We start from the raw sequence: 922,746 nt of genomic DNA, 5'->3' as shown, positions 1-922,746 counted from the left end.
AAAACCATATTCTAAAATGTACGCGTTATTATTTTAGGGTTTTAAATTTCTCTAAACTCATTTTTCGTTATGGCTAATCTGCTGTAACCTCTTATTCATTAAGATAGCTCAGAAGGATTTTAAAATACTTTCTGAGCTATTACGTTATTTTAATTTTAAAATTTTATTAATTTAAAATAGAATTTAAAGATCCTATTAATAAATACTATTATTTTCTATTTAAGCTTTTAACTTCAAATTCTTGAAATCTATATTTCTGTCCTGTAGGATTTTCTTTTTCCTTTGGAACTTCTTCTAAAAACATATCATAAGGTCTTACAAATTGGCCACACTCTCCATATAAAGCTCTATATAATACCATCTTCTCTCCACTTTCTGAATGAGTAACTACTCCCTCTACTAAGTAAAGATCACCTTTAAAATGTCTAAATATTTTTCCTATACTTTTTTCAATATTTCTATCCATAATAACTCCTCCTAAAAAAACAAAAGGGTTTGTATCAAAATTTAGTAATAAAACTTATTTTGAAACATTCCCTTTTATTTTATATTTAGTTTCTTTAAAATACAATAAATAAGCTTATATAAAACTAATTATTCAAATATGAAAGTTTCCATTTCATCAATAGCCTTATTTACTAAAGCTTCTATATCAAGCTTTCTTTCTGCTATTATCATATCCTTAACTCTAGGCTTAGTCTTTGGATGTTTTGGTACAAATATTGTACAACAATCTTCATATGGAAGTATTGATGTCTCATAAGTATCTATATCTCTTGCTATATCCATTATATCCTCTTTATCCATAGCTATTAGAGGTCTAAATACTGGTCTATCTGAAACATCATTACTTACCATAAGTCCTTCCATAGTCTGAGATGCCACTTGCCCTATACTTTCTCCAGTAGTTATTGACTGTATTTTTTTTCTTTCAGAAAGTTCACAAGCCACTCTCATCATGAATCTTCTCATTATTATTGTTAATTCATCTTCTCTACACTTCTCTATTATATCCATTTGTATTTCTGTAAAAGGAACCACATAAAGAGTTATTTTTTCTGTGTATCTTCCTACTATTTTTGCTAATTCCTTAACCTTATCCTTAGCTCTTTCTGAAGTGTATGGATGAGAATGATAATATACACAATGAGTTTCAACTCCTCTTCTAGCCATTAAATAAGCTGCTACTGGTGAGTCAATTCCTCCTGATAACATAACCATAGTACTTCCGTTCATTCCATATGGTAAGCCTCCTACAGCTTTTATTTTATCTTTATCAGTAAACACATAAGCATTTCCTCTTATTTCTACATAAAGCTTACACTCTGGATTATGTATATTAACTTCTATTTCATCCCCAAGTTCTGAAAGGATATATCCCCCCACCTCTCTTGAAACTTCCATAGAATTCATCGGGAATTTTTTATTAGCTCTGTTTGTTTCTACTTTGAAACTCTTAGCTTTGCTTTCTTTAATTTTCTTTAATCCCTCTTCTTTTATTGAATCAAAGTCCCCTTCAACCTGAGTAACTAAGCAAAGTTCTTTAACTCCAAAAACCTTTTTTACCCTTTCAATAACTCCATCTAAGTCTTCTGATTTTATAAACCATCTATTTTGATCTGTTATAAATTCATGATCTATATCTTTTAACTTTTTTCTTATATTTTCTTTTAATTTTCTCTCAAACTTATTTTTATTAAGCCCCTTTAAAAATATTTCTGAGGCATATTTTACTAAAATTAAATTATTCATATTTTTATTCTCCTTAAAAATTTTAAAGCTTTTTCTAGTGAAGCTATGGTGTAATCAACTTCTTCTAAAGTGTTATATTTAGAAAAGCTAAATCTTATAGCCCCTTGAATGCACTTTGGTTCTAATCCCATAGCATTTAATACATAACTTCCCTTGGCTACAGCAGTTTTTGAAGAACAGGCTGACCCTGTTGAAACAAATATGTTATCCTCCTCTAAGATGTGAAGTAAAACCTCTGATCTAGTTCCTAAAAAAGAAACATTTAATATGTAAGGACTATATTCTTCACTACTAGGGCTATTTATTACTACATTTTCTATTTTAGAAAGTTTTTCTATAAAATACTCCTTAAGATTTTTTACATGATTATAAGAATCTTCTAAAGAATCATAGGCAATATCCATAGCCTTTACCATGCCCATATACGAAGGAGTATTTTCCGTTCCTGCCCTTAGTCCTCTTTGTTGTTCTCCACCAGTTATTAAGGATTTTAAATTTAATCCCTTTCTCATATACATGAATCCAACTCCCTTTGGGCCATGAAACTTATGAGCTGAAACAGAATAAAAATCTATATTACATGCCTTAACATCAATTTCAAATTTTCCAAAACCCTGTACTCCATCTACATGAAATTTTGCTCTTTTACTTTTTTCTTTAATTAATCTTCCTATTTCCTTAATCTTTTGTACGCTTCCCACTTCATTGTTAATCTGCATTATAGATACTAAAACCGTATTTTTATTTATTGCCTCTTCTAATTCTTTTAAATCTATAAAACCTTTATTATTAACCTTTAAATATGTTACACTTACACCTTGCTTTTCTAATTCCCTATAAGTATTTAAAACACTAGAATGTTCAAAGGTTGTAGTTATAATATGATTATTTTCTCCAACTAATCCTTTAATAATCATATTATTGCTTTCACTTCCTCCTGAAGTAAAAATTATTTCTTCCTTAGAAGCATTTATTTTTTTTGCAATCCTCTCTTGAAGCTCTTCAATCTTTCTTTGCATCTTTACCCCTAATTTATGTAAAGATGATGGATTACCCCAGAATTCATCCATAGCATAATAAACTTCATCTCTAACTTCCTTTAAAGGCTTAGTAGTAGCACTATTATCAAAATAAACTTCCATCTTCACCCTCCTTATACTTATATAATTTCTATATACATAATTATATATACACATTTCTTATATCATATTAATTATTAAACCATAATAATTATCCTTATCAAAAACATTTTCTACCAAATACATAAATTTCAAAAAAAATTCCCAACTTAGATTATTCTAAGTTAGGAATTTTTCTATTCCATGGCAACAAATTCTACCTTTTCAACACCATGAACTAATTCTATTTCATTTAACATTTCCTTTATATCACACTTCATTGTTGATATGTCTATTGTGAAACTTACATGAGCTAATCCATGTATAGGTAGCCCTTGATCTATTGTAAGTATATTTCCCCCAACATCTGATAATATATTTAAAACAGATGATAAAACTCCCTTTTCATGAGTAACAACCATATTAAATATAACTTTTCTACCTTGAAGGGTTTCTGCAAATTCAAATATATAGTCTTTATACTTATAATAAACACTTCTACTAATACCAGCTTGCTTTGCAGCTTCTGTTATCTCCTTAACTTTTCCTTCTTTTAAAAGTCTTTTAGCGTTTATTACCTTTTCAAAAACTTCTGGTAACACTCTTTTATCTATAACTAATAAGTTTCCTTCCATTGGAACTATTCACCTCTTTACATCTATAAAATATCCAAAATCCAAGTAAAATAATAGCCCTCTTTTATTCGCTACTTATTAAAATACCACCTATAATTAATATTTTCAATAAAAAACATCATTTATAAATTAAATTTAAAAATACTTTAACACTAAAATAAAAATATTAATTAAAATATTTTTATTCTATTTACTTTATATAATTAGATATAATTTTTAAATATTCTATATATGATAAAATCAAGGTTTTAATCTTTAATCATATACACACCTAAAGTATATCACCCTACATTTTAAAATACAACTGTTCTCTAATAAAAGACACATGAAATTAATAAAGAGGATATATCAAAAGATATATCCTCTTTATTAATTCCTTATTAAAGCACTATTTCAAAAGTTTTTATTTGTTTCTTTGAAATAATTCCATTAATAGCAGTTTCTTTTACTTCTAGTTTTTCTATAAGTTCTTCATTTAAGTTAACTTCATTTATTTCTTTAACATCTCTATTAACTTTTATTTGGAAGTTTTCTTCCTTATCAGAAATGTTAAATATTCTTACTATTATAGAATCACCCTCTTCAGCTTTCTTAAAGGCTGATAAAACTACATTTTCTCCTTTAATTGAAACTAAAGAATCCTCTGCTTTGAAATCTCCTTGAAGTGCTAACATTGGAGTATTTAAGTTATATGCTTCTTCGTAAGCTCTTTCTCCAGTATAATCTCCTTCATGAGCTATTATTGAGTATTCAGCAACATTCTTTCCTAAACATTGAGCCTCTGGCGTTTTAAATACTCCCCAATCTCCTAACTCTCCAACAGATCTTAATATTGTTAAAGCTATAGTATTTTCACCATCTCTTAACACCTCATATTCAGGTAATCCCATGTTAGCAACCATAAGTCCAACTTTTCCGTCATTTACATCAACAAAATTTGTTTGTTTTTGACAGTTAGATGGATTTTGCCATCCTTCCCATGGAGTTGTTTCTCTTTCTATAACATCAAAATGCCCCTCTGCAAAATGAGTGCTTGCTTCTATTCCAGTTGGGAATAAGGATCTTACTCTATGATCCTTTGCAGTATTTTCTATTTCAACTTTAATATCAACTCTCTTAGAAACTTCACTTAAGATTATAGTAGAAACTAACTTAATTTCAGTTGTTTCTTCTACTCTTCTACTTTCTTTCTTAATAGCTTTTACTGGTACTTCTAAAGTATTTTTAACCTCTATTACTTTTTCTACTTCATTATCTTTTAATACATTAATAGAAGCTTTATTTCCTAAAGTATTTACTACTAAATCTTTCTCTGGAGCTCTAAAGATGTATTCATCTCCTATATCTCCACAATCTTCAAAGACATTTAAATTCTTATACTCTTTATTTGTTCCTTTATGAATTAAATCAAATGTACCATTTTCATTGAACTTTAATGAGAAGAATTTATTTTCAAAAGTTAAATCTTGAGAAACTTCTTTTTCTTCTACCTTTTCACATGGAACTATTTTAAATGATTTTAATCCTAAAGCTTTTATATTATTAGCTAAGAATTTAACCTTAAATCTATTTACATACTCAGGTTGTCTAAATCTATTATTTGGAAGAGTATATTTAAATGTTTCGCCTAAGGCTTCAACTACTGATGGAACTTTCTCTCCATTTTCTGTAACAACCTTGAAGTTTTCTATGCCTGATTCTTTATTTACATCAACTGTAGCCTCTACTACTTCACTTCTATCCCATCCTAATGTATTAAATACAACAATGCTTTCTCTATCAGTAGTAGTTCCATTTACTAGATTTAACATATGCTCAGTACTTCTATCTATCATTTCTTCTGATATTTGCATACTAGATTTAAATCTTGTTACCATATCTTGATGAACTTCATCAATACTACATCCACAAATTGAATCATGAGGATGGTTTTGAATTAAATATTTCCATGATTGAAGTATGAAATCACTTTCATATTTCTTTCCTTCTAGTGAAGCCATAACTCCTAAAGGTTCAACATATCTTTCTAAAAGAACTTGAGACTTATTATTCATTTGCTTTAAGTAAAGTCTTGATGAAGCTGTGTTACATAGAGTCCACCAGCCATCTGTATATTGACCATTTAATTCTCCTGTAACTTCTTTTAAATCTTTAACTTCTTTCTTAACATCTTCTATATAATCAACTAAATTACTATGAACTAATTCAAAATCAACATCTTCTTTTACATTATCTATTATGTCACCAACATTTGTTTGAACTGGCTGATGATCACATCCATTCATTAATAATATCTGATTTGTTGTAGCATACATATCTGCTTTATTAACCCTATCATTTAAAAATTCAATAGCTTCTTTTTTACCTGCTGGAATTTCATTACCATTGCTATACCAGTTAGCCATAAGTATTCCTAAAACTTCTGATCCATCTGGTGATTTCCATAATACCTCTGAGTGATATTCATTTTCTCCTGCTTCTTCAACCTTTTGGTTATCAAAAGCTATTGGAGTTATTCCTCTACCGAATACTGCATTATCTATTCCAAATCCTCTTAGTATTTGAGGTGCTTGAGATATATTCCCAAAAGAATCTGGGAAATAACCTATTTTTACTGGGTTTCCAAATCTTCTTGCAAATCTCATTCCTAAAAGCATATTTCTTACATTTGCTTCTGCACTTATTAAATATTCATCTTGAAGAACATACCATGGTCCTACATGAAGTCTTCCCTCTTCTATAAGTTTCTTTAATCTATGAAACATATATGGCTTTATTTCTAAATAATCATCTAGAGCTATAGTTTGTCCATCTAAATGGAAATATTTAAAATGCTCATTATTCTCTAAGGTATCTATTAATGAATCCATAAAATCTACTAATTTAACTCTATGTTTTTGAAATGGTATATACCATTCTCTATCCCAATGACTGTGGGAAACTACATGTACTTTTTTCATACCTAACCTCTCCTTATCTAAAGTTCATTAACCTATACCTAGATTATATACGTTTACAAAGCATTCCTTCAATTTTCAATCTTATATGTTTAGTGGACTTTTTATAGATTATTTAATTTTTATATAACTTTAATATCACTTTTTATTAGTGAATATACCCATATATTAATGTATTTATCTTTGCTCTTATTATAATAATGCTCTCTTAAAATTCCATCCTTATGAAATCCTAGCTTCTCTGATAGTTTAATTTATGAAATATTATTACTATCAATCATGTCTATAATTCTATTCATATCTAAAATTTCAAATGCAAAGTTTTCTATAGCTTTAATACACTCTGAAGCAACTCCCTTTCCCCAAAAATTCTTTTCTATAGTGTAACCAATCTCAGTATTATTAGAATAAAAATCTATATTATAAAGACCTATATCTCCAATAAATTCTTTACTTTCTTTATTTATTATAGCCCACCTTATTCCCTTTTTCTCCTTGTACATTAACTTAACCTTTTTAAAATAAAATTCAACTTGTTTTTCAGGATCATAAACTTCTGTACCTGAATATTTCATTATATCCTCATCTGAAAATAAACTAATGAAATGATTCTTATGCTTTTCTTCTATTTCTTTAAGTATAAATCTTTCAGTCTCAATAATAGGAAACTCTAAAAAAACTTTTTCTCTCTTATTTTCACCCATAATTATATCCCCTTATTATATCTTCTATACTCTATTTCAAATTACAAATAGCTCTTATATATTCTGGAGTTGTTCCACAGCATCCTCCTATTATATTAACTCCCTTTTCAATGGCTCTTTTAGATAAATTTTTAAATTCTTCTAAAGTCTTATCATATATAAGCTCTTCCCCTACTTTTTTTGGTATTCCTAAATTAGCCTTTATCATTATAGGAAGATTTGTATTTTCCTTAAGTATATCTAAGGCCATTAGTATTTCTTCGTACTCTGTACAGTTTATTCCTAAAGCATCTACTCCTAAAGGCTCTAAAGTTGAAACAATATTTTTTATGAAATTAGGAATATCCTTTTTATAAGCTAAAGTAAAGGAACATATAACCTTTTTATCTGTTAAAGTTTTTGCTTTTTTAACTGCAAATTCACCTTCCTTTAAACTTCCTAAGGTTTCAAAAATAACTAAATCAAATTTATCTTTTGAAACATTAATTATTCTTTCAGTATTTTCATAAACAATTTCTTTAAAAGAAGAATCATTTTCTTCTATATAATATGAAAGTGGACCTATGTCTAAGGCAACTAAGCCATGATCTCCACATGCTTTTTTAGCAATATGAATTCCTGCCTCTATAACTTCCTCTAAATTATAATTATTCCTTTTTGCATTTATAATATTACACATAAATGTGTTTGAAAGTATTAAGTTAGCTCCAGATTCTATATACTCTCTATGAATTTTTTCTATTAATTCAGGCTTTTTAATATTTAAAAGTTCTGATGGAGTCTCTTTTAAATTTACTCCTAATTTCATTATTCTAGTTCCCATAGCTCCATCTGCTATTATTACTCCATTTTTCAAATCTAAATTTTTCATCTTAATGTATTCTCCAATCAAAGTAATTTATATTCTAAAATAAGTTATATTGCTTTACTTTCTATTTAATTTATCTCAAATAAAACAACTCTATTTTTGTAAATTATATTCTATAAGAAAGAAATAGTAAATATCCACACTTTTTTATTATTGCTCTCCACAAAATAAATTCCATATTTGATATTTTTTAAAAACTGTTATAATATTACTTAGTACTAGTAATATTAAAGGGGCGAAATATATGTTTAGATCTATATATTGGTATGGAAAAGGATATGCCTGGACATTAATAAAATCCTTATCTGATATAAAAAAAATAAATAAAATGGAAGAGGAAGGTAAGCTTGAGGAAAGAGATGAATACATATATCAATGCAGTAGAAGAATAGCTCATACTTTTCTTAAGGATGCTGGAATAGAAGTTAATGTTGAAGGTTTAGAGAATATTCCTAATGGACCTGTTCTTTTTGTTTGTAACCATCAAAGTAATATGGATATTCCTGTAATCATGTACTCTATTGATAGACCAAAGGGATTCATAGCAAAAAAAGAACTTGAAAAAATGCCTATATTAAAAGATTGGATAATACTTTCAAAGGCTATATTTATTGATAGGGAACACCCTAAAAAAGCTATGGCCGGTATTATACAAGGAATTAAACAATTAAAAGATGGATATTCAATGGTTGTTTTCCCTGAAGGAACAAGAAGTCAATGTAGTAAAATGGGAGAATTTAAAGCTGGTAGTTTTAAATTAGCTACTAAACCAAAGGTTCCTATAGTTCCTCTTACAATTGATGGAACATATAAAATAATGGAAGGAAATCATTATTTCATAAAACCTGGTAAAGTAAATCTTTATATTCATCCACCAGTTTATACTGATAAACTTACAAAGGAAGAAATTACAGAGCTTCCTGAAAAAGTTGAAAATATAGTTAGAAGTAAACTTCCTAATGAAGGAAGATAAAAAAATCCATGAGTAATATTTACTCATGGATTTTTTATTTATATTAATTTAAAACAGTTCCTTCTAATTCTGTACTCTCTTCACTTAAAGCTTTTTCTTTAAAGAATTCTTCTGTTTCTTCTATAACTACTTTTCTTAATCCAATAATACCTACAAGGTTTGGAATTGCCATTAATCCATTAACAATATCTGCAATTATGAATATTAATGTTAATGGTAAGAATGATCCTATAGCAACTAAAATTATATATAAAATTCTATATGGTTTTATAGCTTTTATTCCAAATAAATACTCAATGCATCTTTCTCCATAATAGTTCCATCCTAATATTGTAGTAAATGCAAAGAACATAAGTCCTATATTAACTATATATGTTCCTATATTACTTATAGGAAGTCCTATTTCAAAGGCCTGTGTTGTAAGTGCTGCTCCTTCTAAACTTCCACTATAAGCACCAGTAATAATTATTACTATACCTGTCATTGTACAAATAAGAATTGTATCAAAGAATGTACCTGTCATTGAAATAAGTCCTTGCTTAACTGGAGACTTAGTCTTAGCTGCCGCAGCTGCTATTGGAGCACTTCCAAGACCAGCTTCATTAGAGAAAACACCTCTAGCTATTCCACTTTTCATTACAGTTATTATGCTAACTCCTACAGCTCCTCCTAAAGCAGCCTTAGGATTAAAGGCACTTTCAATAATTATTGATACAGCATGTGGAACCCTATCTAAATTAAAAGCTATAACTATTAAAACTCCTAATATATAAAGTCCTGCCATTAAAGGAACTACCTTTTCTGACACACTAGATATTCTTTTTATTCCACCTAAAATTACTAAAGCAACTAATAGAGTTACTATTCCTGCTGTAACAATTGTAGGAACATTAAATGTAATACTTGCTGCATCAGTTATGGACTTAACTTGTCCAAAAGTTCCTATTCCTAATAAGGCTACACCAATTCCAAAGAAAGCAAAAATATTAGCTAGCCAATTTAAACCAAGTCCATTTTTTATATAGTACATTGGTCCACCTGCCATTTGGCCATTTTCATCTACAACCCTATACTTTATAGCAAGTACACCTTCTGCATATTTAGTTGCCATTCCAAAGAAAGCAGCTACCCACATCCAGAATAAGGCCCCTGGTCCACCTGCCTTTATAGCAGTGGCAACACCAACTATGTTTCCAGTACCTATAGTAGCTGAAAGGGCTGTACATAAGGCTCCAAAACTTGAAACATCCCCTTCTGCATCCTCACAAGAAGATTCCTCATCTTTTTTAAATACATACTTTAAAGCTAATGGTAATTTTAAGATTTGTAATAGTTTTAGTCTTATAGTCAGGTATATTCCTGTTCCTACAAGCAGCACAAGAAGTGGCACTCCCCATACTAAATTGTCGATTTGATTTAATAAGTTTTCCATAAAAAAAATCCTCCTTAAATTTAAATTTGCGGAGGAGAATAAGGATACTTAAAAAATTTAAGTAACTAACCTTATCCTCTGTCCTTTTACCTGAGAGTTTCAGTCAAAAAATTTGACCTTGCTCCTTCGGTGCTCTTTTTTAAAAGAGTCTCTCCAGAGGCTCGTCCAGTAACGGTCCTAATACCTGAAAGATTTCCCTCTTCGGTGGATATTTAAAATATCACTCTCCCATTACCTTCATCCGAACATATTGAATTTTAATTTATAATAGACATTATATAAGTAATTATTATAAAAATCAATTACTTATTTTCCCAAAACATATAATTTCTCATAATTCTTATTAGTTTTCTCATTAATTTTAACTATAAAATCATTTATTGAATCTAAGATTTTACTCTTATCTTCTAAAGTCTTTTTCCCTCTTCCAATTCTATCACAATAAGTCAATAAAGCTATATCATGAAGATCTGAACTTTTAACCATATCTTCTGGTTTTACAAAAGGTAAATTTTTATCTATATAAAGATAAGACATATGATATCTAATTAAATTACTTACTTCACTTATAAACTCCCCTTCATCTGTAACCTCTTCTAATATTTCTTTTGAAAGTTTTGCACCTTCCCTATCATGATCGTAAGCAGTCCATCTCCCCTTTCTCATTTTAGTAGTATCTCTCTTTCCAATGTCGTGAAGTAAAGCTGCCCACATGAATTCTCTTTTATTATTAGCAAAATTTCTTAAACTAGCTGCTTCATCTAAAACTTGCATTGTATGAATCCATACATTTCCTTCTGGGTGGTGTTTTTTCTCCTGCTTAACCTCTTCTAAATCCCTTAATATTTCCAAAAAGGAGCCTTCTAAAAGTTTCTTTTCCTTTAAAGAATTTAAAAATTCTGATGGATTCTTATCTTCTAAAATATGCTTTTCTAAAATTTCAAATAATTCTTTATCCTTCATATATAAACTCCTAACTTCCAATAATTAAAATTTATTTTTAATTTAACTTAATTATATTTTACCACCAATAATTTAAATTCATTCTTTTATTAATTGTCAGAAAATTACTACTTTATGCTTTTAATCCCTGTAAGTAAGCCATTCTACCTTTTATGGCATTTATAAATTTGCACAAAATTTCCTTTTTATATTGAATTACTTAAAAAGTTAATGTTAAAATATCACTGTCGGTATTCTATATTAGAAGCTGAACTATTTTATACGGTTAAAAATTTAACAACCGAATTATATCCCACTGGGAATAAGAACGGAGGAGAGTCAATGAATGCAGTCTATCAAACTAGACAAAAAACAAGAAAACTAGTAGTTATTGGTATGCTATCTGGTATATCAATATTTCTAGGATTAACAGGATTAGGATTTATAAATATTCCACCTGTTAAGGCTACTATTATGCATATTCCTGTTATAATAGGAGCTATTATTGAAGGTCCTATTGTAGGAGGATTAATAGGACTAGTTTTTGGATTATTTTCTATGTATCAAGCTTTTACGGCACCAATGCCAACTAGCTTTATGTTCTGGAATCCTATTATAGCTTTAGTTCCTAGAATTCTTATAGGTGTGGTAAGTTACTATGTATATGCATCTATGATTAAAGGATCTAAAAAGAATTTAAAAGCTACATCAATTATAAGTTCTCTTATTCTTGGAGTTCTTCTATTTGTAAGTTCTGAAGCTTTAACAGATTCTTTAACTATATCAGCTATAATCGGTGTTTTATTCTTTTTAGCAAGTATGATTATCATGTTTAAATTTAAACATAAAAATAAAGAAGAAGCCCTATCTATAGGTACAGCTTCCGTAATTGGAACCTTAACAAATACCATAGGTGTACTTGGCTTAACATATGTTTTTTATTTAGAGAGATATGCTTCTGCCCTAGGAATATCTGAACATGCTGCAAAATTAACTTTAGCAGGAATAGGAGTTACAAATGGAATTCCTGAGGCATTTATATCATCCTTAATATCAATTCCTGTTATATTAGGAGTTAGAAAAATTTTAAGATAATTTAAGATTATAAATATATTTTAGCGTATAGCTTACTTAAAGTTATACGCTAAAACTTTATTAAGTTATTAGTAAAGGTTTAAATTTTTTAAACTTTATATTAATTTTAAATTCTGTAAATTATTAATTATATAAAATAGAGTATTATTCTTAAAATATAAAATCTAAATCATATAAAACAATTTAATGGAGGTGTATATTATAATGTTTGAAATAAAGATTACAGATATAGATGGTTTTAAACTAGGCCACGCTCAAGACTTTGAAGGTGCTACAGGATGTACAGTATTACTATGTGAAGAAGGTGCTTCTGGAGGAGTTGATGTTCGCGGTGGAGCTCCTGGAACTAGAGAAACTGATTTATTAAATCCTATGGAAATGGTTGATAAAGTTCATGCTGTAGTATTATCTGGTGGATCTGCCTTTGGACTTGATTCCTGCTCAGGGGTTATGGAATATCTAGAAAATAAAAATGTTGGATTTGACGTAGGAGTGGCTAAAGTTCCTATAGTATGTGGTGCTGTTTTATTTGACTTAGCCTGTGGTAATCCTAAAATAAGACCTAATAAGGAAATGGGTTTAGAAGCCTGTAAAAATTCTGAAACCTATCTTGACTCAAAAAACGGTAATATAGGTTGTGGAACAGGTGCCACAGTAGGTAAAGCCTTAAATCAAAAACTTGCTATGAAAGGTGGTTTTGGAAGCTATGCAGTGCAAGTTGGAGATTTAAAGGTAGGAGCTATTGTAGGAGTTAATAGCCTAGGTGATATTGTTGATCCTAATAATAACAATAAAATAATAGCTGGTGGATTAAGCCAAGATAGGAATTCCTTTATAAACATAGAAGAAAGCTTATTAGCTAATTATTCTAATCCTAAAAATGTTTTTAAAGGAAATACTACTATTGGGTGCATAGTGACTAATGGTGATTTTAATAAAGCTCAAGCTAATAAAATTGCATCTATGGCTCAAAATGGTTTTGGAAGAACCATTCGCCCTGCTCACACTATGTTTGATGGTGATACAATATTTACTCTTTCATCAAATAAAGTTAAGGCAGATATAAATGTAGTTGGTCTTTTAGCTGCTCAAGTTATGGAGAAAGCTATTATAAAGGCTGTTAAAGAAGCTGATTCTTCATATGGATTCTTATCACATAAAGATTTAAAATTTAATGTATAAATTAAAAAGCTCAAACAGATAATAATTCTGTTTGAGCTTTTTTCAAAGATATGTTTAATTTTACTTTCATAAGATAAATCAATTCTACTTGTAATTTTATACCATAATGTGATTTTTAATCCTATATTGGATATAAGTTTATAGATTATTAAATCCAATTCTGCACATCATAATATTGAAAGGAAAAGAAAAACTTAACCTTTCAAAAAAATCTTATTAAACTTAAAGGAGGAATTCAAAATGTCACAACATTTAGTTCCAGAAGCAAAAAACGGTTTATCAAAATTCAAAAATGAGGTAGCAAATGAAATGGGAGTACCATTCTCAGATTATAACGGAGACCTTAGCTCAAGACAATGCGGAAGCGTTGGTGGAGAAATGGTTAAAAGAATGGTAGAAAAATACGAACAATCAATGAAATAATAACAAAAATAAGAGGTAAGAATTTTCTTACCTCTTATTTTTTACTTTAAGAAACTTTTTTAAGCATAAAGTTTCTCCAATTTCCATCCTGTATTAATATACTGTTATTTTCAAAGTCATCTTTATCATTCATTCCATAATAATAAACATAACATTTTTCAGAAGATTTCTTTCCTAAGATTTCAACATCCATCTCAATTCTATTATATTCATTATTTTTGTTATTAACTCCTAAGTATCCTTCCATAAGATCCATAGCATTTATAACATTTTCGTAATCAAGAATAGTCATAACTTCTCCATATACAAATCCATCCCCTTCAATTAAAGCAGGATATCCTTTTTTAGGCATATGATATAAAGTTCCCTTTACCCTTCCTAATTCACTTTTTATAACTTTCCCTTTTAAGTATTTTTCATAATTGAAAAATCCTGTTCTCAAACTTCCATAAACAAAGATTTTTCTTTTAACCTTAGGTTCTAACATTAACAAACAGCTCCTCCTACAGTTTTAATATCATTATCATTTAAAACTATAGCCTTTATACTAAGTTCTAATCCTTTTGCTATATCATTAATAGACATAGAAGGTGTATTAGGTTTATTTACAACTTGTGCTGGAATATAAGGTACATGTATAAATCCAGCTCTTATATTTTTATACTTTTTATTTACTAAGTATAAAACTCCATACATAACATGGTTACAAACAAAAGTTCCAGCTGTGTTAGAAACTGATGCAGGTATTCCATTATCAACCATTTCCTTAACCATTGCTTTTATAGGTAAATTACTAAAGTATGCACTTTCTCCATCTTCATATATAGAAATATCTATTGGTTGATTTCCTTCATTATCCTCTATTCTCGCATCATCCATATTTATAGCTACTCTTTCTGGAGTTATACCAAATCTTCCTCCAGCTTGTCCTATAGAAATAACTACATCTGGATTAATTTCCTCTATTTTTTCTTCTATTTTTTCAAGAGACTTTCTAAAAACTGTAGGTATTTCTAATTTAATAACCTGAGCTCCTTCTATATTTTCTGGTATCATTTTAACAGCTTCTAAAGCTGGGTTTATACTTTCTCCTCCAAAGGGATCAAATCCTGTAATTAATACTTTCATTCTCATACACTCCTTACTTTCTAATACCTAGTTAATTAAAATGCTAAGAAATACATTAAAGCTATATGTATAACTAATAAAATTATAGCAAATAAACTTTGACATTTCATAACCACATTCTTATCTTTTGTCTCTAATAAGGCCGCTGGCATAACGTTAAAGTTTGCTGCCATTGGGGTTAATAATGTTCCACAATACCCTGCAGTTAGAGCTAAAGCTCCTGCTATGGCTACATTAGCTCCTTGAGCAAATACAAATGGTAATCCTATTCCCACAGTTATAACTGAGAAGGCTGCAAAGGCATTTCCCATTATCATAGTGAATACTGCCATTCCTACACAGTAAGCTATTACACCTGCTAATATGTTTCCTTCAGGAATAAAATTAGATATACCTGATGATATAACATCTCCTACTCCCGCTGCAGTAAACACTGTTCCTAAGGCTGCTAAAAGTTGAGGTAATATACTTGTAGATCCAACTGATTGAACCATTCTGTTACTATCCTCTACTAAATGCTTTGGTTTAGCTTTTAATACTAAGAAAGTTGTTATTACAGCTGCCACAGAAGCTATACCTATGGCAACAGTTCCTGATAAACTTGTAAATTGTGCAATAACTAAAGATCCAACTGCTATTACAATTGAAGGTAAAAAAATCTTATTCTTTAACTTTTTAGCTTGCATTTCTGCAAAATCTACATTAGGCATTTTTAGGTTTCCTATATTTACTTGTTTGCTTGCAGTTAATACTCCTATAACTAAAAGCAATGCCCCTACTACTACAGGTGGAATAGCTCCTCCTGCTATAAATATGATTGACAATATAGTCCAAAAGATTGCCGTTCCTATTCTAGTTTTATGTTCCTGGTCTTTTAATGTATCAATTGCAGTATTTAACATTAAAAGTCCTACTATTATATAAAAGATTTCAAGCAATACATTAGAAATCATCTGCATATTCATTAATTATCACCCCTATTTTATCTCTTCTTTGTTCTTTGATAGGTTTCTACTTAACCTTTTATCTAATAATCTATTTTGTAATACTCCTAATATTAAAGCTATTATAGCTATTGGAACTGAAGCTTTTGCTATATCTAAAGCATTAACTCCATATCCTAGTTCTTCTAAGGTTCCTGCTATTAAAAGAACTCCTGAACTTGCTAAGAATACATTTTGTCCAAAGAAGTTTCCATAGTTGTCCATTGCAGCTGCTGTTCCCTTTATTAAATCTTCATTTTTATCATCTAATTCTCCATATTTACTGACAGCTGCTCCTTGAGCCATTGGGTTTATAAGTGGTCTTATAAATTGTGCTTGTCCACTTAATCTTAGTGAAACTGCAGCCCCAACTTCTCTAATAAATAAATAGCAACTTAAAAGCTTTCCAGTTGACATATTTTTCATATTCTTTATTAAGGTTATAGCTCTCTCTTTTAAACCAAATCTTTCACACATACCTATTACAGGTAAAGTTAATATAAATAATGTCATGTGTCTTTGGCTTACAAAGGTTGATCCTAATTTTTCTAATATTTCATACAAACTCATATGTGCTACTAATCCAGTTGATAGTCCTGCTACTAATACAACTGCTATAGTATCAAATTTAAGTGCAAATCCTATTATTACTATTACTATTCCTATCAGTTCCACTTTTATCTCTCCTTTTCAAGTTATAAATTTCATCTTTACTATTTTCGTATTTTAAAATTATTATAACCATAAAATTTTCAATTTTCTACAGTTTTTTATTAAAATTTTATAAATTTAAAATGTTTTCATTATTAATTTGTTTTTTGTTATCATTTTATTAAAAATATATTTAAAATTTCATAAAAATAAGGACCATAGATTTAATTAAACCTATGGTCCTTATAAATTTATTATATTTTATTTTCTAGAAACTATAATTTTTCCATCTACTCCATCTATTAAAGCAACAGATCCATCATAAATTTCTCCTGCAATTATCTTCTTAGCTATTTCAGTTTCTAAGACATTACTTATATATCTCTTTAATGGTCTAGCTCCATATACTGGATCATATCCTTCTTCAGCTAATATTTCCTTAGCTCTATCAGTAACTTCAAGAGTTATATTTCTTTCTCTTAATCTATTTTCAACATCTCTTAAGAAGATATCTATTATTTTCTTAATTCCTTCACTGCTTAAAGGTCTAAACATTATGATATCATCTACTCTGTTTAAGAATTCTGGTTTGAATCTTAACTTCATTTCATTCATAACATTTTCTCTAATATCATCTTCTATACCTTCACCAGATTTATTTTCTAATAAGTATCCACTACCTATATTAGAAGTCATAATTATTATAGTGTTTTTGAAATCAACAGTTTTACCTTTATTATCTGTTAATCTACCATCATCTAATATTTGAAGGAATAAGTTAAATACATCATCATGTGCTTTTTCTATTTCATCAAATAATATTACTGAATATGGGTTTCTTCTAACAGCCTCTGTTAATTGTCCCCCTTCTTCATATCCTACATATCCTGGAGGAGGTCCTATTAATCTAGATACTGCATGTTTTTCCATATATTCAGACATATCTATTCTTACTATATTGTCTTCACTATCAAATAAATTTCTAGCTAAAGTTTTTGCAAGCTCTGTTTTACCAACTCCAGTAGGTCCTAAGAATATAAATGATCCTATTGGTTTTCTTTCATCTTTAAGACCTGCTCTTGCTCTTATTACAGCATTAGCAACTGCAGTTGTAGCCTCATCTTGACCTATTACTCTTTCTCTTAATTCTTCTTCTAGTCTTAAAAGTTTTTCTCTTTCACTTTCAACTAGTTTTGTAACAGGAATTCCAGTCCATTTTGAGATTATTTCTGAAATTTCATTTTCAGTAACCTCTTCTTTTAATAAAGCATTTTCATTGTCTTTTTCCATACTTGCTTCTTGTTCTTTTATTTTACGTTCAAGTTCTGGAATTTTTCCATATTTAAGTTCTGCAACTTTATTTAAATCATATTCTCTTTCATATTTTTCAGCTAGTCCTCTTGCTTCATCTAATTCAGCCTTTAAGTCCCTAACTGCTGAAATATGAGATTTTTCTTTTTCATATTTAATTGTCATCTCATCATTTTTATCTTGAAGCTCTGCAAGCTCTTTTTCTAAGGCAACTAATCTTTCCTTAGATGCATCATCATTTTCTTTTGATAAAGCTTCCTTTTCAGTTTCAAGCATTAAAATCTTTCTTCTTATAATATCTAATTCAGTTGGAAGAGAATCTATTTCACTTCTTATCATAGCACCAGCTTCATCTATTAAATCTATAGCCTTATCTGGTAAATATCTATCTTGAATATATCTATGAGAAAGTTTTGCAGCAGCTACTATTGCTGAGTCATGGATTCTAATTCCATGGTGAATTTCAAATCTTTCTTTTAATCCTCTTAAAATAGATACAGTTTCTTCAACTGTTGGTTCTTCAACTATTACAGGTTGGAATCTTCTCTCTAGAGCTTTATCCTTTTCTATATATTGTCTATATTCGTCAAAAGTTGTAGCTCCTATGCAGTGAAGTTCTCCTCTTGCAAGCATTGGTTTAATTAAGTTTCCTGCATCCATTGCACCATCTGTTTTACCAGCGCCTACAATTGTATGAATTTCATCTATGAATAAAAGTATTTTTCCTTCTGAACTTTGAACTTCTTTTAAAACAGCTTTTAATCTTTCTTCAAATTCTCCTCTATATTTAGCACCAGCTATTAATGCACCCATATCTAATGAGATAATTACCTTATCCTTTAATCCTTCTGGTACATCTCCTCTTACAATTCTTTCTGCTAATCCTTCAACTATAGCAGTTTTACCAACTCCAGGTTCTCCTATTAGTATTGGATTGTTCTTAGTTTTTCTTGAAAGAATTCTAACAGCTCTTCTTATTTCTTCATCTCTTCCTATAACAGGATCTAATTTATGTTGTTTTACAAGTTCTATTAAATTAGTACCGTATTTATCTAAAGCTTCATAAGTTCCTTCTGGATCTTGTGAATCTACTCTTTGACTTCCTCTAACTTCATTTAAAACCTTTAGGAATCCATCTTTAGTTATGTTATTTTTTCTTAAGATTTCTCCTACAGCTCCATTTTTATCTATATCTATCATTGCAAGCATTACATGCTCAACACTTATATATGAATCTTCAAATTGTTTTGAAATTTCTTCTGCCTTTATTAATACTTCATTTATTCTTCTTGTAGCAGTAACCCCTGATGATTGTGCCGCTTCTCCTAAAACCTTAGGCATTCTATCTATTTGAACATGAATGTCTCTTTTTAATGAATCTATATTAACACCCATTTTTTCAAATATATTAGGAATTAAACCATCTTTTTGATTTACTAATGCTGAAAATAAGTGAATTATATCTAATTGTTGATTATTATATTTAACTGCTATTTCATAAGCATCATTTAAGCTTTGTTGTACTCTTAATGTCATTTTATCTGCATTCATTTTATCACCTCAATATTCTCTTTTTTGTATCTCATGTAATTATAATACTATAAAAGTCAAAGAAAGTCAAAGTCTATTTTTCACTTTCAGAATTTATTAATTACTACTGTTTTTTTCTTATAATTTATTATTAATAAATCATTTATATAATTAATATTTAATTCTAAGGAGATTTTATTAACAAATTATTCATTTTTATAAAAGCACTTATATATATTATTATTTAAAATTCCTCTATTGTTATACTTACTATATGTTGGTATTATTAAAATATACTGACTTTATTTATAAACTAACAAGGACGGTGTTTTAAATTTGGAATTAAAAGTTTTTGAATTTACAAAAGGTACTTTAGAATTACTTAAGGAGATGAAAAAAGATTTAGCCTATAGTGCAAATCTGCTTGATGATTTTTTCTACTCCCTACTAGAGAACTCTTGTGAAGGATTTTTTAATATATCAACTAGAGTAAAATCAGCTTCTAGTTTAAAAGAGAAAATAATAAGACATAATTATTACATAAAATATGATTCCCCTACGGATTTATTTAGAAACCTATCTGATTTAATAGGTGTCAGAATAGAATGTAGATTTATAGAAGATGAGGAACATATATTTAAATTTATAAGAACAATATTTAATTGCACTAATAAAGATGGATTTTCTTACTCATCACAAAATCCAAATATATTTTTAGACCTTAGAGAACATCAACCCTTAAAACAAAAAAATGGTTTTGAATTATATAGAATAGATGGATTTATTCTAAATGAAGAAGAAAAGTTTAATTTTGAACTTCAAATAAAATCTATGGTAAATAATTTTTGGGGTGAAATTGAACATAAGATAATATATAAAAACTATAATATGATTTTAGGGGATAAATTTTATAAGAATATACTTAATTCTATTAAAAACAATTTATGTTTAATCGATAATCAACTTCTAACTATATTTAACCATGTTAATTCTCACATGGATAATTCTAATGGGGTTGGATTAAAGAAGGAAGGTATTGAAATTTTACTTTCTAAAATGATATATGATATATACTCTTCTAAAGTAAAACATGATTTAGGTATATCTGTTGATTTTAGAAATGCCTGTGACATAATAATAGATTACATATTTACTAAAAATAATTGTAATACTTCTCAAGAATATTATAATACTTTTGTAAATACTTCTGTAAGATTAAACGAAGTTTTTAAGGATTCCATATCTTTTAAAAACAAATTATCTATAGGTGCTGAGCCCTTATGTTTTGACTCAGAATTTTCTAATTCAATTGGAAATAAACTAGCCCATGCTATGAATTATGATTTTCATTGGAACTTGTTCTTTAAAATATTATTTCAAATAGAACCTGGTAACAATAGAGAAGATTTTTATTCCTTTATAAGATACTTAGAGACTATTTTTTCTAATAGAGATTCCTATTTAAATCTTTATTTAACTTTCTCAGCTGAAGAGGTATCAATAATAAAAGAAGATATTTTATCCTCTTTAAATAAGGCATTCTTAGAAATTGACTCTATAAAATTTATTTATAGGGATAAACTTTCTGAAATATTTAATCATATAGACGATTATGTTAAATTCCTATGTGAAGGCATAGATTCTTATGAAAATTATGTAAGTCATAAACATCTTTACACAGAGTATCTTTATCTTACTATATTAAGTTCCTTTAATATGGATTTAGATAAGAGTTCCATATTAGAGTTTGCTAGTGAGCTTAAAAATAGCAAATGTAAACTTAGAATAAGCTATAAGGGAATAAAGCTATTAGCCTCTCCCCCTGAAAATTGTAAAGTCAACATAATTGAACTTTTAGAACAAATATATATAAGGTAACATTTTTAGTTTATCAGTCTAATATATATTAAAAAAATTTAGACTGATAAACCTTTCTAAATACAAAGGAGGAATTATTATGCATTTATTTATAAATATGATATTTTTAATAAATATTGTATTTATCATTTCCATAATCTTCATTGAAAGAAGAAATCCCCAAACTACTTGGGCTTGGATTTTAATATTAACCTTTCTACCCATATTAGGATTTATAATCTACATTTTATTTGGTCAAAATATTACCCGTGAAAAAAACTTTAAAAGAAAAATTCTAGATGACAAGACAAAACAAAAATATTTAAATTCATTTAAGTCTCACTACAAATTAGATAATATTTCTTTAAAATATAAAGACTTAATAATGATGAACTTTAATAATGACAACTCAACCTACACTCAACGTAATGATATAGATTTATATTTTGATGCTAATAGTCTTTTTGAAGAAATGATTGATGAAATAAATAAAGCCGAAAAATTTATTCATATGGAATTTTATATTTTTAAAAGCGACGAAATAGGCAAAAAAATCTTACAAGCCTTAACTAAGAAAGCTAAAGAAGGTGTTGAAGTAAAATTACTAGTAGATTCTATTGGTAACTCTATACACAAAAAAGATATAGATAAATTAAAGGCAGCTGGTGGAGATTTTAAAATATTTTTTCCTGGCTTTTGCAAATATATAAACTTAAGAATTAACTATAGAAATCATAGAAAAATACTTATTATAGATAGAAAAGTAGCTTTTTTAGGTGGCTTTAATATAGGTGATGAGTATCTTGGAAAGGATAAAAATATTGGTTATTGGCGTGATACTCATACTAAAATAAAAGGCCTTGCTATTAATGATCTAGAAGGAAGATTCCTTTTAGATTGGAGTTATGCTAATGAATCAGATTTAGACATAGATTTAAAAAAATATTTTATAAATCCTCATTCAACTGATTTGCCAAAGAAAATTATTGGAGCCCAAATAGTTTCTTCTGGTCCTGACCATACTGAACAACAAATAAAAAATGGATATTTTAAAATTATAAATTCAGCTAAGAAAAATCTTTTCATACAAACTCCTTATTTTGTCCTTGATGAACCTATGCTTGAAGCTTTAAGACTTGCTGCCTTATCTGGAGTTGATGTAAAAATAATGCTACCTGGTAATCCTGATCATAAATTTATGGGATGGATAGCAAACTCTTATTTTGAATCCTTATTAAATGCTGGTGCAAAGATCTACTTATATGAAAAGGGCTTTCTTCACGCTAAAACCATAGTGGCAGACTCTTCTATATGTAGTGTAGGAACAGCTAACATGGATATAAGAAGCTTTTCTTTAAACTTTGAAAGCAATATATTTATATATAATGAAGCTATTTCAAAATCTATGGAAGAACAATTCTTTAAAGACCTAAAGGTGTGTACTAAAGTAACCCTTGAAAGTTTTGAAAAGCGATCTATTATATCACGAATTGGAGAATCCATAATAAGATTAGTATCTCCTTTAATGTAGAAAAATACAGTGTATGATAATACACTGTATTTTTTATTAATAATAAATTAAAAAACTTTAAATTATATTAATTAACCACTATTTTAAAATAATATTGATTTCTAGATATAAAAGGCTATCTTAATAATCTATTAGAATTTTATTATTTATAGTAATTCTAATTTTCTTTAAAATAAGCTTTAATATCATCACCTAACTCCACCATTATCATCTTATCCATGTTTTTATTTGCCTTTGGATAATCATATCTATAATGAGAACCTCTACTTTCTTTTCTAAGGTCAATTGCTTTTAATATAGCCTTGCATAACAATATATTGTTTTCTAGTCTATATGAATTTCTTAAATTCTCCATATTTACTTCTTTCTTATATACAAACCCCTTAGATATTTCCTCTAATTTTAAAAGTGAATTTTTAACACCTACTTCACTTTTTTCTATCATTGCATTTTTAAACATAATTTCTTGAACTTCTAAAATAAGATCTCCTGCTCCTTCTATTTCATAAACTTCAAATTCTACTTCTTCTTTTTCACTTAAACCTTTACTAGAAGCATATCTACTAGCACTTTTTCCAGCTATTTTACCAAAAACAAGACCATTTGCTGTAGATAATCCCCCTATTCTGTCTGCACCATGCATACCACCTGTACATTCTCCAGCTGCAAATAATCCATCTACCTTTGTTTCTGCTTTTTTATTTATGCTAATTCCTCCATTGGCTGCATGAAAGAATATTCCAATATTTATTTCATCATCTGGGGTAAGATGTTTATTTTCCTTTAACCATTTAAAATAAACTTCAATAAACTCTGGCATATTATTCTTTAAACTATCTTTATATCTAACAGTAACTCCATTTTTATTTTTCATAAACTCTTTAAATATAGCATAGTCAATATCCTTAGAGTCTAATCTTGAAGTAAAAGGCCCATAAGTTGATCTTTTTTCAAGCTTTTCTCTTAGGTTTTCTATACCTTTAAATACATCTTCTCCCTCTTCATTCTTAGCTTCTATATATTTAAAGGTTTTCTCATTAAATATAGTTTTTGGACAGGGCTTTATATATCCCGGCATCATTTGCATAAACTCTATATTTATTAAATTACACCCAACCTTTAATGCTAAAGCTTGTCCCATACCTGTTATATCTGTAGTATTTAACCTATATTTAAATAAACCACCTATACCTCCTGAGGCAATTACAAGTGCTTTACATTTTATAAACTCAAGCTTATTTAAACTGTTAATAAGTATTACACCTATAATCTTATTGTCTTCCTTTACTATTTCAATTACCTCTGAAAAAGGATATTCCAAAACTTTATTACTCTTTAACTTATGGTCTAAAACTTTTTTTGCACTTTCAAATAAAATACCATTCCAATTTCTATTTTTATGATCAAAACATGGAATAAATTCTTTTTCTCCTGAATTATTAGCTTCTTTAAGCTTAACACCCATTTCTTTTAATAAATCTATACTTGGATTAATATTTTTAACAAAGGTTTCTACTAATTCCTCATCTACAACATTGCACCCAACTTCTTTAATTGTCTTAGCTAAATCCTCTTCATCATTTCTATCCTCTGGTCCTATTAAACCTAAGCCCCATGTACCAGGATAAAAGCTTGACCCTGAAAAGATATTTGAACTACTAGAGATTATTACCTTTTGACCATTATTAGAGGCTTCAATTGCTGCCATAATTCCTGCAATTCCAGCTCCCATTACAAAAACATCACATTCTTTGTCTTTTTTTAATCTAACTCTTTCTCTCATAAATACCCCACCTAATTAAAATTTCTAATTATAAAATTAAAGCTGATTTATAGGTATATAAATATCTTAATTAAGAAGAAAATTTCTAATACAAAAACATATAAGTATATTAAATTTGTAATAAAGCTTCCTATTAAATTAAGTCTTTTCTTAAATATATACCTAAAAATCAGCATTGATTTAAAACTTTTTAAATTTTATTATCCTTCAAAACTTTCAAAAGCTTCTAAGAATTTATCTATATGTTCTTCTGTATGTTTTACACTTAAGAACATTGCTTCAAATTGTGATGGTGGTATATTAAATCCTTTGTTTAACATATGTAAGAAGTATCTCTTAAATCTTTCTCCATCACAAGTTTTTACATCATCATAACACTTAACTTCTTTTAAATCAGTAAAGAATAAAGTCATCATTCCACCTTGTCTATTAACAACAAGACCTAAACCTTTTTTCTTTGCTATTTCAAGAACTCCCTTTTCAAGTTTTGATCCTATTTTTTCAATATGATCATAGTATGATGGATTTTCATAAAGTTTTTTAACTGTTGCAAGTCCTGCACTCATTACTATTGGATTTCCTGACATTGTTCCAGCTTGATAAACTCCACCTAGTGGTGATAAGTTTTCCATTATCTCTCTTCTTCCACCATATGCTCCACAAGGTAGTCCACCACCCATTATTTTAGCATAAGTAACTAAATCTGGCTTAACATCAAATAAAGTTTGTGCTCCTTTATATGCTACTCTAAATCCACACATAACTTCATCAAATATAAGAAGTGCTCCATATTTGTCACATAATTCTCTAAGTTTTCTCATAAACTTAGGATCACATTTAACAACACCCATATTTCCAGCAACTGGCTCTATTATTATTCCAGCAATATCATTTCCATACTTTTCAAATAATTCTTCAACTTGCTTTTCATCATTGTATATTCCTATTAAAGTATTCTTTATACTTTCCTCTGGAACACCTAAGCATCCTGGAATTCCTTCTGTTAATACTCCTGATCCAGCTTCTATTAAGAATCCATCAAAGTGTCCATGATAGCATCCTGCAAACTTAATTATTTTATCTTTCTTTGTGTATCCTCTTGCTAACTTTACAGCACTCATAGTAGCCTCTGTACCTGAGTTTACCATTCTTATCATGTCAACATTGTCTAATGTTTCACATAAAAGCTTAGCTAAGTCTAATTCTAATTTTGTTGAAGCACCAAAGGCTATACTTTCCTCTGAAGTTTTCTTTATTGCTTCTACTACATCTTCATCACAATGACCTAATATCATTGGTCCCCAAGCTAAAACAAAGTCAATATATTCATTTCCATTCTCGTCCTTTATCATAGCTCCTTTACCACTTTTTATTACTGGAGGATTTATTCCAACACTTCCAAAAGATCTTACAGGACTATTAACCCCACCTGGCATATATTTTTTTGATTCTTCAAATATTTCTTTATTTCTGTCCATATTCATTCTCCTAAATATAAGATTGTTTAGCAAATCTATTTTTTGATTATATTATAGACTTAAACTATTCTTGTAACCATTTAGCAGCTTCTATAGCATAATAAGTTATTATCATATCTGCCCCTGCTCTTTTCATTGATAAAAGCATTTCTAAAGCTACTTGTTTTTCATTTATAAGTCCAAGTTTAGCGGCTGCCTTAACCATAGCAAATTCACCACTTACATTATAAACACAAACTGGTACATCTACTTTATTTCTTACTTCCTTAACAATATCTAAATATGATAAAGCAGGCTTAACCATAACTATATCTGCACCCTCTTCTATGTCTTGCTCTACTTCTTTTATGGCTTCTCTTGAGTTTGCAGGATCCATTTGATAAGTTTTTCTATCTCCAAATTGTGGTGCTGAATTAGCAGCTTCTCTGAAAGGTCCATAGAAAGCTGAGCAATATTTTGCAGAATAACTCATTATTCCAACATTAACAAATCCAGCTTCATCTAAAGCATTTCTCATAGATAATATTCTTCCATCCATCATATCTGAAGGAGCTACCATATGAGCACCAGCCTTAGCGTGTGAAACTGCTATTTTATCTAAGAAACTTAAAGTTTTGTCATTATCTACATCTTTTCCTTCTATTATTCCACAATGACCATGACTAGTATATTCACACATACAAACATCAGTTATTACTAATAAGTTCTCATAATCTTCTCTTAATTTTCTAATAGCCTTTTGAACAATTCCATTATCAGAATAAGCCTCTGATCCACAAGCATCCTTATGTTCTGGAAGACCAAATATAATTACACCTTTTATATTTAAAGCTACCACTTCATCAACTATTTCATTTAATCTATCTAAAGATACATGATAGTTTCCTGGTAGAGAACTTATCTCCTTTTTTATGTTATTTCCTTCAGCTACAAATATAGGAAATATAAAGTCATTTGCTGTTAAAATATTTTCTCTAACAAGATCTCTAATTTCCTTATTTATTCTAAGTCTTCTTCCTCTCTTTATCATAATCTTTCCTCCTAATTTATTTGTAATTTACCTATAAAATTAATTTTACCACAAATTTATTTTTTAACCTCTTGCCATATACCTTCAATTTCACTTAAAAATCCATCCCCACAATGTGTTTTGCACATTTTTCCTTCAATTCCACTTTCATTTAAAGCTTTTAAGGTTATAGGTCCTATAGCTATGCTTACTTTCTCTTTAAGAGCTTCAAGTCCAATCATATCAATCATGTTTTTAACCGTTGAAGGACTTGTGTATAATACCATATCAACTTCCTTGAAAGCTCTTGGATTTTTAACATCTCCGCATACAGTATCATAAATATTAACTCTATGACATTTTGCTCCTAAAGAAGCTAAATTATCAAACAAATATTCTCTACTTAAAGAAGAACATGGAATTAATACTTCTTCTCCTTCTTTAATATTATCTTTTAAAACTTCAAATAAACCTTCCGCTGTAAATGAATGAGCCATTATGCTTGGCACAATACCTCTAGATATTAAAGCTTTTTTAGTTGCTTTTCCTAGTACAGCAAAATCTGCTTTTATTTTTCTTATATCAACTCTATTTTTTACTAAATAATCAAAGAATACATTAACAGCATTTACTGAAGTAAATACTATATGATCATATTTTTCTAAAGTATTAATATATTCATCTAAATTTTCTGCAGTTTTTTTTATTTTTATAGAGTTTATTTCTGTTACTTCTGCACCTAACTCTTTTAATTTCCACTTAATCTCTTTAGATTGTTCCTTAGATCTTGTTAAACAAATATTAGCTCCAAATAGAGGTAATTTTTCATACCATGAAAGTTTTTCATTTAATGAAACAACATCCCCAACAACTATTATACAAGGTGACTCTAACTTAGCTTCTCTAACTTTTTTACATATATTTTCTAATGTTCCAATAACCTTTCTTTGTTTTGAAGTTGTTCCTCTCATTACTACTCCACAAGGAGTTTCTATATCTTTACCATTTTCTAAAAGTTTCTCAACAATTGTCTCTAAATTTGAAAGTCCCATCATAAATACTAAGGTTCCATTTTCTTTTGATAAAGCTTCCCAATTTACATTTAAAGTTCTTGCTGACATTCCTGTTACAATATGAAAACTCTGTGCTAATCCTCTATGTGTTATTGGTATCCCTGCATAATTTAAAACAGAAATAGGTGAAGTAACCCCTGGAATAACTTCAAAAGGTATGTTTTCTTCTACTAAGGCTAATACTTCTTCTCCACCTCTTCCAAAAACATATGGATCTCCACCTTTTACTCTACCAACAACATGACCTTTTTTAGCAAGCTCAACTATACTTTCATTTATCTCTTCCTGTGTTTTATAATGGCATCCTGGCTCTTTTCCACAATAGTAAATCTCACAGTCATCATTTAAATAATTAAGTATATTGTTCCCAACTAATCTATCATATAAGACAGCTGTGCATTTTTGTAATGCATTTATTGCTTTAAGTGTTAATAACTCTTCATCTCCAGGACCTGCCCCTATTATATATGCTTTTTTACTCATAGTTCCTCCTATACCTCTTCTAATATTTTTTCTGCAAGTTTTTTTCCTAATAATATATTATCTTCTTTATTTCCTAATATATCTTTTTTAACTATTCTATTATTTACAGTAAATGTACCTATCATATATAAGTCATTATCTTTAACTTCTGAATAAGCACCTATAAGACTATGACATCCTCCGTTTAATACCTTCATAAAGCTTCTTTCAGCCTCAACAGTAGTTCTAACCTCTTTGCTATCTAAAGCTTTAAAATAGTCATTAAATTCTCCACCTTTTAAGCACTCTATTCCTAAAGCTCCTTGACCAATAGCAGGTAAAAATACCTTTGGATCAAAATAATCACTTATTACCTCTTCCATACCAAGTCTTTTTAATCCTGCTGCCGCTAAAATTATTCCATCTAAATTTTCTTCAGTTATTTTTTTTATTCTAGTTTGAACATTTCCTCTAATTGGAACAATCTCTAAATCATCTCTAAATAACTTTAACTGCTCTGCACGTCTTATACTGCTAGTTCCGATTCTAGCTCCTTTTCTTAAATTAGATAAAGTGGATCCATTTAAAGATACAAAGGCATCTCTTATATCTTCTCTTTCAGGCATTGCAACAAGCTCAAATTCGCTAGGAAGTTCAAAAGGAACATCTTTCATACTATGAACTGCTCCATGAGCTTCTTTATTTAAAAGAGCTAGTTCTATCTCCTTTACAAATAGACCCTTTCCACCTATTTTATTTAATGAAACATCTAGTCTTCTATCACCTTCTGTCATAACTAAAAGCTTCTTACTATCTACATTTTCTTTTTCCTTTAAAAGTTCCATAACTTTTTCAGTTTGCACTTGCGCTAACTTACTTTTTCTAGTCGCTATTATTAATTCCATTAATCCAAACCTCGCATTTTGATTATTTTTATAATAAATTTAGTTGCTTTTTTTAAAGCATTTAAAACAATTTCTTAACTTAATAAAGCTAAAGTCATGTATTGAAATAATTTTGATAAAACTTACAAACATTATGAAGAGAATATCTAGATAAGCTCTAGAATTTTAATTATTATGGAGAATATATTACGTTAAGAAGCTGAGACTGTTCGAAGCGAAGCAAGTTTCGAAGCTTTAGTAATATATTCGGAATAATAATTATAAATTCTTAGCGAAATCTAGTAATTCTCGGAATATGTTTATAAGTTTTATAACCATACTTTCATACAGTATCATTTTATATTTACTTTAATCCTAAAGTTAATGAATTAGCTAATTCTTCTCCTAAAAGATTTTTTAAGTATTCATATTCTCTTTTTTCTAAAAGTGCATTTTTAAACTCTTTACTTGAAATAACCTCTATTATATTATCCTTTAACTCTTCTTTTTTAGCTTTTTCTCTAATTTTAGCTACCTTAATTGAGTATATGTCATTTTCCTTAATAATATTTGATACTTCTTCTCCTATAGCCCTAGTTATTCTAGGCGATCCTAATTTACTACTTATACTAAAGCCTAGATTTTCATAACATCTACTGTAAGGAATAGCTACCATACCCTCTTTATAATTGGCTGCATTTAAATATAGTTTATATTCTTTCTCACAATCCTTGCTTATTTTATGTACTAGAGAACTTTCATCCACAGCTATTATTATAAGATGAGCATCTTTTATAAACTCTTTATAATAGTTTCCCTTTTCAAGTTTTAAATTTTTATTTTCAATATCTAAGATTTCCTTTGAAAACTCCTTAGATAAAATATGTACATAACAACCTTTTTCTAATAATCCTTTAACCTTTATGGTGGCTGCTTTTCCTCCACCTATGACCTTAACATGAAATTTACTACTTATAATGTTTATTGGTACTAAGTTAAAAATATCTTCTCTATTATTTCTGCACAAGAACTATCACTTCCCTTTAAGGCTTCACTTTTTAAAAGTTCTATTGCCCTATTAACATAAGCATCAGCTGTACTTTTTATCATTCTTTCTGCTAATTTAGTATTTTCTCCATTTCCCTTATTAGAAAAAGTCTTTATTCTTTCACTACAAATTTCATTTTCTCTTATTTTTATGTTTCTTATTTTACTTGAAACTTCTCTTATTTTAAGCCAGTTTAAAAATTCCTCTATGCTCTCTTCAACTATATGTTTATACTCTTCCATTCTTTCTTTTCTTATTTTTTTATTCTTATCATCAATCTTACTTATTTCATCTATATCCTTAAGGATTACTCTCTCTTTTTCTGATAATTCCTTATCGACATCTCTTGGAACAGCTAAATCATATATATGTATTATGTCACCTTCAGTTTTTATATCTTCATTTCTCACTACTGTATGAGGTGCTGCTGTACAAGAAACTATACAATCAACCTCATTTATAACATGATTTTTTTCATTAAAATCTAAAACTTCTACAATTTCACCTTCTAAATCACTTGCCTTACTCTTATCCCTTACTATTAAATAAATACACTCTACTTTATGACTTAAAAGGTGCTTAATTGCCAACTTCCCAATTTCTCCATATCCTAATACCATAAATTTTCTGCATCCTTTTAATAGGGCACTATTTATTGATATTGATACTGATGAAACTGGAACTTCAAACATTTTACACTCTGTTTTAAACTTTTTACCACAAGCAATAGCTATTTCAAACATCTTTTGTAATTCTGATGAAATACTATTATCTGAAATAGCTGTTTTATAAGCATCTTTAATTTGTCCTAGAATTTGATCTTCACCTAAAATTCTTGAATGAAAGCCACAAATAACCTCCATAAGATGGGTTACTGCTCTCTTTTCCTTTGATAAAAACATATATTTTTTCAAATCATCATTCCAATTGAACACATTAAAAATTTTATCAAAAATTTCATCCTCTGAAATCTCTTCAGTGCAATTAAAATAAATCTCTGTTCTATTACAAGTATTTAATATTACAACTTCTTTAAATGAATTTAATAATTCTCCTACGTATTTCTTATGTTTTTTAGGATATAAGGCTAATTTTTCTCTTATTGCTATATCTACATTCCTTTTAACCCCTATAACTCCTATCATGAACTGCCTCCTAAGTTTTTATATCATATGTTAAAATTTTATTAAAACACTCTATTTTATAATATCATAAAAATTATATATGCCCAATGAAATAATTGTATTAGTTATATGAAAAATACATATTTATTATAATTAATAACTTATATAAATAAAAGCACTCTATAAATAGAGTGCTTTTTATTAGACGCTGATTAAACTAATGCTTACTTTTACATAGAACCTTAAGACCATCTTAATAAGCATTTAGTATTGAATCATATGCAGAAGAATAATAACGTTAAGAAGCTTTTTTGTTTGAGTCTTAGCGAGTTTAAAAGCTTTAGCTATTATTCTGAAGCAGATCATAGCAATACTTTGCGAAATTAAGCTAGATCTTATGGTCTATCTAAAATCAATACTCATTTTAATAAAAGTCTAGACCTTTATTAAAATCCGTTTGTATAATGTATTCCGCTCCAATAAACATTGTTTTTCATTAATGCTTTTTCAGATAAAGTTACTCCTTCTAAAGCCCACTTCTTGAATTCCATAAATCCAGTTCTGTCTATTATGTATCCAATGTGCTCTTTTCCACCTGGAGCATCTTTAGCAATATATTCTGTAACATATTTATAAGTATTTAAGATTATTTTTATGATGCTATCCTCATCTACCCAAAGGATAAAATCTTCTGCTAATCTTGGATTTTTCTTTCCTGTTCTACCCATTATAGCTAATCTGTAGTATTTTTCTTTACTTCTTGTCCATGCATTTGTTGGGCAATTCATAACACATTCTCCACAACCAATACATTTGCTTCCATCTCTAACTACTTTGAAGTTTTCAAAACTTAAAGCTCCTGTAGCTTTCTTTTTACAAGCTCTAACACATGCTCCACAAGATACACATCTATTTCTTTCATATTGTGGCTCTGTCATACCTATAATACCAAAGTCATGCATTCTAGCCTTAATACAATCATTTGGACATCCAGTTAAAGCTATTTTGAAGTGTAAATCATTTGGGAATATTGCTTTTTCTATTTTCTTAGCAAAATTTGTTGTATTGTAATTAGCAAATGGACAAACATTATTTCCTATACATGCTGAAACGTTTCTTGTTCCTGCTGCATTGTATCCATCTCCTGGATTTTCTTGATTTATTTCTAAAGCTTCTATAATAGGTTGAAGCTTTTTATTTACTTCTGGTATATCTTTCATATCTATTCCTGGTATTTCAAAACCTTGTCTAGTAGTGATATGAACTGTACCATCTCCATAAGTATCAGCTATTTCTTGAATGTTAAGTAATAACTTAGCATCTAAGTGTCCACCCGGAACTCTTATTCTTGATGCTGTATATCCTCTTCTTTTAGTTACCCTAAAAGCGTTCTTCTTAAGTTTTTTAGTATTTATATCTAAAGACATAGTCCTTTTCCTCCTAATCTATTAAAAGTTTACCCTTAGTGTAGTTGAATACTGGTCCATCTAAGCATATGTATGTGTCATCTATCTTACAGTGTCCGCATTTACCTAATCCACAACACATTTTTCTTTCTTGAGATATCCAAATATTTTCTTCTTTAATTCCTCTTTTTAAGAATTCTAAAACTGTAAACTTCATCATCATTGGAGGACCAACAACTATAACTTGAACATTATCAATATCTTTTATTTCTAATTCAGGAATGTACTTAGTTACAAGTCCTGTATTTCCTTCATAACCTTCTTCAGCAGAGTCAACAGTTATGATCATATTCATATTCTTTTCCCATTCTTTCATGTCATCTTTGAAAAGAATATCCTTGGGTCCTTTAAATCCACTTATAAGAGTAAAGCTTTCTGCATCTTTTGGATTTTGTGAGAAATAATCTACTATTCCTTTAACTGGTGAAAGTCCAGTTCCTCCAGCAACAACTATAACTTCTTTTCCCTTGTAGTTGTTAACATCAAAGCCATTACCATAAGGTCCTCTTAAGAAAAGTTTATCTCCTTCGTATTTTTCAAATATTTCATTTGTTACTACTCCAACTCTTCTTATTGTAAGTTCCACATAGTCTTCTCCTATACCACTTACTGATATTGGCGCCTCTCCAAACTTTGGAAGAGAAACTTCAAAGAATTGTCCTGGCTTAACATCACCTTTAAATTCCATTCTAAAAGTATATTCTATGTCAGTATGTTTTTTTACGTTTAATATTTTTGATATAAAAGGAGTATATTCATTATGCATTATCCTTCACCTCTTCTACAGCATCTTTAAGTTTATTTACACATTCTGAAAAAGATATGTATTCTGGACAGATATCATCACATCTACCACATCCAACACACATATGGTATCCCCATCTCTTTTTGTAGTCATATACTTTGTGCATAACTTTAAATCTCATTCTTTGACCTTTATCTTTTCTAAAGCTATGTCCACCAGCCATATCTGTATATCCATCTACTTGACATGAAGCCCAAACTCTTCTTCTTTCACCTGCATTTTCATTATCTTTGTAGAATACATCTTGCATTGTGAAACAAGTACATGTTGGACATACAAAGTTACATCTTCCACAAGCTATACATCTTTCTGAGTATTCATTCCATACAGTTGATTTTATTATGTTTAAATCAATTCCCTCTGGAACTTCAACCTTAGTTTCATTTTCTTCTACAAATTTTGGTGAAACTTCTTCTTTATTACTTTCTACTGCTTCAAAGATTTTTGATAACTCTTCATCTTTTATATCTAATAAAACACAATCATTATCTAATCCTATATATGCTGAATATTCATCTGTTTTATTAGTTCCCATGCTTACACAGAAACAATTATCAAAGCTATTTTCACATCCCATTACTATAAACTTAGCTTTTTCTCTTAGTTTTTTGTAGTAAGGATCTTCAAAACCATTTCTTAAGTATATATCATCAATTCTTCTTAAGGAATGCATATCACAGCTTCTTAAGAAAATTAATATATTCTTTTCCTCTACACTTGCTTCACTAAATTTATCTTCAGTAAAGAAGAATAAAGTTTGAGTTATTGGAAGTAAAACTTCTTTATATGAGAAATCTGACTTCTTTGAAAACTCAATATCATTTATAGAATCTATTTCTCCATATCTTGTCATGTCAGTATCTGAAAATCTTCCTTTACCTTCCATAACTTTAGGAGCGTATATCTTATATTCTTTTTTTAAACAGTCTATTATCTTATCAAAATTGTCTTTTGTAAGCCTTAAACCCATAATAAAACACCTCTTAAATTTAACTTTATTTTGAAATTAAATAAATTCTAATAGATTATAATAATGAAAGTTTTTTCCCTTCATTTGTTTATAATATTTTAATAATTAAGAATTTAACAAAGTCTATTATAAGAATAAAGTTTTATTGAGTATGTGATTTTTGTTACACTGTAAAAATTCTTAAATTACAAAACAAAAAATAAATAACCCCTTATAGCTTTTAATTTCTAAAGCTTCTTTATATTAATGATTTAAAATATGCAGCAATTTTTTCTCTATCAGGTACTATTATCTTTTTGTTTTCTTTTATTATTAGATTTTCATCTCTTAAGGTTTTAATAGCTCTAGATACACTTTCCCTTGGAGAACCAAACATATCTGCTAAGTAAGTTATACTTATATCTAAATCAATAAGTGTACCCTCTGGAACTTCTTTTCCATAATCCTTGCTTAACTTCCAAAGCTTTGCTGCTACTCTTTTTTCTAATTTTATTGGAGTTACATTTTTCATTTGTCTATATAATCTTCTTACCTTCTTGCTCATTTCATTTAAAACAATCTTTGTAAGCTCAAAATCTTGGCTCATTATATTTAATAATTTATTTTTATCTATACTCAGTATTATTGAGTTTTCAAAAGCTTCTCCATTTATTGAAGCAGGCAAATCATCAACTATTACTTCATTTAAAAAGCTTTCCTCTCCAAGTATGTAAACTATTCTCTTTTGCCCATATTCATTCATTTTATATAGAGTTACTTTTCCTTTTAAAACAATAAAAATATCCTGAACCTTATCCTTATCTCTAAAAATATGCTCTCCCTTTTTCTTTTTTAAAACTTTAGAATTTTTCTCTATATATTTTAAGGTTTCATCATTAAGTCCCGAAAAGAAACTTATATCTTTTAATTTATCACTACTTAATGCTTTCATAATCTCTCCTACTCTATAAAAATCTTATTATTCAAACACAATATAATCTAATTTAACACAAAATTTCATTAAATAATAGAACTTATATAATTATATTTTTAACATTTAAAAGAAAAATATAAAATAGGATTTTATGAAAATATAATAAAAAAACTTACAAACTTATTCTGAGAATTAATAGAATCCTCTTCATAATCTTTGTAAGTTTTATAAAAAGCTATTTTTGAATATGAACTAGTTTTTTATTTTCTACTTTTTTATTAGATATATAATGGTAGGTTACCCCTAAAAGAACACCACCTAGTATATTTCCTAATGTAACAAAAAATAGATTATATAAACTTCCTGCTACTGTTATAGTAGCTCCCTTTGTTAATATAACTCCTATTACTAATAAGCTCATATTTGCAATGCTGTGTTCAAAACCAGATGTTACAAAGGCAAAAAGACACCAGAATATCATTATTAACTTTGATGTTTCTGTTTTTAATCTAAAGGTACACCATACAGCTAAGCATACTAATATATTACAGAATATTCCTCTTATGAATAATTGCTCTGGTGGCAAGCTTATTTTTATTTCCGCAGTTTTAATCATAAAATCACTTACACTACCTGTAGTTAATCCTGCCCCTATAAAACCTAAAGCGGCTATTATAGATCCTAAAAAATTACCAGCGTAAGCTAGTCCCCATACTTTTCCGCATTCTTTAAATGTTACCTCTTTGTTTAGAATTCCTATAGTCATTACAAAATTATTTCCTGTAAAAAGTTCTGATCCTGCAAAAACCACTAAACTCAAGGCTACACCAAAAGATGCTCCCATTATTATTTTAGTGCTTGGACAATTAGCACTATCTAATATTCCTCCTATGGTAAATGCTAGCATTATACCAAAACTTACGTAAAGTCCAGCAAGCATAGCATATACTAAATAACGTCCCTTACTATTATTTAGTAAGTCAATCTTACCTCTACCTGCACTAATAACATTACTAAATTCTTCCCTAAACATGTTAAAGCCTCCCCACTTAAAAGTCTTCCCTTAGATTCTAAAATAAAAAAGCCTTAATCACTATAATAAAAGAAGAAAAAATTTATTTTTAACTTTTTATCCATAATTAATTAATAATAAATCAATATTTTTTACTATAAAAAATATGATGTATCAAAACTAAAACTTATAAATTAGTTCTTTTGATACATCATACTCTCCTTAGCTCTATTTTCTTTTATTATTTTCTCTCATAAAGTCTGTTAAATCTTGAAATAATCTATTCTTTTTTCCCTTTAAAAACTTATTTAAAGATGGAGCTAAAATTATAGGGAATATACTTCCTGTTATTATATCTTTCATAGTGTCAAATAAACTTATTTGAGCAGTTAATCCAAAGGTTTGATCAGTAAAGAACTCCCACATTTCCCATACTGCTGTGCAAGCAATTCCAAATATCATAGAAAAAATAGCTATAACTAAAGAGTTTACATTATCAGTTTTATAATTATTAAGATATAAAAATAACATATATCCAAGTATAAAAGTTAATATTCCTGATACTGTATGTAAAAAAGTGTCCCAGTGTGGTATTGCATAGAAATTATTTACCTTAGCTAAAAACATTGAAATAAAGATAAAGCCTACAATTATAAAATTTAAAAATGGAGATAATTTTATTTTTGCAACCTTACATATAAGTCTAGGTAAAATTAAGGTTATAAAGGTTAACCCTGTTGAATATAATAAAATCAAATCTTTATTTATTATTCCATAGATTAAATATCCTGCAAGTAAAATATAAAAAATAATTTCAAAATAAATATCATAGGTTAATTTCTTTTTCATAATTTTCCTCCTTAATACTTTTGCTACTTATTAGTTTTAACTTCTGATTTCTTGTAAGCTTCTTTATATAATACTCTCTACTTTGAGCTTCTCTTTTATTCTCAAAAGATTCAAAATAAACAAGTTTTACCGGTCCTCTTCCTCTAGTATATTTAGCTCCGCATCCATTATTATGTGCTTTTATTCTTTTTTCTAAATTATTAGTCCATCCAGTATATAAAGATTCATCTTTACATTTTAAAATATAAACATAATTCAAAGTAATCACCACTTTTAATATTAAATCATCCTTTTATTTTTATCAACTGAACCTATAACATTATTTAACAAATTTTATTTTTAAAATTTATTAGGCTATAATATTAATAAAAGAGAATTTATTTAAAATTACAGTAATTAATAGCTTATTAGTGTAAAAATCTTTTTAGGAATTAATTTTATTAAATAAATTCAACTAAATTTTATATAAATAATACTATTTAGAATTTAGTTTAATCCTATTATATAAAGGAGTTTTTTAAGTGAGAAAAGAATATGTTAATTTCCCTTCAGACATACCTGTAACCATATCTTATGTAAACATAAAAAACTACCCCTTGCATTGGCATGATGCAATAGAAATACTTTATGTTCTTAAGGGCAGTATAAAAGTAGATATAGATACTGACAGTTATGAAATACAAGAAGATGAAATTGAAATAGTAAACACAGAACAAACTCATAGAATTTATTCTAATACGGATAACAGAGTTTTAATATTTAAAATAGATCCACACTTTTTTGAAAAATACTATAGCGACATAGAAAATATGTTTTTCTATACTAATACCTCTGATGAAGGTGCTCAAAGTGATGAATCTTACGATAAACTTAGAGTATTTTTATCCATTATATTATGTGAAGAAGCTCAAAAAGTAGATGATTATGATAAATATATAGAAAAATCTCTAGTAGAGCTTTTATTCCACCTTTTAAATAATTTCCACTATCTTTTATATGATAATGATGAAATTCATGAGAATAATATGCTACTAGAAAGGTACCATAGAATTTCTAAGTATATATATAATAACTACAATAAGAATATAACCTTAAAGGATATTGCTAATACTGAGTTTCTTAGTACGCACTATCTTTCCCATGAAATAAAATATGCAACAGGACTAAGTTTTACAGACCTTCTAAACTTAACTAGAGTTGAAGAATCAGTAAAACTTCTTTTAGATACTGATAAGTCCTTATCTGAAATATCTTATGAAATAGGCTTTTCTCATACTCGTTATTTTAATAAACATTTTAAGGCCTATTACAATTGCACTCCTCTTCAATTTAGAAAAAAACATAAAATAAGTGAAGAGGAATATAATAAACAAAAAGAAATAACTTACTATCCCTTAGCTGATAGTCTTGAAGAACTATCTTATTACTTAGATGATTATCCAAGATTTAATTATGAAGATAAGATTCATAAGCTTACTTTTAATATGAATACTGAAGGCACTGAATTTAATAAATACTTTAAAGAAGTTCTTAACGTAGGAGATGCCTTTGACTTATTATTAGAAGATAACCAAGATATTGTTGAAGATCTTCAAGATCATATAGGGTATAACTATATAAGACTTCTACATGTATTTTCATCAGATATGGGCATATTCCCTGGTTCAAAATTCTTTAACTGGACTAGAACCTTTGATATTTTTGAATATATATCTTCATTAGATTTAATCCCTTTAATAGTCCTAGATGATTCTGGATATTCTAAGGATAATTTCTTAGATGTTATAAAATCCTTTATAGACTTTTTTAGCGAGGTAGAAAGTTTTGAATTAACAGATTTAAAATTCCAATTTACCTCTACATTTAATGGGGATCTAAAGAATTCTTTAATTGAATTGTTTGAATCTAAGGATTTAAATTTAGTAAATGAACTTTATACTCCAAACAATAAAATAGATTTAATATATGACACTGCTTATATGCTTCCATTTATAATTCATAATACTGTAAGCTCAGGAAGCAAATTAAACTTTATAAAAGCCTTTGATGCCTTAGATAGACAAATTGACATTACAAATGAAGTTTTCTTTGGCTATCCAGCAATGGTAAATGATAAAGGAATTAAAAAACCCTCTTATTATGCTTACTATTTTTTAAGCAAACTAGGAGACACACTTCTTTATAAGGGAGATGGATATATACTAACTAAGTCAGAGGATGAATATCAACTTCTTGTATATACCTATAATGATGAAATTGATTCCCTTATAGATTTTAAAAACTTTACTAAGTTAAGAGGGGTTAAAGACTTGGTAGATAAAAAACTTTCCTTAAACTTACTTGATTTAGATAGCGATGTTAGAATAACTAAATACACCATAGGGGAGAACTTCGGCTCTTCATTTAATTACTGGCTTTCCATGGGAAAACCTAAAAGATTAAGAAAAGCAGAAAAGGATATATTATTCCAAGCTTCCTATCCTAAAATAGAATTTAAGTACGCCAAAAAAAATACTATTTTAAATATACAAACAACTCTTCAAGGATATTGTGCAGAACTATTTATACTAAAAAAAGTTTAATATTGTATAATAACCATGAAAAAAGAGTACTTTTTTGCCTTTTTCAAATATTTTCCTTAAAAACTTTCCTTACGTTTGTACATTTTTTTAAACATACATGCAAATTATTTTATTAAGGAAATAGGTATATAATATAAATATAGAAGAAACGAGAAGATATGAAAGAAGGTATTTTTTATGGCAAGGCTAAAAAAGTTTTTTAGACCGATTAATTTAAATTGTTTTAATTGCAAATTAAGTTTTTTACAACAAACAATGGACTTATTTTATAGAGATTAAATATATATGAAAAGAGCTAGAATGTTAAATTCTAGCTCTTCTTTCATTTTAAAATAAAATTAAGGAGTTACATCAAAATTAGTAATACACTTTACAAACATATTCCGAGAATTACTAGATATTCTCTTCATAGTGTTTGTAAAGCGTATAAAAAGTTAATTTAATATAATTCCTTAATTCTATATTAATATAAATTATCCACTTCTTTTATAGCAAAACTTAAATATTTTAAAGCTTCATTAGTATCATCTAAATAGTGATAAAGATCAGCCATTTCTAAATATCTTTCTCTTTTCTCTTCATATGTACCAAATTTAAGTAAAAGATCTGTTGCTAAATTCATATACATTTCCCATTGCATATCATTTCTCTCGTTTTTACTTAATTCTGCTTTAAAATAATAACTTCTCTCTATAAAGAACATATTATTTTTATTTATTGCTAATTCTAGTGATAATTCACAATATTCCTTAACACTTTCTATACATCCATTAGCATTGTAAACATTTATTATAAATAATAAAAGTTCTATATACCCTATTTTATCTTCCTTATTAACCTGTTCTATAGATTCTTCAGTAAGCTTTTGGGCTTCTTCATATTTTCCGCATTTTAAGAAAGCATCAATAATAAGACTATTTATTCTTTTCCAGTTGTAAGAATTACAATCTATCTTTTCTTTATAATAAGTATAATTTCTTTCAAACTCTTCACTATTTCCTTCTAGAAGTGCTAAAATAGCTAAAATTCCTTGGGCTTCCCCTAAGCACTTACTATTAAGATCAATTCCATGAATAGAGAAAATATCTTTTATTATTTCTCTACTTTTCTCTATATTACCAACTCTGTAATTACATATTGCTAAAGCTGTAGCATTTTTTATATAAAGCTCATTATTTTTTTCTATTCCATCTTTTAATAGGAAATCTAAAAGCATGTTATAATATGTTATTGCATCTGCAAAATTCTTTCTTACTGTAAAATATAAAGCTAAATCCTCATAATATAATCTTTTGCTCTCTTTATTGCTTTCGTATATGTTTGAATACTCATTTAATAAATCTTTTGCTTTTTTAAATTCCCTAATATTAGTATAATTTATAAATAAAATATGCATAAGTTTTGCAGAAATATCTTCATATTCTTTGCTTAAAGAATATTCTAAGTACTCTTTTATCTCATCAGCTTCACTTTCAGTTAAGACTTTCTTTTGAATATACTTATCAATAGAATTATTTAGTTGTGTTATATCATCACATAAAAGATACTCTAAATCTAAATCTAATCTTTTAGCAACTAACTCTAGTACCCATTTATCTGCTTTTACTTTTCCATTCTCTATACAGCTCATTCTAGATATAGATATATCATCTTCACAAAGTTGCTTTAATGTTAAACCTTTATATATTCTAGCTCTTTTTATTTTCTCCCCAGTAGATAAAAAATCCATCACTCTCACCTATACCTTAACTTTTAATTACACCTAAATTTTTCAGGTTATTTATACCCTTGTCTAAGTATTTAGCCGCTTCATAATCTCTCTTAAGCTCTAAATAGAATTTACCTAGTCTTATGGAGATATCTGCTTCTTTCTTCTTCATATCATTTCTCTTAGCAATTTCAAGTGTATCTAATAAAATATTTTCTGCTTCTTTTATATTGTTTTGTAAGACTTCTATTCTAAAAGTCAGAATCTTATATTCTATTAATCTATTAACATCACTTACATTTAATTTATTTTTTATTTCATTAAGAATTTCTATGCATTTATTCATATTTTTTGTCTTAATATGATTTTCACATAAATTAAATAAAGTATCTAAAAGTTTAGAATCAGTGTTTTCTTCTCTTATTTTTATAGCTCTATTATAATGTTCAAAGGACTCTTCTATATTGTCAAATTCAAAGAATAATTTTCCTAAAGAATCTTCTATTGAACTTATTTTATCTAATTGTTCTAATTCTTTATAAACGTTAAGACTTTGCTTTGAGTATGCTATTGCACTTTCTAAATCACCAACTTTAGCATGCTCTTCTGCTAGTAATTCCAAACTCTTAGCATAAGCTTTCTTGTTGTAAACTTTTTCAAATTCGCTTTTTGCTAAAAATGCAAAATTGATTGCCTTTTGTATATTTTCAATAAAGAAGTATGTTTTTGATATTAAATAATATATTTCTCCTAGAAGTAAATCTTCAGTTAATTTATTATTTATGTATATCTTTTCAGCTTCTTTTAAGTATGAATTAGCTGAATAATATGCTTTTGAATGTAAGCTTATTTTTGCTATATTCAAGTATGTTTTTACCATATCTATATTACTGTTTATTTGTAAAAACAACATATTTGCAGATAAGAAATATTGTTGAGCTAAAACGTATTCTTCGCTTTTTAAATACATCTCAGCCTTTAATGCTAAGTTTTTAGCTTTTCTATATATTAGGTCATACTTATCAGCATAATATATTGCATATTCTATAAATTTCTCACCCTTTTTTATATCATCATTTAAAATAGCACTTTCTGCTATTTGCTCGTAATATAAACATATCTTTTCAGCTTGTGTTTTTTCCGTTTCCATTAAATATTCAACGGAAGTATTTAGCGTGATTGCAATATACTCTAAAAGATCCATTGAAGGATTTGATCTCCCTGACTCTACTAAACTGATTTGTCCTGGTGTTATTCTCTCCCCCGCTAATTCCTTAAGAGTCATATTTAATTCTTTTCTTCTTCTTTTTATTTTTTCTCCCAATGATAATATTTCCATAGCTTAAATCATCCTCTTACTGTTATTATTTTAACATCCATAACCAATTAAATTATATCATAAATTTAGGTTTTAATGTCAATTATTCAGTATTTTTGTAAAAAAATCTATATGTTTGTGCATTTTTTAACATTTTTTAATCATATACTTTAATTTTAATAACTTATATCTTTAATTTTTTAATATATATACTTATTCTTTAAAAATATTATATATTATAATTGAAAATTTCTCTACATAATAAAAAAATTTCTATATATATACAAAAAAGCAGCCTTAAGCTGCTTTTTTATAAGTTATTCCATCCATCCCATACTTTCGCCCGCTGCATCAATCATTCTTCTTGAAGCCTTTTTAAGAGCTCTTTGAGTTTTTCTGTCTAAATTTGGAGTTACCATCATACCAACAGCTGCTCCAATAGCACCTATGGCTAAAGTAGTCATTAATTTTTTTGCCATAATAATCACCTCTTTTAATAATGATTTCATATTTAGTTTGTCTAATTAAAACATTTTTATTAGAGGTAATTCATAGCATTAAAGACTTTCTAATGCTTTTTTGGCAAGTATATCTGCCCTATCATTAAATTTATTTCCGCTGTGTCCTTTTATTTTTTTAAATCTAACCTTTATGAGTTTAAATTTTTCTTGCATAAACTCATTATAATTTTGAGTTATTCTATTATTTCTTTTCCAAGTTCCTAAAGCCCAGCTCTCAATTCCTTGATAATCATAACAAAGAACTATATCCTTATATCCATTTTCTATGGCATATTCAATTGCCTTCATAGCCCCTTCAACTTCTCCTGATACGTTTCTTAGAGCTATTGCTTCTTTATCATATCCAACACCATTATCTTCATATAATATTTCATCATTTTTTACTACTAAGAAGCCATAAGAATAATTTTCTTTAGAAACCATAAAGCTACCATCTACGTAAATATAAATTAAATCATCCTTAACCTCTTCATTTCCTTTAACTTCCTCAAAGCTTCCTCCATTTTCATGAATAGAAATAAACTTTTCTGCCTCTTCCTTTGAAGTGAAACTTTTGTACTTAGCACCTTTACATCCTATTACTTCTTTTTGGCATTCTGTCCAAGTCTCAACAATCTTAGGAATTCCTGATTTTCCTTTTGCTATAGCATAATATTTTTTAGCCATTATTTTACTCCTTTTTTAATTAGTTATTACATCTATGACTTCATATATATTATCTAAATTATTAGCACCTGTAAATCCACTAAAGAATTCTACAGTCTTTCTTAAAATAACTACAAATTCATTTTCTCCTTGCCAATTTTCTAATATAACATTTATGTCTACATCATTTATTATTCTATTTAAAGCAAAGAAAATTACACTTAAATCATCTAAGGCACCTACAAAAGGTATTTTATCTGGTAATATATCAAATGGACAAACTACATATCCTAAAGAGGCACCTACTACAGCCTTAGTCTTCATAGGAACTCTATTATCTTTTAAAAGTCTAAATATTAAAGCTACTATATCTGGTAAGAACATAATATAATCCTTATAATCTTTAGCTTTCTCTGGAATATGATTAACCAAATACTCTCTACTACTTGTATACATGTCCTCAACTTTTTGTACATCAATGCTCATTATGTAATCATCTGTCTTTTCCTCTTCTTCAATATCATCTCTTACTTCTATTTCTAAAATAGGTTCCTTAATCTTTGAAAGCTCTACATCTATTTTTTCTAAGCCAATATTTAAAACCTCTCCTTGAATTTTTAATTCCTTAAAATCTAAATTTAAGAAAGGTATATTACCTAGTATTTTCTTATAACCTACAAGTATTTTATCCTCTTTAACTAATATCCCCTGATTTTTAAAACCTTTTAAAGCTATCTTTAGACCTATTTTTCTAAAAGGCTTTAAAATTCCAACACTCATAAGTTTAGCTTTTGAAAATTCTATAACAAGATTATCCCCTTCTACTCCTAAAATATCCAAGGTTGCCTTAAAACCTAAAGCAAGAACCTTTTTAAATACTCCTTCCACTTCTATACTATTGTTTATTTTTAAGCTTTTTATTTCTAAACCTTTAATTTTTACAAAATCATTAATAAAGCTCATTAAGTCATCTGAATTTAATTTTATATCTACATTTGAAATTTGCAAAATACTTCTCCCCTTATTATTTAATAATTATCCATCTTTTAGTATATAGTATTTATTCTTAATTTTGAAGGTAAAAAAACTCCTCTGCCTTATTTAAAACAGAGGAATTTTTTTATTTTCTTATTATTTTATAATTATGGAAGAAAAGTCCTAAAATAGCTCCTGCTATGAATCCGCCAAAATGAGCAGATATATCTATATTAGACATTGATAGACCGATAAATACATTAAGCAATATAATAACTATTATATTAGTTACTAAGGCTTTACCAATCCTATCTTTTTCATTATAAGCAAAAACTAAAGCTGCCCCTAAAAGTCCAAATATAGCTCCTGAAGCGCCAACTCCCATAACTGGTGAAAAGTATAAGCTAAATATACTTGCTACTATTCCTGAAACAAAATAGATAGCTAAATATTTTTTCGCTCCATAAATCCTTTCTATGAAATCTCCTAATATATATAGAGCATACATATTAAATAAAAGATGTACTATTCCACCATGCAAAAACATAGAGGTTACTAATCTGTAATATTCTCCGTGGAATATTATTGCATTATTATGCTTAGCACCCATCCAATATAGAATTTGTGGATTCATCTCTACTATATTTCTGAAGAATCCAGCACCTAAAGCAGTAGCTACAATAAGACAAACTAGAAAAGCTAAAATATTTAAACCAATCAATATTCCTGTAACTTTTCCACATCTTAATCTTTTATACCAAGGAACTTTTGGTTCTTCTTTCTTTTTTAATAAAAATTCTAATATTTTTGCTAGAGGCTCAGAGCTCCTATCACTTTTTAAAACTTCTCTTTTCTGAACATCAACAATTACTCTATGACAATTCTCATCTATAGAAAAGTCTTCCTCCTTTTTTTCATCCCTATCATAGCTTTTATAAAGAATTATATTATGAAGAGAATATGACTTACCTAAGCTTTTTAAATAATCTTCTGCAATTTTTAAATTTTCTTCCTCTTCATAAGACTTAGATATTATAACTGCATATTTTCCATCATCTTTAACTGTCTTTAAAGCTATCCATAGTTCTTTATCCTGTTCTCCTTTTAAGTCTTCTACATAAAAACCATAATTATTTATAAGTAAGTTGAAATAATCTTGCTCAAATTTACTCATTGCCTCTCCTCAATCTTCTAAATAATTTCTTCCAACATATCTAAAAGCTCATTAAATCTATCTAAGGTATCTTTAAGAGGCTTAGATGTTGTCATATCTACTCCAGCCATTTTTAATGTATCTATAGGATACATTGATCCTCCAGCCTTTAAGAAACCTTTGTATTTTTCAACAGCCTCTTCTCCTTTTGAAAGAATTGAATTTGCAAAGGAAGATGCAGCTGCATAACCTGTAGCATATTGATATACATAGAAATCAGAATAAAAATGAGGTATTCTAGCCCATTCTATAGATATTTCTTCATCTACATTCATATCTTCACCAAAATATTTAATGTTTATATCTTTCCACATCTTACATAAAACTTCTGATGTAAGAGATTCTCCATTTTCAATAGCTTCATGAGTTTTTAACTCAAATTCTGCAAACATTAATTGTCTAAAGACAGTTGTTCTTATTTGCTCTAACTCTTGATTTATTAGATATAATTTTTTATTTTTATCAGTTTCTTTCTCTATTAAATGATGTATAAGTAAAATTTCATTTGTTGTTGAAGCAACCTCTGCACAGAAAAGACTATAATCTCCATAAATATAAGGTTGAGTCTTTCTAGTATAATAAGAATGTATTGAATGACCCATTTCATGAGCTAAAGTTGATGCATCATTTAACTCATAATTATAGTTTAATAATACATATGGCATAGTATCATAGGATCCCCATGAATAAGCTCCACTTCTCTTTCCTTTATTTTCATATACATCTATCCAACCTTCATTTATTCCTTCATTGAATATGTCTAAATATTCTTTTCCTAAAGGTTTTAATCCTTCTTCAACTAAACTTATGGCATCCTTATATTCTAAATGTTCTTTTTTGCATTCTATAACTGGAACATATAAATCATACATATGAATTTCTTCTAAGTTAAGAAGTTTTTTCTTAATTCTAACATATCTATGAAGAGCATCCATATTTTCATCTACAGTTTTTAAAGCATTATAATAAACTTCTACTGGAATATTATTAGGTTTTAAAGAAGCCTCTAAGGAACTATTATATTTTCTTGTTTTGCTTTCAAAAACAAAGTTTTTAATAGAACTTGTTAAACTTGTTGCTAAAGTATTTTCATACTTTTTGTATGTTCCAAATAAAAGTTTAAAGGCAGCTTCTCTTACCTTTCTATCCTTGCTCTTTATAAAAGAAATATAGTTTCCTTCAGTTAATTCTACCTTTCTACCACTTTCATCTACTATCTCTCCAAAAGTCATATCTGAATTAGTAAGCATTGAATATATGCTCTCTGGAGCTCCTAAACAATCTGATACAGAAGCTAAAACAGATTCAACTTCCTTTGATAATATATGAGGCTTTTCATTTAATATCATTTCAAAATATATTTTATATTGTTTTAAATCCTTATCCTCATTTATGAAATTTTCTATTGTTCCTTCTTTTAAGCTTAATATCTCTGGAACAAAGTATGCAGTATAACTTGAAAACTCTGCTGAATATGGATCTATTTTATTTACTAAAGATTGCATTTCAGGATTAGATGTGTCCTCATGACTTCTCATATGAGCATAAACATATAGTTTACCAAGTTTTCTGCTTAACTTTTCATTTAATAAAAGAAAAGCTTTTAAGTCTTCCTTGTTTCCTAACTTTCCCTCAAAATCTTTTAATTTTGGAGCTTCCTCTTTTAACTTATTTAATTCCTCATTCCATTTAGCTGGAGTTTCATAAATTTTATCAATTCTCCACTTATCACTTTCTGGAATTTCATCTCTTCTTCTAAGTTTTTTGACCTCACTCATTTTAATTCTCCTTTCAAATATTATTTATAATCTTCTTCTTTACCCTTTATGTCCTCAAAAACCTTCTTCATTTGTTTATCTATAATAGAGCAAACTTCATTTAAAACTGCTCTCATTTCCTCATGCTCATCATCAAATTTAAATTTGACTACCCAAGTTGGATTATATTCTTCATCAAACTCTTCTACTATATATCCTAATGAAGTAAGGGCCTCCACATTGAACAAATCATATATTGCTGAAAATTCCCATTCTGAAACATCCTTGTCTGTATCAAAAAAAAGACTTACATCTCCATCTACGCAATATAATTTTTTAACAAAATTAGTTCCTTCTAAAACTGAATAACTTCCTAATTCACCCTTTATAACTCCATTTTCTTTATCTTTTTCCATTATAACTAATGAAGAAAAATCCATCTTATATCATCCTTTCCTATTTTACTATATATACTAATTATAAAATTTCTATTTATATTTGCAAGTGCATATGCCGTATATAATAAAGTCTTCCTCTTTATATTTATTTAACTGTAAAATTATAGTAATATATTTTATGTAACATTAATATACTAGAGGTGATTTTTCATGAATAAATTTATGCTAAGAAGACTTATTTTAGGAGTATCCCTATTTTTTATTATTATATTTTCAAGTGTTTTTATTATTAATAAAATTTATATTAAGCAAAAGTGTAAAGATTTATACTTTGCAACTGAATATTTAACAACAAGAGGGAATTTAGAAAATAGCCTTCTAACCATAAAAAATTTTGAATTATCATTTTTAGATAAGGATATTGCAATTGTAGAAATTAATGGACTTAGTTACGATAAGCCTCATCAATCTATTTCTTGCAAAGCTTACTTTGAAAAAAAGGAAAATTCAGTTTGGGACTTAAAAGAAATAGAAAAGCTAACTTAAAATGCAAATTATTTGCACTTGATTTAAAATCCATGTATAATTTATTTAGAATTATACTAGGAGTGATACGATTTGATAAAGATAAATAATCTTTCCTTTTCCTACAGCGGTAAAAAACCCTATCAATTAAATGATATAAATTTAACCTTACCTGAAAATGAATTTATATCAATAGTAGGAGAAAATGGAAGTTCTAAAACTACTCTTTTAAAACTTCTTTTAGGATACTTAAAACCTATTAAGGGAAACATCGAAATAAATTTAAACAGCGTTGGGTATGTTCCTCAAAAAGTTGATAACTTTAACTCCCAATTTTCCATTACGGTTTATGAAGTATTAAAAGTACATTTAAAAACATTAAAAATAAAGGATAAAGGCGAAATAGACAGGGTTCTTTCAGCTGTTAATATGCTAGAATTTAAGGATAGATTAATAGGTTCTCTTTCTGGTGGTCAGCAACAAAGAGTTTTTATTGCAAGGGCTTTAATAGGACACCCTAATATATTAATATTAGATGAACCTTCTACAGGAATAGATGAAAAGACTCAAAAAGATATATATGAACTTATTTATAAGTTAAATAAAGAGAAGGAAATGACTATTATATGTGTTGAACACAATATAAGAAAATCTCTTAAGTATTCATCATATATTCTTGAATTAAAAGATTCTAAAGCTACTTTATTTAAAAATAATGAATACTTAAAAAAACTAGATGAAATAAATAATGAATTTATATAGAAAGGGCTCTTTTTAAAAATGTCTATTATACAAAATATGTTTCAATTTGAATTTATGCGTAATGCATTTATGGCCGGTTTTATAATATCTCTTTTATGTCCCTGTATAGGACTTTTTCTTGTGTTAAAGAGATATTCAATGATAGGGGATACACTTTCCCACTCTTCCTTTGCAGGCGTTGCAATTGGGCTAGTATTTGGATTTAATCCTCTTTTAACAGCATTTTTATTTACTACTATTTGTGCATTACTTATAGAATTATTAAGAAATTATTATAAAAAATATGCAGAATTATCTATGTCTATTATACTTACCTTTAGTTTAGGATTAGCATTAATACTAGTTAGTAGTGGTAAGTCTAGTACAACAGTTAATTCTTTTTTATTCGGAAGTATATTAACAGTTTCAAAAACTGATTTAACCATAATAGCTTTAGTTTCTCTACTTTGTTTTATAGGAATATTTTCATTATATGATAAATTAGTTTATACTACCTTTGATGAAGAAGGGGCTAAAGTTTCTGGAATAAATACAAAACTTATAAATTATATTTTTACAATCATAGTAGGAGCTACTATTTCTGTTTCAATTAGAGTTATGGGAATACTGGTTATTTCATCAATAATTGTTATACCAGCAGCTACTGCCATGCAATTTAAAAAAGGATTTACTAAGTCCCTTATTATTTCAATGATAATAGGAGTTATAGATGTCTTAAGCGGTTTACTTCTAGCTTCTCTATTTGATTTAGCTCCAGGAGGAACTATAGCTTTAACTTCAGTAATAGTGCTTATATTATCATTAATTTTAAACAGAAAAAAATTATAATATAAGTAAAAATGGGTTGTATAAAAAATTAATAAAACTTACAAACATATTCTGAGAATTACTAGATTTCTCTTCAAACCGTTTGTAAGTTTTATTATTAATCTTTTTTATATAATCCCTTATTTTTAAAACATAGTGGTAAATATATAACTTGAATTTATATACTTATACATTCCTCTCCATTTTCATCCTTATATACTTTAAAAAGTTTGTTTTTCTTATATAAGTATCTATATATTGCATATACTACTACCCCTTTTAAAGCACCTGTTATACTTATGGCCCACCAAATACCTTCTAATCCTAAGAACTCAGGTTTACACATAATATAAGCCATTGGTATTCTTGCTCCTGTTAATAATATACTTATTATTGATGGTATATAAGTTCTTCCTAATCCATTAAATGCTCCTGTTGTTGTTATTTCTACGCAAACAAGAATCTGACAATAGCCAAGTATCTTTAAATAAACTGTTCCTTGTTCTATAGCTTGTGCCTCTGGTATAAATATTCTAAATATCTCTTCTCCAAAGAAAATTAATACTAAGGAAGCAAATACTCCTACTATAAGAGAAATTATCATAGTTATATTAAATCCCTTTACTATTCTTTTTAGCTTTCCAGCTCCATAATTTTGTCCAACAAATGTGCTTAAGGCCGTAGATATTCCACCTGCTGTCATCCATGCAATGGCTTCAACCTGTGAACCCACCTTTTGAACAGCTATAGGAACAGGGCCAAACACTGCAACTATTTTCCCTATAAACATTGAAAAAACAGTAAATAATCCACTCTGAAGTGCTGCAGGTAATCCAATATGGAATAAAGTTTTCATACAATTTATTTTAATTCCACTTAAAATATTTATTTTTAAGTATTCAGCCTTACTTTTTATCATTATATATAAAAATGTAACTGTAACTATAACCTGAGCTAAAACTGTAGCCAAGGCAGCTCCTAGTACACCCATCTCTGGGAATATTCCTATACCAAAAATTAATATTGGATCAAAAACTATGTTAAAAATTAATCCTATAGTATTAGCTATAAAAGGAGTTCTACTATCTCCTGAACCAGTAAATACCGCTGTAAATACTGGATTTAAAAAGTTAAATATCATTCCTAAAGCAACTGCAATTAAATATGTCTTAGCCATTTTTATAACTTCAGCATCACCTAAGTCAAAAAATCCTATTAACTGACTATTAAATAAAAGTAATATTATTGAATAAATAATAGCTAGTATAATATTTATTTGAAAGGCACTTTTTATATAATCCTTTGTGCTATCTATATCATTTCTTCCTAAGCTCTGTGCTACTTTTATCTCAGCTCCCACCTTAGAAATCATTACAAAGGCCATACCAAGCCAAGGAAAGAATCCTGCTGTTCCAACAGCTGCCACTGCATTACTTCCTATTCTACCAACCCATATCATATCTGCCATGTTATAAGCCATTTGTATAAAAGAGGTAGCCATAATAGGTATGGAAAGTTTTATAAGGTTGCTTGTTATTTTTCCTTCGGTTAAATCAATTCTCTTGTCCATTTTTCCCCCTGTGTATCTAAAAAATTATTCCCACACATTATAATTCATATTTTATATAAGCTAAATATATAAAATTATTTTATATATAATAATTTAAATTTATATTTTTAGCCTTAATTTCTTGTAAATTAATTTAAGTTTTAGATATGATAACATATCTAAAACCTAAATATACATCTGTATTTTAAATAATATATTACCTATATATATTTATAAAGGAACAAAATTTTCCTTTTAAATAGCTTTAAAACCTTCAAATTTTATTGCTATTAATCTCTTTATATTACTGTAACTTGATCAACAAACATAAAGGTAGGACCCTCTCCAGGCATTATACTCCAAGCTGGACATACCTCTTCATTCTTTGCAAATATTTTAATATACCTAGTCTTAATTTCTCTTTGTGATGTAATGTCCTTTTTTCCTACTTCTTCTCTTTTTTCATTCTTATCCTTTTCTTCCATTGTTAATAAAGTAAACTCTTCTCCATCTAATGAAGAATAAAACTCTACAAACTTAGGATAGTAAATCCAAGCTCTTGTGTCTTGTAAAAATCCAACCATTATTTCTTTTATTTCTTTTACTTCTCCTAAGTCAACTATTACTTCCATATCTTCTGTATACCCAAGCCATTTTCCATCAGTATAATGTAAACTTCCCTTTTCACCATCTATTAAATCATAAACTCCTCTTTTATTGTACATATAGTGGTCTGTAGGCTTAGTTAATCCTTTAATATTAGCTATTGGCAAAGTTACATATATTCTACTTTCCACAGTGTTACTAGGCTTGTATCCTTCTTTAAAAACCTTAGCTTTTATAAAAGCTCTATCATTAACAACTATTGGCTCTTCATATAATAAGGATTTCTCATTTGGCTCACTTCCATCTAAAGTATATCTAATCTCTCCCTTTTTATCTCTTTTTCCTAAAAGAATTTCTTGAGAAAATGGTTTATTCATAAGTAAAGTATCTATATTTACAATTGGTCTAAAGGCTCTAAGTTTAACCTTACTACCTTTCTTATACCTTTTATATTCTGGTACATATCCATCTATCTCTTCTCTATTTTTTAAATATTCATCAGTAAAGAACTCTTTTTCCTTAGGTTTTTCACAAATAGTATTTAAATCTAAAAGTATTTCCCCCGCCTCTGGAATTATTAATATCTTATATTCTTCATCTACTGAGAATTCTCCCTTAATTAAGGAGATTTTATATTTAAAATCATTATGTTTACATAAAATAGTATTTAAATTTAATTCCTGAAGAACAGGTAAGGTATTTATACAAAGCATACATTCTTTAGAATCTTTCACATTAAATTTAATACTTATCTTATCTTCATAGCAAAGTATTTTTATGCTTTCCTCATGATTTAAATCCCATGTTATTTTGCATTTATCCTCATTAATCCCTTTAAAATCTATGGTATCTCCTTTAATTTTTTCATATACACCAATTCTTTTTAATTTAACAAAGCTTATTTCTGGTCTTTCATCTATTTCATTTTTCCAGTAATGAGGTCTCATTAAAGGCAATGCATCAAATACACTTTCATTATCATCTAAATAGTTATCATAATATCTTGATTCATAATTTTCATTAAATAAATGAATATCTCTTATACTTAAAACATTATTTTCAAATAAAAAACTACTTCTATAAAATCTACTGTTATACCACAAAGTTTTCATATTATAAGTGTTCCAATCCTTTTTAGCCCCAAAGGTAGTAGGTGGAGTTAATTTATATTTCTTCTTATACCAAAGAGCACTTTCAGCTAAGGTTTCAACTCTAAGCTTTTTCTCCTTTTGCAAATTGAATATATGTTCTATTTGAACTTCATATCCCTTATACATGGTATTCCATAAAAATGTATTTTCCTGTCCTACCTGAGCATAAGAAAATCCTAAGGTCTCCTCTTCATTTAAACACTCAAAAAACCAATGAACCCATTCTTTATTTTGTCCAATTATCCATGCTGGCTCTAAAGTATGGACTCCTTTTAACTCTTCTCGTAATCCCTCTTCAAAATTATAAATTGGATCTGGTCCTAAAAGCCTAAATAAAGGTAAATCTAATTGCATTTCTTCCCTTTGAGCTGGAATATATTCATTTAACTTACTTGGATAATAGGCTTGATTAAAATATCCTCCCCAAAGAGTAAATCCATCAGTTCCAATTTGATCTCTACAAATAGCCCCTCCTATTACTCCATACTTCTCCTTTAAATATGTTAAAGTTCTTATATCTATAACCCAAGAACCAACTGTCTTAGGATAGTATCCAAATATACACTTAAAATCATCCATGTAAACATCAGCCATTTTAAATCTATCCTCTGGGCTGTATCCTAGTGAATATCCCCTATGAACATGGTCATCAATAGGAGTTTCCCCCTTCCATTTAACACCGGCCTTCTTTGCTAATTCCTCAGTTATCTCAAACCAAGCTCCAACTTCGTCATATTCATCTATGGATTCTTTTATAAGGTTTACAAATCTTTCATCCATTAAAGCATCATGTTTTAATGCATAGGTTGCAGGAAACCCATATTGTTTTATTAACTCAATCTCTCTAACTACTGTCTGAAAATCATCTTCAACAAATTCACCACTTGGATAAACAGTTTTTCTTATAAAATTATATATATTTACTATAGTAATATTATTCTTCTTTTTTTTATCAAACTTTATCATATAATTCCCTCCTTTTTAAACCCATTTTAAGTAATCTAAATACTTTAAACAATGAAAAAATTTTAGTTTTTATTAAGATTTTCTTTATATTTTCTTTTTTGTAAGTTCATACAATTTAATAAAAAAAGCTATAAAATAATGAATATTTTTATTCACTACTTCATAGCCTATAATTTATTATTTAATCTAGTATTAATTATAAATAAAATATCAAAATTATAAATATTCATATACTTATAATTTTGAAGTAAATATTCTATTTTAAAATTATTTTTTCTTATTATTTATACACTCTTCACATATACCCTTTAAAGTAAGATTATGCTCTTTTACTTTAAATCCTGTTTGATTTCTTAAAAGCTCCTCAATCTGTTGCATAGGACATGGAACTTCTATTTCTTTATGACATAAATCACATTCTAAAATATGCTTATGAATATTTCTATTCTTTAATTTATAAGAACTTTTTCCATCTCCTAATTCAAACTTATCTACTAAATCCTTCTCTAAAAATACCTCTAGAGTTCTATAGACAGTAGATAAATTTATCTCTTTACATTTACTATATATATAATCGGCAGTAACACTTCTATCACTTTCCTTTAACAAATCATATATTAATAATCTAGCTTTGGTAACTTTAACACCATTAGCTTTAAATATTTCTTTTACTTCCATAACAATCTCCTAAACAAATATTTAAATCATTAATATAAATTATATCACATAAAAAAACTTGTATAAAATATATTTCTAAATTGGAGTATTAAACTGATCTAGTCTTACTTATGATTTAAAAATTAATTATAAATTTAAATACAAAAGGATATATTAAAATTGCATCTTTGCAACCATAATATATCCTTTTTATAATTTCATTTTTTAGTAGAAATTATCCACACATACTATCTAATCAAAAACTAAAACAAAATCCATTGTATTTAAACCACTGAATTCTTATAAGTATATTTTAGCATATTCCTAATAAACCTAATATTATACCTAAGAACATAACACCAAACATTACCATGTTTATGTTAACTTTTTTACGTAAAAGGTAGAATGCAAGTAAAGTTACACATAATGGAACTATACCAATGAATAACTGATTCAAATATTCTTGAATCATAATAGGCTTGTCGCTTCCTTCTACAGCAACTTGAAGTATAGTTTTGAACTTAACATTTGATGCAGTCATAGAACCCATCATAATAAGACCAAGTATGCTTGAAGCTTTAGTTAATATTTTCATACCGCCACTTTCATACAATTTTTGTATAAAGTTTGCACCTACTGAATATCCACTATAAAGTGCATAATAATGTATTAAAAATGCTGGAATATTATATAATAATAAAAATACTATTGCCCCTAAAGGTGAGCCTGTACTAGCTAATGATATACCTATACCTGCTGCAACAACTCTTAAAATTCCCCAGAAAAAAGAATCACCTATTCCTGAAAGCGGTCCCATTAATGAGGCCTTTACAGCAGTAATTGAACTTGAATCAAAGTTTTCATCTTCACTATTTTGACGTTCCATAGCAGATACAAGTCCCATAATAAAATTGTTTAAATGCATAGTAGCATTAAACCAAGTAGTATGACGAACTAAAGCTTCTGATCTTTCCTCTTTAGTTTTATAAAATCTATTTATTACAGGTAAAAGAGTATATATAACTCCCACTGCATGATATTGTGTAGCACCAGTACGGCTAGCATTCATAGTCCAAGAACGCCAAAATACTGAACGTAACATTTTTTTATCTTCAATTGATAAGTTTTCCTTCATCTTCATTACGCAAAAAATTCCTCCTCTTCATCTTCTTTGGTCATCTGTCCAGATCCTTTAGGACCTGCAAGGACAAGATTTGAAATCTGTAAATCCCTTTGTGAAGTTACAACGCATATTACAACTCCCACCACTGCTACTGCAACAGCTGGCAGTTTTAAGTAAGCTGTAAGAATAAATCCTAATAGATAAAATACTGCTAATTTATTATCCCAAAGTAATTTCATTAACATTGCAAAACCAACTGCAGGTAAAAGTCCACCAGCGGCGCTTAATCCATTCATTAGTTTAGCAGGTATATTTTCTACTAAGGCATTTACAGGACCACTTCCAAGTAATACACCTAAGAAAGATATAGCTGATATTATAAGATAATATAATGCCCATGTACCGTAATGAAGTGCTACTATTTTCTTTTGATTGTTTTCTCTAGCAGCATCGTCTAAAGCAGGTGCAAAAACATTCATTAAAACGTTTTTTAAGAACATAACAACAAAAGCTGCTAACATACCAATAGGTATAGCTAGTGTAATTGCTGCCTTTGTTTCAACATGAGAAATAATTGCAAAAGTTGTTGCTAAGGTAGTTGCAGTAACTGGTTCCGCTGCTATAACCCCACCTATATTAACATTTCCTAGGAATACGGCTTCTAAAGCTGCCCCCATTAATATACCTGTTTTCATATCTCCCATTAATATACCAGTTACAAGACCTACTACTAAAGGACGTTCCATCATACTTTGTCCTGTTAAGTAGTTACCAGCAAAACAGATAAATACACTTAGTGCTGCCATTAAAGCATGCATCAACATATTTTTTACCCCCTAAAAATATTTAGTTTTTTAATATTTACTTCTAAAAGCTCTATTAAGCTTTATTTTTTTTAAATTCAATGTAAATCGATTTATAAACTATTCTAAAATTTTAATTTAAACTAAGTCTAGTTTATTTAATCAAATATTATATTAAAATTGTGCTAAAGCTTTCTTTAAATCAAGCTGTGGATTTGATGGTAATACTTGATTATAAGATTTAACATTAGTTAGCTCTGATAATTCCTTAGCAGCTTTTAATTCATCTGGATTTAATTGAACACTTGAAAATACCATTACTTTGTCTTTTGGATTAGATTTGTCAAAACGTCCTGCATTAGCAACGTTTACAGATTCTATATCACTAACTTCTTTAGCAATCTTTGTAGCATCTGATACACTGTTTACTATAACAAACATTCTTTTATCCTTACCACGAGGATCATTAAAAACTTTTATAGCATCCTCAACTGAACGAATTAAAAGTTTCATTCCATTTGGTACAGCCATTTTTAAAGTCATTTGCATAACTTCATTTTTTGCAGCCTCATCATTTGCTACTACTAAAAGTGGTGCATTTAGCTCCTTTGTCCATACTACTGCTACTTGTCCATGTATTAAACGGTCATCTACACGTATTTGAGTTATCATAATTTTTTCCTCCTAAAATTCAAAATACTATTTTGTTAATTTTTTCTTTTTAAACGATTACTATTACTTTAAAAAAATTTATTATTTCATATAAATATAATTAATCGTTTTCTTAAAGGGTATTGTTAGATATTGGTTTTTAATTTCTTAATATCTAGAAAAAGTCATCCTCATCATCACTAGATAACTTTGTTGAAACAAGAGTTACTTGAGCTTCATCTATAGCATTTTTTATAGACTCCTCTGTTAACTCATCTTCAGCAGAAAATAATATTGATAATACTATTGCTAAATTAGCATTAGAAATTATAAAAATATTTTCCTTTTTAGCAGTTGCAACTTGTGTTACTGCTTTTTGATTAACACTACCGCCAAATAAGTCAGTAAATATTATACCTTGCTCATTCTCCCCAATGCTCTCGATAAAATTTACAATTTGTGGAGTGTAATCCTCATCAGTGATATATGCATTTATAACTTCTACATCATCACCCTTATCTGCAAGTATATTTAAGGAGCTCTGAATTCCCCCTGCCAACTTGCCATGGCTTGCTATTAAGATTTTTTTGTTCATAAAAAATTCACCTCTCGATTACTAATTATAGCACTATGTGAACAAAAATCAACCAAAAAATGAATAAAATAGAAATATTTCTTTAATCATTGTTAATTTTTCTTAATACTTTCTTGATAATTTCTTTAATAAGTTACCCAATATTTAAATAAAACTCCATTTATTTTTTTTAATTAAAATATCAATTAATTTTTTAAAAAATTTAATAAAACCCTATGTTTTTTAAAATCCTCAAAATAAATACGAATTATTTTCAAATTCAATTTAAATTAAAATTTTAATATTTCTATTTGACAAGAAATATTAAAGTAGTGTATATTATGAAATAGAGTACGTTATTAAGTTTAATAGTATAGCACATTTAACCTTTTTTATATAAATGTGCATAATAAAAGGAGAGATTTTTCAAATGAATTGTATTATAGCTCAGTCTGGCGGACCTACTTCAGTAATAAATGCTAGTGTTTATGGTCTAGTTAAAGCAAATAAAAAACTTAATTTATATGAGAATGTTTATGGTGGATTAAACGGAATAGAAGGTATTTTAAATAAGAAAATAATAAACCTTTCAGACCTTGATGAACTTCAATTAGAAAGATTTAAAAATTCACCAGCCTCTGGTTTAGGTTCTTGTAGATATAAATTAAAACCTCTTAGCGAAAGTGAAGATGAGTACTTAAAACTTTTAGATATTTTAAACTCACTTAATATAAAAGCTTTCTTTTATGTAGGTGGAAATGACTCAATGGATACTACTGCTAAATTAAATGCTTTTGCAAAAGCTAAAAATATAGATATAAAATTCTTTGGAATCCCTAAAACAATAGATAATGATTTAATGCACACAGATCACACTCCAGGATTTGGTAGCGCTGCAAAATTCATATCTACAGCAGTTTTAGAAACTTATTTAGACTCAAAAGTTTATACTAATAATGGAATTTTCATAATTGAAACTATGGGAAGAGATACAGGTTGGTTAGCAGCTTCTGGTGCCTTAGCAACTATAAACGGGAATAAATGTGCTGATTTAGTATATTTACCTGAAAGAGCATTTTCAGTACAAAGCTTTTTAACTGATGTAGCTAGAATATTTAAAGAAAAAAAACATGTATATATAGTAGCTTCTGAAGGATTAAAAGATGAAAATGGAAAGTTTCTTACTGAAACTGCACCAAATGACGATTCATTTGGACATGCTCAATTAGGTGGTGTAGGTACTTACTTAAAGAACCTAATAATCCAAGCTAGTATAACACATAGAGTTAAATCTCTAGAACTTAATACTCTACAAAGATGTTCTATGCATGCTTCATCTAAAATAGATGTAAATGAAGCTGTTATGGTAGGACAAGCTGCCTTAGAAGCTTCTATTAATTCAGAAGGTGGTTATATGGTTGCTATAAGAAGAGATTCTTCATTCCCATATAAAAGCTCTACTTTTTTAATTGAAGCTGATAAAATAGCTAATAATATAAAATATTTTCCAAGTGAATGGATAAATGAAGAAGGTAATAATATAACCGAAGAAGGTTTATTATATCTTAAGCCATTAATTAGCGATTTTGAGGATAGAGATTCTCTTCCTCTTTATCATAGTTTTGTTTTATAAATATTATTTTACTCAATTACCTACATTTAATAAAAGACATGCATTTTCTGCATGTCTTTTATTTTTCTTTAAGAACATCCTTTAAAGTATCATATGCAAAATCTATTATTTCTGCACAACTTACCTTACTTTTCTTTAAGTCTAAACAAATTTCTGAATTAAACTCTTCTCTTATTCTATTTAGAAGTTCCTTTGAATAAGCTCTGGCCTCATTTTTCTCATCATTACTCTCTCTTCCTTTTATGAAACCAATAGCTACAACTGCTCCATTTACGGCTCCGCATAAACTTCCAACAGCCATTCCTGTTCCCATGCCACTTCCTAAAGATACTGGTATATCCTTATTAAATTCTTCATTATAAGATTTTATAATAGCCTCTGCACAAGTATATCCTTCCTTATGATATTCTGATGGACTTTTCATATTTTTCTCCTTCTTTCTAAAATATCTCTTGTATATTCCACAAAAGATAAGTATTTATAATGTTCTGCAACCTATTAAATTAAACTAGTAAAATAACTTCTAAATAGAATATATAACTTTTATTTTTTAATTTAATATAAGATTAATTACATAATTTATAATATCAAAAATTTCTTTTTATTTCTGTGATTTTACATAAAAAAATTCTAAATAAATTCTTATATATGAAAACTTAAGAATTTATTTAGAATAAATTTTATAGTCTAAAATCTTTTTCTTTTACTATTTCTAAGGTATTTAAAAATTCCTCTATTTCTTCTTTAGTATTATATAATCCTAAACTTACTCTTAACATACCTGGTCTAGGCTTATTGCTATAAGCATATTTTGAAAATTCTTCATCCTTAAGGTTTAAAAGCCTTCTAACATAAGGATGAGCACAAAAAGTTCCATTTCTAATAGATATTCCCCTAAGGTTAGCTAACCTTTCTGATATTACATCATGGTGGATATCTTTAACATTAAAGACAACTACTCCTATTCTATTTTTATAATTAGAATCTCCATATGTTATTATATCTGGCATACCTTTTAAGCCATCTAACAAAGTTTTTTTCAAGTTTTCCTCTAATAATTCTATTTTGTCAAAACCTATAGATTTTATTACTTTAATTGATGATAAAAGTGAACATACTCCTATTATATTAGGGGTTCCTGCTTCAAAACGCTCTGGCTCACTATCTAAAAAGACCTTATTATCTGAAACTAAGTCCACTGCTCCTCCACCTTTTAATAATGGATCTTTATCTTTTATAAGCTCTTTTAATGCAATAATTACCCCTGTTCCAAAGGGAGCATACATTTTATGAGCTGAGAAAACTAGAAAATCTATGTGATCATTATTTCCAGTTCCCCCTATATTTATTGGCTTATGAGCAACTAACTGAGCTGCATCTACTATTATTTTAATTCCATTATCATGAGCCATTTTTGCTATTTCATTTATTGGATTTAAATATCCTGTTACATTAGAGGCACCTGTTATTGTTAAGTATTTTACTTTTCCTTTGTGTTTTTTAATTAATTCTTCTATCTTTTCTTTTTTTAAAAGTCCTAGTTCATCCACTTCAGCATATAAAATATTGCTATTTTCTCTCCAAGGCAAATCATTTGCATGATGTTCCATTCTAGTGCTTATTATATAATCCTTTTTGTTTCCTAAAGAATGTGCTAAAAGATTCAACCCTTCAGTAGCATTTTTTACATATATTACAGTATAATCCTCTGTATTCTTAACATTAAAAAACTCTAAAATCTTTTTTCTTGAGTTTTCATAAAATTCATTACAAAAATTTGCTTTATATCCTTTTCCTCTTCCAATGGAACTATATACATGCAACATGTCACTAACGCATTTTAATCCTTCCTTTAAAGCAGGTGTAGTAGCTGCATTGTCAAGATTAATTGGTACTATCTTTTTTCCATTATAAATAGTTATTTCTTCATCAACGCCTATAAACAATTCTCTAAAATTATTATTCATAACACATCACTCCAATGGTATATATTATTCTAAAGGTTTAAATTAGGTTCTTAAAACATAAGGATTTAATGAAATCCTTTCTAAGCAAACATTTAATTTGATGAAATTCTTCATTATTAGTATAATTGTATGTGATTAATACTATAAATTCGATGATAGGAGTTTTAAAATGATTATTTTAAGCTGTAGACACTTAACTAAAAGTTTTGGTATTGATGAGATTTTAAGAGATATAACATTTAATATAAATGAAGGTGACAAGGTTGGTTTAATAGGACCAAATGGAGAAGGTAAATCAACCTTATTTAAAATTCTTACCAAGCAACTAGATTATGATAGTGGTGAATTATTTTTAGATAAAAACAAAACCCTAGGATATCTCTCTCAGAATTTATCTTTAGATAGTGAAAATACTATTTATGATGAGATGCTTTCTGTATTCTCATCTTTAACGGAACTTGAAGATAAAATTAAAACCTTAGAAGAAAAACTTAATGAACCTTATGATGCTTCAAATGAAGAATATCATAATAAACTTATAAAGGATTATACCTTATCTCAAGAACTTTATGAAAATAGAGGCGGTTATACTTTTAGGGGAGAAATTTCTAGAGTTCTTAAAGGTTTAGGTTTTTTAGAGGAAGATTTCAACAATCAAATTATAAACCTTAGTGGTGGTCAAAAAACTAGATTAGCACTCTGTAAACTGCTTTTAAGAAAACCAGACTTACTTCTTTTAGATGAGCCTACAAACCACTTAGATTTAGAAGCTATAGAATGGCTTGAAGAATATCTTAATGGTTATAAGGGAACAGTCTTTGTTATTTCCCATGATAGATTTTTCTTAGACTCTGTAACAAATACAACCTTTGAACTTATTGGTGGAAAGATACATTGTTATAATGCAAGCTACACAAAATTTCTTGAACTTAGAAAAAAGGATATTGAAGCTAGATTAAAAGCTTATAATCTTCAACAGGCAGAAATAAAAAGACAAGAGGAAATTATAGAAAAGTTCCGTTCATTTAATAGAGAAAAAAGTGTTAGAGCTGCTGAAAGTAGACAAAAAGCTTTAGATAAAATGGATCGTCTAGAGGCACCAGAGGTTATAAAAGAAGCTTCTAAAATAAGCTTTGAAACCTTAGTTAAAAGCGGAAATGATGTTTTACATATTGAAAACCTAAAAAAGAGCTATGATAGTCTTTTATTTGAAAATGTAAATTTAGATTTAAAACGTGGAGAAAAGGTTGCCCTAATAGGGGAAAATGGTAGAGGTAAGACTACTCTATTTAAAATAATAATGGGAATGTTAAAACAGGATTCTGGTTCTGTATCCCTTGGTAAAAACGTATTTACAGGATATTATGACCAAGAGCAATCTAATTTAAATCTCCATAAAACCATAATAGATGAAGTTTGGGATGACTTCCCTAATCTTACTACTACTGAGGTTAGAAATTATCTTGCTTCTTTCCTATTTACTGGTGATGATGTATTTAAAGAAATTTCCCTATTAAGTGGTGGTGAAAAGTGTAAGATAAACCTTTTAAAACTTATGCTTTCAAAGGCCAATCTTCTTCTCTTAGATGAGCCTACAAATCACTTAGATATTATGTCTAGAGAAGCCCTAGAAGATGCAATTTTAAGTTATGATGGAACTTTAATAGTAATTTCCCATGATAGATACTTCCTAAATAAAGTAATTAACAAAATTGTTGAACTTCAAGAAAATGGTCTTAAAACATACTTAGGAAATTACAATTATTATATGGATAAGAAAGCTAATCCTAATAGATATGAAGATATTGATGAGGAAATAAACCAAGGTAAAACAAAAACACAAATAAAAGAAGAAAGAAAAAAGAAAAAATCTGCTGAAAAATCAGCTAGAGCTTTAAGAGCTCAACTTAGAGATGTTGAAAATTTAATTCCTCAAAAAGAAGAAGAACTTGAAAAACTTCAAGGAATGCTTTGTACTGAGGAAGTTTATTCAAATCCAGAGGAAAGTGTAAGAGTAAATAAAGAAATTAATTCAGTTCAAGAAGAAATAGATTCTCTTTACGCTACTTGGGAAGAGCTTTCTGAATCTCTTGAGGAATAAAATAATAAAAGAATTTATTCATATAACAATCTAAAAAGAGAATGCATGGAAAGTTCTTTTAAAAAAAATTTCCCATGTATTCTCTTTTAAATTGAACTTAAATAAAAGAGTGTATTAAAATAAATTTCTTAAAGTTATTTTAATACACCATTTCTTTATTTATCTATTTTGTTCCTGTAGTACCAAATCCACCACGATCTTTGTTTCCAAAGGATTCTACCTCTTCAAACTCTATTTCTGGCATAACTTCCATAATTCTAAATTGACCTATTTTATCCCCTTTTCTTATCCAAGTTCCTTTAACTTCTTCCCCATTCTCACTTTCAATGTCTTTTCCCTGTAAGCAATAAACAGGCATATGCCACTGATCATTATCTCCTATATATGTATCATCTACAACACCAACACTATTAGTTTGTATAATTCCCCAAGTTTTAAAAGTTGAACTTCTAGGTGCTAAATGTCCTTCCCATCCTTCTGGAAGTTCTAAAGCAAATCCTAAAGGTACCATTGCTCTCTCTCCACATTTAACAAATACATCCTTATTAGCATATACATCTATCCAATTACCCTTTGTTATTTTTTTTAATTTAGTTGCTTTATCAAAATACTTAATTCTAATTATCATATCAAATTCCTTTCTTTTGTTTAATCTATATAATTTTTTAGAAATAAAATTAAACTATAGCTATTATATAATTTTATTTATAAAAATTAAAGCCCACAGAATATTCTGTGAGCTTCTAAATAATTTTATTCTAATTATTGACAGCTTGCTTCACTATTGCATCTACAACGTATAGGTGGTCTATTACAGTCTTCCCTATCTCTTAATTTGTTGATTATTACTACTTTAGCATATTTATTTCTTGGAGAAATACATACTTCATAGCATGGATAGTATTCTGGTGCTTCAAAGTAGCAACGGTCTACAGGTTGTTTAACAGCATATAATCCATCTTCTAAACATTTAAAACAAACCTTACCACAACGATCTGTATATTTACAATCTACAAGTTCAAAACCAGTGTTACAATCTACTTTATATAATTCTATTGGCATTCCACTTATTGGTTCACCATCAGAACATCCTAATAAAGATTGTACTTCAATAGTTCCTTTCTTAGGAATTGGTTTTGGTTGAGGTCTCTTACAACAATCTCTTCCATCATCACAGCATCCATGATTATGATCATGATGATTGCAATGATCATGATGATCACAATGATTGTGATGGTCATGGTTATCACAGTGATTATGATGATAGTTATTATATCTTGCATCTTCAAATAATTCTTCTAATTCATTTAATTCTATTCCTTGAGAATCACATTGGTAATCTTTATAATCCATAATTTACCCTCCTAGGTTTTATCATATGATTAATATATATTATGACTACCAATTACAAATTGTTACATTTTATGTGTTTTAATGTCTATTCACTATCAAGTATTTTTTCAGCTAGTTTTTTATATATATTTGCTTTATCCACAAGCATTGCAGATAAAAGTAATTTCTTTTCACTACTTTCTAGTGAATTAAATTCTTCTCCTAAATTATTTAAATCTATATTAATTTCCTGCTTTATATCTTCTATATTCTTTTCTTGTCCCTTTAAATATATTTTATAGAGCTTTCTTATATCCTCTGAATTAAATTCTTCCTTATTATATCCCTCAACAATATCTCCTAGAGCTAGTTTTATATCACTAAGGGCTAATATACCCTTCATATTATATATAAAGCACATAAGTATAATATGTTCCTTACTATACTTTTTATTTTTTATATCCATTAACAATTTTCCCTTTGCATAATTGTTAATCATAGTTTTAGTTAAAATCTTATCTTCTTCAAATCTCTTATTTCCACCTAATTTATTTTCAAATAATTGTATTACTTGATCCATATATAAATCTAATTCTGGTATATCCTCTAAATTAATATTATTATCTAAATTTAAACTCTCTAATAAATCATTTAAATTCATAAAATCACTTCCATTCCATTTAATTTATCACATAGTTTCTAAAACTACATTTCATCCTATATATATTATATTATAAGGAAATCAAAATAAATTCAAGCTATTTGGCAATATTATCTACATATCATTAAAATTCTCCCTAATTTAAAGGTTGATATATTCCTATATTTAAAGGATAATTGTAATATGATAGTAAGTAGTTTCGAAAACTACTTGAAAACTTTTTCCTTGGAGGTATGTTATGAAAAATACGTTTTTTAGAGAGCCAATAAATGGTTTTACTCATTTATTTGGTGCTATTTTATCAATATTCGCCTTAGTGGCACTAACAGCTAAAGCTACTTATATATACGGGATTGGATTACCACTTTTATCAGTTATTCTATTTGGTTTTTCATTAGTGTTGCTTTATAGTGCCTCTGCTATATACCATTTAGTTAATGCAAAGGAAAAAACTATAGCATTTTTAAGACGTTTAGACCATTCTATGATCTTTATACTTATCTGCGGAAGTTATATGCCTTATTGTCTTATTGGTCTTGAAGGTAAAGCTCAAATTTTTATAACTTCTTTAATAGTAATTCTTACGATTTTAGGTATTTTATTTAAGATGGTTTGGTTTAATTGTCCTAGAATTCTTTCTACTCTTATGTATATAGGAATGGGATGGATTTCTTTAGGTGCTATTCCATTTTTCAAAAACATACCTGCTTTAGCATTAATTTGGTTAGCAATAGGTGGAGTTATATATACAATTGGTGGAATAATTTATGCACTTAAACCAAAATTTCTTGAATTTAATAACTTAGGATTCCATGAAATATTTCATATATTCATATTATTAGGAAGCCTATGTCACTTTATATCAATTTTCTTTTATCTACTATAAAAGAAAAGAAAGGATAGTAATACTAAAAAATAAGTATTACTATCCTTTTTTTTTATATATCTGAATTTTTAATTTTATCTATAAATATTTCTAAGTTTTTAGAAATAAATTTATCCTTATGATATATAAGATATAAATCTCTACTTACCTTAATATCATCTATTTTTATTTCTTTAATTAAGCCTTCATTGATTCTTTCATCTATAGCTTTACAAGAAACACAGGCTATACCAAGTCCTGTTTCTACAACTCTTACAATAGCCTCTGTATTTCCAAGTTCCATATATACATTGTAGTTGCACCCTTTGTTTATAAGATAATTTTCTATAATTTCTCTTGTACCACTTCCAGGCTCCCTCATAATAAATTTTTCATCTTCTAAGTCTTTTAAAGTTATTTTATCCTTTGAAAATATAGGATTATTAGGATTTGCTATAAATATTAACTCATCCTTTCCTATATCAAAAACTTCTAATTCATCTGATTTTACATATCCTTCTACTAAAGCAATATCAACCTTATTTTCCATAATAAGCTCTTCTATTAACTGTGTATTCTCTATTATTAAAGAGATTTCTATATTTTTATGTAACTCATTGAATTCCTTTATTAACTCTGGAAGTATATATATACCTATTGTTGTACTTGCACCTATAACTATTTTCCCTTTTTGACCTTCTTTACTACTTCTAATGGTACTATTTGCCTCTTCATAAAGGTTTAAAATTCTTCTACTATATTCAAAGTATACTTCACCCTCATGAGTGAGATAAAGCCTTTTACCTATTCTATCAAAAAGTTTAACATCAAGATCACTTTCTAATTCAGCTATGGCTTGACTTATAGATGGCTGACTTATATACATAGACTTAGCTACTTTAGTCATATTTAAACATTTAGCTGTTTCAAAAAATATTTTTAACTTTCTAAAATTCATTAAATCAATCCTTATTTATCATCTTTTACTTCTTCAAAATCAACATCAATAACAGGGCCATCATCTTGCATATCAGCCTCTGATTTCTTTTCTTCTTTTGTAAATGTGTAAGTATAAGTTTCTGTTTTTTCTTTTTTGTTTTTATTAACATACTTTCTTATAAATTTAAAGTACACCCATCCTATAAGGATCAGTATTGCAACTCCTATTAAAACATAAGGTAATACCCAAATTGCAAAAGCGAATATAAGTATTGTAACAATTATTCCTAATAATATTCTTAAATACTTCTCCATATATTATCACTCTCTTTATATTTTTTATTTTATTAATTATAACATAAAGTGAAAGAAATAAAAAACAATTATTCCTTTCTAATTTGTAACCTAATGTGCTTATATTTAATGCTTTTTTTGAAAATACTAATTAAGATGTTTTAAATATAGAAATAATACTTAAGGAAGTGATAAAATGAAAAAATTTGTTTTTTTACTAATTACATTAATATTTTCTTTTTCAGCCTTAGCTACCTCTTCAAAACCTATTAAAGCAGCTGAATTAGAAGAAAGCACAAAAAAAATATTTTTAACCTTTGATGATGGCCCTGGTGGTAAGGTTACAGAAGAAATTTTAAACACCCTTAAAGAAAATGATGTAAAAGCTACATTTTTTTTAATAGGAGAACTAGTAGAAAAACACCCTGATTTAGTTAAAAGAATGAATGATGAGGGTCATTCCATAGGAGTACACACCTTTACCCATGAGAGAAATAAAATTTACAGAAATGACTCCTCATTCCTAGAAGAAAACTTAAAAGCTCAAGAATCCATAGAAAAAGTTATTGGAAAGAAAGTATTTTCTCTTAGATTTCCATTTGGTTCTAATAATAGTACATATACCTTAAAAAAATCCTTAGTAGACTCCTTACATAAACAAGGCTTTAGAATATATGATTGGACGGTAGATAGCACTGATGCTCTTAATCCAAACCTAAGCCCAAGTTCTATAGTTCAAAAGTCAATTTCTAATTCTGATTATATTGTACTTTTAATGCATTGTGGATATTCTAATAATAATTCTGCTAAAGCATTGCCATCAATCATAAAACATTTTAAATCAGCTGGATATAGCTTTGAAGTAATAGATGAAAGTACTCCTGAAATTTATAGATTAAAAAATAAATGTTGAGATTATCTCTCAACATTTATTTTGTTCCTAAGGATAAAATAGATTCAACTAAGGTTTTAGCTATGCATTCCCCTTTTTCAGCCACTTCAGATTCATCCTTAATATTTAGATTTAAGTCTATTATTATACTTGGTTTATCCATATATAAAAGATTATAAACTTCGGCCTTCTTAACGCCCTTATTCTTATAATTGCTTAATTCAAAAAATGAGCATATATTCTCTGCAAACTTTCTCCCCTTTGAATCAAATTCTTCTACAAAGCAAAAAATTTCATTTGACTTTGAAAAATCAATATTTAAAGTGATATGCAAATCTGATTCACTTCTATTTACTCTTTTCACTATGCTTTTTAACTTTTCTCCATTTGAAATAAAAAATTCATTATAGGGAGTAAAATCAATAAACCTTAAATTATTTTGAGCTACTTCCTTCTTAAAAAAATAAAGAATAGTTCTTTGAATTTTTTCTTTTAAATCATCTGATGTATCTTTGTCTATAATATGCCCTTTACCTAAGTCCAAACTTATAATGGCACCTTGAGCTAAATACATATTATCCTCCTATGTTAAAGGGTTTTAATTTATAATATGTCCTTAATTGTCAAAGTGCCATTATCTTACCTATTTCACTATACTTTTATTTATAATATTTAAAAATTAATAGTCTAACCTATTTTCTTACTATAGACTTATGTCCATTTTCATAAATAACTAATTCTAATTGTGGATTAATTTCTTCAACAAAGGCTTTTATCCATGAATTTCTTAAATCATGAAACTCATTTACATCTCCTCCTACACTTTCCCAAAATCTTTCATGTAGGTCTCTACTCATATGCCATACTATTTTTTCAGGAGAATTTTCTAAAATCTCATTAATTCTATCACAAGGCATACCATCTAATATATAATCATTTAAAGAATTATACACTTCTAAAATATTTTCCCTATCTATTTTTCCTTTGCACTCATCTGCATTTATTTTTCCATGGTTTTCATAAAGCTCTATAAGCTCCTTCTTTACTCCCTTATCTTCCTTTAACATATTAGTTATATAATATGCACATCTACTCTCAGCTGAATTTATTCTTCCTTCTAACCAACCATGTATATTACTTTCATCTATTATTTCATCTAAAGGTTTATTTGGAGTTTTTTCTCCAAAATTTAAATTTGCATAAGAAACCCACTCCTCTACTGGCATATTTCTTTCCTTTGCTATTTTTAAAACTTCTTCCTCTAGATTTTCAAACCACTTTATTTTATCAAATAACCAAAAATGGATTTTTCCTAAAAATAAACTCATACTTTCACCTCTTAATATAATTTATAAATCAATTATATTTTATCTTTCCCTATTCTTCTGTAACATAGGTTACCTTCAAGATAATTTCTGTAAACTTTTTGTAAATAAAATAGCTATTTCCTAATTAATAACGTTTCAAATCGTTCTACGAAATTGTAAATGTACCATTTAAGTAATATAATAGAAATCGACTGTTTTATAAGGAGTTGATATATTTCAATGTACAAACCAAAGTTAATTTCTCTTTTAGATGATAAAGAGAACGGATTTTCAAAAGAACAATTTTTTAAAGATTTAATCGCTGGGATAATAGTTGCTATTATAGCACTTCCCCTATCTATTGCATTAGGTATTTCTTCAGGGGTGTCTCCTGAGAAAGGATTAATAACTGCAATCATAGCTGGATTTATAATTTCATTATTAGGAGGAAGTAGAGTTCAAATTGGTGGGCCTACTGGTGCCTTTGTTGTTATAGTATTTGGTATTATACAAAATCATGGAGTTGATGGACTAATAATTGCCACATTTATGGCTGGTATTATTCTTGTTTTATTTGGTTTATTACGATTTGGTAGCTTAATAAAATACATACCTTATCCAATAACGGTAGGATTTACTTCTGGTATAGCTGTAACTCTTTTCTCAACACAGGTTAAGGATTTTTTAGGACTTTCAATGACTAAAACCCCTTCTGAGTTTATACCTAAGTGGGAAGCTTACATATCTCATATGAACACTACAAACCTTTATACATTAGCTATAGGATTACTAGCACTTATTATTTTAATCTTTTGGCCAAAAATAAATAAAAAGATTCCAGGATCTTTAATAGCTTTAATAGTAACAACTTTAGTAGTATTTATATTTAATTTACCAGTTGCAACAATAGGAAGTCAATTTGGTAAAATAAGCTCAAATATTCCAATGCCTCATATTCCTAACCTAAATCTTAATACATTAAAAGCATTAATCGGACCTGCTTTTACAATAGCGCTTTTAGGTGGAATTGAATCTTTATTATCTGCTGTTGTTTCAGATGGTATGATTGGAGACAAGCATAATTCAAATGCAGAACTTATAGCACAAGGAATAGCTAATATGGGTTCTTCTCTATTTGGAGGAATTCCTGCTACTGGAGCAATTGCTAGAACTGCTGCCAATGTTAAAAATGGGGGAAGAACTCCTATTTCGGGTATAGTTCATTCAATAACTTTATTACTTATAATGCTTGTATTTATGCCTCTTGCTAAATTCATTCCATTAACTACTTTATCAGCAATATTAATAATTGTTTCATATAACATGAGTGAATGGAGAACTTTTAAAGCAATACTTAAGGCTCCTAAAAGTGATATAGCTATATTACTAACAACATTTTTCTTAACAGTATTATTTGATTTAGTAATTGCTATAGGAATAGGAATGGTAGTTTCTATGTGCTTATTTATGAGAAGAGTTGCTACTTCTATAGAAGTAAATGAATTAAATGAAAGTGACTGTTCTGATAAATCTAATATAGATACTGATATGGAAAATCTTAAGGTTGGAGAAAATGTCTTAGTCTATGATATAAGAGGTCACCTTTTCTTTGGTGCTGTAGATACATTTATGAATACAATGAAGGAAATAAATGATGATGCAAAGGTTCTTGTTTTAAGAATGAGACATACTAAGACTTTAGATGTTACAGGATATAAACAAATAAAAAATATAGCTCTAAGTTGTAAGTCTCGTAATATGACTTTAATAATATCTGAATTACAAGAACAGCCAAAAAAAGTTATGAGACTTATGGGATTTATAGATACTTTAGGTGAAGATCACTTTGCTACAAATTTTGATGAAGCTTTAGAAAAAGCAAATTCTTTAATTTAAAATAAAAGACACTAGTAATTACTAGTGTCTTTTTCATTTTCTATTCTTCAGATTCTATATTTTGTAACTCTAATTCTAAGTTTTCCATATCTTTTTTATTTTTTTGGTTTTTATCATATAACAGTGATGCTACAAAAGCACTTCCTGCTAGGGCTAATAGAGCAAGTTTTCCTTTTTTTATTTTTTTACTCATAATCTCACCTCACCACATTTATATATTTATGTAGGATTAAAGTTTAAGCCTACAAGAAAATACAAAATATTTTATTCTATTTATTTAAATCGTATTTTTCTTCTTCCCAAGTTGTTTTCTCTAATTTAGCTAAAACAGTATCTAAAGCCATGTCTGGATGAATTGTTTCCTCATGTGATATTGTTATATTAGACATAGTCATAGCAAATTTAACAATATCCTCTATAGGCATTTTATTCATATATCCGTATCCTAATCCAGCTACAAAAGAGTCCCCTGCTCCTGTAACATTTTTAACATCAACTTCTGTTGCCTTTATTTTACCGCAAGATACACCGTCATTATAGAATATACCGTCAGCATCTAAACTTATAAATACCTTTTTAATTCCTAAACCTAAGAAATAATTACTTGCCTTTATTAAGTCATCTGTATCTGTTATAGGGAAACCTGCTAATATTTCTGCTTCATGTCTATTAGGTTTTATTGTATGGAAATCCTTTATAAGATGTTTTACCCAGCTTGCTTTTTCTGCTGATACTGGATCTAAGATAAAGTTAGTTTTATCCTTAAAGTTCTTTAATAAATATTCCATTATTTCTGGATTATCAGAATCTAAAACTGTATATTCAGCATTCTCAAAGATTTCTCTTTTAGAATCTATGAAATCAGTATTCATAGCTCCTATACTTTTCATATCTGCAATAGCAGAAACCATTTCACCATTTTCATCTAAAATAGCTAAGTAAGTTGGAGTGCTTCCACCTTCTATTACCATAGAATCGTCCATATGATATCCTATTTTCTTTGAGTGCTCTACTATACTCTTTCCATGCTCATCATTACCTAATATGGACATAAAATTAGTATTTACGCCTACTCTTGCCATATTTTCAGCAATGTTTCTACAAACGCCCCCAAAAGATATCTTTACATGACCTGGTGTTGAGTTATAGGGTCTATAACTGGCCTTACTAAATCCAAACACATCCACTACAGAAGCTCCAAATACCAATAAATATGGTTCTTTTCTTAAGTTCATTTAATTAATCCTCCCTATTTTAAAAAACATAAATTATAATTATTCAGCAACAAACTGATTGTTTTCTCTATTATATATGTATCCACAGTCTTTAAGTCTTTGTCCAATAATATCTTTTTCAATTCCTAAATCATCACACAAACTTTCTATATCACTATAGTAATCTCTTAATTTTAAATTTATAATACTAAGTAACATATATGGATCCATCTCTCTATAATTACCAATGTCCATTAAAAAAATCTCTCCTTTAAAAAGTGCTTTAATATTATTATATACAACTTATTTAACTTCTACAATTTTTTATTTAATTTATTATCATATTTTTATTTAATTTATTATCACATTTTAATAAATCTGCATAGTATGTTATTAGGTTAATTATACTAACTTAACCTCCTGTTTAAAAAATCACTATAACTCTTACTATACTATATTTACTTCTTTGCATTTACAATAAAAACCGTTGATAATCAACGGTTTTTATTGTTTTATATATTTTTTCTTTTACTTTTTATTTCAAATATTAAAAATAATAAAAGTGTACTTAACTCAGTTATTGGAATTGTTAGCCATACTCCATAAACCCCTATAATTCTTGGTAAGACTATTATAAATATAATAACAAATACTAATCCTCTAAGTGTTGATAAAAGAGATGATTCCTTTGATTTTTCAACTGCTTGTAAATAAGCTATGTTAAGTATGTTGCTTCCATTAAATAAGAATGCTATAAAGTATAGATATATTCCCTGTCTAGTTATACTTAATAATCTTCCCCTATCACTTGTAAATAGTCCTATCATTTGATTTGGTAATAATAGTCCCATACCTAGAAAACCTACACCTAAAATTAGTACTATTATTCTTGTTAACCTTAAGAATTCTTTAACACGTTCTTCCTTTTTAGCTCCAAAATTTACGCTTATTAAAGGTTGAACCCCTTGGGATACTCCATTAAAGACTGCCATGAATATTAAAACTATGTTTGTAATTATTCCATAGGCTGAAACTCCTAAGTCTCCTTCAAATTTATATATTACAATATTAAAAATAAATATGACAAAGCCTGCTGATATTTCATTTAAGAAACTAGGCACTCCATTTTTAAGTACCTTTCCTATATTATCTAAATTTATTCCTCCAAGTTCTATATGCATGGTATTATTTTTCTTTATAAAATGTATTGATAAAACTCCTAAGGCTACCAATTGCCCTATAGATGTTGCTAAAGCTGCTCCAAACATTCCTAGATTAAATATATATATAAATACATAGTCTAGTACTATATTAGTTGTATTTGATCCTATTACTGCATACATAGCTAATTTAGGCTCTCTATCATTTCTAACAAAAACAATAAATGCAGATGCAAAAATAAAAGCAGGATTAAAGGCTAAAATAATCTTTAAATATTCTTTAGCTAAAGGAAAGGTTGCTTCTGAAGCTCCAAGCATATAAACTATTTTATCTAAAAAGAAAACTTCTAATAAACTTATTATTATACAAAATATGATAGTTGCAAATACTGCCGAAGTAAATATTCTATTTACCCTATGGAATTTTTTTTGCCCCATAGCTACGGATAGGGCTGTTGCTCCTCCAACTCCAATAGTAAGCCCTATGGCACTATATAAATTATATATTGGCAAGGCTATATTTAGTGCAGCTAAGCCTAATTCTCCGATTTTATGACCTATAAACATGGTGTCAAATAATATACACACTGATAAGCCTAACATTCCTGCAACTGAAGGTATCATATATTTTCTTAATAATGTACTTTCTTTATCCTGTAGTAAATCTAATTTTTTGCTCATTGTACCCCTCCTTTATAATCTTATTCTTTTAAAATAAGTAGAATTTTATCTTCTATATTATTTTTTTCTTTTGATTTTTGTACATCTTTAAATTTATCCATTAAACTAACTGGGTTACCACCTAATAAAAATATATTATCTCCTAAGCTTAAGGCCTCATTTATGTCATGGGTAACCATTATAACTGTATTATTTTTTTCTAAATGATTTTTTTTAAATATCTCAATAATATCTTCTTTGCTACTTTTATCTAAGGATTTAAAGGGTTCATCCATTAAAAGGAGTTCTCCATTATAAAGAAGTGCCCTAGCTATATTTGCTCTTTGCCTCATACCTCCACTTAACTCTTTAGGATATGAGTTCATACAATCCCCTAGTTCAACTTCTCTTAGGATATTTTTAATTTTTTCTTTTCTTTCATCCTTTGCGTAAGTTTTTAATAAGGGAAGTTCCATGTTAGTGTATATACTATTCCATTCAATAAGCCTATCCTCTTGAAACACATAGGCTATTTTTTTAGGAACTCCTATAATTTCGCCTGAGTTAATCTCTTCAAGATTAGCTATTATATTTAATAAAGTGCTTTTTCCACACCCAGATTTCCCTAAAATACAGTTTATTTTTCCCTCTTCAAAGGTTAAAGAAAATTTATCATATATTTTTTTACTTCCAAAATTCTTTTCTATATTTATTAATTTAATACTCATTTTATTTCATCCACCTAAAAACTCTACCATCAATAGTTTTTTGTATTAAAGAAAAAATTATTCCTATAATAATTACTACTATTATCCATGCAAATACCATATTAGTATTTAAATAATTCTTTTCCACAAAAAGTGCCGTTCCTATACCATATTTAGGTTGTCCAATAACTTCTCCTCCAACTACTAACTTCATAGTTAGGGAAAAGGTTGAAACCATTATTCTACATATGGCAAAACTTATGCTTGGCAAATATATATTCTTTATTAAATTACCCATACCAATCTCATAAACCTTAGCCATCTCTAGTATATTTTTGTCTATATTTAATATAGCTCCTATTATGGCATCATAAAATATAGGAAAACTCATTACAAACCCAACTAATATAGGAGCTATGCCTTGACTTAACCAAATTAAAGCAAGTATTATAAAGCCTATTGTTGGTAAAGATCTCATTACATTTAATATAGGTATCATAAAATTATAAACATATTTATTAAAAGCACTAAACACACCTAAAAATAAAGCAATAACTAAGGCTAAGGTAAAACTTATGAAAGTTCTTCCTAAAGTACTTATTATTATTTTGAAAAAATCATTTGATTTTATTACTTCAATTAACCCCTTAAACGTTAAATAGGGAGAAGGTAATATTACCTCACTCCCTATAATCATACTAGCTAATTGCCATAAAATAAAAAGTATCACTGAAGATAAAAATATTAATTTCTTATTTTTGTAAGAAAATTTCTTCATTTATCTTTTTACCTCCTATAGCTTTAGGCTCTAAGCTGTAAATCTTGTCATAATATTTAATATATTCACTTTCACTATCTAAAGCACTTACGTAATTTAAATTTGCTCTTTCTAGAGATTTAGCTATTATTTCTTTTTTGCCTGTTATGCCAACTTCTTCTGCAAAGGCACCTGCTTCTTCTTTATTTTCATTTGCCCACTTAGTACTATTATCTATTTCCTTTAAGATCTTTTGAACAGCCTCTGAATTATTTTTTGCTAGGTCCTCTTTAACTATAACACTAGACTGAGGATATCCCATTTTTGAATCACTCATTTTTTTCCACTGTTCATTTAATGATGCTACTATTTTTGTTTCTGGTTTCTTTGTCATTATTTTAGTTAACATAGGTTCTGGAACAACTGCATATTTAGCTTTTCCCTCTATAAATAAAGGAGCTAATTCTGAAGCTGCATTTACATAACTTAATGTTAAATCTTTTTCAGGATTTATTCCATCATTTTGAAGTAATATCTTAAATATTAAATCTGGAGTCAATCCTTGACCAACATTGTAAACATCTTTTCCTTTAAGATCTTCTAAGCTATTAACAGAATCATCACTGCTTATAACATATAATGAACCAAAACCTACTGTTCCTGCAAGTTTATATTTAGCTTCCTTGTTATATGCAATAGCAGCTACATTTGAAGGAACTATACATATATCTCCCTCTCCTTTTAACACCTTAGAAACTAAAGCATCTGATCCCTTTACTATTGAATAATTTATATCTAAGCCTTTTATTATTTCTGGTTTTTCTTTTATCATTTTAACTATACTAATAGCTGGAAGTCCATCTGGTACTACTATTTCTATGGATGTTTTTTCTTCTGGTGCCTTAGCTTCTTCTTTCTTAGAAGTATTACATCCTACTAATATACTTAATGAAAATAATACCATTAGACCTAATGATAAAAACTTATTTAATTTTTTCACCCCTGCACCTCCATATAATAAATTTTCTATGTTTTATTTTGCCACTTATTCATTATTTTTTCAATATATATCTATTTTTTTCCTTGAATTTCTGGCACTGGTTCTTCATTATTCTTTTTAGGTGCTTTAAATCTTTTTGAATTCCAAGAAGATTGTTGATCTTTCTTTGCCATAAATCTCACCTCCTCATCTTAAATCAGTTTTATTTTATGAGTAAAGGCTTATTTTATTCATGGCAAAATTAATCTACTTGTTTTCTCTCATTCTAGTTATTAATTCACTTTCTATAAGTTCTGATTTGGAAAAACCTTTTCTAAAATATCTTATTTGCTTATACTTTATCCCATTCATTTCAAAATCTAAAACATCTATTCTATCACCACTATAAGTAAAAGGATCCCTTCTTCCTTTAACATAAACTAAAAGTTCCATTCTTTAACTTCTCTCCTTTAAAAAATCTATAATGATTTTAATTATAGCACATTTTTCATTTTTATGAATATCTTCTTTATGATGTTCATATTTTAAATATATTATTTAAAATACTAAAATAAGCTTTGGTGGAAAATAACTTTCATCTCTAAAAATTATTCTCATCCAAAGCTTTTTATTAAAAGTAAATTTTTCTATTCTCTTTAGCCTTCTGCATTTTGAAGCTCGTAAATTTCCTCTATTGTTATACCTAGCTTTTCTGATATTAACTCAGGTGATAATATGCCTGCAAGGCTTTTTGCTATTCTTAATTGCTCTTCTTTTCTTGCATTTTTAACAGCTAAATCTCTTTCTTCATTATATAATCTCTCAATCTTAGTCATTTCTAACAACTCCTTAAGTTCTCTTGCTTCTTCTTCACTAATAAACTTATCTGTAGATTCAATTATTCCATTTAATATAATTGCCTCATCTCTTTCAGATTTTATTGATTTTGCTAACTGAACACAATCTCTTAAAATATTGCTATCATCATGCTCACTCTTCATAAGTGGCAACATTATGAATTTTATCTTATCAGCTTGAGTTAAATTATCTTCTAAAACCTTCTCCTTTAACTCTTTTAAAACTTTCTCCGCAGTTAGCTTATTCATAAATATGCTTTCTGAACAAATAAGTATATCTCCAAAACTTAATGTGTTTCTAGCTTCCTTAACACTTGAATTATAAATTATAGCCATTCTAACCTTTGGAAAGGCTCCTCTATGCTTATAATATCTCTTTATAACCTTAACAGCCACCTCTAAGTATATAAACATATTTTCATCTATATTTTTTTCATCCTCATATCCAAAAAGTAAAATAGAGCCATCTTCTAAAATAAATATTTCATTAGGCCCTACCTCTGAAACTTCATTTTCAAAAAAGTTTCTTGGTAGCCTGTCCATTATTTTAGGCATATCATTAACGCCTAAAATTTCTAGTGGTTTTCCTTTATAAAGTTGTCCCATAAGCTTATATAAAATATCCTTAGCTCCGTAACTTATGTTAGTTCTTCCCATGTTTTTATCACCCTCACTTTGTTGAGAATATATTCTTTTCAATTATTATATCACATTTTATTTACATATATATTTCATCTATGCCTAAATTAAAAAGTTTTTATTAAATAGCAGTTATAAAATTATATATATTTAGTCCTATAATTAAAATTGTTATAGTATTAAAAACTCTTAATATTATTTCATTACTAAAGATTCTATTAAATTTTGCCCCTATAAAACCTCCTAAAACACCTCCAAATATCATATATGGAAGCATGGATAGATCATACCCAGAAAAGCCAGTTCCAAAAGCAATAGTTAAAAGTTTAGATGCTTGAGAAAATAGTATTATAAGGACAGAATCTCTAGCAGCATTCTTAGCTTCCATGGAAAAGAATATTGTTAAAAAGGCAACATTTATTGGTCCTCCCCCAATACCTAGAAAGGCTGCTATTAATCCTAAAAATATCCCAATTATAGTGCTTAAAATAAAGTTATCAATTTTGTAACTCTTAAACTTTTCTTTATTATTCATGTATATATAAACAAATATTAATAACAATGCTAAAATTCCACTTTGCACTAAAGATACGATTCTTCCTTGAACAATTTTTAATATAAAAGTTAATAACTTTTGTCCTAATAATCCCCCAATTACAGAACCAATACCTAATAACCCAGTATTTTTTATATCAATCTTACTTTTATAAGATAATTGTTTGATTACCGAAACTAAGGCCATAGAAAAAATAGTACATGCTGATAAAACTCCAATAGTTTCTATATTGTAGTCTCCTAAGAAATCTAAAACTGGCTTTATTATTACTCCTCCACCAAGTCCAGCCATTGATCCACAAATTGTTGATAATAGAGCCACTAAGAAATATATTAAAACCATATTATCACTTCCTTAAATTAGCTATTTATATTATTTTAAAATTCTCATCTATTATATTCTTTTACATTCCCTCCTTTCCATATTTAATTTAAAAAACTCGCCTAAACTCCCCTAAAAACTCTATATTTATATATTACAACAAAGTATTTCAAAAAGCTTAAACTCTAAATTGTTTACATAAGAAATCTTATGTAGTATGTTATACTTATATATTACACTATAAGGAGATATATTATGGAAACATTAAATGACTTATTGAATTTAGAGTTAAATAAATGTAGTATTTTTGACATAACAGAAGAACATTTAATCTTACTTAAAACAAAGGATTTTCACACTCAAAATAATTTTTATTTTTATCTTTATAATAAACTTACTTCTATAGAAAAGACAAAAAGAAAGGAACTTGCTTACTGCAATTATCTTATATCCTACTATTTATTTATAGTAATGACACCCTTATATTATGAAGAATTAGCTTTTTATCATGGAAAAAAAGCCTTTCAGTTAGAAAATTCCACAAAATATATGGAATGGCTTTTATTATTTGGAACCTTAGAGAAACCTCTATTAACTTATGAGATTTGTTCTAATCTTGCTAAAGAAATTTTAAAAGAAAATCCTAATTCAACCTTAGCTAACTTCTTTCTTATGTAAGATATTAGAAAATAACTAATAATTTTCCTCTTATTTTAAAAAGGATTTTCCTTTTAGACTTATTATTTTTCATATAAAATTTAATTGGCTGTATTAAAATAATCAAAACTTAAATATATTATTTAATTTTCTAAGATTAATTAATAAATTTTAGTTTAACTTATTATTTTAATACAGCCATTTTTATTTACATACTAATTTTTATTTTAAAAATACATCTCCAAAGAAATATCCTGTAAATATAAAACCTAAATTCCACAAGAATATTCCTGGAGTAGAATAGATTAAAAACTTAAAGAAATTCATTCTTACTGAACCTGCTATAATAGAAACTATGGTTCTTAAAACAGGCAATAGTCTACAAAGAAAAACTCCAAAAAGTCCTTTTTCCTTTAAAATAGTACTGCTTTTTCTTATGGTTGGCTGAACCTTAGGAAACTTCAATCCTAATTTATCTAAGAGTATTGCCCCTCCATAATATCCTATTAAATATAGTACTATACTTCCTAAAACTCCAGCCACAACTGATATAAAAACCACAAGAACTATACTTTGATTATTTCTAGAAGCTAATATCCCCGCAGCAGGCATTATTATTCCAGCTGGTAGTCCTGGTAGATTTAAATATTCTAAAAATACTATTACAAATAACAAGGTTAAACCATAAGTTGCAAAATAATTTAGCACAGCATCTATGTCCATAAAACTTTCTCTTTCTCCTTTCATATAACCCCTTAATTTAATATTTTCCCCTAAAATCTAAATAAAATTCAATACACAAAATCAAAATCACAAACTAAAATCTTATCTTTCCTCCAAAGAAATATCCAACTACAATGCCTGTAAAGTTCCAGCAAAATATACCTGGTATAGAAAAAATAATAAACTTAAAAAAATTAACCTTTACAGTGCCACATATTAAGGATACATAGGTTCTAATAATAGGTATTAATCTACATATGAATATCCCTAAAAAACTATGCTTTTCTAGTATTTTTTCTGTTTTTTCAAGCTTATCTTCTATTTTAGGATGTTTAATTTTAAGCTTTTCTAAAAGTGTTGATCCTACAAAATAACCTAAAAAATATAATATTATACTTCCTACCAGACCTGCAATTAAGGATATTAGCATTACTTTTATTATTCCCTTATGAGCTTGTCCTGCAATTATGCCAGCCGCTGGCATTACTATACCTGTAGGCATTGCAGGTACGCAATATTCACCTACAACTATTAAAAATAATACAATTAACCCATATGTATGTATATAATACAAAATATCTTGCATGGTCATAAATACCACCATTCTTTCCTTACTTAATATTACCAAGTCAATATATAATATTATAACATATAACCACTTTTAATCCTTATTATTCCTATTTAGTAAATACAAAATAAAAAGGGTGTATAAAGACAAAATCTACTATAAAACTTATAAATATTATAAATATATTATCTAAAGTAGCTTTATAATATAACCTATTACAATTTTACAATTATAAATTTAATAATTGTAAAAACTCATTTATAAGTTTTATCTTTTTGTCTTAATACATCCCATTTTTTAATTATCTATTTGCATACTTTTTATTTCTTTTAAAGATAATCCTGTTTTCTCAGCTATTACTTCATCATCTAATAGTCCTATAAGATTTCTAGCTATGTTTTGTCTTTCATAGGCAACAGCTTCATTTACTAATCCTTTTTGCTTTAACTCAGCCGTTGAATTTAATAAGGATTCTTCATCATAAAAGTCTAAATAAGAATAATGTTCTCCATCAATATCCCATCCTAAAATAGAATCTACACTTACATTTTGTGCTGCTCTAAATATTGATTTATCTACTCCATCAAACTTTTCTTTAAACTCTTCAATCATATCTTTAATTTCAAAACGCTTATTACCTATTTTTTTAGCAGCTACCATACATGCACAGTTTAATGGCCATATTCCAGCTCTTTGAATCCATCTTTTTATATATTTTTCTTCTATATAATATAGAGGTCTTATAAGCTCTATTCCATCAAAATTAGCAGCTTTTAATTTTGGTAACATGGTTTTAAAGTTACCTGCATATAAAACATTAAGCATTGTTGTTTCTATAACATCATTAAAGTGATGTCCTAAAGCTAACTTATTACATCCAAGTTCCTTTGCCTTACCATATAATGATCCTCTTCTCATTCTTGCACACATATAACATGGATAATCCTTAGCTATTTTGTCTACAACTTGGAATATTCCTGAATCATAAATATGTACTGGTATATCTAAATATTTGCAATTATCCTCAAGTAACTCTCTGATTTGAGGATGATATCCTGGATCCATAGCTAAAAATACAAGTTCAAAGTTTATTTGACCATGTTTTTTTAACTCTTGAAAAAGCTTTGCCATTATTAAAGAATCTTTTCCTCCAGAAATAGCAATAGCTATCTTATCCCCTTCTTCTACTAATTTATAATCCTTTATAGCTTTTATAAATTTTGACCAAACTTGTTTTCTATATGTTTTAACTAAACTTCTCTCTATCTCAGCTAAAGGTCTTCTCTCATTAAATGGTACTAAAATCTCGCATCCTTCTCCTGCTACACCACTCATTCTAATCACCTCACTATATAAAACTCTTTTGTTATTATAACAATTTTATCTCTTTTTGTCTTTATAAAATGGTACTTAATTAAATCCTCCTCCTATTTAACTAAATTTATTTAAGAACTCATCCAAAATTAAACAAATTAAGTATTATTTGATGTATAATTGTTTATAAATAATTTATATATATATTGGGAGGTTTTTATATGAATGCTGTTATTACCGTTGTTGGAAAAGATAAGGTTGGAATAATCCATGGTGTATCTGGTATATTGAATGACAATAATGTAAATATATTAAACATAAGTCAAACAATTATGGATGGTTATTTTACTATGATAATGCTAACAGATATATCAAATTCAACTAAGGATATTTCTTCTCTAAAAGAAATTTTCAAAGAGTTTTCTTTAAAAAATTCACTAGATATATCCGTTCAACATGAAGATATATTTAATTCAATGCATAGAATTTAATTAGGAGTTTGATGGTATGTTAAAGAATAATGAGATTTTAGAAACTATAAGTATGATTAAAGAACAAAACTTAGATGTAAGAACTATAACTTTAGGATTATCTTTAATGGATTGTGCTTGTGAAGATGTTAAAGTTTTAAGTGAAAAAATATATGACAAAATAACAAAAACTGCTGAAAATCTAGTTAAAACTGGTGAAGACATAGAAAAACGTTTTGGAATCCCTATAATAAATAAAAGAATTTCAGTTACTCCTATATCCATAGTAGCTGCTTCTTGTAATTGTAATTCCTATTTAGATATTGCTAAGGCAATGGACAAGGCTGCAAAGGAAGTTGGTGTAGATTTTATTGGAGGATTTTCTGCCCTAGTACATAAAGGATTTACAAATAGCGATTTAAAACTTATAAAATCCTTACCTGAATCCCTAGCTAATACTGATATAGTATGTTCCTCTGTTAATATTGGCTCTACTAGATATGGTATAAATATGGATGCTGTAAAACTTATGGGAGAAACTATAAAAGAAACTTCTTTAATCACTCCAGATGGATTTGGATGTGCAAAGCTTGTTGTCTTTTGTAATGCCGTAGAAGATAATCCTTTTATGGCTGGAGCTTTCCATGGCGTTGGTGAGGCTGAAAAAGTTATAAACGTAGGTGTTAGTGGACCTGGCGTTGTAAAGAAAGCTTTAGAAGAAGTTCGTGGAAAAAGCTTTGAAGAAGTTGCTGAGACCATAAAGAAAACTTCTTTTAAGGTTACTAGAATGGGACAACTAGTAGCTAAGGAAGCTTCTAAACTTATGGATATTCCTTTTGGTATTGTTGACCTTTCTCTTGCTCCTACTCCTGCCGTTGGTGATTCAGTTGGAAGGGTCTTAGAGGAAATGGGCCTTTCAAATTGTGGAACTCATGGAACAACTGCCGCCCTAGCTCTATTAAATGACGCAGTAAAAAAAGGGGGACTTATGGCATCTTCCTATGTTGGTGGATTAAGCGGTGCATTTATTCCTGTTTCAGAGGATGAATGCATGATAGAACAAAGTAAAAATGGATTTTTGACCATTGAAAAATTAGAAGCTATGACTTGTGTTTGTTCTGTTGGTTTAGACATGATAGCTATTCCAGGTAAAACTTCAGCATCTACAATATCAGGAATAATTGCTGATGAAGCAGCTATAGGCATGATAAATAATAAAACTACAGCTGTTAGAATAATTCCTGTACCTAATAAAGATATTGGAGATATAGTAGAGTTTGGTGGACTTTTAGGCTCTGCTCCTATTATGAGAGTTTCACCTGGTAATTGTGATGACTTTATCTCTAGAGGTGGAAGAATTCCAGCCCCTGTTCACTCTTTAAAAAATTAATAAAGATATTCTACTTAATCATTTATAAATTAAAATTTATAAATAAGCTTATAAAAACAAACTAAATTTAAATAAACCTTACAAACTCCTTTAAGAATTACTAGGTTTTATTAAGAATTTAAATCCTAAAACTTATCTAGTTATTCCTTGAGATAATTTGTAAGGTTTATTATTAATTTTTATAAAATAGTTTATTTCTATATTAATAAAATTATCTTATTATAATATTTAATTTACCAAAATATTTTTTATTTATAAAATTAAATACAGGAACTCCTATTACTGTTATTATAACAAACTCACCTAAGGCAACCTGTCCCATTGATAAAACTAAAGGTAGTCCATAAACATAATTAAGCATCCAACCTATTATAATACCATTAAATATTGTTGGCCAAATTGAAGCAATCCATATAGCTTTCTTTCCTTTTATATATTTACCAGTTAAATAAATTCCCCAAACACTTATAAAGGTTGCAAAGGTTCCTAAAACAATATCAATAGTACCATTTGGCCCTAATATATTTGCTATGAAACATCCTAGGGTCAATCCTACTATATAATCTTTTTTATAAAAGGCTAAAAGAACCATAATTTCTGATATTCTAAATTGTACCCCTAAATAACTTATAGGTGCTAAAGCTATTGTTAAGGTTGCATATAAAGCTGCAATAAGTGCTGATATAACTATTCTTTTTATATTTTTATCTGTCATATTTCCTCCTTAAAACATACATATTCTCAAAGACTCCTAACTAAGATGTTTTAAGAAAGGTAAATAAAACCCTAAATATATTATTTTAAATTTAAAACAATATATTTAAAGCTAAAAATAATTGCAAATAAAAAACCGTAGAAAATTCTACGGTTAAAAGCACACAAAATAAATCTTATATAAAAAATTATATAATGATACTTAAAACACCGTAGTTTTATTTAAAGACAGGAGGCTTTCGAACTGTCTATATATTATTTTTCCTAGTCATTATATAATATATATTCTTAAAAATCAATGTAAGATTTTATAATTTAGCTTTTATTATTTATTTTCACTATGTAATTTTACATCTAACTTTTTACCATTAGAACTTATTGTTATGTCACCATCTCTGAAAGTTTCATAAACTGTTATGCCAGCTTTTTTAAGATTGCTCATAGTCTCTTTATGAGGATGACCATATTTATTGTCTTTAGCGCAAGAAACTATGGCTATGCTTGGATCAACAGCTTTTAAAAACTCCTCACTAGTTGATGAGTGCGATCCATGGTGTCCTAACTTAAGCACATCAGCCTTTAAGTCCTTATTTTCATTTAAAATTTCTTTTTCTACTAAGCTTTCTGCATCTCCAGTAAACATAAAGGAATTTTGTCCATAGGATATTTTCATTACTGGTGAATAGTTATTTAGTTCTTCATACTGAGATTTAACTGGTGAATAAACCTGAACCTCTGTATCCTTTCCTAAATCAATCTTTGTTCCTTCTTTTATCTGCTTTATTTTTAATCCCTCATTTTTTACTGCCTTTAACATATTTTCATAAGTTTTTGTTGTATGTGCTACCTTAGGCGCATAAAAAGATTTAACATCAAAGTTTTCTAAAACTTCATCCATTCCCCCTATATGATCTTCATGAGGATGAGTTGCTATGGCTATATCTATAGTTTTTATGCCTCTATTTTTTAGATCTTTAACTAAGTCGTTAGCTCCTGCATTAGTTCCGGCATCAATTAACATATTAATTCCATTTACCTGAATTAACTCACTATCACCTTGTCCAACATTTAAATATGTAACACTCATTCCACTATATTCACTCTCTGCAGAACTTTTACTAATATTATTTTTCTGAGCTCCACATCCTGCAAAGCTTAAAACTGTAACTGTACTTATTATTGCTAATATTTTTTTAAACATTTTCCCTCCAAGAATCCTTTTTTTATAATATTAACACATTTTTAATTTTTTTGTAATTTAAAATATTTTTATAGGAAATATACCCCTTCTAAAATTAATATAAATATAATATAATTATAAATATAGTCAACAAATATATAAATAACAAAAAGAAGCGTAGATTTTTTTATCTAGGCTTCTTTTTCTTGATTTATAGGAATGAGCATTTTTAATATAAATTTGTCATCTAAAGGTTCTATAATTATTTCTCCATTATATTTTTCTAAAGCTAGTCTTATATTTTTAAGGCCAATACCATGTAAAAACTTATCTTTTTTATCAGTTAAAAAATCTCCATTTAACTTTTTTATTTTATTTGTTTTAGAATTCTCGATTTTAATAACATAAAAATTATTTACACAATTACCTTTTAAACTTATGTATCTATTATTATCTTTAATCTTTTTACAAGCTTCAATTGCATTATCAATGCAATTAGAAAAAATTGTGCAGATATCAAAGTACTCAATAAAATTAACCTTTGAAAAATCTATAAAAACCTTTAAAGAAATATTATTTTCCATACATTTTTCTCTCTTATTATTTAATATTACATCTAACACTTCATTTCCAGTATTAAATCCTAAGTTTAGCTTGTCTATTTCTGAATTAAGACTATCTATATATTTTTTTCTTATACCTGTTTCTTTGTTATTTCCTTCAATACAGGCTATGTGATTTTTAATATCATGATAAAGTCTCTTTACTTTTTCTTGATTGTCTTTTAAATTAGAATAATATTTATATTCCATTTCTAACTTGTCCTTTATAAATTCATTTTCTAATTTTAATTTGTTATTTTTTATTATTTTACTAACAATAAACATTAAGGACATATTAGATAATAACAATAATATTGAAACAAAGAATATGGATACATTATCTCCAAAACCTTCTCGTCCCCCTTTAAAGGCATATCCAAATATAACTAAAATAATAATTATATTAGTAGCTATAGGAGTAAGAATATAAATAAAATCTCCCTTTCCAATATCTACACGAAACTTTAAACATCTAACAACCATTATTAAAGATATTAAAATAACCTTTGATAATATCATAGTTTCCATCCTATAGATATTTTTACCTAAAAGCTCCGATACATTAACTAAACTATTTATTTTTACTATAAAAGAAATAGATAGAGCTTCTACTGTAAGCATAAATAACCAAAATATTAATGAGATCATAATACATTTTATATTGTTTACTCTAAAATTAAATTTATAATATATTAAACCTATAAAAAAACATATTACTATTCTTTCATTTGGATATACATTTAGAACTTTTAATAAGATAGAAAAAATTATTATTACAATGAAGGAATAAACTTCTTGTTTATTTTTTCTTTTCTTAGGGCTAAATTGACTTATAATCAAATAAAAACTTACCCATTCTATAATCATGGAAGCATTCTCCATGAAGTCCCAAAACATTTGATTCATTAACATATTAAATCCCCTAAAAGGCTAGTTAACCTTAATTTTAAATTTTTCATTCTATGCTTACTTACAGGTAAAGTAAATTTATTTATTAAAAGATAATCCTTTTTAATCTCTTCTATCTTTATTAAATTTACAATATAACTAGTATGACATCTAAAAAAGCCCTTATTATTAAGCTCCTTTTCTAGTTTATTCATACTCATCTTTACTATATAATCTTGAGAATTAGTATGTATTATTACCTTTCTCTCAAAAGTCTCAAGAAAAAGTATATCTTCTGTTCTAATCTTTAAAACATTATTTTTATCTTTTATTGTTATGTATGTATATCTTTTATGTAAAATATTTTCTACACAAGCTGTAACCTGCTCTTGTAGCTCCTTAAATTTAACTGGCTTTATTAAATATCTAAAAGCACGAACTTCATAACCTTTTTGAATATAATCCCATAAAGCAGTTATAAATATAATCTCAACTTTATCATCATACTTTCTAACCTTTCTAGCAGTCTCCATTCCTGTTAACTCACCCATTTGAATATCTAAAAAAAGCATGTCCAAATTTTCTGGATATTCCCTTAATAGATCCTCTCCTGTCTCAAAGGTTAAAAGTTTATACTCTACTCCTATTTCATCTAAAACTTTACTTAAATTATTTTTTAATTCTTCTCTTTGCAAGGAATTATCTTCACATAAGGCAATACTAAACATGTCTAATAATCTCCTTTTCAACTTATATTTCTTATGTAATTTTATCATATTTTATTCTATATTGCTTAAGTTTATAAAACAAATTTGAAATCTTAAAAGGTAATTAAACAAGACCTAGAAAACCAGGTCTTATAAAAATCAATCTAAACTTATATATTTTGCTGTAAACCAAGCTGTCTTATAGCCATTACTTGCAAAATAAGTTCCTAGTGCATATCCACTTTCTATTTTATGAACATAAAGTCTTTCACCATTTTTCACCCAGCCCATTTTACTTGATCTTTGAGACTTTATATACCTAGCATCTAATTCTGTAACCACATTTATAACAGTGGCATTAGTATCTATTTTTAAATAATTCTGCTTTGCACTAACCCATACCTTTTGAGATTCTATATTAGTTGTATCTTTCCAATAAATTATAGGCAAATAATCCTTCTTGTCACATATCTCTGGTAAAACTCTTATTCTCTCACCTTTATATATCTCTCCTAAATCTTTATATATGCTACTTGGATTGTCTCTAGGGTCTAAATTAGCTATAGCTTTTGCATTAGTTGATTTCAAAAATTTCTCTTTTAAAGAATCCTCTTGACCTTCAGGTTTTATATTTTCTTCTATTTCCTTTTCATTTATAGCTTCAGCAATTAACTTTCCTATAAGATCTGGGCCTTTTTCCCTATATATCCTAACATCCTCAGTTGCTTCACAAAAACAAACTTCTACCAAAACTGCTGGCATTGATGTTTTTCTTAATTCATATAGTTTAGAATTCTCCTTAACACCTCTATTCTTAAGTCCAGTCCCCTTAGAAAGATTATCTACTATTCTCTTAGCGTATATCTCTGCTTTTCCTCCTCTGCCATAAATCCAAGTTCCAGTACCTAAAGGCCCTTCATATTTATCATAAGCTTTATCAAAGTGTATTGATAAAAATAATTCAGAATTATTCTCTTTGGCCTTTTGAACTCCTAAATATAAATCAGTATTAATATCACACTCTCCTGGAGTTACATCTATAACATTATGACCAGCTATATTTAAATATTTTATTAAAGCCTTATAAACCTTTCTATTCTCAATAGTTTCATCTATTATCCCCAAAGCTCCCTTTGCCTTAAAATTATGTCCACCCCTTACTGCTATCTTCATATAAAATACCTCCTAAAAATATTTATCTTTCACTATATAAATATTTTCAAGAGGTAAATTAAGTTGTTTAATTATAAAATTTATTTAATCTTCATATTATCTATATTTTCCAACCTTTTCATCCATGGTTACTCCGCCTTTTTTATAATCAATTTTAACTATTGATATAACTCTTCCAGCACCTTCTTCTATGCATATTTCTTGAGATTTTTTCACAATTTCTAGCAAATCATCAATTTTTCCTTCCATGGTAGTTTCCATAGGACCAACCTCAAACTTTACTCCTGTTGATTCTATATATTCAATAACCTTATCAACAACTTCATAAAGCCTTGAATCCTCTACTGAGGGAAGTATTTGTAAACTAACATTACAAGTATCCATATTCTTCACTCCTAATCTTAAAATATTTATAATTTATTCCTTAAACATAAAAATACTATTATTTTAAAGCTTATAATTTCATTTTATCATAAGTAATATATAGATAAATATTCAATTTAATATTTTAAATCCATCTTAATTCAAATTTTATATGCATATAAAACTTACTTCAATAAAAATTTAAAATAAAAAGACAGGCCTAAAGCCTGTCCTTTCATCGTAGTTAATTTAATATATAAACGTCTAAGTTTCTAACGCCCCAGTTAGATGCTTCTGCCTCTGTGTTAAAGAAAAGATCTACCCTGTTTCCTTTTATAGCACCACCTGTATCAGCTGCAATAGCATATCCATATCCTTCAACATATAATTTTGTTCCTAAAGGAATTACACTCGGGTCAACTGCTATTGTACTATATCCATTTGGATCTCTTAAAACATGCATTCCTGACGCAGTATATGCTTCTGCAGAACCTAATGGATGATTATAAGCTGTGGATTTAACACTAAGTTTTTTCTTAAAGTTTATGCTTTCTCCACCTCTACTTAAAGTTTGAGTTTCCTTTGTACCTTTAACAACTTCCTTATTAACAGGCTCTTTTACAACTAGTTCCTGTATAACGTTATTACTTACTTCTTTTCCATTTTCATAAACAAGTTCACGAGTTACTTTTTTCTCTCCATCTTGTCCATCATTTAATACTTCAGTATACGTTTGTGGTTTACTTTCATCCTTTTTAACCTCTGTTGTAAACTCTATAGGATGAACTTCTGTAACTTTTTTTACATCAACCTTTACCACTTCAACGTTCATTCCATCTTTTAAACTTTCTTTTTTGTCTGGTAGTATCTTATCATCATCATCAAAAGATATTCCTTCTGATTTTAACATATTCTCTACATTATCTTCCGCACTAACAATCTCTTTTTCGCCATCTTCTGTTTTTACTTTTACATTAACGGCCTTGTTTATAGTGATTGTTTCATTTTTTGATATTTTACTTTCTAATGAAGGTGTTACTTTGTCTTTAGGTGCTAATGTTATTCCATTATCGTGTAAAGCCCCTTGTACTGTACCTTTATAGGTAACAATCTCCGTTCTCTCTCCATTAACTACTACGTTAAGAGTTTTTCTCATTGAAAATACTACTATTCCTCCAACTAGAACTAACCCCGTCAGTCCTAAGGCTAAAGTTTTATTTCTATTTTCCTTTGAAAACAACTTTTTAATATTTACCATATTATCTCCTCCTTCTGGCAAGTAAAAGTTTTACGCTTCCATGCGAAAGTTATACGCTTTTCTGTATGTCAGAAGGGATTTTACACTTTTTAAGTAAAATACATTACTTATTGTAACCTATTTGTAATTATTAATCAAACAAGCTATTTTACTCATATTCTTACTATTTCTATAAATTCTTAGATATAGGCTGCAAAAACCTTATTTATGTCCATAAATGCTCTACTATACTTCTTCTTCCTTCAAATAATGCATAGTTTTATGCCATTAATTAAAAATTCAGACAATTTAACAGGATGATTTTAAAGGCTTTTTTAGAAAAAAATAAGCTAAATTCTATTAAAATCCAAAGAAACTTTCATAAAAATTTAATACTTTATCTTTCATTTAAATCTCTTAATAGAATCTAGCTTTTTAATTAATATTTATTTTTCATTCATTAAACCTAATTTATCAAATATCATAAATGATATACTTAAAATCATAGCAACTATAGTAGCAAGTCCCATTCCTTTAATTTCTATTGCACCAAATCTTACTGCTATATTACTTAAACCAACTATCATTGTAACTGATGTTAATATTAAGTTTTTTGATTTTGAATAATCAACTTTCTCTTCTATGAAAGTTCTTAATCCTGAGGTAGCTATAGTACCAAATAAAAGCAAACTAACTCCCCCTATTACCGGTGTTGGTATGCTTCTTATTAAAGCTGATAAGCTTCCTGAAAATCCTAAGATTACAGATAAAACCCCAGCTCCACAAATTACGTAGGAACTATAAACCTTTGTTAATGCCATTACTCCGATATTTTCACCATAAGTTGTAGTAGGAACTGATCCAAAAAATCCAGATATCATAGTTGATAAACCATCTCCTAAAAGTGATCTATTAAGTCCAGGATCTTTAGATAAATCTTTTCCAACTATGCTACTTGTTACTACTAAATGGCCAACATGCTCTGCAACTACTACAAAGGTTGCAGGTAAAATTGTTAAAATTGCATTTAAACTTGGTTTAGCTATATGTATTTGTGGCAATACAAAGAGGCTTGCCTCTTTTACTTGTGTAAAATCTACTAGTCCTAAAAAACAACTAACTAAATATCCAGTAACTATACCTATTAATATAGGTATTACCTTTAAAAATCCTCTTAATAATACTGAAGCTAAAATTACAGTTATTATTGTAATCATTGAAACTAATACCCATGTTGGATTTAAAACCTTAGAATTTGATAAGCCTACTGGGAAACCAGCCATATCTGCTGCTGTTGGTGCTAACTCTAATCCTATTATTGTTACTATAGCCCCCATAGAAGCTGGTGGAAATAATTTTCTAATCCATCCTGTTCCTACAAAACCCACAATGATTGCTATGGTAGCAAACAATAATCCTGATACTACAAAGCCACTTTGTACTTCAGTGAAGGAATATCCCTCTCCCATTAAAAGTAATACTGGTGATATAAATGCAAAACTCGATCCTAAATATGCTGGAATTTTTCTTTTTGTTATGAAAGCATATAATAAAGTTCCTATTCCATTAAAGAATAAGACCGTTGCTGGATCAATATTTAAAAGAATTGGTACTAAGACTGATGATCCAAACATTGCAAATAAATGTTGGACACTTAAAGGAATTGCTTTTTTTAGAGGTAACTTGTCCTCTACTCCTATGACTTCTAGTAGTTCTACCTCTTTATTTTGTACAGATTCTGTCATATTATTATCCTCCCTTTTCTAGACTCTCAGGTCTAAATTAAAAGTTTATATAAAATATAGCATACCGTTCATAATAATTCAATATTTTTTTGTCGCATTTTATGTTATAATAAGTATTCATGTGCATAAAAATAGTTTTTTTGCATTAACAAATTATTAAAATTTAAAGAAGAAAGGACAGAACTTAATGATTACAGTAAATAATGTAAGCTTAAGATTTGGTGGAAGAAAACTTTTTGAAGATGTTAACTTAAAGTTTACTCCTGGAAATTGCTATGGGGTTATTGGCGCAAATGGTGCTGGTAAATCTACATTTTTAAAAATATTAGCTGGTGAAATAGAACCTAATACAGGAGAAGTTTCAATTCCTGCTAAAACTAGAGTTTCTGTTTTAAAACAGGATCATTATCAATATGATGATTGTGAAGTTTTAAAAACAGTTATAATGGGAAATCCAAGATTATTTGAAATAATGGAAGAAAAAGATGCTTTATATGCAAAGCCTGATTTTTCTGATGAAGATGGAATAAAAGCTGCTGAACTTGAAGCAGAATTTGCAGATTTAGATGGATGGGAAGCAGAATCAGAAGCTTCTTCATTACTTCAAGGCTTAGGAATAGGTACTGAGCTTCACTATAGCCATGTTAGAGACCTTAAAGGTGATGAGAAGGTTAAAGTTCTTTTAGCTCAAGCCTTATTTGGTAAGCCAGATGTACTTATCCTTGACGAGCCTACAAACCACTTAGACATAAAAGCTATCACTTGGCTTGAAAACTTCTTAGGAAACTTTGAAGGTACAGTTATAGTTGTATCCCATGATAGACATTTCTTAAACATGGTTTGTACACAAATATGTGATGTTGACTTTGGAAAAATCAAATTATACGTTGGTAACTATGATTTCTGGTATGAATCAAGTCAACTTGCTCTTCAAATGGCTAAAGACCAAAACAAGAAAAAAGAAGAAAAAATTAAAGAACTTCAAAACTTCATTGCTAGATTCAGTGCTAATGCTTCTAAATCTAAGCAAGCTACTTCTCGTAAGAAGTTATTAGATAAGATTACTTTAGATGATATTCAACCTTCAAGCAGAAAATATCCTTTCGTTGGATTTAAGCCTGAAAGAGAAGTTGGAAACGACATTCTAGAGGTTAATGGAATATCAAAAACTGTTGATGGAGTTAAACTTCTAGACAATGTAAGTTTCAGAGTTAACAAAGATGATAAGATTGCCTTTGTCGGAAATGAAAGATCAATAACTACTTTATTTAAAATAATAAATGGAGAAATGGAACCAGATTCAGGAGATTATAAGTGGGGTGTAACTATAACTAATGCTTACTTCCCTAAAGATAACACTGAATTCTTTGAGAATTGCGAATTAAACTTAGTTGATTGGCTTAGACAATTCTCTGATGAAAAATCTGAATCTTACTTAAGAGGATTCTTAGGAAGAATGTTATTCTCAGGTGAAGAAGCTCTTAAACAAGCTTCTGTATTATCAGGAGGAGAAAAGGTTAGATGTATGCTTTCTAAATTAATGCTTAGCTCAGCTAACGTTTTAACTTTAGATCAACCAACTAACCACTTAGACTTAGAATCAATAACAGCAGTAAACAATGGTTTAGCAGATTATAAGAGCGTATTATTATTTGCTTGTCACGACCACCAATTTGTTGAAACTATAGCAAACAGAATCATAGAATTAACTCCAGAAGGAATTAAATTTGATAAAGTTTGCACATATGATGAATATTTAGAAACTAAGTAATAAAAAGAGCGTGTGTTGAAACTTTTATTTCAATACACGCTCTCTTAATTTTATACATTAGCATCACTTATGGTTTTAAACTCATACCCTTCTTCTTTATAATATTTTATTATTTCAGGTAATACTTTTACTGTCTTTTCTTTTCCAAAGGTATCATGCATAAGTAAAACTACTTGATTTTTTCCCCTTGATGTTCTTTTTACATAATCAATCATTTCATTTAAGGTATAAGGTTTTCCTTCTGCATCACCATTTAAAGCATTCCAATCTATACTTACTATTTTATTACTCTCTAAATTATTATTTAACTCTTCTAAATTTCTATCCTTATAATATACTCTACTATTATACCCTCCTGGCATTCTTAAAACATTTGTATCAAACTCAACACCAAGAACATCCCTCATTATATCATTTGTTCTTTTAAATTCATCCATAAAATAATTAACATCTGTTATATTTCCTGGATAAAGCTTTTTAAAATTGTGACTATAACTGTGATTGGCTATAGCATTCCCCTCTTCTATGGCTCTTTTTAAACTCTCCTTAGGTGCTTGTCCAGAGTCTAGTCTAGAACCTAACATAAAAAAAGTCCCCTTTACATTTTCATTTTTTAATATATCTAAAACTTGTTCTGTAAGTGGACTTGGTCCATCATCAAAGGTAAGAAAGACATATTTTTCATTTCCTTCATAAGAACCTTCTACCATTTTACTTACATCTTTTACATTAACAGCATAATTTTTACCATCAAAAGTAACATTTCTACCTGGAACAATATCTGTTGATTTATATTGTGGAAGCTCAACTGTAGCTTCTTCCATCACTAATTCTTTATTTTCACCTTCATCACCTGTATTGCCCTTAGCTACTTCAACTTTATGATTTAAAGCAATTCTTGTCCCTAAAAAGACTAAAGCAACTATAGCAATTAATACTACCCCAATTCTTCTTCGTATATATTTTTTCTCTAAATTCTTCTTTTTTCTTTTGCTCAAAGTCTCCTTACTCATAATACCTCCAAAACACAACTTAATTTATTTTATTATATAAAAATTTCACTTTTGAAATGGTAAGTTTTTTATTACAGAATAGTTTTATTTTATGTACTTTTTTAATATTAATATTAAGTTTTTAAATAACATATTTCTCTATACAAATAGTATACTCAAAAGAAAAATTTATATTATTTTATAAAAAAGTAACTCTATCCTTTTTTGCTTATTTAATGTAAATAAGTTATTAAATGAATAGAGTTAAATAAATTTAAAATTATTTATATTATTTTTTTCATAAACAATAATCTATACCATCTCTCTAACTATTTCATCAATTTCCTTTAAAGTTACTCTTAAGCTTTTTATATATGGCTTGTTATAATCTTTTTCCCAATAGCCATAGGAAGTTAATACAAAAGTTCCATCATCTAAAACTTCGTTTCCTGCATATCCACAATCTCCTGATTTTTCAGTAGGAGTAAAATCTTCCATAAGTCTTATTCTATATTGCCCTTCTCTATTATGAACTAAATCATCATAGGTTCCTACCCAAGCAACCCAGTGACCAGCTACCCAGTCATTTTTATCTCCTGTTTTCTTTGAATCTCTTATTATTTCTCTAAAAGTTATTAGTAGTCTTCCTGATATAGGATCATAAGTTGCTTTATGTCTTTCTCCCATTAAAGCTCCTTGAAGTTCTAAAGGCTCAGTCCAAGTTTCACCTTCATCATTGGAAAATGCAATCATAGAATTGTTTTTCTTACCTTGTGATCTAGCTATTAAAGCTAATTGATTTCCATCAGGAGAACGTAATACTTCAATTTCACATAACTGTGCAGTCTTTTCTATTAAGTTATGCTCTTCTAAAAGCCTAACTGGCTCTGTCCAAACCTCTTCTCCACTTTCATCAAAGCTTAAATAAGTTTTCCAGTTATTATAATTAAGATCATGAAAAATTCCAAGCCACTTATTATCCATATCTCCCTTTTTATTCTTAAGCCTAGTTAAACTAGCGTGAGCAACTATTCCTCCATATTTACCTGTAGGAAAATAATGTTTAAATTCACTCCATGTTTTTCCACAGTCATCTGAATATGAGGTTCTAAATCCCTTTTCTCCACCTCTTGGCATTCCAGATATCATTTCAATTCTACTTATACCATTTGGCTTCTTTATTTTATATATAATAGGAGTTTCCTCACTATTATTCCAGCTTACTGGTGTTTCTAATCTTTCACTCCAAGTTAATCCTGAATCCTCGCTTTTCTTAAGAACTATTGGTCCTACACCATGTCCCTTTGGATAAACAACATACATGGTTTTCTTATCATCCATTAGAACTGTTGATGGATGTCCTAAGTAAACTCCTTCTTCTTTATCAACTAAAACCTGTCTATCCTTATCCTTTGATAAATCTATAAAAGGAATATCATATCCAATTTTTACTTCTTGTTTACTTAATTCCTTTACTTCTTCTCTACTTAAGCATCTGTCATATAAATCTAAGTAATCTATATCCCCATGAAAATGCCTTATACCTTCTCCTTTATTATCTAAAGCTCTTCCTATATTCATAGAATTAAGTTCTGTAATCATACTAAGATTAATAGGACTCTTTAAATACCCTACTTCATTACCATCAACATATAGTTTTATTCCCCAATCTCCTAAGGACATAATTACTATGTGCCAAGAATTATCACCATATTTTTTTGCTGATTTTATATGACAAAGTAAATTATGATTTTCCCTTATATAAAGATTTAACTTTCCATCACTTAATCTTAAAACCAATTCACTAGAGTTTTTTGTTGAATTTAATATGCTAAATAAAGTTTTATCCCCACTATTTATATTGCTTCTAAATTTTATAACAATAGTAAATTCCTTTAGATTTTTAATCTTATTAATATCTTCACTTATATCTACAAATTCTTTTAAATCACTAAAAAATCTTTCTTTTACAGAATAACTTAAAACTCCATCTCCCTCTAAGGATTTACATATTTTTTTACCCCTCATTTGCCCCTCCTAAATCTCAAATTCAAATAACCATAATTTTTTCTACTTAGTATAATAAAGTACCCTTTAAATAATCTTCATAAAATATATACTTATAATAACATTAACTTGTTTATATTAATTTTTTATATACAAAATAACAATTTATTGTAACAAATTTTATTTTCTAATTATTTACAACCTAATTTTATATTATAAAAATAAAGAACCATATCAAACTCTAAAATAAAATTTATGACTCTTAAATAAATATATTTTTATCAGATTTTATAAATTTTATTAGGTAAATTTGATATGGTTTTTAAAATTTAATTAGTCAAATTTAAGACCACTTAAAAGATCAGCAAAAGGATTATTTACATCTTCATTTGCTTCCTTTTTCATCTTTTGCATTATTTTATTTACTTCTCTTTTATTTGTTTTGTTATTTTTCTCAAATCTCTTTTTAAATTGAGATTCTTTTTCTCTAAAGTTACAATTTACTCCCGGGCAAACATATATTTTACCTTCTCCATGTCCCCTAAGCTCTAGCTTTTTCTTACACTCAGGACATCTAGCATTAGTTATTCTAGATATATTTTCTCTATATCCACACTCTCTATCTTGGCAAACATTCATTGTTCCATTTTTGCCTTTTACCTCAAGCATATACTTACCACACTGAGGACATTTTTTCCCTGTTAAGTTATCATGATGAAATTTACTTTCTCCAAGCTTAACATCCTCAACTAAAGCAACAGTATAGTTTCTTATATCTTTTATAAATTTCTTAGAATCACCTTTTCCTTTACTTATTCTCTCTAACATCTCTTCCCAATTAGCTGTTAAAAGTGGTGACTTTAAATCCTTTGGTACTAAATCTATAAGTTGTTTTCCCTTAGAAGTTGGAATTATTTCCTTTCCTCTCTTTTCTATTACAAAGGAATTAAATAATTTTTCTATAATATCTGCTCTAGTTGCAACAGTACCAAGTCCTCCAGTTTCTCCTAAAGTCTTTGCTGAAGATTTATCTACTGATATAAATTTTTGAGGATTTTCCATAGCAGATAATAAAGTTCCCTCATTAAATCTTGCTGGTGGCTTTGTTTCTCCTTTTTTAACATTAACCTTAAGAACTTTAAATTCATCTCCCTCTTTTAATTTAGGAAGTTCTTGTTCTTTTATATCCTCTTCTCCCTCATCATCAACTTCTCTATCATAAAGCTTCTTCCATCCTTTAGCTTTAACTACTTTTCCCTTTGCAATTAATTTTTCTCCATTAACTTCACCAGTTAAAGTTGTTTGAATATATTCAAATGGAGGCATTAATACACTTAGAAATCTCTTAACTACAAGCTCATAAACTCTTCTCTCATCAGAACTTAAATTAGCTAGGTTTCCTTTTTCCTCTGTTGGAATTATAGCATGGTGATCAGAAACCTTATTATCATCTACAAAACTTTTGTTTGCTTTTATAGGATTTTTTAATAAATCATTTGCTATAGTTCTAAATTCTCCTGTAGCTACAGCTTTTAATCTATCTGGAATAGTAGAAACTATGTCCTTTGAAATATATCTTGAATCAGTTCTTGGATATGTAAGAAGTTTATGATTTTCATATAATCTTTGCATTATATTAAGGGTCTGTTTTGCTGAATATCCAAAAATTTTATTACAATCTCTTTGAAGCTCAGTTAAATCATATAATTGAGGAGAAAATTTCTTTTTATTACTTTCATTTATATTGATTATTTTTCCTATTTTCTTCTCATTTAAATTAGAAACAACTTTTTCTTTAAAATCATTTTTAAATATTCTTGAATTATTATCCTTATTTATCCATGTAAAATTACATTTATCTGTTTCTATTAAAATAGTACTATACTCTTTTGGTTTAAAGTTTTTAATATCCTCTTCTCTTTGAACTATCATTGCTAAGGTAGGTGATTGAACCCTTCCTGCTGAAAGCTGAGCATTATATTTACAAGTTAAGGCCCTAGTAACATTTAAACCAACTAACCAGTCAGCCTCAGCTCTACACTGAGCAGCCTTATATAAGTTATTGTAATTTTCTCCTGGTTTAAGATTTTTAAATCCATCTAAGATAGCTTTATCTGTTTGAGAGGATATCCAAAGTCTCTTTATAGGCTTTTTAACATGGGCTTTTTCTATTATCCAACGTGCTACGAGCTCCCCTTCTCTTCCAGCATCTGTGGCTATTATTATTTCATCTATATCTTTTCTTTCCATTTGCTTTTTAACTTCATAAAATTGCTTAGTGGCTTTTTTAATAACCTTAAGTTTCATATGCTTAGGAAGCATTGGAAGAGTTTCCATAGACCATGTTTTAAGCTTGTTATCATAATCTTCTGGAGATTGTAATTCTACTAAATGGCCTAAAGCCCAAGTTATTACATAATCCTTTCCTTCAATATAACTTCCTTTATTATTATTGCATTTTAAAACCTTGGCAATTTCTCTACCTACACTAGGTTTTTCTGCTAGTACTAATTTCTTCAATAAAATCATCCTTTCATGATACTACATATATGTAATATCTCTAATAATATACTACCTTAAATATATTTACTTAACAAATAAAATCCTATATTTTTATTAGGCCCATTTCTTTAGTTCATCATAAATCTCTAATTTTAAGTTCTTTAATTTAATCCAATCAAGTTTCTTTTGGGAATAAAATCTCAGCTTAAAATTACCAAGCTTTTTTCTTATTTGAAGTGGATTTGATGTTACTCTTATTTCTTCCATACTAGATCTTTTTATAAAAATTTGTCTTCTATTAAGAGATTTATAGCTAACATAATATAAATCCTTTCCAAAACCTATTTTAGTATTTTTATATAGCAAAGTTCTCTCAATAATAACTACAGGCACGCTTATTAAAAGAGGCCATATCTCATTAGTTAATAAAAAAAATCCTATACTAGAATATAGCGCAACTTGTATTGGAATTGTGAAAAATCTTCTTAAATCTTTCTTTTCTGGCCTGTACACTTCCCCTTCAAATATAAACTCTGGAATAAGATTTTTTAATATATCTCTATATCCCTTTTCATTACATAAAGGAAATATAAGTTCATCTTCCTTAATACTATTTCCATATCCAACTACACAGCATTTTATAGTATAGAACTTAAATATTTGATTTATAATATTTTGCTCTATTTTTACTGCATGTATGCTTTCCATTGGAATTGAATAGCTTCTTCTTGTTATTAATCCATACTCAACTTTTAAATAATTATTATTCCTATATATTGTGAACTTATAATACTTAGATAATATTGCTAAGACAGAAAATATCAATACTATTAATAATAAAATACTAAATAAAAAAAGTGCTGATAAAAATATTGCTAATATTGTATCTCTAGATATTACATTTTCCTCAATAACATTCTTGAAAAAACTGATTAATTCTTGATTTAATCCCTTGTATATCTTACTCATAAAATGTATGCTTGAATATAAAACCCCTATTCCTAATAATATGTTGTTTCTAAGCATTGAAAGTAAAATCAAATGAACAGCTGATATGTTATAGACTAAGGTTTGATTTATTTCTCTTTCATCATGTATTAAATTCCTCATCCTATAACTTAAGTTTCCATAAAGGGATTCTAAATCTTTCTTTTTTAATACCATTATTATTTCTGCATTTTTCTTTGAAGAAGGATATACACTATCAATCTTTATCTTTCTAAGCTTAAAAATTCTATAGATTATATTTCTTTCAAGCTCTATTAAGGATATGCTCCTTAAAGGAATCACCATTTCTTCCTTAAGTAGAGCCCCTTCTCTGTATATTAAAAAATTTTCTTCAATTAAAATACTTGTATTAAACCATTTCACCACAGAAAAAATTAAAATTAACCCTATAGAAATAGAGGTTATTTCCACAATATAATCATTGAATTTCAAAGCTAAAAATATTATTACTGGCCAAGTATTTTTCATAAGCTTAAAAAAGGTTATAAAAATTTTACACCAATGATTTTTTTTATAAAAATTCATTTTTCACCCCTAAACTCTCTCCTGAACTATATAATTGAAAAATTCTACCTGCTCCTTATTAATTGCTGGAATACTAACTTTCCCTCCGGCAGTATAAATATTTATGCTCTTTATTCTTAAAATCATATCTATTGGATTTTCGCATACATTTATGTATTTTATATTATTCCTTTTTATACATATATATCTTTTAAATAACACTCCATATCTAATCTCAATAAAATCACTAAATATAAAATAAGACCACGTAAAATACTTAATTATTGGACATATTAATACTGATATAATAAATATAACTGTAATTAATAATTGTAAAACCCATAAAGTATTATCCATAATTCCATTTAATTGGTTAAAGCTACTAAAACTTTTTAATCTATAAAATCCTAAGCTTAAACCTAAATATAAAAGTGAAAAAATTAAAAATCTAAGAATAATAGATTTAACAATAAATAATTTACTTAATTTATATTTCATTAACTCCTCCTTTAATAAAAAAAACCTATAAGAAAACCATTCTTATAGGCTACCCTCCTCATACTAAAACTTTCCCTAGTATTAAATATTTTACCACATTATAATACTTATTTAAATCATTATATATTCCCATATTTTCAAAGTTACTTTACCTTATATTTATTTAAATTAATTTCCTTTTTAAGTTCAGGTAAAATAAAATTTATCAATTCTTCTTTATTATTCTTTTCCACAATACTTTTTAATTCTTCATAATTATCAAGAATTATTTCTATTATTGACTTTATCCAAATTACCACTTTCTTTTCAGAGGTAACTGTGCAATCATAAGAAATTACTAAATTTAATTTTTCATAAAAGAATTCAACCTTATTTATTTCCTTCATTGTCATTATTGCTTCTTTAATAAGCTCTTCATATTCACAGTTATTTCTTAATCCTCTTAATATTAAATCATTCTTTAATGTAACTTTTCCCCTTTTACTATCAACTACCTTTATATTTGAAGCCATTTTTATTGCACACCTTTTTAAATCAAGCATATTTTTCTCCCTAAATAATATTCTTTATCTAAAGCTTATGATTAATTCCACTTTAAAATTCCACCCTAAAAATAATACAAAATTTAAAAGAGAGCTTCCCAAGATAGCTTTAAATAAAACTTACAAACTTATTAGGAAGATTAAATCTTTACCTTGTTTGTAAGTTTTATTAAAGTTCTCTTAATATACTCTCTTTTTTAAAATTAGTTATTTACTTTTCTCTTGTCTTATAGGTAATGTGATTATAAAAGTACTTCCTTTATTAAGTTCACTTTCTACTCTTATTGTACCATGGTGAAGTTCTATTATACTTTTTACCAATGTTAAGCCTATACCACTACTTCTATATTGTTTTTTAGATATGCTATCAGCTTGTACAAATCTATCAAATATAATCTTTTGTTGCTCCTTAGATATTCCAACTCCAGTATCTTTTATAGCAATTTCTACAGTTTCATTTTCACACTCTCTTATGAAAACTTCAATTGTACCATGTCCATGAGTATATTTTATAGCGTTAGATAAAAGGTTTATAACACATCTTTCAATCTCATTTTTATCACATTCTACATCTAATTCTTCTATTTCAGGATCTATTATAATATCTAAATTATTTTCTTCAATATAAGCTTTTAAACTTAAAGCCGTATCCTCAACTAAAGAAACTATATCCTGCTTTTCTATATTCAATTTATATGCACCTGACTCTATTTTAGATGAATCTATTATATCATTTATTATCTTAAGCAAATGATCAGCATTATTTCTAAGAGTATTAGTATAATCTTCCACTTGATATTTTCCTAAGCAATCTTCCTTATTCTTTAGTTTTATTAGCTGTACTGTAGCTAATATCACATTTAATGGAGTTCTAAGCTCATGTGAAAGATTTACGAAATAATCATTTTTGAATTTTTGCCTTTTTATCATCTCATCTTTAAGATCCGCTGCTTCTTTATAAAGCTTCTCTTTTTCTATATAAAGTTTTTCTTTTTCCTTAGCCTCTTTTTTAAGTTGCTCAGCTCTTTTCTTAACAGTTTTCTCTAAGGCAGTTACATAACTCCACATTAAGAAAATAACTATTACTGCACTTGAAAAATATATTAAATAAGCCGTTGGTGTACGCCATGGTGGTGGCGCAATCTTTAAGTCTAGAGCAGTCACTGGAGTTAAATCTCCATGGTTATCCCTGGCTCTAATTAAAACCTTATATGTTCCAGAATCTAAGGTAGTATAATTAGCATTATTTCTTTTATTAGCAAAAGTCCACTCTTCATCAACACCTTCTAACTTATACTCATAAGTAGTTTTTGTTGTATTTAAATAATCTGGCAAAAAGAAATCAATGGATATATTATTTTCATTATATTTTAAGCTAAGAGTTCCCCCATAGTATGGATAAGTTTTATTATTAACCTTAATTTCATCTATTACTACTTTGCTCTTATTTCTATTGTCTGATAATTTTAAAACGTCCTTAGGATAAAATGCAGTTACCCCATTTATTCCACCAAAAAACATTTCTCCATCTTTACTTTTAAAATAAGATCTGCCGTTAAACTCATTACTTTGTAGCCCATCCATGGCAGTATAATTTATAAACTTATTTGTTTTTTGATCAAATCTAGATAGACCATCATTTGTACTTATCCAAAGATTGTCTTCTTCATCTATAAGTATTCCATATATAAAATTATTAGCTAATCCATTTACAACAGTATAGTTAGTAAATTTATCAGTTTTAGGATCTAGTTTACTTAATCCCGCTTCAGTCCCAATCCAAACATTTCCCTTTGAATCTTTTTCTAAGCAACGCACTCCATTATTTATAAGACTATTGCTATCAAAACTATTATTTAAATAGCTTTTTAGTACGCCCTTATCCTTATCAAACTTTACTACACCACCATCAATACCTATAGTAATCCATAAAAATCCCTCTTCATCTTGTGAAATACTTGTTACAGCATTCTCAACTATACCTACAGCCTTAAAAACATTGGAATAATCAGTGAAAGTTCCTGTTTTATCATCATAGGATTGTAATCCACCTCTTGCTCCTATCCACAATAATCCATCCTTGTCCACAAAAACATTTCTAGCATCCATTTTATTTCGTTCTCTCATATTATCTGGATACTTTAATCTTTCAACATTTCCACTTTTTTTATTTATCTTGTTAACTCCACCTTGAGTTGCAACCCACAAATTATCTTTATCAGCTTCACATATTTGCCAAACTACATTGCTACTTAAGGTATTTTCATCACTATTATTACTATAAAAATTTGTAACTTCCCCAGTCATAGTATTTAATTTATTCAATCCTGCTGAGTTAGTTCCAAGCCATAGCATTCCATCAGAATCTTTATAAATTCCACTCATACTATTATCACTAATAGTATTTTCCTTATCAGGCTCTCTTCTATAATGCTTAAAAGGCTGCTTAGGATTTAATAAACTTATTCCATTATAAGTACCAAACCAAAGCAATCCACTTCTATCTTCATATGCAGTTAATACATTATCGTTAACTAAACTAGTATCATCATAATACCTGCTTTCAAAAAGATGCATTTTTTTATTTTCTTTATTATATTCTAATAATCCATTTTGAGTTGATATCCATAAATTATTATATTTATCTTCATAAATGGCATTTACACTATCTGGAGATATTTTAAAAGACTCTAATTCTTTATCAAAATAAGTAATATCTTTATAATTGCTTGATACTAACATAATATGATTATCTGTTACTATCCATATATTATCATCTCTATCTCTATAAATATTAGAAATTGCCGAATTATCATTATCTAATATATCATTTATAGGTTGAATCTCCTTAGTCTTTGTATTAATTACACTTAAACCTTCGCTTGTTCCAACCCATACATTTCCGTATTTATCCTCACATAAAGAAGTAACTACATTGCTTTTTAACCCCTTAGGTTCTGTATCTTTAAAAATTTGATACATATCACCTGTTTTAGGATTATAAATATTTAACCCTTTTCTAGTAGCTATCCAAATAGTTCCATCACTATGCTTTAATATATCCCATATATTATTATTTGATAGCTTGCTTTTTCCCTCTTCATCCTCAAACATTCTACTTACTTCATTTGTTATTACATTTATTTTGCTTATACCCTTGCTAGTTCCAACAAGAATATTATCATTGTCATATTCTATTAGAGCTGATATAAAACTTGAATTAATACTCTTTTTATCATTTACTAATTCTCTAAAAATAACAAACTCATGTCCATTGTATTTATTTAATCCATCTGATGTCCCAAACCACATATACCCTTTATTATCTTGAATTATCTTATTTACAGTAGATTGGGATAATCCGTCCTTTAATGTTAAATTGTTGAATCTTACTTCTGATTCTCCTAAAGCAAAAACATTTTTGCCTTGAATTAGTATTAGTATTAAGGAGAGAAAAGCATATCTTATAACTAATTTTTTTATATTCAATTTTATTACCTCTCTAAAACTAAAATAACAATTTAATTTTCTCAAAAAACAAGAATATTGTCAAACAATGTCACATCAAATTTAATATTTTATCCTAGTAATATTTATATCTCTCAGAAAATTTTCCATATTATATAATATTAATATCTCATCAAAATTCGTATTTTTCATATATTCACTTACTTTCCATGAAAAACTCCTAAGATCAACCACATGAATTTCCTGAAAGTTTTGACTTAAAAATGGAATTATAGAATTAGCAAAGGAATCTTTAAATATCAATAATTTTTTTCCTAACTTTATATTTTTATTTTCTATAATAGTAAGTCCATTATTTCCCCTAATAAATACTGAGTACTTATCCCTAGTCTTTAACTTATCATAATCATATAAACTTTCAAAAATTTTCCCCTGTATATTCATAGTAATATTATCTATATCATAATAAGTTAAAATATCACTTTCTGCACTAAAAAGCTTAGCCTTTGAAAAATATGTTCCATAAAATCCTGTAGCTTCATTCTTTTTTAAACTATTTAAATCAATAGGTTTTTCTCCTAAGCTTTCAATATAAGCTTTATATGCTAAATATGCCCCATAACTTGTCCAATGGTGATCAGTTTTATAATATATATATTCCTCTTTATTCTTCTTAAATAAACTCACTAAATCTATATTTCTATCTTTATCATTTGCCTTATAAACTTCATTTATAAGATTCTCTTGATTTAAAAGCTTTATTCCCCATGGAATATATTCTTCATAAATGGTATATGAATTTGGAACTATCATAGTAGTAACCTTGCCCTCATATATATCAATAAATTTATTTATGGAATCTATGTTATTTTTAAATCTCTCCTTATCATAAGAAATATTCTTTTCAAACATATAGTTTTCTTTTCCATAAATTATATTGTTATTTTCTAACTTTCCTAGGGTGTACTCACTTATGGATTTTAAGTTTATCCACTGATTTCTAAAAATAAAATTATCATTTATATACTCTTCATATTTATCTCTATATTTTCCCTCTAAAAAAGAACTTATTGAAAATATAGGTTTCCTTGCAAGATTCCTATTTTCCAATTCTGAAAAACTATTATCTTTCTTTACAATATCGAAAAAGGTTAAAATCATTATAAAAGAAAAAAACATATAAACAATTGGATGCTTTTTCATAAAATATTTCCTTTCTAAAATCTAAAATAAAGAAATGGATTATAAGTAGAATCCACTAAATATGCCACTGATAATATAAACACCATCATTAATACTAAGCATTCTAAAGATTTATTTTTCTTTATGAATCTCTCATAAATATTATTTATTAACTTTGTAGATCCTAAAATAGCTATTATAAGAACTAAAAAATAGTTTCTTAAATAATAAATAAAATCTAAAGAAAAATTCATTCTAAATAAATACTTTATACTAAGTAAATCCTCAAAGGAAAAAAGTGCCCACCCAAAAACTATAAAAACTATTGCATATATATGAGAAAGAATCTTATATTTATTTAAATAATTCATTAGAAAAACTTTTTCTATAACAATAAGAAAGAAAAAATATAATCCCCATATTATAAAATTATATTTTGCTCCATGCCAAAAACCAGTTAAAAACCATACAATAAAAAGATTCATTACTGTTCTCTTTTTTCCTAATCTATTCCCTCCCATAGGAATATAAACATATTCCTTAAACCAAGCGCCAAGGGTAATATGCCACCTTCTCCAAAACTCAGTAATACTTCTTGATATATATGGGAAATTAAAATTTTCTGGGAAATCAAACCCAAGCATCTTTCCAAGTCCTATGGCCATAGAGGAATATCCACTAAAATCAAAATAAATCTGAAAGGAAAATGCTATTACGCCAAGCCATAATAAAGGAGTTGATACGTAACTCATTCCAAATTCTTGAATCTCATTCCATAGAAGACCTATATTATTAGCTATTAAAACCTTCTTGCCCATTCCTATTATGAATTCAGTAATCCCCTCTTCAACTTGATTAACTTTAATTTTTCTATTTTTAAGTTCATTTTTTATGTCTGAATATTTTACTATAGGTCCTGCTATAAGCTGTGGAAAAAGACATACATAAGCTCCAAAGTTTATTATATTTCTTTCAGCCTTTATCTTTCCTCTATATACATCAATGGTATATGACATAGTCTGAAAAGTATAAAAACTTATACCTAGAGGTAAGGTTAAATATATTAATGATAAAGAAGTCCCAAGAACTAAATTTATATTTTCAATAAAGAAATTTAAATATTTAAATAATATGAGCATACCTAAATTAAATATAAGAGAGCAAAATAAAAGTACCTTAGTGATTATTTTTTTCTCCCTATATTTTTCAATAAAAATACTTATTGAATAATCTACTCCTATGGATAAAAGCATTATAATAAAATACTTTGGTTCTCCCCATGAGTAAAATACTAAACTTAATATTAATAGAGATAAATTTTTAAATTTATTTGGAGTTAGGTAGTATATTATAAACATTATTGGTAAAAATCTAAATATAAACATAATACTGCTAAATACCATTTTAAATATCCTCAAAATTCAATTTTATATTTCTAAGAGACTTTAATAGTCTCTTTTTTATTATCTTTCTCTCTAAATGCCTTCTAATCTAAAATATGTATTTTAAAATAATAAATAAATTAGTTAAACTTGCTAATACTTACAGAAAAATATAAAAAATTTCTCCTTTCCCTAAGCATAGCAAGTTTAAAAATCAAACTATTAATTTATTATTTCTTTAAATAGGAATTAACCTTTATTTGAATTCCCCTTCGTATATCTTATTTGCTTCTTCTAATTGATCTTGTGGTAATATAAATAGTGAAACATAATTTCCCTTAACCTTAACCTCTGAAGACTCTGCAATCTCTTTTTCCTCTGGATAAAAAGCTTTTCCAATCTTATCTTCTAGAACCTTATCTAAAGACGCTTTTACTGATTCTACTTTTCCCTCCTTAGCCTTTGCAATAATAATTAAGGCATTTCCTGGTGATCTTCCAGTCTCAGAAATTCCATATTCCTCTACATCATCTAAATTTAAATGATAAAGTTCCTTAGCCATTTGATCATCTACAGGCATAGGCATTATAACCATACCAGCGTCTACAAGTTTATTTGTCATATCTGAAGCACTCATAGACATTTTTATATCACTTTGTTCAACATTTTTTCCATTATTATCTTTAGCTCCACAAGAGGTTAATGTAGCCCCTATCATAACTGAGGCTAAAACACTTATTAAAAACTTTTTCATCCCTATATTCACTCCCTAACATACATATTTATTATGTTAAAGCTATTATATCCTATAACCTAATCCCCTCCAATAATTTTGGAATATTGTTAATCCTTTAGTAACTTTTAAAGATTATTTTTTATAATTAAATAATTTTCTTCTAAAATCATCTTAATTAATAATAGATAAAAACTACTATTTAAATAAAAAAAGCATCAAAAGAAATGGATTCTTTGATGCCTTAAAATATATATTTAATTATCTTTTTTTATATACCTTTTTAGGTAAATTACTTTTCTTTTTACTATTGTTTTTATTTGAAGGAACCTTTTTTACCTCTGTTTCATGTATCTTTCCTTCATATAAATAAACTCTAGGAATTTTTATTTTTAATTGTCTTTCACATTTTACTATTATTTTTTCTTCTTTATAATCTGCTAAAGAGTATGCAAAGCCTTTTTCTCCAGCTCTTCCTACACGTCCTACCCTATGTAAGTAGTTTTGAGAATTCATAGGAATATCTAAGTTAACTATATGTGTAGCTCCCTTAATATCTAGCCCTCTAGCTGATACATCTGAAGTTATTAAAACCTTAGCTTTTCCACTTCTAAAATCTTGAAGTGCCTTCTTTCTCTCCATTTTATTATCACTTCCATGAAGAGAAACTGCCTCTATTTTATTATACTTTAACTTTTGAATTACATTATGTACATTATAGCTATTATTTATAAAAACTATTATTTTTTTCTCATCCCCTATAGCATGTATAAGCTTTCTTAAAAAGTCTATTTTATCTCTTAATTCTACTTGAAAATATCCATGTTCTATATTTTCATTAACCTTGTTTGCAGATTTTGCTTGAATAAGCTCACTAGTTCCTATTAATTCATCTGCAGTTTCTAAAGCTTTTTCATTCATTGTAGCTGAGAATATAAGCTTTTGAGTATCCCTTGGACAAGATTTAACAACACTTTTCACATCTTTTATGTTTATAAAATCTAATAGTTTATCACCTTCATCAATAACTATTGTCTTTATGGTATTAGTTGTTATTTTTTTCTTATTTATAAGCTCTAAAATTCTCCCTGTAGTTCCAACAAGTATATGAGGCTTATTCTTAAGCTTCTCCATTTGTCTCTTTATATTTCCGCTTCCAACTAAAGTTGTTGAAGTTATCTTTTTTCCAAGTCCTCTTTTAAGATCATTTAAAACATTGTTTATCTGAACTCCTAATTCATGAGTTGGTGAAAGAATAATAGCTTGCATATCATTTTTTGAATCATCAATCTTTTCTATTATAGGAAGTAAATATGCTAAAGTTTTTCCTGTTCCTGTTTCAGCTTTTCCTATTACATTTTTACCTTTTAAAATTTCAGGTATAGCTTTTTCCTGAATATCTGTTGGCTCCTCTATTCCTAATCCTACTAAAGATTTTAAAACCTCTTCACTTAATCCTAACTTTAAAAATTTATCCATTAGCATCCCATCCTTCTTTAACTCTAAAGTTTAATCTTATTGTTTTTTAATATATTCTCACAAAGAGTTTCAAAATGAGAAGTATCTACGCCTTCCTTCTTTAACTTAGAAAGTCTTAAATTTATTCTTTCTAAAGTTTCCTTACCTTCTCTTTTATCTCTTTTTTTGATACATGTATTAAAATAATCAACTAAATAATCTATTTTTATAACTTCATTAGCTAAGTCTTCTCTATCTTCATTTATAAGTTCTATCAATAAAGAATATACCTTAGGAGAAGTTGAATTTCTATGCATTTTTAAGAAATCATTATTTCTACTAGTTATCTTTGCCATACTTATTTTCCTTTCTAAATAAATTATGATTTAACATAAATTATTGACATAACATCCTTTAATATATCATAAGTAAAAAGAAAAAAACAGAAGAAACTATATGAAAATAAACTTTAAATAAAACTTATTAATATATTTTACTAATTACTAGATAAATCTATAAGCTTTATTTTTAAAGATTCAATATAGTTTCTTCTTAAAACAATAATATTCTCTATTTTATTATTCTATAAAGTTTAGCTTTAATTTAAATATCAAACTTTATAAAATATATAATACTTAAAATAACAACTATTTTAAAAGTATTTCTTATATAATACCATGGTCTAACATAGCATCTGCAACCTTTTTAAATCCTGCAATATTAGCTCCAACTATTAGATTTCCATCATGACCATATTCAGAAGCTGCATTTCTAGAATTATAGTATATATTTTTCATTATGTCTTTAAGTTTTGCATCAACCTCTTCAAAAGTCCAAGACATTCTTAAACTATTTTGACTCATTTCTAAAGCTGATGTTGCTACTCCACCTGCATTGGCAGCTTTTGCTGGTGCAAATAAAATTTTATTATCCACAAAAAGTTTTTGAGCTTCTAAAGTTGAAGGCATATTTGCTCCTTCTCCTACAGCAATTACTCCATTATCAATTAAAGTTTTTGCACTGCTTTTATCTATTTCATTTTGAGTAGCACAAGGAAGTGCTATATCACATTTAACATTCCAAATTCCTCTAAATCCCTCAGTAAACTTAGCAGTTTTAACATAATTTACATATTCAGAAATTCTTCCTCTTTTTACTTCTTTGATTTCTTTTACAACCTCTAAATCTATTCCATTTTCATCATATACATAACCTGATGAATCTGAAAGTGCAACAACCTTTCCTCCAAGCTCTTGAACTTTTTCAGTGGCATATATTGCAACATTTCCTGAACCTGAGATTACAACAGTTTTTCCTTCTATTGTTTGACCGTTATCTCTTAACATTTCATCTACAAAATATACTAAACCATATCCAGTTGCTTCTTTTCTAGCTAAGCTACCACCATAAGTTAAGCCCTTACCAGTTAAAACTCCCGCATCTACTGAATTTTTAAGTTTTTTATATTGACCAAACATATAGCCTATTTCTCTTCCTCCAACCCCAATATCTCCTGCAGGAACATCTGTATTAGGTCCTATATGTCTATAAAGTTCACTCATAAAGCTTTGGCAAAATCTCATTATCTCTCTATCTGATTTTCCCTTAGGATCAAAGTTAGATCCTCCTTTTCCTCCTCCAATAGGAAGAGTAGTTAAAGAATTCTTAAATATTTGCTCAAATCCTAAAAATTTTATTATGCTTAAATTAACTGAAGGATGGAATCTTAATCCTCCCTTATATGGTCCTATAGCACTATTAAATTGTACTCTATATCCTCTGTTAACTCTTACATTTCCAGCATCGTCAACCCAAGGAACTCTAAACATTATAACTCTCTCTGGTTCAACAATTCTTTCTAATATTCCCTCTTCCATATACTTAGGATTCTTTTCTAAGACAGGTACTAAAGAGTATAACACTTCTTCTGCAGCAGCTAAGAACTCACTTTCTCCAGGGTTATTTTTCTTTAAATCTTCCATTAAATTATCTACATATTTTTTTACTTCCATTTTAATGCCCCCTTTTTTATGTTCACTATAGCTTTTACATTGACTATATTATTTAAAAGTTATAGCTTTAAGCTAATATTCTAGGAAAATATTTTCTTAATTAAATCTTATTTTATATTATAGCATAAAGTACCATTTATTAAATAATAATCTTTAATATTTAATAAATTGATAATTTTAATAAGATTTATATTGTAAATAAATATTTTTAACATTAAAAATATTTATAAGCCTTCTTTTTTTCAAAATTATTATACATAACTAACTATAGATACCAAGTCACTTTAATCATAATAACATTTTTTTATTACAATTTATTATTATTAATTTTTAATATATTATACTAAAATTTTAGTTATTTAAATTCTAATATAGTATTATTTTTATATATGCTTACTTAATTATATAAAACTTATTCATACTTTTAATTTAATCTTAAAAATCAAAAAGGTAACTTTATTTAATAAAGCTACCTTTTTTTATTATCTAATAACCTTTTGTGGATTTGAAAAAAAGAATAAATCAAGCATTTTCTGATCTATTAAAACTTCATATGCAACCATTTTAGTTTCCCATCTAACCACAATTACATAAACCATTTTTCCTTCTTGAATATTGTTATAACATTTTTTTACTTTTACATTAGAATATCTATTTAATTCACTATTTCCTAAAGGTGCAATAATTTCAACCTCTCTTAAATTTATGTTACCCTTTACTTTTCTTCTAACTCTCTCATAAATAGCACTTATTTCAAGTTCTCCATCAGTAAATTCATAGTCATATTCAACCATTGTTAACCTTTTAGCTATAAAAAGAGGCAAACATATTAATATTAAAAATATCAAAGCAGGTATTAGCCCTGTAAAAATAAATATTCCTGCTGCTAAAAACAAGGAAATAATCATAGCTGGCACTATCATCTTATGTAGCTTTGATTCTTCGCCACTTATACTTAATTCATAAAACTTCTCCATACCCGTCTCCCTTTTCCATTTGCTTTTTCTTTCATTATATCATAAATTTCTTTTCAATTTTATATACTAAACCTAGTAATAAATATTAATTTTTTGTATTATTTTAATATTTATATCATTTAAACTTAACATTAAAATAATTTTAATTTGCAATTTTTAAATTTTAATCTTTCATTTTTTAAAATAAAATGATAAAATTAAAAAGTATTAAATTTTGATAGGAGTGTTAAACTATGGATAAAAAGACAGCTATTGATTGGAATAATCTAGGCTTCTCTTATATGAAAACAGATTATCGTTACATATCTCACTATAAAGATGGTAAATGGGATGAAGGAAAATTAGTTACAGACAACAAATTAAGCATAAGTGAAGCTTCAACTGCCCTTCACTATGGCCAACAATGTTTTGAAGGTTTAAAAGCTTATAGAACAAAGGATGGAAAGATTCAACTTTTTAGAGTAGATGAAAATGCTAAGAGAATGAATAAATCATGTGATAAACTTTTAATGCCTGAAATACCAGTTGAAAAATTCATAGATGCTTGTATGCAAGTTGTCAAGGCTAATGAAAGATTTGTACCTCCATACGGTACTGGTGCAACTCTTTATATAAGACCTTTCATGATAGGTGTTGGTGATAATATAGGTGTTAAATCTGCTCCTGAATTTATATTTTCAGTATTCTGCCTTCCAGTTGGTGCTTATTTTAAAGGTGGAATGAAGCCTGTAAACTTTATGATTGCAGATTATGATAGAGCTGCTCCTAAAGGAACTGGTGCCGCTAAAGTTGGTGGAAATTACGCAGCAAGCTTAAAGGCTCATGAAATAGCTGCAAAAAAAGGATTTGCTGATTGTATATATTTAGACCCAGCAACTCACACTAAAATTGAGGAAGTTGGAGCTGCAAACTTCTTTGGAATAACAAAGAAAGGTGAGTTTGTTACTCCATATTCAGAATCAATTTTACCAAGTATAACAAAATACTCTTTAATGCAAATAGCTAAAGATTATTTAAAAATGCCTGTATCAGAAAGAGATGTTTTAATAGATAACTTAGATGAATTCGCTGAGGCTGGCGCTTGTGGTACAGCCGCTGTAATAACTCCAATAGGAGGAATAGAATATAAGAATAAACTTCATGTTTTCCATAGCGAAACTGAAGTTGGTCCTATTACTAAAAAACTTTATGATCTTTTATCTGGAATGCAATTTGGAGATGTAGAAGCTCCTGAAGGATGGATATTTGAAGTTAAATAATACATAAAAAAGAGAGTGAGTAGTAAACTCCTCTCTTTTTCTCTTAATTAAGAAAACTTTCTTTTATTTCTCTTAGTAATTCTTTATAATTATCACCAGAATCTATTATCCTAAAAGTTTCATCATTAACCTTAATAAATTCTTCACTTAATGATAAGCTTATATAATCATCTCCCATATATATATTATACTCATTTAAAATCACTGGATTTTTAAAAGGTTTAACTATTTTTATTCCCTTAATATCATCATATATATTTGCTATATCATTTTCATCTTCTATTTTATAACTATTAAATTCAGAATCATTTTTCTTTTCTGTAACAACTATAAATTCTGGATTTTCTATTAACATATTAAATGCAGCCTCTAGTTTAATAGGCATAAAGAAATATGAACAAATAATAACTGATATTGTTATAAAGAAAGTAATAACTAATTTATTAAGAAGCTTCATATATTCCCTCAAAATTAATTGCTTACTTTAATACTATTCCCCTTACATCTAAATTATGCTTTTTAGCTAAATCTCTATATATTTCTAGCATATTATTTTCCTCAAAAAACATAGGAAAACTCAAATTATAATTTCCCCATATAGTCATAGGCTTTTCCATAAAATATATGGTGCAAAAGAATAATTCTCTAGTATTTAATCTAGTTATAAAGGACATTAAGTCTTTATTATGAAGCTCAAAATAAACACTTTTTATTTCCTGTTTATTGATATTATCTATCAAAATATTTTTATCCCTTTCATCTAACCCCTCTAAAAGCCTTGCTAAACTCTCATCTTCTAAGTTTTTTATGTATAAGTCTATTATTACTTTTCCCTTATTAAGCTCTAATGCTTCATTAAAGAAATTAATAAAACATCCCTCTTTTATTTTAAAAGAATCATTATCCCCATTATATTCTAAAAGCCCGTTTGAATATCTATCAAATCCATCTAATATATTATTAAATCTTATTTTTATTTTATTTTTAAATTCATCTTCACTTATAGATTTTAAGATTTGACTCAAAAATAACACTCCTTCACTTAACTTATTATGATTATTATACACAAAGCTTATTTTATTTGGCTATATTATTGAAAATTTATCTCTTAAATCATATTTTAATACATATAACAAATTGTTTAATGAAATACTAAAGTTATTATTTATTACAAAATATGTTGAGGTGATTTTACTGTGTTTAAACATTTTAAGAAAAACGCACTTATTATTTTTTTATTATTAAGTATTTTTACTAGCTTTTTTATTAGTAATACTTTAGTTGTTTCAGCAGAAGATAATGATGTACATTTAGTTTTAGATACTAAAAATATTAATAATCTTCCAAATAATTTTAGAACAACATCTGATTTAGAAAGATTAAAAAACCTATCTAATATTAATATGAAAGGTTTAGATACTCTCAATATTTCAGGAAGTCAACAATTTTCTCCTAATAACCTTTCACTTTTAGTTACTTCAATTAAAACCACTTTACCTATAACAATTGTAGATTTAAGGCAAGAATCTCATGGATTTATTAATGAATATCCTGTTAGTTGGAAAGGCGAAAAAAATAATGCCAACTTAGGTTTAACCAGAACAGAAGTTATTGATACTGAAAGAAAGCTTTTAAACAGTATTACCTTAGGAACTCCAATACAATTTTTTAATGACCCTAAGCTAACTGTTATCCCCGAGAAAGTTCTTTCTGAAAATCAATTAGTAAAAGCTAATTCTATGAATTATGTTAGAATTCCAGTAACTGATGGGAAGCTTCCTACTTACGAAATGGTAGATTTTTTTGTTCAATATGTAAATTCAATGCCAAAAGATTCATGGCTACATTTCCATTGTAAGGAAGGAATAGGAAGAACAACAACTTTTATGATTATGTATGATATAATGAAAAACTATAATAATGCTACTCTTGATGAAATAATAAATAGACAATTAACTCTCTCTGGAATCAAGGAAAAATCTATACTTTCCTTCCCTTCAAAAGAGCGTTTAGACTTCTTTACTAAATTTTATGAATATGTAAAAGAACAAAATAATGATTTTAAGATTAGTTGGAGTCAATGGCTTAATAAAAATAATTTTCCTCTAATCACTATCCGCTAAATATATAAATATTATTTAAAGAAAAAGGATGTATTAAAATAATTAATAAATAAAACTTATAAGGTATTTCTTATTATCTATAAGTTTTATGTTTAACTTTTAATACATCCTTTTCTTATTCTATTCTTCTTTTAAGAAGCTATATTGAGCACAATACAGATTATAATAATATCCTTTTCTATTTAATAACTCTTCATGAGTTCCATCTTCAACAATTTTTCCATGGGAAAGAACAAATATTTTATCACAATCTCTTATGGTAGAAAGTCTATGTGCTATAACTATAGAAGTTCTTCCTTCCATTAGTTTCTTTATTCCTTCTTGAACTAGCCTTTCTGTTTCAGTATCAATATTAGCAGTTGCTTCATCTAATATAAGTATTCTTGGATCTGAAATTAAGGCCCTAGCAAATGCTATTAACTGCCTTTGTCCTAATGAAAGTCTTGATCCTCTTTCATTAACATTTGTATTATATCCCTCTTCAAGTTTTTCTATAAAGTTATGAGCATTTACAGCCTTTGCAGCTTGGATTATTTCCTCATCAGTAGCATCTAATTTCCCATAGCGTATGTTCTCCTTAATAGAAGAAGCAAAAAGAAATGAATCTTGAAGCATTATTCCCATCTGACTTCTAAGACTTTCTACATCTACAGTACTTATATCAATACCATCTATAAATATTTTTCCTTTAGTTGGCTCATAAAATCTACTTATAAGGTTTGTTATTGTAGTTTTTCCAGCTCCTGTTTCTCCAACTAAGGCTATTTTTTCTCCTGGATTTAAGGTGAATGTTACATCTTTTAATGCATGATTTCCATCATTATCATAGGAAAAAGTAACATCTTCAAAATGAATTTCTCCTTTTATCTTTGGAAGTTTTTCTTCTGCCTTATTATTTACCATGTGGTTCTTAGTATCCATAATATCAAAAATTCTTTCTGCTGCTGAAAGATTAGTAACAAAAGCATTATAAAAGGCTGATAAGTTCATTATAGGTCTCCAAAGCATTTCAATATACATTATGAAGGCCATTAAGGTTCCTAAAGATAAATTTCCACCTCTTGTTAATTTATACCCTGCAAATAATACTATTGCAATTCCAAAACCTCTGCATATATCCACTGTAGGCCAAAAATAATCTTGAAGCCTAACTGCATGTAAAAAACCACCTGCATGTCCTTCTAGATGATTTTCAAATTTTTCTCTTGAATACTCTTCTCTATTAAATCCTTGAACCACTTTCATTCCTGAAAATGCTTCATGGGTATAACCTAAAAGAGCTGATCTATTTTCCCTAAAAACTCTCCACCTTTTATTTGATTTTATTTCTATAAAAAACATTCCCGCAAAAAGAAATGGTAAAACTGTTAAACAAACCAAAGTAAGACTTGGATCCATTAAAAACATCATAAAAATTACTAGTAAAATTGTAAAAAGGTTTGGTATTAAATTAACAATACTATGATTTAACAAGTTATTTAATGCATTAACATCACCAACTACCCTTGATAAAATCTTACCTACTGGTCTACTATCAAAAAAGGAAAAACTTAAAGTTTGTATATGAGTATAAAGTTCATGTCTTATATTTACTAATATTTGATTTGTTATTTTACTCATAGATAGCATTCTTATTTTTGAAAGTATCATTGCTATTATATTTAATAAAAGTAAAACTGCTCCTATGCCAAGTAATCCATTTACATCCTTAGCAGAAACAAATTTATCTATAGAAACCTTCATTAAGTATGGATTTAATGTATTACAACTCATAATAAGTAAAAGCATTAATATTATTCCTATAGTTTTCCACTTGTATGGAGCCACATATTTTAGAAGTCTCTTTATAGTCTTCCACTTATGAGTTTTTTTCTCATTTATTTCTTCCATTATCTCTTCCCCCTTTTTAATTAAAATTTTAATATTATTGTATAAACTCTAAATCTTGAAATTGATGACAATATACACTATAGTAATATCCCTTTTTCTTTAATAAACTTTCATGATCTCCCATTTCAACTATTTCTCCATCTTTCATGAAAAGTATTATATCGGCGTCCTTAACCCCAGATATTCTATGAGCAATTATAAATGTAGTTGCTTTATCTTGCTTTTTAGATAAATTTTTAAGCACATTAAATTCTGTCTCCATATCAAGTGCTGATGTAGCATCATCTAAAATTAATATTGGTGTTTTTCTAACTAAAGCTCTAGCTATTGCTAATCTCTGCTTTTGACCACCTGAAAGTCCTAAACCTCTTTCTCCAACTTCTGTTTCAAATCCTTCTGGCATTTCTTTTATGAAATCATAAGCACAACTATCCTTTGCTGCCTCTATTATTTCATCTTCACTTTTATTTCCTCCAAAATCTATATTATCTTTTATAGAATCAGAAAACAGAAATGTATCTTGAAAAACCACAGCCATATTTTCTCTTAAACTATCTAAATTCCATTTTTTCACGTTAACTCCATCAATAAATAACTCTCCAGAAGATACATCATAATGCCTTCCTATTAAAGAAAGAATTGAACTTTTACCACATCCTGTTTCCCCCATAATAGCTACGGTACTTCCTGCTGGTATTTTTAGGTTTATTTTCTTTAGCACTTCTTCCTCATTATACCTAAAGGATACGTTCTTAAATTCTATTTCACCTTTAACCTTATCTGGATTATAAGAATTCTCCATAGAAGTTATTTGAGGCTTTCTTTTAAGAATGTTAAATATTTTATCCATAGATGCTCTATTTTGAGACATCATATTTACAAGACCACCTATATTTTTCACACAAAAAGATAAATTTAAAATATAACTACTGAAAGCTAAAAGTGTTCCCATAGTAATATTTCCTTTGATAACCAAGTATCCTCCATAAATTATCATTGCTACAGGAGTTAAATTTGTTAAAAGATCAATTACAGGCAAGAAATTGCTTAAAATTTTTGCTTGAGTTATATTAAGGTCATAATAATCCTTATTGACCTTTAAAAACTTTTCAGTTTCATATTTTTCTCTAGCAAAAGCCTTTACTAATCTTATTCCTGCTATATCTTGCTGTGCCATAAGATTTATATCAGCCACTTTATCACTTATTTTTGAGTAATTTCTATGAAACTTTTTATTAACTAGAATAGCCAAAACCCCTACAGGAAGTAAGATGACTAAACAGATTATTGTAAGAGAAGGACTCATACTCATCATTATGGTTACAGATATAATAAATAATATTATTCCTTCTATAAGTAATCTAAGTCCATAAGATATTGTTTCCCAAACTATATCTACATCTTCACCAATTCTTGACATAAGTTCTCCTGTATTGGTACTATCAAAGAATGAAAATTCAAAGCTTTGAATCTTTTTAAATAAGTCCATTCTAATTTCTTTGCTTACATTTAAAGAAAACTTATCAAATAAAAACTCCTTAATATATCCTAATATTCCACGTAAAAGTGATAATCCTAAAAAAACTCCAAAAAATAATCCTAATTTGCTTTTATCACTTCCTAGTAAAATATCATCAACAAATATTTTTTGAAGATATGGAAAAAAACTATCTATCCCCAAAACAATTATCATAGCTACTATAGGAACTATTAAAAATACCATTCTCTTAGATATATAATCCTTAAATATCCCCATAAATATTCCCCCTTTATTTATATAATTTAATAAACCTTTATATATAATCACCTATATTTTCATGATTCCCCTCCTTATAATTAAAATAAAAAAACACCTATGTTCCTTAAGCAAAAGCTATGCTTAAAGACATAGATGCCCTATAAAAATCAAGAATATAAGAAAAATTTCTAGGTTAAGATAAATGGAAGACTTTAAAGCTTCTAATTGGCAAACCACTAATGTTTTGTACTAAAAAGTAAGGATTCTATTAAAACATAGATAATTATGCAAAAACCTTCTTAACCTTATTAAATTTTTATTACAAACTTTATTTTATTGCAACAAAAAGCACAGCTTCTCAGCCATGCCTTAAAATCTAGAAAAGATTTTATAAAATTTTATGGAAAGCATTAGAAAAATCCCATAAAAGGAGCCATTGACTGAGTAAATACTAATTTTATTGTAAAAAATAACAAATACACATTATTAATATATTTATTATCAAATTTTCTCATCAAACTGTCTCCTTTCATAAATTTAATCTTAATAATTATTATACTTTATATTACTCAATTTTCAACCATTTTATTATATTTTTTACAAAATTTATCATTATAAAAATTTTATGCTATTAGTTTCACCTTTGATCTTCATCAAAAAGCTCTTCTTCATAGTCACAAACATCATAGGTCTCACTACCATAATCTTTATCAATAATATTATTTGCAATATTTTTACTCTCTTCCTTTATTTCATCAAAAGTAAAAGGCATGTTATTTTCATCTTTTTTAAAATCTTCAGCTTCAAAGGAACTAGCTAAATTTAATATTTCTTCAAGCATTGTTTTTGCTCCCTTAATTATCTCATTAAAACTATTCTCATTTACTTCCTTAAACATACCTGTTGCCCCCCATATACTTGGGTTTTGGAATAAATCTAAATTATGAAAATAATCCTTAAAAATTTCTTCTTTTTCATTAAAATTATCTATAGAATCTTCTTCTGAATTCAAATCTTCATCTATATCTTGATTTTTATTGACATCATATATTTTTTCTATATTATCTTTTAAAACATCCTTATTTATAAATTCTTTATCAGTATGTTCTATAATAGGAATTTTTTCTCCCCTCTTATAATTTAGTTTATTTCTTTGAAGAATTATCCTAGTAAAACTAAATCCATCCCTTAAAACCATTCTATAAATTTTCTTCTTAAAAGCAGGATGTTCTATGGTTAATACATAAATACTTAATGGAACTAAAAATTCCACTATTCCAGCTAAATCTGTCTCACCTTCATATTTTTCTTTTTGATTTTCAATTTTTACTATACATTTTGTTATAGGTCTTTGATCTTCATCTAAAATATTAAAAAAAACTCTTTGATTAATCATAACATCTATTAAGATTTTACCCTCTTAATATTTTCACACTCCGAAGAATATTATACCTTATATAATTATTCTTAAATTTTGTTTTTGTTAATAAAACTTACAAAATAAAAAACACGGAATAAAACCGTGCTTTCTTATTAATCATATTTTATAGAATTTCTTCACTATTTACTCTAATTTCTCATAAAAAATTTAAGTATTATAGATTCAAAATAGCTTTTAAGCTATACTATTTTCTTTTTCAGTATTATTAAACTTCTTAAACTTTTCAATAAAATTATCAAACATATAAAGATAAATCATCATTACACCCATAGATAATAATATTGCTACAGTTAACATTTCCCCTCTTCCAAACTTTAATATATCTTTATTGCTTATTAAAACACTATATAATAACAAAGATACAAAATTCTCTAATATAACCACTTTTCTCAATGTAACTATTGTCTTAACATCTTGTTTTTCCAACTTTTTAATGTCTTCATCCTTTTTACAATGAAGGTCATATACAAGATAAGAACTTATTCCTATTTCAACTATTATAAAAATTAAAGCTATAAAAAATCCAAATACCATGCGTGCCCCCCTAAATTCTTCAACATCTTGTAATCGTTTCACTAATTATTATATCATCATATTATTGTATTTCCAACTAAATATATTTAAAAGTAAATTAATTCATGTAAAAGATGTAATAAGTTATTTATTAATACTTTTTTAACCTTTTTGTAAATTTAAACCTTAATTTGTAAAATATTATTATAAATGTACACTTTTTTATGAATTTATTAAGTTTACAATTCTATTTAATTATAATTTAAATTAATACAAGGAGGCACTATATGAAAAAACTTTTTACAACTTCCCTATTAATTCTTTCAATGATTTTTCTAATAGGATGTGGATCTAAAGGGGAAAGCAAAAACTTTGGGCTATCTGTATTTGGATTAGAAAAATTTTCAGGACTAGATAAACCTGAAGATAATATTAAAATAAATCTAAATGGTAAAGTTCAAGACTTAAGCTTACCAATATACTTAGATAAAAATAGATATCTAATTCCTATAAGCGAAATAATCAAAAATAACAATGGGGAGTTTAAAATAGAGGATGATTTTTTAAATATTAAATTTGAAAATAAAGATATTAAAGTTAATTTAAAAGATAATACTTGGACTAATTTATCAAAGGAAGAATCAGAGGCTAATAAATTTAAAATTGACCCTATAATAAAAGATGATACTGTATATATGTCTTTAATTGACTTTGCTAATATGTTTGATTTAAAAAGCAGATGGAACTCAAAGGACAAGCTAATAAAATTATATAATAATAAAGATATGTTAGATGTTAAACACTATAAGGGAAAAGGCCCTCAAAAAGGTATTATAAGATTTGAAGATGTTGCATCTACTGGTGCTGGAACAGAATATGATTCACAATATCTTGAAACTATAAGAGTTATGGGGAGATATTTAGGTAAAAAAAATGTACCTTACCATATAGCTTGGATACCTAGATATATAGACCCAGAAAAGAAAATAGACAATGACCCTTCTAAAGAAAATAACTTTGCTAATGCTGAGCTTGTATACACTTTAGACTTTGTAGCTTCTCATAAAGGGGAAATAGGTTTACATGGTTATACCCATCAAATAGACAATACAATTAGTGGTCATGGCTTTGAATTTGGAAAATATAACCCCTCTGTGGAGGATTTAAATACAAGAGTTGATAAAGCTCTTCAAATAGCTAAAGATCTTGATATAAAAATAAACTTCTTTGAAGCTCCTCATTACACTATAAATAAAGCTCAAAATGAAGCTTTAGAAAAGAACTTTAAATATATATTTAATGATTATGATGAAAATAAAGCACAATCAAAGCCTATGAAATCACCAACTGGAAGTGGTTCTTATTATGTACCTACACCTCTATATTATATTGAGGGCGGTAAAGAAAATGATATGTTAAATAAGATAAAAAACATGTCTAATACTACTTTTGCTGGAATGTTTTATCATCCATTTTTAGAAGCTAAACTAATAGATTTTAAAGATGGACAAGATGGTTATCCTGAAGATAATTATAAAAAACCATCTATAATCCAAAAAGTAATTGATGAATTTGAAAAAAGAAATGTATCTATTATTTCAATAGAACAAGTTTCTGAAAAATAAATTTCACTTTTAAAGAAAGGTTAAGTTAAAATTATTTATTTTAACTTAACCTTTAATTAATTTTAATTATTTATTATTCTTTACCTCTTCCCATATCTTAAAAAATAATCCTACAAAAAATAAAGTTAAAAATAATATCTTAAATCCTTGAATACTGTTATTTAATCCATAAAAAGCTATTATATAAATTACTATAATAGTTCCTAAGGATACTATTTTATTAAAGACCTCTAAGGAATGTAAAATTATATTTATACTAATAATCATAGCAAAAATCAAAAAAATTATAGCTATAAAAGTTATAAAAATAACAAATACTTCCTTCAAAGCTTCATACCCCTTTAAATTAAGTATTTCATAGATATTATTAAATACAACTTCCCTTTCTGTTATATTTAAAAATATTAAATTTGATATAAATGCAAGACCTATAGCTAAAAGATTTCTATCATCATAAGATATATCTTTAAAAAACTCCTTCAAAGATTCCTCCTAAAAAATCACTTTACTAAACTATATTCCTGTTAAATTTTAATATAACCTCTTAATCTAAAGTTAAAAATAATATTTAATCTAATCATAAAATTTTATTTTTATTTTAAAGGATAAAACTCTAATCTAAAATATACTAAAATAAAAAAACATATGAGAACTAAAGGATTTTAATAGGTTCCTAAAAATTCTCATATGCTTTCAAATAAACTATATATATTTCATTAAATCTTCTTCATTTGGAATAGCATCAATAGCCCCATAATTTGTGCATGTCAATGCTCCAACCTTATTTCCATAACTTATAATTTCTCTCCATAAATTTAAATCTAAATTCTTCTTATTTTCTAATTCACTTACTTTCTTAAGAACAGCCCCAACGAAAGCATCCCCTGCCCCAGTTGAATCTACTTGATTAATTTTTATTGATGGAACTATCTCTGAATGAATTCCATTACTTAAAAGAGTTCCTTTTCCACCTAGTGTAACCGCTATTATTTTCGCTCCTAAAGAATGAAGTTTTTCAACTCCTCTTTCTAAATCTTCTTCCTCAGTTAATAGCTTTATCTCCTCATCACTAAGCTTTAAAAAATCACAAGAGCTTATAAATTTCTTACAGTCTTCCTTAAACTCTTCAATTCCTTCTTCTTTAATAAGCATATCTCTATAGTTTGGATCAAAAGATATAAAGTTTCCATTTTTACGTCCAATCTCTAAAAGTTTAAAATAAGTATTCTTAAGTTCACCTTTTAAGAATCCCGTAGCTGAACCAAAGTGAATTATATCATCCTTTTCTATTTTACTTAAATCAATATTATTAAATGAATATTCTCCATCACTGCCTCTATGAAACTCAAAATCTCTTTCTCCATTTTCATCAATAGCTACAAATGCTAAAGTGGTATATCCATCCATTTTAGTCATTTCAGTATTTATACCTATATTTTTTAGCATATCAACTAGAAATTCTCCAAAAGAGTCATTACCAACTTGTCCTAAAAAATAAGATTCTCCTCCAAGCTTACAAACTGCTGCTCCAACATTTGCTGGAGCTCCTCCAGCCTTTTTCTCAAAGTTTACTCCATTTTTAAGACCTTTTCCTATATCTTTTCCTATAAAATCTATTAATAATTCTCCTATACAAAATACTTTATTCATTATAATTCACCTCATTCATATCCCATATACTCAAGGAATTTATTTTAATTTTACCCTCTTCTGATTTTAAACTTAAGTTAAAGCTATCTTTTTTAGGATAAAGTTTTAATGATGCTACTTCAATTCCATCTTGAAAATATATTTCTACTGATGATTTATCCACAAACATATTAATTTTTAAATTCCCATTAGAATGTAACTTAAACTTCCTTATACCCTTTTCTCCATTAATCATTGAATTTCTATCTATTATACAAATTTCTTTTTTAAAATCATAAATTAAAGATGTATGTTCCTCATTACTCTCCATAAAATTAATTTCAATCTTTGATGCTTCCTGTCTTTCTATATCTAGTTTAAGCTCATAACTATTTTCTTTTACTTCATTAAAATTTAAATCTTCAATAATTATATTTTTTAAGCTTACAATTTTATCTCCCCTAAGCTTTCTCATCTCTTCTATAGGATTTTGATGTAAAATTCCATTCTTTAAAGTTAATTCTCTAGGCATGGTTAAAGAAAATATCCATCCATTCTCCCTACTACAATGAAACTCTTCTTTTTCAGGAAGCCCCATCCATCCAATTAATATATTTCTTCCTTTTTCGTCCTTAAATACTTGAGGCGCATAAAAATCAAAGCCCATATCTAATTCCTTGAACTCATTATTATTTTTAAATTCTAAAGTATCATAATTTAAATTTCCTATTAAGTATCCCGATTGATATATGTTTTGATATCTAAACTCTTCTTCTTTAATTCCTTGAGGAGAAAATATAAAAATATCCTTATTATCAATTTTAAAAAAGGATGGACATTCCCACATAAATCCAAAATCATCATAAGACGTTTTTAGTTCTCCATAAAAATCCCAATCATCTAAATCATTTGATTTATATATTACGCATCTACCCTTTAGCTTTTCAGTCTGTATTCCAAGAATCATATAATAATAACCATTATTTTCCCAAATATATGGATCTCTAAAATGAGCTGTATATCCTTTTGGTAATGTAGAGATAACTGGACCTATTTTTTTCAATTGTCCATTTTCTTCAAGAATCCCCTTGCATTGATAAGATATTCTCTCTCCTTTCTCCCCTCTAACATTCCCAGTATAAAACACTTGTAAGTTGCCATCCTTAACAATAGCTCCCCCTGAATAACATCCATTCTTATCAAAATATTCTTTTGGAGTTAAGACAATTTTAGGTATTGAAAAATCTTTAAAATTCTTTGTTTTTACAATTCCCCAATGTTTATTCTTGTGCTCACAGCCATATGGGTTCCACTGAAAAAATATGTAATATTCTCCTTTATAATAACTTAATCCATTTGGATCATTTATAAGTCCAAAGGGAGGCTCAAAATGAAAATTATCTCTCCATATATCTTTAGTTTTATTATAATATTCTTTTGATTTTTTGTTTATATATTCATCATTTAAAAACTCCATTTACTTCACCTTTCTTTAAATTATTCGGTGAAGCAAACCCTACTTTAAACTTTTAACACTTTCTCTTACCATAAGTTCTAAAGGAATTTCACAAGTATTTATACTTTTCTCTCCATTTATCAAACTTAAAATATTAAGTGCTATTTCTTCACCAAATAATTTATAATCAATTTTTACAGTTGTTAGTGATGGATATGTTATTGCACTTACCTCATATCCTCCAAAGGCTGCAATGGAAATATCTTCTGGTATTTTCTTCCCATTCTCAAGAAGATATCTCATAAGCCCAAGAGCTATATTATCTGTTGCACATACAATAGCTGTTGGATTATATTTTAAAACCTCTTCTCCTGCTTCATATGCTTTATCAAAAGAAAAGTCTGTTTCTACAAAACTTATATTGCACTCTTTTTCAAAAACATTACAAAATCCTTTTTTTCTAAGAATTCCAACTTCTCTATCACTTTCACTAACACCTAAGAACACAATATCTTTATGTCCTTGTTCTTTTATATATGTGCCTAAAATATTTCCTATCTTTTCATCATCTAAAACTAAATAATTTATATAATCATTTTTTTGTCCTGAAAACAAAATAGGTATAGGAAGTTTATTGGCTAATTTTACATGTTCTTTTGAAATTTCAAAAGACATTATAATAATTCCATCTACCCCTTGATTATATAACTTATTAATTTGTTCTAATTCCTTTTCTATGTTAAATTCACTTGTTAATATTATTCCTTGATAACCCTGTTCTTCTAGTTTTTTATTTATACCATTTAATGTTTTACCTGCAGTAAATGAATCTATTCTAGGAACTATTATTCCTATTAACTTACTTTGTTTAGACTTTAACCTTTTAGCAAAAAAGTTAGTTTCAAAACCAGTTTTTTCTATAGCCTCTTTTATCTTAACTGTATTTTCATTACTCACATAACCACCATTTAAGTATCTTGATACAGTACTTTTTGATACTCCTACCATATTAGCTATGTCCTGTATTGTAACTTTCATCATTTTCCTCCTAAATAAAGATATATATCTTCTTATATTATAAATTATATCATTACCTAGAAGTTTTTAACCATATAAGACTATTTTGAAATATTTAAAAGCAGGCTCTGTAAAATCACAGAGCCTAAAAATTATTCTTGTGGTTTAAAGAATATATATGTTAATGCAAATGAAATAGCAAATCCAATAGCAATTGTTATGAAGTACTGAATTAATCCTGTATTAATATAAAGCAGTGTTCCCGGTATAGCTGTTATTCCCATACCAGTTCCAGCCAATTTCATCATTGATGCAAACATTCCTGATGCAGCTCCACCTATACATGCAAATATAAATGGTTTAATAAATCTTAAGTTTACTCCAAATATGGCCGCTTCTGTAATTCCTAAAAAGGCTGGTATTGCTGAAGAAATATATAATGAACGTTTTTTCTTATCTTTTGTCTTAAATCCAACTGCAAGAGCTGCTGCTCCTTGAGCTACTATAGCCCCGGTTATTACTGCATTAAATGGATTTAATCCTGTACTTGAAATTAATTCAACTTCTAAAGCATTAAATATATGATGAACTCCAGTTACAACTATAACTTGATGAACTCCTCCAATTATTGCTCCACCTATTCCAAATGGTAAGCTTAAAAACATTTTAAATAAATCTAATATGTAGACTTCACTTGTATGCATTATAGGACCTACTACTAAAAGTCCAAGAATCATTGATACTAATAAAGTTAAAAATGGAGTAAATATTAAATCTAGTACATCTGGCATAAACTTTCTAATAAATTTTTCTAATTTAGCTGCTATAATACCTAATACTAAAGCTGGAAGTACTGATCCTTGATACCCTACTATAGGGATACTTATTCCTAATAAAGAAATATATATTGGATCTGCTCCTCCTGCTACCTGCCAAGCATTTGGAAGCTGAGGGGCTACAAGCATAAGCCCTAATACTATACCAACTACAGGTGTTCCACCAAATTTTTTCATTGTTGACCAAGCTACTAAGGCTGGTAAGAATATAAATGCTGTATCTGTTAAAACCTCTGATAAAGTATTAAAAGTTGGACTAAATTCAACTCCTAAATTAGTTAAAAGTCCTCTTAATCCCATAAATAAACCTGTTGCAACTAATACTGGAATTATAGGAACGAAAATATCTCCTAAAGTACGAGATATTTTTTGTGGTAAAGTCATATCACTATATGCATCTTCTTTTACATTCCCAGTTTCTACTCCTTCACCATTCATAGCTGCAAAGACTTTATTTACAAACCCAGTTCCTAGAATTATTTGATATTGAGCAGCAGCAAAAAATTGTCCTCTTACCCCATCAATATTCTCAATTGCCTTTTCATTTATTAGACTTTTATCTTTAACTATAAGTCTTAATCTAGTTGCACAGTGTTCCATTGATTTTATATTTTCTTTTCCACCAATATTTTTTAATATTTCTTGAGCAACTATTTGTTCTTTACTCATTTTAAAACCTCCTAAAATCTATCCTCTTTTGATATCCTTTACTTCTTGAATATATGGTATCAGTTCCATATAGTTTCTGTCAAGCTTTAAAATTTATATTTTAAAATGAATTAAAGATATATTTTAATAAATTTCAAATCTAAAACTCATTTATTTATTATATTATTAATTAATAATATAATTAAATTAAAATATCATATTTTATTAAACCCTTTACATTTTATATATGGAATTAGTTTCATAAAATATTAAAAATATTTAAAATGAAAAAGAATAAGGTTAACCATTCCTGATTAACCTTATTCTTTTTCATTTTAATTTAATTATTTTAATATAAAATCTTTTTCTATTTCTAAAGACTCTTTTAAAGCATCAACGGTGTTCATAACATTTCCCTCTATATCAAGAGCATGATTTGCACCTTCTATTATAAAACTTTCTATATCTTCTCTTTTTTCTATCTCTACTCTATGAGCTATACTTAATAATGGATCTTTATCTCCTGTTATAACTAAAGAATTAGATTCTATGTTAAACTCATCTAAAGTCTTATTTATTGGGCTTATATATATATTTCTTATATTTTTAAATCTTCCACTTAAATCTTTATTTAAGAAGGATTGTACACTTGTTCCAATACTTTTTCCTATTATTAAAATCTCTTCATATTCTTTTTCTATGGCATTGTCTATAACTTCTAATGACTCAGAAACCATTATGCTAAACTCTTTTTCAATATTAAATTCGCTTCTGTTTATTTGATATCCATATTCTATTTCTAAAACATCATATCCTATTTCTTTTGCTAATTGTTTAGAATAATCTAAGTAAGATCTATCTAAACAATATCCTATTCCAGGTAATATTATACAAAGCTTTTTGCTTCCAGCATCAATAAATCTTGGACTTAATTCAACACCCCAATATGATTTTATTATTTTATTACTCATTTTAAAAACCTCCTAATTTTTAAAGTTTTCAAAAATCTGTCCTAAAAAGTGATATGAAAGGGAGAAAAAATATTTCACTTCTTAGGACAAATTATTTTTAAATCTATAATAAATTTTGCTGATATTCTTTTCTCTTTTCATTTAACATTATAAATTTAAATAATAATACAATCAAAGTATTAAAAAAATAAAGATTTAAAATACCACTTCATTTTATTAATAATTTGTTAACTTATTTATATTTTATTAATATTAATTTGCTAATTCCTTGTATTTTTTGCTTATATAAAAAAATTACATAGATTATAAAAATTCCTAATCTATGTAATTTTTAAATAAATTCATTTCTTAATTCTTAATATGATAGTAAACTTATTATATTTAATTTAAAGGGTGTACCCCTTCCCTAAAAATTAAAACTTTACAAATCATATAATCTTTTAAAACATAAATTTTTATTACTATAAAATTAAGCTCAATACTAATATGATAAAATTTATCTTTCTCACATTAAATAATTATCTTAAAGGTCTATTAGATTCTATAGTTTTATGCATCTTTATTGGCTTAACATTAAAGTTTGATCTATACTCTGTTTCAGCCCAGAATATATTATCTGCAACTAAAGCTTCTGGATTTAAATCTACTCCATCTAAAATTATTTCTTTAAATTTATGATATCCCGCTCTATCAATTAAGTGACCACCATGTAGATATTCTGGTTTATAATCTAAAGCCCAAGCAGAGAATTTTTGCCAGTTAGCAAAGATACCAAGAACAACTTCTTCTGTTGCAAAGTTTATAAATGTTTTACCCATTCTAGGAGTTTGTTTTCCTGTTCTTCCTCCTATAACTATTCTATAGTATTTTTCTGGCTTTCTAGTCCAAGCACTTGCTGGACATGCTAATACACATTCTCCACATCCAACGCAACAACATGGATCCTTATCAACTAATCCTTTATCATTTAAACTTAAAACTCTTGTAGCATGATGTTCACAAGCTCTTACACAAGCTCCACAACCTATACATCTTTCTTCGTGATATTCCATTCTAGCTTGTCCTATAACACCAAAGTCTTGGAAATGCCCTTTAGCACAGTCATTTGGACATCCAGCTACAGATACTTTTATATGATAGTGTGATGGGAATACTAATTTTTCTATTTTATTAGCCATATCCTTAGTATCAACATTTGCTTTTATACAATGTGAATTTCCGATACATGCCATAACATTTCTAGCACCTATTGTTGGATATCCATTTTCATCAACTTTCATATCACAATTACATCTATCAACTTCAACTTCTTGTAAATAATTCTCTATAAATTTATTTACTGCTGGAATATTTTCATATTTAATTCCTGGAATATTAAAGGTTTGTCTCATCCCCATATGAAATGTTCCATTTCCCCAAGTTTCTGCTATTTCTTGTATTTGTGATAAATACTTAGCATCTACTATTCCTCCTGGAATACGCATTTGAAGCATAAACTCTCCTGGAACCTTTGATTGACGAAAACAATTTAATCTAACTTTTTTAATATCTATATCATGATTCATAAATAATTCCTCCTAATCTAATAATGTTTTTGCTTTTGTATAATTAAATACAGGTCCTTCAAGACATACATATGTTTCATTTATTCTACAATGTCCACATTTTCCTACTGCGCATGACATTTTTCTTTCAAATGAAACCCATATCTTCTCTTCTGGAACTCCAAGTTTTAAGAATTCTAAAGCTGTAAAATGCATCATTACAGGAGGTCCAACTATGATAACCTCATAGTTATCTCCAAAACTTTCTAGAGGTAATTTATTTAAATGAACTGTTACAAGTCCAGTTTCCCATCCTTCTTTTGTATCATTATCTAAAGTATAAATAGTATTGAATTTTTCATTCCATCTATCTAAGTCATTTTTAAAAAGTATTCCCTCTGAATTTTTAAATCCAAATACTAGACTTAAAGTTTCAACATAATTTGGTTCATCATAAAATTTATTTATTAAACTTCTAACTGGCGCTACTCCTGTACCTCCAGCTACTATTATTACATTTTTATTTTTAAATTGTTCTACAGGCCAACCTTTTCCATAAGCTCCTCTTAAAGAAATCTTATCTCCTGGCTTTAGTTTAAATATTTCATCAGTAACTTTACCTACTGCTCTTATTGTAAAATCTAAGTATCCAGGTCCAAATCCACTAACAGAAATAGGTGCTTCTCCAACCTTAGGAAGAGATAATTCTAAAAATTGACCATGTTCTGGAACGACATCAGAAGCTATTCTAAAAGTCCATTCTTTGTCAGTTTCCTTAACTATGTCTATTATTTCACATGATTTAGGTGTTAAAATATTTTCCATTTACATCTCCTCCATTATCTCTTTTACTGCTTTTGAAACCTTATTAATAGTAGCTGTAATTGATATATGTTCTGGACATCTATCTGTACATCTTCCACATCCTACACACATATGCTCTTCTCCAAATTGAGCTTTATAATCATGAATTTTATGCATAACTTTATATCTCATTTTATCGCCAGCAGTCTTTCTAAATACATGTCCACCAGCCATTTCATCAAATCCATCTACATGACAAGATGCTTGTATTCTCTTTCTTTCACCTATGTTATGCTTTGAATCATGAACTATATCCCTTGTTGTAAAGCATGTACATGTACTACAAGCTAGAGTACAGCTTCCACATTGAATACATCTTTTATTGTATTCTTCCCACATTTTATGATCCTTTAATTTATTTAAAACTTCAACACTCTCTATTTCTGGCAATTCAACCTTAGCTATATTTTCTTCAATAAACTTAAGTTCAAATTCCTCTTCTTCTTTTCCTTCAAAGTATTTATCAAATTCTTCTTCTTTAACATTAAAAAGTAAATTATCCTCATTAAATCTTACTGCTAAACTATAGTCATCAGTTTTATTGCTATTCATTGTTGTACAGAAACAAGTATCCCATCCCTCTGTACATTCCATGCAAATAAACTTAACTCTATCTCTCATTCTTTTATAGAATGTATCTTCAAAATTTCCATTTTTAAGATATATAGTATCTTGTCTTCTTTGTGCATTTATATCACATGGTCTTGCAAATATAAGCATCTTCTTTTGACTATCCATTTTACTTTCTCTAAACTCATTTTCTATGAAATAATATAAAGTTTGAGAAATTGGAGTTATTACTTCTTTTACTGGATAAGTTGACTTTTCATTATGTACTATTTCTTCCACATTATTTATAACATCGTATTTTATAATGTCTGTGTCTGAGTATCTTCCTTGCTTCTCAAATCTTTTTGGAGCATAAATTATATACTCTTTTTTAAGCTCATTAAATAAATCATTTACTTCTTTTAAATTTAATTTGTATCCCATTCAAACACCTCCAAAATTTAAACCATTCATCTTTTGATAGTTTATTTTTTAACAAACTCCTTACACATTTATAATACTCTATTTTTATAGATAAGTTAAATTCATATTTTTTATTCAAATTATAAGTATTTACTTATATATGTATGAAGTATTTTTCTTAAATTTTCCTTAATAATTAACATTTTCTTGATATTTCTTTTACATTTTATTTACTTTTATGGTATATTGTAATAAATAACTTTTAAAGGGGGACTATATCATGGAAAACCAAAAACAAAATAAATTAGGAGCTGGAATAATAACCATTTCTGTAATACAAATAATTTTTTCAGTTTTTGCTCTTATTGGATCAATCATTTTATTAATACCAAGCTTTCAAGAAAACTTAGCTACAATTACTGGAGCACCATTAGACAAATTAGGTATAGACAATACTAGTATAATCATTGGATTAGTTTCAATAATATTAATTCTTTTAGGAATAATACTAATATTAAGAAAAAAAGCTATTGGCCTATATATATATTTATTAATAACTGCTGCTAATATAATTTATTCAATCATAATGAATGGATTTATGATATCATCATTAATAGGCTCATTAATTTTACCAATATTAATGACATTCTTTGTTTATAGAAAAAAGGAACTTTTCGGATTAAGCAAATAAGAATATTAATAAAAAAAGATGGAAATTAATTTGTAATTTCCATCTTTTTTCTTTATATTTTATGATTAATTTATATATTAACTTTTATAAATTTTATTTATCTATAAATAGCTTTTATAGGATCTAACTTACAAGCATTGTAAGCTGGTATTATTCCAAATACTACTCCTTCTATTATTGAAACTAATGTAGCTCCTACAAAGGTACTCATTGTAAGTATTGGCTTAAATGGTAAAAAGGCTCCAGCTACTTTGGATATTAAGTATCCTAATAATATTCCAATTAATCCACCTATTAAAGTTACTAATACAGCTTCAAATAAGAATTGAAGTAATATGCTCTTAGGCTTTGCCCCAATAGCTCTTCTTATACCAATTTCTCTTTTTCTTTCAGAAACTGAAACATACATTATATTCATAACTCCAATTCCACCTACTAAAAGTGAAATTCCTGTAATAAATGCTATGAATTTTGTTAATCCACCAATTATCTTTTCAAAGGCTTTTGTAACTTCCTCTGGGTCTTGCATCTCATACTTTCCTCCAATATTAGGATGGTTAGCCATTAAATATTTTTCTATATCCTTATATACTTCTTTTTTATCAACACCTGCATTAAGTGATATATCTAAGGAAGTTATTACTTCATTGCTATTCATATTGTCTATAGCTTTCTTTGGAACATAACTTGTATTTCCTCCAAAACTCATAATATCAACATGTGGTAAAATACCTATAACCTCAAAATTCATTCCATTCATAGTTACAGCCTTACCAATACCACTTTCTATTGGATTAAATAGTTCTTTTGCAACATTATTATCTAATACAATTACAGACTTATCCTTATCTCCATCTTCAAACCATCTTCCATATTCAACTTTCTCATTTTTTCCATCATAGGATCCAAGCATAGCAAATTGATTTTTATCAAAATACTGAAGCTGACTACTTGAAAAACTCATTATGCCCATAAAACCTTGAGATGGCTTCACATCTTTAACTCCCTTTATTCCTTTTATTCCATTCATATCTGATTTTGTAAAAGGTTCTAAAAGACTCATATTAGCATCAAAGTTATCTGGTTTAAATGTTATGTTTATCTTATTAGCATTAGTTTCTTGAGAAGATTCTAAAACATAAGCTTTTAATCCATCTCCAACTGAAAGTATTGTAACTACAGAGCTTATGCCAATAATAATACCAATCATTGTTAGAAAAGTTCTTAACTTATGAAACTTTAAACTAGCAATGGCTGTTTTTATTAAATTAATTGCTGACATAATCTTCCCCCTTTGTTATAACCCCATCCTTAACTCTTATTATCTTATTTGCGTATTTAGTTAAGTCTTCGTCATGTGTTACCATGATTATTGTCTTATTATCCTCATTTAATCTTTTTAAAATCTCCATTATTTCTGTACTAGTATTACTATCTAAAGCTCCTGTTGGTTCATCAGCAAAAATAACATAAGGATTATTTATAAGAGCTCTTGCAATAGCTACCCTTTGTTGCTGACCTCCTGATAGCTCTAGAGGAAGTTGATTCTTCTTTTCTGATAAACCTACCATTTCTAAGTATTTATCTATAAGTTCTTCTCTTTTCTTACGAGGCATGCTTTTTTCATTATATAATAATGGAAGTTCAACATTGCTTCCTATGGTCATAGAGTTTATTAAATGGAATTGTTGAAATATAAATCCCATATACTTATTTCTTATGTCAGCTTTCTGATCTTCTTTTAATTTACTAACATCAATATTATTAAACTTATATATTCCATCTTCAAAGCTATCTAATAATCCTAGTAAGTTCATTAGAGTTGTTTTACCACTACCTGATTTCCCCATTATCATGACAAAATCCCCTTGTTCTATTTCCAAATTAACATCCTTTAAAGCATGAAATTTCTCTTTACCTAAGCTATAGTATTTATTTAACTTAATAACCTCTACTATATTACTCAACATTCATCCCCTCTTTCATGTTAGGAGTAGGATTAGAAACTATTTTATCTTCTTCATTTAATCCACTGCTTACTATAACTTCATCTTCACTTCCTTCTTTAGGTGAATATGTTATAACTTGCTTAACAAGCTTTCCATCTACATTTTTAAATACAAATTCTTCATTATCCACACTTAAAATCGCTTCCTTAGGAATTTCTATTGGCTTTTTATCTAAATTAACAGATGCTTGAACATGGAATCCATTAGTTAAATCTTCCTGAGAATCTGGTGTTATCTTAACTTCATAATAAGACATATTTCCACCTGCGCCTCCCTGTGCACCTGTTTGTGCCGCTAAAGAAGCTCCATTATCTATAGGAGTGTTTCCAACAGAGGATATTTTACCATTTATATTTTTATTTGTTGAAAGAATAGTTATCTGAACTTCTTGTCCTTCCTTTATCTTAGGTTGATCTTTTTCATTTACACTTCCACTAATATAATAATCACCTGATTCCACAGTAATATATGGTTGTGTAGGATTTGTACTTGATTCTGCCAAAATTACCTTTCCACCTATAGGCGCAGTTACTTTATAATATTCCTTATCTTTTAATGCTTTTATTTGCTTTTCTAGGAGTTTTATTTGCTCATCTACACTTCCAGTTGATATCTCTCCACCTGCATTTTGTCCTAAATTAGGCATTTGACCTCCTTGAGGCATTTGATTTTCTAATCCTGCTTTCTTTAAATCCTCTAATTGTTTTTTTGCTTCTGCATTTTGTTTATTAATTTCTTCTTTTTGACTTTTAGCAGAATTTAATTGTAATTCTAACTGTTCTACCTGACTTTGAACTTGGTCATTTTTATATATAAATAAAGTATCTCCTTTTTCAACAACATCTCCATTTTCAACTTCTACTTTATCTACAGTACCCTTTGTAGCATCTAAAAATATATTTTCAACTTTTTCTGGTTCTATTTTCCCATTTACAAAAACCTTATCTGTAGAGGGAACAGTGTATATCTCCATAGTTGCCACTGATTCCTTATTCATACTTTGTTTTAAAAAATAACTTCCAACTCCTACCCCTGCAAGTATTACAACTGTTACTATTGCTATTATGTATTTCTTTTTCATGAATATCCTCCCTTACGAATTATTTATCCTAATAATATCATATTTTTAAAAATTATGTATAATTTTTGAATATTCTTAACCTTAAATAAACCTTAAATCCAAATTTTCATATTTTATTAATAAAAAAATAAGATAGCAAAACTATCTTATTCTCCTAAAAGATTTTCTATACATTTTTAGTTAATTAAAGCATAAATTTAATATATTCCTCTAAATTAAATCCTATTTAAATTCCATAAAGCACCTCATTAAGTTCATTTAAATCATACTCTTCTATATCTTCTATCTTTGGCACAGTTGAAATATTATTTACTCCTGTTAATTCTTTGATTATCTTCTTATTATCTCTGTGTATAATATCACTTTTATTAAATTTATTAAGTATTATTCCTTTTACTTTTAGTCCTAATTTTCTTAAATAACTTACTGTTAAAACAGTGTGATTAATAGCACCTAATCCACTATTAGATACTAGTATTATTGGAATGTTAAACTCTTTAATTATATCTTCTAGCATAAGCTTTTTCTCTGAAAACTTATGGGACACACTATTCCTCCACTTCCTTCACAAAGAATAAAGTCATATTTATCTCTAACACTATTATAATCTTTTTTTATCTTTTCCATACTTATAGAAACTTCTTCTACTTCACTTGCTAAATGAGGAGAATATGGATTTTCTAGTATGTAAGAAACCATATTTTCATAGGATTCCTTAAGTCCAGAAATCTCCATAACTTCTTCACAATCTAAAGGTATTAACCCTTTTTTGTCTTTTATAGCTCCACTTAAGACTGCCTTGTAATACCCTGCATTTCTTCCCTCTTCTCTTAACTTTTTTAAAATTAGTCCACTAATAAAAGTTTTACCAATATCAGTGCTAGTTCCTATTATATATACTCCCTTTTTCATAACTAAAAAATCCTCATCCCAATATTCTCTATTAATCTTTTATCGTCTTTTATCTTATTTCCACATGTAGTTAATAAATTCCCTGTTATAGTAGCATTTGCTCCTGCTTTAAAAGCATTTTCACCAAAGTTTTTAAGCAAATACCTTCCTCCTGCTAATCTTATTTTAGCTTCTGGATTTATAAATCTAAAAACAGCTATTGTCCTAAGAATTTCTTCTTCATTTAAAGGAGTCATATGCTGAAGCTTAGTTCCCTTAATAGCACTTAAAATATTTATTGGAATTGATTTTATTTCTAATTCTCTAAGTGTAATAGCTAAATCTATTCTATCTATAATTGTTTCTCCAAGGCCAATTATTCCTCCTGAGCATACTTCTAAACCAGCTTCCTTAGCATTTTTTATAGTCTTTACCCTTTCCTCATAAGAATGAGTTCTGCATATTTTGTCATAATAGTTTCTAGATGTCTCTAAATTATGATGATATCTTTTTACTCCAGCTTTCTTTAATTTTATTAAAGACTCTTTATTTATTATTCCATGGGAAGCACAAAGATTTATTTTAAGCTCTTTATTTAAATTTGAATAATAAGTAATTACTCTCTCAAACTCCTCACCATAAAGTCCTCTTCCTGAAGTAACTATAGAAAATCTATGAACTCCTTCATCTTCATTTTCCTTAGCAACTTTTTTTATCTTTTCATAATCAAGAAGAGGGTATTCACTTATATTAGTCTTATGATACTTAGATTGGGCACAAAAAGTACAATCCTCTCCACACCTTCCACTTTTCCCATTAATTATTGAACATAAATCAATACAATCACCATGAATTTCTTTTCTTATGTTGTTAGCTTCTTTAATCAATTTCTCTAGATTACTATTAAAAAGCCTTAACCCTTCTTCTCTAGTTAATTTTATATTTTTTAAAGACTTATCCTTCATTTTTAAAACAAAATCCATAAAAATCAACTCCGCTCTTTAAATATAATCAAGTCTTTTTAACCTTGGACAAACCTTAGATCCTACTAATGAAATTATAAATGTCAATAATAAATCACTTGGTAAACACGCTATAGCTCCAATGCTCACTGCTGATAATAAGCTCATTGCATCCCCTAGATAAAAATTATAAATTACATACATATATGAAACTCCAAATAAATAGATTACTAAAAGTCCTAAAATTCCAGCTAAAAATAAATTTTTAATATTTATAGTTTTTAGATTTTCTGTTATTTTTCCAATTATATAAGCTCCAAAAATAAAACCAATTAAATATCCAAAGGTAGGTTGAAATACATATGATGGTCCTCCTCCTTGAGTAAATACAGGAATTCCAAGGAGTCCTACTAATACATAGATTATTTGAGCTAAGGCTCCTCTTTTAGCACCAAGTAAAATTGCTCCTAAGGCACAAAAGAAATATTGAAGTGTAAAAGGCACTATTGGTATTGGTATCTTAATGAAAGCTCCAATAGCTGTAAGTGCTGCAAAAATAGGTATCAGTGTTAAATCTCTTGTTTTCATTTTCATAGTTAACTCTCCTTTAATCTTATAAATACTACTTTCAAAATAAATTTATCTTGATTATCAAAGTATATTCCATATAATAACCTTATAATTCATAATTGTCAACTACTTTACAATTTTAGGTTTACAATAAACTTTCATTAGTTTACCCTAAACCCTATTTAAAAATAAAAAAAAGAGAGTTAAATACTCTCTTTTTCAATACTAATTATTTTGTTTGATTTTGTCCTTGTTCATTTTCTTTATTTTGATTATTATCATTTGACTGAGTTTGTGGCTTATCTTGGATACTTTCTTCATTCTTTGATTCATCAGAATTATTTCCTGTTTTTATAACTATATTGCCATTTTCATCGTAAGTTATTCCATCTTTAACTTTTTCACTAGCTGAGCTAAACATATTTACTAGAAAATCCTTAATATCAACTAAAACATTTTTTATACCATTTAATGCTTTTTCTAAAAGACCACTTTCTTCTAATTGTTTTCCTGTGTCTTTTAATATTTGTTGAAGCTTATCATTCATTTGATTTAAGGATTCTTTCATAGCACCATAGTTATAATCTAAATCATTTATTTTAGACATAAATTTTATTGTTTGTTCTTGTTGCCCTTGTGTTAAAAGTATATTATAGTTATTTGTAACATTGTTTACTATCTTACCTATTTCCTCATCATTTTTAGGTTTATCTTTAATTACATCAGTTTTAATATCATTTACTACTACAGCGGCTTCATCTTTTCCTAATGTTTGTCCATCTTTAGTTTTAGCATTACTTAAATTATTAGTTAAAGAAATTTCCTCTCTTGCAGCCTCTTTCTTTGGAAGAGATAACTCCTCTCCTGATGCATCTTCAAATCCTTTTAAAATACCAGCTAAGGCAGCTGTTCCTGTAACCTTAAATGGAGCATCAGCCTTTACATCAGCATTATTTACCCCTGAAGTAAGAAGAGCATTAGCAAGCATACTTCCTGTTACCTCTGTTAAATTGTTAGTAGTTACATTTATTCCACCTTTGTCCTTAACCACCACGTAAGAACTTGATATTGATTGACTGCTAGCAGGTATTGGTTTACTTGTATCTAAACCTAATTGTTCTCTTATATCTTGATTAGTTACATCTATTATTTTAACCTCATTAGCTTTTACTCCAAAAGCATCTAACATTTGTAATCTTTCTGACTTTGTTAAATTAGCTCCTAAAGTTACTACAGCCTCAGTTTTTTCACTTTGTGCAAATACTGGAGTAGCCATTCCAAACATGAATGTACTAACTATTGCTCCACAAAGAACTTTCATAATACTCTTTTTCTTTATCATACTCTATTTGTTGTAAGTAATAGCTAATATACTTTTAACTATTTTCCTATTACTAACAACCTCACCTCCTAAAATAATTATTATGAGAAACTTAAGCTTTAAAGTTAAAACTCTGCTTAATTAATCATCTGTTTTCAAATTATATCATGGCAAATATGACTAAAAATTAAAATTTAATTACGTTAGTATATCTTAAGAAAAAAGTAATTTATATAAATAAAGCCCTAGCACAATATTAATTGTACTAGGACCTTAGCAATTTAGGTAAATTTACTACTTTTTCAAATAGAATTTATACCTAACTTAAAAGTATTTAATTTATAAATTTAATTCTTTAAAAACTTCCATTTTGAGTTGTATTTTTCTTTAAAAAGATTTCAGTACTCTTTAATATATCCTCTGATATAATTCTATTTATTGTGTTTATATCAAAATCTTCATCACAAACTCTAATACTTTGTACTCTTACTAAGCTATCTAAAAATTGCTTAATCATAAGACCATTTTTAAGTGCTAGCTCTCCCATTCTCTTTTGTATATCTCCAATAGCATTTTCTAAAGCAGTTTCAGCTTCTTCATCTAAAGTAAAACCTTTCTTAACTAAAGTGCTTGAAGCTATGTCATATAATTCCCTTTCATTGTAGTTTCCAAAGTCAACCCAAATAGGGAATCTATAATTTAATCCCTCATTAGTTAAAATAAGATCTTTCATCTTGCCTCTTATTCCACCAAGAACAATAACTATTCTATTGCTATTATTATCTATGAATTTTATAAGATCAGATACTATTTCATTGTATCTTTCTTCTCCAAAGAAAGTATTCCATTTGTCTATATATAATATTTTTCCAACATGTTTATTTAATATATCTTCAACTTTCATACCTGAATTAATCATTGCCATAAATTCATATTTATCTATTTGAACTATGTTTTTTGCCTTGATTATCCCCATACTATATAGCATTTCTGAATATATATTTAAAACTGTCTTTTTCCCTGTTCCACTTTCTCCAGTAAAGACCATATTCATATACTTATTTAAATCAACTTGAAAACCAAGTTTCTTTCTCTTTTCTCTGATTTTCATAAGTTTATATTGTCCTCTAAGAAAATCCTTAAGCTCTTCATTTCCAATTAAATTATTTAACTTTTTCTCTAAATCAAAGTGATTATCATATTTTATTGCATTCATAGCCTTTATATCTTTTGTGTTTATAAGGTTCATTTCATAAACACTTATATCACTTTCTGCAATTCTAATACTTTGATTTCTTATAAGTTGCTCAACATAGTTTCTTACCATTCTTCCATTTCCTGATTGAGCATCTGCGTTTTCATATATCTCAACGAAATTCTTTTTAAGCTCTGAATATCCATTTTTAGAAAGTTTAAATCCCTTAGCTTCTACTAATTTTATTGCCATTTCTAAAAGTTCATTAGGATTGTAGTCTTCAAATTTAGTCCAAAGTGGGAATCTTGATCTTAATCCTATATTAACATCAAAGAAATTCTCCATCTCTTCTTCATATCCTGCTAAAATAACTATTACTTCTCTTGAATAGTCTTCTATTAATTTAAGAAGTGTCTCTATAGCTTCTCTACCTATGGAATCATTAGCTAAAGTATAAGCTTCATCAATAAATAAAACTCCACCTAAGGCTTCTTTAAATTTTTCTTCAGTTTTCTTTGAAGTTTCTCCAGGAATATCTGAAACAAAACTTGATCTGTCTGTTTCAACTAATTGTCCAACCTTTAAAAGCCCCATGCTATTTAACATTTCAGCTACTAATCTTGCTATACTAGTCTTTCCTGTTCCAGGGTTACCTGCAAATATCATATTTAAATTTTGCTCTATTTTCGTATTTACTCCAACAGATTTTCTCTTTTCTTGAGCTACTATAAGCTTATATTGGCTTCTTAAAAATTCCTTAACCTCTTCAAGGCCTATTATTTCTTTTAACTTTTCTTCTAAATCAAATTTTGCACTTACCTTAAAGTTAAAATTATCTTTTTCTAGAAGATCAATAGCTCTCTCCTTATTCACTAAATACTTCTTAGATGCATCCATTATTGCATTTTCTACAATATTTCTAACAAATCTTGCATTTCCTAAATCACTTTTCCCAACCATTTGGTTTTTAGTAAATAATTCAATAAGTCCAGCCTTTGCACTTTTAGCTATTCTATATCCCTTTGACTTAGCAATATTAACTGCTATTTCATACATCTCTGAAGGATTATAGTCCTCAAACTTAATTACATTTGGAAATCTAGATTTTAATCCTTGGTTAAAACTTAGGAAAGTTTCCATATCCTTCTCATACCCAGCTAAAATAACAGTTATATTGTCTCTGTTATCTTCTATTCCTTTTAATAAAGCATCTACTATTTCACGACCTGCCTTATCATTTTCATCTGTACATAAGGAATAGGCCTCATCTATAAATAATACTCCACCTAAAGCTGATTCTATTATTTCATTAGTTCTTCTTGCTGTATTACTAATTCCTTCTCCTATAAAATCTGCTTTACTAACCTCTTTAAATATATTTTCTTTTATCATACCTAAGGCATATAAATACTCAAAGGTTATTCTTGCTGCATTAGTTTTACCAGTACCAGCATTTCCAGCAAATATCATATTTAATGAGATTTGTGTAGTCTTTAATCCAAGTTTCTCTCTTATTTTTTGAACCTTAAAGTTATTTTCAATCTTATCTATAAACTCCTTAAGCTCTTTCATACCAATTATAGATTCTAATTTATATCTAACCTCTTCTAAGGTTGGATTGCTATACTTGCTTAAATCATAAACCTCATCATTTGATTTACAAAAGATTTCATCATCTTCTACATATATAAGTAATCTACTATTTGCTTCAATAGCTTCTTTTCTAATTATATTGATTATAGGCTTACAAATCTTATATGATATGTATTGATCTAGGCTTAAACTTCCTTTTTCCCTAAAGTTATCTTCTATATAAGTACAAACCCCTGATTTTTCTTCTACATCTGGATTTTCATCTACTCCTATTATTATGTCAATATCAAAAAGCTCCTTAACCTTATTTATTTCTTTTAATAGCTTTTTCTTTATTACTTTGTTTTTATCCTTTTCGCTTAAGGCTTTTCTATATAAGGTCTTGTCTTTATTTATTAGGAATTCATTATCTATTATTTCAAGTTCTTCACCTTTATCCTTGTTATAAAGGAATATGAAGAATTTATTATTACAAATAATTTTATTTACAATATCCTCATCAATTTCTTCAGCTTCAACTAAAAATTTATTTTTTATTACATAATTATCTTTTAGCATTATACAAGAATTAGGGCTTATTCCTGAAAGAACATTTAATATATCTTCACTTGCTTTATCTGTATTTTTAAATACTAAACATTGAGAGTCATTATTTAATTTTTCATATAAATCTGTTAAAAAGGCATTGTACCCTAAATTAAACTTATATGCAGCTAAATCAATCTCATCAATTTTACTATTCTTAACAAACTTATAATAATTAAGTTCTTCGAAAAAGTATTTTAGTACACTATTTTTAAATATGTCTCTTTCCTCTACTATAAGCAATATACCTTTGCTATCTTCCTCTATTTTATCTTTAAAGTAATCACATAACTCCTTATTGAAAGTTTTTTGTCCTATAAATTCTTCATTTAGCTTTTTTTCTATTTTAAAAAATCCATTTTCTATAATCTCTTTATTCACCATATCTTTTCGCTCCACAAAAATATTTTTTTGAAGCATCCTCCTTTTTCTTTAATGTTTATTCTCTTTAAATACAACCTTTCTCTTTTGATTTTTATTTATTATATATTTTCAATCTCTATAAAGGTTTCATTATATGTTATTTGTCCACCCATATCAGAGATTCCTGATTCAGTTAAAAAGTTTGGATTCCCATGTTTTTTCCACCAACCAACATACATTAAAGCCACATAATCTTGAACCCCATTATCCAAGGAACAAATTGCTGTAATCTCTCCAGTCCTTGATTTTAATTTAACCTTTTCTCCGCAAATTAAGGAAAACTTTCTTATCATATTCTCATTTAAATATACTTTTGCCTTTTCATCTACATCTATATAATGCTGACTTGATAATGAATCTTTAGAATGATTAGTAAGCAATCTAAAACAGTTTTCTTTTATTCTAGGACTTAAGTATGTTGGTGTTAAGCTTCCGCACTCTTTTAAAGCTCTTTTAGATGCAAGTTCAAATTTGCCAGAAGGTGTTTTAAACTTTTTATTTTCCCAAGCTACATCATCATAAACTGTAAAAGGATTATTTTTTAAATAATCTAAGGTTATATCTTTATTATATCTCATTAAAGGTTCAATAACCTTACTTAAATAATCTTTTTTAGATAGGCTTGGATATCCTTTTAAATTCATTCTTTTAGCTAACTCTCTAAAAAAGTAGTATTCATCCATAAGTTTTTCTCTAGGTTCTATTATCTTTTCATTATATATTAAATATGGATTAGTCATTGAACTAAAAACCATATCCTCGCTTTCTAAGGTATTGGTACAAGGAATGAATAAATCACACTTTGAAGCAGTATCTGTCATAAACATATCAAAACAAACTTTAAACTCAACTTTGTCTATACTATTATTTAATCTATTTAAGTTTGGAAGTTGATTCATAAGATTGCTATTAGCTATTACCATTATTTTTATTGGTGCATTAGAATCTTCTACACTTAAAGAATATTTTTTAGGTTCTTCTATAAACTCATTTATATTAGAGACATAAAATTCTCTATTTTCTCCAATTTCTCCACTTTTAAATGGATCTAAATCTAAAATTCTACTTAATACCTTATTGGCGTAATTTACTCCACCGCCTTTAACTCCAATTTGACCAGTTAAAGCACCTAAGGCATCAATAGCTCTTATGGTATTTCCACCATTCTTATATTTTTGCATTCCATATCCTAAATATATGCTAGAATTTTTTTCACAATAGTATTTAGTTAGCTTTTCTATATCCTCTATTTCTATTCCACATTCATAACTTAAATAATCCAAATCAAAATTCTCTAAATGATCTTTATATTCTTGAAATCCTAAAACATATTTATTTATAAAATCCTCATCTTGAAGACCTTTAGAAATTATTATTTTTGCCATGGCCATAGCTAAAGCTCCATCTGTCCCTGGTTTAATTTTTACATGAATGTCTCCAAGCTTTGCACTTTGAGTATTTATTGGATCTATAACTATTATTCTGCTCCCGTTTTTCTTTGCATTATTTAAAATTGCCATAGTATGTATGGTTGTATTTGCAGGATTTTTACCCCATAAAAATATGTTTTTACTATTTATCATATCCTCTAAGGAATTTGATACAGAATCTCCAAAATCATATTTTTGAGCTCTTATTCCAGCACTCCAGCAAGGGCCTCCTGTAGCTTTACTTACACCACCATAAAAATTAAAGAATATATCCTCTATTCCCTTTAGTACTCCTCCACTTCCATATTGGCTATAATATAATATTGACTTAGAAGAATACTTCTCTTTTGTAGATTCAAGTTTCTCTTTCATTATTTCTAAGGCATCTTCAAAGGAAATCTCTTTCCATACTCCATTATTCTTTAAAAGAGGAGTGTATATTCTATCTTTATGATTCAATCTTTTTAAGTGAGCTATTCCTTTTTTACATATGAGTCCCTTTGTAAATGGATGATCTTTGTCACCTTCTATTTTTAGAATTTCACTTCCTTCTTTATAAACATTAAATTTACAACAATCAAAACAATCTAATGTACACCCATGACTTAATACTTCCATAATAACTCCCCCTTCTCTTTAAATGACATACATAATAAAATTCATCTATTTCTAATTTAGTCTAATTTTATATGAATGTTCCTTCTTTAACAACCATAAAATCAAAAATTACTATTACAAAATAAAAATAATTAGAAGTATACTATGACCTTTTTTACTCTCTTTTAATTTAAATTTAACTATAAAAAAACAGATTTTTTATGAATTAAATTTAGAATAATATTCATATTTTCTAAAAAATCTAAATTATCTGACAACAAAATTTCAAGTTTTTTATTAAATTTAGTGAAAAATTATGATAAATTTCTATTTTTAAAAGTAAATTATTCGTATATAATATAAATGACGATATCTTTAGTATTTACGATTGTAAAATATTTTAAATAAGCATTAAAAAAGGAGATAGACGAATGAACGAACAAAATCATGGATTAGGTATTATAGCTTTAGAAAGTTGCACAGAACTTGGTAATGCTATAGACAAGCTTATACAAGAGAAAAGAAATTGTGAGGAATCTTTTTTAATAAAAACTGATGAGATAAGATTCTCTAACGGTGAAGGAAAAGTAAAAATACCTCAATCTGTAAGAGGAAGAGATATATACATTCTTTGTGATATAGGTAACTATAGTTGTACATATAAAATGTTTGGTTTTGAAAATCATAAGGGACCAGATGAACATTTCCAAGACATAAAAAGAACAGTTTCTGCTATAAGAGGAAAAGCTAGAAGAATAACTGTAATAATGCCTCTTTTATATGAATCAAGACAACATAGACGTAAAGGAAGAGAATCTCTAGATTGTGCTTTAGCACTTCAAGAACTAGAAAGATTAGGCGTTGATGAAGTTTTAACTTTTGACGTTCACGACCCTAACGTTCAAAATGCTATCCCACTAATGTCCTTTGAAAACTTCTACCCAACTTATGATATAGTTAAATCTTTAATTCACAATGAAAAAGATTTAGAGCTTGATAAGGAAAAATTACTTGTAATAAGTCCTGATACTGGTGCTATGGATAGAGCAATCTACTATTCAAGCGTACTAGGTGTTGATGTTGGTTTATTCTACAAAAGAAGAGACCATTCACGTATAGTTAATGGTAAAAACCCAATAGTTAAACATGAATACATGGGAAGAGACGTTGATGGAAAAGATGTCTTAATCGTTGATGATATGATAGCTTCTGGAGAATCTGTACTTGATATTGCTAAAGAACTTAAAGGAAGAAATGCTAGAAATGTATATGTTGCTACTACTTTCTCATTCTTTACTGAAGGTTTAGAAAAATTCAACAAATTCTTCAATGATGGAATAATTAAGAGCGTTTACTCAACAAATTTAACTTATATCCCTGAGGAATTAAAGGCTGCTCCTTGGTTTAAAGCTGTTGATTTATCTGATTTTATCGCAAGAATAATAAACAGATTAAACTATGATAAGTCTGTAGCATCATATATGGACGCTACTCACATAATTCAAAGATTATTAGACGAAAAATAATATGCTTAATTTAAAAGTGCTCTGCATTTTTTTGCAGAGCACTTTTTTAGTCTATTCAAATAAAAATTCTAAAACACCTTTTGCTTCCTTATGATTAAATGCATTATTATAAATATCATCTAGCTTATTTTTTACTTCTTCTCCTTTTAATAAAAAAGCCGTTCCCTTTGCCACTTGATTTTTGTAATTTAAAGCGATCTTTTTAATTTCTTCTTTGTGAATTTTATCAACATCTCCATCAATATATGTTGTATAAACATCTATTATTTCATCATCTTCCCTACTTGGGAAATATTCATGGGGAGCTGTGCTATCAAAAATTGCAAAGTTTAGCTCTCTACTTATAACCATATCCTTACTATCTGGATCAAAGCCACAATTATAAACTTCCACATCATACCCTAATTCCATTACTGCCTTAGCTATTTTCTTTAGCATAGTTGACTTTCCTGTTCCAGCTCTTCCTTTTAAAAAGTATCTTTTTACCCCTTCAGTTATGCTAGGAACAGAATCCTTAGGGCCACTTGGTGTTGCTCCACCTAAATATCTTTCAACACACTTACCCTTTGACTCTTTCTTAACTGCACCATCAGTTAGTAAAGAAATAACATGCTCAGTAAATTTATTTGCCTTTTCAATATTTAAGTAAGGGAAATAAATATCTTCCCAATAATCATGTATCTTTAAAGCCTTTTCGTATTCTTTATGGGCATTTTCCATACACTCTTTAAATTGTTCCTTTAAAAATTTTATAGTCTCTTCATTTTTTTCTATTTCATCTTTGTCTAAAAATACATCTAAATCTATGACTTCAATATTATCAATAGCTAAATTCATAAATCCATGAAGAGGTGTTCCATTTATTACTGCAATTTCTTTTTCTCTTAGTATTACCCCTTCCATTTCATTATTATCTATAGTGCTAACTATTCCTTCTAAACTTAAAGTATCACTATATTCATCTATAAGTTCCTTTATAATGGCAGTTTTAAATATATTGCTACCTCCATTTAGTGAATAAATTTTCTTGACTCCTTGAAATATAGAATTATAAAGTGGTCTAAATCCTTTTGCTGTATTTCCTGCTCCATAATAATAAACTACATTTTTCATTTTCTTCTCCTTAATATCAATATATAGCTCTTAACTTATTATATTTTTAAATTTGTAAATAAGTTACAGCAAAGAAGAGAGCTGATCTTATTTTTATAAAATCAACTCTCTTCTTTATATTAAACAATCTTTTCTTAAATCCTTCTTCTATATTTAATTAAGTATTAATATTTTTTAATTTAATGTATGTTTATTACTAATAATTTATCTTTACTTTGTTTTATTGTCAGTATTTTGTGAACTATTAGTTGTATCTGAAGAATTATTTTCACCTACAGGTGTATTTTTTATTACTTTAAATGCATACCCATGTTCTTTATAGAATTTAATTATTGCAGGTAATGCTTGTACAGTTTCTTTCTTAGCTGCTGCATCATGCATTAATAAAATTACATGATTTAAAGTATTAATATTTTTAGCTGAGTTTTCAACATATTGCTCTACTGTATAATGTCTTCCAGTTGCATCACCAGTTTCTGCATCCCAATCTATACTAACTATATTATCCTTTGCAAAAGCCTCATCTAAAGCTTTTAAGTTAGGATCTCTATAATATCTTCTAGACATATATCCACCTGGCATTCTAATTACTCTAGCATTAAAGTTTTTTCCTAATACGCTTTTCATTATTTCATTAGTTTCATTTAATTCGCTCATAAATTTATTTACATCAACTGAATTTCCTGGATACAATGTTTTATAATTATGTGAAAAACTATGACCAGCTACTGCATTTCCTTGATCAATTTCTTGTTTTAATAACTCTTGATTTTCTTTATTATCCTTTAAGGCAGATCCTATATCAAAAAATGTAGCATGTACATCTTCTTCCTTTAAAATCTTTAATATTTCCCTTGTATTTTCACTTGGACCATCATCAAAAGTTAAAAATATTTCTTTATCATTATTTGAAGCTTTTCCTTCAAGCATTTTTTCAACTTCATCTGCACTAACTGCATAGGAATCTGCAGCATAAATTATATTACCATTTGGCATTATGTCTGTTGGTTTTGGTTTTTCCTCTTCTTTTTTAGTTTCCTCTTCCTTAGCTGATGCTAAAGCCTCCTTATTAGCTTTATTGCTAACTAGTGATTTAATTCCAAAACCTACTCCTGCAATTACTACAATACCAGCTACAGCAACTGCTATTCTTCTTTTTAAATACTTATTATGTTTTCCATTTCTTACTTTGTTACTCACAAAATTCATCTCCATGTCTATATAAATTAAATTATTAACCTCTCATTAATTATAATAAAACTTTACAAAAATATTTTTGTTACAAATTGTTTAAATTTAATTCATATTAAATTAAATAAGAAAAATAGAGCTATATGAAAATTTCATAATCAGCTCTATTTTAAACAAGTATCTGTATTAAAAGTTATTTTATTGCAACCTATAAACTTTATAATTCTATTTAATCACTTAATTTTTTAAGAACACATGCTGACTTTCTTATTATATCATAAAAATCTCTAGCTTCATCCTTTATTTCTTTTCCTGAAAATTTATTATTAACCATAACTCCCCAAAGACCCTTAGGAAGGTTTATTTTAACTTCATTATTATTACTATTAAAAACTACTATGAATTCATTATTATGATCTTTTAATCTATAAGCAACTATACCCTTTTTCTTTATTCCTAACTCACTCTCTATAAATGAAATTTTTTCTCTTATTTCTTTGTTACTTTCTAACCTAAATAAAGGATATTCCTTTCTTAATTCAATTAATCCCTTATAGTATTTAAATAAATCCATATACTTTACTTTTCTAGTCCAATCAATCTTGTTTACAAAGTCATTAGAATTATAACTATTTTCAATAAATTCTCCTTTTTCATTAGTCTTAGTTCTTAAAAACTCCTCTCCTGAATGAATAAAGGGTATTCCTTGAGATGTTAAGAAAATAGCAGCACTTAACTTATTCATTTCTATTATCTCTTCTTCAGAAGCATTTTCACATACAATTTTAAGCTTATCGTGTAATGTATTGTTATCATGGGCTGAGCAATAATTTACTGTCTGATAAGGTTCATTTGCCCAAGGAGAATCTGAATAATTTACTTTATTATAATCTACTCCTTCATGATAAGTAGAAGCTACTATTCCAAACTTTATACTCTCTTCAAAGTCTTCTCCTCCATTTACGAAGCCTCCTTCTTTAAGATGTGCTACATGTCCTTTTATCCCATCTCTCATATCATCACTAAAAGCTGCTATTTGTAATTTATCAAATTTACCTATATTACATTTAAAACAAGCTTCTTCTTTAGGCAGTGGAGAGTCTCCTCCATTCCATCCTTCTCCATATATTAATATTGAAGGATCTATTTTATTTAATTCTTCTCTTATTTCCTTTAAGGTTTCAATATCATGTAATGCCATTAAATCAAATCTAAATCCATCTATGTGATATTCTTTTGCCCAATACTTTAATGAATCAACCATATATTTTCTTACCATAAGTCTTTCTGATGCTAATTCATTACCACATCCAGAACCATTAGAAAAATTCCCAAAGTCATCTTGTCTATGATAATATCCTGGGTAAGATAAATTTAAATTAGAGTTTTCTCCTGAATAAGTGTGATTATACACAACATCCATTATAACTCTTATTCCTGCTCTATGAAGTTTAAGTACCATTTCCTTAAACTCTTTAATTCTAACTTCACCTTTATATGGATTTTTAGAATATGATCCTTCTGGTACATTATAATTTACAGGGTCATATCCCCAATTATACTGCTCTTCATCTAATCTCTCCTCATCAACTGTTCCAAAATCAAAGGAAGGTAAAAGATGTACATGGGTTATTCCTAATTCCTTTAAATGATCTAAGGTTGTTTTTACTTCTGTACCAGGAACTTTTGTATTTTCTTCAATTATTCCTAAAAACTTTCCTCTATTTTCTAAAGAAACCCCTGAACTCTTATCAATCGAAAAATCTCTTATATGCATTTCATATAAAATTGAATCTAAGGGATTTTCAAGTGATGGTTTCTTTTCATTTTCCCATCCCTTAGGATTAGTTTTCTTCAAGTCAATAACCATAGCTCTATACCCATTAACTCCTAAGGCTTTGCAGTAAGGATCAACAAAATCATGCTCAAAATCTTCTCCTACAATATGGTACTTATAATAAACTCCATTTAAATCTCCCTTTTTTACTATTTCCCAAAGTCCATTACTTTTTTTATGAAGCAAATCTCTTTCTATTAAACTCTCTGTATTCCCATCTCTGTAAAGTAATAATTCTAAACTCTTAGCTTCTGGTGACCATACCCTAAAAATAGTCTCTTCTTTATTATAAATAGCTCCAAGTTCTCCATCATAATAATACTTATCATTAAACTCTTTAGAATTAAAATTTCTTCTCATAAAATCCTCTCCCCCATTTCGGTAACGTTTCCAACTAACTGTATATAAATTACAACTAACTTAATTATATTAAAGTAGTAATTAAATTTCAACTTAAAGTTAATTATTAGTTCTTATTTGAATCCATAAAAAATAATCTAATAATATATTCTTAATATACATGAGGTAATAATTCATGAAATGCTTTAATTATATTTTAGATCTACCTGATAGCTTTTTTAAGATTATAATAACCATATTAATATCCTTAATTCTAATTTTAGGTTTCTTCTTAAACAATATATTCATAGCTGTTGTTGATGGCTCTTCAATGGAAGATACTATTCATCACGGTGATGTATTAATTATAAATAAAAAATCCTATTCCACTTCTTCTCCTAAAAGGTATGATATAGTAAATATTTATGCCCCTTGTAAATATGATAATTTTCTAGTTAAAAGAATCATAGGTCTTCCTGGTGATACAATTGAAATAAATAATTCTGAAGTATATGTAAATGGTGATAAAATTTATGAATCATATATAAAAGAAGAAATGAATCTTCCTTATTATTTAAAATTAAAAATACCTAAAGATAAATTCTTTGTTATGGGTGATAATAGGAATATAAGTTTAGATTCTAGATATTTTGGACTAGTAAAAAGTACTGATATTCAAGGTAAGGCAATATTTAAATATTGCTATAAGAATCATAAATTTAAACTCTTTTAATTTAAATTAAACAAACTAGAGAGAATAAAATATCACTCTAGTTTGTCATAAATTTTTAATTTAATTCTTTTTTAATTCCCTCTTTAACCTCTTTAACTTTCCATGATTCTTTATCTACTAAATACTGACATATAAATGCAGGCTCTGGCTTTCCTTCTGGATAATAGTATTTATTTACTATAAAACCGTAACTTCCATCACCTAAATCATATACTTCATCAGATTTTAACTCCAAATATTGATCTTTTTTTACTACACCAAGATTTTTTACAGTTTCTAAAGCTTTATTTGCTAATTCTTTATTATTTTTTTCAGAGAAATCAGTTTTTTCTTCTTTATTATTATCTTCTTTAACTATTTCCTTTTTATCAAGCTTTTCATCTAAATTCTTTAATTTAGAATTTCCACTTGCAATTAGTTCCTTAACATTTTCTCCTAAATAAGAAATATTTTTAAGAGATTTATTTAACAAATCCCTTGCTTCTGATATCTTACCTTCACTCTCTAAATCATTAACCTTTTCCATACTTGAGTAAAAGTCATCTAGTACACTCTTATCTTTACTTATTTCTTCTTTTAAACTAGTAATATCTTCTTTCATTAATTCTTTATTTTTATTTTCTTCTACTTTCTTTAAACTATCTAAAGCCACATCTAACTTAAACTCATTATATGCTTTATTAGATATTACATAATTATATGTTAAATCATATAAGCTTTCAGCTTCTTCTTTATCCTTTGAATCCTCTTCACTGGCCGCTTTAAAAATTGCTGTAGCTTCTTCATAATTTCCTTGTTTTATGGCAGCTTTACCTTGTTCTACTAAACTTTTATTTCCACACCCAACCAAAAAACTTAAACTAAATGCTAAACCTACAGCTACAACTATTTTTTTTATCATATTTTCACTTCTCTCCCCTATTTACCATTAATAAAATATACTCTTTACAAATAAAGGGCATGTATCAAAATAAGTTTTATTTGTTATATTTGATACAGCCCCTTTTAATTATTTTCTATATTTTACATATGCTCTTAAAACATCACTAAACTTCTCATTTTTTAATGTATCAATTACAACCCCAATAACTTCATAACTTGAAGTTTTTCCATTATCTTTTCTTATTGATTTTAGTGTTTCCTCAACATCTTTTGCAATTATATTTATATCTGATTTATTAAGTGTAAAATTTAAATCACTTGCTGCATTAGATAAGCTTGTTGATAATTTTTCAATTTTAAATTCTTCAATTCTTCCATCTTTTTTTATTATGTTCATAAATATCCTCCTGTTAAATTAGTATAATTTAGTAATTCTTAAATTAAGTATAACATTTACATTTTATTCTTAAAAGATAAATTTATGCTAAGAGCTAATAAATAAAAGGCTATTCTTAAAATTTTAAAATTATATGTTATGAATTTAATTAAAATCATATAATTTTTGAATAGCCTTTTATGTAAACTAAACTACTATTTTATTTCTAATGAATTGCTACTACTTAGTATTTTATCATACTTTCCTATTTGACCAACTGAAATATTTTTAATATTTGAAGGAATTTCAGTAGTTGTTAATGTATTTTCATCTATAAAATTAGTTTCTTTAATCTTTCCATTTATAATAATTTTGCTCTTATAATTAAAATTATCACCAGTTACAGTTAATATATCATCTTTTATATCATAATTATTTAGAGTTATTTCCTTTAATCCCATCTTCATATTGGTTTTTTCATATTTATTTTTATTTTCATTTAGGATATATTTATTTCCAAATAGCATGTCATATTGAAGAAGTTCAAAATCTTCTTTGTAATTCTCATCATCCTTACATGCATTATGGAAAGTAGGCATAACTCCTGCCACCATATTAAGCTTTTCTAATATATATGTTGTAAACTCCTCTGCTTCCATATTTACATTTTCCTTTGGTAAGCCAATATTATCCCATATAAAGAAATCAGCTAAATATTTATTTCCATCTTTTAATACACTCTCATCATCATTTATTATCTTTAATGAAGGTAGATGATCTCCAAACATAGCGATTACTGTAGGCTCTCCTGAAGATTCTACATAATCTAAAAGTTCTTTTATGTATTCATCAACCCCTCTTAATTTATCTATGTAACATTGAAGTTCATTTTTTTCTTCTTGATCTAAATCTCCATCCACTGTATAATTTTCAAAATCTGAAGAAGAATATCCTCCATGACTTTCTACAGTTACATTATAAATAAACTGAGGCTTTTCATTATTAGATATTATATCTTCTATAGGTTCTATGTTTAAAACATCCTCTGGATATTGCCAATCAGCATTAGTAGGTTTGTCCATATACTCCATAGATATATATTTATCAAATCCTAAGTTAGGATACACTGTGTCTCTATTATAAAAATTTCCTTCGTAATTATGTATAACATTTGTTCCATACCCATAATCATGTAATATATAAGCTAAACTTTCAACTGGCTGTTTTTTAAGTATATTATTATTAGGTATTTCACCTACTGGTAAGTAATCAGTACTTAATCCAGTTAGCACTTCAAATTCACTTCTAACAGTTCCCCCTCCATAAGTAGGTACCTTTAAAAAGCCATTTGTTGATTCACTAGCTATTTTTCTAAAGGTTGGTATAGGGTCCTCTGTAAAAGTTAATCCATTTATTCTATCTAAATCCATAAATGATTCTAATTGAACAATTATTATATTAGGAAATTCTGATGGCATAGCAGATGCCATTTTAGTATCATTACTAGCTAGTTGTGCTTCTTCAATTATATCATTCTTTATTTTCTCAATAGATGCCTTATTGTAATCACTTGGCTCTTTAACCTTAAATCCTGCTGCAGTATCTAAAAATGAGTACATAAACCCATTTCTCTCATAGGAAACTGGCAAATCCCATCTATATACTTCTATACTCCCTTTTGCATTTCCATAAAAAGCTCCTACAGCCAAAATAGATAATGGTAAAATTATAAAGCCATATGGATTAATCACTTTATTTCTACTTTTATATCTTTCACTAAACCATAACAATACTAATATTGCAATTATAATTACTAAGGCTATAACAGCATATTTTAAAATATTTAAGTTTAAATAATTTCCTGCTATAGCTAATCCTTCTTTAAAAGAAAACATATCTGCCCATATAAGTGGTGTTCCTCTAAAGCCTAGTATTACTCCACTTGCCATATAAAAGCCCATAAGAATAGTGCTTATTATTCCATAAACCATTCTAGTCTTCTTAAAGAAAAAAGCTATTGAAGTAATCATCAAAAATATTAGATAGTTTAATAGAAATACTGTTGTTTGATTATCTAAAAAATCCTTTCCATTTTCAATAGATCCTCTATGAAATGACTCCCCTAAAAATACTAATAGAAAAGATAGAGTAATCCAAATAAATACGTTAATCCCCAAATTCTTCAAAGTTTTTTTATTTCCTAAAACCTCTTTAAAGTACTTTTTGTTCATTTTATGCCTCCCTTAGAACGAATGTAACAAAACAAGACTTAATTAAGAATTAAATTTATAAATCTATATTGATTATTCTAACTTATTTAAGAATTTTATGCTATTTTAATTTTGTTAATAATCGTTAAATGAATATTAATCATATTTACTAATATAATATAATTTTATTTATTGTATTTTATTTCATCATAATTATAGCCAAACTTTATATTTTTAACCTTATTAATAGTAAAACATGTAAGTTTATCTAAATATTTTTATCTTAATATTTATATTTAAATTATAATTTTTTATTTTATATAACATTGATTTTTTGTTTTTATAAAGATTTCTAAATCATTAATAAATTGAAATAACATAGCTCTATTTTCAAATTCTTCTCTGGTTACTGGAAGTTCTTGTTCACTTAACTCTTTTTTTAATCTATTTAATCTATTAATAAGAATATTTACATTAACTTCTTTACCTATTACAGAGGCTACCTCTTCTGTAAAATTAGCAACTAGTTCAGTCTGTTTTACAGTAATAGATATTCTTGAAAAGTGTTCTCTCATGTACTTTAACATTTGAAATTGAACTTCTCTCATATCTATGTAATGCACATAGTACTTAACATCTGAAAACAAATAGTTATTAAAATTATCATTGGCTCTTTTTTTAGCTAACTCTATTCTATTTTCAAGTTCATCAAAAAGTCTTTGTTCCTTTATTGAAACACTATGTGTTCTTAAAGAATATGCCATATCCATAAATATCTCTTTTATTTTTTCAGATATATAATCTATATCTTCTTTTATCTTTTCCTCATTCTTAGGCATATAACTATTTAATATTAATGCAACTAAAACCCCAACTAGCATAAGACCTAGTTCATTTATTATCCAATATGAATTCACCTGTTTCTCAACTAATAAATGAGTTACTAAAACAGAACTTACAACAATTCCATCTGTCACTTTTAGTTTTACTGTTAAAGGTATAAAAACTAAAAGATATAATCCAAAAACAACTGAGTTAAACCCTAATGCTAAGAATAAAACTGAAGACACTATTAAGGCTATAATAACAGATTCTATTCTCTTTATAGCTATCTTTAATGATTCTCTTTTTGTACTCTGTATGCTAAGTATGGTTATAATTCCTGCTGAAACCCAGTAACTTAGCCCTAATTCTTTTGCTATTATCATAGCTATTACAGCGCCTATTCCTGTTTTCCAAGTTCTAACACCTATAAATCTCATTTTTTCAACTCCGTATAATTAACATTAAATTTTTCCATAGAATAATAATATAATTAAAATTTAAAATAATCAAATTTATGCATTTTATTTATTAAAATGGGAATACTTTCATTTGAAGCTATTTTTAAGAAAGGGTTGAGACATATTATGAGAATTCCAAAACATATAGGGGTTATCCCAGATGGCAATAGACGTTGGGCTGTAGAAAATGGACTTGAAAAAGATCAAGGATATTTACATGGAATTGAACCTGGACTTGAACTTTTTAAACTTTGTCAAAAACTAGATATTAAAGAAATAACTTATTATGGTTTTACTACAGACAATACGAAAAGACCATCATATCAAAAAAAGGCATTCATAGATGCCTGCATAAAATCAGTAGAATTAATTGCAAATGAAGATTGTGAATTGCTTGTTATAGGGAATGCTGATTCTCCAGTTTTTCCTGAAGAGTTAAAAAAATATACTAAAAGGACTAAAATGGGTAAAGGTGGCATACGCGTTAACTTCCTTGTTAACTATGGTTGGGAATGGGATTTAAACCTTCTAAAAGCCTGTGACATTAAGAGTAAAAATATCTATGATAATATTCAATCAAAGGATATTTCAAGAATAGATTTATTAATAAGATGGGGCGGTAGACGTAGATTAAGCGGATTTTTGCCAGTTCAATCAGTTTATTCTGATATATACATAATTGATGATTTATGGCCTAATTTTAATAAAGATCATTTCTTTAATGCTCTTGAATGGTACAACGATCAAGATATTACCCTAGGCGGTTAATTAAATGAGTCCAAATAAAAAAGCTATAATAGTTGGAGCTGGAATAGGTGGATTAGCTACTGCTGTTCGCCTTCTTGTTAATAATTTTGAAGTAGATATTTTTGAAAAAAACTCTAAGATAGGTGGAAAAGTAAATTTAATTGAATACAAAGATTTTAAGATAGATTCTTCTGCTTCAATATTTATGCTCCCTAAGCCCTATTTAGAAGTATTTAAATATGCAAAAAAAGACCCTAAAGACTATATAGAACTTGTAGAATTAAATACTTTATATAAAGTGTTTAATGATGAAGGGGATAGTTTTAATATTTATTCAGACTTTCTAAAAACTACAGAGTCCTTAGAAAAGGTATTTAATGATGAAAGTTCAAATTATTATAAATATATATCTGACTCATATAGAAGATATCTTTTAGTAGAAAAATACTTTTTAAACAGGAGTTTTTTCACCTTAAATTATTGGAGATATTTTAAATCTTTACCTGAACTAATTAAAATACATCCTTTTAAAAATTGTTATAAAACCATTGAAGAATATATAAGTAATGAATATTTAAAAACCTTATTAGCTTTTCAATGCATGTATATTGGGGAGTCTCCCCTTAAAAGTTCTAATGTTTTTAATTTAATTCCATCAACCACTCAAATATATGGATTATATTATATTAAAGGTGGAATGTACTCTTATGTGAAGGCTTTAGAAAAATTAATCCTAGAACTTGGCGGTAAAATACATCTTAACTCAAATGTAACTAATATACTTATGGAAAAGAATGTAGCAATTGGAGCAAAAATAAACCATGAAAATATATTTTCTGATTTAATTGTTTGTAATTCAGATTTTACTTATACCATACAAAATTTACTTCCTAGAAGTACATTTAAAAATAAAATTTCTAAGCGAAAACAAAATAATTTATCCTTTTCTTGCTCTACATTTATACTACATTTATTTCTTAAGAAAAAATATAAAAATTTACATGTACATAATATAGTACTTAATTTAAATAAGAAAGAAGTTTTATTAGCTCCCTTTATAGATGGGCCCTTACCAAAGGAATATATATATTATATCTATTGCCCAAGCTCAATAGATACTTCATTAACTCCTCGGGATTGTGAATGCATTAATATAACAGTACGTGTTCCAAACTTAAAAAAATATAAATCAAAATGGAATGAATCTACAATTGTTTCTTTGAGAAACAAAATCTTATATGACCTAAGTAAAATTAAAGGTTTAGAAGATATAAAAGAAAATATAATTTACGAAAGCTATACAACACCTCTGACCTTAAAAAATGATTTTAATTGCTTTTTTGGTGCAGCTTTTGGTCTTAATCATAATTTATTACAAACAACTATTTTTAGACCTCAGGCAAAAATAAAAAAACTAAAGAATATATATTTTGTAGGTGATTCAGTACATCCTGGCTCTGGAATATCAATGTCTTTAATCTCAGCTAAGCTATGCTGTGAAAAAATAATATCAGATTTTAGCTAAAATAAAAAGAGGTGTATTATGATACATCTCTTTAAAAATCTTGTATTTCATTTATATTTTCCTTAACCACTTCACTAAAAATACCAACTATTTCTGGATCAAATTGAGTTCCACTACATCTTTCTAGTTCTATTAATCCTTCATCATAAGTTTTTCTTTTATTATAAGGCCTACTTGAAGTCATAGCATCAAAACTATCTATTACAGTTAAGACCCTTGCTAAGTATGGTATTTCTTTCTCCTTTAATCCTACTGGATATCCAAAGCCATCATATCTCTCATGATGATATAAAATAAGAGGCACAACATTCTTTAAGGAATTTACTGATTTTATTATTTCTACTCCATCTTTAGGATGTTGCTTTAAGATCTCCCATTCCTCTTTAGTAAGTCTCATCTTTTTAGTTAATATTTCATTTGGTATATTTATTTTACCTATATCATGCATATAAGCCCCATATATTAGCTGCTTTTTCTCATCTTCTGAAAGTCCTAATTTTTTAGCCATAAGTCTACTATAAATAACTACTCTTTCTACATGGCTATATGTATATTTATCCTTTGCATTTATAATACTTATTAAAGTTTTTATAGATGCTACAAGAGCATTTTCCTCTTCATTTAAATCTCGTTTTAATTCATCTAAAACAGATACATAAGTTTCAACTCTATTTTTATGGAAAAATTTAGCTCTATATAATGCATCATCAGCACATTTAACTAATTCTAGCTCACTTTTAGCTTTATCTGGGAATACAGCTATACCAACAGATACTGTAAAATTAGCATTAGGTTGATTTTCTTGTCCTTCAAAATATGTTTTTTCTACTTTATTTCTAATTCTTTCTGCAATTTTAGTAGCTTCCTCTTCTGAAGTATTAGGTAAAATTATTGCAAACTCTTCTCCTCCATATCTAGCTACTAAATCATTTTCTCTAGCTATATTTTTTAGAAGTTTTCCTATTTTTTTTAATGCTTCATCGCCTTTTTGATGTCCATACAAATCGTTATAATGCTTAAAATAATCTATATCCATAAATATTAATGACAGTTTCTCATTTTCAACCTCACTAATATGCATTTTCTCTCTTAATTTATCATAAAAATATCTATGATTATAAACCCCTGTTAATCCATCTTCGTTAACCAAGGTTTGTAATTCCTTTATGTGATCATTTTCAGTTTTTACATAAAAACCTAATGTCCAAGCTGTTAAAACAAATACTCCTGCTAATATTAAATCATTTTGAAAATAAATATTTACATCAGCATTCCCTGAATAAATCAAATCTATAACTAAAATAATAGCTGATGACACTACAGAAACCACACATCCTCTATGCATGCCTCCCTGTATTGTAGATGTTATTATAATAAATAAAAATAAAAATTTATTATTACTAGAATTCCCTCCTGAAACTAATATAGCCATTATAAATATAATCATAAATAAAATTATTTCTATTAATTGTATCTTATTTATATGATCTTTATATTTGTTTAAACTAGCTAAACTCCAAAGTATGTAAATCGTTGATAATAAGAATATACTTATTAAAATTGATAATATACTGTAATACGCTAAAAATTTATTGTTATACTTTGTAAGATTAAAGGTGTATTGTAAAAAAGCCATAGCTGAAAATAATAATGATGATACTTTTACTATTGATAATATTTCATCAACTTTTTTCTTTTTATTATCATTTACATCCCTAATCATATTCTCCCTCTCTAATCTAGTATAAAATAAGGCCGGTTTAAAACCGACCTTTAGGTAAATTATTCATCTCTTAAAGATTTTGGTTCCTCTGGTTGGTGTGTAAACCAAAGACATGCTGAAGTAGCAACTGTTGTTGCAACTACTGTTGTTAATGCAGCAAATAATGTTAATAAGTTTTTGTTTAATTTTTTCATTTAACTCATCCCCTCAAGATTTATAATAATTTATTTGTAAAAGAATCTATAGTTTTTAACAATATATTTCCTATGTAGGTTAGAGTCATACATTGCCATGCTACTCCAAAGATTATACTTAACATAACAGGCTTAGCTAAACTCCATCCTGAATTATAATATAAAATTATACTTAATACTTCAATAAATAAATATATAGTTAAAATCTTTAAAGATCCTTTTTTCATGCGTTTTTTCTTCTTTTCGGTTTTTATTGGTTTATTTTTAGTATCTACTGGAGCAAATTTAAAAACTATAAAATATCCAAAAACAAAAATAACTATTCCAATAAACACTACAAGCTCAAAGTTCATTTTTGCAAAAAAACTACTTTTTATTAAAAAACCAATACATATTGAAATTATTATGCCTAATAAAGTACATACATTAGAGGATTCTGAATGTGCTCCTCCAGAATATTTTCTAAGTATGCTTGCTGTAAATAAAAATATCAAAGCTTCTAAAGCTATATTAAACACTAATCCCAGTATAAGTACTGAAATTATTGATATTAATGTTTGTATTAGAGCATAAGTTCCATACTGAATAATTTCTTTTCTTTCATTATCATAATTTAATTCACTAGAAACTTTTTCAGCTATTAACTTCGATATATTCTCAATCATTTTATCTCAACTTTCCTTTTTTTGATGCTATTAAATAATAATAAGTAACAATAACCATAAACATTATAGTAGATGGAATACCTAATATTGTTTTTGTAAATACATTTTCAAATAAATAATCAATATTTTCATTGAAAAATTTCTCTATAAATAATAAGTTTAAACCTTCACATAAAAATAAAATCATTAATATTAATATTGATGCTTTTATACTTACTATTAAATCTATTTTATTAACATTGAATGCTAAAAATATTAAAACAAATATGTTCAATATTGTATGAATACCATAATTTATAGGTAATAATCTAATTAAATAAACTACTAATACCAATATCAAACTTGAAATTAAATATTCCTTCTTTTCTAACTTTTTATTAGCGAAAGCATACATGGCTAACATCATCGTAAGAGCTTCTGGTATTCCCCTTACTAAAGTTTCAAATAAAGTTACTTTTAACATTCTTCCTCCGCTGTCACTAAGCAAATATATTCCTTTGCTTATATTCATTTTTCTCATTAGTTTTTTTAACTGTAACATATATTATTATGACTACAAAAACTCTTATAAGTATATCACCAATACTTAAAACACTATATCCTACATCTATTATGTCACTTAAATACTTATATTTTACTGTACTTGTTCCTATCATATGTATATCATTTACCTTTGAAATAGTGTTAGGCTTAAGATATCCTGTTAAATATGATAAACTTGGGAAAACAGGCATTTCCCCACCGTTAGCAGCCATTACAATATGATTTAAAAAAGTTCCTGCTAAAATAAATAACGATCCAATTAAAGCACTTACATACTCTTTATACCAAAATATAGGTATTAAAAACAAGTACATATATATACTTTTAAACCAAGGTGCCCATTTTACAACATCATAGTTACCCATAAATATACTTATCTGAAAGACTATATAAATAGCTTCAAAAATCAAAATAGGATAGATTGTCCAACTTTTAAAGAAAGGCTTTAAACTATATCCTTTTATTTTTGAAATTATTAATGCTATAATCACTGCTTCGATCATTATTTTACTCCTTTAACTAATTGTAAAGCTTTAACAAATTATTAAAACTTTATCCATTTAAATTAAATCATATAATTCATATTAAATCAATAATAAACACCCATTTTTTACAAAAAAAATTGAGCTTTTTTTGTTTTTAATGATAAATTTCTCATTTTTTGCTTGTTTTATCTTTTAATTTTTTTAATGTTAATAAAAATAAAATTAAACTTAAAACTCCAATAACAAGTTTTAAATTTTTTTGAGAAGCCATTATCACCCCATAACTTGCTAAAACTTCTAATAAAATAGACGGTATTTTCCCTAAGAACGTAGATATTATAAATGTAAGACTATTAACCCTGCTCATAGCAGCAGCTAAGGTTACTAAACCTGATGGAATAAAAGGTATTAATCTTCCTTCAAAAATTAAAATCCCAACATTTCTCCCTTCACTCTTTACAATTTTATCTATTAATTCGTATTTCCCTTCAATATTTCCTGCAAATTTATTTATACCTTTTCTATATACTTTAAAACTTATCCATCCCCCTATAACTTCACCTAATAAAGAAATTAAAAATCCATTTATAGGACCAAAGAATACTATATTAGCTCCTGTAACAAATACAGAGGGAACTATCCCAAGTAATGCTATAATTACACTTATAAACAAACTTATAAATATAGCTAACTCACTATATTGATTAAAAATATTTATTAAACTATTTATATTTTTCTCCTCCTCTACTTACATATTAAGGCTATTAATTCTCATTTTAAGTATATCCTCCAAACTGCCAAAGTTTCAACATATTTTACCTAATAGTAATATTATTTATTTCTATCTAGCACAATCTTATATACAATTTCCTATTTAATTAATAAAACTTTTTTTAATTTTTAGCTATAATATTTGAAATAAAAGTCTACACTATATACTAAATTTCACATAAAAAATAACTGTCTTAATTTAAGACAGTTACAAAAGATTAATTTCTCATTATTATATATACTGTATATCCAATATAAAGAGCTAAAAGAAATACCCCTTCATATTTAGTAAGTACTTTTTCTTTTTTCTTATTTAAGAAAATTAAAGCACCTATTATTAAAGTGACAATTATAAGGAATATTAAATCTATTGATAAACTTTTAGCTATTGTTATAGGGCTTATTACGGATGATAAACCTAATATTAATAATATGTTAAAGGTATTAGATCCTAATATATTTCCAAGAGCTATGTCATTTTCACCCTTTTTAGCTGCCACTAAAGAAGTAACAAGTTCTGGAAGAGAAGTACCTATTGCCACAATTGTAAGACCAACTAATTTTTCACTCAGTCCTAATCCTAAGGCAATTGCAGAAGCTGAATCAACAACTATTTTTCCACCTAATATTATTCCTATAACTCCAACTATTGATAAAATTATATTTTTAACTGTGCTATTAGGTGACTTTATGTTTTGCTCCTCAAAATCTTCAAATTCTGCAGTTAACGCTACTTCATCTTCTTTTTTATTGCTTCTCTTAACTGTATATATTAAATATATTATATATGTTATGCACATTAAGACTAATACTGCTCCATCTATTCTAGATAAAGAATTTTTACTTCCTATTAGTCCAGTAAAAGTAAAAACATATAAAATAAAAGTTGCAATTAAATTTACTATAAAATCATTTTTTATTATGTGCTTCTTTATGACTAAAGGAGCCACAATGGCTGTACATCCTAAAGCTGCTAAAAGATTAAATAAATTTGATCCTAAAACATTTCCCATGGTAATATCATTGCTACCTTTTAGTGAAGCTGATATACTTACTGCAAGCTCTGGGGCACTAGTTCCTAAGGATACAATAGTAAGTCCAATTATAACAGCTGGAACTCCTAGCTTTTTAGCTATTCCTGAAGCCCCATCAACAAAAAGATCTGCTCCTTTAATAAGTAAAAGGAACCCTATTATTAGAAATATGTAGTTCATTAATTCCTCTCCATTTCAAGTAACTTTATTAAATATAGATATTTTTTTATAAATTATAAGTATTATTATACTATTTATTTAAATAATTTCTATATTATCGAAATTTGTTTTCATCTAGTTAATAATTTGTCTAAACATCAAAGCTTAACTGCTCTCTTTCTTCTGTTATTATATTTTCTTCTAAAGATGATATTGTTATTCCTAATAATCTTACCTTTTTATTTTTAAAATCAACTATGCTTATAAGATCTTTTACACATTCCATTATTTCCTTCTTTTCTTTTAAAAAGTGTTCTAAAGTAATACTTCTTGTTATATGTTTAAAATCGTTAAACTTCACCTTTAAGGTTACAGTCTTTCCTTTTTTATTTAATAAACATAAACTCTCACTAACTCTTTCTGCTATTCTCTCTAAAATCTCTATCATTTCATCTATATCTTCTATGTCTTCTCTTAAGGTAATTTCTTTACCTATAGACTTTCTAATCCTGTATGGATTTACTGGTCTATTATCTATACCCCTAGCAAATTCATATAATATCTTGCCCCTGTCACTAAAAATATCTATAAGTTCTTCTTCAGAAAATTTAAGTAAATCCTCCCCCTTAAATACCCCTATATTATTTAGCTTATTTTTAGTTACTCTTCCAACGCCAAAAAATTTTCCTATAGGTATATTTCTTATAAAATCCTTTGAATTCTCCTCTGTTATTACTGTTATACCATCTGGTTTTCTAAAATCTGATGCCATCTTTGCTAAAAATTTATTAAAAGAAACTCCTGCTGAAGCAGTAAGACCTACTTCTTTAAATATTCTTTCCTTTATTTCAAGGGCCATTAAGGTTGCAGAACCTTTGCACCTTTTGCTTTTACTTACATCAACAAAAGCCTCATCTAAGGACAAGGGTTCTACAAGATTAGAGTATTCATTTAATATATTCATAACCTGCCTAGAAACTTTTTTATAAACCTCCATCCTAGGTCTTATAAAAATAGCTTTAGGGCATAATTTATATGCAGTTAAAGAGGGCATAGCTGAATGTATTCCGTATTTCCTTGCTTCATAAGAGCAAGTTGCAACTACTCCTCTTCTATTTGGGTCTCCACCAACAATCAACGGCTTTCCTTTATACTTAGGATTATCTCTCTGTTCAATGGATGCATAAAAAGCGTCCATATCTATATGAATTATCTTTCTATTCTCTTTCATAAAGCCTCCATGCAAACATATGTTCATTTTTAATTTTACACTAAGACTTTTTAAATTCCAATATTATAAAAGATAAGTTTTAAACAATAAATCTATTTAAAACTTATCTTAAAATACAGGTAATTAATAAATTAAAATTCCTTTATTTAACCTTTTCAGGCTCCTTATACTCTATTCCCTTTGTATCCACCTTAATTGATTCTATAACAACATCCTCAACTGGTTTATCATTTGCTCCTACTGAAACCTTTTCTATTTCATGAACCACATCTAATCCCTTAGTAACTTTTCCAAAGGCTGCATATTGACCATCTAAATGTGGTGCTTCTTTTGTAACAATAAAGAATTGACTTCCTGCACTATCAGGATTTTGAGATCTTGCCATTGATAATATTCCCTCTTCATGCTTAATATCATTTTCTACTCCATTAGAAGAAAATTCACCCTTTATCATATATCCTGGTCCACCTGTACCTGTTCCCTTTGGATCTCCACCCTGAAGCACAAATCCCTTAACTATTCTATGGATAGTTAAGCCATCATAAAATCCACTATTAGCTAGGCTTATAAAGTTATCAACGGTATTTGGAGCTTTGTTTGGATATAACTCTGCTTCTATAGTTCCAAAATTCTTAACTTCAATAGTAGCTACAGGTAATTTATCCTCTGGTATATTTTCCTTTGCCTTTTTACCTGTCCCTCCACATCCTATTAAAAGTAAAGATGCCATTGTAACTCCTACTACTATTTTGCTAACTTTCTTTAATAAACTCATTTTTATTCCCCTTTCTTAGAATTTATTACTAATATGTTTTAAATTATATCATCTAAACCATTTAAATTTATGTCATATAAGCTATTAATTTGTTTCTATATAATTAAATTTTCCTAAAACAAAAAAAGGTATGTATTCTTTTTTGTATTATAAGAATACATACCCAAAACTTTTTTATTATACTTCAAGTTCCTCAACTTCAACAGCGAAGTTCCCACAATTTTTACAAACATTTATATTAACTAAATAGCTCTTGTCTACTTTTTTATCTCTTAATAATTTATTATAAGTAAGACCTTCATAAGCTTTTTCTATATTGCTTATTACAAACTTTCCATTCTTAGCATAAATAAACATATTAAACTCTAAAAATGGGAAGCTCTTCTTTTTTTCCTCTAATCCAAATTTACATTCTTCACAAGGGCCATCATAATAGGCTTTTCCAAAGCTAACTCCCTCACTACTATTTAATATTTCAAAAAGCTTATCTATATCAAAACCTTCAACATCTTCATTAAAGAAATAAAGCAATTTATCCTCTGATAAAGTATATTCTTTTTCATCAAAAGTGAAACTAAACATTTAATCATTCCTTTCTATGAACAATTCACATTTTATTATTATCTCTAAACATATTTAATAACTTTAAAGACAATATGTCAAACTAAATTTCTTTTTTATTAAACCCTTTATTTCTATTATTCCAATATAAACTTCTCTATAGCCTTAGCAACACCATCATTTTCATTTGTATCTGTTATATAATCCCCATATTCCTTAATAAAGTCTGGTGCATTTCCCATTACTACAGATAATCCTGCCTCTTCTAGCATAGATACATCATTTCCACTATCACCAATGCATATTACTTCTTCTAAGCTTATTCCTAATTTATCTGCAAGGGCTTTAACTGCACTTCCCTTTGAAGTTCCTTTTTTCATGATCTCTATACATCCACCCCAAGAAGCATAAACTAAATCTACTCCTTCTAAAGCTTCAAATTCCTCCTTAGCTTCTTCTATATTAGGTCCGCCTTCTTGTTTTATTATTATAAACTTTAATATATCTTCTCCATGTTCATCATAAGCATCTCTTAAATCATCATATTTATAGAATTTTATTTTTTCTTCTTCATCTACCCAGCTATTCATAAGCCTATGACTATCATCCTCTGGAATATCAGTATCTGCTATTAGTCCATCTGTAGAATCTACATAAGCTAAAAACTTATATTTGTTTATAATATCACATATTTTAAAGTAAGTTTCTCTGTCTAGTGTAGATTTAAATATTACCTCATCAGTATTTTTATCCTTTATATATGAACCATTTGAACAGATTAATGGTGCATTTACTCCTATTATATTCCCATATATCCTAGCTGAGGGAAAAACCCTTCCTGTTGATATGGCAATATGTACTCCTTTTTCAATGGCTTTCTTTAAAGCCTCTTTATTTCTTTCACTAACTTTGTGATGAGAATCTAAAAGCGTACCATCCATATCTATACAAACTAATTTATAATTCATTTAATTCTCCCCTTTCTAAATTAAATTTTATATAGACTTTCTTTTTTAATCAAGATTTAATATTTTAATATACAGCCCTTAAATAAAAGTAGCTATGTTGTAACTTAAAATTCTATTTGTTATAAATTCTATATAATATTTTTCTAAAGACTTATAAAGTTATCTTCTAAAATAAAAAACTTATAAATATCTTCTGAGAACCTCTGAATTCCACTAAAAATTTAAGTTCATTCAAATATTCTCTTCCTAATATTTATAAGTTTTATTTATGAGCTATTTTAGTATAACCCTTTAAAATTCATATTATTTATTTTTATATTTCTCTAATTCTAAATCTACCTCTGAATCTGAAGTTTTATCTTCTTGTGTGTTTTGTGTTCTATACTTATTTAATTCATCGTCTAAACTTAGTTCTTCTAATTTAGCAAATTCATCATCTAAGCTTTCACCTTTTAATTCTTCTAATCCAGCAGCATAACTCTCTTTTCTTGAAATACTTCTTTCTATATCATCAATATTAATTGAATTACTCTTACTTTGAACATTTGCAATAACTTCATTTATTTGTTTTGAAGCTTCAGCATTATTAAGTCTAGCTACTGCTTCATCTCTATAACTTCTTGTTTTATCTAATTCTTTTTCTAATTCCACTAATTTTGCTTTTAAAACATCAGCTTTAGCTCTTTGTCCTTCATAGCTTGCCTTTAAAGACTCAAATTTCTTGTCACTATCTAATTTAAGTTTTAAAGCTTTCTTAGCTAACTCTTCATTTCCTTTGCTCATTGCTAATCTTACTTTTTCATCATACTGAGCTGACTCTTCCTTAGCTTCATTCATTTTCTTTTCAGTATCTTTTAAGTTACCAAAAATTTGAGCTGATGATCTTTTAGCTTCATTAAAAGATTTCTCCATATCTCTTATTTTTTGATCTAATAATTCTACTGGATTCTCCATTTCATCTAAAGCTGAGTTAGTCTTAGCCTTAATCATATTTGATATTCTATTAAATATTCCCATTTTATTACCACCTTTACCGACTTTTTATTTAGATTTATTATACTCTCTCTTTTTTACAAATTCATGTCATAATTATTAATTTTAACTATCTTCTTTTTCTAATTGCAAATATTATTAAAGCTATTAATAAAATAGTTCCAATACCTATAAAAGGTCTTCTTATGAACATAAAACTAAACATATTTCCAAACATATTAAGTATATTATTTAACATAAGCATATCAAAAAAGCTAAATCCTCCTGAATTGCTACTTCTATAGCTTTTATTTGAACTACCACTGGATTTATCATTATTTTCATACTTATTATTTTCTTTAGAACTTCCTTCTTGATTATTAGGGGCTTTGCTATTAAACTTATCTGTAGTTGAATAATTATTATTTCCCTGTGTACTACCTTTATCTGAGTTACTAGAATCTTTTCCACTTTCTACCTTATCAGAGCTTGAATTACTTCCTGATGAAGGTTTATTAAACTTATCCGTAGTGGAATAATTACTATTTCCTTGGCTTTTTTTCTTTTCACTAGATGAACTACTAGGCTTAGAATACTTTTTACTAGAATTATAAGAACTACTCTTACTTGAACTTCTAGAAGAACTTCCTGAACTCCTTGAGCTACTTCTAGAGCCCCCACCTGAGGATCTTCCACCTTTAGCAATAGTATTTTCTATACCAAAGGTTTCTGCCTTAACTTTTTTAATTGGAGAAATATTAAAACATCCAACTAAAAAGAAAAAAGCTATAAAAAATAGGACTAACTGACCAAACCTCTTATGTTTTTTCACCTCTTCCCCTCCTTAAATGTATTATATATCATCATTATAAATTAATTATTAAATTTTGTATATTTTAATAGTCTAAATTCATAATTATTTGATAATATATGATATCATAAATATATATATTATTTATATGGTGAAGGAGTATAGCAAATGAATGCAAAGGAATTTTTAGATAAAGAAAAAAATACTTATGGTAGTCTTTACAGTGAGCTAATTTTTGTTTTAGATGATATTGAAGATTTAAGCGAAGATTCTACTTTAAAGGAAAGAGCATACTACAAAAATATTAAAATATTAAAAAAATATAATGATTTATTAGATAAGTTATCTAGAGAACTTCCAGAAAAAAAATCTTTCCTGTCATTTTTAAATAAATCTAAAGAAAATGAAATTATAAAAGAATGTGAAGATTTCAAAAAAACTTATAAAGATTCTCTTGATAAAATATTTGTATGTTCTAAATGCATGTGTGTAAAATGCATAAGAGAATGTGGCTTTAACCCATGTTTATCATGTAACAAAACTGGAAAGGTTAATTATTGTGATAAAGAAAATACTAATCTTATAGTATTTAAAAACTTTATAAAACAACAATACAATAATGAAACTAATGAAAATGAACCTATTGAAATTCTTTGTGAAGTGGAAATGTTAGATATGGACAAGCGTTTTAGAATAATTAAAGAAGTTTTAAGTGGTGAACAATTTGTGCTTGAGTATGTCTACAATATAAAAGATGGTGATTTATATAATTCAATTGAGGATGTAGACCTATTTAATGAAATAATAGATATTTATGAAAGTAATAAGATATAAATTAAAATAAAGTATTTAAACACTTAATAAGGGCGTGTATTAAAATAACCTTTTATATTTTAATACATCCCTTAAAATCTTATTTTATATATCTACTTTTTATTTAATATTATCTTAATTCTACAAGTTTTATATCTAATTTAATTAAACAATAAATCTAATATTTTTTCACCAGCTTTTCTATTCTCTCCTTTATAAGGGAAACAATGAATATGTATTGCTGGGTTAAAATTCAATTCTATTATGCCATGATTTTTTTCCTTTGCCTCTTCCTCTATATTATCTATTACCATATCTACTCCGCATATAAGGGCTTTAACAGCCTTAGCAGACTTTAATGCTACCTCTTTATAACTAGGATGTATTTTGTCAGTAAAGTCTATACTGTCTCCTCCTGTGCTTATATTAGAGTTTTCTCTTAAATAGATTTTTTCTCCATTTTTAGGGATATACTTAAAGCTTAGTCCTTGATTTTTCAAAAACATTTCTTCTATCTCTCCTAATTTTATTTTTTCTAAAGGAGTCTTATATCCCCTTCCTCTTAATGGATCTTTATTCTTTTCAAAAACAAGCTCTTCTATGGTACTTTCTCCATTCCCAATTACATTGGCAGGTTCTCTATGAAGTATTCCTACTACCTCTTCCCCTATTACAAGAAATCTATATTCCTTTCCTGTCATAAATTCTTCTATAAGGATTGAACTATCCTCTCTAAAAGCTATTTCAACAGCTTTATCATAGTCTTCCCTTGAATATTCTCCAGGAAATATACTAATTCCTAAACCAAAATTAGTAGACTTAGGTTTTATAACTATTTTCTCATCCTTAAATAATCTAAAATCTTTCTTTGCCTCATCTATATTGTCATAATCTTTCCCCTTAGGAACCCTTATATTATTTTCCTTTAAAATATCCTTAGTAACTAATTTATTTTCCATTATTAAGGCAGTTATATATGAATCCTTAGAAGTTTTTGTTGCTTGCTTAACATATTCAACCTTTTCTCCATCACTAAGAGAAATAAAGTTTTCTAATCTATCCATCATATTAAACTCTATTCCTCTTTTAATAGCATCTAATATTAATATTTGTGTTGATAATTCTAAATCTTCATAACCAACTAAATTAAATTCTTTATTTTTAAAGTTATTTAAGTACTCCTTAGCTAATCTCATATGGAAATTAATATATCCCTCTTCTTTTATATCCTTAATAAGTTTCTCTGAAATTGTATCATGAGGATTATTAATTTTTTCTAATGCTCTTTTGATAACATTTTTAAATTCCTCATTATTTGAAAATAAGATCTCTACAATTTCATCCATTTCACTTAGTATTTCTCTTCCTTTGTCTTTTAATAAAACAGGAACTCCATTTTCATGTATAACAGCGTCTTCATTTCTGCCCTTTAAGGCAACCATATCATGATTTTTGAAAAATTCTTCTTGATCTTTATATGTTATTTCCTTGTTCTCTTTTAATAAAGTATAAATCATAAATAAGTGCACTAGATAAAGTGTTTCTTTACTCACTCCTTGAATACTTAAAGGATCTAAGTCTAAAAGTCTTACCTCTAAGTAATCAATCCCCTTGTGAAGTAAGCTTTCAAGCATGTCTTCGCTTCCTAGTGATTTTAACCTTATAGGGTTATAATATTCTTTTATACTTTGTATTTCCTTATCCTTAACTAAATTCTTTATGTCACTAGCATATTCTCCTATACTGTTATATGAAACATAATAGTCCTTTTTATTTTTATATCCATAAGAACTATTTCTTAAAGAAGTATAATCTTTTATATAATAAGAATCCTCTCCTAAAATTTCACCATCTTTTTTAATCTCATCTATATAACTTTCATGGAAAACAGGACTTGCTCCAGTTAAGTATATTAATAACCAATGATATTTTTGAAAGTTTCTAGCCATTCTAAGGTAGATATCATCTTTAAATTCTCTAAAATCCTTTTCCACTTTAAGCTCTTTATAAAGTAACTTAATAAATTCCTCTTTAAATGAAAAATTATAATGTATTCCACTTATTACTTGTTTCTTTTTGCCGTATTTATAACTAAGATTTTCTCTATATAATTCATCTTCTCTATTAGAAAGCTTAGCAATTGGAATCTCCTCTTCCCTTGGTAATATAGGAGGATTACTCTGTGGCCATAAAAATTCTCCATTTTTCATAATCTCTAAAGATACAACCTTATTTAAATTACATATAAAACTATAAACTTCCTCTAAAGTATTACAGACAGGTGTTACCATTTCTAACTGACTCTCAGAAAAATCTGTTTTTATATATGCATTCTTTTCCCTATCTCCAAAGGCCTTTGGATGAGGTGTTAAAGCTAAGTTTCCGCTTTCTGTAACCCTAACATTTTCTTTTTCTAAACCAAAATTAGCCTTTATAAAGTAATCTTCTAAACTTTCATCTTTTATAATTTTTAATAAACCTTTATCTAAATTCACCATTTCTCTCCTCCTGGAATTCTCTTATCTATACTAACCAGTTCTATTTAACCATTTATAATAAAACATCTACTTATGTATTATTTATGAACTAACCTATTTTTCTTTTAAATTATATTAATCGATAAAAATAATATAATATTTATTAATCACCTTAATTCTTATAGGAATTCTAGGCTTTATTATAAATATATAAGAAATTCCTTATATAGTCAAAGGTGTTATTGTATTTATTTCTTTTATTTTTTCAAAATTACTTTCTTTTTCTCCATATTTCTAAACACTCTAAAAATCTCTATTAGTTAATACGTTTTATTTTTATAATTAAAAATCTTTTATTTCTTATAGTAACCTTTTTCTTTAATTTTTATTTTATAAATAAAAAAACACCATAGCTTTTTAACTATAGTGTCTTTTAGAACATTTTTCTTTAATTTCTTTAAAACTATTAAACAACCTATATAATATTGGATTTTTTTCATTCATTTCAAATTCAAAGCTAGTTTTTGCCAAATTCATTATAGGACTCATAAGATTCATAGTATCCTCATAACCTTGCTGTGCTCTTAATCTTTTTGCATCTATATCTAAATTTAATGTTCCATTTATCATGCTATCATCTAAGCTCTTAGGCACTATTTCTATTATCTGAGCATTTGGATAAAGGCTTCTATCTACAGTTCCCTCTTTAGATAAATGTACTACAATAATTAAATCACAACCTTCTCCATAAACAGGTTGAATTGGTGTATTATCAACCATTCCTCCATCTAAATACTTTTTACCATCTACCTCTGAGCTATCATATATTAAAGGAAGTGATGCTGAGGCCATTATTATTTCTCTTCCTACCTCTTCATCATAATCATTAATTCTAAAATATTTAACCTTACAATCTGGTAATTCCGTACAGGCAGCATAACAAATTTTTCCTGATTCTTTAACCTTATTTATATCTATAAACTTATTTACAACTTCATAAGCTCCATCCTTAGGAAAATCTCCATTTTCTAATCTATCTGACATATGTTTTTTTACAAAGTTAATACTTTTTACCCCTAAGGCTAAAGCTACACCTTTTTTCAACAAATCCATTTTAGTCATAGGAACTAATTTCTCCATAGTAACTTCATCCCATAAGGCTTGAGCATTGTCCATATCCCCTTGAGCAAATAGGGCAGCATTAAATGCACTAATAGAAGTTCCTGATATAACTTCTATGTACTTGTCCAATTTCATTTCAACTAAAGCTTTCCAAACACCCAGTTCATATGCTCCTTTTCCTCCCCCACCTGATAAAACTAATCCAACTTTCATAATATTTCCTCCATTCATTATTAAATGAATCGTTTTATACCAATAAGATATCCATTATATTATTTTACTACATTATGCAAAAAATTGATAATAAATTATATAAAAATAGACTATATGATAAATCATATAGTCTATTTCCTTAATTATTATATTAAAAACTTAAGTAAAAATACTAATCCTAAAATAACAGTAGTTAAACTTATCTCTTTTCTTTTTCCAGAGAATAATTTTAATATTATGTATGATATAACTCCAAATACTATACCATCTGATATTGAGTAAGCAAATGGCATCATGATTATTGTTAAGAAAGCTGGTATAGCCTCTGTAAAATCATGTAAGTCTATTTCTTTTATTGGTTCTATCATAAATAATCCAACTAAAACTAAAGCTGATGCTGTAACCGCTGGAGTTATAACTGCAAATAATGGAGCAAAGAATAAAGCTAAGAAGAACATAAATGCAGTTGAAACTGCTGTTAATCCAGTTCTTCCTCCTTCTGCAACCCCTGAAGCACTCTCTACGAAAGTACTTACTGTACTTGTTCCTAAACAAGCTCCTAATGTTGTACCTACTGCATCAGAAAATAAAGCTTTCTTTATGTTAGGTACTTTTCCATCCTTATCTAACATTTTAGCCTTAGTTGCAACACCAACTAAAGTTCCTATTGTATCAAACATATCCATGAATAATAATGTAAATAATGCTATTACCATGTCTAAAGAGAATATGTTGTGGAAATCGAACTTGAAGAAAGTAGGCGCTATTGAAGGTGGCATACTAATAATCTTACTTGGTATAGGAGTTATTCCCATAGGTATTCCTATTATTGCTGTAATAATCATACCTATAAATAATGCTCCCTTAACATTTTTAGCTATTAAAACACTTGTTATTAAAAGACCTATTATTGCTAAAAGTCCTGATCCTGAAACTATATTTCCTAAAGAAACTATAGTTCCTCCATCTGTATGTACTACGATTCCTGCACCCTCTAATCCTATTAAGGCAATAAGTAATCCTATACCTACTGATATAGCATTTTTTATTCCCTTTGGTATTGAGTCTACTATTGCTTCACGTACGTTAAATATAGTTAAAAGTATAAATATTATTCCTTCTAATAAAACTGCAGTTAAAGCAAATTCAAATGAATATCCCATTTGAATAACTATTGTATAAGCAAAAAACGCATTTAGTCCCATTCCTGGAGCTTGTGCAAATGGTAACTTAGCGTAAAGTCCCATTATTAAAGTTGCTATTACTGCTGATAAAGCCGTTGCTGTAAATACAGCTCCTTGATCCATTCCTGCTGCTGATAATATTGATGGATTTACTATAAGTATATAAGCCATTGTCATAAAAGTAGTTAATCCAGCAATAAATTCTGTTTTTGCATCAGTGTTATTTTCTTTAAGCTTAAAGAACTTTTCCATAATCTCACTCTTTCCTTCATTTGTTTTTCTAAATCACCTTTAATATATTATCAGATTTTTTATATTTATCAATACTTTTACGAATATTTTTGTCGAAAAAGTGAAATTAATAAGTTTTTTTGTAATTATTTTTAAACAAATGCGTACATTGAAGACTTTTTATCTCTATATAATACGCATAAAAACATATTTTTATAATTTAAACCTATTCAACAAATATTTTTTTATTAAACATGCGAACTTTTTAAATATTACCTTCTACTTAGTTCAACTAGTGCACATCCTTCTATAGCACAGATACCATTCTCCTTACAAAAATTTAAAACTTCTTCGCTTTCAGCACCTGGTTGAATTAAAACCTTATTTATTCCTAAAGTTTTGGCCTCTTTAATAAATTCTATTCCCTTAATAGGGTTTATACATAAGTCTATAACCTCAATATTACAAGGAACTTCTTTTAATCTTTTAAATATGTTTTCTCCATCTTTTAAGCTAACTCCAAAAGCATTATATCCATTTTCTTTAAGCTTATTTAAAATTCTATATGCATACTTTTTTTCATTTCCTACATCACCAACAACACACCAATTTTTAAAATCCAAAAAGTCTTTAGCTAACATAATTCATTCCTCCATTTAAACTTTATTTAACTCTATTATGGCTAATTATCTTTAAAATATAAAGTATATAAAATAAATTAATCTTGTTTTTACAATTTTATCTTATCTTTAAATTAATTCTCTCTAAAAATATATTTCAAAATAAAAAACCTACCTCTGGATATAATAAAATACTATCCAGAGATAAGTTTTTAAATTTTACTATCTCTTATCCTTTTGATATGGCTCTCCAGCAGCCTTAGGCGCTTGAGATGTTTTAGAGAATACTATTAATGCGATTAAAGTAACCACATATGGGAATATCTTAAGTAATACTGGAGGTATAGTTGAAAGTGATGGTATTATTTGAGATACGTTTGCTATAGTTGTAGCAAATCCAAAGAAGAATGTTGCTCCTAATACTCCCCATGGCTTCCATTGACCAAAGATTAAAGCAGCTAAGGCTAGAAATCCAAGTCCTGCAACACTTCCTGTAAATTCTCCACCGTAAGTTACAAGTATTATAGCTCCACCAAGAGATGAAAATGCTCCTGATATCATAACACCTATATATCTCATTTTATAAACATTTATACCTGCAGCATCAGCAGCTTGAGGATGTTCTCCACAAGCTCTAAGTCTTAATCCAAAACTTGTCTTATATAATAAGAATGTACTTATAGCAAGTATTAAAATAACTAACCATGTAGTTGCATAAGTTTTTGAAAAGAATAAATCTCCTATTATTGGTATTGAAGATAATACTGGAACATCCTTCGGTATAAACCCTTGCATAATTCTTATATTACCACTACCTGTCATATTTCTAGCTAAGAATACAGTTAAAGCTCCAGCTATCATATTTATAGCTGTACCACTTATTACCTGATCTGCATTTAAATTTATACTTGCAAATGCATGTAATAAGGAAAATAATATTCCTACTAAAACTGCAACTCCTAAACCAATCCATAAAGGAAGTGAGCTACCTGGCATAGCCTCTTGAAGCTTTGATACTGTAAATGCCCCACTAAAAGATCCTACGATCATAAGACCATCAAGTCCTATATTTACTACACCGCTTCTTTCAGAAAATAAAGCACCTAATGCGGTTATTAAAAGAGGTATAGTAAAAGCTATTGCATAAGGAAATATTTGTTGAATTGTTTCCCACATTATTTGCTCACCACCCTTTCTTTAGTTGTTTCTTGATTAGTATTTTTATTTAATTTATCTTTCTTTCTTTTTTGGAATTTATTAAGCACTCTCTCCATTATTACACTTGTAGCAGAGAAGTATATTATTGTAGCCATTATAGTATCTGCTATTTCTGGAGGTATGCTTGTCATAGCATTCATAAATCCTTTTCCTGTATATAAAAGACCAAAGAATAAAGCTGAGAATAAAACTCCTATAGGAGTATTTGCACCAAGTAAAGCTACTGCGATACCATCAAATCCTTGTGTAGGCATAACACCTATTTGTATGCTTACAGCATTTCCTGTGTATTGAACAACACCTGCAAGCCCTGCTAAAGCACCAGCTATCATCATTGATAATAATATATTTCTATTTACTGAAATACCTGCATATTCTGCAGCATCTCTATTAAATCCAACAGCCTTTAATTCATATCCTAAAACTGTTTTATTTAATATAAACCAAACTGCAAATACAGAAATAAGTGCAATTAATATTCCTATATTTATAAATGATCCTTGGAAAAAGTCTGTAAGTGCTTGTATTCTTAAAGTAGCTGCCGCTGGAAGCTGTGCTGATTCAGTTTCTAAGAATTCTCCTTTAAAGTACATAGGAACCATGTAATACACTATCCAATATGCTATCCAGTTCATCATTATTGTTGAAACAACCTCATGAACATTAAACTTAGCCTTTAAAACACCAGGAATAAATGCCCATATAGCTCCTCCAAGAATACCAGCAAGAATCATTAATGGTATTAAGACTGGAGCTGGTAATTTCACTGTTAATCCTACTGCTGTAGCAAAAAATCCACCCATAAGCATTTGTCCTGGAGCACCAATATTAAATAGTCCAGTTTTAAATGCAAAGGCTAAGGAAAGTCCTGTTAATATTAAAGGAGTAGCCGTAGCTAAAGTATTTCCTATTCTTTCTATGTTCATAAGTCCACCTTTGAATAAGAAAGAATAACCATCTATTGGATTATGTCCCATAATAGCCATTAAAATAGCACCAGCAATAAGTCCTAATATAATAGCCATTAAAGATATAATAAACTGTTTAAACTTCATGCTTTTCTCCTCCTTTTATACCAGCCATCATAAGACCTACTTCATTTTCATTAGTTTCATCTGCATTTACAACACCTATAAGTTCTCCGTTATTTATTATTGCAATTCTATCTGAAACATTTAAGATTTCATCTAATTCAAGAGAAACTAAAAGCACTGCTTTTCCGCTATCTCTTTGCTCTACAAGTCTTTTATGAATATACTCTATAGATCCTACATCAAGTCCTCTAGTAGGTTGTGCTGCTATTAAAAGTTCTGGATTTAATTCTATTTCACGGCCTATAATTGCTTTTTGCTGATTTCCTCCTGAAAGAGATCTTGCTATAGATTCAGCCCCTTCTCCAGATCTTACATCAAATTCATCTATTATTTTTTCTGCATATTTTTTTATTTCTTTTTTGTTTAATAAACCTTTATTTGAAAATGGTTTTTTATCATATACTTCTAGAACCATATTCTCTTCAATTGTGTAATCTAAAACTAGTCCTCTCTTGTGTCTATCTTCTGGAATATGTGCAATACCTGAGTTTATTCTATTTCTTATAGATTCTCTAGTTATATCCTTGTTTTTGAAGTTTATAGTTCCACTTTCACTTTTTCTAAGTCCTGTAATAGCCTCAATAAGTTCACTTTGACCATTACCTTCTACCCCTGCTATACCTACTATTTCTCCTGCTCTAACATCAATAGAAAAGTCCTTTAATCCTAATACTTTCTTATTATTCTTAACTGAAAGATTTTTAATATCTAATACTACATCACCAGGCTTAGCAGGCTTTTTATTAACTTTAAAGGATACTTCTCTTCCTACCATCATTTTAGCCATTTCAGCTTCACTAGTAGTTTTTACATCTACAGTACCAATGTATCTACCTCTTCTTATAACTGTACATCTATCTGCAGCAGCTTTTATCTCCTTAAGTTTATGAGTTATAATTATTATTGATTTTCCCTCATTTATAAGATTTTTCATTATTTTTATAAGTTCATCAATTTCTTGAGGGGTTAAAACTGCAGTAGGTTCATCTAATATAAGAACGTCAGCATCTCTATAAAGCATTTTTAATATTTCAACCCTTTGTTGCATACCAACAGATATATTTTCAATCTTTGCATTAGGGTCAACATTTAATCCATATTGCTTTGATAATTCTTCAATTCTTTTAGCTGCCTTGTTTAAATCCATTCCTAATCCAAAAAGAATCTTAGGCTCGCATCCTAAAACTATATTTTGAGTTACTGTAAAATTTTCAACTAATTTAAAATGTTGGTGTACCATTCCTATTCCAAGATCATTTGCAACATTGGGATTAGTAATTTTTACTTCTTTACCTCTAACCTTTATAACCCCTTTATCTGGTTGGTTCATTCCAAAAAGAATTCCCATTAAAGTAGATTTACCAGCTCCATTTTCTCCAAGTAAAGCATGTATCTCTCCTTTTCTAAGTTGCAAAGTTATATTATCATTTGCTACTATACCAGGAAATTCTTTACGGATATTAAGCATTTCTACTACATATTCCATAAGTTATCCTCCTTAACACTCAAATTCTATATTACTTATAATTCTAATTTTTATATCATAAATTTATTTTATTATTGGATTAGATAATAAAAGGAGATGGAAGCTCCATCCCCTTAATAAAAACTTCCTTGAATTTTGAATTAATTTATTAAGTCTCCTTGCTCGTTAGAAACTTTTATTTCTCCATTTTTTAACTGTTCAAATACTTTATTTACTTCAGTCATAGTTTCTTCACTTAAGTTTGGATTCTTATCAGGTAAACCTACACCATCATTTTTTGCATCATATAATAAAGTTTGTCCACCTGGGAAAGTTCCATCTAATTCTTTCTTTATCATGTCATAAGAAGCGTGATCTATTCTCTTAACTGCTGAAGTAAGTATTACAGATTTATCTCCTTCATATATACCATCGTCGTATTGGTCAACGTCAACACCTATTATCCAAGCTTCTTTTCCTGAAGCAGCTCTATTTTTAGCTTCTTGTATAGCTCCTACACCAACACCACCAGCAGCACAGAATATAGCTTTTACTCCATTGTCATACATTTGAGCAGCTATTTGTCCACCTGCAGCTGAGTCATCAAATGATCCTTGATATATAACATTTTTTGCTTCAAGAGACATGTGAGTTCCTAATTTTTCATTAGCAAAGGCTACCCCTTGTTGGAATCCCCAGTTAAATTTTTGTACTGGTGGAATTTCCATACCACCTATAAATCCTAATTGACCTTCTTTAAGTTGTAATGCTGTAGCAACACCTGCCATAAAACCTGCTTGCTCTTCAGCAAAGAATATTGAAACCGTATTCGGACCTACTTCTGGCTTTGCATCCTTAGCACCTGAATGAGGAGCACCATCTAATAATACAAATTTAGCATCTTTATATTTTTCTTGTCCTTTATATATAGCTGTCTCAAATTTAAATCCTGGAGTTACTATAAATTTGAATCCTGCATCGTAAAGATTTCCTATTTCTTTTAAGTAATCAGCTTCTGTTGTTCCACTTGGTTTTAAATACTTAGCTTCTACTCCTAAGTCTTTTTCAGCTTTTTGTATTCCTTCCCAAGTTCCTTGGTTAAATGACTTATCATCTATTGTTCCGGCATCAGTAACCATTCCAACCTTCATTTTGTCTCCCTTAGAACCAGTATCACCTGATGATGCTTGTCCATCACTTGAACCTCCACACCCTGCAAGTAAAGTAGCTGTTGTAAGTACTGCTAACACAGCAGAAAGAAATTTCTTTTTCATTTTAATATTCCTCCTTAATACCTATTAAAATAATTCTTACTTTAAAGATTATGTAATAAACTAAAATTAAATTAATAATCAAATGTAATAAACTAATATTCATAAGATATTTTTAACTTAATATTCGAGTTTACAACATAATATTAAACCGTGAAAGCGCTATCTTTCCATGTGTTTTTTTTATTTTAATATTTTATTTTCAATTTTATAGTAATTAGTTATATAATTTATACTTTATACAAAATTACTCTTTACAAATTATTCTTTTTTATCCTGTATTATCCTTTAGATTCTCTCTCTCTTTTTCATTCATTTATTATTAATACTTTATATATAATTTATTTTAAATTTATTAATATTTTCAAAAAAAGTCAGGAAAGCGCTTTCACAAATTAAACATTATTTTTTTTATACTTTAATATATTAAGTAGTTAAGGTTTTCATTCTGTTGACCTAAATTTACTTTCCATTAGTACTTGGTCTAAATTAATATTCAAAGAATTTTTAATCTTAAATAAAAAAGATCATAGTAAAATTACTATGATCTAAATAAATTAAAATCTATTAATAAAACTCATTATATCTCCAGTTTTTTCATTGCCTACTCCTATAAATAAATTTAACAAATCTAAATGTTGATATCCTTCTAATTTTAAAAATTGTCCATCTCCTTTAAATTTATTTACCTTTTCTACAAATCTTTTAGAATTTTCATAACTTACTATAGAATCCCTAGCTCCATGAACGCACAGTACTGGAATTTTAGGCGAATCTTCCTTTAGTAAATTTATTGGATTAACATCAAAAATCTGTTCTTTTCCGTATAAATATTTTTTTATATACTTTTCATATTCTTTAGAATTACATTGGCTAAAATCTAAGGTTCCTCCTAGTGTTATAAAAGAAGATATTATGCTTGTATCTATATTGAATTTTTCTTTCATGTCTTCATTGTAAACTAAGTTTGCAGCTAAATCTGCCCCTGAAGAATATCCCATAACTACTATTCTATTAGGCTTATTATTTTCTACATAGTGTTTAAATGCTGAAAATATATTTTCCATTTGAACTGGATATTTATGTTCTGGCGCTAACTCATAGGATGGAATTACTACAGTAAATCCATATTTATAGAAAAACTTCCCTATAGCTGCACACCCTTTAGGGCTCCCATTCCATAAACCTCCACTATATATAAAGAATATGGTAGGCTTTCTTTTATCATAGCCTTTATATACTCTATAGTAATCTCTTTTATTATCACCATATCTAAACTCTTTATATTCTATATTTCTATCCTTTAAGAAATTGTAGTTAAAGAATTTAAAAAACAATTTTCTCTTTAATTTTTTCTCTTCTTTCTGACTATCATACATTTATAATCTCCTTAAACTTTAAAATTACATTTAAATTTCTCACATACAAATATACCTTATATTTATTAACAATTTCAACACTTTGTTTAAAATTTATTAATATTTATTTTATTTTCATCTTTTATTTTTCTATTACCCTAAAATAATCAACAAGATCGCTTTCGATTATAATAAAATAAAAGGGCTGTATAAAAATATAATAATAAAGCTTACAAACATTATGAAGAGAATATCTAGATGAGTTTTAGAATTTAAATTATTATGAAGAAGATATTACGTTAAAAAACTGAGACTGTTCGAAGCGTAGCAAGTTTCGAAGTTTTAGTAATATCTTCGGAGTAATAATTATAAATTCTTAACGAAATCTAGTAATTCTCGGAATATGTTTGTAAGCTTTATATTCACTATTAAATTATATTTTTATTTACTATTTTACAAAGGGATTATAAAATCTACTTCCATTATTAAATGTAAAGTATAATGATAAAGCAAATATTAATATAACTACAATAATAGCTAAGTAATCACCCTTAGAAAATTTTCTTTCATTGTACCAAGTTCTTTTTTTATTCTTTCCAAAGGCTCTAAGTTCCATTGCTGTACTTATATTTTCTATTCTATCTAAACTTGAAAAAATAAGTGGCATTAAAACTGAAGATATATTTTTTATTCTTTTTCCTAACTTTTCTTTTTTAGACATATCAATTCCTCTTGCTTGTTGAGCAAAGGATATATCATGATACTCCCTTTGAATATCTGGTATGTATCTTAAAGCTATTGATACAGAATATGATATTTTGTAACTAACACCTATTTTATTTAAAGATGCAGCAAATTCACTTGGATTGGTTGCAAGTATAAATAAAAGTGCCATAGGTATAACTGATAAATATTTTAATGTAACGTTAAACTCATAAAATAATTGTTCCCATGTTAGTGTGTATGGTCCAACTATATGAAATATATCATGTCTTGTTCCATATATATTAACTCCTTCATAAGGTGAAAATATAAAAATGGCTAAATCATTTAAAAGTAAAAAGAATAATATAAAATAAACTATAAAAGAAACTTCTTTAAACTCTATTTTTGAGACCTTAAATATAATTAAACTAAATATAAGCATGCCAATTAATACTCTTGTATCATATGTAAGCATGGCAGCTAATGTCCAAAATATAAAGCAAATAAGCTTAGTTGCTCCAGTAAGTTTATCAATAGGAGAATCCTTTTTTATATATGTAAGCATTGCATCCACTAATTTCTTGCCCCCCTGTCAAAATCAATAAATTTACAAACAAAATCCTTAGGGTCTTCCAACTTAAATTTCAAGGCTAAATCATATAATGATGTTTCTTTTAAACTTGCCTTTTCTATAACTTCTTTATCTGTAAGTATTTCTGCTGATGTTGTATCAGCTATTTTACGTCCATTTGAAATTACAATAGCCTTGTCTGTATATTCAAGCATTAAATGCATATCATGAGTTATTAAAATTATTGTAACTCCCTTTTTATTAAGTTTTAGAAGAAACTCCATTATTTCATTATAATGTTTATAGTCTTGTCCTGCTGTTGGTTCATCAAGTATTATAACCTTAGGATTTAAAACTAGTATTGAAGCTATAGTAACCCTCTTTTTCTGTCCAAAACTAAGTGCAGAAACTGGCCAATTTCTATATGGATATAAACCACAGGTTTTTAGGGTTTCAATTACTCTTTCCTTAACTTCTTTTTCATCAATCCCTCTAACTCTTAAGCCTAATGCAACCTCATCAAAAATCATTGTTTTAGATATCATTTGATTTGGATTTTGAAGAACAACTCCTATTTCTTCTCCTCTTTCCTTAATAGTCTTTCCATCTAAACTTTTTCCTTCAAATAATATATCTCCCTTTGATTCTTTGAAAAATCCACATATGATCTTAGATATAGTTGATTTACCTGCACCATTTTTCCCAACTACACTTACTATGTCTCCCCTATTAATTTTAAAATTAATATCACTTAATATATCTTTTTTCTTATCGTAAGAAAAAGATACATTTTTAAATTCTAATAGGGTGTCTTCTTCTCTTTCTTTCTTATTAAAATTTAAACTCTTATACCAAGTTTTTAATTTCTCGCCATCATCACTAAGCTTTAACTTGTCTATATTCTCAAGGTTCATTTCCTTATTTAATTCATATCCACTATATTTAAGAGCTGTTATGTATAAAGGTTCTCTTATTCCACACTCTTTTAATTTATTAGAAGCTAATATTTCATTTGGATTTGTATCAGCAATAATTTCTCCTTCATTCATAAGTATTATTCTGTCTACATCACAATTTAAAACTTCTTCTAATCTATGTTCTATTATTATTACTGTCTTTTTTTCTTCCTTTTGTATTTTATCTATAAGTTCTATAGAAGCTTTTCCTGCTGCTGGATCTAAGCTAGCTAAAGGTTCATCAAAAAGAAGTATATCAACATCATCAACAATAGTTCCAGCTAAAGTTACTCTCTGTTTTTGTCCTCCTGAAAGCCTATATGGAGCTAATTCTAATCTATTTTCTATATCAACTATTTTTGATACATAATTAACTTTTTTCTTCATATCTTCTTGAGATACACAGTTATTTTCTAGTTTAAAAGCTATATCTTCAGCTACTGTTAATCCTATAAATTGACTATCAGGATCCTGAAGTACAGTTCCTACCATTTTAGATATTTCGAAAACACTTAAATCTTTAGTTTCTTTTCCTTTTATTTTAAGGCTTCCTGAAATTTCAATATCAGTTGAAAATGGTATTAATCCATTTATACAGTTAGCTAATGTACTTTTTCCTGATCCTGAAGGACCAGCTATAAGAACTTTTTCTCCTTCATATATAGTTAAATTTATGTTATTTAAAGTTGGCTTTGATTGAACTGTATAATGAGCAGTAAAATCTTTAAACTCTATTATTGCTTTTCTTTCCATATCAATCTCCTTTACAAATAGTCATTTTAAGTTAAGGAATTGTATATATTATTTTTTAACTCTATATTTAAGTTTTATACATCTCCTAAATTAAACTTCAAAAAAAGGTTGTCTGAAAATATCTTTCCCACAACCTCATATACTTCTAATATTCTTTTCTTAAGCTACCTTTTTGTATTCTTGTCTTAGCATAATTAGCTATTAAAATAGTTCCTAAAACTCCAACAGTAACCATATTAGAAATTCCACCAATTACCCCTTGTAGATAAACCTTATTTGCAGGTTCAGAGTAAATTAATATATCTAAAGTTGGTGCTACTAAAAACCAAGCCACTCCATTGGCAATTATCTGTATTAAATTAAACGTAAATATTTGCTTTAACTTAAATACTCCTTGATTAATTTTTATAAATCTAGCTCCAAATCCAATTATTAATCCTACTATACCTGAAGCAAAAACCCAACTTATCCAAGGTGATCCAAAGAATACTATATCTTTTAAAGCATGTCCTATGAATCCTATTAAAAAACCAGCTAAAGGACCATATAACAATGCCATTAAAGCTAAAAACGCATATGCTGTTTCTATGTTTGTATTAGGAATTCCTGTAGGCAAAGAACCAAATCTACCTAATATCATAAAAACTGCTGAGCCAATTCCTATAGCTACAATTGTTTTAATTGATAGTTTGTTTTTTTTCATTGTTCATCTCCATTTTAGAAAAATCTATCTTTAGATAATAAAATACCTTTTAATATCTATAATTATAAACATAATTTCACACAGTTAACTATAAAGATTATTAAAGTAATTGTCAATAACCTTAAGCTAAGCCCTTAAATATTAACACTTTCTTAATTGCCTTATCATGTAATAATATGTTAAATTTTATTTGTATATTTTAAGATAGGGAGGATATTTATGAAAAGAATATCATTATTATTACTTAGTTTGACTTTAACAGCTAGCTTATTTGTAGGATGCGGTAATAATAACACTGAAAATAAGGATGCTAATACACAGACAAGCTCTGAATCCTCAAGCGAAACTCAATCTGAAGCAGTTTCAAAGGATATATCAATAGACGAATCTAAAAAACTTATAAATGACGGGGAAGTTACTCTAATCTTAGATGTTAGAAATGAAGATGAATTTGCTGAAGGACATTTAAAAAATGCAATTCAAATTCCAGTTAAGGAACTTAAGGAAAACCTAAGTGATATAGAAAAGTTTAAAGATGAATTAGTTTTAGTTTACTGTAGAAGCGGAAAAAGAAGTGCTGAGGCTGTAGATATTTTAAAGGAAAATGGTTTTAAAAATCTTGTTCACATGAAAGATGGAATATCTAAATGGGATGGAGAAGTTGAAAAATAATCTTTTAATGATAAAGAGAAATACTTTTTAAAGTATTTCTCTTTATCATTTTTTATTTCTTTTTTCTTTTATAACCTCACTAACATTTCTTTTTATTTCATAACTTTTACTATCTTTTTTTAAGGTTTTTAATTCATCATAATCAAGTCCCTGAAACATTCTATTCATTCTCCAGAAGAAATCAGTTCTTTTTTGTTCTAATAAGTAATTTATATTATTCATCTTCCTTAATTTTTCTAAATTGTCCTCTTTATAGGTCTTCAATTTATTTTCAGTATATATTTTTATTAATCCTAATATATACTCATGATAATCTCTATAAGCTAAGCTTTTCTCACATATATTTAAAATACTTAAAATTCTGCTCATCTCTTACTCCTTTTTAATAATCCTATATATTCTTTCTAACTTTAATATATTACTTATTTTTTTATTTGTTACCTTAATTTAAAAGCAAAAAAGACCACATAGATATATTCTATGTAGTCTTTTAAAAATTATTTATCTTTTTTTATTCATCATAAAGGATCATCATAGAATGAGATTTTATTTTAGGAATTTCATCCTCACTCACTCTTTCTATACCAAACTGATTTACAACCCCATTTTTAACTGCAATATTCCAAAAGCCATTACTTGATTTAGGCATAGAAGAAATTACATTATAATCATCAATGGTAGTTCCATTATATATTACCACTATATCTTTCCATAAATCTTCATTAGCATTATTTTTATAGTAAGCTATTATTACTCCGCTAGTATCATTATTGTCATAAAAATAAACTTCTAAATTTTCTATTATATCCTCTGGATTTTTCATTCTAAAAGCACTGTGATTTTTTCTTAAAATTATTAAGTCTTTATAATAATTAAAAACATCAATATACTTTTCTTTCTCTGCCCAATTTAAAGCATTTATACTATCTGGACTCTTATAGCTATTATGATCTCCATCTTTAGATCTTAAAATTTCAGCTCCAGATTGAATAAAGGGAATTCCTTGAGAAGTAAATAATATAGAAGCTCCTAGTAAATCTTCCTTAACATAAAAATTATCTAATATATTTTCTTCATTAAAATCTCTATAATGTCCCTTTTCCACACTATGATTCTGACTTTTTACTATTTGATCCCATAGGGTATAGTTATCATGTGCTTCTAAATAATTTATACTTTCCATAGGTTTATAGGTTATTGAATTTATGGACCCCTTAATTCCTTCTATAACTTGCCAAGCTTTATTTTTATTGTGCTGTTCTCCATTTATAAATCCATTAGATGGGTCATTATTTCCTCTTAGAGCATTTCTAAAATCATCATTAAATATGGAAAATCCAAGACCTTTTTGACTTCCCTTGTAAGTTCCATTACTTAAAGGAGAATCTCCACCTTTCCAAGGCTCCCCATAAATAAGTATTTTTTCATCAATCTCTTCACTTCTCTTCACTATTTCCTTCATTGTATCTAAGTCTATAAGTTCCATTAAGTCAAATCTTAATCCATCTATATGATAATTTTTAATCCAATGTAATATGGAATCTAAAATAAATTTCCTAACCATAGGCTTTTCAGAGGCCATTTCATTTCCACAGCCAGATCCATTTGTATATTTTCCTAATTTATCACTTCTAAAGTAATATGAAGGAACTATATTATCCATATTACTAGTTTCATACATATGATTATAAACCATGTCTAATACAACTCTTATTCCATTATCATGAAACTTTTTTATCATCTCTCTAAACTCTATTATTCTTCTTGAAGGTGTATATGGGTCTGTTGAATAACTTCCTTCTATGGCATTAAAGTTTTTAGGATCATATCCCCAATTTCTATTATTTTCATCCTTGGTTATTTCTTCATTAACAGAAGCAAAATCAAAGACTGGAAGCAAGTGAACATGGGTTATCCCTAATTCCTTTAAATGATCTAATCCTGTCTTAACCTTATTTCCATTTTCTTTATTAATATAGAAAGTTCCCTCTTCAACTGCCCCTAAAAATTTTCCTCTTAAGCTTTCAGAAACTCCTGAATTTTCATTTATGGTAAAATCTCTAATGTGCATCTCATAAATTATTGAATCTTCTTTATTTATTAACTTAGGTTTATTATATTTATTCCATCCTTCTGGTACACACTCTTTACTAAATAAATCTACTAAAGCTCCCTTTTCTCCATTTACTCCTACTGAAACAGCATAGGGATCTACAGCATAGGTTATCTTATTTACATGTTTACCTTCTTTGCTTAAATCATTAAAGTATAATCTATATAAATAATATTTACCCTCATTTTCTTTTCTTGGTACTTTAATTAAATGAGTTCCATTTTCTTTTTCCCTATTCATATCATATTTTCTTAAAGGATTTTCCCTTAGAGATTTATAATCTTCATATATTAATAATTCTACTTTTTTAGCAGTAGGTGCCCACAACCTTAAGCTTATATTTTCTTCACTAAATCTTACACCTAGGTCATTTCCTCCATAATAATAATCATTTAAATAATCTCTTACTATTACTTTGCAACTTGAAAACATACTAGAAGCTCTTACTTCTAATAAATCTGATGGATCTATATCACTTGGAAGATTAGTTATTAAAACTTCTTTTTCATTTTCTCTAACTAGGGTTGAAACTCCCTTAGCCTTTATTCCGTTTATATACAATCCATACTTAACTCCAATTAAAGGCTTATGGGAAAGATATGCCTTTATAGTATTTTTATGATCCATTAAGGCAACTTGTATTTTAGGAGTAATTTCTTCTATGGCAGTCTTTAAAGAAGTTAATATCTTATTATTTTCATATATGCAAAATAAATTCCTATCTTCCTTACCTAAATAAAAAGTATATGTCTGCTCATTCCAATCATTTACCCAGTTACATCCCCAAGTTCTCTTTCTTACTATAAATTTCTCTTCATCTACAAAAGTTCCTACACCTAAATCTGTTTTAATATTTAAATTAAATTCTTTACCTGAGCTATTCTCTCCAAAGCCCCAAATATTCCAGCTGAAATTTTCTCCATAATATAATCCATCATTCTTTAAAAATTGTACAAAAGTCCCTTTTTCCCCTTCTTCTCTAACCTCAATTTCCTTATAAGCTGTCATGTCATTTAAAGAATCATAGGCCTTTACTATAATTTTAGTGCCAGGGGCTACTTCCTCATTGATCTTTAAAAAACCATTTTCTAAAGTTACTCCCTTTAAAGAGTTCTCTATGGAAAGAACCGCCTCTTCAATGGTTATATTTCCATAAAATGAATTTTTAACAGCTATTAATTCAACTGGGTATCTAGTAGATACAAAATCTCTTGAACTTTTTATTTCTAAGGATTCTTCAAAGGGCTCCCAAAGGAAATAAAAATCATTTTTCTCTTCATTTAAGTTATCTACATATATTTCTTTTCCATCTAGAGTAATAATTATATATCCATACTTATACTCTCCCTTCTTTAGTCCACAAGGAAAGGGAATATCTTTAATCATTTTTACTCTACCATCATTAGTATCCAATCCCCAATTAAGCTTAAAATTTTCGCTTTTTTCCCAATTGTTAAAATCTCCAACTAAATAAGCCTCAATTGCCCCCTTACAGCATAAGGTTGCTCTTATGGTATTAGTTAAAGGACTAATCTCTATGTAGTATTCATTATCATCATAACAAACAAGTTTTCTTTTTACAGAATCAAACATATAAAATGCTCCTCTATTAATTATTTATGTAATAAAAGCTACTATTTATCCAAAGTAAAATAATATTATGTACTTAGATTTATAGTAGCCTTTTCTTTCTTATTTTACTTTTAAAACTAACGTTCCTAATGGAGGTACCTTAACACTTATTGAATAATCAAAATCCTTAAAACTTTCCTCTGTGGCTTTTAAAATACTATCTCCCATAATATTTCCTGCTCCACCAAATTCTAAGGAATCTGAATTAAAGACTTCAACATATTCTCCAAGTCCTGGAACCCCTACTTTAAAATCATAATAAACCTCTGGAGTAAAATTACATATAAATATTAATTTTTCCTTTTTATTCTTTCCAATTCTTATAAATGAAAGTACACTTTCTTCTGAATTATCAGCATCAATCCATTTAAAGCCTTCTTCTTCATAATCAAGTGACCATAAAGAACTATTCTCTAAATAAAAATGATTTAATGCTTTAAAATACTCCTTGGTTTTTCTGTGTATATCAAATTCTTCAATAACATTCCATTGAAGTTCTTCCCATTCTCTCCATTCAACGAACTGACCAAATTCACAGCCCATAAACATTAATTTTTTCCCTGGGTGTCCCATCATAAAAGAAGCATAAAGTCTTAGCCCTGCATACTTTTTCCAATCATCTCCCCACATTTTATTTATAAGGGATTTCTTGCCATGAACAACCTCATCATGTGAAATTGGTAGAATAAACTTTTCTGAATAATTGTACATCATTGAAAAGTTCATTTTATTGTGATGATACTTTCTGTATATTGGATCTAACTCAATATAACTTAAGGTATCATTCATCCATCCCATATTCCATTTATAATCAAATCCTAATCCATCCTCTTCAACAGGTTTAGTAATTCCTTCCCATGAGGTTGATTCTTCAGCTACTGTAATTGCTCCTTTTCCTTCTTTTTTTATAATTGTATTTAGTTCTTTTAAAAAGGCAATAGCTTCAAGGTTTCCATTTCCTCCATAGATATTTGGCTCCCATTCTCCATATTCTCTTCCATAATCTAAATAAAGCATATTAGATACCGCATCTACTCTTAATCCATCTATATGAAATTCATTTATCCAGTACATAGCATTGGAAAATAAAAAGGATTTAACCTCTGGTCTTCCTAAATCAAAATTACAAGTTCCCCATCCTTCATTATTAGCCTTCCACCAAGCTTCATATTCATAGGTTGGTGACCCATCAAACATAAATAATCCATGCTCATCCTTGCAAAAATGGCTAGGTACCCAATCTAGTAATACTCCAATATTATTTTTATGAAGTTTATTTATAAGAGCCTTTAATCCATTTAAATCTCCATATCTACTTGTAACTGAGTAATACCCTACGCCTTGATATCCCCAAGAAGCATCTAAGGGATGTTCATTTATAGGCATAAACTCAACATGGGTGTATCCCATCTCTTTTATATATTCTACTAGTACTTCGCTTATTTCTTCATAGGTCATAAACTCTCCATCTTTTCTCTTCCAAGACCCTAAATGAAGTTCATATATATTCATAGGTTTATTATCTAAACCTTCTTTTTCTCTTTTATTAAGCCATCTCTTATCTCCCCATCTAAAACTCTTAATTTTAGTAAGTACAGAGGCTGTATTAGGTCTTAATTCTGATTTAAATGCATATGGGTCAGCCTTATATACTGTATTATTTCCACATTCATTTACTACTGCAAATTTATACTTTATACCCTCTTCTAATTTAGGAAGAAATAAACTCCATATTCCTCTTTCATTAATTTTTTTCATGGAGTATTCTTCTTTTAATTCCCAATTATTAAAATCACCTATAACATATATTTTGCTAGCCCTTGGAGCCCAAGTAGTAAATCTTACACCCCTTTTTCTATTTTCAGTTATAAAATGAGCTCCCATAAACTTATAAGCTGAATGTTCTTTTCCCTCTAAAAACAAATCAAAGCTTAATAAGCTTTCATCTTTAGACACTTTTTTGCTTTTTCCTTTGTTTTTCCCCACTTTTTCGGTAACGTTACCATTTTTCTCATGCTTAAGTTCTTTACAATTTCTCATCTCTTTTCCCCCCATAGTAAACCTCTCATTAAAGCAAAATATTATAAACACAATATTTTGCTTTAATTATACTATTTTAGGTATTAAATTACAATTAATTATGGGTGTTATTCAAATTTCTATCTTTACTTATTATAAGTTCCCTATCTTTTATGACAAAGTTTCCATTAAGATTAAATACAACTCTACTTTGTATTATACCTATAACATCTACTAGTACTATTCCTATGATATTTTGGCGTATTAAAAAATCATATTTATTACTTCCAAGTTCTTTTATTTCATAATAGGTATTAATATCAGAAATACCAGGATTAATTTTTAATTTTACATTTCCCTTTTCATCATATATAAGATTTAAGTAAGATTTATCCTTTGAAGAAAGATCTACAATATATTTTTCTTTCGCTCCGTAAGATACCTCTACTTTATAATTTGGTAAGTATCTTATAATAGCTTTGTTTCTAGCACTTATTTCCCACTGATTAGTTATTTCTCTTATTTCTCCATTATCATATTCATATAATAATAAAATAGCAATTCCACCAGAACCTTGAAATCTTCCCTTCACCAAAATACAATCTCTTCCACTGCCTAAAAAATCTCCTAAAAACAAATGCATATTATATCCACCATAAGGCAATTCTTTTTTTATTACCCTATTACTTCCTTCTAAGTATAAATTTATTTCAACTTCATCTGCTAACTCTCCTTTTTTAAATGGATACATTGTTTTTAATACAACCCTATCTTTAGAAATTCTACTTTTTATATGTCCAACTTTAGAATCTAAAATAGCCATTATAGTTCATCCTCCCCAATAAATTCCATTCATAATTAATCTATGCAAAATTTTAACTATAGTAACTAAATTATAAATACAAATCTATTAGCTATTTTCCATTAAAAAAACATATTTTTTTACATTTTTTTAATTTAAAGTCTTTATAATAAACTCTTCTTCAAAGTATAATAGAAAAGAAATATTGTAATAATGAAAAAATGTTTCTTATTAATTTTTACATACTTATTTGGAGGTACATATGGATTTTAATAGAATTATCAATTTCTCAACTGAACTTGGTACTCTAATGCTTGAAAATGGCGCTGAAACGTATAGAGTTGAAGAAACCATGAGCAGAATCTGTTTGGCTTATGGAATAGAAAAAGTTGATGTTTTTGTAATTCCTACAAACATAATAATAACAATAAAAACATATAAAAATGCAATTTCTAGAACTAGAAGGGTAACAAGTAGAACTATTAATTTAGATAAAATAGCTAAATTAAACAACCTTTCAAGAGAGGTTGCCTTTAATAAAGTTTCTATTGAAGATGCTGAAAAAAAGCTAAGTAGTATAGCTGATGAAAAAGAATATCCTCTTAAAATAAAAATATTAGGATATTTAATTTCAGCTTCAACATTTACTCTACTTTTTGGAGGTAATTTAAAGGATTCTTTAGTCTCAGGTTTTATAGGAATAGTTCTTTGTCTTCTTGCATACTTTTTTAATATTTTAAAGACAAATAATTTCTTTGTAAATATAATATCTGGAGCTTTGGCATCATTGCTAGCTTTTCTTGCAGTAAGATTTAATATTGCTCCTAATCTAAATGAAATAATAATAGGTTCTTTAATGCCCTTAGTACCTGGACTTGCTATAACTAACTCACTTCGTGATATAATAGCTGGTGATTTAGTTGCTGGAAGTGCTAAATTTATTGAAGCCTTTTTAATAGCTGTAGGAATTGCTATTGGAAGTGCTAGTATTTTATCTATATTAATAAATCACTATGGGGGTATGGCTATATGAACCTAATAATAAACTCAATATATGCATTTTTTAGTTCTTTAGGTTTTGGAATAATATTTAATATAAAAGGTAAAAACTTATTTTTCTCTTCCCTATGCGGCGGTTTAGGATGGTTTGTTTATCTTTTTTCCTCAAGTTTTATTAGCACAAATGAAAGCTTTAATTATTTTTTAGCTGCTATTTTCATAGCCCTATTCTCTGAGATTTCAGCTAGGGTATTAAAAGCTCCTGTATTAGTATTTTTAGTTTGTGGAATAATTCCTCTAGTTCCTGGAGGAGGCATGTTCTATACAATGCTAGAAACCTTAAAAGGAAATATAGATAAGGCTTTATCCTTAGGATGCAATACACTAATGTTAGCTGGTTCCATAGCTACTGGAATTGTTTTAGTTTCATCTTTTACTAAGCTATATTTTTCTATAAAAAGACTTATTAATAGTAAAATTAAAAGTACTGAAAATAATAACTATTTAAATAAAAGTATTTAGTTTTCTTAAAATGCTTTTATAGATGCAATAAATCACATAAAAAGGAGTTATATCAAAAGTTAACAATAAAACTTATTTTGATATAACTCCTTTTATGAATTTTATACTAGATTTTTATTTATCTATAAGATTAAGCATAAAGTTAACTCTAAATTTATAATTTCAAGTCATTAACTTTTTAAACTATAGCTATTATCTTAAATAGTCATTCTCTTCTGAATCCCAAGAAATAAAATAATAAACATCCATTAAATTATCAAATTCATTTTTAACAAAATCTAATATTTCATTTCTTGAGTTGCTAACATGATTTTTATCATAATCTTTTCTTATGGTTAATCCATACTTTTCTCCACTGTCTGTATATTTTATTATATCCTCAACATAATCTGTTTCATCTTCATAACTTCTAGAATTATTATCCTTAATTAAATATAATCTATATCCCTTTTCTTCTAAAGCCATAAGTATGTTTTTAAATCTTTCTTTTAGCTCGTAGTTTTCTCTTATTTTATTAACAAGATTTCTTTGTTCTATGGCTCCATACTTATCTAAGTATAGAGCTGTATTCCAAGAATTAGAGTCTAATCCTAATTGAATACGAGGAATATAATTAAATACCATGTCATCTTCTATTCTACTTCCCTCAATATCATGGAATAAATTTAAAACCTTTATAAGCTTTCTAACATCAGCTCTATTTTTCCCATAAGATAAATATATTCTATCCACATATTCATCATTAACTCTTTTTAGTGGCCAAGTTATACTAGTTATATATTGCTTTTCCCAATGAGAGCTTAACCCTTTAGAATTCATAAATTCAAAAAGACCTAAATTATTCAGTTCTCTTAATTTCTCAGCAGCAACTCTTCTTCTCTCTAATATAACTTTATCTCTACTTCTTGATTTGTCTATGTCAAAAGCTCTAAAATCACTTTCTAAAAAAAAGTTTCCCATATTTATACCCTCCTTAATAAAACATATTAAACTTTGTTTTATTAAATATTTAACACTATTATACACCTCTTAAAAATCACTTCAAAACATTTTCATTTGACAAATCTTAGCCTAAATCCTTAGATTTTTTATATCTATTTAAAAACTCATTGTTTCTTCTAAATAAATTAAAAATAATGCCCTTATTTTTTTAAACTTCAATATAAAAAATAAGCTTTATTTATAAAAAGTAAATTTTTATAAAAAGAGAGCCTTATAATTAAAAGACTCTCTTTAACATAATAAACTTAATTAAGCTAGATATAAAAATATTTACTTAAATCAAACTTAACTTAAAATATACGTTTTTATTTTTTCTCTACTCTTTCCTTTGAATTAGCTATTAATAAACATAAGTTAATAAACACCTCTGGTAAGGACATAAACTTAGGATATGCTAAATATCTAGGTTGCCAAATTGGAGAAAACTTTGACTTATATCTTCTTAGCCCATCAAAACTATAGAATATATTACCACTATTATAAACTAACCTTGCAAGCTTTTCTTGTAAATGTGAATGAGTGTTAAATCCTACATTGGATAATGGTGCTTCTCCTAAGCTAAAATATTTATATCCTTTTTCTTTAAATGTTAAGAATAAATTAAGCATTAAGTAATCCATAGAGGCATTAGGAGCATTTTTATCTATTCTCATTAAATCTATTGCTACTGTCTCCCCTCCATCATTAGCATCCATTATTGTTACAAAGCCCATAATCTTATTTTCTTCTTCATTTTTTAAAATAGCTATAGGCGATCTTTGTATATAATCCTCACTAAACCATCCTAAAGAAAATCCCTTCTCCTTTCTGTCACCTAACCATTTATCGGATATTTCCTTCAATTGACTTACTACCTCATTATTAAAAGGAGGCTCTATAATACTAAAACTATATCCTTCCCTTTCAACTCTTCTTAAGGTATTTCTAAAGGCACTCTTTTTAGAACCAATCAAATTAAATTCTTCTAAATCTATTCTTGCCTCTTCTCCTAACTTAAAGAAATAATAACCTGCATCATGATAGGTAGAAAAGTTTTTTTCTTCTATTTCATAAAAAACAACATCATATCCATATAAATTTGTAAAAGCTTGAAACTCTTCTATACAACTATATAGATTTTCCTTAGTGGCTATAGGATCTCCTAAAACTATTATCTTATCTTTGTACTTGCTATACATTATTAAGGACTCTCCTTCATTAGCCCAAAAGACCTTTTTATCCTTTAAATAAACTAAATGGGAGAATATTGTTCCATAATCTATTTCTTTAAAGAATTTTGATACCTTTTCTAAATCAGCATCCATATACCTTTCGTCATCTTCTATTTTAGGCATTGTTAAATACCATATTATCACAAATATTATAAAGGCTATATAAGTGAATAATGCTATTCTTAAATACCCCTTTGTGCTATGGAAGAAGTCTACATAGTACTTATAATTCTTACTAAAATGTATGTTAAATTTATGTATAAAGCTTGCAAAGATAATCATTACAATTGAAAGAACTAATAATATACCACTTAATTTAGTAACCTTAATAGGGATACTTTTTCTGTAAAAACTCTTTTTTGATAATATTAGAAGTATTATTACTCCTAAAATAAAAATTCCTTCTTTGTAATCTAAATCTTTTACAAAGGCAAAGGCTCCTCCTACTATAAGCAATGTTAATGTAACATAATAAGCTCTTTTTACCTTAAAGAAAACTTCCTTAGAGGTCATTATTAACATTAATCCAATTAATACTGAAGCTCTATGTGAAAACCTTAAAAAAGATAAACTATATATATTGTCTAAAAATTTTATCTTATAAAATATACTAGGATAAATCCCTGAAATTATTAAAAGAATACCACTTAAAAATACTAAAACTGATACTATTATATTTGATATATCACTTAATATTTTGTAGTTTTTTAAAAGCTTCTTTATATTTTCATAATTTCTTTTATCAGTAACAAATCCTAAAATATTTTTTAAATGTCTATAACTTTTTTTTAGTGAATCCCACATAATATCTCCTTTCTTTTAAGAATATATTAAAACATTGTCAAATTATTCATATTTAACTTGTATATAGTATATAAAATTTTATTTTACAAATCAAATTGAATTAAATATTTTAATAAAACATAGAAATAAAACCTAGAATTATCACCTAACCTTTTTCATATGTTTATTATTTTTAATTATAAAGTTCAAAATATCTATCTATAACCTTTTCTAATTCAACAACACTTATATATTTAGCTTCTCTTAGAATCTCCTTACCATCTATATATAAAATAATTGCTGGAAACATAAAAATGCTTAATTGTGATACTATGTCTACACTTTTATCAGCCTGAACCTCTATAATTTTTGCATTATGGTACTTTTTTATTAATTCCTCTATTTTAGGTTTTAAAACGCTACAAGCACAACATGTATTAGTACTTAAATAAGCTAATCTTATCCCTTTTTCATTACAGAATTCCTTAAATTCTTTTTCATTATCAATAATCCTCATAAACTCATCTTCTTTCTAAATATGTATAAAGGGATGAATTCAATCTAAAATTCATCCCCTAATATAATTATATCAATTATAAAATATTATTCAATTTAAAGATTTATTGCCCACTTGTATATCTTGTCCTTTAAATTTAAGAAGTAAGGCTTTTGTCCAGAATCATATAAAACTAGCTCTTTTTCACATAGGATATTGTTATAAGCAGCAAATTGAATTGATGGAGGGCATATATCATCCTTTAGTCCTATAGCCATGTTTACTTTTCCTTTTATTCTGTGGACCATATTTTTTATATCAATATATCCTAAGGTATTAAAAACATATTCTTCATTCTCATGATTTGGATCTATAAACTTAAAATATCTTATTAATTCCTCATAAGAATCTCCACCTAAATCCATAACCCAAATTCTTTTGTAATCACATAAAAATGGATAATAAGCATAAACACCTTTTATTCTATTTTCTAAGGCTGCACAAGCCAAAGCTAAGGCTCCTCCTTGGGAACCACCAGTTGCAAAAACTCTTTCCTCATCTACCCATTCCATATTCATTACTATTCTAGCTAAAATAGCAGTATCTAAAAATATATTTTTAAATAACAATTTTTCTCTACCTTCAACTAATCCTCTAACTATATGCCCTTTTGACTTAAAAGATTTAAACTTACAAGAATCTTCTTTCAAGTAATCTTGCCCTCTACACTCCATAACTGCAACACACATTCCACTAGCTACATAGTGAAGATTATTACTCCAGTCATTGCTTCTCTCTTCATACCCATGAAACTCTAATAAAGCTGGCATTTTCCTTTTAACTTCTTTAGGTTTCATAAATTTTGCATATATTCTAGTTCCATCAATACCATTAAAATACAAATCATAACATTCTGCTATAGGACTTTCAAAGTCGGCTTTTTTTAATTCTAATTTAATGTCTAAATTAGCTAATTCCCTTAACTGTGAATTCCAAAATTCATCAAAATCTTCTGGCAGTGGGCTAATCCCTCTGTATTCATAAAGTTTTTCCAAAGACATATCCAAGATTGCCATAATACTCTTCCCCCTATATTCCCATAAACCTACACTTAATTAAATAATTATTCTCCCCTTATAAATAATTATTTATATTTTTTTATTTTCATTTAATTTAAACATTTACTATATCCCTAATCTTACCATTAATTTGTATTTCTTTCAATTAATTCATATATTATATTTAAACAGATATCATAGAAAATTCTTTCTATAAAATTAATTAAATATACTCTAAATCATATTTTATCTCTCAATTTAACTATTCCTTGTAGATTAACAATTATCTATATTGCCATAAGATGATTTAAATTATTAAATCTTTAGAATAATAATTTTAATTTTATTAAAAAGTTTACTCTTAATATAAACAATGTACATCTATTAAATCTCATATTAAACTATAATTCTTATTGATGAATTTAATTCTCATAAATAAAATACAAGGAGATTTATTACATGGATAAAAAAAAGAAAATTATTAGCTCAATTATTGGAATTATAGTTGTTCTTTTAGCTGGATATTTTGGAATAGATTTAACACAAGACTCTAAAGTTCCTAAAGACTCTGAACTTATGATTTCTTATATGGATGTTGGACAAGGTGATGCAGCATATATAAAAGTAAATGGAAATGATATTTTAATAGATGCTGGTCCAAGAAGTAATTCTAAAGAACTATTAGAACAATTAAAAGCTAAAAACATTGATGATTTTGAATTAGTTATTGCAACTCATCCCCATGAAGATCACATTGGTGGAATGGTTGATGTATTTAAAGAATATGAAGTAAAGGCTTTCTATTCTCCTAAAATAACTCATACAACTAAAACATATGAAAATCTTGTTAAAGCAGTGAAAGATGAAGGATTAAAAACTAAAGAATTAAAAGGTGGAATGGTTATAGATTTAGGAGAAGGAGCTAAATTTGAGGTATTTACTCCTCAAAAATCAGAGTACGAAGAACTTAACGATTATTCTCCTATAATGAAATTAAGCTTTGGTGACACTTCTTATTTATTCACTGGTGATGCTGAAAAGTTAGCTGAAGAGGAAGCCTTAGCTAAGTATAAAAATTCTCTTGATTCAGATGTAATAAAATTTGGTCATCATGGATCTAGTAGCTCATCAAGCAATGCCTTTATAGAAGCTGTTTCTCCAAAGTATGGAATAATCAGTTGTGCTAAAGATAACAAATATGGACATCCACATAGAGAAACTTTAGACATAATAAAAAAATATAATATTAAGACCTTTAGAACTGATACAGATGGAGAAATAATTCTAACTTCAGATGGAAAATCAATAAATTTTAATTAAATATAAATATTATAATTATAAAACTTTTAGATATTAATAAACAATTAAATTGTAAAACATTCCTAAATAAGATAATAAATGATTTCAAAGTGTAAAAATGATAAAATATTAATATAATATATATACTTTATTTATAAAATTTAATATTTTAGGAGAGCTACACATGAAAAAAAATTTATATGTCTTATTAAAAGGAATGTTATTCTTTTTTTCTTTTGCCATTATTGGAAGTATCTTACCAACAATACCCTCAAATAATGCAGCTATTTGGAGATTTGGTGCAGAATTAGTTCCGTTTCTTTTAATTATATCCATTACTCTAATATTTTGTATAATAGATAGAAAAACTATACATATTTTCAATAACATTTTTTTTAATATTTGTATTGGAATTGGTGTTGGACTTATTTGGCTTTTAATTCCTACTTTAATTTTAATATTAACAGGGACAATGAAAATCCTTAAAGTAAATTATGTTCCTTCATTATGGTTATGGATAATCTCTGCATTTCTTAATATAATTATGCAAGAATTATTAATTCGTGGATATTTATATCAATTGATAAAAGAGAACTATAATGTTATTACTTCAACTATTATAACAACTACTTTATTTACACTTATGCATGGTGGTGTATTAACATATGGAATTATTCCAATATTAAATATTATAACCATGAGCCTATTTATGACAGCTATATTAGAATATACAAACTCACTTGTAACTCCAATTATAATTCATTCTATCTGGAACATAGTTGGTTCTATTATTTTAGGCAGCGTATCTTTAGCTAGTGATTATCCTAATTTACTTGAAGTTAATTTTTTAGGGAATAAACTCCTTTCAGGAGGTCTATGCAAACTGGAAGGAAGCATAATAGTACTTATTGTTAATGTTTTATTATTTATTATTTTTACAGAATTGACTCGAAAAAAATTTAAAAGATCTAATTAAACTCAAATAAATATACTGGATTTCATAACCCAAATAAAGTTGATACCTATTTTTATTGTGTGAACTAACAAACAAAACTTCTTAGAAAATTTCATAATTCAAAAAAATCTACAGATAAAATATCTGTAGATTTTAAGTATAAAAAATATTTAATTTCTCTGTATTAATACAAATTAAAAACTTTGTAAATTAGTTATTTTCGTGAGTAGTCATATCTCCTGATCTTAATGCTCTTCTTTCAGCTATTAAATTTTTAACTAAAACATCAATAGTCCAATTAATAGATGTTTCTGTAACCATTGCAACTAAAGGTCTTTGTATGCCTACTTTTTTTAAGTTTTCTAAAAATATATGAACTTTTCCAGGAGCTATGGCATTAAATATTATTGCTCTTTCTTTAACTCCTTCACCTTCTATTTTTTCAATTTTATCTTCTAATATATTCTTTATAGTTTCATCTCCATTTTTAGAATTTAAAACTATTTGATCTTTTATTCCCATTATTCTAGCAAAGTTTTGTATTTTCTTTAATTCCTTATTTCCAAAGTTATATAAGATTACACAACTTCTTCCTTCTTGTTCACTTCTATCTGAAATATCTATTCTCTCAAATGACATAAGCAATTCTCCTTTGATAACAAATTGTAATTATTAATTAATATCAATTATACCATAATTCTATTAATAATCATATAATTTACATTTTCCTTCATATAAATCTAGATATATTTAAAGAGCTTTAAAAGTATCTAAGGACTTCTTTATATTATTACTCATAAATAAAAGTGACATACATGCAAAATCATCAGCACCAGCCCCTAATACTTCTTTAAAGTTAAGTTCATTTATTCCTCCTAAGGCTATGACCTTGCAATTTACCTTTTCCTTAATCTCTTTTATAAAATTAATTCCCTTAGGAGTTACGTCCTTCTTACATTGCGTTTCAAAAATAGGAGATACTAATATATAGCTTGCCCCTAATCTATCAGCCTCAAGGGCCTCTAAGATAGAATGAACAGATACTCCAACCTTTAAGGATTTAATTTCTTCTAAATTTCTCTTAAAATCATTAAAGCTTAAATGAATAAACTTCTCTTTTAAAATCCTTGCTGCTTCAATATTGGAATTTAATATTATATTTGTTTCCTCTGGAACTAACTCTTTTATTTTTATATAAACCTCTATTAATTCCTCTGTACTTAAATCTTTTTCTCTTAAAATTATATTTTTAACACCATATTTACCTGCTTCCTCTATGGTATTAAAATATCTTTCCCTATTTACTAACTTTCTATTGGTTATTAAAAACATAAAAATCACCATTTTAATAAAAAATTATTTTAAAATCTATGCCAATCCTTAAATATAGGTTGATAACCTTGACTTTTTATTAATTCCTTAACTTCACTTACAGAACTTTCATCATTTATATCAAATTGGCTTGTACCTTTTTCTTTTAAAGAATGGCCTCCAACCTCAGTTGAAACTCCAGCACTAATTTTACTTACTCCTAAAGGAATTAAATTTCTTCTAAAATCCTTTCCTTCTCTAGTAGATATATTTATTCCTCCTTGAGGATCAAATAGTCTATAGGCTAAAAGTATTTGAACTAGTTCCCTATCCTCAACTTCATTTAACTTTTTAAGCCCTCCTTCACAGGGTCTTATTCTTGGAACTGAATAACTTATATCTATATGAGGATACTTATCTCTTAAATATTTTCCATGCATTGCTGTAAAGAAGGCATCTATTCTAAAATCAGCTAATCCTAATAAGGCTCCTATACTTATGCTTCTCATTCCAGCTTCTGCTCCTCTCTCTGGAGCTTCTAATCTGAATTTATAATTTTTCTTTGGACCAGCCACATGAACCCTATCATATACTTTTTCATCATAGGTCTCTTGATATACAGTAAGCCCTTCTGCACCTGCTTCTACCACCTTTTTATATTCCTCTTCTGTCATTGGATATATTTCAATGGTTATTGAAGGAAATTTCTCTTTCAAAGTTTTAATGCTCTCTTCTATATACTCTACTGGAGTATGATATTCACTTTCCCCTGTTAATATTAGAATATGTTTAAATCCATCCTTTGAAATAGCTTCCCCCTCTTTTTCTATTTCTTCTTGATTTAATTTTTTCCTACATATTTTATTTTCTACATTATACCCACAATATGAACACTTATTTACACAATAATTTGATATATACATAGGTGTATAAAGTAATATTGTTCTTCCAAAATATTTTAAAGAGAGATTTCTTGCTTCTTGAGCCATTTCTTCTAAAACCTCTTCTCCCATAGGAGATATTAAATTAAGTAAATCCTCTGGTCTCTTCTTTCTTTCATAAATACTTCTTAATACATCTTCCTTTTTTACAGAATCAAAATATCCATAAAAATCAAAACCTCTATATTTTTCTACTACATCATAAAAACTCAATTAAATCATCTCCTAATCTAAAAATCCAGTAAGTGGAGATGAAGCATTTCCAAACTTTGATTCTCTTCCCATTTTAGCTTCATAAGCTAATCTGCCACCTTCTACTGCCATTTTAAAAGCTCTAGCCATATTTATAGGATCTTCTGAGGATGCTATGGCAGTATTAACTAAACAAGCTGCAGCTCCCATTTCCATAGCTTCCATAGCCTGTGATGGCTTTCCTATACCTGCGTCAACTATAATAGGAATATCTAATTCATCTATCATTATTTGAATCAATTCTTTAGTCTTTAACCCTCTATTACTTCCTATTGGTGCACCAAGTGGCATTACAGCTGCCGCTCCAGCTTCTATTAATCTTCTTCCTGCATAAAGATCTGGACACATATAAGGAAGGACAATAAATCCTTCATCAGCTAATACCTTAGTTGCCTTTATGGTTTCTTCATTATCTGGAAGCAAATACTTAGAATCTGATATAACTTCTATCTTTATCCAGTTTCCACATCCCATAGCTCTTGCTATCCTTGCTATTCTAATAGCCTCCTCTGCATTAGTTGCCCCAGAAGTATTAGGAAGTAGTATTACATCCTTAGGTATATTTTGAAGAATATCCTCTTCCTTATTATCTAAATCTACCCTTCTTAAGGCTAAAGTTATAACTTGAGAGCCACTTCCCTCTAAAATATCCTTTATTATTTCATTTGAAGGATATTTACCACTTCCAACAAAAAGTCTATTTTTTATCTCTACTCCACCTATTATTAACTTGTCCATAAAAAATTCCCCTTTTCTACTCACTACTCTTCTTATTTCTTCATATTTTAGACTAGTATTTTATTTTTTATATATAAACTCTGTCTAAAAAGCACTTAAAATCCACTCTATTTTTACTATTATTTATTTTTAAAATTCTATTTTGTTAACAGCTATATCTATAACTAAATTAGCCATGTGATTTGCACATATAGCCACTCTAGGAGCCATTAATCCACAGCCTTCCTTAGCTTCATTTACCAAATCTCCACAAATATAAAAATTATCTGTTATTTGCTTTGTTTTTATTAAATTTGAATCATAAAAACCAGCCATTCCTGAAGAGGAAATCAAAAATTTGTCCTTCATATTACCTAGAACATAATTAGCTAATAAGGCTTTATAATCTGGATTATCAAAGGCTTCTATTATTATGTCAGCGCCTTGTAAAATACCCATATTATCTTCAGAAAGCTTAAGATTTAAAGCTTCTATTTTTATAAAAGGATTTATTCTAATTAAGTTTCTTTTTAAAGCAGTTACTTTAAATTCTCCAATATCCTCAATATAATACTGTTGCCTATTTAAATTAGAAGGTTCTACTATATCAAAGTCTACTAAGCTTATACTTCCAACCCCTATTCTTCCTAAGGAAATAGCAATATTAGATCCAAGGCCTCCACATCCAGCTATTAAAACCTTAATTCTTTTTAGTTTTTCATGAATACCTGGTGTATGCCTAGATACCATTAGTTCTTCTAACTCCTCTTTATTAGGCATAATTCCCTTTTTTATAAAGACAATCCTATCTCCATCCTTAAGTTTCTTATCTTCTACAAGTGGAAATCCATTTAAAACTATAACATGAGAATCAGGAAATTCTTTATTTTTTAAAGAATATACTGTGCAATTTTCTTTTACCTCTCTCCACTTTTCATTAATCTTTATATTCATAAAGGTCCCTCTTATCTTTTTTCTCTTTTATTTTCACTCACCTTTTATTGTTTAGACTTCTTAAATACTTCTTAATCATCCTCCACCAACAAAGGCAATAATCTCAATTACATCTTCATGATTAAGTAAGATTTCATTATAATTACAGGAATTAACTATCTCTTTGTTTAGTTCTACAACAACTCTCTTACTATTTACATTTAAACTTTTTAGTAAATCATAAACTGTATTAAGTTCACCTTTTTCTACTTTCTTACCATTAACAATCATACCTTCACCTCTTTTCTATATTCTTAAGACTTTTATACCAACAAAAAAAGGTTTAGCAATATTGCTAAACCTTTTAAAAATATATTCTCTAATTAATCATAATAATATTTTCTAATATGAAAAATCACAACTTAAAATATACTTCCCTACGCTGGTATTAACCAAATCAGGTTATTAGAGTTAGGACTTATTATCCCTCTCAGCCTTTTACAGCACCCCTAGCAATATCTTAAAATTATTTGTTTTTATTTATCATAACTCAAAAAACATTTTTTATCAATTAGTTTTTTCCTTCTTTTCTAATCTTCTATTTTTCATTGTTATTAAATTATTATTTAACATAGCTGTTAATATTAATCCTATTAAAGCTATAATAGCACATGTTAAGAATAATTTAGTATATCCTGTATTCATAGTTTGTTGGAATGCAGTTTCTATTGCATCTTTAGCTCCATCTAAACTTTGCATATATGATTTTTCAATCATATCAATATTCATATGAGGATTATTTGCAAATTTGTCTCCTAAAGCTGCAAATTGTGATTGTACCATTCCTTTTATAAGACTAAATATATTAGTAACGCTGGCATTTCCCATTGAATTAGCAACATTTGAAGCTCCACCACTATTTGACATTATATTAGACATTCCATCTACATGTGGCATAACTTTTTGTAATGCTTCTGGTACTCTTCTACCTGCATCTGATATAAAGTTAATAAGAATATTTGGTGATACTGCAATACCTATGGATTTAATTAATGATACTGCTGATTGTCCAACTGTAGCCTCATTATCTGGTACTAAACTAAGCATTAAGTAATTTATTGGTGTTCCCATAGAGAATCCTAAACCAAATCCCATAATAGCTAAACCTATTATTAAGTTAACCATACCTGGATGTTTAGTTGTTACATATCCTTGATAAAGATTTCCTATGATAACTAAAGACATACCTATTAATAGTACTTTTTTAACTCCTATTTTATCTATGAATTTTCCACCTAAAGGTGCTGCTATACCTACAAATATTGCAAATATTGTAACTATATATCCACCACTACCCATTGGTGTTCTTAATATATTTTCACTAAATTGAGGAATAAATACTGTTGCCATTAATCCACAACCTACAACAAAGCTTAATATTAAAGTTATAGCTATTTCCTTATTAGTAAAGTAAGATAAGTTTATTACTGGATCTTCTGCTTTCTTTTCCACCCAAACTAATATTGGAATTGATATTATAAATATTAAAAGATATGGCCAAACATCTAGTGATTTTATTGAATTAGCAAAATCATAGAATTTTAAGTTTGTAGCTCCATACATTAAAGATAAAATTAATATTGTTAATACTCCTGAACCACAAACATCTAATTTCTTAATTCCTTGTGCAGAAGTATTTTCTTCTAATTTAGTTGCCATAAGTAATATTATTATACTGATTGGAACATTTACTAAGAATAAAAATCCCCAGTTTTTATCTCCAAAAATAGAAAGTATTCCTGAACCTAAGGTTGGTCCTACAACTGTTGCTATTCCATATACTCCTCCAATCATCCCTAAAGCTGAACCTCTTTTTTCAACTGGGAATGATGTTCCTATGTACGCTGTAGCTATTGGCATTATACCTCCGCCACCTATTGCTTCTATAACTCTTGAGAATAATAAGAATGTATAACTATTTACGTAATCTGATACCCCACATAGTAAAGAACCTAGTCCAAATAGAGTTATTGAAACCATGTAAACTTTTTTTCTACCATACTTATCAGAAAGTTTTCCCATAAGAGGCATTGATACTGCATATGCTAAGGTGTATATTGTTACAACCCAAACACTAGCATTTTGTGAAACTTTTAATCCATCAGCTATTATATCTCTTGCTGGTGAAACTATACCAGAGTCAATAGCTCCCATGAAGATTCCTAACAAGAAGACAGCCATGGTAATTCCAACTGATTTTTTCTTCATTATTATCACCCTTTCGTAAGTTTTTACTTATTCTAAGTGTGACTTTTATTAATATTATTTCTTTAAATACCATTAATAAAACTCACAGTGAACTATGTTCATTTTACTACCTAAAGATTATAAAATCAAAGTTTGAATTTTCTTAAATTATCCCAAAATTTATTAAAACCCCTTATTTATTTTATTTCTATTCACATTTAGTTAATATTTTATTAACATTATATTTTCTAAAAATTAAGAGCTACATTAAATCTTAAAAATAAAATTCATTAATAATTTCAGTAAATGTTTATGAGTTTTATTTATAAGATACATAAATGTAGCCCATTTAAATTATTTTAACTTTTCAATTTCTTCTTTTAATTTTCTTATTTCTTCATCCTTTTCTTTTAATTTAGTTTCATAATAATTGTCTTTATCATCTAAATTATTATTTAGCATATTTATTAAGGAAGCCATTTCATCTGCACTTCCTACAATTCTATTAAAAAGTAAAAGATTAGATTTTAAGATCTCTGGTATCTCTTGATGGGAATATCTTAGTCTATGATCAATTTCTCCATACCCCTCCTCAAAAATAGTCCTTACTTGTATCTCAGCTATTGTTGTACTATCTTGGGTAAAGTTTAGTTCAACTAAATAATGAACTGATCTATATCCTGATTGTCTTGATATAACTTCAATACCTAGATTATCAAAAATACTTCTATCATCTCCATCTCTTATATTTGCTGTTATTTCAATTACATTCCAAGTCTTTATTATGAAATCATGTATATCCTTCCATTGATCCTTAAATATATGTAAAACCCTTATTCCTATTAAGTCAGTTATTTCATTTTTATAGTTATCTTCATTAAAATAAAAATCTTCACCATACTTTTCTTTTCTATCTTCTGTTTTTCTAATTATTTTTTCTATTAATCTATCTGGATTTTTTATCCTTGATTTAACAGAATGAACATTTTCATTAGAACGAAGTATATTGGCTATAAAATCAGCTTGATTATAATAAGAACCCTCAAACTTTACAAAATCCTTATATATCCTTTGTAAATCTTCAAATTCAATTTTATTTTTCTCTATATATTCTTCTACATGAGGATATTTCTTAAGAAAAACTTCTTTATTTAAACTTCTCATAACTATCTCCCCTTATTTTGATTTATTGCTATATACAGTAGACTATAAGCTATGTTTATCTATTAATCTCTTTAAATCTTCTAAACCTAAATCAATTTCCTCTTTGGAGAAATTATATTTTTTAAGTTCTTCTTCACTTTTATTAGCTAATAAGCTATACATTTTCTCTCCTATTTCATATATTTCCATAGAAGGATTTTTCTCTGCCTCTTTAAAAAGCATATCCTCAGCCTCATCAATTTTCCCTTTAGATATTAATCCTCTTAAAGTTATCCAAAAGATATCATCCTTTGAATAAGTATCAGCTAAAAGAAAATCATTTTCTCCATCATTGTTTAATAAGAATCCCATTAAAACACCTACTTTTCTATTTCCTTTATTATATCCTTATCTTAAAAATACTTAACTTTATTTAAAAAGCTCTAAATATTCTTCATATCCTTTTTCCTTTAATTCTTCCTTTGGAATAAATTTTAAAGAAGCAGAATTTATGCAATATCTTAATCCACCTAAATCCTCTGGTCCATCACAAAATACATGGCCTAAATGTGAATCTCCTAGTTTACTTCTAACTTCTGTTCTAATCATTCCATGACTTTTATCTACCTTTTCTTTTATTATGCTTCTATCTATTGGTTTTGAAAAGGCAGGCCATCCACAAGAAGAGTGAAATTTATCCTTTGAAGTAAATAAAGGCTCTCCAGTAGTTATATCTACATATATTCCTTCTCCATTAAAGTCCCAATATTCATTTGTAAAAGGTCTTTCAGTTCCATTTTCTTGAGTAACATAATATTCTTCCTCAGTTAAGACTTTTTTTAATTCCTCTTTTTCCTTCTTTGTATATTTCAAAATGATCACTCCATTTTTTATTTATTATTATTTTAAAATAATACCTATGTAAAATATTATTTTAATGAGTTATATTTACATTCTTTCAACATAATCTTTTATATTTTCAATTATTATTTCTAAAGCTTTAATGCTCCTTAATACATTTCCTTTTATACATAATGAATGGCCAGCATCCTCTATTCCTAATACTCTTAATCCCTCAGATTTTATTTTTTCCAAATTCTCTGAAGATATTAAAGTATCCTTAGTACCAGTTATTATTAATCCTTCTTTATCTAATTTCTCTTTAAAGGTTTCATTGATAGGAGTTAAATAAATATTTTTAATATGAATATCATAATTTTCCTTAATTTCTTTATCTATTCTACTTTGTAATACTGTACCTAGACTTTTACCTATAAGAATAATTCTCTTATATTTTCCTCTTCTAAGTTCTAAGGCACTAAAAATAATATCTAGAGTTTCAAGTAATAATTCTCTTATATCATTTTCATCCTGTCTATTAAAAGCTTCTCTACTAACTTGAAATCCATATTCTATTCCTAAACAATCAAATTTAAAATCTAAAATAAGCTGTTTAGAATAATCTAAAAGTGCTTTATCTAGGGTGTACCCAAGGCCTGGTAGTATTATTGCTAAAGTATCACTTTCATTACAAATTAATTTATTCTTAGTTATGCATTTCCACATTGATTGTTTTTCTATATTAAAACTGTTCATATTTTAATCACCTTCTTTTTAAATTCTATTATATAATTATATGTTAAATTTTTTCAAGGAAGAAAAATTTATATTTATATTTTCCACAAAGGATTTTCTATAAAATGGAAGAATATATAATATAATCTCTCTTTCAGAAAGGAGTTTTTATGAATATTGATAATATAAAAGAAGTTCAAGCAAAAAGTAATAAAATGATCTCTGAAATTCATTTTAAAGAACAATGTAGCTGGCTTAGAAACTCAAAAAAGAAAAAAAATCTAACAAATGACTTTTCAAAAGAAATTTATGAGAACCTAAAAGATAAAAAAATATATTTAGAGTTACTTGAAAAGGAGATTAGTGATATTTTTTCTAGCAAAGATTTTACAAGTAAAGAAAAGAATCGCATATATGAATTAACTAATGAATCCTTTTGGAAATGGAAACTTAATATAGATAAAAAATAAAAAACATCATTAGTATTTTCTAATGATGTTTTCTTATACTATTTACTTGATTTATCTTTATTATTTTCACTTTGATTGCTATTATTTTCTTCCTTAGAAGTGTTTTTTATAACTTTAAAGTCATATCCTTCATTCTTGTAGTAATCTATTATTTGTGGTAATATTTCTACGGTTTTTTCTTTTCCTGCTGCATCATGCATAAGAATAACTACATGATTTTTTCCTTTTGATGTTTTTTTCACATAATTAAGCATTTCCTCTGTAGAATATGGTTTTCCCTCTGCATCACCATCTAAGGCATTCCAATCAACATTTATTATTCCATTTTCCTGTAATGTATCGTCAAATTCTTTAAGAGAAGGATCCTTATAATATTTTCTTGTTCCATACCCACCTGGCATTCTTAATACCTTGCAATCAAATTCTCCTCCTAAAATGCTCTGCATTATATCATTAGTCTTATTAAACTCATCCATAAAGGAATCAATTTTCAGCTTATTTCCTGGATATAATTTTTTAAAATCATGACTATAACTATGGTTTGCAATAGCATTTCCACTTTTTAATTCTTCTTTTAAATATTCTTGTTTTTTAGAGTCTTTTTCTATACTACTTCCTAAAACGAAAAATGTTCCATGTACATCCTTATCTTTTAATATATTTAATATCTTTTCTGTTGAATTAGATGGTCCATCATCAAAGGTTAAAAATACATATTTTCCTTCACCTTTATATGTGTCATTAGCCATAGCTTGTACATCTTTAGCATCAACTGCATACTTATCTGCTTCATATGTAATATTCATTCCAGGCATTACATCATCTGGATTAGGCTTTATGACCTTCTCCTGCTCTTCCTGTTCTTTATTAATTGAAGCCTTATTAGCTAAATTGCTACCTATCATTGTAACAACTTTTATTCCACCCCATAATAATATTATAATTGCTAAAACTCCTAAAAATATTTTCAAAAAATTATTTTTATTTGAGTTTCTCCTTTTAGAAAAAATCTCCTTACTCATTCTTTCCTCCTATGTTAAATTTATATATTTTATAATTACTCCATTTCTCACTTAGATAATTATCTTTTAATTTTTTTAATTTATCATTTCAAAATAGTTACATTTTTTTAATAATTATAAAATTAATTTTAGTCTAAATATTATTATATATCAAATGAAAGTATATTTTCTAATAAAAAATAAGAATAAACTCTATTAAGATAAATTACTAAAGTTTATTCTTATGATTAATTAAATTTATCAGCTTAAATTATTCTTAAAATACATAAGTCCATACATAGCTACTGAAATTCCTAAAAATATCAATTGAATAAAAGAAAGTCCACTTATTAAACGATTGTTGACTTTTCCATAAATAAAAATCCTTCTTAAGACTTCTATTATTAAAAATATAGTTAAAGTTTTAAGATATATTTGCTTTTTCTCTAAATATTTGCCGTAACATACATATATAAGATATATAATACAAGTTACAACAATAAAGCTTATAATAAAATCTCTATTTATCATCCTATCCCCCCTCACTAAAACTATATTTTTATTTAATTTTACAATTCTATAATTTTATTTTACAATAAAAATTGCTGAATAAATATAAAGGATGGTTTAATAATGACGAAATTTTATAAATTTTTAATTTCTATAATAATATTAGCCTTAGTTTGTCTTATATTTTTCCTTGCTAAGAGTAATATATTAAATTTAGATAGCTTAAAAAACTTAATTTTAAGTTCTGGATATTTCGCTCCCCTAATTTATATAATAGCCTTTGCCTTAGTTCCATTAACTTTTTTCCCTGATTCAGTACTAGCAATCTTAGGTGGAAGTATATTTGGACTAGGAGGAGGATTCTTATATACAAGTATTGGTGCTTTAATAGGAGGAAGTATATCTTTCTTTATTTCTAGAATCCTTGGTCAATCCTTTGTGGAAAAGTTTGAAAATGATAAACTTAAAAACATACAAGAATTATTAAAGGACAATGGATTTTTAATGATTCTACTTTTAAGATTAATCCCTCTTTTCCCCTTTGATTTAATAAGCTATGGAGCTGGTCTTACTAAAATATCATATAAAGACTTTGCTTTAGGCACTTTAATAGGAACTATTCCCGGCATATTAGTTTTTGTAAATTTAGGAGCTCAATGGATTACTTTTAACAAAACAAGTATATATCTATCTGTAAGTCTATTAATATTATTTATAATAGTATCTGTGTTCTTAAAGAAAATTTATATAAATAAGCATTTAGCAAAAGGTAATTAAATCTTTAAAAATAAAAATAGTCCAAGGATTTTTCTTCCTAGGACTATTTTTATATTTATAAAAACCTTTTATAAATCTTTATAGTTACTTATATTTATTGGTTCTATATTATTTTGTCTTGCCCATCTGTTAAACATATTAAACACATGTTTTTCATCTAATTTTTCTCTTAATAAATTTTCATCTTCTTTATTACAAGCTAAGTATTCTTTAAATAAACCCTTCTTATCATCTGATAAGGATCTTATAAACTCTTCTCTCTTTTCTTCTGATATATTATTAAACTGATTTTTAAAGTCAAAATTAAAATCCTTTCCTGCCTTCCCATTAGTATCTTTAGAAAAACTCTTAAATACCATTTTTATTTTATACATTGACTCAAATAATAATCCTACAGCAAATAATATTATTCCTACTAAAATTAAAGCTTTCACCTAATCATCTCCAAACTAAATTTTTATTTAAACTATATTAAGTAAAAAGGAGCATATTAAAATTTAACTCCAAAGAAATTCTATCATAGTTTTCTTTGTAAATATAATTTTAATACACTCCCTTTAAATTAACTTATATAATTCATAGGATTTACCCATTCACCATTTATCATTATACCAAAATGAAGGTGAGGTCCTGTACTATATCCTGTTGATCCTACATAAGCAATTACTTGTCCTTGTGATACATGTTGACCAGCTTGTACAGCAAGTCTAGATGAATGTCCATATAAAGTACTTGTTCCATCTCCATGATCTATTATAACCATATTACCATAAGCAGTATTCCATCCTGCTTCAACAACAGTACCTGACTTTGATGCAAGAATAGGTGTTCCATAAGATGCTCCTAAATCTGCCCCTGTGTGAACACTTCTTTTTCCTGTAACAGGATGCACTCTAGGTCCAAAGGGATCTGTAACTCCACCTGGAGCTGGTCTCATAAATCCACTTGAGGAATTAGCCTTTGTCTCTGAATTTCCCTCATTACTAGATGAGCTTGATTCCTCTGTACTTTTATTGTTTGTACTACTTTTACTATTATTATCACTATTTACCTTAACACTTTTTTTCTCATTAATTAAATTATTTATATAATCTTTAAGATTAGCATTATCTTCTTCGTAACTATTAATTTCATCTAATACTGTTCTTTCTTTTTCACTTAAGCTATTTATTTCAGCTTGTTTTTCTTCTTCTAAAGAATTTAATTCATTTAATTGAGATTGATACTGACTTACTAAGGTATCATATTCTTTCTTCTCATTTTCTAACTTAGTTTTTTTACTTGATAAGTCTTCTTCTTGACTTTTTAATTGAGATTCTTCACTTTTTAATTCACTTTGAACCTTCTTTATGTCATCAATTAACTTATTATCTGTGTCTACCACATATTTTATGCTTGATACATTACTTATAAAGTCCCCTACATTTTTTGATTCAAGCATTATGTATAAAAACTGATTGCTTAAATTAGATTTATAAGCACTTCTTATTCTACCTGAAAGTATTTCTTCTTTTTCTTCTTCTTCCTTTTTCTTCTTATCTATATTACTTTGAATATCATTAATTTGTCCTTGAAGTTTATCTATACTATCTTTTAAGGAATCAATATTACCTTTATATTCATCAACTTTCTTTTGAGAAGTAAGTAACTTTTGATTTTTATCAGCTACTTGTTTTTGTATTTCGTCTAATTTACTTTGAGATTTACTCTTCTCAGAATTTATATCACTTTGTTTATCTTTAAGATCATCTATTTTATTTTTATTACTATCAATTTCTTGTTGAGCTTCTTCTGTAGTCTTAGCTTGTACAATATTAGTGCTATTTATTGAAACCGCAAAAATCATTGATATACTAAGTATAATTGCAGTTAATTTTCTCTTGTTCATAATATTTCACCTATTTCTTCTTTAAATATATTATTTTACTAAAACACTACACATCAACATATTATACACCATAAAAATAATTTTGTTAATATAATAAGTATATATAGTAAATTAAATTAATATCCTCTTAACTATGCTTTTAAAAAGACTATACAAAAACATACTTTTCTTAAGTAATATGCTTTTATATAGTCCTTAATTATAAATTAAAATTTTTCATTTTTTATTTCATTAATTATAAATTAAAATTTTTCATTTTTTATTTCATCATCTATAAGTTCTTCTAGAGTTTTAAACTTACCTTTCCCTTTTAAATAATGTTTTTTTATGCTATCTTCCATTTCTGATAGTGAAACTTCAGCATAAAACTCTTCTTCCTTGAAATCATGTTTCATTCTTTCATATATTCTTTTTATTATATTCTCTCTATCTTTACTACTTATTTCTTTACTCATAATCATTCACTCCCTATACAAGTTAATAATTTATTCATAATTATATTATACACATGGACTAAAATATATTAAAGTAATTAATTAAAATTATTCACCAAATCTTCTATTAATATCTATACTATTACTAGATTTTAAACTTAGGAGGTTTTTTATGAGTAAATCTGCTTGGGACTATACCTTAGAAATTCTATCCTTAATGGGTGACATTGATTATTACAATGATTTGTTAAGTAAAAATCTTAACAAGAAAGAGCGAGAAGTGTATTCTAAAAAAGTAGACGCACTAGAAAGTAAGTTCTTCTCTTTAAAAGAAAAGCTAAAAAACACATCAATTTTTTAATGAAAAAAAGGTCCAACAAAAGTTGAACCTTTAAACAAACTCAATTAATGTTCCCAAATATGCCGTCACACTTACAATTTTATACCTGCCTCTCGCAGGTGGGTTTTACGCAAACTAACTCGATCATCTTCCGTCACAAAAGTGAAGTAAAACTTGAAGCCCGATTTCATTAGCTGTTTTGCAAATCCCGTATTTCTCATGTAGGTTAAAATTAATAAGCTTCGCGTACATCTCAGGATTAATCATGTTTTTATTATAACACAAGATATAAAAAAAGCAACATTGAATTTTTAGAATGTTTTTACTATTAAGATAGTTTTAGTTAAGTATAAACTTAAAACTATTCTAAAAATTATTTTAATTCATCTAAAATATCATCTATTTCTAGTTCTTCATCCTCTGGTAAGAACACAGCTAAGAACTGTTTTCCTGAATAATTGCTAGCTTCTATTTCATATCCTTCAGCTTTAGCTATTATTTCAAAGTCTTCCATAACTTCTTCTAAAATCTCTTCAACACTATCTGTTGCAATATCATCTAAATATGGAATAACACCTTCCACAATCCATGGATTACTATCTTCTTCATAGTCTGTTTCATCATTTGCACAAGCTTTAGCACCTTGTATTTCTACATCTTCAAAATCATAATAAAATTTAAGAGCTAATCTGTTGTCTTCTGAAGAAACTTCCTCTATTTCTGTTAATCCATTAGTAGATAAAAAATTTATTATTCTATACTTCTCCATAATATTTACCTCTTTTTAGTATAATAACTTCTTATATTCTTTTTTTACTAATCTAAATTCTTCATCATCTTCAACTAAGTTATATTCAACTGAATCATTTACTTTATCAACTCTAAAAACAAAGTCATCAGCTTCATCTCCGTTACCTTCTACTGGTGAAAGAACTATATATTCTTTTTTGTTCTTTTCTCCTAAATATATTTTAGCAACAACCTCAAATTCAACTTTATTTCCCTCTTCATCTCTAAAAGCCATTATTTGTTTTTCTTCCATTATTTCTCCTCCTAAATCAACCTATTAAAGGTGATTTTTCCTCTTTATAAAATATATATTCATAATGTAACGCTCTAGTTAAAACCACATAAAGAAGTTTCTTATCTATTTCATTATCATTATAATTTTCTTTATTTAAATTATAAACTATAGTACAGTCAAATTCTAATCCTTTAGTAAGATATGACGGTATAATTATTAAATTCAAATCAAACTCTTTTTGATCATCTTTAATTAATTCAAAGTCATAATTTGAATATTTCTTAACTAAAGTTCTTATCTTCTTACATTCATCAAGGGTTTTACCAACTATAGCTATTGAAGTTTTTCCTTCATCTTTTACTTTTTTAACTATTCTATCTAATCTTTCACAAAATTCTTTTGCATTATTAAACTCAATTTCCTCTGGAACCATTCCATGTCTTAAAACTGGTTTTGCTGGCTCTTCATAGGTATTTTGTTTAACTAAAACCTTATTCGCATAATTTATTATTTCTACTGTACTTCTATAGCTTTGGCTTAAGTGCTTATACTCTGCATTTTCATCATAAACCAATTTAATAGCCTCTTTCCAATCATTAATTCCTTTAAATGAATATATTCCCTGACCAATATCTCCAACTATTGTTAAAGACTTTCCTGAAGCCATCATAGACATAACATATAACTGTAGCATAGAATAGTCCTGTGCCTCATCAATGACAATATGTTTTAATAAGCTGCTTTCCTCTATTCCTTCTATTCTAAATTTTAAATAAAGCATAGCTGCTAAGTCATCTGAATCTATTATTTTTTTATCTATATTATTAGCCAAATTTTCTCTCATATATTCAGCTAACTTATCTGGTATTTTTCCCCCTGTTACTTCATTAAAAATCTCCTTGTTTTCAAAGAAATTTTTATAAACATTAGTGGTATCTATACCCTTCCATCTATTAAAGTATTCATTAAATTCTTTTCTAGCAGACTTTTTTATTTCTTTTTTATGATTATCTCTCTCATCATAAAGCTCTATAAGTTTTTCTCTTCTTTCTTTAGAATCTTCCATACTTTTTTTAAGTCTAGCTATTCTATACTCATACTGAAAATCAACCTTATCTAAAACCTTACTTACCTTTTCTCCTAATTTCTTAGAAAAATAGTTTTTGATTTCATCCTTTCTCTTGTTAACAGGATATTTTATTAAATCCTTTAGGAATAATCTTTTTATCTCCTTTGAATCAAAAACTGAATATCCACAAATTCTTATATTATCTATATCGCTATCTTCTCTTTCAAGAATTTGAATATATCTATCTAACATTTCTTTAAATAATATAGACCCTTTTATTTTACTATCATTCATTATATATTTATTTTTTTCTAAATCATTTTCTAAAATTTCTACTAATTTTTTATCCTTAGTTATAACTTTACCTTTCATACCTAACTTTTTTAAGGCTAGTTCTTCAAAAGTTTTTTGTTCAACCTTATCTACTCCTAAGTTAGGCAACACTTCAGAAATATAATCTAAAAATATTTTATTTGGTGCTATAACTAAAATATCTTCTCCAGTTATGGTTTCCTTATATCTATATAATAAATAAGCTAGTCTATGAAGAGCTACAGTGGTTTTTCCTGAACCTGCTGACCCTTGTATTATTAAAGGTGAGTTTTTAGGTGCTCTTATTATATCATTCTGCTCTTTTTGTATAGTAGCTACTACATCTTTTAATTTAGTCCCTGTGCTATTTTCTAAATTAATTCTAAGGAATTCGTCTATTAACCCATCCCCTTCTTCATTAAGACCAGATTTTAAAATAATTTCATTAATTCCCTCATCAAAACATTCCTTTAATTTATGCTCATTATCAAAAAGAAATTTTCTCTTTAAGCTAAGCTCACCCTCAATAACCCCAATAGGTGCCTTATAATATGCCTCTCCTTGAGTACCACTATAATAAAGATCAGCTAGGGGTGCTCTCCAATCTATTACCTTTTCTTCTCCTTCTAGCATATCCCCAAGTCCGCATTTACCTATATAAAAACTTTCGAATTCTTTTCTATACTCCCTAAAATCTATTCTTGCAAAGTATGGCTTATTATAAGCTTCTTTAAATTTTTCTTCTTCCTTTGATAAAAAGTCCACAGACTTCTTAACTATTTCTATCTCTGGATCATAGGCTCCCTTAGATTTCTTATTTAAAGCATCTAATTTTTCATTGGCTTTTAACTTTTCACCTTCTAATCTTTCCTCTTCACTTTCAATCCACCTTTTAGTTTCTGAAAGGACTTCTCTCTCATAAGTTAAAATCTTATTATCACTCATAATAAATACCTCCCTCACTAAATAGTCCCATTTAATTTCTCATTTAAATAATAAATAATAAAAAATAATTTATAAAACAAAAAATTTTAATTTCTAGAATACACCTTAAAAAAGGTGTAAAAGACTACTTCATTATTATTTACTAACAATGTAAGTCCTTTTACACCTTTATTTCACGAAATATGTTTTAATCATTTAAATTCTTCTATAATCTTAATCTATTTAGCTAAAATCATATTAAAGATAGAACATATTTTTAGGTATAATCAATTTATTTTCCTTCATAAAGTCATTATTATAACTTGCCTACATCATATTGTTAATTATATTAGATTTTATTATTAAGTTCAATTATATTTTCTATTACAAAATCTATTAATATACTCTAAAATCAACAAACTAAATAATGTAACTTAATACTTATTCATCTAAATTATTTTAACTTTAAATAACTCATACCAAAATTTTTAAATTATTTCAAAATTAAAAAGGGCGTGTATCAAAATAACTTTTATTTGTTATATTTTGATACAGCCCCTCTATTAAATCTATTATTTATTATGCTACTTTGTAAATCTAATTGCCATAAGTGTATTTGGTCCTTCTATATCAACATCTTCTTCATTCATTCTATCAGAATAAACTACAACCCTATATCTTACATCACGAAGTATTTCTGTCTCAGTTGAAATATGAGAAAATGGTATTGCTACATCATCACTTCGTGGAGCTAAATCAACTTCTAAAGTATATATAGGTTTTGGATCTTTCATTAAGGAAGATACCTTTTGAATAACTATAGTTATATTAGCATTATCCTCTTCTCTTCCTTCTTCTCCATCTTCTATATCTGATTCATACTCATGATCTAATACAATAACTCCATGCAACCATATAATATCACTTGCATTTACTATATCAAATCCAACTTCAAGCATTAAAGTTGGATTTTTAGAATCTATAGATACAGGAATATCATCTCCATCAGCTCTCTCATCAAACTTAACCTCAGTTATATAATTCATACTAGTCTTATACCTATTACAACAATAATCTGAATAACCCATAAAAAACACATCCCCTTTACATAATATTAATATAGTATATGATTAATAAATGTGTACTGGGACACTTTTTTAAAATATTAATATAAAACTAAGAATTTCTTATTTAAAATAAATTTTTCTAATTATTTTTTTATAAAAGGACAAAATAAATTAGAGGTGATATTCATGGAAAAAATTACAGATAGAACTCCTAGTGAAGCTTTAAACGATAATCTTAAGGGGCTTTATATGGGAATGGATATTTTTAAACGTTACGAAAAAAAATGTAAGTCTAATGACTTAAAAAATTTACTTAATGATGTTATAAACCTTTACTCTAAGGAAGCCTGTGAACTTTCAAGTAAAATATCTGCTCTTGGTGATTCACCAGCTTCAAATGTTGGCATTCTAGGAAAAGCTTCTGAGGCTATTTACAATATAAAAACTGTTACAGCTGATACAGATAGTGAAATTCTAGAAGAAAGCATAAAAGCTTTTAAGACAGGTATAATTATGTTTCAAAAGTTTTTACATGAAAAAGAATATCAATTAGATAAAGAATCAATTGACCTAGTAAAAAATATGATACAAGAAAATGAAGAGCTTAGCAAAAAATTAAATGAGTATTCAAGCCCTCACCAAGCTAACTTTTTCTAAATAAACTAGGCTATATAAATAGCCTATAAATAAAACTTATAAGTTGTTTATTAAACTATTTATAAGTTTTAATTTAAGCTTTTATATAGCCCACTTTTTATCCTTAGTAAAGGATACATTTAGCCATTTTTCATAATTTATATGTGATAAAGAATTAAATATTTTTTCTCTTACCCCATCCATTTCATCTAATACTTTAATATTAGATTCTTCATTATATATAAAATCTATTTCTATTCTTAAATCATTTCCCGTTTTAGAAACCCTTGTAATAGTATCTTCAAAGTTATATTCTCTCTCTATTCCCTCTACAAGTTTATCTATTTCTAAAGTTATACTATCATCTGCCTTAAACTCTAAAAGTTCTTTTAATCCATCACCGAAGGACTTTATAGGCATTTTTATAAATACCGATGAACAAATAATAACCATTAATGGGTCTAAGTATCTATTAAACCAAATAAACTCTGTATGCTTAATTATATTTGCTATTAAAAATCCTACTAAAACTCCTAGGCTTAATAAAGTGTCCATTAACCATTGACTACTTTCTATATTTACTAAACTTGAGTTAATAGCTTTTCCTTTTTTCTTTAAGAAAAAATATGCAATTCCACACCCTAAAGTTGATATTAGGGCATATATTAAGGCATACCCATATTGAACTTCATTACCCCCATTTATTAAATCTTTAATAGAACCTGTAAGTGAATATATACACATAATAAAAATTGCTAAGGATTTAATTATTACTATTAAAGGTTCTATCATCTTCTTACCAAAGGGATACTTCTCATAATCTTTTTTATTTATATAAATGCTTCCCATTAGGGCTAGTAATGATAAAATTACACCACCTAAGGAATACATTCCATCAAATAAAATCATCTCTGATTTTACAGTTCATCCCCATGCTATTCCTAACACAGCAAAAAACAATGTTCCTAATGTAGATATCTTAAGCAAATAACTTTCCGTCTCCATAAATTTCACCTCAAAATAAACCTTCTAATAATATTTTATGGTTTTTTTCAAGGAAATTCACTAACTAATAAGTCTTATATATGACACTATTATATTATCTTGGCCTTGTATAAAATTTAGTATAAAACATTTTAAGCACTATTTTATATAAGAAAGCTACTTTAAAAACTAATTATTTATTTAATCTAATACTATATTCAATATTTTCTTTTAATATTAGAGCTTTTTCCTTTGAAGGATAGGGATATTGAAAACTTAAATTCATATTTATTGATTTTAAAGCTTCAATTAAATCTTTTGCAAAGAATTGTAATACAGCTAAATAATACCAATATATTGATGATGAATCAAAATTTACATTATCATCAATATATTCATCTAAACTTTTCCAGTTATTTTCATAAAGATTTCTTGTACCAATTAAAAAATCTTTTTTATTACTTATTTCTTTACTTCTGTTATTTTGATTTATAAAATTTCCTTTCAAAATTACTGTTTGATCAATTATACTAAAAGAATTACCTTGCCATTTTAATGTACTTTCAATTAGACCTATATTATCCGTAGCTGCTTGACCAATAACCTTTTGAACAATACTTAAATTAGCAATTTCACTTCCCATAGGATAATATGAATTACATCCCCATACACTACTTATATTTGCTTTCTCCTTTCCTTCTTTTACTTTTCCATCTCCAGAATATACAAAGTCTAGATAATATTTAAAATTTTCTTTTATATCAACAATATATTTTTTATTTCTTTCATAGTTAAGTACCTCAACTTTATAATCATCTCTATAAAAAGCACTTACTTTATTTTTCTCATAGAAATCATTGGTATTAAATATTTCCTTTAATTCCTCTCCCTCATAAGTAAAAATTTGCCCCTTAACACATCCCCCAAAACAATCACCTATGGATCTTATAAATATATCTAATTTATTTGGATCCCTAAAGGGTTCTAAATGAACTTCAAAATTATAATTATTTTCTGTTAATTCATATTTTAAAACCTTTTCCGAATTTCCCTCTTTAATAACTAACCAATGTCTATTTAAACATTGATTAAAGGCACAGGACATAATATAAACTTCGTCACTAATACCATCTCCTGTAACATCACCTAATTTGTAATCTATTATTTTCCCCTTATCAGTTTCAATCATATTAACTCCTAATTTATATAGTTATAATATTATTTTATCTTCTATCTCCTTATCTGTTACTTTCATTTGAAAACAAGTGAAATTTAAATTAATTTAGTTTATAATTGAATTAATAAACTCTTATAGATGGGAGATAATTAACATGACTAAAAAGAAAAATAAACTTTTTATAGTTGTATTATCAGTATTAATTTTAATATTAGCTTGTTTTTTTGGAGTAAAAGCAGTTTATAAATCATATTTTGCTCCTAAAGTATCTGTAACCTCAATAAATTCTAACATAGAACTTAACGATTGGAATTTAATAAAAAAATTCCTTCCTAACAATATAAATCTTTCTTTAAAAGAAATAAATGTTAGCTCTACAACTGAATTTTCTGATTCTGAATTAACAGATTTATTTATACTAGCTTTGCGTGAAGAACCTGATGCAATAAAAGATCTTAAGGGATTAAAGGTTGATATAGAAAACGATGATATTAATATTTATGTAGATGTAAACTATAAAGATATACCTTTCCAAGGAAAACTTACCTTTACAGCTCAAAGTAAGGATGGTAAAGGAATATTCCACTATAAAGAAGGAAAGGTTGGCTTTATTGATATTTCTAAGGATACTATCTTTAAAAACCTACAAGATAATTCAATACTTTCCTTTGACAAAACTAATGGAGATATAATCCTTTCATTTAAGGATATAATAAAATACCTTCAAATAAAATCTATAAAGGTAGAAAATAATAAAATAGTAATAGTATTTAATGGTACTATTCCCTTACTTAGCTCAATCTTTCCAAATCTAAACTAAAAAGGATAGTATTGAAATAACTTTTTATAAAACTTACAAACAATATGAAGAGAATATCTAGATGAGCTTTAGAATTTAAATTATTACGCAGAAGATATTACGTTAAAAAACTGAGACTGTTCGAAGCGTAGCAAGTTTCGAAGTTTTAGTAATATCTTCGGAGTAATAATTATAAATTCTTAGCTAAATCTAGTAATTCTCAGAATATGTTTGTAAGTTTTATTTGTTATATTTTAATATAGCTCCTTTTTTAATTTATAACATAAATTTATATATTAAGTGGAATAATAAATTTATTATATATTAGTTTAGGTGATGTTTATGATTGATAAACTTATAAAGAAATATAATTTAGATGTGGATTCTATGAAACGTGAGGGGACAATTGCATGTTTAACATTTTTAGCCTCTTGGATATTCTTTGGAATTAATAATGCAATCTTAGCATATCCAATAGCTTTAACCTCCTCAATTCTTTTAAAAGAAAATTTTAAAATAAATCCCTTAGAAAAAACTATACGACTTTTATTTTTATATTGTTTTATAGTTGTTCTATCTTTTTTAGCATCAAACAATTTTTTATTAGGAATTATAATAAACTTCTTCACCATATTTTTCATAGCTTATAAGCTCTCAGTTGCCTACACTCCTTTATTATACAAACCATTCTTAATGTTATATGTATTTACTTATTTTTATAAGGTAGACTTTCAAGGCTTACCTAGAAGATTATTATCTATTTTCTTTGGCTTTAGTTTAATAATAATCTTTCACTTATTTTTAAACAAGCTAAGTTATAAATCCTTAATAAAAGATAACATAAATAAATCTTTATTTTTATTTGAAAGCCAAGTAGATAACCTTATTTTTAGAAGTTATAATTCAGTTTTACAGCAATCTATCTCTAAAGAACTTACTACTATTTGTTATAACCTTTATACTACAAGAAAGAGAAAAATTTTAACTAATAATTTAGGCAGTATTCAATTTAAAATATATGTAATATTAGAAAACTTAAACTTAGATTTATATAATCTAAATAAGCTATACTCAAAGCTTAATTACAATAGTGCCCTAATTAAATCATTTTTAAAGGAATTAAAAAAATCTATAAATATTTTAAGATTATATTTAAATGATGAGATTTCTTATTATGAAATAGATAAACAACTGTATAGATTAAATAGATTTCATGAAGATTTACCTGATCAGTTCACTTTTTTTCATGACTTATCTATTTCAGTAACCAATCTTTATTTATATTTGGCTGATATGACTACTCTTGAAGAAGGAGAAGGATATAAAAGCTATGATTTATGGAAAAATACCGATAAAAACCAATTTAAATTTAGAGATTCTCTTCATTTTGGAACAATAAAACTTAATTTTGCCCTAAGAATCTCTTTAACTTTAAGCCTTGTGTTACTTCTTAGCTATCTATTTGATTTTACTAAAATGAGTTGGCTTGGAATAACTATAATGTCCATAATGCAACCTTATTATGAAGAGACCTTAAATAAAAGTAAAGACAGATTAAAGGGTAATCTTTTAGCTATTTTTCTTGTAATTATTATTTTAAACTTGTTTCAAAGCCAAGTTGTGCATATTATTGTATTAGTTTGTAGCCTGTATCTAACCTATGGATTTAAAAGCTATTATAAGCTCTCTCTCTTTACTGCCATCTCTGCTATTTGCATGGCATCTCTTAGCTATGGAGTTAATACCTTAGCTATTTTTAGAGTTTTTTATTTAGCTTTAGGTATATTAATAACCTTCTTAGCTAATAAATTTTTATTTCCTTATAACTTAGATCAAGGGCTAAAGGAATTAAGCCTTAAATTAATAAAATATGTAAATATATTAGCAGAAGATCTAATAAAAAATCCTTCAAAAAATGAAGAGGAAATAATAAACTTAACCATCCATATAAAGCTCATGTGTAACAAGCTTACACTTAGAAATATTCAAAAAAAAGATAAGGATATAAATAGGTTAATACTCTTAACTGAAAATCTTACTGCTTCTTTAAGCTATTATACTCTTTTAAAAAAAGATTTAGGATTGGTATGTGGAATAAATAAAGATGAGTTAATTAAACTTCAAAGTAAATTACAATATTCCCTTAAAGAAAAGGTGCCATTAATAGATATAATAAACCTATTAGATTCAACAGTTGATTCCCTTATTAATTGTCCTTACTCTAGAAAAGTAATTTATAACCCTGCCTCTAATGGGTTTATATATTAATTAAAGCTTATTTCTTAAGTAACGATCTCATTATAACCATATTTAGAATGAAAATTATAATGAGATAAAAAACTTATTTATGTGATTAAATTATAAACACATATAAAATTAAACTATAAACCTTAATAATATTATCTTAATTTTATAAAAATATAAGAGCTTATATGAAGCTTAATAAAACTTACAATCTAATTTTTCAAATTAATAAAAATGATTTTTTTAATTTTTGTAAGTTTTATTCATAAGCTATTTTCATATAAGCTCTTTTTTATATTAATAAACTTTATTATTTTAAATTATTTATAGGGCTCATTATTAACTATATACTAAAGCTCAGCGTTTCTTAAATCACCTAAATTTATTATCTTATAGTTTATTATTAACCTAAATAATCTACTTTAAATAAATCCATCAACTCTTCTTCACTTAAGGTATTAAATGTACTTCCTGCTCCTAATTCTCCCTCTTCAATAATCTTAGAAATCAATTCCTTCTTCTCCTCTTGAAGAGCTACTACCTTTTCCTCAATAGTTCCTTTAGCTATTAATTTTATAACCTCTACTACATTTTTTTGTCCCATTCTATGTGCTCTATCCGTTGCCTGATTTTCTACTGCTGGATTCCACCAAGGATCAAAATGAATTACAATATCTGCTGAAGTTAAGTTAAGTCCTGTTCCCCCAGCTTTTAAGCTTATTAAAAATACTGAGTTTTCACCTTCATTAAATTCATTAACCATATTTATTCTTTTCTTAGATGAAACACTTCCATCTAAGTAACTAAAAGAAATTTTTTCTTCCTTAAGTCTACTACTTATATTTTTTAATACTGAAGTAAACTGTGAAAACACAAGGATTTTATGTCCTTCTTCTATTCCTTGATTTAATATTTCAACTAAAGCCTCTATTTTTGCACTTTCCCCCATATAATCATTTATTGTTACAGCAGGGTCTAAGGCTAATTGTCTAAGTTTAGTTATATAAGATAATATTTCTATTTTACTCTTATTAAACTCCTCTGCATCCTGTTTCTTTTCCATAATTGATAAGGCATTATTAGCATATATTGAATATACCTTTTTCTGATCTTCCCCTAAATCAACTAAGTGCATCTTTTCAATCTTATCAGGTAATTCTTTTATAACATCTTTTTTCTTTCTTCTTAGTATGAAAGGTTTTATAAGGCTATGTATTTCATTTAACACTTCTTCACTTTCATTTAATTTTTTATAATATCTAACAGTGAATCTTTTTCTATCATAAAGATATCCTGGCATTACAAAATCAAAAATAGACCAAAGTTCCATAAGAGAATTTTCCATAGGGGTACCAGTTAAAGCAAATTTATATTCTGAATTAACCTCTTTAACAGCTTCAGAATTTTGAGAATCTGGGTTCTTAATAGCTTGCGCTTCATCAATAAAGCAATAATCAAAGTTTATCTTCTTATATTCCTCTAAATCTCTTTTTAATAAGTTATAGGTAGTTATAATTACATCCTTACTCTCTATATCTCTTAAAGCTTCTTCTCTCTTATCCTTGCCTTCATTTAATACCTCCACAACTAAATTAGGTGCAAATTTATTGAATTCTTCTTTCCAGTTATATATTAAGGAAGTTGGTGCTACTACTAGTGTTTTCTTTCCCTTATTAGAAAGAATAAAGGTAATTGCTTGAAGAGTTTTTCCAAGACCCATTTCATCTCCAAGAATTCCCCCTAAGCCTAAATGCTCTAAAGTTTTAAGCCAATTGTATCCAAACTTTTGGTACTCTCTAAGATTAGCCTTAAGATCCTTAGGAACTTCAAAGGACAGTTTATTTATATTTTTAAATTTACTTTTCAATTCATTTAACTTCTTTTTCCCCTTAATATATCTAATCCCCTTCTCTTCTATGTAATTAGCTATATATAATGCCCTACTATTATTTATTTCTAGGCAATTTTTCTCTAAATCTCCATTATCCACTGAATCTAATAACTTTAAAAATTGCTTTAATTCTAGTTCTTCTAAATCAAGAAATTCTCCACTTTTAAGTTTAAAAAACTTTAAATTTTCCCTAAAAGCTCTAAGTATTTCTCTTGTTTCCTCACTAGGTATATCTCCTATTTTAAAGTCAAACTCAAAATAATTATATCTTCCTGGTTTAATGTCTCCCTTTATCCCCTTGCTTCCTAAGCTTTTTATACCTTTAAAGTTTTCTGAATAATATACTTCTCCATACTCTTGTAATTTGCATACATCATACTTAAAAAAGCTAAATATATATTCATCTCCTAAATAGAAATAAAACTTTTTATTTATCTCTTCAAGGCTAAATCTCTCAATTAAGACAATTAATTCTTTTTCTTTTTTTATATCTCTATATATTATTTTTTCCTTACAATCATCAAATATATTAAATTCATAAGAACCATATTTTACTTTTAAGGTTAAAGTTACTTCTTTCCCCTCTTTATCAAAGTAAAAATTAAATTTTACAGGCTCTAAAACCGTCTTATTCATTATATTTTTAGAAAGAACTACATTCTCAGTTAAATCTCTTAAGGAAGGTATTAGCTTTCTAAATACTCTTTCCTCTTCACATTTATCAATCTTTATGACCTTTCCTTCAGAAAATATATCTAAGTAATTCTTTATTTTATAACAAAAATCTTTTTTAGGAATATATATATTAGTTCCATATAAGAATACATCAGCTCTATCCCCTAAAACCTTAGGCATTCCGTTTAAGGAGCTCAGTTCAAAATTATTTTTTGAATCCTTTAGAGAAAAATCTATTGGAACATCTTCAAAAAGCACTTCACTTTCTACTGCTCTATAAAAAAATCCTTCATTTAAATAAATTCTATGATTTTTTATAACACGAAAAAAATCTCTTACTAAATAATTAGGTATCTTTATGCTTTTACCCTCTATAAATGTATCTCTATTTCTTAAGAAGCTTTTTATTGGCTTTTCTATCTCTTTTAAGCTTTCTATAAACTCTATTAACTCCCTATCCTTAGTACTTAACTTTTGTTCCCTTATATCAAAAGTAAAAACCTTACTATATTTAATAGGTATTCTATTATAGTAAGCTACTAAAAATTGTTCAATATCCTTTAATATATAAAGTTTATTTGAACTCATGGACTTAGTTCCTATTTTAAACTCTGCTAATATGCTATTACTCCACTCATTTTTATTTATATAAACCTCTATTTTTAACTCTTCTTTATCTGTTTCCTCTTGAAGAATTAAATCTAAAATTTTATTTTCTTTCTTCTTAGAAAATAAGTTTTTATCCTCTTTAAACTCTTTTTTCTTAGCTAAATCCTCTAAAGCTTTATAAAAAGTTGCTACTAAATGCTTACAACAATAATTTTCCTTACTAAACTCATGTTTTTCATAATCAGTACAGGTACAATATGTTGATAAAATCCCCCTACTTCTAATATCTATCTCTAATTTCGTACTATATTTACTAAATAATTGTTCTGAAATTACTATTCCATTAACAGCTACTAAATCTTCCTCGTCTTCTATTTCTACTGACTCCACAAGATCGTTATTTATTATTCTTTGTCCCTTAGCATAATTTCTTCCTGTAGTTTCTTCTTTAAACCTTTGTAACAATAAATCTTCAACTAACATATTTACTCCTCTATTTAAGTGCTTCATATCTTATAATTATAACATAAATTTATTTTCTCTGAAAAACTATGTTAACTTTACTTTTTACAAAACTTATTTTAAAGTAAAATGAAGAAAATAAAAATGAGGCTGTATCAAACTAGCTTTTAATAAGACTTTTGACACAACCTCATTTAATTATTTTACTGTTCTCCTCTCTACTAAAGAAGGCTCTAAATTTATTATTTTGCTTTTTAAAGATTTATTGTTTATTAAATCCATAAGTAGTTTACAAGAAGATTCCCCAATTTTATATATTGGTTGAGCTATGGTAGTTAATTCTGGCTCCATATAAGAACAAATGTTTATATTATCATAACCTAATATGCTTATATCTTCAGGTATTTTATATCCGTTTCTTATTAAGTATTTCATACCTCCAATTGCCATAACATCACTACTATAAAAAATTGCATCTACCTTTTTATTATTTTTAATTATTCTCTCTGTGGCATTTATTCCACCTTCCATAGAGAAATCTGATTCTTCTATTATGGTCTCATTAGATATTCCCAAGCTCTTTGCAGTATTTTTGAAACCCTCTAGTCTTAAATTAGCTATTTCTAAATTAGCCTTTCCTGTAACAAAGGCAATATGCTTATTACCCCTATTAACTAAGTAATTTACTCCTAATTCAACACCTTTCTTGTTATCACAAAATACACCATTAGCATTCTTTTCATCTGAAACCATTCTATCTATCATAACAAAAGGAATCTTATTATTTTTTAGAATTTTAATCCACTCTTTACCATCACCACAAGCTGCTATTATAACACCATCTACTAATTTACTAATTAAAAGTTTTAAGTATTCCTCTTCTTTCTTTTTTTCATTGAGAGTGTTGCACAAAATAATACTATAACCATGCTTTTCACTTTCAATTTCTATGGCCTTTGCCATTTCTGAGAAAAAAGGGTTTTGAATATCTGGTATTATCATACCTAAAGTATAACTCTTTTTAGTACTTAGGCTTCTAGCTAAGGAATTTGGTATATAATTCATATCTTTTGCAGCTTTAAATATTTTTTCTCTAGTCTCTTTTGAAACATTTATTTCTTTATTATTTAATACCATAGATACAGTGGTCTTTGATACATTTACTGCTTTAGCTATGTCTAGTAATGTAGTTTTTCCCATTTTACGCAACACCTCTTGTCCGCTTCCTTTTATAACAACAGTAATTATACCATATTATGACTACCTATACCCCTACTATTTAGCATATACAAGCATTATTTAATATTATTAATCAAAACAAATCTAAAATTTTACTACTTATTTAGTATATACCTTAAGGTCTGCTGCTATTTTATCTTTAATGCTTTCACCATTATATATCTTATTAGCTAATTCTACTCCTAATGCTCCAATTAAATCTGGTTGTTGAGCTATTGTAGCTGTCATTTCATTTGCATCTATAGAATCTTTAGCATCATCATTTCCATCGAATCCTATAACTAATGCATTTATTCCACTAGCCTTAATTGCTTTAACTGCCCCTAAAGCCATTTCATCATTGTGAGCAAATACAACTTGTATATTAGGATTAGCTTGGATTATATTTTCCATAACTTGAAGACCTTTTTGTCTATCAAAATCAGCAGCTTGTATTGAAATAAAGTTAAATTTATCATTTTTATCCATTATATTATGGAATCCTTCTCCCCTATCTCTAGTAGCTGATGCACCTGGAATACCTTGTATCTCAACTACATTTATTGGTCCTTTTTCATCTTTGAATTTATCTAATACATACTCAGCAGCCATTTCTCCACCTTTTATATTATCTGAAGCTATATGACTTGTTATTTTTCCACCATTAGCTTGTCTATCTAATGTTATTACTGGAATATTACTCTTGTTAGCTACCTCAACAGTCTTAACTACGGCATCACTATCTGTTGGATTTATAAGTAAGGCAATAACTCCTAATTGTACTAAATCCTCTACATTTGCTCTTTCCTTAGCTGGATCATTTTGAGAATCTAATACTACTAAATCATATCCTAATTTTTCAGCCTCTTTTTCTGCTCCATCTTTCATATTTACAAAGAATGGGTTATTAAGAGTTGATAATACCATTCCTATTTTAGGCTTATTATCTCTTCCACACCCTATAAATGAAGTCATAAGCATCATGAGCATTAATCCAACTGAAAATATCTTTTTATTTATATGCATAAAACTCACCTCTTAAGCTTCTTAATTTTTTCTGCTCTTTTTATCTAAAAGTACTGCTATTAATATAACTAAACCTTTTACTATTGATTGATAGAATGGTGATACATTCATAAGGTTTAATCCATTATTAAGTACACCTATAATAAGAGCACCTATTAAAGTACCTGTAATTGTTCCTTCTCCCCCTGCTAAAGAAGTTCCTCCTATTACTACAGCAGCGATAGCATCTAATTCAAATCCTGTTCCTGCATTAGGTGAAGCAGATCCTATTCTACTTGTTATTATTACCCCTGCAATAGCTGAGGCAAAACCTGATACTACATAAACTAAAGTTTTTATCTTATCTGTATTTATTCCTGATAATCTTGAAGCATCTTCATTTCCACCTAAAGCATATAAATATCTTCCAAATCTTGTTTGTGATAAAGCATATACTGCTATGATTGCTATTATTATTGTTATTATAACTGGTATTGGCATAAATCCAAGTTTACCATTTCCTATTTTAACAAAAGCTTCAGGTAATTTTGATATTGGAGTACCATCTGTAAATACTAAAGTAGCTCCTCTAAATATTGTCATTGTAGCTAAAGTAACTATGAATGCTTGTAGTTTTCCTTTTGATACTAATAAACCATTTATTAATCCAACTGCTATACCAATAACAGCTGCCACTATAATTGCTAAGAATACGTTTCCAGTTGACTTAACAATAGAAGCCCCTACGGCACCACTAATAGCTAAAGTAGATCCAACTGATAAGTCTATTCCACCAGTTAAAATTACGAAAGTCATACCTATTGCTATGATTGCATTAACTGAAACCTGTGTAAATACGTTAGTTATATTAGATACACTTAAAAAGTTTGGAGTAACTATAGTAATAACTATACATAATAATACTAGTCCTATAAGAGATTTATATTTAGATATATTTGCTTTAACATTCGCTTTCATTATGTAATCCTCCCTAATTGTTTATTCCAACGGCTAATTTCATTATACTTTCTTGGTTTGCTTCATCTCTATTTAATTCCCCAGAGATTCTTCCTTCACTCATAACCATAATTCTATCACTAATTCCTAAAACCTCTGGTAAGTCTGAAGAAATCATTATTATGGCTTTTCCACTAGCTTTAAGTTCATTTAAAAGTTCATAAATTTCTTTCTTTGCACCTACGTCTATTCCTCTAGTTGGCTCGTCAATTATTAATACTTCTGGAGATAGCATAAGCCATTTAGCAAGTATAACCTTCTGTTGATTACCTCCACTTAAATTCTTAATAAATTGTTCCTTATTTGGAGTTTTTATGTTTATCTTCTTAATATAGTACTCTATATCCTTTGCTTCTTCTTTTTTATCAAGAGATTTAAACTTATTTTCATATTTCTTTAAGTTACATAAGGTCATATTTTCTCCAACAGACATTCCTAAAATACATCCCTCTTTTTTTCTATCCTCTGAAAGATAACATATACCATTATTTATGGCATCACTTATGCAATTTATATTAATAGGACTTCCATTTAAAGAAATTTCACCACTTGTTTTTTTATATTCTCCAAATATTGTTTTTGCAAGCTCTGTTCTGCCTGATCCCATAAGACCTGCAATTCCTAATATTTCTCCCTTTCTAAGAGTAAATGAAGCTCCTTTAACTCCTTCCTTACAGCTAAGATTTTTAACTTCTAAAGCTAAATCTCCTTTTTTAACATCTCTGTATGGAAATTGATCCTCTATGGTTCTTCCAACCATCATTGCTATAAGCTTATCATTATCTATGTCTTTTATTTCTGCACTTCCTGCATATTTACCATCTCTTAATACTTCTACTCTATGACATATTTTAAATATTTCTTCCATTCTATGTGATATGTATATTATTGCTATTCCCTTTTTTCTTAAATTCTCTATTACTTTAAAAAGGTTTTCAGTCTCTACATCAGTTAAGGCTGTAGTAGGTTCGTCCATAATAATTATTCTAGCATTCTTAGTTAAAGCTTTTGCTATTTCTATCATTTGCTTTTCACCTACATTAAGAGTACTAACTAATCTATTTGGATCTATATCACAACCAATTTGTTCTAAGAACATTTTACTTCTTTCATCTAATAATTTTTTATTTATTCTTCCTGTAAATTTACTATGTTTTTCATTACCTAAAAATATATTTTCTGAAACAGTTAAGTTATTTAAAACACTAAGTTCTTGGTGAATTATTGTTATACCAGCTTCTTCTGCTGATTTAATTCCCTTTACTTCTACTTCCCTTCCTTCAATGAATATCTTACCTTCATCTTTTTTATATACTCCACTTAGTATTTTCATTAAAGTTGATTTCCCTGCTCCATTTTCTCCCATTAAAGCAGTAACTTCTCCACCATAAGCCATTAAACTAACATTATCTAAAGCTTTGACTCCTGGAAAGGATTTTGATACACCTACCATTTTTAGCATTGGTGTTCTTTCACCCATTTACTACACCTCCCAAAATAAATTCCTATTTTGCAAAGAATATTCCACCCAATAAATACTGAGCAGAATATTCATTTTTAAACTTTTTTAAAAAACAACCCCTGATTTTAAGATTATATTTGCATATGGAGTTTGTTCTCCAGTTCTAACAACTGCCTTACAATCTTTTAATTCTTTCTTTAATTCCTCATGTGATATAAAAGTTATTTTAGTATCTTTTATAATCTCTTTTATTTCTGTAAATAATTCTGGACTTACCTTTTCTGTTTCCTTAGCAATAAGTACCTCTTCTACTTGTAATTCTTCTAAAATAGCTTTTAAAGTTTCTATAAAGCCTGGTACGCCTTTTATTAAAGCTAAGTCTATTCTCTCAGTTTCCTTTGGTATAGGTAATCCACAATCCCCTATAGCCAACATATCAGTATGTCCCATCTTTGATATGACTGAACTTATGTTACTATTTAATAAACTTGTTTTTCTCATAATTACTCTTCTCCCTTATAAACTTCTAAAACTTCCTTTAGATATGGTATTGATGGTTGAGCCCCTTTCCTTTGTACTGCTATTGATGATACCTTATTTCCAAATCTTATGGAACTACTTAAAGTCTCTCTTCCTAAATTTTTAGTATCTAACTTTGAACTTAAGCCTCCAATGAAGCTATCTCCAGCAGCTGTAGTATCTATTGCATTAACTCTATACGCTGGAACTATTTCACAAAAATCTTTTCCTATTAAAGCTGCTCCCTTTTCACCAAGAGTAATAATTGCAAACTTAACTCCTTTACCTAAGAATATATCCCCAGCTTTTTTAGCATCTTCTATATATTTTATTTCAATTCCAGTTAAAAGCTCCGCTTCTGTTTCATTTGGAACTATTATATCTGTGTAATTTAATAATTCATCTTTTATTTTTTTAGCTGGAGCTGGATTTAATATTGTAACTTTTCCATTTTCCTTAGCTATTTTAAATGCTTCTATTGTAATATCCTCTGGTGTTTCAAATTGTGAAATTATAATATCTGATTCTTTTATTAAATTTTCAGCACTATGTATTTCATCTTTTGTTAATGTCATATTTGAACCAGCATTAACAATTATTGAATTATTTCCATTATCATTTACCATTATTAAAGCCATTCCAGTTGGCTCTATTCTATCTTCAAAAACATATTTAACATCTATATTATCTTCTACTAATTTATCTCTTAACTCTCTTCCATTTTCATCTTTTCCTATTTTAGAAATCATGAAAACTTCTGCGCCACTTCTTTTAGCTGCTACTGCTTGATTAGCTCCTTTTCCACCAGCTATTTTTTGAAATGACTTAGAGAGTATAGTTTCTCCTACTTTAGGCATATCTTTAACCTTTAAAACTAAATCCATATTCATACTTCCAAGTACACATATCTTATTCATTAATATCCCTCCCTAGTTAACCGATTCAGTGAACCGATTAACTATATAATAATACTTTTGTAAACGATAATCAAGACTTTTTTTGTAAAAATATAAAAAAAGAGTATAGATTTTTAAATCTATACTCTTAAACTAGCTATTTATTTTTCAACTAATTCGTACATTTCTTTAGCTCTATCAACGTACATAATACCTTCTAAGTGATCTATCTCATGTAAGAAACATCTTGCTAAAAGATCTTGAGCTTCATAAACTTTTAATTCGCCCTTTTCATTTAAAGCTTGTATTCTTACTGCTCTTGGTCTTTCAACTAATCCCTCATGCATTACATAGCTTAAACAACCTTCATAATCTTCATAAGTTTCCTTTGAAACACCTGTTACCTCTGGATTTATAAGAACATATTCATTCTCACCATCTCCAAAATTTATATAAACAACTCTTTTATTAACTGCTATTTGAGGTGCAGCTAATCCTATTCCTTCTACAGTTGCTAATGTATCTTTTAAATCTTGTATTAATCCTTTAACTTCATTAACATCTTTAACAGGTTCTGAAACCTTTTTTAAAGCTTCGTGTCCTATTTGAACTATTTTCTTAACAGCCATTTAACTTCTCCTTTCAAAATTCCTATAAATATATTAAAACATAAAAATATAAATTTTTCACTAATAAATTATATATTATATTCTCTGTAAAATATTATTGACTGTCTTTAAAGCATCTAAGTTAAAACTTATTATACTTTAAAGACAGTCAATACTTATAATATTATCATAATTATTAATAATGATACTAAACTTAAACATCCACTTAGTATGCATATATATGACACAATTTGCTTTACAGACATTCCTCTTTCTTGTAGCCTATAATGTATTTGGCTTCTATCAGCTTCATAAACAGGCTTTCCAGATTGAAATCTTCTAAAAATTACAAAGATATTATCAAAAATAGGAACTCCTAAGGCTAATACTGGCACTAATATAGATAATGCTGTTGCTTGCTTAAAAGCACCTTCTAAGGCTATAATAGCTAAAATAAACCCTAAAAAGTTAGCACCTGAATCACCCATAAATACCCGCGCTGGATGTCTATTATATCTTAAAAAGGCTAATATTGACCCTACTAGAGTTATTGACATATATGCAGAGTTAAATTGTCCTTTTGCAAGAGCAACAACAAACATAGTCATAGCAGATATTATGGAAATGCTTCCTGCTAATCCATCCATTCCATCAGACCAGTTTATTACTGTAGTAACCCCAAAAATCCATGTTATTGTAAGTATATATTGAATCCATCCTGAAAATTGAGTAAACTCTCCAGTAAATGGATTAGTTATACCTCTAAAAACAATCCCAGCTTTAAAAACCATAGTTGCAGCTAAAATTTGAATTATAACCCTTGGATAAATTGGAAACTCTTTGCCCTTTCCCTTATAATAGTCATCAATTACTCCTATTATTATTACCAAAGTAGATGCTATAAATATAATAAAAGTTTGTGATAATTGCCTTGTAGAATCTATTCCAAAAAGGTATGTTGCAAAAAATCCTATATACATAACAACCCCACCTATTAAAGGTGTTAATTTATCATGTTTTTTTCTTCCTGTAGGCTTATCAACAAAACCCTTTTCATTTGCAAATTCAATAAACTTTGGCATTAATAGATATACTATGACAAAAGGAATAAGCATTACAATTAAATACTTAATCATTTTTTCTCCCTCTGTATTAAAAACATTTTTTCTTACATATACTATTCTAGTAGATTAATAAGTCATATTAATGACATTTTAATTAAAATTATTTTATCACTTCTTATTATATCACTAATTAAGAAATTTAATCATATTTTAATAATTACTCTACTTCATGTTTTAAGCAAACTGAAAATACATGACAAGGCATTTTTCCTTCTTCTTTTCTTTCGTATTTTTTAACCAGTTCTCTCATTTGTCTATTTACTTCTTTAAACTCTTCTTCATTTAAGTATATGTTCTTATAATTGAAACCTATGGAATCCTCTGCATTACCAGTATCTACTTTCTCAGATATTCTTTTCATAGTTTGTTCCTTTGAACTATCATAATATTCACTTAGAATATTTAATATTTGAGATTTGTAAACTTGTTTAGCTTCTTTTTTAATTTGATTTCCCTCTATATTGAAGCTTTCTGCAGTTAGATAATAATATTTTGCTATTATTCCCTTTATTTCTTTTGTTTTTACAAGCTCTAAGATGCCTGCTTTTTCTAATTTTTTAATATGGTAATGAACTTTTGCTGGTACTTCCCCAAAAAAATCAGCAATTTCCTTTACCGTAGCAGATTCTTGATTATTTCTAAGATAAGTTATTATCTTCAGCCTATAAGGATCTGAATATGCTTTTATTTGTTCTAAAGTTGTTAAATTCATAACACTGTTCATTTTAAGCCCCCCCTAATATTTCAGTATAATATTTACTTATTATACCATATTTTTAGATATTTTACATATATAAGGTGTTATTAAAATTTTTATTATATTAAAATATCTATTTTGCTTAATAAGATTATACATTTTATTTTGAAAATAGTAAAGAAAAAAGGCAAATCTTGATGTTTTATTAACATAAGATTGCCTTTTTTATTAATTTAAATATATTATCCTCTTTGCTCTATCATAGACTTAACTTTCATAAGTCTTGTTAAGGCACTTCTCTCATTTTCATCAAGCTTCATTCTGATGTATCTGATAGTTTCTTTTAATTGAGGAATTGTCATATATTCAAGAGCGTTAACTCTTCTTCTTGTCTTCTCTATCTCGTCTGCCATAAGCTGACCAGATTTCTCAACTTCTGCAAGTTCTAATAACTTTGGTAAAATTCCATATAGTTTAGAAATTGCATCATCAAGTTCAGCTGAAGTATTCATAAAGCCATAAGGATAAATACTACCTTCATCACCTTCTAATTTTCTTTTGAAGTTCATTATAGGCACATTTACACTCATTATGTTTTTATTTCCCACTTCAACCTCAATTTCTTCTTTAGGGTATGCTATAGCTTCCTCTAGGAACTCTGAACTCATAACAGCTCTAGCCATAACGAAGTCTTTTAAGGAACTTCCTAGTTCCTTTTCAACTTCATCTCTTAATTGATTATTATATTTGATAAGATTTATGAATTGTCTCATTAACTCATCTTGCTTATCTTTTAATAATTTATGTCCTCTTGTTGCTGTTGCTAATCTTTTCTTTAGCTTTGAGAGTTCCATTCTAGTAGGATTGACATTTAATCTTTGTGCCATTCTTACTCATCCTCTCCAACAGGCATATACTTTTCAAGATATTCATCTCTAATTCTCTTAAGCTCTGTTCTAGGTAAGATCTTAAGTAATTTCCATCCAAGATTTAGAGTTTCCTCTATTGTTCTGTTAGTTGTGAAACCTTGTGAAACATATTCATTTTCGAAAGCTTCAGCAAATTTAGCGTATGCTTTATCTACATCTGATAATGCTGATTCTCCTAAGATAGCAGCAAGTTCTTTTGCTTGCTTACCTTGAGCATACGCTGAGAATAATTGGTTCATTGTATCAGCGTGATCTTCTCTAGTTTTTCCTTTACCAATACCTTTATCTTTAAGTCTTGATAATGATGGTAAAACATCTATTGGAGGCATTATTCCTTTCTTGTAAAGTTCTCTTGAAAGGATTATTTGTCCCTCAGTGATGTATCCAGTTAAGTCTGGAATTGGGTGAGTCTTATCATCTTCAGGCATTGTTAATATTGGAATTTGAGTTATTGAACCTTCTTTTCCAACTAATCTTCCTGCTCTTTCATATAATGTTGAAAGGTCAGTATATAAGTATCCTGGATATCCTCTTCTTCCTGGAACCTCTTTTCTAGCTGCAGAAACTTCTCTTAAAGCTTCACAGTAGTTTGTTATATCTGTCATTATAACAAGAACGTGCATTCCTTTTTCATATGCTAAGTACTCAGCAGTAGTTAATGCCATTCTTGGAGTAGCTATTCTCTCGATAGCTGGGTCTGATGCTAAGTTCATAAATAGAACTGATCTATCTATAGCACCAGTTTTTGTGAACTCATCTACGAAGAATTCAGCTTCTTCGAAAGTTATACCTATAGCAGCGAATACAACTGCGAACTTAGAATCTGAGTTTAAAACTTTTGCTTGTCTTGCAATTTGAGCAGCTAACTCTTTGTGTGGAAGACCTGATCCTGAGAAAACAGGAAGTTTTTGTCCTCTAACTAGAGTGTTAAGTCCGTCTATTGCAGAAATACCAGTTTGAATAAATTCTGATGGATAGTTTCTAGCAACTGGGTTTATAGCTTCTCCATTTATATCTAATCTCTTCTCTGGTATTATATTTGGACCATTATCTTTTGGTCTTCCCATACCATCGAATACTCTTCCTAACATATCTTCTGAAACACCAATTTCAAGTGGTCTTCCTAAGAATCTTACTTTTGTATTTTTAAGGTTGATTCCTGCTGAACCTTCGAAAAGCTGAACCATAGCTTTATCTCCGTTAACTTCAAGAACTTTACCTCTTCTTAACTCACCAGTTTGCATTTCTATTTCAACTAGTTCATCGTATTTAACACCTTCCACGCCTTCAACAGCCATTAAGGGTCCTACAACTTCTGTAACTGTTCTGTACTCTTTAAGCATTTAGAACACCTCCCTCGCTGATTAACTTGTTCATCTCTGATTTTAATTCAACTAAGATGTCATCCATCTTACTTATTTCTTCTTCTGAAATATATTTACTTCTTGCAATTCTATCTCTAACAGGAAGTTTTAATACTTTATCTAAATAAACTCCAGCTTCTAAAGCTTTTTCAGCCTCATGTTTGAAACTTAAGATTAAGTTTAACATTTTGTACTGTTTATTTAATGAAGTATATGTGTCATTCTCATGGAATGCGTTTTGTTGTAAATAGTCTTCTCTTATTGACTTAGCAACTTCAAGTTTTAATCTATCACCTTCTGAAAGTGCATCCATACCAACAAGTCTTACTATTTCTTCTAAGTTTGCTTCTTCTTGAAGAAGTGCCATAGCTTCTGTTCTTAATGCTGACCAATCATCCGCTACGTGAGCATCCATCCATTCACCCATTTTTTCTAAGTATAATGAGTATGATGTTAACCAGTTAATTGATGGGAAGTGTCTCTTATATGCTAATTGAGCATCTAGTCCCCAGAAAACTTTAACTATTCTTAAAGTTGATTGTGTAACTGGTTCAGATATATCTCCTCCTGGAGGGGATACTGCTCCGATAGCTGTAACAGCTCCTTCTCTTCCATCTTTACCTAAAGCTACAACTTTACCAGCTCTTTCATAGTAATCAGCAAGTCTTGATCCTAAGTATGCTGGGTAACCTTCGTCTCCAGGCATTTCTTCAAGTCTTCCTGACATTTCTCTTAAAGCCTCTGCCCAACGTGAAGTTGAGTCAGCCATGATTGATACTGAGTATCCCATATCTCTGAAATACTCTGCTATTGTTATACCAGTATATATTGATGCTTCTCTGGCAGCAACTGGCATGTTAGATGTATTAGCTATAAGAACTGTTCTCTTCATTAAGCTTTCCCCAGTTTTAGGGTCTTTAAGTTCTGGGAATTCGTTAAGAACGTCTGTCATCTCGTTACCACGTTCTCCACATCCAACGTAAACAACTATCTCAGTATCTCCCCATTTAGCAACTTGGTGCTGAACTACTGTTTTACCAGCTCCGAAAGGTCCTGGAACGGCAGCAGCTCCACCTTTAGCTACTGGGAAGAAAGTATCTATAACTCTTTGTCCTGTAGTCATTGGCTCAACTGGATTTAATTTTCTTGCATATGGTCTACCTTTTCTTACAGGCCATTTTTGCATTAATGTTAAGTTCTTATCACCTTTTTCAGTTTCTACTACAGCGATAACTTCTTCTACATTGAAATCTCCAGCTTTGATTTCTTTTATTGTACCTTCAACGCCGAAAGGAACCATTATTCTATGAAGAACAACGGCAGTCTCTTGAACTGTTCCTATTACGTCTCCAGCTGAAACCTTATCTCCAACCTTAGCAGTTGGCACAAAAGGCCATTTTTTCTCTCTATTTAAAGATTTAACTTCTACCCCTTTACTTAAGAAAGCAGAATTAGCTGCTTTCATGAAAGCGTCTAGAGGTCTTTGTATTCCATCGAACATTGACTCTATAAGTCCTGGTCCTAACTCTACTGAAAGTGGTTCTCCAGTAGTTATAACTGGGTCCCCAGGTCCAATACCTGATGTTTCTTCATATACCTGGATTGAAGCCTTATCTCCTCTCATTTCAATGATCTCTCCGATAAGACCCTTTTCTCCAACTTTTACAACGTCATATACATTAGCTTCATCCATACCTTCAGCAACTACTAAAGGACCTGAAACCTTGATAATTTTCCCCGTTTTCAAGTTATCTACCTACTTTCTATAAAATGTTAACGCCAACTGCTTTTTCAACGTTATCTGATATTCTTTGTTTTCCTATATTTAGAGTTCCTTGATTGCTTGGAATTAATATTACAGCAGGAAGTACTTGTCTTGTATATCTCTCGATAGTTTCTTCTATATTCTTAGCTACGTGCTCTGTAACAAAGATTACTGCATAACCTGTCATTGCAAGCTTATCAATTGTTTTTCTAGCTTCTTCATCTTCAACTACAGGGAAAACATCTATTCCAAGAGCTTTGAAAGCTAAAACTGAATCTTTATCACCTACAACTCCTATTTTCTTATACATATCCATCACGCAGCCTTTCTCTTATTACTTCCTTAGTAATATTGTTTAATTTACCAACCATGATAGTTCTTATTTGCTTTATTTCATTCTCTTTAACATACATATATGTTAAAACTGGCTCTAAACCTTTAGTTACTATTTTAGCTTCCTTCATTATACCCATTATGTGATTATCAATAAGCTTTTCAAATTCACTAACTGATGAAGTCTCTATGTAACTAGCTATACCTTCTCTTAGTACTTGTGAATATTCTTTACTACTTAAGTTGTTTGGAATATTTTCGATTGTATCTAAGTATAAACTTCTAAACTTACTTGCATCTATACTACCACCTGGTACTATAGCATCTAAAAAGAAGTTAACATTTTTATCTTGCTTTTTAGCTCTTAATAATGTTTTTACATTATTTAAATCTATAAGATTAGTAAGATATCTATCTAAAGCCTTATCTTTTATATTTTTCTTATTTGCAATTTCATGAATATGAGCATATAAGTATTGATCTGCGATTAAATCTATAAATTGAGGATCATTAGTTTCCTCAAACTTTTCAAATATTTTTCTTAAGCACTCTTCCATTTTCTTAGGAAGTCTACCAAAATCTTCTCCATTTATTGCAGATTTTAAATCATTTACTCCCACCATACCAACTGGTATTAGCATTTGGGAAAAATCTTTATCTAAGATTTTCCCCTTAACTAACACTTTTATGTTATGATAGTCATATTTTAAAGCCATAACATCTATGATTTCTTTTAAAGGACTAGCTTCATACATAGTTTTATATAATCTAACTAACTCATTTGATAAAAGAATTTCATAATCATCTGGTCTTCTTACTTCATTCATAAATGCTGCATACTCTGTTTCTTGTAGAACTTTTAATGCACCTTCTGAAGTGTTTGCATCTATCATTCTTTCTATTTGAGCTTTATCAAGGAGTTTCTTTTCGTATACTCTGATTCTAGGAATTAATTGCAAAAATTGCATTGAATCCATTCTTCATCCTCCTTAATCAAATAATACTTTGTTCACCTCAAACTCTAACTCTCCTCTTAAAGAGTTAATTAAAGCTTCAAAGGTATTATTTATTTGTATTCCATTTCTATCTAATATGAAGCCACCATTAAATTTGCCTTCCATATTTAATGTAATACTTCCTTTTTTTCCTTTAGATTCAAGTTCTTTATTTAATGCTTCCAAGAACTCATTGCTAAATATATCTTTATCTTTTTCATTGATTATAATAACTTCTGTTCCTTCTAACTCTAAAGAATCTAAAGTTGAGATAACATAGTATTTATAATCTCCATTAGAAAGATTTTGTAACTTCTCTATAGCTTCGTTAAATACTTTTGATATAACGTCTTGCTTAGCTCTTAACATATCATTTCTTACTGATAATTTAGCATTTGAAATTATTCTTGCTTTTTTAACTTCTGCTTCTATATTAGCTTTAGTTATTATTTCTTCTTTATCCGCTTCTGCTCTATTAGTTTTCTTAGATATTATTTTATCTTTTTGGGCTTCAGCGTCAGCTAATATATACTTTTTCTTTTCTTCAGCATCATTTAGAATCTTGGAAGTTAAATTATTTAAATTTGACATTCCCTTCACTTCTCCAATCTTTGCTTACTATTATTGTATTACGCTTGCACCATTTACTAATAAGAATGATATAACGAATCCTAATAATGCATATGTTTCAACCATTGCTGCGAATATGATACCTTTAGTATTGTGCTCTGGTCTTTTAGCTAAGATTTGGATACCAGCTGCAGCTGCTTTACCTTGAGATATACCTGACCATAATCCAGCGATAGCTATTGGTAAACAAGCAAATAATAAGTATAATCCTTTAGCTAATGATGCATCACCATTACTGATTTGGTTGAATACTAAGAAACCTATAACGAATCCATAAAGACCTTGTGTACCTGGTAATAATTCAAGAACTAATGCTTTACCAAACTTTTCTGGTTCTTCAGTAACTAATCCCGCTGCTGCTTCCCCAACTATACCAACACCTTTAGCTGATCCTATACCTGACATACCTACAGCTAATGCTATTCCAAAAGCTCCAAATATTAATCCTCCGTAATTTGCCATAAAATATGAAATCCAGTTTTCCATAATTTAATTCCTCCTGAAAATATAATGTTATTTTAATTTAATTTTAACTATAATTTATTTATTTCTTTTTATTGTTATGAATTTATTTATTGTTCTAAATGGTGTGAATGCTTTTCCGCCACCTTCATAGAATTTTGAGAAGTACTCAACGTACTGTAATCTCGCTGTATGAACATATGCTCCAAGTAATGATAAAAGCATGTTAAATGTATGAGCTGCTATAAAGAATAGAGGTCCTACAATTATAACTGCTATTCCTGGGAACATACCTATTATTAGGTTAAGTGCAGCTGCTATTGATCCACCTGCAATACCTAAAGCCATAAGTCTTGTATATGATACTAAGTCTCCTACGTATCCTGTTATACCGTATAAGGCATATAAACCTTGACCTATTTGAGCACCTTTTGTTTCTTCATCTCTACCTTGTGTTAAGATTATTAATATTGAACCTACTATTGCTAATACTTTACCTACTAAGCTTATAGGACCATCAAAGAATATCATTGGAAGACCTATTAAAAGCATAATCCATGATCCTACATCAAATAAAGCATATAAATATTGCTTATCTCTGATTAACATGTACGCTTTTATAAATAATCCAAAGAATATTTGAATAACCCCAAATCCAACTGATAAAATTAGTAACAAGTTGGTATCTTTACTTGGATTTATAAGTCCTATAGATTTCAATTCAAATCCAAAGGCAGTACCAAATACTGCACCTGCAATAGTTGTAGCTATACTTAAATACATAAAGAATTTAGCAAACTTTTCTTGTGCCTCATCTAAATTAAGTAATTTCATAGCTAATAGTGATCCTACAAATAATACTAGTCCGTATCCTAAATCTGCAACCATCATGCCGAAGAATACTAGGTAGAAAGGTGTTAAAAGTGGTGTAGGGTCTATTTCATCATATCTTGGTAAGCTATACATTTCTGTTATTGAATCGAAAGCTGCTGCTGGTCCCTTATTGTGTAATTTAACTGGAACTTCTGCAACCTCTTCTTCCTTAACTTCTTCAAACTCAAGATAATACATATCTCCTACTGAACTTTGAATAATTCCTTCTAAAGAAGAATTATCATTTTTAGGAACCCAACCTTGAATAACAACTACTCTATCTGTTTTTAAGAAGTTTTCACTTGCTTCTTTTCTAAGAAGTATGTTGCTGTAATATTCATAAGCTAGTTCTAAAGTTCTCTTTTCTTCTCTGTAATTTGAAAGTACTCCTTTTAAGTCTGATTTTTGAGCCTCGATTTCTTGTATCTTTAATTTAAACTCTTCAACAAGAACTGAAGCTTTTTCTTTGTACTTAGTTTGGAACGCTGAAAAACCAAAGTTCTTTAAAACTTCGTCCATTTCTTCAGCTCTTTCTTTCATTGTCATTACAAAGACATATGAATCTTGGTCAGTGTTAGAAATAACTTCTATATAACTTTCCTTGAATTCGCTTTCAATTTCATTCTTCATGTTTTCAAGATTTTGACTTGAAATCACACCTAAGAACGCAACTACTTTTTCAAAATTATTTAATTCACCTAGTGGAGCATCGAAACTTTGCCATGGCTCTAAGATTTCTATTTCACCTAAAAGTTTTGTCTTTTCGTTTTCTAGAGTAGCAAGCTCTCTCTCCATTTTCTTAACCTCTGAATAAACGACTTCCCAGTTGCTATTTTCAACCTTTACTTCTAGCTCATCCAAAGTTAAGCTTTCTTTACCAGCTTTTAAAGCCTTAAGTCCTCCAACTTCAGCAACAAACTCTTTTAAGAAGTCTAAAGCTGATCTTGTTTTTGAAACATTTTCTTCTATAAGAGTTGTTTCAGCATCTAAATCATCTTTGCTAAGAGATTCAAAGACTTCATTGCCTTCCACTTTTTCTTCATCTTGTAAGTTTATGAACTCAACTTCTGAAGAACTTTGAATTTTTTTAAGAAGCTTTTCTTTCTCTGATTCAAAGGCAAGTAAGGTGAATTTATTCATCTTAACTATTGCCATTAGTTTTCACAATCCTCTCAATAACTAAATTTACTGCTGAATCAATCTTAGAACCTTTAAGACTTGATACCTCAGCACATTGTTTTTCACCTTCTGAAAGTATGACCTCAGCCTCTTTTCTTCCGGCTTCCTCTGCATTGCTAACAATTCCCCTTGCAACATTTTTAGCTTCTTCTATTATTGAGTTATATCTTTCATCAGCTTCTATTGTTGCATCAGAAATTATTTTTTTGCTTTGCTCATGAGCTTTTTTAATCATTTCATCAGCTTGCAATTCAACTTTTTTAATTTCTTTTATTGCTTCTATTGCCAAAGTTTCACCACCTTTATATAAGGAATTTTTATAAAATATATATTAATACTTTATATAGTATTAATTAACCCTTAATATTAATTATACATGAAAATTAACTTAATTCAACATAATTTTATGAATGTATACATTTTCAAAGGTTTTTTTGCAAAAATCCACATTACATTTTTTTGAATAAAAGATTAAAACTATTAACATTTACAAAAAGTCGTATTAATATCTTTGCATATTGTATATTAATACGACTAATATACTAATAAATTTTTAATTTTCCATTTATTTCATTTCTACTTTTACATATGAATCATAGTCAAAATTCATTTCATCAAATATAAGATATTTTGGTTCAAAGTTAATTTCCCCATTTTTAATGTAATTAATTATATCTATTTCAAATTTTTCTATATGAGCTTTTTTAAATGGCATTTGTCTATCAAAACTATCTTTTATATTTTGCTCATCTTCTTTGGTAATAGTTCTAACTAAAAAGTCTGGTAACCACCTCTTTTTATTAAAGCATAAATAATCAAATTTTAAAACTTCCTTAAATAGACCGTCATCCTCTCCTCCTATCTTCTCAAGATAAAAATCTAATAATATCTTATAATATTCAACATTTCCTATGCTTCTCTTGAAATTACCCTTCTCTTCAAAGAACATAGCTAAATCATAATAGAAATCAAAAGGTTTTTCATATATATTTAAGAAGAATTTAATTACATTATTAAATTTACATGAATTATAGTATTTATCAACCATTGCTTCCACTTTCTTTAATAATAAAAGCTCTTCATAACTTATATCTTTACTTCTTATTATTTCATATGGAGCATAAGGTGAATAAACTATTCCCCACTTTTCAGCTTCCTCTCTCATTGAAGATCCCTTTAATAATTTTAGGAAGCCTAATTGAATTTCATCTGGTCTTATGGCATGAACATCATTAAAAGATTTTTTAAATGATTCTAAATCTTCTCCTGGTAGTCCTGCAATTAAATCTAAATGTTGCATTACATTTTTTCCTGCTGCAACTTTTAATACTTTCTCTTTTATATTTTCATATGTAATATATCTATTTATATTATGTAGAACTTCATTATTTGTAGTTTGAACTCCAACCTCTAACTGGAATCTTCCCTTTGGAGCATTATTTAATATTTCTATTTGCTCCTCTGTTAAAAGATCTGCTGCAACCTCAAAATGGAATCTTGTCTCTGTATCCTGTTCGCTTAAATATTTAAGAAGCTCCACTGTGTATTCTCTATTACAGTTAAAAGTTCTATCAACAAACTTAACTAGTTTTAATCCTCTTTCCATGAAATATTTTAATTCTTTCTTTACTCTTTCTACATCTAAGAATCTAACTCCATGCATTACAGATGAAAGGCAATATTTGCACTTAAAAGGACATCCCCTTGAAGCTTCATAGTAAACAATCTTATTGTTTATATCTTCTTCATAAGTATAAGGGAATACTAATTCATTCATATCCATTTCAGGTCTTTTAGGATTTTCAAAGACTTTTCCGTCCCTCTTGTAGTTTAAGCCTTTTATATCTTCTATTTTTCCTTCTCCAAGCTTATAAAGAACAAACTCTCTAAAAGTTTTTTCTCCTTCTCCTACTATTACATATTCACCTTCATGATTTTCTAAAAATTCTTTTCCTTCATAAGAAACTTCTGGTCCGCCATAAAGTATTTCTATATTAGGATCAACAAGTTTTATAAGTTCAGCTAGTCTATTTACAAATTCCATATTCCATATGTAACAGGAGAAAGCCACTACATCTGGTTTCTCCTCAATAATACCTTCTAAAATATTCTCAACTCTATCATTTATTGAAAACTCTTTTATATCACCTTGGAAATCTAAATCCTTTGTAAATGCCTTCAGGTACCTCACTGCTAGGTTGCTGTGAATGTACTTTGAGTTTATTGCTGTTAGCAGTATTTTCATTCTTTATACTTCCTCTCTTTATTCCTTTGATAAATATTATTTTATCACAAACTTTAGTTTCCTCTATTTCAAAATATTTTTCAAGTATTTTTTTTGAGCTATCTACTGTAAACTCATTAGAAATACTATTATCTATAAATTCAAACTCTTTTTCTTTGTTTCCTGTCATTAAAACTTTAACCTTATCATTTACAGTTTCTTTTTTTTGCTTTTCTCTATCCCATATATATAAGTTTCCTCCAAATCTTACATTGCTCCATATGTTTTTTACAACATCTTCAACCTCATTTTTATGCAATTGACTTAAAGAAAAGAAAAGCACACCATTATCATATTGATTTCTATATTCTCCATTAAAACTTTCAACATAATAATCTACACTTATTTCACTTTCTGTTTGCTTTAAAATATTATAAATAATTCCATAGTTATTTATACCAACATCTAAAGTGTTACCTTTAAAATTTATGTTACTCATATCAAGTATAACTTCTCTCACCATAATATCACTCCCAATTTATTCCATATTAATTTCTATTATACATTTAAAGAGTAATTCTTTCTATGCTTATTAGAAAAAATTACTCTTATAATTTTATTTTCTATAATTATCTTTTTATATTTTAAAATTTAAACTAATTACTTAATTTATTTTTTCTTTAATGATAGTAGGAACTTAATACCTAAAACTCCAATTAATATAAAGTTTATTCCTAATATAACAAAGTAATTATAAATAGGTATGTTATTTATAGTGTTACTTTTTTCTAGTCTAAAAAGTACCCCCTTATTTCCATCTAGTATATAAAGATTCTTCTCTATTATTTTCATATCATTTATATATGAATTTTTATCTAAATATATTAATTCTTTAACTTCTCCCTCCTTTAATAATTTTGAAAGAGTATTGTTTTTGTTGTTAAAGAATAAAAATGAATTCTCATCTCCTAGAATTGTTCCTTCTCTATCTATTAATAATGTATTTATATTTCCAGTACCCTCACTTTGGTATAGTGGTTTTGGCATTACATAGCTTTTATGTTCATCTGTTATAAAATTAATTATAGGTTTTCCTTCTTCTCTAAATCTTGGAGAATTAACAGGATCTCCCCCACTATAATCTGGCCAACCATACCAAGTTCCCTTTCCTTCTATTTTATATATATAATCTGAATCTCCACTTAAAGGTCTATACCCCTCATCTTCCATTCCTCCAACAATTGCAAAAATCTCTCCTAAACTATTTAAATCAAAGCCTTTAACATTTCTTATTCCATAGGAATATAATTGCTTTTTTTTGCTCTCTATATGAAATTCTATAATAGCTCCATTACCTAATATATTTCCTTTTACCTTTTCTCCCTTTACTGTCTTAGTATTATAGGGCACAAAAGCTCCTTTTTTATTTTCATCATAATTTCTTCCACTTAAAACAATATCTACTGGAGGAATATCAGGATTTTCTCCCTCTTCATCTACTATTCCAGAATTTGTAGAAGTCCCTATGGTTAAATAAAGCTTTCCATCATTTATTAAAATCCTAGTATCCTCTTTATTTATTCCCTTATTAGGAATGTCCTCAATTAAAACTTCTCTTTCTGAACTTTTTATGTTATAAGATACTAACTTTTCATCTAAAGTATAATATAAAAATTCATTATAATATTCTAAATCATATATATTTCCCTCTTCTTTTAATTCCAAAAACACATTATTATTTCTATCTATTTTCAAAATCTTATTTTCTAATGCTATATAAATATTCTCTTCATCATTACATAAGGCTCTTGCTCCCTTTAACCCCTTTAGTATTAACTCTTCACTAAAACTTTCACTTTCTAAATATTTACCATCTTTATTAGTAAAAAAACATATTATACTTCCTAGTAATGCACTAATTAAAATTAAACTTATAAACTTTATAAAATTCTTCATATTTCCTCCCTAAAAAAGCCTCAATAATAAATTTTAACAATTAAAAACTCATAGATAATTAATAATAATTACCTCCTATATAATGAATATTTAACATAAGTTGTGAATATTCATTATTATTGAACTTTTAAATAGGGTGGTGATTCATTGAGTAAAAATGATTTCTATAAAAACTCTTTCATGCTAACAGCCTCTAACTTAACAACTGGATTATTAGGTTTTATCTTTTCTATGTACCTATCAAAGGTACTAGGCCCTGAAGGAATGGGACTTTATGGTATTATAATGCCTATTTATAATTTATTTATATCAATTATGACAGCTGGTATAATTGCATCCATTTCTAAGATAACTGCTGTATATTCAGCAAGAGATGATTATAAAAACATAATTCGAACAATGAAAGTTGTGGCTATTTTTAATTTTATTTGGTGTCTTATAATAGGAATATTTGTATTTTTCTTATCACCTATAATCGGACATTTTTGGGCTAAGGATCCTAGAATAATAAAATCTATAATGGTAACTTGTCCAGCTATGATATTTATAGCACTTTCAAACATATTAAAGGGATTTTTCTATGGAACTTCAAAAATCACTGTTCCTTCTTTTATAGATATTTTAGAAAAATCTTTACGTATCTTTGTTTTAGCTATATTAATTTTTATATTTAAAGCTGAAACTTTAGAGTCTTTAGTTACCTTAGCTTACTTAGCCTTATGTCTTGGGGAACTACAAAGTTTAATACTTTTATTTGGATATTTTAAATACTCAATGAGTAAATTTCCAAAAACAAATGCTAAAGGGGAAAGCCGTGCTCAATTATTATTTGATGTTTTAGTAACCTCAGTACCTTTATGCTTAAATGGATTTTTAATGAGTATTTTTAGCGTTATCTCAACACTTTTAGTTCCTAAACGGCTTATAGTTGCAGGATTTACTTATTCACAAGCACTTTCTCTTATAGGAAAATATTCTTCCATGGCTATGTCCATAGTAACTTTTCCTATAATTATAGTTTCTTCAATAAACACTATGCTAATACCTGATTTATCTCAAACTTTAAGTAAAGGGAATTATCTTTCAGCTACTAAAAGAATTAGAGATGTTATTAAAATAGCTTTTTTAATAGGTATTTGTACCACAGTAATTGGACTATGTGTTCCTGACTCTTTAGGTAAATTATTCTTTGGAAGAGATGATTTAGGAGAATATATAAGAATAACATCAGTAATGATGCCAATAGTATTTACTTCAAATACTATGTATGGAATTTTAAATGGACTTGGAAGACAAAATGTAATTTTAAGAAATACTATAATAACAGAAGTTTTAGAAGTTACATTGTTATTTTTCTTAACTGCAATACCATCTATAAATATTTATGGTTATGCAATAACTATGCTTATAATTTCATCACTTTCACTTTGTTTAAATCTTTATGAAATATATAAGAATATAAATATAGGTTTATCCTTATCAAACTTCTTAATATATATATTAACAGGGGTTTTAACCTATATATGCTTAAGTCCACTTTCATTAAAGCTTTCTTTTATTGATTTTAGAGTTCAAGTTTTAGCTGTAACTTCTATAGCAGCTTCTATATTCATATTTTTAATAATAAAGGAGAAATTCTCATCAAGGTTTAGAAAAATCTCTTTAAAAAGCAGATAGGAATCTATATCAAAATATAATAATAAAACTTACAAACATATTGCGAGAATTACTATCTATTCTCTTCATAATGTTTGTAAGTTTTATAAAAAGTTATTTTGATATGTAGCCTTCCTTTTTTGAAAGAACCTTAAATTCTTTACTTTCTCCAAGAACTCTAATTATTTTTAATCCTTTTTCTTCATTTAAGTTATAATGTTTTACTCCTAGCTTTTCTATAGATTTCCCATTATCTAAATCATCTATTATAACTAAAGGTTTTAACCTCTTAACTAACTTTTTCACTTCTTTTTTATTTTCTTTCTCTGAGTCAATTAAATTTAAAATCTCAACTCTACAATCTTCTATATTACTAAGGTTAATTGCACTGTCATAAGCCTCTTCTGATAAAACAGCTAGCTTAATATTATCTACAGTAGCAAAAATCATACCTTCCTTAGAATTCTCTACTTTCTTTGCATTTAAAGAAATGCTTTCCTTGTTATAATTAAATCCATCTTCCATAGATGCTATCTCTATATTTTTTTCCTTTGTAAGATTACTTACCTCTTCACTTACTCCCTTTAAAGTAGGAAGAAGTATTTTCTTTACACTACTTTTATTTATGAAAGTTTTTATAAGTTCATCAGTTTCTTCTTCTATAGATCTTAAAACAAACAAATCAATTTCCTTTAAATTTTCTTTATTTATTCCTTCTATGATTCCCTCTACATTATCACCTTCACTTATAAGAACAGTTTCACCATTGCTTCTTAAAATTAAGATTTCTTCATCATAGCTTAGAAATTCTATAGTATTAGGATTTTCCTTTGCCAAAGCAGTATTACCTCCAAGAAATAAACATGATATTAAACTTATAAGAAATATTATTCCATTTACTTTTATTTTTCTCATAAAATTCACCACCTATACCAATAAAATCTCCCAAAAATTATTTTTTATACTACTTATAGTAATAAAAAAGAGCTATATAGAGTAAAAACTCCATATAGCTCTTTTTTTATTATTTTAATCTAGTACCAAATTCATCTTGCTCAATTAAACCTTTTTTCATAAGTCCACCTAAGGCCATTTTAAAGTAATTTTTAGAAGTTTTAAAAGTATTTCTTATTTCATCTGGAGTACTCTTATCATTTAAGCTCATAACTCCACCATTTTCTTTTAAGTAGTTTAATATAGTATCTCCTAATTCATTTCTTTCCTTAAGTTTATGATTTCTTAAAGATAATCCTACTATTCCATCTTCATAAACCTTTATTATCTTACCTTTTATATTATCTCCTGGTTTAATATTTGTAAAATATTCATTTTTAAGAACCACAGCTCTATGTTTATTATTTATTGCTACTCTTAAAGAACCATTAGTTTGGTATCCATAAACTATTCCTGAAACTTCAGTTCCCATTTTAGGTTCTTCTATTTCATCTAAGTATTTATCAACCTCTGTTGTTGCTGCTAATCTTCCTGTTTTATCTACATAAATATATACTAAGTACTTTTTACCCTCTTCCATTTTGTACTTTTGTTCTTTTAATGGAACAAGTATATCTCTTTCTAAACCAAAGTCTACAAAAGCACCTATTTTAGTAATAGATTTAACTTCTAATAAAGCAACATCTCCCACAACAGCTAAAGGCTTTTTTAATGTAGCTATAAGTCTATCTCTAGAATCTCTATATATAAAAGCTTCTACCTCATCTCCAACCTTGATTTCTCTTCCATCTAAATTTCCAGTTGGAATTAATATATCATCAGAAGTATTTCTAGTTCCTCTGTCTAAGTAGTATCCAAAATCCGCTTCTCTTACTACTTTCATTTTATTAAATTGTCCTATGTTTATTATCATAAGCTCCTCCTTTATTTAATATAAAGATTTTTCATCTTTACATATTCTCTTCTTGAATTTTTTATACTTTCAATTTCATCCTCAGTAAGTTTTCTAACAACCTTTCCTGGAACTCCCATGACTAATACACCCTCTGGTATTTCCTTGTTTTGACTTACTAAAGTTCCAGCAGCAATCATAGTATTTTTTCCTATTTTTGCTCCATTTAGTATTATTGCTCCCATACCAATTAAGCATTCATCCTCTATCTTACACCCATGTATTATAGCACCATGTCCTATAGTAACACCACTCCCAATTTCAATAGTATGCTCCTTATCAACATGTAATACTGCATTATCTTGTACATTGGTTTCATTTCCTATTTTAATTAAATTATCGTCTCCTCTTATTACAGATCCAAACCAAATTCCACAATCTCTTCCTATAGTAACATCACCAATGATATCACTACTGTGAGCTATAAATGTTTTTTCCCCTATTTCAGGCTTCTTTCCTCTAATTTCAATTAACATATGATCACCTCTTAGTCATTCTTGTAATTTTATCATATGAAAGTAGAATATGTCTACTTATGCTTTTGTATGCTTAATTTAATCTTTTCTATTTTAAAGATTTCCCTAATAAAAATTAAGATACTTTAGTTTAAATGTACTTAACATTATATACTTAAAAAATCATATATAAAAATAATAAATAAAACACATTTAATCTAAATATTATAAATATTATATACTATACTAATATTTATAAAGAGGTATTAATGGATAAAAAATCTATACTCTTTGATAAGCTTAAATTTTATTATGGAATTCCCCATTCCCATACATCCTTATCAACAGGAAAAAGTAATCCTTATGAATCCTTAGAACATGCTCGCTCTAATGGATTAGATTTTCTAATAATTACTGATCATAATAAATATTTAAGTGAAACTATCAAAGAAAAAAATAAAGAAATTTCAAAATGGGAGTATTTAAATAAATGTATAAATAAATTTAATAAAAAACATTCTGATTTTTTAGCCTTATGTGGTTTTGAAGCTAAATCAACAACCTTAGGTCACTTAAACATCCTATGTCCTAATACATTTTTTACTGGAATAATTCCAGACATTAAATATCTATTACTTTGGCTCATTAATGATCACACAGCCTTACTTAGTATTAATCATCCTAAAAATTCCATAGCTAAAAAAATTGAATTCACTCCTATTTTAGATAAACTTTTATGTTCTATAGAGGTTGGAAATGGAATCCCACCTAGTAATTATACAAGATATGACTCTCAATTTTTCTCCCTTTTAGATAAGGGATTTAAAATAGGAGCTATAAATTCCCAAGACAATCACAAATTAAATCAAGGAGATAGTGAAAATTTAACCTGCGTAATTTCACATAAATTAAATAAAAACTCCTTACTTGATGCATTTAAAAATAGACATATATTTTCAACGGAATCTAAAACTTTAAAAATGCTATTTTCTTTAAATTCAACCTTTATGGGTGGAACAATAACTGTAGATTCCTCCTCAAAAATTAGCCTCTATTTACAAGTTGAAGATCATATAAACAAAATATCTAAAGTTCAATTTTTAACTAACCAGGGAAAAATCATTAAAGAAATTAAAGATATAGATTTGCATAATGTTAAATATATTTTTGAAAAGGAAGTTTCTTTAAATGAAACTTGGTTTGTAGCTAAAGTTTATTTAAATAACAATAAAGAGGCCATGTCCTCTCCCATCTTTGTTAATTATGAATAAAAAAACAAACTCCATTAATAATGGAGTTTATTTTTTTGAATCCTTATTATGTTTAACTCTATTTGGTTTTGCCTTTGGTTTAATAACAACTTTTTTCTCTTTTTTAAGCTTTGGATATCCATTTCTAAGAATATCTAAGAACCATAAGAATAATATAGTTGCTACTGCAGAAATTGCTAACACAATCCATTGATTCATAGGGATGAACGTAGGAATAAGGAAGATTATTATTGCTGCAGCTAAAATTATCCATTTATTAATTTTAACTTTGTTAAATACAAATCTACTTAATAATGAAAATCCCCCGAAAATCACTACTGCTAAAAGTATTATTTGTAAAATTAATACAAATATTCCCATAGTTTTGCCTCCTTGCATAATACTCCTTATATAATATATTAGTCTAAAAGAAAAACATTTTCAAGTTTTTAATTTTTAAAGTTGTTCTTATAAAATTAACATTTATAATATCATTTTTATTAATGTGTTAAATTAATAAAAATATATTTGTTATTTTCAAAAGTATATATAGTATTTCTATAAAAAATTTGATAAAATAGAATTATCATTTTATTCAAATTTTAAAGAGGTGATACTATGTCTTTAATAAACACATCAACTCATTTAGATGAATTAGATTTACAAATTTTAGATATCCTAATTAAAGATTGCAGAACTCCTTACTTAGAGATAGCAAGAATATGCCATGTTTCAGGTGGTACAATCCATGTTAGAATGAAAAAGATGGAAGACTTAGGAATTATAAAAGGTACTAGAATACTTTTAAATTTACCTAAATTAGGCTATGATGTTACATGCTTCGTTGGTATTCATGTTAACTCAACTTCATCATACACTCATGTTTTTGATGAACTTTCAAAAATTAAAGAAGTAGTTGAAATTCATTTAATAACTGGGGGTTATGCTATTTTTGCTAAGGTTATTTGCAAGAGCATATCAGATCTTCAAGATATTTTAATGAACAAAATTAATCATATTGAAGGAATAAGCGGAACTGATACATTTATATCTCTATCTCAACCAATAGATAGAAATATAACCCTTTAAAAAAAGAAATAGCTTAAGCTATTTCTTTTTTTATATTTTTAACTATGAATAAAATACAAATTTCTACTAATAATATTAACATATCTTAGAAAAGGATGTGTTAACAATGAAAACATTAAATATTATTGCTCTTACTTTAGTAATAATAGGTGCTCTAAATTGGGGTCTAATTGGTATTATGAATTTTAATTTAGTAGACTCAATCTTTGGAATAGCTTCTATTTGGAGTAGAACAATCTATGTATTAGTAGGATTAGCAGGATTATACTGCTTATCATTCTACGGTTATTTCAATCGTATAAAAGAATAAAAATAAAGCTAAATCCCTATTAGAAATCTCTAATAGGGACTTAGCTTTTACATTTTTTCAATTATATCAAAAAGTTCTATGGCTGCTTTTTTAGGTCCTTCCTTTTCAAAACCTAAAACTCCTAAACAAGTTTTTATTTGTCCAACTTTCACTTTATTATTAAACATATCTTCAAAATATTTATCTATTATTAAATCCATTTCTTCTTTCTTTTGCACTGGTCCAAAAGGATTAGCAAAATATGATTCCACTAAGCCATTTTCAGTAGTTGTTCCCTTTGCCATTCTAGCACCAGCTTTAAAAATTTTCTTAGCTTCCTCTGGATTATTAAAATATTCAATAGATTTTTCTCCCTCATCTACTCCATCATAATTATTAGCATAAAGGAAAAGATCTACATCATATCCCCTTATTATATCGTCATACTTACATACTGGCATAAGAAGTCTAGCATTTATCTTATCAGGATTCATAAATATACTTCTATCAATTTCCTTAAAAGCATACCCTTGATCTAAGTCATCAAGTCTTACAAAGGCTCCTATTTCAGTTCCATACCCCTTAATTATGCCATCTACATTTTTAAATACACCCATGTCATCAAAAATTATGGTCATATCGCTTATATATTCTTCACTCAAGGCTCTAAAGGCTTCTAAACTTTCAGATTTTCCTGCTCCACTATCACCCATTATTACAATATTAGCTTCTTTTCCATTTTTAAGAACCACGTTGACCATAGCTCCATGAATAGGCATATATCCTCTTTTTATCATTATTATATTGTGAAGAGTTAATATCATTTTTTTCATATATCCAAAGTAATCTATTTCTTCACTATAATTAGCATACCCTAGCATTATATTATTTTTCTCATCATCATAGAAACAAGTTTTTAATTCATCATCATCATCCTTAGCTCCGAAAACATAAATAATATCTGGTTTTACCCCTCTACATTCCTCTACAGTTGCTAAATCAAACAAATTACATAAACTTATTCCATGAGACATAAAATCTCTATGAAAATATACATATGCTAATAATTCCCCTACCTTAGCAGGATAACAAAACCATTCTTCACTATTTATATGAGATCCACTTAAGGGATTTTCACTTGTTTCTAAGAATATACCATCCCTAGTATTCTTACTTGGATAAGTTATAAATGGTGCTTCTAAGGATATTGCATCTATAAATGGAATATGATCTAGTATGGAATATTCTCTTGGACTTGGCCATATTAAATTACTTACCATAATACTTGCATTTCCACCAGCAGAAACCTGTCTAAGTATGTTAGGCATACTTCCTAATAGATTCTTTTGAAGTCTTCTATAAAATCTTAAAATTAAATCATTAAAACTTTTATTAGCATCTACAAATCCAACTGCTGCAATACCATCTTTTACTTTATTATTTTGGATAACAGTGTATCTTTCTAACTTTCTCCAGAATGAATAAACATCATCTATAATATTAGCAAAAGATTTCTTATCCTCAAGTAAACCTTCAAAAGCATCATTAACAACTAGTACCTCATCAGCCCCCATCATAGATAATAGTTTTAATGTACTTATTAAGTACCTAGATATAACCTTTATATCTTCAGTACCTATGGCTTCACTTAAGAATCTAAAATTATGACTCTTCTTATTTTTAGTTTTTTTCAAATAAGTTTCTAAAACTTTTCTAAACCCTTCGCTATTTATTATGGATTCAAAACTATCACAATACTTTGCAGTAAAGTTCATAGTTACTTTTCCATGCTTTAAGCAAAATTCTTTTCTCATTATTAAGCCCCCTTTTACTTTTTACAAGTTTAAAGATGAATATCTCCAATTTAATTATATCACTAAAGTTGTATCTTTCCAAAATCTTTCATTATTTATTTTAATTGTAATTATAAAATTTACAAATTAAAGTTTATTCCTTTAATTATCTGTTAATAATCCATTATATGATTAATTATTTTCAAAGGAGTTTTTTAATTGAAAATCACCTCTAAAAAAGTTAGTTTATTTTTAATATTTATACTATTAACATCAATATTTTTATATTCTACTTCATATTCAATTCCAAATGAAAATTTTACAGTACATTATATAGATGTAGGACAGGGAGATTCTGCTTTAATTCAAAGTAATGGTAAAAATCTTTTAATAGACGCAGGTACTCCCGAATCTACTAATTCTCTAGTGAAATATTTAAAAAACCTTGGAATTAAAAAGCTTGATTTTATAATAGCCACTCATCCCCATGCAGATCATATTGGCGGTATGGAATCTATTATTAAAAAATTTGATGTAGACTATTTTTGTGCACCAAAAGTTACAGAAAATACTGATGTATTTAAAGGCATGGTAACTGCACTAAAAGAAAAGGATATTAATATAAATACCCTATCTAAATCAAAATCTCTTCCTATAGATTTAGGTGAGAACACTAAAATAGAAGTCTATTCTCCTTCTAATAAAGAGTATGAAAACATAAATAACTACTCACCTATCCTTAAGATATATTATGGTGAAACCTCCTTTTTGTTTACTGGAGATGCAGAGACTCAAGCAGAAATGGAAGCAGTTAAATCAAATGAAAATTTAAAGTCAGATGTGTTAAAGGTAGGACATCATGGAAGTACAACTTCTTCAACAGATTCCTTTTTAAAAGAAGTTTCTCCTAAAATAGCTGTAATTTCTTCAGGGCTAGATAATTCATATGGACATCCAGCAAAAGAAACCCTAAAAAAATTATCTTCCTATAAAACTAAGGTTTTTAGAACAGATGAAGATGGAACTATTATTTTAACCTCTGATGGAAAATCTATAAAAAAGCATAAAAACTAAAGGCACCAATAATTGGTGCCTTTAGTTTTTATAGTTTTATTTACTATAATAAACTATTAATTTTTACTTTCTTTACTTTCACTATCTTCTAAATTAACTAATATCTTTTTCCAACTTAATAATATGTAAAATAAATTTACAACATCTTGCTCATTATAGACAAGTATCTTTTCAACTTTTTCTTTTGGCATTCTTTGAAAATAATCTTTATCCTTTAAAACCTTATGGAATGTTTTTGCTAAATTTGATCCTGAAAGAACATCACCTTCTCTTTCAATTCCAAATTTCTTTTCCAAAGCTTTAAGACCTATCCCTTGCTTAAAAGTATGCTCATAAATTTTCTGTATATCCACAGATCTAAAGTAATTATTAAAATCAAAGTTTATCCCATATTTATCAAACAAATAATTTATAACTGTAAAGTCATTATTTCCAGAAAAAGTTACTATGTATTTCTTCTTCTTCTCTGCTGCAACCATTATAAAATATTTCTTTGCTAAGTAAAGAATATCTCTCACTTCTCCCTTATGCTCTATCATGTACTGAGTAGTAATGAATTTTGATTTCTCTTCATCAAAATATCCAGCACCAAAAACTCCTATGCACTTTGGTTTCTTATATACATAGTGTTCTAAATCAAAATATACAGCCTGTTTATATATATCATAATTTTCATTAAAAGATAGGGCATTACTAAGATCTAAATCATTTATATCTATTTCATGCTCTTTTATGATCACTCTATCACTCTTTTCTTATATAAACTTATAACAAAAATATTATATCATTATATCATTATTTCGTTAAGTATTAATAAATATTAATTAAATTTTTAATTAATAGAATTTATCAATTGACAAATTCCAGGTAACTTGATATAATTTAGATGAATTTGATAATGATTTTCATTAGTGAGGTGCTTAAGATGAGTATATATGATTTAAAAATAGGCCAAGCTGGTATTGTAGATAAAATATGCGGACACGATGGTTTAGCTAAAAGACTTCTTGCTTTAGGATGCATAGAAGGAACAGAAGTTAAACTTAAAAGAGTGGCTCCACTTGGCGATCCATTAATAGTAAATTTAAGAGGATTTGATTTAGCAATCAGAAAGAAAGATGCTAAAAATATAATTTTAAAATAATAAATAAAATAGAATAATTTAATTAGGGGGAAAACTAATGACAACAATAGCCTTACTCGGTAATCCTAATGTTGGTAAAACTACTCTTTTTAATGCCTTAACAGGGTCTAACCAACATGTAGGAAACTGGCCAGGTGTTACAGTTGATAAAAAGGAAGGACTTTTCAACTCTAACAAAATAGTGGATTTACCTGGTATATATGCTTTAGATACCTTCTCAAACGAAGAAAAAGTATCTAAGAAATTCTTAGAATCTGGAGATGTTGATTTAATATTAAATATAGTAGATGCTTCTAACCTAGATAGAAATCTATATTTAACTATGCAACTTAAGGACTTTAAGAAGCCAATAGTATTGCTTCTTAACATGAATGACATCGCTGAGAAAAAAGGAATCAAAATTGATCCTAAAAAATTAGAAAAGGCTTTTAATCTTAAAGTAATTCCTATAACAGCATCTAAAAAAGAAGGCTTAGATGAGGTTAAAGAATTCTTAAATAAAGGTAATTTCGAAAAATATTTAGATAAAAATACTTACTCATTTAAGGATGAGGCTCATACTTATAAATTTATTGAAGATAAATTATCAGACTGCTTTAATAGATCAGGTAATTCTTCAACTACTTTAACAGATAAGTTAGATAAAATATTTTTAAACCCATGGCTTGCATACCCATTATTTATAGCACTTATGTACTTTGTATTTCAATTTACATTCTCATGGGTTGGACAACCTATTTCAGACGCTTTAGATGGATTCTTAGGTGATACTTTCATGCCATACTTAAGTGATCTATTATCAGGTACGGCTCCATGGTTCCAATCATTACTTGTTGATGGTATCGTAGCCGGTGTAGGTGGAATTATAGTCTTATTACCAATAATATTAGCTTTATTCTTATGTATAGCAATATTAGAAGACAGTGGATATATGGCTAGAGTTGCTTTCTTAATGGATAAGTTCATGAGAAAAATAGGACTTTCAGGAAAGGCTTTCCTTCCTATGATAACAGGATTTGGATGTACAGTTCCTGCTATTATGTCAGCTAGAACTTTAGAAAGCGAAAAGGATAGAAAACTTACTGCTCTTTTAGCACCATTTATGTCATGTAATGCTAGACTACCTGTATATGTAATATTTGCTGGATTATTCTTTCCAGATAATGCATCTATGGTTGTTGCATCTTTATACATATTAGGTATATTAGTAGCTTTCATATTAGGCTTAGTATTTAAAAATACTTTATTCAAGAAAGATGAAGAACCATTCATTATAGAACTTCCTGAATATAAAGTACCAGAAGTTAGATCTGTATTAGCTCAACTTTGGGATAAATCAAAGAGCTTCTTAAAGAAAGCTGGAACTATTATCTTTGCAATGAGTGTTGTTATTTGGTTCCTTCAAAGCTTTAACTTTACTGGAATGGTTGAGGATATAACTCATAGTTTCTTATATAACATAGGTTCATTTATAGCTCCAATATTTGCTCCATTAGGATTTGGAGATTGGCAAGCTTCAGTTTCATTATTAACTGGTTTAATGGCTAAAGAAACTATAATATCAACAATGGAAGTTATTTATAAAGGTGATTTAACTCATATGTTACCTCAATTCTTTACAGCACTTTCATCTTACTCATTCATGGTATTTGTATTACTTTATACACCATGTATAAGTGTTGTAGGGGTTATGAAAAAAGAATATGGTGGTAAGTTCACAATTTTATCAGTAATATTCCAGTTCCTAGTTGCTTGGATAAGTGCCTTCATAATTTATCATATCGGTTTATTAATCTTTTAAAGAAGGTGTTTTAAATGGAAATTCTTATTACAGCTTTAATCGTAATAGCTGTTGTGTTTATATTATACAAAAACTTCAAAAAATCATCTAAAGGACAATGTAGCGGTTGCAGTGGATGTGCTTCAAAAGGAAGTTGTCCTAGTAGAAAAGATAATAAGAAGTAAAAAAATAACCAATTCCAAATGGAATTGGTTATTTTTTATTATAAATTACATTTTTTCAACTACATCTATTCCTATTAAGAATAAAGCATTTTTAATAACTTGAGCAGTAGCTTTTATAAGCTCAAGTCTTGCAGCCTTTAATCCTTCATCTTCTACATTTAAAACTGTATGATTATTGTAGAATTTATTGAAAGCCTTAGCTACTTCTATTGAATATCTAGTTACAACTGAAGGTTCTAACTTATCTATTCCTAAAATTACAGCCTTTTGTAATCCTTCTAGAGTTTTAGCTAATTCAAACTCTTCTTTTGAAGTTAACTTTGTGAAATCTGGCTCAGCTGTTATTTTTTGTTCCTCAGCTTTTCTTAATATACTCTTAGCTCTTGCATATGAGTATTGAACATATGGACCAGTTTCTCCATCAAAGCTTAACATCTCTTTCCAATCAAAAACTATATCTCTTTCTCTTGAGTTCTTTAAGTAAGTAAATAATATAGCTCCTATACCTATTTTCTTAGCTACTTCCTCTTTATTTTCTAATTGTGGGTTCTTTTCTTCTATAGTTTCTCTTGTTTTATCTATAGCTTCGTTTAATAAATCTTCAAGTAAAACTACATTACCTTTTCTTGTTGAAAGCTTTCTATCTGCGAACTTAACTAATCCAAATGGAATGTGTACGCAATTTTTAGCCCATTCATTACCTGCTAATTCTAATGTTTTGAATACTTGGTTAAAGTGTAATATTTGGTCTTTACCAACTACATATATACATTTATCAAAGTTATATGTTTTATGTCTATAACTAGCTGCTGCTAAGTCTCTTGTAGCATATATTGATGCTCCATCTGATTTAACAACTATACAAGGTGGCATATTGTATTCATCTAACATTACAACCTTAGCACCATTACTCTCAGTTAATATATTAGCCTTTTCTAATTCTTCTACTACTTTATCCATCTTATCATTGTAAAAGCTTTCTCCAGCCCAAGAATCGAAATCTACGCCTAACATATCATATATCTTATTAAATTCTTTTAAAGATAAGTCTTTAAATCTTTCCCATAGAGCTACAGCTTCTTGATCTCCATCTTCAAGCTTCTTAAAGTACATTCTTCCTTCATCTTCAAGTTCTGGATTATTTTCAGCTTCATCATGGAATTTAACATATATTCTTAAAAGCTCATTTATTGGAGCCTCTTCTAAAGCTTCTTCATTTCCCCATCTTTTATAAGCTGAGATTAACTTACCAAACTGAGTTCCCCAGTCTCCTAAGTGATTTATTCTTATTGGATTATATCCTTCAAAGTTTAACATTCTATATAATGAATGTCCTATAGCTGTTGTGAATAAATGTCCAACGTGGAAAGGCTTAGCTATGTTAGGTGATGAATATTCAACTACAACATTTTTACCCTCTCCTATTTTAGAAGAACCATATTTATCTCCTTCTTCTAAAACTTTGCTTATTATATTTTTTGAGAAAGCTACTTTATCAACAAAGAAGTTTAAGTAAGGTCCTAAACACTCTACTCTTTCAAATCCCTCTTTATTTATCTTTTCAGCTAATTCAGCAGCTATCATATTAGGAGCTTTTCTCATAACCTTTGCTAATTGGAAGCAAGGGAATGCAAAATCTCCCATTTCTGGCTTAGGTGGTATTTCTATAAGTTTTTCTATGTTTTCTAATTCTAGATCAACATGTTCTTTAATTCTTTCTGCAACTAACTTTTTGTAATCCATAATTGTCCTCCTTATTTTATATCTTTTTAAAACATATCTTATAATGACATTATTGCCAAAATATAAATTTATTTACAATATAAAAAACCGCCTCTTTGTAACAAAGAGACGGATATATCCGCGGTACCACTCTAATTGGTTAAAAACCCACTTTATAATTTAACGCATAAGCGACATTTTAATAAAAATACTAGTTATTAAAATGCAATCTCAGAGGCTCTCTTCATCTAAACTATTCTATAAGGCTTACACCATCCCTTACTCGCTTAAGAAATCATAAAGATTACTCTTCTCTTCACAGACTTTTTATATTATATTTTCTTAACTTATTATAGTATTTTACCTTAAACCCTGTCAATATCATCTTTCATTTATTATGAATAATATTTTATTTTGAAATATCCATTGAAAACTTCTTTGAAATTCTATAGTATCAGTATTATAATCAAATTATATTTTAAACAAGTAGAGGGGAAAAGAAATGGATAGAATAGGAGTAATAGACATAGGCTCTAACTCTGTAAGATTAACACTTGCTGAAGTTGAGAAGTCTGGATATTTTAAAATAATTGATGAATTAAAAGAGCATATAAGACTTGGCTCTGATTTCTTCGCTTGCTCTGTTTTAGACGAAGAGAAAATTAAGCTTACAATCTCATCTATAAAAGCTTTTAAATCTATGTGCATCTCTTGTGGTGCATCAAAAATTATACTTATAGGTTCAGAAAGCATTAAAAATGTAGATGAAAAAATTAATCTTAAAGAAATAATAAAAAAAGAACTTGGATTAGAACTTAGAATATTATCTAATGAAGAAGAAATTAATTATAACTTTTTAGGAGCTAAAAATTCTCTTTATATAGATAATTCTCTTCTTTTGGATATAAACGGAAATAACACTCACTTATGTTGGTTAAAAAACAACGAAATTTATAAAGAAGTTACTCTACCCTTTGGATATGTGACTTTAACATCCTTATTCCAATTAAACGACATGATTGGATATAAAAATAATACAAACTGTGTTAATTATATTAAGGAACACCTTGAAAAAATAGATTGGCTTAAAGATAATTCATTTAAATCTGTTATAGGTGTTGGAGGTTCTTTCAGAAACCTAGGAAAAATTGATAGACGTAGAAAAAGATATCCTATTGATATAGTTCATAATTATGTTCTTTATGACTATGATATTGATGAGATGTTTCACCTACTAAAAAGTAAAAATCTTCGTCAGAGACAAAAAATTGAAGGACTTTCTCCATCTAGAGCTGATGTCATAGTTGCTTCTACAGACTTAATAAAAGAAGTTTTAAGCTTCACAAATACTAATGAAGTAATAATATGTGGTCGTGGCCTTAGAGAAGGACTTATATATGAATATATAATAGATAAATTCCATACTTATGATGATATTTTAGATGTAAGTTTAAAGGGAATTATGGATACTTTAAACATAAATATTCCTCATGCTCAAAATGTATGTAAGCTTGCTTTTTCACTATTTGAAGGGTTAAAACCACTTCATCATTTAGGAGATGAATTTAAGAATATATTAAAAACAGCCTCCTTACTTCATGATTGTGGTATAAGCATAAGATATTATGATCACCACGTACACTCATTTTATATTATTTTAAACTCTCATATAAGTGGATTAACTCATAAAGAAATATTATTAAGTGCATTATGTGCCGCTTACCATAGAAATAACTCTTTCCAAGCTCCAATTGCTAAATATTCAACTATAATAAATAGATTAGATGTAAAACATGTAGAGTATTTAGGAGTTATTCTTAAGCTTGCTGAAGGCTTAGACAGAGGATTAACTGGCCATGTAGAAAATGTTAATGTGATAATTAATGAAGATACTGTTAATTTAAAACTTTATTCTGAATATGATTTAGAATTAGAGCTTCGTCAAGCTAGAAGAAGTTCTAAAGTCTTTGAAGAAGTTTATAATAAAAATCTAGTTATTGAAAAAGCCTAAATAAAAAAGTTTATGGGAAATTATTCTCCCATAAACTTTTTTTAACTTACATCCCTAAATTTATTTAAGCTTAAAGCAATCTACTTTCCAATAGACTTTATTTCTCTACTATAGATTTAGTTGCTTCTAAAGACTTATTTAACTGATTTAAGGTTTCCTGATCTAGTTTTTTTCCTTCTTCACTATTTAAAGTCTCTTCAACTGGTAATATATAATAATCTGATTTTTTATTTTCTCTTGGAATTTTATATACCCAAGTTGAAGTGTAATCCCATTTCTCCATTTTAACCCCTTTTCTACTCTTATCTAAGGTTAAATTCAATATAACACCATCAGCTGTTCTTCTATCTCCCATAGTCTCTAGTCTTTGATTAGATATAAAATTACCTAAAGAATAAGCTACTAAAGTCTTATTTCCATCTTCACCCTCTATTTCTTCTATAGGCTGTACAACATGAGGATTACTTCCTAATATTAAGTCAACTCCATATTCATTTAAGGCTTCAGCAATTTTTACTTGATATTTACTAGGTTCAGTTTTATACTCTACACCCCAGTGCATTCCAAAGACTATAAACTCTGCTCCTTCATTCTTCATCTCTTCTACTAAAGCTTTCATCTCCTCTAGTTCCTTATCTAATTTATTATAAGAAAAAGTATTTAAATTCATATCTTCAGGAATTTTATGACCATTTAACTCTCCCTCTTTGCTCTCATAAGTATAAGATGTAAATCCTATTTCTATTCCCTTTACTTTTTTAATAATATACTTCTTATTCCCAATTGAAGTCATCTCTTTATCTATTTTTTCTCCAGTTTTACTAGCTCCCTCTACTCCCTTATCTAAAGAATGATCCGTTGCTACATTTATAATATCAAATCCCGTATCTTTTAAGGCATCTATCATGGAATCTGGCCCATTATAATTAGGATATCCAGAATACCCTATTTCTTCTCCAGCATAAGTTCCCTCAATTGTTCCATAGGCTATATCACTTTTTTCTATGAAGTTCTTTACATACTTAAAATTATTCATAAAATCATAGGACTTATTTTCTTCATTATATGCAGACCATATTTGTTCATCATGTAATATTATGTCTCCTACAGCACTTATATTAACCTTTCTTCCTAAGCTAAACCTATTAAAAAATCCCTTTTTATCATTCTCCTTAATTACTTCTTTTTCATCAATACTAGCTCCCTTTGTCGTTACAACATTATTGCTTATAATACTATTTATTACTAAAACAGAACAAACAATAAGTAGAGAGGCTAAAATTACTTTAATTTTTTTAGACATTCTTATCATATTCTCACCCCTCTATATATTACCATATTTTTACATTTTATTTCAATTATCTTTCCATAAAAAAAATTAGATTAGATATTAAATTTGAAAATAACTTATAAATCAAGAGTTATTTTCGAATTATAAACCTAATCTAATTAAAGTATTATAAATTTCAAATTATGATTAAATAAATAAACCTATAGAATATACAAAAGCCATAACCAATTGAGATGGTATAGCTAATACATATCTTCCAAGAAGTATTATAACTATAAGTATAGGATAATAATATTGATATACTATTCCAGATAACTTATAGAATAATTGAGGCTTAAGATCCTCTAAAATTCTAAAACAATCAAGTCCTGGAAGTGGTAATATATTAAATACAAAGAAGTTTACATTTAATATTATTATATATTGTAACATTAAAAATATAATTTGAGAAAGATCTCCTCTTAAACCAAAAAATCTTAAGTATAAACTTGTAAGTATTACTCCAATTATGGCAACAACTAAGTTTGAAAGCCATGCAGCTATGTTAACTTTAAGAGCATCCTTCTTTGGATTTTTAAATGCATATTTATTTATCTCTACAGATTTACTCCAACCAAATCCAAAGAAAGCCATCATTAAGGCACCAGCTATATCAACATGCTTTAATGGATCTAAGGTTAATTCCCCCTTAAACCTTGGTGATTTATCTCCTAATTTATCTGCCATTTTAGCACGAGTATACTCTTTTACTGAAAAAGCTATTAATATTGCTGGAATACTAAGAAACGCATCTAATAAAAATTGCATAATCAAGACCTCCTTATTTTGTATTTTAAATTATACCATAAATTTCTTGAATTTATTATTCAGTAAACTTAATAATTTATTAATTTTAATTTTTATATCAGAATATTTTTCTACAAATAAGATTATATATTTCTATAAACATTTAAAATAGAGGTTCCTTTCCTCCCTATTTAGGAGTAAGAAACCTCTTAAAATTCTAAATATTATAATCTTTTTGCAGCTTCATAAGCCAATTCACTTCTCTCACATTCGTCATATTTTAAGGTAACTTGGTAGCAAAGATGACTTCCTTTCATCTTTTCTGAAGCATAACAAAGTCCATTACTTCTTGAATCTAAGAAAGCTTGATCTATTTGCTCTGGATCTCCAACTAGTATTATTTTTGATCCTTCTCCAGCTCTTGTTATAATTGCTTTAACCTGCTTTGGTGTTAAGTTTTGTGCTTCATCTATTATAATCCAATTCTTTATTATACTTCTTCCTCTTAAATAAGCCACAGCCTCTGTTGTTATTATCTTTCTTTCAAAAAGTTCCTCTATTTTATCATTTAGCTCCCTCTCATTTGAATATCTTTCTTTCTCATCTGAATCTATTAAAATCTCTAAATTATCATATATAGGTCTCATAAATGGAGCTATTTTTTCTTGCTCAGTTCCTGGCAAATACCCTATTTCTTCATCCATTGTTACATTAGGTCTACAAACTAAAATCCTTCTATATTGTCCACTTTCCTCTTCTAATATCTTTTGTAATCCCACAGCTAATGAAAATAAAGTTTTTGCTGTTCCTGCTGGCCCCTTTATAATTACTAAAGGTGCCTTTTTAGCATCCATGCTCAAACATTCTAGCATAAATTTTTGGCCAACATTTCTAGGACTTATTCCCATAATATTATTGTTATCTTTATAAAGTAAAGGTCTTATAACTTTTCCATCAAATCTTCCTAAGGCAGTTTGTTTATCATTATCATTACAGTGTATTATTAAAAATTGATTAATCTCTAATTTTGGTTCCACATAGCACTTATTTTCTTCATCGTAGAAAGTTAAATCTTTTTTCTCCATAACTTTATTTTTAAAGAATTTACTTAAGCATTCAGAACTTGTGTAAACTTCCATTCTTCCACTATATTGTTCTTCAAATTCTGGAACTACAACCTCATAAAAATCCTCTGATTTTATGCCAACAGTATCAGCCTTTATTCTCTCAAATATATCCTTAGTTATTAAACAAACATCTTCTCCCTTTTCCTTTAAGGCCTTACAAATTTGTATTATTCTATTATCAGGCTTGCTTATATTCCATGCTTCTGGTATTTCAGTATTGTAAAAGTTAGTAACCACCTTAAGCTTTCCGCCTTTAGGTAAATTAACTCCTTCGCTTAATGACCCACTTAATCTAAGTTTATCTAATTCTCTTGCAACATGCCTAGCATTAGCTCCTAAATCATTATTCATTTTTTTAATATTGTCTAATTCCTCTAGAACCACCTCTGGAATAATAACATTGTTATCTTCAAATGAATATATAGCTCCTGGTGAATATAGCAATACATTGGTATCTAATATATAAGTTTTCTTCAAAACAATCACTCCTTTAGAATAATACAGCTATAATAATCAAACTTGATTTTCATTTGTTTATATATTAATATTTAAGAATACTCAATATAATTCTTAAATATTGATATTTTATAATCAAAATTTCTATAATCTATAATATATAAATTTTAAATTAGATTTTATTAATAAAAATTTTAGTTTATACTATTATATGGACATTAGAATATGGGAGGCCTTAAATAATGAAATTACTTTTTTTTGATACAGAAACTACAGGAGTCAAACCTGGAAGCATATGTCAGCTTAGTTATATCCTTGTAGACACTTCAACTAAACCTCAAAAAACAATAGGTAAAAATATATTCTTTACAGTTGATGAAATGGAACCAGAAGCTGAAAGAATCCATGGTTTTTCCTTAGAGAAATTATATGAATTAAGTGAAGGAATGTACTTTGAAGATCTTTATGCTGATTTCATAAATGACTTCTTAGAAGCAGATTTTATAATAGGTCATAACGTTCAGTTTGATATTAAATTCTTAAAACATGAATTACTAGGTCTTGGAGAGTTCTTTGAACCTAACAACGTATTTTGTACTATGAAATATTATAAAGATATTTGTAAAATATTAAGACCTACTGGAGATTATAAAAATCCAAAACTTGAAGAAGTAATCAAACACTTAAATATAACTGATTCTGAAATAAGTGAAACTGCTAATAAATATTTCCAAGGTAGTGGAAACTATCACGATGCTAGATTTGATACAGCAGCAACTTATCTTACTGTTATAAATGGTATAAAAAAAGGATTAATTCCAAGAAATTATTTTACAAAACTTTTAGAAGCAAAATAAAAAGATATATTTTCACAATATATCTTTTTTTCTTTACTATGAAATCTCTTTTTCCTTTGCTTTATTAAGAAGATTTATATTAGAAGTTTGTATATTTGTATAATATCTAACTTCTCCACTTTCACTTTCGTATCTACTCTCTACTATTTCTCCACTTACAGAGACTAAGTCTCCTATGTTCACAAATTTCTCTAAGAAATCCACTGTAGATTTACTCCAAGTAATTACGCTTAAAAAGGTCGTTGTTTCTTCTCTTCCATTAAAACTATTAACAGCTATTCTGAATCTAACATATTTTTTCTTATTTTTAGATTCCTTAACTTCAATTTTAGTAGCAACTCTTCCAATAAGATCCACTTTATTCATGCTTTTCATCTCCTTGATTATAATTTATCTAAAGTATTGACCAGATTTAAGAGTCTCAAACATGTGTTCTTTAAAAAATTTTTAACAAATTAATTTAATATAACATAAAAATTTATTCTTTATTATAAATGTTAAATATTGTTTTTATCTTTATAATTTTTTTAAGCCAAAAGTTATATGAAAACAATTAAAAAATTCATAAAAATATTTATGAGTTTTTTAATTATTTTCATAAAAAAAGAGCTATTAAAGATAAATCTTTAATAGCTCTAAATTATATTAAACTGTTATATCACTACTTAAGCTAGCTGCATCCTTATTAGCTTCTATTATAGGGTTTACATACTCATCAATAAACTCTACAACTTGGCTTGGAGCTCTACCAACAAATTTAACTGGATCTATTATAGCTATAATTTCTTCTTTAGAAAGATTAAATGAAGGATCACTTATTATTCTTTCTATTAAATCATTATTAAGCCCTTCTCCTTTAACTCTTTGAGCAGCATCCATAGAATGAACTCTTATTCTTTCATGAAGTTCTTGTCTATCTCCGCCTTTTTTAACTGATTCCATCATTATATTTTCAGTTGCCATGAAAGGTAATTCTTGATTTACATGAGCTTCAATAACTTTATCATAAACTACCATATTCTCAGCAATATTTATATAAAGATTTAAAACTCCATCTAAAGCTAAGAAAGCTTCTGCTACTGCAATTCTCTTATTAGCTGAATCATCTAATGTTCTCTCAAACCATTGAGTTGAAGCCGTAATCGCTGGATTTAATGCATCTACTATAACATATCTAGCTAATGCTCCCATTCTTTCACTTCTCATAGGATTTCTCTTATATGCCATAGCTGATGATCCTATTTGATTTTTTTCAAATGGTTCTTCTATTTCTTTCATACTTTGAAGTAATCTTAAGTCATTTGAGAATTTATATGCACTTTGTGCAATTTCTGATAATGTATTTAAAATTATAGAATCTAATTTTCTTGGATAAGTTTGACCTGTAACTCCAAAACTCTTTTTAAATCCCATTTTTTCTGCAACGATTTTATCTAAAGCCTTAACCTTTTCTTCATCACCTTCAAAAAGATTCATAAAGCTTGCTTGAGTACCAGTAGTTCCTTTTACCCCTCTTAATTTTAAAGTTGATAATAGAAAATCTATGTTCTCCATATCCATTACTAAATCTTGCATCCATAATGTAGCTCTCTTACCTACAGTAGTAAGCTGTGCTGGTTGGAAATGAGTAAATCCTAGAGTAGGCATATCCTTATATTCTAAAGCAAATCTTTTTAAATTATTTAAAACTGCAACTATTTTTTTCTTTATTAATAATAATGCATCTCTCATTATTATTACATCTGTATTATCTCCAACATAGCAGCTTGTTGCTCCTAAATGTATGATACCTTTTGCTGAAGGACATTGAAGTCCATATGCATAAACGTGACTCATAACATCGTGTCTAACTTCTTTTTCTTTTTTTATTGCTTCTTCGTAATTTATATCTGAAATATGACTTTTAAGCTCTTCTATTTGCTCGTCAGTTATATTTAATCCTAATTCTTTTTCACCCTCTGCAAGAGCAACCCATAATTTTCTCCATGTTGAGAATTTCATATCATCTGAGAAAATATATGACATCTCTTTTGACGCATATCTTGAATTCAATGGTGTGCTATATAAATTTTTCACTTTGTACCCTCCTAAAGTAGAAATGATAATTTAAATTTATTATATCATAAGATAAGTTTATTATAAATAAATTTATCTATTTTTTATCTATCATTCGTATTTTTACCTTTATTACTCATAAATTTCCTAAAACTTAGACTTTAATGTACGTATTTTATTTATAGTTTTTGAAAAATTATAAAAAATTATTAGAATAAATTTATAAAAATAAAAGGATTCCACTAGGAATCCTTTTACGAAGATTACTCTTCTAAATTTTCGATTAACTTAGCTATTTCTTCAGCTGCTAAAGCTTCATCATCACCACTAGCGATAACCTTAACATTAGCATCTTTAGAAACTCCTAATGATAAAACTCCGATTAAGCTCTTAACATTAGCTTTTTTTCCATTGTACTCTAAGCTTATGTCTGATTTGAAAGCTGAAGCTTTTTTTACTAGTAAAGTTGCTGGTCTAGCATGTAATCCTGTTGAATTTTTAACTATAACTTCTTTAGTTACCATTATAAACACCTCTTTACTTTTATTTGTTATTTAATAATACTAACTTCTTAATTATACTCATTTTTTTAGAAAATTTCAACAACTTAAGAAAAGATTAATCCCTATTCATAAGTTTATTAACAAATTCTTTTATTCTTTTTAAGCCCTTAATTATTTCCTCTTTAGATGTAGCATAAGATAGTCTTATAAAATTATCTTCCCCAAAAGCTATTCCAGGTATTACAACAACATTTTCCTCTTTTAGTAATAGATTTGCAAATTCCATTGAACCCTTTATATTAGCTTTTTTTAGAACCTTAGACACATCAATCATTACATAAAAGGCACCCTTTGGCTCTATAAAAGTAAGATCTTCAATTTCACTTATAAGCTCTATCATAAGCTCTCTTCTTAAACTAAATTCCTTAACCATATTCTTTATAGTTTCTTGATCTCCATTTAAGGCTTCTAAGGCAGCAAATTGAGCTATACTATTTGTATTTGATGTCATATGACTTTGAACATTGTTCATTACCTTAATTAGCTCTTCATTATAACAAGCTGCATATCCAATTCTCCATCCAGTCATTGCATAAGCCTTAGAAAATCCATTTATAACTACTGTTCTCTTGAAGGCATCTTCACTTAAGGAAGCAATACTTATATGCTCTTCTTTTCCATATATAAGTTTTTCATATATTTCATCAGAAATTATTATAAGATCATTTTCCTCAGCAAATTTCGCAATAACTTCTAAATCTTTTTTTGAATATACTGTTCCTGTTGGATTATTTGGTGAATTTATTACTATTGCCTTTGTATTTTTACTTAAAACTGATTTTAATTCGTCATAAGTAACCTTAAAATCATTTTCTTTTTTTGTTTCTATAAAAACAGGAACTCCATCACTTAATTTAACTAGCTCAGGATAACTTACCCAATATGGTACTGGTATTATAACCTCATCTCCTGGATTTAAAATCGCCATAAATACATTAGCTAAAGATTGTTTAGCTCCTGTTGAAATAATTATATTTTTAGTTCCATAGTTAAGTCCATTATCATCATGTAATTTCTTTGCTATGACCTCTTTTAACTCTACTATTCCAGATGTGGCTGTGTATTTTGTATTTCCTTCTTCCATAGCTCTAGTGGCAGCTTCTATTATATTCTTAGGTGTATTAAAATCAGGCTCACCTACTCCAAAGCTTACTACATCTATTCCTTCTTTTTTTAATTCACCTGCTTTAGCTGTTAAGGCTAAAGTTAGTGATGCCCCTATATTTTGTGCTTTTCTAGATAATATCATCTAATCCCCTCTTTACTGCTTTAAATTTATTTTATTACGCTTCCAATATATCATTTTTATTATTTAAAGTAAACCAATAAAAAATACTGCTATAAGTTAAAATACTCATAGCAGTATCTATTTATTTACCAAATTTAGTTCCTCTATAAACTTTATCTTGGTTGTATTATAAGCTTTATAGCTGTTCTTTCTTCACCATCAATTTCGATGTCTGTGAATGCAGGAATACAAACTATATCTTTTCCACTTGGAGCCACAAAGCCTCTTGCTATGGCTATAGCCTTTACAGCTTGATTTATAGCTCCAGCTCCTACTGCTTGTATCTCTACAGTATTTCTTTCTTTTATTATAGCTGCTAGTGCGCCTGCTACTGAATTAGGATTTGATTTAGTTGATACCTTTAATACTTCCATTATATAAACCTCCTAGACCTTTTTAGGATACGTTTACATTTATAGTTAACGTTTTCCTTTACCTAATAATATTCTATATAAACTCTCTAATTCCTTCTTAAATAGATAAAATATTTTTATTTTTTATTTTAAATAATAAGAAAACTCTACTGAAATCATTCAGTAGAGTTAATTAAAAAAATACATTTTGTAACCAAAATGTATTTTACATATTCATTTATTTAGCATAGTCAACTGCACGGGTTTCTCTTATTACATTTATCTTGATTTGACCTGGATACTCTAATTGTTCTTCTATCTTCTTAACAATATTTCTCGCCATCTCAATTGCCCCTGCATCGTCAACTTGATCTGGTTTAACCATAATTCTAATTTCTCTTCCAGCTTGAATGGCATATGACTTTTCTACACCTTCATATGAAGTAGCTATTTCTTCTAATTTTTCTAATCTCTTAATATAAGCTTCTAAAGTTTCTCTTCTTGCACCAGGTCTAGCTGCTGATATAGCATCTGCTGCTTGAACAAGTACTGCTTCAAGAGTTTGCATTTCTGTATCACCATGATGGGCTGCTATAGCATTTACCACAGCTGGTGATTCATGATATTTCTTTGCAAGTTCTCCACCTATAACAGCATGAGGACCCTCATATTCTTGGTCAACCCCTTTACCTATATCATGTAAAAGACCTGCTCTTCTAGCTAGATTTACATCTAAACCTAATTCAGATGCCATTAATCCTGCTAAATATGAAACCTCTATTGAATGTTTTAAAACATTTTGACCATAACTTGTTCTGTACTTTAGTCTTCCTAGAAGCTTAATTATTTCTGGATGTAATCCATGAACACCAGTTTCGAAAGTTGCTTGTTCTCCCTCTTCCTTAATGTCATTTTCTACATCTTTAATAGCTCTTTCTACCATTTCTTCAATTCTAGCTGGATGAATTCTTCCATCTACAATTAATTTTTCTAAAGCTATTCTAGCAACTTCTCTTCTTATTGGATCGAAGCTTGAAAGAATAACAGCCTCTGGAGTATCATCTATTATTAAGTCAACTCCTGTTAATGTTTCTAAAGTTCTTATATTTCTACCTTCTCTACCAATGATTCTTCCTTTCATCTCATCATTAGGTAGGGCAACAACATGTACTGTAGTTTCAGAAACATGATCTGCTGCACATCTTTGAATAGCAGTAGTAATTATTTCTCTTGATTTTTTATCAGCTTCTTCTTTGGCCTTAGTCTCAAGTTCTTTGATCAGCATAGCTGATTCATGTTTTATTTCTCTTCTTACTTCATCTAATAATAATGTTCTTGCGTCTTCACTTGAAAGATTTGAAATTCTCTCAAGTTCAGCTCTTTGTTCACCGTATAAATTTTGTACACGTTCTTCAAGTTCTTGAATCTCTATAGATTTTTTGTTTATGCTATCTTCTCTTTTTTCAAGCATTTCACCTTTTTTATCTAATGACTCTTCCCTTTGGATAAGTCTTCTTTCAAACCTTTGAATCTCATTTCTTCTGTCACGAGTTTCTTTATCAAGATCTGCTCTTAGTTTGTGCACCTCTTCTTTAGCTTCTAATATGGCTTCTTTCTTTGTTGATTCAGCTTCTCTTTTAGCCTCCTCAAGTGTTAAACTAGCTTCTTTTTCTAAGCTTTCCACCCTATTTTTTGAAGCTTTTTGTATAAGAGTGTATTGAATAAACCCTACTACCCCTAATATTATTATTCCTATAAGTATTCCTACTACCATATAAACACCTCCTCGCTTATTCTCTCTATAAAAACACTTCGCGTAGAAAGGTGTCATACTATTCTCACTGTAATTTTTTGAATATGATAAACCAGTATTTGTTATTATTGTATAGTAATTTTAAACTTATGTCAAGGTTACCCCTTGCGTATATTGTATGCTAAAAAGCTAAAATTATTCTCTTATAATACTAGTTATATTGTGCTTTTTTTAGTTTTTTATATTCTAAAAAAGCTTTAAAATTTTATTAATGTTAACATATTCATAAAACTTTAAATTCATACATTAAAATTATTAAGAAGTGATAAAATTATAAAAAAAAGATAAGGAAATCCTTATCTTTTTTATTAGCTTTCAACAGACTCTTCTGTATTTTCTTCTACACTTGTTGATTCAACAGCCTTAGCTAAAGGAAGAGAATATTTTTCTCTTATTTGATTTTCTATATCTAAAGCAACTGCTGGATTCTCTTTTAAATATTGTTTAGCATTTTCTCTACCTTGGCCTAATCTTATATCTCCATATGAGAACCAAGCTCCACTCTTTTGTACTATATTTTCTTTTACTCCAACGTCTACTATATTACCTTCTTTTGATATACCTTCATTGTACATTATATCAAATTCAGCTTGCTTAAATGGAGGAGCAACCTTATTCTTAACTATTTTAACTCTTGTTCTATTACCAGTTATTCCGTCACCTTGTTTTATTGAATCTATTCTTCTTATATCCATTCTAACTGAAGCATAGAATTTTAACGCTCTACCACCTGGTGTTGTCTCTGGATTACCAAACATTATACCAACTTTTTCTCTTAATTGGTTTATGAATATTACTACGCAGTTTGATTTGTTAATTGTTCCTGTTAACTTTCTTAAGGCTTGTGACATTAATCTAGCTTGAAGACCAACGTGAGAATCTCCCATTTCACCTTCAATTTCTGCTCTTGGAACTAAAGCGGCAACTGAGTCCACAACTAAAACATCTATAGCTCCTGATCTAACTAAAGCTTCTGTTATTTCTAAAGCTTGTTCTCCTGTATCTGGTTGTGAAACTACTAAATCATCTATATTAACACCTAATCTTTTTGCATAAACTGGATCTAAAGCATGCTCTGCATCTATATACGCTGCTGCTCCACCTAATTTTTGTGCCTCTGCTACTACATGTAAAGCCACTGTTGTTTTACCAGAACTCTCTGGTCCATATATCTCAATAATTCTTCCTTTTGGTACTCCACCAATTCCTAAAGCTATATCAAGATCTAAGCATCCAGTAGAAACAGCATCCATTTGAGGAGCTCCTTGCTCTCCAAGTTTCATTACTGATCCCTTTCCAAATTGCTTCTCTATTTGACCCATAGCCATCTCAATAGCTTTTAATTTATCTTTATCTATATTTGCCATACGTAACCTCCTTAAATAACCGAACATAAGTTCTACTATTATTATAATATATACAAAAAAAAAGTCAACATCAACATGAAGTTCTTAAAAGAACCTCATGTCTTAATAATTGACTATTTTTTGACTTTTAAAACATTATTTATAAGTATTTATAACATTTTTATTTTTTCTAAAGTAATCTACTCCAGAAATTATTGTTATTGCAACAGCTAAATATAAGAATATATCTGGAACATATATAAAGAAATTTCTTAAAAAGCTGCTGCCTGCAACTAATTCCTTAATTCCTGGTGAATTAATTATATTTACTTGTAATAATAAAAGCACTATGGCAATTATTTGTATTACAGTTTTAATTTTTCCCCACCAGCTAGCAGCTATAACTAACCCCTCTGATGCAGCTATGGTTCTTAAACCTGAAACAGCAAACTCTCTAGCTATTATTACAATAGCTGCCCATGCAGGAACTAATTGTAATTCAACTAAAGATATAAGTGCTGCTGTAACTAGTAGCTTATCTGCCAAAGGGTCCATAAACTTACCAAAGTTAGTTACTTGATTTCTTGATCTTGCAATATATCCATCTAGTTGATCTGTAACAGATGCTATTATGAATATAAGTGTTGCTATTACACTCCCATAAGGTAAGTCTTGGTAAGCTATAAATACTAAGAATATGGGCACTAAAATTATTCTAATTAAAGTTAATTTATTTGCAAGATTCATTGCATACAACTCCTACCAAATCATATTCTAAGGCCTTTTCAATTTTAACTTTACAGAACTGGTCCTTTTTAGCTCCATTTCCTTTCACATAAATACATCCATCTATATCTGGAGCCATCTCATAGCTTCTTCCTATATAATATTCTCCATTAAACTTTTCGATAAGAACATCATATTCTCTACCTACTTTGTTTTTATTAATTTCTTCTGATACTTCTTTTTGAAGTAACATTATTTCTTCTTCCCTAGCTTTTTTAACTTCTTCATCTATTTGATCTTCCATTATAGCAGCAGGTGTTCCTTCTTCTCTTGAGTAAGTAAATACTCCAACTTTATCTAATTTTATTGTTTTTATAAAATCTTTTAATTCATTGAAATCTTCACAAGATTCTCCTGGGAAACCAACTATTAAAGAAGTTCTTAAAACTATGTTAGGAACATTTTTTCTTAAGTCATTAATTTTTCCTATTATCTCTTCTTTTGTTGTTTTTCTACCCATTCTTTTTAAAACATTATTACTAATATGTTGTATAGGTAAGTCAAGATAATTACATACCTTATCATTTACTGAGATCTCTTTTATAAGTTCATCATATATAGCCTCTGGATAACAATAAAGAACTCTTATCCACTCTATTCCTTCGATCTTAGCTAATTCTCTTAAAACTAAGTGAAGTTTCTTTTCACCATATATATCTATACCATAATTAGTAGTGTCTTGAGCTATTAATATTAACTCTTTCACTCCATTTTCAGCTAATTTTTTTGCTTCTTCTACAATACTTTCTAAAGCTCTACTTCTAAACTTACCTCTGATTTTAGGAATAATGCAATAAGTACAGAAATTATCACATCCTTCTGCAATTCTTAAGTATGCAGTAGCTTTATCAGTTGTTATAAGTCTTAATCCTTCATTAATTGATACATCACTGTAATTTGTAGCTTTTACTTTTTCATTATTTCCATTTATAAAGTTCATTATGGCTTCATTTATTTTAGCATAATCATTAACACCTAACATTATGTCTATTTCAGGCATTAATTCTAATAATTCATCACCATATCTTTGAGTTAAGCAGCCTGTAGCTATAAGTAACTTACAGTTGTGACTTGTTTTATATTTTGCCATATCTAATATTGTGTTTATGGATTCTTGTTTAGCCTTTTCTATAAATCCGCAAGTATTTACTATTATTATGTCAGCTTCCTTTGGATTATTAGTAAGTTCGTACTCATTCTGAACCATTCCAAGCATGATTTCTGAGTCAACTCTATTTTTATCACAACCTAAACTCACCATTCCTACCTTATATTTCGCCAAATCTACTTCCTCCTACGTTTAAATATATATTTCTTATTTTAAAACTCTTTTTTAAATTAAACAAGTTTTTATTTCATATTTTCTAATTCATCTTTACTAAGAAGTACTTGTCTTGGTTTACTTCCATCTCTTCTAGAAATAACACCACATTCTTCTAGCTCTTCTATTATTCTTGCCGCTCTATTAAATCCTATTCTTAATCTTCTTTGTAAATATGATGCTGAGGCTTGACCACTTTCAACTACGATTTCTATAGCTTCATCTAAAAGTTCATCTCTATCACCATCACCATTTCCCTCTGAAGCAATAGTTGCTGAGTTTATATGTTCTAATATATCCTCTTCATACTGAGCATCCCTTTGTGACTCTTTTATAAAGGATACAACATGTTCAACTTCCTCCTCTGAAATAAAGGCTCCTTGAACTCTTTGAGGCTTAGACTCTCCAACTGGGTAGAACAACATATCTCCCCTACCTAAAAGTTTTTCAGCTCCTGCTGAGTCTAATATTGTTCTAGAGTCAATTTGGCTTGAAACTGCAAAGGATATTCTAGAAGGTATATTAGCCTTAATTACCCCTGTAATTACATCTACAGATGGCCTTTGAGTAGCTATTACTAAATGCATACCTGCGGCTCTAGCCATTTGGGCAAGTCTACAAATATAATCTTCCACATCATGAGGACAAGCCATCATAAGGTCTGCAAGCTCATCTACTATAATAACTATATAAGGAAGCTTCTCTGGAACTTCTCCTTTGTTATATAAAGCATTATATGATTCTATATTTCTTACTCCATTATCTGCAAAAAGTTTATATCTTCTAGTCATTTCATTTACAGCCCAGTTTAATGCAGCAGCAGCCTTCTTAGGATCTGTAACTACTGGGATTAACAAGTGTGGAATTCCATTATAAACATTTAATTCAACAACTTTTGGATCCACCATTAAAAGTTTAACTTCATCTGGAGAATACTTATATAATATACTCACTATTAATGTGTTTATACATACACTTTTACCAGAACCAGTTGCCCCTGCAATAAGAACGTGAGGCATCTTACTTAAATCTGTAACAACCGCCTTACCTGTTATGTCTTTCCCTAAAGCACAAGCTACCTTAAATTTATTATCTAAAAATTCTTTAGATTCTACAATCTCTCTAAAGAAAACTGGTGTTTGTTCTTTATTTGGAACCTCTATTCCTATGGCAGATTTTCCTGGAATAGGTGCCTCTATTCTAACTCCTTTAGCTGCTAATCCTAAAGCTATATCATCAGCTAAATTAACTATTTTACTAACCTTTATACCAGCCTTAGGTTGAAGTTCAAATCTAGTAACAGATGGGCCTTTTGTTACTTGAAGTATTTTCGCCTCTACTCCAAAGCTCATAAGAGTTTCTTCAAGTTTAGCAGCATTAGCTAATAATGCCTTTTTATCATCTTTGTCTAATTCATTATTATTATTTAAATTTAATAAATCTGCATTTGGAGCAACATAACTAGCTCCTACATTTGAGCCTTTACTAGCTATATTATTTGATATCTCTTTATCTATAGATTCTTCATCTTTAGCCTTTTCTGAGTTGAATCCTCTTTGCTCTATTATGGTATTATCTAAACTTAAGTCTCTAGGCATTTTAGACTCTTGTTTAAAATCATTTATCTTAATATTATCCTTTAATTGATTATCTTTTTCCTTCTTATTATCTTCTATATCATTTAAAGAAGAATTTTTCATAAAGTCTAATATTTTTATCTTATTGTTATCCTCTGAAATATCATCTTTTTTACTCTCTTTATTTCCTTCAGAAGCACCATCTTTTTTCTTCAAATTAATATAATCATCTTTTTCATACTTTTTATCCACAAATTTAACCTTAGAAGCTTTTTCCTTAAAACCTCCAAAGAAATTTCTTATTGAAACTAGATTATAATCGAATATAAGCATTGAAGATATAAGATATAAGGTTACAAAAATAACAAAAAGTCCTATTTTACCTACTAATTTATATAATGGTAATACAATTAAAAATCCTACTACTCCTCCATGCCATTCACTTTGAGAATGCCATATAGTTTTTATAGATCCCCATATACTTCCCTGAACATAATAATCGTTTATATTCACAGTCTGAATAAGTAAAACACTAGTTATAAGTGCTATGGTTATTCCTAATCCTATTCTTGAAAATAACACCTCTCTTTTAAATAAGAAAAGCTTTGTACATAAATATATTATGTAAATCGGAATAAAAAAAGCTCCTATTCCAAAAAGTCCTATTAAGAGAGTTCTTGATATAACACTTAAATATCCTGCTTTATCAGTATATAAACTAAACATAACAATTAAAGAAACACATATTGCTATTAAGGCATATATTTCTTCTGTAACTTTAATTTGGCTTTGATTTTTCTTTTTTTGAGTTTTAGTTGCGGTTTTCTTTTTTCCCCCAGCCATACTAAACTAAATCACCTCACCCTATTTTAATTTCAAAATGGTAAAATACTTGTACCAAAAAATATTATATACATAAATGACTATAAATTGTCAAAATATTTTTATATTACATAAATAGAACCATAGATATACTATGGTTCTACATTATAAGCTTCTATTAAGCTATTTAACTTATCTAAGGCTTCCTTAACACCGCCAACTTCGTTTATTAATCCGCATTTAACTGCTTCTTCTCCAACTAATATTGTTCCCATATCGTTTAAAAGTTCATCTGTTTGCATCATCATCTTTTTTAGTACATCTAATTTGATTCCTGATGTCCTTATTATAAAATCATTTATTCTCTCTTGCATTTTATTAAAATATTTAAATGTTTGAGGAACTCCTATTACAAGTCCATTCATTCTTATTGGATGTATTATCATTGTAGCTGATGGAGAAATAAAGGAATATTGGGATGCAGTTGCTAGAGGAACTCCTATGGAATGACCTCCCCCAATAACTAAGGATACTGTTGGTTTTTTTAGGCTTCTTATCATCTCAGCAATTGCTAACCCTGCTTCAACATCCCCTCCAACAGTATTTAAAACAAATAATATACCTTTTATTCTATCATTTTGTTCTATATCAATTAGTTGAGGAATCATATGCTCATACTTAGTTGTTTTAGTTTGTGGCGGTTGAACACTATGTCCTTCAATTTGTCCTATTATTGTTAAAACCTGTATATTAGAATCTTCTTTCTTATGCTCAGGTAAAACTGCTCCCATTTCTTTTATTTCTTCTATACTTTTATTTTCATTTTCTTTGTTATGTTCCATATATATCCCTCCTGTACTAAAATTATTTTGTACAGAAAGGAAATTTATATACATTATTTCATAAAGACTCTATGAAGTGCTTTTATAGCTTCTCTTACATTTTTACTTTCAACAAGACACCAAATTGTCATATGTGAATCTGCTGTTTGTAAAACTTCTATGTTTTCATTGTCTAAAGCACCTACTATTTTAGCCATAACTCCTGGAATTCCTCTCATTCTTGAACCAACTATAGCTATAGTGCTTAAATCTTCTACTAAACTATATTTTAAATTATTTTTTCTCATAATATCTTCAAATAATTCTTTAACACTTGCATCTATTGTAAATACTTTTTCTTTAGGGAAGATATTGATTAAGTCTAAACTTATTTTATTATTTGCAAGGCTTTCCAAAATAGTCTTATAATTTATATTATCTTTATTGTCATCAGATTTTATAGAAACTTGAATTCTATTTCCTTGATGAGTTATTCCAGTTATGAACTTATTATTATCTACATCCCCTAGACTATCTATCATTGTACCAATGCAAGTACTCATAGTATTCTTTATTACTAAGGTTACATTTCCTTTCATTGCTATTTCTACAGCTCTTGGATGAATTACCTTAGCCCCTTGATCTGCTAATTGGAATACTTCATTGTAGCTTATTTTATTTATAAGCTCAGCATCTCCAACTATTCTTGGGTCAGCAGTCATTATTCCATCAACATCTGTATATATTTCAATTTCTTCAGCCTTTAATGCAACTCCTAAAACCGCTGCCGTAGTATCACTTCCGCCTCTTCCTAAAGTAGTTAAGAACCCATTTCTATCAACTCCTTGGAATCCTGCAACAACAGGCACTTTTCCTTCTTTAAGAACTTCTAATATTAATTTAGGATTTATATCTATAAAATCAGCACTTGAATAATTATCATCTGTAAGTATTCCTGCATTTCCTCCTGTTAAAGGAACTGCTTCTATTTCTGCCTCTCTTAATTCATCACTCATGACAACAGTGCTTATAATTTCTCCACATCCCATAAGTAAATCAGTAGCTAATTTATTTTCTTTTTTAAACTCTTCTGATACTAATCCTAAAAGTGTATCAGTTGCATAAGGTTCTCCTTTTCTTCCCATAGCAGATACAACAACCACTGGTAAATATCCTTTATTTATTGCCCCTTTTACCTTTTCTACAACCATAGTTCTTCTTTCTTTTGTTGATACAGAAGTACCACCAAATTTTTGTACTACTATTTTCAAAATCCCCACACTCCTACAGCTTAGTTTTTTTTATCATATCACTATCTACATCTAATATTATGGTTTTAGCTCCTATTCTTTTTACATTTTCCCACTCGATTTCTAAGTATTCATCTGAGTTAAAAAGATTAAACTTGCCACCACCTAAGTTTACTATTAAATATTTTAGCTTTCCTTCTTCATCTATAATAACATCATTATTTATAAGTCCGCTATACTTTTCACCATCATTTATGTTTATAATTTCATATCTTTCTATTTCGCTTAAATATCTAACATTATTACTCATAAAACATACCTCCACTTATTTATTAAAACAATAAATAATATGTTGATTATAAATAATATATGTCAATTCTTATTAAAAGAGGTAGGCTTTATGAATAAGAAAAAAAATAAAAAGGCAATAATAATTGCCTTTTACTATTGCTGTTTATTTTCTTCTTCAGCTTCTTTTATTGCATCTTTTCTTGAAAGATTTATTCTACCTTGAGAATCTATTTCTGTTACCTTAACTAAGATTTCATCTCCAACAGATACTACATCCTCAACTTTTTCTACTCTCTTATTATCTAACTTAGAAATATGAACTAATCCTTCTTTATTAGGTAATACCTCAACAAAGGCACCAAATTGAGCAATTTTTGTAACTTTACCTAAATAAATTTCTCCAGCTTTAACCTCTTTAGTTAAACCTTCTATTATTTTAACAGCTTCTTTAACACCTTCTGATTCAGCTGATGAAACATAAACTAATCCATCTTCTTTTATATCTATTTTAACACCAGTGTCAGCTATAATCTTGTTTATAACTTTTCCACCAGCCCCAATTACATCTCTGATTTTCTCAGGATCTATTTGTAGAGTTGATGTTTTAGGTGCATATTTTGAAACTTCTTCTCTTGGAGCTGGTATGCATTCTTTAATCTTATCTAAGATCATTAATCTTGCTTTTCTTGCTCCATATATAGCATCGTGTATAACTTTTTCTGATAGACCTTTTATTTTAGTATCTACTTGGATTGAAGTTATTCCCTCTTCTGTTCCAGCTACTTTAAAGTCCATATCTCCAAAGAAATCTTCTAAACCTTGGATATCAGTTAAAACTTCTTCCTCAGTTAAATCTTTTGAAGTTATTAATCCCATAGCTATACCTGCTGCTGGTCTCTTTATTGGAACCCCAGCATCTAAAAGTGCTAATGTACTACCACAAACTGAAGCCTGTGAAGTAGATCCATTTGAGCTTAATACTTCTGATACTAATCTTATTGTGTATGGGAACTTAGCTTCTGAAGGTATAAGTGGTTCTAAAGCTCTTTCAGCTAAAGCTCCATGACCAATTTCTCTTCTACCTGGTCCTCTTAATGGTCTAACTTCTCCTACACTGTATGCTGGGAAGTTATAGTGATGCATATATCTCTTAGATTCTTCTTCACCAATACCATCTAATATTTGAATTTCACTTATTGATCCTAAAGTTGCAACAGTCATTACTTGAGTAAGTCCTCTTGTAAATAATCCTGTTCCATGAGTTCTTGGAAGTAATCCAACTTCACAACCAATGTTTCTTACCTCATCAAAAGCTCTTCCATCAGGTCTTTTTCCTTCTTTTAAAAGCATATGTCTTACGACTTCTTTTTGCATATCATAAACTGCTTCTCCAATATCAGACATGTTATCTGGATATTTTTCTTCGAACTCTTCATTTATTTTAGCTTTAACTTCGTCCATTGCAGCATTTCTTTCATCTCTATCAGTAATGTGCATTGACTCACTAATCATATCAAAAGCAAATTCTCTTACAGCTTCTTCTATTTCTTCTGGTACTTTATGTAGTTCTGGCACTTTTTTCTCTTTACCGAACATACTTACAGCTTCTTCTTGGAATTTTATTATATCTTGACACTTATCAAAACCAAATTTGATAGCATTAATCATTGTATCTTCTGGGATTTCATCTCCACCAGCTTCAATCATCATAACTCTTTCCTTAGTTGCGCAAACAGTTAATTGAAGTGAACTTTCTTCTCTTTCCTTTGAAGTAGGGTTTAGTATGAATTCTTCTCCTATTAATCCTACTTGAACTGCAGCCACTGGAGTAGTAAAAGGTATGCTTGATAAACATAATGCCATTGAGGCAGCATTTATAGCTAGTATTTCAGGAAGGTTATCATTTTCTACTGAAACAACTGTACATACTACTTGAACATCATTTCTATATCCTTTTGGGAATAAAGGTCTTAAAGGTCTGTCTATAGCTCTACCATTTAGTATAGCTTTCTCTGAAGGTTTTCCTTCTCTTTTTATAAATCCACCTGGTATTTTACCAACTGAATATAATCTCTCTTCGTATTCAACACTTAGTGGGAAAAAGTCTATTCCCTCTCTTGGTTTTTCTGATGCATTTACATTTGTTAATATTACTGTATCACCATAACTCATTAATATAGCAGCATCTGAAAGCATTCCTAATTTCCCGAACTCAACTTTCATCGGTCTTCCTGCTATGATAGTTTCATGGGTATGATTCATATAAATACCTCCTTTCGGTATATAAAGACTAAATTTTTACAATATTAATATTTTTAAAATAATAGAGCGGTAAAAAACCCGCTCTACTAAATTATCTTCTTAATCCTAATTCTTTGATTATAGCTCTGTATCTTTCGATATCTTGCTCATATAAGTAGTTTAATAAACCTCTTCTTTGTCCAACCATCATTAAAAGACCTCTTCTTGAGTGGTGGTCTTTTTTGTGTGTTCTTAAGTGATCAGTTAAAGAGTTTATTCTTTCTGTTAATAACGCGATTTGAACTTCTGGTGAACCAGTGTCTCCTTCGTGTCTTGCATGTTTAGCTATTATTTCTTGTTTTCTTATTTTATCCATTGTTACACCTCCGAAAAATTATCCCCTAGTTCCAAGAAAAAAGACGGTTACCCTTAAATCTTAGAGTTAGGTTCTATATGATTATATCAAAACTCGCTTTTCTTGTAAATCTTTATTACAAAGAAATTTTTATGTTACTTTCTTCTGCGAATTTTTTATCCTTAATTAGTTGTTCTTTTAATTCTTCTAAAGAATTAAATTTTTTTTCATTTCTTATCTTACTTATAAAGTAAAGTTTTATATGCTTTCCATATATATCTTCATCAAAATTTAGTATGTGAGTCTCTACTGTAGTATTCTTACCATTTACAGTAGGATTATTCCCAACTGAAGTTATACCTTTATAAATTTCTCCATTAACTTCTACATTAGTATAATAAACTCCTATCTTAGGAAGGATTATTTCATCATTATTCTTTAAATTTGCTGTTGGAAAATTAATTGTTCTACCTATTTTCTTTCCACTTACCACTTCACCATTTAATGAGAAATACCTACCTAACATATTATTAGCATCTTCTAGCTCTCCTTCTGATAAAGCTTTTCTTATTCTTGTTGAACTAACTACTTCTGATTTATATGTAAAGGGCTCTATAACGTAAAGTTCTAATCCCTTTAAATCACATAATTCCTTAAGTAACTTAACATCACCTTTATTTTTATGGCCAAATCTATAGTTAAATCCAACAACAATTCCTCGTACATTATAGTTTTTTATAAGATTTTCTATAAACTCTTCTGGTTCTAGTTCCATAAACTTTTTATTAAACTCAACAAAACTACTTAAATCAACTTTTAAGTCTTCAAGAATTCTTATTTTTTCATGTAAAGTTACTAAAAGTTTTGGTGCACCTTCCTTGTTTATAAATTTTCTTGGATGATTTTTAAATGTATATACCATACTTAATGAATCGTTCTTCCTAGACAATTCATTACTTTTGTTTATTAAAGCTAAATGACCTTTATGAATTCCATCAAAACTCCCTAAAGCTACATAGGTGCTTTTTTGAACCACTCTCTTAAAATCATTATTTATTAAAATCATTGACTACTCCTCTATCAGTAATTTCTCCAATTTAAATCCTTTTTCATCCCTTTTTCCTAATCCCAAAAAGACTCCATTGTCTTCATATACTCTATATAGTTTATTAAATTCAACTTCTTCACTATACATTCTATTATCAAATACTTTAACACCATTTCTTAAAAGCTTACCAAACTTCTCATTTACTGTGATTTTTTCAAAAGAATCTAAAGCCTTTTCAATGGAAATAATATGTTTTTCTAAAAGTTCTTCTGTTAAATCTTCTATATTTATTGCTTCTTCTTTAGTAAATGTACCATTTTGTATTCTCTCTAAGGCAGTCATTGTTGCTCCAACATTTAATTTTTCACCAATATCATAGCAAAGGCTTCTTATATATGTTCCCTTAGAACAACAAACATCCATTTGTATATTATCATTTGATTCTATTTTTATATTTTCAATAGAATAAATAGTAATTTTTCTAGCTTCTCTGTGAACTTCTATTCCTTGACGTGCTAATTCATATAATCTTACTCCATTTTGTTTTAAAGCAGAATACATTGGTGGAACTTGATCTATTGTTCCTAAAAAGGAATTTATACAATTTAATATTTCATCCTTTGTTATATGTGATGCATCCTCTTCTCTTAAAACTTCTCCTTCTAAATCATATGTGTCAGTAACCATACCAAGCTTTAAATTCACTCTATAAACTTTTTTATTTTCCATTATATAATCTATAATTTTTGTAGCTTTTCCAAGGCATACAGGTAAAACTCCAGAAGCCGCTGGATCTAAAGTTCCTGTATGTCCTACCTTTTTCATCTTTGCAACTCTTCTTACAATGGCTACAACATCAAATGAAGTCATTCCCGTATTTTTATATATGTTAATTACTCCATTCATATATTACACCATCTCTTTTGCAAGTATTTCTAATATTTTATTTTTAGCTTCGTCTATACTTACACCTTTAATGAATGCTCCAGAAGCCTTTGTATGACCACCGCCACCAAAGTTTTCTGCAATTTTTCTAACATCTAATGTATCTTTAGATCTTAAGCTAACCTTTACTCCCTCATCTACCTCTTTAAGAAGTATGCATCCTTCTACACCTTTTATTTGATTTCCTAAGGATACAACATCTGAACTATTTTGAACTTCTTCTCCAATAGAATCTATCATCTCTTTAGTAATTCTCATAAGAACTATTTTATTATTGCAAACTAGCTCCATGTCTCCTAAAACTAAAGACATTAGTTTCATTTTAGCAAAAGGCTTATTATCAAATATATTTCTATGAATTTCATCATGTTTTATATAATTAACTAATTCCCCTGCTATTATATGAGTTCTTTCAGTAGAATTTGAGTATCTAAAAGAACCTGTATCAGTTATTAATGATGTATATAGACATTTAGCTATATTTTCATTAATTTCAATCTTTAGCTCCTTAAGTAGCATAAATATTATTTCAGCTGTTGCAGAAGCCTCTGTATCTACATAGTTAACAATACCATATTTATCATTTGATAAATGATGATCCATATTAACTAAATTTCCTTTGAATTCGATTAAATCTGCAGAAATTCTTTCAACATTTCCACAATCTAATACTATAACACAATCAGTATCTTCTGATGGCTTTATAACTTCTCCAGTTATTTCCTCAGCATAAGGCAGAAAGCTTAGGTTATCTGAGACTAGGTCTTTAGAGATAACATAAGCTTCTTTACCATAAATTCTAATGCCTTGAAGTAGTGCTAAGACACTACCTAAGGCATCACCATCTGGAGATACATGATATGTTATACCAATTTTTTTGCTTTTATTTATAATTGATATTACATCATGAAATCTCATTTTTTATTTCTCCTTGATTTTGTTTAGCAATGATTCAATATACATTGCATTATCTATAGAATTATCTTCTTCAAATAATATTTCAGGAGTACTTCTTAGCTTAACTCTGTTTCCAACTTCTCTTCTTATGAAGCCAGCTGAACTTTTTAGAGCCTTTAAGCTTTCCTCTTTTTCTTCATCATTTTTAGCGAATAGGCTAACAAAAACTTTAGCGTATCTTAAATCTTTAGTAACTTCAACTTGAGTTACACTTACCATAGCTGTTAGTCTAGGGTCTTTTATTTGATTTCTTATGATATCACTTACTTCTTTTCTTACTTCTTCATTTATTCTTTTACCTCTGAAGTTAGCCATATAAATCACCTCTTTATAAAATTAAAGTTCTTTTCTTTGAACAGCTTCCATAGTATATGCTTCTATTATATCGCCTTCTTTAATGTCATTGAACTTTTCTACACTAAATCCACACTCGTATCCAGCATTTACTTCTTTTACATCATCTTTAAATCTCTTTAATGATGCTAACTTAGATTCAAATATTACAATACCTTCTCTTATAACTCTTACATCTGCATTTCTAACTAATTTACCAGTTAATACATATCCTCCAGCAATTGTTCCAACGTTAGAAATTTTGTAAGTAGCTCTTATTTCAGCAGTTCCTAATACAACTTCTTTGTATTCTGGATCTAACATACCGATCATAGCTGACTTAATATCTTCTATAGCGTCGTATATTACTCTGTAAGTTTTAACTTCAACTCCATCTCTCTCTGAAGCTGCTACGGCATTGTTATCTGGTCTAACATTAAATCCTATTACTATAGCGTTAGATGCAGCAGCTAATGTTATATCTGTTTCTGATATAGCACCAACAGCTCCGTGTATAACTCTTACCTTTACATCATCAGTTGATAATTTTTCTAATGATGCTTTTATAGCTTCAACAGAACCTTGAACGTCTGCTTTAACTATAACTGAAAGCTCTTTAACTGAACCTTCTTTAATTTGGCTATATAAATCTTCTAATGAAACTCTATGTGAAGTTGCGAAACTTTCTTGTCTTATTTTTTCTTTTCTAGCTTCAGCCATGTTTCTAGCTGTTTTTTCATCTTTAACAACTGTGAATCTATCTCCAGCAGCTGGTACTTCTGAAAGACCTAAAACCTCAACTGGAATTGATGGACCAGCTGATTTTATCTTCTTACCTGAATCATCAAACATAGCTCTTATTCTTCCGTAAGTGCTACCAACTATGATTGAATCTCCCATGTGTAGAGTACCATTTTGAACTAATAATGTTGCTACAGCCCCTCTACCTTTATCTAATTTAGCCTCTACAACTGTTCCTTTTGCTTTTCTTCCAGCATCTGCTTTTAATTCTTGCATTTCTGAAGTTAAAAGAACCATTTCTAATAGAGTATCTATGTTTTCTCTAGTTTTAGCTGAAACTGGTACTGCTATTATATCTCCACCCCAGTCTTCAACAACTAATCCATGCTCAGTTAATTCTTGTTTAACTCTATCTGGATTAGCACCTTCTCTATCCATTTTGTTTATAGCAACTATCATTGGAACGTTAGCTGCCTTACAGTGATTTATAGCTTCTACTGTTTGTGGCATTATTCCGTCATCAGCTGCAACAACTAAGATAACTACATCTGTTATTTGAGCTCCTCTAGCTCTCATTGCTGTGAAAGCTTCATGTCCTGGTGTATCTAAGAATGTTAAAGTTTCTCCGTTTACTTCAACAGTGTAAGCACCTATATGTTGAGTTATTCCACCAGCTTCTGTACTTGTTACCTTTGATTTTCTTATAGCATCAAGTAATGAAGTTTTACCATGGTCAACGTGACCCATAACTGTTATGATAGGTGGTCTCTTAGCTAAGTTTTCTTCTTCTACATCAGTTTCTTCTTCGAACTCTTCTAAAGTGTTCTCTTCTTCTTTTTCATAAACTGCAACCTCATATTTTTCAGCAACCTTTTCAGCTGTTTCAAAATCTATTTCTTGGTTTATAGCAGCCATTACTCCTGTGAAGATAAGAGTTTTTATAACATCATTAACTGGTTTGTTTAATTTCTCAGCTAATTCTTTAACTGTTATAGTCTTCCCGATTTCGATAACTTCAACGTCTTGTTCTAAGTTATCATCTTCGCTACCTTTTTTTCTTTTCTTTTTCTTCTTAGCAGCATTATTAACTTCTTCAGCTAATTCAGCTTCATATTCAGCAACCAATTCACTGTTTGCTTCACTTCCTGCTAAAAGTTCTTTTATTAACGCAGCATCTTCATCTTCTATAACGCTCATATGGTTTTTAACCTCAACGCCGAACTCATCCATTAATACGTTTATAAGAACTTTACTTGGAACTCTTAACTCTTTTGCCAATTCATAAACTCTTATTTTTGACATATATTCACCCCCGAAAAATTTTTAGATGAACTAATTATTATTAGAATATGACAAAAGTTTTTCTGCCATATTCTCATCAGTTACTCCTAATATATTGATTTCGCATCTACCTATACTATATCCTAACTCTTCTTTTGAAAAATTATCTATGTATGGTATATCATACTGTTCACAGTACTTAACGAATTTATATTTTGAACGATTTGAAATGCTATTTGAAAAAATAAATAAGTAGATTTTACTTCTTTTCATTTCCTCTTCACATTTATTATAACCTTCCAAAAGTTTACCTGCTCTTTTTGTAAGTCCTAAAAAATTAAGAAATTTATCCATTTGTTATCTCATCCCTCAATCTATCATAGACTTCATCTCCAATGTTAGATTGAAGATTTTTATTTAATCTTTTTGCTTTAAATGCTTTTTCTAAACATTCAACACTTTTACAAATGTAAGCCCCTCTTCCTGACTTTTTACCAGTTAAATCTACAGAAACTTCTCCTTCAGCATTTTTAACTATTCTTATCAGTTCTTTTTTAGGCTTCATTTCCATGCAACCATTGCACATTCTCATTGGAATTTTTTTAGGTTTCATCTTGTCACCTCCAAAGTCTAGAAGTTATTATTCTTCTATTATAGTGTCTTCTTCAACAACAATATCTTCTTCTTGTAATAATTCTTCTGCTTTAGATTTGCTCTTTATGTCTATTTTCCAACCAGTTAATTTAGCTGCTAATCTAACGTTTTGTCCTTCTTTACCTATAGCTAATGATAATTGACTATCATCCACTATAACCTTAGCTGATTTAGTTTCTTCATCAGCTTCTACACTTATAACCTTAGCTGGGCTCAAAGCATTTTCTATATACTCAGATGGAGTATTGCTCCATTTTATTATATCAATTTTTTCATTTTTTAGTTCATTAACTATATTTTGAACTCTAACACCCTTAGGTCCAACACAAGCTCCCATAGCATCTACTGATTCATCATTTGAGTAAACAGCTATTTTAGTTCTTGATCCAGCTTCTCTAGCTATACTTTTTATTTCAACTATTCCTTCATATATTTCTGGAACTTCTAATTCAAATAATCTTTTAACTAAACCTGGATGTGTTCTTGAACATAAAACTGAAGCACCTTTAGATGTTTTCTTAACTTCAACTACGTATAATTGTAATTTTTCATTGAAGTTATATTTTTCTGTAGGCATTTGTTCATTTGGTCCTAAAACACCTTCTATTTTTCCTAAGTCTACAAATACATTACCTTTGTCTTTTCTTATTACTGTACCAGGTAATATGTCAAATTCTTTTTCTGCAAATTCTGAGTAAATTACATTTCTCTCAGATTCTTTTATTCTTTGGATAACCATTTGCTTAGCAAGTTGTGCTGCAACTCTTCCAAAGTTTTTAGGTGTTACTTCTATTTCTACTATGTCATCCAATTGATAAATAGCACTAATAGCCTTTGCATCTTCTAAACTTATTTCTGTTACATCATCATAAACTTCTTCAACAACAACTTTTTGAGCATAAACATGGATTTCTCCTGATTTCTCATCACGTTTTACCTTTACATTTTGTGCAGTTGTTCCTGAATTTGAAAAGTTTTTCTTATAAGCTGCTATTATAGCATCATCTATAGTTTCTAATAAAGCCTCTACTGAAATACCTTTCTCTTTTACTATTTCAGATAATGCCCCTAGAAATTCTTCATTCATTTTTAAACCCTCCTTAAAATTATATCTCCCCTTCAAGGTTCGCTGTCTTAATTTTATCTTTAGGAACTTTTATTTCATTCCCTTCACATTCAACTATTATTTCATTTTCTTGTACATCTTTAAGAATTCCTTTTACATTTTTTCTTCCACTTAAAGAACTCTTAAATCCAACAAAAACTTCTTTTCCTATAAATCTATTAAAATGCTCATCACTATGTAATCTTCTATTTAATCCTGGTGATGAAACTTCTAAGAAGTACGCATCTTTTATTGGATCTTCTATATCAAGCATATCACTTAATGCTCTACTTACAATTTCACAATCCCTTAGAGAAATTCTCTCCTCTGGCTTTTCTATATATAATCTTAAATAATATTCATTATTTTCTTTTACATATTCAATATGATATAAATCATATCCCTTTTCTTTAACTATAGGAGCACAAAGTGCTTCAAGATCAGCTACAAGTTGTTCTTTTTTCATTATACTTCCCTCCCTTATTAAGTTTTAAATCTTATCTTTATTGTATCCAATAAAGCAAATACCTATTAATTTATATAATAATAGGTATGCAAAAACGCAACTTTATTCTAAGTTGCGTTACAAATAGAAAGAGCGGGCTTTTCTGTCCCACTCCTTTACCTCAAACTATTAGTAAAAAACTTCTACTTATATAGTAACATAGTATATTTTATATTACAAGAAATTTTTAAAATTAGCCAAACAAACTAAGTTGGTTACTTTCTTGCATTCCTTCTAGGCATCCATGATTATCTAAAGTTTCTATTACAGTCTTTGAAACCTTAGATCTAAGTCTTAAATCTTCCTTTGAAATAAACTCTCCATTAACTCTACATTCAACTATACTTTTTGCAGCATTGTCTCCAACTCCTTGAAGAGCATTTAATGGAGGTCTTATACCATCTTCTTCTATCTTAAACTTAGTTGCTTCTGATTTATATAAATCAACCTTTAAGAAATTCAATCCTCTTTTATACATTTCATAAGAAATTTCTAAAATAGTTAAAAGACCTTTTTCTTTTACTGATATGTTATTTCCTAAAGAATTTAGTTCTTCCATCTTTGCCTTTATTGCTTCTTCACCCTTACAAATTAAGTCTGCATCGAAATCATCAGCTCTTACTGTAAAATATGTTGTGTAATATGCTTCTGGATAATAAACTTTATAATATGCTATTCTAACTGCCATCATAACATATGCAACAGCATGGCCTTTAGGGAACATATATTTTATTCTTTTACAAGATTCAATATACCAATCTGGTACATTTTTCTCTCTCATTAAAGCTTCATCATCTTCACTAAGTCCTTTTCCCTTTCTTACCTTTTCCATTATAGTAAAGGCTGTCTTAGGAGGAAGATCTTTATACATAAGATAAACCATAATATCGTCTCTTGTTGCTATACAGTCTTTTAGTGTAGTATAACCTTCCTTAATAAAGTACTGAGCATTATTAAGCCAAACATCAGTACCATGTGAAAGTCCAGATATTCTCACAAGGTCTGCAAAACTCTTAGGTTGAGTATCAACTAGCATCTGTCTAACGAATTTAGTACCGAACTCAGGAAGTCCATAACTACCAACTTCACATCCTAATTCTTCTTTAGTTACCCCTAAGGCATCTGGTGATGTAAATAAACTTATAACCTTAGGATCATTTAAAGGTATTGTCTTAGGATCTAAGCCAGTTAAGTCTTGAAGCATTCTAAGAACGGTCGGGTCGTCGTGTCCAAGTATATCAAGCTTAAGAAGTCTACCACTTATTGAATGGTAATCAAAGTGAGTTGTTATAATATCTGTGTTAACATCATCAGCTGGATGTTGTATTGGACAAAAATTATATATTTCATTGTCATTTGGAACAACCATGATTCCACCAGGATGCTGTCCACTAGTTCTTTTTATTCCAGTACATCCAATAGTAAGCCTTTCTATTTCAGCTTGAGATACAACTAATCCTCTTTCTTGAAGGTATTTTTTTACAAAACCATAAGCTGTTTTTTCAGCTACTGTACCTATAGTTCCAGCTTTAAATACATATCCTTTTCCGAAAAGAACCTCTGTGTACTTATGTACAACAGCTTGGTATTCCCCTGAGAAGTTAAGGTCTATATCTGGTTCTTTATCTCCTTCAAAACCTAAGAATGTTTCGAAAGGAATATCATGGCCATCCTTAATATACTTAGCTCCACAATCAGGACAATTTTTATCTGGTAAATCTGCTCCTGAACTTATAGAACCATCTAAGAAAAATTCTGATTTCTTACAATTTGGACAAACATAATGAGGTGGTAATCCATTAACCTCTGTTATATCTGACATTGTTGCTACGAAAGAGGAACCAACAGACCCCCTTGAACCAACTAGGTATCCGTCTTCTAAGGATTTAGCAACTAATTTTTGAGCTATAAGATAAAGCACCGCATATCCATTATTTATTATAGAATTAAGTTCTTTATCTAATCTCTTTTGAACAACTTCAGGAAGATTTTCTCCATATATACTATGAACCTTATTCATAGTCATGTTTCTTATTTCTTCCTCAGCCCCCTCTATTTTAGGAGGAAATGTTTCATCTGGTATAGGTTTTACAGCCTCAACCATATCAGCTATCTTCTGAGTATTTTCTATTACAACTTCCCTGCAAGCCTCTTCTCCTAAATATTCAAACTCTTTCATCATTTCATTAGTAGTTCTAAAATATAAAGGTGGTTGATTATCTGCATCTCCATATCCTTGACCAGCCATTATTATTCTTCTAAATACTTCATCATTAGGATCTAAGAAATGACAATCGCATGTAGCCACTACTGGTTTATCCATTTCCTTTCCTAAATCATATATTTTTCTATTTAACTCTCTAAGTTCTTCTTCATCTTTTACATTTCCTTTTCTTATAAGGAATTCATTATTTTGTATTGGCTGAATTTCTAGATAATCATAGAAAGATGCTATTTCTTTTAATTCCCCATCTGTCTTTCCTTCTAAAACTGCCTTATATAATTGTCCTGCTTCACAAGCTGAACCAATTATTAAACCTTCTCTATACTCAGTTATTATACTTTTAGGAAGTCTTGGTCTTCTAGCAAAATAATCTAAGTGAGCCATAGAAACTAATTTATATAAATTCTTAATTCCAGTTTGATTTTTAGCTAATATTATTATGTGATGTAGAGGAAGTTTCTTTACATCTATATTTGATAAATACTTTTCATTTAGAGTTTTAACATCATGAATATCCATTTCTTCTTTCATCTTTTTGAAAGAAAACTTTAATATCTCCGCAGTAGCCTTTGCATCATCAACAGCTCTATGGTGATTTTCAAGGCTAATTCCTAAATGTTTAGCAACTAGATTTAACTTAACCTTTTTTAAATCTGGATAAAGATATCTAGCTAAAGGAACAGTATCCATTACAGGATTCTTTAAAGTTTTTCCCATATCCATTAAGTTCTTTTTTATAAAACCAACGTCAAAGGCAGCATTGTGGGCTACTAGTACAGAATCTCCTACAAATTCCATAAATTTAGGAAGCACTTCATCTATAGTAGGCTGTCCATTAACCATATTTTGAGTTATACTTGTAAGCTCTGTAATCTTATATGGAATATTTACCTTTGGATCAACAAAAGTACTAAAGGAATCAACTATTTCTCCATCCTTTAACTTAACAGCACCAATTTCTATAATCTTATCATTTTTACTTGAAAAACCTGTGGTTTCTATATCAAAAACCACATACTCATCATCAAAGGATTCCTCATGCCCATTAATAACTATAGGTGTTCCATTATCAGCTAAATATCCCTCTACCCCATAAATAACTTTTATGTTATTCTTTTTAGCAGCTATTTGAGCATCTGGAAAGGCCTGAACAACTCCATGGTCTGTTATGGCTACAGCCTTATGTCCAAACTTTGCTGCTCTCTCAACAATTTTACTTGCAGCAGTTACGGCATCCATTGAGCTCATAGTTGTATGCATATGAAGCTCTACTCTTTTTTCCTCTGCTGTATCCATACGCTCTATTTTTGTAAGCTTATTTATATCCCTAGCCATTATTACAACTTCCTTAGCATAAGGATCCATAGTAGCTTCCCCTCTTACTTTACAATAAAGACCTTTTTTAACATTTTCTAAAACATGTTCTTTATCCTTATCTCTTAAGAAGCATTTAACGGCTATAGAACTTGTATAGTCTGTTATGAAGAATGTAAGTATTATTCTACCTGTCTTAGTTTCAAAAATATCAGTTTTAAATACATCTCCTGAAATAGTAACAATTCCAGATCCCATATCTATACTGCTTATATCTATAGTATCTCCTTGAATATTTCTTCCCAGTATAGTATTTTCATTCTTAGGCTCATCTTTATAAGATTTTTTCTCATAACCACCTTTATTGCCACCATTAGATTTATGTTTATTATCACTAATTTCCTTTTTAACAGGCTTTTCTTGAGCAGCTTGAGCTTTCATAGTTTCTATAACTTTTTTAGCTATTTCTTTGTTTTCATTTAACTTTTCATCATTGTAATTCTTATTAGCTAAACTTTCATCATATTTAACTTCTACTAAAGAATTTATTCCAAAGAATGATTTTATATATCCCTTAATCTCTCTATCTATATGTTTTTTATTAACAAAAGTACATAAAAACTCAGAACCATTTTTTATAATTATTTTTTCTCCTTCAATTACTATAGGAGAATTAAGTAAAACTTCTTTTAAAACAGGATGTTTCTCTATAATTTTTTCACAAACATGATTCCAATGCTGATCTACTACCTGTTTTAAAGTTATATCAGAAATATCTATGTAATACATAATCTCTATATTTATTTCAAAACCTATAGCTTTTTTTATATATTGCTTAATTATTTTCTTTTGTTCTTCTGATAATTGATCTTTACTTTTTATTATGGTTCTTAAAGTATTGCTTTTCTTCAACAATTGAAACTTAGTTATTTCAAACTCTAAATCATTAAGATTATCATCTGATTTTATGGATCTGTTAATCTGTTTAACAAACTCGTTACTCAAAATCTAAGCCTCCTTTGAATTTTATTTTAATTTATCCCTATACGACATAAAGAAGGGATATTAATCCCTCCTTTAAATTATATTGTTTCTATTATCTTTATAAGCTCTTCAACTAAGTCTTCTTCTTTTACTTTTTTAATTATTTCACCTTTTCTAAAGATAAGACCTTCACCTTTACCTCCAGCTATCCCAATATCTGCCTCTCTTGCTTCTCCTGGTCCATTTACAACACAGCCCATTACTGCAACCTTTATATTTTTCTTGCAAGAACTTAGTCTTTGTTCTACTTCTTTAGCTATGTTTATTAAGTCTATTTGAGTTCTTCCACATGTAGGACATGATATAAACTCTATTCCTTCTTTTACATATCCAAAGTTTTTAAGAATTTCTTTACCTACTTTTATCTCTTCAACAGGATCTCCAGTTAAAGAAACTCTTATAGTATCACCTATTCCTTCTGCAAGTAAAGTTCCTATTCCTATAGCAGATTTTATTGTTCCTCTCCAAGGTGTACCAGCCTCAGTAACCCCTAAGTGAAGAGGATAATTTGTTTTTTGTGAAGCTATTCTATAACTTTCTATCATAGTTTCAACATTTGATGATTTCATTGAAATTACTATATCATGAAAATCTAACTCTTCTAATATTTTAACATGTTCTAATGCACTTTCAACTAGGGCATCTGGGGTAGGTTTTCCATATTTTGCTAAAAGTTCTTTTGATAATGACCCTGAGTTAACCCCTATTCTTATAGGAATGTTTTTTTCTTTACAAGCTTTTACTACAGCTTCTACCTTTTCTCTAGATCCAATATTTCCTGGATTTATTCTTATTGCAGAAACTCCATTTTCTATTGCTTTTAAAGCTAATCTATAATCAAAATGAATGTCTGCAACTAGTGGTATATTAATTTTTGCCACTATATCTTTTATAGCGCAAGCTGCATCCATATCTAAAACTGCACATCTAACAATATCACATCCAGCTTCTTGAAGCTCTCTTATTTGTTTAACTGTAGCTTCTACATCTTTTGTATCTGTATTGGTCATAGATTGAATGGAAACTCTAAAATCTCCTCCAACATATATGTTTCCAACCTTAACCTTTCTAGTTTCTTTTCTATTCACTATTAATTCCTCCAAATTTCTATAGTATCGGGAATATTATATCTTTTATAGTTACTAATACCATAAGTCCCATAAGGAGCATGAATCCAACGGTATTTACAGCTTCAATATATTTAGCAGGTATTTCTTTTCTAATTATCATTTGAATAAGCTCTATAAATATTCTTCCACCATCTAAAGCTGGGAATGGTAAAAGGTTAAATACTGCTAATTGAACACTTAAAAATGCCATAAACCATAAAAGAGTATTTGCTCCTGCTTTTGCTGCTTGCCCTGACATTTTAATTATTGTAACAGGACCTCCTACATCAGTTTTTAAATTTGCTTCTCCTGTAACAATAGTCTTTAATGCAATAAATGACTGAGATACAAGACTTCTTGTTTCATTAAATCCTTGCTTTATTCCTTGAAGCAAAGTAGGTTTTTCAACTAAAGCATAGCTTATTCCAACTTGATACATTCCACTCTCATTTAAAATCGGCTGTACTGTTTTTGTTAAGACATCATTGCCTCTTTTTATCTCTAATTCAACTGGATTTCCCTTAGCTAAAGCTAATCCCATTCTAAAATCATCAGTTGTATGAATTTTGTTTCCATCTATTTTTAGGAATTCATCTCCCTGTTCAATTCCTATTTCTTGTGCTGGTGAATTAGGTACTACACTTGCTACTTTATTTTCTGCAAAGCCAGAACTCATAGCTAGCCCAATAAATATTATAAGGGCTAATACATAATTCATAAATGCCCCTGCTCCCATAACAAGTATTCTTTGAATAGGAGTTTTTGCATTTAAGCTTCCTGAATCATCACTTTCATCTTCTTCACCAAGCATTTTAACAAATCCACCAAAAGGAAGGATTCTTAAGTTATATTCTGTTTCTCCAACTTTTACACCAAAAAGCTTTGGACCCATACCAATAGCAAATTCCTCAACATAAATCCCATTTAATTTAGCCACAATAAAATGTCCAAGCTCATGAACTAAGATTAAAGCACTAAATGCTAATAAAGCAAAAATTATATACACCCTTTTCCCTCCTAGTTATATTTTTCATATATATACTGTCTTACTTCTTTGTCTAAATTTATTACATTATGAAGAGTAACCTCTTTGTTGTAATCAAAAGTATTCATACACTCTTCTATTATCTCTGGTATTTGCAGATATGTTATCTTTTTATTTAGGAATAGTTCAACACATACTTCATTAGCCCCATTTAAAATTGTTGGCATAAGCTTTCCCTTTTCTCCTGCTTCATAAGCTAATTTTAAGCATTTAAATGTATCTAAATCCGGCTTTTCAAAAGTTAACTCTCTAATCTTAAATAAATCTAACTTTTCACTAATATTTCCTTGCCTATTTGGATAATTTAAAGCATATTGAATTGGTAATTTCATATCTGGTACACCTAATTGAGCTATAACTGCTCCATCAGTATATTGAACCATAGAATGTATTATTGATTGTGGATGAACTACAACCTCTATATCTTTATAAGGACAATCAAATAACCAATGAGCTTCTATAACTTCTAATCCCTTGTTCATTAGAGTTGATGAATCTATTGATATTTTTTGACCCATATTCCACTTTGGATGCTTAAGAGCTCTTTCTGGAGTTACTGATTTTAAATCTTCTATAGTAAACCCTCTAAAAGGCCCTCCAGAAGCAGTTAAAAGTATTTTATCAATTTTGTTATGAGCATTTCCTTGTAATGATTGGAATATAGCACTATGCTCTGAGTCTACTGGAAGTATTTTTACTCCATTTTCTTTAGCTTCTCTCATAACAAGTTCACCTGCTACTACTAAAGTTTCTTTATTTGCTAAAGCGATATCTTTTCCTTTTCTTATAGCTTCTACAGTTGGTTTTAATCCAATCATACCAACAACAGAAGTAACAACTATATCAATTTCATCTAAAGTAGCAACTTTAACTAAGCCTTCCATCCCATAGATAACTTCACACTTTAATCCTTGGCTTTTTACTAAATCTACAAGTTTTTTGTAAGACTCCTCGTGATTTATTGCAACGTATTTAGGTGAAAACTCTTTTATTATATCCATTGTTAATTCTATATTTCTATTAGCTGTTATACCAACTAATTCAAAATCTTCTTTATGAAATCTTAATACATCTAAAGTTTGAGTTCCTATAGAACCAGTTACCCCTAGTATAGATATTCTCTTCATATTCTTTCCTCCTAAGTTCTTCCTTAAACATAATAGACTAAAATTATCTACTTAGCCTATTATATTATTTTATATCATTATATCTCTAAATACAATAATATACATTTATTATGTTTTCTTTTAACAGAAAGTTATCTACTCATTGATAAATCTTTTTCTCTAAATTATATTTTTCTTTAAAACTATTCCCACCTTTATAAATATCTCTACATAATAAATATACTCAAGTTATTACTTAATATTCTATGAATAATCTTATATTTTTCTTTTTAAGTTAAATATATAATAAAATTTTTATGCCTACAAATAAATATAAATAAAATTTTTTATAAAAAAAATGCTTTAGAAAATCTAAAGCATTAAAATTTTAAGACAAGTGTTAAATAGAAGAATACTATTGTTCCAGCAAATAATATACTGTCAAATCTATCTAATATTCCACCATGTCCTGGTATTAAATTACTATAATCTTTTATTCCTGCGTATCTCTTTATTGATGAAGCAACTAAATCACCAAATTGACAGAATACTCCACATAATATACCTATTATAAAATAATGATATACAGGTATTAAAGAGAAACTATTAGATATTATTATACCAAATATTCCACAAGCTAATGTACTTCCTAATATTCCTCCTATAGAACCTTCTATAGTCTTCTTAGGACTAACCTTTGGACATAATTTGTGTTTACCAAAGAATCTACCTGAATAGTATGCAGCAGTATCACAAAGCCATGATGATAGGAATATTAACCAAACTAGGTATTGTCCACCTTCTTTGATGTTTACTAAATGTATGAAGCTAAAGAAAACTCCTACATATATAAATCCTAAAATAGTAACTGCAACATCTATAAATGTATATTCAATATTAAGTATAGGAACACAAAGTAATATAAATGTAGCTATTATTATTAAAAATGATAACATTTCAAAATTATTTGAAGTTAAGTAATATAATATTAATAATATATATCCCCCTATGGAAATAGGCTTTAATTTTGCTACTTTAACAGTTTTATAATATTCATATAATCCTGCAAAAGAAAGAGCAATAGTAAATAGCTTAAGCCAAATTCCACCTAGGAATATAAAAGCAATAAATGGAGCCATTATAAGTGCGCCTAGATATCTGCTATTAGATTTCACCCAAATCACCTCATTATTTATTTAATTCCACCAAATCTTCTATCTCTATTTTGATAATCAAAAATAGCTTTTCTTAAATCTTCACCATTAAAATCTGGCCAGTTTATTTGAGAATACCAAAATTCTGAGTATGCACATTGCCATAATAAGAAGTTGCTAAGTCTTTGTTCTCCACTTGGTCTTATTATAAGATCTGGATCTGGCATTCCTTTAGTATAAAGATAGTCATTAAACATATCTTCGTTTATATCATCTATACTTATTTTGCCCGCTTTAACATCTTCTATTACAGATTTTATACCTCTAACTATTTCATTTCTTCCACCATAATTTAATGCTAAGCTTAAAACTACTCCAGTGTTATCTTTAGTTTTTTCCATAGCCCAAAGTATAGCTTTTTTAGGTTCTTCTGGGAATCTTGATAAATCACCTATAGTTTGTACCCTTACTCCGTTTTGATGAAGTTCATCAATTTCATTTTTTATAAATTCAACAACTAACTTCATAAGAGCATTAACTTCATCTTCTGGTCTTTTCCAGTTTTCAGTAGAGAAAGCATATAAAGTTAAATATTTCACTCCTAATTTATCGCATTCTTTTACAATAGTTTTTATAGTCTTAACCCCAGCTCTATGTCCCATAGTTCTTGGAAGACCTCTTTTTTTTGCCCATCTTCCATTACCATCCATTATTATGGCAATATGCTTTGGCATTTTATCTTCAATTAGAACTATTTCTTCTGAATCTTCATTTCCTTTTTTACTAAAAAAATCTAACATAGAAGGTTCCTCCTTATAATTCAATTATAAAATAAAAAACCTGCTAAAGAGCAGGTTTTTTAAATTAAATTGACATAATCTCTTTTTCTTTAGCTGCCACTATAGTATCTATTTCTTTAACAAACTTATCTGTTACTTTTTGGATGTCATCTTCACCCTTTTTCATTTCATCTTCAGTTATAGTTCCTTCTTTTTTGAAGTTTTTAACTTTATCATTTGCATCTTTTCTTATAGATCTTATAGCAACCTTAGCTTGCTCTCCAACTTTTTTAACGTTCTTAACTAAATTTTTTCTAGTTTCTTCAGTTAATTCTGGAACTAAAAGTCTTATTATAGTACCATCATTGTTAGGGTTTATTCCTAAATCTGATTTTAAGATAGCTTTTTCTATTTCTTTAAGCATTGGTTTTTCCCAAGGTGTTATAACTAATAATCTTGGTTCTGGTGATGAAACATTAGCTACTTGATTTAAAGGACACATGCTTCCATAATACTCAACTTGAATTCTATCTAACATAGTTGGGTTAGCTCTTCCAGCTTTCATTGTAGCTAATTCTGAATTTAAAGAATTTATAGTTTTATTCATTTTTTCTTCTGATTTTTTTATAACGTCCTTAATCATTTAAAACTCCTCCTTATTTTTTGCTTACTATTGTTCCTATATTTTCTCCTAAAACAACTCTCTTAATGTTTTCAGGATTATCTAAAGCAAATACTAATATAGGGATGTTGTTGTCCATACAAAGTGATGTTGCAGTTGAATCCATTACTTGTAATCCTTGCTCAAGTACTTCTATATATGATAATTCATCATATTTTTTAGCATCATCGTATTTATGTGGATCTTTATCATAAACTCCATCAACCTTTTTAGCTAATAATATTACATCAGCTTCTATTTCAGCGGCTCTTAATGCTGCTGCTGTATCAGTTGAAAAATAAGGGTTTCCTGTTCCTGCTCCGAATATTACTACTCTACCTTTTTCTAAGTGCCTCATAGCTCTTCTTCTTATATATGGCTCTGCTATTTCCTTCATTTCTATAGCAGTTTGTACTCTAGTGTCTACCCCTAAAGATTCTAATGAATCTTGAAGTGCTAAAGCATTTATTGAAGTAGCTAGCATTCCCATATAGTCAGCAGTAGTTCTATCCATGCCTTCTCCACTTCTACCTCTCCATATGTTTCCGCCACCTACAACTGCGCCTACTTCTATTCCCATATCAACAAGCTCTTTTACAGCCTTTGCTATGTTCATTGCTATATTAAAATCTATTCCAAAACCATTTTCGCCTGCTAAAGCCTCACCTGATAACTTAAGCATAACTCTTTTGTATTTACAAGTTCCCATCTTAAACCTCCAAAACGCTGAATTCTCTATTTTTGTTAATTTTTTATATCTATATTCTAAAAAAAGAGAACACAATGTGTTCTCTTATGTTATTATTTTCCGCCCATTTTAGCTACTTCTTCAGCGAAGTTTTCTTCTTTCTTTTCGATTCCTTCTCCTCTTTCGAATCTTACGAACTTAGTTATAGTTATTGGAGAACCTACTTCTTTTGATTTTTCTTCTAATAATTTAGCGATTGATTTGTCGCCATCTTTTACCCAAGCTTGATCTAAAAGACAAACTTCTTTACAGTATTTTTTGATTCTTCCCATTACCATCTTATCAACGATGTGCTCTGGTTTACCTTCGTTAAGAGCTTGAGCTCTGTATATTTCTTTTTCTTTTTCTAAAGATTCTTGATCAACATCAGCTTCTGATAAGAATAGTGGGTTAGCAGCAGCTATTTGCATACAAACATCTTTAGCAACTTCAGCTAATACTGGTGATGAAGCTTCACATGCTAATTCAGCCATAACACCTATTCTTCCGCCACCGTGGATGTAGCTTTGAACTAATCCGCTTTCAACAGAAAATCTTTCGAATCTTCTTACGCTCATGTTTTCACCAATCTTAGCGATTAACTCAGTTAAAACTTCTTGAACAGTTTTGTCTCCGTCTAATTTTTCTGCTAATAATTCTTCTACAGTGTTTACATTTGAGTTAGCAACTAATTCTGCTACTCTTCCTGCAAATCCAACGAATTCTTCGTTTAAAGCAACGAAGTCAGTTTCACAGTTGATTTCAACTATTGAACCTTTTTTCATATCTTCTGATACGTAAGTTTTAACGATACCTTCAGCTGCTACTCTTCCAGCTTTTTTAGCTGCAGCTGCTAATCCTTTTTCTCTTAAAACTTCAACTGCTTTTTCCATATCTCCATTAGTTTCAGTTAGCGCTTTTTTACAATCCATCATTCCTGCGCCAGTTCTTTCTCTTAACTCTTTAACTGCTTTAGCTGTTATCATTGAAATTCCTCCTGACTATTTAATTAAAAGGTAAACGAAGCAGAGAGCTTCATCTACCTTTTCAGTATTTATCTTAATATTACTCTGCTAATTGCTCGCCTTGTCTTCCTTCGATTATAGCGTCTGCCATTTTACCAGCTATTAATTTAACTGCTCTTATAGCATCGTCATTTCCTGGAATTACGTAGTCAACTTCTTCTGGGTCACAGTTAGTATCAACTATAGCTACTACTGGAATTCCTAATATTTTAGCTTCTGCTATTGCATTCTTTTCTTTTCTTGGGTCAACAACGAACATAGCTCCTATGTTTGAAGCGTCTAATTCTTTGATTCCGCCTAAGTTTCTTTGTAATTTTTCTCTTTCAAGTTTTAACTTGATTACTTCTTTCTTAGGTAAAACGTCGAATGTTCCGTCTTGTTCCATTTCATCTAATTTGTTTAATCTGTTTATTCTTGTTTTTATAGTTGTGAAGTTAGTTAACATTCCTCCTAACCATCTGTGGTTAACGAAGTACATGTTTGATCTTTCAGCTTCTTCTTTAACAGCTTCTTGAGCTTGTTTTTTAGTTCCAACGAATATTACGTCTTTACCAGCTTCTGATACTTCTCTTATAAAGTTGTAAGCTTCTTCAGCTTTCTTTACAGTTTTTTGTAAATCGATTATGTATATACCGTTTCTTTCTGTAAAGATGTAAGGAGCCATTTTAGGGTTCCATCTTCTTGTTTGATGTCCGAAATGAACACCAGCTTCTAATAATTGTTTCATTGAAATTACTGACATTATTTTTTCCTCCTAGATTGGTTATTTCCTCCACTATCTTCTTTACTATAAGCACTACTTAAAGTAGCACCGGCTTATAGATTCGATAATGTGTGTATTTGTTACCTTTGATAGTATAACATAGGGTTATAAAAGTATCAACAAGATTTTTCAAAGTTTTTATAAAATAATATTATATCACTATTAAACTTTTTACCTAATTTGATTTTATCTTAAATTATCTATAAATATACTGAAAAATACTAATTAATTATAAAAAATTACTTATTTCTATTAAACCTCTTATAAAAGTTATAAATCATAGATTTTTTATATTTATTTAATTATTATTAGCTTGTTATATAAAAAAGAAGAAGATGCAAAAAAACACCTTCTTCAAATCTTATTTTATCTTTTTAAGTTCATCCATTAACTTTTCGTTTAATATTTTTATATGAGTACCTTTCATCCCAAGACTTCTTGATTCAATAACTCCTGCACTCTCAAATTTTCTAAGAGCATTTACTATAACTGATCTAGTTATTCCAACTTTATCAGCTATCTTAGAAGCTACTAATAATCCTTCATCTCCATTTAACTCACTAAAAATATGTTCTACAGCCTCTAATTCTGAGTAAGATAAAGTTCCAATAGCTAATTGAACCACCGCTTTTTTACGTGCTTCTTCTTCTATTTCACCTTGTCTAGCTCTTAAAAGCTCCATCCCAACTATTGTAGCACTATATTCTGCTAAAACTAGGTCATCATCATTAAATTCTTCCCCAAATCTAGCTAATAATAAAGTTCCTAATCTATCTCCATTACCAACTATAGGAACAATAGTTGATATTTTTTTAGAGATTAAACATTCTCCTACCCCTTCAAAAACACATATTCCTTTATTAGGTATGTTTGCAATTGTATCTTGAATGTTTATTAATTTATTATTGTAGTCTTCTGGGAATTTTCTATCAACAACAACTTTTTCTTTCATTATGTCACATTCAAATTTTTCAGAAAAAGAATAACCTAATATTCTACCTTTTCTTCCAACTAAATATACATTACACGACATAACATCACTTAATAATTGGCATATATCTCCAAAAGCTATAGCTTCAGTACCTGATTTTTGTAAAATCTTATTTAATCTTCTAGTTTTACTAAGTAGTGTCGACATTATATCCTCCTCGCACCATTTTACAAAAGATGTAAATTTCAGAATTTTTAAAATATTCTTATAATAAACTTATTATTTAAATATTAACATAGTAAATACTTCATTTCAACCAGTAATACTGGTGGAGATAAGGACTAAAAACTACTTTTCTGAGTTATTTTCATCATTATTTTTTTCAATTATTTTTTCATATTTACATTCTTTATCGCTACACTGTAAATATTCACCTTTACTCTTAGAGTATCTCTTAACCATATATGAACCACATTCTGGGCATTTTTCATTTGTTGGTTCATACCAACTTACGAAATTACACTCTGGATAATTACTACATCCATAGAATCTGTTTCCCTTTTTACTTCTCTTAACTAAAATCTTTCCTCCACATAATGGACAGTTTGCATCAACCTCTTCAACTATAGGTTTTGTATTTTGACACTCTGGATATCCAGGGCAAGCTAAGAAATCTCCAAATCTTCCATGCTTAATAACCATAAGTCTTCCACATTTATCACAAGGTACATCACTGACTTTATCTTCTATAATAACCTTAGATATCTCTTTTTCTGCCTTTTCTATATCTTCCTTTAATGGAGTAAAGAATTCATCTACTATATGAGTCCAACTTTCTTTTCCAGCTTCAACATTATCAAGTTTAACTTCCATTTCTGCAGTAAAGTCAGTATCAACTATCTGCTTAAAATAATTAGAAAGTATATCATTTACTATAAAGCCTAATTCTGTTGGTATAAGAATCTTTTTCTCTCTATCTACATATTTTCTACTTATTAATGTAGATATTGTTGGAACGTAAGTACTTGGTCTTCCAATACCTTTTTCCTCTAAAAGCTTAACAAAAGCAGCCTCTGAATACCTAGCAGGTGGTTGAGTAAAATGTTGTTTACCTTCAATTGATTCTTCTTTTAAAACTTCATTTTCTTCTAATTCAGGTAAAAGTACTGATTCTTCCTCTTCCCCTAATATATACTCATAAACTTTCATGAAACCATCAAATTTTATAGTGGATCCACTAGCTCTTAATGTATAATCTCCATTTTTAATTTCTAGGCTATTAGTATTTAATATACATGTAGCCATTTGGCTTGCTATGAATCTTTTCCATATTAAAGCATATAACTTATATTGATCATTACTTAAGTTTGCCTTAGCAATCTCTGGTGTTATTTCAACATATGTAGGTCTTATGGCTTCATGGGCATCTTGTATATTTTTCTTTCCTTTATATACTCTTGGTTCCTCTGGAACATACTCTTTTCCATATGTTTCATCTATAAAGTTAAGAGCTTTTTCTTGAGCTTCCTTTGAGATTCTAACAGAATCAGTTCTCATATAAGTTATTAAACCTACAGTTCCAAATTTCTTAACTTCAACCCCTTCATAAAGTTGTTGAGCTACTGACATTGTTTTCTTTGTCATAAAGTTAAGCTTTTTACTTGCCTCTTGTTGAAGAGTACTTGTAGTAAATGGAGCTAAAGGATTTTTATTCTTAGTTCCTTTTTTTATCTTGCTTACTATATATTCATTTTCTTTAAGTTCATCTATTATTTGATCTGCTTGTTCTTTATTTTTTATTTCTATCTTTTTCTTATTTTTAGTTGTTAACTTAACAGGGAAAGACTTCTTTCCTTTTTTAAGTTTAACATCAACAGTCCAATACTCTTCTGGATTGAACTTCTTTATTTCTTCTTCTCTATCACATATAAGTTTTAATGCTGCTGACTGAACCCTTCCAGCACTCAATCCCCATTTTACATTTCTCCATAGAAGTGGACTTATTTCATATCCAACCAATCTGTCTAACACTCTTCTTGCTTGCTGAGCATCTACTAAATTACAATTTATTTTTCTTGGATGCTTTATTGAATTTTTAACTGCATCCTTTGTTATTTCATTAAATTCTATTCTACAATTCTCGTTTTCATCTATCTTAAGCACATTAGCTAAGTGCCAAGATATAGCTTCCCCTTCTCTATCAGGGTCAGTTGCAAGGTATATCTTATCACTTTTTTTAGCTAACTTTCTAAGTTTGCTTAAAAGTTCACCTTTTCCTCTTATTGTTATATATTTAGGATTATATTCATTTTCTATATCAACGCCTAATTGGCTTTTTGGCAAATCTCTTACATGTCCCATGGAAGCTTCGACTACATAATTTTTACCTAAATATTTTTCTATTGTCTTGGCTTTAGCTGGTGACTCAACAATTACTAATTTTTGACCCATCGTAAACTCTGAATTAAATCCAGAGTGTTCACCCCCTCAAACTATCATATTATTTTTGTATAATAATCTCCTGGTATAACTTCTATTTTATTTTCAAATTGCAATTCACATAATAACTCATATATGATAGATGTGTCAATATTTGTTACTCTTATAATATCGTCTATATGTAGAATATTATTCTCTAATATGCTTAAAAGCAACTGGTTAATCTCTGAATTTTCCTCTTTTTTGCCATCTTTATTACATTTTCCTTCTTTTTTTATTTTAAAAGGTATTGAATTTAATAAATCACCTATATTAGTGAATATACCAGCTCCATCTTTTATAAGATTATTACAGCCCCTGCTTTGAGAAGAAAACACATCTCCAGGCACTGCAAAAACATCTTTTCCTTGATTTACAGCATAATTTGCAGTTATTAAAGATCCACTTTTTTCTCCAGCTTGAACCACTATAACAGCTTCAGATAATCCACTTATTATTCTATTCCTCTGAGGAAAATTATATCTAAGCGGTGGCGTATCAGGGAAAAATTCACTAATTATACATCCATTTTTAATTATTTTTTTATACAATTCTCTATTATAGACAGGATAATCTAAATTTATTCCACAACCAAAAACGGCAACATTATAAAAATTTTCTTCAACACACTTTTTATGTGCTTCAGTATCCACCCCAAAGGCTCCACCGCTTACTATTCCAACACCTGCTTTTCCTAGCCCTGAAGCTATAAGACTTGCACATCTTTTCCCATATGGATCACATTTTCTCGATCCAACAATGGCAACATTGGTATCTTCAGCTCTTTCTAAATCCCCCTTATAAAAAAGAATATAGGGAGGTTCATCTATATTTTTAAGTCTTTTAGGATAGTCTTTATCTAAATATGTTACTATTTTATAGTCTTTCTTATTTATATCATTAATTACCCTACTATTCAAATCAATGTTAATATCATTTTTAAATTTACTAGCGCATTTAATTCCAGTTTCCTCTATATCCTTTCTATGTATGTATATATTTTCTTCATTTCCTAATTGATTTAAAAGCTCTACTTTTATATTGTTTGAAATCTTTAAACTTCCAAGCCATATTTTATAATTTAAATCAACTTCTTTCATTTATATAACCTCTCCCTCTAAATTTTTTCTATAATTAAGAGCTTCATAAATATTGCTTTTTTTAATATCTTCACTGCCATCCATATCTGCTATGGTTCTAGATAATTTTATAATTCTATCTAATGCCCTACTACTTAAAGAAAATCTTGTGTATATATTATTTAAAACTTCATGACATTCTTCATCTAATCTTATTAAACTTTGAATATGACTATGTTTCATCTGAGAGTTATAAGTTATTTCTAAATCTTTAAACCTAAATTTTTGTCTTTCTCTTGCTTCCTTAATTTTATTTCTTATATCCTCTAAATTTTCTTTTTTATTACTTGAATTAAGTTCATTATAAGAGGCATATCTAACAGAAGTAAAAATATCTATTCTATCTAGCATAGCCTTAGAAAGTCTATTTCTGTATTTAATCCGTTCATATTCACTACAAGTACATATTCTTCCTTCATAACCACTTAAGTAATTTCCACATGGACATGGATTAAAAGCTCCTATAAGCATGACTTCTGCTGGATATGTTACACTTCCTACATTCCTAGATATGGTTATCTCTCCATTTTCCATAGGCTCTCTTAAACATTCTAAGGTTCTTCTATCAAACTCTAAAAGTTCATCTAAAAACAAAATACCATTATGAGCTAAGGTAACTTCTCCTACCCTTAAATCTCTTCCTCCACCTATTAAGGATACCCTTGTTGCAGTATGATGTGGATTTCTAAAGGGCCTTTCAATTTTTCCTTTAGTATTATTTAAAAGTCCCGAAACACTATATATCCTTGTTGTCTCTAATATTTCTTTTTTATTTAATTCTGGTAATAAAGATTTAACCCCCTTAGCAAGCATTGTTTTACCTGATCCTGGAGGTCCTTGCAATATAACATTATGATTTCCAGCCGCTGCAATTATCATAGCTCTCTTTGCACTTTCTTGACCACAAATCTCATTAAAAGAATTATCTTCCTTTAACGCACAAATTTCCTCTTCTCTTTTATAAGGTAGCACATCTCTATAAGTTAAAAATCCAACCACCTCTTTTAAATGAGAGAAACCATATAAATTAATATTATCAACACAAGAACATTCTCTTAAATTATCCATTGGTATAATAAACTTATCATTATTATTTTCAACTCCAGATATAACAGAGCATAAAGCTCCATTAACAGATCTAATATGGCCATCTAGGGATAATTCTCCTAAATAAACAGTATTCTCTAAAATCTCCATTTGAATTTGACCACTCTCAATTAATATAGCTAAAGCTATAGGAAGATCAAATCCAGTTCCTACCTTTCTTAAATTCCCTGGAGCTAAATTTACTGTTATTCTCCCTAAAGGAAATTCATAACCACTATTTAAAATAGCTGCTCTTACCCTCTCTTTAGCCTCTCTAACGGAAGTATCCGCTAAGCCTACCAAAGTAAAACTTGGCAACCCCTTACTTATATCAACCTCTATATTAACAATTACACCTTCTATTCCTATTAAAGTTGAACTTTTCAAACTTATAGACATACAAATCACCTTCTTTAAAAGATATACTTTCAAAAATCATACTAACCACAAAAAAATTTTTTAATCATTAAAATTTTAAAATGTTTAAACTTGTACTTAAGTGTTAAAAATTCAGTAGAGGTGATTTAAATGAAAAAATATAATAAATCTATAGGTTTCTATGGAGAGGATTTAAGTGTAGAATTCTTAAAAAAAGAGGGATATTCAATCTTAGAAAAAAACTTTAATTGTTCCTCTGGAGAAATTGATATTATAGCTATTAAAGATGAAATAATTTCTTTTATAGAAGTAAAAAGCAGGTTTTCTAACTCCTTTGGTAATCCAAAAGAATCAGTAACCTGCTCTAAACAACGTAGAATAATAAATGTAGCAAAATACTATCTACATATAAAAAAACTCTACAATTATTATATTAGATTTGATGTTATTGAAATTAACTTTCATATTGATAGTTCAAAGTATGAATTAAACTTTTTAAAAGATGCTTTTAGGGTATAACTATAAAATATTCTTTAAAAAACTCATTCTATGAATTTCTGTAGGCCCTACTTCTTTTAAAGCATCTACATGAGTCTTAGTTCCATAACCAACATTTTTTTCAAAATCATATTGCGGATATTTTTTATGATATTCCTTCATAATATTATCTCTATAAACTTTTGCAATTATTGAAGCACAGGCTATACAAGCACTTTTTGTATCACCTTTTATAACATGCTTATTTTCTCCATTAAAGTTCTTTATTAAATATCCATCAGAAAGGACTAAATCTGGCTTTATACTTAGTCCTTCACAAGCTTTTATGAATACATGATTATTACAGTATCCTATACCTTTTTCATCTATTTCCTTGCTATCACACATTGAAATGGAGTAACTTAAGGCTTTTTCTTTTATGATCTCACTTAACTCTTCTCTTTTATGTTCTGATAATTTTTTTGAGTCATTTATGTAAAGAATTATATCATCTAAATCACTAGAATCTAATATTACCGCTGCTGAAACTATAGGACCTGCTAAAGGACCTCTTCCAACCTCATCAACTCCAGCTACATATTTATAATCACCAAAACTCTTATCAAAAAGATACATATTTTTAACTCTTTCCTCTTCTTTAATAAGATTATTTAGGTTCTTCTCTAATCTATTTCCTAAAGATGATACATTTTTTCTTTTATCCTCTTTTAATAAGTCAGCAAGTTCTTTTATTTGAGCTTTGTTATCTCTATTTACATCTAACTCTTTTACTAAATCACTTACTACTTTAAAAGAGTATGAATTTAAATTTTCTCTCATATCTTTTATTAAATTATCCATAATAAACCCTACTTCCTATTCTGGTTTTTCTAAAGATATTTTTCCTATTTTTCCGCCTCTAAATTCATCTAAAATTATTCCTGCAATTCTATTGTAATCTATTTGATTACCTGACATTATAGCTCCTCTTTTTCTAGCTATAGCATCTAAGTTATCTAATGGATTTTCATGAAGTTCTGTAAGTTTATATCTAGTCATTAATTCTTCTGGATTTGTTTCTTGAAGTCTTTCAACTAGTTTAAGAGCTAATTCTTCAGTATCCATTATTTCGTCTTTTATAGCTCCAGTAAATGCTAAATTTAATCCAACGATCTCATCCTCAAATTTAGGCCATAAAACTCCTGGTGTATCCATTAATTCTATACCTAACTTAGTTTTTATCCATTGTTTATTCTTAGTAACACCTGGTCTATCTCCAGTTTTAGCTATATTGTTTTTAGCCATTTTATTTATAAATGTTGATTTACCAACGTTAGGTATTCCAACAACCATAGCTCTAGTAGTGATTTTAGCTAAACCTTTAGCTTTTAATCTATCATGTTTATCTTTTAAAAGTTTTAAAAGAGCAGGTTTTATAGCATTTAGTCCTTCACCTTTTAAAGCGTTTACTTCTAAAACAATTGTTTCATCATTAGTTAAGCTATCTTTCCAAGCTTTAGTTACCTTAGGATCAGTTAAGTCACTCTTATTTAAAAGTATTACTCTAGGCTTACCAGCACATAGAGTGTCTATATCTGGATTTTTAGAAGATTTAGGTATTCTAGCATCTCTAATTTCTATAACAGCATCTACAAGCTTTAAATTGTTCTGTATTTCTCTTTTCGTTTTGACCATATGGCCAGGGAACCAGTTTATTGCCATAATAAATCACCCTTCCATTTTTTATTTTAGGTTATATTCAATATATTATCTTAAACAAATTAAATCAATATTGTTTAAAGTAAAATTCTAATATTTTTATACAAACAAAAAATGGGACTATTCACTAGTCCCAGTTTATGTTTAAATTATCTAGTTAACTCTTTAACTTTAGCAGCTTTACCTACTCTGTCTCTTAAGTAGAATAATTTAGCTCTTCTTACTTTACCTCTTCTTACAACATCAATCTTATCGATGATTGGAGCGTTTATTGGGAAAGTTCTTTCAACACCTACACCGTAAGCAACTCTTCTTACTGTGAAAGTTTCTCTTAATCCACCGTTTTGTTTTTTGATAACAGTTCCTTCGAATACTTGGATTCTTTCTCTGTTACCTTCTTTAATTCTAACGTGAACTTTTATAGTGTCACCTATGTTGAATTGAGTTAAATCTTCTCTGATTTGTTCTTTTTCGATTGCTCTTATGATTTCGTTCATTGTGCATTCCTCCTTGATATCTTCTAAAATTTTGACGTTCTTAACACACTCTGTGACAGAGGACCGCCGGTACTAGCACGAAGTTTATTCTATCATACTTGTATTCTTTAATCAATATATTTATTTTGATTTTAACAATTTTATGTCTTCTTTTGAAAGTTTAATTTTTTCAAACATATCTGGTCTTCTTTCCTTAGTTATAAGAAGTGATTGTTTTCTTCTCCACTTTCTTATATTTTCGTGATGACCTGACATAAGAACCTCTGGAACTTTCTCTCCTTCAAATTCAAAAGGTCTTGTGTATTGTGGATACTCTAAAGTCCCATCATAATAACTTTCATCTTGGAAACTCTCTTCACTTCCTAAAACACCAGGTACTAATCTAGATATGCTATCAATAACTGGAATACATGCCATTTCTCCACCTGTTAACACAAAATCTCCAAGAGAAATTTCTAAATCAAAATATTTATAAACTCTTTGATCTATACCTTCATAGTGCCCACAAACAAAAATAAGCTCTTCCTCTTTAGAAAGTTCCTTAGCCATTTCTTGATTGAAAGTTTTTCCTCTTGGTCCTAAAAATATAACCTTACCCTTATTTTTTTCTTTAACAGCCTTTATAGCATCTACAACTGGCTGAGGAGTCATAACCATTCCTGCTCCGCCACCATAAGGATAATCATCTACCTTCTTATGCTTATTTAAAGTATAATCTCTTATATTTACCGTCTCTATATGTAGAAAACCATTTTCCCTAGCTCTTCCTATTATGCTATGTTTAAATATATCAAACATCTCTGGGAACAATGTAAGAATATTAATCTTCATATTGCCACTCTCCAGAAGGTCTTATAGTAATTAATTTTTCATCCATATTAATATCTAAAACTATATCTTTTAATACTGGAACTAATACTTCCTTCTTTCCTTGAACCCAATAAACATCATTACTTGGAGTTTGGATTACATCTTTGATTTTTCCATACTCAAATCCCTCTGTATCAACAACAGTGCATCCAACTAAATCAACTATGAAATATTCATCTTCTTCAAGCTCTATAGCATCTTCACGTTCTATTTCTAAATAAGTTCTTTTTAGTTTTTCAGCTTCCTCTATTGAATTTATTCCTTCTAATTTAAGTATAACTTTATCCTTAAAGTATTTTACGCCCTCTACTTTAACCTTTTTCCCTTTTAAGATAACATATTCTAAATAGTCAAATCTTCTCATATCTTCAGTTAAAGGCATAACTTTCATTTCACCTCTTAAACCATGAGTGTTTATTATTTGACCAACTACTAATAAATCTTCCATTATTACACCCCTTTTCTGTATATAAAATAAGAGTTAGGTATTCCCCTAACTCTTTTTAAATGATTTCTACTACAACTTTTTTATTTTCTTTAATTGCAGCAGCTTTCACTACTGTTCTGATAGCTTTGGCAATTCTACCTTGCTTTCCAATAACTTTTCCCATATCTTCAGGTGATACCTTTAGTTCTAATATGATTGATTCCTCTCCTAAGACCTCATTTACATGAACATCCTCAGGTTTATCTACTAGTGACTTAGCAATTATTTCAACTAATTCCTTCATATTATTCCTACTTAAAAATAAGTAGATTCACCCCCTAGGAAAACTATTTTATACCAGCTTGGTTGAATAATTTTTTAACTATATCAGTTGGTTGTGCACCATTTCCTAACCACTTAGCAGCCTTTTCAGCGTCTATTTTAACTTCAGCTTCTGGCTTAGCGATTGGGTTGTAGTATCCTATTTCTTCGATGAATCTTCCGTCTCTTGGACTTCTTGAATCAGCAACAACTACTCTGTAGAAAGGAGCTTTGTGAGCACCCATTCTTCTTAATCTTATTTTAACTGCCATTACATTTTCACCTCCTTCAAAAGTGTGTTCAATTTATTTCATAAAAGGAAGTTTACTTAAAAATCCCTTTTTACTAGCATTTTTTTGGAATGATTTCATTTGCTTCATTTGCTTTTTCATCATTTCATAGCCTTTTAAGACTTTATTTACTTCTTGTACTGTTGTACCAGAACCTTTAGCTATTCTTCTCTTTCTTGAACCATTTCCTATTACTAAAGAAGGTTGTTTTCTTTCTTTAGCTGTCATTGATTGTATGATTGCTTTAACTGTAGCCATTTGTTTTTCTCCTTGAGAAAAATCAATACCTTCAAGTTCCTTTGTGTTAACACCTGGAATCATCTCTATCAATTTATTTATAGGTCCAAGCTTTTTCATTTGATCCATAGCTGATAAGTAGTCATCAAAGTTAAATTCTTGATTTAACATTTTTTCACTTAACTTACTTGCTTCATCTTGGTCAATAGCTTGCTGAGCTTTTTCTATTAAAGAAAGGACATCTCCCATTCCTAATATTCTTGAAGCCATTCTATCTGGATGGAATACTTCAATATCACTCATCTTTTCACCAACACCAACAAATTTAATTGGCTTGCCAGTAATGTCTCTTATGGAAAGAGCAGCACCACCTCTTGTATCACCATCTAACTTTGTTAATATTATTCCTGAAAGATCTAATGAGTTATTAAATGTCTCTGCTACATTAACAGCATCTTGACCTGTCATAGCATCAACTACTAATAATATTTCACTAGGATTTGAAACTTCTTTAACATCTTTTAACTCTTGCATTAAATCTTCATCTATATGAAGTCTACCAGCGGTATCTATTATAACAACGTTATTTCCATTGTCTTTTGCATGCTCTATTGCAGCTTTGGCAATATCTACAGCCTTAACCTTATCTCCCATTGAGAATACTGGTATATCTATTTGTTTTCCTACAACCTGTAATTGCTTTATGGCTGCGGGTCTATATATATCACAAGCCACAAGTAATGGCTTTTTGTTTTTCTTTCTTAAGTGCAATGCAAGTTTTCCAGCCATAGTTGTTTTACCTGCACCTTGAAGACCTACTAACATGAACACTGTTGGTCCATTGTCTGAGTATTTTAATTTACTCTCAGTCTCTCCCATAAGAGTTGTTAATTCGTCATTAACTATTTTAATAACCTGTTGACCTGGAGTTAAACTATTTAATACTTCCTCACCAACACATTTATCTTTAACATTTGATATAAACTTTTTTACCACCTTGAAGTTAACATCTGCCTCTAAAAGCGCAAGCTTTACTTCTCTCATGGCTTCTTTTATATCTTTTTCTGTTAGCTTACCTTTACCCTTTAATTTTTTAAGCGTGTCTTGTAATTTAGACGCTAATCCATCAAAAGCCATGCTTAACCCTCCTAAGCGTTTATAATTTCCTCTAATTTCTCATCTATATATTTTTTTATATCTTCATCTAAATTAGAGTTCTTATTTAATTCTGCCATAAGCTCTTCTTTAATTCTATACCTTTTATCAATTTTTTTTGATAATTTAAGTTTTTCATCATAAGAATGAAGTTGCTTACAACATCTTTTGATTAAATCATAAATTGCTTGCCTACTGGTTTTATTAATTTCAGCAATCTCTGCTAGTGACAAATCTTCATTGTAATAAAGGGTCATAACATTAAACTGCTTTTCCGTAAGCAATGTTCCATAGTAATCTATTAACATTGATATTTCAAATCTATTTTCCATATAACCACCTTGCTCACGAATAAGATAATAACAAATAATTTTATAAGTGTCAAGTATTTTCACTTAACACTTATTTTTTTGATAATTATGCTTAAAAACCTGATGATTACTTATATAAAATACTATCTATTAATTTATGATCAATAATTTTTTTAATATTTTTTTATTTTTTTCTTATAATAATGCCTCTGCAAATTCCTTAGCATTGAATTTTTGTAAGTCCTCTACACCTTCTCCAACACCAATATATTTAACTGGTATATTTAAAGTATTTTTTATTGATATAACAACTCCACCCTTAGCTGTTCCATCTAACTTAGTTAATATTATTCCATCAATAGGACAAGCCTCCATAAATTGTTTTGCTTGTATAACTGCATTTTGACCTGTTGTACCATCTAATACTAGAAGAGTTTCTTTTTTTCTATCTCCTAATTCTCTATCTATTATTCTATTTATTTTAGCTAACTCATCCATAAGATTTTTCTTGTTATGAAGTCTCCCAGCAGTATCACATATTAATAAATCTACATCCCTAGCTTTAGCAGCCTGTACGGCATCAAAAACTACTGCCGCCGGATCTGACCCTTCTTGATGCTTAACTATATCTACATTAGCTCTTTGACTCCATATATCTAATTGATCTATGGCAGCTGCTCTAAAGGTATCCGCAGCGGCTAATAGAACTTTTTTACCATTATTTTTATTTCTAGCTGCTATCTTACCTATTGAAGTAGTCTTACCTACTCCGTTAACCCCTATTATAAGCATAACTTTCTTTTCGTTATCCTCTTCTTCCTCTTCAGAGTCTCCTTCTAACATCATTTCTGCAATAACTTCTTTTAAGGCTGGTTTAACCATTTCAACATCATTTATTTTTTCTTTTCTTATTTTAGCTTTTAATCTATCAATTATTTCAACAGTAGTATCCATTCCTATATCTGACATTATAAGTGCTTCTTCAAGCTCCTCATACATATCGTCGTCTATAGTTACAGCTAAATTTAAAGCCTCATTTATTTTATCTGTTAAGTTATCTCTTGTTTTTGTTAATCCAGTTTTTAATTTATCAAATAATTTTCCAAACATTTTTTGTCCTCCTCTATTTCTCCAAGTCTACTGAAACAATTTTAGATATACCTTTCTCTTCCATAGTAACTCCATACATAACATCAGCAGCTTCCATAGTACCTTTTCTATGCGTTATTACTATAAACTGAGTATTATCTCTAAACTTACTTAAAAACTCTGCATATCTTCTTACATTGGCATCATCTAAAGCAGCCTCAATTTCATCTAATATACAGAATGGTGTAGGTTTCATCTTTAATATGGAGAATAATAAGGCTATAGCAGATAAAACCTTCTCTCCTCCAGACATAAGATTAATATTTTGAAGCTTCTTTCCTGGTGGTTGAACATTTATATCTATATTTCCTGTAAGTTCGTCACCCTCACCTAAAACAAGTTTTGCACTACCGCCTTTAAATAATTCTTTAAAGGTTTCATCAAATAGCTTATTTAAGATATTAAAATTTTGTCTAAAGACTACTCTCATCTTAGATGTCATTTCTTCTATAACATTTAAAAGTTCTTCCTTAGCCTTTTCTAAATCATCTCTTTCTGTTGTCATAAAATTATACTTCTCAGATATTTCTTTAAATTCTTCAATAGCATTTACATTTACATTTCCTAAACCAGTTATTCTAGCTTTAAGAGTTGATATTCTTGACTTATGAGAATTCATATCTTCAATAGGCTTAAATCTATTTTTCTCTTCTTCAAAACTTGTATTAAATTCTTCTAGAAGTCTTTTGTTTAAGATATTTTTTTCATTTTCTTGTTTTGTATAAGTTATATCATTTTTATGAACTTCTTCTTCCTTTTTAGCTATTTCAACTGAAAGAACTTCTAAGATATTCTCAGCAGAGCTTATGGTCTCTTTTAACTTACCTTTTTTAAGTTCAAAGGATTTAAAGTTCTCTTCAAGAGTAATTATATTTACTTCCTCTTCTTTTATGAACTTTTCACATAAAACTATTTCTTTTTTACTTTCTTCCTTATTAGCTTTTATCTCTTCTAAGTACTTAGTAATATTTATAAGTTTATTTTCCACTTCTTCTATAGAAGAATTTATTCTATTAGCTTCCTTTTCTCTTCCCTCAATAACTTCTTGAAGCTTAGCTTTATTTATTTTCATATTAGTTAGCTTATCTTTATATTTAGAAAGAGTTTTTGAAAGTTCTTCACGTTTCTTATCTAATTCTTTTACCTTTTCTGAATTAGTTACTTCTTTGTTTTCAAATTGACTAATCTTTTCATTAACAATTTCAATTTCTTTAACTATCTTAATCTTTCTTGAATCAATATCCTTAAGCTCTAACTCTAAAGATTTTATAGAATTTTTTATTTTAAAAGTTTCATCATTAACATTTTTAATCTTGTTATTTAAGTCTGCTAACTCTAAATTCTTTTCATATATTTTGTCTATAATTTCTTGTTTTTTTATGCTTAACTCTTCTTGATCTCTATTTAACTTTTCCAATTCTTTAGTTAGTATGTGCTCTTCATTTTTTACCCTAACTAATTCATCCTCTAAAGCTTTAACTTCATTTTTTCTAGACATTATACCTGTGTTTTTTTGATAAAGACTACCACCTGTAAGTGCTCCACCTGCATTTACAACCTCACCAGATAAGGTAACAATCTTATGTCTATAATTGAGCATTTTAGCAATTTTTATGGCATTATCTATATTATCACATATTATAGTTTTACCTAATACATAATTTATAACATTATTATAAACCTCTTTAAAGTTTACTAAATCTGAAGCTATTCCTAAGAATCCTTCACTTTCAACTATGTTTTTGCTAAGTTCTAACTTCTTACCCCTTATTATTGATAATGGTAAGAATGTAGCTCTTCCTAACTTATTTTCTCTAAGATGATTAATAAGAATTTTTGCAACTTCCTCATCTTCAGTTATAATATTAGAAATACTTCCACCTAAGGCTACTTCAATGGCAGTTTCATATCCAGCCTTAGTTTCCACAACCTCTCCTAAAACTTTGCATTTGTTTTTATTTATTTTTACACGTCCAGCATCTACACTAGCCATTATTTTCTTTACTGAAAGGTTGTATCCTTCATATTGATTTTCTAATTTTTTTAGCATTTCTTTATTAGCTTCAACCTTATTTACCTTTGATAAAATTTGATTAAGTTTACTTTGAGTTTCCTTAATTAACTTTAAGCCTTCTCTAAACTCTTCTTCTTTTTCCCTTAATTCTCTTTCTTTATCTTTCTTTTCTTCTTCTATAATTTGAAGCTCTTTTTGAAGATTTAAATTAGTTGCTAAATTAATTTTTAATGAATTATCATAATTTACTTGTTTGCTTTTTGATGAATCAAGTTTTTCATTTATATTACTCAATTCACTTTCTAGCATTGTCATTTTATTTTTAGATAAAGAAACCTTTTTTAAAAGTTCTAATTCCTCATCCTTTATCTTTTTAATTTCTTTTTCCTTAGAAATAAATTTTAAGTTAAGTTCATTAACTTCTTTTTCTAAGGTATTAATTTCTTCTAATTCTTTTTCAAACTTACTTTTATTTGAATTAAAATCCTTCTCTATAGAGTTTTTTTCCTTCATTAAGACATTTAATTTCTTCTTATTTTCTTCTAACTCTTCTTTGTTTTTAAGAATTAATTCATCTATATTTTTAATTCTTTCATTTAAAAGATTTACTTTTCCTAAGCTTTTATTTATTTCTTCCTTTTTAACAAAATACTCTTCTTGCTTTTTAGAATGGCTGCCTTCTAAAGAGTCTAACTCTTCCTTTAAAGCAAACATTTTCTCTCTTTCTTCTTTATACTTTTCTTTTTGCTTATCATTAAATGCTATTAAATCTTTTATCTTTTCTTTTTGCTTTAATATAACCCCATCAATATTATGTAATTCACTCATAATAGATGATATTTCTTTGTGCTTTAATTCATTTGAAAGCTCTAAATATCTTAAAGCTTTATTTTTTTCCTCTTCTAAAGGACCTAATCTTTCTTCATAAGTAAAAATTATATCATTTATTCTAACTAAGTTTTCTTCCGTATTCTTTAACTTTTTCTCAGCTTCACCTTTTCTAGATTTAAACTTTACAATACCTGCAGCTTCCTCTAGAATAGCTCTTCTATCTTCCGGCTTACCACTTAGAATACTATCTATTTTACCTTGACCAATAAGCGAATACCCTTCTTTTCCTATTCCTGTATCCATAAATAGGTTTACAACATCTTTTAATCTACAAGGAGAATTATTTATTAAATATTCGCTTTCTCCAGAACGGAATAATTTTCTAGTAACTTTTACATCTAAATAATCTAAAGGGAGTTCCCCTAAAGAATTGTCTAAAGTTAAAGAAACCTGTGCATATCCTATAGGCTTTCTATATTCTGTACCAGTAAAGATTACATCTTCCATCTTAGCTCCTCTTAAGGTTTTAGCACTTTGCTCCCCTAAAACCCATCTTACGCTATCTGATACATTACTTTTTCCACTTCCATTAGGCCCAACTATAGCTGTTATTCCTTTTTTAAAATTTAATTCTGTTTTATCAGCAAATGATTTAAATCCCCTTATTTCAAGAGATTTTAAAAACATATATTCACTCCTATCCTTACATAAACATAATCGGTAATAAAGTTGCTAAAAAGCATATTACAACAAAAATAATAGTAATTTTTATAACCCTGTCTCTCGTAGTTTTTCTCACTGTACTTCACTCCTCATGGTATAAGTTTATATTATGCCAATTAAAATATCAATAAAAAAAGCCTCAGAGATCAACTCCAAGGCATATAATAACTATAAATCTATTTTATATACTTTCGATTCTACTTCTATATTTATTTTATCTACTTCCATAGAATTATCTACTTTAACCTTCAAATTACAATTTTGTGCCTTGTCTTTAAGTTCATTGAAGTATCTCTTTTTATCAGCATAAAGCTTAGAAACTGATTTATTGCTAATTCTTATAGTTACCTCTCCACTTTTATCCTTTAAGATATTATATATATTTTCATTTATAATACTACTCTCTACTAATTCCCTAAAAGCAGGATGGAAAGGCCCATCTACAATATCCTTACCTAAAGCTATATTATCTGTAGGCTGCAAACCAATTCTTATAACCTGTATATTATTTTCTTTATACATATTATAAAGTTTAGCACTTATATACACAGCCTCTTCTAGAGTATATGGTTTATAAGTTCCCTCTAAGTACATATCCTCCATAGGAGTATTTTTCACTGTAAGAGCAGGATATATTCTACATATATCAGGTTTCATCTTTATAGACTCTCTTGTTGTTTCTATATCCTTCTCAAAAGTGTCCTCAGGAAGTCCTACCATTATTTGATGACCTAAAGTAAAGCCATATTCTTTAATTAACTTAGAAGCTTTTAGAACCTCATCATAACCATGACCTCTACCTGATTTATGCAACACTTCCTTATCTAAAGACTGAACTCCAAGTTCTATTATATCAACTTTATAACTTTTTAAATGATCTAAAATAAACTCATCAATATAATCTGGTCTAGTAGACAACCTTATATAGTCTATAATTTTTTTATCCTTATATTCTTTTGCAACAGCTAATAGTTCTCTTTGCTTATTTATATCAATAGCAGTAAAAGTTCCTCCAAAGAAAGAAACCTCTAATATTCTATCTCCTTCACCAATTGTTTCTATATATTCTTCAATTGTCTTTCTTACAAAATCACTATTAACCTTATTTTCTTGCTTGTACTTTGGCCCTAATATAATCTCTTTATTTTCTCCAGTTATTTTCCCTTGATTACAAAACACGCAATCATGTGGACATCCTTCATGAGGAACAAAAATTGGGATTATATAGTGTCTTTTTCCCATTTAATTTCACCTAACCTTTGCAGTGCTGCTTTAGCTGCATTTTGTTCTGATTCTTTTTTACTAAATCCAACACCTTGACCCATAATCTCATTATTAATTAAAAGGTCTGTAAAGAATTTTCTTCTGTGAGGTGGTCCTTCATGCTTAACTAAATTATAAACAATATTAACTTCCCCATTTTTTTGAAGAACTTCTTGTAATCTAGTTTTAAAGTCTAAGATTATTTCTTCATTTATAGCCTTATCTATAACATCTTTAAAGTTTCTTAAAATAAAGTCATTTGCAACTTCAATTCCTTTATCTAAATAAACTGCAGCAATTACTGCTTCTAATGCATCAGCTTGTATTGAAGTTCTTTCTCTTCCTCCAGTTAGTTCCTCACCTTTACTCATTCTTATATACTTACCAAGTGATAGATTTTTTGAAACTTTATGTAAAGAATTTTCACAAACTACTAAAGCTCTTATTTTTGTTAATTCACCTTCAGATTTATCTTTGTAATTATTAAATAAATATTTTGTAACACAAAGCTGTAAAACTGAATCTCCTAAAAATTCTAATCTTTCATTATATTTTACATCTTTAAATTGATTTGCATATGAACTATGCGTTAATGCTGTTATAAGCACTCCTTTGTTTTCAAACTCAATTCCTATAAGTTTTTCAACTTCTATTAAATTTATATCTTTCACCTTAAAATTCATCTCCTTAAGGTTTATTCTTCAAGTTGTTTGTGAAACAACTTCAAGAATAAACTTAAATTAAAAATCCCGCTTATTGCGGGACTTTATTACTTCTCTGTATGTTCTGTGATGTATTCTACTACATCTCCTACTGTTTTGAAGCCCTCAGCATCTTCATCTGGGATTTCCATCTCTAACTCTTCTTCAAGAGCCATTATTAATTCAACTATATCAAGAGAATCCGCACCTAAGTCATCTATAAATGTTGATTCCATAGTTATTTCATCTTCGTTTACGCTTAATTTATCAGCAATAATTTCTTTTAATTTATCAAACATTCAATTCACCTCCTAAGTTAATCTAATAAAATATTATTATATATAAAATGCATAGTCAATACGCATTACGTAATTTTTAAATATTTTTTTGATTATCAAAGCTTTTTTTAGTGATTTCTTCACTTAATTTCCCAATTAGGTCATTTTCATGGAACTTTCTTGCCTGTCTTATTGCATTTTTAAAAGCTTTTGCATCAGAACTACCATGTGCTTTTACACATATTCCCTTTACACCTAAAAATGGTGCTCCACCATATTCTTTATAATCCATTTTTTTCTTAAGGTTCATTAAAGCTGGCGCTAAGAATGGTACTCCTAATTTAGCTAAAAATGATGATTTAACTTCTGATTTGATCATACTTAATATTGTAGAAGCTACACCTTCATACATCTTTAAAACAGTATTTCCAACAAATCCATCACAAACTAAGACATCCACATCTCCTGTTGAAACTTCTCTTGGTTCAACATTTCCAATAAAGTTAATATCTTTTTCTTCCTTTAGAAGCTTATAAGTAGCCTTTGTAAGGTCATTACCCTTTTCTTCTTCTTCTCCAATATTAACTAATCCTACCTTAGGGTTATTAACATCCATAACAGATTTAAAGTAAACCTCACCCATTTTAGCAAATTGAACTAAATAAGAAGGTTTAGAATCAACGTTAGCTCCTGCATCGATTATCATAAAAGGACCATTTTTACCTGGCATAACTGGTGCTAAAGCTGGTCTTTCAACCCCTTTTATTCTTCCTACAATAAGTGTACATCCTGTTAAAAATGCACCTGTGCTTCCAGCTGATATAACTGCTTCACACTGATTGTCCTTAACAAGTCTAAGAGCTTTAACAAGACTTGAGTCTTTTTTCTTTTTAACAGCCATAGCAGGATGCTCATTAGTACTTATTACTTCTTTAGCATCTATAAAAACAACTCTTTCTTTGTCATATTTAAACTTAGAAAAAGCCTCTTTTAAAAGATCTTCTGGTCCAGTTATATATATTTCTATATCCTTAAATTCTTCTAATGCCTGAACACAACCTTCAACTACTGCACTTGGGGAATGATCTCCGCCCATTCCATCTACAGCAACTCTCATGAGTTTCACCCCTTTTTTTTCCTATATATAAAGAAAAGAAAGTCATAAGACTTTCTTTTATTCTTCAACTGATACTACTTCTTTACCTTTGTAGTGTCCGCAGTTTTTACATACTCTATGAGCCATTTTCATTTCATGACATTGTGGGCATTCTACGATACCTGGTAAGCTTGCCTTGAAAGTTTGAGCTCTTCTTGAATCTCTTTTTGCTCTGAACGTTTTTCTAGCTGGATTTCCCATTGTTACACCTCCTTATTACTTAAACAAGTCCATTAGCTTTGCCATTCTTAAGTCAATTTCTTCATTGTCACATTGGCATGTTTCTTTATTTAAATCAATACCACATTTTTGACAAAGCCCTTTGCAGTCTATGCTGCAAAGTCTTTTTATAGGTAAGGTTGAAATTACGTTTTCTACTACCGCTTCAGCAACATCTAATTCGTCGCCTTCTACATAAGCAATAGAATCATCTTCTTGATTTGAATTATTTGTAAATTTCTCATCCATATCTATTGATACTTCATAAGAGAAATTAGTTAAGCATCTTGAACACTTCATCTGAAGTTCTCCAGTAATGTTACCTACTAACTCTATAAAAGACTCATTAGATATAACTTCACCAGTAAAATGTAGAGGCTTTATAACCTTCATATTTTCGCCTTCAAATTCGAAGCTTTTTAAATCCAGAACAAAATCTAAAGATTTTCTTCTTTCTCTTTTTGAGCATATTTCTGAAAAAATTAATTTCATAATCATCGTAGTTAAATAACTACTTTCACGCTCCTTAACATAAGATATGCATTGTTTATTCCTAAACAACACATATCTTATTATATTAACTAGCTATTTAAAAGTCAAGTATTTTATAATTATTTACTTATAATACTTACTGTATCTTGTGCTATCATTAATTCTTCGTTAGTTGGAACTACGAAAAGTTTGATTCTTGAACCCTCTTTGCTTATTTCAGCAACTTTAGCTCTTATATTGTTTCTTTCTTCATCTAACTCAATTCCTAAGAATTCTAAATCTCTACAGATAGCTCCTCTTTCTATGATTGAGTTTTCTCCAACACCAGCAGTAAATACTATTACGTCACATCCATTCATCTCTGCAATGTATGCTCCTATATATTTCTTAACTGAGTTTCTGAATAAATCTAAAGCTATTTGAGCTTCTTTGCTTCCTTTGTCAGCAGCTGCTTCAACATCTCTAAAGTCACTGCTTACTCCTGAAACTCCAAATATTCCTGATTTTTTGTTCATTAAAGTATTTACTTCTTGTGAAGTATATCCTAATTCATCTATTAAGTATGTAACTACAGCTGGGTCTATATTTCCACATCTAGTTCCCATTACTAAACCTTCAAGTGGTGTGAATCCCATAGTAGTATCTACACATTTACCATTTTTTATAGCTGCTATACTTGCACCATTTCCTAAGTGACAAGTGATTATTTTTAAATCTTCTATGTTTTTACCCATAGCTTCTGCTATTTTAGCTGAAACATATTTATGAGAAGTTCCGTGGAAACCATATTTTCTTATGTGTTCTTTTTCATATAATTCATATGGTAATGCATATACGAATGCTTTTTCTGGCATTGTTTGATGGAATGCTGTATCAAATACAACAACCATAGGAACATTTGGCATTAATGCTTTACAAGCATTTATTCCTATTATATTTGCAGGATTATGAAGTGGAGCTAATTTAGCACACTCTTCTAAATCTTTCATAACTTCCTCTGTAACTAATGCAGATTCAGCATATTTTTCTCCACCATGAACAACTCTGTGTCCTATAGCATTTATTTCATCTAATGATTTTATAACACCATGTTTTTCATCTATTAAAGCTCCTAGAACTAATCTAATAGCATCTTGATGATCTTTCATTGGCTCTACGATTTCATATTTATCTTTACCTTCACTCTTTTGAGTTAAGTTTGCGCCTTCTAATCCTATTCTTTCTACTAATCCAGTTGCTAAAGCATTTTCAGTATCCATATCTATTAATTGATATTTTAATGATGAGCTTCCGCAATTTATAACTAATACGTTCATTATAAACTCCTCCTGTTAAACTTATAATGTAAAATTAATAAGCTTAATTCATTTTAATTTTATCCATCTATATAAAATTCTAATCAATTACTATTTAGTTGCTTGTGCTTGAACAGCAGTTATTGCAACAACGTTAACTATATCCTCTGAACTACATCCTCTTGAAAGGTCGTTTATTGGTTTAGCGAAACCTTGACAAACTGGTCCAATAGCTTCTGCATTAGCAAATCTTTGAACTAATTTATATCCTATATTTCCAGCTTGTAAATCTGGGAATACTAAAACATTAGCATTTCCTGCTACTTTACTATTTGGAGCTTTTTGTGAAGCAACTTTTCCAACTATAGCAGCATCTAATTGTAATTCACCATCTATATCTAAATCTGGTCTTAATTCTTTAGCTTTTTCTGTTGCTACTCTTACCTTTGTTACTAAATCATGATCAGCACTTCCCATTGTTGAGAATGAAAGCATTGCAACCTTTGGATCCATTTTGCAAAGATTTTTAGCAGTATCAGCAGTAGCTATAGCTATAGCAGCTAATTGGTCTGCATTTGGATTTGGATTAACAGCACAGTCTGAGAATAATAACATTCCACCTTCTCCATATTGTGAACCTGGTACCATCATTATGAAGAAACTTGATACTACAGATACTCCTGGAGCAGTTTTTATTATTTGAAGGCCTGGTCTTAAAAGGTCACCAGTTGTGTGTACAGCACCTGATACCATTCCGTCTGCATCACCCATTTTTACCATCATTGTTCCGAAGTATAAAGGATCTCTTACGATTTTCCCAGCTTTTTCAACTGTCATTCCTTTAGCTTTTCTTAATTCATAAAATTCGTTTATATAAGTGTCTAATTTATCTGAAGTTTCAGGATCAACTATGTTTACTCCCTCTAAATTTACGCCTAAAGCTTCAGCTTTTTCTCTTATTACTTGTTCTGAACCTACTAAGTAAACGTCAGCAAGTCCTTCTTCTTTTATTCTTTGTGAAGCGACAAGAGTTCTCTCTTCATCACCTTCTGGAAGTACTATTTTTTTTCTATTATTTTTAGCACTTTCCCATATTTGTTTCATAAGTTCCATGTTCATTTCTCCTTTCAAGTCAAAGCAGATGTTATGTGTTATCACACACAATACTAATAATACTATACTCCTATACTAATATATTTTTCAACAGATAACAAACAAAAAAACGGTATCATAATATTGTTTTTATATTTAAAATTATCTGAATTTTCTAATAAATATATACACTTTATTATTTTTATATATTAGGTTATTATAGTTTTATCAAAATAGGAAAAAGTGGTGATTTAAATGAATATAACTGGCATAATAACTGAATATAACCCTTTTCATCTAGGTCATGAACTTCATCTAAAAAGTTCAAAAGAGATTACAAATTGCGATGGAGTTATTTGTGCTATGAGTGGAAACTTTGTGCAAAGAGGTTTGCCTGCTTTAACGGACAAATGGACTAGAACAAAAATGGCCTTAGAAGCTGGAGTTGATTTAGTTGTAGAACTTCCAACCCTTTTTGCAACTTCTTCAGCAGAATTTTTTGCCTTTGGTGCAGTATCTTTGCTTAATTCTTTAAATGTAGTTAATAATATTTGTTTTGGGTCAGAATGTGGAGATATAGATTTAATCAAAAAACTTAGTGAAATTATTATCAATGAACCTCCTCTATTTAAAGAATATTTAAAGGATTATTTAAAGGAAGGACTTCCCTTTCCTAAAGCTAGAAGTGAAGCTTTAATGAAGTACTTAGATGATAATAATTATAAAATTGATTTTTCATACTTAGAAAAAGTTCTAAACTCTTCTAATAATATATTAGCCATTGAATATTGTAAAAGCCTTTATAAGCTTCAAAGTTCTATAAAACCTTTTACTATACAAAGATTAGGAGCAGATTACAATGATGAAAAACTTTCAAAAAATGAAATAGCTTCTGCTTCTGCCATAAGAAAAAGTATTTATACTTCAAATATAGAAGAAAGTCTTGATTTTATGCCTGAGTATAGCTATAACTTATTAAAAAACACTTCATTTAGTGATTTAGACAAAATGTTTGACTTAGTAAAATACGCTATAGTAAGCAATCCTAATGTATTAAAAGAAATACCAGAGGCTTCTGAAGGAATAGATAATAAGATAATTCAAAACATAGGAAAAGCTAATTCTTTAGATGAATTAATAAACCTTTGTAAAAGTAAGCGTTATTCATACACTAGATTAAACAGAATTTTATGTCACGTACTATTAAATGTAAATAAAGATCTTCTTTCTCTTAGAAAATCTTCTCCTAATTATGTAAGAATCTTAGGATTTAATAATAAAGGAAGGGAAATTTTAAAAGAGATTAAGAAAAATTCTGAAATAAACATCGTTAATAAATTATCAAAAGCTAAAGCAGATCCTTTGTTAGAATTTGACATAAAAGCCACTAATATTTATAGCCTTCTAAATCCATCAGTTAAAATTAACAGTGATTATTTAATTAGTCCTATTATTTTTAGATAACAATAATATTATTATATGTACTTAAATATAAATACTATATATGATTTCGTAAAAGGAGGAAACCATGTATAGTATTTTATTTTTACTTATAATAATACTAAGTATAATTTTAATAAAATTATTAAAAATAAAAGGCAATATTATTTTTTCTTTATTTTTAACCCTAACAGTAATTTACTTTATAGTAAATCCTAAACTTTCCATGGAAGCATCCTTAGCTGGTGCAAAGTTATTTTTTTACTCTGTGCTTCCAACTATGTTTCCATTTATGGTTATATGTAACATGATAATTAATTTAGATGGAATAAAACTATATTCAAAGATCTTAGGTCCTATTCTATGTAAACCCTTAGGATTAAGTTATCCTTGTAGCTTTGCTTTAGTTGCAAGTTTTCTTTGTGGATATCCACTAGGTGCAAAATATTCCACTGACTTATATAAAAAGGGGCTTATTCCCCACGATGAATTTGTAAGACTTTTAAATATAGCTTCTAATATAGGCCCTTTATTTCTATTAGGCGCTGTGGGAACATCAATGCTTGGAAATTCAACTCTTGGATATTTATTATTAATACCAAGTTATCTTTCTGCAATTATTATGGGTATAATAACTAAAAATAAAAAAAGAGAGAAAAAACTCTCTCTTTCTAAAGAAGTCATTACTGAAAACAAATCTACTTTTAACATAGGAGAAGTGATTAAAAAGTCTATTGAGGATGCTTCCTTAAATATACTTGTCCTATGCGGATATGTAATTATGTTTTCAGTAATAATAAGTATGTTAAAAACCTTATTTATTTCAACTGGAACATTAACAAACTTAAGTTCTATGTTAAATCTACCTCCTGATATATTTAACGGTTTATTTTTAGGAAGCATAGAAGTTACAAATGGATGTAACATAATAGCTTCTAGTAATTTATCACTTTTTAGCAAATTACTCTTACTATCATTTTTAAGTTCCTTTGGTGGACTTTCAATAATAATGCAAACTTCTTCTTTCTTTTATAAAGAAAATGTATCTATAATAAAATACTTCTTATTTAAAGTTTTGCAAGGAATAATTGCCTTTGTACTTATGTTTTTCATTTATATGATATTTAAAAATAATATTGCAGTTTCACTTATAGAAAGCTCATTTTTAATTACGCTTTCTCCAATAATATTAATTATAGGAATAACCCTTGGCTTAGCAATTTTATATAAATTACTTATCGCCTCTTAATTCCTTAATATTGCTTCTTATTTCACCAGTTGCTTTATCTAAGTCTTCTGTGAAATCAATAGCAAACTTCTCCATATTATTTTTCATATGATTAAGAAATTCTTCTCTTTTATTAGTTATTTCATTTTCTAATTGAGATAATATTTCATCAGCATATTCTCTTGAGCCTAGTCTAATAGTTTTTGCTTGTCTTTGAGCATTAGCTATTATCTCCTGGGCTCTTAATTCTGCTTCTTTTACTATATTATGATTCTCAATTCTTTTTTTCATCATTTCATAAGTTTCTTGCTTAACACTCTCATTTTCTTTTCTAGCTTCAGCTAAGATTCTTTCTTTCTCTCCTAAAACCCACTGTGCTTTTTTAATCTCATCTGGAAGACAATTAATCACTTGGTCTAAAAGTTCTAAAACTTCTTTTCTATCAACAACAACCTTACCTGTTATAGGGACCTTAGAAGCTCCCTCAACAATATCTCTTAAGTAATCTAAAATTTCAATAACTTGTGACTCCATGTTAATAATTATCCCTCCCCTCTTAAACTAATAATCCTTTCTTCTAAATCCTCTACTATCTCTTTTGGAACAAAGTTTTTTATTTCTCCATTAAAACTTGCAACCTGCTTTATTGCAGACGAGCTTATATAAGAGTAATTAGGGCTTGTAACCATAAATACAGTTTCAACCTCATTTGCTAATTCTCTGTTCATAAGTGCCATTTGGAATTCATATTCAAAATCAGTAACTGATCTTAAACCTTTTATTATTACATCTGCTTTTTCTTTTCTCACAAAATCAATTAAAAGTCCATTAAAACTTTTAACCTCAACATTATTGTATTTTGCAACGCACTTCTCTATAAGATTAACCCTTTCTTCTATAGAAAACATACCTTTTTTATTTATGTTTATAAGAACAGCAACTATGACCTTATCAAATTTACTTGCCGCTCTTTCAATAAGGTCTAGATGTCCTTTAGTAATAGGGTCAAAACTTCCTGGATAAACCCCTACTCTCATTTTAGTCCTCCTCTATTTTATAAAAGCAAACTGTTGTATTTCCATACTTCTTAACTTTTGTAAGCTTTATCTTTTCAGTTCCCTCAAAAATTTCTTCACTTGAATCTATTTTAGTAACTATTAACCCATCTTCTTGAAGTAAGTTTTTTTCTTCAATTATTTCTATAGCTTCTGGAATAAGATTTTTCATATATGGAGGATCTATAAACATTAAATCAAATACTTTACCTCTTGAAGCTAAACTTCTTAATGCAGAATAAGCATCTGTGTTTAGAGCATGACAAAAATCTCCGAAGCCTAAATTTTCTATATTTTTCTTTAAAACAGGGAATGTTACTGGACTCTTATCAACTAAGTAGCATTCTTTAGCTCCTCTACTTGCTGCTTCTAATCCTAAACTTCCTGTTCCTGCAAAAACATCTATAACTACAGCATCAGGTATATACCATTGAATCATACTAAACATTGATTCTTTTACTCTATCTAGTGTTGGTCTTGTTTCATATGTTGGTGGTGATAATAGTTTTCTTCCTCTTGCTTTTCCTGCTATTATTCTCATTTATAATGTCCTCCTTTGATTTTCCTTAATTATTTTATCATATTACTAGTTTTTGAACAATTTACTAATTGAAACAAATATACCTACTATTTCTTTCAATTCCCCTCATTATTTCTGTACAAAGCTTTTTATTATCTTCATTTATATTATTTACTATTAATTTAGCTTCATGATTAGCACATTTTAATATATTTATATCATCAACTACATTAGCTAGAATAAATCCTTCATCTCCATGCTGTCTCATTCCAAAGACTTCCCCAGCACCTCTTAGTTTTAAATCCTCTTCTGCAATATAAAAACCATCTGAACTCTCTGTCATTATTTCCATCCTTCTTCTAGTAATATCATTTTTAGTATTAGCTATAAGAATACAATAAGACTTATGTTCTCCTCTTCCAACTCTTCCTCTAAGCTGATGAAGTTGAGCTAAACCAAACCTCTCTGCATTTTCTATAATCATCATTGTAGAGTTTGGTACATTAACACCTACTTCTATAACCGTTGTAGATATTATACCTTTTATTTCCCCATTTTTAAAGGTATTTATAATTTTATCCTTATCTTTTCCAGCCATCTTACCGTGTAAAATTTCAATTCTTACATCCTTAAAGATTCCATTTTTAAGTTCTTCATAAATTTTTTCAACAGAGTTTAGATTTAACTTTTCATTTTCCTCTATTAAAGGTGATACTATATAGAATTGTCTTCCTTTCTCTACTTCCTTTAAAGCAAAGTTATAAGCCTTCATTCTTTGATTCATATCTACTAGCATAGTATCTATTGGCTTTCTTCCTGGAGGTAATTCATCTATTATAGAAATATCCAAGTCACTATATAAATATAAGGAAAGAGTTCTTGGAATAGGGGTAGCAGTCATTACTAAAACATCCGCTCTCTTATTTTTATTTATAAGCCTACTTCTCTGTTCTACTCCAAATCTATGTTGCTCATCTGTTACCACAAGACCTAAATTATTTAGTTCAACATCATCCTGTATTAAGGCATGAGTTCCTATTAACATTATTTCTTTCCCTGAAGCTATTTTTTCTTTTATTCTCTTCTTTTCTTTTTCCTTAGTGCTTCCAGTTAAAAGCTCTATATCAACTCCAAATTTATCTAAATATTTTTTAGCTTCAGCATAATGTTGATTAGCTAATATTTCTGTAGGTGCCATAAGAACAGTTTGATATCCGTTCATGTACACATTAAACATAGATATTAATGCTACTAAAGTTTTTCCAGATCCAACATCCCCTTGAACCAATCTATTCATGGCAATATTTCTCTTTTGATCTAGAAGTATTTCTCTAAGAGTTCTTGATTGTGTATTAGTTAAAGTATATGGAAGTGACTCTTTTAAGTCCTTAAGAAGATGACTCATTTTAAAACTTATTCCGCTATTTTCTTTCTTTATATGAGCCTTCATCATTATTATTTTTAGGGAGTATGTGAATAATTCTTGAAACTTAAGTCTATTTATTGCACTTTGTAACTCTCCTCTTCCCTCTGGAAAATGTATGCTTCTTATAGCTTTATCTAAGGATATAAGTTTATACTTTTTCACTATTTCATCTGGTAAATTTTCTTTTATAATCATATTCTTAAGTATTTCATTTATAAGTTTAACTAAAATTTTGTTTGTTAATCCATTTTTCAAAGTATATATAGGTAAAATCTCACTTTTATTAGCTTCTTTACAAGGTATTAATGGATTAATAACCTCTAGAGTATTATTAACCTTTTTAAATTTACCCATAAGATTATATTCATTACCTAAAATGAAATTCCTTTTTATATAAGGCTGATTAAACCATTTCCCTATAACCTTTAAGTTATTATATGTAAAGTTAATTGTAGTTAAAGTTTTACCATTTCTAGTTCTTATGGAACTTCCATAACTTTGAACTCTACATTTTAAAATAGCTTTTTCATCACTTGTATCTCCATTTAAACTTATATCATCATTTAAAAATTCATAGTCCCTTGGAAAATATAAAAGTAAATCTAAAACAGTAAATATACCAACTTTATTAAGTCTCTCTTTAAGTTTAGGTCCAACACCTTTTACTAATCCTATATCATCGTATATGTTAATCCTAATCCCCTCCTTAAATAATAAAGCTAATTTAATCATCTATAAAAAAATAATATACCTTAATTACATTCTTAAAATTGCAAAATTAAAGGATTATAACCATAAAACTTATAGCTATAACCCTATAATAAAATTTCTATTCATATTAGCTTTAAAAAACTAAAATTTCACTAAAAATTATTAACTCTTAATTATTCTACTGACATTATGAAGTAATATAATGGCTGTTCACCCTTATAACATTGAACATCTAAATCTTCATATTTTCCTTCTAGTTTTTCAATTAAGGCATCAACTTTTTCCTCTTCACAGTCTTTACCATAGAATATAGTGATTAACTCTGAATCTTCATCAACTAAAGAATCTATTAAATCCTCAGCTACTTTATATGGATCTTCTCCAACTTCTTTTATCTTACCTTCAACTAAGCCTAAGATATTACCTTCTTTGATTTCTTTTCCATCAACTTCAGTATCTCTAACAGCATATGTTACAGAAGTTGTTTTTACCATTTCCATAGCTTCTTTTAACTCTTCAGTATTTTCTTCAACGTCAGCTTCTGGGTTAAACATAGTTATACAAGTTATTCCTTGAGGAATTGTCTTTGTTGGTATAACTCTTATATCCTTATCTGATATTTCAGCTGCTTGATTAGCTGCCATAATTATATTTTTGTTGTTAGGTAAAATAAATATATGCTCAGCATTTAATTTTTCAATAGCTTCTAACATATCTTGAGTACTTGGGTTCATAGTTTGACCACCTTCTATAACATAGTCAACACCTAAGTCCTTAAATATGTTTTTCATACCTTCACCCATTGCTACTGATATAAATGCATATTTTTTAAACTCTCCAGCTGCAACACTCTCCTCTGTTTCAGCTGCCTCTTCATACATACCTTCAAGCATTTCTCTATGCTCTTCTCTCATGTTATCAATCTTAATTTTTGAAAGTTCTCCAAATTTAACTGCCTCTTCTAGAACTTTTCCTGGATTATTTGTGTGAATATGAACTTTAATTACATCCTCATATCCAACAACAACTAAAGAATCACCCTTATTTATAACTTTTGATTTAAATTCTTCTGCATGGTTTGAGTCCCCTAAGATTATAAACTCAGTACAGTATCCAAATTTAATATCTTCTTCACTCATAGTTTCACTTCTTTGAGCCTTAGCTACTGAAGATTTAACAGCTTGTGGTGTTCCTGTAGTTACTTTTAATCCATTTTCTAAAGCTTCTTGCATTCCTTGAAGGATTATTAATAATCCCATTCCGCCTGAATCAACAACTTTAGCTTTCTTTAATGCTGGTAACATTTCTGGTGTCTTATCAAGCATAATTTTACTTTCTCTGCATACTTCTCTCATAAGTTCAGTTATATTATCTTCTTTTAAGGCTACAGCCACTTCACCAGCAGTTCTAACAATTGTAAGTATTGTTCCCTCTGTTGGTCTCATAACAGCCTTATACGCTGATTTACTTCCCTCTAAAAGTGCATTAGCAAATTCACTTGCATCAGCCTCTTCTTTTCCTTCAAGCCCTTTTGATATACCTCTAAGAATTTGTGAAAGAATAACACCTGAGTTTCCTCTTGCACCCATAAGAGCACCTTTAGCTAGTTTCTTAGAAACTTCACCAATGTTTTTGTTATCCATTCCTTCGATTTCCTTAACAGCAGCTCTAAATGTCATAGACATGTTTGTTCCTGTATCTCCATCTGGAACTGGGAAAACGTTAAGAGAGTTTACATATTCACTCTGTAACTCTAGCTTATTTGCTGCATTACTCATCATATAATACAAGTGTTCCCCATTTACTTTATTAAATTTCATTCTGTTTTACCTCCTAGACTCTAACCGCTTGAACATTTACTGTTATGCTAGATACTTTAAGCCCAGTATAATTTTCAACATTATATTTAACTTTTTGAATTATATTGTTTGCTATTACAGATATTTTTGTACCATATTCTACCATAACAAATACTTCTATTGTTAACTTATCATTTTTATCATCTATTTTTACGCCTTTTGTTAAATTTTCTATTCTCATTAACTCCCAAAGGCCTTCTGTAGCGCTCTTAGAAACCATTCCAACAACTCCGTAGCATTCCATTGTTGATAACCCAACAATCTTTGCTAAAACGTCATCAGTATAAGACACATTTCCATATTCATTTGAATATCCTATCATGGCGATTCCTCCTCAACTATTAGATATACTGTATTCTATATTAACTGCCTATAAAAGTCACTTAAAAATAAATACATAAACCTATTACATATACTATATTCTATATTAAATACTTTGATTATTCAAGAACTATATACCTTTTGAAACATATTTTTAAAGAATTATTTTAATATTATACTTGCATAACTAATATATATTATGATAGAATATTATCTGTCCTATTGAAGATTTTATCTTCATTTTAAAGGAGGTGTTTTTAATGGCAAGAAGATGCGAGATTTGTAACAAAGGAGTTGTAGCTGGAGTACAATACAGTCACTCTCACAGACAATCAAAGAGAACTTGGGCTCCTAACATAAAAAAGGTTAAAGCAATCGTTAAAGGAACACCAAAAACTGTTCACGTTTGTACAAGATGCTTAAGATCTGGAAAAGTTCAAAGAGCTATATAAGAAATCTTTGGCTAAAATGCAGTTTAATAACTGCATTTTTATTTTGCATAAAAATAAGGGATAAGTTTTACTTATCCCTTAATTTTTTCCATCTTATGTATCAGATTTCTTATTACCTTTAAACATTCTAACTATTTTAGCTAAGAACTTTGGTAACTTAATAGTCATTATTCTCATAAACTCTCTCCTACCTTTAAAATTATTTCTTATTTTATTTTATGCAGAAGAAACTCAAATTGTGTTTAATCTCTTGAATATATAACTAAAACTTCACCTTTTTCAAAGGATATATCAATATATTCATCAATAAACTCATTAGACACACATAATGAATCTCCTATTAAAAGTTTATGATTATAAAGTTCATATTTAGAACCTTTTATAGAAAAATTATTTACTGGAGAACCAAAAGCTTGAAATGATATATAATCACCAAATTCTTTTTTTAGAGTTGTCCCTTTATTCTTTAGGTAAATTTTATTATTATTATCAATAATATATGCCTCAATACCTCTCTCTAAAGCTTCTCTTAAAAGTCCTAAATTAGCCATAACATGATCTAATCTTGTTCCTGTAACCCCTAAGAAGACAATTTCTGTAGCTCCTAATTCAACTGCTTTAAAAAAAGCAATCTCAGTATCAGTATTATCCTTCTCAGGATTAAATTTTTCTACTTTTATTTTATCTAATATATCCTTATATTCTTCTCCTATAGAATCAAAGTCTCCTAGGGCATAATCTGGAGTAAATCCATTTTCTAAATAGGCTTCAGCTCCCCTATCAGCAGCTATTAATAAGTCACACTCTTTAATTTCACTTTTTAATAACTCACTACTAGGCTTTTCTCCCCCAGCTATTATAAGAACTTTCATTTTATAGTGCCTCTCTTAAAGCTTTAATGTTTTCTTCTATTTTATCTTCTTTAAATACAGCTGATCCAGCAACTAAAACATTAGCTCCAGCTTCTACTATCTCTTTTATATTATTTGCACCTACTCCTCCATCAACTTGGATTAATAAGTCTTCCTTACCACAAGCCTTAGCCATTTCTTTTACTTCTTTTATCTTATCTAAACTATATGGTATAAAGCTTTGTCCTCCAAACCCTGGATTAACAGACATTATTAATACCATATCTAATGAAGGTATTAAATTCTTAAGCATTGAAACTGGTGTACCTGGATTTAAAGCTATTCCAGCCTTGCATCCTTTACTTTTTATATAATTTATTGTTCTATCAATATGTCTATCAGCTTCATAATGTACAGTTATTAAATCTGCTCCTGCACTTATAAATTCATCTACATATCTTCCTGGCTCTTCTATCATTAAGTGAACATCAAAAACAAGATTGCTTAAGTTCCTTATAGCTTTCATTATTGGAAATCCAAAGCTTATATTTGGAACAAAATGACCATCCATTACATCTATATGTAAGAACTCTGCCCCACCTTTTTCTACTCTCTTAACTTGTTCTCCTAAAATACTAAAATCTGCTGATAATATTGATGGTGCTATTTTAACCATTAATTACCCCTCCTATTTATTATCTCTTCTAAGGTTTTTATATAAAATTCATATCTTAGCTTGTTTATTTTACCCTCTTCAACTGCTTCTTTTACAGCACACTTAGGTTCTTTATAGTGATTACATCCATTAAATTTGCAAAGATTATTATAATCATTAAATTCTGGGAAGCAATATTTTAAGCTATCTCTATCTATAAAAGTAACATCTAAAGTTGTAAATCCTGGAGTATCAACTAAGTATCCATTGTCTACATCTATAAGTTCACTATGTCTAGTAGTATGCTTACCTCTTCCTATTTTTTCACTTACACTTCCTGTTTCCATATGTTCTCTATCTATAAAAGAATTTAAAAGTGTCGATTTTCCTGCTCCAGAAGGGCCACAAAGGACTGTTATGTTATGTTCTAATCTTTCCTTTAAAGCATCAAAACCTTTTCCTTCCTTGGCATTTATGAAGAGAACCTCATAACCTATATCATTTATTAATTCTTTTAAGTTTTCTTTTTCCTCCTCTGTACATAAATCTTCTTTATTTAAACATACAACTGCATGTATATCATTATACTCACAAAGAGTTAAAAATCTATTTAATAAATCTAAATTTATGTCAGGATTTTTTATTGCAAATACAACGAAAGCTTGTGTTACGTTTGCAACAGTTGGTCTTATAAGCTCTGAGCTTCTCTCATGTATATCCTCTATTACACCTTTTCCATTCTCTACTTTTATGGTAACTCTATCTCCTACCATAGGCTTTAATGAATTATATCTGAATTTACCTCTAGCTTTACATTCAATAATTCCTTCATCTGTTTTTATATAATAGAATCCACCTATACCTTTTATTATAATTCCTTCCATGTTTCCTCCCTATCTTTAATATTATATATTCTTATAATAAACAAATTTTAATATAAAATGCAAGAATCTTAATAATTATATAGACTCTTTTCCATTCCTTATAATTCTATTTTCTATTTATAAATCAAGTTTTTCTCTTATTTATTTGATTATATAAAATAAAAGGGAGTATTAACTCCCTTTTACCTTATAATTTTTTATTTGTAAAATAAATAAAATTACATTTAAACTTATTTATTAATTATTACCAGATTGTTCAGGTTGTTTTGGTTGTTCTGGTTGTGCTTGCTGATTTGGTTGTGTTGGTTGTGTTGGCTGATTTGGTTGTGTTGGTTGTTCTGGTTTTTTTTCTTCTTCCATAGTTACAGAAACTGATCCCCCTTCTTCAACCTCACCAGAATTACTTACTGATTTAACCTTAGCAGTATCACTTGTAATTCCACTTACATTTATTTTATTTTTTGAAGCCCATGCTTTAGCTTGAGCCCCAGTCATTCCAACAAGTTCTCCTGCATTATGCTTAGGTTTTTCAGGCTTCACATAATCACCGTAGTAATTAATTGTTATAGTTACCTTTTCCCCTTGCTTAATTGTAAGAGATCCAGATTGACTTTGACTATAAACCTTACCTGCTTCTCCTTCACTTTTAGCTGCCTCACCCTTAACAGGATTTACTCCAACTCCAGCATTAGCTAAGATTGATTTAGCTTCCTCTACACTTTTTCCTGATACATCTGGTATATTTATAGTTTCTGATTTTATTTCTTTTCCTTTACTTATAGTAACATTTACTTTAGAACCTTTATCTACAGACTCATTAGCATTAGGACTTTGAGAAATAACTTCGCCTCTAGGAACGCTATCACTGTATTCTTCGTCAACACTTCCAAGCTCTAAACCTAAACTTTTTAATGTTCTCTTTACGCTATCTAAATTCATTTCTGCAAAGTTTGGAACTTTTATTTGTCCTTCTCCACCACTAACAGTAAGTTTTACTTCGCTACCGGTCTTAACAGTAGAATCTACATTTGGATCAACTTTTAAAACTATTCCTTTTTCTTGATCACTTTCTTCTGTGACTTCTAATACCTTTAATCCTAAGCCTTCTAACTTACTCTTAGCATCTTCTACCTTTTCTCCTACAACATTAGGTATTTTAACATCTTTTCCACCTTCCATAAATTTCTTCATACCAAGGAATCCAAGAGTTATTCCTAATGCTACAACTAAAATAGTTGCAATTATAATTAATATTGGTGATTTCTTTTTCTTTTTATTAATGGCTTTTTGAGGCTTAGCTTGAATATTATTTTCTTCTTCATCTTCATCCTCATCATCTTCATAATATTCATCATCATCCTCATCATCTTCATCAGGTTCTGAGTTATTACTTTCAGTCTTTGGAACAACAACTGGAGACATAACTCTTGTAAATTGATCTTCATCTTCTGCAGATTTTGATGATATTGTAACATTTGGATCCTTCTTTATCTTTTCTAAGTCACCTATTATTTCCTTAGCTGTTTGATATCTATTAACAGGATCCTTTTCCATAGCTTTCATTATTAAATCATTTAAACTATTTGGAATATTTTGATTTATATTCTTAGGAGGTATTGCTTTCTCCTGTATATGTTTTACAGCTACAGTAACAGGTGAATCACCATTAAAAGGAACAACTCCAGTAACCATTTCATACAATACTATACCTAAAGAATATAAGTCAGTTCTATAATCAGTATAAGTTCCTTTAGCTTGCTCTGGTGAAAAATAATGTGCAGATCCCATAACACTATTAGTGTGCGCTATAGTGGAGGAATCCATAGATTTAGCTATTCCGAAGTCAGTTACTTTAACAACCCCTTCTTCTGTAACTAATATATTTTGTGGTTTAACATCTCTATGTATAATTCCGCTTTTATGGGCACATTCTAAAGCTTTAGCAACCTTTATTCCTATACTTATGGCAACCTCATAAGGTAAAGCACCTTTTTCCTTAATTATATCTTTTAAAGTTTTACCTTCAACGTATTCCATAACAATATAATTAATATCATCTTGAGTTCCAACATCTAATACATTTACTACATTTGGATTGGATAAGTTAGCAATAGCTGTAGCTTCTTTTTTAAATCTTCTAACAATTTCTTCATTGTTTTTAAATTCATCTTTTAGTATTTTAACAGCTACGAATCTATTCAATTTTCTACATCTAGCTTTATAAACAAAGGACATGCCACCTTCGCCTACGCACTGAAGTAACTCGTACCTATTCCCTAAGATTTTACCTATCATTCTATTTCTCTCCTCCAAAAACTAACACTGTAATATTATCCTTTCCTCCCCTTGCTTTAGCCATTTCAACTAATTCATTGCATGCTTTATCAAAATCATTAGATTTAATTACTTTTTTCCAAATTTCATCCTCATCAACATCATTACTTAATCCATCTGTACAAAGTAAATATGCCTTATATTCATGTCTATCAACCTTAAAGACATCAACATCAACATTTGAATTAGTTCCAATAGCTCTAGTTATTACATTTTTTCTTGGATGATTTTTAGCTTCCCCCTCTGTAATGCAACCACTATCAACAAGTTCTTGAACTAAGGAATGATCCTTTGTTAATTTTTTTATTCCATTTTCATTAATACCAAAACAAGCACTATCACCAACATTGGCAATATAAACTATGTTTTTAACCTCTAATATAGCTGTTATTGTTGTACCCATACCAGATAAACCAGAACTTTCTTGGCTCATACTATATATTTTAGCATTCGCATGTAAAATTGCATCTTTTAAAAGATTATCTAATGGTATAACACCGAAATTTTCTTTAACAAAACAAATAATGCTTTCCACAGCTCTTTTACTAGCTACTTCTCCAGCATTATGTCCACCCATTCCATCACCAACTACATATATTGAAAATTCATCTTCTCTAGAATAAGATAAAAAATCTTCGTTTAACTCTCTAACATTTCCTTTATCTGTTACAAATCCTAACATAAATATTTCCCCCTACAGCTTTAACCCTTTTGACTTAATATAGCTTCTTCTCAATTGACCACAGGCTGCATTTATATCTGAGCCCATCTCTCTTCTTACTGTAGCTTCTACTCCATATGTTTTAAGAGTATTTAAAAATGTTTCTATATCCTTCTTAGTAGATTTTTTAAACTCATTTTCCTTTATTTCATTTACAGGAATTAAATTAACATGACAAAGCATGCCTTTTAATAATCTTCCTAAGCTCTTGGCATCTTCTTTAGTATCGTTAACTCCACTAACTAAAGAATATTCAAAAGTTATTCTTCTTCCTGTTTTCTCAATATAATAATTACAAGCGTCTAAAATTTCACTAATTGAATACTTATTAGCTATTGGCATTATTGTTTTTCTCTTTTCATCTGAAACAGCATGTAATGAAATTGCTAAAGTTACTTGCATTTCCTTATCAGCCATTTCACGAATTTTTGGCACAAGACCACATGTTGATAATGTTATATGTCTCTGCCCTATATTTAACCCATAATCAGCATTGACAAGCTCTAAGAACTTCATAACATTATCATAATTGTCTAAGGGTTCTCCACTTCCCATTAAAACTATATTAGATATTCTCTCACCTAGAAGTTTCTGTCCAATTAAAACTTCTGATAATATTTCTCCTGCAGTTAAATTTCTTACCATTCCTTCTAAGGTAGATGCACAGAATTTACATCCCATTCTACATCCTATTTGTGTGGAAACACAAATAGAATTACCATATTTATATCTCATAATAACACATTCTATTATGTTTCCATCACCTAATCCTAAAAGGATTTTTCTAGTACCATCTTCACTAGATGATAAATAATCTATAACTTCAGGGATACCTATATAAAAATTTTCTGAAAGCTTGCCTATTAGAGCTTTTGAAATATTTTTCATCTCTTCAAAATTAAATACTTCCTTTTTATATATCCAATCAAAGATTTGCTTTGCTCTAAAAGCACTCTCTCCATTTTCCTTCATCCACTCTTTTAACTCTTCTAATGTAAAATCTAAGATGTTTTTCATACAGTCTCACCTTCCATGTTTATCCTCTTTGCTATTTACTTTCTTTTTTCTTAAGCTTAGCAATAAAGAAACCATCCATGTACTTATTAGGTAATATGGTAACACTTCCGTTATCATTATATACCACATTATCAGCCTTACCTAAAAATACTTTTTCTACTTCGCAGTCTGAATTTCTCTCTACGAACCAATCTATAACTTCTTCATTTTCTTTTTTATTTAAAGTACAAGTAGAGTAAACTAATTCTCCACCTTCTCTTAAATAATTCCAAGCATTTTTTAATATTTCTTTTTGAACCTTAACAACTTCTGTTAAATCATTGTTCTTTTTATTCCATTTTATTTCTGGTTTCTTTCTTATAATTCCAAGACCTGAGCAAGGTACATCTAATAATACTCTATCAGCCCAATTTATATACTTAGAATTTATCTTTGTAGCATCTCCTAATTCAACTTCAACATTAGTTAATCCTAATCTATCTATATTTTCCTTTATTAAAGCTAACTTATGGTCATGAATATCAAAAGCCACTACTTTTCCTTTATTCATCATTAATTCGCCTATATGAGTTGCTTTAGTTCCTGGTGCACTACATAGATCCATAACTTGTTCATCACCCTTTAAATCAAATAAAGGAGCTACTAACATAGCGCTTTCATCTTGAACTGTTATTAATCCTTCTTGATAAAGTTTATTTTTCTCTATTGCACTACCTTTTTTGATTATGATAGCTTCTGGTGAAAATGCACCTTCCTCTATATCATATCCTTCTTCTTCAAGTCTTTCATAAACTTCATCATAATCAGCTTTACATGTATTAACTCTAACTGTTACATATGGAACTGTATTTAATCCTCTAAGTATTCTTAAAGCATCCTCTTTTCCATATTGTTTTATGAACATTTCTATCATCCATCTATCAAAAGAAAAGTCATAACATAAAGCTTCGTTATTTCTTAATCCAACTTTAAAGTTTTTATTTTCATTTCTTAAATAATTTCTTAAAACTCCATTTACAAACTTAGCTAAATTAGGTTCAGTTTCTTTAGTTAAGTTTACAGCTTCATTAACTATTGCGTATGGAGGAACTCTATCTAAGAATTTCATTTGATATATAGCACTTCTTAATATGTTTACTACACTCTCATCTATCTTACCAATATCAGCAACAAAACTTGAAAGAATTATATCTATCATTTTTTTGTATTTTATTGTTCCATAAACAACCTCTGTTATTAATCCCTTATCTTTTGGATCTATATCATTAGATGCAAATTGCTTATTTATTTCTATATTTGAATATGCTCCATTTAATAAGACATTGTCTAATATTTCAACTATTATTTTTCTTGCATTCATATTTTAACCTCTAATCATTTGAATTTCTGTTACTTATAGCTATAAGTCTTACTAATTGTAAAACAGCCATAAGTGTTGCTGCAACATAAGTTAATGCTGCTGCACTTAATACCTTTCTAGCTCCCTCTACTTCTTTATCATATAATATTCCTCTTGCCTCTAAAAGTTTTAATGCTCTTGATGAGGCATTAAATTCTACTGGCAATGTTACTAATTGAAAAAGTACAACTACTGAGAATAATATTATACCAATAGTTACTAAAGTACTATAACTTAGTAATATTCCAATAAAAAACAAAATCCATGATAAGCTTGATGAAAAGTTTACTACAGGCACTATGGCATTTCTAAAAACTAATGCAGAATAAGATTCTTTATCTTGTATAGCGTGCCCAACTTCATGAGCTGCTACGCCTATGGATGCTACAGAAGTGCTTCCATAAACATCAGATGATAATCTTAAAACCTTAGCTCTTGGATCATAATGGTCACTTAATCTTCCTGGTACTTGTTGAATTTCTACTTCTTGAAGTCCAGCATCATTTAAAAGAATTCTTGCAACTTGTGCACCAGTATATCCATTTATACTTCTAACTGTGCTATATTTGTTAAATGTGCTAGAAACTTTAAATTGTGCCCATGCAGATATTAAAATCGCTGGTATAAGTATTAAATATGTTGGATCAATATAATATGGATAAAACATACCATCACCCTCTTAAATTATTTTAAAACTTTACCTATTTCTACTGAGTTTCCATTTATAAATTGTTCTACAAATAGTTGCTTGCTATTTGGAAACTGTAATTTTTCTATAACAAGTATATCTTTTCCTGTTGAAACCTTAATTCCTGTTTTATCTACAGCTATTATAGTTCCTGGTTCTTTATTGCTCTCCCCTTTTTCAACTCTAGTTTGATGAACTTTCATTGTAATATCATCATATGAAGTTAAAGCTACAGGCCAAGGATTTAATCCTCTAACTAAATTATGAATATCCTGTGCTGAAAGAGACCAATCAATTTTAGCTATTTCTTTATTAAGCATTGAAGCATAACATGTTTCTTCTTCATTTTGCTTTTCTGGAGTTATTTCATTATTAAGTATGCCCTTTATAGTTCTAACTAATAACTCTCCTCCTCTTTCCATTAAAATATCATGTAATTCTCCTGCAGTCATATTATCAGTTATTTCTACTTCATCTTTTAAAAGCATATCTCCAGTATCAAGTCCTACATCCATAAGCATAGTTGTATTTCCTGTTACCTTTTCTCCTTTGATTATACTCCAGTTTAAAGGTGCTGCTCCTCTAAATTTAGGAAGTAATGACGCATGTAGATTGATACATCCATACTTAGGAATATCTAAAACCTCTTTAGGTAATATCTGACCAAAAGCTACTACTATTATAAAGTCTGGCTCCATATTTTTTAGTTCTTCTATAGTTTCTGGTTCATTTTTTAATCTTAAAGGTTGATAAACTGGTATGTTGTGTTCTAAAGCAACTTCCTTTACAGGTGACATACCTAATTTCTTTCCTCTTCCCTTTGGTCTATCTGGTTGAGTAAAAACAGCTTCTACTCCAAATTCATTTATTAAGCTCTTTAATGATGGAACAGCAAAATCTGGTGTTCCCATAAATACTATCTTCATGTCATATTCCTCCTTAGTCTTAAAGCTCATGATCTATAAAAAGTACTCCCTCTAAATGATCATATTCATGTTGTATAGCTCTTGCTAAAAATTCTTCTGCATCTAATACAAACTCATTTCCATTAACATCTAAAGCCTTTATCTTTATTTTATTAGCTCTCTTTACTGGTTTATGTCTACCTGGTAAGCTTAAGCATCCTTCTTCATCAGTTTGCTCTCCACTTTTTTCTAATATTTCTGGATTTATGAATACTCTAGAACCTGCTCCATCCATAGCATCAACAACAAAGATCCTCTTTAGTATTCCAACTTGTGGTGCTGCTAATCCAACTCCATTATTTTCATACATAGTTTCTATCATATCTTCTACTAAGACTTTTATTCTATCATTAATGTCATCAACTACTCTACATTTTTTTCTTAATATTTCGTCGTCATTAAATCTTAAGTTTCTTATTGCCAAAATAACTTCCTCCTTACATTAAGCTATTAGGATTTATGTCTAAACCAATCTTAATCTCATTATAAACATCTTTGGATAATTCATAAACCCCTTTTTTTATTTTAGAGCATACCTCTAAATCTAATTTTCCCTTAATTAGAATTTGCCATCTATAAACATTTTTTATTTTACTTATAGAACAAGGACATGCTTCGTATATAAATATATTATCATATTCTTTTAAGATATTACGTAAATACATCTCTAATTTTTTTGCAAAAATCTTTACTTTTATTTCTCCCTTTGCACTTAGGTTTATTAAAAACAAATCATCAAAAGGTGGATATGCCATAAGTTTTCTTACATTTATTTCTCTTTTAAAGAACTCTTCATAATTATTATCCCTTGCACAGGTCAAAGCATAATGTTCTGGAGAATAACTTTGAATTATTACATCTCCCTTTTTATCACCACGTCCTGCTCTACCACTTACCTGAGTTATAAGTTGAAATGTCTTTTCACTAGACTTATAATCTGGCAAATTTAAAGACATATCTGCAGCCATAACTCCAACTAAGGTTACATCTGGGAAATCAAGGCCCTTAGCTATCATCTGAGTTCCTATTAATATATCTGCTTCTTTACTTTTAAATGAGTTATAAATTTCCTCATGAGAATTTTTCTTTCTTGTTGTATCTACATCCATCCTTAAAACCTTTGCTTCTTTGAAATAATGATGTACTGATTTCTCTAATTTCTCTGTTCCTACCCCAAAATGTTTAACATAATTACTGCCACACTTAGGACAAAGCTTAGGCATCTTTTCAGTATTTCCACAATAATGACAAACTAAGTATCCATTATTATGATAAGTCATTGATATGTCACAATTGTTACATTTAAAAACAAATCCACAACTTCTACAAGAAACAAAGGATGAAAATCCTCTTCTATTTAAAAACAAAATTATTTGTTCTTTTTTCTCTAATCTATCTTTTATCTTCAAATATAAATCCCTACTAAACATTGTTTTGTTATTTGATTTTAGCTCTTCCCTCATATCCACAATAGATACATTAGGAAGTTCTCCATTATTAACTCTCTTTTTAAGTTCAATTAATTCATAAGTCCCTTTAAGTGCTTTATAAAAACTAACAACACTAGGGGTTGCTGAACCTAAAACAACCTTACAATTTTTTAGGAGACTTAAATACTCACAAACTTCTATAGTATTATATTTAGGATTCATATCTGATTTATAACTACTTTCATGTTCTTCATCCACTACTATTAGTCCTAAATCGTTAAAGGGTAAAAATATAGCGGATCTTGCCCCTATAACAACCTTAACTTGATCATTTTTAACCCTATACCATTCATCATATCTCTCTCCATCTGAAAGCCTACTATGAAAGACCGCTACATCTTTTCCAAATCTCCCTTTAAATCTTTCAATCATTTGAGGAGTTAGAGCTATTTCTGGTACTAATATTAATGAACTCTTTTCAAAAAGGAGCATATAACTAACTAAATTCATATATACTTCTGTTTTTCCACTTCCAGTTACGCCCTTTAATAAAAATATATTTTTATCACTTTCTAAAATTGTATCATATGCTCTTATCTGTTCTTCATTTAAACTTTTAGGCGGATAAGGCTTAAACTCTCTTAAATTTTCCCTTCCAACCCTTACTTCTTCACTAGAAGCACAACCTAATTCTATTAATTTATTTATCATATATGTTGATATATTAAAAATTTTATTCAATTCTGCTTTTGTGAAACCACCACTTTTTTCTTCAATTAGCTCTAAAGCTTTTTTTTGTGGCTCACTTAATTCTTCTATATATTTTTTAAATACTATAACTTGTTTTGTTTTCTCCTTATTTCCACTCATTATTTTAGGTGGAATCATAACTCTTATAGCATCTATATACTTACATAAATATTTCTCTCTTAAAAATTTAATAAGCTTTAAAGAATCTTCACTTAATAAGGGTTCATTATCACAAACATTATATATAGATTTATATCTTATACTTTTATTTTCAACATTATCTAATATTTTTAAAACAAAACCTTCAATTTTTTTATTTCCATTTCCAAAAGGAATTAAAACTCTATGTCCAACCTTTATATTATGAACTAAATCTTCTTTAATCTTATATGTAAAAGGCTTATCAATTGTAACAGCTTCACTATTTACAATTACTTCAGCAAATTTCTCCAAAATAATCACCCTTGTTCATATAGAATAAAAAGGCGCAATTAGCGCCCTTTTATAATGTCAAATATATTCTTTGCAACTTCTCTTTTAGACATCTTTTCTAAAGATACCTCTTCACCAGATTTGCTTATTATAGTAACTTTATTTTCATCACTTGCAAAACCTGTTTCTGACTTACTTATGTCATTTGCAACAATATAATCTAGATTTTTCCTCTCTAGTTTACCTTTAGCGTTTTCTTTTAAGTTGCTACTTTCTGCTGCAAAGCCTACTAGAATTTGATTTTCTTTCATATCTCCAAGAGTTTTTAGAATATCTCTATCTCTCTCAAAAATTAAATTTAAATCATCACCTGTTTTTTTAATCTTTTCATTGCTATAATTTTTAGCTTTATAATCAGCCACAGCTGCTGACTTAATAACTATATCAGCATCTTTAAATTCATTTTTTATAGCATTAAACATATCTTCATTTGTCTTTATATCAATAACTTTAATTCCATTAGGTTTTCTTAAAGAAGTAGGTCCTGATATAAGAACAACTTCTGCTCCCCTATCTCTCGCTTCCTCTGCTATTGAGTATCCCATTTTACCTGAAGATCTATTTGTTAAAATTCTCACTGGATCTATTGGCACCATAGTAGGTCCTGCAGTAACAACAACCTTCTTACCAAGTAAATCCTTAGTAGAATGTAACCTTCTCAATGTTTCTTCTGCAATAATTTCGGTATCTTGAAGTTTACCTTTCCCCTCATCACCACATGCTAATCTTCCACTAGCTGGTTCTATAAATTCATAGCCAAGCTCCTTTAGAAGACTTATGTTCCTTTGAACTATAGGATTTTCATACATGTTTGTATTCATTGCAGGGCAAAAAACAACTGGCGCCTTTGTTGCCATTATAGTTGTTGATAACATATCGTCAGCTATGCCATTTGCAACCTTTCCTATAATGTTTGCTGTAGCTGGTACAATAAGCATTAAATCTGCTTTCTTTGCTAGTGATATATGCTGTATTTCCCAAGCCTTTGGTTCAGCAAACATATCTGTTATAACCATGTTTTGGCTTAATGATTGAAAAGATAATGGTGTTACAAACTCAGTAGCGGATTTAGTCATTATTACATGTACTTCTACATCTTTTTTTCTTAGTCTGCTTATAACGTCTAAGGCTTTATAAACAGCTACTCCTCCACTTACTCCTACAACAACACATTTCTTATCTTTCATAGCTCTTATTTCTCCTCAGTGTCTTTGTAATTTACAAATCCTTCATCTATTTCATTTATAGCTATTGTTAATGGCTTATTTGACTCAACATCAACAAAAGTTTCTGCTCCGTCAATTATTTGTCTTGCTCTCTTAGCACTTAATATTACTAAAGAATATCTATCTTCTACCCTTTTTAATAAATCAACGATTGATGGATTAATCATAGAGTTGTTCATGCATTTCGTCCTCCTTTGACTCTAATAAGTTTTCTTTTAATCTATCTACTCTACATTTTTCTGCTAATAATATAGCTTCTATTTTCTTTACTGCATCTTCTACATTATCGTTAACTACTGCATAATTGTATTTTGACACATAATTAATTTCTTTATAAGCTGACTTAAATCTAGTCATTAAACTTTCTGGAGTTTCGCTACCTCTTTTTATTATTCTTTGCTTAAGCTCTTCCATTGAAGGAGGTAATATAAAGATAAATACTCCATCAGTAGCCTTTTCCTTAACTTTTAAAGCACCTTGTATATCTATTTCTAATATTACGTTTTTTCCTTCATCAAGCATTTTTTCAACACTTGATTTAGGAGTTCCATAATAATTTCCATATACTTCAGCATGCTCAAGGAAATCATCCTCTGCTATTCTTTGTTTAAATTCTTCTTTTGTTAAGAAATGATAATTAACTCCATCAACTTCTCCTACTCTAGGATTTCTAGTAGTAGCAGAAACTGATATGAATATATCATCGTGTTTTTCTAATAAGGCTTTACAAATAGTTCCCTTACCTGCACCTGAAGGACCAGAAATAACTATTAATACACCTCTATTATCCTTATGTATCTTATTCATCATCTTCAACAACTACTTCTTCCTTAGTTGATAATCTGTGAGCCACTGTCTCAGGTTGAACAGCTGAAAGAATTACATGATCTGAATCTGTAATTATTACGGCTCTTGTTCTTCTACCATAAGTTGCATCTATAAGCATACCTCTATCTCTAGCTTCTTGTATGATTCTCTTTATAGGTGCTGATTCAGGACTTACTATTGCTACTAATCTATTAGCTGAAACTATGTTTCCAAAACCAATATTAATTAACTTTATACTCATTTGCTACCTCCTATTATTCTATGTTTTGAACTTGTTCTCTAATCTTTTCAATAATATTTTTTATATCTATAACCTTGTTGGTTATTTCTAAATCTGTTGACTTTGATGCTATTGTATTAGCTTCTCTGTTCATTTCTTGTACTATGAAATCTAACTTTCTACCTATAGGTTCATCTAAAGTTAAAGTTTTTCTTAATTGATTAATATGACTTCTAAGTCTTATTATCTCTTCATCAATCGAAGCTTTGTCAGCAAAAACGGCAACTTCCATAGCTACTCTGTTTTCATCTACTGGAACTTCCCCTAATAAATTCTTAAGTCTATCCTCTAACTTTTGCTTATAAGAAGCAACAATAACCTCTGCCTTTTCTTCTATAAAAGCTACTATTTCTTCTATAGAGCTACACTTAACTAATATATCACTAGCTAATTTCTCACCTTCAACTTTTCTCATAGAAATCATATTTTCTACAGCCATATTTAATAGTGAGTTTATCTCTTCCCATATAGCTTCTAAATCTTCTGATTTTTCTTCTATAGTTATTACATCTGGGTATCTAGCAACTAATGATAAACTTAAGTCGTCTTGCATATTAGGAAATAAGGACTTTAATTGTTCTAAAGAATTTACATAACTCTTAGCTAAATCTTCATTTAAAACAGCAACTCCTTGATTTTTAGCATAATCTTTATAATTTATAAAGATATCAACTTTTCCCCTGCTAAGTTTAGAAGAAATAATATTTCTTATTTTTTCTTCTAAAGAAACCATACTTCTTGGCATTCTTATGTTCATGTCTAAATATCTATGGTTTACACTCTTCATTTCTAGAGAAAATATTCTTTCTTTTCCCTCTTCACTAGTTGCTCTCCCAAAACCAGTCATACTTTTAACCATAAAGAGAGCCTCCTTGAAAATAATCTAAATATAGATTAATATAAAATCCAAGTAATAACAAGTTATTTTTTACATTTTGTTAACATTTATTTTTTAAGACTTATTTCTTCTACATAAAAAAGACTTTACCTAAGTCTCAAATTATTTTTTATTAAATAACTCTCAATCTTATAGTAAAGTCTTTTAAAGTACATATTCTAAATAAAATTTATTTTCATTTTAACCTATCATCTGTGTAATTAATGGTAGACAAAGTTTTATTACAAATATAATCGCTAAAACTATCATTACCATTGATAATTCTTTTTTATCTTTTTTATTTTTAGTAAAGATATTGTGTAATATATTTAATATTACATATGCTAAAACTCCAATTGTTAATCCATCACCTATGCTATAAGTTAAAGGCATTAAAGCTATTATTAAAAATGCTGGTACTGCATCTGTAATATCACTAAAATCTATTTTTAACACACTAGTTAGCATTAAATATCCAACATATATTAAAGCTGGTGCAGTAGCACATGCTGGTACTGCTACAAATATTGGTGAGAAAAACATTGCTACGAAAAATAAAGCTCCTATTGTTATAGCTGTTAATCCTGTTCTACCACCTTCTTCAACTCCAGTAGCACTTTCAACATAAACTGTTACAGTAGATGTTCCAAGTAAAGCCCCTGCCGTAGTTGCTATAGCATCTGTCATTAATGCTTTACCTGCATTAGGAACTCTTCCCTTCTTATCTAACATATTAGCTCTTGAAGCTACTCCTATTAAAGTTCCTACTGTATCAAAAAAATCAACAAATAAAAATGTGAAAACTATAGTTATAAAATTAAATACATGCTGTGGTGAAGTTAAATATGAAAAATTAACTTTACCTGCTATTGGAGCTATTGATTCAAATTTAAATATTCCATTTGGTAAATAGATTCCCATACTAGCTGCGGCTTCAGTATTTATTAAAGCATATCCCCAAGCTAAAAGAGTTGAAACTACTATACCAACTAGCATTGAACCTTTAACTTTTTTCTTTTCTAAAATTACTATTATACAAAGTCCAACCATTGCTATTAACATTTTAGGACCAACTTGTCCCATAGCAACCATTGTATCTGGATTTCCAATAACAACTCCAGCTCCATTAAATCCTATGAAAGCTATGAAAAGACCTATCCCTGCTGTAACTGCATATTTTAAATTTATTGGAATTGCATCAACAACAGCCTCTCTTACTTTAAATAATGATAAAAGTATAAATATTATTCCTTCTACAAAAACAGCTGTAAGAGCTACTTCCCAAGAAATTCCCATTCCTATAACTACTGAAAAAGTAAAGAATGCATTTAGTCCCATTCCAGGAGCTAGTCCAAAAGGTAATTTAGCATAAAACCCCATTATTAAACATCCGATAACTGCTGATATACATGTTGCCGTTACTATAGCACCTGCTGGCATTCCTGCTGCGCTTAATATAGATGGATTTACAGCTATTATATAAGCCATTGCTAAGAAACTTGTTGTTCCAGCTAAGAATTCTCTCTTATATTCACTTTTATTCTCAGGTAAAACACGTAAATTTCCTTCTTCCCTTAAAGCATGAATTTTATTTTCCATAAAAAACCTCCACATTCGTCTTAAGTTCATAAATATAAAAAAGCTATTTTAAGTTTAGTAAACTTAAAATAGCTTTTATCCAATTATTGAATAATAACTTTAATCAAGTTTACTATTAACATTCCTCATTGAAAAATACGAACATTTTTATATAAAATGAACCTTTCATCTGTCTACGAATGTTATTGTACACTATTCTAAGTTATTATTCAATAATTATCGAATATTTTTTATTATTATTTTAAAAATATATGTGTTTAATATCTTTCTTTCTCAAAACTATGTTTAATATATCTATAATCTTTATTAAATCCAAGAAGAGTTAAAAGCTTTATTCTAGCCTTTTGACTTGGCATACTTTCTCCAAATATAACACCAAGCTCTTTAAGATTTTTTCCACCTCCAAGATATCCATAGCTATCACTTACTCTTCCTTCAAAACATCTTGAAGTAAGTACTATAACTATTCCCTTATCTAAGGCATCTTTTATTGCATCAACCATAGTTGGTGGTACATTTCCTCTTCCTAAAGCTTCTATTATGATTCCATCATATTTTTTCTCTATACAGTGATATATAAAATCTCCATCCATACCTGCAGCACATTTTATTATGGCTACTTTTTTATCAATAACCTCTAATGGTATAAAATCTTCCTGTGGAACTCTTCTATCAAATATTACCCTATTATTATCAACTATTCCTATTGGGCCAAAATTAGGTGTTCTAAAAGCATTTAAAGCCATTGAATTAGCCTTAGTTACCTCTGAAGCACTATTTAATTCCCCATTAAAACAAACTAGAACTCCTCTATTTTTTGCTTCATCTGATGCAGCTGTACATATTGATGCAGCTAAGTTAGCTGGTCCATCATATCCTAACTCTGATCCACTTCTCATAGCTCCAGTAAAAACTATTGGTTTACTTGTCTTAGTTGTTAAATTAACAAAATAAGATGTTTCTTCTAGAGTATCTGTTCCATGAGTTACTACAACTCCATCTATATCTTCTCTCTCTACTAAAGCATTTATAAATTTTGATAGTTCAAGCATTATCTCTGGAGTAATATGTGGACTTGGTAATGAAGAAAAGCTATGTGACTCTATTGTTGCAAAGCTTTCTATTCCTGTTACCATAGCCATTATTTCCTCTCCTGTCAAACTTGGAACTGCAGCCTTTATTCTATCATCAACTTTCATTGATATTGTTCCACCATTAAAAATTACAGCTATTTTCTTCATGAGTACCTCCGAATTTCTTTTTTATTTGACTAAGTATCATTCGTCACAATGCTTATTATAATTAAATTAATAATTCTATTCAATCTTTGCAAAGCTAAACTTATATTAAATACTAATAAGCCCTAATAACTTAATCATTCCCCTAATAATTATAATCTTTTTACAAATTTTATAAAACTAATAAATTAAAGCATATTTTTTAATATAATCTTCTTTTCGTAAAATACATATATTATAAAAATACTTATATATATTTTTCACATTCTAAAATTCATAGAATTACTTCATTAAAAATTTAAAAGACCATATCAAAATAAAATTTGATATGGTCTTTGAATATATTAATTACCTTAGAAAATAATACAGATTAAATTTCCTTCCCCTTCATTGATGATTCTTTGAAGAGTTTTTTGAATCTTGCTTTGAATATCATCTGGCATCTTATAAAGTTTGCTTCTTAAACCTTCTTGAACTAATGTCTCTAAGGACTTACCAAACATATTGCTTTGCCATAATTTTTCCGGATCACTTTCAAATTGCTCAAGTAATGTTTTAAATACCTCTTGAGTTTCTTTTTCAGTTCCCATTATTGGGCAAATTTCTGTTTGAATATCTGCTTTTATTAAATGTAGACTAGGAGCACTAGCCTTAAGTTTTACAACATATTTTGAACCTTGCTTATCAATATCTGGTTTTTCAAACTTCATTTCTGATAATTGCGGAGCAACTAGTCCATAACCTGTTTCCTTAACACTATTTATTGCTTCAGCTACCTTATCATATTCAGATTTTGCTTTATGCAAACCTTTGATTAAAGCTATTAAATCACTTTCATCATTTAATTCTTCATCACACATTTCACTTATTATTTTATAGAAGATGCCATTTTTAGGAGTCATTTTAACTCTTACAGTTCCATCCCCTAAATTCATCTCACTTATATCTGCTACCCCTAAGAAATCTTCTCCATAAGTACTAAGTAGATCCTTAACGTCTCTAATTTTTGATATGTTTTTACACATGTCTTTAACTATGTCTATAAAATTAGATTTTAACCAATGAGAAGGCTCTAATTTTTCAATCCATTTTGGCATGTCTATATTAATTTCCTTAACTGGAAATTCTTTAAGTACTTTTGTAAATAAATCGTTTATGTCATTTTCATTCATATTGGCTACATCCATTATTTGAACTGGAACTCCATATCTGATTTCTAATTCTTGTTTTAAGTCTAAAGTCTCTTCTGCCCTTGGATCTAATGAATTAAGTACAATTATAAAAGGTTTGTCTATTGATTTTAACTCAGCTACAACTCTTTCTTCAGCATCTAAGTAATCATCCCTATCTATACCAGTTATACTTCCATCTGTAGTAACTACTAATCCTATTGTTGAATGGTCTGTTATTACTTTTCTAGTTCCTATCTCTGCTGCATCTTCAAATGGAATTTCATAGTCAAACCAAGGAGTATGAACTTTTTTAGATTCTCCATCATCAAAATAACCATTAGCCCCTTTAACAATGTATCCAACACAATCAACCATTCTCACACTAAACTTAATGCCATCATCTAAAGCAATTTCTACTGCCTCATTAGGTACAAATTTAGGCTCTGTTGTATGAATAGTTTTTCCTGATCCACTTTGTGGTAATTCATCCTTTGCTCTTTCCTTTTTATAAGCATTATCAATCTTAGGTATTACCATTAAGTCCATAAATCTTTTTATAAATGTAGATTTACCTGTTCTTACTGGCCCAACAACTCCAACATAAATATCTCCCTGTGTTCTTTCTGCTATATCTTTGTATATATTGAAATCTTCCAAGATACACCCTCCTATAAATATTATTAACACTATATATATATTAGAAACTTTGAAAAAGTATACTGTTTAGCAAAATATATTTTTACTTTAATTGGATATACTTTTTAACTCCTTTATCTAAACTTCAACTTTCTCTTTCTAATATTATGTATTAATATTATTTATTCAAAAAAATCTAAATTAATGCTATTTATTTTAAATATTTTTATTTTTTTATATGTAAGACTTAGCATAATTTTATAACTACATAAAAAACATTTTTTAACACGGCCCACTTTTAATTAAAACAAAAAGAGATAGAAAAACTTCTATCTCTTTTAAAGCAAATTTTATATTTCTTCTTTTTTCTTATCTCTTTCCATTAAAAGGCTTACAGCATTTTCTGCCTTTGCCCCTTCAAAAAGAACTTTATATGCTATATCAGTTATAGGCATTGTTACTCCTTCTTTTTCTTTTAACTCATAGAAGGCTTTACAAGCTTTTATACCTTCAACAACCATTCCTACTTCTTCTATAGCTTCTTCAGCAGTTTTTCCTTGACCTATAAGTATTCCAGCTCTTCTGTTTCTTGAATGCATACTTGTACAAGTAACTATTAAATCTCCCATACCAGTTAATCCAAAGAAAGTTTCAGCTTTTCCACCCATTTTAATTCCTATTCTAGCTATTTCAGCCATTCCTCTAGTCATTAATGCAGCCTTAGAATTGTCTCCATATCCTATACCGTCACAAACACCTGCCGCTAAGGCTATAATATTTTTAACAGCTCCTCCAATTTCAACACCTATGATATCATCATTAGTATATATTCTAAAGTTTTTATCCATAAATAGGTCTTGAACTTTCTCTGCACATTCCATACATTCTGAACTTGCAACTAAAGTTGTTGGAATTCCCTTTGAAACCTCTTCTGCATGACTTGGCCCAGATAAAACTACGACCTTATTATTTGGCAATTCTTGATTTATAACTTGAGATAGTCTCAAATTAGTACCTTCTTCGATTCCTTTAGCAATATTAATAATTATTACATCATCATTAATTTTACCCTTTAGGTTTTTACAAGCTGTTCTTATAACATGAGAAGGTACTGCAAGAACTACATATTCAGCCCCATTTAAAGCTTCATCTAAGTCTTTATAAGCAGTGACATTAGTAGGAATAGTTAAATCTTTTATATATTTGTCATTCTTTCTGTTTACGTTAATGTCATTTATTACATTTTCATCTCTATCCCACAGAGAAACCGTAACACCTTTATTCCCCAATAATATACCTAAAGAAGTTCCAAAACTTCCTGCTCCTAAAAAAGCCACTTTACTCATAAAATTACTCCTTTCTAGCTCTATATTCTATTTCTATACCAGTTCCATCGAAATCAAAACTTTCTCTTAATTGGTTTTCTAAATATCTACCATATGAGAAATGTAATAAATTAGGGTCATTTACAAAGAACACAAACTTAGGTGGCTTTGTAGCAACCTGAGTAGCATAGTATATTTTTAATCTCTTTAAGGCTACAACTGGTGGCTCTTTCATTAAAACAGCCTTACTTATAACATCATTTAATAATCCAGTTGAAACTCTCTTAGAGTAATTATCATAGCAATATTTAGCTGTTGATAATATTTTATGTACTCTTTGTCCTGTTAAAGCTGATATGAATAAGTATTTAGCATATGGCATAAACTTAAGTTTTTGTTGTAAATCTTTTTGATAATTACTTAATGTTTTATCATCTTTTTCAATAAGATCCCATTTGTTTACAACAACCATAATTGCTTTATTCATTTCGTGAGCATATCCTATTATTTTTTCATCTTGCTCAGTTATTCCTTGCTCAGCATCTATTACAAGTATAGCTACATCAGCTTTCTCTATAGCAGCATAAGTTCTGATTACACTATATCTTTCTATTTCTTCTTTTACTTTGCTTTTTCTTCTTAATCCAGCAGTATCAACTAAGATGAATTTTCCATCTTCTGTTTCTAGGTAACTATCTATAGAATCTCTTGTTGTTCCTGGAACATTACTTACTATAACTCTCTCTTCACCTAATAATCTATTAATAAGTGATGATTTACCTACATTGGGTTTACCTATCATAGCTATTCTAATATATTCATCATCCTCTTCATCTTCTGAAGGATCATTGAAATATTTAACAACTTCATCTAGCATATCTCCAAGTCCTAATCCTTGAGATGCTGATATAGTTATAGGATCTCCAATTCCTAAATTGTAGAACTCATAGCTATTTTCTTCTAAAGCTAATCTATCTATTTTATTAACAACTAAAACAACAGGCTTTTTACTTTTTCTAAGCATTTGTGCAACTTCTTGGTCAGCAGCAGTAAGTCCTTCCTTACCATCAACAACGAATACTATTACATCAGCCATTTCTATAGCAATTTGCGCTTGTCTTCTCATTTGTTTAACAATTATATCACTACTTTCAGGCTCTATTCCACCTGTATCTATCATTGTGAATTTTCTGTTTAACCATTCTGATTCTGCATATACTCTGTCTCTAGTAACCCCTGGTGTATCTTGTACTATTGAAATTCTTTTTCCTGCTAATTTATTGAAAAGAGTCGACTTACCTACGTTCGGTCTTCCAACCATAGCAACTATTGGTTTACTCATTCTTATTCCTCCTCACAGTGTTCATTTATTAAGTCTATTAGGTCTTCCCCTGTATAGCTACAAACTATAACTTTAACTCCCAATCTTTCCTCAATATCCTTTGCTGTCAAATCATCTAACATTATTCTTTGAGTTATATCTCCTGGCTCGTAACCTTTTCTAAACATGTTATCTGCCATAATTAAGTACTCACTATCAATGTTATCCTTAAGTTGAGCAATAACATCTTGCCCAGTTAAAAGTCCTGCAACTGTTATTGTGTGCCCAAAGAAATCATTTAATATAACCTTACACTTAATATCTATATTATTATTCTCTTCTCTTATATCGGTACAAACCTTATCTAATTCTTTAAAGGCAGATGTTCCTGTAATAAGAGTAAATTTACCTTTTCCACTTTTAGTTAACTTATTCTTTATATCTACTGCCATGGTTTCTCTTAGAAGTCTTATCATTCCAACTCCGTCTTCTATTTGCTCATATCCATTATAGAATTCTTCATTTGGAACTTCCTCATCTGCCATAACATAAAACTCATCTGATAACCTTACAAATGGGCTTCCTATTTCTTTCATGTATTTTTCTTGAAGAACTTTTATTCTATCTAATTCTTCTTTAGCTGTTTCTTTATTATATATTTCAAGGTCAGCTAATCCTTCTCTAAACTTTGTTATTCCAATTGGTACAGCAGCAACATTTTCTATTGAAGGACGTAATTTATAAAGATCTTCTACAGTTCTAACTAATTCGTCTCCATTGTTTATTCCTGGCATAACAACTATTTGAGCATTTACAGTTATACCAGCTGCCGCTAATTTTTGTAATCTTTCATATACATTCCCTGCAAATCTATTATTAAGAATTTTTTTTCTTAAATCTGGATTTGTTGTATGAACTGATACATTTATAGGACTTATTCTATATTTTATAATTCTATCAATATCTTCATCCTTCATATTTGTTAAAGTAACAAAGTTACCTTGTAAAAATGAAAGTCTTGAATCATCGTCCTTAAAATATAAAGTTTTTCTCATTCCCTTTGGTAATTGATCTATGAAGCAAAATATACATTTATTTGTACAACTTTTAGCTTTGTCTAGGATGGCCTCTTCAAATTCCACTCCTAAATCTTCGCCATATTCCTTTTCTATTTCAAACTCCCAAACCTCTTTGTTTGGTTTTAATATTTCTACCTCAACGTATTCGTCTGCTAATAAAAATCTATAATCAAGTATATCTTCAACTTTAGTACCGTTTATGCTTAATAGTATATCTCCCTTTTCAAAGCCTAATTCCTCACCAATTCCTCCTGGTAAGACTTCAGCAATTCTACTTTTCATATGCTTCACTCCTATTTTAGTACTATCTATGTTATATTACCTTAATTAAATAATGTAGTCAACTGAAATAACTTTATACCTATATATTGTGTTTTGTTTCAATTACTAACTTTTTATTTAACTCTAAATTTAATTATTAACTTTTTCATTAAGCTTTAAACTATGTTATTTAAATATTAAAAAGTAATCCCCTAAACAAATTTTGAGGATTACTTTTAATAGCTTTCTCTTAATTCTATTATAGTAAAAAAATTTTTAAATATATAACTAATTATATAATAAGTGTTATAAATTTAAAGGTGTTATAAAGTATTAATTAACTAGAATTATATATTTATAGGTATAGTTATTACTATTTTAGTTCCTACTCCTAGTTCACTAGTTACATTTATCTCACCATCAAAAAGTCTAACTATATGTTTAACTATGGCAAGACCTAGTCCAGTTCCACCACTTTCTCTACTTCTAGCTTTATCTACTCTATAAAATCTTTCAAATATCCTTGGAAGATCCTCTGCACTTATTCCAATTCCATTATCTTCAATAACTAAAATAAGATTCATGTCACGATTATAACTTTCAACTCTTACCTTTCCACCTTTTTCAGTATATTTAACAGAATTGCTTACAAGATTAAGTAACATTTGTTTAAACTTATCCTTATCTCCCATAAGAACACAATTGCTATTTGTATCTAAAAAGATTTCCACACCTTTTTTCTTAGCTTGATCATTTAATAGCATATAAACTTTTTCAATTTCTTCATCAACATTAAATTCTTCTAAAACAGTACTTCTTTTTTGTTCTATTTCATAAAGACATAATATATCCTCTAAAAGTCTTGCTAATCTATCTGATTCTTCATCTATTATGCTTAAAAATTTATTTCTAGTTTCATCATCATCTACATATCTTAAGGTTTCTGCAAAACCTTTAATTGAGGTAAGTGGGGTCTTAAGTTCATGAGATATATTAGCTACAAATTGACTTCTCATGTTTTCAAGCTTTTTAATATCTGTGATATCTTGTATAACCACAACTGTCCCTATTATTTCAGGTTCATTTATTATACTTGCTTTTCTTATTTTTAATATTTTTGGATCATCATTATAGTTAACTTCAATTTCAACCCTATCTTTTTCATCAAAAAAGGCCTTTAGTACCTCTTTATCAGTTATATAATCCAAAAGTTTATTTCCAATAATCTCTCCGCTTATGCCAAATATTTTTTTAGCATAAGGATTTATCATTAAAACATTCATATCTCTGTCAAAAGCTATTACTCCACTACCCATACTTTTTAATATGGCTTCTAATCCATTTTGTTTATCCTTAAACCTCTCCATGGTTATTTCTAATTGCTCTGCCATATAATTAAAGCTTTTTCCTAGTCTTTGAATTTCATCATCCTTAGAATTAATTTTTACTCTTTTATGAAAGTTACCACTTGCAATAGTAGATGTTAATTGTTCTAATTCCTTTAGTGGATTTAATATTATATTGGTTATTTTAACAGTTAAAAGTAAGGCAATTACTAAGGATAATATAACACCTACTAATAAATAGTTACTATTTATGCTATCTAGTATTTTTGCATTTTCAACAGCTATTGATGTTCTAACAATAGAGCCATCCTTAAGTTTAAGTGCACTATAGATCATGTTTTGATGAAGATCATTACTATATCTTACACTGCTTCCTAAACCACTTTCTATGGCTTCTATTATTTCTTGTCTCTTAAGATAACTTTCATTATCATTGATTAATTTTTTATGGGTATCAAAAATAACATTTCCATCCTTACTGATATATGTTATTCTTATATTTTTCATATCATTATTTGATTCTATTCTTTCTAATTCACTCTTAATATTTCCATTATCATTTTCTAACAATAAAGCTATGACCTTATTATATTCATTTAGAACATTCTTTGATTCCTCTAAATATTTATGATTTGATATTACTAAGTACATAGAAGTCATTATTGCTAGAAAAAATGTTATTATTAGTGTTGTGAAAATAATAATCCTTTTTTTCATTTATTAATCCACCTTAGTCAATAAATATTGATGAAAATAATCTTCCTGACTTTTCTTGATCCTGTCTATAACTATGCATCTTCACTTCTTTTTCACAATAAGTACAAATTCTAGTAGAAGTTATATTTTCTTTTTTAACAATACCCTTAAGCTGAATTTCTACACACTTCTCAAGATTTAGCATTCTTCCATTACATACATCTTTCCCAAATTCTTCACTGAACTTCTCTACTAAATCTTCACTTACTTCATAACAACATTGTCTTACGTGAGGGCCTATTATTACTTTAATATTTTCACAACCATATTTCTCTTTCATATATTCACAAGTTTTTCTAGCTATTTTATTGTATGTTCCTTTCCATCCACTATGAATAGCTGCAATTACTTCCTTCTCTTTATCATAAGCTATAACTGGAACACAATCTGCTGTAAAAACTCCTATAAGTGTGTTTTTATCCGTAGTAACTAAGGAATCACAGTCTCTATCCCCTTTAAAATTTTCAAAAGTTGCATCAATAAAATCACTACTATGTGTTTGGTTAACATAAACTACCTTGTCTACTTTAAATATTTCCTTTAAGTCCTCTAAATTTTTCTTTCCCTCTTCATCTTCTTTTTTATAATTAACATTATTTAATGCAGTTGAAAATCTAACTTTTATATTTCCATCGTTAAAAACTATAAATTCTTTGTTATCTATTATTTCTCTTTTCATAACTTTCACCTCAAAAACACAAATTATAATCTACTTATTTTACCATATTATCATATTTCAACTCTTTGTTAAATTAAATTCAAGTTAAATATTATTTAAGTATATTTATAAATTAAAACAAATAAAAAAGCTATCTTAAAGAACTTTCTTTAAGATAGCTTAAAATTATTTCATTAAACTTTTTATTTCTTCCATAAAGGTATTAATATCTTTAAATTGTCTATATACAGAAGCAAATCTTACGTATGAAACTTCGTCTATATCCTTAAGTCTCTCCATTATCATTTCACCTATGTAATCAGACTTTATTTCTACCATCATTTTATTACTTATGTTTCGTTCAATATCAGCTGCTATTTCTTCTATCTGAGCCCTAGATACAGGTCTCTTTTGACACGCTTTAATTAATCCGCTTATGATTTTTTCTTTATTGAAACTTTCTCTACTTAAATCCTTTTTTATAACAAGTATTGGTATATCTTCTACCTTTTCGTAAGTTGTGTATCTTTTAGAACATCTTAAACATTCTCTTCTTCTTCTAATTGCATTATAATCTTCTGCAGATCTAGAATCCACAACTTTACTTTCTTCATAAGAACAGTAAGGACATCTCATTTTAAAATCCACGCCTTTCTCTAAGTTGTAATAATATTATACCCTCTTTTTTACTTAATTTCTATATATATTTTTGAACATCTAGTATATTTTTCCCTTTTGAATCTATTAGTATAACATCTACTCCAACTTTGTATACATCAGACCATTCTATCTCTATATCCTCTGACTTACTAAAAAAGGATGTTTTTTCTCCAGGTATTATAATAGATAATATTCTATTATCATCACAATCTATCTTAACATCAGCTATTAAGCCTAACTTTTTACCTTCACTTACATCTATCACTTCCATAGCCCTTAAATTATTTAAAGAAAATAAATTTTCTTCCATGTATAAACTCCTCCTAAACATATAATTATTATATTTAATTTATATGTTTAATTTTTATATTTATTAATTAGAAGAGGTAAAAAATACTAAATAACATAAGATTTTTAATTTATCCATAAAAAATAGAGCTCAAAAGAGCTCTATACATACTTCCTCATATGCTTTAATGCTATTTTTTCCAACCTTGAAACTTGTGCTTGAGATATACCAATTTCATCAGCTACCTCCATTTGAGTTCTTCCATTAAAGAATCTTAAATTCAATATAAGTTTTTCTCTATCGTTTAATTTCTTCATAGCTTCCTTTATTGCTATATTTTCAAGCCAACTATCATCTTGATTTTTTGAATCACTTATCTGATCCATTACATATATTGCATCTCCACCATCATGATAAATAGGCTCAAATAAAGAAACTGGATCTTGAATTGCATCTAGGGCAAAAACAACATCTTCCCTTGGAATTTTAAGCTCTTTTGCTATTTGAGATACAGTAGGTTCCTTATTATTTTCATTTACTAGCTTATCTCTTACAAGTAAAGCCTTATAAGCTATATCTCTTAAAGATCTACTTACTCTTATAGTGTTATTATCCCTTAAATATCTTCTTATTTCTCCTATTATCATTGGCACAGCATAAGTTGAAAATTTAACATTTTGTGATAAATCAAAGTTATCTATAGATTTCATAAGTCCTATACAACCAACTTGAAATAAATCATCTACATTTTCGCCTCTATTATTAAACCTTTGGATTACACTAAGCACTAATCTCAGATTCCCCTTAATAAATTTCTCTCTAGCACTTGTATCTCCATTTTGCATTTGTAGCAATAATTCTTTCATTTCTTTTTCTTTTAAAACTGGTAATTTAGCTGTATTGACTCCACATATTTCTACTTTATTTATCATCATAATTGAAATCAACCCCTTCGAAGTAATTCCCTTCCGCATTTTAATTATTACCTGTAGAGGTTAATTTTATACTCTTAAATCATTTTGTTAATTTCTTTCTTTAATCTTTTTATAATTTTCTTCTCTAATCTTGAAATATAAGATTGAGATATTCCTAGCATATCAGCTACTTCCTTTTGAGTTTTTTCTTTATATCCACATAGTCCAAATCTTAATTCAACAATTTCTTTTTCTCTATTTGAAAGATTCTTCATTGCAGTAAATAATAATTCCTTGTCAACTTCATCTTCTATCAGATTGTAAACAATATCATCATCTGTGCCAAGTATATCTGAAAGTAAAAGTTCATTTCCATCCCAATCTATATTTAAGGGCTCATAAAATGATATCTCAGCTTTAACCTTGCTATTTCTCCTTAAATACATAAGAATTTCATTTTCTATACATCTTGATGCATAGGTTGCAAGCTTTATCTTTTTTTCAGGATTAAATGTATTTACTGCCTTTATAAGTCCAATTGTTCCTACAGAAATTAAATCCTCAACTCCTACACCAGTATTCTCAAATTTTCTAGCTATATATACAACTAGTCTTAAATTTCTCTCAATAAGAATACTTCTAATAGCTTCATCATTCTCCCCTAACTTGTTAACTAACTCCTCTTCCTCTTCTTTACTAAGAGGTGCTGGAAGAACATCATTCCCCCCAACATAATAAATTGGTTCTACCATAATATCTAATTTAGTAAATAACTTATTAAGCAAAAGTCTTATATTTAACATAACCTAATCACCCCTATATAATTCCTCTAGACAATAAAGCTTCATATTCTCCCTCTTTACTTAATTTATTATCACAAAAACATAAGATTGCATCTCTTGTTATTGTTTCCCCATTAACATTACAAAGCTTTATATTGTCAATCTTAATCCCTTTCATATATCCTGAATTCCCATCAACTACTTTATACGGTATCCTAAATTGATCTTTTTCCTTAATGTTTACCCCTCTAAACTTTTCTCTTTCTGCTATTATTACAGGCAATGCAGTTGCAGGCTCTACAAGTCCATTTCCTGTATCTAAAAAAGCTTTAATATTAATAACTTCTGAATCAATACATACATCTAAATCATATATAAAGTTATTTATAATAGCTCTATTTTTAAAATAATTCATAACTCCACTAACAAGTATGTAACTTATAATTAGTGAGAATATTATAGATTTAGTTGAATAATCATTTATTATAAAGGATTCTGAAATATTATACTGATTTTCAACTAAAGCAAACATAAAACAAGTACCACAAAAGGCAAAAGTTATCACTAAAAAAGTTATATATCTTTTTATTATTGTCTTTAACTCTCTTCTTTCTGATATTATAGTAATCATTCCAAAAGAAAAGAGTAGTTTTAAAGGCAATGATGTGAGTATATTTAATCCTGGAACAAAAACAAACAAGGTATATATTGCTCCTAAAAAAGCTGCTAATATTATTCTCTTGTAAATTATTGTATCTTTTAAGGTCTGTAAAGTTAAATAAAGTAGAAAAAAGTTAATTAAAAAATTTTCTAATATGACAATGTCAATATATACAGTCATAAATCAACTCACTCCCTATTTATAATTATAAAGCTTCTTATTCTAAAATTTTGTCATTATATATTCCATATGCATATTTTCTATCTTTCTTTTTCCTCATTATTCTACATTTTTCTACTAAATAAAAAATTCTTAATATTATAATTATTTTTTTCATGTCTATTCTTGTAATGAAAATGTATTCATTAAATATAAGTTCATAATTTATTAAACTATAAATAATAAAATTCAATATTTTTTTCCATTTCCTGAGTTTTAAATCCCAAAATATTGAAAAATAACTATAAAAACTTTTTATTTCTACATAAACTCTATTATAAATATATAAAATTTTTTCTAATTAAAGTAAAAATAAAAGCACTTATAGTAATTAATTACCATAAGTGCTTTTCTATTTAAAAATACTATCTTCTACCTCTTCTTAAAAACATAGGTATTTCTAAATCATCATTATATCTATCTTCTTGTTGTGCTTGTGAAGATGCAGCAACTTCTTGCTCCGCTACTTTTTCTTCAACTTTTTCAACTATAACTTCTCTTTGAGTTTGAGTCTCTCTATTTGTTGCTCCTTGAGATCCCATTCCCATTCTTTGACGCTCTTTTTCAAATCCAGTAGCTATAACTGTTATTCTTATTTCATCTTTTAATGTTTCATCAATAACAGTACCAAATATTATGTTAGCATCTGGATCTGCAGCTTCTTGAACTATTTCTGCCGCTTCATTTATTTCTAATAATCCTAATTCAGAATCTCCTGTTACATTTAATAAGACTCCAGTAGCACCAACTATTGATGTTTCTAATAATGGAGATGATATTGCTTCTCTTGCTGCATCTTGTGCTCTTGTTTCTCCTTTACCATATCCAACACCCATATGAGCTAAGCCTTTATCTAACATAACAGCTCTAACGTCTGCAAAGTCTAAGTTTATTAATCCTGGATTAGTTATAAGATCTGATATACCTTGTACACCCTGTCTTAAAACATCATCAGCTTTCTTAAATGATTCTAATAAAGTTGTTTTCTTATCTACCATTGATAAAAGTCTTTCATTAGGTATTGTAACTAATGTATCAACTTTTTCTTTTAAATTTGCTATACCCATTTCAGCATGAGTCATTCTTCTTCTACCTTCAAATGGGAATGGCTTAGTAACTATACCTACTGTTAGTATTCCCATTGATTTAGCTATTTCAGCTACTACTGGTGCAGCTCCTGTACCAGTACCACCGCCCATACCAGCAGTTATAAATACCATATCAGCTCCTGATATAGCCTCTGTTATTTCATCTCTACTTTCCTCAGCAGCTTTTTTTCCTATTTCAGGATTTGCTCCTGCGCCTAGTCCTTTTGTAAGTTTATCACCTATTTGAATTTTATTTTGGGCATGAGATAGTGTTAAGGCTTGTTTATCTGTATTTATAGCAATAAATTCAACATCTCTTAATCCTTCTTGAATCATTCTATTAACAGCGTTTCCGCCTCCGCCTCCACATCCAATTACCTTAATATTAGTAAATGATTGTATATCTACATCAAAATCTAACAAACTAATTCCTCCTTTAAAAAAGCTCCTCTAAGAACGCCATTATTTTGGAAAGCCCTCTCTTCTTTACACTTTTATTTTCACTTTTATTTTCTTTATCCACTGTTACTTTTCTTCCTGAAAGTAATTCTTCATCACATATTAATTTTAACCTATCATATACCTCTTTAACAATACTAATTGAATTAATTATTGAAGAATTGTCAAATAAAAATTGCTTTTTAGTGAAAATTCTTACATCCTTATCAGTTGTATACTCTATTCTTTCCTTAATATGTTCATAATAACTAATACCGTCACCAGTTAATATTATCATATCTGTGGTATTTAGAATATCCCTTTCCATCAATTTACTATTAACTAATTCTACTATTTCACTTAATCTTGCATCTATAATATCATGAATTAAATAGGTATCTAATATGTGTTCCTCAAAGGAAATATTATTATAATCCTTTCTAATACTATAATATTTTGAAGAATATTGCAATTTTAATCTTTCTGCTTCCTCTTCTGATATAGATAAACATATAGCTAAATCTTTGCTTATATTTCTTCCTCCTAATGGTATATAATCCATATCCTTTAGGGTATTACCTTTGTAACTATATATTTGTGTTTCCTCTGCCCCTACATCTATAATTACAACATTTGAAGTTTCTGTTTTTTTACTTAAAAAAACATTTTTAAATCCAAATCCCAATGAAACTGTTCCTAAAACCTCATATCCAGCTTCTAAAATAATTTTATTTAAAGTACTAATTTTAGATTTAGGAGCAATAATTAAATCTTCATCTATTTCTATTCTTTCAGCTTTAATTCCAATTGGATTCTGAACAAAGCCAAATTCTTCAGTATAGAATGAATTTATTGTACTATCTGCTACACATTCTTCCTCTGAAAGCTTTAATGTTCTTCCTTCTATATAAGCTTCTTCTATATTTTCTTTAAAAACTAATGAATCATCATTGTCAGTATAAGAATATCCCTTATTTTCCACCATTCTGCAATCATTATTTTTTAATGATAAGTAAACACCTCGAATATTATGTCCACTTTTTTCTTCTAGTTCTTTTAGACATTCTTTAATAATTTTTACAACAGACTCTTCATCTATTATTTTACCTTTAGATACACCTTGCAAATCTTTTACTACAAAATCTAATACTTCGAATTCTCCATTTTCATTTTCACCTGATATCGCCGCACAAATATTTCTGTTTCCAATATCTAGACCCACTATGTTTTTAGACATTTTTTCTATGTGTACCTCCCTATCTAAAAATTGTGATAATATATATATTCTCTTAAAAATTCAAATTACCTCTATATTTAATACATCAATAATCGACTTAAAATCTCCCTATCTATAGCAGAATTCATTGCCGTTTCTTGTGTTATTATACCTTCTCTATACAGATTAGCAAGTTCCATGTCCATCGTTCTCATTCCATATTTACTTCCAGTTTGGATAGAAGATTCTATTTGATGAGTTTTTCCTTCTCTTATTAAATTTTTTATAGCTGGTGTAGCAACCATTATTTCTAATGCAGCATTTCTATCTCCATCAACGGTTTCCACTAATTGTTGTGATATAATTATTTGTAAAACAGAAGCTAACTGTATTTTTATTTGCTCCTGCTGATGTGGTGGAAAAACATCTACTATTCTATCTATAGTCTTAGCAGCTCCTATAGTATGAAGAGTTGAAAATACTAAGTGTCCAGTCTCTGCCGCTGTTATAGCTGTTGAAATAGTCTCTAAATCTCTCATTTCTCCAATCAAAATAACATCAGGATCCTCTCTAAGAGCTGCTTTTAAGGCTCTTTCATAACTTAGAGTGTCCTTGCCTATCTCTCTTTGGTTTACAATAGATTTATTATGTTTATGAAGAAACTCTATAGGATCTTCTATTGTTATTATATGAGATTCTCTATTACTATTTATTTCATTGATTAAAGCTGCTAAAGTTGTACTTTTACCACTTCCAGTAGGTCCTGTAACTAATACAAGTCCTCTTTTAAGATTACATATATCCTTTAAAGTCTCAGGATATCCTAAACTATCTAAAGTTGGCATATCTAAAGATATAACTCTTATAGCTAAAGCTGTACTATTTCTTTGTTTATATATATTAACTCTAAATCTACCTTTACCATGTATTGAATATGATGTATCGTATTCTCCAATAGCATCATACTTTTCATATGCATCCTGTAATATCTCTCTAGCATACGCTTCAGTATCTTCAGGGCGTAATATTTCATGTTCTAACCTTACTAATTTTCCATTAACTTTTATTATAGGAGAAATACCTACTGTTAAATGCAAATCAGATGCTCCTTCTTTAACTGTTAACTCTAAAAGTTCTGCTAAACTTTGCATAAATCTCCTCCTAAACTTAATTCTTAATAAATAATTTGTTCACTTCATAAAGAAATGAACAAATTATTTATAGAAGAATCCACCTTTTTTATCGTATAATAAATATTATAAACCATATGATATATCAATTCCATAATTTTATAAAACTTATTTTTTTTTATACAATTTATTAAGTATCATTTAACATTTAAATTCCTTATTTAATTTTTTTAGTGCCTTTTTTTCTATTCTAGATACATATGATCTTGATATACCAAGAATTCCCGCTATTTCCCTCTGTGTTTTTATATCACCATCTAAAAGACCATATCTCATTTGAATTATCTCTTTCTCCCTAGGACTTAAGACATCAGACATCTTTTTATAAAGCTCCTTAACCTGTAATGAATTTTCAACAGCCTCTAATACCGAATCAGAGTCACTACTTAAAATATCTATGAGACAAATTTCATTACCTTCCTTATCTACTCCTATAGGATCTTGAAGGAATACTTCTCCCTTTGTCTTCTTAGTATTCCTAAAAAACATAAGTATTTCATTGTCTATACACTTAGCTGCATATGTTGCAAGTCGTATTCCCTTGTTAGTGTCAAAAGAATCTATAGCCTTTATTAAACCTATTGTTCCTATAGATATTAAATCATCCATTTCTTTTGAGTTTTGATAATTTGAAGAATATTTCTTAACTATATGTGCTACTAGTCTTAAATTCCGCTCAACTAGTACTCTTTTTGCCTCAACATCTCCATCTTTTAATCTTTCTAAATAGATTTTTTCTTCCTTCTCATTTAAAGGCTTTGGAAAAGTAGAATTTCCTGTTACATAGCCAGTTAAAAATATTTTACTACCAACTAATTCTAATAAGTATTGTAACATGAACATGTCGTTCCCCCTATTAATGCTTATTACTATAATATGAGTTGATAGTTAAAATATTGCTAAATCTATTTATTTTTTGTAAGTTCTAAAACTATATCTCTGAAAATAGGACCTGCAGTATTTCCACCTCCTGGTTTTCTATCTTCATAAACATTTTTTATATTTGGCACCATAACTCCTAAAGTATAGTACTTTTCTCCATGTTTAAAATATCCTAAAAACCATCCATGTAATTCTCCACCTAGAGCTTCAGCAGTTCCAGTTTTAGCTCCTATCTCAACTCCTTCAATTTTAGTTATATTTGCAGTTCCTTCTAAAACCGTTGAGTTCATTACACTTTTTAAGTCCTCTGCTGTCTTCTTAGAGATTACATTTTTTCTTAACTCCTTAAATTCTTTTTTTACCTCTCCTTTTTGATTTTCAAAATCTTTTAATATATAAGGCTCTACGTATTCCCCTTCATTAACAACAGTAGATATTATACCTGCCATTTGAATTAAACTAGTTTGCATAGATTGGCCTATAGAAAGATTTGTTATACTAACATTTTCAGGGACATCTCCCTTAGTCTCCATGCCTGTTTTTTCATCTAACCCTAAAGCTAAAGAAAAAACTCCTTGGTCCTTTGCAAAATCTAATAATCCCCTAGTTCCTATTTGAGCTCCTAATTTAGAAAAAACATCATTACATGAAACCTCAAAAGCTTCTTTAATACTTATTGTTCCATGTATTTTTTCCTTTTTACATACTAACCCATCACATCTTAATTTATCAGAAAGGCTAATACCCTTTTCTTCCATAGCAGCCTCTAAAGTTAAAATTTTAAATATTGACCCTGCCTCATAACCATTAATGCTACCTGAGCCTAAAACAACATTTGGAGCTGATTCATCCTTTTGAGCTAAGGCTAATACTTCACCGCTATCACTATCAATAAGTACTGCTCCTGCATTTTTAAAAGTTTTATAATCTTCCTTAGCTAAAACATCTCTAACTATTTTTTGAAATTTATTGTCCAAAGTTAACTTAACATTTAGATTATCCTCTGGAATGTCATATTGTCCTTCTCCATATAATCCTTCATGATCCCTTTCAAAAATAATTTTAGGATCTTTATTATTTTCTAACTCCTTATTTATTACCATTTCTAGAGATTTTTCTGATTTATCAACCTCTTTTGTCTCTACTTTTTTATCCTTATTCTCTACTAAAGCAAAACCCTTAGTAGAAGTTACCATATTCTCTATTTTCCAATTATCATCTTTTTTCTTTTCCTGTGCCTTATAAGTATAAATTCCTTTTATATTTTTCAAACTATTTATCTTATCAAAACTTTCCTGTGAAACATCATAATATAATTTCCCTCCACTTTTTACTACATTATCAAAAGAAAAATCCTTATCTTCAGATTGCATAATATAATTAAAGGCCATTATATTCTCTAAGTTTTGATTTAAATTATTTAATCTAAAAGCCATAGAATCTATAACAACTTTGTATTTAGTCTCATATTGAAATATGCTTTCTCCCTCTCTATCTAAAAGTGAATAATTAAGGTCAGAAATATTTTCATATTGTTTGTGATTTCCTTTGAAATTTCCTGTTTCTTTTGTACTATACTTTTTCTGCACATAATAAATCCTCATGTCAAGTAATAGTAAAGCTAATAACAATAAAGAAACTAAGCTTATTAATCTATTTTTAATTTCAATTTTTCTTTTTCTGTTAAACATAAAAACACCCCTCCTGGCTAAATTCTAGCCAAGTTAGGGGTGTTTTATTCAATAAGAAATAATTACTTCTATCTCTTATTTAAGTAAAATCGTAATATACCTTTTTAAGATATTATTCGTATTTTCCTAAAACCTCTTTTATTTTTGCAACAATAATATCTATAGCAACTTTATTATGTCCACCTTCTGGTATTATTATATCAGCAAATTTCTTTGTAGGTTCTGTAAATTGATTATGCATAGGCTTTACTACATTTAAGTACTGATTTATAACAGACTCCATAGTTCTTCCTCTTTCATTTATGTCTCTGACCATTCTTCTTATGATTCTAACATCAGCATCTGTATCAACGTAAATCTTTATATCTAGAAGTTCTCTTATTCTTGGATCTTCTAGTATTAATATTCCTTCTACAATAACAATTTCTTTTGGCTCAACCTTAGTTGTATCTTCAATTCTATTATGTATAGAGAAGTCATAACTAGGTTTTTGTATAGAATGTCCATTTAAAAGTGATTCTAAATGTGAAACTAAAAGATTGTTATCAAAAGCATTTGGATGATCGTAGTTAGTTTTAACTCTATCCTCCATTGATAAATGGCTTTGATCCTTATAATATGAATCTTGCTCTATCATTGCTATACAATCTTCACCAAATTGTCTATATATCTCCTTAGCTATTGTACTTTTACCTGAGCCAGTGCCTCCTGTTATTCCTATAAAAATTGGTCTCTTCATTAGCTGTTTGCCTCCTTGCACTTAATTAACATATCATTTACCTTTACAGGCTTATCTATTTTAACCTTGAATATCATTTGAGCTTTGTTAGCAACATCTATTTTTTCGTCTTTTTCATCCTTCATATCATTCATTTGGATTTCATAGTAATCTCCTACTGGAGTTAATACCTCTACTGTATCCCCTTCGAATAATCTGTTTCTTTGTTCTATAGTTGCTACCTTAGTTTCTTCGTTATAATCTCTAACAACTCCTACGATATCATAATCTCTTATATAAGATGATGATTCATAAACTTGCTCTCCTGATTTTCCAAAGTAAAATCCTGTGTGATATCTTCTATGACTAACCTTTAAAAGATTATCCATTAATTTTTGATCAAATTCATATCCTTCTGGATCATCCCAATACTTATCTAAAGCTTCTCTGTAAGCTTTAACAATTGCAGCAACATAGTATGGGCTCTTCATTCTTCCTTCTATTTTAAATGAGTATATACCACTCTTAACAAGCTCTGGTATATATTCTATCATACATAAATCCTTAGAGTTCATTATGTATGTACCTTTATCATCTTCTATAACTTGGAAATACTCTCCAGGTCTCTTTTCTTCCATTAAATAATACTTATATCTACATGCTTGTGAACAAGCTCCTCTATTTGAGTCTCTTCCTGTCATGTAGTTTGATATTAAACATCTTCCTGAGTATGCCATACACATTGAACCATGAACAAATGCTTCTAAATCACAATCTTCTGGTAAATTCTCATGTATTTTTTCAATTTCTTTAAAACTAAGCTCTCTAGCTAAAACAATTCTCTTAACTCCTAAGCTATGCCAAAACTTAGCTGACTTCCAGTTTACATTGTTTGCTTGAGTACTTAAGTGTATTTCTAAATCTGGTGCAACTTCCTTTGCAGTCATTATTATTGATGGATCTGAAACTATTATTGCATCTACATTTAAATCATTAAGTCCTACAATGTATTCTTCTAATCCTTCTAAATCTGCATTGTGAGGAAATACATTCATAGTAACATAAACTTTTCTTCCTCTATCATGAGCATACTTTACACCTTCTGCAATCTGTTCATTTGTAAAGTTATCAGCGAAAGCTCTTAGGTTAAGTTTACTTCCTCCAATATAAACTGCATCTGCTCCAAAATCAATTGCTGTCTTTAATTTTTCTAAGCTACCTGCTGGTGCTAATATTTCTGGTTTTCTCATGTTTGCTACCTCCTCTTAGTTAACGCAATTCCATCTCCCATAGGAATAACAGTTGTTATTAAATTTTCATCCTTTGAGACCATATCCAAATACTTTCTCATTCTCTTAACAATAGTTATTTTTCTTCTCTTCACTAAGTCATCAGAAGCAACCATTCCTCTAAACAAAACATTATCTGCTATTATAATTCCATCTTTTTTTAAAAGTCTTAAACATTCTGGTAAAAAATGATTATAATGTCCTTTACCTGCATCCATGAATATCATATCAAATTCATCATGAAGACTCTCTAAAACTTCTAAACAATCTCCCTGTAAAATATTGATTTTTCCCTCTAATCCAAATTTTTTAATATTCTCTTTAGCATAATTTATCATATTATCATCTCTCTCGATTGTAGTAATATGACATTCTCCACCACAAGCTTTGTTCATAAGTATTGAAGAATAACCTATAGCTGTGCCTAATTCTAATATTTTCTTTGGTTTATTCATAGATACCATAAACTCAAGGAACTTAGCACCTTCCTTTTGTATTATTGGCACCTTATTTTCTTTTGCAAAATCTTCTAGTTCTTTTAATTCGTCATTTCTATCTGGAATAAGATCTCTAAGATACTTTTCCATATATTCAAAGGTTACTCCACTCATTTGCTCCTCCAAATTTTAGTATCCAAATTCTTTCTTCTTAGCTAGGAAATCTTCGTAATTATTAGTAAAATAGTGCTTATTATTTGATGGATTCAATAAATAATATATGTAGTCTGTTTTAGCTGGTTTTATGGCAGCTAAAAGTGAAGGTTTTCCAGGATTACATATTGGCCCCACTGGAAGTCCTTTAATCTTATATGTATTATATGGTGAATCCACTTTTAAGTCTTTATAAAGCACAGTATCTTTATGCTCTCCTAAAGCATATAAAACTGTAGCATCGATTTGTAAAGGCATACCTTTTTGTAGTCTGTTATATATAACAGATGCTATTTCTGCACGCTCACTATCATCCCTAGCCTCTTTTTCAACCATTGAAGCTACTATTACATATTTCTCATACTCTTCCTTTGGAATAGTAATGCCTAGTTCACTTTGTATCTCACTAATTACCCCTTCAAACCTGTTAAGCATCATTTCAATTATTTGTTTTGGTGTTGTGCCTTTAGGAATAGCATATGTGTCTGGAAATAAAAATCCTTCTAACTCATATTTTCTTTCATTATTAGGTTTTATATAAGATGGTAATGGATACTCTTTTACTACTTTTAAAAACTCATCTTTTGTGCATACCTTAGATTCTTCCAATTTCTTAGCTATATCCTCTACAGTGTATCCCTCTGGAAATGTTACCTTATAATCTGATACTTTCCCATCAGTTAGTACACTTAAAAAATCATTAAAACTTATGTCACTATTCACAGTATATGTACCTGGTTTTATACTTTCTTCTACGTTATTAAACTTTATATATATCTTAGAAAAAAAGGAACTTCTAAGTACATTTTCATTGTTTAATCGTTCAAAAAGTCCATTTAGTGACTCTCCTTCTTTAACTTTAAAGGTTATATCAGCTTTATTAGATTGTAAAGGGCTTCGCTTTATGGAGTTATATTTAACTACAAATACAGCTAAGTTAATCACAAGTAAAATTATGAATATGGATATCAAAACCATACTTTTAGAGTTTTTTAGCCTTTTCACAGTAGTACCCCCTCATATTTTAAGATAAATGGCCATAAAGCCATTTATCTAATTATAAATCTTTTTCTCATAAAAACAAACTTGTTTTACTAATTTTTGTTTATGTACCCAAAGTTATAAAATAAAATTATAAGAAAATTTATTATTTTTTACTTCTATTTATAGCTCTCTTTCTCTCAGCACTGTCTAAGATTCTCTTTCTCATTCTTACATTTACTGGAGTAACTTCAACTAATTCATCATTGTTTATGAATTCTAAACATTGCTCTAATGACATTTGTCTTACTGGAGTTAATTTTAAAGCATCATCAGCTCCAGATGATCTTGTATTAGTTAATTGTTTTTTCTTACAAATATTAACGTCTATGTCATCTGCTCTTGAACATTCTCCACAAACCATTCCAGCATAAACCTCTGTACCTGGCTCTATGAATAAAGTTCCTCTTTCTTGAGCATTAAATAATCCATATGTAACTGCTTCTCCTGATTCAAATACTACGATTGATCCTCTACTTCTTCCTGGGATCTCTCCTTTGTATTTTTCAAATCCATCAAATACATGGTTCATTATTCCGTTACCTTTTGTATCTGTCATGAATTCATTTCTAAATCCTATAAGTCCTCTTGCAGGTATTTTGAACTCTAATCTTGAGTATCCATTAACCGCTGAAGTCATATTTACCATTTCAGCTTTTCTAGGTCCTAATTTTTCCATAACAGGTCCCATAAATTCTTCTGGAACGTCTATAGTTAAGTGCTCTATTGGTTCAACCTTAACACCATTTTCATCTATTTTTGTTATAACGTTTGGCTTAGAAACTTGGAATTCATATCCTTCTCTTCTCATTGTTTCTATAAGTATTGAAAGATGTAGCTCTCCTCTACCACTTACTTCGAAACAATCTGGAGTTATTTCTTTAACTTTTAAACTTACGTTAGTTTCTAATTCTTTTAATAATCTATCTCTTAAATGTCTTGAAGTTACGAAATCCCCTTCTCTACCAGCAAATGGTGAGTCATTAACCATAAAGTTCATGTTTAATGTAGGCTCGTCTATTTTAACAAATGGTAATCCTTCTGGATTTTGTGCATCTGTTATAGTTTCTCCAATATTTACGTCAGATATACCACTTATTGCAACTATATCTCCTAATTGAGCTTCATCAACCTCTATTCTCTTTAATCCATCATGAGTATAAAGACTTGATATTTTGAATTTAGTTACTGTTCCATCTTGTCTTACAACAGCAGCTTGTTGGTTTTTCTTAGCTATTCCTCTAGTTATTTTACCTATAGCTATTTTACCAACATATTCACTTGAATCTAAAGTTGTAACTAACATTTGTAAACTGTCTTCTATAGATCCCTTTGGTGATTCAACTTTTTCGATTATAGTATCGAATAAATCTTTCATGTTATCTTTTGGCTCATCTATGTTAATTGTAGCTACTCCATCTCTAGCTGAAGCATAAACTATTGGGAAATCTAATTGCTCATCATCTGCACCAAGCTCTAAGAATAATTCAAATATTTCATCAATAACTTCTTCTGGTCTAGCATCTGGTTTATCTATTTTGTTTATAACAACTATTGGTTTTAATCCTAACTCAAGAGCTTTTCTTAAAACGAATTTTGTTTGAGGCATAGCCCCTTCATATGAGTCTACTACAAGTAAAACACTTTCTACCATTTTAAGTACACGTTCAACCTCTCCTCCGAAGTCAGCGTGTCCTGGTGTATCTATTATATTTATTTTAACTCCGTTATAATGAACTGCTGTATTTTTTGAAAGTATTGTAATACCTCTTTCTTTTTCTAAGTCATTTGAGTCCATTACTCTCTCTTCTACTTTTTCGTTTGTTCTAAAAACGTTACTTTGTCTTAATAATGCGTCCACTAAAGTTGTTTTACCATGGTCAACGTGAGCGATTATAGCTATATTTCTAATATCATTTCTTGTAAATTCGTTACTCATTATATTTATTCCTCCAATTTTATGTGCATAAAAAATTGGATACTATTTAAGTACCCAATTTTCTTTACCTTATTAGATTCTACTGTTAAGCTTTAAAAAAGTCAACACAACATTTTTTACTTAAACAGTTACATTCTACATTATCATCTAATTTTTTTATATTTCCATTATTATTGGTAATATCATTGGTTTTCTCTTAGTTTTTTCATAAAGGAAACTTCTAAGGCCATCTCTTATGTTAGATTTCATAGTAGCCCAGTCACAGATTCCTTTCTTTTCACAATCTCTTAAAACGTCTTTTACTATCTCTTTAGCTTCATCCATTAAGTCTTCTGATTCTCTTACGTAAACAAAACCTCTTGATATAATATCTGGTCCTGCTACCACTGAAGCAGTTTCTTTTGAAATAGTAACAACTACTGTAAGAATTCCGTCTTGTGAAAGATGTTTTCTATCTCTTAAAACTATGTTTCCTACATCACCAACTCCAAGTCCATCAACAAAAATTTGTCCTGAAGTAACAGATCCATTCTTTTTGATTGAATCTCTAGTGATTTCTATAACATCTCCATTTTCAGCTATCATAAAATTCTTTTCTGATAGTCCAACATCAACAGCTAACTCTGCATGCTGTTTAAGGTGTCTATACTCACCATGAACTGGTATAAAGAATTTAGGCTTAACAAGAGCTTGCATAAGTTTTAATTCCTCTTGGCAAGCATGACCTGAAACATGGACATCTGCTAGTTTTCCATACACTACTTCTGCTCCCTTTTTGAAAAGTTGATTAATAACCTTAGAAACTAACTTCTCATTACCAGGTATTGGTGTTGCAGATAGTATTACTGTATCTCCCTCAATGATATTAACTTTTTTATGCTCTGAAGATGCCATTCTAGCTAATGCTGACATTGGCTCTCCTTGGCTTCCTGTAGTTATTATAGTCACTTGCTCATTTGGATATTTGTTTATAGAATCTATGCTAACAAAAGAATCCTTATCTATTGTTAAATATCCTAGTTCTATGGCAACCTGAACTATATTTTCCATACTTCTTCCTGAAACAGCAATCTTTCTTCCTGTCATTTCTGCAGCTTCAACAATTTGCTGTATTCTATGAATATTTGAAGCAAATGTAGCTATTATTATTCTTCCCTTTGCTCCAACAAATATTTTTTTAAGATTTTCTCCTACAGCTCTTTCTGACATTGTATATCCTGGTCTCTCTACATTAGTAGAGTCAGCCATCATTGCAAGAACTCCTTTTCTTCCTAATTCTGCAAATCTAGCAAAATCCATTACCTCTCCGTCAGTTGGAGTATAGTCTACTTTAAAATCACCAGTATGAAGTACAACTCCTAGTGGTGTATGCACTGCTATAGCAACTGAATCTGCTATACTATGATTAGTTTTTACAAATTCAACAGATGATGATTTTAATTTTATAATATCTCTTGGTTTAACTCTTATAAGCTCTGTGGTGCTTAATAAACCATGTTCTTTTAGTTTAGTTTCAACTATTCCTAAAGTAAGTTTTGTTCCATAAACAGGTACATTTAAATTTTTTAACACATATGGTAAAGCACCAATATGATCTTCATGACCATGAGTTAAAAATATTCCTCTAACTTTTTCTGCATTTTTAACAAGATATGATACGTCTGGAATAACTATATCAATACCAAACATATCTTCGTCTGGGAACTTAAGTCCACAGTCGACTACAATTATATCGTCTTTAAATTCGATAACAGTTAGATTCTTACCTATCTCGTTCAAACCACCTAAAGGTATAATTTTAACCTTTAGCTTTTCACGTTTCATATTTTCCCTCCTCTTTTTTGTAGTAGTACGCTTATGTATAAAAGAGGTTTCCTCATTTGAGAAAATTTCTCTATTCATTTTTACAATCCTTGCATATTCCGAAAAACTTTACTGTATGATCTAATATTTCAAAGCCATATTTAGTTTCAATCTCTTCTTCTAGTTCGTCTAATAAATCCGCTTCAACCTCAAAAACTTTTCCACATTTATTACAAACTAGATGATGGTGTCTATGCTCTTCATCGTCATGAGCAAGTTCATATCTACTGCATCCATCTTCTAAATCTAACTTATAGATTACACCCATCTCTTCTAGAAGAATTATTGTTCTATATACGGTAGCTAATCCAATCTCTGGACAACTTTTCTTAACCTCGTCATAAATTTCCTCAGCAGTTAAGTGTTTACCCTCATTTTGTATTATAGTATCAACTATAGCTCTTCTCTGAGGTGTTAACTTATAACCCTTCTTCTTTAATTCTTCTTTTAAAGCATCAAAATCTACTGAAGCTGTATTTGCCATATTAAAACCTCACTTTACCGTTATTCTTCTTCTGCGAATAAAGTTGCATAAGCTTCTTCTATCATTTCAATTTCAAAATCATTCTCAACTGGAGCTAAAGTCTCTTCTCCATCTTCGTCTTGAACAACTTGCATAGCTATAACTACGTCTTCCTCACCTTCTGGTGATAATAAGAAATATTCTTTTTCTTCGATATCTAATTTAGTTACTACGTTGAATGTTGTTTCTATTCCTTCTTCATCAACTAAAACTATTGGTTGTAAATCGTTATTCATTTTAACTTCTCCTTTTTATTTCGATATTCTGTCTAAGTATCCTTGTAATATATAAGTAGCCGCTATTTTATCGACTATTTTTTTTCTTTTCGCTCTTGATAAATCCGCTTCTAGCATTGCTCTATGAGCAGCAACTGTTGTAAGTCTTTCATCCCAAAACTCTATTTTACCATCAAATGATTTTTCAATTTGTTCACATAAATTTTTAACCATTTCTCCAGATGGTCCTATTGTTCCATTCATATTTTTTGGCATACCTGCAACTATAGTTTCTACTCCATACTCTTTGCATATTTTCATGACTGCCTCTACGTCTTTAGTGTAGCAATCTCTTTTTATAGTTGTTACACCTTGAGCTGTCCATCCAAGTGGATCACTTACTGCAACTCCTATAGTTTTACTTCCGATATCTAAACCTAAAATTCTCATTGAATCTCCTTACATAAACGAAAGAGTACCCTTTCGGGCACTCTTTGTTATTTTATCTCTAGATAAGATTTTATAACTTCTTCAAGTATTTCATCTCTTTCCAGTTTCCTTACTAAAGCTCTTGCCCCGTTGTAATTAGTGATGTAAGTAGGGTCACCTGAAATTAAGTATCCAACTAGCTGATTAACCGGGTTATAGCCTTTTTCCTTTAGTGAGTTGTATACATCAGTTAATATTGATTTAGTTAAATCTTCCTTATTTTTACTAAAATCAAACTGCATTGTGTGGTCAAAATTGTTACTCATAACATGCTGCTTACTAGCAGCTCACCCCCTTACAGTAAATATATTTTAATTTATATATTTACATATATTATTATCTTTTAAATTAGTTTTTATTCACGCTTTACTTTATACTCATTATAAACTATATTTACATAAAAGTACAACTATTTTACAAGTAATTCTACAACTTCTTTTGCTTTTTCTAATGCTTTAGCTATATTTTCTGGATTTTTTCCACCAGCTTGAGCCATGTCAGGTCTTCCACCTCCGCCGCCGCCTACAACTGCTGCAACTTCTTTTATTACCTTTCCACAATGAACTCCATTAGCTAATGAATTTTTAGTTGCCATAGCTACTAAGTTTACTTTTCCACCATTGTCACTTGCTAAAACAACTATTCCATTATTTAATTTATTTCTAACTTTATCAGCTAAATCTCTTAATGAATTTCCATCAACATCTTTTAATTCTGCTGTAACTAATTCAACTCCGTTTATTTCAACTTTGTCTTTTAAGATATCATCCTCAGCACCTTGAACTAATTTAGCTTTAAGTTCTGCTATTTCTTTATCTTTTTCTTTTAATTCATGAGCTTGAGCTGCTATTCTCTTAGCAATATCTTTTTCATTACACTTAAGCATTGAAGCAGCTTCCTTAAGCATATTATTTTTAAGTTCCATGAATTTTAATGCGCTTATTCCAGTAACAGCCTCAATTCTTCTTATTCCAGCAGCAACTCCTGATTCTGAAACTATCTTAAATAATCCAATTTCTCCTGAGTTAGCTACGTGAGTTCCTCCACATAATTCTTTTGAGAAATCTCCAACTGAAACAACTCTTACTTTTTCAGCATACTTTTCATCGAAAAGACAAGTTGCTCCACTATTTCTAGCTTCATCTAATGACATTTCCTTTGTATCAACTACAGATACAGTCATTATTTTTTCATTTACTAATAATTCAACTTTTTCTAATTCTTCTTCTGTTAAAGCTGCAAAATGAGTAAAGTCAAATCTTAATCTTTCTTCATCAACATATGAACCTGATTGATTTACATGGTCTCCTAAAACTTCTTTTAAAGCTTCATGTAACATGTGTGTAGCTGTGTGGTTTTTACATATGTTAGATCTTCTTGAAGCATCAACTGATAATTTAACTTCTTGACCTTCTTTTAAGCTACCTTCTATAACCTTAATGTAGTGAACAAATTTTCCACCAACATTTTTCTTACAATCTGTAACTATTGCCATTCCAGTTTCTGAAGTTATATTTCCTCTATCTCCAACTTGACCTCCCATTTCAGCATAGAAAGGAGTTTTATCAGTTAATAAGAATCCTTCTTCACCTTCTTTAAGTTCAGATTTAAATTCTTCATTATTTCCTAGTACTATAACTTTTGAGTTAAGTTCTAAATTAACATATCCATCAAATTCAGTAACTATTGAAGCATCCACTTTGTTTACTGGACTTTCTTCGCTTCCCATGTAGCTACTTTCTCCTCTAGCATTTCTAGCTCTTTCTCTTTGCTCTTTCATTTCCTTATTAAAGTTTTCTATATCTAACTCTAATCCTTTTTCTTCTAATATCTCTTGAGTAAGCTCTAGAGGGAATCCATAAGTATCATATAATTTGAAAGCTTTAGCTCCTGATAAAACTTTCTCATTTTTTTCTTCCATTTCTGAAATATAGCTCATAAGTATATCCATACCTGAGTCTATTGTTTCATTAAATCTTTCTTCTTCTAATTTAATTATTTTCTTAATGTAATCAGCTTTTTCTTTTAATTCTGGATAAGCTTCACCGTAATTTTCAACTACAGCATCAACCATTTCATTTAAGAATATACCTTTAACTCCTAAAAGTCTTCCATGTCTAGCAGCTCTTCTAATAAGTCTTCTTAAAACATATCCTCTACCTTCATTTGATGGTTGAACACCGTCACATATTAAGAAAGTAACACTTTTTCCATGGTCAGTTATTATTCTTAATGATACATCTTTGTCTTTATCTTCTCCATATTTAGCATTTGTTAATTCACATGCTTTATTTAATATGTTTTTAACTGTATCTATTTCGAAGATATTATCTACACCTTGCATTATTGTAGCTATTCTTTCTAAGCCCATACCTGTATCTATGTTCTTTTGAGCTAACTCATTGTAGTTTCCTTCTTCATCTTTATCAAATTGAGTGAAAACTAAGTTCCAGAACTCAACTATTCTATCAGCATCTGAAGCTTCTAAGAATTCTTCTACAGTTTCAACCTTTCCTTCTCCTCTATCAAAGTGAATCTCTGTACAAGGACCACAAGGACCTACCCCTATTTCCCAGAAGTTATCATCTTTTCCTAATCTGAATATTCTGCTTGGATCTACATCAGTTTTACTAGTCCAAATATCATAAGCTTCATCGTCATTTAAATATATAGTTACATATAATTTATCCTTTGGAATTCCTAAAGTTTCTGTTATAAACTCCCAAGCCCAAGGAATTATTTCTGATTTGAAGTAATCTCCAAATGAAAAGTTTCCTAGCATTTCGAAGAATGTACCATGTCTTGATGTTTTACCAACATTCTCTATATCACCAGTTCTTATACACTTTTGGCAAGTTGTTATTCTTCTTTTTGGTGGTTCTTCTAAACCTGTGAAATAAGGTTTAAGTGGTGCCATACCTGCATTTATTAATAATAAACTCTTATCATTTTTAGGTACTAACGGAAATGACTGTAATCTTAAATGATCTTTGCTTTCAAAAAAGCTTAAATATTTTTCTCTTAATTCATTTGCTCCCATGAATTTCATAATTTATTCCTCCAAATTTTATGTATTTATCCTTTAGCCTTTAAGTTTAATCATATATTATAAAATAAGATTAAACCCTCTACTTAGCCTAGATATTCTTTTATTTTATAATTAGTTTCACACATAAAAAAAGAACATAAAACACCTCACCCCTAATTAAAAGGGACGAAATCCTATGCTCCGCGGTACCACCCTAATTATGTAAAACTACATCACTCTAAAAATTATAGCTCAAAGATAGCTTCAACATCTCTTTTAAGAAGTTCTCACCAACCACTTCCTCTCTGACTAAAAGATAAATGCCTACTCATTCTCGTCAACGCTTTTCATTAAGTTATTATAGGCAAATTATAAAAAAAATTTCTTTACCTGTCAATATAATTGCCAACTGTATTAATATCTATTTTATTAAATTACTATGTATTCCTATATATTTTATGATTATTTATCTACTAAGTTAAATATTATTTTTATATAAAATACTATTAAAATAATATTATTATGTATATTTATTAATATCTAAAACTTTTTAACTATAAAAAAATATATCATACTTCTTAATAACTATGATTTAATCTAATACTAAAATATCATAAAAACATATAATAATCCCAATCATCAAATAGAACTTTAATCACAACAGCTATAGGAACTATAAAAACCATTCCTAAAAGCCCTCCTATTTGCTCTCCAATCAAAAGTAATATTATGATTAATATTGGATGCATATCTATACTCTCAGCTGTAATTTTAGGTGCTATTAAGTTTCCTTCAATTTGTTGAATTATTAAAAAAGTCAATATAACCCACAAAATTTTATTTGGGCCTTCTACTAATGCTACAACTATTGCAGGTATTGCTCCTAAAACCGCTCCAAAATATGGTATAATATTGAGTAACGCATTTAAAAACGCTAATAATAGAGGAAACTTTATTCCTAGTATAAGCATACCTATAAATGTCATAACTCCAACTAATAAGCTTAAAAGTAATTGCCCTAAAATATATTTACCTAAGACTTTATCAACATCTCTCCCTAGATTTTTTAATAGAGCTCTCTTCTCTATTGGGCAGCAATATAAAAATTTATTAGATAATAAATCTCCATAGGCTAAAAAATAATATGCTAATACAGGTATAACAGCAAAAGCTAAAATATTTTCTGAAAAGCTAATTAAATTATTTATAATACTAGTTGCAAAACTAACTAATAATATATTTAATTTTTCAGTAACTTGAGCTTCAATAACATCAAAAATCCCTAATTCCATAAACTTCATCTTCATAATCAAATCATTTATAAAGAATTCTATACCATTTATTAAACCATCAAAACTTTCCCCTTCTTTAAACATACTTGGAATTAGAACTGTTAAAAAAAATAATATAAGAAAAATTACACTAAGTACTATAGACATAGCTAAAAAGTTTTTATTTATTTTTGTTCTTTCACATAAAAATCTATATAGAGGCTTAAGAATATATGCAAAAATCCCTGATACAAGCACTATAAAAATAATGTCTCTAAAAGCTTCAAATTGATATAAAAGGAATATAAATAAAAAAATTATAAATGTTAATATTAAATTTCTTATAAATCTTTTTTTATCTTTTAAAGCTCTAAACATTCCTACTCCTCCTTTTTTAATTTACCTCGCCAAAATATTTTCTTGGAATCATTCTCATATTTATATTTTTATTGCCAAAAAATAAAATGCTTTCTTCTCCTAAAATAGTTTCTTTTAATTGTATAACTCGCTTTCCATTTTTAAATTTATCAACTAATCCACTTACCACTATTAGTCCTCTTATATAAAAGTCGTAATCTATTAAAATATCTTCTAATATTCCTATCATATGGCCATCCTTATTTATAAGATCAAAGTTTTTTATCTCGCTAAATTTTAACCCTCTATGTACATGTACCCCTTCTGTCATAATAGTATCGCTTAAAGAAATAACATTAGTTAAGTCCACATAATCTCTTTTTGAAAATAATTTTTTTGTTATTATAAAGCCCATGACTTTCCCATTAAAATAATCTATTGCAAGATCACAAACTACTCCAACCTTTTTTCCATTAGAATCAAAAACCTTAAGACCAATTAAATCTCTTATTCTATACACTCTAAAAGTCATCCCTTTCTAATTTAAGTAAAGCCATTAGTAATATATTTAGTATTATCTATATCCTTCCAAAAAATACATAGTTTCATAGGTATTTTAAATTTATTTTTGTAAACTTAAATAATAATCCTTAAACTTTCTAAGTAAGTTATTAACTAAATAAAGTAAGTATATATTATTAACTTAATAAATACACTTTGTATAGTGCACTTTATATTGAAAATAAAATTTAAAAAGTTTTAATATAAAAGAAAAAAGCCCCCTTTCGGGAGCTTTCTATTAAAGTAGGCTTTCGATTATTCCTCCACCTACAACTAAATCATCTTTATAGAAAACAACAGATTGACCTTTAGTTATAGCTCTTTGCTTATCTTCAAAAGAAACTTTAACTCTTCCATTTTCCATAGGACTTATAGTAGCCTTAGCTGGTCTAGCTGAATATCTAATTTTAGCTTCAACTTCCATAGGGCCTTCAAGTTTATCTATAGATATGAAATTTATATCTTTACAAACTAAATCAGTTTTAAAGATATCCTCTTCTGGTCCTACTACAACAGTATTAGTTACAGGGTTTATATCAGTAACAAACACTGGTCTTCCAAGAGCTAATCCTAAGCCCTTTCTTTGTCCTATTGTATAATAGACTATTCCTTTATGTTTTCCTAAGACATTTCCATACTTATCGACAAAGTTTCCTGGTCTAACTTTGTTTGGAGCAGCTTCACATATGTATCTTCCATGATTATTATCTGGAATAAAGCATATTTCTTCACTGTCCTTTTTATTATGTACATCTAGACCGATCTCTTTAGCTATTTCTCTAATCTTATCCTTAGTGAATTCTCCACAAGGCATTAAAGTATGCTCTAACTGTTCTTGAGTTAGATTGTATAAAGCATAAGTTTGATCTTTTCTATCATCCTTTGATCTTATAAGTTGGAATCTTCCATCTCTTTCTTCAATTTTAGCATAGTGACCTGTTGCAACATAGTCTGCACCTATACCTTTAGCTTTTTGTAAAAGCTCATCAAATTTAAGATATTTGTTACATGCAATACATGGATTTGGAGTTCTACCTTGTATATATTCGTCTACAAAATAATCTATTACATTTCTTTTAAAACTATCTCTAAAGTTTAAAACGTAAAAAGGAATATCTAGTTTTTGAGCAACTCTTCTAGCATCATCCACTGCTGACAGTGAACAACATCCACCTTCTCTTTCCTCATATTCCTTATCCTCTTGCCATATTTGCATTGTAACACCAATTACATCGTATCCCTGTTCCTTTAAAAGGTAAGCAGCAACGGAGCTATCAACTCCGCCGCTCATACCTATAACAACCTTTTTCTTTGTCACAAAATCACCACTTTAATATTATTCTTAACCGTGAACATGCTCATGTATGTCATGTGAATGTTCTTTCATATCCCAAGGCTCTAATCCTTGTCTTTGTCTATAGTCGTTTATAGCCTTGTGTATAGCTTCCTCAGCTAATACTGAACAGTGCATTTTTACTGGTGGAAGACCATCTAAAGCTTCTGCAACAGCTTTGTTTGATAATTCCCAAGCTTCTTCTACAGTTTTTCCTTTTATAAGCTCTGTAGCCATACTTGATGAAGCAATAGCAGATCCACATCCATAAGTTTCAAATTTAACATCTTCTACAATGTTATTTTCTATTTTAAGATATATTCTCATTATATCTCCACATTTAGCGTTACCAACTTCTCCGATTCCGTTAGCATCTTTAATTTCTCCTACATTTCTTGGGTTTTTGAAATGATCCATAACTTTTTCACTATATATCATAATTAATTCTCTCCTTCTACTTCTCTTAAATGATTTTTCCATAATGGTGACATACTTCTTAATCTTGCGATTATTGGTGGTACTTTTTCTAATACGTAATCAACGTCTTCTTCAGTTGTACCTTCACCTAAACTTAATCTTAATGATCCGTGTGCTATTTCATGAGGTAAACCTATTGCTAATAACACGTGTGATGGATCTAATGATCCTGATGTACAAGCACTTCCACTTGAACCACAAATTCCTTCAAAGTCTAATGAAAGAAGAATTCCTTCACCTTCAATGAATTCAAAGCATACATTTACGTTACCTGGTAATCTCTTGCTACCATCTTTTGGTCCATTTAATCTTGTAAATGGTACTTCTAATAATCCTTTTATTAACTTATCTCTTAACTTAGAAATTTTAGCTATATGCTCATCTAAGTTTTCTCCAGCTATTTCCATAGCCTTTCCTAATCCAACTATTGCAGGTATGTTCTCAGTTCCAGCTCTTCTAGCTCTCTCTTGACCACCACCGTGGATTAAGTTATCTATTCTTATACCTTTTCTTATATATAAAGCTCCGATTCCTTTTGGTCCATAAACTTTATGTCCAGCTAATGAAAGTAAATCGATGTTCATATCTTTAACATCTATCTTTACATTTCCTACAGCTTGAACTGCATCTGTATGGAATATTACTTTTCTTTCTCTACAAATTTTTCCTATTTCCTTAACTGGCTCTATAGTTCCTATTTCATTGTTTGCAAACATTACAGAAACTAAGATAGTTTTATCAGTAATAGCATTTTTTAATTCTTCTAAATCAACAAAACCTTCTTCATTTACATCTAAGTAAGTTACTTCAAAGCCTTGTTTTTCTAACCATTGGCAAGTATGTAATACAGCATGGTGCTCTATTTTTGTAGTTATTATATGATTTCCTTTATTTTTATGAGCAAAAGCTATTCCTTTTATTGCCCAGTTATCTGCTTCTGATCCGCCACCAGTAAAGTAGATTTCATTTGTATCAGCATTTAATACTTTAGCTACTCTTTCTCTAGCAGTGTCTACAGCCATTCTTGATTCTCTTGAAACTCCGTAAAATGCTGATGGATTTCCAAACTTATTTGTGAAATATGGTAACATTTCCTCTAATACTTCTGGCTTAACATATGTAGTTGCTGAGTAGTCCATATAAACAACTCTATTATTCATTTTCTTCACTCCTACTAACAATTTTTAAAGCTTCATTTTTTTCTTTCATAGCTTTATAATCTTCTACTATATCTTTAAGTGTTACTGAATTAGTAACCTCATCTATGCTTGTTTTTATCTTTTTCCATAAAAGTCTAGTGGCACAACAATCAACATTATTGCAAGTTACACCATCTAAACAATCTGATATTTCTATTGGTCCTTCTAAAACCTCTATAATATCTGAAACTGTTATATCTTCTGGTTGTCTATTTAAAATATATCCTCCTTGAGCACCTCTAATACTCTTTATAAGCTTAGCTTTTCTTAAAGAACTAAATAATTGCTCTAAATAATATTCAGATATATTCTGTCTTTGCGATATTGACTTTATTGACACAGGTGATCCACCATAATGTATAGCTAAATCAACCATGGCTTTTACACCATATCTTCCTTTGGTAGATAATTTCATTTAATCACCTCTAAATCTGACTAATTCGATGTACTTTATGTGATTATAATATCAAAACCGAGTAAATTTGTCAACAATAATATTCACATATTTTTTACTTAAAAAATGGAATTTAAAATTGAAATTCAACTATTTGTTTTTTACATTATTCCAGTAGGCTTTTATACTACTTTCGTATTTATTATCCTTAGGCTTATAATATTCTTTTCCTCTCATATTTTCAGGCATATATTCTTGATTTATATAACCATTAGGATAATTATGTGGATATAAATACCCACCAACACCTAAATTGCTTGCTCCACTATAATGAGCATCTTTTAAATGTTTTGGCACATCACCTGCATTATTCCTTTCTAAATCTCTTAAAGCATCATCAATAGCCATATACGCACTATTTGACTTAGGTAAGGTAGCTAAATATATTACTAATTCAGATAATATTATTCTTGCTTCTGGCATTCCTATTTTCAAAGCAAGGTCTATTCCGCTATTTACAACTTGCAAAGCATTAGGATGAGCAAGACCTATATCTTCAGCTGCAATTACTCCTATCCTCCTAATTACGCTATCCATATTTCCACCCTTAATAAGTCTAGCTAAATAATGAATTGAGGCATCAGGGTCACTTCCTCTTATACTTTTTTGAAGAGCACTTAATAAATTATAATAATCATCTCCTGATGAATCAGATTTCAAATTAGATTGCCCTAATTTTTCTACATACTCTTTATTTAAAAGGATATTATCTTTTTCTTGAGATTTAATAGCTAATTCTAACACTGTGTAAGCTTTTCTTACATCTCCTTGAGAAATCTCTCCAATATATTTTAAAACGCCTTCTTCAAGAGAAATAACATATCCTTCTTTTTCAAGTTTACTTACTGCTCTTTCTAAAGCTATTATTATATCTTCAGTACTTACTGGTTTAAATTGAAATATGGTACTTCTGCTTAGTATGGCCTTATGTATAGCAAAGTATGGATTTTCTGTAGTACTTGCTATTAATATTACTCTCCCATCTTCAATAAATTCTAAAAGTGCTTGCTGCTGTTTTTTATTAAAATGCTGAAGCTCATCTATATACAGTATTATTCCCTTAAAATTTAATAAATTATCTATATCAGAAGTTATACTTTGTATTTCTTTTATGGAAGATGTAGTAGCATTTATTTTATAAAATTTCTTATCAGTGTAATTTGAAATTATATTAGCTAAAGTAGTTTTTCCAACACCAGGTGGACCATAAAAAATGCAATTCATTATGTTCTTGTTTTTTATAAGCTTGTTTAAAGGAGTTCCTTCTCCTACAATGTGTTTCTGTCCAACTATATCCTCTAATTTTTTAGGACGCATAATATCTGCTAAAGGTCTCAAATTTTTCAATTATCAAAATTTCAATAAGATTAATATGTTAACTGAATACTTCTCTTAATTTTGTATTCATTAAAAAGCTCCTTATTTATAAAACATAATATATTAATATGAAATTTGATAATTTTCCTCCCTTCTTATACTTTTATAGTTAATGAATTTCCTAAAGTAAATCTTAATTTAATTCTAAAATTTATTATAATACTAAAATACAGTTTTATTTCTTCCTGTCATTTTTGCCATATATAATTTTTCATCAGCATTTTTTATGGTATCAAAAGGATCTTCTTTTTCTGAAACTTCACAAACTCCGAAGCTAGAAGTTATTTTTAAACTTAAATCACCATAGTCAAAGCTCATTTTTTCTATGATTTTTCTAAGCTTCTCAGCAACCTTCACTCCATTTTTCAAATTGGTATTATTTAAAACAATTATGAATTCTTCTCCTCCATATCTACCAATCCAGTCACTATTTTCTCTGATATTATTATTTAATACCTTTGCAAAACCCCTTAAAATTTTGTCACCTACTAAATGACCATAGGTATCATTTACTTTTTTAAAGGAATCTATATCAGTCATAATTACAGTTGTAGGTATAGATTCTTTTAAGTTTCTATGAGCTTCCTTTGAAAATCTCTGATCTATATACCTTTTATTATAGACTTCAGTTAAATAATCCTTAATAAGATTTTCTCCCATCTTTTTCATTGTTAAGTCTAAATAATTACCTTCTCCACTACCATCTACTATACTGCCATTATTAGTTATATCTTTTAATATTTCAACAACATATTTATTTTCATTAAATTCAATTGGGGAAGCTATAACTAAAAACACATGATTTTTATTATATTCTAACTTTATAAAAGTATCATTTTTTAAATAAGCTTTTTTTGATATGCAAGTACTACATATTGATTTTTTTCCCCACACATCATAACAATTGCTTAGTGAACAATCTTTTTCATTAAATTTATTATTAATTTTTAGGTTAAAGTCATCTGAAAATACTATATTATTTATAGGATCTACCACTCTAACTTCATCATAAAAGTTCTTTAATATAGACATTCTTTCTTTTACATCTAGTAAAACTTCCAATATTCTTTCCTCCAGTCCTTAGAACTTTTAATTTCTTTCTACACCTTACTACATATTAAAGGAATATCTAAAACTAATTATTCTTAAATTTGTACCTCTCTATTTTCCGTACATTCTTTATTAACAATTATACAATAAAAAAGATTCTAATAAAAAATATTAGAACCTTTATATTAAAAAATTTTTAAAGAAGCTCTACCTCTTCTCCTAAAATTACTTCTCCTCCATTTAATACCTTTGTAAATATACCATAAGCAGGCATTATACATCTTCCTACTTGATAGTATATTGCACATTTATCATGACATTTTTTCCCTATTTGTGTTACTTCTAAAAGAACCTCTCCTATCTTTATTTTTTGCCCTATAGGAAGTTTATTTAGTTCTATTCCATCTACAACTAGGTTTTCTCCAAAGGCTCCAAAATCCACATTTCCGCCATCAGCTCTAAAATCCTCTATCTTTTCAAAAGCTAATAAACTTACTTGTCTATGCCACTTCCCAGCATGAGCATCTCCCTTAATTCCGAAATCTTCTATAAACTCAGCTTTAGGAACTTGCACCTTAGCTGTACCTTTCTTTTCACTTATACAAATAGCTCTTACCTTGCTCATTTTTATCCTCCTATTTCATACATAAATCTTTTATCTTCATCTTTTTCTTTCATTTTAAAGTTATGTTTTTCTGGCTTTTCATAAATACTTTTTTTAATTATCTCCCTAAGCTCTTCATCACTTATTCCATTTCTCATCTTATCTCTTAAGTTTATTCCATACTTCCAATGTAAACACTGTTTCATAAAGCCTTCAGGAGTGACCCTTATTCTATTACAATCCTCACAAAAACAATCACTCATAGCACTTATAAAGCCTATTTTTCCTTTGAATCCTTCTATGCTTATGTATTTAGCTGGACCATTTAGTCTTAAGGGTTTTCCATCACTTAATACCTTTTTTTCTTTCTTTATAATTTCTAAAATCTCACTATTAGTAACGCCCTTAAACTTTTTACCTTCTCCAATAGGCATAAGCTCTATAAATCTAAGATCTATTGGATTTTTATAAGCTAAGTTTATTAAATCTAAAATTTCATCTTTATTGAAATCTTCTAATATTACAGTATTTATCTTTACCTTAACATTATTCTCTAAGCACTTTTCTATTGAATAAAGTACTTTATCTAAGGTTCCTATCCTTGTTATTTCTTTAAATCTATCTTCTTTTAGTGTATCTAAACTTATATTTACTCTCTTTAATCCATTTTCACTAAGTTCCTTTACTTTATCTCCTAGTAAAATCCCATTAGTGGTTAAACAAATCTCTTCTATCTCTGGTATTTTGTTTATATTTTTTATTAAATCTACTATCCCTTCTCTTACAAGAGGCTCACCACCTGTAAGTCTTACTTTTTTTATTCCAATAGAAGCACATTCTTTAACAACTCTTAAAATCTCATCTAAAGTCATAAGCTTATCATTGTGAATAAAATCATTGTGATCTTTCTCCATACAATAAGCACATCTTAAATTACATTTATCAGTTAAAGAAATTCTTAAATAGTCAATTTCTCTTCCATATTTATCTTTCATTTTCTCACCTTCTTCTTTATACAAATTCCATTCCCTCTTTTAGGTGAATAATGATTTTATCTCTTTATCCAAACTTTTCTAACCTTTAACAATAATTTCTAATTACTTTCCAAAGGAACAATGTGGAAAAGTACAAACTGGGCAATTTAAACAAAGTCCACCATGACCATATTCAGCTATATCTCTTAAAGTTAATCTTTCATCTGCTAAAACTCTTGGAAGGACTAAATCTAAAGCTGTTCTTTTTGAATACATGGCACAGCTTGGTATTCCAATAATAGGAACATCATTATAATAAGCTAAAAGAAGCATAGCTCCTGGAAGTACAGGTGAACCATATGTTATTAATTCTCCTCCACATTCCTTTATAGCTGTAGGAGTAACATCGTCTGGATCAACTGACATTCCCCCTGTACAAAGTATAAGTTCTGCACCTTCATCTAAAGCTCTTTTTATTTCCTCTATAATTTTCTCCTTATCATCTGGAAGAATAACCTGTCTTTCAAGATCTATATTAAATTCCTTAAGCTTTTCCTTAAGAACAGGACCAAAGGCATCTTTTATTCTTCCACTATAAACTTCATTTCCTGTAGTTATTGCAAAAGTCTTTTTATTTTTTATCTCTTTAACTTCTATAATCTTATCTTTTATAAGATTTTCTGCTTCTATTATTTTATTTTCATCTATAACTAGTGGAATTACTCTAGTAGCCCCTACCTTATCACCTTTTTTAACTGGAAAATTCCCATGAATTGTAGAAACTATTATTTCACCTAGCATATTTAATTCTAATAATTTTTCCTTATCTATTTTTAAAAGTCCGTCTTTATCAGCTAAAAATTCTATTTTTCCTTCTTTTATTTCTCCAAAACTTAATCCTTCTCCACAAACTAGGTCCTTTAATCTTTCAGCAGCCTCATTTTCATGAAGCATTCCCTCTTCTTTTTCCCATACATAAACATGTTCTTTTCCTATTGATAAAAGTTTTTCTATATCTTCTTCTCTTATAACATGGCCCTTTTTAAAGGCTCTTCCTTTAAATTTACCTGGTATTATTTGAGTTACATCATGAGATAATATTGTTCCAACAGCATCTTCAACTCTTATTTGTTTCATACTAATCCTGTTATAAGTTATTTATTTTAAGTCCATCTCCATCTAAAACTATATATTTAATATAAATAACTTTAAACAGTTCACCTCCTCCTAGTGTTTTTAGTAATAAAAGGTTTCCTAAATTTCTTTTTTCTTTATTAAATCTTCATACTCATCAACTGTATTTATATTATAAAAATTCTTTATTTCTTTTTTATGTACTTTTTCTATAAAAGGAAATTCTTCAACTACCTTCATAGAAAATTTAAAACAGGTTTTTATTAATTTATTGCTATTATTTATAAGTTCTTTTTCCATAATATCTTTGCAACTTTTTTTATATATGGCACAAAGAGGTTGTAGTCTTTCCTGAAACTTAGGAATTAAAATTTCATAGTCTTCCTTTATATTTCCTAAATAATTAACCACATCTTTATTTATAAAAGGCATATCACAGGCAACAACTAAGCAATAATCATTTTTAATATGATTTAAGGCTGAATGAATTCCACTTAAAGGCCCTTGACCAGGATATATATCCTTAAAAACTTTAAGTCCAAACTCCTTATACTCTCCTGGATTATTGGATATTATTATTATTTCCTCATAATCTTCTAAGGCTTTTATTATTCTCTCTATAAAATAGTCCTCTTCATATTTTAAAAAAGCCTTATTTCTATAATTCATTCTACTACTTTTCCCTCCAGCTAAAATAGCAGCACTCTTTTTTATCACCTTAATACACCTCCTATAAACCTATTTTTAAACTAATTATTTATTTATAATTTTATTATGTTTACTACTTCTCCTCTATTTAAGCCTTCATTTCCTTTTTCAATTTCTATTAAGCAATTAGCATTTAGAAGAGAACTTAATATACCATTTCCACTTTTAATTTGAGTTATATAAACCTTTGCTCCCTTTTCATCATATATAATATTTCCTCTTAAAAACCTTCTTTGAGGGCTTTTTTTATTAAAAGAATCCATTAAGACTCCCTTTTCTCTTTTAATATTTATATTTTCTTCCTCTCCCTCTAATTTTTTAAGTACAGGCTTTCCTAATAATTCAAATGTAGTTAAGGCAGCATTAGGATTTCCTGAAAGGCTTATCAATATTTTTTCTTGCCTTTTGCTACATACAACTGCAGAGCCAGGTTTAATTTTTATTTTCCAAAATAACCTTTCAAAGCCTATACTTCCAGAAACCTTTTGCATAAGATCTTTTTCTCCTACAGAAGCTCCTCCTGTAGTAAATACTATATCTGATTTTTCAAAGGCTTTTTCTATAGCTTCTCCTATTTTTAAGATATTGTCTCCTACATGTTCCATAGACAAAACATTGTATCCTAGCTCTTCTATTCTTGCACTTAAACTATATAAATTACTGTCATATATTTTTCCTGGTTTTAAGGTGGAATTTATATCACATACCTCATCCCCGGTACTAATTATTGAAACCTTAGGCTTTTTATAAACAAGTACCTCACTTATACCAGAGCTAGCCATTATGCCTAAATCAGCATAATCAAGTCTTTTACCTTTTTTAATTAAAGTTTCTCCAATCTTTATATCCTCTCCCATAAAAGATATGTTCTCATTAGCTTTCATTTCCTTAAATATTTTAACCAAATCTCCATGTCTTTCTGTTTCTTCTTGCTTAAGTACGCAATCAGCTCCCACAGGGATTGGAGCCCCAGTCATAATTCTAATAGCCTCTCCATGTTTTATTTCTATTTCTGAAAAATCACCTGCAAATATCTCATCTACTATTTTAAGCTCTATAGGATTTTCTTTTGAAGTTCCCTTAGAATCTTCTGATTTAAAAGCATATCCATCAAAAACTGACTTATTAAAGGGAGGATTATTAATCTTAGATTTAACATCACCATACAAAACTCTCTTTAAAGAATCCTTTATGCTAACAACCTCACTTTTTAAAGCCTTAGTGTTCTTATTTAATATTTCAAGAGCTTCTTCTAAAGCTATAAATTTTTTCAAAATATCACCATCCCTTTATAAAATAAAATGCTTATTATTTTTGTTATAACAACAAGAATAATAAGCATTAAATTAAATAGTCTTTTTAGACCTTAATATTAAAACTAAAAAACATAATTAACAATATTATTATGTAAGTTCTATGTTTTTTACTTTTGCTTATTCTCCTTCCCAAAATACGTGGAGGCAAAATTCTTTCAAACCTTACCCTGTGGATTACCCCAATTAAACCAATTAACAATTTAAGTTCTTATTAAACTTAATGTTAAATAATTTAGTAATCCAGGCTTAAAAATCATAGAACCTTCTCCTTAGATCTTTAAGCTTGGAGATTTATACTAATTTTCTATTACAAGGTTAGCAATTTCTTCATAATTATTTAAGTTAACAACTCTAACTCCTTCTAGAGATAAACTAACATCACTAGCAACTCCTATAAGCTTTTCCTTTGGAGTTATTATTTTCTTACTAATACCTTGTCTATATACTTCAAGCTTTCTATATTTGCTCTTTTTATAACCTTCTATTATTATAAAATCGAAATCTTCAACTTGCTTTATTAACTCTTCTAGAGGAACTTCTTCCTGAACCTCTCTTATAAGAGCCATTCTTTCCTTTGAGGAAATTATTACTGCTTCAGCTCCTGCTTTTCTATGACGCCAAGTATCTTTTCCCTCTTTGTCTATATCAAAACCATGAACATCATGCTTTATAGTAGCAACAGTATATCCTCTATTTTTAAGCTCTTTTATAAGTCCTTCTATTAAAACTGTTTTTCCTGTATTAGAACAGCTAGCAACTACATTCACAATCTTAGCCAAAGCCTTTTCCTCCCATTATAACTTAAATATATTGTTTTCCAAATTAAAATTTACATACTTATATTATAATTTATATTAATATGTGTACTCTAAATTTTCTTTTATATTGAAGAAATCTGCATAGTCAATTTCAAATAATGGCTTTTTAACCTTTGATACGTGTATCTTCTCTTTTATAAGTTGAGTTAAAACTCCTGCATAAGATAAATCGCCTTGAATTATAGCTCCATAAATTTTTCCATCCTTATGGATTATCTTTTTATAATTCTCTCCTGAAATATCAATTTCTTCTGTGTAAGAATCATCTGGAGCATTAACAACTCCTAAAGACATTGTTGTAAGTCCTAAGAAATTCATTGTATTCTTACTTCCAAAGAAATCTTCCATGAATATTTCATTACCAACCATATTGTTTGCTGCTATTATACCTTCTTTTACAGCAGTTGGCCATATAGGATTTCTTCCAGTGATATCTCCAGCTCCATAGACATCTCTTGCATTAGTTTCGCCTTTTTCATTTATTATTAATCCAAATCTATCTGTTTCTATAGAGCTATCTTTTAAGAATGCTACATTTGATCTAACTCCAGTTGCAACTATTATAAGCTCGCAAGGAATTTCTTCTCCTGTATTTATAAGTAATGCCTTTGGATTTTTATTTTCATCAATTAAAACTTTTTCCGCTCTAACTCCAAGTTTTAATTTAACTCCAGCATCTTCAAATCTCTTCTCGTATTTAGAAGAAGCATATTTATCAAGTTGAATTGGAAGGACTCTGTCCCCCATTTCAACTAAAGTAACATTTAAATCTTTAAATGCAAGTCCTGCTATGGCGTCTATGCCAACAAGTCCTGCTCCTAAAACAACCACGTTTTTAACCTTTTCTGCCTCTTCTTTAATTTTAATAGCATCCTCTAAGTTTCTTAATCCAACAACATTTTTAGCTTCTCTTAAATTCTCTACTGGAGGAATGAATGCTGATGCTCCTGTTGCTAATAATATCTTATCATATTTTAAGCTTTCTCCATTTGAAAGAACTATTACATGTTCTCTATCATCTATAGCTTTAACTTCTAAGCCTTTTTTCCACTCTATGTTGTATTTTTCAAAGAAATCTCTATCTGTAAAATCTAAAGCCTCAATATCTCTATGGCCACTTATGTAATGATGTAATATACATCTTGAATAAACATTTTCGTCCTTTGAAACTAATATTATTTCTGCATCTTTGTCAAGTTCTCTAAGTGTTTTTGCTCCACTTATTCCAGCAGCTGATGCCCCCACAACAATATATCTCATATTATTCTTCTACCTCCTCTAAAGTTATTGCTCCCATTGGACATTTTGCAACGCATTGAGGAGTTTTTTCTTTTGTACTTGCACACATATCACATTTCATTATATATTTATTCATTTCATGTTCAGCTTTTAATACTCCATATGGGCAAGCCATTACACACATAAAGCAACTTGCACATCTTGATTTGTCATAAGTTACAAAACCAGTTTCTTTATCTTTCTTCATAGCACCACTCATACAAGTGTAAACACACTCTGGTCTATCACAGTGTCTACAGAAAATAGGAGTGTATTTTCCTTCACTTGTTATTGCAATTCTACTTCTTGTATCCTCTGAATCATGAGAAACTATACAAGCAGTTGTGCATGTTAAGCATCCCACGCATTTATCTCTATTGATTTTTATTCTTTTCAAAGTAATCCCCTCCTATTTTCTAACCTTTTCTATATTAACTTGAACTGTTTTATATGAAGGCTCCTTAGAATAAGGATCAAATACAGATGGTGTTAATAAATTTGTTTCTATATAATGTATTGGTGCATATAAAGTTTTTTCTTTAAGATTATCAGTTAATCTTGCTATAAACTTAGATGTATGCCCATTTGATGAATGAATTAAAACCTCATCATTTTCTTTTATATCAAGCTTTTCTGCATCTTTTCTATTTATATCTACATATGCCTTTTGTGAAACTATATTAGTTACAGCTTGTATTTCTCTAGTTCTAGTATGAGTATGCCATTGTCCCACAGTTCCTCTACCAGTGTTTAAGTTAAATGGGAACTCTTCATTTGTAGCATTTGGATTTTCAGTTACATCTTCAAAAATAAACTTAGCTTTTCCACTTGGAGTATAATATTTTCCGTCTTCAAATAATCTTCTTTCATCAGACTCTAATTCTTCTCCTTTTCTACAAGGCCATTGAATTCCCTTAGAATCTCTTAATCTTTCATAAGATACTCCTGTAATATCACAAGGCATTCCTTTACTACATTCTCTTAGAAGCTTAAAGGCATCCTCTGGAGTTCTCCATTTGTCTAAAAGACTTCCCATTCCTAAGGCTTCTCCAATTCCTAATAATATTTCATAATCACTTAATTCATCTTCTTCCTTCTCTAAAACAGGAACTAAAGCTGAAAGTCTACGCTCAGTATTTATTAAGAAACCTTCTTTTTTAATAGCTGGAACTGAAGGTAAATATAAATCACATTCTTTAGAACTATCTGTATCTTCATAAATATCTTGAACTACAAAGAAATCTAGGTTTTTCATAGCTTTTTTAAACTCTTCGTTGTTACTAAATGAATGTCTAGGGTTAGTACAAACTACCCATAGTCCTTTGATTTCTCCCTTATTTATTCCTTTTATTATTTGCTCATAATCTAAAGTTGGCTTAGTTGGAAGCATATTCTCATCCATGCCTAATATATCAGCAACCACTTTTCTTCTCTCTTTGTTATTGTATTCTCCACCACCATAAAGAGCAGTTGTGTTACTAAACATTCTTGATCCCATAGCATTACATTGTCCTGTTAAGGAGTTAGCTCCTGTTCCTTCTCTTCCCATATTTCCTGTGATTAAAGCAAGATTTATAATGGCTTGAGCAGTTCTAACAGCTTCATAGCTTTGGTTAACTCCCATTGTCCACCAGAATGAAACTCTCTTTCCTTCATGGATTATTTTTGCAAGTTCTAGAACTCTCATCTTAGAGATTCCTGTTCTTTCTTCAACATCTTCTAATGTATATTTCTTAACATGTGCTTTGAAATCTTCAAAGCCCTCTGTGTAATTATTTATATAATCTTGGTTTATCCATCCTTTTTCTATAAGAACATTTGCTAAAGTATAGAAAAGAGCTAAATCTCCCTTAGTTTTTATATCAATCCACATATCTGAATTCATAGCTGTCTCAGACTTTCTTGGATCTATAGTAATTATTTTAGCATCCTTATTTTTTCTAACTCTTCCCCAAGCTATTGGATGAGCTATAACTGGATTTGCTCCAATAAAAAATATAGTATCTGAAAGTTCTAAATCTTTTAAAGTATATGGAGGGGCGTCAAATCCAAAGCTTTGTTTATAAGCTACAACTGCTGATGCCATACAAAGTCTTGTATTACCATCTCCATTTATACCCATGTAGCTTCTTCCTACATGACCTAAAAGAGCCATTTCCTCTGTTGGTAATTGACCTGTACTTATGTAAGCTACACTTTCTTTACCATACTTTTCTTGAATAGCTGTCATCTTACTAGCAAATAAATCAAAAGCTTCTTTCCATTCTATAGCTTTTCTTTCTCCATCTTTCATTTTAAGTAAAGGCTTCTTTGAACCATTAAACTTAGTACATTGTTTATCTAAATTAAGTCCTTTTATACAAGAAAATCCCTTATTAACTGGATAATGTGGAGTTGGAACTACTCTTTTTATTTTTCCATCCTCTGTGTAAAAATCTAAATTACACGCAAGAGCACAATAGTTACAAGTAGATTGTATTCTTTTCATACTTTTTTCCTCCGTTCACAAACATAACTTTGTTAAAAATTTATCATACTTATTTGAATTATATCATTATATTATCCATAATAATATGATAATTATCACGCTTTTTAACTACATTTTAAATTATTTTAATTTTCTTTGTTAAAACTTTTTTCTTAATCTGAAAGTTATTTTTTGTTTTTAAATTTAAATCTTAACTAAGAAAAGGTACTATGAATTAATCATAGTACCTTTTACTAAAATAACAAATAAATTATATACTTATTTATTACTTATATATTTAATCTTTTATTTAAACAATAAATAAACTGAATAAATTAAAGCTAATACTCCAATTACTTTTAAATAACTTTCATAAATATCAGCCATATTGTCTCCACTAGGGTCTTTTAAAGAAAAAATATGTTGAATCTCAAAAACAAAACTAGTAAACTTTATACACATAATACCTGATATCCCTAAAACTATAGTTAAAATAATATTTGAAAAACTTAAATTTCTAAAGTTTATTATACCTGCAATTAAAACGCCTGCTAAATATGTAATAAAAATAGCCTTTTCTAAAATACTTTTTAATTTTTCTTTTCTTATTAAATTATTTTTCGCCTTATTTTTAAGGGCTTCATAATCTTCAAACTCTTTATTTAAGCAATCACCATTTTTACAAAGCAAATTTTCATCCTCATTGACCTCTCCACATCTTTTACATATTTTCATATAGACACCCCCTGTTACTTAATTTTATAATATAAATTCCCATTGTAATTATATTCCTACTTAATTTAACACTCTATTTACTTACTGAAATTTTCTTAATTTCTTTATAAAAAATAAAGTATCTAAAGAATATAAATAAACTTAATATTTATAAATATTCTAAAGATACTTTTTGTTTTCAAACTATATTTTAAGCATAATAATATTATAAAATCTTAAATTTACATAAGTTTTTTGCTAAAAACTCCATCTAAATTTAATTGAGCTACTCTCTTTTGAATTTCATCTTTATCTATTGTATAAAGTCCTAACTCTTTCATTCTATTAAAGTAAACTGAACCTGCAAAGGTATATCTATTTTTCTTTCCTTCTCTAGATTGAGATTCTTCATTAGCAAAGGCTATTATATCTCCTAAAACAGTTGCTCTTGGAAGAATTAAATAAGGAATTCCTAAAGCATGTCTTACTGCATTGTGTCCAGCTAAAGTACCTGTAACTATAGCCTCTGTATGTCCAACAAAAAGTCCTGATTTTTCTCCTGCACAGAATAAATTAGTAACTCCTTTAACCTTCATATTATCATCTCTTGGAGCCACTGATAGGTATCTTATAGAGTTACCCTTTCCACCTGCATATGGATCAACATACTTAGCATTTTCAAGACCTTTAATCTTTCTAAGCTTTTCAAGAGGATAATAAGTAGTCATAAGCTTAGCATGTCCAGTATCTAATAAAACAACATTTTCTGCAAATTCCTTAAGAGCATATTGCTGACAAACCTTTGTATTTAATTTATCATAATTAACATCTTCTTTTGGAATTTTAAGAACGACACAACCTTTTTCCTCAAGTTCTTTTCTTATTTCCTCTGAAAGAGTTTCTTTTGCAAGTTTACATGAACCACTAAATGCTCCTAGTTCATCTCCAACTCTTTCTCCTTGTATATCTTCAACTCCACATCTTGAACTTATACTAATTCTAGGACCAAAGGAAGGACATCTTAAAATACACATAGAGCATCCATTACCGTATCTTAGGCAATTTCCCATAGGGCCTGTTGAACCAGTAGTTTCAATGAACACATCTCCTTTATAATATTGTCCATCACTTGTATAAACTCCTAAAATTTTGTTGTCTTCTTGTTTTATATCAATGATTCTAGAAACCATTTTTGTTTCAATTCCTAGACTTTCTACATATCTTTTAACTTCTCCCTCAACTAAATTAACATCATAAAGCCAAGCATGTTCATGTCCAGGAAATGGTATATCCTTGTGTCTACTAACCTTATCAGTTATATTTATTAAATCTCCGCCTCCCATAGCTATTAATTCCTCAGAGGCTGTATATCTTCCATTATTCCTCATTATTCCGCCAACATTACCAAGTCCTAATAATAAATCTGTCTTTTCAAAAAGAACTACATCTGCTCCCATTTTTTTTGCTTCAATAGCGGCTGCAACTCCTGACCATCCGCCACCAATAACAACAACTTTCATAAAAACTCTCCCTTCTATAAATTAATCTTTATTAAATGAATCTTCTATCTTCAAATATTTTTCTAGGATCACTTTGCACCTTACAAAGTCTTTTTACCTTGTGACCAGCAAACCTAGCTGTACAGCTTCCACATACCCCTTCTCCGCAGCACATTTTAGCATTATTACAACAAGATACTTTTGTAGATTCATCTTTCAAATCATTTAAATATTCTATAAGTTTATAAGTTAATATATCCGCTCCAGCACAATGGATTAAATCCCATTGTCCATTTTTAATAACTTCCTTTGCTTCATTTGATATTTCACCTTTGTTGATTAAATTCATAGGAACATACTGAATATCGTATCCCTCTAAATATTTTTCTATATAACTTTCTTTAAAAGGTGCCTTATCTAAAAGAATCTTAACCTTATTTCCTTCATTAGCTAACTTTTTAATAACTGGTACAGCAGGAGCTAATCCAATTCCTCTGCAAAGTACAAGGACCTCTCCATTCTTAGTTGAGTCTATATTTTTTATTCCAAATACTCCATTAAAATAAGGCCCTCTTATAGTTATTTCTCCTTTAACCTCAGTATTTAAGAGCCTCTTAGTTTTTATTCCTCTAACCTCAATAAGTACTTTTATTACATTTTTATCTGCATCAGATTCTAAAATAGATATAGGTACATCAAAAAACGGATTATCATTAGTTCTTATAAATATAAACTTACCTGGTCCAAGTAAATCAATACAAAGTTTATGAGGTGCCCTAAACTCTATAAATAATAATCCTTCTTCAACTTCTACAGCATCTATGACATCACAAGTAAAAGTTTTTCTGCCTTCCTTAGCTTTAAATCCATTACTTGCAAATTCTTCATATATGCAAACCCCTTTCCAGTTTACACAATCACAAAAACACTTTCCGTGAAGTTGAGAACAAAGTATGCATTCTCCTTCTTCTGCTAAGTGACAAGGACAAAATTCCGTACCAGCATCTATACAATCAATTACTTCATAATCCATAAAAACCCTCCCATTTGAATTCTTACTATTAAAATATCCCTGAGAGATTAAAAATGTTACAAAATTTCTTTAATAAATAATTAATCCTTAAAATATTTTCTAAAATTATTTTAAATATAAAACTTTAAATCCCTGGTATTAAAAGCTATTAAGCATTTATATATAACAAAAATAATATTTTTTAAACTTTAAAACAAAAAAATCAAAGGTGTTATATTAAAATATTAATATAACACCTTTGATTTTAAGAATAATTGGCTTTAACATATTCATAAACTCTTTCAGTGGCTTCCCACCTAGTTGGACAATTTAAAACTACTATGATTATATTTCTTCCATTATGATCTACAGAACTTACTAAACATTTCCCCGCCTGACCAGTATAGCCTGTTTTTCCTCCATTGGCATTAGGTAATCTCCAAAGCATTTTATTTATATTGCTATAACTTCTAGTAAAATTATATTTTTCAGCCCCTACTTCCTTAGTTCCTGATATCTCTCTAAAGAAAGGCTCTTCCATAGCTTTTGACATTAAAACCGCTAAATCATAAGCAGAGGAAAAATGCATTTGGCTATCTAATCCATGAGGAGATTGAAAGTTTGAATCCTTAAGACCTAACATTCTAGCAAAATCATTCATAAGTATAGAAAAGTTCTCTATACTACCTCCAATATGCTCTGCAATAGCTATGGCAGCATCATTTCCTGACTTGTACATAAGTCCAAAAAGAAGTTCTCTCATTGTAACCTTTTCTCCAGCCCTAAATCCAACTTTTGATCCTCTAATACTTGCTGCAGTTTTAGATATTGTAACCTCTTCATCTAAGTCAGAATAATTTATTGCAACTAAAGCAGTTAATATTTTAGTGGTACTTGCCATAGGTACATTTCTAAAAGCATTCTTTTCATATAAAATCTTTTTGTTTTTAGCATCATAGGCAATAGCAAAATGTGCATCAGGAGTAATATCCTTGCACTGCTTTCCATATCCATCTTTTACATCCATAGTCTCTACTGAAACTTCCTCTGGAATACAACTTTCCTTTCCAAGAACAATAACATTAGAACATATAGATATTGTTATTAAAAAAAACATAAGAATTGAAATCTTCTTTTTCATAAAATATCTCTCCTTAAACTAAGCTTTTTTATCTATGAAACCTTCTTTTATTAGCTTTCCACTTTATAAATTTAATAACCTAGTATATTTTTGGATAATTAAAGCTATTATTGTCAATAATGTATAAATGGTAAGGAGGTTTATGAAGTGCTGAAGTTTTTTTTATTATTTTTATTATTACTACTTTTAGTTTTATTGTTTTTTCCAATAAATTTAAAATTCAAATTAGTATTTTCAGAAAAAGATTTTAAGATTAATTTTTATAAATTTGAAATATTATCTTTAAATAAAATATTAGGAGCTCATAAAGAAAAAAAGGAAATTTCAAAAAAAGGAAATAAGGACACTAAAATAAAGAAATCTTCTAAAAAGAAAAGAACCTTTTTAAAGCCTCCATCTAACCTTACCATTGCAAAATTAATAAAATTATTAACTAAAAGTAAATTTAAACCGTCTTTAAAAATTGTATTAGATTTAAATTTTTCAAGTGAAGATGCAGCTTTAACTGCTATCTTATATGGATTTATACATCAAATTTTATCTTTAATATACACAAGATTGGATTACTTTTTTAAACTAAAAAAGTTTACTGGAAACATAAATCCTAAATTTAATAATGAAAATTACTTATTTTTTGAAGTTCAAGGTATAATAACCATAAATTTTGCTCAAATTATATATATAGGATTTCTTTACTTATTAAACTTCAAGAAGTTATAAATATTATTTTTAATAGAGTTTAAAAATACTTTAGGAGGTTTGTACCATGATAAACTCAAATCACCCAATAGAAAATCTAATGGGTACAACAATGGAAAGCATAAGAGACATGATAGATGTTAATACTGTAGTTGGAGATGCCATAGAAACTAGAGATGGAAGTTACATAATTCCAATATCAAAAGTTTCCTTTGGATTTGCTTCGGGAGGCTCAGAACTTCCAAATAAAGAATGTGAAAAAATAGATGATAGATTTGCCTTTGGTGGGGGCTCTGGCGCTGGTGTTAGTGTAAAGCCAGTTGCTTTCTTAGTTCTTAAAGGTGATTCTGTAAGGCTATTACCTGTAAACCAAACTAATACTTATGACAGAATAGTTGATAATATTCCTCAAATAATTGAAATATTTAAGGATATGGGCAATAAAAAGTGTAAAGACAAAAAAGAAGATTCTAATTTTTGTGACTAAAAGCCTGCTATAGCTTTATTAACTCATTTAAATAGTTTCTTAACTATTCCTGATTTTATTGAAGAGTTAAACATTATAAATACCCTCTAATACAATAAAATCAACCAATCAAACTCCATAATAAAACAACCTAAAACCTAAAAAATAAAATTCTTACTTCGCAGGGAGTAAGAAATAGAAACTTTATAGTTTAATGAGTTAATTTGCTATTTAAATAATAGAAGGTAGAGAATAATTAATATTCTCTACCTTCTTAATTTATATAAACAAATTATTATACTAAATTCCTTAAGTTATACTATTTTACTTTTTATAAATTTAGAATCATCTACTCTTCCACCATGTCAGAAACCTCATCATTTTCTTCAAATAACTCTATAGATGGAAGATCTCCTAAATCATTTAATGCAAAATGTCTTAAAAATTCATCTGTAGTTCCATAAAGTATAGGTCTTCCTGGAACCTCTAATCTTCCAGTTTCCTCAACTAAATTTTTTTCAACAAGTCTTTGTATAGCACTTTCGCTTTTTACTCCTCTTATCTCATCTATCTCAACTCTAGTAATAGGTTGCTTATAACATATTATTGCTAAACTTTCTAAAGAAGCCTGAGATAAGGATTGTCTAACATTCTTTTTTAAAAGCTTTTGAACATATTCACTATTTTTTGTTTTAGTAACTAACTGATAAGTTCCATTTAAACTAATAATTTTTATCCCTCTTGAACTATCTCCATTATATATATTCATTAATTCTCTCATTAAATCTTCTACATATTTAAAATCCTCTTCTACTATTCTACATATATCCTTTAAAGCAAGAGGTTCTCCACTAACAAATAAAAGAGATTCTATAATAGACTTAAGCTCGTCTTTTTTAGATATTTCACTAAATTCTATTTGATTTATATCACTCATTTACTATCACCTTTTCCATCATAATCTCACCAAAGTTTTCATATTGGACAACTTTAATTTCACTTCTTTTTATAAGTTCAAGCATTGCCATAAAAGTAACAACTACTTCTAGCTTACATTCGCACTGTGGTATAAACTCTGAAAACCTAACAATGCTCTTTTCACTTAGCTTATCCCTTAAGAAATTAATTTTATCAGTAATTTTATATTTATCTACACTTATCTTTTTCTCCATAACATTTACATTTTGTTTTTCACCGTAAATTCTCATAAGATTGTTATAGAGCTTATAAAGATCAAGCATAGTTATATTTTTAAAGTAATCATCATCAAGTTTGTTGTCCACTTCAACTTCAATAATTTCAGCTTTTTTTGTAAATACTTCTCCAGTAGAAAGTTCTCTTTCTCTTAAATAAGCACTTATTTTCTTAAACTTTTTATACTCTTGAAGTTTTTCCATTAATATTTTCTGAAGATCTTCCTCACAAGTCTCATCTTCAACTTTAACCTTAGGAAGTAATGATTTCGATTTTATTTCTATTAAAGTAGCTGCCATAACTATAAACTCTGAAGTTATTTCTAAATCAAGTTCCTTCATTAAGGCTATATATTCTAAATACTGTTTTGTGATTTCATGAATCTTTATCTCAGTAATACTCATTTCATTTTTTTTGATTAAATGCAAAAGCAAATCAAAAGGTCCATCAAAGTTTTTAAGTTTGATAATTGGCATTTCCATAGTCTATTTTTCTCCTACTATTCAAAACTTCACATAATATCATAACAACTATCATATAAAAAAGCAATTAACACTAAGTTTAAGAGATACAAGAAGTTGATTTTATAAAAATAACCTTCTCTCTAGTTATTCTTTTACTAACTTTGCATCTATATAAGAAAAATTTATATACAAAAACAACTAGCATAAGGAGACTATATGCTAGTTGTTCTTCTTTCAACTTATAGGTATTTATTTTTAGTTTTTAATGAATACAGTCAAAATGTCTGAATAATACTTTATTTTTCATTACTCTTTTCTTCTGTTTTTTCTTCTACTTTATCTTCCTCTTCACCATTAAAGAAATTCTTAACCTTGAATTTAACACTATCAATAATTCCGCCTTTTTTCATATCTCTATCTGAATATAATTCAACTTTACCTAGAAGTTCACCATCTAGATAATATTCACAATATCCTATAGTATCAAATTCTTTAATTTTTTTCTTACTTTCATATAAAACAACTTTTTTCTCTATTTTGTCACTCATACCCTTTGGACAAACTAAAGTTAAATCATCCTTAGCTTTTCCTATGATAAACTTATCTCCTGTTTGACTCATAGGAATTTGTTCTACCTCACCATCTTTTGTAGCTACTTGCTTGCTTTCAAACTTAGAAAATCCATAATTCATAAGCATACTAGCATCTCTATTTCTTATTTTAAATGTTGGAGCTCCCATTATTACTGAAAGCATTCTAACTCCGTCCCTAGTTGCTGTAGCTGATATACAGTATTTAGCGTCATTAGTAAATCCAGTTTTAAGACCATCACATCCCTTAAAGAATCTAACTAATTTATTATGGTTAACAAGTTCAATAGGAGATTTTCTTCCCTCTGATATAGTTTCCATATAAGTTCCTGTATATTTTAATATAGTAGGATGTTTTAATAATTCCCTAGACATAATAGAAATATCATATGCAGTAGATAAATGTCCTTCTATAGGAAGCCCTGTGCAGTTTTTAAATGTAGTGTTTTTCATTCCAAGCTCCTTAGCTCTTTTGTTCATCATCTCAACAAAACCACTTTCACTTCCACCTAAATATTCAGCCATAGCTACAGCGGCATCATTACCTGAAGCTATTCCTATACCTTTTATAATCTCCTCAACAGTTCTTACTTCTCCAACATCTAGGAGCATAGTACTACCACCCATTTTCTTAGCAGTCTCACTTACTGTGATTTGATCTGAAAGTTTTATTTCTCCTCTATCTACTTTTTCCATGGCAAGTAACATTGTCATAATCTTTGTTACTGAAGCAGGTGCAAATTTTTCATTAGCATTTTTTTCATAAATTATTTTTCCTGTACTAGCTTCCATAAGAAGAGCTGATCTTGCTTCTACTTCTATTGCCTCTTCAGCTTTTACAGGAACAGAAGAAACAATGCTAAATAAAGATAAAAATATTGCAAAAGCTGCTATTTTTCTTATGTATTTTTTCATAATATCTCCTCCTTTCTTGCTTATTTTCTCCCAAAAGAAATAAATTATAAGCAAAAAAGAAAAAGTTATCCTATACTTTAATTTGTATAGGATAACTTTAACGAGAAAATCTATAATGAGTACCAAAACTTAATTTATTTAAAGTGGTTGGGTTCCTTGTTAGATATGGTTATTCAAAGATTACGATGCATAACTATAAATCTTAGCTATACCTGACAAGAATCCAACCAGCTTTAAAGCATTTTTTAAAACTATTTAACTATATCATATATTAATGGAATATCTTTTACTGAATCTGATATTTCGTAATTAGCTAATATTCCATCTACTGCTTTCTTACCTTTTTCTTCATCATCAGCATGAATATATGCTATGATATCTCCTTCATTAACTTTGTCTCCTCTTTTCTTTTGAAGAACAATACCAACAGCTAAATCTATAATACTTTCTTTAGTAGCTCTTCCTGCTCCAAGTTCCATAGCAACTAATCCTATGTTTTCAGCATGTATTTTGCTTACAACCCCTGATTTATTAGCCTTAACTGGAATTACATATTTAGCATTATGTAAGTTTGATATATCATCAATAACTGATGCATCTCCACCTTGAGCTTTTACAAATTCTTTTAATTTTTCAATTGCTTTTCCTGAAGTTATTGTTTCCATTAACATTTTTCTTGCTTCATCAGTATCTTTAGCAGCACCTGCTAAAACAACCATGTTGCTTCCAAGTGTTAAGCAAAGCTCTAAAAGATCCTTAGGACCATTTCCTCTTAAAGTTTCTATGGCTTCTTTAACTTCTAATGCATTACCTATAGCAAATCCTAAAGGTTGATCCATATCTGAAATTATGGCAACAGTATTTCTTCCAACATGTTTACCTATTCCAACCATTTCAGTTGCAAGTTCTCTAGCTGCCTCTGGAGTTTTCATAAATGCTCCATCTCCCACCTTAACGTCTAATACTATGGCATCAGCGCCTGCAGCAATTTTTTTACTCATAATACTTGAAGCTATTAATGATACATTATCAACAGTTCCAGTAACATCTCTTAAAGCATAAAGTTTTTTATCAGCTGGAGCTAAATCTCCTGTTTGTCCACCAACTGCTAATTTTATATTATTAACATTATTTATAAATTGATCCTTAGTCATTTCTACTGAGAATCCATCAAAACTTTCTAATTTATCTATTGTTCCACCAGTATGTCCAAGACCTCTTCCTGACATTTTAGCTACAGGAATTCCTAAAGCCGCAACCATAGGTCCTAAAACTAAAGTAGTAGTATCACCAACCCCACCAGTTGAATGCTTATCTACTTTTATACCGTGTATTTCACTTAAATCTAATATATCTCCTGAATTAACCATAGCCATAGTTAAATCTGAAGTTTCTCTCTTATTCATTTTTTGGAAATATATAGCCATTAATAAGGCTGCTACTTGATAATCTGGTATTTCACCATTTGTATATTTATCAACAAAAAAGTTTATTTCTTCAGTGCTTAATTCCCCACCATTTCTCTTTTTTAATATTAAATCATACATTCTCATAAGTTTCTTTCCTCCACACTATCAATTTGTGATAACCTTTTCATAAATTCATTTTATCAGAGAGATTCCTTATTTACAAGTACTTTCATCCTATAAAATATTATATTTTTTTCAACATTAATGAATTTTTCTTTTCTTAATTATAAAATTAAAATTATTTTTATGTATTTTTTAATAAATTCTAATATTTTAAAGCTAAAAATTATAAAAAGAAAAGACTTTTATGAAAGCCTTTTCTTATATATATTATGCTCTTGGATGAGCCTTTCTGTATATATTGTTAATTTTTTCATTGTTTATAATATCATAGTACATATCTATATAAGTCATAACTTGATTTCCTAATAGTTCTTGTACCACCTTAGCATTTGCTCCGTTTTGTAATAAATGCACTGCAAAAGAATGTCTAAAGGTATTTAAATTTATATCCTTGCCAATATTTGCAATAACAGCATACTCCTTAACAATTCTCCAAACTCCTTGCCTAGTTATAGGTTCTCCACTCATATTTAAGAAAAGCTTATCTGATCCTTTAGAATTATCTTCTCTTACCACAATATATCTTTTAAGAGATTCCTTAGCTGCTTTTCCTATTGGTATAAGTCTCTCATACCCTCTACTATCTCTACAATTTACAAAAGATGAATCCAAATTAATATCTTCAATTCTTAAAGATATTAACTCTGAAACTTTCATTCCAGTAGCATACATAAGTTCTAATAAAGCCTTATCGCGTATTCCCTTTTCAGTTAAAACATTAGTTGAATTCATAATTTTATTTATTTCTTCAACAGTTAAAACTAAAGGCTTTTTCTTTTCAACTCTTTCCTTTTTCATAGTTAAGTTTGGAACTTTCTTTAAAAATTCTTCTGCCACTAAGAAATTGTAAAAATTTCTTAAAGATATGATTGTTCTTTGAATTGATGATGGAGACTTATGATTTTCTTTTAGATGTTGTACATAAGATACCAAAGGATATCCATCCTCATTTACTTTAAATCCTTTTTCCTCTACAAAATCTAAATACATAGAGACATCTGTAATGTATGCACTTACGGTATTCTTTCTCTTTCCTATTGATTCTAGATATACTTCGTATTTGCTTACTAAATCTTTCATATTAACTCCTAACCAAAATGTTATTACATAATTATTTATATTACAGAAATCACCTACTAATTACTAATCTTATTAAATTAGGTGATATATATGTTTCAATTAGTATTCCTGATATTATAATTAAGCTTAAAAGCCCTTGAAAGTTTAAATATGCCCTACTAACATCAAGTTTTACTCTATCTCTAGATACTCCCATTTTTAACTTTGTAACTGAATGTCTTATAGCCAAAACGCTGATTAACATTATTATTGGAATAAAAATTAAATTCTGAAGCATTAATCCTGATAAGACTAACATAACACCCTTGCTTCCTAGCATGCTAACGATTAAAGAAAATGTAAATCCAATAACATATCCTTTAGCTAAATCCATCATAAGAATTATTGGTGTTCCTACAGCTGTGTAACCTAATAAAACTATTATTACAACCATTGGTAGAATACTCTTTATACTATCTACAAGAATACTTGTATAAGCTACAGAATTTCCACCTAAAAACTCTAAAAAGTTATTAAAATAAGTAGTAATTTCAACCCTATTAAAATCACTCATATAGTAAACTGTATAAGATCCTAAAACTATTCCAACTAAAAAGAATAAAAGTACCCATAAAAAAGTGATTTTATTTTCCTTTAATGACTCCATAAGTCCACTAAAAAACATCCTCATAAATTCTTCTTACCCTCCATTAAAGCTATTTATTAAAAGATATGATTAACATAATAAAAAGATACATACTTTTTTAAATTTATAAAAAAATAAGAACTAAAGTAATTTCAAATACTCTAGTTCCTATTTCTCATTATTTAATATTTTCATAGAAAAATAAACATGCTATAGTTTTTGCATCAGTTATTTTTCCTTCTATAATCATATTTTTAACTTCCTCTAAGGAATATTCATTTAAATTTAAAAATTCATCATGATCAAAATTAGTTTCTCCCTTTTTAAGTTCATGAGCTTTATATATATGAACTACTTCATCACAAAATCCTGGTGATGGTGCTATTTGTCCTAAATATGTTATCTTATTAGCTGAATATCCTGTCTCTTCTTTAAGTTCTCTTAAGGCTGCTTTTTCTAATATTTCTTCCTTATCAACCTTTCCTGCTGGTAATTCTAAAAACACTCTATTAAAAGGCTTTCTAAACTGTTCTACCATAAGAATATTTCCTTTTTCATTGAAAGCTATAACACAAACCCCATTTGAATGTTTAACAATATCTCTTTCTGCCTCATTGCCATCTGGTAATTTCACCTTTTGCTTAACAAGTTCCATAAAAGAACACTTAAATATGCTCTCCTCATTTAAAGTTTTTTCATATAAATCCATATATCTCACCTCAATTTTGGACCTAAAAAATCTAAAATTATTTTTTAAATTTATATAAATATTATAAAATTTCAAATGATATTTGTGAAAAATCCTCACTTAAATTATTATCTATTTTTCTTCTTACTCTTCTTTTCTTCTTTTGAATTTTATAAGGACATCCATCAACATGTTTATTATTAGGTAATGTATAAAAATATTTTCCATCTCTTTGCTTTTTAACTTCCCTAAAACCAAGTTTTGCTTTACATCCATCTATTGGACATACTAAATTCTTTTTATATATTTTTTCATACTCAGATTTAGTTATACAATTAGCTAAAATAATCTTTTTTTCATTTCCTTCTACATATACCGCTTTTCTCAAATTACCTCACCTCTCTATAAAAAAGCACTTTTTATCAGTGAAAATATTATCTGATAAAAAGTGCTTTCTCCTTAATTTAGCTAACTTTATTCTTTAGTCTTAATTTATCTGCAACCATAGCTATAAACTCTGAGTTTGTTGGTTTACCCTTATCATTGTGAATAGTATGTCCAAATATTTTGTTTATAGCATCTATTTGTCCTCTTCCCCAAGCAACCTCTATAGCATGTCTTATAGCTCTTTCAACTCTACTTGCAGTAGTATTATATTTCTTTGCTATTGAAGGATATAACTCTTTTGTTATAGCTGATAGTAATTCCATATCATTTACAACCATAGTTATAGCTTCTCTTAAATACATATATCCTTTTATGTGAGCTGGAACTCCTATTTCATGAATTATACTAGTTATTTCAACCTCTAAATCCATAGGCTCTTTGTTATCATCAGAAGATGAATCCTCACTTTTTGAACCTTCAACTACACTAATTGTAGGTTTACTATTTGTAGGTTCCTCTGATATTGTGCTATTAAACATTTGTCTTATTCTCTCTGTAAATACATCCATGTCAAATGGTTTAACAACATAATAATCTGCCCCTAAAGTTATAGCTCTTTGAGTAATTTTGTCTTGTCCAACAGCAGATAATACTATTACTCTTGGAGTTTTTTCTAATCCTAGAGAATTTATTCTTTCAAGTACACCTAATCCATCTAAATGTGGCATAATTATATCTAATACAACTAAATCTGGTTGTTTTTCTTCTATAAGTTTTAAAGCTTCCAATCCATCCTTTGCAATTCCTGTAACAACAATATCCCTTTGACTTAATAAATAGTCATTTAAAATATTGCAAAACTCTTTGTTATCATCAGCAATTAATACAGATATTTTTGATTCCTTCATGCTTTTCTCTCCTTAACCAACTTTATATATCCATTTTTTTACAATTATTCTACTTTAACTATATTCGACAAAACTTATTTATTTCCTTCTAAAAAAAATAAATACTAAAAAATTCATTTAATTTTCTAGTATTTATTATAACACATATTTACATTAATCACACTTATTTTCTATTATATAATTTTTGCATCTTTTAACATCCACTCTATATAAATTCCATATCCTACTTCAGGTTTATTAACCAAAACATGTGTCACAGCACCAATTATTTTATCATTTTGTATAATTGGACTTCCACTCATTCCTTGGACAACACCACCAGTTTTTTCTAATAATCTTTCATCTGTAATCTTAATTACCATACTCTTTGTACTAATGCTATCTTGCTTTGCAAGTTTTACAATTTCAATATCATAAAGCTTAGGACCTTCTTCATCAATAGTAGTTATAATTTGTGCTGGTCCTGGCTGAATTTCATCTCTCCAACCAACTTTATAAGTTTTATTATTAATATTTTTTAAATTTTCTGTATTCATGCTACCAAATATTCCACATTGTGTATTTCCTGTAACATTTCCTATTGGTTTCTTATCACTTGAAAAAATTCCTCTTAATTCTCCTGGATTACCTTTAACACCTTTTTTTATGCTTATTATTGAAGAATTTAAAAGATCTCCATTTTTTATTGAAAGAATTTTTTCTGTTTCACTATCTGTTATTGGATGACCTATTGCTCCATATTTTCCACTTTCTTTATCATAGAAAGTAAGTGTACCTACACCAGCAGTAGAATCTCTTACCCAAAGACCTATTTTATAATCACCATCTGCATTTTTTGATAAATTTATATTTTTAGTTATTTCTTCACCATTTCTCTCAATTAATATTTCAACATTTTCTGATTTACTCTCGTTGATTTTTTTTGATAAATCTTTTGAATTTTTTATTTTATTTCCATTTACACTTATAAGTCTATCACCAATTTGTATTCCACCATTTTGAGCTGGACTCTCTACTTCTCCTTCTCCTGTTGTTAAGTCTGAATAACCTACTGCTAATACACCATCTGTTGAAACCCTTACACCTACTGAATTTCCTCCAGCATAAAGCTCTATATCTTTCTTTTCCTGTTCACTATTTACAAGAGCTACGCCATATCTGTTCTTAAACTTTTCATCATTACTACTCTTAGAATTTAAAGAATAGAAATTGCTACTTGCAAAAACATTATTACTCTCACAATAATCCCTTGCAAATGTTACAGAGGATAAAAGTAATATTAAAGACATCATTATTATTGATATAATCTTTATTCTTTTGTTCATATTTTTCATTAACTATCTCCTCCTTTTCTATTCTTAATTTGCCCCTTTCAAAAAAATAATATCCTGTATTAACTTTGTTATTCTAGCCAAATCAATTTAAAATATACTAAAATTCTCATATTAGTTTTAAAATAAAAAAAAATAGAACTGTTTAACAGTTCTATTTTGTATTAAAAATCACTTTATTATGTATGAAAAGTCTTAATTGTTTCTTTTTTTGTATCAGCTAGCTCTATCATCTCTTTAGCATTTAATAATGTATTACTTGTCATTTCAACGCCACCTAGCATTTTTCCAACCTCTTCAATTTTTTGATTATAAGTTATAGGTTCAACCTTTGAAAAAGTTTTATTATCTATTACTTTTTTTCTAACCATATAATGATTGTCCGACATACTTGCTATTTGAGGAAGATGTGTGATACAAAAAACTTGATGTTTTGTTGATATTTCATACATCTTTTCTCCAACGGATTGAGCTACTCTTCCACTTATACCGGTGTCTATTTCATCAAATATAACTGTAGGAATCTTATCCTTATCTATAAACACAGCTTTTAAAGCTAACATTATTCTTGAAAGTTCTCCTCCAGAAACTATTCTTTCCATAGGCTTTAATGGTTCACCAGGATTTGTTGATATAAGAAATTGTACTTTGTCCTTACCTTTAAAGTTAAAGGTTTCATCTTCCTCAATAAGAACTTCAAATCTACATTTTCCTAAGCCAACATAGGCCAGTTCTTTATGGATATTTTCTTCTAAAACTTTTGAAAGTTCTATTCTCTTATTATGAATTCTATTAGCTATTTCACTTAAAACATTCTCAACTTTACTTTTTTCATTTAAAAGATCTTCAATTATTTTTTCTGAGTTTTTAATATTATTTATTTGAGATAAAATATTATTTTTATATTCTAAGATTTCGGCTATACTATTTCCATACTTCTTCTTTAATGCAGCAATCTTAAACATACGGCTATTTATTTCTTCTAATTCATTGCCATCATAAACACTTTCATCACATATATCCCTAATTTCTCTAGCCATTTCTTGTATTTCATAGTACATTTCCATTATTTTAGAGTTTATATTTTTGATTTTTTCTAAATGCTCTTCAACATTTGAAAGCTCCCTATTTACTACTGATAAAGAATCCACTACACTGCTTTCAATACCATTTAATAGATTATATGATATTCCCAGTGAATTTTTTATTTTTTCTGCATTAGATAAAACATTAAATCTTTCTGTTAACTCTTCTTCTTCACCATTTCTAAGCTTGGCTTCTTCAATTTCATTTAACTGATATTCTAAATAATTTAAAAGTTTTTCATCTTTTCCTTCATTGCTTAATTCACTTATTTTTCTTTCTATATCCTTAAGCTCTGAGAATTTTTCTCCATATTCTTTTAAATCTTCACTTAACTTAGAATCTCCAAAATCATCTAAATACATTATATGATTTTCTTTATTTAATAAATTTTGATTGTTATGTTGACCATGTATGTCTAGAAGTGTGCTACTTATTTTTTTTAAAGTAGCTACTATTATACTTCTTCCATTAACCTTTATATTACTTCTACCGTTTATAAAAGTTTCTCTAGAAATTATTAAAGTATCATCATACTCTATTTCTAAATCATCTAAAATTTCTTTAAGCCTCTCATTATCATCTATTGAAAATATAGCCTCTACAAAAGTCTTTTCTTCTCCAGTTCTAATTAAGTCCTTGTTAAACTTACTTCCTTGAACATAATTTATCGCATCTATAAGAATAGACTTACCAGCTCCAGTTTCTCCTGATAAAATAGTGAATCCTTCTTTAAAATCTAAAGATGCTTTTTCTATCAAAGCAAAGTTATTTATAGTTAATTGTAAAAGCATACTTCTCCTCCTTAACTATCCTTCTATCATTTCCAGTATCCTAGAAACTAGAGTTTCTGCTTTTTCTAAGCTTCTAACTAATATAAATATTGTGTTATCTCCTGCTATAGTACCAGCAATTTCACCTAAATGAAGGGTATCTATTGCCTCTGCTGCTGCAGATGCTGAACCTGATATTGTTTTAACAACAACCATCTTATCAACATTTTCTACTGAAGTTACAGTATTGGCTAATATATTGCTTAATCTATCAACCATTTCATTTTTTTCTTCTTCTATGATTGTGTATCTATAGTGTCCTTTATTATCTTGTTTTTTAACAAGTTTTAAATTTTTTATATCTCTAGATACTGTAGCTTGAGTAACATCAAACCCAGCTTTTTTTAATTCTTCCGCTAACTCTTCTTGAGTTTCTATCGCTGTTGATTTTATAATTTCAATTATCTTAGAATGTCTCTTAGATTTCATCTTCAACTCACCTTCATAATATTTATTCTATCTTAAACAATTTTTTCCTTAGTACCTTAAAATAACTTTTATTATCAAATGAAATTATTCTAAAAAACTCTTTTGCTTTTTTTATTAAAACTTCATTGTGTTTTTCTAACTTTAATGCTTTTTGACCATCTATTGTAACAAAGACATCTGATTCATTAATAAGAGGCTTAACTCTTACCTTGTTATTTCCATCTATTATCATAGGTCTTGAATTAGGTGTATGAGGACATATAGGGACTATTGATACTATTTGTAAATCTGGCATTATAAGTGGGCCTCCAGCTGAAAAAGAATAGGCTGTTGATCCAACTGGAGTAGAAATTATAACTCCATCCCCTTTAAAAGTAGCATAAAGTTCATCATTTATAAAGACCTCATATTGTGCCATTCTAGATAATGTTCCCCTAGCAACAACAATATCATTTAAAGCCCTTTCCTCTGAACAAGTTACCCCTTCTATAGTACAAGAAAGTAACATTCTTTCCTCTACTTTATAATCACCAACCTTTATTCTATATAAAGCTTCATCTAATTCGCTTATCTCAGCTGTAACTAAAAAGCCTAAATTTCCAATGTTAATTCCTAAAATTGGAGTATCTATAACTGTAGAGAATTTTCTAGCCACACCTAAAAGCGTTCCATCTCCACCAAGTACTATTAAAAGATCTAAAGCCATTAAATCTTTATAATCTCCCTTATAAAATTGGTCTATAACTTTTATTTCATCAGGATTTAGATATTCTTTAACCTTTAAAATAACCAAATTTAAAATTTCATTTTCTTTATCTTTTTCTTTATTAATTATAATTCCTATATTTCTCATGCCCCAAAACACACCTTTACTTTAACTATGAAGTTTATCTAAAGTAATTATAAAATTAATATTTCTTATTTAATAATTTAATTTTTATAAATCACTATGAGATTTATCTACAACTTCATCTATAATATTATAATCAAACTCTTCTGTATTGTTATCCTTCTTTAAATATATTAAATATTCTATATTTCCTTCTGGTCCTTTTATAGGAGAGAAATCAAGACCTAATATATTTAATTTGTGTGATAAAGCAAAATCAACAATTTTCTTAATTACTTCTTTATGAGTAGAAGCTTCTCTTACAACACCTTTTTTGCCAACCTTTTCTCTGCCAGCTTCAAATTGAGGCTTAATAAGTGCCATAACTTCTCCCTTATCATTTAAAAGATTAAGTACAGCTGGCAAAACTGTTGTTAGTGATATAAAAGATACATCTATTGATGCAAAATCACATAATTCTCCTATTTGCTCTGGGGTTACATATCTTACGTTAGTTCTTTCCATACAAACAACTCTTGGATCTACTCTAAGTTTCCAAGCAAATTGTCCATAACCAACATCAATTGAAAATACTTTTGAAGCATCATTTTGAAGCATACAGTCAGTAAATCCACCAGTTGATGCTCCAATATCTAAGCATCTCTTTCCTTTAAGGTCTATTCCAAAGGATTTAACTGCCTTATCAAGTTTAAATCCACCTCTACTAACAAAAGGTAGTTTTTCTCCTCTAAATATGATATTTGAGCTTACAGGAACCTTTTCTCCAGCCTTATCAACTCTCTTTTCTCCTATGAATACCATACCTGCCATTATATATCTCTTAGCTTTTTCTCTTGACTCAGCAATACCTTGTTCAACAAGAAGTACGTCAAGTCTTTCTTTTTTCTCTTTTTTTTCTGCCATAATTTTCTCCTTTAAAGTAATTCAATTAATGTGTTTTTTATTCCCTCTGCATCTAACCCATTAATTTTATATAAAATATCAGGCTTACCATGTTCTATAAACTTATCATTAAATGCTAATGTAACAATTTTTTCTTTATGTCCAATTTCATTTAAATACTCTAGAACGCCTTCTCCAAAGCCACCTTTTTTAATATTATCTTCAATAGTTACAATCTTAAATCCATCCTTTGATAAGGAATTTAATAATTCTTTATCTATTGGTTTTATAAAGGTTGCATTTATAATTAAAATATCTATATTTTTTTCTTCTTTTATTTTTTGTGCAGCAATCATAGCATGTTGAACCATTTTACCAGTAGCAACTATTGCTATTTTATCTCCCTCTTGAACCTTTTCCCATTTTCCATATTCTATTTTACTTAATGGTTTTAAATTAACATCAATATCTCCACCTCTTGGATATCTTATAGCTAAAGGTGCATTAAAATTACTTGCCCATTTTAAGATAACTTCCATTTCATCTATACACTTAGGTGCAACAATAGTCATATTAGGCATTGGAGATAAAAATGAAATGTCGAATATACCTTGATGAGTTTCTCCATCTTCTCCAACTAAGCCAGCTCTATCTAAACAAAGTGTAACAGGTAGCTTTTGTATGCATACATCATGTAAAACTTGGTCATAAGCTCTTTGTAGGAAAGTGGAATAAACCGCAAAAAATGGTTTTAAACCCTCTGCTGCCATTCCAGCAGCTAAGGTAACAGCGTGTTGTTCTGCTATTCCTACATCAAAAAATCTATCAGGAAATTCTTCTCTAAATTCCTTTAACCCTGTTCCATCTGGCATAGCAGCAGTAATTGCAACAACTTTGTCATCATTTTTAGCTAATTTAATCATTTCTTCTCCAAAGGTAGAAGAATAATTTCTACTTGCAAACTTTGAAATTACTCCTTCCCCTAAATCAAAAGGAGATACTCCATGATATTTATTAGGATTTTTTTCTGCTAATTCATAGCCTTTTCCTTTTTTAGTAACTGTATGTATTATAACTGGTCCTTTTATATTTTTAGCTATGCTTAAAACTTCATTTAATTCTCTAATATTATGTCCATCTACTATACCAAAATATTTTAATCCAATATCTTCAAAGTACATACTTGGTACAACAATTTTTTTAATACCATCTTTTAATTTTGAAAGAGAGTTCTTTACTCTTTTCCCAAAAGAAGTTGTATCTAAAGTTGATCCAATATCTGATTTTAATTTATTATAACCTACACCCATTCTAAGCTTATTTAAATAGGTTGCAAGTCCTCCAACATTTTTACATATAGACATTTGATTATCATTTAATATTATTATAAGATTATCTTTTCTATATCCAATATCATTTAAGGCTTCTAAGGCCATACCTCCAGTTAAGGCTCCATCACCTATAACTGCTATAACCTTATTATCTTTTCCAAGTAGCCTCTGTGCTCTAGCCATACCTGCTGCTGAAGATAGTGATGTACTACTATGTCCAGTGGCAAAAAAATCATATTCACTTTCTGTTCTCTTAGGAAATCCACACAATCCACCATATTGTCTTAAAGTATTAAATTTATCTTTTCTTCCTGTTAATATCTTATAAGCATAAGATTGATGTCCAACATCCCATATTATTCTATCTTCACTAAAATCAAAATTTTTAAACAAAGCTACTGTTAAATCAATAACTCCTAAGTTTGAAGCAAAATGTCCCCCAGTATTTGAAACACTTTCAATTAAAAATTCTCTTAAATCTTCAGCTAATATTTCTAATTCTTTCTCATCTAAATCCTTTATTTCTTTAGGATCAGTTATTCTCTGTAGAACTTCACTCATTTAAACCAAATCCTTTATTATTAAAATTTTCTCTCTAAAAGTTTCATGGTTAAAACTTTTAGAGGCTCTGTATTTCCTTCTATTGAACTTAATATCTCTATACATTCCTCAGTTATATTCACGCATTTTTTCTTACACTCTTCTAATCCAAAAATGGTTATATAATTATTTTTATTGCTTTCTTGGTCTTTGTGAACATTCTTCCCTAAATCTTTTGCATTTCCCACTACATCTAATATATCATCTTTTATTTGAAATGCTAAGCCTAACTTATATCCAAAATCCTCTAATTTTTTAATATCTCCCTCTGAAGCTTCTGCTAAAACCGCTCCAGACATTATTGAAGCTTTTATAAGTTCTCCAGTTTTCTTTAAATGCATATAATCTAATTCTTTTAAAGAAATTTCTTCCTTATCTTCATTTATTATATCAACAATTTGACCACCAATCATTCCATCTGATCCTGCTGCATCTGCAATTATTTTAGTTGCCTTTAATGCACTTATTCCTTCTTCTAAAGAATAATCAACTAAAATTTTCATAGCTTCATTTAAAAGAGCATCTCCAGCTAAAACAGCAATAGCTTCTCCAAAAACCTTATGATTTGTAGGTTTTCCTCTTCTTAAATCATCATTGTCCATACATGGTAAATCATCATGTATTAAAGAATAAGTGTGTATCATTTCTATGGCCATTGCAGGTGTTAATATTTTTTTATAATCACTTTTATAAATATAGTAAGATAAAAGCATTAAGATTGGTCTTATTCTTTTTCCTCCTACGTTTATGCTATATGCCATTGAATCATATAAAACTTTATTGTATTCTCTATCTTTATTAAAATAAGCTTTTAAAGATTGATCAACTTCCTCTTTTAAGCTATTAATATTCATTGCTGTATCCTCCAAAGTCTTCCTCTTTTTCATCTTCAACAACCTTTATTTTGCCTTCTAAAGTGCTTAGCTTCTTATATAGTTTATTTACTATTTTAACGCCATTTTCATAGCTTTTTATAGACTCTTCTAAGGTTAAATCTCCATTTTCCAGTTGCTTTACGATTTCATTTAATTCACTAACCATACTTTCATAATTAGTTTCTTTTCTAGCCATTTTATCTCTCTTTGCTCCTTATTCATTAATAATTTTTATATCTATATTAACGGAACCATCCTTCATTATCACTTTTACCATATCGTTCTTTTTTAATTCACTTACTTCGTTAATTACTTTATCTTTTTTATCCATTATTACTGAATACCCTCTTCCTAAGGTGTTTAATGGATTTAAGGTTTGTAATATGCTATTTAAAGCAATAAGTTCATCTTTTGCCTTATCAATTTTTCTTTTTCCTAAAAAGTTTAACTTTTCTTCTAAGGAATTTACTTCTTTTATTCTTTTTTCAATTATATGCTTAGGATTATTACCTTTTAATCCTTTGTGTAATAAATCTACATCTTTCTTTGCATTTAAAAATTTTCTGTCAATAGCTCTATGTAAGAACTCTTTTTTATTTAATAAATCATTTATCATTTCTTGTAATGACGGTGATACTAACTCTCCTGCTGCTGATGGTGTAGGTGCTCTCATATCACTTACAAAATCACTAATAGTAAAATCTACTTCGTGTCCAACAGCTGATACAGTAGGTATTCTACTATTAAATATCTCATATGCTAAGTCTCTATTATTAAAAGTCCAAAGTTCTTCAATAGATCCTCCACCTCTACCTAAGATGATAACATCAACTGATTTCTCATTATTAAAATATCTAATACCCTCAATTATTGAATCTGCTGCATTTTCTCCTTGAACCTTAGCTGGATATAAAATAATATCTAAAGATTTATTTCTTCTTTGTATTACGTTTATTATATCCCTTACTGCTGCTCCAGTCCTTGCTGTAATTATTCCAATTCTCTTAGGGAATTTTGGTAAGGCTCTTTTGTATTTTTCATCAAAAATTCCTTCTTCACTAAGTTCTTTTTTTAATTTATGAAATTCTTCAAAAAGTTCTCCAATTCCTGCTTTTTTAATATTTTCGCAGTAAAGCTGATAAGTTCCTTCTTTATGATAAACACCTAATCTAGCCTTTATTTCTACCTTCATTCCTTCTTCTAGTCTAAAATCTAAATTAACTGCATTATTTTTAAACATAATGCAGTTAACCTTGCTATTTTCATCTTTCAATGAAAAATAAATATGACCACTTGAATGGAATTTTAAATTAGATATTTCACCTTTGACATTAAGATTCTTTAATATAAAGTCATTTTCAACTAACTTTTTAACGTAGTTATTAACTTCACCAACAGATAATGTCTTTAGTTTCATTCTAATCTAACTCCTTACAAACATTTTTTAAAAGAAGAGTCGTAGTTAAAGAACCTACTCCTCCTGGAACTGGTGTAATTAATGATGCTTTTTCATAAACATCATCAAAATTAACATCTCCCGTTATTTTACCATTAACCTCACTAGTTCCTACATCAATAACAACCGCTCCTTCTCTAACATAAGAAGAATCTATGAAATTAGCCCTTCCAATAGCTACTACTAATATGTCAGCTCTCTTACAAACTTCTTTTAAGTTCTTAGTTCTTGAATGACATACTGTTACTGTAGCATTTTCATTTAAAAACATTTGAAAAAGAGGTTTACCAACTATATTACTTCTTCCAATAATAACAACTTCTTTTCCCTCAATTTCAATGTTATAAGCTTTTAAAAGAGTTATTACACTGTTTGGTGTGCATGGCATAAAACACTTCTCACCCTTATAGAATCTACCTACACTTACCTCAGAAAGACAATCTAAGTCTTTATCTGCATCTATTAAATTTGTAACTGCTCTCTCATCAATATGTTTTGGTAAAGGTAATAAAAGCATTATTCCATTTACACTATCATCTTTATTTAACTCTTCTATCTTAAGTTTCAGATTTTCTTCTGAAATACTTTCATCTAATTTTATCTTCTCAAAGTCTATTCCTAAATTATTAGCTAATTTTTCTTGGAAGTTTTGGTAATATACTGAGCCTCCATCATCCCCAACTAGTATAGACGATATTTTTAAAGACTTTCCAGAAGCTTTTAATTCCTCTGTATAACTCTTAATTTGCCCCTTTATGTCTATAGCCACTGTTTTTCCGCTTAAAATTTTATCCATTACCTGCCCCTCCAAATCTTATAATTCTAGTAAAAATAAATTTAGCCCCTATTGCATATTCTTATATACTTTATCTAAAACTCCATTTATAAATGAAACTGATTTATTATCTGAATATTTTTTACATAACTCAATAGCTTCATTTATTGATACCTTTCCTGGTACATCCTCTGCAAATAATATTTCATATGTAGAAATTCTTAAAATTGATAAGTTAACCTTTGAAATTCTGTTTAATTTCCATTTTACAAGTTGACTTTCTATTAAAGAATCTAACTTTTCCTTATTTTCTTCTATTCCTAATAATCCTGATTTTATGTATGCTAGATCTAAATCATCCTTAGAAATGTCCTCGTTCTCCATAAAAGAATTGAAAGTTTCTAATGCAGTTTCTGAAGTTATTTCCATTTGGTAAGCTAATTGTAATAAATATTCTCTTGATTTTACTCTATTCATTATATCCTCCTATGTTTTGAAAATACTCTATTTAGTATTATTGTCTTAATTTATATTATTAATCATATAGTTAATGATTTAACACAATGAAACACCCTCTGAAATCAGAGGGTGACTACTATTTTTTTAATATTTCATTTTTATCTTCTTCTTTTAAGATAATTATGTTTTGCACATATATGTTCACTAGTGCCACCTTAAGTCCAGTTATAGCTTCAACAGTCCTTCTTACGTTTTCCTGCACTTGAGAAACTACATCAGGGATCTTAATTCCGTATTGAACAGTAACACCAATTTCTATAACTGCTTCACCATTCTCCACATTAACCTTAATGCCCTTACCTAAACTTTTCTTTGAAAATTTATGTCCTATTCCAGTGCTATTATTGTGATTTATCTCAAGTATTCCGTCTATCTCAGATGCAGCTATACCAGCTACGACACCGATAACTTCATCAGATATATTAACTATACCTAAGTTAGCTTCATCTCTATTCATTTCATTCATAAAGCTGAACCCTCCTACTAATCTTCACGAAACTTAATTAGTTATAGGTTCATTATAGCAAATAACTAATTACAATACAATTAATTATTTTTTTTCTATATCAACGTCATATACTTTTGATACATTCATAACTATATCTTGGATTTCAACCATTTTCTCTTGAGTTAACTCCTCATTAGTCTTAACTACAACCTTAGCATTATCACCATCTATAAAACATATTACATCTTCATAACCTTTGCTCTTTATACTAAGTTCTATTCTTGTTTCATAATCTCTTGCCATAGTTTTTTCAGTTAATTCTTTTTCAGCTTCTTCTTTTTGTTCTGCTGAAGTGTTCTTATCTTCTACTATAGCTTTTAAGTTATCGATAGTTTTAGAATCTTTTTGTTCTCTTAAATTTCTTGATTCATAAAAATAATTTGAAGATGTTTCAGTTGCATTGTCATCATTTTCTCCAAAAGCTGTAGGAACTTCTCCCATGCTCTCTTTAATTTGATTGTTAACTCTAGTTGCTAGAACGCCAGTACAAACTATTAATGCTAAAAGTGTTAAAATTATCCCTGCTTGTTTTCTGTTCATAATGAACCCCCCATAAATTTTAATTTTATTTTTTCATTGCTAATACATTTACCTTATCAACACTTATGTTATATAAGCTTGATATCGCTTTTGTTATTTCATACTTTATCTTGCTATCTTCTGCACCTTCAGCCACAACCATGACTCCTAAAACCTCTGGCTTTTCTGTTTTTAATATAACTGGTTCACTTCCATTTGAGCTATTTGACATAACTATTTTATCTCCATCAGTCTCTTGTGAATTAACCCTTGTCCCTCCTTCACTATCAGTTTCTTCTGTAGTGCTTTTTTGAGAAGAATTATCTACAGCTGGTACTTTTACTTCACTGCTTTGAAAGTTTATTACTACATCTACTGATCCTACTCCATTTATTTTTCCTAATATCCTCTCTAAATCTTTTTCTTGTTTTTCTTGATAACTTAAAACTTCTGAATCTTTTTGGCTATTACTATTCATATCCTCTTTTGATACTTTTTCTAAATTAGTTTTCTCACTTTTAGTTATATTGTTTACACCTGTAAAATATGACACAACTAAATAAAACATTATAACTAATAAAAGTAATATTATTAAATTAGTAATATTCTTCTGTTTAAAAAGATTAGCTATTTTCTCCTTTAACTCATGCATCTTTATACCCCCTCCTAGGCATATGAAACAATTATATTTTCATGAGAAATTTCAAGTTCCTTTTCAACAAACTTTTCAATTTTTTCTAAAAAAGAATCCTTTTTCTCTTCTTTATTAACCTTTTCTTTTCCAACAACAACCTTATCTACTTTTTTTACTTTTTTTTCATCTAAAACTGTAATTTCTGCTTTTTCTATATTAAATTTCACTTCATCAAAATCTATTTTCCCAATTAAATTAACCTCAAACTCATTCTCATAGAATTCATCTTTTAATGACTTTTCTAAGTTTTTCTCAACACTTTTTAAAATTGCTTCTTCATCATATAATGACTTTTTTTCCTCATCTGATCTTGTAATATCACTTATTTTTTCCTGAAAAACAGTTTCATCTATATCCTTATTCATAGTTAAAAGCCCTATTATTGGTGATAGCATTACAGAAAGTATTATTAATGAAAATGCAAATTTAACATGTTTTTTTATTGAAGAATTAGGTAAAATTATATGAGCAATAGATATGATGACTATAACAACGCAAAGGGTTGAAATCCAATTTTTTAAAAGTTCCATCTTATTTCTATCCTCCTACTATAAAATTACCTGCTGTAGCCATCATAGATGCCATAATAAAGAACATTATGCTGACACTTATTATGCATGACATTATCATAAATAAGGCTTCTCCAACGGTTTCCACACTGCTAGAAATCTTTGAATCAACAACAGGCTCAATAACCGCTGATGTAAGTTTAAAACATATAGCCATAAGGCCTATTTTTATTATTGGATAAATTACAATTACAACGATAACTATTACTCCCAAAGAAGTTATTACACTTTTCATAGCTAAGGAATATCCTGCTACTGTGGTTATTGCATCTGAAAATGCCTTTCCCACTATAGGCACAAAATTATCTACAGCAAACTTTACTGTTTTTACAGCCACTGCATCTAAGGTATCTGCCGTCATTCCTCTTAAAGTTAATATTCCAACAAATATTGTTAATATAAACCCTTGAGATATCATAACAACCTGTTTTATGAACTTACACATTCTATCTATTTTAAATTCGCTAGAAAGATTATTAACAAACTGTAATGTAAAGTATGCTAATATTAGTGGGAATAAAAAGTATGTGTAAATTCTAGGAGTTATAGAAACTGCCCCTAGTACTATGGGGTCTATGGTAACAGCTGATGTTACTCCCCCTGAGGTAGCTATAAGCATTACAATAACTGGAACAATAACATTCATAAAATCTATAATTGAAGTTAAGACTTCCTTTCCTAAGTTAAGAGATATAAAGAAACTTTTAGTTAAAAGCATTATAAGTAGGGCATAGCAAGCAAAAAATGCTATCTGTGTTACTCCCTCTTCAATATTAAAAGCATCCTGTAAATTTTTAAGTAAGGCACTTAAAAGAGCAATTACTAATATTGAAGCGATAAACTTTAAAACTATGTTAAGTTCTCTAAATATATAACTAAGTATTGAAGCACCTATTTTCTTTAAGGTTATTGGATCTTCTCCACTTTCTAAATAATTCATTATATATTCCTTAGCAGACATATTGCCTAATATATCTTCTTCTGTTTCTAAATTATTTATATAATCATAAAATCTTTCTATTCTTGAGTCATTGTCTATTTTTTCTTTTGAACTCTCTAAGTTATCATTCGCCAAAACTTTTAAGTTAAAGCAAAATACAAAGATAAGAGATAATAATATTATGTTTATCAACTTTTTCATATCTTAGCTCCTACATTATACTTAAAATAGAATTCAAAATATTAGCCATTATTGGTATAGCTAATAATAGAATCATAATTTTTCCTGTAAACTCTACCTTCTTACCTAATACTGTGACCCCTGCATCATTACATATATAACTACAAAAAGTTGAAAGATATGCTATGGCAATAATTTTCATGACTATAGCAATATATGATGAATCCATTCCAGACTCCCTTGCTATATCCTGCATAAATGCTATTATTTCATTAACATAAGGCATTACAAAAAGAAAAATTACTATGCCAGCTCCTAAAAGAAGAAAAACTGCAAAGGTGCTCTTATTATCTTTTAAAACTAGATATAAAAATAAACTTATTAGTACAAAGCTTATTACTTGTATAACTACATCCATATTTCATTTTGCCAGTAATCTTTTGCTTTATTTAGACCTTAGATTACTGTCATAGACACCTCCTTCTCAATGTATTTCATAAATCTATTAAAATAAAAACATAGATTTAACAGAAGAAAATAATCTACTTATAAGTTGAATCATCATGGTAAGTATTATTACTACTCCAACTATATTAGCTAAAGTTGCATACTCCTTTTTACCACTTTGATCAAGAACTTTATCTAGTATAACAAGCACTATACCAACTCCTGCAATCTGAAAAATCAAAGATAAATCCGACATATATGGCCTCCCCCTAAAACTTAACTCTTATTAAATAGTCCAAAAGTAAAATTTCTTTTCTAAAAATCTATTAGACTAAACAAGAAAAATAGCTATCATTGCACCTACTGCAACCCCTAAATACCTATATACCTTAGTATTTTTATTACATTCATCTTCAGCAATCTCTAATTCTATATCTAGCTTTTCCTTTGCTAAATTAAATATCTTAATTTGTCCCTCTACATTGGTTTCTCCTAAAGACTTTGAAAGATCTAATAAAATTTCAAAATCCTTATTCCTTAGATTCATTTCTTTCTTATGTTCATTTATACTTTCTTTAAAAGCCATATATACATTTTCTACTTCATTATTTTTTAATTTAAAAGAAATTTCATTAAATAATTCTTTTATTGGGCTTTTAGCTTTTAAAGCTATACTCTCTATACTCTCTGGTAAAGGAGTGTAAGTATAAACAATATCATTTTCAAAATCTATTAAAGCTCTTTTTAACTCTCTAAGTTGGGAAAGTCTATTTCTAAATCCTTCTCCATACAGGTATCCAATTAAAGAACTAAGTAGAACTATAATAAGCAGAAAAAAAACTTTCATTTCCTCCTCCTATTAAAGATAACTTTTCTAGTAGATTTGTTATTTTTATACCTTTTATTAATTCTAATAAATTCAGTAGCACCAATTGAAAATAGGTATCTTATTTTTCATAACCTACTAGAAAATTTAAAGATAATTTTATTATGTTAAACATTATATATACCCTCAATTGTTCCAATTCCTTTTTTACCACTAAGAACTACAACTTTATTTATTATATTATTTTCAACAATCTCCCTAAAAACAGGTCTTCTATACAATTCTTCAACATTTCTTCCATGCAGGGTAGCTATAATACTAACTCCAGAATTATATGCCATCATTAATCCTTCCATATCTTTATAAGTTCCAATTTCATCACATATAATAACCTCTGGAGAAAGCCCTCTTACAGCCATCATCATACCTTCACTTTTTATACAGTTATCATATACATCAGTTCTCATTCCTACATTCATTTGGGGAATTCCATTGTAACAAGCAGCTATTTCGCTTCTTTCATCAATTACAACTGTTCTCTTTCCCTTAAAACCAATTTGAGAAATTCCATTAGATATATTTCTTGTAATATCTCTTAAAAGTGTGGTTTTTCCACATTTAGGTGGAGATATTATTAAAGTATTATTTACCCTGTTATTTTCTACTAAGCTATTCATTAAACTATTTGAACAGCCTACTATTTCTCTACAAACTCTAATATTTAAAGAAGTTATATTTCTAATAGTTTTAATAGAATTATCTTCTATTACACATTGACCTGCTAATCCAACTCTATGCCCTCCTTGGATAGTTATATATCCTTGTCTTATATCTTCCTCAAAGGCATATAAAGAGTAGTTACTTATTTTTTGAATTATGGCTTTAACATCCTCTCTCCTTATTACATAGTTAAAAATTGTTTCTGTATTATCTAAAACTATGTTAAGAGGCTTTCCAACCTTAACTCTAATTTCTTGTAATTTATTTAAATTACTTTTATCTTTTAAACAAGAATTTATCTTATCTGGTAATACATCAAATATTTCTTTCAAAGTACCTCCTCTCCTTTCTATTTAAATCTATTACTTTACATAAGAAATTATTCTAATTATTTTTAAAATAATAAATCTTTTTTGGAGACCTCTTCTTCTCTTCTATTTAAATTTATTACTTTACATAAAAAACTATTCTAAGTATTTTCTAATTTTGAGCAAAAAAATAAACTGTACCTTTTATAAGGCACAGTTTATTAAACTTCAAATTCATTTCCACAATAAGGACAAGGTATACTTTCAGATCTGTTTAATATATCTTTTTCTATGTATATAGGCTTATGACATTTATCACAAACTACTTCACAGTATTCATCATCATATTCTTCAAGCTCTTCTAAAGTTAGCTCTTCAAAAAGTTCATCCTGTACTCCACTTAAATCATCATTTAGTAGATTTACATTTTCATCTAAAGTTTCAACATTAACTTGTAACTCTTCAATCTTATCAACTAAAGATGAAATTACATTAAGTAAGGAATCCTTAAATTCTTTATCTAACTCAGTGTTTTTATCCATAGCTTTAAGTAAGTTGCTAATGTTATTTTTAATATCCTTCACTGAAATCACTTCCTTATATTAAATATGCTAAGCTTTTTAAGCTTAGCATAAATTTATTTTTATCTATATTCACTAGATAAATTTGACTTAAATACATTTAAATCAAGTTTTTATTAAACTCTTTCCATGTACTCGCCAGTTCTAGTATCTATTCTTATAGTGTTTCCTTCTTCAACGAACATAGGAACCATAACTGTTGCACCAGTTTCAACAACTGCAGTTTTCATAGCTGTAGTAGCAGTGTTTCCTTTAACACTTGGCTCACACTCAGTGATTAATAACTCAACAAAGTTTGGAGCTTCTACTGAGAAAGCTTCTCCTTTGTAGAATTTGATTACAGCGTTCATGTTTTCTTTTAAGAATTTTATAGCATCTTCAACTTTTTCATGGTTTAAAGGAATTTGCTCGAAAGTTTCTTGATCCATGAAGTAGTATAATTCTCCATCTGAGTAAAGGTATTGCATTTCTTTTCTTTCGATTATAGCTTCTTGTAATTTATCAGTTGGGTTGAAAGTTCTGTCTGTAACACCACCCATTATAACGTTTCTTAATTTAGTTCTAACGAAAGCAGCACCTTTTCCTGGTTTAACGTGTAAGAAGTCTATAACTGTGTATACTTGTCCATCCAGTTCAAAAGTAGTTCCTTTTCTTAAATCACTTCCTGATATCATTAAGTATCCCTCCAAAATCTATTAATTCATTTTATATTATAACCCTTTAAGATAAATTAATACCCTCTAGAGTTACCTTGTTACTTATTTACTATTTAAAGTGTAAAACAACAATCATATTTTATCAAAAGCTAATAATAAATGCAATTATTTTCATTAAATTTACAAGACTATACAACCTTAAGATCCAAAAAACACCTTAATTCTTCTGATTTTTCTATTTTATAATTTTTTATATTAATATTATTATTTTTTAATAAGTTAACATAATTACTTAAATCCTCTAAAGAGCCTGTAAATAAAACTTTACCTATCCATCCCTCTTTATATTCTAATTGTAAAACAGTACAATCCTTATTTTCTATATTTTTTAATACTGTATTTAAATCCATTTCTCCTATAGAGTTTGTTAAAACTGGAATTTCATAATTTCTTAATTGAAAAAGCTCTATACCTTGTACTAATAGTATAACTATAAAAATAGTAGCTAAAGTTACATCTAATTTTAATTTTTTCACCTTAATTCTCCTTTTAATCTATAAGTATTATTAGATTCATTTAAACTTATATCATAAACTCTTCCATTAATTTTATTAATATAATTAATAAGAGAATTTTTATAAATACTATTTACTTCTACTTCAAAACTTTTTCTCTCTAGACTTAAATTTAATATCTTTTCATCTTTAATTATTTCCTTTAACTTATTTATATCTTCTAAAAATTCCTTGTCTAAAGATCTTTCCCTATTAACTCCCTTTATTTCACTTAAATAATTTTTTATTTTATTATTTTCAGTCTTAATTTTCCCATAAAAAAATAGATTAAATAATAATAAAAGCAATATGTATATATTTAGCTTTTTCTTTATTTTTCTGTTATACTCCTCTACATATTCAATTGGTAAAAAATTTTTATATTTTTTGATATAAATTCTCCTCACCTCTAATCTCATTTAATTTTAAACCTTTAAACCATTCTTTTATTTCTTCCTTTAAATACTCTTTCTGAATTTTAAAAGTAAAGTCTTTTAAAGATACTCCAAAATCCTTTTCTAAACCTTTAAGACTTTCCTCTATTACTTCAATAATATTAGAATCTTTTACACTCTTTAATAAAACTAGTTTACCTTTTATATAAATACTTATTTTTAAATTTTTAAGTTCAAAAGTAGCTTTCTTAAAAGATAATATATTCTTATTTTTAAGTTCAGGAAATGTTAAAGCAAAATCCTTTCTTTCATATAATAAACTTTTAAATCTTTCATCACATCCAATAAAATACACTATTAAAAATAAACTTTTCTTATATTTTAATACCTCATAATGAACTAAGGGTGTGTAATTAAAAAATCTATCTCTTATAAGCTGTTCTATTTTTTCTTCAATATTACACTTTTTATCAACTCTAAGTGTTTCTATAAATATCTTTTCATTTAAAAGAATAATTTTTACTCTCTTATCCTTCAACTCCTTAAGTTTTGAAATATCATTTGTATCATTAATTACTAAGGTCTTTATTAACAAACTCATAATTTCCCCTTTTTGACAAGATAATATCATCATTTCTAAAATCTATACCATAATAAGTATCCTTAAAAACTCCGCTTATCTTATCTTTACTTTTAATATGTATAGCTTTTTTATCCTCAATATAAGTTGCATTCATATTATTTAAAGTAAAATCTAACTTATTAATATTATCTATATTTAAAATTTTTTCTTTTAACATGTACTTTAAAAACTGTTCCTCTGAATTATTTTTATCTATATTAGAACTTATTATTTTAAAACTTCTATCAAGTTCCTTTCTCCTTTGAAATGAATTATCCATAAGTATAGTAACTATCATGCTACAAATTAGTGAAACTAACATAACTTCTATAGACACAAAACCTTTACGCCTTTTCATAACAATAGATCCTCTCCTCTTGATTTTTAACCTTTAATTTTATATAAAATAAATTTCCTTTTTCCATCAAATCAAATTTTTCAACATCTTCTATGAGTGCAGGTGAGTAATTTCGTCCATATCCTGTATAATTATAATAAACATATAGTTTATTTTTTATTTTCTCTATTTTATCTTCTGCTACTATACCATCTCTCCAAAATTTCACTAAAATATAGTTTTTATCTTTATTTATCTTTATATTTTCAACCATATTATCCCAAAACCTGTGATTTAAGTACATCTCTGCATCCAACAAGTAGTTTAATTCTTTCTCTTTTGGAATAAACCTCTTATATTCCTTAACATAAAAAATCAAATTCTTTGTTAAACTTAAGGTTATGATTCCTAAAGCACCTAAATAAATACATAGTTCAATTAATAAATATGCTTTTCTTCTTCTTTTTGCGGTGGATTTTCTAAGTTTTGAAAGGATTTTTCTAAAAATTTGTATATTTTCACCTCCTTATTTTCACTTATATATGGTTTTTCATTTTTATAAATTATATTAATAATACTTTCATATTGATCAAAGTGGCTTATATTAATAGTCCATCCCAAATCATTATGATTTTTATTATGTAATATTAAATTTTTTCTAAGAAATTCTTTAATATCACTATTTATTAAGTCATTTATCTTTAAACTACTTATTTTATATGTTCCACTATTAATACTTCTTAAATCTTCAAAGGATATATTGTGTTTTAGCTCCATAGCCAAAGAATTAATAATTTCTGCTACTTTTATTTTTTCTTTAATATAATAGTTGTTTTTAATATAAGTGCTATAACTTTTTCCTATTCCTAAGAAAAGTATTGATATTAATGCTAATGCTAAAACCATATCTACTAGTAAATATCCTTTCTTTTTATTAATCTTATCTTCCATAGCTATATTTCCTCATAAATCACTTAACATTAATTTTCCATATGCCTGGAACTATGGTTATTTCTCTTCGCTTATTATTTTTATCAATTATTGTTATAGTTCCAGATATACTGATCATCCCAGTCTCATTTATAGTAATTAAATTATCTCTATTAAAACTTACTTTAACTTCATTTAACTTTAAAGAGGTAGTTCTAAGAGCATTTTCATAAATTAATTTATTGTCTAAAATATCAAAAATTATTTCTCCATATAAATTATCTTTCTTAGATAACTGTTTTGCTTCCATTAAAAAATCATGAATCTTACTTATTTCTCCTTCAACTTTTAATTCATACCCCCTATCTTTTATAATCATAAATGATGTTGGTATTGCTAAAATAAGAGAAGTTATTGCCAGGTATATTATTACTTCGCTAAGGGTAAATCCTTTTCTTTTCCTATACATATTTCATGCCCTCAAAGGTCGGTACTAAAACTAAAAGCATCATAGCTGAAATAACAAAACCTAATATAATAAACATTGCTGGCTCTATTTTCCCAACAGTTTTATTTAGTGCCCTATCAAAATCTTTTTCTCTTATTTTTAAAAGCTCTTCAATATTTTTACTAAACAATCCACTTTCTTCTCCTGTTATTAAAAATCCCTTTGATACATGAGAAATAACATTTATTTTCCATATACTACTGCTTAAAGTAGTCCCTTTTATTAATTCTTCATTTATGCTTTTAATATATTTTCTAAGCTTTACATCACTTAAGCTTTCTCCAAATACACTTAAAGAATTATTTAGGGATATTCCACTATTTAATATCATGCTTATTAAAAATAATATTCTAATTTCATAATACATTCTGTATACTTCTATCTTTTCTAAGATTTTTTCAGAGGGTATTACTTTAAAGAATAGATAAAGCGAAATTAATACACAGGAAAAATAGCAAAAAACTATTACTTCAACATTAGGATTTTCTTCTACAAAGTTAATATAATTATTTAATAAAGTCATAATTTTAGAACCTTCAATTCCCCTTAACTCATACATATCTACAAACTGTGGCAAAATATAAGTTACATAACCAAAAATCATAATAATTAAACCTATAAGAAGTGAAATTGGATATCTAAGAGATTTAATAATTTTATTCTTTATTTCCTTTTCAGCTAATATATTTCTAGCACACTTTTCTAAAACCTCTTCTAAGTTTCCACTTTCTTCTCCAATCTTCATCATATCCTTCATTAAATCTGGATATAAGTTACCTTCCTCTTTAAAAGCCTTTGATAAAGCTTCTCCATTTAAAACCTTTTTCTCAATTCTCTTTAGGGATTCTTTGTATTTTTTATCTTTTACAGTATTCTTTATTAAGTCTAATGATCGTCCTATAGGCATTCCTGATTTTACATATGTGCTTAAATTTAAGCATATGTATGAAGCTTCATCTTTAAACCCAAACATCTAACCCCTCACATTCTTTTAATAAGTAATATTCTTCTAAAGATATTTCTCCCTTTTTAACTAAGGTAAAACATGCCTTTAATAGTTCTTCTCCCCAAGTAATATCCTCTGTACTTTTATATTCTCTTGGAAATATAATTTCACAAATTGCTTTTCTTCCATTATTACCTGTCCAATTACACATTTCACATCCAGTTCCCTTATAGTAAGCTTTTAAACTTAACTCTTCCCCTTTTAATTTCTCAACTAGTTCATTTTTAAGCTCTATCTTCACTTTACACTTTTCACAAATTTTTCTTACTAATCTTTGAGTTATTATTGAACTTACTCCTTCCTTTACTAAATATCCTTCTACTCCCATATCTAATAATCTATTAAAAACTTCATTACCACTGTTAGCGTGTATTGTTGAATATACTTTATGCCCTGTTATAGAAGCTCTTATGGCAATTTTAGCCGTTTCCTCATCTCTTATTTCTCCAATTAATATAACATCAGGGTCCTGTCTTAATATATGCTTTAATCCATTAGCAAAGGTTAATCCAACCTTATCATTAACATTTGTTTGAGTTATTCCTTCTATGGTAAACTCAACGGGATCTTCTATGGTACTTATATTTATCCCTTCCTTATCTATTGAATTTAATAATGCATATAGAGTTGTTGATTTTCCACTTCCTGTAGGACCATTTATAACTACCATTCCATGTTTTAATTTTAAAAGTTTATTTATTTTATTCTTTTGATCTTCCATTAAACTCAAATTATCAATATTCATAAACTCATTTTTCTTATATAAAATTCTAACTACTAACTTTTCACCAAAAGTACTTGGAATACTTGATATTCTTAAGTCACAATCATATCCATAATTTTTAAATGACACCTTCCCATCTTGGCATCTTAATTTATCGCTTATATCCATATCAGCTTTTAACTTTATCTTATTGACTAAATTTTCATAAAGATTTTTCTTTATTCTCTTAACTAAAACTAAAGTTCCATCTATTCTAAAGCGAATGTTAGCATATTCTTCTAAGGGTTCAATATGAATATCACTAGTATTTTTTTCTATACCTAAAGATATAAGACTTATTAATTCTTCCTCAATAAATTTATCCTTAGAAAAACTTTTTCCACCATAACAATCTTCAATTAAAATTTCTATTTCATCCTTATTTCCAATTACAAAGTTTATTTCTTTTTCTCTAAATAATAAGGATAAATACTCCCTTTTCTTTGATTCTTCCTTACTTGTATAAAAAAATATCTTACCTGAACTTTCTTTTAAGGCAATTAAATTCATCTCTAAAGCTGTATTCTTAGATATATTCTCCATTAGCTTCATATCTATATCTTTAATGGTATATTTCATATATCAACCTCCTCATCAGTAATAATTGACAAGGCATTTCTTTTTTAAACAAAAAAATTCTAGATTATTAAAAATTTTTAATAATCTAGAACTTTTAACTATTTTATAATAATATACTGCCCTTTATTGCTATCTATAAGTTTAATACTCTTATCCTTTAGATTATATCTATATAGTGCATTTTTTTCTTTACTATCATTAAATCCAAGAAAATATATATTATCTCCAGCAACAATTAACTTTGATTTCTCTGATATATTTTTAGGAAAATCATACACTAATCTATCAAGTTTATTATTTGTTATATCAATTGAATACAAGCTTCTTAATCCTTCGCCCTTTGTACCAATAAAATACACTACATTTCCTATTTTACATAAAGATTCTATTTCTCCAACCTCATTTGAAATAACAGATTCTTTTTTACTATCCAAATTATATATATAGCAATTTTTCTTGCCATCAATACTGCTTTGAGTATATAAAACAACTTGATCTTCAACTAAATCAATATAATCTATAAAAGCCTTAACAATTTGCTTTTCTAAAGTATATCTTCCATCTTTAATATTATAAATATATAGCCCACTTTGTCTTTTTTCTAGGTCAACACCATATAGAATTAATTGATCCTCATTAACAAATTTAACATTTTCCCCTGAAATAGCTAAATTCTCATTAAAATCAAATTCCTTAAAATTTTGTAAGTCTAAAACTTTGTATCCTATTTTATCCCCAGAATTATATCTATATAGAAGTTTAGTTCCCTTTGGACTAATAATTAATTCTTCTATATTTCCATCTACTGATATCTTATGTTCCTTAACTCCATTAGTTATTATTAAGTTTGTTCCCTTATCAGCAAACTCCCTATAAACAGCTAAACCTAATTCCTCACTATAAACTTCCATATGACCCTTAAGATCTAAATCAAGTTTTTTTAGTGAATCCCCTTCTATTTCGTAATACAAAACATCTTCCCCTGAAATTGTAGACACAATACTACAAGGAAGTTTTAAGTTTGTTCCCTTACTGTCCTCTTCATTAGACCCTTTACCGAAATTACATCCCGCAAGGGTTGTTGATAAAATAACTAATACTAATAAACTTAAAGCAGCAGCTTTCCTCATTTACTTACTTCCCTCTCTAAAATAAATATGTGCCATCACAAATAAATGACGCATTACCTATCATTTTTACTCCATCATCTTCAATATTAACTTTTAATTCTCCACCAGGAACTATTACCTTTACTTCTTTATCTACAAGACCTAATTTATTAGCAGCTATAACTGAAGCACAATTCCCTGTTCCACATGCTAAGGTTGGGCCTGCACCTCTTTCCCAAGTTCTAACTTCCATTGTATTTCTATCAATTACTTTGCAGAAGTTAACATTTGTTCCTTGAGGAAATAATTCATACTTTTCTATATCCCTACCACATTCTATAGGATATTTTTCCTCCTCAAATATAATAGTATGAGGAACACCCATAAGTAAAGATGTTATTTCAAAATTTCCATTTCCTACACTTACTTTTTTTTCTATTATTTCTTCATCACATAATGCTGGAATATTCTTTGGTTTAAAGTCTCCAAATCCCATATTTACATTGATACTTTTTACCTTATCATTCTCAATTTCTAAAAAGATTCTTTTAACTCCATCACCTGTTAAAACATCTAGCACATCTTTCTTTACTATTCCCTTCTCGTAGACATACTTAGCAAAACATCTTATTCCATTTCCGCACATAGCAGCATAAGATCCATCTGAATTTATTATTACCATTTCTATATCACAATTTTCATTCTTTCTAACTATTAAAATCCCATCTGCGCCAATTCCAAATCTTCTATGGCACATTTTTTGAGCAATTTCTCCCTCTTTACCTAAATACTCATTGTTTAAATCTTCTATAACTATAAAATCATTTCCATTTCCATGCATTTTTGAAAACTTCATATTATCACCTCAAATTACCTATTATTGATACTTTTTATTATAAGATGTATACTAACTGTAAGTTCAATCAATTTAGAAAGGAAAGAAAATCATGGCTTTAGACGGTATTTATTTATATAACTTAATAAATGAATTAAAAGATTCATTAATAAATTCTAGAATTGACAAAATAAATCAACCTGAAAAGGATGAAATAATAATAAATGTACGTGGAAAGGAAAATAAAAAACTTTTAATTTCCTCTAGTTCCAAGTACCCTAGATTACATTTTACTACAATAAGTAAGAATAATCCATTACAACCTCCTGTTTTTTGTATGGTATTAAGAAAATATTTAACAGGTGGAAGAATAATTGACATATATCAACAATCTACAGATAGAATTGTTTCAATTGATATAGCCAATAAAGATGAAATGGGTTTTGATAGTGTATATACTTTAGTAGTAGAAATAATGGCTAGACACAGTAATATTTCTCTTGTAAGAAAGAGAGATAATAAAATTATGGAATCAATAAAACATATAACAGCAAATAAAAATAGTTTTAGAGTTCTATACCCTGGTGTAAGCTATGTATTCCCTCCTGCATCTGAAAAATTAAATCCTTTTGACTTTTCAAAGGAAGATTTAAAGATAGAATTAAGCAAAAATAATAATGAATTAGATGAAAAGATCTTTTCAAAGCTACTAACTGGTGTTGGTAAAAATCTTTCTCTTGAAATGTATTCATTATTTAAATCACAATTTGGAGATTCATATGTTTTTGATGATATATTCAATTTTATATGTAATTACTTTAATAACATATTTAAAGATATACAAAATATTATATTCTACAAGAATGAAAAAATTATAGATTTTTATTTTAAAGATCTATCTATTTTAGACCATTGTACTAAAGAAATTTATGATAATAGTAGTGAACTTTTAGATGCCTTTTTTGCTAATAAGGATAAACAAGATAGATTACATGCAAAAAGTGCAGATATTCAAAGATTAGTTAATACTAATATAGACAGATGCTTAAAAAAAATTAAGGTTCTTGAAAAAACCTTAGAAGAATGTGATAAAAAAGAGGAATTTAAGATTAAAGGTGAGCTTTTAACCTCTTATATTTATAGTATTAAAAAAGGAGATAAATCTGTTGACCTTTTAAATTATTATAGTGAGGATGAAGAATACCTAACTATTTCACTTGATGAAAATAAAACACCATCTGAAAACATTCAATTTTACTTTAAAAAATATAACAAATTAAAAAAAGCTGAAGAATCTGCCCTAGAACAATTAGCTATAAATGAAGATGAGCTTAAATACTTAAATTCAGTTTCCTCAAGCATACAGGTTGCAGATAACTATGAAGACATAGATGCTATAAAAAATGAACTTATAGAAACAGGATATATAAGATTTAGAAGAAATAATAATGGTAAAAAGAAAGAAAAACAATCTAAGCCTTATCACTATGTTTCTTCTAATGGAATAGATATTTATGTTGGTAAAAATAATATCCAAAATGATTATTTAACTTTAAAGTTTGCTGACAAAAATGATACTTGGCTTCACACTAAGGATATACCTGGTTCTCACGTAATTGTTAAAAGTTCAAATATTCCTGATAAAACCTTAGAAGAAGCTGCTAACTTAGCTGTTTTCTATAGTAAAGGAAAAGGTGGCACTAAAATTCCTGTAGACTATACTTTAGTTAAAAATGTAAAGAAACCTTCTGGTTCTAAACCTGGAATGGTAATATACTCAACTAACAAGACAGTTTATATGGATTCACCAAAGGAAATAACTTTAGAAAAACTTAAGTAATAAAATAAAAGTTACAAATAGATTCTACTAACTTCTGTACTAAACTAATAATTTATACAGTTATCTTTTCATTCTATTTGTAACTTTTTATATATTATATTCTTTTTAAATTACTTCTTTAAATTATTATCTAAATATTGATAGTAGTAGCATAAAAGTCTACCATTATAAAGCTTTCTGTTTTTAGTAGCTTTTCTACCAAACTCTTTTTGGAAATCTGGACATGCTGTTAGAATATTAAAATCCCAAGTATCTAACTTCTCTTTAACTTCTCCAAAGTGTTTATTTAATTTTGAAACTATTTCTTTTTCACCTATTCTCTCACCATATGGTGGATTTGTAATCATATATCCATACTTTTTCTTAGTTGAAAAATCAAAAAAGTTTCTTTTTTCTATAGTTATACAATCAGTTAATCCTGCTTTTCTTACGTTATTTTTAGCTGTACTTAATACCCAACTATCTATATCATAACCAGTTATATCTAAAGGAATTTTCTTTATAGATTTCTCTGCTCCCTCTCTAACTTGATCCCAAATTTCCTTATCCATTGAAGGCCAAGTTTCAGAAACAAATTTTCTATGTAATCCTGGAGCTATGTTTTTAGCTATCATAGCAGCTTCTATTAATATTGTTCCTGATCCACAACATGGGTCTATAAGAGTTTGCTCTCCTCTCCACTTTGAAAGTAAAACCATAGCTGCAGCTAGTGTTTCCTTAAGGGGAGCTTGCCCTGAGTGTTCTCTATATCCTCTTTTGTGTAATCCCTCTCCTGAAGTATCTATTGTTAAGGTAACCACATCTTTTAAAAGTCCAACTTCTATTTTATAAACTGGACCATCTTCTGTGAACCAATCTTGACCATAACTTCTGCTCATACTCTTAACTACGGCTTTTTTTACTATTGACTGGCAGTCTGGAACACTAAAAAGTTTTGACTTAACAGATTTACCAACAACATGCATCTTACCATCTACAGGTATATACTTACTCCAATCAATCTCTACAGTTTTATTAAATAACTCTTCAAAGCTTTCAGCTTTAAATTCAGCCACTTTTATTAAAACTCTATCTGCAGTTCTAAGCCAAAGGTTTGTTATGGCAATATCCATTTCATCCCCTTCAAAATGAACTCTTCCGTTTTCAGTTTTTAGGTCTTCATATCCTAACTCTTTTAATTCCTTTGCAACAACAGCCTCTAAGCCAAAAGTTGCAGTGGCTATTAAATTATAATCCATAAAAATTTACTCCTTAGTTCTAATTTTCATATATTTCAACTGAATCAGTTCCATCAATCTCTTTGATTTGAACCTTTATTATTTCATCCTTTGATGTAGGAATATTCTTTCCAACATAGTCAGCTCTTATTGGTAATTCCTTGTGTCCTCTATCTACTAAAACAGCTAACTGTATAAATTCTGGTCTTCCTTGATCCATTATTGCATCAATAGCTGCTCTAGCCGTTCTACAAGTATATAAAACATCATCAACTATAATAACCTTTTTCCCTCTTATATCCACATCTATTTTAGGATCATTTAAATTCGGTGTATCACTAACATTAGTTAAATCATCTCTGTATAATGTTATGTCAACACTAGCAACAGGAATTTTAACACCTTCAAACTTTTCTATAAACTCTGAAAGTCTCTCTGCTAAAGGATATCCTCTTCTCTTAATTCCAACAAGAACTATATCCTCTACCCCTTTATTCTTTTCTATTATCTCATGTGAAAGTCTTGTAAGCGCTCTTCTTATAGCATTTTCATCTAATAAACTTGCCTTAAGATGCATATTCTAACACCCTCCTAATTTCTCTACAATTTTTTCAAAGTACTCTGGCAATTCTGAGTCAAATTCAACATATTCTCCAGTAGTAGGATGAATAAATCCTAATGTTTTAGCATGAAGAACTTGCCCCTCTTGACTTAATTTCTTTTGTTTCTTTAAGCCATAAACAGTATCTCCAAGTAATGGATGCCCTATAAAGGCCATATGAACTCTTATCTGATGTGTTCTTCCTGTTTCTAAAGTACATTTAACAAGGGAACATGAATTAAATACTTTAAGAACTTCATAATGAGTAACTGCTCTCTTTCCATCTTTAACCACAGCATACTTTAATCTATCTCTATGGTGTCTTCCTAAAGGTGCATCAATTGTGCCACCTTCTTTTTTAAATCTTCTCTCAACAATAGCATAGTATTCTCTCTTTATGCTATGATCTTTAAATTGTTCTGCTAGTTTTTGATGAGCATTATCATTTTTTGCAACAACTAATATTCCAGAAGTATCTTTATCTATTCTGTGTACTATTCCAGGTCTTATAACCCCGTTTATTCCTGATAAATCATCACAATGATGTAATAATGCATTAACTAAAGTTCCAGTATAATTTCCCGGTGCAGGATGAACTACCATTCCCTTTGGTTTATTAACTACTATTACATCTTCATCTTCATAAACTATATTTAATGGGATATCCTCAGCTTCAACTTTTAATTCCTCTGGTTCTGGTATTTCTACCTCAACGCAATCTCCAACTGAAAGCTTATATTTTCCCTTTTCTGCTTTTCCATTAATTAAAATTTTTCCATCATCAAAAAGCCCTTGAATAAAGTTTCTTGAAACTCCATCTATTTTAAGAGCTAAAAATTTATCTGCTCTTATTCCTTTTTCTTCTTCAGTTATTTTTATTACTTCTTTACTTAAACTCATAGTTTATTTGCTCCATTCTAAAGTAAATATTTAAAGCTATATCTTAAATATTATATAATAAAATATTAAATTTCAACAATTAATTAAACAAAAAGAAAAATCTCACCTTAATCAAAGTGAGATTTTTTAATAGCTCTTTACTCTTCAGCAAAGAAACTTTTAATTTCATTTACATCATCAAAATGTGTTTCCACTTCATAGATGTCTTTAAGCTCAGTTTTTTCTTCTTTCTCTTCTTCAAAATCAATCTGTATGCCTTGTGGTTCTTCTGTTTCAGTTTGATCCTCTGGCTTAGTTATGTTAAAATTCTTAATAAAATCTTTCTCTAAATCATCAAAAGTATCTATTTGGAAGTTCATAAAGCTTCTAAACTTAGCTCTAAACTTTGTAAACTCTTGTTTAACTCTGTCATACTCATCATTGATTTGTATAACATCATTGTGAGCCTTATCTAATATTCTTTGAGCTGTGTCATTAGCACTCTTGATTATTACATCGGCTTCCTTTTGAGCATTAGCTTTTGCTTGCTCAGCTGTATTTTGAGCTAATAATAAAGTATTTTGAATTGTATTCTCAATTTTACTATAATGCTCTATCTTATCGTTAGAATTTTCAAGTTTCTCTTTTAAAGCAGTGTTTTCTTTAAAAAGAATCTCATATTCTTCGACTATTTGGTCTAAGAATTCATCTACTTCCTCTGGACAATAACCTCTTAAAACCCTTTTGAACTCCTTGTTGTTAATATCCATTGGGGTTAATTTCATATAATCACACTCCTATGTATACTTAAATACTGTCAATTTTAATCTACCACTCTTCGTTGTCCCAAAAATATTACTTATTTTAAACTTTCCAATACCTCTTATGGTAAGTCTTGAATCTTCTGAAACTTCTTTGCTTTTATCTTTTGTTATTCTATAGTCTAGAAGAACACTTCCTGAATTTATAGCATCTAAAGCTTTACTTCTTGATATGTTCCCCAAGGCTGCAACTATACAATCTAACCTTTTAGAAGTTACTATTATATTTTTTTCTTCATAGCTAGGTTTAGGTATTTCATCTAAATCATAAATTATTTCACATTTACAATTAAGATTTCTTATTTTATTTAAATTATTAATTAAAAAGTCAATTATACTATGATGAACAGCAACATAGCATCCATCATCTCTTAAAATTAAATCACCTATTTTATTTCTATTTATGCCTAAAGCCATAATAGATCCTAAATAGTCCTTGTGCTCTAATTTTGAAAATTTAGTATTGCATTGAATCCTTAAAAGACTTATTGGAAACAAATCATATTCTTCCTTATTAAAGGCTATTACTCTTCTTTCTCCATCCTCAAAAAATCCAAAACTTTCAACATTTACATCAAATAAATTCATTTCTTGAAGAGTGCTCCATACATCTGGAGTATAAAACTCATCAGTAAATACTGAAATATTTTTTGTCCTAGCTAAATTAAATCTCTCAAAGAGTTTTAACGCTTCAAACTCTTCTAAATTTAATAAATTTATAAAATCTTTTTTATTCATATTATTTTGAAGCCCAGTTGAACATTCCTTTGTTGCTTAATTCACTCTTTAATTCATTGCTTACTTCAACATTTGAAGGTGATACTATAAATACTCCTTTTTCAACTTCTTGAAGTTCTCCACATAATGCATAACAAGCTCCACCAACAAAGTCTATTAATCTTTGAGCTGTTCTAAGCTCTAATGAAGTTGTGTTTATAACAACAATCTTTCTATTTTTTAATGCAGTACATATTTCAGTTGCATCATCATAAACTAATGGTTTAGTTATCATTAATTTAGCTGTGTTAGCTGTATGAATATTTACAACCTTACCATTTTTCTTAGAAGATAATACTGGAGCAAATGATTCTTCTTCCTCCATTACCTCTTCTTCTTCCATTACTTCATCTTCATCTTCGAATTCATCAAACCCTAAAAAACTTTTCATTTTACTAACTACTTTTGACATACACATATCCTCCTAATTTTATTTATATAATCTTTTGCCAAAAATTCCTTGGCCAATTCTAACCATATTGCTGCCTTCTTCAATAGCAATCTCATAATCACCTGACATTCCCATTGAAAGTATATCCATTTTTATATTCTTAAACTTTTTCTCTTTTAATTCACAAAAAAGCTTATGAGTTTTGCTAAAGTACTTTCTACATTCTTCTTCTGTTCCCTTTGGAATTATAGTCATAATACCTAAAACATTAACATTGTTACAAGCTTCTATAGCTTCTATAAGTTCATCTAACTCTTCTTCCAAGATACCATACTTTTGTTCTTCTCTTCCTATGTTAACTTGAATTAAAGTATTGGCAATTTTATTATGTTTACCATATACCTTTTCTATTTCTTTTAATAATTTAATACTATCTAATGATTGTATAAGATGAACTTTATCAACTATATACTTCACCTTATTAGTTTGAAGATGTCCTATTAAATGCCATTCTACATCTTGGTGAAACTCATCAAATTTTCTTATTATTTCTTGAACCTTATTTTCACCAAATTTTCTAATACCAAATTCATAGGCCTCTTCCATTTCTTCAATAGTTCTTGTTTTAGATACAGCAATAAGTTGAACGTTACTTGGAATTTTTTCTGTAAATTTTGTTAAATTTTCTTTTATATCCACTTTTACTGTCTCCTTTAATTATATATTACATTATATTCTTCTTTATAGGAATAGAAAATCCTTCTTTTTTGTACAAATTTTTTACAAAACATAGTTCTTTTACTTTGTATTAGGTTCCATATACTTAGAATTCATATCACTTATATATGCTGGCATAGTTATGTCGTCACTCTTAGTTATTTGAACCTTTATTCCTCTATTCATAAGAGTTTTAATATAACTTCCGTCTCTCATAATTTGATTCTCCATTTTTTCTGGATCACCTATAACATTAACATAAAAAGGAGCTGGTATTTTAACTCCATTCATTCGTAAAAACTGTCCTCCACAATATATCTCTGTATTATATATTATTCTTTGGTTATTTATAGATATTGCCTCTGCGCCTGCAGCTTTAAGTTCATTTATAACTTTTATCATATCATCATCATGAATAGTTCTTAAAAGTCTCATGAAATCATCAACTACTTCTCCACTAAAAGCTTCTCCACCATCCTCTAAAACTATTTTTAAACCTGGTCCTTTAGCCTCTTCTAATCCAGAAAGCATTAAATTATTATTTAACTCTTCTATCATATCCTTTGAAATTTTATTGCTATCCTCATCATTCTTTGAATAATTATTTATCTTCTTTTGTAGTTCTCTATTATTTTCCTTTAACTTTGATATTTCATTATAAAGATTGTTACGTTTATTATATGCCTCTTGATATTCTTTAGCATTTAACACCTTTGTAGTTTCTATTCCATCAAAACTTATATTCATAGATATTAAAAGTCCAACTATAACGGAAGCTGTAAATATAAAAATAGTAAATTCTCTATTTTTCAAAGCATCACCTCTTTATCGTTCTTTGCTTTTATCTAACAATATCCTTCTTATAGCTGCAAAGTTATTAAATATTCTACTACCAAATACTATTACAGCTGCAAAATATAGTGGTATCCCAAGTTTATCACCTAGATATGCTAGTAAAGCTGCTAAAGCTGCATTTCCAAAGAATCCTGATATAAAAACATCAGCTTGAAATTCTTTCTTTAAACTAGCCTTTATAGCTCCAAAAACAGAATCTAAGCATGCAACTATGGCTATAGATAAATATGGGGAAAACTTATCTGGTATGCTTCCTGGAAATATAACTCCTATTATTATACCTACTAAAAGCCCAATAAATACTATCATTCAATCACCTTCCTAATCAACCTTTTTTAAATATTCAGAAGATAGGTTTTGAGTAGTCTTAGGTATTGTAATTGAATCTTTCTTCTCATATTTATAATCATAATTACCTCCTAATACTCCATAGTCCATTTCCCCTGGGAAATCAATTCCTTTTATTAAGTTATCTTGATTACCAATAACCTTTATTGTTAGCTTCTCCTTTGGAGAAATTCTTTCATTATTTCCTATCCATATAAAGTTGCTAGCATTCTTTATTCCTGTCTGAGGAGTTATTCTAATATCATTAACTGCAATAGCTTCTGCACCTGAGAAAGCTAATAAGTTTAATATATGAATTATCTCCTTTTCACTTATATATTCAGGATCCTTTGAAGTAAGCAATGGAGATTTAGGTGTTATGGATAAAATTATTCCTGGCCCCTTAACCTCTTCAGTTCCTAAAATCATTCTTGTTTTATCTAATTGCTCTTTTATTTTATTATTTACATCCCCTTTAGATGCTGCTGCATCCTCCATTTCTTTAAGCCTCTTATTTAAAGAATCATTATTCTTTTGAAGCTCTTCTTTCTCCTTCTTAAGACCGTCTATCTCTGCCATTATGTCATTTTGGTTATAATTTTCTATTATATTTTTCTCTTTATTATTTATAATTTTAAATTGGTAGGTTAATAAAAACCCTAACAAAGCACAAACTATACCTATAATAATTTGTGAAGACAACTTCTTCAAAAAGCACTCCTCCTTACTTTTCTTTATATATTACAGGATTCCCATTAAAGCTTATGTTTATATATCCCTTTTCAAAATTTCCTGCTGGATCATTTAATATATTAACCATCTTAGTTAACTTATCACTTAATTTATCTGAATTTCCTAAAAGTATTTGAACCTCGCCCTTATTTATAACAATATTATTAAGGTTAGATATATCTACAGAGTTTACTTTTATTTTACTTTTATTTAAAGCTTCTCCAATCTCTTTTAAAACCTCAACTTTATCCTTATCTGTACTCATAGGTTCCCCTAAGAATCTGTTTTCTACAGTTAATCCAGTTACTGTAGGCAATTGTAGCCCTTCTTCTGAATTTTTCTTCTCCATTATGACTAAATTTTCATTTAAAACATAAAAATCAGTACCCTCATTAACAATAAATGTAGCATTTCTTTCAACTACATTTATACTTAATTGATCTGGAAGCTTTCTTGATATTTTAACGCTTTTTACATATGGATTACTTAATATTTTTTTCTTAAGAGCAGAAGTATTAAGCAAGAATATATTTTGATTTAAAATATCATTTTCTCCTATTACACTCTCTTTAGTTATAACATTATTATTATTAACATTAACCTTTTTTATATTAAAATAAGGTGTCTTAATTAAAATTAATCCTAATATAACAATAAGTATTATACTAACTAAGATAATTTTTTTTCTTGTCTTTTTTCTTTTCTTTTTTTGTATATATTCATTTATGTTCGTACTCATATTACTCCTTATTTCTTTATTTTGCATTTCAATAACAATAATATCATTTTACTAGATTTTTTTCATTAAGTTTTTAAGAAAATATTACTAATAGTAAAAAATTACTATTAAAATTATGAATACAATTTAATAAAAAATAAAGGCGTATAAAACGCCTTTAATCAATCTTTTTATTTCTTTGTCTTGATATATTAAGAAGAATTCCCATAGCCATTAAGTTAAATACAAGTGCAGTTCCTCCATAACTTATAAATGGAAGTGGAACTCCTGTAACTGGCATTGAACCTGTTACAACGGCAATATTAATTATGGCTTGTAATCCTATAATAGAAGTAATTCCTACTGCTAATAAAGTTCCATATTCGTCTTTAGCACTCATTGCTATTTTTATTCCTCTATAAACAAATATTACAAATAATAATATTACTACTGTACACCCTATTAACCCTAACTCTTCTCCTATTATTGCGAATATAAAGTCATTATGTGGCTCTGGCATGTATAGAGTTTTTTGTCTTGATTGTCCTATTCCAAGTCCAGTAACTCCTCCTGCTCCTAAAGCATAAAAGGATTGTATAAGCTGATATCCATCACCAGCTGGATCTTTCCAAGGATTAATAAAGTTTAAAAGTCTTCTTCTTCTATAATCCTCAAATAAAGTAAAGAATGAACCTGCAAATAAAATTATTGGAGTTATTACTCCAAACATAAATCTTTTTCTTGCACCTGCAACAAAAACCATTATAAATGTAACAAAGCCAGTTACAGCTGCTATACTAAGGTTTTTCTGAGCAAGTATAAGAGCTGCAAATCCTCCCCCTATTACGAAACAAGGAACTATTCCCTTCCAAAACTCCTTAATCTTCTCACCTTTATTGGTAATCATATGAGCTAAGATTATAACTACCGCATATTTTGCAAGTTCTGATGGTTGGAAAGAAAGTGGACCTAACTTTATCCATCTTTGTGCTCCCTTGGTTGCTGGGAATGCATAAACAGCAACCAATAATATAGGAGTTATAATAAGTAGTATTCCTGTTAATTTTTTAAGTTTATGATAATCACATCTTGATATAAATATCATAGCTATGAAACCAACTACTGCAAATAAAGCCTGCTTTTTCAAAAAAGCTGTACTATCATTATAGTTAACCATAGCAAAATATGAACTGGCACTATAAACCATGACCACCCCAATAGCTAATAAAATAACTATTGTATATAAAAGTCCATAATCCAATGGGTTAATATTACTCTTTTTAGTAGTCTTTTTTTTCTTCATTTAAAAACCTCCTATTTTAGGAATTTTCTAAAGTGAAGCAAAAGCAATGAAGCAAAATACTACTGTTATTATAGAAAATACAGAAACTATCTTTGTCTCACTCCAACCTAGTTGCTCAAAATGGTGATGTATAGGAGCCATTTTAAATATTCTCTTACCTGTAAGCTTGAATGAAGCAACTTGTAATATAACTGAAAGTGTTTCTATTACGTAGATAATTCCTATTAACACTAGTATTAAAGGCATTTTTAGTATTAATGCCACCATTGCTACAGCTCCTCCTAAAGCAAGAGAACCTGTATCTCCCATAAATACTCTAGCTGGGAATGCATTAAATCTTAAGAAGGCAAGTAATGCACCTGCTAAAGCAACACAGAATATTGCTAAACTTATGTGTCCTAAATTATAACTAATTATCCCTAAAAATGTAGTTACTAAAACAGTAACTGATGTAGCTAATCCATCTAATCCATCTGTTAAGTTTACCGCATTTGTTACCCCTGCAAAGTAGAACATTACAAAAGGTATATAGAATAATCCGAAGTTAATTTGCCCATTTAAAAATGGTATATTAATGCTAGTTCCTATATATTTATAAGCATACCAAGTTAAAAATCCTGATACGATTAATAATAAAATCATTTTTTGTCCTGATGTTAATCCTTCATTTTTCTTCTTGATTATCTTTAGTAAGTCATCTAAAAATCCTACAAAACCAAATCCTACGAAAGAATATAAAGCTATCATAGCCTCATCTGTTGGATTTCCAACCATAATAAACATTGTTATAATAGTTGCAAAAATAAATATTAATCCACCTATAGTTGGAGTTCCTGCTTTTTTTAAGTGACTCTTTGGTCCCTCTTGTCTTATATTTTGTCCAAATTTAAGTTTATGTAGTAGTGGAATTATAATAGGTCCTAATATTGATGCTACTATAAAACTTATTACTATTGCCATTACTATCTTTGGATCTATCATTGACTTTAAAATTTCCATAAAATTCTGCTACTTAAACTATTAAGCAGCTTCACCTCCTTAGTTCCATTTACTTTTCTAATAATGCTTTAGTTATTTCTTCAAATTTTAAACTTCTAGATGCCTTAACTAATATAATATCTCCATCACATATAATGTTAAGTAAATCTTTTATTAGTTCTTCTTTATTTTCATATACAGTGCATCCTTCTCCATATCCTTCTTTAATATTTTCTGAGAAGTCACCAAAACAAAGTACTTTTTCTATTCCATTTTCCTTTGCATATTTACCTATTTCCTCATGAGCTTCCTCTGATTTATGTCCTAGTTCTCTCATTGTTCCTAAAACTGCTATTCTTCTCTTTCCTTCTATGTTTTTCATAACATCTATAGCTGATTTAACAGCTACTGGACTTGAATTATAGCAATCATTTAAAATTGAAAATCCATCTTTTTTTATAAGCTCTAATCTCATTGAAGTAGCTTCAATATTTTTTAATCCCCTTTTCATTTCTTCAAAGGAAACACCTAATTCTTTTGCTATAGCAATTCCTAACATTAGATTGCTTATATTATGTTCTCCTGGCATATCTAAAGAAAACTCTTCTTCTTTTTCTCCATCATAAACTGTAAATTTAGATGAAAGTTCTTCTAAAGCTATATTTTTAGCTCCTATCTTAAAATTTTCTCCAACTCCAGTTTTAACTATTTTATATTCAGCCTCAGGTAAGGCTCCTAAAAAGTCATCATTTCCACAAACAACAAGGGTATTGTTTTTATCAAAGAAAGTTGCTATTTCCATCTTAGCTTTTAATATGTTTTCTCTAGTTTTTAATATTTCTATGTGAGAAATACCTATATTAGTTATAATACCTAAATCAGGTGATGCTATTTCTGCAAGCTCTTTAATTTGTCCAAGACCTCTCATTCCCATTTCTAAAATAGCCACATCATATGTGCTATCTAATTCTAATATCATTAGAGGTAATCCTATTTCGTTATTAAAGTTTCCCTTTGTTTTAAAAACCTTATATTTATAACTTAAAACAGCAGCCACTAAATCCTTAGTAGAAGTCTTTCCCGCTGAACCAGTAATACCAACAACCTTTAATCCTAATTTTTCTCTATAAAACTTAGCTAAATCCATTAAGGCTCTTCCAGTATTTTGAACCTTAATTAAAGCCACATCCTCTTTTAACTCATTTAAGTCACATTTAACTTCATCAACTATAGCAATTTTAGCACCTTTATTAAATGCATCTAAAACATAGTTATTTCCATTAAAATTTTCACCTTTTAAGGCAATAAACATAGTTCCTTCTTCAATTTTTCTTGTATCTGTTGATACAGCCTTTATTTCTTTTACATCAGCTTCTTTTAATAAAGCTCCCTTAGTAGCTTTTACAATCTCTTGTAAATTTAACTCTAGCATTTTTTAACACCTCTACTTGCCTTCTAAAATATCATATACAACTTCTCTTTCATCAAAGTGTATTGTTTCATCCTTTAGTATTTGATATGTTTCATGTCCTTTACCAGCTATAACAATAACATCTCCCTCTAAAGCCATATTCATTGCTTTTCTTATAGCTTCTTTTCTATTAACTTCAATAACAAAGTTATCATAATTAAGTGGTTTTACTATGTCATTAATTATATCCATAGGCTCCTCACTTCTTGGATTATCTGAAGTAATTATTGCAATATCTGATAATTCACATCCTATTTTACCCATTTGAGGACGCTTAACCTTATCTCTATCTCCTCCACAACCAAATACAGAAATCATTCTATTTTTAGTAAAGGCCTTTACTGTACTTAAAATATTTTCTAATCCATCTGGTGTGTGTGCATAATCTATTATTATGCTATAAGGTAAATTTTTCTCCTTTGCTACTAACTCACATCTTCCTGGTATAACCACATCACTTAATCCTTCTTTAATTTTATCCATTGGAATATTTAAGTTATATGCACATATTATACAACCTAATGAGTTATATATATTATATTCTCCAGGAATGTTTATAGAAAATTCTTCTATACTTTCTAAATTCACCTTAAATTCTGAACCATTTGAGTGACTTTTAATCTCAAAAGCCTTAAAGTCTGACTCTTTTTCAATTGAAAAAGTAGAAACCTTAGTCTTTAATCCTCTTTCTTCTATATCCTTAACTATATTAGCTCCATATGGATCATCTAAGTTTATGATACTATGATTACTTCTTTCAAAAAGCTTAAATTTAGCATTATAATAGTTTTCAAAGGTTTTATGAAAATCTAAATGATCTCTAGTTAAATTAGTGAAAATTCCTTCTTCAAATTGAATTCCATATACTCTATCTAACTCTAGAGAGTGGGATGAAACTTCCATAACGCAATATTCTACTCCAGCATCAACCATATTTTTAAATAGCTCATGAAGTTCGTAAGATTCTGGTGTAGTTCTTACTGCGTCTACTTTTTTATTTCCTATATAGTTTGCTATGGTTCCTATTAAACCTGTCATAAATCCTGCCTTTTCTAAGATAGATTTAATAATAAAAGCAGAAGTGGTTTTACCGTTAGTTCCTGTTATTCCTATTATTTTAAGTTTATCCTTTGGATTTCCAAAATAATTTGAAGACATTATTGCTAAGGCTTTTCTAGTGTCTCTAACCTTTATTATTGTTATGTCTTCTTGAACACTTACATCTTCTTGAACTATTAATGTCTTAGCTCCTTTTTTAATAGCATCACCAATAAAGGAATGTCCATCTACTTTAAAGCCTTTTACACAAACAAAGGCATCCCCTTGTTCTATTTTTCTGTTATCATATCTTATATTTTGTACTTTTGACTCTTCATTACCTTTTATAACTTCATAATCTAAGCCCTTTAATAAACTTTTAAGAATCATTTTTCTCACTCCTTAAATACTATGCAATAAACAAGCGTTAAATTCACAAAATACTAGCATGTGAAATTACTCACATGCTAGTTTTTAACTATCATTATTTCTTATCTAATTTAAATTCTATTGATGTACCACTTTTAACTACATCACCTTGAGCTACACTTTGTTCCTTAATAACTCCCTCTCCTGCAAAAGTACCCTTTAAGCCAATTTTGTTTAAAATTTCCTTTGCTTTTTCCATGGAAAGTCCATTAAAATCTGGTACTACAACATCTTTATTATAATTTGAAGTAGTTTTAGTGTAAAGTTTAATTTCATCTCCCTCTTTGATTGTATATCCCGGCTTAGGATTCATATCAACTACAGAATTCCCACCATCTTCTACAGAATATTTTATATTATCTTTATCTAAAATAGCTTTAGCCTTATCTAAACTCATACCTCTAACTTCTGGCAGAATCTCTTCTTTTGATTTATTTTTGTCTATCTTTGAACTATCTAATTCCATATAGTTAAATATATCACTAAATAAATCATGAGCTAATGGTGCCGCTACTAATCCTCCAAAGTATTCCCCCTTTGGATTATCTACAGATATTAAAACTGAAACTTGTGGATCATTATATGGAGCAAATCCAGCAAAGGACGCTACATACCCTGCACCATATCCTCCACTAGCCTTAACCTTTTCAGCTGTACCAGTTTTACCTGCAATTCCATATCCCTCTATATAAGCTCTCTTAGGAGATCCAAAATGAACAGTTTTTTCTAGAGCCTCTGAAACTCTCATAGCTGTTTTTTGATCTATTATATTATCAATCTTTTTAGGTACAAAAGTTTTATCCACTACTCTTGCTCCACTTGTATCTTCATGGCTTATTTCCTTCATTATATGAGGTTGTATCCATGTTCCTCCATTAGCAATTGTGTTCATAGCTGCCATCATTTGAACTGAACTAGCACTATCTGTTTGACCAAATGATATGGTTGCAAGTTCTACTGGACCTATTTTATCATTTGGCAATACTATACCTGTTGTTTCTCCAGGTAAATCTATTCCTGTCTGCTTACCAAATCCAAACTTTTCTATATATTCATTTAATTTTTCTTTTCCAAGTTTTTGACCTATGTCCATAAACCCAACGTTACAAGAGTTTTCTAATATCTGGTCAAAAGTTTCAGTTCCATGCCCATCTGGCTTCCAACATTTTATATAAGTTCCAGATACATTTTTTCCACCTGGACAAAAATATGTTTCATTTCCACCTGCTATCCCTTCTTGTACGGCAGCTGAAGATGTTACCATTTTAAATATAGATCCTGGCTCAAATGAATTTGATACGGCATCATTTTTCCACATATTTTCCATCTTTTCAGTTTTATCTTTACCAGGGAAATTTTCATACCCTTTATAAGGTTCATTAGGATTATAATCTGGTTTATTAGCCATAGCTAATATTTCTCCATTTTTAGGATTCATAACTATTATACTAACCCCATCTGCTTTATATTCTTTTTTTCCTTCTTCTGCAACTTTTTCTGCAAAATATTGTATAGTTTCATCAACGGTTAGTGTGACATCTTTACCATCCACAGGCTTTGCAAATTCAGAATTTGAATAAGGTATTCCACTACTATTTCTTGCAACTTCTGATATTCTCATTCCTGGTAAACCTGATAACTCCACATTATATTCACGCTCTATACCACCTTGACCTATACCATCTGCATCAACTCTTCCTAATACTTGAGCTAAGAAATTATTATCTGGGTAATATCTCTTTGTATCCTGTGAAACTATTACTCCTCTTATCTTTAAATTCTTAGCACTATCAGCTTTATCTTTTTCTATCTTTCTAATTAAAGTAACAGAAGTAGCTGGCAATCCTGATGGTAAAGTGCTATTTATCTTATCATATACCTCTTCTTTAGGCATATCTAAAACAGTACCTAGCTCCCCTGCAATTTTATTAAGCTTTTCTTTTTTTGTATCATCTGTATCATCTTTAGTAAATGTATCTTCTCTTAAAGTTTTAAGATCTAAATCCACTCTATAAACATTAGCGCTAACAGCTAATTGAGCTCCATTTCTATCTAGTATTTCTCCTCTTTTAGCACCTATCTTTATTTCATTTTTCCATTGTTCTTCTGCCATTGAACCATATTCTTTATGCTTAAAAATCATTACGTATGATAATCTTAAGGTTAATACTCCTAGTAATCCCCATACTACTATCATGGTCCAATATGTTCTTCCAAATCTAAGCGATTTTGTTATTTTATAATCTTTAAATCCTTTGTTTTTCTTCTTTTTCACCCTTAGCCCTCCGTAGTAAGTTAAATAAACTGAGTTCCCTCTTTGAAATTCACTTTATGAAACTTTAAAGTTCTACTAAATTTATCATATTATCTAATTAAAATTAAATTTATAAAATTGTAGCCCTTATAAAAAATTATGGATGTACTCTTAAAATAATAATAAAAGTACATCCTAATTTATTCCCCTATTGCTTACCTTCAGTAGCTTGGCTTTCGCCTAACTTAATCATATTTTCCTTAGTTGGTAATATCATTTTTAATTTATTTTTAGCAGTTTCCTCTATTTTGTCTAAAGAACTTGCCTTTAATATTTGAACCTTCAAAGCTTCATTTTCCGTTATAACAGAATTTATTTCTTTATTTAATGAGTCCAATTGTTGCTGAGTTTTATAAACTTTTACATCTCTACTTATTGTTATCCCACCAACAACTAATATTAGAAGTACTATTTGATATACACTTTTTTTTATTTTTTTATCTTTTTGCTTTTTTCTTCTTTGTTGTTCGATTTTTTTCTTTTTCTTGTCATAGGTTTCTTTACTTGGTATAGTTTGTTCTTTTCTCTGTGGTTTAAGCGCTGAACTACCATTATAATCAAACTCTTTTACAATCATCTACAATCCCTCTCCAATTATTTTTATTCCCCTTACTTAAAAATCTAATAAAGCTATCTAAATATATCATCTTATAATTTTTCTATTATTCTTAACTTAGCACTTCTACTTCTTGGATTAAATTCTAGCTCTTCCTTGCTAGCCTCAATAGGTTTTCTGCTTATAAGCTTAACTTCTGGCTTTCTATTGCAAACACATACAGGAAACTCACTTGGACATGTGCATGGATTAGCTAATTCTTTAAATGTATTTTTAACAATTCTATCTTCTAATGAGTGGAATGTTATTATTGCCATTCTTCCACCTTTATTAAGTTTCTTAACTCCATCTAAAATAGTCTTACTTATAATTTCAAGTTCCTTGTTAACTTCTATTCTTATAGCTTGGAATGTTCTTTTAGCTGGATGTGGTCCTTCTCTTCTAGCCTTTGCTGGAATTGCGGCTTTAATTATCTCAACTAATTCCAAAGTAGTTTCTATATTTTTCTCTTCTCTATTTTTAACTATGAAACTCGCTATTCTTTTAGCAAATTTTTCTTCTCCATATTCTTTGATTATTCTATATAATTCCTCTTCTGAATATGTATTAACTATTTCATATGCTGAGAATTCATTTTCTCTATTCATTCTCATATCTAAAGGAGCATCTTGCATATAACTAAATCCTCTTTCTCCATTATCTAATTGATAAGAAGAAACTCCTAAGTCCATAAGGATACCATCTACTCCATCTATGCCTAAATCTGTTAATACATCATATATAGCATAGAAATTACTATGAACATATGTAACATTTTTATAGTCTTTCAATCTTTCTCCAGCAGCTTTCAAAGCATCTTTGTCTTGATCGAATCCTATTAATCTACCATCACTTGATAGTCTTTTTACTATTTCACTTGAATGACCTGCACCACCTAATGTACAGTCTACATATATACCATCTTCTTTTATATTTAAAGCATTTATGCACTCATCTAGCAAAACCGAAACGTGTTTAAATTCCATATAAATACTCCTTAAATTTTTAATTACTTATCATCATTTGATTTTCTCAATCATATTATATACTGTATAATATAGCTTAATAGCTTTAATTTATCATGCTTAATTTTATTAATAAACATTTTTAAACGTATTTATTATAAACATTATGTAAATTATTATGCCTCTTACTAATTTACACTACAATACAATGCTATTGCAACCATTTTCCCATTATATATTATATTTTATTATACATTATTCTATAAAAAATTAAAAATTCCTTTCAATATTCAGGATTTATAAGTTTATATAATTAAAATATTCTTAGAAAAAAATTTGACATTATACTTATTTTGATGTAAAATTTTAAAATATTATGGGAGTAGATAGGGGCTGGTGTCTCTACAGGTCTTCAAAACCTAGTTATGGTGCTAATACCATCATGGGTGGGTTCGATTCCCACATATTCCCGCCATAAAGAAAAAGAGCTATCTGAAGAAAACTTCAAATAGCTCTTTTTTTGTCTAAAAATACTGTTTAAATTTGATGATAATTTTTTTCTTTTATATTATACGTTGAATCTGAAGTTAACTATATCTCCATCTTTCATTACGTATTCTTTACCTTCTAATCTGTAAACACCTTTTTCTTTAGCAGCTGCTTCTGAACCACATTCTACTAAATCATCATAAGAAACAACCTCAGCTCTTATGAATCCTCTTTCTATATCAGAGTGAATTTTACCTGCTGCTTGTGGAGCTTTAGTTCCTTGTTTTATTGTCCAAGCTCTAACTTCTTGTACCCCTGCAGTTAAGTAACTCATTAATCCTAATAATTTGTAACTTGCTTGTATAAGTTTATCAAGACCTGATTCTTCTAATCCATACTCAGATAACATTTCAGCTTTTTCTTCTTCATCTAATCCTGATAATTCCTCTTCAAGTTTAGCGCAAACAACCATGATTCCTGAATTCTCAGTTTCAGCATATGCTCTAACTTTTTGAACATATTCATTATCTAAGTTTCCTTCCATCATATCATCTTCTGATATGTTACAAGCATATAAAACTGGTTTTGAAGTTATTAAGAATAAGCTTTTTACGAAAGCTTCTTCATCTTCAGTAGCTTCTAAAGTTCTAGCTGGTTTATTTGCTTCTAAGTGAGCTTTTAATCTTTCCATTACATCATACTCAAACTTAGCAGTTTTATCACCTGATCTTACTAACTTCATAGTCTTTTCCATTCTTCTTTCAAGAACATCTAAGTCTGCAAAGATAAGTTCTAAGTTTATAGTTTCTATATCTCTTATTGGATCTACAGAACCTTCTACGTGAACAACATTCTCATCGTCAAAGCATCTTACAACATGAACGATAGCTGCAACTTCTCTTATGTGTGATAAGAATTTATTTCCTAATCCTTCACCTTTACTAGCACCTTTAACTAATCCTGCTATATCATAAAACTCTATTGCAGTATATACTTTTTTCTTTGTATTATATATTTTTTCTAAAACATCTAATCTCTTATCTGGTACACTTACAACACCTACGTTTGGTTCTATTGTACAGAAAGGATAGTTTGCTGATTCAGCTCCTGCTTTTGTAATAGCATTGAATAATGTACTTTTACCAACATTTGGTAATCCAACCATTCCTAATTTCATCTATGTACACGTCCCTTTCTTATATTTAATTTCATACTTAATGATTATACTCTAGCTTAATATATATTTCAACAACTGTATTATGTTTCCTAATTATCCACTTAAAAATACAAATTAATCCTAATATATAACACATACTAAATTTGAGGTGATATTTTATGATTAAGAAAGTTTTTTCATTATTATTTTCAATAATGATGATTCTATCTATTACTTTAAACACAAAAGTAAGTGCAAAAGAATTTAATAGCCCTTGTACAAAAGAATTTAACTGGTATTATTCTTTTAGTAAAGAGGAAGGTGTTCCTCATGGGCCAAAAGAAACTCCTTATATAAGCAATCATAAAGTTGTATATTGTGGAGACACATCAAAGAAAGAAATTTTTCTTACTTTTGATGAAGGATATGAAAATGGTAATACAGCAAAAATACTTGATATATTAAAAGAAAATCAAGTTCCTGCTGCCTTCTTTGTAACAAGACCATATATAAAAGACTATCCAGACCTTATAAAAAGAATGGATGAAGAGGGCCATCTTGTATGTAATCACACTTCTCATCATCCATCTATGGCTAAAATACTTGATAAAGAAAAATTTACAAAGGAATTTACTGAAGTTGAAGAGGAATACTCTAAAGTTACTGGAAAAGAAATGCCTAAATTCTTTAGACCTCCAATGGGTAAATACAGTGAACAATCCTTAGCTTACACTGAAGAACTTGGTTATACCTCTGTTTTTTGGAGTTTTGCTTATAAAGATTGGTTAGTTGATGAGCAACCTTCTAAAGAAGCTGCTAAGAAAAAAATATTAGATAAAGTTCATAATGGTGAAATAGCTCTGCTTCATGCCGTATCAGATACTAATACTGCTATTTTAGATGAAATTTTAAAAGAGTTAAAATCTAATGGTTATGAATTTAAATCCTTAAATGATTTAACTCCTAAAAAAGAATAATACTAAATCAATTATGGGGCCCATATCAAAATAACTTTTATAAAACTTACAAATTGTATGAAGAGAATCTCTAAATTTAGCTTAATCTATTAATTCTCGAAATATGTTTATAAGTTTTTTATTACATTTTGATATAGACCCCTTATTATTTATCTAATAATTTTTATTCTATTTTTACTTAATTTTGAAGAAAACCACTTTCTTTTAAAATCTCTTCTTTTAATTTATTGCTTTCATTTCTTATATGTAAAATTTCTTCTTTTACACTATTAACTAAGTTTTTATCTTTTAAAAATCCTAAGTTTATTTCTACATTAACTATGGAACTATCTATACAAGCACTAAGCATTATAGCACTTACTACAGCATCTGAAATTAAATTTTTATTTCCATACTTAGAAGCAAATTTTACATTATCAAAAAACTTTAAGGCTTTTCTGCTTAATTCTAATGGAACCATCATTGCCCCTAAAGTACATTCATCTATTTTTTCACTTCTTAAGCTTTTCTCTTCACAAGTTTCCTTAGGTAACTTATAGCAATCCATTAACGCAGTAAAAGCTTCCTCATCTTTGTTCATGAAATCTAACATTTCATTATAAGATTTTTTTGCATTTTCAAGATTTTCATCTAATTTCTTTTTATTTTCTTCACTTAATGCTTCGTAAGCTTTTTTACCAACAGTTAAGCTATAAACCATTGATGTTAATGCAACTCCTACTGCTCCAACAATCCCTGCTGCTGCCCCACCACCAGGTGCTGATGAACTTGAACCTAAATCTTCTATAAAGTCTTTAATCTTTTCGTTTTTCATTGTGTACCCCTCCGTCATGTCTTATTGCCTATTTTAATTTTAGTATATTATTTAGCTTCTTACCTATACTACTCCATTCATATTCTTCATTTGCCTTAAATTTCTTACCTGAATCTATTAAATCCCTACATTTATTTAAGTCATCTATTATAGCCTCATAATTATTTTCACTAACTATACACTTTTCTTTATTAAGTGCAACATTCTTAATAGGATCATTTTCATCTCCTAATATAACCATAATAAGATTCTTTGTTCCTAAATAGTCATATATTTTAGCAGGTATTTGCTTAGAATTTTTGTTTCCTAAAACAAGAAGAACATCTCCATGTATCATGTATCTTAAAGCTTCCTTATAGTCAATTCTTCCATTAACACTAACATTAGAAAACTTTTTTAATTCTTCTTTAATATTTTCATCATCTATGTTTCCAAAAAATATTATGTTTAATCTATTAAATAGCTCCTGATCTCTTTTCTCTAATTCTTTTAAAGCTTTTATAAAAGGTTTTAAATCCCTAATTTTACTGAAAATTTCTCCAGCATAAATTAAGTTTATCTTATTATCCTTTAAAAGTTCTGGCTTTTCTGCCCTTTCAATTTCTTCATATATGGCTTTATTGTACCCCCTAGTTACGATAAACATTTTATCTTCTTTTACATTATATTTTTCCATAAAATCTTTTTTATTCTCTTCAGTTACAAAGATATGTCTATCCCCATTTAATACTACTGATTTTTCTTGTCTACCTTCTATGAATTTTCTTATAAAGCCAATATCCTCTCTTGAGGGATCCTTAAGCCAAGGATCACTCCAATATAAAACCCAAGGAATCTCCTTAAAGTGCTTTTTTATTCTTAAAGCACAAAGGTGACTAGATGGTGGCTCATGCATAGAAAATATAACATCAAACTTTTCTTTATTCATAAGTTCTATGCCATACTTTGAAGCTTTAAAACTCCAGTTATAATACATATCAGGAAAAATTATTTTATTTTTAATTTTTCTCATAAGCTTAATTTTACCACTAGATTTCGTGTTAGAAGACTTCTCATCTTCCTTAACCTCTATAGATTTTTTTGGCATAATCTTATTAAATAATTTTCCACCTTCAATAGCATGAACCTTTACTTTACTATCTAAAAGCTTTAATATTTCCTCATCATAGTAGATAGAGTTTTTAGGAAAGTCTACAGTTAAAAGATGCACATCATTATTCTCTATATTACATAAATTATTTAAGTACATAAGAGTTTCAATTGATGCTGAATTATTTATCATAGGAGAATAACAAGCTATAAATAAAATTTTCATTATCTTTTACCTCTTTCCTTAAGTGATAAAACTAAGAACTTTGGTATGCTACCTAATCTTTTTATTCTCCAAGGCTCTTTAGCTACTCTATAAAGCCACTCCATACCTATGTTAATCATAAATTGTGGTGCTCTATTTACATTTCCAGCAAACACATCAAAACTTCCACCAACACCCATAAAAATCTTACAACAAAGTTTATCCTTATATTTTTCTATAAAGACTTCTTGTCTAGGCGCTCCCATGGCAACAAAAAGTATATCAGCCTTGCTTTCATTAATTTTTTCTATTAAATCATCACAATTGTCTAAATCAAAAAAGCCATTATTACTTCCAACTATATTAATTCCATCATAGCTTTCTTTTATTTTTTCCTTGCATTTAATTAGTGTCTCTTCCTTAGCTCCTAATAAAAACACTTTTAAATTCTTATCTCTAGCTTCCTCTAAAAGCATATTCATAACTTCAATTCCAGCTATTTTTTCTGTAATATCTATTCCATTAATCTTAGCTGCAAGCAAAGTTCCTACTCCATCTGGAATTATTAAAGCATCCTCTTTAGTAAAGCTATTTCTTAAAAATTCATTCTTTATACCATTATATAAAACCTCTGGATTTCCAGATATTATGTTAACTCTTTTTTTATTTTCAATCTCTTTTAAAAGTTCCTCTTTATTATCTGAAAATATTTTATATCCTAATAACTCCTTATACATATTCCGCTCCTAAGGCTATTTAATATTATTATTTTTCATAAATGTTTCTATTTCTTTTACTATTTCATCATCCTTGTTTATAGCCTTTGCTATATCTAAATGCTGCTTTGCCTCTTCTATTTTTCCTGCATTTAAATAACAAACTATTAAGTTAGTACAAACCTCTATATCTCTTGTACTTTCAAAGGCTTTTCTTAAATATTTAACAGCTTCATCATATATTCCTAAAGATGCATAATTTATTCCCATTTCATTTACTGCTTCAACTATACTATCATCAATTGATAAACATTCATTTAAGTAATAAACTGCCTTTTCAAAATTTCCAAGTCTTCTATAAGCTGTTGCAATATAATATCTTAAAATAGCATTATCTTGGAATTTATCTGCTAAAGGAAGAAGTCTTTTTAAAGCATCCTCTGGTTCTTCTATTAAATCTTCTTTTCCTTCTTCATAATCAGCTGAGTCTTTTATCTCATTATATAAAACCTCAACTATTTCATTTCTTTCTCCACCCTTAGCTAAATATTCATTTATATCAACATAAGCTTTATCATATTGTCCCATGTCATTGTAAGCTATTGCTGAATAAAGATATGGAAGAGCTAAATCACTTCTATTTGCTTTACATTTATCACAAATTTCTAGTTGAGTTTCATTGTAAGCTTTATTTCTTTCTCTTAAAGATTCACATATTAAAAGAAGATTTTCGTAAACCTCAGTTTCATCTGATATTTCAGTTAATCCCTTTAAAAGCATAAATGCTTCAACCATATTTTCTTCTTTAACCTTATCAGCTACTATCTTTTTAACACATGGAATAGCATCCTCTATTAGTGGAATTAATTTTTTATACTCCTTATTAAATTTAAAATCCTTGTCTCCACCTAAAGCAAAAAACATTCCTTCAACTAAATAGTTTATTGGTAAAGATTCTAATTTATATCCACTTTTCACATCCTGTGATAAATGTTTTGGATCTATTGGGATATAAACTTCATTTATATTAACCTCTTTTGGATCTTTTCCTAAGCTTTTAACAAATCCATCTCCATCTATTTCTAAAAATAAAAGTTGTGATAATTTTTCTTTTGCAAATGTATTAAAACTCATATATCTATCTCCTTAACTACTTTTACTAACTATTTTAATTCTATCTAAAAATAAAATTTATAAACCTAAATTTTATTATATATCATAAATTTCGAACTTTATTTTATCACAAAATAAAAATTAGTTCATCTTAGTATTTAGTTATAACTTATAACACTTATTTTAGTTATATATTATAACACTTTAATTAACTCTTTTGTGAATTAAGCTCTAAAAATATAAAAAGAGCTATATTTATAACTTATAAGTTTTATATAAGTTATATTAACATAGCTCTTTGTTTAACTTAAACTATTTTAATTTAGCATTAATTACTTCCATTATTGCATTTTTAAAGTTTTCAGTTTTTTCTTTTGAATCTTCTAAACTTGAACCTTTTACTGATAAGTAAATTTTCATCTTAGGCTCTGTACCTGATGGTCTTACAACAAACCAAGAATCATCTTCTAAAACATATTTTAAAACATTTGATTTTGGAAGTTTTATTTCTTTTTCTTCATCAGTTAAGTTATTTACTTCTTTGCTTAACTTATAATCGAAAGATGTAATAACTTTAACTCCATTCATTTCTTTTAGGGCATCATTTCTTAAGCCATCTATGCACTTAGCTATTTGTTCTTGTCCTTCTTTTCCAGCAAGTTCTATTGATACTAAGCTTTCTTTGAAGTAACCATATTTATTATAAAGCTCTATTAAACCATCATAAAGAGTTTTTCCTTGTTCTTTATAATATAAAGTCATTTCAGCTATTAACATTGAAGCTACAACAGCATCCTTATCTCTAGCAAAAGTTCCAGCTAAGTAACCATAGCTTTCTTCAAAACCAAATAAATATTCATTTGAACCTGATTCTTCAAATTCTCTTATCTTTTCACCTATATATTTAAATCCTGTTAATGTATCTATTAAAGTTACCCCATATTCCTCAGTCATTTTTCTTACTGACTCTGTAGTAACTATAGTTTTTATAACTGCACCATTTTCAGGTAATTTATTCATTTCCTTTAATGAACTTAATATATAGTTAGTTAGTAACATTCCTGTTTGGTTACCACTTAATACTTGGTACTCTCCATTATTGTCTTTAACAACAACACCTATTCTATCACAGTCTGGATCTGTTCCAAATATTATATCAGGTTGAATTTCTTTAGCCATGTCTAAAGCTAATTTAAATACCTTTGGATCTTCTGGATTTGGATATGGAGCTGTTGGGAAATTTCCATCTGGCATTTCTTGTTCTTTAACAACAAACACATTCTCATATCCTAACTCTTTTAATATTCTTCTTACAGGAACATTTCCTGAACCATGAATTGGAGTATAAATTATTTTTAAATCTTTAGCATGCTTCTTAACTAAATCTTCTCTTATAGTTAAAGTTTTTAAATCATCTATATATTTTTTATCTATTTCTTCACCAATATAAACTAAAAGTCCTTCTTCTAAAGCCTTTTCTTCACTCATTGTCTTTATGTTTGCGTAATCTGTAACTTTGTTAACATATCCAATAACAGCTTTTGCAGGAGCATCTGTTAATTGACATCCATCATCTCCATAAACTTTATATCCATTGTATTGTTTTGGATTATGTGATGCTGTTATAACAATACCACCCTTACAATTTAATTCTCTTACTGCAAAGGATAACATTGGAGTCGGTCTTAAAGATTCAAAAAGATTAACCTTTATTCCATTTGCACAAAGAGTTAAAGCAGCCGCTTTTGCAAACTCCTTAGACATATTTCTTGAGTCATAAGCTATTGCAACAGATTTTTCCCCCGCATAATTATCATTTAAATAATCTGCAAATCCTTGAGTAGCTTTTCCTACAGTATAGATATTCATTCTATTAGTCCCAGCACCAATAATACCTCTTAATCCACCAGTACCAAAATCTAATTCCTTATAAAATCTATCTTCTATTTCCTTATCTTCTTTTACGTCTCTTAATTCCGCCTTTATTTCCTCAGAAATAATATCAGAATTTAGCCATTCTTCATATTTTTCTCTATACACTGCACTATCTCCCCTTTAAATCTCTATAAGGATTTTATATTTTATTTTCACAGATATTATACTACAATATTTTGAAATTTGAAAACAAAAAAAAGTAAAAATGGAACTGTAAACAAAATAATCCCATTTTTACTCTAATTTATATTAAGCTTATATTAACTTTCCTTTTTAGCTCTATTTTCAGCTACTTCTTGATCCACTACCTCTTGAGTTATTATCTTTTGATCATAACTTACAGAAGCTACTATAGAATTTAAATCATCAACTACTGTTATTTCATTTCCAAATTCTACATCTGCAATCTTAAATTGATCTCCTGGCTTAGCTCTTCCCACATTTAAATTTACTCCCTTTGGAATATTAGATGGAGAGCACTTTACCTTTATGCTATCTAGATTCTTTTGTAACACTGCATCTAATTTATTTATGTATTCTTCTCCAACGTAATTTATAGGAACAGCTGTTTCTATTTCTTCATTACCTTCAACTTTTTCTAAATCTATATGTAATACCCTTCTAGTTACAGGATCTCTTTGAACTTCTTTTATAAGAGTATTTAAAGAACCCTCTTGTGAATTTATGCTTAAAAGTCCATGTTCACCAGTTACAGAAAGAGCATGATTAAGTTCTAATTCTCCTATTTCAAATAAGAAATTATTAATTCCTTTTCCGTATATAACTCCAGGAACTAATCCCTTTCTTCTGCACTGTCTACTTGAATGTCTAGTCTTTTTTTCTCTTTGATTTACTTGTAAATTTTCCATCATCATCCCTCCTTTTAAGTATTATCTCCAAAATTCATTTTATTATTCATAAACTTTAATGTCTTATATAAATAAAGAGGACTTTCTCAAAATAAATTTTGATAAAGACCCCCTTAAATTAATTTTATTTCTATTTTTATTTTAGAAGTTCACTAGATACAAAGTTTATTTCATATTCTCCAACTAAACCATCTCCATCTAGATCAAAGTCACTATTATTTGATCCAAAGTATTTTGATACCATAGATAAATCCCCTAAATCTATTTCTCCATTCTTGTTAAAATCTGCTTTTAAAGGATTTTTCACTTTAATATTTAAGTTAATTGTGTAGATACTTTCTGTACCATCTTCTGCTATAACTTTGATTTTACTAACTCCTGGTAAAATTTCAGCATTTTTAATTTCAATAGTGGCATTTGAATCTTCTGATGTAGCTGTTATTTCTGGGACAATATTTGTTCCTTCTTCTAAATCTATTTCATAGTCAAACACATCCTTTTTAAAACCTTCCATAGTTTCACCATTAATAGAAATATCACTTAAACTAGCATTGCTACTAGCTACTCTACGCTCTATTGAAGAAATAGTTAAATTATTCATTTTCCCTTTCAATTTATCACTGCCATTAGAATCAGCACCTATAATAAGTGGTAAATCACTAACTTCTAAAGGTGAACTTGGCTTTACTGTCTTATCTAACTCTCCATTTATATAAATAGATGCTTCACCCTTTGAATGTTCAAAAATAACTTTTATATTTGTCCATTCATTTAAAGGAATTGCTTTATTAGATATAAATTGAGTTATTGACCCTTCAGCATGGAATCTTAATTTTCCTTCAGGAGATACATCTATTAAGAATCCACCTTTTCCTGTCCCATTATTTATTTTTTGAGCTATCTTTTGCCAATAATTAGTGTATTCATCTAAATAAACTTCAGTTTCTATAACTAAATTATCATCTAATTTTAATGAATCATTGCTTTCAACACTTATATATCCATCACCAAAATTAGCAGCTTTTCCATCCTTTGACTCTCCTTGAGTAACTGTACCATTTACTTCTCCATGAAAACTATTTTTAGAACTATCTTCTCCTAAGTTAGAAGAATTTTCAAAGTTATAATAAGCAATTATGCTTTCTTCCACAATTACATATGGATTTATTAAAACTCTGTATTCTTTATGCATAGTTTCATCCTTAGATGTAACTCTTACTACTGCCTCCCCTGGGAGTTCTTCTGGTTTTGTAATTTCAATCTTAGCCTCTGAAGTAAAAGCTTCTGCTTCAACATTTAAATTTTGTAAGTTTTCTCCCTTTTTAAGATCATAAGAATATTCATATTTACTTCCATTAAATTCTTCTAGAGGATTTCCATTAATATTTAGAGATTTAAGATCTGCATTACTAGCAGCATGAACTTTTGTTAACTTAGCGTCTCCAAAACTTCCATGGTCTGAGCCTATACTGTCTCCCCCATCTTTTACAACTAATTTAAGTGTATTCTTACCTGCTATAGGCACTTTAACATGTTTTTGTGTAGTATCTCCTGTCATTAATCCACTATCAAAAACTTTCTCATTATCTAAATAAACTTCAAAGGATATAGATGCTACAGTACCAGCCATTTCTTGATCTACCCCAACAAAGGTTTCAAAATAATCATAGTAATCTAATCCTTCTAAACTATATACTATCTCTGAATGAGCATGGGTTCCTATTCCTTTATCATAAGAAACCTTCTCTCCATTTTCACCTTTTAAAGTTATTGTATTTCCATCACAACTAGCATCTTTTTGTATTTCTCCATATCCAGTAGATGCACTTTTCCATTCTAATTCACTTAAATAAACACTGGTTTCAACTGCAACCTTTTCTGATGCCTCTCCTAGTCCCTCTGAATTCTTTGCCACTACATAATATAAATAACTATAACTATCATTTAACGGAGCATTTTCATCAATAAACTCTTCTGTTTTTACATCTTCAGCTATTAATTCAAAGTCCCCTTCACCTTTTCTATAAACATCATAACCTTCTGCAAATTTTGTTTTATTCCATTTTAATGAAACAGAGTTATCTCCATTTCTTAAAGCTTTTAATCCATTAACCTTTTCTGGTTTCTCCATAGGCATTCCTTCAACCTTATATTCTCCATTAACTTCTGTTGGGAACTTAACTACATTTTCTGAAACAACCTCTGGAGTTATTTTATTTCCATTAGCATCAGTTATAATAGCTTCTGTTATTCCTGGATATTCTAAATAACAATCATTTCCTGAACCAGATTTTATTTTTAGGAGATTTAATGAATTATTATTCCAGTTAGCTGAAATCTCAAAATTTCCTCTAGCCTTTAATCCATCAAAGCTTCCATCTTCCCATGCTGTTGGTAATGCTGGCAATGGATTTATTGTTCCTAAATGACTTTGTACAAGCATTTCAGCCATTCCAGAAACAGCTCCCATATTACCATCAATTTGGAAAGGTGGATGAGTATCAAATAAGTTTTCTAAAGTGCTTGTTGTTAATTGATTTTCTAATAATCTATGGGCTCTATCTCCATCTAATAATCTAGCCCAGAGATTTATTTTATTAGCTTTAGACCATCCTGTTCCTCCATCCCCTCTATGATTCATAGTAACCTTAGCTGCTTCATATAGTTCAGGAGTATCTTTTTGATTTATTTGAGTTCCTGGATAAAGTCCTACAAGATGAGAAATATGTCTATGATTATTATTTGGATCATCTATATCATCTTTCCATTCTTGAACTTGTCCATGTTTACCTATTTGAGGTTTTAATAATCTCTCCCTCTTATTTTCAAGTTCTGCTCTAAACTCTTCATCTATTCCTAAAGTTTCACTAGCTTTTATAGTATCTGTGAACAATTGCCAAATAAGTTCTTGGTCAAAAGTTGTTCCTACAGTTCTAGGACCATGTTCTGGAGAATAACTTGGTGAAGAAACTAAATAGGTTTTTCCATCACTATGAGTATATTCAACTAAAAATTGAGTCCAAAACTGTGCAGCTTCTTTCATAATAGGATATATATTTTCTCTTAAATAATCCTTATCATCAGTAAAATTATAATGCTCCCAAAGATTTTGGCTTATCCAAGCATTAGAAGTAGGAGCCCATCCCCAATCAAATTCCCATCCCATAGCTGTAAAGCCGAAAGGATTATTCATTGTATTTACTGTCCATCCATTTTTATTTTCCATTGCCCCTTCTATTCCACAATGCATTTCTGCCGTCTTTCTTCCTGGTTCTCTTAAACTCTCTATATATTCAACTAATGGAATGGCAGTTTCAGATAAATTAGCAACCTCTGCTGGCCAATAATTCATCTGTATGTTTACATTAAAATGATAATCCGAACTCCAAGGTGGATTATTAGAATTATTCCAAACTCCTTGTAAATTAGCTGGCAAACTTCCTTCCCTTGAAGAGGAAATAAGCAAATATCTACCATATTGGAAAAATAAAGTTTCTAAGCTATTGGATTGATTTGTTTTATATTCATTAAGCATTTCATCAGTAGGCTTATCTAATTTAAGTTCTCCTAAATTTAAATTTACTCTATCAAATAAATTTTTATAATCTTCTATGTGCCTACTCTTTAATTCATCATATCCTAAATTTACAGCATTATTAATTCTTTCAGTTACTGCTGAATGTGGGTCTTCTCCTTTATAAGTTGGATATTCATTTATATAATCTGTTCCTGCACTCATTATTATTGTTATTTCATCTGCATTTTCAACACTTATTCTATCTTCTTTATCTTGAATTGATCCTCCAGTATTAATAACCTTAATTTGAGATTCATATTTCATTCCATTATCTTCTATTGCACCACTTAATATCAAAGTATTATTTTCTACAGAAAGATTCTTCCCATTATGGGCGCCTTCATTTCTAACATCTACATTTAGCGAAGAAGCTTTATCAGCCTTTAATTTAATAACCATTACATTATCAGGATAACTACAAAAATATTCTCTCTCATAATTAACACCCTTATAGTTATATTTAACTGTAGATAAAGATTCCTCTATATTAAGCTCTCTTCTATAATTAGTTACCTTACTCTCCTCATGAGACTTAAAATCTAAGAATATGTCTCCAAAATTTTGATAAGCTCCATAAGCTCTTTGATCCCCACATACTCTTTGATATAAATCATTTGAAGGAGTTCCACCCTCAGCTAATATTTTTCTTATTTCTTGTACAGCTTCCCAAGCACCTTCTTTATTTCCCCCATTATAACCTTCCCATGCTCCTGGTCCACCAGACCATAGAGTTTTTTCATTATATTGTATTCTTTCACTTGCTACACTTCCAAAAATCATTCCACCCATATAACCATTTCCAATTGGAAGGGCCTCATTTTCCCAGTTTGTAGCAGGCTCATCATACCATAAAGCTAATTTATCTAGATCAATATTTTCATTTAAAGTGCTTTTTTCTACTTCATTAAATCTACTAGACTTAGCAAAAGTATAAACTGATTGCCCAACTACCATTAAAGAAACTATTAGAGCTATTTTCTTTAAGAATTTCCTTTTCATAAATTCTCCCCCTACTAAAGTAATCATTATATTTATTAATGCATTTTCGCATTTATTATAAATATATGTAATAAATAGGCTGTATCTTTATGTAAAAATTTTAAAAATGATTAAACACTTAAAATTTTTAGACATAATTAGATACAGCACATAAAAATTATTTTAATATATCATTCGTTATAGAATTAAGTTCAAATTCATCAATAACTCCATCACCATTTATATCATACTCTTTAATATTTTCCCCATAATGTTTAGATGCTAATGATAAGTCACCAATATCAACTTTGCCATCTTTGTTTAAATCTGTTGTAGGCATTTCTGGCTCAACTAAATTGTCTTCACTGGTATCCACTAGAGCATAATTCAATTGACCATCAGCTCTACCTCCATGTGGATTTTCACCCTTTAATCTAAAGTTTAAAATATGCTCTCCAGAAGTTAATACTTCACTTTCATATATTACTTGATTTGTAACCCTACTTTCTGCATAAGCATCAACTTCTACAAATTCTCCTCCATCTATTGAAATTTCATAAATTCCATGATTAGGATCCTTTGCTCCTATTAAAGAAATTTGCTTTCCTCTAAACTTGATAGAGAAAGTTGAATTCATATTGTTTGTCCATGCTCCATCAGTCTCTTTATTCCATCCTCCTGAAAAATTAAATTGATGTAATCCATCACCAGTATCCTTTGTTTCTATTTTAATTTGCTCATCATCATTAATAGTAACTGTAGCTCTTGAATTAAATCCTAATATTCCACCTATTGGATCACTTAATTTTAAATAGAATTCCTTAGGCTCTTCTTTTTCCTTATCATCAATGATTGTTATATCAAAAGTTTTTTCTGTTTCACCTTCATTAAATGCTAAAGTACCAGACCATGTTTGATAATCAACTCCATTTAAAGCAGTGCCAGCTAAAGTATCATAGTTAACTTCAAGCTTACCATTACTTCCGCCTTTTCTTATAACCTTAAAAGTAGCAGTTCCTATATTTTCACTTACTTCGTATCCTACCTTTTCAAATTCAACCATACCTTTTCCACCATTGTCTAATACATAAGCTCCATCTATATGAGCCGCTGTCCCTCTAGAACTTGAATTCTTTCTTCCAGTACATTTAACCGTAACTTCATGCTCTCCATCACTTAAATCTTCACTTTCAAAGACTATCTCTTTAGATTTTCTATTAGGAGAATATAAGTCAACCTCTACTGGATTTTCACCATCTATGGAAATTTCCATTATTCCATGTCCTGAATCCTTTGTTCCTGATAAGAAAAACTTAGTTCCATTAAATTTAATATTAACTGTAGCATTAGTTTTACTTGTATAGTGAGCATCTCCACCTAAATCATTTTCTCCATGGATAGTCTCATATACCCATCCATCACTAAAGTTAAATTGTTCTAATTCATTCCCCTTATTATCATCATTTAATACTTTCAATCCAGCTGGTGGCCCTGATGGAAGTTCTATACTAATAGGTTGTTTATAAACTCCAACATTATTTATAAGTGGCACTTCTAATGAACCAGTTATATTAATTCTTATTTTTTCTCCTTTAGTTGGGGATATTCTAATAAGTCTTTTATATCCTATTGTTTTTCCTTCATAAACCTTATTCCAATTTTCTCCTTGTAACACTTCTATATTAAAACTAGATACTCTTTGACCTAATGGTATATACTCTTGCAAAGAAATAACATCAAATTCTTTACTTCCACCTAGATCTATTTCAATAGTACCTGTTTTACTACTATTATCTGGTGCCCAATAGGTATCATAATCTCCATCTACAATTTTATTTGCACCATATGTCTCATCCCTATTAGCAAAACTATCTACTATTACCTCTTTATTTAAAGCTAAATCATCATTAAATAACTCTTTAATTGTTTCACCAAATTCCTTTAATCTATTAACATCATTTTCATGTAACTTTCCTTCCTTATTAGGGGGAACATTTAATAATAAAACTGAATTTCTCCCTATGGATTTAAAATAAATATCCATCATTTTTTCTAAGGATTTAACTTCATTATCTTGAGATTCATGGTAAAACCAACCTGGTCTTATTGATACATCTGATTCTCCAACTACCCAATCTGATCCACCTTCTTCTCCATTATTCAAATATGTTGGATTTTCCCTTTCTTTCATTTTTTCAATATCTATAGTTGACCAGCAAGGCTCTCCTGCATATCCTTTTTCATTTCCAATCCATCTAATATCTGGACCCTGTGGACTAAATATTAAACATTCTGGTTGTAATTCTTTTATAAGAGCAAACCATTCTTCAAAGTTATATTCTTGCTTAACATTTGATCCCTTTGCTCCATCCATCCAAACTTCAGCTATAGGTCCATAGTTAGTTAATAACTCCCTTAGCTGATTCATGTAAAACTCATTATAATCACCACCATTACCTTCTCCATAATGTTCTGAATTTTGGTCCCATGGTGATAAATAAACTCCAAATTTTATATTATATTTAGCGCAAGCTTCTGAAACCTCTTTAACCACATCTCCCTTTCCATTTTTCCAAGGACTACTAGCTACATCATGCTTTGTATATGCACTATCCCACAAACAAAATCCATCATGATGTTTTGCAGTTAATATAACCCTTCCAAAGCCTGCATCTGCCAAAGTTTTTACCCATTGATCAGCATCTAAATTAGTAGGGTTAAAAATTTCTGGATTTTCTGTTCCATCTCCCCACTCTCTTCCTGTAAAGGTATTCACACCAAAGTGTATAAATGCTGTAAGTTCCTCTTTTTGATAGCTAACCTGTTCTTCTGTTGGAATTGCTCCAAATGCTTCTGTTACATATTTCATATTATTTATAGTATTTGCCTTAGTTAATATAGATCCTTGTGCCATACTAACTAAAAAAGTCATTGCCATTGTAGTTGCTAAAAAACTTTTTATAGCCCTAACTTTCATACTTCCTCCTTAACTATATTTATCCTATATATGTTTATTCAAATAACATAATATTTATTACAATAAATATTAAAAATTATTTATTTTTTTGATTTTATTTAAAAAAATATATTATATTAAAGAGTAATATTATAAAATAAACCTTATAAATTATTGGTGAAATTTAATAATTTATAAGGTTTATTATTTAGTATTAATATAAATGGCTTTTAAAATTTACTTGTTATTTTAAGTACTCTAAAGCCATTTTAGCCTGATCTGTAAATATAGCATCTACTCCATAATTTTTAAGTTTATCTATATCCTCTTTTTCATTTACTGTATAAACATTGACTTTTACACCTTCATTATGTGCTTTTTCTACCAGTTCTTCTGAAACAAGGGATTTAGCAGGGTGTATTGCATATGCATTTAAACTTTTAGCAATATCAAGAATATTAGGCATTTCTTTTTCATAAAGTACCCCTAATTTAATATCTCCATTTAACTTTTTAACTTTTTCTAAGGCCTTATGATTAAAACTTGAAATAAGTATTTTTCTTTCTAGATTATATTCCTTTATTAAATCTAATACATCCTTCTCAATATTTTCATAATCTATTACATCATTTTTAATTTCTATATTTAAAACTATATCCTTATCTTTTATAAGATTAAAAACATCTTCTAATAAGGAGATTTTACAATCATCATTATTTTCAAAGCCTTCTTTATTACACTTAAAGCTTCTAAGTTCTTCAAAAGTATAATCCTTAACTTTTCCATTTCCATTAAAAGTTCTTTTTATATCCTCATCATGTATTATTACCAATTTTCCATCTTTACTTTTGTGCACGTCAAGCTCTATTCCATATATATCTAATTTTAAAGCCTCTTTAAATGCTAACAAAGTATTTTCTGGATATCTATAACTAAATCCTCTATGTGCAAAAACTTTCATAAGTTAATTCTCTCCTTTGTAAATAACTCTATTATCTATATTTTCTATTGAGTTACATCCTGTTAATACCATAGCTGATTTTAATTCACCTTTTAAAGAATTCACATATTCTTCTACCCCTTTAGCTCCATGAGCAAAGGTAGCTGTTATAAAAGGTCTTCCTATTAAAACGCAATCAGCACCTAAGGCTATCATTTTTAATATATCAACTCCAGTTCTTACTCCACCGTCAACTAAAATTTTAACTTTTCCTTTAACTCTAGCTGCTATCTCTGGTAGCACTTCACATGAGGCTGGAGTTTGATCTAAAACTCTTCCTCCATGATTAGATACTACTATGGCATCTACTCCTGCTTCTACTGCTAATTCAGCCTCATCTGGCGTCATTATTCCCTTTAATATAAAAGGTAATTTTGTTGAATTTACTAATTCTTTTATTTCCTCTAAGTTTTTAGGTTCAACTGGTTTTCCATTCATAGCTAAAGTTATAAGTCCAGCTGCATCTATATCCACGCCTACAGCAAAGGCTCCTGCTTTTTCTGCCATTTTTATTTTTTCTATTACAACTTCATTTTTCCAAGGTTTTATAAATATAATTCCTTGTCCATTATATTCTTCTATTACTTCTAAATTAGTAGCTAAACATAAGTCTACTGCTGTATCTCCTACCATAGGATATATACCTGAATCTAAGCATCCCTTAACTACTCCCTCAATATATTCTCTTTCACTAACTTTTCCACCCATATTTAACATAGTTCCTGTTATAGGAGCTGCAAAAAGTGGTAACTCCATATTCTTACCGAAAATTTCAATATTTGTAGTAGGGTTTTTAGCATCATGAATTGTTCTCATATTAAGTTTTATTTCCTCTAAGGCCGCTACATTTCTTATAAAAGAATCTCCTGTTCCTTTTCCTCCCATGCCAGGAACTTCTCCTGCACATGCTACTCCATTACAAACTTTACATACTCTACAACTTCCATTATAAAGTTCTCTAGCTTTATCTCTCATATCCTTATTCATCTATACATTCCTCCTAAAAATCATTTTCTGTTTTAACTTTAAATCCATTTTGAAGTAGAAGTTCACAAGTTACCCCATTTCCTTCTTTTTTCTCTCCATTAAAATTTCCTGAATATATAACTCCAAGACCACAAGATGGACTTTTTGCTTTTAAAATTACATATTCTGCATTTATGCTCTTTGCTATATTTAAAGTTTCATAAGCCCCTTTAAGAAATTCTTTTGTAACATCAGCTCCATCCTTACCAAGTACTTTTGCCTTTCCTTCTAGTACATCTTTTCCTGTTCCACCCACTATTTCACTTGGTATTCTTGGAGTTTTTAGTCCTCCTAATTGTTCTGGACAGGCAATCACTGCTTTTCCTTCCTTAAGAAGCTTTAATATATTTTCATTTAAATTATTTTCACCATTGTATTTACAATTAACTCCACACAAACACCCACTAATTAAAATCACAAATTTCTCCTCCCTAAAACTTATTAAAATAAATTTACTCCTAGTTTTATAAAAATTTATCCATTATTTATTAACAAAATTCTATTTTATTATAATCCTTAAAACTTCATAAAAAAAGTATTTATCTTTTAAAGTAAAAAAGAGTTATATCAAAAAGTTAATAATAAATCTTATAAACATTAAGAGGTTTATAATATTTATTATATGTTATTTGATATAACTCTTTATTTTTAAAGTTTTATCCTTCTAATTTAAACTTAATCTTATCTCCACTTTTTATTATTTCTCCTGCACTTATGCTCTGTTCCTTAATTTCACCTTCTCCTTCAAATTCTCCCTTTAATCCTAAGGATTTTAAAATTTCTTCTGCCTCTTCCTTATTTAATTTTCTAAAATCAGGAACTACTATTTCCTTTTCATTTCTATCAAATCTACTTCCAGCATACAAGGTTATACTATCACCCTTTTTAACCTTATAGCCTGGTATAGGTGTAACTGAAGTAACAAAGGTTCCATCCCCTTCAATTACACAATTAACTCCTAATTCATTTAAAGTTTTTTCAGCACTAGTTACCTTATCTCCTCTTAAATCAGGGATTATTACACTTTCATCTTTCGCATCTAATTGCCCTTCATTTAATGAAATATAGTTAAATATATTATTAAATAATTCTCCTGCAAAAGGAGCTGCAACAATTCCTCCAAAATGTTCTCCATTTTTAGGATTATCTATTATTACTATTAAAGATACTTGTGGATTATCATATGGTGCAAATCCAGCAAAGGACGCTATATACCCTGCTCCATAAGTACCTGTTTCAGGATCTACCTTTTCTGCTGTACCAGTTTTTCCTGCTACTTTTATTCCTTCAATACCAGCATCCTTTGAAGATCCATTAGAAACAGTAGATTCTAAGGCCTCTTTAACTCTCATAGTACTTTTTTCATCTACTATATTTTCTTGTATTTTAGGCACAAAAACTTCATCTATAATTTTTGTCCCATTATCATCCTTATGACTTAATTCTTTCATAATATGAGGCTGAATTAAATCTCCTCCATTTGCAACAGCATTTAAGGCTGTCATAAACTGAATACCATTCATTGTATTAGTTTGTCCAAAGGATATAGTTGCTAAATCCACAGCACTTATATCTTCTACATTTTTAACTATTCCTGTAGCTTCTCCCGGTAAATCTATTCCTGATTGAGTTCCAAATCCAAAAAGTTTAATATATTCATTTAACTTTTCTGCTCCTAATTTTGCACCCATTTCCATAAAAGCAACATTACATGAATTTTCTAATGTTTGGTTAAAATTTTGTACTCCATGTCCACCAGGTTTCCAACATTTTATATTTTTCCCTGCTACATTTAAACTACCATCACAATAATAAACCTCATCTTTTCCTGCTATATTTTCCTCTATGGCTGCTATAGAAGTTATTATTTTAAATATTGAACCTGGCTCAAAGGCATCTGAAACAATTGTATTTCTCCACATGTTTTGTAGTTTTGCTGATTCATCTTTCCCCTTAAATGCCTCACTACCCTCATAAGGATTATTAGGATTAAATCCAGGTTTATTTACCATTCCTAAAATTTCTCCATTATTAGGGTTCATAACTGCAATGCTTACTGAGTCTGCATTATGTTTCTTTAAGGCATCTTCAGCTACCTTTTCAACAAAGTATTGTATATTCTCATCTATTGTCAAAGTCATATCTTTTCCATCTACAGGTGGAGTAAAACTTGTTTCAGAATAAGGATTTGAAGTACTATTTCCAGAGACTTCACTAACTCTTACTCCTGGGATTCCCATAAGTTCTTCATTATAATAAAGTTCTAATCCACTTAATCCTTCTCCATCTGCATTAGTTGTTCCTAAAGTATGAGAAAGAAAATCTCCATTAGGATAATATCTTTTTGTATCCTCTGATACTATTACTCCATTTATATCTAGCTCTTTAACCTTATCAGCCTTTTCCTTTTCTATTCTTCTTATTAAGGTAGCAGAGTTTGCTGGATTTCCTGATGGATATGTAAGTTCTATTCTTGATAAAACCTTTTCTTCATCCATCTCTAAAGCTTCAGCTAATAATTTTGCAATTTCAATATTATCAGTATCTTTCTTATCAATATATTTTCTTAAGGTTATTAAATCTAAATCTACTCTAAATACGTTTGCAGTAACTGCTAACTCCCTATTGTTTCTATCTAAGATACGCCCTCTTCTAGCATCTATTTGTATTTCATTGGTCCATTGTTCTTCTGCCATAGCCTTATAATCTTTTGATCTAAATATACTTATGTAAAGCAATCTACCTGATAAAGCTAAAAATAATATTGCTATGGCTAATAAAAAAGCTAATACTCTACCTTCATTAAGTTTAATTTTTTTATTTTTCTTTTTTGCTTTCACCTAACAGCCCCCTCTATACCAATTTTACATAATTCTCAAAGTTTAAATTGATTATATCATAAATATACCTATGCTTTTTTTAATAAATTGTATCTAAAAAAGAGCCCATCTAAAATTCTTTATAAGCGTAGTTTATTTAAATCTACTAATAAAAAATTTAGACGAACTCTTAATATTATTTTTTAAACTATTATTGATTTTATTTTTAACTTAAATTTATATAAATCAAAACCTAAGTTAAGTCATAATTTAATATTAAAAATTTATTTTAATATTACAACAGTAACTCCTGTTCCACCCTCTCCATACTCACCTAGTCTGTGAGATTTTACATGAGGATGTTTTTTTAGCATATCGTTTATAGCTTTTCTTAAAACACCAGTACCTTTTCCATGAACTAAAGTTACTTCTCCTCTTCCTGCAACATAAGCATCATCTAAATACTTATCTGCAGTGTAACAAGCTTCTTCTGAATCCATACCTCTTAAGTCTATTGATGGATCCACCTGTCTTAAGTTTAATCTTGCTTCTCTCTTTTTAATTTTCTTTTCTTCTTTAGTTTCCTTGGCTACTCTTAAATCCTTAGCCTTAACATTTATTTTCATAATTCCAGCTTGAACTTGAACTTCACCTTTATTGTCTGGCTTAGAAAGAACTATGACTTTTTGGTTTATTGAAGGTAATAAGGCTTCCATTCCAACCTCAATCTTTTTAAGTTCTTCTCCCTTTTGCTCTTCTTTTTTCTTTTGAAGCCTAGCTTCTGCATCACTTATTTTATCTCTAAGCTTTCCTCTTTCAGCTTCAAGCTTTCTTCTTGCATCACTAGAAATCCCCATTCTTTCTAGGTCTCTCATATTTTTAAGAATAGCATCAGCCTCTTCCTTAGCTGAATCTAAAATTTGCTTTGCTTCTCTTCTAGCATCTGCATAAACATTATCTCTTACGCTTTCAATTCTTTCAAATTTCTCTTTATATCTATTCTTATATTTTTCTGCATCATTTCTTAATATAGCAGCTTCTCTAGCATCATTTTCTGCTTTTATACTCTTTTCTTGAAGTGATTGTATTAAATCTTCAAATTGAAGTGATTCAGTAGAAATAACCTTTTTAGCTTCTTCTATGATATTATCTTTAAGACCTAATCTTCTTGAAATTTCAAAAGCATTTGATTTCCCTGGAACTCCTATTAAAAGTCTATAAGTTGGTCTTAAGGTTTCAACATTAAACTCAACAGAAGCATTCTCAACATTTTCAGTTTTTAATGCATATCCCTTTAATTCACTATAGTGAGTTGTAGACATTATTCTACATCCTCTTGCTCTTAAGTTTTCTAATATTGAAATAGCAAGTGCAGCTCCCTCTGTAGGGTCTGTTCCAGCCCCAAGTTCGTCAAAAAGTACAAAACTCTTATTATTTGCTTTCTCCATTATTTTAACTATATTAGTCATATGAGAAGAAAAAGTTGATAAGCTTTGCTCTATACTTTGCTCATCTCCTATATCTGCAAATATCTCTTCAAAGAAGCTTATGCTTGAATTTTCACTTGCTGGTATTAAAAGTCCACTTAACCCCATAAGTTCAATAAGCCCTGTAGTCTTTAAGGTTACAGTTTTACCACCAGTATTTGGCCCTGTTATAAGTAATGTTGTAAATTCTCTTCCTAAATAAATATCAGAAGAAACAACTTTATCTTTAGGAATTAGTGGATGCCTTGCATCCATTAAATCTATTACTCCTTCTTCATTTACTATAGGCATTGTTCCACCTAAATCACTACCATATTTAGCCTTTGCAAATATAAAATCTAATTCAACTATTATATTAAAGTTAACTTTTATAACATCAATATTTTTATATACTAAGGCTGATAATTCTGCTAATATTCTCTCAATCTCAGCTCTTTCCTTTAGCATAAGTTCTTTTATTTCGTTATTTAAGTTTACTAAAGCCGTTGGTTCTATAAAAAGTGTAGCCCCTGTTGAACTTTGATCATGAACAAGTCCTGGAACTTGAGATTTATATTCAGCTTTTACAGGAATAACATATCTATCTCCTCTAACTGTGTATAAGGAATCTTGAAGATATTGAGCATTACTTCTTACTATAGAATTAACTTTATCTCTTATAGATGAATTCTTTTCTTTTAAGCTTCTTCTTATACTATAAAGCTTATCACTTGCAGAATCTGCAATTTCATCTTCACTTACTATGGCCTTTGATATGGCACTTTCTACACCTCTAAGTACTATAAGTCCTTCTCTCATTCCTTCTAGGATTCTATGCTCTTCTTCCTCTTCTTTTCTAGCTAAAAAGTCAGAAAGTTTTCTTGTTACAGATAACATATTTCCTATTCTAAGTAAGCCCTCTATACTTAAAACTCCACCTTTTTCAGCTCTTGTTATAGCTTCCTTAACATCATAAAGCCCTTCGAAAGGAGGATTTCCTTTTCTCATTAAAATATCTAAAGCTTCTTTTGTTTCTTCTAAATGTTCTTTTACATCATAAACAGAATCATATGGTTTAAGATCTAAAACCATCTCCTTAGCTGATTTTGTAATGGCATATCCCTTAACCAATTCCTTAATTTTATTAAATTCTAAAACTCTTAAAACTCTATCGTTCATACTTTAATCCCCTTTACTCAACGCCTCTTTTAAAGTGACCTTTAGTATAATCCTTTAATCTTAAAGCTTCTTCCTTATTTAGAGCTTCAATAACCTGTCTAACCTCTTCATAATTTTCATCTACAAAGTCTAATCTAAAAGAATCTACTCCTAAAGATTTTATTTCATCAATTTCCTGAATTAAGTTAACAGGTACTGTATTGTATATGTGTGATCTACAGAATATATCAGTTCTTATAACAAAATCTTGATTCATTCTATCTCTTAAAGTAAATGTACTACTTACACATTGATTATCACAATTTTTTGAAGTACATTTTCCACCAAAGGTACTTCCTATTGGGCAATATTCACTAACCATAACCTCTGGTCTTCCATAAACAAAGATTTGAGCTCCCTTAGAATACTTCTTAAGCATTTTATTTAACTCTTTTTTATTTAATTCTAAACTTAAACAGCTTCCCATCATATGTTCATTATAAAACTTCATACCATAAGAATTAAATATATTAAGTTTATAATCACCTATAATATTTGTTTTATCCTTAAATCTATTTATTATTCCAGTATTAGCTGTAACTAAACCTTTTATTAAGTTAAGATTCTCTTCTATTATATTACTTATTGTTTCAAACTCTTCTTTTATTATTGTAGGTGCTTTTATATAAAGATTAATTCCTTCAACTTTGAATTCTTTTATAGCATTCTTATTAAGTTGCCCTTGATTTTTTCCAAAGATATCTAAAGCAATATTTTTGATTCCACAATCTATTGAAGCTCTTAATTGTTCCTTAGTATTTACAACAACTAAAACCTCTGGCATTTCACCATTCTTTTCATTAAGTTCTATATTATTTTGTTTTTCTATAACTCTTTTGTATTTTTTAATCTCAGAATTTCTTATCTCTTCTAAAACTTCTCTTCTTAAATTATTTATAGAAGAAACTGCTGCAAAACCATCTTCAAAAGTTACGTATTCTATTTCACTTATTTCATAAGGAATATCTCCAGATTTCTTTAAGTTCTTTTCAACTTTTTCCTTATCCATAGGTCTATTTACTGCAACTTGAACCATATCACCAGTCTTTGTAAAGTAATTTCCATTGTACTCCACAGTAAGTTCCATAGGTTCATTAACCTTAAATTTCATATAAGCCTTTAAGTTTATCTTTCTCTCATATGGATTTTCATAAGAGGTCTTTAATTCATTTAAAAGCTTAGTATCTGAAGTTTTATAAAGCTTATCATTAGCTTTATATTTTTTAGGGAATATTTTTACCTTATCCCCCTTTTTAGCTTCAGTAACCTCTCTATTTCCCATAAGTATTTTACTTACAGTAAATCCATCATCATTAGTTCTTATTCCATCTTTTAATGAAAGATCATCTAATAAAAGGACTTCTCCATTTTTTAGAACTTCTCCAAGTAAAACTCCTGTATTTCTTGGAGTTTTAAAAGCCATCATATCTTTCCCAACATTTTTATACATGTATGCTGTAGAAAAACCTTCTCTATTAAATAACTTTTTAAGTTTAAGCTTATTTCCCTCTTGAGACTTTTTAATATTTCTATAAGAATTATCTATAGCTTCTCTATAAGATTCTATAACTCCAGCAACATACTCAGGTCTCTTCATTCTTCCTTCAACCTTTAAAGAGCTAGTTCCTGTTTTTATCAAGTCCTCTACATTTTCAATAGTACAAATATCCTTAGGACTTAAAAGGAATCCTTTAGTCTCTTTCTTATCTTTTTCTCTAATTAGTGTATATGGAAGTCTACAACTTTGAGCACATCTTCCTCTATTACCACTTCTTCCTCCTATTAAGCTACTCATTAAACATTGTCCTGAATAGCAAACACATAAGGCTCCATGAACAAATATCTCAGTTTCTATTCCTAAGTCCTTTGAAATATATTTAATTTCATCTAAAGTAAGTTCTCTTGATAAAACAATTCTAAAAAATCCATTTTCTCTAAAGAAAAGTGCTCCTTCTCCATTATGTATGCTCATTTGAGTTGAAGCGTGTAATTCAAAATCTGGATATACCTCTCTTATTCTTTTAGCTAATCCTACATCTTGTATTATTAAAGCATCAACTCCTATTTTATATAAAACGCCTATGTAATCTACTGCTTCTTGAAACTCATTTTCCTTAATTAAAGTATTTACTGTAACATAAACCTTAACGCCATAAGTATGGGCATAATCCACAGCCTTTTCCATTGTTTCATTATCAAAGTTAGAAGCATAAGCTCTTGCTGAAAACTTGCTTCCTCCTAAATATATAGCATCAGCACCTCTGTTTATGGCAGCAATTAAACTTTCCATACTTCCTGCCGGTGCTAGTAACTCTATTCTTTCCATAAAATTCATCTCTCCTAAAATTCAACTAGGTCTTTCCTTAGTTAATTTACTCAATACTTTGTATTATACACAATTACACAGTACAATTCTACATTTCATTATTTCTCTTTTCATTTAAAAACTTATAAAACAAAAATTTATATATTAATAATTTATTTAATAAAATTTCCTCACTAAATTTATGTTAGATATTTGTTATTTTATTCATAGGTAAATTTAATGAAGAATCTTCATTCTACTATAGTATTTATTTTTACTTCTAAGTTAAATTCAAAAATATCCCTATGATAGTCTTAAATATAATAACTAAATAAACCTTAAAGCAATTTGCTTCCCTTAATATTTTTCTAAGTTATGATAAAATTAAATTATACTAATATTTATGCGGAGGTTACAAAATGCTTTATGATTGTCACATACATACAGAATTTTCAGCTGACTCTGAATTAAAAATTAAGGATATATTAGAGAAGGCTAAAAAAAATAATCTCGGAATAATAACTACAGAGCATTTAGATTATAATTTAAAAACTCACCCTCAATTTGCTGAACTTGATATTGAAGGTTATTTAAAGGAATACAGTAAATATAGAGGAGAAAATATGCAACAAGGTGTAGAACTTGGACTTGCAATGAACAATGTAGATGAAAACTTTGCCTTTTATGAAAAATACAAAGATAAATTTGATATGATAATAGGTTCTATTCATTCTATAAATGGTGTTACTCTTTCTAGATTTCTAAAACAAGATACTAGACCTAAAGAAGTTGTTTATGGTGAATATCTTGATAATATGCTTAAATGCATAGAATTTTATGATATTTTTGATACTTTAGGACATATAGATTATCCTTGTAGATACAGTACTTATAATGATAAGGAAATGACTCTTAAGGATTTTAAATCTAAATTCCAAGCTATTTTTAAAACACTAATAGCTAAAAATAAAGTTCTTGAACTTAATACTACTCGTTTAGATGATGAAACTTCCTTTAAAAACATGGTAGAAATCTATTCATACTATAGAGAACTTGGAGGTAAATATATAACCCTTGGTTCAGATTCTCACAAAATAGAGCATGTAGGTAGAAATTTCGAAAAACTTTATAAATTCTTAGAAGAGACAAAATTAACTCCTTGTTACTTCAAGGACAGAAAATTAATTCCATGTTCATATCCCCTATAAAAATAATTTTATTTTTTAATTGATATAAAAGTAAAATTTAAAATCAAAGTTAATTTTTCACTATATCTTTATATAAATAAGTAAGTTATATAAAGATACACAATTTTTAAGGAGTTTTTTATTTCCCAATTTAGTAATTAAAGCTTACTTTTAAATTAAGCTTATAAGAATTTTAAGATAGATTAAGTCTTATATACTACTTAATATAAATAATAAATTTATTTAAAACTATAAAAGACTGTAAGAAAATTTATTTTCACATAAATCTCTTACAGTCTCTAAATACACTTTTATTTTTTCTTTAAAAGAACATTATTTGATTTTTTTGAAGTGGCAAGCTTAACTTGAGAATCTAAATATTTTTGCTCTAAATCTAAAAGTTTATACTTAGCTGTTTGCCAGTTACGTCTTAACTCTTTATTATTCTCCATTAAAAGTTCTTTTTCTCTTTTTAACTTTTTAGCTTCCTCTTCTAAAATCTCCATTTCAGCCTTAACTTCTTCAGCTTCTTCCTTTAAGGCTTTCATTTCAACTTCCATATCCTCTGAAATCTTCTTACCTAAAGCATCTTTTTCTTCTAAAGCTAATTGAAGATTTTCTTCTAACTCTAAAATTTGCTTCTTTAAACCACTATTTTGATCTTTAATCCAAATTTTTTCTTTATTTAAAAGCTCTGAAGTTTCTTTAAGTTGTCCATTTTCTTTATTTAAACCTTCAAGTTTTTCTTCTATTTCTTTGCAATTAATCTTTAGATTTTCTCCTTCTAAAGTTAACTTTTCATTTTCTTCTCTTTGAGTCTTATTTCTTTCCTTTAAGCTATTAATCTCTTTATTTAATAGTTCTAAGTTTTTCTTAGCTTCAGTAACTATACTGCTTAAGCTATTATTTTTTTCCTTAAGATCTCTAAGCTCTTTTTCCACATTATTATTTTTACTTTTTAAATTATTAATCTCATTACTTAAGTTTTTCTCTTTATTTCTTGAGATTTCTATAGTTTTGTTTAACTCAGCATTATTTGATTTAACCTCTTTAAGTTCTTTACTTAATTTTTCAACTTCATGTGAGTTTTTATCCTTAGCTGATTTTAAACTATTATTTTCACTTTTTAATCTTTCAATTTCTTTCTTTAAATTAGCTATTTCCTCATTAGAATTATTCATTCTATTATTTGTATTCTTAAGCTCTTCTTTTAAATTAGAATTTTCACTATTTAGCTTATTAAATTTATTATTAAGTTCTTCTCTGCTTTTCTCAATCTCTTCTTTTTTATCTTTTAATTCATTAAAACTCTTTTCTAAGGCTTCTTTCTCTGAAGTAATCTTATCTAGTTTTTCCTTTAAAGAAACACTTTCTCCTTCTAGTTCTTTAAGATCTTCTATTTCTTTTTTGGACTTTTCTAATTCAGATTTTACTTTTTCATAATAATCTATAAGTTGATTATATTCATCGTTTCCTTTAAATAATTCATCAGCTATGTTTAATGCAGATAAAGATAAAACTCCAAGTGCACTTAATTTATTATTTTTTGTTGCCATCTCTTGTGTTTTTTCTTCTACGTATTCAGCTACTTTTTTTAAATATTCTCCGTCTTCATGGCCTTTTAAATTATATTCAACTCCATTTATTGTTACCGTAACAGTCGCCATACTTCCTTAAACACCTCTTACTTCCATAATAAAAAATATGTTATGTACATTTTAACATATACATAACATATTTAAAACTATTATTGCTCTCTTAATTGAGCTCCTAGCTTATATTCTAAAGCTCTTAGTATCTTATCATGAACTTTATTTATATCTTTATCTTTTAAAGTTTTGCTTGGATCTCTGTAAGCTATAGCATATGCAATACTCTTCTTACCTTCTGGTATTTGAGCACCTTTATAAACGTCAAATAATTCAACTTTTTCAACTACTTGACCACCAGCTTTTCTTATTGCATCTTCTATTTCTTGAACTAGAACTGCATCATCAACAAGTAAAGCTATATCTCTTGTTATTGCTGGATACTTAGGTAATGGTTTGTAAGCTTTCTCTGTTTTTGAGAAGTTATACATAGCATCTAAATCTAATTCAGTAACATAGCAAGGAACATCTACTCCGTAGTTTTCATTAACATCTGGGTGAATTTCTCCTAAAACACCTAGTGAAGTTCTACCTAATATTAACTCAGCAGTTTTTCCTGGGTGATAACTTGGATTTTCACTCATTCTCTTGAATGATGCGCTCTTAAGACCTAATGAATCTAATAAGTTTTCAACTATTCCTTTTAAATCAAAGTAATCGCATTGTCCATAAATACCAATTGTTAATATATTTCTTTCAGTTGGTAATTCATTTTCATCTGAATTTGGAATATAAGTTTTACCTATTTCAAATAATCTAACTATCTCATTGCTTCTTGAATAGTTTCTAGCTAAAGATTCCATCATTGAAGGAAGTGTTGAAGTTCTCATAACACTATAATCTTCTCCTAGTGGATTCTTTATTTTAACAACATTTCTAAGGCTACTATCTTCTGGTACACATATTTTATCAAATACTTTTGGACTTACAAATGAGTAACTTATAGATTGATTTAAGCCTGATGCTAACATTGTATCTATAACTTTTTCATCTAATAATTGTTTCTTGTCCTTAGCTTCTTTTTCTGTACTAGTTGATATTAAAGTAGCTGGAATATTATTATATCCATAGATTCTTGCAACTTCTTCTGCTACATCTTCTCTTATATCAACATCTATTCTAAATGTAGGTACTAATATTTCTAATGTATCTCCATTTATAGTAGTTTTTAAATCTAAGCTATCTAAACATCTCTTCATTTCTTCTGCTTCTAATGAAGTTCCTAAGAATTTGTTTATCCAGCTAACACTTACTTCTAAAGTCTTTTCTTCTTTAACATTATTGTAGACATCTATAGTGCCTTCCATAATCTCTCCACAGCCTAGTTCTTCAACTAAAGCACATGCTCTGTCTAAAGCTAAAGCTGCTAAGTTTGGATCTATGTCTTTTTCAAATCTTGATGAACTTTCAGTTCTTAATCCTAAATTTTTAGAATTAACTCTTATGTTAGTTCCATCAAAGTTAGCTGATTCAAATACAATCTCTGTTGTATCATCTTTAACACCTGAGTTTAATCCACCCATTATACCAGCTAAAGCAACTATCTCTTCTCCATCTTTTATGCAAAGAACATCTGAATTTAATTCTCTTTCTATTTCATCTAAAGTTACGAATTTATCTCCATCTTTAGCTCTCTCAACTACTATATTAGAAGATTTTAATTCTCTTCTATCAAAGGCATGCATTGGTTGACCAAGCTCTAACATAACAAAGTTAGTAATATCAACTATGTTATTTATAGGTCTAACCCCAGCATCTAATAATCTTTCTTGCATCCAAGTTGGTGATGGAGCTACCTTTACATTTTTAACTCCTCTAGCCATATATCTATTACAAAGCTTATCATTAACTGAAACTTTTATTTCATCATTTATGTTTTTATCACATTTAACTTCAAACTTAGTACTTGGCATTCTGTAAGTTTTTCTTGTTGTAGCTGCTGTTTCTCTAGCCATACCTAAAACACTTAAACAATCAGGTCTATTTGAAGTTATTTCAAAATCTAAAACTTGTTTATTAAGACCTAAATATTCTTTTATACAAACACCAATTGGAGCATCCTCTGGTAAAATCATAAGTCCAATAACTTCTTTTCCGTCAGCAATTCCTAATTCTTCTTCTGAACAGAACATTCCGTTTGAAACTTCTCCTCTTAATTTACCTTTTTTGATTTTGCTTCCATCTGCTAATATTGCACCATGTAAAGCTACTGGAACTTTATCATGTTCTTTCATATTATCTGCAGCTGTTACTATTTGAATCATTTCTGATCCTATGTTTACTTGACAAATTTTAAGCTTTTCAGCATCAGGATGTTGTTCTATTTTATCTATTTGACAAGTAACTATATTTTCTATTTCTGCACCAGCAGTTACGACCTCTTCTACTTTTGATCCTGATAAAGTTAAAGCATCGCCTAACTCTTCTGCTGTCATATCTATATCAACGTAATCTTTAAGCCAATTAAATGGTACTTTCATCTTTTTTACCTCCTATTTTAAAACTAGAATTGATTTAAGAATCTCATATCACTTTCGTATAATAATCTTATGTCATCTATTCCATACTTAAGCATAACCATTCTGTCTACACCAAAGCCGAAAGCAAATCCACTATAAACTTCTGGGTCTATTCCACAGTTTCTTAAAACTTGAGGGTGAACCATACCACAACCTAGTATTTCTATCCAACCTTCTCCCTTACATACTTTACATCCTTTTCCGTTACATACAAAGCATGTAGCATCCATTTCAGCTGATGGCTCAGTGAATGGGAAATGATGTGGTCTAAACTTAGTTTTTACTTTATCACCAAACATTTTTTTAGCAAATAACTCTAAAGTTCCCTTAAGATCTGCAAAAGTTATATCCTTATCTATAACTAGACCTTCCATTTGGTAGAATATTGGTGAATGCGTAGCATCAACAGCATCTGATCTAAATACCTTACCAGGTGAGATCATTTTTATTGGTGGTTGTTGTTTTTCCATTACTCTAGCTTGAACTGGAGAAGTTTGAGTTCTTAAAACTACATTATCATTTATGTAAAATGTATCTTGCTCACTTCTAGCTGGATGATTCTTAGGAATGTTTAAGGCTTCAAAGTTATAGTAATCTTTCTCAACCTCTGGACCATCTTCTATAGCAAATCCCATTGAAACAAATATTTTTTTCATTTCATCTAAAGTTTGCTCTAATGGATGTTTCTTTCCTATTGTTTGTTTTTTACCAGGCATTGAAATATCTATTACTTCATTTTTAAGCTTTTCTTGTTTTTCAGCTTCTTTAACAGCCTTTGTTACAGCCTCTAATTCAGCTTCTAAAACCTCTCTTACCTCATTAGCTAACTTACCAACTATTGGTCTCTCCTCTTTAGATAGAGATCCCATTCCTCTTAATATAGTTGTAAGTTCTCCCTTTTTACCAAGATATTTAACTCTTATTGTATCAATAGTAGTACTATCTTTAGCTTCTTTAATTTCTACTAAAGCTAATTCTTTAATTTGATTTAACTTATCTTGCATTTTCATTCTCCTTTCCTGATATATAATTAATATATTAGATTTTATCTTAAAGCTCTTAGAACCCTAATATCTATTTTTTAGTCATTATTTAATCTTAGATTTAATTTTAATAGTATATTTTCATTATTGACACATTTCAATTAAAATAAAATAAACCCCATCCCTCAAAAACAAGGGACGGGGTATTCATATCCGTGGTACCACCCTAATTAGTACTAAAAAAATTAGTACTCACTTAATTTCAAATAACGACTATGCCGCTAACTACTACTTTATATTTCACAGTTAGAACTCCAGAGTGAACTTCAATATAGGTTTCTAAAAATGCTTTCAGTCCATGGCATTTTTTCCCTGATAAGAAATTACTATATCTACTCTCTCTATCAATGTTTTTATCTATTCAATTCAAAGTATATTATACATATAATAGTATTTATAATCAAGGCATTTATTATTTTTTCCTATTTAATAGAATTTTACTTATAAAAAAAATCAAGAGATTATATGAAAAGTTAATAATAAAACTTACAAATAGTATTAAAAGAATCTCTAGTAATTCTTAGAATATATTTGTAAGTTTTATTAAAAGTCTTTTTTATAAAACCTCTTGATTTATTTAAATGATTGTCTTATCTTTTCATATATCATTATAGAAGTAGCTACAGCTACATTTAAAGATTCAGCTTCACCAGGCATAGGAATTTTAACTTTTATGTCTGCAATATCATATACTTCATCACTGACACCATTTCCCTCATTACCAACAGCTATCATAACTTTTCCTTGAAGATTTTCTTCAAAGAAATTATTTTTTCCTTGAAGAGAACTTACTACAAGTTTATACCCTTCCTTCTTTAATGATTTTACAAAATCTAAAGAATTATCCTCAACAATTGGAATATAAAATATTGAACCCATTGTTGATCTTAGAGTCTTATCGTTATATATGTCAACAGTACCTTTAGTCATTACTATTCCTGCTGCACCTGCTGCATGAGCTGTTCTTATTATTGTTCCCATATTTCCTGGATCTTGAACCTTATCTACTAAAACAACTAGCTCTCCACTTTTTAATTCCTTGTTTTGCATATTTATAACACCAACAATTCCTTGTGGATTTTCCGTTGAACAAAGTTGTTTTAAAAGAGTTTCATTCATTTGTATAAGCTTTATATTTTCATTAATTTTTAAGAATAAGTCAGGATTTTTCTCCTTAAAACTTTCTGTAAAAATTATTGAATCTATTGATACTTTACTTTTTATAGCTTCCTCTACAAATCTTAAACCTTCAATAAGATACTTATTACTCTTTATTCTATGCTTTTTTTCTTTTAACTTTTTTATCTCTTTAAATAAGTTATTGTTTTTACTTTCGATTTCTAACAAAGCAAATAATCCTTTCTAGAAGATATTAATGTCTAAATATCTTTCCTTCTAATTTTGTTAAATCCTCTGCAGAACCTATAGCAACTACTATGTCATCCTTATTAATAACATCATCTGCATCTGGAGATATATTAACTTCATTGTTTCTCTTAATAGCCATTACGTTTATTCCGTATTTACTTCTTAAGCTTAATTCTTTCATAGACTTTCCATACCACTCTTTTGGACTTTCTATTTCAATTATAGAATAATCTGGAGATAATTCTATATAATCTAAGATGCTTGAAGAAACTAAGTTGTGAGCTACTCTAACTCCCATATCCTTCTCAGGTAAGATTACTCTGTCTGCTCCTATTTTATATAAAACTTTAGCATGTAAATCACTATTTCCCTTAGCAATTATATATTTTATTCCCATATCTTTTACAAGTAATGTTGCCATAACACTTGCTTGTATGTTAGCTCCTATTGTAACTACAGCCACATCAAAATTTCTTAATCCTAAAGTTCTTAAAGCATTTTCATCTGTTGCATCCATTTGAACTGCATGAGTTACACTATCTGATATTTCTTGAACTAAATCCTCATTAGAATCAATTGCTAAAACATCATGACCTAAAGCATATAAAGTTTTAGCTACTGATGATCCAAATCTTCCTAATCCTATAATAACGAATTGTTTACTTGACATAAGCCTTACACTCCTAACTTATTTATCCTATTAATATTTTATCTTCTGGGTATTTGTATGCACTTGGTTTCTTTCTATTAGCTAAAGCTAGAACAACAGTCATAGGGCCCACTCTTCCTAAATACATAGTTATTATTATTATTATTTTTCCTATTACTGAAAGATATGGAGTTAATCCAAGAGTTAATCCAACTGTAGCAAAAGCTGATGTAACTTCATATAGAATATATTCTAATGAAAATCCTGGTTCTGTTACTGCTAAAATTAATGTTCCAAGTACCACTATACCAAAACCTATAAATAAAACAGCAAAAGCCTTATACACTAATTCTTTTGAAATTCTCTTTTTAAATACTTCAGTATCTTCTCTTCCTCTTATTATAGAGATTAGAGTAAGTACTACTATACCAAAGGTAGCAGTTTTAATTCCCCCTGCTGTTGACCCTGGTGATCCACCTACAAACATTAATAATATAGTTAAGAATTTTCCAGCTAAAGTCATATCCGCAGTAGAAACAGAGTTAAATCCAGCAGTCCTTGTGGTTGCTGAAGCAAAGAATGCATTAGTTAATTTATCTCCAAAACTCATATACTTTAGAGTATTAGGATTATTATATTCAAATATGAACATAAGAATAGCTCCCCCAATTAAAAGGATAGCTGTTATCATTATTACAACTTTAGAGTGTAAAGATAATTTCTTATATCCCTTATAATTATATAATTCTGACCAAACAGTAAATCCTAAACCACCAATTACTATTAAGGCTGCAATTGTTAATATTACAGTTTTATTGTTAGCATATCCAACTAGATTATCTCCAAATAAATCAAACCCTGCATTACAAAAAGCTGATATAGAATGCCAAATACTATAGTATATTCCTTTTAAGAATCCAAACTTGGGTATAAATTGAGTAGATAATAATAGTGCACCTAACATTTCTACTGAAAATGTAAATGCTAAGATATATCTAATCATTCTAACTAACCCCTGTATTCCAAAGGTATTCATAGCTTCTTGTATAAGAAGTCTTTCCCTTAAGGTTATTTTTTTCTTAACCATTAAGGCAAATAAAGTTGTAAAGGACATGAATCCCAATCCACCTATTTGTATTAAGATTATTATGACAGTTTTCCCAAAATAGTTCCAATGTGCCGCTGTATTTAATGTTATAAGTCCCGTAACACATACAGCTGAAGTTGAAGTAAATAAACTATCTAAAAAAGGAGTAAACTCACCACTTTTAGATGATATTGGAAGACTTAATATTATAGCACCTAATAAAATAACCATAGAAAAACCTAAAGCTAAAATCTGAACGGCACTAAATTTTATCTTTTTTGTCAGTTTAATGTACATAATTAAACCCCCAACTTAAACTAATATTATATTTTCCCTTTAATTTTATTATATCTTATTTTTAATTTATATATGTAAAGTTGTCTTATTTTTAGAATTTAAAAGTAATTTTATTTAATTGTAATTGCAAATAAGTTTAATTTTATTCAGATAAAAGTCTGAATAAAATTAAACTTATAAAATATAAATAAAATATAAAAAAAATGCGAGATAAACTCGCATCTGATATTAAGCGTTTAAGTGCTTTTTAGCTAATTCAACTAAATCAGCAAATGCTTTTGGATCATTTATAGCTATCTCTGAAAGCATTTTTCTGTTTATATCAACACCAGCTAATTTCATTCCGTTCATGAATCTTGAATATGAAAGACCGTTCATTCTTGTAGCTGCGTTTATTCTAGCTATCCATAATCTTCTGTAGTCTCTCTTCTTTAATCTTCTTCCAACGTAAGCATTTCTTAATGCTCTTATTACTGATTCGTTAGCAGTTTTGAATAACTTGCTTTTTCCACCATAGTATCCTTTTGCAAGTTTTAAAACTTTTTTATGATTTTTACGAGCATTTACCGCTCTCTTAACTCTTGCCATTTTCTAGACCTCCTACTCCGTGTTTTATCTTATAGATATGGTAATAATTTCTTCATTGCTTTTTCTTGTGCAGTTGAAACATAACCAGTTTTTCTTAAATTTCTTTTTCTCTTAGCACTTTTCTTTGTTAAGATATGGCTAGTGAAAGCGTGAGCTCTCTTTAACTTTCCAGTTCCTGTTTTTTTGAATCTTTTTGCTGCACCTCTATGAGTTTTCATTTTTGGCATTGTAAGTATCCTCCTCTCAAGTTACGCTTTTTTAGGAGCTAAAATCATTATCATGTTTCTACCTTCTAATTTAGCAGGTTTTTCTACTGAACATACTTCCTCTAATTGAGCTAAGAAACTATCTAATATCTTAACACCAACATGTGAATGCTCAGCTTCTCTTCCTCTAAATCTTACAGTTATCTTGACTTTATCTCCAGCTTCTAAGAATTTTTTAGCATTCTTAGCTTTTATTTCTAAGTCATGCTTTTCTATAGTTGGGCTAACTCTTATCTCCTTAACACTGATAACCTTTTGCTTCTTTTTTGCTTCTTTTTCTTTTTTAGATTGCTCGTAAATAAATTTACCGTAATCCATTATTTTGCAAACTGGTGGTTTAGCATTTGGCGAAATCATAACTAAGTCTAACTCAGCCTCATCTGCCATTTTTTGTGCATCTCTTCCTGATACAACACCAAGTTGCTCTCCTGTGCTAGAAATTAATCTAACCTCTTTTTCTCTTATTTCTTGATTGATTGCAAAATTTTTACTAATCTTGTTCACCTCCGATAGAATTTAGCCAACACAAATATATAAATAAAAAAGGACGGTTTTAAGCCGTCCTCTATTACCAAAATCAAATGTAATAAAATTCATGACCAAACTAGCATTAATAGCTGTAAGGTGAGAAACGGCTGTTTCTTCTTGACATCAGTTATCTTATCATTATTCTTTTTTATTGTCAACACAATTCATCAATTTCTTTTAAATAAAATAATAGTTTTTATCTTTAAAACTTATAATTTTAAGATTTATTACAATAAATATTTTTAAGTTTAAAAACTTATTTTTTTAAAATATCATTGTAACTTCTATGAGTTTCTACTCTTTCACCAAAGACACTTTTTATAGTCTGAATAAATTCTTTATTAATGCAATATTCTTCATTATATATTTTTATTTTTTTTGGTGCATTGGTTATTAAACCACTAATAATAATATCTTCTATATTTATTATTCCCTCTTCAGCAATATCTGTAATTTCATTTAAAAAATCCTTAAAGATATCAAGTCCTTTAGAATCTTTAACTTCATAGGATCCATTTCTTTGAACTATTATATTTACTTCTTCTAATTTACAATCTTGTATATCTACAAAATACTTTAATAGTTTTATGAATTCATTATATTCTTTTTCAATCATATAATCTTCTACTACTTTATCTATAATACATTCTATATACTTTAACAAAGGTTTCATTCTAAAAGTTATAAAACCTTCTATGTTTATATAATCATTTTCTAATATAAATTCTTTTATATTCTCTATAATGTCATTTACCTTATTTAAACAATAAAAATCTTTATCAGAACAAATCTTTTGCTCTCCTTTTAATATTTTATTTATAGCTAAATCAATTTCTAATATTTCATCATGTTTTAAAAAGAAATAATTTTCATTTATATAATGAAGCATTTCTTTTTCTCTATAGTGTTCTATTATAACATTATAGATAACATTACTTATATATAACATTATGGTCTCTCTTATCTTTTCATCAAAGTCACTATTTCCATAGTATATTTTAACGAAGTGAGTTCCACATGAAATACTTTCTGACACACCAATTATAATTCCTTTGCTCTTTAAAACACTTTTTATACTCTGTATGTCCTCTATTAATTTTTTTTCCTCCTCACAACATAATGTCATTAGAAGCATTTTTCTCACTCCTTTCTTTACTTTTAGTATGTATTAATTCACATGTAATATTCAAAAATATAAATTCATTAATCGACAATTTCTTTAATTTTTTAGTAAAATGAAATTATAAAATTTTGAATGAGGAGATTATTATGAGAACTTGTTTTGTTGATTATAGAATTTCACAATTAGAAGAAAAAAAACTAAAGGATTTAAATCTTAATATAATTAAGGTACCAAAACATCCTAAACTATATGATGCTATAGACGGTCATCCAGATATACAAATAAATATACTTAATGAAAATACTCTTTTATTAGCTAAAGATTCCTCTGAAGAATTATTTAACTCTGTTCCAAAGGATTTAAATATTATAAAAAGCTCTTATAACTTAGAAGATAAATATCCTGGAAATGTAATTTTAAATGCTGTAAACTTAAAAAATGATTTTATACATAATCTAAAATTTACTGATCCTAAGCTAATTGAATCAGTAAAGGAAAAAAACTTAATAAACATAAAGCAAGGATATTCTAAGTGTTCTATTGCTGTAGTTTCTGAAAAAGCCTTAATAACTTCTGATAAAGGAATTTATAAAGCCCTAAAACCTCATGGCTTTGATATATTATTAATTCCTAGTGGTGATATTTCTCTTCCTGGTTTAGATTATGGATTTATAGGTGGAACCTGCGGATTAATTTCAAAAAATCAAATGGCTTTCTTTGGCAACTTAGAAAATCATTCCTATGGAAATGATATTAAAAACTTTTTATTAAAATATGATGTTGAACCAATTTATCTTTCTAATGGTAAATTAATAGATAGAGGTAGTATATTAACTATTTAACAATCACTATATTTTACTCAATATAGTAATAAATGTTGATAAAATAGCATATAAATATTATTTTTTATATTTATCACCTTTATTGTTACAACTTAAATATATATTTTTCAGATAATAAGTGGATAAATTTAATATTTACTGAATTATTATTTAATTTAATTCATACTTTTCCATTCCCATTGATTATACATTTAATAATATAGTAAAATAAAACCAAGTGGTAATTACAACTATGTATTAAGAGGGGGAAAAGTATGTTTTATTTAGGTATTGATGCAGGTGGAACAAAAACATCATTTATGCTTATAAACCATTTAGGAGAGGTTTTATCAACTTATACTAGTGGTACATGTCATATACATCAAGTAGGTTTTGATGGTTTTAGAAAAGGTATTCAAGAAGGTATTGATAAGATTTGTAATGAAATTAATATATGCAGAGATGATCTTAGTTACTCATTTTTAGGTTTACCTGCTTATGGTGAGAATGAAAGTGAAAAATTAAAAATGAACTCTATAATAGCTGAAATCTTAGGAGAAAATAAATTTTCTTGTGGAAACGATGTAGAAGTTGCCTTAGCTGGCTCCTTAGCTGGTCAACCAGGAATATGTATAATTCTAGGAACAGGAGCAATTGCCTCTGGTATAACTAATGATTTAAAAACAGCAAGAACTAGTGGATGGGGATATATATGTGGTGATGAAGGTTCTGGATATTGGATTGCTAAAAAAGGGGTTGAAATCTTTGGAAAACAATCTGATCATAGATTAGAAAGAACTGCCCTTTATGATATATTTAAAAATGAATTAAAACTAGAAAATGATTTTGATTTAATATTCCTCATAAAGGATGAATATAAACAAGATAGAACTAAAGTTGCAAATCTTGCAATGTTAGTTTACAAAGCTGCTCTTAAAGGAGATAAATATGCTTTAGATATATATAGACAAGCTGCTAAAGAATGTCTTCTAATGGTAAATGGATTAACTAATCAACTTGAATTTACAGGAGTATTAAATATCTCTTACTCTGGTAGTGTATTTAACTCAAAAGAATTTATCTTAGACCCACTAAGAAATTATCTTCAGGATAATTATACTGCTTTTAATCTAACAGCACCTATACTTCCACCAATTAAAGGCGCTGCATTAAATGCCTTAAAACTTCACAAAGGAGAAATTCCAGAAGGTGTAGTTCATAACTTAGCTAAAGAACCAAAAGAAATTTTAGTATAATAATATATTTTAAAAGGAGCATTATGAAAATAACTCACTAATAAAGTTTATAAATAGTATGAAGAAAAACTCTTAACACATTTATAAATTTTATCTTGAAATTTCATAAAGCTCCTTTAATTTATTTATAATCTACATAAAGCTTAAAACCAATGCAGTTTTTATTGATACATTATTTTCTTTAACAAAGTTTTTAGCCTCTTTTATAGGCACTTTAATAACTTCTATTTCTTCATTTTCTTCTAAATTTTCTATTGAAATAGTTCCATAAACCTTCATTTTAACCACAGCTACAGATTCATCAGACATACCTACTGACGTATAGCTAGGCTTTATTAAATATTCACTTTCACTAGCTAAAAGTCCAGTTTCTTCAAAAAGCTCTCTTGTAGCAGCCTTTATTGCATCTTCTCCATTGTCTATAAGTCCAGCTGGGAATTCATATATATAATCATTTATAGCAGGTCTAAATTGCTTTAACAGAACAAACTCATCATTTTCTGTTATTGGAATTATCATAACACCATCTGCCTTATCATGTTTATTTACAACACAGCTTAAATCTTTTTCTGTTCTTCTACTTGCTATAAAGTATTCCTTAGAATTTCCAACCTTATTCTCAATATCTAATTTATATAAGTTTAAAAACTTGCAATCAGTTAATTTTTTTATATCCTTTATTTTCATATTAATACTCCCCTCATATTTTCACTTTTAATTAAGTTTTAAATTAATTAAAATTTAATTACAACTTTATTTTAAATAGTATATTTTAATTTTACACATAAAAAGGATAAATATAAAGTTTCCTTTATATCTATCCTAAAAATCTAATTAATTTCTCTTTAAACTTAAGATTCATTTTTTAAAGTATTATTTTCCTCATCTTTATTAAAAATTATTTTATCTTCTTTACTAATTTTCATAATTATATTTCCACTTGAAAATCTTATATTAAATTCACTTTTTAGTGGATTAATAAAATTCTCTTCCCAAAACCATATATACTTCCTAATAGTACTTCTTATTGTATTATATAATTCTAACTTTGCCATCTCATTATTTTTTAAAGAAACACTTTCTTTATTTTTTTCTACATTTTGGTCCCCTACTAAAAATTCTATATAAATCAATTCATTTTTACTTTTTATATAAAAGCCGTCACTATTACAATCTATAAAAGTAACTTTATCATCCATTAACCTTATAGTATTTTTTATCAATTCCCTTAACCTCATCTTCTCTAGATCAATCCTACTTTCAAAGGAACTTATTCTTAAACTTAAATATGGAGTTACCTTCCATCCCCTATTTATCTTTGATTTATTTTTATTATTTTCTTTATTATCCCTTAGAATTAAATAAGTTAAACATAAAGATAAAACAATTATAATAGCTAAAAACATCTTTACTCCCCCTACTAAGTTTATTTATATATTATATCTATTTAAAATATAATTAATACATTATGTATCCTAATTTTCAATATATTTACAAAAAAGCATTTTTAATGTTAAATTAATTATTTATACTAATAAATTCTCAAAATATTAATGTACTTTTCTTATGATATAAAACATATTATATTGTAAGTTGTAATTTAATATATTATATGCTTTTTAAGGCACTTTATTGATACTTTATTCCATGATTTGTAAACCTTTACTATTAGTTTATAATTTTATCTGTAGGGGGTATTTTTATTATGAAAAAAGTTGTGAAACTACAAAAAGAAATTACTAATGACTTGGGAGATAAAGAAAAGTTAGATCTGCTAATAGCTATTGATAATGTAAGGTTAATTCAATATACTTGTCCTTCTAATGAATTTTTTTCAGTATCTCATAAGGATTTAATTGTATATAAAGAGAATAATACTCTTAAGATTTCTGAAAAACCTATAAATAAAGATGTAATTGCCGTTTTAACTTGGTTTAAATATAAAGACACTCAAATAATCAAACTTTTCATAAAGGATTCTTCTATAGCTAATGAAGAACTCTACCATATTACATTAAGAAAAGTATTTAAGGAAATTAAATTCTCTAACTTTGGTGAAAAGCTAATAAAATCTTTAATTTAAAAAGACTCTATTTTTAAAATAATATTTATATCTATATATTAATAAATCAACACTATTTTAAAAGAGCATAAAAAAACATCTATAAGAAATCTTATAGATGTTTTTTATGGAGGCGCCACCCGGATTTGAACCGGGGAATAAAGGTTTTGCAGACCTCTGCCTTACCACTTGGCTATAGCGCCATATATGGAGCGGGTACCGGGAATCGAACCCGGGTATCCAGCTTGGAAGGCTGGTGTTCTACCATTGAACTACACCCGCATTTGGAGCGGAAGACGAGACTCGAACTCGCAACTTTCACCTTGGCAAGGTGACACTCTACCATTGAGTCACTCCCGCAATAATGGTGGCTCGAGCAGGAATCGAACCAGCGACACGAGGATTTTCAGTCCTCTGCTCTACCGACTGAGCTATCGAGCCAAATGTCTTGAGCTCTTCAAGACATTTATTATTATATTAACTTAAAATTAATTTGTCAACTTATTTTTTATTTTTTTCTTCTTTTTCTTTCTCTTCTGCTTTTTTCATTTCTTCTGAAACTTCATCAGCAATAGATTTTTCTTTTTCTTCTAATAATTTTCCTATATCTTCTTTTGTAAACTTATATGCTTTATTACAGAAGTGGCATTTTAATTCCTCTTCTTTACCTTCATCATATAATTCTTTTAAATCTTTGTATCCTATGCTTAATAATGCTCTCTCTACTTTTTCTCTTGAGCAATCACATTTATATTTTGGAGTTTCTTCTTCTAATATCTTTAAATCCATTCCATCAAAAATGAATTCTATAACTTCTTCTATTGTTTTTCCTTCTGATAGCATTGTAGTTAATGAAGGAATCTCATCTAGTCTATATGTTAGTAAGTCACCTAAAAGTTCATCCGCTCCTGGTAATAATTGAATTATAAATCCACCAGCTTTTTTTATTGAATGATCTCTATCTACTAATACTCCTAGGGCAACTGCTGAAGGTATTTGCTCTGAAGCTGTAAAATAATATGCTAAATCCTCAGCTATTTCTCCACTATATATAGGAACTTGTCCTACATATGGATCTTTTAATCCTAAATCTTTAATTACTGTTAATCCACCATTTTTACCAATAGCTTCACCAACATTTAATTTACCATTTTCTGTGTTTAAAGGTAAATCAACATGTGGATTTCCTATGTATCCTTTAACACTACAATCTGAGTAAGCAGTTACAGTAACCCCTTTAGCCATTCCTCCACCATTTATTTGTAAAGTTACAACTTCTTTATCTGATTTTAACATTGCTCCCATCATAGTACCTGCTGTTAACATTCTTCCTAAGGCAGCAGCAGCTGTAGGTGTACAATCATGTATTTTTGAAGCCTCATCAACTAACTCTGTAGTTTCTGTTGCAAATATTCTTATCATGCCATCTTTAGCTATGGCTCTTATTAATTTATCACTCATAATTTAATCCCTCCGTTATTTTTTTACTATATAAACTATTCTCTCAGTATCTGGTGTTACTTCATCATCTGTATAACCATTATGCTTTTCTACTATTTTAAAACCTATTACATCAAGAATATATTCTATTTCACTTTCCTTATAAGCTCTTTCTTCATGAACTTCTGTGAATCTTTCATACTTTTCTCCATCTTTCACAAAGAAATTTAAATTCATCTCTACTATTTCATCCTCAAAAATATTTTCCCAAGCATAAAATAATTCTTCACTATCATATGTGTAGACATTGTTGCCTAATACTTCTGATATTTTATAGTATGAATTTATATCAAATATAAATAAACCATCCTCTTTTAAATGATTATATACCCCTCTTAAATAATTTTCTACACTTTCATCATCTAAAATATAATTTGTTGAATCTAAAACACATGTTATTAAATCAAACTTTCTATTTAACCCTAACTCACACATATCTTGGCAAACTATCTTACCTCTAACTCTATGTTCTCTAAGCTTTTTATCTGCTTCTATAAGCATATCCTGTGAAAGATCAACAAAATAATTTTCTTTGAAGGATTTTCCTACATGAACACCAACATTTCCTGTTCCACAAGCTAAATCTAAATACATTTCTTTATTAATATTATACTTATCACATTTTGATAAGGCGTATTCTGCTATGTTCTCATAGTTTACATCTTCATATATAAGTTCATCATACACTTTTGCCATCATCTTATAACTCTTCATAATAATTTAAATCCCCCATATATTATTCTACCTAAAAATTATATACTTTTTTTACTTTTCGTCAACGTGAGTTTTTTTCCTACCTAATATTTCATCATTACTAGGTAATTTAAGTTCTTTTTTTCTCTTAGTCATTAACCCACCAATTCTTCCTGTTTCCTCAGCAGTTAATCCTCCCCATCCAAATTTATCAACCTTATCACTTAATCCTAATTCACCAGCTATTTCATATTTCATCTTTTCTCTTAATTTTTCTGCTGGTGTTAATTCCTTATTAGATTTTATTTTTCCTTTTATAATTTTTTTTAATGGTGTCTTGCTCATATTCTTCCCCTACCTTAAATTTATTTTTAAAACTATTATTCCCCCTATAAGCTTAAATATTCATATTTAGTCAAATATGAAAGTTAACTTACTCAAATCCTTCAAATTAATCATAAAATATACTTGATAAAGTGTTTATCATTGAACTATATTTAATATATAGAAATAGAATATATTAAGATTATATTTAGGAGGGATATTGTGTACAATGTAGCAATAGTTGGGGCAACAGGAAATGTTGGAAGAAAATTCCTTGAAATCCTAGAAGAAAGAAATTTCCCCGTTAAAGAATTATATTTATTCGCATCAAAAAGATCAGCAGGAAAAACTTTAAAATTTAAAGGTGAAGATGTATTAGTTGAAGAATTATGCGAAGCTAATATTGAAAACAAGAAAATAGATTTTGCATTATTCTCAGCAGGCGGAAGTGTAAGCTTAGAATTTGCTCCTATTTTCGCAAAACATGGAGCAGTGGTTATAGATAACAGTAGTGCTTGGAGAATGGATAAAGAAGTTCCTTTAGTAGTGCCAGAAGTAAATCCAGAGGATGTAAAATGGCATAAAGGTATTATTGCTAATCCAAACTGTTCTACAATTCAAGCTATGGTAGCTTTAAAGCCACTATATGATAAATATGGTATAAAAAGAATAGTTTACTCAACTTACCAAGCAGTTTCAGGAGCTGGAATTCAAGGTATATTAGATTTACAAGAAGGAACTACAAAGAAATTCCCATATCCTATATTAGGTAATGTAATTCCTCATATAGATGTATTCTTAGATAATGGATACACAAAAGAAGAAATTAAAATGATTGAAGAAACAAAGAAAATACTTCATGATGATAATTTAAGAATAACTGCTACTACAGTTAGGGTACCAGTTTTAAATGCTCATAGTGAAAGTATAAATGTAGAGCTTAATTCTGAATTTGAACTTGAAAATGTTATAGATTTATTTAATAGTTCTAAAGGAATAATAGTTCATGATGATGTAGAAAACTTAAAATACCCTACTCCACTTGAACTTAGTGGAAAAGATGAGGTCTTTGTTGGAAGAATAAGACGTGATTTCAGCTTAGATAATGGTCTTAACCTTTGGGTTGTGGCTGATAATATAAGAAAAGGGGCAGCTCTTAATGCAATTCAAATTGCTGAAATACTTATAAACGAAAAATAATTTATTTTTTTGGAGGTAATACGTATGTTTAAAGGGTCTTGTGTAGCTTTAATAACACCATTTACTGAAGATGGCGTTAATTATGAAGAGCTAAGAAAATTATTAGAATGGCACATTAAAAATCATACTGACGCTATTTTAGTTTGTGGAACTACAGGAGAAGGTTCTACTATGACTTTAGAAGAAAAGAAAGAAGTTATAAAATTCTCTGTGGAAGTTGTAAATAAAAGAGTTCCTGTAATAGCTGGAACTGGAACAAATAATACTAAGGCTTCAATAGAATTAAGTAAATATGCTGAAGAAGTTGGCGCTGATATGGTATTAATAATAACTCCATATTATAATAAAACTTCTCAAAAAGGATTATATGCTCATTTCAATGCTATAAATGATGCAATAAATATTCCTATTATGCTTTATAATGTTCCATCAAGAACTGGAATGAATATAACTCCATTAATGCTTGATAAACTTGCAGATTTAAATAATGTAGTTGCTATAAAAGAAGCTAGCGGAGATCTTTCACAGGTAGCTAAAATGGCTGAATTATGTGGTGATAGAATTGCTATCTATTCAGGTAATGATGATCAAATAGTTCCAATTTTATCCCTAGGTGGAGCTGGTGTGGTTTCAGTTTTAGCAAATATTCTTCCTGAAGAAACTCACAATATATGTGAAAAATATTTCTTAGGAGAAGTTATTGAATCACGTAACCTTCAACTTAAATATCTTTCATTAGCAAATTCTTTATTTATAGAAACAAATCCAATCCCAGTTAAAACAGCTATGAATTTAATGAATTTTAACTGTGGACCATTAAGATTACCATTATGTGAAATGGAAGATTCTAATTTAGTAATATTAGAAGAAAACTTAAAAGCTAATGGTTTAATAAAATAATCTATTATATAATAAGCATAATCGCCTTTAGGTGGTTATGCTTATTTAAAACTAATATCGGAGGTACCAATTATGGTTAAAGTTATATTAAATGGTTGTTCAGGAAAAATGGGTAGCGTAATTTCAAACTTAGCTGAAACAAAATTTCCTAATGTTGAAATAGTTGCTGGTATAGATAATAACACTAAGGCTCAAAGACCTTACCCAATCTTTGCAAAACCAGAAGATTGCAATGTTTCCTATGATGTATTATTAGATTTTTCAAGAGCTGATGCTTTAAAAAGCTTAGTAGAATTTTCAAAGAAAACTAAAAAACCACTTATACTATGTTCAACAGGATACACTGCTGAAGACTTAAAATTTATAGAAGAATCTTCAAAAGAAATCCCTCTATTTAGATCTGCTAACATGAGCATAGGTATTAATTTAGTAAATAATTTATTAAAGAAAGTAGCTCCAGTTCTTTATGAGAACTTTGATATAGAACTTGTAGAGAGACATCACAATCAAAAAGTTGATGCTCCAAGTGGAACTGCCCTTTTATTAGCTCATACTATTCAAGATTCTCTTAAGGAAGAAACAAAATTACTTTACGGAAGAGAAGGAATTGCTAAAAGAGAAAAAAATGAAATCTGTGTAAATACAGTAAGAGGTGGCGGAATAATAGGAGACCACGAAGTTATTTTTGCTGGTGATGGTGAAGTTATAGAAATAAATCACAAAGCTATTTCAAGAGATGTTTTCGCTATAGGTGCTTTAAAAGCATGTGAATACATGGCTGATAAAACTAAAGCTGGAAAATACTCAATGGATGATGTTTTACAACTAAACTTCTAATAAAACCTTTATAAAATGCTGAAACACTTTTTGTTTAAAGTATCATTAATTTCTATGTACGAATTTAAAGATCTGAAAGAAGATTTTAAAAGATTATATACTCTTTTAGAACCTTTCAATTTAAATTATTCATAAGAAATAAAAATATTTAAAACAAAGTAAAACAATAAAACTTATAAATATATTTTGAGAATTATTTTCTTCTCTTAATACTATTTATAAGTTTTATTTTTAATTTTATATAACTTATTTTATTTTTACCTTTTTAAATTATCTTTTATTTAAGACATAGTTTACTTTTTTAAAGTTTTTACAAAAGCCTCTAATTTATCTAAAGCTCTTTCAAGTTCATCTTTGCTATAACAGTAAGATATTCTAATATATCCTTCTCCACCTTTTCCAAAGGCATCTCCTGGTACACAGGCAACTTTGCCTTCTTCAAGTAATCTATGACAAAATTCTTCTGATGTTAATCCAAACTTACTTATATTAGGATAAATATAAAAAGCTCCTTTAGGTTTTTCCACTTCTAAGCCCATACTTTTTAATCTTTTATAAGTAAAATTCATTCTTTCTTTAAAAGATTCCTTCATATTTTCAACATCATTCATACAAGATTTTAATCCTTCTAAGGCTCCCCATTGAGAAATAGATGTTGCACATGAAGAATTATATTGATGAACCTTTATAATTTGATCATATATTTCCTTAGAACATGCTACATATCCAATTCTAAGACCTGTCATTGAAAACATCTTAGAGAATCCACTTACATATATTATTTTTTCTTTTATATCTTTGCATTGAGCTACAGAATAATACTCCTCTTCAAAACAAAGAGATGAATAAATTTCATCAGTTAATACCAATATATCATTTTCTTTTATAATCTCTATTAACTCATCTCTACTTTTTTTACTAAGTAATGCCCCTGTAGGATTACATGGATAAGAAAGAACTAAAAGTTTTCCCCCTTGTTTTATTCCTTCTTTTAAACTTTCTATGTTAACTGAAAAATCTTCATTTAAATCGTAATTTATAACTTCACATCCTATTATTTTGCTTATGCTTTCATAAGCTGGATATGCAATTGATGGAACTAAAACCTTCTCTCCAGAATTTAAAAGGGCTGTCATAGCTGCATATAAACCTTCACTTCCACCTACAGTTATAATTATTTCATCCTTACTAAAATCAATGTCAAAATTATTTTTTAATAAGCTTGATATTTCTTCTCTTAATTCAACTATACCAGCATTAGCTGTATATGTTGTCTTTCCTTCTTCAATAGCCCTTATCATAGCTTCTTTAACCTTTTCTGGAACAGGAAAATCTGGCTGTCCTAGAGTTAATGATATAGCCTCTGGGAATTTTACTACTTCATTATAGAATTTTCTTATTCCTGATATTTCTACCCCAATAACATTTTTATTCATTAAAATTCTATCCCCTCTCTAGCTGGAACTCCTTTTTTATAATAATGTTTAATTTCTCTCATCTCTGTTATTAAATCAGCTTTTTCCATTATTTTTTCTGGTACATTTCTACCTGTAAGAATTAATTCCATATCTTTAGGTTTCTTTTCAATTAATTCTACAATTTCATCTTCTCCTATGAATCCTCCAGAAATTGAAGCCATTACCTCATCTAAAATTAATATATCACATCCTCTATTTTCAACTAGTCCTTTTACAAAATCAAAGCCTACTCTAACTTCTGATTTTAACTGAGCTAACTCTTCCTCATTTAATTCCCAGGTAAATCCTTTAACCTTTTCAAATCTTAATATCTCTAAGTTATCAAATCTTTTAGCAGATTCTAACTCACCTGTTTTCCATGATTTAAGGAATTGAACCACCTTTACTTCCATTCCATCACCTGCAGCTCTAAAAGCTAATCCCATTGCTGCTGTAGTTTTTCCTTTTCCATTTCCAGTATATACTTGAACATATCCTTCTTTAAGTCTTGCCATATTTTATCACTCCTTTAAATTATATTTTATAATATATTTGATTTTTTAAACAATCTATTTATTAAATAATATAAATTTTACGTTTTTCTCTTTTATTGATAATCATTTTTGTTTATAATAATTTATATTGTATGTTATATTTTAATAAATATATAGACAAAATGCATTATAAATAGAAAGGATGTAATTTAATATGAGTTATAACTTTACAGATCCATATGAAATTGCTAGATTCATAAAGGAAGTAAAAAAATCAACTCCTGTTAAAGTTTATCTTAAAGGTAACTTAGAAGGTGTAGAATTAGGTTCAATAGAATGTTATGGAAATAATGATTTCTATGTATTATTTGGAGAAAGTGATGAAGTTGCTACTTTCTTAACAGAAAATAAAGATAAAATAGTAAGCTTTAGACTTGAAAATGATAGAAGAAACTCAGCTATTCCAATGTTAGACCTTTTAAACATAAACGCTAGAATCGAACCTGGCGCAATAATAAGAGACAGAGTATCAATCGGAGATAATGCTGTTATAATGATGGGTGCTGTCATAAACATAGGAGCTGAAATAGGCGAAAGTACAATGGTAGATATGAACGCTGTAATAGGTGCTAGAGGAAAACTTGGAAAAAGAGTTCACTTAGGTGCTGGAGCTGTTGTTGCTGGAGTTTTAGAACCACCTAGCAAAACTCCATGTATAATAGAAGACGATGTTTTAATAGGAGCTAATGCTGTTATCCTTGAAGGTGTTAAAATTGGAAAAGGCTCAGTTGTAGCTGCTGGCTCAGTTGTAGTTGAAGATGTACCAGCTGGCGTAGTTGTAGCTGGAACTCCTGCTAAAATTATTAAATCTGTTGATGAAAAGACTAAAGATAAAACAGAAATATTAGATGATTTAAGAAAATAATAAAAAATAGCCATGAGGATTTATTCCCATGGCCTTTTTATTAAAACTTTTAAGAAATTTCTTCACCTGATTCATTTTGTTCTGATTCAACAGATACTTTTTCCATTTTAGAAATTGAAACCTCATATGCTATTTTCTTAACAACTTCAGTTTCAGATATTTTCTTTTGATATTCTCTACTTTGAAGTCTTCCCCAAATTCTTATATTATCCCCTACTTCTAATGTTTTACAGAATCTTGAGTTTCTTCCCCATGCTATAGTTGGGATATAATCTGATTTATTATAAGATCTATTTACAGCTAATAATAAGTCAGCAATTTCTCTTCCAAATGGAGTTGTTCTATAAACTGGCTCCTTACAAATAAATCCATCTAAGAAAATCTCATTAGGATTTTTACTTCTTTCTTCACAGTATTCTATATTTCTTGCAAAAACTGTTAAGATAAGCTTATTATTTCCATCTATAAATTTGTTGTAACTTCTTAATTGTCCTTCAACTACTATTTCAGTTCCAATTTTTAAATCCATAGTGGTTATTAATCTTTCTGATACAGTAATATTTAATAAGTCCTTTGAATCACTTAATCTCATAACCTCTAAGTTAAATGTATAGAAACCCTCTCCATACATCTCGTGACTGAACTCTAATTCTGAAACTACAGTTCCTTCTAAATAAATTTTGTTGTTTAACATTAAATTATCCATTTTAACCTAAACCCCTCTCCCCATTAGTATTTAATCATATAAGTTTAATATGTTTTTTATATTTATCTGTATATCCAATAACTATTTCCATTATAATACATTTTGTTCAACGATTTCAACTATTATTTTGTTTCGTTTTAATTAACAATTGTTTTCCATTGTCATCTATTTCGTAACTATTTTCATATATTATGTCGCTTATTTTAACAAATTCATATCCTTCTGATTTTAATTTTGGAATTATTTCCTTAAGATTCTCTACAGTATATTTACCATTATTATGATATAAAAGTATTGACCCACCTTTTACATTGTCAATTACCTTTTTATATTCCCTCTCTTTACTCTCTCCTTTCCAATCCACACTATCAACATCCCATTGTATACTTTTATATTGTAATCCATGAATAACACTTAAACTTTCTTGGCTATATGAACCACTAGGAAATCTAAATAAATTAGTCTTTACTCCAACTTCCTTTTCTATTATTTCTTCTGTTTTTTTAACCTCTTCAATTATTCTCTCTTTTCCTATATTCTTAAAATCAGGATGTACATAACTATGATTTCCTATTTCGTGTCCTCTCTTATGAATTTCTACTAACTTTTCTCTATTACCTTCAGGATATATTACCCACTTACCCATTATAAAAAATGTAGCTTTTACATTATTTTCATCTAGTAAATCTAAAATTTCATATAAATAATCATTTTCTGCCCAATTCACATCAAAGGTCAGAGAAATTTTTTTATCCTCTCTATCCACACAATGAATTGGCTTATTATCTTTTGCAAAAACATTAATAGGCAATGTAAATATGGCAATAATAACAACTAAAGTAATGGTAGTAATAAAGTTTTTACAAATAAAAAAATTATTATTTTTTTTCAAAGTATTCACTCCTTAATATTTAATATTAATCAAATAACTTTATTATCTTAAAACATATATGGTATAATAGGATTATTATTTCAAAACAGTTATGGAGGAAAACATAAATGTATGATAGCACATTAGAATTAGCTGAGAATAAATTACTTCTTTTATATATAATAAAGTCAATAAAATATCCTATATCTAACACACAATTAACAGATATAGTTTTAGAAAATAGTTTTATAAATTATTTTATGTTACAACAATATGTATCTGAATTAATTTCTTCTGAGTTCTTAGAATATAAAACTCAAGATGATGATAAAGAAATCATAGTACTTACGGAAAAGGGAGATAAGGTACTATTCTTCTTTAAAGATAGAATATCTCCAAACAAATTAAAACTTATAGATGAATATGTACGCAAGCATGTTGAAAAAATAAAAAAAGAATTAAGTATATCTGCTGATTATACTGTTGGAGAAGACAGTTCTTTCATAGTAAATCTTAAAGCAATAGAAAATAATACTATTCTAATTGATTTAAATGTAAGCGTTCCTTCCAAAACTGAAGCAAAAGCTATTTGCAACAAATGGGAAAACAATTCTTCCGATATATATAACAAAATAATTCATGCTCTTATAGAAGATTAATAATCCTGCTATTATTATTAGCAAAAATCGTTATAAAATTTATATAATTTAGGGGGAAAACATAATTGTTTAAAAAACATAATTTTCACTTTAATTGGCTCCCACTAATATTGATATCAACAGTTTCAATCATGTTAATTTTTAATATTAGGAGCATTTTAAGTGAAGGTATTAGACCATTTTTATCAGTTTTAACACCATTTTTTTGGGCTTTTGGTATAGCTTATTTAATAAATCCTCTCATGATGCTTATAGAAAAGAAGTTTAAACTTAAGAGAGCTTTTTCCTTAATGATAAGCTATATTTTAGTTATAATATGTGTTTACATATTAATTGCAATTATTGTTCCTACAATATTTGATAGTTTGTCAGAATTATTTAGTAATCTTAGTGAATATGCATCCTCTGCTGAAAGTTGGATTAATAACACCTTAGCAAGTATGAATGTTCCTTTAGATTTAAATCATTTAAATACTTCTGCTACGGAATTTATTTCTAAGACATCAACCTTACTATCTAATATAGTAGGTAGCTTGTTAACTCAAACTATAAAAATAACTTCATCTGTTGTTAAATTTGTATTTGGATTTATTATTTCCATATACATGTTAATGGATAAGGAAACTTTAATTGAAGGGTGTAAAAAAATTATAATTGCAGTTATGCCATCTGAAAAATCTTCAGAACTTTTTATTAGTTTCATGGCAGAAGCTCATAATATCTTTAGTAGATTTATAATAGGTAAAATTATAGATTCACTTATAATAGGAGTGCTTTGTTACATAGGTTTATTATTAATGGGTACTCAGTATGCGGTGCTTATTTCTTTCATAGTTGGATTAACAAATATGATTCCATATTTCGGTCCATTTATAGGAATGATTCCTGCATTTTTATTAACACTTATTGTTCAACCATCTATGGCAATATGGGTTCTTTTATTCATATTCATCCTTCAACAATTTGATGGTTGGTACTTAGGTCCAAAAATATTAGGAGATCAAGTAGGTGTTTCTCCACTATTTATAATATTCGCTGTTACAGTTGGTGGTGGAATATTTGGTGTTTTAGGAATGTTCTTAAGTGTTCCTATAATAGCCTTAATAAAAATATATACAGAAAAATTCATTGAATACAGATTAGAAAATAAAAAACAAAACTTTAGTGAATAATATAAAGGGGATATTTTATAATATCCTCTTTATTTTTTTATATTTATTATTTAACTAATTGTTAATAATTATTTAAATATGATGTTCTAAAATAAATATTATGTTATTATTAAATAATTAAGTTTTAGCTACTCATTAAAACGTTTAAACAAATCATAAAAAGGAGTACTTATGGATAAAAAGAAACACTTTAATTTTAGTAAAAAACAAAAAATAACTATATTTTCTTTATTAGCTATCCTTATATTAATCGCATCTGTAGTAGGCTTTTTTGTTTTTAGATTTTACAACCACTCCTACGAAGGAAATACGGATCCTGCTAAAGTTAATACTGTAGATGAAGATATTAAGTTTAAAGAGGTTCCAGGAATAACAAATATTCTTTTGCTTAGTAGCGATGCTAGACCTGGAGAAGATGTATCTAGATCGGATTCTATAATGATCTTAACAATAGATAATATCAATAAAAAGTTAAAAGTAACTTCTTTAATGAGAGATATGTTAGTAAAAATAGATGGTCACGGAGAAGAAAAGTTAAATCATGCCTTTGCTTATGGTGGTCCTACTAAAACAATTGAAACTATTCAAAATAATTTCGGAATAAAATTAAATAATTATGTAATCGTAGATTTTAATGCTTTTGTTAAGGTTATAGATGCTATAAACGGAATTGAAGTAACAGTTAAAGATTATGAACTTGATGAACTTAATAAATATATTTTAGATGGTGGCGGTTCTGAAGAAGATTTACTTCCTTCACCTGGAACTTATAATCTTAATGGTTATCAAGCCTTATCTTATGCTAGAATTAGAAAAGTTGGTAATGGTGAATATGAAAGAACTGAAAGACAGAGAGCTGTTCTTCAAATCGCTTTAGAAAAAGTTAAAGATATGTCAACAGTTAAACTTGTTTCCCTGCTTAATGAATTATTCCCATATGTAAAAACTAATATTTCCTTAGGAAATGCTATGGATTATGGATTTACAGCTTTAAATGTAGGTAAAAAGTGTAACTTTGAAATAGAACAATTTAGAGTTCCTCTAGATAGTATTTCAAAAGGTGGAATCATTAATAATAAGGGTTGGGTCTTTGTTATTGATAAGGTAGAAACATCAAAGGCTCTTCAAGAGTTCATATTTAATGACAATAAAAATTATGAGCCTGATACTAGTAATTTTGACTCTATAATAGAACAATACTTTAATGACTATGATATTAAAGATGATACTACTCACCCAGATTATGAATATGTACCTAGTATAAATACTAATGGAAATTTTGAAAAACCTAAAAATAATTCTGGCAATAGTAGTAATAATAATTCTAATAATAAAGTAGAAAAACCTTCTAACCAAGGAAATAGTGTAAATTCTTCTAATAAACCAAGTAATGGAAGCACTTCTACTGGTAATAATTCTACAGAAAAACCTAATACTTCAGAAAAACCAAGTATTCCTCAAGAAACTCCAACAGAAAAACCGTCTGAAAATAATGGTTCTAGTGGAAATGGAGAATCCTCTAACACGCAATCTAATAATGGAAATACTTCTTCTGAAAATAGTAATAATCAAAATAATACTGAAGGAAATTAATAAAGAGCTATATAGAACTAATAACTTAGATTCTATATAGCTTCTTCTTTGTTATTATAAATATAATATTACAGAGAAAAAGTGACTTATGCTTCCTCCCATTACAAATAAATGCCAGATAGCATGATTGTATGGCATTCTATCTAAAACAAAAAATATACATCCTAAGGTATAAAACAATCCACCTATAAGAAGCCAAAAGACGGCCATATGAGGTACTCTTTGCCATACATCCTTAACTACAAAGATAACTGACCACCCCATAAAAATATATAATAGGGTTGATAGATTCTCAAACTTATTTATACAGATAAATTTAAATACTATTCCTAATATGGTCATTACCCAAATCATAATAAATATTGCCATAGCTTTTTTATTATCTCTTAAACATACTAATACATAGGGTGTATAAGTTCCTGCTATTAAAAGATAAATAGATGAATGGTCAATTATCCTTAAAAACCTCTTTACTTTTTTATTAGGAATACTATGATATAATGTTGATCCTAAATAAAGTAAAAATAAAGTTATTCCAAATATAGTGAAACTTATTATCTTATAAAAATCTCTACTTAAAGATGAGAAAACTATAAGTAAAACAGCTCCCACTATGGCTAATACCACTCCAATTCCGTGGGTTATGGCATTAGCAAATTCCTCTTCTCTAGTATAAAAATTTAATTCTTCACTCACAATTACCGTCCCCCTTCCTTTCTCATGTTATTATATGCATATTTTAAATTTATATTTGTAATTATACTATTTATGATTTATGATTAAACATGTTTAGAAAAATTATTTGAAAGGTGGTTTTTAATATGAATCATTCAGCTGAATATTTTATAAAATCATTAAATATGACAGCACATCCTGAAGGTGGATATTTTAAAGAATCCTTTATTTCACCTAGCAAACTTGCTCCAAATACTTTACATATAAATGAAGAGCGTTTACTTTGGACTAGCATATATTTCTTATTAAGAACTGGAGAAGTTTCAAATTTTCATAGATTAAAATCTGATGAAATGTGGTATTTCCACGCTGGAGAATCCTTAACAATTTATATGATAAGCCCTGATGGTGAACTTATAGAAAAACAACTAGGATTAAACATAGAAAAAGGAGAAACTCCTCAAGTTTTAGTTCCTAAGGATTATATATTTGGTTCTGCTATGAATAATGAAGGCTTCTCCCTAGTTGGTTGTATGGTAGCACCTGGCTTTGATTTTAAAGACTTTGAACTATTTGAAAGAGAAGATTTGCTTGAAAAATATCCAAACTACAGAGAAGTAATAGAAAAATTAACTAGATAAAAAACTTTTATAAAAATAAAAAACTTACAAATTTACTTAAAGAGTTACCCTATTTCTTTAAGAATTATTTGTAAGTTTTTTATTAGCTTTTAATTTGATGTATTTTATTAATTAAATTTCACAATATGTTTTTTTTGATATTTCATCATAGTACTGAGCTTGTTTTTCTTTGCTAAATATTACTTCTAACACATCTCCAGCCTGAATTTTAACCTCTCCATTTGGTATTATTTCCTCTGCTCCTCTAAAGATAGTTATTATTAAACTATCCTCAGGCCATTTCACATCTTTTATAAGTTTTCCATCTAATTCAGAACCAATCTTTACTTCAAAATCAAAAATTTCTTTTTTCTTTACGCCAGTATTAAACTTAATATTCATTCTTTCTAATAATTTCTCTAATAAACTTTCATAAATAGGCTTATTATTAAGCATATCAGAAACTAAATATGCCACAGTAACTGTTATAGCAACTGGTAATAAGTGTTTAAAAGTTCCTGTCATCTCAGTTATAAGCATTAATCCAGTAATAGGAGCCTTAACTATTGATGCAAATTGTGCTGCCATAGCTAGCACTATAAAGTTGACTATTAAGGAATCACTTATTCCTAAATATTTATTTAAAAGTAATCCAAATATTGCTCCTACTAAAGCACCTATGGCTAACAAAGGAAAGAATATTCCTCCTGGCACTCCTGATGAATAACTAAAGAATGTAAATATAAATTTTATTACTAAAATTACTATTAAAAGTTTTATTGCAATATTATTTCCTATTACACTTTCAATTAAAGAGTCTCCCCCATCAATTGCTTCTGGAATTGTTAATGCTAAAATTCCAACCATAGCAAAAGGTATTATTGTTTTAAATTGAATAGGAATTTTTTTTAAAGTCTTCACATAAAAATCCTGTGTTTTTAAAAGTCCTTTATTAAAAATCCATCCTGTTACTCCTAATATGGCTCCTAATATTAGTAATGTCCAATAATATTGTATTGGCAATGAATTTGTAGGTGGTATTTTTATGCAAAAATCATTTCCTAAAATAAGATTATCCACAAAAACTCCTGTAAGAGAAGCTGAAAGTGCAGCTAACATAACTGGCAAAGAAAAACTTCTATGTACTTCTTCAAGAGCAAATATAGCTCCTGATAAAGGGGCATTAAATATTACAGCAAGACCTGAACTTGCTCCCCCTGTTATTAATAATCTCTTTTCAAAGTCACTTCTTTTAAATATTTTAGCAAAGCCTTCTCCTATTGAAGCTCCAATTTGAACTGAAGGCCCCTCTTTACCTAATGAAAGACCAGATGCCATACATATTATTCCACCAATAAACTTATCTCTAAATACTCTTAGCCAGTTTACGCTTATTTTTCCACTTAACTCCCCTTCAACCTGTGGAATACCACTTCCACCTATCATAGGATTCTTTTTAACTATAAGGCCAACTATAAACCCTAAAAATATAAGAACTAAAAATAAAGGAATTATAAGCTTTGGATTTTCTCTTGTATATGAATATACCTTATTAAAGCCTTCCATTCCAAATCCTATTATGGTCTTATAAATCATTATTACAATTCCAACAATTATGCCCACTAATATTCCTTGTACTATTATTTTAAACTCTAAATTATTTAATCCACTTATCTCTTTATCCTTATCCATATTAATCACATCCATAATATTTTATGAATAAATTATATACCTTTTGTTAACAATAGTTCAAATTTTAAATTCCTCATTTATCCAGTTAAATACAATTTATCTACTTAAGTCTAATACTTTATACTTCTTAAGGATGTATTCTCATTATTTCTTATGGCCTTTCTCATATCTCCAACCATGTATAAAGAACCACAAATTAATAATAAATCATCCTCATTAGTAAGAGAATATGCCTTATTATAGGCCTCTTTATAGTCCTTAAATTTAAAAACTTCTTTTACATATTTTTTAACTTTAATATATAAATCTTCAATATCCTCTGCTCTATCACTATGAGGTTCAACTATAACTACCTTATCTACACCTCTAGTTATTTCTTCTACCATTTCATCTACTTGTTTATCACCTAGAACCCCTAATATTAATGTTATATTTTTAAAATTAAAATATTTATCTATACTATTTCTCAAATTTCTTATTCCATCAATATTGTGAGCTCCATCTATAACAACTAAGGGATTTTCATTTAATACTTCCATTCTTCCAATCCATCTTACTTTTTTAAACCCTTGCTTAATAGATTCATTGCATATGTTTACTCCATTATTTCTCAATTTAATTAAGGTTTTTAATGCCACTAAGAAATTCTTTACTTGATGATCTCCAAGTAAACCTAAATCTATTTTTAAAATTTCATCTTCTAGTGAAACTTCTATTTTCTGAACATGTTTTTCTTTATCTATAATTATATTTCTTATGTCTTCAGTATTAACAACCTCTAAATTACAACCTAATTCATTACATCTCTCTTTTATTACTTCTAAAGCCTTTTCTTCTTGTGGATAAGATATTACAGGTACACCACTCTTTATTATTCCACACTTTTCCTTTGCAATTTCCTCTATGGTATTTCCTAAAATATTCATATGATCTAGGCTTATTGAGGTAAGTACAACTACCTCAGGAAGGACCACATTAGTTGCATCTAATCTTCCCCCTAAACCAACTTCTAAAACAGCATAATCAACTTTCTTTTTAGAAAAATAATAAAACATTAAAGCAGTTATTATTTCAAACTGAGTTGGACTTTCATAGCCAAGCTCCATAACTTTATCTATAGCCTTTTTAACATCTCCCATAAGAACTGCTAAATCATCTTTATCTATATTCTCCCCATTAATCTGTATTCTCTCTTCAAATTCTTCTAAATAAGGAGAGGTATACATTCCAACCTTAAAGCCAGCTTCCTTTAAAACTGAACTTATCATAGCAGTAGTTGATCCCTTTCCATTTGTTCCCCCAATATGTATAAACTTAGTATCCTTATGAGGATTCCCTAAAAACTCCAAAACCTTTTCTATTCTATCTAATCCTAAATTCATTCCAAACCTTGATGCAGTAACAATATACTCCATAGCTTCATCATAATTCATCATTCCTATAGCCCTCCTTAAAATATATAAAGAAAGTGTATCACAAAGTGCTTAAATAATAAAACTTATAAATAGTATGAAGAGAATATCTGTGTAAGCTTTAGAATTTAAGCAATCATGGAGAGAACTTTGCGTTAAGAAGATTGAATGTCCGACGCGGAGCTAGTTTTCAATCTTTAGGAAAGTTCTCGGAATGACTGCTATAAATTCTTAGCGAAACACAGTAATTCTCGGAATATATTTATAAGTTTATTTAGCACTTTAGATACACTAAAGTTTTCTTGTTATATTATTGTAAAGCTTCTATTCTTTCTAGAACAGCCTCTAACATTTCTTTGTATTTAACACCTTTTGCTCTTTCTTCATTAACAACAGCCTCTGGTGCTTTGCTTACGAATCTTTCATTAGAAAGTTTCTTCTCAACTCTTAAGATTTCTCCTTCAAGTTTAGTTTTCTCTTTATTTAATCTTTCTAACTCTTTTTCTCTATCAACTAAGTCAAGTAATGGTAAGAATAATTCTCCACCCTTAACAACTACTGATACTAAGTTATTATCTAAGTTATCCTTATTATCTAAGAAAGTAACTTCTGATGCAGATGCAAGCTTTTCTAAGTAAGCTCCACCATTTATAAATGCATCTTTAGCCTCTTCTGAAGCGTAAGCCATAACCTTAGCTTTTCTTGAAGGTGGTACATTCATTTCAGCTCTTAAGTTTCTTAATGATCTTATAGCTTCCATTATGAATGTCATGTCCTTCTCAGCTTTTTCGTTATTTAAAGCTTCATCATATGTTGGCCAAGTAGCTATTGTAATTGACTCAGTTTCTGTGCTTAAGTGAGTATATATTTCCTCAGTTATGAAAGGCATTACTGGGTGTAATAATTTTAATCCTGTATTTAATACAGTGTAAAGTACGTTAAATACTACTCCCTTAGCTTTTTCATCATCACCATATAATACTGGTTTAACTAATTCTATATAGTAATCACAGAACTCTGTCCATAAGAAATCATGTACTTTTTGAAGAGCTATTCCTAACTCATATTTTTCCATGTTTTCTGTAACTTCTTTGATTAATGAGTTCATTCTTGATAATATCCACTTATCTGCTAAGCTATACTCTTTGCAGTCTTTATATTTATCCATAAGCTCTCTATCTAAGTTCATCATAACGAATCTTGAAGCATTCCAAATCTTATTAGCAAAGTTTCTTGCAGCTTCAACTCTTTCAGGAATGTATCTTATATCATTTCCTGGAGCATTTCCTGTTACTAACATGAATCTTAATGCATCAGCACCATATTCATCTATAACTTCTAATGGATCAACACCATTTCCTAAAGATTTACTCATTTTTCTTCCTTGAGCATCTCTTATGATACCGTGAATTAATACTGTATCAAATGGAGTTTCTCCCATGTTGTGGATACCTGAGAATATCATTCTAGCAACCCAGAAGAATATTATATCGTATCCTGTAACTAATGTTGATGTTGGATAGAAGAACTCTAAATCGTCAGTTCTATCAGGCCATCCTAAAGTTGAGAAAGGCCATAAAGCTGAACTAAACCAAGTATCTAGAACGTCTTTATCTTGTTCTATGTTCTCTGATCCACACTTACAGCACTTAGTTGGATCCTCTAATTCAACCATGATTTCTCCACAATCTTTACAGTAGAATACTGGTATTCTGTGTCCCCACCATAATTGTCTTGAAATACACCAATCTTGAATGTTTTCCATCCAGTTGAAGTAAGTCTTTTCAAATCTTTCAGGAACGAATTTAGTTCCTTTGTTTCTAACAACCTCTATAGCAGGATCTGCTAATGATTGCATTTTTACATACCATTGTTTTGATATGATTGGCTCTACAACTGTACCACATCTATCGTGAGTACCAACATTGTGAGTATGAGGTTTTATTTTAACTAATAATCCTAACTCTTCTAAGTCAGCAACCATTTGTTTTCTAGCCTCATATCTATCTAAGCCTTTATATTTTCCACCTAAGTGATTTATTACACCGCTATCATCCATAACTCTTATTTGTGGTAAGTTATGCCTCTTACCAACTTCAAAGTCATTAGGATCGTGAGCTGGAGTTATTTTAACTGCTCCTGTTCCAAATTCTACGTCAACATAGTCATCAGCGATTACAGGTATTTCTCTATCAGTTAAAGGTAATTTTAACATTTTACCTACTAAGTGAGCATATCTTTCATCACTTGGGTTAACTGCTACAGCACTATCTCCAAGTAAAGTTTCAGGTCTAGTTGTAGCTATTTCTAAGAATTCATCTGAACCAACTACTGGGTATTTAATGTGCCAGAAGTTTCCCTCTTTTTCTTCATACTCTATCTCAGCATCTGATAAAGCAGTTTGACATTTAGGACACCAGTTAGTTATTCTGTTTCCTTGGTATATTAAACCTTCTTTATATAATTTAACGAATACGTGTCTTACTGCCTTACTTAAGTTTTCATCCATTGTGAAAGCTTCTCTTGTAAAGTCAGCTGAGCATCCCATTTTCTTAAGTTGCTCTCTTATTCTTTCTCTATATTCATCTGTCCATTCCCAAACTTTTTCTAAGAAAGCTTCTCTTCCCATTTCTTTCTTATAAAGACCTTCTTTTAAAAGTTCATTTTCAACTTTAACCTCAGTTGCTATACTAGCATGGTCCTGTCCTGGTAACCATAAAGTACAATATCCTTGCATTCTCTTAAATCTTATAAGCATATCTTGAAGTGTGTTATCAAGTGCATGACCTAAGTGTAATTTACCAGTTATATTTGGTGGTGGCATTATTATAGTGTAAGGTTTTTTACTCTTATCTATTACAGGAGTAAAATACTTCTTTTCTTGCCAATTGCTATAAAGTCTTTCTTCAAACTCTTTAGGATTATACGTTGTAGAAATATTCTTATTATCCATTAGACTTACCTCCTTAAAACTTAAACACAATTTTATGTATTTATATAAAACATTCCAAAAACTATCTTGAAATGCCTTTTAACAATTTTTTTATTTATGGTGTATTTTAAATGAATATTTATTTTAGCTAACCATTTATATTTGTATTAGGGTTCTCTCTAAAAACAAAGAATGATTTAAAACTAAATTTATTTAAAAGTAATTTTAGGCAATAAAAAAAGCCCTCATCCATAAAAGGACGAAAACTCGCGGTACCACCTTTTTTCCCTCACAAAAAGGGCTCTCTAAAACTAACGACTGAAATTGCCGTCTTTGATTACTTTAATAATTTCACCAAAGAAACTCAAAAGCTACCTTCAAGATATCAAACTTAGAAATCTTACACCCAAGGATTTCCTCTCTTAAAGTTCTTCCTATCTTTACTCCTCTTTATCACTGTTTGTATCATCATTTAAATTATAGATATATCTTATACCATTATTTTAACCTATGTCAAGTAACTCTAATCAAATATGATATAAATTTATAATATTTTTAGTCTTTAAATATGATTCTATAATTTATGAATTAATCAAATTATATAATATTCTCAACCTATGAATATAATCCCAAAATAAGTTAATAATTAAAATAGATATTATTTAGGAGGTCAAAAATGAGTAACTTTTCTAAAGGTAATGAATTATACAATACTAGAAATTATTCTGATGCTATAAATTACTATAAAAAGGCTTTAGATAACGATGAGTGTAAATGCCACAGTTACTATAATGCTGGCGTTTGCTACATAAAACTAAAGCAATATGAAAAAGCTATTGAAATGATAACTAAAGCTTTAGAGCTATACCAAGACTCAAAATATTTTTTCAACTTAGCCTATTGTTATTCAATGATAAATAATAATTCTAAGGCTTTGAGATATTTTAACTTAGCTTGGGCATTAGATAATGCAGATATTGATTGTGAAAAAGCTATAAGTTTAATTTTATCAAAAATCTCAAAATAAATCATAATACATATAGCCCTACTTAACTCTCAATACCTATTCTAATTTATAATTAAAATTACATAAGCAAAATTTCATTAAAAGAAATATAGAAAAATCTAATTCTCCCTAAAACCAAAATAAAACTTACAAATAGTATTAGAAGAAATTTTATTTTCTCCAAAATATATTTGTAAGTTTTATTGTATTTCATATAACTTATTATCTTACCATTCACCAACTATTTTTCCATCTCTGTGTGATTCACTATTTTTTTTGCTATCAAAATAGTTTCCAGCTTTACCAAAGGTAGGATCAACAGTTATCCATTGATTTTTTTCTGGTAAATAAACCTCATTCCAAGAATGTGGTCCCCATTCCTTTCCATTGAATCCTTCTCCAGTTACAATTCTAACTTTAAGCCCCGCTTCTCTAGCCATAGCAACATAAAGACAGGAATAATCAAAGCATATTCCTTTTCTAGTTTCAAAGGCTTCAATAGCTCCAGACTTATACTCAGAAGTTTTCTCACTTATATTTTCAGCCTTATTATCATCATAATTAATATTTTCACTTATCCAAGTATATATTCTTTTAGCTTTTTCTCTACTACTTTTTACATTTTTAGTAAGTTCCTTAGCTTTTTTATTAATAGCTTCATTTGATTTTATACCTTGTTCTAAAGTTACACCATTATAAAGATTTATAACATTTTTATTACTTTCAACCACATTTTCACTCTTCGGCTCTTTATTGCTTTCAACTGCAGAATCTATGTTTTTACTAATAACATCTTTATATTCATCATGAAAAGCTTCATATTCTTTATTTAAAGCAGCATAGTACTTATTACTATTTATAACCTCATAAGCCTTTGAAGCTAAAGTCATGCCTTCCATTTTCTCTCCTAAGAAACCATTGCTTCCTAGAATAACTATGACTAAAGCAATTACTGCCATATAAAAAAGAGACTTTGGTATATTTATTATTAAAGCTGCAACTTTACCAAATCCCTTGCCCCTTCTAGACTCTGCTTTTTTTAACCATCTGAGTATTGGATTTATAATAATAAAACTAAATATTTTAAGTATAACTTTTACTATAAAATAAATTACAAGGGTAAGAGCTAATACTATGAATATTATTATAACCTGTGGTGAAATGTTGAAGTTAGATATAATGTTATTGAATTCAACAACTACAATTGAAAACATCCTCTCTATTATATCTATCTTTTTTATAGCTATAAAACTTAAGTATAAAGCAAGAAAAAAGGATATATATCCTCCTAATTCCTCTATACTATTCTTTATTCTAATAATATTAAACTTTCTTTTGTAAGCAACTACTAATGGTAGTATAAAAGAACAAACTATAATTATATCTACTAAGTTAAAATTCATTTTATCTACTCCATATATTCATTATTTGTTAATCTTCTAACTATGCTATTACAGCAGTCATAATCATATCCTTTAGATAAAAGAAATCTAAATAATTTTTGAGATAATTTATATTTATCACTTTCTTTTTTCTTTAGTATATTATATTTCTTTTCTGCTAACTTAAATGCAGTATCATTTTCATCCTCAGTATCAATATTAGATAATTTATCTAAAAGTATATCTTCACTAACGCCCTTTCTTATAAGAGCATATTTTATTTTATTTCTTCCCTGACTTCTAAGCCTATCCTTTATATACATCTCTGCATATTTTTCATCATTTAAAAGATTGTATTCCTTTAAAAATTCTATGGCTCTTTTAATTGTATCCTCTTCAAAACCTTTTTCAGTAAGTTTATCTCTTAATTCCTTTTCTGTTTTATAGGTTTTCTCAACTGTTCTTAATGCAGAATTTTTACATTTTATAAATTCATCTTCTTTTACAATTTCCTTGATTGCCTCAACATCTATTACAGAATCCTTTTGTATTCCTTGTTTATATATAAGTTCAGCGTCACAAGCAAAGGTAAAGGCTTCATCCACATAAACATTTACTCTATTTACATTTCTCTTTTGAACTTCTATACTCGTTATTTTTCCCATTTTATCTACTCCATTGGTTTTAATATGTGTATAGTAGGCTTATTCAAATATTTATTACAAACCCTATAGATATCTTCCCCAGTTAAAGTTTCTAATTCTTCCATGCTATTTATAAACTCAGTTATATCTTTTCCAGCTAAGCTTTGAACTAATACATAACTGCATAAACTGCTACAATCTTCTAAGGTAGAAACTACTCCTGTCTTATGAGTCTTTTTCATCATGCAAAGCATATCTTCATCAAAGTTTATATCTTTATTTTTTATGTCTAATATGGCTTTGTCTATTACTTCTATTACCTCATCTATGGATTCTTCTCTAACTGAGGTAAAAATATTCATTGTATTTACGTTTTCGTCTAAATCCATTTGACTATATACATCATAAGCTAATCCACGCTCTTCTCTAAGCTCTCTAAATAATATTGAGTTTGAACTTTCAGCTAGTTTATAACTTAATATCTTTAATGGAAGTTTATCTTTTTCACAAACCTCTTTAAAGGCATAAAGATAAGTAACTGTTCCTTGCTCTATTTGAGATTTGTAAGTTGTTTTTACTATGTTTTTATTTTCTTCTTTTATTATTTTAGCCTTTTTATGAGATTTTCCTTCCCACTTTCCAAATAAGTCTGTTATTATTTTTTGCATTTGTTCATGACTAAAGGCACTTACAGTTACAATAACACAATTATCAGGAGTATAATATTTTTTATAAAAATCATAAACCTGCTTTCTTTTAAAGCCCTTAACATGTTCTTCAGTTCCTGCAATAGAATTTCTAAGTGCTGATTTATCAAAGGCATATTCATGAGTTCTGCTAATACTTAAATCTTCAATATCATCCTTATCACTTTTTATCTCTGATAAAACAACTCCCTTTTCTTTTTTCATCTCTTTTTCATCAAAGGAAGAATTTAAAACCATATCACTTAAAAGTTCTATTCCCTTTTCAAATTCCTCATCTAGACAAGTAATGCTATATACTGTTGAAATATAATCTGTATATGCATTATAATCTCCACCTAAAAATTCTAATTCTCTATTTAATTGTTCATTACTTCTATTCTTTGTTCCTTTAAAAAGCATGTGCTCAACAAAGTGGCTCATGCCTAATTCTTTTTCATCTTCATATAAAGATCCTATATTAACACCAATATTTATAGATGCTAATCTTGTATCTTTTTTTATTGTTATAACTTTTAGCCCATTGGGTAAAATTATGGTATTTTCATCAAATGTCCATCTTTTCATTAAAAACTCCCCTAAAATTATTTATATAAACCTTAGTTTTCATTGTATAATATTAAGTAAGTTAAAACAATATTTTTTAAAGGTTGGTGGTTATATGAATAAAACGGTACTTATTGTAGAAGATGAAATACGTATAAGATTTCTTGTAAGAGATTACTTCAAAAAAGAGGGATTTAATGTGTTAGAAGCTTCTGATGGTGAGGAAGCTCTTAGGATATTTTCTGAAAATATAGTTGATTTAGCAATATTAGATATAATGATGCCAAAATTAGATGGACTTGCTGTTTGTAGAAATATAAGGGAAGTTTCAAATACTCCTATAATATTATTAACAGCTAAAAGCCAAGAGGAAGATAAACTTTTAGGTTATGAGCTTGGAGCTGATGATTATATGACTAAACCCTTTAGCCCTAAGGTTTTATTAGCAAAAGCTAAAGCATTATTAAGAAGAACAGGTACATTAAATGATAAAAACATTTTAGATTTTAATGGATTAACAATAAATAAACTATCTCATGAAGTAAAACTAAATGGAGAAGAACTATTACTATCTCCTAAGGAATATGATTTACTTATTTACCTTTCTTCAAATGAAGGAATAGCTTTATCAAGGGATAGAATTCTAGATAATGTTTGGGGCTATGATTATTTTGGAGATATAAGAACAGTTGATACGAACATAAAAAGACTTAGAGAAAAATTACTAGATAAAGCTAATTATATAGCTACTGTTAGGGGAAGTGGCTATAAGTTTGAGGTGAAATAGTGAAAAAAAGTATTTCAAAAAGATTATTTATAATAACTTTTGGTATAATAATATTCTTAACCTTGTTTACAATGATATTCCAAATTACATTTTTCCAAGAATTTTATTATAAAAGAAAAAGTAATGATTTAAGCAATGCAGTTTTAAAGTTTAGAGCTCTATATTCTTATGACATAAAAAATACAGACTCTTTATATAGGGCTTTAAGCCTTTTTGAACTTGAAAACAACGCTAAAATAGGAATTTATTCCATAGATAGTACACCAAAATATGTTCCTGATCCAGCTAATAAAAACTCAGAGGCTGTAGATTTATTAAACGATATTTTTAATGAGTTATATAGTGACCAGGATTTTGCAAAAACCTTATTAAATTCAAATTCTGGAGTAACTACAGAATTTAAAAGCAGAAAATACTCAACAAAATATATTGTTTATATGGTGCCATTTTCTCTTAATTCTAAGAACGATTCTATTATTATAGCCATAACATCATTCCAAGCAATTGAAGAAGCAAGCGCCTTAATAAAGGATTTTTATAAATACATAATTCTTATAGTCATAGTGATTGGATTAATTTTATCCTATGTATTTTCAAACTTAATTTCTAAACCTCTAGTGAAATTAAATAAATCTGCAAAGAAAATGAGTGCTATGGACTTCTCTGAAAAGTGTGATATAGAACGTGAAGATGAAATAGGAAATCTAGCTAAAACTTTAAACTTTTTGTCTAAAAATCTATCTAATGCCTTAGATGATTTAAAAATAAAAAATAAAAAGTTAGAAGAAGATATAGAAAAAGAAAGAGAACTAGAAAAACTTAGAAAAGATTTTATTGCTGGAGCATCCCATGAACTTAAAACTCCTATTGGTATAATATCTGGATATGCTGAAGGAATAAAAGACGGTATAGTGGATCATAAGGATCAAGGAGTTTACTTAGATATAATAATTGATGAAGCAGAAAAAATGAACAAATTAGTTATGGATATGCTTGAACTTTCAAAGCTTGAGGCTGGAAAAATTGATTTACATATAATAGATTTTTCCCTTACTGAACTTACTGAGGAAGTTTTAGTAAAGAATTCTGTTGACATAAATAAAAATAATTTAACTGTAATAAAAAACTACTCTCCTACTAACGATTTATATGTTCAAGGAGATGACTTTAAAATAGAACAGGTACTAACTAATTTTGTTACCAATGCTATAAAATATTCTGAACCTAACAACCAAATAATAATAGATATAAAACCAGTTGAGGAAGATAAAATATACTTCTCAATTGAAAATACCGGTGCCCATATTCCTGATTCAGACATAAATAAGATTTGGACTCAATTTTATAGAGGAGATACCTCAAGAAATAGAGGCTCTAGAAGTACAGGACTTGGACTATCCATAGTTAAAAATCTACTTCAAGCTCACGAAAGTGAATTCGGAGTTATGAATACAGAAAATGGGGTTAAATTCTACTTTACCCTAAAAAAATCTAAAGAAATAGATGAAGTAGAAGAAATCTAAAAAGTAACTTTTAATAAAGCTTACAAACATATTCCGAGAATTACTAGATTTCGCTAAGAATTTATAATTATTACTCCGAAGATATCACTAAAGCTTAGAAACTTGCTGCGCTTCAAACAGTCTAAGCTTTTTAACGTGATATCTTCTACATAATAATTTAAATTCTAAAGCTCATCTAGATATTCTCTTCATATTGTTTGTAAGCTTTATTATATTTTTATACAGAATCTTTTAGTTTTTTTAAAGCATTCCACCATCTACAGTTAATATTTGTCCTGTTAAGTATGAAGAATCCTCTGAAGCTAAAAATTTTGCCACTCTTCCAATCTCTTCAACCTCTCCAAATCTATTCATAGGAATTTCTTCCTCTAGCCCCTCTTTTTCTTCCTTACTAAGCCATGAATTCATCTCTGTATTTATTACACCTGGAGCTATACAATTTACTCTTATTCCCCAAGGAGCTATTTCTTTTGCTAAGGCCTTAGTAAATAAATTCATTCCTCCCTTAGTAGTTGAATATAAAACTTCGCAGGAAGCCCCAACATTCCCCCATATGGATGATATATTTATAATTGATGAATTACTTCCTTCTCTTAATAAGTCCATAGAATCCCTTGTAAGCTTCATAGCACCTATTAAGTTAACATTCATAATAGAATCTATCTCTTCATCACTAGCATCCATAAATAATCCTATTTTTGAAATTCCAGCATTATTTACTAATACATCAAGTTTTCCAAATTTATTTTTAATAGAACTTATTATATGATTTCTCTCATCCTTATTTGCTACATTTCCACCTAAAATTTCTCCTGAACCACCTAGTTCTTTAATCATATTTAAGGTTTCATTAGCCCCTTCTAAATCACTATTATATCCAACTAAAACAAAAGCTCCAGCCTTTCCAAATTCCCTTGCTATTCCTCTTCCAATTCCCTTTGAAGCTCCTGTTATATATACTATCTTGCCTAATAATTTTTTCTCCATTAATCCTTCATCCTTTTCTGCACAATATTAAAATTCTTAAAAGTTGTATCAAAATAACTTATTAAAACTTATTTTCATAAACCATTATATAACTAAGTTATAAGACTATCTTAAAACATCTCTTATTATTCTCTTTGCATTCTTATAATATATTTTCTCTATTTCATCCTCTTTAAAACCTTCCCTTTCCAAGGTATTTAATAATAAGCTCATCTTACTTGAATCTTTAATTTCAACCTCATTTTCTATACCATCAAAATCAGATCCTAAGGAAATAACATCTATTCCCCCAATATTTCTTATGTGTTTTATATGTCTAACCATATTTCTTATGGAAGCTAAATTTAAATCCTCTTCCCACTCTTCTTTTAAGAAAGCATTGCAAAAATTTATTCCTGTTACCCCACCATTATTAGCTAGCTCTTTAATCATATGGTCAGTTAAATTTCTGCTATGATTAGTCTTTGTTCTACTATTAGAATGAGATGCTATAATTGGACTCTTTGAATATTTTATTACATCATAGAATCCTCCATCAGAAAGATGAGAAACATCTATTAACATTCCTAGACTATTCATTTCTTCCACAACTTCTATACCTTTTTTAGTAAGACCCTTATCCTTATATTTAAACTCATAATTTGGATATCCTAAGTCATTTATATAGTTCCAAGTTAAGGTTATTAAAGAAACTCCCTCTTCTTTAAACTCCCTTAACTTTTCAATGTCACCCTTAATAGCATCTCCCTCTTCAATAGTTATAAAGGCTCCTATTTTATCCTCTTTTTCTGCCCTTTCTAAATCACTTATATTTCTGCATAAGACTATATCTCTTGAATTCTCATTTATTTCTCTTTTAAAATTCTGTAGCATTTCTTTGCAATAAGAATAAGTATCAGAATTACATTCTTTATTTATAAACAAAGCGAAAAATTGAGCTAAAGCTTCCCCTTCTCTTAATTTATTTATATCAACTTTTAAATCATTTTTAAAAAGCTTTTTATTTTCTTGAAGCATACGTGATGCTGTATCACAATGAAAATCTATAAATCTCATAAAAATCTTCATAGGTAAATTCCTATGAAAGTTCACCTCTTTCAACTACTAATATGAATATTTTCACAATATAAACTATATCAAAAAATTTTCTCTTTTTAAATTATTCTCTTGTAATACTATTATTATTAAAAAATTAAAGCCATGTTACAAATTTAAATTGCAACATGACTTTAATTCTTTATTCAGTATTTCTTAAAGAGAATACTAAATTCACCAAAGGGAAATTAGTACTACCTTAAAAACTATTTTTTAATTATTAATATAAAGGATACTTAGCACATAAAGCTTTAACTCTTGCTTTTAATGGCTCTAAATCTCCATCTTTTTCTTTAATAGCATCATTTATTATAGAAGCTATTTCTTTCATTTCTTCTTCTTTAAATCCTCTAGTTGTTATAGCAGGAGTTCCTATTCTAACACCACTAGTAACAAATGGACTTCTTGTTTCATTTGGTACAGTATTTTTGTTTAAAGTTATTCCTATGCTATCTAAAAGAATTTCTGCATCTTTACCAGTTATATCTTTATTAGTTAAATCAACAAGTATTAAATGGTTATCAGTTCCATTTGAAACTAATTTAAATCCATAAGATTCTAAAGCTTCTGCTAAAACATGTGCATTTTTAACAACTTGCTCCATATATGTTTTAAAACTTGGTTCTAATGCTTCTTTAAAACAAACAGCCTTTGCAGCTATTATATGCATTAAAGGACCACCTTGTATTCCTGGGAAGATATTCTTATCTAATGCTTTTGCAAATTTTTCTTTACAAAGTATTAATCCACCTCTTGGTCCTCTTAAAGTTTTATGAGTTGTTGATGTAACAAAATCAGCATAAGGAACTGGTGATGGATGTAAGCCTGTAGCTACAAGCCCTGCAATGTGAGCTATATCAACCATTAAGTATGCTCCTACCTCATCTGCTATCTCTCTTAAAGTTTTAAAATCTATAATTCTTGAATATGCACTAGCTCCTGCAACTATTAATTTAGGTTTATGTTTAAGAGCTAATTCTCTTACAGTTTCATAATTTATTGTTTCTGTCTCTTTATCTACACCATATGACACGAAATTAAATAATCTACCTGAAAAGTTAACTGGTGAACCATGAGTTAAATGTCCTCCATGGCTTAAATCCATTCCTAATACAGTATCACCTGGCTCTAATATTGAAAAATAAACAGCCATATTAGCTTGTGATCCTGAATGTGGTTGTACATTAGCATGCTCAGCCCCAAATAATTTTTTTACTCTTTCTCTTGCTAAATCTTCAACCTCATCTACTACGTGACATCCACCATAGTATCTTTTTGAAGGGTAACCCTCAGCATATTTATTTGTTAAATATGATCCCATAGCTTCCATAACAGCTTTGCTAACAAAGTTTTCTGAAGCTATAAGCTCTATACTATTTTCTTGTCTTTCCTTTTCCTTTTGAACAAGATGTGCAATTTGCTCATCTTCTCTTTCTAAGTTGTCAAAATTCATTTTCTTCACCCCAAACGTAAAATGTATATTACTTATTATAAATTTATTAATTATTTTTAGCAACAAAAAATAATTTGTTTATATTTTGATTAAACTAATATGAGTTTGTATAGCTTATTTTAACTTTTCATATGTTATAATTACTATATTGGTTATAAATTTACATAGGGGAGAATAATATGGATTTTGACAAAGTATTACATATTGCAACTTTTGCAGGTAGAATAATACTAGAAAGCGGTGGAGAAACTTACAGAGTTGAGGAAACTATTTGTAGAATCTGTGCAGCTTACGGTATTAGATATGCTGAAAGTTTTGTTACCCCAACTGGAATTATGGTTTCTGTTTACGATGAGAATAATTATACAACTACTTTAGTAAAAAGAGTTACTAATAGAACTGTTGATTTGCAGAAAATCCACTTGGTTAATGAACTTTCAAGAAAACTTTATACGGAAAAATATTCTCTTGATGAGGTTTTAGAAAAATTAATAGATATAAATGAAAACTGTCCTAAATACGATTTCAGAACAAATCTAGTATTTTCAGCCATAGCAGCTGCTGGATTCACCACTATATTAGGAGGTAATATAGAAGACTGCGTAGTATCATTTTTTGTTGGAATGTTTGTAAAACTAGCTACCTTTAAGGCTGGGGAATTAGGAATAAACGCCTTTTTTATAAATACTTTAGGTGGAGCAATCGCTGCTCTCTTATCCTTAATAGCCTATAGCTTAGGAGTTGGAAGTAATTTAGACACAATGATAATAGGTAGTATAATGCTATTAGTTCCTGGTTTATCTATTACAAATGCTATTAGAGATACAATAGCTGGTGATTTAATATCAGGCCTTATAAGGGCAGCTGAGGCCTTCTTAGTAGCTATCTCTATAGCTGTTGGAACTGGTATGGTTATGAGTATTTGGATTTACTTTGGAGGTGGTATATAAGTGGTTTTAATTAAAGAAGTTCTAGCTACCTTCATAGCTACTATAGCTTTTGGAGTATTATTTAATATTCACGGAAAGAATTTATTCTTTGCCGGAATAGGTGGAGCCTTAGGGTGGCTAGTTTATAAAATAGGATTATATTTTGGACTAAGTGTCATATTATCAATGTTCTTTTCAGCAATTGCCTTTAGTGCTTATTCTGAAATATATGCAAGAATTTTAAAAACTCCAGTAACCACAATAGTTGTTTGTGCCTTAATCCCCTTAGTTCCTGGAGGGGGCATGTATAATACTATGTACGAAGCTATAAAGGGAGATGCTATGTCAACTTGGAATCAAGCCATAATGACAATTTCATCTTCAGGCGCATTAGCCTTAGGAGTTTTATTTGTATCTACAATCACTCGTTTAATAAACAATAGAAAAAAACAATATACTCATGGATCATTAAATCCTAAAAACATATTATTATTTAAAAAATTAAAAAACAAAAGCAATATAGATTTTCATACAAAAAAATAGACCACAAAGGTGGTCTATTATTTTACAAAACTATTTAATGTTTTTATTAATTGTTCTAATCCTGCTAATTCCTCTTTATCCTCTTCTCCTATACCCATACAATTTCTAGCATAGTTTTCTATAAGAAGTACCCCAACTTTGTTTATAGCAGCTCTTATGGCAGATATTTGAGTTAATACATCCCTACAACAAACATCCTTCTCTACCATTCCTTGAATTCCTTTTACTTGCCCCTCTATTTTTCTTAATCTTACAAGTATATCTTTTCTTAAAGCTTCATTATCATTCAAAATTTACACCTCATACCATTATTGTAATCTAATATATAATATTTTTAATTTATATTATTATTTCATATTAATTACTTAATATACCTTAATTCCTATTTGAAAGTCAATAAAAATAGCAATCTATAATTAAGATTTACTTTTTAAATGGTAAAGTAATAAAAACTCTTAACTTATAAAGTGCAAGCCTTTTTACTCATTTTCCATATAAATTGACTAAAATTAGCGTGAGTAAAAACCCACGCTAATTAAGTTTACTTTAGTATCTCAATTTAGATTGCTCAAAAATTATTCTGCCGTATCTTCTTTCTTTATTGTTTCAATTCCTAATTCTTTTAATTGTTCTTCATCTACTATATTAGGTGCTTCAGTTAAATAACAGAATGCATTTTGGTTTTTAGGGAATGTTATAACGTCCTTAATATTTTCAGTTCCTGCTAAGAACATTATCATTCTATCTAAACCGAAAGCTAATCCGCCGTGTGGTGGTGGTCCAAATTTAAATGCTTCTAATAAGAATCCAAATCTTTCCCAAGCTGATTCTTGAGTAAATCCTAATACTTCAAACATTTTTTCTTGAAGTTTAGTATCATGTATTCTTATAGATCCTCCACCTAACTCTTCTCCATTTAATACTAAGTCATAAGCCTTAGCTCTAACTCTTCCTGGATCAGTATCTAAGTATTGTATATCCTCATCCATTGGCATTGTAAATGGATGGTGAGCTGCAAAGTATCTTCCTTCTTCTTCATCGTACTCAAGAAGATCAAACTCTGTTATCCATGTGAAGTTAAACTCACTCTTATCTTTAACTAAATCAAATTTTCTTGAAAGCTCTAATCTTAATTCTCCTAAAGCTTTTAAAACTACTGAGTTTTTATCAGCAACTATAAGAATTAAATCTCCTGTTTTAGCTCCCATAGTTTCAATTATTTTGTTTAGATCCTCTTCACTAAAGAATTTAGCTATTGGTGATTTAACACCTTCTTCTTTTAATTGAATCCATGCTAATCCTTTAGCTTTGAAAGTTTTAACGAACTCTCCTAATCTATCTATGTCTTTTCTTCCCATAGAAGCTCCGCCTTCTAAGCATAAACCTCTAACAGAACCGCCATTAGCTACAGCGTCTGTGAATACTTTAAATCCACATTCTTTAACAACATCACTTAAGTTTGTGATTTCCATTCCAAATCTTAAGTCAGGTTTATCTGAACCGTATTTTTCCATAGCATCTTTAAATGTCATTCTCTTTATTGGAGTTTTTACATCTACTCCTAAAACCTCTTTAAATACATGTTTTATTAAACCTTCATTTAAAGCCATAACATCGTCTTGCTCAACAAATGACATTTCTAAGTCAACTTGAGTAAACTCTGGTTGTCTATTAGCTCTTAAGTCCTCATCTCTGAAACACTTAACTATTTGGAAGTATCTATCAAAACCTGATACCATTAATAATTGTTTAAATAATTGTGGTGATTGAGGTAATGCATAGAACATTCCTGGATAGTTTCTTGATGGAACAAGATAATCTCTAGCTCCTTCTGGAGTTGACTTTGTAAGTATTGGTGTCTCCATTTCTAAGAAACCATTTTGATCTAAATAATCTCTTATTGCTTTAGTTGTCTTATGTCTTATTTTGAAGATATTTTGCATATCTGGTCTTCTTAAATCTAAGTATCTATACTTTAATCTAATACTTTCAGCAGCATCTAAATCTTCTTTTATATATATTGGAGGAGTATCTGACTCAGATAAAATCTTTAATTCCTCAGCTTTTAACTCAACCATACCTGTTGGCATGTTTGGATTTACTGATTCTCTCTTAACTATTTCACCTGTTACAGCAATACAATATTCAGGTCTTATTGATTTTGCTTTTTCTAGGATTTCTTCTCCTAAATCATCATTAAATACAACCTGTAAAATTCCTTCTCTATCTCTTAAGTCTATAAATTGAAGACCTCCAAGATTTCTATTTCTTTGAACCCAACCCATTACGGTTACTTTTTGTCCAATATGGCTTTCTCTAGCGTCGCCACACATTATGTTACGCTTTAATCCATTTAAAGCTTCACCCATTTTAATTCTCCTCCTGTCTACTACTTAACTATATTTACTATTTCATTTATATCTAAGCTGATTTCGAATTGTTCTCCATCGCTCATTCTCTTAATTTTAATTTTATTTTCTTCTATTTCAGAATCACCTATAACAAAAGTATATTTAGCTCCTATTTTATTAGCATATTTCATTTGAGCCTTAACACTCTTTCCTAAGTGATCTATTTCAGCCTTTATGCCAGCTTTTCTAAGATTAAATGCTAATTTCATAGCTTCAAGCTTAGCATTATCTCCCATTGAGCCAATATAAACTTCGCATCTAACAGGTTCAGGAATTTCTATTCCTTCCTCATCTAATATTAAAAGAAGTCTTTCTAAACCTAATCCAAATCCCATAGCTGGAGTTTTAGGACCGTCTACTTCTTCTACTAAGTAGTCATATCTTCCTCCACCACAAACTGTTAATCCATCTTTTATAACTTCAAAAACAGTTTTACTATAGTAATCTAATCCTCTTACTATTTGTGGATCTATGTTATACTCTATTCCCATAACATCTAAGTAAGCTTTTAACTTGCTAAAGTGATCACTACACTCTTCGCAGATGTAATCTAGTATTGAAGGAGCTTCCTTAACTATTTCCTTACATCTCTTTTCTTTACAGTCTATGATTCTCATAGGATTCTTTTCAAATCTTGTTTTACAAGTTTCACAAAGATTATCATAGTTCTCTTTTAAGTATTGTTTTAAAGCTTCATTGAATTTTGCTCTACATTTTGGACATCCTAAACTGTTTATATTTAAGCTTAATCCTTTTATTCCAAAATCCTCTGTTAATACTCTCATAACTAAAGATAAGATTTCTGCATCAATAGAAGCTTCTTGTGAACCAAAAACTTCTATTCCATATTGATGGAATTCTCTTAATCTTCCTTTTTGCATTTTTTCATATCTAAAGCATGGAGTAAAATAGAACATTTTTGTTGGCTGAGCATCAGCATATAAACTATTTTCAATAAATGCTCTAACAGCTGGAGCTGTCCCCTCTGGTTTAAGAGTTATACTTCTTCCACCTTTATCTTCAAAAGTATACATTTCCTTTTGAACCACGTCAGTAGTTTCTCCAACTCCTCTTTTGAAAAGTTCAGTTGCCTCAAACATAGGAGTTCTGATCTCTCTAATTCCATATTCAGCTGATATTTTTCTTAACTTTTCTTCTATATAATGCCATTTATAAGCGTCATTAGGTAACATATCCTTTGTACCCTTTTGAGCTTGTATCGCCATAAACAACTCCTCCTACATAATATTAAATTTTTTATTTATATAAAGTATCAAGTAATTCTATCTTACCTTCAACCATTTCCTCTATTCTTTTTACATATTCCTTTACATCTTTAACATTTGCAAATCTTTCTATACGATTTTTATCTTCTTCTAAAAATACTACCTTAGAAACTGCATCTGCTCCTAATGCAATTATAGTCTGCTTATCTTCAATCATTTGAATATTGTAGATACATTCCTTGTTATCTTTTGAATATCCCACATTCTCCATGTTACCAACCATATTTTTTTGTCTATACATATAATATGGATGCATATTTAGTTCTCTACCTAAAACTTTACTCATTTCATACATCTTATTAAGATTTTTTTGCTCTGCAATAGTTATAGTGTTATGTAAAACTAAATTTTCATGAAGTCTTGATGCTCTTTTAATAGACATCCCATGAATAGTTAAACTATCTGGATTAAGATCCTTTATCATAGAGCATGTTTTAGAAACTTCTGAAATATCTTCATTTGGAAGACCTATTATAATATCCATATTTATGTTATCAAAGTCTAAGCTTCTTGCCAAATTGAATTTATCCACTACATCCTCTGTTAAATGCCCTCTACCTATTGATTTCAAGGTTTTATCGTTCATACTTTGAGGATTTATAGATATTCTAGATACTTCATATCTCTTCATAGTTTTTAATTTTTCTTCAGTTATAGAATCAGGTCTTCCACATTCAACAGTGAACTCCTTTATTCCTTTATTATTAACGAAACTATCATATATATGTTTCATTAATACTTCAAAATGTTCATTATTTACTGAGGTTGGAGTACCTCCACCAAAATAAACAGTTTCTATCTTTAAGCCTTTCTTTGATACATAATCACTTATAGCTGAAATTTCTTTACTTAAAGCTTCTAAATAAGGCTCAATATCTTTCTTACATCCAGCTATAGGATTTGCTGCAAAGGAACAATAAAGGCATCTTGTAGGGCAAAAAGGCATACCAACATATATACTTATGTTTTTTTCCTCTTTATTTACAAAACTTTCTTCTCTTTCTGCAACTTCTATGCAAAGTTTAGCTTTTTCTTCCCTAGCCATATAATTATCTTCAAAATATTTTATTATCTCTTCCTCAGATTTTCCTTCTCTTATTAGAGATAAGGCTATTTTACTTGGTCTTATTCCAACTAATGTTCCCCAAGGATATTCATCCTTAAGAGTTTCAGATAAAAATTTGAATATTCCCTTTTTAAGTTCTGTTTTAAATCCGTATCCTTCTTTGAACTCATAAGAAAAACTATTGTCTCCCTCTGAAATCTTAACCATATTTTCAGATATAAAGACATCGTAGTCTCTCTCTTCATCTTTATTTACAAACTTTAATTCCTTAAAAGTATAGAATATATTAAACATTTGATAAACGTCATATCTATACTTTAAGTCATTAAGATATATTTTAATATACATAAAAATCTCCTGCTAAAAATGGGTTTCTTTGTCTTTCGTGTTTAATAGTTGAACTTGGTCCATGTCCTGGATATACTGCTATGTCATCACCTAATGGAACCAGTTTATCATTTATACTCTTAAGAAGAGTGGAATGATTACCCCCTTCAAAATCACTTCTTCCAATTGATTCTCTAAATAGAGTATCTCCTGTAAAAAGACAATTATCTATTAAGAAGCATAATCCTCCTGGAGTATGTCCTGGTGTCTCTAGACATTTTATTTCATAATTATCTGAGAACTTAAGAGTATCTCCATCTTTTAAATATCCATCTGCCTTTGGAAGTTTTCCAAAAACATCAACATTTCTTTCTATCATATCTTCATCTTTTTTATCTATATAAAAAGGTATTTTATATTTTTCTGCAAGTTTTTGCACAGCTCCCACATGATCAAAATGTCCATGAGTTAATAATATCATTTTTGGTTTTGCATCTAAAGATTCTATTACACTTTCAATTCTTGATGCTTCTTCACCTGGATCTACTATTATACAATCCTTAGTTTCTTCATCTATAACAACATAACAATTAGCTTGATACATTCCTACTGGAATTGTTTTTATTAACATATCAATCCCTCCTAAAAAATGAAGTTTAATTTATATTTTTAACCGAATTTATAGGAGTCTAACTTATTAAGCTAAACTCCTATAAAAAATCTCAATGTTTAACTTTTCTAAAAGCCTATATTTATTATAATGCTTTATTGGCAAAATAGTAATATTTGTTTAGAAATTCTTTTTGCTATCTAAAATTAAAGTTACAGGCCCATCATTTTCTATGTCAACTACCATATGGGCACCAAAGACTCCAGTTTCAACTTTTATGCCCTCTTCTCTACACATGCTTACAAACTCATCAAAAAGTTTCTTAGCTTCATCCCCTCCAAGAGCATTCATGAAATTTGGTCTTCTTCCCTTTCTACAGTCTCCATAAAGGGTAAATTGTGATATAAGAAGTAGTTCTCCACAAACATCCTTTAAAGATAAATTCATTTTATCTTCTTCATCTTCAAAAACTCTTAAGTTTAAAACTTTATCTTTCATATATTTTAAGTCTTCAATAGTATCCTCTTTACCAATTCCAACTAATACATTAAAGCCTTTATTTATACTTCCAACTATCTCATTATCCACTTTAACAGAGGATTTATTTACTCTTTGAACTACAACTCTCACGGTTATGCCCCCTTTTATTTATTTACTCTATAAACGTCTAATATTCCTTGTAGTCTTCTTATTTTCTTCATTAATTCTTTTAATTGTTCTATATTATCAATTTTTACTTGAATATTTATATTTGCTACTCCATTTTTACCTGATTTAGCATTTAAAGAAAGTAGGCTAAGATTAGAGTCAGTTATAACTAACATAACATCAGATAATAAACACATTCTATCTTCTGCTTTAACTTCAAGTTCAGCCACATATGCAGCTCCCTTTTCAGTTCCCCAACTAACATCTACAACTTTCTCTCCCTGTTTTTCTACTATAGCTTTAAAATTAGAACAGTCCTTTCTATGTACAGAAACTCCTCTTCCTTTAGTTATGTATCCAGCTATATCATCTCCAGGTACAGGATTACAACATCTTGCAAATCTAACCATTATATTGTTTAATCCCTTAACAGTTACTCCATAGCTTTGTTTTTTCTTTGTTTGTCTTTCAGTTTTAGCTATTTGTTCTTCAATATTTTTATTTAATTCTTCTTCGCTAACCTGTTTTACAACATTCTCTTTAAGCTTAGATATTACAGTAGATGAAAGTAACTCTCCTTCTCCTACGGCTACATATATTTCTTCAATATTATTTAAATGATATCTTTTTAATAATTTGTCATATAATGGCCCTTTGCAAAGGTCTGAAAATACTAAGGATTGCTTCTTACATTCCTTTTCAAGCATTTCCTTTCCTCTTTCTAAATTTTCTTCTCTTCTTGCTTTTCTAAGCCATTGTTTTATTTTACTTCTAGCTTGATTACTATTAGCTATATTTAACCAATCTATATTAGGCCCTCTAGATGATGAAGATGTTAATATCTCTACTATTTCCCCAGTTTTAAGCTTGTAATCTAAAGTTACTATCTTTCCGTTTACCTTAGCTCCTACACACTTGTTTCCTATATCTGTATGAATCTTATATGCAAAGTCTATAGGAGTTGCTCCCGCTGGTAAATTTATAACTACCCCCTTAGGAGTAAATACAAATATTTCATCTGAGAATAAGTCAAGCTTGAATCCTTCCATAAACTCAGTTGCATCAACAGCTTCCTTTTGCCACTCAAGTATATCTCTAAGCCATGTTAACTTGTTTTCAAAAGTCATATCTTTTGAATCAGTTCCAGTAACACCACTCTTATATTTCCAGTGAGCTGCTATTCCGTACTCAGCCGTTCTATGCATTTCAAAAGTTCTTATTTGAATTTCAAAAGTCTTTCCTTCACTTCCTATTACTGTTGTATGTAAGGATTGATACATATTAGGTTTTGGCATCGCTATGTAATCTTTAAATCTACCTGGTATTGGCTTATAAATCGTGTGTACTATACCTAGTACTGCATAGCAATCTTTAACTGTATTAACTAAAATCCTTATGGCTGTTAAATCAAAGATTTGTTCTATGCTCTTATGTTTATTTACCATTTTTCTATATATACTGTAGAAATGTTTTGGTCTTCCTTCTATATCGCTATCTATATTAGCTTTATCTAAATTTTCTTTTAGCTCTTCAATTATACGAGAAATAAATTTTTCTCTCTCCACTCTTTTTTCAGCTATCATATTTACTAAGTCATAATATTCTTCTGGGTGAATATATCTTAAACACAAATCTTCTAATTCCCACTTTATTTTAGATATACCTAATCTATGAGCTAAAGGTGCAAATATATCTAAAGTTTCTTGAGCTTTTTTCTTCTGTTTTTCAGGCTTCATATATTTAAGTGTTCTCATATTATGAAGTCTATCTGCTAGTTTTATTATTATAACCCTTATGTCTTTAGCCATTGCTAAAAGCATTTTTCTTACATTGTCAGCTTGTTGTTCTTCTTTGCTTTTATATTTTATCTTACCAAGTTTAGTAACGCCATCAACTAAGTTAGCTACTTCAACATTAAAAATATTACTTATATCTTCATAAGTATAATCCGTATCTTCTATGACATCATGAAGAAGTCCTGCAACTATAGTATTTGTGTCCATGCCCATATCAGCTAATATCATAGCTACGCTAATAGGATGAATTATGTATGGCTCTCCTGATTCTCTTTTTTGTTCTTTATGTGCTTCAAAAGCTAAATCATATGCTTTTTTAACTAAATCTATATCAACATTGTTCCCATTAGCTTTTATTTTAGAAATTAGTTCTTCTAACATACTGGATTATTCTCCCCTACTTAAAATTTCTTTTAATATATTATATTATTATATAACAAAAAAATAAAATAAACCAATAATAAAATTAATGGCTGGTCAATAAACCAGCCATTTTAAACTCTATTATAATTTTTTACAAAATTAAAGAATTTTAAACATCATAATCAACTAATGATGTTACTTCGTATCCTTTTAATTTATCTCTTCCTTTTAATTCTGTTAACTCAATAGTAAATGCTAATCCAGCAACTTCTCCACCAGCTTGTTCTACTAATTTAGCAACAGCAGCTATTGTACCACCAGTAGCTAAAAGATCGTCAACTATAGCAACTCTCATACCTGGTTTTATAGCATCTTTGTGTATTTCTAAAGCATCTTTTCCATACTCTAAATCATATTCTACTCTAACTGTATCCCCTGGAAGTTTACCTGGCTTTCTTACTGGAATGAATCCAACACCTAAAGCATATGCTACAGGAACTCCAAATATAAATCCTCTAGCTTCTGGTCCAACTACAACGTCAATATTCTTATCTTTGAAGAATTCTGCCATTTGGTCAACTGAATCTCTTAAGCCTTCTCCATCTGCTATTAAAGTAGTTATGTCTTTAAAACTTATTCCCTTCTTAGGAAAATCTTCTATAACTCTTATTTTATCCTTTAAACTCATTACTTTGCCTCCAAAATCAATAAATATATATAAATTTTAATTACTACCTTATTTTTTCATTATAAATATATTTAGTTATTTGCTCCGCTCTGTCCTTATCATTTGTAGTCAATAACTCCACAATTATCTTCGCGTTATCTTTTTTGCTAATGGCACCTTCTCTTGGAGTTATCTCATTAACTATTTTATTAATACTATCTATATTTATATCACTAATATTAAAGAAACTCTTAATAGCATTCAATCCTATACTATTAGTATATCTTAAATATTGAATGCCTTCCTTTAATATTATTCCATTTTCCCCTTTATTTTTAACGTTCTTTGAAACACTACCTATAAGTATTAAATCTAAATACTTATTTATTCTTTTCATGTTATAATATATAGCAATAGCTTGCATTAACTTAAAAGTTAACCCCGAATTAGTCAAATCCTTATATCTATATGAACACTTTTCTTCACTTGGGTTTATATATGTTGAATCATATATGCATTTTGTGCGTTTATTTTCCATTATTATTAGATCTATATTAAATCTATTACAGAGATTCTCCACCTCTTTATTTTTAAGTCCACAACCTACTGTTATTAAAAGTTCTGCACCTAAAAAAGCAATATCTTCCCTTAAAGTATATTCATCTATATCATAATTTTTTTCTTCATGTTCTGAACTTACACAATATTCAACATCAGCATTTAAATACTTTAGTATAAGCATTAAAGATGATATTGCACATATGGAATCTAAATCACATCCACCATATATAACTATCTTTTCTCTATTGTTAATTGCAGATGCTAGTCTTTCTATTGCTTTATTCATATTTTTAATGTTAAAAGGGCTATACCCAGATATGTAATTAGTGCAATATATGTTTTTCCAAGCCTTCTGCATAATTTAACTCCTCCATAAAATTAAGAAAACAAGTATATTATAATTTAAAATTACCTTTTTGACAAATACTTTTCAAATAAATACGTATTCATTAGTCATTTTTATTACTTTTCTCCTATTTTTCTTAAAAAACAATAAAAATTCTAATTAAAATAAAAAAAATGCTAAAAGTTATAAAACTTTTAGCATTTATATACTATTACTTATTTCTTGCCTTTTTATTTTTTTGTCTGTTAGCTAAAATACACCAAATTGGACTTGCTATAAATATTGAAGAACAAGCTCCTGATGCTATACCAACTATTAATGGGAAAGCAAAATCTCTAACTGTAGGAACAAATATATAAACACAAACTATAGTGATTAAAGTTGTAAGTGTTGTATTTATAGATCTTGACATTGTTTGAGTTATACTCATGTCTGCAATCTCTTCTACAGATTTTCCTCTAAGTTTTTTTCTATTTTCTCTTATTCTATCAAATATAACTATTGTATCATTTATAGAATAACCTACTATTGTAAGTATAGCCGCTATAAATGGAGTATTTATTGTTATTCCAAATACAGCATAAACACTTATAGTTATTAATACATCATGTAATAGAGCTATTATAGCTGCAATACCAAAAGAGAATTCAAATCTTATAACTACGTATATAAGCATACCTATTACGGCTATCACAAGAGCTACTATGGCATTTGTTGTTAAATCTCTTCCTACTGAAGCCCCAATCTCATTTTGTGATACTAAGGCATCATCTTTTAAATCATATTTTTCTTTAAGAGCCTTAAAGATATCATTAACTTGAGAACTATTTAACTCTTTTGCTTTTATTTGAATTTCAGTACCATTAACTTGATTTGTAACGGCATCCTTTGAATATTCATCTACAATTTTATCAACATCGGTTTTATTAAAATCTGTACCCATGTTTATTACAACCTGAGTACCCCCTCTAAAGTCGATTCCAAAGTTCATACCTTTAGTAAACATAAATCCAAAACCTATAACAATTATAAGAATTGATATAGTAAACCATATTTTCTTCTTCTCTACAATTTTAAGCATTATGTCTACCTCCTTTTATACGACCAAACATTGAAGGCTTATTTAATATTCCCATGTTGAATCCTAAATTCATAAAGAATCTTGTCATTATTATAGCGGTAAACATACTTATTACAATACCTATTAATAATGTTAAAGCAAATCCTTTAACTGGTCCTGATCCAAAGAAGTATAATACTAAACCAGCAATAAGGGTTGTTATATTAGAATCCATTATTGATCTTAAAGCATTGCTAAAACCTATTTTCATAGCTGATGTTATACTTCTACCATTTCCAAGTTCTTCTTTGATTCTTTCAAATATAAGTACGTTAGCATCTACTGCCATACCTACTGTTAATAAGAAAGCTGCTATACCTGGTAAAGTAAGAGTTACTCCTACTAATGCAAATATATAAAGCACTAATAATATATAAACACTTAGTGACATACATGCAATGAATCCTGGAACTCTATAGTATAGTATCATAAATAAGAATATTATAGCTACACCTATTGCTCCTGCTTTCAGAGCATTTGGAAGAGCATTTGCACCTAATTGAGCACCTACAGTCTCAACTGAAACTGCCTTAACTGGAACTGGTAATGCACCAGCATTTATTATTCCAGATACCTTTTCAGCTTCTTCCATTGATCTATTTCCTGAAATAATAGCTTCACCATTAGAAATTATGTCATTTACTACTGGATCTGTTAATGTTTCATTATCCATTTTTATAGCTATTTTTTGGCCTTTATATTTTTTTGTTGCCTCAGCAAACTTTTGCTTACCTTCTTCGTTAAGCTCTAATTTTATAACTGGCTTACCTGTTTGAGGGTCTATATATACACTTGACTTTTCAACATCTTTACCTGTTAAAATAACATCATCCTCAGGCCCTACAAATGTTAACTCCCCTGTTTTTTGAAGAGAATCCACTATAGTTCCTGAATCGTATTGTCCTGGAATATCAATTCTTATTCTATTATTTCCCTCTGTTGTTACTACAGTTTCTGAAACTCCAACCTTATTAACCCTTAAAGATAGAAGTTCCTTTGTTGTGTTTAATTGATCTACTGTTACGTCATTACTTTGGATTTCCATAAGAACAGAAACTCCACCTTGTAAATCCAATCCTTTAGTTATAACCTCATTAAACGTTTTAAATTGATAGTCCCCTAATGTAAATCCTTTGAACCCTGCTAGAGCTAAAAAACTTATCACTGCTATGGAGATAAAAAATAATATGAAGCTACCTAATTTTGATTTCATGGTTATCCCCCTCTGTAAAATTTTCTCTGATAAACTAAATTATATTAATATGTTGCCATATAGTCAATATATGGCAACAATTATTAATATTATATTTTTATTCAGCGTCCATAGTCTTTGACTTTAATGCAATAGCACACTCAATTCTTTTCTTTTGCATTTCACATCCAACTTCATAAGGAACATGAATATCGCCATTAAAGTTAAAGTTATTAGCTTGACATCCACCACTACAGTAGAATCTAGCCCAACATTCTTTACATTTTGGTTTATTATATATGTGAGCTTGTTTAAATTCTGTTGAAAGATCTTTTCTGATTTCTCCATCATAGATATTTCCTAGTAAGAAATCAGTATTTCCAACGAATTGGTGACATGGATATATTTCCCCATCTGGAGTTACAGCAATATACTCATGACCTGCTCCACATCCTGCTATTCTCTTATAAACACAAGGACCACCATTTAAATCAATGTTAAAGTGATAGAATTTGAATATGTTATCTCCCTCTTCTAATCTTCTCACCATTTCATTGTATAATTTATCATACTCTCCAAATATATTTGGTAAATCTTCTCTTCTTAAAGATAATTCATGTTCATCTGGAAGAACAACTGGCTCTATTGAAATCTCAGTAAATCCTTCATTAGCAAGAGCCATTACATCTTGGAAGAAGTCAGTATTATTTCTTGTAAATGTTCCTCTAGCATAATATTGTTTACTTGGATCTCTCTTTTCAACCATTTTCTTTATGTTTGGAAGTATTCTATCATAACTTCCTGAACCATCAACTCTTATTCTAACAGCATCGTTAACTTCTTTTCTTCCATCTATTGAAAGAATTATATTTCCGATGTTTTTATCTATATAATCGATTCTTTCATCATTTAAAAGAGTTGCATTAGTAGTCATAGTAAATCTTACATTTTTGCCTACTTCTTGTCCTCTTTTCTTACCATAATCTATTATTTCTTTTATAGTATCAAATACCATTAGTGGTTCCCCACCAAATAAATCAACTTCTATATTCTTTATTCCACCTGAATTTGCTAATACAAAATCAATAGCTTTTTTACCAACTTCAGCACTCATTGGTTTTCTACATCCTTTGTATTCTCCCTCGTCAGCGAAACAATATTTACATCTTAAATTACAGTCATGTACAACATTTAAGCATAGAGCTTTTATGTATGAAGGTGCCTTGTCACTTTCTTTAGCAACCTCTTCATATAAATCTCCTGAGTATAAAGCGTCTTCTTCTACTAATTGAAGTAAATCTTCATAAGCCTCTTTAATTTCCTCAACTGGATATTTATCTTTTAACTTTTCAATTAAAGATTCCTTACTACTTAATTTGTTATCATTATCTATCATATTGTAAATAAGGTCATCAACAATATGAACACTTCCTGAGTTTACGTCTACTACGTAATACTCTCCACCTTGCATAAATTTATGAATTAATGCCACAATATTTCCTCCTAACTAAGAACTATGGCAGCAACTTTAAAAGTTACTGCCACTTAAGAATTTTTATAATTAATTTTCACAAGCTAAGTTTGCTACTGTAGCTGATGTTTTACAAGCTGATTGGCATGAGTTAGCACACTCTCTGCAATCTGCTGGTTTACATAAGCTCTTTTTTAAGCTTGACTTGTTTACTGTTTTTATACGCTTCATTTACTCTTCCTCCAATCAAAACTATCTTTAATATTATACCATGTTAAGGTTTAATTTTAAAGTTCTTTTTAAAAAGCTAATTTGATTTACCACCCTTATTCTTTCACATTATAATATAAAATTCAATACCTAAAATGAAAAAATAGTTATTTTAATGCATAAAATACATTAAAACAACTATTTCTTTAAATTATACTAATCAATCTTTGAACTTATGCCTTGTTTTGAAAACTCGATCTTTGTTCTATCTTGAGTAGTCTCTATTATAACGCTATCATCTTTTAATTTTACTATTCTACCTATGATTCCGCCTCTAGTTATGATCTTATCATTTACTTTTAGCTCATCTATCATAGCATCATATTTTTTCTTTCTTTTCTTTTCTGGTAAGATAAGTAAGAAATAAAATACACCAAACATTAAAATAAAAGGTAATACCATTGTTGCTATTTGTTGAAAATTCATACTAGCCACTCCCTTCTTATTATGTAAATTTTATATTATTAAGCTCTTCCATTCCACTCTTCTAATTTTTTAGCTTTGAATTCTGCAAAGTATCCGCCATCTATAGCATCTCTTATATCCTCCATAAGCTTATTATAGAAGTATAGATTGTGAAGAACACATAATCTCATAGCTAACATTTCTTTAGCCTTAAATAAGTGTCTTATATATGCTCTTGTGTAATTTTTACATGCAGGACATTGACATCCTTCATCTATTGGTCTAGCATCTAATTCAAACTTAGCATTCATTAAGTTTATTTTACCTTCTTTAGTGAAAACATGACCATGTCTTCCATTTCTAGCAGGTAAAACACAATCAAAGAAGTCTACTCCTCTTTCTACTGCTTCTAATATATTTGATGGAAGACCAACCCCCATTAAATATATTGGTTTATCCTCTGGCAAGTGAGGAACTACAGCATCTATAACTCTATACATTTCTTCATGAGTTTCTCCAACCGCTAATCCTCCAATAGCATATCCATCTAAATCCATTTCTCTTATAGTTTTAGCATGTTCTATTCTTATATCTTCATAAACTCCACCTTGGTTAATACCAAAAAGCATTTGCTCTTTATTAACAGTGTCATCTAATGAATTTAATCTATCCATTTCTTTTTTACATCTTTCAAGCCATCTTGTTGTTCTTGCAACTGACTTTTCTACATATTCTCTAGTTGATGGATTTGGAATACATTCATCAAAAGCCATAGCTATTGTTGAACCTAAATTACTTTGTATTTGCATACTTTCTTCTGGTCCCATGAATATTTTTCTACCATCTATGTGTGAGTTAAAATAAACTCCCTCTTCTTTTATCTTTCTCATTCCTGCTAATGAGAAAACTTGGAATCCACCTGAATCTGTTAAGATTGGTCTATCCCAATTCATAAAGTTATGTAAGCCTCCCATTTGCTTTACAATCTTATCTCCTGGTCTTAAATGTAAATGGTATGTATTAGAAAGCTCTACTTGACATCCTATTTCTTTTAAATCCATTGAAGAAACAGCACCTTTTATAGCTGCTAAAGTTCCTACATTCATAAAAACAGGAGTTTGAATTGTACCGTGAGGAGTTACAAACTCACCCCTTCTAGCTTTTCCGTCTTTTTTTAAAAGAGTATATCTTTTTTTAGTCATGAAAAAAGTCCTTCCTTTGCTTTTTATTTTATAAACATTGAATCTCCAAATGAGAAGAATCTGTATTTTTCTTTTACTGCAGTGTTATAAGCATTCATTATGTTATCTTGACCAGCTAAAGCTGAAACAAGCATTATTAAAGTTGATTCAGGTAAATGGAAGTTTGTAATTAAATTATCAACTATTTTAAACTTATATCCTGGATATATGAATATATCTGTCCATCCACTTTGTTCTCTAACTCTTCCATTTTCATCTCCAATAGTTTCTAAAGTTCTTGAAGATGTTGTTCCTACAGCAATTACTCTCTTTCCAGCTTCCTTAGTTTTATTTATAAGCTCTGCATTTTCTTTATCTAAATGATAATATTCTGAATGCATAACATGATTATTTACATCATCAACCTTTACTGGTCTAAATGTACCAAGTCCTACATGTAAAGTTAAATATGCTATATTAACACCTTTATCTTTAATTTCTTTTAATAATTCCTCAGTAAAATGTAATCCAGCTGTTGGTGCTGCTGCTGATCCCTTTTCTTTAGAATAAACTGTTTGATATCTTTCTTTGTCTTCTAATTTTTCATGTATATAAGGTGGAAGTGGCATTTGTCCTAATTCATCTAAAACTTGTTCAAATATACCATCATACTTAAACTCTATTATTCTGTTTCCTTCTTCACCAATTTCTCTAACTATGGCTTTAAGTTTACCTTCTCCAAAAGTGAAAACTGTACCTACTTTAGCTTTTCTTCCTGGTTTAGCTAAACACTCCCACTTATCTCCTTCTATTCTCTTTAAAAGAAGAAATTCTATTTTACCACCAGTTTCTTCTTTTTCTCCTATAAGTCTAGCAGGTAATACTCTAGTATTATTTAAAACTAAAGTATCTCCTTCATTTAAATACTCTAATATATCATGGAATTTTCTATGTTCAATCTCTCCAGTTTTTTTATCTAAAACCATTAATCTTGAAGAATCTCTCTTTTCAAGTGGATATTGAGCTATAAGTTCCTCTGGTAGCTCAAAATAAAAATCACTTACTTTCATTTTAATTACACCTTCTCTATTTTATTTTTCAAATAACGTACACTGTTTAGAATCTATCTTAGATTCATTAAATCTAACTCTTCCTAAGTGTTTATATGCTTTATCTGTTGCCATTCTTCCCCTTGGAGTTCTAACTATAAACCCTTTTTGTAGAAGATATGGCTCATAAACATCTTCTATAGTATCTAATTCCTCTCCAACGAAGTAAGCTAAGGTTTCTATCCCTACTGGCCCTCCATTGAAGTTATCTATTATGGCTTCTAGAATTTTATTATCAATTCTATCAAAGCCTTCTCCATCAACTTCTAAAATCTCTAAGGATTTTTTTGCAGCCTCTTCTGTAATTTCATTATCATATAAAACTTCTGCAAAATCTCTTACTCTCTTTAAAAGTCTATTTGCTATTCTAGGAGTACCCCTTGACCTTTTAGCAATTTCAAAGGCCCCTTCTTCAGTTATATGGCATCCTAAAATTTCAGCACTTCTAATTATTATTTCCTTTAATTGTTCATCAGTATAATATTCCATAGAACATAAAACCCCAAATCTATCTCTTAAAGGTGAACTAAGCATACCAATTCTAGTTGTGGCACCTATTAGAGTAAATTTAGGTAAATCGAGTCTTATGGATTTACTAGCAGCCCCTTTACCAATAATTATATCTAAAACATAATCCTCCATGGCAGGATATAGTATTTCCTCTACACTTCTATTTAATCTATGTATCTCATCAATAAATAAAACATCATTAGTGTTTAAGGTTGTTAATATTGCTGCTAAATCTCCTGCTCTTTCAATAGCAGGCCCTGATGTTATTTTAAGATTTCCACCCATTTCATTTGCTATTATATTAGCTAATGTTGTCTTTCCAAGACCTGGTGGCCCATATAAAATTACATGATCTAAGGCTTCCTCTCTTCTTTGAGCAGCTTTTATGAATATGTTTAGTCTTTCTTTAACTTTATCTTGACCTATATATTCATTTATTTTCTCTGGTCTCAAACTGTATTCATTAGTTGAATCTATTCCAATCTCATTAGAGGTAACTAATCTTTCACTCATTTAATTACACCTCCTAACGCATTAAAAGTTTTAAAGACTCCTTTATCATATTTTCTATAGATAATGTCTTATCAACTTTTTCTAAAGCTTTTTGAGCTTCCTTCTCTGTATATCCTAATGCCATTAAGGCACTTAATGTTTCATTTATATTGAAACTATAATCAGAATTATCATTAATTCCTTCTATTAATTGTCCCTCTTCAGAAGTAAGTTCATCTGGTTTTAACTTATCCTTAAGCTCTAGAATAATTCTTTGAGCCGTTTTCTTTCCTATTCCAGGTGCTCTTGTTATATGCTTTTCATCTCCCATCATTATTGCGTACTTTAAATTATTAACAGTACTAATGGATAAAAGTGATAAAGCAGCTTTTGCTCCTACTCCATTTATGGATAATAAAAGCTTAAACATTTCTAATTCTTCTCTTGTTGTAAATCCATATAGACCTATGAAATCTTCTCTAACGATCTGCTCTAGATATAGAAGAACTTCATCTCCCACTTTTGGCATATTAGACATTGTATTTCCAGATGTGAAAATTTTATATCCTATATTATTTAATTCTATTACAACATAATCCTTACTTATCCCTTGAAATTGGCCTCTTATATATTCGTACATATTTAATGCTCCTATGTATAATAAGTTCTTTAAATCTATATAATACTTTAACATGAAGAGGGAATATTATCAATGAATTACACAAAATTTACTATTCATTAAAAACACTCTAAACTCTCTATTTTCCTAGGTCATACTTTCATTTAAGTAATAAAAAAAGCCACATCTTACTAAGACATAGCTATTGATTATATATATTTTTTCAAATGATAAATCTACTTACATTTTTAACTTATATAATTTGTTATATTTTCTTCACACTCTTCTCTTGTATCATATTTCTTTTCAAAATTACTTATTTTACTTCTATCAACCTCTGGCAAATCTTCTATCTTCTTTGTGCTAACATCTTCTGGTTTTTCAATAAATGGTCTTCCATCTTCACCAGCCTTAAACATTGCTATGTATCCATCTTTTTCGCCTATATAATATTTACCAGCTTCTAATATTCCCATATCATTTAAGAAAATTATTTCTCCTGAAGTTGATGAAACTAATTCATACCCATCTTTTTCTACAGCAGAAATTAACTCATCCATATTTTCTCCCTTGATTTCATCATTTTTAACCATTTCTCCAATAGTAGTTTTATAATCAACTACAACATGGTCATCTAAAGTTCTTCTTGTAAATATTACATCCATATTCTCAGCTAAAAGAAGTTCACCTTTTTTCTCTGTAACCTTCATATTAGTTTGTTGAATTTTTCTACTATTATAAAAGTAAGTTATCATATAACTGCTTGCAAATATAAATATGCCTAAAAGAATAAATATTAAGTTTTTGATTTTATCATTATTTTTTATATTATTAAAATTCATATCATCACCTCATTGGTGATTATTAACATATTTTCTCTTTTTATACACACATTTTATGTTTTTTTATTTTCAAACACTTTTAATATTAATATTCTATCTAAATCTCCCTAGCTTTTGTTCAATAACCTTCCTATAGTAATTAAATTCTTACTATCTTATCTAAAAAAATCAAATAAAAATATTCATGGTTAAACTAAAAAAATCTCTATTTTTATATCTAAGATCAAAATTAGGTTAAAGTATATCATAAAATAAAAAGGGAGTGATTAAAATTCACTCCCAAAATAATTAATTATTATGCAGCATTATTCTTTTTCTTTCTTAATACAGCTAGTCCACCAATTGTTAATACTGTACCCATAGCAGCCACTGCTCCAGTTCCAAATGGCATACCTGTGTTAGGTAAGTTTTCACCATTATCAGGATTTTCTGGTGTTTCTGGGTTACCTGGATTTTCAGGTTTTTCTGAATCAACAGTTGTATCTTCACCAGCTTCTAATAAAGTAGCTAAATCAGTTATAGGATCTATTCCATTTTCTTTCCAATAATTTGCCATTTCATCTCTTATAACTAAGTTTGTATCCACTACATTTTTAGCAGCTGAGAAATCATAAGAATCTCCACCTACAGCCATGAAATCATTAGTAACTACTGTATAATACTTGTCATTTTCTAATTTAGTTCCATCAGCTAATCTAACAGAAGTTATCTTTTCTCCTCTTTCAGCCCCTGGAGTGTACCAAAGTTTAACACCAGCATGTTGTCCCCATCCAAAGTTATCTGGTTCTATTCCATGCTCTAAAACTTTTATTATATCTGAACCTTTCATTTCCATTGTAACTAAAGTATTATCAAATGGAAGTATTGTGTACATATCTCCAACAGTAACTGTTCCAGCCATTAATGGGGCTCTTACTCCTCCACCATTAGTTATTGCTATATCAGCATCAACTATTCTTCTCATAGTTTCAGCTACAGTAGCCCCCATAGGACTTACTCCAGTATCTCTATCATGTGGTAAATCTACTGATAAATCAGCAACTTTTTCATTCATTATAGGAGCTAAATCAGCTTCAAATTTTGCTAATATATCTTCCATATTCTTATCAACTGGAAGAGTATCTTTTCTCTTAGAAATATCGTCAAGTTTAGTTGTAACTACCAATTCATCATTATAGTCAAATTTTAAGTTAACATATCCTAAATTTCTACCATTTTTATACGCTTGTATAACTGGTACTCCATTAACTTTTCCTTCAACTTTTTGATGACTATGAGCTGATATTATAGCATCAACTCCTGGTACTTCCGCAACTTCAACAATCTCACCAGTTATTTCTCCAGTCTCTCTATTTTGTTCACTTCCTAAATGGCTTAAAACAACAACGGCATCTACATTTTCTTCATTTTCTAAATAATCTACCCAAGTCTTAGTTGCTTCTACAGGATCTTTAAATTCTAAATGAGCAACGTTATCTGGTTTTGTCTTGTATGCAGTTTCAGGAGTAGCAAGTCCTATAAATCCAACTTTCTTTCCTTCTCTTTCAACAACGCCATAAGGCTTAGCCCATTCAACTGGTTCTCCAGTTTCTTTTTCATATATATTTGATGCTAAGAAATCAAATTCTCCAGCTTTAGCCCAATCTGGTATATATTCATATCCCCAGTCAAACTCATGGTTACCAACTGCTGAAAATTCTAAGCCCATTTCCTTAAGCATAGCAGTAACTGGCTCACCTTTTAAAAGATTTGACATAGCACTTCCTTGATATATATCTCCACCTGTAACAACTACAGTATTTGGATTTTCTTCTTTTACTCTCTTTATTTCTCCAACTAACTTAGCTGCTCCAACATCACTCTTAGATTCTGCTAAAGATCCATGGAAATCGTTGAAAGTAACTATTGGTATTTCAACTTCCTTAGTTCCTAAAGCTTCTAAAACATCATTCCAAGTTACAGCTTTTACATTTGGAGTTCTTCCATCTTCTGATACAGGTATTTTTATTTTACCTTCATTTATAAGTTTAACAGCTAATTCTCTTTGTTCTGAATCCCAATCATTACCTGTTATCTTCCAGTTATTATCATCGTTTTTAGTGATTTTTCCACCTTTTACATTTTGAATATAATCAACTATTAAATCTCTCATATCTGATATTTGATCATTATTTGTATCATATATTTTCTCATGCTCACCTTGATCCATTATTCCAGCAGCTAATCCAGAATTATATCTATAATCATTTACTGTTAAGTAAATTACATCTGAGTCTTCAACTGGCTTACCATCTTTTTCAAACTTTAAGTTTTCAATTCTTTGACCTGGCTCTTTAGATATATTTATTTCATAACTTACTCCATCGAACATATCATATAAATACATTCTAACATCTTCATTGAAAGATACTGTTAAATCCCCATCTTTATAAGTATTATAATACTCAGCATTTTTTTCCATATACTTTTTAAGTTGCTTTCCATTTGTTTTTATAGTATATAATTTATTATCATATCTATAAATATTTGAAATATCTGCTTTGCTTATATTTCCTTCATATAAGTTTGATGAAGCACTAAATAAAGCTGCTCCAGAAACCATATAAACCTCATCTGGATTTATATTCTTTGATTCTAAATGCTTTCTACTATTATATAATTGAACTTCATTTATAAAGTCAGTTATACCTTGATCTTCAACTAATGATTGTGGAATTTCTTTTATTTCATTTTTATCAGCAAGATCTCCTCCAACCATTTCGCCAACAGGTGCTGTTGCATCAGCAATTGCTGTGTTATGAAAATCAGCAAGTAAATCATTTATTTTTTGATCCTCTGCTACACCCTTTGTGCTTAATAATTTAGACTTTTTATCTACAACTTCTACTTTTTCTCCATTTTTTCTAACAGTTAATTCTATTTTAGAAACCATTTGACCATTACTTGTAGGTTGGCTTATAACTGCATTGTTTATTTTTTCTTCTGGTACATTAGTATGACTATGTCCTGCAACTATGGCAGATACCTCTGGGTTCATTTCAGCTATGGCTCTAGCACTATCTCCATTACCATATTCACTTTCTAATCCCACATGTGAAACTACTGCATAAACATCAGCGCCACCCTCAGGTCTATTTTCTATTTCATCTATTACAAATCCAACTTCTTCTGCAGGATTTTTAGCCTCATATCCTTTTAAATTTTCTGAATCCCATTTCATTATATGAGGACTTACAACTCCAATTAGAGCAACTTCAACGCCTTCTATTTCCCTAGTTGTATATCCTTCATAAACTCTCTTACCATCTTTATAAAGATTTGCACATAATACATCTAAATTATCATTAGCCTGACTTACAACATCATTAAGGTTGTCCATTCCATAGTTAAATTCATGATTTCCTAAAGAGAAAACATCATACCCTATAGCATTCATTCCCATAACCATAGGATTAGGACCATTTTTAAATAAGTGATTGAAATTTCCTTGTATAGTATCTCCATTATCAACCACTATTGTATTAGGATTTTCCTTTCTAGCTTCATTAACTAATGTAGATATTTGATTTAATCCACCATCAGATTTTTGATTACGAGCATACTCATAATTCATAAATCTACCATGAAGATCTGATGTACCTAAAATCTGAATAGTTACATCTCCTTCTTTTTCTAAACTAGCTTCTTCTCCTTTTTTCTCTAGGTTTTCCGGTGCTAAATTTTCAGTAGCCTTTACAGTAGTTAACGGTGTTGCAATTCCAAAGATCATTGAAGTAGCAACTGCTAATGCTGTAAATTTCTTATCCCTTACTTTTTTAAGCATATTTTTCCCCCTCATTTAGTTTACCATTGTTATAAAAGTAAATTTTATACATATGTATTGTACATTATTTGACGAATATTTTTCAATCTTTTATTGTTAAATATTCGTTAACTTTAATTAACTTTTTTATTTTTTAATTCCTAGTAAATTCTATGCTTAAATAAATTTAATAATCAATTAATCTTCTTAAATAATAAAAGCAGTAAAGAAAATTTCTTTACTGCTTTTTTAGTCATTTTAAATTAAGCTGCATCATTATGTTTCTTTTTTAAAATTATGCTACCGCCTATAGTAGCTAAAACTCCCATTGCTGCAAAAACTTCAGCTCCAAAAGGATTTCCTGTGTTAGGTAATTTAATTAAATCATCCTTTTTATTTTCTTCATTATTTGAATTATTATCTGGATTAGATATTTCAGGCTTATCTGTATTAATATCATCTATAGTTGGATCCATTGGTTTGTTTGTATCTATAGATGGTTTTTCTTGTTCAACTGGTTTGTTTGAATCTACAGATGGATTTTCTGGTTCTACTGGTTTAACAACTTCTCCCTTATCTTCTCCAGGTTCAATAAGAGTTGCTAAGTTAGTTATAGGATTTATACCATGGTTTTTCCAATAATCACTTATGCCTTCTCTTAAAACTTTGTTAGTGTCTTTAATATTCTTAGCTGCTGAGAAATCATATCCATCTCCACCAGCTGCCATAAAATCATTAGTCGCTAATTTATAATATTTATTTGGATCTAGCTTACTTCCATCTAATAATCTTACAGAAGTTATTCTATTTCCAGGTTCAGCATCTGGATTATACCAGAATTTAAGACCAGCATGTTGGCCCCATCCAAAATCTTTAGGAGCAATTCCATGTTCTAATACTTTAATAATATCTGAACCTTTCATATCCATTGTTACTATAGTATTATCAAAAGGAAGTATAGTGTACATGTCTCCTACTGTTATTACACCTTTCTTTAATGGAGCTCTTACTCCACCACCATTGTTTATAGCTATATCTGCATCTACTATTTTTCTCATAGTTTCTGTAACAGTTGCTCCCATTGGGCTTACCCCTGCATCTCTATTGTGTGGAAGATCCTCACTTAAATCAGCCACCTTAACATCTAAGATAGGTGATAATTCTTTTTCATATTTTCCTAATGTTTCTTCCATTTCTTTATCTACAGGTAAATCTTTAATATTTTTAGAAATATCCATACGTTGAGCTTCAACAGATAATTTTCCATCTTTATCAAATTTTAAATCTATAAGGCCAATAGCACGTCCATTTTTATAAGCTTGTACTATTGGAACTCCGTTAACAGTTCCTTTAACAGGCATATGACTATGAGCTGATACAATTGCATCTAAGCCTGGAACCTTTGTAAGATTAACTACTTCACCTGTTATTTCTCCAGTTTTTCTATCTTGTTGACTTCCAATGTGTGTTAAAGCAATTACTGCATCAACTTTTTCAACTTCTCTTAAATGTTTAACCCATTTTTCTGCTTCAGTGTTAGGGTCTCTAAATTCTAAATCTTTTACATTATCAGGATTTGTTTTATATGCTGTTTCAGGTGTTGCAAGGCCTATAAATCCTATTTTCTTTCCACCTTTTTCAACAACTCCATAAGGTTTAGCCCATTTTACAGGTTCTCCTGTAGCTTTTTCATATATATTAGAAGCTAAGAATTCAAATCCACCATCTTTAGCCCATCCTGGAATTAAATCATAACCCCAGTCAAATTCATGATTTCCTACAGATGAAAATTGAACACCTAAAGCTTTATTCATATCACTAACTGGCTTTCCTTTTAAAAGGTTAGATAATGCACTTCCTTGATACATATCTCCACCACTTACTACTATTGTGTTAGGATTTTTTTCTTTTACTTTCTTTAATTCCCCAACAAATTTAGCAGCTCCAGGATTTCCTCCTGATTCTTTTAAAGAACCATGAAAATCATTGAATGTTAAAATAGGAATTTCAACTTCTTTCTTTTCTTCTGGTAAAGCCTCTGCAAATTTTGATACTTCATCCCAAGTAACAGATTTAACATTTGGAGTTCTTCCATTTGATGAAGTTGGTAGATTTATTTTTCCTTCATTAATAAGTTTAACTGCTAAAGCTCTTTGTTCTGGATTCCAATTGTTACCTGTTATTTTCCAGTTTCCATCTACATTTCTATTTATTACTCCATGTTTAACATTAATTATATAATCACTTATTAAATCTCTTATCGCTGATATATCATCATTTACTGTATCATATATTTTTTCATGTTCACCTGGATCCATTATTCCTGCAGCTAACCCTGAATTATATCTATAATCATTTACTGATAGGTACACTACATCTGAATCTTCAACTGGTTTACCATCTTTAGAGAATTTTAAGTTTTCTATTCTTTCACCTGGATCTTTAGCTATATTTATTTCGTAATTAACGCCTTCAAACATATCATACTTATACATTCTTACATTTTCATCAAAAGATATAGTTAAATCTCCATCTTTATATTTATTAAAGAACTTAGAGTTTTCTTCCATGTATTTCTTTAATTGTTTTCCATTAGTTTTTATAACATATAATTTATTATCAAATTTATATATATTTGAAACATCAGCCTTGCTTATAGGACCTTCTTTAAGATTAGCCTTAGGACTAAATAAAGCTGCTGATGAAACCATGTACACATTATTTGAATCTATTCCTTTAGTTTGTAAAAACTTTTTACTATTATATAATTGTACTTCATTTATAAAATCAGTAACCCCTTGGTCTTCAACTATTGATTGTGGAATACCTTTTACTTCATCAGGTTTTGCTAAATCTCCACCTTTTAATTCTCCAATCTTAGCTGTTGCATCATTTATAGCAGCTTCATGGAAAGGCTTAAGTTTCTCAGTTAATTCAGGATCTCCTTGTACCCCTTTAAGGCTTATAAGATCTGCATTCTTATCAAGAACTTTTATTCCACTTTCATCTTTTTCAACAGTTAAATTGAATTTAGAAACATATTTTGCTCTACTTGCAGGTTCACTAATTATAGCGTTTCCTCTTAATTCTGATTTAACTGTATCATGACTATGTCCAGCAACTACTACACTTACTTCTGGATTTGCTTCAGCTATTCCAGCAGCACTATCTCCATCACCATATTCTCCATTTAAACTTGCATGAGAAGTTACTACATAGACATCAGCGCCTCCATTTGCCTTTATTTCTCCTATTATTTTCTTTACTTCTTCTGTCGGATTCTTAGCTTCATAACCTTTTAAGTTTTGAGAATCCCATTGCATTATATGTGGAGTAACTACTCCTATTATTGCAACCTTTATTCCATCTACATCTTTAATTGTATAAGGATTAAAAACTCTCTCTCCATTTCTGTAAAGGTTTCCACATAAGACATGAAGATTTGGATTTGCTTGACCAATAATATTATGAAGTTTGTCCATTCCAAAATTAAATTCATGATTTCCTAATGAAAAAACATCATATCCTATTGTGTTCATAGCAAGTATCATAGGATTTTCTTTATTCATAAATAGGTGATTGTAATTTCCTTGAATAGTATCACCATTATCTAGCACTAGAGTATTAGGATTTTCCTTTTTAGCTTCTTTAACCACAGTAGCTATTTGATTTAATCCACCAACAGATTCCTCTCCCTGTGCATAATCATAATCCATAAACTTACCATGCAAATCAGAAGTGGCAAGTATTTGAATATTGACAGTTTTTTTATCTGTCTTTTCTGTTACATTTGAATTTTTTGTTTCAGAAATTTCAGCAGCTTTAACTGGTATTGGTAGTATAAAGCTAAAGACCATTGCTAATACAACCATTAAAGCAGTAATTTTTTTGTTACTAAACTTCTTTAACATAAATTATCCCCCTTGAATTTTATTTGTTATAAAAGTTAATTTTATACATACTAATTGTAACATATATTAATATTTTTTCAATATTTTGTTATAAAAATTCAAAAAAAGTATATAAATAATAAAATAGGATTTATTATGAAAGATTTTTTAAACTCCATCATAACAAATCCTATTTTCTTTAAAATTAATCTAAATATTATTTCACATTATATTAAATAAAGGTTGTAAGATTTCTTAAATTTATTTAACTAATATAAATATTCATTTCTTAAAAACTCTATTTTTTCCTTAGTTAATCCGTATTCTTTAAAAAAATATGTTTCATAGCTACCATAAGTATCTTTTATCTTATTTAAACTAAGTTCTATAAATTTCTTTTTTACTCCTAAAATCCCCTCTATTAATTCCTTTATGGTTTCATTTGATACATGCTTTTCATAAATTTGAAGTATTCTATGATTCTCCCCTTTTCTATATTCATTACTTAACATATAATCTTCTATTACCTTTTGCTCTGGCACACCTAAAAGCAATAATATTAAGGCTGATCCTAAACCTGTTCTATCTTTTCCTGATGTACAATGCTGTAATACAGCTAGGTTTTTAGGATTTTCTATTATCTTTATAAGCTCCTTAAAAGCTAAATTATTTAATGGCATCTCACTATATCCATCCATAAGTATCTTTTCAGGAAGTTCTTGATTGCTATCCTTTGATAAAATTCCTTTTAAATAGGATTCCATATTTAGATTTTGATTATCTAAATTTCTCATTGCAGATATATTTATATTTTTTGTTCCCTCAACATTTCTATCTGGGCTTAATTTAACTTCTTCTAAGGATCTATAGTCAAAAATATATTTAATTCCTAGGGTTTTAAAATATTCTAAATCTTCTCCTTTTAATTTATTTAAAGCTTCTGAGCGATAGAATAATCCCCATTTAACCTTTCTTCCATCTTTTGTTTCATATCCACCTAAATCTCTAAAATTGCAAAATCTTTTAAGCGGTACAAGTCTCTCTGCTAAAATCAACTCTTCATTTTCACATTTTATAAAATAAAAAGTTCTATTCTTAGGCTCTGGATCCTTAAATTCAAATTCATTTTCTTTTTCTATATGTTTAATAAACTTTAACTCTCCATTAAGTTTCTCAGAGTAATATAAAGTTCCAGTAACTTCTTTATTTAATGTTATTTTCAACAATTCTCCAGAGATTCTTATTAAATTTCCATTTAAGCTTCTCATAAAACATCATCTCCTAATATAACCCAAATCCTTTTTTTAATTATACTACTTATTTTTATAAATTGTTAACTTTTATTAAACCTTATATATATTTTCTCTTTATCATAAACTTCTTAAATCTCTTAAGTTTAAAGAAATTTTTTCAAAGAATTAATGTTTTTCCATATTATGTATGATAAGATATTATTATAAGATGTAAACCTTATTATTTATATATTTTTAGATATAATAAGATTTATTTTTCTATAGTAATAAATAATTTAAACTTTTTATTATATTTAAATCTATTTTATTTATGCTTAAGGAGGTCCCATGGAATTATTATTTATATTGCTTTTTTTAATAATGCTTATGACTGCATTTTCAACCTCACTAAGAGAAACTAAGAAATAACTATATTAAAATTTATTTTTTACTTCATTAAAAATAAAATAAAAAGATGAGCTGATTTAACAGCTCATCTTATATATTATTCTATCTTGAAGCATACATCTCTTTTTCATTATTTATAAATACTTCAGCTATAACTCCATATGTTTTAGCCCACGCATTGATAATATCTTCAGTTGCACCATCACCTAAAACTTCTTTTATTGCTCCTAATAAGTGTTTACCTACTATTGGATAATGTTCTGGTTGAACTTTTGCATTACAGTGTATAACTCCTATTCTATTAACTACAGGTTTTATAGCTTCTAAGTTATCTATATTTTGAGCAACTGCTAATATTGCCATTGATAAAGCTTTTGGTTGCTCTTCAGATTCTTGTTTATTCATATTGAACAAAGGTTTTACTTCAGGGTTTTGTTCAAACATATTTTTATAGAAAGTTTTTGTTATTTCTAATCCATTGGATTTTAAAACTGGTACTGTACTTTTTATTATATCTATTGTCTTTTGATCTAACATATTTTCCTCCATAATATTTATTTCTAATTAATAATTATTATTGATTAAATTATATAATAATTAAAAATTTTTTCAAGTTAAAAATATTAAATATTTTTTTAGTAAAATGTTAACTTATAACTAATAATATAAAATCATAAATTACAAACCAATATTTAAATCTACTATACTATTTTATTAAACAAAAACTATAACTAGTATTATCTATATAAGTAAATTTAATAAAATACACCCTAATCTATAAACCTAATAATATACCGTAAAACTAAACTTTTATTAACTTTAAATAAAATTTGAAAATACAAAAAACACACTTTCAATGTATATATAAAATTATTATTTTATATTAACATTAAAAGTGTGTTCTCTTACTTTTGTATGTCATTATCTATTATTTTTTTGATTTTCTAAAATGCTTAAAACGTATTATTCATCCCATCCTTCAGGGAATTCAGCATTGTGATACACTTCTTGAACATCGTCGTCATCTTCAAGTAAGTCAAGCATTTTTTGGAACTTCTTAGCATCGTCTTCGTTTATAGCAGTTTCGGTATCTGGTATCATTTTAACTGCTGCTTCTAAGAATTCTAATCCTTCAGCTTCTAAAGCTTCTCTTACTGTACCAAAATCTTCTGGTGAAGTTGTAACTATGAATACTTCTTCCTCTGATGCAAAATCTTCTGCTCCAGCATCTAAAGCCATCATCATTATTTCATCTTCATCTAACTCAGCTTTTTCTATTACTATTTCACCTTTCTTTTGGAACATGAAACCAACACATCCTGATGTACCCATGTTTCCGCCACCTTTAGTGAAAGCACTTCTTACGTTACCAGCTGATCTATTTTTATTATCTGTTAATACTTCAACCATTACAGCTACTCCTGATGGTCCGTATCCTTCATAAACTATTGATTCATAGTTTACTGAATCTCCTTCTCCAGCAGCTTTCTTTATAGCTCTTTGAATGTTATCATTTGGCATGTTTGCAGCCTTAGCTTTTGCTACAGCATCCTTTAATCTTGAGTTACCATCTAAGTTTGCTCCACCTTCTTTAACTGCAACAGCTATCTCTTTTCCTATCTTAGTGAATATTTTTCCTCTTTTGGCATCCATTTTACCTTTTTTAGCTTGTATATTATGCCACTTTGAATGTCCTGACATCCTTATTCCTCCTAACATATATGTGAACTATAGTTTAAATTTCTTTAAATATCTTGAAATAACACCTAAATATTATATCATAGAGATTTTTTCTCTTCAACTTGGCTCTTTTCTGTAGTTAAAGCTTACTCATCAAAACTTTCATAAAGTCTATTTCCTTCTTTAAAATATACTCCTTCTAAATCAGTACTCATTATAGCTTTTCCATTTGTTACTTCTGTAAAGCTTTTTTCTATTTCATCTATCATAGTTTTTTCTGCTAATATATATATCTTAACATTATTGGTAAACTCTGTATCCTCTATGTGCCAATTATTTTGACCGCATATATATTGAATCTTTCCATAAAGATCATAATCTATTTCTGTACAAAGCATTGCTCCTTCTACTTTTTCTACAACACCTGCTGCACTTATAGCTATGGCTGCCCCTTTAGTATAGGCTCTAGTAAGTCCCCCTGTACCTAATAATATCCCTCCAAAGTATCTAGTTACCACTACGGCACAATCTGTTATTCCTTGTTTTTTTATTACCTCTAATATTGGAATACCTGCTGTCCCCTGTGGCTCACCATTATCACTATATCTTTGTATTCCCATATTTTGTCCTATAACATAGGCATAGCAATTATGTCTTGCATCCTTATGTTTATTATTTATTTCTGCTACAAACTCTTTAGCCTCTTCCTCTGTTGTAACTCTTTTAACATAGCCTATAAAAACTGATTTTTTCTCCTCAAATCTATCATCAGCTGCTTTTTTTACCGTTATATAATTCATAATATCTACCTACCTTTTAATACATCGTATATATTATCTATTCCTTTTTCTATCTTACTATAATCTATTTGGGAAAATCCAATTCTAAAGCTTTTATCTCCATCATTAGGATTTTTAAAAAATATGCTTCCTGGAGTAATTATAGTTTGTCTATCTTTCAGTTCATAAAATAACTTTTTAGAAGTTATGCCTATGTTCTTATTTATATTTAAGAATAAATTAAGTCCGCCCTTAGGCTCTCTATAAGAAACCATATCTCCTAATTTATTATCTATAAGTTCTTTTATAAAATTATATCTCTTTGAATATTCCTCATTTAATCTTTCTATATGCTCTTTCCAATATCCCTTTACAATGTAATCCTGAAGAGCTCTTTGCATTAAACTTGAGGTAGCTATATCAGTGTTAAATTTTAAAGCTTGAAATTCCTCTTTAAATTTATCTGGTGCTATTAAATATCCCATTCTTATACCTGGTAGAAATATTTTAGAGAAACTTTTTATATATATAACTCTCTCAGAATCTAAACTCCTATATGGTATATACTCTAAATCATTAGAATAAACTAATTCTGAAAGATAATCATCTTCTAGTATGTAAAAATCATATTTATGTGCTAGCTCTATTATTCTTTTCTTTTTTTCTAAAGAACAACTTATACCTGTAGGGTTCTGAAAATAGCTCATAGTATAAAAACACTTTATTTTATTTCTCTTTAATAAATTTTCAAACTTTTCAATATTAGGACCATCCTTCTCCATTGGAATTTCTAATATATTTGCTCTTCTAAGCTTAAATACTAAAAGTGCTCCTCCATAAGTTGGCCTTTCTATTACAATATTATCATTTATATTTACTAAGGACTTACCTACAATATCAATACCTTGTTGTGCTCCAGAAATTATAAGTATATTATCTAAATTATTTTTTCCATTCCAGAACTCTTCATTTATACTTCTTCTTAATTCTAAATATCCTAAAGGGTCACTATACATTAATGCCTCTACACCATCTCTAACTAATACATTATCTAAAACTTTCTTAAGTTTTTCTACTTGGAAGAAGTTTGCACTAGTAGTTTCTCCAGTAAAGTCTATCCAATTCTTCAAATCTCCAGAGGCTATTTTTCTAAATAAATCATTATAATCATGCTTAAAACTTTTTCCTACATCCTTATTTTTAGCATAAGTTCCACTTCCTTGAGCTTGATATGCATATCCTTCTTGTACAAGCTTTTTATAAGCATTAATAACAGTTACCTTATTAACTTCTAAAAAGTCTGCTAGTTCTCTTATAGTTGGTAACTTTTCTCCTTCTGATATTTTCCCATTTTCAATTAAACTTTTAATATTATCGTATATTATTAAGTATTTACATAAACCCTCTTTAAAAACCACACTAAATTTATTCATCTCTTACACCTTATTTAAACATTATCTTTTATTAAATATACTTTTTCTGTTGTAAGCTTTTGTCCACAGGGTGAGAATTTCTCTCTTCCACTTTTCTTAACTATATTTTTCTTATAAAGATATCCTAATAATTCCTCAAAATCTATTTTAAAGCCTTGGAATTCTTCTGATTTTTTTATTTCTTCTGAGCTTAAATAATCCTTTTGTTTTTTCATAAAATCAACTAAAGCTCTTATTATTCCTCTAATATTTCTCTCTAAGAAGCTTTCAATATAAAAATGTACATATTCTAAAGCCTGTTTATTTGCTGCTTTGAATATTCCATTAACCATTTTCTCAAAGTTTTCATCTAATTTCATAAGCATACCAGTAGAGCTTTTTGTTATTAAATATCCATTAAAGTTTAAATACAGCCTACTAAAACTATCCACTGAATACATAAGAGCCTCAAAGGCAGCGTAGAAATGTTCATTATGAATACATTTTTTATATAAATTCATATCTTGTAAAAGCTCACTTAAATAAACAAGATTCCACTTTTCACTATGAGCATCTGTATAATATTTTATTGAAGTAAATTTATCTGATATTTCTTGGTCCTTACAAAAAATTAATTTTGAAGATATAAATTTTCTATGTATTGTGCTTCCTGTTATTTCTTCTTGACAGAAATTAACTAGAAACTTTTTAGATACTATTTTTAAATGTAAAGATACGCCTAGTTCCTCACCATAAACATCCTTTACCCCTTTAAAGTCTCCATTTACAATAACAAATAAATCTATATCTGACCCTTCCCATATATCTCCATTTATTATACTCCCAAATGCCGTCACTCCAATAACATCCTCATTCTTTTGAAGGTCATTTATAACTGATTTAAAAGAATTTTGATATTTCAATATTATTTCACTCAAATTTTTTTCCTCCTTAATAACTCCCATTAATTAAATAATATCTATAAACAATTCCCTTTTTCCACCAAAATTTTTAAAGACTCTTTCAATAAACAAATTCCAACTTCCATCTGTTCTAACATGTCATAAGAAATATCTAAAGCTTTTTTTCCTTCTCCTTTTTTCCCATAGGTATTAGATTGATAAAGGTTAGCTGCTGCCGCTGTATTTTGTATTGCAAAACTTAAAAAATAAATAATGTCCAAAGCTGGCTTAACCACCCTATCATAATACATTTTATATTCGTCACCTATATTTAATGTAGCTACACTTGCTTGAATAGTAGCTGCTTTTAATAAAATATCCTGTAACTGATTATATGCCTTATTAAAATCATCTGTACATACATTATTAGTACTTTGATTATCACTTGCAGCTGCTTGAGCTGCAAAAAGATCTTCCTGTCCATTAGAGTTTCCTGATCTTTCTCTACGACCTCTTATGTTTCCACGATCTAAAGTATCCGTAGTTTCCATGATTCACATCCTAAAAATTAGTATCATTATTATTATACTTATATATATTATAATTTATGATGTGACAATTGTAATAATAAAAGCTAAATTCTTGTTGAATTTAGCTTTTACTCATGAATTTAATACTCTTATTATAACTCGTATTCTCTACATTTATTTTCTACTTCTTCATCCACTTCTGCTTTTATATAAGTTCCCTCTTCTCTATATTCTTCTTCACTTACATTAGCATTTCTATGAAGATAAGCTACAACTTGTTGAGCTGTATAAGGAATTATATATTCCTTGCTTTTTAATGTATAAGGCAATTCTTCACTTATTGCTTCTAATAAATCATCTAAGTTTATTCTTTCCCTAGCAGAAATCTTTACTACCTTATTATATATTGAAGAATATTTTGCTTCTAATTCATTTAGCTTTTCTTCATCAGCCTTATCAATTTTATTAAGAACTAATATTTTTGCTGATTCTAAGGCTTTTAATTCACCTAAAACTTTTTCTACAGCTATAATTTCTTCTTGTGCATTATCTGAAGAAGCATCTACAACGTGGCATAAAAGATCTGAGTATATAACTTCTTCTAAAGTTGATTTAAAAGCTTCAACTAATTCATGAGGAAGTTTGCTTACAAATCCAACAGTATCTGTTAATGTTATATCCCTATTATCAGGAAGTTTTATAGCCCTTGTTGTAGTATCTAAAGTTGCAAAAAGCATATCTGCTTCAAAAACCTTATCCTTAGCTTGAGTAGCTAAAGTTGAAGCTGATTCTGCACATAGAGTATTTCTTAAAGTAGATTTTCCTGCGTTAGTATATCCAACTAAGGAAACCTGTGAAGTTTTATCCTTACTTCTTCTCTCTCTTTGAGTTTCTCTTATCTTCTTTATCTTTTTAAGCTCAGCTTGAAGATCGTATATTCTTTCTCTTATATGTCTTCTATCTATTTCAAGTTTCTTTTCCCCTGGTCCTCTTGTTCCTATTCCACCACCAGTTCTAGACATAACAGTTCCAAGTCCCATAAGTCTAGCTGCTCTATACTTAAGTTGAGCAAGTTCTACTTGAATTTTAGCTTCCCTTGTCTTAGCTCTTCTTGAGAATATTTCTAAAATAAGAGTTGTTCTATCAATTACCTTAACTCCTAAGTTAGCTTCAAGGTTTTTAACTTGTGCTCCTGATAATTCATCATCAAAAATTACTAAGTTAGCCCTTGTTAATTGTCTTATGTTAGCAATTTCTAAAACTTTACCTCTTCCTATATAAAAAGAAGCATCTATTTTGCTTCTATTTTGAAATACTTTTTCTAATGTAGGAATATCACAAGCCTTAGCAAGTTCCTCTAACTCATCTAAGCTTTCTCTTGTATCACATCCTACTAAAATAGCTCTTTCACTATCATCTTCCTCAACATTGCTTGTTTTAATAACTTCTTCAACATGATTAATCTTATCTAAAATATTAATTTGTAAGCACTTATCTATAGTTAAATGAGGTGCTTCTTCACTTATAAGAATTTCATTTTCTACATAGCAAAATCCTAAAGAAGCATCTTTAGCTTTGCCTTCCTCTACAGCTATGGCCATTATTGTATCAAGCTTTAATTTCATAAGGGCAGATATATCTAAAGCAGAAAGTCTAGAAACCCCACTTGGATGAGTATGTATTATTCTAACTCCAGATAATCTTTTTTCGTGTATATCTATTAATGGAATCTCTACACTTGAAGAATCTCCTATAGCTACACTAATTACCTTTCCTTTTCTATTTATTCCTACACTAATTTCTCTTTCTATTTGAGAAGATAATCTAGAAATAATATTTATCATATCCTCTGTACAAACACTATACTTTGGTACATTTATTTTATAAAGTTCTTCTAATTCTTTAAGTACTGAATTCCTTATTCCATCAGTATTTCCATGTATCATATATTACCACCTCGTGATATTTATTATGTTTCTTGACAATTTTCATTTAATTTTATACTATAAATACAATATTGTAAATAATACGGAATAGTTAGGGGAGAAAATAATGGAAGATAAGAACAGAAATATACTACTTTCTGAAGAGCAAATTAAAGAACAAATAGCTATTGTAGGTAAAAAATTAACTGAAGATTATAAGGATAAAAACCTTTATGTTTTATCTTTATTAAGAGGAAGTTTCATATTTGCAGCGGATTTAGTTAGAGCAATAGATACTAAAGCTCAAATAGGATTTATGACTACTTCAAGTTATGGCCATGGTGAAGAAAGTACTGGTATAGTCAAAGTTGTAAATGATATTCCTGATAATATTGAAGGCTTAGATGTCTTAATCGTTGATGATATCATAGATTCAGGTATAACAATGGATTTTGTTATAAACCATGTTAAATCACTAGGAGCTAAATCAGTTAAAACTTGCACTCTTTTAGACAAACCTTCTAGAAGAAAAGTTGATTTAAAACCAGACTATTGTTGTTTTGAAATAGAGGACTTATTCGTTGTTGGTTACGGATTAAACTATGGTGATCATTATAGAAATATCCCTTACATATTTAACTGGGAAAAATAATTAAAAGGAGGAATTTCCTCCTTTTTTAATAGGCTAATTTGTATCTTCTCTACTTTCTTCATTAATACCTTGTAGCATATTTCCACCCCACATGCTATTTGGAACTTCTCCAACTATGACAGTATCTGAAATTGGAATTTGATTTACCACTTCAACCTCTTTTGATTGAAGTGGTAATATTATTTTAAGATTAGTTTTTACATTAACTAAAATTTTATGCCTTGTTTGATTTATTCCTGCACTTTCAAATAAGGACTCATAAGTAACTACCACTCTTCCTATAGGCTCCATTTTAACAGTTATACTAGGACCCCAATAAGACATTATATTATTTTTTGTTATATATCCAATTGGCATCTTTACACCTATGGATCCAACTTCCTTTATATCCCTCTGTGATTTTATGGCAACCTCTGTGGCTAACTCATTTAATTTTATAGTATCAGCATTAATCATTTTTATTGCCCCAGATGAATCTTTTTGAACCTTTATTACATCATTATAATTAAATTTTTCTGTATAAACCTCAGCAATATTAGTGTTTATAATATCTAAAGTTTTAGCTTGCATTTCTGAATCTGAAACAAGTAAAACTGTAGGTGCAATTATTTTATCAAAAACATATATGAAAATTAAAAAACAGGCAATAATCATTAATAAAGTAATTATTAAATATTTTTTAAAATCTATATTTTTACGTTTATTTTTATTTACATAATACAAAGACTACACCTCTTATAATTTGGTTTACTCTTAATATTATTATGCTATAATATAATATAATATTTCTTTAAATGTATAATAATATAATTATGTAGTTTTTTAGAAATAGAAAGTTTTATTATGATAGGAGGAAAAAATGACTGAAAGAAAAAGAGAGCATAAAGATAGAAAGCAGAAGAAAAATTCACCTAAAAATCAATCGAAAGTAACAAAATTTTTGAAATGGTTCTTTATAGGGATTCTGCTTCTAGGGATAACTGCCGTAACAGTAGTTGGAATTTACGTTCTTTCTATTATACGTTCATCTCCAGAGTTAGATGTTCAGGCAATTCAATCTCTAAATCAGCCATCCATTCTTTACGATGATCAGGGAAACTTTATGGATAATGTTATAACTCGTGAACAACGTTATGTAGTTAAATCTGAAGAGATACCTGATAACTTAAAAAAGGCTTTTGTAGCTATTGAAGACGAAAGATTTTATGAGCATAAAGGAATAGACATTAAAAGAATTTTTGGGGTAATAGCTTCTAATATTAAAGGTAAACTTTCAGGAAGTAATACGGTTCAAGGGGCTTCAACTATAACTCAGCAACTTATAAAAAATGCCGTACTTACTAATGAAGTTAGTTATGAAAGAAAAATTAAAGAAATGTACTTAGCTTTGGAATTAGAAAAGCACCTTTCAAAAGATGAAATCCTTACTACGTATTTAAATACAATTCCTATGGGTGGATACCAATATGGGGTTAGCGCAGCTGCTCAAAGATTTTTTAGTAAGAATGTTTCAGATTTGAATTTAGTTGAGTGCGCTTATTTAGGAGGACTTACTCAAGCACCAACTTCTTATGATGGTCTTTCAGAGGCAAATAAAGAAAATCCAAGTAGATATTTAAATAGAACTAAATCTGTACTATTTAAAATGCATGAACTTGGATATATTTCAAGTGAACAATATAATGACGCAATAAATGAAATTGACACAAATGGTATAAAATTCACACCAAATAATAAATTAAGTAAAACTAACTTTGAGTGGTTCACAAGACCAGCTATAACTCAAGTTAAACAAGACTTAATGAATAAATATAAATATACACAAGAGGAAGTTGACAAACTTATAGCTAATGGTGGATTAAAAATCTATACTTCTATGGATAGAAATCTTCAAAATAATGTTCAAAAAGTTTTAGATGATCCAAATAACTATAAAGCTATAACTAATAATCCTAATGAAAAAAATGAAGATGGTGTTTATAAATTACAAGCATCTGCCACAATAATAGACTATAAAACAGGCCATGTTAAGGCTTTAGTTGGAGGAAGAGGGGAACAACCTGCTATGTCTCACAATAGAGCTTATTATGATTTAAAATCTATAGGTTCTGCAACAAAACCATTAACAGTTTATGGTCCTGCTATTGATTTAGGACTTGGTGGCGCTGGCTCTGTAGTAAATGATTCTCCATTAAGTAATAAAGAATTATCTTCTACAGGATATAAAGATCAACCTAAGAATGAATACAATAGTTATAGAGGTCCTTTAACTTTTAGAGAAGCAATTAAAATCTCTAGTAACTTAGCAGCCATAAAAGTTGCTAACGAAGTAGGTGTTTCAAACTCTATAGCTTATGGAGAAAAATTAGGTCTTGTTTATGGACCTCATTCTAGAGGTATTTCCACAACAGCCTTAGGTCAATTCCAAAATGACCCTAATAATCCTGATGGAGGAAATACTTATACTCTAGCTTCAGCCTTCGGTGTTTTTGGTAATAACGGTGTTAAAACAAATGCTAAATTATATACAAAGGTATTAGATTCTCATGGAAATGTAATTCTTGATACAAGTACTCCAGAAGAAACTAAAATATTTAGTCCTCAAGCGTCTTATATAGTTTATGATATGCTTAAGGATCAAGTAGAAAGTGGCTCTGCAAAACCTGCTAAATTTGGTAATATTCCTGTGGCGGGTAAAACAGGAACTACCACTGGAGATAAAGACTATTTATTTGCAGGATTAACTCCATATTATTCTGCGGCTATTTGGATTGGATATGATAAGCCTAGAGAAATGAGAACTAGTAGTGGTACTGTTACCTCTCCTATTTTCGGAAAAATAATGGGCTTAGCTCATAAAGACTTACAGTACAAAGAGGTTGAACAACCTAGTGGAATAAGCAAGATTGCAGTATGTATGGATTCTGGTCTTAAACCTACTTCCCTTTGTACTCAAGACCCTAGAGGCAGTAGAGTTTATTATGATTGGTTTATTAATGGTTCTGCTCCTACTCAATATTGTAATTATCATACAAATTTACATGTAAATGCTCCTGATACAAATGATAATAATAATTCTGGAGCAAATGAAGGAAATAAACAACAAGAAACTAAACCTGAAGAAGTTAAACCTAACGAAAATAATAATAATAAACCAAATGAACAAAATCCAAATAATAAGCCTGATAATACACCAGCTAATGGTAATAATAACACTAATAATAACGGAGGTGGAAATGTGACTCCTCCTCAAAATCAAACAGAAAACAATACAAATAATGGAGTTATTACTCCACCTCAAGCTGGAAATAACCAAAATCAAAACGGTCAAAACAACAACATTACGCAATAGAAGGAAGTCCTTCTTGCATTTTGACCTTATTCAAAACAAAGCCACTATGAATTTTTTATTTCATAGTGGCTTTATTATTGATAATTAGCCCTCTATAGCTTTGTAATACACTACTCTTCACTAATATACACTATTTACTTTTTATTAACATTTAACTTCTATGTTTTCCATTCAAATATCTCACATATGAATAAAGCAATATTAGTTCTTGCATTTTTTTATTATTCATATTAAAATTAGATATAAAGTGTGACGCAAAAAAATAAAAAACTTATCAACAGGAGGAGGAATTTATGGAAATACTTAATAACTTAGTAGTTAGTTTTAATGATTTTCTTTGGGGCTACATATTAATTATTTTATTAATAGGTGCAGGCCTTCTATTTTCTTTTAAAACTAAATTTGTTCAATTTAGATATATAAAAGAAATGTTCCGTTTATTAGGAGACGGTATAGGAAAGTCAAATAAAGAAAAAGGCGGAGTTTCTTCATTTCAGGCATTTTGTATAAGTACAGCTTCAAGAGTTGGTACTGGTAATATAGCGGGTGTTGCCATAGCCGTAGCTGTTGGTGGACCTGGGGCTGTTTTTTGGATGTGGCTTATAGCCTTAATAGGTTCTGCGTCTAGTTTCGTAGAAAGTACATTAGCTCAAATATATAAAACTAAGGATAAAGATTCTTTTAGAGGTGGTCCTGCCTATTACATGGAAAAAGGACTTGGAAAGAGATGGTTAGGAATTATATTCTCAATTCTTATTACAATCTGTTTTGGATTCGTATTTAATGCAGTTCAAGCTAACACAGTAAGTGTTGCATTCAATAGTGCTTTCGGACTTTCAAGAGGAGCAATTGGTATAATATTAGCAATAGTAACTGCTTTAGTTATCTTCGGTGGTATTCACAGAGTTGCTAAGGTTTCAGAAATAATAGTTCCAATTTTAGCGGTTCTTTATATTCTTATTGCTATTATAGTTTTAATTTTAAATATTACTGAAATTCCATCAGTTTTCAAACTTATATTTGAATCAGCCTTTGGAATAAAACAATTAACTGCCGGTGGACTTGGTGCCGCTGTTATGCAAGGTATTAAAAGAGGTTTATTCTCAAATGAAGCTGGTATGGGTAGTGCGCCAAATGCAGCTGCTACAGCAGATGTTACTCACCCAGTAAAACAAGGTTTAATTCAAACTTTAGGAGTATTTACTGATACATTATTAATTTGTTCTTGCACAGCATTTATAATACTTCTTTCAGGTCAATACGCTGATAGTTCTCTAACAGGTATAGAATTAACTCAAAAAGCTCTTGTATCTCAAATAGGACCTTTCGGAGCTTATTTCATAGCAATTTGTATATTATTATTTGCTTTTAGTTCTATTGTAGGTAACTTCTATTACGGTCAAACAAACATAGAGTTTATACACACTAATAAGGTATTATTAAATATATACAGAATACTTGTTATAGGTATGGTATTATTTGGTTCAATAGCAAAAGTAGATTTAGTTTGGAATTTAGCGGATCTTTTCATGGGATTAATGGCTATACTAAATATAATAACTATATTATTCCTTGGTAAATATTCTTTCCTTGCACTTAAGGACTATACAGCTCAAAAGAAAGCAGGAATTAAAGAGCCAGTATTTAAAGCATCTTCTATTCCTGGATTAGAGAATGTAGAAGAATGGCAATAATAAAAAAAGCTTTGAGATTTTTTTCTCAAAGCTTTTTTATATTAATCTTTCAAATATAACTTTTTTCTCAACACTTAAATCCTTAGGATTTATTGTTATTTTAAAAATTGGAGGACAACCTTCCTCTCTCCATTTCTTCATATAAGCTGGTGTAGCTTTATAATTATAATAATAAACTTCTTCATATTCATCTGAAAATTCTAAAACTTCAAGTCTACTATCCTCACTTAAACTTATTAATTCTTTATGAACATTATTTATTATTGGCCAAAAATATTTCATTGGTATATTATATTTAAACTCATTGTTTACTACTCTACTCTCAAACAATGCTCTTTTTAATATCCTGTTATCTTTATGACACTCATCTATATTTGCTCTAAATATAACTTTTCCTCTTTTGTCTTCATCTAATTTTATGTTTATCATATAATAAACAACTCCTATTCATAACACTATAAAATATAGCATCAAATCTATAAATCAAATCTATTTAATACAGATTCTCCAAACAACTTTTTAATTATGTATTTTATTCCTTCTATTTCACAGGATTTTTTCTTAACCATTATAAGTCTTCCATTATCAATAATATCTTCATCAGAATAAGATGTTAAGGCGATTTCTTCCTTTATAAATTCAACCCACTCCTTAGAATAATACGCTTTTAAACCTCTTAAAAATTTATTTTTTATAAATGGAATTATACTATTTCCTAGAACACAAACAGTTTCACATCCATTGATATTATTTAAAAGTTTTTCAAAGTCATCATTTTCATAGAACTTATTGCTCTTACTTCCTGGAACAATTATAACATCTAAATCTACTTCTTCTACAGATTTTATATTTTCAAATTTGATATCATATATTTTATCTTTTATTATATTACGTTGTGTCCCTATTAACTCTACTGAAATTATTTCTTTATCTAATGATTTATTTATATCATGAAAAATTTCTAAGAAAGATATTACTGTGCTTACTACCATCTTATCATAAATAAATATTCCAAACTTTCTCTCTTTTAAGTCTTTGATTTGACTATTAAAATCATCCTTAGATAATCTATATGAATAACCATCTTTATTTTTATACATAATCTTGAAACCAATTTTTTCAAGTCTTTCTCTGTTCTCATCTAACGAAACCGTATCTAGCATATATAAGCCACCAAATTCATTGAAAAAACATTCTAAGATAAGATGTACCGATTCACTTCCATAACCTTTTCCCCTATGTGAATTTTCTATCCTAACATTTAACCTAGCAGTTTTAGTTATAGAGTCATATCCATGAAAGCTTGCTTCCCCCACTGGATTATCATTATAATCAAAAACCAAGCAATACAGATTTCTTCCATCTGTAGGACTCACCATCTTTTTATAAAAACTATCCCACTTATACCTTGGAAAAGATATTGTTTTGCCTACATCGGTCATACTCTCCATATCTCCCCATAGCTTTTCAGTATACCCTAGTTCTTCTAAATATGGTGTTCTTATATAAACTTTTCTTCCCTCTCTCCTATAACAGTTTCTTTTTTGTATCACATTACCACACCAATCATTTATTAATTCAAGAGTATTTTATCATAAATTACCACAAACTGTGAAATTTTTTATACATTATTTATTAATTGTTATTTTATTGTTTAGTTATACTAAATTTAATAATAGATTAGCCTAAACTCCATAACATTTTTTTCCTTCTAAAGTTGCTAAATCACTATTTTAAGGCAACATTTAAATATTAATATATTTTTTTAATTTTTTGTTGATTTTTATTTTAAAAGTATTTATAATTATTTGTGTTTGTTTAGTAATTTTAAACTTAAAGTTTAGTAAAACTTATAGTAATGAAATTGAGGTGTAAAACTTGGAAATAGGAGATAAAATTAGACGTCTCAGAGTGGCCAAACAGTTGACTCAAGAAGAATTAGCAAATAGATGTGAATTATCTAAGGGATTTATTTCTCAGCTTGAGAATGACCTTACTTCTCCATCTATAGCTACATTAATAGATATATTAGATATATTAGGAACTAATTTAACGGAATTCTTTAGTGAAGATACTAATGAAAAGATAGCCTTCTCTAAGGATGATATGTTTGAAACTGAAAATGAAGAATTAAAATATAACCTTATGTGGTTAGTTCCAAATGCTCAAAAGAATGATATGGAACCTATAATGATAACGCTTGAACCTGGAGGACAATATATTGAAGAAGAGCCTCATGAGGGTGAGGAATTTGGGTATGTCCTATCTGGAGCAATATATCTTCATCTAGGAGACAAAAAAGTAAAAGTAAGAAAAGGCGAGAGTTTCTACTTTAAGCCCAAGGCTAATCATTATATTTCTAATGCAGGAAAAATTTCTGCAAAGGTTATATGGATAAGTACTCCACCATCATTTTAGTATAAACATTTAGAAAGCAGAGGTGTTAGATTTGAAAGATAATAATATTATTGAATTAAAAGGAATAACTAAATCATATGGAAAAGATACAATTTTAGATAATCTTTCCCTAAATATAAAAAAGAATGAATTCCTAACTCTTTTAGGACCTAGTGGATGTGGTAAAACAACCACTTTAAAAATTATAGCTGGCTTTGAAACGGCAGATAGTGGCCAGGTGGTCTTTGAAAATAATATTATTAACGATATACCACCTTACGAAAGACAATTAAATACTGTATTCCAAAAATATGCTCTATTCCCTCATATGAATGTATATGAAAATATAGCTTTTGGATTAAAACTAAAAAAAATGCCTAAAGATGTTATAGATCAAAAAGTTAAGGAAATGCTTAAGTTAGTTGCCCTTGAAGGATATGAAAACAGAGATATTGAAGCCCTTAGTGGTGGTCAACAACAAAGGGTTGCCATAGCTAGAGCTTTAGTAAATGAACCAAAGGTACTTTTATTAGATGAGCCACTTGGTGCATTAGATATGAAACTTAGAAAAGGAATGCAAATAGAGCTTAAGAGAATTCAACAAAAATTAGGAATTACATTTATATTTGTAACTCATGATCAAGAAGAAGCTTTAACAATGTCAGATACAATAGTTGTTATGAATAAAGGTGAAATTCAACAAATGGGAAGCCCAGAAGATATATATAATGAACCTGCTAACTCATTTGTAGCAAAATTCATCGGTGAAAGTAATATAGTTGATGGAACTATGTTAGATGACTTTAAGGTTGAATTTGCTGGAAGAATATTTAACTGTGTTGATAAAGGTTTTGAAAAGAACGAAGCTATTGAAGTTGTAATAAGACCAGAGGATTTTGAAATGGTTAAATATGAAGAAGGTATGTTAAAAGGAACTGTTACTTCAGTTATATTTAAAGGTGTTCACTATGAAATAGAAGTAAAGGATGAAAACCACACTTGGATATTACACAATACAAAACATGCTGAAATAGGATCTAAAATAGGATTATCTCTTGATCCAGAAAGCATACACATAATGAAAAAAGAGAGTGATGTTTAAAGATGAAAAATAGAAATAAAAATTTATCATTTGCAGCTTATCCATACGTTGTATGGAGTGCTATATTCATAGTTATCCCTTTACTTTTAATAGTTTTCTTTAGTTTTACAAGTAAAGTTGATGGAAGATTTGTTTTCTCTTTTGAAAACTTCCAAAGATTATTTGAGCCAATATATTTTACTGTTTTTATACGTTCTATATGGCTTGCCGTTTTATCAACAGTTTCATGTTTAATTTTAGGTTATCCAATAGCTTATATAATTTCTAAATTACCTATAAAAAGAAGAAATATGTTAATACTTTTATTCATATTACCAATGTGGATGAACTTCTTACTTAGAACATATGCGTGGATGGCTATACTTGGTAGAGATGGACTTATTAATACTCTTTTAGGTTATATAGGAATAGGTCCAATTAAAATGCTATATACTGACGGAGCAATCTTACTTGGAATGGTATATAACTTCTTACCATTTATGGTTATACCAATATATACTGTACTTATAAAAATTGATAAAAACTTAGTTAATGCAGCTTATGACTTAGGTGCAAATAAAGCTCAAGCTTTTAGAAAAATTATTTTACCACTTAGTATTCCTGGAATAATCTCTGGAATAACTATGGTATTTATGCCAGCTGTTTCAAACTTCGTAATCCCAAGCCTTCTAGGTGGTGGAAAATACATGTTAGTTGGTAATCTTATAGAACAACAATTTACTACTATCGGTAACTGGAACTTCGGTTCTGCTTTATCAATCTTTATGATGATATTAATATTAATTTCAATGGCCTTTATGTCTAAATATGAAAAGAACGGAAAAGAAGGAGGTAAACAGCTATGGTAAAAAAGTTAGGTGATTTTATTTCTAAATTTTATTTAGCCTTAGTATTTATATTTTTATATGCACCAATAGTAACACTTATGATATTTTCATTTAACAAAACAAAATCTATGGCTGTTTGGGGTGGCTTTACTTTTGATTGGTATAGCTCCCTACTTGAAAATGATAGAATAATAGCAGCTCTTTATTATACAGTTTTAATAGCAGTAATAGCCTCTGTTGTTGCTACAGTTATAGGAACTATAAGTGCTATAGGAATTAATAATATGAAAAAAGGTCCTAGAACCTTATTATTAAACGTAAACTATTTACCAGTATTAAATCCTGATATAGTTACAGGTATTTCATTAATGACTTTATTCGCTATTGGTGGAGTTTTATTTAATTTAAAACCTGGTTTTTGGACTATGCTTTTAGCTCACATAACATTTGATATTCCTTATGTTATATTATCTGTTTTACCTAAGCTAAGACAATTACCTCCAAATCTAACTGATGCGGCCTTAGATTTAGGAGCAAAACCATCTTACGCTTTAAGAAAGGTAGTAATTCCTCAAATAATACCTGGTATAGCTGCAGGATTCTTAATAGCATTTACAATGTCAATAGATGACTTTGTTATAAGTTTCTTCACTACAGGTCCTGGTGTTTCTAACCTTTCTATAGAAATTTATTCTATGGCTAGAAGAGGTATTTCTCCAGAAATAAATGCTCTTTCAACATTAATGTTTATAGTTGTCTTAGCATTACTTCTTATTGCTAATAGAAAACAATCTTTAGTAAAGGGGGAACGTTAATATGAAATTAAAAAAATTTTTAGCATTAACTTGTTCAACACTTCTTTTATCATCTCTTTTTCTTGGTTGTGGACCAAAAAAGGATGAGGAAGCTACTCAAGATAAAAACAATAACGTTCTTTATGTTTATAACTGGGGAGATTACATAGATCCAGAACTACTTACTAAATTTAAAGAAGAAACTGGAATAGATGTTAAATACGATGTTTATGATACTAATGAAATAATGTATCAAAAACTTAATAGTGGTAATGTATCTTATGATATAGTAATTCCTTCTGATTACATGATAGAAAAAATGAAAAACGAAGATATGTTAGCAAAAATAGATTTTTCTAATATACCTAATTATAAATATATAGGAGAACAATTTAAAAAATTAGCTTATGATCCAACTGATGAATACTCAGTACCATACATGTGGGGAACAGTTGGAATAATATATAATACAAAGAGAGTTAGTGATCCTGTAGATAGTTGGAATATTCTTTGGAATCCTAAATATAAGGATCAAGTTATAATGCCAGATAGTGTTAGAGATGCTATGGCTGTTGCAGAAAAAAAATTAGGATATTCATTAAATACAGAAAACCTAGATCAAATAGAAGCTGCTAAAAAGGAGCTTATGACTCAAAAGAAAGATGGCTTAATCTTAGCTTACATGGTTGACCAAGTTAAAGATGCCATGGTTGGTGGAGAGGCTTCCCTTGCTGTTGCTTGGTCTGGAGATGCTGTAACAATGATAGAGAGAAATCCTGATTTAGCTTATGCTATTCCTAAGGAAGGATCAAATAAATGGTTTGATGCAATAGCAATTCCTAAAAATGCAAAGCATAAAGAAAATGCTGAGAAGTTTATAAACTTCCTTTGCGATCCTGAAAATGCTGAGCAAAATGTAGAATATATAGGATACTCTACTCCAAACACAGCTGCATATGACCTTTTACCTGAGGATATAAGAGATGATAAAGTTGCATACCCAGATGAAGAGTCATTAAAAAATTGTGAGGTATTTATAGATTTACCTTCTAAAATACTTAGAAAATATGATGAAGCTTGGTTAGAAATCAAGTGTGTTTATTAAAAAAGGTCTTTATCAAAATATAACAAATAAAACTTACAAACAGTATGAAGAGAATATCTAGATGAGCTTTAGAATTTAAATTATTACTGAGAAGATATTACGTTAAGAAGCTGAAACTGTTCGAAGCGAAGCAAGTTTTGAAGCTTTAGTAATATCTTCGGAGTAATAATTATAAATTCTTAGCGAAATCTAGTAATTCTCGGAATATGTTTGTAAGTTTTATAAAAAGTTATTTTGATAGAGACCTTTTTATATTATCCACAAATTTCTTCATAAAATACTTTTGGGAACCATAGCTTAATTTCTTTCTCAGCACTTTCTATTGAATCTGATGCATGAACTGAGTTTTCTGTTCCACTTAAGGCAAACCTTCTTCTTATTGTTCCAAACTCAGCCTTTTCTGGATTTGTTGCCCCATTTAGAGATCTTATTTTATTTATAGCATCTTCTCCTTCAAGAATTAAAGCTACAAGAGGACTTCTTGTTATATATTTTATTAGAGAATTAAAAAATTGCTTATCTCTATGTTCTTCATGATGTTTTTCAGCAAATTCCTTATTTATTTGCTTCATTTCCATAGCCTTTATCTTTAATCCTGCTCCCTCATAAACCTCTAATATCTTACCTATTAAATTTCTTTCAACGGCATCAGGTTTTATTAAAACAAGACTTTTTTCTAACCTCATTGAAATTCCTCCTCAATATTATTTCCCTCTAAGATATATTATACATATAATTTCCTATTTATGTAAACATTCACAAGAAAATTACTAAATATTTAATTGTTAAATTATTATTTCCACCTTAGTTAGAGAAATAAGTGCCTTTTATATAGTATTGTAATTATAATAAATATAGGAGGTGTTTACTGTGATTAGAAAAGAATTTCTAGTAAGTGGTAGAGTCCAAGGAGTAGGTTTCAGATTCTTTTGTAAGTATCAGGCAAGCTTATTATCTTTAACTGGTTATGCTGAAAATTTAGATGATGGTCAAGTACTTATAGAGGTGCAAGGTGATGAATCATCAATAAGAAAATTTAAAACTAAAATTTTAAATGGTAATGGTTTTTCAAGAGTTATTTCTATAGATGAGAAGGATTTAACTGTTGATACCCGCGAAAAAAGATTTTCTACATACTAATTATAGGTAAAGGAAATGGGGCTATTATCAAACTTAAAATTTATAAATATATAATAAATGTTATTCACTAATTATTATAATATAGTTTATAAATTTTGTTTTTAAATTTTTAAGAGCCCCTACTCCTTTTTATAGCTTTTTATAAATCACAGCTATCTTGTTCATATCCATATCTTGAGCTTCCATTGCTATTAAACTCTTCATTTTCTTTGTATGAAATAAATGTACCATCATCAGGTTCATGATCTTTATGTTTTTTATTATTATAATTCTTATTATTTTTATTATCTTTCATATTTATCACCCACCTTTAATTTTATTATTTCAAGGCAGGCTTATTTATATACTCTATTTTTAAGTTGATTATATATTATAGTTTTATAAATTTTTTACTTAAATTATAAGTTTTTATATGAACAAAATCTTTACTTCTACCTATTGACTTAAAAATTTTTACTTATATTATAAGTTCTCCCACATATCTTGTATGCTACTATAATCATCTAATACTTCATCAATTAAATCTAAAGCATCTTCATTGTTCCAAGATTCATATTTTTTTCTTTTTACTACTTTAATTATGTTTTCTTCTTTTCCTTCTTTAATTAAAATAGAATCTTCACATGACTCTTTATACTTTTCTAAATCCTTTTTAATTGTATTACAAACTTCAATAGTCTTAATTCTATTGTTGTCTTCATCTCTAAAATCTATAAGTATTTTGTCTAAGTTAATTAACCCATTTAAAAAGTCAAAGTGCCAATTAAATCCATAGTTTAACCATAGATCATAGGTATTTTCCTCTCTTTCGTCAAACCTAATCATAATTAAAAGCAAGTCTAATTTTTTATTGCTTATAATGCTGCTTTTTAAGGCAACTAAGACATTATCACCTATATCCTTTAAAGCTTCTAAATAATCTTTAACAAAAATTATAGGTACTACTTTATCATTTACTTCTACTATTAGTGGAATTAATGTTCCAACTTCACTTTCTTTTAAAATATCATCTACAGTTAAAGCTGCCATATTATCACATCCTAAATATTAATTAATTGCTTCAAATACCTTATATTATATAAGATATGTATTGTAAATACCACAATTAAAGCTTTACATCTCTTTCTTTATTATTATTGTTATTATGCCCTATAGATGTTATAATAAAAAAAGTTTAATGAGACTTTGAAATTAGGAGAGATGAAAATTGATTAAATTTAAGAAAAAGCTTTTAAGTTCAATATTGATTGCTTTATCAGTATCACTTTTTACGCCAACAAAAGCTACTGTTCAGGCTGCCGAAATTTCCCAGCCTAATATAGTTGGAAAGTATGCTGTCACTTTAGATTATGACACTGGTGAAATTATTTATGCAAAGGGAATAGATGAAAAAGCATATCCTGCTAGTACAACAAAGGTAATGACAAGTCTTTTATTTGCTGAACATGCTTCAAAGAATGATTCTTTTCCATATACAGCAGATGCAAAAGCTCAACAACCTTATACATTAAACAATAGCTTTGGACCAATACCTGTTGGCGAAGGAATGAATGCTAATGATTTAATGAAAGCTTTACTTATGTTTTCAGCTAATGATGCTGCCGCTGTAATTGCAGACGGGTTGGCTGGAAGTGCTGAAAAATTTAGTGTAATGATGAATGACGAAGTAAAAAAATTAGGATTAAAAAATACTCACTTTGTTACTCCAAATGGCTTACATAATGATGATCACTATTCAACAGCTTACGATTTAGCTGTCATTTTACAAAATGCTTATAAAAATCCTTGGGTAAGCGAAACTATGGCACTTAAGGATAGCGACATAACTGTAAACGGAAAAAAAGTACTTTTAGAAAATAGAAATAAAGAACTTGGTATCGACGGAAATATTGGTGGAAAGACTGGATTTACAACTCCTGCTGGAAGATGTTTAGTATCAGTATACGAAAGAAATGGTAGAAAAATAATAGGTGCTGTTTTAAATTCTCAATATGATGCTAAGGATGAAATTGTATTTAATGATATGAATAAAATTATTGATTACAGTTACTCTGTAGATAAAGTTCCATACATAAAGGCTGGTACAACAATAGATACTATTCCAGTTGAATATAAACTTTTTAGATGGTTTGGACCAACTAAGAAAATAGATGTTCCTTTTGTTGCAACTGAAAACATAGATTATTATAAAAATTATGTAAATGAAAAAGAAACATCAAAATCAATAAACTTAAATGATATGAACGCTTGGCAATTAGCTTCTAATCCTGAATCAGCTGCTGTTACTGTTACTCAAAGAGCTTACGTTAAGGATTATCCAGTAAAAGCTGATATAGGTACTTTTACTCTTATAAAAGCTAATTTCTTAAGTTATTTAGGAATAATTGTTCTAGTAGTTGTTGCGATTGTATTAATATTACTTATTATAAGAGCAATAAATTTAAGAAAACGTAGAAGACGTAGAAGAAATATATTTTAATAAAAAAAAGATTTAGTCTTAGACTAAATCTTTTTTATTATAAACCTATTAAATTAAGAATTTAATTTTTCAACAAGATCTAAAATTTCTAAAGGTTTATCTACATAAAAGTCTGGCTTACTCTCTCCTAATTTTTCAAGAGGCAATGCTGTGTATTTAACTCCACAGGTCTTAGCCCCAGCATTTTTACCTGCTAAAATATCATAAGGTGAATCACCTACCATAAGAGCTTCACTAGGAGATACTCCTAAGTTCTCACAGGCCTTTAAAACTGGCTCCCCATCTGGCTTATGCTTTGTAGTAATTTCAGGAGTTATAAAAGTATCAAAATACTTAAATATACCCATTAATTTAGCTCCACGCTCTGCCATATCACTTTTCTTTGAAGTTACAACTCCAATTTTAATTCCTTTACTCTTTAATGTTTTTAGCATTAAATCGACGCCAGCAAACTCTTTACATTCATCATCATGTAATTCTAAGTTTATTTTTCTATAACAATTAATCATTTCTTCTATTCTATTTTCATCATAGGATTTAAAAATTTCCTGCAATGGTCTACCATAGTTCATAGTAATCTCTTCTTCACTTGGCTCTAAATCTAACATAGTTTTAAATGTATGTTTAAATGATTTTAGTATTAAATCATTAGTATTTATCAATGTTCCATCTAGGTCAAACAATACTGCTTTTATCATAAATTTCTCCTTTATTATTTTAAAAATCAGCTTTAAAATATATATATTTTTAATAATTATATCATAAATTTAAAAAAATTTTAAAAAACCCCTTCACAAATTAAGATTTTTAGTATATATTAATTATTAAATAAATAAGTTGTACAAAGCATTGATGGGAAAAAGTAATCTTTGGAAAGAGTTTTAGCGATTGAGGGATGGTGAAAGCCTCATACTATACCTTTGATGAAGAACATCCTTGAGCTTCTAACCGAACTTCAAAATTTATTTTGGACAGTAGACTTAGACGGGTTTCTTTCCGTTAAAAGAAGGACAGTGTTAAGATGCACTGTTATTAAGTGAGTGCTTTTGTACTAACATAGGTGGTACCGCGGAGATGATTATACAGCCTTCGTCCTATTAAAAATATAGGATGATGGCTTTTTTTATTGTCTTTTATAATATATTTTTAAATTTTATTATTTTAACTATACGTATAAATCAAAACATTTAAAGAAATTTTAATAACCTGTTTGGGGCCAAACAAATTTATAAAAAAATATATGTAGCAAAAAATATATCTACATTTAAAATTAAGGAGTTGTTTAAAATGGAAAAATTATTTATACCAAAGGGCTATAAACCTTTATTATCACTTAGAGAAACAGAAGTTGCTATTAAAGAACTTAAAGACTTTTTCGAAGATTCTTTAGCTAAAAACTTAAACTTAACAAGAGTTTCTGCTCCACTTTTCGTAAATAAAGGTTCAGGATTAAATGATGACCTAAATGGAATTGAAAGACCTGTAAGTTTTGATATGAAAGCTATGCCAGAGTTTAACATTCAAATAGTTCATTCTCTAGCTAAATGGAAAAGACTAGCTCTTCATAGATATGAATTTGAACATGGTGAAGGTCTTTACACTGATATGAACGCTATAAGAAGAGATGAAGATTTAGATAACATTCACTCTATTTATGTTGACCAATGGGATTGGGAGAAAATAATAGATAAAGAAGAAAGAAATTTAGAAACTTTAAAAGAAACTGTAAAATCAATATATGGTACTTTTAAATCAACAGAAGATTTTATAGTAGCAAAATACCCTCACATAGAAAAAATTCTTCCTGAAGATATAACATTTATAACATCACAGGAATTAGAAGATCGTTATCCAGATCTTACTTCTAAAGAGAGAGAAACTGCTATATGTAAAGAATTTGGCGCTGTATTCATAATAGGAATTGGTGGAAAATTAGCTTCTGGTGAAAAACATGATGATAGAAGTCCAGACTATGATGATTGGACATTAAATGGAGATTTATTATTCTACTACCCTCTATTTGATGAGGCTGTAGAACTTTCATCAATGGGAATAAGAGTTGATGAGGAAAGCCTTTTAAAACAATTAAAAATAGCAGAATGTGAGGAAAGAAAAGAACTACCATTCCATCAAATGCTTCTTGAAGGAAAATTACCATATACTATAGGTGGTGGAATTGGTCAATCTAGAATATGTATGTTCTTCCTTAGAAAAGCTCACATTGGAGAAGTTCAAGCATCTATGTGGGATGAAGATATGATAAGAACTTGTGAAGAAAACAACATACATTTATTATAAAAGTTATATTAAAATTTTGATTTTTATTTAATTTAACTTTAACTTTAAAAAATTCAATATTATCCCTCTTATAAATATAGTATAATTTCTTTAATAAACTAATATTTAAAAGGGGGATAATTATTATGAAAAGGTCTATTTTAAATACATTATTGAATGTCCTTGCAATAATTTTTATAGTTTTCTTAATGATTAAGGTAAGTGTGCCTATGGGGAGCATACTACTTCTATCATTTATAATATTTAAATTAACTATAAACAAGCATTTAATTTATATGTTTAAGGGTGCTAAAAAACTTAGGGCTAATAATTTAGAAGAAGCTTTATCTCTTTATAGAAAGGCTGCTCTATGTAATAGTTCTAATGTAAAAGCTATAAAAACTTATGTTTTCTTAGAACTTAAAATAGGATCTTATACTGAAGCTTTAGAAACTTTAAAAAGCATAGTATCTAAAAGAAAATTTTTACCTGAAGATGCAAATCAACTTGATTTACTTCAAGCAATACTTTATTGGAAATTAAATAATATAAAAACTTCCCTTCAAATCTTAGATGATTTAAAAGCTAATAATTTTAACTCTCTAGATTTTTATGAAGTTTATGGATATGTTTTGATTCAAGATGAAGATTTTGAAAAAGCAATTTCAATAAGTAATGAAGGATTAAAAGTTGATGAATTAAGCCAAATAATAAGAGCTAATTTAGGAGAGATTTTCTATAAAATTGGGGATATAAAAAAAGCTTGCTTTTATTTTGATGAATTAATAGATGAATGTGTAAATTTTTCAGAACCCTACTATTTTATGGGAATTATATCAAAAGAAAAAGAAGATTTTTATAAAGCCAAAGAATTTTTAAATAAAGCACTTAAGTATGATGAGTCTATTCTAAGCAACCTATCAAAAAATGATATAGAAAACGCTTTAATAAGTATAAATCATTAATTATTATGATATTTGATTATAGCTTTAATTTTAAATTCATTCTATAATGTATAAGGAACTTAAAAAATAGTTCCTTATATTTTTTTAATAAAAAAAGGAAGTGATTATCTAGTGAAGCTTTTAAGAGAAATGCTTATTGTAGTGTTTATATACTTCTTAGGCGAATTTATTTCTAAAAGTTTTATACATAGTGTACCTGGAAATATTATTGGAATGTTAATATTATTAGTTTTACTATGTACTAAAGTTGTTAAAGTAGAATCTATTGACTGTGTTGCTCAATTCTTCTTAGATCATTTAGCCTTCTTCTTCGTTCCTGCAGGGGTTGGACTTATGACATCTGTTGGATTATTAGAAGGAAATGTTCTTAAATTATTATTTATTTGTATAGCCTCAACTTTTGTTGTAATAGGAGTTACAGGTTTAGTTGTTCAAGCTTTAATAAGAAGAAAAGAAAAAAAACTACTAGGAGATGAAGTTAATGAATAACCTTATTAATAACCCTTTATTCGGAATTTTATTAACTCTTTTTGCATTTGAAATTGGTATGACCATATACAAAAAGACTAAAATTCCACTACTAAACCCTTTATTAATAGCAATTGCTCTTGTAATTGCAGTTTTAGTTTCATGCCATATAAGTTTTGAAACTTATAATATTGGTGGTAGTTTTATAAATGCATTTTTAGGACCTGCAACTGTAATTTTAGCAGTACCTTTATATAAACAGTTACAACTTTTAAAAAATCATTTTGTACCAATAATGACAGGAATAATAGTTGGAAGTTTTGCTTCTATGTGCTGTGTTATAATAATGGGATATTTCTTAGGAGTAAATCATGAACTTATTGCTTCTTTAGTTCCTAAATCAGTTACTACACCAATAGGGGTTGAAGTAGCTAGCGGACTTGGTGGAATACCTTCAATCACAGTTATAGCAGTAATAATAACTGGTATCACAGGTGCAATCATAGCTCCTATGGTATGTAAATTACTTAAGATTGATCATGAAGTTGCTATGGGAGTTTCTATGGGAACAGCTGCCCATGCCGTTGGAACTACTAAAGCTTTAGAAATTGGTGAAACTCATGGTGCTATGAGTTCATTATCTATAGGTGTTGCTGGATTAATAACAGTTTTCCTTGCTCCACCAATATATATGCTATCTGCATTAATATTAAAATTTGTCTAAACAGTGATAAAATTTCACTGTTTTTTTCTTTTTATGACTATATTTTCTTAATTATAGAAATACTAAAAATATAAATCTATAATTAAGGAGAATTAAAATGAAAATATATAAAAAAATTCTAGGCTTTTTTGCCTTAGCAGTTCTATTAAATCCAAATACTCTAACCTTAGATGCAAGCACTTTTTCTAAAGAAGATCAAATTCAAAACAAAGAAATTTTATATGATATTACAGCCTTCACCACAGAAAAAAACACTCTTAACTTAATAATAAATCAATTGTTTAAAGAAGATGATACTCTATTTATAGATGCTTATTTTTTAAATACAACTGAAAACACTACTTTTGAAAACTTAGAAAATTTTAATATCTCAGTTTGTGATACCAATAATAAAGAGGTACTAAATAAAACTTTTAAAAGTGTTGTTATCCCTAAGGGACTTCCTCCACAACATGGAAGAAGAATTTTATTTCCCATAGAAAATGAATTTTTTAACCTACAAGAAAAAGATTTATCAAAACTATCTTACAAATTCATCTTTGATTATAATTAAAATTTTAAACCTTTCTCTTAACCAAACAAAAAGAGTTATATCAAAAGTTAATAATAGTATGTATGAAAATAATTTTTTACAAAACTTACAAACAGCATAAATAGAATACCTTAGGAAAATCTAGTAATTCTCTGAATGTGTTTGTAAGTTTTATTATTATATTTTGCTACATAACATTTTTATTTCTTTTAATACAACTCATATATATTTTATTAAATAAATTCCATTCTCCATGTGAAATAACCTTTTTCTTCATCTTTTTCATATATGAAGTATGCTGCAAAGGTATTTCCCTTTTTACTTTTTAAATTTCTAAATCCAACTTTTCCATTAGCTAATAGAAGTTTTACCATCTGAGGTGTTACTTGTTTTCCAAAGGAAGCTATATACTTATCATTTTTCCATATGGTATATTTACATCCATTTTTCCAGTTAACACATCCAAATCCTCTTTCTCCCTCTATAACAGGATTTCCACAGTTAGGACATTTTCCTAAAACCTCTACCCCTTCTGGAGCCTCTACTTTAAAGTGTTTTGCCATGGAATCATCATTTTTTATAGCCTTAACTCCCTCTATAGTAAAGTTTTTTATAAGATTTAAGAAATCTTCTTTTTTTACCTTCCCTCTTTCTATATCAGAAAGAGTTTTTTCTAGTCTTCCTGTGTATTCTAAATCTAAAAGTTCCTTAACAGGGAATATTTCAACTATGGTTCTACCAAGCTCTGTACAAGTTAAACTTTTTCCCTTTGTGGTAATATATCCTACATCCTTAAGCTTTTTAATTGTTTCAGCTCTAGTAGCAGGTGTTCCTATACTAAATCCACTTAATATTGAGGCCATCATTTCTTCACTATCTTCCTCTGCATCCTCTTTAAAACTCTTACCACAAGTCTCCATTACCCTAAGTAAAGTCTTCTCAGTATGCTTTTTAGGTGGTTTTTTAGTAACCTTATTTATTTTACTATCTACTAAGTCTACTACTTCTTTTTCATTTACCATTGGAAGAATTGTATCTTTACTATCTATTTTTTCAACAACTCTCCATCCTTCTACAAGCTGAACTTTTCCTTTTGAAATAAATACGCCCTTAACCTCTTTATCATTTACCTTAGAAGTTATTTTTGTTTCCTCAAATTCAGCTACGGGCATAAATTGCATAAGAAATCTATTTTTAACTGCTGTGTAAACTATTCTTTCATCTTGTGTTAAATTATTAGGTTTCATGTAAGTTGGAACTATGGCACTATGGCTCTCAACCTTTGAATTATCAAAAACCCTTTTATTTTGAACAAACTTTATTTGCTCCTCATAAGGCAAGCCTACCTTAAGCTTTTCTAAAACATTTCTAGTTCTATCAACTAAGCTCTCCTCTAGAGCCATACTTCCTGTTCTAGGATAAGTTATAAACTTCTTTTCATATAAAGATTGAGCTACTTTTAAAACCTTATCTGAAGTCCATCCTTTGTATTTACTTGTTATGTATCCTTGAAGATTAGAAAGATTAAATAAAAATGGTGGATATTCTTTTTTTCTTTCTGTTTGCTTTTCAATTATTTCAGCATTTTTATCCTTTATCTTTTCTTTAATCTCATCTAAAACCTTTTTATCTTCAAACTTCTCTGAATTATTTTCATAATAAGTTCCTTCAAACTCCTCATTTTTTGAAGTTTTAAAAGTACCATTAAGTTTGTAATATGCACTTGATTTAAAGTTCTCTATTTCTTTATCTCTGTCATAAATTATTTTTAAAGTAGGTAGAAGAACTCTCCCTATATTTAAAATCTGTCCATCATTTAGCTTATATTTTATTGTTGTCACAGAAGTTAAGTTTATACCTATTATCCAGTCTGCCCACTGTCTTCCTATACCAGCATCTTGAAGAGATTGCATTTCCTCATTAGGTTTTAACTTTTCCATTCCTTTTTTAACTTCATCTGGTGTCCATTCATTTAATAAAAGTCTATATACTGGTTTCTTTTCACTAAAATATAGGAAAATTTCATCTGCAATTACTTGTCCTTCTCTATCAAAGTCAGTAGCAGAAATTATTCCATCTACATCTTCTCTATCTATAAGACCTTTTATTATCTTTATTTGCTTTTCCGCACCCTTATCAATGATGTTTCTATTTAAAGAATCTTGTTTTATTTTATATCTAAAAACTTCTGGGATAAAAGGAAATTTTTCCATTCTCCATCCCTTCATGTTCTCATCATAATCCTTTGCATCAAATAACTGCAATAAGTGTCCGAAAGCCCATGTTATAAGATATTCTTCGCCTTCAAAGTATCCATCTTTTCTCTTTTTTATATTAAAAGCATCTGCAATATTTCTAGCAACAGATGGTTTTTCTGCAATTATTACCTTTTTCAAAGTATCACTCCTAATTATAATCCTTTTGTTATATTATCTCCTCTTCTATATCTTTGACAGATTTAAAAATTTATTTCACTTATTAAAATAATAAGGGCTGTCTCAAAACTTAGCATTTAATTATAGGTTTTACTAAGTTATATTGATACAGCTCCATTAATTTATCTAAAATATATTAAAAATCAAATTCAAACATTATTTATTATAATATAAAATTGCTTTTATTCCTAGTCTTTATAAACTACCTCTCCATTTATAATTGTATAAATAGTTTTTGTAGCTATTTCAAAAGGACTTCCATTTAAAATTACTAAATCTCCATCCTTTCCTTCCTTTAAGCTTCCAACCCTTTCATCAATACCTATTATTTCAGCTGGATTTATTGTTATTGCTTCTAAGGCCTCATTAAAAGTAATTCCTTCTTTCATAGCCATAGCTGCACAAAGTGGAAGATTGTCTATTGTTACCACTGGATGGTCTGTAGTTATTGCTACTTTAATTCCTTTATCTATTAAGGCCTTTGGAGTCTTAAAGGTCTTATTTAAAGTCTCAGCCTTTCCATTAAAACTTAAAGTTGGCCCAACTATAGCATCTAAGTTTTCTCTTTTAATATAATCACTTATTAAATGTCCTTCTGTACAGTGATCTAAAGTTAATTTAAGATTAAATTCCTTAGCTATTCTTATGGCAGTTAAAATATCATCTGCCCTATGGGCATGAGCTTTCATAGGTATTTCTCTATTAATTAAGGGAAGTAAAGCCTCATATTTTAAATTCTTACTAAAATCCCTATCCTCTATTTCAGCATCAATTTTTCTATTTTTATAATTAACAGCCTCTGTTAAAGTTTCTCTTAATAAAGCTGCAATAGCCATTCTTGTATTAGGCATTTTATTCTTTCCAGAATAAACTCTTTTTGGATTTTCTCCAAAGGCAACCTTTATTGCTACAGGTTCCTTTATTATCATGTCATCAATACATATTCCACTTGTTTTTACAGCGGCAAACTGTCCTCCTATTACATTAGCGCTTCCAGGCCCAATTACAGCTGTGGTAACTCCTGCTTCCATTGCAGATTGGAATCCTCCATCAAAGGGATTTATTCCATCTATAGCTCTCATTTGTGGGGTTATAGGCTCACTAGCTTCATTGGTTCCATTTCCTGCCCCATTATTTCCTTCTTCATGTAGTCCTAAATGACAATGTGCTTCAATAAACCCTGGAAATATTAATAGTCCTTTAGCATCAATAACCTCTTCTTCTCCTATGTATTGACTTAAATCTTCCCCAATTCTACTTATCTTTCCATCCTTAATTAGAATATCACCTTTTTCATATATCTTACCTTCTTCACAGGTAAATATTTTCCCATTTTTAATTAACATTTTTTATCCCCCTTTTATTTATGTGATTTAATAAATATTACCTTTAGCTATTCTTTAAATCATACTTTATTTTAAAGAAATTTTTTATTAAATATCTCTATATAATTATAGCACTAAATAAAAAATCCCTCTTATTCTATTAAAATAAGAGAGATTTTTAAATTACATTTCATTTAACATCCATACAAAAAAGTTTAATACTCCAGCAAAGGAAACCCATATGATATAAGGAATCATAAGAATTCCTGCTATTTTATCAAACTTTAAAAATTTAATTGTGGTTATAACTATAAATATTAATAATATGATGAGTTCTATAAATGCTAATCCGTATAACTTAAAGTAAAAGAATATTATGCTCCAAGCAAAATTTAATACAAGTTGTATTATATAAAACCAAAGGGCTGACTTTGTTTTTTCTCCTTGCTTATGCCTTAAAAATATTCTATAGGCTGCTATTGCCATAAGTATATATAAAATAGTCCATACTATGGGAAAAACTATGGCTGGTGGACTAAACCAAGGTTTATTTAAAGTGCCATATACTTGTACACTCTCCTGAGTAAACTTTCCAATAACATATCCTCCACCTAAAGTTATTAACAAACTTATTATTAAATCACCTAAATTAAATTTTCCATTAACCTTGAATATATTCACATAAATCACCTCTCAGGTAATTATATGTATTCCTTTTGATATATATTATATGTATATATCAGAAAATTCAATTTCAGCTCTTTCCTTTAAGTTATAGTAATTGTTATTAAAAATATGTTCAGTTCTATCAGTTTCCTTAAATAAATCTACATCATAAAAATATAATTTAAATCTATTTCCATGTCCCTCATATATATCAACCTTTAAATCCCCTCCTTGCATTTTCATAAGAGATTTACTTATATAAAGCCCTAACCCACTTCCTTCTTGTGTTCTATTTAAAGCCTTATTACTTTTAGTAAATTTGTCAAAAATATATTTTTGTTCATCATAACTTATAGCTATTCCATCATTTTCTATCATTATTACAAGATCTTTTCCTTCAAAATATATTTTCACATATATGTTTCCATTTTCACTTCCATACTTTACTGAATTTGATAATAGATTTAATATTATTCTTTCTAAAAACTCACTATCAATAGCTATAAATATCTCTTCAAAATCAGGATCAAAAACAAAATTTATTTTTTTCTTACTTATATATTCTGAAGAGGCATCTAATATATTTTCAACAACTTCAACTACATTAAGAACCATAACGTTTTCTTCTATCTGTCCCTCTGATATTTTATTAGCATCAATGAAATTATTTATTGTCCTTATAAGTCTTAAACAATTTTGTTTAATTACTAGGTTATTTCTTTCTATAGAATTAAGATTTTTATTTTCTATATTTAAATTATTTAATTGAAGAGCTGAACTTATTACATTTATAGGAGTCCTTAACTCATGACATATATTTGTAAAAAATTCCCCTTTTATATTTTCTTCTTCCAATTTATCTTTTAAATACTTATTTAATCTTAAAGCATTATTCTTTTTGGTAATATCATTTATAATTATAATTTTATAATTATCTCCAAAAGGTATTGTGTAAAATTCTCCATTAGAGTAGCCTCCCTTAATATTTTTAAAAATTATTTCTTTATAAGAATCCATACTTCCTTTCTCTTTTAAATAAACTTGCTTTTCTAGTATTTTTTCATATAATACTTCCATACTTTCAAACAATATAGATTCTTTGTTTTCAACTTCTAAAAATTCCAAGGCTTCGTCGTTTAAATAAAATAATTTTTCATCCTTAGAAATAAATATATAGTCTCCAATGGCTGAAGTAATATTATTAAACAACAATTCTTCTCTATCTAAAAGATTCTCTAATTCTTTTAGCTCCTCTATTTTTTTTCTTAAATACCTTTTATTTCTCTTAAATTCACCTCTTTTTAAGAGCATTATCCTATTTATATTATTAAAATTCTTATTTAAAGAAAATCTTATTATACCTTCTACTAAAATGTAATATGCTGAGAAGTCTAGTATTTGACTAAAGGAAACTCCTAATAAATAAGTATTTCTTAAATTATGAAAATTATTTAATAAAATAATATTTCCTACTGAGAATAATAATATATAAGCAATTAAATAATAAAAGAATTTATCAGATGTATTTTCTTTATCAGCAACAATTACTATTAATAATATTAAAAATAAAATAACAATCAATATAAACATAAAATTATTTATATATACACCTTTAATAAAAGCTCTCATTAATTTTGTATTATTTATTACTATGAGATAAATAATGTTAAAGATAATATTTAATAATAGAAAAATTTTATTTATTTTCTTAAAAGCTAAGTCCTTTTTCTTCCCTAAAACTATTACAAAGGTAATAAAATACTGAAATAATAGGCCTATTATTTTATAAGCTATCATCTTATCTACTACATATAACTCCAAGGAAACAAATGAAGAAAAAACCTCAGGAATAATAATCCAAAATATACCCATATTAGTATAAGAAACTAAGTTTTTTTCCTTATCTACATTACTGCTTATTCCTATTAATAATGAGGTTCCTAACATTATTACTGAAGACAAGTCTAAAAATTTATAAAACATAATATATTTTTCTTTTCTTATAAACAATACTGCTGATAGTATTATTAATATATATATTATTCTTAATATATAATATTGTAATTTAGGATTTTCATATTCTACTTTATATTCCACAACTTTTCTCCCTACTAAATTCCAACCTTATATTTGTTCCTGTATCCTTAATTGAATTTATATTTATAGTTCCATTTTGCAATTCAACTAAATTCTTAACAATATATAATCCAATTCCTGTACTTTTATTTTTTACTCCTTTTTTATTTCCCTTGCTATATCTTAAGAAAGCCTTTTCTATAAATTCTTTATCCATACCTTCACCAGTGTCTGTAAAACTAATAATAACTTTACTTTTCTTTGCCTTAATCTCTACTCCAATTCCACCTTCCCTTGTATGCTTTATTGAATTTGAAATTAAGTTTAAAATAATTCTCTGAATAAACTCTTGGTCACAATTAACATATACTTCTTCTTCATTGGTATCAAATACGTAAGTTAAATTTTTCTCTTTTATATATTCAGCTAAATTTCCTATAGAATCTTCAATCAATGTTACTATATTATAAATTTTAAAGTTTGGTTTTAAATAATCGTAATCAATTTTGGATGAGTCAATTAGATTGTTAGCTAACCTTAGTAAGGTCATACAATTTTCCTTATTAACTTGGTTATAATAATCAACTTTTTTAATATTTTCATTACTATAAAATTTCTCCTGCACTTGAACTGATGAATATATAACATTTATAGGAGTTTTTAAGTCATGAGAAATACTTGATAAAAAATCATTTTTTATTTGTTCTGATAAGGTTCTTTTTCTTAAATTATCTTTTATCTTTTCTGAAAACTTAAGTTCAGTTATATTTTTCATTGATATTATTAAGTAACCCTTTGATTGTAGTAAAATATCTAACTCCCAAAAAACTTCTATTCCAGAAGTAACAAATGAAGCTTCTCCCTTTTTTGTTCTTAAGAATTCCTCTTTATTTTCAATATTTATTATTTTAAATAAGTTCTTATTTATTACCTCTCTATTACTTTTTAAATTTAATTCATGTGAAAATCTTTTATTCACAGCAAAAATCCTATGATTATCATTATTTAAAATCGCTATAGACATAGGTGCATTATTTAAAAAGTTCCTAAAATAAATTTCATTATCTCTTAATTTTTTCTTAAATTCTTTAAACTCATTATTACTCTCTTCCATTTTCTTATTTAATATTTTAAGTTTTTTATTTTTATCAATTATATCTTCATGTAAAGTTTTATATGGCTTTGTAATAAGCATTTCTGAAATCCAAACATATATAATTAAATATATTGATATTTTTAATATATCACCTAATAATATAAGTGACTCTAAACCTAAACTATATGATAAAATATCTAATACTATTAAAGATAAATTTATTAGCACAAATAACTTTAAATAATTTAATAAATCATTTTTAAAAAGTTTAAAGCTTCTTAAAAGATATAAAATTATTAAAAGAAGTACTGTTGATACTACCAAAAAAACACTCATATCATAAAAAAATATACTGATTAATGATACTAGGGTTAAAAAACAAACAATTAATTTTATAGTTAAATCTATTGACTTTACATATGCTATTATCATAAAGCAATATACACTTTCTAAAACAGTACAAATAGCTATGGGTTTTAAATTTAAACATTGAAGTATTTCCTTTTCTCCCCAAAAGGCTATTAAATAAACAAGTATATCAAACTTGAACATGGCAACTAATAATAAATAAATACCTATTAATTTAAAAATCTTTTTATTAGAAAACTTAAATACAGTTGTGGCAATAAATGTTATAGCAAACACTACTATAGTTTCAATAATTGTAGATAAATAAAGAGCTGTACGTGGATTAAAAAAATATAACGTATATAAAATAATTGCTATAAATATAATACTATTAACTAAATTTCTAATTTTACTAAGTTTCAAATACATATAGTCATTTTCTATGTACTCCAATATACTTCCCCCTTAAATATAACCATATAAATATACATTATCATAAAAAAGAGAGGAAATTATTTAATTTTTGTAAATTATTGTATTTAATTGTAATTTAAAAGACCTTAAATATTGGAATTAACCAATATCTAAGGTCTCTAAGAAACTTTTAAACTTATTACTATTTCTTACCTCAATTAAATCATTATCTTTATTTATATATTTTATAAATTCTGGATAAAACTCAACAGCTTTAATTAAATCCTCTGTGGCATCCTCTAAATCTTTTCCTAAAATAGCCTTAAAGCAACTTCTATTATAATATAAAAAATGATTTTCTGGATTAAACCTTAAGCCCAGTGATAATATCTCTACTCCTTTTTCTATATTATTTTCTTCTTTATATATAACTGCTAAATTTAAGAATGAAAAAGCATAACCAAAATTCTTTTTAATGGCTTTCTCATAAAATTTCTTAGCCTTATCATATACATTTAATCTTTTATATATTACTCCCATATTAAAAAGAGCTAAATAGTGCTCTCCATCTATTTGAAGGGCTTTAGAAAACATTCTATAGGCCTCTTGAAGCATATCCCTTTCTTCATATATAGATCCTAAATTTATATGGGCCCAAAAGTCTTCTTTGCAAACCTCTATTGTCTTTTTGTAATACTCTATTGCACCTTCTTTATCTCCCACATTATCTAATGCATTTGCTAAGAAAAATATAGCCCTATCATAAACAGGATTTATATCTATAGCCTTTTTATATAATTCTATAGCCTTTACATAATCCTCTTTTTCATCATAAATCACTGCTAATCCATAATAAGCTCTAACCTCAAAACTATTTATACTTAAGGCTTCTTCATATTTTTCCTTAGCCTTTTCAGTATCTCCTAACTCATCTAGCATTAAAGCTATGCTTATTATTAAATCAATATCTCTTTCTCCTTCTAGAAGCTCCTCAGCTCTTAAATAATAATTTAAGGCCTTTATTAAATTCCCTTCATCATGAGCTTTATCACCACTACGTATATAATTATCTATAATTCTATAGTTATTATCCATATCTTCTCCTATTTTTCTAATCTATTATATCAAAATCATCTTAACTTACATAAAGCAAAAAGGAGGTATCAAAATTTTGACACACTCCTAATTAATACTCTAATTAATTATATATATCTTTTAAATATTTTTCAACAACCACTGAATAGTATCTTCCATAACTTCTACTTTATTTTTTTCATTTAACATTTCATGTCTTCCATTTTCATATAGCTTATACTCAATATTTTTTACTCCTACTTTTTCTAATTTATCTTTTAAGTTGATTACACCTTTACCAAAATTACCTACTGGATCTTTATCTCCTCCGAAAATATAAATAGGCATTTCTTTATTTATTCTATTCATATTTTCAGCTTTATGTATGCTTCTTACCCCTCTTAACAAATCGTAATAAAAGGAACTTGAACATATAAAACCATATCTTTCATTTTCTATATACTTGTCTACTTCACTTTCTACACTACAAAGCCAATCAAAATCTGTCCTATTTGGTTTAAAATTCTTATTAAAGCCTCCAAAAATCAACTTGTCCATAAGTTTACTTTTATGTTCTCTTCCCTTTAATGACATTTCTACTTGAGCTACAAATTCTCCAAGTGGGGCTAACTTATCTGGCTCACCATTAGTTCCCGATAAAATCAAAACATCCACTAAATCATTATATTCTTGAACTAGCCTCTGACTTACAAAAGATCCCATACTATGTCCAAAAAGTATTATTTTATATCCTTTATGTTTTTCTTTAGAAGACTCTATTAAAGTTTTAGCATCATCAATCATCCATTGGAAACCATCATTTTCTGCTTGATATCCTAAAGAATCTAAATCCTTAGCTGTAAAGCCATGCCCTCTATGGTCATGAGCATAAACTAAAAATCCTGCTTCAACAAGTTTTTCTGCAAATTCATCATATCTAATAGCATCCTCTGTCATTCCATGTAATATGTGAATAACTGCCTTAAATTCTTTACCATTACTCCATTTATATCCTTGTAATTCTAATCCTTCATCATCTTTAAATATAAAATTTTCTCTCAAATCTATCAACTCCTTTTAGACTATGTAGTATAAAAATCTTCTTAATACTAAGATACTACTTAATCTAAAATCTTTAAACAGATACTTTAAGTGATTTACTATTTTTTATTAACTTATTAATATTATATTAACAAATTTTTATCCTCTGCATAAATTTCAAACTTTTCTCTCCATATATGAGCTCTTTTTTCATCAATTTCAGCTACATAATTTAAAAATCTATTTAACTCATCTCTTTTAAAAAGCCCCTTAAAAAGATGTCTAGGAAATGATACCCTCTTTTTATAGTTATTTTTAGGATCTATTATTTTAAGAGTATAATCATCTTGTATATATATATCCTTACACCTTATATCAATTCTTTTAAATCCTAATCTTTCAAATTCTAAAATCATTAAATATAATTCCTTGCAAAGTTCCTCATCTAGATTTCCCCTTCTTAGATACTTATCTAATCTAACCCCATCAACATATTCCCGTATAATATATCCTGGCTTAGCTTCATATATCCTTGGAAAAAATCTAGACTTTCTAACTCTTTTTAATATACTGCTTTCATCTTTCCAAACACTCATTCTTCTAAAAATTTTTATTGCTTTATTATTTTTAAGGAGAAATACCACACCATTATGCCCCTCCCCTAATAATTCTGCTTCTTTTAAAGATTTTTCTAAATTACTACTTATATCTTTAAGGCTATAATCAAAATTTTTACTCATTTTACCCCTCTTATTAATAAGTGCTTAATACTATATTATACATTTTTTATAATAAAAAATGACTAATTTCTTAATTAAGAAATTAGTCACATTGAATAGGTATATAAAAATTTAAGTTATACTATTCTTTAATACCAAATTGGTGCAGATAGCGGGACTTGAACCCGCACACTCCTAAAAGTAATACCCCCTCAAGATATCGTGTCTGCCATTCCACCATATCTGCATAAAATATTGCCCATTTTAAGTATATGAACAATATTATTTATATTATTACTTATTATTTTAATCCTTATATTTTTGAAAAGCTAGTAAGGCATTTAAATTATCAAAAGAATATACGCTATTTGTCTTTTCATCTCCAAATCCACCATAAAGTACACTATCTTTATTTTTTATTTGATAATATTTTAATTTATCTATAGCCTTGTTAAATAATTCCTTATCTCCAATGTAATTTGCTATTAAAGCTACATTAGAGTATATTGATGGAGATTCAATCTGTGAGGTAGCATCTCCATTTTTACCATTGTAGGTAGCTACTAAGAATCCATCTTTCTTAAACTTTTCTTTTATCCATTTAATAGATGACTCCTCATTTTCTCCAGCTTCAATTCTATTTAAAATTACTATTGTAGATAATAAGAAATCAACATTTTCTTCTTCATCATATTTTTGAGTTTCTTCATAAAATACTTTTCTGTATAAAGGAACCTCTTCAGATATTTTTCCATTTTCTATTATACTGTTAGATTTTTCATAAATTCCTTCCCACTTCTTATCCACTTGACTCAATAATTTCATAGTAGGCAAGTCTAAATAACATAAAGTGGTTGTATTACCTTTTCCATAGTTATCTATATAATCTACTAAAGTTTCATTTTCTTCTGCATGTTTAAGTAAAGAGTTAGCAATATTTATAGCATAAAATTTATAATAAAAACTATTCCATCTGTTGTTGGCTAAAAGAAGAGCTTTTATTATTCTAAGTTCATCTATGGTTGCAGAGGAAGGTGAATTCTCATCTCCTTCTTTTCTCCAACTAATAAGTCCATTTTTTAATCTCATTTCTTTTACTATGTCAAAATGCTCATCAAATAATTCTTTATTATTAGCATTTACTGAATATAACATCATAAGCCCCTCTGACTCTGATAATACTGAGTGACCCTTAGTTATATCTCCTTCTGAACTTTTATCTATATAATTTGTATATATTCCATATCCACTTTTACTTAAATCCTTCTCTATAAAATCAAAAAGCATTTTTTCTTCTGGTGGATTAAAATTATCATTCCAATTAATATCCATATGTACTGGTTTTAAATATTCTCTATTAAAAAATAATATAAAAATAGCAATTATTAAAATACCACCTATAGCTATTAGCCATTTTTTCAAAACATCCCCTCCCAAAGCTTTATCCATAGTATATTAAAATACATAGGTCACTTAAGAATAAAGTGACCTATATATATTGTAATAAACATTTACTTTTTTAACATATTTATCAGTTTCTTTAAATGGTATATAAGTAAGATTTTTTCCATCATCAGAATGTTCAGCACTATTAAGCCATTCTTGAACCCGTCCTCTTCCTGCATTGTAAGCTGCAATTACAAGGTCCCAATCTCCAAACTCTTTATGAAGATTATTTAAATACCAACATCCAAACCTTATATTAACTTCTGGCTCTAATAATAAATTGGTATCAAAATCAATAATCCCTTGTTTTTCAGCTATCCACTTTCCAGTAGAGGTGGTAATTTGCATAAGCCCTCTTGCGTCCTTATTAGATTTAGCATCTTCGTCAAAGTTACTTTCTGCTTTCATAACTGCCATGACAAAATAAGGATCCAAATTATACTCTTTACTATATTTCTCTACATAATTTATATATTTTAATGGAAATATAACATTTTTTAATATATATCCACTCCCTAAAAATAGTAAATATATGGCTAAAACAATTATAACTAGCCTTATAATTTTCTTCATATAACTCTCCTACTGGTATAAAGTAAAAAATTCTAACAAATCATCAATTTGTTCCTTTGTTTTAATTAAATTACCGCTATTATCAATTATTATGTTAGCATAATCTTTTTTTCTTTCAAGACTTAATTGAGAATTTATTCTATTTATAGCTTCCCCTTTGCTAAGTTTATCTCTAAATCCCATTCTTTCTATTTGGCTACTTTTATCTACCCAAACTAGAACAACCATATCCATATCCTTATGCATATCATTTTCTATTAAGGTTGCCCCATCTACAATAACTAGCTTAGTATTTATTTTTTCATATTCTTTAAGTTTAATCTCTATTTCCTCTTTTATATAAGGCATTATGATTTCTTCATACTTTATTCTTTCCTTTGGAAATCTAAAAATATGGTTTCCAAACTCTCTTCTTCTAAAATCACCTCTCCAATCAAAGAAATGACCTCCAAAAGTAGCTCTTACCCTTAAAAGTATATCTGGGTATTTTTCTAATACTTCTCTTGCAATAATATCTGCATCTATAACTGGGATTCCTGCCTCTTTTATCATAGAAGAAATAGTGCTTTTGCCTGAGCATATTCCTCCTGTAAGGCCTACTTTAATCATAGAATCAGTACCCTCCTTATTTTAACTTATACCAATCTTCTCCAACATTAACATCAACATCTAATGGTACACTTAATTTAATTGTATTTTCCATTTCCTCTTTTAGAAGTTTCTTAACAATGTCTAATTCTCCTTTTACAACATTTATTATAAGTTCATCATGAACCTGTAATATTAACTTACTATTTAAATTTAATTCTTTTAACTTGTTATATACATTTACCATAGCAAGTTTTATTATATCTGCTGCTGTTCCTTGTATTGGAGCATTCATTGCAAGTCTTTCTCCTAAGGCTTTTACTATTTTATTTGAAGAATTTGCTTCAGGTATATATCTTCTTCTATTTAACATAGTTAATACATATCCCTTTGTTTGAGCTTCATGAATAACCTTAGAAATATACTCTTTAATTTTTGGATATCTTTCAAAATATATATCCATATATTCTTTAGCTTCTTTTCTTGAAATATTTAAATCCTGTGAAAGACTAAAATCTCCTATTCCATATACTATACCAAAGTTTACTGCCTTAGCCCTACTTCTCATTAATGGAGTTACCTCTTCAACTGGAACTTTAAATACTTCAGAAGCAGTCTTAGTGTGTATATCTGAATGATGATTAAATGCATCTATCATATTTTCATCACCAGAAATATGAGCTAAAACTCTAAGTTCTATTTGTGAGTAGTCAGCTGATATTAATAAATCTCCTTCTTCTTTTGGTATAAATACCTTTCTTATTTCTCTACCCATTTCGTATTTTATAGGTATATTTTGAAGATTAGGCTCTGTTGATGAAAGTCTACCTGTAGTAGTTACAGTTTGATTAAATGTTGAATGTATAGAACCATCTGTATCTATAACAGACTTTAATCCTTCAACATAAGTTGAATATATTTTTGAAAGCTGTCTAAAATATGTTATTTTTTCTATTATAGGATGTTTGTCCTTAAGCTTTTCTAAAACTTCTGCGTTAGTTGAATAGCCAGTTTTAGTTTTCTTTATAACTGGTAAATCTAATTTTTCAAATAATATCTTACCTAATTGTTTTGGAGAATTTATGTTGAACTCTTCATCTGCAAGTTCAAAGATCTCTTTTTGTGTTTCCTCTAACTCTCTTTTAAACTTAATAGATAGCTCATCTAAAATATTTTTATTTACTTTAAACCCTATTGATTCCATAGAAGATAAAACTGTTTCTAAAGGAAGCTCAATATCATACATAAGTCTTTCCATTTTCTCTTCTTCTATCTTTTTCTTTAGAACTAAAGTCAACTCTTTCATAAATGAAATTCCAACTAAGTCTTCCTCTCCATCTTTTACATTAGGGAATTTTGAAAGATAGTTATTTATTAAGGATAAAAGAGTATATTCTCCCTTAGATGAATCTATTAAATATGCTGCTAATTCACAATCAAAAGCTAATCCATTAAAATCTATTCCTAATTTTTTTAATGCTGTTAAGGCATTTTTTATACTATAACCATTTTTTAATATATCTTCGTTCTCAAAAAATTCTTTAAAGGATTTAATATTCTCCTCTTCTTTTACTAACTCTTTAAAGTTAATTAAATAATTTTTCTCATCATAATTAATAAATATTTTATCAATCTCTATAGTAGAATACTTTTCTTTATTTAAATAAGTAAAATTAATATATACTTCTTCGTTTATATTCTTAAATAAATCTTCTAATTCTTTATTACTTTCTATATTAGTTATTTTAACTTCTATTTCTGGCTCTTCTTCTTCCCCATTTGATAATTTATCTAATATAGATTTCATTTGAAGCTTTGTAAATAAAGCTTTTAACTGATCTTTATTATAATCATCCTTTGATTTAATCTCATCTAAATCAAAGTCTATAGGAACATTAGTCATAATAGTAGCTAACTTTTTAGAGAATATAGCCTGTTCGCTGTACTCAGTTAAATTTTCTTTTAACTTTTTACCACTTATGTTATCTATATTTTCTAAAACTGCCTCTACTGAACCATACTCTTTTATTAATTTAAAGGCTGTTTTTTCTCCTACTCCTGGTACCCCTGGAATATTATCAGATTTATCTCCCATAAGTCCTTTAACATCTATGAACTGAGTAGGAGTAACTCCATACTCTTCAACCATTCTATCATAGTTATAAACTTCTATTTCAGAAACACCCTTCTTAGTTATACATACGTTTATATCCTTAGCTGCTAGTTGAAGGGCATCCTTATCTCCAGTCATAATATAAACTTCGATTCCTTCACCTTCAGCCACCTTAGCTAGACTTCCTATAATATCATCAGCTTCGAATCCATCTAATTCATAAGTTGTTATTGAAAATAACTTTAGCATTTCCTTAACAATAGGAAACTGCTCTGCTAACTCAGGAGGCATTTTCTTTCTTCCAGCCTTATAATCCCCATACTCTAAATGTCTAAAAGTTGGTGCTTTTTTATCAAAAGTACAAACTATATAATCAGGTTTTATATCCTCTCTCATCTTAAAAAGCATATTTGTAAAACCATAAATAGCATTTGTATGAGTTCCTTCACTATTGCTAAGCAAAGGCACAGCATAAAAGGCTCTATTTAAAAGACTGTTCCCGTCTAATATCAATAATCTTTTCATTCTAATCCTCCAATATATTATTCTATTAATCTAACAAAAAACTTTACTATTAATAAATTTCACTTCTAATCTACTCTGTAAAAAGTAGTTAAAATAAAATTATAAATAATATGAAGAGAATATCTAGATGAATTTTAGAATTTAAGCTATTACGTATAATAATTTGCGTTAATAAGCGAAATCTGTTTGACCGAAGGGAGTTTTTTCGCTTTAGCAAATTATTAGAAGTAATTGCTATAAATTCTTAATGAAATCTAGTAATTCTCGTAATATATTTATAATTTTATTTTTAAAGTTTTTAAACAATCATCTCTTTTAATGATTTTTCCCATTAGTTCTAATAATATTAACACATTTTAGAAAATACTTAAATCTAATTCCTCAGATAAATCCTTCATAACATGTGTTCCTGCTATACTATTTCCCTTATCATCTAAAGAAGGTCCAAAAATACCTATTCCCATTCTTCTTGGAACAGCAGCCATTATTCCGCCACCAACTCCACTCTTTGCTGGAATTCCTATATGTACAGCAAATTTACCTGAGTCATCATACATACCGCAAGTAACCATTATTGTTTTTATTATTCTGCAAATTTCTCTAGATATTACTCTTTCTCCATTCCAAGGTAATACTCCATCATTAGCAAGCATAGCACCAAATCTAGCTAAATCTTTAGCATTAACTTCTAGAGAACATTGTTTAAAATATAAATCTAATATGTCATCTATATTTCCTTCTATAACTCCATTGCTTTTCATAAAGTATGCTAAAGCTCTATTTCTATCTCCAGTTTCCTTTTCAGATAAATAAACATCTTCATTTAATTGAATATCATCATTTCCTGTTACTTTTCTAGTAAATTCTAAAATTCTCTCAAACTTTTCCTCTTCACTATCACCTTCAATTAAAGATGTTGTCAATATTGCTCCTGAATTAACCATAGGGTTAAAAGGTTTTTTAGAAGGCTTTCTCTCTAAACTTACTATACTATTAAAGCTATCTCCAGTTGGTTCAACACCTACCCTTGAAAAAACTCTATCTTTTCCATTATCTAATATTGCAAGCATTAAAGTTATTACTTTTGATATACTCTGAATAGTAAACTTTTTATCATACTCTCCTGCCCCTACTTCTTTTCCATCAAGAGTAACTATATATATACCTAAATCTTCTTTATTAGCTTTTTCTAATTCTGGAATATAAGATGCCAGTTTTCCATGTTCAACATATTGTCTATTATTTTCTATTAAACTCTCAAGAAAATTTTTCACCTTTTTTCGCTCCTTAGTTTAATTTTTTTATTCAATAAATTAATAATTAATATATAAACATTATAACATTTTCAACGAATTATTATAAATCTTTTAAAATACTTTTATGTTCTATATGTAATATAAGAAAAAATATTAGTAATTTATGTTTATTATCTAAATAATATATTACTTCAATCAACTTTTATTAAAGTTCCTTCATAGAATATAGAATAAAAAGTTTTGAGGTTTTTTTATTATGGATATAGATGATATTAATATACTTATAAAATATCTAAGCAATCTTCCAATGAAAGAATATAAAAAGAATTTTACCTTTTTAGGAGAAGGAATAGCAAGAAAAGTTTTTGCTTTAAATAAAAATTTAGTGGTTAAAGTTGCTAAGGGTGAAGATGGTCTTCATCAAAATTTTGTTGAATCCTATATTTTTAAAAATGCTCCTTATAAACTAAAAAGATATTTATGTCCTGTTCTTCTTTATAATAAAAGGATTTTAATAATGCCTAGAGCAGAAGTCTTCCCTAACATAAGAAGAAAAACTTTTGTTGATTTAAAAAAATTGCGTGAAGAAAATTCTATAGAAGAAGATATTTATACCCTTGAAGAAAAATATTTTCTATTTAAAGAAGATTTATATGTTCACAGTTCTTGGGGAATTATAAATGATACCTATTATTTAATAGATTATGGTTGCACTTCTGAGGAAGGAGACTTATATTACGACCTTCTTATGAAAACAAATGGACTTTTATAAAATAATCTTTATTAATTAATTGTTTTATAAATTTTACTGCATTATAATAATGGTAAGAATTTGTAAAGAAAGGACTGATATTATGAACAAATTTGAAAGCATGTTAGAAAATTATGCAAAGTTAGCTACTCATATAGGAGTAAATGTTCAAGAGGGTCAAACCCTTGTTATATCTTCTCCTGTAGAATGTGCAGAATTTACAAGAATGCTTGTTAAATCTGCTTATGAAAAAGGAGCAAAGGATGTTGTTGTTCAATGGAATGATGAAATATGCGGCAAAATTAAATATGAACACTCTCCATTAGAAGTTTTTGAAAACTTCCCAGATTGGATGAAAGAATCAAGATTAAGCTATGCTAAAGAAGGAGCTTGCTTCTTAAGTATTTCTGCCTCTGATCCTGAACTTCTAAAAAATATAGACCCTGCAAAAATAGCAGCCTTTAGAAAATCATCAAGTACAGCTTTAAAAGAATTTAGTGAAATGTTAATGAGCAATAAAAATGCATGGTCAATAGTTTCTATTCCAACTAAAGCTTGGGCTAAAAAAGTTTTTTCTGATTTACCTGAAGAAGAAGCAGTAGATAAATTATGGAATGAAATCTTTAAAATAGTTAGAGTTGATACAGAGAACCCTGTTGAAGCTTGGAATAAACATAAAGAAACTTTAAAATACCATATGGATTACTTAAATGAAAAGAATCTAAAATCACTTCATTTTGAAAATTCACTTGGAACTGATTTAACTATAGAATTACCAGAAAATCATCTTTGGGCTGGTGGAGCTGAATATACTCAAGGTGGGGTTGAATTCATAGCTAATATGCCTACTGAGGAAGTATTCTCTATGCCTTCTAAATTTGGAGTTAATGGAACAGTATTTAGTTCTAAACCTTTAAACTACGGTGGAAATTTAATAGATAATTTCTCAGTTACTTTTAAAGATGGAAAAGTTGTTGATTTCTCAGCTGAAAAAGGATACGATACTTTAAAACATCTTCTAGATACTGATGAAGGTGCTAAATACTTAGGAGAAGTGGCTCTTGTTCCTTATAATTCTCCTATATCAAACTCAGGAATAATTTTCTTCAACACTTTATATGATGAAAATGCTTCTTGTCATTTAGCTTTTGGTAAAGCATATTCTCTATGCATAAAAAATGGTGAAAATATGACTAATGAAGAACTTGAAAAAGCTGGTGCTAATGATTCATTAACTCATGTAGATTTCATGATAGGAACTAAAGATTTAAAAATCACAGGTTTAACTCATGATAATGTTGAAATTCCAGTATTTAAAGATGGTAACTGGGCATTTTAATATTTAAAAACATATTTTAAATATATGATTAGACTAAATCAGCTTAAAATAAGCACATGTTTTAAATCCATATTTATTTTTAAATATAATTTTAAAAACATATGCTAATTTAAAGTAAAAGGCAAAGAATAACTTATTTTAATGTAAATTATTCTTTGCCTTTTTTATATAAATTATTTTAAATTCATTTTATGTTCTATATAATATTTCCACTAAGTATTTTGAGATGAATCAAAATATACTCTATGAAGTTTATTTCCATTTATAATTGTTGCAAATCCATTAGAATACATTTGTAAGAAGTCACCTTCATATTTGTACTCTTTTCCATTTTTAACATCTTTAACAATCTTTTGTTCTTCTTCTAAAACGTATATTTCTCCATCTTTTCCTATATAGATCTTATTTAGCTCTAAGCTTTTTTCTAGAGGTATTTTATTCCAAGTATCAATTGACTTTTCTACATTTCCATAAACTATTTTAAATACTTTATTATCTTTTATTTCTCCAAAGTATATATTCCCAGTTTCATCAACACCTAAAAGTCTCACTTTATATATTGGATTAATTCCTAATTTCTTATTTGGCTGTGTAAGATATATTCCTGATTCTTTTTCACTGTCATATACTAATCTATCTGCCCTTGGCATTACTTCAATATTTCCTGGTGAATCAGTTACTAGTCTTACATCAGTTATATCATCATTATTATCTATTCTCTTAACTATAGACTCTTTTGTATCTTCATTCTTAAATTCAATGTATATAACTCCTGTTTTAGTTGAAACTGTTATCTCATTAACTTTATAAGAAGAATTCATATTACCAAGCTCAATTTTCTTAGTTTTATTGGTATCTACATCAATAGAATATAAATTAACTGTATTCTTTTTATTATTATATTTAATATTCGTAATTACAATAAGTCTATTTCTATCTCTAAGCCAAGTATAATAAGATGCTTTTTCATTTTCTATATCAACATGACTTTCATCATCTTTAAGAGTATTAAAGACTTTAAGTTCATCATTATTATTTAAATATGCTATATATTCTCCATCATAAGATATCTTTTTATCCATCATATTCCCTGGTAATTTTACATCATTATTCTCTTTTGTATGTTGGCTAGCTATATCTATAGCTTTTACATTTACATCAGAATTTAACTTAAAATAAAATTTATCAAAAACAAATAAAACTAAGCATTGTAAAATTACAGACAATAGTCCCCACTTTAAAAATTGCTTTAATTTATCCATAAAATTCTCCTCTTTGTTATTTTACTATTATAGCTGAAGGAATAGATCTCTCCCCTACATTTGATGCTGGATTATTTATTACTTTTCCATTTAAGTACATAGTAGTTGATTTACCACCATCAAGGTTTATAGCAGTAACTACATTACAAGTATTTAATAATACTTCCTGTAATTCCTTTAAAGTAGCTCCTCCACTTGTTAAACTTCTACCATCAATAACTAACATTACTATTGATCCATCAGCTCTTTGTCCCATAGCAGTTCTTGGAGCAACTCCCCATCCACCATCACCTTTCATAGGTGTAGGTTCTCCTTCTTTAACTAAAACAGGTCCAAAACTTACAGCTTCTTTAACATTTAATTCTTTAAGATTATTAAATGAATACATACCTGCAATCATTTTTCCTTCTTTTGTTATGCCAACTAACTCAATTTTTTCATCGTCTGGTACATCTTTATAAACCAATTTCCCCTCTGATATAACTATTCCAGCAGGAGTTCCACCATTACCAGTCCATTGAGCAGTACTAGATTTATCTGTAAAAGCTCCTCCATTTACAGCCGCAACAGCATTGTATTCCTTAGCTATTTCAGAAGTAGTTTGTCCTTCTTCTCCAAGATATTTAGAAACTCCTATTTTTACTCTAGTAGGATCTTTTACCACTATATAATATCCACTATATTTAAAGTTTTCAAAAGAGTATAATTCTATACTATTATCATGTTTAGTTGGTAAATTAACATTTGTCTTTATATTTGTATTTTTATGATTTGTATTTGTATCCTCAATATTAGAATTTAATATCTCATTAATTTTTTCATCTGATAAAAATGTAGTTGCCATCCACTGATGACTAAAACTAGTCATGGCTGCCCCTACATAAGTCCTTTTAGCATTTTCAAATGGTCCATATAAAAGTATAAAAGGCGCTGTAACAGCAGTGAATATGAATTCAAAAGCAATAAATATCGCTATAGTCTTCCACTTCTTTTTACTTCTCCTCTTCTTTCTACTATCTCTCCCCATTTTTCCTCCTTAATTTAAAATAATTAAATTTCCTTTGTAATCTAAACCAACTAACCCTTACATTCTATCGTTTTTAAAATATCACTTATCTATTATACATTATTTTTAATACAATATTATTACAAAGTTCTATTTTATTTATTAAAATTATCTATTTTTTTTAAAATCTCATAATTAATTCATAAATAACTATTAATATAACTTTTATCTATAAATTAAATTTTCTTTCATCATAGCCTAAAAATAAAACAAAAAATATAACTTTTATAATTTCAAATACTTTTCTCATTTGTTTCAGCTCCTTTAAATTCTTACAAAACACTTATGAATTTATTAGTTATTAATTCATATTTTTCTAAATTACGAATTCCTTTCAAATTTATAATCTCCTCTATTAGATATATCCAATAAAATTAAATTAATACTGTAAGATTAAAGTTAATAAGGAAAGAAACTATCAGTATATTTTTTTGTAAAATAAAAAAACACTTAGGTATTATAACCTAGTGTTTTATAAATACGAGATAAGTCTATAAGCCGAGTTCTGTATTTGACAATCATCTATCTAGGCCTACCGTTGCCGATAGGCTCAAGCGACACACCCGAGGACGGGACGGGCAGCCCCTATATGTCCTCCTATTTGGTCTTGCTCCAGATGGGGTTTACATAGCAGTATAGTCACCTATACCCTGGTGAGCTCTTACCTCACCTTTCCACCCTTACCTAGATAAATCTAGGCGGTTTATTTCTGTTGCACTATCCTTAGAGTCACCTCCACTGGACGTTATCCAGCATCCTGCCCTATGGAGCTCGGACTTTCCTCTCCTAGTTCTAAGACTAGCAGCGATTGTCTGGCTTACTCGCAAGATTAATATTAACATATATACTTATTTTTTTCAAATTATTTTTTCTACCATTTATTACAAATCACAAATATTGCTACTATTCCAATACAAACAATTGCTAAAGGAACTCCTATTTGACTTATTATAAGGAAGGTTAATATGCCACCTACAGCCCCCCACTTTAAGGCATTTCTGAAATAGCAATTATTAATAAGACATCTTTTACAAGCATTTCTCTTAAAATTTCTCATTAATCTATTGAAATCTCTCCTTAAGTCTTTAAAGCAGTCTCCATTAAATCTATTTCCAAAATTGGACCACATAATTCTCCACCCTAAGTATTACTTATACATCATTATATGAAAAAGAACTTGTTTTCTCCATAAAACAAGCTCTTTTTCCTAAAAGTTTATTATAAAATTATGTTTATATATTATATTTATTTATATTCTTATAATAATTTAATGTGTTTATATCTAAAATACTAATCTCCTACCCCAAAGTCTGTATTTTCAAATAATACTTCTATGGTTTTATTATCCTTTAAGAAAGAATACTCTTTTTCAAACCATTTAATAAGCTCCTCGTCTCTTTTGAAAGAAGTTGTGTTTTCAGTCCATATATTAACTGTTCCATACTTAAAATTATTTAAAAGTATGTCCATATCTCTCTTTATCATATCCTTAGTTTGTCCCTTTATTCCAACCATTAAGCATATTGACTTAAAGTATTTTTTTACTTCTTCTACATCATTAAATCTAGCATTCTTGTTTAAAATATCATTTCTAAAATGATCATCAAAGGTTTCAATACCAGTTTTAAATATTATAGGAACTCCAAAGTATTCTTCTATCTCCTTTAATCTATTTCTATAACACCAATGTGCTTCAAAGAAAAGTTTTTTAATATTTTTCTCAACAACAATCCTTTTTATCTCTTCTAAGGTTTCCTTCGGAAGTTCAAAAACACTTCCAGAGTTTATTACTTCTAAAACTCCATAAATTCCTTTTACATTGCTAAGAACTTCTTTATTTAATTTTATTATCTCTTCAGTATTTTTTGAGTTATCTTCTATATAATCACAAAAGGCACACTTTCCCCATACACAAGGAAAAGATTTTAGAAGAACTATCTCTCTATTATTTTTATTATCTATAACATTATATCTATCCAAATTTTTTTCATCTCCATTTAATTATTCTGTACTCTTAACAAAATATTTTTAGGCAATCTTACAACAACCTGTAACATTATTAAAACTGCTACTAATTTATCACAATAATCTGTTAAAAATTGTGTTATAAAAGCACTTACCACAGGGTTAACCCCTAAATTATTTAAAATAACTATTATATAACTAGAACCTGATGAAGTAATACCACCAAATATATAGGCAGTTAAACAAGCTCCTGTAAAACTTACAAATAGAGTCATTACAAAGACGCTTAAAAATAATTTCTTTCCTTTCATAAGCCCTTTTTCATAAAAATATCCTGCAAAAAATCCAGTAAATATTTGAACTGGTGCAAAATATAAAGAATATATATCAAAGGTTATTCCACTAACCACACTTCCTAAGACTCCAGTTGCCATTCCATAAACAGGCCCTAATACAAATCCAACCATAATTGTACCTATAGAATCTAAATAAATAGGTAATCTTAAATTTAAGGCTATAAAAGCTCCAATTATATTTAATGCTATTCCTATTCCCATTATTGTTAACTTTAAACTTTTTGAATTTCTCATATTAATATTCCCTCCCTATTAAATACCATACTTTGGATTATTAAGTACATTTTTAATATCCTCTTTATGGCTTGGGAATATTTTATTAAGAAAACTTACCATAAATTCTTTGCTATTAACTTTATCTAAAACAAATACATTTTTTCTTTTTTTATAAAAATCTGCAACATCAACAACACTTTGTCCCATTGATATATCTTCGCAAGCTATGTCCACATAAGCCTTAAAACCCTCACAAAGCTCTCTATTTATAAAATACTCTACTGCTAAGGGATCATTTATAACACATCCAAGTGTTCTCTCTTGTTCCCAATGGAAATCAACATAGAATCTAGTAATATCATATATAAAATCACCAATTTCATCTTTAAATTGATGTATCATTTCTCTTAAATTTGGTGTTAAAACTATCTCTCTTGTAACATCTAAACCAACCATGGTAAATTCACCATTAAACTTTTTTAGAAACTCCCTTGCTCCATGAGGATCTACCCAGTAATTAAATTCAGCTTCTGGTGAACAATTTCCATGACTCTTATAAGCTCCACCCATAGAAACTATTTCCTTAACTCTATGAAAAGTTTCTGAATCCTTCTCTATAGCTCTGCATAGATTTGTTAGTGGTCCAAGAGCAATAATACTAACATTTTCATGATTTTTTAAAGTATTTAAAATAAAATCAACACTATTTTCTCTAATATACTCACTAGAAACCTCTTCTAAGAAAGTTTCTCCTAAGCCATCTTCCCCATGAGTATCCTGTGCTGTTACAAGCTCTCTTTTAATTGGCTTACTTTCTCCTAAGTAAACAGGAATATCCAATCTACCTAAAAGCTTAAGTACCTTTAAGGCATTTTTAGCTCCCTGTAAACTTTTAACATTTCCTGATACGGTGGTTATTCCAATAACCTCAATCTCTTTTGACTTTAATGCAAGAATAATGGCTAAAGCATCGTCTATCCCTGGATCACAATCAACAATTACCTTTCTCTTATCCATTTTAATTTCCTCCCTTTGATTTAACTTCACCAAAAGGAACTGTTATTATCTTTAAGCTTCCTTATAACTATCTTTTTGCTAAGATAAATTTTAAAACTAATCTTACTAAGCTTTATAATAATCCTAAAAAAAAATTAATCACCTATTAAAAACATAATTTAACTCTTCATTTATACTTTTTAATAATCTTAGTTAAAATTTAAGTTAGTTATTAATAGCTATTTAAAAATTCATATTTACTTACAAAAAAGCTTATAAATTCAGCCTAAAAATAATAAAAACTATATTACAGGCATACTAAAGAGTATAACTATCCTATAATACAGTTACAGCCCTTAGTTTTTTATAGAGGGATGGTTACGAACCTCTACCAAATTACATTGGATTTTTTTATAAAATTTTAGGTATGGTGAAGTACCACACCATACCTATTATATAATAAAATCACATAAATTCAAATAATGTTATTTATCCAATATTATGTTTTAATTGTAATATTATATACCAAAAAAATTATATGAATTCAAAGGGATCTTTAGCCTCTTTTGAAACAATAAATTCCACGTCTGAATCTAATCTTTCTTTTACTTTTTCACTTACCTTAATTAAAACAGGCCACTCTGAATTAAAATGTCCTATGTCTAGAATATTTAATCCCATTTCCTTATAATCTGAAACAAAATGATATGTTGTATCTCCAGTTATTATTAGATCTGCTCCAAGTTTTTTTGCATCTCCAAAGAAATCTTGCCCACTACCATTTACAATAGCAATTTTCTTAATAACTTCATTTAAATCTCCTGCATATCTTAAATTCTTAATACCTAAAGATGATTTTATAAGGTTTATTATTTCTAGGACAGTCATTTCCTTAGTTAACTCTACTACTCTACCAATTCCAGCCTCAGAATCAACTGGGCTTTTATCCATTATGATTCCTTTATTAAATCCTAAGATTTCAACTAAGGTATCATTTAATCCACCTTTAACTGAGTCCCAGTTAGTGTGCGCTGAATAAAGATTTATATCATCTTTTATTAAGCTTATAATTTTTCTACCTAATAGAGTATCTGTTGTTATTGTACTTGGCTTTCTAAATAAAAGTGGATGATGAGTTAAAATAAGCTCTGCACCCATTTCCTTAGCCTCTTTAATAACCTCTTCAGTACAATCTAAAGCTAATAAAATCTTAGTTATATTTTTTTCTCTATCCCCAACCATAAGGCCTACATTATCAAAGCCTTCTTTTAAATTAACTGGGGCAATATCTTCTATTATATTTATAATGTCATTTAATTTCATTATAACATCCCCTTAAGTTTATTTATCTTTTCTTCTAAATCACTTTTTCTCTTTTTAGCCGCTTCTGTATCTTCTTTTATAAAACTTAATATAGTCTCACATCTATTTATTTTTTCTTCTATAAATTCCTTAAATAATGGATGATTTTTTTCTCTTAATAAAGGACTTACTTCGTAATATAATCCATCCTCAAATACTAGTTTTTCTGAATTTTCATTGTATTTTACTTTAAATAATTCATAAAATCTGCCTTCATCTTTAATTAAATCTTCATCTATTATTTCATAATCATTCTTATATAAAAACTCTCTTAAAACCTCTGGGTTTTGAGCTGGCTGTAATATTATGAAATCATACTTTTTTACCTTATCCATATCAGCTAATAAAATATCTCTAGTTAGATTTCCACCCATTCCAGCTAATATAACTCCATTTACTTCTCCTACTTTTAAAGGATTAAGCCCTGGTCCTAAAAGGCATTTAACCTTATTTGAAACCCCTTCAAAAGCAACATTAACCTTTGCTTTTTCTATAGGTCCTTTATTTATATCTGAAGCTATTGCTTTTTTGCATATTCCTTCTTTAACTAAATATATAGGTATGTATCCATGATCTGTACCTATATCAGCTACACTTTCACATTTATCAACATGTTCTGCTATTCTTTTTAATCTCTTACTTAACTCCATATTATCCCACTTTCTACAAATAATTTACCAGTGTTTGTATTTGAGAAACTAAAAACACCAATGATATTATTAAAGACAAATAAATATATCTTTGAGCTAACTTTTTATCATATTTAGCACAAAAATGACTTGCATAATAAATACATACTAACAGAATCATATTCATTATTCCATATATAATTTGTCTTCCTACAAAATCCTTCGCACTTCCAATAGTACAAGGTATGAAATGTGCACTAAAATCAATTGGCATTTTATCAGGCATAGCTCCTGATAAATATAATATAGAAGGTATTAGTATAATGCCTAATATTAATAAGGATGTTATTATAAAAGGAATATAAAATCCCTTATCCCTTATTATTGCTCTTGCATTATTAACTTTTACCTTGAAACTTTCTTCCTTTATTCCTTTTGATACTATTAACTCTTTAAACTTTTCAAATTCATCTGGAGATAATCCATAACTTATATCCTCTGTATGTATATATATAACCCTCTTACTAGAAGTTACAAACATACGAGCAATTCCTACATTATGAACAACACATCTACCAAAACAATATTTATGTTTTCCAAAACCAGATAATTTAAATCCATTTATAACTTTATCTTGTTCTAAAAAACCATTTACATCTTTAAAATTTATCCTAAATTTTTTTAATCCTTTAAAACAATTTATTTCAATGTAATCATCATTAACTTCGTAAACTAAGGATAAATCAAGTAAAATGTAATAAATGCATACAATGCTATAAACAAAGCTTGATACTATTACTAAGTTCCTCTCTAAATAACCATTCACTATGTTATTCAATATGATTAATAGTGCATTTCCTAATAAAAGATATGCCAAGACTTCAAATACGCCATGGCCTCTTCTAGCCTTAAATTTTGTCATTTACTACTTCACCTCATTGTAATTATATCATAAAATAAAGCTTTATTCAGAAACTAGCTCTTAGCTTTTATTATTACCTCTATACTTTATATGAATCATAATTTTTATCTATTCATTTCCTTAAACTCAGAATCTTTTTCATATAATTTTAAACTTCTCATCTTATATAACATTAAAACCTTTTTAAATATTAACTAAAAAAAGATTAGCACCTTTTAAGGCACTAATCTTAAGATACTAATCTAAATAATCTTTTAACTTTTTACTTCTACTTGGATGTCTTAATTTTCTTAAAGCTTTTGCTTCAATCTGTCTAATTCTCTCTCTAGTTACGTTGAATTCTTTACCAACTTCTTCAAGAGTTCTAGCTCTTCCATCATCTAATCCAAATCTTAATCTTAATACTTTTTCCTCTCTAGGAGTTAAAGTATCTAAAACATTTATTAATTGTTCTTTTAACATTGTAAATGCTGCTGCCTCTGCTGGTGCTGGAGCATCATCATCTGGTATAAAGTCACCTAAATGTGAATCTTCCTCTTCACCAATTGGAGTTTCTAATGAAACTGGTTCTTGAGCTATTTTTAAGATTTCTCTTACCTTATCTACTGGCATATCCATTTGTTTTGATAATTCCTCTGGTAATGGATCTCTTCCTAACTCTTGAACTAATTGTCTTTGTATTCTTATAAGTTTATTTATAGTTTCTACCATATGAACTGGTATTCTTATAGTTCTTGCTTGGTCAGCAATAGCTCTAGTTATTGCCTGTCTTATCCACCATGTAGCATATGTTGAGAACTTATATCCTTTTCTGTAATCAAATTTTTCAACAGCCTTTATAAGACCTAAGTTACCTTCTTGTATAAGATCTAGGAATAACATTCCTCTACCAACATATCTTTTAGCTATACTTACAACAAGTCTTAAGTTAGCCTCTGCTAATTTTTTCTTAGCATAGTTGCTTCCTTCTTCTATTTTTTTAGCAAGCTCTATTTCATCCTCTGATGATAATAGTGGCACTTTACCTATTTCTTTTAAGTACATTCTTACAGGGTCATCAATAGCAATACCTTCTGGAACAGAAAGATCTAATTCTTCCTCCTCTTCCTCTTCTTGCTCTATTTCACTTATGACCTCTATACCCATTGATTCTAGAACCTCATAGATTTTTTCTATTTGTTCTGGGTTTAATTCTATTTCATCAAGCTCATCCATTATCTCCTTGTAAGTCAATGAACCGCTTTTTTTACCTTTATCTATAAGTCTTTTTACTAAGACCATTTTGTCAACTTTTTCTTTACCTTCACCTTTTTTTGCTTTTGTTGTTTTAGCTTTCATTTTATTACCTCCTTCCGCCATTAAAACTACTTACTCCTTTCTAGTTCTTTTAATTTATCACTTATTTCTTTAGCTCTTTTTACTAAATCAAGTGACTCTTTAAACATATTGTTTTGTTCACATCTTTTTAATTCTTTAAGTACAGTAGTCTGCTCCTGTTCTAACTTATATTTTCTAATAAGATTAATATAATCTTTAACAAGAACTTCTATATTAGAAGAATGATCTAGAATAAGTAAGTCTTTTACTTCTAACCATTCCTTTAAAACTTTTGGATCTTCACACTTAGCTTCTACATGTTTTCCTAAGTTATTAAATCCTATTTCCTCAATTGAATCATTGATTATCTTTTCTAAGGATTTAATATTAGGAGATATTAAATCATCCTCTTCTAAGTATTTCTTTACTAATGAATGGTTTTCCTCCATACAAAGAAGTTTTAAAACACTTCTTTCACATTTAACATAAGGAGGTTCTACATATAATTTTGTTCCATATTCTTCCTTATTATTCACATTTTCATGGTTTTTATTACTATTTATTAAGTTTTTATTTAATAAATCATAAAATGCTTGTTCTTTTATGGATGTTTCTTCTGAAATCCTCTTTATGTAGACATCTTTTTCTATAGGATTTAAATCTGATAGTATATTAACAACTCTTTCAGCATACTTTATTAATCCATTATTATCTGAAAAATCTATACCAATTCTAGCCCTATGAAGCTTATAATCTATAAGTTTTTTTGAAGATTGAATTAACTTTATAAAAGCCTCTTTACCATTAGCTCTTATAAATTCATCTGGATCTTTGCCTTTTGGTACAGTTAGTACTCTAACATCTAATCCTGCATTTTGCAATATCTCAAGTCCACGTATAGTAGCCATTTGCCCAGCAATATCTGCGTCATAGGATATTATTACTCTGTCTACATACCTTTTTAATAATCTAGCTTGATTGTCTGTCAATGCAGTACCTAAAGAAGCAACTACATTAGTAATTCCATATTGATGAAGTGATATACAATCCATATATCCTTCAACTATTATTAATGTTCTTTCCTGTAATCCATGCTTTATAGCAAAATTTAAAGCATATAGATTAGTTCCTTTGTGAAAGACTAATGTTTCTGGAGAGTTTAAATATTTTGGCTTAGAATCATCTAAAACTCTACCACCAAAACCTATTACACTTCCTTTATAGTCAAATACAGGGAAAATAACTCTATTTCTAAATCTATCATAAAAAGTTCCCTTTTCACTCTTAATCCCTAATCCAGCTGCCTCAATAGCTTCATTACTAAAGCCTTGTTTTCTAAGATAGTTTATGGTATTTTGCCATCCATCCTTAGCGTATCCAAGACCAAAGCTTTTTAATATATTTTCTTTTATTCCCCTTCTTAAAAAATATTCCTTAGCTTCCTTATTATTTTGAAGATTAGAAAAGTAATATCTAGCAGCTTGCTTATTTATGTTATATAAAACCTGCTTTTTCTTTTGCGATTCGCTTTGCTTACCATCTTCTATTGGTATTATTATATTAGCCCTATCAGCTAACTCTTTAACAGCATCTACAAAATTTAAATTTTTAGTTTTCATAACAAAACTTATTACATTTCCAGCTTCCCCACATCCAAAGCACTTAAATATTTGTTTGTCAGGAGAAACACTAAAAGATGGACTTTTTTCATTATGGAATGGACATAAACCAGAAAAATTTCTTCCAGCTCTTTTTAGTCTTACCACATCAGAAACAACATCAACAATATCGTTCTGCTCTTTAACTTTTTCTATAATTTCTTCTGAAATTCGCAAGAAATCTACTCACCTTCTTAATATTTTTTGACAATTAATTATTATTCGACATCAATTGATAAAATCCTTCTCAAATTTTAAATATAACTTTTTTTTTAATATTTTTCAAGTGTAAACGCATAATAATTATATTTTAGCAATATTTAGCCCTAATTATTCCAAAAATATTTAATACATCACAAACTTTGGAATATATATTTTATTGAACTCATTTGTACAGTAATCATCTGTCATTCCTGCAACGTAATCCGTAACCCCTCTATGTATCCCTTCCTCTTCACATATATTTCTATATAATTCAGGCATTTCTCCCCAATTCTTGTAATAATATTCTATAACCTTACTTAGTACAAATTCTGCTTTTTTCCTCTCACCCTCTAAGTATTTCCCTAAATATATATTATCAAACAAAAATTTTCTAAGCTGAACAAAGGCATCTCCTATTTCATTACTTAAAGATACCCTAGGCTCTCCTTTACCTATGTTATCAATTGTATTAAAAACACAATCTTTAACTAAAGTGTCTATTCTTTCACTACCACTAGCACCTAAGATTTCAATAATATTCTTAGGCAAATCCTCTTCTTTCAAAATTCCCGCTCTAATTGAATCGTCTATATCATGATTTACATATGCTATTTTATCTGCAAATCTAACTACTTGTCCTTCAAAAGTTCCTGCTACCTTACTAACATTTGAAAAACCACTATGATTTAATATTCCATCTAAAACTTCCTTGGTCAAATTAAGACCTAAGCCATTTTTCTCTATTTTCTTTGCTACCCTAACACTTTGTTCATTATGCTTAAACCCACCTGGAAGAAAATCATTTAAAACATCCTCTCCAATATGAGCAAAAGCTGCATGCCCTAAATCATGACCTAAAGCAATAGCCTCTATTAAATATTCATTTAATGATAGAGCTACTCCTATCGTTCTTGCTACTTGAGAAACTTCTAAAGTATGAACAAGCCTTGTTCTATAATGATCCCCATAGGTTCTTATAAAAACCTGAGTTTTTCTTTTTAATCTTCTAAAAGATTTACTATGAATTATTCTATCCCTATCTACCATAAAACAGGTCCTTATCTCATCTGGTTCTTCTAAGCGTTCTCTTCCTACAGATTCATCTGAGAACTTTGCGACTTTATTTAACTTTATTCTTTCAAAACTTTCAATATTCTCTCTTATTTTCATAGCATCACCTACTATATATATTCTATGTACCTATTTAAAATCCTTTTATAATTCTAGAGATTTAAAACTTTATATTTTTTTATAAAACAAACTCTCAATGAATTTTTTGACTTTAAATCAAAGTATTTCACATTTTAAAGTATAATCTAAAGTTAATCATAATATTCTTATAATAAGGAATTTTTTATTAGGAGGTTAATCATGGGAAAGCATTCTAAAAAGTTTAATGAAGCTGATGAAATTTTTAATGCTGTAGAATCCATAGTTTTACCTATGTATAATTTAGAAAACTATTCTATAGAGAATATAAAATTTAAAAATACAGATAAAAATAGAGCTGTTTATAAATTAATTGATGATATTAATAATCCTAAAAATACCTTTTGCTTAAAAAAGGTTTATTATGATGAAGGGACTCTCTTATTCATATATTCAGTTATGGAATGGTTTGCTAGAAATGAAATTAAGCTTCCAAAAATGCTCCCTTCAAAGTTTAATGGTAGATTTGTTAAAGCAAATAATATGCTTTTTATGCTTTGTCCATGGGTTAAAGGTGAAAAATGTAACTTCGATAATTTACAACATATCTTATTATCCATAGAAAATCTAGCTAAAATGCATAATTGTTCAAGAAACTTTAAAGCAATTGAAGGTAGTTTAATTAAAACTGGATTTGATAGTCTCTACATATCCACATTAAAACACTTTAATAAGATTCTTTCATCATTTAATACTGCAACTAAAATGAAACATAAGGACAAGTTTTCATCAATATTTTTAGATGTTTTTGATGAAAATATTTATCTAGCTAAAGAAGCTCTCTTAGTTTCAGGTTCTATTAATGACAAAAATTTAAGTAGATCTCTTTGCCATGGAGATTATGTAAATAAAAATATTTTAATTGATAATACTGATGTTTGGGTAATTGATTTTGATAAAGCATCCTTAAATTATTCTATGTATGATTTATGTTATTTTATGAGACGTTTATTAAAAAGATCAAATACTAATTGGGATATAGACTTAACAAGAAAGATAATTAAAACATATAATTCAATTGCTCCTCTTACAGAGGACGACTTCAAATATGTTTTTTCATATCTAGCATTTCCACAAAAATATTGGCGCTTATCAAAGGACTATTATAATAACATAAAAAAATGTAATAAATCAATGTTTGTAGAATCTCTTAAGGAAGTTGCACTAGATACTTATGCTCAGGTTAGATTTGTTGAAGAACTTAGAATATTGTTTTCTACTGAATTTAAAATTAAAGTTTAAATAAAGGAGTATTCATAATGAATACTCCTTTATTTTATATAATCTTATTTATTATCTTTTATTTTTAACTTGTGCTTGTGCAGCTGCAAGTCTTGCTAATGGAACTCTATAAGGTGAACAACTTACGTAATTTAATCCTAAGTTGTGGCAGAATTCAACAGATGAAGGATCTCCACCATGTTCTCCACATATACCTAATTTAATATCAGGTCTTGTTGCCTTACCTTTTTCACAAGCAATTCTCATAAGCTCTCCAACGCCTTCTTGGTCTAATTTAGCAAATGGATCTTGCTCATATATTCCTTTTTCATAGTAATCTTTTAAGAATTTAGCTGCATCATCTCTTGAGAATCCAAATGTCATTTGAGTTAAATCATTTGTTCCAAAGGAGAAGAACTCAGCCTCTTCTGCTATCTTATCAGCTGTTAAAGCAGCTCTTGGAATTTCAATCATTGTTCCAACCTTATAATCTAATTGAACACCTTTCTCTTCCATTACTGTCTTAGCTGTTTCAACAACTACATTTTTAACATATTTTAATTCTTTTATTTCACCTATTAAAGGAATCATTATTTCAGGAACTATATTGTATCCTTTATTCTTTTTAACTTCTATGGCAGCCTCTATGACAGCTCTTGTTTGCATTTCAGCTATCTCTGGATAAGATACTGCTAAACGACATCCTCTATGACCCATCATTGGGTTAAATTCATGTAATTCAGCAACTACATTCTTAATCTCAGCTGGACTTACTCCAATTTCTTTAGCTAAGGCATTTATATCTTCCTCTTCACTTGGTAAGAATTCATGTAGAGGTGGATCTAAGAATCTTATTGTAGCTGGTCTTTCTTCTAAAGCTTCATATATTCCTATAAAGTCTTCTCTTTGCATTGGTAGAAGTTTTTCTAATGCAACTCTTCTACTATCCTCATTCTTAGCTAAAATCATTTCTCTAACAGCTAAAATTCTATCTTCAGCAAAGAACATATGCTCTGTTCTACATAATCCAATACCTTCTGCACCAAATTCAACAGCTTGTTTAGTATCTCTTGGTGTATCAGCATTAGTTCTAACCTTTAATTTTCTTATTTCATCAGCCCATCCCATAAATGTAGCGAAATGTCCTGTGATTTCAGGAGATACTGTCTTAACTTGTTCAGCATAGATGTGTCCTGTTGAACCATCTATTGAAATATAATCATCAAAGGTTAATACTTGTCCATTAACTTCTAAAGTTCTAGCTTCTTCATTAACTTTTAATTCTCCACATCCTGCTACGCAGCAAGTACCCATTCCTCTTGCTACAACGGCTGCATGAGAAGTCATTCCTCCTCTAACAGTTAAGATACCTTCTGCGGCAATCATACCTTCTATATCTTCTGGTGAAGTCTCTAATCTTACTAATACAACCTTTTCACCATTTGCTTTTCTTTCCTTAGCTTCTTCAGCTGTGAAAGCTATTTTACCACATGCAGCTCCTGGTGATGCTGGTAATCCCTTTGCAACTATTTTAGCTTCTTTTAAGCCATCAGATGCAAAAGCAGGATGAAGTAATGTATCTAATTGTTTAGGCTCAACTTTTAATATAGCCTCTTCCTTAGTTAACATTCCTTCTTCAACTAAATCAACAGCTATTTTTAAAGCTGCTTGAGCAGTTCTCTTACCATTTCTAGTTTGAAGGAAATATAACTTTCCATCTTCTATTGTAAATTCCATGTCTTGCATATCTCTATAATGCTTTTCTAATGTATTAACTATATCTGTAAATTGTTTATATATTGTAGGGTTTTGAGCTTCTAAATGACTTATTGGCTCTGGTGTTCTTATACCTGCAACAACATCCTCACCTTGAGCATTCATTAAATACTCACCATATAATTCATTATCCCCATTAGCTGGGTTTCTTGAGAATGCAACTCCAGTTCCTGAAGTTTCTCCCTTATTTCCAAATACCATCTCTTGAACGTTAACTGCTGTACCCCATTCTCCTGGAATATCATTTAATCTTCTATAAACAATAGCTCTTGGATTATTCCATGATCTAAATACAGCTGTAACTGCCTCTATAAGCTGCTCTTTTGGATTACTTGGGAAATCTTCTCCCTTTTCCTTTTTATAAAGCGCTTTAAATTTTACTACTAAATCTTTTAAATCCTCTGCTGTTAAATCAGTATCTATTTTATAACCTTTTTCTTCCTTAACTTCGTCTAGTAAATCTTCAAAAAGTCTTTTTTCAACACCCATTACAACATCAGCAAACATTTGAATAAATCTTCTATATGAATCATAAGCAAATCTTGGATTATTTGTTAATTTAGCCATAGCTTCTACTGATTCATCATTTAATCCAAGGTTTAGAATTGTATCCATCATACCCGGCATTGAAACTCTTGCACCAGATCTAACTGATACTAATAATGGATTTTCAAGAGAACCAAATTTTTTGCCAGTTATTTTTTCTAACTCAGACATTTTATTTTCAATCTCTTCAATAATATCTTGAGAAATCTTTTTGTCATCTTCATAATACTTATTACATGCTTCAGTTGTTACTGTAAATCCTTGTGGAACTGGTATTCCTAAAATAGTCATCTCGGATAAGTTAGCACCTTTTCCACCTAATAAATTTTTCATACTTGCGTTACCTTCATTAAAAAGATAAACATACTGCTTTTTTTCCATCTCAATACTCCTCCGTTCAATACTATAGTTGAATTTTTATATACTAACAGAGTATTACCCCCGATAGTTACCCATTTAATCTTTCTTTTTAACCATAAATTTAATTTTCTCCAAGCTTAACAAACAACTTTGTTATGTTAGTCTTAGAAATTTTTCCTATGATCTCTAATCTCTCTTTTCCCTCATTTTCTTCAATTCTTTTTACAACTGGTACGGAGTCTATTTCATGTTCTATTATCTTTTTTGCTACATCAAAAGCGCAATCTTCTTCTACAGCACATACTATGTTAGGCATTCTTGTCATTATAACACCAACAGGAACCTTATAAATATCTGTTCCTCCTATAGCGACCTTTAAAAAGTCTTTTCTGGAAACAGCTCCTGTTAGAACTCCTCCATTTTCTACAAACATAGTTCCTACATCATTTAAAAATAGATGTACTATAGCATCATGAAGCATAGTTTCTTCACATACTGTAACCGGTTTAGACATTATGTCTTTAACCTTTATATTTTTTATTTTTTCATAGATGAAACTGTTCGAAGGTTTATCTGAATAAACATACCCAACCTTTGGTCTTGCATCTAATACGCCAATCATTGTAAGTATTGCAAGATCTGGTCTTAAGGCTGCTCTTGTAACCCCTAACTTTCCTGCTAAAGCTTCTGAAGTTATTGGTTGACCCTCTTTTACAAGTCTAACTATTTCTTCCTGCCTCGGTGTTAATTTCAATTTGAATGCTCCTTCCTTAAATAAACTAGGAACAAAAAGGATTTTTTATATTAAAGTGATTTTTTTATATATTAATTGTAACACAACCTAAATCTTTTTAGTATAGCAAATTTTCTGAAAAATCATTCAAATCTGATAATTATCACTTAAAATCATATAGTTTTTTCCTCTTTATTCCATATTCCTTTATTTTACATTTATTTGCTAGTCAACATCATCAAATTTTACCGTATATGTAAAACTTGTTTCATTTTCCAACTTATTATGTTTATGAAATTTGTTTATTTTATTCTCATTTGTTTTTCCATTTTCTCTTTTTTCTTTCATGTCATTTGCTACACTAAAAGCTTTTTCCTTTAGTCCAAATGCTTTCCCCTTAATATCATTAGCTGCATTTTTGACTATTTTATTAACAATCTCAACACTTCCATCAGCCTTAGTTATTTCTATTGTAATCTTTGTTGCAATAGCGGCTACCACACTTAGTGCTAATATACTTGGGAATATTACGGCAATGGCCCCTGCAGCTATCCCAGCATTAACTGGCATATCAGTTAATACTTTTTCATCCTTAAGAATTCTTATTCTAGATACATTTCCCTTATCAATTAAATCCTTTAAGAATTTTTTTATATCTTCAAAGCTTTCTGCCTTTTCTTCCATTACCTTTTCTTCTTCTACTTTACTTTCTTCTTCTCTTTTTTTCTCAATATATATTAATGCATTAACAACATCACCATCACAAGCTTCTAATGCCTCTTTAGCTTCTGCGTAAGTAGCATATGTTCTCTCTATTACCTGGTCTACTTTTTCTAATGTTATTTCACTCATGTAAATCACTCCTTTATAAACTTTAACATTTCTAAACTTTTAGGTTTTCTTGAATATACAGAAGATATTATAAAACTAGTAACCTTAAAAAGTTCTGCTTTAACCTCTTCTGTTAATGTTAATCTATATACTTTATCCAAAGAAGTATTATTTAAGAATCTTAAGGCATTATATGTGGCTTTATTTATGTAAAGCCCATGTTCCTTGGGACATTTATCACAAACGCCTCCAAAATATCTTAAACTAATGTAGTTTGAAACACTTAATTTATTTTTACAAAATACACAATTATCAAATCTTAATCCATACCCAGTGTATTTTAATAATTTAAGCTCAAAAGCTCTTATTAATAGTTCATAACTTATAGCCTCAGTATTTATTAAATAAAGACAGGTTATAAACTCTTTATATAAATTAAAATTTTCTTCTTCATCCTGTAGTGATATATCAATAAGCTCACATAAGTAAGATGCATAAGTAAGCTTTTCTAGGTCAGTTAAAGATGTCTGAAAGGAAGTTCTTATTTTTCCTTCAGATAACCTATATAAACCCTTTCCCTTGAATAATAAATAATCGCCATAGCATAAAGGGTGCGTTAATGAAAAGAGTTTACTTTTACTTTTCTTTGCACCCTTAGCTATAGCTGTTATCTTACCCATTTTCTCGGTAAAAATCCAAAGCAATTTATCGTTCTCTTTATAATCTTGAGCCTTAATGATAACTCCACCACTCTCTATAAGTGCCAGAAGCTATCCCTCCTATTTAAGTTTTTTATAACCTAATTCCTTTAATAGTGAAGTATTATCTCTCCACTCTTTTCTAACTTTTACCCATATTTTTATATTTACTTTTGCTCTTAAGAATCTTTCTAATTCATATCTAGCTGTAGAACCAATCTTCTTAAGTGTTTGACCATTTTTACCAATTATTATTCCTTTATGAGATGCTTTTTCACATATTAAATCTACTTCTATGTTATACTTACCATTATCATCTTGTTTCATTTGTATAACATCTACAGCAATACCATGAGGAACTTCTTGGCTTAAATTTTTAAGAGCCTTTTCTCTAACTATCTCTGCTACAACAAATCTTTCTTGAACATCTGTTATCATATCATCTGGATAATATTTAGGACCCTCTGGTAAATATTTAACCATAAGTTCTAAAAGTTTATCTGTGTTTTTAGCTTTCATAGCTGATATTGGAATCATTTCTGCAAAGTCATATTCTTTTGAGAATAATTCTAAAGTTTTAGCAACCTTTTCTGGTGAACTCTCATCAACTTTGTTTAATACGAATATAACAGGAGCTTTTTGATTTTTAAGTTGCTCTATTATAAACTTATCTCCTCTACCAACTTCCTCACATGGATTACTTAAAAATAATACTAAATCTACATCTTTTATAGAATCTGTAGCACTATTTACCATATACTCACCTAGTTTATGTTTAGGCTTATGTATCCCTGGAGTATCAACAAAAATCATTTGATAGTCCTCTCCAGTTAATATTGTTTGAATGTTATTTCTTGTTGTTTGTGGTTTATTAGAAACAATTGAAAGTTTTTCTCCCATTAATAAGTTTGTTAATGTTGACTTACCTACATTTGGTCTACCAACAATTGTTATAAATCCTGATTTAAACATATTTCCTCCTATTTTTCCAGATCCTTTTTAGTGAAAGATCCAGGTAAAATTTCATCTAATGTTGTCTCTATATAATCATCTTCACTTTTTACTATGAATATTTTTATATCTTTATCCTCTGCAAACTCTACTATTACTTGTCTGCATATACCACATGGATATGTGTATGAATTTAAATCTCCTACTAAAGCCATAGCCTTTAAGACTCTTGCTCCTTCTGAAACCCCTTTAAATATAGCAGTCCTCTCAGCACAGTTTGTTGCTCCAAATGATGCATTTTCAACATTGCATCCTGTATATATTTTACCATCCTCAAATAAAGCAGCTGCACCTACCTTAAAATTTGAATATGGACAATATGCTAATTCTCTTGCCTCTAAAGCTTTTTTTATAAGTTCTTTTTTCATAATAATTCATCCTCCATCCTAAAATCTAGACACTAAAAATTTATCAACTAAATATTTTAAAAATTAAAATTGTTATAAGCGTTCCTAATATTGCTCCTGCAATAACTTCCCATACACTATGGACTTCTGAATCCACTCTGCTCTGAGCCGTTATTAAAGCCATTAAATAACTAAGTATAATTATAATATGAGAATTACTTATAAGTGATATAGCCGTAGCTATAGAAAAGGCTATAGCACTGTGTCCTGAAGGCATTCCACCCTTTAATGGGGTTCCTTCTCCAAAATAAGCCTTTGCAGCAACCACAACTATGCATACTATGGCTAATACAATAAATATAATATAAGGCTCTGTTTCTTTTACTCTATCCATAATTCTAAAAGTTATATTGGTAAGCTCATCCCAAAATATAATATACCCCACTAAGACAGCATTTATTGCAGTTATAAGTACTGCCCCGGCTGCTGTGTTTTTAGCTACTTTAGCTAAAGGATGATAGTAATTTGTACTTAGATCTATAGCGCTTTCTATAGCAGTATTAACTAATTCTGCTGCTATTACCATGGTTATTGTTATGGCTAGTATTATAAACTCTATTTTGCTTATATCATAAACAAAACAAGCTGATAATATAATTAAAGCTACTATAAAATGTATTCTCATATTTCTCTGAGTTCTTAAGGCATATATTATACCATCTATTGCATAATTAAAGCTATCAATAAGTTTTCTTACCTTCATAATATTCTCCTAAACCATTCTCATACCTTAGCTTTCCCTTGTTATATTTAACTTACCAAGTAACTCCTCTTCTCTTCCTCTCATTCTAGCCTTTTCTTCCTCTTCCATATGGTCATAACCTAAAAGATGTAAAACTGAGTGAGTTACTAAGTAGCAAGCCTCTCTTTCAAATGAGTGATTAAACTCAATACTTTGTTCTTTAGTTCTTTCTAGAGATAAAACTATATCTCCTAAGATAAGTTCATCTCCATCAAAATAGCATTTATCAAATTCATGTTCTAAATAAACATCTTTATAAACTTTATCCTCTGGATAATCAATCATTGGAAATGATAAAACATCAGTTGCTCTATCTATTCCCCTAGTTTCATTGTTTATTCCTCTAATTTCTTCGTTGTCTACAAAGACTAAAGAAACTTCACAATCCTCTTTAACTTTTTCTTCTTTTAGCACAAAAGAAATAACTTCTTCTAACTTCTTAGTTAATTCTTCCGTAACCTCAAATTTATTCTGTCTATTATCTATGAATATCATTTTATTTTTTCTCCTTCTTGTTATCATCTGGATATTCTATTCTTTCATGATGTATTCCATTTAATGCCTTTAGGAAACATTTTTTTATCTTACTTATATCTCTAAGAGTAAGATCACAATTGTCTAGTTGTCCAGATGCTAACTTATCATCAATAATATTATTGACCATTTTTTCAATTTTCTCTTCAGTAGGTTCATTAATTGATCTTACAGCTGCCTCTGTTGAATCTGCTAGCATAACAATTCCTTGTTCTTTACTCATAGGTTTTGGTCCTGGATATTTAAAATCCTCTTCCTTAACCTCTTCTGGATTTTCAGAGTTATTTTTTACTGTTAAGTAAAAATATTTAACTAAAGTCTCCCCATGATGGGTAACTATAAAATCATGTATAGTCTTAGGTAAATTATATTCCTTGGCTAATTCTGATCCATCTTTAACGTGAGATATTATTATTTTACTACTTACTTCTGGTTTTAACCTATCATGTGGATTTTTCTTTCCAAACTGATTTTCTCTAAAGAAATATGGTCTCTTAGTTTTACCAACATCATGATAATAAGCTCCTATCCTAGCTAATAGCGGATTTCCTCCTACTTGCTCAGCAGCTAACTCTGCTAAGTTTGCTACTAAAATACTATGATGATATGTTCCTGGAGCCTCCATTAGTAATTTTTTAAGTAATGGATTATTAGGATTAGATAATTCTAATAACTTAGCATTAGTTACTATATCAAATGTTGACTCAAAGAATGGTAAAACACCTATTGTAAGTATTCCAGAAAGTATAGCTCCTGCCGCTGCAAATGTACTATCTGCAAGTATTTCCATAAAGTTATTAGTTGTTAAAGTACCAACACTAAAAGTTAATATTGAACTTAAAACTGCAACGGTTATTGAAGAATATAATATATCATTTCTCTGTTGCATTTTTCTAAGCAATGTTCCTCCTAAAACAACATTTAAAATAGCAAGGATTATTATATTAGGATTAAATCCCACTGCTCCTCCTATTAAAATTACATTTAACATACTAAATACTAGTGATATTTTGTAATTTAGTAGAAGTGTTATAAGCATAGGCATACATGCTAGTGGTATTATATAGTTTGACATCATGCCAAAAAGCCTAGCTAGTATTACTGGAAATACATTTAATATGCTTATCATAACTATTTTGGAAAACTCTTTATTTATAGCTGGATAATATTTATGTATGTATCCATATTGAAGATACATAACTATTATTACTAAAACTCCTAGAGCAATATAAATATATAGCGCTGAAGCTGAGTCGCTTAATAAGCCTAAAGTTCCTAAAAGCTCTAATTGATGTGCTGTAACTGGCTCACCTTCACTTACTACTATTTGATTTTTCTTTATCATAACTGGCGGAACTTGCTTTAAGGTTTCTTTTATTAATTCATCAGTTTTTTCTTTATCATAGAAAAAATTTGGTTCTACTACATTAACAAAATTTAATGCAATAGCCTTCTCTGAATCACTTAAATCACTGGAAGATATAAAATCTGTATATTCTTTTTTAGCTTCCTTTAAGTCTTGCTCATTTCCATCTTCAATTGGAGCCTCATATGCCTTATTTAGACCATCTATGCATACGCTTTCTAATTTCTTAGTGCTTTGCTCATTCATTGAGGCAATTTTATTTGCCTGTGCATCTGTTATTTTAAATGGTGCTCTAGGAATAAGCTTAGCCTTTTCTTCTTCTGGCTTATCTTGAGCTAAAACTTTTTCAACTGAAGAAAAGAAACCCTTTATCTTTTCTTCACTTTGCTTCTGAACATCCGTCCTTAGAGAATATTGTTTATCAACCTTTTCTTCAGCTTCTTTTTTTCTTGCTTCAGTAGCTGATTCATCAATAATTTCTCTATGTGCCTTAATGTCTGACTTAGGTATATCTCCTACCTTTAAATCATACTTTCTTGTTATTATACCAGTCATCAAAGTACAGTATAAAACTATAAAGGTTATTATATATAAGATTATTTTTTTGTAATCTTTAAATATATCAAATGTTTTTTCCTTCAATTTCCCCATAATTACTCATCTTCTCCTCATTAGGTCCTAATTTATCTAGTAACTTAAAGCTATATTTTGTTCTACTACGAAAAGAACCTTTAATCTAATCTTCCCTTCCCCTAAATCCTCAGTTGTAATTATATTATCAACTATTTTTGATTGCTTACTTATTTCTTTGTTTATTGAGTTTTTCATTAACTCAACAGCTTTATTTATTATGGTTTCCTTATCATCAACTATGTCTTTATCTATTTTCTCATAGTATAAGTTTCTATTTATAAACTTTCCTGTACTTTCTATTTTATCATACTTATCAAACTCTTTAGTAGGCTTTTTTAGATAAATTTTCTTTCCCATTATTTCTAAGTAAATATCACTGTCTACCTCTCCTGTTCTCTCCTCTTTTTTACCCTGAACTTGCAATTCTATAGTCTTTTCATAAAAAGTATTCGCAGTAACCTCTCCTTCAGCATCGACTTCATATTCACCGCCTTCTATTCCTTGCTGTGGTATTATTAAAATATCTCCCTTTTTAACCACATCTCCTTCCTTTACAACAGCTGTACCTGAAGTTGTGTATATTCTCTTTATTTCCCCATCCATAGATGCAACTATATTCTTAAACTCTTTATTTTCATTTTCTTCTTTTATTTTTGGACTAACCTTTTCCTCAACCTTTATTTTTAAAGTTCCACCCTCTATACGAGCATTTACCCACATTATGTCTCCATGTCCATTTTCTAATTTTCTTTCTAATCCATAAACATTTACACTACTTTTCTTAACTCCTGGTTTAATATCAAAATCATTTAACATGGTTCTTATCTCAAAAGGAGCTATATTTTTCTTTGTCTCTATATCTATTCGCCATATAAAACCAGAATAGATATATAAGCCTACTAAAAATATTAAAACTCCTACAAATATGCTTATAGACTTTTTAGCTCTGGACAAGAAAAATATCATTCCCTTTGATGATATTATTTTCACCTTTCCATTAAGTCTTTTAACATAGCTTTTTAATTTTCCATAATCAGAATAATCCACATTTAAAGTTACAGTTACTACATCTATTTTCCTTACATTTTCAACATTTATACCATTTCTCCATAAAACATTTAAAAGTTTATTTATATCAAAAGTTTTTATTTCAACCTTTACTTGTCCCTTTTTTAAAAACTCCAAATTCATCTTATGCCTCCTCAAAACTTAAATTCTTAAGTCTTCCTGTTAAGGCAATAGTTTCAGTACCTATGAATCTTATCTCTAACTTTGTTCCTTCGATTATAATAACACCTAGATTGCTATTAATCTTAATTTCATTTTCCTTAAAAACCTCTATACCCTTATGATTTTCTATAATAATTTCACTTTTTCCGTGTACAACTATTTTAGGCTCACCATTTATTATCTCCTTAGGTAAATCTAATTCCTCTGCAATTCTATTAGTGACTTGTCTTAATTTATCACCCACAACTATACCTCCCATAAAATATTTTCATACTAAATCTATGAAAATTTATATTTTTTTATTCTTATATAAAAAAACTAAGCAATATAAAAAGGCATATACATAGCCCTTTTAGCTATGTATATGCCTTTTAAAACAATTCAAAAAATTTTCTTTAAAAACTTCTAAACTATTCATAATCCATTCTTAAAACTAAACTTTAAACTATAAAAATAAAAGAGAGTTCTAATGAACTCTCTTACTTATTTAAATATTCTTTAACTAATTGACTTACAAGTTTACCATCAGCTCTACCAACTGTTTGCGGTCTAACCTTTGACATAACTTTTCCCATGTCTTTCATGCTATTTGCGCCCACTTCTTCAGCTGCTTGCTTTATGATATCTTTTATTTCTTCTTCACTTAACTGCTGAGGAAGGTAATCTAACAAGATTGCAATCTCACTATTGTTTTGATCAACTAGATCCTGTCTATTTCCCTTTTCGAATTCAAGCGCAGCTTCTCTTCTTTGCTTGATTTCTCTTGCTAATATTTCTATAACCTGTTTATCCTCAAGCTTAACACCGTCAGTCTTTTCGACTAAAAGTATTGCTGACTTAGCAGTACTTAAAACTCCAGCCTTGAACTTATCCTTAGCCTTTAAAGCCTGCTTCCAGTCTTCTTGAAGTCTTTCTTTAATAGTTGGCATTTGTATACCTTCTTTCAAAAGAAATTATTCTATAAATTTAAACCAAAAACTATTTGAATTTTCTCTTTCTTGCAGCTTCTGATTTTTTCTTTCTCTTTACGCTTGGCTTTTCGTAGTGTTCTCTTTTTCTTACTTCTGAAAGAACTCCAGCTCTAGCGCATTGTCTCTTAAATCTTCTTAATGCTTGCTCTAATGATTCGTTTTCTTTTACTCTGATTTCTGACATTCTTTATCCCTCCCTCCGCTAGCGTAAATTATTAATGTAATTCACAGCCATGGGCTAAATAACACACGCTATATTATACAACATAGTTTTCTTTAATGTCAAGAAGTTAAATCTAAATTTTAGCCTGGTGGCCAATTTAAATTTCTTCCTCCAAGAACGTGGAAATGGATATGTCCTACTGTTTGCCCTCCTTGCTCTCCGCAATTAGTGACAACTCTGTATCCATCCTCTGCAATTCCTTGTTCATTTACTAGTTTATTAATAGTCTTGAAAATGTGTGCAAATACTTCTGCATTTTCTTCATTAACTTCATTTAAACTAGCTATGTGTTCTTTAGGAATAACTAAAAAATGTACTGGTGCTTCTGGACTTATATCATGAAAAGCTAAAACTTTATCATCTTCATAAATCTTTTTGCTTGGAATTTCTCCAGCTACTATTTTACAAAAAATACAATCTGACATGATTTTCACCTCCTAAGCAATGAATCTATTATCTATTATAACTCATTTTGAATGTAAAAATCTTCTTTTTATAATACTATTTCACCTTTTGCTACTTCTCCCTCAAAAGAATTAATTTTTACATTTAATATTTTACCTGAAACGTTGCAATCAGCCTTAGCATTTACCTTTATATAATTTCTTGTATATCCAGTGTAAACTCCACTTCCTAATTCAACTTCTTCCTCAAATAAAACATCAATAACTTCACCTATATATTTTTCAGCAAAGGCTTTTTCATTAATTCTATTTAATTCAATAAGTTTTTTACTTCTTTCGTCTTTCTTATTTCCATCAACTTGATTTTCCATATTCTCTGCTCTAGTACCTTTTCTAGGACTATATTTAAATATGTGAGTTTTTGAAAGAGCTATTCTCTTTAAGAATTCGTAAGTTTCTTCAAATTCTTCATCAGTTTCTCCAGGGAAACCAACAATTACGTCTGTTGTTATAGAAACATCTTCTATTTTATCTCTTAAAAGATTTACTATATCTTCATATTCTTTAGCAGTGTATCTTCTATTCATTCTTTTTAAAGTAGCATCACATCCACTTTGAAGTGATAAGTGGAAATGAGGACATAGTTTTTTAAGAGCTAAGATTCTTCTTACAACATCTTCTGTAAAGAACGTAGGATCTATTGAACCTATTCTAACTCTTTCTATTCCATCGATTTTTTCTATCTCTTCTAGTAAATCAACTAATGTTACTTTTTCATCTAAATCAACACCATAAGATGCTGTATGAATTCCTGATAATATTATTTCTTTAAATCCATGCTCTGCTAAACTTCTTATTTCATCTAAAACCTTCTTAGGGTCTTTTGAACAAACAGAACCTCTAGTATATGGAATTAAGCAATAAGCACAGAATCTATTACATCCATCTTGTATTTTTAAGAAAGCTCTAGTTTTATTATTATACTCTTCAATTTTTAGGTCCTCAAAAACTTTATTCTTTAAAACAGCGCCAACTTTAACTTGTTGCTTGCCTTCATCTCTAGCCTTATTTACATAATAAACTATTTCACCTTTATTTCTTGAACCTAAAACTACATCTACGCCTTCAATTCCTGAAACCTCTGTAGGTGCTATTTGAGCATAACATCCAACTACAGCTATAATAGCCTCTGGATTTTGTCTTCTAGCTCTTCCTATTATTTGTCTTGATTTCTTATCTCCCATGTTAGTTACGCTACAAGTATTAACTACATACACATCTGCCATTTCATTAAAATCTACAACTTCATAGCCTTCTCTAACAAATTTTTCAGTCATTGCTTCTGATTCATATGTATTAACTCTACACCCTAGTGTAGCAAATGCAACTTTCATTAAATATTTCCTCCTAAATCACCAAGCTCATACTGAATAAGAGAAATACAGGTAAATCCTGCTGTCTCTGTTCTTAAAATTCTTGGTCCTAAAGTTACAATATGAGCTCCTTTTTCTTTTAGGGCTTCTATTTCACTTTCTTCAAATCCGCCTTCTGGCCCAACCATTATTCCAACATTTTTTATACTATCTTTATCCTCTATAGAGTTAACCATAGCTCTTATTCCGTATCCTGTAGCATTTTCATAAGGAATAACCATAAGGTCTAATTGATCTATCTTTTCTAAAACCTCTTTAAAGTCCATTGGTTCTAATACTTGTGGTATTACCGTTCTTTTACTTTGTTTACATGCCTCTAAAGCGATTTTATTTAATCTATCTAATTTTTTAAATTCACCTTTTAATTTAACGTCTACTCTATCAGTGATTGTTGGAATTATTTCTGAAACACCAAGTTCTACACATTTTTGAACTATTAAATCCATTTTTGCAGCCTTTGGCATTCCTTGAAATAAAGTAATATTTAAATTACTTTCATTGTTTACATCAAGCTTCTCTAAGATTTTGATAGAAACCTCTTGTTTATTAACCTCTTCTACCTCACCTAAAAACTCTTCACTTTCAAGGTTATTTACAACAACCTTCTCACCTGGTTTTACCCTTAAAACCTTATAAATATGTTTTACATCTTCCCCTGTTATTGTGGCATGAGTGTCTGAAAACATATGCGCTGGTGTAAAAAACTTATGCATAATTTTATACTCCCTTACTAAATTATTTTAACTTAGCAACAATACAGTTCCATTCTCCATCTTTGTTAACTTCCATAACCTCAAAACCTTCTTGTTCTAATTTATCTATAACCATTTGTCTTCTCTCATGTATTATACCTGAAGTTATGAAAATTCCATCTTTATTTAATGCTTTTTTAACATCATCAACTAGTATGCAGATTATTTCAGCTATTATATTTGCAACAACTATATCAGCTTTTCCATCTACAACATCTAAAAGATTTCCATATAATACTTCTATGTTGTCAACATTGTTAAATGATATATTTTCCTTAGCTGAATCTACAGCAACTGGGTCTAAGTCAACTCCTAGAACATGTTTTGCACCAAGTTTAGAAGCAACTAAAGCAAGTATTCCTGAACCTGTTCCAATATCAAATACAGTAGTATCAGCCTTAACATATTTATCTAAAGCTTGAACACACATTCTTGTAGTTTCATGATCTCCAGTACCAAAAGCCATACCTGGGTCTAATTCTACTACCATTTCTTCTCCAGTAGGTTCATACTCTTCCCATATTGGTTTTATAACTATTTTTTCTCCAATCTTTATTGGCTTATAGTATTTCTTCCAGTTATTAGCCCAGTCTTCTTCAAACATTTTTTCTGCTTCAACTGTTCCTTCACCAACATCTAATCCTGATTCTTTTAACTCTTCTACTCTTTCCTTAACATAAGCTATTACATCATCAATGTTATCCTCTTCTGAGAAATAACCTTTAACAACGGCAACCTTCCCCTTATGTTCTAATATGTTTATATCTGCAAAATCCCAAGTTAAAGGTCCTTGTTCTCTTCCTAATATATCATTTGGATCCTCTATAGCAACACCCTTACAGTCTAATCCGTAAAATATTCCTGATATAGGTTCTAATGCCTCACTTTTAGTTATTACTCTAACTTCAATCCAAGTTCCTTCCATTTATGTATCAATCCTTTCTTATGCTACTTTGACTAATAATTTATTTTACACTTTAGTGTAGTATCTGTCTAGCTTATAAGTATTATTATGTTTCATATGCTCTATTAAAATTTCTAAGATAAACTCTTTATCATTATTTTTATTATCACACATAAAAAAAATAAAGGCTATAGTCTATTATTGACATAACCTTTAAACTTAATCTTATTTAACCTCTATAAATATTTAATATCTCTCTCTAATAATTTCTAAAACTTCTTCCTTAGTTAATTTTATAGCTTTCATACTTTCTATAAATCCATCTAATGCATCCTCTACAAGTTCTTTTCTTATGTTTTTTAATATTTCTTCATCTTCTGTTATAGTACTTGGTTTATTTCTTATTGTTTCTATAAGTCCCATAGTCTCCATATCTCTATATGCTCTTTGAACTGTATTAGGATTTACTTTTAACATTTCTGCAAGCTCCCTTCTTGATGGTATATGATCCCCTGGCTTTAAATTTCCAATAACTAAAGATTGTTTTATATGTCTTATTATTTGGAGATAAATTGGTTCTCTATCATTTACTTCAAAAAACATTTTATTTACCTCCTGATATCTTAATATCACTTAAATATCCATATTCTAACTCACCTATATAAACTGGATTTTTACTAGGTATATCTATAACTGCTAAATAAGCTCCACTTACAAAACCATCATCTCTAACCTTAACAAAATTAGCTATAACCTTATTTTCTACAATTATAAATTCACTTAAACTTCTAACATTTACTCCATATCTCTTTAATCTTTCATTTTCTATAAGGTCCTTATAAAATTTAAACTCTTTTGTTTTAGTGTTAAATACTAATACTGAAGTCTTCTCATCTGAGGTCTGTGTAATGTATATTTCACCATATGCCTCAAACATTGTACCACCTTTTCCATTTGCATCAAAATAAGATTTTTTCATCTCATCTCTTATTTCATCATTAGGATTGTATCTTTTTATTTCTCTAGTATTTACATTTAATTCAATAATGCTCTCATCACTATATATGCCTCTCTTATCAGTATTATCAAGCTCAGTTAATTTATAATATACTTTATCTTCTTCAGTACTTGGTAACATTCCAAATTTTTGTCTTACTGAATTTATATGAGAATAATCTCTATTTAAATCTAATTTCTCATCTAAATTTATTATATCAACTATATTGAACTTCTTATCTGATAAATTTATTTCCCCAAATCCTATATTATTTTCCTCGTAATTCATTGAAAATAATATATTTATTTTTCCATCTTTATAAGTGACTTTATCTATATTATTATTTCTAATATATTCATCTACTTTAACCTTAAAAGTTTCATAAGTGTTAGTTTTTTTATCCTTAAATCTGACTTCAAGCTTTTGAATACCATTACCGTATATATTAGTAACATCAACCATTACATCGTCATCCTCAAAGAAAGTATTTCTTGTTGGATAAATTCCTCTAAAAAACTTCTTATCCTTAAGCACATCAATACCATCAAAACGCCTCTCATTAATAACATTTCTTCTACTAACTGTTTCAGCTTCAACAGTTACTTCTTCTTCAAAAATATCTCTATCTTTATAAAAAACTAAGTCAACATCTCCAAGTTCACTTCTACTTCCATATATGTCTTTAAACTTTATTGGCGAACAATTAATGTAAATAAATATTCCAGAAAAAATTATAAATGCACTTAAAAATATTATTGTTAACACCAAAGGTACTCTTTTTTTCATAATTTCTAATCCTCCTTACACATGAACCTTTTTTTCAAGTAAATACTTAGAATAAAACCATCCGAACAAATTATATAAGATTGATATGAAAACAAACCAAATAAATCTTTCGAACATATAAAAATCCATCTTTCCTGGGAAGATTAAAACTAAAAAAAGAAAAGAACATCCTAATATTACTCCTAATATTCCACCCTTTACTCCAAAACTTCTCTCTAATATTGCAAATAAAAAAGTCAATAATATCATTGCTATAAAAAATAAGCCATTAGTTATTAAATTAACAAAACTAACTGGAATCAATCCATAAAAATTACTTATTGAACTAGATAATATGGTAATTAAACTTTCTTTTACTATAGCATCAGTTGGAACCATAATATTAAATATTATATAATTTATAAGCAATGCTACTATTTGAAAGAAAACTAAAGATAAATAATAAAAACACGCTGATAAAAACTTGTATATAATAATAAACTTTTTAGGAAATGGCAATGTTAAAAGAGTGTACGCACTTTTATTTTCTCCTTTAAACTCACCAAGCCATAGATACCAACAATATAAACAAAAGCAACCTAATATTAGAAGAGTTAATATCCTACCATTTATCCTACTAACAAAACTGCTAAAAGGCTCCATAGGTGAAAACATTTGAATAGCACCTATATTCTCTGTTTTTTCTAAATAAATCTTTAATTCATCACTTAAACTATAACTAAAATAGGCAATGTTTAAAAGCATAATTCCAACAGCTGATCCTATTGTTATTTTTAAATCTCTTAATATCTGTAAATTTAAAAGATAACTTAACTTTTTAAAATTCCCCTTACTCACCTTCATGTACCTCCCTTATTTTCTCTACCATTGACAATCCTTCATTTTCTCTTACATCTTCAACATAAAATTCTATTTTAATATTTCCATCACTTAAAAAGACAACTTTATCAACTATATTTTCAACCTCTTTTAATTCATGAGTTGTTAGTAAAATTCCAATATTATTATCCATATAGCCAATTAAAGATTCTATAAACTTCTCTCTTGTAAAAATATCTATACCTGAAAAAGGTTCATCTAAAAGTAAATATTCTGGGTGTCTAGCAAAACCTAGTATAAGTTTTACCCTTGCTATATTCCCCTTAGAAAGTTTATTTATTTTTAAGTCATCAGTTAATTTAAAATCTTTTAACATTTCATAAGCTTTATCCATATCCCACTTTTCATACATCATACTCATATATTCAAAGGCATCTTTTATTTTCATGTCACCATAAGTATTTAAAACATCAGGTACAAAGGCAATATTTTCATAGGTCTTATAATTTAGCTTTTCTCCATTAAAAAGCACTTCCCCCTGATCTTGCTTAACAAGGCCCATAATTATCTTTAAAAGAGTAGACTTCCCCACTCCATTTAACCCTAGTAAAGCAGTTATTTCTCCCTTCTTTACATTAAAAGTAATATTCTCTAAAACTTTTTTTCTTCTAAACTTCTTTTTAACACCAACCACTTCTATCATTTAATCACCCCTAGATTTATGTTAATATATTTTTGTACTCATGTATTACTTCATTAATACACTAACCTTAAGTGTATTATATCACTAATACATCTACTTGTAAATCATTTACTTTTTTTAAATTTATATAAACAAAAAATACCCTAGTCATTTCTAACTAGAGTATTTTAAATTTACTATTTTTTCTTTTTAAATTTTGAGAAGAATCCTTCATCTTTTTCATCTATATCATCAACCGATTCCCCAGATGCCTTCATAAAGGCTTTTAATGCTTCTTCTTGCTCTTTATTTAGATGTTTTGGAACTTCTACTACCATATGAACGTATTGATTTCCTCTTCCTCCACCATTAACGTGAGGAACACCTTTTCCTTTTAATCTAAACTTAGTTCCTGGTTGAGTACCTGCTGGAACTTTATATTTAACATTTCCGTCTACAGTCGGAACAGTTATTTCTGCTCCTAAAGCAGCCTTAGCCATACTTATCTTGTAATCATAGTAAATATCTGAACCTTCTCTTCTAAATATCTTAGATGGAGCAACATTTACTCTTATATATAAATCTCCTGAAGGACCATTGTTAGCACCTTGCTCACCTTGTCCTCTTAAAGGTATTATGTTTCCAGTATCTACACCTGCTGGTATCTTAACTGTTATCTTTCTATTCTTTCTAACAGTTCCTTTTCCCTTACAATCTGGACATGGATCTTCAATCACTTTACCTGTTCCACCACATTGATCACAAGTTGTTGTAGATACAAAGCTTCCTAAAGGAGTTTGTCTTTGAACTCTTATTTGACCTGAACCATTACATTTTGGACAAGTCTTAGGAGATGTGCCTGCTTTAGCACCTGTACCATGACAAGTTTCACAATTTTCAGTTCTAGTTATAGATATTTCTTTTTCACATCCAAATACGGCTTCTTCAAATGTTATATTTAATCTATATTCTAAATCAGCACCTCTTTGTGGAGCATTTCTTCTTCTAGATGATCCGCCACCAAATCCTCCACCAAAGAATGATTCAAAAATATCTCCAAAGCCACCCATTTCTGAGAAGTCGAATCCACCAGCATCAAAGCCACCAAATCCGCCACCACCAAAGCCACCGCTTCCATCGAAAGCAGCATGACCAAATTGATCATATTTAGCTTTTTTATCAGGGTCTTTTAAAACATCATATGCTTCATTTACTTCTTTAAAGTTTTCTTCCGCTTCCTTATCTCCAGGATTTCTATCCGGGTGATATTTCATAGCCATTTTTCTAAAAGCTCTTTTTATCTCATCATCTGAAGCACCTTTTTGAAGCCCAAGCACTTCATAGTAATCTCTTTTAGCCACTGTTATTCACCACCTATAAGTTTACTTATAAAAAGGGAAGACTATTGAGCCTTCCCTCTATTAATTCTTTTTATATTATATCAAAGCTTTAAGTCTTGTGATAGTTTTAATTATTATTTATCATCTTGAACTTCGAAATCAGCGTCTACAACATTGTCATCGTTGTTGTTTGTAGCACCTGCTCCAGCATTAGCTCCACCCATGTTGTTTGGATCGAATCCTTGACCTTGTGCTCCACCATTTTGTTGGTATAATTTTTCTGATACTTTGTAGAATGCTTGAGTTAAATCTTCCATAGCTTTCTTGATAGCTTCTATATCGTCACCATCTTTAACTTTTTTAACTTCTTCGATTTTAGCTTCTATTTCTGCTTTTTCTTCAGCTGAAACTTTATCTCCAAGTTCATTTAAAGTTTTTTCTGTTTGGTAAACAGTTTGCTCAGCATTGTTTTTAACTTCTATAGCTTCTTTTCTCTTCTTATCTTCTTCAGCAAATTGTTCTGCTTCTTTTACAGCCTTATCTATTTCAGCATCGCTTAAGTTAGTTGAAGCTGTGATTGTAATGTTAGCTTCTTTTCCAGTAGCTTTATCAGTTGCTGAAACTTTAACTATACCGTTAGCATCTATATCGAAAGCAACTTCTATTTGAGGGATTCCTCTTGGAGCTGGAGCAATTCCTGATAGAGTAAATCTACCTAAAGTTTTGTTATCAGCTGCCATTTGTCTTTCACCTTGTACTACGTGAATTTCAACTGAAGTTTGGTTATCTGCTGCAGTTGAGAATATTTGGCTCTTTCTCGCAGGGATAGTTGTATTTCTTTCGATTAATGGAGTTGCAACTCCTCCTAAAGTTTCGATTCCTAATGTTAATGGAGTAACATCTAATAATAATACGTCTTTAACATCACCAGTTAATACACCAGCTTGGATAGCAGCACCCATTGCTACGCACTCATCTGGGTTAACTCCTTTTGAAGGTTCTTTTCCAGTGAAGTTTTTAACAGCTTCTTGAACTGCTGGTATTCTTGTTGATCCACCAACTAAGATTACTTTATCTATATCATTTAATGAAACATTACCTGATTTTAAGGCTTCTTTCATTATGTTGATTGTTCTTTCAACTAAGTCATGAGTTAATTCATTGAATTTAGCTCTTGTTAATGTCATATCTATGTGTTTTGGACCAGTTGCATCAGCAGTTATAAATGGTAAGTTAATTAATGTTTGAGTTGATGATGATAACTCAATTTTAGCTTTTTCAGCAGCTTCTTTTAATCTTTGAAGAGCCATTTTATCTTGTCTTAAATCAATTCCGTTTTGAGCTTTAAAGTCTTCTGCTATATAATCTATAATTCTTTGGTCGAAGTCATCTCCACCTAATCTAGCATCTCCGTTTGTTGATACAACTTCAAATACTCCATCTCCTAAGTCTAAGATAGATACGTCGAAAGTACCACCACCTAGGTCATATACTAAGATTTTATGAGCACTATCCATTTTATCTAATCCATAAGCTAATGATGCAGCTGTTGGTTCGTTTATTATTCTTTTAACATCTAAACCAGCGATTCTACCAGCATCCTTAGTTGCTTGTCTTTCAGCATCATTGAAGTAAGCTGGAACTGTGATAACAGCTTCTGTTACTTTTTCTCCTAAGTAAGCTTCTGCATCTGCTTTTAATTTTTGAAGTATCATTGCTGATATTTCTTGTGGTGTATAATCTTTTCCATCTATATTAACTTTATAGTCAGTTCCCATGTGTCTTTTGATTGACATTATTGTTTTGTCAGGATTTGTTATTGCTTGTCTTTTAGCAACTTGACCTACTAATCTTTCTCCATTTGCTTGGAATGAAACTACTGATGGAGTTGTTCTAGCACCTTCTGAGTTAGTGATAACTACTGGTTCTCCACCTTCCATAACAGCTACGCATGAATTTGTTGTTCCTAAATCTATACCGATTATTTTACTCATTGTTAATTCCTCCTCTAACAATATCTATAATTTAAACCTGTTAAATGCTAATTAAATTATTTAGTTACAGTTACCATTGAATGTCTGATAACCTTATCCCCTCTCTTGTATCCTTTTTGGAATACTTGAGCTACTTGATTTGGCTCTGCGCCTTCTTGTTCCACAACCATCATTGCTTGATGTAATTCTGGATCAAAACCATTTTCTGTAGATATTTCTTCAACTTGAAGTTTTTCTAAAGCATCCTCAAATTGTCTTACTGTCATTTCAACACCTTTTTTAAGATCTTCAACAGTTCCATCTACAGCTAAGGCTCTTTCTAAGTTATCTAATACTGGAAGCATTTTGATTAAAACATCTTCACATGCATCAGTATATATTCTTTCTTTTTCTTTATCTGTTCTTTTTCTGTAATTTTCATACTCTGCAGATATTCTTAATAATCTATCTTTTAAGGCCTCTAATTCATTTTCTAATTTCTTTGTTTTACTTTTAAACATAGTATTTTCTTCCTTTAAAGCCTTTAATTCTTCAAAATCAATAACTTTTTCATCAGCCTTAATATCTTCTGAAACTTCTTCTACCTCTTCATCAATATTAGGATTTTCAGCTTTTGTTTCGTTATCTAATTCTTCTTGGATATTTTCCTTTAACTCTTCGTTAAAATCTTTATTATCCACCATAAAGCAGCCACACCTCTTCTCTTTTTTTACTTACTTATTCTTTAAAGTTTCATTTAACTCTTTCATAACTTCAGTCATGATTGATAAGACTTTAGAATAATTTATTCTTCTAGGACCTATTAAAGCTATTGTACCTAAAGATCTATCTCCTACATGATATCCAGCTGATATTATGGAACATTCCTTTGCTTCTGGTACAAATATTTCATCACCTATTTTTACAGTCATATCATCACTATCACTTATAAGTTCTGAAATACTTTTTTTATCATGTAAAAGCTCTAAAATCTCTTTTGCCTTATGAATATTATTATATTCAGGATAATTGAATATATTAATTGTTCCTTCTAAGAATACCTCAGAAGTTTCATCACCTTTTAAACTCTCATAAAGAGCAGGTAAAACCGCATTTACTATATCTTCATATCCGCTTAAAGCTCTATTGAGATTGCTAATAACCTCTAAGTTTATTTGCTCAATAGTAAGGTTTTTAAGCCTTTCAGTTATTATCTTACTAATTTTAATAAGTTCTTCAGATATAGGAACACTCTTTACTTTTATGACTGTATTTCTTATTACACCATTATCAGTTACTAAAACACATAAAATACTTACATCATCAACTTTTAAAAGCTGAATTGATTTTACAAAGCTCTTATGTACTGAAGGTGCTTTTACTATACAAGTCATTTTAGTAAGTTCCGATAGAAGAGCACTAGTTTGTTTGATTATTTTATCAACTTCGTACAAGGTACCATCTATTATTGAACTTCTAATAAGCCCTTCCTCTTCAGAGGACAATCTTTCGAATTCAATCATTCTATCAACATATAATCTATATCCTCTGCTTGATGGAATTCTTCCTGCCGAAGTATGAGGCTGTTCTAAAAATCCCATATCCTCTAAGTCAGCCATTTCATTTCTTATGGTAGCTGAACTTACTCCAAGATTATATTTTTTAGCGATAGTTCTTGAACCAACAGGCTCTCCAGTTGATATATAGTCTTGAATTATAGCTCTTAATATTTGAAGCTTTCTATCATCTATCACTAATCTCACCTCTTTATTAGCACTCACTCTGAACGAGTGCTAACTAGTACACTATTAATATATTACCTACCAAGTTTTTTGTCAATTCCATTTTTTATCATTTCAAATGAAAATTTTGAATTTTACCTTATTTATTCTTTAATATCTTTATTTTTCTTTTATTTGCTTCAATTTATACCATAACCTATTTTTAATTTTATAATAGAAAATCAGCCATTATTATATTTGATATTTCTATGCCTTTTTCACTTAGAAAAATCCTTCCTGAATCCCTTATTAAAAGCCCTTCATCTATATACTTATTTAGTATTTCTCCATAAACATCATTTATATTCATACTAAATCTCTTTTTAAATTCATTTTCATCTATTCCATTAATTTTTCTAAGCCCCATAAACATAAATTCTTCCATATTATCATTTTTTGAATTATTTATTATTTCTTCTACGGCTTCTCCCTTCTCATTGATAGAATTTATATATTCCTCAACACTACTTATATTTTTAATTCTTTTTCCATTAATATAAGAAGCTGCTGCTGATCCTACTCCTATCCAGTTATCCATATTCCAATATGCTAAATTATGTCTACATTCTTTTCCCTCTTTAGCATAATTAGAAATCTCATATTGATTAAATCCATTTTCCTCTAAAATTTTCTTTGCTAAATGGTACATTTTTCTCTCTTCTTCTTCTGTTGGTAGCTTTAACTTATCATTTTCATATAAATTATAAAAAGCAGTGCCTTCTTCTATAATTAAACTATATGCTGATATATGTGCTGGCTCTAAAGATATTATCTCTCTTAAAGTCTCTTCCCATTCATTTAATCTTTGATTTGGTAAACCAAACATTAAATCAACATTTATGTTATTAAAACCAACCTTTTTTGCTAATAAAAAATTTTCTTTAAAGGTTTTATAGTTATGTATTCTTCCAAGCCCTTTAAGAAGATTATCCTGCTTAGCTTGAAGCCCCATACTGATCCTATTTACACCATACTTTTTCATAACTTCTAGCTTTTCTTCTGTTAAGTTTCCTGGATTACACTCCATAGAGTACTCTATATCTTTTGCCATATTAAGTTTAGCTATTTCTTTTAATAAACATTCTAATTCATTAGATTCTAAAACACTTGGTGTTCCCCCTCCAATAAATATAGTGTTTATTTCTAGATTATTATGTTTCTCTCTTAAATTTATTATTTCCTTATTTAGAGCTTCTATATAGGCCTTTCTTAAATGATCTTTCCTGGCAAAGGAAGGAAAATCACAATAAAGACACTTTTGTGCACAAAAAGGAATGTGTATATATAAAGAAATTTTGTCCATAGTTACTTACCTCCATGTAAAATAAATAAACTTTTTAACTAATATAAAATAAATTTTGTAGTTAAATACAAATTATTAGTTATGAGTCTTTCTTTCATATTACAATAAAAAAAGTCATGAGTGAATAAACCCATGACTTTTATATGATTCTTTCACAAAATTAAATATCTAACTTTAGATAAAACTAAAATTTTAAAATTTAAGATTAATATTGCCATTTAAATAAGTTTACTAAAATATAAATAAGTTTACTCAAAATATTTTTAGCTTTATATCTCTCTTAAATTTATATTTATAACATTGTGAACTAATAAATCTCTTTGAACTTCTATAATTGAAGTGTTTATTACTTCACCCTCTAAGTTTATCTCTAAATCACTATGATCTCCATGCTTAGCTAAAAACTTATCTAAATCAGAAATTTTAACACTGATAGAAATATTATCTCCATTTTTTCTATTTATAACACCAGTTGCCTTCCTATTATTTCTAAACTTTCTGCACTTAATTTTAACATCTCTTTTATTAGCATTTAACATAAGAATACCTCTCCTCTACATAACTTTTATTAATTTACTATAAATATATTGAGGAGATTTCTTTTTAATGACTAAATAAAAAATATTTATTTTAGAAATTTAAATTCAATGTATCTAAAAATAAGCTAATTCTAAAATATTTAAAAACCTTTATAAAAATAACAAAAAAAATTTAATTCCTATTATTTAGTATTAAAAAAAAGGCAATGATAAATACTTAATACTATTCATCATTGCCTCTATATAAAGAAATTAATTAGTCAACTTTTAAAACTGACATGAATGCTTCTTGAGGAACTTCAACTGTTCCTAATTGTCTCATTCTCTTCTTACCTTCTTTTTGTTTTTCAAGAAGTTTTTTCTTTCTTGAAATATCTCCACCATAACACTTAGCTAATACGTCTTTTCTCATAGCTTTAACAGTTTCTCTAGCTATAATTTTTGAACCTACAGCTGCTTGAATTGGAACTTCAAACATGTGTCTTGGAATTATTTCTTTAAGTTTTTCAGCTATAGCTCTACCTCTTTGATAAGCCTTAACTTCTGGAACTATCATAGATAAAGCATCTACGTTGTCTCCATTTAATAAAATATCTAACTTAACAAGTTTTGATTGCTCATATCCTTTTAATTCGTAATCTAATGAAGCATATCCTCTTGTTTTTGATTTAAGAGTATCGAAGAAGTCATATACTATTTCATTTAATGGAATTTCATAATGTATAACAACTCTTGTTTCCTCTAAGTATTGCATATCTATGAATTTACCTCTTCTATCTTGGCATAATTCCATTACAGCTCCAGTGTAATCAGTTGGAGTTATAATTGAAGCCTTAACAACAGGCTCTTCCATGTATGCAATCTCTGTCATTGGAGGAAGGTTTGTTGGGTTTGTTAAATCAAAAGATTCTCCATTTGTCTTAGTTACTTTGTATATAACTGATGGTGCAGTTGTAATTATATCTAAGTTAAATTCTCTTTCAACTCTCTCTTGAATTATTTCCATGTGTAATAATCCTAAGAATCCACATCTAAATCCAAATCCTAAAGCTACTGATGTTTCCGGTTCAAATGATAATGCAGCATCATTTATTTGAAGCTTTTCTAATGCCTCTTTTAATTCTTCATACTTAGCTCCATCAACTGGGTATATACCTGAGTAAACCATTGGTATAGCTGGTTTATATCCTGGTAATGCCTCCTCTGTTGGTCTAGCTGCCTCTGTTACAGTATCACCTACTCTGGCATCTCTAACATTCTTTATTGAAGCTGTTATGTATCCAACTTCCCCTGCACTTAATCCTTCTTTTAAAGGCATTAAAGCTGGTGTAAATACTCCTGTTTCAACTACTTCATAAACCTTGTCTGTTGACATTAGTTTAATTTTTGTTCCAGGCTTAACTTTACCATCTTTAACTCTTATATGACATACAACTCCTTTGTAACTATCATAGTATGAATCAAATATTAAAGCTTTAAGTGGAGCATTTTCATCTCCCTCTGGTGCTGGAACTTTTTCAACTATCTCTTCTAAAACATCTTCTATGTTTAATCCAGTTTTAGCTGATACTAAAGGTGCATCCTCTGCTTCTATTCCAATAACATCCTCTATTTCTTGCTTTATTTCATCTGGTCTAGCACTAGCTAAGTCAACCTTATTTATAACAGGTACTATTTCTAAATCATTATCTAATGCTAAGTAACAGTTTGCTAAAGTTTGAGCCTGTATCCCTTGAGTAGCGTCTACTACAAGAATAGCACCTTCACAAGCTGCTAAGCTTCTTGAAACTTCATATGTAAAGTCTACGTGACCTGGAGTATCTATAAGATTTAATATATATTCTTCGCCGTTCTCTCTCTTATAGATAAGTCTTGCTGCTTGAGACTTTATTGTTATTCCTCTTTCTTTTTCAAGCTCCATAGTATCTAATACTTGCTGTTCCATTTCCCTTTGAGTTAATGTTCCAGTTTTCTCTAAAAGTCTATCTGCTAATGTTGATTTACCATGATCTATATGAGCTACGATTGAAAAGTTTCTTATATACTTCTTTTTATCCATATCTAAACCTGCTCTCTAAACTATTTAAAAAGTTTTTGAACAGTTTTCACCCCCACATTGTAGAATAAGTCAAGTTACATTATATCACAATGTGCCATTAAACTGTCAATATACTTTACTTTACATTATTATATAGTTTCCTATAAATTGATTAATATCATTTATTAATTTATTTACTAGGTTAAAGGTACCAATTAGTATGTTACCAAATAAGCCTTTACTTAAGTTTAAAGTATGTTCTTTAAAAACTAAATAAACCTCGTCTTTATTTTCATATATTTTTACAGGACTATTGTCTTCACTAAATATAGTTAAATCCATACCTGTTTCTTCTTTTATTCTATCATAATCAACTTTTTCGCTTAATTCATAATTTTGATTATTAAATGCCTCTGTATTTTCTATATTAACACCTATAAGCCCCCAAGAAATTATAGAAAAAACTATTATGCCAAGAGTTAGAATAGTCATAAATTTTTTCAAAATAAAACACCCCCATAGATTACTATCTATAAGGATGTTCAAAATTCTTTTATTTTATTCACTTTTTCTGTTTAATTCTTCTGCTATTAATCTAGCTATATACTTTGCTGTAGCTTGAGCCTCTTTAGAAGTATTTACTTCTGCACCAACTTCAATAAGCATTGAATTCTTATTATATTGTTGGTTAAACGCATTTTTTCCCCTATCATACTTAAAGGTTTCCTGTCTTCTTAAAATATCAGGAAAAAGCTCATTGGCTTTATTAATAAATCTATAGGCCAAGGATTCAGCATCATTAAAATATTGGCTATTCTTAGTTGTAACAAACATAATCTTAGCTAAACTTTCTCCATTTATATTAGCAGTTAAATTCTTTTTGTTATGCTCTCCAACAGAATCTCTATGAATATCTATCACCATCTTAAAATCATCATATTCATTAATATATTTTTTAACTGTCTCTCTAGATTTATTGTAAGATTGCTCATATGAAGCTGAGTGATTTGTTTTATCATGAATAACTGATATACCATAGTTTTCTTCAAGTTCTTTTGCAACTAAAGTTCCTACTCCAACTACGTTATGTTCTTCATTGTTTGAAGTTCTCTCCTCAGTATACCCCTCTGAATTATGAGTATGATAAATAAGCACCTCTGGCTTAGACTGATCTAGTTCCTTTTTTAAACTTGGATCATAAACTTCACTATTTTTACTAGCTTCTAATTCTGCACTTTCCTTAGATTCTTCCTCAGAAACTATATCTATACTATCTTTATTTAAATCAAATGAAGATACTTTTTCAGCAGAAACATAATTAACTTTATCAATTGAAGCTATTTTATTTACTGCACCAAAGTAAGGCACTTCATTCATTACTAACTCTATCGGATCTAGAGGCTTTATATTTAAAGTTTCTAAGGCTAAACTTTTTAATGTAATATTACTTTCTAAATAAGCATTCTCATCGTAATATGTTCCCTTTGCAACAGGCATTCCTGCATTTAAAAGTTGTATATATGATAAATTTTCTCTCATGTCTTTACTTGCTGCAATCTTCATAAATCTAAACATAAATATTATAAGTAAAGATAAAAGAACAATCACTCCTATGGGTATCTCTCTTTTATTAATACCTCTCACATTATCCCCTCCCTCATATTTTCATTTATATGAGGTTAAGTTAAATATTATGTTACTCTCTTTAGGTAAATATTTAATTTATTCTTCTTCAAATTCACTCATAATTCTAAAAAATATCTTAATAAAACTTTTAATTTTAAACTCAGTCTTAGTTTAAAAATTTATTTATATCCTCTAATACCATATTAGGTTGAAGGGCTATATTGATTCCATTTGCTATTATTTTTGAAACTGATTCTATTATATCGTCTATTTCTTTTGGGGTAACCATTAAATCTCCTACATAAGGGTCTAAAAGGCTCTTTATCATCATTCCCTTTTCATTCTTGTCTATGTTATTTAATATATTATAAAATTCTTTGCCAGCATCTGCTTGATTTATCATTTCATCTAAAACTAAATCCATGGCATCATTTGCAATAGTAGCTGCATCTACAACAGTTGGTACTCCTAAGGCAATAACAGGGATACCTAAGCTTTCTTCATTTATTTGCATTCTATGATTTCCAACTCCAGCCCCTGGTGATATTCCAGTATTGCTTATTTGAATAGTTCTTGCCACTCTTTCTAATTTTCTTGAAGCTAAAGCATCAATACAAACTACTAAATCTGGATTTATTTTTTCCACTAATGATTTTATTATCTCTCCAGTTTCAATTCCTGTTATACCTAAAACTCCAGGAGCTATAGCACAAACTGGTCTTACTGAATCATCTATTATGTCCGGCATAACTTTCTTTAAGTGTCTTGTTACCATTAACTTACCTACAACCTTAGGTCCTATGGCATCAGGTGTAACATTCCAGTTTCCAAGCCCAACTACTAAAGCAGTTCTCTCCTCTGGTAAATTAATAAGTTCTTCTAAGGAGGCTGCCACCACATGAGAAACCTCATCCATAATGCCACCGTCATAATGAGTGTACTCAGGGATATCTATGGTAACATATCTACCTATAGGTTTTCCCATAGCTTTAGCACCTTCATCATTTAATATGTCAACATTTGTAACTTTAATATCTTCTTCCACAGTCTTTTCTTCAAAAACTACCCCATCAATTTCCCTATTATATCTATGTTTATAAATCTCTCTACTTTCAACAGCTAAATCAGTTCTTACATTGTACATTTTTCCACCTCTTTTTAATTTAAATTGATATATTATATATAATCTCCTTAAAAATGATAATTATGTCGATAAACACGAAAAAAGACTTGAACTTATATATTTATGATGTTATAATTACCTTTGTTAATAATGAACTCGTACGCAGATTCCCCAAAACTGCAGATACGCTATAAAAGTTGAAGGGGGTGAACTAGAATGGCAAATATTAAATCAGCAAAGAAAAGAATAAAAGTTACTGAAAAGAAAACTTTAAGAAATAAGATGATTAAGTCAGCTCTTAAAACTGCTATAAAGAAGTTTGAAGTAGCTGTTGAAGCTAATAACAAAGCAGAAGCTGCAACTTTATACGTTGAAGCTGCTAGAGCTTTAGATATGTCTGCTTCTAAAGGAGTAGTTCATAAAAACATGGCTGCTAGAAAGAAATCAAGATTAGCTGCTAAGTTAAACGCTATGGCTTAATTATATGGGTGTTAGAATTTCTAACACCATTTTCTTTTATTAGAAGTATTTCTTTAAGTAAAAAATCCAGATTAGAATTATCTAATCTGGATTTTTTATATTACAGTGCTCACTATCATAAGTTCTAACTCTGTTTTTTTATTTAAGTTTGAATTACTCTTAAGTTTCTTTTCTGTATATAAGCATAGATTAATACATTTATTAAGCTGTTTATTAGAAAACTTCTTACTCTGATTAATAAATTTTTCTATTACAAAGTCAGGTAAATTTACCCTGCTAGCTTCTAAAAAATCTTTCTTTATTTCATCAATTCTATACTTTTCAGAAAGTCTTATTTTTACCCTGTGTAACTTTTGAAATTGCTCTCTGATTTGACTCAGTATAAATATAGGATCTTGTCCTCTGCCTATTAATTCATCCATTAAGTCTATGGCTTGCTTTGCTCTTTTAATTGAAATAAGCTCAACTAAATCAAATATATCGTCCTCATACCTAGGAGGAAGTAGTAAATCTATGTCTTTTCTAGTTATTTCTCTCTCACCAACATAGTTTACTATTTTATCAACTTCTCTTTCTATAACATCAAAGTTATTTTCTACTGAGTCACAAAAGTATTTTAATTCTATTTTTCCTATATTTTTATTATATCTTTGAAAGATTCTTCCTACTTTTTGTTGCAGTTTTGCCCCTTTTAACTTTTCAACAGAAACTATACAACTGCTCTTCTCAAGCTTTTTTAGTTTGCTTAATCTATTAACTCTATCCCTTTTATCCTTTAAAGTTGTATATGCTATTAAAACACAATGTTCTGGTGTATTTTGAAAATATTCTACACATTGCTTATATAATTTTTCAGTTTCTTTATCTTGTTTATCCTTAAATATATTAGTTCTATTTAAAACTACTACTTTTCTATCACTCATAAAAGGCAATGTTTCACAAGCATTCATGAAATCATCAAAATTAAGGTTATTACCATCTAATCTAATTAGGTTTAAATCCTTAAATTCTTCATCTAATACATTATCAATTATATTTTCTATACCTTCTTTAATTAAAAGCTCATCTAATCCAACTAATATATAACTTTTTTCTATCTTTCCTTTTTTCAAATTTTCATATAAACCGTCTAAATCTATCATTAAAATATCAACCTTTCAAATCCCAGCTACTTATTTACATAAGTTAAAGTATATACGCACTTTTCTTTTGAATCAAATCAATTATATCATAATCACTATTCTCTGGCATTAAAGTTATTGTATTAAAATTATCTTCTATGGATATTGAATATCTTTTTGTTAGTTCAAATTGAGACTCTTTTTTCAAATGAATAACCTCATTAACATATTCCTTTTTCATTATGGATTTTTTAAAATAATCACTATTATTGTTTACTAAGGCAACTTTCTTAAATCCAGATTCTATAACTATAGCCTTATTCCATTTATCCTCTACAATTCTAATTTTAGCTCCAAATACATATAAATTTAAAATCAAAACAGGTATGACTAAATAAACTCCTATTTTAAACTTTTTAAATCCTTTAATACTCATGTAAATCCATAAAAACATAGTCATATAAGCAATTGCAAATACTGGTGATAAATAAGGAGTAACCCATACCACCTTATCTAAAAATACTAAAATCCCCCTAAATACCATGAATATTATATTTATTAAAAATACTATAACTCCAATTAAATTTCCACCAATTAAAATAGAAATTAATAGTATCTGTAATAATATTACTATTATTGGAGTTACTAAAAAGGTTGATATTAAAAAGTTAATAGAAAATTTTCCAAAAGCAATTACCAAAATAGGATATATAAAAGCCTGTGCAGACAATCCTAAGCTTAAGTATTCATTTAACTTTGGTGGTAACATATAAAATCCCTCTAATAATTTTTTATAGAATAAAATTATGCCTAATGTTCCACCAAAGGATAATAAAAATCCCATGCTAAAAAGGTTATAAGGTTTATAAATAAGTAGTATTATTGCCCCTAATGATATAGAACTTAAGGGGTCATAGGTCTTAAATAGCCTTTTAGAAGACTTTAATAAGGTTATCATAATTAAAGCTCTTAATGCTGAACTAGATGCCCCAACTAAAATCACATAAATAGTACATATACTTAAGGCTATCTTAAAAGAAAACTTTTTATAAATTATTGAAAAAAGTAAGGCTATATGAAACCCTGATATACATATTAAATGAATTACTCCTAAATCTGATAAAAAATCCTTTTGATTATAAGTTAAATTTTCTTTATCTCCCCATAAGACAGCATTTAAAAGTGCACTTTCAGAGGATGAAAAATTTTCACTTAAGTTTTCATAATACTTCTTTGGTATATTTTTTATTTTATAGATTAAGTCTTTTTCTCTTTTTAATACTTTCTTTAAGAAAACCTGTCCAACATGACCTCTATCTAAATTAATATTTCTCTTGAATTTACAAACTCCATATATTTTTTCTCCATATTCAATTTCAATTCCACTTTGGTTTCTTACTTCAACTATTCTTCCATCTATCTTTCCTAGTATAACTTTATCTGTAACTTCTATTATCCTTATTTCTTGAACCCCTTCTTGTTGAAATTTAGGCTCATAATAGATGGTGCAACTTAAAATAGCTATGAGGAAAAATATTATGCCTATATTAAAATTATCTATGTCTAATAAAAGATAGCTAAACAAAATTAAAGGTACAACTAAAAAAGCTGTACCTATTAAGTTAAAACTACCAAAGTAGTATGTTATAATTCCTAAAATAGTAAAAATACAAATTAATCCTAAAGGTCTATTTATAATAACTTTCTCAAACTTTTTCATAGAATCTCTCCTTTGAAAAAATTATTGACCTTTTATAGAAATTATAATCATTTATTTAGTTTTTGGATTAAATATTAATGCCATTAAGTAACCAAAGAAAATAGCCGCAGTTATTCCACCTGCTGCACCCTTTAATCCACCAGTAAATGCTCCCATTAATCCTTGTTCATTTACTTCTTTTATAGTTGCTTTAGCTAAGGCATACCCAAAACCAGGTAATGGAACTGTGGCTCCTGCTCCACCTATTTGAACTAGCTTTTCATATATTCCTAAAGCTCCTAATATTGTTCCTATTGAAACAAAGGCAACTAATACTTTAGCTGGTGTTAGTTTAGTTTTATCTATTAATATCTGTCCTATTACACAGATTGCACCACCTACTAAAAAAGCATTTATGTAATCTTGCAAAATTCTCATCTCCTCATTATTAAATTTTTATAACAAAATATTCACACAAAATATCTAACTTAGTTTAAATATATTCTATAGCTACAGCATGAGCTATTCCTGGTATGCTTTCTCCTTGTAAGGCAGATGTAGAACTTAATAAAGCTCCTGTGGAAACTAATAAAACTCTTTTTAACTTTTTCTCTTTTAACATTCTATATAAATATCCACAGGCTACAACGGCTGAGCATCCACATCCACTTCCGCCTGCAAAAGTTCCTTGTTTTTCATTATCAAATATCTTTTCTCCACAATCTATATAAACCTTACTAATATCATATCCATACTCTTTTAATAATTCCTCTGTTAATTTCTTTCCTACAGCCCCTAAGTCTCCAGTTGCTATTACATCATAATCTTCAGGTTTTCTTCCTGTATCAACAAAATGCTTATATATAGTATCTACAGCAGCTGGTGCCATAGCAGCTCCCATATTATCTGCATCCTTAATTCCATAATCCTTAACAATTCCTGTGGTTACATGGGTAACATAAGGATAATCTCCTGACTTTCCTAAAAGCATAGCTCCAGAACCAGTTACAGTCCACTGTGAATATTCTTTTCTTTGACATCCATATTCTAAAGGAAATCTAAATTGTCTTTCTGCTGAACTAAAGTGAGAGGATGTAGAAGCAATTGCATACTTTGCAAAATCACCATCCATAATCATTGATGATAAACTTAATGATTCAGCCATAGTAGAACAAGCTCCATACACTCCAAAAAAAGGAATTTTAAATTCTCTAGCAACAAAATTTGTTGATGTTAACTGATTTAATAAATCACCACTAAAAAGATAATCTACGTCCTCTTCTTTTACATTACCTTTTTTAATTACTCCCTCTATAGCAGTTATCATTAAACTACTTTCAGCCTTTTCAAAGCTTTCACAGCCATTACAGTCATCTTGTAGTATTTTATCAAAATATTCTTTTAAAGGCCCCTGACCTTCTCTAGGACCAACCACACTATATGTAGCTATTATTCTAGGTTTACTTTTTAATTCTATTGTTTGAGATCCTACTCTTTTTGTATTATTACTCATTCTTATCACCCCACAATTCCAACTCTAAGTAATAAGTAATATATTAGTCCAACTATTACAGAGGTTCCTGTACCATAAACTAAAACAGGACCTGCAATAGTAAACATTTTAGCCCCTACTCCCATTACAAAGCCTTCTTTTTTAAATTCTATAGCAGGTGACACCATGGCATTTGAAAAACCAGTAATAGGAACTATAGTACCTGCTCCAGCCTTAGCCGCTATTCTATCATATAATCCAAGTCCTGTTAAAAGAGCTCCTAAAAAAACCATAGTCATAGGTGTTAAACTACTAACTTGTTCTTCTGTGAAGCCATAGTATAAAAAAGTATTTCTCACAAATTGTCCTATTACACAAATTAATCCACCTACTATAAATGCCATTATACAATTTCTAAGAAGCTTTGGTTTTGGTCTTATTTGTTGTTCAAGTTGATCAAACTTAGTCCTTATTTTTTTGTCATTTTCATACATAGCTATATTAATCACCCTTTTCTATTAAAATATACTTATATTATTTGTTCTTATTTTTAATCTATACAAAAAAATGAGCATTATTTTATATGATTACTTTCACATAAAATAATGCTCCTAAAACATTTCATTTATAATCAATCCTCTTCTAATTTTTCCTTCATAATTTTTAGTACCTTTTTCTCTATTCTAGAAACTTGAACTTGACTTATACCAAGCATTTTTGCAACTTGAATTTGAGTTTTATCCTTGAAATACCTAAGCATTATGATTTGCTTACCCTTTGAATCTAATGAACTAATAGCTTCTCTTAAAGCTATTTTATTGACCATGTCATCATCTTCACCCTTCTCACTAAGTTTATCTATTAAGAGAACTGGCGTTCCTTCATCATGGTGTATAGTATCATATAAATATTGCATACTACTTGCTGATTCTAAGGCTACTATTACCTCTTCCTTATCAACACCAGAGTATTCAGCTAATTCATCTACAGTAGGATCCCTATTTAATTTTTTTATTAGTTCTTCCTTGTTGTAATGAAGCTTTTTAGCTAAAGTCTTAGTGCTTCTACTTACCTTTATTATTCCATCATCCCTTAAGAATCTCTTTATTTCACCTATAATCATAGGCACAGCATAAGTTGAAAATTTAACATTAAAACTATCATTAAAGTTGTTTATAGCTTTAACTAATCCCATTGACCCAATCTGAAATATATCCTCATAGTCATACCCTCTATTTGTAAATCTCTTGCATATTGAAGAAACTAAAGGAGTATTAACTTCTATAAGCTTATTCATTGCCTCCTTATTTCCTTCTTTAGCCATGACTATGAGAGTTGTATTTTTGTCATAATTAAAATTATCTTTCTCAATACTACTTATATCCATAGACTTTATTCACCTGCCTATGTATTCATTTTTTTCTTCATTATTATTTTTGTACCCTTATCCTTTTCACTATAAACTTCTAAAGAATCCATGAATGTTTCCATAACAGTAAATCCCATACCTGATCTCTCTAATTCTGGTTTAGATGTATATAAGGGTTCTCTTGCTTCTTCTAAATTTTCTATTCCTATACCATTATCTTCTACAGTTATACTTATTTCATCTTCACAAATACTAGCCTCAATAATAACCACTTTGCTCTCATCACATTCATACCCATGAATTATAGCATTTGTTACAGCCTCAGAAACAGCAGTCTTTATATCAGTTAATTCTTCAATAGTTGGATCTAACTGAGCAATAAAAGCTGATACACTCACCCTTGCAAATCCTTCATTTTCAGATTTAGCCAAAAACTCTAATCTCATTTTATTATCCATATCTAACCCTCCATTAACCCACTTTTAGAGCTTCATCCAAATTTTCGTAATACTTTATTATCTTAAATATTCCAGATAACTCAAAAACTCTTTTTATGCTTTTACTTACAGATATTATGTTAACTTCACCTGAACGCATACTTATCTTTTTATACCTTCCAATAATAACACCAATTCCTGAACTATCCATAAAAGTTACACCTGAAAAATCCAATACAAGCTTTCTTATATTTTCTCTACTAATCCTATCATCAATTTTTACTCTTACTTCTTCTGCACTATGATGATCTAATTCTCCAATTAAACTTACAACTAAAACATTTCCTATTTTCTCAAAATCTAACCACATACAATCACTCTTATAGAGTTACACCTCCCACACAGCTTCTTTTCCATATTTTAACATATTTTAATTATTTATGTCAAATAATACTAAAATAAATTAAACCTATAGAAACAAACTCTATAGGCTTAATAAGATATTAATTGTCCTTAAATTTTTTAATTTCTTCACTAATTTTATTTCCTATATCTTCAAGAGGCATAGTGTCATTTAGAAGCAATGTACTAAGAGCTTCATTTATATCTTTCATAAGATATATCTTAAATTCACCCTTTCTCACAGCCTCTTCTATTTCACTATTTAATATAAGCTCATCTTTATTGCTTTCTGGTATTAAAACAGCTTTTCCAATATAAGTGCCAATTTTTTTGCATACATTGAAAAATCCTTCTATTTTTTCATTTACTCCACCTATTGGTTGCACCTGTCCAAATTGATTTAATGAACCTGTTACTGCAATGCTTTGATCTACAGGTATTTTACTTAAAGAAGAAATCATAGCAATTACTTCTGCCACAGAAGCACTATCTCCTTCTATTTTTCCATAAAGCTGCTCAAAACTTAGTTGAAAGTCAACAGGTAAAGCTTCATAAGAATTAAAGAAGCTACTTAAAAAGCCTCTTAGAATATTTAAAGATTTATTATGAATGTTTCCACTTAAATTGCTTTCTCTTTGTGCATCCATAATTTTTCCGCTACCTTTATAACAAGTACAAGTTATTCTCATAGGCTTTCCAAAGCTCATATAACCAAAATCTATAACAGACAATCCATTTACACTTCCAATAATTCTATCTTCTATATCTAAAATTATCTTCTTTTCCTCATACATTTCTAAATAATCTTTTTCAATTTCACTGCATTGATTTACAACCGCTTCTATTGAATCCTTATCTATCAATGACTTATTATTATTTTTTGCCTCTTCATTTCCAAGAAGTAATACTCTCTCTATTTCATCAATATCCCAAAGAATTTTCTTCCTTGTTCCAGCTTTTCTTGCTAATTGTTTTCCAATAGCATTGATTCCAGAAGTAGAGATCTTTATTAAATCATTATCTATTATGACTTTATCAACAAGATCTACCAAAGATTTTTTATTTTCATCTATTCCTATTAAGTTTGAAAATTCAGCTCTAATCCTAAATATTTTCTTGAAGTCTTCATCATGGTTATACAAAATATCATAACTTTCAAAATCTCCTATTAAAATTACATTTACCTTAATAGGTATTGGATCTGGATTTAACCCATTTAATGAAAGCACTTCTAAATATCCTCTATTAAAATCATAATTTATCTTTCCATGAAGTAACGCCCTTCTCAAATAATAATAGCTATTTGCATTATTAACTAAAGAACTTAACCTAAGTATTATGCACCCTTCATTTGCTTCAAGTAATGAACCTGATTTTATAAGTTTTACATCAGTTGAATACACACCATTATGATTTTCATACTCTATAGTTCCTAAAAGATTATTTAAGCTTGGATCTTCTTCAAAAATAACCTTAGGAGCCTCTTGCCCCTTGCTGTTTTTTATGATATTACAAACATACTTTGAAATAATCTCATTTATCTTTTCTTCATCATCATCAAAGTTTATTGTGTAATTATCAATCAATAGGTTTTCTAAACTTTCACAAACATCTATAAGATAGTTATAAGCTTCATTCTCATCTTTAAAATTATCCTTTATTTTTTCTTTAACACTTGCTGATTCATTTTCTAAATAGGTTCTAAGTATCCCCTTTAATTTTTCAATGGAATCTAACTCTATATTTTTTAATTCTTCAAGAACTCCTTCTGCTCCCTCTTTTAACTTGTCAGCCTTTACAGAAATATCCCCTTTACTATTCTCTTCTAGATCATCAAACTCCTCTTCTGTCATAGCTTCTCCATCTACTAAAGGAATAAATGCAAAGCCTGAAGAAGTTGCTTTTAAATCAAATCCTTCTTCCTTTGCACTCTTTATTAAGTCCCCTATATAATAATTTCTCTTTTTTTGTATATCATTTATAATCTCTTCCTTTTCTTTATTTATTGAAGAATTATAAAAAGCATATATTTCATCATAATAAAAAGATTTTAGATATTCTAAAGTTTCATCTAACTTTTCTCCCATTCCATTTTCTAGAAATATAACCTTAGGAACCCTAATATCTTCTAAGGTAACATAACATATATCCTTAGGCTTACCTCTACTTTTCATTTTATCTTCTAGATGTACCATTATGTCTTTAAGCTTTTGTTTTGAAAATTCATCAATTAGGTAAACATTAAATCCTTCTTTATTTATGCTTAATGCTTCATCAATTTTCTTAAAAACCCCTTGATACTCATTACCATAGGATTCTTTCTCACCTATCCCACTAGTAAAATCTTCATTATAAATTACTTCTTTTGGAGTTAACTCTCTTCTCATAAAAATTCACTCATAAAACTAATCTTAGCTTTAATAGAGTAACCTCCTCTTTATAAGTACTTTATTATATTAATATTCTATAACTTTAAAATTAGCCATCATTTTCTATTTTTTATTTATTTTTTTCTTCGACAAAAAAGCCTATAGAAATTTTTCTATAGGCTTTACTAAGTAAATATCTTATTTAATTTAGTTATATATTAATATGTTGAATCTGAAACTTTTCCTTCACATATAGCTATTGAAGCTGATGCTCCTATTCTAGTAGCACCATTTTTGATTACAGCTTCAGCATCTTCTATTGATCTTACTCCACCTGATGCTTTAACTCCCATTTCTGGTCCTACAGTTTCTCTCATTAATTTAATATCTTCTGGAGTTGCTCCACCTGTTGAGAATCCAGTTGATGTTTTAACGAAATCTGCTCCTGCTTTTTTAGCTAATTCACAAGCTTTAACTTTTTCTTCTTCAGTTAAAAGACAAGTTTCTATTATAACTTTTGTAAGCGCTTTCTTATCAGCCGCATCTACAACAGCTTTTATATCTTTCTCTACATATTCATAATCTTTATCTTTTAATCTTCCTATGTTTATAACCATATCAACTTCGTCTGCACCTTTTGCTATTGCATCTTTAGTTTCAAAAGCTTTAACTTCCATAGTGTTTGCTCCTAAAGGGAAACCTATTACTGTACAAACCTTTACTTCGCTGCCTTTTAAAAGTTTAGCTGCTAATTCTACATTAGTAGGGTTTATGCAAACTGAAGCAAAATTGTATTCTAAAGCTTCTTTGCAAAGCTTTTCTATTGATGCCTTATCAGCTTCTGGTTTTAATATAGTGTGGTCTATCATTTTTGCTAATTGTTGTTTATCCATAATACTTCCTCCTAAGATAACATTTTCATTACATATCTAATTATAGAATATAAATTCTAATAAGTCTATAATTTAAATATTTACATTGAATAAATTTAACACTACATGTTTATATAAAATTCTTATTCTATGGGCTTTTGGACACTATCAAAGTATTTTAATATATTTAATATTATGTTATAATACTATCTATCATATAATATGTATTTATAGTAATAATAAATGTAAATTCGTCAACTTAAAAGGAGTTATAATTATGGGTTTCAAAGAAAAATTATCTAAATATTACACTGATTCTTATCTTGAAAAATACGGCGATAGAATGGCTCAATTTCAAGGAAGCGTAATTTCTGAAAAAATCGAAGAAAAAACTATTCTTTGGATATTCCACAAATTAGTTGTTACTTTAATAGTTAAACCTGAGAGAAGTAAGCAAATAATAAAATGCGTATATAAGAAGAATCGTTGGTTTAAAAAACCTACTTTCATAAGTGTGAAAAAAGGAAATAATGTTATAGTTCAAGGACTTAAATCAAATAAGGAAAATGAAAAAGAGTATATTGCTCTAAATAACATACTTAACTTAACTACTAAACAAGATTTAGTACCTGTAGACCATTCACAATTAAAGAAAGCTAGACAACAACAATTTAAACAAAGATAAAAAGCTGTATATTAATACAGCTTTTTTTATTTAAAGCTTACAAACATATTCTGAAAATTACTAGATTTCGCTAATAATTTAAATTCTAAAGCTTATCTAGATATTCTCTTCATATTTTTTGTAAGTTTTATAAAAAATTATTTTGATACACACCATTTTTATATTAAAAAAATAATAATTTATATATCTCATTAAATTTATTTCTTTACTTTTATAAATAAGTATAAGCTATTTATAAAGAATATTATTGTTGAGAAGAATAAAACTATTAACCAATGATTTATACCTAGTACTGTGGTATGGAATATTCCACTAAAGAAAGGAATGTAAATAATACTTAATAACATAAGTATTGATATTGCTACTGCACCTACCAAGTACATATTAGTAAATAATTTTATTTCAAAAATTGAATGTCTTTCTGATCTACATTCAAAAACATGTAATAATTGAGACATAACTAATGTTGATAAAGCCATAGTTCTACATGTACTTAAATCCATTCCATATAATCCACCAACAATAAAGGTTAGTAAGGTACATATTCCAATTAAACATCCTCTTACTAAAATTTTCTCAGTAAGTCCCCTAGCAAATATACCTTCTTTCTTACTTCTAGGCTGTTGATTCATTATATCCTTATCAGCAGGATCTACTCCTAAGGCTATTGCTGGTAGTCCATCTGTAGCTAAATTTACAAAAAGTATTTGTATAGGTAACATAGGAGTTGGAAGATAGAATATGGTAGCTAAAAACATTGTTAAAACCTCTCCTAAATTACATGACAATAAATATCTTATGAATTTTCTTATATTATCATATATTATTCTTCCCTCTTCTACTGCTGATACTATGGTTTCAAAGTTATCATCCATTAAAATCATTGATGAAGCTTCCTTTGTAACATCAGTGCCTGAAATTCCCATAGCAACCCCAATATCAGCTTCTTTTATAGCTGGAGCATCATTTACTCCATCTCCAGTCATAGCAACTATATTTCCATTTTGCTTAAATGCCTTAACTATTCTAAGCTTATGATTAGGAGTAACCCTAGCAAATATTCTCAGCTTATTAACTCTCTTTTTAAGTTCTTTATCATCTAATTTGTCTAATTCTTCTCCAGTTATTACTTGATCCTGAGACTTAGCAATATTTAAATCTTTTCCTATGGCAAAAGCAGTGTTTTTATGGTCACCAGTTATCATTACAGGAGTTATTCCTGCTAATCTACATTTTATAACTGAGTCCTTAACCTCTGGTCTAGGTGGATCTATTATCCCTGCAATTCCAAGGAATATAAGTTCATTTTCAAGACTTTCACTTCTAGTTAAATTATCTACTCTATATGCTCCTCCTATACATCTTAGTGCCCTATTACTCATATTCTCCACAACATTTAATATTTGTTGTTTCTTTTGAGAAGTTAGTAATTTAACTCTTCCTTCTTCATGTATATATCTACATTTATTTATAAGTCTTTCTGGAGCACCTTTTACATAACAAGCCTCTCTTCCATTCTCCTTAACTATAACTGACATCATTTTTCTGCTTGAATCAAAAGGTATATCAAAAACTCTATTTACATTAGATACTGTATTTTTTAATACATCTACATTATTAAAATATGCCTTTATTAAGGCTGTTTCTGTAGGATCACCATTTAATACATCATCTAACTTATCCTTTGAAAAGTCATAATTACAATCATTACAATAAACAAAGGCTTTCATTAAAATAGGTGAATTTGGAATTTTATCCACATCTAATCTACAATGCTTTCCATCTACAAAAATTTCTTTAACAGTCATCTTATTCTGAGTTAAGGTACCAGTCTTATCACTACATATAACTGAGGTACATCCTAGTGTTTCAACAGCTGGTAATTTCTTTACTAAGGCATTTCTTTTTAACATTCTAGAAACTCCTAAAGCTAAAGAAACTGTTACTATAGCCGCCAATCCTTCTGGTATAGCCGCTACGGCTAAACTAACACCTAGCAAAAACATTTCTGTTAAATCATTTCCTCTTATAATACCTAATATAGTAACTAAAGCACATATAGCTAAACATAATACAAGTAAAATTTTCCCTAATCCATCCAATCTCTCTTTAAGAGGAGATTTTTCCTCTTCTATGTCCTGTAACATATCTGCTATAGACCCCATTTTTGTACTCATACCTATAGCTGTTACTCTAAATCTTCCTTTACCTTTTAATACTTTAGTCCCCATGTAAATTAAAGAAGCTTCTTTAGAATTATTTGTTTTGTTAACTCCAACTGATTCTCCAGTAAGTAATGACTCATCAATCATAAAGTTTGTACACTCAAAGATTTCTCCATCAGCAGGAACTCTATCTCCAGCCTCTAATATTACAACATCCCCTATAGTTAATTCATTAGCATTAATTACCTTAATATTCCCATCTCTTAATACCTTACAAGTAGGTGCTGCTAAGGATTTTAATGCATCTAAAGATTTTTCCGTCTTAAATTCCTGTACAAATCCTAAAATTCCGTTTATTACAACAATAACAAATATGGTAATAGCATCTGCAACATCTCCCATAAGTCCTGATATAATAGTAGCTCCAATTAAAACCCATATTATAAAATCATTAAATTGTTGTAATAATATTTTTATAGCAGATACCTTTTTCTTTTCTGTTATTTCATTTAATCCAAATTTTTCTATTCGTTGTTTAGCTTCTTGAGTTGTTAACCCTCTAAAGAGTTCTTTCTCATGCATAACTTCTTGTTCCTCCTTCTTTTCCTAGCAATCTATTGTAATATATGTTTAAACAACTTGCTTTTAGAACTAAAAAATTTCTTATGTAACACCCTATATTAAGAATAATTCTTAAATTTTACCTCATAGAAAATTCTATTAAACTATGATAAAATGAGTGTTGTTAAACTTTACTTTTCATAATTTAGGAATTAAAATATATTCATGAATTAAAAAATTTCGAATAACAAAGGAGGCAACCTAAATGAAGGATGTTATATACATTACAGGACATAAAAATCCTGATTCAGATTCAATATGTGCTGCTTTAGCATATGCTGAATTTAAAAACAAAACTCAAGACACTCCTGCTATACCAGTTAGATTAGGAAATGTTAGCCAAGAGACTCAATACATACTTGATTATTTTGGTGTAGAAGCACCTCAATTTTTAGAAACAGTTAAACTAAAAGTTGAAGATTTAGAAATGGATAAAATAGCTCCATTAGCTCCAGAAGTTTCATTAAAAATGGCTTGGAACATAATGAGAGATAAAAACTTAAAATCAATCCCTGTTGCTGATGGAAATAACCACTTACTTGGAATGTTATCAACATCAAACATAACTGCAACATACATGGATATTTGGGATAGCAATATTCTTGCTAAAAGTGCTACTTCATTAGATAACATATTAGATACATTATCTGCTGAAGCTCAAAACATAAATGAAGAAAGAAAAGTATTCCCAGGAAAAGTTGTAGTTGCTGCTATGCAAGCTGAATCTTTAAAAGAATTCATAAGCGAAGGCGACATAGCTATAGCTGGAGATAGAGCTGAAATACAAGCTGAATTAATAGAGTTAAAAGTTTCTTTATTAATAGTAACAGGTGGACATACACCTTCTAAAGAAATAATAGAACTTGCTAAGAAAAATAACATAACTGTTATTACAACTCCTCATGATTCATTCACTGCATCAAGATTAATCGTTCAAAGTTTACCAGTAGACTATGTTATGACTAAAGATAACTTAGTAGCTGTATCTACTGATGATTTAGTTGAAGATGTAAAAGTAACAATGAGTGAAACTAGATACAGTAACTATCCTGTAATAGATGAAAATAACAAAGTAGTTGGTTCAATTGCAAGATTCCACTTAATTTCTACTCATAAGAAAAAAGTTATCCAAGTTGACCATAACGAAAGAGGTCAATCAGTACATGGTTTAGAAGATGCTGAAGTATTAGAAATCATAGACCATCATAGAGTTGCAGATATCCAAACTGGTAACCCTATATACTTCAGAAATGAACCTCTTGGAAGTACTTCAACAATAGTTGCTAAGAGATTCTTCGAAAATGGAATCAGACCATCAAGAGAAGCTGCTGGACTTTTATGTGGAGCTATAATTTCAGACACATTATTATTTAAATCACCAACTTGTACTCCACAAGACGTGAAAATGTGCAGAAAACTTGCTGAAATAGCAGGAATAGTTCCTGAAACATTTGCTAAAGAAATGTTTAAAGCTGGTACTTCATTAAAAGGAAAGTCTATTGAAGAAATATTCAACGCTGACTTCAAACCTTTCACAATTGAAGGTGTTAAAGTAGGTGTTGCTCAAGTTAACACAATGGACATAGAAGGATTCATGCCTTTAAAAGGTGAAATGTTAGATTACATGAATCAAAAAGCTGAATCAATGGGATTAGAAATGATTATGTTATTACTTACTGACATAATAAATGAAGGTTCACAAATATTAGTGGCTGGAAGAAGTCCTGAAATAGCTGAAGAAGCATTCAAAGTTAAATTAGAGGACTCAACTACTTTCTTACCTGGAGTTCTTTCAAGAAAGAAACAAGTTGTACCACCATTAACTCAAATAATCACAACAAGAGTTAGTAAATAATTTTAATTAAGATAAAAGCAATCTCTAAATAGAGATTGCTTTTTATTTCCAATTTAAAATCTTATAATCCTTATTATTTTTCTTATAATTTATTAAGTAGCCATTTCCTACTAGATCTAATAAAGGTTTATCTGAAAGGGAATCTGAAAACATATATGAATTTTTATAATCTACCTCTATATTATTTTCTTGTAAGTATTCCTTAAGTCTTCTAACCTTTTCTTCCCCTTTGCAGTTCTCCCCTACCATTTTTCTTTCAAACTTTCCTTCATTAAATGAGAACCTTGTTCCTATTATAACATCCACTTCTTTTATATTATAAAGTTCATTTAAATAAAATTCTGGCGAAGCTGATATTAAGTAAATTTTATATCCTTCTGATTTTAACTTTTTCATCATATCAATAGAATCTTTATAAATTATCTTACTTAAAACCTCATCATAATATTTTTTCACAAGGATTTTTAAATCCTTCTCCTCTACTCCATCTATAAATTTAAGAAATGATTGCTTAACCTTTTTTTCATCATAAAACTTTAATCCATACATAAGTCCTGAAAAAGCAGCCCTTGGTAAAAATTTTAAGTTTTTCTTATCTTCTTTTATTAAAAATTTAAATAACTGTAGTAAAGTTTCCTTACTAGTTAAAGTAAAATCAACATCAAATATAGCTAATTTCTCCATGTCATACACCACACTTCAAATAAAATTTATAAAAAATATTATAAACTAAAAAAAAGATGATGTAAAACATCATCTTTTTTTTATTATTCAGCTACATTTTCTTCGTAGAATTTAACAACTTCATCAAACTCTTCTTCTGAAGGAAGAACTAATTCTCCTTCTTCACCTTGAGATTTGAATAGGTAAACTGATTCATCAGGATGTTGTACTAAAACGTACTCTTCATCTTTATATTCAAAAGCATCAATAACATCACAAGTTATTGTGTTTCCTTCTTCATCTTCTAAATCTACAACGAAATGCTCTAAATGTTCATCTTCGCATCCGCATCCTTCATGATGGTCATGTCCATGATCGTGACCGTGTCCACCACATCCGCATCCTTCATGCTTTTCTTCTTTTTCGCTTCCGCAACCACAGTTACCTCCGCAGCATTTGTTTAAATCTTTATCTGACATAATCTTTCCTCCCTTGTGGAAAATTTACTTTATATTAATTGTAACCTTAAATACAAAATAATAAAAGCATTTTCTTTATAATCTTTAATTATATTCTTAACATAATATAATATTATAATCAATAGAAAATAATATTTCTAGTAAATATACTTCTTAATAGAAAAAACTCTCCTAAAGTTTTTACTTTAAGGAGAGTTTTTTATTATATACTAGTGAGTAAATCCTTGTACTCCTGTTTTAGATTTTTGATTTAAAACTCTTGCGTTATTTAAATCTTCTATAGCTGCTTTTAAGTCTCTTAAGTATAATTCAGCTAAATTATGGCTAAGGTCAGCACGACAAACAATTCTTTGAATTATTGTATCTTGTAAGTCTGCTGGTAATGGGTAAGCTGGTACTTGCCATCCTTTCATTAATAATCTATCTGCTAGATCATATAATGTCCAATCAACATTTACATCATCTCTTAATTTATAACAAACTATTGGTAAGTTTTCACCATTATTGTATATTTGGAATAATCCAGTTTTTTCAAGTTCAGATGCTAAGAACATAGCAACATCTTTTGTTCTTTGATGTATTTGTCTATATCCTTCAAATCCATATCTTAAGAAGTTATAATATTGACCTATAATTTGGCTAGCTGATCTTGAGAAGTTAATTGCCATTGTTGGTATTTTTCCTCCTAAGTAGCTTACGTCAAATACTAATTCTTGTGGTAAGTATTCTTTATCTCTCCATAATACCCAACCTATACCAGGATAAACTAGTCCATATTTATGACCTGATGTACTTATTGAAACAACGTTTTTAAGTCTGAAGTCCCACTCTAGTTCTGGTTCTATAAATGGAGCAAACATACCACCTGAAGCAGCATCTATATGCATTGGAACTGTTAATTTTGCAGTTTTATTATACTCTTCAAGTTTTTTATCTAATGCTTTAATATCATCATATTTACCAGTGTAAGTAATTCCTAGTATTCCAACTACACCAATTGTATAATCATCAACATAGTCTAAAACTTTATCTACATTTATGCTCATATGTTCTTCGTCCATTGGAACTAATCTCATTTCTATATCCCAGTAAACACAGAATTTTTCCCAACATACTTGGTATCCTGAAGAAATTACTAAGTTTGGTTTTCTTGATGTAACATCCATACCTAAAGCTTTAGCTCTATTTCTCCATCTAAATTTCATAGCCATACCACCAAGCATACAAGCTTCTGATGATCCAACTGTTGAAGTTCCCATGAAACTTTCATCCTTTGGTGCATGCCATAAATCTGCTAATATATTTACACAACGATTTTCTAAATCAGTTGTTTGAGGATATTCTGATTTATCTATAGCATTTTTTTCTAATGTTTCCGCCATTAATTTTACAGCTTCATCATCCATGTAAGTTTGACAGAAAGTACATAAGTTTTGACGAGCATTACCTTCATCTAGTAAGTCATCCTTAATTAATCTATATGCAACTTGAGGTGCAATTGATTTTTTAGCTAATTCATATTTAGGAATAGATTCATTACTTTCCACAGTACCAAATATTGGTGTTTCAAATTGACTACCTAATTCATTTTTTCCAAAAAGCATTTTAAATACCTCCTAATTTAGCTAAAAACCACTCTTAATCTCTTCATAACTTTCAAGAAATTAAGAGTAATTTTTAGTTATATAAATCATTTTATCTATATTGCCTTAATGACTACCTCATCAAGTTATTTATATAATACACCTTTTGGTATAATATTTAAATTCGTCAATTCGTTACATTTTGTTAATATTTTATTATTTATTTATTAACATTTAAATTTTCTCTCTAATGCTCTTAATTTCTTCAATTTCCTCTTTTTTTCTCTATAAAATATTTTAGAATGATTTTTATTAATAAATACTTAAAATAAGCTCCATATTTTTAATTATTTTATTTCAAACAAACTTATTATTTCATATTTTAATAAAATAATGCATATATAACAAAATGTTGATTAAATATATCCTTATATAAAATATATTTTAAAATTTATATTTCATTAACATTTTATTAAATATTTAAGTAAAAAATTTCTTTTCAATAACACCTTAATAGATTCAATATTTATAAACCTTTATTTTCATTAAATATTTATAAAAAAAGAAGTGAATCCTTAAAAATTCACTTCCATAAAATACATAAATTTAATTTGATGTACCACTCTCTAATATTGACACTATGGAGAATAATGTGAAGCATATAGCTCCTAATCCAACCATGACATGGGCTGGTACAAAATATGCCATGTTAACTAATTCAGCCTCTGATAAATATGCTGATAAAAATAAACAAGCTAAGGCTGTTATAACAGGTATTAAAGGAATTCTCTTAGATAACTTGCTCTTTCTTCTCCACACTGAAGCAAGTAATAATACCTTACTTGAAATACTATAGCATACTAACCCTAAACCTATTAATACATATCCCGGTGCTATAAAAGTTTGATTTTTACTAAATAAAAGCACACATACTCCTAATATAAGGTTTATACTTCCTAATACAATAACTAATATAGACCATTTCCAACGCTCCTTACTAGTAAAAGTATTTTGTATTTGTCTACAAACACTAGCTACTAATGATATTAAACTTCCACAAACTAAAGATATGCCAAATAGTACAAATCCAGCTACCAAACTAGGTACCTTATCTGTATGTCTTAAGAGATTAAATGAAAATATTAGTCCTATTAAAGTGCATATTATAGGAATAGCTATAAGTACATAGGACATTTCTTTACTAAAACATCCCTTAGGTTTTTCACCTTCTTTTAAATTTTTACTATTACTTGGTATAAGCAAAAACTTTGTTGATGATAATGCCACTGTAGATACACAACATGATATCAGTCCCACACCAAAGCCTATGTTTCCAGCCACAAAATATGCAGGATTTCCTCCATTGTTTAAAGCAAAATACAATCCTCCTACCATGCTTATGGCTGCACATAAATATCCAATGGTAGGGAGAATAAACTTAAAAAATGAATTATATTTATTTATTAATTGTCTTATTATTGTTGCTGCTGTAGTAAATAAAGCTATACATATGGCAGTAAAAAATATTATTACATGACTAGCTATTATATATCCATTGCCAAATTTATCTCCAAGTGTATATATGTATGATCCATAAGTAAGGCATATTATTCCCATTAATAATGGTATGGCTCTAAATAATATGCTTATATAATAATTCATACCTCTCACCTCTTTTATTACATAGTTAAAATTTCAAAACTTTTAATTATTTCTCTATAAAATGTTTGAAGTAGCCTATACTTTTAGGCTACTTCAAATATAACTCTAATTTATTTCTGCTATTTATTCCATTTATCATGTAAAGCATAAATTATAAATGGAATTAAAACTGTTACTATGAAACTTATTGATAGTATAGTTAAATATTCTGATACACTTTTTCCTGTTAATTGTGATGGTGGTACGAATGAAATAACTAAAGCAAATACTGATACAGCGAATCCTGCTATTGCTACTATCATCTTAAATGTTTTTCCACCTGGTACATGATAAGCACGTTTTAAATCTCCATGTTTTAATATTAAAATAATATATCCTATGAAGAATAATAAATATCCAACTAAGTATATAACAACTGTTAATGATATTGCAGTAAGGAATGAAACGTTATTTCCACCACCGCCAAATGTTAAAACAGCTGCCCATATAGTAACTACTAAACCTTGAACTAATACTAATGGAACTGGAACTTCATGATTATTAACTTCAGTTAATTTTTTAGGTAATAATCCTTTTTTAGCTGCTGCATACATACCTTCTGAAGGACCTACAACCCATGAACTTACTTCTGCCATAACTCCTAAAGCTAATAGTAAAGCTACTATTCTTGTTATCCAATCAAAACTTTCACCTAAGTTTACAACTACTAATTGATGGAATGTTTGAACAACACCAGCACTTAAGTTTAATTGCTCAGCAGGAATAACTGCTGCTACTGTTAAACCACCTACTGTATTAAGAACTATTGCTAATACAACAAGTATAAACATAGCTAATGGATAGTTTTTGCTTGCATTTTCTAATTTATTAACATGTGATGCTGATGCTTCAACTCCCATGTATGCTAATATAAATGATACGAATACAACTAATGTATTTACCTTTGTAAAGTCAGGTATAAGAGCATGTGCACTTAAATCAACGTGTACTGGATTACCTTTTGCTATGTACATTATACCTAATATAAATAATATAATTGCTGGAACTACAACTCCGAAAACAAATCCTGCTTTAGCTATTTTAGCTGTATTTTTAGTTCCTCCAAATTGTGAGAAAGTTAATCCCCAGAATATGATTAAAACACCTATAAATTTTATTAATGGATTACTATTTAATGCTGGCCAATTTAGCACATAAGATAGAGCCCCTAATATAAAATAAATCATTGTAACAAATCCAACTGTTATTTGGAACCATTGGAAGAAGATCGCTGCGAATCCCCATCTTTCACCTAAAGTATTACCTACCCAAGCAAAGATACCGCCTTCTTCCCATCCATCTACAGTTGCCATTTCTGCTGCACATAATGCAACTGGTAAGAACCATAAAAGTCCGCCTACGATTAAGAAAAATACTAAATGAAATCCTGATGTTGCAAATGTAGGGTATTCATATACTGTCATTACCATTGATGCTGTCATAGCAAAGAACCCAAACAAAGTAAGTGTTTTTGCATTTGCACTTGATTTACTTGGCATAATAAACGCCTCCTCTGTTGTTATTGTTTAATTTATAATTTTAGAAACTTAAGTTTAATACTTAAGCTTTAACAATTAACAACTATTACCTAAGACAAAAATTTATCACGCTCTAAATTTTTGTCTTGAATAATAGCTACCAACTATATTTAAATAATAACCTTTGTTAACAATTTATTCAAAAGTTTCATTCTTTCATTTTTCTGTATTAATTATTAATTTATTCTATTAATTTTATTTTTCTCTAAAATACTTCAATTTTCTTTTATTTTCTTCCTCTTTAACTTAATATCATCAAGAGAGTTATTTAATTAACATTTTATTAAAAATTTATTGAATAAATATAAAAAAGAATATTTATTTATTTAAAATTTTATTTTTTCTAATTGACCATATAATAATTTTATATTTAAAAATTATTAATATTTATCCCTATACAAAATTATTAATATTCATATCTATACAAAGATATTTAATTCTTATTTTAAATTGATATTTATAGTTTTATCTTTTATAAAAATAGATTATTAATTATTTTTACTTTATAAATTATCTTTCTTAATTATATAACCCCAATACACTTATCATATGAAAATAAATTTAAACAAAAAAATAAGAGTTAGAGCATAAATACTCTAACTCTTATATTACTTTATACTTCAATCAATATATATTAAACGTAATTAGTTATCTACTACTTACTAGTTTGCAGCAAGTTTTTTGTAGTTTTCTAATCTTTCTTTAGCATCTCTTTCAGTCTTTTCGAATAAAGCTTCAGCAGCTTCTGGGAATGCTTTTGCTAATGCAGCGTATCTAACTTCTCCCATTATGAATTCTCTGAAATCACCAGTTGGTTCTTTAGAGTCTAATGAGAATGGATTCTTACCAGTTTCTTTTAACATTGGGTTGAATCTATACATAGCCCAGTATCCGCATTCAACAGCTCTCTTCTCTTCTAATTGAGAGTTACCCATACCAGCTTTTAATCCGTGGCTGATACATGGAGCGTAAGCTATTATTAATGATGGTCCTTTGTATGCTTCAGCTTCAGCTATAGCTTTAAGAGTTTGGTTCTTATCTGCACCCATAGCTATTTGAGCAACATATACATAACCATAGCTCATAGCCATCATTCCTAAATCTTTCTTCTTAGTTCTCTTACCTGCAGCAGCGAATTTAGCGATAGCAGCAGTTGGAGTTGATTTAGAAGCCTGACCACCAGTATTTGAGTAGATTTCTGTATCCATAACAAGTATGTTTACATCTTCTCCACTAGCTAAAACGTGGTCAACTCCACCGTAACCGATGTCGTAAGCCCATCCGTCTCCACCGAAGATCCATTGTGATCTCTTAGCTAAGTAGTCTTGATCTTTTAATATTTCTTTAGCGAACTCGTTAGTTTCACCTTGTAATGCAGCTACAACAGCGTCAGCTCTATCTCTAGTTCCTTCTCCGTTGTCAACTTCAGCTATCCAAGCTTCTAAAGCTTCTTTAGCTTCTGGTTTAACACCAGCTTCAATTGCTTTTCCAGCAAGATCAACTAATCTTTCTCTTATAGCTTTAACTCCTAAGAACATACCTAATCCGAATTCAGCGTTGTCCTCGAATAATGAGTTAGCCCAAGCTGGTCCATGACCATTGTGGTTAGTTGTGTATGGAGTTGAAGGAGCTGATCCACCCCAGATTGATGAACATCCAGTAGCGTTAGCTATCATCATTCTATCTCCGAATAATTGAGTTATAAGTTTAGCATATGGAGTTTCTCCACATCCAGCACAAGCTCCTGAGAACTCGAATAATGGTTGCTCGAATTGGCTACCTTTAACTGTGTTTTTGTTCATTGGGTTTTTCTTAGGTGCAACATCATTTACACAGTAATCCCAAGCTTCTATTTGATCTTCTTGAGTATGTTGTGGTTTCATAACTAAAGCTTTTTCCTTAGCAGGACAAACTTGAGCACAGTTTCCACATCCAGTACAGTCTAAAGTACTTACAGCCATAGTGAATTGCATTGGCTCTTCAGTTTTTAATGCTTTAGCAGCAACTAACTTAGTTGAAGCAGGAGCATTTTTAGCTTCTTCCTCAGTTAATAAGAATGGTCTTATTGTAGCATGAGGACAAACGTAAGCACATTGGTTACATTGGATACAGTTGTCTGCTATCCATTCTGGTATGTTTATACCGATTCCTCTCTTTTCGTATGCAGCAGTACCTGGTTCGAAAGTACCATCTTCCATTCCGTTGAATGCTGATACAGGAAGTTTATCTCCTTCTAATCTGTTCATTGGTTCAACAATGTTTTTGATGAATGCTGGAACTTCTTTAGCTTCAACAACTTCATCTTTAGCGTTAGCCCACTCAGCTGGAACAGTGATTTCAACGATAGCGTCGATTCCTTTGTCTATAGCAGCGTGGTTCATGTTAACAACTTTTTCACCTTTTTTACCGTATGAAGTTACAACAGCATCTTTTAAGTATTTAACTGCGTCTTCTACTGGTATTATGTTAGCTAGTTTGAAGAATGCTGATTGCATGATCATGTTGATTCTTCCACCTAATCCAACTTCTTGAGCTATCTTAACAGCATTTAAAGTATAGAACTTAATGTTGTTTTCAGCTAAGAATCTCTTATAGCTTGCTGGTAAATGTTCAGCAACTTCTTCTGGAGTCCAGATAGTGTTTAATAAGAATGTTCCGTTTTTCTTTAATCCATCTAAAACGAAGTATTTGTTAACATATGATTGGTTATGACAAGCAACGAAATCAGCTTTGTTTATTAAGTAAGGTGATTTTATTGGTTGTTTACCGAATCTTAAGTGAGAAATTGTAACCCCACCTGATTTTTTAGAGTCATATGCAAAGTATCCTTGAGCATACATGTCAGTATGGTCTCCGATGATTTTGATAGCACTCTTGTTAGCTCCAACTGTTCCGTCTGATCCTAATCCCCAGAACTTACAAGCTTTAGTTCCTTCTGGAGTAGTATCTATGTCTCCAACTGGTTCTAATGAAGTGTTAGTTACGTCATCAACTATTGATAAAGTGAATCCATTTTTAGCATCCTCTTTATTTAAGTTTTCGTAAACAGCAACGATATCAGCTGGTACAGTATCTTTTGATCCTAATCCGAATCTACCACCAACTATTACAGGAGCATTTTCTAATCCGTAGAATGCATTTTTAACTTCTAAGTATAGAGGTTCTCCTGCAGCACCTGGTTCTTTAGTTCTATCTAAAACAGCAACCTTTTTAACAGTTTTTGGCATTGCTTTTATTAATCTTTCATTTGAGAATGGTCTGAATAATCTTACTTTGATTAAACCAACTTTTTCTCCTTTAGCGTTTAAGTAGTCTACAGTTTCTTCTATTAAGTCAGTAACTGATCCCATAGCTACGATAACTCTTTCAGCATCTGCTGCTCCATAGTAATCGAAACAGTTGTACTCTCTACCAGTTAACTTAGTGATTTCTTTCATGTAGCTCTCAACTATTTCTGGAACTGCATCGTAGAATTTGTTTACTGCTTCTCTTTCTTGGAAGTAGATGTCTGGGTTTTGAGCTGTACCTCTTGTAACAGGCTTGTTAGGGTTAAGAGCTCTTCTTCTGAACTCTTCTACAGCTTCCATATCTACTAATTCTTTTAATTCATCGTATTGTAAAAGTTCAACTTTTTGTATTTCATGTGATGTTCTGAATCCATCGAAGAAGTTTACGAAAGGTATTCTAGCTTTAAGAGCTGCTAAGTGAGCAACTGCTGATAAATCCATAACCTCTTGAACTGATCCTTCTGCTAACATAGCGAATCCAGTTTGTCTTGCAGCCATAACGTCTTGGTGATCACCGAAGATGTTTAATGCTGAAGTAGCTAATGCTCTAGCTGATACATGGAATACTGATGGTAATAATTCACCAGCTATTTTGTACATGTTTGGTATCATTAATAATAAACCTTGTGAAGCTGTGTAAGTAGTAGTTAAAGCTCCAGCTTGTAATGAACCGTGAACTGCTCCAGCAGCACCTGCTTCTGATTGCATTTCCATTACTTTTACAGGTTGACCAAATATGTTCTTTAATCCTCTTGCACTGTTTTCATCAACCCACTCTGCCATTGGTGATGATGGAGTGATAGGGAATATTGCTGCAACATCAGTGAACGCATATGATATATAAGCGGCAGCTGTGTTACCATCCATAGTTTTCATTTTTCTCATTGCCATTGAGATGACCTCTCTTTCATTAATTTTGTAGATATATAAATTAAAATCTTAAAAATTATAATATATTTAAAGTAATTAATTAAAATTACTTATTAGCATAAGTATTATTTTATTAATTTTTTTGCTAATTCTTTTGCTGAATTAATTTCATCATCGTTTGGTGATTCATTTACAGCTAAGCTACCAACAACGTCGAATCCATAATCTTTCATTCTTTTAACCCATTCAACCATGAATTCTCCATTATCCCAACCATATGATCCAAATAAGATCATTTTTTTGTTGTTATTTGGAGTTAATTTGAATTGATTAACAAATGGTTCCATATCGTATTGTTCTATTCTATTATTATCCATTGAAGGGCTGCCTAAAGCTACTGCATCGGCTTCTAGCACATCTTCTACTTTAGCGTTTGAAACATGTTTTATTAAAACCTCTGCTCCTAAATCTGTTAACTCATCTGCAATAGTGTTTGCTAATACTTCAACATTTCCACCATTGCTCCAATATATTACTGATACTTTACTCATAAAAACACCTCTTATACTTGATAATATATTTTATCTTAAAGCCCAATATTATTTGATACAAAACTAATTTTACTCGACATTAATAATTATACTCTTTGACAGAAATTTTTCAAGTTTCATATTCCGATATTTTGAAACATATTTTTATAGTTTATTCTTAATTCTTGTAAAACTTCTACCATATGCTAAGAATTAACTATAAAAATTTACATATGTGCCGATTTTTTTATTATATCTATGATATTATTAACACCATTGCCTATTTTGCTCATTTTCATGGAATTTAAGTACTTTTCTCTATTTTTTTCTAAATCCTTTATTGATTTTAATAATAATTCTGAATTAAGCTCTTCTTCTTTTATGACCATAGAATATCCACTCTTTTCAAAGGAATTAGCATTTAAAACTTGATCTCCTCTTGAAGCATTAGCTGATAAAGGTATTAATATATTTAACTTTCTAAGAGCTAATAATTCAAATATTGTATTTGCTCCTGCTCTAGATATAACTAAATCTGCTAAAGCCATTAAATCTGGAAGTTCCTCTGATATATACTCATATTGTCTATATCCATCTAAGTTCTTTAATGATTCATCTAAGTTTCCTTTTCCACATAAATGTATAACATTATATTCTTTTAATATCTCATTTAAAATTTTTCTAACGCTTTCATTTATAACTTTTGAACCTAAACTACCACCAATTATCATAAGAACTTTTTTATTTTCTTTGAAGTTACAGAACTTTCTTCCTCTTTCTTTGTCTCCCTTTAAAAGGTCTTCTCTTATTGGAGTTCCTGTTAATTCCCCTTTATTATCCTTTATATATTTTAAACTTTCTGGGAATGTAACACACAGGGTATCACAAAATGGTGATGCTATTTTATTTGCTAATCCAGGGGTTAAATCTGATTCATGAGATACCACAGGAATTTTTTTCATTGAGGCTGCTATTACTACAGGTACTGTAACAAATCCACCCTTTGAAAATATAACATCTGGTTTTTCTTTTGAAAGTATTCTTGAGGCATCCATAACACCTTTTAATACTTTAAAAGGATCTGTAAAGTTTTTTATATCAAAATATCTTCTAAGCTTACCTGATGATATTGAATAATAAGGTATATTTTCCTTAGTTATTATTTCTTTTTCTATACCATTTTTACTTCCTATATATTTTATTTCAAACCCTAACTCTTTTAATTTAGGAACTAAAGCTAAATTTGGGGTAACATGACCTGCAGAACCTCCACCAGTCATAATTATTTTATACTTTTTCAAAAAATCAACTCCCTTAATAAAATGTGATTTTATAATATTTTAAATAAACTATGGTTTTATAAATATTTTTTTGTAATAACTCCTATAATTCCCTCTCATATTTTACTCTATTCTGCACAATATATAAATGCAAACTCAATTAATAGTAATACAAACTCAATTAATAACTAAGGAGGAATGAAAAATGTCACAACATTTAGTACCAGAAGCAAAAAACGGATTATCAAAATTCAAAAATGAAGTAGCAGCTGAAATGGGAGTACCATTCTCAGATTACAATGGAGATTTAAGTTCTAAACAATGCGGAAGCGTTGGTGGAGAAATGGTTAAAAGAATGGTAGAACAATACGAAAAAGGAATTTAACCTGAACCTATTAAAGTCTACTGTTAAATAAAATTAAATATTAATATTGTATATGATTAATTTATGCCTAATTATATACAAAACATTGGAGCAATATTTTAAAATATTGCTCCTTTAATTTTATAATCTAAAGTATTTTACATTAGCTTGAATAGATTTATTCCCATTAAACTCATTTATATTTGGGTAATAAATTAAATCAACGCTAAAGTTGCAATTTCCACCATCTAATACTCTTAATAATTCCTCTTCTCCATATTTATTAGCAAAATCTTCTTTAAATTCCTCAACCTTATTTCCAAAGGCTATGGCATCTATGGTTTTGTAACTATTTCTTAATTTACATCTAAACTTAATTACATTCTGCTCTTTTCCCATTATCCAAACTCTGCTTACTTTAACATCTTTCTCTCCAAAAAGCGGGCTAGAATTTCCTTTTCCAAAGGGTTCTAACTTATCTAAACTATCTACTAATCCATAATTTAAACTTTCTAAAGGTAATTTAACATCTATTCTAACCTTTGGTATTATATCATAATCTGTTAATTTACAGTTTTCTAATAACATATTTCTTAATATAGGTATGTTTTTTTCTTCAACAGATAAACCAGCAGCCATTGGATGTCCTCCAAATTTGCTTATAAGCTCTTTACATTTTGATAATTCCTCAAAAATATTATATTCCTCTATAGACCTTGCAGATCCCTTAGGCATATCTTTTCCTTTAGTCATTATTATTGTAGGAACATTATATTTTTCTTTTATTCTCCCTGCTACAATTCCAGCAATACTTTCATGTATATAAGGATTATAAACTAAAATAACCTTGTCATTTTCCATATTATTATCTTCTATTTGCTTTATTACCATATCAACGCTGTCTTTAGTTAATTCCTGTCTTCTTTGATTAAGCTCAAAAAGCTCCTTAGCTAAAGTATCTGCCCTTTCATCATCTTCAGCTAAAAGCAATTCAACAGATAAGTCAGCTGTTTCAAGTCTTCCAGTGGCATTTATACAAGGGCCTATAACAAACCCTAAGTGATATTGTGCCATTTCCTTTCCTTCAAGACCTGTATATTTCTTTAAAGCTATTAATCCTTTATTTTTAGTATTATTAAGCATTTCTAAGCCATTTTTTACTATTATTCTATTTTCTCCTAATAGATCAACTACATCACACACAGTAGCAATTGCACAAATCTCTAATAATTCTAAAGCTTCCTTCTGTGGAATCCCTAGTTCTTTATATAATGCACATATAAATTTAAAGGCAATTCCTGCTCCACATAGGGATTTAAATGGATAATTACAGTCTTCTTGTTTAGGATTTATAACAGCATAAGCCTTTGGAACTTCTTTATTTATCTCTCCATTTTCATCTTTAACTAAAGGAATATCATGATGATCTGTTAATATTACATCCATGCCTAAATTCTCAGCTAAATCTATTTCTTCAAAGGCTGCAATTCCATTGTCACAAGTTAAAATAACCTTAGTGCCCTCTTCCTTTAAAATTTTAACTCTCTTAGAGTTCATACCATACCCTTCATCTTCCCTATCTGGAATATGATAATTAAAGTTAGCATTGCATCTTTTTAACCCTTTATAAAGAATTGAAGTACTTGATACACCGTCGCAATCATAATCTCCATATATGGTTATTTTATCTCCCTTTTCTATGGCTTCTTTTACCCTTTTAACCCCTTTCTCCATATCTTTCATAAGATAAGGGTTATTTAAATTTTCAATTCCACCAAATAAAAATTCACGTGCATCTTTTTCATCTTTTATATTTCTATTCACTAAAAGGATAGATGTTAATAAATCTATATTTAATTCTTCCTTTAAATTTTCTATTTCATCTCTTTTTCTTTGTTTAAGTAGCCACTGCTCTCTCACGCCATCACCTCTTAGTTAATTATTTGCACAATGGATTTCTTTAAAACTCTTTTAATTAAATTTTTCATATCTTTTAAACTTAAGTTTTCAACTAAGTTTAATTCTTCAAAAATATATTCTCCTCTATTAAACATAGTTTCATATATAGCCATTCTATTAGCAAGAACTATACTTTTTTCTAAATCTAATGAATTTTTAAGCTTAAATCTCTTTATTAGTTTATTTAATCCCTCTTCACTTAAATAATCTTCTATATCCATAGCCTTTGATATACACTTTTCAATAAGTCCTAAGGCTTCTTCTTCCTTTTCCTTAGAGGTTCCTAAATAAATTTTAAATAATCTTATTCCCTTTTCATACTTAACTTCACTATAAACTTCATAAGCTAGTCCATTCTTAGTTCTAATTTCATCGTATAATACGGAGCTTACCCCTTCACCAAACCAAAGATTAAATACCTTAAGTAAAGTTACCTCTTCCATACTTAAATCATTTATATCAAATAAACAGCATATTTTTGCCCCAGTATTTCCCTCTATCTTTTTAGAGAATATGCCACAATTAATATTTCTTTCTAAATTATATTTAGATATTTTTCCTCTCTTTGCTCTATTAAAATTTTTCTCTACAATCTCTTTTACTTCTTCTAAAGAAAGAGAGGAAACAACTGAGACAATCATATTTTCACTTAGATAATTTCTTTCATAAAAATCTTTTAACCCTTGAAAACTTATAGCTTCTATATGATTTTTTTCTCCTATTATTAAGTTTCCTATTCTTTCATCTGGTAAGCCATTCATTAAAGCAAGGTCCTCTACATGTTGCTCTAAATCTTCTTTCCACTCATCACTTTCTTGTTTTATAACATTTAATTCTTCTGAAAAACCAAATTCCTGAAGATCTGAATTTAAAACTATATCTGCATATAAAGAAAATCCTTCTTCAAAATCTTCCTTTGCAGTAGTTCCATAATAAATAACATAAGGGAAATTAGTCATAGCATTATTAAATCCAAATAAATCATCTAATTTTTCATTTATCTCATCTTCCTTAAGCTTCTCATTTCCTTTAAATAAAATATGCTCTAGGGCATGTGCCATTCCTATTTCATCTTTATGTTCTACATTAGCTCCGCTCTCTAAGCTTATGCAAAAAGATGTATGTTCTATATCTTTAAATTTATATAATAATCTAACACCATTATTTAAAACTATTTTTTGCATATATTTCCCTCCAAATATATTAAATCTTATTATATTTTAACATACCTAATAAGCTTGTAAAAAAAAAAAGAGCCGTATCAAAACTCAAAAGAAAATTTATAAATGGAATATTTACTATAAACTTCTTAGATTAACTAAGTAATTTTCCAAATATGTTTATAAATTTTATTTGTAAGTTATTTTGATACAACTCTCTTTAAATTATAAAAGTTCTACTTACCTTCTTTTTCTAAGAAAAAGTTAATAAGCATTCCCTCTCTTATTTCCTCTGCTTCTTTTTCATATCCTAACTTTTTTAATATTTCTAATCCAAATACTAAGGCAGTTGCAGGTCCTCTACTAGTTATTATGTTTCCATCCACAACTACTGTGTCCTCTTCTACATAATTAACATTTCCAAGTTCCTCTTTAAACCCTGGATAACTTGTAACCTTCTTTCCTTCAATAACTCCAGCCTTAGCTAAAGCTATTGGAGCTGCACATATTGCAGCCACAATTTTATTTTCTTTATTATATTTCTTTATTAATGATTGTACTTTCTCATTATCTCTAAGATTTGTTGATCCTGGCATTCCACCTGGAAGTACAATTGCATCATAAGTTTCTAAATCATTATCTGATATTAATTTATCACAAAGCACCATTGTTCCATGAGCACTATTAACAGTTCTATTTTCTGTAAGGCTACATGCATGACATGTTACCTTAGCCCTATTACAAACATCTACAACAGATAATGCTTCTATAGTCTCAAAACCTTCTGCTAAAAATACTAATACTTTTTTCATGACCATACCTCCTACTTAATAATTACGTCCCTTATATAGTCTTCCAATACTAAAATCATTAAACTACTTCCTCTTCCTGCTCTATTTTGTAGTTTAATATCTTCAATATTGACTTCAGCCTTTTCTTTTTGCTTAGACTCTAAAATAAGTTTTTCATAATTACTAGTTAATTCTTTTTTATAGTCATTATACGCCTCTAAAGTTTTATCATCAATATCTTCAGATGGTGGTATAACCTTAACAAATATAACCTTATTATCATCTTTTAAGCTTATTCCTGTTACCCCTGAAGCTACTCTTCCCATTGGATTAATAGCTGTAGCTAAAAATTTAATTCCCATACCATTCTTAGTTACTAAGATTACTGTAGCATTTTCAAAATTTATATCTACATTTACTAATTCATCCTTTGGAGTTTTAAACTTATAAGCTATTTGATTATTAAATTCTCCTAAGAACTCTCTTAAAGATGTCTTTTTAACTAATCCTTCTCTTGAGAAGAAGTAAACAAATAAATCTTCACCTATTTTTCCAAACTCATTTATAGGTGCTACTTTTATTATAATTTCATCCTTTTCAAATCCATCTACTAAATCTGAAATATTACTTTCTTCTGTATTTTGAAGTAAGTATGCTGGGAATTTAAATACCTTTCCTTTATTTGAGAAAGCAATTATGTTTCTAAATGAATTAACTTTTACCTTTTCATAAGAATTGCTATTCATATTACTGAAAGTTTTTATATTTCCCTTTTTATTTATTCCTATGATGAATTCTTTATATTCATAGTTATCTACAAATCTTATACTCTTAATTTGGTTACCACTCTTTAATGGTACTAATTGAACTCCTAGTATATTTCTATCTGTAAACTCTAATTCTGGTTCTGAAACAACAAAGTTTAATCCATTAGTTGTTTCAATTTCAACAAATCTTTCTTCATCCTGTGAATCTATTAAAGATACACTTGCTAATAAATCATCATTCTTAAGCTTTATAGCCATCAGCTTTGAGTAAGCAGTAACAAATTTATCTAAAGTAGTCTTCTTTATTAATCCATTAGCAGTTATAAACTTAAAGCATTTGTTTGGAAGGAAATTCTCAATTGATTCAAGAGCAATAATTTTTTCATCTTCTAAACTTAATCCTCTTATTAAATCCTCAAGTCTTTCTCCTTTATCTTTCCATTTCTTATCTGCTACAGAATTACATTTTATTTGATAAACAGTTCCCTTATCAGTGAATATAGCTAAGGTATCCTTAGTATTTGATTTAATAAGGAATTTTAAATAATCTCCTTCTCTATATTCAATTTCATTTTCATCAACATTTGAACGATTATAAGTCTTAAGAGGAAGCTTCTTTATAAATCCTTCATTTGATAGAGTAACCATAACATCTTCTGCTACTATTAACTCTTCTAAATCTATCTTAGCTTCGCTTTCATCTTCTATTAAGGCAGTTCTTCTTTCATCACCATAAACTTCAGCCACTTCTTTTAATTCATCTTTTATAACACCTAAAAGAACTGACTCATTTTCTAAAATTTTTCTAAGTGCCTTTATTTTCTTTGATAACTCTTTATGCTCTTTTTGGAATACTTTTATCTCTAATCCAGTTAATCTATAAAGCATTAATTCTAGAATTGCCTCTGCCTGTAAGTCAGTAAATCCAAATTTTGAAACTAAATTCTCATGAGCATCTTTCTTTGATTTTGAAGCTCTAATTGTAGCTATAACTTCATCCATTATTCCTATAGCCTTTATGAAACCTTCAACTATGTGGAATCTCTTTTCTGCTACTTCTAACTCTCTTTTTGTTCTTCTTGTAACAACATCCTTTTGATGGTTTACATAATGAGATATTATTGTTTTTAATCCCATAGTCTCTGGCTTTCCATCTGCTAAGGCAACCATATTAAAGCTTATGTTACCTTGAAGATCAGTTTTCTTATAAAGATACTTAAGAACCTTATCAGCCATATCGTGATCTACAGCCTTCTTAAATTCTATTACGGCTCTTATACCAGTTCTATCTGACTCATCCCTAATATCCACTATTCCATCTAAAGCTTTAGCATGTCTCTTGTCACCAGTCATATCTGATATTGTTTGAAGTATTCTAGCCTTATTTCTTCTATAAGGGAATTCAGTTATTACTATTCCAAGTCTTCCATTTTCTAAAGTTTCAATTTTAGCCTTAGCTCTTAAAGTTACTTTTCCTTCACCTGTTTCATAAGCAGATAATAGAGTTTTCTCACCAATTAAAACTCCTCCTGTTGGAAGATCTGGCCCTTTTATATAATTCATTAATTCTCTAGTAGTAATTTCATTATTATCTATATAAGCTAAAGTACCATCTATAACTTCTCTTAAATTATGTGGTGGTATATTAGTTGAAAGTCCAACTGCTATACCAAAAGTACCATTTACTAAAAGGTTTGGATATCTAGCTGGTAATACCTTAGGTTCCATTTCAGAATCTGAGTAGTTTGGAACCATATCTACTACATTTTTTTCTATATCTCTAAGCATCTCCATAGATATACTAGAAAGTCTAGCCTCTGTATATCTCATAGCCGCTGCTCCATCTCCATCTATACTTCCCCAGTTTCCGTGTCCATCAATAAGGGGAGCTCTTGTACTAAAATTTTGAGCTAGAATTACCATGGCATCATAAACTGAACTATCTCCATGTGGGTGATATTTACCTAGTATATCCCCTACTATTCTAGCTGATTTGTAATAAGGTTTATCTGGAAAAGCCTTTAACATATATGCACCATATAAAATTCTTCTGTGTACAGGCTTTAATCCATCTCTTACATCTGGAAGTGCTCTATCCTTAGCAACTTCTACTGCATAAGGTAAATAGTTATCAGGCATAACCTCTTCAAGAGGCATTCTAATAATATTATTATCCTTAGGTATTTCAATATTCTTCTTAGCCATTTAATCTCCTCCTTTAGAACTCAGCATACTTATACATATAGTTCTTTCTAGGCTGAACAACATCACCCATTAATAAAGAAACCATTTTTTCAGCCTTAGCGGCATCTTCTATAGTAACTTGTACTAAAGTTCTTGTTTCTGGATTTAAAGTTGTCTCCCATAATTGGTCTGGATTCATTTCTCCAAGTCCTTTAAATCTTTGAATAGTTGCTCCCTTTCCTACCTTCTTTTTAACTTCTTCTAATTCGTCATCACTATAAGCATAAAGAATCTTATCTTTACCCTTACCTGATTTAGCAACTTTATAAAGAGGTGGTTGTGCTAAATAAAGATGACCATTAGCTATAAGAGGTCTCATGTATCTATAGATATATGTCATCCAAAGAGTTCTTATATGATATCCATCTACGTCAGCATCACTCATTATTATTATTTTGTCATATTTTAAATCTTCTTCATTATAATTATCTAAAATTCCTGTACCTATGGCAGTGTTAAAGATTTTTAATTCCTCAGAAGCTATAACATTTTCTAACTTTTGTTTTTCTGTATTCATTATTTTACCTTTTGAAGGCATTATTGTTTGGAATCTTCTATCTCTAGCTTGCTTAGCTGATCCACCTGCTGAATCTCCCTCAACTACTATGAATTCATTAGCTTCTTTATTTTTTAATGTGCATACTGCAACCTTTCCTGCTAAAGGTGCTGTTCCTTTTCCTATTTTCTTTCTCTCTGCATCATTAATCTTTTTAATTTTTTCTCTTCTAGCAGCTGCATCTAAGGCATTATTTATAATCATAGTTGCAACTTCTTTATTATCCTCTATCCAATGACCAAACTTAGTGTAAGCTAAATCATTCATCATTGTGTAAGCTTCATTATTTCCAAGCTTAGTTTTTGTTTGACCTTCAAAGACTGGATTTGTGATTTTTATTCTGACAATAGCTGTCATACCTTCTCTTAAATCATCACCTTCAAATTCCTTATCTTTTTCTTTTATAAGGTTAAGCTTTTTAGCCCATTCTTTAAAAGCACGAGTCATTCCTGTTTTAAAACCAGTCTCATGAGTACCAGCTTCTGTAGTAGGAATATTATTTACGTAACTAACTATATTCTCTGTTGTTGAATCAGTAAATTGAAGACATATCTCTCCATACATTTGTATGTTATTTACTTCTTTTTCTCCTTCAAATAAAACAGGAGTTGGATGCAGAGGGGTTTTACTTTCATTTAAATAATCTATAAAGTCTAAAAGTCCTCTTTCAGAGTAATATTCTTTACTTACGCTTTCTTCTTTTCTATTATCAATAAGTTCTAATCTTATTCCTTTATTTTGGAAAGCTAATTCTTGTAATCTTTCATCTATTATGTCAAATTTAAAATCTGATGTTGAAAATACTTCTCTATCTGGTAAAAAAGTAACCTTTGTTCCAGTTTCCTTAGATTCTCCTACTACTTCTAATGGAGTTACTGGTGTTCCTGGCATATCTTTTTTAAGCTCTTTGTCATAAGCATATTCAAATCTTTGTCTATATATTTTTCCATTTTGTTTTACTTCAACTTCTAGCCATCTTGATAAGGCATTAACAACGGCTGCTCCAACACCATGAAGTCCTCCAGAAGTCTTATAGTTTTGGTTATTAAACTTACCACCAGTGTGAAGCTCTGTAAATACCATTTCAACACCAGTTTTTTTCTTTATTGGATGCATTCCCGTAGGAATTCCTCTTCCATTATCTATTACAGTTACACTTTTATCTTTATTTAAAATAACCTTAGCCTTATTTCCATATCCATTTGATATTTCGTCTATAGAGTTATCTAATATTTCCCATATACAATGATGAAGTCCCTTGCTTCCTGTAGAACCTATGTACATTCCTGGTCTTACTCTTACTGGTTCTAACTTTTCTAAAGAAGTTAAAGAGGTAACATCATAATTGTTATTTTTATTGCTCATATACATCCTCCCTTAATTCCTCTGAAATCTCTTTATATATTTCCTCTAATTTAAATAATTCATTTTCTATGTCATTTATCTCTAATTCATTTCTAAATGTTTTTTTCTTTGCACTTGTTCCATATCTAGGATCATAATATTTTTCCATAAGTTCTAAGGCTACTTTCTTATAGTCACCTTTGGCTACTAAGTCTTTATATTGTTCCACTCTTTCTTGACTTATATGCTTTTTAAGAACTCCTAAAGCTTCATCTAATTGTTCATTTACATTTTCAAAGGCAGTATATTCCTTAACTAATCTCTCTGCTCTAATCTCTGGATCTGCACTTATTTTAAGTTTTGCACCTTCATACATCTTTTCAAATAAAGGATCAGGTATTAGAATTCTTCCTATTCTTTTACTTTCTCCTTCAATAAATACAATGTTAGAATTTCTATGTCTAAGTTTATCATAAACTAATGCATCAAATCTCTTTTGAGTATTGCAATCACCTAATCCAACTCCTCCAAGAATTGAACCTCTATGATTTGCGCATCCTTCTAAGTCTAAAACATCATATCCCTTTTCTTCTAATTTATATAGCATTTCTGTTTTTCCTACACCAGTATTTCCGTATAATACTATAAAATCAATTTCCTTTGAGAATTCTTCTATTTTATTTATTATAAAACTTCTATATGCTTTATATCCGCCTTCTAATTTATAACAATTTATTCCTAAACTATTTAGTAATGAATGTAGACTTCCACTTCTCATTCCACCTCTTGCACAAAAAATAACAAGTTTTTTACCATGCTTATTTCTATAAAGCTCTTGAACTTGTTTAAATATTTCAGGCAATCTTCTAGAGATGAATTCTATTCCTTGCTCTTTTGCAGCCTCTGCACTTTCTCTAACATATAAAGTTCCGACTACATCTCTCTCTTCATTTAAAAGCACTGGGATATTTACAGACCCTATCATAGGCTCTTCAAAGGCTTCCTTTTGGCTTCTAACATCTATAAAGATATACTCGTCCTCATGTCCATATATCTCCTCATAACTTATTAATCCAAACATTTATATATCATCCTTTCAATTTACTAAAATAGTATAATTCTTTAAAAATACATTGTCAAACATTTGTTCCCATCGAACATATCTTTATAGTACTTCACGATTATTAATTATATCAAAAGATTTTAAAATACAAAAACTTACCTTATTTAAATAAATATCTTCTAATAATATTGTCAACTTTATACTCTCGTAATCATTTTTACAGCAAAAATATAAGACATCCATTAATGGATGTCTTATAATAATTAAACTTCGTATATTCCGATTTGTCTAACGTGTTTAGTATGTGACCATTCTTTTTTATCTTTATCGATTATACCTTGGATTGTTATTGGTATCCAAGTTAATATGTATAATGGATAAATTAAATATCTATAGAATATTTGGAAATTTCTCTTTCCTAGGAATAATAATGTTCCTATTAAGAATATTCCTATATAAGCCACATTGAATAATGTTAATAACATTATATTGTCTAATATACCTAATTGATTTATTAAGTATGGTTGTATAAATACGTTACATGCATATAGTCCTAAAACTACGAATAACTTTCCGCTCATCTTTTTATCAAATAATAAAGCAAATGGTGTTAATAAGAATTGGAATACACAGAATAATTGCCATACTGTGGCATTAAATAAATAACTTATAACGAATATTCCAAGACCATCTACTGCTCTTATTTGTACAAAAGTTAATAAACCAGCTAATCCAGTTGCTAAAGTAACAAATGGTTGCATTACATATAAAGTACAGTCAAAAGCAACTAAGCTTCTATCTTTTATAGATTTCTTTAAAAGTTTCATTCCATATCTAGTAGCAACATCTGCAAATCCTTGCATCCATCTCTTTCTTTGGTTCCATGAAGCTTTTAAAGTTAATGGTTTTTCATCATATATTATGGCATCATGTGCCCAACCTACTTTTTCTCCATTTAATATAAGCTTACAACTAAACTCTAAGTCTTCTGTTAAGCAAGTAGCTCCCCATCCTAACTTTTTAAGAGTTGCAGTATCTATAACGAATCCTGTTCCACCTATTTGAGCTGATAGCCCTATATTACTCTTAGCTAATTGAAGCATTCTATTAGCTGATGTAAATGCTATGGCATAAGATTCTGTTATCCATGAATCTTGTGGATTCTTAGAATCTATATATCCTTGAACAACCTTAAATCCTTCACACATTTTATTGTTCATTTCTTTTAAGAAATTCTTATCAACTAAGTTATCGGCATCAAAAACTGCTATTCCATCGTAATGAGTATCCATTTTGAATATTTTATCAAACATCCATTCTAATGCGAAACCCTTACCTCTCTTCTCTTTATTAAATCTTTCAAATACATTTGCCCCTGCTGCTCTTGCAATCTTAGCAGTATTATCAGTACAGTTATCTGCAATAACAAATATATCATATAATTCTTTTGGATAATCTAAATGTTTTAAACTTTCAACTAGATTTTCTATAACTACTTCTTCATTATGGGCTGCTACAAGCATTGCAAATTTCTTTTGAGGCTCAAAAGTCTTTGTATCTTTTTTCTTATAGAATCCAAATAACGCTATGAATAAATAGTATAGCATTAGAGCAAATACGCCTATTTGAAAAATAGCTGTTACCCAAAATATATACTTTTCCATAAATTCCACTCCTATAATTTAAATTAACCTCTGACATTATAACAGTTGTTTATATATTTTGTAAAATATATTTTTTTGTTATTTTTTAATAAATTATCAAAAAAACATGATAAATGGAATAAAATCATCAATTTAGAATAAATATCATCGTAAAATTTTCATAGCAATTGATTCATAAAACAAAATATATTTTATGAATCAATTGCACCAAAACTTAAAATATTACTATTCATCTATTTTATATGTTTTAAACCTCTAAAAATTTAGTTCCATATTTTTTGAAATAATCTTTTTATTGTAAACAACCATTATTTAATAAAGGTTCCTCTTGAATTTTCCTAAGAAATTTTTAAATTTCTTTCTTATTAGCATTTAATTAATAGTGTTTTACTAACCATATAATCGTCATGTTCTTCAGTGTATTAATCTAAGTCTAAAACTTCACCCCATCTTTTAAACCTTTTACAAAGATTTTCATATACCCTATAGTTACATTAACATCACTGTCCTTTAGATTTAATTTAAATTTATATATTTAATTACAATAAACCAAATTTACAAACTTCTTATATATCCTTAAATCTAAATATATCTTTTTTCATAATATAATTTTGCCATATAACCCCCTTATGAATTATTACAAATTTATTAATTTATAAATAAAAGCAATGATTACTGTAGTTTTATATTTTGTTAATTTAGAATAATTTTACTATCTATATTATAATAATTCTTTATATTTAATTATTAAAGTAATACTTAAAAGTTAATACGTTTCTAAAACTTTTTGTTTTATTTTTTATTTAAATGCAAAATATATAATTAATATTTTGAAAAGGATTGATTATATATGAAAATAGGATATGCTTGTACTCCAATAACTACAAATGCTAGAACAAATCGTAGAATATTACTAAAGGATTTTTCTAAGGATAAATTCCTTTCTATTACAAAGCAAAATTTAGATGATTTACAAAAAATATTAGAATGGAATATTAAAAATAATATTTACTTATTTAGAATAGGCTCAGACATTATCCCCTTAGGTTCCCATGAAATAAATAATATAAGCTGGCAAAAAGAATTTAAATATGAATTAGAAACCATAGGAACTTTTATTAAAAATAATAAAATTAGAGTTTCTATGCATCCTGGTCAATATACAGTAATAAACACCCCTAAAGAGGATGTATTATACAAATCTATAAAGGATATTGAGTATCACTGTGAGTTTTTAGACTCCTTAAATGTAGATTATAAAAATAAAATAATACTTCATATAGGAGGGGTATATGGAGATAAAAAATTAGCAAAGGAAAACTTTTTAAAGGGATTTAAGAAACTTTCAGATTCTTCTAAAAAGCGATTAGTCATAGAAAATGATGAGAGAAATTTTTCTCTAGATGATGTATTAGATATTTCTAGTAAATTAAACATTCCTGTTATATTTGATAATTTACATAATATATGCTATGGGGATAATTCCTATAGTTTAAAAGAAATTTACTCACTTATTATTAAAACATGGAATAAAGAGTTAGATGGAAATATGAAAGTACATTATAGTGAGCAGGATATTTTTAAAAAGAAAGGGTCCCACTCTCCTTCAATTTCTATAAATAGTTTTTTAGAATATTATGAGGAGGTTAAAGAGTTTTCTCCTGACATAATGTTAGAGGTTAAGGATAAGGATGTTTCTGCAATTAAGTGTATAAACTCCTTAAAAGAAATAAATAAAACATTAAACTCTAAAGCTTATAGGGAAGAGATAGAAAATTATAAATTACTTTTGCTTCAATACGATAAAGACTTTCAGAAAAATCTTAACTCCTTTTCTAAAGGTTTAATAGAATTTTATAATTATTTAGATAACTTATTACTATCTCCTAAAGATATAATAGGATTTAAATACTCTTTAGAACTAGCTTTTAATATTTTAAAAGATCACATAAGTAATAGGGAAAGCCTATATTTTAAAAAGCTCATTAATGAAAAAGAATATGAAAAAGCTAAAGTTTATTTAACAAAGTTAGTAAAAAAAATAGAGTTTCCCCCTAAGGAATTATCTTATTATATTTCTCAGCCTTAAACTTACTACCCCTCCAAAATTGTCACAATTTATATATTAATAAAATATATTGGAATTAACAGTAAAATTTTGGAGGCAGAAAAAGTGAGCTTTTTAAGTATACTTCTTTTTGTAATTGCTGCAAGTTTAGATATACTTGTTGTTTCTTTAGCATATGGTTTAAAAGACATAAAAATAAATTTTTCAAGTACCCTTGTCATAGCATCCATATCTGCTTTAGGAACTTTTATTTCAATGATACTTGGAAAATTTTTAGTGGATTTAATTCCTGTTAAATTAGGAGATATTATAGGTGGTTTAGTTCTTCTTTTATTAGGTTTTTATTCTATATATTCTTATTTCAAAGAGAAAAAAATCCTAACCTCACATAATAGTGAGAATAATTCCTCTCCCACCTTTATATTAGAAAATCCAGAAGTTGCAGATAAAGATAAGTCTGGTAATATTGATTTTAAAGAATCCCTAGCTTTATCCTTGGCCTTAGCTTTAAACAACTTTGGTTTAGGAATAGGTGCCAGCATCTCTGGACTTAATATTGCCTTTACAACAATATCAACCTTTATTATTTCATTGATATTTATCTCCTTAGGCTTCTATTTATCAAAAACAATAAAAAGTAAAAATATTTCAAAAAACAGTAACTTAATTGCAGGAATAATAATCATTATATTATCACTATTTATTATTTTTTAGATACAATTAAGTTTTATTCAAAATATAAAAATACATTGCCATACAAAAAGCAACTATAAATTCTTAAATAAATTAACTTTAAATAAAATATAAAAGGCCTTACTCTAGTAAATTAACTAAAGTATGACCTTTTCATATTTTTTAAAATTATTTAAATAATATTTTTGTATTAAACTGTTGTTATATCAACATCCTCTGAGTAATCTACTCCCTCTAAACCAAATCCAAATAACTTGAAAAATTCCTTTTTAAAATCTTCTGCATCACTTAATTCAAAAACATTCTCACTAGTTATTTGTGGCCATATTTCTTCAATAGCCTTTTGTACATCCTCAGCCATCTCTAAATCATCTATTCTAATTCTATTTTCTGAGTCTAAATTTAAGTTTCCTTCGTAAAGCTCTTTAAACATTCTGTATATTTGCTCAATGCAACCCTCATGAGTACCTTTTTCTTTCATAACTTTATAAAGAATTGAAATATATAAAGATACTATTGGAATAGCTGAACTAGCTTGTGTTACTAAAGCTTTATTTACAGATATATATCCTTCTCCATCTAATGATTTTAAAACCTTAGTTATCTCTCCTGCAGTTTTTTCTAAATCATTTTTAGCTCTTCCTATAGTTCCTTCTCTGTATATTGGATAGGTAACTTCTGGTCCAATATATGAATAAGCTATTGTTTTAATGCCCTTTTCTAAAACATCAGCTTCTTTTAATGCTTCAATCCATAGCATCCAGTCTTCTCCACCCATTACTTTTCTAGTACCTTCTATTTCCTCCTCTGTAGCTGGATTAATAGTAATATCCTGTATTTCTCCTGTGTGGAAATCTAAAGTTTTACTAGTAAATGGAGCTCCTACAGTTTTTAAACAAGAACTATAAACTTCTCCTGAAACAGGATCCTTTCTCTTTGGAGCTGCTAAGGAATATATAACTAAATCTACTTTTCCCATATTTTCTTTTATTAAATCTATAACTTCATTTTTAACTTCATTAGAAAAAGCATCTCCATTTACTGATATGAATTTCTTTCCTTCACCTTCTGAAAATTTCTTTAATGATTCTATGTTATACCAACCTGCTGAAGCTGTTCTTTTCCCTTTTGCCTCTCTCTCAAATGAAACACCTAAAACTTCCGCATCACATGCTTCTGAAGCCACAATAGCACTTGCTAATCCATATCCAGTGGAAGCCCCTAATACAAGTACTCTTTTAGCTCCCTCTATCTTTCCATTTTCTTTTACGTACTCTATTTGATTCTCAACATTTTTTTTGCAACCTGTAGGATGTGATGTAGTACATATAAATCCTCTAAACTTTGGTTCTACTATCATTAAGATTTCTCTCCCTTCTTCTTTTCCATTTATTATTTTTAAAGGCTCATATTTTCTTTAGCCCTTTATCTATTCTTTTTAATCTCTGACAATATTTTGTTTGATTATCAAAATATATTGTAATTATCATATTATCATATTTCATATATTTTGTCATTATAATTAATCTAATAAAATCACCAAATATAATTATATAATTGTATAAAAAAAAGACACTCTATAGAGTGCCTTTTTTTACTAATTAAGTTCTAACTTTGTTGCTGTAGCTTCTCTTACTGCATCATCGTATGCTTGTCCGTTAGTTCTCTTAGCTATCTTAGGTAAGATTAAACCTAATCCTATTAATACTAAAGGTGTACCAATATTCATTCCTACTCTGAAAATCCATTCTCCTGAGAATGCTTTAACATCTGTTGGGAACATACCTAAGATACAAGCAAATGCTGTAAATACAAAACACCAAGTACCTATTAACATTGCAAATTTATCATTTTTAACAAATTTGTACTCTGATTTGAACTTTCCTTTTATAGCTTTTCTTAACATTATGTAAGCTAAGAATACCCATAAATATCTCATTGGCATAACAACAGCATTTAATTTTAATAACCAAGTAAATAAAGCATTGAAGTTTCCAATTCCTAAAGCTGGAACTATTATTAATATTCCAACTAAAATAGAAGTCATTATATATCCGTTTATTGGAGCCCCATTCTTATTAGTCTTAGTTAATGCTATTGGAACATATCTTGCATCAGTATCTGATAATAAAACTTTTAATGGAGCATCTATTGAGAATACTAATGCTGAAACTTGAGCTGCAAAGTTTGCTAATGCATATAATATTAATAAAGAATTTCCTATTCCATAATAGTTACCTAACTTTTGGAATGCATAGTAAGCACCATTTAACATTAAGTCATCAGGAACATTATTTGCATCAAACATCATTCCCATTGCTACTGATCCAAGAAGTGCTGTAACTGCAACCATTATAGCTAAGGCTATCATACCTTTTGAGAAACCTTTTTTAGAATCTTTCATATTATTAACATATGGAGATATCTTTTCAGCTCCTCCAACTGAGAATACTAACATAGCTATAGTAGTAAAATAGGCAAAATCAAATTTCGGTATATAGGTTTTTATAGAAGTCATATTTGGACTTGCTATAGAAGTTCCTGTAATAGCAGGTGCTGTTAACATAAGTATTATATAAAGAATAGACATAACAAACATTGCTGTTCCTGCTATTGTACCTATTTTTCCTAATGAATTTACTCCTCTTGAAGCAATCCATACAAAGAATAAAAATACTACTAAACATACTAATTGAATAATTTTAGAATCTATACCTTTTATAGTGCTTCCATCTTGGAATACTGCCCATCCTAATGAAACAAGTACTGCTTGTGGTTTTTGCGCTAAATAAGGCACATGTACCACCCAATAAGTCCAACCTGCTAAGTAAGCTAATGTAGGTCCCATTGTTTTACCTATCCATGAACTTACTCCACCTTTACTATCTCTAAAAGTTGAGCCTAATTCTCCAACCATAAGTGCATATGGTACGAAATATAAAGCTATTATTAATATCCATGAAGTTACTACGGTTAACCCTTGAGTTGCGAAGTTGTTTACTACGTTACCAAAGCCCCAAACTGATACAAAGGCCATTAAACCAAGGTTATACCACATAAGTTTTTTTCCGTCATTACTATTACCCATGTACTTTTCCCTCCTAATCATTAAATTTTAGTAGCTTTCATATAAATTTTCTTAAAAATACTTGTCTATTTTTAAAAGAATTCATAGAAAACTTGTCATAAATTATTTTAACGTTAAATATTACCCATTAATTTTAACATCCTATTAAAATTAAAGCAATATAGTGAAATTTCTTTATTAAGATAGATCTGCTAAATTTAACTCTCCACAACTTCCATTTTCTTGCAATAACTTACTTTTATTTCAAATGTTAACATTAAAATAATTTTATCAAAAAAATAAAAATTAATACTCATGCCTATTATCTAAATAAACATGAGTATATATAAAAATAATTTATTATAGATTATTTTATTATTTGAATTTCTATATCTTCTATACTATATCCATTATTAATAAGCTTAAGTTCTTCTTTTCCATCTACAACTTTTATGTCCATACAAGTATATTTTCCCTCTAAATATTCCATAGTATGTCCATCATCATTATAGTGGAATCCCTTAGCATTCTCTCCAAAAACCTTAAGAAGTATATTCTTTGGTCTTTCTTTAACATTTCTAAATTTCTTATTATATGTTGGTATTATTGCGCCTTCTTTAACAAAAACTAAAATTTCATCTAATTCACAAGGAAGCTTATACCACTTTCCTCCTTGTAATTTCTCCATTGTAAAATAATTAAACCAACTTCCCTTTGGTAAATATACAGTTTTGCTTCTTTCCCCTTCATATAATACTGGTGCAACAAGCATATTTTCACCTAACATAAATTGTTCTCTCATATTTAAAAGATTCATATCTTTCTCATATTCCATTATCATAGGTCTAAATATAGGAAGTCCTTCTTTATGTGATATATAATATAAATCATAAATATATGGAAGTAACTCATATCTTAACTCAATAGATTTCTTTGCTATTTTTTCAGCTCTTGGTCCAAAAGCCCATGGTTCTTGTCTTCTAGTGTACATATTTGAGTGATTTCTGAATATAGGAATAAATGGCCCCATTTCCATCCATCTTATAAATAATTCTTCACTTGAATCTAATCCAAAACCTGAAACATCATTTCCAACAAAGGAAAATCCACTGATTCCTAAATTAGCATTCATTGATATTGACATTCTCATTTGGCTCCAAAGGCTCATATTATCTCCAGTCCAAACTGAGGAATATCTTTGACCCCCAGCATAGGTAGCTCTAGTCATTGAAAATCCTCTTTCATTAGGATGTAATTCTTCTTGCGCTTCCTTAGAACATCTGCTCATTTCAAAGCCATATCTATTATGAAATTCCTTATGTTCTATAACTCCATTATCACTATTATGAAGGCAGGTTTCTAACATTGTTTTATGATCATTATTAAAGACACAAGGTTCATTCATATCATTCCAAATTCCATCCATGCCATGCTCACTTATGAATTTTTTAAGTTCACTTTTCCACCATTCCCTACAATCCTTATTTGAAAAATCAGGGAAAGCACTATCACCTGGCCAAACTGCCCCAATAAACATTTCTCCATCTAGCTTTTTAGTAAAATGATTCCCTTCTTTACCTCTTTTAAATACATGGTACTCTTCATCTACCTTAACACCAGGGTCAATAATAGTAATAGTTCTTATTCCCTTTTCTTTTAAATCACTAATAAGACCAGCTGCATCATCAAAATTAGGAGTTTTAAAAGTCATAACTCTAAATCCATCCATGTAATCTATATCTAAATAAACTACATCTAAGGGAATATCTTTTTCTTCAAAGGTTTTTACTAATTCTCTTACTTCCTCTTGGCTAAAATAACTAAATCTACATTGTTGATACCCTAAGCTCCAAAGAGGTGGTATCTCCATTCTCCCTGTTAAAGCAGTATAATTCTTAACTACCTCTTTAATATTTTCTCCTGGAATAAAGTAATATTGAATTTGTCCTCCTATGGCTCCAAAGAAAATCCTATCTCCCATTTCCTTTCCCATGTCAAAATAACTTCTAAAACTATTATCAAAGAATATTCCATAGGTAGCTTCTTCTTTTAAGGCAACATAAAAAGGAATTGTCTTATAATAAGTTATGGAATCATCATCAGTCTCTGGATCATCAGTATTAAAGTTTTCTGTATAACATCCTTTTTTATTTAAATCTCCACCCTTTTCTCCAAGTCCATAATATGCTAAACAATCATTTACCTTTGATATGTACACATTTCCTTCTTCATCCTTAAAGCTTGGCTGAAAATCTTCATTTATTATATTTCCTTCTAAATCTTTGAAACTTATCTCTGTAGTATTTTTATCTACAAAGGTTAAAACTTTAGTGCCCTTTATAATTACAAAGTTTGAATCCTCTTCTACTATAAATTCACCTTTTCCTAAATCATCTACTACACCATTAGTTGAAATACTTTCTTCATATTTATCTCCAATAAAAACTTTAACTATATCATTTTCAAATATAGTAAGAGTTATTTTCATATTTGAAAAATAAATATCTATATTATTATGATTAATCTCATAATTTTTAAAAACTCTCAATCCCCCATTATAAGCTTTAAACTTCATATTTAAATTCTCTCTGTAATTTAATTGCGTCATAATATTCTCCCCTTTTTATCTATATAATTTTTCTTTAAATAATAAGATTTATTTTCTAACAAAAAGAAAGTTATATAATGCTCCTATTAAATTTGAATCATTTTGAAATTTGCATTTTTCAACACTTATATCTAAAGTTGCTATATCACTTTTTAGTAAAGCAAGTTTTTCATTTATTTTCTTATCAAATCCATCCCTAGCACTTATAGCTCCACCAATAACAATTTTTTCTGGGTCAACTATATATTGAATATTGTATATTCCTCTTGCAAGGTCCATATACCATGATTCTATTTCCTTATTAACTTCCTCGTCTCCATCTTCAGCCATTTCAAAAACTTTCTTGCCATCAAGTTCTGATTTTTCTATTCCTTTTAATTTAGATACCCTTGTAACTAAAGCATTAGTAGAGGAAACTTCACTCCAAATTCTATCTGTTAATCCTTCACTATCTCTAGTAAACATATAACCAAATTCTCCCCCATGAAGATGCTTTCCTCTTAAAATTCTTCCATTTATAACTATGCATCCACCTATTCCTGTACCAATTACAATACATGCATAATTTTCTACTCCTTTAGCTGATCCAAGCCATCCTTCTGCTAATCCAGCGCAATTTGCATCATTTTCTATAGAAACCTCTAAACCACATCTTTTTTCTAAAAGCTCTTTTATATTTGGACCATGTATGCAAGGAATGGCACTTCCTCCCCCTATAAATCCTGTTTTAACATCTACAGCACCTGGCGAACTACATGCTAATCCAAAAACCTCATTTTTTTCTTTATATGAATCAACAACTTTTCCTATGGATTCAATAAAAAGATCTATATTATCCCCGTTTGTTTTCATGCTTCCTTTTTCTAAAATATCTCCACTTTCAGTCATCAAAGCATGTTTTATACTCGTTCCCCCAATATCAATAACAACATATTTCTTCATATAAAATCATCCCCCGCTATACATATTATTTATAATCTACTCCTTAGATTATGTAAGAATACTTTCATAAGTTTTATTTATATTTTTATAAAAGTAAACTCTATGCTTGGCATAGAGTTTACACTTATTTTAAAATTATATTATTTTCCATTTTCAGCTTTCCATGCATCTATTTGACTTTGCATTTCTGAAATTACTTCATCTATTCCAACTTCTTTTAATTTCTTGTTCATTTTATCTAAATATTCAGCTTCGTTAACTGATCCACTGTATATAGTTGCCTTGAACTCTTCAAGAACGTTGTTTATAGCAGCTATTTGGTTACTTACTTTTTCAGTGTTAAATTTGAATCCTAAAGCAGGTGATTCAACTGATGCATCATTGAATGCTTCGAATTCTTTCCATTTATCAACTGGTTCGTTATCTAAAGTATAAGTTATGAATAAGTTACCTAAAGTATAGTATCCAACTGAGTAGTCTTTAGCTTTATCAGTTAATTTTATTTGAGTATCACCAGTTTTTTCATAGTGAACATCTTCTATACCATAGTTAAGTAAGTTTCTTAAATATACGTCAGTGTTTAATAAGTTTAAGAATTCCATAGCTTTTTCTGGATGCTCTGAAGTTTTAGAAATAGCTATCATTGATCCTGTAGTTGAACCATTAGTAATATGAGTTTCCATTATTGGTGATGAAACTACCTCATATCCTAAATCCTTTGACCATAATCCATCAGCATAAGGTTGTCCATCAGCTTTAGTTACAAATCTCTTAACTGCTTTATCATCCTTAGCTGTAGCTGAGTCAGCATTTATATATCCAGCATCATAGTACTTTTGTAAAGTTTCTAATTCACCCTTCATTTTATCTGTTTCAAACATATTTTTAATCTTTAAGCTTTCATCTCCATACTCAACTCCTACTGGATCAACTAATTGATCGAAGTAAGCTGGTGCTGAGAATCCTTTTGTTATGTATAAAGGTGTAACATCTGGCTCATTTTCATGAATAACCTTTAACCATGGCTCTAAATCTTCTAAAGTATGGATATCTTGATATGGTATATTGTATTTATCAACATATTCCTTAGTGAATACCCACATAGGTGCAACTCCTATTTCCTTTTGGTTTGGAACTGCATATGTTTTACCATCTATTTTAGCACCTTCCCAGAATCTTTCATCTATAACAGACTTCATTTCTTTACCTTTAGTTTCTAATAATTCGTCTATTTCTAAGAAAGCTCCTTTTCTAGCATTTTCTAAATATGGGTTAGCCCATGAACAAGTAAATGCTAAGTCATATGGTTCTCCTGAATTTATTATAACTCCCATTTTTTGAGTGTAATCACCGTAATCAATAAATTTCATATCAATAGTAGCATTGATCTTTTCTTTTAAATATTCATTAGCTTTTTCTTGAACCATGTCTAAATCTTTTGGTGTTTGTCCAATTGTATACCAAGTAAGTTTTACTGTTTCTCCCTCTCCAGCATTTGCTGTTTTGTCTGCTCCACATCCAGTTAATGCAACGGAAGTAGTTAACATTGCACAAGCTGTTAAAGCTATTAGTTTCTTGAATTTTAACATTACGTTTTCCTCCCTATTAAACCTTTGTTTTTCAAATCCCTTAATATCGTTTACAAGTTTATTATATAGCCCATCTAAACATTTTCATAGTGGAGTTTTTTTATATTTATTTGACATTCTCTATTTATAAATTTAATGAAATTATATACTTTATTATCTCCCCTAAAACATTTCATACTTTTTCTAATAAATACCTTTTCATTAAAAATATTATTACTTTTTTTATTGCTTCAATTGAAAAGTATCAAATTTATATGCCAATAAAAAAATATATGTTAAATTTAAAATATGAACATTTTTTAAACAAATGTTATTATTTACTTATAGTAATATTTCTTAAATTTCTATATAACAAACTTTTTAAAAAATTAAGGAGTGATTTAAATGGAAAAAAGTGCACAAATATTTTGTATATTAGAAGGAATTCTAATGGCAATTGTAGGTATCTTATTCTTTATTAAACCAATGGACTCATTACTATATTTCACAATAGTAGCAGGTATATTAATAATTGGTTCAGGTATATTTACAATAATTAAAGCTTTTAAATCTTCAAGAAAAGGCTTATATATTTTTACAGGTATAATATCAGTATTATTTGGTTTAATGCTATGTTTTGTTCCACTAGAAAGTATTGACGTATTAGTTATATTCTATGGTTCTTGGGCATTAGTTAACGGTATATTCTTACTTGTTGGTGAGTTTACTTATAAAAGCTTTGGTTTTAATGCCACAACACTTTACTCTATATTATTAATAATCTTAGGCTTATTAATATTATTTGAGCCAATTTCATTCTTAATAGCTACACCATTTATAATAGGGGTTTACTTTATTATAATCGCTGTATTTGAAATTTACTTAGGCTTTAAGCTATAAAAATAAACATAGAAAAAGGCTATATCAAAAGTGAACTTACTTCAATTTGATATAGCCTCTTTTTTTATTATTTTAATTTAACTTTAAATGTTTTTATTTCAAATGGATTTATAGTAAACTCTATTTTTTCTCCTTCAAATTTAGCTTCTTCTAAGTTTCTCTCCATCAAGTTACATTCAAAGGCTTCTTCTATTTCCCTTGAGAATTCTAAAGTAGACTTAGTTCTACTATTAAAGAATTCATACATTCTAATTATTAAATGATCTGTATCTTCAGCTTTTTTAATAACCTCAATCATTATATTATCTTTATTCACTTTTACTAAGCCTAAAGTATCCTCTAATATTCCCTCGTGTTTTTCACAAACCTTTGTATATAAAGGTTGATTTAATTCATAAGCCTTTTGAACTGTATGAGCATCTTTCCATGTACCCATATGAGGATAAATAGAATAAGTAAAGAAATGCTCCTCTTGATCTGTTTCAGTCCATGGATGTGTTCCTGATTTTAATAAAGTAAGTCTCATATCTCCATCTTGTATATCATGACCATACTTACAATTATTTAATAAGGATATCCCAAAGTCTCCCTCTGAAAGGTCAGCCCATTTTTGTCCACAAACTTCAAATCTAGCTTCATCCCATGATGTATTACTATGAGTTGGTCTCTTAACATTACCATACTGAATTTCATAAGTAGCCTCTGTAGCATTTAAATCTATTGGGAATGAAGTTTTTAATAATACTTCATGTTCTTTCCAATCAACATATGAATTAAAATCTATTCTATCTAAATCTTTATAAACATAAATATTTTGAACTATAGTAGACTCTAAGAATTTTCTTTCAATTCTTAATGTGCTTCTTACTGGGCCTTCTTCCACAACTTCAATGCTTTGAACATCATCAACATTCCACATTTTTTCTTTGTAGTATATATCTATATCCCAGTTGCTATATTCCATAGGCTTATCTTCAAAAGCTTGAATCCTATTTCCTAAAGTTCCTTCTTTTAATACTTCTCTTTCTGCTCTCTTATCAAATAATGAAACTATATTTCCTTCTTCATTGAATTTAATTCTTAAGAAGTCATTTTCAGCTTCTTTTTCACTTAGAGATACATTCTCTACTTCTTTATTGGTAGATTCTATTATTTTAAAGCTCTTATATCCATTTGCAGGTATTCCTTTAGCAAAGAAAATTGCTTTTTCCCCATCATCTATTCTTTGACAAATAATTTCTTCCTCTCCATCTAATACAGATGGATTTTCTATATCTTCTGGAACATCAAAAGTAGCTATATCATCTCTTTCAAATCCTAGAGAGTTAAATACAATAACACTTCTTTCCTTTAAGTTTATTTCTGATGTTATATTATCTAAAGCTGAACCTACAAAGTTATTTCCTTTTTCAATTAAATCTTTATATTCTTCCTTAGTTACATCATAAACCTCTTTAATTGATGAACCTGGTAAAATATCATGGAATTGATTTAAAAGTATTGTTTCCCAAGCAGCATTTAAATCAGCTAAAGGATAGTTTTTTCCTAACAACATAGCCATTGAGTTAAATTTCTCTGCTGAAGTATATAGATTTTCACATACTCTATTATCTCTCTTATTTCTTCCCATTGAAGTATAAGTTCCTCTATGATATTCAAGATATAATTCTCCAACCCACTTTGGAAGTTTATTATTATCTTTTACAGTTTCCTCTAATTTCTTAAAGTAATCCTTAGCCTTACCTATTTTAACCTTAGGTGCTCCTGGTATTCCCTTAGAAAGTCTCTTTCCATTTTCAAGCATTTCATAAGTAGCACCACCGCCACCATCTCCAAATCCAAAGGCAACTAAAACATCATTATTTATATTTTTTTGCTGATATCTATTCCATGCTCCCATTATTGAACCTGGATGAATATTTCCACAGTATGTTGTCATAGTTTCCTTAAATGGATCTTGATCTGGGTAAGTTGTAGTTATAAAATGAGTTAATATTTCTGTTCCATCTATTCCTTTCCACATAAAAGTATCATAAGGCATTTTATTAATTTGATTCCATGAAATCTTAGTTGTCATAAAATAATTAACATCAGATTTTTTTAATATTTGAGGAAGTGCTGCTGAATATCCAAAAACATCTGGAAGCCAAAGAATTTCATTATCCACATTAAATTCTTCTTTAAAGAATCTTTTTCCATGTAATATTTGTCTTATTAAGGATTCTCCTGAAGTTACATTACAATCAGCTTCAAGCCACATTGCTCCTTCTGGTTCCCAAACCCCTTCTCTTACTTTTTCTTTAACTTTCTCATAAACCTTTGGATGATCTTCTTTTAAGAATTTATAAAGCTGAGGTTGAGAAGACATGAATATGTATTCTGGATATTCCTCCATAAGCTTTAATACCGTTGAGAAACTTCTTGCAACCTTTTCTCTTGTTTGAGCTACAGTCCAAAGCCAAGCCACATCTATATGAGTATGACCAACACAAGTAGCTACCATATCTTCATGTCCACACATTTTATCATAGAAATTTTCTTCTATATATTTATTAGCAATTTTTAAACTTTCATTGTACTCTTTAGTAAATGGTCTTCTTAAATCAATTAAGTTTATTGTGTCATTTAACACAGTTAACATATCTATTCTTCTCTTATCTTCCTCATGTAATTTAGTTGCTACTATATGAGGAACACTTAAATTAAAGTATAATTTTCTAGCTTCTTCATCTATTGTTACTAGCTTACCATGTAAAGTTGATTTTTTGCCCTCAATTCTTCCTATATGTGCATGCAAGTCTATATTATAAACTTCTCCTGCCACAGCATTATGAGTTAATATTGTTTCCTGATGATTTACATCTAACCCTTGAATATGTTCTCCATTTACATAAAGGATAAACTGTGGATTTGTAGTATTATCCCAATCTCCTAAAAAAGTATGAAAGCTTAAAGCAATAGTTTGTCCTGCAAATTCCTCTGGAACCTTAACAGAAGTTTTAAACCATCCATGGCTTTCCTCTCCCCAAAGATCCCCTGTTTTAAAATCTATCCATCCTTCTTCAGGTGCATTTTTTATTTCATCTATATTATCATACTTTCCTGCTATAAATTTATAATTATCTATGTTTAAAGTATTAGAATAAACATATCTTCCTATTTCTTCATAAGTCTTTCTTATTCTTTCTGATATAAATCTCATACTAATTTTCTCCTCATTTTAATTATTTCATATCTCTATCTTTTAAAAAAAGACTGTATCATAAGCTTAAATAATAAAACTTATAAATAATATGGAGAGAATATCTGGATGTGCTTTAGAATTTAAGCAATCATGGAGAGATATTTACGTTAAGAAGCTGAGATTGTTCGACGCGAAGCTAGTTTCGAAGCTTTAGTAAATATCTCGGAATGATTGCTATAAATTCTTAGCTAAGTCCAGTAATTCTCGAAATATATTTATAAGTTTTATTTAAGTGCCTTGACACAGTCATATTATTCTATTTAATTACTCTTTAACTGCTCCAATTGTTAATCCATTTACAAAGTATCTTTGGAAGAATGGATAAGCAAATATAATTGGTAAAGTTGAAATAACAACTATAGCCATCTTAGCAGTATCCTTTGGCATACTCTTAGTAGCTTCTATAGCATTTGCACCAAGTGATGTTGCATTATTTGCTAAGAACTCCATTGAGTTTTCAAGTCTTATTAATAAGTACTGTAATGGTATTAAGTTTGGTTCATCAATATATAACATAGCGTTGAACCAGTCATTCCAGTATCCTAAAGTTAAGAATAATCCTATTGTTGCTATACCAGGAAGAGAGATTGGTAATACTATTCTTAAGAATAATCTCCACTCTGATGCTCCATCTATTTTAGCTGATTCTATAATAGCGTCTGGTACTGATGTCTTAAAGAATGTTCTTAAAATAATTATATGGAATGAACTTACACACATTGGAAGTATAAGAGCCCATATTGTATTCTTTAATCCTAAAAATCTTGTAACTACTAGGTATGAAGCAACCATACCACCTGAGAATAACATTGGTACAAATATTACTTTAGTAAAGAACTTTCTGTAAGCAAAGCTCTTTCTTGATAAAGCATATCCATACATTGACATTATAGCTAGTCCAATTAAAGTACCTACAATTGTAACAGTAATTGTAACCCCATATGATGTTAAAATCTGGCTACCAGATGAGAATATATATTTATAAGCTTCTAAGCTCCACTCTTCTGGTATGAATCTATATCCATTTAATTGTAATGATTGCTCATTTGTTAATGATATAGCTATAACAAATACGAAGGGCATTATTGCTAAGAAAGCTAATATTGCGAATAAAACATTTAATAAAAAGTTACTCTTTTTTGAGACAGCATTAAACTTGTTTACTTCTTCTTTTGGTTCAGCTTTTTTCTGAAGTCTTTTTTGTTTAATAGTTTCTAACACACATTACACCACCTTTTTTAGAAGAATGCGTTTTCTTCATCTACTTTTCTTACTATAGCGTTAGAAGTTACTATAAGTATTAATCCTACAAATGATTGATATAAACTTGCTGCAGAACTCATACCAATATCTCCTAAGTTCATAAGACCTCTATATACATAAGTATCGATTACGTTTGTTACTGGATATAAAGCACCTGAATCCTTTGGTAATTGATAGAATAGACCTAAGTCTCCTCTGAACATACCACCAATTGAAGTTATGAACATTATGATCATTACAGGTTTTAATAATGGAACTGTTATATATTTTATTTGTTGGAACTTACTTGCTCCATCTATCATTGCTGCTTCATAGTAACTCTTATCTATACCACATATTGAAGCTAAATAAACAACTGTTCCGTATCCAACTGCTTTCCATTGACTCATGAAAATTATGATAAATGGCCAATATTTTGGCTCTGTATACCATGAAATTCCTTTTCCACCCATAGATTGTAAAATACCATTAACATATCCTTTTTCTGGGCTTAAGAATGCATATAAACAATAACTTACAACAACCCATGATAAGAAATAAGGTAAGAACATACTACTTTGATAGAACTTAGCTAACTTTTTATTTAATAATTCATTTAATAAAATTGCTAATGTTACTGGAAGTACTATTCCTAAAATTATAAATACAATATTATATAAAACTGTATTTTTAGTTATTAGCCAAGCATCACTACTTTGGAATAGGAATTTAAAGTTATCAAATCCAACCCATTTACTATTCATTAAACTTTCAAAGAAGCCTCCATGGATTCTCCATCTTTTGAATGCTACAATTACTCCAAACATTGGTAAGTAAGCAAATACTAAAAACCATATTGCCCCTGGTATAGTAAGTAGTAATAATTCTTTATTGTTTCTAAAACGTTTCATTCTATCTTTCATTGTAAGCTTCTCTTTTGGAAGCTTTTTAGCTTTACTCTTCACACTTCTTCCCCCTTTTGTTGTAAACGTTTCTTACAATAAAATCTTATCATTTTATGTGTTTTGGGAAAAGTTGAAAATATTTAGTTTTACTGTATAAATTTCAATTACAAATATTAAAAAAGTTTAATAACAATAGAAAGTCCATAAAATATATAATTTATATACTTATATTTATAATAAAAAAAGAGTTAGAGACTAAACTCTAACTCACTTTTTCACATGAATAATTTAAAAATTAAATTCTCCACTTTTTCCACCTAGTTTTTTTACTAGGTGTATATCTCCTATAACCATTCTTTTATCTACAGCTTTGCACATATCATAAATAGTAAGGGCTGCAATAGATACTCCTGTAAGAGCCTCCATTTCAACTCCTGTTTTATGAACTACCTTTGAAGTAGCTGTTATCCTTATTTCATTTTTTTCAGAATCAATTTCAAAATCAATACTAGATCCTGTAATCATAACAGGATGACACATAGGTATTAAATTACTAGTATTTTTCATTGCCATTATACCTGCAACTCTAGCAACACCTAAAACATCTCCCTTTCCTATTTGACCTGATTTTATTAATTCTATAGTTTCACTTGATGCCTTTACAGTTCCTGTTGCAATAGCTATTCTTTCAGTTTCATTTTTATTGCTTACATCTACCATAACTGCATTTCCTTTATTATCGAAATGAGTAAGTTTATTATCCATATATGTTACTCTCTCCTCTTCTCTAAACTTTAAAAATTCTATTTTATTCTCTTAATTATTTTATTATAAGAAAAAGTTAAAATCACTGATATTAAAACTATAAGTATTAATATCTTATTTGCTAAACCTGAATCACCATTCTCAATAGCATAATACATAGCCATAGGTATTGTTTGGGTTTTACCTTGAATATTCCCCGCAACTAAAATAGTAGCTCCAAATTCTCCAAAAACCCTAGCTATACTAAGTACAATGCCTGTATATAATCCTTTTTTAGAAAGAGGTAAACTTATAAGTCTATAAAGTTTAAAATTTATTGCTCCCATTTCCCTAGCAGCATTCTTTACATCCTCATTAACACTAAGTAATGATGTCTTTAAACTTTGATACATAATAGGTATTGAAACAACTATTCCTACTATAACAGCTCCTATCCAAGTAAATATAATGCTCATGTCAAAATTATTATATAGAAATTCACCTATTACTCCCTTCTTACCTAATATTAAAAGAATTAAATATCCTACAGCAGAAGGAGGTAAAAACATAGGAAATATTATTATTGTTTCAATAATGTATTTAAACTTAAAATTTTTTTCAACCATAAAATAGCCAAGTAATATTCCTAAAATACAGCTTAAAAACACTGATAATAATACAACTTTTAAGGATATTAATAAGGCTTCCCATATCATTTTTTAGTTCACCTCAAAACCATACTCACTAAATATCTTTTTACTTTCTTCACCTTTTAGGTACTCAATAAGCTTCTTTGCTTCTTTATTATTTTTACTATTTTTTAATAAACATAATTCATATTCTATAGGTTTATGATAATCATTAGGCACATCATAAACTATTTTACTATTTTTTAAATCTAAAGCATCTGTCTTATATACAAACCCTAAATTAGCTTCCCCATTTTCAACATATGTCTTAACATTTGTTACACTTCTAGCAAAAACTAATTTATCCTCAATATCCTTATAAACTCCTACTTTTTCTAAACTTTCCTTAGCATACTGTCCTGCTGGAACTGTTGAGATTTCACCAATTGCAATTTTGCCCTCTACATTTTTTAAGTCTTCTAAAGAATTTATAGGTTTATTATAATCATTGTTTTCAATTAAAACTAATTGGTTATTTAAAATCTTATAGGATTCATCCTTATTTACAAGGCCTTCATCTATAAGTTCTTTGGCATATTTAGTATTTGCTGAGAAGAATAAATCTACATCAGCTCCATCACTAATTTGTTTTTTTAAGGTTCCTGATCCACCTACATTATATTGAATTTTTACTCCATTTTCCTTTTCAAAATTAGAAGCAATTTTTTCCATAGGCTTTTGAAGACTTGCAGCAATGCTAACTGTTAAAGTTTTCTCTTCCTTATTATTAGTACATCCTACAAATAATAATGATAACATTCCTATTGCCATTATTATAGATAGGCTTATTTTCTTGCGCATTCTCTAGCATCTCCCTTCAGAATATCTATTCCATGTTTTAAATCATCTAAAATATAATCCATAACTTCTCTACAGGCTTTTGGACTTCCAGGCATATTAACTATAAGAGTATCTTTTCTTATACCTGCAGTAGCTCTAGAAAGCATAGCTCTTTTAGTTATTGTCATGCTATAACTTCTTATAGCTTCTGGTATTCCTAAGGCTTCCTTTTCTATAACATCCTTAGTTGCCTCTGGAGTAACATCTCTTTTACTAAATCCAGTACCACCAGTTGTAAGTATAAGATCAACCCCTAGATTATCGGCCATATTAATCATCTCATCTCTAAGCATTTCTCTTTCATCTGGTAAAACTATATATTTTTCTACCTTAAATCCTTTTTCCTTTGCAATATGAGCTATTACTAATCCACTTTCATCCTTTCTTTCTCCTGAATATCCTTTATCACTGCTAGTTATTATTCCTAATTTATACATACTCTAAAACACCTACCTTTTAAATTTAATAAAAAAGTCTATCTTATACTATTATTGATTTCTAAATATATAGCTAGAAATCAACATTTACCTAAAACAATTATTAATATAATAACTTTCTTCAATTGTTTAAATTTTATCATTCCAAAACTTTGGAAAATGTGATTTTTATCACATAATATATAAAACTTAAGGAGAGTTATAATTAAATATTATATTACTCTTTATTATTATTTGCTTAATTCTTGTTTTAAATATTATTTTTTTAACAAAGTTTCATAAAAAAAGCTGTACTCAAAATTTATTTTTGAATACAGCTTAATATTCTCAAGCTTTATAATTAGTAATTTTTTATATTTCTTAAGGTTGATGGACAAACTCCATAGTACTTTTTAAATTTTCTATAGAAATAACTAGTATCTAAATACCCTACCTTTTTAGCTATATCATTTATCTTCATATTTGTATTTAATATAAGCTCTTTAGCTTTCATATTTTTGGTTTTATTTAAATACTCAGAAAATGAACATCCCACTTCTTTTGTAAATACTTGACCTAAATAAGAAGTATTTATATGATATTTTTGAGCTAAGGTCTTAAGGCTTACCTCTTCATAATAGTTTTCATTTACATAACTTATTATTTGTTGAATTACAGGGCTATATTTTATGGTTGTTGGGTGCATAAGTTCTATAACCTCCCTAATTTCACTGCATAATAAGGTTTTAATATCTTCCCTTGTATCTTCACTACAAAGAGCAACTATTTCCTCTCCTAAGCTATTTCCTGTATATTGTTTTTCAACTTTAAATTCTTCCACAATACCATCTAATAAAAATAGTATTTTTACAGATAAATCATATATATTTCTTGGATTTAACTTTTTATCCTCAACCGTTTCCTCAATGATTTTTTCTGCCCCTTCTATATCTTTAGCAATTATTCTTTTATTTAATTTATCTAAAACCTCACTAAAGTTTATATTCTTCTCATTTATATCCTTAACATCCTCTGTTGTTATACACTTATTATATCCTAAGGTAAGAACATATTTTTTTAAGTTATTTGCTTCCTTATAACTTGAACTAATTTTATAAAGATCACAAACAGGTTCTCCAACACTTAAAAATACATCTATTCCATATTCATTTATTATTTGTTCTTTTAACTTATCATAATATTTTTTAATCTCTTTTTTACTTAAAGCTTCATCCCAAGAATTTATTAAAATAAGTTCTTCATCTAAGGTGTATATTATCTCAAAGTTATTTTGAGTATTTTCCTTTATTACATTAACTATATTATGTAACATTTCCTCACTATCATATCTACTTCTAGTGTTTATAATACATAGAGAATATCTTTCTGAATTTAAATTCATATAAAAGCCTTCTTTGTTTTCCTCTATTTCACCTTGAGCCAATTTACCCTTTATAAGTTTAATAAGAATATTATGTTTTCCTAAACTTGATTTATTTTCTTCTTTTTCTTGTTTTATTTTATTTATTGTATTTTTTAAAGTTTTTTCTAATTCTTCTTCATCTATAGGCTTTAATATATAATTTTCAACACCTAATTCTATTGCTTTCTTAGCATAAGAAAAATCATCATATCCACTTAATATTATAAACTTAACATCAGAATTAATTTTCTTTAATTCCTTTAATAACTCCAATCCAGTAACCTGTGGCATATTAATATCAGTTACCACTATATCAACTGGATTTTCCTTAAATTTATCTATGGCTTCTTGACCATTACTTGCCTTATTTACAATTTCTAACCCTAGTTCTTCCCATTCAATTATATTCTCAAGTCCTTGTAAAATTAAATTCTCATCATCAGCTAGCATAACCTTGTACATATTACTACTCCACCTCTCTAAGCGGGAATTTTAAAATCATATTAGTTCCCTTATTCTCCTCACTAGTAACAGTTAACCCATAAGGTTCCCCATATTTAATTTTAATCCTTTCATGAACATTTAGCATCCCTATTGATTTACCAGAATGATCACATTCCCTAATTCTTCTATTTATATCATCTAATTTCTCCTTAGGAATTCCCCTACCATTGTCTATTACTTCCACAACTATATCTTCTAAATGTTTATAGATATATATCTTTAATTCATTATCATCTCTTTCTAACCTTATACCATGAACAAAATAGTTTTCAATTAAAGGTTGAAGAGTAAATTTAACAATTCCCTTATCATATAAATCCTCTTCACATTCTATTTTGAACTTAAATTTCTCATCATATCTAAACTTAAATAGCTCTAAATATTTATTACAGTATTTTATTTCCTGATCTATTGAAACTATAAGATTTCCCTTTACTTGGCTTCTAAATAAAAATGCTAAACTATAAAGCATTTTCCCTACTTCTTTATCTCCATTACATATTGCCTTCATCCTTATTGACTCTAGTGTATTATAAAGAAAATGTGGATTAATTTGATTTTGAAGGGCTACAATTTCAGCCTCTCTTTGGCGTAATTCTGCTAAGTAGCTCTTCCTTATATGATCATTTAACTTTTCACACATTTTATTAAAATTATCTGCAATAAATGTTATTTCATCTCTATCCTTACTTAAAGGAATATGAACATCTATATCTCCTTTTTCAACCTTTTCCATGGCTAAAACAAGAGAATCCATTCTACTACTTAAATTTTTAAATTTTATATAAAGAATACACTCTGCAATTATAAATAAGAATAAACTAACTAAGAATGCTGAAACTTTAAAAAGAAGAGGTACTTTAGTAGCATTGCTTACTTTTATTCTCACTACAGACATTAATCCATTGTTATCTGGTAATATATCTACATAATAACTATCTTCTAATAAAATCTCATGACGCCCTACTTTAAGCTTATCAAAGTATGGATAATACTCATAATCATATTTATTTTCTGAGTCATATAAAACCATTCCTTCTTTATTTAATATAAGAACCTCTGAATTTGTATCCTTATATTTTTTTATAACATCACTAATTACCCCTACATCGTAAGTAGTCATAAGCATTCCTTCTGGCTTTAAAGAAGCTGCATCTCTTATTTCATTTATTATACTAATCTCATTTTTATTGTAGATTGCATATTCAATATCCTTTTTGTCTAATAATTCATTTGAATTAAAAGGATAGGTCTTTATTTCTCCCTTTCTATTAAAAACTGATATTTCATTTCTAGAATAACTTATAAAGGATATACTTTTTAAAAAGTTGTTTAATTGAAATGAACTCTTAACAAAACTTTCTATACCATTATAATAAAGTTTATCACTTGCACTATAGTAATCTAATTTGCCTTTTATATAATCAACTAAATCTGAATTTAAATACTTTATAACATCATTTAACCTAAAGTCATCTTCATAGAGCATATTCATTATTCTTCTCGATGTGCTGCTATTATACTCTAGGGTTTCATTTACATCTTGCAGTATTTTATCATTTAAATAAAGATTATTTCTCTTAATCTCTTCAGAAGTTTTACTTAAAAAGTAAATGCATAAAATACTAACTACGGATAATATAACTATTGTATATGTTATAAACAGTCTCTTATAAAGATTTGACTTACTAAACTTCATTTAATTCCCCTCTTCACCCACATTACCTTAGTCAATTTTTATTAAATCATATTCTACCCTATCTGAAAAGCTTATCAAATTATGATATTTTATTGTTTTTATGTATTTTTTATGGTTTCATTTAAAATTCATGCATATTTAAATTGTTTTTACCCTCTACTTATCTTAAACTATAATTACAAATTAGTTAAACCATTACATTATTTTATGGAGTGATAAAAATGAGTGAATTTTTTAATCTTGAAAAACTACTTACTTTTTTTAATTATATCTTTTGGTTTTTTATGCTTAATATATTTTTCTCTATATTAAATATACCTGTAATCTTGTTCTTCTTATTTGTAGGACTTAGTAATATAACAACATATTTACCTTTATTTTTAGTTTCTCTAATTCCTTTTGGAGCAAGTTTTACAGCACTGCTTTACTGCATGAGAAAATTAGTGAAATACAAAGATTTAGATTTATTTAGTGACTTTCTTAAGGGTTTAAAATATAATTGGAAACAATCTACCTTAATGTGGTGTGGAGAATTATTTTTAATATTCCTTTTAAGCTTTAACTTAAGAATATTTTCAACTGTTTACTATAGTTTACCACTTACTTGCGTATTTATAGTATCAATGGTCTTAACACTATTAACTACAACATATATTTTTGTATTAATATCAAGATTTTCTATGAGTTCAATGGATATTTTAAGAGCTAGTGTAATTTTAACTTTTACTAAACCAGTAGTTTCTATTGGAAATATAGTTATATTTTTATTTTCACTTATGCTATTTGAAATTAGTCCTGGAACAACAGTAATTTTTATGGCAAGCATAGTATCTTATTTAATAATGTTTTTAAATAAAAATCTTTTAGAAAGTTTAGAAACCAAGAGTTCACAAGCTTAAAAAAGATGTTATATCAAAATAACTTTTAATAAAACTTGCAAATAGTATTAAGAAATCTCTAGTAATTTCCTAATACATTTGTAAGTTTTATTATTAGCTTTTGATATGGCATCTTTATTTTTTACAAAGCTTACATAAAGCCCTAATATTCCTGTATAATAGCAATGTTACACTTGAACAGAAAATTATTTCATATTACAATATACTTATTATGTCTTAATGTATATATATGTTTAGAACTGATGAAGTTTAAGGAGGAAACTAAATTGTATAAATTTGTAGAAATAAATTCATCAGAAATTGATAAATTTAATGAATCTGATAGAAAGGGTCACATATTCCAAACATCTTATTGGGCTGAATTAAAAAAAGATTGGAAGAAGAAATTTATAGCAGGATATGATAATGATAATAATATGGTTATCACAGCTACTATACTTTTAAGAAAAGCACCATACATAAATAAATATATGGGATATATTCCAAGAAGTTTTACATGTGACTACAACAATAAAAAATTACTAATAGAATTTACTGAATATCTAAGAGAGTTTGCTAAAAAGAATAATATAAGCTTTATAACAATAGATCCAGATATCCATTTAAAAGAAAATGAAGAGGCTCTTTCAGAAGGTACTGAAATAAAGAACTTCCTTAAGAGTTTAGGTTACAAAAACACAGATAGTAAAAACTTTGAAGCTATACAACCAAACTTTGTATTTAGACTTCCACTTCCAACTGAAGGGAATAAAATGGATATTAAGAAGGCTGTATTTAAAAAATTCTCTAGTAAAACTAGATATAATATAAAAGTTGCTGAGGAAAGAGGATTATCAGTTGAAGTTTATGATAAAGAAACTTTAAATGAAGATGTATTAGACAGATTCCATGAAATCATGGTTACAACTGGTAAGAGAGATAACTTCTTAGTAAGACATAGAGAATATTTTAAGGACATGATAGATTACTTATATCCACATTGTAGATTATACATGGTTAAGTATAGCTACGAAAATGACTTCAACAGATTATCAGAAAAATTAAACAAGCAAGAAGAGGCTAAAACTAAGGCTATTAACAAAATAGAAGAACTTAAAGTAAAGCTTGATGCTGAAACTGATGAAGATAAGAAATCAAGAATTGAAAAGAAATTAAATGACCAAGATAAGAGACTTAAAGAAGCTGAAAGACAAATAGAAGGCTTTAAAAAGAAAATATCTGATATAGAACCTTTCAAAGGGCAAGAAATATATCTTTCAGGATCAATATACTTATACTACGGAAACAAAGCATGGTATCTTTACGGAGCTTCAGAAAATATATTAAGAGATACAATGCCTAACTTTGCTATGCAATGGTCAATGATTTGTGACTCTATTGATCTAGGTTGTGATGTATATGACTTTAGAGGTGTTTCTGGAGACTTAAATCCTGAAAATCCATTATATGGACTTTATAAATTCAAAAAAGGATTTAACGGAAACTTCGTAGAATTTATAGGAGAGTTTGATATTGTTATTGATAATGGAATATACACACTTTATAAAAAAGCTTTCCCACAATTCAAAAAAATAAGAAATGCTATAATGAATAAGAAACAATAAAAAAGAATGCTTATGCATTCTTTTTTTATTTAAAAACTTTATATAAAAAATTTCTCTAAAAAAGCTTCTATACATACTTAAAATTAAATAATTTTTATTTCCTAATTTCATTCTTTTCCCTAGTATAACCCTACCTTTTAATCAATATTTTAACTATTTATAACAAATACTCCTTATAGTTAACTTTATATAATCTAATTAAACTACAAGACCATTTTACATTAAATTTTAAGCATAATACCATATATTAATCTTTTGATTTGAAAGAATTAAGGAGTATAATATAATAGAAAGCATTAATAGTAATCTATTTTCGATATCGTATTTATATATATATTTATTTGTTATAGGAGATGACCCCATGCAAGAAAAAGTTTTAAGAAAATTATTTTTAGGTTTTATACATATCCATATATTACACCATGCAAAAGTTGAACCTTTTTTCGGATCAAAAATGATTGAAGAACTTAGGGAACATGGATACTCTATGAGTCCAGGAACTTTATATCCAATACTTCATAATATGGAGAGAGATGGTTTACTACTAAGAAAAGATAGATTAATAGATGGTAAGATAAGAAAATATTATAGTATTACATCAGAAGGTAATGAGATATTAGAAGAAGCTAAAAGTAAAGCATTTGAATTATTTAAAGAAATAAAATAAAAAACTATAGTGGTATATATTAATTTTCTATACCACTATAGTTTTTTTAATTAACTATAAATCTTTCAAGAAACTGTTTTGTTCTTTCATTTTTAGGATTTTTAAAAATTTCCTCTGGAGTACCTTCCTCTAAAACTATTCCTCCATCCATAAATACAACTCTATCTGCTACATCCCTTGCAAAACTCATTTCATGGGTAACTATTATCATTGTTTTATGTTCCTTAGCCAAATCTTTTATAACAGCTAATACTTCTGCTACCAATTCTGGATCTAAGGCTGATGTAGGTTCATCAAAAAGGGTAACATTGGGATTTATAGCCATAGCTCTCGCTATACTAACCCTTTGTTTTTGTCCTCCTGATAAGGTATTTGGATAATTATCCTTTTTATCAACCATACCTACCTTCTTTAAATTTTCTAAGGCAATTTCCTCAGCCTTTTTCTTATCCATTTTTTCTACTACAATCAATGCTTCCGTAACATTTTGTAGAACTGTTTTGTTATTGAATAAATTATAATGCTGAAATACCATTGCTGATTGTTTTCTTAAGTCATTAATTTCTTTTTTACTTATTTTTTCAGCATTTACTTTCACATGACCAACTTGGATTTCTCCCTTATCTGGTGATTCTAAATAATTTAAACATCTTAGGAAAGTTGACTTACCTGAACCTGAAGGTCCTATTATAACAACTACCTCACCCTGTTTAACTTCTATGTTAACATCTTTTAAAACTTCTAAATTTTTATAACTCTTTTTAAGATTTTTAACCTTTATCATGACTTCTCTCCTCCCCTCTTAATAAACTGAAAGTTTTTTCTCTAAAATCTTTTGTAGGTAATTAAAGAAGCCTATGATTATCCAGTACATGATTGCAACTACCACATAACTTTCAAAGAATTTATAACTAGCTGCCGCCTCCATTTGAGCCTTAGCTAATAATTCTACAACTCCTAAAGTAAATGCTAATGAAGATCCTTTTACTGTATCTACAAATATATTACCTAAAGGAGGTATTGCTATTCTAAATGCTTGTGGTAAAACTACTCTTTTTAAAGCTTGAGCCCTTGTCATACCTAATGATAGACATGCTTCCATTTGCCCTTTATCTATAGCATCTATTGATGATCTTAATATTTCTGCTATGTAAGCTGATGCATTAAGTCCTAAGCCTATTAATGCCGCAGTAAATGCACTCATATTTTGAAGTGAAGGTATTACCTGTGGCACACCAAAATAAAGTAAAAATAATTGTACTAAAAGAGGTGTTCCTCTAAAGAATGATATGTAAACCTCAGCTATTTGCTTTAGTACAGGAATTTTGTAAACCCTTATCATAGCAAGAGCTATACCAACTATTAATCCTAATATCATACCGAATACTGATAAAGATATTGTTACGTTAATAGCCTTTAATAACATAGGTATTAAATCTAATGAATACATAAAATCAAAACCTATACTATTATTTTTATTATTATCTATAATATTATTACTATTTTCTTGGTTATTAGGAACACTTACATTCATTCCTAGCCATTTTTCAGAAATAGATTTAAGAGTTCCATCTTTCTTCATTTCATCTAAAGCTTTATTAACATTTTCTGATAAATCTTTGCCTTTTTCATCCTTAACAAAAGGATAGGCATTTTCTATTTTATCTATTGGTTCTCCAGCTAGTTGTAAATTTAAATCTTTTTCTTTTATGGCAGCTATAGCTGAAACCCTATCTATTACTACAGCATCTATTCTTCCAAGTAAAAGTTCATTGAAAGCAGCATCTGTATTTTGATAAGTTAATATTTTTATCTCATTATTTTCATCTTTATCTTTAACTATTTTCTCATAGTTACTTCCAAGGTCAACTCCAACCTTTTTGCCCTTTAAATCGTCAAAGGATTTAATTGAATCATTGCCTTTTTTAACTATTATTTGAGCCCCACTATATACATATGGCTCTGAGAAATAATACTTTTCTTCTCTTTCTGGAGTTACAGTTATTTGATTAGCTATTGTATTAACCTTTCCACTTTCAAGCATTCCAAATAATCCGCTGAAAGAAGCTGTTTTAAACTCAACATCATACCCTAATCTCTTTCCTATTTCATTCCATACATCAACTTCAAACCCCTTAAGTTCTCCACCCTCTAGAAAAGTAAATGGATAATATGTTCCTGAAGTTGCTACTGTTATCTTTTCTTTATTAGTGCTATTTTTTTGAATGTTATTACTATTATTGCTACAACCAACTAATACCATCATTAAAATACTTATTGTTAGAAATAATAACATTAATTTTTTCTTCATTAGCGTGACCTCTTTCCATTTTAATATAGTTCCAATTATATTAATTCCCATCAAAATTGTCAACTTTGATTTTTATTTCGTATTAATTATATTTAGCCTTTATATAGAAATTATGTATTTTTAATATTAAAATGAATATAATGAATTATTTTTTAATAAGGATGGGTATTATATGAAGAAAAATTTAATATTTTATTTTTCAACCTCAGGTAATTCACTTTACACAGCTAAGGAAATAGCTAAACATCTAAAGGATGCAGAAATAATCTCCATAGTAGATGCTTTCTATAAAAAAGAGTTTAAATATGAAGCAGAAACCATAGGCTTTGTATATCCTATTTATGCCTCTGGCCTTCCTCCTATGGTAAGTGAATTTATCTCTAAATTACAATTAAATAAGGATTCATATATTTTTGCAGCTGAATGTACTGGTGGCGGAAAAGGCATAACCTTCTCTATGATAAATAAATTACTTTATCCTAAGAACTTAAGTTTATCTAATGGGGAAAAGTTTTTACTTAACTCAAACTATGTAAGAATGGGTAGAAATCCTAAGGTAGGAGAAGATGCAAAAAAAGTAATTGATTCAAACAAGTTTAAAATAGAAAATTTTACTCTTTCAATATTAAATAGGGAGTCTAAAGACTTAAAGGAAAAACATACTAGAATTAATTTACTTTTATATAAACTTTGGAAAGATGGTTTTAAAAATAAAGATAAGAATTTTAACACCAATGAATTTTGTACTGCTTGTGGAATTTGTGCTAAAATCTGTCCAAATAAAAATATAGAAATTATAGATGAAGGACCTAAATGGAAAGGAAATTGTTGTGATTGTATGGGATGTGTAAATAACTGTCCTCATAAGTGCATAAATATAGGAAATAAAACTAAAAAGAAGAATAGATATAAAAATCCATATATATTAACCTCTGAGCTTCTTAGAAAGTAAGAAATACATCTCTTAATCTCATATTGATTTCTAGATAAGGGTAAGAAAATTTCTTAATAAAGAATAAAAACTATAAAAAAAATTAAGTTACTTCTAACCCTGTCTAGAAATCAATATTCATTTTAAATATAACTTTATTTTAAATTATCTAAGGATTTTTTTATATTTTTTAGCTTTATTATTGTCTTTTTTAACTCATTAAATATGAATTCATCTTCTATAGAAGCATACATGAAGGTAAGTTTATCCTTTAAATTCACAAGCTCCATATACTCTTCAAATTCAAAATCTCTTATTATATTTTTTTCCCTAAGAACTTTAAAAGTTTTCTCTATATTCTCTGGCATATCCCATCCATTAGAAATAACAGCATAGTTTGATAAATCTAAAACTGCTTCAATAGAACTTCTTAATAAGTACTTTGTACTATCCACATTTTTAAAATCTTTTAAAAACGCCTCTTCTCCTAGTCTATTTAATATTTCTAACTTTTTAATATTTTCACAAATAAACTTTAAATCTTGATTTATTCTGTTTTTATCTACTGACATGTATTTCACCTACTCATTTGTATTTGTTAAATATATTATATATCATAAACCTAAAATTTATTTTATAAGTAATTAATATTTAAATTTTCATCACAAAAATTTTTATTAATTTATATTTATTTTAAGTGAGTATTAAGTTTAAAATAACTTTAAAAATTAAAAAGGGATAAGTTATCAAACAACTTATCCCTTCTCTTAAATAAAAATACCTAATAACTTAAGCAAACTCATGTAAATTAAATTACCTAATACCTTTATTTAAGATAAAACTCTAAGATTACTATAAGATATCAAAGAGCTTTTTATTAGAATATTTAATCTTAGTTCAGTAAAAGTAATTATCTCTTCTGATTAAGATTTATATTCTAAAATTTTAGTTACGCCACTTCCGTAAGAAAAATAATTCTTACCTTGCCATACACTAAAATTTTTTAAATGTAACTTTCGGTAGAAATCTTTAAGTTATCTCCTCCACGTTACATTATTATATTGTCCTTTTTATTAATTTATATACATAAATCTTTTAATTTTATTTCTTCTTTTACTTTCTTTTTCTTTAAATCTACACTATAGATTTTACTTGGATACTGACTGCCCCACTCTTCAGTTCCAGTTAAATAAATCTTATTATCTACAATTCCTATAATACTTTGAACATGTTGATTTTTTGAAAGATTCACACTCTCCCAAATTTCTTCATTAAAATCATACCATCTTAGTTCCTTATATCTACTACGATCCTCTGAAAACCACTTTATTTTTCCTGGATCTCTCCTAATAAAAAAGAAAATTTTATCTTTAACTATCTTGCTATAACTATATTCTCCATAAGTTTTTTTAGCCATATCATCCTTATTAAATTTGTCTAAATCAACTTTAAACTCTTTATTATATGCTAAATCAAAAAACTGCCCTTTTCCATTTCCTAAATCCTCATATTTATAGCCATTAACATATTCCCTTTCATCTATATCCTCTTTTGTACTTTCATCTCTTATACTTTCATCTTTTAAATTATTACACTTTATTTTTTTAACTTCATCCTTTTCAAATACTATTTCATACTTATCCACAACTTTATCATCATCATTTCTTTTTTGTAGGTATAATTTTTCATCATTAATAACTAATTCACAAGGAAAATATTCCTCATCTTCTGCTTTAAAATTCAATTTATTTTTAATCTTAGATTCACTAGTAAATTCTTTTATGGTTTCAGAATTTACAAATTTACTAATAGTATTTTCTCTAAAAAACATAATTAGAGTAATTAATGTTATTAGTACTAAACTAAATAAAACTCCACCTAAAACCTTTCTTTTTTTCATAAAATCCCCTCACAAATTTTACTGGCTTAATTCTAAAACTTTTATATTTGATATTTTTATACTTCCCTTTTCTTTTTCTCCTATAATTAAATATTTTCCATCATTATTCCATAAAATCTGTGGTGTTGGATCAATATAATCCTCTCCATACTCCTTTATAAGAGCAGCTTTATTATATTCATAATCATAAACTTTTCCTTCAGCTATGGTTTTGTTATTCCCTATCTTTAAAACCTTAACCTCCATGTTCCCTCCATTTTGAGAAAGATAAAAAATCTTATCTCCTGAGGGAGCTACTTTCTGAGATAAAAAGAATCTTTCTATGTCTAGATTAGATTTATATAATTCTGTGGTGACTTTATTTCTTAAATCTATCATTTTAACTTTTTCTCCCTCACTACTTCCACAATGAAATAAAATTTTTTCATCATTTAAAAAAGCTAAATCGTAGTAAGCTTCCCCTTTTTCTAATAAATCAACTTCATCTTTTAAAACTTTTTCTTTTAAATCTAAAGAATATATTTTACTTGAAAATTGTTCACCCTTCATACTATTTCCTAAGATAAAAACTTTATTATCTACTACACCTATTAAAGTTCCATCTAAATAAACTTCTTTAGGTACTTCAATACTATCCCAAAGTTCATTGTTAAAGTCATACCATCTTATTTCTTTATAATCTCCATCTTTATCCCAAATTCCTTCTCCTAAATCAAATCTTCTATTTATAAAAAAAATCAAATAATCTTCTAAAACATAATATTCTTCTGATTCCTTTAAGGTCTCTTCTGCAAAGTTATTTTTATTAAACTTCTCTATATTAACTATCTCCTCTTTTTCATAATCTTTACTAAAAACCTTCCAATTACCATTTCCTAAATCTTCAAACTCACAATTATCTAGTATAAATTCAATATCTCTAAGATTTGGAGCTTCTTTTAGCTTTTCAACTTCAACCCTCTTATAATTATTTCCTTCAAAAATAATTTCCTCTGTTTTTAAAAGCTTTCCATTCCTATTTCTGCTTTCTAAATAAAGTTTTTCATCCCTAACTAATAAGCTTTCATAGTCATAAAGTCCTTCTTCTAATTTAAAATCATGCTCTTTAATAACCTTTATTTTATTATTTTCAGAATCCTCAGCAGCATTATTAGATAGTATATATAACTCCCCTCCATACTTATTAGTACTTTTATAACTTATAAAGGAACTTATTAAAAGTCCTGTAGTAACCACCCCAGCTAAAACCCAAATTAAAATTTTACCCCTTTTCATAAATACTCCTTTCAAAATCTTCTTATAAAATTACTATTTGCTTTTATTTTACACAGGAGTTTTTTCTAAAAAATTAAATCTTATTGCCAAAATATTTCCAAAATTAAATATATAAATTATTTAAAAATAATACTAACCTTTACCTTACCGTTATAATAATTAAAGGAAATATCTCCTCCATATTTTTTTACTAGCTCTGAGCATATATAAAGTCCTAAACCATTTCCCCCTAACTCTCTAGATTTTTTAGTATTCTCTCTATAAAATGGCTCAAATATTTTTTCTACTCCCTCACTACTAATCTCATCACTAAAATTCTCTATCTCTATAAACTTTTCTTCCTTATCTTTAAATAGACTAATCTCTATTTCACTATCCTTTATTGAATACTTTATGGCATTATCTAAAATATTTATAATAATTCTCCTTATTTCGTCTTCTCTACACATAAACTCAATATCTTCTAAATTATTAGAAATGCATATCCCTTGTTTATCTCCCTTAACTTTAAAATCTTCACATAAATCCTCTATTAATGTTTTTAGGTTTACATTTTCTATTTCTCCACCTTCTATGTCGCTTTTGTTTTTGGAAATTTCAATCAAACTTACTATAAGTTCATGCATTCTTTTGCTTTCCTTGTTTATTCTCTCTAAAGCAAATTTTCTAAAATCATTATCATTAAAATCTTCTTCACTCATAATTTGAGCATATCCTGAAATATTAGTTAATGGAGTTTTTAATTCATGAGTAATATTGTTAAAAAACTCTGTTCTAGTTTTTTCTAATGTTAAAACCTTTTCCTTTTCTTCATTTATTTTTTCAATCTGTTCCTCAATTTTATTTGCCATTTTATTTACTCCACAGGCTAAATCTCCTATTTCATCCTTTGAATTAACTTTTAAGTTTATTTTAAAGTCACCATCACCAATTCTTTTAAAAGAATTTTTTATATAATTTAAAGGATTTATTATTCTCTCAAAAAGAAAGTATGTGAAAATTAATATAAGTAAAAATGTTATTGAAACAATGAATTTTATATTGCTCATTAAATCTCTTAACTCTAAGTGTTCCTTTGAATAATCCTTGCTTAAAAGTATATTTCCTAAAAAACTCTCATCAACATACACTGGAAAAGCTAAGTATGCTTTAACAGCTTTTTCATCTCTATAAATGTTTAATGCAGCCTTATTCTTATTTGCTTCTTTTAAAACATCATAGCCCCCATCCCTTTCGTAATCAAAGGAAAAATCGTCTAAATAATAACTATATTCCTTTTCTAAAGCTTCATTAAAAACATCAATTTGGCACTTTCCCTGTTCACTAATATCATTTGATATTTTAGGAATATATCTATTAAAATTTCCCTTGTTTCCTTCCAAATTGTTTACTTGAAAATATAACCTTAAAATACTGTAGCTACTTTTATATAAAGAATCCATTTCATTTTTAATTTTATTTTCATGATAATTAATAAAAGCTTTACCTAAGAAACAATTTAAAATTATAAAGGCAATTAGAAATATTATTAAAAATCCTCCTGAGAATTTATGTTTAACTTTCATATTTTTCACCTTTAAACATATATCCTAATCCAAAAATAGTTTCTATTATTTCTTCATTATTAAGCTTTTGTCTCAATCTTCTTACATGAACATCAACAGTTCTAAAATCTCCAAAATACTCATCTCCCCATACCCCATCTAATATCTGATCTCTAGATAAGGCTATGTTAGGATTATCTAAAAAATATAGTAATAGTTCTATTTCTTTTGGCTTCAATTTTACCTCTTCTTCATTTAAATAAACCTTTCTTGACTGCCTTTTTATTTTAATAGGGCCAATTATGAATTCATCTTTAACTGTACTTTTATTGCTTTCCTTTAAAAATTTCTCTTTTCTCCTTAATGCAACCTTTACTCTTGCTACGCATTCTCTTATATCAAAGGGTTTAGTTATATAATCATCTGCTCCTAACTCTAGTCCTAGAACCTTGTCCACAATATCATCTCTAGCTGTAAGCATTATAATATTTGCATTTAATTTATTTAACTCTCTACAAACATCAAATCCACTAATATCAGGTAACATCAAATCTAAAATCACTAAAGTAGGATTAAAATCTTTAAATATATCTATACCCTGTCTTCCTTTATCAACACATCTAACTTTAAATCCCTCTTTCATAAAGGAGTATCTTAAAATATTTTGTATATCTGGTTCATCCTCAATTATTAAAATCTTTTCTTCCATCTCTTTCTCCTCTACCCACATAGTTAAATTAATTTTACTATATTTTTCAAATTTAATTGTTATCAACTCTTTACCAAAATAAAAAAAAGGCATGTATCAAATAAATTTTAAAAAACTTAAAAAGCATTCTCTTCATATTATTTGTAAGTTTTTTATTAGCTTTTGATACAAGCCTCTTTTATTAAATTTAATTTTAATCCTTTTATTGATATATTACTCCATCAATATTAGATAATATATCATCAATTTGATAATCATTTATATTTATATCTATATTTCTACATCTTAATTTTGCTATTAATTCATTCTTTTCATCTTCAAATATTGATGATTGCTGAATACTAGATATAAGGTCTTCTAGCTTATATAAAATGCATAAACCTTCATATGCTCCTAAAGCTGTACATATATTCTCTGTTGATTTCCACTCTGTCATATCATATTCTGAATAATCTACTTTATCACAATAAGAAGTGATTTTTTCTTGATAATATCTGTTTATGTATGCCTGTGCCATATCACTTTCTTCAAAGCCTACTACACTTCCGTCAGGCATAACTAAAATATAGTTATTTTCTGGTGCTTCGTATGGATTCATACTAATCGCCTCCTACTCTTGTTTATTTTATTTTAGTTTCCCCTCACCTAAAAGCCTTATACTTATATAGTTTTGGAATATACTTTTCCATTTTCAGCATATATTATAAGTTTGAAATCTAGTTTCATCACTTTATTTAAATATATAATTATCACTTTCTATGTTTATAATTTCTGCATCTGTATTTTCTTCTACAAAATCTATTAAATTCTCTAAGGTTGAATCAACTTGCTTTTGATCTCCACAAACTGCTGAAATTCCTATAACTATAATCTGATGAATATCTTGTTCATGAACCTCTCCTACAGAAACATTAAATTTATTTTTTAATCTTTGAACTATACTCTTAACCACCATTCTTTTTTCTTTTAAAGAATGTACCCAAGATGCTCTTAAAGTTATTTTTAAATTTAAAACTCTCATAAAATCACCTATTAAATTCTCATAAGAATATTGTTTATTTCTTCACTTACAGTAAGTCTTTCATTTTCAATCCACTCTAAGTCAAAATTTAAATTAAATCTCTTGCTAAAAGAATAATACATATTTACCATTTGATAATAAGTTTCTAAGTCATATAAAGTTCCTGAGTAACATTGAGGTTTAAATAGTTCTTCTTGATCATTTATAAATAGCTGATCAACAAAATTTAAAAATTGATTCATTAAGTCATCTTTAGATATATCAAAAGGAATTTTTAAAAGCTCCCATTGAATTTCTTCAAGAAGTTTATATGATTTTAATCTTTCTAATATTATTAAATATTCACTTATATCCATTTTTCTATAGTATGGAACTTCACATTTCTTTGTACTCCATAAAGCTAATTTTTCATTTAAAGGAAGATTATCAATTTCTAATATTGCATCTGAAGGTCCTAAAACTGCTCTTTTTATACTAATATCCTCTTCCTCTAATCTCTCTTCAATAAATTCCTTATTATCTCTATAAGTAGCTACATATCCCGTATCATATATGCCTTTTCTTCCTGCTCTTCCTGCAATTTGTTTAACCTCCTGAGAAGTTAACTCTCTCATTTGCTCTCCATCAAATTTGCTTATTGATAAGAAAATAATTCTCTTTATAGGAAGATTAACTCCCATTCCAATGGCATCAGTTGTTATTAAAATTTTATTTTTTCCCGTTATAAATTCTTCATACTGTTTTTTTCTAACCTCTGGTGGTAAATCTCCATAGATTATGGAGCATTTAATTCCCATCTGTGAATATTGCTCAGCCATTTGAAGAACTTTTTTCTTTGAAAATAAAACTAAGGCATCTCCCTCTTGAACATTTTTTGGATGAAAACTTTCATCTTCTACAATAAGTGGAATATCTCTATGATATTCTATAATCTCATAGTCATCTCCACAATCTTCTATAATTTCTTTTAATATATTCTTAGCATTAAAGGCTCCACATATATGTATTTCAGTACAATATAAACCAAGTAAAGCTCTAGTCCAAGCATACCCTCTTTGTGAATCATCTATCATTTGAATTTCATCTATAACTGCCACATCATATCTTTCATGTATATTAGCCTTTTCTATGGTACAGGATACATGTGTTGCATCTTCAAATAATATTTCTTCTTCTCCAGTAAGAAGATTACATTTAACACCCTCATTATTTAATCTTTCAAAGTTTTCTAAGGCTAAAATTCTAAGAGGAGATAAATATACTCCTTTTCTAACCTCTTTAAGTCTCTGCATAGCAGTATAGGTTTTTCCAGTATTCGTTTCTCCTAAATGCAGATAGAACTTTCTTTTAAGCCTTCTTGTATGAAGATATTCATCCTTTGGATTTGCTGGAAACTTCTCATCAAATTCCTTAGATATTAACTCTGGAATATGATGTTTTACAAGAAGAGTCATAATTCCTGAATTAAGAAATACATTATAATTGTTTCTTAAGACTTCATAAAAATCAAAATTAGTATCATTTTTCTTATTATAATTCTCTAGAATTCTCTTTCCTACCGCTTCTAATAATTCTTCATATCTATCATAAAGAGATTCATATCCTTTTAACCCTTGATCTTTCATCTCTTTTAATTGCAATATTTTTTTTCTTAAGGTTGATTCATGTTCAAAAAGTGCTCCTGCTTTTGAATGTCTTACTATGTTTTCTATTTGATTTATTTGACCTGATAATTTTTTATACTCCCTTTGAGCCGCATTTTTTTTCATTAAAATTCCTCCGAATTAAAATTCTATAATAATTTAACCTATATATTTTCATTGTAATCTTTTTCTATAAATATCTCAAACAGTTAAAATTTTTCTCTCCCTTTTCTTATTTTCTTCAAAATATATTTTAATATTAGTCCCTTTATAAAAGTAAATATTTATTTTATAGAAAGCTTAATCTTAAATAAAACTCCTCACTAATTTTAATATGCTATAATCTTCTTATACATAATTAAAACTTAATATAAGGAGATACATATATGTTTATAATTACTTATAAAATGCCAAAGGAACTTGTTGATGAAAAAATAGAATTACTTCAAATCAATGATATATTCAATGTTTATTATGAGTCCCCACTAGACATAACAACAGATATGTTTGGATATGGCTATAAAGAAAAGGAAAATGTTATTGTTGATTTAAAAGTAGCCTTTGATGGTAATCTAGAAGACTTTGAAAACTTTAAATCTCAAGTTTCTTCATTACTTAAAGAAACTCCTTCTTCAATAGATGAAGTTAAAAATGAATTTGAAGAATTTTATATTGACCCAATTCATTTAAATGATCAATGGGTTTTATGTGCCCCAACTGATAACTTTGAAAATAAAAAAGAAATTTTCTTTACTCCTCAAGGTGCCTTTGGAACTGGATTACATGAAACTACTCAAGATATATTAAAATTCATAGTTGAAGAAGATTTTGAAGGAAAATCTCTTCTTGATTTAGGAACAGGTTCTGGAATACTTTCTATAGCTGCTGGAGTAAAAGGTGCTTCAAAAATAGTAGCAGTAGATATAAGAGATGTGGAAGATGAAGTTCTTTTAAATGCTTCTTTAAATGAACTAGAAAATATAGAAGTAGTAGTTGGAAATGTTCTTCATGAAGATTATAAATTAGATGAAAAATTTGATTGGATATTTATAAATATTGGAGGAGAAGAAACTGCAATGTTTATGGATTTTATTGAAGAACACATAGAAAAGACTGGAAAGCTTCTAGTTTCAGGCTTAGTTGAATGGAGCTTTGATTGGGTTAAAGAAAAGGTTGAGAATAAAGGCTTTAAATTAAATAAAAAATTCCAAACAAATGAATGGTGTACTGCAATATTCTCAAAATAAAATAACTAAACTTAAGGAAATTAGATAATCTTTTCTTTTACAGAAAATTATCTACTATCTTACTTTATATTTGGCGTGTATCCAAATAACTTTTAATAAAGCTTACAAACAATATGAAGAGAATATCTAGATGAGTTTTAGAATTTAAATTATTATGGAGAAGATATTATGTTAAAAAACTGAGACTGTTTAGTATCTTAGGAATACAATCTCACAAAGTTCGATTGCATAAGTTCAAAAATCCAAATTGAAAATTTGGACTTTCACTTAAGTTTCGAAGTTTTAGTAATGTCTTCGGAGTAATAATTATAAATTCTTAACGAAATCTAGTAATTCTCGGAATATGTTTGTAAGCTTTATTATTATATTTTGATAAGTCTCTTTACTAAAAATATGTACTAAGAAAACTACAAACTATTTGATATTAATCTATTTATAACTTTATTAGTTATCATATATTTACTTAAAAGTCCTGTAAATACTCCTGTTATTACTCCACTTAAAATCAACACTGGTAAATAATATAATACACTTGTTGTTTGAAAAAGAATCATTGCTATAATAATTTGTCCTATGTTATGAGCTATTGCTCCACCTACACTAACAAACCATATTACCTCTTTCCCAACTATTTTCATTAAAAGAATCATGACTAATAAGCACATTAAGCCACCAGATAAACTATATAATAAACTTACTACTTGTCCAGAAAACATACTTCCTAAAAGTATTCTTATAATAAGAACTGTTGAAGCTTCTCTAATTCCATATAAATATAATACTATCAAGGTTATTATATTAGCCAAGCCAAGCTTAACTCCAGGTATTGGTACCAAAGGAGGAATGTGAAGCTCTATCATAAATATAGTTAAAGCAATGGTGGTTAATATTGATAATCTAACTATTTTATTAATATTATTCATAAATATCCACCTTTCCTTTAATAAGTTTTTGTATCCACTTCATTTTCTTCTCCTCCTTCAATTTTTATTATTAAATTATTTGGAAGACAAGCTATTGGTAAAAGAGATTCATGTATTTCTCCAGTTTCCATACAAACTTTATCATGACAAGTAGCCTCAATTACCTTTACTCCTGTTTTACTAACTTGAAGAATATTATAATGCTCTTCATCCCCTATTTTAATTTCATAACTCTTCTCTACTTCACTTAAATCAATAGATTTTATAAGTTGTCCATCTTTATATATCTTAGCTACTGGATTTTTAACTTTTTTATTATGTATAAAAAAACATAACAAAGTAGATAACAATAAAATCGTAAAAATTATTACCACTTGAACTTTTTTATTCATTTACATCCCCCTAAATCCTTTGTTATCCAAGTTGCTTGTTTCTATGAAGTCCATATTATCTTTTATAAATAATGCCTCTACCCCATCTAATCCTTCAATAAGTTTCTTAGCTTTTTCTGCCCCTAAAATATAAGTAGCTGTTGATAAGGCATCTGCATCTATTCCATTTTTAGTGATTATTGTTGAACTTATAAGTCCCTTTTCAGCTGGATAAGCAGTGCTAGGATCTAATATATGATGATATCTAACTCCATCTTTTATAAAATATCTTTCATAATTTCCTGATGTTACCACAACTTCATCATTAATTTTTACAGAAGCTGAAATCTCATTCTCTTCCTTAGGATTTCTTATTCCTATGCTCCAATTTTCATTATTTATCTTATTTCCTAAGGCAACAACATTTCCCCCTAAATTAAGTAATGCTGAATTTATTCCTTCTTCCCTTAAAACTTTTCTCATTTCATCTCCAGCATATCCTTTTCCAATGGCTCCTAAATCTAATTTTATATTTTCATTTAAAAATCTTATTTCCTTAGTATGAGGATTTAATTCTATATTCTTATAATTTTTTAAATCTTTATACTTATCAATTAAAGTTTTTTCAGGTATATTAGCATGTTCTGTTCCTATTCCCCAAGAATCAATTACATGTCCTATAGTTGGATCTAAAGCTCCTTCAGTTAAATTGGCATAATATATAGATTTTTCTATGACATAATATAAATCATCTGATAACTTAACATTTTTATGAAAAGCTTCAGAATTCACCTTGCTAAGCTCACTATTCTCTATATTTACTGACATCATATTCTCAATGTCCTTTGCTCTATTAAAAGCTTTTTCTAAGGCTTCCTTAGCATTATCTCCATATGCTACTCCACTAACTACAGTACCTAAAATCTTTTCTGTTTTTTCATAGGAATTAACTTCTTTATTATTGTTTTCTGCTTTTTTTGAATTATCACAAGATATTAATCCCATAGAAAGTATAGAAACTAATAAAATAATAATTGCTCTCTTTTTCAACATATATTTTGACTCCAATAAATATCTCTTAAAATTTAAATACACATTTAGATTAAAAGATGACTTTGATTAAGCAAAATCATCTTTTAAATCTAATTAAGTAAACTTATCTTAAATAAGTTTATTTTTCTTCATAACCATAACTATTTTTTATTAAACTTCCAAAAATATTTCTATTTAACTAAGCTTATCTTTCCATCTTTTATTATAAATTTACATTCTTTATATCCTTTTGATTTAATCTTTATGATATTTTCATCTTTATTGAAATTGCCAATTCCTATGGCTATAGTACTATCGCTCTCTAATATATTGTAACGCCCTGCACTATCTCCCCAGATTAAAGGTTTTTTCTCATATTCAACATCATTTATATAAACACTCTCTACATTTTTAAGCCATTCATCCTCTCCTAAAAACTTAAGATCGTATTTATCACCAAAAAAGCTTTTAGTTATTGTTGGAATATTACCAGAGAAATCTTTCTCAGCAGACTGTTTATTTTCTTCAACTTCTTTATTTTCTTTTTCTACGTCTTGCTTCTCTGCTTCTTTCTTAGAATCCTCTTCTTTAACTTCCACTTTTTCTTCTACTTCCTTAGCTTCTTCTTTATTTCCGTACTTATTTTCTACTTTTCCATTCTCTTTTTCTTTAGCATCCTCTTTATTTTCATCTTTGTTTATTGAGGATTCTTTGTTTTCTCCCTTTTGAGCTTCTTCTTTTTCTTTTATTTCTTCTTTACTCTCTCCCTTTTTACTTTCCTCATTTTTAACTGCTTCTTTATTTGTATCTTCACTTTCAACTTTCTTTTCATCCTGAACTAAAGTTATTTTTCCACCTTTAATAATAAATGCATATTCCTTATATCCCTTTGATTTAATCTTAATAAGATTCTCACCTTCATTATTGAAGCTTTCATATCCTATGGCTAAAGTTTTATCAGCTTCATATATAGCATAACGCTCTTTTGATTCCCACCATGAAAGCCCTGATTTATATAGAACTTCGTTTACTGAAATATCTGTTATATTCTTTAACCATTCTTCTGAATTTAAGAATTTAATATTATATTTCTTTATAAGTATTGATTCTTTGCTTATGCTTATATTGTTAGTAAAATCTATCTCTTTTTCTACTTCTGATTTTTCTTCAATATTAGCACTTTCTTTTTCTTCTTTATCTAATACTATTTGTCCATCCTTAGATATTATAAAAGTAAAATCATTATAACCCTTAGCTTTAACTTTTATTATGTTATCTTCATTTTGTTTAAAGCCTTCATATCCTATTCCTATATTATTATCACTTTTATATACAGCATAACGGTCTTTTGAATCTCCCCATACAAGACCTGATTTATATTCAACTCCATTTACAGAAACCCCTGTTATATTATTTATCCATTCTCCTGAATTTAAGAATTTAATATCATATTTCTTCATAAATGTTGATTTGCTATCAATTTTTACATCTATTTTAGGTAATTCTTTTTTCTCTTCTATAATCTCAGTTTTTTCATTACTTTTTTCATCACCTTTTGTAATGTTAAATTCAAATTCCTTTTTACCATAATATTTTGAGTCTATTTCTAACTTATAATTTTTATCTTCTTTAAATAAGCCTGATTTAAGTGTTAATTTATTCTCTGAAATTTCATAGTATGTATTTCCAGAACTTCCCCCTTGTTCTTTAGTTAGTAGAAGTTTTCCATCTAACTTTATACTATTGATATTCTTAATAAAGTCTTCACTTAAACCTGTAACTATTACATCTTCCCCTGTTTTATATTCTTTTTCTAATTTTAGGCTTATATCATCTAAGATTTTTTCAAGTTTTGTCTCAATAACCTTATCCTTATAACCAGTAGCTGAAATTGAAATTTTTATTTTATCTCCTTTTACAACTTTACTATTTATTATTAATTGATTGTCCTTTATAGAGTATAAACTCTTATCTAATTCTTTTATGCCCCCATTTATTGTTATGGATTTTATATTTTTTAAATAACTTTCATCACTACTTTCAAGAATTAAATCCTTATCCATAACTGCACTCTTAATCTCTAAACTTGGAGTTTCTAAACCAAGCACAGTTCTAAAGTTTTGAGCATCACCTAAAAGATTATCCTCTAAAACTTCTTTTACGTTATATGGTCTATTTTTATATTCCTTACTATTTTCATTCTTTAGGTATTCATCATAAGTTAGATAATCACCTTTTAAAGCTGCATCCTTCACGGCATTTAGATAATCTCTAAAATCATTTATGTGAGTTCCATCTTCATTCATTACCGCATCCCAAGAAATAGTATTCAACTCAAATCTTTTAGCTATTCCCTCTGATTCCTCTGTTCCAAGACCTAATTCATTTAATATTAAAGCATTTGCAAGTAAATCATGGTTATAAATTAAATTTGTTTGCATTATAATACTTGCACCTGATGTTTCCTCAGAGCCAGAATTATCTGCTCCCTTACTTGAGCCAACACTTGCACTACTTAGGGTATCTACAGATGAAGGCTTAATTTCTTTATTTGTTATCTTTGAAGTTACAGGTTTTATTTTAATATTATCCTTAGAATTATTTTTCTCTGATGCAATAACTTCATTTTTAATTACTTCAAAATCCTTCTCTGCTTTTTTAAATCCATCAGCATATATTTCTAAAGTGTACTTTCCTGGCTCTAAAAGATTTCCTTCTTCAGTATCTACATTTTCAGCATAAACTGTAATATACTCTGAAATAACATGATAATCCTTAAACTTAACTAGCTCTTTTCTAACATTGTTATGTGTTAAAAATACTCTATTAACTGGATTTAAAATAGCATAGTTAAAGTTATCAAGCTTAAATCTTACATCCTCTCCAGTTCTAGGATTCATCGGATAAGATACTAAAACCTTAATAGGCTCAGCTTGTACTATGTTAACAGAAATTGAAGCCCAATCTTTTCCTTCTGAATATATTTTTATAGTATGTAATTTATTATTATCTAAAGCCTTTTGATTTCCCTTAATAATAATTTTATTTCCGCTCTTTTCAAATTCTAAGTTTCGCTCTAAACTTGGATTCTTTGTTGCATCCTCAAGGGTTACTTTATTTATTTTTTCAAACCAATCTTTTTGTTCATCAGTTTTTAATTCACATTGAATATTTATTGGTGAATTTAATTCAACTTCATCCACCTTAAACATAGGAATGTAACTAGCCTTTTCTTCCTCATTATTTAAATTAAATGTAGTTTTTGCAGTGCTAATTCTAAGATTTCCATGCTTATCATAATTTCTTTGATGATAATCCCAAACAGGCATATTAGTAAAAGTTAATATTTTACTTGGTGCCGCACTAGCTGTTTTTGAAATTGAACACGTTGATATTGCTATAATAGCTGTTAATATACTTAGTTTTTTCTTATTCATTACCTTCACCCCTTACTTTACAAACTTATAAGTTCCTTCTTCTCCAGTTTTCTTACTTTTAACTTTTATTGTATTGTAGCCTAATTTATCTATTTCCCATTTAACAATTTTTCCACTGTCATCAACATTACTTGGATTTATAAGTTTGTAATTTCCATTATCTAAAACATATAAATCATAATCATTTATAGTTCCTTGATTAAAAGTAACTACTATATATTTAACCCAACCTAAATCAACTAATTTTGTATATTTTTCATTTATAGCTTTTTCTATAAAAGAACCTGATTTTGTACTATTGTTACTAATTAAATCCTTTATACTATTATGTTTTTCTTCTTTAGAGGCACTACTTATTGCATCCTTACCACTATTATTTTCTACTTTACTTACCACTTGATTATTTATGTTATTTTCTTTTGAATTTGTTCCATGATTATTTTCTGAAGCACTACTTACTGTATCTTTTTTCACATTATTTTCATCTGAATTTTTAGAAATAAGCTGATCTTTATTTATAGCTCCATCTGTTTTGCTAGAATTATTAGACTTTACAGAAGCACTGCTTATTACATCTTTACTTGAATTATTTTTATTTACTTTGCTAGAACTAGGTTGACTTTGACTTATAGCTTCAAATCCATTTTTAGAAGTATTTGTTTTTATTGAAGCACTACTTATTGCATTTGATTTATTTTTATTTGAAGTTGTACCTTTAGAATTTATTTGACTTGAAATTTTTGATTTACTATTATCCTTACTTGATGCACTACTTAAGGCATCTTTTTTATTACTATCTTCATTATTTTTAATATCACCGTTTACATCTTCATCATTTTTAGATGCACTGCTAGTTGTATCATCATTAGAATTTTCTTCTTTTGTCATATCTTTATCTTTTTCATTAGCTTCTTCACTATTCTCAGAGGCACTAGAAACAACAGCTTCCTCCATAACACTATTATTTTTCACATTCATTTTTGATTTAGCAGCAAAACCTACGGCAATTAAAACCAAAAATGAGGCTAATCCTATAATTATTTTATTTTTATTTGACATGTTTATCCCCCTTAAAATTTTTATAAAATTAATTTGTTCCCCCCTAATTTAATTTTACCTAATTGATAATGATTTTCATTAATATTATATTACACTTTGAAAATATGTCAAGTTTTTTAACTTATTAGAAATTATATGTTAATAAACAAAAAATAAGCGTAAATTAGCACTATTACTAATCTACGCTTATTCGTAATTTCTATATTAAGGGTCTTATCATAACCAAAATTTTATTTTCTATATCTCCTGATTCTACCCTTTCTTCTAACTTGAAGAATCCAACTGACCTATAAAAATTTATTAATTTATCATGTTTACCATCTGCTAATATCTTAACTCTTAAAAGCTTATAACCTTTTTCCTTGTAAAAGGTTGCTACATTATTTATAAGCTCCTCCTCAAATCCCTTCTCTTTATATTCATCTAACATTTTTATGAAATAAATATCTGCTGATTCCTCAGTTAAAGATTTCATTGAAAGAAATCCTATTTCTTTCCTTTTTCTATATATGCATAAAATGGAATTTGCTCTATTTTCTTTATAATTCTCTCAATAATATTTTTATTATAAACTTCATTCTCAAAATCACTTATTAAGTTATATGCTAAATCCTTCTTTAACTCTATATTATCAATACTCTTTATCATAGCCTCTCCTCCCATGTTTATAGCTATATTACTTTTCTTATATATTACACCAAAATTTATCTTTTAAAAACGATTTTTTACATTAATTCCGAATAAATGTTAATTTTATTTTAAAAACTTATTAATTTTCTATTTATGTTAATTTTTTTACTTATCCAATTATTACTTTAATTATTATTCCATATATTTTTTTCTTAATGTATTTTTTATTGTTTTGATTTTTTTATCTATAAAGAGTTATTATTAAATTGAAAATTTAAACAAATTTATAAAATTGGGGGAATTTATATGGAAGCTGGTTTAGTTAATCTAATTACAAGCAAAGATGAAAACTGGGACAAAAGATGGAAGTATAACTGTGCAATGTTTATATTATGTTATATTTTCATGGGGGCTGTCACAGGAATAACTAATGACTCTTATTTATCTTATTTAAACATCACTGTTCCTAATGTAGTTAAAGCACTTCCTACCTATGCATCAATTGGAACATTCATAATAGCAATGCTTTTACTATTAACTCATAAAGTAGGATTCAAGAAATTAATATTACTTGCACCTATTCTTTCAGTTCTTGGTTTATTGGTTTGTATATATAGCAAAAATGGTTTAATCATAACCTTTGCATATATAGTTGTCAATGTTGGTTTAGGAATGTTTGACTGTATTTATCCTGTAATGTTTACATCATATACTCCTAGAAAAGAAAGAACTAAAATGTTCTCTAGAGTTATGTACTGTAACCTTATTAGCCAATCAATTTTAACATTTTTCAATGGTAAAATTGTTGTTTGGAAATTTGCTAAATCTTTAGGTGTCTCTTATGATAATGCTTCTGTTTTATCAGAAAATCAAGATGCCTTAAGTTCTGTTCAATTAATGGCATATTCAGATTCATATAAATTTGTACTTTGGATTGCAATAGCCTTAACAGTAATAGCTTCAGTCTTTCTATTATTCTTAAAAGAAAAAAGTGAAGATTATAGAGAAACTCCTGAAGAAATTCAAGCTAGAAAAGGAGAAAAAGCCTTTGACTTCAAATTATTCGCTAATAAATATGTTATCTTATGGATTCTTATATTTGGAATAGTAAGATTTGGTGCTTTATTGGTAACACCATTCTTCCCAATTTATTTAAATAATTTCTTACATATAAGCAGAGGTACTGTATCATCTATCATAACATTCCAAACAGTATCTATGGTAATCGGTTACTTCTGTACCCCTTACCTAGAAAAAAAATTTGGTTCAATAGTAACCATAGCCGCAACTACTATACTTTGTGTACCACTTATGTTATTAATGGCTAACGGTGCTATGTTTGGAAGTAATGTTGCTATGATAGTAGGTATAATACTATTTTTAAGATCTGGTATAGCAAATGTTTCTGCTCCAATACAAAGTTCTTTACCATTAACCTTTGTTCCTAAAAATTTAGTTTCAGCTTATAATTCACTTATATTAGTTGTTAATTCACTTATAGGAATTGTAGCTGGTATCTATACAAGATATTCTTTATTAAAGACAGAATCTGGTTATGGAAAAGCTTACTATATAGCAGGTGCTCTTTATCTAATATCTAGCATATTACTTCTTATAGTATTTACTAAAAAATATAATAGAGCTAATAATGATTCTGAGGTAATTGAAGCTGATGCCGAAACAGCTGTATCCTCTGTAGATGATAGTATAGAAGAAACTTTAAAATAATTATAAATTAAATACTCTGATTAAACATATGATTTATGAATAAGTTTAATCAGAGTATTTTTTATTTTTCCTATCTAATCTAATATAATAAATTTTCAAAATATATTTTATATAATAAAGTAAATTAATTAGTAAGATTAAACATATTAAATATATCAACTATTCCATATCCCCACTCTGGATTTGGATAAGTATCCCCTTTTCTCTTTCTTGTACCTCTTGCAATAAAAGCTTTTAAAGTTTGAGAGAACATATATGGATAATTTCCTTCAACAATTCCCCATTGAAAAAGTAAAACACAAATCCCAGCTACTATAGCCGCTGCAACACTTGTACCATTTGCTAAAGTTGTTTTATTATCTGGTGCAACAGTAAGTGCATCTACTCCTCCTGCAGCCACATCTATTATATCAATATAATTATCCTGAAATCCTCTCCCTGAATAATTTAACTGTGTATTATTTAATTGATTATATGCAGCTACTGTTATTACAGAAGAACTAGTACCTGGGACAGTTACTGTTCCATATGGGTCAGAAGGTATCATCTTAGTTGCAGTTTTACTTACTCCCCTTGGAGGCAACCAAATATCATATCTTCCCTCTATTTCCTTTAACCCTCTAAATTTAAAACTCCATGTTCCAGCTTGAACATTGTCTAGTATAACTAATATGAGAGAATCTTCATAAATTTCTTCAGGTACATAATAACTTACTAACACTGTAGTACGCTCAATTGTAAAATCATACCTATCTCCTTTTCCAAAAAAAGGTTGAATTATTCCTGTTGTTCCTCCAGTAGGTGAAACTATTTCTATGGAAGCAATACTAGGTATTTGTACCCAAACTTCAATAATAATCTTTTTTTGATTTTCATCTATATTAAATTCATGGGTAGTTACTTGACCATCAGGTTTTATAGTTCCTGATCCGTGTAATAATGCAGTTCCTTCATTTCCAGCACCGGTAACTAAAGCAATTCCTCTATTTATCAATATAGAATCTAAAAATTCTTCTAACATACTTGTTCCTTTATGACTTCCTCTATTAGTTCCCAAAGGTAAATATATAATCATACTTTGAGATCCCTTTAAAAAATATGAATATAAATATTGTATTCCTGTAAATATCTCAGTTATATTATAAATAGGTATGTTTATTTCATACTCTTTTTTATAATAAAGTGACTGTGCAAGCTTTACAACTAAGAACTTACAATCTGGTGCAACCCCCTTTAACCTAGGATTTTTTCCTGATGATCCAATTATTCCTGCCATTGATGTTCCATGACCCACTTCATCTTTTGATGGAACTATTGTATATGGATCTCCTCCTTCTCTACTAAGTCTTATTGCTCTATTTATATCTTCTTCTGAATAAAAAGTTCCATAAGGTAAATTATCATTACTTGAACTCTCACTTGAAATTGTTTGATCCCAAATTCCTAAAATTCTTGTATTACCATCTGAATCCATAAACTCTTCGTTTAAATAATCTATTCCAGTATCTAAAATTCCAACAATAACCCCTCTACCTGTTAGATTAAAGTATGATTGTATTTGAACATATTCAACATTTGCTGCCTCTAAAGGGCTTATTTCCTGAAGTACATATCCTTCTGGATTTTTTATATAAGTAATGCTATCTATTTCTACATCTCTTCCATTTTCTTTTTTATATTTAATCATAGATATATCATTTTCATATTCCTGTAAGTTTTTATCAATAGTTATTATGGCATATCTATTATTAATTAAGGTTGCATATATTCCATCTTCACCACTAAACTCTCCTATAATATCACCTTGATACTGAACTAAATAATTTAAATAATTTTCATTATTAAATACGTTCTCTGGAGCTGAAGACTTAAATTCCATTTTATTCCCCTCCATAATAAAAATCAGAAGGCACGCTAACTAACATCCTTCCACAATAATACTCAGTATAATCTTCATTAACCTTAGCACTTCTACAAGGTGCTAAAGGAACCGCTATTATATTTTTAAATATTTCATATAAATCTAAATATCCATATCCAGTATATTCATTAGGATATGTTTGCCCAGGAATTCTAGTAGCACCATATATTAAATAGCTTCTTAACTTACTAGAATTCATTGTTCTATCATTTCCATTTATAATTCCCCATTGAAATAATAAGGCACATACCCCTACAATTATTGCCGTTGCTGGAGAACTCCCTGACATTCTTCCAACTCTACCCCCAGGAAACATGGTCAAAATATCCTTACCTGCAGTGGTTATATCTGGATTTATCCATCCATTAATATTAAAACCTTTTCCAGACTCTGCTAATAAAGATTGAGTTTGACTATTATAATAGGCTACACTTATTATATATCTAGCAGTAGATGGAACCATAAGGGTATTTAATGGATTAGGGCTAAGAAATTTTGTATTTTCAGGCAATAAAGAGCTTGGAGCTAACCATACATCATATCTTCCATTAGTTATATAATCTCCTCTTAACTCAAAAGTCCATATTCCAGGCTTAATATCTTTAAAATCTATATAAATAAGTTCATTTCCTGTAAAGGTATCAGGAACATAATAGTTAATATTAACACTGGTATCCGTTAATATAAATTTAAATGATCTCTCTAGAGAAATTTTAGCATCTATAAATGACGATTCTTCTCCACTAGGAGATTTTATATTTAAGGATACTATATTAGGTCTTTGAATCCAGAAAGCTAAGTTAAAATTTTTTATTTCTCTCGGTATTGATAATTCAACTTTTTCAACACTATTTTCAAGTTCTATAACTCCAGATGCATGTCCTTGTGCACTTCCCTCATTTCCAACTCCAGCAACTACAGCAACTCCTCTTATTGAGCCAATTGTAGTTAAATATCTAGAAAAAGTCCTCTTCCATCATGACTTGCTTCAGTGCATCCTATTGCTAAACAAATTACTAGTGGTCTCTTAAGACTAAATGCATAATTTTTAAGATATTCTATTCCAGCTATAATTTCAGCTTCATTATAAACTGGAACATCCTCTATTCCATTTTCTCTAAATGCTTTTTCATAGCTAAGTGAAGTTAATAGTTTTACAATAGCAAAATCACAATTAGGTGCAATACCTTTAATATTCCTATTATATCCACGGGCTCCTATTATGCTAGCTAGTTTAGTTCCATGTCCTATCTCATCTCTACTATCAACAATATCATATGGATCTCCTCCATCTGCCTTACTTTTAATAGCATTATTTATGTCTTCATTAGTAAATATGGACCCTACATAAACTGAATCATTAGGTTTTTTAGTACTCTTTTGGTCCCAAATAGTAAGTATTCTAGAGGTATCATCTTCTCTCATAAATTCCTTATTAAGATAATCTATTCCCGTATCAACTATTCCAACTATGACTCCGCTTCCATCAAGTCCTAAATAAGGATTATTTACAATTGTGGAGATATTATCAGTTTCTTGTGGAGATACCTCCTGTAAAACATAAGGCACTCTTGTCTGTATATAAAGAATTGATGGAACATCTTTTCTTAGTTGTTTTAAATACTGTGGTGGTGTTGAAACAACACCTAAGGTATCAGTAATCGCGTCTCCACATGCATAAGGAATTTTTTCTAACTCTTCTTTTAAATTTCCTCTATATTCAACTAAATAATCTGGAGAATCTTCACTTAAAAAGTTTGGACATTGTACTGATTCTATGGCTCCTCACCTCTTAAAATTAACTCTTATTTTAATTTACTCTATAATTTAAATAATGTTACAAATAACTCTTTTCTCTCTGCCTAATCCTTTATAAAAAACCTATAAATTTTACATTAAACTTTAAATTCAAATTACTATATAAAAATATTTCTGCAAACAAAAAATTGCCACCAATGAACTTTTATATAGTTAAATTGGTGGCAATTTATTTATCAAATCATTCTATTTATGCTTATAAAATAATTTATTTCTTATTTAATTTTACAACTGTCTCTACGTGAGGAGTGTTAGGGAACATATCCATAAGTAAAGTTTTTTCTATTTCATATCCCTTAGCTTCTAAAACTTTTAAGTCAGTTACTAGAGTTTTTGGATTACATGAAACATATATTATTTGTGGAGCATTAAATTTTATAACGTAGTCTAATGCCTTTGGATGTACCCCACTTCTTGGTGGATCTAAAATTATTATATCTGGTTTATCCTTAACTGTTTTTATAACCTCAGCTACATCTCCAGCTATAAAGTTACAATTATTTAATCCATTTAATTTTGCATTCTCATTAGCTGCCATAGCTGCCTCTTCTATAAGTTCAATTCCAATAACCTTAGAAGCTTTTCCTGCTGCTATTTGACCTATTGTTCCTGTTCCGCAATAAAGATCAAATACTACTTTATTGTCAGCAGCCCCCATAAAATCTCTCACTATGCTATATAGCTTTTCAGCTCCTAGTGAGTTTGTTTGGAAGAATGAGAATGGAGATATTTTAAAGTTTAATCCTAAAAGATTTTCTGTTATAAAATCATCACCATATAGAATGTTTACTTTCTCTGGTATAACAGCCTCTGATAAAGCATCACTTTCTGTATGTATTATTGATTTTAATTTTCCTTTTAAGTTTAATCCTTTTATAAGCTCAGAAAACTCTGTTAAATCAAAATCTATTTGAGTTGTAGTAACTAAATTCACAAGAATTTCTTCTGTCTTAACACTTTTTCTTACTACTAGGTATCTTAAATACCCTGTTCTAGGCATTATTTTATAGAAAGGTAATCCTTTTTCTCTGAAATATTTAACTGTTGTATCTAGTATATTTCTAAAATCTTCATCAACTAATACACACTTATCAACATTTACTATTCCAAAAGATTTTCCCTTCATATGCATTCCAAGGGTAAGTTCTCCACCTTTTTCTTCGTCTCCAAAAGTGTATTCCATCTTATTTCTATATTCCCATTGAATTGGACTAGTTTCTATACCTAAAAACTCTCCTGTTGGAACCTCAGCCTCTTTAAATAAATCTTTAACTTGTTCAACCTTAAGCTCTAATTGTTTCTCATAAGGAATTGTTTGAGAAGAACATCCTCCACATACTCCAAAGTGTGGACACTTTTGGTCTTCCTCATAACTAGCTTTTTCTCTTACTTCAGAAACTCTAATTTCTGCATACTCTTTTCTTTTTTTAGTTACTCTACCAAAGACTTTTTGTCCTGGGAAAGTATTTTTAGCATAAACTTTTAATCCATCTACAAAGCCGAATCCTTTAGCAGGGAACTCTATTCCCTCTACTAATAATTCTATTTCATTACCTTTTCTCATTAGTTGTCTCCCTTACTAATAAATTATTTATTTTCTAAAAACTTTTTCACCTAATGTTAATTTGAACTTTCTACCTTCCATTATAGCTCTGTAAAGTATGTTCATAATAACAAATATTACAAAATAAAAAGGAATTCTTCCTTCTAAAGATATCTTATAGCCAAAAGGTCTCATTAGCAAATCTACTATAAAGAAGGCTGCTAAAGATAATAATAATACTACTGTTTGATCTATAATTCCTTCTAATATTCTTTTAAAGAAAGAAGTCTCTTTCTCACCTTTTTCACCAATATCTTTTTTGTCTTTATCTTGTTTATTCATAAATTCCTCATCAATAGCCATAGTATTGGTATCTAATGATATACTCTCTAATACCGCTGCTTCTTTTTCATATGAGTCCATTTTCTCATTTGTTACTGATGTTTCATCACTTTTTAAAGCATTTTCTTGCTCTTTAGTGAATTTGTTATCGTCCATAATATCCTCCTAAAAGCATTAAATATTATTCTGAAATACATTAATTAAATATACTATATTTATTATCTTATGTAAATCAAATCTATTTAATTATAGTGTATTATTATGGCAAAACTATTACATTTTAATTATGAATATAAGAAAGAGAAGCTTATAAGACCAAACTTCCCTTTTAGAACTCTCTATTTAATTTAAAACTCTCTTATCTTCTACCCTTTTAGTTATTTCTTCATTATCTAAATACTCTAAAATTGCTACTAAATACTTTCTAGAAACACCTAAAAGCTCCTTAGTTTCTCCTAAAGTAATAGAACCATTTTTATTTAGCCATTCTATTATTTTTTCTTTAACACCTTGTAATACCTCTTTGTGCATTACAACCTCTTCTGGAAGTTTAATTAAAGTGCCCTCTTCAATTAAAAGGTTATATATTTTTATATATTCCTTTTCTAACTTTTTATCTTCAATGAGCTCTTTTATCTTTGGAGAAACTATTCCACTTTCTAAATAAGCTTTTAATATTTTTTCCCTAATCCCCTTTTGAGCTTTTGTTAGTTTTATCTCAAAATCCTTTAGTGAAATTATATTAACTCCTTCCTTTATTATCTCTTTTTCCTTCATAAGTTCTAAGAAACTTTGGAATATTTTTTGCTTAATCTTATTTGAAAAACTCTTACTTCTAAGTTCTTCTTTATTCATCCCTACTTTTAATGGATTTTCTTCATGGAATCTTCTTAGAATTTCATAAATTTCTTCACTCTTTTTAGTGAAAAATTTATTATGAATAAATACTTTAGATTTACCATTATCTATTCCTATAATTTTCTTATCCTCACAAAGCTTTTCCAATATAAAATCTATATTTTCTATATTTCTTCCTAATCCTTTTATAACCTCTTGTGAATTTGGGAAGGTTTCACTTAAAGATAGTACTACATTTTCAACTATGTCCTCTATGCTTCCTTTTTCCATAAGCTTTAGTTCATTTAAATAATCCTCTTTAAACCTTTTAGCTTTTTTTGCTACGGGATTTATTATTTTACCTCCACCTAAGGTTGTCATAGGAGAATAATTTCTTATAACTAAGTTATCACCCTTTTGAGCACATATTTCACTTTCTAGTCTTAACTGTATATATGCCTCTTCACCAGGCTTTACCTCTTCTTTATCAAGTAGGACTATTCTTCCAAATATCTCTGATGTACCATGATATATTCTTACTCTCTGTCTATTAACTAAGTTTTTTTCATTAGACTTTAAGTATCTAAACTTACAATCTACCATGTAAGATGGCTGAATGGTATTAGAAGTACACACAACCATTCCTCTAGTTACTTCCTCTTTAGTAACTCCTGATAAGTTTAATGCACATCTTTGACCAGCTTCCCCCATTTCAACATTCTCATCATGAACTTGAATATTTCTAACTCTAGCTTCTATTCCACTTGGATTAATTTGGACTAAATCGCCTAATTTTACACTTCCACTTAATATAGTTCCTGTAGCTACTGTTCCAAATCCACTTACTGAAAAGCTTCTATCAACAGCTAGTCTAAAATGGCCTTCCTTATCCTTTTGCTCTATTTCTTCTACTGCACTATCTATCTCAGTTATTAATTCATCAATTCCTTCTTTAGTTTTAGAAGAAACCTCTATCATGGTTGCATCTTTAAAACTAGTTGATTTTAAATAATTCTTTATATCTTCTTTTATCATTTCTGCCCATTCTTCATCAACTAAATCCCTTTTAGTTAAGGCAACTATACACTTTTTAACTTCTAAAAGTTCTAATATTTCTAAATGTTCCTTTGTTTGAGGCATTATTCCTTCATCTAGGGCAATAATTAGAAGAACTACATCTAGTGATGTAGCTCCTGCTAACATATTTTTGATGAATTTTTCATGCCCTGGAACATCTATTATGCCCGCTCTTTTTCCTGAAGGCAAATCAAAGAAAGTAAACCCTAAGTTAATTGATATACCTCTTTTTTTCTCCTCATCAAGCTTATCAGTTTCTCTACCTGTTAAGGCCTTTATAAGAGTTGTTTTACCATGATCTATATGCCCTGATGTTCCTATAATCACATGTTTCATCTATTTTTCACCTATTCCCTTTAAAGCATTAAATATGACTTCATAATCATCTTCTAAGATTGTTCTAAGATCTATATAAACTGCCCCTTTATAAACTCTAGTTATTATAGGTATTTTATATTCTCTTAGCTCTCTTTCTAAATTAACTTCATTTATGCTATCTGAATCTATTCTAAGTAAATAAGTACTTAATTTACTATCTGGCATTGAACCTCCACCAACTGTTGATTCACCTTCTTCTATAGAAAATTTATAGAACTTATTTAATCTTTCTAAATTCTTATAAAGTCTATTAGCTCTTTCTTTTATTTCCTTTAAATCTAAAGTCATCATATGAAGAGTTGGTATTTTTTCAATTGCCTCTTTTTCATTTAAATAATGTTTTAAAGTAATTTCTAAAGCAGCTAAAGTAAATTTATCAACTCTTAGAGCTCTAGTTAATTGATTCCTTTTTATTTTATCTATGAATTTCTTTTTACCTACAATAATCCCAGCCTGTGCTCCACCAAGCATCTTATCTCCAGAGAATGTTACAACATCTACTCCAGATTCTAAACTTTCTATTACTGTAGGCTCTTTTTCTAATCCATATTTACTTAAATCAATTAAAACACCACTTCCAATGTCCTCTATTACAGGTATATCATTTTCCTTTGCTAAGTTACATATCTCATTAGCACTTACACTCTTAGTAAAACCTACTATTTTAAAGTTTGAGCTATGAACTTTTAGAAAGGCTCCAGTTTCTTCTGTTATGGCATCCTCATAATCATATAAATGTGTTCTATTAGTTGTTCCCACTTCTACAAGCTTAGCTCTTGAAAAATTCATAACTTCTGGAATTCTAAAAGAGCCCCCTATTTCTACAAGTTCCCCTCTAGAAACAATTACCTCTTTATTTTCACAAAGAGAATTTAATACAAGCATTATGGCCGCTGCATTATTATTTACCACTAAGGCTGCCTCAGCTCCTGTAATATCTTTTATGATACCTTCTATAAGGGAGTATCTAGATCCTCTTTCTCCCTTTTCTAAATCATACTCTAGATTGCTATAGCTTGAAGCGGCTAAAGCAACTGCTTCAGTGGCCTCTTTGCTTAACAAAGATCTTCCTAAATTAGTATGAATAACAACACCTGTTCCATTAATAACCCTTTTTAAATTTCTTTCTCTTTTTTTAAGTAATCTATGCTCACATTTACTCTTAGCTTCTTCCTTAGTTAAGGCATAATCTACCTCTTCATTTAGAATAGCTTTCCTATTTTCATTGATTATATCTCTTAAAGCACTTACAACTGTTTCTCTCCCATTTTCATTTAAAAAGTCCTCATTAAAAATACCAAGTATTTCATCTATCTTAGGCAAAGCTCTAAGAAGTTCTTTTGTCATGTTATCCTCCTAAAAATTACTCTACTACTATATATGCATCATTGAAATCTTCAACACGTCCTATAACAGAACTTTCTACCTCTAACTTTTCTAATCTAGTTAGTATGTCTATGTAATCTTTCTCTTTACAACTGATTAATAATCCACCTGATGTTTGAGGATCAAATAATATATCTTCCATCCAACTTTCAACATTATTTAGAAGATATTTTCCTTCTAAGTATCTTTTATTCTCATAACACCCAGCTGGTATTAATCCCATACTAGCATATTCTTTAGCTTCTTTAATAAATGGAATTGCATCTTTAAAGATTCTAAAGGTTTTTTTAGATGGTTCTGCCATTTCATATGCATGCCCTATTAGTGAAAATCCTGTTATATCCGTACATGATGTTATATGATAGTCAGTTATTATTTCACCTGCATACTTATTTAAATATGCCATTACTTTTACTGCTTTTTCATAAGCTTCCTTAGAAGCTATCTTAGCCTTAATAGCTGTATTTATTATTCCAAGACCAATTGGTTTAGTTAATATTAAAATATCACCTGTCTCTGATCCATAGTTTTTAAGAACTTTATCTGGATGAACAATTCCTGTAACAGATAAACCATATTTAGGTTCATCATCTTGAACGGTATGTCCTCCAACTATTACAGCTCCAGCCTCTAATACCTTATCTGCTCCCCCTCTTAATATTTCACCTAATATATTCATATTTAAGCAATTAGGAAAACAAACTATATTTAATGCCACTATAGGCTTTCCTCCCATGGCATAAACATCACTTAAGGAGTTTGCTGCAGCTATCTGTCCAAAGGTATATGGGTCATCTACTATTGGAGTAAAGAAATCTAATGTTTGTATTGTTGCCATTTCATCATTTAATTTATATACTGCCGCATCATCAGATGTATCTATTCCAACAATCAAATTTTTATCATTCATCTTTGGTAATTTACTTAAAATTTCTGAAAGAGCCCCCGGCCCTATTTTGGCTGCTCAACCAGAAGTCTTTGATAGCTCAGTTAATCTTTTTTCTATCATAAAACTCCACCTCTTTTCTAAATAATAATATTCATTATATCATATTACTTTATAGAAATTTTATCTTTTATCTTCTCTAAGGTTTTTTCTCCTATACCACTTACATTTGTAATATCATCAACACTTTTAAATCCGCCAATTTCATCTCTATAATCTATTATGGCCTGTGCCTTACTTTCTCCTATTCCATTTAAGGTCATAAGTGTTTCTTTAGAGGCAGTATTTATATTTATAACTGAACTTTCATTTTTCTCACCTTTGTCACCTGATGAATTAGTAGGAATACTATTAGTAACTTCAGCATTTAAGCTTTCATTTAAATTTGCCTCTTCACTTTCAACATCATTTATATTTTTAATCACTATACATTGCCCGTCACTTAAATATAAAGCTCTATTTATATTACTTAAATCTGCTTCATCAGTTGGTCCTCCTGCTTCTTCTATAAGCTCATAAATTCTACTTCCATTTTTTAATTCATAGACATTAGGCTTTTTTACCTCGCCCTTAATCTCTACAACTATTTTTTCTTCACCTAAGCTAGTTTCTTTTTCTTCTTTTTCACTTTCTATATCACTATCTTTTTCTTCTTTAATATTATTACTCTCTTCTTTCTTTGAATCTGATTCTTTTTCATTAAACTTTTCTAATTCATTATTCTCTTCTGATTCCTCTCTATCTAAAAATAGTTTTTCCATATCACTATTACTTATTTTTTTATCATTTGTCTTTGAGTAACCAATAAATAAAAATAAAATAGCTATTACAGCAATTATTAAACTACCTATAATTTTTTCTTTTCTCTTCATGACTCCTCCATATTATATAAATTCTTAGAAATTTATTAAAAAATAAAGTTTCAAATCAATAAATTCTCATATTTCTTTAACATTATTGACAATTTCTCCATTTTTGAGTACCAAATTAATACAAATTTATAGAAAATATACTCTATTATTGTTATAATAATTATTGCAATTAAAATTAAAAATTTTGGAGGCTCTATGAGTATAAAGTTTAAGAATTTAAAAATAAAACTTAATTTTATAATATCTATGGCTTTTATCTTCTCTTTAATTTTAAGTACTAATGTTTTTGCTGAAAGTAATGTACCGGAAATTAAAGGTGAAGGAATGGTTCTTATGGATGGAACTACAGGGGAGGTTTTAGCTGAAAAAAATGCTAATGAAAAACTTGCTCCTGCATCTACTACTAAAACTATGACAGCTTTACTTACAGTAGAAAAAGCTAACTTAAATGATGTTGTTACTATAGGAAAGAATCCTCCTTTAGCTGAAGGAACCCGTGTTGGTCTTCAAGAAGGAGATAAATATACAGTTGAAGAATTGCTTAATGCATTATTAATACAATCAGCTAATGATGCTGCTGTAGCTTTAGCTGAACATATTTCTGGCTCTGAAGAAAAATTTGCAAAGCTTATGAATGAGCGTGCAGAAGAATTAGGAGCTAAAAATACTCACTTTGTTAATGCTAGTGGACTTTTTGAGGATGATCATATGACTACCCCTTATGATCTAGCTCTAATAATGAATGCAGCTTCAAAAAATCCAATAATTGATGAAATTACAAAAAAAACAGTTTATGAAATGCCTAAAAGCATTGTAAGTGGAGAACCTATATGGGCAAATAATAATAATCAACTTATTCACCAAACAAGCCCATATTATAATAAAGATATTTTTTGTAACAAAACAGGATATACAACTAAATCAAGGCATACATTTACTTGTGCAGCTAAAAGGGGTGATAGAAAATTAATCCTTACCCTACTAGGTTATGACACTAAGGATCAATACTATGAAGATACAAAAAATCTTTTAGATTATGGCTTTGATAATTTTTCTTTAGTTAAATTATATTCTAAAAATGATGTTGTAAAAGAATATTACATTGATGATAAGAACACCTTATCTTTAGTAGTTCCTGAAGATATTTATAAAACATTTAAGAACTCTGAAATAGAGAACTTATCTACAGATGAAATAAAGAAAAATTTAAACATAGACTTTTCAGTAAAAGCAACTAAACCTATATCTAGGGGTACTGACATATTAAAAGATACTGATTCTTTTACTGGAACACTTATGATTGGAAATACTCCTTATAAAACCTTAAATCTTTTAAACAGTAATGATATAACTTATACAAGTTTTGAAAAAATTATGTTTAAATTAAAGGGTTTTAGTGGATTTTACATAGCTTTAGGTGTTATAGGTTTAATATTTTTAATAATCTTAATACTATTTATGATTAGACTTATATCAACTATAAAAAGAATAAGAAATAGAAAAAAACGTAATTCATATTTTTATAATTAAAAAACAAGTAGTTTTAAGCCAATGCTTAAAACTACTTGTTTTTTAATTTATTTATTAACTCTTTCATATCCTCTGGAAGATCTGCCCTTAAGCTTAAAGGTTCCTTGGTCTTTGGACTATAAAAATCTAATCCATAAGCATGCAGTGCCTGTCTTGATATAAACTCTTCATCCTCTGTTCCATATAAAGAATCTCCAAATATAGGATGACCTAAACTGCTTAGATGCACTCTTATCTGATGTGTTCTCCCAGTTTCTAGTAAACATTCAACTAAATCGGCACCATTATAACTTTCTATAACCTTGTAGTGAGTTATGCTCTCTTGCCCTCTTTCATCTACAACCCTTTTTATAGTATCCTCTGCTGGTCTATAAATTGGTCTATTGATAGTTCCTTCTTTTTCTTCTAAATTTCCATGAACTATAGCTAAATATCTTTTTTGAAATTTATCAGTTTTCATTTCATTAGATAAAACCATATGAGCATATTGATTTTTACCTATGATTATAAGTCCTGAAGTATTCATATCTAATCTACTAACTAGTCTAACTATACAATCTTGATTACTCTCTTTAAAGTAATATAATATACCATTAGCTAAGGTTCCATTAGGATGGCTTCTTGTAGGATGTACAACCATAAAAGGTTTCTTATTTAAAACTAATATGTCACTATCCTCATAAACTATTTCTATATCCATTTTTTCTGGTTCAATATTTTGAGATTCCTTTTTTGAAAGCTCGATTTTTATCTCTTCACCAGTTTTAACAACATAGTTCATCTTTACAGCAACACCATCTACCTTAATTCTCTTGTCTATGGCTGCACTTCTTATTAATCTTGAAGACAATCCTAACTCTTCTTTTAAAAATTCTCTTATTTTTCTTTTATCATACTCTTTAGTTATTTTACTTTCTAAAATACTCATTTCATCTCTCCGAAATTTTTAAAGTCTTTTCCTAGTAATATTACTACATCATAGTTTCCATTTCCATCATACTTAGATGAAATGCCCTTTTTAATGTTATCTATCTTTAAATCATTTTCCATAAAAGCTCTAGAACTTTCATCCTTTATCAAAATCTCTGATTTTTCTCTTGGATCTCCATTTCCAACATCAACTTTATCATATCCGTTTTCATTTAATTGTTTTTGTACATTTGCAGCTAAGCCATTTATTTTTGTACAATTTAAAACTTTTATGGATAAATCTCCTCTAGCAGCACTAGGAATAACATTTTTTCTTCCACTTAAATTACTACTGTTTAATTGACTTCTTAATTCTTTAGTAGCCTTTTCATCAGGAATATAATAAGAAACATTTCCAACATATTTACCTTCTCCAGGTAAAGTCATCATTTTTATATTATTCTTATCAGTCTCTAATCCTTTAAGTCCATATGCAACAGTAACATCTAAAGGAATATTAGTTTCTATATTTTTATTTAAAATCTCTGCTATACTATCTATCTTTGTTATGGTAGATACTGATAGAACCTTATCTATTACAGCATTTATAAACTTTTGTTGATTTTTTATTCTATCAACATCTCCATTGGCTAATCCTGTACCATCATTATTTTTTCTCCATCTAAAAAACTCTTCAGCTTTTTTACCATCTAGGTGTACAGTTTCTCCCTTGTTGAAATGTATGTGTAAATCCTGCCCTGGATCGTCATAGTTCATATCCTGCTCTATATACATGTCAATTCCACCAATAGCATCTATTATGCCTCTAAAGCCTTCATAATCAACTTTAACAACATAATCAACCTTAACGCCTAATATATTTCCAACAAGCTGTTTAACAAGCTTTTCTCCCCCAATTGGGTAAGCAGCATTTATTTTTTGAGACTTTCCTCCAATTTTTACTCTAGTATCTCTAGGTATAGATATTAACTTAGCCTCTTTTGTTATAGGATCAAAGTTTGCTAGAATTATGGTATCTGTTCTTTTAGCATCTTTATTTGATACATCACTTGTATCACCAATATCCATTCCTAATAAGAGTACATTAATTGGCTCTTCAACCTTTATTACATCCTGTTTTACGTCTTTAACTATATTAAAAACTTCCCCTAAAAAACTGCCATATTTAAAATAAAAATATCCAAAAATACTTATAAAAAAAATAAGAATAAAAGCTAAAGCACCTAAAATTACTCTTTTTACCAAGCTTTTTTTATTGATATTTTTCTTATCTTGTCTTTTTTCAAATCTATTTTCTTCATTCCCCATATAACCCTCTCCAATTATTTGATTATTTTTCTTGCATTATTAAGAAATTTCTTGCTTCTATAGTTAAGGGATGTATTAAATTGCCTTGTTTTATTACAAATAAAATTGTATTTTCTAAGCCTTTTAATACTCCTTTATCTAAATCTTCTCTTGTTATTTCTCTTAATTCTTCAACCCCTGGGAAATCTCTACCTGGCTCAATATAGTCAGCTATATATATTATTTTTTCTAGAGTACTCATATCTTTTTTGGCTAAAGTATGATATTTCACAGCATCTAAAACCATTTCATCCTCTATTCCAAACTTTTCTTTAGCTACTATGGCACTGACAAATCCATGTAAAACTTGAGGTGATTTTAAGGTTATTTCATCTAGTTCATAACCATGCTCTTCTAATATTTTCACTTGTTCATCTACAGGAATATATTTTGCTACATCATGAATTAATGCAGCTAATTCTGCCTTTTGTATATCTTCTCCATTTATTTTAGCAAGTTCTTTAGCAGTTTCAACAACCCCTAAAGTATGTGAGTATCTACTTCCCTTAATAGTCTCTTTAACATAATTATTTATTTCCTCTAATGACCACATAGTTACTCTCTCCTATACAAATTATATTTATCTATTATATCCACTACACCTGGCGGTAAAAAGAATTTAACTTCTAGAGAATCATGAACTCTTTCTCTTATAAGAGTAGAACTTATCTCTATATTAAGTAAATCTAAATATACTATATTAGTACAATATTCTCTATCAAACTCTTCTTTCCTCTTTAATAAATCATTTTTATCAAATCCAGGTCTATTAAAAACCACTAAATTACTAAATTTAAAAATTTCATTTATATTTTTCCATGAATTTAGGTTTATAAGACAATCTGCTCCGGTTATGAAATAGAGCTCTACTTCTTTAAAACTTTCATGTAAATATCTTAAAGTTTCATAAGTAAAGCTCAATCCTTTTTTCTCTATTTCATAGTTATTTATGGAAAAAAAGCTATATGGCTCTATAGCTTTTTTAACCATTTCATATCTAATTATTTCATCAGTTATATCTTTCCACTTCTTATGAGGTGGATTGCCTGCTGGCATGAATATAACTTCATCTAGTTCTAATATTTTATAGGCTTCATAAGCTATATAAATATGGCCTATGTGTATTGGGTCAAAAGTTCCACCAAATACTCCTATTTTTTTCATATTACTTCCCTTTTTTAGGTAATTCTATCTTAGGATTATTTTTTGATGCTCTGTAAAGAACTATTTTGTTTCCTATAGATTGAACCCCTTCACATCCTAATCTTTCACAGATGAAATTTGAAGCTTCTCTTGTCTCTAATCCACTATTTTCAAGAACATTTATTTTTAAAATTTCTCTTGCTTCTAAAGCATCATCAACTTGCTTTAAAAAGTTATCTTCTATTCCATTTTTACCTATTTGAAATATAGGAGTTAATTTAGCACCTAATCCTCTTAAATATGCTCTTTGTTTTGTTGTTATCATTATTTATCCTCCATTAATTATAGTAAGTATTCAAACTCAAAGTCGTTTAATCTTACCATATCTCCATCTTCTATTCCCATTTCTCTTAACTCATGGAATATTCCTTTATTATTAAGAACCTTATGGAAATATCTTAATGAATCAGGATCATTTACATTAACAGCTAATAATAATCTGTCTACAAATGAACCTTCTACTACATAAACCTTTAATCCATCTTCTTCTATTGGATTTATAGTATATGTAAACTTCTTATCCTCTGGAATGAATCTTTCATCTTCTGGGATTTCTAAATCAGTAACAGGAATATCTTTAAGCATTCTAGCCGCTTCTTTTATTACTTCCTCTACTCCTTGTGAAGTAGCTGCTGACATTTTAAATACCTTATCAAATCCCATTTTATTAACTTCAGCTTTGAAGTTTTCAAAAATTTCTTCATCAAATAACATATCGCATTTATTTGCTACTACTATTTGAGGTCTATCCCAAAGTTTAACACTGTAGTTCTTTAATTCTTCGTTGATTCTCTTGAAGTCTTCAACTGCGTCTCTTCCTTCAACTCCTGAAATATCAACAACATGTATTAAAAGTCTTGTTCTTTCTATATGTCTTAAGAAGTCTAATCCAAGACCTACACCCTCTGAAGCTCCTTCTATAATACCTGGTACGTCTGCCATAACAAATGGCTCTATTCCTGGTACAGCAACAACTCCTAAATTAGGTTTTAAAGTTGTGAAGTGATAGTTAGCTATCTTTGGTTTAGCCTTAGTTACCACTGAAAGTAATGTTGATTTTCCAACGTTAGGGAATCCTAAAAGACCTACGTCTGCTAATAGTTTTAATTCTAAAGCAACCCATCTTTCTTCCCCTGGCATTCCTGGCTCAGCAAAAGTTGGCGCCTGTCTTGTAGGTGTACAGAACTTACAATTTCCCTTACCACCTTTTCCTCCTCTACAGATTGTATATGTATCATCTCTATGAGAAAGGTCTGCCATTACCTTATTAGTTTCAACATCTCTTATTATAGTTCCCATTGGAACCTTTATTGTTAAATTTTCACCATCTCTTCCGTAACACTTAGAACCTTGACCGTCTTGTCCTCTGCCTGCTACGAATTTTCTCTTATATTTGAAATCTAAAAGAGTTGTCATTCCTGGATCTACTACAAAAGTAACATCTCCACCTTTTCCACCATCTCCACCATCTGGTCCACCAAGTGGAACGTATTTTTCTCTTCTAAAAGAAACAGAACCATGACCACCATCTCCAGATTTCACAAATATCTTGGCCGTATCTATAAACATGTTTTCTCACCTTGCTTTCTCTATAAAATGTTCCTTTTTAGTATATTATAACCTTACTTTAATATAAAAACACAGCTTTTTTAATGCTATGTTCTTATATGGTTAAATTTTTTATTATTAATCAAAAAGCACCCTAAGTAAGGGTGCTTTTATAAAACTAAATATATTATTCAGCTATAACTTCTTCTACGTTTACTGGGTAAACAGAAGCTTTTTTCTTGTCTCTTCCAAGTCTTTCGTATTTAACAACACCATCGATCTTAGCGAATAAAGTATCGTCTCCACCTTTACCTACGTTAGCACCTGGATGAATCTTTGTTCCTCTTTGTCTTACTAAGATGTTTCCAGCAAGAACGAATTGTCCATCTGCACATTTAACACCAAGTCTTTTAGCTTCAGAATCTCTACCGTTCTTTGAGCTACCAACCCCTTTTTTATGTGCAAATAATTGAAGGTTCATTTTTAACATAGTCTACACCTCCTCTTTTATTATCTCTATATATTTACAACGCGTTTTCTTTCCTAAACTGCTATCCAGCCCTAGGACTAGACTCGCTAAGCTCATTTCAAAAGTTTTAAGTAAAACTTGAGCTTCAACTATTTCTTCATGGGTAAACCCATTCAGATCTAGTTTTAAATATCCATCACTCATTTCATAGTTTACATTAAGTTTTAAAACTTCATCTAAACCAATGATTGCACTTTGAGATAATACTGATACGGAATTACATATCATATCGTACGCCTCTCCAGCTAGAATAGCATCTCTGCATTCCATTGCGTGTCCTTTAATAGTGAAGGAAATTATGTTATCTTCTTTTGATTGAAATTTAACTCTAATCATATCAGAAAATTAAGCTTCGATCTTTTCGATAACGATCTTAGTGTAAGGTTGTCTGTGACCATTTTTTCTTCTGTAGTCTTTCTTTCTTTTGTATTTGAATACAACAACTTTCTTAGCTTTTCCTTGAGCTAATACTTTTGCTACAACCTTAGCACCCTCAACTACTGGTGCACCAACTTTGATTTCTCCGTCTTTAGCGACTGCAAGAACTTCTGTTAATTCAACTGTTGAGTCAACTTCAGCGTTAAGTTTTTCAACGAATAATACGTCTCCTTCTTGAACTCTGTATTGTTTTCCTCCTGTAGTTAATACTGCGTACATTAAAACACCTCCTCATAACGGTCTCGCCACTTAAGGTAAACTAATTAAAGTTATTTTTAAAACCTATTCGTGAGCGGTTTACAAAAGCCATTCTATCATAGCTAAAGCCTTTTGTAAAGCTAAATTTAATATTTTTCGATATTCTTCACCAAATACTCTTTTACGCTTTCTATTTGATTTTTAAAGATCAATGGTTCTACTTTATAAAAGTCTTTAGATTCTTGAAAATTCAAGTAAATATTTAAATCTAATGCTCCAATTTCTTTTAAAAACTCAAAAATATTTCCTCTAATATCTTTTTCATAAATAGAGTTTATTTCTATATGGAAATCTTTTATCTTTCCTTCTCCATTTTTCTTCAAAATCTCATTTCTTAAAAGAAGATTTATATAAGATAACTTTAATCTCTTTCCATGACCATTGCATGCTAAGCAATTTTCTTCTATATATTCATAAATACTTTTTCCTTTTCTATATCTTGTTATTTGTACCAATCCAAGTTCTGTAAAAGGAAAAATTTTAGCTCTTTGGCTATCACTTTTAAATTCATCTTTTAATATTTCTAATATTTTTTTCTTGTTTTCCTGTGAACACATATCTATGAAATCAACTAATATTATTCCACCTAAATTTCTAATTTTAATTTGTCTAGCAATTTCTATTGCTGCATTTTTATTAGTTTCATAAGCAGTTTTTTCTTTATTTTTATGATTTGTATTCTTACCTGAATTAACATCTATAACATACATAGCCTCTGTTTTTTCTATAACTATGTCTCCGCCACAATTTAAATTAACTCTATTATTTCTAAGGCTAAGAATTTCTTTTTCAATACCATAATAATCAAAAAGACTTCTGGCATCATCATAAAGAATTACTTTTAGATATTCAGAATTAGAAATACTATCTTTTATTCTTTCGTAATCTTCTATAGAATCAACAATTATTGAAGAAGTATAAGCATCAATGTCATCTCTAATTATCTTATTAATAAGGTCTCCTTTACCCAATAATCTTTTTGGATTTAAGGAGAATTTACCTTCTCTAATAACCTCTTTATAGTTTCTATATAGTTCTTCTATTTCTTCTTGAATCTCAAAAATACTAGCTGATTGGGCTTTTGTCCTAACAGTAACCCCTAATTCACTTGGTTTTATCAATGAATTTTCAAGTTCTTTTTTAAACTCTAGATTTTCTATCTTTCTTGAAATTGAAATATCATTTCTTGAAGTTTCTAAGACGCAATATCTTCCTGCTAAAGATATTTTTGAAGTAACTTTTGCCCCTTTACTTCCAAATTGCTCTTTTAATACTTCAACGATTATTCCATCTCCTTGTTTAAGATCTTTCTCATCTTCTCCAAGTATCATATAGGCCTGTTTACTATACCCAATATCTATAAAGGCACTCTTTATTCCTGGAACTACTCTTTTCACTATACCTTTATATATCTCTCCTTGAACAGGTTCTAGACTCTCTTCTTCTATATAGCACTCACTTAAAAGATTATTTTTCTTTATGGCAACCCTTAATAAATTTTCTCTTCTTTCTACGTATATATCTCTCATGAATTCACTTCCTAATTTAGATGTATTTATATAGAGGAACTAATGTATTCCCTTTGTATGCATACATCTCAACTCTTTTTATTTCTACGAAAGCTTCTTCATTAACATTTGATGTATTTTCTTTTATAACATTTGCTAAAAGATCTGCTGAAAGATTTTCTCTACTTCCACAGCTTATAGTTGTATTTACAATTAAATAATTGTCCTTAGTCCAACATTTAAAATCTTTTATAAATGGTTTTATATCAGCTTCTTTTTCGCCTTTTTTAGTTCTTTTTATTGTTATTATTTCTTTTTGAGCCATTAAAGCATTAACTTCTTCTTCAGCCTTAGAAATATCATTATATCTTATTTTTATTGTATAATTTGCAGCATCTAAAAGAGCCATAGCTGCTGGTAATCTCTTAACATTGTGTATAACTGGACTCTTTGAAACTTCTAAAAATCTAATACCATTTGCTGAGAATTCATTTAACTTTTCTTTTACTGCCTCTTCATTCATATCTTCAGTTAAATTTAAGTCTAGATAATCTCCCTCAGAATATACACCAACTGATAAAGGTTGTGCTATTGCTAAGGCCATATGAGGGTTAAATCCTTTTGAATATTCAACTGGAAGCTCAGCTCTTCTTACTATTCTTTGAATTGTTCTCATTAAATCTAAGTGAGAAACAAATTTTATATCTGCATCTTTAGTAAATTTAATTAAGTATCGCACCTTCAAAACACTCCCCATCTTTAAAGTTTACATTTACTCCACAACCTGTACATCCTTTTCTACAGTTTTGAGTAGGTTCACCAGTTTTAGCTTTTTCATTTTCTCTTTCAAGATATTTTCTTGTTACTCCAATATCTATGAAATCCCATGGTAAAATTTCATCGTAGCTTCTTTGTCTGTAAACATAGAAATCTCCATCTACATTACACTCAGCTAAAGCTTCTTGCCATAATTCAAAGTCAAAGTATTCTGACCATCCGTCGAATTTAGCACCTTTTTCGTAAGCTTTTATTAATACATCACAAAGTCTTCTATCTCCTCTAGCTAAAACAGCTTCCATATATGATGTTTTTTGCTCATGATAGTTATAAACTATGCTTCTTGATTTTATAGCACCTTTAACAGCATTGATTTTCTCAGTTACAATGTCCATTTTTTCCATTGGTGCCCATTGGAATGGTGTAAATGGTTTTGGTACAAGAATAGAAGTACTTACAGTAATTCTAAGTCCTTTATTTCTTATATGTTTAGGTACAGCAAAGTATTGATCAGCTATTTTTTCTGCTAATAATCCTATTTCTGCAGCATCCTCAACTGTTTCATAAGGAACTCCAAGTATAAAGTATAATTTTATTGTACTCCATCCTGATTCAAAAGCATTTTTAGCTGCTTCTAATATTCTTTCCTCTGATAATCCTTTATTTATAACATCTCTCATTCTTTGAGAACCAGCCTCTGGCGCAAAAGTTAAACCAGTTTTTCTAACCTTTTGAATTTCTTTTAATAGATCAACTGAGAAAGCATCTACTCTTATTGATGGTAGGGCAACACTTACATTATTCTTTCCGTGCTCTTCTATAAGATCTTTCACTAATCCTTGAATATCAGAATAATCACAAGTACTTAGTGAAACTAATGAAACCTCATCATATCCTGTAGCTTTAAGCATTTTTCTAGCTTGATCTAATAAAGTTTTTCTGCTCTTTTCTCTAACTGGTCTGTATATCATTCCAGCTTGACAGAATCTACATCCATTAGTACATCCTCTAAATAATTCTAAAACAACTCTGTCATGAACTATTTCACTATAAGGTACTATTAAACTTTCTGGGAAATCAACTTGGTCAAAGTTATTTATGATTCTCTTTTTAACCTTTTTAGGTACATCATCGTACTTAGGTATAAATTCTTTTATTGTTCCGTCTTCGTTGTATGTAACATCATATAATGATGGAATATAAACACTTGGAATATGACTAGCTTCTCTTAAATAAGCTTCCTTATTAAAGTTATCTTTATGTTTTTGATAAAGATCTAAAAGATCATTTAATCCTTCTTCACCTTCACCTAATTGGAATATGTCAACTATATCATATAAAGGCTCTGGGTTATATGCACAAGGTCCACCAGCTATTACTAAAGGATCCTTCTCTGTTCTTTCTGATGCTCTAAGTGGAATTCCACCCATATTTAGCATATTTAATATATTTGTATAACTCATTTCGTATTGAAGAGTAAATGCTAAAAAGTTGAATTCATTTATAGGATCTTTAGTTTCTAAAGCGTATAAAGGAATATTATTCTCTCTCATAAGCTTTTCCATGTCTGGCCATGGAGCATATACTCTTTCACAATATGTATCTTTTCTTTGATTTAAAACATGATATAAAATTCTTGATCCTAAGTGAGACATCCCTACTTCATAAACATCTGGGAAGCAAAATCCAAATCTTATATCAACTTCTTTTGGGTCTTTTATCACTTCATTAAGTTCTCCACCTACGTATCTAGATGGCTTCTCAACTCTATATAAAATATCATCAGTTATTCTTACCATTTAGTTTCCTCCTACATTTTTATAAAATATTAAAGCTAATATCTATAATAAAAAGAGAAGTATACCTCTTTATACTTCTCTCATATTAACAATTTCTATTCTATCACAAAGAATAATTATAACCAATATATTTATTCTTTTCTATACTTAATGTAATATTCTCTTAAATTAATGTTTCCAATTGTCTTTAAAGTCTCTATTATTTCATTTTCTCTTAAGACATAAAGCAAATTCATTTCTTCATCTAAAACATAAAATATATTAAATCTATTTTTATCAATAATTCTAAGAAGATTAACCATATCTTGTTCACAATATACAGAAGTTACTCTACTGTCTATGTATTTCTTATTAATTAATCGTTCCCTCTTTTTCGTTATATCACCCATAATTATATACATTACCTTTCTTCTCTCATTATAACTTAAATAGATTATAAATATTCCTGCTAATATACTAGTTATATTTATTTCACCTAAAATCACAATTCCTAATATAGACAACAAAATAAATGCTATTCCAAATGAATAGCTTATCTTCATCAATATATTATTGACATCCTTAAAAATCATCTTCTCCTCTAATATTGCCCCTAATATTTTCCCTCCATCTAAGGGATAGGTAGGAAGCAAATTAAAAATAAATAGAACTAAATTTATTTCATAGGTAGAATAAATATATTCACTTTTAAAAATTAATTTATAAATGCAGAAAAAAATCATGGCAACAATTCCATTTAAAATAGGACCTGCAAAGCATACTATTAATTTTTCTCTTGAACTTAAATCTTCATAATCTTTTATCTCTAATCTAGCTCCTAGAATATGAAGTTTAAATTTCTCTGACTCTATATTTAATTTTAATAAAACAAAATAATGAGCTAATTCATGTATTATAATCCAAAAAAAAGCTAAAGCTAAGTTAAATTTAAATCCTAAAATAAAAAATGTAACAAGCTGTATAAGTATCTTTTTATCGATTTTCACTGCTTATCTCCTAAAAACCTCATGCTTTCTTCTGGATTAACATACTCATTTTTAAATAATACCTGAATTATTACACCTTTTACTTTTTCATTCTCAGATGAAATACCTATTTTCTCTCCCTCTTCTATACTGTCCCCTTCTTTTTTTACCACCTCTTCTAAATTGTGATATAAAACTTCTAAGTCATCATAATAATTCATCTTCACAGTATATGTTCCATTTTCATTTTTCACTTCACTTATGGTTCCTTTTAAAAGACTTTTTACCTCTCCCTTTGAACCACTTAAATAAAGATTTTTTTCCTTTAAATTATTATTTTCCAAAGTTTTGACTTCTCCATTAAAAGGAATTACCTTACTTTCCTTTAAAAAGTCTATAGATTCCTTCTCAATAACCTGAAAATTATTAAAAGCACTTACTTCCCCACTATTTTCAGATACCTTTTCTTCACTAGCTTGTTTAGGTTCTTTTTTTAAATTAGAATTCTCTAAATTAAAACCATCCTTTATTCCACTACTAATAGTAGCTACTATTTTACTTTCATTTAAATCTAAGTTTTTATAGTATCCATCAGTTGATATTACCTCTTTAAATTTTCTACTTAATCCTACTAAAAATTCATTTTCTACTTGTCCCATTAAAAAAAAGCTAGAAAAAATAAAAAAGCCTAAAACCGATGAGAAAACAACTTCCTTAATTACGTATTTTCCCAAACTATCTTTCTCTCTTCTCTTATAAGAGCCTTTAGTTTTGAAATTCACCTCATGATTAGGAGAAGTTTTTCTTGTCTTATTTATTTTTCTATAATACTTCTCATATTCTTTGTTATAGCTACCCATTTTTTCTTCTCCTTTCTAGAAATCTTTAATTATACTTAATATATATTTTTTTTATGCATCTTATAGAACTTTTATTACAAAGTGAAATATAATAGATATAAAAAAAATAAAAGTATTAAAATCATTATTGATCTTAATACTTTTATTTTTATTAGAATTTTAACTTTTTCTTTCTCATAGATATGTTTAAAACCAAGGCTATACTCACTATAGTTGTAAGCAATGAACTTCCTCCATAGCTTACTAATGGTAATGTTATTCCTGTTATAGGCATTATACCTATTGTCATTCCTATATTTTGTAATATAGCAAATATAAAATAAGAGGCAAATCCAACACATATTATGGAGCCAAATATATCCTTGGAGGTTTTAGCCGTCATTATTATTCTATATATCATTATTGCGTATAATAATAATAGTACCATTCCTCCTACGGTTCCCCAATGTTCACCTATTACAGCGAATATAAAGTCTGTTTGCCTTTCTGGTACGAATTCTGAGGAATAACCACCAACTTCTCCATTTAAATCTAACCCAGTTCCAAAGAATCCTCCAGATCCAATCCCTATTTTTGATTGAGTTAATTGAAGATTTATACCTAACTCATCTCCATCAGGATTTAAGAATCCAACAAGTCTATCCTTTTGATAGTCTTTTATAAGCCCTGAATTCCAAACTAAGGCTATTGCCACTATTATTGATAAAAGCCCTGCACCTATTACTTTCATATCTAATCCAGCTGCAAAGAATATACCAAGTGCTATGAAAAATGAAACCATAGTCATACCCATGTCAGGTTGTACAACTATAAATATCATTGGTATTATTGCATACATGGCAACCTTAATAAAATTTCTAAAGTCATTTATTCTTAAATCAACTTGTTCCATCTTCTTGGCCAGCATAAGTATCATGGCCGTTTTGGCCAGTTCCGAGGGCTGAATACTTACAGGACCTAATACAATCCATCCTCTAGCACCATTTATTACACTTCCTGCAAATCTGGTTATTATAAGTAGAACTATGGATCCCCAATAGAATATCTCAACATAATTATAAATTATGTTATAATTCCAAAGTAATATTATGTACAATGCAGCCATTGATATTATAAACCATATTAACTGTTTCTTAGCGAAAAAAAATCCTCTTTGAGACTTTGTCCCTAAGTATATGTTTAATATTCCAAACAGTACTATTAATATCATAGATACTAAAAGCTTATAATCAATTTCTCTTCTTAGTTTACTATCTAGTTTTAGTCTACTAAGCATTATAGTACCTCCATAAATTTTATTTATTTAACATAACTATTTATATAATACTTTATTTTTACCTATTTTCAATTACAAAATTCTGAACTTTTTAAAAGACTAATAAAAAGCTATCTCAAAAAATTTGAAATAGCTTATATTTTTAAATTATCTAGCTTTACCTTTTATATTTTTTATTGGTATATTTGCTACTAAAGATGGTGACTCTCCTTCTATTGGATTTGACTTTGTAACAGTTATGTCAACATCCTCATTTTCAATCTCTACATATTTAGAAAGTACATCTAATATTTCAAGTCTTATTTTATCTAAAACTTCATCTGATAGTTCCCCTCTATCATGGATTAAAATAACCTTTAATCTATCCTTAGCAACTTGTTTCGGCGTAGGTCTACTAGAAAAAACATTTAAAAAACTCATTTTCTCTCACCTACCCTCTTCTAAACAACTTTAATATAGAACTAAATATTCCTTGATGTTCTGTGTTTAAATCCATTATTGGAACATCTTCTCCTATTATTCTTCTACCTATATTTCTAAATGCTTGTCCTGCACTTGCTTTTTCATCTAGTACTATAGGCTCTCCTTTATTAGTAGAAACTGTTATGTTTCTATCATCTGGAACAACGCCTAAAAGTTTTACAGAAAGAGTTTCTATAATATCTGAAATGTCTAGCATATCGCCTTTTTTAGTCATTTCATAATTTAATCTATTTACTATAACCTCATGATTTTCTAATCCCTTAGCATCAAGTTTTCCAATAACTCTATCAGCATCTCTTACAGAAGTTATTTCTGGATTAACTACTACGATAGCTCTATCTGCCCCAACTATGGCATTTTCAAATCCTTGCTCTATACCAGCTGGGCAATCTAAAATTACATAATCAAACTCTTCTTTTAATTCATTTACTAATCTTAACATTTGCTCAGGACTTATATCATTTTTATCCTTAGTTTGAGCAGTAGGTAATAAGTATAAATTATTAAATCTCTTATCTCTTATTAAAGCTTGTTTAGTTCTACATCTATTTTCAATTACATCAATTACTGTATAAACAATTCTATTTTCTAATCCCATTAACACATCTAAATTTCTTAGACCTGTATCTCCATCAACAACGACTACCTTTTTCCCTTGTGCCGCTAAAGCTGTTCCAATGTTAGCTGTAGTAGTTGTTTTTCCAACTCCACCTTTTCCTGATGTTATTACTATCGATACTCCCATTACTTTCCCTCCATTAAATTATGTAATATTAATAAGAATATTTATCCGGTAAATAAGGCTCTACAATTATATTATTTTCATTCAATCTAGCCACCTCCGGATATCCTGTTTTCTCAAAATCATCCGGTGATATTGTTATTTTACCTGATATAGAAATTAATTCTGGTTCTAAAGAATAGGCCGCTATTATGGCATTTTCATTTCCATTATCTCCTGCAAAAACCTTTCCTTTTAAGTCACCTAGCACAATTACATTTCCATGTGCTCTAACTTCTCCCCCATTATTAACATCACCAATTATTATCAAATTACCTGCGTAATTTAAACATTGACCACTTCTAACAGTTTTTCTTACAAATTTTGTTCTTCCCTCATAAACTCCCGAAAAAACACTACTTTGCTTTTCTAATCGTTCTTCAAATATACAATCCTTTATAAGTATCTCATCAAAAAGTACATCTTTCAACTTTGATATTTGTCTTTCATTTATATATTTTAAATCAGTAGTTACAGTTAAAGTAGCCCCTTTATAAAACTTTTTTCCTCTACTTAACTTCTCTACTAAAGAATCAAGCATTTCATCAAAATTACCAAACTTGTCCATATTTATTATGGCATTTATTCCTAGTTTATTTCCTTTTATAAAAATTCTATCATCACGCATAGTAAATTACTATCCTCCAAGTATCCAACCCCTTTTATTCTTAAGGTAAATTATACATTAAATTAATTCTCACTTTATATTATATAAAGTATTTTTAATTTATAAAAGGACTTTATGAAATAAAGTAGTAAAATTTTGAAAAAATCAATCGTATTTTAAAAACCTATTTATAATTTGTTTAATTATTTCATTAAAATAGTAATAATAATTTAAAAACCCACAGAAATTAATTCTGTAGGTTTTATATTAATGAGCTTTATTTTCATCTACTTTAGTTTTATCATTTTGATTATTGTTATCTTGATTATTATTTTGAGATTTATCATCCTCTTTTTTATTTTCAGAATTATTATCTTGTGATCCTTCAACTGGTTTTCCTGAAGAATCTAATTCTGCATTTTCTACCTTACTATTTATATTTGAATCCTTGATAGCTTCTAAAGGTGGATTCAATGAATAATCATAAGCAGCTCCATCAAGATTTGTTGGCGTATACCCCGGATAATCCTTCTTTAACTCTTCTCTAAAATAAGTTTCATAAATAGTTCTTGCTATAAATGATCCATAATATCCATGACCACCATCATAAAGAACTGTTGCCACAGCAATCTTAGGATTATCTAGTGGAGCAAAGGAAATATAAACCCCGTAGTCTGTTCTTCCATAATCTGATTGGTCATTTCTGAAAGTAGCAGTACCAGTTTTACCAGCTGTAACTATTGGAAATCTTGACATTATATACTGTGCCGATCCTACAGCATTAACTCTTCTCATACCTTCTTTAACAGCATCTAAAGTATCTTTTGACATATTAACTTTATTTAAAACTTCTGGTTTAAATTCTTCTACTAAATTTCCTTGAGCATCAGTTATTTTATCAACTAAATGTGTTTTATATCTTGTTCCTCCATTTGCTAAGGTTGCCACATAACTTGCTAGCTGAACAGGAGTAAAGTTACTTATACTCTGTCCTATAGCAGAGTCAGTAAGGTTTCTTGGTGAAACTATTTGGTAAGCTATATCTCCAACAACCCAAGCAACTATTCTTTGAACTGTTAAGTTTATTGCCTTATCAACTTTTTCATCTTCATCCTTACCTTTTATTCCATTAAAGTTTTTAATACTTTCTTGATAGGCAGAATCTAAATTATATAAAGTTTTAAAATCCTTTTTTAAAGACTCACTTAAAGCTTTTTCATCAATAGTATTTCCATCTCCAAGCTTATTTAAGGAATTCTCTATATCTTTTTTTATAGATTCCTTAGCCGCTGCTAACTCTTTAGAATCCCTATCATTAACCCCTATATTAACCTGTGGAAAATCAGGAGAAGGAGAATTAACAAAGGTTCCCTTTTCAAGAGAATCAACTAAAGTAAATCTCATAAGAGCTATTGTTTGATTTTTAAAAGATTCAAAATTATAAACCTGACCAAAATTTTCAGATATTTCAATTCCTGTTGAAGCCTTTTTATCTGAATTTGGATCAACACCTAATCCAAACTGCCATGCATATTTTGCAATAGAATCTAAAGCTTCCGTACTACTCTTCTTATATCTTCCATCTCCATATGGATCTCCACCATTTTTATAATACATCTTTACAGCAGAGTCAAAATAATATGAGTTTGATGAATGTTCTAATGCAGTATATAAATCTGCATATCCTGTATAGTTTTTATCTCTTGGCCAGTTTGCAGGATTTTTACCAAATATCTCTGGATATGTCTGACCAAAGTTTTGTCCATTAGCATAAACTGTTGAACTTGGAGTTATAACCTTATCCTCTAAGGCAGCCACACTAGTAACAGGTTTAAAAGTAGATCCTGGTGGAATCATCCCTAAAGTAGCATAGTTATAGAATCTTTTTGGATAAAGATCATATAAATCTTCCCTTAATCCAGTTTTTGAATTTTTAGGGAAAAGATCATCTACTGTTTTATTTAAAGCATTTCTAGCTATAAACTGCTGTGCAAAGGCTTCATAGTCTGGTTGGAAGTATTCCTTCGCCACAACTGGATCTAACTCTCCCTTAGCAAACTCATTTGGATTAAATCCTGGATAACTTACTAAAGCTAAAACCTTTCCTGTATCTACTTCTATAGCTACTGCCGCTCCTCTTGTTGCATTCTTAGTATTGGCATCTGAATCTAATGTATTTCTTGTTTGAAGAAAATCTAAAAGATATTTCATTGAAGTTTCTGCTGAATATTGAATATCCTTATCTATAGTTAAATGCACATTATTTCCTGGATAAGATTCTAAGTCATAAAGTTCCTCTTTCTTTCTACCAGAAGAGTTTACCTTAACTGTAGTTCCTCCCTTAACACCTTTTAGTTCATTTTCAAAGGCTGCTTCTATACCAGCTTTTCCTATTAAGTCAGTAGAAGCATCATATCCTCTTGCTTCATACTTAGCTTTTTGATCTCCATTTATAGAAGCTACATATCCTAAGAATGAAGACCCTAATTCATTATATGGATAGTATCTCATTGGCTCTATGCTTACATCTATTCCTGGTAAATCATTAAGTCTTTGATAGAATATAAATGCAGTTTCTTTGTTTATATCCTTAGCTATTGTAACAGGCTTATATCCTGAGAAACTTTGCATTTTCATAGCATTTTTAACAAGCATATATCCTCTTATATCTTGAAGAGAATATTTCTTTAACAATATATCTGTTATCTCTTTTGGTTCCATATTTTTATATGACTTAACCTCTTCCTCTGTAGGATTTAAAACGTCATATAATTGATATTCCTTTACTAAGAAATTAAAAGCCTCATCTGGAGTAATCTTTAGAAGTTCGTTATCTATTTGGTCTTCTTCCTCAGCAGTTAAATCTCCTTCTTTATTCTTAAAAAGAACATTTTTAACCTTATCACCCATTCCAATATCTTTTAAAAGTCTTAGTTTTTCAGTATCACCTGAAACATCAAAATAAAGTTCTCCATTTTCATTAATTCTAATCTTAAAATTATCTAATATACTTTGATTATTTTCTTTTAAAATAGAATAAACTTTATCTATAGTAGTATAAAAGTTTTTCTTAGATTCATCTGTTTCAGTAAATGTTAATGTGTATGTTTGTCTATTAGTAGCTAAAATGTCCCCATTTGAATCATAAATTTTACCTCTTGGAGCCTGTTCTGATAGAAATCTCATAGATCTAGTATCAGCTCTTTGTTTAAATTCTTCATAATTAAATACTTGAAGATAAACTAATCTTGCTACTATAGATACAAATACTATTATCATTATTCCTATGAGAATTTTATATCTATCTATAGGCGTTTTTCCATTTATTGAACTTCTCATGTAACCACCTATTTTTCACTTATTTTCCATTCTCTTTTCATAAGATCTCTGTTGCATAATTTATAAACCCAATTATACATAAAGAATCCTATAACTACGTTATAAAGTACCATAATCCAAAAGCTTAATAAGTTTATTCTTATATTAATTAAATTTAATATAAATGCCACTATAAAAAACTTTATTATGGTAAGTAAACCTACTGATAGTACCGGAATTGTTTTTTTATGCTTAAATACACTTTCCCCAATATACGCAGCTATTAAGCACACTAACATATTTACTAACATATTTACCCCAAAGACATTTACAAAATAAACATCTTGAAGGAAACCTGATAAAACTCCTATAAATACCGCTTCCCAATACCCACTCATAAGAGCATATAGTACAGCAAAGGTGAATAATAAACTAGGATAAACACCTTTTATAGAGAAAAAAGGTACCAGAGTATTATCTACTATAAATAGTAAAAGACATATTAATATTAGTATTAATCTTTTCACTTTACTCCCTCTTTTCTAATACTTAACTATACCATCTCTCTCTGATGGTGGTACAACTACAAATAATTCTTGTAAATTATTAAAATCAACATATGTTTTTAATATAGCGGTTTTCATAACTTTAACATCATCTGATTGTACTGATGTTACTTCACCAATTCTTATTCCTTTAGGATAATATCCTCCAAGGCCTGAAGTAACTACTGTCTCACCTTCTTTTATTGTAGAATTCATAGGTAAGTTAGTTATCTCTGCTTGCATCTCACTACCATTTCTATATCCTTTAACTATTCCGTCTCCTGAATTGCTATCTCCTTCAATAGTTGCTGCAACAGCTACGTTTTCATTTAATAAAGTCTGTATTTTTGACCAGTTTGAGTGAACTTCTGTTACAACTCCCACTAATCCTTCTGGAGAAATCACTATGTAATCTTTTTTAATCCCTTCACTTGATCCTTTATCAATAGTGTAACCTTCTACAAAGCTATTTCCGCTTTTTCCTATTATGTTTGTACCGATATATTTATATTGATTATTTTCCTTAGAAAAATCAACTATTCCTCTTAAAACATCATTTTGACGCTTTAACTCATTGTATTCAACTAATTGATTTTCTAATTCTAAATTTTTCTTTTTTAAATCATTATTTTCATTCTTAACATCTGAAAAGTTATAGAAGAAATCAAAGACATCATGAACTTTATCACTTATTGTGTATACAACCTTCTGCACAGGGTTTAAAACAGTACCAACTCCACCTGAAATTGGATTTTTAGAATCACTCTTAACAGTAAATATAATTATTCCTAAAAAGGCAACTGACAGTACTATAACAGTTACTGCCAGTTTATTCTTGAAGAATTTCATATTCTATCCTCTTTGTTGTTTAACTATTAGATCAAACTTATCTAACGCTTTTCCTGTACCTAGTGCAACACAGTCAAGAGGTGATTCTGCTATATGAACAGGCATTCCTGTTTCTTTATATATAAGTTCATCTAGTCCTTTTAGGAATGCTCCTCCTCCAGCAAGCATTATTCCTTTATCCATGATATCAGCTGCTAATTCTGGTGGTGTTTTTTCTAAAGTAGTTTTGATTGATTCTATTATTGATGAAACCGGCTCTTTTAAAGCGTTTCTTATTTGTCCTGCATCAACCACAACAACCTTAGGAAGTCCTGATATTAAATCTCTTCCTTTTATGTCCATTGTTTGTTCTTCTTCATTCTCATCAACTTTGTAAGCTGATCCAATTTCCATTTTTATTTGCTCTGCTGTTCTCTCACCTATCATTAAGTTAAATTCTCTCTTAATGTAGTTTATGATTGATTGGTCTAACTCATCTCCAGCAACTCTTAATGATTTACTAGTAACTATTCCACCTAGTGATATGATAGCAACCTCAGTAGTACCTCCACCGATATCAACTATCATACTTCCTGTAGGCTCATCAACTGGAAGTCCTGCTCCGATTGCAGCAGCCATTGGCTCTTCCATTAATATTACGTCTCTTGCTCCTGCTTGCTTAGTAGCTTCTTCTATTGCTCTTCTTTCAACTTCAGTTACTCCTGAAGGGAAGCATACTATTATTCTTGGGCTTGTGAATGCACTTTTGTTTGTTATCTTTTCTATGAATCTCTTAAGCATTGTTTGAGTAACATCGAAATCAGCAATAACTCCATCTTTTAATGGTCTTATAGCCACTATGTTTCCTGGTGTTCTACCTATCATTTGCTTAGCTTCAGTACCAACAGCTAATGATTTTTTTGTTAAGTTGTTTATAGCAACAACTGAAGGTTCTCTTAATACGATCCCCTTTCCTTTAACGAACACTAGAGTATTTGCAGTTCCTAAATCTATACCCATGTCTTTTGTCATTCCAAAATTAAATAAACCCATTTTTAATCCCCTTTCCTAATCACAATATGTCTTTTTCTTTAAGACTTATGAATCTGTTATCTCCTATTATTAAATGATCTAAAAGCTCAATACCCATCATTTTTCCACACTCTTTTAGTCTTGTTGTTATGTTTATATCATCTCTACTAGGTGTTGGGTCTCCTGAAGGATGATTGTGACATATAATTATAGATGCTGCGCTATCTTTAACAGCCTCTCTAAATATCTCTCTTGGGTGTACTAAAGAAGAATTTAGCCCACCTTTAAAAATTTCTTTTTTAGATATTACTTTATTTTTAGTATCAAGGTTTATTAGAATCAACACTTCCTGACGTAGCATTCTAAGTTCATCTAAAACCAATTTTGCTACATCTGATGGCTTTGAAATTTTAACCTGCGTTAACTCAGAAACCTTAAATCTCTTATATAATTCACACATGGCTAAAATTTGAGTTGCCTTAGCTTCCTTAACACCTTTTACCTCCATAAGCTCCTTTGCTGAAGCTTTAAAAAGTCCATTCAATCCACCAACACTATGTATTATTCTATAAGACAATTCAACTACATTTGAATCCTTATTTCCAGTTCTAAGAATTATAGCTAAAAGTTCCTCATTAGATAAAAACTGAGCTCCATAAAAAAGTAGTTTTTCTCTTGGCCTCTCACCAGATGGAATTTCATTAATTCTTATATTTTTAGACATATTACAACTCCTTATTTAGAAATTAACATGCCCATTGAAAGTAATTTTAAAGTATTGTTATGTCATAGTTTTCTAATGCTTTATATAGTTTATTCAAGGGCAATCCCATGACATTGTAATAACATCCCTTTATTTCCTCTACAAAAGCACCACCTAAGCCTTGAATTCCATAAGCTCCTGCTTTATCCATAGGCTCACCAGAATTTATGTAATTTCTTATCTGTCTAGGATTTAATTCTGAAAATCTTACTTCTGTACAGTCGCAATCAGTCACTACAGTATCATCATAAGTATTTATTAAACAAATACCTGAATATACCTTATGAGTATTACCACTTAATGAAGATAACATACTAAAAGCATCCTCTTCATTTTTAGGCTTTTCCAAAACTTTTCCATCTTGAAAAACAACTGTATCCGCAGCAATAACTATAGATGGCTCATTAAGTCTTTTTGAAACCTCTATAGCTTTATTTCTAGACAAATCTTTAACATACTTTTCAATATCTCCCTTAAAGTCTATAGTATTTTCATCAAAGTTTGACTGAACTACTTCAAATTCTTTAACTATTTTTTCAAGAATCTCAACTCTTCTTGGAGATTTTGATGCTAAAATAACCTTCATTTTTCCACCTTACCTTATATCTAAAAAACTTTTGAATAATCTTATTTTTCCTTAAATAAGGTCTTGTATTCTTTATCCTATATAGTTTATCATTTATTATTTTTATAAACAAGTATAAATGTACGTGTATAGTAAATTATAAAGAAAAAAATGAAAGAGAATTTAACTCTTTCATTTTCATTATAATTTAAAAATATGTTACTATAAATTAAAAATAAATTACAATTATTTGTTTACTTTAAAATTATTTAAAGTATTAAACACTATTTGGTAACTTTCTTCTATATTTTTTTTAGTTATTTCATCTGGAATTTTATTTATACCATCTTTTAATTCTTTAAACACTTTAAAATACTCAGAATCACTGTGTTCCTCTAAGCTATTAACCCATTCTTTAAACTCTGTTGTCTTAACACCCTTAACAGAATCCTCTTTTAATTTATTTATTATATTTACATAACCATTTACTATCTCTATAATCTCATTACTACACACATCAGTCTTTGGAATCATAAATCTTCCCTTTGTATTACTAACACCTTTTTCATTTAACTCATTAGAAAGTTTAGTAGCTTCTTCTTCATTTCCAATGTGGACTATTACCCTATAATTTTCCGCTTCACTTAAGGATACTGCAATATAATCATCTTCTAATTGAGCCTTTACATTATTTGCATTCTCTTTATTTGAGTAGAAACCACATTGAATCATTACATACTCTTGTCCACCTACACTTTCAGCCATTACTTTATTATCTTTCGGCTTTTCATCTTCTTTTGCTGCTTTGTTATTTTCCTTATCTTTCTCACTTGTCTCTTTATTTTCTCCAGAAGTTGCTTCTATTCTTTCCTTTTCTGCTGTTTTCTTTCCTTCAGGCCATATAAACTTAGACATTGCAGTTGATATTACAAGTGCCACAACAATTACCCCAATAAAAAGTAATATAAAGCTTTTACCATCATTGTTATTATTGTTGTTATGTCCATTACTCCTTTTTTTATTCTTTACATCAATTCTAGTGTACTTCACCCTTCCCCCAACCTTTCTTTTAATTTAACTTTACTAAGCATTTTTCTTTTTACAAATTATGTAAAGCCCCTCTTTATATATTTATTTTACATAATTTGTAAAATTCCTTCTTTTAATTTTATTTTTCTTAAATTTTACATTTTAATAATAAATAAAAAGCTTTATTGAAATTTGCTTTTAGAATTCAAATCAATAAATTCCATAAAGCATTATTTTCAATAAAGCTTAAAAACTAAACTAATATATTATTTTAATAACAATTTATTTATCTAACAAATGATATTTTGCATAAAACTCTGGTGTTCCTAAACTTCTCTTAGATATAAGTCCTCCGTGATAATCAGATCCACCTGTTATTATTAGATTATTTTTTGTACAATAATCTACTAAATATTTTATTGTATCCTCATCATGGTGAGGATGATAACACTCTATTCCATCTACACCCCAGTTTTTAAATAATTCTAACATTTCATCTAATTTAAATTGAGACTTTCCATACTTAGGGTGAGCTAAAACAACAATTCCATTAGCTTTTTTTATAGTTTCTATAACTTCTTTAGGATGAGGAAAATCTGGATATTTCAAAGCTCTTTCACCAACAAATATTTTATTAAAAAACTCATCAATATTTTTGCATATTCCTCTATCAATTAAAAAGTTAAGAGTTTTCCATCCCCCCTTTGAAGGATCATGTTCATAAGACAAATAATCTTCAAAATCTATATCATATCCAGCATCAATTAATTGCTTTATTGAATTATCGTCTTTCTCTTGAAGCAATCTATCATTATTTTCTATTAAACTCATTAACTCTTTATTGTTTTTATCAAAATTATAAGCTAATATGTGAAACTGTTCTCCATTTATTATGCTTGAAACCTCTACCCCTGGAATGAATTTAATATCCATTTCTTCAGTTAAATCTTGCATTTCCTCTAAGCTTCCTATAGAGTCATGATCTGTAACTGAAAATAGTTTTATGTCTTTTTCTACTATTTCCTTTAATAACTCCTTTGGTGTAAGTGTTCCATCAGAAGCTCTAGTATGCATATGTAAATCAGTTCTTACTAAATTCATGTCTATATCCTCCCATAGTCTAATATGTTTATTATTTATTATTTACTATTTAATTTATTTATTCTTTTTATATGTTTATTTATATCTCTCTATAAAAGAATAAGGCTGTATCTAGCCTCAATAGTAAAACTTATAAGTAATATTATAGATAAAATTTAGAATTTAAATTCTTCTCATAGAAATTATAGGCTTAAGCTAAGTTCAAAGCTTTATAAGGATTTATTAGTAACTGTAATAAACCCTTATAAAAATCCAATAATTCTAAAATATATTTATAAGTTTTTTAGGTAATTTAGATACAACCTTAAATTAATTCTTAATTATTTTATAGCTTTTAATATTTCAACTAAGAAATCCCAAACATTTTTTACTGAAGATATGCTAACATGTTCATTTGGAGTATGAACATCATACATATTAGGACCAAATGAAATCATATCTAATCCTTCTATTTTTTCTCCTAATAATCCACATTCTAATCCAGCATGTATAGCTATTATTTCAGGATCTTTTCCTGTCATATTTTTATATACATTGCTGCAAAGTTCTCTTATTTTTGAATCAGGATTATATTGCCAAGCTGGGTATGGTGCTTGTATTTCAAATTCTCCACCTAATACTTCTGCAACGTCAGCTATTTCATCTAAAAGTTTAGTTTTTAAAGTTTCAACTGAACTTCTTGTTGAACTAGCAAAAACAATTTTATCCCCTTCTGTAGTAACAACACCTAGGTTTGTTGAACTTTGAACTAATCCTTTCATTTCTATACTATAAGTATCAACTCCATCAGGAATTAAGTTCATTATTTTTATTGCCTTAAATGTAGTGTCTTTAGAAAATACTTTATGATTTTCTTCTTTTTTAACTAAAGTTACATTAACTCCACTATCATTAGCATGGTATTCATCCTTTAATATTGAATCCCATTTTTGAATTAATTCTTCTAATTTTTTAACATCTTCTTTTTTAACAGCTAGTAAAGTGTCACATTCTCTTGGAATAGCATTTACCTTAGATCCACCATTAATTGATATTAATCTAATATCACAGTTAGCATTAATATCATTTAATACTCTTCCCATTAACTTATTAGAGTTTCCTCTTTGTTTATCTATTTCCATTCCAGAGTGACCACCTTTTAGTCCTCTTAGCATGATTTCATAAACTTCAAAATCTTTTTCCATTTCTTCAAATTTTATTGGTAAAGTAACTTCACTTCTAGCTCCACCTGCACAGCTTACTAAAAGTTTTCCTTCTTCCTCTGAATCTATGTTTAAAAGATATTTACCTTTTAATAAAGTTCCATCTAAAGCAATAGCTCCACCCATTCCAACTTCTTCATCAGTTGTAACTAAAAGCTCTATAGCAGGGTGTGCTATATCATTTGAAGCTAAAACAGCCATTCCATAAGCTACTGCTATACCATTATCTGCTCCTAATGTAGTTCCTGTAGCATATATATAATCTCCATCTACTCTAAGTTCAATAGGATCTTTTTCAAAATCATGTATAGTATCTTTATTTTTTTCACATACCATATCCATATGACCTTGTATTATTACTCCTGGTGCATTTTCATATCCTGGAGTTGCAGGTTTTCTTATTATTACATTTAATGATTCATCTTGTATTGTTTCAAGTCCTAAACTTTTTCCAAAGTTAACTAGGAAATCACTTATTCCCTTTTCATTACCTGATCCTCTTGGAATTTGTGATATTTCTTCAAAATATTTTAAAACACTTTGTGGTTCTAAACCTTTTAATACATTCATTTTTTACCCATCCCTTCCTATTATTGTGGTAAAATATAATTAATTTAATAATTTATTCTATTATATCAAATATATCAAACTTTTAAAGCAATCACTAAACTATTTTAGTTTAAACAAAATGAGGTGGTTTTTATGCAAAAAACAAAAATGATATTTACAATTGGTCCTTCAAGTGATTCAGAAGAAATTTTAAGAGAGTTCATAAGAATTGGTATGAATGCAGCTAGATTAAACTTCTCACATGGAGACCATGCAAGTCATAAAGAAAAAATAGAACTTATTAAGAGACTTAGAAAAGAAGAAAAATCAGCTACAGCTATCTTATTAGACATTAAGGGTCCTAAAATAAGAACACATAATTTTAAAAATGGCGAAGCTGAATTAAAAAATGGTGATGAATTCACATTCTCTTGCGGAGATGAAATATTAGGTGATAACACTAAATGTTCAATCTCTTATAAAGAACTATATGAAGACATAAAACCTGGTGGATCAATACTTGTTGATGATGGACTTTTAGAATTTAAAGTAAAGGAAGTCCGTGGAACTGATATAATATGTGAAGTTATTGAAGGAGGTACTATAAAAGACCATAAAGGTGTAAATGTACCTAATGTACCAATCAAACTCCCTGCAGTAACTGAAAAGGATAGATCTGACTTAATATTTGGTTGCGAGATGGAAGTAGACTTTGTAGCAGCTTCTTTCATAAGAAAACCTGAGGATGTACTTGAAGTTAGAGAAATTCTAGACTCTCATGGTGGAAAAGATATAAAAATAATATCAAAAATAGAAAGCCAAGAAGGTGTAGATAACATAAAAGAAATAATTAAAGTTACTGATGGTGTAATGGTTGCTAGAGGTGATATGGGAGTAGAAATTCCTATAGAAAATGTACCTATAATTCAAAAAAATATAATTAAGAAATGTAATCAAGCAGGGAAAATAGTTATAACGGCAACTCAAATGTTAGATTCTATGATAAGAAATCCAAGACCTACTAGAGCTGAAGCTTCTGACGTATGTAATGCCATATTTGATGGTACAGATGCCATAATGCTTAGTGGAGAAAGTGCTTCTGGTAGCTTCCCTATAGAGGCAGCAATGACAATGTCTAGAATAGCAAAAAAAGCAGAAGCTAACTTAGACTATAATTATCTTTTAAGAAGATTAAAGGATCCAAATCCAAATCCAGATGCCTTTGCAGATGCCATAAGTTATTCAGCATCAAAAACAGCTAGCAAATTCCCTACAAAAGCTATAGTAGCAGCCACTCAGACTGGTTCAACTGCTAAGATATTATCAAAATATAAACCTAGCTGTCCAATAATAGCTATTACTCCATATGAAAAAGTTAGAAGAAGCCTAGCTTTAAACTTTGGAATAATTTCTAAGAAATGCGCTTATTTTAATAGTACAGATGAGATCATAGAGGAAGCTAGAAAAGTAGCTAAAGAATTCCAAATAGCTGAAACTGGAGATAATATAATGGTAGCTGCTGGATTCCCAACATCAATAACTGGTGGAACAAACATGCTAAAAATTGAAAAAATATAATTTAATATAAAAAAGGGCTATATCAAAATATAATAATAAAACTTACAAACATATTCCGAGAATTACTAGATTTCGCTAAGAATTTATAATCATTACTTCGAAAATATCACTAAAGCTTCGAAACTTGCTACGCTTCGAACAGTCTCAGCTTTTTAACGTGATATTTTCTACGTAATAATTTAAATTCTAAAGCTCATCTAGATATTCTCTTCATACTGTTTGTAAGTTTTATAAAAAGCTATTTTGATACACACCCTTTTCTAATCTATAAAACCTATAAATTCTTAATGAAATCTATTATTTAATTAAATCATTCATAGTTTTTATTTTTAGAACTATAGATTTAATCCTTTGAATAAGTCAGCTAATGAATAACCTTCTTCTTCATCATTATACTGCATATATTCATTTGAAGTTTCTACAGCATCTTTTATACTTAAGCTCATTTTCTTGTTTTCATCATCTATATTTAAGATTTTAACCTTAACTTCTTGACCTAATTCTAAAATATCTGATGGCTTAGCTATATTTTCATCAGTAATTTCTGAAATATGAACTAATCCTTCTATTCCTGGTAACACTTCAACAAAAGCTCCAACATTTATAAAATTAGTTACTTTTCCAGAAACAACATCACCAACTTTTAATCCTTCTAATGTTTCCCATGGATTTTTAATAACATCTTTTAATGAAAGTGCTATTCTCTCTCTATCAATATCTACTTCTGATACAAATACTTCTACTTCATCTCCAACTGATACAACCTCTTCTGGCTTATGAACTCTTGACCATGACATATCACTTAAGTGAACTAATCCTTCTACTCCACCAATATCAACAAAAGCACCAAACTTAGCTAATCTAGTTACTTTTCCCTTTCTTTTTTCCCCTTCTTTAATTGAAGACCAAAGAGCTTTCTTTTCATTATTTCTTATTTCTTCATCTATTACTCTTCTTGAAACAACAACTTTTCTATTCTCTTTATTAAATTCTATAACTCTAACTTCTAAAGTTTTTCCTACTAATTCTTCTAAATTCTCTATTCTTCTTCCTGCACATTGAGAAGCTGGCATAAATACTCTAAGACCATTAAAATCTCCTACTATTCCACCTTTAACAACTTCTTTTAAAGAAACTTTTATTGATTTTTCTTCTTCAAATGCTTCTTTTAAATCATCCCAAACCTTTATTGCATCTGCTCTTTTCTTTGATAGAAGAACATTTCCTTCTCCATCATCTCCACTTAATACCATTACAAATATATCATCATCTACATTTATTGAATTTATATCAAAATTCTTATCATTTGAAATTTCATTTCTTGGTACCACACCATCTGCAAAATGACCAATGTTAACTATTATTTCATCATTCTTTACGCTTATAACTTTCCCTTTAACTATTTCACCTTTATGAAAATGCTTTAACTCAAAGCTATCCATTAATTCTGACATTGTAAGATTTTCACTCATATTTACATCTCCTTTATTTAAGGCTTACTTTATAAAATATTTTACATAACTATATGTTATAAAACAAGTAGGCATATAGCTTATTGTAGTTTTATATAAATAAAAAATTACCTAATAACATATTGCCATTAGGTAATTAAACAATTTAATCTTCAATTGAAACTAATTCATAACCAACTTCTTCTAAAGCATCTCTTAAAGTATCTTCATCAACTTCAGTATCAACAACAGCTCTGCCAACTTCTACTTCTAAAACATCTACTCCGTCAACGTCTAATAAAGCTGCTTCAACGTGTCTAACACAATTTGAACATGACATTCCATCAATCTCTAAAATAAGTTTGCTCATAAAAAAAATCTCTCCTTAAAATTTTAATTTATATTATTTATTTTAATTTTATATAATAATTCATAAATATTAACCCTTAAGTTTTTAATATCTATGATTTTTAGCTAATCTCTAGTAAATACCCATGTATCTCCTTCAGAAAGCCTCTCATTAAATTCATATCCATCTAAATCAAAGTTTTTTATGTCTTCTGATTTAGTAATCCTATTCTTCGTTATGTATCTAACCATTTGTCCTCTTGCCTTCTTAGCATACACCGTAACAACCTTATATTCAATACCTTTTCTTTCTTTAAATACAGGGGTTATAACTCTAACTTTTTTCTCAATTTTCTTTATAGACTTATAATACTCATTAGAAGCTAAATTTATAATAACTTTTTCCTTGTGATTTTCTAAATCTTTTAAAACAGCTTCCATTATTTTATTTCCCCAAAAGTCATAAAGATTTTTAGAGCCATCAATTGAAATTTTTGTTCCCATTTCTAATCTATATGCCTTTGTTCCATCTAAAGGCTTTAATGCCCCATAAAGTCCTGATAATATTCTTAAAGAGTCATTACAAAATTCTAAATCTTCTTTAGTAAAATCATCTGCATCTAAACCTCTATAGGCTTCCCCTTTAAAAGATAATACAAAGGGTTTTTCATCACCATAGTAAATTGTATTCCAATCTTGAATTTTGGTGAATGTTTGCACTCCTAAATCTTCACTTATTTTCATAAGTGGGCATAAATCTTGAATTTCTAATTCCTTTAAATTATCCATGATTACTTCAGCCTCACTGATAAAAATAGGTTTGCTTGTTTCTATATTTAAATTTGGTTTTGTTAAATCTAAAGTTTTTGCAGGTGATAATAAAGCTATCACAAGTATCACCTCTTTCTAATTTTGTTAAAAACATTATATAATAAAATAATTTTATTTAAAACTACCCTAAACATATTATTATAGAATTATTTAAATATACTTAATAATAATACTTTCAGAAGATTCAATCAATATATTTATAAAAAAAATTAAGGCCAAAAGACCTTAATTATTTTTATATAGACTGTTATAACAGTGATTTATTATATCACTTCTTTTTATTATTCCTATAAATATCCCATTATCATCAACAACTGGTACAAAGTTTTGAGAGATTGCTAATGATATTAAACTTTCCATATTTTCATTAATACAAACACTTTTGTGTTTAACTCTTCTTGGTATTTCCTTTACACTAACTGTGTTAGTATTTTTAAAATTAAGCTCTGGATTTCTTTTTAAAGTCCAAAGTAAGTCCCCTTCTGTTAATGTACCCACATATTTTCCTGTTTTATCTATAAGTGGAATAGCTGTATATCCATGATGCTCCATTCTTTCGATAACTTGTCTCATTGTTGCATCAGTATATTCATATGCTACTTCACTTTTTGGTGTTAGAAAAAAAGCAATATTCATAATATATCAGTTCCCCTAATTTTTTATAGTAATTGTTATACTTTTATTTTATCATATATATGTTTTTTTAAGTGACAATCTATTGTCATTTAGCTAACTTTTTAAATTTATAGTCAAGATCAATGTATTCTGTGTCATTTATTAAAGAGTTTGTAGATTCATAAACTAAATTGCCTGATAAGGTCTTTTTTAGTACAACCTCTTGTCTAACATTTCTATTGCATTTTGGACATTTTCCTATTGATACAAATCTCCAACTAAATAATCTAAAAGGATGGTCCATTTCAACTTTAATATTACATTTAGGGCATTTAAATTCTACATCTTCACACTCTAAATTATAATTCTTTAAATCTTTAACCCTTATAGAAGGCATATTGTAGACATCTTCTACTATATACTCTTTTACCTTTTTACCATTATATAATCTTTTAAAAACCTCTGCCGTATAAACAGCATCATTTAGTGCATCATGTAGTTTACTTTTATCCATTTTTATCTTTAACTCTTCTAAAGCATGTTTTAAGCTTAAAGATTTTTTATGCGCTAATATCTTTGTACAATATTTTTGTATATCAATATATTTTTTTATCCAACTTATATTCTTATATGAATGATACTTAGCATTATTAACTATGTGAACAATATCATCAGTAGCCCAGGAACAAAGTATATCATCTTCCCCAATAAAATCTTTAAGGTTGTCCATGGCATCTTCGAATTTAATTCCATCTTTTAAATGATCTTCAGTTATTCCTGTTATATCTATTATCTTTGGATTTAAAACCTTAAATACTGATGGTTTAATATATGTCTTAAACTCATCAACTTCTTGCATGAACTTATTTAATTTTATAGCCCCAATCTCTATTATTTCATTATAGGAATCTAATTCCTTTAAATCTTTCTGCTCATTATAAATATTAGGATAAAATTTTGTAATATTTTGCATATTATTAAATTCTAGGTCTATTATTACATACCCCATTCTCTACATCCTCTCACTATCTATATCCATATATAATTATGCCATGAATTTTGGATTTTTTCATTAAAATTGATTTATTATTTATCTGCTACTTTTTCTAATAATAAATCTTAATTATCCTATCTAATAACTTTTATTTTATTGAGTTAATTCCTAATTTTCAATAGACAAAACTTAACTTTTATTTAAATAAAAAAGGGGGCTGTATCAAAATATAACAATAAAAGTTATTTTGATACATGCCCTTTTAATTTCTAAAACTTAGTCCAAAGTTCTAATGCTCTATTAACTAAGCTTTCATGTCTATCTTTTAATGAATCCATATTCCAATCAGATAATTCTAAAACTTCTTTAGTTATAGCAAAATCACTTTTCTTACTTAAGTATTGTTCAACTTTTTCAGCAAATGGTTTATTGTTAGCTCTAGTATTTTTAGCACCTGTTATTATAACTAAGTTACCAAACTTATTAGCCCAGTTCCTTCTTTGATCAGCTGAGAAGTTATCTTTCCAATAAGCTTCTTTAGCATTTCTAGGAAGAACATGCTCTATCATAATCTTATCGCTATAATCTAAAACTTCATTAGCTCTCTTTTCCATATCAAGTCTTACGAAGATATACTTAGGTATCATCATTCTACCTTTGCTATAGAAATCTATATCATTTAAAGCATTTTCAAAGTATGCAGTTGTTCTCTCTAAGTCATATAAGAATACTGGTGCTTCTTTTATTTCTTCTAAAGAATCTTTTTCTTCTATAGCTTCTAAAATTCCATAAACTCTATTTAATCTATCAGCAAATGAATTTCCGTTTACCCAATCAATAACAAGTCTTTTTTCTAGAACTTTAACAAATTCTAAGACTAACTTATCATCATTGAATTTCTCAGCAAATCTAATAACTGCTGCCATCCAATCATCATATGGTAAGAATTCTCTCATTATGTTTATTAAGTTTTTATAATAAGATTTTTCTTCCTCTGATACTCCTTCAAGATTACCGTCTATTATATACTTGTCATATAAAGCTTTTACAGCAGTTAAATGATTTACAAAGTTAACTCCTAGATATTCTGGTTCATTTCTAAATATCTTTTTGCTAAACTCTTCATATACGCTTTCTTCAACTTTATTTTTAAGCTTCATTGTTCTCATGAAACCTATGATTTGATCTAGTTTTTCCTTACCTAAATCTTGTTCATGACTTTCCCAAATATCAGTGTACTCTTTTCTTATTTCAGGATTCATAACTCTTAAGTTTTCACTCTTTAAAAGATCTGAATCTGTTAAAGGTAATCCTCTTGCATTTATTACATTGAATAATCTAAATGCTGAAGTAAATGATTCTGTTGTTATTACAACTAGTACAACTTTTTGAAGTAAATAAACTATAAACTCATTTAACTTTTCTTCTAAAAGTTCTCCATTTTCATTAAAGAAACTATCTCTAAATACTTCTATTGCATTAACCATATTTTGTTTAGCTTCTGAAAGTTCTTCCATGTCTAAATCTTTAACTAATTCTGTTCCACCATTAGTTAATATGTACTTTTTAAAGAACTCTTCTTCTTTTCCTCTAGCCTTAACTCTTATGCTCTCTTTAATTCCCATAAGAACATTTGGTTTTTGATATATTAAATCAGATAATACTTTTTTATACTCTTCATTATCTATTAAATCTCTTATTGCAGCAATTAACATGATTATAGATGTAAGTCTTTGTTGTCCATCTATTACATCATATATTCCACAGCCATCATCTTTATATTCCTTAGAACATAAAACAATACTTCCTAAGAAATATGGCTCATATTGATCAAACTCTTTATTTCCTCTTGCTTTATTTAGTTCTACTGACTCCCAAATATCCTCAACTAATTGCTTTAAATTTTCTTTAGTCCAAGAATATGCTCTTTGATAATCTGGGATTTCAAATAAGAACTTATTACTTAATAAATCCTTTATGTAATATTCTTTTGCTTTTACCTTTTCTGTAAACAAAATATACATGCCTCCTAATTTTTTGCTATTTATTCTAAGTCCTCTTTTACTAATAACTCTACTCATGAAAAAAAGCCATTTAAGGCTTTTTCACTAAATACATCATTTGTTTATTATATCAAAATTAATTTAATTTGTCTAAAATTAAGTTATTTTGCTGTTTATATATAGAAGTATAATTTTATTCAATATCTATTCCAGCCATCTTCATTAAATATCTAGCATTTCTTGTTTGTGAAACACCTTTTCTTAAAATATAATCAAACTTTAATTTATTATCCTCATAATATTCTCTAAAATTATAATTTTGTATAGTAGAATCTTTTTTCTCCATATCGCAAAGTTCAAAATCATGAGTTGAAACTAATCCTAAGGTATTTCCTTCTAAAAGTTGATTTATTAATATCTCTGCTCCCTCATGTCTATCTAAAGAGTTTGTTCCTTTAAATATTTCATCTAACAAGAATAAAATCTTTTCTCCTCTTTTTACTCCTTCAACTATAATCTTTATTCTAAGTATCTCTGCATAAAATGAAGATATACTTTCTTCAAGATTATCTCCAGTTCTCATACAAGTATAAACTTTTAATATTGGCGCTTCAAAACTTTCTCCTTTTACAGGAAGTCCTAGATAAGCTAATATACAGTTGAATCCAACAGTTCTTAAAAATGTACTCTTACCTGACATATTAGATCCTGTTATTAAGATTACTCTCTTATCCTTATTAATATCAAAACTGTTTCCAACGCCCTTTTCTCCTAACATTGGATGGCTAAGATTTTTTCCCTTTAAAGTATAGTCATCATTTATTTTTGGTATAGCCCATCCATGATTATTATAAGTAAATCCAGCTAAAGAAACTAAAGCCTCTAAATCTCCTAAAGAAATCATCCATTTATAAAACTCATCTTTATTAGAACTCTTCCACTTTTCAAGCTTTGATAGAATTTGATAATCCCAAAGTAAATAACAGTTTAATAAAAGATAAAAGGCATTTCCCCTATCATAAAGCCAGCTAGTTATCTTTTCTAAGCTTTTAAGCTCTTTACTAGCACTTTTACCCTTAATATCTAAGTTACTTTTTATACCTTGTATTATATTTGACTGGAAATTCTCTTTTTCTATTAACTCTAAAGCCTCTACATAAGTTTTTATTCTATATTTTAAATCTTCAAATATATTTAATCCTTTAATAACTTCCTTATTGCCAAGCTTCAAAATACCATAACTTATAACAAGAGAAATTAATAATATTTGCCATGAAATAATATTCATACCAACTAAAATAGTAATTCCAATATTTATTACTGGCATTATTATTCTAAGAATATTTAATAAAGGTGATATGGCTTTACTGTCTTCTTTTAACCATTCTCCTAAATACTTCTCTTTTTTTCCTTTTTTATCTTTTAATGAAGCTATAAATTCATGTCTAAAATCCACTTTTTTAGAAAGCTCCTTTAAAGCCTCCTGTCTTAATAAAATTTCTTCTTTATTTGGAAGTTCTTCTAACTTTAATAAATGACTTAATTTCTCTCTTCCATAAACAGTACCAGTTTCATTTATCCATTGAAACAAAGAATTTTTCCCGAATATATCTAAGTCATTTATAAAAGGATGCTTATTATCTAAATATTCTTCTCCTAAGTCATTAAATTCTCTCCACTTTCCCTCTAACCTAAGAATCTCTTTTTTATTAACATCTATAAGAGCTTCTCTTTTACTTATTTTATTTACTATACCTTCATGAACCTTTGCTAAATATAAAAATAATATAGAATTTAGCAAAAATAATATGATTCCAAAGCTTATTGATCCTATGCTATAAGCGTAGTAAATAAAAAATAAAATACTTAAAGAAACTACTAATCTTAATGCGCTGATTATATTATAGTCTCTCTTTAATCTCTTTAAAGCACTTGAATACTCTTCTATTCTTTTTTCATAAATATCTTTTCTATTCTCCATATTTATCCTCTCAAAACACTTTTTTAATATTATACCATAGTTAACATATTTTAATGCAAGACTCTCCTTTAAACTATGACACTTTCTAAATTTATATGAAAAAATGATTTAAATCTCTTATAAATAAAGTCTATATAAAAATTAAAAATATACTTAAATTAAGGCTTTAAAATTAAAATAAAAAGGCCATATCAAAAACTAATAATAAAATTTATTCTGATATGACCTATTTTTCTTGTATTTTTTGTATTTTTAAAAGTTTATCTCAAACAATTAACTAATTTTCCTATTTAATTTTGCTACTTTTCTCCCATGCCATTCATAATTTCTCTAATTTGAGTTTTAAGTATATCTGATTTTCCACCAAATATAGCTTGAATATTTTCTCCAACTTGCATTACCCCAGCTGCTCCAAGCTCTTTTAATCTTTCTTTATTAACTTTGCTTGAATCGTTAACTGTAACTCTTAATCTAGTTATGCAAGCATCTAATTTATTTATATTTCCTGCACCACCTAAAGCTATTAAAATTTCAGCAGCTAAGTCATCATTTACAGTTTCATTATCCATATCATCAAATATATCATCATCTTCTCTACCTGGAGTCTTAAGATCAAACTTTCTAATAAAGAATCTAAATAAGAAATAGTAAATTACAGCAAAGCCTAATCCTACAAGTATTACTAACCACCATCTAGTTCTATTTGGAATTACTCCTAATAGTATAAAGTCTAAAAGTCCCCCCGAGAAAGTCATACCTATTTTAACATTTAATAATTGCATTATCATAAAGGATAACCCTGCTAATACACAGTGGATTGCAAATAATACTGGCGCAACAAATAAGAATGCAAACTCTAAAGGTTCAGTAATTCCTGTTAAGAAGGAAGTTAAGGCAGCTGAGAATAAAATACCTGAAGCTATTTTCTTTTTACCTGGTTTAGCTTCATGATACATTGCTAAGGCTGCAGCTGGCAATCCAAACATCATAAATGGGAACTTTCCAGTCATAAATGTACCTGCTGTAAATGGAACTCCATCTCTTAATTGGGCAAAGAATATTTGATTATCTCCCATTATTAATTGACCTGCTTTATTTGTGTATTCTCCAAATTGGAACCAGAATGGATTATACCAAATATGATGTAATCCAAATGGAATTAATGCTCTTTCTATTATTCCAAATAATAAAGCTGATAGGGTTTGATTAGCACTTATCATATTTTGTGAGAAGTACAATAAGGCACCTTGTATTGGAGGCCATACAAATACCATTATTCCTCCAAGAATTAAGGCAGAAATAGCAGTTATTATTGGGACAAATCTTTTACCTGCAAAGAATCCTAAGTATGAAGGTAATTCTATCTTATAGAACCTTTTATATAAAGCTGAGGCTATAACTCCCATAATAATTCCACCAAATACTCCAGTTTGAAGTGTTGGTATTCCAAGAACTGTGGCATACATACCATTTTTAGTACCAGCAACTATGTCGGCAGTTATTCCTCCACCAATTCCCATTGTTACATTAAGTATTAAAAAACCAACTATTGCTGCAAGACCTGCAACACCGTCTCCTTCTGATAATCCTACAGCTACCCCAACTGCGAATAATAATGCTAAGTTTGAAAATATTATATTACCTGCATCAGACATTATTGTAGCTATTAATTGAAACCACCCTGCATTTAATGCTGGCACTAAGCTTAAAAACTGAGGATCTTGAAACATTGATCCAAATCCAAGTAATAAACCTGCCGCTGGTAATAAAGCAACTGGTAACATCAAAGCTTTACCTATTCTTTGTAAAACTCCAAAAGCTTTCTTCATCTTAATCTCTCCTTTTAAATGATTTCTTTCTTTATAATTCCTAAAATACACAAAAAATAAAGACTTAAATTTATTATTCCTATAAAACACCTATTTTATTATTAATAGGTATTAGAATAATAAATCTAAGTCTTGCCTTCTAACTAAGTAACAATACTAACTATTCTCTTTTATTTTTGTGATGATAATGCATTATATATTTTTGAAAGATTTTCTTTCATAGCATCTATATAACTTATACCATCTTCATTGCTTTCTAGAGTATATATTTTTTCAATTTTTCCACCAACTTCATTAGCTAAAGTTTGAGAAATTTTTTCACTTGCTAACTCAGGCATAAAAATTGTTTTTATATCATTTTTCTTACAGAACTCAACTATCTCTTGCATTTTTTGAGGAGTTATTTCTCCCTCTCCAAATAAGTTTTCTACACTAACTTGTTTTAATCCAAATTCTCTACATAAGTATCCAAAAGCAGCGTGACCAGTAACAAAGTCTTTATTAGCTAATCCATTAAACTTTTCTTTGTACTCATTTGCTAAAGAATCTAATTTCTCTGCAAACTTTTTAAAGTTTTCTTCGTAATAACTTTTATTATCTGAATCAACCTCAACTAAAGCATCTTTTATGTTTTGAGCTTCTATTTTAGCTCCATCTAAGCTTAACCAAAGATGAGGATCTACCTTATCACCTTCTTTTAATACTTCAGCCCCTTTAGAAGCTTCAACCACTTTCACATCTTTATTTTCCATTGTATTAAGAACTTGCTCTTTCCAATGTTCCATACCTAATCCATTATAAACAAAAACCTTAGCCTTATTTAACTCTAATAAATCTTGAGTTTTTGGTTCAAAATCATGTGGCTCTGTTCCATTTGGAACCATAGTCTTAACATTTACCTTATCTCCACCAACTATTTCAGTAAACTCTCTTAAAGGTTCAATACTTACAGTGACATCAACCTTACCGTTATCCTTTTTATTTTCTGCTGTTTTAGCACTTTGACACCCAACAAAAAAAGCAGCCATTGTTACTCCTAAAAAAATCGATACTAATTTCCTTCTCATACTTCCTCCTGTTTGCAAATGATTCGCATTATTATAATATAAACTTTATATTACTTTTCTATTATTGTCAATATTTATAATAAAACTATCATAAAAATAAAAAGGCCTAATCAAAATATATTATAAATAAAACTTATAAACATATTCCTAGAATTACTAGGTCTAGCTAATAATTGTTTGTAAGTTATATAAAATTTATTTTGATATAAGCCCTTCATTTTAAATTAAAGCTCTATTATATTTACTTTTTCCTTATCTTTAAGAATATTTATTTCTCTTTTTTGGCATGTAAATAAAATTATTTGATTTTTATAAACTCTCTTATATATTATATCTAACATAGTTTTTAATCTATTATCATCATACTGAGTAAAACTTTCATCTAATATTATTGGAACTTTTTTATCTTCAAATATTATGTCTATTATGCCAAGTCTCAATGCTAAATATATTTGGTCATATGTTCCACTACTTAGATAAGAAGCATCCATAATTTTATTGCTTTTTGTATCCTTAACAACTAAGTTATAATCTTCTGATACTCTTAAATCTTTATAAGCACCCTTAGTTACATCTTTAAAGATATCTTCTACCTTTTTATTTATAACAGGTCCAAAACTTTTTTGAAGTTCCTTAAAGGCTTTTTCCATGTAGTTTGTTGCAATCTCAACCCCCTTAAGTTTTTTCTCTAAGGACTTAATCCTTTCCTTAACTTCCGCTATCTCTTCATCTATTAAAAATAAACTTCTACAGGTTAACTCTTTGCTACTAATTAAATATTCTACATCCTTTATTTCTTTTTCAATATTTAACAAGTCATTATTTTTTAATTTTATTTCATTTAAGATTTCTTCTTCACTATTATAAACTTCATTTTTAATCTCTGATTCCTCATATGAAAGTCCATTTTTAACTTCTAAAATATCTCTTCCCTTAAGTAATAGATTGCAATTTTCTTCTACACTATTTAACTTATTTTTTAAGCCTTCCTTATATTCTATTTTAGCTTCTATTTCTTCTAATCTAGAATATACTTCATCTAAAGTAATATTTTGTAGTGATGTATTTTCTAAATAAGCTTTTATTTTCCCTTCTATTTCTAATCTTCTATTATTTAATTGATTTAAATCTTCCTTAATCTCATTAAATTCTGATTTTTTTCTTATTAATAAATCTTCCTGGCTTTTCTTTTCCCTTGAAAGTTCTAAGATTTCATCTATAGAACCTGCCCCTGTAACTCTTAGTAACTTATCTATAAAAGCTTCATTACTTAATATTTTTTCCTTAGTTTCATCTTCTTTTAATAAAATCAAACTTTTCTCTTTTTCCTTAATTTCTACATAGAGAATATCTAACTCTTTTTTAATAAATCTATAATCCTCTAAAGTTTCTTTAATAGAATACTCATCTTTTACCTTAAGGAATTGTTTATATTCATCAATTTTACTTTTTAATACTTCTATTTCCTTTTTCTCATTTATAAGCTCATCTATTTCATTTATTCTTTTACTTATATTATTTTTTTCTTTTTTATTTAAGCTACTTTTAGCTAATAAAAATATAAATAATAACATACCTAAAATTGAAAGTGCTAAAGTGATTATATTTTCACTCTTGAAATAGGATATAAATAAGAAAGCACATAATAAAATACTTATTACTTCCCCAACTCTAAAGAGAAAAATTTTTCTTGAAAAACTTTTACTTTCCTCTTCAATAATATTCTTCTCATCTTTTAAGTTTACATTTATTGAAGGATATATTTTTTCATTATTATATTTATCTAAATCCTTTTCTATTTGTAACACCAAATTATCATTTAATTTTAAAGCATTTAAATGACTTAAAAAATCATCTTTCTTTTCATTTAACTGATAAAGCTCTTCTTTTACCTTTTGAATAACTTGATAATTTTCTCTTAATCTATCATCTTCAATCCTAAGCTCTATTAATTTAGTTTCTAAATTATTTGATATTTCATTTAAAATTCCATAACTCTTTAATTTTTCATTATACTCATAAATAGATTCTTTTAACTTATCTATTTTATCTTCCTTTTCTTTTAGTGATTCTTTTAGAAACTCATAATTTTTAAACTCATCTCTTAAGTTATTTAACTTTTTCAAATCACATATAGCTTGTACACCTTTTAACTCTTCTAATAAAACTTTTAATTCCTCTTCTAATTTTTCTTTTTTATTTAAATACTCATTTATATTTTCATACTCATTTTTTAATTCTGATTTTTTTAAATTTTTCTTATGTAATTCTAATTCTTCTATTTTTAAATTTAAGTCAGTTCTTTTTTCTTTTAATCCTTTTAAGTAAAGCTCATTTTCTATATTTTCCTCATGAATTTTTACTCTTTTATATCTTTCTTCTAAAAGCTCACTTTCTTTAATTCTTAATAAATCAAGTTTTCCTGTTTTTCTTGAATTAGTTAAGGACTTTTTATTTTCCTCTAAATTATTTTTTATTTTTTTATAAGAAACCTCATCAGCTCCACATTCTAAGATATTAATAATTTTATTTAATACATCATCCTGCTTTGAACTCTCTACAGTACACCCCATTTGACTTATAAATAGAGTATTCTTAAATCCCTCGCTAGAAAGATTAAATACATCCTTACCAGGTTCTTGCCATGAGTATTTATTTATCTTTTCTCCAGTTATATTATTTAATATATTTCCCTCATCATATTTTTTTGTTTTACCAAAACTTCTATCTATTAAAATTTCTTCACCATTATCCTCTACAAGTAACTCTCCTGAAAAACTTCCTTCCCCTAATGGTGTGTACTTTGCTCTATCTGATAAAGTTTTTTTGCCTCTTTTATTATCAACTCCATATAACATTACCTTTATGAAAGATTGTAATGTACTTTTTCCACTTTCATTTTCACCATATATTATGTTTAATCCATCTTTTAATTCTATTTCTTTATTTTTTAATTTTCCAAAGGACTTCACATTTATTTTCTTAATTATCATTTAAATTCACTTCTCCATCTAAAATACTCTCCATACCAATTCTAAAAGCTATATCTAGTATCTCTTCATCCTCTTCATTAGATTCTAAAGCATCCTTGATTAAAGAACAAAAAATACCCTTAATTGAATACTCATTGCTCATTTCATCAATATCTATTTTCATTCTAGTAGAATTTACAATCTTACAGTAAAAGAATTTATCTCTAATTAAGTTTTCTATTAAATCACTATCTATTTTAAAAGACTCTTCTATATTCCCTTTTAAGATGATTTTAAATAGATTTTTTTCTCTTGATTCTTTTGAAATAGTATTAAGTATCTTATCTATAACCTCTTCTTTAGTTTTACAATTTGATATATCAATTTCCTTAAGAAAATACTCTCTTTTATTAGTCTTTATAAAATCTAGGTCTACAACTCCAAGGGATACCTCTCCTAATATTATTCCTTTATCTCCTTCTTCATCAAATCCTCTTCCCTCTGGACATCCTGAATATGCATAATAGGTATTACCGATTCTTTTTATTCCTGAAAATTTATGAATATGTCCTAAAGCAATATAATCCATCTTACTCTCTTCTATTTCCTTAAATAATAAGGGATTATACTCTCCTGTTTCATTATTCCCTAAATCACCATGTAAAACCATTATTTTTACTAAATCCTTATCCTCTTCTTTTGGAGTAAACTCCTTAAGATTTGACTCTTTTATATATTTTTCCTTAAAGGATGCTCCATAAACAACAGTATTTAATTCAGGTATTTCTATTCTTTCAATTTCATCCTTAAATATATGAACATTTTCGCCTAAGTTAACCATATTATAAAAAGATTTTTTATTATATGGGTCATGATTTCCTGCTGAAATAAATACTCTTATATTATGTTTTTTAAGTTTATCCATTTGATCCTTTATAAAAGTAAGAGTACTCTTTTCTATAGTATCATTGTCAAAAAGGTCTCCCGCTAAAAGAACTAAATCAACTTTTTCATCAATTCCTCTATTTATTATTTTACTAAAGCTTTCTCTTAACTCAGCTCTCCTCATTGTACCAATTTCCTTTGGTAACTCTTTAAAAGGAGTATCAAAATGAATATCACTACAATGCAATATTTTTACCTTTTTCACCAATATGACACCTCTCTTATTCCAATTTATTCTAATTTTATCATAGAGATTGTCAAAAAAAAAGACTACATAGAGGATATAAATCCTCTATGTAATCTTTTTTGCGGTAGAAGTTTAAGCATCATGTTTTGGCGGTTTACCCTCCATAACACTTTCTCCTGTTATAAATTTTTAGAGTCATAATATAGGATTTTTATAATGGTTATTTAATAATCATTATAATTATTCCTATTTTTTTAATGAATCTTTTTTCTTTAATTCAGTATTAGCGAAAGGTTTGTTATTTTATTTGACTTTCGTAAGCTTCTACCATTCTTTTTACCATTTCGCCGCCTACGGAACCACATTGTCTTGAACTTAGGTCTCCATTGTAATCTGAGAATGGTACACCTAATTCTCTAGCTACCTCATTTTTGAATTTACTTAATCCATTTTTTGCTTCTGGAACTAATGATTTTGACATTTCTAATTCCTCCTTTGGCTTTGGTAATTTGTAAGCTTGAAATTTGTTTATCTCTTGCTTACACTATTATATTAACCATAATTCAGATTATAAACCTATGAAATAGAAGGATTATTAACCATGTTATTCCAGAAAAAATCTATTTTTTATTTTTCTTTTTTAATATTACACCTGCACCTAATAATAACATACCTATTTGTGACATAGCTTCTGCACCTATAGGAGATCCTGTGTTAGGAAGTTTATTTTCTTTTTTAGAAACTTCCTCAATGTTATTTTGTTCATTATTTTTTTCATTCACTTCTTTAGATTTACTATCTTCTTTAACTAAAGTATTATCTTCATTTGAATTATTTTCTTTATTATTTTTTTGTTTTTCTATGTTTTCCTCTACTTTAGGCACATCTTTTTTACTTTCTTCATTAACTCCTTGATCCTTATTATTATTTTTATTATTAATAGAATCTAAGTTAAGATTTTCCTCATTTTCTTTAGATGTATTATTATCTAAAGGTAAATCTTTTTCATTTATTGATGCTATATTAGTATATTTTCCGTCTTCTGATGTAGGTATTTTTAATTCTCCTGAATTAACTAAATCTCTAACCTTTTTATAGTTTTCTGAATTTGGATCTATTCCTAATAGACACCAATTATTTTGTTTTTTTGCATTTATAAGGCCATTTTTAACATTTTTAATATAATCTATAGCTAAATTTCTTATTGTTCCTTCTTCTTCTCCATAAGCTGTCTTAGAATCCCAAAGTTTTTTAAATTCTTTTCCTTCAAAGATTCCTCCTTTTCCTTGCAATTGTCCAAGTCTATATGAATTCATTCCTAGTTTTAAAACATCTGTATCCTTAAGTTCTCTTCCATCTTTATACTTAACATCTTTAATCCTATTACCTTCTTTTTCTCGTAAATCAATTTTGTAAGTTATTCCTCCAAACATATCATTAGTACTATACTTTGACGCTCTTCTTTTAGGATTAAAACTTGGAGTAATATCTCCTGGATTTAATGTATTAAAATAGCCAGCTGCCCATTCCATATATTTTTTTAAGTCTTTTCCAGTTACTTCATAAACGCTTATTTCTCCACCAGTATATCTATAGTTATAAGCTATATCTTTCTTCTTTATATCACCTACATTTAACTTAGCCTTATCATTATCTATAGATAAAGCTATTACATCTGCTTTACTATAATATTTTCCTACTTCATGAAAGAAATCAATTAATGGAGTATCTTCTATATGTATAGTAGGTATTCCTTTTATGTAATCTTCATCTACCATGTTAACCCCTTCAAGTCTTCCAATAACTGAGTTAGCATCCTTACGCAATTCTTCATGGAAAGGTTTTAATAGATTTTCTATTTCTTTATCTGATTCTACATTAGCTACTGAAATAGTATCTGCATTTTTATTTTTAAGTACATTTTTTCCATTTTCTTTTTTAAATGTTAAATCTATTTTTGATACAGCCTGTCCATATTTTCCTGGTTCAGTTATAATAACTCCATTTACAACCTCATTTTTAACTAACTTATGCATATGTCCTCCTACAATTGCTGTAAGCTCTGGACATTGATTGGCAATATCTGTAACACCTGTATTGGAAATAGCATTTTCATTATCTAATCCCATATGCATAACTCCAATCATGGCATCAACTTTTCCATCTAATTCTTTTATAATCTTTTTTGTTTCTTTAACTGGATCTCTAAATTCAATTCCTTTTATATTATATGGTTTTTCAAACTCTTTTATCATTGGAGTATCCATACCTATAATACCTATCTTTATACCATCTCTTTCTATAACAGTATATCCATCCATAAATCTTGTTCCATCATCATTATAGATATTACCAGCTAATACCTTTCCTTCAAATTGACTTGTTACATGTTTAAGCACATCTAATCCAAAATTAAATTCATGGTTTCCCATTTCCCAAACATCATATTTCATCTTATTCATACCTAAAACCATAGGTTGGTGAGGTCCTTTATTGAAAGTTTCAACAAAGTTATCTTGAATTGAATCACCTGCATCTACAAGAATTAAATTTGGATTTTCATTTCTCTCCTTTTTAACAATTGTTGATATTTGTGATAAACTTCCTGATTTATTCTCCGTATCTGATGAATATTCCCAAGGAACAAATCTTCCATGTATATCTGAGGTTCCTAAGATGGTAACCTTAGTTTCATTAGAAATCTCTTCCCCCTTAACAACCTTACCATTAAAAAAACCTAAATTTAATGATAAGAACATCATTGTAGCTACACTTAATGGTTTAATTAGTTTTCTCACTATTTTTCATCCCCCTAAATTTTAAACTTTACCCTTAACATTATACATTGTTCTGAAATTGTTTATAATATTTATATATAATTTACATGTTTTCAGAATATAATCTTTCATTTAAAATTAATCAAAAAAAAATCAGTGAATTAATTCACTGATTTTCTGGCAGGGGCAGTAGGACTTGAACCCACAACCAATGGTTTTGGAGACCACTACTCTACCAATTGAGCCATACCCCTATAATATTATGTTATTTATTGTGTTAATTGGCAGGGGCAGTAGGACTCGAACCCACAACCAATGGTTTTGGAGACCACTACTCTACCAATTGAGCCATACCCCTGAACACAGAATTTATTATATATTAAAAATAAACTTAACGCAAGAGTTTTTTATGTAATTTTTTATTTTTAATAAAAAATCCACATTAATACTCTAATAAAACAATATAATATTGGCTAATAAAAAAATATATTTAGCTAAATTTAAATTAATTATTTCATCATTTCACTCTTATCTTCATCAATTAAAATAAAGCATATATAATATAAATTTAAAAAATCAATATTATATATGCTCTATACTTATATGTTTATAATGGTTTACTATGCTAATTTGAATCCTGACTCTTTTAATTTCTTTTTAATATTTTCAACATCTATACTTTTAACCCTAACTATAACCTCTTTAACATCAGTTAGACTCTTTGTATCTACAATAACTATGCTTAATATATCTCCACCTTCTTCAGATATTGTCTTAGTTATTTTTGATAATTGTCCTGGAACATCATAAGATCTTATTACTATTCTTTCCCCTTTATTAAGTCCAAAAGCATTGTTAAATTCTCTAAAAACTGCCTTATGAGTTAATATTCCTTTGAAATTATCAAATTCATCTACAACAGCCACAAAAGAAATTCTCATTCTTTCTAGCATGGATACTGCCTTTTCTATATGTTCTGATTTATTTATTATAGGAACTTCTGTTTTTAATATTTCACCTACAGTAATATTATTTAATACTTCATCTTTGCTTAAATTATTTTTAAAGTAATATTTATAGATAGAGCTTTTAGCTACTGCCCCTCTAAACTTATCTCCATCTACTACAGGAATTGATAAAAACTTATTATCCTCCATGATTTTTAGTGCATCTTTAAGTTTAGTATTAGAATCAACTAAATCTAGATTTTCTTTCTTTGTCATAATAGCTTTTACTAACATACAAATCCCCCCAATTCCTAAATTTACATACTATACACTATTATTATACTATTATATTATTACATAGTTATCCAATTATATTAAATTTATCAAAGTATTAATTAAAGATACTTTTCCCCTTTTATTGTTAATATTATAATAATTTTATAGGTATATGTTTTATTAAATATTAGGAGAATTTTTAACTATTTAAGAAACATAATAAAACTTTAAATGCTTTATTAAATCTACTCTCTCTTTTCTTTTTCTTTAAATTTGGATAGAATGATTAAAGAGTGTTAATTTGAAAGGAGTTCTTTATGGAATTTATAGTAGATAGTGTAGATAAAACTATGCATATTGGAAGACAACTTGGTTCTCTTGTAAATAAAGGAGATATTCTTTGTTTGACTGGAGACTTAGGAACTGGCAAAACTCATATAAGTAAAGGAATTGCAGAAGGATTAGGAATTGACGAGCATATAACTAGTCCAACTTTTAATATAGTTAATGAATATCATAGCGGAAGATTAACTCTTTATCATTTTGATGTTTATAGAGTTAATGATCCCGATGAAATTGAAGCAATTGGCTTTGATGAATATATCTTTGGTGATGGAGTAAGCTTAATTGAATGGGCTAATTACATAGAAGAACTTATTCCTGAAGAGTATATACATATAAAAATAGAAAAATTACCTGATATGGGTGAAAATTTTAGAAAAATAAGTATTAATGGTTATGGTGATAGATATAACTACATAAAGGAGATAAAAGAATGTTAGTATTAGCTATTGATTCATCTTCTAGCACAGCTACTTGCGCACTTGTTAGTGAAAAAGGAGTTCTAGGAGAAATAAACTTAAATGATAAAAAACAACATTCCGTTTTATTAATGGACTTAATAGATGATTTACTTAAGTATAATAATCTAAAAATTAAAGATTTAGATGGATTTGCTATTAGTGAAGGTCCTGGTTCATTTACTGGACTTAGAATTGGTATGGCAACTGTTAAAGGATTAAGTTTTGGAAGTAAAAAACCTTCTGTTTGCGTTTCTTCCCTTGATGCTTTAGCTTATAATATTTCAGGATTTAATGGAATAATCTGTCCTATTATAGATGCTCTTAGAGGAAATGTATATGCTTCTCTATATAAAAAAGAAGGAGATGAGCTAGTATCTCTTAGTGAAAAAGAATGCATTTCTTTAACTGACTTAATTAAAAAAGTAAAAGAAAAAAATGAGGATGTTATCTTTGTAGGAGATGGAATAAGCAAACACAAGGAAGCTTTAAAAGAAGCTCTTCCTAATGGCTCTTTTGCACCTAGTCATTCATCTTATCCAAGAGCAGCATCAGTTGGAGAATTAGGCTTAAGATTATTAGAGTCAGGAGTTTCTCATGATTTAAATACATATGCTCCTATATACTTAAGAAAATCTCAAGCTGAAAGAGAATATGAAGAAAGAATGAGATTAAAATAATGAATTCATATAAAATAGAACTTATGAATTCTTCCCATGTTAAGGGCGTTTTTGAAGTAAGTAAACTTAGTCTTGCAGAATCTTGGAATATGGATTCTATAGAAAAAGAACTTTCTAATAAACTAGCAAAATATCTTGTTGCTTTACATAGAGACAAGATTATTGGTTTTGTTGGCATGTGGATTGTTTTTCATGAGGGAGATATAACTAACATAGCAGTTCATCCTGAATATAGAAAACAAGGAATTGGAAATCTTTTAATAGATAATCTAATTACTTTATGTAAAGAAAATAATATAAATTCTCTTACATTAGAAGTTAGAGAGTCTAATATTCCTGCTCAATCCCTTTACAAAAAGCATGGATTTAAGGAAGAAGGGATAAGAAAAAACTTCTACAATAATCCAAAAGAAAACGCCATAATAATGTGGAGACATGATATTTAGAATATATTTTTTATTAGTATTTATTTTTATCTAAATCTTTAACACTAATATAAAATAATAGGGACTATATCATTTTGATATAGTCCCTTTCTATTATCCTAAATTTTCTTTCATTTGTTTTGGTTTATCTAGCATAGGTTCAACCTTAAATATTGATACAGAAACCTTTTTATATAAAGCATATGTTATTCCACAAACCAATATAGATTTTATTCCGTTAAATGGAATTAATCCAACTGTTACATATTGCATTAACTCTGCTTTTGACATAGCCATACCGTATGCTGGAAGTAATAAATAAACATTAGCTAATATTCCTACCACTTCTATACATAAAACTCCTAGTACCATTCCTAAAATAGCAGTTTTCTTAGTTTTATTTTTCTTATAAACTAAAGCTGCTGGCCATACTAAAGCCACTCCAACTAAAAAGTTAGCAAGCTCACCTACAAATCCTGTTCCAGTTCCCTTTACTATTAATATTAATAAATTTTTCATAAGTTCTATTATTACCCCTGCTAATGGACCAAAAGCAAAGGCTCCCATAAGTGCAGGCACATCGCTTAAATCAATCTTAAGCCATGGGAATATAGGTATTACTGGAAAGTCAATATACATAAGTATTACTGCAATCGCAGATAAAAGTGATAATTTAATGAATCTGTTTGTGTTTAAGGTTTTTGTTTTCATTTTGTCCCCTCCCAAAAGTTACTTCCTCTGGGGCTATTAAGTCTTTAATGATTTTTTTCAAATAAAAAGCCCTGATACATATACTTATATCAGGGCATATAAATTCAGAATTTAAATCATTAAACACTCATCTTCTTTCATCCAGACTATACTGTCGGCCTCGGAATTTCACCGAATCATGCTAAAAACTAGCTCGCGGGCTTTACCGCCGGTGGGGACTTACACCCCGCCCTGAAGACTTTTTTTATTTCATTTGTTATAATTTTAACTCTTTTTTATATAAATTTCAATATATTAAATATTTTTATCTACTAAAATTTTCACTTATTTTAATTAATTTTCTAACTTAACCTTCTTTTTTCATTGATAATGAAATTCTCTTTCTTTTTAAATCAACATCTAATATTCTAACTTCTACAACATCTCCAACCTTAACTATATCAAGTGGATGTTTAACAAAGCTATCTGCCATTTGGCTCTTATGAACTAATCCATCTTGGTGAACTCCAATATCTACAAAAGCACCAAAATCAGATACATTTCTAACTGTCCCCATTAAAATCATACCTGGTTTTAAATCTTTCATTTCTATTACGCCAGACTTAAATATTGGTTTAGGTAATTCCTCTCTTGGATCTCTTCCAGGCTTTTTAATTTCCTTTATAATATCATTAAGTGTTGGTTCTCCAACTTCTAATTCTTTTGCTAAGTTAGAAATTCCTTTTGCTTTTACTCTCTCATCTATATCTACTAATTTGCCATTTTTTAAATCTTCTTCTGTATATCCTAAAGTTTTTATAAGTTCCTTAGCTACTTTATATGACTCTGGATGAACTGAAGTATTATCTAAAGCTTCTTTGCTTTCCATAACTCTTAAGAATCCTGCACATTGTTCATAAGCTTTTTGTCCTAATCTTTTAACTTTTAAAAGCTCTTTTCTACTTTTAAACTTACCATTTTCTTCTCTATAATCAACAATATTTTTAGCTATTGAAGCATTTATCCCTGAAATATAACTTAATAATGATGGAGTTGCTATATTTAAATCTACTCCTACATTATTAACACAATCCTCAACTATCCCTGCTAAGGATTCATCAAGTTTTTTCTGAGTTACATCATGTTGATATTGTCCTACTCCTATAGCCTTAGGATCTATTTTAACAAGCTCAGCTAATGGATCTTGAAGTCTTCTTCCTATAGAAATTGCTCCTCTTACAGTTACATCTAAGTCTGGATATTCCTTATTTGCAAGTTCTGATGCTGAATAAACAGAAGCACCTGCCTCAGAAACTATAACATAAAATAATTCTTTTCCTGTTTCCTCTTTTATTTCCTTAAGCATCTTTGCAATTACTTCTTCTGATTCTCTTGAAGCTGTTCCATTTCCTAAAGAAATAACTTGAACTCCATGTTTTTTAATAAGTTTTTTAAGTGTACTTATTGTTTCATCAATTCTATTTTGAGGGGCTGTTGGATAAACTGTTGTATTCTCAACAAATTTTCCTGTTTCATCTAAGATTGCTACCTTACATCCAGTTCTAAATCCAGGGTCAAATCCCATTACAACTTTTCCCTTAATAGGAGCTTGCATTAAGAGAGCTTTTAAATTAGCCTTAAATATATCAATTGCTCCCTCTTCTCCCTTAGAGGTTAATTCACTTCTTATTTCCCTTTCTATTGAAGGATATATAAGTCTTTTAAAGGAGTCCTTTATACTTTCTTCTAAATACTTATCAGTAATTTTATTTCCCTTTAAAACTTTTTTATTTAAATAATCTATAATTATATCATCATTACAAGTTACTTTAACAGAAAGAATTTTTTCCTTTTCTCCTCTATTTATAGCTAATATTCTATGAGATGGAATTGTTCTAACAGGCTCCTTATAATCATAATACATTTCATAAGGTGTTTGTTCTTCACTGCTTCCCTTTACCTGAATTATTCCATCCTTTTGAACAAAATTTCTAATCCATTTTCTATAATCAGCATTATCAGATATTATTTCACTTATAATATCCATAGCCCCTTGAAGAGCTTCCTCTTCATTTTTAACACCTTTTTCTTCATTAATATATTTATTAGCCTCTTCTACTATATCACCATTAAACTCTCCTGATAGAATAAGCTCTGCTAATGGCTTTAATCCTTTTTCAACAGCCATAGTAGCTCTTGTTCTCTTTTTAGCTTTAAAAGGTCTATATATATCTTCAACCTCAGTAAGGGTAGTAGCTTTCTCAATTTTTAGTTTTAATTCTGGAGTTAATTTTTCTTGCTCCTCTATTATTCTTAAAACATCTTCTTTTCTACTTTCTAAATTTCTTAAATATGTTAATCTCTCATTAAATTTTCTTAGAACCTCATCTGTTAATCCACCAGTTCTTTCTTTTCTATATCTAGCTATGAAAGGTACTGTATTTCCTTCATCTAACATTTCTATAACGCTTGTTACCTGTTTTAATGAAATACCAAGTTCCTTTGATAAAATATGATTTATATTGTCCATAATGTCCTCCTATGTTTTATCTATTAATTTAATATTAATAGTAATTTTTTGAATAAACATAATTTAAATCTCATACTTTTAATTATAACCTAATTATTTATGGAGGATAATATGAAAAAATTATATATAGCCACAATAAATATACTTCTTTGTACATTTATTTTGCTTATACAACTCTCTCTAGTTTATAAAAATAGGCTTGATCCCTTTGAAAGAGAAGGTGTTTTAAAGAATATAGAATACTTAACCTCTGATGAATTAGAAGGAAGACTTTGCGGAAATGAAGGTAATTACTTAGCTCAAGAATTCATTGAAAATTCTTTTATTAAATCAAACATAAAAAAACTTAATTCTAGTTATCTTCAAGATTTCAATGTAAAAGCCCCTATTTTAGTTGAAGGAGAGCCTTATTTAAAAGTTTACGATAAAAATAATAAGTTAGTATCTTCATATAAATATGGAGTAGATTTTAAAGAAGCCTTTATAAACTTTAGGGTAAATCATATAACTTTTGATAATACAAATGAATTTAAAGTTCTTCCTACAATAATGAAAGGAACTTCTTCATCTAATAACAGTGTTGTATTTCTCTCCTCTCCAGTAGATTCTTTTAATTTTAGAAGCTCTTTTATTGAGGATACCCCTTGTGACTTATATGTGGTAGTAGCTCCAAATCTTATAAAAGAACTAGAGACATATTTAAATAAAGATTACAAAATAGACTGTTTTATCCCTTATGAGGTTAAAGAGAAAGTTGTTAACAATGTTACTGGAATTATAAAAGGTAAAAATCCATTTTTACCCCCTTTAGTCTTAACAGCTCATTTTGATCATATGGGAAAAGGACTTTCTGGTGAAATTTATAGAGGTGCTTTAGATAATGCTTCTGGTGCTTCATTTTTATTAGAATTAAGCTCTTTTCTAGCCTCACTTCCTCAACCATCAAGAGATATAATAATAGTCTCTCTAAATGCGGAGGAATTTGGATTGCTAGGTTCTAAAAATTTTGCTAAGGAAAATAAAGAATTATTAAAAGATGCTACAGTTATTAACTTTGATATGATTGGAAGTGACAAAGATATTCCCCTTACATTTATGGCAGGAGAAGATACTTGCTTCCACAGTGATTTACTAGATAGGCTTTGTGAAATTTGTAATGAAAAGAACATAACTAATATTATAGAAAATAAAGATTCCTCTGACCACGCAAGCTTTATTAAAGAAGGTTTTGATGCAATAACAATAAATGATGGTGATGTAACAAGAATTCACACACCAGAAGATAAAATTGAATATATAAGTCCTACAGCCATAGATAGAAGTTTCTCTGTGGTGTGGAGCGAGATATTTGACTCAGCTTACTCATCCTCTGGATTATTCTTATTAGACTCAAAAGTTCTTATATTGCTAATATTATCAGCTTTACTTTGTTTAATATTAAAGTTAAGGAGTTAAATTATATAACTAAAAAATATAAAATTAAAAAGTGATTATACAAAAAAACAGTAGATAATTTTGTTTTTTACACAAAACTATCTACTGTACCTTTAAATAGAAATTAGCATTTAAGCCCTTATATGGAAAAGTTAACCTAAAAAACTAAATACCAGACTAGCTGCTTAATAGTTTTTAATATATTTTCAAAGTGCTTACTTAAAATTCTTAATTCAAATTCATTAATTCTCATAATCTATTTATAAGTTTTTTATATAGTCACCTTTTTATGAATTTAAATAGGCAATTATAAAATTATCTATATCTCCATCCATTACTCCGTTAACATTAGATGTCTCAACATTAGTTCTATGATCCTTAACCATTGAATATGGATGGAAAACATAACTTCTTATCTGACTTCCCCATCCCATATCTTTTAATTCACCTGTTAAATCCTCTATTTTCTCCTTATGAGCTCTCTCTTTAAGTTCTATAAGTTTAGACTTTAACATTCCCATGGCAGTATCTCTATTAGAAAACTGGCTTCTCTCATTTTGGCATTGAACTACTATTCCAGTTGGAATATGAGTAATTCTTACTGCTGACTCAGTTTTATTTACATGCTGACCCCCAGCGCCACCTGCTCTATAAGTGTCTATTCTTAAATCTACTGGATTTATTTCTATATCTTGATCTGATGTTAACTCTGGTAAAACTTCTACTGAAGCAAAGGAAGTTTGTCTTTTACCATTAGCATTAAAAGGTGATATTCTAACTAATCTGTGAATACCCTTTTCAGCCTTTAAATATCCATAAGCAAACTCACCTTTAACTTTTAACGTAACACTTTTAACTCCTGCTTCATCTCCAGGTAAATAATCAATAGTTTCTAAAGAATATCCCTTCTTTTCACACCATCTTGTGTACATTCTAAGAAGCATTTCTGTCCAATCATTAGCATCGCTTCCACCAACACCTGTATGGAGTGTTAATATGGCATCATTTCTATCATATTCACCAGAAAGAATTGTCTCTATTTTTAATGTATCTATCTCTTTACTTAAAGCCTTAACTTCGCTTATTATTTCCTGTGCTGTTTCTTCATCATTTTCTTCCATAAGCTCTTTTAATACTTCTACATCATCTATTCTTTCATTTAAATTTTTAAACTTATCAATTTTATCTTTTACTCTTTTTGCTTCTTGGGTTACTTCTTGGGCCTTTTGGACATCATCCCAAAATCCCGCCTCTTGCATCTTAAGCTCTAATTCTGCACTCTTCTTCTCTAAAGATGCTAAGTCAAAGTGAAGCCCCCATTTCCTTTAAATTATTTTTTAGTTCATGTAACTTTGATAATTGATTTTCAAGTTCCATAATCATAAAAACTTCACCCCTAGCTTTAATTATTTTGATATTATAAAGTATATCATTTTATAGCTATTTAAAACAATAACATCATATTCAGCAAAAAATTTAAATATAATCTTAAAGGTCATAAAAATATTTAAAAAAAAATTGTATATCAGTATAATTACAAGTCATTCCAATATTATATGTACAATTCATAGCATAGCATTTTATCTGTTAATAAAATTATGCAAAAAAGCCTCTGCAAATAATGCAAAGGCTTTTAATTATATTAAACTACTTCTCTTCCACAACATGATTTATATTTTTTTCCACTTCCACATGGACATAAATCATTTCTACCTACTTTAGGCTCTTTTTTAACTGGTTTTTTCTTTACTTCTTGAGAGTCTCCACCATGACTTGCTCCTGTTTCCTTAGCAACTCTTTCTCTTTGTGGTTTTTCAGCTTCAACTTTTACATGGAATAAGTATCTTACTGTGTCTATTTTGATGTTATTTATCATTTCATCAAACATAGCACTACCTTCCATTTGGTAAGCTTGAGTTGGATCTTGTTGTTTGTAAGCTCTTAATCCAATACCTTGTTTTAAGTGATCCATATCATCTATGTGATCCATCCACTTAGTATCAACAACTCTTAAGATTATAACTCTTTCAATTTCTCTCATTTGCTCTGAGCCAACGAACTCTTCTTTTTCCTTGTAGATTTCCCTAGCACATTCAATGAATTTTCTAGTAATTTCTTCATTTGAAGAAGTTTTTAATTCTTCTACAGTGAATTTACCATGTGGTAACATTATATCTTCTAAGTATTTTATTAAATCTCCAAGTTCTTTTTCAAAATCATCTTCATCAATATTTCCTAAGTGAGCTTGAACAGCACTAGTTACAACATCTTCAATCATAGCTTGAACGCTGTCTTCTAAGTTTTCACCCTCTAAAACTTGTGATCTTTGCTTATAGATAACTTCTCTTTGTTTATTCATAACATCATCGTATCCTAATAATGTTTTTCTTATATCAAAGTTGTTACCTTCTACTTTCTTTTGAGCATTTTCTATTGATTTAGTAACCATTTTACTTTCAATAGCCTCTGTTTCTTCTAGTCCTAATCTATCAACAACGGCTTGAAGTTTTTCTGATCCAAATATTCTCATTAAATCATCTTCTAAAGAGATATAGAATCTTGAATGACCTTTATCTCCTTGACGACCAGAACGTCCTCTAAGCTGGTTATCTATTCTTCTTGATTCATGTCTTTCAGTACCTATGATTTTTAAACCACCAACTTCTAAAACACCTTCTCCAAGTTTAATATCAGTACCTCTACCAGCCATGTTAGTTGCAATTGTTATGTTACCTAACTCACCTGCATGAGATACAATTTCAGCTTCTTGCTCATGATATCTAGCATTTAAAACCTTATGTGGAACACCTTTTTTCTTTAATAAAGATGAAAGATATTCTGATTTTTCTATACTAGTTGTACCAACTAAAACTGGTTGACCTGTCTTATGAGTTTCTATTATTTCTTCCACTATGGCATCATATTTTCCTTTAGCAGTTTTAAATACTAAATCTGAGTGGTCTTCCCTTTGAACTGGTCTATGAGTTGGAATAACAACAACGTCTAGTCCATATATTTCTCTAAACTCAGTTTCCTCAGTAAGAGCAGTACCTGTCATACCTGCTAATTTAGTGTACATTCTGAAATAGTTTTGGAATGTTATAGTTGCTAAAGTCTTAGATTCTCTTTGAACTTTAACACCTTCCTTAGCTTCAATAGCTTGGTGAAGACCATCTGAATATCTTCTACCTTCCATAAGTCTTCCTGTAAATTCATCGACTATAGCTATTTCATCATCTTTAACCATGTAATCTTTATCTCTCTTCATTACATAGTTAGCTTTTAATGCTTGAGTAATATGGTGTTGTAATTCCATGTTATTAGCATCTGCGTAGTTTTCTATTCCAAAAGCTTTTTCTGCCTCTGCAACCCCTTTATCAGTAAGCATTGCAGCATGTGCTTTTTCGTCTATTGTATAATCTTCTTCTTCTCTTAATTTCTTAACAAAGAAATCAGCTATCTTATAAAGATCTGTTGATTTACTTCCTGCACCTGAAATTATAAGAGGAGTTCTTGCCTCATCTATAAGAATTGAGTCAACCTCATCCACTATACAGTAATGTAATGGTCTTTGAACTCTTTCTTCTTTGTAAATAACCATGTTATCTCTTAAATAATCGAATCCAAACTCATTATTTGTTCCATAAGTTATATCTGCATTATATGCTTCTCTTCTTTGATCATTAGTTAATCCATGAACTATAACTCCAGTAGTTAATCCTAAGAATTCATATAATTGACCCATCCACTCTTTATCTCTTGTTGCAAGATAATCATTAACTGTAATTACATGAACACCTTTGCCAGCTATAGCATTTAAATAAACAGGTAAAGTAGCAACTAATGTTTTACCTTCACCAGTTTTCATTTCTGCTATTCTTCCTTGGTGTAAAACTGTACCCCCAATTAATTGCTCTCTATAGTGTTTCATTCCTAAAACTCTTGTTGATGCTTCTCTACAAACAGCAAAAGCTTCTGGAAGCATGTCATCTAAGCTTTCTCCTTTAGCATATCTATCCTTAAATTCAAATGTTTTTTGCTTTAATTCTTCATCAGATAGTTTTTCCATTTCAGGCCCAAGCGAATCTATTTTGTCTACAATAGGTGTTATTCTTTTAACTTCTCTATCGCTATAACTTCCAAATATTTTATCAAATAATCCCATTATAATATCCCTCAATTCTACTTTCTTATATGCTTAATATTCTAATAATTATCTCATTATAACACATATATACATTATTCTAAATTTTCAAAAAAAATTATTTAAAATAATTCTCATTAGATTATACCATTTATAGTAACCTATTTTCAATAAATGTAATAATTTAGATAAAACTTTTACATAAAAATAAAAAGATGTAGGTAAAAACCTACATCTTTTTTTATATTTATTCTATTATTCTTCGCCTAATCCTGGTTCAATTAAACCATAATTACCATCTTTTCTTTTATAAACTACATTTAGTTGATTTGTCTCTGGATCTTGGAATACAAAGAAGTCATGTCCTATAAGCTCCATTTGTAAAACGGCTTCTTCAGCTCCCATTGGCTTAACATCAAATCTTTTAGTTTTTACTATTTTTGCTTCTTTTTCTTCTTTCATATCCTCTATTGGATCTATATGAGCAAATCTTAATGAATCATATCTATTTTTCTTTGATAATCTAGTTTTTTGTTTTCTTATTTGTCTTTCGATTTTTTCTTCAACTAAGTCTATTGACTTATACATATCGTCTGTAGATTCTTCACCTCTTAATAATATTCCATTAAAAGGAATCATAACTTCTATGATTTGTTTATTTTTCTCTACGCTTAAAGTGGCCTTTGCTTCAACTCCTGGTTCAAAATACTTGCTTAACTTGGATATTTTCTTTTCTACACAATCCTTTAAAGCATTTGTTAACTCTATATTCTTAGCATGTACTGTTACTTTCATATCGTCAGCCCCTTTCAAAAAAACAAGTAACCTTAAACAATGTAAAGGTTTAAATATTATACTATAATTGTACTCTGTTAAAGGATTTTATACAAGTTTTAATTATTTTAATTAACTTAATTTTTTATAATATAGATCTTAATTGTCTAATTAAATCTTCTCTTTACTTAATTTATTTATAACAGATGTAACTTGACAAAAAATAAAAAAGGACCATGAAAATCATAGTCCCTTTTTATAGCTAGTTGACCTGGTCTTTGACCCCACACTCGCCTACTGGAGCTTTCGCTACCCGGAGTTAACCTCTCACTACTAACCCTCTCAGCCTTTATTGGCTGGTAGGTCTTACTTCTAAGCCGCACCATGCTCATTAAAACTTTGTTTAACTTACGTGGATCGTTTCGCCTGCGACTGGCATCGACTTTCAACCACAAACCTAGCTACATTACTATTATATATTACTTTTAGCAATAGTCAATAAAAAAATTTTAATATCTTTAATTTTTTTTAGTTCTCTTACACAGGCCTTTAATGTGGAACCTGTAGTCATTACATCATCTAAAAGTATAATACTTTTTCCTTCTAAATTCTTATATCTTTTAAGCTTAAAAGCATTTTTCACATTTTTTTCTCTTTCTTCCTTAGATAATGACTTTTGTTCTTTCACCTTATTTCTCTTTTTTAAAGTTTCTATGGATTTAATCCCTAGTCGCTTTCCTAATTCTTTTGATAAATATTCACATTGGTTAAATTCCTTCTTTTTAAGGGAATCCTTTGCTACGGGAACATATGTTATAAAATCAACATCTAAATTTGATTCTTTTATTTTTTCTTCTAGTAACATAACTAATATTTCACCAGCATGAAAATCTCCTTTATATTTAAGTCTTAATATTAAATCCTTAACTATAAAAGAATAATAAGAACAGATTAACATTTCACATTCTTCAATAATAAGAGTTTCATTTGCCTTTTGTATTTCCCCTTTGCATTTATCACAAATTATTTTTTCTCCATCTTTATTGCATACATAACACTTTTCTTCTGTTGGATAAATAGCTTCTAAAAAACATTTAAATAAATAATCTACCTTATCTCTGACTCTCTCCATAAAGTTTTATTAAAGCCTCTTGCTAACCTCCTAGCAGTTTCTATGTTATCTCCCTCTTCATTACTTAATAATATTACTTCTCTTCCAGTGCATTTATCTTTGCATAAAGCTCCACAGGCAAATATTATTTTTTTGTAATCAACAATATCTTTTTCAAAAGAATAAATCACCATATCGCACTCTGGAATAGAATCAAAATATTCATGTAATGAATCTGTTATAAAAATAATCCCTTCTTTTTTAAATCTACTTTCATTTACTATATTTAAAAAGGAATTCTTTTTATCTTCTTTTACTATTTTAACCTTATTTTCTAAATTTAAATCCTCAGTATAATATTCATAAATTTTATTTAAGTTAAATTTATTTGGAACATATACAACCAAGATTCTCTTTTCTCTTATAAACCATTCAATATAATCATATAAGGTATAAGGCATTGAAGTTTCTAAATTAACTCTAGTTGTTATTAGTCTTGGCTCTAAGAAATGTGTTTTTCTTTGATTATTTAATATTTCTATGTGCTTTATATTATTAAATACCTTATCTACTGAACATATTACTATTTTCTTAGATAGGCGTTTTAAGTACATTAAATCCTCATTGCATTCAATACTACTCTTATTTGAATATAAACTTACATCATCATATATTATTAAATCAAAATTCTTTTTTATATTAAAAATATTATTAAAATTTACAAAATCAAAATTCATAGAATTTAATTGCTCATTCTTACAAACTTTTCTACTCTTACCTACATACAAAACTTTTTCATTATTTATTAAACAATCACTAATTAAACTTTCAATAAAGTTCAACTTTTGATAAGGCTCACATATTAAATTTATAAACCTATCATTGCTTTTTACATACCATTTCTTTAATATATGACTATATCTATTCTCAACCCTTAAATTATTGCCATATAAGCTCACTTCTAAATCCCCCTAATTTAATCTTGTTCAAAAACCTCATTAGATATTACTTCTTTTATTCTCCAATTTAAAGAGGAATAACGTTCCATACTCCTTGTATTATCAACCATATATTTTAATGCTTTAGGTATTCCAACTACTACAACCATTTCTTTTGCCCTAGTTATTCCCGTATACAATAAATTTCTATTCATAAGTAATGGTGCACCCATATATGCAGGTATTATTACTACTGGAAATTCACTTCCTTGACTTTTATGTATTGTAATTGCATAAGCTAAATCTAACTCATCTAAATACATAAAATCATAAATAACTCTTCTTTCATCATCAAAGATTATAGATAGTTTTTTCCCTTCTAAATCTATATTTTCTATAAATCCCATATCTCCATTAAATACACCCAAGCCTTCATGCTCACCTTTTCCAGCTATTCTGGTCCATTTTAGAGAGTAGTTATTCTTTATCTGCATAACCTTATCTCCCTCTCTAAATACCATACTTCTAAATTCTTTTTCTTTTTTATATGGAGCCTTTGGGTTTAAGACATTTTGAATTCTTTCATTTAAATTGGTAACTCCTAATACACCCTTTTTCATAGGAACTAAAACCTGTATACTTTTTAATTTATCCCAATTTGAGTTAAACTTAGGCAACCTAGTATTTATTAAATCTATAATAGTATTTAATATTCCCTCTTGAATATCATTTCTTATGAAAAAGAAATCAGTACCTTTTTCATTTAATTTAGGCATCTCACCTTTATTTATTTTATGTGCATTTACTACAATCATACTCTCTTTTCCTTGTCTAAATATTTCCTTTAGACGTACAACCTTTGTAAATCCACTCTCTATAAAATCATTTAATACATTTCCAGCTCCTACTGATGGAAGCTGATCAACATCTCCTACTATTATAAGCCTAGTACCTACCTTAATAGATTTAAGTAAAGCATTCATTAAAGTTATATCAATCATTGATGCCTCATCTATTATAACCACATCAGCCTCTAAGGAATGTTCCTCTGCATTGGTTACAAAAACACTTTCTTCTTTTTCAAAGACTCCCATATCAAGCATTCTATGTATTGTGGTAGCCTCTTTTCCTGTAGACTCACTCATTCTTTTAGCCGCTCTTCCAGTAGGTGCTCCCAAAAGAACCTTTAATCCACAAGTTTCAAAAATTTCAATTATACACTTTATTATAGTGGTCTTTCCTGTTCCTGGTCCCCCTGTTATTATCTCTATTCCATTTTGAAAAGCACTTATTATAGCGTCTTTCTGTGATTCTGCAAAAGTTATATTATTTTTCTTTTCAAATTGAAGTATTAAGTGATCTACATCTACACTTATATCCTGGAAATTGCTTATAGCTAAAGTTAAAATCCTATTAGTTATTCCAAGCTCACAATAATAATTAGGTATTGTGAAAACACCTTCTTTATCATTAACTTTCTCTAACTTTATTTTTCTATCTAAAGCTGCATTTTTAATATTTTCTTCTATTATATCTCCACTTACAGTTAATACATTACTTGCTTCCTTTATAAGTTCATCCTTTGGCATAAAAGTATGCCCATTAGCACAAAATTCATTTATTACATATCTTATACCACTTTGAATTCTAAAAGGTGAATCAATTTCTATTCCTAAACTTCTAGCAATCTTATCAGAAGTCTTAAATCCTATTCCTGAAATTTCATCACAAAGTATATATGGATTATTTTTAACTGTATCAACTGAACTAGCCCCATATTTTTTATAAATCTTCAAACATTGATTTACACTTAATCCATGGGTTTGCAAAAATATAGTTATATTTTTTAATTCTCTTTGCTCTCTATAAGACTCAATTATGGTTTCTAACTTCTTTTTACCTATTCCTTCTATTTCTTTTAATCTCTCAATATTATTATCTAAAATATTAAGAGTATCTTCTCCAAATTTATTTACAATTTTTTTTGCCGTAACAGGTCCTATCCCCTGTATTATCCCAGAAGATAAATATTTTTCTATTCCATCCTTTGAAGTAGGTAATATCTCTTCACATTCTTCTACCTTAAATTGTTTTCCAAACTGGGAATGGTTAACCCAACTTCCTGTAATTTTTAAATTTTGACCTTCTTTTACATGTGGTAAAACTCCCACTGCTGTATGAATAATATTATTTTCTCTAAATTTTATAACTGTATACCCTGTATCTGAGCTTTTAAATACTATACTCTCAACTATTCCATTTAATGCTTCCATATTACCTCCTAAAAGGTTTCTCTTGAATTGTTATTACTATTAATTATATCACAATTATTAAATTTAAATCATAGTGCTTATTTTGTTGACTTACACAAATTAAAATTTTAAGATTATTATGAGGAAGGTGATTCGTATGTTAATAAAAAACTGTAATATAGTATATTTAGATAAGATTGAAAAAGGAAATATACTTATAGAAAACGGAAAGATAAAGGCTATAAATCCTAAAGAAGAATGTGATTGTGAAGTAATTGATGGAGAAGGCTTATTCCTATCTCCAGGATTTATAGATGTTCATATACACGGTGCTGGTGGTCACGATACTATGGATGGTACTTATGAAGCTATAAATGAAATATCAAAGGTTATAGTTAAACATGGTACTACTTCATTTTTACCAACAACAATGACTGTAGCTGCTGAAGACGTATGCAAATCAATGGAAGCTATTCATAAAGCAAAAACTGAAGGAACAGATGGAGCTAATGTTTTAGGTGCTCACTTAGAAGGACCATTTATAAGCCCAAGTGCAATAGGTGCTCAAAATCCTGATTTCTTAATCCCTCCAACAAAAGAAAACTTCTATAAATTAGTTGGAGAACATGAAGATGATGTTGTTTCAATAACTCTTGCTCCTGAAGTAGAAGGCGCTAAAGAACTTACTAAATTCTTAAGTGAAAAAGGTATAGTTGTTTCAATGGGACATACTAAAGCTACTTATAAAGAAGCTATGGAAGGAATAAAGTGTGGATGCTCTCATGCCACTCATTTATTCAATGCAATGACTCCATTTACTCATAGAGAACCTGGAGTTGTAGGTGCTGTTTTTGATAGTGAAATAACTACTGAAACAATCTCAGATGGTATTCACATAGCATATCCAAGTTTAAGAGTTGCCTATAAACAAAAAGGAACAGATAAGGTTTTATTAATAACTGATGCTATGATGGCTTGCTGTATGCCTGATGGAATGTATTCATTAGGAGGACAAGATGTTGAAGTTAAAAATGGAGCTGCAAGATTATTAAGTGGTTCTTTAGCAGGATCAATTTTAACTTTAGATGTGGCAGTTAAAAATATATTTAAAAACACTAATTATCCACTTAATGAAGTTATAAAAATGGCTACTTATAATGGAGCTAAACACTGTAAAGTTGATGATAAAAAAGGATTAATTAAAGAAGGCTATGATGCTGACTTAATTCTTTTTGATGATAATATAGATATAAAATATGTAATAGTTAATGGAAAATTAGTTCATAAAGCTTAATATAAAAAAAGTACTTTGATTTTTCAAAGTGCTTTTTTATTTTATCTTAATTTTAAAATTACTAGTTCATCTTAAAATAATAAATTTATAGAAAAATAAAAAGCTTAGGATATAAAATCCTAAGCTTTTCTATATATTAAAGATATTTCTTTATTTCTTCAACTTTGTTTAAGTTTTCCCATGGAAGATCTAAATCTGTTCTTCCAAAGTGTCCATAAGCAGCAGTTTGTCTATATATAGGTCTTCTTAAATCTAAATCTCTTATTATAGCTCCTGGTCTTAAATCAAACACTTTATTTATTATATTAACTATTTCTTCGTCTGATATTTTTCCAGTTCCAAAAGTATCTACTATAATTGATACTGGTTTAGCAACTCCTATAGCATAAGCAACTTGAACTTCTAATTTATCTGCGATTCCTGCAGCAACTAAGTTTTTAGCTACCCATCTAGCAGCGTATGCAGCTGATCTATCAACTTTAGTTGGGTCTTTTCCTGAGAAAGCACCACCGCCGTGTCTTCCATATCCACCGTAAGTATCAACTATGATCTTTCTTCCTGTTAATCCAGCATCTCCTTGAGGTCCACCGATAACGAATCTTCCTGTTGGATTTATATAATACTTAGTATTTTCATCTAATAACTCTGCTGGTATAACAGCTTTTATAACATGTTCCATTAAATCAGCTTGTATTTGTTCTTGAGATACTTCTGGACCATGTTGTGTTGAAATTACTATTGCATCTATTCTAACTGGTTTGTCATTTTCATATTCAACAGTAACTTGTGTTTTTCCGTCTGGTCTTAAGTAAGGTAAAGTTCCGTTCTTTCTTACTTCTGTTAATCTTCTTGATAATCTATGAGCCATAGCTATTGGTGCTGGCATAAATTCTTCAGTTTCATTAGTAGCAAAACCAAACATCATTCCTTGGTCTCCTGCTCCAACTGCATCTATGTCAATTTTTTCTCCAGCTCTTGATTCTAAAGCTTCATCAACACCCATAGCGATATCTGATGATTGCTCATCTATTGTAGTCATAACTGAACAAGTTTCACAGTCGAAACCGTATTTAGCTCTATCATATCCTATGTTCTTTATAGTTTCTCTAGCTATTTTAGGGATATCAACATAACAATTAGTTGTTATTTCTCCCATTACCATTACTAATCCTGTAGTAACAGCTGTTTCACAAGCAACTCTTGCGTTTGGATCTTTTGCAAATATAGCATCTAAAACTGCATCTGAAATTTGGTCGCATATTTTATCTGGATGCCCTTCAGTAACTGATTCTGATGTAAATAATCTTCTCATGGCTAAGGCTATCTTACTATCATAATAAGATAGCTAATTCACCCCTTTCATTTTTATTTATTCCAACCCTGTTTATTTAAACAAATAACTTAATTTATCTTCCCACGATTCAAAATAATATCTTTAAAGCTTAATTAACAAACTTTATTTTAATGCGCGCCTTTAAAATATTTTTGTTAATAAAAAAATCTCTTCTCAAACCTTTAAAGATTTAAGAAGAGATTTTAGTTATACACTAAATTTATCTTCTCTCATCTTGTAAAGAATTTCTTTACCGGAATTGGCACCGTAGTGATTTCTCACTGGTTGCCGGGTTTCATAGGGCCTTTTTCCCTCCACCTCTCTGGATAAGAGTATATAAATACTAATTATTCTATTTTATTAAGATATTATTTTAATAAAGAGACACTTAATTAATAGTGTCTCTTTCTGGTGGTGGAAGAAGGATTCGAACCTTCGAAGTCGTCCGACAACAGATTTACAGTCTGCCCCCTTTGGCCACTCGGGAATTCCACCACATATGGAGCTGATGATCGGACTTGAACCGATAACCTGCTGATTACAAGTCAGCTGCTCTGCCAATTGAGCCACACCAGCATATCAATATTTTGTTTTTTATAAATGGTGGTGGAAGAAGGATTCGAACCTTCGAAGTCGTCCGACAACAGATTTACAGTCTGCCCCCTTTGGCCACTCGGGAATTCCACCACTTGTGGAGCTGATGATCGGACTTGAACCGATAACCTGCTGATTACAAGTCAGCTGCTCTGCCAATTGAGCCACACCAGCGCATTTATTATGTTTTAATGGTGGTCGCAACAGGGATCGAACCTGTGACCCCCTGCTTGTAAGGCAGGTGCTCTCCCAGCTGAGCTATGCGACCTTATTGGTGGTGGAAGAAGGATTCGAACCTTCGAAGTCGTCCGACAACAGATTTACAGTCTGCCCCCTTTGGCCACTCGGGAATTCCACCACTTATGGAGCTGATGATCGGACTTGAACCGATAACCTGCTGATTACAAGTCAGCTGCTCTGCCAATTGAGCCACACCAGCACATTTATTATTTTTCTCTGTCGTTTTGGCTCATCGCCAATCGACAAGACTTAGTATATATTGTTATGCTTTTTATTTCAAACTCAATTTTAGGCTATTTTCAAACATTATGTTAATCTATTTTTAAATTTCTCTCAATTTCTTTATTTTACTTCTTTTTTTCATTTATATTTTCTCTTCAATCAACTCAATATTTATGTATGGACTTAATATATCTTTCATTTCTTTATATTCTTTCTCTTCTAATTTATCCTTAAGTATTTTAAATATATCAATAGCAGCATCTAACTCATCATTTCTCTTAATATGCTCTAATAAAACTCCGTAATCAGTTAAAGATAAATTCTTAGCAATAGACATTAATTTAAACTTATCTGCTTTATTTATCTTTTTAGGAATTGAATATTTATCTACTTTAAATACTTCTTTGCTTTCTTTTGATGATTTCTCCTCAGCTACCTTTTCTTTAGACTTTTCATTTTTTTTGATATTTATAGCATTTTCTTTAGACTTACCTTCTATTTCTATTTCTATTTCTTTTTCTTCTTTTAATTGAGATTTATCTAAATCATTACTTTGCTTATTGTTATTCTCACTTATATTTTCTTTCTCTCTATCTTCTTTTAACTCTTTTTTATTGTTTTCTATAGCCTTTTGTCCATTTTCCTCTTCATTAATATTTAAAATTTCATTCTTTTGATTTTTTACACTCTCTGCTTTTAATTTAGCTTCTTCATAATTTAAGTTAACAAAATACGTCATTGCTCCCATTATTAATGTAGTAAAAAATAGTACTAAAAAACTTAAAAGCCCTTTATTCATAAGTATATTCACCTCCATTTTAATAATTACCACCTAAAATCTTTTTTATACTTCCATTTAATATTTCTAACACTTCCTTCATATAATTAATGAGGAGGTGAAGCCTTGAATAAAATAAAAACTTACTACAAAAATTATTTGGCATATTACGAGATTTCAAATTTTTTAAAAAATCATATAGATGAAAAAACCATTATAGTATGTATAGGAACTGATAAATGTATAGGTGATTGCTTAGGTCCATTAGTTGGTACCCTACTAAGAGAAAAATTCTTTCCTTTAAAAGTATTTGGTACACTTGATTCTCCTATACATGCTCTTAATCTTGATAAAAAAATAACTGAAATATTAAAAACTTATCCTGGTTATAAAATACTAGCCATAGATGCTTGCCTAGGAGATTCTAACTCTATTGGTGAAATTCATGCTAGAAATGAACCTATTCACCCTGGAAAGGGCGTTGGTAAATCCTTAAGAAGTGTTGGAGATATGTCTATAATAGCTATAGTTGATTCCTCCGAAAATATAGACCTATTTACAAGTAGACCAATTAGGTTAAGCTTTATATTAGATATGTCTAAAGTTATTGTAGATTCTTTAATTCACTCCTATTATTTAAAAAACAAAAAAAATTAACTATATATCTCTTAATATTAAGAGATATATAGTTAATTTTACTCATCAATTAATTTCACTTCTAAATCATCCATGCCTAAATTTAATTTTTCAAATGTTTTCAATACTTTACCTGTTCCTTCAGCTACGCATTTTACAGCATCATCAGCAACTCTAACCTTAACGCCTGTCCTTTGTTCAATAAACTTATCTAAGCCATTTAATAAAGCGCCTCCACCAGTCATAAGAATTCCTTCTTCTATTATATCAGCTGCTAACTCAGGTGGTGTTTTTTCAAGAACAGAATGTACAGCTTCACCAATTATGCTAACATCATCTTTTAAAGCAATTCTAAGTTCTTCACTATCTACTGTTATTATTCCTGGTAAACCTGTAACTAGATTTCTTCCCTTTACTTCCATACTTTCTTTTCTATTGCCTTCAACAGCTGTGGCAACATTTATTTTTAATTCCTCTGCTGTTCTCTCACCAATCATAAGTTTATATTTACTTCTAACAAATTTAATTATAGCTTCATCAAATCTATCTCCAGCTACTTTTACAGACTCCCTTATAACAATTCCGCCTAAGGATATTATAGCTATATCTGCAGTTCCTCCACCTATATCTACAACCATATGTCCACTAGCCTTTGATATATCTAATCCTGCTCCTATTGCAGCAGCTAAGGGTTCTTCTATAAGATATACGTTTTTAGCTCCTGAATTCTTTGCAGCATCTATAACTGCTCTTTTCTCAATCCCAGTCGCTTGGCAAGGTATACATATCATTACTTTAGGGGCAGATATTCTTCTATTTCCAACACCCTTCTTGATAAAATACTTTAACATAGCTTCTGTCATCTCGTAATCTGATATAACACCATTTCTCATAGGTCTTAATGCTACTATATTACCTGGTGTTCTTCCTATCATCTGTCTTGCAGCTTCTCCTACTGCTAGAACTTTGTTCTTATTTTTGTCTATGGCTACTACTGAGGGCTCTTTTAAGACTATACCTTTATCTTTCATATAGACAAGAACAGTTGCTGTTCCAAGGTCTATACCCATATCTGTACCTTTTCTCCAAAACCACATGTTTACAACTCCCTAATATATAATAATAATTATTAATTTCTATAAAAATATACATAAATACTAACTTTTATTATATAAGGAATATTTTCATCATTCAACAACTTTATATTTTAACTTAGTTGCCTTTCCACCTCTAATATGTCTTTCAGCTTTATTTAAATCTAATATACTTTTTGCTTCTTCAGCTATATCAGGATTTATCTTAGGCAATCTTTCAGTCATATCTTTATGTATAGTACTCTTGCTTACACCAAAAACTTTAGCTGTTTTTCTTATAGTAGCCCTTGAATAAATAATGTACTGAGCCACTTCTAAAACTCTCTCCTCAATATAATCTTTCAAGAACCTTACCTCCTTAAAAATATTCTTAAATTTTTAATCAGCTGCTTTTTTTATAAGCAGCTGATTATGTATTAAATTATTCTTTTACAGGAATATCTTTTAAGTATTTTTGTGGATCTACTGGCTCCTTAGAATTTTCCATATGGAACATTAAATAATTTTCAGAAACTCTATCACTTGGACTATTTTGAATAGTTTTTCCAATCTTACCTATAGAATCTCCTTTTTTAACATTATCCCCTTCTTTAACTTTAATCTCTGGATCTAAGTTTCCATAAAAACCAACAATACCGTTTTGATGCTCTATTTTAACAAAGCAACCTTCTTTTGAGTTTCCTTTTCCAGCCTCTACAACTTTACCATCACCAATTGCTAAAACTTCAGTTCCCTCAGCAGCTTCTATATCTATTCCTTTATAAACAGATGCACTTTGACCTGATTCATTTAATCTAGGTTCTAAGTTATATAATCTTGTTATAACTCCACCCTTAATTGGTGATGTAAAGCTTTGACTTTGGCTTGAAGTTGCAACTGACTTATCAGCATTATTTGCTTCAGGTTTTACTTCTTCACCATTAGCTTCATTAGATGCAATCTCTTCTGAATCATTTGCTATATCTGTTTTTCCTTCAACTAGTTCAGCATCATCAAAAGTATTACCAGTTGTAGTGCTATTATCCTCTGTATTTTCTATAGTGTTTTCTGCTATATTTTCTTCTACTGTGTTATTTGTGCTTTTATTTGCTACCACTACTCCAACTGTTGCTACTAAACATAGGCAAACAAATAAAACTACATAAAATCCATCCTTTTTAATAAATCTCTTAAATTGGTCTTTTTTATTCATTTTCAACACCTCCGTTTCTAATTCTGTCCATTTATCCTAAATTAATACACCTATATAAATCTTTTTTATAAAAAAAGAACAAGCAAAATTTATTTGCTTGTTCTTCTTATTACTCTATTAAAATTTTATTACTTTCTTCAATTTTACTTCCTTTAAAATAATGTTCTAATATTTCATCATATTTACTGCCTTCCTTTGCCATTACATTAGCTCCCCATTGACTCATGCCAACACCATGTCCATATCCTAAACATTTTATTTTTATGTTGTCATCTAAAACTTCCAATGTAAAATTGGCAGAATTTAGTCCAAATATTTTTCTAAATTCCTTCCCCTTAATGGTAGCTTCCCCTATTTTTATGTCATTTACAGTTCCTCCTGTGTTCCTATTTAATATTTTAACTTCTTCAGTTATATTATTTCCTAAATCACTATTAGGAATAGATTTTTTAATTTTACTCTTAAAATCACTTATAGAAATACTGATTTCACTCTCATATTTAGGTGATATTTCTTCCCCTGGACTTTCAACTGACTTTAAGTAAGGTACATCTTCTGAAAATACAGCAACTGCATCCTCTGTATTTCCTGAACTTGTAGAAAAATATTGAGGATATTTTACTAACTGATCATTATATGATAGAACTTTCCCCTCTGTTTCTTTAACAACTTTTTTTAATTTTTTTAAATATTCATCCCCATCTTTACCCCAAGCTTTTTTCTTTTCATTAATATTTAAATATGCTTGACAATGAGTAGTATCACATATATTTCCTTCCTTTATATTGTTACATCCAGTAATTAATTTATTTATAACAAATGTCCTTGCTAAAATAGACTGAGCTTTCAATGCCTCTTCATGAAAAGTAGCTGGCATTTCACTTGAAACTACAGATAAGACATATTCCTCTAATGGTACTTTTTCCACTTTATTTTCTTTAGATATGTAAACTTCAACTTCCTTTAAGTTAACTACATCAACTAACTTTTTATTTTTAACTTTCTCTACTTTATTATTACTTTCAGCCATACTTGAACTAGATAAAAAACCAAAAAGTATTGGTATAAAAACTATACTCACTATAATTGTTACAATAAAAATTACTGATTCTAAAATTTTTCTATTTATCATAAATCCTCCTAAAACTTATTAATACAGTTTATGTATATGCTAAGTTTTCTAAAACTCGAACTTATAATAAAATTATTTAAAGTAAAAAAAGTCAACAGCACTGCTGTTGACTTATATTCTACTTATGTCAGCACCTAAGGCCCTGAACTTATTTTCTATTTCAACATAACCTCTATCTATATGATATATATCAGTAACTATTGTCTCTCCCTTTGTTACAAGTCCAGCTAAAATCAAAGCAGCTCCTGCCCTTAAATCAGTTGCCTTAACTTCACATCCAGTGAGGTTATCTACTCCTTCAATTAAAGCCGTTCTTCCTTCTACTTGTATGTTTGCACCCATACGTCTTAATTCATCTACATTCATAAATCTATTCTCAAAAACACTTTCAGTTATGATACTGCTTCCTTTTGCTATGCTCAATAAACTCATCATTTGTGATTGCATATCAGTAGGATATCCTGGATAAGGCATTGTTTTTATATTAATTGGCTTTATTTCTTCATTACCCTTTACTATTATACTATTTTCATCATTATGGATATCAAAAAACTCTGTTCCAGCTTCTTTTAACTTAGATATTATAGCTGAACAATGATCTTTATTTACTCCATTTATTTTTATTTCTGATCCTGTTATTGCTGCTGCAACCATAAATGTTCCAGCTTCTATTCTATCATATATAGGAGTGTACTCAGTTGAAGTTAATGAATCAACACCTTCTATTATTATTTTACCTGGTTTTTCAATATAAATTTTAGCTCCCATAGAATTTAAAAAATTAATTAAATCAGTTATTTCTGGCTCCTGAGCTGCATTTTCAATTACCGTAGTCCCTTTAGCCATAGTTGCTGCCATCATTATATTCTCTGTTGCTCCAACTGATGGAAAGTCTAAATATATTTTACTTCCTGTTAATTTTTTTGCCTTTATACATACAAATCCATTGCCACAATTACTATCTTCAGCACCTAATGCTCTAAGCCCTTTCAAATGTAATTCTATAGGCCTAGAACCTATATTACATCCACCTGGCCTAGCTAATTTAAACTCCCCATATTTAGCTATCATTGGCCCCATTATTAAAAATGAAGCTCTCATTTTTTTAACTAAATCCTCACTTGGAATTAAAGGATCTTTATTTAATGGTGGTACAATTAATTTATTTTCTTTCTTATCTATTTTCAAATCATATCCTAATTGCTCCATAACATTACAAATTGTAAAAACATCTTGTAACATTGGTAATTCATTTATTAGTACACCATCAGTAGCTAATATACTTCCTGCGATTATTGGTAAAACTGAATTCTTAGCTGTATTTATATTTACTTCTCCTTTTAATTTCTTTCCACCTTTTACTACTATTTTATCCATATTATCCTCCATTAAAATTATTTTAATATGTTGTGAATATAATAGGAGTTCCTAAAATCAACTTCCTATCTTCCTCATATGTCATAATGGAGTAATTAAACTGGTAATCACTCTTAAGATTAATTATTCCTGTAGTGCCTTTCTCTAGATTTATTCTTTTGTTTTTCTTTACCTTACTCTTACCAATCGATTTTATAAGTTTTTCTTCAATTTCATCTATATTATTATTCTCTCTAATATTCCCTTTTATATAAGTATAATATTTTATATTTTTCATGTTTTTATTATGAATAACTTGAAAATATTCCTTAATATCATTAAAATCAATTCTATTTTTAGAAACAATTACTATTTGAACTCTACTTTTTGAATTTTCTTCTATTAGATTAATATCTAAATTAAATTGCTCTTTTGAAGTATTTAAATATATCTCATTTTCTTTTTCTACTATACTATCAAAATCTTCAATTTTAATATAATCACTAATATTGTTAAACTCATCTTTTATATTTTCATCTGTAATATATTCTATTTTCATACCATACTCTTCTATATTACAAATTTCCTCTTCCACCTTAGAATAAACTTTGTTATCTAAGTTCATAGTGCTTGGACTAAAAATAAGCGAGAAACAAAATAATGCTGCTATAAAAATATTATTATTCATTAATATACCACCCCTCCAATCTAATTATTGTCAAGAGTAGTATTTTTATACATTTACTTCCTGTTATATTATCAATATATTATAATAATCTGAAAAAGTTCTATTAATTACATAAAAATATTTATTAAGAAGAATAATCATAATAAAAAAAGCATACAGTTTCCTGTATGCTTTATATAAATTACATTTCTTTTAACTTTAATCTAGACATAGCTCTTGCTAAGGCTAACTTAGCTCTCTTTTCATCTAGTTCATCAGTCTTATTTTTTAATCTTTCCTCTGCTCTTTGCTTAGCATTCATAGCTCTTGCCTCATCGATTTCTTCAGGCCATTCTGCTGAATTTACACAAAAAGTAACTTCATTATTTTGAACCTTCATTAATCCTGTTGAAGTAAATAAGTATTTACTTTCACCATTCTCATCATCTATTCTTGTAACAGTAGGAACAGTTGCTGTTAAATAAGGTTGGTGACCAGCTAATATTTCAAACTCACCAACAGCATTTTTACATAAGACTCTTGAAACTTCACCTGAAATAAGAACTCTTTCTGGTGTTGTAACAATTAACTTAAATTTATTCATTTTTATTCACCCCTTTTATTGGGCCATTGCTCTAGCTTTTTCTAGTACTTCTTCTATTGTTCCAGCAAATAAGAAAGCTGATTCAGGAACATTGTCATGTTTACCTTCTAATATTTCTTTGAAACCTCTTATAGTTTCTTTTATTGGAACATATCTACCTTGCATTCCAGTAAATTGCTCTGCTACTGTGAATGGTTGTGATAAGAATTTTTGTATTCTTCTTGCTCTAGCAACTATTAATTTATCTTCATCTGCAAGCTCATCAACACCAAGGATAGCTATGATATCTTGAAGTTCTTTATATCTTTCTAATATATGCTTAACTTTTGAAGCAACTTCATAGTGTTCTTCTCCAACAACTCTTGGGTCTAATATTCTTGATGAAGAATCTAGAGGATCAACAGCTGGGTAAATACCTATTTCAGCTATACTTCTTGATAAAACTGTTTTAGCATCAAGGTGGTTGAATGTTGTAGCTGGAGCTGGGTCAGTTAAGTCATCGGCTGGTACGTATACCGCTTGAACTGATGTAATTGATCCATGGGTAGTTGATGTGATTCTCTCTTGAAGAGCTCCCATCTCTGTAGCAAGAGTTGGTTGGTAACCAACAGCTGATGGTATTCTTCCTAATAAAGCTGAAACCTCTGATCCAGCTTGTGAGAATCTGAATATGTTATCTATGAATAATAACACGTCTTGACCTTGGTCTCTGAAGTACTCAGCCATAGTAAGTCCTGTTAAAGCAACTCTCATTCTTGCTCCAGGTGGTTCGTTCATTTGTCCAAATACTAATGCTGTATTTTTTATAACTCCTGATTCCATCATTTCATAGTAAAGGTCATTACCTTCTCTTGATCTTTCTCCAACTCCTGTGAATACAGAAAGTCCACCGTGCTCTTTAGCTATGTTGTTTATAAGCTCTTGGATAAGAACTGTTTTACCAACACCTGCACCTCCAAATAGACCGATTTTTCCCCCTCTTTGGTAAGGTGCTAAAAGGTCGATAACCTTTATTCCTGTCTCAAACATTTGAGGAACAACTGATTGTTCTTCAAATGATGGAGCTGGTCTATGAATTGGATATTTTTCTTCGTTATTAACTTCAGCTCCACTATCTAGTGGTTTACCTAATACGTTAAATATTCTTCCTAATACGCATTCACCAACTGGTACTGATATAGGTGCTCCTGTATCAACAGCTTCTACACCTCTTCTTAGTCCTTCAGTAGCTTCCATAGCTATAGTTCTAACTATATCGTCTCCTACGTGTTGCTCTACCTCACAAACTAAGATTTTTCCATCGTCCATTTTTATGTGTATTGCATTAAATATATTAGGAAGTTCATCATTTGCAAATTTTATATCTACAACTGGTCCAATAACCTGAACTACTTTACCTATATTATTAGACATTTTGAGTACCTCCTTATTTTTGTGCTTCTGCTCCACCAACGATTTCTGATATCTCTTGTGTTATGATACTTTGTCTTATTCTATTGTACTTAGCATCTAATGAGTTTAATAAATCATCGGCATTTTTAGTTGCTCCGTCCATTGCCTGCATTCTAGCACTTTGTTCACTAGCTTTTGAATTAAACATAGCATTCATGAATTTACCTTTTAAGTATGATGAAACTAATGAATCTATTATTTCATCCTCATCAGGTTCGATTAAGAAAGAAACTTTACCTTTTTCTCCAGTTAAGTCTAGTGGTAATAATTTTTCTTCAACAACCTCTTGCTTAACAGGTGAAAAGAATTTAGTATAAACTAAACTTACTTCTCCAAAATTTCCATCAGTAAATTCTTTAACAGCTTTATTCACTATAGTTGATGCATCACCAACGTTTGGTGTATCTCCTAAATCAACATATTCTGCTAAAGTAGAAATCTTGTTTTTCTTAACATAATGGATACCTTTTTTTCCTACTACTACTGCTTCTATGTTTTCAAGATTATTTTCATAGTTATCTCTTACAAAAGCCGCAGTATTACCATTAAATCCACCACATAATCCTGAATCTGATGCTAATAATATTATTAACTTTTTAGGATTATCATTGGGTTTAAGTAAAGGATTATTATTGCTATTTAATGATCCGATTAATTCTCTAGCAATTTCATCTAGACTACTAAAATATTGATTGTTTTCAGTTAGTTTTTGTCTAGCTTTTCTTAACTTAGAAGTGGCAACAAGTCCCATAGCTTTTGTTATTTTTCTTGTGTTTTTGATACTTTTTATTCTTCTTTTAATTTCTAAAAGTCCTGCACCTGCCATTTAAGCTCCACCTCCATTCTTAAAAATGTGGGCATAGCTTTAATTAAAAAGCTATGCTCTTATTTTACATTAAGAATATTTTTTTAAATTCTACTATAGCACTTTCTAAAGCAGATTTTAATTCATCGTCTAAAACTTTCTTATCTAATATAGCTTTACCAATTTCTCTATGATGAGTATCCATATATTCTAAGAATTCTTTTTCAAATCTCTTAATATCTGAAACTTTGATATCTAGTAAGAAATTGTTAACTGCAGCGTATATTATCATAATTTGTTTTTCAACTGCCATTGGCTTATATTGATCTTGTTTTAAGATCTCGATAAGTCTCTTACCTTTTTCAAGTCTTGCTTGAGTATCTTTATCAAGGTCTGAACCAAATTGAGCAAATGATGCTAACTCTCTATATTGAGCAAGTTCTAGTCTTAATGTACCAGAAACTTGTTTCATTGCTTTTATTTGAGCGTTACCTCCAACCCTTGAAACTGATATACCAGGGTTAACAGCTGGTCTTTGTCCTGCGTTGAATAACTCAGTTTCTAAGAATATCTGTCCATCTGTTATTGATATAACGTTAGTTGGGATATATGCTGTTACGTCTCCTGCTAATGTTTCTATTATTGGAAGTGCTGTTAATGAGCCTCCACCATTTTCTTTTGATAACTTAGCAGCTCTTTCAAGTAATCTTGAATGGATGTAGAATACATCCCCTGGGTAAGCTTCTCTTCCTGGTGGTCTTCTAATTAATAGTGACATTGTTCTATAAGCAACTGCGTGCTTACTTAAGTCATCATATATTATTAATACATGCTTACCTTTATTCATGAAGTATTCACCCATTGTACATCCTGAATATGGTGCAATGTATTGTAATGGAGCTGATTCTGATGCTGATGCAGTTACAACTATTGAATAGTCCATAGCTCCTTCTTCAGTTAAAGTGTTAACTATGTTAGCTACTGTTGATTGTTTTTGTCCAATAGCAACATATATACATATAACATCTTTACCTTTTTGGTTAATTATAGTATCTATAGCTATAGCAGTTTTACCTGTTTGTCTATCTCCTATAATTAACTCCCTTTGTCCTCTACCTATTGGTATCATTGAGTCAATTGCTTTGATACCTGTTTGTAGAGGCTCATTAACAGAACTTCTTTCTAAGATACCTGGTGCTGGTACTTCTATAGCTCTGTATCCATCATTTTTAATAGGACCTTTTCCGTCTATAGGTTGACCTAATGAATTAACAACTCTACCTATTAAGTCCTCTCCTACTGGTACTTCAACTATTTTTCCAGTTCTTTTAACGATGTCTCCTTCTTTTATACCTTCTTCAGATCCTAAAAGAACGCAACCAACGTTATCCTGCTCTAAGTTAAGAGCCATACCGAAAACTTGATTAGGGAATTCAAGAAGTTCACCTTCCATACATTCTTCTAACCCGTAAACTCTGGCAACTCCGTCACCTATCTGTATGATAGTACCAGAATCAACAGTTTCTAACTCTTTTTCATAGTTTTTTATTTCATTCTTGATTATAGAAGTTATTTCTTCTGGTTTAATATGCATAGACTCACCTCTATTCTCTCTTAAGCATTATCTGTTTCATATCGTCAAGTCTAGATTTAACAGTACCATCTATAACATCATCGCCAACTCTGACATAAAGTCCTCCAATGATACTTTTATCTATTTCTTGCTTTAATAAAATTTTCTTTGAGTATTTATTTTCTAACTTTGCTACAAGTCTTGTAACTTCATCTTCTGTTAATGGAACAACACTTTTTACCTCTGCAAGTAAAGTATTGTTTCTCTCTAGATGAATTTTTTCCATTTCTTTTAATTTTTCTCTTAGATAAAGTATTCTATCTTTTTCTATAAGAACCATTAAAAATGAAAGTAACTCATCATCTATTTTTCCTTCAAATATGTTTCTGAAAGTCTTTTTCTTTCTTACAGTACTAATTTGAGGATGTTTTATTATTTCATAAAGTTCATTATTTCCATAAATGATATCACAGATTTCTCTTAAATCATTTAAGTATTCTTCAACTTTATTCTTTTCTTCTGCAACTTCATATAGAGCTAAGGCATATCTACGATCTAAATATTCATACATAATTAGATACCTACCTTTTCAATAAAATCATTTATTAATTCTCTATGTTTAGATTCATCAATAGATTCTCCAAGTGCTTTCTCTGAAAGCATTACAGAAATATCAACTACTTGTTGCTTTAACTCGTATTTTACTTTTTCTTCTTCTCTTTGAATTTCAATATTAGCTCTATTTATTATAGCCTCAGCTTCTCTATGAGCATCATCAACTATTTCTTTATAAATTCTATCAGCTTCTTTTTTCTGTTCTTCTCTAAGCTTTCTGCCTTCTTCTTTAGCAGATTTAAGAATTCTTTCATTATCTAATCTTAATCTTCTTGCTTTTTCTGCATCTTCATCGGCCTTTAAGATAGTTTCATCTATAGCCTCTTGTCTTGCATCGATGGCTCTTTTGATTTTGTCCCAGAAAAAATGTTTTAGTATAAGAATTAATATTATAAAGTTAATGATTGTAGCTAATATTCTCATAAAATCTATTTCCATATATCAATCACAGCCTCCCTTCGGAGTCAATTATATTAACTCTATTATCTTTATTTATTAATTACTACAAGTTCTTAATAAAAAGTACGTAATTTGATATTAAGCAACGAATAATAAGATTATTGAAACAACTAATCCATAGATAGCTGTTGCTTCTGAAAGACCAGCTCCCATGATGAATAAACTTTGAATCTTATCTGATGCTTCTGGTTGTCTTGCAGTTGCCTCTAATGCTCCTGCAGTTGCAATACCTATACCTATTCCTGCTCCTATACCTGCTAATACAGCGATACCTGCTGCTAATAACTTCATATCCATTAAAAATTCCTCCTTTTTCAAATCAAATAAAGTTACTTTGATTTGTTTAATTAACTTTTCTTAGTGATCTGCTATAATTTTAATATTTACCATAGTTAACATAGTAAATACTATCATTTGTATTGTTCCATCAAATACATCGAAGAAACCATGTGCTAGTATTGGCATACCTAATTGAGCAAACCAACTTATGTGTCCTAAACCTGAATACATTAAGTCTATTAATAAGGTAGCTGCTAGCATATTACCGAATAAACGTAGTGCAAGAGATACTGGGAAAATAATTCTCTCCATTAAGTTTAAAGGTAACATTAGTGGATAAGGCTTAAAATATCCTTTGATATATCCTCCAATATGACATCTACGTATAGCATTAACATGAACAACAACAAAGGAAGTAATTGCTAATGCCACTGCAACACTTAAATCTTGAGTAGGAGGTGCAAGCCCTATTAACCCATAAAAGTTTAATACAAGTAGGAATATTGCTAAAGTTCCTATATAAGGCACAAAACCAATATAACTTTCCCCCATGTTGCTCTTTACTAAGTTATAAACTGTTTGATAGATTGATTCTAAAACAACTTGTAACTTACCTGGTTTATTTTTAAGATTTCTAGTTGATAATAAAGCAAAAACTATTATAAGAAGCATTGCTGCCCATTGAAAAATAATTGTACTGCTTATTGTCAAACTACCAATCTTAACTGTAAACAATGGTGCAAAGATATCCACGGAATCACTCCCTTTCTATCTTAGTATTAATTTATATATGTATATAAATATTTATTTATTGTTTTTTATAAGGCCTTATTTTTTTTAGTATAAATAAATATTGATATCTGGTGTAAAATGAATCCTATTAAATAAAATGCTAATTCCTTAACATCTCTCATAAAGATTAGTGTAAATAAAAGAATCAAAAGCATTCTTAATACAAAACTTAATTGTATCTTTAAAGCTCCTCTTCTATTACTTATGACTTTGTTAATTACAATTGCATTTGCTGTAAAATTAATTGTTGCAATTGCACTTCCAACTAAAAAAGCCACCCCAAATCTAAAATTAAATAAACTAATTAATAGGGTTGCTATTATTGTTAATAAAATGTTAGTCTTCGTAATTGAAAAAACTAAACTTTTAATTTTAGCGTTCACATATAACCTCCATAGTTCCGCAATGTTACTTTACTAATTATATTCCCGAATCTAATATTAATAAAATTTAAATTTTGGTTGAATTTATTAATATTCTGATATTTTAAAGTGATTTTAACTATTTCCTTCATTTTTACTCTTAAAAACTCTCATTTACTCTTTTACAAATTATTTATGAATGTTTTTGAATTTATTATTTCATTTTTCTGAATTTTTAAATTACTATATAAGAACTTAAATTAAATTTCGATTACTATTTTCGATTTTGAAATCCTTTTTTAAAAGTTTTTGTTATAAAATTGTATATTTTATAGGGTTTTTTATCAAAAAAATTTTAAACCACTATTAAGAATAAAACATACAACTTAAAAGGTTTTGAATAACCTTTTTAATATTTATTCACATTTTTTTATTTTTTTTTTTCAAAATCTAATATTTTAAATATTTTTCTTTACTTTAATCCTATTTTTTTCTATTCTTCTTACTATTATTCATGTTTTTTATAGGAAATTAAATAAATTATCTGTTTTCTAATATGAATTTTTATTCTCAAATTAGTGCATTTTTTTAAATATATTTTTAAACTTAAACATGAATTTTAAATAATTTTTCACAAAAAAAGATACTATCCCAAGATAGGATAGTATCTTTAAAATATATATTATAATAATGGTAAACTTATTATCTTTCTACTATTAAAGCAGTTCCCATTCCTCCACCTATACAAAGTGTTGCTAAACCTCTCTTAGCATCTCTTTTCATCATTTCGTGAAGTAATGTAACTAATATTCTAGCCCCTGAAGCTCCTACTGGATGTCCTAAAGCTATAGCTCCACCATTTACGTTAACTTTACTCATATCAAATTCTAAATCTTTAGCAACTGCTAAACTTTGAGCTGCAAAAGCTTCATTTGCTTCTATTAAATCAAGATCTGCAACTGTTAATCCAGTTCCTTCTAAAGCTTTTTTAGTAGCATAGAATGGTCCATAACCCATAATTGAAGGATCTAATCCTTTTGAACCATAAGAAACTATTTTACAAATTGGAGTTACTCCTAATTCTTTTGCTTTTTCAGCACTCATAACAACTAATGCAGCAGCACCATCATTTATACCTGATGCATTACCAGCTGTAACTGTACCATCTTTTTTGAATGCTGGTCTTAACTTAGCTAATTTTTCAGCAGTTGTTCCAAATCTAGGGAATTCATCAGTATCAAATACTATTGGATCACCTTTTCTTTGTGGAATTACTACTGGAACTATTTCATCTTTGAATTTTCCAGCTTTTATAGCTGCTTCTGCTTTAATTTGAGAATTTGCAGCAAATTCATCTTGCATTTCTCTAGTTAATCCCCATTGTTCTGCTATATTTTCAGCAGTTATACCCATGTGGTATCCATTAAATGCATCTGTTAAAGCATCATTGACCATAGCATCGACCATTTTTCCATCGCCCATTCTTTGACCAAATCTTGCAGTTCTTAAAACATATGGTCCTTGTGACATGTTTTCCATACCACCAGCTACTATTACGTCAGCATCTCCTGCTTTTATCATTTGAGCTGCTAAAGCAACACATCTTAAACCTGAACCACAAACTTTATTTATTGTCATTGAAGGAATTTCAACTGGTAAACCAGCTTTTACAGCTGCTTGTCTTGCAGGGTTTTGTCCTAATCCAGCTTGAATTACATTTCCCATTAAAACTTCATCAACACATTCTGGTTTTACACCAGCTTTATTTAAAGCTTCTTTAATAACTAAAGCTCCTAAATCTACAGCAGGAACATCCTTTAATGAACCACCAAATGAACCTAATGCTGTTCTTACTGCACTTGCAATAACTACCTCTCTCATATCAAAAACCTCCCATTTAGGTAAAAATTTATCAAAAATCTATATTTTTTCTAACTGATTTAATTATAACCATAAATTTACTAGCTTTCAATATTTTTTGTTAAATTTTAAACAATCTTTTTTATTATTTTTTCTCTTTTCGAAAAAAAAGACAGATAATTTAGCTTTATTATAGAAGTCTTTTATTAAAATTTCTATAATATTCTAAATATCTGTCTATTTATACCATTTATTCAAATTATATTTATTAAACTTTTTAACAAAGTCTTATTTACTTATAAATTCTTCTACTTCTTCATCATTTTTTCCAAAGTAATTTAAAATAGCTTTTACTATTCTTTCAGAAGCCTTACCATCTCCATATGGATTTATAGCTTTACTCATTTTGGCATAAGCTTTTTCATCATTTATAAGTGAATTAGCTTCTTCTAATATTTTTTCAACATCAGTACCAACTAATTTAACTGTTCCTGATTGAACAGCTTCTGGTCTTTCTGTAACATCTCTTAAAACTAATACTGGTTTTCCTAAATGAGGAGCTTCTTCTTGTAATCCACCTGAATCAGTCATAACCATAAAGCATTTATTCATTAAGTTATGAGTTTCTTTTGTATCAAGTGGTGGTAAAAGATGTACTCTTTCTTTACCATCAAGATTTTTATAAACAACATCTTTTACAACTGGATTTAAGTGAACAAGGTAAACTAATTCAACATCTTTATTATCTTCAACTATTTTATTTAAAGCTGTACAGATATTTTCTATACCTTCTCCCCAGTTTTCTCTTCTATGTGCAGTTATCATGATAACTTTTTTGTTTTCAAAATCTATTTTATTTAATTCATCATTTTCAAAAACATAGTTATCTTCTACAGTATGTTCCATAGCATCGATTACAGTGTTACCTGTAATTTTTATGTCATTTTCATTTATTCCTTCTCTTAAAAGGTTAGCTTTTGATCCTTTAGTTGGAGCAAAGTGTAAATCAGCTAAAGCACCTGTTAACTTTCTATTCATTTCCTCTGGGAATGGGAAATATTTATCGAAAGTTCTAAGTCCAGCTTCAACATGGCCTACTCTTATTTGTTGATAGAATGCTGCTAATCCTCCCGCAAAAGTTGTTGTAGTATCACCATGTACAAGTATCATATCTGGTTTTTCTTCTGTAAATACTTTTTCTAATCCTTCTAAAACTCTATTTGTTATTCCAGTAAGAGTTTGACGATTTTTCATTATGTCTAGATCAAAGTCAGGCTTTATATCAAATAGTTCTAAAACTTGATCTAACATTTCTCTATGTTGAGCAGTTACACAAACCTTTGATTCTATTTCCGGTCTTTTTTCTAATTCTTTTACTAATGGAGCCATTTTTATAGCTTCCGGTCTTGTTCCAAAGATAGTTAAAACTTTTATCTTTTCCATGAATCATTTACCTCCAAAAATAATTAATAGCTACTTAAAATTAAGTAGCTATTTAAATTATAACTATTTTGTTCCAAATAGTCTATCTCCTGCATCACCTAATCCAGGAACGATATATCCATGATCATTTAATTTCTCATCAATACATGCAACATATATATCAACATCTGGATGAGCTTTTTGTACAAACTCTATTCCTTCTGGTGAAGAAATTAAACACATAAGTCTTATTTGCTTAGCTCCTCTTTTCTTTAAAAGAGTTATAGCATCTGCAGCTGAACCACCTGTAGCTAACATTGGATCAACAACTATTACATCTCTTTCAGCTATGTCTTGTGGTAACTTACAGAAATATTCTACAGGTTGAAGAGTTTCTTCATCTCTGTATAATCCTATATGCCCTACTTTTGCTGCTGGAATAAGTTGTAGCATACCATCTACCATACCTAATCCTGCTCTTAATATTGGAACTATAGCAACTTTTTTACCAGCTAAAACTTTACATTTAGTTTTACAAACTGGAGTTTCTATTTCTATTTCTTCCATAGGAAGATTTCTTGTTACCTCATAAGCCATAAGCATAGAAACTTCACTTACTAGTTCTCTAAAATCCTTAGACCCTGTATTTTTATCTCTTATAAACGCTAACTTATGTAATATAAGTGGATGTGTTATTTCTGTTACTTTACTCATTGTATCTTCCTCCTAAAATTTATATAAAAATATTTTTTATCAAATTATTTTGAATACTTTTCTTCAATAGCTGTTATTTTATCTATTCTATTTTGGTGTCTTCCACCTTCAAATTCTGAATTTAAGAAAGTATCAACTATATCTAACGCTAATCCTGGTCCTACAACTCTCTCACCCATAGCTAGAATATTTGCATTGTTATGTTGTCTTGTTGCATGAGCACTAAATGTATCAGAACATAATGCTGCTCTTATTCCTGGCACTTTATTTGCTGCTATAGATATTCCTATACCAGTTCCGCAGATTAATATACCATATTCAAATTCTTTTTTAGCTACAGCTTCTGCAACCTGTATAGATATATCAGGGTAATCACAAGAATCTGTGCTGTATGTACCAAAATCTTTTACCTCAATACCTTTTTCTTCTAAATGTTTTATCACTGTGTTTTTTAAATTAAATCCACCATGATCACAACCAATTGCTATTTTCATTTCATTAACCTCCATTATACCTGTTTGTTTTAATATATTATTTTAAAAAAAGTGCTTTTTCAATGACTAATAACACTACTTAATTTAAAAAATTAAATAGTAAGTCAAATAAAAAAGCACTTTTTTTATTAACTGGAAGAACACTAAATAAAGGTATTAAACTTTCAAAAAAAACAAATATAGAATTTTTAAAAAATATAAATTCAAAACAGTTCCTTTTTCTCAAAAGTTTCATTTTTATCTAGCTCCTTCCATATATATTCTTAAACTATTGTTATGTCAAATCCACAGGATTTTTTTAATCTATTCATTATGGCTACACCTAAATCTTTTTCCTCAAAAGCCTCAGTTATTATAACATCTACCCCTAAGTCATCAAAAGCTCTAAGCATTTCAAATAAATTTTTTGTTACAGAAGTTAAGTCTTCTCTAGTTCCTAATGATTTTACTATTCCTTCATTGTACATAGAAATTGTTTCATCAGTTGCCATAATTCCGACTTTTAAATCTTCATCTATGTAATTATGCACTATTTCTTTAATTTTTTCAACCATTTTATTTATTGGACCTTGAACCATTCTAACTTTTGCCTTTGGTGCATAATGTTTATACTTCATTCCCGGTGCCTTAGGTTTTGTGTCTTTGTCTAAAGTAGTTAATATAGCTTTATCTATATATACTCCTTCATCTATGTCCTTTAACATCTCTAAAGTTATGCCTCCAGGTCTTAAAACGCATAAATGTTCACCAGTTGCATCTACTATAGTTGATTCTACTCCTATTTCACTTTTTTTAGCTCCTATTATAAAATCAACTCTTCCATTTAAGTCTTCTTCACATCTTTCTATATCTGTAGGACTTGGTCTTCCTGATATATTAGCTGATGGTGCTGCTATTGGAACTCCTGATAGTTCTATTAGCTTTAAGGCTATTTCATCATTTGGCATTCTAACGCCAACTGTATCTAAACCTGCTGATGTAACATCTGAAACTATATCTTTTTTCTTTAATATTATTGTTAAAGGACCTGGCCAAAATTTATCCATTAACTCCTGTGCATATTTAGGTATTTCAGCAACATATTTATCTATATCTTTTTTATCAGCTATATGTATTATTAAAGGATTATCCTGCGGTCTTCCCTTTGCCACAAAAATCTTTTTAACAGCTTCTCCATCTAAAGCATTTGCGCCTAATCCATAAACTGTTTCAGTAGGAAATGCCCCAATACCACCATTTTTTATTATTTCAGCGGCTTCCTCTAAATATTTTATATCTTTATCTATATCTTTTATGAATTGTACTTTTGTTTTCATAAAACAATATCACCTTCATCTTTTATAAATTCTTCTGACCTCTTGCGATCTTTATATTTTCAATACTATCATTTGTATAAGTTGCTGTAACACAATTTTTATAAATGTCATCTAAAAGTTTAAATTTCTTTAAAGCCCCTCTTTTTATTATTATATAATACCATTGTGTTTCCTTGTTTAATTTAATCATCTTATTATAATCCTTGCTTAGTCCAGGATGAACTTTACAAAAGTACTCTCCTACTTGCTTTCCAAATTTACCTTTTCTTCCTTTGTTAGTAAAGACAATTATAATTTTCATATCTTCAAGTTCATTTTCTGTATGAACTAAACCTACTCTATCGCAGTATATATACTTATATTTAGATAACACATTAGGTTTTATTCTTAGAATTCCATTTTCACAAGTATATTCTAATCTTATATTATTAAAATTTTTAATCATAACAATAACTATAAAAATTTCTAAAAAGATTAAATATACTATAAGAAAATCCTTATAAACTTCAAAAAAACAAACCAAAAGAGGTAATAATATTAGAAGTATTACCATAACAAACATGAATCTTTTATATGATTTTTTTTGTTTTTTTATAGCTTTATCTATATCCATAATTATATTCCTCTTTAATTACCATTTTAAAACTATGTATTTTTAAAGCCTTACATTATTCATGTAAGGCTTTGTATATTAAAATTCAGTATTACCCATTGCTTTCATCTTTTGAGCTTGATCTTCAGTAATTAGAGCATTTAATATTTCGTCTATGTCACCTTCTAAGAAACTATCTAATTTATATAAAGTCATGTTTATTCTGTGATCAGTTACTCTTCCTTGTGGATAGTTGTAAGTTCTTATTCTTTCACTTCTATCTCCAGTACCAACCTGACTCTTTCTATCTTCAGCAATACCAGCTAATCTTTCAGCTTCAGCTTGCTCGAATAATCTTGCTCTTAATACTTTCATAGCTTTTTCTTTATTTTTAAGCTGTGATTTTTCATCCTGACATGAAACAACTAATCCTGAAGGTAAGTGAGTTATTCTTACAGCTGAATCAGTTGTGTTAACGCACTGACCACCATTACCTGATGCTCTAAATACGTCTATTTTAATATCTTTATCGTTTATTTCTATTTCTACATCATCAACTTCTGGTAAAACAGCTACTGTAGCAGTTGAAGTATGTATTCTTCCTGAACTTTCTGTATCAGGAACCCTTTGAACTCTGTGTGCTCCACTCTCATATTTAAGTTTTGAATAAGCACCTGCTCCTTTTATCATGAATACAACCTCTTTGAAACCTCCAATGTCAGTTTCATTTGCACTCATTAGTTCAACTTTCCATCTATTCTTTTCAGCGTATTTAGTGTACATTCTGAAAAGATTAGCTGCAAATAGTGCTGCTTCATCTCCACCAGCACCACCTCTGATTTCAACAAATACGTTTTTATCATCATTAGGATCTTTTGGTAGTAAAAGAATTTGTATTTCGTCCTCTAATTCTTTTTTTCTTTCTGTTAAGTCCTTGATTTCAGAGTTTATCATTTCTCTCATTTCTTGATCACTTTCTTCTGAAAGCATCTCTTTGTTAGCTTCTAATTCTTCTGTCGCTTCTTTGTACTCTTTGTACTTATTAACTATAACTTCTAAGTCAGCGTGTTCCTTACAAAGCTTTCTCCACTCTTTTTGGTTAGCCATTATTGAAGGATCACTAATCTTAACTGAAAGTTCATCATATTTATTTTCAATAAAATTTAATCTATCAAGTATCATCTATTATCACTCCGTATACAGATTTTCATATTTTACAATTATAGCACACTACTATGCTATCTTTCAAGGCTTACTCTTCCTATAACACATCTATCTAAACCAGCTAAATCTTTTATGACCTTAACATCGTAGTATCCTTTTTCAATCATAAGATTTTTAACATCCTCACCTTGATCATGTCCTATTTCAAAAGCTAATATACCATTTTCTTTTAATATTTCTAAAGATTCATCAATAATTCTTCTATAGAATATTAAACCATCTTCTCCCCCATCTAAAGCTAAGTGCGGCTCATAATCCTTAACATCTTCCATTAAAGTATTTATGACTTCCGTTCTTATATATGGTGGATTAGAAACTAGAATATCATACTTATTTCCTTTTTTAATGACCTCACTTAAAAGATCACTCTTAATAAAGCCACATCTTTTTGATAATTCTAATTCTCTTATATTTTTTCTTGTAACTTTTTCTGGTATATCATCTATATCTACTAAATCTACAATAATATTTTTTCTATAATTAGCTAAAGATAAGCCTATAGCTCCACTTCCACAACATAAATCACATACATTAATCTCTGCATCTTCATCTATATTGTTTAATACTTCCTCTACAATTATTTCAGTATCTCCTCTTGGAATTAAAACTCCTTCTTCTACATAAAAATCTAATCCCATAAATTCGCAAGTTCCTAAAATATATTGCATAGGCATTTTTGATTTTCTTTTTTCTAATAAGTTTAAGAAATGTATTTCATCTGACTTTTTAACTTCTTCACTTTTATTCGTTATAAGCCATATTTTATCTTTTTCTAAAACTTTTCCTAATAATAATTGAGTATCTAATATATATGTATCTATACCCACTTCTTTTAAAGTTTCATTTCCTAAATTTAACAATTCTCCAACTTTTTTATTTGGTTCTTTCAATCCTTCAGCCCTCCTTAAAGAAGCTATCGCTACTTCAATTTGTGAATCATCAGGCTCCCTTGTAGTCAATTTTTGCAATTGTAATCCTGGCGCTGCTATTATCTTTGCAAAATTTCCTTGAGATTTGCCAAGCCATCTTATAAGTTCATAAGTTATTCCTGATATTACTGGTAACATTGCTACTCTTATAGCCGTTCTCTGAGCAACTGAATCCCATTTAGTAAAGGAAAATATAAATATACTTACAATAGCAACTAAAAACAGAAAGTTTGTTCCACATCTAGGATGAAATCTAGGATATTTTCTTACATTTTCAACTGTAAGTTCATCTTCATTTTCATAACAGAATATAGTCTTATGTTCTGCTCCATGATATTGAAATACTCTTTCTATATCATCTACTTTTCCCATTAAGTACATGTATCCTAAAAGCATACCAATACTTATGATTCCTTCAATAGCACTTAAACTCCAATCTGGAAGATTAAGTTTTTTAAGTAAAAAAGTAATTCCAGTTGGTATTGCTACAAATAAAATTATGGCAAATACAAAGGAAAGCATAATTGTAAGTGTAATTATTACATTATTAGCTTTTTCACCAAATTTATTATTTAACCAATCTTCAAATTTAGATGGTTCTGTATCATCAAAAAAACTTGCTGAATAATTTAATGATTTTAATCCTACAATTAAAGACTCTATAAGAGTTACAAATCCTCTTATAAAAGGTAGTCCTAAAATTTTATTTTTCTTTGTATATGGTATAGTTTTTTCAAAAGAAACCTCTATATCTCCCTCTGGAGTTCTAACTGCTGTGGCTGTTCCTTTTGATCCCCTCATCATAACGCCTTCTAATACTGCTTGACCGCCTACTTGGCATTTTCTCATAATTTGAACCCTATCCTTTCATTAACTACTTATCAGAATCCTTACCATATTTATATTTAAAATAGCATTGTCCACATAGAGATTGATATTCTACATTATCAACTAAATCTATAGCCACTTGTTCTCCTTCAAATGTGAACTTTCCATTTATCATTCTTCCATTTAATATAGCTTTTCTTCCACATCTACATATAGTTTTCATTTCTTCTATACTATGTGCTAATAATAAAAGTCTTTCACTTCCTTCAAACCCATTCATTTGGAAGTCTGTTCTTAATCCGTAACAAATTACTGGTATTCCCTTACCAACTGCAATTTCAAATAATTCATCTATGTGATGAGCTTTTAAAAATTGAACTTCATCAACTATTATACAATCTATTTTTCTTCCTTTTTCAAGTCTATCTTCAATTGTTTCTATAATATTCTCATCATTATCTATTAAAATATCTACAACTCTCTCAACACCTAGTCTTGAAACAACCTTATCTCCACCTTTTTTATCAGTAGATGGTTTAATTATTATAACTTCCATACCTCTTTCCTCATAGTTATGTGCTACTTGCATAAGGTGTGTAGATTTACCTGAATTCATAGCTCCGTATCTAAAATATAATTTGCTCATTTTAACTTTAAACTCCTTATCCTTTTATAATATTCTAAATATGATTATAACTTAAATAAGAAAGCTTTTAAACTATTGACGATTAAATATCCCCATGATATACTTGTTAATAGTTGTTTAGCAACATTTTTTTATTTTTGAAAGAGGTGAATTACATGAGACAAGGCATACATCCAGAATACCATCACGATACAGTGGTTAAGTGTGCATGTGGAAACACTTTCACAACTGGTTCAGTTAAACCAGAACTTAAAGTTGAAATATGCTCTAAGTGCCACCCATTCTTCACAGGAAAACAAAAAATCGTTGATGTTGGCGGAAGAGTTGATAAATTCAACAAGAGATTTAATCTTAATAAATAATTTCTTTATGGGAAAGACTCAAATCTTTCCCATTTTTGTTTATAAGGCATATTTTTCAAATAAAGTTTGTTTTTGCAAATAGATTTTTAGTAAAAGTGAGTGGATATGATGAAAAAAGTTCTTATTTTAAGTACATCTACTGGTTATGGTCATAATCAAGCAGCTAACTCTTTAATGGAACTTATAAAGAATGATGATACAGAAATTCTTGTACACGATTTTCTTAAGGAGAACCGTTTCTTTGATAGATCAATAGTAAATGGATACGATTTATGTGCAAGTTCCCTTGGAACTCTTTATGGTCTACTTTACAAAATTAGTAATATAAAATTTATAAATAATTTAGTTAGTTTTTTATTTTTGCCAGTTGCAAATAAATTAGCTAAATTTATTGATAGTTTTAATCCAGATTTAATAATTACAACCCATCCTTTAGCAGTAAGTATTCTTTCTTATTTAAAGAAAAGACAAATTATAAAAGTACCAGTTATTTCTGTTGTTACTGATTTTAAATGTCATTATACTTATGTTTCTAAAATAATTGATCATTACATAGTTGCTTGTGATTTTACAAAAGAAAATCTAGCCTCAAAGGGAATACCTAAAGAAAAAATATCTCCTTTTGGTATACCTGTAAAGCAAGATTTTTATAAAGAAGATTACCATAACTATGTAGAAAATATTATCCAATCACCATTAAATATTCTTTTAATGGGAGGCGGTATGGGGTTAGATAACATATCTAAAGTATTAAAAACCCTAATCAAAAATGAGAACCCTTTAAATTTAACTATTGTTTGTGGAAACAACGCTGAGTTAAAGAAAGAATTGTGTAAAGAATATGGGCATATAAAGGGTAATAAAAAGTTAAATATTTTAGGATACACAAATGAAATACCTAAGATAATGAAAAGTTCGGATTTAATTATTACAAAACCTGGTGGACTAACTACTACAGAATCACTTTTAAGTCATTTACCAATGATAATTCCATTTATAATTCCAGGTCAAGAAAGTGAAAATAGAGAATTTTTATCTAAAAGTAATTGTGCAATTACTATCAACCACTTGGAAGAATTAAATAAGGTAATTAATGATTTAAATAAAGATAATGATAAATTAATTAATATGAGAAAAAGTATTTTAGATGTATTAAGTTCTTATTCTCTAGAAGGGACAATTAAACTTTGCACTAAGATGCTAAATGATTCTTATAATAAAAGAAGATATTAAAGTTTATAGACTTTAATATCTTCTTTTGTTTTGAAAACTTATTTAATTTTCTAAATTGCTTTTTAAAACAACTTGTAAAAACTCTTTATTATTTTTTGTTTTTGATAATAAATTTATAAGCTTTTCAGCTACATCCTCTATATTATTTTCCTTTTGTAATACTCTTCTTATTTTATATGAAGCTTCTCTTTCTTCTTCATTAAATAATAAATCTTCTTTTCTAGTACCAGATTTATAAATATCTATAGCTGGGAATATTCTTCTCTCTTGAAGCTTTCTATCTAAGTGTACCTCCATATTTCCAGTACCCTTAAACTCTTCAAAAATCATATCATCCATTCTACTTCCTGTATCAACTAAAGAAGTTGCTAAAATTGTTAAACTTCCGCCCTCTTCTAAATTTCTAGCTGCTCCAAAGAATTTCTTAGGCATTATAAGTGCCCCTGGATCTAGTCCCCCTGATAAAGTTCTTCCAGATGGAGTAACTGTTAAGTTATAGGCTCTTGATAATCTTGTTAAAGAATCCATTAAGATAACTACATCTCTTCCTTGTTCAACCATTCTTTTAGCTCTTTCTAATACTATACTTGAAACTTTAGCATGGTTTTGTGGTTCTTCATCAAAAGTTGAATAGATTACTTCTCCATCTATACTTCTCTTCATATCCGTTACTTCTTCTGGTCTTTCATCTATTAAAAGTACTATAAGTTTAACTTCAGGATTATTTTTTGATATGTTTTGAGCTATTCTTTTTAAAAGAGTTGTTTTTCCAGCCTTAGGTGGTGCAACTATCATCCCCCTTTGTCCCTTACCTATTGGACAAATTATATCCATAAGTCTTGAACTTAAATCTCTTCCATTTTCAGTCTCAAGTCTTAATCTCTCTTTTGGATATATTGGTGTTAACTCTTCAAATTTTTTTCTTCCAACTGCTTTTTCAGGACTTTCACCATTTACTCTCTCTACATAAAGTAAAGCTTTAAACTTTTCTCCATCCTTTGGTATTCTAACTTTACCTTGGACTTCGTCCCCAGTTCTTAATCCAAATCTTCTTATTTGTGATGGAGAAACATATATATCATCTTCACTTGTTAAATAATTTCTACATCTTAAAAAACCAAAATTATTATTATCTAGTATTTCAAGTATTCCCTTAGCAGAGTCTGATGAACTTATCATGTCCTTTAATTGCTCTTTTTTTCCTTCATCATTTGAATTATTATAATTACTATTATTGTTATTATAATTATTGCTATTTCTAACTACTCTTTCACCAGAAAAACTTTCTTTATTTCCACCTTGCTCTTTTTGAGATATTTTTTCTCTTAAAATAACACCATCTTTATGTATTACTTTAGTATTGCTATTTTGTTTATTGAATTCAGCTTTTAATTCCTCAATTAATTCGCTTTTTTTCTTTTTACTTATATTTTTTATTCCTAATTCTTTAGCCTGCTCTTTTAGCTGAACTAAAGTCATATTTTCATATTGTTCTATATTCAATTTAAGCACCTCCTGCTTTTTTAATTAGTGGAATAAGGTAAAGAAAAGTTGTTTTAGATTGCCTTAAGACTTTTATATATAGAAACTTTCGAATATCCTATTTAAAAATGTATAAATTTCTTATGTTAAATATTTATATTATTATCATATCACATAAAATCTAATCTACATATAGTATATTTTTATAAGATTTTATTTCTAATATTATTAAATAAAAAAAGGACACCTAACATTTAAGTTAGATATCCTTAATATTTCTAAAATTATTTATTGTTTAATGCAGCACCAACAAATCCTACGAATAATGGGTGAGGTCTGTTTGGTCTTGATTTTAACTCTGGATGATATTGAACTGCTACGAACCAAGGATGATCCTTAACTTCTACACACTCAACCAATCTTCCATCTGGTGAAGTACCAGCTATAGTTAATCCGCTTTCTATTAATTGAGTTCTGTACTCATTGTTGAACTCATATCTATGTCTATGTCTTTCGTAGATTAAATCTGAAGCATAAACATCCTTACAGAATGTATTATCTTCTAATTTACATGGATATAATCCTAATCTCATTGTTCCACCTAAATCCTCAACATCTTTTTGCTCAGGCATTAAGTCGATTACTGGGAATGGAGTTTCTGGATTTAACTCTGATGAATGAGCTCCTTCTAATCCTAATACGTTTCTAGCGTATTCTATAACAGCACATTGCATTCCTAAGCATATTCCTAAGAATGGTTTCTTGTTTTCTCTAGCCCATCTTATAGCTTCGATCTTTCCTTCTACTCCTCTGTCTCCGAATCCACCTGGAACTAGAACTCCATCTACTCCACTTAATAATTCATCAACATTTTCTTTAGTTACATCTTCAGCATTTATCCACTCTATTTCAACATTAGTGTCATTGCTTAATCCACCATGATTTAAAGCTTCAACTACTGATATGTATGCATCATGTAACTCAACATATTTACCAACTAAAGCAATCTTAGTTGTATGAGTTAAGTGAGTTATTCTATGAACCATGTCTATCCATTCAGCATTATCTATGTCTCTGCATCCAAGACCTAATTTTTCACAAACTAATCTATCTAATCCTTCTTTGTGTAACATTAGAGGAACAGCGTATAAATGCTCTGCATCTAAGTTTTGGATAACTTCGCTTGCATCTATATTACAGAATAATCCGATTTTCTTTTTGATATCTTCTGATAATTCTTTTTCTGATCTACAAACTATTATGTCTGGTTGAATTCCTATACTTCTTAACTCTTTAACTGAGTGTTGAGTTGGTTTTGTTTTTAACTCACCAGCTTTTCCTAAGTAAGGTACTAATGTAACATGTATGAAACAAACATTTTCTTTACCTACATCATACTTGATTTGTCTTATAGCTTCTAAGAAAGGTAATGATTCGATATCACCTATTGTTCCACCGATCTCAGTGATTACTACATCTACATCTCTTTCTTTTCCTACTCTATGTACTCTATCTTTTATAGCATTAGTTATGTGAGGTATAACTTGTACAGTACCTCCTAAGTATTCACCTTTTCTCTCTTTTGATATTACTGACCAGTAAACTCTACCTGAAGTAACGTTTGAGTTTTGAGTTAAGTTTTCATCTATGAATCTTTCATAGTGACCTAAGTCTAAGTCTGTTTCAGCACCATCATCAGTTACGAAAACTTCTCCATGTTGGTATGGGCTCATTGTACCTGGGTCAATGTTTAGGTATGGATCAAATTTTTGAATACTTACACTTAATCCTCTGTTTTTTAATAATCTTCCTAATGAAGCAGCTGTTATTCCTTTTCCTAATGAAGAAACAACTCCACCTGTTACAAATACATACTTAGTATTTTTGCTCATATCTCTTCCTCCTAATGTAAATTTATTCTTGACATCGTTCTTTATTTCATTTATAATGATAATTACCTCATTTAGAATGGGTTTTTTATTGCTTGTTTTAATAACATAGTAGATATTCTATCAAAAGTTAATGTAGAAGTCTAGTACTTTTTTTGTGTTTTTTAAATTTTTTATTTATAGAACGTTTACTATTTATATTTTGCTCACATTTAATAAAATTAATTATTAATATTGGAATTCATAAGTTGAAATTAGTTTCAACTTTTTTTATTTTAAAAATAAATAATTTATAAAAATAAGGCTGTACCAAAAGGTACAGCCTTATTTATCTATTTATAGACTAATCTTCTACTTTTATTTTCATATCAAGATTTGTTTTTATAGGTTCTTGTCCACCAGCTATTAGATGATATTTTATAGATATATTTCCTCCCTTTTCATTAACATCTAAATCTAACTCTTTTGTTGATGTCTTAAGCTCTAACATTCCATAAGGAGTATTATAAAGAGCCACTTGTGTATTATCTTTTTGGAATTCCATCTTTGTGCTAGTTGTTCCTTCTCTATGTAATACAACTTTATCGCCCTTTATTTTTAGAGTTGTTTTTGTTCCTTCCATTCCTGATATCTCAGTTTCATCATAAGTAGCTATAAATTCATCTCCATTAATAGAAAATTCTCCAACAGTTACAACTTCTATTTTTTCTTTTTCTCCAATATCTTGAGTGCTACATATTGATATTATAGCTTTTTTACTCATAATAATATCCTTTCTAAATCAATTATTGATTTATCATATATTTTTTAAGTTCTTCATCTTTAAATGGAGTTATTGTTATTGTATTAATCTCTCCATTTTTCTCATAATTTATTTCAACAGCGTCGCTATCTTTTTCTTTACAATATCTTCCGCATATTCTAGCAGCAGTTTCTAAATCTTCTTTATTAAATTCTCCTCTTAATATAACAGGAGCCCCAGTAGAATTTTTAGATGTTACTAAAATATCATCTTCTTTTTTAAACTTAACTATTTCTTTCCACTCTTCACCATTTCTAGCTACTATAACTTTATTTTTTGGTGATATTCTCATATGTCTACCATACTTAAGAACTTCAATTTCATCCTTAGCTACTGTTTCTTGATTATCAAGTAAATCACTTAATCTTATTGCATATCCAGGCTCTGTTAATTTACATCCCCCTGCAGGTGATGGATAATCAACTATATTCCACTTTTCAGCAAGCTCCATTTGAGTCTTTCTACTTCTACCTGATATTTTTAATAATTTTTCTCTATCTACTAAGCCATTTAACTCCATCTCTGTAGGCTCTAAGTTTAAAGCACATAATGGTCTTAAGATTTTTTCACTAAATCCTGATTCTTTTTTAACAGTATTTAATGCTTGTCTATTTTGAGACATTGGTCTTTGATTTAAAACTTCACCAGTTATTATAAAGTCAGCGTCAAACTTTTTTAATAATTCTCCTGAATATCTCATCATCATTGCATGACAATCTATACATGGGTTCATATTTTTTCCTCTACCATGTTTAGGGTCCTTAACCATTTCAAAATGTTCTTCTGAAAAATCTACTACCTCTAAAGGCATATCTATTTGTTTACACATTCTCTTTGCATTCTCTTCATTAAAGAAATAAGATTTAAAACATATTCCTATTACCTCTATTCCTTGATCCTTTATTAACTTTGCAGCTAATATACTATCTAATCCACCTGAAACCATGGCTAATGCTCTAGTCATATTTTTTCCTCCTAAAAATCACTTTATTATCATATGTTAATTCTTTTATTTAAATAAATCAATTACCTTAAATTCAAAATTTACGTTATTTTCCTTTTTATTAACACTCTTAAATTCTTCTTCTGATAATACATCCTTCATCTTTTTCTCTGTTTCATCATAGGCAACTTGTCCCTTAGTAACATCTATGAAGCATAAAGGTGGAAACATAACACACCACCAATTTTGACCTTTTCCTTCGCCAATTAGTATTCTATAAGCCTCATATTCTCCTTGTGGTAAAACTATATTGCCATATTCTTTAACAGGAAAATTTTCTCTTGTTAATGTTGTTTCAACAGTATAATCAAATCCCTGTGATTTAATATAATCTTCAGCTATTTTTATAATGTTTTTATCTTCTCTTTTTAATATTTCTCTAGATTCCTCTAAACTTTGTGATTCATTTAATATAGGTGAAATATATTTTAATACCTCATCTTTAACTCTAAGTTTTAAGTCTTGATCTATATCACTATCACTATTGGCTAAAACATGAAATCTTATTAACTTTTCACTTATATCCTCAACAACATTTTCCTCTGTAACACCTAAAGCTTGTTTAATATTTAAAGAACTTCCTACTATAAATAAACATATAACTCCTAAAAATAAAACTGATAATATTTTTTTCATAACAAACACCCCCTGATACCTTGATTATTACCAAGGAGTATTTTTTATATACAATAAAAAAATATTTTTTTATAAATTATTGCTATTTATAGTTCTTGTTATATATACATCTGAATATTTATATTTTCCTTTTAAAAATTCAAAAGCTCTTTGAGCTGTTAGCATATCATCAAAAAAAGCAAATACAGTAGGTCCACTTCCACTCATCATTGCACCTAAGGCTCCACTTTTTCTCATATCTTCTTTTATATTTTTTAATATAGTATGCTTCTTTAAAGTTACATTTTCTAAAACATTTTTCATATTTTTTGATACATAATCTAAATCATCATTTTCCATAGCTTGAATTAAGCCTTCTATATTAACATGTTTTCTTATCTTATTTATATCTAAATTTGTATAAACTTCTTTAGTAGATACCCCAAAATTAGGTTTTAATACAACTAATATTTTATTTTCAAAAGGTTTTAAAGGTGTTATAATCTCTCCAATTCCTTCACATAAAGCAGTTCCACCTTCAATACAATATGGAACATCTGCTCCTATTTTTAGTCCTATTTCTTTTAACACTTCTAAACTAGCATTTACATTAAAAAGCTTATTCATTATAACTAAAACTGCCGCCGCATTAGTACTTCCACCAGCCATACCTGCAGCTACAGGTATATTCTTCTTAATATTAATTTTTACACCATCTTTTATATTAAATTCATCTCTAAATAACACTGCCGCTTTGTATGCTAAGTTTCTTTCATCTGTAGGGACATAATGCTTATTACAAGAAATGCTTATATTACTATCATTACTTTTCTCTATATCTATAACGTCATACAAATCTACTGTTTGCATTATCATTCTTAATAAATGATAGTTATCTTCTCTTTTTCCAATAGCATCTAAGGCTATATTTATTTTTGCATAAGCCTTCATTTTCATATAATCACCCTTCTTACATTAATTAAAGCTAAATATAATTATATTATTTTCTTCTAAAAACATAAAGAGTTAATTAAAATAAAGAGAAATCTTCTAAATTACCTACTAGAAGATTTCTCTTTTAAATTATTTTTACTATATGCTAGCACTTTTTAAATCTTTTGTGCCCTTATTTTTAAATTCATTTATTATATCATATAGAGATTCGTAATCTTCAAAAAACATTATAATAGTTTCACCTTTTTTAGCTAACTTTAAAGTTTCTCTAAGTGCTTCTTCCTCTGACAATATGATTTTTACATTTAAATCTTTTCTATTTGATGATAATACACCTTCGTTTATTATACTAGCAACCTCACCTTTATCTTTTCCTCTTAAGTCTTTATCCTCTTTTATAACTATGGAATCAAAAAAGTCTCCACTTATTCTACCGACTTCTTTCATAGTATTTAAATCTCTATCTCCAGGAACCCCTATTATTCCAGTTATATTTTTTAAACCAAGATTTTTAAGAGAGTCTATAACCACCTTGTATCCATCAATATTATGACCATAATCTAATATTACATTTATACCATTAACGTCAAACATATTAAATCTTCCTCTGTTGTCTTCTTCACAAGATTTAAACTGTTTCAGCCCTTTAGATATGATGCAATAATCAACTTCTATCCCAACTAAGGCTGCACAAGCTGCCATAGCATTCTCTATGTTATGCTTTAGTTTACCATTCATAGTAAACTTCATTTCCTCTGCAGAAGCTATTTTGTATTCTTTACTTCTATTTTTTACATATATAGTTTCATCTCTATAAAACACAATAGGATTTCCATGTTTTAAATTTTCCTGTAGATATTTATTATTTTCATTCATTGAAAATAATATTTTAGGCTTTTTAATTCTATCTAAAACTTTTAAGCTCCATTCATCATCAGCATTTATAACTGAATATCCATTATCTTTTACAGCTTCACCAACTAAAGATTTTACAAAAGACAAATCTTCCATATCATTTATTCCATCTATTCCTAAATGATCCTCTCTTATGTTAGTTATTACTCCTACATCTGCTAAATCATAAGCTAATCCTCTTCTTACCAAGCCACCTCTTGCACTTTCTAAAACTGCTATATCAACCTCTGGATTTAATAATACAGACCTTGCACTATTATATCCTGTGTCATCACCTTTATGTATATACTTATTTCCTATTTTAACTCCGGAAGTCGTTGTACACCCTACATTAAATCCAATTAAATTTAAAACATAAGATATTAATCTTACTGTAGTAGTTTTTCCATTTGTTCCCGTAACTGAAATAACAGGAATATTAGAATAATTCTCTTTAAACATATTATCTAAAATTTTTCTTCCTACATTTCTTTCTTTGCCTATAGTAGGAAAATGATGCATTCTTATTCCTGGGGCTGCGTTAACTTCTAAGATTATTCCATCATTTTCATATAGAGGTTCTGCTATCGATTTTGCACAAATATCTATACCACATATATCTAATCCAATAGTTTTAGCTGCTCTTTCACAAATTTCAATATTTTCTTTACATATTAAGTCAGTATAGTCCTCAGCACTTCCACCTGTAGAAAGATTTGCATTTCCTCTTAAGGTAACTTTTTCTCCATACTCTAAAACTGAGTTTAGAGAATATCCTAGCTTGCTTAATCTATTTATTAATTCTTCATCTATTTTAACCTTTGTTAAAGGTTTTTCATGTCCTTCTCCTCTTAGTGGATTAGCATTCATAGCTTCTATTAAATCTCTAATAGTTCTTACTCCATCACCTGTTATATATGGAGGTTTTCTTAAAGAAACTGCTACTACCTTATAATCCACTAACATTACTCTATAGTCATTTCCAACCTTATATTCTTCTATCATTATTTCTTTACATTCTTTTGTGATTTCAGCATAGGCTCTTAAAAGTTCTTTTTCACTATTTATATTTACAAAAACTCCATTCCCCTTGCTTCCCCATTGTGGTTTTAATACTACAGGATACCCAATTCTATTAACCACTTCAAGAAGATGTATTGTGTTAAATACCTTTTCTCCTCTGGCAACAGGCAAGTTCTGTATATCTAAAAGTTCTTTTGTAAGCATTTTATCACAGGCTATATCTATAGCAATTCCCTTTGTATTATTGCCAATAGTGGCACTAAACCTCTTTCCTGCTTTTCCATAACCTATTTGGTATAAATTTTCGTTTCCTACTGTAATTATAGGAAGACCAACTTCTTTAGCCGCATCACATATAGCCTTTGTTGATGGCCCTATGCTCTCTTCCATAATAACTCTCTTTATTATTTCTATTCTTTCATCAAAGTTAATATCTTTTTTCTTTATTATTGAATTTATCAGATCTATGGCTAATTCAGCTATTAATATTGCTGTTCTTTTTAATTTATATTCAAATATTATGTAATAAAAATCATCCTTTATTTCTCTTGCTTTTCCGTATTTTATATCTATACCTAGTTTATTATGTATTCCTATAATTGTATGTTCACAAACATGAGCTAAGTATGTTCCCTCTTTTAAACGCTGAACAAATCCACCTTCTATGTCTATTCCACACCTATGAGTATATAACTCTGGAACATAACTTAATAACCTTTCATTGAATCCATCAATATCTTTAGTAGGAGTTTCACAATATCCCTCTAAATCAACATCTAATCTAATACATTTTCTATGTGAATATATGTTTCTTCCCTCAAAGATACGTTGATTATTTATCTTCATTTTTATTTCTTTCCTCCTCAAAAGGCACCCTAGTTGATAAATTCATTTTTTTGCCTGCTGTTAATACATGTAACTTTATATTAAATATACTAAATACCTCATCTTGTTTTTTCTCAGATACATTTGTATATTCAATATTTCTTCCATCTACAAAATAAACTGCTCCACTACCAATTACAGTTAATTCATCATCATTAATTACTATAGCAGTATCTTCATCTATACCAATTCCTAAAACTTCAGGATTTTGACACACTCCTGATAATAATCTACCTATCCTTCCTCTTTGAGCAAAGTGTTGATCTATAAGAGTATTTTTAATTAAACCTAATCCTGCAGACATATTTAGTGTACTCTTTTTAGGTGATTCCTCTTCTTCTCCACCAACTATCATAACATCACTCATAACAGAAGCCCCTGCTGATGTTCCTACAAAGTAACATCCCTCATTACTTCTTTTTTGTAATGTATCATAAAGAGGAGTTCCCCCAATTAAACTAGTTATTCTAAGCTGATCTCCTCCAGTAAAAAATATTACTGAAGCCTCATTTACTAAAGAAATATTATTTTCATCAAAAGCTTCTTCTCTTTCTATGACACGAAGCTCTTTGATTTCCCTTATCCCCATACTTGAAAATATATTTTTATACTGTTCTATGACTATATTAGGTGATTCTGTAGCTATGGTTGCAATCAACATAATTCCTTCAGATTCTTTAAATTTATCTGCTACAAAATTTAATATAATCTTTTCCCCTTTTTTATCTTCTGCTCCACCTATTATTATTAAATTTTTTTTACTACTACTTTTCAAATTATTCACCTCAAATCATGCATTTCTTATTTTTGCCATAAAATTTATATTTATTCATAAAAAAGAGTTTTACGACATAATATCGTAAAACTCTTTTTTTTATAAAACTGCTCTTCCTGGAATCATAATTTTATCGCCAGCATATATAGAATCTGGATCTTCTATATCATTTAATTTAACTAAAGTATCTATTGTTGTCTTGTATTTTTTTGCTAAATTCCACAAAGTATCACCTTTTTGAATTGTGTATATAGTAATGGATGCTTTCTTTTCAACAGTGTCATCATTTTGTTCAATGTCTTTAACATATTCTTTATCAAAAACATCTGAACATTTAGCATAAAAATATACTACTGCTTTAACTGCTAAGCTATTTCCTTCTATACTACATTGTAAATCTTCTAAATTAGCCTTAGTATCAAAAGTCATACCAGACTGAGAATTTGGCATATCTAAAGCAACTTCAAAAGGAATTTCTCCACTTACTTTATTAAGTCCCTTTTCCTCATCAGTTGTCTTGTATATTGATTCAACAGATAAATTACCTTTTATAACAACCTTTTGATCCATAAAATAGCTTTCCATATCTACTATTTTACCTTTACAATCAACTGTTTGAGTAGCATCTACTCCATTTTTTCCTAAGTCTATATTTCCTTTTATTACTGATTCATTTGAATTTTCACTAACAGCCATATTAATCTTGCAAACTTCTTTTAAAGGCATTACATTTTGCGTTGGTGAATATAAGTCCTCAACTGTTTCTGCAAATTCTAATTTTGATATTGCAACATTTGCATCAACAGATAAATTAACATCTATTATTCTACTTTCCCCTAAATCATTTTGAGAAATCTTCACATCATGACCTTTGATTTCAAAATATCCATTACAATTCATATCTGAATTTACACCTACAACCTCTTCATCATTAGATAAATATAAATCCTCTTCTAAAGCTACAACTTCTCTAGAATCATAAGCTCTATAAAGAACGTTAATTTTAGCCAAGCAAGATGCTTGTACTTTATCTTCTCCTAATTTTATCTCTTGTCTATGAAGCATATATCCACATTTTATTATTTTTCCTATTTGAGGTTTATCCATACCTACGTTTATAGGTAATTCTCCACTCATTGAACAAACCATATTTGTAATATTTTTCTCTATACTTTCTGGTTTTCTTTTTATTTGTAAATCTCCTAAACCATCTAATTCTTTAACAACATCTATTTTTTCTTCTTTATAAACCCTGTACTTGGTTCTTAGTTTTCCTTCTACTCTTATCTTTCTTTCATTGATTATGTTCGCATCGATATGTTCTAAATCACATTCCATATCACACATCATACTATGTTCAGCCCCAGCTATATCAATAAAGCTAGAATTTTTTTCTTTATAAATAACGCTATTTATCCCTAAACCTTCTTCTTCTCTAGCTAAGTACATAATATTACACTCAACTTCATATTCTAATAATACTCTATCACTTTGAACTTCTCTGTTAAGTATATATACTTTAGTATCAACTGAAAGTACATCATGAACATCTGGTTGAGTATCTGGTATTAAGTATTCTTCTCTAAAAGGTATATCTAAAGAGTTTTCACTTAAGACCTTCTCAAACCCAAGACTTTCTTTAATAATATCTAAATTAACCAAATTTATCCCTCCTAAATAATCTAATACTATAATATATATGTATGATAATTAATTTATGATAATTCTTATTATTGATACTTTATTTATTTTTTTATTGAAACCCATATTTTATAAACGTTTACATAACTTTTTAAAGTAAAATTAAAATTTTTTATCTTTTTTCGACATTTTTTTATTAAAAGTGTTGACATACTAAAAAATATGTCGTATTATAAAGATGGTTATTGACCATATAACCTCTCATAAATTCTCAATACCCTTTTATACCATAGTTGAAAGATGGAAACCCACCATCTTTCTTTTTTTTGTTAAATAAATAAAACAAAAAAGTTAGCTAATTAATTAGCTAACTTTTTTATTTAACCAACAAAATCTAGTTGAACCGTTTTTGTAAGTACATCTGAATAACTGTATGTCACTTTCCTTTGGGTGTCTTTTTGTAATCTAACTACAAAAATACTTGGGTGAACACTTTCTAGTATTCCTTCATTTTCCAAAATCTTTTTTCTTCCACCATTAGCTCTTAGCTTAACTTTCTCACCTACGTGATCTTCTATGCTTTTTCTGATGGAATTCAATGTAAGTCTGGTACTCATTTTAACACCCTCTTTCTATTATACATTATACACTAAAGGGGATGTTTTTTCAATAAATAAATAATTTTACTATATAAGTCCATGTCTTGTCAACAAAAATATACTATATTTAAACTAAAACATCCAATTATATTATTAACTTAAATGTCTTATTTTATTCTATTAATTTAAATATAGGGATTTTGGATAACCTTCTCTATATTTTCCTCTAGTTTGTAATCCACCAACTCCCTTTATTCCAGTTATTGTATTTTCTATAACATCTTTTATTGAAACAATTTCATCTATTCTTGTATATGCAACTCTTTCACATACTAAAACTGGATCTAAACAATGTATAAGTACTCTATTAGGTGAACTTGCAAAATTAGCCCCTGCTTCTAAAATACTTTCATAACAAGATTGACAAGCACCAGCAAAAATAACAAGCTCATCATAACTTGAATTATAATTTCTTAAAATTTTTACAGATTCAATAAAATACTTTGAGTTTCTATAATTATTTAAATCAAGCATTCCCTTGGAATCTTTAAGAACCCCATCATGGCCAGTTAATACAACTATATCTGGATTATATTCCTTAACTAAAGATAAAATTTTTAAAGGTTGTTCTCTTTCAGATACTGCTATTCCTACAGCATTTAAGTTTAATTGCTTGTACGCCTTTAAGCAGGTTTCCATATATGATGGATCTCCATCTATATGAAGTATTCTCCCAGGCCTTCCAAATACCAACCCTTTTTCTTTTTCTGTCCTTTTTAAATTATCCTCTTCACTTCCTCTTGTCATTAATTGATTATTTTTCTGTTCTCTACTCAAAATTACTTTTTTAATGATATCATTCATTTTAGAATCAAAGGATTTATCTTTATCTCCAGCAAAGTCATCCTCAACTTTTTCTAAATCCTCTCCCTTAGAGTCAGCTATTATCCTTATATGAAGCCCCTTTAAAATATAAGTTATTCCTTCATCATTTTCTTTAATATCTATAATTTTAAAAGTTATATCCTTACTATATGATTTTCTTACTACTAAATCTCCAACTTTCATATACCTTCTCCTAACTTATATAGTCCTATTATCATAATATGAAGATTTATTTGTAAGTGTGCTGATACTATATACTCATGTAATTTATTGTTTTTTTTATTTAAATTAAAAAATATCTATTAAAAATCCAATATAATATTAAATCAACTATAAAGCAAAATAAAAAATGGTGCCTAATTAGTAGGCACCTAAAATATAATTATCCAACTTGGTTATATTTACTTTTAAATTCTTCAATAAATTTCATATAACTTTCTTTCTCATTAATTATGTTGTTTATTTTATTTATAAAGATATTTTGTCCCCACATAACTTCATTATAATAGTATCTATTTGCAAGTCTCCAATATCTTTGTGGGAATAACAAGTATGCATATAATACCTCATATTCTTCTTCTCTTAATGGACTTACTGTATTATAAGCATCTATTATGGCCTCTGCATATTCAATATTCCAGTCAACTCTTTTTAAAACCTTCTTCATGAAGTTAGCTATGTCATATGTTCTTATTTCTCTTTTACAATAATCAAAGTCTATTATATATACTTCATTATCATCTCCAATTATTATATTGTGATAAGTATAATCATGATGACAAAATACTTTCTCAGCCTCTGCTTCCTCACATAAACTTAAATACTTTGAATTATTTAATATTTTTGTGGCTCTTATTGCTAACTCCTTATAAAAATCAACATTTTTTATATAAATAATGTCAAAATCTTTTTTTAAATTTTTCTTTCTAGCCATTCCTCTCATTTTTTCTAAGGCTTTTCCTCTCTTCTCCATAAGATATGGCCATCTTCCTAAGTCACTTTTTAATTTTGAGTTTTCTGGTGGATCATATCCCTTGCTGGCTTCATGTAATTCAGCTAACTTTTTAGCAGCTAATTTAACCTCTTCTATGTTAGTGAAATCACACTCTCTTCCCTTTATCCAATTTGAAAGAGTATATAAATCCTCATTTACTAGAGCATAAGGTTCACCCTCAATATTTAAGAAATATCTATCTATATGTTCAAATCCATTTTTAGCTAAATGCTCCTTTGCTCCATAAACGAAAAGAAGTTTTTGAGTTCCATAGTTTATCCTTTTTAAACACCTGTCACCCTTATTACTCTTTAAATAATATACACCCTTATTAGGTTTTAATTTTTCTATTTTAATATCAAATTGTCTTTCTATTTCAAACTCTCTCATCATATCTATTCACCCCCTACCATATTTATATGTAACAACCTCTTGTTTTATTAACATTTTATTCCATATATAAATATAATAATATATATTTATACTGAAAGGACATATGCTATGAAAATATGTATTGATGGAAGGGCAGCTACCTTATACCGTGGTACTGGAATTGGTAACTACACTTATCAAATAATAAATAATCTACACCAGATAGATTTTTTAAATGAATATAACATACTTACTCCAGAAGCATCCTCTCTAAAATTACCTAAAAAGAATAACTTTAATTATTTATCCTCAAGTACAAATGATAAGAAAAACTTTTGGGAATTTATAAATACAAAAAATCCTAAAGAAAATATTATAGGTGATATATATCATATTCCTCAAAATGGTATAGGCTTTTCAAAACCTAATGATATAAAGACCGTAATTACCCTACATGATATTATCCCTATGAAAATGCCTGATACAGTTAGTGAAACCTTTTTAAAAATTTTTAATGAAAATATACAAAATATTTTAAATAACACAGATGGAATTATTACAGTTTCTAACTTTTCTAAAGAAGATATAAGTAAAACTTTTTCTTACCCAAAGGAAAAAATATTTGTTACTCATTTGGCTGCTGAAGAAATATATACCCCATTAAATAAATTCCACTCATCTCAATATCTAAAAAAACACTATGGTATAGATAGGGATTTTTTATTATATGTAGGTGGTTTTAGCCCTAGAAAAAATATTTTAGGACTTATTGAAGCCTTTAACTTAGTAAAAAATTCTTATAAAAGAGATTTAAAGCTTGTTATTATAGGAACTAAGGGACCTTCATATGAAATTTACAGAAAAAAAGTAGATGAGTTAAATTTATCTTCATCTGTTATTTTTACTGGATTTATTCCTATAAATGATATGCCTATATTCTATAGTGCTAGTAAAGCATTAGTTTATCCTTCTTTTTATGAAGGCTTTGGATTACCTCCTATAGAATGCATGGCCTGCGGAACCCCTGTAATAGCATCTAATTTAACCTCAATGCCTGAGGTATGCCAAGATGCTGCTCTTTTAGTTGATCCTTATGATGTTGATGAAATAAAGGAAAATATACTGACCTTATTAAATAACCATAAATTTTATTCCCTTATGATTTATAAAGGGCTAAGTCATTCAAGTAAATTTAATTGGAAAAAAACTGCTTATAATACACTTGAGGTCTACAAACATATTTCTTCACAAATTTAAAATATACTCTCTAAAATTTAGTTCTAATATGTCTTATAAAAAAATTTATTATTTTAAAATGAAAAGGTACTGTATAAAAATTTAAACATAAAACTTATAAACTTTAATAGAATTTCTTACTTCTAAGAATCAATTTATAAGTTTTATTAGTTATTTTATACGGTACCTTTTACTTAGTTTTATTAGTTATTTATATGATTTAATAAAATTTCCTTTTCCTTTGTATATTCTAATTTCCTTTCTAATTTATTTAAGAAGGACTCATATTTCCAATCCTTTAATTTATAATAATATTGCATTGAAACAGTATAAAAATCATGAGGAAATCTTAAATATATATACATTAACTCTTTTTCTTCCTTTGATAAGTTGTTTAACTTATCATACTTTTCTATAATAGAATCATACATTTCTAAACTAAATCCAAATCTTTTTATACTCTTAATTATAAAATTACATAAGTCTATTACCCTTAAATTTATATTGCAATAATCAAAGTCTATAAAGCTTACCTTATTTTGATTAAATAATATATTATGATAGGCAAGATCATTATGGCATAAAGTTATTTTTTCTTTATCTCTACATAAGTCATCATATTTACTCTTTTCTAATAAATCTATACACTTCTCTACATCACTTAAATGATAATCTACTTCTTTTATAAAGATTTCATCAAATTCATTTTTATACTTATAGCTTCCCACTATTTCCTTTAGTTTTTCTAAATCTTTTTTACTATTTTTAAAATAATCTTTTAACTTAAAAAGCTCACTATTTTTTTCATTCATTTCCTTTGAAGTAGCCTCTTGAATTCCCATTCCTGCATTATGAAGTTTAGCTACTGCATCTGTTATTATTTCTAATTCGATTGGATTAGCTATATTAAATTCAGTTCCTTCAAAGTAGTCTAATAATATATAATAATTTCCTTTCCATTTGAATCTCCACTCTCCATTTGGAAGCTTATTTATTTTTAATATACCATCATATCTTTCCCTTAAGTACTCTGTTGAATGGATTATGAAGTTTAATCTGTCATCATCATAATTTATCATCTTTAAAATCTTCTTACCTTGCTTTGTATCTAATAAAAATACATTTCTATTTGGTCTTAAATCAAATATATCTAGTCCTAAAGCTTCAAATAATTTAATATCTAAATCATATCTACATAAATATTTCTCATCTTTATATCTAATCTTATTCATAAACCTCTCCCCCTACTATATAAGATAATCTTTAAGTAATAATTCTTCTAATTCATTACTTTTAATCTTTAAATCCTTTATATAATTATTTTGCAAATACCTCATTGAATTATATGGATACTGAATCAATGAGTTTATATAAACATAACTTTTAAAATCTAAGCTTTCTTTCTCTACTACTTCAAGAAGTAAATCCTTTAATTCATCCTTATAGTTTCCTCTTATCTTTTTTAAATAGTTATAATAATCCTCTTCCACCATATTAAATTTTATATCCTCTGTATTTTTTATAAAAATCCTTTTCTCCCCATTCTTAACTTCATAATATATCCTACCAATACATACTTCTTCCCTTTCCATAGCTCTTCTTATAAGCTCTTTATAATTAATATTATAAATGCAGTCTAAGCTTTTTTTTGATGCATCTAAGGCCTTATTAATCAATTTATTACTGTCTTCTAATCTCTCTACTCTTCTACTCCAAAGTTTAAAAATTTGAACCTGTTTCCATATATCATTTCTAAATTTAAATTTTATCCTATTTTCCTCTTTTAAAAATTCCTTGTGAATCTCACTTAGTGTATTTAAATACTCTAATGGATCATAAAATCTTAATTCTCTTTTTTCTCTTTCTATTTCTTTTCTAGGTAATACCTCTATATTATTTTCTCTTAAAAACAATTCTAATTTTTCACTCAAATTTAAATCACCTCAAAGTAAAATTGCTTAATTCATCAACAAAGTTCTGTCTAAACTCTCTATCTTTTTCGTATTTACCTAGTTTCTTTAAAAAATGTTCTTCTTCCCAAGGCTGTTGTTCCCAATAATATTGAAGTCCTAGTTGCCAATAAGCTTGAGGGAATTCAATAAAAGAAGCTATAATAGGAAACTCTTCATTTCTTACTTCTTTATTCTTTGAATAACTCTCTATTATATATTTAAATAAATTTAAGTCCCATCTCCCCTCTTTCATTGTTCTAATGCATAGGCTACTTAAATCATGTAAGTGAGAATCTAAAATACAGTAATCAAAGTCTATTATATTTATTTCATTATTTTCTAATAAAAGCACATTATGATTTGCATAATCATGATGACAAAAGCCTAATTTTTTAACTTCCTTTTTCATATAGTCAAAATATCCACTAGTTTTTATATGAGAAAGTGTTCTTTCAACTCTTTTTAACTCCTCATCCATAATAGAAAGATATAACTTATCAAAGTCTGACATATATGCTTTCTGATATATTCTTTTTTTAAAATCAAGAATTTCTTCTCCCCTTGTCTCAAAGATCTTATACCACTTACCCCATGCTATTCTAGGCTTAAGATCTCTATTTATAACAAACCCTTCACTACTATTATGTAGTTCACTAAGCTTTTTCGCTGCTAAGCTTAAATCCCACTTATTTTTATAATCACATTCTCTACATTTTACCCAAGGAGTTAAATAAGCTAATTTATCATCTAGCCTTACATAATCTTTTCCATCAATAGTATCTAATATTTTAGGAATTGAATTAAAGCCATTTTTCATAAGATGCTTTTGAGCAGAAACTATAAAATAAAAATGAGGATATTGATACTTTATTACCTTCAAACAATACTCCTCATCACTGGTTATAATTTTATATGTGTTTTTCACTTTTATTACTTCTTTGACTTCTATACCATAGTTAAGTAAGATTTTATCCTTTATATAATCATGTTCCATAAACTTACTCCTACTGTCACTTTTTAATTAGTATATGTTCCTTAAATTCTTCTTGTTACATGCACATTTTATATTATTTATTAATATTATTAATTATAATGATTATTTTTCTAAGGAGTGGAATCTTAATGTATAACTTAATAGATGCAAGAGGTGCAACTTGGTATAGAGGGACAGGTATAGGAACATACACATATAACCTATTAACAAACATATTAAAATTAGATAAGGATTCATCTTATGATTTATTATGCTCTGGAGAAAAAATACCTGAGTTTGAAAGTGAAAATACTAAAATAATAATGTCTTCTAGAAAACATCAACGTTTTTTTGAAGATTACTATATACCATCCTATGGAATAAAAGAGGATATAGATTTGCTTCACCTTCCTCAAAATGGACTTGGACTTTCCTCTGAAGGAAACTTTGCAAAATTGGTTACTATTCATGACTTAATTCCTTACATTTTACCTGAAACCGTTGGTAAAGGTTACTTAAAAAAATTTCTTCAAAGTATGCCTGAAATAATTGATAATTCAACAGGAATAATCACTGTATCAGAATACTCTAAAAGTGATATTCTAAGATTTTTTCCACACTTTCCTGCTGAAAATATTTTTGTAACTCCACTGGCAGCTAATGAAAATTATAAACCTTTAGATAAGGAAAAATGCCTATTTGATGTTAATAAGAGATTTAATTTCAATGGACCATTTATTATGTATATAGGTGGCTTTAGCTTAAGAAAAAATGTTAAGGGACTAGTTGATGCCTTTAACAATATTCATAAAAATATTGATGAAAATTATAAACTTTTAATTGTAGGTGGATTAAGAGACGAGGGATTAAAATTAAAGGCCTATACTGAAAGTTTACCTATAAAAGATAAGGTTATTTTCACCGGATTTATAGAGGATGAATATTTACCAACCTTATATAACGCAACTACTCTCTTTGTTTATCCTTCTCTATATGAAGGTTTTGGTTTACCTCCTTTAGAAGCTATGAGTTGTAAGACTGCCGTTTTAACCTCAAATATAACTTCTATTCCTGAAGTTGTTCCCTTTAAAGAAAGCTTAGTTGATCCAAATAACCCTAAGGAATTATCTTCAAAACTAGAAAATCTATTAAATGATTCAAAACTTAGAAATAATTTAGAAGATATATGTTTTGAAAGAAGCAAAGAATTTACTTGGGAAAAAACAGCGAAGAAAACCTTAGAGGTATATAAGAAGGTAATAGAAATCTCTAAAAACTCATTAATAAAAGCATAAAAATTTATTTTTTCAAAAACTATAGTTAATAAATAAAACTTATAAATATATTATGAGAATTAATGAATTTTAACTGAAAGTCTAAAGTTTAATTTAAAACCTTTAAAAGAATTATTTTATAAACTAGCTTAATGTCTAAAATTCATTTAAATATTCTCTTAATATTATTTATAAGTTTTTATTTTCATAAAGATATTTTAATTGATAACTTTATAATTTTTCCTAAAAGCAATTTAATTTGCCATGTTTCTATGATAATCTAAGTTATTTAAAGCTTTCATATGCTTTAATAGGTAGTTAGCTGTTATTCCAATAAAAATGCCAGTTCCTATACCTGCTATAGATAGAAAAGGAAGATAACTTAATATGCCTATATTTTTAATTACAATAGCTGTAACAATTAATTGTCCTAAATTATGAAAAACTCCCCCAACAGTGCTAACTCCAATAGCCGATACCTTTTCTTTTAATATATTCTTAGTTAAAATCATTCCTAAGAAACTTAAAATCGTTCCTCCTAATCCAAAAATAAATGTAGAAACTGATCCCATAATAAGGGTTGATAAAATTAATTTCAAAAATATTAACCATAGGCATTCTTTATAATTGTCTAAGGTATATAGTCCTATAACCACTATTAAATTAGCTAATCCTAACTTTGCTCCTGGAGTAATAAAAGGCATAGGTATCATACTTTCAAAAATATATAAAACTAAAGCTTGTGCAACTAATACCCCTATATAAATTAACTTTTTAGTCTTCATGATATATAACTCCCCTTTTTAATTATTAATACTCCAATTAGAATTTTATTTTATTAAACACCGTATTGTCTTATTCATCTTATCTGTTGCACCTTATTAGAATTCTATTTTATTAAATACTAAATTTTATTACTAAAATTCTATAGTATTATAAAATTTAAATCCTAAGCTTTTTGATTTAAACTTAATTTTTTAGTAAGATAATATGCACTCTCCTTCTTCCTCACCTTTAATTTCAATAAAAACCCTATTAGGTAGACATACTATACTTTCTCCTATCTTACTTATCTTTCCTTGTCTCATACACACTTTATCTGTACAATTTGAATGATTCATATATACCTGCCCTTTATTTATACAAATCTCATTAATCTCTAATCCCTCTTCAATTTTAATAATCTTATTAAGATTTTCCTTAAGATCTAAACTTTCATATTCTTCTCCATTAACACTTATAATTACTCTTTTTAAATCTCCACTATTATTACTTGAAATAAGAAGTCTAATAGGCATTAAAGATAGAATTATTAAAACTATAATTATAATCAAATCCCACTTTTTCATAATAAACTCTCCCCTATTAACAGTTCCTTGTTATGTATATATGATTTTAAAGTTAAAATTATTTGTTTTATTACTCTTTAAGGAATTTTTTTAATATTAAAAAGTATATTTATAGTAACAAAATTATTTAGGAGGAATTTATGAAAAAGAAATTTTTTGCTCTTATATTATCTACTTTAGTAGCTTCTAACTTTATTGCTTGTGGAGCTTCAAACAACTCTAAATTAAAAGATGGGGACTATACTGTAGAAACTGCTAAGGCTGATGACCATGGCTATAAAGCTAAACTAAGTATAAAAGTTTCAGATGGTAAAATAACTGAAGCAAAATATAATGAATTTAATGGTGAAACTAATGCTATGAAACGTGAAGATAAAGATTATAATGAAAAAATGACAGGAGTTTCAGGAATTGGACCTGCTGAATATGAACCTCAACTTGAGAAAGCCTTAATAGAAAAACAATCTTCTGACATAGATGTTATTACAGGAGCAACAAGTTCTTCTAATCAATTCAAAAAATTAGCTGAGAAAGTATTAAAGAATGCTGAAGAGGGAAAAACTGAAGCAACTTTAGTAGACTAGGTAAAACATATTATCTTATTTCTAGGAGGGTAAAATGGAGAACTTAAGACATATTTGTATTTTTCTATGTATGATTTTAACTTTCACTTTAAATGGATGCTCCATAAAAAAAGAACCTATAAGCAAATCTAGTTTTTTTATGGGGACAATAGTAAATATAACTTTATATGATAAATTTGATGAAGGAATCATAGATAAGGCATTTAATAAAATAAGTGAAATTGAATCATTATTAAGTTTAAATATACAAAACTCTGAAATTAATAAAATAAATGAAAAGTCTGGTATAGAACCAGTAAAGGTTACCAAAACCACCTTTGACATAATAGAAAAATCACTAGAATACTCTAAAGCTTCTAAAGGAAACTTTGATATAACTATTGGCCCTTTAGTTAAGCTATGGGGAATAGGAAGTGAAGATGCAAGAGTTCCTGATGATAATGAAATACTAGATACTATAAAATTAATAAATTATGAAAATATTATTTTAGATAAGGAAAATACCACTGTATTTTTAAAAGAAGAAAATATGGTTTTAGACTTAGGTGCTATAGCTAAGGGATATATAGCAGATCTTATTTCAGATATATTAATAGAGGAAGGTGTATCTAAGGCTATTATTGACTTAGGTGGCAATATTTTCGCCCTAGGTGAGAAAAATAAAAATGAAAATTGGACAATAGGAATACAAAATCCTTTTGAAAACAGAGGTGCTCCCCTAGGAACTTTAAGTATATGTAATAAATCAGTAGTTACCTCTGGGATCTATGAACGTTATTTAGAAATTAATAATACTAAATATCATCACATTTTAAACCCTAAAACTGGATATCCCTATGATAATAATTTAGCTTCTGTAACCATAGTTTCTTCAAAATCTATAGATGGTGATGCTCTTTCAACATCAACCTTTGGCATGGGACTTTCAGATGGCTTAGAGTTAATTGAATCACTTCCTGAAATAGAAGGTATTTTTGTAACTAAATCTAAAGAAATCTTCATATCAAAGGGACTAAAAAATAATTTTAAATTACTTGACCATTCTTTTAAAATAGCAAATTAAACAAAATTTATATAAATTATTAAAACATAGCTTTTTATTAAAATTAATATTTCCTTTAAATAAAAAGCTATGTTCTAATTAAATGTTTATTTTTAAAAAAACTATAGGACTTTACCCTTAAAAAATTAAGATTCTAAAACTGGAATATTCTCTTCACTTTGAATTTCATCATTTAAGTTTTCTTCTGTCTTTCTATGTACTATTAAAGCTACAACCATGGCAGTTATACCAGCTATTAATTTTGATGCTATATAAATATTTATAATCTCAGGTGTCTTAAGAGATACAAAACCTAGCTGTCCTCCAATTACAAAGGCTCCACTTACACTAAAGGCAGTTAAAGCTATTCTTCCCTTAGAGCTCATCTTATTAAAACTTTGGAATAATATTATGTTTGAAGCAAGAGTTCCTAAAAAAGCCGCAATAGAAAACTCATCTATATTTATCTTTTCTCCTATTTTACTTAAGACCTTTGAAAATTTTTCTGTTATAAAATTAATTAAAGGATATGCTCCTCCTAAGAATATAGCTATTTTACCAACCACACTTAAAGCCTCATCTATAGGTAAAATACTTCCTATAGGCTTTATTCCTATAATAGATAAAAATCCTAAAACTAAAAGCCCCAATATACTAACAAGCTGTATAAGCTTACCTAATTTAATAAAGAATTTCACTGTCGTATCTTTAAACCTATTCATAAAAACTGCTAATAATATAGCAAATATTATTAATGGAAAAATATTAAATAGTAATAATTTAATATCCACTCCTAAAAATAAACCTGCAACTATTGGAGCTATAGGTAAAGTCATTATTCCATATAATAAACCTGTTGTTAGGTCTTCAAGATACTTCTCCTCTATAATTCCTAAAGCTAAGGGAATAGAAAAGCTTATGGTAGCCCCTAAAGTCGAAGCTATTATTACCCCAGAAATCCAATACATGTGAATATTTGATGATAAACTTTCTGCAATCCCTAAGGCTCCCATATCTACAGCTAAAAACATTGATGGAAATATAGATGAATCAATTCCTATAAAATTACTTATTGGAGTTAATAAGAATCCTATGCCTTCTCCTATTAAAGGTGAAAGAGAATATATACCTACCATGGATATAGCTATTGATCCCATGGATATCATACCCTCTTTAAATTTATCTCCCAACCCCAATTTATTATTATTTATGTAATCAAATCCACTAATTACAAAGAAAATACCTATTATACCAAGCACTAATTTCTCCAAATACTCTCCTCCTTAAAACCTCACTATTTTTTTAGTATATTTGACTAACTTATTCAATTCAATATATATATATTTAAATTTTCAATTTATTAAATATATAAATAAAAATCGTATAAGGCCCTTTTTAAAAAGACTTCTTATACGATCCCCTATTAAAATTTCTTACAAATTATTTGTGGATAATTCCTTATTATCCATTAGTGCTAAGGCTTGATTTAAAATCTTATTCCCATTCATGGTTCCATAATCTGCACTATTTATAAGAGTTATTGGTATATTACTATCTATTTTTTTTCTTAAACTATTAAATAAATACCTTACTTGAGGTCCTAATATTATTATATCTGCCTCTTTTTCATAGTTTTTAATGTCATATTCTCCTATTGCAACTATAGAACAATCAATCCCTAATTCCTTTGCAGCTTTTCTCATTTTAGAAACTAATAAAGATGTAGACATTCCTAGTGTACATAATAATACTAATTTTTTCATATATAATCCTCCTAAACTAATACCATTCTTTGCTTACACCATGTATTTTTATTTTAGATAAAATATATATTTAAAATGACTATTACTACTATTCTATAGTCAAATATAATAATTAACAATGAATTTCTTTGAATATATTTGATTTTTATCTAAAATTTTACATTTTATTTTCAATAAAAAAGATGTATATCAAAATAATAATAAAATTATTTGATATACATCCTTAATTAAACTAATTAGCAACTAATGTTAAATTTAAGTTTACTTTCTTACCATCTCTAATTATTTCAACTGGTACTGAATCTCCATCATTATATTGACTTTTAACTTGATTTAATTCTTCTAAAGTTTTTACTCTTTTTCCACCAAATTCAACTATTAAGTCACCTATTTTTAATCCTGCTTTTTCTGCTGGACTAAACTCTTGTACTCCTACAACATAAACTCCTTCTTCTAGCTTATTTTCTTTTGCTAATTCTGGAGTAACAGTTCTAGCTGTAATACCAAGTTTTAATATTGGTTTTGATAATGAACCTAATCTTGTTTTAACTTCATTTATAGGAATTGCAAATCCTATACCTTCAATATCTTCACCAACTTTTTTAGCAGTGTTTATTCCAATAACTTCTCCCTTAGAGTTTATTAATGGACCACCACTGTTACCAGGGTTAATAGCTGCATCTGTTTGTATATAATCTAATACATTTCCGTTTTCAGTCTTCATCTTTCTATTTGGTGAACTTACTATACCCTTAGTTACTGTTGAACTAAATTCTTTTCCTAGAGGATTTCCTATAGCAATTACTTCTTCACCAGCCTTAACTGTAGATGAATCTCCTAATTGAGCTATTCCAGGCATTTTAACATCGTCTGTTATTTTTATTACTGCAATATCTCTTTCTGCATCGTAATTTACAACCTTAGCATTTACTTCTTTTCCATCAGAGAATATTACTTTAACTTCTTGAGCTCCATTTATAACATGGTAGTTTGTAACTACATATCCATCTTCATTTATTATAAATCCAGATCCTAATCCTTCTTGTTCTTTTACATTAAAGAATTGGTCTCTTACTAAGCTCTTTGTGGATACTCCTACAACGGCAGGTGTAACTTTTTCAACTACTTGTGGAACAGTTAATTCTCCATCTTCCCCTTTAAAGGCTGGTGGATTAACTGAGGTATTACTATTATTCTCTAGTGTACTTACTGGTATGCTATTTTTAAAAGCATAATAAACTCCGCCAGCACCTATAGCTCCTCCTAGTATAGCAACTATGACAGCACCTGCTACTAGAGCTATTCCTCTTTTAAATCCACTCTTTTTCTTTACTTTTTTGTTTTTACTATTATCATTAGATTCTTTTGAGCTTTTTGATTTTACGTCAGAGAAGTTTTTATCATCATCTTTTTTAACTTCATCTTTCGAATTAATTTCATTATCTATATTTAATTGCTGAGTTTCATCTATGTTAGTTTGCTTCGTATCATTATTTGACTCTATATTTTCTTTGTCTTTTATGTCCTTATCTGAATCTAAAGTTTTATTTTCTTTATCATCAAAACCAAAGTAGTCATTTAAGTTTTCATCTTTTTTATTGAAATCACTCATTGTTCATACCCTCCTAAACATTTGTTTTCCACATGTTTATAATAACCATTTTTTGTGTCATTTATATGTCATGTTTATGTCATTTCTATGTCATAGGATATGTCTATATTCTTAGGCTAATTCTGCTCTTCCAAGCTATTATCTTGAATAAATCTTATGCTATCTAAAAATAATTCTGGCTTTTCTAAAGGTATAACATCTGTCTTATTCTTAGCATTTATTATTTGAACTTTATTGTCTAAAGTAAGTTTCTTTAAACTCTCTTGCTCCTTAGTAAAAGCATTATCATTAACTATTATGCTCAAAGGTTTACCATTTAATAAACCAGATTTTTGTGAATTACTACTTTGCTCTAAAATATTTGTAAGCTCACTATAGTATCCACTATTATAATCACTTTTTGTTCTTAAAATATTATAAACCTTAAGATTTTCATTACTTAAATTTTCCTCTAAACCATTTGGATTTTTTAACATACCAAATTTATTCATTATTGATGTTAATCCAAAGTATGAACCATACTTTTGTATAAATCTACTGATTTTTTCACTTGAATACTGTTTCATATAGTCTTTATTTTTACTTAAAGCTTCTTCACTTATTGGATCTACGAGAATAACTCCTTGAACTAAGTCAGGATAAAGTTCAGCAAAGTTACACATTACTAATCCACCATATCCTTCTCCAACAAGTATGTATGGTCCACCAATCCCTGATTTTTTAAGAATCATTCTAAGATGCTGAGCTTGTTCTTTAACACCATCATCTTTTACTGATTCTGAAAAACCATATCCTGGTCTATCATAAGAAAAAGTTCTATACCCATATTCCTTTTCTATAAGCTCTTGAACCTTACTCCATTCACTTAATCCTAAGCCTATATCAGAACTCATTATTATAGTTGGTTTACTTTCTCCTTGGAAATTATAATAATTTTTTTTACTATCAATTCTTACATACTTGTTATCTAGTTCTATTTTTTTACTATCGATTTTGTTTAATATCATTTGATAAGCAAAGCCTATAAATACTAGAGCTAATATAAATATAAAAATATTCCTAATTACGTTTATAGGCTTTATTTTTATATTCTTGTTCATTTTATGAAATCCATTTGAGTACGGAATAAACCTCATTGATAATTCAGCCCCTATCTTTCTCCTAATCTTAAATTAGGTTTTGCGTTAAGACTCATTTCAGATACATTTCCCTTTAATAATTCAAAATATGCAGCACTTCCTATCATGGCAGCATTATCTGTACAAAGTATTGGTGATGGGAATAAAACCTTTATTCCTCTCTTTTCTCCTTCTCTAAGGAGATTTTCTCTTAAAGCACTATTAGAAGCAACTCCACCTGCAATGGCTATTTTATCTGCCTTTCTCATCTTACAAGTTTTTATTGCATTATCAGTTAATACTTCAACTACGGCCTTTTGGAAACTAGCTACAACATCAGCTTTATTTATTTCTTCATTTTTCATTTCCATCTTATTTAAATAATTTAAGACAGCTGATTTAACTCCACTAAATGAAAAATCTAAGGTATCATCATGGAAATTAGCTTTTGGGAATTTTATAGCATCACTATTTCCTTCCTTAGCTAATTTATCTATTTTAGGTCCTCCTGGATATCCTAATCCTACGGCTCTTGCCACCTTGTCAAAAGCTTCTCCTGCTGCATCATCTCTTGTTTCGCCTATTATTTCAAACTTTCCATAGTCTTCAACATGGACTACAAAAGTGTGTCCTCCTGAAACAACTAAACAAACAAAAGGTGGTTCTAAGTCTTTATGATCTATAAAGTTAGCACTTATATGCCCTTCTATATGATTAACTCCTATTAATGGTTTATCTAAAGAATATGCTAATCCTTTAGCATATTGAAGTCCAACTAAAAGTGCTCCAACTAAACCTGGACCATATGTAACTGCTATTGCATCTATGTCATCAAATGTTACTCCTGCAACTTCTAAGGCTTCCTCTACCACTGCATTTATAGCTTCTATGTGTTTTCTTGATGCAACCTCTGGAACTACTCCACCGAATTTTGTATGTATATCTATCTGAGAAGATATTATATTTGATAAAACTTCTCTACCATTAACTACTACAGCTGCCGCTGTTTCGTCACAACTACTTTCTATTGCTAATATAATTTTTTTATCCATTTTTATCCCTCTTAATTTTAATTTTTCATGTAAACATAGAGTATTATACTTTATCTGTTAAATACTTTCAAGAAATGTAAATACATAATGTTACATTATGATATAATCTATATTATTATATCATATGATTGGAGGTTTACTATGAATTCATACGCAAAAGTTATAGTAAAAGGCTCACCTATTACTAAATCAAATTTCAAGCTATCAAATGCACAGGGTAGAGCAATTTTACCATCCAATTCTGGAAAATATCATGATAGATATGCATTGTATGAAGAGCAAATTGCTTACGAAGCAAGAATTCAAAATCCTAATGTTATTTTAGAAGAATCTTTAATAGCTGTGTTAAAAGTTTATTATAAAAGTTCTAAGAGACATCCCGATACAGGTAACATAACAAAAAGTATCTTCGATGGAATTGAAAAGAGTGGATTAATAATAAATGATATGCAAATAAGAAGAATAATAACAGAGGAATTTTATGATAAAGAAAATCCTAGATTTGAATTAGAACTTTTTGGCGAAAGTTCTTATAGTTTTAATTATGAAATAAATAAACGTGAAGAAAAAGTTGAAAAACTTCTTTATTCACCACCACCTAATAAAAAAAGAAAAACTACTAATACTAATAAAGAAGAAAAAAGTTCTTCCATAAATAAAGAAATTTCAAATAAGGTATGTGCTATTTGTAATAAAGCTATTATTGGAAATGATTTTGTTACAGCTAATAAAGGGACAACCATTATTTGCAAAAAATGTTTACTAAGGATGTAGGTGATTATATGAATATAATTTGTATAGGTGACTCTCTTACCTTTGGCTATGGTGTAGGACAAGAAAATTCTTGGGTTTCTCTTTTAAATGATGAAAAAAACAAATTCATAAACAAAGGGGTTAATGGTGACACTTCAACTGGTATTTTATCTAGAATATATGAAATCTTAAAATCAAGTGATTCTAAGATTTGTTTAATTATGTGTGGCTCAAATGATATTATAATGAATAAATCTATTAGTTCAATTATTGATAACATAAGGTTAATGACTGATGATTGTAATTCACTTAACATAAAACCAATAATTTTATCTCCCCCTAAAATATATGGTGATTTAGCTATTAAAAGGTGGGATTCTTCTATTGATTATGAAAAATGTAATTCTAAGCTAGAGAATTATACTAGAGAATTAAATTTATTCTGTGAAAAAAACAATTTGTTATTTATAGATTTAAACTCTAATCTTCCTTTTGATTCTTTAAATTATACTGATGGATTGCACTTAAGTATAAAAGGAAATATATTAGTATCTAACTTAGTAAAAACGAGTTTAAAAAATTATCTTTAATTCTATACCTTTGAAATTTTTAAAATTTCACTAAAACAAATATTTCTTTGTAATTATAACCTTCTTTAAAGCATAAAATAAGACTAAAATTTAAAATTAACTTAAATATTAATCTGAATTTTAGTCTTATTAAAAATTAATTTTCAAGATACTCTTTAATGGCATCTCCAACTTTAAATCCTTCTTTTGTTGCTAAGTCAGATAGTTCATAGGCATGCAGAACATTTCCACAAGCAAATATTCCACTTTCTGATGTTTCAAAGTTTTCATTTACTAAAATAGTTTCGCTACTATTAGAAATTCTTAATCCCATCTTTTTACCTAAAGCACTTTCTGGTATCCATGGAACTGATATTAAAAGTGAATCACATTTTATAAAACTTTCCTCTTCTCCACCTTTGCTTATAATTACTCCCTCTACTCTTTCAGTACCTAAAACTTCATTTACTGTATATCCAAGTTTAACAGGAATATCAAAGGCTTCAATTATATTTTCCACAATATATTGAGAAGAATTTAAATAGTCCTTACTTTCAATTATGGCTTCTACTTTAGCTCCCTCTATAATAAGCCTTCTAGCTACAATCATATCACTATCATGTGAACCTATTATAACTATCTTTTTCCCTGGAAGATAACCATAAAGATTTATAAATCTGTGAGCAGTTCCTGAAGTATATATACCTGTAAATTTGTTTAAAGGAACACTTACATTTCCCTTAAACTTTTCCCTACTTCCAGTAGCTAGAACTATTGCCCTAGTTTTCATCTTTTTCATACCTTCATCTGGATTAACATAACTTATCTCTTTATCTTTACTTATCTCTAATACAGTAGTATTTAATTTAACATCTATGCCTAGCTTATGAACTTTATCAACTAAGTACTCTACAAATTCACTTCCAGTAACAGCTTCTCCTAAAATTTCTTTTCCAAAGCCGCAATGTATGCAGTGATTTAAAACTCCACCTAAAACATCTTCTCTTTCAAGAAGCAGAACTTTTCCTATGCCATTTTCTTTTGATCTTATAGCTGCTGCCATTCCACTTATTCCGCCACCAACAACTACAACATCATACTCACATAAAATATTCTCCATACTCTAAAAATATTTTCTCCTCTCAAAAGTATTATAACTTTATTACCTTATTAGAAGTATTCATAGATTCAACTATAGTGTACATATTGCTTATTTCTCCTATAGCTAAATCATCCTTTATTCCATAAAAATCTAAGCAAGTTCCACAACTTAGTATCTTAACTCCACGCTTTTCTAAGTTTTGTAATGATTCTAAAACTTCTGATCCTTTAACAGTAAGCTTAACTCCACCATTTAAGAATATAAGTTCCTTAGGTATGATATCACTTTCTGATAAGGTATATAGGTATCCTTTCATAAGTATAGTACCTAAATCATCATTACCTTGACCTAATTTATCAGTACCTACTACTATTACAAAGTCATCTTCCTTCTTTTCTATTTTATTCTCACCATTTTTTTCTATTTTAATTATATAATTTCCCTCTTTTTCTGAAGCATCAAAATTATATCCACATCCTTCTGCATACTTACAGATATTATTTTTTGCTACTTCATTATCAACTAATACTTCTGCAATCCCTTCTTCTATTGAATCAAAATATTTTTTTGTATTTATAACTGGCATTGGACAAGCCATACCTAAACAATCTATTTTTTTCATGACCTCACCTCTTAAAATAATCTATATTATAAAGATATCACATTTTTGTAAATTGAGAAAATCAAAGTTATTCTAAAAAAGTTCTTTTTAAACTTTTTTGTAATAATTCCTTCATACTATGAACATATTGTTTTATGATATAATATTAACAGCTTTGAATAATAAAAGAAGGGGTGTTTCAATGCAAGAAAAAGTTAAATTAAATAACGGGCTTTCTAAATTTAAGGAGTCTCTTAATAAAAATGCTTTAATAAGACTAGGTTTTTACATATTTACTCTTATAGCCATAGTTTTAAAAGGAGCACTTTTTTTAGGTTTCTCTTTAAACCAAAACCTTTACACGCTTAATTTTGGTTTAGGGTATAGACAAGCTTCTTATTTTATTAATTATTACATAGCATTTGCAGCAATATTTGTAAGCATATGTTTTTTATTTAAAAACAAAGGTAAATTTTTCTCATTAATAATTGTAGATTTATTTATAACCTTAATTACAGTAATGGATATTTGGTATTTTAGAGGATTCCAAACAGTTCCATCAGTAATGCTATTAAAACAAACTGCTAACTTAGATAATCTTGGAGATAGTATTTTTTCAATGGCTAGTCCATATGACTTACTATTCTTCGTAGACTTTATTATTTTAATAATAGCTTTTATAATTTTTAGAAAAAGCTTTAAAAACTGTAAGTCTAATTGGAAAGGTACTTTAATTGTTTTACTTGTATCAATTTGTTATATAGGCTATGTTCCTTTTAACGTTAATGTATTAAAAAGAGAAAATGTTAAAAATTCATACTTATTTAGTAACTATGATCCAACTAACACAGTAGAATACTTCTCACCAATTGGTTATCATATTTTTGATATATATAATGTTTATAAGAATTCTAAACCTTATAAAATGACAGCTGATGATGAAGCAAAAATAAAAGAATATTATGATTTCAAAAATGAGAATCTTCCTGATAATGAATTTAAGGGAATGTTCAAAGGAAAGAACTTAATAGTAATACAAGTTGAGTCCCTTGAAGACTTTGTTATAAATAAAAAAGTAGATGGACAAGAAATAACTCCAAATATAAATAAGTTATTAAATAATTCAATTTACTTACCTAATATATTTGAACAAGTTAACGAAGGTACAAGCTCTGATTCTGACTTAATGGTTAATACTTCTATGTTACCATTAAGACAAGGAAGTACTTTCTTTAGAAACCCAGCTACAACTTATAACTCATTACCTAATATCTTAGAAAAAGATGGCTATAGCACTATTGCTATCCATTCAGATAAAGGTTCTTTCTGGAACTATGCTCAAGGTTTAAATGGTATAGGTTTTGATAAATTTGTAGATTACTATTCATTTGATCGTGATGAAAATATAGGTCTTGGATTAAGTGACGGAAGCTACTTTAGACAAATTGAACCAATGATTAAAGAATTAAAACAACCATTCTATGCATTTACAGTTACTTTAACAAGCCACGGACCATTTGATTTACCAAAGGAATACCGTGAATTAAAACTTAGCCCTGAACTTGATGACAATGTTTTAGGAGGATATTTCCAAAGCATTCATTATACAGATGCTAAAATAGGAATGTTCATAGAATCGCTTAAAAAAGATGGTCTTTTAGATAACACTGTTATTGCAATAGAAGGTGACCATGCTGGTCCTCATAAATACTATAACAGTAAGATAGAATCCTTATCTAATCCTGAATCTTGGTGGTTAGACAATGGAAATCATACAGTTCCATTAATTATCTATAATCCAAGCATTAAGACACCTGTAAAAGACGATGTTTACGGTGGTCAAATAGATATAATGCCAACTCTTTTATATCTATTAGGCGTAGATAATAATGTATATCAAAATACAGCTTTAGGTAGAAATCTATTAAACACTAAGAGATCTTACGCTGTTTTAACTGATAAAACAATTAAAGGTGAACTTACAGATAAAGAAAAAGAAATAGTAGGAAATGTATTAGATCTATCTGATAAAATGATTAGAGCAGATTATTTTAAAGATAAAATACCTAATGATAATTCTAAAAATAATTAAAAAAAAGAGAGCTGATTTTATATCAGCTCCTTTTTCTTTTCTAGAGACCTAAAACTAAAAAAACAGTAGATAGTTTTGTTTTTTTACACCAAACTATCTACTGTCCTATATTTATACTTTAATAATAAATTATTATATTCTATTCACTTATTTTCTTAGCACCATATACATTTTCAACAGTCTCATCCCAATACTTTACATAATCTCCTACAGCCCATTCAGCCATTACAATCTTTTCATCGTTATTTATATTTATTTCCCCTAATCTTTCTCCAATTCGGCCATCAATAACTTTATATATTGATAACTTATCTTTAGCCAATGTTATGGCTATTTTCCCATTTGGTGCTGTAACAACATCTCTAACATCTCTTCCAAGAGATAAAACCTGACTCCATGGAACTGCCAAAGTATCATAATTCACTAATATAGGAACTGGATTTATATTTATATCAAAAGTTTTAGGGTAATCCATTGAACTTTTTTCGTTTAATATTCCTTCTAAATGCCAATTACCATTTTTCCTTTGAAGAGTTATATTTGAGTATTTATTTTTAGAATAATACTCTCTTCCATCAATATCATACTTTTGAATAGCATTCTTTTCACTTTTATTAAAATTCTCCTCTTGTTCTTTTCCAAATAAATTTACTATATCCATACTCTTATGAGTATCCATAGTATTAATAGGAATTATACTATACTCATTAAAAGTACCTCTAAAATCATCACTTCCAGAATAAGACTCTAATCCTATATAGTCATTTCCTACAAAGGTTATTTCTTCATATATTCCTTCAGTATTTTTCTCACCCTTTATTTCAGTCTTATCATTAGGATCTTTCTTTTTACTTGTAACCTTAAGTTTATTTTCAAATTTACCATTATCTAAAGTTGAACTTAAACTTATATTGGAGAATCCATTTATTCTTGGTAATAAAAGAGAATTATCTAAAACCATTATTGGCTGTAATTCATTATTAATTACAGAAATCCATAAAGTTTTATAAGAAGCTTCCTCAAAATCATCATCTTCTATATGCGCAGGTTCCTTAAGTCCAAGTAAAATTCCTACATCCTTTTGATAGTACTCTGGACTTATAGTATTTTCTCTTTTAGTATTCTTATCGCTATCTGATTTCTCTGATTCACTAATCTCTTCTTTTGTAACAACATTAGAAACTTTTTTTAGTTTAATAAGATTATCAGTTAATAATAAATATGCTTCATCATCATTAATTGAAATAATACTTAAATATGTTTTATTACTATCATATATAGAATTCACATCTATATATTCACTTTTTATTGCATCCTTTATTTCATTTTTTATTGATATATTATCTATTTCTCTAAAGAATACCTCTCTCTCCATTCTCTTTAACTTAAACTTTGGATTAACTATGCTAATTCCATTTGCAACTACGCCATCCTTACTTATATTAACAATATCATCTTTCTCTAAGTGAAAAGCACCACTTACGCTACCTGAATTATTTTCATCACTATCATGTAACTTACTTACTACTTCCCATTCCCCTAATATCTTTATATTATCTGACTCTGGTGGAGTTATTTTAGATATATCAAAAGATTCTTTTTGAGAACATCCCATCATAAAAAAGCTAATAATAGTAAAGAAGACTAAAAAAATTTTCTTCATAAAACACCTCTTTTGATTAATTTAAATCATCCTCAACACTCCTGATTAATTTCTTAGGTAAATATATAACCACTTTCGTTCCCTTACCTAATTCACTATAAATCTCCAAAGTCCCTTCATGCAAAGCTATAATTTCATCACATATTGATAATCCTATTCCATTTTGTGACTTTGAATTTTTACCCTTGTAAAATTTCTCTTTTACTCTAGGCAACTCTTCTTTACTTATTCCACATCCAGTATCAATTATGTTTATATAGATTCCTTCATCAGCATATACAAACTCTATTGTTATCTTTTCATTTTCATGAGTGAATTTAAAAGCATTATCTATTATATTTATAAATACTTGCTTTAATCGGTCCTTATCTCCTACAATTATAAAGTCCTCTGTAATCCCTTTTAGTATAAGTTCTTTATGTTCTCTTTCTGCCCTAGGATTCATATATAACCTTAAGTACTCTATAAATTCTTTTAGGTTTATTTCTTCATATTTCAATTTTATTTTTCCGCTAACAAACTTTGAAAAGTCTAATAGCTCCTCTACCATATTACTTAATCTATCAGCTTCTTTTTCAATTATGTCAAAGCCCATCTTTAAGGTTTCTCTATCTGTAAAATCATTATTTAAAGTTATTGCCCAACCTTTTATTGATGTTAATGGTGTTCTAAGTTCATGAGAAACTGAAGAAATAAATTCATTTTTTAATATTTCCCTATTTTCAATTTCCTCTGCCATTATATTAAGACTATCAGCTAACTTTTCAATTTCATCATTAGTAACAATCTTATTTCTTACTTTTAAATTTCCCTTAGCCATTTGTTCAGAAACTTTTATTAATTCTGTAATTGGATTTACTATACTATTAGCTAAGAAGTAACTTAAAATTATACCAATAGCTAAAACTGTTAATCCTATTACTAAAAATACTAAAAAGAAATTTAATATAAAATTATCCACATTTCTAAGTGAACTTATATATCTAATAACTCCTACAATTTCATTTGAAGAATTTCTAAGTGGTGCTGAAATTGCCATTACTTTACCAGTATAATCTGGTACAGTCCCCACCCACTTTGCTGTATCTCCTTCTAAGGCTCTTTTTACATCTACAGGAGTATTATACTCTTTAGGCTCTAAACCTATAGAATCCATTATTAACTGCCCTTTTAAGTTATAAATTTGAACTTGAGCATCTGTTTGCTTCCAAAATATATCTACATCTTCATAAACATTTTCTTCTAGACTAACATTTGATAAATATCTTTTATAAAAATCTACAGATATATTAATTTGACTTAATAATATTTCCTCTGTATTTTGATAATAATATCTAGAAATAAAAATCAAAAACATGGCTGAAACTATAATAATAGTTGATAATAAAAGAACTAAAAAGTTTTTCATTAGCCTAGTCTTTATACTCTTCATAAAATATGCACCTATCTTTCACCTATATATACTAAAAACTTAAAATATAAGCTTTAATATTCACTCTATACTTTATATCTCTTTATAAAATTCCTATGAATACTGTAATATATAGATTTATCCTTTCCATCTAAATCCTATTCTAATCATAATGTTTTAGGATTTTCACAAAAACAGATTTATCTCTTCCACCTATATCCTGTTCCCCATACAGTTTCTATGTATTTAGGTTTTGAAGAGTTTTCTTCTATTTTAGATCTTAATCTCCTTATATTAACATCAACTATCTTTGGATCTCCAAAAAAGTCTATTCCCCATACTAAATTCAACAATTCATCTCTAGTAAAGGCCTTTCCTGGGTTTTGCATGAATATTTTCATTAGTAAAAACTCTTTAGGTGTTACATCTATTTCTACATTTTCTTTATATAAACTTTGAGAATATAAATCTAATTTAAAATTATCTACTTCTATACAATCACTATTATTTTCTTCATTTATTCCTTCTAACCTTCTTATTAATGCTTTTACTCTTAAAGTTATCTCTAGTGGATTAAATGGTTTTAAAACATAATCATCTGCTCCAAACTGAAGCCCCATGATTTTATCCATATCTTCACCTTTAGCAGTTAACATTATTATTCCCATTCTAGGAAAACTTTCTCTTAACTTTTGACATACTTCAAACCCATTCATGCCAGGTAACATAACATCAAGTATTGCTATATCTGGCTTTTCTATTAAAGCCTTTCTTACTCCTTCCTCTCCACTTTCACATTCTATAACTTGAAAGTTTTCTCTTTGAAAATTTATTCTTAAAAAGCCTCTTATACTTTCTTCATCTTCTACTAATAAAATCTTCATCTCTATTCTTCAACTCCTTATATATACTTTTTAAATTTAAATATATTAAATTCTTTAATTACATTAATTATGTAATAATATTGCGTTGTTCCTTTTTAATTATACCAATACAACTAAAGTTTTTTGTTAATAAAAAAAGATATTATTTTATCCTTTCTTAATTATATACAATATCACACTTTCTTTAATTACAAATAGCTTACACTAAAAATACTAAATTAAATAAAATTTTCTTTAAATACAAAAAAAGCTATAAATTAATATAACTATTAATTCATAACTTAAATAATCTATTTTAAATCAAATTTTTGCAAAAAAAAATGGCTCCTCGGAGAGGACTCGAACCTCCAACCTATCGGTTAACAGCCGAGTGCTCCACCATTGAGCTACCGAGGAACATTTTATTGAAAGATTTTGTTCTTTCAAAATTGCACATAATTAATACTATATTTGGTCAAGCCCTCGATCTATTAGTATCGGTCAGCTGAACATGTTACCATGCTTACACCCCCGACCTATCAACCTTGTGTTCTTCAAGGGATCTTACTAGCTTACGCTATGGGAAATCTCATCTTGAGGTTGGCTTCACGCTTAGATGCTTTCAGCGTTTATCCATTCCCGACTTAGCTACCCAGCTGTGCTCCTGGCGGAACAACTGGTACACCAGAGGTCAGTCCATCCCGGTCCTCTCGTACTAAGGACAGCTCCTCTCAAATTTCCTACGCCCGCGACGGATAGGGACCGAACTGTCTCACGACGTTCTGAACCCAGCTCGCGTGCCGCTTTAATGGGCGAACAGCCCAACCCTTGGGACCTACTTCAGCCCCAGGATGCGACGAGCCGACATCGAGGTGCCAAACCTCCCCGTCGATGTGGACTCTTGGGGGAGATCAGCCTGTTATCCCCGAGGTAGCTTTTATCCGTTGAGCGATGGCCCTCCCACGAGGTACCACCGGATCACTAAGCCCGACTTTCGTCCCTGCTCCACTTGTGGGTGTCGCAGTCAGGCTCCCTTCTGCCTTTGCACTCTTCGAACGATTTCCGACCGTTCTGAGGGAACCTTTGGGCGCCTCCGTTACTTTTTAGGAGGCGACCGCCCCAGTCAAACTGCCCACCTAACAATGTCCTGTGACCAGATTCATGGCCGCCAGTTAGAATTTCAGTACTGTCAGGGTGGTATCCCAAGGTCGACTCCACCAAGGCTGACGCCCTGGTTTCCTAGTCTCCCACCTATCCTGTACAGACAATACCAAAACTCAATGCTAAGCTACAGTAAAGCTCTACGGGGTCTTTCCGTCCAATCGCGGGTAGCGAGCATCTTCACTCGCACTACAACTTCGCCGGATTTACAGTTGAGACAGTGCCCAAGTCATTACGCCATTCGTGCGGGTCAGAACTTACCTGACAAGGAATTTCGCTACCTTAGGACCGTTATAGTTACGGCCGCCGTTTACTGGGGCTTAAGTTCACACCTTCGCTTGCGCTAAGTGTTCCCCTTAACCTTCCAGCACCGGGCAGGCGTCAGCCCCTATACATCAGCTTACGCTTTAGCAGAGACCTGTGTTTTTGCTAAACAGTTGCTTGGGCCTATTCTCTGCGGCCTACTCTCGTAGGCACCCCTTCTCGCGAACTTACGGGGTCAATTTGCCGAGTTCCTTAACTGTAATTCTTCCGCCGGCCTTAGGATTCTCTCCTCACCTACCTGTGTCGGTTTGCGGTACGGGCACTACTTCTCTCTCTAGACGCTTTTCTTGGCAGCGTGGAATCATGTACTTCAGTTCCGTAGAACCTTCCCCATCACGCCTCAGCATTATGAGAGCGGATTTGCCTACTCTCACTGCCTAAACGCTTAGACTAGCATCCAATAGCTAGCACACACTATCCTCCTGCGTCACGCCATCGATAATAACGATGGTAGTGGTACTGGAATATCAACCAGTTGTCCATCACCTACGCCTTTCGGCCTCGGCTTAGGTCCCGACTAACCCTCAGCGGACGAACCTTCCTGAGGAAACCTTAGGTTTTCGGCCTGTGGGATTCTCACCCACATCTCGCTACTGATGCCAACATTCTCACTCGTAACCAGTCCACCGCTCCTTACGGTACGACTTCAGCCCGGTTACGACGCTCTCCTACCGCTTGAACTAAGTTCAAGCCCGTAGCTTCGGTGGTAAGTTTAGCCCCGTTACATTTTCGGCGCAAGATCTCTCGACTAGTGAGCTATTACGCACTCTTTTAATGAATGGCTGCTTCTAAGCCAACATCCTAGTTGTCTTAGAAATCTCACATCCTTTCCCACTTAACTTACACTTTGGGACCTTAGCTGACGATCTGGGCTGTTTCCCTTTTGACCACGGATCTTATCATTCGTAGTCTGACTGCCGAGCTCAAAGTATGTGGCATTCGGAGTTTGATAAGGTTCGGTAAGCGCTATGCCCCCTAGCCCATTCAGTGCTCTACCTCCACTACTCATACTCGACGCTAGCCCTAAAGCTATTTCGGAGAGAACCAGCTATCTCCGGGTTCGATTGGAATTTCTCCGCTATCCACAGCTCATCCCATGCTTTTTCAACAGCAACGTGGTTCGGTCCTCCACGAGGTTTTACCCTCGCTTCAACCTGGCCATGGATAGGTCACCCGGTTTCGGGTCTACGGCATGCAACTAGTCGCCCTATTCAGACTCGGTTTCCCTTCGGCTCCGTACCTTAAGTACTTAACCTTGCTACATACCGTAACTCGTTGGCTCGTTCTACAAAAAGCACCTCATCACCCTCATAAGGGGCTCTGAGCGGTTGTAGGCACACGGTTTCAGGTTCTATTTCACTCCCCTCCCGGGGTTCTTTTCACCTTTCCCTCACGGTACTGCTTCACTATCGGTCATCAGGTAGTATTTAGCCTTGGGAGGTGGTCCTCCCTGCTTCCCACAAGGTTTCACGTGTCTCGTGGTACTCTGGATCAGAACTGATTGATTTCCCGTTTCATCTACAGGACTATTACCTTCTACGGTGGAACTTTCCAGTTCTCTTCGATTACGTCCTACCAATCGTTATGTTCTGTCCACAACCCCGGAAACAAGTTTCCGGTTTGGGCTCTTTCCCTTTCGCTCGCCGCTACTAAGAAAATCGATTTTTCTTTCTCTTCCTCCAGGTACTTAGATGTTTCAGTTCCCTGGGTTACCTTCATTAAGTTATGTATTCACTTAATGATACATGGGGTTTCCCATGTGAGTTTCCTCATTCGGAGATCTTCGGATCTCAGGCTATGTGCGCCTACCCGAAGCTTATCGCAGCTTATCACGTCCTTCATCGGCTCCTGATGCCAAGGCATTCACCATGCGCCCTTTGTAGCTTGACCTATATTAGTTATAGTTCTCATTTTACAAAGAATAGAAATTGGTTTTGCCAATTTGGCTTGTTGTTTCTATATTAATTTATGTGCAATTTTCAAAGAACAATGGTGGGTCTAAATGGACTCGAACCATCGACCTCACGCTTATCAGGCGTGCGCTCTAACCACCTGAGCTATAGACCCACATATGGTGGAGGTAAGGAGATTCGAACTCCTGACCCCCTGCGTGCAAGGCAGGTGCTCTCCCAACTGAGCTATACCCCCATATTTAATCGTTGCTCTCACAACGCATATTATTTTATCAAGAAACTTTTTCGTTGTCAATACTTTTTTGTAGTATTTTGTCGAATTTAGTCTCTCAAAATTAAACAGAGATATTATCCAGAATTCATTGTCATCTTAGTTGTCCTAAGATGTATTCCTTAGAAAGGAGGTGATCCAGCCGCAGGTTCTCCTACGGCTACCTTGTTACGACTTCACCCCAATCGCTGACCCTACCTTCGGCCGCTGCCTCCTTGCGGTTAGCTCACGGACTTCGGGTATTGCCAACTCTCATGGTGTGACGGGCGGTGTGTACAAGACCCGGGAACGTATTCACCGCGACATTCTGATTCGCGATTACTAGTAACTCCAGCTTCATGTAGGCGAGTTTCAGCCTACAATCCGAACTGAGACTGGTTTTTAAGTTTGGCTCCACCTCGCGGTATTGCATCTCTCTGTACCAGCCATTGTAGCACGTGTGTAGCCCTACACATAAGGGGCATGATGATTTGACGTCATCCCCACCTTCCTCCTGGTTAACCCAGGCAGTCTCGCTAGAGTCCTCAACTTAATGGTAGTAACTAACGACAAGGGTTGCGCTCGTTGCGGGACTTAACCCAACATCTCACGACACGAGCTGACGACAACCATGCACCACCTGTCACCTTGTCCCCGAAGGGATTTCCTCGATTAAGAGTAATGCAAGGGATGTCAAGTGTAGGTAAGGTTCTTCGCGTTGCTTCGAATTAAACCACATGCTCCGCTACTTGTGCGGGTCCCCGTCAATTCCTTTGAGTTTTAATCTTGCGACCGTACTCCCCAGGCGGAATACTTAATGCGTTAGCGGCGGCACGGAGGTGTTGAAACCCCCACACCTAGTATTCATCGTTTACGGCGTGGACTACCAGGGTATCTAATCCTGTTTGCTCCCCACGCTTTCGAGCCTCAGCGTCAGTTACAGTCCAGAGAGTCGCCTTCGCCACTGGTGTTCTTCCTAATCTCTACGCATTTCACCGCTACACTAGGAATTCCACTCTCCTCTCCTGCACTCTAGATAACCAGTTTGGAATGCAGCACCCAAGTTGAGCCCGGGTATTTCACATCCCACTTAATCATCCGCCTACGCTCCCTTTACGCCCAGTAAATCCGGATAACGCTCGCCACCTACGTATTACCGCGGCTGCTGGCACGTAGTTAGCCGTGGCTTCCTCCTTGGGTACCGTCATTATCTTCCCCAAAGACAGAGCTTTACGATCCGAAAACCTTCATCACTCACGCGGCGTTGCTGCATCAGGGTTTCCCCCATTGTGCAATATTCCCCACTGCTGCCTCCCGTAGGAGTCTGGGCCGTGTCTCAGTCCCAATGTGGCCGATCACCCTCTCAGGTCGGCTACGCATCGTCGCCTTGGTAGGCCGTTACCCCACCAACTAGCTAATGCGCCGCGGGTCCATCTCATAGCGGATTGCTCCTTTGGTTGAATGATGATGCCATCTTTCAACATTATGCGGTATTAATCTTCCTTTCGGAAGGCTATTCCACTCTATGAGGCAGGTTACCCACGTGTTACTCACCCGTCCGCCGCTAATCCGTTCCCCGAAGGAAACTTCATCGCTCGACTTGCATGTGTTAAGCACGCCGCCAGCGTTCATCCTGAGCCAGGATCAAACTCTCAATTTAAAAGTTTAATCTATACTCATATTACTTATAAAAGAATTGCTGGTTTATGTTAATATCTTCTGTTTAATTTTCAAAGACCATTGTCATCTTGTAGTGCGTTTCTTGTTTGTTCTTGATGACGATATTTATGATATCACAATTATAACTTCCTTTTAATATAATCATTTCCATTTAACATAATTATTTTTATTTTTCTTCTAATTTCATACTTTTTCTCTCTTTTTTATCTATAGATACACTTGGTTCAGTTGAAGATTCTAAAATGTATTTTTTTATATTTTAAAGTCGAATAACAACTTAAAATCAATTATTTAGATATTATTTCTTATAGATTTCATTTAAATTCTACTAATTAAAACATAGCTTAAAATAGAAAAAGTATTAAAGAATCCTATTATTAAAATAAGTTTCTTTAATACTTTTATCTTTTAAAATAATAAATGCCTTTTACTGATAAATTATTATTTATTTTTTTCTTTATTATTTAGCAAAATTGAATATTATACCTACTATGGCTGAGGCAATAATATAAAAAATTGGTGACTTTTTATATTTTCTTATAAAAAAGAATAAAATTCCTGCTAATATTAAAGCTTTAATTGATAATATATCTGTAATATTATGTGTTTCTGCATATTTATTTAAAGTTAATATTGATATTTTTACTATTTCAAAGCCTGCCGCAAGTAAAAGACCTGTTGATGCTGGTCTTAATCCATAAAAACAATCAGCCACTCTTTTATTTTCTTTAAATTTTGCTAAGACTCTCGCTACAATTAAAATTATAATTATTGAAGGTACTATAATACCTATGGTTGAGGTAATGGCACCTAAAACTCCATAGGTTGCATAACCAACATAAGTTGCCATATTGATTCCCATAGCACCTGGTACTGATTGAGATATTGCAATCATGTTTGCAAGATCAGTATGAGTAAACCAATGTGTTTTATCTGAAATATTATATAGAAATGGTATAGTAGCAGCTCCACCGCCTACGGCAAAAAGACCAACTTTAAAAAATTCTAAAAATAATCTAATTAGTATCATTCTTTTTACCTCCAATTGATCTTAATACTATTCCTGCTATTCCTGCTATTATTACATATAAAACAGGAGATATATCTGTAAATATAGAAAATCCAGCTACTAATACAAAAATAATACATGTTTTAATATCAATTACTGATGTCTTAATTAAATTTATTGCTGTATTTAAAATTAATACTGCTACACATACACGAATCCCAGCAAAGGCATTCTTAACTATTGGAAGATCTGAAAAGTTTCCAATAAATGTAGCAATTATTGTTATCATTATTAATGATGGAGTAACAAAACCAAGGGTTGCTAGTATTCCTCCTAGATTTCCTTTTCTTTTATGACCTATAAATGTGGCTGTATTTACTGCAATTACTCCTGGGGTACACTGACCAATTGCATAGTAATCCATTAACTCTTCATTAGTAATCCAATTTCTTTTTTCAATTATTTCTTTTTGTAATATTGGAAATAAAGCATATCCCCCTCCAAAATTCATAAATCCTAATTTTATAAAAAGAAAATATAAATTAATTAATTCTTTCATATATAAAGCTCCTTTCTATTGTCTAAATATTTAAAGATTATAATATGTATAAAAATTTTTCATTATAATTAATTAATATGTATAAGGCTTTGTGTAATATATAAAAAAACAAAAACTTCAGAGATTCTTATAAAATAAACTCCAAATATTAATAATGTTTATTAAAATGGCTTACTTATATAATATAACACTCCATCCACCTAAAAAAACATTTGAAAATATATTTGTAATTATATAAATTATCATCTCATTTATCACACTATAAATTATATTATTTCCACTATTATTAATAATCTATTTTAAAAATTAGAATTATCTTATTTTAACAAAAGGCTTAAATTTTATTAATTAATAAATTTGTTAACTTTTTTGTAAACAAAAAATATATAATTTAATTAATTTTAAAAATATAATAGGAGTGATTAAAGTGAAAAAGTTACTTGTACCAGTTTTAGTTATTATAATTTTTGCATTGCTATTTGTAGGATGTACAAATTCTTCTAATTCATCAAGTGATTCTTCTGTAGAAATAATAAATAGTAATCAGCAAAATTCTAATTCCAATAATAATAACAGTTCTAATAATGACACTAAAAAATCTGACTCTAACAATGCTTCACATAAAGATAACAAAGATAACAATGTTTCCAATAATAAAAATACTAATAAAAAATTAGATAATAAAGCCGAAAAATTATTAAAAGATATTAAAGAAAAGGCTGTAAAAGGTGAAATTATTGACTATGATTTTAAACTAGGTGATTCAATATATGATGTAATTGACAAATTAGGAAAACCTTCTAGTGAAAATTATGTTGCTGAAGCTAAAGGAAATTACTTTAATTTTGATTCCTATAATTTATCATTTGGATGTAATAAGGGTGATCAAATCTTTGAAATTAGATCTTTAAATAAGGATTTAAAAAGCTTAGATTTAAATAATGTAGAAAACTTTTTTGGGAAGCCTGATTATACTGTTACAACTAAATCAAAAGAAAAAATTATTGGATATAAAATAACAAAAGATTTTAAAATACTATTTGTATTCAATACTAGTACATATAAATTAGACCATTATTCTGTTCTATATCCAAGTATAACTCATAATTCTATGGCAGGAGACAATGGCAGAGAGTGGTAAGATAATTACCCTTAAAGAAAAAGAGGTTACATACAATCTAATAATAAAACTTAAAAACATATTTTCATACTTACTTTCTATAAGTTTTATTAAAAATTATTGTATGCATCCTCTTTTATTTTTTCTTGCTACTTTATTACTATAATATTTTTATAATCTTAATTACTACACACTCTTATTATTAATTCTGATCTATGGTACTTTTTATAGGAAAATATTAAACTGGTTTTCTTTCTATATATAAATTCTAACCTATGCACCTTTCATAAATTTAAATTCTTATTTAACTAATATCTTTAAACTATAGAATTTATTATAAAGTTTTTAATCATTATTTCATGTTCTTTAATAATTCAGTTAAGAATCTATAGCATCTTCCAACAGATTCTATTTTAAAATGCTCATTTGCTGTATGCACATCAAATATATCTGGACCAAAACTTATCATTTCTACCTCTTGTCCCATCTTTTCTTTAAAGATTCCACACTCAAGACCTGCATGTAAAGCTGTTATTTGAGGCTCACTTCCAAATAAATCACTGTAAGTTTTAATGCTTAAATCTTTTATTTTTGATTCTGCTTCATATTCCCACTCTGGATAATCTCCATCTTTAGTCATATTAGCTCCTATAACTTTACAAAGAGCCTCTACTCTATTTGTAATTTCTATCTTTTTACTCTTAACTGCACTTCTTATATCAATAATAAATTTAATTTTATCCTCTACCATTTCTACTATTCCAAGATTTAAACTGCTTTCAACTAATCCATTTATCTCTTGACTCATAGATTGTAATCCATCTGGAACTAAAACTAAAAATCTAGTTACATCCTCTGTAACCTTTTTAGTTAATTGTTTTTCCACTCCTTCAATACTTTTAACAGAAAGATTAACATCTGGCTCTCCAATTCTGTATTCTGCCTTTAAATCTTTTTCTAAGGCAGTACAAATTTCTTTAACCTTTTCTACCTGTTCTTTCTTAACTGCAATTATGCTTTGACAATATTGTGGTATTGCATTATGTTTTGATCCACCCTTAATTGATGCAATGTTAAAGTCAACTTCTTTGCTTAAAGCATATAAGATTCTTCCCATTAACTTATTAGCATTTCCTCTTTGTTTATGGATTTCCATTCCTGAGTGTCCACCCTTAAAACCTGAAATCTCTAATTTTAAAGCTTCTCCATTAAACTCTTCAAATTCAGCATTTATTTCTGGATAAACCATTATTCCTCCAGCACAGCCTGCAATAAATACTCCTTCTTCTTCAGCATCTATATTTAATAAAACCTTTCCTTTTAAAAGTGAAGTATCTAAAGCAGTAGCTCCCCCCATAACTGTTTCTTCCTCTGTAGTTGCTACAAACTCTATTGCTGGATGCTCTATATTATTAGAATCTAAGATAGCTAATCCATAGGCTAAGGAAATACCATCATCTGCTCCTAAAGTAGTATCTGTAGCATAAACAAATTTATCATCAATAATTCTTAATTTTAAAGGATCTTTTTTAAAATCGTGATTACTACTCTTTAATTTTTCACATACCATATCCATATGCCCTTGAATTATAACTCCTGGTACAGTTTCATACCCCTTAGTAGCAGGCTTTTTAATTATTACATTTAGTGCCTCATCCTGAATAACTTCAAGATTTCTCTCCTTTGCAAACTTAACAAGATAATCACTAAGTTCTTTTTCATTTCCAGAATCATGTGGTATTCTTGTTAAATCTTCAAAAAATCTAAATACACTTTTAGGCTCTAGGTTTTCTAATACTCTCATTTTACTTCCTCCTCTAGCTAAACACTTAATAATCACTTTAAACTTTATAATTACTAATTTACTTTTATCTATATTGTAAATCTTATATATTACCTATAATTTTATAATATCATTTAATTAATTATTTTCAAAAATTAACCTAAAAAAATAAGGGTTACAAAATCATTGTAACCCTTAAAATTGGTGCACCTAGCAAGATTCGAACTCGCGACCTGTGGATTCGAAGTCCAACGCTCTATCCAGCTGAGCTATAGATGCTTATATTTTTAAAAATAAAAAAAAGATAACCGATTCGGTTATCTTTTGAATGGAGCGGGTACCGGGAATCGAACCCGGGTATCCAGCTTGGAAGGCTGGTGTTCTACCATTGAACTACACCCGCATATGGAGCGGAAGACGGGACTCGAACCCGCAACTTTCACCTTGGCAAGGTGACACTCTACCATTGAGTCACTCCCGCATTGAATGCTTGTTTAAATTTAATGGTGCAGATGAAGGGAGTCGAACCCCCACGCCGTAGGCGCTAGATCCTAAGTCTAGTGCGTCTGCCAATTCCGCCACATCTGCAAATTAAATTTGGTGATCTGCCAGGGAATCGAACCCTGGACACCGTGATTAAAAGTCACGTGCTCTACCGACTGAGCTAGCAAATCAAGTTTTTGGCTGGGATAGCAGGATTCGAACCTGCGAATGACGGAGTCAAAGTCCGTTGCCTTACCGCTTGGCGATATCCCAAAATATGGGGTGAGCGACGAGACTCGAACTCGCGACACCCAGAGCCACAATCTGGTGCTCTACCAACTGAACTACGCCCACCATATGGTGTACCTTAAGGGATTCGAACCCCTGACCCACGGCTTAGAAGGCCGTTGCTCTATCCAGCTGAGCTAAAGATACACATTAATAAATTTTGAAATGATTTTAAACATTTATGGAGCGGGTACCGGGAATCGAACCCGGGTATCCAGCTTGGAAGGCTGGTGTTCTACCATTGAACTACACCCGCACAATGGTCGGGGTGACAGGGATCGAACCTGCGACCTCATGGTCCCAAACCACGCGCGCTCCCATCTGCGCCACACCCCGAAGTGTGGTGTACCTTAAGGGATTCGAACCCCTGACCCACGGCTTAGAAGGCCGTTGCTCTATCCAGCTGAGCTAAAGATACACATCAAACAATTATTATTTTAAATGTTTTTTAATGTTTTGTCAAGTGTTTTTACTTAACATTTTAAACATTTTGTGGAGCGGGTACCGGGAATCGAACCCGGGTATCCAGCTTGGAAGGCTGGTGTTCTACCATTGAACTACACCCGCATATTGGAGCGGAAGACGGGACTCGAACCCGCAACTTTCACCTTGGCAAGGTGACACTCTACCATTGAGTCACTCCCGCATTGAATGCTTAAAATTAAATTTAATTGGTGCAGATGAAGGGAGTCGAACCCCCACGCCGTAGGCGCTAGATCCTAAGTCTAGTGCGTCTGCCAATTCCGCCACATCTGCAAATTAAATTTGGTGATCTGCCAGGGAATCGAACCCTGGACACCGTGATTAAAAGTCACGTGCTCTACCGACTGAGCTAGCAAATCATGATAATAAATTTTGTTTTGGTGATCTGCCAGGGAATCGAACCCTGGACACCGTGATTAAAAGTCACGTGCTCTACCGACTGAGCTAGCAAATCACATTTTGGCTGGGATAGCAGGATTCGAACCTGCGAATGACGGAGTCAAAGTCCGTTGCCTTACCGCTTGGCGATATCCCAATATGGGGTGAGCGACGAGACTCGAACTCGCGACACCCAGAGCCACAATCTGGTGCTCTACCAACTGAACTACGCCCACCATATGGTGTACCTTAAGGGATTCGAACCCCTGACCCACGGCTTAGAAGGCCGTTGCTCTATCCAGCTGAGCTAAAGATACACATTGAAAACAAAATTTATTTTAATTAGTTTTAAATGTTTTGTCAAGCACTTTTTTGCTTAACTTTTGAAACATTTTGTGGAGCGGGTACCGGGAATCGAACCCGGGTATCCAGCTTGGAAGGCTGGTGTTCTACCATTGAACTACACCCGCATAATGGTCGGGGTGACAGGGATCGAACCTGCGACCTCATGGTCCCAAACCACGCGCGCTCCCATCTGCGCCACACCCCGAAGGCTTTGTTTCACCGCCGCTCTCTCGCGACGACAATAGTTATTCTACAGTATAGTTATTATTATGTCAACACTTTTTTTAAAGTTTTTTTAGAAAAATTTATCGAACCCTCTGAAACCCTGATAAAATCTATGTTTTCTTTTTAAAAAAAGTGCTAATACATAGGCTTTTTTTATGTATTAGCACTTATTTTTTAATTTAATTCTAATTAAATAGAAAAAAAGCTTACTTCTACATTTTCAGAATCTACATTCATAAAAGCTATACTTGCTTCTCCATCTTTAGGTATTGATGGACTACCAGGATTTATTATCCACATATTTCCCTCTTTTAAGGCTACTTTTCTATGAGTATGACCAAAAATCACTCCATCTACTCCTAATTCAAGTCCTCTATAGTAAATTTTATCCAATCCATATTTAACTGTATATTTATGTCCATGAGTTATTAGAAATTTTTTGCCTTCAATTTCAATAACTTGCTCAACTTGCCCATTTCTTTCATAGTCACAGTTTCCTACAACAGAATATACCTTTCCCTTAAAACCTTCACTTAATAACTTAACATCATTTATATTATCTCCTAAATGTATAAGAACATATGAATCATTTAGTAAAGTTTTTATATATTCAATAACATGAGTAACTCCATGTGTATCACTGACTATAGCTACTTTCATTTCTTCTCCTCCTATTTAAGTATCCCTTTTAAATTATCCTTTAGTTTTTCTAAAGCTCTTCCCCTATGGCTAATAGCATTCTTTTCATCTGAAGTCATTTCTGCGAAAGTTTTTTTGTATTCTGGTACGAAAAATAAAGGATCATATCCAAAACCTTCATTTCCACTTAAAGCTTCTAAAATTACTCCATAACTTTTTCCCTCTGCTACTATTTTTTCTCCTTTATCTGTAACTGCAACTATTACACATATAAAATTAGCTTTTCTTTCATCTTCTTTAACATTTTTTAATTCCTCTAATAACTTTTCATTATTTTTAGAATCATTTCCATGTTCCCCTGCATATCTGGCAGAATATATACCTGGCGCTCCATTTAAATAATCTACTTCTAGTCCTGAATCATCAGCCATTACAATAAAATCACTTTCACCCTTACTAAGTAAATACTTTCTTATTTCATTAGCTTTCTTAAAAGAATTTTCTTCAAATGTTTTTCCGTCCTCTTCAACATCTATGTCTATTCCTGCTTCATTTAAAGATAATATGTTTAAATTAAAATCTTTTAATATTTCTTTTATTTCTTTTACCTTATGTGCATTATTACTTGCTAGTATAAATTTTTTCATTTTACTCTCTCCCTGTTCCTATCCATAAAGAATCTGTCTTTAAAGCATCTTTTTGTGCTTGTATCATTTGTTTTGCTCCCTTTTCAGCAAGATTTAATAATTCATCTAATTCTTTTCTTGAAAAAGGTCCAGCCTCTCCAGTTCCTTGAATTTCTATAAATTCTCCCTCTTCTGTCATTACAACATTCATATCTACTTTAGCTACATGGTCTTCTTCATAGCATAAGTCTAATACTTTCTCTTCCCCTACTATTCCAACACTTACTGCGCTGACAAAATGTCTTATAGGATAAACATTGAAAGGTTTCTTTTGATGAAGTTTATTTACAGCATCAACCAATGCCACAAATGAACCTGTAATAGAAGTCGTTCTAGTTCCTCCATCAGCTTGAAGAACATCACAGTCTATCCAAATAGTTTTTTCTCCTAAAGCTTTCATATCTACAGCTGATCTAAGAGCTCTTCCTATAAGTCTTTGTATTTCCATTGTTCTTCCATCTATTTTAAGTTTATTTATCTCTCTTTGTTTTCTACTTTGAGTACTTCTTGGAAGCATGTTATATTCAGCAGTTATCCATCCTTCTCCAGAACCCTTTAAAAAAGGTGGAACTTTCTCTTCTATTGAAGCAGTACATAATACTTTAGTATCCCCAACTTCTATTAATACAGAGCCTTCTGCATATTTAGTAAAGTTTCTTGTTATTTTAACTGGTCTTATCTGTTCTTTTTTTCTTCCACTACTTCTCATTCAATATCTCCTTACCTTAATTTATTTTCAAAACACTAATTATAAGAATAGTATATTGGTTATTTTATCCTTTATCAACATGGATTATATATAAAAATTATGCCTATAAAAAGCCCTCTAAACCTTTATTTCACCTAAAAGTATTATGTACTCACTAGGTAATATTTATAATAAAAATTCATATTAATATATATAAGAAATAATATCATGAGGTGAATTATTTGAAGTATATAGGTTCATTCTTCAAAGCTAATTCTCTTTCTAAAGAAGAGATAGCATCACAATTACTTTTTCTTTCAAAAGAATCAGTAAATCATATAGTACTTGAATCTAGGTGTGGAATATCTACAAATTACAAAAATCTTAAAGAAAATTTCAAAAAAGATGAGATATCATTCTTTAAAAATAATACTCCATTAATTTGTATATATAAAAAAGCAAAGCCTAATATTTATTCTTCTAAGTATTCAAAAACTTGGGATGATACCACCTTTAAAAAAGATATTCCAGTTTCATCTAATGCATTAATGACCCTTTCTCTTTTAAGACTTTGTTCTTACTATGAAAAATTTAAAAATATTAATAGTGCACTTTATAAAAGAGCTGCCTTTTATAAAAATTTAAGTAAGCTTCAACTGGAATTTTACTATACCTATTTAAGAAATCCAGAAGGTTTTTTTGTAAATAAAAAAAATGATGAGTCTTCTTCTAAGTCTGGCTTAAATATAAGTGAAAAAGAAGATGAAATGTCTTACTCAGATCAAGCATTAATGATGTTAGCTTACTATATGTATAGTAAAGTAGCTCCTGAAGATTCTGATAGCAAAACCTATGAAGATTTTGCACTTCAAATATTAAACATGTTTGTTAATTTTAAAGAAGAATTATACTTACTTTCCTTAGATGAATGTTGCAAAATAGACTATTGCTTAAATAACATGCTTCTATATTCAAATAATGAAGATTGTAAATTATTAGTTTTAGATTTATCTGATTTCATATTAAACAAATATTATGAATCAAATAGCACATTTTCTAATCTTGAAACAACTTCTCTACTAGCCTTAAATATGTATTTAAGCTATAAGAATACAAACATACTTATATTTAAAGATGCTTACTTAGACTTAATTGCGCTTTTCTGTAATATGTTTAATGATGAAAAGGGAATAATCCTAAAAGGAACAGATAAAAAAGAGTATAAATATTCTAACATGGAAATATGCTTATATTTAACTAACCTTTTAATGTCCTTTGATTTAGATGAGGATTCCTCAGATAAAAGAGAGAATATAATATCTAAAGTCTATAAAAATTATATAGTTAACTCAGGAATAGTAACTAGTTTCCCTGATGCACCAAATTTAGATTCTCATGAAAGATATAAAAAGTTCTCTTTAAAGCCTGATGATTTAATTGATGAATCAATGTTTAGAATGACTAATGCTAATAGCCCTGAACTTACAGGATTGGCACCTATATTTACAAAAAATCTAAAGTACTCTACAAAAAAATCAATTTTCACTTCAGATAAAACTACCTTTGATAGTACAAAAAATATGTTTATATTCTTTGTATTTATAAATAGTTTTATTGATAAATATATAGATTTTATTACTGATACTCCTAAAGAGAAAAAAAATGCTATGTTAGTAGAAGAAATAGACTCTTTAAAGAATGTACAAAAAATAAATAAACTTCCTAAATTAAATAATTTTAACTCTAAGACTCCTATAGTTCCACCTGATGCTGGAGAATCAGACTATAATTCTATAACTAATGAAAATCAAGTTGATGAAATTTCTCCACCACCAACAAACCCAAACTTAACTAGAGAAATATCTGAATATAATGATTCTTCAATAGATAAAAAAGAGGATTTAGATGATAAAATGAAAAATATTCTTGATTCTACTGATTTATAATAATTTATGCTTCATAAAACAATTAAAAACTTATAAATAGCTTTCTAGGAACTTCTATAATCTTTCTTTTCCTAATGTGCTATTTATAAGTTTTTTATTAAATATGCTTTATGATTTAGATCTATATGACAGAAAATATATTTTATTAGCTTAGATTTTATTATTAAATACAATTTGTAATTTAGGGTTACTTATGTAAAATAAATTTCCCTAAAGTTTTTTTAATACTTAGAGTGCAAATTTACTTTCATATAAAATTATAAGTATTTTAACTGCTATATTTTAATATTAAATTTCCATTTGAATCAATAAATAAATAATTAACCTTTGGCGATTTACACCAAACATCATTTTTAAAATATAAACTAACTAAACTTAAATTAGGCTTTTCTGAAGTAGCAGTTTCTTTTTCACTTTCTTCACTCTTATCCTCTACTTCTCCCTCTTCTTTATCTATATCTTCTTTTTTTAAGCTTTCTGAGTTTTTTTCATTTAAGTTTAATTCACCAAAAGCTATATTAAACTCTCCACTTTTTATTACTTCCTCTATACCCTCTTCATGAATTTTTACTATACTCTTTATAGATAGCTCCTTGTCTAAAAATTTTTTCAGTTCATTTGCTAAAGCTTTATCCTCTTCATTATTTCCTACAACTATTTTTACTACCTCATTATTATTAAGAACCTTTTTCAAAGTATTTTTACCTGATTCTTTAAGATTATTTTTTTCTGATTCATTAATCTTATAATCTCCTTTAGCTCCATCCTTTTTAATTGAGTTAATTTCTTCTTTGTTATTTATTACTTTTATATATGGTTTTCCTAAATTATTTTTTAATATATTACTATCACTAATTAAAACTTGCATAATATTAGATATTCCCTGAGCCATTTCAGCTTTATCACTATTTACAATCATTAACTTTAAAATATCACTATTATATTTACTTAAATCTTTATATAATCCTATATCCTCTGAATATATTATAGGAGGATTCTTTAAAATATCTACTTTTTCTAAATTAAAAGCTGCTAACTCAATTTCATCAGACTCTTTCTCCTTAAAAGCTATATCTTTTATTTCTAATTCGCTACTATTATAAGGATTGTCTTTTAATCTTATAAATCCATCCTTAGTTACATCATATATAACATATGGCCCAGTATATGATATTTCATTAAAATCTTTCTTGTAATTATCTAATGGTTCATTTAAATCTCTTAGTCTATATATAGGTTTAGCTAAATTTTTAAGTAAATCATCATCCTTATTGTTCATTCTTAAAACCAATGTATAATCATCAGGACTACTTATTGCTACTTCACTAAAATCAATTTTCCCTTCTCTATAATCCTTAACTCCGTAAATACTATATAACTCATTACTTGTATAATCTTCATTATCTGGACTTAATAAATCCCTAAAAAATATTTGAAAATCCTTTGCTGTCACTTCTGTGCCATTACTCCACTTATTTTTTTCATTAATCTTAAATGTATATTCTAAGCCATCATCACTAACCTTCCATCCCATAGCAAGGTCTGGAATTGGTTCTCCTTTTTCATTTACCTCAACTAATCCTGAAAATATATTGCTTACTAAATCCTCTTCTCCTTTATTTAATGATTCACTAGGCCTTATGGTATCTGGTAAACTTTCAAGAGAATATATAAGCCCTTCATTATATTCAAAGTTCATATTAGAAACAGGGGTTACGTCCACATAACTCCTTCCTACTCCAACTACTAATAAAATTATTAAACATATAAATAAAATTACTTTCTTCATGTAAATATCTCCTTCATTAATAACTATATCACTTAATTATTTAATTTATTTCTAAATATACTTTCTTTGATTTATTTCCTTGATTTATTCCTTTAATTTATTTCAACTTATAGTTATAAAAACTATTAATAACATAGTAAAAAGAATGTCTATACTTATAAAACATAAGAAAGTAATTTAAGCTCATTAAATTTTATATAAAACAAATCTTTACCCTCAAAATAAGGATTTAAAATTTAACTTGTTATATGAAACATGTAATTATCTCCTTCATAATCTTTTCCTTTTAAATTATTGACAAATATAAGTTGAAATAAATCAAATAAATGATATTATTTCTTTAATTTATTTCTAAATATAGTTATAAAAACTATTAATAACATGGTAAAAGGAATGTCTATACTCATCAATCATAAGAAAGTAATTTAAACTCATTAAAATTTATATAAAAATGCTTATTTCACCCTCAAAATAAGCATTTAAAACTTAACTTGCCATATGAAACATATAATTATCTCCTTCAATAATATTTTCTCTTCAAATTATTAATAACTATATCACTTAATTATTTAATTTATTTCTAAATATAGTTATAAAAACTATTAATAACATGGTAAAAGGAATGTCTATACTCATCAATCATAAGAAAGTAATTTAAACTCATTAAAATTTATATAAAAATGCTTATTTCACCCTCAAAATAAGCATTTAAAACTTAACTTGCCATATGAAACATATAATTATCTCCTTCAATAATATTTTCTCTTCAAATTATTAATAACTATATCACTTAATTATTTAATTTATTTCTAAATATAGTTATAAAAACTATTAATAACATGGTAAAAGGAATGTCTATACTCATCAATCATAAGAAAGTAATTTAAACTCATTAAAATTTATATAAAAATGCTTATTTCACCCTCAAAATAAGCATTTAAAACTTAACTTGCCATATGAAACATATAATTATCTCCTTCAATAATATTTTCTCTTCAAATTATTAATAACTATATCACTTAATTATTTAATTTATTTCTAAATATAGTTATAAAAACTATCTAAATAACATGGTAAGAGGAATTTCTATACTTATTAAACATAAGAAAGTAATTTAAACTTATTTAAATTTATATAAAAATGCTTATTTCACCCTTAAAATAAGCATTTAAAACTTAACTTTTCATATGAAACATATAATTATCTTCTTCAATAATCTTTTCTCTTCAAATTATTAATAACTATATCACTTAATTATTTAATTTATTTCTAAATATAGTTATAAAAGCTATGTAAATAACATGGTAAGAGGAATTTCTATACTTATTAAACATAAGAAAGTAATTTAAACTCATTAAAATTTATATAAAAATGCTTATTTTACCCTCAAAATAAGCATTTAAAACTTAACTTTTCATATGAAACATGTAATTATCTTCTTCAATAATCTTTTCTCTTCAAATTATTAATAACTATATCACTTAATTATTTAATTTATTTCTAAATATAGTTATAAAAACTATCTAAATAACATGGTAAAAGGAATGTTTATACTTATAAAACATAAGAAAGTAATTTAAGCTCATTAAATTTTATATAAAACAAATCTTTACCCTCAAAATAAAGATTTAAAACTTAATTTGTCGTATGAAATATGATGATGTTTCTTTCTCTTTATCCACCTTTGCTTAACAACAAAGTCTTTTCCATTTAGAAGTTTTATTCTATTTATAAATCTATCTGTTTCTGCCATGTTATAAACATCTTGTTGAAAAACTCCTGTGGTAATATATACGCCCTTATCTATCTCTCTATCTTGTATTAAACGTATAAACTTATAGTAATCATAAATTGTTACAGCTAACGCTTTATGAAATACTATTAAAGTCTTTTTTCTACTAGAACTTATTTCTACTATAAATTCATTATTATTCTTTTCTATGATTTCATAATTTAATTTTTCTTTAATACACTCTTTAATTATTATTTGGCTTACTTTTTTTATTGATATCTTCCTAAATTTCATTAATGACTTTTCTATATTCTTTGAATTCATAAGAACATAAAAAGATTTCAGCATATACTTATCTCCTTATTTATCACTTACTAAAATTATATGTTTTAATGTAATAATTATTTAATACTATTTATAACTATTCTTATGGTATAATTTATTTATTATTTTATATGGAGGTAAAATTAAATGACCTTAGCAGTTCAAGTTGTTGCTATACTTTTCATGTTAATAATGATATTTTTAGGAATCTGGAGTTTTGTAATTGCAAATAAAGCTTACAGACAAATAAAGTATAAGAATTATTTACTTGAAAAAATAGCACACAATATATCTCTAATAAGAAATAAGGAAAAAATATTTGATAACTTAAATGCTATGGATGATTCAGTTTCATATTCTGAAATAAAAGAAAACCTTTTAGATAAAGATATTAAAACTGATACAGAATCAGAAGAGGATACAAATATATCAGAGGAAATAAAAGAAAACTCAAATATAGAGGAAAAATAAAAGCCATGTGAAATTACTCACATAGCTTTTATTTTTTTATATCATATTTTCAAATTCTTCTTCACTTAATATAGTAACACCTAAAGATTTAGCTTTATCATATTTTGAACCAGCTGCTTCTCCTGCTATTACAAAATCAGTCTTTTTACTTACACTTCCTGAAACCTTTGCTCCTAAAGATTCTAATTTTTCTTTTATTGATGTTCTAGAATAGTTTTCTAAAGTACCAGTTACTACTACTGTTTTTCCCATAAATGGACTTTCTAACACTTCTTTTTTCTCATAATGAGGGTTTACTCCAAGGGATAATAATTCATTTATTACTTTTAAAGTTCTTTCCTCTTTAAAGAATTCTATTATACTTCTAGCAACTATATCTCCAACATCTTGAACAGATACTAATTCTTCAAAAGTAGCCTTCTCTAGGTTTTCTAAAGACTCAAATCTCTTTACTAAATCCTTAGCAGTTTTAACTCCTACATTAGGAATTCCTAAGGAATATAAAAATGCTTCTAGAGTACAATCTTTACTTTTTTCTATGGCATCTAAAAGATTTTGTGCTTTCTTTGGACCAAACTTATCTAAATCTAATAATTTTTCATATTCTAATTTATAAAGATCTGATATATCTCTTATATCAAGTTTTTCAAATAATTGCTCCGCTGTTTTTTCTGAAAAACCAGCTATATTCATAGCTTCTCTTCCAGCAAAGTGAACTATAGTTTTAACCATTTGAGGCTTACATCCTAAAGTGTTTTCACAATAGATATGAACTCCTTCATGAACTAAATGTGCTCCACAAGCTGGACATACCTTTGGTTCTTCAATTTCCTTTGTACCTTCTAAACTTTCAGGAACTACTCCCATTATTTCCGGAATAACATCATTGCTTCTTCTTACAAATACTTCAGCTCCTAATCTTACTCCCTTTCTAGCTATATCATCCATATTATTTAATGTAGCCCTCTTAACAGTAACTCCTGCTAACTCTACTGGATCTAAGATAGCTGTTGGAGATACTCTTCCACTTCTACCTACATTCCATTCAACATCTAAAAGCTTAGTTGTAGCCTCCTGTGCTTCAAATTTATATGCAATAGCCCACTTAGGGAATTTAACTGTGTATCCTAAAAGTTCTCTAGTTCTTATATCATCTATAGCTATAACTAATCCATCTATATCATAATTTAAATCAAATCTTATATCTCTTATATAATCAATTTCTTTTTGAATTTCATCTAAAGTTTTGCATTCCCTAATATAATCATCCATTGGAAATCCCTTAACTTTTATGAAATTTAACATTTCCATATAAGTTTTAAAAGGAGCTCCTTCCTTATATCCAACATCATAGAAGAAAGCTGATAAATTTCTTTTAGCTGTCTCTGCTACATTTAAATTTCTTAAAGCTCCCGCTGCTCCATTTCTTAAATTCTTAAGAGGAGTCTCTGCTTCACTATTGTATTTTTCAAAGGCTTCTGTAGTCATGATAGCCTCTCCATGAATTTCTAGAAAATCATGACAATCAATTTTTAATGGAATTGATTTTATAGTTTTAACCTGAGCTGTGACATCTTCACCAATAGCCCCAGTTCCTCTAGTTGCTCCAGTAACTAATACTCCATTTTCATCGTAGGAAAGATTAATTGTTAATCCATCAAACTTTTTAGTTAAAATATATTTTAATGGTGGTAATTCTTCATCTGAAGTTCTATTATATTCTTCAAGGAATTTAACATTTCTATTATGCCACTCTCTAATTTCCTCTAAAGTTTGAGCTTTGTCTAAACTCCAAAGTCTAGCTTTATGAGTGTATTTTTTAAACTCAGGAAGAATTACATCACCAACTCTTTGAGTAGGTGAATAGGGTAATTTATATCCTGTTTCCTTTTCTAAATCTACTAATTCATAGTATTTTTTATCATAATCTTTATCTGTTACTGAAGAATTTCCTAAAACATAATATTCATAAGCATATTTATTTAACTCTTCAACTAACTCTTCTATTAATTTTTTCTTATCCATCTTACTCATCTACTCCTTATTAAAGTAAATTTCTATATTAAAGAAGCTCTAGTGGTGCAAAGCTAAACATTAAATGTTTAACTCCTTGACTATCAAAGGCAATTGTAAGTTTATAGTCATCTCCAACTTTACTCTTTGTTATTAATGTTCCTACACCAAACTTAGGATGCTTAACTTTTCTTCCCATAGTTAGTTCATCTATTCCTGCATTACCTGAAGATTTTCCTGATAAGGTCTTATTTAGGGATTCATTTGCTTTAGAAGCACTCATTCCTCCTCTAATGCTATGAGGATTATAAGTTTTTCTAGTCTCTCCATAAGTTTGTGAACTATTTTTGAAAGAGTTACTTGAACTTTTCCCATTGATATTTACATAGTCTTTTATGTTAGCTGGAATTTCTGATATAAAATCTGATTGTCCATAAGCTACTGTTTTACCAAATATCATTCTTGTTTCAGCTGATGTCATATATAATTTTTCCTCAGCTCTAGTTATTCCAACATAGCAAAGTCTTCTAGCCTCTTCCATTTGATTATCATGTTCAAAGCAAGCTGCATTTGGGAATATTCCGTTCTCCATACCAACTAAGAAAACTGTTGGGAATTCTAGTCCCTTTGAGCTGTGAACTGTCATAAGCATTACATAATTATCTTCTGCTTCTAAATCATCCATATCTTGAACAAGAGCAACCTTCTCTAAGTAAGCTGATAATGATTTATCTTCTTCATTACTCTTTTCAAATTCAACAGCATCAGAAACTAATTCTTCTAAGTTTTCTATTCTACTTTGATCCTCTATAAGCTTTGAATCTTTAAGTGATTTTAAGTAACCTGTTTTCTCTAAAACATATTCAATTAATTGAGATACACTTAGTTGCTCTGACATAACCATTATTTCTTCCATCATATCAGTAAACTTCTTAATAGGATTTATGCTTCTAGCTGTTAATCCTGGCACATAATCTACATCTAATAAAACATTGTATAATGTATCATCTATTTCAGTTGCATGATTTTGAAGTTTTTCTACAGTAGTATCTCCAATACTTCTTTTAGGAACATTTATTATTCTTCTTAAACTTATAGAATCTTTAGGATTTACTATTATTTTTAAGTATGCAAGAATATCTTTTATCTCTTTTCTATCATAGAATTTTAGCCCTCCAAAAATTCTATATGGAATTCCTGCTCTTCTTAATGCTTCCTCAAAATTACGAGACTGTGCATTTGTTCTGTAAAGAACAGCAAAATCCTTATATTTATATCCTTTATCACTTTTTAATTTTTCTATCTCTGAAACAACAAAGGAAGCTTCCATTTTATCTGAGTAAGCTCTATGAATACTTATTTTTTCTCCCTCTACTTGCTCAGTTCTTAAAATCTTAAATTTTCTCTCTGCATTATTTTTTATAACTTTATTAGCAGCTTCTAAAATATTTCCTTTTGATCTATAGTTTTGTTCAAGCTTAACAACTTTAGCCTCTGGATAATCCTTTTCAAAATCTAATATATTTCTTATATCTGCCCCTCTCCAAGCATAAATACATTGGTCATCATCACCAACTACGCATATATTTTTGTGTTTTGCAGCTAAAAGCTTAGCAAATTCATATTGAGCTTTATTTGTATCTTGATACTCATCTATCATTATGTATTTAAACTTATTTTGATAAAACTCTAATACATCATTATGCTTTCTAAATAACTCAACAGTTTTTACTATTAAATCATCAAAATCTAGGGCATTATTTTCTTTTAATTTCTTTTGGTATAAAAGATATGCATCTGCTATTTTATTTTTTCTAAAGTTATCTTCATTTTCTTTCTTAAAACTTTGTGCACTTTGGATATTATCCTTTGCTTTTCCTATAGTACCTAAAATCTCTAAATCAGTTATCTCTTTTTCATTAATATTAAGCTCTTTCATTACAAGTTTTATTAATGTTTTCTGATCTGATGAATCATATATTGTAAAGTCTTTACTATAACCTAATTTATCTATTTCTCTTCTTAAAATTCTCACGCAAGATGAATGAAATGTTGATATCCACATGTTGTTTGCCACTTCACCAACTAGAGATTTTACTCTCTCTCTCATTTCCCCTGCTGCTTTATTTGTAAATGTTATCGCTAATATATTATAAGGT

General features: G+C 28.6%; 831 protein-coding genes, 39 tRNA genes, 2 rRNA genes, 2 other RNA genes, 3 pseudogenes, 7 riboswitches and 6 other annotated features (1 of these 890 running past the window's edge). Of the genes and pseudogenes, 126 read left to right on the top strand and 751 right to left on the bottom strand.

Annotated elements, in window-relative coordinates; all coding sequences use genetic code 11:
- Positions 1-208: 208 nt before the first annotated feature.
- The 7 genes from I6G60_RS08280 to I6G60_RS08250 form a co-directional block, all read right to left on the bottom strand.
- On the bottom strand, positions 209-466 hold the full coding sequence (locus I6G60_RS08280) for a DUF1653 domain-containing protein (RefSeq protein WP_003457288.1): 258 nt from the start codon (positions 464-466) through the stop codon (positions 209-211).
- Positions 467-594: 128 nt separating this feature from the next.
- Complete coding sequence (gene thiI, locus I6G60_RS08275) at positions 595-1,752, bottom strand: tRNA uracil 4-sulfurtransferase ThiI (protein ID WP_003457167.1); 1,158 nt, start codon at positions 1,750-1,752, stop codon at positions 595-597.
- The gene (locus I6G60_RS08270) at positions 1,749-2,894 is read right to left on the bottom strand and encodes a cysteine desulfurase family protein (protein WP_003475774.1); all 1,146 of its coding nucleotides are present in this window, start codon (positions 2,892-2,894) and stop codon (positions 1,749-1,751) included. The genes thiI and I6G60_RS08270 overlap by 4 nt, the downstream gene beginning before the upstream one ends.
- Before the next feature lie 173 nt (positions 2,895-3,067).
- The gene (locus I6G60_RS08265) at positions 3,068-3,505 is read right to left on the bottom strand and encodes an ACT domain-containing protein (RefSeq protein ID WP_003454663.1); all 438 of its coding nucleotides are present in this window, start codon (positions 3,503-3,505) and stop codon (positions 3,068-3,070) included.
- A gap of 380 nt (positions 3,506-3,885) precedes the next feature.
- Positions 3,886-6,465: an alpha-mannosidase gene (locus I6G60_RS08260; protein ID WP_111744238.1), complete on the bottom strand. Its 2,580-nt coding sequence runs from the start codon at positions 6,463-6,465 to the stop codon at positions 3,886-3,888.
- Between the two features lie 251 nt (positions 6,466-6,716).
- Positions 6,717-7,166 (bottom strand): GNAT family N-acetyltransferase, encoded by a 450-nt coding sequence (locus tag I6G60_RS08255; protein ID WP_223932459.1) that lies wholly within the window; start codon positions 7,164-7,166, stop codon positions 6,717-6,719.
- A 31-nt stretch (positions 7,167-7,197) separates the two neighbouring features.
- Positions 7,198-8,037, bottom strand: coding sequence for a homocysteine S-methyltransferase family protein (locus I6G60_RS08250; protein ID WP_111744239.1), 840 nt, complete (start codon positions 8,035-8,037; stop codon positions 7,198-7,200).
- Between the two features lie 241 nt (positions 8,038-8,278).
- On the opposite strand from I6G60_RS08250, the gene I6G60_RS08245 reads away from it, so the two are divergent.
- Positions 8,279-9,007 (top strand): lysophospholipid acyltransferase family protein, encoded by a 729-nt coding sequence (locus I6G60_RS08245; RefSeq protein ID WP_061428417.1) that lies wholly within the window; start codon positions 8,279-8,281, stop codon positions 9,005-9,007.
- 43 nt (positions 9,008-9,050) lie between these two features.
- Here I6G60_RS08245 and I6G60_RS08240 read toward each other — a convergent pair whose 3' ends face one another.
- Together I6G60_RS08240 and I6G60_RS08235 are read right to left on the bottom strand one after the other, a co-directional pair.
- The gene (locus I6G60_RS08240; protein ID WP_110016201.1) at positions 9,051-10,439 is read right to left on the bottom strand and encodes an alanine/glycine:cation symporter family protein; all 1,389 of its coding nucleotides are present in this window, start codon (positions 10,437-10,439) and stop codon (positions 9,051-9,053) included.
- A 75-nt stretch (positions 10,440-10,514) separates the two neighbouring features.
- Positions 10,515-10,599: riboswitch (glycine riboswitch) on the bottom strand.
- 2 nt (positions 10,600-10,601) lie between these two features.
- A riboswitch (glycine riboswitch) is annotated at positions 10,602-10,680 on the bottom strand.
- A gap of 65 nt (positions 10,681-10,745) precedes the next feature.
- Positions 10,746-11,402: an HDIG domain-containing metalloprotein gene (locus I6G60_RS08235; RefSeq protein WP_061415700.1), complete on the bottom strand. Its 657-nt coding sequence runs from the start codon at positions 11,400-11,402 to the stop codon at positions 10,746-10,748.
- A gap of 321 nt (positions 11,403-11,723) precedes the next feature.
- On the opposite strand from I6G60_RS08235, the gene I6G60_RS15475 reads away from it, so the two are divergent.
- From I6G60_RS15475 to I6G60_RS08220, 3 genes are all read left to right on the top strand, one after another.
- Positions 11,724-12,476 carry an ECF transporter S component gene (locus I6G60_RS15475; protein ID WP_061415702.1) on the top strand — a complete coding sequence of 251 codons (753 nt, stop codon included), beginning with the start codon at positions 11,724-11,726 and terminating at the stop codon, positions 12,474-12,476.
- A 204-nt stretch (positions 12,477-12,680) separates the two neighbouring features.
- Positions 12,681-13,658, top strand: coding sequence for a P1 family peptidase (locus I6G60_RS08225; protein ID WP_061415704.1), 978 nt, complete (start codon positions 12,681-12,683; stop codon positions 13,656-13,658).
- 240 nt (positions 13,659-13,898) lie between these two features.
- Complete coding sequence (locus I6G60_RS08220) at positions 13,899-14,081, top strand: alpha/beta-type small acid-soluble spore protein (protein ID WP_003454632.1); 183 nt, start codon at positions 13,899-13,901, stop codon at positions 14,079-14,081.
- A 46-nt stretch (positions 14,082-14,127) separates the two neighbouring features.
- On the opposite strand, the gene I6G60_RS08215 is transcribed toward I6G60_RS08220, so the two are convergent.
- The 5 genes from I6G60_RS08215 to clpB all read right to left on the bottom strand — a co-directional run bounded on the left by I6G60_RS08215 (position 14,128) and on the right by clpB (position 19,705).
- The gene (locus tag I6G60_RS08215) at positions 14,128-14,568 is read right to left on the bottom strand and encodes a gamma-glutamylcyclotransferase family protein (RefSeq protein WP_003475768.1); all 441 of its coding nucleotides are present in this window, start codon (positions 14,566-14,568) and stop codon (positions 14,128-14,130) included.
- Positions 14,568-15,209, bottom strand: a complete 642-nt coding sequence (gene pcp, locus I6G60_RS08210) for a pyroglutamyl-peptidase I (RefSeq protein ID WP_004459427.1) — start codon at positions 15,207-15,209, stop codon at positions 14,568-14,570. The genes I6G60_RS08215 and pcp overlap by 1 nt, the downstream gene beginning before the upstream one ends.
- Positions 15,210-15,244: 35 nt before the next feature.
- On the bottom strand, positions 15,245-16,174 hold the full coding sequence (locus I6G60_RS08205) for a DUF979 domain-containing protein (RefSeq protein ID WP_003454619.1): 930 nt from the start codon (positions 16,172-16,174) through the stop codon (positions 15,245-15,247).
- A 12-nt stretch (positions 16,175-16,186) separates the two neighbouring features.
- Entirely contained in the window at positions 16,187-16,867 is a 681-nt protein-coding gene (locus I6G60_RS08200) for a DUF969 domain-containing protein (RefSeq protein ID WP_003454641.1), read from the bottom strand.
- A gap of 237 nt (positions 16,868-17,104) precedes the next feature.
- Entirely contained in the window at positions 17,105-19,705 is a 2,601-nt protein-coding gene (gene clpB, locus I6G60_RS08195; RefSeq protein ID WP_011010440.1) for an ATP-dependent chaperone ClpB, read from the bottom strand.
- Positions 19,706-20,020: 315 nt separating this feature from the next.
- Between clpB and I6G60_RS08190 the strand changes: the two genes are divergently transcribed.
- Together I6G60_RS08190 and cls are read left to right on the top strand one after the other, a co-directional pair.
- On the top strand, positions 20,021-21,562 hold the full coding sequence (locus I6G60_RS08190) for a GTP pyrophosphokinase (RefSeq protein ID WP_138329738.1): 1,542 nt from the start codon (positions 20,021-20,023) through the stop codon (positions 21,560-21,562).
- 79 nt (positions 21,563-21,641) lie between these two features.
- Positions 21,642-23,072: a cardiolipin synthase gene (gene cls / locus I6G60_RS08185; protein ID WP_004459358.1), complete on the top strand. Its 1,431-nt coding sequence runs from the start codon at positions 21,642-21,644 to the stop codon at positions 23,070-23,072.
- Between the two features lie 157 nt (positions 23,073-23,229).
- Here cls and I6G60_RS08180 read toward each other — a convergent pair whose 3' ends face one another.
- From I6G60_RS08180 to I6G60_RS08115, 14 genes are all read right to left on the bottom strand, one after another.
- The gene (locus I6G60_RS08180) at positions 23,230-24,855 is read right to left on the bottom strand and encodes an FAD-dependent oxidoreductase (protein WP_004459373.1); all 1,626 of its coding nucleotides are present in this window, start codon (positions 24,853-24,855) and stop codon (positions 23,230-23,232) included.
- 200 nt (positions 24,856-25,055) lie between these two features.
- Entirely contained in the window at positions 25,056-26,333 is a 1,278-nt protein-coding gene (gene hemL / locus I6G60_RS08175; protein ID WP_003457265.1) for a glutamate-1-semialdehyde 2,1-aminomutase, read from the bottom strand.
- A 64-nt stretch (positions 26,334-26,397) separates the two neighbouring features.
- Positions 26,398-27,363, bottom strand: coding sequence for a porphobilinogen synthase (gene hemB, locus I6G60_RS08170; RefSeq protein WP_138329740.1), 966 nt, complete (start codon positions 27,361-27,363; stop codon positions 26,398-26,400).
- 56 nt (positions 27,364-27,419) lie between these two features.
- Positions 27,420-28,898 (bottom strand): uroporphyrinogen-III C-methyltransferase, encoded by a 1,479-nt coding sequence (cobA, locus tag I6G60_RS08165; protein WP_011010444.1) that lies wholly within the window; start codon positions 28,896-28,898, stop codon positions 27,420-27,422.
- A gap of 8 nt (positions 28,899-28,906) precedes the next feature.
- Positions 28,907-29,782 (bottom strand): hydroxymethylbilane synthase, encoded by an 876-nt coding sequence (gene hemC / locus I6G60_RS08160; RefSeq protein WP_197925240.1) that lies wholly within the window; start codon positions 29,780-29,782, stop codon positions 28,907-28,909.
- 343 nt (positions 29,783-30,125) lie between these two features.
- Complete coding sequence (locus tag I6G60_RS08155; protein ID WP_003469100.1) at positions 30,126-30,788, bottom strand: NAD(P)-dependent oxidoreductase; 663 nt, start codon at positions 30,786-30,788, stop codon at positions 30,126-30,128.
- Positions 30,752-31,954 carry a glutamyl-tRNA reductase gene (gene hemA, locus I6G60_RS08150; protein WP_003469081.1) on the bottom strand — a complete coding sequence of 401 codons (1,203 nt, stop codon included), beginning with the start codon at positions 31,952-31,954 and terminating at the stop codon, positions 30,752-30,754. Before hemA ends, I6G60_RS08155 begins: the two co-directional genes overlap by 37 nt.
- A 425-nt stretch (positions 31,955-32,379) precedes the next feature.
- Positions 32,380-33,360 (bottom strand): sulfite reductase subunit C, encoded by a 981-nt coding sequence (gene asrC, locus I6G60_RS08145; RefSeq protein WP_003454647.1) that lies wholly within the window; start codon positions 33,358-33,360, stop codon positions 32,380-32,382.
- Between the two features lie 13 nt (positions 33,361-33,373).
- Complete coding sequence (gene asrB / locus I6G60_RS08140) at positions 33,374-34,165, bottom strand: anaerobic sulfite reductase subunit AsrB (protein ID WP_057231597.1); 792 nt, start codon at positions 34,163-34,165, stop codon at positions 33,374-33,376.
- Complete coding sequence (gene asrA / locus I6G60_RS08135) at positions 34,158-35,174, bottom strand: anaerobic sulfite reductase subunit AsrA (protein WP_003469066.1); 1,017 nt, start codon at positions 35,172-35,174, stop codon at positions 34,158-34,160. The genes asrB (I6G60_RS08140) and asrA (I6G60_RS08135) overlap by 8 nt, the downstream gene beginning before the upstream one ends.
- A gap of 238 nt (positions 35,175-35,412) precedes the next feature.
- The gene (locus I6G60_RS08130; protein WP_003469104.1) at positions 35,413-36,105 is read right to left on the bottom strand and encodes a Crp/Fnr family transcriptional regulator; all 693 of its coding nucleotides are present in this window, start codon (positions 36,103-36,105) and stop codon (positions 35,413-35,415) included.
- Positions 36,106-36,322: 217 nt separating this feature from the next.
- Positions 36,323-37,120: a formate/nitrite transporter family protein gene (locus I6G60_RS08125; RefSeq protein WP_197925239.1), complete on the bottom strand. Its 798-nt coding sequence runs from the start codon at positions 37,118-37,120 to the stop codon at positions 36,323-36,325.
- 207 nt (positions 37,121-37,327) lie between these two features.
- Complete coding sequence (locus tag I6G60_RS08120; RefSeq protein WP_003469086.1) at positions 37,328-37,948, bottom strand: hypothetical protein; 621 nt, start codon at positions 37,946-37,948, stop codon at positions 37,328-37,330.
- Positions 37,926-38,207, bottom strand: a complete 282-nt coding sequence (locus I6G60_RS08115) for a GIY-YIG nuclease family protein (RefSeq protein ID WP_003469082.1) — start codon at positions 38,205-38,207, stop codon at positions 37,926-37,928. Before I6G60_RS08115 ends, I6G60_RS08120 begins: the two co-directional genes overlap by 23 nt.
- A gap of 262 nt (positions 38,208-38,469) precedes the next feature.
- Here I6G60_RS08115 and I6G60_RS08110 point away from each other — a divergent pair, with 262 nt between their 5' ends.
- On the top strand, positions 38,470-40,530 hold the full coding sequence (locus I6G60_RS08110) for a helix-turn-helix domain-containing protein (protein ID WP_110016196.1): 2,061 nt from the start codon (positions 38,470-38,472) through the stop codon (positions 40,528-40,530).
- Positions 40,531-40,993: 463 nt separating this feature from the next.
- On the opposite strand, the gene I6G60_RS08105 is transcribed toward I6G60_RS08110, so the two are convergent.
- The 8 genes from I6G60_RS08105 to I6G60_RS08070 all read right to left on the bottom strand — a co-directional run bounded on the left by I6G60_RS08105 (position 40,994) and on the right by I6G60_RS08070 (position 49,107).
- Positions 40,994-42,259 (bottom strand): helix-turn-helix domain-containing protein, encoded by a 1,266-nt coding sequence (locus tag I6G60_RS08105; protein ID WP_003457274.1) that lies wholly within the window; start codon positions 42,257-42,259, stop codon positions 40,994-40,996.
- Between the two features lie 16 nt (positions 42,260-42,275).
- Complete coding sequence (locus I6G60_RS08100; protein WP_003457164.1) at positions 42,276-43,577, bottom strand: helix-turn-helix domain-containing protein; 1,302 nt, start codon at positions 43,575-43,577, stop codon at positions 42,276-42,278.
- A gap of 296 nt (positions 43,578-43,873) precedes the next feature.
- The gene (locus tag I6G60_RS08095) at positions 43,874-44,035 is read right to left on the bottom strand and encodes a YtxH domain-containing protein (protein WP_003457284.1); all 162 of its coding nucleotides are present in this window, start codon (positions 44,033-44,035) and stop codon (positions 43,874-43,876) included.
- Between the two features lie 78 nt (positions 44,036-44,113).
- Complete coding sequence (locus I6G60_RS08090) at positions 44,114-44,743, bottom strand: ribonuclease H1 domain-containing protein (protein ID WP_011010453.1); 630 nt, start codon at positions 44,741-44,743, stop codon at positions 44,114-44,116.
- Positions 44,744-44,758: 15 nt separating this feature from the next.
- The gene (locus I6G60_RS08085; RefSeq protein ID WP_025648549.1) at positions 44,759-45,730 is read right to left on the bottom strand and encodes a YkvA family protein; all 972 of its coding nucleotides are present in this window, start codon (positions 45,728-45,730) and stop codon (positions 44,759-44,761) included.
- 112 nt (positions 45,731-45,842) lie between these two features.
- Positions 45,843-46,871, bottom strand: coding sequence for a rhomboid family intramembrane serine protease (locus I6G60_RS08080; protein ID WP_025648548.1), 1,029 nt, complete (start codon positions 46,869-46,871; stop codon positions 45,843-45,845).
- Positions 46,872-46,888: 17 nt separating this feature from the next.
- The gene (gene pepF, locus I6G60_RS08075; protein ID WP_004459471.1) at positions 46,889-48,688 is read right to left on the bottom strand and encodes an oligoendopeptidase F; all 1,800 of its coding nucleotides are present in this window, start codon (positions 48,686-48,688) and stop codon (positions 46,889-46,891) included.
- A gap of 20 nt (positions 48,689-48,708) precedes the next feature.
- Positions 48,709-49,107 (bottom strand): DUF6762 family protein, encoded by a 399-nt coding sequence (locus I6G60_RS08070; RefSeq protein WP_003457290.1) that lies wholly within the window; start codon positions 49,105-49,107, stop codon positions 48,709-48,711.
- A gap of 168 nt (positions 49,108-49,275) precedes the next feature.
- On the opposite strand from I6G60_RS08070, the gene I6G60_RS08065 reads away from it, so the two are divergent.
- From I6G60_RS08065 to I6G60_RS08055, 3 genes are all read left to right on the top strand, one after another.
- Positions 49,276-49,611 carry a hypothetical protein gene (locus I6G60_RS08065; RefSeq protein ID WP_003454606.1) on the top strand — a complete coding sequence of 112 codons (336 nt, stop codon included), beginning with the start codon at positions 49,276-49,278 and terminating at the stop codon, positions 49,609-49,611.
- 72 nt (positions 49,612-49,683) lie between these two features.
- Entirely contained in the window at positions 49,684-50,352 is a 669-nt protein-coding gene (locus I6G60_RS08060; protein ID WP_003457191.1) for a metal ABC transporter ATP-binding protein, read from the top strand.
- Positions 50,353-50,370: 18 nt separating this feature from the next.
- Positions 50,371-51,180 carry a metal ABC transporter permease gene (locus I6G60_RS08055; protein WP_003454588.1) on the top strand — a complete coding sequence of 270 codons (810 nt, stop codon included), beginning with the start codon at positions 50,371-50,373 and terminating at the stop codon, positions 51,178-51,180.
- Positions 51,181-51,337: 157 nt separating this feature from the next.
- Here I6G60_RS08055 and I6G60_RS08050 read toward each other — a convergent pair whose 3' ends face one another.
- From I6G60_RS08050 to I6G60_RS08020, 7 genes are all read right to left on the bottom strand, one after another.
- Positions 51,338-52,729, bottom strand: coding sequence for an MATE family efflux transporter (locus tag I6G60_RS08050; protein ID WP_003457306.1), 1,392 nt, complete (start codon positions 52,727-52,729; stop codon positions 51,338-51,340).
- A gap of 278 nt (positions 52,730-53,007) precedes the next feature.
- Positions 53,008-55,431, bottom strand: coding sequence for an FN3 associated domain-containing protein (locus I6G60_RS08045; protein WP_011590852.1), 2,424 nt, complete (start codon positions 55,429-55,431; stop codon positions 53,008-53,010).
- A gap of 267 nt (positions 55,432-55,698) precedes the next feature.
- Complete coding sequence (locus tag I6G60_RS08040; protein WP_003454598.1) at positions 55,699-56,109, bottom strand: Fur family transcriptional regulator; 411 nt, start codon at positions 56,107-56,109, stop codon at positions 55,699-55,701.
- Positions 56,110-56,401: 292 nt separating this feature from the next.
- Positions 56,402-57,229, bottom strand: a complete 828-nt coding sequence (locus I6G60_RS08035; protein WP_003457176.1) for a PTS system mannose/fructose/sorbose family transporter subunit IID — start codon at positions 57,227-57,229, stop codon at positions 56,402-56,404.
- Entirely contained in the window at positions 57,229-58,035 is an 807-nt protein-coding gene (locus I6G60_RS08030) for a PTS mannose/fructose/sorbose/N-acetylgalactosamine transporter subunit IIC (protein WP_003454617.1), read from the bottom strand. Before I6G60_RS08030 ends, I6G60_RS08035 begins: the two co-directional genes overlap by 1 nt.
- Before the next feature lie 153 nt (positions 58,036-58,188).
- Positions 58,189-58,686 (bottom strand): PTS system mannose/fructose/N-acetylgalactosamine-transporter subunit IIB, encoded by a 498-nt coding sequence (locus tag I6G60_RS08025; RefSeq protein WP_003454565.1) that lies wholly within the window; start codon positions 58,684-58,686, stop codon positions 58,189-58,191.
- Between the two features lie 154 nt (positions 58,687-58,840).
- On the bottom strand, positions 58,841-59,260 hold the full coding sequence (locus tag I6G60_RS08020; protein ID WP_003454549.1) for a PTS sugar transporter subunit IIA: 420 nt from the start codon (positions 59,258-59,260) through the stop codon (positions 58,841-58,843).
- A 409-nt stretch (positions 59,261-59,669) separates the two neighbouring features.
- Here I6G60_RS08020 and I6G60_RS08015 point away from each other — a divergent pair, with 409 nt between their 5' ends.
- Complete coding sequence (locus tag I6G60_RS08015; RefSeq protein ID WP_011590853.1) at positions 59,670-60,872, top strand: 6-phosphofructokinase; 1,203 nt, start codon at positions 59,670-59,672, stop codon at positions 60,870-60,872.
- Positions 60,873-60,930: 58 nt separating this feature from the next.
- Here I6G60_RS08015 and I6G60_RS08010 read toward each other — a convergent pair whose 3' ends face one another.
- The gene (locus tag I6G60_RS08010) at positions 60,931-61,296 is read right to left on the bottom strand and encodes a C-GCAxxG-C-C family protein (protein WP_003454615.1); all 366 of its coding nucleotides are present in this window, start codon (positions 61,294-61,296) and stop codon (positions 60,931-60,933) included.
- A 256-nt stretch (positions 61,297-61,552) separates the two neighbouring features.
- The gene (locus tag I6G60_RS08005) at positions 61,553-62,839 is read right to left on the bottom strand and encodes an aminotransferase class V-fold PLP-dependent enzyme (protein WP_011010462.1); all 1,287 of its coding nucleotides are present in this window, start codon (positions 62,837-62,839) and stop codon (positions 61,553-61,555) included.
- Positions 62,840-63,008: 169 nt separating this feature from the next.
- On the opposite strand from I6G60_RS08005, the gene abc-f reads away from it, so the two are divergent.
- On the top strand, positions 63,009-64,940 hold the full coding sequence (gene abc-f / locus I6G60_RS08000) for a ribosomal protection-like ABC-F family protein (RefSeq protein WP_003457209.1): 1,932 nt from the start codon (positions 63,009-63,011) through the stop codon (positions 64,938-64,940).
- A 163-nt stretch (positions 64,941-65,103) separates the two neighbouring features.
- Here abc-f and I6G60_RS07995 read toward each other — a convergent pair whose 3' ends face one another.
- From I6G60_RS07995 to I6G60_RS07985, 3 genes are all read right to left on the bottom strand, one after another.
- Positions 65,104-65,568 carry a dUTP diphosphatase gene (locus tag I6G60_RS07995; protein WP_003468316.1) on the bottom strand — a complete coding sequence of 155 codons (465 nt, stop codon included), beginning with the start codon at positions 65,566-65,568 and terminating at the stop codon, positions 65,104-65,106.
- Positions 65,569-65,702: 134 nt separating this feature from the next.
- A complete protein-coding gene (locus I6G60_RS07990; RefSeq protein WP_003463726.1) occupies positions 65,703-66,293 on the bottom strand; it encodes a hypothetical protein in 591 nt (196 codons plus the stop codon).
- A gap of 85 nt (positions 66,294-66,378) precedes the next feature.
- Positions 66,379-66,933 carry a DUF1836 domain-containing protein gene (locus I6G60_RS07985; RefSeq protein WP_003454691.1) on the bottom strand — a complete coding sequence of 185 codons (555 nt, stop codon included), beginning with the start codon at positions 66,931-66,933 and terminating at the stop codon, positions 66,379-66,381.
- Positions 66,934-67,171: 238 nt separating this feature from the next.
- Here I6G60_RS07985 and trhA (I6G60_RS07980) point away from each other — a divergent pair, with 238 nt between their 5' ends.
- Positions 67,172-67,819 (top strand): PAQR family membrane homeostasis protein TrhA, encoded by a 648-nt coding sequence (gene trhA, locus I6G60_RS07980; RefSeq protein ID WP_003481593.1) that lies wholly within the window; start codon positions 67,172-67,174, stop codon positions 67,817-67,819.
- 52 nt (positions 67,820-67,871) lie between these two features.
- On the opposite strand, the gene I6G60_RS07975 is transcribed toward trhA (I6G60_RS07980), so the two are convergent.
- Complete coding sequence (locus I6G60_RS07975; protein WP_003457153.1) at positions 67,872-68,756, bottom strand: selenium metabolism-associated LysR family transcriptional regulator; 885 nt, start codon at positions 68,754-68,756, stop codon at positions 67,872-67,874.
- Between the two features lie 11 nt (positions 68,757-68,767).
- Positions 68,768-69,052, bottom strand: coding sequence for a hypothetical protein (locus tag I6G60_RS07970; protein WP_003454593.1), 285 nt, complete (start codon positions 69,050-69,052; stop codon positions 68,768-68,770).
- A 175-nt stretch (positions 69,053-69,227) separates the two neighbouring features.
- On the opposite strand from I6G60_RS07970, the gene I6G60_RS07965 reads away from it, so the two are divergent.
- On the top strand, positions 69,228-69,944 hold the full coding sequence (locus I6G60_RS07965; protein ID WP_011590855.1) for a polysaccharide deacetylase family protein: 717 nt from the start codon (positions 69,228-69,230) through the stop codon (positions 69,942-69,944).
- A gap of 16 nt (positions 69,945-69,960) precedes the next feature.
- Here I6G60_RS07965 and I6G60_RS07960 read toward each other — a convergent pair whose 3' ends face one another.
- Entirely contained in the window at positions 69,961-70,497 is a 537-nt protein-coding gene (locus tag I6G60_RS07960; protein WP_011590856.1) for a hypothetical protein, read from the bottom strand.
- A 118-nt stretch (positions 70,498-70,615) separates the two neighbouring features.
- Complete coding sequence (locus I6G60_RS07955) at positions 70,616-71,251, bottom strand: hypothetical protein (RefSeq protein ID WP_011590857.1); 636 nt, start codon at positions 71,249-71,251, stop codon at positions 70,616-70,618.
- Positions 71,252-71,470: 219 nt separating this feature from the next.
- On the opposite strand from I6G60_RS07955, the gene I6G60_RS07950 reads away from it, so the two are divergent.
- Positions 71,471-73,126: a SulP family inorganic anion transporter gene (locus I6G60_RS07950; protein ID WP_003457300.1), complete on the top strand. Its 1,656-nt coding sequence runs from the start codon at positions 71,471-71,473 to the stop codon at positions 73,124-73,126.
- A 40-nt stretch (positions 73,127-73,166) separates the two neighbouring features.
- Here the strand turns inward: I6G60_RS07950 and I6G60_RS07945 are convergent, their stop codons facing one another.
- The 10 genes from I6G60_RS07945 to I6G60_RS07900 all read right to left on the bottom strand — a co-directional run bounded on the left by I6G60_RS07945 (position 73,167) and on the right by I6G60_RS07900 (position 80,997).
- Positions 73,167-73,319: a hypothetical protein gene (locus I6G60_RS07945; protein ID WP_003457268.1), complete on the bottom strand. Its 153-nt coding sequence runs from the start codon at positions 73,317-73,319 to the stop codon at positions 73,167-73,169.
- A 76-nt stretch (positions 73,320-73,395) separates the two neighbouring features.
- Positions 73,396-74,361 (bottom strand): carbohydrate kinase family protein, encoded by a 966-nt coding sequence (locus I6G60_RS07940; RefSeq protein ID WP_003454665.1) that lies wholly within the window; start codon positions 74,359-74,361, stop codon positions 73,396-73,398.
- 39 nt (positions 74,362-74,400) lie between these two features.
- The gene (locus tag I6G60_RS07935; protein ID WP_003454644.1) at positions 74,401-74,595 is read right to left on the bottom strand and encodes a DUF4250 domain-containing protein; all 195 of its coding nucleotides are present in this window, start codon (positions 74,593-74,595) and stop codon (positions 74,401-74,403) included.
- Positions 74,596-74,852: 257 nt separating this feature from the next.
- A complete protein-coding gene (locus I6G60_RS07930) occupies positions 74,853-76,181 on the bottom strand; it encodes an MATE family efflux transporter (protein ID WP_003457235.1) in 1,329 nt (442 codons plus the stop codon).
- 20 nt (positions 76,182-76,201) lie between these two features.
- Complete coding sequence (locus I6G60_RS07925) at positions 76,202-76,888, bottom strand: ABC transporter ATP-binding protein (RefSeq protein WP_011590858.1); 687 nt, start codon at positions 76,886-76,888, stop codon at positions 76,202-76,204.
- A 1-nt stretch (position 76,889) separates the two neighbouring features.
- On the bottom strand, positions 76,890-77,645 hold the full coding sequence (locus I6G60_RS07920) for an ABC transporter permease (RefSeq protein WP_003474008.1): 756 nt from the start codon (positions 77,643-77,645) through the stop codon (positions 76,890-76,892).
- A complete protein-coding gene (locus I6G60_RS07915) occupies positions 77,620-78,624 on the bottom strand; it encodes an ABC transporter substrate-binding protein (protein WP_197925701.1) in 1,005 nt (334 codons plus the stop codon). Before I6G60_RS07915 ends, I6G60_RS07920 begins: the two co-directional genes overlap by 26 nt.
- Before the next feature lie 246 nt (positions 78,625-78,870).
- Entirely contained in the window at positions 78,871-79,056 is a 186-nt protein-coding gene (locus I6G60_RS07910) for a hypothetical protein (RefSeq protein ID WP_003457312.1), read from the bottom strand.
- Between the two features lie 203 nt (positions 79,057-79,259).
- Complete coding sequence (locus I6G60_RS07905; RefSeq protein WP_111744243.1) at positions 79,260-80,117, bottom strand: hypothetical protein; 858 nt, start codon at positions 80,115-80,117, stop codon at positions 79,260-79,262.
- Positions 80,118-80,220: 103 nt separating this feature from the next.
- Entirely contained in the window at positions 80,221-80,997 is a 777-nt protein-coding gene (locus I6G60_RS07900; RefSeq protein ID WP_003454673.1) for a sulfite exporter TauE/SafE family protein, read from the bottom strand.
- Positions 80,998-81,231: 234 nt separating this feature from the next.
- Here I6G60_RS07900 and I6G60_RS07895 point away from each other — a divergent pair, with 234 nt between their 5' ends.
- Positions 81,232-81,654, top strand: coding sequence for a hypothetical protein (locus I6G60_RS07895; RefSeq protein ID WP_003457203.1), 423 nt, complete (start codon positions 81,232-81,234; stop codon positions 81,652-81,654).
- Between the two features lie 201 nt (positions 81,655-81,855).
- On the opposite strand, the gene I6G60_RS07890 is transcribed toward I6G60_RS07895, so the two are convergent.
- From I6G60_RS07890 to I6G60_RS07880, 3 genes and pseudogenes are all read right to left on the bottom strand, one after another.
- Complete coding sequence (locus I6G60_RS07890; RefSeq protein ID WP_003474005.1) at positions 81,856-82,380, bottom strand: DedA family protein; 525 nt, start codon at positions 82,378-82,380, stop codon at positions 81,856-81,858.
- Positions 82,381-82,450: 70 nt separating this feature from the next.
- Positions 82,451-82,942 carry a DedA family protein gene (locus I6G60_RS07885; protein ID WP_004459450.1) on the bottom strand — a complete coding sequence of 164 codons (492 nt, stop codon included), beginning with the start codon at positions 82,940-82,942 and terminating at the stop codon, positions 82,451-82,453.
- 453 nt (positions 82,943-83,395) lie between these two features.
- Positions 83,396-84,259: pseudogene (locus I6G60_RS07880) on the bottom strand (tRNA 2-thiocytidine biosynthesis TtcA family protein); the annotation flags it as partial.
- A 200-nt stretch (positions 84,260-84,459) separates the two neighbouring features.
- Here I6G60_RS07880 and I6G60_RS07875 point away from each other — a divergent pair.
- A complete protein-coding gene (locus I6G60_RS07875) occupies positions 84,460-84,729 on the top strand; it encodes an ACT domain-containing protein (RefSeq protein WP_003454568.1) in 270 nt (89 codons plus the stop codon).
- A 16-nt stretch (positions 84,730-84,745) separates the two neighbouring features.
- The gene (locus I6G60_RS07870; RefSeq protein ID WP_003474040.1) at positions 84,746-86,098 is read left to right on the top strand and encodes a PFL family protein; all 1,353 of its coding nucleotides are present in this window, start codon (positions 84,746-84,748) and stop codon (positions 86,096-86,098) included.
- Positions 86,099-86,309: 211 nt separating this feature from the next.
- Here I6G60_RS07870 and I6G60_RS07865 read toward each other — a convergent pair whose 3' ends face one another.
- The 8 genes from I6G60_RS07865 to uraA form a co-directional block, all read right to left on the bottom strand.
- Positions 86,310-86,813 (bottom strand): QueT transporter family protein, encoded by a 504-nt coding sequence (locus tag I6G60_RS07865; RefSeq protein ID WP_061415726.1) that lies wholly within the window; start codon positions 86,811-86,813, stop codon positions 86,310-86,312.
- A gap of 324 nt (positions 86,814-87,137) precedes the next feature.
- Positions 87,138-88,013 carry a ComEC/Rec2 family competence protein gene (locus I6G60_RS07860; RefSeq protein ID WP_003457231.1) on the bottom strand — a complete coding sequence of 292 codons (876 nt, stop codon included), beginning with the start codon at positions 88,011-88,013 and terminating at the stop codon, positions 87,138-87,140.
- 170 nt (positions 88,014-88,183) lie between these two features.
- The gene (locus I6G60_RS07855; RefSeq protein WP_011590863.1) at positions 88,184-89,506 is read right to left on the bottom strand and encodes an ATP-binding protein; all 1,323 of its coding nucleotides are present in this window, start codon (positions 89,504-89,506) and stop codon (positions 88,184-88,186) included.
- Complete coding sequence (locus I6G60_RS07850; protein WP_003449818.1) at positions 89,500-90,210, bottom strand: LytR/AlgR family response regulator transcription factor; 711 nt, start codon at positions 90,208-90,210, stop codon at positions 89,500-89,502. The genes I6G60_RS07855 and I6G60_RS07850 overlap by 7 nt, the downstream gene beginning before the upstream one ends.
- A 138-nt stretch (positions 90,211-90,348) precedes the next feature.
- Entirely contained in the window at positions 90,349-91,362 is a 1,014-nt protein-coding gene (locus I6G60_RS07845; RefSeq protein WP_003456038.1) for an N-acetylmuramoyl-L-alanine amidase, read from the bottom strand.
- 96 nt (positions 91,363-91,458) lie between these two features.
- Positions 91,459-91,746: a thiamine-binding protein gene (locus I6G60_RS07840; RefSeq protein ID WP_003455890.1), complete on the bottom strand. Its 288-nt coding sequence runs from the start codon at positions 91,744-91,746 to the stop codon at positions 91,459-91,461.
- Positions 91,747-91,969: 223 nt separating this feature from the next.
- On the bottom strand, positions 91,970-92,983 hold the full coding sequence (locus I6G60_RS07835; RefSeq protein WP_003456055.1) for a 3D domain-containing protein: 1,014 nt from the start codon (positions 92,981-92,983) through the stop codon (positions 91,970-91,972).
- Positions 92,984-93,408: 425 nt separating this feature from the next.
- Positions 93,409-94,707 (bottom strand): uracil permease, encoded by a 1,299-nt coding sequence (gene uraA / locus I6G60_RS07830; protein WP_003455941.1) that lies wholly within the window; start codon positions 94,705-94,707, stop codon positions 93,409-93,411.
- Positions 94,708-94,894: 187 nt separating this feature from the next.
- Between uraA and I6G60_RS07825 the strand changes: the two genes are divergently transcribed.
- Complete coding sequence (locus I6G60_RS07825) at positions 94,895-96,478, top strand: ABC-F family ATP-binding cassette domain-containing protein (protein ID WP_003456099.1); 1,584 nt, start codon at positions 94,895-94,897, stop codon at positions 96,476-96,478.
- A gap of 50 nt (positions 96,479-96,528) precedes the next feature.
- Here the strand turns inward: I6G60_RS07825 and I6G60_RS07820 are convergent, their stop codons facing one another.
- The 14 genes from I6G60_RS07820 to I6G60_RS07755 form a co-directional block, all read right to left on the bottom strand.
- Positions 96,529-97,491, bottom strand: coding sequence for a polysaccharide deacetylase family protein (locus tag I6G60_RS07820; RefSeq protein WP_003455997.1), 963 nt, complete (start codon positions 97,489-97,491; stop codon positions 96,529-96,531).
- Between the two features lie 291 nt (positions 97,492-97,782).
- Complete coding sequence (locus I6G60_RS07815; protein WP_003456009.1) at positions 97,783-99,498, bottom strand: sialidase family protein; 1,716 nt, start codon at positions 99,496-99,498, stop codon at positions 97,783-97,785.
- Positions 99,499-99,810: 312 nt separating this feature from the next.
- Positions 99,811-101,997 (bottom strand): DNA topoisomerase III, encoded by a 2,187-nt coding sequence (locus tag I6G60_RS07810; protein WP_151220961.1) that lies wholly within the window; start codon positions 101,995-101,997, stop codon positions 99,811-99,813.
- Positions 101,998-102,093: 96 nt separating this feature from the next.
- Positions 102,094-103,512: a PH domain-containing protein gene (locus I6G60_RS07805; RefSeq protein WP_003456035.1), complete on the bottom strand. Its 1,419-nt coding sequence runs from the start codon at positions 103,510-103,512 to the stop codon at positions 102,094-102,096.
- A 9-nt stretch (positions 103,513-103,521) separates the two neighbouring features.
- Positions 103,522-103,989 carry a PH domain-containing protein gene (locus I6G60_RS07800; RefSeq protein ID WP_003456094.1) on the bottom strand — a complete coding sequence of 156 codons (468 nt, stop codon included), beginning with the start codon at positions 103,987-103,989 and terminating at the stop codon, positions 103,522-103,524.
- A 143-nt stretch (positions 103,990-104,132) separates the two neighbouring features.
- A complete protein-coding gene (locus I6G60_RS07795; protein WP_003455939.1) occupies positions 104,133-104,531 on the bottom strand; it encodes a hypothetical protein in 399 nt (132 codons plus the stop codon).
- 207 nt (positions 104,532-104,738) lie between these two features.
- Complete coding sequence (locus I6G60_RS07790) at positions 104,739-108,020, bottom strand: ligand-binding sensor domain-containing protein (RefSeq protein ID WP_197925697.1); 3,282 nt, start codon at positions 108,018-108,020, stop codon at positions 104,739-104,741.
- Positions 108,021-108,101: 81 nt separating this feature from the next.
- Positions 108,102-109,202, bottom strand: coding sequence for a DHHW family protein (locus I6G60_RS07785; RefSeq protein WP_003455977.1), 1,101 nt, complete (start codon positions 109,200-109,202; stop codon positions 108,102-108,104).
- Positions 109,203-109,216: 14 nt separating this feature from the next.
- The gene (locus tag I6G60_RS07780) at positions 109,217-110,584 is read right to left on the bottom strand and encodes an MBOAT family O-acyltransferase (protein ID WP_003455894.1); all 1,368 of its coding nucleotides are present in this window, start codon (positions 110,582-110,584) and stop codon (positions 109,217-109,219) included.
- Positions 110,585-110,819: 235 nt separating this feature from the next.
- On the bottom strand, positions 110,820-111,317 hold the full coding sequence (locus tag I6G60_RS07775; protein WP_111744244.1) for a DUF4358 domain-containing protein: 498 nt from the start codon (positions 111,315-111,317) through the stop codon (positions 110,820-110,822).
- Between the two features lie 240 nt (positions 111,318-111,557).
- Positions 111,558-112,775: a DEAD/DEAH box helicase gene (locus I6G60_RS07770; protein ID WP_138329754.1), complete on the bottom strand. Its 1,218-nt coding sequence runs from the start codon at positions 112,773-112,775 to the stop codon at positions 111,558-111,560.
- Between the two features lie 23 nt (positions 112,776-112,798).
- Positions 112,799-113,110, bottom strand: coding sequence for a hypothetical protein (locus I6G60_RS07765; RefSeq protein ID WP_003452013.1), 312 nt, complete (start codon positions 113,108-113,110; stop codon positions 112,799-112,801).
- Between the two features lie 309 nt (positions 113,111-113,419).
- Positions 113,420-114,766: an NADP-specific glutamate dehydrogenase gene (gene gdhA, locus I6G60_RS07760; RefSeq protein WP_011010487.1), complete on the bottom strand. Its 1,347-nt coding sequence runs from the start codon at positions 114,764-114,766 to the stop codon at positions 113,420-113,422.
- A 482-nt stretch (positions 114,767-115,248) separates the two neighbouring features.
- A complete protein-coding gene (locus tag I6G60_RS07755; protein WP_003455916.1) occupies positions 115,249-115,743 on the bottom strand; it encodes a hypothetical protein in 495 nt (164 codons plus the stop codon).
- Positions 115,744-115,976: 233 nt separating this feature from the next.
- Between I6G60_RS07755 and I6G60_RS07750 the strand changes: the two genes are divergently transcribed.
- A complete protein-coding gene (locus tag I6G60_RS07750; protein WP_003456091.1) occupies positions 115,977-117,002 on the top strand; it encodes a branched-chain amino acid aminotransferase in 1,026 nt (341 codons plus the stop codon).
- Positions 117,003-117,045: 43 nt separating this feature from the next.
- On the opposite strand, the gene I6G60_RS07745 is transcribed toward I6G60_RS07750, so the two are convergent.
- Positions 117,046-117,459, bottom strand: coding sequence for a hypothetical protein (locus I6G60_RS07745; RefSeq protein ID WP_110034689.1), 414 nt, complete (start codon positions 117,457-117,459; stop codon positions 117,046-117,048).
- Positions 117,460-117,481: 22 nt separating this feature from the next.
- The gene (locus I6G60_RS07740; protein ID WP_041702707.1) at positions 117,482-118,027 is read right to left on the bottom strand and encodes a hypothetical protein; all 546 of its coding nucleotides are present in this window, start codon (positions 118,025-118,027) and stop codon (positions 117,482-117,484) included.
- Positions 118,028-118,198: 171 nt separating this feature from the next.
- Between I6G60_RS07740 and I6G60_RS07735 the strand changes: the two genes are divergently transcribed.
- Complete coding sequence (locus I6G60_RS07735; protein ID WP_011590872.1) at positions 118,199-119,125, top strand: fused DSP-PTPase phosphatase/NAD kinase-like protein; 927 nt, start codon at positions 118,199-118,201, stop codon at positions 119,123-119,125.
- A 120-nt stretch (positions 119,126-119,245) separates the two neighbouring features.
- Here I6G60_RS07735 and I6G60_RS07730 read toward each other — a convergent pair whose 3' ends face one another.
- The 4 genes from I6G60_RS07730 to I6G60_RS07715 all read right to left on the bottom strand — a co-directional run bounded on the left by I6G60_RS07730 (position 119,246) and on the right by I6G60_RS07715 (position 124,728).
- Positions 119,246-121,015 (bottom strand): ABC transporter ATP-binding protein, encoded by a 1,770-nt coding sequence (locus tag I6G60_RS07730; protein WP_011590873.1) that lies wholly within the window; start codon positions 121,013-121,015, stop codon positions 119,246-119,248.
- 34 nt (positions 121,016-121,049) lie between these two features.
- Entirely contained in the window at positions 121,050-122,771 is a 1,722-nt protein-coding gene (locus I6G60_RS07725; RefSeq protein ID WP_197925695.1) for an ABC transporter ATP-binding protein, read from the bottom strand.
- A 619-nt stretch (positions 122,772-123,390) separates the two neighbouring features.
- Entirely contained in the window at positions 123,391-124,149 is a 759-nt protein-coding gene (locus I6G60_RS07720; protein WP_011590875.1) for a hypothetical protein, read from the bottom strand.
- A gap of 219 nt (positions 124,150-124,368) precedes the next feature.
- Positions 124,369-124,728, bottom strand: a complete 360-nt coding sequence (locus tag I6G60_RS07715) for a hypothetical protein (RefSeq protein ID WP_003455949.1) — start codon at positions 124,726-124,728, stop codon at positions 124,369-124,371.
- 266 nt (positions 124,729-124,994) lie between these two features.
- On the opposite strand from I6G60_RS07715, the gene I6G60_RS07710 reads away from it, so the two are divergent.
- Positions 124,995-126,332: a polysaccharide deacetylase family protein gene (locus tag I6G60_RS07710; protein ID WP_011590876.1), complete on the top strand. Its 1,338-nt coding sequence runs from the start codon at positions 124,995-124,997 to the stop codon at positions 126,330-126,332.
- Between the two features lie 66 nt (positions 126,333-126,398).
- Here I6G60_RS07710 and I6G60_RS07705 read toward each other — a convergent pair whose 3' ends face one another.
- The 9 genes from I6G60_RS07705 to asrA (I6G60_RS07665) all read right to left on the bottom strand — a co-directional run bounded on the left by I6G60_RS07705 (position 126,399) and on the right by asrA (I6G60_RS07665) (position 136,290).
- Positions 126,399-126,815 carry a hypothetical protein gene (locus I6G60_RS07705; RefSeq protein ID WP_011590877.1) on the bottom strand — a complete coding sequence of 139 codons (417 nt, stop codon included), beginning with the start codon at positions 126,813-126,815 and terminating at the stop codon, positions 126,399-126,401.
- A gap of 219 nt (positions 126,816-127,034) precedes the next feature.
- Complete coding sequence (locus I6G60_RS07700; protein ID WP_011590878.1) at positions 127,035-127,982, bottom strand: carbohydrate kinase family protein; 948 nt, start codon at positions 127,980-127,982, stop codon at positions 127,035-127,037.
- Positions 127,975-129,438, bottom strand: a complete 1,464-nt coding sequence (locus tag I6G60_RS07695; protein ID WP_197925694.1) for a glycoside hydrolase family 32 protein — start codon at positions 129,436-129,438, stop codon at positions 127,975-127,977. Before I6G60_RS07695 ends, I6G60_RS07700 begins: the two co-directional genes overlap by 8 nt.
- A 39-nt stretch (positions 129,439-129,477) precedes the next feature.
- Complete coding sequence (locus tag I6G60_RS07690; RefSeq protein WP_003456113.1) at positions 129,478-130,455, bottom strand: LacI family DNA-binding transcriptional regulator; 978 nt, start codon at positions 130,453-130,455, stop codon at positions 129,478-129,480.
- Positions 130,456-130,586: 131 nt separating this feature from the next.
- Positions 130,587-131,939 carry a sucrose-specific PTS transporter subunit IIBC gene (locus I6G60_RS07685; protein ID WP_003449520.1) on the bottom strand — a complete coding sequence of 451 codons (1,353 nt, stop codon included), beginning with the start codon at positions 131,937-131,939 and terminating at the stop codon, positions 130,587-130,589.
- Positions 131,940-132,262: 323 nt separating this feature from the next.
- Positions 132,263-132,889 carry an alpha/beta hydrolase gene (locus I6G60_RS07680; RefSeq protein WP_003449524.1) on the bottom strand — a complete coding sequence of 209 codons (627 nt, stop codon included), beginning with the start codon at positions 132,887-132,889 and terminating at the stop codon, positions 132,263-132,265.
- Between the two features lie 518 nt (positions 132,890-133,407).
- Entirely contained in the window at positions 133,408-134,454 is a 1,047-nt protein-coding gene (gene asrC / locus I6G60_RS07675; protein WP_078233915.1) for a sulfite reductase subunit C, read from the bottom strand.
- A gap of 12 nt (positions 134,455-134,466) precedes the next feature.
- Complete coding sequence (gene asrB / locus I6G60_RS07670; protein ID WP_003449793.1) at positions 134,467-135,258, bottom strand: anaerobic sulfite reductase subunit AsrB; 792 nt, start codon at positions 135,256-135,258, stop codon at positions 134,467-134,469.
- Entirely contained in the window at positions 135,259-136,290 is a 1,032-nt protein-coding gene (gene asrA, locus I6G60_RS07665; protein WP_110034685.1) for an anaerobic sulfite reductase subunit AsrA, read from the bottom strand.
- A 259-nt stretch (positions 136,291-136,549) separates the two neighbouring features.
- Between asrA (I6G60_RS07665) and I6G60_RS07660 the strand changes: the two genes are divergently transcribed.
- Positions 136,550-136,960: a hypothetical protein gene (locus I6G60_RS07660; RefSeq protein ID WP_110034684.1), complete on the top strand. Its 411-nt coding sequence runs from the start codon at positions 136,550-136,552 to the stop codon at positions 136,958-136,960.
- A 97-nt stretch (positions 136,961-137,057) separates the two neighbouring features.
- Here the strand turns inward: I6G60_RS07660 and I6G60_RS07655 are convergent, their stop codons facing one another.
- From I6G60_RS07655 to I6G60_RS07615, 9 genes and pseudogenes are all read right to left on the bottom strand, one after another.
- Complete coding sequence (locus tag I6G60_RS07655) at positions 137,058-138,242, bottom strand: ABC transporter permease (protein WP_110034683.1); 1,185 nt, start codon at positions 138,240-138,242, stop codon at positions 137,058-137,060.
- Positions 138,229-138,930, bottom strand: coding sequence for an ABC transporter ATP-binding protein (locus tag I6G60_RS07650; RefSeq protein ID WP_110034682.1), 702 nt, complete (start codon positions 138,928-138,930; stop codon positions 138,229-138,231). The genes I6G60_RS07655 and I6G60_RS07650 overlap by 14 nt, the downstream gene beginning before the upstream one ends.
- The gene (locus tag I6G60_RS07645; RefSeq protein WP_110034681.1) at positions 138,920-140,050 is read right to left on the bottom strand and encodes an efflux RND transporter periplasmic adaptor subunit; all 1,131 of its coding nucleotides are present in this window, start codon (positions 140,048-140,050) and stop codon (positions 138,920-138,922) included. Before I6G60_RS07645 ends, I6G60_RS07650 begins: the two co-directional genes overlap by 11 nt.
- Positions 140,051-140,276: 226 nt before the next feature.
- Positions 140,277-140,962 (bottom strand): annotated as a pseudogene (gene bioD, locus I6G60_RS15435) (dethiobiotin synthase).
- 2 nt (positions 140,963-140,964) lie between these two features.
- Positions 140,965-141,924, bottom strand: coding sequence for a biotin synthase BioB (bioB, locus tag I6G60_RS07635; RefSeq protein WP_110034680.1), 960 nt, complete (start codon positions 141,922-141,924; stop codon positions 140,965-140,967).
- 18 nt (positions 141,925-141,942) lie between these two features.
- The gene (locus I6G60_RS07630) at positions 141,943-142,497 is read right to left on the bottom strand and encodes a biotin transporter BioY (RefSeq protein WP_025648299.1); all 555 of its coding nucleotides are present in this window, start codon (positions 142,495-142,497) and stop codon (positions 141,943-141,945) included.
- A gap of 205 nt (positions 142,498-142,702) precedes the next feature.
- Positions 142,703-143,794 (bottom strand): DUF1002 domain-containing protein, encoded by a 1,092-nt coding sequence (locus I6G60_RS07625; RefSeq protein WP_110034679.1) that lies wholly within the window; start codon positions 143,792-143,794, stop codon positions 142,703-142,705.
- A gap of 355 nt (positions 143,795-144,149) precedes the next feature.
- Entirely contained in the window at positions 144,150-147,551 is a 3,402-nt protein-coding gene (locus I6G60_RS07620) for an AAA family ATPase (protein WP_111744352.1), read from the bottom strand.
- Positions 147,552-147,649: 98 nt separating this feature from the next.
- Entirely contained in the window at positions 147,650-149,638 is a 1,989-nt protein-coding gene (locus tag I6G60_RS07615; protein ID WP_111744250.1) for a molybdopterin-dependent oxidoreductase, read from the bottom strand.
- Positions 149,639-150,048: 410 nt separating this feature from the next.
- Here I6G60_RS07615 and I6G60_RS07610 point away from each other — a divergent pair, with 410 nt between their 5' ends.
- Complete coding sequence (locus I6G60_RS07610; protein WP_003455967.1) at positions 150,049-151,143, top strand: ribose-phosphate pyrophosphokinase; 1,095 nt, start codon at positions 150,049-150,051, stop codon at positions 151,141-151,143.
- A 51-nt stretch (positions 151,144-151,194) separates the two neighbouring features.
- Here the strand turns inward: I6G60_RS07610 and I6G60_RS07605 are convergent, their stop codons facing one another.
- The 3 genes from I6G60_RS07605 to pulA (I6G60_RS07595) all read right to left on the bottom strand — a co-directional run bounded on the left by I6G60_RS07605 (position 151,195) and on the right by pulA (I6G60_RS07595) (position 155,644).
- Positions 151,195-152,256 carry a PRK06851 family protein gene (locus tag I6G60_RS07605; RefSeq protein WP_003468071.1) on the bottom strand — a complete coding sequence of 354 codons (1,062 nt, stop codon included), beginning with the start codon at positions 152,254-152,256 and terminating at the stop codon, positions 151,195-151,197.
- Between the two features lie 210 nt (positions 152,257-152,466).
- Positions 152,467-153,456, bottom strand: coding sequence for a polysaccharide deacetylase family protein (locus I6G60_RS07600; RefSeq protein ID WP_003449530.1), 990 nt, complete (start codon positions 153,454-153,456; stop codon positions 152,467-152,469).
- Between the two features lie 220 nt (positions 153,457-153,676).
- Positions 153,677-155,644: a type I pullulanase gene (pulA, locus tag I6G60_RS07595; protein WP_003456086.1), complete on the bottom strand. Its 1,968-nt coding sequence runs from the start codon at positions 155,642-155,644 to the stop codon at positions 153,677-153,679.
- A 175-nt stretch (positions 155,645-155,819) separates the two neighbouring features.
- Between pulA (I6G60_RS07595) and lepB the strand changes: the two genes are divergently transcribed.
- Positions 155,820-156,356, top strand: coding sequence for a signal peptidase I (gene lepB, locus I6G60_RS07590; RefSeq protein ID WP_003456000.1), 537 nt, complete (start codon positions 155,820-155,822; stop codon positions 156,354-156,356).
- A gap of 55 nt (positions 156,357-156,411) precedes the next feature.
- Here the strand turns inward: lepB and I6G60_RS07585 are convergent, their stop codons facing one another.
- From I6G60_RS07585 to I6G60_RS07570, 4 genes are all read right to left on the bottom strand, one after another.
- On the bottom strand, positions 156,412-157,257 hold the full coding sequence (locus I6G60_RS07585) for an outer membrane protein assembly factor BamD (RefSeq protein WP_003455868.1): 846 nt from the start codon (positions 157,255-157,257) through the stop codon (positions 156,412-156,414).
- A gap of 108 nt (positions 157,258-157,365) precedes the next feature.
- Positions 157,366-157,635: an ATP cone domain-containing protein gene (locus I6G60_RS07580; protein ID WP_003456037.1), complete on the bottom strand. Its 270-nt coding sequence runs from the start codon at positions 157,633-157,635 to the stop codon at positions 157,366-157,368.
- A 194-nt stretch (positions 157,636-157,829) separates the two neighbouring features.
- Positions 157,830-159,845: an LTA synthase family protein gene (locus I6G60_RS07575; protein WP_003478151.1), complete on the bottom strand. Its 2,016-nt coding sequence runs from the start codon at positions 159,843-159,845 to the stop codon at positions 157,830-157,832.
- Positions 159,846-160,135: 290 nt separating this feature from the next.
- Entirely contained in the window at positions 160,136-161,086 is a 951-nt protein-coding gene (locus I6G60_RS07570; RefSeq protein ID WP_003449684.1) for an aromatic acid exporter family protein, read from the bottom strand.
- Positions 161,087-161,233: 147 nt separating this feature from the next.
- Here I6G60_RS07570 and I6G60_RS07565 point away from each other — a divergent pair, with 147 nt between their 5' ends.
- Together I6G60_RS07565 and I6G60_RS07560 are read left to right on the top strand one after the other, a co-directional pair.
- Positions 161,234-161,875, top strand: coding sequence for an undecaprenyl diphosphate synthase family protein (locus I6G60_RS07565; protein ID WP_003464496.1), 642 nt, complete (start codon positions 161,234-161,236; stop codon positions 161,873-161,875).
- A 4-nt stretch (positions 161,876-161,879) separates the two neighbouring features.
- On the top strand, positions 161,880-163,379 hold the full coding sequence (locus I6G60_RS07560) for a phytoene desaturase family protein (protein WP_110034676.1): 1,500 nt from the start codon (positions 161,880-161,882) through the stop codon (positions 163,377-163,379).
- A gap of 31 nt (positions 163,380-163,410) precedes the next feature.
- Here the strand turns inward: I6G60_RS07560 and I6G60_RS07555 are convergent, their stop codons facing one another.
- From I6G60_RS07555 to I6G60_RS07495, 13 genes are all read right to left on the bottom strand, one after another.
- Positions 163,411-165,102: a bifunctional diguanylate cyclase/phosphohydrolase gene (locus I6G60_RS07555; protein WP_070956954.1), complete on the bottom strand. Its 1,692-nt coding sequence runs from the start codon at positions 165,100-165,102 to the stop codon at positions 163,411-163,413.
- Between the two features lie 59 nt (positions 165,103-165,161).
- Complete coding sequence (locus I6G60_RS07550) at positions 165,162-165,296, bottom strand: cyclic lactone autoinducer peptide (protein ID WP_003449588.1); 135 nt, start codon at positions 165,294-165,296, stop codon at positions 165,162-165,164.
- A 20-nt stretch (positions 165,297-165,316) separates the two neighbouring features.
- The gene (locus I6G60_RS07545) at positions 165,317-165,961 is read right to left on the bottom strand and encodes an accessory gene regulator B family protein (protein WP_003455887.1); all 645 of its coding nucleotides are present in this window, start codon (positions 165,959-165,961) and stop codon (positions 165,317-165,319) included.
- Position 165,962: 1 nt separating this feature from the next.
- The gene (locus I6G60_RS07540) at positions 165,963-166,424 is read right to left on the bottom strand and encodes a hypothetical protein (protein WP_003449794.1); all 462 of its coding nucleotides are present in this window, start codon (positions 166,422-166,424) and stop codon (positions 165,963-165,965) included.
- A gap of 16 nt (positions 166,425-166,440) precedes the next feature.
- Entirely contained in the window at positions 166,441-167,007 is a 567-nt protein-coding gene (locus tag I6G60_RS07535; RefSeq protein ID WP_003449620.1) for a DUF5317 domain-containing protein, read from the bottom strand.
- Positions 167,008-167,158: 151 nt separating this feature from the next.
- On the bottom strand, positions 167,159-167,662 hold the full coding sequence (locus I6G60_RS07530; RefSeq protein ID WP_110034675.1) for a TVP38/TMEM64 family protein: 504 nt from the start codon (positions 167,660-167,662) through the stop codon (positions 167,159-167,161).
- Positions 167,663-167,978: 316 nt separating this feature from the next.
- Positions 167,979-168,974 carry a calcium/sodium antiporter gene (locus tag I6G60_RS07525; RefSeq protein WP_197925692.1) on the bottom strand — a complete coding sequence of 332 codons (996 nt, stop codon included), beginning with the start codon at positions 168,972-168,974 and terminating at the stop codon, positions 167,979-167,981.
- 130 nt (positions 168,975-169,104) lie between these two features.
- Positions 169,105-170,184, bottom strand: coding sequence for a DNA polymerase IV (gene dinB, locus I6G60_RS07520; RefSeq protein ID WP_003478157.1), 1,080 nt, complete (start codon positions 170,182-170,184; stop codon positions 169,105-169,107).
- A 142-nt stretch (positions 170,185-170,326) separates the two neighbouring features.
- The gene (locus I6G60_RS07515) at positions 170,327-170,959 is read right to left on the bottom strand and encodes a peptidylprolyl isomerase (RefSeq protein ID WP_003455975.1); all 633 of its coding nucleotides are present in this window, start codon (positions 170,957-170,959) and stop codon (positions 170,327-170,329) included.
- A 177-nt stretch (positions 170,960-171,136) separates the two neighbouring features.
- Positions 171,137-171,541, bottom strand: a complete 405-nt coding sequence (locus I6G60_RS07510) for a DUF3785 domain-containing protein (protein ID WP_003455893.1) — start codon at positions 171,539-171,541, stop codon at positions 171,137-171,139.
- 116 nt (positions 171,542-171,657) lie between these two features.
- Positions 171,658-172,488, bottom strand: coding sequence for a Cof-type HAD-IIB family hydrolase (locus I6G60_RS07505; RefSeq protein WP_003455945.1), 831 nt, complete (start codon positions 172,486-172,488; stop codon positions 171,658-171,660).
- A 303-nt stretch (positions 172,489-172,791) separates the two neighbouring features.
- Positions 172,792-173,505 (bottom strand): PspA/IM30 family protein, encoded by a 714-nt coding sequence (locus tag I6G60_RS07500; RefSeq protein ID WP_003455961.1) that lies wholly within the window; start codon positions 173,503-173,505, stop codon positions 172,792-172,794.
- Positions 173,506-173,590: 85 nt separating this feature from the next.
- Positions 173,591-174,292 (bottom strand): hypothetical protein, encoded by a 702-nt coding sequence (locus tag I6G60_RS07495; RefSeq protein WP_003455926.1) that lies wholly within the window; start codon positions 174,290-174,292, stop codon positions 173,591-173,593.
- A 147-nt stretch (positions 174,293-174,439) separates the two neighbouring features.
- On the opposite strand from I6G60_RS07495, the gene I6G60_RS07490 reads away from it, so the two are divergent.
- The gene (locus I6G60_RS07490; protein ID WP_197925690.1) at positions 174,440-175,105 is read left to right on the top strand and encodes a hypothetical protein; all 666 of its coding nucleotides are present in this window, start codon (positions 174,440-174,442) and stop codon (positions 175,103-175,105) included.
- A 140-nt stretch (positions 175,106-175,245) separates the two neighbouring features.
- Here I6G60_RS07490 and gshAB read toward each other — a convergent pair whose 3' ends face one another.
- From gshAB to I6G60_RS07430, 12 genes are all read right to left on the bottom strand, one after another.
- Positions 175,246-177,582, bottom strand: a complete 2,337-nt coding sequence (gshAB, locus tag I6G60_RS07485) for a bifunctional glutamate--cysteine ligase GshA/glutathione synthetase GshB (RefSeq protein WP_164788658.1) — start codon at positions 177,580-177,582, stop codon at positions 175,246-175,248.
- Positions 177,583-177,978: 396 nt separating this feature from the next.
- The gene (locus I6G60_RS07480) at positions 177,979-178,896 is read right to left on the bottom strand and encodes a patatin-like phospholipase family protein (protein ID WP_197925688.1); all 918 of its coding nucleotides are present in this window, start codon (positions 178,894-178,896) and stop codon (positions 177,979-177,981) included.
- 146 nt (positions 178,897-179,042) lie between these two features.
- Positions 179,043-180,332, bottom strand: coding sequence for an NCS2 family permease (locus I6G60_RS07475; protein ID WP_003478161.1), 1,290 nt, complete (start codon positions 180,330-180,332; stop codon positions 179,043-179,045).
- A gap of 251 nt (positions 180,333-180,583) precedes the next feature.
- Positions 180,584-180,952 carry a CoA-binding protein gene (locus I6G60_RS07470; RefSeq protein ID WP_003478162.1) on the bottom strand — a complete coding sequence of 123 codons (369 nt, stop codon included), beginning with the start codon at positions 180,950-180,952 and terminating at the stop codon, positions 180,584-180,586.
- Positions 180,953-181,153: 201 nt separating this feature from the next.
- Complete coding sequence (locus I6G60_RS07465; RefSeq protein WP_003449510.1) at positions 181,154-182,107, bottom strand: ABC transporter permease; 954 nt, start codon at positions 182,105-182,107, stop codon at positions 181,154-181,156.
- Positions 182,107-183,204: an ABC transporter permease gene (locus I6G60_RS07460; RefSeq protein WP_003449685.1), complete on the bottom strand. Its 1,098-nt coding sequence runs from the start codon at positions 183,202-183,204 to the stop codon at positions 182,107-182,109. The genes I6G60_RS07465 and I6G60_RS07460 overlap by 1 nt, the downstream gene beginning before the upstream one ends.
- Positions 183,194-184,729, bottom strand: a complete 1,536-nt coding sequence (locus I6G60_RS07455) for an ABC transporter ATP-binding protein (RefSeq protein ID WP_003449708.1) — start codon at positions 184,727-184,729, stop codon at positions 183,194-183,196. The genes I6G60_RS07460 and I6G60_RS07455 overlap by 11 nt, the downstream gene beginning before the upstream one ends.
- A gap of 140 nt (positions 184,730-184,869) precedes the next feature.
- Positions 184,870-185,982, bottom strand: coding sequence for a BMP family lipoprotein (locus tag I6G60_RS07450; protein ID WP_003449596.1), 1,113 nt, complete (start codon positions 185,980-185,982; stop codon positions 184,870-184,872).
- Positions 185,983-186,536: 554 nt separating this feature from the next.
- On the bottom strand, positions 186,537-187,358 hold the full coding sequence (locus tag I6G60_RS07445; protein WP_003468054.1) for an alpha/beta hydrolase: 822 nt from the start codon (positions 187,356-187,358) through the stop codon (positions 186,537-186,539).
- 427 nt (positions 187,359-187,785) lie between these two features.
- Positions 187,786-188,616 carry an energy-coupling factor transporter transmembrane component T family protein gene (locus tag I6G60_RS07440; RefSeq protein WP_003449576.1) on the bottom strand — a complete coding sequence of 277 codons (831 nt, stop codon included), beginning with the start codon at positions 188,614-188,616 and terminating at the stop codon, positions 187,786-187,788.
- A complete protein-coding gene (locus I6G60_RS07435; protein WP_003456102.1) occupies positions 188,616-190,322 on the bottom strand; it encodes an ABC transporter ATP-binding protein in 1,707 nt (568 codons plus the stop codon). The genes I6G60_RS07440 and I6G60_RS07435 overlap by 1 nt, the downstream gene beginning before the upstream one ends.
- A 145-nt stretch (positions 190,323-190,467) precedes the next feature.
- Positions 190,468-191,025, bottom strand: coding sequence for an ECF-type riboflavin transporter substrate-binding protein (locus I6G60_RS07430; protein WP_003449529.1), 558 nt, complete (start codon positions 191,023-191,025; stop codon positions 190,468-190,470).
- A gap of 219 nt (positions 191,026-191,244) precedes the next feature.
- Between I6G60_RS07430 and I6G60_RS07425 the strand changes: the two genes are divergently transcribed.
- Positions 191,245-191,697, top strand: a complete 453-nt coding sequence (locus tag I6G60_RS07425) for a rhodanese-like domain-containing protein (RefSeq protein WP_003449631.1) — start codon at positions 191,245-191,247, stop codon at positions 191,695-191,697.
- Positions 191,698-191,742: 45 nt separating this feature from the next.
- Here I6G60_RS07425 and I6G60_RS07420 read toward each other — a convergent pair whose 3' ends face one another.
- From I6G60_RS07420 to I6G60_RS07405, 4 genes are all read right to left on the bottom strand, one after another.
- Positions 191,743-192,066 carry a hypothetical protein gene (locus tag I6G60_RS07420; protein WP_003449532.1) on the bottom strand — a complete coding sequence of 108 codons (324 nt, stop codon included), beginning with the start codon at positions 192,064-192,066 and terminating at the stop codon, positions 191,743-191,745.
- A gap of 142 nt (positions 192,067-192,208) precedes the next feature.
- Complete coding sequence (gene pulA / locus I6G60_RS07415) at positions 192,209-195,403, bottom strand: type I pullulanase (RefSeq protein WP_197925686.1); 3,195 nt, start codon at positions 195,401-195,403, stop codon at positions 192,209-192,211.
- A gap of 99 nt (positions 195,404-195,502) precedes the next feature.
- Entirely contained in the window at positions 195,503-197,497 is a 1,995-nt protein-coding gene (gene glgB, locus I6G60_RS07410) for a 1,4-alpha-glucan branching protein GlgB (protein ID WP_197736971.1), read from the bottom strand.
- Between the two features lie 79 nt (positions 197,498-197,576).
- Positions 197,577-198,284, bottom strand: a complete 708-nt coding sequence (locus I6G60_RS07405) for a hypothetical protein (protein WP_011590904.1) — start codon at positions 198,282-198,284, stop codon at positions 197,577-197,579.
- A 241-nt stretch (positions 198,285-198,525) separates the two neighbouring features.
- On the opposite strand from I6G60_RS07405, the gene I6G60_RS07400 reads away from it, so the two are divergent.
- Both I6G60_RS07400 and I6G60_RS07395 read left to right on the top strand, forming a co-directional pair.
- Positions 198,526-199,296 (top strand): threonine/serine exporter family protein, encoded by a 771-nt coding sequence (locus I6G60_RS07400; protein WP_003449600.1) that lies wholly within the window; start codon positions 198,526-198,528, stop codon positions 199,294-199,296.
- Complete coding sequence (locus tag I6G60_RS07395) at positions 199,293-199,784, top strand: threonine/serine exporter family protein (protein WP_003456089.1); 492 nt, start codon at positions 199,293-199,295, stop codon at positions 199,782-199,784. Before I6G60_RS07400 ends, I6G60_RS07395 begins: the two co-directional genes overlap by 4 nt.
- A 192-nt stretch (positions 199,785-199,976) precedes the next feature.
- Here the strand turns inward: I6G60_RS07395 and I6G60_RS07390 are convergent, their stop codons facing one another.
- The 4 genes from I6G60_RS07390 to I6G60_RS07375 all read right to left on the bottom strand — a co-directional run bounded on the left by I6G60_RS07390 (position 199,977) and on the right by I6G60_RS07375 (position 204,352).
- Positions 199,977-200,744 (bottom strand): hypothetical protein, encoded by a 768-nt coding sequence (locus tag I6G60_RS07390; RefSeq protein WP_003455954.1) that lies wholly within the window; start codon positions 200,742-200,744, stop codon positions 199,977-199,979.
- A 347-nt stretch (positions 200,745-201,091) separates the two neighbouring features.
- Entirely contained in the window at positions 201,092-202,801 is a 1,710-nt protein-coding gene (locus I6G60_RS07385) for a phosphatidylglycerol lysyltransferase domain-containing protein (protein WP_003456039.1), read from the bottom strand.
- A 172-nt stretch (positions 202,802-202,973) separates the two neighbouring features.
- The gene (locus I6G60_RS07380; protein ID WP_003449654.1) at positions 202,974-203,297 is read right to left on the bottom strand and encodes a thioredoxin family protein; all 324 of its coding nucleotides are present in this window, start codon (positions 203,295-203,297) and stop codon (positions 202,974-202,976) included.
- A gap of 95 nt (positions 203,298-203,392) precedes the next feature.
- Positions 203,393-204,352, bottom strand: a complete 960-nt coding sequence (locus I6G60_RS07375) for an acetylxylan esterase (RefSeq protein WP_003467999.1) — start codon at positions 204,350-204,352, stop codon at positions 203,393-203,395.
- A 441-nt stretch (positions 204,353-204,793) separates the two neighbouring features.
- On the opposite strand from I6G60_RS07375, the gene I6G60_RS07370 reads away from it, so the two are divergent.
- On the top strand, positions 204,794-205,654 hold the full coding sequence (locus tag I6G60_RS07370; RefSeq protein ID WP_003468075.1) for a ComEC/Rec2 family competence protein: 861 nt from the start codon (positions 204,794-204,796) through the stop codon (positions 205,652-205,654).
- 163 nt (positions 205,655-205,817) lie between these two features.
- A complete protein-coding gene (locus tag I6G60_RS07365; protein ID WP_003468110.1) occupies positions 205,818-206,609 on the top strand; it encodes a CPBP family intramembrane glutamic endopeptidase in 792 nt (263 codons plus the stop codon).
- Positions 206,610-206,798: 189 nt separating this feature from the next.
- Here the strand turns inward: I6G60_RS07365 and I6G60_RS07360 are convergent, their stop codons facing one another.
- The 11 genes from I6G60_RS07360 to I6G60_RS07310 all read right to left on the bottom strand — a co-directional run bounded on the left by I6G60_RS07360 (position 206,799) and on the right by I6G60_RS07310 (position 215,728).
- On the bottom strand, positions 206,799-207,227 hold the full coding sequence (locus I6G60_RS07360; protein ID WP_003449615.1) for a DUF3783 domain-containing protein: 429 nt from the start codon (positions 207,225-207,227) through the stop codon (positions 206,799-206,801).
- 111 nt (positions 207,228-207,338) lie between these two features.
- Positions 207,339-207,920, bottom strand: a complete 582-nt coding sequence (locus I6G60_RS07355) for a thiamine phosphate synthase (RefSeq protein WP_110020279.1) — start codon at positions 207,918-207,920, stop codon at positions 207,339-207,341.
- A gap of 29 nt (positions 207,921-207,949) precedes the next feature.
- On the bottom strand, positions 207,950-209,053 hold the full coding sequence (gene thiH / locus I6G60_RS07350) for a 2-iminoacetate synthase ThiH (protein WP_049039413.1): 1,104 nt from the start codon (positions 209,051-209,053) through the stop codon (positions 207,950-207,952).
- 12 nt (positions 209,054-209,065) lie between these two features.
- On the bottom strand, positions 209,066-209,830 hold the full coding sequence (locus I6G60_RS07345; RefSeq protein WP_049039414.1) for a thiazole synthase: 765 nt from the start codon (positions 209,828-209,830) through the stop codon (positions 209,066-209,068).
- Between the two features lie 129 nt (positions 209,831-209,959).
- Positions 209,960-210,763, bottom strand: a complete 804-nt coding sequence (gene thiF, locus I6G60_RS07340; RefSeq protein WP_164818851.1) for a sulfur carrier protein ThiS adenylyltransferase ThiF — start codon at positions 210,761-210,763, stop codon at positions 209,960-209,962.
- Positions 210,764-210,838: 75 nt separating this feature from the next.
- Entirely contained in the window at positions 210,839-211,033 is a 195-nt protein-coding gene (gene thiS / locus I6G60_RS07335) for a sulfur carrier protein ThiS (protein WP_003449779.1), read from the bottom strand.
- 126 nt (positions 211,034-211,159) lie between these two features.
- Positions 211,160-211,263, bottom strand: a riboswitch (TPP riboswitch).
- 46 nt (positions 211,264-211,309) lie between these two features.
- Positions 211,310-213,010 (bottom strand): MFS transporter, encoded by a 1,701-nt coding sequence (locus I6G60_RS07330; RefSeq protein ID WP_003468062.1) that lies wholly within the window; start codon positions 213,008-213,010, stop codon positions 211,310-211,312.
- A gap of 333 nt (positions 213,011-213,343) precedes the next feature.
- Positions 213,344-214,153: a RelA/SpoT domain-containing protein gene (locus I6G60_RS07325; protein ID WP_003468035.1), complete on the bottom strand. Its 810-nt coding sequence runs from the start codon at positions 214,151-214,153 to the stop codon at positions 213,344-213,346.
- Between the two features lie 42 nt (positions 214,154-214,195).
- Positions 214,196-214,504 carry a DUF6483 family protein gene (locus tag I6G60_RS07320; protein ID WP_003449678.1) on the bottom strand — a complete coding sequence of 103 codons (309 nt, stop codon included), beginning with the start codon at positions 214,502-214,504 and terminating at the stop codon, positions 214,196-214,198.
- A gap of 57 nt (positions 214,505-214,561) precedes the next feature.
- Entirely contained in the window at positions 214,562-215,005 is a 444-nt protein-coding gene (gene msrB, locus I6G60_RS07315; protein ID WP_003456069.1) for a peptide-methionine (R)-S-oxide reductase MsrB, read from the bottom strand.
- A gap of 75 nt (positions 215,006-215,080) precedes the next feature.
- The gene (locus I6G60_RS07310) at positions 215,081-215,728 is read right to left on the bottom strand and encodes an alpha/beta hydrolase (protein ID WP_111744266.1); all 648 of its coding nucleotides are present in this window, start codon (positions 215,726-215,728) and stop codon (positions 215,081-215,083) included.
- 149 nt (positions 215,729-215,877) lie between these two features.
- Between I6G60_RS07310 and I6G60_RS07305 the strand changes: the two genes are divergently transcribed.
- Positions 215,878-216,177: a hypothetical protein gene (locus tag I6G60_RS07305; protein WP_003455891.1), complete on the top strand. Its 300-nt coding sequence runs from the start codon at positions 215,878-215,880 to the stop codon at positions 216,175-216,177.
- 38 nt (positions 216,178-216,215) lie between these two features.
- Here I6G60_RS07305 and I6G60_RS07300 read toward each other — a convergent pair whose 3' ends face one another.
- Together I6G60_RS07300 and I6G60_RS07295 are read right to left on the bottom strand one after the other, a co-directional pair.
- Positions 216,216-217,199 (bottom strand): polysaccharide deacetylase family protein, encoded by a 984-nt coding sequence (locus tag I6G60_RS07300; protein ID WP_003456012.1) that lies wholly within the window; start codon positions 217,197-217,199, stop codon positions 216,216-216,218.
- A 240-nt stretch (positions 217,200-217,439) separates the two neighbouring features.
- On the bottom strand, positions 217,440-217,709 hold the full coding sequence (locus I6G60_RS07295; RefSeq protein WP_003449716.1) for a hypothetical protein: 270 nt from the start codon (positions 217,707-217,709) through the stop codon (positions 217,440-217,442).
- 102 nt (positions 217,710-217,811) lie between these two features.
- Between I6G60_RS07295 and I6G60_RS07290 the strand changes: the two genes are divergently transcribed.
- Positions 217,812-218,465: a TVP38/TMEM64 family protein gene (locus I6G60_RS07290; RefSeq protein ID WP_003449611.1), complete on the top strand. Its 654-nt coding sequence runs from the start codon at positions 217,812-217,814 to the stop codon at positions 218,463-218,465.
- A 68-nt stretch (positions 218,466-218,533) separates the two neighbouring features.
- On the opposite strand, the gene I6G60_RS07285 is transcribed toward I6G60_RS07290, so the two are convergent.
- The 3 genes from I6G60_RS07285 to I6G60_RS07275 all read right to left on the bottom strand — a co-directional run bounded on the left by I6G60_RS07285 (position 218,534) and on the right by I6G60_RS07275 (position 220,808).
- Positions 218,534-218,899: a hypothetical protein gene (locus I6G60_RS07285; protein WP_003468093.1), complete on the bottom strand. Its 366-nt coding sequence runs from the start codon at positions 218,897-218,899 to the stop codon at positions 218,534-218,536.
- Positions 218,900-219,027: 128 nt separating this feature from the next.
- Positions 219,028-220,353 (bottom strand): murein hydrolase activator EnvC family protein, encoded by a 1,326-nt coding sequence (locus tag I6G60_RS07280; RefSeq protein ID WP_011010541.1) that lies wholly within the window; start codon positions 220,351-220,353, stop codon positions 219,028-219,030.
- Between the two features lie 242 nt (positions 220,354-220,595).
- Positions 220,596-220,808 (bottom strand): hypothetical protein, encoded by a 213-nt coding sequence (locus I6G60_RS07275; protein ID WP_003455999.1) that lies wholly within the window; start codon positions 220,806-220,808, stop codon positions 220,596-220,598.
- A gap of 151 nt (positions 220,809-220,959) precedes the next feature.
- Between I6G60_RS07275 and I6G60_RS07270 the strand changes: the two genes are divergently transcribed.
- Positions 220,960-221,148: a hypothetical protein gene (locus I6G60_RS07270; RefSeq protein ID WP_003465144.1), complete on the top strand. Its 189-nt coding sequence runs from the start codon at positions 220,960-220,962 to the stop codon at positions 221,146-221,148.
- A 46-nt stretch (positions 221,149-221,194) separates the two neighbouring features.
- Here I6G60_RS07270 and ssrS read toward each other — a convergent pair.
- The 5 genes from ssrS to I6G60_RS07245 all read right to left on the bottom strand — a co-directional run bounded on the left by ssrS (position 221,195) and on the right by I6G60_RS07245 (position 225,544).
- Positions 221,195-221,390, bottom strand: a non-coding RNA gene (gene ssrS, locus I6G60_RS07265) — 6S RNA.
- A 110-nt stretch (positions 221,391-221,500) separates the two neighbouring features.
- Entirely contained in the window at positions 221,501-221,896 is a 396-nt protein-coding gene (locus I6G60_RS07260; protein ID WP_003449533.1) for a hypothetical protein, read from the bottom strand.
- A gap of 15 nt (positions 221,897-221,911) precedes the next feature.
- The gene (locus I6G60_RS07255) at positions 221,912-222,169 is read right to left on the bottom strand and encodes a DUF1292 domain-containing protein (RefSeq protein ID WP_003449706.1); all 258 of its coding nucleotides are present in this window, start codon (positions 222,167-222,169) and stop codon (positions 221,912-221,914) included.
- A gap of 16 nt (positions 222,170-222,185) precedes the next feature.
- Positions 222,186-224,477 carry an RNA polymerase recycling motor HelD gene (helD, locus tag I6G60_RS07250; RefSeq protein WP_110082646.1) on the bottom strand — a complete coding sequence of 764 codons (2,292 nt, stop codon included), beginning with the start codon at positions 224,475-224,477 and terminating at the stop codon, positions 222,186-222,188.
- A 563-nt stretch (positions 224,478-225,040) separates the two neighbouring features.
- Positions 225,041-225,544 carry a hypothetical protein gene (locus I6G60_RS07245; protein ID WP_003456073.1) on the bottom strand — a complete coding sequence of 168 codons (504 nt, stop codon included), beginning with the start codon at positions 225,542-225,544 and terminating at the stop codon, positions 225,041-225,043.
- A gap of 165 nt (positions 225,545-225,709) precedes the next feature.
- Here I6G60_RS07245 and I6G60_RS07240 point away from each other — a divergent pair, with 165 nt between their 5' ends.
- On the top strand, positions 225,710-226,180 hold the full coding sequence (locus tag I6G60_RS07240; protein WP_003455895.1) for a ferritin-like domain-containing protein: 471 nt from the start codon (positions 225,710-225,712) through the stop codon (positions 226,178-226,180).
- A gap of 81 nt (positions 226,181-226,261) precedes the next feature.
- Here the strand turns inward: I6G60_RS07240 and I6G60_RS07235 are convergent, their stop codons facing one another.
- Together I6G60_RS07235 and I6G60_RS07230 are read right to left on the bottom strand one after the other, a co-directional pair.
- The gene (locus I6G60_RS07235; RefSeq protein ID WP_003475427.1) at positions 226,262-227,068 is read right to left on the bottom strand and encodes a cation diffusion facilitator family transporter; all 807 of its coding nucleotides are present in this window, start codon (positions 227,066-227,068) and stop codon (positions 226,262-226,264) included.
- Positions 227,069-227,336: 268 nt separating this feature from the next.
- Positions 227,337-228,332: a hypothetical protein gene (locus I6G60_RS07230; protein ID WP_003449696.1), complete on the bottom strand. Its 996-nt coding sequence runs from the start codon at positions 228,330-228,332 to the stop codon at positions 227,337-227,339.
- Between the two features lie 142 nt (positions 228,333-228,474).
- Between I6G60_RS07230 and I6G60_RS07225 the strand changes: the two genes are divergently transcribed.
- A complete protein-coding gene (locus I6G60_RS07225; protein WP_197925684.1) occupies positions 228,475-229,140 on the top strand; it encodes a hypothetical protein in 666 nt (221 codons plus the stop codon).
- 321 nt (positions 229,141-229,461) lie between these two features.
- Entirely contained in the window at positions 229,462-231,387 is a 1,926-nt protein-coding gene (locus tag I6G60_RS07220) for an FUSC family protein (protein WP_197925682.1), read from the top strand.
- 379 nt (positions 231,388-231,766) lie between these two features.
- On the opposite strand, the gene I6G60_RS07215 is transcribed toward I6G60_RS07220, so the two are convergent.
- From I6G60_RS07215 to I6G60_RS07110, 22 genes are all read right to left on the bottom strand, one after another.
- Positions 231,767-235,021, bottom strand: a complete 3,255-nt coding sequence (locus I6G60_RS07215) for an SNF2 helicase associated domain-containing protein (RefSeq protein WP_197925680.1) — start codon at positions 235,019-235,021, stop codon at positions 231,767-231,769.
- A 177-nt stretch (positions 235,022-235,198) separates the two neighbouring features.
- Positions 235,199-236,200, bottom strand: coding sequence for a LacI family DNA-binding transcriptional regulator (locus tag I6G60_RS07210; RefSeq protein WP_197925678.1), 1,002 nt, complete (start codon positions 236,198-236,200; stop codon positions 235,199-235,201).
- Positions 236,201-236,338: 138 nt separating this feature from the next.
- Positions 236,339-237,244, bottom strand: a complete 906-nt coding sequence (gene rbsB, locus I6G60_RS07205; RefSeq protein WP_003456075.1) for a ribose ABC transporter substrate-binding protein RbsB — start codon at positions 237,242-237,244, stop codon at positions 236,339-236,341.
- Positions 237,245-237,265: 21 nt separating this feature from the next.
- Positions 237,266-238,201: an ABC transporter permease gene (locus I6G60_RS07200; RefSeq protein ID WP_003456058.1), complete on the bottom strand. Its 936-nt coding sequence runs from the start codon at positions 238,199-238,201 to the stop codon at positions 237,266-237,268.
- A gap of 13 nt (positions 238,202-238,214) precedes the next feature.
- Positions 238,215-239,720: a sugar ABC transporter ATP-binding protein gene (locus tag I6G60_RS07195; protein WP_003456071.1), complete on the bottom strand. Its 1,506-nt coding sequence runs from the start codon at positions 239,718-239,720 to the stop codon at positions 238,215-238,217.
- 87 nt (positions 239,721-239,807) lie between these two features.
- Entirely contained in the window at positions 239,808-240,203 is a 396-nt protein-coding gene (rbsD, locus tag I6G60_RS07190) for a D-ribose pyranase (protein ID WP_003456057.1), read from the bottom strand.
- Positions 240,204-240,205: 2 nt separating this feature from the next.
- Positions 240,206-241,138, bottom strand: a complete 933-nt coding sequence (gene rbsK, locus I6G60_RS07185; RefSeq protein WP_003456067.1) for a ribokinase — start codon at positions 241,136-241,138, stop codon at positions 240,206-240,208.
- 140 nt (positions 241,139-241,278) lie between these two features.
- Complete coding sequence (gene def, locus I6G60_RS07180; protein ID WP_003449734.1) at positions 241,279-241,746, bottom strand: peptide deformylase; 468 nt, start codon at positions 241,744-241,746, stop codon at positions 241,279-241,281.
- 155 nt (positions 241,747-241,901) lie between these two features.
- Positions 241,902-242,861 carry an MraY family glycosyltransferase gene (locus I6G60_RS07175; protein ID WP_003465120.1) on the bottom strand — a complete coding sequence of 320 codons (960 nt, stop codon included), beginning with the start codon at positions 242,859-242,861 and terminating at the stop codon, positions 241,902-241,904.
- Positions 242,862-243,006: 145 nt separating this feature from the next.
- The gene (locus I6G60_RS07170) at positions 243,007-243,573 is read right to left on the bottom strand and encodes a helix-turn-helix domain-containing protein (protein WP_003456056.1); all 567 of its coding nucleotides are present in this window, start codon (positions 243,571-243,573) and stop codon (positions 243,007-243,009) included.
- Positions 243,574-243,788: 215 nt separating this feature from the next.
- Positions 243,789-244,433: a V-type ATP synthase subunit D gene (locus I6G60_RS07165; RefSeq protein WP_003449608.1), complete on the bottom strand. Its 645-nt coding sequence runs from the start codon at positions 244,431-244,433 to the stop codon at positions 243,789-243,791.
- 2 nt (positions 244,434-244,435) lie between these two features.
- On the bottom strand, positions 244,436-245,818 hold the full coding sequence (locus I6G60_RS07160) for a V-type ATP synthase subunit B (protein WP_003449785.1): 1,383 nt from the start codon (positions 245,816-245,818) through the stop codon (positions 244,436-244,438).
- The gene (locus tag I6G60_RS07155; protein WP_003449648.1) at positions 245,811-247,586 is read right to left on the bottom strand and encodes a V-type ATP synthase subunit A; all 1,776 of its coding nucleotides are present in this window, start codon (positions 247,584-247,586) and stop codon (positions 245,811-245,813) included. Before I6G60_RS07155 ends, I6G60_RS07160 begins: the two co-directional genes overlap by 8 nt.
- Positions 247,587-247,602: 16 nt before the next feature.
- Positions 247,603-247,920, bottom strand: a complete 318-nt coding sequence (locus I6G60_RS07150) for a V-type ATP synthase subunit F (RefSeq protein WP_003449642.1) — start codon at positions 247,918-247,920, stop codon at positions 247,603-247,605.
- Positions 247,907-248,914 (bottom strand): V-type ATP synthase subunit C, encoded by a 1,008-nt coding sequence (locus I6G60_RS07145; RefSeq protein ID WP_003465148.1) that lies wholly within the window; start codon positions 248,912-248,914, stop codon positions 247,907-247,909. The genes I6G60_RS07150 and I6G60_RS07145 overlap by 14 nt, the downstream gene beginning before the upstream one ends.
- Positions 248,915-248,926: 12 nt before the next feature.
- A complete protein-coding gene (locus I6G60_RS07140; RefSeq protein WP_003449544.1) occupies positions 248,927-249,523 on the bottom strand; it encodes a V-type ATP synthase subunit E in 597 nt (198 codons plus the stop codon).
- Positions 249,524-249,553: 30 nt separating this feature from the next.
- Positions 249,554-250,048, bottom strand: a complete 495-nt coding sequence (locus tag I6G60_RS07135) for a V-type ATP synthase subunit K (RefSeq protein WP_003456004.1) — start codon at positions 250,046-250,048, stop codon at positions 249,554-249,556.
- 54 nt (positions 250,049-250,102) lie between these two features.
- Complete coding sequence (locus I6G60_RS07130; RefSeq protein WP_003455995.1) at positions 250,103-252,052, bottom strand: V-type ATP synthase subunit I; 1,950 nt, start codon at positions 252,050-252,052, stop codon at positions 250,103-250,105.
- The gene (locus I6G60_RS07125; protein WP_003449527.1) at positions 252,039-252,365 is read right to left on the bottom strand and encodes a V-type ATP synthase subunit H; all 327 of its coding nucleotides are present in this window, start codon (positions 252,363-252,365) and stop codon (positions 252,039-252,041) included. The genes I6G60_RS07130 and I6G60_RS07125 overlap by 14 nt, the downstream gene beginning before the upstream one ends.
- Before the next feature lie 276 nt (positions 252,366-252,641).
- Complete coding sequence (locus tag I6G60_RS07120) at positions 252,642-254,321, bottom strand: B12-binding domain-containing radical SAM protein (protein WP_057231699.1); 1,680 nt, start codon at positions 254,319-254,321, stop codon at positions 252,642-252,644.
- Positions 254,221-254,823 carry an integrase core domain-containing protein gene (locus I6G60_RS07115; protein WP_003456036.1) on the bottom strand — a complete coding sequence of 201 codons (603 nt, stop codon included), beginning with the start codon at positions 254,821-254,823 and terminating at the stop codon, positions 254,221-254,223. Before I6G60_RS07115 ends, I6G60_RS07120 begins: the two co-directional genes overlap by 101 nt.
- A gap of 146 nt (positions 254,824-254,969) precedes the next feature.
- Positions 254,970-256,256: a PQQ-dependent sugar dehydrogenase gene (locus I6G60_RS07110; RefSeq protein ID WP_197925677.1), complete on the bottom strand. Its 1,287-nt coding sequence runs from the start codon at positions 256,254-256,256 to the stop codon at positions 254,970-254,972.
- Positions 256,257-256,403: 147 nt separating this feature from the next.
- Here I6G60_RS07110 and spoVB point away from each other — a divergent pair, with 147 nt between their 5' ends.
- Positions 256,404-257,933 (top strand): stage V sporulation protein B, encoded by a 1,530-nt coding sequence (spoVB, locus tag I6G60_RS07105; RefSeq protein ID WP_003471631.1) that lies wholly within the window; start codon positions 256,404-256,406, stop codon positions 257,931-257,933.
- 93 nt (positions 257,934-258,026) lie between these two features.
- Here spoVB and I6G60_RS07100 read toward each other — a convergent pair whose 3' ends face one another.
- The 3 genes from I6G60_RS07100 to I6G60_RS07090 form a co-directional block, all read right to left on the bottom strand.
- Complete coding sequence (locus I6G60_RS07100) at positions 258,027-258,827, bottom strand: hypothetical protein (protein WP_197925675.1); 801 nt, start codon at positions 258,825-258,827, stop codon at positions 258,027-258,029.
- A gap of 109 nt (positions 258,828-258,936) precedes the next feature.
- A complete protein-coding gene (locus I6G60_RS07095; protein WP_011590925.1) occupies positions 258,937-259,779 on the bottom strand; it encodes a CvfB family protein in 843 nt (280 codons plus the stop codon).
- A gap of 11 nt (positions 259,780-259,790) precedes the next feature.
- Positions 259,791-260,294, bottom strand: coding sequence for a gamma carbonic anhydrase family protein (locus I6G60_RS07090; RefSeq protein WP_003449781.1), 504 nt, complete (start codon positions 260,292-260,294; stop codon positions 259,791-259,793).
- A 248-nt stretch (positions 260,295-260,542) separates the two neighbouring features.
- Here I6G60_RS07090 and I6G60_RS07085 point away from each other — a divergent pair, with 248 nt between their 5' ends.
- On the top strand, positions 260,543-261,544 hold the full coding sequence (locus I6G60_RS07085) for a CehA/McbA family metallohydrolase (RefSeq protein ID WP_003475414.1): 1,002 nt from the start codon (positions 260,543-260,545) through the stop codon (positions 261,542-261,544).
- Between the two features lie 27 nt (positions 261,545-261,571).
- Here I6G60_RS07085 and I6G60_RS07080 read toward each other — a convergent pair whose 3' ends face one another.
- Positions 261,572-261,904 carry a hypothetical protein gene (locus I6G60_RS07080; protein ID WP_011590927.1) on the bottom strand — a complete coding sequence of 111 codons (333 nt, stop codon included), beginning with the start codon at positions 261,902-261,904 and terminating at the stop codon, positions 261,572-261,574.
- Between the two features lie 237 nt (positions 261,905-262,141).
- Here I6G60_RS07080 and I6G60_RS07075 point away from each other — a divergent pair, with 237 nt between their 5' ends.
- The gene (locus tag I6G60_RS07075; RefSeq protein ID WP_003449697.1) at positions 262,142-262,612 is read left to right on the top strand and encodes an Lrp/AsnC ligand binding domain-containing protein; all 471 of its coding nucleotides are present in this window, start codon (positions 262,142-262,144) and stop codon (positions 262,610-262,612) included.
- Between the two features lie 106 nt (positions 262,613-262,718).
- A complete protein-coding gene (locus tag I6G60_RS07070; protein WP_003459798.1) occupies positions 262,719-262,922 on the top strand; it encodes a DUF378 domain-containing protein in 204 nt (67 codons plus the stop codon).
- 47 nt (positions 262,923-262,969) lie between these two features.
- Here I6G60_RS07070 and I6G60_RS07065 read toward each other — a convergent pair whose 3' ends face one another.
- Entirely contained in the window at positions 262,970-264,715 is a 1,746-nt protein-coding gene (locus I6G60_RS07065; protein WP_003468050.1) for a phosphoenolpyruvate carboxykinase, read from the bottom strand.
- A 198-nt stretch (positions 264,716-264,913) separates the two neighbouring features.
- Between I6G60_RS07065 and I6G60_RS07060 the strand changes: the two genes are divergently transcribed.
- Entirely contained in the window at positions 264,914-265,768 is an 855-nt protein-coding gene (locus I6G60_RS07060; RefSeq protein WP_011010557.1) for a ComEC/Rec2 family competence protein, read from the top strand.
- A 56-nt stretch (positions 265,769-265,824) separates the two neighbouring features.
- Here the strand turns inward: I6G60_RS07060 and I6G60_RS07055 are convergent, their stop codons facing one another.
- On the bottom strand, positions 265,825-266,508 hold the full coding sequence (locus I6G60_RS07055; RefSeq protein WP_011592568.1) for a ribonuclease H-like domain-containing protein: 684 nt from the start codon (positions 266,506-266,508) through the stop codon (positions 265,825-265,827).
- A gap of 185 nt (positions 266,509-266,693) precedes the next feature.
- On the opposite strand from I6G60_RS07055, the gene I6G60_RS07050 reads away from it, so the two are divergent.
- Genes I6G60_RS07050 through I6G60_RS07040 form a run of 3 tightly spaced genes read left to right on the top strand, consistent with a single transcriptional unit; the run spans position 266,694 to position 268,877 of the window.
- The gene (locus I6G60_RS07050) at positions 266,694-266,912 is read left to right on the top strand and encodes a FeoA family protein (RefSeq protein WP_003449499.1); all 219 of its coding nucleotides are present in this window, start codon (positions 266,694-266,696) and stop codon (positions 266,910-266,912) included.
- A 37-nt stretch (positions 266,913-266,949) separates the two neighbouring features.
- Positions 266,950-268,713, top strand: a complete 1,764-nt coding sequence (gene feoB, locus I6G60_RS07045) for a ferrous iron transport protein B (protein WP_168971193.1) — start codon at positions 266,950-266,952, stop codon at positions 268,711-268,713.
- Between the two features lie 14 nt (positions 268,714-268,727).
- A complete protein-coding gene (locus I6G60_RS07040) occupies positions 268,728-268,877 on the top strand; it encodes a FeoB-associated Cys-rich membrane protein (RefSeq protein WP_003459783.1) in 150 nt (49 codons plus the stop codon).
- A 45-nt stretch (positions 268,878-268,922) separates the two neighbouring features.
- Here I6G60_RS07040 and argS read toward each other — a convergent pair whose 3' ends face one another.
- A complete protein-coding gene (gene argS, locus I6G60_RS07035) occupies positions 268,923-270,620 on the bottom strand; it encodes an arginine--tRNA ligase (protein ID WP_011010560.1) in 1,698 nt (565 codons plus the stop codon).
- A gap of 101 nt (positions 270,621-270,721) precedes the next feature.
- Positions 270,722-270,928 (bottom strand) — a binding site (T-box leader).
- A 173-nt stretch (positions 270,929-271,101) separates the two neighbouring features.
- On the opposite strand from argS, the gene I6G60_RS07030 reads away from it, so the two are divergent.
- Complete coding sequence (locus I6G60_RS07030) at positions 271,102-272,610, top strand: Ppx/GppA phosphatase family protein (RefSeq protein WP_197925673.1); 1,509 nt, start codon at positions 271,102-271,104, stop codon at positions 272,608-272,610.
- A gap of 97 nt (positions 272,611-272,707) precedes the next feature.
- Here I6G60_RS07030 and I6G60_RS07025 read toward each other — a convergent pair whose 3' ends face one another.
- From I6G60_RS07025 to I6G60_RS07015, 3 genes are all read right to left on the bottom strand, one after another.
- Positions 272,708-273,922, bottom strand: coding sequence for a CapA family protein (locus I6G60_RS07025; RefSeq protein ID WP_197925671.1), 1,215 nt, complete (start codon positions 273,920-273,922; stop codon positions 272,708-272,710).
- 165 nt (positions 273,923-274,087) lie between these two features.
- A complete protein-coding gene (locus I6G60_RS07020; protein WP_003459807.1) occupies positions 274,088-274,708 on the bottom strand; it encodes a site-2 protease family protein in 621 nt (206 codons plus the stop codon).
- Positions 274,709-274,911: 203 nt separating this feature from the next.
- Entirely contained in the window at positions 274,912-276,291 is a 1,380-nt protein-coding gene (locus I6G60_RS07015; RefSeq protein WP_003459766.1) for a PhoH family protein, read from the bottom strand.
- Between the two features lie 221 nt (positions 276,292-276,512).
- On the opposite strand from I6G60_RS07015, the gene I6G60_RS07010 reads away from it, so the two are divergent.
- On the top strand, positions 276,513-277,127 hold the full coding sequence (locus tag I6G60_RS07010) for a 3'-5' exonuclease (protein ID WP_003459802.1): 615 nt from the start codon (positions 276,513-276,515) through the stop codon (positions 277,125-277,127).
- Positions 277,128-277,163: 36 nt separating this feature from the next.
- Here the strand turns inward: I6G60_RS07010 and I6G60_RS07005 are convergent, their stop codons facing one another.
- From I6G60_RS07005 to I6G60_RS06820, 38 genes are all read right to left on the bottom strand, one after another.
- Positions 277,164-277,493 (bottom strand): single-stranded DNA-binding protein, encoded by a 330-nt coding sequence (locus I6G60_RS07005; RefSeq protein WP_003459777.1) that lies wholly within the window; start codon positions 277,491-277,493, stop codon positions 277,164-277,166.
- A gap of 279 nt (positions 277,494-277,772) precedes the next feature.
- Positions 277,773-279,203 carry an adenylosuccinate lyase gene (gene purB, locus I6G60_RS07000; protein WP_197925669.1) on the bottom strand — a complete coding sequence of 477 codons (1,431 nt, stop codon included), beginning with the start codon at positions 279,201-279,203 and terminating at the stop codon, positions 277,773-277,775.
- A 242-nt stretch (positions 279,204-279,445) separates the two neighbouring features.
- The gene (locus tag I6G60_RS06995) at positions 279,446-279,706 is read right to left on the bottom strand and encodes an HPr family phosphocarrier protein (RefSeq protein WP_003459789.1); all 261 of its coding nucleotides are present in this window, start codon (positions 279,704-279,706) and stop codon (positions 279,446-279,448) included.
- Positions 279,707-279,800: 94 nt separating this feature from the next.
- Positions 279,801-280,994 carry a pyridoxal phosphate-dependent aminotransferase gene (locus I6G60_RS06990; protein WP_003459805.1) on the bottom strand — a complete coding sequence of 398 codons (1,194 nt, stop codon included), beginning with the start codon at positions 280,992-280,994 and terminating at the stop codon, positions 279,801-279,803.
- A 152-nt stretch (positions 280,995-281,146) separates the two neighbouring features.
- Entirely contained in the window at positions 281,147-281,407 is a 261-nt protein-coding gene (locus I6G60_RS06985) for a stage V sporulation protein S (RefSeq protein ID WP_003459803.1), read from the bottom strand.
- Between the two features lie 217 nt (positions 281,408-281,624).
- Positions 281,625-283,160: a ribonuclease Y gene (rny, locus tag I6G60_RS06980; RefSeq protein WP_003459753.1), complete on the bottom strand. Its 1,536-nt coding sequence runs from the start codon at positions 283,158-283,160 to the stop codon at positions 281,625-281,627.
- A gap of 347 nt (positions 283,161-283,507) precedes the next feature.
- On the bottom strand, positions 283,508-284,566 hold the full coding sequence (gene recA / locus I6G60_RS06975; protein WP_003459804.1) for a recombinase RecA: 1,059 nt from the start codon (positions 284,564-284,566) through the stop codon (positions 283,508-283,510).
- 135 nt (positions 284,567-284,701) lie between these two features.
- Positions 284,702-285,292 carry a CDP-diacylglycerol--glycerol-3-phosphate 3-phosphatidyltransferase gene (gene pgsA, locus I6G60_RS06970; RefSeq protein WP_003469140.1) on the bottom strand — a complete coding sequence of 197 codons (591 nt, stop codon included), beginning with the start codon at positions 285,290-285,292 and terminating at the stop codon, positions 284,702-284,704.
- Positions 285,276-286,613 carry a 30S ribosomal protein S12 methylthiotransferase RimO gene (gene rimO / locus I6G60_RS06965; RefSeq protein WP_003459746.1) on the bottom strand — a complete coding sequence of 446 codons (1,338 nt, stop codon included), beginning with the start codon at positions 286,611-286,613 and terminating at the stop codon, positions 285,276-285,278. The genes pgsA and rimO overlap by 17 nt, the downstream gene beginning before the upstream one ends.
- Before the next feature lie 68 nt (positions 286,614-286,681).
- Positions 286,682-289,072 carry an FtsK/SpoIIIE family DNA translocase gene (locus I6G60_RS06960; protein WP_003459775.1) on the bottom strand — a complete coding sequence of 797 codons (2,391 nt, stop codon included), beginning with the start codon at positions 289,070-289,072 and terminating at the stop codon, positions 286,682-286,684.
- A gap of 131 nt (positions 289,073-289,203) precedes the next feature.
- Positions 289,204-289,893, bottom strand: a complete 690-nt coding sequence (locus I6G60_RS06955; RefSeq protein ID WP_057231703.1) for a ClpP family protease — start codon at positions 289,891-289,893, stop codon at positions 289,204-289,206.
- 53 nt (positions 289,894-289,946) lie between these two features.
- Entirely contained in the window at positions 289,947-291,143 is a 1,197-nt protein-coding gene (gene dapG / locus I6G60_RS06950; RefSeq protein ID WP_003459758.1) for an aspartate kinase, read from the bottom strand.
- Positions 291,144-291,156: 13 nt separating this feature from the next.
- A complete protein-coding gene (locus tag I6G60_RS06945; protein WP_003459765.1) occupies positions 291,157-291,432 on the bottom strand; it encodes a YlmC/YmxH family sporulation protein in 276 nt (91 codons plus the stop codon).
- Between the two features lie 134 nt (positions 291,433-291,566).
- The gene (locus I6G60_RS06940) at positions 291,567-293,675 is read right to left on the bottom strand and encodes a polyribonucleotide nucleotidyltransferase (RefSeq protein WP_003459742.1); all 2,109 of its coding nucleotides are present in this window, start codon (positions 293,673-293,675) and stop codon (positions 291,567-291,569) included.
- Positions 293,676-293,766: 91 nt separating this feature from the next.
- Positions 293,767-294,030, bottom strand: a complete 264-nt coding sequence (gene rpsO / locus I6G60_RS06935) for a 30S ribosomal protein S15 (protein ID WP_003449423.1) — start codon at positions 294,028-294,030, stop codon at positions 293,767-293,769.
- A 115-nt stretch (positions 294,031-294,145) separates the two neighbouring features.
- Positions 294,146-295,075 carry a bifunctional riboflavin kinase/FAD synthetase gene (locus tag I6G60_RS06930; RefSeq protein WP_003459763.1) on the bottom strand — a complete coding sequence of 310 codons (930 nt, stop codon included), beginning with the start codon at positions 295,073-295,075 and terminating at the stop codon, positions 294,146-294,148.
- A 3-nt stretch (positions 295,076-295,078) separates the two neighbouring features.
- Positions 295,079-295,963, bottom strand: a complete 885-nt coding sequence (gene truB, locus I6G60_RS06925; protein ID WP_003459755.1) for a tRNA pseudouridine(55) synthase TruB — start codon at positions 295,961-295,963, stop codon at positions 295,079-295,081.
- Positions 295,964-295,966: 3 nt separating this feature from the next.
- On the bottom strand, positions 295,967-296,920 hold the full coding sequence (locus I6G60_RS06920) for a DHH family phosphoesterase (protein ID WP_003459795.1): 954 nt from the start codon (positions 296,918-296,920) through the stop codon (positions 295,967-295,969).
- A 3-nt stretch (positions 296,921-296,923) separates the two neighbouring features.
- On the bottom strand, positions 296,924-297,274 hold the full coding sequence (rbfA, locus tag I6G60_RS06915) for a 30S ribosome-binding factor RbfA (RefSeq protein ID WP_003449473.1): 351 nt from the start codon (positions 297,272-297,274) through the stop codon (positions 296,924-296,926).
- Positions 297,275-297,295: 21 nt separating this feature from the next.
- On the bottom strand, positions 297,296-299,335 hold the full coding sequence (gene infB, locus I6G60_RS06910) for a translation initiation factor IF-2 (RefSeq protein WP_003449445.1): 2,040 nt from the start codon (positions 299,333-299,335) through the stop codon (positions 297,296-297,298).
- 30 nt (positions 299,336-299,365) lie between these two features.
- A complete protein-coding gene (locus I6G60_RS06905; protein ID WP_111744272.1) occupies positions 299,366-299,668 on the bottom strand; it encodes a ribosomal L7Ae/L30e/S12e/Gadd45 family protein in 303 nt (100 codons plus the stop codon).
- A complete protein-coding gene (rnpM, locus tag I6G60_RS06900) occupies positions 299,661-299,927 on the bottom strand; it encodes an RNase P modulator RnpM (protein ID WP_003459790.1) in 267 nt (88 codons plus the stop codon). The genes I6G60_RS06905 and rnpM overlap by 8 nt, the downstream gene beginning before the upstream one ends.
- Positions 299,928-299,954: 27 nt before the next feature.
- Entirely contained in the window at positions 299,955-301,055 is a 1,101-nt protein-coding gene (gene nusA, locus I6G60_RS06895; RefSeq protein ID WP_003449452.1) for a transcription termination factor NusA, read from the bottom strand.
- Positions 301,056-301,074: 19 nt separating this feature from the next.
- On the bottom strand, positions 301,075-301,539 hold the full coding sequence (gene rimP / locus I6G60_RS06890; RefSeq protein ID WP_003459796.1) for a ribosome maturation factor RimP: 465 nt from the start codon (positions 301,537-301,539) through the stop codon (positions 301,075-301,077).
- A gap of 232 nt (positions 301,540-301,771) precedes the next feature.
- Positions 301,772-306,121 carry a PolC-type DNA polymerase III gene (locus I6G60_RS06885; RefSeq protein ID WP_003459779.1) on the bottom strand — a complete coding sequence of 1,450 codons (4,350 nt, stop codon included), beginning with the start codon at positions 306,119-306,121 and terminating at the stop codon, positions 301,772-301,774.
- Between the two features lie 77 nt (positions 306,122-306,198).
- Entirely contained in the window at positions 306,199-307,248 is a 1,050-nt protein-coding gene (gene ispG / locus I6G60_RS06880) for a flavodoxin-dependent (E)-4-hydroxy-3-methylbut-2-enyl-diphosphate synthase (RefSeq protein ID WP_003459806.1), read from the bottom strand.
- Between the two features lie 19 nt (positions 307,249-307,267).
- Complete coding sequence (gene rseP, locus I6G60_RS06875) at positions 307,268-308,275, bottom strand: RIP metalloprotease RseP (RefSeq protein WP_003459800.1); 1,008 nt, start codon at positions 308,273-308,275, stop codon at positions 307,268-307,270.
- An 11-nt stretch (positions 308,276-308,286) separates the two neighbouring features.
- Entirely contained in the window at positions 308,287-309,441 is a 1,155-nt protein-coding gene (dxr, locus tag I6G60_RS06870; protein ID WP_003459741.1) for a 1-deoxy-D-xylulose-5-phosphate reductoisomerase, read from the bottom strand.
- Between the two features lie 359 nt (positions 309,442-309,800).
- A complete protein-coding gene (locus I6G60_RS06865) occupies positions 309,801-310,595 on the bottom strand; it encodes a phosphatidate cytidylyltransferase (RefSeq protein WP_003459799.1) in 795 nt (264 codons plus the stop codon).
- A 17-nt stretch (positions 310,596-310,612) separates the two neighbouring features.
- A complete protein-coding gene (locus tag I6G60_RS06860; protein ID WP_003459793.1) occupies positions 310,613-311,374 on the bottom strand; it encodes an isoprenyl transferase in 762 nt (253 codons plus the stop codon).
- A gap of 64 nt (positions 311,375-311,438) precedes the next feature.
- Positions 311,439-311,996 carry a ribosome recycling factor gene (gene frr / locus I6G60_RS06855; protein ID WP_003459781.1) on the bottom strand — a complete coding sequence of 186 codons (558 nt, stop codon included), beginning with the start codon at positions 311,994-311,996 and terminating at the stop codon, positions 311,439-311,441.
- 13 nt (positions 311,997-312,009) lie between these two features.
- Positions 312,010-312,723, bottom strand: a complete 714-nt coding sequence (gene pyrH, locus I6G60_RS06850; protein ID WP_003459788.1) for a UMP kinase — start codon at positions 312,721-312,723, stop codon at positions 312,010-312,012.
- A gap of 92 nt (positions 312,724-312,815) precedes the next feature.
- Complete coding sequence (gene tsf / locus I6G60_RS06845; protein ID WP_003459744.1) at positions 312,816-313,727, bottom strand: translation elongation factor Ts; 912 nt, start codon at positions 313,725-313,727, stop codon at positions 312,816-312,818.
- A 79-nt stretch (positions 313,728-313,806) separates the two neighbouring features.
- The gene (gene rpsB, locus I6G60_RS06840) at positions 313,807-314,508 is read right to left on the bottom strand and encodes a 30S ribosomal protein S2 (RefSeq protein WP_003470452.1); all 702 of its coding nucleotides are present in this window, start codon (positions 314,506-314,508) and stop codon (positions 313,807-313,809) included.
- A gap of 382 nt (positions 314,509-314,890) precedes the next feature.
- A complete protein-coding gene (gene codY / locus I6G60_RS06835; protein ID WP_003449426.1) occupies positions 314,891-315,667 on the bottom strand; it encodes a GTP-sensing pleiotropic transcriptional regulator CodY in 777 nt (258 codons plus the stop codon).
- 141 nt (positions 315,668-315,808) lie between these two features.
- Complete coding sequence (gene topA / locus I6G60_RS06830; protein ID WP_003458449.1) at positions 315,809-317,911, bottom strand: type I DNA topoisomerase; 2,103 nt, start codon at positions 317,909-317,911, stop codon at positions 315,809-315,811.
- Between the two features lie 44 nt (positions 317,912-317,955).
- A complete protein-coding gene (dprA, locus tag I6G60_RS06825; protein ID WP_003471623.1) occupies positions 317,956-319,038 on the bottom strand; it encodes a DNA-processing protein DprA in 1,083 nt (360 codons plus the stop codon).
- A complete protein-coding gene (locus I6G60_RS06820; protein ID WP_110016153.1) occupies positions 319,039-320,562 on the bottom strand; it encodes a YifB family Mg chelatase-like AAA ATPase in 1,524 nt (507 codons plus the stop codon). It lies immediately after the preceding gene.
- Between the two features lie 129 nt (positions 320,563-320,691).
- Between I6G60_RS06820 and I6G60_RS06815 the strand changes: the two genes are divergently transcribed.
- Positions 320,692-321,060: a YraN family protein gene (locus I6G60_RS06815; RefSeq protein ID WP_110016152.1), complete on the top strand. Its 369-nt coding sequence runs from the start codon at positions 320,692-320,694 to the stop codon at positions 321,058-321,060.
- Here the strand turns inward: I6G60_RS06815 and I6G60_RS06810 are convergent, their stop codons facing one another.
- The 19 genes from I6G60_RS06810 to pta all read right to left on the bottom strand — a co-directional run bounded on the left by I6G60_RS06810 (position 321,061) and on the right by pta (position 338,079).
- Entirely contained in the window at positions 321,061-321,879 is an 819-nt protein-coding gene (locus I6G60_RS06810) for a ribonuclease HII (protein ID WP_003478270.1), read from the bottom strand.
- Between the two features lie 15 nt (positions 321,880-321,894).
- A complete protein-coding gene (ylqF, locus tag I6G60_RS06805) occupies positions 321,895-322,740 on the bottom strand; it encodes a ribosome biogenesis GTPase YlqF (RefSeq protein ID WP_003458489.1) in 846 nt (281 codons plus the stop codon).
- A gap of 146 nt (positions 322,741-322,886) precedes the next feature.
- A complete protein-coding gene (gene rplS, locus I6G60_RS06800; protein WP_003449446.1) occupies positions 322,887-323,234 on the bottom strand; it encodes a 50S ribosomal protein L19 in 348 nt (115 codons plus the stop codon).
- Positions 323,235-323,354: 120 nt separating this feature from the next.
- The gene (gene trmD, locus I6G60_RS06795) at positions 323,355-324,065 is read right to left on the bottom strand and encodes a tRNA (guanosine(37)-N1)-methyltransferase TrmD (RefSeq protein ID WP_003458426.1); all 711 of its coding nucleotides are present in this window, start codon (positions 324,063-324,065) and stop codon (positions 323,355-323,357) included.
- Positions 324,055-324,552 (bottom strand): ribosome maturation factor RimM, encoded by a 498-nt coding sequence (rimM, locus tag I6G60_RS06790; RefSeq protein ID WP_003458412.1) that lies wholly within the window; start codon positions 324,550-324,552, stop codon positions 324,055-324,057. The genes trmD and rimM overlap by 11 nt, the downstream gene beginning before the upstream one ends.
- 55 nt (positions 324,553-324,607) lie before the next feature.
- Entirely contained in the window at positions 324,608-324,835 is a 228-nt protein-coding gene (locus tag I6G60_RS06785; RefSeq protein ID WP_003458429.1) for a KH domain-containing protein, read from the bottom strand.
- 43 nt (positions 324,836-324,878) lie between these two features.
- Positions 324,879-325,124, bottom strand: coding sequence for a 30S ribosomal protein S16 (rpsP, locus tag I6G60_RS06780; protein WP_003458442.1), 246 nt, complete (start codon positions 325,122-325,124; stop codon positions 324,879-324,881).
- Positions 325,125-325,157: 33 nt separating this feature from the next.
- The gene (ffh, locus tag I6G60_RS06775) at positions 325,158-326,516 is read right to left on the bottom strand and encodes a signal recognition particle protein (protein ID WP_003458480.1); all 1,359 of its coding nucleotides are present in this window, start codon (positions 326,514-326,516) and stop codon (positions 325,158-325,160) included.
- Positions 326,517-326,527: 11 nt separating this feature from the next.
- Positions 326,528-326,866, bottom strand: coding sequence for a putative DNA-binding protein (locus tag I6G60_RS06770; RefSeq protein ID WP_003458448.1), 339 nt, complete (start codon positions 326,864-326,866; stop codon positions 326,528-326,530).
- A gap of 174 nt (positions 326,867-327,040) precedes the next feature.
- Positions 327,041-327,955 (bottom strand): signal recognition particle-docking protein FtsY, encoded by a 915-nt coding sequence (gene ftsY / locus I6G60_RS06765; protein WP_003466435.1) that lies wholly within the window; start codon positions 327,953-327,955, stop codon positions 327,041-327,043.
- Positions 327,956-327,968: 13 nt separating this feature from the next.
- Positions 327,969-331,526, bottom strand: a complete 3,558-nt coding sequence (gene smc / locus I6G60_RS06760) for a chromosome segregation protein SMC (protein WP_011590936.1) — start codon at positions 331,524-331,526, stop codon at positions 327,969-327,971.
- Positions 331,527-331,730: 204 nt separating this feature from the next.
- Positions 331,731-332,804: an elongator complex protein 3 gene (locus tag I6G60_RS06755; protein ID WP_003458439.1), complete on the bottom strand. Its 1,074-nt coding sequence runs from the start codon at positions 332,802-332,804 to the stop codon at positions 331,731-331,733.
- Entirely contained in the window at positions 332,783-333,496 is a 714-nt protein-coding gene (gene rnc / locus I6G60_RS06750) for a ribonuclease III (protein WP_003458447.1), read from the bottom strand. The genes I6G60_RS06755 and rnc overlap by 22 nt, the downstream gene beginning before the upstream one ends.
- A gap of 98 nt (positions 333,497-333,594) precedes the next feature.
- Positions 333,595-333,825, bottom strand: coding sequence for an acyl carrier protein (acpP, locus tag I6G60_RS06745; RefSeq protein ID WP_003458423.1), 231 nt, complete (start codon positions 333,823-333,825; stop codon positions 333,595-333,597).
- A 76-nt stretch (positions 333,826-333,901) separates the two neighbouring features.
- Positions 333,902-334,921, bottom strand: coding sequence for a phosphate acyltransferase PlsX (gene plsX, locus I6G60_RS06740; protein WP_003458435.1), 1,020 nt, complete (start codon positions 334,919-334,921; stop codon positions 333,902-333,904).
- 57 nt (positions 334,922-334,978) lie between these two features.
- On the bottom strand, positions 334,979-335,161 hold the full coding sequence (rpmF, locus tag I6G60_RS06735; RefSeq protein ID WP_003449428.1) for a 50S ribosomal protein L32: 183 nt from the start codon (positions 335,159-335,161) through the stop codon (positions 334,979-334,981).
- A gap of 15 nt (positions 335,162-335,176) precedes the next feature.
- Entirely contained in the window at positions 335,177-335,572 is a 396-nt protein-coding gene (locus tag I6G60_RS06730; protein WP_011010580.1) for a YceD family protein, read from the bottom strand.
- Positions 335,573-335,790: 218 nt separating this feature from the next.
- Positions 335,791-336,987 carry an acetate/propionate family kinase gene (locus I6G60_RS06725; protein ID WP_003458524.1) on the bottom strand — a complete coding sequence of 399 codons (1,197 nt, stop codon included), beginning with the start codon at positions 336,985-336,987 and terminating at the stop codon, positions 335,791-335,793.
- A 90-nt stretch (positions 336,988-337,077) separates the two neighbouring features.
- Entirely contained in the window at positions 337,078-338,079 is a 1,002-nt protein-coding gene (gene pta, locus I6G60_RS06720) for a phosphate acetyltransferase (RefSeq protein WP_003458455.1), read from the bottom strand.
- A gap of 234 nt (positions 338,080-338,313) precedes the next feature.
- Here pta and I6G60_RS06715 point away from each other — a divergent pair, with 234 nt between their 5' ends.
- A complete protein-coding gene (locus I6G60_RS06715) occupies positions 338,314-339,522 on the top strand; it encodes a nucleotidyltransferase (RefSeq protein ID WP_197925667.1) in 1,209 nt (402 codons plus the stop codon).
- Positions 339,523-339,586: 64 nt separating this feature from the next.
- The gene (gene ylbJ, locus I6G60_RS06710) at positions 339,587-340,747 is read left to right on the top strand and encodes a sporulation integral membrane protein YlbJ (RefSeq protein ID WP_111744273.1); all 1,161 of its coding nucleotides are present in this window, start codon (positions 339,587-339,589) and stop codon (positions 340,745-340,747) included.
- Here the strand turns inward: ylbJ and I6G60_RS06705 are convergent.
- The 6 genes from I6G60_RS06705 to I6G60_RS06680 all read right to left on the bottom strand — a co-directional run bounded on the left by I6G60_RS06705 (position 340,730) and on the right by I6G60_RS06680 (position 346,619).
- Positions 340,730-341,260, bottom strand: a complete 531-nt coding sequence (locus I6G60_RS06705) for an ATPase (protein WP_003458392.1) — start codon at positions 341,258-341,260, stop codon at positions 340,730-340,732. The genes ylbJ and I6G60_RS06705 overlap by 18 nt on opposite strands.
- Positions 341,261-341,268: 8 nt before the next feature.
- On the bottom strand, positions 341,269-341,763 hold the full coding sequence (coaD, locus tag I6G60_RS06700) for a pantetheine-phosphate adenylyltransferase (protein ID WP_003458450.1): 495 nt from the start codon (positions 341,761-341,763) through the stop codon (positions 341,269-341,271).
- Between the two features lies 1 nt (position 341,764).
- Positions 341,765-342,322, bottom strand: a complete 558-nt coding sequence (rsmD, locus tag I6G60_RS06695) for a 16S rRNA (guanine(966)-N(2))-methyltransferase RsmD (RefSeq protein ID WP_003458525.1) — start codon at positions 342,320-342,322, stop codon at positions 341,765-341,767.
- Between the two features lie 64 nt (positions 342,323-342,386).
- Positions 342,387-344,459, bottom strand: a complete 2,073-nt coding sequence (gene recG / locus I6G60_RS06690) for an ATP-dependent DNA helicase RecG (RefSeq protein ID WP_110016148.1) — start codon at positions 344,457-344,459, stop codon at positions 342,387-342,389.
- A gap of 152 nt (positions 344,460-344,611) precedes the next feature.
- Positions 344,612-346,258, bottom strand: coding sequence for a DAK2 domain-containing protein (locus tag I6G60_RS06685; protein ID WP_003471654.1), 1,647 nt, complete (start codon positions 346,256-346,258; stop codon positions 344,612-344,614).
- Positions 346,259-346,271: 13 nt separating this feature from the next.
- Entirely contained in the window at positions 346,272-346,619 is a 348-nt protein-coding gene (locus I6G60_RS06680; RefSeq protein WP_003458425.1) for an Asp23/Gls24 family envelope stress response protein, read from the bottom strand.
- A 259-nt stretch (positions 346,620-346,878) separates the two neighbouring features.
- On the opposite strand from I6G60_RS06680, the gene rpmB reads away from it, so the two are divergent.
- Positions 346,879-347,070, top strand: coding sequence for a 50S ribosomal protein L28 (gene rpmB / locus I6G60_RS06675; protein WP_003458496.1), 192 nt, complete (start codon positions 346,879-346,881; stop codon positions 347,068-347,070).
- A 93-nt stretch (positions 347,071-347,163) separates the two neighbouring features.
- On the opposite strand, the gene spoVM is transcribed toward rpmB, so the two are convergent.
- From spoVM to I6G60_RS06340, 67 genes are all read right to left on the bottom strand, one after another.
- A complete protein-coding gene (gene spoVM / locus I6G60_RS15470; RefSeq protein ID WP_225899456.1) occupies positions 347,164-347,238 on the bottom strand; it encodes a stage V sporulation protein SpoVM in 75 nt (24 codons plus the stop codon).
- Between the two features lie 74 nt (positions 347,239-347,312).
- Positions 347,313-347,942: a thiamine diphosphokinase gene (locus tag I6G60_RS06665; RefSeq protein ID WP_003449435.1), complete on the bottom strand. Its 630-nt coding sequence runs from the start codon at positions 347,940-347,942 to the stop codon at positions 347,313-347,315.
- 1 nt (position 347,943) lies between these two features.
- Positions 347,944-348,597 (bottom strand): ribulose-phosphate 3-epimerase, encoded by a 654-nt coding sequence (rpe, locus tag I6G60_RS06660; RefSeq protein WP_003471640.1) that lies wholly within the window; start codon positions 348,595-348,597, stop codon positions 347,944-347,946.
- Positions 348,597-349,460, bottom strand: coding sequence for a ribosome small subunit-dependent GTPase A (gene rsgA / locus I6G60_RS06655; RefSeq protein WP_003475268.1), 864 nt, complete (start codon positions 349,458-349,460; stop codon positions 348,597-348,599). Before rsgA ends, rpe begins: the two co-directional genes overlap by 1 nt.
- A 237-nt stretch (positions 349,461-349,697) precedes the next feature.
- Positions 349,698-351,755: a Stk1 family PASTA domain-containing Ser/Thr kinase gene (gene pknB / locus I6G60_RS06650; RefSeq protein WP_110034656.1), complete on the bottom strand. Its 2,058-nt coding sequence runs from the start codon at positions 351,753-351,755 to the stop codon at positions 349,698-349,700.
- Position 351,756: 1 nt separating this feature from the next.
- Positions 351,757-352,476 (bottom strand): Stp1/IreP family PP2C-type Ser/Thr phosphatase, encoded by a 720-nt coding sequence (locus tag I6G60_RS06645; RefSeq protein WP_003465349.1) that lies wholly within the window; start codon positions 352,474-352,476, stop codon positions 351,757-351,759.
- Between the two features lie 12 nt (positions 352,477-352,488).
- Positions 352,489-353,532 carry a 23S rRNA (adenine(2503)-C(2))-methyltransferase RlmN gene (gene rlmN / locus I6G60_RS06640; protein ID WP_003458521.1) on the bottom strand — a complete coding sequence of 348 codons (1,044 nt, stop codon included), beginning with the start codon at positions 353,530-353,532 and terminating at the stop codon, positions 352,489-352,491.
- A 31-nt stretch (positions 353,533-353,563) separates the two neighbouring features.
- The gene (gene rsmB, locus I6G60_RS06635) at positions 353,564-354,892 is read right to left on the bottom strand and encodes a 16S rRNA (cytosine(967)-C(5))-methyltransferase RsmB (protein WP_003458519.1); all 1,329 of its coding nucleotides are present in this window, start codon (positions 354,890-354,892) and stop codon (positions 353,564-353,566) included.
- Positions 354,893-354,902: 10 nt separating this feature from the next.
- Positions 354,903-355,598, bottom strand: coding sequence for a zinc metallopeptidase (locus tag I6G60_RS06630; RefSeq protein WP_003458441.1), 696 nt, complete (start codon positions 355,596-355,598; stop codon positions 354,903-354,905).
- Positions 355,599-355,615: 17 nt separating this feature from the next.
- Complete coding sequence (fmt, locus tag I6G60_RS06625) at positions 355,616-356,545, bottom strand: methionyl-tRNA formyltransferase (protein WP_003471675.1); 930 nt, start codon at positions 356,543-356,545, stop codon at positions 355,616-355,618.
- 19 nt (positions 356,546-356,564) lie between these two features.
- Positions 356,565-357,008: a peptide deformylase gene (gene def / locus I6G60_RS06620; RefSeq protein ID WP_003458459.1), complete on the bottom strand. Its 444-nt coding sequence runs from the start codon at positions 357,006-357,008 to the stop codon at positions 356,565-356,567.
- A gap of 13 nt (positions 357,009-357,021) precedes the next feature.
- Entirely contained in the window at positions 357,022-359,217 is a 2,196-nt protein-coding gene (gene priA / locus I6G60_RS06615) for a primosomal protein N' (RefSeq protein WP_197925665.1), read from the bottom strand.
- A 38-nt stretch (positions 359,218-359,255) separates the two neighbouring features.
- Positions 359,256-360,443: a bifunctional phosphopantothenoylcysteine decarboxylase/phosphopantothenate--cysteine ligase CoaBC gene (gene coaBC / locus I6G60_RS06610; protein WP_096071443.1), complete on the bottom strand. Its 1,188-nt coding sequence runs from the start codon at positions 360,441-360,443 to the stop codon at positions 359,256-359,258.
- 5 nt (positions 360,444-360,448) lie between these two features.
- On the bottom strand, positions 360,449-360,661 hold the full coding sequence (rpoZ, locus tag I6G60_RS06605) for a DNA-directed RNA polymerase subunit omega (protein WP_003449449.1): 213 nt from the start codon (positions 360,659-360,661) through the stop codon (positions 360,449-360,451).
- Positions 360,642-361,292 (bottom strand): guanylate kinase, encoded by a 651-nt coding sequence (gmk, locus tag I6G60_RS06600; RefSeq protein WP_011590947.1) that lies wholly within the window; start codon positions 361,290-361,292, stop codon positions 360,642-360,644. Before gmk ends, rpoZ begins: the two co-directional genes overlap by 20 nt.
- Positions 361,282-361,551 (bottom strand): extracellular matrix/biofilm regulator RemA, encoded by a 270-nt coding sequence (remA, locus tag I6G60_RS06595; RefSeq protein WP_003458433.1) that lies wholly within the window; start codon positions 361,549-361,551, stop codon positions 361,282-361,284. Before remA ends, gmk begins: the two co-directional genes overlap by 11 nt.
- A gap of 13 nt (positions 361,552-361,564) precedes the next feature.
- Positions 361,565-362,449: a YicC/YloC family endoribonuclease gene (locus I6G60_RS06590; protein ID WP_003449417.1), complete on the bottom strand. Its 885-nt coding sequence runs from the start codon at positions 362,447-362,449 to the stop codon at positions 361,565-361,567.
- 219 nt (positions 362,450-362,668) lie between these two features.
- The gene (locus I6G60_RS06585) at positions 362,669-364,066 is read right to left on the bottom strand and encodes an NCS2 family permease (RefSeq protein ID WP_003471594.1); all 1,398 of its coding nucleotides are present in this window, start codon (positions 364,064-364,066) and stop codon (positions 362,669-362,671) included.
- Positions 364,067-364,323: 257 nt separating this feature from the next.
- Entirely contained in the window at positions 364,324-365,307 is a 984-nt protein-coding gene (locus tag I6G60_RS06580; RefSeq protein ID WP_003458466.1) for an asparaginase, read from the bottom strand.
- Positions 365,308-365,657: 350 nt separating this feature from the next.
- On the bottom strand, positions 365,658-367,133 hold the full coding sequence (gene spoIVA / locus I6G60_RS06575) for a stage IV sporulation protein A (RefSeq protein WP_111744274.1): 1,476 nt from the start codon (positions 367,131-367,133) through the stop codon (positions 365,658-365,660).
- Between the two features lie 329 nt (positions 367,134-367,462).
- Complete coding sequence (locus I6G60_RS06570) at positions 367,463-368,458, bottom strand: NAD(P)H-dependent glycerol-3-phosphate dehydrogenase (protein ID WP_003458497.1); 996 nt, start codon at positions 368,456-368,458, stop codon at positions 367,463-367,465.
- Between the two features lie 4 nt (positions 368,459-368,462).
- The gene (gene der, locus I6G60_RS06565; RefSeq protein WP_003458514.1) at positions 368,463-369,779 is read right to left on the bottom strand and encodes a ribosome biogenesis GTPase Der; all 1,317 of its coding nucleotides are present in this window, start codon (positions 369,777-369,779) and stop codon (positions 368,463-368,465) included.
- A 2-nt stretch (positions 369,780-369,781) separates the two neighbouring features.
- Positions 369,782-371,119 carry a radical SAM protein gene (locus I6G60_RS06560; protein ID WP_003465347.1) on the bottom strand — a complete coding sequence of 446 codons (1,338 nt, stop codon included), beginning with the start codon at positions 371,117-371,119 and terminating at the stop codon, positions 369,782-369,784.
- A gap of 326 nt (positions 371,120-371,445) precedes the next feature.
- A complete protein-coding gene (gene pnpS / locus I6G60_RS06555; RefSeq protein WP_003471689.1) occupies positions 371,446-373,161 on the bottom strand; it encodes a two-component system histidine kinase PnpS in 1,716 nt (571 codons plus the stop codon).
- Positions 373,162-373,174: 13 nt separating this feature from the next.
- The gene (gene pgeF / locus I6G60_RS06550) at positions 373,175-373,879 is read right to left on the bottom strand and encodes a peptidoglycan editing factor PgeF (protein WP_003475274.1); all 705 of its coding nucleotides are present in this window, start codon (positions 373,877-373,879) and stop codon (positions 373,175-373,177) included.
- Positions 373,880-374,044: 165 nt separating this feature from the next.
- Positions 374,045-374,494 carry a transcriptional regulator NrdR gene (nrdR, locus tag I6G60_RS06545; RefSeq protein ID WP_003449440.1) on the bottom strand — a complete coding sequence of 150 codons (450 nt, stop codon included), beginning with the start codon at positions 374,492-374,494 and terminating at the stop codon, positions 374,045-374,047.
- Positions 374,495-374,555: 61 nt separating this feature from the next.
- Entirely contained in the window at positions 374,556-374,828 is a 273-nt protein-coding gene (locus I6G60_RS06540; protein WP_003458476.1) for a YlmC/YmxH family sporulation protein, read from the bottom strand.
- A gap of 140 nt (positions 374,829-374,968) precedes the next feature.
- Positions 374,969-375,742: an RNA polymerase sporulation sigma factor SigG gene (sigG, locus tag I6G60_RS06535; RefSeq protein ID WP_003449454.1), complete on the bottom strand. Its 774-nt coding sequence runs from the start codon at positions 375,740-375,742 to the stop codon at positions 374,969-374,971.
- A gap of 74 nt (positions 375,743-375,816) precedes the next feature.
- On the bottom strand, positions 375,817-376,524 hold the full coding sequence (sigE, locus tag I6G60_RS06530; RefSeq protein ID WP_003449468.1) for an RNA polymerase sporulation sigma factor SigE: 708 nt from the start codon (positions 376,522-376,524) through the stop codon (positions 375,817-375,819).
- A gap of 13 nt (positions 376,525-376,537) precedes the next feature.
- Entirely contained in the window at positions 376,538-377,344 is an 807-nt protein-coding gene (spoIIGA, locus tag I6G60_RS06525) for a sigma-E processing peptidase SpoIIGA (RefSeq protein ID WP_197925663.1), read from the bottom strand.
- Between the two features lie 404 nt (positions 377,345-377,748).
- Positions 377,749-378,894, bottom strand: coding sequence for a cell division protein FtsZ (gene ftsZ / locus I6G60_RS06520; RefSeq protein WP_061415801.1), 1,146 nt, complete (start codon positions 378,892-378,894; stop codon positions 377,749-377,751).
- Between the two features lie 13 nt (positions 378,895-378,907).
- A complete protein-coding gene (locus I6G60_RS06515; RefSeq protein WP_057231723.1) occupies positions 378,908-380,146 on the bottom strand; it encodes a cell division FtsA domain-containing protein in 1,239 nt (412 codons plus the stop codon).
- A gap of 77 nt (positions 380,147-380,223) precedes the next feature.
- Entirely contained in the window at positions 380,224-381,276 is a 1,053-nt protein-coding gene (locus I6G60_RS06510; RefSeq protein WP_003451114.1) for a type IV pilus twitching motility protein PilT, read from the bottom strand.
- Positions 381,277-381,456: 180 nt separating this feature from the next.
- The gene (gene sigK / locus I6G60_RS06505; RefSeq protein ID WP_003451260.1) at positions 381,457-382,158 is read right to left on the bottom strand and encodes an RNA polymerase sporulation sigma factor SigK; all 702 of its coding nucleotides are present in this window, start codon (positions 382,156-382,158) and stop codon (positions 381,457-381,459) included.
- Positions 382,159-382,220: 62 nt separating this feature from the next.
- Entirely contained in the window at positions 382,221-383,888 is a 1,668-nt protein-coding gene (locus I6G60_RS06500; RefSeq protein ID WP_003481820.1) for a penicillin-binding transpeptidase domain-containing protein, read from the bottom strand.
- Between the two features lie 112 nt (positions 383,889-384,000).
- Positions 384,001-384,627, bottom strand: coding sequence for a uridine kinase (gene udk, locus I6G60_RS06495; protein ID WP_003459577.1), 627 nt, complete (start codon positions 384,625-384,627; stop codon positions 384,001-384,003).
- On the bottom strand, positions 384,627-385,856 hold the full coding sequence (locus tag I6G60_RS06490; protein ID WP_003459619.1) for a peptidase U32 family protein: 1,230 nt from the start codon (positions 385,854-385,856) through the stop codon (positions 384,627-384,629). Before I6G60_RS06490 ends, udk begins: the two co-directional genes overlap by 1 nt.
- Positions 385,857-385,861: 5 nt before the next feature.
- Positions 385,862-386,506 carry an O-methyltransferase gene (locus I6G60_RS06485; protein ID WP_110034652.1) on the bottom strand — a complete coding sequence of 215 codons (645 nt, stop codon included), beginning with the start codon at positions 386,504-386,506 and terminating at the stop codon, positions 385,862-385,864.
- Positions 386,507-386,521: 15 nt separating this feature from the next.
- A complete protein-coding gene (gene mltG, locus I6G60_RS06480; RefSeq protein ID WP_003451288.1) occupies positions 386,522-387,550 on the bottom strand; it encodes an endolytic transglycosylase MltG in 1,029 nt (342 codons plus the stop codon).
- Positions 387,551-387,692: 142 nt separating this feature from the next.
- Positions 387,693-389,525 (bottom strand): translational GTPase TypA, encoded by a 1,833-nt coding sequence (typA, locus tag I6G60_RS06475; protein ID WP_003459575.1) that lies wholly within the window; start codon positions 389,523-389,525, stop codon positions 387,693-387,695.
- Between the two features lie 156 nt (positions 389,526-389,681).
- Positions 389,682-391,349 carry a ribonuclease J gene (locus I6G60_RS06470; RefSeq protein ID WP_003459637.1) on the bottom strand — a complete coding sequence of 556 codons (1,668 nt, stop codon included), beginning with the start codon at positions 391,347-391,349 and terminating at the stop codon, positions 389,682-389,684.
- Between the two features lie 70 nt (positions 391,350-391,419).
- The gene (locus I6G60_RS06465; RefSeq protein ID WP_003451087.1) at positions 391,420-391,872 is read right to left on the bottom strand and encodes a Fur family transcriptional regulator; all 453 of its coding nucleotides are present in this window, start codon (positions 391,870-391,872) and stop codon (positions 391,420-391,422) included.
- A gap of 20 nt (positions 391,873-391,892) precedes the next feature.
- Positions 391,893-392,147 carry a DUF1292 domain-containing protein gene (locus I6G60_RS06460; protein WP_003459598.1) on the bottom strand — a complete coding sequence of 85 codons (255 nt, stop codon included), beginning with the start codon at positions 392,145-392,147 and terminating at the stop codon, positions 391,893-391,895.
- A gap of 15 nt (positions 392,148-392,162) precedes the next feature.
- Positions 392,163-392,576 carry a Holliday junction resolvase RuvX gene (ruvX, locus tag I6G60_RS06455; RefSeq protein WP_003459573.1) on the bottom strand — a complete coding sequence of 138 codons (414 nt, stop codon included), beginning with the start codon at positions 392,574-392,576 and terminating at the stop codon, positions 392,163-392,165.
- A 47-nt stretch (positions 392,577-392,623) separates the two neighbouring features.
- Positions 392,624-392,881, bottom strand: coding sequence for an IreB family regulatory phosphoprotein (locus I6G60_RS06450; RefSeq protein WP_003451703.1), 258 nt, complete (start codon positions 392,879-392,881; stop codon positions 392,624-392,626).
- A 143-nt stretch (positions 392,882-393,024) separates the two neighbouring features.
- Positions 393,025-395,664 (bottom strand): alanine--tRNA ligase, encoded by a 2,640-nt coding sequence (alaS, locus tag I6G60_RS06445; RefSeq protein ID WP_197925661.1) that lies wholly within the window; start codon positions 395,662-395,664, stop codon positions 393,025-393,027.
- 158 nt (positions 395,665-395,822) lie between these two features.
- Positions 395,823-395,993 (bottom strand) — a binding site (T-box leader).
- A gap of 261 nt (positions 395,994-396,254) precedes the next feature.
- Positions 396,255-397,292: an AI-2E family transporter gene (locus I6G60_RS06440; protein WP_003459684.1), complete on the bottom strand. Its 1,038-nt coding sequence runs from the start codon at positions 397,290-397,292 to the stop codon at positions 396,255-396,257.
- Positions 397,293-397,308: 16 nt separating this feature from the next.
- A complete protein-coding gene (locus I6G60_RS06435) occupies positions 397,309-397,791 on the bottom strand; it encodes a PRC-barrel domain-containing protein (protein WP_003459697.1) in 483 nt (160 codons plus the stop codon).
- Between the two features lie 279 nt (positions 397,792-398,070).
- Positions 398,071-399,123 (bottom strand): tRNA 2-thiouridine(34) synthase MnmA, encoded by a 1,053-nt coding sequence (gene mnmA, locus I6G60_RS06430; protein WP_011010602.1) that lies wholly within the window; start codon positions 399,121-399,123, stop codon positions 398,071-398,073.
- A 51-nt stretch (positions 399,124-399,174) separates the two neighbouring features.
- Positions 399,175-399,603: a Fe-S cluster assembly scaffold protein NifU gene (gene nifU / locus I6G60_RS06425; protein WP_003451659.1), complete on the bottom strand. Its 429-nt coding sequence runs from the start codon at positions 399,601-399,603 to the stop codon at positions 399,175-399,177.
- A 2-nt stretch (positions 399,604-399,605) separates the two neighbouring features.
- Positions 399,606-400,802: a cysteine desulfurase NifS gene (nifS, locus tag I6G60_RS06420; RefSeq protein WP_003473085.1), complete on the bottom strand. Its 1,197-nt coding sequence runs from the start codon at positions 400,800-400,802 to the stop codon at positions 399,606-399,608.
- The gene (locus I6G60_RS06415) at positions 400,795-401,256 is read right to left on the bottom strand and encodes an RrF2 family transcriptional regulator (protein ID WP_003451273.1); all 462 of its coding nucleotides are present in this window, start codon (positions 401,254-401,256) and stop codon (positions 400,795-400,797) included. Before I6G60_RS06415 ends, nifS begins: the two co-directional genes overlap by 8 nt.
- A 129-nt stretch (positions 401,257-401,385) precedes the next feature.
- Complete coding sequence (locus tag I6G60_RS06410) at positions 401,386-402,633, bottom strand: replication-associated recombination protein A (RefSeq protein WP_025648208.1); 1,248 nt, start codon at positions 402,631-402,633, stop codon at positions 401,386-401,388.
- 201 nt (positions 402,634-402,834) lie between these two features.
- Positions 402,835-403,734 carry a GGDEF domain-containing protein gene (locus I6G60_RS06405; RefSeq protein ID WP_138329778.1) on the bottom strand — a complete coding sequence of 300 codons (900 nt, stop codon included), beginning with the start codon at positions 403,732-403,734 and terminating at the stop codon, positions 402,835-402,837.
- 184 nt (positions 403,735-403,918) lie between these two features.
- On the bottom strand, positions 403,919-404,347 hold the full coding sequence (locus tag I6G60_RS06400; RefSeq protein ID WP_087325551.1) for an MOSC domain-containing protein: 429 nt from the start codon (positions 404,345-404,347) through the stop codon (positions 403,919-403,921).
- Between the two features lie 2 nt (positions 404,348-404,349).
- Positions 404,350-405,321 (bottom strand): GTP 3',8-cyclase MoaA, encoded by a 972-nt coding sequence (gene moaA, locus I6G60_RS06395; RefSeq protein ID WP_042267558.1) that lies wholly within the window; start codon positions 405,319-405,321, stop codon positions 404,350-404,352.
- Positions 405,322-405,423: 102 nt separating this feature from the next.
- Positions 405,424-406,437, bottom strand: a complete 1,014-nt coding sequence (locus I6G60_RS06390) for a molybdopterin-binding protein (RefSeq protein ID WP_003458733.1) — start codon at positions 406,435-406,437, stop codon at positions 405,424-405,426.
- Between the two features lie 117 nt (positions 406,438-406,554).
- A complete protein-coding gene (locus tag I6G60_RS06385) occupies positions 406,555-407,151 on the bottom strand; it encodes a molybdenum cofactor guanylyltransferase (protein WP_011590955.1) in 597 nt (198 codons plus the stop codon).
- Positions 407,152-407,195: 44 nt separating this feature from the next.
- Complete coding sequence (locus I6G60_RS06380; protein WP_003458732.1) at positions 407,196-408,416, bottom strand: molybdopterin molybdotransferase MoeA; 1,221 nt, start codon at positions 408,414-408,416, stop codon at positions 407,196-407,198.
- Between the two features lie 148 nt (positions 408,417-408,564).
- Positions 408,565-408,759, bottom strand: a riboswitch (molybdenum cofactor riboswitch).
- On the bottom strand, positions 408,755-409,237 hold the full coding sequence (gene mobB / locus I6G60_RS06375) for a molybdopterin-guanine dinucleotide biosynthesis protein B (RefSeq protein WP_003458698.1): 483 nt from the start codon (positions 409,235-409,237) through the stop codon (positions 408,755-408,757). Its footprint overlaps the riboswitch before it by 5 nt.
- Positions 409,238-409,312: 75 nt before the next feature.
- On the bottom strand, positions 409,313-410,536 hold the full coding sequence (locus I6G60_RS06370) for an NAD(P)/FAD-dependent oxidoreductase (protein WP_011590958.1): 1,224 nt from the start codon (positions 410,534-410,536) through the stop codon (positions 409,313-409,315).
- Between the two features lies 1 nt (position 410,537).
- Positions 410,538-410,951: a 4Fe-4S dicluster domain-containing protein gene (locus I6G60_RS06365; RefSeq protein WP_003458719.1), complete on the bottom strand. Its 414-nt coding sequence runs from the start codon at positions 410,949-410,951 to the stop codon at positions 410,538-410,540.
- A gap of 12 nt (positions 410,952-410,963) precedes the next feature.
- Positions 410,964-413,042: a nitrate reductase gene (locus tag I6G60_RS06360; RefSeq protein WP_003481844.1), complete on the bottom strand. Its 2,079-nt coding sequence runs from the start codon at positions 413,040-413,042 to the stop codon at positions 410,964-410,966.
- Positions 413,043-413,327: 285 nt separating this feature from the next.
- Complete coding sequence (locus I6G60_RS06355) at positions 413,328-413,756, bottom strand: hypothetical protein (protein WP_011590959.1); 429 nt, start codon at positions 413,754-413,756, stop codon at positions 413,328-413,330.
- Between the two features lie 221 nt (positions 413,757-413,977).
- The gene (locus tag I6G60_RS06350; RefSeq protein ID WP_003451172.1) at positions 413,978-415,255 is read right to left on the bottom strand and encodes an FAD-dependent oxidoreductase; all 1,278 of its coding nucleotides are present in this window, start codon (positions 415,253-415,255) and stop codon (positions 413,978-413,980) included.
- A gap of 31 nt (positions 415,256-415,286) precedes the next feature.
- Positions 415,287-416,267, bottom strand: coding sequence for a sulfide/dihydroorotate dehydrogenase-like FAD/NAD-binding protein (locus I6G60_RS06345; protein WP_003470886.1), 981 nt, complete (start codon positions 416,265-416,267; stop codon positions 415,287-415,289).
- A 244-nt stretch (positions 416,268-416,511) separates the two neighbouring features.
- Positions 416,512-417,387 (bottom strand): D-alanyl-D-alanine carboxypeptidase family protein, encoded by an 876-nt coding sequence (locus tag I6G60_RS06340; protein WP_003451263.1) that lies wholly within the window; start codon positions 417,385-417,387, stop codon positions 416,512-416,514.
- 147 nt (positions 417,388-417,534) lie between these two features.
- Between I6G60_RS06340 and I6G60_RS06335 the strand changes: the two genes are divergently transcribed.
- Together I6G60_RS06335 and ytfJ are read left to right on the top strand one after the other, a co-directional pair.
- On the top strand, positions 417,535-418,107 hold the full coding sequence (locus tag I6G60_RS06335) for a DUF2953 domain-containing protein (protein ID WP_057257486.1): 573 nt from the start codon (positions 417,535-417,537) through the stop codon (positions 418,105-418,107).
- Positions 418,108-418,153: 46 nt separating this feature from the next.
- Positions 418,154-418,573: a GerW family sporulation protein gene (gene ytfJ / locus I6G60_RS06330; RefSeq protein WP_110016145.1), complete on the top strand. Its 420-nt coding sequence runs from the start codon at positions 418,154-418,156 to the stop codon at positions 418,571-418,573.
- 328 nt (positions 418,574-418,901) lie between these two features.
- On the opposite strand, the gene scpB is transcribed toward ytfJ, so the two are convergent.
- The 42 genes from scpB to dapF form a co-directional block, all read right to left on the bottom strand.
- Positions 418,902-419,489 (bottom strand): SMC-Scp complex subunit ScpB, encoded by a 588-nt coding sequence (scpB, locus tag I6G60_RS06325; protein WP_003451108.1) that lies wholly within the window; start codon positions 419,487-419,489, stop codon positions 418,902-418,904.
- Positions 419,482-420,228, bottom strand: coding sequence for a segregation/condensation protein A (locus tag I6G60_RS06320; RefSeq protein ID WP_003458723.1), 747 nt, complete (start codon positions 420,226-420,228; stop codon positions 419,482-419,484). Before I6G60_RS06320 ends, scpB begins: the two co-directional genes overlap by 8 nt.
- Positions 420,229-420,506: 278 nt before the next feature.
- On the bottom strand, positions 420,507-421,715 hold the full coding sequence (locus tag I6G60_RS06315) for a D-alanyl-D-alanine carboxypeptidase family protein (protein ID WP_003471121.1): 1,209 nt from the start codon (positions 421,713-421,715) through the stop codon (positions 420,507-420,509).
- A gap of 251 nt (positions 421,716-421,966) precedes the next feature.
- Complete coding sequence (locus I6G60_RS06310; protein ID WP_003470716.1) at positions 421,967-423,268, bottom strand: pyrimidine-nucleoside phosphorylase; 1,302 nt, start codon at positions 423,266-423,268, stop codon at positions 421,967-421,969.
- A gap of 246 nt (positions 423,269-423,514) precedes the next feature.
- Positions 423,515-424,387 carry a site-specific tyrosine recombinase gene (locus I6G60_RS06305; protein WP_110016144.1) on the bottom strand — a complete coding sequence of 291 codons (873 nt, stop codon included), beginning with the start codon at positions 424,385-424,387 and terminating at the stop codon, positions 423,515-423,517.
- Between the two features lie 49 nt (positions 424,388-424,436).
- Positions 424,437-425,057 (bottom strand): stage II sporulation protein M, encoded by a 621-nt coding sequence (gene spoIIM, locus I6G60_RS06300; RefSeq protein ID WP_003469014.1) that lies wholly within the window; start codon positions 425,055-425,057, stop codon positions 424,437-424,439.
- Positions 425,058-425,190: 133 nt separating this feature from the next.
- Positions 425,191-425,721, bottom strand: a complete 531-nt coding sequence (locus tag I6G60_RS06295) for an NUDIX hydrolase (protein ID WP_110016143.1) — start codon at positions 425,719-425,721, stop codon at positions 425,191-425,193.
- A gap of 61 nt (positions 425,722-425,782) precedes the next feature.
- Positions 425,783-426,088 carry a hypothetical protein gene (locus I6G60_RS06290; protein WP_003458729.1) on the bottom strand — a complete coding sequence of 102 codons (306 nt, stop codon included), beginning with the start codon at positions 426,086-426,088 and terminating at the stop codon, positions 425,783-425,785.
- A 76-nt stretch (positions 426,089-426,164) separates the two neighbouring features.
- On the bottom strand, positions 426,165-426,995 hold the full coding sequence (gene spo0A, locus I6G60_RS06285) for a sporulation transcription factor Spo0A (protein ID WP_003451549.1): 831 nt from the start codon (positions 426,993-426,995) through the stop codon (positions 426,165-426,167).
- Positions 426,996-427,168: 173 nt separating this feature from the next.
- Positions 427,169-428,329: a SpoIVB peptidase gene (gene spoIVB, locus I6G60_RS06280; RefSeq protein ID WP_003451227.1), complete on the bottom strand. Its 1,161-nt coding sequence runs from the start codon at positions 428,327-428,329 to the stop codon at positions 427,169-427,171.
- Between the two features lie 176 nt (positions 428,330-428,505).
- Positions 428,506-430,203: a DNA repair protein RecN gene (gene recN / locus I6G60_RS06275; RefSeq protein WP_003458741.1), complete on the bottom strand. Its 1,698-nt coding sequence runs from the start codon at positions 430,201-430,203 to the stop codon at positions 428,506-428,508.
- 15 nt (positions 430,204-430,218) lie between these two features.
- Positions 430,219-430,671 carry an arginine repressor gene (locus tag I6G60_RS06270; protein ID WP_003451580.1) on the bottom strand — a complete coding sequence of 151 codons (453 nt, stop codon included), beginning with the start codon at positions 430,669-430,671 and terminating at the stop codon, positions 430,219-430,221.
- Positions 430,672-430,693: 22 nt separating this feature from the next.
- Positions 430,694-431,524, bottom strand: coding sequence for an NAD(+)/NADH kinase (locus I6G60_RS06265; protein WP_003458666.1), 831 nt, complete (start codon positions 431,522-431,524; stop codon positions 430,694-430,696).
- 84 nt (positions 431,525-431,608) lie between these two features.
- Positions 431,609-432,424 (bottom strand): TlyA family RNA methyltransferase, encoded by an 816-nt coding sequence (locus I6G60_RS06260; RefSeq protein ID WP_003458690.1) that lies wholly within the window; start codon positions 432,422-432,424, stop codon positions 431,609-431,611.
- A gap of 11 nt (positions 432,425-432,435) precedes the next feature.
- A complete protein-coding gene (dxs, locus tag I6G60_RS06255) occupies positions 432,436-434,295 on the bottom strand; it encodes a 1-deoxy-D-xylulose-5-phosphate synthase (RefSeq protein WP_003458746.1) in 1,860 nt (619 codons plus the stop codon).
- Positions 434,296-434,315: 20 nt separating this feature from the next.
- Positions 434,316-435,188: a polyprenyl synthetase family protein gene (locus I6G60_RS06250; protein WP_003458680.1), complete on the bottom strand. Its 873-nt coding sequence runs from the start codon at positions 435,186-435,188 to the stop codon at positions 434,316-434,318.
- On the bottom strand, positions 435,178-435,405 hold the full coding sequence (locus I6G60_RS06245; RefSeq protein WP_003451121.1) for an exodeoxyribonuclease VII small subunit: 228 nt from the start codon (positions 435,403-435,405) through the stop codon (positions 435,178-435,180). The genes I6G60_RS06250 and I6G60_RS06245 overlap by 11 nt, the downstream gene beginning before the upstream one ends.
- Before the next feature lie 18 nt (positions 435,406-435,423).
- Positions 435,424-436,626, bottom strand: coding sequence for an exodeoxyribonuclease VII large subunit (xseA, locus tag I6G60_RS06240; RefSeq protein WP_003458744.1), 1,203 nt, complete (start codon positions 436,624-436,626; stop codon positions 435,424-435,426).
- Between the two features lies 1 nt (position 436,627).
- The gene (locus I6G60_RS06235; protein WP_003458738.1) at positions 436,628-437,461 is read right to left on the bottom strand and encodes a bifunctional methylenetetrahydrofolate dehydrogenase/methenyltetrahydrofolate cyclohydrolase; all 834 of its coding nucleotides are present in this window, start codon (positions 437,459-437,461) and stop codon (positions 436,628-436,630) included.
- A gap of 48 nt (positions 437,462-437,509) precedes the next feature.
- Positions 437,510-437,917 (bottom strand): transcription antitermination factor NusB, encoded by a 408-nt coding sequence (gene nusB / locus I6G60_RS06230; RefSeq protein ID WP_003451187.1) that lies wholly within the window; start codon positions 437,915-437,917, stop codon positions 437,510-437,512.
- A gap of 118 nt (positions 437,918-438,035) precedes the next feature.
- Entirely contained in the window at positions 438,036-438,425 is a 390-nt protein-coding gene (locus I6G60_RS06225; protein ID WP_003451410.1) for an Asp23/Gls24 family envelope stress response protein, read from the bottom strand.
- Between the two features lie 84 nt (positions 438,426-438,509).
- Positions 438,510-439,007 (bottom strand): SpoIIIAH-like family protein, encoded by a 498-nt coding sequence (locus I6G60_RS06220; protein WP_003451536.1) that lies wholly within the window; start codon positions 439,005-439,007, stop codon positions 438,510-438,512.
- A gap of 25 nt (positions 439,008-439,032) precedes the next feature.
- Positions 439,033-439,638: a stage III sporulation protein AG gene (spoIIIAG, locus tag I6G60_RS06215; protein ID WP_003451336.1), complete on the bottom strand. Its 606-nt coding sequence runs from the start codon at positions 439,636-439,638 to the stop codon at positions 439,033-439,035.
- A 14-nt stretch (positions 439,639-439,652) separates the two neighbouring features.
- Positions 439,653-440,210, bottom strand: coding sequence for a stage III sporulation protein AF (gene spoIIIAF / locus I6G60_RS06210; RefSeq protein WP_003458682.1), 558 nt, complete (start codon positions 440,208-440,210; stop codon positions 439,653-439,655).
- A gap of 7 nt (positions 440,211-440,217) precedes the next feature.
- On the bottom strand, positions 440,218-441,390 hold the full coding sequence (gene spoIIIAE / locus I6G60_RS06205) for a stage III sporulation protein AE (RefSeq protein ID WP_003458684.1): 1,173 nt from the start codon (positions 441,388-441,390) through the stop codon (positions 440,218-440,220).
- Positions 441,391-441,400: 10 nt separating this feature from the next.
- Complete coding sequence (gene spoIIIAD / locus I6G60_RS06200; RefSeq protein ID WP_003451406.1) at positions 441,401-441,787, bottom strand: stage III sporulation protein AD; 387 nt, start codon at positions 441,785-441,787, stop codon at positions 441,401-441,403.
- A gap of 87 nt (positions 441,788-441,874) precedes the next feature.
- Positions 441,875-442,072: a stage III sporulation protein AC gene (gene spoIIIAC, locus I6G60_RS06195; RefSeq protein WP_003451671.1), complete on the bottom strand. Its 198-nt coding sequence runs from the start codon at positions 442,070-442,072 to the stop codon at positions 441,875-441,877.
- A gap of 75 nt (positions 442,073-442,147) precedes the next feature.
- Positions 442,148-442,663 carry a stage III sporulation protein SpoIIIAB gene (gene spoIIIAB, locus I6G60_RS06190; RefSeq protein WP_003458670.1) on the bottom strand — a complete coding sequence of 172 codons (516 nt, stop codon included), beginning with the start codon at positions 442,661-442,663 and terminating at the stop codon, positions 442,148-442,150.
- 146 nt (positions 442,664-442,809) lie between these two features.
- Entirely contained in the window at positions 442,810-443,694 is an 885-nt protein-coding gene (gene spoIIIAA / locus I6G60_RS06185) for a stage III sporulation protein AA (protein ID WP_003451516.1), read from the bottom strand.
- Positions 443,695-443,891: 197 nt separating this feature from the next.
- A complete protein-coding gene (locus I6G60_RS06180; RefSeq protein ID WP_003458718.1) occupies positions 443,892-444,254 on the bottom strand; it encodes a CD1247 N-terminal domain-containing protein in 363 nt (120 codons plus the stop codon).
- Positions 444,255-444,367: 113 nt separating this feature from the next.
- Positions 444,368-444,925, bottom strand: coding sequence for an elongation factor P (gene efp, locus I6G60_RS06175; RefSeq protein WP_003451649.1), 558 nt, complete (start codon positions 444,923-444,925; stop codon positions 444,368-444,370).
- A gap of 170 nt (positions 444,926-445,095) precedes the next feature.
- A complete protein-coding gene (locus I6G60_RS06170) occupies positions 445,096-445,443 on the bottom strand; it encodes a hypothetical protein (RefSeq protein ID WP_011590962.1) in 348 nt (115 codons plus the stop codon).
- Complete coding sequence (locus I6G60_RS06165; RefSeq protein WP_003481876.1) at positions 445,440-445,880, bottom strand: hypothetical protein; 441 nt, start codon at positions 445,878-445,880, stop codon at positions 445,440-445,442. The genes I6G60_RS06170 and I6G60_RS06165 overlap by 4 nt, the downstream gene beginning before the upstream one ends.
- Complete coding sequence (locus I6G60_RS06160) at positions 445,840-446,451, bottom strand: hypothetical protein (protein WP_003458726.1); 612 nt, start codon at positions 446,449-446,451, stop codon at positions 445,840-445,842. Before I6G60_RS06160 ends, I6G60_RS06165 begins: the two co-directional genes overlap by 41 nt.
- Positions 446,426-446,836: a hypothetical protein gene (locus I6G60_RS06155; protein ID WP_011590964.1), complete on the bottom strand. Its 411-nt coding sequence runs from the start codon at positions 446,834-446,836 to the stop codon at positions 446,426-446,428. Before I6G60_RS06155 ends, I6G60_RS06160 begins: the two co-directional genes overlap by 26 nt.
- Positions 446,823-447,194: a hypothetical protein gene (locus tag I6G60_RS06150; protein ID WP_011590965.1), complete on the bottom strand. Its 372-nt coding sequence runs from the start codon at positions 447,192-447,194 to the stop codon at positions 446,823-446,825. The genes I6G60_RS06155 and I6G60_RS06150 overlap by 14 nt, the downstream gene beginning before the upstream one ends.
- A 59-nt stretch (positions 447,195-447,253) precedes the next feature.
- On the bottom strand, positions 447,254-447,766 hold the full coding sequence (locus I6G60_RS06145; RefSeq protein WP_003458656.1) for a type II secretion system protein: 513 nt from the start codon (positions 447,764-447,766) through the stop codon (positions 447,254-447,256).
- A 19-nt stretch (positions 447,767-447,785) separates the two neighbouring features.
- Positions 447,786-448,214, bottom strand: a complete 429-nt coding sequence (locus tag I6G60_RS06140) for a prepilin-type N-terminal cleavage/methylation domain-containing protein (RefSeq protein WP_003458702.1) — start codon at positions 448,212-448,214, stop codon at positions 447,786-447,788.
- Positions 448,207-449,226: a type II secretion system F family protein gene (locus I6G60_RS06135; RefSeq protein ID WP_011590966.1), complete on the bottom strand. Its 1,020-nt coding sequence runs from the start codon at positions 449,224-449,226 to the stop codon at positions 448,207-448,209. Before I6G60_RS06135 ends, I6G60_RS06140 begins: the two co-directional genes overlap by 8 nt.
- A complete protein-coding gene (locus I6G60_RS06130) occupies positions 449,213-450,601 on the bottom strand; it encodes a GspE/PulE family protein (RefSeq protein WP_003458669.1) in 1,389 nt (462 codons plus the stop codon). Before I6G60_RS06130 ends, I6G60_RS06135 begins: the two co-directional genes overlap by 14 nt.
- Positions 450,602-450,699: 98 nt before the next feature.
- Positions 450,700-451,731 (bottom strand): beta-propeller domain-containing protein, encoded by a 1,032-nt coding sequence (locus I6G60_RS06125; protein ID WP_003458660.1) that lies wholly within the window; start codon positions 451,729-451,731, stop codon positions 450,700-450,702.
- A 16-nt stretch (positions 451,732-451,747) separates the two neighbouring features.
- On the bottom strand, positions 451,748-452,566 hold the full coding sequence (gene dapF, locus I6G60_RS06120; RefSeq protein ID WP_003458678.1) for a diaminopimelate epimerase: 819 nt from the start codon (positions 452,564-452,566) through the stop codon (positions 451,748-451,750).
- 91 nt (positions 452,567-452,657) lie between these two features.
- Between dapF and I6G60_RS06115 the strand changes: the two genes are divergently transcribed.
- Positions 452,658-454,385, top strand: coding sequence for an Rqc2 family fibronectin-binding protein (locus I6G60_RS06115; protein WP_011590967.1), 1,728 nt, complete (start codon positions 452,658-452,660; stop codon positions 454,383-454,385).
- A 110-nt stretch (positions 454,386-454,495) separates the two neighbouring features.
- Here I6G60_RS06115 and I6G60_RS06110 read toward each other — a convergent pair whose 3' ends face one another.
- The 18 genes from I6G60_RS06110 to rsmH form a co-directional block, all read right to left on the bottom strand.
- Positions 454,496-455,623, bottom strand: coding sequence for a THUMP domain-containing class I SAM-dependent RNA methyltransferase (locus I6G60_RS06110; RefSeq protein ID WP_003451545.1), 1,128 nt, complete (start codon positions 455,621-455,623; stop codon positions 454,496-454,498).
- A 19-nt stretch (positions 455,624-455,642) separates the two neighbouring features.
- Positions 455,643-456,179: a bifunctional pyr operon transcriptional regulator/uracil phosphoribosyltransferase PyrR gene (pyrR, locus tag I6G60_RS06105; RefSeq protein ID WP_003451681.1), complete on the bottom strand. Its 537-nt coding sequence runs from the start codon at positions 456,177-456,179 to the stop codon at positions 455,643-455,645.
- Between the two features lie 3 nt (positions 456,180-456,182).
- Positions 456,183-457,103, bottom strand: a complete 921-nt coding sequence (locus tag I6G60_RS06100) for an RluA family pseudouridine synthase (RefSeq protein WP_111744275.1) — start codon at positions 457,101-457,103, stop codon at positions 456,183-456,185.
- A gap of 137 nt (positions 457,104-457,240) precedes the next feature.
- A complete protein-coding gene (locus I6G60_RS06095; RefSeq protein WP_003451394.1) occupies positions 457,241-457,867 on the bottom strand; it encodes a DivIVA domain-containing protein in 627 nt (208 codons plus the stop codon).
- A 12-nt stretch (positions 457,868-457,879) separates the two neighbouring features.
- The gene (locus tag I6G60_RS06090) at positions 457,880-458,641 is read right to left on the bottom strand and encodes a YlmH family RNA-binding protein (RefSeq protein WP_003475151.1); all 762 of its coding nucleotides are present in this window, start codon (positions 458,639-458,641) and stop codon (positions 457,880-457,882) included.
- Between the two features lies 1 nt (position 458,642).
- On the bottom strand, positions 458,643-459,092 hold the full coding sequence (locus I6G60_RS06085) for a cell division protein SepF (RefSeq protein WP_003451474.1): 450 nt from the start codon (positions 459,090-459,092) through the stop codon (positions 458,643-458,645).
- An 18-nt stretch (positions 459,093-459,110) separates the two neighbouring features.
- The gene (locus I6G60_RS06080; RefSeq protein WP_003458739.1) at positions 459,111-459,770 is read right to left on the bottom strand and encodes a YggS family pyridoxal phosphate-dependent enzyme; all 660 of its coding nucleotides are present in this window, start codon (positions 459,768-459,770) and stop codon (positions 459,111-459,113) included.
- 99 nt (positions 459,771-459,869) lie between these two features.
- A complete protein-coding gene (locus tag I6G60_RS06075; RefSeq protein WP_003458728.1) occupies positions 459,870-460,601 on the bottom strand; it encodes a DUF881 domain-containing protein in 732 nt (243 codons plus the stop codon).
- A 12-nt stretch (positions 460,602-460,613) separates the two neighbouring features.
- Positions 460,614-460,952 (bottom strand): small basic family protein, encoded by a 339-nt coding sequence (locus tag I6G60_RS06070; protein WP_003451069.1) that lies wholly within the window; start codon positions 460,950-460,952, stop codon positions 460,614-460,616.
- Between the two features lie 12 nt (positions 460,953-460,964).
- Positions 460,965-461,681: a DUF881 domain-containing protein gene (locus tag I6G60_RS06065; RefSeq protein ID WP_003451626.1), complete on the bottom strand. Its 717-nt coding sequence runs from the start codon at positions 461,679-461,681 to the stop codon at positions 460,965-460,967.
- A 13-nt stretch (positions 461,682-461,694) separates the two neighbouring features.
- A complete protein-coding gene (locus I6G60_RS06060; protein ID WP_003458747.1) occupies positions 461,695-462,441 on the bottom strand; it encodes a cell division protein FtsQ/DivIB in 747 nt (248 codons plus the stop codon).
- A gap of 157 nt (positions 462,442-462,598) precedes the next feature.
- Complete coding sequence (gene spoVE / locus I6G60_RS06055) at positions 462,599-463,723, bottom strand: stage V sporulation protein E (RefSeq protein ID WP_003451300.1); 1,125 nt, start codon at positions 463,721-463,723, stop codon at positions 462,599-462,601.
- A 27-nt stretch (positions 463,724-463,750) separates the two neighbouring features.
- A complete protein-coding gene (mraY, locus tag I6G60_RS06050) occupies positions 463,751-464,722 on the bottom strand; it encodes a phospho-N-acetylmuramoyl-pentapeptide-transferase (RefSeq protein ID WP_003458662.1) in 972 nt (323 codons plus the stop codon).
- Positions 464,723-464,771: 49 nt separating this feature from the next.
- Entirely contained in the window at positions 464,772-466,133 is a 1,362-nt protein-coding gene (locus tag I6G60_RS06045) for a UDP-N-acetylmuramoyl-tripeptide--D-alanyl-D-alanine ligase (protein ID WP_011590968.1), read from the bottom strand.
- A 12-nt stretch (positions 466,134-466,145) separates the two neighbouring features.
- A complete protein-coding gene (locus tag I6G60_RS06040; RefSeq protein WP_057231748.1) occupies positions 466,146-467,600 on the bottom strand; it encodes a UDP-N-acetylmuramoyl-L-alanyl-D-glutamate--2,6-diaminopimelate ligase in 1,455 nt (484 codons plus the stop codon).
- A gap of 94 nt (positions 467,601-467,694) precedes the next feature.
- A complete protein-coding gene (locus I6G60_RS06035; protein WP_011590970.1) occupies positions 467,695-469,914 on the bottom strand; it encodes a stage V sporulation protein D in 2,220 nt (739 codons plus the stop codon).
- A gap of 187 nt (positions 469,915-470,101) precedes the next feature.
- Entirely contained in the window at positions 470,102-470,530 is a 429-nt protein-coding gene (locus I6G60_RS06030; RefSeq protein WP_003458745.1) for a septum formation initiator family protein, read from the bottom strand.
- Positions 470,531-470,601: 71 nt separating this feature from the next.
- Positions 470,602-471,534 carry a 16S rRNA (cytosine(1402)-N(4))-methyltransferase RsmH gene (rsmH, locus tag I6G60_RS06025; protein ID WP_003451137.1) on the bottom strand — a complete coding sequence of 311 codons (933 nt, stop codon included), beginning with the start codon at positions 471,532-471,534 and terminating at the stop codon, positions 470,602-470,604.
- 357 nt (positions 471,535-471,891) lie between these two features.
- On the opposite strand from rsmH, the gene I6G60_RS06020 reads away from it, so the two are divergent.
- Positions 471,892-471,988: transfer RNA gene (locus I6G60_RS06020), tRNA-Sec, on the top strand.
- Between the two features lie 93 nt (positions 471,989-472,081).
- Here I6G60_RS06020 and ychF read toward each other — a convergent pair.
- Positions 472,082-473,179: a redox-regulated ATPase YchF gene (gene ychF, locus I6G60_RS06015; RefSeq protein ID WP_003451384.1), complete on the bottom strand. Its 1,098-nt coding sequence runs from the start codon at positions 473,177-473,179 to the stop codon at positions 472,082-472,084.
- A 158-nt stretch (positions 473,180-473,337) separates the two neighbouring features.
- On the opposite strand from ychF, the gene pdaA reads away from it, so the two are divergent.
- A complete protein-coding gene (gene pdaA, locus I6G60_RS06010) occupies positions 473,338-474,135 on the top strand; it encodes a delta-lactam-biosynthetic de-N-acetylase (protein ID WP_011590971.1) in 798 nt (265 codons plus the stop codon).
- Positions 474,136-474,313: 178 nt separating this feature from the next.
- On the opposite strand, the gene I6G60_RS06005 is transcribed toward pdaA, so the two are convergent.
- The 14 genes from I6G60_RS06005 to I6G60_RS05940 all read right to left on the bottom strand — a co-directional run bounded on the left by I6G60_RS06005 (position 474,314) and on the right by I6G60_RS05940 (position 498,242).
- Complete coding sequence (locus I6G60_RS06005) at positions 474,314-474,949, bottom strand: cyclodeaminase/cyclohydrolase family protein (RefSeq protein ID WP_011590972.1); 636 nt, start codon at positions 474,947-474,949, stop codon at positions 474,314-474,316.
- 28 nt (positions 474,950-474,977) lie between these two features.
- A complete protein-coding gene (locus I6G60_RS06000; protein WP_011590973.1) occupies positions 474,978-476,264 on the bottom strand; it encodes a glycosyltransferase in 1,287 nt (428 codons plus the stop codon).
- A complete protein-coding gene (locus tag I6G60_RS05995) occupies positions 476,264-476,980 on the bottom strand; it encodes a WecB/TagA/CpsF family glycosyltransferase (RefSeq protein WP_003481897.1) in 717 nt (238 codons plus the stop codon). The genes I6G60_RS06000 and I6G60_RS05995 overlap by 1 nt, the downstream gene beginning before the upstream one ends.
- Positions 476,981-476,995: 15 nt before the next feature.
- Positions 476,996-478,093 (bottom strand): tetratricopeptide repeat protein, encoded by a 1,098-nt coding sequence (locus I6G60_RS05990; RefSeq protein WP_003460180.1) that lies wholly within the window; start codon positions 478,091-478,093, stop codon positions 476,996-476,998.
- A gap of 291 nt (positions 478,094-478,384) precedes the next feature.
- The gene (locus I6G60_RS05985) at positions 478,385-480,112 is read right to left on the bottom strand and encodes a phospho-sugar mutase (protein ID WP_011590974.1); all 1,728 of its coding nucleotides are present in this window, start codon (positions 480,110-480,112) and stop codon (positions 478,385-478,387) included.
- Between the two features lie 155 nt (positions 480,113-480,267).
- Positions 480,268-480,879: a 50S ribosomal protein L25 gene (locus tag I6G60_RS05980; protein WP_003469843.1), complete on the bottom strand. Its 612-nt coding sequence runs from the start codon at positions 480,877-480,879 to the stop codon at positions 480,268-480,270.
- 133 nt (positions 480,880-481,012) lie between these two features.
- Positions 481,013-485,452 carry a glycosyl hydrolase family 95 catalytic domain-containing protein gene (locus I6G60_RS05975; protein WP_057231752.1) on the bottom strand — a complete coding sequence of 1,480 codons (4,440 nt, stop codon included), beginning with the start codon at positions 485,450-485,452 and terminating at the stop codon, positions 481,013-481,015.
- Positions 485,453-485,609: 157 nt separating this feature from the next.
- Positions 485,610-488,408, bottom strand: coding sequence for an alpha-L-fucosidase (locus tag I6G60_RS05970; protein WP_110016134.1), 2,799 nt, complete (start codon positions 488,406-488,408; stop codon positions 485,610-485,612).
- 223 nt (positions 488,409-488,631) lie between these two features.
- Positions 488,632-489,348: a glycerophosphodiester phosphodiesterase gene (locus I6G60_RS05965; RefSeq protein ID WP_003460154.1), complete on the bottom strand. Its 717-nt coding sequence runs from the start codon at positions 489,346-489,348 to the stop codon at positions 488,632-488,634.
- Between the two features lie 3 nt (positions 489,349-489,351).
- Positions 489,352-490,374, bottom strand: a complete 1,023-nt coding sequence (locus I6G60_RS05960; protein ID WP_003460161.1) for an alpha-hydroxy-acid oxidizing protein — start codon at positions 490,372-490,374, stop codon at positions 489,352-489,354.
- Between the two features lie 13 nt (positions 490,375-490,387).
- Positions 490,388-490,831 carry a DUF523 domain-containing protein gene (locus tag I6G60_RS05955; RefSeq protein ID WP_011590978.1) on the bottom strand — a complete coding sequence of 148 codons (444 nt, stop codon included), beginning with the start codon at positions 490,829-490,831 and terminating at the stop codon, positions 490,388-490,390.
- Positions 490,832-491,069: 238 nt separating this feature from the next.
- On the bottom strand, positions 491,070-493,253 hold the full coding sequence (locus I6G60_RS05950) for a stage V sporulation protein D (protein WP_110016133.1): 2,184 nt from the start codon (positions 493,251-493,253) through the stop codon (positions 491,070-491,072).
- 263 nt (positions 493,254-493,516) lie between these two features.
- Positions 493,517-495,877, bottom strand: coding sequence for an endonuclease MutS2 (locus I6G60_RS05945; protein WP_025648173.1), 2,361 nt, complete (start codon positions 495,875-495,877; stop codon positions 493,517-493,519).
- A 13-nt stretch (positions 495,878-495,890) separates the two neighbouring features.
- Positions 495,891-498,242, bottom strand: coding sequence for a U32 family peptidase (locus I6G60_RS05940; protein ID WP_110016132.1), 2,352 nt, complete (start codon positions 498,240-498,242; stop codon positions 495,891-495,893).
- 398 nt (positions 498,243-498,640) lie between these two features.
- On the opposite strand from I6G60_RS05940, the gene I6G60_RS05935 reads away from it, so the two are divergent.
- Complete coding sequence (locus tag I6G60_RS05935; protein ID WP_003469844.1) at positions 498,641-499,429, top strand: histidinol phosphate phosphatase; 789 nt, start codon at positions 498,641-498,643, stop codon at positions 499,427-499,429.
- A gap of 290 nt (positions 499,430-499,719) precedes the next feature.
- Here the strand turns inward: I6G60_RS05935 and I6G60_RS05930 are convergent, their stop codons facing one another.
- The 10 genes from I6G60_RS05930 to ytxC form a co-directional block, all read right to left on the bottom strand.
- Positions 499,720-501,075 (bottom strand): cell division protein ZapA, encoded by a 1,356-nt coding sequence (locus tag I6G60_RS05930; protein ID WP_011590981.1) that lies wholly within the window; start codon positions 501,073-501,075, stop codon positions 499,720-499,722.
- A gap of 80 nt (positions 501,076-501,155) precedes the next feature.
- On the bottom strand, positions 501,156-503,537 hold the full coding sequence (gene pheT / locus I6G60_RS05925) for a phenylalanine--tRNA ligase subunit beta (protein WP_110016131.1): 2,382 nt from the start codon (positions 503,535-503,537) through the stop codon (positions 501,156-501,158).
- 23 nt (positions 503,538-503,560) lie between these two features.
- Positions 503,561-504,580 (bottom strand): phenylalanine--tRNA ligase subunit alpha, encoded by a 1,020-nt coding sequence (gene pheS, locus I6G60_RS05920; protein ID WP_003451091.1) that lies wholly within the window; start codon positions 504,578-504,580, stop codon positions 503,561-503,563.
- A 170-nt stretch (positions 504,581-504,750) separates the two neighbouring features.
- Positions 504,751-504,976 (bottom strand) — a binding site (T-box leader).
- A gap of 216 nt (positions 504,977-505,192) precedes the next feature.
- Positions 505,193-505,966 carry a TrmH family RNA methyltransferase gene (locus tag I6G60_RS05915; RefSeq protein WP_011590983.1) on the bottom strand — a complete coding sequence of 258 codons (774 nt, stop codon included), beginning with the start codon at positions 505,964-505,966 and terminating at the stop codon, positions 505,193-505,195.
- A 25-nt stretch (positions 505,967-505,991) separates the two neighbouring features.
- Positions 505,992-506,657 carry a potassium channel family protein gene (locus I6G60_RS05910; protein WP_003451483.1) on the bottom strand — a complete coding sequence of 222 codons (666 nt, stop codon included), beginning with the start codon at positions 506,655-506,657 and terminating at the stop codon, positions 505,992-505,994.
- A 22-nt stretch (positions 506,658-506,679) separates the two neighbouring features.
- Entirely contained in the window at positions 506,680-508,020 is a 1,341-nt protein-coding gene (locus I6G60_RS05905; RefSeq protein WP_003451277.1) for a TrkH family potassium uptake protein, read from the bottom strand.
- 228 nt (positions 508,021-508,248) lie between these two features.
- Positions 508,249-508,608, bottom strand: a complete 360-nt coding sequence (rplT, locus tag I6G60_RS05900) for a 50S ribosomal protein L20 (protein ID WP_003451332.1) — start codon at positions 508,606-508,608, stop codon at positions 508,249-508,251.
- 29 nt (positions 508,609-508,637) lie between these two features.
- Positions 508,638-508,835 (bottom strand): 50S ribosomal protein L35, encoded by a 198-nt coding sequence (rpmI, locus tag I6G60_RS05895; RefSeq protein WP_003451643.1) that lies wholly within the window; start codon positions 508,833-508,835, stop codon positions 508,638-508,640.
- A gap of 21 nt (positions 508,836-508,856) precedes the next feature.
- Positions 508,857-509,378, bottom strand: coding sequence for a translation initiation factor IF-3 (infC, locus tag I6G60_RS05890; RefSeq protein WP_011590984.1), 522 nt, complete (start codon positions 509,376-509,378; stop codon positions 508,857-508,859).
- A 29-nt stretch (positions 509,379-509,407) separates the two neighbouring features.
- Positions 509,408-509,527 (bottom strand) — a sequence feature (ribosomal protein L20 leader region).
- A gap of 131 nt (positions 509,528-509,658) precedes the next feature.
- Positions 509,659-510,537, bottom strand: coding sequence for a putative sporulation protein YtxC (gene ytxC / locus I6G60_RS05885; protein WP_011590985.1), 879 nt, complete (start codon positions 510,535-510,537; stop codon positions 509,659-509,661).
- A gap of 134 nt (positions 510,538-510,671) precedes the next feature.
- Here ytxC and I6G60_RS05880 point away from each other — a divergent pair, with 134 nt between their 5' ends.
- Both I6G60_RS05880 and I6G60_RS05875 read left to right on the top strand, forming a co-directional pair.
- The gene (locus tag I6G60_RS05880) at positions 510,672-511,367 is read left to right on the top strand and encodes a DUF6873 family GME fold protein (RefSeq protein WP_011590986.1); all 696 of its coding nucleotides are present in this window, start codon (positions 510,672-510,674) and stop codon (positions 511,365-511,367) included.
- Between the two features lie 254 nt (positions 511,368-511,621).
- Complete coding sequence (locus tag I6G60_RS05875; protein WP_011590987.1) at positions 511,622-512,602, top strand: N-acetylglucosamine kinase; 981 nt, start codon at positions 511,622-511,624, stop codon at positions 512,600-512,602.
- 132 nt (positions 512,603-512,734) lie between these two features.
- Here I6G60_RS05875 and I6G60_RS05870 read toward each other — a convergent pair whose 3' ends face one another.
- Together I6G60_RS05870 and I6G60_RS05865 are read right to left on the bottom strand one after the other, a co-directional pair.
- On the bottom strand, positions 512,735-513,289 hold the full coding sequence (locus I6G60_RS05870) for an NUDIX hydrolase (protein WP_011590988.1): 555 nt from the start codon (positions 513,287-513,289) through the stop codon (positions 512,735-512,737).
- A gap of 164 nt (positions 513,290-513,453) precedes the next feature.
- A complete protein-coding gene (locus tag I6G60_RS05865) occupies positions 513,454-514,008 on the bottom strand; it encodes a hypothetical protein (protein ID WP_003451404.1) in 555 nt (184 codons plus the stop codon).
- Positions 514,009-514,307: 299 nt separating this feature from the next.
- Between I6G60_RS05865 and I6G60_RS05860 the strand changes: the two genes are divergently transcribed.
- Complete coding sequence (locus I6G60_RS05860; protein WP_003455018.1) at positions 514,308-514,685, top strand: hypothetical protein; 378 nt, start codon at positions 514,308-514,310, stop codon at positions 514,683-514,685.
- A 107-nt stretch (positions 514,686-514,792) separates the two neighbouring features.
- Here I6G60_RS05860 and I6G60_RS05855 read toward each other — a convergent pair.
- The 7 genes from I6G60_RS05855 to I6G60_RS05825 form a co-directional block, all read right to left on the bottom strand.
- Positions 514,793-514,867 (bottom strand) — tRNA-Cys (locus I6G60_RS05855).
- A gap of 5 nt (positions 514,868-514,872) precedes the next feature.
- A tRNA-Gly gene (locus I6G60_RS05850) sits at positions 514,873-514,946 on the bottom strand.
- Positions 514,947-514,949: 3 nt separating this feature from the next.
- Positions 514,950-515,024: transfer RNA gene (locus tag I6G60_RS05845), tRNA-Gly, on the bottom strand.
- 5 nt (positions 515,025-515,029) lie between these two features.
- Positions 515,030-515,105 (bottom strand) — tRNA-Phe (locus I6G60_RS05840).
- A gap of 60 nt (positions 515,106-515,165) precedes the next feature.
- The gene (hslO, locus tag I6G60_RS05835; RefSeq protein ID WP_003454848.1) at positions 515,166-516,125 is read right to left on the bottom strand and encodes an Hsp33 family molecular chaperone HslO; all 960 of its coding nucleotides are present in this window, start codon (positions 516,123-516,125) and stop codon (positions 515,166-515,168) included.
- 15 nt (positions 516,126-516,140) lie between these two features.
- Positions 516,141-516,878, bottom strand: coding sequence for a class I SAM-dependent DNA methyltransferase (locus I6G60_RS05830; protein WP_011590989.1), 738 nt, complete (start codon positions 516,876-516,878; stop codon positions 516,141-516,143).
- 51 nt (positions 516,879-516,929) lie between these two features.
- A complete protein-coding gene (locus I6G60_RS05825; protein ID WP_011590990.1) occupies positions 516,930-517,202 on the bottom strand; it encodes an alpha/beta-type small acid-soluble spore protein in 273 nt (90 codons plus the stop codon).
- 201 nt (positions 517,203-517,403) lie between these two features.
- On the opposite strand from I6G60_RS05825, the gene I6G60_RS05820 reads away from it, so the two are divergent.
- From I6G60_RS05820 to dapB, 3 genes are all read left to right on the top strand, one after another.
- Positions 517,404-518,381: an aspartate-semialdehyde dehydrogenase gene (locus I6G60_RS05820; RefSeq protein WP_003468781.1), complete on the top strand. Its 978-nt coding sequence runs from the start codon at positions 517,404-517,406 to the stop codon at positions 518,379-518,381.
- Positions 518,382-518,405: 24 nt separating this feature from the next.
- Positions 518,406-519,281: a 4-hydroxy-tetrahydrodipicolinate synthase gene (gene dapA, locus I6G60_RS05815; protein ID WP_011590991.1), complete on the top strand. Its 876-nt coding sequence runs from the start codon at positions 518,406-518,408 to the stop codon at positions 519,279-519,281.
- Between the two features lie 72 nt (positions 519,282-519,353).
- On the top strand, positions 519,354-520,118 hold the full coding sequence (dapB, locus tag I6G60_RS05810) for a 4-hydroxy-tetrahydrodipicolinate reductase (protein ID WP_003455184.1): 765 nt from the start codon (positions 519,354-519,356) through the stop codon (positions 520,116-520,118).
- Between the two features lie 293 nt (positions 520,119-520,411).
- Here dapB and I6G60_RS05805 read toward each other — a convergent pair whose 3' ends face one another.
- Both I6G60_RS05805 and I6G60_RS05800 read right to left on the bottom strand, forming a co-directional pair.
- Positions 520,412-521,554, bottom strand: coding sequence for a pyridoxal phosphate-dependent aminotransferase (locus I6G60_RS05805; protein WP_011590992.1), 1,143 nt, complete (start codon positions 521,552-521,554; stop codon positions 520,412-520,414).
- Positions 521,554-522,090 (bottom strand): cob(I)yrinic acid a,c-diamide adenosyltransferase, encoded by a 537-nt coding sequence (locus I6G60_RS05800; protein WP_003451437.1) that lies wholly within the window; start codon positions 522,088-522,090, stop codon positions 521,554-521,556. Before I6G60_RS05800 ends, I6G60_RS05805 begins: the two co-directional genes overlap by 1 nt.
- A gap of 193 nt (positions 522,091-522,283) precedes the next feature.
- On the opposite strand from I6G60_RS05800, the gene dapD reads away from it, so the two are divergent.
- A complete protein-coding gene (gene dapD / locus I6G60_RS05795) occupies positions 522,284-522,994 on the top strand; it encodes a 2,3,4,5-tetrahydropyridine-2,6-dicarboxylate N-acetyltransferase (protein WP_003454957.1) in 711 nt (236 codons plus the stop codon).
- A gap of 49 nt (positions 522,995-523,043) precedes the next feature.
- Here the strand turns inward: dapD and I6G60_RS05790 are convergent, their stop codons facing one another.
- The gene (locus tag I6G60_RS05790; RefSeq protein ID WP_003454917.1) at positions 523,044-523,700 is read right to left on the bottom strand and encodes a single-stranded DNA-binding protein; all 657 of its coding nucleotides are present in this window, start codon (positions 523,698-523,700) and stop codon (positions 523,044-523,046) included.
- A gap of 115 nt (positions 523,701-523,815) precedes the next feature.
- Entirely contained in the window at positions 523,816-524,592 is a 777-nt protein-coding gene (gene pdaB / locus I6G60_RS05785) for a polysaccharide deacetylase family sporulation protein PdaB (RefSeq protein WP_003455022.1), read from the bottom strand.
- A 107-nt stretch (positions 524,593-524,699) separates the two neighbouring features.
- Here pdaB and I6G60_RS05780 point away from each other — a divergent pair, with 107 nt between their 5' ends.
- The 3 genes from I6G60_RS05780 to I6G60_RS05770 all read left to right on the top strand — a co-directional run bounded on the left by I6G60_RS05780 (position 524,700) and on the right by I6G60_RS05770 (position 527,995).
- Positions 524,700-525,230, top strand: a complete 531-nt coding sequence (locus I6G60_RS05780) for a DUF4364 family protein (RefSeq protein ID WP_003451559.1) — start codon at positions 524,700-524,702, stop codon at positions 525,228-525,230.
- A 65-nt stretch (positions 525,231-525,295) separates the two neighbouring features.
- Positions 525,296-526,402 (top strand): AI-2E family transporter, encoded by a 1,107-nt coding sequence (locus I6G60_RS05775; protein ID WP_003454728.1) that lies wholly within the window; start codon positions 525,296-525,298, stop codon positions 526,400-526,402.
- Between the two features lie 171 nt (positions 526,403-526,573).
- Positions 526,574-527,995: an LCP family protein gene (locus tag I6G60_RS05770; RefSeq protein ID WP_164787787.1), complete on the top strand. Its 1,422-nt coding sequence runs from the start codon at positions 526,574-526,576 to the stop codon at positions 527,993-527,995.
- A 54-nt stretch (positions 527,996-528,049) separates the two neighbouring features.
- Here the strand turns inward: I6G60_RS05770 and trhA (I6G60_RS05765) are convergent, their stop codons facing one another.
- Complete coding sequence (trhA, locus tag I6G60_RS05765; RefSeq protein ID WP_003454985.1) at positions 528,050-528,691, bottom strand: PAQR family membrane homeostasis protein TrhA; 642 nt, start codon at positions 528,689-528,691, stop codon at positions 528,050-528,052.
- A 125-nt stretch (positions 528,692-528,816) separates the two neighbouring features.
- Here trhA (I6G60_RS05765) and I6G60_RS05760 point away from each other — a divergent pair, with 125 nt between their 5' ends.
- Entirely contained in the window at positions 528,817-529,311 is a 495-nt protein-coding gene (locus tag I6G60_RS05760; protein WP_011590994.1) for a cupin domain-containing protein, read from the top strand.
- A 111-nt stretch (positions 529,312-529,422) separates the two neighbouring features.
- Here I6G60_RS05760 and I6G60_RS05755 read toward each other — a convergent pair whose 3' ends face one another.
- The 3 genes from I6G60_RS05755 to I6G60_RS05745 form a co-directional block, all read right to left on the bottom strand.
- On the bottom strand, positions 529,423-530,982 hold the full coding sequence (locus tag I6G60_RS05755) for a ClC family H(+)/Cl(-) exchange transporter (RefSeq protein WP_138329789.1): 1,560 nt from the start codon (positions 530,980-530,982) through the stop codon (positions 529,423-529,425).
- 110 nt (positions 530,983-531,092) lie between these two features.
- Positions 531,093-532,415 carry a bifunctional folylpolyglutamate synthase/dihydrofolate synthase gene (locus I6G60_RS05750; RefSeq protein WP_171021816.1) on the bottom strand — a complete coding sequence of 441 codons (1,323 nt, stop codon included), beginning with the start codon at positions 532,413-532,415 and terminating at the stop codon, positions 531,093-531,095.
- A 289-nt stretch (positions 532,416-532,704) separates the two neighbouring features.
- The gene (locus I6G60_RS05745) at positions 532,705-535,347 is read right to left on the bottom strand and encodes a valine--tRNA ligase (RefSeq protein WP_118429521.1); all 2,643 of its coding nucleotides are present in this window, start codon (positions 535,345-535,347) and stop codon (positions 532,705-532,707) included.
- A gap of 231 nt (positions 535,348-535,578) precedes the next feature.
- Positions 535,579-535,792: a binding site (T-box leader), on the bottom strand.
- Positions 535,793-536,002: 210 nt separating this feature from the next.
- Here I6G60_RS05745 and I6G60_RS05740 point away from each other — a divergent pair.
- The gene (locus tag I6G60_RS05740; protein WP_003455034.1) at positions 536,003-536,353 is read left to right on the top strand and encodes a tetratricopeptide repeat protein; all 351 of its coding nucleotides are present in this window, start codon (positions 536,003-536,005) and stop codon (positions 536,351-536,353) included.
- Between the two features lie 206 nt (positions 536,354-536,559).
- On the opposite strand, the gene I6G60_RS05735 is transcribed toward I6G60_RS05740, so the two are convergent.
- The 3 genes from I6G60_RS05735 to I6G60_RS05725 are packed head-to-tail and all read right to left on the bottom strand — an operon-like array spanning position 536,560 to position 539,629.
- Entirely contained in the window at positions 536,560-537,735 is a 1,176-nt protein-coding gene (locus tag I6G60_RS05735; RefSeq protein WP_164787791.1) for a transglutaminase-like domain-containing protein, read from the bottom strand.
- 5 nt (positions 537,736-537,740) lie between these two features.
- Positions 537,741-538,379: a recombination regulator RecX gene (gene recX, locus I6G60_RS05730; RefSeq protein ID WP_011590999.1), complete on the bottom strand. Its 639-nt coding sequence runs from the start codon at positions 538,377-538,379 to the stop codon at positions 537,741-537,743.
- Positions 538,380-538,384: 5 nt separating this feature from the next.
- A complete protein-coding gene (locus I6G60_RS05725; RefSeq protein WP_057257443.1) occupies positions 538,385-539,629 on the bottom strand; it encodes a M16 family metallopeptidase in 1,245 nt (414 codons plus the stop codon).
- A 94-nt stretch (positions 539,630-539,723) separates the two neighbouring features.
- On the opposite strand from I6G60_RS05725, the gene I6G60_RS05720 reads away from it, so the two are divergent.
- The gene (locus tag I6G60_RS05720) at positions 539,724-540,395 is read left to right on the top strand and encodes a response regulator transcription factor (RefSeq protein WP_003454882.1); all 672 of its coding nucleotides are present in this window, start codon (positions 539,724-539,726) and stop codon (positions 540,393-540,395) included.
- A complete protein-coding gene (locus I6G60_RS05715) occupies positions 540,395-541,918 on the top strand; it encodes a HAMP domain-containing sensor histidine kinase (protein ID WP_057257442.1) in 1,524 nt (507 codons plus the stop codon). The genes I6G60_RS05720 and I6G60_RS05715 overlap by 1 nt, the downstream gene beginning before the upstream one ends.
- A 240-nt stretch (positions 541,919-542,158) precedes the next feature.
- On the opposite strand, the gene ymfI is transcribed toward I6G60_RS05715, so the two are convergent.
- The 3 genes from ymfI to glyA all read right to left on the bottom strand — a co-directional run bounded on the left by ymfI (position 542,159) and on the right by glyA (position 545,453).
- Positions 542,159-542,905 carry an elongation factor P 5-aminopentanone reductase gene (gene ymfI / locus I6G60_RS05710; protein ID WP_003468803.1) on the bottom strand — a complete coding sequence of 249 codons (747 nt, stop codon included), beginning with the start codon at positions 542,903-542,905 and terminating at the stop codon, positions 542,159-542,161.
- Between the two features lie 105 nt (positions 542,906-543,010).
- Positions 543,011-543,973, bottom strand: coding sequence for a dipeptidase (locus I6G60_RS05705; RefSeq protein ID WP_011591000.1), 963 nt, complete (start codon positions 543,971-543,973; stop codon positions 543,011-543,013).
- A gap of 247 nt (positions 543,974-544,220) precedes the next feature.
- A complete protein-coding gene (glyA, locus tag I6G60_RS05700; protein ID WP_003468731.1) occupies positions 544,221-545,453 on the bottom strand; it encodes a serine hydroxymethyltransferase in 1,233 nt (410 codons plus the stop codon).
- A 179-nt stretch (positions 545,454-545,632) separates the two neighbouring features.
- Between glyA and I6G60_RS05695 the strand changes: the two genes are divergently transcribed.
- Both I6G60_RS05695 and I6G60_RS05690 read left to right on the top strand, forming a co-directional pair.
- On the top strand, positions 545,633-546,403 hold the full coding sequence (locus tag I6G60_RS05695) for a threonine/serine exporter family protein (protein ID WP_003454759.1): 771 nt from the start codon (positions 545,633-545,635) through the stop codon (positions 546,401-546,403).
- Positions 546,404-546,925, top strand: a complete 522-nt coding sequence (locus tag I6G60_RS05690; RefSeq protein ID WP_003451569.1) for a threonine/serine exporter family protein — start codon at positions 546,404-546,406, stop codon at positions 546,923-546,925.
- Positions 546,926-546,942: 17 nt separating this feature from the next.
- Here I6G60_RS05690 and I6G60_RS05685 read toward each other — a convergent pair whose 3' ends face one another.
- The 29 genes from I6G60_RS05685 to hflX form a co-directional block, all read right to left on the bottom strand.
- Entirely contained in the window at positions 546,943-547,215 is a 273-nt protein-coding gene (locus tag I6G60_RS05685; RefSeq protein ID WP_003451077.1) for a metal-sensitive transcriptional regulator, read from the bottom strand.
- A 285-nt stretch (positions 547,216-547,500) separates the two neighbouring features.
- Positions 547,501-549,294 (bottom strand): aspartate--tRNA ligase, encoded by a 1,794-nt coding sequence (gene aspS / locus I6G60_RS05680; protein WP_142711687.1) that lies wholly within the window; start codon positions 549,292-549,294, stop codon positions 547,501-547,503.
- A gap of 20 nt (positions 549,295-549,314) precedes the next feature.
- Positions 549,315-550,562, bottom strand: coding sequence for a histidine--tRNA ligase (gene hisS / locus I6G60_RS05675; protein WP_197925659.1), 1,248 nt, complete (start codon positions 550,560-550,562; stop codon positions 549,315-549,317).
- A gap of 31 nt (positions 550,563-550,593) precedes the next feature.
- Positions 550,594-552,036: a coproporphyrinogen III oxidase gene (locus I6G60_RS05670; RefSeq protein WP_011591001.1), complete on the bottom strand. Its 1,443-nt coding sequence runs from the start codon at positions 552,034-552,036 to the stop codon at positions 550,594-550,596.
- Complete coding sequence (locus tag I6G60_RS05665; protein WP_011591002.1) at positions 552,026-552,646, bottom strand: MBL fold metallo-hydrolase; 621 nt, start codon at positions 552,644-552,646, stop codon at positions 552,026-552,028. Before I6G60_RS05665 ends, I6G60_RS05670 begins: the two co-directional genes overlap by 11 nt.
- A 159-nt stretch (positions 552,647-552,805) precedes the next feature.
- Entirely contained in the window at positions 552,806-553,255 is a 450-nt protein-coding gene (dtd, locus tag I6G60_RS05660; protein WP_003451157.1) for a D-aminoacyl-tRNA deacylase, read from the bottom strand.
- 14 nt (positions 553,256-553,269) lie between these two features.
- The gene (locus I6G60_RS05655) at positions 553,270-555,450 is read right to left on the bottom strand and encodes a RelA/SpoT family protein (protein WP_011591003.1); all 2,181 of its coding nucleotides are present in this window, start codon (positions 555,448-555,450) and stop codon (positions 553,270-553,272) included.
- 151 nt (positions 555,451-555,601) lie between these two features.
- On the bottom strand, positions 555,602-556,120 hold the full coding sequence (locus tag I6G60_RS05650; RefSeq protein WP_003451591.1) for an adenine phosphoribosyltransferase: 519 nt from the start codon (positions 556,118-556,120) through the stop codon (positions 555,602-555,604).
- Between the two features lie 43 nt (positions 556,121-556,163).
- Entirely contained in the window at positions 556,164-557,018 is an 855-nt protein-coding gene (locus I6G60_RS05645; protein WP_003451668.1) for a DHH family phosphoesterase, read from the bottom strand.
- Between the two features lie 199 nt (positions 557,019-557,217).
- Positions 557,218-558,087, bottom strand: a complete 870-nt coding sequence (gene secF / locus I6G60_RS05640) for a protein translocase subunit SecF (protein ID WP_011591004.1) — start codon at positions 558,085-558,087, stop codon at positions 557,218-557,220.
- A complete protein-coding gene (gene secD / locus I6G60_RS05635) occupies positions 558,080-559,339 on the bottom strand; it encodes a protein translocase subunit SecD (protein ID WP_003451081.1) in 1,260 nt (419 codons plus the stop codon). Before secD ends, secF begins: the two co-directional genes overlap by 8 nt.
- Positions 559,340-559,436: 97 nt before the next feature.
- On the bottom strand, positions 559,437-560,810 hold the full coding sequence (scfB, locus tag I6G60_RS05630; protein ID WP_011591005.1) for a thioether cross-link-forming SCIFF peptide maturase: 1,374 nt from the start codon (positions 560,808-560,810) through the stop codon (positions 559,437-559,439).
- A gap of 69 nt (positions 560,811-560,879) precedes the next feature.
- A complete protein-coding gene (gene scfA / locus I6G60_RS05625) occupies positions 560,880-561,020 on the bottom strand; it encodes a six-cysteine ranthipeptide SCIFF (protein WP_003451489.1) in 141 nt (46 codons plus the stop codon).
- A 195-nt stretch (positions 561,021-561,215) separates the two neighbouring features.
- Positions 561,216-561,485, bottom strand: a complete 270-nt coding sequence (yajC, locus tag I6G60_RS05620) for a preprotein translocase subunit YajC (protein ID WP_003451165.1) — start codon at positions 561,483-561,485, stop codon at positions 561,216-561,218.
- A 38-nt stretch (positions 561,486-561,523) separates the two neighbouring features.
- Positions 561,524-562,666, bottom strand: coding sequence for a tRNA guanosine(34) transglycosylase Tgt (tgt, locus tag I6G60_RS05615; protein ID WP_003451459.1), 1,143 nt, complete (start codon positions 562,664-562,666; stop codon positions 561,524-561,526).
- A gap of 23 nt (positions 562,667-562,689) precedes the next feature.
- The gene (gene queA, locus I6G60_RS05610) at positions 562,690-563,715 is read right to left on the bottom strand and encodes a tRNA preQ1(34) S-adenosylmethionine ribosyltransferase-isomerase QueA (protein ID WP_003461896.1); all 1,026 of its coding nucleotides are present in this window, start codon (positions 563,713-563,715) and stop codon (positions 562,690-562,692) included.
- Positions 563,716-563,736: 21 nt separating this feature from the next.
- Complete coding sequence (gene ruvB / locus I6G60_RS05605; RefSeq protein WP_003451099.1) at positions 563,737-564,777, bottom strand: Holliday junction branch migration DNA helicase RuvB; 1,041 nt, start codon at positions 564,775-564,777, stop codon at positions 563,737-563,739.
- A 13-nt stretch (positions 564,778-564,790) separates the two neighbouring features.
- Positions 564,791-565,396 (bottom strand): Holliday junction branch migration protein RuvA, encoded by a 606-nt coding sequence (gene ruvA / locus I6G60_RS05600; protein WP_003451248.1) that lies wholly within the window; start codon positions 565,394-565,396, stop codon positions 564,791-564,793.
- A 227-nt stretch (positions 565,397-565,623) separates the two neighbouring features.
- A complete protein-coding gene (locus I6G60_RS05595) occupies positions 565,624-566,217 on the bottom strand; it encodes a hypothetical protein (RefSeq protein WP_003454811.1) in 594 nt (197 codons plus the stop codon).
- Positions 566,218-566,512: 295 nt separating this feature from the next.
- Positions 566,513-570,040 carry a multifunctional 2',3'-cyclic-nucleotide 2'-phosphodiesterase/3'-nucleotidase/5'-nucleotidase gene (locus tag I6G60_RS05590; protein ID WP_197925657.1) on the bottom strand — a complete coding sequence of 1,176 codons (3,528 nt, stop codon included), beginning with the start codon at positions 570,038-570,040 and terminating at the stop codon, positions 566,513-566,515.
- A 242-nt stretch (positions 570,041-570,282) separates the two neighbouring features.
- A complete protein-coding gene (locus I6G60_RS05585; protein WP_003455028.1) occupies positions 570,283-573,930 on the bottom strand; it encodes a multifunctional 2',3'-cyclic-nucleotide 2'-phosphodiesterase/3'-nucleotidase/5'-nucleotidase in 3,648 nt (1,215 codons plus the stop codon).
- A 248-nt stretch (positions 573,931-574,178) separates the two neighbouring features.
- Positions 574,179-575,177, bottom strand: coding sequence for a tyrosine-protein phosphatase (locus I6G60_RS05580; RefSeq protein WP_003455155.1), 999 nt, complete (start codon positions 575,175-575,177; stop codon positions 574,179-574,181).
- Between the two features lie 474 nt (positions 575,178-575,651).
- Positions 575,652-576,086, bottom strand: coding sequence for a globin domain-containing protein (locus I6G60_RS05575; RefSeq protein ID WP_003454969.1), 435 nt, complete (start codon positions 576,084-576,086; stop codon positions 575,652-575,654).
- Between the two features lie 426 nt (positions 576,087-576,512).
- Complete coding sequence (locus I6G60_RS05570) at positions 576,513-577,250, bottom strand: YebC/PmpR family DNA-binding transcriptional regulator (RefSeq protein ID WP_003451771.1); 738 nt, start codon at positions 577,248-577,250, stop codon at positions 576,513-576,515.
- A gap of 125 nt (positions 577,251-577,375) precedes the next feature.
- Positions 577,376-578,029: a YigZ family protein gene (locus I6G60_RS05565; protein ID WP_003454954.1), complete on the bottom strand. Its 654-nt coding sequence runs from the start codon at positions 578,027-578,029 to the stop codon at positions 577,376-577,378.
- A gap of 5 nt (positions 578,030-578,034) precedes the next feature.
- Complete coding sequence (gene pdxR / locus I6G60_RS05560; protein ID WP_003454993.1) at positions 578,035-579,441, bottom strand: MocR-like pyridoxine biosynthesis transcription factor PdxR; 1,407 nt, start codon at positions 579,439-579,441, stop codon at positions 578,035-578,037.
- A 14-nt stretch (positions 579,442-579,455) separates the two neighbouring features.
- Positions 579,456-580,358 carry a nucleotidyltransferase domain-containing protein gene (locus I6G60_RS05555; protein ID WP_011591009.1) on the bottom strand — a complete coding sequence of 301 codons (903 nt, stop codon included), beginning with the start codon at positions 580,356-580,358 and terminating at the stop codon, positions 579,456-579,458.
- Positions 580,359-580,399: 41 nt separating this feature from the next.
- Positions 580,400-580,873 carry a hypothetical protein gene (locus tag I6G60_RS05550; RefSeq protein ID WP_011591010.1) on the bottom strand — a complete coding sequence of 158 codons (474 nt, stop codon included), beginning with the start codon at positions 580,871-580,873 and terminating at the stop codon, positions 580,400-580,402.
- 131 nt (positions 580,874-581,004) lie between these two features.
- Positions 581,005-582,798, bottom strand: coding sequence for a GTPase HflX (gene hflX / locus I6G60_RS05545; protein ID WP_003451503.1), 1,794 nt, complete (start codon positions 582,796-582,798; stop codon positions 581,005-581,007).
- Between the two features lie 106 nt (positions 582,799-582,904).
- On the opposite strand from hflX, the gene hpt reads away from it, so the two are divergent.
- A complete protein-coding gene (gene hpt, locus I6G60_RS05540; protein ID WP_003451102.1) occupies positions 582,905-583,429 on the top strand; it encodes a hypoxanthine phosphoribosyltransferase in 525 nt (174 codons plus the stop codon).
- A gap of 33 nt (positions 583,430-583,462) precedes the next feature.
- Here hpt and yunB read toward each other — a convergent pair whose 3' ends face one another.
- Positions 583,463-584,152, bottom strand: coding sequence for a sporulation protein YunB (gene yunB / locus I6G60_RS05535; protein WP_011591011.1), 690 nt, complete (start codon positions 584,150-584,152; stop codon positions 583,463-583,465).
- A gap of 136 nt (positions 584,153-584,288) precedes the next feature.
- Between yunB and I6G60_RS05530 the strand changes: the two genes are divergently transcribed.
- Both I6G60_RS05530 and I6G60_RS05525 read left to right on the top strand, forming a co-directional pair.
- The gene (locus tag I6G60_RS05530; RefSeq protein WP_011591012.1) at positions 584,289-586,781 is read left to right on the top strand and encodes a transglycosylase domain-containing protein; all 2,493 of its coding nucleotides are present in this window, start codon (positions 584,289-584,291) and stop codon (positions 586,779-586,781) included.
- A 293-nt stretch (positions 586,782-587,074) separates the two neighbouring features.
- Positions 587,075-588,475, top strand: a complete 1,401-nt coding sequence (locus tag I6G60_RS05525) for an alanine/glycine:cation symporter family protein (RefSeq protein ID WP_003451357.1) — start codon at positions 587,075-587,077, stop codon at positions 588,473-588,475.
- 36 nt (positions 588,476-588,511) lie between these two features.
- Here the strand turns inward: I6G60_RS05525 and I6G60_RS05520 are convergent, their stop codons facing one another.
- Both I6G60_RS05520 and I6G60_RS05515 read right to left on the bottom strand, forming a co-directional pair.
- Complete coding sequence (locus I6G60_RS05520; RefSeq protein WP_003470926.1) at positions 588,512-588,904, bottom strand: hypothetical protein; 393 nt, start codon at positions 588,902-588,904, stop codon at positions 588,512-588,514.
- A gap of 47 nt (positions 588,905-588,951) precedes the next feature.
- Positions 588,952-590,028, bottom strand: a complete 1,077-nt coding sequence (locus tag I6G60_RS05515) for a GNAT family N-acetyltransferase (protein WP_057231790.1) — start codon at positions 590,026-590,028, stop codon at positions 588,952-588,954.
- Between the two features lie 325 nt (positions 590,029-590,353).
- Between I6G60_RS05515 and I6G60_RS05510 the strand changes: the two genes are divergently transcribed.
- Genes I6G60_RS05510 through I6G60_RS05490 form a run of 5 tightly spaced genes read left to right on the top strand, consistent with a single transcriptional unit; the run spans position 590,354 to position 594,700 of the window.
- Entirely contained in the window at positions 590,354-590,893 is a 540-nt protein-coding gene (locus tag I6G60_RS05510; RefSeq protein ID WP_003451138.1) for a helix-turn-helix domain-containing protein, read from the top strand.
- A 31-nt stretch (positions 590,894-590,924) separates the two neighbouring features.
- Complete coding sequence (potA, locus tag I6G60_RS05505; RefSeq protein ID WP_004457807.1) at positions 590,925-591,974, top strand: spermidine/putrescine ABC transporter ATP-binding protein; 1,050 nt, start codon at positions 590,925-590,927, stop codon at positions 591,972-591,974.
- A gap of 2 nt (positions 591,975-591,976) precedes the next feature.
- Positions 591,977-592,822 (top strand): ABC transporter permease, encoded by an 846-nt coding sequence (locus tag I6G60_RS05500; RefSeq protein ID WP_003461855.1) that lies wholly within the window; start codon positions 591,977-591,979, stop codon positions 592,820-592,822.
- Positions 592,816-593,616: an ABC transporter permease gene (locus tag I6G60_RS05495; RefSeq protein WP_003473666.1), complete on the top strand. Its 801-nt coding sequence runs from the start codon at positions 592,816-592,818 to the stop codon at positions 593,614-593,616. Before I6G60_RS05500 ends, I6G60_RS05495 begins: the two co-directional genes overlap by 7 nt.
- 1 nt (position 593,617) lies before the next feature.
- A complete protein-coding gene (locus I6G60_RS05490; protein WP_060670918.1) occupies positions 593,618-594,700 on the top strand; it encodes an ABC transporter substrate-binding protein in 1,083 nt (360 codons plus the stop codon).
- Positions 594,701-594,954: 254 nt separating this feature from the next.
- On the opposite strand, the gene ndk is transcribed toward I6G60_RS05490, so the two are convergent.
- Positions 594,955-595,386, bottom strand: a complete 432-nt coding sequence (gene ndk, locus I6G60_RS05485; RefSeq protein ID WP_197925655.1) for a nucleoside-diphosphate kinase — start codon at positions 595,384-595,386, stop codon at positions 594,955-594,957.
- Between the two features lie 184 nt (positions 595,387-595,570).
- Here ndk and I6G60_RS05480 point away from each other — a divergent pair, with 184 nt between their 5' ends.
- On the top strand, positions 595,571-595,840 hold the full coding sequence (locus I6G60_RS05480; RefSeq protein WP_003461780.1) for an acylphosphatase: 270 nt from the start codon (positions 595,571-595,573) through the stop codon (positions 595,838-595,840).
- A gap of 139 nt (positions 595,841-595,979) precedes the next feature.
- On the opposite strand, the gene I6G60_RS05475 is transcribed toward I6G60_RS05480, so the two are convergent.
- Together I6G60_RS05475 and I6G60_RS05470 are read right to left on the bottom strand one after the other, a co-directional pair.
- The gene (locus tag I6G60_RS05475; RefSeq protein WP_003455191.1) at positions 595,980-596,135 is read right to left on the bottom strand and encodes a hypothetical protein; all 156 of its coding nucleotides are present in this window, start codon (positions 596,133-596,135) and stop codon (positions 595,980-595,982) included.
- Between the two features lie 167 nt (positions 596,136-596,302).
- Entirely contained in the window at positions 596,303-596,869 is a 567-nt protein-coding gene (locus tag I6G60_RS05470) for a hypothetical protein (protein WP_003454815.1), read from the bottom strand.
- Positions 596,870-597,047: 178 nt separating this feature from the next.
- On the opposite strand from I6G60_RS05470, the gene I6G60_RS05465 reads away from it, so the two are divergent.
- Complete coding sequence (locus tag I6G60_RS05465) at positions 597,048-598,319, top strand: D-alanyl-D-alanine carboxypeptidase family protein (RefSeq protein ID WP_003454809.1); 1,272 nt, start codon at positions 597,048-597,050, stop codon at positions 598,317-598,319.
- A gap of 53 nt (positions 598,320-598,372) precedes the next feature.
- Here the strand turns inward: I6G60_RS05465 and ppaX are convergent, their stop codons facing one another.
- Entirely contained in the window at positions 598,373-599,017 is a 645-nt protein-coding gene (gene ppaX, locus I6G60_RS05460) for a pyrophosphatase PpaX (RefSeq protein ID WP_003454854.1), read from the bottom strand.
- A 142-nt stretch (positions 599,018-599,159) separates the two neighbouring features.
- Positions 599,160-599,419: a binding site (T-box leader), on the top strand.
- Positions 599,420-599,606: 187 nt separating this feature from the next.
- Here ppaX and asnA point away from each other — a divergent pair.
- From asnA to I6G60_RS05435, 5 genes are all read left to right on the top strand, one after another.
- Positions 599,607-600,617, top strand: a complete 1,011-nt coding sequence (asnA, locus tag I6G60_RS05455) for an aspartate--ammonia ligase (protein ID WP_003455182.1) — start codon at positions 599,607-599,609, stop codon at positions 600,615-600,617.
- Positions 600,618-600,742: 125 nt separating this feature from the next.
- Positions 600,743-601,561: a tetratricopeptide repeat protein gene (locus I6G60_RS05450; protein ID WP_110020043.1), complete on the top strand. Its 819-nt coding sequence runs from the start codon at positions 600,743-600,745 to the stop codon at positions 601,559-601,561.
- Positions 601,562-601,672: 111 nt separating this feature from the next.
- Positions 601,673-602,050, top strand: a complete 378-nt coding sequence (locus I6G60_RS05445; RefSeq protein ID WP_003451739.1) for a CidA/LrgA family protein — start codon at positions 601,673-601,675, stop codon at positions 602,048-602,050.
- Positions 602,043-602,753 carry an LrgB family protein gene (locus tag I6G60_RS05440; RefSeq protein ID WP_003451174.1) on the top strand — a complete coding sequence of 237 codons (711 nt, stop codon included), beginning with the start codon at positions 602,043-602,045 and terminating at the stop codon, positions 602,751-602,753. Before I6G60_RS05445 ends, I6G60_RS05440 begins: the two co-directional genes overlap by 8 nt.
- A gap of 97 nt (positions 602,754-602,850) precedes the next feature.
- A complete protein-coding gene (locus I6G60_RS05435) occupies positions 602,851-603,306 on the top strand; it encodes a hypothetical protein (protein WP_003455150.1) in 456 nt (151 codons plus the stop codon).
- Between the two features lie 212 nt (positions 603,307-603,518).
- Here the strand turns inward: I6G60_RS05435 and I6G60_RS05430 are convergent, their stop codons facing one another.
- The 14 genes from I6G60_RS05430 to glsA form a co-directional block, all read right to left on the bottom strand.
- Positions 603,519-605,681: a type IA DNA topoisomerase gene (locus tag I6G60_RS05430; RefSeq protein ID WP_011591016.1), complete on the bottom strand. Its 2,163-nt coding sequence runs from the start codon at positions 605,679-605,681 to the stop codon at positions 603,519-603,521.
- 227 nt (positions 605,682-605,908) lie between these two features.
- Positions 605,909-607,066, bottom strand: a complete 1,158-nt coding sequence (locus I6G60_RS05425; protein ID WP_003455064.1) for an amidohydrolase — start codon at positions 607,064-607,066, stop codon at positions 605,909-605,911.
- Positions 607,067-607,228: 162 nt separating this feature from the next.
- The gene (locus tag I6G60_RS05420; protein ID WP_003454922.1) at positions 607,229-607,726 is read right to left on the bottom strand and encodes a TspO/MBR family protein; all 498 of its coding nucleotides are present in this window, start codon (positions 607,724-607,726) and stop codon (positions 607,229-607,231) included.
- 45 nt (positions 607,727-607,771) lie between these two features.
- Positions 607,772-609,808: a sensor histidine kinase gene (locus I6G60_RS05415; protein WP_003454982.1), complete on the bottom strand. Its 2,037-nt coding sequence runs from the start codon at positions 609,806-609,808 to the stop codon at positions 607,772-607,774.
- Positions 609,798-611,684, bottom strand: coding sequence for a PAS domain-containing sensor histidine kinase (locus tag I6G60_RS05410; RefSeq protein ID WP_003455042.1), 1,887 nt, complete (start codon positions 611,682-611,684; stop codon positions 609,798-609,800). The genes I6G60_RS05415 and I6G60_RS05410 overlap by 11 nt, the downstream gene beginning before the upstream one ends.
- Before the next feature lie 120 nt (positions 611,685-611,804).
- The gene (locus I6G60_RS05405) at positions 611,805-612,740 is read right to left on the bottom strand and encodes a tetratricopeptide repeat protein (protein ID WP_197925653.1); all 936 of its coding nucleotides are present in this window, start codon (positions 612,738-612,740) and stop codon (positions 611,805-611,807) included.
- 120 nt (positions 612,741-612,860) lie between these two features.
- Positions 612,861-613,781, bottom strand: a complete 921-nt coding sequence (locus I6G60_RS05400) for an alpha/beta hydrolase (RefSeq protein ID WP_003473705.1) — start codon at positions 613,779-613,781, stop codon at positions 612,861-612,863.
- 122 nt (positions 613,782-613,903) lie between these two features.
- Complete coding sequence (locus I6G60_RS05395) at positions 613,904-614,500, bottom strand: hypothetical protein (RefSeq protein ID WP_003454836.1); 597 nt, start codon at positions 614,498-614,500, stop codon at positions 613,904-613,906.
- A gap of 140 nt (positions 614,501-614,640) precedes the next feature.
- Positions 614,641-614,726: transfer RNA gene (locus I6G60_RS05390), tRNA-Leu, on the bottom strand.
- A 59-nt stretch (positions 614,727-614,785) separates the two neighbouring features.
- Entirely contained in the window at positions 614,786-615,901 is a 1,116-nt protein-coding gene (locus tag I6G60_RS05385; RefSeq protein WP_003455006.1) for a glycosyl hydrolase family 8, read from the bottom strand.
- Between the two features lie 51 nt (positions 615,902-615,952).
- Positions 615,953-616,498: a lytic transglycosylase domain-containing protein gene (locus tag I6G60_RS05380; protein ID WP_003455079.1), complete on the bottom strand. Its 546-nt coding sequence runs from the start codon at positions 616,496-616,498 to the stop codon at positions 615,953-615,955.
- A gap of 9 nt (positions 616,499-616,507) precedes the next feature.
- Positions 616,508-617,107 (bottom strand): dephospho-CoA kinase, encoded by a 600-nt coding sequence (gene coaE / locus I6G60_RS05375; protein WP_011591019.1) that lies wholly within the window; start codon positions 617,105-617,107, stop codon positions 616,508-616,510.
- Between the two features lie 16 nt (positions 617,108-617,123).
- Complete coding sequence (polA, locus tag I6G60_RS05370) at positions 617,124-619,724, bottom strand: DNA polymerase I (RefSeq protein ID WP_197925651.1); 2,601 nt, start codon at positions 619,722-619,724, stop codon at positions 617,124-617,126.
- A gap of 356 nt (positions 619,725-620,080) precedes the next feature.
- Complete coding sequence (gene glsA / locus I6G60_RS05365) at positions 620,081-620,998, bottom strand: glutaminase A (protein WP_003451262.1); 918 nt, start codon at positions 620,996-620,998, stop codon at positions 620,081-620,083.
- 238 nt (positions 620,999-621,236) lie between these two features.
- Here glsA and I6G60_RS05360 point away from each other — a divergent pair, with 238 nt between their 5' ends.
- Entirely contained in the window at positions 621,237-621,752 is a 516-nt protein-coding gene (locus I6G60_RS05360; protein WP_124229047.1) for a hypothetical protein, read from the top strand.
- Between the two features lie 82 nt (positions 621,753-621,834).
- Positions 621,835-623,070 (top strand): aminopeptidase, encoded by a 1,236-nt coding sequence (locus tag I6G60_RS05355; RefSeq protein WP_003455100.1) that lies wholly within the window; start codon positions 621,835-621,837, stop codon positions 623,068-623,070.
- Positions 623,071-623,282: 212 nt separating this feature from the next.
- Here I6G60_RS05355 and I6G60_RS05350 read toward each other — a convergent pair whose 3' ends face one another.
- The 13 genes from I6G60_RS05350 to I6G60_RS05290 form a co-directional block, all read right to left on the bottom strand.
- A complete protein-coding gene (locus tag I6G60_RS05350; protein WP_004457740.1) occupies positions 623,283-624,332 on the bottom strand; it encodes a hypothetical protein in 1,050 nt (349 codons plus the stop codon).
- Positions 624,333-624,348: 16 nt separating this feature from the next.
- A complete protein-coding gene (locus tag I6G60_RS05345; protein WP_003461884.1) occupies positions 624,349-625,359 on the bottom strand; it encodes a phosphodiester glycosidase family protein in 1,011 nt (336 codons plus the stop codon).
- A gap of 516 nt (positions 625,360-625,875) precedes the next feature.
- Positions 625,876-626,222: RNase P RNA component class A (gene rnpB / locus I6G60_RS05340), an RNA gene on the bottom strand.
- A 47-nt stretch (positions 626,223-626,269) separates the two neighbouring features.
- Positions 626,270-626,527, bottom strand: coding sequence for a hypothetical protein (locus I6G60_RS05335; RefSeq protein WP_003478491.1), 258 nt, complete (start codon positions 626,525-626,527; stop codon positions 626,270-626,272).
- 161 nt (positions 626,528-626,688) lie between these two features.
- Positions 626,689-627,378, bottom strand: a complete 690-nt coding sequence (locus I6G60_RS05330) for a radical SAM protein (protein ID WP_003451431.1) — start codon at positions 627,376-627,378, stop codon at positions 626,689-626,691.
- 17 nt (positions 627,379-627,395) lie between these two features.
- Complete coding sequence (locus I6G60_RS05325) at positions 627,396-627,953, bottom strand: ECF transporter S component (RefSeq protein WP_003451567.1); 558 nt, start codon at positions 627,951-627,953, stop codon at positions 627,396-627,398.
- A gap of 18 nt (positions 627,954-627,971) precedes the next feature.
- Complete coding sequence (locus tag I6G60_RS05320) at positions 627,972-628,952, bottom strand: nucleoside hydrolase (protein WP_197925649.1); 981 nt, start codon at positions 628,950-628,952, stop codon at positions 627,972-627,974.
- A 329-nt stretch (positions 628,953-629,281) separates the two neighbouring features.
- A riboswitch (PreQ1 riboswitch) is annotated at positions 629,282-629,326 on the bottom strand.
- Between the two features lie 139 nt (positions 629,327-629,465).
- Positions 629,466-630,254 (bottom strand): Nif3-like dinuclear metal center hexameric protein, encoded by a 789-nt coding sequence (locus I6G60_RS05315; protein WP_003455195.1) that lies wholly within the window; start codon positions 630,252-630,254, stop codon positions 629,466-629,468.
- On the bottom strand, positions 630,254-630,943 hold the full coding sequence (locus tag I6G60_RS05310; protein WP_003455116.1) for a tRNA (adenine(22)-N(1))-methyltransferase: 690 nt from the start codon (positions 630,941-630,943) through the stop codon (positions 630,254-630,256). The genes I6G60_RS05315 and I6G60_RS05310 overlap by 1 nt, the downstream gene beginning before the upstream one ends.
- Positions 630,944-630,956: 13 nt before the next feature.
- A complete protein-coding gene (locus I6G60_RS05305) occupies positions 630,957-631,844 on the bottom strand; it encodes a PH domain-containing protein (protein WP_003454720.1) in 888 nt (295 codons plus the stop codon).
- A 237-nt stretch (positions 631,845-632,081) separates the two neighbouring features.
- Positions 632,082-633,182: an RNA polymerase sigma factor RpoD gene (gene rpoD, locus I6G60_RS05300; protein ID WP_003451215.1), complete on the bottom strand. Its 1,101-nt coding sequence runs from the start codon at positions 633,180-633,182 to the stop codon at positions 632,082-632,084.
- Between the two features lie 26 nt (positions 633,183-633,208).
- Complete coding sequence (gene dnaG / locus I6G60_RS05295; RefSeq protein WP_164786125.1) at positions 633,209-634,996, bottom strand: DNA primase; 1,788 nt, start codon at positions 634,994-634,996, stop codon at positions 633,209-633,211.
- Positions 634,997-635,164: 168 nt separating this feature from the next.
- On the bottom strand, positions 635,165-636,193 hold the full coding sequence (locus I6G60_RS05290; protein WP_164786127.1) for a deoxyguanosinetriphosphate triphosphohydrolase: 1,029 nt from the start codon (positions 636,191-636,193) through the stop codon (positions 635,165-635,167).
- Positions 636,194-636,394: 201 nt separating this feature from the next.
- Here I6G60_RS05290 and I6G60_RS05285 point away from each other — a divergent pair, with 201 nt between their 5' ends.
- Complete coding sequence (locus I6G60_RS05285; RefSeq protein WP_061428980.1) at positions 636,395-637,474, top strand: CotS family spore coat protein; 1,080 nt, start codon at positions 636,395-636,397, stop codon at positions 637,472-637,474.
- A 51-nt stretch (positions 637,475-637,525) separates the two neighbouring features.
- On the opposite strand, the gene ppdK is transcribed toward I6G60_RS05285, so the two are convergent.
- The 31 genes from ppdK to gpr form a co-directional block, all read right to left on the bottom strand.
- A complete protein-coding gene (gene ppdK / locus I6G60_RS05280) occupies positions 637,526-640,156 on the bottom strand; it encodes a pyruvate, phosphate dikinase (RefSeq protein WP_003455045.1) in 2,631 nt (876 codons plus the stop codon).
- A 100-nt stretch (positions 640,157-640,256) separates the two neighbouring features.
- The gene (locus I6G60_RS05275) at positions 640,257-640,889 is read right to left on the bottom strand and encodes a helix-turn-helix transcriptional regulator (protein WP_003451073.1); all 633 of its coding nucleotides are present in this window, start codon (positions 640,887-640,889) and stop codon (positions 640,257-640,259) included.
- 204 nt (positions 640,890-641,093) lie between these two features.
- Positions 641,094-641,720, bottom strand: coding sequence for a DUF4342 domain-containing protein (locus tag I6G60_RS05270; protein ID WP_003451685.1), 627 nt, complete (start codon positions 641,718-641,720; stop codon positions 641,094-641,096).
- 5 nt (positions 641,721-641,725) lie between these two features.
- The gene (recO, locus tag I6G60_RS05265; RefSeq protein ID WP_003451570.1) at positions 641,726-642,403 is read right to left on the bottom strand and encodes a DNA repair protein RecO; all 678 of its coding nucleotides are present in this window, start codon (positions 642,401-642,403) and stop codon (positions 641,726-641,728) included.
- Between the two features lie 75 nt (positions 642,404-642,478).
- Positions 642,479-643,369, bottom strand: coding sequence for a GTPase Era (gene era, locus I6G60_RS05260; RefSeq protein ID WP_011591023.1), 891 nt, complete (start codon positions 643,367-643,369; stop codon positions 642,479-642,481).
- A gap of 8 nt (positions 643,370-643,377) precedes the next feature.
- On the bottom strand, positions 643,378-643,776 hold the full coding sequence (locus I6G60_RS05255) for a cytidine deaminase (RefSeq protein WP_003461827.1): 399 nt from the start codon (positions 643,774-643,776) through the stop codon (positions 643,378-643,380).
- Between the two features lie 43 nt (positions 643,777-643,819).
- Positions 643,820-644,518: a diacylglycerol kinase gene (locus I6G60_RS05250; RefSeq protein ID WP_003455106.1), complete on the bottom strand. Its 699-nt coding sequence runs from the start codon at positions 644,516-644,518 to the stop codon at positions 643,820-643,822.
- Between the two features lie 27 nt (positions 644,519-644,545).
- Positions 644,546-645,052, bottom strand: a complete 507-nt coding sequence (gene ybeY, locus I6G60_RS05245; RefSeq protein WP_003455166.1) for an rRNA maturation RNase YbeY — start codon at positions 645,050-645,052, stop codon at positions 644,546-644,548.
- 1 nt (position 645,053) lies between these two features.
- Complete coding sequence (locus I6G60_RS05240; protein WP_003482023.1) at positions 645,054-647,108, bottom strand: HD family phosphohydrolase; 2,055 nt, start codon at positions 647,106-647,108, stop codon at positions 645,054-645,056.
- A gap of 36 nt (positions 647,109-647,144) precedes the next feature.
- A complete protein-coding gene (gene yqfD / locus I6G60_RS05235; protein ID WP_003478501.1) occupies positions 647,145-648,281 on the bottom strand; it encodes a sporulation protein YqfD in 1,137 nt (378 codons plus the stop codon).
- Position 648,282: 1 nt separating this feature from the next.
- Positions 648,283-648,564: a sporulation protein YqfC gene (yqfC, locus tag I6G60_RS05230; protein WP_003451079.1), complete on the bottom strand. Its 282-nt coding sequence runs from the start codon at positions 648,562-648,564 to the stop codon at positions 648,283-648,285.
- A gap of 235 nt (positions 648,565-648,799) precedes the next feature.
- Positions 648,800-649,249 carry a GatB/YqeY domain-containing protein gene (locus tag I6G60_RS05225; protein ID WP_197925647.1) on the bottom strand — a complete coding sequence of 150 codons (450 nt, stop codon included), beginning with the start codon at positions 649,247-649,249 and terminating at the stop codon, positions 648,800-648,802.
- 49 nt (positions 649,250-649,298) lie between these two features.
- Positions 649,299-649,475: a 30S ribosomal protein S21 gene (gene rpsU / locus I6G60_RS05220; RefSeq protein WP_003451446.1), complete on the bottom strand. Its 177-nt coding sequence runs from the start codon at positions 649,473-649,475 to the stop codon at positions 649,299-649,301.
- 119 nt (positions 649,476-649,594) lie between these two features.
- Positions 649,595-649,939 carry a histidine triad nucleotide-binding protein gene (locus I6G60_RS05215; protein WP_011591025.1) on the bottom strand — a complete coding sequence of 115 codons (345 nt, stop codon included), beginning with the start codon at positions 649,937-649,939 and terminating at the stop codon, positions 649,595-649,597.
- Positions 649,940-650,007: 68 nt separating this feature from the next.
- The gene (mtaB, locus tag I6G60_RS05210; RefSeq protein WP_003478502.1) at positions 650,008-651,312 is read right to left on the bottom strand and encodes a tRNA (N(6)-L-threonylcarbamoyladenosine(37)-C(2))-methylthiotransferase MtaB; all 1,305 of its coding nucleotides are present in this window, start codon (positions 651,310-651,312) and stop codon (positions 650,008-650,010) included.
- A complete protein-coding gene (locus I6G60_RS05205) occupies positions 651,312-652,064 on the bottom strand; it encodes a 16S rRNA (uracil(1498)-N(3))-methyltransferase (protein WP_011591026.1) in 753 nt (250 codons plus the stop codon). The genes mtaB and I6G60_RS05205 overlap by 1 nt, the downstream gene beginning before the upstream one ends.
- A gap of 22 nt (positions 652,065-652,086) precedes the next feature.
- On the bottom strand, positions 652,087-653,028 hold the full coding sequence (gene prmA, locus I6G60_RS05200) for a 50S ribosomal protein L11 methyltransferase (protein ID WP_011591027.1): 942 nt from the start codon (positions 653,026-653,028) through the stop codon (positions 652,087-652,089).
- A 225-nt stretch (positions 653,029-653,253) separates the two neighbouring features.
- Complete coding sequence (locus tag I6G60_RS05195; protein ID WP_003451353.1) at positions 653,254-653,610, bottom strand: GntR family transcriptional regulator; 357 nt, start codon at positions 653,608-653,610, stop codon at positions 653,254-653,256.
- Position 653,611: 1 nt separating this feature from the next.
- Complete coding sequence (locus I6G60_RS05190; protein WP_197925645.1) at positions 653,612-654,790, bottom strand: hypothetical protein; 1,179 nt, start codon at positions 654,788-654,790, stop codon at positions 653,612-653,614.
- A gap of 15 nt (positions 654,791-654,805) precedes the next feature.
- Positions 654,806-655,627 (bottom strand): hypothetical protein, encoded by an 822-nt coding sequence (locus I6G60_RS05185; RefSeq protein ID WP_110071543.1) that lies wholly within the window; start codon positions 655,625-655,627, stop codon positions 654,806-654,808.
- Positions 655,620-656,312 carry an ATP-binding cassette domain-containing protein gene (locus I6G60_RS05180; RefSeq protein ID WP_003478506.1) on the bottom strand — a complete coding sequence of 231 codons (693 nt, stop codon included), beginning with the start codon at positions 656,310-656,312 and terminating at the stop codon, positions 655,620-655,622. The genes I6G60_RS05185 and I6G60_RS05180 overlap by 8 nt, the downstream gene beginning before the upstream one ends.
- 176 nt (positions 656,313-656,488) lie before the next feature.
- Positions 656,489-657,652 (bottom strand): molecular chaperone DnaJ, encoded by a 1,164-nt coding sequence (gene dnaJ / locus I6G60_RS05175; RefSeq protein WP_057257407.1) that lies wholly within the window; start codon positions 657,650-657,652, stop codon positions 656,489-656,491.
- A gap of 113 nt (positions 657,653-657,765) precedes the next feature.
- On the bottom strand, positions 657,766-659,625 hold the full coding sequence (gene dnaK, locus I6G60_RS05170; protein ID WP_061428997.1) for a molecular chaperone DnaK: 1,860 nt from the start codon (positions 659,623-659,625) through the stop codon (positions 657,766-657,768).
- Positions 659,626-659,681: 56 nt separating this feature from the next.
- Entirely contained in the window at positions 659,682-660,308 is a 627-nt protein-coding gene (grpE, locus tag I6G60_RS05165) for a nucleotide exchange factor GrpE (protein ID WP_003461874.1), read from the bottom strand.
- A gap of 30 nt (positions 660,309-660,338) precedes the next feature.
- Positions 660,339-661,358 carry a heat-inducible transcriptional repressor HrcA gene (hrcA, locus tag I6G60_RS05160; RefSeq protein WP_003470958.1) on the bottom strand — a complete coding sequence of 340 codons (1,020 nt, stop codon included), beginning with the start codon at positions 661,356-661,358 and terminating at the stop codon, positions 660,339-660,341.
- Positions 661,359-661,554: 196 nt separating this feature from the next.
- The gene (gene hemW, locus I6G60_RS05155) at positions 661,555-662,688 is read right to left on the bottom strand and encodes a radical SAM family heme chaperone HemW (protein ID WP_011591030.1); all 1,134 of its coding nucleotides are present in this window, start codon (positions 662,686-662,688) and stop codon (positions 661,555-661,557) included.
- Positions 662,689-662,957: 269 nt separating this feature from the next.
- On the bottom strand, positions 662,958-663,227 hold the full coding sequence (locus I6G60_RS05150) for a hypothetical protein (RefSeq protein WP_011591031.1): 270 nt from the start codon (positions 663,225-663,227) through the stop codon (positions 662,958-662,960).
- 256 nt (positions 663,228-663,483) lie between these two features.
- On the bottom strand, positions 663,484-665,286 hold the full coding sequence (gene lepA, locus I6G60_RS05145) for a translation elongation factor 4 (RefSeq protein WP_003455062.1): 1,803 nt from the start codon (positions 665,284-665,286) through the stop codon (positions 663,484-663,486).
- A gap of 120 nt (positions 665,287-665,406) precedes the next feature.
- On the bottom strand, positions 665,407-665,769 hold the full coding sequence (locus tag I6G60_RS05140) for a hypothetical protein (RefSeq protein ID WP_011591032.1): 363 nt from the start codon (positions 665,767-665,769) through the stop codon (positions 665,407-665,409).
- A gap of 54 nt (positions 665,770-665,823) precedes the next feature.
- Complete coding sequence (locus tag I6G60_RS05135) at positions 665,824-666,909, bottom strand: stage II sporulation protein P (protein ID WP_004457777.1); 1,086 nt, start codon at positions 666,907-666,909, stop codon at positions 665,824-665,826.
- 148 nt (positions 666,910-667,057) lie between these two features.
- Positions 667,058-668,035: a GPR endopeptidase gene (gpr, locus tag I6G60_RS05130; protein ID WP_197925644.1), complete on the bottom strand. Its 978-nt coding sequence runs from the start codon at positions 668,033-668,035 to the stop codon at positions 667,058-667,060.
- Between the two features lie 195 nt (positions 668,036-668,230).
- On the opposite strand from gpr, the gene rpsT reads away from it, so the two are divergent.
- On the top strand, positions 668,231-668,494 hold the full coding sequence (rpsT, locus tag I6G60_RS05125) for a 30S ribosomal protein S20 (protein WP_003451389.1): 264 nt from the start codon (positions 668,231-668,233) through the stop codon (positions 668,492-668,494).
- Positions 668,495-668,589: 95 nt separating this feature from the next.
- Here the strand turns inward: rpsT and holA are convergent, their stop codons facing one another.
- The 10 genes from holA to deoC all read right to left on the bottom strand — a co-directional run bounded on the left by holA (position 668,590) and on the right by deoC (position 678,276).
- Entirely contained in the window at positions 668,590-669,636 is a 1,047-nt protein-coding gene (holA, locus tag I6G60_RS05120) for a DNA polymerase III subunit delta (protein WP_197925642.1), read from the bottom strand.
- A gap of 43 nt (positions 669,637-669,679) precedes the next feature.
- The gene (locus tag I6G60_RS05115) at positions 669,680-671,335 is read right to left on the bottom strand and encodes a ComEC/Rec2 family competence protein (protein ID WP_197925640.1); all 1,656 of its coding nucleotides are present in this window, start codon (positions 671,333-671,335) and stop codon (positions 669,680-669,682) included.
- Between the two features lie 51 nt (positions 671,336-671,386).
- The gene (gene spoVAE, locus I6G60_RS05110; protein WP_011010735.1) at positions 671,387-671,752 is read right to left on the bottom strand and encodes a stage V sporulation protein AE; all 366 of its coding nucleotides are present in this window, start codon (positions 671,750-671,752) and stop codon (positions 671,387-671,389) included.
- A 55-nt stretch (positions 671,753-671,807) separates the two neighbouring features.
- Positions 671,808-672,827, bottom strand: a complete 1,020-nt coding sequence (gene spoVAD, locus I6G60_RS05105) for a stage V sporulation protein AD (RefSeq protein ID WP_003463083.1) — start codon at positions 672,825-672,827, stop codon at positions 671,808-671,810.
- 5 nt (positions 672,828-672,832) lie between these two features.
- The gene (spoVAC, locus tag I6G60_RS05100; RefSeq protein ID WP_011010736.1) at positions 672,833-673,300 is read right to left on the bottom strand and encodes a stage V sporulation protein AC; all 468 of its coding nucleotides are present in this window, start codon (positions 673,298-673,300) and stop codon (positions 672,833-672,835) included.
- Positions 673,301-673,437: 137 nt separating this feature from the next.
- Positions 673,438-674,193, bottom strand: coding sequence for an RNA polymerase sporulation sigma factor SigF (sigF, locus tag I6G60_RS05095; protein ID WP_003454713.1), 756 nt, complete (start codon positions 674,191-674,193; stop codon positions 673,438-673,440).
- Between the two features lie 17 nt (positions 674,194-674,210).
- Positions 674,211-674,633, bottom strand: coding sequence for an anti-sigma F factor (spoIIAB, locus tag I6G60_RS05090; RefSeq protein ID WP_003451402.1), 423 nt, complete (start codon positions 674,631-674,633; stop codon positions 674,211-674,213).
- Positions 674,634-674,646: 13 nt separating this feature from the next.
- Entirely contained in the window at positions 674,647-674,982 is a 336-nt protein-coding gene (gene spoIIAA, locus I6G60_RS05085; RefSeq protein WP_003451156.1) for an anti-sigma F factor antagonist, read from the bottom strand.
- A 133-nt stretch (positions 674,983-675,115) separates the two neighbouring features.
- Entirely contained in the window at positions 675,116-677,401 is a 2,286-nt protein-coding gene (locus I6G60_RS05080) for an AAA family ATPase (protein ID WP_061415876.1), read from the bottom strand.
- A gap of 200 nt (positions 677,402-677,601) precedes the next feature.
- Positions 677,602-678,276 (bottom strand): deoxyribose-phosphate aldolase, encoded by a 675-nt coding sequence (deoC, locus tag I6G60_RS05075; protein ID WP_003470931.1) that lies wholly within the window; start codon positions 678,274-678,276, stop codon positions 677,602-677,604.
- 256 nt (positions 678,277-678,532) lie between these two features.
- Here deoC and I6G60_RS05070 point away from each other — a divergent pair, with 256 nt between their 5' ends.
- Complete coding sequence (locus I6G60_RS05070; protein WP_003451377.1) at positions 678,533-678,940, top strand: hypothetical protein; 408 nt, start codon at positions 678,533-678,535, stop codon at positions 678,938-678,940.
- Between the two features lie 197 nt (positions 678,941-679,137).
- Here I6G60_RS05070 and I6G60_RS05065 read toward each other — a convergent pair whose 3' ends face one another.
- Positions 679,138-681,687: a calcium-translocating P-type ATPase, PMCA-type gene (locus tag I6G60_RS05065; protein ID WP_057231911.1), complete on the bottom strand. Its 2,550-nt coding sequence runs from the start codon at positions 681,685-681,687 to the stop codon at positions 679,138-679,140.
- Positions 681,688-681,931: 244 nt separating this feature from the next.
- On the opposite strand from I6G60_RS05065, the gene I6G60_RS05060 reads away from it, so the two are divergent.
- The gene (locus I6G60_RS05060; protein WP_003451432.1) at positions 681,932-683,581 is read left to right on the top strand and encodes a putative manganese-dependent inorganic diphosphatase; all 1,650 of its coding nucleotides are present in this window, start codon (positions 681,932-681,934) and stop codon (positions 683,579-683,581) included.
- A gap of 42 nt (positions 683,582-683,623) precedes the next feature.
- On the opposite strand, the gene I6G60_RS05055 is transcribed toward I6G60_RS05060, so the two are convergent.
- From I6G60_RS05055 to I6G60_RS05020, 8 genes are all read right to left on the bottom strand, one after another.
- Positions 683,624-684,265: an HAD-IB family hydrolase gene (locus I6G60_RS05055; RefSeq protein WP_003454832.1), complete on the bottom strand. Its 642-nt coding sequence runs from the start codon at positions 684,263-684,265 to the stop codon at positions 683,624-683,626.
- 83 nt (positions 684,266-684,348) lie between these two features.
- Complete coding sequence (locus I6G60_RS05050) at positions 684,349-684,723, bottom strand: DUF1292 domain-containing protein (RefSeq protein WP_138329810.1); 375 nt, start codon at positions 684,721-684,723, stop codon at positions 684,349-684,351.
- Between the two features lie 209 nt (positions 684,724-684,932).
- Positions 684,933-686,327 carry a glutamate decarboxylase gene (locus I6G60_RS05045; protein ID WP_003455061.1) on the bottom strand — a complete coding sequence of 465 codons (1,395 nt, stop codon included), beginning with the start codon at positions 686,325-686,327 and terminating at the stop codon, positions 684,933-684,935.
- Between the two features lie 585 nt (positions 686,328-686,912).
- Positions 686,913-687,968 (bottom strand): DUF2776 domain-containing protein, encoded by a 1,056-nt coding sequence (locus I6G60_RS05040; RefSeq protein WP_011591039.1) that lies wholly within the window; start codon positions 687,966-687,968, stop codon positions 686,913-686,915.
- 119 nt (positions 687,969-688,087) lie between these two features.
- The gene (gene gadC / locus I6G60_RS05035) at positions 688,088-689,506 is read right to left on the bottom strand and encodes a glutamate:gamma-aminobutyrate antiporter (RefSeq protein ID WP_003454789.1); all 1,419 of its coding nucleotides are present in this window, start codon (positions 689,504-689,506) and stop codon (positions 688,088-688,090) included.
- 701 nt (positions 689,507-690,207) lie between these two features.
- Entirely contained in the window at positions 690,208-693,717 is a 3,510-nt protein-coding gene (gene nifJ, locus I6G60_RS05030; protein WP_025647475.1) for a pyruvate:ferredoxin (flavodoxin) oxidoreductase, read from the bottom strand.
- Positions 693,718-693,827: 110 nt separating this feature from the next.
- The gene (locus I6G60_RS05025; RefSeq protein ID WP_003451301.1) at positions 693,828-694,253 is read right to left on the bottom strand and encodes a flavodoxin; all 426 of its coding nucleotides are present in this window, start codon (positions 694,251-694,253) and stop codon (positions 693,828-693,830) included.
- A gap of 206 nt (positions 694,254-694,459) precedes the next feature.
- On the bottom strand, positions 694,460-695,533 hold the full coding sequence (locus I6G60_RS05020) for an undecaprenyldiphospho-muramoylpentapeptide beta-N-acetylglucosaminyltransferase (RefSeq protein WP_003451085.1): 1,074 nt from the start codon (positions 695,531-695,533) through the stop codon (positions 694,460-694,462).
- 184 nt (positions 695,534-695,717) lie between these two features.
- Between I6G60_RS05020 and I6G60_RS05015 the strand changes: the two genes are divergently transcribed.
- Positions 695,718-695,897, top strand: a complete 180-nt coding sequence (locus I6G60_RS05015) for an alpha/beta-type small acid-soluble spore protein (protein ID WP_003451068.1) — start codon at positions 695,718-695,720, stop codon at positions 695,895-695,897.
- 120 nt (positions 695,898-696,017) lie between these two features.
- Here the strand turns inward: I6G60_RS05015 and recJ are convergent, their stop codons facing one another.
- The 7 genes from recJ to I6G60_RS04980 form a co-directional block, all read right to left on the bottom strand.
- Positions 696,018-697,796, bottom strand: coding sequence for a single-stranded-DNA-specific exonuclease RecJ (gene recJ, locus I6G60_RS05010; RefSeq protein ID WP_011591040.1), 1,779 nt, complete (start codon positions 697,794-697,796; stop codon positions 696,018-696,020).
- 11 nt (positions 697,797-697,807) lie between these two features.
- A complete protein-coding gene (locus I6G60_RS05005; RefSeq protein WP_011591041.1) occupies positions 697,808-699,019 on the bottom strand; it encodes a M16 family metallopeptidase in 1,212 nt (403 codons plus the stop codon).
- Positions 699,020-699,231: 212 nt separating this feature from the next.
- Entirely contained in the window at positions 699,232-699,807 is a 576-nt protein-coding gene (locus I6G60_RS05000) for a DJ-1 family glyoxalase III (protein ID WP_004457853.1), read from the bottom strand.
- Positions 699,808-699,818: 11 nt separating this feature from the next.
- The gene (locus I6G60_RS04995; protein ID WP_197925638.1) at positions 699,819-702,758 is read right to left on the bottom strand and encodes a DNA topoisomerase IV subunit A; all 2,940 of its coding nucleotides are present in this window, start codon (positions 702,756-702,758) and stop codon (positions 699,819-699,821) included.
- Positions 702,759-702,771: 13 nt separating this feature from the next.
- Positions 702,772-704,718, bottom strand: a complete 1,947-nt coding sequence (locus tag I6G60_RS04990; RefSeq protein WP_003451434.1) for a DNA gyrase/topoisomerase IV subunit B — start codon at positions 704,716-704,718, stop codon at positions 702,772-702,774.
- A complete protein-coding gene (gene mnmH / locus I6G60_RS04985) occupies positions 704,708-705,778 on the bottom strand; it encodes a tRNA 2-selenouridine(34) synthase MnmH (RefSeq protein WP_003454987.1) in 1,071 nt (356 codons plus the stop codon). The genes I6G60_RS04990 and mnmH overlap by 11 nt, the downstream gene beginning before the upstream one ends.
- Positions 705,779-706,023: 245 nt before the next feature.
- Entirely contained in the window at positions 706,024-707,424 is a 1,401-nt protein-coding gene (locus tag I6G60_RS04980; protein ID WP_003451106.1) for a glycosyltransferase family 2 protein, read from the bottom strand.
- 850 nt (positions 707,425-708,274) lie between these two features.
- Between I6G60_RS04980 and uvsE the strand changes: the two genes are divergently transcribed.
- Positions 708,275-709,513, top strand: a complete 1,239-nt coding sequence (gene uvsE / locus I6G60_RS04975; RefSeq protein ID WP_049040138.1) for a UV DNA damage repair endonuclease UvsE — start codon at positions 708,275-708,277, stop codon at positions 709,511-709,513.
- Between the two features lie 84 nt (positions 709,514-709,597).
- Positions 709,598-710,206, top strand: coding sequence for a sporulation membrane protein YtaF (gene ytaF, locus I6G60_RS04970; protein ID WP_003451397.1), 609 nt, complete (start codon positions 709,598-709,600; stop codon positions 710,204-710,206).
- A 169-nt stretch (positions 710,207-710,375) separates the two neighbouring features.
- Here the strand turns inward: ytaF and fabV are convergent, their stop codons facing one another.
- The 5 genes from fabV to I6G60_RS04945 all read right to left on the bottom strand — a co-directional run bounded on the left by fabV (position 710,376) and on the right by I6G60_RS04945 (position 718,391).
- A complete protein-coding gene (gene fabV / locus I6G60_RS04965; RefSeq protein WP_078234091.1) occupies positions 710,376-711,545 on the bottom strand; it encodes an enoyl-ACP reductase FabV in 1,170 nt (389 codons plus the stop codon).
- Between the two features lie 237 nt (positions 711,546-711,782).
- Positions 711,783-713,273, bottom strand: a complete 1,491-nt coding sequence (locus I6G60_RS04960; protein ID WP_003455010.1) for an amino acid permease — start codon at positions 713,271-713,273, stop codon at positions 711,783-711,785.
- 346 nt (positions 713,274-713,619) lie between these two features.
- A complete protein-coding gene (locus I6G60_RS04955) occupies positions 713,620-715,860 on the bottom strand; it encodes a glycoside hydrolase family 31 protein (RefSeq protein WP_111744294.1) in 2,241 nt (746 codons plus the stop codon).
- Between the two features lie 48 nt (positions 715,861-715,908).
- A complete protein-coding gene (locus I6G60_RS04950) occupies positions 715,909-716,802 on the bottom strand; it encodes an ROK family protein (RefSeq protein WP_011010752.1) in 894 nt (297 codons plus the stop codon).
- Between the two features lie 140 nt (positions 716,803-716,942).
- The gene (locus I6G60_RS04945; RefSeq protein ID WP_003463107.1) at positions 716,943-718,391 is read right to left on the bottom strand and encodes an ABC transporter substrate-binding protein; all 1,449 of its coding nucleotides are present in this window, start codon (positions 718,389-718,391) and stop codon (positions 716,943-716,945) included.
- Between the two features lie 384 nt (positions 718,392-718,775).
- Here I6G60_RS04945 and I6G60_RS04940 point away from each other — a divergent pair, with 384 nt between their 5' ends.
- A complete protein-coding gene (locus I6G60_RS04940; RefSeq protein WP_003454877.1) occupies positions 718,776-719,270 on the top strand; it encodes an HdeD family acid-resistance protein in 495 nt (164 codons plus the stop codon).
- A gap of 67 nt (positions 719,271-719,337) precedes the next feature.
- On the opposite strand, the gene I6G60_RS04935 is transcribed toward I6G60_RS04940, so the two are convergent.
- The 9 genes from I6G60_RS04935 to I6G60_RS04895 all read right to left on the bottom strand — a co-directional run bounded on the left by I6G60_RS04935 (position 719,338) and on the right by I6G60_RS04895 (position 730,976).
- A complete protein-coding gene (locus tag I6G60_RS04935; protein ID WP_197925636.1) occupies positions 719,338-722,472 on the bottom strand; it encodes an alpha-mannosidase in 3,135 nt (1,044 codons plus the stop codon).
- Positions 722,473-722,778: 306 nt separating this feature from the next.
- A complete protein-coding gene (locus I6G60_RS04930) occupies positions 722,779-723,735 on the bottom strand; it encodes a carbohydrate ABC transporter permease (RefSeq protein ID WP_003451608.1) in 957 nt (318 codons plus the stop codon).
- A 17-nt stretch (positions 723,736-723,752) separates the two neighbouring features.
- Positions 723,753-724,721 carry an ABC transporter permease gene (locus tag I6G60_RS04925; RefSeq protein ID WP_003451252.1) on the bottom strand — a complete coding sequence of 323 codons (969 nt, stop codon included), beginning with the start codon at positions 724,719-724,721 and terminating at the stop codon, positions 723,753-723,755.
- 228 nt (positions 724,722-724,949) lie between these two features.
- A complete protein-coding gene (gene moaC, locus I6G60_RS04920; protein ID WP_003470675.1) occupies positions 724,950-725,426 on the bottom strand; it encodes a cyclic pyranopterin monophosphate synthase MoaC in 477 nt (158 codons plus the stop codon).
- A 38-nt stretch (positions 725,427-725,464) separates the two neighbouring features.
- Positions 725,465-726,121: a molybdate ABC transporter permease subunit gene (gene modB, locus I6G60_RS04915; protein WP_164815684.1), complete on the bottom strand. Its 657-nt coding sequence runs from the start codon at positions 726,119-726,121 to the stop codon at positions 725,465-725,467.
- Positions 726,122-726,124: 3 nt separating this feature from the next.
- Positions 726,125-726,895 carry a molybdate ABC transporter substrate-binding protein gene (gene modA, locus I6G60_RS04910; RefSeq protein ID WP_003451139.1) on the bottom strand — a complete coding sequence of 257 codons (771 nt, stop codon included), beginning with the start codon at positions 726,893-726,895 and terminating at the stop codon, positions 726,125-726,127.
- Positions 726,880-727,371 carry a MogA/MoaB family molybdenum cofactor biosynthesis protein gene (locus I6G60_RS04905; RefSeq protein ID WP_003451343.1) on the bottom strand — a complete coding sequence of 164 codons (492 nt, stop codon included), beginning with the start codon at positions 727,369-727,371 and terminating at the stop codon, positions 726,880-726,882. Before I6G60_RS04905 ends, modA begins: the two co-directional genes overlap by 16 nt.
- Before the next feature lie 340 nt (positions 727,372-727,711).
- A complete protein-coding gene (locus I6G60_RS04900) occupies positions 727,712-729,235 on the bottom strand; it encodes a response regulator transcription factor (RefSeq protein WP_003451481.1) in 1,524 nt (507 codons plus the stop codon).
- A 4-nt stretch (positions 729,236-729,239) separates the two neighbouring features.
- Positions 729,240-730,976 carry a sensor histidine kinase gene (locus tag I6G60_RS04895; protein WP_151233565.1) on the bottom strand — a complete coding sequence of 579 codons (1,737 nt, stop codon included), beginning with the start codon at positions 730,974-730,976 and terminating at the stop codon, positions 729,240-729,242.
- A gap of 221 nt (positions 730,977-731,197) precedes the next feature.
- Between I6G60_RS04895 and I6G60_RS04890 the strand changes: the two genes are divergently transcribed.
- The 3 genes from I6G60_RS04890 (at position 731,198) to I6G60_RS04880 (ending at position 734,146) form a co-directional block, all read left to right on the top strand.
- Positions 731,198-731,875: a DUF624 domain-containing protein gene (locus I6G60_RS04890; protein ID WP_197925634.1), complete on the top strand. Its 678-nt coding sequence runs from the start codon at positions 731,198-731,200 to the stop codon at positions 731,873-731,875.
- Positions 731,876-732,141: 266 nt separating this feature from the next.
- Positions 732,142-733,479 carry a lipid II:glycine glycyltransferase FemX gene (locus I6G60_RS04885; RefSeq protein ID WP_004457764.1) on the top strand — a complete coding sequence of 446 codons (1,338 nt, stop codon included), beginning with the start codon at positions 732,142-732,144 and terminating at the stop codon, positions 733,477-733,479.
- 361 nt (positions 733,480-733,840) lie between these two features.
- Positions 733,841-734,146, top strand: coding sequence for a PadR family transcriptional regulator (locus I6G60_RS04880; RefSeq protein ID WP_003451687.1), 306 nt, complete (start codon positions 733,841-733,843; stop codon positions 734,144-734,146).
- A gap of 46 nt (positions 734,147-734,192) precedes the next feature.
- On the opposite strand, the gene I6G60_RS04875 is transcribed toward I6G60_RS04880, so the two are convergent.
- Entirely contained in the window at positions 734,193-734,930 is a 738-nt protein-coding gene (locus I6G60_RS04875; RefSeq protein ID WP_003455197.1) for an amino acid ABC transporter ATP-binding protein, read from the bottom strand.
- Between the two features lie 18 nt (positions 734,931-734,948).
- Positions 734,949-736,457, bottom strand: a complete 1,509-nt coding sequence (locus I6G60_RS04870) for an ABC transporter permease subunit (RefSeq protein ID WP_003455090.1) — start codon at positions 736,455-736,457, stop codon at positions 734,949-734,951.
- 172 nt (positions 736,458-736,629) lie between these two features.
- Here I6G60_RS04870 and I6G60_RS04865 point away from each other — a divergent pair, with 172 nt between their 5' ends.
- The gene (locus tag I6G60_RS04865) at positions 736,630-737,409 is read left to right on the top strand and encodes an EFR1 family ferrodoxin (RefSeq protein WP_003455000.1); all 780 of its coding nucleotides are present in this window, start codon (positions 736,630-736,632) and stop codon (positions 737,407-737,409) included.
- A gap of 134 nt (positions 737,410-737,543) precedes the next feature.
- On the opposite strand, the gene I6G60_RS04860 is transcribed toward I6G60_RS04865, so the two are convergent.
- The 8 genes from I6G60_RS04860 to I6G60_RS04825 all read right to left on the bottom strand — a co-directional run bounded on the left by I6G60_RS04860 (position 737,544) and on the right by I6G60_RS04825 (position 745,606).
- On the bottom strand, positions 737,544-737,960 hold the full coding sequence (locus tag I6G60_RS04860) for a DUF86 domain-containing protein (RefSeq protein WP_003454898.1): 417 nt from the start codon (positions 737,958-737,960) through the stop codon (positions 737,544-737,546).
- Positions 737,961-738,466: 506 nt separating this feature from the next.
- Positions 738,467-739,288 (bottom strand): hypothetical protein, encoded by an 822-nt coding sequence (locus I6G60_RS04855; protein WP_111744297.1) that lies wholly within the window; start codon positions 739,286-739,288, stop codon positions 738,467-738,469.
- 18 nt (positions 739,289-739,306) lie between these two features.
- Entirely contained in the window at positions 739,307-740,563 is a 1,257-nt protein-coding gene (locus I6G60_RS04850) for a hypothetical protein (protein WP_111744298.1), read from the bottom strand.
- 116 nt (positions 740,564-740,679) lie between these two features.
- On the bottom strand, positions 740,680-742,128 hold the full coding sequence (locus tag I6G60_RS04845; protein ID WP_049040131.1) for a sensor histidine kinase: 1,449 nt from the start codon (positions 742,126-742,128) through the stop codon (positions 740,680-740,682).
- On the bottom strand, positions 742,118-742,816 hold the full coding sequence (locus I6G60_RS04840; protein WP_110026314.1) for a response regulator transcription factor: 699 nt from the start codon (positions 742,814-742,816) through the stop codon (positions 742,118-742,120). The genes I6G60_RS04845 and I6G60_RS04840 overlap by 11 nt, the downstream gene beginning before the upstream one ends.
- Before the next feature lie 202 nt (positions 742,817-743,018).
- Positions 743,019-743,414, bottom strand: coding sequence for a hypothetical protein (locus I6G60_RS04835; RefSeq protein ID WP_003482062.1), 396 nt, complete (start codon positions 743,412-743,414; stop codon positions 743,019-743,021).
- Positions 743,415-743,546: 132 nt separating this feature from the next.
- A complete protein-coding gene (locus I6G60_RS04830) occupies positions 743,547-743,837 on the bottom strand; it encodes a DUF503 domain-containing protein (protein WP_003451429.1) in 291 nt (96 codons plus the stop codon).
- Positions 743,838-743,848: 11 nt separating this feature from the next.
- Positions 743,849-745,606, bottom strand: a complete 1,758-nt coding sequence (locus I6G60_RS04825; RefSeq protein ID WP_011010764.1) for an SUV3 family DEAD/DEAH box RNA helicase — start codon at positions 745,604-745,606, stop codon at positions 743,849-743,851.
- A gap of 260 nt (positions 745,607-745,866) precedes the next feature.
- Here I6G60_RS04825 and I6G60_RS04820 point away from each other — a divergent pair, with 260 nt between their 5' ends.
- Positions 745,867-746,727, top strand: a complete 861-nt coding sequence (locus tag I6G60_RS04820) for a 50S ribosomal protein L11 methyltransferase (RefSeq protein ID WP_111744300.1) — start codon at positions 745,867-745,869, stop codon at positions 746,725-746,727.
- A 407-nt stretch (positions 746,728-747,134) separates the two neighbouring features.
- On the opposite strand, the gene I6G60_RS04815 is transcribed toward I6G60_RS04820, so the two are convergent.
- The 7 genes from I6G60_RS04815 to I6G60_RS15255 all read right to left on the bottom strand — a co-directional run bounded on the left by I6G60_RS04815 (position 747,135) and on the right by I6G60_RS15255 (position 754,197).
- Positions 747,135-747,650, bottom strand: a complete 516-nt coding sequence (locus tag I6G60_RS04815; protein ID WP_011591052.1) for a Gx transporter family protein — start codon at positions 747,648-747,650, stop codon at positions 747,135-747,137.
- 17 nt (positions 747,651-747,667) lie between these two features.
- Positions 747,668-748,042, bottom strand: a complete 375-nt coding sequence (locus tag I6G60_RS04810; RefSeq protein ID WP_197925632.1) for a NusG domain II-containing protein — start codon at positions 748,040-748,042, stop codon at positions 747,668-747,670.
- Positions 748,043-749,074, bottom strand: a complete 1,032-nt coding sequence (locus I6G60_RS04805) for an FAD:protein FMN transferase (protein ID WP_110071570.1) — start codon at positions 749,072-749,074, stop codon at positions 748,043-748,045.
- 170 nt (positions 749,075-749,244) lie between these two features.
- On the bottom strand, positions 749,245-752,490 hold the full coding sequence (locus tag I6G60_RS04800) for a hemoblobin-interacting domain-containing protein (protein WP_138329816.1): 3,246 nt from the start codon (positions 752,488-752,490) through the stop codon (positions 749,245-749,247).
- A gap of 12 nt (positions 752,491-752,502) precedes the next feature.
- Complete coding sequence (locus tag I6G60_RS04795) at positions 752,503-753,549, bottom strand: hypothetical protein (protein WP_011591054.1); 1,047 nt, start codon at positions 753,547-753,549, stop codon at positions 752,503-752,505.
- 199 nt (positions 753,550-753,748) lie between these two features.
- The gene (locus I6G60_RS15260) at positions 753,749-754,024 is read right to left on the bottom strand and encodes a hypothetical protein (protein WP_223932465.1); all 276 of its coding nucleotides are present in this window, start codon (positions 754,022-754,024) and stop codon (positions 753,749-753,751) included.
- A gap of 11 nt (positions 754,025-754,035) precedes the next feature.
- Complete coding sequence (locus I6G60_RS15255; RefSeq protein WP_223932466.1) at positions 754,036-754,197, bottom strand: hypothetical protein; 162 nt, start codon at positions 754,195-754,197, stop codon at positions 754,036-754,038.
- 288 nt (positions 754,198-754,485) lie between these two features.
- Between I6G60_RS15255 and I6G60_RS04785 the strand changes: the two genes are divergently transcribed.
- Positions 754,486-755,907, top strand: coding sequence for an MFS transporter (locus I6G60_RS04785; RefSeq protein ID WP_003455192.1), 1,422 nt, complete (start codon positions 754,486-754,488; stop codon positions 755,905-755,907).
- A 124-nt stretch (positions 755,908-756,031) separates the two neighbouring features.
- Here the strand turns inward: I6G60_RS04785 and I6G60_RS04780 are convergent, their stop codons facing one another.
- The 8 genes and pseudogenes from I6G60_RS04780 to I6G60_RS04745 form a co-directional block, all read right to left on the bottom strand.
- The gene (locus I6G60_RS04780; protein WP_138329818.1) at positions 756,032-757,786 is read right to left on the bottom strand and encodes a S8 family peptidase; all 1,755 of its coding nucleotides are present in this window, start codon (positions 757,784-757,786) and stop codon (positions 756,032-756,034) included.
- Position 757,787: 1 nt separating this feature from the next.
- Positions 757,788-759,607 (bottom strand): annotated as a pseudogene (locus I6G60_RS15465) (S8 family peptidase).
- Between the two features lie 247 nt (positions 759,608-759,854).
- On the bottom strand, positions 759,855-761,210 hold the full coding sequence (gene rlmD / locus I6G60_RS04770) for a 23S rRNA (uracil(1939)-C(5))-methyltransferase RlmD (RefSeq protein ID WP_110034814.1): 1,356 nt from the start codon (positions 761,208-761,210) through the stop codon (positions 759,855-759,857).
- A gap of 27 nt (positions 761,211-761,237) precedes the next feature.
- Positions 761,238-761,687 (bottom strand): RDD family protein, encoded by a 450-nt coding sequence (locus tag I6G60_RS04765; RefSeq protein WP_003454831.1) that lies wholly within the window; start codon positions 761,685-761,687, stop codon positions 761,238-761,240.
- 186 nt (positions 761,688-761,873) lie between these two features.
- Entirely contained in the window at positions 761,874-763,781 is a 1,908-nt protein-coding gene (gene selB / locus I6G60_RS04760; RefSeq protein WP_110071575.1) for a selenocysteine-specific translation elongation factor, read from the bottom strand.
- Complete coding sequence (gene selA / locus I6G60_RS04755; protein ID WP_004457845.1) at positions 763,782-765,170, bottom strand: L-seryl-tRNA(Sec) selenium transferase; 1,389 nt, start codon at positions 765,168-765,170, stop codon at positions 763,782-763,784.
- A gap of 16 nt (positions 765,171-765,186) precedes the next feature.
- Positions 765,187-766,218, bottom strand: coding sequence for a selenide, water dikinase SelD (gene selD, locus I6G60_RS04750; RefSeq protein ID WP_078209959.1), 1,032 nt, complete (start codon positions 766,216-766,218; stop codon positions 765,187-765,189).
- A gap of 44 nt (positions 766,219-766,262) precedes the next feature.
- Complete coding sequence (locus I6G60_RS04745; protein WP_004457742.1) at positions 766,263-767,027, bottom strand: helix-hairpin-helix domain-containing protein; 765 nt, start codon at positions 767,025-767,027, stop codon at positions 766,263-766,265.
- A 195-nt stretch (positions 767,028-767,222) separates the two neighbouring features.
- On the opposite strand from I6G60_RS04745, the gene I6G60_RS04740 reads away from it, so the two are divergent.
- A complete protein-coding gene (locus tag I6G60_RS04740; protein WP_004457852.1) occupies positions 767,223-768,557 on the top strand; it encodes a D-alanyl-D-alanine carboxypeptidase family protein in 1,335 nt (444 codons plus the stop codon).
- 31 nt (positions 768,558-768,588) lie between these two features.
- On the opposite strand, the gene I6G60_RS04735 is transcribed toward I6G60_RS04740, so the two are convergent.
- From I6G60_RS04735 to I6G60_RS04605, 27 genes are all read right to left on the bottom strand, one after another.
- Positions 768,589-769,485, bottom strand: a complete 897-nt coding sequence (locus I6G60_RS04735; RefSeq protein WP_003478580.1) for an RluA family pseudouridine synthase — start codon at positions 769,483-769,485, stop codon at positions 768,589-768,591.
- Positions 769,482-770,795 carry an LCP family protein gene (locus I6G60_RS04730; RefSeq protein ID WP_004457738.1) on the bottom strand — a complete coding sequence of 438 codons (1,314 nt, stop codon included), beginning with the start codon at positions 770,793-770,795 and terminating at the stop codon, positions 769,482-769,484. Before I6G60_RS04730 ends, I6G60_RS04735 begins: the two co-directional genes overlap by 4 nt.
- A gap of 22 nt (positions 770,796-770,817) precedes the next feature.
- Positions 770,818-771,387, bottom strand: coding sequence for a bis(5'-nucleosyl)-tetraphosphatase (symmetrical) YqeK (yqeK, locus tag I6G60_RS04725; protein WP_004457794.1), 570 nt, complete (start codon positions 771,385-771,387; stop codon positions 770,818-770,820).
- A 2-nt stretch (positions 771,388-771,389) separates the two neighbouring features.
- On the bottom strand, positions 771,390-771,998 hold the full coding sequence (gene nadD / locus I6G60_RS04720) for a nicotinate-nucleotide adenylyltransferase (RefSeq protein WP_003453701.1): 609 nt from the start codon (positions 771,996-771,998) through the stop codon (positions 771,390-771,392).
- A gap of 1 nt (position 771,999) precedes the next feature.
- Positions 772,000-772,302 (bottom strand): ribosome assembly RNA-binding protein YhbY, encoded by a 303-nt coding sequence (yhbY, locus tag I6G60_RS04715; protein WP_003453740.1) that lies wholly within the window; start codon positions 772,300-772,302, stop codon positions 772,000-772,002.
- Positions 772,303-772,319: 17 nt separating this feature from the next.
- The gene (gene obgE / locus I6G60_RS04710; RefSeq protein ID WP_003454769.1) at positions 772,320-773,606 is read right to left on the bottom strand and encodes a GTPase ObgE; all 1,287 of its coding nucleotides are present in this window, start codon (positions 773,604-773,606) and stop codon (positions 772,320-772,322) included.
- 166 nt (positions 773,607-773,772) lie between these two features.
- Complete coding sequence (gene rpmA / locus I6G60_RS04705; protein WP_003454907.1) at positions 773,773-774,075, bottom strand: 50S ribosomal protein L27; 303 nt, start codon at positions 774,073-774,075, stop codon at positions 773,773-773,775.
- Positions 774,076-774,078: 3 nt separating this feature from the next.
- A complete protein-coding gene (locus I6G60_RS04700; RefSeq protein ID WP_011592937.1) occupies positions 774,079-774,450 on the bottom strand; it encodes a ribosomal-processing cysteine protease Prp in 372 nt (123 codons plus the stop codon).
- A gap of 9 nt (positions 774,451-774,459) precedes the next feature.
- Entirely contained in the window at positions 774,460-774,771 is a 312-nt protein-coding gene (gene rplU / locus I6G60_RS04695) for a 50S ribosomal protein L21 (RefSeq protein WP_003452389.1), read from the bottom strand.
- Positions 774,772-774,896: 125 nt separating this feature from the next.
- On the bottom strand, positions 774,897-776,339 hold the full coding sequence (locus tag I6G60_RS04690) for an Rne/Rng family ribonuclease (RefSeq protein ID WP_110071577.1): 1,443 nt from the start codon (positions 776,337-776,339) through the stop codon (positions 774,897-774,899).
- A 16-nt stretch (positions 776,340-776,355) separates the two neighbouring features.
- The gene (locus I6G60_RS04685) at positions 776,356-777,057 is read right to left on the bottom strand and encodes a TIGR03936 family radical SAM-associated protein (protein ID WP_004457828.1); all 702 of its coding nucleotides are present in this window, start codon (positions 777,055-777,057) and stop codon (positions 776,356-776,358) included.
- Complete coding sequence (locus I6G60_RS04680) at positions 777,041-778,894, bottom strand: TIGR03960 family B12-binding radical SAM protein (RefSeq protein WP_004457875.1); 1,854 nt, start codon at positions 778,892-778,894, stop codon at positions 777,041-777,043. Before I6G60_RS04680 ends, I6G60_RS04685 begins: the two co-directional genes overlap by 17 nt.
- Positions 778,895-779,025: 131 nt before the next feature.
- Positions 779,026-779,880: a site-2 protease family protein gene (locus tag I6G60_RS04675; protein ID WP_004457745.1), complete on the bottom strand. Its 855-nt coding sequence runs from the start codon at positions 779,878-779,880 to the stop codon at positions 779,026-779,028.
- Positions 779,877-780,719: a peptidoglycan DD-metalloendopeptidase family protein gene (locus I6G60_RS04670; RefSeq protein ID WP_004457838.1), complete on the bottom strand. Its 843-nt coding sequence runs from the start codon at positions 780,717-780,719 to the stop codon at positions 779,877-779,879. Before I6G60_RS04670 ends, I6G60_RS04675 begins: the two co-directional genes overlap by 4 nt.
- 151 nt (positions 780,720-780,870) lie before the next feature.
- Positions 780,871-781,995, bottom strand: a complete 1,125-nt coding sequence (rodA, locus tag I6G60_RS04665; RefSeq protein ID WP_003454998.1) for a rod shape-determining protein RodA — start codon at positions 781,993-781,995, stop codon at positions 780,871-780,873.
- Positions 781,996-782,142: 147 nt separating this feature from the next.
- Positions 782,143-782,415, bottom strand: coding sequence for a cell division topological specificity factor MinE (gene minE / locus I6G60_RS04660; RefSeq protein ID WP_003452508.1), 273 nt, complete (start codon positions 782,413-782,415; stop codon positions 782,143-782,145).
- Between the two features lie 10 nt (positions 782,416-782,425).
- Positions 782,426-783,223, bottom strand: a complete 798-nt coding sequence (gene minD, locus I6G60_RS04655) for a septum site-determining protein MinD (RefSeq protein WP_003452408.1) — start codon at positions 783,221-783,223, stop codon at positions 782,426-782,428.
- A 28-nt stretch (positions 783,224-783,251) separates the two neighbouring features.
- Positions 783,252-783,887 (bottom strand): septum site-determining protein MinC, encoded by a 636-nt coding sequence (minC, locus tag I6G60_RS04650; protein WP_003452463.1) that lies wholly within the window; start codon positions 783,885-783,887, stop codon positions 783,252-783,254.
- Positions 783,888-784,133: 246 nt separating this feature from the next.
- Positions 784,134-787,205 carry a penicillin-binding transpeptidase domain-containing protein gene (locus tag I6G60_RS04645; RefSeq protein ID WP_164811445.1) on the bottom strand — a complete coding sequence of 1,024 codons (3,072 nt, stop codon included), beginning with the start codon at positions 787,203-787,205 and terminating at the stop codon, positions 784,134-784,136.
- A gap of 8 nt (positions 787,206-787,213) precedes the next feature.
- Positions 787,214-787,711, bottom strand: a complete 498-nt coding sequence (mreD, locus tag I6G60_RS04640; RefSeq protein WP_003455077.1) for a rod shape-determining protein MreD — start codon at positions 787,709-787,711, stop codon at positions 787,214-787,216.
- A gap of 15 nt (positions 787,712-787,726) precedes the next feature.
- Entirely contained in the window at positions 787,727-788,578 is an 852-nt protein-coding gene (gene mreC / locus I6G60_RS04635; protein WP_003452517.1) for a rod shape-determining protein MreC, read from the bottom strand.
- A gap of 3 nt (positions 788,579-788,581) precedes the next feature.
- On the bottom strand, positions 788,582-789,610 hold the full coding sequence (locus tag I6G60_RS04630) for a rod shape-determining protein (RefSeq protein WP_003452282.1): 1,029 nt from the start codon (positions 789,608-789,610) through the stop codon (positions 788,582-788,584).
- Between the two features lie 19 nt (positions 789,611-789,629).
- Entirely contained in the window at positions 789,630-790,313 is a 684-nt protein-coding gene (gene radC / locus I6G60_RS04625; protein WP_003471078.1) for a RadC family protein, read from the bottom strand.
- 46 nt (positions 790,314-790,359) lie between these two features.
- Complete coding sequence (locus I6G60_RS04620) at positions 790,360-790,938, bottom strand: Maf-like protein (RefSeq protein ID WP_197925630.1); 579 nt, start codon at positions 790,936-790,938, stop codon at positions 790,360-790,362.
- 225 nt (positions 790,939-791,163) lie between these two features.
- Positions 791,164-791,967, bottom strand: coding sequence for an SPOR domain-containing protein (locus I6G60_RS04615; protein ID WP_003470699.1), 804 nt, complete (start codon positions 791,965-791,967; stop codon positions 791,164-791,166).
- 261 nt (positions 791,968-792,228) lie between these two features.
- Positions 792,229-793,047, bottom strand: a complete 819-nt coding sequence (locus I6G60_RS04610) for a PHP domain-containing protein (protein WP_164810672.1) — start codon at positions 793,045-793,047, stop codon at positions 792,229-792,231.
- A gap of 320 nt (positions 793,048-793,367) precedes the next feature.
- Positions 793,368-794,819, bottom strand: coding sequence for an aminoacyl-histidine dipeptidase (locus tag I6G60_RS04605; protein WP_004457780.1), 1,452 nt, complete (start codon positions 794,817-794,819; stop codon positions 793,368-793,370).
- Between the two features lie 132 nt (positions 794,820-794,951).
- On the opposite strand from I6G60_RS04605, the gene pyk reads away from it, so the two are divergent.
- On the top strand, positions 794,952-796,376 hold the full coding sequence (gene pyk / locus I6G60_RS04600; RefSeq protein ID WP_003478599.1) for a pyruvate kinase: 1,425 nt from the start codon (positions 794,952-794,954) through the stop codon (positions 796,374-796,376).
- Between the two features lie 335 nt (positions 796,377-796,711).
- On the opposite strand, the gene rpsA is transcribed toward pyk, so the two are convergent.
- The 16 genes from rpsA to I6G60_RS04520 form a co-directional block, all read right to left on the bottom strand.
- On the bottom strand, positions 796,712-797,848 hold the full coding sequence (rpsA, locus tag I6G60_RS04595) for a 30S ribosomal protein S1 (protein WP_197925628.1): 1,137 nt from the start codon (positions 797,846-797,848) through the stop codon (positions 796,712-796,714).
- Between the two features lie 145 nt (positions 797,849-797,993).
- Entirely contained in the window at positions 797,994-798,197 is a 204-nt protein-coding gene (locus I6G60_RS04590; RefSeq protein ID WP_003452305.1) for a heavy-metal-associated domain-containing protein, read from the bottom strand.
- Between the two features lie 104 nt (positions 798,198-798,301).
- On the bottom strand, positions 798,302-799,066 hold the full coding sequence (gene yaaA, locus I6G60_RS04585; protein ID WP_136002401.1) for a peroxide stress protein YaaA: 765 nt from the start codon (positions 799,064-799,066) through the stop codon (positions 798,302-798,304).
- Positions 799,067-799,231: 165 nt separating this feature from the next.
- On the bottom strand, positions 799,232-799,642 hold the full coding sequence (locus I6G60_RS04580) for a CBS domain-containing protein (protein WP_003452437.1): 411 nt from the start codon (positions 799,640-799,642) through the stop codon (positions 799,232-799,234).
- An 85-nt stretch (positions 799,643-799,727) separates the two neighbouring features.
- On the bottom strand, positions 799,728-800,630 hold the full coding sequence (locus I6G60_RS04575) for a 3'-5' exonuclease (protein ID WP_003452466.1): 903 nt from the start codon (positions 800,628-800,630) through the stop codon (positions 799,728-799,730).
- A gap of 254 nt (positions 800,631-800,884) precedes the next feature.
- A complete protein-coding gene (locus tag I6G60_RS04570; protein ID WP_003478602.1) occupies positions 800,885-802,630 on the bottom strand; it encodes a DUF262 domain-containing protein in 1,746 nt (581 codons plus the stop codon).
- Between the two features lie 181 nt (positions 802,631-802,811).
- Complete coding sequence (locus tag I6G60_RS04565) at positions 802,812-804,599, bottom strand: MutS family DNA mismatch repair protein (RefSeq protein WP_197925626.1); 1,788 nt, start codon at positions 804,597-804,599, stop codon at positions 802,812-802,814.
- Positions 804,600-804,898: 299 nt separating this feature from the next.
- Positions 804,899-806,428, bottom strand: a complete 1,530-nt coding sequence (gene ptsG, locus I6G60_RS04560; protein WP_197925624.1) for a glucose-specific PTS transporter subunit IIBC — start codon at positions 806,426-806,428, stop codon at positions 804,899-804,901.
- 170 nt (positions 806,429-806,598) lie between these two features.
- A complete protein-coding gene (locus I6G60_RS04555) occupies positions 806,599-807,495 on the bottom strand; it encodes a metal ABC transporter substrate-binding protein (protein ID WP_197925622.1) in 897 nt (298 codons plus the stop codon).
- Between the two features lie 224 nt (positions 807,496-807,719).
- On the bottom strand, positions 807,720-810,488 hold the full coding sequence (locus I6G60_RS04550; RefSeq protein ID WP_143831403.1) for an AAA family ATPase: 2,769 nt from the start codon (positions 810,486-810,488) through the stop codon (positions 807,720-807,722).
- Positions 810,478-811,617 carry a metallophosphoesterase family protein gene (locus I6G60_RS04545; RefSeq protein ID WP_164808799.1) on the bottom strand — a complete coding sequence of 380 codons (1,140 nt, stop codon included), beginning with the start codon at positions 811,615-811,617 and terminating at the stop codon, positions 810,478-810,480. Before I6G60_RS04545 ends, I6G60_RS04550 begins: the two co-directional genes overlap by 11 nt.
- A gap of 280 nt (positions 811,618-811,897) precedes the next feature.
- Positions 811,898-812,080: an alpha/beta-type small acid-soluble spore protein gene (locus I6G60_RS04540; protein ID WP_003452440.1), complete on the bottom strand. Its 183-nt coding sequence runs from the start codon at positions 812,078-812,080 to the stop codon at positions 811,898-811,900.
- 139 nt (positions 812,081-812,219) lie between these two features.
- Complete coding sequence (locus tag I6G60_RS04535) at positions 812,220-814,397, bottom strand: 5'-nucleotidase C-terminal domain-containing protein (protein ID WP_195237672.1); 2,178 nt, start codon at positions 814,395-814,397, stop codon at positions 812,220-812,222.
- Positions 814,398-814,554: 157 nt separating this feature from the next.
- A tRNA-Trp gene (locus tag I6G60_RS04530) sits at positions 814,555-814,630 on the bottom strand.
- Between the two features lie 28 nt (positions 814,631-814,658).
- Positions 814,659-814,734, bottom strand: a tRNA-Trp gene (locus I6G60_RS04525).
- A 262-nt stretch (positions 814,735-814,996) separates the two neighbouring features.
- A complete protein-coding gene (locus I6G60_RS04520) occupies positions 814,997-815,617 on the bottom strand; it encodes a CBS domain-containing protein (protein WP_003468201.1) in 621 nt (206 codons plus the stop codon).
- 299 nt (positions 815,618-815,916) lie between these two features.
- Here I6G60_RS04520 and tsaE point away from each other — a divergent pair, with 299 nt between their 5' ends.
- The 3 genes from tsaE to rimI are packed head-to-tail and all read left to right on the top strand — an operon-like array spanning position 815,917 to position 817,525.
- Complete coding sequence (gene tsaE, locus I6G60_RS04515; RefSeq protein ID WP_003452458.1) at positions 815,917-816,381, top strand: tRNA (adenosine(37)-N6)-threonylcarbamoyltransferase complex ATPase subunit type 1 TsaE; 465 nt, start codon at positions 815,917-815,919, stop codon at positions 816,379-816,381.
- Entirely contained in the window at positions 816,375-817,079 is a 705-nt protein-coding gene (gene tsaB / locus I6G60_RS04510) for a tRNA (adenosine(37)-N6)-threonylcarbamoyltransferase complex dimerization subunit type 1 TsaB (protein WP_197925620.1), read from the top strand. Before tsaE ends, tsaB begins: the two co-directional genes overlap by 7 nt.
- Positions 817,079-817,525: a ribosomal protein S18-alanine N-acetyltransferase gene (gene rimI, locus I6G60_RS04505; RefSeq protein WP_197925618.1), complete on the top strand. Its 447-nt coding sequence runs from the start codon at positions 817,079-817,081 to the stop codon at positions 817,523-817,525. The genes tsaB and rimI overlap by 1 nt, the downstream gene beginning before the upstream one ends.
- 93 nt (positions 817,526-817,618) lie before the next feature.
- Here rimI and I6G60_RS04500 read toward each other — a convergent pair whose 3' ends face one another.
- Entirely contained in the window at positions 817,619-818,215 is a 597-nt protein-coding gene (locus I6G60_RS04500; RefSeq protein WP_003468145.1) for an ECF transporter S component, read from the bottom strand.
- Positions 818,216-818,340: 125 nt separating this feature from the next.
- A riboswitch (FMN riboswitch) is annotated at positions 818,341-818,458 on the bottom strand.
- A 103-nt stretch (positions 818,459-818,561) separates the two neighbouring features.
- Positions 818,562-820,724, bottom strand: coding sequence for an RNA-binding transcriptional accessory protein Tex (gene tex / locus I6G60_RS04495; RefSeq protein ID WP_011591063.1), 2,163 nt, complete (start codon positions 820,722-820,724; stop codon positions 818,562-818,564).
- A 111-nt stretch (positions 820,725-820,835) separates the two neighbouring features.
- Between tex and I6G60_RS04490 the strand changes: the two genes are divergently transcribed.
- A complete protein-coding gene (locus I6G60_RS04490) occupies positions 820,836-822,179 on the top strand; it encodes a M28 family metallopeptidase (RefSeq protein WP_195390364.1) in 1,344 nt (447 codons plus the stop codon).
- Between the two features lie 266 nt (positions 822,180-822,445).
- On the opposite strand, the gene prfB is transcribed toward I6G60_RS04490, so the two are convergent.
- The 7 genes from prfB to recD2 all read right to left on the bottom strand — a co-directional run bounded on the left by prfB (position 822,446) and on the right by recD2 (position 831,398).
- A protein-coding gene (gene prfB, locus I6G60_RS04485; RefSeq protein ID WP_110083754.1) for a peptide chain release factor 2 occupies positions 822,446-823,541 on the bottom strand; the annotation gives its coding sequence in 2 pieces (ribosomal slippage) (positions 822,446-823,462 and positions 823,464-823,541; 1,095 coding nt in all).
- A 105-nt stretch (positions 823,542-823,646) separates the two neighbouring features.
- A complete protein-coding gene (locus I6G60_RS15460) occupies positions 823,647-823,727 on the bottom strand; it encodes a hypothetical protein (protein ID WP_371830503.1) in 81 nt (26 codons plus the stop codon).
- A 73-nt stretch (positions 823,728-823,800) separates the two neighbouring features.
- Positions 823,801-826,323, bottom strand: a complete 2,523-nt coding sequence (gene secA / locus I6G60_RS04480) for a preprotein translocase subunit SecA (RefSeq protein ID WP_060671026.1) — start codon at positions 826,321-826,323, stop codon at positions 823,801-823,803.
- A 234-nt stretch (positions 826,324-826,557) separates the two neighbouring features.
- The gene (gene hpf, locus I6G60_RS04475; RefSeq protein WP_003452413.1) at positions 826,558-827,097 is read right to left on the bottom strand and encodes a ribosome hibernation-promoting factor, HPF/YfiA family; all 540 of its coding nucleotides are present in this window, start codon (positions 827,095-827,097) and stop codon (positions 826,558-826,560) included.
- A gap of 451 nt (positions 827,098-827,548) precedes the next feature.
- Positions 827,549-828,208, bottom strand: coding sequence for a ComF family protein (locus I6G60_RS04470; RefSeq protein ID WP_197925616.1), 660 nt, complete (start codon positions 828,206-828,208; stop codon positions 827,549-827,551).
- On the bottom strand, positions 828,184-829,146 hold the full coding sequence (locus tag I6G60_RS04465; RefSeq protein ID WP_197925615.1) for a hypothetical protein: 963 nt from the start codon (positions 829,144-829,146) through the stop codon (positions 828,184-828,186). Before I6G60_RS04465 ends, I6G60_RS04470 begins: the two co-directional genes overlap by 25 nt.
- Before the next feature lie 17 nt (positions 829,147-829,163).
- Positions 829,164-831,398: an SF1B family DNA helicase RecD2 gene (gene recD2, locus I6G60_RS04460; protein ID WP_197925613.1), complete on the bottom strand. Its 2,235-nt coding sequence runs from the start codon at positions 831,396-831,398 to the stop codon at positions 829,164-829,166.
- Between the two features lie 136 nt (positions 831,399-831,534).
- Between recD2 and nagA the strand changes: the two genes are divergently transcribed.
- Complete coding sequence (gene nagA, locus I6G60_RS04455; RefSeq protein ID WP_197925611.1) at positions 831,535-832,671, top strand: N-acetylglucosamine-6-phosphate deacetylase; 1,137 nt, start codon at positions 831,535-831,537, stop codon at positions 832,669-832,671.
- 136 nt (positions 832,672-832,807) lie between these two features.
- Here the strand turns inward: nagA and metK are convergent, their stop codons facing one another.
- From metK to I6G60_RS04410, 9 genes are all read right to left on the bottom strand, one after another.
- Positions 832,808-833,983 (bottom strand): methionine adenosyltransferase, encoded by a 1,176-nt coding sequence (gene metK, locus I6G60_RS04450; protein ID WP_003452418.1) that lies wholly within the window; start codon positions 833,981-833,983, stop codon positions 832,808-832,810.
- 248 nt (positions 833,984-834,231) lie between these two features.
- A riboswitch (SAM riboswitch) is annotated at positions 834,232-834,337 on the bottom strand.
- Between the two features lie 76 nt (positions 834,338-834,413).
- Positions 834,414-834,499 (bottom strand) — tRNA-Tyr (locus I6G60_RS04445).
- A gap of 5 nt (positions 834,500-834,504) precedes the next feature.
- Positions 834,505-834,580 (bottom strand) — tRNA-Thr (locus I6G60_RS04440).
- A gap of 25 nt (positions 834,581-834,605) precedes the next feature.
- A tRNA-Tyr gene (locus tag I6G60_RS04435) sits at positions 834,606-834,691 on the bottom strand.
- A 5-nt stretch (positions 834,692-834,696) separates the two neighbouring features.
- Positions 834,697-834,772: transfer RNA gene (locus I6G60_RS04430), tRNA-Thr, on the bottom strand.
- Between the two features lie 18 nt (positions 834,773-834,790).
- A tRNA-Val gene (locus tag I6G60_RS04425) sits at positions 834,791-834,866 on the bottom strand.
- A gap of 4 nt (positions 834,867-834,870) precedes the next feature.
- A tRNA-Tyr gene (locus I6G60_RS04420) sits at positions 834,871-834,956 on the bottom strand.
- Between the two features lie 5 nt (positions 834,957-834,961).
- Positions 834,962-835,037: transfer RNA gene (locus I6G60_RS04415), tRNA-Thr, on the bottom strand.
- A gap of 165 nt (positions 835,038-835,202) precedes the next feature.
- A complete protein-coding gene (locus I6G60_RS04410) occupies positions 835,203-835,877 on the bottom strand; it encodes a hypothetical protein (protein ID WP_195237695.1) in 675 nt (224 codons plus the stop codon).
- A gap of 87 nt (positions 835,878-835,964) precedes the next feature.
- Here I6G60_RS04410 and yyaC point away from each other — a divergent pair, with 87 nt between their 5' ends.
- Positions 835,965-836,495, top strand: a complete 531-nt coding sequence (yyaC, locus tag I6G60_RS04405; RefSeq protein ID WP_003468202.1) for a spore protease YyaC — start codon at positions 835,965-835,967, stop codon at positions 836,493-836,495.
- Between the two features lie 38 nt (positions 836,496-836,533).
- On the opposite strand, the gene mreB is transcribed toward yyaC, so the two are convergent.
- The 24 genes from mreB to I6G60_RS04285 all read right to left on the bottom strand — a co-directional run bounded on the left by mreB (position 836,534) and on the right by I6G60_RS04285 (position 858,881).
- Positions 836,534-837,571 (bottom strand): rod shape-determining protein, encoded by a 1,038-nt coding sequence (mreB, locus tag I6G60_RS04400; protein WP_003452335.1) that lies wholly within the window; start codon positions 837,569-837,571, stop codon positions 836,534-836,536.
- A 90-nt stretch (positions 837,572-837,661) separates the two neighbouring features.
- Positions 837,662-837,913, bottom strand: coding sequence for a sporulation transcriptional regulator SpoIIID (gene spoIIID / locus I6G60_RS04395; protein ID WP_003452341.1), 252 nt, complete (start codon positions 837,911-837,913; stop codon positions 837,662-837,664).
- Between the two features lie 76 nt (positions 837,914-837,989).
- Complete coding sequence (locus I6G60_RS04390) at positions 837,990-838,760, bottom strand: M23 family metallopeptidase (RefSeq protein ID WP_003457419.1); 771 nt, start codon at positions 838,758-838,760, stop codon at positions 837,990-837,992.
- A gap of 109 nt (positions 838,761-838,869) precedes the next feature.
- Positions 838,870-839,892 (bottom strand): stage II sporulation protein D, encoded by a 1,023-nt coding sequence (spoIID, locus tag I6G60_RS04385; protein WP_003457347.1) that lies wholly within the window; start codon positions 839,890-839,892, stop codon positions 838,870-838,872.
- Between the two features lie 111 nt (positions 839,893-840,003).
- Entirely contained in the window at positions 840,004-841,269 is a 1,266-nt protein-coding gene (gene murA, locus I6G60_RS04380) for a UDP-N-acetylglucosamine 1-carboxyvinyltransferase (RefSeq protein ID WP_003457368.1), read from the bottom strand.
- A gap of 22 nt (positions 841,270-841,291) precedes the next feature.
- Positions 841,292-841,936, bottom strand: coding sequence for a hypothetical protein (locus I6G60_RS04375; protein ID WP_003457349.1), 645 nt, complete (start codon positions 841,934-841,936; stop codon positions 841,292-841,294).
- Positions 841,937-842,117: 181 nt separating this feature from the next.
- Positions 842,118-842,519, bottom strand: coding sequence for a F0F1 ATP synthase subunit epsilon (locus I6G60_RS04370; RefSeq protein ID WP_003452358.1), 402 nt, complete (start codon positions 842,517-842,519; stop codon positions 842,118-842,120).
- A 15-nt stretch (positions 842,520-842,534) separates the two neighbouring features.
- A complete protein-coding gene (gene atpD / locus I6G60_RS04365; protein WP_003452277.1) occupies positions 842,535-843,932 on the bottom strand; it encodes a F0F1 ATP synthase subunit beta in 1,398 nt (465 codons plus the stop codon).
- Between the two features lie 13 nt (positions 843,933-843,945).
- The gene (gene atpG / locus I6G60_RS04360) at positions 843,946-844,797 is read right to left on the bottom strand and encodes an ATP synthase F1 subunit gamma (RefSeq protein ID WP_003452288.1); all 852 of its coding nucleotides are present in this window, start codon (positions 844,795-844,797) and stop codon (positions 843,946-843,948) included.
- A gap of 64 nt (positions 844,798-844,861) precedes the next feature.
- The gene (gene atpA, locus I6G60_RS04355; protein ID WP_003452357.1) at positions 844,862-846,370 is read right to left on the bottom strand and encodes a F0F1 ATP synthase subunit alpha; all 1,509 of its coding nucleotides are present in this window, start codon (positions 846,368-846,370) and stop codon (positions 844,862-844,864) included.
- A 10-nt stretch (positions 846,371-846,380) separates the two neighbouring features.
- Positions 846,381-846,920, bottom strand: coding sequence for a F0F1 ATP synthase subunit delta (locus I6G60_RS04350; protein WP_003457416.1), 540 nt, complete (start codon positions 846,918-846,920; stop codon positions 846,381-846,383).
- 2 nt (positions 846,921-846,922) lie between these two features.
- Positions 846,923-847,402: a F0F1 ATP synthase subunit B gene (locus tag I6G60_RS04345; RefSeq protein WP_003452454.1), complete on the bottom strand. Its 480-nt coding sequence runs from the start codon at positions 847,400-847,402 to the stop codon at positions 846,923-846,925.
- A 99-nt stretch (positions 847,403-847,501) separates the two neighbouring features.
- Positions 847,502-847,720: an ATP synthase F0 subunit C gene (atpE, locus tag I6G60_RS04340; protein WP_003452423.1), complete on the bottom strand. Its 219-nt coding sequence runs from the start codon at positions 847,718-847,720 to the stop codon at positions 847,502-847,504.
- Positions 847,721-847,780: 60 nt separating this feature from the next.
- On the bottom strand, positions 847,781-848,455 hold the full coding sequence (locus tag I6G60_RS04335; RefSeq protein ID WP_003452429.1) for a F0F1 ATP synthase subunit A: 675 nt from the start codon (positions 848,453-848,455) through the stop codon (positions 847,781-847,783).
- 65 nt (positions 848,456-848,520) lie between these two features.
- Complete coding sequence (locus I6G60_RS04330; RefSeq protein ID WP_003482158.1) at positions 848,521-848,877, bottom strand: ATP synthase subunit I; 357 nt, start codon at positions 848,875-848,877, stop codon at positions 848,521-848,523.
- Positions 848,878-849,558: 681 nt separating this feature from the next.
- On the bottom strand, positions 849,559-850,737 hold the full coding sequence (locus I6G60_RS04325) for an acetyl-CoA C-acetyltransferase (RefSeq protein ID WP_003457425.1): 1,179 nt from the start codon (positions 850,735-850,737) through the stop codon (positions 849,559-849,561).
- Between the two features lie 267 nt (positions 850,738-851,004).
- Positions 851,005-852,159, bottom strand: a complete 1,155-nt coding sequence (gene wecB / locus I6G60_RS04320) for a non-hydrolyzing UDP-N-acetylglucosamine 2-epimerase (protein WP_003452343.1) — start codon at positions 852,157-852,159, stop codon at positions 851,005-851,007.
- A gap of 63 nt (positions 852,160-852,222) precedes the next feature.
- Positions 852,223-852,852 carry a uracil phosphoribosyltransferase gene (gene upp, locus I6G60_RS04315; protein WP_003452430.1) on the bottom strand — a complete coding sequence of 210 codons (630 nt, stop codon included), beginning with the start codon at positions 852,850-852,852 and terminating at the stop codon, positions 852,223-852,225.
- Positions 852,853-852,896: 44 nt separating this feature from the next.
- Positions 852,897-853,346 (bottom strand): ribose 5-phosphate isomerase B, encoded by a 450-nt coding sequence (rpiB, locus tag I6G60_RS04310; RefSeq protein WP_003457391.1) that lies wholly within the window; start codon positions 853,344-853,346, stop codon positions 852,897-852,899.
- Between the two features lie 263 nt (positions 853,347-853,609).
- The gene (locus I6G60_RS04305) at positions 853,610-854,662 is read right to left on the bottom strand and encodes an L-threonylcarbamoyladenylate synthase (protein ID WP_003457388.1); all 1,053 of its coding nucleotides are present in this window, start codon (positions 854,660-854,662) and stop codon (positions 853,610-853,612) included.
- A 22-nt stretch (positions 854,663-854,684) separates the two neighbouring features.
- A complete protein-coding gene (locus I6G60_RS04300) occupies positions 854,685-855,275 on the bottom strand; it encodes a hypothetical protein (protein WP_003452379.1) in 591 nt (196 codons plus the stop codon).
- A 78-nt stretch (positions 855,276-855,353) separates the two neighbouring features.
- Positions 855,354-856,436 carry a peptide chain release factor 1 gene (gene prfA, locus I6G60_RS04295; protein WP_003452315.1) on the bottom strand — a complete coding sequence of 361 codons (1,083 nt, stop codon included), beginning with the start codon at positions 856,434-856,436 and terminating at the stop codon, positions 855,354-855,356.
- Positions 856,437-856,492: 56 nt separating this feature from the next.
- Entirely contained in the window at positions 856,493-858,256 is a 1,764-nt protein-coding gene (gene prmC, locus I6G60_RS04290) for a peptide chain release factor N(5)-glutamine methyltransferase (RefSeq protein ID WP_003457428.1), read from the bottom strand.
- Positions 858,257-858,281: 25 nt separating this feature from the next.
- Positions 858,282-858,881, bottom strand: coding sequence for a thymidine kinase (locus tag I6G60_RS04285; RefSeq protein WP_003452353.1), 600 nt, complete (start codon positions 858,879-858,881; stop codon positions 858,282-858,284).
- Positions 858,882-859,036: 155 nt separating this feature from the next.
- Here I6G60_RS04285 and rpmE point away from each other — a divergent pair, with 155 nt between their 5' ends.
- Both rpmE and I6G60_RS04275 read left to right on the top strand, forming a co-directional pair.
- Positions 859,037-859,243: a 50S ribosomal protein L31 gene (rpmE, locus tag I6G60_RS04280; RefSeq protein WP_003452406.1), complete on the top strand. Its 207-nt coding sequence runs from the start codon at positions 859,037-859,039 to the stop codon at positions 859,241-859,243.
- 108 nt (positions 859,244-859,351) lie between these two features.
- Entirely contained in the window at positions 859,352-860,476 is a 1,125-nt protein-coding gene (locus I6G60_RS04275) for an MGDG synthase family glycosyltransferase (protein ID WP_003457423.1), read from the top strand.
- A gap of 42 nt (positions 860,477-860,518) precedes the next feature.
- On the opposite strand, the gene rho is transcribed toward I6G60_RS04275, so the two are convergent.
- The 12 genes from rho to I6G60_RS04215 all read right to left on the bottom strand — a co-directional run bounded on the left by rho (position 860,519) and on the right by I6G60_RS04215 (position 875,310).
- Positions 860,519-861,979: a transcription termination factor Rho gene (rho, locus tag I6G60_RS04270; protein ID WP_003452426.1), complete on the bottom strand. Its 1,461-nt coding sequence runs from the start codon at positions 861,977-861,979 to the stop codon at positions 860,519-860,521.
- A 263-nt stretch (positions 861,980-862,242) separates the two neighbouring features.
- A complete protein-coding gene (locus I6G60_RS04265) occupies positions 862,243-863,850 on the bottom strand; it encodes a CTP synthase (RefSeq protein WP_003452392.1) in 1,608 nt (535 codons plus the stop codon).
- 340 nt (positions 863,851-864,190) lie between these two features.
- Positions 864,191-864,610 (bottom strand): DUF1934 domain-containing protein, encoded by a 420-nt coding sequence (locus I6G60_RS04260; RefSeq protein WP_003452275.1) that lies wholly within the window; start codon positions 864,608-864,610, stop codon positions 864,191-864,193.
- Between the two features lie 22 nt (positions 864,611-864,632).
- Entirely contained in the window at positions 864,633-865,613 is a 981-nt protein-coding gene (locus I6G60_RS04255) for a tRNA 4-thiouridine(8) synthase ThiI (RefSeq protein ID WP_011591068.1), read from the bottom strand.
- 45 nt (positions 865,614-865,658) lie between these two features.
- A complete protein-coding gene (gene spoIIR / locus I6G60_RS04250; RefSeq protein WP_011591069.1) occupies positions 865,659-866,288 on the bottom strand; it encodes a stage II sporulation protein R in 630 nt (209 codons plus the stop codon).
- 69 nt (positions 866,289-866,357) lie between these two features.
- Positions 866,358-867,224, bottom strand: coding sequence for a 4-(cytidine 5'-diphospho)-2-C-methyl-D-erythritol kinase (gene ispE, locus I6G60_RS04245; RefSeq protein ID WP_003471015.1), 867 nt, complete (start codon positions 867,222-867,224; stop codon positions 866,358-866,360).
- Positions 867,225-867,359: 135 nt separating this feature from the next.
- The gene (gene cphA / locus I6G60_RS04240) at positions 867,360-869,984 is read right to left on the bottom strand and encodes a cyanophycin synthetase (protein WP_011591070.1); all 2,625 of its coding nucleotides are present in this window, start codon (positions 869,982-869,984) and stop codon (positions 867,360-867,362) included.
- Positions 869,971-870,798, bottom strand: a complete 828-nt coding sequence (locus I6G60_RS04235) for a cyanophycinase (protein ID WP_025648404.1) — start codon at positions 870,796-870,798, stop codon at positions 869,971-869,973. Before I6G60_RS04235 ends, cphA begins: the two co-directional genes overlap by 14 nt.
- Positions 870,799-870,897: 99 nt before the next feature.
- Entirely contained in the window at positions 870,898-872,460 is a 1,563-nt protein-coding gene (locus I6G60_RS04230; RefSeq protein WP_197925609.1) for a DUF3794 and LysM peptidoglycan-binding domain-containing protein, read from the bottom strand.
- A 359-nt stretch (positions 872,461-872,819) separates the two neighbouring features.
- Positions 872,820-873,056 carry a Veg family protein gene (locus tag I6G60_RS04225; protein ID WP_003462688.1) on the bottom strand — a complete coding sequence of 79 codons (237 nt, stop codon included), beginning with the start codon at positions 873,054-873,056 and terminating at the stop codon, positions 872,820-872,822.
- Positions 873,057-873,218: 162 nt separating this feature from the next.
- Positions 873,219-874,106 carry a sporulation peptidase YabG gene (gene yabG / locus I6G60_RS04220; protein ID WP_110077275.1) on the bottom strand — a complete coding sequence of 296 codons (888 nt, stop codon included), beginning with the start codon at positions 874,104-874,106 and terminating at the stop codon, positions 873,219-873,221.
- Positions 874,107-874,305: 199 nt separating this feature from the next.
- Positions 874,306-875,310 (bottom strand): CotS family spore coat protein, encoded by a 1,005-nt coding sequence (locus I6G60_RS04215; protein WP_003452387.1) that lies wholly within the window; start codon positions 875,308-875,310, stop codon positions 874,306-874,308.
- Positions 875,311-875,418: 108 nt separating this feature from the next.
- On the opposite strand from I6G60_RS04215, the gene I6G60_RS04210 reads away from it, so the two are divergent.
- Positions 875,419-876,546: a glycosyltransferase family 4 protein gene (locus I6G60_RS04210; RefSeq protein WP_011010824.1), complete on the top strand. Its 1,128-nt coding sequence runs from the start codon at positions 875,419-875,421 to the stop codon at positions 876,544-876,546.
- A 182-nt stretch (positions 876,547-876,728) separates the two neighbouring features.
- On the opposite strand, the gene I6G60_RS04205 is transcribed toward I6G60_RS04210, so the two are convergent.
- The 3 genes from I6G60_RS04205 to I6G60_RS04195 are packed head-to-tail and all read right to left on the bottom strand — an operon-like array spanning position 876,729 to position 879,471.
- Entirely contained in the window at positions 876,729-877,757 is a 1,029-nt protein-coding gene (locus tag I6G60_RS04205; RefSeq protein WP_011010825.1) for a CotS family spore coat protein, read from the bottom strand.
- Positions 877,758-877,772: 15 nt separating this feature from the next.
- Positions 877,773-878,456, bottom strand: coding sequence for a hypothetical protein (locus I6G60_RS04200; protein WP_110034798.1), 684 nt, complete (start codon positions 878,454-878,456; stop codon positions 877,773-877,775).
- Positions 878,457-878,463: 7 nt separating this feature from the next.
- Positions 878,464-879,471 carry a CotS family spore coat protein gene (locus I6G60_RS04195; RefSeq protein WP_011010827.1) on the bottom strand — a complete coding sequence of 336 codons (1,008 nt, stop codon included), beginning with the start codon at positions 879,469-879,471 and terminating at the stop codon, positions 878,464-878,466.
- 128 nt (positions 879,472-879,599) lie between these two features.
- Between I6G60_RS04195 and I6G60_RS04190 the strand changes: the two genes are divergently transcribed.
- The gene (locus tag I6G60_RS04190; protein WP_025648406.1) at positions 879,600-880,745 is read left to right on the top strand and encodes a glycosyltransferase family 4 protein; all 1,146 of its coding nucleotides are present in this window, start codon (positions 879,600-879,602) and stop codon (positions 880,743-880,745) included.
- Between the two features lie 233 nt (positions 880,746-880,978).
- Here the strand turns inward: I6G60_RS04190 and I6G60_RS04185 are convergent, their stop codons facing one another.
- Both I6G60_RS04185 and I6G60_RS04180 read right to left on the bottom strand, forming a co-directional pair.
- Positions 880,979-881,509 carry a Gx transporter family protein gene (locus I6G60_RS04185; protein ID WP_003457337.1) on the bottom strand — a complete coding sequence of 177 codons (531 nt, stop codon included), beginning with the start codon at positions 881,507-881,509 and terminating at the stop codon, positions 880,979-880,981.
- Between the two features lie 192 nt (positions 881,510-881,701).
- Entirely contained in the window at positions 881,702-882,073 is a 372-nt protein-coding gene (locus tag I6G60_RS04180) for a NusG domain II-containing protein (protein ID WP_025648407.1), read from the bottom strand.
- 140 nt (positions 882,074-882,213) lie between these two features.
- On the opposite strand from I6G60_RS04180, the gene I6G60_RS04175 reads away from it, so the two are divergent.
- A complete protein-coding gene (locus tag I6G60_RS04175; protein ID WP_003457393.1) occupies positions 882,214-882,657 on the top strand; it encodes an FMN-binding protein in 444 nt (147 codons plus the stop codon).
- 34 nt (positions 882,658-882,691) lie between these two features.
- Positions 882,692-883,720, top strand: a complete 1,029-nt coding sequence (locus I6G60_RS04170; protein WP_110083259.1) for an FAD:protein FMN transferase — start codon at positions 882,692-882,694, stop codon at positions 883,718-883,720.
- Between the two features lie 125 nt (positions 883,721-883,845).
- Here I6G60_RS04170 and eutH read toward each other — a convergent pair whose 3' ends face one another.
- The 5 genes from eutH to tsaD form a co-directional block, all read right to left on the bottom strand.
- On the bottom strand, positions 883,846-884,970 hold the full coding sequence (gene eutH / locus I6G60_RS04165; RefSeq protein WP_110034797.1) for an ethanolamine utilization protein EutH: 1,125 nt from the start codon (positions 884,968-884,970) through the stop codon (positions 883,846-883,848).
- Positions 884,971-885,132: 162 nt separating this feature from the next.
- A complete protein-coding gene (locus I6G60_RS04160) occupies positions 885,133-885,462 on the bottom strand; it encodes a PTS sugar transporter subunit IIB (protein WP_110034796.1) in 330 nt (109 codons plus the stop codon).
- Positions 885,463-885,694: 232 nt separating this feature from the next.
- Positions 885,695-887,074: a S1C family serine protease gene (locus I6G60_RS04155; protein ID WP_057232011.1), complete on the bottom strand. Its 1,380-nt coding sequence runs from the start codon at positions 887,072-887,074 to the stop codon at positions 885,695-885,697.
- Positions 887,075-887,190: 116 nt separating this feature from the next.
- Entirely contained in the window at positions 887,191-888,210 is a 1,020-nt protein-coding gene (locus I6G60_RS04150) for an alpha/beta hydrolase (protein ID WP_057232013.1), read from the bottom strand.
- A gap of 14 nt (positions 888,211-888,224) precedes the next feature.
- Positions 888,225-889,244 carry a tRNA (adenosine(37)-N6)-threonylcarbamoyltransferase complex transferase subunit TsaD gene (gene tsaD, locus I6G60_RS04145; protein ID WP_003452273.1) on the bottom strand — a complete coding sequence of 340 codons (1,020 nt, stop codon included), beginning with the start codon at positions 889,242-889,244 and terminating at the stop codon, positions 888,225-888,227.
- 141 nt (positions 889,245-889,385) lie between these two features.
- Here tsaD and I6G60_RS04140 point away from each other — a divergent pair, with 141 nt between their 5' ends.
- Together I6G60_RS04140 and I6G60_RS04135 are read left to right on the top strand one after the other, a co-directional pair.
- A complete protein-coding gene (locus I6G60_RS04140; RefSeq protein WP_057232039.1) occupies positions 889,386-890,018 on the top strand; it encodes a RusA family crossover junction endodeoxyribonuclease in 633 nt (210 codons plus the stop codon).
- Between the two features lie 8 nt (positions 890,019-890,026).
- Entirely contained in the window at positions 890,027-890,587 is a 561-nt protein-coding gene (locus tag I6G60_RS04135) for an SGNH/GDSL hydrolase family protein (RefSeq protein ID WP_057232041.1), read from the top strand.
- A 136-nt stretch (positions 890,588-890,723) separates the two neighbouring features.
- On the opposite strand, the gene I6G60_RS04130 is transcribed toward I6G60_RS04135, so the two are convergent.
- On the bottom strand, positions 890,724-891,686 hold the full coding sequence (locus I6G60_RS04130; protein WP_110034795.1) for an NAD(P)/FAD-dependent oxidoreductase: 963 nt from the start codon (positions 891,684-891,686) through the stop codon (positions 890,724-890,726).
- Between the two features lie 31 nt (positions 891,687-891,717).
- A complete protein-coding gene (yedF, locus tag I6G60_RS04125; protein ID WP_164811417.1) occupies positions 891,718-892,290 on the bottom strand; it encodes a sulfurtransferase-like selenium metabolism protein YedF in 573 nt (190 codons plus the stop codon).
- Positions 892,291-892,471: 181 nt separating this feature from the next.
- On the opposite strand from yedF, the gene I6G60_RS04120 reads away from it, so the two are divergent.
- The gene (locus I6G60_RS04120; protein ID WP_011591082.1) at positions 892,472-894,361 is read left to right on the top strand and encodes an LTA synthase family protein; all 1,890 of its coding nucleotides are present in this window, start codon (positions 892,472-892,474) and stop codon (positions 894,359-894,361) included.
- A gap of 139 nt (positions 894,362-894,500) precedes the next feature.
- On the opposite strand, the gene I6G60_RS04115 is transcribed toward I6G60_RS04120, so the two are convergent.
- The 10 genes from I6G60_RS04115 to I6G60_RS04070 all read right to left on the bottom strand — a co-directional run bounded on the left by I6G60_RS04115 (position 894,501) and on the right by I6G60_RS04070 (position 905,194).
- Positions 894,501-896,024, bottom strand: coding sequence for a hypothetical protein (locus I6G60_RS04115; protein WP_003457345.1), 1,524 nt, complete (start codon positions 896,022-896,024; stop codon positions 894,501-894,503).
- Between the two features lie 16 nt (positions 896,025-896,040).
- Positions 896,041-897,456, bottom strand: a complete 1,416-nt coding sequence (locus I6G60_RS04110; protein WP_003452521.1) for a sensor histidine kinase — start codon at positions 897,454-897,456, stop codon at positions 896,041-896,043.
- Positions 897,457-897,635: 179 nt separating this feature from the next.
- Entirely contained in the window at positions 897,636-898,319 is a 684-nt protein-coding gene (locus tag I6G60_RS04105; protein WP_003452499.1) for a response regulator transcription factor, read from the bottom strand.
- 321 nt (positions 898,320-898,640) lie between these two features.
- Positions 898,641-898,715: transfer RNA gene (locus I6G60_RS04100), tRNA-Asn, on the bottom strand.
- Between the two features lie 54 nt (positions 898,716-898,769).
- Positions 898,770-901,673 (bottom strand): 23S ribosomal RNA (locus I6G60_RS04095).
- A 100-nt stretch (positions 901,674-901,773) separates the two neighbouring features.
- Positions 901,774-901,850, bottom strand: a tRNA-Ile gene (locus I6G60_RS04090).
- Positions 901,851-901,855: 5 nt separating this feature from the next.
- Positions 901,856-901,931, bottom strand: a tRNA-Ala gene (locus tag I6G60_RS04085).
- 162 nt (positions 901,932-902,093) lie between these two features.
- Positions 902,094-903,606 (bottom strand): 16S ribosomal RNA (locus tag I6G60_RS04080).
- The 16S and 23S rRNA genes sit together here with 3 tRNA genes alongside, the layout of an rRNA operon.
- Positions 903,607-904,086: 480 nt before the next feature.
- Positions 904,087-904,656: a chromate transporter gene (locus tag I6G60_RS04075; protein ID WP_003476466.1), complete on the bottom strand. Its 570-nt coding sequence runs from the start codon at positions 904,654-904,656 to the stop codon at positions 904,087-904,089.
- The gene (locus I6G60_RS04070) at positions 904,643-905,194 is read right to left on the bottom strand and encodes a chromate transporter (RefSeq protein WP_003462654.1); all 552 of its coding nucleotides are present in this window, start codon (positions 905,192-905,194) and stop codon (positions 904,643-904,645) included. Before I6G60_RS04070 ends, I6G60_RS04075 begins: the two co-directional genes overlap by 14 nt.
- A 427-nt stretch (positions 905,195-905,621) precedes the next feature.
- Between I6G60_RS04070 and I6G60_RS04065 the strand changes: the two genes are divergently transcribed.
- Complete coding sequence (locus I6G60_RS04065; protein ID WP_011591084.1) at positions 905,622-906,335, top strand: YjgB family protein; 714 nt, start codon at positions 905,622-905,624, stop codon at positions 906,333-906,335.
- A gap of 331 nt (positions 906,336-906,666) precedes the next feature.
- On the opposite strand, the gene I6G60_RS04060 is transcribed toward I6G60_RS04065, so the two are convergent.
- The 25 genes from I6G60_RS04060 to rph form a co-directional block, all read right to left on the bottom strand.
- Positions 906,667-908,118 (bottom strand): aminoacyl-histidine dipeptidase, encoded by a 1,452-nt coding sequence (locus I6G60_RS04060; RefSeq protein WP_011591085.1) that lies wholly within the window; start codon positions 908,116-908,118, stop codon positions 906,667-906,669.
- 181 nt (positions 908,119-908,299) lie between these two features.
- Positions 908,300-908,376, bottom strand: a tRNA-Arg gene (locus I6G60_RS04055).
- Between the two features lie 50 nt (positions 908,377-908,426).
- Positions 908,427-908,500, bottom strand: a tRNA-Gly gene (locus I6G60_RS04050).
- 3 nt (positions 908,501-908,503) lie between these two features.
- Positions 908,504-908,578 (bottom strand) — tRNA-Gly (locus tag I6G60_RS04045).
- 23 nt (positions 908,579-908,601) lie between these two features.
- A tRNA-Leu gene (locus tag I6G60_RS04040) sits at positions 908,602-908,685 on the bottom strand.
- A 10-nt stretch (positions 908,686-908,695) separates the two neighbouring features.
- Positions 908,696-908,771: transfer RNA gene (locus I6G60_RS04035), tRNA-Lys, on the bottom strand.
- 7 nt (positions 908,772-908,778) lie between these two features.
- Positions 908,779-908,853: transfer RNA gene (locus I6G60_RS04030), tRNA-Gln, on the bottom strand.
- A gap of 5 nt (positions 908,854-908,858) precedes the next feature.
- A tRNA-His gene (locus I6G60_RS04025) sits at positions 908,859-908,934 on the bottom strand.
- Positions 908,935-908,938: 4 nt separating this feature from the next.
- A tRNA-Arg gene (locus tag I6G60_RS04020) sits at positions 908,939-909,015 on the bottom strand.
- Between the two features lie 35 nt (positions 909,016-909,050).
- Positions 909,051-909,124 (bottom strand) — tRNA-Gly (locus I6G60_RS04015).
- A 4-nt stretch (positions 909,125-909,128) separates the two neighbouring features.
- Positions 909,129-909,204: transfer RNA gene (locus tag I6G60_RS04010), tRNA-Pro, on the bottom strand.
- Between the two features lie 5 nt (positions 909,205-909,209).
- Positions 909,210-909,286: transfer RNA gene (locus I6G60_RS04005), tRNA-Arg, on the bottom strand.
- A 75-nt stretch (positions 909,287-909,361) separates the two neighbouring features.
- Positions 909,362-909,435, bottom strand: a tRNA-Gly gene (locus I6G60_RS04000).
- Positions 909,436-909,439: 4 nt separating this feature from the next.
- Positions 909,440-909,514: transfer RNA gene (locus tag I6G60_RS03995), tRNA-Gly, on the bottom strand.
- 26 nt (positions 909,515-909,540) lie between these two features.
- Positions 909,541-909,624: transfer RNA gene (locus I6G60_RS03990), tRNA-Leu, on the bottom strand.
- 10 nt (positions 909,625-909,634) lie between these two features.
- Positions 909,635-909,710 (bottom strand) — tRNA-Lys (locus I6G60_RS03985).
- 19 nt (positions 909,711-909,729) lie between these two features.
- Positions 909,730-909,805, bottom strand: a tRNA-Lys gene (locus tag I6G60_RS03980).
- Positions 909,806-909,811: 6 nt separating this feature from the next.
- Positions 909,812-909,886: transfer RNA gene (locus I6G60_RS03975), tRNA-Gln, on the bottom strand.
- Positions 909,887-909,889: 3 nt separating this feature from the next.
- A tRNA-His gene (locus tag I6G60_RS03970) sits at positions 909,890-909,965 on the bottom strand.
- 4 nt (positions 909,966-909,969) lie between these two features.
- A tRNA-Arg gene (locus I6G60_RS03965) sits at positions 909,970-910,046 on the bottom strand.
- A 79-nt stretch (positions 910,047-910,125) separates the two neighbouring features.
- A tRNA-Gly gene (locus I6G60_RS03960) sits at positions 910,126-910,199 on the bottom strand.
- 4 nt (positions 910,200-910,203) lie between these two features.
- A tRNA-Pro gene (locus I6G60_RS03955) sits at positions 910,204-910,279 on the bottom strand.
- Between the two features lie 209 nt (positions 910,280-910,488).
- On the bottom strand, positions 910,489-910,959 hold the full coding sequence (locus I6G60_RS03950; RefSeq protein ID WP_011591086.1) for a metallophosphoesterase: 471 nt from the start codon (positions 910,957-910,959) through the stop codon (positions 910,489-910,491).
- Positions 910,960-910,970: 11 nt separating this feature from the next.
- Entirely contained in the window at positions 910,971-911,585 is a 615-nt protein-coding gene (locus I6G60_RS03945) for an XTP/dITP diphosphatase (RefSeq protein WP_003482252.1), read from the bottom strand.
- A 1-nt stretch (position 911,586) separates the two neighbouring features.
- Complete coding sequence (gene rph / locus I6G60_RS03940) at positions 911,587-912,333, bottom strand: ribonuclease PH (protein WP_011591087.1); 747 nt, start codon at positions 912,331-912,333, stop codon at positions 911,587-911,589.
- A gap of 221 nt (positions 912,334-912,554) precedes the next feature.
- Here rph and I6G60_RS03935 point away from each other — a divergent pair, with 221 nt between their 5' ends.
- A complete protein-coding gene (locus I6G60_RS03935; RefSeq protein WP_110083457.1) occupies positions 912,555-914,258 on the top strand; it encodes a hypothetical protein in 1,704 nt (567 codons plus the stop codon).
- A gap of 268 nt (positions 914,259-914,526) precedes the next feature.
- Here I6G60_RS03935 and I6G60_RS03930 read toward each other — a convergent pair whose 3' ends face one another.
- A complete protein-coding gene (locus I6G60_RS03930) occupies positions 914,527-916,047 on the bottom strand; it encodes an ABC transporter substrate-binding protein (protein WP_110083458.1) in 1,521 nt (506 codons plus the stop codon).
- 1,615 nt (positions 916,048-917,662) lie between these two features.
- Positions 917,663-918,127: a PDDEXK family nuclease gene (locus I6G60_RS03925; RefSeq protein WP_003454358.1), complete on the bottom strand. Its 465-nt coding sequence runs from the start codon at positions 918,125-918,127 to the stop codon at positions 917,663-917,665.
- A gap of 123 nt (positions 918,128-918,250) precedes the next feature.
- On the opposite strand from I6G60_RS03925, the gene I6G60_RS03920 reads away from it, so the two are divergent.
- Positions 918,251-918,574, top strand: coding sequence for a hypothetical protein (locus tag I6G60_RS03920; protein ID WP_003459451.1), 324 nt, complete (start codon positions 918,251-918,253; stop codon positions 918,572-918,574).
- A gap of 36 nt (positions 918,575-918,610) precedes the next feature.
- Here the strand turns inward: I6G60_RS03920 and ligA are convergent, their stop codons facing one another.
- Positions 918,611-920,599 (bottom strand): NAD-dependent DNA ligase LigA, encoded by a 1,989-nt coding sequence (gene ligA, locus I6G60_RS03915; protein ID WP_110035043.1) that lies wholly within the window; start codon positions 920,597-920,599, stop codon positions 918,611-918,613.
- A 37-nt stretch (positions 920,600-920,636) separates the two neighbouring features.
- A protein-coding gene (gene pcrA, locus I6G60_RS03910) for a DNA helicase PcrA (RefSeq protein ID WP_110035044.1) crosses the window boundary here: on the bottom strand, positions 920,637-922,746 show its 3' portion. 146 nt of this gene lie beyond the right edge of the window; 2,110 of the gene's 2,256 nt are visible here — the last part of the coding sequence; the start codon falls outside the window, past its right edge; its stop codon occupies positions 920,637-920,639.

The organism is Clostridium perfringens (assembly GCF_016027375.1).
GTDB classification, from domain to species: domain Bacteria; phylum Bacillota; class Clostridia; order Clostridiales; family Clostridiaceae; genus Sarcina; species Sarcina perfringens.
The sequence above is the reverse complement of the archived record's forward strand: the minus strand, read 5'-3'. Positions and strand labels throughout refer to the sequence as shown.

Coding starts and splice junctions, on each gene's coding strand:
- I6G60_RS08280 (WP_003457288.1), bottom strand. CDS start 466: ATGGATAGAAATATTGAAAAAAGTATAGGAAAAATATTTAGACATTTT.
- thiI (WP_003457167.1), bottom strand. CDS start 1,752: ATGAATAATTTAATTTTAGTAAAATATGCCTCAGAAATATTTTTAAAG.
- I6G60_RS08270 (WP_003475774.1), bottom strand. CDS start 2,894: ATGGAAGTTTATTTTGATAATAGTGCTACTACTAAGCCTTTAAAGGAA.
- I6G60_RS08265 (WP_003454663.1), bottom strand. CDS start 3,505: ATGGAAGGAAACTTATTAGTTATAGATAAAAGAGTGTTACCAGAAGTT.
- I6G60_RS08260 (WP_111744238.1), bottom strand. CDS start 6,465: ATGAAAAAAGTACATGTAGTTTCCCACAGTCATTGGGATAGAGAATGG.
- I6G60_RS08255 (WP_223932459.1), bottom strand. CDS start 7,166: ATGGGTGAAAATAAGAGAGAAAAAGTTTTTTTAGAGTTTCCTATTATT.
- I6G60_RS08250 (WP_111744239.1), bottom strand. CDS start 8,037: ATGAAAAATTTAGATTTGAAAAATGGAGTAATAATAGCAGATGGAGCT.
- I6G60_RS08245 (WP_061428417.1), top strand. CDS start 8,279: ATGTTTAGATCTATATATTGGTATGGAAAAGGATATGCCTGGACATTA.
- I6G60_RS08240 (WP_110016201.1), bottom strand. CDS start 10,439: ATGGAAAACTTATTAAATCAAATCGACAATTTAGTATGGGGAGTGCCA.
- I6G60_RS08235 (WP_061415700.1), bottom strand. CDS start 11,402: ATGAAGGATAAAGAATTATTTGAAATTTTAGAAAAGCATATTTTAGAA.
- I6G60_RS15475 (WP_061415702.1), top strand. CDS start 11,724: ATGAATGCAGTCTATCAAACTAGACAAAAAACAAGAAAACTAGTAGTT.
- I6G60_RS08225 (WP_061415704.1), top strand. CDS start 12,681: ATGTTTGAAATAAAGATTACAGATATAGATGGTTTTAAACTAGGCCAC.
- I6G60_RS08220 (WP_003454632.1), top strand. CDS start 13,899: ATGTCACAACATTTAGTTCCAGAAGCAAAAAACGGTTTATCAAAATTC.
- I6G60_RS08215 (WP_003475768.1), bottom strand. CDS start 14,568: ATGTTAGAACCTAAGGTTAAAAGAAAAATCTTTGTTTATGGAAGTTTG.
- pcp (WP_004459427.1), bottom strand. CDS start 15,209: ATGAAAGTATTAATTACAGGATTTGATCCCTTTGGAGGAGAAAGTATA.
- I6G60_RS08205 (WP_003454619.1), bottom strand. CDS start 16,174: ATGAATATGCAGATGATTTCTAATGTATTGCTTGAAATCTTTTATATA.
- clpB (WP_011010440.1), bottom strand. CDS start 19,705: ATGAATGCAGATAAAATGACATTAAGAGTACAACAAAGCTTAAATGAT.
- cls (WP_004459358.1), top strand. CDS start 21,642: ATGCATTTATTTATAAATATGATATTTTTAATAAATATTGTATTTATC.
- I6G60_RS08180 (WP_004459373.1), bottom strand. CDS start 24,855: ATGAGAGAAAGAGTTAGATTAAAAAAAGACAAAGAATGTGATGTTTTT.
- hemL (WP_003457265.1), bottom strand. CDS start 26,333: ATGGACAGAAATAAAGAAATATTTGAAGAATCAAAAAAATATATGCCA.
- hemB (WP_138329740.1), bottom strand. CDS start 27,363: ATGATAAAGAGAGGAAGAAGACTTAGAATAAATAAGGAAATTAGAGAT.
- cobA (WP_011010444.1), bottom strand. CDS start 28,898: ATGAGTAAAAAAGCATATATAATAGGGGCAGGTCCTGGAGATGAAGAG.
- hemC (WP_197925240.1), bottom strand. CDS start 29,782: ATGGAATTAATAATAGCGACTAGAAAAAGTAAGTTAGCGCAAGTGCAA.
- hemA (WP_003469081.1), bottom strand. CDS start 31,954: ATGATAGGAGTTATAGGGGTTAAAAGGAATGTAGATATAGCAATAAGA.
- asrC (WP_003454647.1), bottom strand. CDS start 33,360: ATGTCTTTAGATATAAATACTAAAAAACTTAAGAAGAACGCTTTTAGG.
- asrB (WP_057231597.1), bottom strand. CDS start 34,165: ATGCATAATGAATATACTCCTTTTATATCAAAAATATTAAACGTAAAA.
- asrA (WP_003469066.1), bottom strand. CDS start 35,174: ATGGGTTTAAGGCTTACAAAAGACAATTTTGATAAGATAATAGACTGT.
- I6G60_RS08130 (WP_003469104.1), bottom strand. CDS start 36,105: ATGAAAGCATTAAGTAGTGATAAATTAAAAGATATAAGTTTCTTTTCG.
- I6G60_RS08125 (WP_197925239.1), bottom strand. CDS start 37,120: ATGTTTAGGGAAGAATTTAGTAATGTTATTAGTGCAGGTAGAGGTAAG.
- I6G60_RS08120 (WP_003469086.1), bottom strand. CDS start 37,948: ATGAAAAAGAAATTAACCTATGATATTTATTTTGAAATTATTTTTTAT.
- I6G60_RS08105 (WP_003457274.1), bottom strand. CDS start 42,259: ATGGATTTTTTATCTACTGGGGAGAAAATAAAAAGAGCTAGAATATAT.
- I6G60_RS08100 (WP_003457164.1), bottom strand. CDS start 43,577: ATGGAAATATTATCATTGGGAGAAAAAATAAAAAGAAGAAGAAAAGAA.
- I6G60_RS08095 (WP_003457284.1), bottom strand. CDS start 44,035: ATGGCAAAAAAATTAATGACTACTTTAGCCATAGGTGCTATTGGAGCA.
- I6G60_RS08090 (WP_011010453.1), bottom strand. CDS start 44,743: ATGGCTAAAAAATATTATGCTATAGCAAAAGGAAAATCAGGAATTCCT.
- I6G60_RS08080 (WP_025648548.1), bottom strand. CDS start 46,871: ATGAGTAAATTTGAGCAAGATTATTTCAACTTACTTATAAATAATTAT.
- pepF (WP_004459471.1), bottom strand. CDS start 48,688: ATGAGTGAGGTCAAAAAACTTAGAAGAAGAGATGAAATTCCAGAAAGT.
- I6G60_RS08070 (WP_003457290.1), bottom strand. CDS start 49,107: ATGGATTTTTCTTCATTAGTTATAATGGAAAAAGATAAAGAAAATGGA.
- I6G60_RS08065 (WP_003454606.1), top strand. CDS start 49,276: ATGAATAAATTTATGCTAAGAAGACTTATTTTAGGAGTATCCCTATTT.
- I6G60_RS08055 (WP_003454588.1), top strand. CDS start 50,371: ATGTCTATTATACAAAATATGTTTCAATTTGAATTTATGCGTAATGCA.
- I6G60_RS08050 (WP_003457306.1), bottom strand. CDS start 52,729: ATGGACAAGAGAATTGATTTAACCGAAGGAAAAATAACAAGCAACCTT.
- I6G60_RS08045 (WP_011590852.1), bottom strand. CDS start 55,431: ATGATAAAGTTTGATAAAAAAAAGAAGAATAATATTACTATAGTAAAT.
- I6G60_RS08040 (WP_003454598.1), bottom strand. CDS start 56,109: ATGGAAGTAAAAGAAATATTTAAAGCTAATGGTGTTAAAGTTACCAAA.
- I6G60_RS08035 (WP_003457176.1), bottom strand. CDS start 57,229: ATGAAGATGAAGGAAAACTTATCAATTGAAGATAAAAAAATGTTACGT.
- I6G60_RS08030 (WP_003454617.1), bottom strand. CDS start 58,035: ATGTTGATGCATGCTTTAATGGCAGCACTAAGTGTATTTATCTGTTTT.
- I6G60_RS08025 (WP_003454565.1), bottom strand. CDS start 58,686: ATGATAACTCAAATACGTGTAGATGACCGTTTAATACATGGACAAGTA.
- I6G60_RS08020 (WP_003454549.1), bottom strand. CDS start 59,260: ATGAACAAAAAAATCTTAATAGCAAGCCATGGCAAGTTGGCAGGGGGA.
- I6G60_RS08015 (WP_011590853.1), top strand. CDS start 59,670: ATGAATTGTATTATAGCTCAGTCTGGCGGACCTACTTCAGTAATAAAT.
- I6G60_RS08010 (WP_003454615.1), bottom strand. CDS start 61,296: ATGAAAAGTCCATCAGAATATCATAAGGAAGGATATACTTGTGCAGAG.
- I6G60_RS08005 (WP_011010462.1), bottom strand. CDS start 62,839: ATGAATAATAATTTTAGAGAATTGTTTATAGGCGTTGATGAAGAAATA.
- abc-f (WP_003457209.1), top strand. CDS start 63,009: ATGATTATTTTAAGCTGTAGACACTTAACTAAAAGTTTTGGTATTGAT.
- I6G60_RS07995 (WP_003468316.1), bottom strand. CDS start 65,568: ATGATAATTAGAATTAAGTATTTTGATAAAGCAACTAAATTAAAAAAA.
- I6G60_RS07990 (WP_003463726.1), bottom strand. CDS start 66,293: ATGGATTATAAAGATTACCAATGTGATTCTCAAGGAATAGAATTAAAT.
- I6G60_RS07985 (WP_003454691.1), bottom strand. CDS start 66,933: ATGAATTTAAATGATTTATTAGAGAGTTTAAATTTAGATAATAATATT.
- trhA (WP_003481593.1), top strand. CDS start 67,172: ATGAAAAATACGTTTTTTAGAGAGCCAATAAATGGTTTTACTCATTTA.
- I6G60_RS07975 (WP_003457153.1), bottom strand. CDS start 68,756: ATGAATTTTAGAAAGTTAAAAATATTTTTTGAAACAGCTAAATGTTTA.
- I6G60_RS07970 (WP_003454593.1), bottom strand. CDS start 69,052: ATGGAGAAGTATTTAAGAATATTATTAGGAATAATTGTTACAATACTT.
- I6G60_RS07965 (WP_011590855.1), top strand. CDS start 69,228: ATGAAAAAATTTGTTTTTTTACTAATTACATTAATATTTTCTTTTTCA.
- I6G60_RS07960 (WP_011590856.1), bottom strand. CDS start 70,497: ATGTATTTAGCTCAAGGTGCCATTATAAGTTTGGACTTAGGTAAAGGG.
- I6G60_RS07955 (WP_011590857.1), bottom strand. CDS start 71,251: ATGAGTTTATTTTTAGGAAAAATCCATTTTTGGTTATTTGATAAAATA.
- I6G60_RS07950 (WP_003457300.1), top strand. CDS start 71,471: ATGTACAAACCAAAGTTAATTTCTCTTTTAGATGATAAAGAGAACGGA.
- I6G60_RS07945 (WP_003457268.1), bottom strand. CDS start 73,319: ATGAGTAAAAAAATAAAAAAAGGAAAACTTGCTCTATTAGCCCTAGCA.
- I6G60_RS07940 (WP_003454665.1), bottom strand. CDS start 74,361: ATGAACTTAAGAAAAGAACCATATTTATTGGTATTTGGAGCTTCTGTA.
- I6G60_RS07935 (WP_003454644.1), bottom strand. CDS start 74,595: ATGGACATTGGTAATTATAGAGAGATGGATCCATATATGTTACTTAGT.
- I6G60_RS07930 (WP_003457235.1), bottom strand. CDS start 76,181: ATGAGCAAAAAATTAGATTTACTACAGGATAAAGAAAGTACATTATTA.
- I6G60_RS07925 (WP_011590858.1), bottom strand. CDS start 76,888: ATGAGTATTAAATTAATAAATATAGAAAAGAATTTTGGAAGTAAAAAA.
- I6G60_RS07920 (WP_003474008.1), bottom strand. CDS start 77,645: ATGAAGAAATTTTCTTACAAAAATAAGAAATTAATATTTTTATCTTCA.
- I6G60_RS07910 (WP_003457312.1), bottom strand. CDS start 79,056: ATGGAACTTTTAGTTTATGTTAAAGGAAGAAGGGATCCTTTTACTTAT.
- I6G60_RS07905 (WP_111744243.1), bottom strand. CDS start 80,117: ATGGGAAGAACTAACATAAGTTACGGAGCTAAGGATATTTTATATAAG.
- I6G60_RS07900 (WP_003454673.1), bottom strand. CDS start 80,997: ATGGTTTTAATATATTTCTTAGTGGCTCTATTATCAACAATTTGTGGA.
- I6G60_RS07895 (WP_003457203.1), top strand. CDS start 81,232: ATGGAAACATTAAATGACTTATTGAATTTAGAGTTAAATAAATGTAGT.
- I6G60_RS07890 (WP_003474005.1), bottom strand. CDS start 82,380: ATGAAAGGAGAAAGAGAAAGTTTTATGGACATAGATGCTGTGCTAAAT.
- I6G60_RS07885 (WP_004459450.1), bottom strand. CDS start 82,942: ATGCAAGATATTTTGTATTATATACATACATATGGGTTAATTGTATTA.
- I6G60_RS07875 (WP_003454568.1), top strand. CDS start 84,460: ATGAATGCTGTTATTACCGTTGTTGGAAAAGATAAGGTTGGAATAATC.
- I6G60_RS07870 (WP_003474040.1), top strand. CDS start 84,746: ATGTTAAAGAATAATGAGATTTTAGAAACTATAAGTATGATTAAAGAA.
- I6G60_RS07865 (WP_061415726.1), bottom strand. CDS start 86,813: ATGACAGATAAAAATATAAAAAGAATAGTTATATCAGCACTTATTGCA.
- I6G60_RS07860 (WP_003457231.1), bottom strand. CDS start 88,013: ATGTTTAAAAAAATATTAGCAATAATAAGTACAGTTACAGTTTTAAGC.
- I6G60_RS07855 (WP_011590863.1), bottom strand. CDS start 89,506: ATGTTAATGAATCAAATGTTTTGGGACTTCATGGAGAATGCTTCCATG.
- I6G60_RS07850 (WP_003449818.1), bottom strand. CDS start 90,210: ATGTTTAGTATTGCCTTATGTGAAGATAATTCCTTGCAAAGAGAAGAA.
- I6G60_RS07845 (WP_003456038.1), bottom strand. CDS start 91,362: ATGAAGATAGCAGTAAGGGGTGGACATAATTTTAAGGCAAAGGGAGCT.
- I6G60_RS07840 (WP_003455890.1), bottom strand. CDS start 91,746: ATGGATACTTGTAATGTTAGTTTACAAATACTTCCCTCAGTAGAGGAT.
- I6G60_RS07835 (WP_003456055.1), bottom strand. CDS start 92,983: ATGGTAAATATTAAAAAGTTGTTTTCAAAGGAAAATAGAAATAAAACT.
- uraA (WP_003455941.1), bottom strand. CDS start 94,707: ATGACAGAATCTGTACAAAATAAAGAGGTAGAACTACTAGAAGTCATA.
- I6G60_RS07825 (WP_003456099.1), top strand. CDS start 94,895: ATGATTACAGTAAATAATGTAAGCTTAAGATTTGGTGGAAGAAAACTT.
- I6G60_RS07820 (WP_003455997.1), bottom strand. CDS start 97,491: ATGAGTAAGGAGACTTTGAGCAAAAGAAAAAAGAAGAATTTAGAGAAA.
- I6G60_RS07815 (WP_003456009.1), bottom strand. CDS start 99,498: ATGAGGGGTAAAAAAATATGTAAATCCTTAGAGGGAGATGGAGTTTTA.
- I6G60_RS07805 (WP_003456035.1), bottom strand. CDS start 103,512: ATGAATTTTTATAAAAAAAATCATTGGTGTAAAATTTTTATAACCTTT.
- I6G60_RS07800 (WP_003456094.1), bottom strand. CDS start 103,989: ATGAAATATAAATTAAGTAAATTATTTATTGTTAAATCTATTATTCTT.
- I6G60_RS07795 (WP_003455939.1), bottom strand. CDS start 104,531: ATGCTTGATTTAAAAAGGTGTGCAATAAAAATGGCTTCAAATATAAAG.
- I6G60_RS07785 (WP_003455977.1), bottom strand. CDS start 109,202: ATGAAAAAGCATCCAATTGTTTATATGTTTTTTTCTTTTATAATGATT.
- I6G60_RS07780 (WP_003455894.1), bottom strand. CDS start 110,584: ATGGTATTTAGCAGTATTATGTTTATATTTAGATTTTTACCAATAATG.
- I6G60_RS07775 (WP_111744244.1), bottom strand. CDS start 111,317: ATGAAAAAGTTTTTAATAAGTGTTTTAGCCTCAGTTATGATAGGGGCT.
- I6G60_RS07770 (WP_138329754.1), bottom strand. CDS start 112,775: ATGGATAAATTTTTAAAGTTAGGATTAAGTGAAGAGGTTTTAAAATCT.
- I6G60_RS07765 (WP_003452013.1), bottom strand. CDS start 113,110: ATGGCAAAGATAACTAGTAGAAATAATGATTTCTTAAAAATGCATAGA.
- gdhA (WP_011010487.1), bottom strand. CDS start 114,766: ATGGAAGTAAAAAAATATGTAGATAATTTAATGGAAGATTTAAAGAAA.
- I6G60_RS07755 (WP_003455916.1), bottom strand. CDS start 115,743: ATGGAGAAGTTTTATGAATTAAGTATAAGTGGCGAAGAATCAAAGCTA.
- I6G60_RS07750 (WP_003456091.1), top strand. CDS start 115,977: ATGGATAAAAAGACAGCTATTGATTGGAATAATCTAGGCTTCTCTTAT.
- I6G60_RS07745 (WP_110034689.1), bottom strand. CDS start 117,459: ATGAAGCTTCTTAATAAATTAGTTATTACTTTCTTTATAACAATATCA.
- I6G60_RS07730 (WP_011590873.1), bottom strand. CDS start 121,015: ATGGAAGAAATAAATGAGAAAAAAACTCATAAGTGGAAGACTATAAAG.
- I6G60_RS07725 (WP_197925695.1), bottom strand. CDS start 122,771: ATGGGGATATTTAAGGATTATATATCTAAGAGAATGGTATTTTTAATA.
- I6G60_RS07720 (WP_011590875.1), bottom strand. CDS start 124,149: ATGATTAATCAAAGAGTTTTTTTTAATATTTTAGATGAAGATCAAAGA.
- I6G60_RS07715 (WP_003455949.1), bottom strand. CDS start 124,728: ATGGTATTTGGATTTTTTATAGCTTTAATTTTTATAATAGTTGAAATA.
- I6G60_RS07710 (WP_011590876.1), top strand. CDS start 124,995: ATGAAAAAACTTTTTACAACTTCCCTATTAATTCTTTCAATGATTTTT.
- I6G60_RS07700 (WP_011590878.1), bottom strand. CDS start 127,982: ATGAATAAAGTATTTTGTATAGGAGAATTATTAATAGATTTTATAGGA.
- I6G60_RS07695 (WP_197925694.1), bottom strand. CDS start 129,438: ATGGAGTTTTTAAATGATGAATATATAAACAAAAAATCAAAAGAATAT.
- I6G60_RS07690 (WP_003456113.1), bottom strand. CDS start 130,455: ATGAAAGTTACAATACAGGACATAGCTAATATGGTAGGAGTATCAAAA.
- I6G60_RS07685 (WP_003449520.1), bottom strand. CDS start 131,939: ATGAGTAAAGAACAAATAGTTGCTCAAGAAATATTAAAAAATATTGGT.
- I6G60_RS07680 (WP_003449524.1), bottom strand. CDS start 132,889: ATGAGTAATAAAATAATAAAATCATATTGGGGTGTTGAATTAAGTCCA.
- asrC (WP_078233915.1), bottom strand. CDS start 134,454: ATGAATCATGATATAGATATTAAAAAAGTTAGATTAAATTGTTTTCGT.
- asrB (WP_003449793.1), bottom strand. CDS start 135,258: ATGGAAAATATTTTAACACCTAAATCATGTGAAATAATAGACATAGTT.
- asrA (WP_110034685.1), bottom strand. CDS start 136,290: ATGGGATACAAATTAAATTTAAAAGAAGTAAATGATTTATTTAATGAG.
- I6G60_RS07660 (WP_110034684.1), top strand. CDS start 136,550: ATGGAAAACCAAAAACAAAATAAATTAGGAGCTGGAATAATAACCATT.
- I6G60_RS07655 (WP_110034683.1), bottom strand. CDS start 138,242: ATGTCAGCAATTAATTTAATAAAAACAGCCATTGCTAGTTTAAAGTTT.
- I6G60_RS07650 (WP_110034682.1), bottom strand. CDS start 138,930: ATGTTGAGTAATATAGTAGAGGTTATTAAGTTAAATAAATACTATAGC.
- I6G60_RS07645 (WP_110034681.1), bottom strand. CDS start 140,050: ATGAAAAAGAAATACATAATAGCAATAGTAACAGTTGTAATACTTGCA.
- bioB (WP_110034680.1), bottom strand. CDS start 141,924: ATGGATTTTGTTTTAAAAATGAAGGATAAGTCTTTAAAAAATATAAAA.
- I6G60_RS07630 (WP_025648299.1), bottom strand. CDS start 142,497: ATGAAAATGAAAACAAGAGATTTAACACTGATACCTATTTTTGCAGCA.
- I6G60_RS07625 (WP_110034679.1), bottom strand. CDS start 143,794: ATGAAAGTTCTTTGTGGAGCAATAGTTAGTACATTCATGTTTGGAATG.
- I6G60_RS07620 (WP_111744352.1), bottom strand. CDS start 147,551: ATGGTGAATAAAGAGATTATAGAAAATGGATTTTTTAAAATAGAAAAA.
- I6G60_RS07615 (WP_111744250.1), bottom strand. CDS start 149,638: ATGGAAGTATTAAGTCATGGGTGTACATTAGATTGTTTTGATTGTTGT.
- I6G60_RS07610 (WP_003455967.1), top strand. CDS start 150,049: ATGAACGAACAAAATCATGGATTAGGTATTATAGCTTTAGAAAGTTGC.
- I6G60_RS07605 (WP_003468071.1), bottom strand. CDS start 152,256: ATGAAAAATGTAGTTTATTATTATGGAGCAGGAAATACAGCAAAAGGA.
- pulA (WP_003456086.1), bottom strand. CDS start 155,644: ATGAGAAGAAATTTTAATTCTAAAGAGTTTAATGATAAGTATTATTAT.
- lepB (WP_003456000.1), top strand. CDS start 155,820: ATGAAATGCTTTAATTATATTTTAGATCTACCTGATAGCTTTTTTAAG.
- I6G60_RS07585 (WP_003455868.1), bottom strand. CDS start 157,257: ATGATAAAAAAAATAGTTGTAGCTGTAGGTTTAGCATTTAGTTTAAGT.
- I6G60_RS07580 (WP_003456037.1), bottom strand. CDS start 157,635: ATGAACATAATAAAAAAAGATGGAAGAATTGAAGAATTTAAAATTGAA.
- I6G60_RS07575 (WP_003478151.1), bottom strand. CDS start 159,845: ATGAACAAAAAGTACTTTAAAGAGGTTTTAGGAAATAAAAAAACTTTG.
- I6G60_RS07570 (WP_003449684.1), bottom strand. CDS start 161,086: ATGAGATTTATAGGTGTTAGAACTTGGAAAACAGGAATAGGCGCTGTA.
- I6G60_RS07565 (WP_003464496.1), top strand. CDS start 161,234: ATGAGAATTCCAAAACATATAGGGGTTATCCCAGATGGCAATAGACGT.
- I6G60_RS07560 (WP_110034676.1), top strand. CDS start 161,880: ATGAGTCCAAATAAAAAAGCTATAATAGTTGGAGCTGGAATAGGTGGA.
- I6G60_RS07555 (WP_070956954.1), bottom strand. CDS start 165,102: ATGATTAGGGATGTAAATGATAATAAAAAGAAAAAAGTTGATGAAATA.
- I6G60_RS07550 (WP_003449588.1), bottom strand. CDS start 165,296: ATGAAAAAATTAAACAAAAACTTATTAACATTATTTGCTGCATTAACA.
- I6G60_RS07545 (WP_003455887.1), bottom strand. CDS start 165,961: ATGATTGAGAATATATCGAAGTTAATAGCTGAAAAAGTTTCTAGTGAA.
- I6G60_RS07540 (WP_003449794.1), bottom strand. CDS start 166,424: ATGTTAAAAGTAACTTTATTTGAAACTTTAGTAAGGGGAATACCAGAA.
- I6G60_RS07535 (WP_003449620.1), bottom strand. CDS start 167,007: ATGATCGAAGCAGTGATTATAGCATTAATAATTTCAAAAATAAAAGGA.
- I6G60_RS07525 (WP_197925692.1), bottom strand. CDS start 168,974: ATGAACTACATATTTCTAATAATAGGGTTCCTTTTACTTATTAAAGGA.
- dinB (WP_003478157.1), bottom strand. CDS start 170,184: ATGAAAGAGAATAGAAAGATAATTCATATAGATATGGACGCTTTTTAT.
- I6G60_RS07515 (WP_003455975.1), bottom strand. CDS start 170,959: ATGAGTTTATTAAAGAAAGTTAGCAAAATAGTAGTAGGAGTTACAATG.
- I6G60_RS07510 (WP_003455893.1), bottom strand. CDS start 171,541: ATGTTTAGTTTCACTTTTGATGAAAAAGAATATACTTTATCAGAGGAT.
- I6G60_RS07505 (WP_003455945.1), bottom strand. CDS start 172,488: ATGAATTATAAATTAGTTTGTATAGATATGGATGGTACGCTTTTAGAT.
- I6G60_RS07500 (WP_003455961.1), bottom strand. CDS start 173,505: ATGGGAATATTTAATAGAATATCAAATATGATTAAGGCTAAGACTAAC.
- I6G60_RS07490 (WP_197925690.1), top strand. CDS start 174,440: ATGAATGCAAAGGAATTTTTAGATAAAGAAAAAAATACTTATGGTAGT.
- gshAB (WP_164788658.1), bottom strand. CDS start 177,582: ATGGTGAATTTAGATAAAGGTTTATTAAAAATTATAAAAGATGAAAGT.
- I6G60_RS07480 (WP_197925688.1), bottom strand. CDS start 178,896: ATGAAAGTTGGATTAGTTTTATCAGGTGGGGGAGGAAAAGGAGCATAT.
- I6G60_RS07475 (WP_003478161.1), bottom strand. CDS start 180,332: ATGGAAAAGTTCTTTAAGCTTAAAGAAAATAACACTGATGCAAAAACA.
- I6G60_RS07470 (WP_003478162.1), bottom strand. CDS start 180,952: ATGTTAGCTAAAGACTTTTTGGATTTTAAAAATTGGTGTGTTGTTGGT.
- I6G60_RS07465 (WP_003449510.1), bottom strand. CDS start 182,107: ATGTGGGAAACAATTCAACAAATATTTCCTTATGCAATAGCTTTTACT.
- I6G60_RS07460 (WP_003449685.1), bottom strand. CDS start 183,204: ATGAAGTTTAAACAGTTTATTATATCTTTAATGGCTATTATATTAGGA.
- I6G60_RS07455 (WP_003449708.1), bottom strand. CDS start 184,729: ATGGAATATGTAGTAGAAATGCTTAATATCCGTAAAGAATTTCCTGGT.
- I6G60_RS07450 (WP_003449596.1), bottom strand. CDS start 185,982: ATGAAAAAGAAATTTCTTTCTGCTGTGTTAGCAGTACTTACAACAGCT.
- I6G60_RS07445 (WP_003468054.1), bottom strand. CDS start 187,358: ATGTATGATAGTCAGAAAGAAGAGAAAAAATTAAAGAGAAAATTGTTT.
- I6G60_RS07435 (WP_003456102.1), bottom strand. CDS start 190,322: ATGGAAAGAAAAGCAATAATAGAGTTTAAAGATTTTACTGCTCATTAT.
- I6G60_RS07430 (WP_003449529.1), bottom strand. CDS start 191,025: ATGAAAAAAAACAAACTATCAATTAAAACAATTGTAGCTATAGGAATT.
- I6G60_RS07425 (WP_003449631.1), top strand. CDS start 191,245: ATGAAAAGAATATCATTATTATTACTTAGTTTGACTTTAACAGCTAGC.
- I6G60_RS07420 (WP_003449532.1), bottom strand. CDS start 192,066: ATGAGCAGAATTTTAAGTATTTTAAATATATGTGAGAAAAGCTTAGCT.
- pulA (WP_197925686.1), bottom strand. CDS start 195,403: ATGTTTGATTCTGTAAAAAGAAAACTTGTTTGTTATGATGATAATGAA.
- glgB (WP_197736971.1), bottom strand. CDS start 197,497: ATGGGGGGAAAAGAGATGAGAAATTGTAAAGAACTTAAGCATGAGAAA.
- I6G60_RS07405 (WP_011590904.1), bottom strand. CDS start 198,284: ATGGCTATTTTAGATTCTAAAGTTGGACATATAAAAAGTAGAATTTCT.
- I6G60_RS07400 (WP_003449600.1), top strand. CDS start 198,526: ATGGATTTTAATAGAATTATCAATTTCTCAACTGAACTTGGTACTCTA.
- I6G60_RS07395 (WP_003456089.1), top strand. CDS start 199,293: ATGAACCTAATAATAAACTCAATATATGCATTTTTTAGTTCTTTAGGT.
- I6G60_RS07390 (WP_003455954.1), bottom strand. CDS start 200,744: ATGGGAAACTTTTTTTTAGAAAGTGATTTTAGAGCTTTTGACATAGAC.
- I6G60_RS07385 (WP_003456039.1), bottom strand. CDS start 202,801: ATGTGGGATTCACTAAAAAAAAGTTATAGACATTTAAAAAATATTTTA.
- I6G60_RS07380 (WP_003449654.1), bottom strand. CDS start 203,297: ATGAGGATTATTGATAATGAAAAAGAATTTAAGGAATTCTGTAATGAA.
- I6G60_RS07375 (WP_003467999.1), bottom strand. CDS start 204,352: ATGGCAATCTTGGATATGTCTTTGGAAAAACTTTATGAATACAGAGGG.
- I6G60_RS07370 (WP_003468075.1), top strand. CDS start 204,794: ATGGATAAAAAAAAGAAAATTATTAGCTCAATTATTGGAATTATAGTT.
- I6G60_RS07365 (WP_003468110.1), top strand. CDS start 205,818: ATGAAAAAAAATTTATATGTCTTATTAAAAGGAATGTTATTCTTTTTT.
- I6G60_RS07360 (WP_003449615.1), bottom strand. CDS start 207,227: ATGTCATTTGAGAGAATAGATATTTCAGATAGAAGTGAACAAGAAGGA.
- I6G60_RS07355 (WP_110020279.1), bottom strand. CDS start 207,920: ATGTTTTTAATAACCAATAGAAAGTTAGTAAATAGGGAAAGATATTTT.
- I6G60_RS07345 (WP_049039414.1), bottom strand. CDS start 209,830: ATGGACAAGTTAATAATAGGTGGAGTAGAGATAAAAAATAGACTTTTT.
- thiF (WP_164818851.1), bottom strand. CDS start 210,763: ATGAATATAAAGATTAATGAAAAGTGGAGAGAGGTAAAAGAAAATTGC.
- thiS (WP_003449779.1), bottom strand. CDS start 211,033: ATGATTGTTAATGGTAAGAAAGTAGAAAAAGGTGAACTTAATACAGTT.
- I6G60_RS07330 (WP_003468062.1), bottom strand. CDS start 213,010: ATGAAGAAAAAATCAGTTGGAATTACCATGGCTGTCTTCTTGTTAGGA.
- I6G60_RS07325 (WP_003468035.1), bottom strand. CDS start 214,153: ATGAGAAGTTTAAATAAAGAAGTTTTTCTTAAGAAATATCCTCATGTA.
- I6G60_RS07320 (WP_003449678.1), bottom strand. CDS start 214,504: ATGGGATTCTTATTAAACAATGATGGAGAAAATGATTTTCTTTTAGCT.
- I6G60_RS07310 (WP_111744266.1), bottom strand. CDS start 215,728: ATGAACAGTTTTAATATAGAAAAACAATCAATGTGGAAATGCATAACT.
- I6G60_RS07305 (WP_003455891.1), top strand. CDS start 215,878: ATGAATATTGATAATATAAAAGAAGTTCAAGCAAAAAGTAATAAAATG.
- I6G60_RS07300 (WP_003456012.1), bottom strand. CDS start 217,199: ATGAGTAAGGAGATTTTTTCTAAAAGGAGAAACTCAAATAAAAATAAT.
- I6G60_RS07295 (WP_003449716.1), bottom strand. CDS start 217,709: ATGATAAATAGAGATTTTATTATAAGCTTTATTGTTGTAACTTGTATT.
- I6G60_RS07290 (WP_003449611.1), top strand. CDS start 217,812: ATGACGAAATTTTATAAATTTTTAATTTCTATAATAATATTAGCCTTA.
- I6G60_RS07280 (WP_011010541.1), bottom strand. CDS start 220,353: ATGAACAAGAGAAAATTAACTGCAATTATACTTAGTATATCAATGATT.
- I6G60_RS07275 (WP_003455999.1), bottom strand. CDS start 220,808: ATGAGTAAAGAAATAAGTAGTAAAGATAGAGAGAATATAATAAAAAGA.
- I6G60_RS07270 (WP_003465144.1), top strand. CDS start 220,960: ATGAGTAAATCTGCTTGGGACTATACCTTAGAAATTCTATCCTTAATG.
- I6G60_RS07260 (WP_003449533.1), bottom strand. CDS start 221,896: ATGGAGAAGTATAGAATAATAAATTTTTTATCTACTAATGGATTAACA.
- I6G60_RS07255 (WP_003449706.1), bottom strand. CDS start 222,169: ATGGAAGAAAAACAAATAATGGCTTTTAGAGATGAAGAGGGAAATAAA.
- helD (WP_110082646.1), bottom strand. CDS start 224,477: ATGAGTGATAATAAGATTTTAACTTATGAGAGAGAAGTCCTTTCAGAA.
- I6G60_RS07245 (WP_003456073.1), bottom strand. CDS start 225,544: ATGGGTTATTCAGATTATTGTTGTAATAGGTATAAGACTAGTATGAAT.
- I6G60_RS07240 (WP_003455895.1), top strand. CDS start 225,710: ATGGAAAAAATTACAGATAGAACTCCTAGTGAAGCTTTAAACGATAAT.
- I6G60_RS07235 (WP_003475427.1), bottom strand. CDS start 227,068: ATGATTTTATTTGATGGAATGTATTCCTTAGGTGGTGTAATTTTATCA.
- I6G60_RS07230 (WP_003449696.1), bottom strand. CDS start 228,332: ATGATTGAAACTGATAAGGGGAAAATAATAGATTACAAATTAGGTGAT.
- I6G60_RS07225 (WP_197925684.1), top strand. CDS start 228,475: ATGACTAAAAAGAAAAATAAACTTTTTATAGTTGTATTATCAGTATTA.
- I6G60_RS07220 (WP_197925682.1), top strand. CDS start 229,462: ATGATTGATAAACTTATAAAGAAATATAATTTAGATGTGGATTCTATG.
- I6G60_RS07215 (WP_197925680.1), bottom strand. CDS start 235,021: ATGTTAGTTGAAGATTTATTGTTACAAAGGTTTAAAGAAGAAACTACA.
- I6G60_RS07210 (WP_197925678.1), bottom strand. CDS start 236,200: ATGGGAAAAACTACATTACTAGACATAGCTAAAGCAGTAAATGTATCA.
- rbsB (WP_003456075.1), bottom strand. CDS start 237,244: ATGCATATAAATAAAAAGATATTTTCAGTTGGATTAATGCTCATGATG.
- I6G60_RS07200 (WP_003456058.1), bottom strand. CDS start 238,201: ATGAAAGCGAATGTTAAAGCAAATATATCTAAATATAAATCTCTTATA.
- I6G60_RS07195 (WP_003456071.1), bottom strand. CDS start 239,720: ATGGGTGAAAGAACACCAATGCTAAAAATGGTAGGTGTATCAAAATCC.
- rbsD (WP_003456057.1), bottom strand. CDS start 240,203: ATGAGAAAAACAAGTTTATTAAATAGTAACATAAGTTCAGTCATATCA.
- rbsK (WP_003456067.1), bottom strand. CDS start 241,138: ATGAATAAGATATGTGTACTTGGAAGTATGAATATGGATTTAGTTTTA.
- def (WP_003449734.1), bottom strand. CDS start 241,746: ATGGCTGTTAAGAAAATAGTTCAAATAGGACACGAAGCTTTAAAAAAG.
- I6G60_RS07175 (WP_003465120.1), bottom strand. CDS start 242,861: ATGATTAAGTATTTAATTGTAATGCTTATTCCTTTTGTCATAGTATAT.
- I6G60_RS07170 (WP_003456056.1), bottom strand. CDS start 243,573: ATGAACAGTGTTATGAATTTAACAACTTTAGAACAAATAAAAGCATAT.
- I6G60_RS07165 (WP_003449608.1), bottom strand. CDS start 244,433: ATGGCACAAAGATTAAATGTCAATCCTACTAGAATGGAACTCTCAAAG.
- I6G60_RS07160 (WP_003449785.1), bottom strand. CDS start 245,818: ATGCTTAAAGAGTACAGAACAGTTACAGAAGTTGTAGGACCCTTAATG.
- I6G60_RS07150 (WP_003449642.1), bottom strand. CDS start 247,920: ATGGATATGTATAAGAAAATAGGAGTTGTAGGTGATAAAGATTCAGTT.
- I6G60_RS07145 (WP_003465148.1), bottom strand. CDS start 248,914: ATGGATTCAATGCAATTTTTGCAATTAATTCCTAGAATCAGAGTATAC.
- I6G60_RS07140 (WP_003449544.1), bottom strand. CDS start 249,523: ATGTCAAATTTAAATAATTTAACTTCCAAGATTCTAAATGATGCTGAA.
- I6G60_RS07135 (WP_003456004.1), bottom strand. CDS start 250,048: ATGGAAAACTGGATTTCATATTTTATGGCAAATTACGGAGGATTAATA.
- I6G60_RS07130 (WP_003455995.1), bottom strand. CDS start 252,052: ATGGCAATAGTTAAGATGAATAAATTCACCTTACTTGCCTTTGAATCA.
- I6G60_RS07120 (WP_057231699.1), bottom strand. CDS start 254,321: ATGAAAATACTGCTAACAGCAATAAACTCAAAGTACATTCACAGCAAC.
- I6G60_RS07115 (WP_003456036.1), bottom strand. CDS start 254,823: ATGGTGAGAGAAGTTATACTTGATATGAGTAACATAAATTTTAAAGGT.
- I6G60_RS07110 (WP_197925677.1), bottom strand. CDS start 256,256: ATGAAGAATTTTATAAAGTTTATAAGTTTAATTTTAATTAGTGCATTA.
- I6G60_RS07100 (WP_197925675.1), bottom strand. CDS start 258,827: ATGAGAAAAATAAAAGTAAATGGAATAATATTTCTTATAAGTTTAATA.
- I6G60_RS07095 (WP_011590925.1), bottom strand. CDS start 259,779: ATGATAATAAACATAGGACAATTTAATAAAATGAAAGTAGTAAGAGAA.
- I6G60_RS07090 (WP_003449781.1), bottom strand. CDS start 260,294: ATGTTAATTGAAATTAGAGGAAAGAAGCCTGAAATAGGGGAAAAAACA.
- I6G60_RS07085 (WP_003475414.1), top strand. CDS start 260,543: ATGGATAAAAAATCTATACTCTTTGATAAGCTTAAATTTTATTATGGA.
- I6G60_RS07080 (WP_011590927.1), bottom strand. CDS start 261,904: ATGGGAATATTTGTATTAATTTTACAAATAATACTTTTAGCAGTAGTG.
- I6G60_RS07075 (WP_003449697.1), top strand. CDS start 262,142: ATGTCTTTAATAAACACATCAACTCATTTAGATGAATTAGATTTACAA.
- I6G60_RS07070 (WP_003459798.1), top strand. CDS start 262,719: ATGAAAACATTAAATATTATTGCTCTTACTTTAGTAATAATAGGTGCT.
- I6G60_RS07065 (WP_003468050.1), bottom strand. CDS start 264,715: ATGAGAAAAGAATTTTGCTTAAAGCATGGAAAAGTAACTATGAACTTT.
- I6G60_RS07050 (WP_003449499.1), top strand. CDS start 266,694: ATGAGTATATATGATTTAAAAATAGGCCAAGCTGGTATTGTAGATAAA.
- feoB (WP_168971193.1), top strand. CDS start 266,950: ATGACAACAATAGCCTTACTCGGTAATCCTAATGTTGGTAAAACTACT.
- I6G60_RS07040 (WP_003459783.1), top strand. CDS start 268,728: ATGGAAATTCTTATTACAGCTTTAATCGTAATAGCTGTTGTGTTTATA.
- argS (WP_011010560.1), bottom strand. CDS start 270,620: ATGGATTACAAAAAGTTAGTTGCAGAAAGAATTAAAGAACATGTTGAT.
- I6G60_RS07030 (WP_197925673.1), top strand. CDS start 271,102: ATGGATAGAATAGGAGTAATAGACATAGGCTCTAACTCTGTAAGATTA.
- I6G60_RS07025 (WP_197925671.1), bottom strand. CDS start 273,922: ATGATAAGAATGTCTAAAAAAATTAAAGTAATTTTAGCCTCTCTACTT.
- I6G60_RS07020 (WP_003459807.1), bottom strand. CDS start 274,708: ATGCAATTTTTATTAGATGCGTTTCTTAGTATTCCAGCAATATTAATA.
- I6G60_RS07010 (WP_003459802.1), top strand. CDS start 276,513: ATGAAATTACTTTTTTTTGATACAGAAACTACAGGAGTCAAACCTGGA.
- I6G60_RS07005 (WP_003459777.1), bottom strand. CDS start 277,493: ATGAATAAAGTGGATCTTATTGGAAGAGTTGCTACTAAAATTGAAGTT.
- I6G60_RS06995 (WP_003459789.1), bottom strand. CDS start 279,706: ATGGTAACTAAAGAAGTTATAGTTAAAAATTCAACAGGATTACATGCT.
- I6G60_RS06990 (WP_003459805.1), bottom strand. CDS start 280,994: ATGATATTATCTAGAAAAGCACAAAATATAGGGGCATCACTAACTTTA.
- I6G60_RS06985 (WP_003459803.1), bottom strand. CDS start 281,407: ATGGAAGTATTAAAGGTATCAACTAAATCAAATCCTAATTCAGTAGCA.
- rny (WP_003459753.1), bottom strand. CDS start 283,160: ATGGTAGTAGGAATACTTATAGGAATAATAATATTAGGGGTAGTAGGG.
- recA (WP_003459804.1), bottom strand. CDS start 284,566: ATGGCAAATATAGATAAAGATAAATTAAAAGCTATTGAGATGGCTATG.
- pgsA (WP_003469140.1), bottom strand. CDS start 285,292: ATGAATCTTGCAAATAAATTAACTTTAATTAGAATAATTTTAGTGCCC.
- I6G60_RS06960 (WP_003459775.1), bottom strand. CDS start 289,072: ATGGCTGGGGGAAAAAAGAAAACCGCAACTAAAACTCAAAAAAAGAAA.
- I6G60_RS06955 (WP_057231703.1), bottom strand. CDS start 289,893: ATGGAACATAACAAAGAAAATGAAAATAAAAGTATAGAAGAAATAAAA.
- I6G60_RS06945 (WP_003459765.1), bottom strand. CDS start 291,432: ATGAGTAATAATGTTAGATATTTAAGCGAAATAGAAAGATATGAAATT.
- I6G60_RS06940 (WP_003459742.1), bottom strand. CDS start 293,675: ATGAATCATACCCATGAAACTATCATAGCAGGAAGACCGATGAAAGTT.
- rpsO (WP_003449423.1), bottom strand. CDS start 294,030: ATGGATAAAATAAGAAAACAAGAAATAATAGCTAAACATGCAAGACAC.
- I6G60_RS06930 (WP_003459763.1), bottom strand. CDS start 295,075: ATGATTTTAATAAATAATGATTTTAAGAGAGTGGTTCAAAAAAGCACC.
- truB (WP_003459755.1), bottom strand. CDS start 295,963: ATGAATGGAGTAATTAACATATATAAAAATACGGGAATGACTTCATTT.
- I6G60_RS06920 (WP_003459795.1), bottom strand. CDS start 296,920: ATGAGATTTCATGATGTAATATCAATTATAAATAAAAGCAAAAAAATT.
- rbfA (WP_003449473.1), bottom strand. CDS start 297,274: ATGGCTAACTTCAGAGGTAAAAGAATAAATGAAGAAGTAAGAAAAGAA.
- infB (WP_003449445.1), bottom strand. CDS start 299,335: ATGTCAAAAATAAGAGTTTATGAATTGGCAAAAGAGTTAAGAGTTCCA.
- I6G60_RS06905 (WP_111744272.1), bottom strand. CDS start 299,668: ATGGATAAATTTCTTAATTTTTTAGGACTTACAAAAAGAGCAGGTAAA.
- rnpM (WP_003459790.1), bottom strand. CDS start 299,927: ATGAAACCTAAAAAAATTCCAATGAGAATGTGCAATGGTTGCATGGAA.
- nusA (WP_003449452.1), bottom strand. CDS start 301,055: ATGAATGAAGAATTTCTAGGGGCATTATCTGAAATAGTAAAAGAGAAA.
- rimP (WP_003459796.1), bottom strand. CDS start 301,539: ATGAAAAAAGAACAACTTGTAGCTGATCTTGAAGCACTTTGTGCTCCT.
- dxr (WP_003459741.1), bottom strand. CDS start 309,441: ATGAAGAGAATATCTATACTAGGGGTAACTGGTTCTATAGGAACTCAA.
- I6G60_RS06860 (WP_003459793.1), bottom strand. CDS start 311,374: ATGTTAGATTTTTTTAGTAAAAAAGGAAATGAAGATTCAGAAGAAATA.
- frr (WP_003459781.1), bottom strand. CDS start 311,996: ATGATTAAGGACGTTATAAAAAAATCAGAAGAAAAAATGAATAAAACT.
- pyrH (WP_003459788.1), bottom strand. CDS start 312,723: ATGGGAACTTGTAAATACAAAAGAGTTATGCTTAAGTTATCAGGTGAG.
- tsf (WP_003459744.1), bottom strand. CDS start 313,727: ATGATAACAGCTAAAGCAGTTAAAGAGTTAAGAGAAAGAACTGGCGCA.
- rpsB (WP_003470452.1), bottom strand. CDS start 314,508: ATGTCAGTAATTTCAATGAAACAATTATTAGAAGCTGGTGTTCATTTC.
- codY (WP_003449426.1), bottom strand. CDS start 315,667: ATGTCGACACTACTTAGTAAAACTAGAAGATTAAATAAGATTTTACAA.
- topA (WP_003458449.1), bottom strand. CDS start 317,911: ATGGGTCAAAAATTAGTAATTGTTGAGTCACCAGCTAAAGCCAAGACA.
- dprA (WP_003471623.1), bottom strand. CDS start 319,038: ATGAAAGAAGTTGATTTAAATTATAAAATATGGCTTGGAAGTTTAAAG.
- I6G60_RS06820 (WP_110016153.1), bottom strand. CDS start 320,562: ATGTCTATAAGTTTGAAAAGTTCAACTTTAATAGGAATAGAAGGTGTA.
- I6G60_RS06815 (WP_110016152.1), top strand. CDS start 320,692: ATGAAAAAATATAATAAATCTATAGGTTTCTATGGAGAGGATTTAAGT.
- I6G60_RS06810 (WP_003478270.1), bottom strand. CDS start 321,879: ATGGATAATTTAATAAAAGATATGAGAGAAAATTTAAATTCATACTCT.
- ylqF (WP_003458489.1), bottom strand. CDS start 322,740: ATGGCAATAAACTGGTTCCCTGGCCATATGGTCAAAACGAAAAGAGAA.
- rplS (WP_003449446.1), bottom strand. CDS start 323,234: ATGAACGAAATCATAAGAGCAATCGAAAAAGAACAAATCAGAGAAGAT.
- trmD (WP_003458426.1), bottom strand. CDS start 324,065: ATGAAGATTAATATTCTTACATTGTTCCCAGAGATGTTTGATATATTT.
- rimM (WP_003458412.1), bottom strand. CDS start 324,552: ATGGAAGATTTATTAGTAGTTGGTCAAATAATAAACACTCATGGTTTA.
- I6G60_RS06785 (WP_003458429.1), bottom strand. CDS start 324,835: ATGAAGGAATTAGTTGAAATAATTGCTAAGTCACTAGTAGATAAACCT.
- rpsP (WP_003458442.1), bottom strand. CDS start 325,124: ATGGCAGTTAAAATAAGATTAAGAAGAATGGGTGCTCACAAAGCTCCT.
- ffh (WP_003458480.1), bottom strand. CDS start 326,516: ATGGCTTTTGATGGATTAGCGTCTAAATTACAAGACACGCTTAAAAAA.
- I6G60_RS06770 (WP_003458448.1), bottom strand. CDS start 326,866: ATGGAAAATAGATTTGAAATATCAATGTTAATAGATTACTATGGAACA.
- ftsY (WP_003466435.1), bottom strand. CDS start 327,955: ATGTTTGGAAAATTATTTGATAAATTAAAAACTGGATTAACAAAAACA.
- smc (WP_011590936.1), bottom strand. CDS start 331,526: ATGTTTTTAAAATCTCTTGAAATAAGGGGATTTAAATCATTTGCTGAT.
- I6G60_RS06755 (WP_003458439.1), bottom strand. CDS start 332,804: ATGGGAAAAAGACACTATATAATCCCAATTTTTGTTCCTCATGAAGGA.
- acpP (WP_003458423.1), bottom strand. CDS start 333,825: ATGTTTGATAAATTAAAAGAAATTATTGCTGATAAATTAAGCGTAAAC.
- plsX (WP_003458435.1), bottom strand. CDS start 334,921: ATGAGAGTTGCTGTAGATGGAATGGGCGGAGATCATTCCCCAAGTGCA.
- rpmF (WP_003449428.1), bottom strand. CDS start 335,161: ATGGGAAATCCAGCTAGAAAAACGTTCAGAGCAAAAAGAGATTCAAGA.
- I6G60_RS06730 (WP_011010580.1), bottom strand. CDS start 335,572: ATGAAGGTTATAAAGCCTCTACATTTTACTGGTGAAGTTATATCTAAT.
- I6G60_RS06725 (WP_003458524.1), bottom strand. CDS start 336,987: ATGAACGTATTAGTTATAAATTGCGGAAGCTCATCATTAAAATATCAA.
- pta (WP_003458455.1), bottom strand. CDS start 338,079: ATGGAACTTATGAAACAAATATGGGAAAGTGCTAAAAATAATAGAAAA.
- I6G60_RS06715 (WP_197925667.1), top strand. CDS start 338,314: ATGAATATAACTGGCATAATAACTGAATATAACCCTTTTCATCTAGGT.
- ylbJ (WP_111744273.1), top strand. CDS start 339,587: ATGTATAGTATTTTATTTTTACTTATAATAATACTAAGTATAATTTTA.
- I6G60_RS06705 (WP_003458392.1), bottom strand. CDS start 341,260: ATGGAGTCACAAGTTATTGAAATTTTAGATTACTTAAGAGATATTGTT.
- coaD (WP_003458450.1), bottom strand. CDS start 341,763: ATGAGAGTAGGGGTTTATCCAGGAAGTTTTGACCCTATTACTAAAGGA.
- rsmD (WP_003458525.1), bottom strand. CDS start 342,322: ATGAGAATAATAGCAGGAAAAGCAAGAGGAAGAAAACTATTATCACCA.
- recG (WP_110016148.1), bottom strand. CDS start 344,459: ATGATTAAATTAGCTTTATTATTTAAGGAGGGGATTAGGATTAACATA.
- I6G60_RS06685 (WP_003471654.1), bottom strand. CDS start 346,258: ATGAAATTTAATAAAGTAAATGGGGAACACTTGTATTATATGATGAGT.
- I6G60_RS06680 (WP_003458425.1), bottom strand. CDS start 346,619: ATGATAGGATATTCAAATGAATATGGAAATGTGTCTTATACTGATGAC.
- rpmB (WP_003458496.1), top strand. CDS start 346,879: ATGGCAAGAAGATGCGAGATTTGTAACAAAGGAGTTGTAGCTGGAGTA.
- I6G60_RS06665 (WP_003449435.1), bottom strand. CDS start 347,942: ATGAAAGTTCTTATAATAGCTGGGGGAGAAAAGCCTAGTAGTGAGTTA.
- rpe (WP_003471640.1), bottom strand. CDS start 348,597: ATGGTTAAAATAGCACCATCAATATTATCAGCAGATTTTAGTATTTTA.
- rsgA (WP_003475268.1), bottom strand. CDS start 349,460: ATGGAAGGAATTATAATAAAAGGTATAGGTGGATTCTATTATATAAAA.
- pknB (WP_110034656.1), bottom strand. CDS start 351,755: ATGATAGGTAAAATCTTAGGGAATAGGTACGAGTTACTTCAGTGCGTA.
- I6G60_RS06645 (WP_003465349.1), bottom strand. CDS start 352,476: ATGTTAGGATTTGTAACAGATAAAGGAAATGTTAGAGAGTTAAACGAA.
- rlmN (WP_003458521.1), bottom strand. CDS start 353,532: ATGAAAAACATCTTAGATTTTACATTAGAAGAGTTAAAAGAGTGGATG.
- rsmB (WP_003458519.1), bottom strand. CDS start 354,892: ATGAATGCAAGAAAAATAATAGTTGAAATATTAGACAATGTCTTATTA.
- I6G60_RS06630 (WP_003458441.1), bottom strand. CDS start 355,598: ATGTTTTATCCATATTATATTGATCCAACATATTTAATACTTATACCA.
- fmt (WP_003471675.1), bottom strand. CDS start 356,545: ATGAAGATAGTATTTATGGGAACACCAGATTTTGCTGTTCCATCATTA.
- coaBC (WP_096071443.1), bottom strand. CDS start 360,443: ATGAAAGATAAGAAATGTGTTGTTGTAGGAGTAAGTGGAGGAGTAGCT.
- rpoZ (WP_003449449.1), bottom strand. CDS start 360,661: ATGAACAACTCTATGATTAATCCATCAATCGTTGATTTATTAAAAAGG.
- gmk (WP_011590947.1), bottom strand. CDS start 361,292: ATGATGAATAAGATACATAAGGATAATAGAGGTGTATTAATAGTTATT.
- remA (WP_003458433.1), bottom strand. CDS start 361,551: ATGAGTATAAAGTTAATTAATATTGGTTTTGGAAACATAGTTTCAGCT.
- I6G60_RS06590 (WP_003449417.1), bottom strand. CDS start 362,449: ATGGTTAAAAGTATGACTGGTTTTGGGAGAGCAACTAGTGAAGAGGGA.
- I6G60_RS06585 (WP_003471594.1), bottom strand. CDS start 364,066: ATGGAAAATAAAATTCATGCTTTAAGGGAAGAAGGAAATTTACGTGTT.
- I6G60_RS06580 (WP_003458466.1), bottom strand. CDS start 365,307: ATGAAGAAAATAGCTGTAATTTTTAATGGTGGAACAATATCAATGAAA.
- I6G60_RS06570 (WP_003458497.1), bottom strand. CDS start 368,458: ATGAGTAAAGTGGCTTTTTTAGGAGCAGGAAGTTTTGGAACTTCTTTA.
- der (WP_003458514.1), bottom strand. CDS start 369,779: ATGAGTAAACCAATAGTTGCTATGGTTGGAAGACCGAACGTAGGTAAG.
- I6G60_RS06560 (WP_003465347.1), bottom strand. CDS start 371,119: ATGAAAAGTAGAATTGCTGAAGTCTTACCAGGAGGAATTGGTGAGGAA.
- pnpS (WP_003471689.1), bottom strand. CDS start 373,161: ATGAAAAAAAGGATTATTATTTTCACAACACTAATAATAACATTTTTT.
- pgeF (WP_003475274.1), bottom strand. CDS start 373,879: ATGAAAAGAGAAATAATAGATAACAAAGAATTTATAGTTTTTAACGAT.
- nrdR (WP_003449440.1), bottom strand. CDS start 374,494: ATGAGATGTCCTTACTGTTCTTATGAAGAAAGTAAAGTTGTGGATTCT.
- I6G60_RS06540 (WP_003458476.1), bottom strand. CDS start 374,828: ATGGAAGAAAATTTATTTTCTTTAAATAATTTAAGGGCTATGGAAGTG.
- sigG (WP_003449454.1), bottom strand. CDS start 375,742: ATGATGATAAATAAAGTAGAAATATGTGGAGTCAATACAGCTAAATTA.
- sigE (WP_003449468.1), bottom strand. CDS start 376,524: ATGTTAAATATAAGACTTTTGCTTAATAAGTTATTTACTAAATTAGAT.
- spoIIGA (WP_197925663.1), bottom strand. CDS start 377,344: ATGACTGTATATATTGACATTGTCATATTAGAAAATTTTTTAATTAAC.
- I6G60_RS06515 (WP_057231723.1), bottom strand. CDS start 380,146: ATGTCTAAAAACATAGTGGGTCTAGATATTGGAAACAGAAATATTTGT.
- I6G60_RS06510 (WP_003451114.1), bottom strand. CDS start 381,276: ATGCAAAGTTTAGCAGAACTTTTAGAGTTAACAGTTAAAGAAGGAGCA.
- sigK (WP_003451260.1), bottom strand. CDS start 382,158: ATGTTCATGTTACAATACTTATTAGAATTAGTTGGTAGTAAAATATTT.
- I6G60_RS06500 (WP_003481820.1), bottom strand. CDS start 383,888: ATGTTTAACAGAAAAAGAAAAATTGAAATTAAAAATAGATTAATAAGC.
- udk (WP_003459577.1), bottom strand. CDS start 384,627: ATGAAGAGACCAATTTTTATAGGAATAACAGGAGGCACTGGCTCAGGT.
- I6G60_RS06490 (WP_003459619.1), bottom strand. CDS start 385,856: ATGAGAAAACCAGAAATATTAGCACCAGCAGGTAGCTTAGAAAAATTA.
- I6G60_RS06485 (WP_110034652.1), bottom strand. CDS start 386,506: ATGAGTGGAGTAACCTTTGAATATATGGAAAAGTATCTTAGAGATCTT.
- typA (WP_003459575.1), bottom strand. CDS start 389,525: ATGAGTAACGAATTTACAAGAAATGATATTAGAAATATAGCTATAATC.
- I6G60_RS06470 (WP_003459637.1), bottom strand. CDS start 391,349: ATGAAACGTGAAAAGCTAAAGGTTAAAATTATACCTTTAGGTGGTTTG.
- I6G60_RS06465 (WP_003451087.1), bottom strand. CDS start 391,872: ATGGCAAATACAGCTTCAGTAGATTTTGATGCTTTAAAAGAAGAATTA.
- I6G60_RS06460 (WP_003459598.1), bottom strand. CDS start 392,147: ATGAATAACGATTTACAACCAATAGTTTTAGTTGATGAAGAAGGAATA.
- ruvX (WP_003459573.1), bottom strand. CDS start 392,576: ATGAGAATTTTAGGTTTAGATATCGGAAGTAAAACTATAGGAGTTGCA.
- I6G60_RS06450 (WP_003451703.1), bottom strand. CDS start 392,881: ATGAGTAACAATTTTGACCACACAATGCAGTTTGATTTTAGTAAAAAT.
- alaS (WP_197925661.1), bottom strand. CDS start 395,664: ATGAAATTCATGGGAGCAAATGAATTAAGAGAAAAATATTTAAGCTTT.
- I6G60_RS06440 (WP_003459684.1), bottom strand. CDS start 397,292: ATGTTTAGAGCTTTAAAAGATAAAAAAAGATTTATAAGAAATTTAATA.
- mnmA (WP_011010602.1), bottom strand. CDS start 399,123: ATGAGCGGCGGAGTTGATAGCTCCGTTGCTGCTTACCTTTTAAAGGAA.
- nifU (WP_003451659.1), bottom strand. CDS start 399,603: ATGATATATAGTGAAAAAGTTATGGATCATTTCAAAAACCCAAGAAAT.
- nifS (WP_003473085.1), bottom strand. CDS start 400,802: ATGAATAATAGAGTTGTTTATATGGACTACTCAGCAACTACATATGTT.
- I6G60_RS06415 (WP_003451273.1), bottom strand. CDS start 401,256: ATGAAATTATCTACCAAAGGAAGATATGGTGTAAAAGCCATGGTTGAT.
- I6G60_RS06400 (WP_087325551.1), bottom strand. CDS start 404,347: ATGAGCAAGGTAAGAGCTATTTGTATAAGTGAAAAGAAAGGTACAGCT.
- moaA (WP_042267558.1), bottom strand. CDS start 405,321: ATGAAAGATAAATATGGAAGAGAAATTGACTATTTAAGAATTTCTTTA.
- I6G60_RS06390 (WP_003458733.1), bottom strand. CDS start 406,437: ATGAAACAAATAAGAGTTGAAGATGCTGTTGGAACAATATTATCTCAT.
- I6G60_RS06370 (WP_011590958.1), bottom strand. CDS start 410,536: ATGAGATATATTGTTGTGGGGGCATCAGCTGCTGGAATAAGTGGAGCA.
- I6G60_RS06360 (WP_003481844.1), bottom strand. CDS start 413,042: ATGAAAAGAATACAATCTACTTGTAACTATTGTGCTCTTGCGTGTAAT.
- I6G60_RS06355 (WP_011590959.1), bottom strand. CDS start 413,756: ATGAAAATATGTAAAAGATGTGGAGAGGTCAATGAGGATGAAAATTTG.
- I6G60_RS06350 (WP_003451172.1), bottom strand. CDS start 415,255: ATGAAAGTTGTTGTTATTGGTGGCGGATGGTCAGGAGTTGCAGCCGCT.
- I6G60_RS06345 (WP_003470886.1), bottom strand. CDS start 416,267: ATGGATTATGAAGTAATTGATTGTATAGATGCTGGTACGGAATTTTGT.
- I6G60_RS06340 (WP_003451263.1), bottom strand. CDS start 417,387: ATGAAAAAGAAGATTTCAATTCTTATGTTTTTTTTAATAACAATATCT.
- ytfJ (WP_110016145.1), top strand. CDS start 418,154: ATGATAAACTCAAATCACCCAATAGAAAATCTAATGGGTACAACAATG.
- scpB (WP_003451108.1), bottom strand. CDS start 419,489: ATGAGTGATATAAATCAAATAGAATTTAGTGAAATATCTAAAAAAGAC.
- I6G60_RS06320 (WP_003458723.1), bottom strand. CDS start 420,228: ATGGAAATGCCAATTATCAAACTTAAAAACTTTGATGGACCTTTTGAT.
- I6G60_RS06315 (WP_003471121.1), bottom strand. CDS start 421,715: ATGAAAAAATACATAAGAAAAATAGCAGCTTTTGCAATATTTTTATCT.
- I6G60_RS06310 (WP_003470716.1), bottom strand. CDS start 423,268: ATGAGAATGTATGATTTAATATTAAAAAAGAGAAATGGTGGGGAATTA.
- I6G60_RS06305 (WP_110016144.1), bottom strand. CDS start 424,387: ATGAAAGATTTAGTAAGCAAATACGAAGTATATCTAGAATCAATAGGA.
- spoIIM (WP_003469014.1), bottom strand. CDS start 425,057: ATGAGGATGTTTTTTAGTGGACTTATGGAGTCATTAAAGGAAAATAAA.
- I6G60_RS06295 (WP_110016143.1), bottom strand. CDS start 425,721: ATGGATTTATATGAAAAAACTTTAAATGAGGAGAGCATATTTAAGTGT.
- spo0A (WP_003451549.1), bottom strand. CDS start 426,995: ATGAAGGAATCAAAAATATCTGTATTAATTGCTGATGATAACAAAGAG.
- spoIVB (WP_003451227.1), bottom strand. CDS start 428,329: ATGAAAAATATGAACAAAAGAATAAAGATTATATCAATAATAATGATG.
- recN (WP_003458741.1), bottom strand. CDS start 430,203: ATGCTTTTACAATTAACTATAAATAACTTTGCTTTGATAGAAAAAGCA.
- I6G60_RS06270 (WP_003451580.1), bottom strand. CDS start 430,671: ATGAAATCTAAGAGACATTCTAAGATAATTGAAATTATAAAATCAACA.
- I6G60_RS06265 (WP_003458666.1), bottom strand. CDS start 431,524: ATGAGAAATATAGGAATTATAATTAATAAAGAAAAAGATAAAGAAAAT.
- I6G60_RS06260 (WP_003458690.1), bottom strand. CDS start 432,424: ATGGCAGAAAAAAAAGAGAAAAAAGAAAGACTTGACGTACTTCTTGTT.
- dxs (WP_003458746.1), bottom strand. CDS start 434,295: ATGAGTGAAGTTCTACAGAGAATAACTGATCCTAAAGAAATAAAGGAT.
- I6G60_RS06250 (WP_003458680.1), bottom strand. CDS start 435,188: ATGAATATTAATAGCTTAAAAGAGGAAGTTGATCAATCTTTAAAAGCT.
- I6G60_RS06245 (WP_003451121.1), bottom strand. CDS start 435,405: ATGGCTAGAAAAGAAACTAATTATGAAAGTATGGTTAGTGAATTAAAT.
- xseA (WP_003458744.1), bottom strand. CDS start 436,626: ATGAAACTAAAGACATTATCTGTTGGTGAAGTTAATAACTACGTTAAA.
- I6G60_RS06235 (WP_003458738.1), bottom strand. CDS start 437,461: ATGGATAAAATTTTAAGCGGAAAAACAGTGGCTATAGACATAAAGGGG.
- nusB (WP_003451187.1), bottom strand. CDS start 437,917: ATGAATAGAGTAAAATCAAGAGAATATTTATTACAATTAGCTTACCAA.
- I6G60_RS06225 (WP_003451410.1), bottom strand. CDS start 438,425: ATGAATGAAATGAATAGAGATGAAGCTAACTTAGGTATAGTTAATATA.
- I6G60_RS06220 (WP_003451536.1), bottom strand. CDS start 439,007: ATGAACAGAAAACAAGCAGGGATAATTTTAACACTTTTAGCATTAATA.
- spoIIIAG (WP_003451336.1), bottom strand. CDS start 439,638: ATGCATGAGTTAAAGGAGAAAATAGCTAATCTTTTTAAACAGAAGAAT.
- spoIIIAF (WP_003458682.1), bottom strand. CDS start 440,210: ATGGAACTTTTAAAAAATTGGATTTCAACCCTTTGCGTTGTTATAGTC.
- spoIIIAE (WP_003458684.1), bottom strand. CDS start 441,390: ATGAAAAAGTTGATAAACATAATATTATTATCTCTTATCTTTGTATTT.
- spoIIIAD (WP_003451406.1), bottom strand. CDS start 441,787: ATGGATGTAGTTATACAAGTAATAAGCTTTGTACTAATAAGTTTATTT.
- spoIIIAC (WP_003451671.1), bottom strand. CDS start 442,072: ATGTCGGATTTATCTTTGATTTTTCAGATTGCAGGAGTTGGTATAGTG.
- spoIIIAB (WP_003458670.1), bottom strand. CDS start 442,663: ATGAAAGTTTTTTTTCTGCTTATTATAGTTCTACTTAGTTCTTTAATT.
- efp (WP_003451649.1), bottom strand. CDS start 444,925: ATGATATCAGGAAGTGATTTAAGAAAAGGAACTACTTTTGAACTGGAT.
- I6G60_RS06165 (WP_003481876.1), bottom strand. CDS start 445,880: ATGAGATTAGAGGTGAGGAGAATTTATATCAAAAAATATAAAAATTTT.
- I6G60_RS06155 (WP_011590964.1), bottom strand. CDS start 446,836: ATGAAAAGGCGTAAAGGTTTTGTGTCTATAGAAGTTATGTTAGTTTCA.
- I6G60_RS06145 (WP_003458656.1), bottom strand. CDS start 447,766: ATGGAAGATAAGATTAATAAAAAGAAAGGATATTTACTAGTAGATATG.
- I6G60_RS06140 (WP_003458702.1), bottom strand. CDS start 448,214: ATGTATAGGAAAAGAAAAGGATTTACCCTTAGCGAAGTAATAATATAC.
- I6G60_RS06135 (WP_011590966.1), bottom strand. CDS start 449,226: ATGTTTGGGTTTAAAGATGAAGCTTCATACATATGCTTAAATTTAAGC.
- I6G60_RS06130 (WP_003458669.1), bottom strand. CDS start 450,601: ATGAAATATACCATTAAAGATATAGATATGAAGCTAATGGAGAATATA.
- I6G60_RS06125 (WP_003458660.1), bottom strand. CDS start 451,731: ATGAGGAAAGCTGCTGCTTTAAGTTTATTAGTATTAGTTATTTTATCA.
- dapF (WP_003458678.1), bottom strand. CDS start 452,566: ATGAAGTTTTCAAAAATGCATGGAAATGGAAATGATTTTATAGTTATA.
- I6G60_RS06115 (WP_011590967.1), top strand. CDS start 452,658: ATGGCTTTAGACGGTATTTATTTATATAACTTAATAAATGAATTAAAA.
- I6G60_RS06110 (WP_003451545.1), bottom strand. CDS start 455,623: ATGGATTATAATTTAATAGCCACTGCAACTTTTGGCTTAGAGGCTGTT.
- pyrR (WP_003451681.1), bottom strand. CDS start 456,179: ATGCATCTTAAGGCAAGTTTATTAGATGAAAATGCTATAAGAAGAGCG.
- I6G60_RS06100 (WP_111744275.1), bottom strand. CDS start 457,103: ATGAGTTTAAGTAAAGAAGTAATAAAAATAACTGAAGAAGAAAAAGGA.
- I6G60_RS06095 (WP_003451394.1), bottom strand. CDS start 457,867: ATGAAATTAACCCCAATGGATATTAACAACAAGGAGTTCAAAAGGGTT.
- I6G60_RS06090 (WP_003475151.1), bottom strand. CDS start 458,641: ATGAATAAAAAAGATTTTATAAATTTATTAAATTTAGAAGAGTTTGAA.
- I6G60_RS06085 (WP_003451474.1), bottom strand. CDS start 459,092: ATGTCAAAAGTAGTTAGTAAAATGAAAAGTTTTTTAGGGTTTGATGAA.
- I6G60_RS06070 (WP_003451069.1), bottom strand. CDS start 460,952: ATGATAGTATTTATTGGGCTTTTAGTAGGTATAATAATAGGAGTTATA.
- I6G60_RS06060 (WP_003458747.1), bottom strand. CDS start 462,441: ATGAGTACGAACATAAATGAATATATACAAAAAAAGAAAAGAAAAAAG.
- spoVE (WP_003451300.1), bottom strand. CDS start 463,723: ATGAAGAAAAAAAAGACTACTAAAAAGAGTAATATTAACCCATTGGAT.
- mraY (WP_003458662.1), bottom strand. CDS start 464,722: ATGGAAATTTTAAAGTCAATGATAGATCCAAAGATAGTAATGGCAATA.
- I6G60_RS06045 (WP_011590968.1), bottom strand. CDS start 466,133: ATGCTAGAGTTAAATTTACAAGAGATTGTAAAAGCTACTAAGGGAGCT.
- I6G60_RS06040 (WP_057231748.1), bottom strand. CDS start 467,600: ATGATTCTTAAAAGTTTATTAAAGGGCTTAGATTATGAAGTTATAAAA.
- I6G60_RS06030 (WP_003458745.1), bottom strand. CDS start 470,530: ATGATTGTAAAAGAGTTTGATTATAATGGTAGTTCAGCGCTTAAACCA.
- rsmH (WP_003451137.1), bottom strand. CDS start 471,534: ATGGAATTTAAACACGTTTCGGTTTTGCTAGATGAGTGCATAAATGCT.
- ychF (WP_003451384.1), bottom strand. CDS start 473,179: ATGAAATTAGGAATGGTTGGATTACCAAATGTTGGTAAAAGTACATTA.
- pdaA (WP_011590971.1), top strand. CDS start 473,338: ATGATTAAGAAAGTTTTTTCATTATTATTTTCAATAATGATGATTCTA.
- I6G60_RS06005 (WP_011590972.1), bottom strand. CDS start 474,949: ATGAAAAACGAAAAGATTAAAGACTTTATAGAAGATTTAGGTTCAAGT.
- I6G60_RS06000 (WP_011590973.1), bottom strand. CDS start 476,264: ATGAAAATTTTATTTATAGCTTGTTATTCTCCTATGATAAATAATTCA.
- I6G60_RS05995 (WP_003481897.1), bottom strand. CDS start 476,980: ATGTATAAGGAGTTATTAGGATATAAAATATTTTCAGATAATAAAGAG.
- I6G60_RS05990 (WP_003460180.1), bottom strand. CDS start 478,093: ATGAGTTTTAATACATTTGCAAAAGAAAAATTATCACAACTTTTATTT.
- I6G60_RS05980 (WP_003469843.1), bottom strand. CDS start 480,879: ATGATGGAAAATTTACAAGTAAATCAAAGAGAAAAAAAGACTAGACAT.
- I6G60_RS05975 (WP_057231752.1), bottom strand. CDS start 485,452: ATGAAAAGGAAATTCTTAAAGAAAATAGCTCTAATAGTTTCTTTAATG.
- I6G60_RS05970 (WP_110016134.1), bottom strand. CDS start 488,408: ATGAAAGTTAGGGCTATAAAAAGTTTTTTAGCAACTACAATGGCAATG.
- I6G60_RS05965 (WP_003460154.1), bottom strand. CDS start 489,348: ATGAAAGTTTTTGCACATAGAGGATTTAGTTATAGATATCCAGAAAAT.
- I6G60_RS05960 (WP_003460161.1), bottom strand. CDS start 490,374: ATGAATAAGGATATGAGAGATAAAGCTAGAGAACTTTATAATGGAAGT.
- I6G60_RS05945 (WP_025648173.1), bottom strand. CDS start 495,877: ATGAACGATAGAGTTTTAAGAGTTTTAGAATTTAATAAAATTAAGGAA.
- I6G60_RS05940 (WP_110016132.1), bottom strand. CDS start 498,242: ATGGAAAGAATAGAGTTACTAGCACCGGCAGGAAGTATGGAAAGTTTA.
- I6G60_RS05935 (WP_003469844.1), top strand. CDS start 498,641: ATGCTTTATGATTGTCACATACATACAGAATTTTCAGCTGACTCTGAA.
- I6G60_RS05930 (WP_011590981.1), bottom strand. CDS start 501,075: ATGGCGACTGTTACGGTAACAATAAATGGAGTTGAATATAATTTAAAA.
- pheT (WP_110016131.1), bottom strand. CDS start 503,537: ATGAAAGTACCATTTAATTGGCTTAAAGATTACGTTGATATAGATATG.
- pheS (WP_003451091.1), bottom strand. CDS start 504,580: ATGCAAGATAAGTTAAATCAAATTAAAGAATTAGCTTTAGTAGAAATT.
- I6G60_RS05910 (WP_003451483.1), bottom strand. CDS start 506,657: ATGTCAAGTAAACAATTCGTTATTATAGGATTAGGAAGATTTGGATCA.
- I6G60_RS05905 (WP_003451277.1), bottom strand. CDS start 508,020: ATGTACATTAAACTGACAAAAAAGATAAAATTTAGTGCCGTTCAGATT.
- rplT (WP_003451332.1), bottom strand. CDS start 508,608: ATGGCAAGAGTTAAGAGAGCGGTAAATGCTCGTAAAAATCATAAAAAA.
- rpmI (WP_003451643.1), bottom strand. CDS start 508,835: ATGCCAAAAATGAAAACTCATAGAGGTGCAGCAAAAAGATTCAAAAAA.
- ytxC (WP_011590985.1), bottom strand. CDS start 510,537: ATGCTTCTAATGACATTATGTTGTGAGGAGGAAAAAAAATTAATAGAG.
- I6G60_RS05880 (WP_011590986.1), top strand. CDS start 510,672: ATGAGAACTTGTTTTGTTGATTATAGAATTTCACAATTAGAAGAAAAA.
- I6G60_RS05875 (WP_011590987.1), top strand. CDS start 511,622: ATGTTTTATTTAGGTATTGATGCAGGTGGAACAAAAACATCATTTATG.
- I6G60_RS05870 (WP_011590988.1), bottom strand. CDS start 513,289: ATGAAAATAAAGGATATAAAAAAATTAACTGATTGCAAGTTTTTAAAC.
- I6G60_RS05865 (WP_003451404.1), bottom strand. CDS start 514,008: ATGTTTTTAGCTATTATAATTGTTTTATCTTTATGTTTAACTTATTTA.
- I6G60_RS05860 (WP_003455018.1), top strand. CDS start 514,308: ATGAAAAAAGTTGTGAAACTACAAAAAGAAATTACTAATGACTTGGGA.
- hslO (WP_003454848.1), bottom strand. CDS start 516,125: ATGAGTGATAAATTAATAAGAGCCATAGCTAAAGATGGCATGATAAGA.
- I6G60_RS05830 (WP_011590989.1), bottom strand. CDS start 516,878: ATGAAGAGTTATAAGATGATGGCAAAAGTGTATGATGAACTTATATAT.
- I6G60_RS05825 (WP_011590990.1), bottom strand. CDS start 517,202: ATGAGCAAGACACCATTAAAAAAAATTATAAAAGGAAAAATAAAATCT.
- dapA (WP_011590991.1), top strand. CDS start 518,406: ATGTTTAAAGGGTCTTGTGTAGCTTTAATAACACCATTTACTGAAGAT.
- dapB (WP_003455184.1), top strand. CDS start 519,354: ATGGTTAAAGTTATATTAAATGGTTGTTCAGGAAAAATGGGTAGCGTA.
- I6G60_RS05805 (WP_011590992.1), bottom strand. CDS start 521,554: ATGAATAAAAATGTTATTGGGGTAGAAATATCAGGAATAAGAAAATTC.
- I6G60_RS05800 (WP_003451437.1), bottom strand. CDS start 522,090: ATGGCAAGACTTAAAGAAGGATATGTTCAAGTATATACTGGAAATGGA.
- dapD (WP_003454957.1), top strand. CDS start 522,284: ATGAGTTATAACTTTACAGATCCATATGAAATTGCTAGATTCATAAAG.
- I6G60_RS05790 (WP_003454917.1), bottom strand. CDS start 523,700: ATGGATAATTTAATGTTAAACAACAAAATTTATTTAGAAGGAACTGTA.
- I6G60_RS05780 (WP_003451559.1), top strand. CDS start 524,700: ATGTATGATAGCACATTAGAATTAGCTGAGAATAAATTACTTCTTTTA.
- I6G60_RS05770 (WP_164787787.1), top strand. CDS start 526,574: ATGGATAAAAAGAAACACTTTAATTTTAGTAAAAAACAAAAAATAACT.
- I6G60_RS05760 (WP_011590994.1), top strand. CDS start 528,817: ATGAATCATTCAGCTGAATATTTTATAAAATCATTAAATATGACAGCA.
- I6G60_RS05755 (WP_138329789.1), bottom strand. CDS start 530,982: ATGGATAAGGATAAAGAGATAAGTGGATTAAATAATTTAGAGTTTAAA.
- I6G60_RS05750 (WP_171021816.1), bottom strand. CDS start 532,415: ATGAATTATGATGAAGCTATGGAGTATATTGTTACTGCATCAAGGTTT.
- I6G60_RS05745 (WP_118429521.1), bottom strand. CDS start 535,347: ATGGATAATAAGAATATTTCTACAACGTATAATCCTAAAGAGTTTGAA.
- I6G60_RS05740 (WP_003455034.1), top strand. CDS start 536,003: ATGAGTAACTTTTCTAAAGGTAATGAATTATACAATACTAGAAATTAT.
- I6G60_RS05735 (WP_164787791.1), bottom strand. CDS start 537,735: ATGAATTTTAACTTAGTAGATATAATTATAGTTTGTTCTTTTATACTA.
- recX (WP_011590999.1), bottom strand. CDS start 538,379: ATGGGAAAAATAACGAGTATAGAAGTTCAAAAGAGAAATGTAAATAGA.
- I6G60_RS05725 (WP_057257443.1), bottom strand. CDS start 539,629: ATGAAAAGATGGACATTTGATGAAAATACCATAATTTTACCCAATGGG.
- I6G60_RS05720 (WP_003454882.1), top strand. CDS start 539,724: ATGAATAAAACGGTACTTATTGTAGAAGATGAAATACGTATAAGATTT.
- ymfI (WP_003468803.1), bottom strand. CDS start 542,905: ATGGAGAAAAAATTATTAGGCAAGATAGTATATATAACAGGAGCTTCA.
- I6G60_RS05705 (WP_011591000.1), bottom strand. CDS start 543,973: ATGAAGATTTTTATGAGATTTATAGATTTTCATTGTGATACAGCATCA.
- glyA (WP_003468731.1), bottom strand. CDS start 545,453: ATGAATTTTGACAACTTAGAAAGAGAAGATGAGCAAATTGCACATCTT.
- I6G60_RS05695 (WP_003454759.1), top strand. CDS start 545,633: ATGGATTTTGACAAAGTATTACATATTGCAACTTTTGCAGGTAGAATA.
- aspS (WP_142711687.1), bottom strand. CDS start 549,294: ATGGGTGAAGCTTTAAATGGATTAAAGCGTAACATAATGTGTGGCGAC.
- hisS (WP_197925659.1), bottom strand. CDS start 550,562: ATGGCGATACAAGCTCAAAAGGGTACAAAGGATATGTTACCTAATGAC.
- I6G60_RS05670 (WP_011591001.1), bottom strand. CDS start 552,036: ATGTATATTAAAATATATCTTAATGACTTAAAGTATAGATATGACGTT.
- I6G60_RS05665 (WP_011591002.1), bottom strand. CDS start 552,646: ATGTTAATAAAAACAATTCCAGTAGGAATGTATCAAGCTAATTGTTAT.
- I6G60_RS05655 (WP_011591003.1), bottom strand. CDS start 555,450: ATGTTAGAAGAACTAATTTCTAAAATAAAAGCTAATGGGAACAATGTT.
- I6G60_RS05650 (WP_003451591.1), bottom strand. CDS start 556,120: ATGAGTTTAAAGGATAAAATAAGAGTTATAGAAGATTTTCCTAAGAAG.
- I6G60_RS05645 (WP_003451668.1), bottom strand. CDS start 557,018: ATGCAGAAGGCTTGGAAAAACATATATTGCACTAATTACATATCTGGG.
- secF (WP_011591004.1), bottom strand. CDS start 558,087: ATGCTTAAAATTGTAGAGAAGAAGAAAATATGGTTTACTATATCAATT.
- secD (WP_003451081.1), bottom strand. CDS start 559,339: ATGAAATCAAAATTAGGTAGCTTCATATTATTTTTTATCTCCATAGCA.
- scfA (WP_003451489.1), bottom strand. CDS start 561,020: ATGAAGCGTATAAAAACAGTAAACAAGTCAAGCTTAAAAAAGAGCTTA.
- yajC (WP_003451165.1), bottom strand. CDS start 561,485: ATGAATTTTCAACAAATAGCAACAATGGTATTACCTTTTATTTTAATG.
- tgt (WP_003451459.1), bottom strand. CDS start 562,666: ATGACTAAAAAAAGATATACTCTTTTAAAAAAAGACGGAAAAGCTAGA.
- queA (WP_003461896.1), bottom strand. CDS start 563,715: ATGAAAGTAAGTGATTTTTATTTTGAGCTACCAGAGGAACTTATAGCT.
- ruvB (WP_003451099.1), bottom strand. CDS start 564,777: ATGAGTGAAAGATTAGTTACCTCTAATGAGATTGGAATAGATTCAACT.
- ruvA (WP_003451248.1), bottom strand. CDS start 565,396: ATGTACGAATATATAAGAGGCCAATTTCAAGGGATAAGTAAGGATTAT.
- I6G60_RS05595 (WP_003454811.1), bottom strand. CDS start 566,217: ATGAATTTTAATAATATAAAAAATAATGATAAAATCAAAAACTTAATA.
- I6G60_RS05590 (WP_197925657.1), bottom strand. CDS start 570,040: ATGCTTAAAAAAGTAAGGGATAAGAAATTTACAGCATTAGCAGTTGCT.
- I6G60_RS05585 (WP_003455028.1), bottom strand. CDS start 573,930: ATGTTAAAGAAGTTTAGTAACAAAAAAATTACTGCTTTAATGGTTGTA.
- I6G60_RS05580 (WP_003455155.1), bottom strand. CDS start 575,177: ATGAGAAGCTTAAATGGAAATTTAATAAGAATCTCTGGAGAATTGTTG.
- I6G60_RS05575 (WP_003454969.1), bottom strand. CDS start 576,086: ATGTTAGATCAAAAGACAATAGATATAATAAAAAGTACAGTACCAGTT.
- I6G60_RS05570 (WP_003451771.1), bottom strand. CDS start 577,250: ATGTCAGGACATTCAAAGTGGCATAATATACAAGCTAAAAAAGGTAAA.
- I6G60_RS05565 (WP_003454954.1), bottom strand. CDS start 578,029: ATGAATTATATAACGGTAAAAAAAGCAGCTGATGATAGATTTGAGGAG.
- pdxR (WP_003454993.1), bottom strand. CDS start 579,441: ATGAATAAATTTAGTGTGGTTTTTAAAGAGGGTTTATGTAAATACTTA.
- I6G60_RS05550 (WP_011591010.1), bottom strand. CDS start 580,873: ATGGAAACTACGGATACTTTAGATCGTGGAAACATAAGAGGTCGTAGA.
- hflX (WP_003451503.1), bottom strand. CDS start 582,798: ATGATACATGGAAATACTGATGGAATAAGGAATTCAGTACTTAAAGAA.
- hpt (WP_003451102.1), top strand. CDS start 582,905: ATGGAAGATAAGAACAGAAATATACTACTTTCTGAAGAGCAAATTAAA.
- I6G60_RS05530 (WP_011591012.1), top strand. CDS start 584,289: ATGACTGAAAGAAAAAGAGAGCATAAAGATAGAAAGCAGAAGAAAAAT.
- I6G60_RS05525 (WP_003451357.1), top strand. CDS start 587,075: ATGGAAATACTTAATAACTTAGTAGTTAGTTTTAATGATTTTCTTTGG.
- I6G60_RS05520 (WP_003470926.1), bottom strand. CDS start 588,904: ATGATAAACATAAAATTAGATGAAGACAAAAGAGGAAAAGTTATATTT.
- I6G60_RS05500 (WP_003461855.1), top strand. CDS start 591,977: ATGAAAAATAGAAATAAAAATTTATCATTTGCAGCTTATCCATACGTT.
- I6G60_RS05495 (WP_003473666.1), top strand. CDS start 592,816: ATGGTAAAAAAGTTAGGTGATTTTATTTCTAAATTTTATTTAGCCTTA.
- I6G60_RS05490 (WP_060670918.1), top strand. CDS start 593,618: ATGAAATTAAAAAAATTTTTAGCATTAACTTGTTCAACACTTCTTTTA.
- ndk (WP_197925655.1), bottom strand. CDS start 595,386: ATGAGGTTAGAAAAAAGTCTTGTTTTAATAAAACCTGATGCCGTTGAA.
- I6G60_RS05475 (WP_003455191.1), bottom strand. CDS start 596,135: ATGAAAGATAATAAAAATAATAAGAATTATAATAATAAAAAACATAAA.
- I6G60_RS05470 (WP_003454815.1), bottom strand. CDS start 596,869: ATGGCAGCTTTAACTGTAGATGATATTTTAAAAGAAAGTGAAGTTGGA.
- ppaX (WP_003454854.1), bottom strand. CDS start 599,017: ATGATAAAAGCAGTATTGTTTGACCTAGATGGAACATTGATAAATACT.
- asnA (WP_003455182.1), top strand. CDS start 599,607: ATGGAAAAATTATTTATACCAAAGGGCTATAAACCTTTATTATCACTT.
- I6G60_RS05450 (WP_110020043.1), top strand. CDS start 600,743: ATGAAAAGGTCTATTTTAAATACATTATTGAATGTCCTTGCAATAATT.
- I6G60_RS05440 (WP_003451174.1), top strand. CDS start 602,043: ATGAATAACCTTATTAATAACCCTTTATTCGGAATTTTATTAACTCTT.
- I6G60_RS05435 (WP_003455150.1), top strand. CDS start 602,851: ATGAAAATATATAAAAAAATTCTAGGCTTTTTTGCCTTAGCAGTTCTA.
- I6G60_RS05425 (WP_003455064.1), bottom strand. CDS start 607,066: ATGTTAATTAAAAATGGGAAAATATTTACCTGTGAAGAAGGTAAGATA.
- I6G60_RS05405 (WP_197925653.1), bottom strand. CDS start 612,740: ATGGATAATAACTATAGAATTATAGATAATTATATACGTAGTGGTGAT.
- I6G60_RS05395 (WP_003454836.1), bottom strand. CDS start 614,500: ATGAGTAAAAATTTTGATTATAGCCTTAAAGATATAAGTAGTAATTTA.
- I6G60_RS05380 (WP_003455079.1), bottom strand. CDS start 616,498: ATGAAGAAAATTATAAGGCTAGTTATAATTGTTTTAGCCATATATTTA.
- coaE (WP_011591019.1), bottom strand. CDS start 617,107: ATGATTAAAGTAGGCCTTACAGGAGGAATATGCTCAGGCAAAAGCACT.
- polA (WP_197925651.1), bottom strand. CDS start 619,724: ATGAAAAGATTATTGATATTAGACGGGAACAGTCTTTTAAATAGAGCC.
- I6G60_RS05360 (WP_124229047.1), top strand. CDS start 621,237: ATGGATATAGATGATATTAATATACTTATAAAATATCTAAGCAATCTT.
- I6G60_RS05355 (WP_003455100.1), top strand. CDS start 621,835: ATGAACAAATTTGAAAGCATGTTAGAAAATTATGCAAAGTTAGCTACT.
- I6G60_RS05350 (WP_004457740.1), bottom strand. CDS start 624,332: ATGGATAAATTAAAGCAATTTTTAAAGTGGGGACTATTGTCTGTAATT.
- I6G60_RS05345 (WP_003461884.1), bottom strand. CDS start 625,359: ATGGGGAGAGATAGTAGAAAGAAGAGGAGAAGTAAAAAGAAGTGGAAG.
- I6G60_RS05335 (WP_003478491.1), bottom strand. CDS start 626,527: ATGTGGTCCAATTTTGGAAATAGATTTAATGGAGACTGCTTTAAAGAC.
- I6G60_RS05325 (WP_003451567.1), bottom strand. CDS start 627,953: ATGAGAAATTCAAAAAGTTTAAAGTTAACAATAATGGGAATAGGAATA.
- I6G60_RS05320 (WP_197925649.1), bottom strand. CDS start 628,952: ATGGATAAGAGAAAGGTAATTGTTGATTGTGATCCAGGGATAGACGAT.
- I6G60_RS05315 (WP_003455195.1), bottom strand. CDS start 630,254: ATGAAATTAAATGACATTATAAATATAATAGAAGATATTGCCCCAGTT.
- I6G60_RS05310 (WP_003455116.1), bottom strand. CDS start 630,943: ATGGAGTTAAGTAAGAGATTAAAAAGAATAGCAGAACATGTTGATAAA.
- I6G60_RS05305 (WP_003454720.1), bottom strand. CDS start 631,844: ATGACAAAATTTAAGGCTAGAAGAGGCCATGGCGTATTTGAAGTCTTG.
- rpoD (WP_003451215.1), bottom strand. CDS start 633,182: ATGAAAGCTAAAACAACAAAAGCAAAAAAAGGTGAAGGTAAAGAAAAA.
- I6G60_RS05290 (WP_164786127.1), bottom strand. CDS start 636,193: ATGAAAATAAGAGAGAATATTGAAAGTTTTGAAAGAATAAAGTTAAAT.
- I6G60_RS05285 (WP_061428980.1), top strand. CDS start 636,395: ATGGGAAAGCATTCTAAAAAGTTTAATGAAGCTGATGAAATTTTTAAT.
- ppdK (WP_003455045.1), bottom strand. CDS start 640,156: ATGGAAAAAAAGCAGTATGTTTATCTTTTTAATGAAGGTAACGCAAGT.
- I6G60_RS05270 (WP_003451685.1), bottom strand. CDS start 641,720: ATGAGTGAAATAACATTAGAAAAAGTAGACCAGGTAATAGAGAGAACA.
- era (WP_011591023.1), bottom strand. CDS start 643,369: ATGTTTAAATCAGGATTTATAACAATTGTTGGTAGACCAAATGTAGGT.
- I6G60_RS05255 (WP_003461827.1), bottom strand. CDS start 643,776: ATGAAAAAAGAACTTATAAAAAAAGCTTTAGAGGCAAGAGAATTAGCA.
- I6G60_RS05250 (WP_003455106.1), bottom strand. CDS start 644,518: ATGAAGGTAAGAAAACTTATTGATAGCTTTAATTATGCAATAGATGGT.
- ybeY (WP_003455166.1), bottom strand. CDS start 645,052: ATGATATTCATAGATAATAGACAGAATAAATTTGAGGTTACGGAAGAA.
- I6G60_RS05240 (WP_003482023.1), bottom strand. CDS start 647,108: ATGGGGAAATTGAAGGAAAAAACATTTGATATATTTAAAGATTACAAA.
- yqfD (WP_003478501.1), bottom strand. CDS start 648,281: ATGAATTTGGAGTTTTTAAAAAAGGGACAAGTAAAGGTTGAAATAAAA.
- I6G60_RS05225 (WP_197925647.1), bottom strand. CDS start 649,249: ATGCCAACTATTAAAGAAAGACTTCAAGAAGACTGGAAGCAGGCTTTA.
- rpsU (WP_003451446.1), bottom strand. CDS start 649,475: ATGTCAGAAATCAGAGTAAAAGAAAACGAATCATTAGAGCAAGCATTA.
- I6G60_RS05215 (WP_011591025.1), bottom strand. CDS start 649,939: ATGTCAGATTGTATTTTTTGTAAAATAGTAGCTGGAGAAATTCCAAGC.
- mtaB (WP_003478502.1), bottom strand. CDS start 651,312: ATGAAAGTTGCATTTGCTACACTAGGGTGTAGAGTTAATACATATGAA.
- I6G60_RS05205 (WP_011591026.1), bottom strand. CDS start 652,064: ATGCATAAGTTTTTTACACCAGCGCATATGTTTTCAGACACTCATGCC.
- prmA (WP_011591027.1), bottom strand. CDS start 653,028: ATGGAAGGAACTTGGATTGAAGTTAGAGTAATAACTAAAAGTGAGGCA.
- I6G60_RS05195 (WP_003451353.1), bottom strand. CDS start 653,610: ATGTTTTTTGAAGTAAATGATAGAGAACCAATTTATCTCCAAATAATA.
- I6G60_RS05190 (WP_197925645.1), bottom strand. CDS start 654,790: ATGAAAAAAAGAGTACCTTTGGTGTTAACAATAATATTTTTAAGTGCA.
- I6G60_RS05180 (WP_003478506.1), bottom strand. CDS start 656,312: ATGATAGAAGTGGTTGGTGTTAAAAAGAAGTTTAGAAGAAAAAAAGTT.
- dnaK (WP_061428997.1), bottom strand. CDS start 659,625: ATGAGTAAAATAATCGGTATAGATTTAGGAACAACAAATTCATGCGTA.
- grpE (WP_003461874.1), bottom strand. CDS start 660,308: ATGGTGGATAATAAAGATTTTAACGAAGAGTTAAAGGAAAATATCCAA.
- hemW (WP_011591030.1), bottom strand. CDS start 662,688: ATGGACAAAATTTCTTTATATATACACATTCCTTTTTGTGCACAAAAG.
- I6G60_RS05150 (WP_011591031.1), bottom strand. CDS start 663,227: ATGTTAAATGCTAATAAAAGAGATGTTAAAATTAAGTGCAGAAAGTTT.
- lepA (WP_003455062.1), bottom strand. CDS start 665,286: ATGGATAAAAAGAAGTATATAAGAAACTTTTCAATCGTAGCTCATATA.
- gpr (WP_197925644.1), bottom strand. CDS start 668,035: ATGTACAATGTAAGAACTGATTTAGCTGTTGAAAGTAGAGAGATTTAT.
- rpsT (WP_003451389.1), top strand. CDS start 668,231: ATGGCAAATATTAAATCAGCAAAGAAAAGAATAAAAGTTACTGAAAAG.
- holA (WP_197925642.1), bottom strand. CDS start 669,636: ATGATAGATTTAGACGGTTTATATGAAAATTTGAAAAAAGGAAAGATA.
- I6G60_RS05115 (WP_197925640.1), bottom strand. CDS start 671,335: ATGAAAAAGTTTGAGAAAGTTATTATAAATAGACCTTTAGGATTAATT.
- spoVAE (WP_011010735.1), bottom strand. CDS start 671,752: ATGAGAATTTTGCAAGATTACATAAATGCTTTTTTAGTAGGTGGTGCA.
- spoVAD (WP_003463083.1), bottom strand. CDS start 672,827: ATGAGTAATAATACAAAAAGAGTAGGATCTCAAACAATAGAATTAAAA.
- spoVAC (WP_011010736.1), bottom strand. CDS start 673,300: ATGTATGAAAATGACAAAAAAATAAGGACTAAGTTTGATCAACTTGAA.
- sigF (WP_003454713.1), bottom strand. CDS start 674,193: ATGGATATAAGTAGTATTGAGAAAGATAATTTTAATTATGACAAAAAT.
- spoIIAB (WP_003451402.1), bottom strand. CDS start 674,633: ATGGATAATAAAATGAGATTAGAGTTTTTGGCTAAATCTGAAAATGAA.
- spoIIAA (WP_003451156.1), bottom strand. CDS start 674,982: ATGTGGTTAGATTTTGAGAAAATAGGAAATGTTTTAGTTGTAAGTTTA.
- I6G60_RS05080 (WP_061415876.1), bottom strand. CDS start 677,401: ATGAGAAGAGAGTTAACTCCAAAAGAAGTAATTTATAATGAAGATTTT.
- deoC (WP_003470931.1), bottom strand. CDS start 678,276: ATGGATAAACAACAATTAGCAAAAATGATAGACCACACTATATTAAAA.
- I6G60_RS05070 (WP_003451377.1), top strand. CDS start 678,533: ATGGGTTTCAAAGAAAAATTATCTAAATATTACACTGATTCTTATCTT.
- I6G60_RS05065 (WP_057231911.1), bottom strand. CDS start 681,687: ATGCATGAGAAAGAACTCTTTAGAGGGTTAACAACTCAAGAAGCTAAA.
- I6G60_RS05060 (WP_003451432.1), top strand. CDS start 681,932: ATGAAGGATGTTATATACATTACAGGACATAAAAATCCTGATTCAGAT.
- I6G60_RS05055 (WP_003454832.1), bottom strand. CDS start 684,265: ATGGAGAAATTAGCTATATTTGATGTTGATTTTACTTTAACTAGTAAG.
- I6G60_RS05050 (WP_138329810.1), bottom strand. CDS start 684,723: ATGTCAGATAAAGATTTAAACAAATGCTGCGGAGGTAACTGTGGTTGC.
- I6G60_RS05045 (WP_003455061.1), bottom strand. CDS start 686,327: ATGCTTTTTGGAAAAAATGAATTAGGTAGTCAATTTGAAACACCAATA.
- I6G60_RS05040 (WP_011591039.1), bottom strand. CDS start 687,968: ATGAATTATTATATAAGCATATTATTTAGAGCCATACCATTATTAATG.
- gadC (WP_003454789.1), bottom strand. CDS start 689,506: ATGCCAAGTAAATCAAGTGCAAATGCAAAAACACTTACTTTGTTTGGG.
- nifJ (WP_025647475.1), bottom strand. CDS start 693,717: ATGAGAAAAATGAAAACTATGGATGGTAACACAGCTGCCGCTTATATA.
- I6G60_RS05025 (WP_003451301.1), bottom strand. CDS start 694,253: ATGAGTAAAGTATCAGTAATATATTGGAGCAATGGTGGAAATGTTGAA.
- I6G60_RS05015 (WP_003451068.1), top strand. CDS start 695,718: ATGTCACAACATTTAGTACCAGAAGCAAAAAACGGATTATCAAAATTC.
- I6G60_RS05005 (WP_011591041.1), bottom strand. CDS start 699,019: ATGCAAAAAATAGTTTTAAATAATGGTGTTAGATTATTATATAAATTT.
- I6G60_RS05000 (WP_004457853.1), bottom strand. CDS start 699,807: ATGAAAAAAGTATTAGTATTTTTAGCAGAAGGTTTTGAGACTATAGAA.
- I6G60_RS04995 (WP_197925638.1), bottom strand. CDS start 702,758: ATGGCTAAGAAGAATATTGAAATACCTAAGGATAATAATATTATTAGA.
- I6G60_RS04990 (WP_003451434.1), bottom strand. CDS start 704,718: ATGAGCAATAAAAATAACAATTATGATGTTACCTCTTTAACTTCTTTA.
- mnmH (WP_003454987.1), bottom strand. CDS start 705,778: ATGTTTGGATTAATAAGTTATGAGGAGATATATGGACATGAGGACGAG.
- I6G60_RS04980 (WP_003451106.1), bottom strand. CDS start 707,424: ATGGAAAAGTATATATTTTGGGTAACAGCTATTTTTCAAATAGGCGTA.
- uvsE (WP_049040138.1), top strand. CDS start 708,275: ATGAAAATAGGATATGCTTGTACTCCAATAACTACAAATGCTAGAACA.
- fabV (WP_078234091.1), bottom strand. CDS start 711,545: ATGATAGTAGAACCAAAGTTTAGAGGATTTATATGTACTACATCACAT.
- I6G60_RS04960 (WP_003455010.1), bottom strand. CDS start 713,273: ATGGGTAATAGTAATGACGGAAAAAAACTTATGTGGTATAACCTTGGT.
- I6G60_RS04955 (WP_111744294.1), bottom strand. CDS start 715,860: ATGACGCAATTAAATTACAGAGAGAATTTAAATATGAAGTTTAAAGCT.
- I6G60_RS04950 (WP_011010752.1), bottom strand. CDS start 716,802: ATGAAGAAATATGTTGTTATTGATATTGGGGGAACGAGTATAAAACAT.
- I6G60_RS04945 (WP_003463107.1), bottom strand. CDS start 718,391: ATGTTAAAATTCAAGAAACTAATAGCTTTAACAGCTTGTGCAATGTTA.
- I6G60_RS04940 (WP_003454877.1), top strand. CDS start 718,776: ATGGAAAAAAGTGCACAAATATTTTGTATATTAGAAGGAATTCTAATG.
- I6G60_RS04935 (WP_197925636.1), bottom strand. CDS start 722,472: ATGAGATTTATATCAGAAAGAATAAGAAAGACTTATGAAGAAATAGGA.
- moaC (WP_003470675.1), bottom strand. CDS start 725,426: ATGGATAATAAACTTACTCATTTCGATAATAAAGGAAATGCAGTTATG.
- modB (WP_164815684.1), bottom strand. CDS start 726,121: ATGATATGGGAAGCCTTATTAATATCCTTAAAAGTTGTATTATTATCA.
- modA (WP_003451139.1), bottom strand. CDS start 726,895: ATGCGCAAGAAAATAAGCCTATCTATAATAATGGCAATAGGAATGTTA.
- I6G60_RS04905 (WP_003451343.1), bottom strand. CDS start 727,371: ATGTATAAATTAGGAATAATAACTAGCAGTGATAAAGGATATTCAGGA.
- I6G60_RS04900 (WP_003451481.1), bottom strand. CDS start 729,235: ATGTACAAGGTTATGCTAGCTGATGATGAGAATTTAATTTTACAAGGA.
- I6G60_RS04895 (WP_151233565.1), bottom strand. CDS start 730,976: ATGAAGTTTAGTAAGTCAAATCTTTATAAGAGACTGTTTATAACATAT.
- I6G60_RS04890 (WP_197925634.1), top strand. CDS start 731,198: ATGAGTGAATTTTTTAATCTTGAAAAACTACTTACTTTTTTTAATTAT.
- I6G60_RS04880 (WP_003451687.1), top strand. CDS start 733,841: ATGCAAGAAAAAGTTTTAAGAAAATTATTTTTAGGTTTTATACATATC.
- I6G60_RS04875 (WP_003455197.1), bottom strand. CDS start 734,930: ATGATAAAGGTTAAAAATCTTAAAAAGAGTTATAAAAATTTAGAAGTT.
- I6G60_RS04870 (WP_003455090.1), bottom strand. CDS start 736,457: ATGAAGAAAAAATTAATGTTATTATTTCTAACAATAAGTATTTTAATG.
- I6G60_RS04865 (WP_003455000.1), top strand. CDS start 736,630: ATGAAGAAAAATTTAATATTTTATTTTTCAACCTCAGGTAATTCACTT.
- I6G60_RS04860 (WP_003454898.1), bottom strand. CDS start 737,960: ATGTCAGTAGATAAAAACAGAATAAATCAAGATTTAAAGTTTATTTGT.
- I6G60_RS04855 (WP_111744297.1), bottom strand. CDS start 739,288: ATGAAAAAAAGAAAGGTTTTAGGTGGAGTTTTATTTAGTTTAGTACTA.
- I6G60_RS04850 (WP_111744298.1), bottom strand. CDS start 740,563: ATGAAAAGGGGTAAAATTTTAATTTGGGTTTTAGCTGGGGTGGTTACT.
- I6G60_RS04845 (WP_049040131.1), bottom strand. CDS start 742,128: ATGAAAGTTAAACATAAATTCTCAGGAGGATTTTTAATAATATTTCTA.
- I6G60_RS04840 (WP_110026314.1), bottom strand. CDS start 742,816: ATGGAAGAAAAGATTTTAATAATTGAGGATGAACCAGATATACAAAAT.
- I6G60_RS04835 (WP_003482062.1), bottom strand. CDS start 743,414: ATGAATCCATACGAAGCACCAGAAAATAACTATATTTTAGTTATGCCT.
- I6G60_RS04830 (WP_003451429.1), bottom strand. CDS start 743,837: ATGAGAGTTTTAAATTTAAAAATAACTTTAAGAGCATCTTGGGTACAT.
- I6G60_RS04825 (WP_011010764.1), bottom strand. CDS start 745,606: ATGAAAAAAAATGCGGCTCAAAGGGAGTATAAAAAATTATCAGGTCAA.
- I6G60_RS04820 (WP_111744300.1), top strand. CDS start 745,867: ATGTTTATAATTACTTATAAAATGCCAAAGGAACTTGTTGATGAAAAA.
- I6G60_RS04815 (WP_011591052.1), bottom strand. CDS start 747,650: ATGAATAATATTAATAAAATAGTTAGATTATCAATATTAACCACCATT.
- I6G60_RS04810 (WP_197925632.1), bottom strand. CDS start 748,042: ATGAATAAAAAAGTTCAAGTGGTAATAATTTTTACGATTTTATTGTTA.
- I6G60_RS04805 (WP_110071570.1), bottom strand. CDS start 749,074: ATGTTGAAAAAGAGAGCAATTATTATTTTATTAGTTTCTATACTTTCT.
- I6G60_RS04800 (WP_138329816.1), bottom strand. CDS start 752,490: ATGAATAAGAAAAAACTAAGTATATTAACAGCTATTATAGCAATATCA.
- I6G60_RS04795 (WP_011591054.1), bottom strand. CDS start 753,549: ATGTCAAATAAAAATAAAATAATTATAGGATTAGCCTCATTTTTGGTT.
- I6G60_RS15260 (WP_223932465.1), bottom strand. CDS start 754,024: ATGAAATCTTTAACTGAGGAATCAGCAGATATTTATTTCATAAAAATG.
- I6G60_RS15255 (WP_223932466.1), bottom strand. CDS start 754,197: ATGATAAAGAGTATTGATAATATAGAGTTAAAGAAGGATTTAGCATAT.
- I6G60_RS04785 (WP_003455192.1), top strand. CDS start 754,486: ATGGAAGCTGGTTTAGTTAATCTAATTACAAGCAAAGATGAAAACTGG.
- I6G60_RS04780 (WP_138329818.1), bottom strand. CDS start 757,786: ATGGAATTTAAGTCTTCAGCTCCAGAGAACGTATTTAATAATGAAAAT.
- rlmD (WP_110034814.1), bottom strand. CDS start 761,210: ATGAGAAAAGGTAATGAAATAGAATTATTAGTAGAGGGAATAGAGTTC.
- I6G60_RS04765 (WP_003454831.1), bottom strand. CDS start 761,687: ATGGACGATAACAAATTCACTAAAGAGCAAGAAAATGCTTTAAAAAGT.
- selB (WP_110071575.1), bottom strand. CDS start 763,781: ATGAAACATGTGATTATAGGAACATCAGGGCATATAGATCATGGTAAA.
- selA (WP_004457845.1), bottom strand. CDS start 765,170: ATGACAAAAGAACTTCTTAGAGCTTTGCCTAAGATAGATGAAATACTT.
- I6G60_RS04745 (WP_004457742.1), bottom strand. CDS start 767,027: ATGAAGAGAAAAGAAAAAATTATAGGTAGTTTAATAATTGCTGTAATA.
- I6G60_RS04740 (WP_004457852.1), top strand. CDS start 767,223: ATGAGTATAAAGTTTAAGAATTTAAAAATAAAACTTAATTTTATAATA.
- I6G60_RS04735 (WP_003478580.1), bottom strand. CDS start 769,485: ATGAGTATTTTAGAAAGTAAAATAACTAAAGAGTATGATAAAAGAAAA.
- I6G60_RS04730 (WP_004457738.1), bottom strand. CDS start 770,795: ATGGGGAATGAAGAAAATAGATTTGAAAAAAGACAAGATAAGAAAAAT.
- yqeK (WP_004457794.1), bottom strand. CDS start 771,387: ATGTGGTCATTAGAGGAAATAAATAATTATGTTAAAGAGACTATTAAG.
- nadD (WP_003453701.1), bottom strand. CDS start 771,998: ATGAAAAAAATAGGAGTATTTGGTGGAACTTTTGACCCAATACACATA.
- yhbY (WP_003453740.1), bottom strand. CDS start 772,302: ATGATAACAACAAAACAAAGAGCATATTTAAGAGGATTAGGTGCTAAA.
- obgE (WP_003454769.1), bottom strand. CDS start 773,606: ATGTTTATAGATACGGCCAAGATATTTGTGAAATCTGGAGATGGTGGT.
- rpmA (WP_003454907.1), bottom strand. CDS start 774,075: ATGTTAAAAATGAACCTTCAATTATTTGCACATAAAAAAGGGGTTGGT.
- I6G60_RS04700 (WP_011592937.1), bottom strand. CDS start 774,450: ATGATTAGAGTTAAATTTCAATCAAAAGAAGATAACATAATTTCCTTC.
- rplU (WP_003452389.1), bottom strand. CDS start 774,771: ATGTACGCAGTATTAACTACAGGAGGAAAACAATACAGAGTTCAAGAA.
- I6G60_RS04690 (WP_110071577.1), bottom strand. CDS start 776,339: ATGAGAGATATATACGTAGAAAGAAGAGAAAATTTATTAAGGGTTGCC.
- I6G60_RS04680 (WP_004457875.1), bottom strand. CDS start 778,894: ATGGTAAGAATAACTGATGATATTTTATATAGAGTTGAGAAGCCATCT.
- I6G60_RS04670 (WP_004457838.1), bottom strand. CDS start 780,719: ATGGGTAGCTATAACAAAGAATATGAGAAGTATTATAGAAAAATAAAT.
- rodA (WP_003454998.1), bottom strand. CDS start 781,995: ATGCTTAGTAGACTAAAACTAGATAGTAAACTAAGAAGAGAAATTGAT.
- minE (WP_003452508.1), bottom strand. CDS start 782,415: ATGAGTTTTTTAAATGTTTTTTCTAGTAGACCTACGCCGAAACAAGTT.
- minD (WP_003452408.1), bottom strand. CDS start 783,223: ATGGGAGTATCGATAGTAATAACATCAGGAAAAGGTGGAGTTGGAAAA.
- minC (WP_003452463.1), bottom strand. CDS start 783,887: ATGCGTGATGATAGAATTTTTATAAAAGGAAATAAACTAGGAATAAAT.
- I6G60_RS04645 (WP_164811445.1), bottom strand. CDS start 787,205: ATGAGAAGTTCAATAAATGGAAAAACGCCTATAGATAGATATAAAATT.
- mreC (WP_003452517.1), bottom strand. CDS start 788,578: ATGAAATTCTTCAAGAATAAACTGGCAGTAACTGTTATAGTACTGTCA.
- I6G60_RS04630 (WP_003452282.1), bottom strand. CDS start 789,610: ATGGGTTTATTTAATTTTGGAATGACAAAAGACATGGGTATAGATTTA.
- radC (WP_003471078.1), bottom strand. CDS start 790,313: ATGTCTAAAAATATAAGAATTAATGAAATTCCATCTGGTGAGAGGCCA.
- I6G60_RS04620 (WP_197925630.1), bottom strand. CDS start 790,938: ATGAAGGTTATTTTAGCATCAAAATCTCCAAGAAGAGTTGAGATTCTT.
- I6G60_RS04610 (WP_164810672.1), bottom strand. CDS start 793,047: ATGAATTTAGTAAGAACTGATTTACATATGCATACTAGAGCTTCTGAT.
- I6G60_RS04605 (WP_004457780.1), bottom strand. CDS start 794,819: ATGAATGTATTAAAAGGTTTAGAACCACAAAGTGTTTTAAAATATTTT.
- pyk (WP_003478599.1), top strand. CDS start 794,952: ATGCAAAAAACAAAAATGATATTTACAATTGGTCCTTCAAGTGATTCA.
- rpsA (WP_197925628.1), bottom strand. CDS start 797,848: ATGAGTGAAAATCTTACAATGTCAGAATTAATGGATAGCTTTGAGTTA.
- I6G60_RS04590 (WP_003452305.1), bottom strand. CDS start 798,197: ATGAGCAAACTTATTTTAGAGATTGATGGAATGTCATGTTCAAATTGT.
- I6G60_RS04580 (WP_003452437.1), bottom strand. CDS start 799,642: ATGAATATTGCTTTTTTTCTAACACCAAAAAGTGAAGTAGCATATGAA.
- I6G60_RS04575 (WP_003452466.1), bottom strand. CDS start 800,630: ATGGGGTATGTAATAATAGACCTAGAATTTAATAATATGCAAAATATT.
- I6G60_RS04565 (WP_197925626.1), bottom strand. CDS start 804,599: ATGGAGAATAGAAAAGATATTTATGAAAAAAGAATAGAAGAGTATTCA.
- ptsG (WP_197925624.1), bottom strand. CDS start 806,428: ATGAAGAAAGCTTTTGGAGTTTTACAAAGAATAGGTAAAGCTTTGATG.
- I6G60_RS04555 (WP_197925622.1), bottom strand. CDS start 807,495: ATGAGAAGGAAATTAGTATCGATTTTTTTAGGAGTAACAATGGCTGCT.
- I6G60_RS04550 (WP_143831403.1), bottom strand. CDS start 810,488: ATGATAATTAAGAAAATAAATGTGAAGTCCTTTGGAAAATTAAAAAAT.
- I6G60_RS04540 (WP_003452440.1), bottom strand. CDS start 812,080: ATGTCAAAATCATTAGTTCCAGAAGCAAAAAATGGATTAAGTAAATTC.
- I6G60_RS04520 (WP_003468201.1), bottom strand. CDS start 815,617: ATGTTAGTAAAAGCTATTATGACAAAGAAAGAAAATCTAGATTTAGTT.
- tsaE (WP_003452458.1), top strand. CDS start 815,917: ATGGAATTTATAGTAGATAGTGTAGATAAAACTATGCATATTGGAAGA.
- tsaB (WP_197925620.1), top strand. CDS start 816,375: ATGTTAGTATTAGCTATTGATTCATCTTCTAGCACAGCTACTTGCGCA.
- rimI (WP_197925618.1), top strand. CDS start 817,079: ATGAATTCATATAAAATAGAACTTATGAATTCTTCCCATGTTAAGGGC.
- I6G60_RS04500 (WP_003468145.1), bottom strand. CDS start 818,215: ATGAAAACAAAAACCTTAAACACAAACAGATTCATTAAATTATCACTT.
- tex (WP_011591063.1), bottom strand. CDS start 820,724: ATGGACAATATAAATCATATTTTATCAAAGGAACTTGGTATTTCATTA.
- I6G60_RS04490 (WP_195390364.1), top strand. CDS start 820,836: ATGAAAAAATTATATATAGCCACAATAAATATACTTCTTTGTACATTT.
- I6G60_RS15460 (WP_371830503.1), bottom strand. CDS start 823,727: ATGAATTGTACATATAATATTGGAATGACTTGTAATTATACTGATATA.
- secA (WP_060671026.1), bottom strand. CDS start 826,323: ATGGGATTATTTGATAAAATATTTGGAAGTTATAGCGATAGAGAAGTT.
- hpf (WP_003452413.1), bottom strand. CDS start 827,097: ATGAAAGTAACAGTACATGCTAAGAATATAGAGTTAACAAATGCTTTA.
- I6G60_RS04470 (WP_197925616.1), bottom strand. CDS start 828,208: ATGGAGAGAGTCAGAGATAAGGTAGATTATTTATTTAAATGTTTTTTA.
- recD2 (WP_197925613.1), bottom strand. CDS start 831,398: ATGGAAGCATTAAATGGAATAGTTGAGAGTATAGTATTTAAAAGCTCA.
- nagA (WP_197925611.1), top strand. CDS start 831,535: ATGTTAATAAAAAACTGTAATATAGTATATTTAGATAAGATTGAAAAA.
- metK (WP_003452418.1), bottom strand. CDS start 833,983: ATGAGAAGATTATTTACATCAGAATCAGTTACTGAAGGGCATCCAGAT.
- I6G60_RS04410 (WP_195237695.1), bottom strand. CDS start 835,877: ATGGAGGTGAATATACTTATGAATAAAGGGCTTTTAAGTTTTTTAGTA.
- mreB (WP_003452335.1), bottom strand. CDS start 837,571: ATGTGGTTTTGGAGAAAAGGTACAGATATGGGTATAGACCTTGGAACA.
- I6G60_RS04390 (WP_003457419.1), bottom strand. CDS start 838,760: ATGAATAAAAAAGACCAATTTAAGAGATTTATTAAAAAGGATGGATTT.
- spoIID (WP_003457347.1), bottom strand. CDS start 839,892: ATGATAAATAGAAAAATTTTAGAATCAGTAATTTTTATTGTAACAATT.
- murA (WP_003457368.1), bottom strand. CDS start 841,269: ATGGATAAAATAGTAGTAAAAGGTGGAAAGAAATTAAAAGGAGAAGTA.
- I6G60_RS04375 (WP_003457349.1), bottom strand. CDS start 841,936: ATGAATAATAATATTTTTATAGCAGCATTATTTTGTTTCTCGCTTATT.
- I6G60_RS04370 (WP_003452358.1), bottom strand. CDS start 842,519: ATGAATAAATTTAAGTTAATTGTTACAACACCAGAAAGAGTTCTTATT.
- atpD (WP_003452277.1), bottom strand. CDS start 843,932: ATGTCTAATAATATAGGTAAAGTAGTTCAGGTTATTGGACCAGTTGTA.
- atpG (WP_003452288.1), bottom strand. CDS start 844,797: ATGGCAGGTGCAGGACTTTTAGAAATTAAAAGAAGAATAAAAAGTATC.
- atpA (WP_003452357.1), bottom strand. CDS start 846,370: ATGCATATTAAACCAGAAGAAATAACTTCTATAATCAAGAATGAAATA.
- I6G60_RS04350 (WP_003457416.1), bottom strand. CDS start 846,920: ATGTATGAATATTTAGATCGTAGATATGCCTTAGCTCTATATGAAGTT.
- I6G60_RS04345 (WP_003452454.1), bottom strand. CDS start 847,402: ATGGAAATAGATTTTATGAGAATATTAGCTACAATCATTAACTTTATA.
- atpE (WP_003452423.1), bottom strand. CDS start 847,720: ATGGATATGAAGTTATTAGCAGCAGGTATCGCTGTATTAGCAGGTATA.
- I6G60_RS04325 (WP_003457425.1), bottom strand. CDS start 850,737: ATGAGAGAGGTAGTTATTGCAAGTGCAGTAAGAACAGCATTAGGTTCA.
- wecB (WP_003452343.1), bottom strand. CDS start 852,159: ATGGAAAAGATAAAAGTTTTAACTATCTTTGGAACAAGACCGGAAGCT.
- upp (WP_003452430.1), bottom strand. CDS start 852,852: ATGAGTAAAGTAACAGAAATAACACATCCACTTATATTACATAAGTTA.
- rpiB (WP_003457391.1), bottom strand. CDS start 853,346: ATGAAAATAGCAATTGGTTGTGATCATGGTGGATTTAATTTAAAAAAC.
- I6G60_RS04305 (WP_003457388.1), bottom strand. CDS start 854,662: ATGAAAACAAAAGTACAATTCATAAAAGATATAGATAAAGATATAAAA.
- I6G60_RS04300 (WP_003452379.1), bottom strand. CDS start 855,275: ATGGATATAGATAAAGCTATAAAAAAACAAAAAAAATCATATAAAAGA.
- prfA (WP_003452315.1), bottom strand. CDS start 856,436: ATGATACTTGATAGATTAAATTTTATTGAAAATAAATATGATGAACTT.
- prmC (WP_003457428.1), bottom strand. CDS start 858,256: ATGAGAAAATGCCAAGTAGGCGGTCAAGCAGTATTAGAAGGCGTTATG.
- I6G60_RS04285 (WP_003452353.1), bottom strand. CDS start 858,881: ATGAGCAAATTATATTTTAGATACGGAGCTATGAATTCAGGTAAATCT.
- rpmE (WP_003452406.1), top strand. CDS start 859,037: ATGAGACAAGGCATACATCCAGAATACCATCACGATACAGTGGTTAAG.
- I6G60_RS04275 (WP_003457423.1), top strand. CDS start 859,352: ATGAAAAAAGTTCTTATTTTAAGTACATCTACTGGTTATGGTCATAAT.
- I6G60_RS04265 (WP_003452392.1), bottom strand. CDS start 863,850: ATGAGCAAAAATACTAAGTATGTATTTGTAACAGGTGGAGTTGTTTCT.
- I6G60_RS04260 (WP_003452275.1), bottom strand. CDS start 864,610: ATGAGTAAAAAAGCTATAATATCAATATGTAGCACTCAAGATATTGGA.
- I6G60_RS04255 (WP_011591068.1), bottom strand. CDS start 865,613: ATGACTAGAGCATTAGCCATGGTTTCAGGTGGATTAGATAGTATATTA.
- spoIIR (WP_011591069.1), bottom strand. CDS start 866,288: ATGAAAAAAATATTATCAGTTTTATTTTTAGGAGTTATATGTTTATTT.
- ispE (WP_003471015.1), bottom strand. CDS start 867,224: ATGAAAATGAAGGCTTATGCAAAAATAAATATAGCCTTAGATGCTATT.
- cphA (WP_011591070.1), bottom strand. CDS start 869,984: ATGAAGATAAATAATCAACGTATCTTTGAGGGAAGAAACATATATTCA.
- I6G60_RS04225 (WP_003462688.1), bottom strand. CDS start 873,056: ATGAGTACCAGACTTACATTGAATTCCATCAGAAAAAGCATAGAAGAT.
- yabG (WP_110077275.1), bottom strand. CDS start 874,106: ATGAAAGTTGGAGATTTAGTAGTAAGAAAATCATATAGTAAGGATATA.
- I6G60_RS04215 (WP_003452387.1), bottom strand. CDS start 875,310: ATGATGAGAGAGTTTGAAATAGAAAGACAATTTGATATTAAAATAGAA.
- I6G60_RS04210 (WP_011010824.1), top strand. CDS start 875,419: ATGAAAATATGTATTGATGGAAGGGCAGCTACCTTATACCGTGGTACT.
- I6G60_RS04205 (WP_011010825.1), bottom strand. CDS start 877,757: ATGAATAAGATTAGATATAAAGATGAGAAATATTTATGTAGATATGAT.
- I6G60_RS04195 (WP_011010827.1), bottom strand. CDS start 879,471: ATGGAACATGATTATATAAAGGATAAAATCTTACTTAACTATGGTATA.
- I6G60_RS04190 (WP_025648406.1), top strand. CDS start 879,600: ATGTATAACTTAATAGATGCAAGAGGTGCAACTTGGTATAGAGGGACA.
- I6G60_RS04185 (WP_003457337.1), bottom strand. CDS start 881,509: ATGAAGACTAAAAAGTTAATTTATATAGGGGTATTAGTTGCACAAGCT.
- I6G60_RS04180 (WP_025648407.1), bottom strand. CDS start 882,073: ATGAAAAAGTGGGATTTGATTATAATTATAGTTTTAATAATTCTATCT.
- I6G60_RS04175 (WP_003457393.1), top strand. CDS start 882,214: ATGAAAAAGAAATTTTTTGCTCTTATATTATCTACTTTAGTAGCTTCT.
- I6G60_RS04170 (WP_110083259.1), top strand. CDS start 882,692: ATGGAGAACTTAAGACATATTTGTATTTTTCTATGTATGATTTTAACT.
- I6G60_RS04160 (WP_110034796.1), bottom strand. CDS start 885,462: ATGAAAAAATTAGTATTATTATGTACACTAGGAATGTCTACATCTTTA.
- I6G60_RS04155 (WP_057232011.1), bottom strand. CDS start 887,074: ATGAGTGATTTCAATAAAAAAGATGAAAACTTAAATGACTACTTTGGT.
- I6G60_RS04150 (WP_057232013.1), bottom strand. CDS start 888,210: ATGAGGTTTATTCCGTACTCAAATGGATTTCATAAAATGAACAAGAAT.
- tsaD (WP_003452273.1), bottom strand. CDS start 889,244: ATGGATAAAAAAATTATATTAGCAATAGAAAGTAGTTGTGACGAAACA.
- I6G60_RS04140 (WP_057232039.1), top strand. CDS start 889,386: ATGAATTCATACGCAAAAGTTATAGTAAAAGGCTCACCTATTACTAAA.
- I6G60_RS04135 (WP_057232041.1), top strand. CDS start 890,027: ATGAATATAATTTGTATAGGTGACTCTCTTACCTTTGGCTATGGTGTA.
- I6G60_RS04130 (WP_110034795.1), bottom strand. CDS start 891,686: ATGGAGAATATTTTATGTGAGTATGATGTTGTAGTTGTTGGTGGCGGA.
- yedF (WP_164811417.1), bottom strand. CDS start 892,290: ATGAAAAAAATAGATTGTTTAGGTATGGCTTGTCCAATGCCAGTTATA.
- I6G60_RS04120 (WP_011591082.1), top strand. CDS start 892,472: ATGCAAGAAAAAGTTAAATTAAATAACGGGCTTTCTAAATTTAAGGAG.
- I6G60_RS04115 (WP_003457345.1), bottom strand. CDS start 896,024: ATGAAGAAAATTTTTTTAGTCTTCTTTACTATTATTAGCTTTTTTATG.
- I6G60_RS04110 (WP_003452521.1), bottom strand. CDS start 897,456: ATGAAGAGTATAAAGACTAGGCTAATGAAAAACTTTTTAGTTCTTTTA.
- I6G60_RS04105 (WP_003452499.1), bottom strand. CDS start 898,319: ATGAAGATTTTATTAGTAGAAGATGAAGAAAGTATAAGAGGCTTTTTA.
- I6G60_RS04075 (WP_003476466.1), bottom strand. CDS start 904,656: ATGATACTAATTAGATTATTTTTAGAATTTTTTAAAGTTGGTCTTTTT.
- I6G60_RS04070 (WP_003462654.1), bottom strand. CDS start 905,194: ATGAAAGAATTAATTAATTTATATTTTCTTTTTATAAAATTAGGATTT.
- I6G60_RS04060 (WP_011591085.1), bottom strand. CDS start 908,118: ATGAGAGTATTAGAAAACCTAGAGCCTAAAAGTGTATTTAGATTTTTT.
- I6G60_RS03950 (WP_011591086.1), bottom strand. CDS start 910,959: ATGAAAGTAGCTATAGTCAGTGATACACATGGAGTTACTCATGTTATT.
- I6G60_RS03945 (WP_003482252.1), bottom strand. CDS start 911,585: ATGAAAAAATTTATACTAGCAAGTAATAATGCACATAAGGTAAAAGAA.
- rph (WP_011591087.1), bottom strand. CDS start 912,333: ATGAGAAGTAGTGGAAGAAAAAAAGAACAGATAAGACCAGTTAAAATA.
- I6G60_RS03930 (WP_110083458.1), bottom strand. CDS start 916,047: ATGAAGAAAGTAATTTTATTTATATGTTTAATAATTTTATTAGTAGTT.
- I6G60_RS03925 (WP_003454358.1), bottom strand. CDS start 918,127: ATGCTGAAATCTTTTTATGTTCTTATGAATTCAAAGAATATAGAAAAG.
- I6G60_RS03920 (WP_003459451.1), top strand. CDS start 918,251: ATGACCTTAGCAGTTCAAGTTGTTGCTATACTTTTCATGTTAATAATG.
- ligA (WP_110035043.1), bottom strand. CDS start 920,599: ATGGATAAGAAAAAATTAATAGAAGAGTTAGTTGAAGAGTTAAATAAA.